The sequence below is a fragment of the Alloscardovia venturai genome (genome assembly GCF_042676605.1).
In the GTDB taxonomy this organism is placed as follows: Bacteria; Actinomycetota; Actinomycetes; order Actinomycetales; family Bifidobacteriaceae; genus Alloscardovia; species Alloscardovia venturai.
On sequence record NZ_JBHTHQ010000021.1, the window covers coordinates 1 to 853151 of the forward strand.

Consider the following 853151-nt stretch of genomic DNA (forward strand, 5'->3'; position numbering starts at 1 on the left):
TTCCACAAGAGCGAGCACCGACAAGATTTTTATTACTAACTAGCCAGCAACACATTTTGTCCTATAAGCCCGGTTTCTTCTTGGTTTAGCGTTTGACCCTTGTATGCTTGCCAGGCCTGGTCCTTTCCGGGTTTTCGGCTTATCATACCTTCACACACAAAACACAAAATTCACAGATTGATATATTAAAGGTCATAGTTACAAACTCTGTGGAGATGTCTCTGTATAATCAAAATAATATTATTTCCCATTGGCATGGAGTTAAAGACGATGACTGCGCAAGAAACTGAAGGTATTGCATTATGGGGTGGACGCTTTGCATCTGGTCCATCCGATACGCTGGCAAAGCTGAGCAAATCAACTCAGTTTGATTGGCGCTTAGCAGATGACGATATTGCAGGTTCCCGTGCTCATGCACGTGCCTTGAATCGAGCGGGACACTTGACCTTAGATGAACTCAATAGTATGGAGCTTGCTTTAGATGAGCTTCAACGCAGAGTGGATTCAGGGGATTTTACACCTATTGAATCTGATGAAGATGAGGCAACTGCGCTCGAGCGTGGTCTTCTTGCCATCGCAGGAGACGAGCTGGGAGGGAAACTTCGTGCAGGACGCTCACGTAACGATCAGATAGCTACCCTTATTCGTATGTGGCTACGCAGACAGGCACGTTTCATTAGTCGTGAAGTCCTGGCGCTTGCACAAGCCCTTATCAAAAAATCAAAGAGCGCTGGATATGCTGTTATGCCGGGACGCACACATATGCAGCATGCTCAGCCAGTTCTCGTATCGCATCAGCTTATGGCTCATGTTTGGCCTCTTTTACGTGATGTGGAACGTTTAATTGATTGGGATAATCGGTGCAATGCTTCTCCGTATGGTTCTGGGGCGTTAGCCGGGAATACTCTTGGTCTTGATCCCGAAGCAGTTGCACACGAGCTAGGCTTTAGTACAGTTACTGAGAATTCCATTGATGGAACTGCTTCGCGTGACCTTGTAGCAGAGTTCTCTTTCATTGCAGCGATGCTTGGCGTGGATATTTCTCGTTTAAGTGAAGAAATTATTATTTGGAATACGCAGGAATTTGCCTTTGTTCGTTTGGATGATGCATATTCAACAGGCTCATCCATTATGCCACAGAAGAAAAACCCTGATATCGCTGAGCTTGCCCGAGGTAAGGCGGGTCGGTTGATAGGTGATATGACAGGTTTAATGGTCACACTTAAGGGCTTGCCGACTGCTTATGCACGTGATTTGCAGGAGGATAAGGAAGCTGTATTCGACCAAGTAGACACTTTGTGCGTAGTGCTTCCTGCGTTTACTGGAATGATTGAGACGATGGAATTTGACTTCAATCGAATGGAATCCCAAGCACCAACTGGTTTTGCGTTGGCAACGGATATTGCTGAATGGCTTGTGAAGCAAAAGGTTCCGTTCCGCTATGCACATGAGCTCTCGGGTGAATGCGTAAGGTTAGCTGAAGAGCGTGGAATAGAACTATGGGACTTGAGCGATAGTGACTTTAAGTCTGTCTTCTCCAACTTCTTATCTGCAGATGTTGCTCCAGAAGTGCGTACTGTTCTTTCTACGCTTGGCTCAGTAAATTCTCGTCTCGGCAAGGGCGGGACTGCATATGAACGTGTGAAAGAGCAGATTGCCTTCGCTGAAAAAACAGTAAATTCTCTGCAAGATTTTGCTCAGTCTTCTAGCGATGGAAGTGCGTATAAGGCTCCAGGTAGCTTTTAAACTCTTACACGAGAATCCCCCCCAAAAAAAGAAAGGACAAAAATGAACAACTGTAGTATCGCTATTCAAGTCTTGCCGATGAAAGTTAGCGATTATATACCAGATATTGATCGTGTAATCTACTACCTTCAAGATCGATTTCCGCAAGCACGCGTGACACCTTTTGAAACTGTGATTGAAGGTACATACGAAGAGTGCATGGATGCACTACGCCAGTGCGCATTAATTGCAAGCGAAAAGGGATGCGACGATGTCATTGTGAATGCCAAAATTGCATATGGAAACGTCCTATCGAGTGAAGAAAAGACTTCTAAATTCGAAAAGTAAAATTTTTCGAGGAAAAATTATGCGGGGGCGAAACTTACTTCGTTTCACCCCCCCACGTATATGTTTATATCGGCAGGATACAGCAAATTACTATTCTGTTGTAACATCACGCTCAAGGAATTTCATGAGCTGTTCATCACGATGTGCTACAGTCTGTATACCTTCGTCTCCATTCCAATCATAAAATCCGCGACCAGTTTTATTTCCTAGCTCTCCTCTACGTACTTTTTCGGCGAGGAGCTGGTTCGGCGTTGTTGAGTTATCTGCGTCTTGTAAAAGATATTCGCTGACACTCTCAAAGATATCAAGACCACCTAAATCTGCACTGATAATCGGCCCTAAAATACTCCAACGGCGTCCTAAGGAATACTTAATAATATTATCGACATCTTCAGCAGTTGCGATATCGCGTGAAACGATATTGAGTGCCTCCCGGATGACTGCCATCTGAATGCGGTTACCTACAAAACCAAGACACTCTCTTTTGAGAGGATATGCTTTCTTACCAACAGTGCGAAGGAAGGCAACAGTCGTATCAACTGTATCTTGCGAGGTGCTCCTTGAAGGGACAACTTCTACGAGTGGCATGAGATGCGCTGGATTCCAGTAGTGCGCCACAACGAATCTGTGTGGGGTTTTTAATACCTCGGCGATGGCACTGGGGGAAAGTCCGGAAGTGTTCGTGGTAAAAATTGCATCTTGAGGAGCGTTTTCTTCAACCTGTTTCCAAATAGATTGCTTAATCTCGAGCTTTTCCGCTACCGATTCGGTGACATACTGCACATCGTGGACTCCGTTCGATATGCTGGTAAAAGTTGTTATTCGTGCCAAGATATCATCTATGTTTTGACCTGCAATGAGATGATGCTCAGAAAGCTCTACTGCATCATGACGAATCATGTCAAGTCCGTGCGAAAGAGCATCTTCACTCATATCAATGAGATGAACATTATAGCCGTGGACAGCAAATTCCATAGCAATCGAATGTCCCATAGTCCCCGCCCCAATTGCAGCGACGGTCTTGATATCTTCGACTCGCATGATTATCTCCTTTGATTTTCGTGTATCAGAAGTTACTAACCAGTATAAAACTCTTGCACTTATAGATGTTTCCTTTACCCGTATCATGTGAAAGTCTAAAGTGCAAAAGTCTCACTCACATGCGAAACTGGACTGTACATTTTACAACGAAACAGTGTGAATTCATCACTTGGGAGGATTTCCATGACACAGGTGAGGAACTACAAGGAAGCGGGGTTTGGTACCGTCCTTGAGGAACTCGAATGGCGCGGACTTATCAATCAGTCCACCGATCGCGAGGAGCTTGCAAAAGCTCTGAATGGAAACCCTATTACTTTTTACACAGGGTTTGACCCTACCGCTGCCTCTATCCATATCGGTAACCTTGTCCAGGTTATCCTCATGCGACACCTGCAGGCCGCTGGTCATCACCCTATAGCGTTAGTAGGAGGAGCCACAGGGCTGATTGGCGATCCTCGGCAGAGTGGAGAGCGCACGCTAAACTCTAAGGAGATTGTCGCGCAATGGACTGACCGCTTGCGTGCTCAGATATCTCGATTCTTAGAGACATCGGGTGATAACCCTGTGCGTTTTGTGTCTAACTATGACTGGACAGCTCAAATGAGCGCAATTGATTTTCTTCGTGATGTAGGAAAAAATTTCCGTCTTGGCACAATGCTAGCAAAGGATACTGTTGCGCGTCGTTTGAATTCTGACGAGGGTATTTCGTTTACTGAATTCAGTTATCAGGTACTTCAGGGAAATGATTACCTACATCTCTACGATGAATTTGGCGTCACTCTTGAGACCGGTGGTGCTGACCAGTGGGGGAATTTGGTTTCCGGTCTCGATCTTATTCGTAAGGTTCGTGGTGTTTCTGTTCATGTGATGACAAGTCCAATCATTACTGACTCCAACGGTAAGAAGTTCGGCAAGTCTGAGGGTGGCGCGATTTGGCTCGATCCGACGATGTTCAGCCCATATAAGTTCTACCAGTTCTGGTTTAATCAGCCGGATAGTGAAGTTATCAAACTCTTGAAATTCTTTACCTTCCTCCCAAAGGAAGAAATTGAACGTTTAGAAGGCGAAGTAGAAGTTAACCCTGGTGCTCGTGAAGCACAGCGCACTCTCGCGTGGGAAGTGACTTCGTTTGTTCATGGAGACAAAGCTGCTCAGGGTGCTATCGATGCTTCTGCTGCTCTTTTTGGTCGAGGTGAATTGACAGATCTTGACGAGGAAACCCTTGAATCTGCTCTTGAGGGAGTGAAAGTTGATGGGGCTGACGGCGAGAAAGTCTTCGCGACGGTAGAAGTCGGTGCTCGTGTCGTAGAAGCGGGTGTAGCATGTGGTCTGTTTAAATCCATCTCGGAAGCGCGTAAGACCATCAAAGGCGGCGGCGTATATGTAAATAATCAGCGCGTTGAGGACGCTGAAGCTGTGCTTAGCAGCGAAGATTTCCTCTTTAATCGTTTTGCTCTCGTACGTCGAGGCAAGAAGGCACTCGGTGCAGTGGAGGCTAAATAATAATGGCAGATAATCATTCTGGTCGCCGCTCTAGCGGTAATTCCAATGGTGGGCGTCGTTTTGGTGGAAACCGTGGCAGTAAGTTTGGCGGTAGCAATCGTGGCGGCTCTCGTCGTGGAGGTCGCAGCGGTCATGAAGAAAGTGGAGTAGCTCGTGGAAACCGTCATTTTGAGCATAGCGGTAATCGTAAGAGTAACCGCCGCTTTAATTCTGATCGCCGTCGTGATGGTGGTGAAGAACGTCGTTTTGATCGTGGCGAGCGTACCAGCAATCCTCGCTATAACAAATCAAATGAGCGTAATACGAGACGTAATAATCAAACTGACAGAGGCGGACACGATAATAACTTTAGAGACCGTACCGACGGTCGTGGAAATCGCCGTAGCTTTAGTAATGAGCGCGGAAATCACCAAGGTCGCTTCGCTTCTGCAAATTATGACAATCCACGCAAGAATTCGGATGGTACATTAAGTTTCCCGTCTCAGAACCCGTATACCGACCGTCGTCCAGATGAGCCAAAAATGCCGAAGGGGCTTGAATGGTCGATGCTCTCCAAGGATGAGAAAGAGCGTCTTCGTGGGCTTTCCAAAGAACATGCTGAAAACATTGGGTTGCACATGCTCGCGGCTTATGCTCTTGAAGAAGATGATCCGGATGCGGCTATGGAGCATGCTAAATGGGTAGCACGGCAGGCTTCGCGCGTCGATGTTTCTCGCGAGACATTAGCATTTATCGCGTACCGACAGGGAGACTACAAACTTGCATTGCGCGAATTCCGCACTGCACACCGTATGAATGGTTATGGTGATTATTTGCCATTCATGGCAGACTGTGAGCGAGGTTTAGGGAATCCTCAAAAGGCGGTAGATATAGCATTATCTGACGATGCTAAACATCTTCAAGGTGAGGCGAAAGCGGAACTCTTTTTGGTATATGCCGGTGCGTTGGCTGACCTTGATCTTTTTGATAAAGCGATAGAGGTTGTTCATACTATTGCACATGCGCAAGGTGTCGGTGGTGCATATCGTATGCGCGCTGTGCAAGCTGAACAGAACTTCCTAGAACTTGCTGGACGCCAGGATGAAGCTGATAAGCTTAACGGTTTGCTCGACCACCTCGAAAATCAGTATGCAGACGTTGACGAGCTCGATACTGAAGATACTTTTGTCGATAATGATCTTGAAGTCGTCGACGAAGATATGCTTCGTGATTTAGGTATTGAGATTGACAATCAAGAGCCTGAAGTTTCCGAGGAAGACACAGACTAATTTTAAGTGAGGTAGGCATCGTGAATTCATACCCAACATGCATTAAGGGAAGCGATAAACCCCTTGCTGAAGCATATATGCTGGCATTGCTGGATTTAGATGGGGTAGTGTATCGCGGTGCTAACCCTGTAGAGAATGCTGCTAATGGTATCTCTCAGGCAGCTCAGTTAGGCATGCGCATCGCGTATACGACAAATAATCCATCACGCTATCCTGATACTGTAGCTCAGCAAATTTCTAGTTTTGGCGTGACTGCGAGCGGCAGTGATGTCATTACATCAGCGATGGTAAGTGCAGCGATGCTACGTGAACGGCTTACACCGGGTTCCAAGGTACTCGTCGTCGGCAAAGACCATTTGAAGACTGAACTGGAAAATGTTGGTCTTGTTATTGTCGATAGTGCCGATGAGAAACCGGATGTTGTTATTCAATCGTGGTTCCCTGAAATTAGTTGGTCTATCCTTGCTCAAGCATCCTACGCTATAGAAAACGGTGCGCAATATTTTGTGACAAATCGCGACATGACAATTCCTCGCGAGCAAGGCATCGCTCCAGGAAATGGTGCGCTTCAGCTTTCGGTCATTGCGACAACAGGTCACGAGCCAATTGCCTCTGCAGGCAAACCTGAAGCTGCTATGTATCATCAAGCACGCAAACTTTTTAGTCCAACCGAGGACATGGTTGAGACCCATGATTGCTTACCGGTGGGGGATCGATTAGATACTGATATCGAAGCTGCAAATCGTGGTGGATATGACAGTGCTGTAGTTTTGACAGGTGTAGCCAATGCACAGCAGATTATTCAGGCTAAGCCAATTCTTCGCCCTACATATATTTGTGCAGATTTATTAGGGCTGTCCCAGAAGCAACCTGAAGTAGTGCATAACGATAACGTGTTTGTATGTGAGAACGCCCAGGCGTGGGTTGAAGATGCTGCGCTTCGTGTCAGTATTAATGATCAATCAGCTACTGAGCCAATCTCTAGTCTTCACGCATTACGTGCTGCGGCGAGTGCTGCGTGGGAGGCAGTTGATCAGCATCGAGTGGGGAGTGCTGAAGAACTTGCCATCCCCGAATTTGCGCAGAGACTGTCTTAGAAAGTTCTATGTCTACTATGCCACATGATTTCTCTGAAGATACTGACTTCGATACTATTATCGAGCACTACACTCATGTGTTATCAGACTTGCAGAATGAATTAAATGAGCAGGTAGAGTAGCATGGTACAACGGCTTGATAAGGAACTCGTCAGCCGAGGTCTTGTTTCCACGCGCTCACGAGCACATCAGCTCATTGATTCAAGAGCGGTCGTAGTCAATGGGAAATTAGACAGGGTAAAAGCATCCTTAAAGGTAAATGCGACGGACGAAATTAGTGTGATAGAAGATGCTCATTCTGCTAGACATTACGTTTCACGCGGAGCCATTAAGCTACTCAATGCTTTAGACCTTTTCATTCCACAAGGTTTCCCGCTGCCCGAAGACACATGCTGCTTAGATATCGGTGCATCAACAGGCGGATTCACCCAGGTACTTCTCGACAAAGGAGCACGAAAAGTTATCGCACTTGACGTAGGACATAACCAGCTTGACCAACGTATTGCTCGAGACACGCGAGTAATTGAGATGAGCGGTACAAATATACGTGACGTTAACCTTGAAACTCTTCCCTTTTCGCCCGAAATCACGGTGTCAGATGTGTCTTTTATCTCTCTGACATACGTTATCCCCGTAATTGCGAGAATTACAAAGCCGGGGGCGCATGGTGTTTTACTGATTAAGCCGCAATTTGAAGTGGGGCGAGCAAAGCTCGGTAAGGGGGGCATTGTAAGCAAGGAAGAGCATAGACAAGAGGCGATTAGTACAGTCACTTCTTGCGCTAAACACTATAGCTTCGATGTACGTGGAGTCATACCATCGGCGATTACGGGGACTCATGGCAATCAAGAATATCTATTGTGGATAACTCGCCTATAGGCTTGTAATTTCGTGTACGCGATAAAATAGTGGTCACTGACGGGAGTGTTCACATGAATCAGACAGGCAATCGTAGGGCAGTAGTAGTCACTCATGCAGCGTTGCGTGAGCATACATCTGTAGTAGATCAGGCGTTGTCACAGCTGACAAATCTTGGATTTGCTGTCCAAGTGCGCGATGACATTCCTGATACGCAGACATTTGGAGAGCATGCTAAACCGGTAAGTGATGATGTAGAAATCGTTATAGTCCTTGGTGGCGATGGCACGATTTTGCGTGCAGCTGAGCTTGTCAAGGGTACGCATGTGCCCATTATCGGGATTAACACGGGGCATATCGGTTTTCTTGCTGAATTTGAGAGTTTTGAACTTTCAGATGCAATGGAAAAAATTGCTGCACGAGATTACTCCATAGAGGAACGCATGATTGCGGCTGTAGAACTCTATCTGCCGGGAAGTACGACGAGTTTTTGTGATTGGGCATTAAATGACGTCATCTTAGAGCATGAAGATCGCTCTCGCATGGTCGAAGTGGGAATTAAGGTTGATGGTGTAGCAACGAGCTCCTTCGGGTGCGACGGAGTTATTGTCTCCACTCCGACAGGATCGACTGCTTATGCATTTTCTGCCGGTGGACCTGTGATATGGCCAAATGTTGAAGCATTACAACTTACTCCTATAGCGGCACATGCACTGTTTGCTCGGCCGATGATTATTGGTTCCACATCGACCTTTGACGTTTCTGTGCTGGAAGCTTCAAGTTGTGAAGGCTGGATTTGCTGCGATGGGCGTCGTCAGTGTATCGTCCCGAAAGGCTCGCACGTAAATATCCGACAGTCATCAAGCGTACTGAGACTTGCACGGCTTTCCGGAGCTCCATTTACGGAAAGATTAGTTCGTAAATTTGATTTACCTGTAAAAGGGTGGCGTGAGACGGCTTCTCAGAAGAAGGGGTATACACTCTGATGCTTGAAGAACTTGAAATCAGGAACCTTGGCCCTATCAGTCAGGCTCGTATCATGCCACATCCAGGTATGAATGCTATTACGGGAGAAACGGGTGCTGGCAAGTCTATGCTGCTTAATGCGATTGAGCTCATTTCTGGAGCACAGGCACAATCTCAACGTGTAAGCGCGAACTCTGACCAAGCGAGAGTCCAAGCGATATTCGGTGTTTCAGGTAGCGATGATATTAAAGAGCTAGCACAAAACGCAGGTGCAGAATGTGTAGATGATCAGCTTTTTATCAACAGAACTGTTCCTCAGAAGGGACGATCTCGTGCAGTGCTAAACGGGCAAACAGTACCTCGTACGGTTTTAACGTCTATTGCGAGCAAACTCGTGACTATTCACGGGCAGTCAGAACAATTAAAAATCGCGAATATATCTCGGCAACGTGACTTTCTAGATGATTTTGCCGCGAATGACACACAAAGAGATACTTATCGTAAGGCTTTCGAAAACTACAGCACGTTGAAAGAAAAGATTGACCAGCTCAAGTCTACGCAGTCTCAAGCTATAGCACAGATTGATTATCTTAAAGATGCTATCTCGCGCATAGAAGCTATCCATCCGCATGAAGGTGAAGATGATGAGCTCAAATCGCAACGCGATTATATCGAGAATGCGACAGAAATTGCTATAGCCCAAGCAGCAGCTTTGCGAGCATTAGATACAAGTGAGAATGATAACGATGAAGCAAGTGTGAGTGAACTTCTAACCCGCGCTATCCATGAACTGCATGCTGTAAGCCATATTGAGCAGATGTCGGAGATTATGTCACGTCTCGAGACCTTACGTGATGAGGTACAAGACATTGTCTATATGCTCAGTCAGAGTAGCAATGAAGACGTTAATCCGAACGATTTAGACAAGATTAACGAGCGAATTCATGATTTAAGTGAGCTTACAAAACGATGGGGCCCAACTCTCAAAGATGTGCTTGAGTGGAAGGAAAAGGCGCAGTTTGAGTTGGAAGATTTGGACGCCTCTCCTGAGCGGATTCATGAGCTTGAAGTCGAACTCACGCAGGCAATGGAAATTGTGCGTAAAGCTGCTAAGGAGTTAACACGGACGCGTGTTGTAGCAGCGGAGGAGCTGAGCGCGAATGTCAATAAAGAGCTTAAATCCTTGGCTATGGAAGGTTCTGCCCTCTATGTCAGCGTGTCTGAAAGTTCAGAGTTGGATGTGCATGGTGCGGATGATATTGTCTTTGAATTTGTTCCGTTCCCAGGTGCTCCGCGACTTTCGTTGGGGAAAAGTGCATCAGGCGGTGAATTAAGTCGTTTGATGTTAGCTCTAGAACTTGTTGCGTTTGAAAAGAAACGTGTACGCATAGATCAAATGGAATTATCAGAGCAGCGGGGAAACGTGCCGACTCTTATATTTGATGAAATTGACGCAGGCGTGGGTGGCGCCACGGCTGTTGAGCTTGGCAAGCGACTCGCTCGTCTTGCTGCGGGAGCTCAGATTATCGTTGTAACGCACTTGCCCCAGGTGGCTGCATGGGCGGACGAACAATTTGTAGTATCAAAGACGAAGAGTGCTTCACAAGCAACCACTACTGTTACGGAAGTCAATGGCGAAGCGCGAGTTGCGGAGATAGCACGAATGCTCTCTGGTTCTCAGTCAAAGACTTCATTGCAGCATGCACAAGAACTACTGGATGAGTGCACTTTGAAGATGCCGGAGCTAGCCTAACGCTAAGTTTTTTGTAATGTGAATGCTGAACAGTTTGAGTCGGAGCAATTCATCGTACATGTGGTAGTTAGTGAAAGAATGTTTTCACTAACTACCACATGTACGTCAGTCTCTTTTATTTCTCATTAAGAAGTAAAAGAGATAGGGGGGGGAGGTACGTATTGTAGTCTTATTGAGCAAATTGAGTAGCCATATCCTTTACATACTCTGCCATGTCAGCCACATCAATTTCACCCGTAAAGCGTGGAGCCATACCTTCCAACGTGCGTAGGTTTGAAGGAATCTCCATATCGCTGAACTCATGCAAAGCATCCATGCAAGTAAAGTCGGATGCAGGCGCACTTTGTCCCAACGCTTCAAGGACAGCTCGAGGGAATTTATAAGGGCTTGCCGTAGAAAGAATAATGCGAGGAGCCATTGGCGTGCCTTCAGTAGTGTTGAGCACATGATAAGCGCATGCGGTATGCGGATCTATGACGTAATGATTTTGATCCCAACAGTCTGCAATTGCCTCACGAACTTGATCTTCGTCAGCCCATCCGCAGTCAAAGACCTGGCGAATTTTAGACATAATCTCGGTCGGTACTTCATAGCGACCAGTTGAAGCTAAGTCACTCATAAGGCGAGAAATAAGCTCAGTGTCTCCATCACTGAAGTAGTAGAGCATTCGTTCTAGATTTGAGGAAATTAGAATATCCATACTTGGAGAAATAGTGGTAAAGAATTCACGATTACGGTCGTAAATACCCGTGGTAAGGAAGTCATAGAGAACGTTGTTCTTGTCGCTCGCCACTACAAGTTTACCGACAGGAAGCCCAAGGCGCATGGCGTAGTAGCCTGCGAGTATGTCTCCAAAGTTTCCTGTAGGCACGACGAAATCTACTTCATCGCCGTTATTGATAACTTGAGATGCCAAAAGCTGCGCATACGCTGCAAAATAATAGACGACCTGCGGAACGAGACGTCCTACGTTAATCGAATTAGCAGAAGATAGACGTGTATGCGACTGAGCATCAATGTCGAAACCAAGCAAAGTATCGCCAAAGATATTCTTCACTGAGCTTTGAGCATCATCGAAATTACCACGTACTGCGACGACGCTTACATTCGCCCCCTGTTGTGTAACCATTTGTAAGCGCTGAACTTCACTAACTTGACCTGCTGGGTAGAAGACCACGATACCAGTGGAGTCTACACCAGCAAAACCTTCAAGAGCGGCCTTGCCAGTGTCTCCAGACGTAGCCGTCAAAATCAAGACACGTTGTGTAGGTGAAGCTGCATCTGTTCCAGACGTTGTGTGCGCCATTAAACGAGGGAGCATCTGAAGAGCTACATCTTTGAAAGCGGAGGTTGGTCCATGAAAGAGTTCAAGAATATAGTCGTCTCCGAGCTCTTTGAGAGGAGTTATTGTTTCATCTTTCCACTGCTGTCCATAAGCTCCAGCGACACATTCTTTTAGCTCAGCTTCTGAGAAGCCAGGCAGGAGAGCACTTAAAACAGTCAGAGCAATTTCTTGGTAAGTTTTTCCCACCAAGGTGTCGACATCTACAGTAACTGAACCTAAACCGTCAGATACGAATAAACCACCATCATCAGCAATACCCTTGCGAATAGCCTGCTTAGCGGTTACAGTGACGTCGGTGCTGCGGGTGCTATGAAAAAGTTCCACAATGTACCTTCCGGTGACGAGATGATAAATAATAACTCCGCGCATAGCGGATAGGTCCAATTTTACAGATATGAATGGTCGAAATAGGCGTACGTGTGCATAGAATGAGATGTATGAATCTCAAGATGGACAGTACGGATATACACGTGGATATACGCAATAAAGAAGTAGATACCGTGTTAGATGAGGTCTGCAGTCGTGCTCGCAAGGCTCAAAACGCTCAGCATGCTTTGAAAAATATGACTACTGAGATGAAAGACGACTTGCTGCGAGCTATAGCTGATGCCGTTGATGCGCGCGCTCAAGAGATTGAAAATGCAAACGCCATAGATATGAAAGACGCTAAAGAAAACGGTATGGCAGTAGGGTTGCTGGATAGATTGCTCTTCGACTGTGCTAGAGTCCGCTCCAGTCTCGATGGTATGCGTCATATAGCTACGCTTCCAGACCCTATCGGTAAAGTTGTGCGTGGGCTGAATATGGACAACGGCATGAGGCTTGTGCAGTCGCGGGTACCGATGGGTGTAGTCGGTATGATTTACGAAGCTCGTCCAAACGTTACTCTAGACGTCATCGCACTGTGCATAAAATCTGGCAATGCAGTGATTGTTCGTGGTGGGCACGCAGCTCAGCGTACTAATGCGGCGACGTTGAGCATCGTACATGATGTCCTGCAAGAGCGCGGAGTAGATGAATCACTGGTCCAAACAGTCGATGATTTTGGTCGTGAAGGCGCACAGGCACTCATGCGCGCTCGCGGATATGTTGATTTACTGGTACCTCGTGGCAGTGCACAACTTATCTCGTATGTGGCCGAAAATGCTACTGTTCCTGTCATTGAAACCGGTGCGGGGAACGTCCATATTTATGTCGATAAAAGTGCTAACGTAGAGAAAGCTATTCCTGTTATTATTAACGCTAAGACTCAACGAGTTGGCGTATGCAATGCTGCGGAGAAACTTCTAGTCCATAAAGATATCGCTGAAAAGTTTTTACCGCGTGTAGCAACTGCTCTCACGCAGGCAAACGTAAACTTGCGATGCGATGAGCGTGCTTTCGTAATCCTTAACTCTGCTGGAATACCATGTCATAGAGCAACAGATGAGGACTGGGACAGAGAGTATCTCGACTACATCATGGGGATAGCCGTCGTCGATGACGAGCAGTGCGCTATCGACCATATTAATAGGCATTCTACAGGGCATACGGAAGCTATCCTCAGTGAGGATTATTCTGCGATAGAGACATTTACACGCTCTATCGAGAGCGCGGTTATCATGGTAAATGCATCCACGCGTTTCACCGATGGAGGACAGTTTGGCTTTGGTGCAGAGCTTGGTATTTCAACTCAAAAGATGCATGCTCGTGGTCCTATGGGGCTTGAAGAGCTGACGACGACTCATTGGATAGGATACGGTACAGGGCAGGTGCGCGCATAATGACGTATAACAGTGTAGATAGTGCTGATTTGCTGGCAGCAGAGGAGCTTACGCCACGAACGATGCTCAGGGTAGCATCGGAGAGATTGAGCACGGTTCGTTATGTATTTGTTGTTGCTATTGAAGACGGTATTGCGAATGTAGCTCAGCGCAGTGCGCTCGAATATAGTGATGCTGTACTTATTGGCTGGCCAGATGGGGATGCTGAAGATGTTCATGATCCAGATAATCGTGAAGACGTCGCAGGTTTTATCGCTGAAGTAGAGAAGCGCATTGATATTTTCCGTCAGGCGGAGAGTGATAACGATGTCAACGTTATGGCGGATACACTGATTCATATTTCGGAATACGTAGCTCAAGTTCGTAAGTCTTATCAGCCGGAGTTTCTTCTTCCCACATATGCAGAGATTCGCCGTTTCGTACAGCAGCAGTGGGATGAGGAGAATGCTGCTCATGCTGCGAGTGCGCAGGTAACTGCTAGCGATGCTAAAGAAAGCGTGACAGATGGAGCTGAGGATACGCTGAAGGAGAAAACACGTGTCCATTAATGAAATTCGTTCGATGTCTAGTATTGTCCCCGCGTCTCATATACGAGTCACGCATCGTAAATCTGCGCGTGGAAATTTCCATGAGCGTGCGCGCATCGGCATCATGGGTGGAACTTTTGATCCTATCCACAACGGACATTTGGTCGCTGCCTCTGAAGTGGCATGGGTGTATGACCTCGACGAAGTTATCTTTGTCCCAACAGGACGACCTGTTTTTAAGCAGGGGAAGAATGTCACAAATGAGGAAGACCGCTACTTGATGACGGTTATTGCTACAGCCGCTAACCCGCAGTTCTCCGTGTCACGTGTAGATATCGACCGCCCGGGCATTACGTATACCATTGACACTTTACGTGATATACGCGCTCTTCGCCCAGATGCTGATCTTTTCTTTATTACAGGTGCAGATGCGTTGGCAGAAATTATGAAATGGAAGGATGCCGATGCAATGTGGAATATAGCGCATTTTGTTGGAGTGACGCGTCCGGGCTATGTGATGAATCCGCAGAAATTTGGAGTGCCTGATAAGGCAGTAGATGTAATTGAAATTCCTGCTCTTGCTATCTCTTCTACAGATATTCGGCGGCGTAGTTATGAAGGGGAACCAGTGTGGTACCTCGTGCCTGATGGAGTCGTACAATACATCAGTAAACATGGCTTATATAGTCATGCTGACGAGCAAAACTCCTAAGACTCATGTGTCAAGATTTACGGTTACCATGAAAGCAATAACTGTCTACTAATTGGTTGGAGTTGCTGTGAGTGCAGTCCTCGAAGGTAAGCCTGATAAAAATCTAATTTTGGTTACAGGTCGTTCTCATCCAAAGTTGGCACGGAATGTGGCATGCGAGCTCGGTGTTGATGTGCTCGAAACTACGCAGTATGACTTCGCAAATGGCGAAATGTATGTCCGCTATACGCAGTCTGTTCGCGGAGCCGATGTTTTTGTGCTTCAGACTGCTACTCAACCGACAAATAAGTACATTATGGAGCATCTCATCATGATTGATGCTCTCAAGCGTGCTTCTGCAAATTCCATTACAGCTGTGTGCCCTTTGATGCCGTACTCTCGTCAAGATAAGAAGCATCAAGGTCGTGAGCCGATTTCTTCACGTCTTGTCTTTGACTTGTTGCGTACTGCTGGAGCAGATCGCATTATGTCCGTTGATTTGCATGCAGCACAATCTCAAGGTTTCTTCGATGGTCCAGTAGACCACTTGCAAGCAATGCCTGTGCTTGTAGATTACGTTCGTGATCAGCTTGATTTAAGCAATGTCGCTGTGGTATCTCCAGATGCTGGACGTATCAAGGTCGCCGAGCAGTGGGCTCTTCGTCTTGGCGGCGCGCCATTGTCCTTTGTACATAAGACACGTGATATCACTCGTCCAAATCACGCAGTCGCAAATCGTGTAGTCGGCGACGTGGAAGGTAAGGATTGTGTCCTCGTTGATGATTTGATTGACACTGGCGGTACTATCGTCGAGGCATGTCACGTCATTATGGCTGCCGGCGCGAAATCTGTGACGGTCGTGGCGACGCATGGTGTATTTTCTGATCCTGCTGTGGAACGCTTGAAGTCGTGCGGTGCGCGCGAGGTCGTTATTACTGATACTGTGCCTATTCCAGCTGAAAAGCGCTGGGAAAATTTGACTGTCTTGTCTATTGCGCCGCTTTTGGCTTCAGGTATTAAGGCCGTCTTCGAAGACACGTCGATGGCTGATGTTTTCAATAATTATCCAACGCATCACGGCGAGTTCCAACTCGGCTAAGAGAAAAATGTGACGCGGCTGTGCTGCATTCGTTCGTAGGGTGTGGTACAGTCTGTAGAGAATTCCCCCATGGTGTAATGGCAGCACACGGGTCTTTGGAACCCTTAGTCTTGGTTCGAATCCAGGTGGGGGAGCTGCTTAGGGGAGCCGGTGTTCAGCAAGTCTGTCACCGGCTTTCTTGATAAAAGGACAGTACGTCTCGGAAAGGGGCAACATGACTGTACATACAATTGATACGTGGCTTACTGATATGGATGGGGTACTCGTTCATGAGCAGCGAGCACTACCAGGAGCGGCAGATTTCATTCAGGCTTTACGCGATAATGGACGCAAATTCTTGGTGCTAACGAACAATCCAATGTATACTCCGCGTGATTTATCTGCTCGTTTGAAGCTTTCAGGCATTGATATTCCAGAAGACCATATTTGGACTTCTGCACAGGCGACAGCGCAGTTCGTCTCTCAGACAATTCCGCAAGGTTCTGCCTATGTCATAGGCGAGGCGGGTTTAACTACTGCGTTACATGAGGCGGGTTATATCCTCTCTGACCGTCACCCTGACTATGTCATCCTCGGTGAAACTCGTACCTATTCGTTTGAAGCAATCACAACTGCGATTCGACTTATCCTCGGTGGTGCTCGCTTCATCTGCACAAATCCAGACAATGCAGGTCCATCAGATCAAGGAATTTTGCCATCGACTGGTGCAGTCGCAGCATTAATCACTAAGGCAACGGGGCGCGAGCCATACTTTATCGGCAAGCCGAACCCTATCATGTTCCGCACTGCGCTCAACCGTCTCGGTGCTCACTCTGCATCAACAGCGATGATTGGTGATCGTATGGATACCGATGTCATCGCAGGTGTTGAGGCTGGCTTGCATACATTTCTGACGCTCACGGGAGTCACGACAAAAGACCAGGTTGAAGCGTATCCATATCGTCCAAGTCATGTCGTGGATTCCATAGCAGACCTAATTCCAGTCGCTGAAAGTGGCGAGGTAGAAGAGTAGAAGAGAAGAGCAAAATGAGCATTACAGCAGCAATCATCCTTGCAGCAGGTGAAGGTACTCGTATGAAGTCATCCACGCCAAAGGTGTTGCACTCTCTGGCAGGAAAGACTTTTCTCCAGCGTGTCATGCGAGCAGTGGAAGCTACTTGTCCGCAATCTATCGCTGTGGTCGTCCGTCATCAGGGTGAGGTGGTAGCTAGTGCGGCACGAAGTTATAACAACGACGCCGTAATTGTTAATCAAGACGAAATTCCAGGTACTGGTCGAGCTGTTCAGTGTGCATTAGAAGAGCTTAAAGCTCGTGGTGACCTTGACGGTACGATTGTCATTGCAGCGGGCGATATGCCGATGCTTGATGCTGATACGCTCAACACTCTTATCGCTGAGCATGAGAAGAGCGGTAATGGCGCGACGATTTTGTCGTGTAAGCTTGAAAATCCGTTTGGCTATGGTCGCATCATTCGTGACTCGGCTGGAGGGTTCGTGCGCATCGTAGAGCAAAAAGACGGTACAGATGAAGAGCTTGCTGTCAATGAAGTTAACACATCTGTCTATGCTTTCGATGCGCGTGTACTGATGCAGTCAATTGAGACTTTGAATTCATCTAATGCACAGGGTGAGTTTTACTTAACGGATGCGTTGTCAAATGCACGTGAGATATCTCAAGTGGGAATTTCTGTCGTCGATAATCCTCTGCGTGTCGAGGGAGTAAATGATAGAGTACAACTTGCGAAGCTAGCAAAAGCATATAATCGCGAAATCTGCGAGTATTGGATGCGCGAAGGTGTGTCTATCTTGGACCCGGAAGCGACATGGATTGAAGATGATGTTGTCCTTGAAGCAGATTGTGTAATTTTGCCGGGATCGTATCTTCAGGGTGAGACGCATGTGGCAACAGAAGCAGTGATTGGTCCCGATACAACACTCATTGATGCTGTAATTGACCGCGGTGCTCGCGTAGAGCGTTCTCGAGTGGAGAAAACGCATATCGGTGAAGAAGCAAATATTGGTCCGTGGACTTATCTGCGTCCAGGAAATGATTTGGCTCAAGGAACAAAGGCTGGCGCTTTTGTGGAGATGAAGAATGCTCACATCGATGAAGGTACAAAGGTTCCGCATTTGAGCTATGTCGGCGATGCACACATCGCTCATCACACCAATATCGGTGGCGGTACTATTACTGCAAACTATGATGGTGTCCATAAGAATCGCACGGAGATTGGTTCGAATGTCCACGTTGGGGCTGGAAATATGTTCGTTGCACCTGTACGTGTGGGCGATCATGTCACTACCGGTTCTGGTTCTGTAATTCGTCATAACGTCCCAGATGATGCAATGGTCTATTCTGAGAATACCCAACATGTGGTGGAAAATTGGAAGCCAAAATGGGAACGCAACGACGAGTAGTGGGCGGCAAAGTAGCCTTGCGAAAAGAAACGAGAGGAACACTATGACAGCATTTAAAGAATCTATTGAAGCAGCACGTGTCGCCGCTTGTGGTGCTGATGAGATGAAAGGCGAAGACATTGTCGCTTTTGACGTATCTGAGCCGTTAGGACTTACTGATATTTTCCTCATAGCAACGGGAACGTCACCACGTCACGTGCTGTCCATTGCAGAAGAGATTGAAAAACAGATGTCTCTTCAGTGTCATATGGATCCACGTACTCGCGAGGGGCTCGAGGAAGGACAGTGGGTTCTTCTCGATTTTGGTGATATTGTCGTACATGTCATGGATCAGGACTCCCGCGATTTCTATGACCTTGAGCGCTTGTGGAAAGATTGTCCTCGCATTGATTTGAATCTGCCTCAGCATGATAGCGAAGCTAGTACAGATGAGGAAGATTTGGTTACACGTGAAGAAGGCGCAGAGTAAATGGTATATTCTGCACCGCTCAATGACATCACTGTCCCAGAAGGTTTTGCTCATCATGCGCGGTACATCACGTTAGTCCGTCACGGTCGTACGCAGTATAATGCAGAGCATCGTTTACAAGGGCAGATTGATATTCCTTTAGACGCGGCTGGTCGGTGGCAAATTCATCAGACCGCTCAGGAGCTCAAGAGACTTTATGTCGAGCCATCTAACTCAAAACAGCTCGTTGTTGCTTCGCCACTGATTCGTGCACAAGAGACCGCGCATGCGTTTGCTGATGATTTAGGTCTTGAAATTCACACGGATGAGCGTGTCAAGGAACGGGGCTTTGGAGAGCTAGAAGGAATGCCGGTAGCACAGATGAAGGAACGCTGGCCTGAAGATTATTACAGCTGGCGCAACTTTGGCGATGGTGAGCTCAGTCACGGTGCAGAGCCAAAATCTGAAGTTGGGAAACGCGGCGCTGAAGCAGTAAATGAATGGGCTCATTCGGTAGATTCTGATACAGAGCTTTTCGTATTTTCACATGGAGCATGGATTAATCAGACACTTCAGACATTGATGGGATGGAGCGAACATCATAGTGATTATGTCGATGTTGTCAGTGTGCGTAATGCGTTCTGGGCGAGAATGATGCTTTTTGATATGACAGACGGCAGTGAGCGTTATCGCTTAGTGGAGTATGCGCATGGTCCTGTAGCGGCTTACACGCAAGATTGGGACAATCCGCAGTTGTAGTGTACGCGGTCATCCTATGCATTCCTTTGGTACGAATGCATAGGATGACCGCCGATAGGACACGAGTGCTAGCCCGATAATCGAGTGATACACGCGCGTGGCGAGCGTTTGCGTCACAGCGTAATCTCGTGTAAAGTGAGTGGGGTTTGGGGCTATGGCGCAGCTGGTAGCGCATCTGCATGGCATGCAGGGGGTCACGGGTTCGAATCCCGTTAGCTCCACGAGAAGAGCATTCACCGCATGCAGCAGGGGTGTTGTGTGTCTGCGGGGAGGGGTGAGAGCCTATGATGCGAATTTTTAGCACAGTGAACGGGCGCACCGAACAAATTACACAACCTGAGCGTGGCTCGTGGGTAAACCTGACAAATCCTACAGATGCGGAATTAGCAGACATTGCTGATAAATGTAAGATTGATTTGGCTGATTTGCGAGCTCCACTGGATGATGAAGAGCGTTCTCGCGTTGATGTAGAAGATGGGTACACGATGATTATCGTGGATATCCCGACAGTGGAAGAGCGTGGCGGACGTGACTGGTATGAGACCATCCCGTTGTCCATTATCGTTACTGATGAGCTTATTATCACTGTGTGCATGGAGGATTCTTTACTCCTCCAACCGTTTATGGATGGAACTATCCGCGGTTTTAACACTTTCATGCGTTCGCGTTTTATCCTTCAAGTGTTGTATCGAAACGCTACGATGTACCTGCGCTACCTGCGCATTATTGACCGTGAGAGCGATAAACTTGAAATGCGTCTTCAGCATTCCACGGCAAATCGCGAAATCTTGATGCTTATGGAGCTGTCTAAGTCGTTGGTCTACTTTACAACGTCATTGAAATCAAATGAAGTTGTACTTGAAAAGTTGACGAATTTACAGCGATTCCGCTATTACGAGGATGATGCTGACTTACTTGAAGACGTTATCACAGAAAATAAGCAGGCTATAGAAATGGCAAGCATCTATCAGTCCGTTCTCCAGGGAATGACTGATGCGTTTGGCACGATTGTGTCGAATAACGTGAATAATGTCATGAAGACTTTCACTATCATTTCTCTCGTGATGGCGATACCTACTATGATTTTCTCCATGTATGGCATGAATTTCCAAAGGGGAATGCTTGGGATGCCATTAAGTGATTCTCCGTTTGGTTTTTGGATTATCATCGCGATTTCACTTGCGCTCGCAGGCATCGCAGCATGGGTTTTTACACGTTCAAATCGTTTTAAGTAGAGTTTATTGTTATTGTAAGAAGTTGAGGGAATGTGCTTTTCATGGTGCGCAAGGTTATCCGTCGAGGTATAGTTGCGTTTCTTAGCGCTGTTATCCTTATTTCTGTTGCTGCATGCGGTTTGGAATTGAGTGACGTAATCGGTCCAACGGTTAAGATTGGGATAGCATTTGATAGGCCAGGACTTAGCACTTACAGGAATGGTGCTATGCGTGGTTTCTCAGGTACTGTTGCGCGTGCGGTTGCTTTTGATTTGGGATACTCGTCACGGCAAATTGAATGGGTCGACGTAAACGATTCTACTCAGGATGATTTATTTGCCACTGGCAAGATTGATATGCTCGTCGGAGCTTCAATGTATTCCCAAAAATATACTAATGGACGATCCACCGAGTTTGCAGGACCTTTTATGAAGTCGCATATGGGGTTGATGACTCGTGGCGGCACAGAGGATGATAAGGGAAGTGACGTCAGGGAATTACAGAATTCAACGCAGCTGACACAAGTACAAGATAAAAGTGTATGCGTTGTCAAAGGCGAACTTCAAGACGATTTCACGCCTCAGCAACTTGTTACGTTTGAAAGCACAGCTAAGCAAATGTTTGTCCAAGATTCGTACTCGCAATGTTTATCCGCGTTGGCCACAGCGACGGTAGACGTCATAGTGGGAAATGTTGTCGCGCTAGAGCAACTTACACATGCCGCGACAGGACAGAAATTTAGTGTGACTGAGATTAAAGATTCAACGATATCATACGGAATCGTGGTTCCTGCTGGTGATGATCGTCTTCATGCAAAGATTCAGAATCAGTTGCGTGATTTTGCATTGTCAAAGCGATGGGAGAAGGCGTTCAGGCCTATTGCTCGCAAAAGTTCTCTCCCGTATGTGCGCGCAATGAAGGCACCATATGTTGAGCAGATTATTCTCGACCCTGCACAATAACAACATTTGTCTCAGTGCGGTTTCTGCATCAGTGGTTATACGCACTTATATGTACTCATACGGCGAGAAATACTCGAGTAAAAACGTCTGAAAGTCCAAGCAAGCCATGATAATTTCTAATTAGTTTAATCTTGTCTCAACCATGCATGAAAGCGAAAAAATGGAACAGTTTAATGGTCAGGATCCAGCATGGCGCTATAACGCTCAACTGGCTCAGAAGATTGAAAAACAGTGGCAGGAAAAGTGGGATAAAGAAGGAACTTTCTGGGCTGCTAATGTATCCGGTGATTTGACTGATGGAGACGGTAACCACGCAGATGGCCGCAAACCGTATTTCGCGATGGACATGTTCCCGTACCCGTCAGGTCGTGGTCTTCATGTGGGGCATCCTTTTGGTTATGTCGCGACTGATGTCGTATCACGCTACCATCGCATGAAGGGTGAAAACGTCCTGCATGCGTTGGGATATGATGCATTTGGTCTTCCAGCTGAGCAGTTTGCAGTCCAGACAGGGCAGCATCCTCGCATAACCACTGAGGAAAATATCGCGAACATGCAGCGACAGCTCCATCGTTTAGGTTTGAGCTTGGATAATCGCCGTTCTTTTGCGACAATCGACCCTAATTATGTGCGATGGACTCAATGGATCTTCTCCCGTATTTATGAGTCGTACTATGATGAAGATTTTGTACGTCCAGATGGCGGGAAGGGTAGTGCTCGTCCTGTGGCTGAGCTCGTGGAGAAGTTCCGTTCTGGCGAAAAGCAAATTCCTGATTTTAAAGACGTCGCTTGGGATGATTTGAGTGCCAAGCAGCGTGAGGATGTCTTGAATGAGTTTCGCTTAGCATATATTTCTCGCTCTCCTGTGAACTGGTGCCCAGGTCTGGGGACCGTACTCGCTAATGAAGAGGTCACTGCAGACGGCAGATCTGAGCGCGGCAATTTCCCTGTATATCAGCGTGAACTTTCTCAGTGGTCTATGCGTATTACCGCTTATGGGCATCGGCTGATTGAAGATCTCGATGAGATTGATTGGACGGATAAAGTTAAGTCCATGCAGCGCAACTGGATCGGCGAGTCACACGGAGCATCTGTCCATTTTGAGGTTCCAACGGACGATGGTCTCGAAGATCTCGAGATTTATACAACTCGACCAGATACGCTCTTTGGTACTACTTTTATGGTCGTCTCCGTCGAGCATCCGATTCTTGAGCATGTTCCTTCGAACTGGTCTGCTGATGTGCCTCAAACTTGGCGTGGAGGCTATGCAAATCTTTCTGAAGCTGTGACAGACTATCGTCGTCAGTCACAGTCTAAGACTGCTATGGATAAGGTAGCCGATAATGGCGAGAAGACTGGCTATTTCTCCGGATTATATGGTATTAACCCTATCACTGGTGCACAAATCCCAATATTCGTGTCAGACTATGTTTTGATGGACTACGGCACTGGTGCGATTATGGCAGTTCCTGGTGGAGATTCTCGTGATTTTGATTTTGCTACGGCTTTTGGTCTGCCGGTTATCTATACGGTAGCTCCATCAGCTATGTCAGGCGAGACTATTGAAAACGACTACGAAGGTAAGCAGGCATACACCTCTCATGATGGTGTAGTCATCAACTCTCATGTGACATCTACCCACATAGGTTCAGATGACTTGAATCTCAATGGCCTAACCGTAGATGAGGCACTTGCTAAAGCAATTGCGTGGATAGAAGAGCGAGGCGTTGGTAAAGGAACTGTTTCCTATCGTTTGCGCGACTGGCTCTTTAGCCGTCAGCGGTACTGGGGAGAACCGTTCCCTATCGTATACGACGAGGATGGAGTCGCGCATCTCGTGCCAGATGATCAGCTCCCTATAGCCCTTCCAGAGGTGCCTGACTATAAACCACGCACTTTTGATCCTGACGACAACGAGTCTATGCCTGAGACACCACTGTCTCGTAATGAAGACTGGGTGAATGTGACCCTTGACCTTGGTGATGGTCCTCGAGCTTATAGGCGTGAGACGAATACCATGCCAAACTGGGCAGGATCATGCTGGTATTATATGCGGTACATCAATCCTAACGACACTGAGCACATGGTCGAGGACAATGAGTTCGACTACTGGCTTGGCCCAAATCACAATGACACAGCTGGTGCCTCCGGTGGAGTTGACCTCTATGTCGGTGGTGTAGAGCACGCTGTGTTGCATTTACTTTATGCGCGTTTTTGGCACAAGGTTCTCTTCGATCTTGGCTATGTATCTTCGCCAGAGCCGTTCCATAAGCTCTTTAACCAGGGGTATATTCAAGCGTATGCATATACCGATGAACGGGGTCAGTACGTTCCAGCTGCTGAGGTAGAGGAAGTTCCTAGCGAGAACGGTACTCCAAAGTTTATGTGGAATGGGCAGGAAGTCTTCCAGGAGTTCGGCAAGATGGGTAAGTCGCTCAAAAACATCATTACTCCTGATGACATGTACGATACGTATGGCGCCGATACATTCCGTCTCTACGAAATGAGCATGGGACCTCTTGATGAGTCACGTCCATGGAATACGAAGAACGTCGTAGGATCTCAGCGTTTCTTACAGCGCTTATGGCGCAACGTTATCGATGAAAACACTGGTAATGTCGTTGTTACTGATGATGAGTTGGATGAGAAGACCGCGAAGCTTCTGAACAATACTATTGCTGATGTAACTGTTGAGATGGAAAATATGCGTCCTAACACGACTGTATCCAAACTTATCGTGCTCAACAATCATTTAACTTCTCTCAAGTCAGTGCCACGTGCAGCCGTGGAACCACTCATTTTGATGCTTTCTCCGATTGCTCCTCACATTACTGAAGAGTTGTGGAATAAGTTGGGACATGAGAAGTCGCTCGCTCGTGAACCGTGGCCAGTAGCTGACGAACGTTTCGTTGGACAGGATACGGTTACGGCTGTTGTCCAGATTAAGGGTAAAGTTCGCGGAAAACTTGAGGTAAGCCCAGATATTTCTGCCGAAGAGCTACAATCTCGCGCGTTAGCACTCCCTGCTATCATCGAACGCCTCGGCGGGGTAGAGCCGCGTAAGGTTATCGTCAAAGCGCCAAAGATTGTATCTATTGTTCCGGGAGAGTAGAACACTCGAAACGGCTACTACTAGAAGATAAAAGCGCTTGCGGGTCCCCATGCAGGATACCGTAGGCGCTTTTAGGTTTTATACTCTTTGTGTTACGACACGGTTATCCACATCGGTGCACATATGCATATCGTATGTCACTTCGAACGTTCTGAACTGACAATCTATGAGTATGAAAAGTATTCAGACTCATAGACCGCTTGCGAAGGTCTCGCAGTTGCGCGGGCTTCGCCACTCAGATAGACAGTGGAGTCTTCCACAACTCTTAGACAGTGGTGATTGTTTCGAGGATAGTGAGCGCAGTCAAAAAGCATATCCTTCAGCAAGACATGCTTCCGCACAGCAGAATCATACGATTACGGGTGCGGTAAAGAGCTCTCTGTCTACGGTGAAATACAGTGCAATAGTCATTCTTATCTTAGTATGTGCACTGAGTGTGAGCTTGACACTTTTAATGATTCAAGGTCATAACTTTGCTTCCACGCAACTTACCATTTCAGCATCTTCTCAAGAAGAGCCTTCCTCAACGAGATCTGCAGATAGCCATCAGCAAGCACGCTCGTCAGGACTTAAAGAGCAGCAACAGATCCAAGAAGATGCGCAGCGCCAAGCGCAGCAGCAAGACCAGACTCAAACTCAAGCTCAGGAGGAGCCACAGCTACAATCACAAAGTCAGGGAAATCAGCTCATAAATATTAATACAGCATCGTCGCAGCAGCTCCAAGAAATTCCGGGAGTAGGCCCGTCCATTGCAGGAAGAATTATTGATTACCGTGCATCACACGGTAGATTTACTACAGTCGATCAGCTGATGAATGTATCGGGCATTGGTACGAAAACTTTAGAGAAGCTGCGTTCATATGTCAGCGTTCAGTGATAAAGATTTCCGACTTGTCACGGTGGCTTCGGCATGCTGGATTGTTGCAGGAACGTTGACTGCTTCACAGTCCAGCGGAACAAGTCTGGCTGCATATCTAGGGATTTCTGCGATATGTGGGGTAATTATGTTCGTGAGTGCAGCCGGCAGCGCAGTATGTACATACATGCAGTATTCATGCTTAACGCGCTTAAAGCGAATACTGTGTAACGCGTTCTTATGTGCCTTTGTAGGAGTAATTATCGTTCTGAGCTCCTTCCTTCATGCGCGTGTGATGCTATCGGATATCTCACACGAAGCATTAAAACCAGCATATAGTGAGAAAATTACAGTATCTGCTTATGCAGTAAGTCCTATGACGTCGAGTAGTCGGCGAGGTTTTACATGTAGTGTGCATCTTCGAATAGATGTGGCTCAGATAAAAGGAATTTCCCAAGTCTCTTCTGCATCAGCTCTACTTTTTATTTCCGATAGCAATATGTGCACAGTGGAGGATGGAGCGCGCTATGTTATAAGCGGAAAAGCACAGCAGCCCCGCTGGGGACGAGAAAATTTATGGATAGAAGTAGACAATAAATGTGTACAATGCGTGACAAAGACAAGGTCGCCGCCGTTATGGAAGAGAGGAGTGTCATACATTCATCAAGCATTTTTGCGTCAAACTCATAAACTAGATACAAGCGCGCAAATTCTTGTACCTGGGGTAACTATGGGCGTTATGGGTAATGATGCTGTAATCGATGCTACCTCTCTTACCCCTAATGATGAAGCGGCAAGTGATGCTCAACACGTCGCGCGAAGGATAAAAGCAAATTTTAAAACCGCTGGAATCATGCATGTTCTCGCTGTATCAGGAGGTCATTTCGCTCTTGCTTCAGGATTTGTAACGTGGCTAAGCAGAAGGTTTCTGTGGAAACGCAGAGTTCGTGCTCTTACAATCATTGTAAGCATCGTATGCGTGAGTGTTCTCATGTATCCGTCGGAGTCACTACTTCGTGCACAAGTTATGGGGACGCTTATGGCAGGCTTCACTCTGCTTGGACGGAGAGCTCATTCGCAGAGTGCTTTGTGCTGGACAGCCATAATGACACTTATTATGGATCCGACTGTGTCTATGAGCATAGGTTTTATGCTGTCGTGTGCAGCAGTTCTAGGAATAGTAGCCCTCTCAGAGCGATGTAAAGCAATACTTGACCATTGGTTTACAAAATCGTGGAGTAATGCAATCAGCGTTACGCTTTGTGCACAGATATGCACCCTTCCTATTACCGTAGTGCTCGCGCCTGATGTCCCTGTATATGCTGTACTTGCCAATATGCTCATAAGCATTCCTATGGATATAGCAACTCTATGCGGCATTATGAGCCTTGTGACAAGCTGGATAAGTCCACACATAGGGTTTGGCTGTGCGTGGTGCGCTGGTGTGGCGACGACCATCATGGCGCGCATCTGCGAATGGGTTGCAACCTTGCCATGCGCTGTGGTTCATTGCACGCCGATTCAAATGTGTGCATTTTACGGCCTGGGCATAATTTTAGGAGGTCTTTTGGCAATGCTTATAAGAGGTATAAAAAGACACATCCTCTTTGAAAGTATGTATCACAGAACGATAAAGGAGCAGATGCGTATATGGCGTAAAGACATCATTGCTTACTTGACAAGTGATTCACACAGATAAGTTAGGAGTTGCAGGTATAGAGGAAGTTAGCATACAGATGCGTAAAAGTTACGGGAAAGGCAAGTGACTACGTGGAGATTGTCCACGCTGACAAGGAAATTAGAGACATGACGTTGAGCGCAGTTTATGTAGTAAATGGGGGGGATGAGTACCTTAATTCCCAAAGACTACACGCACTTATACATGATGTGAGTATCCAGATTCCTCATATGGAACGTATTGATGCAGATGCGGCGATGATGGATGAATATGCTTTTGTGGAAGCTATCAGCCCATCACTACTCTCCGACGGAGCGTTACTGTGTATAGATAACCTTGAGAATGCTTCTGAAAAGCTTACTGCTGAGATTGAAAAATTTGCTCAGAAACATCGTGTTTATGCAGTGGGCGATTCTGTAGTTATTTGTCGCAAGAATCCGGGGCAGAAAGGTTCCGGCATTGTTAATCGTCTCAAGAAGGCAAAAGCACAGATTATCGACGTTCCTCAGCTCAAAAATAGTCGTGATTATAAGTCGTTTATCACGGGTGAACTCGAAAAGCGCGGACGTTTTATGAGATCAGATGCTATGGAACTCATTGCAGGAGTGCTCACGGGGCGCACAGGTGAGATTGCATCCTTATGTGAGCAGCTATGCAACGACTTCGATGAGAACCCATTGACAGTAGATATTGTCTCGCAGTACCTTATCGCAAATCCTCAGGTAACGGGCTTTAATGTAGCAGATAAAGCTATGGCTGGTAATGTGGCGGGAGCCATCATTGACATGCGCAACGCTGTGCTTCAAGGTACGCAGCCCATTGCTATCATCGGAGCATTAGCAGCGAATATACGTAATATTGCAAAAGTAGCAGCTGTAGAAAGCGGTCAAGTGAGCCGAGAAGAAGTCAAAATGACGAATTCGTGGCTGTACAGTAGAGCACGCGGAAATTTACGCGGTTGGACGTCGCAAGGTCTTGCTGCATGCATTCAGATGCTTGCATGGGCGGACGAACAGTGTAAGACGTCAGGTGCTGACCCGTTGTATGCACTTGAGAAGGTACTAGAGGCTATCGCTTCGCATGGTCGCGTTACGGTATCGGAGATGAATTCATGAATTTTTGTGTGAGTATTAATGTACCTACTGCACAACAGATGCATGAGCTGGGAAGGCGTGTAGCACAGCTTTTGCAAGGTGGAGATGTAGTTACGCTTTCGGGGCCATTAGGCGCAGGAAAGACAACATTTGCGCAGGGAGTAGGCGAAGGACTAAAAATCGGAGAGCCGATAGTATCACCAACTTTCACCATCGCACGTGAACTTGACGGATTATTTGCTGACGGTCAGCATGCTCATATGGTTCACGTTGACGCCTATCGAGTACCTGGTTCAGACAATGATGACGCTATGGCAGGGCTCACTGATGAACAGAAAACACGGCGCGCCATCAATCGTCTCTTGGATGAGCTTGAGTCTTTGGGACTTGATGAAATTCTTGAAGACCCCGACGACTCAACGGTGATTCTCATTGAGTGGGGTGCAATGATGGCATCTGTTCTTTCGCCAGACAGACTTGATATATCTATCGACCGCAGTATCGAATCAGATACAACAATGAATGCCGATGAACTTACGAGTGACGGTGCGCGTACTGTAATCTTGACAGCGCATAGCGACTCGTGGATTGAACGTTTGAATACTTTGGAGAAGTGAATTATGACATTTATACCTGCGTCGCATATGGTAACTGCGCTCCACGCTCTGTTTGACGCCGACATGATAACTTCCTTGTATAGCGAACCGACTCTCGTCATTGACACCTCGTACGGCTCGACGGTAGGAATTGTGGGGTATGAACCGCTATATGAGGCTGATTCGCGATCGCATGTAGAATTACTAGAACCGCACATTGCGCGGGTAATGGAACAGGCAAATCTGACTCCGCATGAGGTGCAACGTATCATCGTCGGCACAGGTCCAGCTCCATTTACAGGACTTCGCGCGGGAATTGTCGCGGCTCGTGCTATGGCGTTTGCTACTCATGCTCAGATACTCGGAATGGATGTGCTGAGCATTCAGAATGCGTGGAATAGACTTGAGCAGGCGAATATGGCACAATTCGAATCTTCTTCACATGCAAAGCAAAAAATACACTATACATTAGCTGTCAACGATGCCCGCCGTAAACAGTTGTACTTCGCATTGTACGATGACATGGGCAATGAGCTTCTTGCAAAAGATATAGATTTCGCAGAGCATATTGCTGAACGTGTGGTGGCGATACTGGATCATACTTGTATGAGTAGCGATGTGCTCATAGACATTATCGGTCATGGTGCAACGAAATATAAGGATGCATGGACCGAACTTCCAACTGGTGAGATTAGGGAGGAATCGGTGCTTCACGATGCAAAAGCTGCTGGACTCGCTATCACGGCAGCTTGCGCAGTACGTGCTCAGCATGAGGGTAAGAGCATATCAGATGAGCCACTATATTTGCGTCGCCCCGACGTTACGATTCCAGCGCCACAGAAACACATTCTCGGACAGACAGCAATTTCAATGCCCGTAGGCGGACGTCGATAGTAACGATGATGCAAGATATGCAATCTTCATATTCCGAGTATTTTCCTGAGAGACTCGATTTACCTGCTGTTGATGATACCGATATCGATGCGATTGCTGAGCTTGAACAAGAATTATTTGGGCAAGGTGCATGGAGTAGGGCAGCAGTGGAGCAGGAATTTTTAGCACCAGACAGAACGTATTTTGTCGTGCGTAATGATGAGCGGCGTATTATTGCGTATGCTGGATTTTGGTTTGACGGTGATGATGCAGAAATTATGACGATTGGCGTAGAGGAATCCTACCAAGGCAGACATATTGCAGTGCGCCTTATGAAAGCAATGAAAGAGGAAGCACGCACATGCGGCGCGCAAAGAATGCTTCTTGAGGTTGCTGTAAATAATGCTCCGGCGTTGGCGCTATATGAAAAATATGGTTTTACTACTATCGGCGTGCGAAAGCATTACTATCAGCCTGAGAACGTTGACGCATACACTATGGCTTGCACTATCGATAAAGAAAATAGCAGGCTACTCAGGAATCCTGTAGGGTTTAGTATAAAGTAGGCATGATGAGTGAACCAGTAATTTTAGGCATCGAATCAACGTGCGATGAGACAGCCGCAGCAGTTGTGCGTGGAAAAACTTTGCTATCTAACGTCGTTGCTTCATCTATGGATGAGCACGCGCGCTATGGTGGTGTCATACCTGAAATCGCCTCACGAGCACATGCTGAGTCATTCGTGCCTGTGGTTTCACAAGCGCTTGCTGATGCCCATATGGAGTTAAGTGATGTTGATGCTATTGCAGTGTCAGCAGGACCTGGCTTGGCTGGATGTCTAGCTGTGGGAGTTTCTGGGGCGAAGTCGCTTGCGTATGCTGCAAATAAGCCAATTTACGGCATTAACCACGTGATTGGGCATGTCGCTGTCACACAATTACAATTTGGTCAGGTACCTGCTAACACACTTGCGTTGATAGTATCAGGCGGACATACTTCTGTACTTCGCGTGAATAATATTGCGACAGATGTTTCTGTGGTAGGTACTACGCTTGATGATGCTGCAGGGGAGTGTTTCGATAAAGTAGCTCGTCTGCTCGGTTTTCCGTATCCAGGCGGGCCTCATATCGATCGTCATGCGCGTCAAGGCAATCCTCATGCATTGCGGGTGCCACAGGGGCTAACTCAGGGCAAAGCAGCTGCTGAGCATCCTTATGATTTTAGTTTTTCCGGTGTGAAGACTGCTGTAGCGCGGTGGATTGAGTCTGAAACTGCTCAAGGTCATGCTATAAATGTTGACGATGTATGTGCGGCGTTGGCAGATTCGGTCGCAACTGTACTTTCAAAGAAAACAATGGCTGCAGCTGCACATCTAGATTCTCAAACAGTCATTGTCGGTGGTGGTTTTTCCGCAAATTCACAGTTACGTACAGCGCTTATAAAAGCGGGACAAGAGCATGGTGTAGAGGTACGAGTGCCGGAGCTGAGATTATGCACAGACAATGGAGCGATGGTTGCTATGCTTGGTTCTAATCTCGTTGAAGCAGGAGTGAAGCCATCTCGCCCTGATTTCTCGATTGATTCGTCGATGAGCCTGGGCAGGATTTGCATGGATTAAAAGTTTATGAGTCTAATTGTGTGCTGTTATACGCATTCTGGTATGTGTATAACAGCACACTTTATATATAGGTTATATAGCGTCTAAAGCCGTAAGTCCAATGTCGAGGCATTGAATTCCCTATAATGGGGGGAGTCGATATACACAAAAGCCTCGGACGAAACCGAGGCTTTTAGTCTGTGCGCCGAACAGGATTCGAACCTGCAACCTTCTGATCCGTAGTCAGATGCTCTAATCCGTTGGGCTATCGGCGCAGTGCTTGAAGTCTTAACTTCAAGCAACTCGTATATAATAACCACTGCTTTAGGATATGTGCAAATCGGCGTGTTGCATAGAGATGTAGCATAAAAATAAATTCACTATTTCATCTGTCTTGCTTGATTCCTACTGCGATGTGGGTGTAAAACCAAATGTAAGCTCAGGCGTAATGTGAAGCAATACTGTATGATAGAAGGACGAAATCGTTGGAATTTAACTAGAATGGAGTGCTATGGCCATACAGCATAATAAGCCGAGTAGCGCCTCTCGTCGTCATAAGATTTCTCGGTTGGCAGCACACCTTAAACGCATTGCTGCGTCAGATCGCGTCTCTGGCTTGATTATGCTTAGTTTTGCACTTGCTGGTTTTATCATTGCAAATATTCCAGGTGTCTCTAGAAGTTTTGAAAGCCTTCGTTCTTTTGTTATTTCTATCCCTCTTACGGATTTGCATCTGAGCGTAGATGGTTGGGTTCAAGATGCGATTCTTACTATTTTCTTCCTCGTTGTCGGACTGGACCTTAAGCAGGAGCTCACTACCGGATCTTTATCGAATATACGCGCTGCAGCCGTGCCCATGATTGCGGCTGTCGGTGGCATGCTTGTCCCGCCGGTATTTTTCCTTGCAACGACGTGGATAGGGTCGTTAGGGAAAAATGGTGTAGAGACAGTGGCTAACGGACAGATTTTTCCGTGGAACATAGTTTCACAAGGATGGGCGGTGCCAACGGCGACAGACATTGCATTCTCTCTTGCAGTACTTGCGTTATTTGCTCAGGCTCTGCCAGGAGCATTGCGCGCATTTCTTATGACACTTGCTACCGTAGATGATTTGCTTGGTATCATCCTCATCGCTGTGCTTTTCTCTGACCTGCGAAGTGGATGGTGGACTTTGGGGATTATTGCTGGAGCTTTTATCTGGGCGTGGGCTATCCGTCGCAAAAATGTCCCGTGGGTACTAGTAATTCTATCGGGACTACTGATGTGGTATAGCATGCATGAGCTTGGTGTGCATCCTACGCTTGCTGGTGTGCTTGCCGGGCTTTTGACGCCGTCTCGTCCTATACACGGTGATCATGATGCACGTGCTGAGCGTTATTTGGAGAAATTACAGCCTTTCTCTGCGCTTGTAGCCCTTCCAATTTTTGCATTTTTCGCTACGGGTATACATTTTGAAACTCTAAGTTTTAACCTTTTCGTATCTCCTGTTGTGCTAGGTATTGTCATTGCGCTTGTCGTGGGTAAACCTCTTGGCATCATTACGGCATCATGGATTTCTACACATGTATTCAAATTAAGATTAGCGGCGGGGCTTAAGGTACGCGACCTAGTTCCTATTGCCACAGCGTGTGGTATTGGATTCACAGTTGCCTTCTTGATGGCTTCTCTCGCGTTCGAGCAGCCTGAGCTCAGTAATGAAGCGCGCTTTGGTGTGCTTGTCGGATCGCTGATATCTGCGATTATTGGTTCTGTCTTGCTGAGTCGACAGTCAAATAAGTATAGTGCGCTCAAGCTCAAGGCAACCATTCATGACACAGCACAGTCGTAAGATTATGTAGAAGAGGTGGTAGACCATGGCATTTACACGTGAATTTGATACTGATGTTGAGTCTTTTACTCAAGATGAGTTGTATGAAGTCGAAGATATCAAGAGGCTTGAGCGTATTCATAACGAGTTTAGGGATGGCTTTTCATTGCTTGGTCATCTCGGTCCAGCGATTTGTGTTTTTGGGTCAGCGCGTATCAAACCGGATTCGGTAGAGTATGAGCAAGGTCGTATGATTGGTTCTCTCCTTGCGCAGAAAGGCTATGCTGTCATTACGGGTGGTGGTCCTGGAGCAATGGAAGCGGCAAATCGTGGTGCTTATGAGCATGGAGGAATGTCTGTCGGCATCGGAATCGAGTTACCACACGAGCAGGGAATTAATGAGTACGTCACTCTTAAGATGAACTGTCATTATTTTTTTACACGCAAAACTATGTTTATGCGCTACTGTGATGGCCTGATTGTTCTACCTGGCGGTTTCGGCACATTTGATGAGCTCTTTGAAGCAGAGACTTTAGTCCAGACTCATAAAACACACACACGCCCTATTGTGCTAATTGGTACGAAGTATTGGAGCGGGTTAATTAAGTGGATTCGTGATACAGTGTGTCCTTCAGGGAAAATATCACGAGAAGATGTAAATCGCTTAATTGTGACAGACGACGTGCATGAAGCGGTCCGTCTTGCTACACAAAATTTAGAACCCCTTCATAGCTAGCACCGCTAGCATCAAAACTAGTACAGAAATTTCTATACTAGTTTTTAGTGTGTAACAGCGAGTAACAAACCTGTTCCCACACTGATTAATGAAGTGTCATAAGCGTTGCTTTCCATAAGTTCCTTAATAATTGTGCGCATAGTCACAGCTTTTTCACTTCTATCTGCGGCATTAGGGACCCCACCCTTGCAGTCGGGTGACATCAGCGCCATAACGTCAGTGAGGATAAGTATGCCTCCAGAACGCAGAAGCCGCTGCGCATCAGATACGGCTGCCTCATAATTGTGTGGTAGTGATGAGACGAGGATCATATCGTAGTCATGAGCATTAAGACGCGGAAGAAAAACCTGCGCGTCAGCATTCACGCAACGAAGTTTCGTCGATGATGTCTCATCAATAGCATCAAATATGTCACGAGTACGCTGAGAAACTTGTGCCGACGAGGTGACCACCGTAATTTGGCCTTCATGATTCATCCCGTCTGCGAGAGCTGGAATTTCCATACCGCTGCCAACCCCGATGATGAGAGTTGTACGGGCGTGCATGAGACGCGCCTGGAGCCTTATAAAGTGAGCTTGAGAACTAGAAATTATGCCGCTTTCATGTGCATCATGCTCAGCGGTTTGGCGAATTTTTGTACTGAGAGCATCGTCAAAATCGTAGCTGGTTTCTTCAATGAATTTCCATGCTGAAGAGATTTGAGAATACATTGTGCTATTCATACGCTCATTGTATCTTTAAGGCATGAGTTCAATTCATACCGATGCTAGAGATACAGATGAAAGTTTCTTTCTTAAGCCTTTCAATGAACGTGTCTATGACATTGTCAAGCGCATTCCCCGAGGGAAGGTTGCTACATATGGACAGATAGCGGCGTTGATAGGATCCCCTCGCGCGTCTCGTTTCGTCGGATTTGCTTTACATGCGAATCCTGAGCAAGGTGTGATTCCCTGTCATAGAGTAGTTTTTAAGTCAGGCGCATTAGCTCCCGGATTTGCTTTCGGCGGTCCGGATCGGCAGCGAAAGTTACTCGAAGATGAGGGAGTAAGATTTATTGATTCAGGAGAGCAGGTTGTGGTGGATTTATCTCAATGTCGGTGGAAGGCATAAGGCGTTCATGTGGACTATGGCAGAAGTCCTCTAGCGAGTGAGCTGACACGAGGATACTGGCTTTCCCATCGTAGATAAGACGATTGCACCCGGTGTTATATGGGGTGTTAATATTTCCTGGTGCTGCCACGACTGTTCGATTAAGATCTGCTGCCCACGTGGCGGTGTTAAGTGCACCAGAACGATGCTGCGCTTGGGCTATAAGCGTGACAGAACTCATCGCGGCTATGAGACGATTACGTTTAAGGAAACGGTACGGCTCGGGAATGACGTTTGGTGGAAGCTCACTGATGATGGCTCCGTCATACTCTTGTATTCGTTGAAAGAGCGTGGCGTTGCGTGCAGGTCCGATATGGTTGAGACCTCCGGCCATGATAGCGATAGTTCTTCCAGCGCAGTGCGAATTTTCATCTGCACTAATTGCTCCCCAGTGTGCTGCTGCATCGGTTCCCATTGCACCACCTGAGATGACGAGATGCCCATGATTTGCCGCACTTTTAGCAGCGTTGAAAGCAGTCGTTCTGCCGTATGCGTCAACGTTTCGCGATCCTACAATACTTATCGGTTCCGGGCATGAAACAAGTGCATGCATGTCTCCTAGACCCCATAGGCAAAGGGGAACGTCCTCGTCAGTATGTAGCGGCAGGTCTGAAAATTGTTCTGGCCAGCATGATTCATGAGGACAGATAAGCCAATAATTATAATTTTGTGTGAGTGTACACGATAAAGCGGAAAAGCTCATGTGAGCATACGGTCTCAATGCTATCAGCCATGGTACTATGCACTTATCGAGTGCTCTCATAAGTGAGCCATGTTCATCTTGCTTACGCAGTAGACATGATAGATCGTTGTAGTCAGGAACCATAAAACTACGCTCATAAAGGATAGCTAATTCTTGCAGCCTATGAACAAGTTTGACCACGTCGCCATTCTCAAATGTGTGGATGAGATGGCTCATCACGGGGTCACTTCCGTTTGCTATCAAAGTGAGAAGTCCGCGACTTGTAGCTTGCAATGATGGTTTGGGGATAAATGACATGAGAACTCCTCAAAGGGGAATGTGCTGTAAAGATAAAAGCGGTACTAAATATCGGGAAGGTATAAGCGTGTCGCGCATTCTAAATCGTCATCCGTAGGCTGGGTGCGTCCGAAGATGTCTGCTATAGTCCAAGAAATTCGTAAGATTTTGTGAGCTCCACGGATACTGATTTCTTCTGATTCAAGCAGATGGTTGGTGTGAGAAATAAGTCGCTCGGGAGTATTCTCCATAAGCCATGTCCCAGGTGCCTGAGCATTGGTGGACCACGGGCATGACTGAAAACGGCGACATGCCTGCTTGCGAGCTTGCAGTACAGTATCTCTCATATGCTTGCTGTCAAAGGTCATATGGTCTCCAAGAAATGGACTATACGAGTCATTGTGACAGTGAGGCTTATCGAGAGTTTTTAGAGAAGGTACATTGATTTTAATATCGATACGATCTTTAATCGGCTGGCTAATGCGGTTGTTGTACCGGCGAAGCTCTATTGGTTGGCATTCGCATATCTTAGTACTATTCCATAAATTCCCGCATGGGCAGGGATTCTGTGCAAGTATGAGCATGAACTGTGCAGGAAGAACTACGTTTGCTTTCATTCGAGAAAGAGTAATGCTACCGGTTTCAAGTGGGATTCTTAGGCTCTGAAGTACAGTATGCTTAAACTCAGGCGCTTCATCAAGGAAGAGTACGCCACGGTGCGCAAGAGTCATCGCTCCGGCTACAATACGATTTCCATTTGCTCCTCCTGCAAGAGCGCTGAGCGTGGCATTATGTTGCACTGATGCAAAAGGTGGCGTGTGGCTGAGGGGGATAGCAATCGGTAGACCTTGCGCAGAACGAATACATGCCACTTCTGTGGCTTGCGTATCGTTGAGAGGGGGAAGAATTGATGGTACCCGTTGAGCAAGCATAGATTTTCCCACTCCTGGTGGGCCTACAAGCATAACGTGATGCCCGCCGGCGGCGGCAATTTCGAGCTGCCATTTCGCATCAGTTTGCCCGATGACGTCATTGAAATCAGCATTCGAAGAAGATGGTTCTTGCATAGGAGCAGCAAACTGCTCAATGGGAGTTGTCGATGAAGCTGGATAGTGAACTGAAAAATGCTCATTAATGAGACTTGGCGGTGCGTTGAGCACTCGAAGAAGCTCATTGATGTGAGATACCGGAATGACCTTAATCCCAGGAACTAGCTGAGCCTCAGCTAGTTGACTTGCAGGAACATATGCTCGACTTATCTGGCATTGTGTAGCAAACTGCATAAGCGGTAACATTCCTACTACAGGGAGAATTGAGCCGTCGAGTGATAGTTCACCGAGGAAGACTGCATCGTTCAGTAGGTTTGGATTGATGCTGTGAGTGGCGGCAAAAATACTCACTGCTATACTCACGTCAAAGCTTGAACCGTGTTTGGGCAAAGATGCTGGAGTAAGATTGACAGTCACGCGAGTTTGTGGCCAGTGAAAATAGGTTGATTTACAGGCGGAGCGTACGCGCTCGCGAGCTTGAGAAACCGTTGAATCTGGAAGTCCGACCATCGTAAAGTAGGGAAGTCCCTGTGAAACGAAAGCTTGGACGGTGACGAGATGCGCCTTTAAGCCAGATAAGGCAATGGTTGAACAAGTACCGATATTCATTACAATATCCTCCTGACATGAGTAAGTTGAGTAACGTGCAAGCCTCGTACTGCTAGTTCTATAGCATCGAAGCGAACAAGCGTCGGAGAGGAATCTGCTTCCATCTTTTGTGATGAAAGCCAGAGAATGGCAGCTTTTCTCAGGTGTTGCTGCTTAGAAGCATCTATCGACTCTAATCCCGTCCCATAGGCTTGTGATGTACGGGTTTTCACTTCTACGAAAACGAGGAGAGAGTCTGTAGTTCCAGAAGGCTCAGGACATCTCGCTATGATATCAATCTCACCATAACGACAGTGCCAATTGCGCTCTATAATAGTCCAGCCTTGTTTAGTCAGATACTCACATGCATAATCTTCGCCGAATGCGCCAAGAGCTTGCGAATGAGCGCGCCGTGAAGGAATCCGCCTCACAGACGAGATTTGTGAAGATGAGTGTGTGGGGAGGCTATCTATTGTACGTGTTAAAGAAACTGCTGAAGTGTTCATATATCTAGTGGACCACTTCAGCAGCTCGAACCACAGCTAAAAACTTATATGTGAACGAATGTGAATAACCGTGTCGTTACTCAATCTCATGTTTACCGCTGTGTATGGCAGACAAGAGGGAATAAAATTGCGGGGTGCTCTCAGTCAGGTTTTGCTTATCAATCGACAAGATGAGTAAGCTCGCCCAGTACAAGTTCAAAACTTACCCCGCGCTCTTCAAAATGAGGCTGATTACGGGTGGACTCCATAGCAGAACGTACGAACTCACCTGCGATATGAGCCGATTCTTCCAAGGATTTTCCGGCCATGACTGCACCGCACAGCGAAGAAGCAAAAGCATCACCTGTACCATGAATCATGTACGGAAGTTTGTCATGAACGAGCTCGACTTTGTGGGCAGAGCCTCCTTCTTCGGTTGCTACAAAGTTGCGCAATTTACCATCGCCACGGTCGATGCCTTTAAGGACAATGTTATGCGCGCCAAGAGCAAAAAGTGCGTCCAGCACGGAGTTAACGTGATCATCAGAAATATTTTGCCCACTATACTCACTACGAGTCAGAATTGAAGCCTCAGTAAGGTTTGGCATGAGCACATCTGCGCCATGTGCGAGACGTCGAGTAGCATCGCATAACTCCTGCGTATATGTAGGATACATCTTTCCGCCATCTCCCATGACCGGATCGACGAAATGAAGAGCAGAAGGGTACTCTGAATAGAGTCGCTCCACAAGGTCAACTTGTGTAGGGGACCCTAAGAAACCAGAATAGACACCGTCGAGCTCGACATTTTCAGCTTTCCATGCATCAAGATAGTCGCTCAAAATGTCAGTAGTGTCATGGAAGGTATAGGTTTTGTACATCGTGTGTGCAGAGAAAAGTGCGGTAGGTACGGGGCAGACATCACATCCTACTGCGGAGAGGATAGGAATGGCAGCAGTTAATGAGCACTTACCATAGCCACACATATCGTGAACTGCTGCGATGCGTGGGATGTATAAAGGATTACGCTGATATAGTACGTGTGTATCTGTCATAGGGACCTCCGTAATTTGCAAATCGGCACAAGAGAGCACGATGCTGAACGTTTCTCTCACATTATCGCGTATGAGAAAACTTTGCTACTTGCAGTTCATATTTTCGGATTAACTGTGAGCTTATGCTTGAGTCTTGTCATAATGCTCGGGTATTTCTTAACGAGAATCTTAAGGAATCTCGCGCTGTCCTTCTACGGATATGACCTTCCCTGATCTATTTTTCTTGATATCTCTCTTAACTCGCGCGCAGCTTGACGGTCAAATTCGTCACCATGCTGAAGTTGTTCAGCTTTTCTATCAAGATGACTCTGGACGGCGAAATAAGAGATAAAGATGAGTAGTGCAATAATTCCTAATCCAATCAGTATTGCATGCCATGGAATGCTCATATTTACCCCCTTGATCCGGCACCTTCAACTGCCATACATTGACGTTGCTGTGTCGGTGTGCCCCAATTAAATACACCTCTACATGTTTCATGGGTAGGTACCCAATGATCGTAGCATTGATTCCCAATCATGAAGTCACAACGTTTTTCGAAAATTATGGGATCAGTGTAATAGGTTGAGAGCTCTGCTGCAGTTGCTGACGGAACTATAAATCCTAGACCTAGAATAATAGTAATTATTCCTAGAATGGATGAGAATTTACGATTCATTATTATCCTTTTCTTCCTCAAAAGTTCAAATTCTATGTTTTCTTCAGCCATGAAGAAAACATAGAAACAATTCTACTCTCCCCATAAAGATAAATCTTTTCAGTGATCGACCTTTGAGACTACCAAGAAGATTTTTGATACGACATGGAAATAAAGCTTCGAAAGTTACACAAAGAACTCCACGCAGAGAGGCATTTATAAAGCGTTATAAGCAAACATGATAGGTGCAAGCGTGTGTTGCCTTTCTTCGAAGCGTATGGTGAATCTCACCGTTGCATAAACAGTTTTACACAATATGAGAGGACCACCATGACTGATAATGCATACCGTTTTGAAACACTCCAGCTCCACGTCGGTCAGGAAGAGGCTGACCCTGCTACTGATTCACGCGCTGTCCCTATCTATCAGACTACGTCATACGTTTTTAAGAACTTTGACCATGCTGAAGCTCGTTTTAATCTTTCTGATGCAGGAAATATCTATGGGCGCCTGACAAACTCTACTCAAGACGTATTTGAGAAGCGTATTGCTGCTCTTGAGGGAGGCACAGCTGGTTTGGCTGTAGCATCTGGTGCATCCGCCGTGCATTATGCAGTGCGCAATATCACACAGAGTGGTGATCATATCGTTGCCGCAAATACTATTTATGGTGGTACTTACAACTTGCTTGCACATACACTTCCTCGTGATGGCATTACAACGACGTTCGTTGACCCGTCTGATCCTGAGAACTTTGAGAACGCCATCAAAGACAATACAAAGCTTGTTTTCTTTGAAACGTTTGGAAATCCGAATTCTGATTTGGTAGATTTTGAGGCAATTTCTCAGATTGCCCACCGTCATCATGTGCCAGTAATTGTTGACAATACGTTTGCTACACCTTATCTCTTCCGCCCGCTTGAGCACGGGGCAGATATCGTAGTTCACTCTGCGACGAAGTTCATCGGCGGACATGGTACTTCTTTGGGTGGTGTCATCGTCGAAGGGGGTACCTTTAACTGGGCTGAGGTGCCAGGTAAGTTCCCAACCTTGACAACTGCTGATCCAAGTTATCACGGGTTAAATTTCTATGAGGCACTAGGTGGGGCAGCGTTCGTCACCCGTGTTCGTGCCATTCTCCTTCGTGACACTGGTGCATGCATATCTCCATTTAATGCGTTCTTGCTCTTGCAAGGTACAGAGACCCTATCCTTGCGTGTTGAACGTCATGTAGATAATGCTCTGAAGGTAGTTAAATACTTACAAACTGTTCCAGAAGTTGCATCGGTGAGCCATCCAAGTATCGAAGGTCGTAAGGATAATGCTCTTTATAAGAAGTATTTCCCTCATGGTGCTGGCTCCATCTTTACCTTTGATATTAAAGGTGGCAAAGATGCTGCGAGAGTGTTCATTGACAATCTTAAGCTGTTTAGCCTCCTCGCCAACGTTGCAGATGTTAAGTCTTTGGTCGTTCATCCTGCATCAACGACACACTCGCAAGAAACGGAAGAAGAGCTTGTCGCTCAAGGAATTACCAATTCTACAATCCGTCTTTCTATCGGTACAGAGAATATTGATGATATTCTTGATGATTTGAAGGCGGGCTTCGCAGCTGTGCGAGCTGCAGGCCTTGCGCAGGAGTAGTGCTGAGCCAAATTTAAGCCGAGCTTTATATCTTCTTTCTCTCTTGTCATTCGTCGTATGAGACCTAGGACAAGAGAGAATCTAAATAGTCCTGTGCAAGTACATATGCAGCTCCAATGATGGCTTGATTGCTGTGACAGACACTTTTTATCACCGAGGGTGTCGTACCTGCCACAAGCTCAGGTATGAGAGTTTGGGGAGCAAGGGTGCGCGTGCGTGAGCGTAATTCTACAATGTCGGCACTATCCATATATTTTGCCACTTCACCTCCGATGATGACTGGTATGCGATGGACCATGCGGATGTTGTGGATAAGCAAAGCAAGGGAATTTTTATACGTGTCAAAGACGCGATTGGCGGCGTAGTCACCGTCGCGTATCGTGTTCATGAAGTTTTGGACAGATTGAGCCGGATGAGCAGTTGAGTGGAGCAATGCTTGTGCGCTGCAATAGAGGTTTGCGCATCCGTGCTGACCACAGTCGCACACTAAAGGTGAAGGACTGTCTAGGGGCGATAGGTGGGTTGATGATGAAGGCATATACGGATAGAGTGTCATATGCTCAACGAAACTTGCGTTTTTTACGTAACGGTAGTCCTCGATAAAAGCACTACTCATCGTGGTGTTGAGATACAGGCAGACTGCATGAGATATCTCGGGCATATAAAGCGTTTCGGCTGCCGCGAGTGCTAATGGTTCGCGCATGATGCGTACGGGGTAGGGGACGTGAGACTCAATCGCAGATTGAAGGAGCGTCTCACTAGAGTCATCTGTTGCCGCTTGCGAAGCAACAGTTACTCCAATGCCGCGGATGTGGCGCGTATCGATATGTGAAGTACAAATAAATTTTTCGATTGCTAGCGCAAGGCCATCATAGAAACTTGCCGTATGAAAATCCGTAAGGTTAAAAGAGTTGTGATGAACGACGTCGCCGCGTAAATTCGTTGCTATGAGATGAATAACGTTACTGCGTACCATTACGCCTATGCAGATACACCGTGAATATGCAAAACTATAAGAATCGGAAGGCCTGCCACCTTGAGAAGCGATATTTGAACGTGTGTGAGTGATATAGCGAAGCTCTTTGAGCTTTTTCAATGTATGAGCAATAGTAGTCATGCTCAAACCTGTGGTTTGTGCCAGTTCATTGCGAGAAATGCCTGAGTTGCGGATAATCAGTCTCAAAACATCATGCTCTGAGCTACTCAACTTTGACGATGCCATAAGGTGTACTCTAGCTGGAGGCAAACCTAATGTGTGGAAGGGCGTCTATCGTCATAAATCTGGTGTGACGGTGTATAAGGATTGTACTTATAGAGCAGCGCGTTTTCATAAGCAAACGCTACGATTTGTGAACGGTTCGTTGCATGAATTTTCGGTAGAATGTGCTTAATGTGCGTTTTGACAGTTTCTACAGAGATGTGGAGAGAACGAGCTACTTGCTCATTCGTTTCGCCTTCTGCAATCTGTATGATGACATCGCGCTCGCGCTGAGTAAGTTCATTAAACTCCTCATCAGCGAGACTGCTCCCGTGTGGAATGGTAGAAGAGTTAAGCGTGCGACTTACATATGCAGTGGAAGGAAGTGAACTAGAACTATTACGGTAAGCGGTGTCGTGGTGTGCTACTTCGCGGATGGTGGCGCATAAGTCATCTGCATCGATGTCTTTGAGCAGAAACTCACTCGCGCCGAACTCGTGCGCGTAGAAACGGTGTTTTGGCGAATCGTATGATGTCAGAATAATAACGTGAGTGTGAGGTAAAGCATGCTTAATAGCTTGCGTAGCCTGAATCCCATCTACGAACGGCATGCGTATATCCATGAGAATGACATCAGGATGAAGTGAATGTGCCATTTCAATAGCTTGATTGCCGTTATACGCTTGAGCAATGACATGAATTGTCGAATCGCGCTCTACGAGCATGCGAATACCTTCGTTGATGAGAGTTTGGTCTTCCACCACGATTACACGAATGGGATGGTCGTACACTTCACTCACTTTTTCACGCTAACATTTTGCGCTGTGCGACGTTATCCCTCGAATGAGGGATATGAGTTAAGCGTTACTATAGAGAGATAGATTCAGCATGAATAATTGCAAAGGAGCATGGAACATGGATCTACGTGACACGTACTTGCCTCATTCGGATAGTGCTAACGAGAGAGTTATTGACAGTGTACTTGCGAGTGATACATTCGATGGAGAATTTGCCATCTGCGATTCAGTCCGATATAAAGACGATGTTCCCCAAGCAGTTATGGACATTATTGCTCCGATGAGAGCAGAGCGTTTTGATGAAAAATATCCGCTCGTTGTATTCGTCCAAGGTAGCGGGTGGACGACTCCTCATCGTTTGTATGCCTTTGGAAGATTGCTTAATCTCAGTGCACGAGGATATGTTGTAGCAACTATTAGTCACCGTGACAGTTTACAAGGAGAAAACCCGTTTCCTGCCTACCTTGAGGATGTGAAATCTGCAATTCGATTCTTAAAGCTTCATGCTTCGCGATATCACATTGACAGTAAACGTGTGGGGATATGGGGAACTTCTTCTGGGGCAAATGCTGCGCTTCTTGTAGCTATGACAGCAGGTGATAAACGATATGATGACGGCACGAATTCTGGTATAAATGATGCCGTTGACTACGTTGTCTCATGCTTTGCGCCGAGCGATATTTATGGCATTTTGAGCGGAGAAGAGCGTAATCCTAGCCCAGATATCGTCGGTTGTGAGAAGCCTATCGTCGGTATGAGTCAGACTCAAAGCTGGGATAATACTGATGAAATTATTCGTCAGAGAGCATGGGATATGAGTCCTGTACGTATTGTCTCACACCAGAAAAAGTATCCTCCTTTGCTGCTCCTTCACGGTGATGCTGACGAGATTGTCAATATCGACGAGACATTAAAGCTCTATCATCTGCTTCGTGATACAGGTAGTGATGTGCGTTGTATAAAAGTACGAGGAGGTGAGCATGAGGGAAACTTTTGGAGCAGCGCGGTAGATAACGTGATTTATGACTTTATTGACGATCATGCGGACAAACAGTTGTAAGGTCAGAATCTGGCGTAGATGCTGAGGTATTTTGCGGAATGAAAGTCTGCGTGGAGTCTCTGACGACAAGACGCGTGGGGAGTATCGCACGTTTTGTAAGAGTTTTTTGATGTTTCTGCTGTGCTGAAATCATTTCGAGGGCAGACTGCGCCATCAAATCTATCGGCTGGCGAACGGTAGTCAATTGTGGGCTCAAAAATTGCGCACTTTGGATATCGTCAAATCCTACAATGGATAAATCGTTGGGGATGGAGATATTTAAGCGTCGCGCAGCTTCATAGAGAGCCATGCATTGCAAATCGCTGGATCCGAAAATGGCGCTTGGGCGGTTTTCTTGTGATAAGAGACTCATGGCGGGCTTAAAGGAGGATAGAGTGTTGAAAGTTCCCTCTCGTACGACAGATGGGTCGAAATCTAAATGAGCTTCATCGAGTGCTGCTTTATAACCGTCAAATCTCGCTCGGGAACATAGCATGGACATCGGTCCCGTCAGAATTCCGATGCGTGTATGCCCAAGCTCTATGAGATGGCGTGTGGCAGCAAGCCCTCCAGTCCAGTCATCTGCTTGAACGGAGTAATCTGCGGCATTGGGGTTTCCAGCAGGGTCAAGTATGACATAGGGGATATGATGCTCGTCGAGTTTTTTGTGTTCCACGCTAGTAAGTTTGGAGAACACGAGAATGACTCCGTATGGTGCGCGCCGAATGACGCCATTGATCCAATCGCTATCAGGGTGCGTGCGGTCTCCGCTCTCGGTTGCAATGACACTGAGTCCATAAGGTTTTGCGCTGTTGAGTACGCTACGCAGTACTTCAAGACTCCATACAGTGTCGTAAGACTGGAGAACGACTTCGATGTAACTGCTTTTTGCAGATAAATTTGTGCGGCGGGCATAGTGTGCTTGCTTTAAGGCGTGTGTAATCACTTCGCGCGTTTCCGGTGCAACGTCTGAGCGCCCATTGAGCACCTTTGATACAGTCGCGATAGAGTATCCGGTTTCCTCGGCGATATCGGATAATTGTTTCTGAGAATTTACATGCGATGAGTGTGATGTCATGGGAGTATTCTTTCCGCAATACGGTACGCTATGTGGCGCGCGACGTAGCGTTACAAAGGGCTTCGTAAAGCTACTAACAGTGTTTGCTAACGCGCTTATGCTAATAAGTTTACGAAAGTTTCGAATTTTTTCAAAATTATTGTAGGGGAATTTCTCTTAAAGCATTGAAAATTAGCCTGTGATGTGGCAGATGGAGCAATGAGATACATAGAGTAATAGTTTGATGAGTTGACTAATTAAGTTCAAGATAATACCATGAAATTGTCGGAAAAATAGAGAAAGTGGTAGTGAAAATTGTTATAAATCTCTTCCAAAGATGGAGGAGAAGAAAAAACTTCTATCATATTCTCGAAAGTTTCGAAAGTTACCAATGATGGTAGTGTGTTAGGAGAAAGACAATGAAGTTTCAACAGATAGCTGCAGCAGGTTTAGCTGCTGTGACGCTCGTCAGCATGGCGGCATGCTCAAGTTCTTCTAGCGGCAGCGCTGATGGAAAGACAGAGGTTGTTGTATGGCAGAATTCCACCACCGGCGATGGTGTTAAGTTCTGGAAAGATGCTGCTAAGGACTATATGACAAAGAATCCTAAGGTCAACGTCAAGATTGAGGCGATTCAGAATGAGGATATGGATGGAAAGCTTCAGACAGCTTTGCAGGATCCTGATTCCGCGCCAGATATTTTCCTTAGTCGTGGAGGGCAGAAGCTTCGCGATCAGGTTGAAGCTGGTCAGGTTATGGATATTACTGACAAGCTGAGCAGTAATGCAAAGAAAGAGATGAAGATTGCACTGACGTCACAGACTATCGACGGCAAGATTTATGGTATGCCATTAGATGCATTGCCTGGTGGTTTCTGGTACTCGAAAGATTTGTTTGCGAAGGCAGGCATTACTCAAACTCCTACGACGTGGGCAGAATTTACAGATGCAGTAGCAAAGTTGAAAGCTGCTGGCATTACACCGATTGCTTTGGGAGGTAAAGACGCGTGGCCTGCTGCGCATTGGTACTATTGGTTTGCATTGCGTGAGTGCTCATCTAAAGCGTTTACTCAGGCGCAGAAGACCAAGAATTTCTCGGATAAATGCTGGGTCCGTGCAGGCGAAGATGTTCAGAAACTCAAGGATTTGAATGCGTTCAACGATGGCTACTTGACTACTCCTGCACAGCAGGGTGCAAGCTCATCAGCAGGTTTGATTGCAAACCACATGGCAGCGATGGAGCTTATGGGGTCTTGGGATCCGGGCGTAATTCGTGATTTGACTCCTGATAAGAAGGATATGAAGGACCTCGGCTACTTTGCTTTCCCTAAGATCGATGGAGGTCAGGGTGACCCTACTGCGATTATGGGTGGAGCAGATGCCATGGCTGTCAGTGCGAATGCTCCAAAAGAAGCCGTAGACTTCCTCAATTTTATTTCGACGAAGGAATATCAGGAAAAGTATGCTACTGCGTTCGCTACGATTCCTGCCGCTGAGAGTGCTCAAGGTGTCTTGACGAATCCTGCGATTCTTGAGGCTATGGATGTCTACAAGAAAGCAAGTTCAGAGTCCTTGTGGCTTGATACGGTCCTTGGTCAGAATGTGGGTAATGCGCTTAATGAGGGCGTAGTGAACTTACTTGCAGGCAAAGGAACTGCGACTGACATTATCAAAACAGTAGAAGCTGCAGCAAAGAAGGGATAAGTCTAAGGGATAAATCTAAAGACTAGACGTGTTTAGCGAAGCTAGACATCGCATATGTGCAGGACTGCGTTAAGCAGATGCAGTATTCCCATTCATCGGACCTAGCGTAGTCCTGCTCCTTCCAATAAATGACGTTGTAAACCATTCTTTAATTGTTATGTGACATGTGAGTCAAGGGAGACTATCATGAGTGCGACACACATTAAAGCTCGATCGCGAGTTTCTTCTATACGCAAAGATAAGCTTCAAAAAGGCATTGAGATTGCTGTCCTTTCGGGACCAGCGCTGATAATGTTCCTTGGCTTTGTCATCTTGCCAGTGTTTATGGCAGCATACTATGGCTTCTTTAAGTGGAAGGGGTATGGAAAGCCAAATGTTAACGGTACATTCATAGGTTTGCAGAACTATGTGGTCATCTTCCAAGATGCGAATTTCCAGCAGGCATTTTTACATACCATGCTCATCTTGGTGGCGTCCCTCGTAATTCAGGCACCGTTAGCAATTTTGTTTGCGCTCTTACTAAATCAGAAGTTTAAGGGGCGCGCTATCATTCGTACTCTTATCTTTGTGCCGTATGTGGTCTCTGAAGTAATCGTAGGTACAGGTTGGTCGTTAATGCTTCAAACAACCGGTGCTGTCAATGCGATTTTGAAGAGTTGGGGTTTGCCTGGCGCTGATTGGATTTCTGATCCTAAGATTGCGTTTTGGACGTTGATGCTTATCATCACATGGAAATATATAGGCTTCGCTGTGATATTGATGATTGCAGGTATGCAGTCTATTCCAGAAGACTTATATGAGGCTGCAAAAGTTGACGGGGCTGGTTTCTGGCAGCAGCAGTGGAGCATTACTCTTCCATTGCTCGCTCCGACTATTCGTATTTGGGCATTTATGTCTATCATTGGTTCGCTTCAGCTCTTCGACTTGGTCTATATCATTTGGGGACAATATGTCTCGTCGACTGCAGGCACATCCACTATGGCGACCTACATGGTGCGCGAAGGAAGATTGGCAAATAATTACGGTTATGGTTCAGCAGTTGCAGTCGTGATTTTCGTCATTTCTCTCGTTATCGCATTAAGCTATCAACATTTTGTGCTGAATAGAGATCTTGATGGTGCGATTACAACACGGGAAAATACTGTAAAAAATAGGAAGAACGGTAAGAAGGTGGCACGATGAGTGTACGTTCATCACAGCATACATATGATCCACTGAAGATGCGTAAGTCCCAGAAGACGCCATGGGGGCATCCGGTAGTATATCTGCTATCTTTCATTCTTGTTCTTATCTGCATACTTCCAGTGGTATACATCATCATCGGAGGATTTAGGACAAATTCTCAGATTACTCGAGATCCTGCTGGTCTTCCAAACCCGTGGAATCTAGAGAACTATCGTGTGGTTTTTACCTCGAATATATTTTGGCATGAGCTTGTCAATTCGCTGATCGTTTCTGTAGCAACCATGGTAGGGATTGTCGTACTGAGCCTCATGGTGAGTTTTGTACTTGCGCGATATAATTTCCGGTTGCGTAATGTGATGTATTCGCTCTTTGCGGCAGGAATGATGTTCCCTATAACGGTAGCAATTACGCCGTTATATTTGCTACTCAAACAATTACATTTACTCAATTCTCATGCCGGACTCATTTTGCCACAGATTGCATTCGGTCTGCCTCAAGCAATTATTATCTTGGTCCCATTCTTGCAATCGATACCGCAAGAGCTTGAGGAAGCTGCAATGATTGACGGTTCTTCACGCTTGGGATTCTTCTTCCGTATGGTACTTCCGCTGAGTTGGCCGGGTGTAGCGACGGTTGGTATTTTAGCCTTCGTCGCAAGCTGGAATGCGTACATGTTACCGCTGTTCTTACTCAATGACTCATCAAAGTATACATTACCGCTGGGCGTACAGATGTTTAGCACTCAGCACTCTGTAGATACGGCGCAAGTACTGGCATTTACAGCATTGAGCATGATTCCTGCGCTGATCTGTTTCACTATTTTCCAGAAGAAGATAGTAGGCGGACTAGCAGGCGCAGTCAAAGGTTAAGAGCAATTAAGATGTGTGGCGGGCTGTTTTCGTCGTCACTCACAGCCCGTCACTTCTTTTCATACGATTTATTTTCTATCCATTTCTTCATCGGAGAGGAAAATATAATGAAGATTTCTAATCCTGTACTCCCAGGTTTTAACGCAGATCCGTCAATGATTCGTGTAGGAGACACCTACTATATCGCAAATTCGACATTTGAATGGTTCCCAGGCGTTCGTTTGCATGAATCACAAGATATGATTCACTGGAGCCTTATACCGAGTCCACTCACGAGACCTGAACAAATTGACATGCGCGGTGTACCGTCTTCTGGAGGAGTGTGGGCTCCTGACTTAAGTTATGCTGATGGTAAATTTTGGTTGGTCTATTCGAATATTTCGATGGTAGATGGCGCCTTTAAGGATGGTACTAACTATCTTGTTACTGCCGAAGATATACGCGGACCGTGGTCTGACCCGATTCGCTTAAATTTTACCGGTTTTGATGCATCGCTATTTCACGATGATGATGGACGTAAATATTTAGTTCAGCAAACGTGGGATTTTAGAGAGTATCATCATCCTTTCGATGGAATTACTCTGACAGAGTTTGATACGTCGACCATGACTCTCAAGCCTGAAACTGCGCGGACCATATGGCGCGGCACGAAAGCAAAACTTGTAGAGGGACCACATCTTTATAAAATTAACGGATATTATTATCTCTTCTGTGCAGAAGGAGGTACTGTCTATACGCATCAGGAGTCCGTGGCTCGTTCACAAACCTTGGAAGCAATGAGCTTTGAGGGAATGCCGAGTAACCCATTCATTACGAATTTTGACACTCCTGATTCGTACTTACAAAAACAAGGGCATGGCGCTCTTGTAAATACTCCTTCAGGGCAGTGGTACTACGCATCTTTGTGCGCTCGCCCGTGGCATCACGACAATGAACCAGCATATGATCCGCGTGGATGGAGCACGCTAGGACGCGAGACATCTATTCAGCAAGTTGAATGGGATGATGACGGATGGCCGTACATCGTAGGTGGTCATGGCGGTCAACGTTATGTAGATGCTCCGCGTGATGGAATCGCAACAGATGTACCCAGCCATCACAATCAGCATGATGAATTTGACTCTCATAAACTCGACTTGAATTGGAATACTCTGCGTGTCCCGTTCACAGAGAAAATGGGGCACGTAGGAGACGGAGAACTTGTCCTTCATGGACAGGGCTCCCTAAGAAACCTGTTTGATTTGTCTCTTGTCGCGCGACGTTGGCAAGCTTTTAATTTTGACTCACACGTCTATCTCGAATTTAATCCCACAACATATATGGCAATGGCGGGATTAACGAACTACTATAACGATTTTTGCTGGTCATGGATCTATGTCACGTGGGATGAAAAACGCGAATGCCGAGTCATCGATGTAGCTCAAAATAACCGCCAGACATATACGACTTTCCTGCAAGATAAGGCAATCGCTATACCAGATGGTATCAGTGGTGTATGGCTAAAAACGAAAGTGCGTACTCAGTCGTATACGTATGAGTACTCCTTCGATGGGGAGAATTGGCATGAAATTCCAGTACAACTTGATGCAGCGCTTCTCTCTGATGAATATGTCAATCAAACTTATGGGGGGTTCTTTACGGGAGCGTTTGTAGGTTTGGCATGCGTCGATGTATCTGGGTATAGAGCAGATGCTCGCTTCAAACACTTCGACTATAAAGAGCAGAACGATACGTTGTAATAGTGTCAGTGAGAATCCTCATCCAGCTCATCCAGCGTTTGCCGTTTGAATGCGCTACACTTCATGTATGACTGAAATTTCACGCTATTACGTTCCGGGCTTACATGTGGTAGATAATGTCGTCAGTGTGCCTTTGCACTGGGAGTGGGACAGCTTGCTTACTCAGCCACCAGCTGAGACTTTCAGCGGTGAAGAAATCAAGATTTTCTATCGTGTGGTTACCTCTGCTGAGAATGTAAACCGTGATTTGCCGCTGATGATCTTCCTCCAAGGAGGGCCAGGCGGCATGGGTCCCCGACCTATGTCTGTAGATTCCATTCCATGGCTTAAAGAAGCTGTGAAACATTTTCGTGTGGTGCTCATCGATCAGCGAGGAACGGGACGCTCATCTCGCGTGGATTCACGTGTGATTCGTCGTCGTGGAGGCAATGCACAAGAGACGGCAACATTCCTCAAGAATTTTCTTGCAGACTCTATCATCCGTGACTGTGAATTCATCCGTCTTACTGAATTTAGCGGCAAGAAATGGGCGACTATGGGGCAGAGCTATGGTGGCTTCTTGACTATGACATATCTGTCGCTCTTCCCTCAAGCAGTTTCGGCAAGTTTTGTGACCGGTGGAATTCCACATATCCCTATGAATGCACATGAAGTGTATGAACATACTGTCCCGCGCATGATAGCAAAGACTCAGCAGTATTATGAGCGATATCCTGATGATGCGCAACGAGTAAGCCGCATTGCTGACATTATTGCTGAGGGGAATGTCACTCTTCCCAATGGCGACCCCGTATCTGTACGTCGCCTGCAAATGCTTGGCGCAGATTTCGGCATGAAGCCAAGCTTTGAACGGATGCATTGGACTATCGACACCGCGTTTAGTGAAGAAGATGGGAATGCAGGAAAAGTGCTTTCTGATGGTTTCCTCATGGAACTTTTCAGCAGTACTACATCGTACGGTGATGAATTGTACTGGGTACTCCAAGAATTTATCTATGCGCATGAGGATATTGCTCCCATTAATTGGGCAGCAAATGACGTTTTACGTCATACACCTGAGTTCGATGAGACGGCTCGCCCTGTCATACTCATCGGCGAAGCGGCACTCCCAGAAATTTTTGAGGAGGATAGTGCTCTTCGCGCCTTTAAGCCAGCAGTAGATGTCATGATGCAGGATACTCATTGGGGCACAATTTATGACATCAATCAGCTGGAGCGCAATGAGGTTCCAATACATTGTGCTGTGTATTTCAATGATATGTATGTCGACTCACATCTACAGCTCGACACACTATCTCGCGTAGGTAATTCCCATGCATGGGTAACGAGTGAGTTTGAGCATGACGGTGCTCGCACAGCCGATGTTTTTAAGCACTTGTATAACGAGGCATTAAGTCTTGGCGATTTGGAAGGTTTGCAGTAATGGCACAGACAGTTGGCTTTATCGGATTTGGAAATATGGCGACAGCTATCGTCGATGGATGGCGTAAGACGTGTACTGTGCGCGATATGAAAATCGTAGCATGCGCAGCACATTATCAAGCACTGCCTGCAAAAACACAGCCTCGTGGAGTTGAAGCAATGAAAAATGCTCGAGAGGTAGTGGATGCCAGCGATATCATCATCGTAGCGGTTAAACCGTATCAAATTGATGCTATTTTTAATGAATTTAAGGCTAGTGTTGACTGGGCGAGCAAGACTGTGATTTCTCTTGCTGCAGGAAAATTGAATTCATACTGGACTGATCTTCTTGGCGCTCAGTCTCATCACATCTCTACTATCCCTAATACTCCTATTGCTATCGGTGAGGGAGTCGTCGTTGCAGAGGCTACGCACACGCTGAGAGACAATGAGCTGGCGACTTTTCGCAAACTTTTTGATCCTATCGCAACAGTTGAATTTGTCGACGCTGCACATCTATCCGTAGCAGGTACATTAGTAGGGTGCGGACCAGCCTATGCAGCGATGTTCATGGAAGCATTAGCAGATGCAGGAGTGAAGTATGGTCTCGCTCGTGCGACCGCATATCGACTTGCTGCAGGTATGGTAAAGGGAGCGGGTGCCTTGCAGCTGGAAACAGGGCTTGCCCCTGCTGTAATGAAGGATGCTGTATGCTCCCCAGGAGGAACGACAATCCAGGGTGTCGCTGCTCTCGAGCAGACAGGATTCCGCGGTAGTGTCATCGCGGCAATTGATGCCGTAGAGGGTTCTCGTTAGGATAAGAGACATTATGGCATTAACAATTGGTATCGTCGGCTTGCCGAATGTTGGTAAGTCCACACTTTTTAACGCATTGACCCGCAACAATGTTTTAGCGGAAAACTATCCATTCGCGACTATCGAGCCAAATACAGGTATCGTCCCGCTCCCGGATTCGCGTTTGGCTGCTCTTGCTCCCATCGTCAACACCACAAAACTTGTCCCAGCGACAGTGACCTTTGTCGACATTGCAGGTATCGTCAAAGGCGCTTCTGAGGGTGAAGGCTTAGGCAATCAGTTCCTTGCAAATATTCGTGAAGCGGATGCTATCTGTGAAGTCACGCGAGTATTTAGCGACGATGACATCGTCCACGTCAATGGCAAAGTTGATCCAACGGACGACATTGATACCATCAACACCGAGCTTATTTTGGCTGATCTTCAGACTATCGAGAACGCGATTCCTCGTCTCGAAAAGGATTTACGTGGCAAAAAGATTAAGCCTGAATATTTAGACGAGGTCAAGAAGGCACAGAAAGTGCTCGAAGAAGGTAAAACTATCGATCAAGCCGCTAAGGATGGTTTGGTAGATCCTGCTGAGATTCGTGAGCTTCAGCTCCTGACTGCAAAACCATTTATTTATGTATTCAACATGGATGATGATGAGCTCCAGGATGAAGCACTCAAGACAAAGCTTTCTGATATGGCCGCTCCGGCACAGGCAATTTTCCTTAATGCACAGTTTGAAGCGGATTTGACTGAACTTGATGAGGCGGATGCGCGCGAAATGCTTGCTGATGCTGGGCTGGAAGAGTCGGGTCTCGATCAGCTTGCTCGTGTAGGTTTTGATACCTTAGGTTTGCAGACTTATCTCACAGCAGGTGAGAAGGAAGTGCGTGCATGGACGATTCACAAAGGATGGACTGCTCCTCAAGCTGCAGGTGTCATTCACTCGGACTTTGAACGTGGATTTATCAAGGCTGAAATCGTATCTTTTGATGATTTGATGGAAGCGGGCTCCTACGCCAAAGTCAAAGAAGAAGGAAAGATGCGTCTTGAAGGCAAGGATTATGTCATGCGGGATGGCGACATCGTTGAATTTAAGTTTAATGTGTGACGCTTCTTATGACGTACTTAGTAGTTCATTACTACAGTCTGCATGATGCATGCGTAAATTCGAGAAGCGCGTGGATATGGTGTGATGGAGATGAGGGAGTCAACTGTATATTTCATGCAGACACGTGGCACGACCCTCGTAATCCTCAGGATGTGGATGTATTTGGTCCTGTTGCTTACTTTCAGATTCCTCATACCCATATAAACTCTGGGAGTGGATGCGTCAACATCCTTATACGAAATCGAGATTGGTCATATAAGTCTGGGCAGTATAAGGTATATTTTCGCCCTGAAGAGGCTGCTACACATATTTGGCTCGTCGAGGGAGATAACGTCGCTTATTATAGTAGGGAAGCGGCGTTAGGAAGTGCGCTCTGCCCCATTGATAGTCCGCATGGTATGGACGTATCTTTTGACGCGGAGTCTTTTGATAAGAAATGGGCATTCTCTGGATGGCTAGGTGCGCGGTATACGCCATACAATACTCGATTTAGGCTCTGGTCTCCTCTCGCACGAAATGTGGAACTCGTTATTTTCGATAATGAATATCGTGATGCGAGTGTGTGGCGAACCGTACAGATGAGTCGTGGAAGCACGTGTGATGCAGAGGACCATTCGAACAATACTCATGGAGTATGGTTCGCAAATGTAGACGCAAACCTTGAGAGTAAAGCGTATGCCTTCTATATTACGCATCGAGACGGTTCTCGAGTCTTAAGTCCTGACCCCTATGGGCGAGCTGCTAGTCGGGATGGGAAACGCACAGTTTTATGGTCTCATGAAGCAGTTACTCCGCAAGGTTTTCGCTCACGGTACAGTGCACAAAGCACGCAGGCTAATTTAGACGCTGACGCCATCGGTAATGACATAGACAGTGATCTCAGTAGCGCTGTCATCTGTGAAATGCATGTGCGTGACTTTACTATGTCACATACGACGAGTGTCCCTCAGCACTTGCGTGGCACATATCGTGGTGCAGCGTTGGCTGGCACGCAAAATAGCTACGGAGCACCTACTGGCCTTGATTTTTTGAAAAAACAGGGATACAACTACGTTCAAATTCAGCCTGTTGCTGACTATGCTAAGCACTACGATTCTCACGGCGAGCAGATGTACAACTGGGGATACGATCCTCGAAATTACAATGTTGCAGATGCGACTTATGCTACGGATCCTACCGATAGTTCCTGTGCTCCGCGTGAGTTGAAAAGCATGATTTCTGCTTTCCACGATGCAGGGCTAGGTGTCATTCTCGACGTCGTGTATAACCATACATATTCACGAACAGAGCATCCTTTCCAGCTGACTGTGCCGTTCTACTATTACCGTGTCAATCGTGACGGATTGTGGGCTGATGGCTCAGGTTGCGGCAATGAGACGGCAAGCGAAAAGGAGATGATGCGCAAGTACATCATTGACTCGATTACTTATTGGATTGAAGAATATGGCGTAGATGGTTTTCGCTTTGACCTGATGGGTCTTCATGACATTGATACGATGAACGCTGTGCGTGAAGCTGTGGATCACATCGATCCCCATATCGTGCTGTATGGTGAGGGCTGGGATATGGGAACTGGTCTAGAACCTCGTGATAAAGCAAGTGTGAGTAATGCAGCTCTGACTCCCGGCATAGGTTTCTTCAATGCTATCGGTAGAGATGCCGTTAAGGGAGCTGAAGTTTATGGACAGTTGAGAGAAGGCTTTGTCTCTGGTGCATGGACGGAAGACGTGGTAGCTAAAGCCTTGCTCGGTAGCGATGAACTTGGCACGTATTCATCACCGAGCCAAGTCGTTAATTATGTCGAGGCACACGACAATTACAATCTCAACGATTTACTCTGGGAACTCAACTCAAGTGACGATGAATCGACACACGTTAAAAGAGTAGAGCTCGCTACAGCATTGAATATCGTGATGCAAGGCGCGACCTTTATGCAAATCGGTCAAGAGTTCTTGCGTACGAAACTTCATCCTACGGGCGAAGAGGGAGAAGTTACAGCTCTTGACCGTATGCGCGCGATGAACAGTTACAACGCGCCAGATAGTGTAAATCGTGTTAATTGGGATAATCTTTCGCGATATGACTCAACGGTACGATTTATCCACCAGCTTTTGGAATACAAACGTTATAGTGGTTTGTTCACTATAGAAAGTTATCGCCGTATCCGTCATCGTATGTATATTCATCATGCGCAACCGGCTTCAGGTTTCATATCGTGGGATGTGACACGCGACGAGAAAACATATCGCGTCGTCGCTACCACACGCCAAATTTCACTCACTGATGTGCTTGGCGACAACGATAAATATCGCGTTGTGCTTGCCAATAATGACATATCTCTGTGCGATGGCGGGTATATTCCTGCTTTAAGTTTCGTCCTCTTTGTGAAGGATGCTCGCTAAAACTTGCAATAAGGCTCTCGCTAAAACTTGCACAAAACTCATGTTATTCACACGTTGGCTACTTTAATTTGTGTGATGTGGCATTTCCTCCTCGACTTTTACGCAGAATGTGACTAATGTGTAAAGAGAGGACGTGAGGGAGGTACATGATGGACGTATCTGAGGCAATCCGGACCTTTGGTACTGGAGAGAATTTTAACGCGCAGCACGTTTTTGGCTTTCATAAGGAAGAGCGCGATGGTCACAGTGGTTATGTTTTTCGTGTGTGGGCGCCACATGCACGCGCAGTAGAAGTCATCGGTGACTTCACGCAGTGGCATGAGCATCCACTTGCCATGACGGGTAGCGATGCTGGGGTGTGGGAAGTCTTCAGCACGGATGCGCAAGCTGGACAGCTTTATAAGTTTTCCGTCACTCGTGCAGATGGAAGTGTAGCGGATAAGGTTGATCCTTTTGCTTTCTACCTTGAAAAGCGTCCTGGTACTGCAGCTGTCATTACTGATTATGCCCCCAAAAAGTGGGGTGACAATGCGTGGCTAGCTCATCGCAGGAGGTGGGGCTTTAGGAACCGTCCTGTGAATATCTATGAAGTTCATGCGAGCTCATGGAAGAAACATGAGGATGGTAGTCCATATACTTTTGCGGATTTGACCCGTGAACTGGTCCCGTATCTCGTTTCGATGAATTATACTCATGTGGAGTTGATGCCTTTGATGGCGCACCCTCTCGGGATGAGCTGGGGTTATCAGCTCATGGGGTATTTTGCCTTCGAACATACCTATGGGACACCAGAGGAATTTCAAGATTTCGTGGAGCAGTGCCACAAGAACAATATTGGCGTCATTGTAGACTGGGTTCCAGGGCATTTTACGCGTAATGATGATGCATTGGCTTACTATGATGGCACTGCGACCTTTGAGTATCAGGATGATAATAAAGCACATAACCGTGGCTGGGGTGCACTGAACTTCGACCTTGGTAAGAATCAGGTGCAGTCATTCCTCATCTCATCTCTGAAATTCTGGATAGAGTATTATCACCTTGACGGAATCCGCGTCGATGCAGTGAGCAACATGGTGTATCTCGACTATGACGAAGGTCCATGGACGCCAAATAAAGACGGCGGAAATCGTAACCTTGAAGGTATTGGATTCCTCCAAAAAATGAATGCCGTCATCCATGGACTTCATCCGGATGTCATGATGATTGCGGAAGATAGCTCTAGCGACGTCAAAGTCACCGGACCTATCGAATGGGATGCGTTAGGCTTCGACTATAAGTGGAATATGGGTTGGATGAACGATACGCTCAAGTTCTTCGCTGAAGATCCCGTATATAGAAAGTTTGATTTTAACCATCTCACTTTCAGCTTTATGTATGCGTTCTCAGAGAACTTCATCTTGCCATTCTCTCACGATGAGGTCGTCCACGGTAAGAAGAGCCTTATGCATAAGATGTGGGGAGACAGATACAACCAATTTGCTGGTCTAAGAACTCTCTATACATACCAAATGTGTCACCCTGGCAAGAAACTGCTCTTCATGGGAAGTGAGTTTGGACAGTTCCTAGAGTGGAAGTACGATGATCAGCTTGTCTGGGATAATCTTCGTGACCCGCTCAACAAGCAGATGCAAGGATTTACCTCCCAGCTTAATGAATTTTATAAATCTTACAACATGCTGTGGCAGAATGACTATAGCTACGATGGTCTAGAAATTATCGATGCAGATAATCGTGATGAGAGCATCTTGAGTTTCATGCGTAAGAACAATAAGGGTGAGTTCCTCGTGTGCTGCTTTAACTTTGCTCCTGTCGAACGTCGTGGTTTCGCGATAGGCGTTCCAGTCGCTGGTGAGTATGAGGAAGTCTGGAACACCGAGATGAGTGACTTTGGCGGTGTATGGAAAGACCATAATCCGCTAACTCACACGCAAGCGGGGCAGTGGAAAGACTATACGCAGACGTTAAGCTTTACTATGCCAGCACTTGGGGCAAGTATCTGGAGGCTCAAGCGGAGGGATGCTCGCCGCCGTAAGTAGATTGACTTAGTTTGGTTTATACACACGAAACACAATTTCCATATATCGACGACCAGTGATGTTCGTCAGTAAAGAGGGGAATCATGAAAAATGAAATGATTGCGCTGATTCTAGCAGGCGGTCAGGGTTCACGCCTTGGCAAGCTTACTCAACACGTAGCGAAGCCTGCTGTTCAGTTTGGAGGACGCTATCGCATCATCGATTTTGCACTGTCAAATTGTGCAAATTCCGGCATAGCGAATGTAGGTGTCATTACACAGTATCAACCACTACTGTTGAATGATCATATCGGTAATGGCTCAAGCTGGGGGTTGGATGGGATTAATTCTGGTGTAACTATCCTACAGCCGTACTCTGCAGCAGAAGGAAATCGATGGTTCGCGGGAACGAGCGATGCTGTGTACCAAAATTTGGCATACATTGATTCCATCAATCCAAAGTATGTCCTTATACTGTCCGGCGACCACATAGTCAAGATGGACTATGATGATATGCTCAAGTGTCATAAGGAAAACAAGGCAAGTCTCACCGTAGCAGTTATTGACGTGCCACTAGAAGAAGCTTTCCGCTTCGGAATCATGAATACGGATTCGAATGATCGCATTGTCGAATTTGAGGAAAAACCAGAAAATCCGAAATCGACGAAAGCATCAATGGGTATCTACATCTTCACATGGGCACGTCTGCGGGAGGTTCTCGTTAATGCAGATAAGTCTGGTGTAGATATGCGAGACTTCGGTGGCAACGTCATCCCCGCTTATCTCAAGGCGGGAGAACGCGCGTATACCTATAATTTCCAAGGATATTGGAAAGACGTAGGAACTATTCAGTCACTGTGGCAGGCAAATATGGAGTACATTGGCGAAGACAATGAGCTACATAGTCGTGACCGAAACTGGAAAATATACTCCAAGAATCTCATCGCGCCACCAAACTTTATCGATGACAATGCGGACGTGAAAGATTCTTTGGTAGTAGATGGTTGTTTCGTCTCAGGCGATGTCCACCATTCCATTCTCTCGACAAACGTTCAAGTTAAAGAAGGTGCACTCATCGAAGACTCCTTCATCATGAGCGGTGCGGTTATCTGTAAAGGTGCGCACGTTAAACGTGCGATCGTAGGAGAGAACGCAATAATCGGTGTGGATGCTGTCATCGATGGCACTGATGAGATTCAAGTTATCGGTTACGGTGAGAAGGTAGGTGTTCCAGATGAAGCGTGATAACTATTCAGCAATTTTAGGAAATACCATCGGCAATCCTGATATGAAAGAGCTGACGAAACATCGTCCTCTGGCAACGTTGCCATTCGATGGCAAGTATCGTCTGCTCGATTTCCAGTTGTCGGCGTTGTCAAATGCTGGAATTCGCAATGTCTTTGGTATCTTCCAAGAGAAAAATATGCGCTCGGTATTCGACCATGTACGCTCTGGTCGCGAGTGGGGTCTCAACACGCAACTGAGCCATTGGTTCTTAGGATTCTATGATTCTGACTTAGCAAGTCATACGACCAATGATGATTACTACGAGCAGGTTCTGACTTATCTACGTCGCTCAGGCAGTAATCGTACCGTGTATATGGGGTGCGATGTATTGTGCAATATTGATGTAGCACACGTTATCGCGCTCGCTGAAGAGTCAGATTGTGATGTAGCAGTTGTCTATAAGAAACTTGTCGTCACGGACATCTCTCAGGAAAATGATGTCTTAGAAGTGAGCTCAGACGATACAGTACTGTCACACGGCACACTGGAAGAAATGCGCGACAAACTTCTTGCCCATGATGACTGTGACAACTACAAGATGTCTGCGGACATTTATGTCGTTCGCACCTCAGAACTCATCGCTCGCATGGAAGAAGAGCGCAAGAAGCCACAGCCACGTAAACTTCGCTACCTTTTACGTGATCTTTTGACGTCTGTCTCCTCTTTAGCATATGAATACACCGGCTACGTGTCGAACATCCACTCAGTGAAGTCCTATTACGATGCCAACATGGATATGCTTAATCCTAATGGTTTCTACTCCTTGTTGTATTCCAATCAGAAGGTATATACCAAGGTGAAGAATGAGGAATCGACATATTTTGCTACCACCTCACACGTCAAAGATTCGCAATTTGCGTCGGGGAGCATCATCAAGGGTACTGTGGTTCGTTCCATTATTTCTCGTAATTGCATGATTGATGAGCACTCATCGGTCGATAGCAGTATTGTGTTTCCTAAGGTAACGATTGGGCAAGGTGCGCGCGTGCAGTATGCCATTCTTGATAAGAATGTGACAGTTGCTCCAGGAGTAACGATTCGTGGGACAGCGGATGAGCCTATCGTCGTCGCTAAAGGAGAACAGATTACAGAGGATGTGACGCGATGAAAATACTATTTTGTGCCGCTGAATGTTCGCCTTTCGTCAAGGTCGGCGGTCTTGGTGACGTGATGGGGGCACTTCCCAAGACTCTTGCCGCTCGAGGGCATGACGTGGCGGTAGTTATGCCGTACTATGACGAAATTGACACTAAATTTGGTCATGAAGTCACTGACGTTATGAATTTCTTCACCTACGTCGGCTGGCGGCACCAGTATGTTGGTGTCAAACTCTTGAAACGTGACGGAGTGAGTTACTATTTCCTCGATAATCAGTATTACTTCTTCCGCGGTCATGTCTATGGAGATTACGATGACGGCGAACGCTTTGCCTATTTCCAGCAAGCTGCCATGGAGATGATGGAAAAAGTTGATTTTATACCTGATGTAGTTCACGTTAATGATTATCATACGGCGATGATTCCATTCCTCCTCAAGGAGAAGTACAACTGGATTCATGCATACCATGCTATCCGTACGGTTCTTACCATTCACAATCTTGAGTTCCAAGGTCAGTATGATGCTGGAACTCTCTGGGACCTTTTCGGCGTAGGTCCTGAGCGGTACTACGATGGCACTGTGCGCTGGAATAACCAGCTCAACTGGCTTAAGACAGGAATTTTATACGCAGACCGTGTCACGACCGTATCACCGAGCTATGCTGAGGAAATTAAAACCGCTGAATTTGGCAAAGGACTTGACCAGATTCTACGTATGGAGTCAGGTAAGCTTTCGGGCATTACAAACGGAATTGATACGCAGATATACAATCCTGCGACGGATAAGTATCTCACTCATCATTTTTCAGCAGAAGATATGTCTGGCAAGGTGCTTGCAAAGGAAGAACTTCAAAGGCGTATGAACTTGCCGGTAAGATCCGACATTCCAGTAATTGGGATAGTGTCGCGACTGACGGATCAGAAAGGCTTTGACCTTATCGTATCTGAGTTAAATAATCTTGTGCAGTACGATGTGCAGCTCGTGGTACTCGGTACAGGCTATCCACAGTATGAGCATGCATTTAGATATTTTGCAGATACGTATACAGACAAGGTGTCGGCATCTATTGCGTTCGATCTTTCTTTGGCGCAACTTATCTACGCTGGAAGCGATATGTTCTTGATGCCGAGTGCCTTCGAGCCGTGTGGTCTTTCTCAGATGATGGCTATGCGTTATGGCACGATTCCTATCGTCCATGAAGTAGGTGGTTTGAAGGATACTGTGCAGCCGTATAACGAAGTGGACAATACCGGAACTGGTTTTAGCTTTGCTGAGTTTAGCGGATACTGGATGATGCAGACCATCCTCCATGCGATGGATCTTTATAAGAACGATCCAGATAAGTGGGGGAGCCTTGTGAATCGTGCTATGAATGTAGATTTCTCGTGGTCTACAGCTTCACAGGCGTATGAGGATATGTATCGTTCCTTAAAAGCATAGAAAAATGAGGGTGTGCAGTTCCCGTTCAAATAGGGAGCTGCACACTTTGCATGAGTAACAATTAGTGAAAATGGTTGAAAAGAATGAAATTAACGACAAAACAATTTATTTCTGACTTTGAGCAAACTCTTCATCGCGAAGAGATGACTACTTTCGATACGGCCACCAATTCTGAGCTTTTTGTGGCATTAGCGAAGACTGTGCGCGGGTACTACACGCCACAGTGGATTGAACGTAATAAAGAGCTTACACAGAACAAGGAAAAGATTGCCTACTATTTCTCTATTGAATTCCTCCCGGGACGTATGCTTGAGACAAATCTTTTGAACCTCGGCATCCTTGATACTGTTAAGAAAGCATTTTCTAAGCTTGGTCTTAACTTTGAAGATGTTAAAAATGCTGAACATGATATGGCTTTAGGCAATGGTGGGTTAGGGCGCCTCGCTGCAGCGTTTATGGATTCCCTGGCCACGACTGATTACCCGGGATTTGGTAATGGTTTGCGCTATAAGTATGGCTTGTTTAAGCAGCGTATCATTAATGGTTATCAGGTCGAGCTTCCTGATTCTTGGTTTGGTTCCATTGGCAATGTGTGGGAAACGCGCAAGGACCACGATATCGTCAATGTCCGTCTTTTCGGAGATGTCTATCTAGAAAAGGCTGAAGATGGTCATCTGCGGCCTGTATATCGAAATGCGCAGGTATTGCGAGCTGTGCCATATGATGTACCGCAATTGGGCTACAACAATGGCAATGTTAATAATCTTCGCTTGTGGGATGTGGAAATTCCTGAAGAAGACGAACTTAATTATCGTTCTTTAGCTGATTTGCGCCGAGTACAAGACATTACTGCTATTCTCTATCCAGACGATTCCACGGATGACGGTAAAAAGCTGCGTCTCATGCAGGAATACTTCATGACGAGTGCTGGATTGCAGACTATTATCAAGACATATCTCAAACTTGGCATGCCGCTTGAGCGTATTCATGAAAAGGTAGCGGTCCATATCAATGACACTCATCCGGCTGTCGCCCCAGCTGAATTTATGCGTTTACTCGTCGACGACTATGACATGGAGTGGGAAGATGCATGGAATGTGACTGTGAAAGTCATGAGCTATACGAATCACACGATTTTGTCTGAGGCTCTTGAGAAGTGGAACGAAGGATTGTTCCGTTATGTCTTGCCTCGTGTCTATCAAATCATTCAAGAGATTGATCGTCGCTTCGTTGAAGAGCAGGTTGCTCAAGGTACACCTTCTGAAGTGATTGAACGTACCCGGATTATTAAGGATGGCAATGTTCATATGGCGCATCTTGCTATTATCGGTGGGCATAGTGTCAACGGTGTGGCAAAATTGCATACAGAGTTGCTCAAGGCGGATACGTTGCATGACTTTTATACGATTTCGCCTGAGAAGTTTAATAATAAGACCAACGGTATCGTCCATCGCCGTTGGACTCAGATCGCAGCTCCGGAACTTTCTGCTGCGATAGATAAGACGATTGGCAAGGGATGGAGGAGCGATATTCATAAGCTCCGAGCGTTAGATGAGTATGTAGATGATAAGGCTGTGCAGGAGCGATTTGCTGAAGTTAAGACTGATGCAAAGAAACGTCTTGCGCGATATATCTACGATACTACAGGCGTTCAGGTTTCCACGGATGCTATTTTCGACGTGCAGGTTAAGCGTTTACATGCGTATAAACGTCAGCTATTGAATGTTATGTACATCATAAAGCTGTACTTGGAGCTGAAAGATAATCCTCAAGTAGCAAAAAACATGACTCCTCATGTTTTTATCTTTGGTGCAAAAGCGGCTCCTGGATACCATTTTGCGAAGTCGGTTATTAAGATTATCAACGAATTAGCAAATCTCATCAATAATGATGAATCTATCCACGACAAAATTAAGGTGGTGTTCCTCGAAAATTATCGAGTAAGCCTAGCGGAATTGATTATTCCTGCTGCTGACATTTCTGAGCAAATTTCTCTAGCTTCTAAGGAAGCTTCTGGAACTTCAAATATGAAGTTCATGATGACTGGTGCTGTGACTTTGGCTACTCTTGATGGGGCGAATATCGAGATTAAAGATGAAGTGGGAGATGACAACATCGTTATATTTGGTATGGATAAAGATGCCGTCTACTCGCACTATGACAAGCATGACTACTCATCGCGTACGCTCTATGACTCAGATCCAACGATTCATCGTGTCATTGATACGTTCGTGGACGGGACTATCCCAAACATTCAGGCTGAAGGTAATGAGATATATAACGCACTCATTACATATAATGATGAGTACTTCTTGCTTGAAGATTTTGAATCATATGTGAAGGCTCATGAACGTATTGCGGCAGCGTATGCAGATCAGAAGACATGGATGCATATGAGTTTGACGAATATTGCTCGCTCTGCTCGCTTTACTTCGGACGATACCATTGAGCAATATGCTCAGGAGATTTGGGGCTTAACCAAACGTAAGCACGAGTAATTTTCTCATTCATGTTGCGGCACGTATATGCATATATAGCGTGTTCATGCAGATAGACGCACGGTGTATCGCTAGAAGGATATTGCGCGATACACCGTGAGAATTACACTGTAAGAATTATGAATTTTTCTATACGCTACGTGAAACCTGACATGGTGAGCGCGTCATCTCCAGACCTTCGGGAAATTACTTCGATTTATAATGAGGCAGTAGTAGCTGGAGGAGTAACTGCTGATACTGAGCCGCGTACTCTAGGTCAGCGTGCCGAATGGGTTAATGCTCATAGCCCACGTGAAGATTTTCCTGTCGTGGTAGCAGAGAGCGAGAGTGGAGAAATCGCTGGCTTTGCTTCTCTATCGCGCTTTCATCCACGCGCCGGATATGACGGTATCGCCGAAGTGAGCTATTACGTGGCGAAAAAGTTTCACAAGCAGGGGCTAGGCCATCAGTTGCTGGCATGGCTCGAGAGAGCTGCTCGCGAGCGCGGCTTTCGCAAGCTTACTGCTATCATTTTTGCAGACAATCACGGCAGTATAGCATTGATGAAAAGCCACGGATTTACACGTTATGGATTGCTCCCTCATGCTTCCTATAACGCCGTGTTAGGAAAGTACCACGACGTAGCATACTGGTATAAAGACTTAATAGGCGAAGATTTAGCTGATAATTGATATAGAAACTGATATATGAGCGAAGGGCACAGATGACATCTGATTTTTGGCTTATCGTGGGTTTAGGTAATCCCGGAAAAAAGTATGAAGGTACCCGTCATAATATGGGTTTTATGGTGGCAGATGTACTTGCATCTCGCTGGAGTGTGAATTTTTCAGACCACAAAGGACTCGCTCTACTCGGCAGGGGCGTAGCACAGCTCGATGGGCAGAGTTTCAAGTTTTTTATCGCTAAGCCTTTGACATATATGAATGATTCTGGTACGGCGGTAGCATCCCTATGCTCGTACTATTCTATTGACCCGTCTCACGTCATCGTTCTTCATGATGATATGGATTTAGACTTTGGGCGGATTAAGGTGAAAGCCGGCGGCTCCGCGGGAGGTCATAACGGCATTAAATCTATCGACAAATCACTGGGCACACCGAAATACGGTAGAGTGCGTCTCGGAGTAGGTCATGCTGCACGTGGGTCGCGCGCTCACGAGAACACTATTAATTGGGTGCTTGGCGGTTTTAATGCGACTCAGCGTAGAGAGCTCGACGAATTCTTGATGGATGGGGCAGATGCTGCTGAATCCATTATGGTCAACGGCATACAGAAGACTCAGGAGAAGTTTAATGGCCGATAGGCTCAGCCTCTATGGAACACTTTCATCTGTAGCAGATTCGCTTGCTCAGGCTCGAGACTATGAAAAGATTCTCGATGAAGTACGTGGTGCTAAGAGCAATATACGGCGTATTGGGGCTGTTGCAGGTGTCCGTTCAGCATTAGAAACTCAACTTGCGAAAAAGAGTGATAGTCCGATTGTCGTGGTTGTAGCCTCTGATAGACAGGCTATCGTAACTGCAGAAGAAATTCGGTCATATTATGACGGTAACCCTGACGATATTGCTATTTTGAATGCGTGGGAGACTCTTCCTCATGAACGTCTTAGTCCTCGCGCAGACACAGTGGCACAGCGCATGGCAGTACTCTACCGCCTTGCCCACCCTGACTCAGAAGCGGTCGCTACATCAGAACTGGGACCAATTAAAGTTCTCATTATCCCCATTCGTTCATTGATTCAGCCTATCGTGGCAGGTGTCCAAGACGTCAAGCCATTAGTTTTTCGCAGGGGCGATATCATCGATATGGATGATATCGTTTCGAGGCTCATCGAACATGCTTATGAGCGTACCGATCTTGTGATGGAAAGAGGACAGTTTGCTATACGTGGCGGAATTGTTGACATTTTCCCGCCGACGGCTCCACGTCCGGTACGCATTGACCTCTTTGGCGATGAAATTGATGAAATCCATGAATTTCATGCTTCAGATCAGCGTACATATGGCGATAACCTTGAGTTCATGTGGGTGAGCGCTTGTCGCGAAGTTCCTCTTACCGATGAGATTCGTAAGCGTGCAAAATCGCTCATAGGGAAAATTGCTCACGCCGACGACATGTTGGAATCTATCTCTCAGGGGATTCCCGTAGAAGGTATGGAGTCCTTGATACCAGCGCTTGTCGATGATACTCAGCCCGTGTATAGTCTTTTCGCTCCAGGTACTCTCATCCTTATCCATGATGAGGAACGTGTTCGACGTGCAGCGGATGACTTGAACAAGACCGCTCAAGAGTTTCTTGCAGCAAGCTGGCATGTGGCAGCTACAGGCGGAAAAAATGGCGTGCCTATCAGTTTCGACAAGGCGAGTTTTATCCCATATGGCGATGTGCTTCATGACTTAGAGTCCAATCGTCAACGTGTGTGGAAGATTACTGATTTTGGTGTCGATGATTCTCTCGAAGGTAACGTTGCTCTACACGCACAGCAGCCAGATGAGTATCGTGGCAATGAAGCAAAGGCAACAGTAGGGATAGAAAATCTTCTTAAATTAGGTTTACATGTTGTCGTTACGTGCGCTGCACAAGGAACGCTGTCTCGCTTGCAACGCATCCTCACGCAAACACTTACTCTTGAGGGAAGTAAGGCAAGCGAGATTGAGTATACTCTCTCTCACGCAACAAACGGTTTCATCGATGAAACTGCACAAATCGCAGTGCTTACCGAAAAAGATATTACAGGTCGTTCATCTGTAGCTGCGCAAACTCGTACGCCAAGCCGTAGGCGTAAAGCAATTGACCTTGTAGAGCTCAAACCGGGTGATTTTGTAGTTCACGAACAACATGGTATCGGTCAATTTGTCGAGCTTCAACAACGTATGGTGGGCTTAGGTAATGCCCGCAGTCAGCGTGAGTATGTTGTTCTTGAATACGCGCCGAGTAAACGTAATGCTCCTAAAGATAAGTTGTACGTTCCCGCTGATCAACTTGATCAATTAAGCAAATATATCGGTGCCGAGATACCGAAACTCAATAAGCTGGGAGGTTCGGACTGGGCTTCGACGAAGGCAAAAGCACGCAAAAAAGTCAAAGAAATTGCGCAAGACCTCGTTGCTCTTTACTCTGCACGACAGCGCACGAAAGGCTTTGCTTTTAGTCCGGATACACCGTGGCAGCGCGAACTTGAGGACGCTTTTCCTTATCAAGAAACCCCTGACCAACTCACTACTATCGATGACGTCAAGCGGGATATGGAAAAACCCATCCCCATGGACCGTCTCATATGTGGCGATGTTGGTTTTGGTAAGACTGAAATCGCAGTCCGTGCGGCGTTCAAAGCGGTGCAGGATTCCAAACAAGTAGCAGTGTTGGTGCCGACGACTCTGCTCGCTCAGCAGCACTACGAAACTTTCACAAATCGATATGAAGGTTTCCCTGTCAAAGTAGCAATTATGAGTCGCTTCCAGACTGCGAAAGAAATCAAGCAAACTGTTGCGGACATTGAGTCTGGAGTGGTAGATGTCGTCATCGGTACGCATAAGCTCTTAAACCCCAATATTAAGTTTAAGGATTTAGGACTTGTCATCATCGACGAGGAGCAGCGATTTGGCGTAGAGCACAAAGAAACACTTAAAGCACTACGCACTAACGTAGACGTTCTCTCCCTCTCGGCGACACCGATTCCGCGTACGTTAGAGATGTCTATTACGGGACTGAGAGAGATGTCGACTCTGGCCACACCACCTGAAGATCGACTTCCTGTACTGACCTATGTGGGAGTATATGAAGATGCGCAAGTGGTGGCGGCGATACGGCGTGAGATTTTACGTGAAGGTCAGGTGTTCTTTGTACACAATCGTGTACAGGATATTGAGAAGACAGCAGCACACATTAGCGAACTTATACCAGAAGCGCGGGTATCTACTGCACACGGCAAGATGAGTGAGAAGCAGCTTGATACTGTCATTCAAGCTTTCTGGAATCGTGATATTGATGTACTCGTCTGTACGACCATTGTGGAAACTGGGCTTGATATCTCCAATGCTAATACGCTCATTGTGGACCGTGCAGACCGGTTCGGATTATCTCAGCTTCACCAACTTCGAGGTCGTGTAGGTCGTGGGCATGAGCGCGCTTACGCTTATTTCCTTTACGATCCAACGAAGTCCATGACACAAACTGCTCATGACCGTTTGTCTACTATCGCACAAAATACTCAGCTCGGTGCTGGATACGATGTTGCGATGAAAGATCTTGAACTGCGTGGTACGGGTAATTTGCTCGGGGGAGAACAGTCGGGACATATTGAAGGCGTGGGCTTTGATCTTTATGTACGCATGGTTTCCGAAGCTGTTCAAGACTATAAGGAACCTGATCGCCATGAAGCAGTAGCGGTTTCCATAGATCTTCCGGTAGAAGCATCCATTCCGCAGAGTTATATCGACTCTGATAAGTTACGTCTCGAAGCATACCGAAAAATCGCTGCTGCGCGTACCGAGGAAGACTTTGAGGAGATTCGCAGTGAACTTATCGACCGTTATGGCAATCCACCTCACGAGTTAGGAACTCTCTTCGACATTGCACGATTAAGAAGTCGGGCTCGTCGGATGGGCATTACCGACTTAATTGCGCAGGGTAAGAATATTCGAGTGGTAGGCATTGATCCGCAAGAATCGGTCATGCTCAGGCTCAAGCGTATCTATAAGATTGTCCAGTGGAGGCCTGTCACTCACACTCTTATCATTCCGACTCCATTCCAAGGTCTTTTAGGGCAGGAAGCGATGGAGACAAGCGAGGTGATTACATGGACAAATCAGCTCCTTGATGATTTGGAGTGGAAGCACACACCAAAGAGTTGATGGAGAGTCCTCTATCGTCCATAAAACGCATTATTCTAGTGATTGAAATCACAACCTAGTTTAAGGAGTAGTTGTGTCCGCAATTGAAAGTGTATACGCACGTCAAATTCTTGATTCCCGCGGTAACCCAACCGTAGAAGTTGTTCTCTCCACTGAGTTCGGCGTCACGGGCAAGGGTCTTGTTCCATCTGGTGCTTCAACTGGTGAAGCAGAAGCTTGGGAACGTCGCGATGGTGATAAGTCTGTCTACATGGGCAAGGGTGTCCTCGATGCAGTAAAGGCTGTCAATGAGGTTATCGCTCCTGCTGTCATCGGCATGGAAGTATCTGATCAGCGTTCTCTTGATGCAACCATGATTGAGCTTGATGGTACGCCAAATAAGGGCAAGCTCGGTGCAAACGCAATTCTCGGCGTTTCTCTCGCAGCAATCTATGCAGCAGCTGAAGAAGCAGATCAGCCTTTGTATCGTTATCTTGGCGGTACTAATGGTCACATCTTGCCAGTACCAAATATGAATATCATGAATGGTGGTGCACACGCTGACTTCGCAACTGATATCCAGGAATACATGATTTCCCCTTATGGTTTCGAGACTTATAGTGATGCTCTCCGCGCAGGCGTTGAAGTGTATCACACCTTGAAGAACGTTTTGAAGAAGGAAGGTCTCGCTACTGGTCTCGGTGACGAGGGTGGCTTCGCTCCAAAGATGAAGTCCAACGAAGACTCCCTGAAGTACATCATGTCTGCTATTGAAGCAGCTGGTTATGAGCCTGGTAAGCAGATTGGCATTTCCCTTGATGTAGCTTCTTCTGAGTTTTACAACAAGGAAACAGGCAAGTATCGCTTCGATGGCGAAGAGCGTGAAGCAGCATACATGCTCGATTACTATGAGAACCTCATCAACGAGTATCCAATCGTTTCCATCGAAGACCCATTCCAAGAAGAAGGATGGGACGACTGGGCAGCTATCACCGCTCGTCTAGGTGACCGTCTCCAGTTCGTTGGCGATGATTTGCTCGTAACGAACCCAGCACGTCTTGCTAAGGGTATTGAGCTCGGCGCAGCAAACTCCTTGCTCGTTAAACTCAATCAGATTGGTTCTGTGACGGAAACTCTCGACGCTATTGAGCTCGCTACCAAGAATGGTTTCACTTCTATGGTTTCCCATCGTTCTGGTGAGACTTCCGATACTACTATTTCTGATCTTGCTGTTGCTAAGAACACTGGTCAGATTAAGACTGGTGCTCCTGCTCGTGGTGAGCGTATTGCTAAGTACAACCGTCTCATTGAGATTGAGGAAGAGCTCGGCTCCAATGCGCAGTATGCAGGTTACTCTGCATTCAAGGCTTGCAAGAAGTACATCGAAAAGTAAGATGTGACCTTATTTCTACGCTCATGTGTGTAGCGTGATTTTCTTCACGCACGTATGTGGCGTTGTGAGATGAGTTATCCCATCGTAGTCCTCTGTTCATGCGAACAGTCGAGTGCGATGGGTATTTTTTAGATATGGCTCGTCGCATGTCTCGTTCATCTTCTTCCAATACATCGCGTACCCCACATGTACGTGATGAGCTTCGTGCTATTCAGCATGAGAAGAGAGAACTACGTTCATCAAAGACGAAGACACGTACAGCGAAGCAGCAGCGTTCGGAGCGACAACGTTCGACGTGGCGTGAGAAAAAAGAGAATCAATTACGTCATCAGTCGGTTACCCAAATGCGCTCGCGCAGACGCGGCGGTGGAGCGCTTCAAGTGTTTTTCGCTGCTATCATTGTGCTTCTTGCTACGGTGAATTTTCTCACTGTCTTTAAGACTTATGCGACGAATATGGCTCAACTGAATTCCTTAAAGAACCAGGAAGCACAGCTTATTGCTCAGAAGGCTGATCTAGAAAATGATATTCAACGGTGGTCTGATAAAGCATATGTCACATCTCAAGCCCGGAAACGATTAGGATTCGTCTTCCCGGGCGAGCGTAGCGTTATCGTAAAGAATGCTCCATCAGATGCACAGTCTGATGCGAAAGAAAAGGTGAAAGACACGTCTTCCTCTCAGCTTCCGTGGTATACCGAACTGATGTACTCTATCGAAAGTACTGACCAAGCTGAGAACTCGACTGGTTCAAAAGCCCAGTAACTAGTAAGGATAAAAGATGACCATGTGGCCACACCATGTATATACGAATGCTTCTGAGCTTGTGGATTATTTCCTCGAGAATCCTGCTACTGAGCATGATATTGAAGTAGTCTCTCAACAATTAGGACGTTTTCCACGGGGAATGGTAGCTGTTGGCGCACGATGCATATGTGGACAACCACTGACGACTGTGACGCGACCGCTTGTGGACGGAAAAATTCCATTTCCTACCACTTTTTACTTGAGCCATCCTGGCGCTACTAAAGCAATCTCGCATGTAGAAGCAACTGGACGGCTTACTGAGCTGACAGAAGAGCTTACGACGGATGAAACGCTTGCCTCTCAGTATCGTGCTGCTCATGAGGCGTATCTTGCTGTGCGCCATGAGCTTGCTCGCCGATTGGGGGATAGCGAAGAGCATATCCAAGGAATCACCGCAGGCGGAATGCCGATTCGTGTCAAGTGTCTGCACGCAATTTTAGCGCAGACACTTGCGATGGGGCCAGGAGTAAATCCGATAGGTGATTTAGTGATGAAAGAAATTGCCGATGAATTTGACCCTCGAGTATGTAGGTGTACACAGTAGAATGATGTCAATCGATATAGTGCGAGTGCAAAACTTTATCTGATAGTGAAGAATGTATAGCAGCAGGCATATGGCGGTCCTACAGACATTAGTCGGTGATCGCTTAGAGGGACTATAGGGCGAGGACGAAGGAAAGAGTAGGTAGTGGCATGAGTGTTACAGTGGCAGGCATTGATTGCGGTACAAATTCTATACGTCTTATGATTGTGCGTCTTCACGGCATTATCAACGGCGGTGTTGATAGGGACAATCTTGAAATCATTGTCCCTCGCATTATGCGCGTCGTTCGACTCGGTGAAGGCGTGGATGTGCATCATGAGTTTAGTAAGGAAGCATTAGAACGTGTTTTTGCGGCAATCGACGAATTCTCGCAAATAATTTCGCAGCATAAAGTGGATGCTATCCGCTTTGTGGCAACGAGTGCTACGCGTGATGCTCGCAATAGGCAAGAGTTTGAAAACTATATCCATAGCAAGCTTGGTATCTATCCAGACATTATTTCTGGCGATGAAGAGGCACGTTTAAGTTTCTTAGGGGCTACAAGTGTCATCAATGTTTCAAAGTATCAGTCGCCTTTCTTAGTTGTAGATTTGGGCGGTGGATCTACGGAGCTTGTGCTAGGAGGCTTGGGTAAAGATAACTGTTTACAGGTAAAAGCGGAATTTTCGATGAATATCGGATCTGTGCGTATGAGTGAGCGGCACAATTTAAGTGATGCACCAACGCAGACGGATATCGATGCGGCAATTGTTGATATTGATAAGCATATCGAGCACGCTGCGCGTGTCGTTCCACTCGCTGACGTGCGTACAATCATCGGCGTTTCTGGCACTGTAACCACTATGACCGCTGTAGCTTTGGGACAAGATGTCTATGAACAGAACGCCGTAGATGGCGTGCATATGCCGATAGATAACGTCCTTGAGGTCGATGAGCGTGTCTTGCGCATGTCACGTACTGAGCGCGACACGCTGACGGTCGTACATCCTGGGCGTCGTGATGTGATTGGTGCAGGGGCGCTCGTGTGGTCACGCGTCCTTGAGGCAGTACGTCAGGCAACTGCTCAGAGCGGATTTACTGTGGACTCTTATGTCGCAAGTGAGCATGGTCTGCTTGACGGGATTGTGCTCGACCTTGCACGACGCACAGAGATGACGCGCAAAAAATAATGATTTCGCATTTTACGCAACTTGTGGCATAATGGTTTTTTGTTGTCTATGCCTCGGTGGCGAAATTGGTAGCCGCAGCGGACTTAAAATCCGCCGCCTGCTTAAGGCTTACGGGTTCGAGTCCCGTCCGAGGTACTGAATGAAGAGGGTTCATTCAAGGAGTTTCAATGAGCGATATCGCAAACCTTCAGGTGAATGCTACTTTTGGCGAGTACCCACAGATTACTTTTTCCGTCCCCGATGCTCCGGCAGGTTTGTATTGTGATGAAATTGTAGAAGGCGATGGTCCGATGGTTCGCAAAGGCGACATCGTTACAGTGAACTATCACGGTGTCATTTGGGGCAAAGATAAGCCATTTGATTCTAGCTTTGATCGCCATCAGCCTATCGATTTTGGCATCGGAGTCGGTCAGGTTATTAAAGGTTGGGACAATACTGTTCCCGGTCATAATGTAGGCTCTCGTCTCGTAGTTTCTATACCACCACAGTACGGCTATGGCTCATACGGTGTGCCGCAGGCTGGCATTGGTGGTGATGATACTTTGGTATTTGTTATTGATATCATTTCTACAACTTCTGGTCGCTAAATCATATTTGGCATCACGCTCAAAGGAGGAGATATGGCAGATCAAGAAGATATCGTTATCCAGATTACTCAGGCAGCGTATGACAAGCTAAAAGAAGAGCTTGAATGGCGTGAAGGTCCATATCGTCAGGACATCACTGAGAAAATTGCTGCTGCACGCGCAGAAGGCGATTTAAGCGAGAATGGTGGCTACCAGGCAGCACGCGAGGCTCAGGGAAAGAATGAGGCTCGCATTAATGAGTTGATTGTGAAGCTTCGTGGCGCTCAAATCGTCAAGCCTGTAGAGTCTGGCTTAGTGGGCAATGGTAGCGTGGTAAAGATTTCTATAGGCGGAAATGACATGACATATGTCGTCGGCTCGCGCGAAATTGCTGTAGCAACTGATTATGACGTCATTAGTGCTGAATCTCCTGTGGGGGCTGCCATTATGGGACATAAGGCTGGCGAAACGGTGGAATATAAAGCGCCAAATGGTCGCATGATTTCCGTGGAAATTCTCTCTTCGGAGCCACTGGAGTAAAGCAAGCAAAACTAAGAGAAAAACTCGCTCAGTAGCGAGTCGAAAAAGAAATAGGAACATAAGAAAGGTTCTCAGCGCATTGTGTATAAGTGCTGAGAACCTTTCTCTATATTTATTTCGTATTTTCGATTACTATGACGCTAGAAATATTGTCTTGTGCAACTCTAGTGCCACAGAGACACGACGACAAAATAAATGGCGACAATGTGACACGCGTAGCCGAGAACTGTTCCAGTATGGAAAATCTCGTGAAAACCGTAGACACGTGGCCATGGATCTGGCCATCGACGTGCATAGACAAGTGCTCCGAGAATGTAGCAGAGGCCTCCAGAAACGATGAGCCACACTACTGCTGGACCTGCATAGGCGGAGAACCAGAAGAGACCGAGATAGGCCACTCCAGACACTCCGAAGATGATATAGACGACAGTATAGAGCCATCGTGGAGCATTAATCCAGATGACATGTATGAGCATTGCTACTGCAGTAGAAGCCCAAATAGTAGAAATAATGATATTACGCCAGAGAGGGTCAAGAGCAAAAGCAACAGGCGTATATGTACCTGCGATGAGAAGGAAAATATTTACGTGGTCGATACGACGCAAGATATCGGTTACTTTTGAGTTCCAGTCACCAACATGGTAGATTGCTGAATTTGTAAAAAGAATAAGCGAGCTTGTCATAAAGACTGCGCATGCCCACTTAAGTCCAGTTTGCTTGGCAAGACAGATAAGAACGATACCTGCAGCGAGAGATAGAGGTGCAGTGACAAGGTGAATCCAGCCGCGCATAGCAGGCTTGGGGCGTCCATGAACGTCAAGTCGTACACGAGGTTGATAAGTCCCATGGGCTTTCTGCTCAATTATCGTAGCCTTATATTCAGCACGTGCGATGATACGATGTGCTTTTGCTTGAGCTTTCGCGCGGATTGCCTCAGCGCGTGCGTCTTCTTGTGCTACGTACGCGTCGCGGACCTCAGGAGTCATATGTGAATTTTCTTCAGCCATAATGAATGCTATTATAGCCGTATTTTCTGTGCGCTAAACTTAAACTTATGACTGACTTTTTGGACTATATCTCTCAAACTCCTGGCTATGATGCTGAGGATATGAGACATCTCCATTCGCTTATCGCCGACTGGCAGATTATTGCTGATTTGACTTTTTCCGATTTAGTACTCTTACTGCCACCATCAATGGATGATGCTGACGATCCGGAGCGATTTATCGTTGCGGCACAATGCCGTCCATCTACTGTGATTTCTCGTCTGACGCAGGATCTTGTAGGCGGTCCGATAGAGGATGAACTTCTTGGATTAGTTGAAAATACGTGGAAATCTGATTCGCTGTCCCGTATGGATCATTACCGTGAAGTCGCAGGAGTTTCTGTGTGTGATGTGGCGACACCTGTGGTACGTCAAGGGCGCGTCCTCGCAGTTGTTATACGCGAGACGAACATGGATACACGCGGTGAGAACGGTCACTATGAGATGGCAAGTATCGGCGTAGGAAAGCAACTTTTCTACATGATTGCTGAAGGTGAGTTCCCGTATGAGAAGCGCCTTTCCCTCGTTCGAGGTAAATATCGTCGTCATGATCCGCGTGTTTCGGACGGGTTTGTCGTCATTGATGCTGATGGTTTTGTCACGTATGCCGCGCCAAATGCTATCAGCTCATTCAAACGTATCGGTGTAGCAGGGGATATGGTAGGAAGTTATTTCAGTGAAATTGTCACTAGCCATCTGGCAGAGCATATCGGACTGCCTGAAGCTCTGCCTCTTGTTCTCACAGGTAAAGGTGCTGCTGCAGCAGTTCTTGAAGCAAATCAGGCGGTTATCTCTATGCGCTCTCTTCCACTGAAGTCTGAGGGCGAAGCTACTGGTGCGTTGATACTGTGTCGTGACATTACTGAACTTCGTTGGCGTGAACGCCAGTTGGAGACAAAAGATGCCACAATTTCTGAGGTCCACCATCGCGTCAAGAATAATCTTCAGGCGGTTTCATCACTTTTACGTCTCCAAGCACGTCGTACGAAGTCGCAAGAAGTACGTAAGGAGCTTGAAGAAGCACAAAGACGAATCGAAACAATTGCTGTGGTTCATGAGGGGTTGAGCCAAAATGTTGACGAGATTGTTGATTTTGACTCTGTCATCGCAAACTTACTGCGTATGAGTGTTGATTTGGCATCAGCGAAAGATCAGCATATAGATATTTCATATCTCGGTAAATTTGGTATGATGCCAGCCCAAGACGCGACTCCGCTATCATTGGTCCTAACTGAGCTTGTTACAAACTGTGTCGAGCACGGTTTTGAAAATCGCCAGACGGGGAATATTCGTATTTCTGTGGGGCGCGCTGGAAACGACCTTGACATTGTTATTGAGGACGATGGGCAAGGTATCGAGTCGGAGGCAGATGCCGAGACCATGTCGGCAAAATCTTCGGGTTCGGGACTGGGAACGCAAATTGTTAATACGTTTGTGAAAAATGATTTTAATGGTTCAATCAAATGGAGCCCTGGTCGCGAATCAGGGACGCGCATTGACGTTCATATCACACTGCGTGCAGCAGAGAATTAGAAAAACTTAAGGCTGTAACATGTAGGAATGGGGATTGACTACATAATCAATCCCCATTCCTACATGTTTGTCATATACTATTTAGTGCATTCCCAGTGCAGCAGTACGGCGAGCGCGCATTGCACGACGTTTGAGCGCACGGCGTTCATCTTCACTCATTCCGCCCCACACGCCATAATCCTGATTCGTATCGAGTGCGGTACGAAGACAAGAGTCAACGACTTCGCAGGAACGACATACGGTCTTAGCTTCTTCAATCTGCTGATAGGCAGCACCTGTATTTCCTACAGGGAAGAAGAGCTCAGGATCCTTATCTCGGCAAGCCGCCTTTGCACGCCAATCATAGGAACTGCTCATGAATCCTCCTCATTACAACTTTCCTTGTTAAGAAAACCATAAGTGGAGTGATTTTTCAAGAGTTTCGTCGAAAATAGGGTCGAAAAATTGGAAAAATATGCAGGATTGACCAAAACTGACTGCACGCATCGGATGAGGTGTTGGATAATCAGTCATAATTTCTTTCGTTTCGGAGCTCAAATTTCTCCCAAATTCTGGCATAGCTAACGATGATGCATTCCCCTGTAAAACGAGCGCATGTGCTAGTGCATTTCGGGCAGTCGTATTCAGCTGAGAAGATATGCGAGATAGTGACGGGATAAAACATATGAGAGTCGTATTTCGTGAAGTGACGAACGTTTCAATATCACGAGCATCGCAGCTTTCGTGGATAAGAACGCTATGCTCTGTCTCAGAAGTAAAAGATTCATCGGTAATGGACATAGTCCATCCCGCTACTGTGAGCGATTGAGCAAATGAGCATAATGCAAGATGTGCATCGCTATCACTCATGCCGGTCAGGACTATGACTTTATGAGCCTCGAGATTGATGTCGTAGTCTTGCGTGACGATTCCGGTATCCATGATACCAATAATTACATGTGAGAGAGGAGAACTTGAAGCATTTGAGACGTCACGGTAAGGACGTGTGAGTTTGTCGGGTAGTGGAGGCGTAAAAATGTGGTGAGCCTGTGGAGATTCTATGAAACGTGAAGCCTTGCCAATATTACGCATAAGCTGACGTTCATCAGCATAGGTATCCACGATAAATGTGGATGGTCCTTCCGGAGCATTAATAAACCCTGCACCACGCATATGGGCGTCTATACGTGAAGCTACTGGCGAGGAAAGTAAATCGAGTGACTGCATGGGATCTGTCACTCTCATACAAATATGCAGAGGCATATTTGCCTTAATATGAGAATTGACTTGATTAAGCGGGTTTTGCGTGCACACGATGAAATGCATTCCGAGCGAGCGACCAAGAGAAATCAAGGTAGAAAAGTACTGCTCATACTGAGGAATCTCCCGTGTGAGTATAAAGAACTCATCTGCCATGATAATGAGTTGCGCACAAGGTTCATGTAGCTCGTCGATAGAGCTAACATGATGGAAAGCGAGAAGCTCTTCGCGTCGTCGCATTTCGGCTATGAGACCACGAATTGCACGTTTTGCATGTAGGAGATTGAGATTTGATACCGAGCCTGCGCAGTGTGGAAGGCTGGCAAGTCGTTGGAAAGTAGATCCTCCCTTGAAGTCGAGAAAGACAAAGTTGAGAATAGATGGGTCATAATGTCGTGCGTAATCTATTGCCCATGTTTCTAGGAGGACGGACTTGCCGGACCCTGTCGTACCTGCCACGAGAGCATGGGGACCTTGTTCAATGATATCGAGAGTAAAATCTGAGATTTTCTTGGACTCATCTTCTGCTCGTCCTAAGTGGGCTGGGTACATGTGAGTTTCATGCTTGAGAGCATCTCTAGCCGTGAGCCAGTCGTGCACGATGAGCTGCCATGAAGGGATAGGACGTTGCTGCGGATCGTTGTGGGAGAAAAACTGAAGAGGAGAGATAGAATTGCTGTCTTCTTGAGATTGAGTAGAAGATTCTGAGCGAGCAGTGTAATTATCTGCAGTTATGGGAGAAAGCTGGCTGAGTGCAGAAGTCAACTGAGTAAGTACTGCCGGAATGAGAAAAATCAGATAAAGCCATTGTTTATTTACGCTCATCCATATACCCATGACTGTATAACTCACGAGGGGAAGTACCACACTGAGTATACGCATGATACGTTGCCATAGGGGACGTCGAGATGACGTGCGTATGCCGTGAGCTTGAGTGGCTTGCGTAGAAGAAACGACCATGCTTCTTATTATGGAAGAAAGGTCATGGTCGTTTATATGAGATGGAGCTACTGTGTACGGATGTGGATAACCGTGCCTTAAGCGCCGGTATATCCACCAACTTGAGTACCAGCAGAAATCTCGCCTGCTCGAAGTTTTGTAAATAAGTCGTTATTCTTTTGGGTATCTAAATGAATGGCAGATCCCACGCCTCCTGGACGATAATCAAGGCTGTCATAGTAGACACTGCCAGAGACACCATTGGCGCCAGATGCATTACGAAATGCAAGAGCCATAGATATCATGCTTGCAGTATTTGATTTTTTGTCTACTTTAAGCGCTTTGAATGCCGCAGATGCTACATTCATAGCCTTGACTGGATTGGAAAGTGTAGAAGGGCTAGCAGCTTTCTTGATGATGGCGCTAATGACTTGGCGCTGACGCTTGGCGCGTCCGATATCACCTTCAGGGTCTGAGTATCGCATGCGTGCGAAGGAAAGTGCCGTCGTGCCGTCAGCATCATGACATCCTGCCGTCCAATTAAGTTGTGAATATGCATCATTGACCGTATTGTCATAGCAGAGGTTGACTGTGCCCAACGCATCAACGATAGTTGCTACACCGTCAAAACCGATTTGTACGACGTGATCAATTTTTGCGCCGCTGATTCCTTCGACGACGGATACCAGAGCTTGGTACCCATAAAGTTCGGCGACGGCGTTGATTTTGCTACCGTTGCCTTGATACTCGACATAGGAATCGCGAGGAATGGAAATTAATGATGCTGGTCCGGATTTTGGTTGTGTGAGCACGAGGATAGAGTCCGTTCTAAAGCCTGTAATGGAGTCTCTATCGTCGCTTTGTACTACGCCATCACGAGCGTCAGACCCCAAAATAAGCCATGAATTCGTAGAGGAATTATCAGACGATGGCGTCAAATCAAAAGTTTTATTGAGCTGACCATCCACCCAGAACCATAGCCACCCACCAAATACGAGGATAATGACGAGCAGAACAATGACGAATCGTGCAAAAATTGTCCCTATGCGTTTTTTAGTATGAGGAGCATTTGCTGGTCCAGATGGCACAGATGGTGCAGACGGTGCATCCCCAGCATGTCCTCGCGTGGAAGGTGCAAAAGTCTGAAATTGTGTGCGCGGATTTATGCGCTCAATCTGGGGTTGTGAAGGTGTAGAACCCCCCGAAACGTGTGACGATGTGCTTCCGTGAGTGGAGCGAGAAGAACGCGGAGCAAAGCTTGGAGGAGTATCCCTCTCAGCTTGCTGAGCTTTCCTGGTGTCGTAAGATCTGCTGGCATCTTCATGCGGCTGTGCTCCTGCCTTACGAGCTGTACGCTGAGGCGTGAAGCTTGGGGGAGGCGTCGTTGATGAAGAGTCTTGCGAAGGATTATTTTGTGGAATGCGCGCCATAACAAGTAGTCCTTAGCTCTCAATTTTGCAGAAGGTGTAGTTCAGATAACGTTGTGCCAGACCGACATACCAGCCAGTTTGCTGATCATGGATAATCGCATCATCCTTCGTAACGTACCCTCCAGTTTGTGGATCGATTAAAGTTCCGTCCGCCTGCACGATGAGACCTGTATGAGGGTCAACAGTGCCTGAAGCAGTGTTTGTGCCGTTTGATGAAGAAGCAGAATTGTTCGATTGCGTTGATGAGCTGCTCGAAGAATTATTGGAGGAGCTACTTGTAGAGCTACTGTTGTCGCTATTGCTTGACGCCGAACCTGTAGAGTTGTCAGAAGTGGAATTACTAGAATTGCCAGAATCTGCAGTGCTGCTATCGTTTAGATTGTCGTCAGTATCTGTTGCTTCATCAGTAAGTGGCTTATCACTTGTCATACGTTTCCAAACGTCGGATGCGCTACTCGCCCACACGACGCGATTAGGGTTGGTCGGGTCCGTCTTGATGGGAACTGTCTGACTGTAAATATTTGAAGTTTTGAAATTTTTCAAGCTCGAGGCAAGTCCTACGAGCGTGCCTGATTTTGCCATGCCCTCAGAAATGTTGAGAGACTGCAAAGCGGTGGTCGCTAAACGATAAAGATCTTGTGGTTGGGTAAAAATGCTTTTGTTGAGTGCCTCACGCATAAGCATTTTGACGAGGTACTGCTGACGGACAGTGCGCATGACGTCAGAGCCATCTCCGAGTCCGTGACGTACTCGCGCATATTGTGTAGCATCAGTTCCATTGAGATGATTGAGGCCGGCTGTTAGAGTTAAATTTGTATTGTCATCGTGGAAATCTTCGGCGATACAGACGTCTACGCCGCTGAGAGCATCAATCATATTTTTTAGACCAGCAAAATCAACTGTTATGAACTGAGAAATACTCAACCCTGTGAGTGCATTGACAGCACTCATGGTGCACGTTGATGCTGATGCTAAGTCTCCGCCGACGTTGTACGCATTAGCAAATATGGAGTTAAACATTACGTGGCTTTGTGCAGGAATGGTACCCTTCGACGTTTCACAGCTCGGCACGGAAACCATGGAGTCGCGGGGAATGGAAACGATGTTGATAAACTTACGGTTTGCAGAGATGTGCACCACCATAGTTGTGTCTGCTTGGTGATTTCCTACTTCGCTGGCGCCACCTATTGCGGAGTTTTCATTTCCGTCTCGACTATCGGTACCGAGCACGAGGATATCAAGAGCTTTACCGGCATTCGGATCGATAATTTCTTTTTTCACGTTCTTTTGCGCGATGACAGATACGCTTGAGTCGTCAATGATGGAATTGAGTTGCACAGCTATCGCGCCAGCAGCAGCAGCGATGAAGACAATGATAGCTGTGAGCGCGATAGCAACGGTGCGCATAGCTATGGGGGCTTTATACCCGTGTGAGTGCGCGGGAGCGTGCGACACTGACACACGCTGAACTGAGGTATTCGAATGTTTTGATGGTCGATGTCCCACGGATACGCCTTTCCCTTTTTACTTACTCATAGTCTAGGGGTAAGGTGAAATATCTACTGCGATGTCATAGCGATATTCACATTCTTTACTAAAGACATGTAAAATATATCATTATGCTCTACTAATGTAGGTGGGGTGAATAGACTGCACCATATATCCGAAGCTCTTGTCGCTATTGATAGCTCAGAGGTAGTATCTCTAGCCGACGCGCTTTCTCGTGTAGCGGGAAACATACGACGTTATACTTCCCAAGATTCTTACGAAACTCCTACGATAGATACAACTTTGGCGGCAGTAGTAACCGTCGAAGAGGATACACGCTATCTGAGCGATACTGTGACATCGCTGATGGAGCAAACTGTCTTGCCAAGCACAGTTCTTATCGTGAGGAATACTGGTGACTCGGAGCACATATCGACATCTGAGATTAACAGACTCGAATCGATTGTGGAGCAGTTTCCTACGACGACGCATGTTCTTACTGTAAATGCTGCATCGTTTGGTGAAGCCATAACACGTGCTGTCAATGATGCGACAGACAGAGGAATACTGAGTAACGCTCTAGAATATTTATGGCTTTTACATGATGATTCACGACCTGAGCAGGCGGATTATGTGGAAAGGCTTAACGAGGTCCGCCGTAATAATTCCCAGGTCAGTGTGATTGGCGCTAAGCAACTCTCGTGGGATAGCGCCACTCTCTCTAACGTCGGGTATTATGCGCATCCGCGCCATAATGTGACTTCTCTCGTGGTGGATGGCGAAATCGATCAAGATCAGTACAATGCGCGTCAAGATATGTATGCAGTCAGCTTAGCGGGAGCCTTTGTACGCATTGCTGATTGGATGCGTTTAGGCGGTTTTAGCTATTCTGCAGGTACCTTTGGGCAGTCACGTGACTTCGGTAGGCGAGTAGTACGCGCGGGAGGTCGTATCATCGTTGTGCCAGAAGCGCATATCGCGCACCGTCGAGCTCGTTTTAGTGGAGTGCGTACGAGGAACGGGCATGTGCATCATTATGATGCTGACGATGCAAGAACACTTCGCAATAGTGCGCTAAGTACATTGATTGCGCGTGATGCGTACAAATACTCTGATGTAGCCCGCCCGCGGTGGATTTATATGTGGCCTGTGAACCTGATTATGGCCGTAATCCGCGCTGCTACAAATTTCGGAAAGAAAATGCCATACGAGGCTTTGTGCGAATTGCTGCTTCCATGGTATGACCTAGTGCATGTGCATTCTTTATCCGCTCAGCGTTCTTTATTGAGAAATGTACAGACAGTTTCGTTATCTCAGCTTTCAGGGCTTGTAGCCACGAGCGACCAGTTGCGCGTATATGCAGATCGTACGGCAAACCTTCTTTCGCAAGATGATTACGAATCTGTTAGTCCGCTTGTTAAGAAGCACCTTCGTGAGCAGTCTCGCATTCGCTACATGTGGTTGGCAGTGTGTGCAGCTCTTGTTTTTATCGTGCATGTTACTTTTAATTTTGACATAGTTCGAGGGGTTCTCAGTGGAGAGCATCTGGTATCGTCTTCACTTATTTCTACTGCCTCGACGACACGTCAGCTTTTCTCTAGTGCCACCACGTATTTTAGTTTCAGTCAACTTGATGGTGTAGCACTTCCTCCCTCTCCATTTCTCCTTGTCTATGCGTTCATAAGCTTGTTTACTTTTGGACATGCGTGGGCTACGAGTGCACTTATTTTCTTCCTTGGTGCTCCTGCTGCGTTTATGAGTGTATGGGCGTTGACAGGCATTTTTACTCGTTCGAATATTTCTCGATGTGCTCTCGCATGCGCTTGGGTAGCATTTGGGTATGGTTCGGGAATTTTTAGTCAGGGAAATATTGCACTTATCACCGTCATGATTTTCTTCCCCGCAGGTGTAGCATTTGCTGCAAAAGCTATCGGTGTGTATCAGACAGAAGAGCCTGTACAAGCAGAACCTTCCATACAAATCTCTGCGTGGGCTGCGCTATGTTTCGCCTGTGCAGTAGCGAGTGAGCCTCAAATTATCGTCGCAATGGTTATCGTAGGTATCATCATGATGTTTATCTACCGTCAACATGCATTAATGATTGTCTCTATGGCGATTCCAAGTCTCGTGATTTTGCTTCCAACTTTTACGTCCATCGTGATGAAACCAAGCATTATCTCTCAGCTTTTTAACGACATTTCTGTGCGTGAGGGTGCTTCATCAGCATCACACGTTTCTGTCTTTACTCGTCTGACGGGCATAATCATAGCGAATGGCGGTGGCGCATTAGGAGCTACGATGATGACGTTAAGTAGCATTGCTATGTTGGCATTTCTTGGATGCGCTGTAGCAACGCTGGCTTTGCCGTCTCTCATTCGTCCGGCACGGATTTTATGGATAAGTCTCGTAGCGGCTCTGGGCCTAGCAACTGTAGCGCCTTATATTCCTGTGGCACGTGGCGTAAGCGGTACAGTCTACGGTATGATTCTCCCTGCAATGATGATTGTTGTCCTTGGTCTGCTTGTAGCCGGGAGTATGGTTTGTGGACCTGCCACTGCTCATTTTGTTCCTGTTCTAGAGAAGGACAAAAAAGTGCACGCTCTGGCAGATAGCAGTGAACCAACCAAATCAGGTGAAGATGCTATACGCCGAGTCGCTTTCGGCGTTAGCCGTGCCTTCGTTATTGTGTGTGCTTTTGCGCTTACCGTCACATGGGGTTATATGGCATATGAGGCTCATTCATCGCTGACGACAAGTCGTGAAGCATTACCTATGGTTGTACAGGATTATTTGTCAGCAGCATCAAATCGTCGTATAGCTGTCGTCAAGCTCACCGATAGCGAAGCGCTTACATACTCTACCCTTCACTCTGCTCACGGAGATATCATCGACAGTTCTGCAGCTGTAGATGCACAACAAGTAAAAGGTACTTCTCAGCCGCGTAGTGAAAAAGTTGTAGCGCATGCTTTAGCTCAGCTAGCTCAATCAAATAGTGATGATGCAGTTAATACTTTGAGTGATGCAGGTATTGGCGGTATATACATCATGTATGACGGGCATGAGAGTGCTTTTAGTAGTTACCTTGCGAATGCTGCTGCGAGCGACAATGCAGAGGCAGTAGTGAATAACAAGCAGGGCGCATATGTGCGTATTTCCATTAAATCCATGAGTGACCAAGGCGTCGCTACCCAGGCACTACATCGTGCGCAACGAAGTATGTGGCGATACTCGTGGATAACGATACTGAGCATCATGATATTGATTTACTTGGCTCTGGGGCTACCAAGCATCGTGACAAGGGGAGAGGAATAATATGCCGACGACTCGTGCACTATCAGTTCTACGCGTTACAGGTGCGACTCTTAGCGCACTTGCGCTCTTGGGGGCAGGGCTTTATATGAGCTCTGGCGCAACGGATGGCTGGATGAAGGGTATAATTCCCTCCCCATCTAGTAAGTCAACTACGACGATGCAGAATGTCGCTCAACAGACGTCATCATTGTTCTGTCCAGCAGGGATGACACTTGCAGATGATGCAAAATTCGGCGATTCTGATTATCAGGCTACGGCCGGGGATTTGAAGTCGGCATCGCGAGTAGCAGGAATTGGTGCATTGTATCAAGCTGAGTTCGATGACGTAAATCAGACAAATACGAAGTCGCTCATCTTAGATGGGGCGACAATGAATGCACAGTCTCTCGTGACAGATACCAGTGATGCTTCTACAGCTAGGACTCTTACAACACGTACATTGAAAGCTGACCGACTAACTGGAGGTACAGGCAGTGTTGTGTCATGGGCAACGACTGGTGATGTACGCGGCGTGTCTGCTGCGCAGTGCACGACTTACCGTACACGTCAGGCTTTTTTGATTCCTGCTACGAATACTGGGTGGTCTCAGCGTCTCGTCGTGGCTAATTCTTCAGATAAGCCGACATCGATTACTCTTCACGCATGGGGCACAAAATCTGGTGAGGAGCTGAATCTTGCGACTAATGCTAAAGCTACTGTTGATGCACATTCAACGATGACAGTTGATTTATCCGCTGCACTTAACTCTGCTGAAAGTACTTATGTCCAAGTAATTGCTAGTGGTGCGCCTGTGGCAACTATTATTCAGGCTATCCATATGAACGGCTTAACACCATTGGGATCCGAGGACATCATGCCACTGAATGCAGCCGCTACAAATCAAGTGGTACCAGGGGTAAGTGGAGTATCATCTGCGCAGCTTAATCTTTTTGCCTCAACAGATACCCAAGTTCGATTAACTTACATCACAGATAAAGGGAAGGGCTCTTCGCGCACAGTCCATCTGACGGCACATCGTGTCTATACAGTGACTCTTGATGATATATCAGAGGGGACAAAGTCCATACTCCTTGACAGTACTTCCGCTGTCCAGGCTTCAGCTTTCACACAGGTGGACGGACAGGATGGTCAGACAGACTTTGCAATTTCAGGAGCTTCTCAAGCGTATAATGCATACGCAGTGACTCTTCCGGATGATACGCAATCTACGATTGATATCACAAACACATCACCAGCTACGCGTAAGGCAAAGATAGTCGCATACGGTAGCGACGGTAAGTCTAAAGGAGAGAAAGAAATTACGATTTCTGCGCATTCTGTGGCGTCATTTAATGTGGATGATTTTGGTGACGGTGTTGTTTTTGCAACGATTTCGCAGTCAAAAGAGGATAAGTCCTCACTCGTTGTTGGACAGAATATTTCAGTAAAGTCCCTTGCGGATGCGCATATTGCTGCCCGAGCAACTCTTACCTGTCCATCTATGGAGCTTAATACTATACAATTTGCTGTAACTCATGCAAAGACAGTGCTTAATTAGCCTTCTACGCTTTGTCTACTCGTCCCATGAGGGGTCGATGTATTCAGGATTGAGTCCTGATAAATGCGCTAGTTGTCGTATGATTTCTTTTCGTATGATGAGTTGCAATTCGATGCGGTTATGCGCACGGAACTCGAGGGGTTTGCGATAGAGAGCTATCCGAGCTGATATACCGTGGCTTGCTTCGAAACTTTGAGATAACTTTACGCTGAAGTTTTCCCAAGCAAGCGGGGAAGAAGGAGGAACGTCTTCCACCGCACATTCAACATTTGTAAAGAGCTCAGGCCATGCACTCTTTATACGAGCTACTTGAGCAGCTACTTGTTCATCGAAATAACCTGAATCAGTGCGGTAGAAAGGTAGTTGATTCCCAAAGACTGGGCGACGAATACCACGACCGTGGCGGTTCCGATACGTAGGTCTTTCCCAAGGAAGTTCACTCATAGTCTCTAGAATAGCAGTGGTGTGTGTAGCGCTTTTCGTAATAGCTTTAGATAAGTCTATATTTTAAGCTCAATACGTTACAATAGTAACGTTTGGAGGTTCAGCAGTGTCACATACGCCACATATTGTGCAGGCAGCAGATGTAGATTTTTCTGCTGTCTCGGCTGATGCTCGTCTTCTTGCCTTTGATCTTGACAATACACTTGCACGCTCGAAGATGCCGATGAGTGACGAGACTGCGAGACTTTTTGTCTCACTTACACACGTGCTCCCCCTTGCAATTGTTACAGGTGGGCGTTTTGAGCTCATTGAATCACAAGTGCTTGATGCTGCGTTTCAGCACGCATACCTTCCGCATCTTTCGCTACTTCCGGCTACAGGGACTTCCTACTATAATTGGGACGGTCACAAATTTATCAAGGTTTATTCAGTCGAGTTGACTGAAAGTCAGCGACGCCGTACTTACGAAGCTTTGGAACGTGCTGCTCGCCAACTTGGTCTATGGTATGACAAGACAGACGGTGCGCAAATTGAGGACCGCGGTAGTCAGATTACTTTTTCGGCATTGGGGCAGCTTGCACATGTCGATTTAAAAGAAGCCTGGGATCCAGATGGTGCAAAACGTGAACATCTTGCGCAGCTCGTACGACAAATGTTGCCTGATCTTAATGTTCGTATTGCTGGTGCGACGAGTATTGATGTAGCACAAAAAGGGCTCGACAAAGCGTTTGCCGTTCGTAAATTAGCTCAATTGCATGGGTGCCGTGTGTCAGATATCGTCTTCGTCGGTGATCGCATGGATAAAGCTGGCAATGATTATCCAGCTGCACTTGCAGGTGCTCGTGCGATTCAGGTTAATGGTCCAGCAGACACCAATGAAGTCATGCGTAATTTTATGAATGTCTTTATGCATGACATGAGTATCGATGTTATAGATCGTGTGCTGTGGCTTCATGGTCAGCAGGTGAATTTATCGGATGTAGAGTTTTCTCTGTTACTTGCGTTAATGCATGCTCGAGGAGAGTCAGTTACGCGTGAGAAACTTATTCAGGATGTATGGGGATATACGGACTTTCAAGATACTCGTTTACTCAGTACGGCAATTACACGTCTTCGCTCGCGTATCGAGGAGAATCCCATTATGCCTCGTAGAATCATTACAGTACGTGGTGGCGGGTATAAGCTCGTTTATAGATGAAATTAAATTTCCGTGGTAGTGCGGATATCCACATTCGTACACAGTTGTTTTCGTAGCTTTATGAACAAGTCCATTTCGACGTAGTTTAGACGTTATGAATGTGTGGATGTCATTTTTGCAAGCGGTCAGTTTAGTGCTTTGGCCGAGGCACTGTGCGGGGTGCTTAGAGCGAGACTGCATCGTATGTGAAGCATGTCAGCATAAATTTGAGCGATATAGAAGACGTATCGTCGCGCATAGTATTCCAGTATATTCGTGCGCACACTATAGTAATGAAGTGCGTCAGGCTATTTTGTCGTGGAAAGATCACGATGACGAAGAACTTGATGACTTTCTCAGTAATGCTGTGCAACGACTCGTAGTATATGAAGGGTTATCTATGCTAGACAATTGTGTGCAACAATCAGCAAGGGTCATGCGCGATTCTCTTGAGATATGTGTCATACCCGTTCCCTCGTCTGAAAAGTCTATCCAACAGCGTGGTCGAGTGCATATTCTTCCTATAGCTTGCGCCGTTTGTGAGGGATTAGAGATATACTCACGTCAATCAAAGACTGCACTCAAATCGCATGTGTGCAGGGCATTAACCATAGAAAAACATACAAAAAAGTCTGTGACACAGTCCGATAGAAGACAACGAAGTACACGTCTTTTGCATAGCCTGCGATTATGTGCGCCGCATCGGATGAATCATCATTGCGTCATTCTCGTTGATGATATTGCAACGACGGGGTCTACTCTTCGGGCGTGTGCCAGAAAGCTTAAAAGACACGGTGCTGATGTTCTTTGTGCTGTCGTAATAGCAGATAGCAGTCTTGAAGAGGAACAGTAATTGTAATACATCATGCTCTTACTATCGCCATTTCGTTCCAACAGGTCGTCGAGCGAGAGGAAAGATACGAGCGCTTCATACTCCAATGTGCCCCTGTGTCTCCACTTTTTCGTGCAAGCCCACGTATTCCTCCATATCCTATACCTATGTGGTACGCACCGAAACGTTTATGAGCAGCTTCGAGTATGTCGCCTATACCTTTATCGTGCTGAACATTAAAGATGTCGAGTGGAGTATAGCTATCTTCGTCGATGAGACCGTGCAGGATAACGCCGGCACGTGTGTACGGTGCGCCAATAATGATACGATTTTCAATACATTCGCATGCGTGGCGTGTCAGTATAAGAGGGTCATTAGTAGGCTCCTCAAGTGTGTAAGTTCCTCTGATATGAGATGGTGTATCCGAAGAATTATATCGGCTAGTGGAGCAGAAGACGGAGATACCTGTAGCTAAACTTCCCTGGTGTCTTAGTCGAAGTGCAGCTTTTTGAGTGTATACGCTGATACTTTGACGCAGAGTGGCGCTATCGCGGATAGGATGTGAAAACATACGCGAACACATGATTTGTGTTGTCCGTTTTCCATCAAGAGCGTCCTGAGAGGTGCTTGTAGCAATGCAAGGAATGCCTCGTAGCTCAAGTACTGTCTGTTGCATATTTACGTTGAATTGTTTACGGATAAGAACTTCATTCGTATCTCGTAAATCGGCAGCAGTCGTAATCCCCATAGCGATGAGTTTAGGTGCAAGATGCCTCCCTACGCCCCATACGTGAGCAACGTCGATATGTTCAAGAAAATTTTTATCGAAGTCGACTGCTTGGTTCCATGTTGTAATTGTGCGAGTGCCAAAGGTGCGCTTAGCCCAGTGATTGATAATTTTTGTGAGAGTGAGCGTGGGGGCGATACTAATGGAAATAGGCAGTCCGAGTCCTTTCCATACGGCATTTTGCATACGTCCACTTATGCGAACAAGTTCTTCCTCGCACTCGTGAGCCTCGAAGAAACATTCATCTATAGAGTAGACATGTTGATGAGGGAGGAAGGAATTCATGATATGCATCATGCGGGTCGATAAGCTTGCATAGAGCTCGTAGTTTGAGCTACGAGCAATTACGCCATCGTGAGCTGCTTGTTCACGTATCTTGAACCAGGGAATTCCTCGTGGAATTCCCAGATTTTTTGCTTCTAGATTGCGTGCAACGACGCACCCGTCGTTATTTGAGAGGACAACAATAGGTTTATTTGCTAGCGACGGATGGAACACTCTCTCACACGATGCAAAGAAACTATCTGCATCAGCGAGAATGAATTGTCGTTGTGTGTCGGTGCTATAGCAGTGTGAGGTCTTGTTCATCACGGAATAATAATCGCTTGTACTACCTCGCTGGTAACGGCCTTTGAGGATGATAGTTTCCTATGACTACGCCCCACAGCGTTATTGATTCATCAAAGTAAAGCTGGATATCTGGATGCTGTGGATTCTCTGTCTGAAGGATAGGGTGACACTGATTGTCCATGGTAAGACGTCGCACTGTGAGCTCACCATCGAGAGTTGCTATAACGATATCACCTTCTTGCGCGACAAGAGAACGATCAACAATAAGGAGATCTCCGTCAAAAATTCCTGCACCTTGCATAGAAAATCCTGCAACTTTGACAATAAAGGATGTATCTGGATGCGTAATGATATGTGTGTCGAAGGAAAAATCGCCAGAAAAGTAATCTTGTGCTACAGATGGGAATCCTATGCGCACTGTTTCGGAAATCGCCGATATACTCATCTCAACCACCTTTCGAACATCTGTTCGATTAGTATGTCAGATGAGTAAGACGAAAATACGTATAACGACACACCTTGGGAAATAAGTTATCTAAGGCTATATATAGAACATATGTTCGATTCTTAGCTGATGTGTCATTGGGGGAGAACAACCTCAAAGTTTACGCCACGTGAGTCATCAACCACTTGCACTGTGCCACCATGCAAACCTGCGGCCCAGCGTGATATAGACAGACCTAAACCTGTACCACCCGACTGAGTGCCTGGATGGTCATGTTTACCTTTGACATAGCGACGGAAGATGTCGGAGCGATCTTCGGGGGCAATTTGAGAGCCAAAGTTTACGACATTTGTTACGACTGTTCCGTCAATCTCATTCTCCCTAGCTTCGACAATGACAGACGTGTTATCAGCAGAGTGCTTTAAAGCATTAGCGATGATATTAGTAAAGAGTTGCCGTAAGCGATCTTCGTCACCTTCCATCCATATATCAGAGGGGACAGCGAGTGTGATACTGTGATTGTGGCTTGCATCAGCAATTTCCAACGGGGCAATGACATCGTCAAGAAATTCGCGTACATTGAACTTACTAATTTCTAAGCTTGCAGCACCGGCTTCCATACGGCTCAAATCTAGTAAGAATGCAATTAAATCGCTGAGTCGCTGTGTCTGGTTGAGAATGCCCTCAAGGTTGGCAGGAGTGGGCTCAACGATACCGTCAGCCATGTTTTCCACTAATGCTTGCAGAGCGGAGACCGGCGTACGAAGCTCATGACTGACGTTTGCAATCAAATCACGCCGCATCTGGTCAGCATGTTCAAGCTCATCTGCCATGACGTTGAACGATCGAGAGAGTTGCCCGATTTCATCATTGCTGTCGAGCGCCATCGAGACGCGCTTAGTATAGTCGCCTTGTGTAAGTGCTTCTGCTGCATCGCGAATTTCTCGAAGGGGAGCAGTAAGCCCTTGAGCAAAAAAGTATGTAATCCCTAGCGCAACGAGCAGTGTCGCAGGTAAAGCTATCCAGCCGGAGAACCCGATTTTAAGTAATGCCCAAGCAACAACGAAGGCAAAAAATGTCGCTAAAAGTATAAGGACACTCAGCTCGATCTTTAATGACGATATGAGACCGAGAGGACGACTCCAGTTGATAGATCGTTTTATATGAGAGCTTGGAGAATGTGCCATTCTCCGGGACTTTATACGCTGTGGATATGCTTCTGTAGTACCCGTAGAGCGGGTATAAGAAGAAGGGTTGTCAGCATTGGTGTGGGTAGAAGATGATGTGGAAGATAAAGAGGATTTTGAAGAGTGATTATATGAATGAGAAGAGTGTGATATACGTGTCATGATTATTAAAATGCGTGTTGTGAATAATAGACATACGAAAGTGTCACGTGCTTTATCCTAGGGAAGATTAGATACAACAACCGTTAAGATAAGAGAAACGTGACACTAGAAAATTCTAGAGATGAATCTACTCTTGAACCGGTGGCTCAAATGCATAGCCCACACCGTGTACAGTGCGAATCATGTCTGCTCCGAGCTTGTGACGCAGGGCTTTAACATGGGAATCTACTGTACGCGTGCCGGATGCATCGACCCAATCCCACACCTCTTCGAGAAGTTTCTCGCGAGTAAGGACGCTCTTTGGCTTGCGAGCAAGGGTAGAAAGTAAGTCAAATTCTGTAGGAGTAAGGTGAATGACTTCACCTTTTAAGGTCACTATGCGCTGAGCAGGATCAATAACGAGGTCTGCAAACTGGAGAACTTTCTCATTCTCAGAGTTCTTAGCGATAACTTTTGCACGTTCCACTCGACGAAGAAGAGCTTTACACCGTGCGATAAGTTCACGCATGGAGAAAGGCTTAGTCATGTAGTCGTCTGCGCCGGCGCCTAAGCCGATGACCTTATCGGCTTCATCGTCACGAGCAGTAAGCATGAGGATAGGGACTGGACGAGTAGAAACAATGCGCTTAGTCGCCTCGAGCCCATCCATGACCGGAAGCATAATGTCCATAATGATAAGGTCTGGCTTAATCTGAGCAGCCGCCTGAACTGCGCTGGCCCCATCGCCTACAACGCGAGCTACCCACCCCTCAGATGCAAGACGTTGAGCAACTGCAGTGGCAAGCGTAGGTTCATCTTCTACAACGAGAATTGTGTGCTGGACAGGTCGCGATGTAGACGTATTCATAATTCAGCTTTCTTCTTGATTGCCGTATTCGCTATTTATCATAGCGCAATACATGGCATAATGACGTGTCCTCGCCATATGGCAAACTTGATACATTGCATTTTCCTTTGGAGGGCTTATTTTATATGGATTATAAGGTTGGGGACACTGTTGTTTATCCACGCCACGGTGCGGCTCGTATAGACGAGATTTCCGAGCGTGAATTGCGTGGAGTTACGAAAACGTACCTTAAACTTTCCGTTCTTTCTTCTGACGGTCTTGTCATCAATGTTCCGGCAGATACAGTTGAAAAGCTTGGTGTTCGCGATATCGTGGATGCTGTAGCAGTAGCTAAGGTGTTTGAGATTCTTCGTACTCCAATCGTAGAGGAGAAAACGAACTGGTCACGTCGCTATAAGTTGAACCAGGAAAAGATTGCTTCCGGCGATGTCAATAAAGTAGCTGAGGTAGTTCGTGATTTGGCGCAGCGCGATGATAACGATCATGGATTGTCTGCAGGTGAGAAGCGTATGCTTTCACGAGCTCGAACCATCTTAACCTCAGAAATTGCTCTTAGTGAGAAACTTGATGAAGAGGAAGCTCAGCGTCTCCTTGATGTGAATTTGGGTTATGAAGATCCACAGCCAGGAGATGAAAAACATCATGCTATGGCTCCAGAAGAGCCGGCTGACCGTACATTGCAACGTGTCGAAGAAGAGGAAGCTGCAGCTAAAAAGAAGAAATAAAAGCTAACTACTTTGCATTTGGGTAATATTTGTAGTGCTCTTTCGTAATATATGTGTGGCGTTTCCAAAGCTAAATAAGCGAAGGGAACGCCATTATTGTGTGCCATCATTGTGTGCGGTTGTACGGCATTAACCTACATTTACAGCCGCATCGTTAAGCCCTCCTCGGGTCAGCACTAGGAGAGCTTGATGCTACTTCTTGAGAGCTTTAATACTCTTTGCAATAAGCCAAATAACTGTACTTATCGTCACAATAACAAAACTTGGCGGCATAGGGAACATCGTACTTATGATAAGCCCGCCCCAAATAGACACGAGACAGATAATCATCGTCATTACAATTGCGCGAAGAGGCGAACGCGTTACCATTGCAGCAGTATCAGCGGGGGTAATGACAAGTGCAAAGATAAGGAGCGTCCCTACTGTCGGTACGGCGACGGTGATGACGCTTGCCATCATGACCATAAAGACTACGCCTAAAGCTGTAACGGGGAGCCCCTTGGCTCTTGCGACTTCTTCATCAAGTGAACTGAAAAGTAAAGGTCGGAAAATAGCTAAAAGCACGACGCACAGCACAATGTCTACAGTGGTGAAAATGACAAGCTGGTCGGACGTTATCGTGAGAACTGAGCCGAAGAGAATAGACTGCATTTGTTTAGAAGCGCCTGCGGACATATTGGCAAAATACAAGCCTAAACCTGTAGAAAATGCGAGCACCGTTCCTGTAGCGACCTCACGCTCAGATGCCTTCTTGCCCAGAGCTCCGATGATAAGTGCACCTATGACGGAGAAAAGACCCATACCCCACAGAACTGGAATACCAAGGAGTGCGGCTCCTGTGGCTCCTGGTAGACCAATATGTGCAAGAGCGTGTGCAGCGAAAGTAGATTTTCGTGTGATGACGAAATAGCCAACAATACCCGCAGCGATAGAGATAAGGATACCCGCAGTGAAAGCGCGTTGAACAAAATCAGTATGGAGAGTCGTCATCCATTGAGAATTAAAAGTTAACAGTTTAAAAGTCATGATGTCCCTCGCTCTCTTCATTCTGTACTCTATTTGTGTCTGTCAAGCTCACACTACTCGATGAATGAATCGATGATACGCTCGATGGAGTATGCCAATGAGCCGCTTCATCCACACTATGAGTATCATGCTCGATACGTGTAGTAGGCTCGATGAGAGAATTATGAGTCACGAACATGTCACCTTGAGGTGTAGTAATGACCTCAACTTTCGTACCGTAGAGGTGAGTGAGCAAATCAGAGTCGAGGACATTATCCATATCTGCATAATGAGGATGCCCGTCGAGAAGGTACACAGCACCCGTCAGTACGGGGAGAAGCACATTCAAATCATGCGCTACCATCTGAATAGTCATGCCAAACTCTTTGTTAAGCCTCGCTAGTAGCTCGATGACAGAATTTTGACTTGCAACGTCAAGATTTGCGAGAGGCTCATCCAAAATTAGTAGTTCAGGATTGTTTACTAGTGCTTGTGCAATTGCTGCGCGCTGACGCTGCCCGCCAGATAATTCGTTTAATCGCAATTGTGCCTGCTCTGTAAGTTGAACAAATTCAAGGGTATGGCGCACCGCATCGCGCTCGCGGCGGGTCGTCGGAATAAATCCCCATCGATTTGCACTGATACCAAGCATGACAAAGTCAAAGACAGTGATATTACTTTCACCCGCAGATGTGTAGTTCTGAGGGACATATCCAATGCGTGCATTTGCCTTTCCTGCAGGCTTGTCGAGGATACGTACAGTTCCCTGAGAAAGAGGTAAAATGCCTAGTTCTACAGCAAGCATCGTAGTCTTTCCTGTGCCATTCGTGCCAACGATAGCAGTCACAGAACCACGTGGTATGGAAAAATTACCGTGAGACCAAATTACCCGATGAGAGCGTTTGACCGCTGCATCTTTGAATTCAATGATGGGATTTTGTGTGTCAACCATAGTAGAGTTTCTGCGTAACTTTCTTGAGAAGAATTACAAAGCCGTAAATGCTTAAGATTTTAGATACAGTCATATGCAAAAGGTGCCGAGCAACTCACTAACTCAGCACCTTGATAGGCATACTACTTATTGTGCGCTTTCGGCAGTAGAAATTGCTTGTGCAGCATCATCTGTCAAAGCAGTAATCCATTGCGTGAGAGTGGTGTACTTTTCTGGAAGTTGCTCACTGACATCCACGACAGGCACATCAGACTTCCCGGCAATTCCCGTAATCATATTCGTCGCGTCGGATGCTTCCTGAGTGTTATTGACAATGAAAGACATCTTATGCTCTTCAATTGCGGTTTGGAAAGATTGAATATCAGTTGCAGTAGGTTCAGACTCATTGAGACGCGCATTTGCATAGCCTTCGGGAGTAACGTCTTTGAGACCTAGATCAGAGTAGAGGTAGTAGGCTACCGATTCTGTCGCCGCATAGGTTTTACCCTTATGCTTAGTTTTGAAGTCTGTAATCTTTGTGTTAAGTTCATCCTCACTCTTCTGCCATGCGGCAAACTGCTTCTCAAAGTAGTCTTTTGATGCGGGAAGAAGCTCAGAATAAGTCTTCTTCAAAGACTCAGCCACAGCTTTGCGCGCATCCTTAGAAAACCATAAATGAGGGTTATCCGCTTCACTAGCTCCCATGATGCTTGCTGCGTTAACGACGGTAGTATTTTTTACTGAGCGCAATGCCTTTGTTGCCCATGCGTCATAATTTGCGCCATTGACTACAGCGACTTGCGCTGAGGACAGTGTGGAAATGTCTGCAGTATTTGCCTCGAAATCATGCGCCTCAACGTTAGTTCCCGAAATGATGGAAGTGACTTTGACATGCGTGCCACCGATTTGTGCAGCAAGGGATCCCCATTGATTGACAGAAGCAACGACATTAAGTGGATCTTGGACATGCGTAGTTTGCGTTGTCGTATCAGTTTTCTTTGACTCAGCTTGAGTGGACTGTTTATGTGAACCACACGCAGCTAAAGAAAAAAGTGTCGCGCCGACCGCAACCGTTGCGAGTGCACGACGGATAAGAGAACGGGTGTCAAGGTTGTGAAGTATTTTCATCGCTCTTGACTCTTTCTACCTTACATAGATATGTGCGCGATATGAATTTCACGCATGCACGCGACCTGTTCGCGTGTACTATGTCATAGTAGCAGTTAGAAGCGAAGTCTTGAAATTTCAAGGGGAATTATGACAGAACCTTTGCGCATAAGTGGTACAGATTTGGCCCGTTCAATCAAAGAAGATCTGAAGGGACGAGTAGGACAGTTGAAAACTCAAGGCGTGCCGTGCGGCTTGGGCACTATCTTAGTAGGTGAAGATCCTGGTTCTCTTAAATATGTAGAGGGTAAGCATAAGGACTGTGCGGAAGTCGGTATCGAATCTATTCGCATTGATTTACCGCCAAATGCTTCGCAACAGGAAATTATTGACGCGATAGAAGAGCTGAATGCAGATTCTCGATGTACAGGTTTTATCGTTCAACTTCCACTTCCTCAAAATGTGGATACGCTCAAGGTTTTAGAGCATGTAGACCCTAAAAAAGATGCTGATGGAATGCATCCATGGAATCTTGGAAAGCTCGTACTTCATACAGATCATCTGCCGTCGACTCCTTTACCATGCACTCCGCGAGGCGTTATTGAACTCCTTGAATCTGCAGGCATTGATTTTGCTGGGAAAGATGTGTGTGTACTTGGTCGAGGGATTACAATCGGTCGTACTATTAGTCTCATGCTTTCCCTCAAAGGCAAGGATGCGACAGTGACGACATGTCACTCTCAAACTGTGGATGTCGAAGATAAAATCCGTCATGCAGATATTGTTATTGCTGCAATGGGACAGGCGCATTTTGTGAAGCCTGCTATGCTCAAGGATGGTGCGGTTACCGTCGATGTGGGTGTCTCACGAGTATTTGTAGAAGACGAAGGGCGCTGGCGTATTTGTGGTGATGTGGACCCAGCGTGTTATAACAAGGTCAGCGCGTATACGCCTAATCCCGGGGGAGTTGGACCAATGACACGTGCGATGCTTCTTAAAAATGTAGTTGAGATGGCTCAACGCACTTTGTCGTAATGGCATGTCCGCTTATCGGTGTATTTGGGCAGCGTTTAGCGTACAATTGCACGTTGTATAGGTGTGCTGTTAAAAGTGCGTATATACACGTCGCTTGCAAGGGAAAAGACACAATGTTGAATGCTTGCAAGAAACGGACAATTAAAGAACGATTTTATCCGCTATAAGTCAAGAAATTATTTTAATGACAGAGAATAAGAACGAAATCCAGAAGGTCGCTATCAACGATATCGGCACTGAAGAGGATTTCATCAAGGCAGTCGATTCCACCATCAAGAATTTTGACGATGGTGATCTCGTTGAAGGTACCGTTGTAAAGATTGATCACGATGAGGTACTTCTCGACATCGGCTACAAAACTGAAGGTGTAATCCCTTCCCGCGAACTTTCTATTAAGAAAGACGTGGATCCAGACGACGTCGTTGAAGTTGGCGACACCGTCGAGGCACTTGTCATCACTAAGGAAGACAAGGAAGGCCGTCTCATTCTTTCTAAGAAGCGTGCACAGTACGAGCGCGCTTGGGGCGACGTTGAGAAGATCAAGGAAGCTGACGGTGTTGTTGAAGGTACCGTTATTGAAGCTGTTAAGGGTGGCTTGATTGTTGATATCGGTCTGCGCGGCTTCTTGCCAGCATCTCTCGTTGAAATGCGTCGTGTTCGCGACTTGGCTCCATACATTGGCCAGACCATTCAGGCTAAGATTTTGGAGCTCGATAAGAACCGCAACAATGTTGTTCTTTCTCGTCGCCAGTACCTCGAAGAGACCCAGTCTGAAGTTCGTGAGACATTCCTCTCCCAGCTCAAGAAGGGTCAGATTCGCGAAGGTGTTATTAGCTCCATCGTTAACTTCGGTGCATTCGTCGATCTCGGCGGTGTTGATGGTTTGATTCATGTTTCTGAGCTGTCATGGAAGCATATCGATCACCCGTCTGAGGTTGTTAAGGTCGGCGACAAGGTAACCGTTGAGGTACTTGACGTTGATTTCGATCGCGAGCGTATCTCCTTGTCTCTCAAGTCCACTCAGGAAGATCCATGGCAGCGTTTCGCACGCACTCATGTTCCTGGACAGATTGTTAAGGGCAAGGTTACCAAGATTGTTCAGTTCGGTGCATTCATCTCCGTCGATGATGGTATCGAAGGTCTCGTACACATCTCTGAGTTGGCGAATCGTCACGTAGAGAACCCAGAAACTGTTGTTAAGCCTGGCGACGAAGTATTCGTTAAGGTCATTGACGTTGATCTCGATCGTCGTCGTATCTCCTTGTCTCTCAAGCAGGCAACAGATTCTGTTGATCCAGCATCCGAAGACTTCGATCCAGCTCTCTACGGCATGCCAGCAGAGTATGATGAGAGCGGAAACTACAAGTACCCAGAAGGTTTCGATCCTGAGACTAACGAATGGATTGAAGGCTTTGAGAAGCAGCGCGAAGAGTGGGAAGCTCAGTATGCAGCAGCTCATGATTTGTGGGAAGCTCACAAGGTATTTGCAGCAAAGCAGGCTGAACTTGCAGCCGCTTCCGCTGAAGCTGATGGTGTAACTGAAGAAGCAGCACCAACACAGGCTGAAGAAGCTACGACATATAGCTCTGAAGCATCAAATGAGGGTACTCTTGCATCTGATGATCAGCTTGCAGCTTTGCGCGAGCAGTTGCTTAGCGAGAAGAACTAAGCAGTAACGCTATATTGTAAGACTACATAAGTTTTACAATAGATTTGAGGGAGATTTTGTCGCTCTAGTGCGGTAAAGTCTCCCTTGGATTTTTGTAGACGCGGTTGTGAAGTGCATGAAGAAAACCGCGAAAGAGAAAGTAGAAAATATATGGTTAGTGAAAAGGCAGCAACAGCAAAACATGCTGTCTCGTCATCCCATAAAATTACTAGCGCTGCTCTTGCAGGTATTACGTTCGTTGGTGCAGTTACTGGAGTAGCATCCGTTGTGCGTTCTCAATACAGTGGCATCACGTCAGGTGAGCCACAAACGCCGTCTGCGCAGGCTCCTCAGACCACTCAGCCTTCTACATCTTCTCTTTCGACAGTTCTTTCTGCAATGCCTACGCAAGGAGAAAGTGCACCGGTGCATGATGAGCACAATTCTTTAGTGTCTTTACCCCCAGCAGCCCCGCAACCTTCGTCTCCTACGACGTCTTACTCAGCTACTACAGGTAGTATAGACGAGATGGGACGGCAAGAACTTGAAGGTCGTCAGACTTATACTTATATCCAGCAACAGCCTCGTGTGGATTTACCACAAGAAAAGACAGGTCAGCTTCAAACCGACGTCAGCAAAGCACAGCAAGAGCAAGATGCTATTCGGCACTCGGCGGAATATGCACAGAACGCTTTTAAAGAGGCCTGGCAAAATTTAGAAATTCAGCGTGAAGTTTCTAGGCGTGCATATAACGAATGGATAGATGCGCAAAGCGAAGTTCAGCAGGCGACATCTGTATATCAAGAAGCAGTTAAAGCGGTTATGTCTGCAACCGTATGGAGCGCGCGTAATAACCTTAATAGTCTTGAAGTAAATCTCTCTGCAGCAACAAATGATGCTCAGGCAAGTGATAATGCGGTTGCTTTAGCTCAAGCAGATGTTGATGCTAAACGGGCAGAAGTTAATAGTGTTCAATCGTATATCACATCTCTTAAAGACAAAGAGAATCAGTCTCAGAAGAATGTAGAGTCCCTTTCTGAACATGTAGCACAGCTCCAGTCTGAAGTAGACAATGCTACTGATGATGATATACGCAGTCAGAAAGAGGCTGACTTAACATCTGCGCAAGCGGATCAAGAGAATGCTCAGCAAAGCCTTGATGCTGCAAAAAATGAACTTGCACAAGAAAATCAGCATAAGACTGATGTTCAGGAGGCGCTTAACCAGGCGAATACTGTACTCGCGACTGCTCAGAAAGATAAAGCTGATGCAGAACAGAAAGTTCAAAAACTTCAGCAGCAAGTTGATACTGCTCGAATCCAGCTCGACAGTGCTTATAAAAATGTGCAATTTAACGGTACGACCGTTACAGCCGATGCAAACGTTGCTGACTTTTTTGCGGCAAACGGGTGGAATGAAGCGGCTCATATCGTTAATGTACAGTCTCACGAGATATGGCAGCATGAGCACCCTGACTGGACTGTCGATAAGGCTGATGTTACTTCTGCAGCGTCCTTAGACAACTATGCTCGGGCAGTAGATGCTGTGGTCACAGCGAATGGCGAACGTCAGAAGTCTGGTCTCGCTCCGCTTAAGATTGATGCTGACTATTCTGCAGTGGCAATAGACCGTACTGCAGCACTTGACCATCAGATGGCTTCGCATAACAGAAAAATTGATACTCGCTATCCAGCCACTGAAATATACAGTTATGGCGCCGAGCCTTTGCGCGCGCTAACGGACACAGCTGCTTCTCAATATCGTGGAGCATCACGTGCAATTGGTGTTGGATATTCGCAGCATGCACCTCAATGGGCTCACTGGGCAAATGGCGGTATAGTAGACTCTCTCTATCTTGATCAGGATCGATATACCTCAATTGATGCAACGGATATGCAGTCTCGCATACATAATTTTCAGTCTGCACGCGATGCTGCAGGGGTACTTGCACAAGTGCGCTCGACATTTGAAGAACTTAATGAACAGTATGCAGTAGCCCAAGCGGACGAAGCGAAAGCAAATATTGCGTACGCTGAAGCACAGCGTAACTTCATCGAAAAGCAGAACGTATATAATGCTTCGCTTAAACGTGCTCATGACTTATCTACTCAGGTAGCATCTTGCGAAGTTCAACTCAAGGCTGCTCAGGAGAAGCGTAGTCAAGCACAAACTGCACTTGAAACGTTGGAACAGAATGTCAATGCTCGTAAAGAGTCACTTGATAATGCACGTAGAGCTTTAGAAACAGCCCAAACTGATACACAGTACTATGAGCTTCAACTCCATAGGGCGCAGGAGTTCTTATCAAGGTTGACGAAAAAGCTCGATGAAGCATCAGCACTGAAGGATAGGATTACCAACGCGCAAGTTAATTTGCGTATAGCGAATGATCGTTATGAACTTTCGCAGATAGCGCTCAAGAAAGCAATTGATGATGAGGCAGCCGCTGAGAGACTTTATGAGGCAGCTAAAGCAGTAATGGATGCTAGCCAGAACGACTTTCTCATAGCAAAGCAGCATACGGATGAGCTTCAAGTACAACTCATAGGGGCACGTGCTGACATGGCGCATCAAGTAATTGATGCTGATATCGTGTACTAAAAGATTATGATTCGCATTGCACTTACTGGTGGAATCGCTGCGGGGAAGTCTACAGTAAGTAAACATCTCGCGGATTGCGGATATCCTCGTGTAGATTATGATGTTCTCGCACGCGAAGCTGTAAAACCCGGGAGCCCTATATTACAGCACATTCAGGCTGAATTTGGTCCGAGCAGTCTGACACAAAATGGCGAGCTTAATCGTCCATGGCTTGCGCGCAATGTATTTAGCGATACGAATAAACTCAGTGTTCTCAATTCTCTTATGCATCCAGCCGTATATAAGCAAGGAAAATGGCTGGATGACAGGTATAGGAAGACAGGAGCGAAACTTATCGTTCATGATATTCCGCTACTCTACGAGACTATTGAAATTGCAAATCAAATAGGTTTAGTATTTGACCATATTGTAACTGTTGAGGCGCCGGAAAACATACGAATTGCGCGTATGATACGCACACGTTCGATGACTCTTGCACAGGCGCAGGCGCGCATCGCATCTCAGTCATCGCAAGCTCAGCGCGAAAGCATCTCCGACGTTGTTATTGACTCTACGCAGCCTGTTGAGAATATGCTGCATGAGATTGATACGTATATCAAAAGATGGCTTACAGCATAGATATAGTGAAAATCTCATCATGATAGACACATTCGCATAAGATAATACTATGGGTTTTAACGGTATCGAACGCATTGATAAACCATTTGAAGTAGTCTCCGCCTACAAGCCGTCAGGGGACCAGCCAAAAGCAATTGACGAGCTGGCATCGCGCATTAATAACGGCGAGACGGACGTAGTCCTTATGGGTGCTACAGGTACTGGCAAGACTGCTACTACTGCGTGGATGATTGAAAAACTTCAGCGTCCTACGTTAATTCTCGAGCCAAACAAGACGTTGGCAGCGCAGCTTGCAGCAGAGTTTAGAGAACTTATGCCGAATAACGCTGTAAATTACTTTGTGTCCTACTATGACTATTACCAGCCAGAGGCGTACATTCCTCAGACGGATACTTTCATTGAGAAGGATTCAAGTATCAATGATGACGTGGAGCGTTTACGTCATGCAACTACTGCAAATTTGCTTACGCGTCGTGACTGCGTCGTTGTCGCGACGGTATCTTGTATCTACGGTTTAGGTACACCGGAAGAATATGCATCTCAGATGCTCTTTTTAAATCGTGGCGAGCAGATTGAACGTGATGATTTGCTGCGGACTTTTGTCAATATGCAGTATAAGCGAAATGATGTTGCTTTCGCTCGTGGTACTTTCCGTGTGCGAGGAGATACCGTCGAAATTATTCCCGTATACGAAGAGCTCGCTATACGTATCGAATTCTTCGGCGAGGAAATTGATCGGATCTCCACACTCCATCCGATTACTGGTGATGAAATTGAGGAGGTGGATTCTATCCATATTTTTCCAGCAACACATTATGCTGCTGGGCCTGACCGTCTTGCACATGCGATTGATACTATTCAAGAGGAGCTTGATTGGCGTCTCAAACAGTTGAAGAAGGAAAATAAGCTTCTTGAAGCTCAGCGCTTAGAGATGCGCACTACGTATGATTTGGAAATGCTCGAGCAAATAGGTACGTGCTCAGGCGTAGAGAATTATTCTCGTCATTTCGATGATCGCGCTCCTGGTACACCTCCTCATACTCTTCTTGACTTTTTCCCTGACGATTTTCTTCTTGTTGTGGACGAATCTCACGTCACAATTCCGCAAATTGGAGCAATGTATGAGGGAGATGCGAGTCGTAAGCGTACCTTGGTAGAGCATGGTTTCCGTTTGCCATCCGCTATGGATAATCGTCCACTTAAGTTCCCTGAGTTCCTTGAGCATATAGGGCAAACAATATATTTATCGGCAACTCCTGGTGATTATGAGATGAGTCGTAGCGATGGGGTAGTAGAGCAGATTATTCGACCTACAGGCTTGCTTGACCCTGAAGTTGAGGTGCGTCCAGTCGATGGGCAGATTGATGATCTGCTTGCCGAAATTAAGGATCGCGTTGCAAAAAACGAGCGAGTACTTGTAACTACCTTGACAAAGAAAATGGCAGAAGATTTGACGGATTATCTCCTTGAGAGAGATATCAAGGTGGAGTATCTTCATTCAGATGTAGATACCTTGCGGCGTGTAGAGCTTTTACGTGAGCTGCGTGAAGGGAAAATTGACGTTATTGTGGGCATCAATCTGTTGCGAGAAGGTCTTGACCTTCCAGAGGTGTCCCTCGTAGCCATTCTCGATGCAGATAAAGAAGGTTTTTTGCGCTCTTATCGCTCTCTCATTCAAACTATTGGTCGTGCTGCGCGAAATGTCTCAGGCAAAGTCATTATGTATGCCGATAATATGACTGATTCGATGACAAAGGCTATCGATGAAACGAATCGCCGTCGTGATATCCAGATGAAATACAATGAAGATCATGGCATCGACCCACAGCCACTTATCAAGAAGATTAGTGATGTCAACGATATGCTTGCCAAAGAAGACGTGGACACGGAGGAACTTCTCGACAGCGGATATAGGAACTCTGGTAAGGTGGGCAATTCTCATCTTGGTGTTCCGACTCTTGATGAGAAACAAGCAGATGAGAGACATCGCAAGCTTTTGGAGGCTGGACTTCCTGCTCAAGATTTGGCAAATCTCATTCGTGAACTTTCTGACCAAATGCATACAGCCGCCGAGCAGCTCCAGTTTGAGCTTGCAGCGCGTCTGCGTGATGAGATTCAGGACTTAAAGAAGGAGCTTCGTCAAATGACCAAGGCACAATAGGAGAAGTATAGGAGAGAGCAGAGTAAAGAGTGAGAAAGCTAGGATATGATAACTGAAACCCCGCTGTGGTTCATGATTGCTACTTTCGTGGTGCTTGCCACTTTCTTCGTAGTCGACTTAGTTCTTATCGGACGCAAACCGCATGTCCCGAGCACTAAAGAATGTCTTCAGCATATTAGTTTCTTTATCGTCATGGCACTCATCTTTGGCGGTATCATGTGGGCTATATCTGGAGCAAAACCAGCAATTGAGTTCTATTCGGGATGGCTGACCGAATATAGTTTAAGCGTAGACAATCTTTTTGTGTTCGTCATTATCATGTCTAACTTTGCTGTGCCGAAAAAGTTGCAAAAATACGTACTGTCTGTGGGAATTACACTCGCTTTAATTCTTCGAGGTATATTTATTCTTGCAGGTGCAGCGATTCTTGAGCGTTTCACATGGGTATTTTTCATCTTTGGCGCTTTTCTTATTTATACCGCTATCAAGCTCGCGGTGGGCGAGGATGAAGATGAGGAATATAAAGAAAATATTTTTATCCGCGGCATTCGCACAGTAATTCCGATGACCAAAGAGTACGATGGTGAAAAACTTCGCACAGTCGTTGATGGCGCGAAAGTCTTTACTCCTATGCTTGTTCTCTTTATAGCCATCGGTACAACAGATGTCATGTTTGCCTTTGACTCTATTCCAGCTATTTTCGGCTTGACAAAAGATCCTTTTATTGTGTTCACTTCAAATGTTTTTGCTTTACTCGGCCTTCAGCAGCTGTATTTCCTTCTAGGAGCGCTTCTTGATAAGCTCGTGTACTTGCCCGTAGGACTATCAATTGTTTTGGGATTTATCGGTATTAAGCTTGTAATGGAAGCTCTCCATGACAACACGCTTCCGTTTATCAATGGTGGGCAGGGCATTCACGTAGTTCCGCTCATTCCGACATGGCTGTCTCTTGTCGTTATTATCGTGTCGTTAGGTGGCGCAGCACTTGCAAGCGTCGTAAAAATGAAACAGTTGGAAACGCAGAAATAATGAGTCCAACTCCAGAAGATGTGTGTACTAGGGAACTGAAGTGAGCTCACGTGTCAAAAAGTACGCTCGCTCCAGTAAACTAGGACATGTGAAATGTGGGTGTAAAAACCCATTCCGTCTAGAAAGAAACAGGTAGGCATTCATGCGCAAGGCAAAGATTGTCGATACTATTGGTCCAGCTTCCTCCTCTTTGGAAACTTTGAAGGAAATCGTTGAAGCAGGTATGAACGTAGCACGTATCAACCGCTCTCACGGTACTTTCGAAGAGCATATGAACGTGTACAACAACGTTCGCCAAGCTGCTAAGGAAACTGGTAAGAACGTTGCAGTTCTCGTTGATCTTCAGGGTCCTAAGATTCGTTGTGGCTGGGTAGAAGAAGATGCTAATGGTGACGACAAGGTATGGCTCGAGAAGGGTCAGCAGTTCATCATCACTACCGACGAAGTAACAGGAAACAAGGATAAGGTTTCTACTACTTTCAAGGGTCTTCCTGGCGACTGCCACGCTGGTGACCCAATCCTTATCGACGATGGTAAGGTACAGCTTGAGGTAACCAAGGTAGAGGGCAACGACGTATATACCAAGGTCGTCGTCGCTGGTCCAGTATCCTCTCATAAGGGCATTAATCTTCCTGGTGTCGCAGTATCCGTTCCTGCACTGTCTGAGAAGGATGAAGAAGATTTGCGCTGGGGTATCCGTACAGGCGCAGATATCATTGCTATGTCCTTCGTTCGCTATGGTAGTGATATCGATCGTGCACACGAGATTATGGACGAAGAAGGTCGTCGTATCCCAGTTGTAGCAAAGATTGAGAAGCCACAGGCTGTTGAGAACCTCGTAGACATCGTTAAGAAGTTCGACGGTATCATGGTTGCACGTGGTGATATGGCAGTAGAAATGCCATTCGAGCAGGTTCCACTCATCACCAAGCGCTGTATCGAGCTCGCTCGTGCATACGGCAAGCCAGTTATCGTTGCGACTGAAGTACTTGGCTCCATGGTTAAGTCCCCAGTTCCATCTCGTGCAGAAGCTTCTGACTGCGCAAATGCAGTTCTCGATGGTGCAGATGCAACCATGACTTCTAATGAGACAGCTGTCGGCGACTATCCAGTAGTTGTAGTGGACACTATGGCTCGTATCTCTAACTATGCAACTGAGCATGGTTTTGATCGTATCCCAGCTATCAAGGATGAAGAGTTCTCAACAACTGCAGCCGTAGCACATGCAGCAGTGGAGCTCGCAGATAAGGCAGACGCGAAGGCAATCGTTGCATTCACTAAGTCTGGTGAAACAGTACATCGCGTATCTGCAGAGCGCCCAGCAGCTCCTATTTACGGTTTGACCAACAATGAGCACACTAAGTGCTGGCTTGGCCTTTCTTGGGGCACCGAAGGCATCTTGGTTGACACTGAGTATCATGGTCTCTCTCGTAATGAGCTCATGACTCTCGCAGACAACACTTTGAAGGCAGCTGGCAAGGTGGAAGACGGCGATACCATCGTTCTTCTCGCATCTGCTCCTTCTGCAAACGAAGCTGGATCTACCGACTCCGTTTATGTACACACTGTTGGTGCACGCGACTAGTCTGAAACTCATTAGAGATTTCTTTAAGGTGTCGTGATAAAAGACACCACACGATAAAAGAGTCGTCATATGTTTCTCTACAGAGATGCATATGACGACTCTTTTTAATTCTTGTAACCTTTACGGTGTGTGTTGTGTGTGGTGCTGACGTGAGTGAGATTACATAAAATGTGTAGGCGTGAAAAAATGCTAAGAAAGGATGAGAAATTAGGATAGGTAGAAGACGAGACTTACGATTTGAGTGACGATTCAGGAGTACTCAAAACACGCGGAGTTGCTATAATCCGAGTGACATTGTATAGTATTTCGAGTACCGCCCCGGTATCCCAATTGGTAGAGGAAACAGCCTCAAAATCTGTGCAGTGTGGGTTCGAGTCCCACCCGGGGCACGTAGACGAGGTCTCAATGGGGAGCTCTCTAGGTTAAAAGTTCTGAACTTCCCGGTGGTCCTATGATTTCTCACTGAGGAAGGCGCATACATTATGTCTGACAATCAAGGTGTAAAGCGCACCGTTGTTGTAGCTGAAGATGAAGCTCTTAACCGTATGGACATCATCGAGTCGTTAAATGATGGTGGCTATGAAGTCATCGGAGAAGCAGCAAATGGTCAAGAAGCTGTAGATATTGTACGAGAAAAGCATCCAGATATCGTCGTTATGGATGTGAAGATGCCTGTCAAAGATGGAATTACTGCAGCTCGAGAAATCAATGAAGAATTTTTAGCACCAGTTGTCATGCTGACCGCATTTTCTCAGAAGGATTTAGTTGCTGAAGCTATTGATGCTGGCGTTATGGCGTATGTCATTAAGCCGTTCGTTCCAGACAAACTTTTCCCGGCACTTGATGTAGCCTTTGGACGATTTGAACAGATGCGTGCTTTGCGTGAACACCTTGAAGATGATGACAAGCGCGATGATTCAGCAACTGCTGATGAAGTGGCTGCTTTGCGCGAGCAGGTAGAAGATTTGAAGAATCGTCTTGAATCTCGCAAGCATGTCGATCGTGCTAAAGGGCTCCTTATGGAGAATATGGGACTGTCTGAGCAAGAAGCATTCCGTTGGATTCAGAAGACATCTATGGACCGTAGACTTACTATGTTAGAAGTCGCAGATGCCGTCATTTCTCAAATTGAAGGCGAATAGAGCAAGCGCGTTATTGACGAGTAACCGTGTTCTTTCTATCCCCAAAACGCTATGATAGAGAGCATGGTTTCTCGTCTTTTAGTCATTGATGGTCATTCGCTAGCGTTCCGCGCATTTTTTGCTCTTCCAGCAGATGGGTTTTCTACGTCCACCGGACAAGTGACGAATGCTGTTTATGGTTTTACAACCATGCTATCTCAGGTGATTTCCGAGATTCAGCCGACACACATTGCAGTTGCGTTCGACGTCAAAGGTGGAACTTTCCGCAATCAGATGTTGCCACAATACAAGGGCACTCGAGACGCTGCACCAGAAGAATTGTTGTCGCAGCTACCGCTTATTCATGATTTGCTGGATTCTCTCGATATCTCCTACGTCGAAAAGACTGGGTTTGAGGGCGATGACATAATCGCAACATTGGCTACTATGGGACGTGATGCCGGTTTCGACATGTCATATGTTCTATCGGGGGATCGTGATGCTTTTCAGCTTATTGACGATAAAATAACTGTTCTTTACCCAGGGCAGCATTTTAAAGATTTGAAACAGATGGACCCGCAAGCGGTGTTTGCGAAGTATAGGGTTATGCCTTCACAGTATCCGGATTTGGCAGCGCTGCGTGGAGAAGGCGCAGATAATATTCCGGGGGTCCCTGGAGTGGGAGATGGCTTTGCGGCAAAGTGGATTGAACAGTTTGGCTCTCTCAATGGCATCATCGAGCATGCCGCAGAAATAAAAGGAAAGAAAGGCGAAGCTCTGCGCGAGAATATTGAGCAGGTTAAACTCAATCGACGTGTGAATGCGCTCGTACGTGATGTGGATTTAGATGTTTCTCTTGACGATTTTGCCATACGCAAGCCGCAGTCAGAAAAGATCGATAAGGCATTGTCGGCGTTCGAGTTTGGAGTAGGCGTTAAAAAACGTGTATATAAAGCCTTGTCAAAAGCTGCTGGCGTTAATGACACTCAGGTGGAGTCTGCGAAATTTACGAGCACGAAGCATGACGGCAAACCAACTCGCAGTATAGCACTCGCTGAAGAGCAAAGCGATGTGGCTACAGTGCAGTCTGATACGGATGCTCAAGACCTTATCAACTCGGTTACTCTCATAGATGTGGTGTTGAGTAGCGACGACGCAATACGAGCATTAAAGGAGTGGGAAGGGAAAATCTCGTCTGAGACAGAAGTTGCTCTTTACGTTGAAGGAGTACCTCAGCCAGCGGCTTCACAATTATCGCGACTAACGCTCGTTACGTCACAGGGGAAAGCACTGTCTGTAAATTCTCGCGTGCTAAGTGATGCGACAGTACGTGAAGAAATTCAACGTATACTTGACACGTATACCGGAATCTTGACAGTACACGGCTATAAGCAGACATTACATATGCTCGATGCGCAGTCTCTATCGCTTTCAGTACCTTACATGGACACGCTGCTTGCTGCGTATCTCATTCGCCCGGATAATGACGACTATGACCTTGCATGGCTTGTGTCTGAAGACGTTCACGTACAGATAGCAGATGAAGAAGGCGAAACACAGACTTCTCGCTCTACACAAGGCACGTTTGACTTTGATATAGATGATACAGATACAGATGAGTCAGATGAAGATGCGGCTGAGGCAGAAGAACGTAATGCGATGACATCAGCGCGCTATGCGTTAGGGGACTTAGCATTAGGGCAGGTTTATCAAGCAACGCTTAAAAAGCGTGGAGAATTAGAATTACTCACTGAGATTGAGATTCCAACCTCTCGCATCCTCTTTGATATGGAGAAGACCGGCGCGGCGGTTGATCAAAAGCGTCTTGCAGAAATGCTAGGTATGTTCACTGCCGAGGCACAACAGGCGCAGAATATCGCGTGGGAGCAAGCAGGAGAGAAGATAAACCTTCAAAGTCCGAAGCAACTTCAAAAAGTACTTTTTGAGGATATGCAGCTTCCTCCTACAAAGAAGACGAAATCTGGCGGATATACGACCAATGCAGAAGCATTGCAAACTTTATATACTCGTTCGGTACATAATGAACGTGCGAATACTTTCTTGGGGGCTCTCTTGCGGCACCGTGAGGTTAATAAGCTCAAGCAGATTGTACAAACGCTATCAGAGTCTGTCTACGCTCATGACGGACGTATTCACACAACTTTTGAACAGACGGTTGCGGCGACAGGACGGCTGAGCTCTACGGAACCAAATCTTCAGAATATACCGAATCGTAATGCAGCAGGACGTGAAATCCGTAGTGCGTTTGTACCTTCGTCGGGGAATGTTTCGTTACTGTCTGCAGACTATTCGCAAGTTGAGCTACGGCTCATGGCGCATCTGTCTGGTGACAATGCGTTGATAGAAGCATTTAAGTCGGGTACAGATTTCCACCGTTATGTGGCATCTCTAGTCTATGGAGTCTCGCCAGAAGATATAACAAGCGACCAGCGCTCACATATCAAAGCCATGAGTTATGGGCTTGCGTATGGCTTGAGCACTTATGGGCTTGCACAGCAATTGGGAATTTCACCTGCTGAGGCTGATATTTTGAAGAATAAGTATTTTGATACTTTTGGTGATGTGCATGACTATTTAGAATCGCTTGTTTCTCAAGCAAAACGAAAAGGCTACACAGAGACGATGTTTGGGCGTCGTCGCTACTTCCCAGGTCTGCGCTCGAGCAATCGCAATGTACGCGATGCTGCTGAACGTGGTGCGCTTAATGCCCCTATTCAAGGCAGCGCGGCTGACATCATGAAACTTGCCATGATTAAGGCTGAAAAGGCGTTACGTGATGAGAAAATGAAGTCACGTATTATTCTCCAGATTCATGATGAACTTGTCGTTGATGTGGCTCAAGGAGAAGAAGAAATTGTATCTACTCTCGTCAAGGATGCTATGGAGCACGTTGTCAATCTTGCCGTGCCACTTGATGTGTCAACGGGTACTGGTCCTGACTGGCAGCAGGCAGCACACTAAATACTGTAATGAGGCGTGAAGGAGAAAAATGAGCACTCTTACTGTGGGGCAGATAGTAAAAGTCCTTGAGGCGCTCTACCCACTGCGTTATGCAGAAGACTGGGATGAGCCTGGACTCATTGTAGGGGATACAGGGTGGCAGGTGTCAAAAATTTACTGCGCAGTCGATCCTACAGAGGAAACGGTAAGCGCGGCGATTTCGGCTGGTGCTCAGCTACTTATCACGCATCATCCTCTCTATTTTCGCGCTACGCATACAGTTGCGGGTTCAACTTTTCGCGGTGCGTTGGTCACGAAACTCATCGAGAATCATTGCGCACTATGGGTGGGGCACACGAATGCGGATAGTGCCGTGCGCGGTCAGGGCAAAGCGTTTGTGGAGGCATTGGGACTCAAGGACTGTGGTGCGCTTGTTCCTCGCGAAGATGGACGCAGTGAAGATAAGCAAGAAGTTGAAAGAGTAGGACTTGGTCGCATAGGTGAATACGACCAGGCAATTTCTCTGGCAGAATTTGCAAAACGAGTATCAGACGTACTTCCGCGCTCGCAGTCGGGCATCCTTATCGCGGGGGATCCTCACAGACAGGTTAGACGTGTTGCTGCACTTCCAGGATCAGGGGATTCGGAAATTAAAAAGGCGGCAGCATGCGGTGCTGATGTTTATGTGACAAGTGATTTACGACACCATCCAGTACTCGATGCTGTGCAAGAGACAGGAATGGCGTTTATTAATACGCCACATGCGGCGATTGAAAAGTTGTGGTTCAATTTAGCGCAAACAGACATACCAGAGGCATTATTAACCCGTTATGGTGTCGATATTCCTCTTGAAGTAACGCGGATTAACACTGACCCGTGGAGTATGCGAATCTAAGAGTGGATATGTGCGGATATACAAGTGTAGCTGTGATGTGATAGGGAAGTTGTGTTTGTGGAACGCTTCGTGAATGATAAGAAGAAAGATGAAACAGGTTCTGTACATACATTTCTTCATAGTACGTTACCTGCAATTTTTGCAATTGTTGGGTTGTGTATGTGGGCACTGATTGTCGTTTTTCTTGTTGCCCTGACGACATTTTCTCGTGTTATTCGCCCCATTACTCCTCATGGCACTCTTACAGAAGCTCCGTATGTCAGTATTGGTGCCCCTTCAGCGTGGGCAGTTATAGCGTGCATTGCTTTAGTGATTATGTGCTCGCTTGTGTCACAATATCTTTCGCGGTACAACAAGCGTACGGTACTTACCGGTCTTCTTATATGGGTATTCATTGCGCAAATCGTATGGATTGCTTCGGTGTGCTTGATTTTTTCGTTCTATAGCGATACGCAAAGTCTTGTGAATGCTGCGAGTGCTATCATCACGGACCAGACACGTTATTTTGGAATAGATGCCTGTCCGAAGCTTCGAAGTATGCGACCTGGTGTGTGTATACCTGTGCGTTTGCATACGTATTTTTCAGAATATCCATTCCAAGCTGGTCCAGCATTATGGATGACACTTATCTTTCGTATATTCGGCGTACGCAATATAGTCAGTTTCCAAATAATTAATGCGCTGATGATTGTCGGTATCGTGTGGGTTTTGTGGCGGCTTACTGAGCAGATTGCACTATCACGTGATGAGGAGGGGCGAGCACAACGCGTAGTAATGAGCGCTTTTGCAATTTTTGCTGCTACATGTGTACCATTACTCACATTTGCCACATTCGTATACCCTAACATGGCAGGTCTATTCTTTGTGCTTATGGGCATAGAAATGTTGCGAACTTCTCTAACCCAAGTTTCTTGTGCCCGTAAATTCTGGTCTGCTTTCAGCGCTTGTTTGCTTATTGGTGTGGGCGTAGCGATTAAGAGTACATTTATTATTTTCGCTTTAGCAATTGTGGTAGCGGTATTCGTCGTATCCCTTATTTCTCGCGGATGGTGGAATATGCTTTCAGCACTGGCTGCGGCAGCAAGTGCGAAAGCTATGCCAGCGCTGTCAGAGAAACTTTTCGGGCTTATTACTACTCAGAATTTTGGTAAAGGAATGCCACTTAACTTGTGGCTGTATCTCGGTCTAAAACATGCTAATTTGCGCCATGATGGGCATCCTGCTGGATGGTGGGACTTGGGTATGGCACAGCTCTACTATGGCGCAGGAAAAGGTAACCATGACGTGGCTGCACATGCTGCGTGGCTAGAGATTGGTAAGGAGATTCATGCGTTACTTCAACCAGGTCATGCAGGAAGCTTCTTTACCCGAAAGCTCGCATCCGAGTGGGCAGATTCGACATTTATGACGAGCTACTATTCTCAGCTTGGCATCTCGGCATGGGGGAGAAGTGCACCTGCTCAGTGGCTTATTTTCGGGGCAGGACATGATGGCTGGTTTGGTTTTCAAGACATTCATGAGAGCCTTGTTGTGATATGTGCCGCTCTTGGTGTGATATGTCTCCTTACGACGGTATGCCGTAAGGCTACGCATCATGATGTGAGTTCGGTAAGTTTTGAACTCATCTGGATAGTTGCCTCATTCGTGGGAGGATTCCTCTGCTACGTACTGTGGGAAGCAAAAGGAATTTACACATTGCCGTTCTACATATTCCTCTTGCCATGTGCAGGTGTAGGGCTGTACTACATACAGCTAATGGCACAAAGAGTGGGGTGCTGGGTAAAAGAGAGAATAATACAAACATTATCTTGGCAATCGTGATATGTAGGAGATAACTGTTTCTTACGTGTACCGCATACTCATCATTGGAAAGATTCTTTCCCATAGAAAAGCATCTGTTCATCGCCCCACCACGTCAGAAACTGTTCAGCGGTTTCACCGCTATGATTAAAATCGAATGCTCCATCATCAGATGCTATATACCCGCGTGTTTCTTCAGCTAGAGCCGCGACAACGAAACCATAGCCGGTTGAAGAGGCTGCTGGACCACCAAGGTTTCGATATTCATACCATGAATGGTTTTGCGCATTGATGAGTGATAATTCTTCTGCAGTCAATGGGATACCAAAATCATCAGAACTAAGCGGTGCTACCTTGCCTAATTGAGATGCTGGATATCCATACTCTCCATGGGATTGTTCGTAATCATCTACGTCAAATTGATTAACTAGATCACGAGACCATAGAGATGGCCATGAGCTTGCGCGCCATTGACCATTAATCAGATATGCAAAGCCAAGATTCATTCCGACTTCCCACCGTGTGAGCGGATTTACATATTGCACTTCCTCATCGCGGGTTTTGCTCAGATAGAATGCTTTCACCTCCACAGTACTATCTATCCCATAGCGATTGAGCAAATTCTGGTAGAGTTCCTGCGTGCGGCTTCTCGTCTCTTCGACGAGTGGAAGATAATCCGTCGTTGGATACACATCAATAGTAGTAGACATACCTTAATTGTATTTAATGTGCGGAACTATGGAGTTTACATACCTGTGTAGGAAAGATTCTAACGGAATGGATGTAAAGCTAGCTGTTAGAGTAGCTCAAGGTAGGAGTAACATTGAATAAAAACAAGCTCCACATCTCGGAAGAGAGTAGAGCTTTAATGGTCGGGCTGGCGGGATTTGAACCCACGACATCTTGTACCCAAAACAAGCGCGCTACCAAGCTGCGCTACAGCCCGAATATCTGCTGAGCTAAGCTCAACAAGAGAAAACTATACATCAATATGTAAACTTTCGCATATGGGCGTGTTGTGATGTATACAAGTCCAAAGGAAAAGTCTGCGACAGTGACGATAATAAAGGGACAAATTGGAGAAAAGGAATCACGATGCAGGCAATGGGTAGACACCTTCGCACGGAAACGATAGCAATATTTGCAGCTATTCTATCCGTAACAATTGCTGGGTACGGTACATCCGTATATCTCAACAATGCTTCTGCAATTTGGCTTATTACTGCACGACGTGTGGGTGTCACTTCTGTGATTTTGGCAGCCTCGACAGCCATTATTTTTGCAGTAGGATATACCCATAATGGATTGGGTAATGAAAAACAGACATTGTGGAATGTGCTTCGTCGCACCGTTGAAACTCTTGCTTTGACGATAGTATATGCAATCAGTGTGGGTCTACTTACCGCTGCAGCACAAATGTTTATCATCGATTTGATAGGAAGGTCCTTTACGACATATCAGTTCGCGATTGTGATTTTTCTAGCTGTAGTATCTGGCTACGCGGTTTATGTGCAGGCAGTGATGATGAATTCTCGAATTCTAGCAACTCTACTTCCTGTATTCATTATCTCTGGAGTTACTGTCGCAGGTATGCTCAGCGATGATCCATATTGGTGGAAAAACAATTTCTCCCAGTTGGGTGACCGCACGACTCTTGGGGCGACAGTATTTAACTACACGCTCATTTTGGGCGGAGTGACGATGCTCATTATTAGCTACTTTGCAGTATCTGAACTCATTACGCAGCATCGTTTATTTGAGCGTCATCTTGCGAGTGAGCCTGAGACACGTGAATTTATGATTCGTATTTCTGTTTTTGCGACTTTACTCACCGCGGCATCTATCATGTTTGGAGCAATTGGTGTCTTTCGATACTCGCCACACCATTTTCTTCATAACTTTTTTGCACGTGGGATTGCAGTTCCTATGACTGCGCTTATGGTTGGCTTACCATGGTTTGTTAAGCAATTCTCACGCGTCTTTTATGCTGTCTCTGATGCTATCCTCGTTGCCATCGCCACTGCGTATCTCATGTGGTTTAGAGGATATACAACTTTAACGAATGTGGAAGCGATAGCAGTGATGCTCTTCATGGGATGGTTCATCCTTTTCTCACGAAATATTGCGGCATTGGAAGCGGATCGATTCTTCGCACTCAACAATATTCCTGCTGATATCGTTCATGAAGTGGGACATTCGCGCTTAGACGCGGAGCGTTAAACGTATTCTCGGTTACGATAGAAAACATGACTGAGCTGACGACACGAGAAAATCTTTGGGAGGCGCCACTGGCTTGTGGACCTCTTGACGCCACGATAGAGGTTCCAGGTTCAAAATCATTATCAAATCGCTACCTTGTCTTAGCTGCTTTAGGATCAAACCCTGTACGCCTTGAAGGTCTACTGCGCTCGCGTGATACTGAACTGATGATGACCGCACTGGAACAGCTTGGCGTTATATGTGAGACCGACACCAGTGATGAAACAGTAGTGACGGTAGTGCCTCCTCGCGCTGGCGAGTTCCGAGGGAATATTCGTGTTTTTTGTGGTCTTGCGGGGACGGTTATGCGCTTTGTTCCTGCTCTAGCATTGTATGCTGATGGTCCGGTATATTTCGATGGAGATAATCAGGCGTATAAGCGGCCGATGAAACCTTTACTCGATGGGCTCGAACAGCTCGGAGCAAAGATAACTTACGAAGGGATAAAGGGGCATTTACCGTTTACGGTGATACCTCCTACAGATTATCAGCTTCATGAAGATAAACATATATCAATTGATTCTTCAGCATCATCCCAGTTTATTTCCGGCTTACTACTCGCTTCTGCGCGATGGGATGGAGAAATTACTGTAACTCATACTGGTAAAACACTGCCAAGTATGCCTCATATTCGCATGACTATGACAGACATAGCGACTGCGGGTGGAAAAGCAACGTATAAGCACAAAACATGGTCTGTACCGACGCACACAGTTCAATTACCATCAAACATAGTTATTGAGCCAGATTTGTCTAATGCAGCGCCGTTCTTGGGAGCAGCTCTCATTGCAGGCGGTACCGTGCGAGTTCCTCGATGGCCGAGCTCATCGACTCAGCCGGGTGCTTTACTTCCTGGGTATTTGCGCGACTTCGGTGGTGATGTGACATTTGATGAGGACACGCATGTACTTTCTGTGACTGGAAATGGTTCCATTGAAGGTCTAGGTACTTACGACCTAAGTCCCGCTGGGGAAATTGCGCCAAGTTTAGCTGCTCTCGCTGCTCTCGCTCGGGAAGATTCTACGTTTACTGGAATCGCACATTTGCGCGGGCACGAAACGGACCGACTCGCTGCTCTGACCACTGAGATTAATCGATTTGGTGGTAGAGCAGAGCAGACTATGGACGGTCTTACTATTCATGCGGTTTCGCGAGATAATTTGCACGGTGAAGTTATGGAGAGCTATGCAGATCATCGTATGGCAACTTTTGCTGCAATGATTGGACTCGTCGTTCCCCATACTTGTATCCGTCATATAGAAACGACAAAAAAGACAATCCCTGATTTTGTAGGAATGTGGACGACGATGGTAGGACATAAAAATGATTGATTCATCTGCACAGTACTATGATGACCTTATTCACGCTTTAGAGTTTGCTGATAGGGCAGATGAAATAAGTATGGCGCGCTTCGGAGCAGTAGATCTTTACGTGGAAACTAAACCGGACAATACTCCTGTGACAGATGCTGATAGGACGGTAGAACGCTCCATCCGTGAAGGAATCCAACGTTATAACAGTGATGATACGGTCTATGGAGAGGAGCTAGGACAGCAGGCGAGCGCTGGACGGCGATGGATACTTGATCCTATTGATGGGACAAAGAATTTTGTACGTAGAGTTCCCGTATGGGCTACTCTCATCGGTTTCCAGGCAGGAGATGAGCTTGTAGCTTCTGTCGTTTCTGCTCCTGCTCTCGGTTTTCGATGGTTTGCTCTTCGTGGACAGGGTGCTTATATGGGTAAGGGGATTGATGATGCTCAGCAAATTCATGTTTCCCGTGTAAACAATCTTTCTGATGCATCGCTTTCTTTTTCAAGTCTGATTGGATGGAAAGAGCGTGGAAATCGAGACAAGATTATAGCGCTTACCGATGAAGTCTGGCGGCTGCGAGGTTTTGGCGATTTTTGGCAGTATATGCTTGTAGCACAAGGAGCTGTAGATGCTGCTCTAGAACCAGAGCTTGACCTATATGATATGGCTGCTCTCGTGCCTATCGTCACTGAAGCCGGTGGCACATTTACAGATCTCAGTGGAAGACCGGGACCGTGGGGCGGGTGCGCTCTTGCTTCAAATGGATTACTGCACGACGAAATTTTAAGCCGAATTTAGTATCTGTGTCGCTATAAATAAGATCGTGGCGTTTTAAGTATTTGAGGGCTGTTTCAATGTGAACTATAGTTCACATTGAAACAGCCCTCAAACAATGTGGTATTAATGTGCTACCACAGCAAAGGCAAAGAGACTACGCGTTAAACTTATTTCCGTAAGCGTCGCCCTCTTCAGCGAGCTTTGCTACTTTTTGCGCAATTGCCAACTCTTCGTTAGTTGGGATAACAGCAATGGTTACAGAGCTATCTGGAGTGGAGATAACGCGAGGCTCAGAAGTGAATACCGCATTCTTTTCGAGGTCAATCTTGACACCAAATGGAGCAAGTTTCTCGCAAACAAACTGACGAATAGGGGCAGAGTTTTCTCCTACGCCTGCAGTGAAGGTAATAAGGTCCAAACCACCCATTTGTGCAGTGTAGTTACCGATATAGCTGATGATACGGTGTACGTAAACGTCGATAGCGAGCTTCGCATTTGCATCGCCCTCTTCGCGTAGCGCAAGCACTTCACGCATATCACCGTGACCAGTCATACCCATAAGACCTGACTTCTTATTAAAGAGGGTATCAAGTTCGTCGACGTTCATACCTGCATTGCGAATCAGGTGGAATACCGCGGCTGGATCGATGTCACCAGTACGAGAACCCATCATGAGGCCTTCAAGTGGGGTAAGCCCCATGGAAGTCTCAACTGGCTTACCAGAGATCTGCGCAGATACAGAAGCACCATTGCCGATGTGGAGCACAATCTGCTTCAAACCTTCAGGATCCTTGCCTGCGACCCGTGGAGCTACACCACCAATGTATTCGTGAGAAGTCCCGTGCGCACCATAGCGGCGAATCTTATACTTATCAGCTACTTCCTTGTTCAGAGCATACGTTGCTGATGCTTCTGGAAGCTGGAAGAAGAAGGAACTATCAAAGACAAATCCTTGAGGTACGTCTGGAAGCAGACGAGTCATGACCTCTGCACCAGTTGCCTCTGGACCGTTGTGCAGTGGAGCAAGAACTGCCAAGTCCTTAACCTGAGCAATTGTCTCAGGAGTCACAAGTGCAGGAGTAGGGAATACTGAACCACCCTGGACGACACGGTGACCAACTGCTACAAGGTCGTATTCCTTGAGATTTGGACCATATTCATCGAAGAACTGAAGAACGCGCTTCAGTCCCTGTTCATGGTCCTTGATAACCTCATCTTCGAACTGATGTTTCTCACCGTTGTACTTGTGAGTATAAATACCATTGACTGGCTCACCAATTTTCTCCACAAGACCAGATGCGAGACCTTCGCCGTTTTCTAAGTCCACTAACTGATACTTGATAGAGCTAGAACCAGAATTAATAACGAGTACAGTTTTTGCCACTGCTCGTCCTCCTTCAAATTGTTATATATCCCTTAGTGAGATTACTCTGCGCCGCATACTTTTGAAGATAGCAGCGCACAAAATTCTCAGAAAATATTGAGGATTCACCTACTCTTTATCTTGCTGAGCGTATACCGCGGTCAATGCGATAGTGTTGATAATGTCATCAACGGTAGCACCTCGAGATAGATCATTAACAGGCTTATTAAGGCCTTGGAGTACTGGTCCGATAGCAAGTGCTCCGGATGAACGCTGTACAGCTTTATACCCAATGTTTCCAGCAGAAAGGTCAGGGAATACAAAGACGTTGACATGACCTGCGACTGCATTATCTTTTGCCTTAGTAGCTGCAACTTCTGGTGACCATGCTGCATCGAACTGGATAGGACCGACTACTGCGAGATGAGGGTCACGCTCAGTGAGCTTCTCAGTAGCTTCTGTAACCAAATCAACATCTGGGCCGGAACCCGAGCCGAGAGTTGAGTAAGTCAGCATTCCCACGCGAGGTTCCAAACCAAACGAACGTGCAGTCTCAGCAGACTGAAGAGCAATTTCTGCAAGCTGATCAGCATTCGGATTCAAATTGATAGCGCAATCCGCGAATACAGCGATATGATCTTCAAAGCACATGAGGAATGCGCCGGATACAAGAGACTGACCTGGCTTAGTCTTGATAACTTGAAGTGCTGGACGCACAGTGTTTGCAGTGGAATTGATGGAACCGGAAACTAGACCATCTGCGTATCCGAGGACTACAAGCATCGTCCCGAAGTAGGATGGGTCTTTGAGAGTTTTACGCGCCTTGTCTTCAGTCATTCCTTTATGTGCGCGAAGTTCTACGAGCTTATCAACCATCGGAGTAAGGATGGACTCATCATCCATTGCTTGGAACTTTGCCTTGTTCAGTGATTTCAGACCAAGCTCAGTGGCACGAGCCTTAATGGATTCTTCAACCCCGACCACGATAAGGTCTACTATATCGCGCTCAAGCAAATAGTCTGCAGCTTTAATAATGCGGTCTTCTTCACCTTCAGGCAAGACAATAGTTTGTTTGTCAGATGCTGCCTTTGTAAGAAGTTGAGCTTGGAAAGCAAATGGGGTTGTAGGTTCTTTGAAAGTTCTATCGAGGGCAGCAAGCACTTCCGACGTTGGAGCTGCCTCGCGGAAAATTTCTAGTGACGGCTCAATATCAGTTTCTTCCATGCAATCATGTGCTGGAATTACCCAATAAGGATACTCTAAGCTTTCAAGCTGCTGAGAAATTTCGGCGACTTTCTGGGAATCGTTGACATCGATACCTGTCACGAATATACCAGCGACAGAGTTTCCAACTTTTTCTGTGTCGCGAATGCAGACGTCTATTGTACGACGAAGTTGCTTTGCATTACGAGGAATACTACAAATGGCGAGAAACACCGGGGCAGATAGATCAGCAGCAATACGAAGATCGAGGTTGAAACCGTCTGGATCAAATACTGAGCTGCCATTCTGTCCTGTAATGATAACTGCTTCAGCATCGGTGTGCGTGAGCTTAAAATTTTCCCAAGCGCGAGCGACGTCGCCACGTGCAGATTGATGATTATCGAGTGCACGCATGGGGCAGAGAACTCGGGACTCCTCAAAAGTTTGGCTCACACTACCGAGATTAATGAGGTTTTGAGTGAATGCATCTTTATGACATACAATAGGGCGGAATGTAGCTGTCTTGTATGCTGAGGCGACGGCAGTCGTCACACCAACAGATACGACATTCCTTCCATTTTGACCTTCTGGACTTGCAATATAAACGGTTTTTAAACTCATGGGTACTCCTTTGTGTCATGTGTTATAAACAGTATTTAGTTTATGCTACGGGGGCGAAGAGAGAAACTCGACGGGGGATTAATGGCTCGTTCAGGATTTTGGAAAAAGAAGAGGTCTCACCCGTAATGGATGAGACCTCGCTGAGACTTAAGCAGTTAACTGGTAAGGAACCTTACTCGTTGTCACCTGCTGTTGCAGCGGTTGCAGAAATTGCACCCTTCTTTTCGGTGTTAACGCCGGAGTATACCCAATCGGTATAATCTGGGTGATCGTAGCCGTTGTCAACTGCGAACTGGAATGCTTCGGTGCGGAATGCTTCGAGTTTCTCAATTTCAGCTGCGAACTTATCTGCATCAACAGCACGGAGTGCTTCCGCAGTGAGCTCGTAACGGTCGATGTTGTTAACACGAACCATGTCGAATGGGGTAGTGGTGGAACCCTGCTCTTCATAACCATGAATGTTGAAGTTGTCGTGGTTTGGACGGTTCCAGATGAGGGAACGTACCTCACGAGCATATGCATGGTAAGCCATGAGAACTGGCTTGTCAGCAGTGAAGAGCTCAGTGAACTCTTCATCGGAGAGTGCTTCGTCATTCTCAGAAGCATTCTGAATAGAGAGCAAATCAACGACGTTCACGAACTTGAACTTGATGCCATAAGCAGCGAGCTTATCAGCAGCAGCCAAGAGTTCCTGAGTTGGAACATCACCGATAGAAGCGAGAACGATATCAACATCGTCGCCTTCAGCGTTAGATGCCCACTTCCACTCTGCAGCACCCTTTTCGAGTTCTGCGCGCGCTTCATCAAGAGTCAACCATGTAGCAGCTGGCTGCTTACCAGCAACGATTGCATTGATCTTGTTGGTGGACTTGTATGCCTTCTCAGCTACTGCAAGAAGCATGTTGGAGTCTACTGGGAAGTAGATGCCTACAACATGATCGTTGTTGAAGTTCTTGTTGAGGAGGATATCGATTACACCTGGATCCTGGTGGCTGAAGCCGTTGTGATCCTGACGCCATACGTGAGAAGAAACAAGCAAGTTCATGGAGGAGATTGGCTTGCGCCATGGAATCTCACGAACAGTTGCTTCGAGCCACTTAGCGTGCTGGTTGAGCATGGAGTCGATGACGTGTACGAAGGACTCATAAGAGCTCCAAATACCGTGACGACCAGTCAAGAGGTAAGCTTCCAAGAAGCCTTCCATCTGATGCTCAGAAAGCTGCTCAGTTACCTGACCAGTAACAGCCATGTTCTCATCGACGAGGGAGGAGAGATAGCCGTTGTCCCACTGCTTCTTGGTAACTTCGTATGCAGCCTGGAGACGGTTAGATGCAGTCTCATCAGGTCCGAAGATGCGGAAGCTGTCTGGGTTGAGCTTGATAATATCGCGAGTATATTCACCAAGCTTACGAGTAGCCTCGAGCTGACCCCAACCGTGACCATATTCCTTAACTTCCTTTACCTCGTAATCGTCAAGGTTAGGGAGCTTGAGGTCTTCGCGGATGCGACCACCGTTAGCGTTAGGATTTTCGCCGATACGCAATTCGCCTTCAGGCATAAATGCGGTTACCTCTGGACGTACTGCGCCATTCTCGTCGAAGAGCTCTTCTGGCTTGTAGGACTCGAGCCAGTTCTTGAGAACTTCGAAGTGCTCTTCAGTATCACGAGCAGATGCAAGTGGTACCTGGTGAGCGCGCCAAGAGCCTTCAGTCTTCTTGCCGTCGATGAACTTAGGGCAAGTCCAACCCTTTGGAGTGCGGAAGATAATCATTGGGTAGAATGGACGATCAACATCGTTGGTCTGAGCAGTTGCCTTGATATCGCAAATCTCATCGAAGACAGTCTCGAAGAGATCAGCGAAACGACGGTGGATGCTCATAGCGTCTTCATCATCGAAACCAGCAACGAATTCGTATGGTTCGTAACCCATACCGTGGAAGAACTCGTGAAGCTCTTCATCAGAAATACGGGAGAGGATGGTTGGGTTTGCAATCTTGTAACCGTTCAAGTGCAAGATTGGAAGAACGATACCATCAGTACGTGGGTTTACGAGCTTGTTGGACTGCCAACCTGTAGCCAAAGGACCTGTTTCTGCTTCGCCATCGCCGACGATAGCTGGTACGAAAAGGCTTGGGTTGTTCATGACAGCGCCATAAGCGTGGGAGAGAGCATAACCAAGCTCGCCACCCTCGTGGATGGAACCTGGAGTCTCTGGTGCGAAGTGAGAAGGAATACCACCTGGGTAAGAGAACTGGCGGAAGAACTTCTGCAAGCCAGCTTCATCCTTAGTGATTTCTGGGAAATACTCAGTGTAGGTACCATCGAGGTAAGACTGAGCTGTACCAGCTGGTCCACCGTGACCAGGACCCATGATGATTACGGTATTCTGACCGTGATCAGCGATGAGACGGTTGATATGACCGATGAGGAAGTTAAGGCCAGGAGTAGTGCCCCAATGACCTACAAGACGATGCTTTACATCCTCACGAGTGAAAGGTTCCTTCATCAATGGGTTGCTACGAAGGTAAATCTGACCGATTGAAAGATAGTTAGCAGCACGCCAGTACTTGTCTACGCCTTCAAGAGCCTCCTCGGAAACTGGAGCATTAAGCTTCTTCCATGGAGTACCAATTACAGGACTTGTCATGTGTCCTTGCCTCCTACAATATAGGTGCATTATTTTACTTACTGAGTTCGGCATACACCGCCCTCATACGCCTATAATTTTATGGGAGGGCTATGACGAAAACAAGAGTGTTTGTTTAGTCAAGTTATGAATTGAACGTAAATGTTTTATTTTAATGGTGGTAATGTTCGTATATGTTACATTACTTAACGCGTTTTTCTTAAAAGAAGTAGTTTAATTCGAGTAATTTCAGTATCTACAAGAGATTACTGATTTTGTGAATTACACAAGAAAATGTTACAATTTCAGGAGAAAAAATTAGCGTTTGAGCGTGTCGTGATGTGTGTTGAAACAGAACTTAGACAAGAAATGAGTACAAATTTGTTTGTCGATAACATTTCGCATAATAGAGTATCTCTTTATAAGGTATTACCGTAAAATCTGGAGGCATAATGGCCAACGGTCCAGTGCTTGTTGTCGACTTCGGTGCGCAATATGCACAATTGATTGCACGTCGTGTGCGTGAAGCTCATGTTTACTCTGAAATTGTTCCTAACTCTATTACTGCCGCAGAGATGATGGAGAAAGATCCGCAAGCAATTATCCTTTCAGGTGGGCCTGCATCGGTGTATGTTGACGGCGCACCGATGCTTGATCCAGATATCTTCAACCTTGGCATACCAATGTTGGGTATTTGTTATGGTTTCCAAGTCATGTCCTACCAGCTGGGAGGTGTGGTTGATAAAGCTGCACTCGGCGAATACGGTAAGACTGAGGCGCTCATTGATAATGCTGATAGCATTTTGGCTGGTTCTCCTGAAACTCAAATCACATGGATGAGTCACGGTGTGGCGGTGCAGAAGGCGCCTGAGGGCTTTGAAGTACTTGCTCATACAGAAGGCGCTCCTGTAGCAGCTATGGCAAACGAAGAGCGTGGTCTCTTTGGTGTACAGTGGCATCCAGAAGTAAAGCACACTCCGCTTGGTCAGGATATCATTGAGAACTTCCTCCATAAGGAAGCAAAGCTTCCAAACTCTTGGGATTCTCATTCCATTATCGATGAGCAGGTAGCAAAGATTCGTAAACAGGTGGGCGATGCACAGGTAATCTGCGGGCTTTCCGGCGGCGTGGACTCTGCAGTAGCAGCAGCTCTCGTGCATAAAGCAATTGGCGACCAACTCACGTGCGTATTTGTAGACCACGGTCTATTACGTAAAGGCGAAGTCGAGCAAGTTAAGCATGACTTCGTAGAGGCTACGGGTATCAAGCTCGTGACTGTAGATGCCTCTGACGATTTCTTAACTGCGCTTGAGGGTGTTTCTGAGCCTGAACGTAAGCGCAAAATTATCGGCGAGAAGTTCATTCGCACATTTGAGAAGGCCACGCGACAGATTGTTGCTGATGCAGCAAATGCGGGTAGCGAGATTAAGTTCCTTGTACAAGGCACCCTCTACCCGGATGTCGTAGAATCTGGCGGTGGTGATGGTGCTGCAAATATTAAGTCTCACCACAACGTTGGCGGACTGCCTGACGATTTGAAGTTTGATCTCATCGAGCCATTGCGTACTTTATTTAAGGACGAAGTGCGCGCAGTCGGCACCGAGCTTGGTCTGCCAGAAGAGATGGTGTGGCGCCAGCCATTCCCAGGTCCAGGTCTTGCAATTCGCATCGTAGGCGAAATTACTCGTGAGCGTTTAGCGGCTCTTCGAGAAGCTGATGCGATTGCGCGTGAAGAACTCTCCAAAGCAGGTCTTGATCGCGATATCTGGCAGTGCCCAGTAGTGCTCCTCGCTGATGTCCACTCTGTGGGTGTTCAGGGTGATGAACGTACGTATGGTTCTCCAATTGTTCTGCGCCCGGTATCTTCTGAGGATGCAATGACTGCTGACTGGTCTCGTGTGCCTTACGATGTACTTGCGCAAATTTCTACGCGTATCACTAATGAGTGTCGTGAGATTAATCGTGTGGTCTTGGATGTTACTTCCAAGCCGCCGGCGACTATTGAGTGGGAGTAAGTTGGTCCGATACTCTATAAACGATAACGGCGTAGTAGGTCGACAAGTATGCGTACATACGCGGAAAGAAGTTGAGGCTAGTAATTATCTAGCCTCAACTTGTATATTCATATTGCAGACTTTAATTGTCATTATCTTCATCTTTATATGTGATTTTAGGTAAGTGCATTGATAAAAAAGTTAAATTTCAAGCAGACCATCACTGTCGCCTCTATGCTTTTCGGTCTGTTCTTTGGAGCGGGGAACCTTATTTTTCCAGTGTCTATGGGACAGAATGCGGGGTCGCAAAGTTGGGCTGCGGCTATAGGGTTTTGCGTTACTGGAGTGGGACTACCGCTCCTTGGCATTGCAGCACTTGCAATCTCTCGAAGCTCTGGTCTTTTCGATTTGAGCAGTTTAGTATCAAAGGGCTACGCGTATTTCTTTACGGTAGCACTCTATCTGACGATTGGCCCGCTTTTCGCGATACCGCGTACAGCCACTGTGTCATTTCAAGTGGGAGTAGCGCCACTCCTACCGGGTGAAAATCAGCAGGTTGCATTGGGGATTTTCTCCATACTTTTCTTTGCTGTTGTATTGTTCTTTAGTCTCAAGCCTCATGGGATTTTGGATTGGATTGGCAAAATTCTGAACCCAATCTTTCTTACATTTCTTGCAATTCTTGTCATTGTGGCGTTGATACATCCGATGGGAGATATGTCTGTGGTTAAGCCGTCTTCTGAGTACGCGGCGCATACATTTTTTGCTGGTTTTCTTGAGGGGTATAACACTATGGATGTGCTTGCATCCTTAGCATTTGGCGTCATCTTGGTAGATGTAGTGAGAGGTCTTGGGGTCAAAGAGCCTCAAGACACTGCGTTGAGTGCTATTAAATCGGGGCTATATTCGTCTGCCATGATGGTGGGTATTTATGTTGTGCTCACTATCATTGGCTCACAATCTGTCGACGTGATTGGTGTAAGCTCTGATGGTGGAACGGCACTATTTAAGATAGCTCAGCACTATTTTGGCACATTTGGTGGCGTGCTTCTTGGCATCATTATTACCGTTGCATGCGCGAAAACGGCAATTGGATTGATTACATCTTTGAGTACAACATTTACTAGTCTGTTCCCGCGGGTAATGACATACAATCGCTGGGCTATCCTGTTTACGATAATCTCTGCTAGCATTGCAAATGCTGGGCTTAACGCTATTATTACAGTCTCTGTGCCGGCCTTGTCGTTCCTCTACCCGTTAGCAATCGCTCTCATTATCCTTGCGTTGTGTGGAAAACTCTTCCACTATCGTACCTCTGTTTTTGTGTGGGGCATAGGATTGACGACTGCATCTGCAACACTAACATTGCTTGTATCTATTGTAGGACTCTTTAAAGCTCAAGTGCCTGCTGTCTATAACGCAGTAAGCGCACTCAATAGGCTACAACCACTGTCTCAATACGGTATGGGGTGGATTGTGCCACTCATCGTGGGAGTAATCATTGGCGCAAGCCTTAGAACGAAATCTTCTCAGAAAAAGGAGAAGTAATGCTTTCACAAGATATGCTCCGCGAACGTGTGTCTGCGTACACCGATCAGGTATGGCATCATCCGGATCATCAGGACACGCCACGAGTTCAGGTTATCGTTGACGAAATGATGGCGCATGACATGAATCGTGACTTTACGAGCCAAGGAATTAAACCACTGCTGTCCATACATCCACAAGCACGCATCGTACTTATAGGTCAAGCGCCGGGTCATTTCGCTCAAGATACGTTGACGCCGTGGAATGATCCGAGCGGAGACAGACTTCGCGAGTGGTTGGGTGTCGATATGGAAACTTTTTATACCTCTGACCGTATTGCCATTATGAATATGGATGCCTATTTCCCTGGAGTTGGAAAGTCAGGAGACTTACCTCCTCGCAAAGAGTTCGCACAGTTATGGCATCCTCGTTTACTTGAGTGTATGCCAAAGGCTGAACTCTTTGTAACGATTGGGGGATATTCGACAAAACGATATCTCAATCTGAAATCCTCTGAGCGCCTTACTGATGTTGTGCGTAATTTCGCACAGTACGGTCCACGATATTTTCCACTTGTACACCCCTCGGGGCGGAATAATATTTGGCAGGCAAAAAATCCGTGGTTTGAGCGCGAAGTAATTCCGCAACTTCAGCAGCGAGTGCGACAATTAATCTAGTAATTAGCGCACAATATAGCACAGTTTGGGATGTATAGGAGATAAGCAATGACAAAGACTCGTGAAACAGAAAATCAAGAGGAACGTATGCACGCGGCTCTGCCATATATCGCAGATCGAGATGGTCTTCCTGAGCAGCGCATCGAGTGTAAGAAAAAAATTTATAAACTGAATAATCTCCATCCGGATGATATGAATCAGGTCAATCGGCTTCTTCAAGAGATTTTCGGGACAGCGGACGACACCACGTGGGTGGAAGCGCCGTTCCATTGCGATTATGGAACGAATATTCACGTAGGAAAGAATTTCTTTGCGAACTATAATGCCACTATTTTGGACGTGGGCGATGTCACTATCGGCGATAATGTGATGTTTGCACCAAATGTTTCTATCTATACAGCAGGTCACCCTGTCCACCCAGATTCCCGAAATTCAGGATACGAGTACGGTATCCCCGTAACAATTGGGGACAACGTATGGATAGGTGGTAATGTCGTCATACTTCCAGGAGTGACGATTGGTTCCAACGTCGTTATCGGCGGTGGTTCAGTAGTAACGCACGACATTCCTGATTGGACTATTGCAGCTGGTAATCCGGCGCGAGTGGTTCGAAACATCACAGAAGAAGACCGTGACTATTATTTCAAAAAACGCAAATTTGATGTAGAAGATTATAAGTAAATCAAATTATTGTGCCTTCGCTCACATATCATATAGCGCTTTCCTTTTTGCTATGAACGATAAAAGGAGGAGCATTTTTCTTTTTCCGAGTAGTGTGGGTAAAAAATAAAACGGGTAAAGGACTTTTTATGGATTATGTAACTCTCAATAACGGCGTAAAGATGCCTAAGCTTGGCTTCGGCGTGTATCAGACTCCGCCAGAAGATACTGAACGTGCAGTACGTGAAGCTCTTGAGGTAGGTTATCGGCACATTGATACTGCGCAGTTGTATCGCAATGAAGAGGGTGTCGGATCTGCAGTTGCGCAATCTTCTCTCGACCGTTCTGAGCTTTTCATCACATCTAAAGTATGGTTTTACAACGAAGGGTATGAAGCTGCGAAGGCATCTATTGACGAATCTTTGAAGAAGTTGAAAACTGAGTATCTTGATTTAATGCTCATTCATCAGCCATTTGGTGACTATTATTCCACGTATCGTGCTTTACAGGAGGCGCGTGAAGCAGGAAAAATTCGTGCAATTGGTGTATCGAATTTCTCAGCGAATCGCATGATTGATTTAGCTCATTTCACTGGCATTGTCCCAGCCGTTAACCAGGTAGAAACGCATGTCTTTTTCCAACAGCAGGAAAACCATGAATATATGAAGAAACTGGGTGTGCAGCATGAGTCGTGGGGGCCCTTTGCTGAAGGAGAAAATAATTTCTTCACGAATGAAACGCTCACAAAGATTGGTGAAAAGTATGGTAAAACCGCGGCACAAGTAGGTCTCCGCTACTTGCTCCAATGTGATATCGTTGTCATTCCGAAGACTGTCCATAAGGAGCGAATGGAACAGAACATCGATGTCTTTGATTTTGAACTTACACAGGGAGACATGGATTCTATCGCGACGTTAGACACGGGTAAGTCGTTATTCATGGACCATTTTGCAGCAGAAACTGCTGAACGTTTCATTGACTTTGCTCTCTAACTTTTCAAAAAAATTTCACAGTGAAGCATATATGAGGATTACTCGATGAAAGAGATGACTTGCGATGACTATAGATGAATACTTCTTAGCGATTGATGACGATAATCATCGCAAGCAGCTTGTCGTACTCTGGCGTGCTGTGCTTTCTGCACTTAATGTAGAGAAGGTTGATTCTCTTTCACTGCGTTTCGCTTGGGGTATGCCAAGTGTATACTATGGCTCTACTCCGGTCGTACATATGGCTGCAATGAAGAAACACATCGGAATCTATCCGGGATCGCAGGCGATCGAAGAATTTTCTCACCGTCTATCCCAATACAAGACGACAAAAGGTGCGATTCAGATACCGTATGGAGTAGATGACACTGATATTCTAGTAAAACGAGTGACTGATATAGCTCTGTGGCTGTGGGCGAAGAACAATCGTAGTGAAGTGCATACTGTGCGACGAGGCAAAGGGAAGAGTGAATGATTGAGTTTAGAAACGTTGTCAAAGATTTTGGGGATCACCGAGTTCTCAATTCTGCAAACTTTACTATCCGTGACGGCGAGTTCTTTGTACTCGTCGGACCTTCTGGCTCTGGCAAGACAACTATGCTGAAGATGATTAATGCACTTGAGACGGCAACGCAGGGAGATGTTCTCGTCAATGGGAAACGTGTCACTGACTATAATCTTCGCGATCTACGATTCGATGTTGGCTACGTCCTTCAGGCTGGCTCATTATTTCCTAATCTTACGGTTGCAGAAAATATCGCAGTTATCGCAAAGATGAAAAAGTGGAGACCAGAGCGTATCAAGCAGCAGACGGAGATTCTGCTCGATAAAGTCGGTCTTTCACCGCAAGAATTTATGAATCGTATGCCGCAGGATCTCTCTGGTGGACAGGCACAGCGAATTGGCATCCTGAGAGCGTTGATAACTCGACCAGATATCATCTTGATGGATGAACCGTTTTCTGCACTTGACCCTATGAGTCGCGTGCAATTGCAGGAGTTGGTCGTAGATTTGCATAAAGAGTTTAAGACGACAGTCGTTTTTGTAACGCACGATATGACAGAAGCAGTAAAGATTGCTGACCGCGTATGTATCGTCCACGATGGCAATATTGAACAAATCGGTACACCGCATGACGTTACCCACCATGCAGCAACTGATTTTGTCGCAAAACTTTTTGATGGGCAGGGTATATAGATGGCTGCTTTTATCTCTACATTTCTCGATCGCCAAACTGATTGGTGGATAGCTCTTGGGCAGCATATTCAGATTTCACTTCTTGCCCTGATCGTATCTATTGCTATTGCTGTCCCTCTCGCGTTTCTTCTGCAACGCTGGCGGAAAGTATCAGATGTTGTTGTACAGATAACGGCCATTTTCCAAACAATTCCGTCCCTCGCATTACTTGGCCTTTTCATTCCTATTATGGGTATCGGGACTGTTCCAGCTGTTGTAGCGCTCATCATCTATGCGATTTTTCCTATCCTGCAAAATACTTTGACAGGACTTCGTCAAGTCGATCCGCAACTTGAAGAGGCTGCTGAGGCCTTTGGCATGAGTGAGTGGGAAAAGCTCAAGACATATCGTGTCGCTATCGCAATGCCCGTTATCATGGCAGGAGTTCGCCTTGCAGCAGTGATGATTATCGGTACTGCAACTCTTGCTGCTCTTATCGGAGCGGGAGGACTAGGATCATTTATCTTGCTGGGAATTGATCGCAATAATATGCCGCTTATCCTCATTGGCGCATTGACGTCTGCAACGCTAGCAATAGTTGCTCATTACGGTATTGGGTGGATGAGTAAGCTGAGTATGAAGAAGACTCTTGCTACTTTCACTGCGCTTTGTATAGCGCTCGGCATATCGTATGCGACTCCAAGTATGGTCAGTGCTGTGAACTCGCATAAGACAACACATATTGTCGTTGCGGGGAAGCTTGGCTCTGAACCAGAAATTCTTATGAATATGTATAAAGAGCTTATAGAGAAGAATAGCGATATAACCGTTGAAGTAAAGCCAAATTTCGGTAAGACCAGTTTTGTCTATAATGCGTTGAAGTCAGGGAAAATTGATATCTATCCAGAATTTACGGGGACAATTACTTCATCACTTTTAAAGAATCCGCCGCATGTAAGTAACGATCCACAGCAAGTGTACGTTACCGCTCGAGATGGTATAAAGAAGCAGGATAATTTGGTTCTTCTCAAACCTATGAAATATCAGAATACATATGCTCTTGCTGTAAAATCAGGGTATGCTCGTGAGCATGGTCTTACGACTATCTCTGACTTGGGTAAAGTACAAGGCGAAGCAAAAGCAGGGTTTTCTCTCGAATTTAATGATCGAGCTGATGGTGGTAGAGGTCTTAAAATCATTTATGGATTGCGTCTCAACGTCGCCACGATGGAGCCGTCATTACGCTATCAAGCACTAGAAAATGGCGACGTGCAAATTATCGACGCGTATTCTACAGATAGTCAGATTTCCCAGTATCACCTTACAGTGCTTAAAGACGATAAGATGCTTTTCCCACCTTACCAAGGTGCACCATTGATGAGAGCACAAACACTCAAGGAACATCCTGAATTGGAGAAGATTCTCAATAAGCTTTCAGGGAAAATTACTGAGAAGCAGATGTCCTCGATGAACTATGAAGTCAATGTTCAAGGCAAGTCTGCGAGCACAGTAGCGCACGAATTTTTGAAGAAAGAAAGGATACTATAGATGACCCTTACCATCAATATCCGATACACAGGTAAAGACGGTGCCGCACAAGATTTTGCACGCGAAATGACAGAGTGCGGAATTGTGCAGACAATTCGTAAACGTCAAGGAAACCTTCGCTACGAGTATTATCAGCCGCTTGACGATCCTGACACCATCCTGCTTATCGATCAGTGGACGAGCCAAGCAGAACTCGATGCTCATCATAAATCTCCTGAAATGCCTAAAATCGCAGAGCTACGCGACAAATATCATTTGCATATGAAAGTGGAACGCTTCATCTCGTAGATTGCGTTTCATAGAATAGACTCTTATGAAACGTGAGCACAGACACCAACACTTGCGATTGCGTGTGAACGCAGTCGCTGTAATTGTATGTGGAGTTCTTTTAAGCCTGGCAGCATGTGACCCTCCACGAAATAGTGCGATAGGCCATAGCTATACGCTCAGTGAAGCGAGCCAGTACGTGTCACGAGACGATGATGGAGACGTTAAAAACGTCATTGTAGACGTTATTGCATCTTTTCATCCCCACTCGTCCTCTTGCTCGTCTTTCATGAGAAAAGTTGCAAACGATATCGAAAAAACCGGTATCGTCGCACGTTACCGAAGTGCTACGTCAATCGATGAGCAGATTTCATTAGCACAATCTGCTATCGCCGCATATCCGCGAATTATCGTTCTTCCCAAAGATACTCTTACGGAAAGTACAGTAAAAAAGTGGATGCCAGTTCTCATATCGGCACGCTCGCATGGAGTCGCAATTGTCATAGCACAAAGCATCTCTCATGGCGCGGCAGACGCAGCTCATGCAACTCATCAGACAAGTGTTCCTGTAAGTGAAAAATATTATGCCGCTCTATGGAATTTTGAGAGGTCAACTGCGACTAAGGATACATATTCGTTGTTCAAAGCTGCGATGACTATCGTGGAAGACAAACCTCACAACACGGTGATGACCATCGTCAAGGATTAAGGATTTCTATGGTTTCTCAGGCTTCACAGATTTCACAAGTTTCTCGTATCTCAGGTCTTTCATCAAACGAGGTTCGTGAACGCATACAACGCGGTGAAACAAATACGCTCAAGACGGAAAGTTCTCGCTCTGCAGCCGATATTATTCGTTCCAATATTTTTACGCTCTTTAATGCCATCATTCTCACAGCGATGTTGCTCGTTCTTATCACGGGAATGTGGAAGGATGCTGTCTTCGGCTTTGTCATTATCATTAATACCGTCATCGGTATCTTTACTGAGGTACGCTCAAAAATTACTCTCGACAGGTTGTCTATTCTTGTCGCCGCAAAGCATACTGTACGCCGAGACGGCGCAGATAAAGAAATCGGTCATGATGACATTGTGCTTGACGATGTGTTATGGATTAAGTCAGGTGATCAGGTCCCAGCCGATGGGCAGGTGATTGAAGATTACGGACTTGAACTTGATGAATCAATGCTTACCGGCGAGTCACGGACTGTAAAAAAAGATATCGGCGATAGTGTTTATTCAGGTTCTACAGCCGTTTCCGGCTCTGCGCTTATCCGAGTAACGGCAGTTGGCGCTCATTCTTATGCTGCAAAACTTACGGAGGAAGCGAAGGTCTTCACAAAGACTCATTCAGATATCAACGATGATATCAATAAGATTCTTAAGTTCATGATTATCATCGTGGTTCCTCTGTGCGCTTTACTCATCTGGTCGCAGATTCGGCTTGTCGGCGGGTGGACCGTGGCAATTTCTACCGGTGCATGGCGAGATGCTATCGTTCAGGCTGTGGCAGGGATAGTAGGTCTTATTCCTGAGGGGCTGGTCTTGCTCACATCCTTGAATTTTGCACTCGCAGCGTATCGACTTGCTCAGAAGAATACTCTTATCCAGGAGTTGGAAGCTGTAGAGACTCTTGCACGAGTGGATGCGCTTAATCTCGATAAGACAGGAACACTGACAGACGGGGGTATAGCTCTTGATGATGTCGTTGTCTTACCACATGCTGATATCGGCGAAGAAGATATCAAACGTGCTTTGTACGCAGTAACTCATGAGGAAGTCTTAAATCCAACCGCTCAAGCCGTGCAAAAAGGACTAGCAAAGGAGTATGAACAATCCTTTGCACAGATGTCACTTAAAAGTCGTGTGCCGTTCTCGTCAGCACGCAAATGGAGCAGCATAGTTCTTGCTGATGGACAGCAATGGTTCTTTGGTGCGCCAGAAATTATTACCGCAGCTTTGTCTGTTAACTCGAGCGCGGTGATGACTCGTGTCCAAGAGATTGCGGATAGCGGGGCGCGCGTCCTTGTGCTCGCTTATGCTGCGACATCCCATGAAACAGATAGAGATGTAGACGAATCAGACATATTAGAGATTATCAATCCTAACGCGCGTGTTCAGGCTCTTGTGGTGTGTTCAGAGTCAGTGCGTCCTGATGCTCAGCAGACTCTTGCATGGTTTAGACAGCAGGGAGTACGCCCGCGCGTCATCTCTGGTGACAATCCTCGAACAGTCGCCGCTATCGCGCATAAGGTCAAACTTACAGGGGAGAGTATGCCTCGCTCTATAGATGCGCGAGATCTTCCTGATACCGTGCAGGAGGTTGCAACTGTTCTTGAAGATGTTGATGTAGTGGGGCGCGTGCTTCCTCATCAAAAGAAACTTATTGTTCAGGCGCTTCATTCGCAAGGACATACGGTGGCTATGACGGGCGACGGCGTCAATGATGCGTTGGCTTTGAAGGAAGCAGATCTCGGCATCGCTATGGGCAATGCTGCTTCTGCAACGAAAGCAGTAGCTCAGGTCGTTCTTGTCGATTCTCTCTTCTCCCACTTACCGGATGTCGTGGCTCGCGGCCGTCAAGTAATGGCGAATATGGAACGAGTAGCGAGCCTATTCCTCGTGAAGACGACATATTCTACGGTCATATCCTTGGGAGTTGTACTTCTCGGATTAAATTTCCCCTACCTGCCGCGACATATGACTTACATCGGTTGGTTTACGATTGGAACGCCCGCATTCTTCCTTGCATTAGCGCCAAATACGCGGCGATATCTTCCGGGCTTTCTCCAACGTGTCTTACGCATTGCTATCCCCGCTGGTTTAGCGACTGGAGTAAGTGTCCTTGCATCCACCTTCTTCGTTCCGCGCATTATGGGATGGACAGATCTTGCAGAGCATATGGTCCAGCTTCGTACAGTCAATGTAGCAGTTCTCTTCGTTTTAGGTATTGTGATGCTGGCAAGTATTTCTAGGCCTCTTAAGTCATGGAGGGGGTGGCTTGTAGCTTTCTTTACAATTGCTGGTGTCGCCGGTGCGTATATACCTTTTATCGCAAAGTTCTTCCAGCTCAATGCACCAAGTACTGTTCAAGATTTACTACTCACTGGTGGAGTTTCACTCGTAGCAGTGAGTATCTGGGTGTGCATTCGTTGGATAGCACGCAGAAGTAGAAGATTTCTACACAAGTTAGATAGATAAGAGAATCCTCGACTGTAGACAGCCGAGGATTCTCTTAAATTAACTTCTGAAGTTAATCGTGATTGATGATACTGAGTAAATCAATAAACATATTGATGAAATCAAGATATAGGTCTAATGCGCAGTAAATAGATGCACGCTTAACCATTTCAAGATTATCTCCGAAGGAGCTCAATATAACGCGTGTCTGACGAGTGTCATACACGGTAAAACCAGCAAAGATAATGAGTGAAATTCCAGACAAAACCATGGTATTGAGGCTGATACCTGCGATAAGCATGATGACCTCGGCGACGATGAGGACGATTAACGCTACGCCTAGAATTGGTCCGAGTTTGAGGACATCCATTTTGGTTGTCAAGGAGAACATGGTCAGCGCAAAGAAGAATGCGGCACTAAATGCTAGAGCGATAACGATGCTTCCATACGAATAGACGGCGAAAATAGTACTAAGTGTGAACCCCATCAATGCTGCATAAGCGTAGAAAACAGTACGTGCAACTGCTGTGCTCATCTTCATTACACGAGCAGAGAGGAATATAACCAGTGCTATCTGAGCGATGATAAGACCCCAGAATCCAAACACGCCGGTCGCTGCGAGGAACTTATAGTACAAATCAAATGCATACGATGCCCAAGCTACGACCGCAGTGATAATGATACCGACAGTCATTTCTAAGTAGGTGCGAGTGACAGCAGAGCGCTGTGCTTTCTCTATATCTACGTGGGTTACGCCTATAGTAAAGTTAGCTGACGCATCCGCTGTGGAGCTGACTTGGTCAGTGGATGTATATGGTGTGGAAGTGAAGTCAGTCATAATTCTCCTTCGTTATTTTTCCATCTATCTATGAAGTCTACCTGATTTTTACTCATAGAGTGAATCTTTGTGCGGAGCGGACACTAAATCGCGATGAACTTGCTGGAGTTGCAAATCAATCTCATAGAGTTCTTTAGCAGCATTATGTAAGGTCGCTGCATGCATAGCAATGCGTTGAGGATCATTGTTGCTCTTATAGCGTAAACGATGCTCTAAGCTTGCCCAGTAATCCATAGATATGGTGCGGAACTGCACTTCGACAGGTATATCTTTCGCGCCAGTGGTGAGAAAGACGGGTACAGAGTAAATCACATGTAAACTGCGATATCCAGATCCTTTCGGATGCTTAATATAGTCTTTAACTTCTAGAATTGCGATATCACTTTGACGACTGAGCTGACTTGCGATAGCGTACACATCGTCGACATAATTACACATCACGCGTATACCTGCGACGTCAAACACGTTGTTTTCAATGCTTTCGATGGATAGGGGCAGGTCATGCTTAGCGAGTTTCCCTGCTATAGAAGTGATAGACTTCATGCGTCTTTCCATATGATGAATCGGATTATGAGAGTAACGAGTTTGATATTCATCATCGAGGATTTCAAGCTTTGTGCTAATTTCCTGCATGGCTCCGCGATATGCCTGCATAAGAGCCTCAAAATCGAGACCAAATTTCAGAATCTCTTCTTCATTTTCTGGTGTATCGAGCTCAGGGATAGAATCTGCAATTCCAACTAACGCCTGAGTAATATCTGCCATAGAGATAGGGTTTTGACGGTCGAGTATCATAAAACACCTCTTTACTATCGACCTTCAGTATAAAACACGGAGAGGAAAGTTTTAAGGTGCGCTCGCTAATATCTAAGGTTATGAACAACGCACCAGTATATTACATACACACTCTTGGATGCCAGATGAACGCGCACGATTCCGAGCGAATTGCTGGTGTGCTGGAAAAAGATGGATATCGCAAAGCTTCACAGGAACAGGTTAAAGATAATGATGTCGACCTCATCGTGCTCAATACATGTGCAGTCCGTGAAAATGCTACGACACGAATGTATGGCACGCTTGGTCGTTTCGCACAACTCAAACGTGCTAAGCCACATATACAAATTGCCGTTGGTGGATGCATGGCGCAAAAAGACCGTGCGCGCATTACTGAACAAGCCCCGTGGGTAGATGCTGTCTTTGGTACGAAAAACATCGGCTCGCTGCCAGAGCTACTTCACAAAGCGTCACGTACTCACCACTCTCAAGTAGAAGTGGCTACACAGCTCACACAATTTCCTAGTGAGTTGTCCACTGTGCGCGCATCCAAAGCCAGTGCATGGGTGTCAATTTCTGTAGGGTGCAATAATACATGCACATTTTGTATCGTCCCTGCTGTGCGCGGTAAAGAGCGGGACCGTAGACCCGGAGATATTCTTGCTGAGATTGAAGACTGCGTATCGCGCGGAATCAAAGAAGTAACACTACTCGGACAAAACGTGAACTCCTACGGATACTCGACAGGGGACAGGTATGCGTTCGGGAAATTGCTTCGTGCATGTGGGCAGATAGAAGGACTAGAACGTGTACGTTTTACTTCGCCACACCCAGCAGCGTTTACTGATGATGTGATAGCTGCTATGGCACAGACGCCAAATGTTATGCCGCAATTGCACATGCCTCTGCAGTCGGGGTCAGACAGAATTTTACGCGCGATGCGTCGTAGCTATCGTACAGAAAAATTTATGAGTATTCTGCACAAGGTGCGTGAAGCAATTCCACATGCACAAATCACTACCGACATTATTGTAGGATTTCCTGGCGAGACGGAAGAAGATTTCCAGCAGACTATAGATATTGTGCGCCAAGCGTGTTTTACTTCTGCATTTATCTTCGAATATTCGCCACGACCAGGTACACCTGCAGCGACAATGGAACAGATAGATCCACGCGTATCTCATGAACGTTTAGAAAGACTGCTCACAATTCAAGAAGAGATTTCTCGTAATATTATGTCTAGTTTTGTTGGGCGTGAAGTAGAAGTGCTTGTCACCGAATTGCGAGGACACAAAGATAAACAAACTCAGCGAATTTCGGGGCGAGATCGAGGTGGAAATCTCGTTCATATCGGAATACCTGAGGGGTATGAGCAGCCAGCCATCGGCGACATTATCACGTGTACTGTCACCGAGAGTTCGGCACACTATCTCATTGCAGACCCTGACATTCGTCGTGGAGATACATATGAGTTGCAGCACTAACTATGACGATTCTCATGAGGCGTATGAGGCGACGACAGCAAACCTTAAAGTTGTCTCTATTATCGGTCCTACAGCATCAGGAAAGACCGCGCTCGCAATTAATCTTGCGCAACACCTCGAAAGTCTGACTGGGGTCTCATGTGAGATTGTGAACGCGGATGCATATCAGATGTATAGGCGGATGGATATCGGGACGGCGAAGGCAAGTGAGCAAGAGCGTGCTCAGATACGTCATCATCTCATCGATATTGTTGAGCCAAGCGATGATATGTCTGTTGCAAAGTTTCAAGAGCTAGCTCGTCGTGAGATTTACAATCTCCAATCGCGAGGAATACGACCTATTCTCGTTGGGGGGTCTGGTCTTTATGCGCGTGCAGCAATCGATGACATAAGCTTTCCGGGAACTGATGCGAGACTCCGTACACGTATAGAAGAGAAAGCTGAACGAGTAGGGCAGGATGCTCTTTTTGAGGAGTTGGCGAGTAAAGATCCAGAGGCCGCTTCCCATATGGATGCGCGTAATGTTCGTCGCACAATTCGCGCTTTAGAAGTTATCGAGCTGACTGGAAAACCATTCTCATCGACAATGCCTCGTTACTCTTATGTTATTCCCACAGTGCAGATAGGCTTAGATCTTTCGCGTGACATCTTGGATGAAAAAATCGAGAAGAGAACTACTCTCATGCGGCAAGAAGGCTTTACTCGCGAGGTTAAAGAGCTTCGCGGAAAACTGGGAAAGACAGCATCGCGAGCGCTGGGATATCCTCAGATACTGAGTTACCTTAACGGGGAAATTAGCGAAGATGAAGCATATGAGCAGATTGCACAGAAGACAAAACGGCTAGCGCGTAAACAAATGGGCTGGTTCGGACGCGACCCGCGTGTTCATTGGCTTAATGCGACCGATACCGACCTTGTTGAGCAATCCTGCGCACTCGTTCTACGTGCAGATCGGGGAGAATTTGATATTTTCGACGAGCATGCGGATGAGTATGTACAGCATCATTTAGGCAATGTGGAGTAGTGGTGTCTAGTTGTCGAAGGTGAGACGTAAGGTCTTAGTTTTTCGCTAGTCTATTAAGCGTTATGGCACGACCAACTTCATCTTCTAAAAGTCCTCGAGATGCTCAGTCTAAGCGAAGCACGACTGGCACTTCCTCGAGTCGTACAAGTAATGCCGCATCGGCAGAAAAGTATCATGCTCCTGAAGCGTGGTGGGTTAAAGCGCTCTTGTTCATTCCGCGTGCTTTTGGCACTCTTATCCGAGACGTTTTTGGCGCGGGAAGTCAAGATGATGATGCTCGGCTTGACGGATGGTGCTTTGCGCTTATTATTATGAGCGTACTTCTCATGGCGAGTGAGTGGTTCCGAGTACAAGGAGTGCTGGGGCGTTTTCTCCACATGATTGCTGGTGGAGCTTTTGGCTTGATGAGTGTGATACTGCCTATCATACTGCTCTTCGTGGCATTCCGCCTTATCAGAAATTCTAGTTTGGAGTCAGAAAACACACGAGTAGTGTCTGGTTGGGTAATTCTCGTATGGTCTATTTGTTCATTAGCAGACGTTCTTCGTGCTTCAGATATGAAGAAGTTCAACTGGGAAGTTTTGCGCAATTCAGGCGGAATATTCGGTCATGCTTTAGGGTCCCCGCTTGCTTGGGGGCTTTCTAAACCATTTGCAGTTGTGATTTTTATTTTTATCGCTATATTCGGCGTATTGATGATTTTCCAATTGCACATCGCTGAAATTCCGCGTTTGCTTGGTTTGACTCGCAAGAGCGATACTGACTCAGATTCTGATGTTTCTTCGTCTCGTGAGCTTAGCGATGATGATGAAACTTTAGCATTTGCTCCTGGCGTTCCTGCACACGATGGTACAGATGAAGACAATCAATCGCGGATACCATGGTGGAAAGCGATTTTCCAGCGTTTTACTCATAAAGAAACAGATACTCAGCTTGACGAGTATGAAGGTGACAAGGCATTTGACACGGCAGTGCGTGTCAATGATAATGCATCTCGTGAACGCCAGTCGGCAGTGCACTCGTCCCCCTCTATCTCTACTGAGCAAAGCGAGACCATCAGTCCTACACGCCCACTTTTGAGCGGTGTGGAGCAGGCGCAGGCAGGGCGCAAAGATGCATTAAATGGCTTTCTATCGAATCAGTCACGCGATGATGAAACTGTAGCAATTCCAGCTATTGTTTCTCCAGTTGTTTCTCCAGTTGTTTCTCCGACAGATGGCGAGGGGGAGGAAAGAGATGGTTCAGATGATGTTCATTCATCTCCAGTAATAGATACTTCAGACGCTGAAGTTGCAGTTTCATCCTCAAACTTTGACGATCCCAATTATCGCAAACCAAGCCTTGATTTACTGGTCAAAGGTAAGCCACACGCAGTCAGGACCGAGGCGAATGAGCGTGTTATTCAGGCGTTACGTGCCACTTTCCAAGAATTTGGCGTCGATGCTGATGTAGTAGGTTTCTTGCGAGGACCGTCAGTAACACAGTATGAAGTTGAGCTTGGTCCTGGCGTAAAAGTAGAGAAAGTAACAAATCTTCAACGTAATATTGCGTATGCGGTTGCAAGCTCAGACGTGCGTATCTTGTCTCCAATTCCAGGCAAAAGCGCTATCGGTATCGAGATTCCAAATGTTGATCGTGAAATTGTACATTTGGGTGATGTATTGCGTTCTCCAGAGGCTATAAATGACCCAAATCCTATGACAGTCGGTCTTGGCAAGGATGTGGAGGGTAACTTCGTCACAGCGAATCTTGCAGCTATGCCGCATCTACTCGTGGCTGGTGCTACTGGCTCGGGTAAATCATCCTTTATCAATTCCATGCTGACATCCATTGTGATGCGGGCAACTCCTGAACAAGTCCGTCTTATCATGGTGGATCCGAAACGTGTGGAGTTGACCGCATACGCTGGTATTCCGCATCTTTTAACGCCGATTATCACAGACCCTAAACGTGCTGCTCAAGCCTTGGAATGGGTAGTAAAGGAGATGGATGCGCGTTATGATGATCTTCAGTTCTTTGGTTTCCGACATGTGAAAGACTTTAATGAGGCAGTTCGTGCTGGAAAGGTTCATGCACCGGCTGGTTCAAATCGTAAAGTTGCCCCGTATCCTTACCTCCTCGTCGTGGTCGATGAGATGGCAGATTTGATGATGGTTGCGAAGAATGATGTGGAAAGTTCCATTCAGCGCATTACTCAGCTTGCGCGTGCAGCTGGAATTCATTTAGTTCTCGCTACTCAGCGACCGTCTGTGGATGTTGTCACTGGCTTGATTAAGTCAAATGTTCCATCACGTTTAGCATTCGCTACGTCGTCTGCTACCGATTCTCGTGTTATTTTGGATTCTGTTGGCGCAGAAGCACTCATTGGTCAAGGTGACGCGCTATTCCTCCCGATGGGCAAGCCGAAGCCTATCCGTGTACAAGGTGCTTGGGTATCTGAATCTGAAATTCGTGATGCCGTTAACTTTGTTAAGACTCAGCGTAAACCTTCATATCGTGCAGACATTGAGCAGATGGCTGCGCAGCAGGATACGAAGAAAGCTATCGATGAAGAGATTGGCGATGATATGGACGAGCTCTTACAAGCGGCTGAGCTCGTTGTGGGTGCACAGTTTGGGTCTACGTCTATGCTGCAGCGCAAGTTACGTATTGGTTTTGCAAAAGCTGGACGTCTGATGGATTTGCTGGAATCACGAGGGGTTGTGGGGCCGTCCGAAGGTTCGAAGGCGCGAGAAGTCCTCGTTCAGCCGTCGCAATTACAAGAGGTTCTTGCATTTATCAGGGGTGATAGAGCAAACATTGATGCTCCCTCTGAGGAAAATAACTTAGAAGATGCGGCATAATGTGGTTCTTTTCGTGAGCCACGTTATGATAGTGATAAGACATACAATCGTGAGGAAAAAAATGGCAGAAAAGAAGAAGTTCTCATTTGAGGGCTGGAATAATGCGCCTAATATTGTAACTTATATTCGTATTATCATGATGTTTGCCTTCATGTATTTCGCAATTGCTGCCGGTACCTTTGGCTTGAGGAATACTGCATTTCGATGGGTAGCTGGGATTTTATTCATCATTGCGGCGACAACTGATAAATTAGATGGTTATTTAGCGCGCAAATACAATCAAGTTACCGATATAGGCAAACTGATGGATCCTATTGCTGACAAGCTTCTTATTCTGTCTGCATTCTTCATTTTGTCTGCATTTGGTGAAATTTGGTGGTGGGTTACTATTCTTTTTGCTATTCGCGAGATTGGTATCACTATTATGCGTTTCTTTGTCATCGATGCAGGGGGCAGAGTTATCGCAGCATCTCATGCTGGCAAACTCAAAACATTGACTCAGTGCATAGGGCTAGGAATGCTTACACTACCGTTGTGGTCTGTCCTACCAGGAAACATGAATGGTCTCGGCTGGAAGATTTATTATTGGGCAGGCGTAGCTATTGTTCTTATCGCGTTATTCTTCTGCTTGTATTCAGGCGCGGAATACTTGGTAAATACATTTGGACCTCGCGTACAGAGCAAAGGCGATAAGTAGTAAGCCTTAATTAAGCGAATGGTGGGAAGGAAATAGGCATTATGTCTTCCACGTCGGAGGAACAAGATGATAAGGCTCGTGAAGTTCTAGATTCTTGCCAGCGTTTGGGACTACAGTTGTGCTGTGCAGAATCCCTTACTGGCGGACTCTTAGCAGATGCTTTTGTACGAATTCCTGGCGCGTCGCAAACATATTTGGGGTCAATCAATTCATATGCGATTTCGGCAAAAAAGTATATTCTTGGAGTTGATGAGAGCTACCTAGATGAGCATGGTCCTGTGAACGCTTACACTGCTGAACATATGGCATTAGGAGCGTTGCAAGTTTTTCATTGCTCCGGTATTGCTTTATCTACGACGGGCGTTGCGGGACCGGGACCTGATGGAGATATTCCTGCTGGGACAGTCTTTATCGCAGTAGCACTATCTCCAACAAATGTTTTTTCGCGACAACTCTATTTGTCAGGTTCGCGAGAAGAGGTGCGACGTACAACGGTTCGAGAAGTTCTTGAATTTGCGTTGCATTGTGTTCAGCTGTGACGACACTCACATTTAATACGTGTTGTGGGGAGCTGGGAATAAAGCGGACTTCATAGGTGTTGGTTCAAGTACTGACAGAAATGAGGAATTATGATTCAAACAGCTGTACACGTACGTGAGCAAGTGACTCCTACAGTAGAGGAGATGAAACGCGCAGCTAGCAAACAAGCTATGATGCGTAACCTTACACCTGCCCAGCTTCGTGCAGTTGCAATTGCGCAGCAGCAAGTTTTGAGAGCGCAGCAGGCTCGTCAGGCGAAGAACGAACGTGAAGCTGCTCGTGGGCGTATGTGGGCAAATTCTGAAAGTGATGAGTCTGTAGCAGATATTTCTTCTGTGAGCCGACGTGAGCCTGTCGATGTGGATAGCTTCTCACTGCGTAAGGTACAGGGTAATGTTCTACGTACATTGCGTACAAATGATCACAAGACATTGCGTGAAGTAAGTCAGAAAGCGGGTGTTTCCCTCGGATACTTGTCAGAAGTAGAGCGTGGACAGAAAGAGGCGAGTTCAGAACTTCTTGCTTCGATAACTGAGGCATTAGATGTCAAGCTCTCTGACATGCTTATTATGGTGGCTGAACGTGTGCGTGAGTATGAAGAGGCTGGTTTGCGCTAGCAAATGATGCGCGCGTAGTAAAGAGATGATATACCTCGTTTTATAATGGCTAATTGACTTTTATAGAGCGAGGTTTTTCTATGTCTATGCGTGAGCGAGAGTTTTGGCAGCTACTTGAGGAGGTTTTTGGACGTTCCTATGGGCGTTCAATTGCTAGTGATTTAGCTTTAGATAAATTAGGCTCAATTACTGCTAATGAAGCGATTGCTCGTGGTGAAGAGCCACGCATCGTATGGAACGTTCTGTGTGATCAGATGGATATTCCCGATTCTCGTCGGTGGGGCAAGGATCATAATGCTCCTCCTATGCCGGCTGGGCGATAGGTGTGGAAGATAAGTAGGATTTAATGAGGAGTTAAGGGCAACCACACAATATTCGAACAAATGTTCGATAGGTCTGATATAGTTATTCACATCAGTACACATTGATTTTTAAACGTGTTATACCTGTGCCGCGATGAAGTACAGTGGAGGTATCTTCACATATAAGGAGAAAGCAATGGCAACTGCGAAGAAAGATGCAGCCACCGCAAAGGATAGGCGTCAAGAAGCACTTGATACCGCCTTGGCACAGGTAGAGAAGAACTTTGGAAAAGGTTCAGCTATGCGTTTGGGGGATAAGCCGATAGAAAATGTTGAGGTTATCCCTACAGGATCCTTAGCGCTTGATATGGCTCTGGGCATTGGTGGGTTACCGCGTGGTCGCATTGTAGAAATCTACGGACCAGAATCTTCTGGTAAAACAACTATCGCTCTTCAGGCAGTGGCGAATGCTCAGAAACAAGGTGGCGTAGCAGCTTTTATCGATGCGGAGCATGCCCTTGATCCAGAGTATGCACGGCACCTAGGGGTAGACACGGATTCTTTAATTGTTTCTCAGCCGGATAATGGTGAGCAGGCGCTTGAAATTGCTGATATGTTAATCCGCTCAGGAGCTCTTGACATTATCGTCATTGATTCTGTCGCTGCATTGGTGCCAAAAGCAGAAATTGAAGGTGAGATGGGAGATAGTCATGTGGGTCTCCAAGCACGGTTAATGAGCCAGGCGTTGCGAAAGATGACTGGTGCTCTCAACCAGGCTAATACAACGGCAGTGTTCATTAACCAGCTTCGTGAGAAGATTGGCGTCTTCTTTGGAAATCCTGAAACAACTACTGGCGGTAAGGCTTTAAAGTTTTATGCGTCTGTGCGTATGGACATTCGTCGTATTCAGACTTTGAAAAATGGCGAGGATGCTGTCGGCAACCGTACAAGAGTTAAAGTTGTAAAAAACAAGATGGCCCCGCCTTTTAAGTCAGCTGAGTTTGACATTCTCTATGGCGAGGGTGTTTCTCGTGAGGGGTCTGTCATCGACATGGGCTTACAAACCGGTATTGTCAAGAAGTCAGGTTCTTGGTTTACCTATGATGGCGATCAGCTTGGTCAGGGACGTGAGAAGGTAAGGCAGTTCTTAATTGATAATCCAGGCTTGACAGAAGAAATTGAAACTAAGGTCAAAATGGAATACGGTCTTATTCCGAAGCCTGAAAAGACGAGCTTAGAGGGTTCTGATACGACTTCTTCTCCTGAAGCTTCTGCGGAGTAAGGCGTGATTTCCGCTGAGGATTTTATGAAAAATCGGTCTATTGCTAATGAGCAACAGGCCGATTTAACTGACGTCGATAAACGTGGCGAGCGTACGGTTGGCGAGGCTGTTAGCGAAGTTACATTAGAAACATTCCATCGAAGCGATGAAGAGAATAAGTGTCAAGAGGCGGCGCTACGACTTCTTGATGCTGCCGCCCGCCCATCTGAAGCTCTACGCGAGCGTCTCATTAAGAAAGAGTTTTCTTATGAGATTGTTGATGTTGTTGTCCAAAGGCTTATATGTGTAGGTCTCGTTAATGATGAAGCATATGCTCGTCAGGCTGTACGATACTGTATTTCGCGTGATATGGGAGAGAGTGGCACGTTCCGAGAGCTCACCCGAAAGGGAGTTGACGCAGATATTGCTCGTCGAGTAGTTGATGAGGCAAAGGAAGAAGGCTCTTTTTACGACTCTGCATATGCGCTCGTTGAAAAAATCGCTAAAAAGACTCGCGGACTAGATCGCCAAGTAAGGCTACGACGTTTGTGGTCTGCTGCAGGTCGAAAGGGGCACTCCCCAGACCTCATTCGTCAAGCGCAGAGCGATATATTTAATTAGTGTGAGACCTCATATACCCCGGGTTCTGTCCTCATAAAAGGGGTGACCATCCATCTCGACTTGACATTGCTGTCAAGCTCTAGCAGCCTACCCGAATGCTTAAACGAGCAGTTTCGATGCATTCTACTTGGCCTTGCTCCCGATGAGGCTTGCCATGCAGCTCCTGTTGCCAGTAGCTCGGTGGTCTCTTACACCGCCGTTTCACCCTTACTATCTGCTCTTCATGAGAAAGAACAAATAGCGGTCTACTCTCTGTTGCGCTATCTCTCAGGTTACCCTGGGCGGACGTTATCCGCCATCGTGCTCTACGGAGCCCGGAAGTTCCTCAGTGCTATTCACCGCGGCCACCCAGAGGTCTCACAAACTTTGAGTCTACCATGTTTAATGGCAGATTTCTATGATGGAAAAAGTAGAAAAAAAATTAAAAAGAGTTAAAATATAAGTACGTTAGCAACGAGGTTAACGTCTTAGCGATTCTCTTTCTAAGGAGGTCACCATGGAAATCGTGGTAACTGGTCGTCATCTGCAAATTAAGCCGAAGTTTCGTGATGTTGTAGAAAGCAAGATGAATCGTGTAACTGCCATTGCACCGGATACACAGCGTGTCCAAGTTGTATTATCGCATGAAGGAAATCCTCGTCTTGCAGATACAGCGATGCGCGTAGAACTCACAGTGATTGCTGGACGTACAGTTGTACGAGCAGAAGCATCGAGTAGTGATGATTTAAGTGCTCTTGATTTAGCACTTGATAAGCTTACGCTACGTCTTCGTCGCACACGTGATCGTCGTAAGGATCATCATCGTGGCTATGAAGCAGCCGCAGCAGTTGATTTGGGTGTTGTAGAGCCAGAAACTGATGAAGTGGTGGCAGAGTATGAACCGCTTACCCCTGCGCAAGCTGTCGCTGGTGATCTTGAGCCAGGTGAATCTGTTGAGGTTCAGGTAGGTGATACCCCGATTGTCATTCGTCGTAAGCTTCATATCGCGGAACCGATGACAATTGATGAGGCGCTGTACGAAATGGAACTCATTGGTCATGATTTCTTCCTCTTCGTAAACAGTGAGACTAATCGTCCTTCTGTGGTATATCGCCGTCATGGATATAGCTACGGTGTATTTGAAATCGAAAGCCAGAAGAACCTTTAGCGTCCAAGAGAGATGAGTGGGGATGCCAGTAGTGGCGTCCCCACTTTTTGTTGAACGTTATCGGTGCTATGTCGTACTATGAGAAAAGTTTGTAGGCAAATCACATATGTGAGCAAAATTAGGAGAAACACGTGGCAGTACTTGAAAAAGTCTTGCGTATGGGTGAAGGTCAGCAGCTGAAAAAGCTCAAGGCTGTAGCGGATAAAGTAAACGCTCTCGAGGAAGATATTAGCGCACTTACTGATGCTGAACTCAAAGAACAGACCGCTAAATTCAAGACACGTCTAGCTGATGGTGAAACTCTCGATGATTTAATGCCGGAAGCTTTTGCGACAGTTCGTGAGGCTGCAAAGCGCGTACTCGGGCAGCGACACTTTGACGTACAGCTCATGGGTGGCGCGGCATTGCATTGGGGCAATATTGCTGAGATGAAAACCGGTGAGGGCAAGACGTTGGTCGCAACTCTTCCGAGCTATCTCAATGCTCTTACGGGCAAAGGCGTACACGTTGTTACTGTCAATGACTACTTAGCAAGCTATCAGTCTGAACTTATGGGGCGTATATTCCGTGCATTGGGTATGGAAGTTGGCTGTATTTTAACTGATATGAAGCCTGAACAGCGTCGTAAGCAGTACAACGCGGACATTACGTATGGCACAAATAATGAGTTTGGCTTTGACTATTTGCGCGACAATATGGCGTGGAATAAGTCTGAACTTGTACAGCGTGAGCACAATTTTGCAATCGTCGATGAAGTCGATTCTATCTTGATTGATGAAGCACGTACTCCATTGATTATCTCAGGACCAGCTGAAGGTGATGTCACTCGGTGGTACCGCGAGTTCGCAAAACTCGTTCTCAAGCTTAATCGTGACGAGGATTATGAGGTCGACGAAAAGAAGAAAGTTGTTGGCATACTCGACTCTGGTATCTCAAAGATTGAAGATTTCTTAGGCATAGATAATCTTTATGAGCCAGCAAATACTGCTCTCATTGGTTACCTTAACAATGCGATTCGTGCGAAGGAGCTCTTCGTGCGCGATAAGGATTATGTCGTACAAGGTGGAGAAGTACTCATCGTGGACGAGCATACTGGTCGTATGCTTCATGGCCGTCGCTACAACGAAGGTTTGCATCAGGCGATTGAGGCTAAAGAAGGTGTAGAAGTTCAGGCTGAGAACCAAACTTTTGCTACAATTACTTTGCAAAATTACTTCCGTATGTATGACAAACTTGCAGGAATGACTGGTACTGCAGAAACTGAAGCTGCTGAGTTTATGAATACTTATAAGCTTGGCGTTATCCCTATCCCTACAAACCGTCCGATGATTCGTAAAGATCAGGATGATTTAATTTTCCGTACGCAGAAGGAAAAGCTTGTTGCTATCGTTAAGGATGTAGCAGCACGTCATGAAAAGGGTCAGCCAGTATTGTTGGGTACAGCTTCTGTTGAGGCTTCTGAGCTTGTGTCCACTTTGCTCACACAGGTTAATATTCCTCACAGAGTGCTCAACGCTAAGCATAACGAAGCTGAGGCTGCGGTTGTCGCAGTGGCTGGGCGCAAGGGGGCAGTGACTGTTGCTACTAATATGGCTGGTCGTGGTACCGATATTATGCTCGGTGGAAACGTTGAGTTCTTAGCTGATGCGAAGTTGAAGGCCAAGGGGTATTCACCAGAAGATACGCCAGAAGAGTATGAGCGCTTGTGGCCTCAAGCGCTTGAAGAGATGAAGGCTCAAGCGAAGGAAGAGCATGAAGAAGTCAAGGAACTTGGCGGTCTTTATGTCCTTGGTACTGAACGTCACGAATCTCGTCGTATTGATAATCAGCTTCGTGGTCGCTCTGGGCGTCAGGGTGATCCTGGAGAATCTCGCTTCTACTTATCTCTCGAAGATAATTTGATGCGTTTATTTAATACTCAGCTTGTAGCACGCGTCATGGCGAAGGGAATGCCTGAGGGAGCGCCTATTGAGGCAAAGTCCGTCTCTAACGGTGTGCGTACAGCGCAGAAGTCCGTAGAGTCACGCAATTTTGAAACGCGAAAGAACGTTTTGAAATATGACGACGTAATGAATAAACAACGCACGGTTATCTATGAAGAACGTCAGGCAGTTCTTAAAGGTGCGGACATCTCAAATGATATCAAGAAGTTCATGAGCTCCGTCGTCACATCGTATGTCGATGGTGCCACAAAGGGGATAGATGTACCTGCAAAGTGGGATTTGGCAGAGCTGTGGAAGGCTATGTCTACCATAACTGACAGCGCGTTTGATGAGGAAGCACTTCGTTCGCAATTAGGTAAGCTCAAAGGTGATAAGGCGCGTACTAAGCTTGCAGATTTAATTTGTTCGAAGGTAAATAAGGAATACACACAGCGTGAAGAGCTTATCGGCTCCGAGGCGATGCGTTCTGTAGAACGACGTGTGGTCCTTGCTGTCATGGATCGCAAATGGCGTGAGCACCTCTACGAAATGGACTATTTGAAGGACGGTATTGGTCTTCGTGGCATGGGTCAAAGAGATCCACTAGTAGAGTATCAGCGTGAAGGCTATCAGATGTATAACTCCATGGTGGACTCCATTAAGGAAGAAACTATTCAGCTACTCTTCAACATTGATATTGAGCAGGTTGCGCGTGACGCTGAAGCGACCGAGGAAGCATCAGAAGAGGAAGATTTGAGCTATTCTGCTCCATTGGAGGACGTTTCAGACTCTGATGATGAAGCAGCTGCTGCGTTAGAGGAAGAAGACACACAGTTGCATATCTCGCATTCATACGAAGGCCATGTTACTGGTGCAGCGCCAATCAGTCATGCTGAGGGGAAGGTTCCTACAACTAAGCGTCCAAAGAGTGAAGAACTCCATAGTGATTGGTCTGATGGACGCACATTCCCGGGTACTGCCAAAAATGCTCCATGCCCATGCGGATCTGGACGCAAGTACAAGATGTGTCACGGTCGCAATGAGAAGTAAAATCTGAGAAGTAAGATTATGTAACTTCATGTGTGAGGGGAGTCGTCATGATGGATTGACTCCTCTCACGCATTTTTTACATGGTGATAATACATTCTTACCAATAACGTGAACGTATATTAGCCTAGTATTCGTGCTATTGTTGTGCACGTGTGGCGTAAGCCAAACTTATGGAGGAAAAATGCATTCTTTGGCAGTTGATATTGGTGGTACAAAAATCGCTGTAGGCGTGTGTGACGAAAATGATGTCATTCAGCGTCAGTGGACAGTACCTACACCAGAAGAAGCAGAGCTCATCGATGAGCATATTGCACACCTATTTAAGGAAGCTTCAAAGTCGTTTGATGATATTGTAGCAATCGGTATCTCAGCAGCAGGTAATGTGAAAGAGGACCGTCGCACCATTAGCTTTGCAGCAAATATTCAGGGGTGGGTTGATTATCCTCTTGCAGACCGTATTGAGGAGCTTATCGACCATAAAGTACCTGTTGTTGTGGAGAATGATGCTAATTGCGCAGGATGGGGCGAGTATGTCCACGGTGCCGGAAAAGGGCACAAGAATATGGTCGCTTTAACGGTCGGTACAGGTCTTGGCGGTGCAATCGTCATCGATGGAAAACTCTTCCGCGGTTCTTACGGTATGGCTGCAGAGCTAGGTCATCTGCCTATGGTGTCTGATGGCGACACGTGTGGTTGCGGTCTCCGTGGTTGTGCTGAACGCTATACTTCTGGTAACGCACTTGAACGATTTGCTCGTTCTGCCATTCGTCGTCGTCCTCAAGATGCAGCTCGTCTCCTTGAGTTGTGTGGAGGAGATATTAATGAGTTGCGCGGCAAGATGGTTTCTAAGGCAGCTTCTGAGGGGGATGCCATCTCGCTCTATGCCTTTAATAAAATTGGCGAATGGTTAGGCCGCACGATGGCAGCTATATCTGCTGTTCTCGATCCTGATGTCTATGTCATCGGTGGTGGCGTAGTGGCAGTTGGAGATATCCTTCTCGATCCTGCGCGATATAACTATTCACGTTTCCTACAAGCTAGTGCCTACCGTCCACATTCGGAGATCGTGGCAGCTACAGCAGGGCAGGATGCTGGCTTAATTGGCGCGGCGAATTTGGCGTTGCTCTACTACAAGGAAGAGTTCAATAAGTAAACGTGGTAAAACTTTGTGCCGCAATAGATTGCATGTAGCGGAAGTATGAGATATGGCGCGGAACGACTCACTGAGTCGTTCCGCGCCATTAATAGTCTCGATATGCCTAGACGATTGCACTATCTGAGCGTGCGTTATGATCTCTCTTATCTCTCGATAAAGATTTACGAGATACTCCAATAAGGGCAAAGCCAATGAGGAGCACAATCCCGCCGACAGCTGCTATAAGTTGAGCAAAGGGAATAGCCATAAAAGAGACAAAAATTGCGATAAACCCAATAATTATCATTACTGCACCGATGACAATCGACAACTGAGCTGTGCCTTTCTGAGGTTGTGGTGCTTGAAAATGATTAGACATATCATCGGCATCTAGCCATGAGATAGAATATCCTCGAGTTGGCTGAGTATTGCTCGTGAATGCTTGAGAATCAAAGTCTTTGACACTGAGTTTATGCTGATACTTTTCCTCTTGTCCATCTTTCCTTTTCTCCTCTTTATCTATTCTATGAGCTTTCTTCGTAAACTTCTTTGCAGCGCGTGAATTCTCGACGCTTCTCAAGTCATCTTCATGAGAGGAAACGAATTCTTGCCATAGTGCATCATCAGAACTGAAATTTTGTTCATTTTCTTGCGATTTGCTAAGGTGGGAGTTAGTCATAAAACTATTCTACGAGGTTGTGCGTTCAGCCCCAAGATCAGTGGAGGTATGTGTGTTGTACTGGTTTTTTGTCAAGGCACTCGGCGGAATTGCACGTCACAGATTCAACCCCGTAGCTATTGGAACCGATAATATACCTCAGTCTGGTGGAGCTATTATTGCTGCAAACCACTTGGCAGTCATCGATGATGCAGTTATTCCATTGACATGTCCGCGCATGGTACATTTTATGGGGAAATCAGACTACTTCACCGGAAAAGGACTTAAGGGTAAGTTCAAAAAGTGGTGGTTTACATCTGTTGGCGTTTTTCCTGTGGATAGGTCAGGTGGTGCAAAATCTGCTGATGCGATGCAAACTGCTAAAGAGGTTCTTCTTTCGGGCGAACTCTTCGGCATCCATCCAGAAGGGACACGTAGTCCTGACGGCCGCTTATATAAGGGACATACTGGCTTTGCTCGGCTTGCAATTGAAACAGGATGTCCTATCGTTCCAACTGCTTTAATAGGTACTCGTGATGTGCAAAAACCTGGGCAGTCAATTCCCGATAAGGGAAGTGTTACTTGTGTGTATGGGGTTCCTATCCAGGTTGAAAAAAAGCCAGCATCTCACATCACACATGATGACATACGCAATCTTACTGATGAATTAATGCGTCGTATTCAAGAGTTGAGTGGGCAGGAGTATGTAGATATGTATGCTCAAGATGCCAAAAAGCTTCTTGGCAATTAGCTATCTAATCGTCTTCATCATCGAGGTCTGCAGGCTTTTGAGTAGTCGTGGTCAGAGTTATATTCGTCTTTTTCCCACCGGTCATGACAGAAACGATTTCGCCCGGGGAGATGGATTGCCGCATAACGTCGCTGCCACCTTTGTTGTTAATGACTACTCTTAGTCCCAAATCCTCAAGCATAGTTTGTGCGCGAGCTATGCTTTTGCCGCGAACGTCAGGAATCGTGACGGTCTGGGGACCTTGAGAAATAGTAATAGTTACTTTGTCATTCCAATGTAGCTTTGTTCCTGAATTTTCTGATTGTTTTACGACAGAGCCAGCAGGAACCGAGTCAGAGAAGTCATCTTTGTATGTTGCCTTCAATTTCAATTTATTGAGCGTATCTATCGCCTCTGCACGTGTCATACCAGTAAGATCTGGCATGGTTACTTCCTTGAGACCTTTAGATAGAACTACTGTAATTTTTTGGTTATGTGCGACAGTTCTTCCTGCTTTTGGCTCTATAGATATGACAGATCCTTTGGGAACTTCGGTTGAATAAATGTCCTCGCTGTCTGAGTGCGAGATGCGAGTAAATCCTAAATCTTTAAGTGTCTTTATCGGATTTTTGCCATGTACACTATCTGGATCAGTAATATCCGAAGGAATAGTAATCTCTTGTATTCCGGTTGAAATTACCATCGTCACCTGAGCGGACTTTTTAGAAATATGGGAGCCAACGCGCGATGGGGTTGTTGAAATAATCTTTCCACTTTTAACTGTGTCAGAATGCGAGTAAGTAACGACATACTTTAATCCTCGACTAGTAAGGAGCTTCTTGTATTGAGTTGCGTCTGCGCCCTGAACTGTACATTGGGAAGTATCTTGGCATGAGATGTCAGAGGCTGCGGGAAGAGATATATAGCTTCCAGGACCATAACTATCCCACCACATGACCGTTCCCACAATGATAAGAATGAGCATGACTATAGCTGTAACGGCTACGGTAGTTTGATACGAAGCAATCCACGTGCGGATCTTCTTGAAGCGTTGCATGCGTGCAGGAGTTGCGTCATCAAGAATGCTCTGTGTACGAGAATCTTTCCCGGATAAGATTTTTGATGATACATCAGGAGCAGTATGAATTCGTGGATGAGGAATATCACTGCGCGAAACCTGTACTTCTAATTGACTCTCCGATAGAGAATTAGAAAGAGCATGTAGTTCCTTAAGAGCTACACCTGCGTTAGGCGGACGCCGTGAAGGTTCACGCTCGGTAAGATGAGAGACAAAGTCTGATACAGATTTTGGGATGCGAGGGAAAAGATCTACAAGGCGCGGAACATTTTCATGTACGTGTTTATAGACAACGGTTACAGGATTATTTGTCTCGAACGCCGGACGTCCTGTGAGCATTTCCCACATCACGAGACCGGTGCTGTAGAGATCAGAGGCAATGACGGAAGTATTATCCATCGCTGTTTCCGGTGGAATGTATGTTGCAGTACCGAGAAGTGTGCCAGTGGGAGTTAAAGTTGCATTATTGATATGCTTAGCTAGACCAAAATCTGCAATTTGGACGTTTCCCCGCGAGTTAATCATAATATTTTCGGGTTTAATATCACGATGGATAATGTCGAGATCGTGAGCCGCTGAAAGACCGTCAAGAACTTGCGAAATGATTGTCAATGTATTACGCACATTAAAGGGGGACTGTGTATACATGAGCTCGCGCAGAGTATGACCGTCGACGTACTCCATGACAAGGTAACCCACCCCGTTAATTTCTCCTACATCATAAATATGCACGATATGGGGATTTTCGATGTGAGCAGCTGCCTGAGCTTCGCGATGGAAACGCTGAACGTATTGGTTTCTGTGGTCAGAGCTTACCAATGACGAATGCATGATTTTTACAGCGACACGACGATGAAGGCGCTGATCAGTAGCTTCATAAACAGTAGCCATACCGCCATCTGCAATTTTCCGAAGAATGAGGTAGCGCTCGTCAATAGTTTCGTTAAGATACGGTGCGTGTAGGGAAGTCATATTACTGCAGCTTGATACATTGAGTTAGTTGATGAAATGTGAGCACATTGTTATAAGTGCTTGAGTTTTTTCAGGCGAAATATCATGCATCATACAGGTTGTTAAAACTGCGTGTGCTGCACGTTGCCAGAGCTTATCTACTTCATCTATCAAAGAGTCAATTGCTCCTGAACGATGGAAAATTGTGCGAATAATCTCAACGTCTTCTTTATCTCTGTGTGCAGTGTGCTCGAATTTGACAAGAAGAGTATCTCGATCATGAGGCGAGGCTAACTGTAATGCGCGTGCGAGCAGGAGAGTTCGTTTTCCTTCACGGATATCACCGCCCACGGGTTTTCCCGTTGTCTGCGAATCGGAAAGAATGTCGATGAGATCGTCATGAATCTGGAAAGCAACACCGAGATCATTTCCGACAGATTGTGCAAAAGATTGGGCGTTCTGAGAAATTTGTGGGTGCGAAGAAGCGAGGATACCTATCAGCAATGGGGCAATCGTCGTGTAACTCGCAGTTTTATTAATATACGTAGCCCAAATAGATGACTCTATCGCATCGGTATCAGTAAGCTCTATAGTTTCCATAGAGACGTCCATAATTTGACCTATCTCTACTTGATCATGCATCGCGAGAAAAGTGCGGAAAATTTCATCAGAATTGCTAAGTTTGTGGCTCGCAGTAAAAGCAACGCGGATACTGAGAGTCGCGAGGAGATCGCCGAGCATGAGTGCAAGACCTTGCCCTTGAGAAGCGCTAGTCTGTACCGCGAGTGCTTTGTGTGCGGAGGGCGCACCACGCCGGGTATCAGCATCGTCCATAATGTCATCGTGGATGAGTGCAGCAGTTTGAAAAATTTCAATTGCACAGGCGAGATCGAGGAGAGCGCTATCATCTATACGTACCTCTTCAGGACAAAAAGTATAGGCGGTTTGCATAAGAGTTAATGCGCGTAGACGTTTTCCGCCCTGATTCGATGAGACTGCTTGCTCCTTGACAAGATTGAGGACTTCCTCGACTGAAGAACGTGGTGTATGAGAGAAATAAAGAGCATGCGTATGCCAAGCCTGACGAATAATTTCTTCTAGGCGGTGTTCCACAGTTTCTCGCGATAATGTCATCACATATAACAGTTTAGGATACGGGTAAAACACGCGTGTTATTCACATTCGTTCACATGATCTTACGAGCATTGAGTTCAAGTGTAAGAGATTTGACAATGGATGTCATGAATACATACAAAGAAGTGCAGAGTGAAGAACTCTCTCAATTACATGCTTCATTTCTTGAGGCGCGTCAGAACCAGAAAAATAGTCATACAGGACTCTTGATGCAGTGGTTTGCCGACATTCCTGAGCGTTGGCTCGAAGGATTAGCACAAAACAGTAAGTGTGGAACAGATATATGGCTTGATAGCAGTCAATTATCTCGATTCATCGTGGGAATGAACGCTCATCTTGCATTACGTGATGCCATTATTCTAGCGTCCATACGCGAGGTTGATAGAAAAAATTTTCATCACTTGGTAGAGCATCCACTTGCGCGTAGTAGCGCAGAGTTCGTTCACCAGGAGCTGGACGATATATTCCACGACAAGAAATACTGTCCTGATTTTTCACGTGTAGACAGAGCATTATCACTGATGGATGAATGCATCACAACATCTCCGTATGAGCTGTGTACTGCACTTTATGCGGCGCAAGCATACTTGCTCTGGTGGGAAAATTATGTGGATAAAGCGCTATATGCAGCAGCTAAGGCTTTGGAAATTGATGATGAATATCCGCTCGCGTGCATAACTATCAATGCACTCACACATGATATCACTCCAGCATGGTGCAGAAAGTACGCTCAGGTGGCACGCCAAGGAGAAGAGGAGGATACGGCATCAAATTCTCAGGAATAAATGTCTCTATGCAGTGGTTATCTTTTCATAGAAATACTTGCACTTGCCATAAGTGCGCCCTTTTGCGCTTATGAAGCATAGTGATATGAGGAGGATATGTTGGCCACAGCGAAGAAGACTGCAGCAGTAAAAGATGAGCAGGAGGAAACGGCACAGGCTACTACAAAGAAGACGGTAAAAAAGTCAAAGACTACAAGTAAAAGCAAATCCTCAGCAAAAACTTCGAAGTCGACAGAAGCTAAGAGCGAGCCGAAGAAGCGTACTCGCAAGGTTTCTTCAACCAAGACTACGAAGGACTCTCAGAAGGCTTCGCTACAGGAAGAAAATCAGCTAAACAGCAGTGAGTCTACTGACACTCATAGTGAAAATGATGAGCTCCATGACGTTATCGATGACTCGGATATCGAGGCTAAGGACGATGAACTTGCTGATGATGTGGAACTTGATGAAAATGGCGATCCCATCGTTGATTCTGAGGATGACATTGAAGATGAGGACGACCCTGAACTTGAATCTGATGATGACGAGGATGAGCAGGAAAAGGTCGAAGAGCCACAAGAAGAGGGTGCTTTCGTTCTCAACGAATCAAAAGATGATGATGACTCTTTGACGCCTGCAGGAAATCCTAAGCGCCGTGTCATTGCTACGGGTGCTACTGCAGATCCTGTGAAGGACTACCTCAAGCAGATTGGTCGTGTCAATTTGCTGACCGCTGATCAGGAGGTTGATCTTTCAGAACGTATCGAAGCAGGTCTATACGCTCAGCATATCCTTGATACGCAAGACGTTGAATCCATGAGCTTCAAGGAACGTCGTGAGCTTAAATGGGCTGCAAGTGATGGCAAGAAGGCAAAGGACCACCTTCTCGAAGCGAACTTGCGACTTGTTGTTTCCTTAGCGAAGCGCTATACAGGTCGCGGAATGCTTTTTCTTGATTTGATTCAGGAGGGTAATCTCGGTCTGATTCGTGCAGTTGAGAAGTTCGACTGGAAGAAAGGTTTTAAGTTCTCGACGTACGCGACATGGTGGATTCGTCAAGCTATTACTCGTGCTATGGCGGATCAGGCGCGCACCATTCGTGTACCAGTGCACATGGTAGAAGTGATTAACAAACTTTCTCGTGTACAGCGTCAGATGCTTCAGGACCTCGGTCGTGAACCAACACTCGACGAGCTTGCGCGCGAGCTTGATATGCCAGTAGAAAAAGTGCAAGAAGTACAGAAATATGGCCGTGAACCAATTTCCTTGCATACCCCTCTTGGTGAGGATGGAGATTCTGAATTCGGCGATTTGATTGAAGACACGGACGCAATCGCTCCATCTGAGTCAGTGGCATTCTCATTGCTTCAGGAGCAGTTCCGCTCTGTGCTTGAGACGTTAAGCCCACGAGAAGCTGGCGTTATTAAGATGCGTTATGGATTGGAAGACGGTCAGCCAAAGACTCTCGACGATATTGGGCATGTCTATGGTGTGACACGTGAGCGTATTCGCCAAATTGAGTCTAAAACAATGGCGAAGCTACGCCATCCGTCACGTTCCCAGACATTGCGCGACTTCTTAGATCAAGAGTAGATATATGTGTGGCTAGGAATAAAGCCACACATATTCTTGCAACTCGTATTCGTGTAATTTAGGTGTAACTTACTTTTTCTTAGAACGAGGCAATTTTCTCATGGCTGCAAAGAAAACAGCAAGCGAAGAATACAACGCGGATAGTCTCTCTGTCCTGGAAGGACTAGACGCAGTTCGCAAGCGCCCTGGCATGTACATCGGTACTACAGATAGTCAGGGGCTGATGCACTGTTTGTGGGAAATTATTGATAATTCGGTCGATGAGGCTCTTGCCGGCGCATGCACAGAAATTACTGTTACTTTGCATACTGACGGATCTATTACAGTTGAGGATAATGGACGAGGTATCCCAACGGATACAGAATCTAAAACTGGTCTATCGGGTGTAGAAGTCGTGCTTACCAAACTTCATGCTGGCGCAAAGTTTGGCAATTCGTCTTACAATGCCGTCGGAGGGTTACACGGTGTAGGATCCTCGGTTGTTAACGCATTGAGCGAGCGTCTGGATGTAGAAGTAGACCGTGATGGAAAAACATATCGTATGGAATTTCATCAAGGGCACCCAGGCATCTATAAGGATGTCGATCCAAAAAATCCATCTCCACAATCCGCGTTTAAACGAACTGCAAAGAATAAACCAACACAATTACGTGTGGTAGGAGAGTATTCTGGCAAACATACTGGTACGCGTATCCGTTACTGGCTTGACCACGAGATTTTTAATGCAACCGCTGTCTTTAATTATCAGCAATTAGTCGATCGTGTCCGGCAAACCTCTTTCCTTGTTCCAGGATTAAAAATCACTGTTATTGATGAGAAAGTTAACGAAGAAAAATACGATAGCGACCGTACAGAGTTTGACACGCTTGACCCTCAAACTAATTCTTCTGAAACGAAAGAAGATACTGAAACTTCCGAATCTATTGAACTGGCTGCTCATCAGGAGTCACAGAAGTCACATCCACGAGTTCAGGTATTTCATCATGAAGGCGGAATTGTAGATTTTGTAGACTTTTTGTCTCGTGGCGAGTCTGTAAGCGATATTTGGCATATTACTGGGCAAGACTTTTATGATGAAGAAACGCAAGTCGTTGGGGAAAACGGCGATTTGCACGCTCAAATGATTAAACGCACATGTGATGTAGACATCGCTCTGAGGTGGATAAACGATTACGAAACAGTTATTCGTAGTTTCGTCAATGTCGTAGAGACACCAGGCGGAGGTATGCATGTTGATGGCTTTTTGAATTCTATTACACGGCAGATTCGCAAGAATGTTGAGGCAAATGCGCGAAAACTCAAGTATAACCTCAAAGATAGTTCTATGAAAATAGAACGCGATGACGTTATGGCAGGTCTCGTCGCAGTCGTGACCGTCCGTATCGCTGAGCCACAGTTCCAGGGACAAACTAAAGACGTCTTAGGAACCGCACCTGTCAAACCAATCGTCACAAAGATGACAGATAAGCAGTTTGGCGAGATGATTTCGGGATCTAAGAGAGGTTTCAAAGAGCAGTCGATGGCTGTTTTAGAGAAAATTGTCGGTGAAATGCACGCTCGCATTCAAGCGCGTAAGACTAAGGAAGTCACGCGCCGTAAGAATGCCCTCGAATCTGCTTCTATGCCATCTAAGCTTTCCGACTGTCAGCCAGGTAATGATGACATTGCTGAACTATTTATCGTTGAGGGAGACTCTGCACTTGGTACGGCTAAAGCTGCTCGTAACTCTATGTTCCAAGCGCTACTGCCAATCCGAGGAAAAATTTTGAATGTTCAGAAAGCATCGACTGCTCAGATTCTGGCGAATAAGGAATGCTCATCCATCATTCAAGTCGTTGGTGCAGGATCAGGGTCGACCTTTGATGTGAGCCAGGCTCGTTACAATAAGGTCGTCATGATGACTGATGCTGATGTCGATGGTGCGCACATTCGAACGTTACTTTTAACGTTGTTTTACCGTTATATGCGTCCGCTCATTACTGAGGGACATGTGTATGCAGCAGTTCCTCCGCTTCATCGGATAGCATTAGCAGGGAAGCGTAAAGGGGAATTCATATACACGTATTCTGAAGATGAATTAGGTGTCAAACTTGCGCAGCTGAAAGCAGAGGGGATAGCTTTCAACGAAGATATTCAGCGGTACAAGGGTCTTGGCGAAATGGATGCTGACCAGCTTGCTGATACGACGATGGATCCTCGCACTCGTCTTCTTCGCCGTATCCGTCTCGATGATGCAGCGCAGGCCTCAGAAATCTTCAGTTTGCTGATGGGAGATGAGGTGCCTCCGCGTCGCCAATTTATCGTTGATAATGCAGACGATTTTGATCGTTCAAAGATTGATGCATAGACTACATTTGGTCTGGACTTAGAATCATCAAAGATAAAAATATTTTCTCATAAGCGTCTGATAGTGTTCGTATTAGACGCTTAATTCATAGGTATGCGGTATACGCATAGCGGAAGAGTTAAACGTGGATAAGCCGCGATACGACATACAACGGAGTGTTTTATGGCGCATTTATTGTTAGCAGTGATTTACCTGGCTTTCATATCACTTGGATTGCCAGATTCCCTCATGGGCTCAGCATGGCCAACTATGTACACGCAATTCCATGTGCCGCTTGCCTTCGCAGGAATCGTACAGATTATCATTACAGCAGGCACAGTTGTCTCCGCACTTCTCAGCGACCGCTTGACATATCATCTTGGAGCTGCGAAGGTGACGCTCATTTCCGTCGTGATGACTGCAGCGGCGCTCTTTGGCTTTTCCGTATCACCCAATTTCTGGGTACTCTGTCTCGTAGCAATCCCGTATGGTCTTGGAGCGGGGGCGATTGATGCCGCACTCAATAATTATGTCGCTTTACACTATTCAGGAAGCGTCATGAACTGGCTTCATGCCATGTGGGGAGTGGGGACAGTTGTTAGCCCAGCCATTATGTCGTATGCGTTGAATCAGCAGCATCGCTGGCAAAATGGGTATCTTTACGTATCATTAATCCAATCAATTATCGCGTTCATCGTACTTTTATCGATACCGTTATGGGTAAATCGTTCGAAGGCGAGGTCAGATACTAACGTAGATTTAGCAGGACACGAGCAGATACAGCCGCGCGGACTCATGAGTACCCTGCGACTTGATATGGCTAGAGAGGTCCTTTTTATGTTTTTCTGCTATTGCGCTGTAGAGAGTACTGCGATGTTGTGGTCAAGCTCTTACGTTGTATTTTCCCGCGGTCTAGAGAAAAGTTCTGCTGCCCAGTGGGCTATGTTCTTCTTCATAGGGATGACAGTCGGCAGAATCGTTAGTGGCTTTGTGGCAGCAAAAATGAATGATATGCAGCTCATTCAAGCAGGAATAATACTTGCAATTATGGGAATCATTATTATTATTCCTCTTCATACGCCACAATATGTTACTGCGTGTGGGCTTGTCATAATGGGTTTGGGGAGCGCACCTATCTACCCAAGTATCATCCACTCCACACCTCGCATTTTTGGTGAAGAAAATTCACAGGCAATGGTAGGAGTCCAAATGGCGAGTGCATACATCGGATCGCTCATCGCCCCACCAGTTTTTGGACTCATCGCGCAGCTCTCTTCCGTACTTGCATTCCCATACTACGCTTTAGCATTTTATGGAGTTGTAGCAGTAATGTTTGGCGTAGTAAAGCACAGACTAAAGACAGCTACATACGAGACGCATATGCGATAGGTGCAGCCAACTCTGTGCCGGATCCATCACGTCGCATATCGACGTCAGGTAGCTCAACTGGATGTCCACTATCCGTTGCAGCAAGCACGGGGAATGTCGCAACCGTTGCCGCAATAAGTGTGTTTTGCCCTTTGAGGAATCGCTGAGAGCGTACGCCGCCTGTATTGCGCCCTTTTGTTGGGAAAAGCTCAAGTGGGGTAACCTTCGCAGCTCCTACATCTGTCCCAGGAAGCGCCTCGGCGTCTCCCGCTACAGTCAGGACTACAGTACCTGATTGGCTGATGACTTTCCCCTCATCATCACTGCCCGATATCCAACTAATCTTTCCGGCTGGAGCTACTCCGAATGCGAGTACATGTGCACCATCAGCAAGCTTAATGCCTGCCATTCCAGCTGCTGTTCTTCCTTGTGGGCGCACGTGAGACGCATCAAAGGTAAGGAGAGACGAATCAGAAGAAATAAAGATAAGACGGTCGTTATCTGCAGCTGGCGCAGCATATAGAACTTCGTCGCCTTCTTTGACGTCCATAATCGACCATGAGTCCATTGTAGTAGGAGATTCGCGATTCCATCGCTTTACTACACCCTGGCGAGTTCCTAAAGCGATTGGAGTGGCATCGTCATTAAGTGCGATGACCGCAATAGTATGTTCACCATTGATTGAATCTGTGCTTTCTGTCATGGTTAGGAGTTCATCAGCTCGCACCCCACCTTCGACACTAACCGTGCCAGATACAGGTAACTGTGGCAAATCTGCTGTATGTGCTGTCACGAGTCTACCTGCTGAAGTAATGAGCCCATACGTGGCAAGAGTGGAAGATTTGACGAGAGAGATAATCGTGTCTTGAGCAGCTCGAGCTGTAGAAACAGTGCGTGACTGATAGACGTCCCATGCTGTGTCAGACATTCGACCAATCATTCCAGAAGCACTTAGCGCAATGACACACGGGGTATCGTCAAGTTTTAATGCTCCTGCAGGAGCTCCACCACGAAGATTTCCGAGAGCTGCACTTGCCTCTACCTGCGCATTGACGGCTCGTAGAACTTGGGAAGTAGCTACACGTGCGGCGCTATCTGTTTGTACGTCATCTTCCTGTGAGAGATGGTCAACTTCAGATTGGACAGGGGTAAAAGATCCATTATCCGCTTCATCAAGCAAAATTGTGCGTCGTGCATCTCCCCATTGCTCAACAGCTTGTTCCATCGAAGAAATGACAACGTTATCAAGAATTTCAGCAGAGCCAAGAATCTCATTAAGGTCCTCGATTTTACGCTTCAAATCGTCGCGTTCTGCTTCGAGTTCTATACGGCTCATGCGAGTCAGACGGCGAAGACGAAGGTCCAAAATATACTGCGCCTGAATATCGTCTAAGTCAAAGACTGCTATTAATCGTTTCTTTGCGGCTTCTGCATCATCAGAAGAGCGTATGACCTCAATGACCTCATCAATGTCGATGAGTGCGAGAAGCAGACCTTCCACTAGGTGGAGGCGTTCTTCAGCCTTGCGTTTACGGTAAATAGAACGGTTCTTGATGACAAGTCGACGATGGTCAATCCAGACTTGGAGAAGTTCTTTCAAACCCATCGTATGTGGACGACCATTGACCAGCGCTACGTTGTTGATAGTGAAATTATCTTCTAGAGGGGTATATTTAAACAGCTGAGTCAGAACTGCTTGCGGGTCAAAGCCTGTTTTAATCTCAATGACAATGCGGGTCCCATTGTGGCGGTCAGTCAAATCAATTGCGCCAGAAATGCCATCGAGCTTTTTATTCTTTACACCATCAGAAATTCGTTCAAGAACTTTTTCCGGTCCTACCATATAAGGAAGTTCGGTGACAACTATTGCCTTCTTGCGTGCTGTCACATTTTCTATATGAGTCTGCGAGCGGGTCGTGAAAGTACCACGTCCTGTCGTATATGCATCCCGAATACCGTTTCGTCCCATGACAATGCCCCCGCCAGGCAAATCTGGACCAGGAATATAGCGCATTAAATCATCGAGAGAGGCATCAGGGTGGCGCATGAGATACTGTGCACCAGCAACTACTTCACGCAGATTATGCGTGACCATATTCGTCGCCATGCCTACAGCAATTCCCGAAGCTCCGTTGACGAGCAAATTAGGGAAAGCTGCAGGAAGCACGGTCGGCTCTTCGAGTTTATTGTCATAATTTGGCGTGAAGTCAACGGTTTCTTCGCCGATGGAATCATTCATACCGTATGCAGAAGGAGCCAAGCGTGCTTCCGTATAGCGTGAAGCTGCGGGGCCATCGTCAAGGGAACCGAAGTTTCCGTGACCATCGACCAGAGGAAGTCGCATAGCAAATGGTTGAGCTAGGCGCACCATAGCTTCATAGATTGCAGAGTCGCCGTGAGGGTGAAGTTTACCCATTACTTCGCCGACTACACGTGCAGATTTCATATAAGGCTTATCGGGAGTCAGACCCATCTGTCCCATTTGATAAATAATGCGTCGTTGGACAGGTTTCATACCATCACGCGCATCGGGAAGAGCGCGTGCATAAATGACAGAATACGCATACTCAAGGAACGACTTACTCATTTCCTCATTGAGAGGTGTATCAACGATATTTTCCTTGATTTGCCGTGGATCATACGTTGCAGCTGATGTGCGCTTACGTGCCATGAAACTCCTTCTTTATGCAGCATGAGCAGCATACTGCTCTATTATATGCAAGGTGTGTGATTGAATGAGAAGCATGGGGTTTTCAGCAGGTGAGCACGCGGAATTATTGCAACTACAAGACGTTGTACGTTATGATGAGTGCAATAATCAGGGCAGAGGTGGAGCACGCCACCTCAGCAGTGTTTTACCTGCTGTGAGTGCAGCAATCGGTTCTCCAATATCCACAGCTATGCATGCTGATGCGGGGCTTCTACGTGCCGAGCTTAATTTTCCGAAGGTTGACTCTGCTATCGTGGTACTCATTGATGGAATGGGGTTTTGGAACATTGTAGATAGGAAAGGTCATGCTCCCTATCTACGATCACTTCTTAGCAATCGAGATAATGACACCCCGATATCATCGTGTGTACCAAGCACGACAGTAGCGGCAATGGGCGTTTTTGGTACAGGTACATGCCCAGGACTGACAGGCATGACAGGGTATTCACAATTACATCCACAACGACGTGAAATAAGCCAAATGATTAAATTTACAGGTGACATTAATCCTGAAGAGTTTCAAAGGCAATCTACTATTTTTGAAGCTCTTCGTGACAATGGTGTATGTGCTACGAGTGTGGGATTGCCACAGTTTGCTCATTCAGCACTGACGCGAGCTGCTCTTCGTGGAAGCACTTATGTCGCGGGCTCACACCCTCGAGCGCGCATCGATGCTGCTGCGCAGGCATCATATGAATCTGGACTTACATATCTGTATATACGGGATGCGGATAAGATGGGGCATCAGTATGGGTGGGATAATCAGCGGTGGATTGGTACTTTCGAACGTATCGATTCTCAGCTTCGCTCTCTAGCCAGCAAAGCAAAACCTGGGACCCTTATAGTTATTACTGCTGATCATGGCATGATTAACTCAAATCCTGCGTCGCGTATCGATATTGCGCAGCATGAGCAACTCAAACGTGACGTTGAACTTATTGGTGGAGAGCCACGTGCGGTGTCGCTCTACCTTTATTCGGATGTTAATCCACACGATGTTAAGAACCGTTGGCTTGATTATCTCGGCGATAAAGTTGCGGTCTACACGAAACAAGAGGCGATTGATGCTGGAATTTATGGGCTTGTGAATGAACAAACACGTCATATTTTGGGCGACATTATTGTATTTGCGAATAATGATGTGACGGTTGTAGATTCGCGTACTCAGCAAGATATGGCGACACGCCTACCATCTGTACACGGGTCAATGACAGCGGCAGAGCTTGATATTCCGCTGTTTGTCGATATAGCCGAGTGATGCCTGAGAATCTGGCATAGTATGCACAATTCGTGCACGTGTGCATCGCACACTATTTTGAGCCAAATAAAATATCGTCCCATGCTGGAATTGACGAGCGTTTACGTTTCGGTGGAGTAAAGCTTTCTGGCTGATTGTCAGAAATATGTGAGGAAGAATTCTGATTATTATCGTCGCCTAGCACATCCAAATCGAGAGAGTCGGAAGAACTACGAGATACGATTGCGTCGAATGCTCCCGTACTCATGTGAGTAGCATTGCGCATGGTGTCCATATGGACTTCGTCGAAAGAACCTGTCTTCATAGAAACAGCGGAGCTTTCAGCAGATTGTGCTGGTATAGATTCAGTAATAATGGGAACCGCGTCAGAGGTAAAAAGTTCGGTGTCGACTGGCGAGGTAGTCGCAGCTATTTCTCCGAAGAGTCTTTTTGCTGGAGTATTGACACAGACTACGGAACGGTCATGTGGGTTAAAAGTCCATGCTGCGGTCTCACTTTTTCCGCGTGATTCAAAGGTGGCTTGTAGGCTCCATGGCTCGTGACCTTTACGCGTAGCATTCCACTTCATATCATCGTAGGATGCACCAATGGACGCCATAGTCATCTTTAAAAGGTTGGATATTTTGGAAACGTTACCTTCGTGAGGTATGAGATTATCAAGGAATTGAGCAATGGCAAACTTTTTTTCAGTCTCTACTGGACCAGAGAAACGACGAACAAGTGCCGCTGAAACTCCGTGCTCTTGAGAAATTTCTTCAGCACTATGACCGGCGCGGATGAGGGATTGAATCATGGAAATTGGGAGCGCTTTTTCGCTCTGAGGTGCAGGAGCTCCTTGCATATCCTTTTTGATTTGCTTCGCTGCAAGAATACCTTGTTCAAGCTCATCTGTTACTTCTGCAGAGAAAATTTCATTATTCAGCGGATTTCTAAAAATCACGTCACCATTATCATCTGTGCGTACGAAAGTAATCAGTGTGCTTGAATTATCGGTCATTGTCAACCCCTTGTCAGACTTTTCTTCCACTATCATAAATCACGCTATTGTCTAAAATTTGCAGATTAAGAGACAGTTGAAAACTCATAGAGTGAAAAATCAACGTGCCGTGATTTGTCTGTTTCTAAAAATGTAGTATCCTATGGCACCATAGGAATATTGAAAGGAGTGGGCTATGACACAAGATTATGATACCCCTCGTTCCAAGGATGAAGATGAAGAATCCATCGAAGCACTAAGCAACAGTTCACGCAAAGGACAGAACCCTGACCTTGATGACGATGAAAATGCTCTCGCAGAAAGCTATGAATTACCAGGTAGTGATTTGAGTAATGAAGATGCGAGCGTGACAGTCATTCCTATGCAGGGCGACGAGTTTGTGTGCTCAGAATGCTTCCTTGTCAAGCATCGTTCCCAGCTTGCATACACGGATGAAGATGGTCAGCCTGTATGCAAGGAGTGTGCAGCTTAAATGGCATATGACGAGGCGTATAACGAACCTGAAAACGTTGAGGTACTCGTCAAGTACCTCAACGACGACGTTAAAAAGACGGGTTTGTACTATGCGCATGCTGGAGATGCAGGAGTTGATCTGCGTACGACTGTAGCTTTTGATATAAAGCCATTTGAACGTTTTCTAGCACCAACAGGTATCTCTATTGCACTTCCTGCTGGTTATGTAGGCTTGGTACATCCACGTTCTGGTTTATCCATCAAGCAAGGCGTTACTGTAGTCAATGCTCCAGGGACTATTGATGCTGGCTATCGAGGTGAAATCAAAGTACCGATGATTAATCTCGATTCTCATCAAACGGCACATTTTAATCCTGGTGACCGCATTGCTCAGCTTGTCATTCAACGATATGTCGATGCGCGGTTTGTCGAGGCGCAGCGACTTCCAGATTCAGACCGTTCAGCGCGAGGATTCGGTTCTACTGGGATAAGAGACTAAGCTGAAAATTAACGTAAATAGCGTAATATATTCATAGCTGTCATAATGTGCGGGGCGAAGAAGAAAAGTAGGCGATTGATATGAGTGAAACGAATTTTGTGCGCAGCGACTCAAAGGAAACGCCTACCTCTCGCATATTAGGTGCTGAAATAAGTACGGATCCGCTCAATCCTTTACTGCCTATCACACAGATTGCTCAGCTGCATCATCCAGGGATGGATTTGAGCGTACTCCAGCGCGCATATGATCGTGCGGTAAAGCAGCATGCTACGCAGCGTCGTCGTTCCGGCGAACCTTACATTATTCACCCGATTGCAGTGGCACAGATTCTTGCTGATTTAGGGATGAGTCCCACTGTCGTCGCGGCAGGGCTTTTGCATGATACCGTTGAAGATACGGATTACACGCTAGACCAGTGTCGAGAAGAATTTGGCGATACTATTGCCGGACTTGTCGATGGTGTGACAAAACTTACCAAGATGGATGTAGGTGACCACGCACAGGCTGAGACAATTCGCAAAATGATAGTAGCTATGAGTCGCGATGTTCGAGTCCTTGTCATTAAGCTTGCCGATAGAGTGCACAATGCACGTACTTGGCGATATGTGAAGCCTTCTAATGCACAGAAAAAGGCACAGGAAACCGTAGACGTTTATGCTCCTCTAGCTAATCGTCTTGGTATGAACGCTATTAAGACTGAGCTTGAAGAGTTGAGCTTTAAGACTCTTCATCCGAAAATTTATAATGAACTTGTAGATTTGGTTCATCAGCGTGCAGGTCAGCGCGATGTATATCTGCAGCAGATTCTTGCTGAGATTCATGAAGATCTAGATGAGCAACATATAGATGCGAGTGTCTCTGGACGCCCAAAAGACTATTACAGCATTTATCAGAAAATGATTGTTCGTGGGCATGATTTCAACGATATCTATGACCTCATGGGTGTGCGCGTCATCGTGGATTCGATTCGTGACTGCTACGCAGTTCTTGGTGCCGTTCATGCGCGGTGGAATCCGGTCCCGGGTCGTTTCAAAGACTATATCGCAATGCCAAAGATGAACATGTATCAGTCCTTGCATACGACCGTTGTCGGTCCTGGCGGAAAACCTGTAGAAATTCAAATTCGTACATGGGATATGCATCGCCGAGCGGAATTTGGTATTGCTGCTCATTGGAAATATAAGGCTAATGGTCAGGCAGGGAGAGCACTATCAGCACCTGACAAGCAAGACCAAGCTCGTGAGAAGAAAATTGATGCTAACGCTACAGACTTCAGCGAGCAGGATAACCTGAGATGGATTAAGCAACTCGCTGATTGGACGAGCGAAGTACCAGATTCAGACGAATTCATGGGTTCGCTCGTTGACGATCTCGGTGCAAGCCAAGTGTACGTTTTTACACCTAAAGGTAAGATTATCGCTGTTCCTCGCGGTGGCACACCGGTAGATTTTGCTTATACGGTTCATACAGAAGTGGGACACCACACAATGGGTGCTCGCATCAACGGTCGCTTAATGCCGCTTGATACTGAGCTGGAGAACGGCGATACCGTTGAAATTATCACCTCAAAGGCGAATAATGCGGGTCCGTCGCATGATTGGCTCAACTTCGTTAAATCACCTAAAGCACGAAACAAGATTCGCCAGTGGTTCACAAAAGAACGTCGCACGGAAAACATTGAGGAAGGCAAGGACGAGCTTACGCGTGCGCTGCGCAAGAAGAATCTGTCAACTCATAACTTTACTCAACTGGAACTTCTAGTAGGTATAGCAGGTGATCTCGGCTATCCGGATGTCGATTCTCTTTATGCGGCAATTGGTGAAGGACAAATTTCTACACAAAATGTCATCGAGCATATTATTAAAGATGCTGTCACAGATGATGACGATGAAGTAGCGGAAATTGACCAAACAGTTATGCCTCTCCGTCGTAGAGCAGGTTCGGCGCGTCACACGAATTCTGTTGGCGTCTCAGTTAAAGGCGTCGATGATATCTGGATTAAACTTGCAAAGTGCTGCATGCCAGTGCCAGGGGACAAAATTGTAGGCTTTGTCACTCGTGGACAAGGAGTTTCGGTCCATCGCGCTGATTGTATTAACGTGGTAAATCTCAAGAAAAACCAACCAGAGCGTATGGTAGAAGTTACATGGACAAGTACGCAGGGGGTCTTCCTCGTAAAGATTCAAGTGGAGGCGCTTGATCGAGGGCATTTGCTATCCGATATTGCACGCGTACTTTCAGATGCTGGAGTCAATATTTTGTCTGGACAAATGTCTACGGGTGATGACCGCGTAGCATTAAGCCAATATACTTTTGAGATGGCTGATTTAGAGCATCTCAACCAGTTACTCGCGTCTATACGCAAGATTGACGGCGTTTTTGATGTATATCGTCTCACGGGTGGTAAAGAAGATGGCAAACTCAAGATGCGTAGAATGAAGTAAGCAGAGCAAAGAGCTTCCGCATAAAATGAGTGAGGTGGGAAACTCTTTCCCACCTCACTCATTTTTTAAAAGATATTCATCAGCTTAATCGTTGCGAAAGGCTGAGGAGCATCAGTATCAGTAAATAGGCTATTTCACGGCAGCAAGCCATTGGGCTTTAGCATCGCGCTCTGCTTGAAGCTGAGCTTTCTTATGAGGATCAGACTCTGTGGAAATTTTTTCGTCGAGTTGAGTAAGCTGAGCTGTAAGTTGTTCCTCAAAGGAAGACTTACGAGCGTTAGCTTCTGGATCGGTACGAGTCCATTCAGAGTCTTCAACTTGCTTAATTTGCTTTTCCACAGCATCCATTCGCGACTCGATGCGAGCTACATCGGCGCGAGGGACACGACCGATGGTATCCCATTCATCTTGAATTCGAGCGAGAGCGGCACGTGCAGTCTTTGCTGCCTTAATGTCGTTAACAGGAAGGAGAGCTTCAGCTTTTGCCACAAGAGCCTCTTTTTGCGCGAGGTTTTCTTTTTCTACAGCGTTCATCTGGTCGCGGTCTGCCTGACGCGCATCGAAGAAGGTATCGGCAGCAGCGCGGAACTGCTTCCACAAGTTGTCGTCCTCGATCTGACCTACGCGACCAGCTTTCTTCCAGTCATTCATCAATGCTGTGAACTTGCGAGACGTCTCACCCCAGTCAGTTGAATTCTTCAATTCTTCAGCCTGAGCGATGATTGCTTTTTTCGCCTCGCGTGCAGCTCCGCGAGCTGTGTCACGTGCTGCTATCCACGCACGACGTTGCGCATTAAAAGTGTTACGTGCTTTGGAGAAACGAGACCATAGCGCATCCGCCGTTTTTTTATCAAGGCGCGCACCTGTTTTTTGAGCGTTCTGCCATTGTACGAAGAGGTCATTAAACTTTTCGCCAGTATTTCGCCAATTTGTTGATTCCCCTAATGAAGCAGTAAGTTTCTCCGCCTCCTCAACGATTGTCGTGCGCTGTGCAAGTGCAGCTTTGACAGCGGCTTCATGAGCTTGAGCGATTTTCTCTTTTGCCTGATTGCCGAATGCCTTGAGGCTTTCAACGCTCGCACGGACAGACTCGAGGTCACCAATAATCGCTGGAGCTTGTACTTCCTGAATTAGCGATTCTAGTGTTTCGTCAATTTCACGAGTTTTGATGGTTGAGGAGGCGAAACGAGCGCGTGCATGGTCAATCTTTGCCTTTAAGTCAAGATAGCGACGCGCGTAAAGATTGAGTGCTTCATCTTTATTCTCTACATCCGCAAATTGACCAATTTCACGTTCCTCGCCATTATCTTTGACGAATACAGTACCGTCATCTGCTATACGACCGAAGACCTTAGCAGCTTCGAGATCTGCATCGCCGTAAGTACTGACGTGTGCTTGATTTTTCATTGTTGCACCAGCCGCCATATGTGCAAAAGCGGCAGGAGAAGGTGTAGGTGTAGTGGCATTGTCTTGGGACATGAGCACTCCTTGAAGAAACAGGGGAAAACATGTTTAGTTTTCCGTGACATAACCTATTATAAGGAAACATGGCTAAAGGTGCATCATTATCAGGTTTTCCAGAGTGGCTTCCACAAGAGCGTGTTGTAGAACAGCGCGTTATAGACACTCTTCGGCATATTTTTGAGCTCAATGGTTTCTTAGGAATTGAGACAAGTGCTGTCGAAAAAGGGTCCTCCCTACTCAAGAAAGGCGAGACGAGCAAAGAAATTTATTTGTTATCTCGTCTTCAGGATGTGGGGAATGAAAATGACACTCCAATAGAAGAACGGCTGGGACTACACTTTGATTTAACAGTGCCGCTGTCCCGTTATGTCGTTGAAAACTCGGGTACAGTTGCGTTTCCGTTCAAACGTTGGCAGATTCAGAAGGTATGGCGCGGCGAACGACCTCAGGAAGGGCGTTTTCGTGAGTTCTATCAGGCAGACATCGACGTTGTAGGAAATGGAGAGTTGCCTGCGCATTACGAAGTAGATGTTCCGCTGACGATGGTGGAAGCGTTGGAGAAACTTCGGGAACTTGGCGTTCCTCAAGCAACCGTGCATGCGAATAACCGCAAGCTTTCTGAAGGCTTTTATCGTGGTATCGGTCTTAACGATATCGAAGGTGTCCTTCGTGAAATTGACAAGCTTGACAAAATCGGTGCAGATGAAGTAGCAAAGCTCCTCATCTCGCAGTGTGGAGCGAGCGAAAAGCAAGCACATGCATGTCTTGAGTTAGCACAGCTGAGTGCAGAAAACGGTACACAACTGCGTGAAAAGTTCGGCACTTTATGCAAGGCACATGGTGTTGCTGAGGATGGAGACGCGTATGCCCTAGCAATTGAGGGGCTTGAAACTCTAGCCATGATTGTTGACGAAGCTACAAAGATTCGCCCAGGTGCAGTTATTGCTGATTTAAAGATTGCTCGCGGTTTGGACTATTACACCGGTTCCGTCTATGAAACCTTCTTGGAAGGTGCAGAATCGCTTGGTTCTATCTGCTCTGGTGGACGTTACGATAATCTCGCTTCCCAAGGGAAAAAGAAGTATCCGGGTGTAGGCATGTCTATCGGCTTGTCTCGCCTGATGTCGTATATGCTCCATACTGCACATGCAACAGCTTCTCGCGTCTCACCAGCTGCAGTTTTAGTAGCTGTATGGGATGAGGCTGATCGAGCTGCGTCTAATGCGATTGCGCGTGAGCTTCGTAATCGTGGTATCGCTGCAGATGTCGCGCCAACATCTGTAAAACTTGGTAAGCAGATTAAGTATGCTGACAAGCTGGGCATACCATACGTGTGGATTCCTTCGACAACCGATGATAACGGCGAAAAAACTCGGGAAGAAGTCAAGAATATTGTGACAGGCGAACAGATTCCGGCTTGCGCAACTGAATGGAATCCTGCTGATGAGTATACACATCAAACTGTTGTGATTGCACATAATAATTAACATAATTAACGCGAGGATTCCATACCGCTCTATTTCACGTGGCTATGCTATGTATTCATGTGACGTAGAGCGGTATTGGTATTCTTGCCCCTAGAAATTAACCACAAGTTAAACGAGGAAGTAAAGTGTCTCAGACAGCTTATCGAACTCATCATGCTCATGATGTGACTGAATCGCTCATTGGATCTGCCGTTACATTGTCCGGTTGGGTAGATCGTCGCCGCGACCATGGTGGTGTGGCATTTGTTGATTTGCGCGACGCATCTGGATTGGTACAGGTCGTTATCAATGACGAAGAAATGGCTCGTCCACTTCGTAGTGAATTCGTTATCGAAGTTACAGGTTTGGTCCGTGAACGTCCTGAGGGCAATGAAAATGCTCACTTGGATACAGGTAAGGTTGAGGTCGTCGCTGAGAAGATTGAAGTTCTTGCAAAATCTCAAGCACTTCCATTCCAGGTTTCTACTTCTTTGGAAAATGAGTCCGAGACTCAGCTACCTTCTGATGATGTTCGCCTGAAATACCGCTATCTCGACTTACGTCGTCCTCAGATGCATAAGAACCTTCTTATGCGTTCTGCTATGACGAAGGCTGCGCGTAAGGCTCTTGACGAAATGGGCTTTACAGAGGTGGAGACTCCTACATTTATTAAATCCACGCCGGAAGGTGCGCGTGATTTTCTCGTACCATCCCGCTTGAACCCAGGCGAGTGGTATGCTTTGCCACAGTCTCCGCAGCTTTTGAAGCAGCTCTTGATGGTTTCCGGCATTGAGCGTTACTACCAGCTTGCACGTTGCTACCGAGATGAGGACTTCCGTGCGGACCGTCAGCCGGAATTTACCCAGCTCGATATGGAAATGGCATTTGTTGGTCAGGAAGACGTCATTGCCATGGCTGAGCGCGTCTTGAAGGACGTGTGGGCAGTAGCAGGCTATGATGTTCAGATTCCTTTCCAGCGCATTACATACAAAGATGCAATGGATAAGTATGGGTCTGATAAGCCGGATTTGCGTTTTGGCAATGAACTTGTAGACTTGACTGAGTATTTCAAGGACACTCCATTCCGCGTGTTCCAAGCTAAGTACGTTGGTGCAGTCGTATATCCTGGCGCTGCAGACCTCCCACGTCGTCAGTTCGACGCATGGCAGGAATGGGCGCGTCAGCGTGGCGCTAAGGGTCTTGCTTATGTTCAGTTCGGTAAGGACGGCGAGCTCAAGGGACCAGTTGCTAAGAACCTTTCCGACGCAGAGCGTGAAGGATTGAAGGCAGCTGTTAAGGCAAATGACGGTGATGCAGTATTCTTCGCAGCAGGGGAAAAGGAACCATCTCAGACTTTGCTCGGCGCAGCTCGCGTCGAAATCGCGAAACGCGAAGGTATCTTAAAGAAGGATGAGTTTGCGTTTACATGGGTTGTAGACTTCCCATTGTTTAAGACTCTCGCAGCGGATGACGATGATGTAGCAGTAGGTCACTCTAAGTGGACTTCCGTACACCACCCATTCACTATGCCGAGCAAGGATTGGATTGACAACTTCGATAAGGATCCGGGCAACGCAATGTCTGATTCTTACGACATCGTCTGCAACGGTAACGAAATTGGCGGTGGCTCCGTGCGTATTCACCGCGACGATATTCAAGATCGTGTGCTTGATGTACTCGGTATTGGCGCTGAAGAAGCTGAAGACAAGTTTGGTTTCTTGCTTGAGGCGTTTAAGTATGGTGCACCGCCTCACGCAGGTATCGCATTCGGCTGGGATCGTTGTGCTTCTATCCTGGCAGGTGAAGATTCCATCCGCGACGTCATTGCCTTCCCGAAGATGGGTGGCGGTACCGATCCACTTACTGGCGCTCCAGCTCCAATTTCTGACGAGCAGCGCGCTGAAACCGGCGTCGACTATGACCCAGAAGAGGATGAGGAGTAGATAGTATCAAAATCGTGATGAGTGCTTAAGCGTCTCATGATACTTAAGCACTTGCTAGCGTAGTTTTGACTCTTTTTGAGGAAAGATTTTTAAGGAAAGGTAAAGATATGAAAAAATTTTTCGCTGAATTGATTGGCACGTTTGTACTTGTATTTGCAGGCACAGGTTCTGTGGTATTTGGTGGTAAAACTATCGGTCATGCAGGCATTGCACTTGCATTTGGTTTAGCAATCGTTGCTGCTGCATACTCTATTGGCACAATTTCCGGCGCGCATTTGAATCCAGCAGTATCCATCGCTATGTTTGCGAACAAGCGACTTGATGGAAAGAATCTTGCTATCTATCTCGTGGCTCAAGTTATAGGAGCATTTTTGGCATCTGCTCTTCTTTTCTTCCTTGCAGCTAACTCTGGCATGAATATTACAAAGGTAGGTCTTGGACAGAACGATTTGGCTGTAGGAGTAACCCCTCTTGGTGGTTTTATCTTTGAGCTTATCGCTACTTTTATCTTTGTTCTCGTTATCTTGACTGTCACCTCTGAGTCTAAGGGTAATGCACATCTCGCAGGTCTCGTTATCGGTTTGACTTTGACATTACTTATCCTTGTCGGGCTTAACGTTACTGGTCTTTCTGTGAATCCAGCACGCTCATTAGCTCCAGCAGTGTTTGTAGGCGGTTCCGCGCTTCGCAATGTATGGATTTTCATTCTTGCTCCAATAGTTGGTGGGCTACTAGCAGCACCTGTAGCAGAACGTTTAATCGGTACTGAAGAGAAATAGGCTATTCTTTTTACACCGATAGTTCAGGCTTGGAGCTGAATGAAAAAGCTCCAAGCCTTTTCTGTCTTGTAATTTGCCGTCTCGTCTTCAATCCTAGAAAAACCTTAAATATCTCGTGATGGGTAATTGCTAATATGGCAAGAGAATGTACCGTATGTATGAAGGAGAATCATGGATTTAGATCAGTTTGAATGGACACGTAAACCGCATGATTTCAGTATAGATTCTGGTATGTTGAGTATTACCACGGAACCTCATACCGATTTATGGCAGCGTACTTATTATCACTTCCGCAACGATAATGCGCCAGCTTTCCAGTTCACAACCCGTGAGAAGTTCTTCAGTTTTACAGTAAAAACTGATTTTTCTGGTAGCCACACACGTTTTGATCAGTGTGGCGTCGTTATGTATCTCGACTCTGACAACTGGCTTAAAGGTTCTGTGGAATACGAAAACGACGACTTTCAGCATTTGGGTAGTGTTGTGACGAACCATGGTTATTCCGACTGGGCTACCCAAGAAATTGATACCAGTACCAAGACCATGTGGTATCGCCTAAGCCGACGTAACGACGATTTTTGTATTGAGTGTTCCCGTGATGGTGAGAAGTTCGAGCAGATGCGTATCTGTCATATGTATGAAGGTAAAGGTGCCGTTCGTTTAGGTGTCTATGCGTGCTCGCCAGAGGACTCTTCTTTTACTGCGAAGATGAGTGATTTTAGCTTTGGCGAATGCCTATGGCTTGCTCATGATGGGCAGCAACCAGATGAGGAATTGCATGCAATTTGATGAGCTTGGCGCAGTAGAGGAGTGGGTATCGCGACCTGCAAGTTTAGGATATGCGGCAGATTATATTCATTCTGCTCTTGACAGTGGTGATAGTGTCGATGAAACCGATATCTTCGATGTTTTTGCACAGTGGTTCACCGCCACTCGGCATGGTGCCCAGCTTTGGACACACCAACAAGAAGCAATCCTTGCTATTCTTTCCGGCGAACATACCATAGTCAATACGCCAACCGGTTCAGGTAAATCGACTATTGCATTAGGCATGCACTTTGCTGCTTTAGCTCGTGGAAAGCGTTCCTACTATACAGCGCCAATTAAAGCACTCGTATCTGAGAAATTTTTTGAACTTGTCTCCGTTTTTGGTGCACGTAATGTAGGTATGATTACTGGGGACTCGCAGATTAATCCGCATGCCCTCATCATTTGTTGCACTGCAGAAATCTTAGCGAATCAGGCTCTGCGCGAGGGGGATAAGGCTGATGTGAGCTGCGTAGCTGTGGATGAATTCCACTTTTATGCAGATCCTCATCGTGGGTGGGCATGGCAGGTTCCTCTCATCACACTTATGCAGACTCAGTTTGTACTCATGAGTGCTACATTAGGAGATGTATCAGGGATTGCACAGTCTCTCGAAGAAATGAGTGGACGGAAAGTCAGTATTATAGCTGATGCGAAGCGTCCTGTGCCATTGAGCTATGAGTATAAGACTGAAGATTTGCATCAGGTCATCGAAGGACAAGTCGATAAAGGCAATGCGCCAATCTACGTAGTACATTTTGCTCAAGAAGCTGCCGTTGAGACTGCTCAGAAACTTGCGAATCTTGGTGTTGCAAATCGTCAGCAGCGCGAAGCCATTAAAGACGCATTGAAGTCTGAGCGTTTTGCATCTGTATTTGGTAAAACTTTGAAACGTTTGCTTTTAACAGGTGTGGGAGTTCATCATGCGGGTATGCTTCCTCGCTACCGTCGACTTGTAGAAAATCTAGCGCAAGGAGGTTTACTCCCTGTCATTTGTGGTACAGACACGCTCGGTGTGGGCATTAATGTGCCAATTCATACTGTTATTTTTACTGCGCTGACTAAGTATGACGGTTTTAAGCAGCGTCGTTTACGTTCCCGGGAATTTCATCAGATAGCTGGACGTGCTGGGCGCTCTGGATTCGATTCTGAAGGGCTCGTCATCGCACTTGCTCCCGAACATGAAATTGAGAATGCGAAAGCTATCGCAAAGGCTGGTAATGATCCTAAAAAACTCAAAAAGATAAAGCGTAAGAAAGCTCCTGAAGGTTTTGTAAACTGGACTGAAGCTACCTTTACTAAGCTTATTGAATCGGAGCCAGAAACACTCACGGCTCACATGCAGATTACTCACTCTATGATTCTGAGTGAAATTTCTCAGGGTGGCGACGCATGGAGTCGTATTGTACGCCTCATCAAAAATTCTCAAATCGGAGCAGAAACTCAAGAAAAGCTTAAGGAAAAAGCTGCAGAAATTTTCCAGACTCTCATGGATTCTCAGATTGTAGAAAAATGGGAGCTTGAAGACGGTTCAAGTGATTATGCGCTAACTATTGATATGCCTGATGATTTAGCGCTTGATCAGCCACTATCTCCATTCTTAATTGCAGCACTTGAACTCTTAGACCCTACGTCGGCGAGTTATGCGCTTGATGTCGTCTCCGCCGTAGAAGCTACCCTTGAAGATCCATATCAGGTACTTCGTGTGCAGCAGCGCCGTGCTCGTGACAAGGCAATGCTGGATATGAAAGATGAAGGGCTTGAATATGACGAACGTATGGAACGCCTGCAAGAGATTACATACCCTAAGCCTCTTGAAGACCTTCTCGTTCCTGCTTTCAACCAGTACAAGAATGATGTACCGTGGGCAGCAGACTACTCCTTGAGCTGTAAAACAGTTGTTCGAGACATGCTGGAATCGGCAAGTTCTTTCGCTCAGTATGTTTCTTCACTGGGAATTGCGCGTGCAGAAGGTACTCTATTGCGCTATCTGTCAGATGCATATCGTGCTTTAGACCGTACTGTTCCTGATTCTAAGAAGAATGAGGAGCTTAATACCATTATTGATTGGCTCTCTGTCATCGTGCGTACTGTAGACTCGTCGCTTATTGATGAGTGGGAAGCTGCTGCTGGCATCGCGGATGCTGCTACGCGTGGCGAGGATTTCACTAGTCAATCTGAGAGCGAAGCTCAGACTCAGCCTCCGGCGATCGACCAGGTACTAGCTCATAAGGCGGGTACAATCACGCTTGTACGTAATGCTCTCTTTAAGCGAGTACAGCTTATCGATTTAGACGAGCCGGAACAACTTGGCGAGCTTGATTCTGGCTGGGGTATGCCTGTGCATGAGTGGGAAGCTGCTTTGGACGACTTCTATGAAGATCATGAAGGCTTACTTACGAATGCTGATGCGCGTTCCTCAAAGTTCTTTATGCTGGACGATTCCAAGGAACGTACACATCACACGTGGCGTGTTCGCCAGATTCTTTGTGACCTTGAAGGCGATTACGACTGGGCAATTGATGGTGTGATTGACCTTGACCCGACACATGATGAGGGTGAAGTAATCTTCACTGACTATGATGTGAATGTCATCGAAGATTTGCCAGTATGGGAAGGCAAGTAATGACATGGTAGATGACCTTTTTTCTACAGCATCGGTAGAAGAGAAACTTGTAAGACCATTGGCTGTTCGTATGCGTCCAACGACCTTGGATGAAGTCATAGGGCAAGATCATGTGCTAGGCGAAGGTTCACCATTGCGTAGGGTAGCAGCTCCTGTCTCTGGAGTATCTGGAAACTATGCAGGGAGTCGTACGGCACCTACGTCTATTATCTTGTACGGTCCTCCAGGAGTTGGAAAAACTACTCTTGCTTATATCGTAGCGAAGCAATCGTGCAGAGCATATGAAGAGCTCTCTGCCGTAACCTCAGGCGTGAAAGATATCCGTGATGTTCTGAATCGAGCGCATGACCGGTTGGTCACGACTGGACAGGAAACTGTGCTTTTCATCGATGAGGTTCATCGCTTCACAAAGTCGCAGCAGGATGCGCTACTTCCCAGCGTGGAAAATCGTGATATTACATTTATCGCAGCAACTACTGAAAACCCGAGCTTTTCGATTATTGCTCCTTTAATTTCTCGATCAGTCGTCGTCAAACTTAATGCTCTGACACAAGATGACTTAAAGAAGATAGTAAAGCGCGCTATTGCTAGCGAGGATGGGCTCAATGACGAAATTCGAGTCACAGATGATGCGATTGACGATATCACGCGTCTTTCTGGGGGAGATGGGAGAAAGTCTCTTACTATTCTCGAAGCTGCTGCAGGCTCGGTAGCCATTGAACGACAACGTAAAAAGGGAGAGCGACGTCCTGTTATTAATCGTGATGTCGTCAGCTCTGTTCTTGATATCGCTCAGATTAATTATGACAGATCAGGGGACAATCACTATGATGTCGCAAGCGCATTCATCAAGTCGATGCGAGGTTCTGACCCAGATGCTTCTCTCCACTATTTGGCACGCATGCTTAAAGCTGGGGAAGATCCACGATTTATCGCTCGCCGTATTATGATTGCTGCTGCTGAAGAAGTGGGCATGGCGAATCCGCAGGTACTTCAGGTAACGGTAGCAGCAGCTCAAGCAGTAGCCATGGTAGGTATGCCTGAGGCGCGTATCATTCTCGGTGAAGCAGTACTTGCAGTTGCTACGGCACCAAAGTCGAACGCTAGCTATAACGCTATTAATGCGGCGATAGCTGATGTGGAGGCTGGGAATATTGGTCAAGTACCGCTCCACTTACGTAATGCTCCAACGAAGCTTATGGAGCAATTTGGCAATAAGAAAGGCTATATCTATGCCCATGATGTGCCCGGCGGCGTAGCCACTCAGGAATATATGCCAGAAGAACTCCGTGACCGAGAGTATTATCACCCTACAGATAGAGGTTATGAACACGAAGTTGCTCCCCGAGTTGAGCGCATTCGCCGTATACTTCATGCGAATCGTCCTCAGACACATAAGGTGCACGGTGCTCAGCACCCTCAGCAGAACAATCAGGAGAAGAACGATGACTAAAGCAGCCTCTTTGCCATTTGCGTTGGCTCAGATAAATACTCGTGTGGGCGACATTGAAGCAAACAAGAAGTGTATCCTTGAATTTTCGCAAAAAGCACATGAGCGTGGTGCTCGTGTTGTAGTCTTTCCTGAAATGACTCTTTCGGGATATCCAATTGAAGACTTAGCATTCAGAGCGACGTTCCGTCGCTCCGCTGAATCTGCTGCTCAGGATATGGCTCAGACGTTGAAGGACAACGGATGCGGCGCTCTCTTCGTAGTTGTCGGTACCGTCGGTACTACTCATGCAGAGTCTTCCGACCGTCCGACAAATACTTTACTTGTGTTGCATGATGGTCAAATTTTACATACGTATGACAAGCAGTTCCTACCTAATTATGGGGTGTTCGATGAATTCCGCATCTTTACGCCGGGTCACGATACATTGACAATGGACATTGATGGGTATCATTTAGGCTTTGCAATTTGTGAGGATATTTGGCAGGATAATGGTCCGGCCATCCAGCTGGCGCAGAGTAATCTAGATGTGCTTGTTACTATCAATGGTTCGCCGTTCGAAGAAAATAAAGATCATGTGCGCACAGACCTGTGCATCAAGCGTGCGGGTGAAGTAGATGCACCAGTAATTTACGTCAACCAAGTTGGCGGTCAGGATGATTTGGTCTTTGACGGTGGAAGTTTTGTCATCGACAAGTCTGGGAACATTCTTGCGCGCTTGACTCAGTTCGATGAAGACTTGTGCTTGTGGACACTCCACGCTGATGGTACTTCTACCGCAGATGAAATTGCTCGAGATATGGATACTGACGAAGAAGTATATAACGCATGCGTTTTAGGTTTAAAAGATTACATGCGTAAGAATGGTTTTAAGGGTGTAGTTCTCGGTCTTTCTGGCGGCATTGATTCTGCGCTTGTGGCTACGATGGCTGCAGATGCGTGTGGAGGCGAAAATGTTTGGGGTATTTCTATGCCTAGCATGTATTCTTCTGATGGGTCCAAGGATGATGCGGCAGATTTGGCGAGAAACATTGGCGCTCATTACGAGATTCAGCCGATTGAGCCATTATTTATGAGTTTCCAGAATCAGCTAAAACTCGATGGCATAGCGGCTGAAAATCTTCAGGCGCGTATTCGTGGCGTCATTGTTATGGCATACTCCAATTCTCGAGGATTGTTGGCTCTTGCCACAGGAAATAAGTCTGAGCTTGCATGCGGCTATTCCACTATTTATGGCGATGCGGTAGGCGGTTATGCTCCAATTAAAGATCTGCTCAAGACTCGGGTCTGGCAGCTTTCTCGTTGGCGTAATGAGCAAGCACTTAAGCATGGGGAAGTACCGCCAATTCCTGAGAACTCTATCGTTAAGCCACCGAGTGCCGAGCTTCGTCCAGGGCAGAAAGACTCAGATTCTTTGCCAGAGTATGATTTACTCGATTCTGTCCTTGAAGCATACATTGAAAAGGCTCACGGTCGTGCGGATCTTTTGGAAGATGGTTTCGATGAAAAAACCGTAGATACTGTTATGCGCTTGGTAGATCGTGCTGAGTGGAAGCGTCGTCAGTATCCGTTAGGGCCGAAGGTTACTGCTCTCGCCTTCGGACGTGATCGCCGGCTTCCTATTACGAATGCGTTTAGAGAATAGTGCGTTTAGAGAATAGGGAAGTCGAGAAGATACGAGAGTAAGACGATAAAAATGGCAATTCAGGATAATTTAGATTAGATTGAAAAATTGGTCGAGAAACTCTCTATTTTGTTTGAGTGAGGTTGACAGTGTGAGCAACCTCACTTTATTTTAGCGAAAATGGTGGAAAACGGCGACTAGAATTTATAGTGTTCGGCGTAGAACGAATTGAAGGGCTGCGTCGCAGTACGGAATTATTACGTAAAGGAGTAATAATGGCAGCTGTAGAAACAAATGCCGCAACCGCTGAAGAGCTTCAGGCGAAGGCTTGGGAAGGCTTTACAGATGGTAATTGGAAGTCCGACATTGATGTCCGCGACTTCATTCAGAAGAACTACACCCCATACGAAGGCGATGAGACCTTCCTTGCAGATGCAACTGATAAGACGAAGCATTTGTGGAAGAAGCTTGACGACGAATATCTTGCTGTCGAGCGCAAGCAGCGTGTATATGATGTTGATACTAAGACTCCAGCGGATATCGATGCATTCCCTGCAGGGTACATTGACGACCAGGATGATGTCATCGTTGGTCTTCAGACCGATGTTCCATGCAAGCGCGCAATGATGCCTAATGGCGGTTGGCGCATGGTTGAGCAGGCTATCAAGGAAGCTGGCAAGGAGCCAGATCCTGAAATTAAGAAGATTTTCACTCGCTACCGTAAGACTCACAATGATGGAGTCTTCGGTGTATACACTAATCGAATTAAGCGTGCTCGCCACGCAAAGATTCTGACCGGACTGCCTGATGCATATGGTCGTGGTCGCATTATTGGTGATTATCGTCGCGTGGCACTGTATGGTGTCAATAAGCTCATCGAGTTCAAGAAGCGTGATAAGGATTCCATTCCTTACCGCAATGATTTTACGGAAACTGAGATTGAGCATTGGATTCGTTTCCGTGAAGAGCATGATGAACAGATTAAGGCACTGAAGAAACTCATTGCTCTCGGAAATGAGTACGGCTTGGACCTCTCTCGTCCAGCAATGAATGCGAAGGAAGCTGTTCAGTGGACATACATGGGCTACTTGGCATCTATTAAGAGCCAAGATGGTGCAGCAATGTCTATCGGTCGTTTGTCTGCGTTCTTCGATGCTTATTTCGAGCGTGATTTCAAGCGCGGAGTTTTGACAGAGACCGAAGCTCAGGAGATTATCGACAATATCGTAATGAAGCTTCGTATCGTTCGCTTCTTGCGTACTAAGGATTATGACAACATCTTCTCTGGCGATCCATACTGGGCTACATGGTCTGATGCAGGCTTTGGCGATGATGGTCGTACGATGGTTACGAAGACCTCCTTCCGTTTGCTCAATACTTTAACTCTTGAGCACTTAGGGCCTGGTCCAGAGCCAAATATCACTATCTTCTGGGATCCAAAGCTTCCTGAAGCCTACAAGCGTTTCTGCGCAAAGATTTCTATCGATACCTCTGCTATTCAGTATGAGTCCGATAAGGATATCCGCTCTCACTGGGGCGATGATGCTGCAATTGCATGCTGTGTATCTCCAATGCGTGTAGGCAAGCAGATGCAGTTCTTTGCTGCTCGAGTGAATACTGCCAAGGCATTCCTCTATGCACTCAATGATGGTGTTGATGAGATGAGCGGTTACCGTGTCATCGACCCAGGTGTATTGCCTCCAGTCAAGCTCAACGATGACGGTTCTTTGAACTTTGAGTCCGTGAAGGAAAACTATCAGAAGGCACTTGAATGGCTGTCTGAAACTTATGTCGAGGCGCTCAACATCATTCATTACATGCATGATAAGTATGCATATGAGTCCATTGAAATGGCACTGCATGACAAGGAAGTCTATCGTACACTCGGTTGCGGTATGTCTGGTTTGTCTATTGCAGCGGATTCCTTGTCTGCCGTGAAGTATGCGAAGGTATTCCCAATTTATAATAAGGATGCTAAGGGTACTGAGAACTACGTTGAGGGTGCTGACGATAACCTTATCGTCAACTTCCGCACTGAGGGCGAGTTCCCAATCTATGGTAACGATGATGATCGTGCTGATGAACTCGCAAAGTGGGTCGTGTCTACCGTTATGAACCAGGTTCGTCGTTTGCCTGTATATCGTGGTGCTGTCCCAACTCAGTCCATCTTGACTATCACTTCCAATGTTGAGTATGGAAAGAACACAGGTGCATTCCCATCTGGTCATAAGAAGGGTACCCCATTCGCTCCTGGTGCAAACCCAGAGAACGGTATGGATTCCCATGGTATGCTCCCATCGATGTTCTCTGTAGGAAAGATTGACTACGATGACGCGCTTGATGGTATTTCATTGACTAATACCATTACTCCTGACGGTCTTGGTCGTGATGAGGAAGAGCGTATCAACAACCTCGTAGGCATCTTGGATGCCGGTAACGGTCATGGTCTGTATCACGCAAATATCAACGTGTTGCGTAAGGAGCAGCTTGAAGATGCAGTTGAGCATCCAGAGAATTATCCGCACCTTACCGTGCGAGTATCCGGTTATGCTGTAAACTTCGTAAAGCTTACGAAGGAGCAGCAGCTCGACGTCATTTCTCGTACTTTCCATTCTGGGGCGGTTACTGACTAAGAGCTAAGATATGCGAGCTGAAAAGCTTTTACAAAGAGCTTCAATAATTAGCTCGTGGAAAATGTACATGTAGATGCGAGGAGGACGGAGTCGTTGGGCTTCGTCCTCCAACTCTTTTATGAAGTTCGTCACACTCGTCGTCTTTGACACTGAGGTTTCAGTAGAATGACACTAGAGATGTGAGATACAACCTTACAAGCAGAAAATTTCTAATGATTAAGGCAGAGAGTCGAAGGAGATTCTTATCATGACAGCTTTTCGTAGCACGACAGCGCACATGCTTCGTGACTCTAAAGAGTATGTAAGTCAGACTTTAATGGGGGGCTTGTCAGGATTCGAATCGCCAATCGGTCTTGATCGTAGGGATAGATTAAACGCATTGCGTACAGGTGATATCGGGTTTGTTCATAGCTGGGACATTAATACTTCTGTAGATGGCCCCGGCACTCGTATGACTGTTTTTATGAGTGGTTGTCCGCTTCGATGCCAATATTGTCAAAATCCTGATACGTGGAAGATGCGAGATGGACAGCCTGTCTATCTCGATGCAATGATTGCGAAGATAGCGCGATATCAAGATCTTTTTAAATCTACAGGGGGTGGAATTACTTTCTCCGGAGGCGAGTCGATGATGCAACCTGCGTTTGTTTCTCGTGCCTTCCACGCGGCAAAGGATATGGGAGTGCATACGTGCTTAGATACGTCTGGGTTCCTTGGACACACATATACTGACGAAATGATTGATGATATTGACTTATGCCTTCTTGATGTGAAGTCGGGGAGTGAAGAGAAGTATCACGAGGTTACAGGAGCGACTCTTGCGCCTACTATTGAATTTGGGCAGCGACTGGCAAAAGCTGGCAAGAAAATCTGGGTCCGCTTCGTGCTTGTGCCAGGTTTGACTGATTCTGAAGAAAACGTCGAGCAGGTAGCGCAGATTTGTGAGACCTTTGGACAAGCAGTAGAGCATATCGACGTCCTCGGTTTCCATCAGCTAGGACGACCTAAATGGCGTGAATTGCGCATACCGTATCCTCTTGAAGATGCTAAAAGTCCATCTGCTCAGCTGAAGAAACGCGTCATGCAACAATTTGAAAGTCATGGTTTCGTCGTCTACTAAATATAAATAATTAGCGATTTGATAGGCAGGGTAGAGAAGTCACATGTTGTGTACGAGTGAGCGAGTACACTTTGCACTGCTATGAAAGAACACGATTACGAAGTACGATTGCTCGATAAACCCGCAGAAGGTGTACCTGACGTCATTTCGACTCGTCAAGATTTTGACACCCTCGTGCATCTGTACGCTGCTGCAACTGGTCCACTCGCAGCAGATGCGGAGCGTGCATCAGGATTTCGCTACGGACATCGTGATTATTTAATTCAATTTAAACGTACAGGGGCGCCTATCGCATTATTGGATCCTATCGCACTTGGCGAGCAGCGCGTAGATTGGAATGCTTTTAATGAAGCTATAGGAGATGCGACATGGATTATCCATGATAGTACACAAGATATTCCTGGCTTTAAAGACATCGGATTAAAAATTAGTGCGTTATTTGATACCGAATATGCAGCTCGACTCCTCGGAATGAAACGTTTTGGACTATCAGCCGTGACAGAACAATGTCTTGGTTTAACGCTGGCAAAAGAACATTCAGCAGCTGACTGGTCATACCGCCCACTTGATAGGGATTTACGCAATTATGCAGCACTCGATGTAGAGGTGCTCATAGAACTTATGGATGTACTTGAGGGTAAGCTCAAGAAAACTGGTAAATGGCAGTGGGCATGTCAGGATTTTGAATATTTACTTGCTCGAGGTCTCGCCGATAGACACCCCTCGCCTCAACCTTGGCGCAAAGTATCACATATTACGAAGCTTGCTCATGATATTCGTGGGTTGTCTATTGTGAGAGAATTATGGATACAACGCGAACGACTCGCACAGGACTTAGATATTGCTCCGACTTTACTTCTCAGTGATAGGGCAATTATTGAAGCGGCAACGCGAAAGCCTAAAAATAATAAAGAGTTTGAGAAAATCCGACTTTTAAATGAGCGTGTTCGCATCAAGACTGATGACGAGCGAGAGAAGATGTTTGAGCGTTATGCTGCTGTGCAGCGGCAAGTAAAGCCTAAGGTATGGCGTGAAACCATTAAGAGGGCACTAAGTATGCCTTATCAGGTAGCTGCTCAGTTAGTGCAGCCTATAGACACTGATAACGATGGGGAGGAGGCAATTAGTGCTCCACGTTCTATGAAGTATTGGCGGGAACATCAGCCTGCGCGCTATGAGCGCCTTATCCGAGCGAGAGATTTCATCGGAAAGGTAAGCCAGGATACTCATACTCCGGTGGAAATACTTCTCAAGCCGGCATACTTACGCAGATTATGTTGGCAAGACGAGTTTGATTTTACTGAAGAAAATATTTCTCGCTTTTTGGCTGCGCATGGAGCGCGCGAGTGGCAGATTAACTTGCTTGCTCCGTCCCTGAGTAAAGTTATCATATAAAGGTTGCTTGCTCTTTGTAGACTTATATGCTTGCCTTGAGAAGAATTGAGACAAGGGTCTTGAAGAGGGCAAGCTAGTGAAGACTCTAGTATGAATGGGAGTGCCACGTGAAGATTAGCGTGAGGAACCTCGAGCCAACTAAAGTAAGGCTCACCATTACTGTAGATGACGATGAGCTCGAAACCCATTTGGATGCGGCTCGTAAGTCCATTGCAAATCAGATTAACGTACCTGGTTTCCGTAGGGGACATGTACCAGGTAAGATTGTCGATCAACGCGTAGGCTACGCAGCAGTTGTAGGTGAAGCAGTAAATGAAGCTGTCCCACAGTTCTACAATGATGCAATTGAAGAAAAGAACCTTCGCCCTATGGATCAGCCAAAGCTTGATTTGAAGGATGTTCCACAGAAGAAAGACGATGGTGTAAAGCTTAAGTTTACTGCCGAAGTGGAAGTGCGCCCTAAGTTTGATCTTCCAAAGCTTGACGATATGGTAGTTGAGGTCGCTCAGCCAGAGGTAACTGATGAGGATGTTAATACTCGTCTCGAAGCTTTGCAGCAGCGTTTCGGTACCCTTGTCAGCGTAGATCACCCAGCTGAGCAAGGTAATTATGTCAATATTGATCTTGATGCGGCTATCAACGGTGAGTCTGTAGATGCTCAGTCTGGCATTTCATACCAGATTGGCGCAGGAAATATGCTTGATGGTATTGACGAAGCATTGATTGGTTTATCTGCTGGCGAGAAGACTACATTCAAGTCTGCTCTTGCGGCTGGTGAGCATGAAGGCGAAGAAGCTGAGGTTAAGGTAACTCTTAATTCTGTCAAGACTATGGAGCTTCCGGAGTTGGACGATGATTTCGCTCAGGATGCTTCTGAGTTTGACACTCTTGATGATTTGAAGGCAGATATCAAGAAGCAGGCAGAAGCTGACGCTGAAGGTCGTCAGGCAAACGATGCTCGTGATGCATTCCTTGCACAGGTTGTAGAGGGTATTGAAATTCCTGTACCAAAGGGAATGCTTGCAGCTCATACTGATGAGCATTTGCGCAACATGGGTGTGACGGCTGACAAGGCAACTGCTGAGCAGAAGAAGGAGGCATCTGAGTCTGCTGAAAAGGAACTTCGCGACCAGATTCTTCTTGATACATTGGCAGAAGCCATGGATGTTCAGGTGTCCCAGTCTGATGTGATGAACTTCCTCGCGTCTGTGGCACAGCAGTATGGTATGGATCCAAATAACTTTATTAATTCCATTGTTCAGGGCGGTCAGCTTCCATCGGCTGTACAGGAAGTTGCACGTTCTAAGGGTATGCTTATGGCTATGCGCCAGGTGACCTTTAAGGACAACGAAGGCAATGTCGTTGACTTGTCTCGATTCCTTGGCACTGATGACGAGGAAGAGCAGAGCGTAGCAGCAGCTAGTGCGGCTGCTGAAGTAGCAGATGAGGTTGCTTCCGAATCTAAGTAAGTTGAGCCTACTGGAAACAGACTTGACATTGCTCAAGATTTTTGGCTCTTGTGAGAGTCTCAAAGTTTTATAGCTTTGGGACTCTTCTTTAATTATCTTTAATTATCATTTTCGTTTATACTAAACCTTAGTTTGCACCATGCAGATGAGGACCGAACGCATGGTAATGCGACTGAGGAGTGTCGTCCCTATGAGTGTTAGCTGTATTGCAGATAGTACTTCAATAGCAAATCAGCCTTCTGATATCAATCATATGAGGAAACTTTCTTTAGAAAATTGGACTATAGTTCTCTTCACTATCATCGTACTCGGCATGATGATAGGAGCACTTTCGGCCTCATTAACATTACTTCTCGAACTTGTGCAGCATGTAATGCAGGGAGCGCAGGAAAGTGTATCTAATCCCTCTGGCGCAGGCGTCCCATGGCGAAGAGCTATCAGTATCATCGCTGCATCCATTATCGCAGCAATTGTGTGGTATTTTTTACGCAGAAAGACGTATGTACCGTCAGTGAGTAAAGCTGTGAAAGGTGAGAAGATGCCTTTCTTTGCCACAATTCTCCACGTACTTCTTCAAATTTTCATAGTTGGCGCAGGCATGTCCATTGGACGAGAAACTGCTCCTCGCGAACTTGGATCTATGCTCGGTCAGCGGATAAGTGCATGGCTCAGACTTAGTGCCCGAGACATCACGGTTATTACAGCAGTTTGCGCAGGTGCTGGGTTTGCGGGAGTATATGATGCTCCTCTTGCTGGAATGTTTTTTGCTGTTGAGATGCTTCTTGCCGATGTAAGTCTTCGCACGGTAATGCTTGCACTTGGGACGAGCGCGGTCGCTGCATTTACCGGTGAACTTGTGAAAGGGCATAAGGCATTCTACAGTATCCCGAAAATTGAATTGAGTTGGCAACTCATCGTAGTGTGCTGCATCGTTGGACCGCTTATGGGACTTATTGCTTACTACTTTAGGAAAGGTACGACTTGGGCGTCGAAACGCCAAACGCATAGTGTGCATATCGTGTGGCAATTACCGTTAGTAGGTGTGCTCACAGCACTCGTGGCATATTTTACCCCAACAATTATGGGTAATGGAAGAGCACTAGCGCAGTGGTCCTATAACTCGAATACTTCTACGAACTTTATCATATTGCTTCTTTTTGTCTTTGCTTTACTCAAGACATTTATTACAATAATGACGGTTCGCTCTGGAGCATCTGGCGGTGTGTTGACGCCGGCTATTGCGACTGGGGCAGCAGTTGGAGCAATTGTTGCAATTGTGTTCTTGCCAATTTTTCCGCAACTCCATATTGGCGTGATAGCTCTTATAGCATCTGCTGCTTTTCTTGCGACGAGCCAGAAGGCGCCGCTGATGGCAAGCTGCTTAATGATAGAGTTATCACATAGCTCTATTGACTCAATGATGGTTATTGGTATAGCAGTTGGATTATCAGTACTGGTATCGAGCACTCTGGATAAGTATACAGATAAATAGACTCACGGAGAACGAAATGTTGCGCTCAGTGCGCAAATGAGGACATCCGTCAAGTAAAAGCGGTAATCTCATAGATATTAGTTTAGATAAGGAGACCTTTATGGCATTGAATACTTCTCGTATGCCAGTGATGGCTGATGGCGAAGGTCAGATGGTGGCAGATCCTATTTTTAATCGTCTGCTCAAAGACCGCATCATTTGGTTGGGTGAAGAAGTCAAAGATACCAATGCAAATGCTATCTGTGCACAGATGCTGATGCTTGCTGCTGAGGATCCTGATAAAGATATTTGGCTCTATATCAATTCTCCAGGCGGCTCCATTACTGCGGGTATGGCGATTTACGATACTATGCAACTTATTAAACCTGATGTGGCAACAGTTGCCGTAGGCATGGCTGCATCCATGGGGCAGTTCTTGCTCTCATCGGGTACCCCGGGAAAGCGCTATATCACTAAGCATGCTCGTGTGTTGATGCATCAGCCTTCTGGCGGAGTGGGAGGTACTGCCTCGGAAGTGCGCATTAATGCTGAGCTTATTATGGATATGAAGAAGACTTTGGCCGAACTTACTGCGCAGCAGACAGGTCATACTGTTGAAGAGATTTACCGTGATAATGAGTATGATCATTGGTTTACTGCTCAGCAAGCATTGGAGTATGGTTTCATCGATAAAATCGTGGATACTCCAGAAAGTATGAATTAGGAAAGGGGAGAGCGTGGCATCTCAAGAAGCACAATTTATTTCTCGCGCTCAGCGTCTTGCAGGTCCTCAAGGATTTACTGGACCGCAGGCTCGCTACGTTATGCCGCAGTTTGAGGAAAAGACTGCATATGGCTTTAAGCGCTCGGACCCGTATAGCAAGCTCTTTGAAGATCGCATCATCTTTATGGGTGTTCAAGTCGATGATGCATCTGCTGACGACATCATGGCACAGCTTTTAGTACTAGAAAGTCAAGATCCAAATCGTGATGTTATGATGTACATTAATTCTCCAGGTGGCTCCATGACCGCTATGACTGCAGTCTATGACACCATGCAGTACATTAGGCCAGATGTACAGACTGTGTGCCTAGGACAAGCTGCCTCTGCTGCGGCTGTCCTCCTAGCATCTGGCGCACATGGCAAGCGCTTAATGCTTCCGAATGCTCGTGTACTTATCCACCAGCCAGCTATGGGGCAGGATTTCGGTAAGGCTACTGAGATTGAGATTCAGGCACGTGAATTGGAGCGTATGCGCGAGTGGCTTGAGCAGACATTGGCCCAGCATACTGGTCAAAGTGTAGAGCGTATTCATAAAGATATCGAGACAGATACGATTCTCACTGCCCAGCAAGCCCTTGAATATGGCATGGTTGATGCCGTCTTAGACAAGCGGCAGTAATCATCTTATTATGAGCGCGGCTATAACGTGATGAAGATGCACCTTCAGCTTGCTAGACTGGAGGTGCATTACTTTTAAGGAGAAGCATGAGTGAAGTCATTAGCTTTGATGATGTTCCACGATGCAGTTTTTGTGGGAAAAGCGAAAACGAGGTCCAGAAACTCGTTACCGGACCTAACGTCGCAATTTGTGACGAGTGTATCGAGCTGTGCGTTGACATCATTTCTGATGACCGTCTTGTAAGAGCAGATAATGATTCAGTAAAGCTTATATCTCCGAGTCGAATGTCTGCATTTCTTGATAGCTACGTGGTGGGACAGTCACGAGCAAAACGTACACTCAGCGTAGCCGTATATAACCATTACAAGCGAATTAATGTACAACTGAGTGATCAAGCTCGTGAACTCGCTACGAAGGTTTCTCACGCGCATCCCCACGAGGCACAGTCACGTACTCTTGATGAAGTTGAGATTTTCAAATCGAATATTCTCTTACTTGGACCCACAGGTACAGGAAAAACGTATTTGGCGCAAACGCTTGCGCGTATGATGAATGTACCTTTCACAATTGTGGACGCGACCACACTCACAGAAGCAGGGTATGTCGGAGACGATGTAGAAACCATTCTTCAGCACCTCCTCCATGCGGCTCATGGGAACATTGAGCAAGCAGAACGCGGAATTATTTATCTCGATGAAATCGATAAGATAGCTCGTAAAACAGGCGAAAATACTTCAATTACACGCGATGTAAGTGGTGAAGGTGTCCAGCAGGCACTTCTCAAGCTCATTGAAGGTACGACCGCAAGCGTGCCTCTCAAGGGGACGCGCAAACATGAAGAGCAAGAGATGGTGGAGATAAACACGCGTGATATTCTCTTCATTTGTGGCGGTGCTTTTGTCAGTCTTGAAAATATTATCAGAAAGCGTCTAGGAAAGCGATCAATGGGATTTGGCGCTGATTGGAGCGTAGCAGATTTATCAAATGAAGAACTCCTTGAGTATGTCACTCCCGATGATCTTGCACAGTTTGGACTGCTTCCGGAATTCGTTGGTCGTATGCCAGTTGTGACATCTCTGACGCCGCTGAGCGAAGATGACTTAGTAGCAATACTCACTCAGCCGAAAAATGCATTAGTAAAGCAGTACCAGAAACTTTTTGAAGCTGAGAACGTTCTTCTTGAATTCACCCCTGAAGCCCTTCATGAAGTAGCCCGCATGGCGATACAACGTGGTACTGGCGCGCGCGGTCTGCGCTCTATTATGGAAAATGTGCTTGAAGAGCCAATGTATATCATTCCCGATCGTACAGATATACGTAAGGTCATTATCGATGACGTCGCTGTGAGAGGCGAGGAGTCGGTACAACTGGAAATTGAGCAAAGCTAAGGCTTAATAAACGCTATTGTGATAGGAGATAAAGATAATGGAATTTAACGATGTAGTTGAATCTCGCCATTCTGTGAGGGATTTTGAGGATAAGCCTCTCCCTGAGTACATAGTGCGCAAGATTGCTCGAGTAGCCCAGCACACGCCGACATGGGTAAATTCTCAGCCTACCAAAATCTATATAGTCTCTGGCGATGCTGCAAAACGGCTTCGAGAGCGTTTCCGAGAAGCACACTCTCAGGGAGTTGATACTGCCGCAGAGATTCAACCGCTAAATCGAGACCAATGGCCGCAGTGGAATCAAAATGCTATGGCGCAGTGGACAACGGAGTTCAAAGAGACATTTAAACCTGGTCAAGTTAATTTTTATGAGTTACAAAATAACCTTTTCCGCGCACCGACCTTTGCATTCTTTACGGTGGGGCAAAACCTTTCTGAGTGGTCAACTTTCGATGCAGGGGCATTTGTTAATTCATTTGTTCTAGCTGCAAAGAATGAGGGAGTAGACTCAATAATTGCGTATGTGCTGGTAACATATCCTGCAATTGTTCGTGAGATTGCTCAGATTCCGAACGACGAGAAACTTATCGTCGGTGTAGCATTGGGGTATGCAAGTTCACATCCTATTAATACCTTTATCCCGTCGCGTATACCGGTTGACGATGTCTTGCATGTTGTGAGCAAATAAAATTATGCCTGACGTGCCGAGCTCTGTGTTGTAGCGATAGTAGTGCGTTATTTGTGGCTATGGATAATACCGATAGAGATGAGCAACACGCCGAAGACACGCATAGACTTGCTAAAAAGAATAGATGTCGCTAATATCTAGTTCTTGTCAGCAGTTCGCTGAGGACATTCCCCCTTAGCTCAGCTGGCAGAGCGTCTGACTGTTAATCAGAATGTCGCTGGTTCAAGTCCAGCAGGGGGAGCACATAGCCGAGGTAAACCTCGGCTTTTGTCGTTTTGAGATGAACTTTGGCTAGCTTGTTAAGACACGGTTGTTCACATTCGTTCACATTCCCTGTATACATATGATATATGCACAGACGCGATGCATAGTGAACTTATGCAATGTAGAGTAAAGACACATTTTATATACTGTAAACAGGTTTTAACCCCTAACAAGCGAGTATGGCATGGCGTATATACGACATTACTGACATGCATGTGTATCGTCCTTATTCTCGCTCTCCAAATGCCAAACGCTCAAGCTTCGCTTATTGTTAGTAAAAGTCCTGTACAACCATATGCAGCAGAGCTTAAAGAAGATGTAAGTCCCAATGACTGCATGTCACTGATGAGATGGCCCACCGACAGTCACGAAGTCTTACGAGCATTTGATGCTCCGCCGCAACCATGGCTATCCGGACATCGAGGCATCGATTTACGCACTGAACCTGGAACATCATTAAAAGCTCCAAGAAGCGGCGTTATCAGTTTTTCTGGTAAAGTAGCTGGTAAAGATGTCGTTACTATTACTCACACAAACGGGTGGAAATCAACCTTTGAACCAGCAGTAACGGATATACCTCGAGGAACTCATATCCATCGTGGTAGCGTATTTGCTCATGTCTCAGACGGTGCCAGCGACCATTGTCTCCATGAATGTGTGCATTGGGGCATAAAAATTGCGCCAGATCATTATGCTGATCCGGCGCTTATAGCTCAACTTAGGCGAGTTACAATCCTGCATCCGCAGGATTAACGTAACCAGTATCGAGCATTGTCTTCTTGAAATTATCCGCATTCACCGCAAAAAGCGGATTCGTCACTTCCTTCTTCGTCGTGTTGATGCTACCAATGAGCTCTTTAAGACGAGAAGTGCTCATAGATGTACTCTCATGTTCAGTAAGGATTGTGATAGTAGATGCAGCCTGCATCCTATCTTCCATCGCACTGACCCAAATTTTTCCATCAACGATACGAGAAACAGAACTGATGCATATACCGTACCCTGTGATGATAGGCCATTGGTGTTTTGTACGTGAGGTATCGTTATGAGACTGCTGATGGTCTACGCTAGAAGACTGGGATGAAGATGATGTGTCAGTGTTTTCAGTGGAATGAGTAGCTGCCCACTGATGTGGTTCAGGAACTTCTTGCTTATTGATGGTACCGTGCCCAGACAGAGAGTTGACGATACTTTCCAGCGTGATATCAGGATTTACAGTGTCGCTTGTCCCTGTAAATCCCATATGGTCAAGGGCTGTTACCGTACTCAGGGCAATATAGTCGTTATACGCGAGGATACCGTCAATGGTATGCCACGATTGTGGGCTCTTTGAGGATGAGGTAAGACGAACTTCGAGTGCTGCCTGGATACCTGCTGCGGAATCATCTGCAACTGATACATTTCGCCAATCATCTGTAGAACTATTCGTAGTGAGAAGACCTGAAGGACTGTATGCAACTCCAGTAGCGTAGTACGGCTTTAAAATTTTCCACGTAGTATCAAAAAGTTCTCTACAAAAAGATGCGCCTGCATTCATCGGAAGAAGGATTTCGATAGCCTTAGGTTTTTTACGCGTTGCTGCAGTTAAGCGGAGCTTTTTTACGAGATTATCCGTCTGGATACGCGCGATAGTTCTTGCTGATGAAAACTCAACGAAATAGTCTGGTTCGAATCCAGAGACTTTATTTGCAAGGACAATGACATGTATGCCGCTATCGTGTGCTCTTTGGAGGGAGGTTGCGAGTTGATGTTCGAGATTTTTTTCTTCTTGCTTTTCTTCGGTAGTAATGGCACTGTTCTCGTTTGTGTCTTGCTCGCGATTCAGCGTGACATAATCCCCAAAATGAGATGTGATGGTTTGAACATTAGAGTTCTTTTGAGTTGGAAGCGGGGCGATGACGATAGTGCTGCGGTGTGAAGCGCTCTTTTTATACTGGGCGGTCAAGGAGTTTATTTTCTTGATTTGGTCTAATACAGACCGACTCGTATGAGTGTAGATGTGTGAATGAGAAAAGCCTCGAGACTGTAGTGATATCTTTGTATGTGAGACTAATGACGACCATGAATTAATTGGAGTGTGAGGGTCAATCAAGTTATTACTCGACGGTGTGAGGATATCTACCGTGGCACTATCAAGAGATGCAGAAGAATGTGACGACACTGAGGGCGAGCCACACGCAGTTGCGAAAGCTAAAGCAATGATGCTGATGACGGTGAGTGTGTATCTTCTCATACGGCGAATTGTCATGAATGCTCCTTGCCTCACACTTGTGTTGTGAAACAAATTTTAGCGTACATCCTCTATAGAAGCTCCTGGTTCACAGCGTGAACATAATTGTGAACAAAGCATACGCACGTCACAGTTGTGTTCTAATGTAGTGCTCATGACTCAGGAAATTGAAATTGGTATGGGCAAATCTGGACGTATGTGCTACGCGCTTGACGATGTAGCTATCGTTCCTACACGACGAACGCGTGACCCGCAAGACGTGGATACGTCATGGCAGGTGGATGCCTATCAATTCGACATTCCTGTGATGGGGGCGCCCATGGACTCCTCGATGAGCCCTGAAACTGTTATTAAACTTGGGAAGTTGGGCGGTCTAGGAGTTCTTGATTTGGAAGGTCTTTGGACAAGGTATGAGGACCCTTCGAAGCAACTTGAAGAAATTGCCCATGTTGCTCCTGAGGAAGCAACGGCTCTTCTGCAGAAACTGTATGCTCAGCCTATCAGGGCTGAACTTATTACTGCACGCATTCAGCAGATACGCGAAGCCGGTGTGACGGTAGCAGGAGCATTGACGCCACAGCGCACTCAAGAGTTTTATTCAACAGTAGTCGATGCGGGGGTAGATCTTTTCGTTATTCGTGGTACCGCCGTGTCAGCTGAACATATTTCTATAACTCATGAGCCGCTGAATCTGAAAAAGTTTATTTATGAATTAGATGTTCCAGTCATCGTAGGCGGCGCTGGAACGTACCGTGCTGCAATGCATTTGATGCGCACTGGTGCGGCTGGTGTTTTAGTTGGTACAGGTGGCTCTGCGGTTTCATCTTCACGAAGCATACTCGGTATGCATGTGCCTATGGCTACTGCAATTGCCGACATTGCTGCAGCTCGCAAGGATTATATGGAAGAGTCTGACGGCCGATATGTTCAAGTTATTGCTGATGGTGGCATGGGCAATACAGGTAATTTTGTTAAGGCATTTGCGATGGGAGCAGATGCTGTCATGGTGGGAACTATGCTTGCGCGCGCCACAGATGCTCCAGGACAAGGAACACATTGGGGGCGTGAAGCAACCCATGCTTCTTTACCGCGCGGACGTCGAGCGACTCTCGAGCAAGTTGGCACGATGGAAGAGATTTTGATGGGGCCAAGTACTCGCGCAGATGGCTCAATGAACTATATTGGAGCGTTGAGGCGTGCGATGGCTTCAACGGGATACACGACATTGCGACAGTTCCAAAATTGTCCGGTAGTTGCAACCCCGTACGATCACCGGTAAAATATATCGCGTATGTACTGTTTGCCTCGTTCACATGCACGAGGCAAATGTGTATTGGCAGGCGATCCATACGCCTGAAATGAGAAGGGTGATAGAGGAGACTCTATCGTGGATGAATTCGATGAAGAATTGGTGTTCGATACATACCACAGTATCGGCAGAAAGAATGAGTATATTCGTTTCCATATAGCACAATGTGTATGTGGAGATATTCCTAAAGATACGTGTGAGCAGCTTGCATTAAATAGTTGCAACGTGGCGTGTTTAGCGCTTGACGTGGTGAGAGATAGATTGTCTATCAACATGCTAAACTCTCTCGTTACACCACGAGTCATAGGTCAAATCAGCAATCTTAAAGATTTGCTTAAAGAAGAACGTCATGGCAAGCAACTTATTCCGTGGGCAGACGCATCTCGTAAACATTTGCCATTTATCTTACGCACGCTCAATGGTTTCGTAGTTTCCCCAACGTGCTTTGATGCCAATGTTGGTCTAACTTTAGGATCTTCGCCGTGCTGGGTAAATGTCGTTTTTAGGTTGAAGGGGCAGAAGTGGATGTGCCACAGTATTGATTTTTGGTAGGCAGAAAACTGCGCGTAATACATTCTTGAGACTTACGCCTATAATTGAGCATATGTTACGTGAATACACTACAGATAACATCTATCAGACTACTGACGATGACACTATCTTTGCATTGCTCAATGATCGGTATGAGAAAGACCCAGAGGGTATCGTTGCCCAGGCGCTTCGTGGTCCAAAACGACAGTGGACGGATATTACTACCGCTCATATGATTGATGACGTCCGTAAAGCCGCGAAAGGCCTTCTCGGTCTTGGTATTGCAAAAGGTGATACAGTACTTATTTATTCACCGACATCCTACGAATGGGGTGTTATTGATTTTGCGTGTGCTGCGATTGGTGCCGTTTCTGTGCCAGTGTATGATACAGATTCTGCAAAACAGGTGGCGATGATTGTTAAGGAAACTTCTCCTCAAGTAGCGTTCGCTGGTGGAGATGAACGAGCAATTATCTTAGAAGATTTACGCCAATCGTCTGATAATTCTGTGCGGTATAGTTTTAATCTCATGTCTCATGGTTTGCAAGCTGTAGCAGACTGGGGGACTAAGATTTCTGATGAGCAGCTTGATGGCGCTATATCTCAAGTAAAAGCTGACGACCCGCTTACTATTATCTTTACATCAGGCTCTACCGGTCAGCCGAAGGGCGCAGTGCTCTCTCACAGGAACTTCGTGCATACCGCAAAAAACGGATATGAGGTGCTGCCAAACATGTTAGCAGGCAATCCTACACGCCTGCTTCTCTTCTTACCACTTGCACACGCATTTGCGCGCTATATTCAGTACACGGCGATTGGCGCGCACGGTATTATCGGTTATTTATCCGATACTAAGCATTTGCTTGCGGATTTGCGAGGTTTCCGTCCATCATATATGCTCGCAGTTCCGCGTGTGTATGAAAAGGTATATAACGCAGCTTCCCAAAAAGCGGGCAATGGTGTAAAAGGACATATTTTCGCCCAAGCTTTTAAACACTTTATTCAATGGAGTAAGGATGAGCAAGACGGTAAGGGGCATAGCTTTACAGAGAAGATGAAACATAACTTCTTTATGAGTGCTGTGGGCTCTTCTATCCATTCAGCGATGGGCAATGGCATGAAGTTCATGGCATGTGGCGGTGCGCCGATGAATACAGATCTTGCCCATTTCTTTAATGGTATCGATGGGCTGACTTTTATTCAGGGCTATGGTTTGACCGAAACAGCAGCTCCGTCTATCGTGAACTTTGAGGATAATAATCGAATTGGTGCAGTTGGTCGTGTTGCTCCAGGTTTTTCGGTGCGACTCACGGATGAAGATGAGCTAGAAATTAAAGGACCAAGCGTTTTCATCGGCTATCTCAATAATCCTGAACAAACTGCAGCAGCGATGGATGGAGACTATCTGCGCACGGGAGATCTTGCATCAATTGATGATGATGGTTTCATCTATATCACAGGGCGCAAGAAAGATCTCATTATTACGGCAGGTGGTAAGAACGTATCCCCAGCACCTTTGGAGGATATTATCGGCACATGTCCAATTGTTTCTCATGCTGTCGTTGTCGGAGATAATAAGCCATTCATTGCAGCGTTGATTACACTTGAGCCGAATATGCTTCGCTCATGGCTCGAGGGACAAGGTCTTGATGCTAACATGACGGCTCTAGATGCCGCAAAAAATGAAGCAGTACGTGCATATATCCAAGAGTTCATTGATCGTGCCAATGCTACTGTTTCTCGTGCTGAATCTGTGCGTAAATTTGTCGTTCTTCCTTCGGAATTTACCCAGGAAACTGGAACATTAACTCCAAGTATGAAGATTGTGCGTCCACGTATTATTAAGCAGTATGCACAGGTTATTGATGAGATTGTTTATGCTCCAAAACCTTCTGCAATGTCCGATGCTGCCACGTATAAAATCATGATGGCTGCCGAGCAAATCGGCAAACAAGTACAGCCTACGGTACAAGCAGCTCGTGAAAAACTCGAACCGATGGTCAAGAAGGCCCAAGAGACTGCTACCAAGAACGTTGCGGAACTTCAGGAACGCCTGCGTGCAACTACAGAGAAATTAGAAGACACTGAGACATCTGCGGAACAGGAGGAGTAGGACTTATGGCACTTCGTGACATTCGTGTAGTACCAGATCCCGTCCTTCGCACACCATGCGACGAAATTGCGGAGATTACACCAGCGATTGAGTCTCTTGTACAGGATTTATTGGACACAGTTGACGATCCGGGTCGAGCGGGATTATCAGCAAATCAAATTGGTGTGTCCCTGCGAGCATTCTCGTATAACATCGACGGCCGTGTCGGCTATGTCTTGAACCCAGTCCTCGTTGAAAAATCTGGAGAACAGTACGGTGATGAGGGATGTCTATCTGTTCCGGGGCTATGGTACAAGACACGCCGTGCAGACTATGCCAAGGTAGAAGGTATAAATCTTCGTGGCGAAAAAGTAGTGCTAGAGGGGTCGGGTCTCATGGGACGTATGCTTCAGCATGAGTGCGACCACCTCGATGGACATGTATATTTAGATCGTCTGGAGAAGGAAGAACGACGTGCTGCTATGCGACAGATACGTAAACAAAACAGGTAGTCTTCTTACAGTAGATAAGTAGGCATGTATGTATGCAGGTTCTAGTAATCTAGAATCTGCATATCTGTATTTTGAGCTTGTGTATTCGCACGAACACATGCTCGAGAAATTATCGTCTAGTGATGTGCAATTCGCGCTATGTGTGCGACGATTCATGTCGGTCGACTATGGAGCTATGCTCCAAAAGTTGTACGTGAATTTGCATAGCCAGGCAAGAACCGACAGAAAGGTATACCCATGGCAGAAATTACCATGAGCCAGATGCTTAAGGCTGGCGTTCATTTTGGTCATCAGACCCGTCGTTGGAACCCTAAGATGAAGCAGTACATCTTGACAGAGCGCAACGGCATTCATATCATCAATCTGTTCAAGTCCCTTGACCTCATTGATCAGGCTTATGACTTTGTTAAGCAGACTGTAGCTCACAATGGTACCATACTCTTCGTTGGTACTAAGAAGCAGGCTGCACAGGCTGTATCTTCTGAGGCTTCTCGTGTAAATATGCCATACGTCTCTGAGCGTTGGTTGGGTGGTATGCTCACTAACTTCCAGACCGTATCCAAGCGTGTTGTACGCATGAAGGAACTCGAAGAGATGGACTTTGCTGATGTAAAGTCCAGCGGTTTGACCAAGAAAGAGCTCCTTCTTCTTGAGCGTGAAAAGGAAAAGCTCGTCAAGCAGCTTGGCGGTATCCGTAACATGGACCGCACTCCTTCAGCAATGTTCGTCGTCGACATCAATAAGGAAGCTCTCGCAGTTGAAGAAGCTCACAAGCTTGGCATCCCTGTAGTAGCTCTTGTGGATACGAACACTGACCCAGAAACTGTAGATTACCCAATCCCAGCGAATGATGATGCAATCCGCGCAATTGAGCTCCTTACTGCTTTGATGGCAGATGCAGTAGCTGACGGCTTGCTTGCACGCGGCGGAAAGGGTGCTGCAAATGCAGCTTCATCTGAGCAACCATTGGCTGAGTGGGAAACTGAACTCTTGAAGTCTGACGCAAAGACCGAGGAAACTCCAGCGCAAGCAGAAGCTGAAGCACCAAAGGCTGAGTAAGTCACTACAATCCAAGTTTTTAGTTTTGAGGAGATAAAAATGGCACAGATTACTGCTGCTCTCATCAAGGAAGTCCGCGAGGCAACCGGCGCAGGTATGATGGATGTGAAGAAAGCTTTGACTGAGGCTGACGGTGACATCGCACGTGCAAAGGAAATTATTCGTGCTTCCGGTATCAAGGCTGCGGGCGCACGCGAAGGTCGTAAGGCGCAGGAAGGTCTTATCGCATCCTCCGTAGCAGACACAGCTGCGGGCAAGACTGGTTATGCAGTTGAGCTCAACTCGGAGACAGATTTCGTAGCTAAGACTGACGCTTTCGTTGAGCTTGGCGAGAAGGTCGTAGCAGCTGTCGTAGTAGCTGGTGCTTCCAACGCTGATGAAGTACTCGCAGCTTCCACTACGGAAGGTACTGTGAAGGACACTATTGACGAAGCTGGCGCGCTCTTCCATGAGCATGTCAAGCTTGGTCAGGTTGCAACGGTTTCGGGACCTCATGTAGAAATTTACGCACACCGCAAGTCTGTAGAACTTCCACCATCCATTGTTGCTATGGTTGCAACTGATGAGAATGGTGCTCAGGTTGCTCACGAGGTTGCTTTGCAGATTTCTGCAATGGCTCCAAAGTGGCTTACTCGCGAGGAAGTCCCAGCAGAAATTGTTGAGTCTGAGAAGCGTGTTGCTACTGAAAAGTCTCTTGCAGAAGGCAAGCCGGAGAAGATTATTCCAAAGATTGTTGAGGGTCGTATGAATGCCTTCTACAAGGAAGTTGTGCTTCTTGAGCAGGCTTATGTCAAGGATCCATCTAAGACTATTGGAGATCTCTTCAAGCAGGTCGATGGTCAGGCTCTCGCGTTCGCTCGCGTTGAAGTTGGCAAGGGCGAAGATGCTGAATAAATAATTTATTTAGTTTCTTTCATTAAGGCGGTTGTCACTACTGGCAACTGCCTTTTTTGTATGGCTTATCACGTAGTATTAAAGCAATTTGTATTCCGATGAAAGGAACGTCGTAGTGGCAAAGCAGCGTCGAGTATTGCTGAAGCTTTCAGGAGAAGCATTTGGCGGAGGCTCTATCGGTTTGGACACTGAGGTTATTCGTCGTATAGCTCAAGAGATTCATGCGGCTGTCGAACAAGGTGTCCAGGTAGCTGTTGTCGTTGGTGGCGGAAATTTCTTCCGCGGGGCGCAGCTCAGTAAAGAAGGCCTCGAGCGCAGTAGAGCAGACTATATGGGGATGCTTGGAACTGTGATGAATTGTTTGGCATTGCAAGACTTCTTAGAGCAGGAGGGGCAGCCGACTAGAGTACAGACCGCTATAACCATGGGACAAGTTGCTGAACCTTATATACCTTTAAAGGCTATCCGCCATATGGAGAAAGGACGCGTTGTCATTTTCGGTGCTGGGGCGGGAATGCCATACTTTTCCACGGATACTGTCTCTGTGCAGCGAGCACTTGAGGCAGGCTGTACAGAAGTTCTCATGGGTAAGAATGGTGTTGACGGGGTCTATACTGCAGATCCTCGCAAAGACAAGAATGCTACGTTGCTGACATCTGTATCTTTTAACCGTGCATTGGTAGAAAATCTTGCAGTGATGGATGCCTCTGCTTTGTCTCTAGCACGAGACAACAACATGCGTATTCGTGTCTTTGGTCTTGAAGAAGCGGGTAACGTCACTCGTGCTCTTGTGGGTGAGTCGCTTGGCACGTTAGTTTCAAATGAAGACTAGTCCACAGTAGCAAACGAGAGCAGTTAAATATTTCTAGCTAATAAAGGAGAAACAATGGCATCCGTAGTCGATCAAGCTCATGAACAGATGAAGAAGACCGTGGAATCTACTCAGGAGAATTTTGCTGGCATTCGTACTGGTCGTGCAAATCCTGCATTCTTAAATGGTCTCGTCGTAGATTATTATGGTGCTCCGACGCCGATTAAGTCGTTGGCTACAATTGGTGTACCAGATGCACGTACCTTAGCAGTTACACCGTTTGATGCTTCGCAAGTAGGAGCTGTAGAGAAAGCTATTCGAGACTCCGATTTGGGAGTCAACCCTCGCCGAGATGGTAATGTTATCCACGTTACCATGCCTGAGCTTACAGAAGAGCGTCGTAAAGATTATGTCAAGCTTGCTAAGGAAAAAGCTGAGGACGGTAAAGTGGCTATCCGAAATATTCGGCGTAAGACAAAAGAAGGCATCGACGCTGCTATCAAAGATGGTGACTATGGTGAGGATGAGGGCAAGCGTCTCTTGTCCGAGCTTGATAAGGTAACAAAGCAAGTTTCTGACGAAATCGATACTATGCTTGCTACCAAAGAGAAAGAGATTCTTTCTGTTTAGTTTTCAGTTTTTGATTTCAACGAATACTTGAAACTGACAAGGAGAGTACTATGGGGCACACGGCACGACCAGAAGACGATATCGAGGCGAAGCTTGATGAAATCAACAAACGCACCGGTAGAAATATGGTCCAAGCTGTGGTCACTGGTGCTCTCCTCGTAATTCTTGTTGTCGCAAGCTTAATTTTTAACACGCAAATATTCTTGTGGCTCGTCATTATCTTCGTATGTATCGCTCTGTGGGAGTTGCGCGTTGATTTTTCAACTATTGGGATTCGCATTCCGCTCATTCCTCTTATCATTATGACGGTTGGCACTTTAGCTGCCATCTACTACGTTCCAGCTCAGCAGCCTGCTTTGACTGCTGCATTAGGGTGCACGATAACTGCTGCTTTATCTGTTATTTTCTCTTGTTTTGAAAACTTTAAGAGTGCAAAGGTAGAGCGTTCCTTATCTCAGAAAGCGCCACATTCAAAAAATAATATTGAACACATTGAATTAGAGCATTCCCGTCTCACTCATATTGGTGCTACACTACTTGCGGTTTTTTATATAACAGTACTAGGTAGTTTTATCGTTTTACCTGTTACGCGAGATCATCCTGTTGCGTTTGAGTTTATGGTTATCTTCTTACCATCTTTGGGAGATATTGGGGGCTTAGCATTTGGTGCTGCATTTGGTAAACATAAACTTTCACCACGTATTTCTCCTAAAAAGAGCGTAGAGGGTCTGATAGGTTCAGTGCTTTTTTCTGCTATAGGTTCTTTTGTTATCGGCGTTTTCGCTTATTCTCATACACAGTTTGCACAGCATGTAGTGGAGCTTATTATTCTTGGAATTTGTGTCGGAATAGTAGGGCTATTTGGAGATTTATGTGCTTCTATGCTTAAACGAGATATGGGGCTTAAGGATATGGGGACTCTGCTTGCCGGTCACGGTGGTGTACTTGATAGGGTAGATTCTATTCTGATGTGTGCTCCGGTTATTTGCATACTCATCATGGCTTTAGGGCTGTGAAATTACTTCAATAAGACCTCGATCATCAGAGAAAGGCGAGATTATGGCTACTCTAGATACTTTAGACCTAGGAAGTGGTATTACTGATGGCGGTACTCATGGTGCGTTTCGCGATGTATTAGCAAAAAATCACTCTCGCCGTGGTAAAGCTCCGCTTCATCTTGCCGATATGAGTGACGATGAGCGCAAAAATGTTGCACGCGAATTGGGGATGCCTGCGTTTCGTGTAAAGCAGCTAGCTCAACATTATTTTGCCCACTACAATACTGATGTAGCAACGTACACAGATTTTCCATCAAATTTACGTGAGACGGTACAGAAAAGTTTTTTCCCTACTCTTATCGAACCACTTCTTGAGCAGGAAGCCGATAATGGCGAGACAATTAAAACGCTGTGGAAGCTTTTTGACAATTCACGCATTGAGTCGGTTTTGATGAAATATCCTAAACGCGTTACCTTGTGTATCTCGAGTCAGGTAGGTTGTGGCATGGATTGCCCATTCTGCGCGACGGGTCGACTAGGATTGACACGCAATATGTCGGCAGGAGAGATTCTCGAACAAGTACGCATTGCTGCATTGCAGTGTGAGGAAGGCAAACTACCTGGAGGCCCTACTCGCTTAAGTAATATTGTCTTTATGGGAATGGGAGAGGCCCTAGGTAACTACAAGGCGATGATGAAAGCGATTCGCCAGATTAGTACTTTACCTCCAGAAGGATTTGGTATCTCAGCTCGTAACATCACCCTTTCAACTGTTGGAGTAGTACCGGGTATCCGGAAGCTTATCGATGAGCATATCCCTATACGCTTAGCGGTCTCTCTCCACGCTCCTAGCGATGACTTGCGCGATGAACTTGTTCCAATGAATAAGCGGTTTAATACTACGCAGGTCCTCGATGCTGCACATGACTACTATGCAGCAACGAAACGACGTGTAAGCATTGAGTATGCGCTTATGAAAGGTATTAATGATCAAGCGGAGCATGCTCGTCTCTTGGCAAAACGCCTTAACCATTATGGTGATGACTGGGTTCATGTTAATCCAATTCCTCTCAATCCTATAGAGGGATCTCGGTGGACAGCCTCTAAGCCAGAGGATGAAGCACAGTTCATTGAGATTCTTCATAATGCAGGAATTTCTGCCACTTTGCGCGACACGCGTGGATCTGACATCGATGGAGCTTGTGGTCAACTGGCCGCAAAAGAGCTTGCTGAAGACCTCGTGAGGCGTTCGTAAAAGCTACAAACACGACGCTGAAAGTTCTAGAAAAATCCCAGTGAGTTTTGAGAGAAATTTATCCAAGGAGGAGATGTGGGATTAGCAGTTCGGGTGATTCCCTGCCTTGATGTCAATGCAGGTCGTGTGGTTAAAGGGGTCAATTTTAAGAATCTGCGCGATGCGGGAGACCCCGTTGAGCTTGCACGCGAGTACTTTAATCAAGGTGCTGATGAGCTAACCTTTTTGGACATTACTGCATCAAGTGATGAGCGTGAAACAACGTATGATATGGTTCGACGCACTGCTGAAGAATTGTTTATACCTTTGACAGTAGGTGGTGGAGTAAGGTCAGTTGAAGATGTAGATCGTTTATTGCGTAGTGGAGCTGACAAGGTCGGTGTGAATACTGCAGCGATTAATAATCCGCATCTCATTAGCGCCGTGGCAGACCGTTTTGGCGCACAGGTACTGGTGCTTTCTGTGGATGCCATGCGTGAAGTAACAGTTGATGGTACGCGTCACACAGATTCCGGTTATGAAGTAACAACGATGGGCGGTAAACATCGTACAGGGATTGATGCAGTAGAATGGGCGCATCATGCTGCAGAGCTTGGAGCAGGTGAGATTCTTTTAAATTCAATGGATGCTGATGGAACTCAAGACGGTTTTGATCTTCAGATGATTCGCGGCGTTCGCGCAGCTGTTGATATCCCTATTATTGCTAGCGGTGGCGCAGGTAAAGTGGAAGACTTCCCTCCGGCTATTGAGGCAGGCGCAGATGCGGTGCTTGCAGCTTCTGTCTTCCATTTTGGAACTGTTACGATTCCTGAAGTTAAAGATGAGCTACGCAAGCACGGCTACGAAGTTAGATGAATTTTAAAAGATATGGAGCAAAGCGAGATATGACTACCATAGACAGCAATCAAGATTTCAATGTAAATTTCGACGATATCAAGCCACGGCTTAAACATGATGATTATGGCTTATTCGCAGCTGTGATTCAGCAGTATGATACGTTACGAGTTCTGATGGTAGGATATATGAATGATGAGGCATTGCATAGAACGCTGACTACTGGTCGCGTGACGTTTTGGTCACGCTCACGACAAGAGTACTGGCGTAAGGGAGATACATCAGGGCATGTGCAATTCGTAAAAAAGGTGGAACTAGATTGCGATGGAGATGCTGTGCTTGTTCAGGTCGACCAAGTCGGAGCAGCGTGCCACACAGGTCAATATTCGTGTTTTGATGAGGGTGGCGTACTCCCAGCGGTTGTGGGATATGCTCCACAAAAGAAGCTCTGAGCAGGTACATGACTTTTGCATGTGTGCATGGAGCATCATAGAACACTCTGACACTCATATAGCACTCATATAACTTATATGTAACTTAACTTATACATTCACGAATGATTGGATTCGCATGAAAAACTTAGCTTATATTCCATCTCCGTCGATATCCAGTTTCCACATAGGGTCATTGACAATCCGTTTCTACGCCATTGCTATATTGCTGGGCATTTGTGCTGCGGTGTGGATTACCACGAAGCGGTGGAAGAAATTCGGCGGTACATTCGATCAGATTCTTGATATTGCTATTGTTGCCGTTCCTACAGGTATCATTGGGGCGCGCATATATCACATCGTTACTACACCAAACCTCTATTTTGGACCTACAGGAAATTTCGGTGACGTGTGGAAGATTTGGAACGGTGGTCTAGGAATCTGGGGCGCAGTGCTTGTAGGAGGATTATGTGTCTGGGGCTGGTGTCGCTATAAGAAATATCCAACACCTCTTCTTGTTGATGCTCTAGCTCCTGGATTGCTTATTGCACAAGCGATTGGACGATTGGGAAATTATTTTAACCAGGAACTCTACGGTGCTCCTACGACACTTCCGTGGGGCTTGAAGCTGAATAGTTCTGCGTATGCAATTGGCGCGAACGAAGTGTGCTACGACGGTAGTACGTGTCCAACGGGTACACTTTTTCACCCGACGTTCCTCTATGAGATACTGTGGAATCTTGTCGGTGCCGCGTTACTTCTCTGGCTTGGAGATAAGCTTGTTCAAAAATTTAAGGCTGGCTCTCTCTTTGCCCTCTATGTTATGTGGTACACAGCAGGACGAGCATGGATTGAAGCTTTACGAATTGATTTCTCCCATGAAATTCTAGGAATTCGAGTCAACGTGTGGGTCTCGCTTATCGTTTTTGTATGTGGCGTGGTTGCTTTTGTCCTCATACAACGTAACGGCAAGCTAGAAAGTACCTATACAAAACATCTCGCGTACGTCAGTGAGCTAGAAGAGCAAGTTGCTGCGGGAAAGATGACGGGACGCCAGTTGAGGGCAAAACTTAATCAGGAATCTCGTGAAGAGCATGCTCGAGCATCGCAACAGCACTTACATGAAACAGAGGAAGAAAAATCGAAACGAAAGAGTGACAAAGAGTTGTATGAAGAGGCCAAGGAAATCGTAAAGAAACACCATTCGACCCATTCATCTAAAGCTACTCATGATGTCGCTAATCAATAGCACAACGAACTAAAACATCAGATACTGAGACAAAAACATCGAGAATCTCCAAGGTCTCGAATTTGCCATAAAATGAGGAAACATGACTATTCAAATTGCACCAAGTATTTTATCTGCTGACTTCGTCAACCTTGAGCGTGAGTTGCAAGCTATCAAAACCGCAGATTTAGTCCACGTTGATGTGATGGACCACCATTTCGTTCCTAATTTAACGCTTGGTGAGCCTATTGTGAAGCGTATCTGCGAGGTAAGCCCAATTCCTGTTGACGCACACTTGATGATTGAAGATCCTGATCGGTGGGCTCCTGAATTTGCTCGAGCAGGTGCTGATTCTGTGACGTTCCATATGGGAGCAGCACATGCTCCAGTGCGTTTAGCGCGCCAACTTCATGACATGGGTACAAAAGCTTGCTTCGCAGTTCGTCCAGCTGAGCCGGTAGAGCCAATATTTGATATTCTCGATGAGTTTGACATGATTCTTATCATGACTGTTGAGCCAGGTTTCGGCGGGCAGAAATTCCTTGATAATCAAATGAGCAAAGTTCGCCGTTTACGTGATGAGATTACTCGTCGTGGGCTTGACGTCAAGATACAGGTCGACGGCGGGGTAAGCCCGACCACCGCCCCAATTGTTGCAGCTGCTGGTGCAGATGTTCTCGTGGCAGGTTCTGCTGTATACGGTACTGAAGACCCAGCTCAGGCAATTGCAGACATTCGAGCTAACGCACAGGAGGCATTTCGCGCATGAAAACATTTGAAGGTCTTTTTGAAGAGCTCAGTCAGAAAGCTCAGAATCGTCCAGAAAGTTCCTTAACGGTAGAAGAACTCGATAAGGGGACGCACTTCATCGGTAAAAAAATTAACGAAGAGGCCGGTGAGGTATGGATTGCTGCCGAGTATGAGGGAAAAGAACGCACTGCTGAGGAAATGAGCCAGCTGCTTTACCATGTTCAAGTCATGATGATTAAGCATGGTATTACCCTCGAGGACGTGTACAAGTACTTGTAAAAAGCATACACATCAGAAGATGCGAGGACACAGTCACGATTTTGAGCGTAAGGGGACGATAAGCATATGTTAAAGATTGCTGTGCCAAATAAAGGCATGCTCTCAGAACCGGCATGGAATTTATTGAAAGAAGCTGGCTATAAATTACGCTCAAATCCGCGTCAGCTCGTTGTTGATGACGAAGCAAACGGAATTCAACTTTTCTATTTGCGGCCACTCGATATCGCAGTATATGTGGGAAGTGGCATGATCGATATCGGCATTACAGGTCGTGATATGCTTCTTAATTCCCAGACCGAAGCTGTCGAACAAATGAGTTTAGGTTTTGGCGAGTCGACATTCTGCTTTGCAGCTCCACGCGATAGCGATATCGTACAGATTGAGCAACTCGAAGGGAAGCGTATCGCAACATCGTTTGATAAGATTGTCGCAGACTTCTTGGCAGAGCACCACCTGAATGCAAAAGTTGTTCATTTAGATGGCGCGGTGGAATCTTCTGTCCAGCTTGGAGTGGCGGATGCTATAGCTGATGTTGTCTCTACAGGAACGACTTTGCGAAATGCCGGACTGCGCATTTTCGGCGAACCGATTGTGACGTCGGAAGCAATTGTAATTCGTGCTCCTCATGTAGATGAAGATGACCGTGATTTGGTTGTCTTCCAGCGCAGACTTCGGGGGGTCATGACTGCTCACTCGTATGTTCTTATGGATTATGATATTCCTCTTGAGCATGTCGAAGAGGCAGTTGCTATAACGCCAGGGTTTGAATCTCCTACAGTTTCGCCTTTACATGATTCACAATGGGCAGCTGTACGAGCTATGATTCCTAAGGACAAGATGAATACGCTCATGGATCAGCTTTACGAGGTCGGGGCTAGAGCTATTATCATTACAGCTATACAGGCATCACGAATGTAAGGGAGCTATGGCAGAAGAAGAATTAGAGAAGGAAGCTCTGAAGCTTAAGCCGACTAATCGTATCGTGACGTGGCCGAATCTTGTGAGCTTATTTCGTCTTATCTCGATTCCATTTATAGCAGTCCTCATTTCTCATGATTATTTGCTATGGGGACTAGTGCTTCTCGCTTTTTCTGCTTTGACAGATGCTCTTGATGGTTTTCTTGCGCGTAAGCTGAACCAAATTACGAAACTTGGTCAGATTCTTGACCCCATAGCTGATCGATTACTAATTTTCTGCTCGATTTTAGCTTTAGGCACATCAGGTTTCATCCCATGGTGGTTCCTGCTCGTCGTAGGAGCACGTGATTTGATGCTAGGTGTAGTAATTATAATCCTTGCACAGTTCGGATATGGTCCGCTCCCTGTGCATTTTGTGGGAAAAACAGCGACTGCCATGATTATGGCCGATATTCCTCTTCTCATGATTTCTGGGTTGGGAACTGCACCGATTTTTGGTTTACTTGCTACAGCTGGAACTGCTTTGGCAATTTGGGGCGTTGTAATGTATTGGATAGCAGGAATTATCTATGTTCGTCAAGCAATAGGCCTTGTTCGGGGGACTTTACGTGAGCAGCGAGCAGCACACTAGTAACACTATTCCCAGTATCATTCCGCCAGAATCGATAAAAAATACAGCTCGCGTACGTTCTGTATTCTCTGCTGATGTACGAAAACTTGGCAAGCATCGGATTGACAAGGATACATCATCTTTGATACACGATGTCACAGATATTAAAGATCGTCGTAGACAGAGTTCCTCACAACTTATCGATGATTTGATTTCGCGTCCGATTGATCCGATGTTTGAGGACTCTACATTAACTGCCATGCGTATATCGCCAAGTCGGCGTATCGTTACACAGATTATTTCTTTTTTACTGTGCATCATTGTAGGATTCACAGGAACACAAGTAGTTCGCAACCTTCAAGGACGTTCACGCGAAAAAGTTCGTGCAGCTCTTGCAGCACAAGTATCTGACGTGGCAAAAAACGCTAAGAAATTGGAATCGGATATATCACAACAACGTTCCAGTCTGACACAGCTCACCAACAAATCCCGTAAAGAGGCCGAAAATCTCTCGTCCGTGTATACCACCAATATTATGAATGCCCAATCAAAGGTGGCGGGCGACGGAATTACAGTGACGTTGCGGAATCCAACTATTTCATCATCAGCGCAAAATACTCTTCAGGGACGTGTTACTGATGGACAAAGTCAGACAAATGTCACCGATGCACAACTCCAACTTATAATATCGTACTTATGGGCTGGTGGTGCTGAAGCTATAAGTGTCAATGATCTTCGTCTTGGGCCACAAACCTCCGTACGTTCTGCAGGTGGGACGGTACTTGTAGGCGTGACAGGCATACAAAGCCCCTACATTATTAAAGCCATAGGGCACAGAGATACTCTCAAGGGTGCTATTACAAGTAATATCGATATCAAAGGTTTATTTACAGGTCGTGGCATTGATTTTGCTGTAGAAAATTCGACAAATCTTCAGTTACCAGCTGCGAGTACAGTAGATACTCAGTACGCAAAAAGGAAAGAAAACTAATATGGCAGCAGTTCTTGGCATCATAGTCGGAGTGGTCGTCGGTATTTTTGTGCATACAGACATACCTGTGTGGCTTCAACCATATTTGCCAATTATGGTTGTTGCTGCATTAGATGCATTACTTGGTGCAGCACGGTCATTTTTTGAACGTAACTTTTCCGATCGTGTATTTATCATATCCTTCTTGTCCAACGTCATTACTGCAACGTTATTAGTGTATATTGGTACTCTTCTTGGAGTGAGTAGCCAGCTTACGACCGCTGTCATTGTGGTCCTTGGCATACGTATCTTTTCTAATGTGTCTGCTATACGGCGTTTTATTTTTAGCTCGTGATAGAGGTCGAGGATGGTTAAAGTCAATTCAAAACTTCTGCATAGCGAAGATACGCCGAATTTTGATAAACAGATTCGACAAACGGATACTGAAAAGCTTGCTGATGACACGCAGACTGGCGTCTTCCCGCAGATAAAGACCAATGCTGGGATACGTCGGACGACGACGCAGACAATTTCGACATGGTCGGAGTTTATACGAGAGATACGGCATAGCCGTCATACTCGAAGTATTGTCGCATTTGTGATTTTGCTCTTTCTCGGAGCTGCTCTCGGTTTCGGTTTTGTGGCCCAACAACGTATAACTGATACATCATATACTTCGCTGAGTGAATCGGAATTGGTCTCTCTTCTGGATGAGACGAATAATCAAGTATCTCGTTTAGAGTCTCAAAAGACACAGCTGGATAGTCAGCTGGCGTCAATTCAGTCTGCAGCAAATAAACAGCAGGAGATTGAGCGTGTCGCGAAGTTGAATCAAGACGCAAATGACATCTTGAGTGGCAAGGTTGCTGCTACTGGTCCAGGAGTCGAAATTACTATCACACAAGGCTCTCAGAAAGTGACGGCAGCTGCTCTCTTCACTGTTATTGAAGAGTTACGCAATGCGGGTGCCGAAGTTATTCAAATCGGTGATGTTCGGGTTGTAACATCGACATATGTGATAAATACTTCGAGCGGGCTGATGAGTGACGGCAAATATTTAACGTCACCTTATGTCATCAAAGCAATTGGCGATAAGTCCAATTTGCAAGATGCTATAGAGATAAGTGGTGGAGTAGGTTCTACACTGCGAGTTAATTATGACGCCGTCGTAAAAGTAGCTCAAAAAGATAAAGTGACTATTTCAGCTTTAGCAAATACATTCGAATATAAGTACGCGAAAACGGTAGAATAAAGGTATGGAAATTTCAATCCCAACAGCAGGTGAAACAACAGTTATTGGTATGCCAGCTGTGACTGTACCTGTCACAGCGACAGGGGAGCGCCCTCTAACCCAAGAAGATATGGCGACAATAGCAGCATTGAATGATAATTCTGCACTACTTATAGCCACACGAGGTGCACACGGTGCTCGTTATCTTCTCGATGCCGATGTCACTACCGCGGGACGCGATGCAAGTAGCGATATCTTGCTTGATGATAATACAGTCTCGCGGGAACATACTGTATTCAAACGAGAGAATGGACAATTTTCCATTCATGATGTGGGCAGTCTCAATGGCACATACGTCAATCGTAAACGTGTTGATGATGAAGCTCTCAAGAATGGTGATGAAATTATGATTGGGCGTTTCCGCTTCGTATTCTTTACCCATTCAGCAATCGCATGAGAATATAATACGATCAATAATCCATATCGACATAATCGTCACATTTATGTGCGTACAATTGCATGTGGATAATTGAGAGAGTATAGGGATGACGATGACTGATGAATTGGTGAGACCACAGCTAAGCCTTCATGTGAAGCTGGAAGATCGTACTGATTTAAGTGCACATAGCGCTGTACAAGGTGAGCTCTTTACTGTAGAAAATGATGCTACAGAGATTGGCTATAGGGGAGTCATCGCATCGAAAGTCGCTGGTATTACCTATCGTCAGCTCGACTACTGGGCGCGAAAGCATATCGTCGAGCCGAGCATTACACCTTCATCGGGATCAGGGTCACGCCGACTTTACTCTTTTAAGGATATAGTGATTTTGGCTGTCGCAAAAAAGCTTTTGGACACGGGAGTCAATCTCAATAATGTGACAGTTGCTTTAGGCTATCTTGAGAAACGCTCCGTTCGAGATCTTGAAAACGCTATCATTATGTCTGACGGTATTAATATTTTTGAATGTACATCAGACTTTGAGATGATGAATCTCATAAAAAATGGGCATGCTGTGTTTGGTGTGTCTGTTGGAGTGTTGTGGCACGAAATTTCTGATGCGTTGGCTGCTCAGGATACTATGCAAGCTCATGAATCAACGCCACGAAAAGCATCTATGACCATGAGCACAATTGATGAGCTCGCGCAACGACGTATGCAACGAAAGATTGAGTTGCAGCAACAAGCACTGTATCAAGCACAGGTTATCTAGAATATTTAAAAAATAAAGTTGTGTCCTCGTACGTATTGTATACGAGGACACAACTTTTAATATGTCAGAAGAAAGTGTGACGAAGTACTTTAGGGTTGGGCAACTAACAAACTATTATCCAAATCTGACATAACGTACATTATCGGCTAAATATGGAATTTACTGTATCAAGCAAATCTTCCACACCTTCCGCAACGGCGTCGGCATTATGTTCTTCGAACTCGCCATCAGCCGCATAGCCCCAACCTGCGCCGATTGCAGGAATATTATTCGCATGTGCACCGTCGATATCTGTCCAACGGTCGCCAACCATAACTGCTCGGTCGCCAGCTTCTTCGTTATAGCGAAGTTTTTCAAAAGCAAACGCAATAACTTGATCTTTATGCAAACGGCTAGTATCTAAGCCACCAGATGCGCCATATATGCCTGTGACAAGATATTCAAGTCCAATATGCTCGCACAAGCGATTTGCCTCATTCTGTGGTTTTGACGTCGCTACAGCAAGAACATATCCAGCCTCGCGTAGCTTCTGAAGCTGCCCGAGAAGCCCGAAATACATGCGGCTAAGGTATAATCCCGGAATTTTCTGTCCTGGTGCCTGTGGGTCGTCAAAGAATGGCTTTGTATAGGATTCGCGGAAGAAATTAACAGCATCCTGCGCATTATCTTCGGTGAAACCATGCGACATGAAAGAATCAACCAAAGCTGGGCCAATGAAAGTTTGCAACTCACGGTCATCTGGCATTTCTTTGTTAAAGTGCGTGTACGTTAGCCTAACCGATGCCAAAATACCTTCAGCAGACTTTACACATGTGCCGTCCAAATCCAGCAAAACAATTTTCCGATTACTCATAGTCTGGGAACCACCCTTCACGCTTCATCTGGAGACGTTTTTCTAGCAAATCTTTCAGCTCTTCTTCTGTACGACGTTCTAAAAGCATATCCCAGTGCGTGCGGGTTGGCTTTGTAATCTCATCAGCCTCTTCGTCTTCAGCGTTTTCAAGCTTTGCAGTTTGGCCGCAACGGCATTCCCACTCGGCTGGTGGTTCAGCTTCAGACGATAAAGGCAAAATCGTCTTATGTCCTCGTGGACAAATATAAGTAAACTCAGTACGTGCAGCAAATTCAACATTACTGTCTGACTCAAGTGACTTCGCACCGATACTCATACCGCGAAGTGAGCGTTCTGCCATGTCATTCTCCTTGTATTTTCTTTACCTTAACCGTACTAAACTCATAAGACGGATAAGGAGTATATATCATTTAATCCAGTGGATTAAGAGCAACGATTCCGTGATTAACGAGGTTATATGCTTTGTGTGCGACAATGCGTAGACATTCATTATTTGTGTTCTTACCTATGTCTGCAAGCTGGTTAAGTACGTCGCTCGTACGTTTACAGGTTCGAACAAAGTCGCCCGCAGTAAGGTCACGTGAGCGTAAGACCTCAGTCAGAGGTTTATCTGTCACCCAGTTAAACATAACCTCTACAAGACCATAATCAAGTGGTTTAAAAGGCTCTAAATCAAAGGAATCGCAGATGAAACGTGTCTTATGATCGACATGCTTGATACGTGCAACATAGCTTGCTATCGCACCATGAGCTCCCCCTGGGTAATGTGCTGGTTCGCTTGACGATCCGTAACGCGATTCATAGACAAATGCGGTAACGAGGCTAGCGCACTCTTCAGCGGTCATGCTGTCGAAAATGCCGGCGCTGATGCACTGCGCAAGGATAAGATCGTTTTCGCTATAAATCTGACGGAGAAGTTCGCCTCGAGGTGTGAGAGAAAGATTACCGTCTGGAGTGGGTACGAGATAATCAAGCTGCTGAAGCACCGTACAGATACGATCAAAGTGACGTGATACAGATTGCGTTCGTGATGCTAAACGATTCTCGAGTCGTTCAAGTTCACGCTGCTGTCGAGCCCATCGGTGTCCCCATCGTATATGAGTATCAAAATCTGCACATAATCGGCATGGATGGCTTTGCTCACGACTGCGTAGTACAGAAATCTTTTTATCTAGGGCGGCAAATGCTTTTTTGCGTGCTTTGGCTGAGGAGAAGCTTGTTGCTTTTAAAACTCTACGATCTTTTTTCTCAAGGTCTGAAATACTCATCCGAATACGCATGAAGTCTGTAAAATTACCGCGATCACAGAGCATCGCATCCTCATATTGTGCTACTACCCTACGAGTATCCTCTATCATGTCTGTGAGGCTCGCTGCCGACTCTTGCGCTTCCCACTGTGCGAAAGACATGTCAAGCGTGCGGCGTGATTGATTGAGTGTGTGTGTATGAAGAAGGTTTACTGCCATATTAAATGTTGGAGTAAAACTCGAATGCAATGGGTACACACGTTTTGAAGCGAGACGAGCAGCAGAAGCTGGCGCAAATCCATGATGATCTACGACGACAGCATGTCCAATTGAGTCAATACCTCGACGACCTGCGCGTCCGGTGAGTTGTGTGAACTCGCCAGGCGTCAGCGCGACATGACCAGTGCCATTGTATTTTTCGAGTTTTTCAACGATGACACTACGTGCAGGCATATTGATACCAAGCGCAAGCGTTTCAGTAGCGAAGACGACCTTAACGAGTCCACGCTCGAAGAGCGCCTCGACAATATGTCGAAAGAGCGTAATCATACCTGCATGATGAGCAGCGAATCCAAGCTCTAGAGCTGAGACAAACTGTGCGAAATGAAGCGCCTTCATCTCATCACGAGTTAATTGTCCATCAATCATGTCATTGACTATGGAACGAATCTGACGAACTTCATCCTCAGTGGTAAGCTCAAGACCCGCCTGCAAGCATTGCGACACTGCCTTATCGCACCCCGCTCGGGAAAAAATAAAATAAATTCCAGGAAGCATATCGAGAAAGTCAAGTTCATCAATGACTGCCCACCTTTTCGGTGTGTAATGACGTATCGGACCTGTATGTGGACGCTGTTGCAAAGCGTGTCGTTTACTTTTGCGTCCCAAGGATTTTTGAGACGAAGCTTTCAACTGTCTGCGTGCTGCTTGGTCGAGGTTGTCTAAGGCTGTGACGAGTGAATGATTAATCGTGTCAGAATCCTCATTTTGGTATAAGTCGAATATACGAGGTTCGTGATGAGGGTCTTCCTGAAGAAGTACATGCTGGAGTAATGGGATTGGACGCTTTTCTGACATTACGAGTGTCGTGTCCCCGCGCACGGAGCGCATCCATGCAGTGAAGTCTTCCACATTAGAGACAGTCGCTGAAAGTCCAATTATTTTTACAGATAACGGTAAATGAATTATAACTTCTTCCCAGACTTGCCCGCGCGTACGATCAGCAAGATAATGCACTTCATCGAGAATAACGTAGCGTAGAGAGTCAAGAGTTGTTGAACTTGCATAAAGCATATTACGCAAGACTTCAGTAGTCATAACGACGATATCTGCTTCAGAATTAATCGACATATCGCCGGTCAGGAGTCCTACCCTATCTGCACCATAAACCTCCACGAGTTCATGGTATTTCTGATTGCTTAAAGCTTTAATAGGCGTCGTATAGAACGCTTTAACATTTTTATGTTGAGCAAGATAAATGGCAAAATCTGCAATAACTGTCTTACCTGCTCCAGTGGGTGCCGCTACAAGGACATTATGACCATTATCGAGTGCTTCGCATGCCTCGATTTGGAAATCATCAAGGTCGAAAGGTAATGTTTGAGCGAAGAGTCCAGTAATACTTTTCGCTTGACGTTGGCGATTTTTAAATGCAGCATAGCGCTGTGCCGGGGTGAGAATTTTTTCTGACATCAAAAAGTTTCTTGAGTTTATAGCAGTTGTCTCTATGTATTATTGAACATCTTGAGCACGCGAATCGCTTATGCTAGCGGAAGTCTCCAAAGAATTCTCCAGTGTTTCTAAATCTGTGAGAGTATAAGAATCCCAACGTTGACGTATGAGGGCTCTCTTGTGTTTGCGTTGAGTCTTGCGCTCTTCAATCTCCGTGCGCACTGTTGTGTAACGGTCTGATACTTCCCAGAGCGGTCGAATGAAAAATGGTACTGAATCTTCAGGAGTTTCAGGTAAATTGGTATCGCTTAAACGAGTAACCCGCTCTGAAATCACGGATCCTGTCTTCCCTACTTTTCTTCCCGCAGACAAGCCATGACGAATAACGAAGTAAACGCCATAACCGAGACACACAAAAAAGAAAATCCACAGAAGAGCCCAAACCCACGCAGGAACCATCAATGCTCCGACTCTTGTGACGTATTTACACTTAATTCATGCTCTGCTCGCGCTACACACATCGAGTGTAACGTAGCCGGGCCAACAGCTTGGATATGACGAGCATGTGCAATGCAAAAGGCAACGAACCATGAATCAGACGATACCGTCAAGTGGACCCTTTGTCCGTCCTTATAATCTTCAACGAGAGCGTCTGGAAGACTGAGAACGAATGGAAGATTCTTCTCATCTGTGATGAAAACAGTCGGAGTCCCATTCTCAAAATTCCATTCACGCAATTCAGCAAGCGGTACATCAGGAATATCAATTTTATGCTTTGGCTCAACGACTTCGACACGTCCTATACGAGATAAGCGTAATGTCTGCCACTGAGCGGATTGCTCATTGTGAATTGGCGTGTGGCGAGGTAAATCAGCATCATACGCTCGGTCGCTTGGCGTCTTGCGATCAGCTTCGGTCACTCCCGTCCATACAGCAGCGTAGTACACACCTTCATCAACGTAAATTTGCGCAGGTGCTACGAGCTTATGACGAGTACGGCCAGCGCCGTCAGTGTAGTCCATATCAAGTAAGCTACCACTTTGAATCGCATCATTGACAGCGTCGTAGCATGCAGGTTCAAGCTCGTAGCCAGTTAAGCTCAGCCATGGAGTATCTCCCGCAACATTATGCTCACGCAAACGTTCATAAAGATTGTCAGCGCTATCGCGATAAGCCTGACTCATCAGTGGAGAATGCGCAAGGTAGCTTACGGATGCTGCAAGCAAACTCATATATTGTGGTGAGACACCGGCAAGGCGTTCCAAACCAAGAGAATTAGTTGCGGACACGATACCCTCTGCCTCGAGCAAAGACCAGTCAATATCAAAGAATTGAGAACCAGCGAGCTCTCCGTCGTCAGAGACAGTCGTAAGCGTACCGATATCTTTACGAATAACAGCTACGTTTTTCTTCTCTTCCTCAGGAGTCTTTGGAATTGCTATAAAGCGTTCAGCAAGCTCACTCAAAGTGTACTCTTCACCGAGATGAGCGGATAGGAAGAGCATGAGCCGCAGGCGACGATCAACTTCTGAACCCGTCTGGAACGAAGACTTACGTTCATTCTTAGAATCTATATCTTCATCGGCAGCCTGAGCTTCAAGTTCTTTCTTGATATCAGCAGCAGAAACCAGCTTTGCCTTTTTCGCTGATTTGACATCTGCTTCTTTAAAAGCGGTTGCTGCATTCAAACGACGAACGAAGGCATCTACAGCTTCCTGAGGATTCACAATCGTCGCACCAGGATGTTCAAGCACGTAACTAGCAAGATCATCCGAGTCCGTGTATGCAACGTTGATATTTTCCCCATCGACCTGCACAGTCGCAGTGAAACGACGAGAATCGACGACACGCACCAAGTCATCGGGAATCGTCTGAGTTCCCAGACCTGGAGCAATAGAGTCGAGACCAAGACCTGGCGTTGGCGCTTGTGCTACGTGAGGCTGAGTACGTGACGCCTTATGTGAATGTTTATCATCAACTTTTTTATCAGCTGGCTTTGCACTCATTGCCATTGACCGTGCTAGATAGTTTGCCGCTGCCAAAATTGGCAATTCCTCGGGCTCAAAATGCATACGCGTACGCGGCTCGTCACCAAGCTGTAGTCGATACGAAGCAAAGTCCTGACCTTCAGACTTTGACGAATATTCCGGCTGACGTGACTCGATGGCGATACCCATCGCCGTCAACTTTGCACGATCTCGTTGGAATTGCTTTGCGAATGCAGCCTTTGCTGCCTGATCTGCCAACTCACCATATGAGTCTGCATACGCTTTAACACGTTGCGCTATTTGACGAGAGGTCAACCATTGTGGGAAAGCAGATGACAGTACTGCGAGTACGTCAAGTTCGTGCTTGCCCCATTTATCAGAAAAACGTCGCCTACCGTGAGAAGATCCTTCAGCCATCAGTCCTCGCGTTACATTTAATACTCAATAACCTTCACTAGTATAGTGTATTTTTCATTTTCATGCACGTCGTCACGACATTTTTGTGCGAATCGTGAAATATGATGATATGCATGTGGGGTGCACAAGTGTGCACCCCACAAGTTCATAACAGATATCTGTTGCAATAATGCTGCGATAAGTATAAAGATTACTTGCGTTTTTTCTTTTCGCGAACGTTGATAGATATCTGAATTGGAGTCCCCTCGAATCCAAACTCGTCGCGCAACGATCGTTCAATAAAACGACGATACGTATGATCGATAAAACCTGTCGTGAAAATTACAAAACGTGGAGGTCTACTCGAAGCCTGTGTAGCAAAGAGAATTCTTGGCTGTTTTCCGCCACGCAGAGGGTGTGGATGTGCTGCCTGAAGCTGTCCAAGGAAAGAATTGAGCTTTCCAGTAGAAATTCGTTTATCCCAATTTTCTAGAGCAGTCTCCATTGCCTCTTTCAAGCGATTAGTATGCCATCCTGTCTTTGCGGATAAGTTGACACGCTGGGCCCAGGTCACACGGTTAAACTCTGTTTGCCATAGACGTTCGATGCGCTGTCGTCCAAACTCATCGAGAAGATCCCATTTGTTAAAGACAAGTACTATCGCTCGCCCAGCATCTACCGCCTGACTCATCACACGTAAGTCTTGATCTGAAATGGGCACCGAAACGTCAAAGAGAACTAGGGCAAGCTCAGAACGCTCTAATGCAGCTTGCGTGCGTAAGCTCGAGTAATAGTCAGCGCCAGATTGCTTATGAAGGCGACGTTTGATACCTGCGGTGTCGATGAACAACCATTCTTGTCCATCGACGTTAATAACCTCATCGACAGGATCGCGAGTAGTGCCTGCAATGTCAGACACTACTGCACGATTTTCTCCCGAAAGTTGGTTGAGAAGTGAAGATTTACCGACGTTTGGTTTGCCCACAAGCGCTACACGGCGAAGATGAGATGGAGCTAAAAATCCTGACGTCTTCTCTGCTTTTGTCAACTTCTCAAGAGCAATATCAAGTAAGTCACCCACTCCGCGACCATGCATGGCAGAAATTGGATATGGTTCGCCTAGACCAAGACTCCAGAACTCTGCAGCTTCGTATTCGAGCATCTGCGTGTCAAGCTTATTGACAGCAACTGTCACAGGCTTCCCTGTTGCGCGCAGCATAGAGACAATGCGCTCGTCGCTTGCAGTAAGTCCAACTGCTCCGTCAACCACTAAAATGACTGCGTCAGCAAGTTGTACTGCTATTTGTGCCTGAGAAGCTATAGCGGAGTCGATGCCCTCAACATCTGCTTCCCACCCACCTGTATCGACGAGCTGGAAACGAGTTCCTGCCCATTCGGCCTCATAAGACACTCGATCGCGAGTAACCCCTGGAGTATCTTCAACAATTGCTGCACGACGACCAAGGATACGGTTAACGAGCGTTGATTTACCAACATTCGGCCGACCAACAATAGCGAGTACTCCGACAGTGTTATCACTATCTTCGTCTGAAGTCCTGTCGTTGAAATTCGTATCGTCGAGATAGAGTTCATCGCCATCTTCAAGCTCGTAATCACTCAGCTGATCAGCATAATTATTGAAAAGTTGCTCATCGATAGCTTCGTCAACCATATCAATAAGGACTTGCAAGGTCTGCTCAAAGGTCATGTCGGAATTGTCGACAGTGGTCACGCCTTCGGCAGCTTCTTGGAAGGAGGTCACTTGCGCATCGCGAGCATCACGAGCAGCTACATCATCTGTAACGACGTGAGCGGAGGAATGCTGCGCTTGTGCGGAGCTAATATCTGCCCCATTTTGCTTATCACGACGAGCCTGACGAACCTCTTCGCGTGCAGTCATAAGGACACGAACTTCTGCTTCCGGCGCTACAACGGTGGTAATATCGCGTCCCTCAACGACTATTCCAGCGCCGTTTGAGAAACTGTTTGGATTTTGTTCTCCCGCTATATAAGCGCGTTGTGCGGCGATGAGTAAATGTCGAATAGGAATAATAGAGGAAATAACCGATACGTGAGAAGCTACGTTCGTTGAACGAATAGCTTCTGAAAGATCTTCCCCATCGCTCCATACACCAGGAGCCTGAGGATCAAGCGAAATCCTAAAGTGATCTTCAGTAAAGAAGCGCGCTACGAGTTCAGTGAGCCGCTCTTGTGTCTCTGCGGAGGAATCAACTTTATTAAGAGGCTCCCCTTGAGACATACACCACCACGCTGCAGCACGATACATCGCGCCCGTATCAAGATGAGCATAGCCAAAATGCTGCGCAAGTGCACGCGATGTTGATGATTTTCCAACTCCTGATGGGCCATCAATTGCAACAGTAATCATTTACAATCCCACCGCCTTAGCAAGAGAATCAACTTCAGCTTTTGAAAGAACGCGATATGAACCCGGCTTAACCTCGCCAAGCTTAATAGGACCAATTTGTGTGCGGACTAAACGAACTACGGGGAAACCGATAGAACCGAAGATACGACGTACTATACGGTTGCGACCAGAGTGAAGAACGACACGAAGCATCGAAAAATCACGCGATTGGTCGAGCACTGTGCACTGGTCGAGCTTAATCCACCCGTCATCAAGCTGGACTCCAGTCTTAACGAGACGACGCGCTATATTACCGCCGATACGACCCTCAACTGTGACGATATAAGTTTTAGGAATCTCATAGCGAGGATGCATGACGTGCTGAGATAATTCACCATCGTCGGTCATGAGGATAAGACCTTCAGAGTCATAGTCAAGACGTCCCATGTGGAATACACGCTCATAGCCGTCGCCGATGATATCGCGTAATGTCCAGCGACCCTTTTTGTCATCCATAGCCGAGAGCACTTTTTTAGGCTTATTGAGTGCTAGAGTAACGTGCTTATTTGATAGCCGAATGCGCGAACCATCAACACGAATTTCTTGCTTCTTTGGATCGACACGGGTACCGAGTTCAGTAACGAGCTCTCCGTCGACTTCCACTCTGCCGTCGGTAATCATGATTTCACATTTGCGACGTGAACCAAATCCTGCCTGAGCTAAGACCTTTTGAAGGCGAACAGCAGATTCGGATTCTTGATGTGCTTTTTTCGCACGTGAATATGGGTGTGGCATCGTTCTCCCAACGTGGCCTAGTGCATTGATAATGCATTGATAAGTGATTGTCTATCCATTATAGGTGGAGCCCTTGATACGATAACAGTGTTCTCTATAAGCGAGGTAATATGACAGACAATCTTGTATACACATCTTCAACCCCTAAGCCTTCTCACTCTTTAAGCCCTCTTCTTCCTGTGCGCGTTGGTGCTGAGTTTGCTGGAACTATGCTTGTTGCATTTGCTATTTATGCAATCAGTTCGTGGGGCGCGATTATTAATTCAACATCTATTCTCTTGCTCGCCGGCGCAGTCACTGCTGCAGCCTATGCAGTTGCCACATTTATCTTTGGACGTGCGTCAGGAGCTCACTTTAACCCTGCCATAACTTTTGCGGGGGTACTTATTGGTTCTACTCAATGGATTGACGGCATACTTTATATCATTGCCCAGGTCCTTGGAGCTTTGGCAGGAGCAGGTGTATGGTACTTGCTCACTCCTACAACAACGAACATGAAAATGAATACATGGCTTGCTGTAACGGTCAACGGGTATGATACAAATTCTCCTGCTCACACGTTGCTAGCAAACTCTGGAATAAGTTTTGGAATTAAGAATTCGCTCGTACTCGAACTTGCTTTGACTCTCGTTATCATTGCTGCGTATTTTGCTACGACCCGTGACAATGGAACTTTGAAACGCGGTCATGTTGCTGCGGTATCCATCGCTTATGGTTTTGCAGGAAATCTTGCTTACGTCATTGATGGTGCAGGTTTTAATCCAGCGCGCTCAACGGGCATTGCAATCATCGGCGCAATGGAAAAAATGTCGACTAATCCACTCTCTCAGTTGTGGGTGTACTGGGCAGCTCCGTTTGTCGCAGCAGCTGTCGTAGCGCTCGGTTTTATCATTCGTAACTCCGTTCAGGCGAATCGTGCTGAGACAGAGGCTGCCGTGGCAGCTCTACGTTTGGAGCAGGAAGCTCACATGAATGGCGAAGAGGACGAGACATCCGATGCCTCTTATGATATGAACGCCGCTGATGTAGCAGAAGATAGTAATACTGATGAGCAGGAAGTACTTCCTCTCATTACCGTTGAAACTTCTGAAAGTACAGCTGATACTCTCACAATGAAGGAGAGTAAAGAAGACTAAGTAGTTTCTTTCATTCTCCTACCAACGTAGAAATTGACCCTTCATAGCAAGCTGTTATGAAGGGTCTTCTATATTCACATATATTCGCAAGACTATAAAATGACTCACATACCTACAGCATGATAATGCTGATATATGTGATGATAAGACCAAGTGTGAGAGCGTAGCTGATAAATACATCAAAACTGATGGAACGTATTTTCCATGGAGCTTTCTCTTTCATAACCACTCGACACGTACCGATGATGAAGGAGAATAAAGCTATGATGCCGGTAGCGATATTGACGAAACCGAACCATGCCGTTATCGCACTAATAACAACAACGAGAAGTGACGTAATGCTAGGCCACGCGGGTTCTATATGATTCGGTTTCATCTGCTGTTTCCTTTAACTGTTTCAGCAAGATTCGTTGGCAATCTCAGGCTATCACGCTGCTGACTGCAAATCGTGCTGAAACTGGCATACTTTCTCACTTTGCTTTGACGGAACTCCTAGTGGAAGAAATGGCGCGTTCCCGTCACATACATAGTAATTCCTGCTTCTTGAGCAGCGGCGAAGACTTCCTCATCACGAATAGATCCACCTGGATGAACGATAGCCTTGACTCCTGCATCTGTGAGAATCTTCATACCATCAGCAAATGGGAAGAAAGCGTCAGAAGCTGCTACAGCGCCTCGAGTGCGATTTGCGCCGTCTGCCAAAGTATTTGCACGGTCAACCGCCAGGTGGGAAGAGTCTACGCGGTTTACTTGACCCATACCTATGCCTACCGTTGCCCCATCATGCGCAATAAGGATTGCATTAGACTTGACGGAGCGTACTGCACGCCAGGCAAATTCAAGATCTTTGAGAGTAGCCTCATCTGCTGCTTCACCTGCTACGAGAGTCCAATTGTGTGAGTCGTCACCACTCGATTGGAAGACATCCATATCTTGTACGAGTAGTCCCCCATCAATGGCTCGAATTTGTTCATGCGTCACAGGAGCAGTAGGGACTTTGAGAATGCGAAGATTCTTCTTTGTCTGAAGTAGTTTAAGGGCTTCGGGCTCATAATCCGGAGCGACAATGACCTCAGTAAAGATGTGTTTGACAGTTTCTGCCATTTCGAGTGAAACGGTCGTATTAGCAGCTATAACACCCCCATATGCACTCATAGGATCACATGCGTGTGCCTTCTTGTGAGCCTCAGCTACAGTAGTACCAATTGCTAAACCGCATGGATTTGAATGCTTGACAACAGCAACTGCAATATCGTTCTTGAAGTCCCATACGCTACGCCATGCTGAATCGGCATCGACATAATTGTTATAGCTCATAGGTTTACCGCCGAGTAGTTCGGCGTGAGCAAAATCGTCATGCGTCAGCGGGTCGATATACAAAGTCGCGTTCTGGTGAGAATTCTCACCGTAACGCAATGTTTGTGCTTTATCCCACGCACGGGTATAAGTGTCAAAGGAATCTTTCCCACCAAGTGACTGTGGCTTCGTCCATCGCTGGGAAGCCCACTCGATAATCGTTGCATCATATGCAGCTGTGTGAGCAAAGGCCTTAGCCGCAAGATAGCGACGTTCTGATAATGTAAATCCCTCTCCAGTTATAATGCGGTCAGCCAGAATAGAGTAATCATCAGGATCTGTAATGATAGCGACAGTAGCTGCGTTCTTTGCCGCAGCGCGCACCATCGTAGGACCGCCGATATCAATTTTTTCGATTGTCTCGGCCTCATTTGCGCCAGAGCGAACCGTGTCAGCAAATGGATAGAGATTTACAACGACAGCATCGAATGGCTTGATACCGAGTTGCTTAATCTGAGATGCATGGTCAGGATTAGTCATATCAGCAAGAATACCTGCGTGAATATGTGGATGCAGAGTTTTGACACGTCCCTCGAGGCATTCTGGAAAGCCGGTGACTTCCTCAGCAGGAGTGACGTTGACGCCGAGATTTGCAAGGAATTTAGCTGTAGAACCTGTAGAGACAACTTCAGTATTAGCTTTTACAAACGCCTGAGCAAGGACTTCGAGTCCTTCCTTATGAAATACCGATACAAGTGCGCGCTTAATGGGACGCGATGTGGAATCACTCATGAATATCCTCCGAATCTGGGGTGTGTGGTTGAGCTAAAACTTGATTGTCAGTATGAGACGTGTCAGTATCTTCTGTAACAGCGGAGAAATTCCGACTTCGCCATGAGATAATAATGAATTTGATGAGTGCAATGATGCAGACTAAAACCCATGCAGCAAAAAGTCCCCATTGAAGTGGGCGTCCTAATACACTAAGGGATTGAATCGTATCGACCCCTATGTGTTTAAGATTCTTGGAACCGAGAGAACCCTGAGACACCATAAAGAGAAGTCCTCCGACGACAATAGTTATAAGAGTAGAAATAATAAATGCGCCGACAGGATAGATGAAATTGACGACGGAAGTTAAAGACAGCGTACCTCTTATCAGGTTAAACTCACGACGTGCCAATAAGGTATACAGGCCAAGAGCACAAATAACAACGACTGGTATCACCAAAATAATGAGTCGCCATGAATAAGAAGGAACAGCCGAAGGAAAAATCCCGAAAATTGGTATAGGGGGAAGATTGTGAGACTGTCCTAACCATAGTGTGAATGTACCGAGACTACCGATAGTAAAACCTGATCCTAATATCCATGACAGCGCCCATATCATGATGTTCGGTAGCCACGCAAGAGAAAGAATAGTTGTCGTGATACGTGAACCTACACCCATACGAGTCATAGAAAAAACGTTCCCCATAGAGTTAAAGCCCAATATGAGCCACACGCATACAGTAAGTACACTGAGAATCACAAAAAAGTAAAAAATACGCTGTGCAGTACGCACACCGAGAGATATGGTGCGCTGAAGAGTTGAGGAAGAATGAGCGCGTATGAAACGAGAAATAGCTTTATATTCTGCAGAATCTTGCGTGCATGATAGCATCCATGAAACGCTACCAATAGCGCATGGTTTAAGGAATATCATCCACCATTTATCGGTAACATTGCTGTGCAAAAGCATAGCAACAATTGTCCAAATCGTAGCCCACGAGATAACTGTAATGAGATTGCCAGATTTGCTATTTCGACGGTTTTTCATCAAAGAGGCAAGAAGAGCAATACTTGCAAAGGTTAATCCCAACGGAGTCATCGACACAGTGAGTGTATCTGTATGAATACCTATCCCCTGAGTCATAAGCAAGAGCAGTCCAGTAAAAGTAGTAGTGACACTACTTAAATCTGTACCTGCTTCCATCGCAGCAACGAGAAGAAATAATGCAGAAAAAAGAAAAAGCGTGAGTGCAAAAATGAGTGCAGCCCATAGTGCAGTTACAATCGCGCGTATTCCATTGCGAACGACATGTTGCGACTGTTGAGGTAGCTTGGAACGCAATGAAGATGTTGCATCCGAAGTAGCGATAGCATCTGAAGATACTGAGCGCGCCCCTGCCATCGTTTAGATATTCTCCATAATTGTACGCATAATATGAGCCGTCTCACTTGGAGTACGTCCAACGCGTATGCCACACCTCTCAAGTGCATCTTTCTTCTCTTGAGCTGTCCCCTTGGAACCGGAAACAATAGCACCGGCATGTCCCATTTGTTTTCCTTCTGGCGCAGTATATCCCGCAATGTAGGCAACAACGGGCTTTGACATTTGGTCTTTTGCCCAGAGTGCTAATTCTTGCTCAGCATTACCACCGATCTCTCCGATGAGAACGCATGCTTTAATAGATGAGTCCTCATTAAGGAGCTCAAGTGCCTCTTGCTGTGTCGTCCCCACGATAGGATCGCCGCCTACACCGATTGCCGTCTTAAATCCGTAATCGGATAGTTCAGCCATGAGTTGATAAGTGAGAGTTCCAGACTTCGATACAAGTCCCAGTGGTCCGTAAGACACGATGCCGTCAGGAATAATCCCTAAGTTAACGCCATAGAGACCTCGCGCTTTATCTGCATCGGACGTGTATGTAGATAATCCTGGACAATTTGGACCAATTAAACGTACGCCACGCTGATGAGCAAGTGCTACGCAATAGGCTGAATCAGCGACTGGAATTCCTTCAGTGATAACGACAATAAGAGGGATTTCAGCTTCAATCGCTTCTACAATCGCTGATTTTGCAAAACGAGGAGGCACAAAAATAACAGATGCTTGTGCTCCTGTGGCTTCACGAGCTTGTGCACACGTTGCATAAATTGAGACATCTCGAATGCCTGTAATGGAATCAAATTGGAGAGACTGTCCTCCTTTACGAGGATTGACACCAGCGACGACGTTTGTTCCTGCCATGAGCATACGAGCAGTGTGAGTCATGCCTTGGTGTCCAGTCATACCCTGCACGATAACTGGAGCATTTGGCTCAATGAATGTCATTTTCCTCACCTACTTCTGTACTGCGCCAAGCTGATGGGCTGCAAATGATACAGCGTCGGCTGCTGCTTGGGACATAGTTTGAGCAACATGTATACGTGGATGATGAGCCTCATGAATTAACGACAGTCCTTCCGCAGCCTTGTTACCGTCGAATCTGACGACGATATCCTTAACAGTTTCACCATTACTCTCGAGATGAGAGACTGCTTCAAGTGTCCCCTGCGCGACGAGCTTGCATGATGTCAAGCCGCCATACACATTGATAAAGACGGACTCTACATGAGGGTCAGAGAGCACAATGCTAAGTGACTCTGCCATTACGTCAGCAGAGGCACCGCCGCCAATGTCAAGAAAATTAGCAGGCTTGAGAGGTGTATCGTATACGCTTCCTGCGTCAGCGACTGCATCAATAGAGCTCATGACGAGACCGGCTCCATTACCGATAACTCCGACATTTCCGTCGAGCCTTACATAGTGTAAATCATGTTGAGCAGCTCGCTCTTCGAGTGGATCTGTTTCAAAACTGGTATCAAAACGAGACCAGCCGTCATGACGGAATGCCGCATTAGAATCAAGGGAAATTTTAGCATCGAGCGCGACTAATTTTTTTGATTTCTCATCATCGGGGTCACCGACTTTTGCGAGTGGATTAATCTCGACGAGAGTGGCATCATTGTCTCTGAACACGCGCCACATGTCGAGAAGAATTTGCGCTGCCTGATCACCATCAGCATGGTAAAAACCTATCTGATTTGCCATCTCTCGAGCTGCATTAAAATCAAAATCATCTAACGGTTTAATGTGAAGGCGTTTAACGAATTCAGGATGTTCTCGGGCAATGTCCTCAACTTCGGTACCGCCAGCGGCTGTAGCAAGTACATCATAGTCGCGTGACGATCTGTCGACTGAAATTGAGACGTAATATTCATGAAGAATCTGCGCTGCCTGAACAACAAGAAGGCCTCGAACTTTATGTCCATGAATAGTCATGGAAAGAATATGTTCAGCCATGTAACGAGCTTCGTCTTCATCATGAACAATCTTTACTCCGCCGGCTTGTCCACGATGCCCGATGCGCACCTGAGCTTTGAGAACACAAGGAAAACCAACCATTTTTGCTGCGTTTACTGCTTCAGATGCGGTAGATGCAAAAACACCCTCTGGAATTGGAATTTGCTTCTCATCTAGTAGTTCACGCGCTTGGTATTCATAAAGATCCATGTGAAACTCCCTACACTCTCGGTTACTACGCAGGCATCACCATAAGAGAAGACGTTGGCTTGTTATCAAGCTGAGAAACTCCGTGAAGACCTTGAAGCTCCATCACAAAACTGAAACCAGCTACTGAGCACCCAACACTTTCGAAGAGTTTCATCGCCGCCCAAGCTGTTCCACCTGTTGCAATGAGATCATCGATAACGAGAATACGTGAACCAGCTGGGACAAGACCTTCTTCAATTTCCATTGTGGCACTGCCGTACTCTAAATCATAGCTCTGCGAAACCACAGGAGGTGGTAGTTTTCCCGCTTTTCGGACAGCAATGAATCCTTTGTTCAGTCTGTCTGCAAGAGCTGTCCCCAAAAGAAAACCACGGGCTTCCAATCCTGCAATAAATTCAAAATCATTAGTGTCCACTGGCAAATCTGCGATGAGAGCTTGGAGAAGTAAATCATGACCGCGTGGATCCGCAAAAACTGGCATAAAATCGCGGAAATTAATGCCTTCCGCTGGGAAACCTGGAATAGTACGAATAAGAGAACACAAGTACTGTGCATCGTCAGTTTGTAAAAGACCAGGTTGTGTCAAGGAAATATCGGAAGTCATCTCATCTAGCCTCACTGTGAAGGAAAAGTTGTGCTCAAATATGGCTATAACTTAATTTTTTGTCGAAGAGTCGGAAGTTGTAGAATCTACTACTTCACTTTTGCTATCCTCATCTTCCGAACTTATCTGTTCAAGTGGATTACCATTCTCATCAACTTCATCATCACTGACATATGCAGGGACAATAGGAGGTTCAGTTATTGCCTGTATACGCCACTTCGAGAGACTACCTTCCGAGTTGATGATGACAAAATCACGATCCAAATCGACTTCTTCAACGATGCCCAAAAGACCGGAATGTGTAGCTACTTCGTCGCCGCGCTTGAGGTTATTGCGAAAGTCAGAAACTTTTTGCTGAGTCTTCTTTTGCTGTTTGCTTTGCCACCACATCAAGGCAATCATTGCGATAAGAAAGACAACGAGCATAACAGTCATAGTCATAGTGGGAACTCCTTGAGGATGCAAATAGTAGAACAGTACTGTTAAAGATTAGAACACTGATGTGACATCATTGGGAGGTACTAGTCCAAGATGTTTCCATGCTTTTGATGTCGCGACACGACCACGCGGAGTACGCGCAAGGAAACCTTCTCTAACGAGATATGGTTCACTAACAGTTTCGACGGTTTCTGCCTCCTCACCTACCATGGCTGCGAGATTATTGAGTCCGACAGGCCCACCTGCAAACTGCTTACACATAGCAGTGAGAACGGCTATATCGAGACGATCGAGTCCTTCCGAGTCAATCTGGTAGAGTTCAAGACAGTCAAATACAGCTTCTGGAGTGATGTGGCCGAGAGAGTGGACAACGCCCCAATCTCTCACACGTCGAAGGAGTCGGTTCGCAACACGAGGTGTACCACGTGAACGAATCGCAAGCTCATGTGCAGCAGCATCTTCTACCGCTATGCCGAGAACGTCAGCGGAACGAAGGATAAGTTTCTTTAGCTCACTGTGTGGATAATAGTCAAGATGTGCGGTAAATCCAAACCGCGCGCGAAGAGGTGATGGAAGCATGCCCTCTCGTGTAGTAGCTCCAATAACTGTGAATCGTGGAAGAGTAAGAGGAATGGATGATGCTCCTGGTCCTTTTCCGACCATAACATCAACGCGAAAATCTTCCATAGCAATATAAAGAAGTTCTTCTGCAGCTCTTGGCAAGCGATGTATTTCATCGATAAAGAGAACTTCACCCTCTTCGAGCGATGAAACGATAGATGCTAAGTCACCGGCGTGCTGAATGGCAGGACCAGAAGTTACACGAATTGGTACTCCTAATTCGTGCGCCACAATCATAGAAAGAGTGGTTTTCCCAAGTCCTGGAGGTCCAGCTAAAAGAATGTGATCTGGCGGTACCCCTCTGAGTTGGGCTGCATCAAGAAAGAGCTTCATCTGAGCTTTCAGCTGCGGCTGACCTATAAACGTCTCTAAAGTGTCTGGGCGAAGTTCCTCATCACTGATGTATTCATTGGACTGCGACTCAGCGGAAATCATGCGTAACGATTCTTCGTTCGCGTTATTTATAAGCTCTGCCATTACCGCCCCCGATCCAAACGTGTCAAAGCGTGACGGAGTATGAGTGGGATGTGAGTTTGGTCGACGTCATTAAGCCCCATATCTTCTATGGAGGATTTGACTGCTTCCACGGCATCACGATGCTGCCAGCCTAATGACATTAGCCCCTCAACAACCTGGTGTGCACCTGAATCGATGAAATCATCGTCAGAGGATAAAGTATCGGCTTTTTTCAGAGTGGCCTCAGGTTCAGTGATTAATGAATCAAGATTGACTGACCCTGAAAGTTCAACGATAATTTTTTGTGCGCCTTTTTTACCTACCCCTGGAGCTTTAGTGAGGGCTGTGACGTCATTTTCTCGTATCGCATGTGCAAGCTCATCTGGCGTTAACGTTGATAAAATAGCGAGAGCAGCTTTCGGTCCGATACCGCTCACTTTTTGAAGTTGCCCGAACAAATCTTGCGTGGATTTATGGAGAAAGCCATATAATGCTATAGCATCTTGAGATAGGGTCATAGTAGTCAAGATATACACGTCCTGCCCAGCATGAAGTTGACTGATGTCCTTACTAGACATGCGGACGCTATATCCGATGCCACCGGCCTCTATGATGATGGCAGCTGTATCTACTATAGTTACCGTCCCGCGCAAGCTTGCAATCATTACTTTCCCCTATATATTTCGTTTGGGCAAGTCGAACATTTGTTCGAATAATCTTAGGTTACATGTCACGACGGACACCACGTCCGGGACGTGCGAGACGTTGAGCATCTGCCCACTGTTTCTGCGCTGGTGTTAGATGCTGCTCTCTTTCGCCACCTTCGATTGCTCCAGCTGGCCGAAGAGCATGACATATAGCAAGCGCCAAAGCATCAGCAGCATCAGGTGGGTTGACGATAGTATTCAGCGATAGGATTTTTGTTACCATTTTCTGAACTTGAGATTTATTTGCTTTACCATCTCCGGTAACAGCCAATTTTGCCTCAGTTGGTGTGTGCAATGCTACAGGTATACCCCGTTGAGCCGCGGCAACCATAGCAAGACCGGCTGCCTGAGCGGTACCTAACACGGTATTACGATTCTCTTGAGCAAAGACACGCTCGATTGATACAACATCGGGAGCAAATTCATCAAGTTTCGCCCCCAAACCATTAAAGATCTTGAGTAGTCGTGCGTCTTGTGGCGTTTCAGGACCAGTTCGAACGACGTCAACGTGCAAAAAAGAAAGCCGGCGTGAATGGCCGGCCTCTATAACACCGACTCCGCAGCGCGTAAGCCCGGGGTCAACGCCAAGAATAATCATAGAAAGCTAACTTCTAACTTTCTACTCTTCATCTAATTGAGCCATAACGTCATCGGATGCTGTCCAATTTGCATAAATATCCTGAACATCATCGAGTTCGTCGAGTGCATCGATGAGTTTGTTTACCTTAACAGCCTGCTCATAGTCGATTTCAATTTCATTCAGAGGAACGAGGGTTGATTCTGCAGAATCGTAATCGAAGTTTGCTGCTTGGATAGCCTTACGTACCTCAACTACGTCACTAGGAGCGGTGGTAACAGTATAGACGTCGCCATCCTCGGTCACATCTTCAGCTCCAGCTTCCGCAGCAGTCTCAAAAAGCGCATCGAAGTCGACGCCGTCTGCTGGAACGATAATCTGTCCTTTACGTTCGAAGTTAAAGGATACAGAGCCATTCTCAGCTAAAGAACCACCATTCTTAGATAAGGTAGAGCGTACATCTGCAGCAGCGCGATTGCGATTATCAGTCAAGCATGTGATAATCAGACCAATACCGCCAGGCGCATAGCCTTCATAGGTGATTTCTTCGTAGTTTGCGCCACCCTGCTCTTCACCAGAACCGCGCTTTACTGCACGAGTGATGTTATCTGCTGGAAGAGAGTTCTTCTTTGCTTTCTGAATAGCATCATAAAGAGCTGGGTTACCATCTGGGTCCCCACCGCCATTACGCGCCGCAATTTCGATGTTCTTAACGAGCTTCGCGAAGAGCTTCCCACGCTTCGCATCAATGGCAGCCTTCTTATGCTTGGTGGTAGCCCACTTGGAATGTCCTGACATGACTCTCCTCGTCAATCTGTACGATAAACCGAATAAACCGAGAGCAATTTTATGCTCCCCAGCAGACACTCGATACATCGACCACTGCGAATTCGCTCAGAGGTGTGCTGGGCAAACAATTCTCAATCGTTTTTAAAGCTCTGCTGATAAACGGTATAAATACGTTGCCCGACAGTTATCACTCCAAGTACTGCGAGCAAAACCATAGCACACGTAAGAATGCGTGGGCGAAGATTTGTACTTAAGATGCCTGCTAATGCCATTGCACCAAGAATGATGAGAATTCTATCTGATCGCGTGGCAATTCCCAACTTTGCCTCATACCCTACTGATTCCGCCCTTGCACGAGCATAGGGCGTTACAAAAGAAGTCATAAGCGCTACAGCAGCAGCCCATAACCCCACACGAGACCACATGGAAGTAGGATTGGTGTGAAGCAGAAAGTACACGATGATGCTAAGTAGCATCGCCCAATCAGCGATGCGGTCGAGAGTGGAATCAAGGAATGCACCAAATTTTGTTCCGCCCCCTGTCAGTGCAGCTACTGAACCATCAAGTGCATCAAAAAGCACAAGTATTGTCAGTGCTAGCGCTCCCCCAAATAATAGACCGGTAAGGCCCGTTATAATTGCGACAAGAACTGTGCCAAGTGCGCCAATAATAGTAACGGAATTTGCAGTCATACCGATTCGCACTAAGAAACGAGCAATCGGATTAATAAGTCGCTTAAACGGTACACGTAACTTTTCTAGCATGAGTGAAGACCTTACATCACCTCAGGTGCGAGACGAGCCGCTTCTTGTGCATATGCTGCGCGTTGGTTTTCAAGCAGAATAGGCATAGTGCGTGTTTGAGCAACGATAGGCATAAAGTTTGAGTCGCCATTCCATCGAGGAACGATATGCTGGTGAAGGTGGGTAGCGACCCCTGCTCCCCCTGCTTCACCTTGGTTTATACCAATATTAAAACCATCGGGGCGTGAGACATTTTTCATTACGGTCATTGCAAGCTGCGTAGCTTTTTCAAATTCGAGTATGACAGAGTCGTCGACAAGCTCAGTGAGCATGGCCACATGATTGTTAGGACACACCATAACATGACCAGAATTATATGGGTAGAGATTCATGATGATAAAGACGTTCTTACCACGCCATACGATAAGACCTTCGGCGTCACTTTTCTCTTGCGCGCTACAGAATGGACAAGAATGAGTGTCTTCGTGCTTTTTTTCAGTGGTTTTATCACGTAGCACATAACTCATGCGTTGTGGAGTCCATAGCCTTTCAAAGTTATCTTCTTGAGGCGGAAAATTGCTAGGGTCATCAATACGAACACTATGGAGAGTATCATCTATTGTCATACTGTCGACTTTACGCATATGAAAAGACCTCATAGACTCATATAGTTTTCTGGGCTAAAGAATCTACGAGGCTTTATTTTATGGTCTTATTTAATCTGCAAAGACCTTATGCCTATGCTGGAATTTCCGCGTCTGTATACTGAGCAAAATCTGCCACGCAGTTAATCAGACCGTGAGAAGCAACTGCTTGATTAATCCAATGTACTGCTGTGTCAACAGGCACACCGTTAAGTTGGCTACCGTCGCGGAAGCGGAAGGATACTGCGTTATTGCTCTTATCTTCGTCGCCTACGATGAGAATGAACGGAGCCTTCGACTTCGATGCATTGCGAATCTTTTTACCGAAACGGTCATTAGAAGAGTCAACTTCACAACGAACTAAGTTATCTTCGAGCTTGTTTATCACAGAGTTGAGATGGTCCAAATGCTCATCAGCGACAGGTACCCCAAGCACCTGAACCGGTGCAAGCCATGCCGGGAATGCACCTGCATAGTGTTCAAGTAAGATAGCGAAGAAACGCTCAATGGAGCCGAAGAGAGCACGGTGAATCATTACTGGGCGCTGACGAGTACCATCCGCAGCTACGTATTCGAGTCCAAACCGCTCAGGTAAGTTGAAATCAAGCTGAATAGTAGAAACCTGCCATGTACGGCCAAGAGCATCACGAGCTTGGACAGAAATCTTAGGACCGTAGAATGCTGCACCTGCAGGGTCATCGACAAGTTCGAGGCCAGATTCCTTAGCGACAGATGCCAAAGTGTTGGTTGCCTCTTCCCAAATTTCGTCTGAGCCTACATACTTGTGCTCATCTTTTGTGGAAAGCTCGAGATAGAAATCATTGAGACCGAAATCACGGAGCAAGTTCAAAACGAAGGTTAAGAGACTCTTGAGCTCATCGCGCATCTGTTCGCGTGTGCAGTAAATGTGAGAATCATCCTGAGTTAAGCCACGTACACGAGTCAGACCATGAACGACACCAGACTTCTCATAGCGATAAACAGTACCGAATTCAAAGAGACGAAGCGGAAGTTCACGGTAAGAACGCTGACGAGCTTTGAAGATGAGATTATGCATAGGGCAATTCATTGGCTTCAAATAGTAGTCGAAACCTTCTTTGGTGACATTGCCATTCGCATCTTTTTCCTCATCTAAGTGCATAGGAGGATACATGCCATCTTTGTACCACTGCAAATGACCAGAAGTCTCGTACAGGCCGCCTTTAGTAATGTGCGGTGTTTGAACGAAGGAATAGTTGTGACGACGATGAAGCTCAGTAGAGTAATCCTTCATTGCATTAATAATCGCAGCACCCTTTGGATGGAATACTGCCAAACCAGAGCCAATTTCGTCTGGGAAGGAGAACAAATCCATCTCAGCGCCAAGTTTACGATGATCGCGCTTAGCAGCTTCTTCGAGGCGAGTCATGTATGCCTTGAGGTCATCTTTAGAGGCGAACGCTGTACCATAAATACGCTGAAGCATAGGATTGTGCTCATTGCCTCGCCAATACGCGGCTGCAGCACGTTGGAGCTTAAATGCCTTGATGAAGCGAGTATTTGGAAGATGTGGACCGTGGCACAAATCCTTCCATACAACATTGCCGTCGCGGTCAACATTGTCATAGAAGCTGAGTTCACCTTGGGAAACTTCGATTGCTTCTTCAGCAGAAATCTGATCTTCAGCAGCGCCAATAAGTTCAAGCTTGTATGGCTGATCTGCCTCTTCTGCTCGAGCTTCTTCCTCGGTCACAGTACGACGAACGAAGCGCTGGCTAGACTTAATAATGCGCTGCATGCGTTTTTCGATTTCTTTGAGTTCATCAGGAGTGAATGGCTCTTTTACATCGAAATCGTAATAGAAACCATCTTTGATAACTGGACCGATACCAAGCTTTGCATCTGGACGAATTTCTTGAACTGCTTGTGCCATAACGTGAGTTGCAGAATGACGCATGATGGCCAAGCCATCCTCACTATCGAGAGCAATAGATTCTACGACGTCATTTTCGTGGAGCGTAGTGTAGAGATCGCGAGGATTCCCATTGATGCGCACGGCGATGATGTTCTTATCATCGGCGAAGAGCTCGACGCCAGTAATATGCGATTCAATTTCTTTAGATTCACCATCAACGGTGACATGAAGAGAGGCTGCTGACACAGTTATTCCTTTTCATTTCTAGGGTCCGCGTTACAGGTGCAGACCAGGATTATTTTCATTGATAAAAGTAGTAGATATAGCCGACTTTTAATGCACAAAGTACGGCGAAGAGAGAAACACGAAGATAAAAAGTGTGGAGATAAAAGAGATAAAAGAAAGAGTGGGCGATACAGGATTTGAACCTGTGACCTCTTCCGTGTGAAGGAAGCGCGCTAGCCCCTGCGCCAATCGCCCAAAAAGGTGTGGTAGACCCTTAAACTTAAAAACCTTGTGGGCGATACAGGATTTGAACCTGTGACCTCTTCCGTGTCAGGGAAGCGCGCTAGCCCCTGCGCCAATCGCCCAAAATCTTTAAGAGAGGTGAGTACGAGAGTCGAACTCGTCTATACGGCTTTGCAGGCCGCTGCCTAACCGCTTGGCTAACTCACCATAGATGAGGTCAACCCGACTGACCACGAGCGGACAACGGGACTCGAACCCGCGGTCTCGACCTTGGCAAGGTCGCGCTTTACCAACTAAGCTATGTCCGCATGCACCCTGCACAAGTGCTGAGCACGAGATACAACTATATAGTTTGGGTACCTATTTCGCAAGTACGGCGTGTTGCTTATACTGACGCTTATGCATACGCTCGCCTACTAAATAAGTAAATAAGTTAAATAAGCCGCTGGCGAGATTGATTCATACAGTATCTATTTGCCATATAGGCTTATGAGCATGAGTGAATTCGATGAGTTTTTCCGTGACATGGGTGTGCCTAACTCCCCGCAACGCATTGTTATGCTTTCGGCGTTCGAGGGGTGGAATGACGCAGGTCAAGCTGCTACGCAGGCGTTGCTGTACCTCATCGATTTATATAGTGATAGCGCTCACGAGGTAGGGCATATAGCATGTGCAAGCTTTTATGATTATACAGTGACACGTCCTGTGATGGTCAATGTTGAGGGCAAGCGCAAGATTATGTGGCCAGAAACTACGTTTACACAGATTGACATAAACCCTACGTTGAGCTTGCTTATTGAAGTTGGTCCTGAGCCTAATTTCAAGTGGACTGACTTTGCTCGCCGTTCCTTGAGAATTGCAGAAGATCGTGAAGTGACGGAGATTATCACTCTCGGTTCCATGTTTGCGGACTGTACACATACAAGACCGTTACCGATGTATGTAAATGAGACAACACATAACCTTGCCGACGATAATTCTTATACCGGTCCTATCGGCATCCCTAGCGTCGTTAATTACACTGCCGTTGAGAATGGATACACGACACACTCCATGTGGGTCTCTCTGCCGTCATATACGCAATATGTCGATTCGCAAGATAATCCAGTAGCTATGTTGCGTATCCTTGATGAACTCTCTACGTACTTGGGAGTAGAACTTAAGCGCGGAAATCTTCCAACGCGTGCCCTGAAGTGGAAAGCTCAAGCCGACATGCTCCTCACCCTCAATCCTGAAGTAAAGGATTACATTTCTAGGATGGAGAATTTTTACGATAACTCGCAGCGAGCGCAAAACCTCTCCCCTGATGCCGCTGATAATCTCATTTTAGAAACAGAGAGATTCTTACGAGAACATTCGTCGGGTGATGATACGAGTGATAGCCCAGAGAAAACTCGAGGAGAGCACAACGAATGAGTACGAGACAGTTTCTGATGGCGAAAGCAATGGGTTTAATGCCATATCATCAAACCGTTCTTCGCGGAGCGGGAAGCCTAGCATCTTTGCCCGATGAACTCCACAAGAATCATGTCCACCACGCTCTTATTATGACCACAGAAGGAATGATTCAGCGAGGAACTCTCAATGAATTTTTTCAAAAGCTCGTCTCTATTGGCATCACATACTCTACTTTTACGCAAATTCAGCCCAATCCTACAGATATAGATGTTGCTAATGCTGCACATGCATACGTATTAAATAAGTGTGACGTGGGCGTAGCAATTGGCGGTGGGTCGGTTATCGATTGTGCAAAAGTCGCACTCGCAAAAATCACAAATCCTCAGTTGGATGTCAACCATCCAACGATGCTCAGAAAGCCTCTTCCTCTTTTTGCTGCTGTGCCGACGACAGCAGGTTCAGGATCTGAAATTACTGCTGGCGCAGTGATTACTCACACGAATGCTGATGTACATGTGAAGTCGTCATTTAATGATGTGCGTTTAGTTCCTCACATTGTCGTCCTTGATCCTGCTTTAACGATTTCTCTTCCGACAGTCGTCACACGTACATCTGGAATAGATGCCCTCAGCCATGCTATCGAAGCCGCAACGAATAAGTACGCCTCTCACCGTACGAGGACGGCATCGGATAAAGCCTTGAGCTTACTTCTTCCTTCTCTTAGTCGCGTATTAATTCATCCTAAAGACATACAATTACGTGTTGCGATGCTAGAAGGGGCATACCAAGCAGGTCTTGCAATTACGACGAATTTTGTCGGCAATGTGCATGCTCTATCGCACGCAATAGGATCACGCTATGATATCGCGCACGGAGCGATTAACGCCGTGCTACTTGTACCTGTGCTGAAAGAGTATGGAGCGTCAGTGGCGCGAACGATGAAACACTGGGAAACTATCTTTGCTGCAGAGCTAAACGGTCAGAGTTTCGTTGAGTTCCTTGATGGTTATATTGATACCCTCGGTGTAAATCGTACACTTGAATTGAATTCGCACGATTTTCTCGCGATTGCGACCCAAGCTCGTGAAGAAGCATTGGGATATCCGGTACCGCAAGAGTGGAATATAGATACTTATTTACGCATATTACGTGAAGTCACGCGCTAGAAGCTACTAGGAGTTAATAGAAGTTACGCGCGATGTACTGAGGTTGAGAGTTGTAAGTGTTGGCATCGTGTAGCCAGTGAGCGCGGTAAGACGTGAGGTAAAATGGCATGACTGTCAGGCATGACTATCAAAGGAGGAATGATGGCACAGATGGTACATCGTAAATCTCGTAATTTTTCCCCTATCGGATTCTTTGAATGTGAAGCGAAAGGCTTGCTATGGCTCAAAGAAGCTGAGAAAATAGGCGGACCGCGAGTTGTCGACGTGTATGAGTGGGGCGAAGACTATCTTGATATCGAACGCATTGCTCCTACGAGTGCCACAGTCGAATCAGCATATGATTTTGGGCAGGCGCTCGCGAAGATGCATGATATGGGAGCTGAAAGTTTCGGTGCTCCTCCTGCCCACTATGATGGAACTTGCTATTTTGGACCACTTCAAGACCCTGTAGAGATGGATTGTGGCAATTGGGATAACGTTGTCGATTACTATGCTGAAGGACGACTTATCCCTATGGTTGAGTTAGGGCTTCGGCGCGGCGTACTTACTCATGCTGATATGGAATTGACTGAAGATGTGTGTACAGCTTTGCCTCATCTCATGGGAGCAGCTGCCGAGGATAAACCGGCACGTGTACACGGTGACTTGTGGAGCGGCAATGTCATGTGGACAAATACTTCATCAGAAGGAAACACGCTGGGACATGGTGAAGCAGTACTTATTGATCCGGCCGCGCATGGTGGTCATCGCGAAGAAGATCTTTCTATGCTTGCTCTCTTCGGAATGAGTTATCTTAACGAAATTTTACGTGGTTATCAAAGTGTGCACCCACTTAAGAAAGGGTTTGAAAGTCGCCGAACGTTATGGCAGCTCTACCCTATCGCTGGGCATTGTGTGTTTTTCGGTGGTGGGTATGTGAGCCAATACCGTTCGATGTGTCACCAGCTTTTGAGGAGCCTATAAATAGCACTGCACACGCTCAATATTCGATATCTTGCGTGTGACACACCAATATACAGAGCGGGGTGGTTCATAATAATCCATCCCGCTCTTAAATATCTCATCCATGTTATCTTGAGTAGCAAAGTATCTCTACTCCACCTCTACTATGGCTATGGTGTTGCCCAGTTGTCACGGTGAGTTTTTAAGAAAAAGCGTGGCGTAACTTCTCAAAGAAGCCTTTTGCTTTATTTAGCGGTTTAGAAGCTTGCTGAGGTTTCCCATCAAGTTTCGATTCTTTGCTTAGCTCTTCAAAATCAGAAATGAGCTTCTTCTCTTGATTGCTTAATTTCTGAGGAATACTTACCTCGAGATGAACGATGAGCTTACCGCGCTCTTCACGATTTAAGCGAGTTACACCAAGATTTTCCAAACTTACTGTGTCGTCGGGTTGGGACCCTGCTGGAATAGTGACATCTTGCTCGCCATCAAAAGTATCAATTTGCGTTTTATGCCCAAGTACTGCCCACGTCATAGGAATGCGAATCCAGCAGTGCAAGTCATTACCGTCTCGCGTAAAGGTATCGTCTGGACGTACTGTGATGTCGACATACAAGTCGCCTGCGGGACCGCCACCCTCTCCAACTTCGCCTTGCCCACTGAGACGTAGGCGAGTACCGTCTTGGATTCCCGCAGGAACTGAGACGGTTATGGAGCGTTGTTTTTGTACGCGGCCATGTCCATTACAAGTCGGGCACGGGTGCGGAAGAATCGTGCCGTGCCCCTCGCAACGAGGACATGTGTCGGTGCTCATCATCTGCCCGAGGATGGAACGGACGACACGCTGTACTGCGCCAGTACCATGGCAGTCAGGACACGTTTGCGGCGCAGAGCCGTCAGCGGAACCTGAACCGTTGCAGTCATCACATACTGCGTACATACGGACATCAAGCTTTTCTTTTGAACCAAATACTGCAGTTTTAAGTTCCACGGACAAACTTGCGAGCGAATCGCGGCCCGGCTGCGTACGAGGAATAGGATTGGGGGAACCGAAGCCAGCGCCAAATCCTTGGGAGAACATATTGAAAATATCTCCAAAGTCAGCCGCACCATATCCGGTGCCAGCGCCACCGCCGGGGGCATTAGGATCAATTCCTTGGTTAAACATTCTGCGTTTATCTGGATCGGAAAGAACCTCGTACGCTGAATTAACTTCTTTAAATTTGTCCTCAAACTCAGGTCCTGCTATATCTGGGTGATACTTACGGCTGAGCTTTCGGTATGCCTTTTTAATATCATCATCTGAAGCATCACGGGATACACCAAGAGTTTCATAATAATCTGCCATGAAAATCCTTTTCACAACGGGACACACTTCTACCAACATTTTTAGCACCTGGCTTAGCCTTTACTTTTCTATATCGCTTTTGGCAAATGTCAGTGGAAAATCATTTTCTCGAAAGCGTTCGATACGCAACACTTGCAAGTAAATAAAGGCATCAAAGGTCTTTATGGTTTATTAGTATGAAAGGCGTAATAAGTGTGTGTAGCGCTTAGTGATGAGCACTACCCACTTCATCTATTGGAAGGAAAGTTGATCTCCATGGTCGATTTCGAATGGAATGAACTCGATGAGCGCGCAGTTAAGCTCGCTAAGGTTCTTTCAGCTGATGCTGTAGAGAAGGCTGGCAGCGGTCACCCAGGTTCACCTGTTTCTCTTGCACCAATTGCTTACACTCTCTATCAGAAGTTTATCAAGCACGATCCTAAGGATTCTCACTGGGAAGGTCGCGATCGTTTCATCCTTTCTGGTGGTCACGCTTCTTTGACTCAGTACGTACAGTTGTACTTCTCTGGATATGATGTCACCCTTGATGATTTGAAGAAGTTCCGTACCATGGGTACGCGCACTCCTGGTCACCCAGAATACGGTTTGACTGACGGTATTGAGATGACGACTGGCCCTCTCGGACAGGGTCTCGCTTCTGCTGTTGGCTTTGCTATGGGTCAGCGTTTCCAGCGTAACTTGCTCGATGCTGATGCACCTGCTGGCACTTCCCCATTCGATCACAAGGTATGGGTTATCTGTGGTGAAGGTGACGTTGAGGAAGGTATTTCCTACGAAGCAGCATCTCTCGCAGGTGGTCAGAAGCTTGGTAATTTGACGGTTATCTTCGATGCAAACCATATTCAGATTGAGGGCGACACTAACTTGACCTTCTCTGAAGATGTTTTGAAGCGCTTCGAGGCTCAGGGCTGGTATACCGACGAAGTTTCCTTCATTCAGCCTGATGGCTCCTATAAGGAAGATACTCAAGCGCTTGCTGCAGCTATAGAAAAGGCTCAGCAAGTCACCGACCGTCCACACTTCATCAAGGTAGATACTTTGATTGCCTGGCCAACTCCAGGCAAGACCAATGATGAGTCTTCTCATGGTTCCAAGCTCGGTTCTGAAGCAGTCGCAGGTCTGAAGAAGGTCCTTGGTTTTGACCCAGAAGTTTCCTTCCCAGAGCAGCCAGAAGTTCTTGCTCACACTCGTAAAGTAGCTGAGCGTGGTGCAGCTGCTCATGAGGAGTGGAATGAGCAGTTCCAGGCATGGCGTGCAGCTAATCCAGACAAGGCAGCTGAGTACGACCGTCTCGTAGCTGGCGAACTCCCTGCTGAGTTTGATAAAGCTATTGATGATCTTGAAGCAACCTTCGAAGCAGGTTCATCAGTTGCTACTCGTAAGGCTTCTGGTGCGGCTATCAATGCTATCGCAGCTGTCATGCCTGAGCTTTGGGGCGGTTCTGCAGATTTGGGTGGTTCTAACAATACCACTATCAAGGGCGCAGATTCCTTCCTCCCAGCTGAGTATGCGACGAAGACTTGGCCAAACGTATCCGAGTCTGGTCGTGTCCTTCACTTTGGCGTACGTGAACTTGCTATGGGTGCTATTACCAACGGCATCATCCTTGGCTCTCATACTCGTCCATTCAATGGTACATTCTTCATGTTCTCTGACTACGAGCGTCCAACAGTACGTCTCGCAGCTTTGATGAATATCCCACAGCTTTATGTATGGACTCACGATTCTGTAGCTGTAGGTGAAGATGGTCCTACTCACCAGCCAGTTGAGAATCTCACTGCTATGCGTACTATTCCAAACTTGGAAGTTGTTCGTCCTGCAGATGAATATGAGACTGCTGAAGCTTACCGTTACAACTTTGAGCGTACTTCTACCGCTCCTGTTGCCATGGTTCTCACACGCCAGAATGTTCCTACCCTAGCAGAGACTGCTGCGAAGGCAAAGGAAGGCGTAAAGCACGGCGCGTATGTACTCGTAGATACCGAAGGTACTCCAGATGTCGTCCTTATGGGTTCGGGTTCTGAAGTACAGCATGCAGTAGAAGCAGCTAAGACTTTGGCAGCTGAAGGCATCAAGGCTCGCGTTGTATCCGTTCCGTCTATGGAATGGTTCGAGCAGCAGACTGATGAGTACAAGGAATCTGTACTCCCAGCAGCTGTAAAGGCGCGCGTTTCTGTTGAAGCTGGTCTTGCAATGCCATGGTACAAGTATTTGGGTTCCTTCGGTAAAGCTGTATCCATCGAGACATTTGGTCTCCAGGGTGCAGGTGACGAGAATATGAAGGCTCTTGGCATTACTGCTGACCACGTTGTTGAAGAAGCTAAGGCTTCTATCGCAGCTGCTCGTGCATAAGAAATAAGTTTTGGGGAGAGTTTTTGCTCTCCCCTTTTTAAGGGATTCCTTAATTTAGAGGAGAAAAATAAAATGACACAGAATGTGCATACTCAGAAGACCAGTGACTCTGGCGTTTCTATCTGGCTCGACGATTTGAGCCGTTCCCGCATTGAGTCAGGCTCTTTGCAGGACCTCATCGCACACAAGAACGTTGTAGGTGTGACTACTAATCCATCTATCTTCCAGAAGGCTCTTCATGAAGTTGGTCCATATGACGAGCAGCTCAAGTCTCTCGGCGCAGATGTCAATGTAGAAGATGCTATCCGTGAACTCACTACAACTGACGTGCGTAACGCAACTGATATCTTCCGCGAGGTTGCTGAGGCTACTGACTACGTTAATGGTCGCGTTTCCATCGAAGTAGACCCTCGTTTGGCTCATGACACTGAGAATACCGAGAAGCAGGCAGTTGAACTTTGGGAGAAGGTCAACCGTCCAAATGCAATGATTAAGATTCCTGCAACTCTTGAAGGCTTGCCAGCAATCACCGCCACCCTCGCTAAAGGCATCTCCGTAAACGTAACCTTGATCTTCTCTATCGAGCGTTATGAGCAGGTCATTGATGCTTATATCGAAGGTATGAAGCAGGCTAAGGCTAACGGTCATGATCTTTCTAAGATCGCTTCTGTAGCATCCTTCTTCGTATCCCGTGTCGATACTGCAGTAGATAAGCTCCTTGAAGAGAATGGTTCCGAGGAGGCTAAGGCTCTCGAGGGTAAGGCAGCAGTTGCTAACGCGCGCATTGCTTATGAACTCTTCGAGAACAAGTTCAATAACTCTGCTGACTGGGCTGAGCTTGAGGCAGCTGGCGCACATCGTCAGCGTCCACTTTGGGCTTCGACTGGTACAAAGAACGCTGCATACTCCCCTTCAAAGTATGTCGATGAACTTGTAGCAGAAGATGTCGTCAACACCATGCCTGAGAAGACCCTCAATGCATTGGCTGAGCAGGGTAACGGCGCTCCTTCTATCAAGGGCACCTATGAAGAGTCTCACGCAATCATGAACAAGCTTGCTGAGCTTGGCATCGACATCAAGCAGGTTACTGACAAGCTTGAAGCTGATGGCGTTGCTGCATTCATTAAGTCTTGGGACTCTGTGATTGCAGATGTTCAGGCTGGTATCGATCGCGTAAACGCATAAGTTAGTTTAGCTTTCGCGTTTTTAGCGAGACAGACTGATTGATTAAGGAGCTCACCTACGGGTGAGCTCCTTTTGCGTGTACCCTTTACAAGGCTTATGAGCAAGTAAAAAGGGAGCCTACTCTTAGTAGGCTCCCTTTTTACTTCCGAAATACAAATAAAATTACTTTAGTGCCCAAACTTTACCATAAAATCGAGCACGATAATAAGTACAATCCATACAAGCCCAACGCCGACGGTAATACGATTCAAATTACGCTCTGCAACTCCAGATGTGCCCGCATTAGCAGAGATGCCGCCACCAAACATGTCGGAGAGACCACCGCCTTTACCTTTATGCATCAGAATCAGTGCTGTAAGCAGGATACTCAAAATAACAACGATTACCTCAAGAACAATCTTGAGTATAGCGAATGCGCTCACATGAACCTCCATATACAAACTAAGTAAAAGGATACACGAAGGGCACGATTACAACGAATTACGCTTCTTAGCAGCCTTTAACGTTAAACGAATAATCGATGCAAATTCCTCAGCCTGCAAGCTCGCTCCTCCAACCAAGAATCCATCCATATCATGCGCTTCATTCATGAGTAGAGTAGCATTAGATGCCGTAACAGAACCGCCATAAAGGATGCGAATCTTTTGCGCAGTCTCAGCAGAATATATATGAGTGAAGTGCTGACGGATAGCGGCAGCTGCATCTTGTGCTGACTGAGGCGTAGCGACGAGCCCCGTGCCGATTGCCCATACCGGTTCATATGCAACAATCAGTTTTGCAGCATCTTCTTCGGATAAATCACGAGTAATATCATCAACTTGACCTACTGCGTAGTCAAGTTCGATACCCTCACGACGTTCTTCATACCCCTCGCCCACACACAATATTGGAGTCATTCCGGCCGCGAGGACTGCTCGAACCTGATCTACCAGAAGAGCGTCATCATCGGCATAGTAGCGGCGACGTTCAGAGTGTCCGACAAGTACATAGGTACAGCCAAGCGCTGAGAGCATGTCAGCGGAAACATCACCCGTGAAAGCTCCTTGTGCTGTCACGGAGACTGTCTGAGCACCATAACGAATGTTGAGCTTATCCGCGTCAACGAGAACTTGTACGCTTCGTATAGAGGTGAATGGCGGAAGAAGTGCGATATCACAATCGTCATAATCGAAATGAGCGTCACGAAGAAGCCATGCAAGTTTTTGTACGAAATATGTAGCTTCACGATGATCCAAATTCATCTTCCAGTTGCCTACGACAAGCGGCTTTCTGGTAGCCATAGAATTTACTCATTTCTATTTGACAATATTTATGTGAAACTCATACAGGTGCACATCTGTTTATACAGTACACCGCACACGGTTTCGCGTAATCCCTATTATAAAGAAGGCAGCTTACCGCTTGCACAAAAGCACAAACAGCAAGCTGCCTTCAGCATTCCGCGATTTACTAGTCGAGAACGCTCAAGCCTGGCAAAGTCTTTCCTTCGAGGAACTCGAGGGATGCGCCGCCACCAGTGGAGATGTGAGAGAACTTGCTCTCGTCAAAGCCAAGATTGCGCACAGCAGAAGCAGAATCGCCACCACCGACGATGGAGAATGCTCCATTCTCAGCTGTTGCATCGATAAGGCCTTGTGCTACAGCACGAGTGCCACCGGCAAAGTTTGCGAACTCGAATACACCCATTGGACCATTCCATACGACAGTCTTGGAATCAACAATCTTATCATGGAAGAGCTTAGCGGACTCAGGACCGATATCGAGACCAATCTTGTCAGCTGGAATCTGATCTGCTGGTACCGCTTCATAAGCAGAATCAGCAGCAAAGGAGTCAGCAGCGAGAATATCTGTAGGAAGAACGATTTCTACACCGTTCTTTTCAGCTGTCTCGATGTAGCCCTTAACAGTATCAATCTGATCTTCTTCAAGCAAAGACTTACCTACTTCGTAGCCCTTTGCCTTGAGGAAAGTAAATACCATACCGCCACCGATGACAAGACGGTCAGCCTTGTTAAGGAGGTTTGAAATGACACCGAGCTTGTCAGAGACCTTAGAGCCGCCGAGCACTACAGTTAAAGGACGTTCTGGGTCATTAGTCTTAGAAAGTGCAGTAACTTCCTTCTCTACCAACAGACCCGCTGCAGACGGGAGATCAGCAGCTACATCATAGTTAGAACCCTGTGCGCGGTGTACTACACCGAAACCATCTGATACGAACACATCGCCGAGAGCAGCAATCTTCTTTGCATACGCAGCACGCTCAGCTGCATCCTTGGAGGTTTCCTCTGGATTGAAACGAACGTTCTCGAGCATCACAACGTCACCGTCGTTCATGGCAGCTACCTTAGCTTGTGCATCCTCACCATAGGTATCCTTTGCGAGTGCTACTGGAGCGTTGATGAGCTCAGCGAGACGAGCAGCCACAGGAGCAAGGCTCAGTTCAGGCACGACCTGACCCTTTGGACGACCGAGGTGAGCCATCAAAATAACCTTTGCACCCCGCTCGCGCAATGCGTTAATGGTAGGCAGTGCAGCGCGGATACGACCATCATCAGTGATAGTCGTGCCATCGAGTGGAACATTAAAATCAGCACGAACAAGCACACGCTTGCCGCTCAAATTACCCAAATCCTTGAGTGTCTTCATGAGCATCCTTTCTTTGTTTGCTACGTAATGAAGTTTAGTCCTTTTCTGCTTCTGCCGCACGTTGCTTTTCGACTTTGGTAGCAAGTTGAAGCAGACGACGAATGCGGCCTGCAATAGCATCCTTCGTAATTGGAGGATTCGCTAAGCGACCAAGCTCCTCGAGACTTGCATCGCCGTGGTCGAGGCGGAGCTGACCTGCTGCACGCAAATTCTCTGGAATGTTGTCGCCAAGAATTTCAAACGCTTTACGAACCTTTTGGCTCGCCTCAACAGCAGCTTTTGCGCTTCTGCGCATATTAGCATCGTCAAAGTTTGCAAGACGATTTGCCTTACCTCGACTCTCCCCCTCTACGCGCTTGCCACTCCATTCGCGTGCAGTACGTTCAGCACCCATGAGGATAAGCATACGCTCAATGACATCTGGGTCGTGGAGCACGACTCGCACGGAACTATTGACTCGACGAGGTTTTACAGTGATACCAAGTCTACGAGCAGCGAGAATGAGGTCATTAACAGCTTCGGCAGAAGGGCATACGATTTCCATAAAACTGGATTTTCCAGGATCGCTCAAACGACCTTTTGCAAGGAATGCCCCGCGCCATGCTGATTTTACTTGTGCAATATTTCCTTGCATATGAACTGGCGAAATGCCAGGATTCTCGTGGCCGCGCTGGTCAAGTAAACCAGATTGAAGTGCGAGATTACGACCGTTTGACTGTACAAAGACAGTAAAGAATTCAATTATGCTTCCATTCGGCAAAGTTGTGGAGCCTGGCTGAAGTTTTGCATCATACTGCCACACTGTGCGCAATGCGTTTTGGAGCCATTGAGCAGCGGTCTTGCTCGTAAATTGGCTTGCTACTACAGGCACGCCTTTGACACGCTGAATGCCACCGCCAAAACGAAGCATAGTAGAAATCTGAGCTTGCTTTGCTAATGACGACTCATCAGCGATTGCAGCGAGTTCGTTCTTGACTTCGTCAAGCAGAGACACAATGCCCTCCTTGTAGGGTAGGTAGCGATTTATCCGAATGTTAGTGTAGCTAATGGCGTGGAATTTTTCTGCATACTTTCACAAGCGTTTAGCGAGGACATGCAAAAGTAATTTAAGAGCGGTGCATTCGTTCAAGCTCTCGTGCAGAGACGGTGACCGTCAGTCCGCGGGCTTTGAGCCGACGTGCCAATTCATGACTCATAGCAACCGAACGATGCTGTCCGCCGGTACATCCTACAGCAATAGTGACAAAGTGCTTGTCTTCTCGTGCGTATCCTTCAAGCGCAATGGACAAAGCTTTCTCATAGGCATCAAGAAACTCAGATGCCCCATCACTTGAGAGCACGTACTGACTTACCGCTTCATCCAATCCAGTAAGATTGCGCAGCTGCGGAACCCAATATGGGTTTGGTAAGAAGCGTACATCAAGGACGAAATCCGCGTCTGAAGGCACACCATGTTTAAACCCAAAGCTGAAAATATGAACATTGACGGTCTTCGGCCCGGTACCTACCAGTGACTCATAGAGCTGTGTGCTCAACTGGTGAATACTTGTCCGAGAGGTGTCAAGGATGACATCGGCTCGCTCTTTAAGAACCTTGAGGAGCTCACGTTCTTCGGTAATACCGTCAATAAGCCTACCGCCATTTTGCAATGGGTGAGGACGCCTGACTGATTCATAACGCTTGACAAGTACATCATCACTCGCATCGAGGAAAATGATACGAGTCTTAACTCCTAAATCTTCAAGATGAGCAAGAACTTGAGCCAAATCGTCAAAATATGAGCGTGACCGAACATCAATTACTGCCGCTAGCTTATGGACTTTTGAACCTGATGATGTCATCATATCGACGAGCGGTATAAGAAGCTTTGGAGGGAGGTTATCTACGACATACCAGCCAATATCTTCCACACTGTCCGCTGCTCTAGAGCGCCCTGCCCCAGACATACCGGTAATGAGCAAGACCTCAAAGTCTTGAGCTGTATCATCCTTATGATTGATAATTTTTGTGGAAGGTTCTGTGCTCATATCCATATTCCTTAGTTTATCTTAAACGTAGTTTTGTCACATGCCCTATCTCTACAATTGTTCGAAGAGCGCACTTTTCATAGCAGCGAACGCTTGACTTTCCACATCAGCTTCGGAATATTTCGTCATATATGCAATCTGAGCGATAGCTTGACGAAGAAGCATGTGCTCTCCCCCACACACCTGAGCTCCTCGTTGAGCGAGTACACTCATGAGTGCTGTAGGCCGAGGATCATAAATGACGTCAAGCATGGAAAGATGGTCTAACTTAATGTCATGCTCGTCAGCACATTCCAGTTCGTGTGCGAGTGTATCTGTAGCATGTGCAGTTACTGCGGAAACAGCAAAATTATGACGCGAAAATTCATTTATGGCGCTGTGCCACGGCATGATGGTGAAAGTCGATTGAGCATTCGCGTACGCATGCATTTTTGTGGCTATTGCTACTGCACTGTCATGATGAATAGCACATATGGTAAATCGGTGCACGCCAAGTTCAATGAGGGCGGCTATAGAGGATGTGGCAGTGCTTCCAGAACCGAGGATAAGCGCAGAAGTATGTGGCTTAGAAGTGTCTTCTACGCCAAATTCATCGCGGAATGTGAGTTTAATTCCATCAACATCAGTGTTGTATAAAGCAATATATGGCATGTTGGGATTATACGGATTAGGTTTATCCCAATCGAAGACAGCGGTATTTGCAACTTTAAGATGACGTACACGCTCGTCAGCGATTTCTCCGAACTCTAATGCTTTTTTCTTCAATGGCATTGTCATAGATACTCCGGCCCATTGAGGATTGAGCGAGGAGAAAAAGTCGTGAAGATCTTCTTGAGAAATTTCACGCTTGTCGTATTCCCAACCAGTTAAGCCTAATGCACGATATGCTGCATTATGCAGCACAGGTGAGAGTGAATGTTGAATAGGAGAACCAAGCACGGCCGCACGATGATACGTCATGGTGCTCATTATGCACTGTCTACGTGGACGAAATAGATGAATTTGACTCTTTCTGCTCAGTATGTAGAGCATGATAGAGGACCTCGGCTTTTGCCTGTCCTATACCATCAACTTGAAGAAAATCTTCGACGTGCGCATCACGCATCGCTCGCACAGAACCAAAATGTGATAACAGTTTCTTTTGGAAACGTGGTCCAATGCCTGGGATATCATCCAATGCTGACCGCAAAGCGCCTTTACGCCGTGTCTTGCGATGGTATGTAATGGCAAATCTATGAGATTCGTCACGTATACGTTGAAGCAAATACATTCCTTCTGACTGGCGCTTCAAAATGATGGGATAATCGTCATCGGGAACCCAGACCTCTTCCAACTTTTTCGCCAAACCACATACGGCAACATCTGTAACGCCACAGTCGGCAATGGCTCGCTGTGCAGCTTTCACCTGTGGCTGACCTCCATCAACGACGATAAGATTCGGTTTATATGCAAAGCGTCGACGGTTCGTATCTTGCTGAACGACAGAATCGGCTCCCACCCCATCTACATTTTTAAGTGCGCGGGAAGCCCGCTTAGCTCGCTTTTCGTCTTCAATACTCTCTCCGGTATCGCCGGAAATATTTCCGTGTTTAAAACGACGCGTAAGAGTCTCATAAATTGCCGAGGTATCGTCCAGTGCTCCCCTGCCGTCCTCTCCTTGTATCGCAAAATGACGATAAAAGTTTTTCTTCGCCATACCATCTTCGAACACCACCATAGATGCGACTTGGAACGCACCACCTGAAGCATTAGAAATGTCGTAACATTCAATACGCAATGGCGCTTTGTCAAGCATAAGCGCATCTGCAATATCGTTGAGGGCTTCCGAACGAGCTGCAAGGTCCGTCACGCGACTCATTTTTGATCGCTGTAAACTTTGCTGAGCGTTCGCTTGAGCACGATCAAGTAGTTTCTTCTTCTCTCCTCGCTCGGCGGTACGGATAGTGACGATGGATCCACGGATATTTGTGAGCCACTGTTCAAGCTCTTCGCGACGAGCTGGCTCAAATGGCACCAGAATTTCTCGCGGAACAGGTGAAATAGGTGATAGTAGGTCATTGCGTCCAGTCATATCTTCGCGATTACGACGTTCGCGTGTGGCTTGCGCACGGCTAACAGTGTCTGTTGCGGTCGCTTGCTGTGTGGGGGCTAAAGCGTTACGGCTTTGTGATACCACAATAGAAGAGTCAGAAGAAGCATCTGTATCGCGCTGAATATCGTCCAAATCGTTTTCCTCGACAGCTGTAGAATACACTTGTGTAATCAAATCTGCGAGGAGCTCGGAGTCACTAATATCTTCAACTCGTTCAACGCTCCAGCCACGTTCACCTCGAATGGTGCCAGAACGAACAAAGAAACTGTGAACACTTGCTTCCAGCTCATCTGTTGCCACGCCAATGATGTCTGCATCGACGTCGGAGGAAAATACAACGGCGTTTTGCTCTAAAACGGAATCGAGTGCCTGAATTTGATCGCGAAGTTTTGCAGCTTTTTCAAACTCAAGTTGAGAGCTTGCTTGCTTCATTTGATCTTCAAGCTGTTTCTTGAATGATGAACCTAAACGCCCGGTAAGGATTGCGACAAGTTGCTCACTCATACGACGGTGATCTTCAAGGGAAATCCATCCCACACATGGAGCAGCGCACTTGCCAATGTAACCCAGAAGACATGGACGTCCAGTTTGTTGAGCCTTTTTAAGAGTCGAAGCAGTACATGTGCGCACTGGGTAAGCATGGAGCATAGAATCAAGCGTCTGACGCATATTCCATACCTTTGCGTACGGGCCAAAATAGCGCGCCTTACGATTATTCTTCATACGCGTCACCCATACTCGAGGAATCTCTTCTTTTACAGAGATAGCGACGTAGGGGTACGTCTTATCATCACGGAAAACAACGTTAAAGCGCGGATCGAATTCCTTAATCCATGTATATTCAAGAGTCAGTGACTCCAGCTCTGTGCCTACCACTGTCCATTCAAGGCTGCGGGCGGTGAGAACCATGTTCTGCGTGCGAGGATGGAGACGGCTTAAAGGTTGAAAATAATTTGTCAGCCGGTTACGCAGATTTTTTGCTTTGCCGACATAAATCACACGCCCCTGCTCATCTCGCCACTTATACACACCAGGATTTGTAGGGATATCAGAAGTTTTTGGGCGAAAAAGGTCACGAGAGTCGCCAAGGAGTGGCGCACCATTCTTATTGACATTATTGCTACTATGCTCGCGTGTTTCGTGAGCATCATTCTTTGTTGAAACATCACGAGAATGCGAGGGGCGACCTCCTTGTGCAAAGGAATCAACCATTGTCTGAGCGGTTTTGCGCCATACTCCCGGCGAGTGCCGTTCGATCATGCCATTTCCCATAGAAAGCCCTTAAATTTTGCCACGCTGATTTACTGTGCCGACTGCGCACTAAGTATAGGTTTAAGGAATCTCCCAGTCCAACTTTGTGAATCTGCTGCGACAGCTTCAGGCGTTCCTTCTACCACGACAGTTCCACCTCCATCGCCACCTTCTGGTCCCATGTCAATAATCCAATCAGCACACTTAATAACATCAAGATTATGCTCGATAACGATAATGGTATTCCCCTTATCTACCAAACCTTGAAGCACAGTCATGAGCTTATTAACATCTTCGAAGTGTAGACCTGTAGTTGGTTCATCAAGAATATAGACGGTTTTACCTTCTGAACGTTTCTGCAGTTCGGTAGCGAGTTTTACACGCTGCGATTCACCGCCGGAAAGCGTTGGAGCTGGTTGACCGAGACGAATATATCCGAGACCTACGTCTACAAGAGTTTGAAGATAACGAGAAATAGCAGGATACGACTTGAAGAACTGAGCTGCCTCCTCTATCGGCATATCCAAGATGTCGGCCACGGATTTACCGTTGTACTTTACTTCCAATGTTTCACGGTTATAGCGTTTGCCATGACACACTTCGCAATCAACATACACATCTGGAAGGAAGTTCATTTCAATCTTGATAGTGCCGTCGCCATGACATGCCTCACAGCGTCCGCCTTTGACGTTGAAAGAGAATCGTCCCGGACCGTATCCTCGGACTTGAGCCTCAGGAGTCTTCGCAAGAAGATTACGAATCTTATCCCAGACACCAGTATAGGTTGCAGGATTTGAACGTGGCGTACGACCAATAGGGTTTTGATCGACGTGGATAACTTTCTTGACTTGATTGACGCCTTCGACACGGGTGTGCTTACCTGGTACGATACGCGCGCCGTTGAGCTTGTCGGCGAGCACTGGATAGAGAATGGAGTTTACTAGAGTAGACTTGCCAGAGCCAGAAACACCCGTGACAGCCGTTAGTACGCCTAACGGGAATTTGACGTTGATGTTCTTGAGATTATTTTCACGAGCGCCAATAACTTCAAGATTCTTCGTCTTGTACACGCGACGTCGAGATTGTGGTATTGCAATTTTCTTACGTCCAGAAATATACGCACCAGTAATGGAACGAGTTGCTTCTGTAATGCGATTTGCATGTCCAGAGAAGACAATCTCACCGCCATGTTCCCCTGCTCCCGGACCAATATCCACAAGCCAGTCAGCAGTCTTGATAGTGTCTTCGTCATGCTCCACAACAATCAATGTATTGCCCAAATCACGGAGATTATGTAAGGTACCGATTAAACGGTCATTATCGCGTTGATGAAGTCCAATAGATGGCTCATCGAGCACGTACATAACGCCGACAAGGCCTGAACCTATCTGCGTCGCTAAACGAATACGTTGAGCTTCGCCACCTGAAAGAGTGGCAGCCGCTCGTGAGAGTGTGAGATAGTTAAGACCCACATCGTTAAGAAAACCAAGACGTGCTCGAATCTCTTTCAGAATTTCTGCTGCAATCTGTGCCGCAGAGCCTTCAAGATGTAAGTTCTGCGCCCAAGCAAAAGATGCAGAAATTGGCATATCACATACATCGATAATGGATACATCTGCTACAGTGACCGCGAGAACTTCAGGTTTTAGTCGCTTTCCTTTGCACACTTGGCAAGGTACTTCACGCATGTAAGACTCGTAGTACTGCTTCATCATGTCAGAATCAGTTTCATCATGTTTACGCATCAATGTGCGTACTACTCCCTCGAAGCCTGATGTGTATTCACGCTGGCGCCCCCACCTGTTGCGGTAGGATACTTTTACCTTGAAATTATGACCATACATGATGGCTTCCTTGACACCTGCAGGGAGCTTTTTCCATGGAGTTTTCATATCGAAGCCAAGCTCATCTGCAAGTCCCTCAAGAAGGTGCTGGTAGTACTGTGCCTGAGTCTTCGATGCGTTCCACGGCTCGATGGCACCTTCAGATAGAGATTTATCTGGATCTGGAATGATGAGTTCAGGGTCAATTTCTAGCTTAAAACCAATTCCCGTACACTCAGGGCACGCACCGTAAGGAGCGTTGAAGGAGAAAGTACGTGGCTCAATCTCATCGAGCTCAAGCTCGTGACCATTGGGACAGCTACGGTTTTCAGAGAATGGTTTACGGCGTTGTGGATCGTTTTCATCCAAATCTACAAAGTCGGCGATGACTACTCCGTGAGCTAGGCGCAAAGCTGTTTCTACAGAATCAGTAAGTCTTTGGCGCATTCCATCTTTAATTGCTAGGCGGTCGATAACGACTTCAATAGTGTGTTTCTTGCTCTTTGCGAGCTTAATTTCAGAGTTGAGCTGAACAAGCTCGCCATCAATGATGGCACGCGCATAACCATCAGAGCGTAATGTTTCAATCATTTCTACGAATTCGCCTTTGCGTCCTTTCACTACAGGCGCTAAAAGTTGAAAACGTGTACGCTCAGGGCGAGCCATCAGAGAGTCCACTATCTGTTGTGGAGTTTGTTCCGTAACAAGTTCACCGCATACCGGACAGTGAGGTGTACCTGTGCGAGCATAGAGCAATCGTAAGTAGTCGTAGACTTCTGTGATAGTTCCCACCGTCGATCGAGGATTTCGATTTGTAGTCTTTTGGTCAATGGAGACGGCTGGGCTGAGTCCATCAATCATGTCGACGTCAGGCTTATCCATCTGTCCCAAGAATTGGCGAGCATAAGCAGACAGAGACTCCACATAACGACGTTGTCCCTCAGCGAACAATGTATCAAACGCGAGCGATGATTTGCCTGAACCCGAAAGACCCGTGAAGACAACCATTTTATTACGCGGAATCTCAAGATCTACATTCTTCAAATTGTGCTCACGAGCACCTTGAATGACAATCTTCTGATCTAGTGGTAGTGCGCTGAGGTCTTCAATGATAGTGTCTTGTGCCACGGAATTCTCCCTCCATAGTGTGGGTTACATTCTAGCGAGAAACACGAACAAATTTTCGAACACTTGTTCGTACGTTGCTTGACGGGGCTTTCTCCTACTATGGAACACAGTTTGTAGGTTGAGTAATCTGTTTTTCGTAAGGTTTTTCATGACTATTTCTGCTCAGGGTTTAGAGATTCGCATTGGTGCACGTCAGCTATTGGCACCAACTGATTTTCACGTGTCTGTTGGCGATCGAATCGGACTCGTTGGACGTAACGGTGCAGGTAAGACTACACTCACACGAGTGATTACCGGGGAAATGCTTCCCGCTGCCGGAAAAGTTTCATATTCAGGTAAGCTGGGCTACTTACCGCAAGATACGCACGTTGCTGACCCTGAGCAGAGTGCTCTGGACCGTATTATGTCTGCGCGTGACATTGCATCTATCGTATCTCGCTTACGCAAAGCAGAGCGGGACATGACAAACCCTGATCCAGATATTATGGAGAAGGCTATGAAACGTTACGACAAAGCGATGCAGGATTTCGAAAATGCAGACGGCTACTCTGCCCAGTCAGACGCGACAATTATGGCTGAAAGTTTAGGAATTTCACAGGAAGTGCTTCCCCGTCAGCTCGGCACACTCTCCGGAGGTCAGCGTCGTCGCATTGAACTTGCGCGAATACTTTTTTCTGATGCTGACACATTGATCCTTGACGAGCCAACGAACCATTTGGATGCAGATTCTATCGAGTGGCTGAAGAAATATCTGAAATCATATGAAGGTGGATTCCTTGTCATCTCCCATTCCACAGAACTTCTGGGTGAAACTGTAAATAAAGTATGGCATTTAGATGCTCAAAGAGCACAGATTGACATGTACTCTATGGGTTGGGCCGCATACCTGAAACAACGCGTTGTCGACGAAGAACGCCGCAGACGCGAGCGTGAGGTCGCACAGAAGAAGGCCGAGCGACTGATGAAGCAGGGTATTCGCCTTCATGCTAAAGCTACGAAGGCTGTCGCTGCGCAAAATATGATGCGTCGAGCAGAGAAACTTCTTGAAGGTACCGAGCCTGTGCACAAGAGAGAAAAAGTAGCAGATTTACGTTTCCCTACCCCTGCACCATGTGGTAAGACTCCTATCCAAGCACAAGAAATTTCTAAAGCTTTCGGTTCAAATATCGTTTTCGCTGGAATTGACTTGGCTATTGATAAAGGCTCACGCGTAGTTATCCTAGGATACAACGGTGCGGGTAAGACTACGACTTTACGTATCCTTGCGGGCGAAGAAACTCCTGACACTGGCGAAGTCGTGTACGGACACGGTGCAAAAATCGGTTACTTTGCTCAGGAACACGATACCTTGGATAATGATGCAACCTTGCTTGAGAATTTACAGCACGTAGCGCCCGAGCTGGATGATACTCAGGCGCGCACGATACTGGGATCATTCCTTTTCTCCGGCGATGATGTCAATAAACCAACTCGAGTCCTTTCCGGTGGTGAAAAGACTCGTCTCGCGCTCGCGACTCTCGTCACTTCTAAAGCTAATGTGCTCCTCCTCGATGAGCCTACCAACAATCTCGACCCTGCTTCGCGCGATGAGATTTTGGCTGCTATTTCTAAATATGAGGGTGCTATAGTTCTCGTTACTCATGACGAGGGCGCGGTACAGGCGTTGAATCCTGAACGTGTGCTTCTCCTCCCTGATGGCGATGAGGATTTGTGGAATGATTCCTATCTCGACCTCGTAGCCCTTGAGTAAAATCGTGATATACCACACGGTGGAGGTACTTCTATGACTTTGCTTCAGCTCCAATACATCGTCAAAATAGTTGAATGTGGCTCTATGAACGAGGCGTCGCACGCTCTCTATATTTCTCAGCCTGCATTGAGTTCTTCGGTAAAAGAGCTCGAGCGCGAAATGGGTATCGAAATTTTTACCCGCTCATCTCAGGGTATTGCCCTTACCGTCGATGGCGTAGAATTTCTTCAATATGCTCGCCAAATTTTAGATCAAGCCGAGCTTATGAATGAGCGTTATAAGCACACAAAGCCACGTAAACAGCTATGCCAGGTGTCTACCCAGCATTACATGTTTGCTGTCGAAGCATTTGTAGAAATGATTAACTCTTCAGATTCGGATGAGTACGAGTTCTCTATCCGTGAGGATCGTACTCGCGAGATTATTGACGCGGTGGCAAATATGCGCTCTGAAATTGGCATACTCTATATGTCAGATTTTAATAAGAACGTCATGAGCAAGCTTCTTCGCGAAAAGCATTTGGAATTTCATCCGCTGTTCAACGCAAACCTTCATGTCTTTATCTCTCGCCAGAATCCACTTGCACACCGTAAAAAGCTTACTCTTGATGATTTGAAACCTTACCCGTTCATCCAATTCGAGCAGGGCGAGGAGGGCAGTTTTTATTTCGCTGAAGAAGCGATGTGGCCTGACTACTCTCCTCAGCAGATTAATGTCACTGACCGTGCTACAAACTTAAACTTTATCGTCGGTCTCAATGGCTATACAATTTCTTCAGGTATTGATAATGAAGATCTCAACACGGAGAAAATCGTCACTGTGCCGCTTGATACCGATGCCAAGATGCTCATCGGGTGGATTACTAATGAACGCGCAAATCTTTCTCAGTCTGCGCAACGCTACCTTGAAAAACTCAAAGAGGTCGTACGCAACCACGGCTATGAGACGATTGAAGATTAGTGTGTAAATCTTCTCATCATCTCAAGTGCTGCCATGGTGCACGTGTGCTATGGATATGTTAAGAGAGAACGGAGAAACTACGCACCGTACTGTGCGAAATACTCCTTGATATGTGTATCGAGTTCAGCGCTAATCAGGGCAGAACCATCGTCAGCCTTCATAGAGCGTGCTGCATCAATGATGTCATGGATATTTGCGATTACGAATACGGGGAAACCGAATTCCTCCTCGATAGCCTGAACCGCAGACTTATCGGAGTCTTTAGTCTTCTCCATACGATCCACAGAAAGAACCAAACCAACGATTTCTACATTTGCGGCAGCCTTGAGCTTCGGGATAACTTCGCGTACAGCAGTTCCAGCGGTCATCACGTCATCTACAAGTACGACTTTCATACCGTCGATGAGCTGAGTGCCCACGAACATGCCGCCATCGCCGTGGTCTTTTTTCTCCTTGCGATCAAAGGTATAGCCCACAGGCTTGCCTAAGTCTGTGCTCAAAGCCATCGAGGTAGTAACGGCTAACGGGATTCCCTTATAAGCAGGCCCAAAAACGGTGTCAAAATCGCCGATTTTTCCGAGCCTAAGAGCCTGCTCAATAGTTGCAGCGTAGTACTTGCCAAGTTCAGCGATACGTTGTCCATCGTTAAAAGAGCCAGCATTAATGAAATAAGGTGACTGGCGACCCGACTTCAGAGTAAAGCTACCAAATTTGAGAGCTCCGCACTCAAGCAAAAACTGAGTAAATTCTTCTGTCATTGACATGTGCATTCCTTACTTCTTTACTTACTTCGTTACTTTTCTTCCGCGGTAATTTCAATCCAATTTTTGCCGCTACGCAGTGCCGTAGCAAGTTCTGGACGCTCATCAAGCAATGATTCCAACTCCACTGCTATACGTACTGGGGCTGCAGGGTCAATCAAGGCAGCAGAGCCAACTTCTACGGCGTTAGCGCCAGCATAGAGAAACTCTAACGCATCCTCCCCTGTCATCGTGCCCCCCATAGCAATAATAGGGAAATGCGGGAATGCTTGGCGTACTTTGTAGACCAAAGCTACGGCCATAGGATGCACAGCTGGACCAGATACGCCACCGGTCACATTTGCCAAGATAGGCTTACCTGTACGGGTATCGATACGCATACCAACGAAGGTATTGATCATAGAGATGGCATCTGCTCCGTTTTCGATAGCAGCACGTGCTATCGAGACGATATCAGTCACATTCGGAGTGAGCTTAACGATAAGCGGCTTGTCTGTCAATGGGCGTAGTCGTTTCATAAGACGTGCCAGAGCTACAGGATCGGATCCTACTGAAGTGCCTGATGCTACATTGGGGCAGCTGACATTGATTTCGAGCATATCGGCCTGCGATTGTGCAAGTTTTTCGACGACCTGTGCATAATCGTCATCGCTGTGACCAGCGACGTTGGATACGACCGTTGCCCCCATTGCTTTCAAACGGGGAAGATCATCTTCGAGATAGTGATCCACACCAGGATTTTGCAAACCGACTGAGTTTACTGTGCCCGCAGGAGTTTCAGCAGTGCGAGGGGCAGGATTACCGCTCCATGGCACAGGTGAAACGCCTTTTGTAGAGACTGCACCTATCGTCGCAGGATTGTAAAAGACCGAGCACGCTTCGAAATTATACGTGCCAGATGCTGCTCCAATCGGACTCTTCCATGGCACTCCTGCCACGATGGTGCTATGCTTAAATTCATATGGCTTCGTAGAATCAAACATTACTTCCATCCCAACTCTTCGCGGGTGAATACTGGACCGTCATGGCACACTTTCTTATAACCATCGATTGTAGGCGTAACACACACAACACACGTACCGTAGCCGCATCCCATACGTTCTTCCAAACTCAGCTGAGTCGTCATGTTATAGCATGTAGACCAGCTTGCAACTGCTTTCATCATAGGAAGAGGTCCACAGCTTAAAATCGTTACATCGGAAAAATCAGTATCGTTTCCCTGCTCATTTTTCCAATTCTCAAGGAGATTGATAACGTTTCCATGGGCATTGTCAATGGTGCGTACGCCACCGCAGTAATGATCAATGAAAACATTGGCAAACTGCTCATCACGGTAACCGAATAGCGCAGTAGCTTGTGCATCGTCGCGAGCTGAAAGTTCCTGAGCTGCGCGAAGAATTGGTGGAATACCAAGCCCACCAGCTATGAGAAGATAGCGTCCTGAGTGTGTCAAATCAAACGGCTTACCGAGTGGCCCCAAAATGTCGATAGAGTCCCCTGCTTTCATATCACGGAATTCGGCAGTCCCCTTGCCTACAACGGCGAAAATGAAGGTGACTTCGTCGCCACTCACTTCCGCTACACCAAATGGACGAGGTGATAGGTGCTGACTGTTTTTACTATACAGATTTGCGAATTGTCCTGCGTGAGCATGCGCCGCTATATACTCATCGCGAACGGTCAAGCGGACGATATCTGGTGTCAGCAAAGTATGCTCAGTAATGAGAACTGTGCGACGGCTTGGCATATAAACCCTGCCATCAGGATTCGTCTTCAAAAATGTGGCGGTAGTCATGATATCCTTTCTCACACAATTATCGCTTATTGAGCAATCGCCTGTGAAATGTCGTCTTTCATTGCGAGCGCTGCCTTTCTCGCAGAGCGCGCTACGAAGGCTAAAGCATCTTCACGAGTAGCGAACTCGGGTATTTCAGCTGCCTTTTTCCATGCTCCTATGATGCCACGCGATGAATTCACTAATGCACCGAGACCATTGCTATCAAAGAGTCCTGCAAGATCTGCGCCAGTGCCGCCTTGGGCGCCGTAGCCGGGTACGAGGAAGAAAGTATGCGGCATAAGCTTTCGTAGTTTTGTCCCCTCTACTGGGTGAGTCGCACCGACAACTGCGCCTACATGTGAATATCCGGTTTCTTTGTCACGGGTCGATTCTCCCCATTCCTCAAGAAGACCGGCTACATGTTCGGCGACTGTTTCATGAGGAATGCTACCGTCTATGACGAGGTCTTGAAGCTCTGAACTACTTGGATTAGACGTTTTTGCAAGAACAAAGATATCCTTATTCGTTGCAACCGCTGCAGTGACAAATGGCGCAATACCGTCAGAGCCGAGATAGGGATTCACGGTTACTGCATCCTCATGCCATACATCGAAACGTGGCATTCCCTCTATCTGCGGAGTTCCGCACAGGTGAGAAGCGTAAGATGCCGCTGTGGAACCGATATCTCCGCGTTTGATGTCAGCGAGAACATAGAGACCACGAGACTGAGCGTATTCATTGGTTTTTATAAAAGTTTCGATTCCTGCTATGCCTAATGCTTCGTACATAGCAATCTGCGGCTTTACTGCTGGGATAATATCGTAAAGCGCATCAATAACGGCAGTGTTGAATGCAAAATAAGCATCCGCCACATCGCGAGGAGTTTGCGCCCCCTCGAGGAGAATGCTTGGAAGCAGTTCTGGTCTAGGGTCGAGTCCTATAACACTGGGATTTCCAGTCCGCTGTATCGCGTTGATAAGTACACGCATATATCCTTTATCCTTTAGCTCTTCTTCAACATGAACTTTGATTCGTATTCATAAATTTATATTCATATGAATAATCTGTGTCAGCGGACGTCGGGAGTACTGGCTAGGTGAGCATAGTCATTAAAACGTTGGAAAGTAGTCGTGGCATTGCATATAGTAGCTACTACCCTTCCTGTGACATTCCACCCATTAAATGGTGTATTACGAGCCTTTGATACAAAATTCGATGCATCGATAGTCCACTGTTCATGTGGCGCGAGGATGACGACATCAGGGTGAGGCCTAGAGTCTGATGTCACAGAAAGATGCGAGGTCGCAAGTTTCTTTATTTCAGGAGAAGAAAAATCTATCTCTCCATGATGAGATGCGGCGTACGCAGATATATCGAAAACTTCGGCGCCCATGAGTTTATTTGGCTCTACACTCATCAGTTCAATGAGTCTTTCATCATCAATATAGCCGGTCTCTACGAGTGTTTGACGTACGACAGGATAGGCTGTCTCGAGTCCAATGATGCCATTTGGGGCAGTGAGCATGGCGTCGAGTGCACCATTGCCTTTTTCTTCTGTTGTGTGAGGTGCATGATCTGTCGCAATCATGTCTACTGTACCGTCACAAATAGCTTCTAATGTAGCGAGCCTGTCGTTTTCGCTTCGCAGTGGCGGATTCATTTTTGCGTAAGTGCCGTACTTAGCAACTGCAGAATCGTTGAGAGCCATATAGTGTGGCGCAGTTTCACAAGTCACTGGGACACCTTCAGCTTTTGCTGCGCGGATAGCGTCAAAAGCAGCGGCAGTGGAGACATGTTGGAGATGCAGATGGACGCCCGTTGTGCGAGCTTTCTTAATATCTCTCTCGACGATACGTAATTCTGTCTCAGCTGGAATTCCCGGTAGACCAAGCTTGCGAGAAATATCGCCTTCATTCATCACGCCTGTGTCATGGTGTTCACAATGATCTATAAAAGGAATATCCGCTTCAAGAGCATTCTGGATGACAGTGTCTAAAGTTACATCGCTGACGGCACTACCATCATCAGAAATGGCGATGACTGGATGCTCAAAGTGAGAAGAGCCGTCCGCTAGGGTATGTTTCCAATCATTGATATCACTTGCTTCGATGCCGCTACGATCTTTTGACGCGCTTACGCAGAGAGAATACCTTACAGGAAGACCAGTTCGATGCTCTAAATCCTCAAGAGCATTTGCCCCGTTAGTACTCTGTCCATCCATTGCAGGAATTGTATTTGGCATGATGAGCACATTCGTATATCCGCCAGCTGCCGCGGCGGCGCATCCCGTTGCCATTGTCTCTTTATCTGTCTGACCGGGATCTCGGAAATGCACGTGGGGGTCAGCAAGTCCAGGTGCAATAATCCATGAACTCGCATCAATAATGCGGATATAATCCAGCTGCTCTGCTGATGTATGAGATGAATTGACAGCAGAGTCGTCTAAGCCATCGGGCAATCGTACTGTAATTTGCTCTCCGGTGTTCCATATACGAATACCTTGAAGAATTGTGGTCATAGTATGTCCTTACAGCTGAGCTTCTTCATCACAATAATCACAACGGTACTGCACACCACGTTCATCGTCGTGCGAGCGCACCATGTGGAATTGCTGCTTAAGACCACGTTCTACTGTGGTCACACAACGAGGATTCACACAAGTAATGACATTCGTTACGTGTTCAGGCAGCTGGGGCGTCGTCTTAGATACGATAGAACCATTGCGTACAATATTTACCGTCGCACCAGGGGCAACAAGAGCAAGCACATTCAAATCAATTTCGATTTCACTCTCAATTTTGACGATATCTTTCGTTCCTAAAGTGTGAGAGTCGGTATTCATGATAAGAGCAAGACGGGTGTGACGAGGATCAATTCCCAAAAGTTTCAAGGCTTTGAGCGCATGCCCTGCTGGTACGTGGTCGATGATGATGCCATCTGTAATACTTGTGACCTGCATTATGCTAAGACCTCCTCATTGCGTGATTCAGCGTATCCTGGAAGTTCATCGCCGAGCACGGAGCTTTCGAGTGCCATGCGTACAAGCATTCCATTTTTGACTTGCTCGAAGTATGCCGCTCGTGGATCATTGTCGATATCGAAAGCTATCTCATTTACGCGTGGCAGTGGGTGAAGCACTGCAAGATTTTCTTTGCCCATATCGAGCTTTTCCTGATCTAAAATGTAGACGTCACGCAGACGCAAGTAGTCATCTTCGTTAAAGAAACGCTCCTGCTGTACACGGGTCATATAGAGGACGTCAAGATCACCGATAACTTCCGTCATGTCACATACCTCAATGTATGAGCACGTTGGAGAGTCATTGATACGATCAAGCACATATTGTGGCGTCTTTAACTCATGCGGGGATATTAAGACAAAATTCACATTGCCGAAACGGCACAAGGTCTCAATAAGAGAATGGACCGTACGTCCGAAGGTCAAATCTCCGCATAGGCCTACGGTCAAATGCGTGATACGACCGAAACGGCTATAAATCGTCGCCAAATCAGCGAGAGTCTGTGTCGGATGCATATGTCCACCATCACCAGCATTGATGACAGGTACTGACCCAGCATGAGAAGCAACAAGTGCAGCGCCTTCTTTAGGATGGCGCATCGCGACGACATCGACATAGTTTGACACAGTTTTCATCGTATCGGCTATAGTTTCTCCCTTAGAAGCTGACGATTGATTCGCTCCAGCGAAGCCAATGACCTGACCTCCTAGGCGTAACATTGCCGTCTCGAAACTCAGGCGTGTACGGGTAGATGGTTCATAAAATAAAGTGGCTAACACACGTCCGTCACATGTGTGAGCCACTTGCTTACGATGGGAGTCAATATATCGTGCTTTACCAAGCAAATCTTGAATCTGGGAAATCTCTAAATCATCAAGAGTAACAACACTTTTGCCGACAAGTGGCGCTGTTGTATGTGCAGACATTCGCACGCCTTCCTAAATCACATGTGACGAAGGACACTGCTATTGCTGTGACCTTTTTCAGACTAAAGCAAATTTGCGACATCACAGATGTAAGTGTGGCGGATATTCTCTTATTATGGAAAGTATTGTTCACACTGTAGCTTACAGACAGAGAGAGTGAGCTCGTTATGGGATCTTTGCTACTCATCCTTGAAATTGGCGTTGCGGTCATTATCTCTTCGCTTTTAAGCCCCTATATTCCGCGTGTGTCGATGCCTCTCGTCCAAATAGTTCTAGGCGTTGTATGGTTCTTTACACCGGGACTGCCTTTGCTGAACATCGACTCTGATTTATTCCTCATTCTTTTCATCGCTCCTCTGCTCTTTTTTGAGGCTCTTCACCTTTCTCGCTCAGGGATGAAACGCACGCTGTACCTAAGTATCTCTTTAGCCGTTGGACTTGTGCTTTTATCGGTATTCATCACAGGAGTATCCGTTCACCTTCTCTTCTCAGCGATTCCTCTTGCAGCAGGATTTTTGCTCGGAGCGGCACTGGGGCCGACAGATGCAGTATCTGTCGCGCAGCTCGGTAATGAAGCAAAACTCACTCAGCGGCAAATGAATGTTCTCTCTACAGAAAGTCTCTTTAATGATGCTGCATCGATTGTGAGCTTTCAATTTGCTCTGACAGCACTCTTAACCGGCTACTTCTCGCCACGCCAGTTTACACTTAATGTCCTTTATAGTTTCATTGGAGCGGCTCTTATCGGCGCTCTTATGGGATTTATCCTTAACAAACTCATCATGTGGCTTCGTAGGGCACGGCTCGAAACAACGACAAACCGCATCCTCATCGAGCTCGTCTTCCCCTTCGCCGTCTACTGGCTTGGAGAAGAATTGCATGTCTCAGGTGTTATTGCAGTCGTCATGGCGGGCATTATGGCGGTATATCATCGCATTGGAGTTGGTGAAGATCTTGCAGAAGTTAATCGAGTATCGAGCGCAGTTTGGGATGTTTTTACTTTCGTTCTCAACGGTTCTGTATTTGTCCTTCTTGGGATTGAGCTTCCACTCGCGATGAAAAGCAGTATTATCAATCCACGCATTAACATTTGGGTAGCTATAGGACTCGCCGTGCTCCTGACCTTAATGTTGCTCCTCGTACGTTTCTTGTGGATTAGCGCAATGCTGCGTGTAGCAAAGGCAGAAGACACGGGGTTACGTCGAAAGATGACGCCAGAGCGCTGGCATTCGGCAGCAGTCATGACCTTCGGCGGTGCCAAAGGAACCATCTCGCTCGTGCTTGCTTTCAGTATTCCTTCTCAAGTCGACACCATGACAAACTACCCCGTGCGAACTGCTCTGCTTTTTATCGCCGCATTCTATACTCTCATCTCACTTCTCTTAGCGAATATTGTGGTTCCGATTCTCTCTCCGAAGCAGGGAGATAAAGACGGACATAAGTTCGCGCTCGCAAACTTGGAGATGCTCAACCGTACTTTAGTTGCTATCTCACGTATGGATAATCCTCAGCAGCATTTTGCTGTTGAAGCTGTTATGCGTTCATACAATTCACGTATAGCGCGTCAGCGAGGTAATGTCATGTCTCCTGAAGAAATGGCTGCTCTGCATGATGCTCGCCTTGAAATTCGCCAATGGCAATCACTATGGTTACAAAATTATATGCGTAATCATCTCGACTGCACTGATGCATGTCAGCGCCTCTTAGCCCCTATCGAGTACTCCTTAACTTTCAACGAATCAAATTGGCGCAATCGCCTTCGCACGCGTTTATACTTTATTCGCTTAAAGATGACAATTTGGGTTCGTTCAGTCCGCGCAACTATCCGATTTATGTGGAATAGAACAGTAGAAGCAACGACAGGCAGTGAGGATATTGACTATCGCCGCTCTCTTGTGACGAGTATCCAGATTCACATGTTGCAAGATGCGATTCATCATGAATTTACGCTTATTAATTATCGGCAAGTTCCGCCAGTCATCGGTTCGACTATTATCGGCGAGCTGAGGACCTTTCTGCGCGGTCTGCAAGCACCGCACATGGCAAATCCTTATATTTCTTCCCCAGAGCAGGTACCCGTCCAATTTAACGACGTCTTAGCGCAAGCGTACTCCATTGAGCTCGAAACTATACGAAAAATGGCTGAGGCGAACGAAATTACGCACGACCAAGCACGCCGTATGCGACACAACGTCTTTATCATGCAGTCTGACTCTGTGCAGTAATGGCACAGCATCCTCTATTACGGGTTATGCCACGTGCGACGCCTGTCGTCCATAGAAAAGGCGATTTGTCACATCCCGGCACTTGCGCATCGCTGACAAGACTTCATCCATAAACTGCTGTCCGCGATGTGCACCAAAGCCTAGGCAGGCGGATAATCCTCCCATATCAAAAGAATCATCTGGAATGATATCTGCCTGACGTGTACGACCGTTCCACAAGAAATTTGCATTGCGCATGTCAGTACACAACGTCCAGCAGTGCTGCAACGTCGTGGCGTCGTCAGGAGAAATTGCACCATGAGATTTAAGTGCATCAAGCGCATCTAATGTACGAGTAGTGCGAACGTCCTCCCATTCATGAGCATGCTCAAGTTGGAGCAGCTGGATAGTCCACTCAACATCAGATAGACCTCCACGACCAAGTTTGATATGCCGGTCATAGCGCACGCCACGTGGGAGTCGCTCTGCTTCCATACGAGCCTTGAGTCTTTGTATGCTGTGGATGTCATCTTCACTCATTTTCTGAGACGAATAGCGAATTGGATTGATTACTTCAGCTATAAATCTTTCTCCCAACTTCGCATCGCCGGCCGCATATCGCGCACGTAAAAGTGCTTGTTTTTCCCATGTTTCAGCCCATGAAGAATAATATTCACGATAGGACTGCACAGAACGGACAAGAGGACCATTCTTCCCCTCTGGCCGCAAATCCATATCAATGTCAAGTTGCTGCTCTGTGCCCGCTAATCCTGTCAGTACAGAGCGAAGCAGTTCAGCTTGCCGCTGAGCAAAGTTTCGTGCGTTGACGTCATCGACACCTTGTGCAGCCTCATACACCACCATGAGATCCGCATCAGAAGAGAAATTGACCTCTTGTCCGCCGTATCTCCCCATAGCAATCACTGCCATGTGCACAGGAGCGTTTTGAGGCGAGTCTATACCATCATCAGTGCATAATTTGGCTGTAGCCCAAGTAAGCGCGGTGTCAATAAGCACGTCGTATACTCGTGTCATAGCAGTCAGTGCCTCCTGTGAGGACACAACTGAGCTCATCCACCCGAGCCCTATACGTTCAATCTCGCGACGGCGCAATGCTCTCAGCAGAGTTGCAAACTCAACTTGAGCGTGAGGGAATCGGTGTAAGAGCACGTTCGCACGTGTATGAAGTGATTCAAGACTTCGTGGTTGAAGCGAATCATCATCGCCAAGCCATGTCGTAGATTCTGAGGATTTCAGTAAAGCATCTCCCAAGAAACGTGAATTTGATAAGACATGACACATACGTTGCAAGGCTGTCGGCGAATCCCTCAAAAAACCAAGGTAAGGCCCCGAACCGCCGAACGCTTCTACCCATCTGCGCCACATCATAAGTCCCATATCAGGATTTTGGCCGTTACCTAGCCACAGTAAAATCGTTGGAAGCAAAATACGATTGATGCGGCTTGAACGACTCACGCCAGCAGTGAGCTGGTGAACATGTCGCATAGCGGTATCTGGGTCTGCAAAGCCCACGGATTCGAAACGCTCGCGTGTAGCTTTCTCCGATAATGTTATGACGTCGTCAGAAAGTTGAGACAGATTTGGCAGCATCGGACGATAGTAGATGTCCATATGCAGCTGACGCACTTGTACACGCACATCATCGAAATGGTTGACAAGCTGCGCTGGTGTCATATGAACTGCACGTGCCAACCGACGTATATCGCGATTGCTTTCTACATCAAGGTCAGTGACACGTTGCGCGTGAGAAAAGGTGTCACGAGCAGAAGTAGAAATTTTAGGGAATAAATGTGTTCGACGCATATTCCACAACTGTTGACGATGCTCGAGTACACGGAGGAAACGGTAGTCTTCAGACAAGTCGCGAGCTTGGCTACGGCTGACGTATCCACCTTGTGATAAAAGGGCGAGCGAGTCTAGCGTAGACTTGGTGCGTAGAGTCTCATCGGTCCGTCCGTGAACGAGTTGGAGCATCTGGACAGTAAATTCGACGTCTCTTAATCCTCCTTTTCCAAGCTTTATTTCGCGATCTTTCTGGTCGAGAGGAATCAAGTCTTCTACACGCTTACGCATAGAACGGCAGTCATAGACAAAATTTTTGCGTGAAGATGCCGACCAGATAAGCGGCGTAATGAGGTTGAGAAAGTCGTGTGCCACATCAGCATCTCCCGCTACAAAGCGTGCCTTGAGAAGTGCTTGGAATTCCCAATTTTCCGCCCAATGTGCATAGTATGATGCATACGACTCTACTGTTCGCACCAGAGGACCAGCTTTACCCTCCGGACGAAGCGCAGTGTCAATTTCCCACAATGGCGCAAGAGTAACGTCTGGAAGAATTGCGCTACACACAGATTGTAAGGTTGAGGCGACGTGGGAGCCTATCTGTGTGAGGTCGCCAGTAAAATCTGGAGTCTTATCGACGACGTATACGAGGTCAACGTCAGAGATATAGTTAATTTCCTGAGCGCCAAGTTTACCCATGCCAAAAATCGCAAACTTAACAGTCGTACCGCTATCAACTGTATTTTGTGCAATTTCAAGTGCTTTACGAAGTGCCGTGTCGATGAGCGTACTTAAACGTTGAGAAATGTGAGGTTGAACGTCTAAAGGATTATCTGACGTGACGTCATCACCAACGATATGAAGAAGATTTTTCCAGTACCACAGCCGCAGCTCATAAACTTGTTTTTCAAACGTTAGAGAATGCGTGTCGCTGTTAGCTATCTCATCGTTGTGGACATCGTCTCCACGCAGGGCGTCAGGAAGAAGCTGCATATCGGCACATATCATACGTCCAAGTCTGTCGGAAGAACCGCAAATGGATAAAAGTCGTGAAATCTCAGATGGCAAAGCATCATAGAAGAGCTTGCACAACGAAATAGCAGTTTTACCGTTTGATTCACTCAAATTTCTTGCGATATCAGCGACATGCCACACTGCAGTGTCCGGATCGTCGACTTTCTTACACGCGTTGAGGACGTCATCGAGTGTCCACGAAGAAGTGCATCCTTGACCGAGCACAGCTGTTCTCAAGTCGTCTAGTGCTTTTAAATCTTTCATCGCCTGTTCTGCGGAATTAAACCCGATACGTATCAGCGATGAAGAGGTCAAGGAAAACTCAGCCATAATTAATCACAGTCCTTCACAGTCACAACTGCAAGCACGTCTGCTTCATGCAAGTCCCACTGGTTAAAAGGCTTATGAGCAGCAAGGATGACACATGATGCAGGAGATAATCCTAGCTGTAGCATGTCGAAAGCTGAATCTTGTGCATTGGCATGTGACCACCACTGAGCAGCTTCGCTCATTGTCGGCTCATGTCCCACAATCATGACTATTTTTTTCTTTTTCTTCAGGTTGCTGAAAATCTGGGAAACCTCCGACATACCATCAGTGTAGAGTCTCTTGTGATATGTGACTTCTGGTTTATCCCCGAAAATTTTAAGAAGGCGGTCAGCCGTTTGCCTCGCACGCTTTGCACCCGATACCGCAAGAACGTCTGGAACCATGCCCATCCCATCGAGCGCTTTAGCTACTTTCTTCGCCTGCTTGCGACCCTTGTCAGTGAGCTCACGATGTTCGTCATCATCAGCATTTTTCTCAGTCTTCGCATGGCGCATGAGTATAAGTACGTACTCATACTTTCGCGCTACTTTGGCAACTTTTGTTAGGTTCACAGACATGGTTCTATCCTACCAGCGTGCGTATTTGCGTATCTAAATCGCGTAAGACCTTACGCAATTTCTTATCTGACATATCGCGCAGTTCAAGCTCGGAAACATTAATCCCTGCTTCATCAATATCTGTAGTCGTATCTTTATTAGGTCTGTCGCGTTTTTTCAGTGCGGTAAATCCGTCTGCCATAGCGCGAGCGAATACCAAAAATCCTGTGTGCCCAATCATGGAATGCTCAGGACGCACTGCAAGCCCATCCACTTTCCAATTTCGCTCTAAGCTCTCCTGCACATGTGGCACAGTCCATTGTCCAGACTGTTCAAGATGCTCGACGAGCCTGCTGAGCTGTGTGGTCGTCGTTACATAGCATGTGAGAACTCCACCTGGAGCAATGAGACGGTGCACTTCATCGACACGGTTCCACGGATCAAGCTGGTCAAGCACGATCCGGTCAAAGTAATTATCCTGAAGCTGCGGTGCTTGAGAATCAAAATCTCCCGCAATGATGCGCCACCATTGCGGGCGTTCACCATAAAAAAGAGTAGCATTTGCTTCACAAATACGTGCAAAGTCGGAGCGCATCTCAATAGTCGTGAGCTCTCCGCTCTCCCCCACGGCCTCTAAAAGGTGAATCCCCATAGCGCCAGAGCCGCCACCGGACTCGAGCACTCGCATACCCGGACGAATATCTCCCAGCTCGATAACGGTTGCGATGTCTTTAGGATACATAATCTGCGCACCACGAGGCATGGAGAGCACATAGTCAGCCAAACGAGGTCGTAACACTGTATACTGCCAACCACCAATGCGTCGGCTGGATTTCCACGGCTTACCTGGACGGTGTGAGCTATCTACATCTTTGCGCGATGTGCCTGCTATAGTTTCAATGACTCGACCTTCAGATTGGCCAATAATTGAGTCATGAAGTATCTGGCCATGCTGAGTATCTGTAGATCCGCCTGACACGAGCTGAAAAGTTAGCATATGTCCTTTACGGTCTGTCAGCTGTACTTTTTCACCTGCAGTTAGTGGTCCACGCTTGATGCTCATAGGAGATATTGTAGCGAAAAGAATAAATAAGTAATTAGTTTTGCCTCTGATAAGACTTTTCTATCACAGAGAAAAATTACCATTTATAACAGTCCGCATTCTTTATACCCCTTTTCGATGCATCCAGACTTGTACTCCATATACTTATCTATGTCATCAGGATAAAGCGCCGCTGCTTTCTCCTTTACTTGCGAATACTCGAGGATAAAAGCAGGATGACCGCGCAGATAATCCCTAAAGGTAATATGTCTCAGTAATTCCTCGGAGTCTTGAGGGCATACATATAAATGATGCGTCATTAAATCATTTTTATTATTGTAGGAGAAAGCTTCTCTGCCTTGAATGCCCAAATTTCCCTCATACTTATACCCTCTCTCTTCAAGTAGTTGCTTCATCAGTGTAAATTTATCATTGCGAATGACAATGTCGAGATCAATAATCGGTTTCGCTGATAGCCCTTCCACTGATGTGCTACCGACATGTTCAATAGTGATTGAATTGAGAATAATCTCGTCTCCCAATGAGTCCACAATCTTTAAGAATTCCTCTTTCCACCTCGGATTCCATTTTTCAACTACAACTTTGAGTGTTTTCATCAATTATTTGTCTCCATCAATTACGCGAACTTATCCCTTGTTATATTAATGTTCTATTGATTGCGGAAAGAATCCATTTCAAAATCACATAGTAAGATGTCCGTCAAAAAATAAACTGCCCCGCAACCCATAGGAACTATTATTCATAGTCCAAAGATTACGGAGCAGTTCATAACAATATGCGCTTTACCTCACAATCATCGCAGCACCTTTATTTAGTTATCCTCGTTCTTACCAGCGAATTGCGAATTGTAGAGGTTAGCATACGCGCCTCCAAGAGCGAGCAACTCATCGTGGTTACCTTGTTCAACGATATTTCCATGGTTAACAACCAAGATGATGTCTGCATCACGGATAGTGGATAAGCGATGAGCAATGACGAATGCTGTACGACCAGTGCGCAGAGTATTCATCGCATGCTGAACCTTCATCTCCGTGCGAGTATCCACCGAACTGGTAGCCTCATCCAAAATCAAGATATCTGGATCAGACAAGTAAGCGCGGCAAATAGTGAGAAGTTGCTTCTCACCTTGCGACATCTCTGTAGTGTCGTCATCCAAGACGGTGTCATATCCGTGTGGCAGACGTCGCACAAACTCATCGACGTGAGTCGCTTTTGCTGCTTCGAGCATACGCTCTTCGCTGATGTGAGACTTATCGTGAACGCCGTAGAAGAGGTTATCCCGAATAGTGCCTTCAAACAGCCACGTATCCTGAAGAACCATGCCGAAGTGACTGCGCAAATCCTGACGCGTGAGTTCAGAAACATCAACGCCATCAAGGCGAATGTGACCGTCGTTAATCTCATAGAAGCGCATAAGCAAGTTCACCAAAGTTGTCTTACCCGCGCCCGTTGGGCCAACGATAGCGATGGTCTGACCTGGCTTAGCTTCCATAGACAAATCAGTGATAAGTGGCTTGTCTGGGACATAAGAGAACTTCACATGGTCGAACTCGACATGACCCTGAACGCCACCTCTGTCGGTAACACGAGAAGCAAGAGTTGGAGTGTTCTTATCCTCTTGTTTTTCTTCTTCCTCATCAAGGAATTCAAAGATGCGTTGTGCAGATGCAAGGGCAGACTGCAAGGTTGAGCCCATCGTAGCTAACTGACCGAGAGGCTGTGTGGACTGTCGGGAGTACTGAGAGAACGCCTGCAAATCTCCCAAGGTAATCTGACCGTTAATCACACGCAAACCACCAAAGATAGCCACAATAACGAAAGAAACATTCCCGGCGAAAGTTGTTAGCGGATTCATCATCGACGATAAGAATGATGCTCCCCAGCTTGCTTTATAGAGGCTCTCGTTGTATTCATCAAACTGCTTCTCAACGAATGCTTCTTGACCATACGCACGTACAATCATGTGCCCTGAGAACATTTCTTCTACGTGAGAATTGACCTTACCTGTATTCTCCCACTGCTTGACGAATTGAGGCTGTGTCAGTTTCAAAATCCCACCCACAATGATAAGGAGCACAGGAATAACAATCATTGCAATCAAGGTCAACATTGGAGAAATAGAAATCATCATGCCAACAGTTGCTATGAACTGGAAAACAGAGAAGAAGAACTCTGCAAGCATCTGCTGCAAGGACTGCTGAATATTGTCGACATCATTCGTGGTGCGGCTCATCACTTCACCGCGTGGCACGCGGTCAAAGTAGCTCAGCGGCAATCTGTCAATCTTTGTTTCGATTTCATCGCGCATTCGATAAACGGTACGAGACGTAATACCTGCCATGACAAAAGTTTGAAGATAGCGGAAGGCCATAGCGACGACGTAGATACCCACGGTCATGAGCATAATCTTGAGGAACGCATTCCAATCGACTCCAACGCCAACTTTGACGTTATAGTTGGACACCATGGATGCTACCTTGTCTTGTCCTGCTTTCTTCATCATGTCTACGACTTGCTCAGTAGTGACACCATCAGACAAATGCATCTTTGTAGCAAGATTGCCCAAAAGCTTGCCTAAAATACCCGTGAAGAGTACATCGGTACCTCGTGCCATGACTTTAGGAGCAACGACGAGTAGCGCTACGCCGATAAGTCCCGAAAGAATCATGACTATCATCTGCCATGTATCACGCATAAGGTACCCAATGAGACGTGCAAGCGTATGACGACGGCTTCCCTTCTTTGCTATTGGTCTTGCCGTCGGAGAAGTGTGATTTTCTGCCATGGTTATGCCTCCTCCTCAATGCTTAATTCTTCAATATCAGGACCTTGCCCGCCTTGGGACTCCACGATTTCACGATAAGTATCACACTGCGCCATAAGCTCTTCGTGCGTGCCTTCTCCCACTATTTTTCCATCGTCAAGAACGATAATTTTATGGGCGTCACGAATGGAAGATGCGCGTTGTGCGACGAGAAGTTGGGTCGCGTTGCGAGTGATTGGTTCAAGCGCCTCACGCACTTTGCGGTCCGTTGCCATATCCAGTGCAGAGAACGAATCATCGAAACTATAGATTAGCGGTCTACGCACGACAGCTCGCGCAATGCACAGACGCTGCTTTTGACCGCCGGAGAAGTTTGTACCACCTTGCGCCACGTGAGCGTCAAGACCTTCTGGAATTTCGCGGACAAAATCTTCTGCCTGCGCGATACGCAATGCTTCCCAAAGCTGCTCATCGCTCGCCTGAGGATTTCCATATTTGAGATTCGAGCGGATAGTTCCTTGGAAAAGAACTGCTTTCTGTGGGACGGCGCCAAAGAGAGTTGCGAGCTGAGCTGGATCATACTCTTTGACATTATGTCCATCGACGAGAATCTCGCCTTCAGTGACGTCAAACATACGCGAAGCTAAACGAATAATTGTCGATTTACCTGAACCTGTCGCGCCGATAAACGCTGTCGTTGTACCTGGCTCAGCAGTAAAGGAAATATCGCTTAATACAGGGTCATCTGCACCAGGATATGAGAAGCCGACATGCTTGAATTCAATAGTACCGTGAGCAGATGGATTGGTAAAAGGATTTTTTGGAGCAGTGATAGAGCTCTCAGCTTCCAAAACTTCATTAATACGACGTGCTGCCACAGCTGCGCGAGGAAGCATTACGGACATCATCGCAGTCATACCAACACCCATCATGATAATCATGAGGTACTGAATGAATGCTTGCAGAGAACCGATGCCCATCTCTCCTGACTCGATACGATGTCCGCCAAACCATTGAATTGCAACGGTAGAAAGGTTGATGATAAAGAACATGGTCGGGATCATGGCGCCCATCCAGCGGCCGATACTCAAAAGTACACGGAATACATCGTTGTTAGTCTCGTCAAAACGTCGACGTTCGGTATCCTCACGTACAAACGCGCGGATAACGCGAATACCGCTAATCTGCTCTCGAATGGAACGATTGATAGCGTCCAACTTGGTCTGAAGTCGCGAGAAAAGTGGGCCAAGATTGCCCATTATCACTCCCATGACGATGAGAATGATAGGGATGATGATAGCGATAGCCCATGTAAGTGGACCATCTTGCTGAGCAGCCATGATGATACCACCGACGAGCATAATTGGCGCCTGCAGCATAATGAGTAGCGCTTGCATTGTCGCCTGCTGTACTTGCTGAACATCATTCGTTGCACGAGTAATGAGCGACCCTGCAGAAAAAGTCTCAATTTCCTGAAGTGACAGTGTCTCTACATTTGCAAAGTAGTCCTTGCGCACTTCGTAGCCTAGTCGCATAGCGATGCGCGTGGAGAAGTATACAGCGATGATGTTGAGCACAATCTGCCCTGCTGCTACTGCCATCATAGTCCAGCCGATGTTCCACACCTTATCGGCATCTCCAGCTGTTACCCCGTCATTGATGATGTCTGCCTGAAGATTTGGCAGATACAAGTTCAAAATGGTTTGACATACTTGAATCAGGAAGAGAAAAGTCACCTGACCTACATGCCTTCCTAAATAATTACGCCACAATTTAAGCATGTGTCGCCTTCCTGTTTTTCGTGTTTTTCTCTTGTTTGTCCTCAAGATGATGGGACTGACGAACCCAGCGTTGATGTGCGTCGGCAAAAACTTGAGTAAAAGTTTTTCCTTCACTTTTTATAGCTGAACTCTTCATCGCATTGTCTACTTCTCTCAAACGCTTGTCCATAGTGTCAAAGTCGTTCCATTCCACGTCTGGTCCAAGAATTTGTGTCACGTGCTGACGAAAATCTTTAGCTTTTACATTTTCAATAATTTGATCAAGATAGCTAGATAGCTGATGGATATCGTCATCTGAGAAACCGTCAAAAAGCTCTGTCTGAACTTGCTCGATAAGTGCAGCACGTGTCTGAAGCAGATTTTTTCCCCTGTCAGTCAGCCGCACAAGAGTAACTCGATAATCTTCTTCAGACTTGATTCTTTCTGCTGTACCTGCGTACTCTAGCTTTTTGATAAGCTGTGTCACACTTGCAGGAGTCACCTCAAGCTTTTCGGCAATTTGTCCTGCAGTAAGCTGTCCACACTTGTCAAGCATATGAAGTGTACGCAACGAATTATCGGCACTCGAATCAAACTTTCGCGAACGAGTGAAATATGGCTGACGAGAAACGAGCACAAGTCTGAGTATTGTTTCAGTCCTGCTTGGTGTACCCGTATCACACCTCCTTAACTATTTTACTTTACCTGAACGTAATAAAATAAAATAGTAGCAGAGGTACTTAACTTTGAGATACTTAAACTAACTATGTGCGATTTTCGTTGCAAATGCTGACCATCGTCCATCATTATGCACTACTGTCAGCGACATATTAAACAGTGAACTTAAACGATCATCTGTGAGCCCCTGCTCAAGTGCACCCGCATAGACTATCGTGCCTGGGTTCGGATTGATAATCTGTGCGCCATCAGCAGGAACCTCTGTGGAAGCTTTCGTATGCGTATCAATAATTGCAGACTGCTCATCATCAAGTCTTCCTAAGAGAGCAATATGGTCAAAACCTTGCGGAATCTCTTCGAGTCTGTGCGTCACAAGAATGGCAGTTTTACGCGTTTCGACTCGCGCTAATTCACTCAAGGCATCTACGACGAGTTCGCGACCTCCGAGGTCCAACCCTGTCGTAGGTTCATCAAGAATAAGTATATCTGGGCGTGCCATAAGCGCTCGGCATATGCCAACGCGCGTTCGTTCACCTTCGGAGAGTTTATACATGCGCTTGCCTGCAAGATACTCTATGCCATAATGTCTCATAAGTTCACGCGCAACCACATAGGAGTCAGCTGTATACTCCCCATACCAATTGCCTACTCGAGCATCAATAGCGGACACTATGACGTCAAGAGGATCTTCTTGCGGGTCAAACTCTCGATTAAGCATATTGGATGCAAGACCAATGCGATGTCGATATGAGAAGACATTAACTTTGCCGAGACGATTTCCGAGAATATCGACTGTGCCACTTGTAGGGTGAAGACGGGTCGCCATCATAGAGACAAGAGTTGATTTCCCTATCCCATTAGGTCCAAATACAACCCACTTCTCCCCTGGGTTTATACATAAGGAAACGTCAGCGAGGATTGTCCTACGCTGACGTCTAAAGAGTACATCATGAAGTTCTACGGCTGCTGTCATGAAACATATTGTACACAAGCTTTAGATTGCTGTACCGTATTGGTCCAGATGTGGATTCTCCGATGATGGACGCGACACGATAAAAAGATTGAGGATGCCTACAGCAAAGACAATGACTACACCAGAAATTACCCAAATACCTGGAGTCCAGAAGAGGAAAGAGATGAACCCGCATCCCGCAAGAATGATAATTCCCCAATTGAGTAGGCGTACCCACCACCCCAAGTTATGAGCAGCAGGCTTGCGGTAAGCAGAAAGTTGTACTTGTCGAATGTCATCCATGCGGTCAAGCTGAGCGAGCTGATCGTAATAATTCGTCGGTTCACTTCGGGCAATAACCGCCAAGACAATGAGGGAAATAACAAGCACTATTACAGGAATAGAGTAGCTCCACGCCGGCGCTTTGAGAACAGCCATGACAATCATCGAAACAACTGACAAACCTGCTACAATCCACGAAGACAGGGAACCCCACCAACGAGGCGAATGCGCAAAACGCGGCACACGCGTACGCTCGGCAGCCTCTTTCTCGCGCTGAACTTCTTCACGTTCAAGCTGCTTTCGTGCTCGCTCACGTAATTTACGCTCTTTTTTGATTTCCTTCTTTTCTGCGCTTACGGCAGTGACTGTAGGGTCAGCTGAGGGGATAATTTCGCTACCCACTTCATGCTGCTGTACAGAACTACTCGGCTTCCATTCACCCTTACTCTTGCTTTGCAGGCGAAGAGAGCGGTCTTGGAGCGACTGCTCGTCCAAAAGTCCTGCGCGTGAGCGGATATTGCCTTGCTGAGACTGATCTTGACCTCGACGCTGACGCTTCGCTTCCGCACGACGTTCTGCTCTATTAGCCATATTCGCTCCTTCTGCAAACTATAAGTCCGCTAGACAAATACACACAACTTCCCCTAGTATAGACAGCTCACCCTGACTTTACTCGATAGAGAAGGCTGAACGACCTATCCACCTCCCTATTTCCTTCACCCATCTTCTCATCTGCCCACTGCTGCAAGAATCTGAGAAATGAGTAAGTCATTAAGAAGTCTCCCCTTACGGGTTACTTTCAGATACCCATCATCGAGAATTGCTAAATCATCTCTGATAAGCTCATCGAGTGTAACACTTGGAATTTTTATCTGCGCATGTCTCTCAAATGTATCGATATCAAGACCATCACGCATACGTAATCCAAGGATTGCCTCTTCTTCTAAGCGCATCGTGGCATCAAGAGTTTCACTATCATCCCACGGAATTCTATTTTCGTGGATAACGGCTCCCCAGCGTTTCGGATGAGTGATGTCCCACGCGCGCAGATTCTTAGCGTTATAGTGTGAATGCGCTCCAGGCCCGATACCAGCCCAATCTACGTTTTTCCAATACCCTACATTATGACGAGATTCATATCCTGGTCTGCACCAGTTTGATATCTCATACCACGATAGCCCCGCAGCCTCAAACATCTCATCTGCAATCTCATATTTCGCAGCTTCATCATCGTCATCAGGTCGAGGAAGTCTACCTGCAGCAATCATCCGTCCCATTTTTGTATGAGGCTCTACAGAGAGCGCATATGCGGAAATATGATCTACGCCTAAGTCAAGAGCAGCTTCCACCGTTTCCCGCCAGTCGTCCAAGCTTTCTCCTGGAGCACCATATATCACATCAACGCTGGAACGCATTCCAAGCTTACGCGCAGCATCAACGCCTTTGATAACGTTCTCATGACTATGCGTGCGATCAAGCGTCTTTAATACGTGAGGAACGGCTGACTGCATACCGAAGGAGATGCGGTTAAAGCCGCCGTCTCTCAATTCTTCGATGTAAGGAGCATCAACAGTATCTGGATTTGCTTCTGTCGTAATCTCGGCATCATCCGCAATTCCCCATACATCTCGTATATGCGCCACAAGTCGCACTAAGTCATGAGCGGGGAGAATGGTAGGAGTGCCACCTCCGAAGAAGATAGTCTGAGCAGGAGGTTCGTCAATGTGATGTTGCTCCTGCCATGCACGCGTAAGGTCCATCTCTCTCATGGCCATGTCTGCATATGAGTCTCTGGAGACGCCTGAACCCAAGTCAGTAGCGGTATATGTATTGAAATCACAATATCCACAACGTCTCAGGCAAAATGGGACATGTACGTAAACCTCATAAGGTGTAGCTAAATTATGCTCTGTCTCGGACAGATGAGTCATATCTACTGAGCCTTCTGAGCTGCACGAATTTTGTCTTTAGTGTCCCTGTCCGTCGGCTCGTCAGTGGACAATGCAGCGATAAATGCTTCTTGTGGCACTTCCACATGTCCTAGCATCTTCATGCGCTTCTTTCCTGCCTTCTGCTTTTCTAAGAGCTTACGCTTACGCGTGATATCGCCGCCATAACATTTAGCAAGTACATCCTTGCGAAGTGCACGGATAGTTTCTCGCGCGATAATGCGAGAGCCGATGGCAGCCTGAATAGGAATTTCAAACTGCTGACGAGGGATGAGTTCACGCAGCTTTTTTGTCATCATGACACCATAAGAGTAAGCCTTATCACGATGGACGATAGCAGAAAATGCGTCAACGGTTTCACCTTGGATGAGGATATCAACTTTGACAAGATCTGCCTGTTGCTCACCATCTTCATGGTAGTCCAAAGACGCATATCCCTTAGTTCTGCTCTTCAACTGGTCAAAGAAATCGAAGACAATTTCAGCCAGTGGAATCCTATAATGCATTTCCACACGTTCTGGAGAAATGTACTCCATAGTTCCCATCTGACCGCGATGATCTTGGCAAAGCTCCATCACTGATCCAATAAACTCTTTCGGACAGATGATATCTGCTGCGACGACCGGTTCTGTAACTGAGCGAACCTTGCCCTCAGGGAATTCACTCGGATTCGTCACATGATGTTCAGAGCGGTCTTCCATCGTCACATCATACGTCACCGATGGAGCTGTAGAGATAAGATCCAACCCGAATTCACGACGTAAGCGTTCAGACACAATTTCCATGTGAAGAAGACCGAGGAAACCGCAACGGAAGCCAAAACCTAACGCGACAGATGTCTCTGGCTCATAGACGAGTGCTGCATCATTGAGCTTGAGCTTATCAAGTGCATCGCGCAAATCGGGGAACTGTGCATTATCTATAGGAAACAGTCCCGCGTAGACCATAGGTTGCGGATCACGGTACCCCGAAAGAGGAGTGGCCGCTGGGATACTTTCTGAGGTAATAGTATCCCCCACTTTAGACTGACTCACGTCCTTTACACCCGTGATAATATACCCTACTTCGCCGGCACCAAGTGCTTTCGTTGGCTGCATTTCCGGGCTAATTACGCCAAGCTCGATAGGGTCGTGCACAGTGCCGAGCCCCATCATGCGAATCTTTTCACGACTCTTGAGCTCACCGTCTACCATGCGGATATAGGTGACAATACCCCGGTAGGAGTCATACACAGAATCAAAAATTAATGCACGCGCAGGGGAATCAGGATTTCCTTGAGGAGCTGGAATTTCCTCGACGATACGATCGAGGAGCTCAGACACGCCTTCACCCGTTTTCCCAGATACCCGTAAGACATCAGAGGCATCGATACCCAATAAGCCTGCAATCTCATCGGCGTGAGCATCAGGATCTGCGCTAGGAAGATCAATTTTGTTGAGCACAGGAATAATTGCTAAGTCATGGTCGATAGCCATATACAAGTTTGAAAGAGTCTGTGCCTCGATGCCCTGTGTTGCATCGACGAGAAGGACAGCCCCCTCACACGCGGCAAGCGAACGAGATACTTCATAGGAGAAATCAACATGCCCCGGGGTATCAATCATACCGAGTGTATACTCAGTGCCATTGACAGTCCATGGTACTCGTACTGCCTGGGATTTAATTGTGATACCGCGCTCCTGCTCGATATCCATACGATCAAGGAAACGATCGTGCATCTCACGTTGCTCTACAACGCCACTGAGCTGCAAAATGCGATCAGCAACGGTTGATTTTCCATGATCAATATGCGCGATAATGCAGAAATTGCGGACCAAAGACTGGTCCGTAGAGCCAGGTTGATTCTTTGCCTGAGTAATTGGCATGAGTGCCTTCCTTGATGTTACATGCTTTCTGCAGCTAATTCTACATGACTCATGGTATGATAAAGGCTTGTATGCCGTGTAACAAACGTTTGGAGAATTAAAAGTGGCAAATATTAAGTCGCAGAAGAAGCGCGTTCTCACCAATGAGAAAGCACACAAGCGCAACGTGGCTTTCAAGAGCCAGTTGAAGAGCACTGTCCGTGCTACTCGCGAAGCTATTGAAGCTGGCGATAAGGCTGCAGCACAGGCTGCTTATGCAGTAGCTGCTAAGAAGCTTGATCAGGCTGCTGGTCGTGGCGTTATTCACAAGAATCAGGCTGCAAACCGTAAGTCTGCTTTGGCTCTTGCTATTAACACTCTGTAGGATTTCTTTGTAGAGATTACGTTACAGAGAATAAGAAACCGCTTATCTACTTGTGTGAGTAGACAAGCGGTTTCTTTATTGCTTCTATACGCACTTATAATGCTTAGAAAGATACAAAACGTTATATCTTCATACGCTATACAGGCACATGAGCAAAATTAATCAGTAATTTTCCACATCCAGTTATGAGGATCTTCTATTTCTCCCCACTGAATGCCCATCAGATGTTCGCGCAAATGCGCGGTATACTCGCCGACCGCTTGTCCGTTAACTTCCACATCAAACTTTTCAGACTTGAAACGACCAATCGGCGTCACGATAGCAGCAGTGCCGCATGCAAACACCTCGGTAACCTCTCCGGACTTAATGTCTTCAAGAAGATCCTCAAGCTTAATCATCTTTTCGACAACGTCACGACCATCATCTTGAGCAAGCTGGATGATAGAGCGCCTCGTTACGCCTGGAAGAATATTGCCATTGAGGCTTGGAGTCTCTAAATGACCGTCCTTGTGGACAGTGAACATGTTCATCCCGCCAAGTTCTTCAAGGTAGGTCTTCGTTGATGCGTCGACAAAGCATACCTGCTCACAACCATTGGCAATACCACGATATTCACCGACAAGGGAAGCAGAATAGTTGCCGCCACACTTTGCAAAACCAGTACCACCAGGACCAGTGCGGAAGTACGTGTCTTCAACCCAAATGCTGACAGGCTTAATGCCTTGCGGGAAGTACGGGCCAGATGGAGAAGCAATCACACAATATTCCACTTCCTTCGCCTTACGCACGCCTAAGAAAGACTCAGAAGCAAACATAAATGGACGCATGTAGAGAGTGTAGTCGTGCCTGCTTGGAACCCAGTTACGGTCTGTTTTTGCAACTGCAGCTACCGATCCGATAAAGTCCTCGACAGGTAATGTTGGAAGAGCTAAACGGGTTGCAGAGTTCTGGAAACGTTCCGCATTTGCATCAGGACGGAAAAGCCACAGAGAGCCATCAGCATGACGATACGTTTTCAGCCCCTCAAAAATTTCTTGCGCATAGTGCAATACAGATGCACCTGGATCCATCTTGAGTGGCCCATAAGGCTCGATGCGACGATCATTCCATCCCTCGCCCTCAGTCCATGACATATGCGCCATAGAGTCAGAGAATACTTGACCAAAGGCAGGTTTATCAATCATCGCCTCGCGCTTAGCATCGGGTGTAGGGTGAGAATTTGGCAGAACAGTAAATGCTGAAGCCAGTTTATTCACGTAATCTGGATTATGATGATTTTCAGTAGTCATATATCTTCTCGAATTCATCGTATGTACAACTTAATAATTACGCGCTTGTGACGCATGTATGATTACTCATTACTTTGTCACAACTGTCACGCAAGCGCCATGAAAGTTCAATATCTGAAAAGGACCCTACACAATAAATCTGTGCAAGGTCCTTTCATTTTACAAAGTGAGCAAAACTTACTCAGCTGCCTCTGTTGCCTCAGCTTCATCCTCTGTAGAAGCATCATCACCTTCAGGAACAGTAACGGTGACAACTGGCTCTTCAAGATCAGCCTCAGCAAGCTCAGAGCCTTCAGGAAGGACGACATCCTTCAAGAGAACCTTTGCGCCATCCATCAAACCGTCAACAGAAACGGTAAGACGCTCAGGCAGGTTCGCAACATCTGCCTTCAAAGCGATTTCCTGCATATCTACGAATGCGACTGCTGCACCCTTTGGAGTGCCCTCAACGAATACTGGTACGTTGACGACAATCTTCTCGCCAGCCTTTACTTCGTAGAAGTCGACGTGCTCCACAGTACGCTTGACAGGATTCTTCTGAACATCCTTCACAACTGCCATCTTCTTTTCGCTGCCAAAGTTAATCTCGAACAGAGCATTGGTATGACGAAGAGCGAGTGTTGTTTCCTTTGCAGGAAGCTTAACGAAGGTTGGCTCGTCACCGCCTGCGTAAATAGTTGCAGGAATCATCTGTGCAACGCGCATACGACGTGCTGCACCCTTACCAAACTCGTTACGTACTTCACCATTTAAAGTGATATCTGCCATAATGTTTCTCCTTAATCTGGCTTTGGGACACTCGAAAACCAGCAGGAGAAGAAGTCTATAAGAAATTTCTCACTGATGGGCCAAGTCGATTACGGGATGTACTCCCCTCGCCAAAGCAACAATGGTAACTGTACCATAGGGGGAGGGAAAACGTCATGGCGCGGGTTCTCCTCCCCTGACTCGTACATTTGCGCTATTCGCAGGCAACCCCGTCATGATCTCGGTCAAGGCGTGCTCTATATCCTGGTTCGTTTTGGTAGAGTGGAGCCTTCCCAGCGCTTCTTACAGCCGCACAGTTGGGGTAGTATACGTTTGTTTGTGAATTTTGTGCTGCCGCCGCCGCAGCCGCTGCAGCAGCCTGCGCTTCTCGCTGTCGCTGTGCGTTTTGCGCATCAATTTGTTTCTTATACGCAATGTTGGCGTTGACATCACTGACAGCTTTGTCTACTTCACCTTCAGCTGCGACGATATCCTTTACATTTGCGGCTTGCCTAATTTGAGTGTTTAGAGCATCGATTTTAGTCTGCAACGTATTTCGGTAGTCGTTATTCTCTACTTGTCCGTTGCTCGAATCTAAAAGTGCTTTTGCCCGATTGTATTTATCTTGAGCTTGATTTTTGTTCTGCCGAAGATATACATTTTCATTTTCGATAACCTTATTAAGGCTATCTTGCGCTACGTTCACTTGTTGTTTAACAGATTTCTTATCAATCTTTCCTGAGAGCATAGTCTCCAGAGTTTCTTTTTGACGCGCTAAATCGTCACGTAGACTGTTATCTGAGACATTATCTTGAGATTTTTCTAATTCACTCGTAATTCGCGAGAGAAGCGTTTGAGCTTCACTTTTGACCTTTTTTAGCTCTTCTATTTTAGATTTATCATCTTTGATTCTTTTGCTCCTCGCTACTGAACTCGTAGTCGTTGTGGTCAGGGGGGGGCTTCGATGTACTTGTACCACATGACACTACTGACATATACAACCCTAAACTTGTGAAGATAACTAGAGCGTTACGAAAATATTTATTCACCATCGAATTTCTCCTATTCTCTTGTATTATTTTTTAGTTTTTGACATTTTGTCGCGAATTATAATACCTTATTTTCTTAACAAACAAAATTAAGTTCGCGTCATGAGCTACTTTTCATAACATCTCGCTATCCACTCCACGCCGTAAAATAAAGATAGTTTAGCGCTCTCAAGGGAGGATACTCGTGAGCTTTTTAGATACAGTTTCTCAAAGCTTTAAACAGACTATCGATAAAGTTAAAGAAACGGTTAAATCCACTTCTCATCCGCAAGATGAGGAGCAACATATGACTTTCGGAACACCTACAACGTACGATAAGTCAGCTTTCCGAGAACCGCACATTATGAATTGGTCCTCACCTGAATTCCCTACTACAACTTTCATTGATCCTGAGTCAGGACTCTTAACGACGACAACTGAAGGTGTCCGCTCTATTCCAGAAAATATGAGCGTTTACAATCTGTATGAAGCACGTGCCAAAGATATGGGAGATGAAGTTCTCTATACTTTCAAATCTCATGGTGAGTGGATTGACAAAACTGCTAATGAAACTTTAGCTGACATTCGGTCCACCGCTAAAGGCTTACTCAAACGAGGTGTCAAAAAGGGAGACCACATCGCGTTCATGTGCCAGACCTCGTATGAATGGGATATCTTCGACGCGGCTGTGCTTGCGGTCGGCGGTATTCTTTCAACGATTTATGATACAGACTCCGCCGAGCAAATTCGTATGATTGTCAACAATTCTGATGCTACACACCTCGTGGTCCAGACTAAGGACATGCTCGAAAAAGCGGAGGGGGCTGTCGAAGAATGCCCGTCGCTCAAATCAATCACATGTTTAGAGAATGGCGCATTAGAAGAACTTCAAGCATATGGCACAGCCGTTCCTGATACTCAACTTGATGAGCGTATTCGCTCATTGAAGAAGACAGATTTGTGCTCCATCGTTTATACTTCTGGCTCCACGTCGGCGCCAAAGGGCGTAGAGATGACACATGAGAACTATCTTGCTTTCGCGATGAATTTGAAGGCATTCATCCCTGATCTCGTCGATGACAAGAATAATTCTGTGCTCATGTTCCTTCCACAGGCGCACGTCTTCGCGCGCGCTGTCAATTATGGCGTAATTTATGGTCGACTTCACGTCTACATCGCTACTGGAATCAGCACCTTGTTGCAAGATCTTGCTAAGGCAAAACCTGCAATTATGATTGGCGTCCCTCGTGTATTTGAGAAGGTATATAACGCAGCCTCTCAGAAGGCGGGTCGAGGTGTGCAAGGACACGTTTTTAACGCGGCAGCAAACGCAGCGCGAGATTATATGACCGAAATTTCCGAAACGGGTCATGCAACCGCACTCTCAGCAGCACGTCGTGCAGCATTTGATCCTGTGGTCTACGCATCACTGCGTCAAGCACTCGGTGGTAATGCTAAATGGCTTGTGTGTGGCGGTGCTCCTCTCGATCCTCAGCTTCTTGCTTTCTTCCGAGGCGCAGGTATTCCTGTTTATGAGGGCTATGGTATGACTGAGACAACTGCACCATGTGCATTTACCCCACGTTCTGTCCCATTCCATGCTGGTTCTGTAGGCATAGCATTCCCAGGATTTTCTATCCGACTCGCTCACGACGGTGAGATTCAAATTAAGGGAGCAGGTGCATTCAACGCTTATCATAAGAATGATGAGGCAACAAAGTCTACATTCACTGAGGATGGATGGATTGCATCGGGAGATTTAGGTGCACTCACTCCTGAAGGCTTGCTCTATATCACGGGACGTAAGAAGGATCTCATCATCACTGCTGGTGGTAAGAATGTATCCCCAAGTCCTATTGAGGAAGCCATCAAGCGTTGCTCACTCGTCTCTCAGGCTTTAGTCCTCGGAGATAAGCGCCCATTCATCTCAGCTCTTATTACTTTAGACGAACCAGCTGTACGTGCATGGCTCGAAGCCGAAGGTCTTAACCGAGATATGTCTATGGATGAAGTAGCATCTAATGCTGCTGTCCGTGCAGAAATTCAGAAATTCGTGGATATAGCAAATGAAGGTGTTTCTCGCGCCGAATCGGTACGTAAGTTCATCGTCCTTCCAGAAGAATTTACACAAGAGAATGGCTTACTGACGGCTTCCATGAAGGTTATCCGCCCAAAGGTCCTTGCGCGTTATCAGACTCTCCTCGACACTGAGATGTATAAGCCACGCAAGAAGTAGTGATATCTATATTTCTTTAGTATGAGATGATAAATTAATAAAATACTGTGGCGCCACCCTCCTATACGAGAGTTCGGCGCCACTTTTATATCCGTTCCATACACGGCTACTTTTCAAACGGATATACCATTCCCCATTTTTCCCGCAACTCATCGCATATAGTCATGATCCGAAGAGTTTCCGAATGTGGCATTTCTTGAGTTTCGATATCGCCATGAGCTATAGCCTTAATTGTGGCATCTACCTCATATTCAAATCCCGTGAGCTGACCTGGAATATCTACTTCTTCAACGACAACGTAGTTCTTGTCAAGTACCATAATTTTCTCAGGATTATTAATATTTTCTACACGAATCAGCCCACGCGTTCCACGAATGAAACCGCACCTATCTCCCACTTCGTGATAAGACGTCGTCATACTCGCCATGATGCCGTCATCAAGCCAGAACGTCGATTGAGAAATCTCATCTACGCCCTGTGAAGAGAGTCGTGCAGAGGTTACTATATGATCAATATCGGCATTGTCCGTTGCCATTGCAATGAAATTGAGCGGATATACGCCCACATCCAAGAGTGCTCCACCTGCAAGTTCACTTTTTACTAAGCGTTCTTTGTGAGCCATGGGATACGACAAGTTTGCACTGATGGAGACTATTTCACCGATTTTCCCTGAATTGATAATTGCATTGATAAGGTGCCTCGTAGGAAGAAAACGTGTCCATATCGCTTCGACGCATGTCAGACCCGTCTCTTTTGATTTTGAGATAACCGCACGCGCTTGTTCAGCATTCGCGGTGAAAGCTTTCTCTACGAGTACGTGCTTTCCCGCCTCCATACAGGCAATCGCTTGCTGAGCGTGCATGGCATGAGGAGTGGCTACGTAGACAAGGTCAACTTCAGGATCGTCGAGCAGCGCGGCATATGTGCCAAATGCATTATCAATACCGAAGTGACCGGCAAACTCATCCGCACGATCTTGACTATCATGTGTTGCCACCGCATAAAGATTTACTTTCCCGGACCACCGTTCATCATTTTCCATGTCAATGATAGTAGTGGCCATTTTTTGTGCGATATGTCCGGCACCGAGAATGGCAATATTTGTTGTGTATGTCATCTTTGACCTCCTTTCGCTATTGTATATGAATGTGGCGCCGCGATAAATATCGCCACGCCACATTTTCGTACAACGGACCTTTTACAAGAAAGATTAATTAAACCCTAATCGTTCAAGTTTCTTTGGGTCTGACTGCCAATCCTTAGCAATCTTTACGTGAAGTGTCAATGTAGATTTCATTCCTACAATGCGATTAATTGGAGTACGCAGTTTCTTTTTGACACGGACTAGATTGGCAGCACCTTTACCGAGAATGATAGGCTTCTGGCTCGAACGTTCAATGTAGATAGATGCAAAGACCTGCGCACGCCCTTCTCCCACGGCATCATCGTCTTCTTCGGGATACTCAATTCCATCAACCGTCACTGCAAGTGAGTGTGGAAGTTCATCATCAAGCTGTTCGAGAAATGCTCCACGTATGAGCTCTGCTATGGTCTCCTCTGGTCCTTCTTCGGTTACCTGCTCTGTAGGGTACATTTGAGGACCCTCGGGCATCTGCTGCGCAAATACAGAACGTACCTCTTCGACGTTGTCATACTCTTTCGCAGAGACAGGAACAATCTCTGTAAAGTTTCCAAATTGATCCATCTCTATGAGTTTTTCGACAAGTTCCGATCGACTCAAACCGTCAATCTTCGTCAGAACGCCAAGTACAGGCTTCGTCCATCGCCAGTTCCCGTCCTCATCTTTGTGAGAAAATTGAGAGCGCAGGCGGCTCAAAATGCGACGGTCTCCCGGACCAATCTCCTGATTCGCCGGCAGAAGGAATGCCACAGCATCAGCGTCAGCAAGAGACTCATCAACCATATCGTTGAGGCGCTGCCCGAGAAGAGTACGTGGGCGATGGATTCCCGGAGTATCGACAAGTACAATCTGATAATCCTCTGTCGTCAAAATCGCACGAATTACTTTTCGCGTCGTCTCCGGACGTGATGATGTGATAGCAATCTGGGTACCCATGAGCGCATTAATAAGTGTAGATTTACCTACGTTTGGACGTCCCACTACTGCTAGGAAACCTGAACGGTAGTGCACATTTTCAGTCATAATATTCTCTCTTTACGCTTCTTCAGGCTTACTTTCATCGGTCTTTGAAAGGCTTTCTTCGATTGTATCAGCGCTACGACGAATTTCGATAGTAGACACTTTCTTACGACGTCCAGCAGAATCTACTGCAGTCAGGTCAAGACCGCGAGTGCGGGCAGTCGCTCCCACGATAGGTACACGTCCCAATGCTTTGGTCAGTAGCCCATAGGCTGTGTCGACATCATCCTCATCCAAATCAATCTCGAAAAGCTCTTCAATATCTGTGATAGATGTGCGGGCAGGGACCCTCCAACCGCCGTCATCCATACGTTCCGGTTCACGATGCTGCACACGATCGTGCTCATCTTCAAGTTCACCTACTATTTGTTCAAGTGCATCCTCAATTGTGACCATCCCCGCGATACCGCCGTACTCATCGACAACAACTGCCAGATGGCTACGTTTCGTTTGCATATCATGGAAAAGATCATCGACAGGTTTCGATTCAGGTACGAACATTGGCTCTCGTACAATGGACTCTACCGTTCGGCTTCCCGCAGCCGGATTAAAGGCGGTAGCCCGCACAGCATCCTTGAGATATGCCACGCCGATTAGATCATCTACTGACTCTCCAGTCACGGGAACTCGCGAGTATCCCGATCGGGAGCAATCCTGAAGCATTTGTGTTAACGTCGTATCTTTTTCAATGAAAAACATATCCGTACGAGGGACCATAATTTCGCGAGTGAGTGTATCCGACAAAATAAGTACGTTACGCATCATTTCAGAAATCTCAGAGTCAAATGTGTGAGTTTCGATAAGCCTCTCAATAGTCGCGCGCGCCTGCTCGTGGTGAATTTTTTCAAGCTCTTCTTCATCAGAGAGAGCATTGGATGATTGTACACGGTCAAAACGCTTACGAGGCATCAGTCGCATCGCTGACGATATAAATCCTGCATACTGTAAAAGAACTCGCACAGACTGTTGGTTCGATGAGCGTGGCGATACGATTACGGCAATTAACGCACTAAATAAACCTACAGCGATGCCGACACTAATCTGTACCCACACGGATACGCCAAGTACTCCCGTAGCGGAAGCTACCAGCACACCTATAAGGACGTTCGCTACAACCCGCCAAAACGTGCACGTAACTGATGCACGTGCACGTTGAGTGACGACACGTTGCGCACGATGTATACGTTTCAAACTTTTCCGGCGTAAGAAGTCCGACTCATCACTTGAACGTACATCAAGTACAAGATTGTTGAGATTAGAGCGAGTTACTCGCGATATTGCAGATTCGCTCGACGCCATAATCAGGGAGAACCATAAAAGTAACGCCGAGATAAGAAAGAAAGAAGCGACGAGTATAACGGAAGTAACACTCATAAATTATTCACCTGAAATTTCCAATGGAATTACTTCGTTCAATTCACCTGGACGAGCAGCCAAATATGTTAAAAGAAGCTGGCGCTGAATACCGAACATTTCTTTTTCTTGGTCTTTATCTGAATGATCAAAGCCAAGGAGATGAAGACACCCATGAATCGTGAGAAGCATGAGCTCCTCAATAGTCGAGTGCCCAGCACTCTGTGCTTGCGTAGCTGCGACAGCTGGACATAGGACTATGTCGCCAAGCATACCCTCAACATCAGTTGTACCGTCTCCTGGACGTAGTTCATCCATAGGGAAGCTCATAACGTCTGTCGGACCTTCGAGGTTCATCCATCGAAGGTGAAGCTCTTCCATCGCATCCGGCTCATTGAAAATAATCGTAAGATCACAGTCAGTGCTTATCTTCATCTGGTCCATGACCCATAAACCAAGGTCAGAAAAGACACGAGGCTCTACTGCCCAATTACTTTCATTGAGTACATCTACTGCCATTATTTGTCCCCCGACTGCCCTGCGGATGCAGGTACTGCTGCGTGTAAAGGTTTAGCATGACTACGGTTAGTCTGATATGCATCATACGCAGAAACAATGGTCCCGACCAAGCTATGACGGACTACATCATCTTTGCCTAAATGTATAAATGCAATGTCATTAATGCCCCCGAGAATATCCTCGATGACAAGTAGTCCTGAGTGCTTTACCGCAAAATCGACTTGAGTTACATCACCGGTAATGACCATGCGAGTATTAAAACCAAGGCGTGTCAAGAACATCTTCATCTGCTGCTCAGTAGTATTTTGAGCTTCGTCCAAAATGACATACGCATCATTCAACGTGCGACCTCGCATATAAGCGAGAGGGGCCACTTCGATAGTGTTGTCTGCAATGTAGCGCTGCATACGTTCATTGCCGAGCATATCAGAGAGCGCATCGTAGAGCGGTCGCAGATATGGATCAACTTTCTCTGTCAGTGTGCCCGGTAGAAACCCTAGATTCTCGCCGGCTTCTACGGCTGGACGTGTCAAGATAATGCGTCGCACGACTCCATCTTCAAAGGCACGGACTGCCTTTGCTACAGCCAAGTACGTTTTACCAGTACCAGCAGGACCAATGCCGAAAGTAATAGTGTGAGATTCAATGGCATTGATATAGTCCACCTGTCCCGCTGTTTTCGCGCGGATGGGCACACCATGCGCCATAGTAATGACGCGCGGGATACGACCGCCAAGACTTGTGCTTTGTGCGAGCACAGAGTGAGCCATATCAGATTCGGTATGCGTTCGTCTGACAAAATGCGGTCTTTCCTCTGAAAAACGAGAAACAGGCGGTTTAATCTTACGCTCTTTACGGTCAGCCTTGCGACTGAGCCGATTTGCGAGTAGGCGCTGCACGTCATCCACACTCAATGGGTTTGTATATGCCGTATCAATAATTTCATGAAGGAAATCTTGTGCAGCTAATGCATCTGCCTCAGTTCGCGCATTATGCGAAACGATAGCAATGATATTTCCACGTATCACGAAAGTTAACTCAGAGTAGGCTTTCTCTATGAGGCGAATGATACGATCTTCAGGACCACAGACAGTCACAGGATTAAGCTCCTGTGGAATTGTCACTGTGCGTGTAGTTGTACCAGAATGTGGCAAGCGGTTTACTCTCCTTCTAACTTCTCACCAGTCATGACATGCATGTGGCAGTGGAATACAGTCTGCCCCGCATCTTCACCAGTATTGAAAACTGCACGGAACTGTCCATTATACGTTTCTTGCGCAATGGTATGAGCAACACGTATCATCTCTGCCAACAGCTGAGGATCTTTATCAGCAAGCTCAGTCACATCCTTGACATGAGTCTTCGGGACAACTAATGCATGCACTTTTGCCTGTGGATTTAAATCAGCGAATGCGTATACATTCTCTGTCTCATACATCTTTGTACTTGGAATTTCATGGTTGATAATCTTACAAAAAATGCAATCATCTGTCTGCGTCATACTCGCTCCTTATGCTCACACTATACACGTTCGTAGTTTAGTAACTGCGCGGGATGAAGTAATCATATAATCGTGCTACTAGTTCTATGCATATCGTCCAAGATATCGGCTAAGAAGTGTCAAAGCAACGGGACCAGCACTTGCAGCACGCAGAATGTTACTTCCGATAACACATGAGTATGCTCCACCATTTTTGAAAAGTTCAATCTCATCATCGGTAATGCCACCTTCAGGACCAACAACGACCCATATGGTATGTCCCTCTTCAACAGTCTGAATTTTCTGCTCAAACTCACTCCACGTCACCGTCGCATCCTGATGGAGCACAAGTATGATGTCACCATCGTGAATCGTATCTACCATCCACCTACCAAGCTGCTTGGTTGTCATCATGGGGTGAAGTGTGGGGACAAAACTTCGACGAGATTGCTGTGTAGCAGATATGAGAACATCATCCCACTTTGAAAGCGCTTTGGTAGCTTTGTTTCCCTTCCACTGCACAATAGAACGTTGCGACTGCCATGGTATAACGTGGTCGACGCCTATCTCCGTAGCCATCTCGATAGCCTGTTCATCGCGCCCACCTTTAGCAAGCGCTTGGACAAGACCTAGTTTTATATGTGGCTGTACTTCGCGCATCACATCATCAATGCGCACTACCCCATTACTGTCGTCTATTACGCTTGCCAAGATACGTAGCCCGTGACCGTCACATAGTTGTAGCTGTTCATTTTCTCCGACTCGCATAGCCTTCAGTGCGTGGGTAGATATTGTTTTCGGGAGCATATACTGTGAGCCGACAGTATCAGGCAACGGTTCGACGCTCTTGATATCTGTGCCCATATCAGCGCGAATGACGAACATAGGTAAAGTCATGTTTTAAGAATACGAGAAGAGTTGTATTTCGCTATGAAGTCGAGGTTCATAGGCAATGAAGACGTCCTACGACACGCCCATTTTTGCGCTCCCCCTATCTGTGCTATTCTTTCTAACTGTTGCTTATAGCACTGTCCGGGTGGCGGAATGGTAGACGCGCTAGCTTGAGGTGCTAGTGCCTATTTTATACAGGCGTGCGGGTTCAACTCCCGCTCCGGACACAAAATAAGGTCCCTTCTTCGGAAGGGACCTTTTCGTTTCTCGCTATGATTACATCCACCACCAACGCATAAACCATCCGCGGCGAGGCACATGAGTACGAGCTGGATGCACGCTGAGTTTCCCCTTACGCAAAACAAGCGTCTGGCCAGACGGTATTGAATATGATTTCTTGATTTTAACCGTCATAAACTTGCTCCTAGCATTACGCACTCCACAATGTCCAGCCAATGCGGCTACCGCTTTATCGTCAACGTTACCGTGAGCAACGAGAACCGTATACTTTCCCTTAGCGAGTCCATCAAGCTTAACAGAAGTATTTCCACCATTGAATGCCACGATATACGTGCTCGACTTATCTTTGACCTGGAATGCAACCAAACCATTCGAAGTAGCAAGTGGCGTCACTGCGGCATTAATCGCTTCATAACTATCTGCATGTAATGCTGGTATGCTCTTGCGCAGTGAGATAAGACCCTTCACATAATTATCAGCTGCTTTATAAGTGCTTAAGCGGTCCCAATCAATTCCATTAACACTGTCTGGTGAATTATAGCTATTATCATTCCCACCTTTTGTACGTAGGAAAGACTGACCCAACTGCAATTCAGGGATACCTTGAGAGAGCAAAACGATGGAATTCGCCAACTCATCACGTTGCGTTATATCATTTGTTGTCGCTTGCGGCATACTTGCCTTAAGTTTGTCATAGAGAGTGAGATTGTCATGCACTTCAACATATTGAATAAGTTGACTTGGCATAGCATATTTGACGTTCGCGTTACCGTTTGTACATGGCGCATATTCACTGTGATTTTGACAGCCCAAGATGTTATTCATGAGTAGGCTCTCTCCCCCAGTTTTTCCTTGGACAAAACCTTTATCCTGAGCATCAAATACGCTACCTTTTATCGTGTCACGTATAGAATCATTGAAGAACGATACAGCCGTTCCCTGGTCGATGAGCTCTGAACCATTAGGTTGGATGGACATGCGACTCTTGTCAAGAGTTGAATTCATATCCCAACCTTCGCCGAGGACGATAAGAGAAGGATCAATCTTATTGAGTGCCGAGCGTACGTCTTTCATCGTCTGCTTGGTCAGCAATCCCATAAGATCAAATCGGAATCCGTCCATATGATACTCTTTTGCCCAGTACGTTACAGAATCCACAATGTACTTACGCATCATGGTACGTTCGGAAGCAGTATCGTTACCACAGCCAGAATTATTGACAAGTTTGCCATTCACATCATAACGGAAGTAATATCCTGGAACGGTTTTGCCAAATGCATGCTGCGATGCATCAAAGACATGGTTATATACCACGTCCATGATTACACGAATCCCTGAATTATGAAGACCCTGAATCATCTGTTTCGCTTCAAAAATTCTGTTAGACGGAGTCTGTGGCTCAGTCGAATATGATCCTTCTGGAACGTTATAATTCACAGGATCGTAGCCCCAGTTATATACCACATCACTACCCGACTCACCACGAACATTATTGAAGTCGTACATAGGCATGATTTGTACATGTGTACTTCCGGATGCTTTTATATAGTCAAGACCGGTAGAGTCTCCGTAAGAATTTTTTGTGCCTTTCTGCACGACGCCGAGGAATTTCCCACGATACCGACTATCGACACCTGAATTAGCGAGCGACGAAAAATCGCGCACACTCATCTCACTAATGACAGCATCAGTAGCCTTGCCAAAGGCTGGCATGCGCCTCCAGTATCGCGGATTCGTGCGTTGAAGATCAAGAATCACAGAACGCTGAGAGTTCTGCGTAGACGCTTTTGCATATGGGTCGACAGATTCATTGACAGTCCCATCAGGGAAGGTTAACGAGTAGTCATACGCAGTATTGTTGAAGTTCCCATGAAGAACCGCCTTCCAAACTCCTCGCGCTGTATACGTCATATCGACGCTTTTAGCGAGAGCGGCATCAGTAGTGACAGAAGAGTATATATTTACTTTGACACTTTGCGCTGTAGGAGCCCACAGCTTAAGAACGGTAGAACGTGACGTATACACTGCCCCAAGATCATCTCCGTTATATGCATAAAGAGAATCAAAAGCATCAGTACGTACAACTGAGCCTGCTATAGCAGTCGCAGAACCATAGCCTTCGACACTCACACCAATTGCCGCATTCGCAGGCATATTATGACTCGTTGTAATTACAAGAACTTGCGGAGACTGCTGAGAAACTGATGCGATTGACGCGCCCGTCACGCTAACTTTCCCCTCAATCTCAGCGCTCGTGACGGGATGATTGAGTTGTACAGTTAACTGATTAAGCGCACTTATCTGCGCATGTGTAATCTTATGAGACATATCAATATACTCCGGATTCGTATACGTTACGCCATCTCCCGAGTGAACCCATACCTGAGCAGATGCGGTACCATCGCCATTTACTGAGATAGCAGACCACGGGATGGTGCGATCACCTGACTGACTTCCAGATGCCTCTTCACGATCTGCCCAATCGTTTCCGTCAGCGCTTTTGCGGACGATAAATTGGGAGAGCGAAATAGCAGAACTCGATTTCTGTGTGTATGTTGCGATTTTTCCAAAATCATCTGTGTCTGTAAATTGCCCTACAGAAGTTGAGTCTACGACTGTCCCCCAGTTGAAGACATTCCACCCTGCATAATCGTTATCACTGCGATGATAATGTACCGTGACATCTAACTGCTTAATCGTTGGCATCGCATCTGCTGGCGGCTGTGTGTACGTGGTGTCTTCACCGCCAACGACCCATATTTGTGCTGAACCTGAGGAAGTATCAACTATACGATCTTTACTACCGTCTTTATTCCAATCAGAGGTTGTAATGATAACTCCCACGTGATCAAATTTGCCTTTCAACTCTACTGTGAAAACTTTGCCAAAAGTATCGCGAGCTTGGTTGAAAGGATAATTCTGCCCTTCAAGCGTTGTGCCATCTGTACGCGTACCCCATACATAGACTCCTCTTTTATCTCCATCAGGGTCCTGTGGCGCTGGTCGGTAGTGAACCGTCAATTTTGTTTCTTGTGCCACTGCTTGACTTGACGCCGCATCAGTAGATTGCGCATGTGCTATGGTCGTTGGAGTCGTTACACCGACAACGAGTGCCATAATCATGGAAAGTGCTGTAAGACAAGCAACACTGATGGATTGTAATCGAGAAAATCTTCTCATAATACCCTGCCTTCGCTGAAGTATTTTTATAGGAGGCGAATGCCAGACAGCTTCGTCTTTAACATTATGAAAAATACCTCAGTTATTATAAGTAGCGAAAAATTAACGCACAAGGCGTTTTGACGATTCACTTTTCTGCAAGGTAGACCTTTCCAGCCAAACTACTACCATCAAAAGCATGCATATTATTCGAGTAAATTCCTTAGATGACCCACGGCTCAATGCGTATATCAACCTTACTGAGATTCAATTGCGCAATAAGCTTGAGCCAGAGCAAGGAATCTTCATTGCAGAAAGTCCTAAAGTCATCGATCGTGCACTCGCTGCGGGAAAAGAACCTCTGTCTTTCCTTGTTGAGGAACAGTGGCTCACGGGTATGCAGAAGGAATTTGATTTTGTTGATCAACATTGGAGTGTAAATATTCCCGTCTTTGTCGCGTCAGAGGAGTTGCTCAAAAAACTCACAGGATATCGGCTTCATCGCGGTGCTATGTGCGCTATGAAACGATGGGAGCTTCCTAGTGTAGCGCAGTTGTGCAAAAATGCAAAGCGCGTGGCAGTCATGGAAAACATCGTTGATTTTACAAATGTTGGCGCTCTCATGCGCTCTGCAGCGGCATTGGGCATAGATGCTGTACTTGCTACACCGTCATGTTTAGATCCACTCTATCGACGTGCTGTACGCGTCTCTATGGGGACAGTTTTTCAAGTTCCTTGGACTCGCATCGGTGGTACTAATCGCAAGAATTGGCCGAACCCTTCTATCAATGAATTAAAGAAGCTAGGCTTTACTACTGTTGCAATGGCGCTAACGGACAATTCTATTTCAATGATGGAGCTCATCAGACGGATTCACTGTCCTGATGATGACCCACACCACATTGACAAGGTAGCTCTCATCTTTGGCACAGAAGGCGATGGTCTTAGCAAGCGTACTCTTGCCTCCACAGATCTCACGGTAAAAATTCCTATGAGTCATAATGTTGATAGTTTAAATGTTGCAGCATCAAGTGCCGTCGCATTTTATGCAACAATGTAATTGCTCTCGTTCACAGATGTCGTTTAAATGACGATTCTGAGGTACCTTATCCGATAGTATTACAGCTAAATATTCCATGCACCCCGCAATGAAAGGACCCCATCTATGAATGTGCATGCCATTATCGTCACTGCCTCTGTGACAGTGATAGTCATCTTACTTCTCAGTTTATTCTTTGCAGGATATGTGTCTGCTAGCCCCAACACTATTAAAGTTATCTCCGGTCCATTCAAGCAGCGTGTACTTTTGGGCCGCACCGGTTGGAAGATTCCTATTCTTGAACGCGTAGACACTATGACCGCCGGAATGATCAGCATTGACGCGCGGACCACTGACTTTGTGCCAACGAATGATTATATCAACGTTAAAGTAGATGCTGCTGTGAAGGTCAAAGTTGGAACTGACCGCGAGGACCTTTTTCGTTCTGCTACTCGTAACTTCTTGTATAAAGACAGTACACAAATCGCTGACGAAGTCCGTGATACTATTGAGGGGCATTTGCGTGCCATTATTGGTCAGATGCGTCTTGAGCAGATTGTAACTGACCGTTCTCAATTCTCCGAGAAGGTACAGGAAAACGCCACCAAAGACCTCGAAGAGATGGGCTTGGAAATAGTTGCATTTAACATTCAGGGTCTTGTAGATGAGAAAGGTGTCATCGAAAATCTTGGTATCGATAATACTGAGCAGATACGTAAAGAAGCTGCAAAAGCAAAGGCACGTGCTCAGCAAGAAATCGCACAGCAGCAGGCAGAATCTGACAAACTTGCCAATGATGCACGAGTGGCAGCAGACCTTGAAATTGCAGAAAAGCAAACAGAACTGGCAAACCGTCAGAATGCTTTGAAAGCACAAGCTGAGACGGAACGCGCAAAAGCAGATGCTGCGTATGAAATTCAACAGCAGGTGCAGCGCAAGGAAATTGAGCTCCAAACTGCTGAAGCAAACATTGTAAAGCAGGAGAAGGAAGCTGAAGTTAAACAGCGTGAAGTTCAGGTCAAGGAGCAAGAGCTCAATGCGACCGTAAAAAAACAAGCTGAAGCAGATAAGTATGCTCGTCAGCAGGCTGCAGAGGCACAGCTCATCGAACGTCAGCGCAAAGCAGAGGCCGAGCTCTTTGAGCAACAAAAAATCGCTGAAGCGCAGAAGGCAAAAGCGGAAGCAAACAAATACTCGGCTTTGCAGGAAGCTGAAGGTATTGAAGCTAAAGGTAAAGCTGAAGCTGAAGCCATTCGTTTGAAACTTGAGGCAGAAGCTGATGGCCTTAATAAAAAAGCAGAAGCTATGAAGAAATACGGTAATGCAGCCGTAACTGAAATGGTCGTCAACGTCCTGCCTGAAATCGCACGAAATCTTGCTTCTCCACTTGAAAATGTTGATAGAATTACCATGTATGGAGAGGGAAATAGCTCCAAAATGGTCGGTGATCTGATGACTACTATGGACCAAGTCACGGCAGGCATGGGTATCGACATCAAGGATCTTATCTCTGCGACTCTTACTGGTCGAGCGATGGGGAATGGTCTCGCCACCTCGGAGGTAAGTAACTCTACCGATAAGGAAGGACCAGCAGCATCGGAAAAGCCTTCCCAGACTTCCCGGGTAAGTTCTGAGAAGAAAAATAAATCAGCATCCACAGCTACTGGTAATAGCATGGATAGAACAAACAGTGCGAACTAAATAATAAAACGCGTTCTCACGTAAAGATGGTCCTAGCTCATGGAGTTAGGACCATCTTTATATTCGACAAATTAGCTGGTTTTACTTCAACATCGCTTATTTATCTTCGTGTACTTTATAGGGAGTCTCATCCTTGCTGTCGATATAGTCGTCATCATCAACAACTGCACCGGTAAGTTTACCGAGATTCTTGAGTACATGATAGACCACGAGAGCTGCAATGGAACCAATTGCAATGCCGTTGAAAGAGATACCCTGGATTGCGAAGGTGAAGTCTGCTATGCCGACCACCATGACAACAGCTGCCACCATCATATTGACATTCTTAGAGAAATCTACCTTATTCTCGACCCAAATACGCACACCAAGCATACCAATCATGCCGTAGAGCAACGTAGTGACACCACCAAGAACTCCGCCTGGAATAGTGTTAATGATTGCGCCGAACTTAGGGCAAAGGCTCAGAATCAAAGCAAAGAGTGCAGCAAACCAATATGCCAAAGTGGAATACACTTTCGTAGCTGCCATAACTCCAATATTTTCAGCATATGTAGTAGTGCCTGAGCCACCACCGAGACCTGCGAACATTGTGCCTAAACCATCTGCAAAGAGAGATCGCCCGATTTGCTCATCATAGTCATGACCAGTCATTAATGCGACCGATTTGACATGCCCGATATTTTCAGCGATAAGAACGAGAACAACAGGTAAGAAATTCAGCAAAATAGAGAAATCGACCTGTGGAAGGTGGAACTGTGGAAGACCAATCCACGCAGCTTGCGCTACTGGTTTAAAATCTACTTGCCCACGGATTACCGCATAAACATAGCCGATAATGACACCAAGAAGAATATTCAGACGACCAATCATACCTCTGAAAAGTACAGCGATTAACATGACTGCCACAAGTGTAACGACGGCAGTATCAGGAGCCACCTTAAAATTATTCCATGCTGATGGAGCTAAATTAAAACCAATAATTGCGACAATGGCGCCGTTAACGACTGGTGGCATCGCATGATCAATCCACTTCGCTCCAGCAAAATGAACGATAACGCCAACAATAGCGAGGAGTAAACCTGTGCACAGAATGCCAAAGCTTGCGACCTCAATGCCCTTATGAGCTGTTGCTACGGCAGCAATCGGAGCAATAAAACCAAACGAGCTACCCAGATAGCTAGGTAGCTTGTTGTTATTGATCAAAAGGAAGAGTCCAGTAGACAATGCTGTAAAGAATAGCGTCACCGACGGGTCAAAATGTGTCAAGATTGGCACAAGGAATGTTGAACCAAACATCGCAATGACATGCTGAGCACCGATACCTGCTGTACGCGGAACGGTTAAGCGCTCTTCTGGCTCGATAACTTCACCCGGCGCAATATGCTTGCCATCACCGTGAAGCTGCCATGATAAATTCAACGACATATATTCTTTCCTTCTCTCAAAAAAACGTTCCTAGCGACTCGAGAAAAACTCAAGTATGCAAGGAACGCTTTACTACATCGTTGAAACTTTAGTTTAGCGTATAGGTTGGAATTATCGTATTATGTGATAGGCACTTCCCTAGAAACCGGCATGCGTAGCACGATATGCATCTACGCGCTGCTTGGCTTCCACTATGCCTACGCCACTACGCTCGCGGACGTGCTTAATGGCTTCAATCGGTCTACCTCTCTTAATTGTATCGATTTCAGACTGAGTCAAGCCACCTTCTACTTCATCTTCGTGCGTTTCCGACCGAGAAGGTTCGGATGTTGGAGTGTCATACTCTACCGAATTATTAAAAGCAACCTGATCATTGAGATCAGTACTATTCTTCTTTCCGAAGAGAAAATCAAAGAAACCCATCATAGCTCTTTTCTTAATGTGAGGAAGGAACCCCGCCTCAGTATGACTGAACTTATCTGTTGGAGTACACACATGTCTATGCATATGCGCGTGGAAGATTATTAAGGTTCATCCCGAGAGCTGCTAGCTGTGCCGCCCCATCCTCAGTCACCATATCCACATTCCAGGCAGGAGTCCATGTCCAATCCACACGGAATTCTTCAACCAAACCAGCAAGTACAGAGGCACACTCATCTTCGATAAGGTCAGTCAAAGGACATGCAGGCGTAGTCAATGTCATAGTGAGAATCGCACGACCTTTCTCATCGATTTCTACACCGTAGAGAAGACCTAAATCTACGACGTCGACGCCAAGTTCTGGGTCCATGACCTGGTGGAGAGCTTCTTTTACATCTTGTGCAGTGGCACGGCCAATTTGATCGACGAAAGTCAACGTCACACCTTCAAATTCCTCGGTTGTTGTACCGTTTGGCATGGTCTTTCCCTCACGTTGTTTCTGAGATTTTTTATATGATTCCTCTAGCATACCTGCGGAAGACGGATTTTGTGTTATTTGGTGAGCAAGTTCAGAATTTCCCACAACATGATTTACTGCATTCATGATGCTGCTACTCGGCCCTGGAACGAGATTCCCTTGTGTCACTGCTCCCCCTTCATCTGCGTCAGCGCGAGAGCAGCAGAGTCTTTCAGCCCTTCCCAGCCCAGCAACGCACACTTGATACGCATTGGGTATTTGGACACGCCTTGGAATACTACTGCATCTTCCAACGATTCTGTATCATCTTCGTCTTCCAATCCGGCACCACGAGATTCCATCAATTGTTTGAAAGTACGAGACAATTTCATTGCATCATCAAGTGTCTTATCGTGTACAAGATCGTACATAATTGACAAACTGGCCTGAGAGATAGAACATCCTTGACCATCCCAAATGAGATTTTCAATGCGAATAGGCTTGCCATCAGAACCATCAGAAAGCTCCACACGTACGGTGACTTCATCGCCACAGGTTGGATTGAACTGATGAGACTGAGCGCTCACACAATACTCATGCTCCGCAGCCACAGTTGTGGCAGCTACATTGGAACCGAGTTTCTCAGCTGTCACTGTGGTGATATCCTCGGCAAACTTCTGCTTGCCATGTGGCGCCTTGGATGCCTCGAGAATTACTTCCTGATACATCTGCTCAAGCTCTTGGTCGCTCATACCTTCGTACATATAAGAATCTCCTGAAAGTCTGTAATACCCTGATATTAGCGTTTAACGGTGGAAGAATCCATATACATCAGCTACTGCCGAACGTAGACGTTTAATTTCTTCCACCGTATTATAGACGCCGAGGCTCGCGCGGTTGGAAGCATAGTAGCCAAAATGACGGTGTACAGGCTGTGCACAGTGGTGACCCACGCGGATAGCAATTCCGCGAGAGTCAATGAACTGTCCCACATCATGAGGATGAACGTCGCGGATTTCAAAGGCAACTGTTCCAATGCGATTTTCTGAGTTCAGGGGTCCTAAAATCGTGACACCTTCAATATCCTGTAGCTTTAGAAGTTCAGGGACCAGTGCTTTCTCGTGAGCTTCGATATTTTCAAGACCGATATTCATCATCCATTCAGCAGCTATACCAGCTGCTACAACCTGTGCTACTGGCTGAGTTCCTGCTTCAAACTTTGCAGGAGGAGCCATGTACTGTGCAGGTTTTTCCATCCATGCAAGTTCTACCATGGAACCGCCAAAGTTCATAGCGGGGAGTTTTTCGAGCAACTCACGTTTGCCGTAAAGGAAACCGACACCCGTCGGGCCATACATTTTATGTGCACTCCATACAGCAAAGTCCACATCAAGGTTATGAAAATCTATCTTGATATGAGGAACGGATTGACAGGCATCAAGCACCACTACTGCCCCAACTTCACGAGCACGCTTAACGATGCTTGCTACATTTGTAATAGCACCAGTGACATTAGAAATATGGGTAAAGGCTATAATCCTTGTGTGCTCGGTAATGGTATTTTCCAACGATTCACGGTCGGTTTTAATTCGACCTTCCGAATCTAAATCAAGCCATTTGAGTCTTGCTCCAGTACGACGAGCAAGCTCCTGGAATGGGAGCAAAACTGAATGGTGCTCTGCGCGCGATACGACGATTTCATCGCCCTCACCAACTGCGAATAGTTCGATGCCGTCCAAAGATGCATGATCAAATGCATTTGCCAACATATTTAAGCTTGCAGTGGCACCACCAGTTACGACGATTTCATCCTTACCGTCGCCAGCATCCGCTCCAACTAGTCGAGCCACGCTATAACGCGCACTCTCAAATGCTTCGGTACTTCGGGCTGCGAGTTCATGAGCCCCTCGGTGAACACCTGCATTAATTGTGCGGTAGAACTCGGATTCTGCGTCAATGACGCTTTCAGGTTTCTGCGCCGTAGCTCCTGAATCTAAGTACGCGAGACGATGTCCGTGAATTTCCTGATTGAGAAGAGGAAATTGCGCACGGACAGCCTCAAAATCGTATCCGAAATCTGCCATAATCCACCTCACAGTTGCACATACGTCTTATCAAAAAATACTGGCGATACGACTATTTATATCGCATCGCCATCAAACTCGCCATAAAATGACTGGTTTTATGTAAATTTAATTTCTAGACTTAAGCTAGTCTTAGGCCTGAGCGGACTCAGTCGTACCCTCTGGAAGGTATTTGTCATAACCATTCTCTTCAAGATAATCAGCCAATTCAGGACCGGCAGTTTCGACGATGTGACCATCAGCGAAAACGTGAACGATGTCTGGCTTAATGTACTTCAAAATGCGAGTGTAATGGGTCACCATCATGATGCCAAGACCAGTGGATGCTTTAGCACGGTTAACACCCTCTGACACGATACGAAGCGCATCCACATCCAGCCCAGAATCAGTTTCATCGAGAATAGCAAACTTTGGTTTCAAAATCTCTAGCTGAAGCACCTCAGCACGCTTCTTCTCACCACCCGAGAAACCTTCATTGACAGAGCGCGAGGCAAACTTAGGGTCCATCTTAAGATTTTTCATAGCTGCCGAAAGCTCTTTAGACCACTGACGAATAGCCGGCGCCTGGCCATCTACCGCAGTTTTAGCCGTACGCAAGAAATTAGTCATAGGAACGCCTGGAACTTCTACTGGGTACTGCATAGCAAGGAATAAACCTGCCTGCGCACGCTCATCAGGGGTCATCTTTAAGATATCGCGACCGTCAAGCAAAACCTCTCCAGAATCCACTTCATACTTTGGATGACCTGCGAGAGTGTAAGCCAACGTCGACTTGCCCGAACCGTTTGGTCCCATAATCGCATGGGTTTCATTGGAATTAATGGTTAGATTTACACCTTTGAGGATTTGCTTACGACCCTCTTTAGTTTCTACTGAAGCGTAGAGATCCTTAATTTCGATAGTAGACATTTACTTCTCCAAACGTGCGTTCACGGTATTCATTAAGTGTTCAGAAATTGCGGGGATACCAATTTGCTCAATAAGTTCATTAAAGAATCCCGCGACTACAAGCTTCTGCGCATCCTTCTCAGAGATACCACGGCTCATCAAATAGAAGAGCTCTTCATCATCGAAGCGACCTACAGAACTTGCATGACCAGCACCTACGATATTACCGTTCTCAATTTCAAGATTTGGCTCTGAATCAGCTACAGCACCAGGGACCAAGATGAGATTGCGGTTGAGCTCATAGGAATCTGTCCCAGGAGCTGTTGGCTCAATAAGAGCATTCCCAACCCATGTAGAGTGCGCGCCCTTACCAGACAGAGCGCCCTTATAGACCACACGAGACTTGCACTCTGGAGCGTTATGGACAACCATGGTCCGATGCTCAATGTGTTCGCCAGGCTCAGCGAAGTAGATACCGAGCATATTGAGGTCGCCCTGCTCACCACCGAAGTCCTGGTCCATACGAATGCGTACAAGGTTACCGCCAAGAGTTACTACACTGTGACGAAGCGCCGCACCTTTGCCCACATGAATACGATGGTTGCCTACATGCTTGGAATTGCTGGACCATTCCTGAATAAATGTGGTGGATACCTCAGAGAAATCGCCCGTAGAGATTTCTACACCTTCAGCAAGTTTTGCTTGGCCTTCATGCTCGACTACCACATCTGCGTGAACGTTTGCATCAGTAGTGATGACAAGGTGGAAGGAATCAAGTTCAAGAGAAGTACCGGTTACCTTCACAACAATTGGTGACACTACATCTTCAGCCACGTGCAAAGAATATGCAGCATTCCCACTATTCCACTCGACAGCAGATACACGATCATTTGGCTTTGAAACTGTGCCAGCTGGCTTGTCAGATTTCGTAATCTTTTTAAGCACCACAGTGGCTGGAACATCAGAACCATCAAGCATGGAAAGCTCGACGTTCAATTTATCTGCTGGTTCAAAGACCTCCGCAAATTCAGCAATGCGCTCTACAGGGGTAAATCGCCAATCATCCTGCTTGTGTGTAGGAATAGCGAAATCAGTCACCTCGAAAGAACGAGGATTGCGATCTGCACTCGATGGCATCGTAGCTGGGATTGCATATGGATCGTTTGGATCTACTACGGGGATCTGTACTTCTTGATTTGCCATAATTAGCCTACCGATCCTTCCATCTGCAACTCGACCAAACGGTTGAGCTCAAGAGCATATTCCATGGGAAGCTCACGAGAAATTGGCTCCACGAAGCCACGCACAATCATACCCATAGCTTCCTTCTCTTCGATACCACGGCTCATCAGATAGAATAGTTGGTCTTCAGAGACCTTGGAAACCGTTGCTTCGTGTGCCATAGATACGTCATCTTCGCGAACGTCTACATGAGGGTAGGTGTCCGAGCGAGAGAAGTCATCGACAAGCAGTGCATCACACACTACATTCGAACTAGATCCTTCTGCCCCATCCACAATCTTGACAAGACCACGGTACGCTGAACGACCCCCGCCACGAGAAATAGACTTTGCCACGATAGTAGAGCTGGTATGTGGCGCCAAGTGAATCATCTTTGCACCAGTATCCTGATATTGTCCTTTACCTGCGAAGCCCAATGACATGGTTTCTGCCTTTGCATAAGGCTCTGCCAAAATACACGCTGGATACTTCATAGTAGCCTTGGAGCCGATGTTTCCATCAACCCATTCCATAGTGCCACCCTCACGCACATACGCACGTTGCGTTACAAGGTTATAAACGTTGTTTGACCAGTTCTGAACAGTGGTATAGCGTACGCGCGCGTGCTTCTCTACGATGATTTCCACGATTGCTGCATGGAGGGAATCTTCGTTATAGATTGGAGCCGTGCAACCTTCAACATAGTGCACATATGATCCCTCATCTGCAATGATTAACGTGCGTTCGAACTGTCCCATTGCAGGAGTGTTGATACGGAAGTACGCCTGAAGTGGAATATCCACGTGAACGCCCTTTGGCACGTACACGAAGGAGCCACCGGACCATGCTGCAGTATTCAATGCACCAAACTTATTATCTTCTGGAGAGACTACAGTTCCAAAGTACTTTTTGACAAGGTCGGGATACTCGCGTACTGCGGTATCTGTATCTACGAAGATAACACCCTGCGCTTTCAAATCCTCGCGAATAGAATTATAAATAACCTCCGACTCGTACTGAGCAGCAACTCCTGACACCAAACGGTTCTTCTCAGCTTCAGGAATGCCTAAACGATCATAGGTGTTCTTAATATCTTCTGGAAGCTCATCCCAGCTTGTCGCCTGCTTATCGATTGGCTTCACATAGTACTTGAAGTCATCAGCATCGAAGCCGGAAAGATCCACACCCCAGTCAGGCATTGGCTTTTCTACGAATGCCTTATAACCTCGCAGTCGTATATCAAGCATCCACTGAGGTTCATTCTTGTCTGCAGAGATTTCACGAATTACCTGCTCAGAAACACCCTTCTTTGCAGCTTTTCCTGCCTCGTCGGAATCGTGCCAACCGTAAGAATATTCGCCAAACTGGGAGATAATTTCATCATCCTGCTGAAGCTTTTCAACATTAACACCGCCGCGGGCATCAACGTACTTATTCATTTCAACATCGCCAGCTAGCTTCTTTTGTTCTTGCAAATCTGTCACGCTTCACCTCCTCTTAAGTCTTTAATCTTTGAACTCTTTAACCTTTTGCCATTGTAGAAAGTCATATAGCAAATTTCTAGGGGTAATACACAATTGCGCCTTTGGAGTGAAATAGTTCACACCGCAGACGCAATCGAATGTGAGTGTATCTTCTAGGCAGCGGGCTTTTCTGCCTCAAGGGCATGTTTGCGATCTACTGCAGTCTTCACCAAACCCTGGAACAATGGGTGCGGCTTGGTTGGACGACTCTTAAACTCAGGATGAGCCTGAGTACCAATGTAGAATGGGTGAACAGCCTGTGGAAGCTCTACAAACTCTGCAAGTTGTCCATCAGGAGAAGAACCGCTGATAGATAAACCTGCTGCTTCAAGCTCTGGTTTGATATTCAATGCGACTTCGTAGCGATGACGATGGCGTTCGGTTACGTTTGTACTTCCGTAGAGATCTGCTGCCAAAGACTTCTCTTTGAGAACAGCTGGGTAAGAGCCAAGACGCATGGTGTGACCCATATCACCGTTACCGGAAACTATTGCCTTCTGCTCTTCCATAGTGGCAATGACTGGATGTGAAGTACCATCTTCAAATTCAGAAGAATTTGCATCCGCATAGCCGAGTACGTTACGGGAGTACTCAATAACCATAGACTGCATACCTAAGCAGATGCCCAAAGCCGGAAGTTTGTTTTCACGCGCAAAGTGTAATGCTTCAATCTTGCCTTCGATGCCACGGATACCAAATCCACCAGGGATGACGATACCATCGAGCTTGCCGAGGTAGCGCTTTGCCCCCTCAGGAGTTTCGCAATCATCAGCTGCAATCCACTCAACCTTTGCACGAACATGGTTACCAAAACCGCCCGCCTTAATAGCTTCGGTGACAGAGAGATATGCATCCGGCAAATCAATGTACTTACCCACGATACCGATAGTGACTTCGTCCTTTGGATGATGAACACGATCGAGTAGATCTTCCCACTCTGCCCAATCAACATCGCTGCACTTAAGCTCTAAGTGCTCTACAACATACGAATCCAACCCTTCGTTGTGAAGCATAACTGGGATTTCATAGATACTTGGTACATCCACACAATTGACGACGGCCTCTTCAGAGACGTCACACATGAGGGAAATCTTATCCTTGATGCCCTGATTCAATGGTCGGTCAGAACGAAGAACTAAGGCATCAGGACGGATGCCGAGCTGACGAAGCATCATCACAGAATGCTGAGTTGGTTTTGTCTTCAACTCATGTGCCGAGGCAATCCACGGTACCAAAGACACATGCACAAACATGCAATTTTCTGGACCGAGCTCAGTGCGCACCTCACGAGCTGCTTCCAAGAATGGCTGAGACTCAATATCACCGACTGTTCCGCCAATTTCGGTAATGATGACGTCGACATCGTCGGAAGCCTGTTCACGCATGCGCTCTTTAATCTCATTGGTAATGTGAGGAATCACCTGAACACACTGACCAAGATACTCACCAGCACGCTCCTTGCGCAGAACATTCTGATAAATCTGACCAGTTGTTACATTGGCAGCTTGACTCAGCGGCACATCTAAGAAGCGTTCGTAGTGACCGATATCCAAATCCGTCTCTGCTCCGTCTTCCGTCACATACACTTCACCATGCTGGAATGGATTCATCGTACCTGGATCGACGTTGATGTACGGGTCCAACTTCTGCTGAAGCACACGCAACCCGCGGCTGCGGAGAAGACGACCGAGAGATGATGCGGTAAGACCTTTACCGAGGGAAGAAACTACGCCACCAGTGACAAAAATGTGCTTAGTGATATGCTCAGAATTATTACCATGCTCATTAACCATGGAATTTAAGTGTATCAGCCACAGTGTACGAATTCCAAGGTTTAACACGCTGAGAAAGAGGCACCATTCCCCAAGAATTTCAAAGGTTTTGACCTCTTTTGTACTATACTTCTATGGCAGAAAGTTATGTGGAAAAAGTTACTGATGAGATGCATCGTGACGCAGCTCGTTTCATTGCAACTGAAGATAAATCCATTGAAGTTCCAGCGAAAAAAGTTTCGCTCACCGAACTATTTTATGATCTCGTTTTCGTCTTCGCAGTTTCAAAAATCACAGAAATCTTTGAACCTCTACGTCACCATGAGGCAAGCTGGTTGACAGTACTCCTTTATCTGACAGTTTTCATCAGTTTTGTGGGTTCATAGAATATTCAGACCATTTATTTCAACCGTTTTGGACGTCATGATTTCAAAGATATCATCTCGATGACAGTCCTCCAGATGCCAGTTTTACTTTTCATGGCAGAGTATTCTACATCTGAATCTTTCGAAGAGTTTCGTATCTTTTCCGTTGGCCTTATTGTGCTTTCTCTCATTCAGCTTGGTCAGTATGTGTGGATTGCCATTGAAAGAAACGGCAAAACTGATACAAACGTCGCTCGAATATTTGTCGTTATGCTTTCGCTGAGACTAGCAGGAATAATCATCGGGACAATTATTGGTGGATTCATTGGTGTAATTATCGTTAGTATTTCTGTAGTTGCTTTCCTCTTCTATCCTCTCTTAGCAAACAGACAAATGAAGGCAATTCCGCTCAACGTTCCTCATCTCATCGAACGTCTGGGTCTCCTCACCATCATTATGCTTGGTGAGTTGCTCGTTGGGCAGGCACAGTACTTCCGCTTAAGTACATTCACTATTTTTAATATTTTTAGCTATCTCGTCATTGTGAATCTCTTTATGTTCTATATCGTCGAATTTGACCATGTCATTGATGACCATGCCAATGGCAGTAAGGCGACTGTTATGGTGTATTTCCACTACTTAGTATGGTTTGGGATTAACCTTGTTACTGTTGCTTATGACTTCCTCGATCCGCAGGCTCCTCAAGTCGCGCACTACATATTACTTGGAGGAATTATCCTCTTCTATACAGGAGTTCTCATTCACTCGATTTTTAACAGGCCAACTCATCGTATGAATGTTAGAACGCTCGCTTCAATTATTGGTGTCATTGCGTCAGGCTGTATCGTCTCAGTGATGTGGATTTCTGATATTCGTGTAATGGCGACTGTAATTATGCTCAGTACATTTATTGCTCAGGCTCTGTTTGTCGTTTTCAATATACGCAGAATAAAGCAGCATAGTATTGAAGCGTAATGCTCAATCACAGTGAATATGTTTACTAGCCTCACACATTGATAGTGGGGCCATTTCATTTCTATGGGCATTGTTGAGGCTGCTCGTACATGATCTCGAGCAGCCAGAAAAATATCATGGGCTTTACGAACTTCACGCTATGGAAATTGAGTTCTTCTGTCACTAAGGATTTGCCAATACACTCACCTAGTCTAGTGCCTTATCAAGCTCGTCCACCATCTCATCCGTAGTGTCCCAACTCGTTACTATCCGTACAATGTACTGACCGTTATGAGGAGGCTCCCATAAAGTCACCGTTGCCACGCTCGTCAACTTCTTATACTGCTCTTCATTCATTCTGAAGAACTGCTGATTCGTAGGGCTCTCCACATAACGTTCGTACCCATGCGACTCCATCACAGCCACAATACGCTGAGCCAAACGGTCTGATTCGCGACCAATGCGTACATACAAGTCATCAGTAAAAAGCGCATCGAACTGTACACCGAGTACTCGTCCTTGTGCAAGCAAAGCGCCATGCTGCTTAATTTGAGTGACGAAGTGTGATGGCGCTTTACCTGGCTTAAACACAACTGCTTCACCAACTAATGCACCAAGTTTTGTGCCTCCAATATAGAAGACATCAGCAATTTCAGCAAGTTCAGGCAAACTTACATGCTCTGTATGAGATCCCAATGCGTACCCAAGTCGTGCACCATCGATGAATAGAGGCATTTCGAACTCATCGCAGATTGCACGAATTTCCAGTAGATCCTCGCGGGAGTACAAAGTTCCAAACTCAGATGGATAACTCAGATACACCATGCCTGGGTATACCATGTGCGTTTCACTGGGATCATTGTAATGATCTTCAGCGAGCTTCTTAATATCCGCTGGGTTCATTAAGCCATCACGACTCAAAACAGTGAGAACCTTATGCCCGGTAAACTCAATAGCACCCGCCTCGTGCATATTGATATGACCGGTATCTGCAGAAACTACGCCCTCCCATGCATTAAGCATGGTATCAATAATGATTTGATTGGTCTGAGTTCCACCCACGAGGAAGTACACGTCGGCATCTGGCTGAGATACAGCTCCGCAAATCTTGGTACGAGCCTGCACGGTATACTCGTCGTCGCCGTAACCATTCTGCGGAATCCCATTGGTCTTTACTAACGCGTTCAAAACATCGGGATGCGCACCTGCATGATAGTCGTTATGCAACGTGAGCATGTTTAATCCTCGAGTATATTGGAAATTGCCTCGAGAGCAAGCTTGTAACCGTAGAATCCCATACCAGTAATTGTCCCTGTGGCAATAGGCGAAATCACAGAATGCTTGCGGAAAGATTCTCGAGCAGCAGGATTAGAAATATGTACTTCTATGAGCGGTATATCTACGTCGGTGACCTGTGCTGCAGCATCCGCTAACCCGTAAGAATAGTGAGTAAAAGCAGCAGGATTCATAACAATAGGAGTCTTTTCATCGACAGCCTGATGTATCCATTGAATAACTTCAGCTTCAGAATCACTCTGGCGTACATCTACTTTAAATCCAAGCTCTTCGCCCCATTGCGTACACGCAGTACGAAGATTATCAAGAGTATCAGAACCATAAATTTCAGGCTCGCGTACACCCAAACGTCCTAGATTCGGACCATTGACTACTACGATTTTCGTTACTTCACTACGCTTCATTTCTACTCCTCTACCCTATGCAGCGCTTCTAATACACTGTCCTCACTAGGATTTTCAAGTCTTCTCGCATGACCAATACTGTCCACAACGACAAAACGCAACATATTCCCTCGAGCTTTCTTATCGCGATGCATGATGTCGAGTACCTTGCTGTCATCTGCCCCCCTCCATGAAGTAGGAAGTCCCACAGATTCAATGATGTCTCGCGTGTAGTCGACGAATGTACGGTCGACAATTCCATGAATTTGCGCAAGCTGCGCAGCAAAAATCATCCCAACCGCTACAGCTTCACCATGTCGCCATGTAAAGTGCTCAAGTTTCTCAATAGCATGGCCAAGTGTATGGCCATAGTTTAAGAACTCGCGTAATCCTTGCTCTTTCAAGTCAGCACTAACATGCTTTGCCTTGACATGCACGCTGCGCTCGATAAGTTCAGTAATAATTTCCATGTCGTCGTCATCAATGCGAGCAGGATCAAGCGTGCGTAGCACATCTGCGTTGTTTTCCACAATGCGAAGAATCTGAGGATCGCTGATAAATCCCGCTTTGATGACTTCGCCAAGACCCTCGATAAAGATACGTTGATCGAGGGTGCGAAGTGTATCTACATCAGCAAGTACTCCTGCTGGAGTGTAGAAACTTCCGACAAGATTCTTGCCAGCATCGGTGTTTATACCCGTCTTGCCGCCAGTAGAAGCATCAACCATCGCAAGAAGAGAAGTTGGGCAGTTGATATATGTAATTCCTCTCAACCATGTTGCTGCGATGAATCCTGCTACATCAGTTGCTGCTCCGCCGCCGACTCCTACTATGGCATCGGAGCGCGTAAAACCTAACTCGCCTAGTTGGTCCCATACGTGGGAGACAACGCGTAATGTCTTACCTTTCTCAGCATCCGGTACCACGATATCCGTTACATCATATCCTGCTCGACGTAGTATTGTACGCGCCTTATCGCTATGCCGTTGAACAGACGTCGTGTGGATGAGTGCAACTCGAATCACTTTCTTACCTAGAATTTCAGGAAGGTGGCGCATCGTCGCAGTACCGATGCGCACATCATACTCCGGTGTCGCGCCGCTGATATGAATAACTCGTTCCGCTAATGTATCAATCACTGTCTGTGCCGCCTGCCGAGGAGTTTTGCCATGCGTAGGCATGATAAAAGTAGAAATCGTTCTAAAAGTAGGATCACGCTTTTCAAAAAGGTCCATCCACACTTTTTGAGGATTATGTTTCAGAAGAGGTCGCGTACCTGAACGTGTGGCATGCTCGATAGCTTCTTCTGGCTGAGCATCAAGATAGACGACATTCCCCCCATGAGAAGCATACTCGCGAAGGACTCTCTGAGTACCTCTATTCATCGGTGCGCCACCGCCGAGAGAAAGTACTCCATCAAAAATGACATGAGACTCATCGGAACTATTAGCATTCCTGTGGGATTTACTAAAATTGGTAATTTCTAGAAAGTTTGCGATGACATCCCGTTCAATGGTGCGAAATTCATCTTCACCGTATCGGCCAAAGATTTCCTTGACTGTCATGCCCTCTCTACGCTCAATTTCATCATCGGAATCATAAAAGCGGCACCCCATAAGAGACGCTACTTCCCTACCGATGCGAGTCTTTCCGGAGCCAGGCATCCCGATGAAGACAACTCGAGGAATTCGAGGCATACCTCAGTCCTTCCTGCTCAAACAATCTGTACTGTATGAAAACGCAAAATATAATCGCTATAATCTCTATAATCTCGGCTTAGTCGTGGCTTATTGCAAGTATTCCGGCCAACTTGCCACATAAGATTTTATATTTCGCTGTGTTTCATCAATGCTATCCCCGCCAAACTTCTCGAGAACGTACTGTGCCAGTGTCAATCGGACCATTGCTTCAGCGACAACTGCTGCTGCAGGGACAGCCGTAGCATCAGAGCGTTGATGAATAGCTGTAGCATCCTGCCCCGTTACGACATTAACCGTACGCAAAGCTCGTGGGAGAGAAGAAATTGGTTTCATGGCTGCACGCACACGAATTGGCTCGCCGTTCGACATCGACCCTTCTATGCCTCCAGCACGATTACTCAGACGGCGAATTCTGCCATTCTCTCGCACAATCTCATCATGTGCTGCAGACCCTGGACGATCCGCTTCTTTAAATCCATCACCGATTTCTACGCCTTTGATAGCCTGAATCCCCATAAGTGCGGAGGCGAGAGCAGCATCCAGACGACGATCAGACTCTACATAAGTACCTACTCCCGCTGGAACTCCATAAGCGATGACTTCAATAACTCCACCGAGCGTGTCACCTGACTTCTTCGCTTCATCTATGCGAGCCTTCATACGTGCCTCTGCGCCCTTGTCAAGAGTGCGAGTAGGTGATGCGTCTAATGCTTCACAATCCTCAGGTAGCGGTAGTGGATTATCCTCAGAAACGTACTCACCGCCAATTGAAATTACGTGAGAGACAGTTTCGATACCTGCTACCTGCTTCAAAAAATTTGCAGCTACCTGCCCTAATGCCACTCGTGAGGCAGTTTCGCGCGCAGAAGAGCGCTCGAGAACAGGGCGTGCATCGGTAAACCCATACTTACGCATACCGGTAAGATCCGCATGACCTGGGCGAGGATTACTTAAAGCAGCGTTGCGTCCAGAATCGCTCAGCTGCACACCTTCCTCCAGTGGATCTGCACTCATAACCTCAGTCCACTTAGGCCATTCTGTATTGCCAATTTCAATAGCAATCGGTGATCCTAATGTCTTTCCGTGGCGTACCCCTGTAAGTAGTCTGACCTGATCTTGCTCGAATTTCATACGTGCGCCACGTCCATATCCAAGGCGACGTCGTGCAAGTGCTTGCCTAATATCTTCACTTGTAATCTCCACACCACTAGGCAGCCCCTCTATCATCGCCACAAGTGCTTCTCCGTGAGATTCACCTGCTGTTTGCCAACGTAACATATCACACCTCGCCTTGTGCGCCTGCACACGTTATATGTGCACGTCTGCGACTTTTGACGTGTTCACTTTCTCGTTCTAAGCTTACAGAATGGACTACCTTTCCGCAGTCGTAATGGTATTGCCTTGTTTACTAGGCGGACTCTTGCTTGCAATTCGCGATTTTTTCTTACGGAAAGTTTCTCGATTGCACATAATCCTACTCTTTATCATCCAATTTCTCTGGCTGAGTGCACTGATATTCTTACATCTCGCTCCATACCATATCGTTATTGATGCAACCACTTTTGCGATTGTTGCAGTAGCTATTCTCTTTATGTTTCATGTCATGTCGCATGGCGGGCTAGGGCTGGGAGATGTAACAGCAGGAAGTGCATTAGCGATAATCCTATGTCCGTTATCAATTGACCACTGGTATGTCATTTTTATATGGCTATGCATTGCAAGTGTGTTAACTCTGCTAACTATGCTTATACGAAAAAAGCCAGACTCAGCGTTTCTTCCTGCTCTATACCTTGGAGCAGTACTGACACTGAGTGTGGCTTCATCCATAATTTAGTGATGTCCTGTGAGCGTTAGTGATTCGCTTCCCAGCTTTGGTATTCCTTTGAAAACTCTTGGAACTGCGACTCATCTGCTGTAAATTTTGTTTCTCCTGTTTCAAGGTTAACTGTTACAAAGTAAATCCAGTCTCCTTGCTCGGGGTTCATTACCGCCTTAATAGCATCGTCACTCGGCATATTGATAGGCGTAGGCGGTAATCCCTTGTTGATACGGTCATTGTACGGATTCGACGCATCAGAAAGCTGAGAGACTGTCAGCTGCCGGGCATTAATTCCGAGGCTGTATGCGATGACGCTATCCATTCCTAGTGGCATATCTTGTGCAAGACGATTCTCTATGACACGAGCAACTTTCCCGTAGTATTCAGAATGATTAACCTCACCTTCCACAATCGAAGCCTTACTCAATACTGTCTCATATTGGTCTTCAGAGACACCAAGAGACTGCAACTTTGCTATCCGCTTATTAACCATCTCAGCGAGAATGTCATGCGAACTTGTCTTGCTTTTAACGTTGTATGTGCCAGGCTCAAACCAGCCTTCCCACTTTCCTCCTGCAGCGTTTGGTAAAATTCCCGAGCCATCTGATGCCGTTAATGCATCGAAATCTTCTTGACTAAACTTCGTCATTTTTACTGCGGATGCGATGACCGTCTTAAGCGTTTCTCCTGGACGAACCACAAGCGATCCAGAAATTTTTGATGCGTCCGTAACTACTGTGACAACGTCTGCCGCCGCCATCTTTTTCTTTAAAGTAAAAGTTCCAGCCTGGAGCTTATTCTCAGCATGCGCACTGCTCACTGCACTTGTAAAAGCACCAACAGAGCGTATAACTCCCGCATTCACGAGCTTTTGAGCAAATTGCGCAGTACCCTCGCCTTCTTCAAACGTTACCTCCACACTACCGGAGCCTGGACCAGGATAGTCGAGGTTCTCTGCTGTACGAGTTGTACTTGCCTGCGTGGCACTACGGAGCTTATGCGTAAGTGCTACGCCACCAAAGCCTAAACCAACTATGAAAGCGATGATAAGGATAGTGATGAGAATGCGCCTGCGACGTTTACGCCTCATCTTCTTTTTCAGTTCGCGCACTTGACGACGACGGTGCGGCGGTAGTGGCGGCGCTGCCTTATCGCGCTGAGCAACTAAATCCTGCTCAGTCGTAGTTTGTGAAACGAGATTTTGCGCTTCAGTGCTATGCTGCGAAAAGCCTACCTGTGAATCGTTCTGGTCGAACATATCAAATAAGTCTTGACTTTCAGCCATCTTTACACCTTTGTCTCTTCGCTCTTATGCATTTCAAGAGCCTCTTGTAGAAGTATAACAGCAGCTTGACTATCGACGACAGAACGATGTTTGCGCATCCTAAGACCTGCATCAAGAAGCTGATTATGAGCACTTACAGATGTGAGACGCTCATCCATCAGAGTTACCTCTACACCTTCGATAAAATACTGAGCAAGCTTATTTCTCAAAACCGTAGCCCAACGCTTTGCCTTTTTTGCACTTTTCCCTTCAGACCCATCAAGCTGCAATGGATAGCCCACGATAACTTTGGAAACACCATTATCTTCGATAAGCGCTATGACGTCTTCAATGGCAAAAAAGTAATCTCCATTGACCTTAATATGATCCTCAGGATGAGCGAGGAGTAAATCCGAATCACTCAGCGCAATTCCTACGCGAGCATTTCCAAGATCTACTCCCATCCAAATGTGACTATCACTCAAAGGCAGCCTTTTACCCCTAGTTACTTCTGACGTTGTCAGCCAAGGAAGCCAAAGCGGCATCAATCTTTGATGCATCTTGTCCACCGCCCTGAGCAAAGTCAGGCTTTCCGCCACCGCCACCACCGAGCATCTTCGATGCCTCGCGTACGAGATCGCCTGCTTTGATTCCCCTATCACGAGCGGTGTCATTCGTAGCAACGATGACAATAGGGCTTCCGGAATCACCCACACCTGCCATAGCCACAACAACGGGCTTATCACTACCCAACTGTCCACGGACATCCATGACTGCAGCGCGAAGTGCATCTGGGGTACCGAATTGACCTACATTTGCAGTCACTGCTACTACAGGGTCGGAAGACTTTCGTGCTGCATCCACAAGAGATGGAATCTGCGACTTAAGCTGTGTCTCATAGAGTGCAGCAAGCTTGCGATCCGATTCCTTGAGCTTTGCCATCAATGTTGCAATACGGTCGGTGAGCTCATCTGGACGTGCATGCATTACATCGGATAGTTGAGATACAAGCGCGTGCTCGCGTGCGTGGAATTCATATGCCTTTTCGCCTACGACTGCATCCACTCGACGGACACCTGTACCGACAGAGGACTCGCTCATCAAAGTAACAGCGCCAATCTTACCGACATGATCGATATGCGTGCCACCGCAAAGCTCTCGACTCCAGCCATCTTCGCCAATCGACACGACACGTACGATGTCACCATATTTCTCGCCGAAGAGATGCATTGCGCCAAGAGCAATAGCATCGTCAAACTTCATTTCCTTGGTCGTTACTGCAAGGTTTTCGCGAAGTTTTTCATTCACGCGTGCTTCTACAGCGTTCATAGCCTGCTCGCTTGGTGCAGATGCCCATTGGAAATCGAAGCGTAAACGATTTGGAGCATCTTCCGAACCACGCTGAGTTGCCTGTGGACCAAGCTCCTCACGAAGCGCTTTATGCACCATGTGAGTTGCCGTATGTGACCTCGCAATTGCACCGCGACGGTCTACATCGATGGTTGCCGTCACCGCTGCATTCACAGTCAAAGTGCCTTCAGTCAGGCGTGCCTGATGAACAATGAGGTCCTTAATCGGCTTTTGTACATCGTCTACTTCCAACACCGCACCATCGTCAGAGAGAATTTCACCCTGATCGGCAAGCTGACCACCTGCTTGTGCATAGAACGGAGTGCGGTCAAGAATGACTTCGACGGTCGCAGGAGCAGTGACGGCTGGTACTGAACCCTTACCTTCCTGGATAATGCCAAGCACCCGCCCACGCGCAGACAAGTCCGTATAGCCAAGGAAGTCAATTGGAGATTCCAAAGTCTTCTTGACATCATCATAGACAGATAAATCAACGTTACCGCGTTTCTTCAGAGCATCTGCACGCGCGCGCGCCTTCTGTTCAGCCATTAATTCACGGAATGCAGTTTCGTCAACTTTGACACCCTGCTCAGCTGCCATCTCAAGCGTAAGCTCGATAGGGAAACCATACGTATCATGAAGCGCAAATGCATCTTCACCAGACACTTCAGTTCCCTTAGCCTTTGCCTTTGAAACTGCAACGTCAAGGATAGTTGTGCCATTGTCAAGTGTACGACGGAATGCGTCCTCTTCACCATATGCTGCATTTTCGATATCAGCGAAAGAATCGTTCAACTGTGGATAGCTTGCATTCATAACGCTCTTAGACACAGGCATCAAGTGAGGAAGAACTTCTTCTTGGACACCGAGCATCTTCATAGAGCGCATAGTGCGGCGCAGAAGTCGACGAAGGACATAGCCGCGACCTTCGTTAGAAGGACGAACGCCATCTGACATAATCATCAATGCAGAACGAACGTGATCTGCTACAACTCGGAAACGAACATCGTTATCTTCATTCTCACCATACTTGAGGCCAGAGAGCTTCTCAGCTGCCTCGATGACGGGGAACATTTCGTCCGTCTCGTAAATGTTTTCTTTACCTTGAAGCAGGTATGCAACACGTTCGAGACCCATACCTGTATCTATGTTCTTGTTTGCAAGCTCGCCGACAATGTGCAAATCGGTTTTGGACTTGACATTATCCACTTCGTAGTTTTCAAACACCAAATCCCAAATCTCAGTGTAGCGGTTTTCATCAGCTATTGGGCCGCCTTCTTTGCCATACTGAGCACCGCGATCTACATAAATTTCTGAGCATGGACCGCCAGGACCAGGACCACCCATAGTCCAGAAGTTATCTTCCATCCCCATGACCTGCATGTGCTCAGGATCCATACCCTCGTTACGCCAGATAGCGCGAGCCTCATCATCGTCAGTAAAAGTAGTGACCCACAACTTTTCTGTGTCAAAGCCGTAGCCGCCCTGATCTTGAGGAGTTGTCAAAAGTTCCCACGCATAGTGGATAGCTTCTTCTTTAAAATAATCACCAAAAGAGAAGTTACCAAGCATCTGGAAGAAAGTGCCGTGGCGTGTGGTCTTACCCACTTCATCGATATCTAATGTACGAACGCACTTTTGATTGCTCGTCACGCGGGACCGAGGGGGAGTCTGCTCACCCAAGAGATACGGTACAAATGGGACCATACCCGCAATGGTGAAAAGAGTCGTTGGATTAGGAGAAATCAAAGAGGCAGAAGGAAGAACCAAATGCCCCTGCTTCTCGAAATATCCTGTGTACCGTTTTGCGATTTCTGACGTGCGCATTGACGCGTATCTCCTTGAATTTAACGATTGCCGAACTTCTCAGCGTAAGAATTGTTCATCTCTGCCTCTTTATCTGCGAAATTCTTCTTGAAATCTTCAACTAAAGAGCCAAGAGTTCTCAGGGCTACATTGTCTTGATCTGGTCCCAGAACGAATTCACGCGCCATGCGAGGCGTATGAGAACGAACGTAGCCAGAAGCTTTACTCGCTACGACGAGACCCGTTGCAAGACCAGCACAAAACCAAAAGATGCGTTTGACCATTATTTCTCCTCTGCTTGGCTGTGGGCGCCGGACTTATGGAAGAATCCTTTAACCGTTTCTTGTACTGCATAGGCAGCAGAAGCTATCTTGATGACCGGCTTACCAAGTACTGCACCATACAAATCAGTCAATGCTCCTACATTACGTGCCGTAGTTGAAGCAGCAGAAGAAATTTGATTGACATCTTCGAGAGACTGATTGACTTTCTTCACCGTATCAACACTCTCATCCAAAGCTGGAATGGCATGATCTCCCGTATTTTTTACGGTATCAGCGATTTGATCAAACAACTTACCCAATCGGATAAGCGGATAAATCATGAAACCTGCAAGTACTGCAAACACTATCGCCGCAATCAAACTCGCAATCTGTCCGAGATCCATGACACATCTCCTTGTGGTTTAAGACATACTTTTCCTAAGGCTACCACTAGGTATAGGCGGTAAACTTACTGGTCACGTCCTACTGGTTACATTCGTAATTGTTACTCGTTGTATCCTACGATAGCCATCGATTCATCAAAACTTTTCGCGTGAAGATTAAAATCTATGCGTGTAATGCTGCCGTTGGCAGGACGTTTCGCACAATCTATGTCAGCAGGAGCACTATCCTTAAAACGCTGGATAAGGCTGAGCAGCGTATTCCCATGGGAAATGAGCAGCACGTTAGACTCATCATGAACACTACGTGACTTTGCGATGATGCCGAATCCTCGCTTAATTCTGTTCCAATATTCATCATCATTTTCAGCATGATGGAAAGGATCAGCTTCCTTCAAAAAATCCTTGGTAGCGTACGGTCCAAACTTCTTAAGAATTTCAGCATAACTATAAGCACCATGAGGTGCCCCTGCTGCCCACCATGCTTCATTCATATCGCGACCTTCGAAATACCCGTAGAATTGCTCGCGAAACTCCATATGTACACTTGGTTCGAGCTTACTAAACCGTGCAGCGACGTTACGCTGCAAAATCATGTCAAGAGTTTGCTGTGCCCGTGTAGTATCCGAGCAAAAAGCTGCATCGAATTTCACGTCAGCGAGTTTCTCACCTGCTTTTACAGCGTCATTCTTACCATTCTCAGTCAGCGGCGAGTTGCTCCATCCCTGAAGCCGGTTATATAAGTTGAAGTATGTCTGTCCATGACGGACTAAATACAAATGAATAGCCATGAGCACTACTTTAGCGCTTACAAAGAGGTAACAAGGAGCTATACTGGTGTGTCATGACTAAATTTTTAACTCGCTGGGTCATTATGACTCTTGCCACTGCTATCACGGTGTGGCTCGTACCTGGACTACATATTGTTGGCAACAACAAATGGTTTGCTTATGCTGGATTTGCTTTATTTATGGCACTGATCAATGCCTCTATTAAGCCCTTTATGCAAGCGGTATCGCTGCCTTTAAGTATTTTATCCTTCGGATTGGTAGCGTTAATAGTAAATGCGGTATGCTTCGAACTTGCTGGCGCTCTCGCATCTGAGGTCCTTGGATTTGGCCTTGCCTCAGGCAGCTTTGGCTGGTCTTTAATGGGAGCAGTCGTTCTGTCTATTGTTTCAGGAATTTTGGGAATGCTCAATTTTGATTAAGCGTTCTATAATTCCCTAATTCCCTTTGACTTGATTCATAGCTATTACAATTATTAAAGACCGTCGCCTTGCACCAAGCCAAGCGACGGTCTTTGTGTATGTATGCCGCAATAAATGTTTTGCTTCTGCTGCAGTGTATTGCCGTGTAAACAGCAGAAGTACAGTTCTTTTTAACGAGAGTAGTGTTCGACCACGTACTGAATGTTTACAGTTACTGGAATCTCTTCTACTTCAGGCTTACGAGTCAAAGTAGCCTTAAGAGCTGCCAAGTTAACATCGAGGTAACCCGGAACTGCAGGGAGAACGTCGCGGTGTACACCTTCAGCTGCTGCCACGAATGGCTCCATGGTCTGGCTCTTTGGCTTAACCTGAATGGTTTGACCTGGCTTTACATGGTAGCTTGGGCGGTCCACGATGTTTCCGTCAACGAGAATGTGACGGTGAACGACGAACTGACGTGCCTGTGCGGTAGTACGAGCAAAACCTGCACGCAATACAAGAGCATCAAGACGAGCTTCGAGGTTTACCAACATCGCGTTACCGGTCTGACCAGCTTCACGACGGGACTTTTCATAAATCGCACGCATCTGCTTCTCAGAGATGCCATACTGAGCACGCAGACGCTGCTTTTCACGCAAACGTACCGCATAATCAGACTCTGCACGACGACGATCGCGACCATGTTCACCTGGACCATATGGGCGCTTTTCGAAGATGCGCTGAGCCTTAGGGGTTAAAGCGATGCCGAGAGCGCGAGAAAGACGCACCTGACGGCGTGCACGCTGTACCTTAGTCATTTAATATCCTTCTGTTGTAGATAAGCAAGATGATTTCACTGGTGTGAAACCACCGAGTCAGCCAACTCCTGCGCTTAGCACTGAACCGTTGCTTATATCTTGTTCAGCGTTTAATAGTTTATCTATCTCTAAATAAACTACCGACCCGCAGACGGGCCAAGACTCCAGAGCTACGTACTTCTACCGAAGTCTAAGCACATAACAGTATCAAGGATACACCTAACTTGCTACATTCGTGCTACCTTGCTACATTAAAGTTTCTCGATTGGTGCCATGCGCACCAAGAGTCGCTTTGTGCCTGCCGAACCAAAATCTACAGTCATAACCGAGTTACGCCCCCGATCTTCAAGCGCAGTAATAGTACCTAAACCATGCTCATCATGGATGACCTTCTCACCTACTGTAAAATCAGCAATAGTAAAGCCATTGTCCTTAGAGACTTTCGACGTAGATTGTTGACGTCCCACTGCCGAGGTGCTCGAGGCAATATGCTGTGTCTTGACAGCCTTTTTCTTCGAATAGGAGGATTGATTATACGTACCATACGAGCGAGATTTTCCACTTCCATACGTTGATCGCGAACCATAATTGCTGCGTGACCGCTGCATCGACGACGAGCCGCCAAAGGTAGATTTACTACCAAAGGATGAGCCTGAATAATTGTCCCCCCATCCATTGGTAGAAGCGGAGTAATCATCGAAATCAGCAAAATCATCGTCCGATGCCCAACCTGATCGCATCCGTTCCATCGTAGATTCTTTGCGAACCCAATCGATAAGATGAGCAGGAATCTCGTCGAGGAATTGACTTGGCATCATCTCGGCAGCTTGTCCCCATTGAGAACGAACAGCTGCGCGGGTGACATAAAGTTTGCGCTGAGCACGGGTAATGCCCACATATGCAAGACGACGCTCTTCAGCCAGTTCTTTCTCATCCTCTACGCTACGAGAGTGAGGGAATGTACCCTGCTCCATACCTGGCAAAAAGACCACCGGATACTCAAGACCTTTCGCGGTGTGCAGCGTCATCAGAGTAACAGTGCCGCGGTCTTCGCCATCACCTGGCAGCTGATCAGAGTCTGCTACAAGCGCAGTAGTCTCCAAGAATCCGGCAAGAGAAGCATCAGGAGTATTTTGCTCGTATTCAGCTGCAACAGATTGCAACTGGCTCAAATTATCAACGCGTGTAGCATCTTGAGGATCATGAGAACGGCGAAGTTCATCAACTAAACCAGTTTTTTCCAAAACTTCTGCGATGATTTCGCTCGGATGGGCATCATGCTCTGTAGCGAACTGTCTGAGAGAACGCATAAGGTCACGGAATGCGAGAACTCCGTTCAATGTCCGCGCAGGGATATCAGGATTGCTATCAGCAAATTCAATCGCCGACCAGAAAGTATCATTGCGAGCCGCAGCACTTTCATTGAGAAGAGCTTCCGCCCTTGCACCTAACCCACGTTTAGGAATATTCATAATCCGGCGAGTATTGACATCATCATCAGGGTTTGCTATTGCCTGAACGTATGCCATCGCATCTTTGACTTCGCGACGTTCGTAGAAACGAGTTCCTCCGACGAGTTGATACGGAATACCTGCGTTGATGAGAGCTTCTTCAAGGGAGCGAGACTGCGCATTGGCACGATACATAATCGCTATCTGTGAGTATGGATACTGTTCTTCGCCTTCAATACGAGCTATCTCTGTGGCAATCCATTGTGCTTCTTGCGCAGCATTGTCTGCAGCGTATCCAGTAATTTTCTCGCCTTCACCGAGAGCTGTCCATAGTTTCTTCGGAGTACGATTGTCATTCTGAGAAATGACTGCATTTGCAGCATCCAGAATTGTTTGAGTAGAACGGTAATTTTGCTCCAGCATAATGGTTTTCGCATTATCAAAGTCATTTTCGAAGTCCAAAATATTCGAGATATCCGCACCGCGGAATGCGTAGATAGACTGGTCGGAATCACCAACGACAGTAACCCATGCAGGATGGATTTGTGGCGTAACTTCTGCTAGCTCTTTACTCGCGAGAAGGCGTATAAGAATGTACTGAGCATGATTCGTGTCCTGATATTCATCTACAAAGATGAAGCTGAAACGACGACGATAAAACTCTAACGCCTCATGCGATGTTCTCAGAAGCTCGACCGTTCTAGTAAGTAAATCGTCGAAATCTACAGAATTTGCAGCTCCAAGACGATACTGATACTCGGCATAGCATACCGCATACACTTCTTCAGCATTACCTAGATTTGCTATATGTTGTCCTCTGCGACCTGGCTTATAGTCAGAAGCTACATGTTGCAAAGCTTCCTCATAAGAGATGAGCTTATTTTTAAAATCTGAAATCGCATTCAGGATACTACGCGGAGTAAAACGTTTAGTGTCGATATTGAGATCTGCAGCGATGAGTTTAATTAAGCGCTCGCAATCTGCTTGGTCATAGATAGAAAACCCTGACTTGAGACCAATGGCTTCCCCGTGACGACGAAGAATGCGCACACACGCTGAGTGGAAAGTCGAAACCCACATACGTTGAGCAGCATCTCCAATTAAACTCGCTAAACGCTCGCGCATTTCGGCCGCAGCCTTATTCGTAAAGGTAATAGCAAGAATTTGGCTCGGGTACGCATGCCATTGCGTCAGTGCCCACGCAATACGACGAGTGAGGACTCGAGTCTTGCCAGAGCCCGCGCCTGCACCGATGAGCAACGCCGGTCCCTCATACTGTACCGCTTCACTCTGCTGGGTATTTAATCCATCAATTAAATCATGTGCACTATGCTCGATAACTTCTGGCGCAGTAGCAATTCGGGACAATGGCGCACTCTGTGCATGTGCCTGAGTATACGGTGCAGATGTTCGTGATGCTTCTAAAGCGGACGAAGTGAAGTTAGTCCTAGAACTTGCTCTCGTAGCCTCGCGCTTCTCCTGCTCCAGGCGTAAACGAGCACGTTGACGAGGAGAAAGCGCTTTATTATCAGCGTTTCTAGCATTATTTTCTGAAGTAAAGTCGAAGCCAGATTGCGATAAAGTCATTGCTCTGTTTTAGCACACGAGGGTTACTTATCGCCTCGTCACGCAGACGCGTTATGATTTAACTCACACAATTTTCCACCATTACCCTTCCGACACTACTCACTGAAAAGTACGCTATGTGTCAACGAGGTAATTAAAGCAGAATTGAGTTTCGAATGAAGCTTCTTGAAGACCGTATTCGCACAGAAGGAACCGTCAAACCTGGCGATGTCCTTAAAGTGGATGCTTTCCTGAACCACCAGTGCGACGTCGCTCTCTTCGACAAGATGGGCGAAGAATGGGCACGTCTTTTCGTTGGTACTCGTGTCGATAAAATTTTGACTATTGAGGCATCCGGCATTGGAATTGCCTGTGTGGCTGCACGTCACTTCAACAACGTTCCTGTCGTGTTTGCAAAAAAGGCACAGTCTATCAACCTTGATGGCGAGCAGTACTCCACTTCTATTTACTCCTTTACTAAGCAAAAGGAATTCCCCGTCATCGTCTCAAAAAAGTATCTGAATGAAGGCGAGCATGTCCTTATCGTTGACGATTTCTTAGCTAACGGGAATGCCCTCAATGGTTTGCTTCATATTTGTGAAACGGCTGGCGTCATAGTCGAAGGTTTCGGCATCGCCGTTGAGAAAGGCTTCCAAGGTGGCGGTGACGCCTTGCGCAAGCGAGGATATCGAGTTGAATCACTTGCGAATATACGCACCATGAATGCTGAAACAGGTGATATTGAATTTAACTCATAAAACGTGCAAGGCTGTTTCCTCAGGAAAGACGGAAGCAGCCTTTCTTATACGTTCATGCATTCTCATGATTTCTCATGAGAGATAAAAGTTAAGTAATAGAGATAAGAGAAGAAAGAGAAAGTCATGGCTGAAAATACCAGCATCTCTACCGGCGCTGCACTGCGTCAGCTGGATGGAAAAATTTCTTTCTGGAAGGGCATTCCCTTCGGCATTCAGCACGTTCTTGCAATGTTCGTCGCGAACCTCACCCCTATCGCCATAGTCGTAGGAGCAGCTAAGCTTCCTGTAGAGCAGAGTGTGTGGATTACTAGTTCCGCACTTCTCGTAGCAGGCTTAGGCACTGTCTTGCAACTCTACCCTATTATGGCGTACTGGAGTAAATCTGCCGATGAAGGCTGGCGCGTAGGCGCGAAAATGCCAATCGTAACGGGTGTTTCCTTCACATATGTCGCAGCGGCATCTACTATCGCTGCAAATCCAAAGCTTGGCTACGGCGCAGTCGTTGGCGCAGTAATTGTGGGTGGCCTTATCGAATTCATTCTCGGGCTCACTGCTCGTTTTTGGAAGCGTTTCGTCAATCCTATCGTGTCGGCAGTTGTCGTGACTACCATTGGATTCTCTCTTTTGTCGACCGGCGCTACATCCTTCGGTGGCGGTTCAGGTGCAAAAGATTTCGGTTCTTGGCAAAATCTTACGGTTGCTACTATTACTTTAATCGCTTGCCTCGCTTTCCAAGTTCTCGCAAAGGGAGTAGCAAAGCAACTTTCTGTCTTGTTTGGATTAATCGTCGGCTACATCGTCGCCCTTCTTTTCACATTTACAGGTCTTGCACCTCATATGGTAGATTTCTCTAAGTTCCAAGGACTTCAGGCGGTATCATTACCACACCTTGCACCCATGATGCCATTCGGTATCAAGTTTGATGCAGGAGCAATTCTCTCCTTCGCACTGCTCTACGTCGTTTCCTCCGTGGAAGTTCTAGGCAATACTGCTTCTCTTGCCGAAGTCGGGTTTAACCGCAATCCAGATGATAATGAGACAGCTGGTGCAATAGCTGGAGACGGTCTTATTTCCTCAATCTCAGGCCTCTTCGGCGCACTACCATTAACTTCCTTTGCACAAAATGTCGGGCTCGTAGCGATGACTAAGGTTGTCAACCGTAAGGTCATCCTCTCCGGCGGCGTCATTTTGATTTTGGCAAGCTTCATTCCGGGATTCGCAGCAGTGTTTAATTCTCTTCCTCAAGCAGTTCTCGGAGGCTGCACGATTATGATGTTTGGTTCCATCGTCCTCGCAGGTGTACAAATGATTGCAAAAGCTGGCTTTACTCAGCGTAACATCACTATCGTGACTCTTGCACTCACTATTGGAATCGGCTTTACACAGACTTCGCCGAACATCTTCCAGAACTTCCCGCAACTTTTCCAGTCGGTCTTCTCCAACGCGATTGCAATCGCATTCGTCGTAGCGCTTATTCTCAGTTGGGTTCTTCCTGACGAGAAACACTTCCTCGCTGAAGATACTGAAGTGGCTTAAGTTCTCTTTCTACACAACAAAAGGAGCATCCCGACTCTCAATGAATCGAGATGCTCCTTTTATGTGCTTAATTTATACACTTAATTTGTACGCACATATTGCACTAATTTAAGCCGCGAGCACAGCCTCCTTATCGCTACTATCAACACGTGCTGCAGCTTGCTCAAAGTCACGGGTACCCACAAAGACTTCAGACTTATATGGATTGACATGTAGCTTCTTTGCACGGTAAGCGATGTAAATAATCGCTGCAATATTCGCAGCCAATGCAAGAAGAGAAACCACTACGTTTGCTGTCGAGTTCATAGTGGACTGCACAGCAAACGGGCTATCTACACCCATAGATGGGATGGACGTCTGGAACGTTGGGAATACCTGAGCAAACATGCACCAAATTGCAAGTGTATTTGCACGGTTCTGAATCCAACCACCCTTGTTCCACAAGAAGTTGGCTACAGTTGGAGCAAGGAGCAAAGCTAATCCGCAGTACCATGCGTGATTTGGTAGGCAGTTGTAGGTATAGCAGAAGTTCCACACATCATAAGCGAGGATAAACACCCATGTCATATCTGCCCAAACCATATCATCCTTCTTCTTGGAAGAATATACTGCCCACCAGCCTGTCATGCAGAAGATATTGATGAGACCAGCGATACCGTTAAAGACATTCTGCCAACCAGCAGTTACTGTTATGTGCTCTGATGTCGTCCATACTGCCGAACCGTTGACCCATGTCACATTGCCAGTGAAGAAATGAGCTGCAGATTCAAAATCTGAGACTACAGCAATTAAAATGTTGATAGCCACGATGACAAATGGGAATGCACGGAACCAGTGGGCTTTCCCCAGCTTACCCCAGCGGTATTTAATCATCATAAAGCCAATACACCCTACCAACGCTGCATAGACCTTCGCATAATGGAACCAGCCATTAGCAAATACAACCGTCGGATTATTGACGCCCCAGCTTACTCCCATTGAGGCAGCTGCCGTGACGGTGATAACGTAAATCGTCATCGCAATCGGCAGGCCGACAAACATAATGAGTCCGCCTGCTTTAGTGCGACGCGCTAACTCATTAAGAGCAATAAGCGCTACAAAAACAAGAATCCATCCGAGCCATTGTGTCGCTGCATGCGCACCATAGACTTGAAAAAGCATCTTTGCCCCTCCTGTGTGTTATTTTTTATCTCTTTTCGAGCAGAGAACTTCTTTGTTCAAAATGTCAATGTTTTCCACTCTTGAGGAGATTCGTTTTTTATTATTACACAACTCGAGACTCGCGCCTCACCGTATGGGACATAGTGAACAAAATGTCATCGCGTTGTCACATATTCTCACATAGAATATGCATAAGAAGAACAGAGAAATAATTTCAAGGAGGAAACCTCATGTTCGTTGAAAAAATTCACTCCCCTGCAGACGTCAAGAAACTTACTCCAAATGAACGTAAAATTCTCGCCCAAGAAATTCGAGACGCGCTCCTTAAACGTTCTTCTATTCACGGAGGACATTTCGGTCCTGTGTTTGGCGTCGTTGAAGCTACTATCGCACTTCACACCGTTTTTGATGCGCCAACCGATAAGCTCGTGTGGGATATCAGTCATCAAACATACACACATAAAATCCTCACGGGACGCAACTATGGATTTATTGATCCTGCACGCTACGATGAGGTTTCCGGATATTCATCCCCTGCTGAATCAGAATATGATCTTTTCGAAGTCGGACACACTTCTACTTCTATCTCACTTGCCGTAGGGCTTGCAAAAGCACGCGATATCATGGGTGGCACAGAAAACGTTGTAGCCTTCATCGGCGACGGTGCAATGTCTGGAGGCGAAGCGCTTGAAGGTTTAAACGTCGTAGGCGAGCTTAACAGTAATTTCATTATCATCTTTAACGACAATGGAATGTCTATCGCAGAAAACCATGGTGGCATGTATCCACAGTTTGATGAGCTTCGAAAAACAAACGGGAAAAGCCCACACAATCTTTTTAAAGCGATGGGGCTAGATTACATGTACGTCGCTGAAGGAAACGATATCGATGCTCTTATAGAGGCATTTACTTCCGTAAAGAATATCAACCATCCAATCGTTGTACACATCCATACCGAAAAAGGCCTTGGCTACAAACCGGCGATGGAGCATAAAGAAGATTGGCATTGGCATGGTCCACACGATATTGAAACTGGCAAATCTCCTGCTATGTCAGAAGGATATGAAAGTTACCCTGAAATCACTGGCAAGTACATCATGGACTGGGTACAGAACGACCCGCAATCACTCGTAGTGTCATCAGCAGTTCCAGCAGCTATGGGGCTCAACGCCGAGCGCCGTCATGCGCTCGGAAAGCACTATATCGATGTGGGTATCGCTGAGGAAACGGCAGTAGCAGTAGCATCCGGAGCGGCAAAACGTGGAGCACATGTCCTCTATGGCACCGAAGCTACCTTCCTTCAGCGCACATACGATCAACTACTTCAAGATTTAGCGACAAACCATAATCCTGCCACTATTCTCACGTTTGATGCGTCCGTGTGGGGCATGCGCGACTTCACTCATATCGGTTTTTACGATCTTGCCATGATGGGAAACATTCCGGCACTACGCATGCTTGCTCCAACGACCGTCGAAGAGTTTATAGCAATGCTGAGGTGGTCACTTGCACAGACAGACGGGCCAGTTATCATTCGTGTCCCAGGTGGACAAGTCCGTCACAGCGCGATGCCCGACAAAATCCGCACAGATTACAGTACCAACACATCGACGGTCACACATCGTGGTTCGCGCGTTGCTATCTTTGGACTAGGGTCCTTCTACCCTCTCGCAGTAGAAACTGCGCGACAGCTAAAAGACGAACTTGGTATCGATGCAACGATTGTCAATCCACAGATTGCTTCCGACATTGATACTACTCTCCTCGACTCTCTGAGTAATACGCATGAACTCATCATTAGTCTTGAAGATTCGATTATTGAGGGCGGGTATGGCTCGAAAATCGCAACATATTTAGGGCGAACTTCTACAAAGGTAGCCATATATGGGATTACAAAAGACCTCTACGATCGTTATAATCCTACCGAACTCATGCGAACAAATCGGCTTGATAGCACTCTCATCGTACAGGATGTGAAACAAACGCTGAGTTTATAGAATGACTCTCAAATAACATCAGAAGATATTAGAGATTATGTTTCTTCATCTTTTCTTGAAAAACAGTATCGATGAAATCACGAACCTTTCCTTTAATATCTTCTGGTACATCGTCAGACGAGTTTGCGACAGCATCATATAAATCAGGATGTTCGTTTGCGAGTTTTTCAAATGTCTTTGATGTAGCGTGTGAACGGATAAAGAACGGGATACGTTTCCAATACTCAGGATCGATAAACTCCATAAGCTTCTTGTTCGTTTCCTTTGTCATACGAGACGCCATTATGTATTCTCCTTACATCGGACATATATTATTATCGCGGAATGTCACATCGGTTATCTGTTATTCGCATACTACTCGCACTGAGCGATGAGGTCTACCTCTTCAAAACGATATTTCTGCGTAACGTCTGGATATTTATCGTGGTCCACAGGTGACAAGAACATTTCTAGCGGACGTACCCACAGGCTTCTGTCGTCATAAAGCTTACGATAGATAACCATATCTTCCTGCGTTTCACTATCTTTCGCGAGACCCTCAACTATATAAAAATTCCCTTTAAAATGCCTATACACATGATGTATGCGAATACGTCTATATTCCACGTCTCTTCCTCCTCTTCAGAATCTAGCGTTTCACGGTTGATAGACCAAACTTATTTATGCGTACAACTTGCCACGAGCACCACGCATTCACAATAACGATTCCAGCCATGACCCATGCAAGAGAAACTCCTGGCAAAGAATCAGAATATATAACTCCATAGAGCAAAGGACCTATAGCAGCGAGTAGGTATCCGAATGACTGTGACAATCCGGAGATATCGGCAGCATCTGCAGGTTCTGCCGCTTTCATCGGATAATAAGTCAAAATCATCACGAAGATAGTGGTAAAGAACACACATGTTATCAGTGAAAAAAGATACCAGTATGCTGGACCAATGAGGGAATGCCAACCATACATCATAATAATGGCAATCTGTATAGCAGTCATCGTACCAATGAGATAGATATGAAAGCGCCGGCGAGTACGTGCCACAAAAAGTGGCACGACGAGAGACACTGGAATACCTATCGTATTAAAGAGAACCATGATAACGCTGTAATTAAGCATATCGACATGATCAGCATTCATCATCGATGGTAACCATGCTCCCAAAGTGTAACTCAAAAATGACTGCCCGCCGAACATCCCGATGAAGAGCCATGCACGTCTATCTGTCAGAAGTCTAAGCTTTGCATTCCTACGCGTTGCAGCGCGCTTCCCTTCAATTTTAAGTTCTGGCAAAGCAAAGGAGAGCACACAAGGTATAGCAGAAATCGCACACATAATCCACAGCATGACATGCCACGACCATGCAGCGGCAACAAAAGGCTCAATAAATACGAGAAGAGTGCTTCCTACAACCATCGCGGCTGAGTATGCAGTTGTAAATATACCAGGCTTGCTCGGAAACACCTCCGCTACAAGGGTTGGCATTGAGATATTGAGTACTGCAATGCCAGCACCGATAAGTAGCGAACCTACAAGGGTGGTAGGCCATGTCACGATAAGTCTGAAAATGCACCCCATTACTATAAGGCCTACTCCCAGCTGCATCGTCCGTGTGAGACCGAACTTTTCCACGAGCAAAGAAACAGCAGACGAAACGAATACGAACATCAACAAAGGAAGGCTCGTCAAAACACCCAACTCACCAACGTTTTTGTGTAGTGCTTGTGCGAGAGGTTCAAGGAACATAGGCAACGCAACAATAGGTCCGCGCATAGTCAAACCAGCAAGTATAAGGAAGATAGCAGTAAGCCGCTTCTTTGCGGTTGTTAACTGTGCCATTTATCTATCTTTCATGTGACTCGTGTAACGTAATCCACTACATGGTATGACATAAGCCTCCCATCGACTCGCCGATGAGGTTACACATCCCCTTTCTTTGCGGAGTCACTACGTTATAAATTACCGAGTATCACATAAACTTATGCTGAGTTACTTATGATAAGCCTGGTGATGCATAATACGATAGGCACGATAAATCTGCTCACTTAGCACCACACGGGCAAGCTGGTGCGGCATCGTGATACGACCAAATGACATCAACTCATTCGCACGCGATTTGACTCTATGTGATAACCCCAAAGAACCACCGACGACAAAATCAATTTTGCTCTGCCCGCGGAGTCCACATTCCTCAATGCGCTGTGCTATATCTTCGCTTGTGACGAGTTTCCCTTCGATAGCGAGCGCGATGACATAATCTCGATCGTCTATTTTACGTAAGATACGTTCTCCCTCCTTATCGAGGATGAGCATATCTTCCTTATCACTTGCCTTATCGGGCGTCTTTTCGTCAGGGAGTTCGATGATGTCGAATGTGCAGTATGCTCCAAGCCTCTTCTTATACTCTTCGATGGCAAGTTTCCAGTATTTTTCTTTTAGCTTTCCTACACAGATTATTTTAATGTTCATTTTTCCACCTCACTTACGAATGTTGTCGGAAGAATTCTATCTGGTCATCGTTGCATTTCATTGCTCGAGTTGATTTTATGTCGAGATGAAAAACGTGAGGGTACTTGTCCTTGTCCTCTTGTGTCCCATATATCGTAAACTTCACCGGTACATGTGCTTTTTGAAGTGCATGTACCAACAACGGAGCCTGCATCTGTAAGAAGTCTCCCGTGGAAGTGATAACGAGAGTCGGAGGAAATGATTCTGTCACGTAATCTGTGACATTCATTAAAAATCGTTGTGAATATTTGCCATATGGCTCGAAAACGTCGCTGTATAAGTCGTCCTGCATGGTTTGAGTGTGTTTCTTATCGTGCTTGATGTCTGTTTTATACACACCGCAGCTCAGAGCAATTGCTTGTGGAACGTGTGCGCGATAGACATCAAATTTGATTCGCTGCGCAAACTGCGAATTTGTAGCAAGTGCGCAGTATAGTCCCAAAATGTTCGCTCCTGCTGAGTCTCCTATAGCATACACATGGTGAGTATCAAAATTGTACTGACGTGCATGCACATAGACCCAGTCAAATGCCTGTACAGTATCCTCGAGGAACACAGGAAACTTATACTGTGGTGCGAGTCCGTAGCTAAAGTTCACCACAGCAAAACCACGCCGCGCCATGTCCATACAGTAATACTGGTATGTATCTTTAGAACCGTGAATCCATCCACCACCATGGACACTGACGATGACAGGAATTTCACCGTGCTCATTGGTAAAATGATGCATAAATTCTTCTGCAGGATGATAGACATCGAGCTGTTGGTATGGTCTCTTTGTACCGTACGTAATATTAGTAAAACGTACCACATCTATAGGCATACTCAATGCTCTATCCCGAGTTAAGTCATCAAAGTCAAAGAGAGCTTTCATTATAGCTGTCGTTAATTTCATGATACTTATTTCTTATGAACTGTCTCGACGATACTTTGAATAATTTGACGTTGCTGACTCTTTACAGAGATTGTTGCCTTACCGTCACCTTTCTGTGCTCCATATATTCCAAATCCCGCATGATTTCCGCCTTTAATCTCTCTATATGACGTATCGTGCGGTAACCGTTGGCGAGCCTTATTCCATTGCGAGCGGTTAAGGACTGTATCATGTGACGCTGTCAGAGACAAGACGTGCAGATGTGTCTTTGACAAGTCATTGTCCGTGTTTGGATAGGATGCGAGGAAAATCAATCCTTGCACATGCAGTTGATGTATATGCGCGCCATTTTTAATATTTGCTGCTGCCATCACTCCACCTAGAGAATGGCCAGCGAGATAGACGTTTGTCAAATGAAGAGAACTAATAATATGACTTGCAGACTGCGCGTTCAGAATAGGCAATGAATATGGCGACTTCACGAGATAGACATCAATGCTATCTTTACTCAGCTCTTCAGCCATGTAGCTATACGCTTTAAGGTCGACGAGTGCGCCACCAACAAAGACTATGTTCGCCGTCTCATGAGGAGCATCAAACTTTATATACTGGCTCGTTTCACTCACATTACTGGAATTATATGCCTCTACGGCATCATCTCGAGCAGGGTAAATGCTCATACGAAGCCATACCAATCCCGCAATGACGATAACGAGAAGCACAGCAATTATGCTTGCAACGATTTTCCAAATCTTTGATTTGCTCTTCGATTTACTCTTCATACCCACATCTCATACCCTTGTCACGACAACTTGACGTGGTAACCTGGCATGACAAGGGCATAAGACATCTTAAAGTCTTTTGATTTCTTCACCGTCTTCATCCTCATAGATGCGCCCCCATCCTGTGAGCACGGATGTAAGAAGCACGAGGAACAAAAGGAACGGATAGACGAGATGCGCACTGAGCTCAAGGATAGATACAGTTGGAGCCGTTGTGTATCCTTGCGTCAGCTGTGATCCAATAAAAACAAAGACACTCAAAAATGGGACACATACAGCCAAGCCATTTGCGAAACCATCAAGTAAGTTTGCACGTCGGTATGGGTGAAGTCGCGCAGCTCTACCAAGCTCATCCTGAACTTTTCCGAAGGTAGCCATTGCAGCAGATGTTACCCCTCCGAAGAGAAGTGTAGTCAGTGTGATGCCTAACATCATCATAAGTTCTGTACCGACGACACTTCGTCCCAACCGCGAAGAGCTGAGTACATGAAGAACCATATCTAGCGCGCCGGCTTCATGCAGCACACCCATAATTCCATACACTGCAAGCACAAGTATGACAGTACTCATCATTCCAGAGACACCTTCTACTAAGAATCCTACCGGTGCACCGTCTTTGACAGAGATGATGTCGCTTGGATGAATACTTCCTGTCGCAAGACCCACAATAACGCCGACGATAATTCCAACGGTGATAGAAAGATAAATATCTTTGTATATCACAGCGACAATAAGCATAAGTACCACAGAGATAAGCATAAAAAGCGACATCGGATTTACTTGTGCTTTGCTGAGCGCATCCGAGGTAGAAGATGCGCCATTCCCTCCAAAAATTGCAAACACGAGGAAAGCGATAATCCCTGCAACAGCCGAATACTTAAAACGTGTACGTACTACTCCACCTATTTCTGCAGTACCACTTCGATGTGAGTAGTGCTGAGTTGAAGCAGAAATAACCGTCGTGTCCGAGATAGGAGCGAGGTTATCTCCAAATATTCCTCCTGAAACTATGGCAGCTGCAAGAAACGCAGGATTTGCCCCGAGGAGTACGCCTGCCGGGTAGAAAATCGGGAAGCATGTAAACATGGTGCCGAGCGATGAGCCCGTCGCGGTTGCAATAATACAGACAAAAAGAAAAATCATCGCCGTAAAAATTGACCCGCTCATATGTATACTTCGGGCGAGGAAAACAAATCCACCTGAAAGTTGAGAGGTTTTTATCAGCTGAGAGAACATGCCAATGACGAGAAGAAGTACCAAAATCGGTGCTGATTCTTTAACCCCGTTATATACCGCTTCCCAATAGTTTTTACGTTTACTCCCCTTGACAAATAACGCTGTAAGAAGCAATGCTATTAGCGCAGCCATAGCAAGTGCGCCCATGTCAAATGCTTTGAGTACGACAAAGAATTCAATGCAAAAGCCGAGAAAAATTACTACGGGCAAGAATGCGACTACTTTGCCACCATAAAACTGTACAGCTGGTTGCGTCTCTTTCATCATTTCTTTTCATTCTCTCTTTGCCGAAAGGTCTAGCCTTCAGCTTCATTCATACGGATAATGGAACGGAAAACGGATTGTGGATTACGTTCCAATTCATATGGTTCGCCTGAAACAGTCGGGTATTGAGCAAGGAACGTATCTATACGTGCACGATCCTCAGGTGTGAAATCAAAACTAAAAATACGCGCATTATCATCCACATGTCGTGAATTACGTACACCAATGATTGTGGCTGTAACTCCCCGTTTTTCGAGAATATAGCGTGTAGCAATTTGCGCTATATGAACATTATGACTTACGGCAATCTCATAAAGTAGTTTCAGCAATTTCTGATAACCATCATAGCCAAGAGTAGCCTCAATAACTTGGAAATACTTGACCTGTGAACGAGTCTCAGGAGTATAAGCATCTACTCCCATATAGCGTTCAGATAAGAGCCCGCCAGCAAGCGTCCCATAGCAAATCTGCTGAATGCCTGCATGCAGACCATAGTCGATCATCGACTTTTCTACGCGCCTGTCAAACACTGAATACTGGCTTTGACATGAGATTACTGGAATACCACCATCAACAAGTTTCTTGAGATGCTCGGTATCAAAATTTGTCACACCGATGTAGCGAATCTTGCCTTTTTCTTGGAGCTTCACGAGATTCTGCGCAACATCAACATAACGGTCGATGTCGTAATCCCACCAATGATATTGGATAAGATCGATATAGTCTCTTCCCAACTTTTTCAGACTACGATCGATGATACGTTCCGTATCTTCAAATCTAACCGAAGTCAAAATATCGTAATCTGGCACATACTTTTCGTGAATCTGAATGTCTTCTGGTTTAAGCCCACTTCCCTGCTTGAGCTCGGTAAGGAAAGTACCAAGGATATCTTCGGCGCCAATATAGATATCCGCGAGATCAAAAGTGGTAAAACCTTTGTCGACGAGTTTATGAAATGCGTATACGATATCGTCTATATCAAGCGCACCGTCAAGACTATGTCCACGCGAAAGCTGCCACAGCCCATTGAGTACGCGAGAGATTTCATAACCAGGTGCAAGTTCAATTCGATTCATTATGATATTTTCCCATTTCTTGGCTTAGTATCTAGCGCTTTTACAGCGGCACTACAGTTGCTTGTGAGTGTGAATATTCACATGTGTTTAACCTTGATATATGAAAGAGCGCTCCACAATGTGGATCAGGACATGCTATATCACTATCGGTAAACATCCAATCGTTACGACTAAGCTCCCGTTGCTTTGCTGGTAACAACGGGAGAAGCGCCGCAAGCGCATACAAAGAGAAAGATCTCGTCTGCTCAAAAATGAGATTTTCGCCACATACAAGGAAATAATCTCCCACATGATGAGAGCATACAAACGGACGGTCTGTAGCTTTGACCTCCACTTTGAGCGTATAAAGGTCAAACGTGTCATCATCGTGCGGATTCTCTACCATATGTATGCGCTTTCTCGATATTGGTTTCTGAGTGGACCAACTAGTCCTCTATAATCTTGCGCTCAGGATTGCAGAGTGCGATTATGTTCTTCAAGGTACTTTGCGACAGACGTCACGTCTTTATCTCCACGGCCAGAGACGTTAACGATGATGATGTCATTTTTATCCATCTGTGGCGCACGTTTAATAGCTTCCGCTAAAGCGTGAGAACTTTCAATCGCAGGCAGGATTCCCTCGGTACGGCTGAGCATGAGCAAGGCATTGATAGCTTCATCATCTGTCGCTCCAACATACTCAACGCGACCACTTTCCTTGTAAAATGCATGCTCTGGGCCTACTCCTGGATAGTCTAGACCAGCGGAAATGGAATATACTGGCGCCACGTGACCATCATCATCGAAAATCGCATAGGTTTTCATCCCGTCAACGACACCAACAGTTCCCTTTTCCATCGTAGCTGCATGCTGATCAGTGTCGAGACCTTTACCCGTAGCCTCAACGCCGATAAGCTTGACATCGCTATCGTTGACGTACTGTGAGAATGCTCCAATAGCATTCGATCCGCCGCCGACACACGCGATGACCGCATCAGGAAGTCGTCCTTCCTTTTCGATAATTTGTCGACGCGATTCGACAGAGATAACTTTTTGGAATTCATGAACAATAGTCGGGTACGGATGAGGGCCTACTGCAGAACCAAGGATATAGAACGCATCTAAATCGTTCATCCATGCCTCAAATGCAGCATCAACAGCATTCTTTAATGTAGCAGTTCCCGCCGTGACCGAGTGAACTGTTGCTCCCATAAGCTCCATGCGGAAGACATTAAGCTTTTGACGCTCTACGTCTTCAGCGCCCATATAAATATCACACTTCATCCCGAAACGAGCAGCTGCTGCTGCGGTAGAGACACCGTGCTGACCCGCTCCAGTTTCCGCAATGACACGAGTCTTGCCCATACGTTTTGCAAGTAAAATCTGGCCAAGCACGTTATTGAGTTTGTGAGCACCTAAATGATTAAGATCCTCACGCTTGAGATAAATCTTCGCTCCTCCCAGATGCTCAGTAAAAGACTGAGCGAAATATAGAGGAGTTTCACGCCCTGAATAGTCTTTGAGTAAGCTGTGATATTCGTTGAGAAATTCCGGATCATCCTTATACGTGTTGAATGCTACTTCGAGTTCATCAAGAAGCTTTTGGATAGGCTCAGGGACGAAACTACCGCCAAAATTGCCAAAGAATCCATTGTGTGCTTGAGTTGGGAGTGCTGCATTATCCATTGTATTTCCTTCGATATTTTAGATTTATTACTGTCTTACATTTCCTGATTTACTAAGATGCGCCATCGTCTCATCTTTATGCCTTTCGTGTGTTGAGTTTATTGGATTCATCGATACTTTATGGAAAGAAAAAATCTCACCAAGATAGATATCCAGATGAGATTTACACAGCTACATATCGCGTAGCAAAAACTTCACATAGATACCAGTCTTCGTATCGATTGCATCTATGTGAAGAAACACATATACGCAATCTATCCTTGCCAGGTGCGCCATGCACGCCAGCTACGCCAAGCTACGTAGGATAGATTTCGCATTGCATTTCCTTCTATACGCAAATATTTATGGTTGCTAACATAGCACTTCCTTGGGTATTCCCATACACTCTCGTCCATATAATGATATTTGAGCATTTCCCACTATATAGTTGCTTTGAACTTTACAATTTTCGATTTTCGGCACATCTTTTTAGAATAGGGATGGCGTACAAGGAGAAGATAAATGATTAACTCAAGTAAAATCCAAGAAATCGTTACTGCAACGGGTCATACATTTGCCGATAATGCAAGTATCTACGCAGAAAGTTTCCCTGATGGCGCTGGCTTTTTGACTGGTTCTATAGCCAGCTTAGCAGTTATCAAGAACCACGCTATTCATTTTGGCTCTGAAGGTTTGACCATCATTAATTTAACCGTCAGCGGTAATCTCAAGAAGAATGAAGCCCCTATCTTCATTCCTGCAAGTGATATCCAGTCTATTCGGCTTCACGGTGGCATGCTTCGCGCAAACCTTGATATTGCTACAGCACATGGAAATTTCCGCTACCGTGTTCGTCGTTGGGTGCTAGCACCGGGTTGGCACAATAAGGGCTATAAGTTCGTTAAGACCCATTACACAGCTTAAACGCTTTCTCATTTAAGAGAAGTATCTGCGTCATTAAATAAAGCTTGTGGGCCTTCCTTGAAGGAAAGTCCACAAGCTTTATTTTGCATAAATACAAGAGGCATCTTATACACACATTCACACTCACAAGGAAAACTATTGTTGTGGACTTGCTGAATACGTAGAGTCTGACGATGCAGGTGGATTGGATAGACGAGTTGCCTCAGACACAGGTGCCTGACCATATGTTGGCACGTTTAGCGGTGGCTGCGGTTGAGGTATCTGCTGTGTAGGATTTACCTGCACAGACTCATTATCACCAGTATTCATGGGCGTCTGCTGTGCAAATTTCGAAGCATCGTATGACTGTGCTGATGCAGCACCTCGATAAGGCATATAGCTCAAAACTGGCAACGACGATGCTGGGACCTTCTGAGTGTAATTGATTTTCAAGAGGACAGCCGCGATAGCAATCGTCATGAGCGATATAAGAATAGATGCTACAAGGATGACTACGAGATTAACTCCTGGGACGAAAGAACCGACTACGGCCACAACCCACGTAATGCACTGTGCACGTGTCATATTGCGTAACGCATATGATTCCGGTTTTTGGAATTGAGGGTAACGTAAGCGTTCCTCAGCTTCACGACTTCCAATAAATGCGCCTATGACCATCAATACGCTTGATACAGCAAACACAATGACATAAAAACCTATAGATAGAACTGTACTCTCAGAAAGAGAAATATCATCTGAATTCGCAAAATGCTGCCAACCAACGATGTCGAATATCTCAGCAGCAAGTGCAATTACACTCAGGAGGAATATAAAAGCAGGAACCTGCCACCACGCAATCTTAGCAATTTTTACCGTAGTACCCATGTTTTCTCCTTGTGATGAATCTCATTGAAACTATGAACACCTTACACGAAACATATGTCTTAACGAGCGTCCTAGCGAGGTGGATTTCTCAAGTACAGCGCATACACACTAAACTCGTATTTATGGAAACCCAGCATACAAAGCAGCAGATTCGTGCTCATATGCTTTCTGTACTGAAGAGGCGAAATCCAGTAAGAAAACTCCATGATGACTTATTACTAACCCAAAAATTGATTGAGCATCCTCGATATCAAGAAGCGAATACCGTCGCAGTATTTATGAGCATGGATTTTGAATTTATACTATGGGAATTATCAGCAATGCTTTAGCTTGCAAAAAGCATGTCGTGATTCCTCGCACATTACCTCACAGTGATATGGAATTCGTCAAGTATAATTCAGCATGGCTTTCTCTTACGCATTTCGGCGTCCTTGAGCCTGTAAATGGTCAAGTCTTCGAGCCACACACAATTGACCTTATGATAGTTCCCGCACTTGCAGTAAATCAACGTGGATACCGCATAGGCTTTGGTGGCGGATATTATGACCGATACCTCAAGAAGTACACTGGACACACAGTAAGCCTTGTGTACAATTTTCAGCATGCTGAATTTGACAGTGACACATTCGACGTTCCCATTCAGCATCTCATAACGCTATAGTAGTAGAGAAAATCTAGATGCTCAGTGTCTCTGCACATCACAAAGTGATACCAAGATAATCTTTCATCATTCGCCAATCCCAGAACTTACGCCATGAGTGAGCAAGCTGTACACGCTTCTTATTATCCTGATTTTGCTGATAGCTCCAGTAAAATTGTGCTCGCACACCCGCGTTATTGTAAGTTTTTAGCTGCATATGAGCAAACGACTGTGTAAAAGATTCATCGCGTTTGCTCAGCTGATTTTCAAGACACCACTCGCCCACCATGACATCGACACCAGTGGCACGAACCACGCGAAGACGCAACTGAATGATTTTAAGAAATATACGGTATACATTCTCGCATTGTTGGGTAGTGCCGATGAACTTTTGTAGATACTGGGGAATCATACCTTCCATAGCTGTGATATAAATGTGTGTGTCTATGGCGATGTTTTTCATCCTCTTGAACCGCGGCGTCATAAAGACTGGCACCCATGTCATAAGCCGAAAGCCATCGTGGAAAACAATGACTTTATCGTCACTCATGACACATCTTAGTCGTGTGTATGCTGCCTTATAGAAATGTTTCAGAAAACGCATGGGTACATGGCATGACCCCTGAGACTCCGTTTCATCTCGCGGCGGATAAGTTCTCTTGTTCAGTTGCCAAACAAGCCAACTTGCAGGCTCATTCAAAACTTCAATACCATAGAGCGCAGGATGCGTACCGTAACGGAGACCAAGCCGTTCAAGTACGCTAAGTGCAAAAAGCACTTCTTTCTCATTCATCCACCAGCGAGATACACCCGATAATCCACCGTTATCGAAACCATTCTGGCTTCCTGGCACAGTGTGGAGGTCGAGGAGGATTTGCATGTCATACTTCTGGGCCCATTCAAATGCCTTATCCACGTATTCAATGCAGCCGATAAAAGGCGCCCTATCGCCGAAAACAAAGTATGGGACAGGCAGCCTCACAAGTTTTACACCGTTATGCGCGAGTTCACCAAAATCTGCCTCAGTGATGTATGCGTCACGATGTATGGTCATACGTTCTCTTAATTCATCACGTGAAAGAGAACGTGCCAGCCACACCTCGTCATCAGCATCTGTTCCTGTGAAAGCATCACTATCCATCCATTTTTCGAGGACGAGCCAATTTCCTAAATTTACGCCAGCTTGCATACTCACCTCATTTATACCATGTAAAATTATACCTATCCATCTGCGATGAAAGGACATAACATGGATCCAATGCAAGTATTTACCCAAGTAAAAGAGCTTATCGAAAAGAAAGATATCGAGGGTGCAAAGAAGTTCGTCGAAGAAAATAAAGATCAGCTTGGCGACTATCTTGAGCAGGCCCAAGCACTTCTTCAAGGTAATGAAGTTGCTAATAATGCGCTTAACGCCGTTAAAGGTCTCTTTGGCAAGTAAAACTTCCGATTAATGAACTGGCAGCATTATCCTCTTTCCTGCTTCATGCGCGTGAGGAAATCTTGTCTTATCTCAGTCATTCAAGATTTTTAGCGTTTTCATACGCCTTCTCAAGTCAATATTTCTTACAATGACCCATAGAATCATAAATGAGCCGAGCGCAACGATAAGGCCGAACAAGACATGCAGACTAAGAAAGAGGATAATACCCACAATCGTCATAATCGCAAAAAGAGTAAGAAATCTTAGAAGGCTTCGGACAAGATTGCGCGCTAACTGAATTAACCGATCTTGAGCATCGTGTGTAAGATAAGCAGGATGATAGTCTAAATTCTCCGGTTGCTTCGCTTCGATTATACGTTGAAAAACGTAGCAGAGAACCGCTACTACAATGATACCGACAATAAGTAGAGCCAAGTCCAGTTACGTTGTCGCAATGCTCCTATACATTCGATTCAGCACGATTGCCAAGATACTCGTAAGCAGTGTAAAACCGGCAGTTTCTTTGAGTAAAATCCGTGCTCTAGAACGATATCGCTCGGTATCGTATTCTGCTGAGAAAAGTTTTGCCGTATCAGAGCCAAAAAAGTACAATGTCTTCCCATCATGAAAAATCTCAATTTTAGAGTTTCGCATTCTTTTCCACCCCTGTCGCTGCTATAACTTTTGGACTGAATGTATTATTTCTCAGCAGAATGAGACTTCTCCATACTTATTTACCCCAGTTCTAGAGAGCACTACTACCGTCTCAACATGATGAGTCATCGGGTAGATATCGTGAGCATGAATGAAACTCAACTCATAGCCCTTCTCCCTAAATACCGCAATGTCACGTGCAAGTGACGCAGGGTCGCATGATACATAAATGACAACTGGAGTCTGAGCTTGAGCAATTTGCTCAACAACTTTCTTACCAGCACCAGCACGAGGCGGGTCGAGGACTACAAGCTTTGGCGCTGCTAATTCTGACAAATTTTTCTTGAGATGTCTCAGCGATTGAAGTACATCGCCAGCTATCTCCGTTATATTTTCGACGTTGTTGCGCTCTGCATTCTTCACCGCAGATGATACAGCTTGCTGTGACCCTTCAATAGCAAGAACTTGCCCATGCGGAACGATACGCGATGCTAACGGTACAGTAAAAAGACCAGACCCAGAGTACAAATCCCAAATCACATCATCGTCGGAAAGTTTTTCTGTTTTAAGAGCGAAATCTTGTGCAAGTTTCAGTACATCGCGCACAAGTACCTGCGGAGCCATGCGGTGCATCTGCCAAAATCCCGAAGCAAGAACACTGTACTCGCATGCCTTACCATCGGCAAGTTCCACACGTTCGCGAACGTACTCTCGACCTTCTTTAAGTTCATGATTGACAAGTAACGCCCAGTTGCCGGATTCAACGTCACTTGTCTGACCATCTCGTGGTTCAGGAGCTGTGATACGGATATGATCGCCCGGTTCAAAACGAAGGTTAAATAAATCAAGATGCTCTGCTACTTCAAGAACCTGCTTGGAAGCAAGCGGCATATCTTTTACCCGTACACGGTCATGCGATTCACGGCGGCGCATAGAAACATAGCCGAGGTCATCGGCAATGAATTCAGCACGTGTACGCCAATGCAACCCGCCAACTCCCGCCTCTTCATCTTGCGGAACTCGTAAGACGGGAACATGAGGATCATCCACTTTCCCGATACGGCGTAACTGCTCTTCAATGCTCGTTCGCTTCCACACAAGCTGACCATCTAACGACACGTGTGTGAGGTCTGCACCTCCAACTCCTCCGCCCCATGCAAGCGGTCCAGCAAGTGGCCAACTTGGATCTACTCGATAGCTAGATGCCTCATATACTTTAGTGACTTCTGCAGTCCAAAACCGGTCTTTTCTATTGTGCGGTTCATCAATGCGTATGCGTACTTTTTCACCAGGCAAAGCGAATCGCACGAAAACGACCCGGCCATCAATATGCGCTATGCATCGTCCCTGATCTGCAAAACGCTCAATTTCTACATCTGCTTCGAGACGTCCCTCACCGACAGCTTCTAGTTGAGGTGTCAGTTCGCTCTCATTCGTCAAATCTACCATTTATCCATTCCTCTATTCTTCGATGGAATCTTCTTGAGAAGAAACTGACTGAGTCAGTTGCGCTGTACTCTGTCGAGCAGGTTTAATAATGACCCACGATACAAGAAGCGCGATAGCAAAGAGCGGAATTCCAGTAATGATTCGTACTATGCCGAGTGCTGCGATATTACGCGCCACATAGAGCGGTATTTCTGCAATAAGTCGTATCGCAAAAACTGCAATCCATACCCACGTCACTTGCATATACGTGCGATTCATAAAATTGTGCTCATCGCTGGGGCTTAAAGTTTTCATTAACCAGCCGATTGCAGGTCTTCCCACGATGATGCTTACAAAAAGCACAATGAGGAAAAGCGCGTTAATAAGAATACCTGGAGTATAAAAACTGCGCGCCGAACCACTAAGCATTGCAACGATGACGGATACAATCGTCAATATTAAGCCTGATGCAGCACCCATAAGAGTTTGTTTTTGTACAAGGCGTACAACCACTATCACAACAAGTACAAAACTGACAATTCCGATGCTGAGACCAAGATTTGAGCTTGCCATATATGCGATGATGAAGCTCAAAAATGGAACTATAGACTCTGCTATGCCTCTTATCCCGCCAATCGCATGCCACACGGAAAAATTATCAGTAGAATGTGCGAGCGACCTCAGTCCTGTATCGTCTGCTTGAGAGCTCATAATCTCACTTAGCGCATTTCTGAGAAGAGCGGACCGCGACGAAGAGTCTGCTTAACTTGGCTCTGCTGTGCATATCCATCTGGATCTTCTGGAAGCTCTAATGTGCTATGGTCATCCTTTTCCTCGTCAGTATCCTTACTTGCTTCTTCCATCTCTTTCATCTGAGAAGGCGTAAGCGGTCGGCTTAAGAATACTCGATCTCGTGGAGCTAAAGGCTCACTACCACGATTGATAACTGAGTCAGAGAAGAACTTATCAAGCGCCTGCTTTTCTTCACTATCCTCGTCTGTTGCGGCAGGACCAGTAAAGATACCGCGCACCATCCAACGAGGACCATCTACACCTACAATTCGAGATACAACTTCCGTACCTTGTACGTGGACAGGAAGAAGAATCTCTTTGCCGAAAACTCCATCCTTTTCCTGTGCTTTGGAACGATTCTCGAGAAATTCTGTACGGATATCGTCCCACAGTCCCATAGATTTTGGTGCTGCAAACACTTCCATCTCTAGTGACGACTTGCCATATGTAATAGTGGCACTAATGATGTTCCCATCACTCGTCGATGCTTTCAGCCTCAGTTCGATGCCAAAGAGGAAAGGAAGATACAAGGCACCCATATTGAGATATTCATCATAATCTGGCGCATTTTCATCGTTGATGTCCCATGGACCATGAACAGCGCTATCCTCGCTGTTTTCCGCTTCTCCTGTATCAGCCGCTTTTTCAACCTCATCAATCACATCATCGTGATTATCCTTCTTGCTTCTACGCGACTTACCAAAACCGAAGAGTCCCATGTCTGTCCTTTCGACCACACTACTGTGATTAACAGTACCGTATACACCTTAAAAAATACTGAATACTCTATGAATGGCGTGTTTTACACTCTAAAGTCACGAGAGTATTCAATTTTGCATAATCGTTTTGCGCTATGAGAGTATTTGCTCAGCGGTTTTTTAATCTTTCCTTACACATCGTAGCTAATGGTCAGTGGTGCGTGGTCCGACCAGCGGGCATCATAGGAAGGTGCCCTGTCGATGACAAATCCACGCGCTTGCTGTGCAAGCTCAGGCGTCGCAAACTGATAGTCGATGCGCCAACCAGTGTTATTGTCAAAAGCTTTTCCGCGCTGGGACCACCATGTATACGGACCTTGTATGTCTCCAGCGAGATCACGCATGACATCAACGTACTCAAGTTCATTAAGCCACGTGTCGATGTAAACACGCTCCTCAGGAAGAAAGCCGGCAGATTTTTCATTAGCTTTTGCATTTTTAATGTCGATAGGAGTATGAGCGATATTAAAATCTCCACACAAAACAGCCTGATTACCGCCTCGAGCAGCTGTTTCTTGAAGTTCGCGCATGCGACCAGTCATAGCTTCTAAGAAGCGGAATTTCTGATCCATTTTGTCTGGATGATCCACATTCCCCGCGTGCACATAGACACTCACAACTGTGACAATATATCCCTGCGGTGTTTGAACATCTGACTCAATCCAACGTCCAGAATCTACGTCTTCTTCTAGCCCGGGAAGTCCAAAACGCTGATCCATGACTGGCAACGCAGAGAGCAGACCCACCCCTGCGCGACCTTTAATACGGCAGACTTCATTTTGCGTATGCAACGGTTCTGTCATCGAAGCAGCTCGGGATGATGAAGCATAAATTGCGCTAATTTCATCAAATATAGGATTAATCTCATCCTGAGGAGCTCGTACTTCTTGCATAGCCCATATATCAGGGACATTCTGCTCAACCCAGCTATACATATCTTTACGCTTCGCTGCACGAATTCCATTGAGATTAGACGTCGTAACTGAAATCATAAAAGTATCTTTCTTGATGTCTGCGTATATGCTCTGCACATTCCTATACAAGAAGGCGCCGTAATCCGACGCCTTCTGTGTACTGTTGCTGGACTCTAGTGTACCTTACCGTTTACCGACACGCATGGATGTTGTGCCAGTCCTAGCTCTACTCGTCGAGACCAAGCTCAAGTTTGCCACCTGGGATTGCGTCCAGAAGGTCACGCGTATAGCGTGTTTGAGGATGATTAAACACTTCATCGGTTGTCGCATGTTCAACAAGCTTGCCGTGCTGCATCACGACAACTTCGTCCGCTATTTGGCGAACTACTGCCAAATCATGTGTGATGAAGAGGTATGTCAGACCTTGTTCAGCTTGCAAATCATTGAGCAGATGTAGTACTTGGTCTTGCACAAGTACATCGAGCGCAGATACCGCTTCATCAGCTACGATAACGTCAGGGTTGAGAGCCATTGCGCGAGCTACTGCGATACGCTGGCGTTGTCCGCCAGAAAGCTCGTTTGGATAGCGACTCATCACTGACTGTGGCATCTCAACCATGTCAAGTAGCTCACGCACGCGTGCCTCGCGAGTCTTCTTATTTCCTATCTTATGAATACGCAACGGCTCTTCGATAGAACGGAAGATAGAATACGTTGGATCAAGTGAGCCATATGGGTTCTGGAAGACAGGTTGTACATGACGTCTAAAGTCAAGGAGCTGCTTGGCGTCGAAGGATTGAATATCCACACCTTCGTAAGTGACTGTACCTGATGTCGGGTCAAGCAGATGTAGGACCATATTTGCCACTGTTGATTTGCCAGATCCAGACTCGCCTACGATTGCTAAAGTAGTTCCACGCTTCACGTCGAAGGAAACGTCATCAACGGCCTTAAACATTTTTTTGCGACCAGGAACTTTAAATTCGCGTCCAAGATTCTTTACAGAGATGATAACGTCATGATCTGTAGTCTGCGTAGCATCCTGATCATGAGCTTCACGAATGACTGTGCGTGAAGAAGTTGATTCCATACGCTTCGAGGCAAGAGAAGGCGCTGCTGACACGAGACGTTTCGTATACGGATGCTGAGGATGCTGAAGCACCTCAAGACTTGGACCAGACTCAACAATCTGTCCTTTATACATCACGACGATATGCTGTGCACGCTCTGCGGCGAGACCCAAATCATGTGTGATAAACAGCACAGCAGTTCCCAAAGAATCAGTAAGCGCATGCAAATGGTCCAAGATGCGCTTCTGTACTGTGACGTCAAGTGCTGATGTTGGCTCATCTGCGATAAGCAAACGCGGACGAGCAGCAAGCCCCATCGCAATAAGTGCACGCTGACGCATACCACCAGAATACTCATGCGGATACTGGCGTGCTCGCATGGCAGCATCTGGCAGACCCGCTTCGTCAAGAAGTCCAGCAATGCGGTCGCTCATTGTAGAGCCAGTTACATATTTTTGTGCTATCTGTGCAGCAGTCTCTTTATCGATACCAGCCTCTTCCATGTCATGACGGACATTCCATCTGGTAACTGAGCCTGGAGTCCACTGTGATTCCCATATCTTGAGGATTTCAGCACTGACTTTCTCTCCACCCGCTTCTTTTGCAGAGTTAAGAAGCGCATCACGCTTATCGGACCCCAAGAAGAGCTCATCGTCATCTCCATGACTCTCTTGTGCGGCAACTTTTTCGGCATCGGTCATTTCCAGACCTTGAGAAAGCTTGATACGCTGCTCACGAGTGATATCGATATTGTTTGCTGTCAGTGCTTCCTTAATCTGTGTATCAATGCGATAGACAGGGTTTAGGTTCGACATCGGATCTTGAGGCACTAAGCCTAACTTCGATCCACGGATAGCTTCAAACTGCTGAGGAGTAAATCCTGAGATTTCCTCGCCCATAAGCTTGATACTGCCGCCGGTAATATGTCCTGTACCCGGCAGCAAGCCCAACGCCGCCATGGCGGATGTCGATTTACCAGAGCCCGACTCACCTACAATAGCCACCCATTGACCTGGATAAACGTTAAAACTTGCATCGCGCACAGCTTTAACCGAGCCGGTAGAAGTATTAAACTCTACTTGGAGATTTTTCACTTCAAGTAATGGCTCAGGGACATATGTATCTTTCATGTTTTCAGTCATCATTATCTCCTCGCCTACTCTGTACGGCTCTTTGGATCCAGTGCATCACGTACTGCGTCTCCAAGCATGATAAATGCCAATGCAGTAATTGCCAAAGCAAGTGACGGGTAGAACAGAATCATCGGTTGTGTACGAAGCATCGTCTGCGCCGTAGAAATATCGCCTCCCCAGCTTACGTTGCCAGACGGCATACCAAGCCCCAAGAAGCTCAGCGTAGCTTCCAACACAATGTAGCTTGCAAGTGAAGTAGTACCCACAACAAGTACCGGAGCTATAGCATTAGGAATAATATGTCGGAAAAGATTACGCATAGGAGTTGAACCTAACGCTGTTGATGCAGTGTTAAATTCAAGGTTTTTCGCTTCGAGGACAGCACTTCGTGCGATACGTGCAATGGACACCCAGCCAAACAATGCCATCACAAGTACAATCTTCCAAATGGAATTTGACGTACGGAACATCTGGAGGACTACGATTGCGCCGAGCAACAGCGGAATTGCATAAAAGATATCGATAATTCGCGATAAGAGCGAGTCTACCCATCCGCCAAAGAATCCTGCTAGGGCGCCGATGATACCACCTACAACAACAACGATAAGCGTTGTAGCGATACCGACGGTAAGCGATGTGCGAGTACCGTAGATGACTCGAGCGTAGATGTCACATCCCTGAAGATTGTAACCAAAGATATGACCTGGTGAAGGATTATTACGGGAGAAGTCTAGCGAGCAATAGTTCGGATCAACTTTTGTAAACACCTGTGGGAACAATGCTACAAAAGCGATGAAAACGATAACGAGCGCGGAAACGATGAAGAGCGGATTCTTGCGAAGAGTACGCCATGCATCTGCCCACATACTTGTAGCAGGAGCATTTGTATCGACCGCATCGACATCCTGAAGTGGTGTTTCCTCAAGCGGAGCCACATAGCGTTCTTGACCTGGAAGTGCAGAATTATTCATAGTCATTTTCTTCTCCTTCCTTTACTGGTAACGAATTCGAGGATCGAGTACAGCGTAGAGCATATCCACAGCAAGGTTGCAGATGACAAAGATGAATACGAGCACTGTCACAATCGAGACGACGAGATTGGATTCACCTTGCAATATAGCCTTGTACAAAGTGTTGCCTATACCGTTGATATTGAAGATTCGTTCAGAAATCATGGCACCGCCGAGAAGTGCACCTAAATCTGCGCCTAAATACGTTACAACAGGAATCAGCGAATTACGCAAAATATGGTTGACTATGACATTCTTATTGCTCAAGCCCTTTGCACGAGCAGTACGCACGTAGTCGAGAGTGCGGTTTGAAGCTACCTCAGTGCGTGTCAGTCGGATAATATATGCCATTGACCCCGAACCGAGAACCATCGCAGGCATAAGCAAATCAATGAAACCTGGTCTTGCGCCAGCAGTTACAGGGAAAATGCGCCACTGCACACCAAGGAAGTACTGCATTACGAAACCGGTAACGAATGTCGGGACAGAAATAAGAAGCAAGGAAACGATGAGAATGACGGAATCGTACCATTTGCCTTTTTTAAGTCCAGCGATGATACCGAAAACTACACCAAAAATCGCTTCAAAAACAAACGCCATCAAACCAAGCTTGATAGTTACGGGGAACGCCGCGCCCATCACATCAATGACCGGACGATTTCCGCGTAAAGTATTTCCAAAGTCGAGCGTCAGAGCATTCTTTAAGAAGTACAAATATTGGATGATGAATGGTTGATCCAAATGATATTCAGCACGGATCTGCCGAGCAATCTGCGCATTTACTGGTTTATCGCCGAACATTGCAACTACAGGGTCTCCCGGAAGTGCAAATACCAATGCATAAATAAGCAATGTGGTACCCAAAATCACAGGAATCATCTGTAGCACTCGGCGTAGGAAGTATTTCCACATGAGCGTATCTCTCTTTATATTGAAGGATTTGTGTAATTCTAGCACGAAGGTGCTCATCGCGGAAGACCGTAATGAGCACCTTTATCGCACTGATTTCAGTGTCACCGATTGAAGGGGTAAACTACTTAGTCAATGCACGATAGTCTGGATAGGAATTCCAGCCGATAGTGAAGCCCTTTACTGCTGTAGAAGCAACACCAGTGTTATTGCGATAGTACACAGGGATAGATGGAAGATCCTTCAGCAAGATTTCTTCAGCCTGCTGATAAATCTTGTTAGCATCCTCGGTACTGGAAGCAGCCGCAGCCTTTTCGAGCAGTGCATCAAATTCAGGATTCTTATAGTCACCATCATTAGAACCGTTACCATCAGCTGCTGCAGTGCTGTAGAGAGGCTTGAGATAGTTCTCCGCAGATGGATAGTCAGGCATCCAGCCAGCACGGAACACTGCCTTCAAAGTACGATTGTTAATAGATTGACGCAACTCTTGGAAGGTTGCCACTGGGGTGGACTCTACATCAATGCCAAGGGCATTCTTAATGGAATTCGCATACGCATCGAAGATATCCTTGTGGCCGCCGTCAGCGTTATAGGTCAAGGAGAGTTTAGTATTTCCCCAATCGCTAATCTTATTTGCCTCATCCCACAGTTTCTTTGCTTCGGTTGCATTATACTTAAGCACGTCGTTGCCCTTAAGGCTCTCAGAGTAGCCAGGAATCATTGGAGTGACATAATCGACAGCAGGTGTACCAGTACCGCCTAGTACTTTCTTGACAATTTGCTCACGGTTAATCGCGCGAGAGATTGCCGCACGACGCAGGCGACCTTCTTCATTGTTGCCGAAATGCTCAAGTGCTGCAGGAATAGTTAGAGTCTGAATGACTGAGCCAGCCTTGTTATATGCCTGAACCGAGCTTTCGGAGGTGAAGGTTGTCGTTGCTGATGTAGGCACACCATCCATGACGTCAAGATTTCCTGCCTGAACATCGGAGTATGCCGAGTCCATATCGGTGTAAATTTGGAAATCAATGCCGGCATTCTTTGCAGGATTATTACCCTTATACGAGTCATTCTTGACAAGCTTGATGGACTGATTGTGAGTCCAAGACTTGAACTTGTAGGAGCCATTGCCCACCGGCTTCTGACCAAATGCTTTTGGATCCTTATAGAAGGAATCTGGAAGTGGGAAGAATGCGGAGTACCCCACCTGAATTGGGAAAGTAGAAGATCCAGACTTCAGTTCCACGCTAAAATGTGTATCGTCAGTGATGGTCAAGCCAGACAATTGCGCATCAGAAGAAACGTTATCACCCTGGAGCTCGTCATAACCCTTGATATTGGAGAACCATGAATTATTCAGCATGCTATTCTTCGCTACTGCTGCATAGCTCCATGCCTTTGTAAAGGATTCAGAGGTAACTTTAGTACCGTCCGTGAAAGTCCAGTCAGGGTTCAGCGTGATATCAAACTTAGTGTTGTTATCTTTTGCCTTAATAGATTTTGCAACTTCATTCTTTGCATTGCCCTTGACATCAAAATCAACCAAGCCAGCAAAGAGAAGATCGATGACCTTACCGCCACCTGTTTCATTAGTATTTGCTGGAATAAGTGAATTTTCTGGCTCAGAATTATATGCAGTAATGATTGCGTTAGTGCTACTCGATGAGGAGCCACTATTTCCAGAAGCGCCGCATGCTCCCAGAGCGAGCACAACTGTAGCAACTGCTGCAGTAAGTACTGTAAACTTCGTCTTCTTCATATCTTTCTTTCCTTCTGCCGTAATGGCACCATGCACAAAAGTACAGTTGAACTGAAACGTCTTGTGAACGTACTGAAAAATTTAGCAGAAAAATATTTCATTCTGAAGAATTTTTCTTCGCGAATATACAAAATAATCGAATATTTATTCACACATATGCATATTATCTGCATAATTATTGAGTTTTCCTCGCACATAGATTTTTCTTATAACGCGTTTAAATGTTTCACATTGTGAACATTTTCGATGATTGCAGCGGCGCGCACAGCATACAAGCCTATTCCAAGTAACTATGCCCGAGGAAATGCCTGTTCATATTTCTTTGTGAGCTGTTCCAACGAAACATGCGTGTACCGCTGCGTCGTCTGCAGCGATGAATGTCCCAACATCTCTTGTACTTCTCGCAAATCCGCTCCCCCATCCAGCATATGTGTCGCAGCAGAGTGGCGTAATGCATGCGGGGAAATATCAGGTACTCCAGCAGCGCGCGCACGCTCGTGAACGAGCTCACGCACTTGACGCTGATTGATACGACCACCTCGTGCGCCTAAAAATAAAGCACCATGCGGTGTATGCTCATTTATCAGCACAGCACGTCCAGTAGAAAGCCACTCTTCCAGTGCATGCGCAGCGGGGATACCAAAAGGAACGATACGTTGTTTATTACCCTTGCCTGTCACTCTCACAGTATGTTGAGAAAAATCTACATCGGATATATCGAGGGAAACGAGTTCTGCTACGCGCACCCCAGTCGCATAGAGCAGTTCCATTATGGCGTTATCTCGCACGGCAAGGGGCTTTCGAGACACCTCTTGCTCCTGAGGCATCTGTACTTGAACGAATTCTTCCGCCTGACTTCTCGTCAGCACTTCCGGAAGTCGTGAAGACTGCCGCGGAGTAGCTAAACTTGCCGCAGGATTTGACGATGAAATCCCGTGCGTATGTGTATAGGAGAAGAATCCTCTCAATGCCACGACTTTGCGTGCCAAAGATGTCTTAGAAATTCCCTTATGCGTTTCATGCGCCATCCACGCACGTAAGTGATCAAGATTAACAGAGTCCAATGTATCAATGCCACGAAGATGAAGTATATGCAGCACTTCTCGTACATCGGTTTCATATGCTTTCACCGTTAATGGACTTAGACCTCGATTTGAAGAGAGATACTGAACGTATGCTTCTACAACATGGTTCATCTGCTCACTCATCGTGTAGTCCATCGCAGCTGCTCCTTATCTGCCTTACCCTTCATAATTCTCACTTATCAGCGTATACTTCCAGTATGGATTCATCTCTATCTCTCGCGCACATTCCACAAAGCTCACGTATCGTTATACGCACTTATGCTGGAAGAGATGATGATACAGGGCGCCAACTATACCGCGATTTCGTGGGGCACGTTATACAGACACACGAACAATTCCTCATTCTTGAACGGGATGCCAGCGCAAACGGGAAACGCGCCGCTCAAATAGTGCGTATCAACGCAAACGACATCGTACGATTGAAACCTATCCCCGAGCGTCCTAGTGCGAATGCAGCTCAACGTATATGAGCAAAATCACGAATATGGGCTTCCTGTGCGTCTATATACTCAACTCGTCCGCCTTTTTGTGAAATCTGAATAAGCTGAGCCTTCCATGTGTCATCATCGGTATCAAGATGAACCGAGTACATGCCCGCAGGAATTCCTTTAGAAAGCTCCATGCGTACACGACGATATGGCTCCGCTTCAGCAAAGAAACGTTTCAGTGGCACCAGCTTATCCGCTGAGTTGTCCCCATCTAAGATGTCTGCGACTTCATTAAGACGACGAGCTATATCACGTACAAGTATCGCTACATTATCAGGGTTCTCCTCCACCATCGCTTGCGTACGGTCCGGGGAAGTCATCGCCACACGAGTCATATCTCGCCACGATCCTGCAGCAAGAGCTACTGCAACGTTAGACTCAGAACTTTCGACGAGCTGATTTGCGAGCACTGTCGCCACAACGTGTGGCATGTGAGAAATCTGTGCAGCTGCTAGATCATGAGCATGAGCATCGGTAACGATGAAACGATTTTGCGCGCCATCGGTGATAAGACGAGCAACTATAAGGAAACGAGAAAAATCAGTATCTCCCTCTACAGTAACTGCCCATGTTGCAGCATCAAACAAATGCACATCAGCAGCAGCAAAGCTTGCATTTTCATTGCCGGTCATAGGGTGAGCACCAACGAATTGCTGGCGAAGATGATGCTTTGTAACGCTCGAGAGTACTTCTCGCTTCACGCTTCCCACATCTGTAAGCGTAGTATGTGGTAATAGCACACGTTCAAGCGTCTCTAGAATAGAATCCATTGCCTTGAGCGGGGTACACAATACGAGAATGTCAGGCTCAAGCCCCGCAAGTTCCTCTAGCGAATTTACACACACTATCCCCTGTTTGCGTGCAGAATCGTATGGTTCAAAACGATGATTCCAAGCAATGACATTGTGCCCCGACTTAACGAGTTTAAGCGCGAGTGATCCACCAATGAGACCTAACCCAGCAATTCCTACTTTCATGCTTTTTCCTCCAAAACTGGATTAAGCCCTCGCTGTGGCAGATTCCACTGTTCCACAGGCAAAGAAACGATATCACGAGCAGGATAAACCGCAAGAACCTTCAACCAATCCCCATGTGCAGAAATGTCATTCATCACCGAGCGCATAACAGCGTTATGAGGAGCTGAATCGAGTGTAATGATAAAACTATATGTACCGTTGACACCCTTGACGGGTCGGGATATGAGGCTCGTCATATTCAAACCATTATCACGGAAAACGTCAAGGAGATTTGCCACCACACCTGGTCCAGTAGACAACGGGATAACAGTGATGACCGATTCATACGACTTGCACCATGACTCTTGCTCATCCTCATCCCGCCCTACATTTTCTTTTCGTTGCGAAAGAAGTAAAAAGTCCGTGTGAGCACCTTTATAGTCTTGGACACACGACTCAAAAAGCTCCAAACCGTACAACTCACCACAACCGTGTGGAGCCAGTGCTACTTGGTGGCTCTTGACATGCTCACATGCAGCTGCATTAGAACTGGAGGGGACTTGTGTAAGGTGATGTGACTTCGCAAAATCACTACACTGCGCAAGCCCGTGCGGATGTGCTGTTACTTCCGTTAATTCGTCGTGATTATGCTGGACAAATGCATCAAATTCGACATCTATACTCAGTCGTGCAATTCCTAAAACGTTATAAGAATCAATGAGCTTATCAAGATTTTGCGCCACATACCCTTCAACATTATTTTCCCACGCAATAACACCGTAGCCGTCACCGCGCTCCACTGCTGTGAAAATATCGCGTTCGTGGCGCACAGCTACAAGTTCCACATCGACACAGTCTTTACTCTTGAGCTTTAGCTGATGAGAAAACTCCTGAGCCGCTTGGTAAGTAAACGATCCCCGAGGACCTAGATAGTACAGTTGCACACTCATGTGGCACTATCCTCACTATTCTTCTCTATTCTTGGAAAAATTTCAGCCACGTATGTGGAAAAAGCGATACGACAATTTGCACAACAATAATGCCATATAACCAGATAGCTGATGCATGAAATGACCAAAAATTGGTCAATGCTGCACCACCTAATGCAATTACTGTACTGCTTGATGTACTTGAGAATGCCATCATCCACACGATGACCGTGCTGATAACTGCATGAACAAATTCGTGCCATAGACCACCACGCAACCCTGCTAAGAAGCATGACACTCCTACGACGAAGAGGGTAAGGAACAGTCCATATGGAATGCTGTAGGCTGCTCCAAGTCGATATGTAAACATTCCTGCCACTGCTACGATCACTGCTGTCACAAGCGTGACTACCCATCGTTGTAACCGACTATTCTTCATATGTGTCATTGTAAATGCAGGAACGTAAAAGCCTACCGAAGAGTTCATACTGTCATCGATAGGCTTTATCTACTTAACTCTTATACTTACTTATTTTTGTTCTTATTCTGACGACGCTGCTGGGCGTTCCACTTATACCATGCATCGCGGCTCAAGATAATCTTGCGTACACGGATGGATTCCGGAGTTACCTCCACGCACTCATCATCATTTGCAAAGTCAAGAGACTCTTCCAAGCTCATTTGGATTGGTGGAGTTAATGTCTCGAGTACATCTGCCGTGGCAGAGCGCATATTTGTCATATGCTTTTCAAGGGTAATGTTGATGTCCAAATCACCCGGCTTACCTGTCACACCCACGACCTGACCTTCATATACAGGAGACTGTGGCTGCACAAAGAAGTTTCCGCGAGCTTGAAGCTTCTGCATAGCGTATGGCGAAGCCTTACCCTGTCGATCTGCCACCATAGAGCCATTCTGGCGCACAACGATTTCACCAGCCCAGTCGCCATATCCAGCAGAAATAGAGGACGCAATACCTGTGCCTCGAGTAGAAGACAACAACTGAGTGCGGAAACCGATAAGACCGCGAGAAGGAACGGTAAACTCCATTCGTACCCATCCTGAACCATGGTTAGTCATAGAGTCCATACGTCCCTTGCGTGCTGCCATAAGCTGAGTGACAGCACCCATGTACTCTTCCGGCACGTCAATCGTGGAGTGTTCAAACGGCTCTTGGAGCTTGCCATTCTCATCTTTGCGAGTCACTACTTGAGGACGTCCCACGGTAAGCTCGAAACCTTCACGACGCATTTCTTCTGCAAGAACAGCAAGAGCAAGTTCGCCACGACCGCGCACTTCCCACACATCTGGGCGGTCAGTATCGAGGACCTGAATGGACACGTTACCAATAAGTTCCTTATCCAAACGATCTTTGAGCATGCGCGCTGTCAGCTTATGATCTTTGCCTTCAGTACCGGCGATAGGAGAATCGTTTGTACCAAATGTCATAGAAATCGCAGGTTCATCCACATGAATGAGCGGCAATGGCTTCGGATTGTTTGGATCAACGATGGTTTCACCAATCATGATATCTTCGACACCCGCGATAGCAACGATATCTCCAGGACCAGCGGTTTCAGCTGGAACACGGTCCAAGCCTTCAGTACGCAGAATCTCAGTAAGCTTAAAGTTCTCAATAGTGCCGTCCATACGGGATAAGCCGTACTGCTTTCCCTTAACGAGTTCACCAGAGTATATACGTACGAGACCTAAACGACCGAGGTAATCAGAAGCGTCGATATTAGTGACGTGTGCCTGAAGCGGAGCATTCTCGTCATATTCAGGAGCCGGAATATTCTTTACAATCATCTCGAAGAGCGGCTCAAGATTATCATTTGCAGGTACATCACCGTCAGCAGGCTGTACAGTGTCAGCACGACCAGCCTTTGCTGCGCAGTAAATCACTGGGAGGTCAAGCAACGAGTCAAGATCAAGCTCCACGCCTTCTTCTACGACATCTTGCGCAAGACCAAGTAAGAGGTCAGTAGCCTCACCTACTACTTCTTCAATGCGCGCATCTGGACGGTCAGTCTTATTGATGGCCAGAATAACAGGAAGTTTAGCTTCAAGAGCTTTGCGAAGGACAAAACGTGTCTGTGGAAGAGGACCTTCAGAAGCGTCCACAAGGAGTACAACGCCGTCAACCATAGAAATACCACGCTCAACTTCGCCACCGAAATCAGCGTGTCCTGGAGTATCGACAACGTTGATAATAATGCCGTCTTTCTCTCCCAGCTCCTGGGCTGCTGGACCGTTGTAATCAATCGCCGTGTTCTTAGCAAGGATGGTAATACCCTTTTCACGCTCAATATCACCGGAATCCATAACGCGATCTGGAACTTCTTCACGTTCTGAGAATACGTGAGACTGCTGGAGCATCGCGTTTACCAAGGTAGTTTTGCCGTGATCAACGTGCGCGACGATAGCAACGTTACGAATGTTAGAGCGGAGTGCCATTCAAGAACCTCTTTAAGTACTTATAAAATAAACCTTTGCAAGTCTACTTTGTCCTTTCGACACGAAGAGCTCATCTACTAGGCACCATTTAGTCGTCAAGTTCGGGAAGCGTATCAGGCAAAAACGGTGCAAGACTCGGCAATTCACTCACGTCATTGATGCCTAATTTATCAAGGAACAGCCCCGATGTGACGAGCAACGAAGCATGAGTGTGCATATCAGTACCTTGATCTCGGATAAGCCCACGCACTGTTAATGAGCGAATAACACCGTCTGAATTAACGCCACGTATAGCTGCGACTTCTGCTCGCGTAATAGGTTGTTTGTATGCGATGATTGCCAGTGTTTCCAAGGCGGCTTGAGAGAGCTTAGTAGTCTGACCATCAACCACGAAACTCGATACTATCTGTTCATACTCTTGGGACGACATAAGCTGCCATCCTCGCATAGAATGGTGCAGCTCAAATCCTCTCTTTTGCTCATGATATTCGCGCGAAAGAGCTTCTAACGTATCTTCAATGAAGACTGTCGCATCATGCTCGGAAAGTCCAGCATAATCCGGAAAAATATCATAGCGGGAAAGGACTTTTGCAACTTCATCAGCATCTATGGGCTCATCAGCCGCTATGAGTATCGCTTCCAATGCCGCACGTATCGTCATCATTTATGCAAAATCTCCTTCAGAGATTGCTACTACATCCACAGTATTAGGACTATCATTGTCACTCAGCCACCGCACATGAAGCTCCTCGAAAGGTCGGTCCTGCTTAAACTGAACGACCCCCTGCTTAAAGAATGCGAGGAGCGCCAAAAACCGTGCAACTACTTCGATAGTTTGATGTGTATCCGATATGAGAGAAGTGAATGTCACATCCACCTTGTCACCCGCTACACGCAATTTATCTCGGACAATTCCTGCCTGTACGCGTAAATCTACAATAGGCACGTGGAGCTGACGAATAGAAACTTCCGTAGCTGGAGCGTTGGAAATTACGCGAGCCGCAAGCTGTGCAAGTTCCTCGAGCGACACAGGTAGAGAAACCTCAGGGAGTAAAGATTGAAAAGATTCATTCATCACTCCAGGATGCGCATACCGTCCAGAATTAGCAGCGATACGCTGACGGAAATCTTCTCCTGCTTGCTTAAATGCGCGGTATTGAAGCAAGCGAGCAAACAATAGGTCTCTATCTTGAAGAGCTTCTAGACTTGCTTCAAAATCAGAATTTTCTTCATCATGCGGAATTAGGTTCGCTGATTTGGCTTCTACCAGGATGGATGCTACGTCAATGAATGAGCTCACCTGATCTGCGTCATCAACCATATTAAGTTGCTTGACGTATGCTACAAATTCTTCGGTGATACGCGAAAGCGAAATTTGTGAAAGTTCAAGCTGACGTTCCGAGAGCAAACTGAGAAGTACATCGAAAGGACCTTGATACTCTTCTAGACTTACACTAAATCTTTCTGTCACCCAGTCACCTTAAGAGTATGCCGCAGCTTGAAATTAAGCTACTATCCCATTTGCTACGATTTCGCGCGCCACCTCACGATATTCCTTCGCTGTCGTATGCTGCGGAGCATACATAGAAATCGGCTTTGCTGCCACCGACGCATCAGCAATTTTGATAGAACGAGAGATAACGGAATGGAATACCTTTCCAGGGAATGCTTCATAAATGCGTTGTAGCACTTCATCTGCATGCAGTGTACGTGTAAACATCGTCACAAGCACACCGTAGACTTCAAGGTCAGGGTTAATCCTTGTTTTCACTTTCTCTATAGAGTCCATCAGCAACGCTACACCACGTAAAGCAAAGAATTCTGCAGCTACCGGAATAATAACTCCATCGGCAGCAGTAAGAGCGTTTACAGTAAGCAAACCCAAGGATGGCTGGCAGTCGATGAGGATAAGATCATACTCATCTTTTACCTTGCGCAAAACTGAAGCGAGAACTTGCTCACGGCCTACTTCTGTGACAAGTTGCACTTCTGCTGCAGAAAGATCGATGTTTGCAGGAATGACATCCAAGTTCGGGAAACGTGTCTGCTGAATCACCGCATGAACGTCCATATGAGGATTAAACAATGCCGTGTAGATGGTGTTCTCCACCTGATTTGCATTCACTCCAAGCGCTACAGTCGCCGCACCTTGCGGGTCAAAGTCGACGAGAAGAACCTTACGCCCATACTGACTCAACGCACCAGCGATATTGACACTACTCGTAGTCTTGCCAACGCCGCCTTTTTGATTGCACATGGCAATAATTCGAGCTGGTCCATGTTGTTCAAGCTGTTTTGGTGCGGGGAAAGTCTCATACTCTCGACCCAAGAGATCTGTAGGCATAGTTTTAGATTAGCACGCCTTGCGGAATGACCGTGGGGAGCGGTTCTCACAAAACCGCTCCCCACTTTACCTTTTCAACGTCAGCTGAAAATTTTAAATTAGAACAATCCCATAAGTTTCATAACGATAAGACTCATAACTGTAATACCAATCCAGCATATAGCACCGAGCGCAAGTGCCTTTCCACCGGTTTTTACTAGCTTGACGATGTCTGAGTTGAGGCCAATCGCCGCCATCGCCATGATGATGAGGAACTTCGACAATTCCTTAAGGAATGTAAATGCACTTACAGGTGCGCCAACATGCAGCGCAATGGTCGTGATTAGTGACGCAAGGATAAACCATGCAATGAAAAGTGGGAAAGCACGTTTAAAGGAGAAACCAAGCTTCGCATCTTTCTGCCCATTACGTATCTTTCGCTTCTCATTCATATATGCGAGAATGAGGGTAATAGGAATAATTGCTAAAGTTCTCGTAAGCTTTACCGTTACCGCCTTATCAAGCGTTGCAGACCCAAGGTTCCACATCGTATCCCACGTCGCCGCCGTAGCAGTAACCGAAGATGTGTCATTGACAGCTGTTCCCGCAAAAATACCAAAAGCCTCTCCACTCGTGGTACTCATTCCAATGAGGTGACCAAGGTACGGGAAGAAAAGCGCAGCAAGAACGTTAAAGAAGAAGATGACAGAAATCGATTGTGCTACATCGTGGTCGTCCGCCTCGATGACTGGAGCCGTCGCCGCAATAGCAGATCCTCCGCATATCGAAGACCCTACACCTATGAGCGCAGCAGAATTGGAATCGATGTTCATAGCTTTGCGCAAAACGAACGCAAGAATCAGCGAAATAGCAATTGTTGTAATAATAATCGGAAGCGACTGCCACCCTGTGCGTGCTACAACTGCAAGGTCAAGACCAAAACCAAGAAGGACAACCGCAGTTTGCAAAATATACTTCGAAGTGAAGCCTATACCTGCAGATGCTTTACCTTTGTCCTTCCACCACACTGCGATAATCATTCCCATCAAAATGGCGAAAATTGGACCACCAATGACAGGTGCAAGTCGTCCCAAGAACCATGCAATTAAACCAATAATCAAACTTATAGCTACGCCTGGGGCAAGCTGTATAGTCTTCTCTAATATTCTTCTCATAGCTTAAGGCTACGCCCCGGTCTGAATAACTATCACGCCTAGGTTCACGTTTTGACGTGCAATTTCAACTTGCAGCGTTAGCGCCGAAGACAGAACAATCAATATGATGAGCAGAGTTAGGCGCAATGCTCCGCTACGAGCACCGAATGTCAGCATATGCAAGCCGTAGACTACTACTTTTGTACGTAATGTTTAGCAAATTAGGCTAGGCTAGGAATAATCACAGAGTTCGTAGAAATCGAGTGGCTAATACTGGGGCGCGCGAAGCATAGAGGACTGAGCTTTCGCGTTTTCTAATTCCTTATCTGTTGAGGTCTCATCATTCCATTCGACCACACGCCTCGCCAACTCAGCATCTGTTTGAGCAGCTTTTTCAAGCTCCGCTGCCATACGTGTCTCGAACTGCGCAAAGGAATCTGAAAGAGCACGGGTAGCGTCCAACAAAGTTTGAGCCGACTGATTAAACGTGTTAACTAGGTCCTGCTGAGTAGCCTTCGCATCCACAATTGCAGAATGAATTTCATCGTCTGTCAGGTTGGGAAGATTAAGATGGATTGATTGAAGAAAATCAGAAACTTCAGAGCTCAGCTGCGCACGTTGCGCAGAAATTTTCTTTTCTATCGTTGTTTCTGCTTCGCTAGCGGCAATCGTCATACTGCTTGTAAGATATGATGTTTCCATATAGTCGATATATAGTTTCCCGTACTTACTGTGAGCGAGCTTGGGATGTTTGTGCATGAAATGCGTTACAGCATCATGAAGATTATTGCTATTCTGCTTCCATTCTTCAAGGTCTCCATCTTTTTGGAATTGGTAGCCTTTCATCATATGTTGGTCAAAATGAACATAATCAAGCTGGAGTGTGGTCGACAAATGGCGGACCTTACCTACAGCGTTGTAATCAAACGTATAACCCGTAGCAATTACATCTTTGGGATCGACGTAATTGTTAATACGCGTACGGAGTTTAAATGCAGTTTCCCTTTGCTTATCCGTGAGAATATTATAAATGTTTGGTCCTTCATAAACATGAGCACTCTTCACTCGACTGACATGCGAAGAGTCAAGATTAGCTAAAGCATACTGGGCATCCATAGACCCCAAAGAATGGCCATACACAGATACGTCACAGCCTTCATTCTTGCGCAAAGTCTTATTAAGAAACTCGGAAGCCTTCACGAGTTGCGGAGTAGGAGTGTGAGACCCCGACACGATGCGTGTAGCCATGGGGATATCGTTTTGATTCCAATCCTTAGCACTATCATTATTGACCGCGAGCGGATTAGTGGAACCACGGTAAATAACAGTAAGATGCCTGTCTTTCTTAAGGACCCACGCGTCAAGACCGGTATTGGGATCATGGATAGAATCAACGACTTTTCCAAGATTCGTACCGTGAGTTGTGACGTAATCGTATTCCTTTTTATCGGGACTGTCGAGGTTACCATAGTACTCTAAATTCGCTATTTCTCGATTATCCCTCTCTGATTCTCTAGTCATCTACGAGTCCTTCTCTCCAACAAGCTTCATAAAACCAATGCTACGTACAACTATTTCATGGTGAATTCCTTGTCCGACATCGGAGAACATTGAGCTTATTACAATATTGGGGTCATCATTGATAATGACGTCAATGTAAATCCCGCCCATTGGCGAGTGAGAAAGGGAATTGTAGTCAATTTTGTATGTTTTAATCTTACCCTGTGGCGTTAAAGCTTTCTTATCATGCTCTAAAAGCATTTCTTTAATAGCCTTCTGACATTCAGGCGTATTCACCTCATGCACCATCTCCAAATGCTCAATCTTAGGCTGCAAAATAACCCCCAAAACTACGAGTAAAATTACTGAAAGAATAATAGTAAGAGCTATGTGACGCTTACGCTTCTTCTTAACTGTCATATTTTCTATCCAATCGAGTTATGCCCATCAACATTCTTACGAATTACGTTAATGACCGTACTTCTCTTTAGTCATTTACGAATCCTTCTCCTCCAACAAGTTTTACAAAACCATCAGTAGGCAGAACTATTTCATGGTGGATACCGTGCCCATGATCAGAAAAAATTGAACTTATCGCAATATTGGGGTCATCATTGATAATGACGTCAATGTAAATCCCGCCCATTGGCGAGTGAGAAAGGGAATTGTAGTCAATTTTGTATGTTTTAATCTTACCCTGTGGCGTTAAAGCTTTCTTATCATGCTCTAAAAGCATTTCTTTAATAGCCTTCTGACATTCAGGCGTATTCACCTCATGCACCATCTCCAAATGCTCAATCTTAGGCTGCAAAATAACCCCCAAAACCACAAGCAAAACTATCGAAAGAAAAACAGCAAGAACTATGTGACGCTTACGCCTTCTCTTAACCACCTTTAGCCCTTCTATTTCCCAATAGAATCATACCCATCGGCGTTCTTAGAAATAAAATCAATCACCTCATTGATATGATTCCCAGAAATTGCCTTATCAAGATTATCTTTGCAATCAGTAATCTTTCTTTTCGCTGTCTTTGCAGCAGACTGTGCAGTTGCCTGTACAGTTTTGTCATACTGCGTAGGTATAGCAAGCAGTCCTGGAATATATACACGCTTAAGCAATTGAAGCTGATGATCGTGAGCAATAGCAGCAAAATCCCTAGTACTATCAAAATTGTCGGATTTTCGACCATCACCTATCGGAGATTGTATTCCCATATGTCACCTTTACCGTAAGTATTAGAATTCTTCACGAGAAATATCATGCTCATTTTCTTCAATTTCATCTTCTAACAAGCGAAGTTTTCTCGCAAGGTTCTGCTCACGTTCATCATAATAAGATTCAATCGCTGCCCGATACTTTCTCGATATATCATCAGCCATTTGCATGGCAGAATTCGTTATTGAGATTACTGTTGAGCGAAGGTCAGGATTATCCGAGGCAAACTTTTCAATAAGCTGGATAGCCGCTGTGCCGCAATCATTCATACGGTTTTCTGCATGGTAATGATTTTCTTGCACGCTCTGCAGTACATCATCACGCATCTGCGCAGTACGACGTAATTCGTCACGGTAGTCTTCTGCTAGCTCAATGTTATTTCTTAGCTTAGCCCGAACAAGATAAGCAGCATCTGGTTCTTCTCTCATATCTCTCAGTCTAGCATCGCACACATAATATTCTTCCAAAGGCAGACTCTCATGAGAAATACAACGGTATACCTTATATTGCTTCAGGCTAATTTTTTCAAAACTACGATAGGCCATAGAAGGCGAACGAGAATCATGAGTTCATATCTAAGCAGACCCACAGCTTATATATATCTCTTAAAAACACGCTCCGTCAACGGCTCATGAAGCATGAGCATACTCCCATATCCAAAAACTACAACGAGAAAAAGTGCAGGTGGAATAATCTTCCACGTCGCGACAAAAACCCCTACAAATATGCCATCAATTGCTATAAGTCCCAGCGTATATCCAATATGGCTAACACCGAAAATAAGAGAATTCCACACCGTTCGAGAGACAGTATTATCAAAACGTGCCTCGAGAGCAAAAGCCCATTCAAACCCGATGACCCATACAATTATCAGAGCAAACTTAATAATAAGAAGTTCTGGTATATGGACGAAAACCCAGAGCCATACCGATAAAACAAGCACCACGAAATACGGTATCCACACGCCAGTAGCTTTGAGGAAGTTTTCTTTAAATGCTGTAAAGTATGTTTTTGCAACTCCTCCACTCCCCTGACCTTCAAGCCTTTTGCGTGCTGCAACATTACCTGCGGCGAGACTTGCTCCGATAGTGATGAGAGGAATAGACGTAATCATCATATAGATATTGATAAGAATTCCATCAGTCATATTGTTCCACGCTTCCATGAAACGCGAATCAGGAGAAAGCCAACTCATAATATATACCTTATCAATATCTCGTATCAATGACGTGCACTCATTGATGAGGCTCCATCGTACTTATATGCCCCAAATTTATAAAAGCGAACAGGCGTACGCACCGTTCGCTTTCTTAATGTTTTCTCAATGTTCAGAGAAATCCCACCTTGGGAACCTATCCCTTAACTGCGCCTGCCATTACACCAGAAACGATGTACTTCTGGCATACGAGGTAGAAGACAATAATTGGGATAATCGCTAAGACAAGGCAAGCCATCATAGCGCCCATATCCACGGATCCGTACCCACCTTTGAGATACTGTACGGCAACAGAAATGGTCTTGTACTTGCCCAAATCCAACGTTAAGTACGGCAGAAGGTAGTCATTCCAAATCCACATTGCCTCCAAAATTGCGACGGAAATAATAGATGGTTTCATAATTGGCACTACGATTTGGAAGAAGGTCCGTGGCACTGATGCACCATCAAGCATCGCTGACTCTTCTAGCGACTTTGGGATCCCCTTAATTACTCCAGTAAAGATGAATACTGCAAGACCAGCACCAAAGCCGAGATAGACAATCCACAAGCCCCATGGAGTGTTAAGACCGAACATATCTGCAAGCTTGGAGAGGGTAAACATGACCATCTGGAATGGAACAATCATGTTGAAGAGGAAGAGAGTATAGAGGGTCTTTGCAGCCCAATTATTGACGCGAACAATCCACCATGCGCACATGGAGGTGCACACAAGGATGAGGAGCACTGCGCCAATGGTAATAAACGCTGTCCATCCAAATGATGCAAAGAAGTTAGTCGTCTCAACACCACGGACATAATTGTCCCAACCTACGAACGCCTTCCCCGTCGGAAGAGAAAACGCATTATTGGAAATATATGCCTTGCTCTTAAAACTATTTATCACTACCAAAACGATAGGGAAAATCCACAGCAGGCTCAGAATGCTAAAGAATACAGCCCACAAACCGCTATGTTTTACAGTCTTATTCTCATTCATTATGCCTGAACCTCCTTGCTCGTGGTGAGCTTATTCTGAATTAGCGCGATGACAGCTACCAAGATGAAGAAGAGCACTGCCTTTGCCTGACCGACACCTTCCCATCCCATTCGACCGTAGAATGTGCGTGTAATGTTCATGGCAAGACCTTCAGACATGTTGCTTGGAGCGCCATTAGTCAAAGCCAAGTTCTGATCGTAAAGTTTGAAACCATTCGTCACCGTCAAGAATGAGCACACTGTGATAGATGGCATCATCAATGGGATAATCACACGGAACATCGTTTGTGTGCCACTTGCGCCATCAACTGCAGCAGCTTCGAGAACATCGGATGGAAGCGCTTGAAGACCCGCAATATAGATAATCATCATATAGCCAATTTGCTGCCATGACACCAAAATAACCAATCCCCAGAAGCCATAGGTAGCCGAGTAGGTCAGAGCGCGCTGGAAATGTGCCAAAATGCCATTGAGCAAAAGCAACCAAATGTAGCCGAGGATGATACCGCCAATGAGATTTGGCATGAACAGTGCGGAACGATATAACGATGATCCTTTAATCGCACGAGTCAACATATACGCGATAAAGAATGCAACGACGTTGATGATAATTGTCGTAACAATGGTAAAAGCAGTCGAAAAACCAAGCGCGTGCAAGAACTCCTTATCCTGGAATGCACGAGCATAATTTTTCAAACCGACAAATTCTCCATCGGTCACTGTTGTAAATTCGCAGAAACTCAAATACACACCCATGACAAAAGGCACTACAAAGCCTATCATGAATGCAGCGAAAGTCGGCAAAGCAAATAGCGCCCACCACTTTCGTATAGCTTTTCCAGCCATATCTACCATGGCCTATCTCCTCCCCACGCACTACCCCGTGCATGTTAAATTAGGCATTATATCTACGTTTTCCACGAAGTCTCAATGCCTCCGCCGGATAACTCCAGTGTAATCCTCTTTTGCAGAAAACGTCAAACGTTCGCATTTTATATTCATGAATTATGGCTCATATTCACAAACTCATGAGTAGAATCTTGCTGTTTTAATTTTTTATGTCCCATAATTCCGCTTATTTTCAGTCTTTTATGCATTATGTACCGTTCTTATAATTTTTTCGCATAATTTATGAAAACGTTTGTATTTTTCCGTTATTATAGAATAAGAAAATGAACAAAGGGGTTGACTCAATGGAAAGTACGATTCAAACTGTAGCCACTGCTGCAAATGTCTCCATTTCCACCGTTTCGCGTGCTTTTACACACCCTGAACTTGTCTCAGAGAAAACACGCAAACGCATCATGGATATAGCGGTAGAGCAAGGATTTTCACTATCACGCTCAGCCACAGCATTAAAAACCGGAAAATCGCTACGCATTGCACTCCTCATGAGTGGAAAGCTGAATCTATGGTTTATTTCATCTGTAATTGAAGGCCTTAATGACGTCTTTCATGATAGCGGCTACGACATTTCTATTTTCCAGATTTCCAGTGCCGAAGAACGCAAAAAATTCTTTACAGAATTACCGTTGCGCAGAAATGCTGATGCTGTCATCGTGACATCATTTGGCATTGATGCTAATGAAGTTAAGCGTTTAGGCTCTATTGGTATCCCTATAATCGGCATAAATTCAGACTACCCGCGCGAGCGTGGCTTTACTGCCGCTGTCAACATAAACGACGACAAAGGCTCACAACTCGCCGCTCGTCACTTAATCCAGCTTGGGCATAAAGATATCGCATACATCAGCACACATCGTGAAGTGTCACTTCATTTCTCGGTCCAAGAACGCATCAACTCATTCATCGAGTACTGTCACGAGTATGGCGCACATATTACCCAAATTCCATGTAATATTGATGAAGACGGTATTTATCGTATAGGCGAAGTAGCTTCACGTCTTTTGAGCTTGGAAAACTTCCCTACAGCTGTTGCCTGTCAAGAGGATGGTATCGCCATCCCATTGCAATTCCAACTACAGCGCAACGGTTTAAGCGTCCCAGAGAACATATCTCTCATCGGTTATGATGATGCAGCATTTTCTAGCGATCTTGGCTTGACGACAATTCATCAAGATCCTGTTGCCATGGCTCAAAAGGCTGCACGAATGACTCTCCAGCTCATTAATGGCGAAGAACTCACGGAGCCATTTGTTGTCGAGCCTGCAGAGTTGGTTGTGCGCAGTTCTACTACTCATCCTCTCTCATAAGTTTTTACACCTAATTTTTATGCCTGCTAGCGTCGAAAGCATCCAAAAGTTTACAGAGTATTACAAAAATAAGGTAGGTTCCTTGCGGAACCTACCTTATTTTTGTTCTTACCTTTTCAGCTAAGTCTTGAACCTGCCAATAACTTATCTAGTGTAGAAGATTCTAGTGTGTTGCCGAATATTCAGATGCCCACCCGTCAACGAATGCAGCCTTTACAGCAGACCACTTACCTGTACCCTGAGCATACTCGAGCAATGCCTGACCAAGGTTATTCTTCCAAGTTTCCGATGGCATCATGGTGAAGTTCCACGTCACTGCAGTAGTACCAGACTTCGAATCTGCAATTGCTGCTTCAGTCAATGGATTATCGGACTTGATGTCTGCGAAAGACTTAAATGGCGTAGTGAATCCCATCTTCTTAGAGAGAGTGTCTTTACCCTTATCAGAAGTTACAACCCATTTCAAGAAGTCTTCAGTAGCCTTCTGATCCTTTGCAGATGCATGAGAGTTGATGCACCAGTAGTTTTCAGAACCAGTAGCCAAGCCCTGCTTCTCTTCACCCTTTGCACCGATATAGATTGGGAGCATACCGAGGCTATCTGCCTTCATGCCTGCCTTACTCAAATCAGACCATGCCCAAGTACCATTCTGATAGAAGACTGCCTTGCCTAAAGCAAATTCAGAGTTTGCATCGTCACCAGTCTTGGAGCTCAACTGTGTAGGAGCAGTTGTGGAGTCCTTGAGATACAAGTCAAAAATCTGCTTGTACTGTGGAAGATAGCTGCCCTTAATCTTTGCAGGCTGAGTAGTAACGTTATCATCCTTAAATTCATAATACAAAGGAAGATTTGCTAGGTGCGTCTTGAATCGCCAGTCAGAGCTAGAGTCAAAACCTGCTGAGGTAAATGCACCCTCTACTCCAAGTTCCGACTTATGCTTCTGAATACCGTCTGCGACTTCCTTCAACTTGCTAAAGCTATTGATTTCTTTGATGTCTTTGACGGCTGCGTCAGAAAGTGCGAAATACTTGTTGAGAAGATCCTTGTTATAAATAAGGCCATAAGTTTCCATCGCATAAGGAACACCTACTACCTTATCGCCATCTTTCAAAGCAACCTTCTGGTCGGACAATTGCTTATATACCTCAGTCTTAGAAAGATCCGCAGTATATTTCTTCCAGTTGTTATAGCCTACTGGACCATTGACTTGGAATAATGTAGGTGCTTCAGTCTTAGCAATTTCAGACTTGAGCGTCTGCTCATAAGTATTTGAAGCTGCTGTCTGTACCTTGACCTGTACGCCAGTTTCCTTAGTATATTCCTTTGCTAAAGCAACCCACTGGTCTGCAGCTTCTGGCTTGAAGTTTAAGTAGTAAACTTTTCCCTTCCCATTGTCGCTAGCTGAGGAGCTTCCACACGCAGCAAAAGCACCAAAAGACATAGCTACTACTGCTGACACAGCAATCGCTGACTTAACTACACGATTCATCATCGAATCCTCCCTTTCGATATACCTCTACGCATATCAGACCAACCACCATGACTGGCTTGCCAAAACTTGGCTGATATCTATTATGAAACATTCTTTGTATTTTTGCAAACGATAGCATTAAATAATTACTAAAAAGTTTATCTTAGTGACAATAATTTATGATTATCCACAAATAATCATTGAATAATAAGGCTTTCTGCCCCCCTCTTAACGGAATCATCGCGGCATAAAATACTGCAATCGTTCTCTTACGGCATTTCTTTACAAATAACTAAATGCTAGTCATTGACTCTCAAAACAGAAACTCTCTCTCAGAGTATTTACCGATAGATATCCTCAAAGTGGGAACTATTAGCGAGCACGTGGATGCGAAAGAATATACGCTTCTATAAGTGCCTGTGGCGAGACATGCGTATAGATTTGCGTCGTCGTCACCGACGCATGCCCTAAGAACTCCTGAACGGTTCGCACATCCGCTCCACCTTGAATGAGATGTGTCGCGCACGAGTGACGAAGCGTATGGGGATGAATATCTTTCTCTATACCCGCACTTTTTGCATACGTTTGCACTATTTCCCATACACTTTGACGAGATAATCTTTTACCTCTCTTATTGAGGAAAATTGCTCGCATTTCCATCCCTGACTTTGATTTTGACGCAAGAAACTGCCAAGCTCCCCCATTGATATATCGGTCTAATGCAGCGCATGCATACGAGCCTAAAGGAACCAAACGCTGTTTGTCACCTTTACCAATAAGTCGTGCTACTTGTGCATCCAAATCTATATCAGCAATATTGGCTCCAACTGCCTCAGAAACACGAGCTGCAGAGGCATACATAAATTCAAGGAGCGCTCTATCGCGAACTCGAACTAGATCGTCAGTTTTCTCTGCCTGTGTCGCTTCGATAAGTGCAGTTACTTCTTCTACTGTCAGTGCGTCAGGGAGTCGAGTACCAGACCGAGGGGGCTTAATGCCATCCGACACATCCTCTTCTACATCTCCATGCGATACGAGAAATTTGTGAAATTCATGAATGGATGCAAGTCTACGTGCGACGGTTCTCGCGCTTTCGTGGGAAAGAGTGGCAACAAAATTTTCAACGTCGCTCTTATGAATATGAGCCGCATCCTTCACGCTGCAATCGATAAGCCATGAGGTATATTTGCGTAAATCTGACTCATATGCGCAAACAGTAGCGCGTGAAAGCCCTTTTTCTACAGAAATATGAACAATAAACTGTTCTATCTGCTGTTCAAAACTCATATCAGTCATATTCTGTCATACTACGCGAAAACCTCCCCACTTCTCAAAGAGTTTATATCCTAAGAGAGTAAGGAGGTTTTCGTTTTATACAGGTTAAGCCAAGTAAAGCTTAAAACTTAAGCCTCAACTGGAGCATTAACGTCAGCTGGAAGTGCTGCCTTTGCCTGCTCTACAATTGCCTTGAAAGTATCAGGATCGCTTACAGCAAGCTCAGCCAATGCACGGCGATCGAGTTCGATACCTGCAAGGCGAAGACCTTGAATGAAACGATTATAAGTAATACCCTCAGCGCGTACTGCTACGTTGATACGGGTAATCCACAACTTGCGGAAATCACCCTTACGCGCCTTACGGTCGCGGAAATTGTAGTTAAAGGAGTGAAGGAGCTGTTCCTTAGCGCGACGATACAGACGGGAACGAGTTCCGCGATAACCGCTAGCGCGTTCGAGAACAACACGACGCTTCTTATGAGCATTAACTGCGCGCTTTACACGTGCCATAAGTATTTCCTCTGCTTTCTAAAAAATCCTATTATCCAGCGCACGCTTACTTAGCGAGCATATTCTTAAGCTTCTTGCTCTGTGCTGGAGCGAGTACCTGGTCTGCTTTCAAAGCACGACGCTTACGCGCACTCTTGTGCTCCAAGTTGTGGCGCATTGCGGAACCAGCCTGCATGAGCTTGCCGGAACCGGTTACACGGATTCGCTTAGATGCAGCGGAGTTACTTTTCATCTTAGGCATTGCTGCCCTCCTTGCTTGTCGTCTTCTGGGAAGAAGTCTTTTTCGCAGTTGCGCCTGCTACTTTGCTCTGAGCCTGAGCAGCTGCCGCTGCTTCAGCCTCACGCTTAGCATTCAGGCGAGCGGCTTGACGTGCTTGACGCTCTGCACGAGACTCTGCACCACGACGGCGCTGCTCAGACTGAGTCTGAACTTTCTTGCCTTTAGGCGCGAGCACCATGATGATATTTCGGCCATCCTGCTTTGGGCGTGATTCGATGGAACCACTCTCCTGCACTTCATCAGCAAGTCGCTGGAGAAGCTCCACACCGCCCACAGGACGAGACTGCTCACGACCGCGAAGCATAATAGTGACTTTTACTTTGTCGCCACCATTAAGGAACCGCTCGACGTGACCCTTCTTGACCTCAAAATCATGGTCGTCAATCTTAAGACGGAAACGAATCTCTTTAACCTCAGCGGTGCTTTGGTTACGACGCGCTTCACGTGCCTTAATCTTTTCGTTGTACTTGTACTTACCATAGTCGATGAGCTTTGCCACCGGCGGCTTTGCGTTCGGTGCAACCTCTACTAAATCCAAATTTGCTTCTCGAGCAAGATTCAAAGCTACAGAAGTCGCGACAACGCCCACCTGTTCACCCTTCGGGCCAATCAGGCGCAGCTGTGGCGTACGAATTTCATCGTTAATACGTGGCTCGCTAATGATGTCTCCAATCGTAAAACTATGTGTGGGTACATCCCAGAGACCTCTGTCAAACATATGCAAATGCGGCATAAAATCATGCAATTCTATACACTTATAGGCACTTACCTATGGCGACCAAAGTCTGAACCCGAAGTCATAAAAAACTTCCAGGTGGGAAATTCCACTTTCTTGATTTCTCAAGCCTTTCTCATACTACCATACGCTATGACAAAAGGCAGGATTATATCCCGCCTTTTATCATCTATCTTCGTTTTCCTTCTCGCTACTTTTCGCTATTTTCAGTATCCTCTGAATCTTTCGAGCCATTCTCATCATCATACTCGTATGAGAAACGATGCGTACGAAGATGGAAATCCTCAGATAGATGGTTGGTAAACTGTTCCCACTCTGCCATCTCTACCTTGCCATCAGGATGCTTCTCATCATGCCCATGAAGGTAATGGTTGTGCTCCCAATGCTCATTATGCGCATTCGAACCATGATAATGATCAGGGTACATAGGTTCTGCACCGCCGAACGGACGAGGAGTCTTTGCAGCCTTAATCTGATTACGGTTTGTAGCATCCATCGCAGCAATTGGAGGGACAACTTCCTCTTCAACTGGTCCTGCTGTGCGATTTGCCATCCACTCCGGCATCTTCTCTGCGATACGCGAAACAATCCAACAAATAATGAAGTAGACAAAACCAGCTACAAACAGGGTCTGCAAGATATTAAAGTACATCGAGCCTAGACGACGAGACTCCTGCAGTAAGTCTGTATACAAGATAATGGATCCCAACGCAGTATCCTTCAACGCGACAACGAGCTGCGTGACCGTTGCAGGCATCATCGCAAAGATAGCCTGAGGTACCTCAATCTGAATAAGTGATTGAGTGCGAGTCAAGCCCAATGCCAGAGATGCCTCACGCTGACCACCTGGAAGATTTCCTACGCCAGAACGTACAAGCTCCGCGATAACCGAACCGTTGTACAGTATAAGTGCCAAGACCACAGCATAATATGACGAACGCTGAATACCAGCAGCTGCAAACCAACGCCAGAAAAAGACCATCATAATGAGGACCGGAACCGCACGGCAGAATTCGACAATTATGCCAGCAACCCAACGAATTGCCCAATTAGGCACGAGGCGTAAAATGCCGAAAATAAGACCAAAAATCAGCGAGCCGACAATTCCCGCTATGGCTGCCCCTAGAGTAAGCCCAAGACCTGGAAGATAGAAATCCGTCCATGCTTCTAAATCAAGTGCTGGTTTCCATAGCTGCCATGAGAGCTGGTTCTCCCCATGAGGAGGATTATGCAAACGCATGAGTATCGCAACAATGAGAGCTGCAATAAGCAACCCGGCGATCCAATTCATGATACGAATATTGCGCTTGCCTCGTGGCCCAGGTTCGTCAAAAAGAAGCTTTGTAGATGTGTCTTGATTATTCATCGACGCACCGCCAATCTATTAGACAGATATGTGGTAATCAAACCAATCGGAATAATGAGGATGGTATATCCAATGGCGAAAATTAAGAAGATTCCAATAATCTGATTTGAGTGGAACTCAATCATTGTGCTCATTAAGCTCGATGTCTCAGTTGCTACAGACGCTGCTGCTGCGACGGTGGAATTCTTTAAGAGCGCGATTAAAGTATTTCCTAATGGAGCCACAGCGCCGCGGATTGCCTGAGGCAAAATAATCTGCGTAGCAGACTGCATAAAGTTAAGTCCCAGAGCACGAGATGCTTCAGCTTGACCTATCGGCACAGTATTGATACCACTTCGCAGTGATTCACAGACAAAAGCTGCCGTGTAAATCCCTAATCCGACTATTGCGAGCCAGAAGAAGTTGATACTAAACGTGTCAGAAAAGCTAATTTTGAGCTGACCAAATGCACCAAGCACCATAAATACCATAATGATCGTTAGTGGCATATTCTTGAAAAACTCACAGTATGCGGCAGCGAATCCTCTCAGAGAGGATATAGGGCTAATGCGTATCATAATCAAAATTATGCCGAGAAGAGTAGCGATAACGGCTGCCCAAAAGGTAAGCTGAATATTTACCAAAAACGCGCCTAGCACGTCGTACTCTTTAAAGAGTCCCCAAAACTCATTCATCTTTTACTCACCTTCCTTTGCTGTTGGAGGGTTGTACTTCGTATTAGGAGTGAAACCTGTGCCTGATGTATTGTCCTTAATGGCTTGATTCCATGCGCCAGTTTTTATCATGTCATTAATGGCGGCATTGATTTTCTTCGCAAGAGCTTTATCACCCTTATGAATTCCTACGCCATAATATTCCTGCGTAAATGGGCGTCCCACAAGCTTCAAACGTCCTCTCGAATTTGATGCAAGACCAGCCAAAATAATGTCATCTGTCGTTACTGCATCCACGATGCCAGAAAATAATGCCGTAGCACACTCAGCATAGCTTGGCTGTTCCATGAGCTGGACTTTATTGGAGTATCGCTCCTTAATCACCGTCGCAGACGTGGAACCGGTTACCGAGCATAACCTTTTACCATTGAGGTCTTGCGGACCTTTGATAGTCGTATTATCTGAACGTACCAATAGGTCTTGTCCAGCCACCAAGTATGGCCCGGCAAAGCTTACTGTCTTCTTACGGTCGTCGGTGATGGAATACGATGCTAAAATCATATCGACGTCCCTATTTTGCAACATAGCTTCGCGTTGTTTTGAAGGCGCTTCTTTCCAGATAATTTCGTAATCTTTATAGCCCAAGTAATGAGCGATGTACCGAGCAACTGTCACATCAAAGCCCGTGTAGGTGCCACCTTTTTTGAATCCAACGCCCGGCTGATCATACTTAATCCCAATTGAGATGGTATGCGAACTTCCACTTTTTTGACTTGCGCCGCATGCTCCAAGCGTAATCACGCTTACAGCGACGACAGCGAGAGCCATCAGCTTCGTCAGTATTTTCTTCATAGTCCCCTCCTGCCTACACTTAGTGCTTGAGTATCTTGGACAAAAAGTCTTTAGCACGATCAGTTTGAGGATTTTCAAAGAACTCTTCAGGCGTACCGGATTCAAGAATCTTGCCATCAGCCATAAATACGATGGAGTCAGCGACTTGACGAGCAAAACCCATCTCATGAGTGACACAAATCATCGTCATACCTTCATGAGCAAGCTCGCTCATGGTATCAAGGACCTCATTCACCATTTCAGGATCAAGAGCTGACGTTGGCTCATCAAAGAGCATTACTTTAGGATGCATCGCAAGCGCACGCGCTATAGCTACACGCTGCTGCTGACCACCTGAAAGTTGGGCGGGCATCTTAGATGCTTGGGAGTCTACACCCACGCGCGCGAGGAGCTCCATAGCCTCATCTTCAGCTTCTTGCTTAGACATATGTCGAACTTTCATAGGTGCTAACGTCACATTTTGCAAAATTGTTTTGTTTGCAAAGAGGTTAAACTGCTGGAAAACCATCCCAACTTCAGCACGCAAGTTTGCTAAGTCCTTGCCCTCCTCTGGCAAAGGCTCACCGTCGATACGGATCACGCCAGAATCAATGGTCTCCAACCGATTGATAGTGCGACACATAGTGGATTTACCGGAGCCGGATGGCCCCAGAACCACCATGACCTGCCCCTTGCCGACTTTAAGATTAATATTTTTCAGGACGTGAAGGTCGCCGTAATGCTTTTCCACGTGACTGAGTTCTACCAGTGGATTTACTATATCTTCACCCACATGAACACTCTTTGAACTAGCCATGGTGCCTTCCTTTCTATGATGCATATGTTTAGAGGATATATATGCATACGTTACATTTATGTGATTATTGTAATAGGTATGTGTCCATATTTACGCATTCAACGAATGCAAATGAACTCTATATAGACATAGTTTCATTTTGTCGAGAATTTCTTCAAAAATAAAATTATGGCAAAGAAGGATTACGGTAATACGACTCGTGCTCTCGCATACATCGAGGCTATGTGGGCAAAAAATCACATACATCTCGCGCAAGAACCTTGTGGATCACGTTCAGGAGTTGCATCATTTGTTTCTCCTGAAGGCGTAGATTCTCTCTTTCCACCTTTGAATATCGCAATGGTCGGCGACTCTATGTCCGTCGGCTGTGGTGTATCGCGTCAAGAAGATGGCTTAGTACCAGATATCGCGCGCGAACTCAGTAGTTACATGGAGCGTGACGTGCGCTGGCAGACCTTTGGAAAGCTCGGCGCGACGATGCGACGTGTACGTTTTCGTCTCATGACAGACGTACACGATGCGCTAGAAAAACGTCCGTTCGATTCTTTTGATATTCTTTACATTTGTGCCGGGTCAAACGACTTGATGGCTCAGCGTTCCGTAATAGAATTTACGGAAGACTTGAAAGAAGTTCTTGATATGGCACTTCCACTTTCTCAAAAAGTCATCGTATTATCTCCCGGTCAACTCTATAAAAGCCCCTCATTGGGACCACATCTAAGACGTATACTCTTCTACAGGTCCGAAAAGATAACGGAAGCTAGTACTCATCTGTGCACGTCAATGGAAGTGCAATATATCAATATGACTCATGAAGATGTAGGAACAAATAATGCTGGTTTCTATGCTTCTGATAATTTCCATCCAAGCGCGTACGGATATAGTGTCATGGCACAGCGCATAGCACAAATGACTATGACGCAGCACAACGCTACCAAATAGTAGAAATGGTAGTATATGAGTTATATGAACAGCAACGATTCTTCTTTGCCGCACCTCTCTGATACGCCCATGCAGTTGCCCGGCGCTAAACGTGCCATCATCTTTGGTGCCGGAAGTTACTACGATGAGATGCCCTTTGTACCCGCCGATGCTTTAGTTATCGCGGCAGATGGCGGTTATGATCACGTTATTTCTTTGGGCATTACGCCACACGCTTTCATTGGTGACATGGATTCTGTCCTCGAGGATATCCCTCAAGCTACAACTACTACAGTTATCAAGCTTTCTCGTGAAAAAGATGATACAGACGTCCTTGCTGCAGTGCGCTATGCGTGGAATCTTGGTATTCGCGAATTTGAATTCTTTGGAATTTTAGGCGGACGCATTGATCATTCACTTGCAAATATCCACGTTGCCGCTCGTATCGCATCGCATGGGGGTATTGCTTTCCTCCACGGTGATCATACTATTACCACGGTCATCACGGATGCAGTTATGACCTTCCCAGCTGGCTATGTGGCAGCAGGGCGCTATATCTCGATTCTGTCCCATTCCTCAATAAGCGAACACGTCAGTATCCAGGGTTTGAAGTATTGCATCGATGATGTACGTATGACGAATATCTCCCCTATCGGCGTCAGCAATGAATTCCTTCCTGATACGCCTGCCACTATAGCCGTAGAGGGAGGAAGCCTCATCATCGTCTATCCAAGTGAAGCTCCTACACCCCATATCCTCAGTGAAATTAAGCCTTCAAAGGATTTCGGCGCTCTTACCACGTCCCCGTCATCTCACCTCTCAGAACTGAAACAAAACTCTCCACGCCGCGGACGGCACGCTGCTTAATTTCCCGCTACTTCGTACATGCTGCGCATTAAACTTAAAGGCGTTGGCAATAAGCCTGTTGTGGTTAAACTGCCGCAACATAAACTCAAGGAAGTAATTACATGACAGTAAAGATTGGTATTAACGGTTTTGGCCGTATCGGTCGTCTTGCTTTCCGTCGTATTCTCGAGCTCCAGAATCGCGGCAACGAAGCTAGTGACATTGAAGTTGCAGCAATCAACGATTTGACCACCCCATCTATGCTTGCATATTTGCTCAAGTACGACTCTTCTCAGGGTCCATTCAAGCATGATGATGGCACAGCATACGAGATTTCTGCTACGGATACTGCTCTCGTCGTGGATGGTAAGGAATACCCAGTATATGCAGAGCGCGATGCACGTGATCTCAAGTGGGTTGCAAACGATGGCGTTGAGTTCGTTCTTGAATGCACTGGTTTCTACACCTCTGCTGAAAAGTCCCAGGCTCACATCGATGCTGGCGCAAAGAAGGTCCTCATCTCCGCTCCAGCAAAGGATGACGTAACTCCTACCGTCGTCTATGGTGTAAATCATGAGATTCTCAAGCCAACAGACAACATCGTATCTGCAGGTTCCTGCACTACAAATTCCATGGCTGCAATGGTTAAGCTCCTCGACGAGAAGTGGGGCATTGAAGTTGGTTTCATGACCACTATCCACGCATACACCGGTACTCAGATGATTCTTGATGGTCCTCGTGGCAAGAACGGTCGTTCTAATCGTTCTGCAGCTGTAAACACCATTCCTCATAGCACTGGTGCTGCAAAGGCTATCGGTAAGGTAGTTCCTTCTGTAGATGGCAAGCTTCAGGGTCATGCTCAGCGTGTTCAGGTTCCAGATGGATCCATCACTGAGCTCACTACTCAGCTTCGCGAGAAGGTAACCGCTGAGGAAATTAACGCAGCCTTCAAGGAAGCTTTCTCTAACACTGATTACTACGGCTACAACGAGGATGGTATCGTTTCTTCCGATATCATCGGCGACACCCACGGTGGTGTCTTCGACCCAACTCAGACCGTAGTAAACACTGCTGGCGACAAGCAGCTCGTACAGACCGTAGCATTCTACGATAACGAGTATGGTTTCACTTCTAACATGATTCGTACTCTCGAATACTTCGCAGAAATTTCTGAGTAGTTTTCGTAACTGACAAATAGTTAGAGTTTTTAGGCCTCATCCGTATGGATGGGGCTTTTCTATATCCTTTTTATGAAAGCCGACAGTATCCTAACTTCGTACTCTAACTTTGCCAGAGATATCCGCTCAATGCAAAGCTGCAGTTCGGTAAATGAGTGTATTCTTTGAGCATATGGGACATAAGAAAAGGAAAACAACTGAAAATTCTGTCGGCGTAGGTACTCCAGCTCTTATGCAATTGGAAGAGGCAGGCATTAGTTTTACCATATACACGTATAAGCATGATACTCTGCATGAGACTGAGGGATTCGGCCTCGAAGGTGCTGCTCAGATAGATAAAGACCCAAATTCCATGTACAAAACGCTCTTAGTGGATATCGGAGAACGCCCTGGACACGATTTAGTGACAGCAGTAGTACCCGTGACTTGCCATCTCAATCTTAAACAATTAGCTGCAACTGTTGGAGTAAAGAAAGCACAAATGGCTGACCCTGACGTTGCACAAAAACAGACTGGTTACGTGGTTGGAGGCATCTCTCCTCTCGGCCAAAAAATGAAGCATGTCACAGTTCTCGATGAAAGCATGCTCAATTTCGAGGAGGTCCTCATCTCTGGTGGTCGTCGCGGATTGAGCGTAGGTGTCAGTCCACTGGAACTTCAGGAACTGCTTGGTGCTAAAATTGCTCCTATTGCGGCTCAAGGATCGCACCCACTATAAAAAAGAAAACCAAAGAAGGTAAACATGACTCGCACACTGCCACATTGGGTAGGAAACGAATACACAATTCATGCTGGTGACTACAGCGCCGTTATCACCGAACAAGGTGCCGGATTGGAACGTTTGGACTGGAACGGTAAGGAACTTATTGTCCCATTTGACCCAGATGACCCAGTTTCTGCATGCCGCGGTCAGCTCCTCATTCCGTACCCTAACCGGATTGAAGATGGAGAGTATGAGTTTGAAGGAAATAAATATCTTTTCCCTATCGACGAGCACGAACGTAATAATTCAATCCACGGCCTCGGCTACCGCTATCCTTGGAAACTTGTTTCCCTCACTGACAGTAGTATCACGTTGAGCTGGCGTACTCCAAACTTGGCTTCTTACCCATTTGATTTATATGTAGAAACAACATACACGGTTGATGCCGAAGCGGGATTAAGCGTTACCGTAAGCGCATGCAACAACGATAAGAAGAATGCTCCATGGGCACTTGCTCAGCATCCTTGGCTCGCTAACGGCGAGCATCACACCACTACTGAGGAGATTGAGGCAGACAATGCGGCTTGTCGTCTCACTATTCCAGCAAAAACTCACGTCATCGCAAGTGAGCGACTTCTTCCAGCCGGTCTTGAAGACGTAGAAGGCACACGTTTTGACTTACGTCATGGAAACGAACTTGGCATGCAAGAGTTCGATGATGCGTGGACTGATGTCGAGTATAATGCGCAGGGCACCGTTACTGCCACATTCCTTCGCCCCGATGGCGTAGAAATAAGTCTCAGCGGTGACAAAACTATTACGTCGTTCCAAGTATGCAATGGATATGGTTGGGATGCAGAAAAGAAGCCACAAGGTGTAGCGGTCGAACCACAAACTGCATACGCAAATGCATTCCGTAGCGGTAAAGATCTCATAGTTATCAAGCCAGGCGAGACAAGCTCCACTACTCTCACATACAGCGCGCGTATGGCTCATTAGTGCCGTAGCCGTCGTCAGTGTATGAGATACTGTACAGGTACTTTTCTAGAAAAGGAGTTTACCATGGGTAAGCGTGGACGCATGCGTCGTGAACGCCGTAAGAAGGGCGCAAATCACGGCAAGAGGCCAAATGCATAAGCCTCACTGATTCATTTCAGTAGCGAATATTATATTAAAGAGGACACCTGTAAAGATGTCCTCTTTATCATATTATCTGCTTTATCTGTGCTGTTACTATTACGCTATCACGCTGTCATATACACTATCAATTCTAGTCACACATGCAGTCGATACACTCATGTAGTCGGTCATATAACGATGCCGGCGCGCAATCAGGTCTCAAACAATTTTTGATGGCAGCAATCATATCCCGCTCCATCTGATCACAACACGTGTTAGGATCAAAACATTCCTCTGCACCGACAGTTGAGATAGTGATATCTGCAACTGCCGCGCTATAAACATTATTTAAATCCACACGAGTGTATCGGTTTACCATAACTGAATTTCCACAACTAAAATCGCGGCTCACCGTCACTACACGGTGTGAACGCACATAAGTACTCATATTTTCCCCTGACCTCACATATCTATTCTTTATAACTGCCGGTATTAATTTTTATTACGATTCTTCTCAGTGAGCGAAAAGCCTCGTTCTTTTGCATAATTCTCTAGCTCCGCCTTGAGCTGTGTGCGAGCGCGATTAAGGCGACTCATAACTGTACCAATTTTTACACCTTGCTCGTCTGCTACTTGCTGGTAGCTCTTCCCATCAATCGCCGCGGATATAAAGACTTCTCGACGTTCTGGAGAGAGTTTGTTGAGCGCTGCGATAATTTCTTCCGGAGGAAAAGCATCCATAAAAGTCTGCTCTGCAGATTTAAGTCCTTCTGATGAATGCTCTGACGCAGAGTAAATATCCCAATCATCGTACTCACCAGTGGAATTGTTGGCACGCTGCGGACGCCGCTTCGCTTTTTGATACTGATTAAAGTAGAGGTTGCGTTCAATCGTCGTCATCCACGCAGCAAAATTTGTCCCCTGCTCGAAAGAGTCAAAATTCTTAAAACCGCGCTCAAACGTGTCTTGAACGAGGTCTTGTGCATCTTCAGGGCTATTCGTCAGTTTCATAGCGAAACGATACAGCTGATCAACTATGGGCATAGCCTGTGATTCAAACTGTTCTCGTTTGGTCTTCAATGTCATACGTCTTATTGTGGCACGATAATGGTACGCATGACTTCTTTGCTGGATGCAATTAACGCAATTGACACACAACCTTTAGATACTCCTTTGCGTAGTACATATATTCTCGGCTTTGACACGGAAACTACTGGTACACGCTACGGTTCTGACGCTATAGTTTCCGCCTGCCTCGTGCTGCGCAATCCATCTACTGGTTTTGACGGCGATGTCATAGGATACTGGGAAATTAATCCTGGAATTCCTATGGACCCCTATGCTTCGAAGGTCAATGGCTTTACCGACGAATATCTTCAAGCACATGGACGTGAGCAAAGGGCTGCTATCAAAGAGATTTCTCACGCTATCGTCACTGCTCAACTTAAAAATATTCCTCTTCTTGCGTATAACGCTCCATTTGACATTGCTATGCTCAACGGAGATTTGAAACGCATCGGTATGGCAGATCTCACTACTACAATTAACGATACCGATGATGAGACTTTTCTTAGTGGTGCAACGAAAGAACTCTTAGTCATTGATCCGCTTATCATAGACCGCGAGGTAAGCAAGCGTAAAGGAAAACACAAGCTCATTGACACTACTGAATACTATGGCGTACAACCTCACGGCTCATTCCATGATGCTACAGCAGACACCATAGCAGCGGTAGATCTCATCGAACCTATGAGTCGACTTTTTGACGAAGTCGGTCAACTCCAACTCAAAGATTTGATGTCGTATCAGCGCACCAGCTACAATGCGTGGAAGAAGAATTTTAACGGGTGGCTGGAAAATCAAGGTCGCATGCCTATAAGAGGAAGTTGGTTGTAATGGCTCAGATTACTGTACGTGAAGTCCTCAGCGTTCTCGAGGATGATAATCTTCTCATTTCCATGCCTTCCCACTACGAGGATGTCACTTTTGACAATGTCACCTACGCAAGTTCTGAGGTGACTACTTCGTCGCTGCTAGTTTGTAAAGGAAACTTTAAAGATACATATATGAGTGATGCTTCTTCGCGAGGCTTGCTCTGGTACGTAGCTGACCGTAAGTTCGACCCACACTATGCTGGTACCGCTCAGGCTATTATCGTTTCTGATACTCGCAAAGCTCTAGCGCTCATTGCACAAGCATTCTATGATTATCCTCAAAATGACCTTGTCACCGTAGGAATTACGGGGACAAAAGGGAAAAGTACTACAACGTACTTCGTGCACGCAGTATTAAATCAGTATTTCACTAACAAGGTTGCTTTGATTTCCTCTGTGGATAACTGTATTGACGGTGTCACATATGTTGAATCTAACTTGACAACCCCAGAATCTCTCGACTTGTATCGCATGCTTCGACAGGCGGTAGATGCTGGTCTTACACATGCAGTTATTGAGGTGTCTTCGCAAGCCTACAAGGTAGATCGTGTATACAAGCTTCACTTTAATGTAGGAGCCTTCCTCAACATCTTCCCTGACCACATTTCCCCCATCGAGCATCCAAGCTTTGACGACTATTTCGCATGCAAACGTCAGATTATTTTTAATAGCGACTCTATGGTCATCGGCGCAGATATCCAACATCGTGATGTCATCGAATCTGATGTGACCAAAGCAGGTATCACAGCTACCTATTTCAAGCCATCTGACGTCGACCGCAACGTTGTCAAACTTGCAATTCCTGGTGAATTCAACTATGCAAATGCTGCTGCTGCATTAGCCATCGCACGTGCGCTCGGTGTCCCCGTCAATCATGATGCTGAAGCTGCGATGAACACTATTCGTATCTCAGGGCGTATGGAAGTTTTCCATGGCGCGGGAAATGATTCTCACATTCATGTCATCGTGGACTACGCTCATAATGGAATAAGCACTACTTCCCTTCTCGATTATGTCTATTCCACATATGATGTACGCAATGCGACGATTACACTGATTACAGGCTCAGCAGGAAATAAAGCGTACAATCGCCGTAAGGAAATAGTCGAAGCTGCACAGAGCCGTATTTCCCGCTTTGTCTTTACGACTGAGGATACCAATACTGAGCCAAACACTGACATCGTCGCTCATATGATTGATGCAATAACCGACAAGAATGTGACATACGATGTCGTGTTGGATCGCTCGCAAGCCATTGAAAAAGCTATCGAACAGGCGCGTAAGCAAGTAGATAAACTTGCTATTATCCTCATCATCGGCAAAGGCAATGAGCGTTGGATTAAAAACAGAAATAAGCACATACCGTATGAAGGCGACGATCATGCCGTCAAGCGTATCCTTGGCCTGCTTTAGTGGCCTTAAGATACGCACATGCGCCTACAATGGGCGGGATACATGACAAAATATTATGAAGGACTATAAGTGAGCACAGTGAGTACTACAACTGATTTTGAACCAATCCTTTTAGGCTCTGACATCAATGTTTATGGGATGGCTCGCGCGTTTCACAGTACATACGGCAAAAAAGTTAGCGCATTTGCGCATCAACAGTTAGCTCCAACGCGCTTTTCAAAAATTGTGCATGTCACTACTATTCCTCATTTCGATGAGCCAGACACGTTTGCGCGTACACTTATCTCCTACGCTCAGCAAAGTAAGACGACTGCACCTGATAAGAAACTTCTTCTCGTCCCTTGTGGCGATTTGTATGCGCGGCTCATCGCTGAAACGCGTGAACAGATTAAAGAGTATTACCTGTTTACTGGTGTCGATGCAGAAATGGAAAAAAGACTGAGCACGAAAAATACTTTCTATGAATTGTGCGCTCAGTATGACATTCCTCATCCACTGACCTATGTCCTCTCCCGCGCACAATACAAGAATGGGGAAAACATCGAACTCCCATTTGACTTCCCTATCGCACTCAAACCGGCTAACAGCGTGGAATACTTGGATATTCATTTCGAAGGACGCGAGAAAGCGTATATCATCGAAACGCACGAACGCATGATGGATATCATTTCTCGGATATATGATGCAGGGTATACATCAGAAATCATCATCCAGGACTTCATCCCTGGTGATGATTCACGTATGCGTGTACTCAATGCATATGTAGACCAGAATAGTCATGTACGTATGATGATGTTGGGACACCCTCTTCTCGAAGACCCATCCCCAGTAGCAAAAGGAAACTATTCCGTCATTATCCCTGACTATAACGACGAGGTCTTTGCACACGTCAAGAAGTTCCTTGAAGCAATTCACTATCGCGGTTTTGCGAACTTTGATATGAAGTATGATGAGCGTGACGGTCAGTATAAACTCTTTGAGATTAATCTTCGCCAAGGCCGTTCAAGTTTCTTCGTCACTTTGAATGGCGCAAATCTTGCACAATACCTCACTGAAGATTTAGTCTTTAACAAACCATTCGACCCCGAAACTGACCATGTCACCTACGTTCACGGTGAAAAGGTATGGATGGAAATTCCACGTTCCATCTTCTCGACATACGTTGCAGACAATGACTATAAGACACAAGCAGAAAACATGATTTCCGTAGGAAATTGGGGAACGACTCTGTGGTACGACAAAGACAAAAACCCATTACGCTGGCTTCTCATCCGACGCATATATTCACTTTATAAGAAAAGCTACGCGCAGTATTTCACAGCAAAGGATCAGCTCTAATGCGGAATTTCTTTACAGTGCTTGGAGGTATGGGTACCACTGCTACAGAGAGTTTCATTCATGGCGTTAATACTCGAGTAGAGGCACACAAAGATCAAGACTGGCCTAACTATCTCGTTTTTAACCACGCTTCTATGCCTGATCGTACTGCCTATATCACGGGAGAAAGTGACGTTTCCCCCGTCCCAGAGCTCCTTGAAGATATCAGGCAAGCAGATGCGCTAGGCACTGATTTTATCGTACTCACATGCAACACTGCGCATTACTTTTATGATGAATTGCAAAATGCCACGCAAAAGCCAATTCTTCATATGCCCCACATTGCTGTAGAGGCTCTTGCCAAACTCTCGCGTGATAACGAGCCAATTCATCGTGTAGGTCTTCTTGCGACTGTTGGTTCCATGAAGGCAGGCGTATATGAGCGAGAGATTACGCGAGCAGGGTATGAATTCGTCGCTCCTGAGCCACAGCTGCAAGCTCGCATTACCTCGCTCATCTACGATGATGTTAAGGGGAACAACGGCCTCAACGAAGCGCGATATATACGAGTGCTCCACGACATGCTCTACAAGCACAATTTGGATGCTGTGATTTTAGGCTGCACAGAGCTGTCTGTCTTAAATGAACATTTCCCTCGTCCTGAGCTCAACGTCATCGACGCTCAACTTGAAACTATCTATAAGACCATTGAGCTCAGTACCGCCTCTGCACTCGCATCCGCATCCAGATAGACAGACGACATATAGACAAACTACCCATCCACACTATCTGTATCAAGGACATACTATGGCGACGTTAAAAGAAATCTCACTCAAAGCAGGAGTTTCGGTATCCACAGTGTCCTTAGTTCTCAACAATCGCGATGCCGGTCGTGTCAAGGCCCACATAGCTGAACGCGTACGCAAAGTCGCACAAGATTTAGGATACCATCCCAATCTCATGGCTCGTGGTTTACGCACAAATCACACACGCATACTCGGATTCCTGAGCGAAGAAGTAGCCACAACGCCATATGCCGGCGGCATGATTCTTGGAGCGCAAGAAGCTGCACGGAAAAACGGATATGTGCTTATCACTGTCTCGACAGACGGAGAAAATTCAGAAGATGCTGAGATTGCTGTACTTGAACGCTATGGAGTAGATGGCTTCTTCTACGCAAAGATGTCGAATCGTTTCACCACCGTTCCTTCTCGCCTAAGTAATTATCCTGTAGTGCTCCTTGATGCTGTCGACTCTCATAATACCGTGACGAGTATTACACCAAACGAGCTTCTCATCGGTTATGACGCGACGAAAAAACTCATTGATGCTGGATGTACACGTATAGCCTATATCGGATGCAGCGAGCCAATGCTAGCGCAAGGAAAACGTCTTGAAGGCTATAAAAAAGCACTGACAGAGGCTAAGCTGCCCATCGATGAGAACCTTATCATCAATGTTTTTAATAATGGTCCTGCACTTCACGCTGTGGAAAAACTTATGTGCACATACAATCCTGACGGATATTTCTGCTTTAATGACGCGAGAGCATGGTATGTCTATGAATCTGCTGCCCGTTCCGGTCTCACTATTGGACGTGACATTAGCGTCGTCGGCGTGGATAATCACCGTGTACTCGCAGAAACGCTCTCTCCTCAACTGACCACAGTTGAACTTCCTCACTATGAAATGGGATATTGGGCCGCATGCAAACTCATCTCTATGATAGAAGACTGCGATACCTCAAAGTTTGCTCTACCCTCTACTCGTTCTCCGTTACCTTCTCTCGCGAATAACGGCACGGTTACCATTCATTGTGCACTTATTGATAAGGAATCCGTTCAGTAGAGCGTTATAAGTAAAGCTTTTTTCTCTTTCGCCTACTCATTTAACTCTTCAGACACGACACGCCGTCTTACGTCAAACGATTGACGTTAAACGTTTGACGCTCTATTATAAAACTATCCGCACGGGTAAGTGACGATGCTTGTCCTGCGAATATTCGCATAGAAGCGACACTACAGAAACGAGATAGTTATGACTTATACCCATCATTCAAAATTTGCTGTTTGGAAAAATCCCTCCTATCTGCAAAGCTCACTAGGCATTTTCATGTTCTTCTGCTCATGGGGCATCTGGTGGTCTTTCTTCCAGCGTTGGCTCAATACCATTGGGCTCAATGGCACGGAAGTTGGGCAGATTTACTCTATTAATTCCCTCGCCACGTTGATTTTGATGTTCGTATACGGTGCAATTCAAGATCAACTTGGTATCAAGCGGCGCTTGGTCATCATCATTTCCACAGTAGCAGCTCTCATCGGACCATTCGTCCAGTTTATTTACGCTCCAATGATTGAAGCAGGAGGTTCAGTTCGTTTTATCGGTGCATTCATCGGTTCTGTCGTACTCTCAGCCGGTTTTATGGCGGGATGCTCCCTTATCGAAGCATTAACTGAGCGCTACTCTCGTAAGTTCAACTTTGAATATGGGCAGTCCCGTGCATGGGGATCTTTTGGCTATGCAATCGTGGCTCTTATCGCCGGTCATGTCTTCAATATCAATCCTCTTATTAACTTCTGGATGGGGTCAGCATTTGGCGTTATCATGCTCGGTATTTACATCTTTTGGATACCAAGCTCTCAGAAGGCTGAGCTCAAAAAAGAAACTGATCCTAATGCTGAGCCGACAAATCCATCTGTGAAGGAGATGGTTTCCGTACTCGGTATGCCTACGCTCTGGGTGCTAATCGTCTTTATGCTTTTAACCAATACATTCTATACTGTCTTTGATCAGCAGATGTTCCCGACATACTACACCAGCCTCTTCCCTACTGAGGAAATCGGCAACAACACATACTCCACACTAAATGGCATTCAAGTATTCCTTGAATCTGCAATGATGGGCGTCGTACCTATCATCATGCGAAAAATTGGCGTACGTAATTCTCTCCTTCTCGGGGCATTTGTTATGTTTGCTCGCATTGGCTTATGTGGAGTGTTCCACGATCCAGTAATGGTTTCCATCGTGAAGCTTTTCCATTCCATCGAAGTTCCTCTCTTTATCCTCCCAGCTTTCCGCTACTTCACTTTGCACTTCGACACCAAGCTTTCCGCAACGCTTTATATGGTAGGCTTCCAAATTGCTTCCCAAGTCGGCCAAGTTATTTTCTCCACTCCACTTGGCGCTCTGCATGATAAGCTTGGCGATCGTCCGACCTTCTTCACTATTTCTGCGATCGTTCTCGTAGCACTCATCTACGGTTTCTTCGTCATCAAGCGAGACAATCAAGAAGTCGGCGGTGATCCGTTCTATACCGATAGACAGCTTGCTACGATGAAAACACAAACATCCCAAACTACAGAAGCACACGCACACGCTTAACTTAAGCAGTGAAACTTGCGCTCAGGAATTTAAAGAATCAGTTAAATCGAGGAGAGTTAAAATGCGTAACTTTATCCCACAAGAGCCAGTTCTTAGCCCAATTCATGACCATGATAAGGAGCTGAAGAAGGCAGAATTAGGCGTATCGCAGCTTGCTGCGCATCGAAATAATCGATGGTATCCACAGTTCCATATCGCCTCGAACGGCGGCTGGATTAATGATCCTAACGGCCTGTGCTACTACAAAGGTCGCTGGCATGTCTTCTACCAGCTTCACCCGTACGGTACACAGTGGGGTCCTATGCATTGGGGGCATGTATCTTCTTCTGATATGGTGACATGGAAACGAGAGCCCATTGCCTTTGCGCCGAGCCTTGAACAGGAAAAAGATGGCGTCTTCTCAGGGTCTGCTGTCCAAGGTGACGATGGTACTATGAAGTTCTACTATACGGGACACCGCTGGTCAAATGGAAAAGATAACACCGGCGGGGATTGGCAAGTTCAAATGCTTGCTGAGCCTGACGACGATAGCCTTACTCATTTCACTAAGCGCGGCATGATTATCGATTGCCCTATTGAAGAGGTTAATCATCATTTCCGCGATCCTAAGGTGTGGAAGACAGACGGAACGTGGTACATGACATTCGGCGTTTCTTCCAAGGAAAATCGTGGTCAAATGTGGCTTTTCACGTCGAATGATATGGTGCATTGGACCTACGACCGTGTACTTTTCGAGCATCCAGACCCTGATGTCTTCATGCTTGAGTGCCCTGATTTCTTCCCTATCAGGGACCATAACGGTAATGAAAAGTGGGTTATAGGATTTTCGGCAATGGGTGCGAAAGCGCATGGCTTCATGAATCGCAATGTCAATAATGCTGGCTACATGATTGGTTCGTGGAAACCTGGCGAAGCATTTATCCCAGAAACTGACTTCCGCCTGTGGGACTGGGGACACAACTACTATGCCCCGCAGTCTTTCAACGACGGTAAACGTCAAATCGTGTACGGTTGGATGAGCCCATTTACTGGTCCAATACCTATGGAGGACGATGGTTGGTGTGGTAATCTCACTCTTCCACGCGAAATTACCCTTGGCGCGGATGGCGATCTGCATACTTATCCTGTAGAGGAAATCGAAAGCCTGCGCACGTCAACACATGACTGGGGTGAGGTATCTCTTGACACCAATACTACTTATCGTTTAAGCGATAATGCTAGCGCTAGTGAGCTTGAGCTTAAACTCGACTTAGCTCACCTGAGCGCTGAACGAACTGGAGTAAAAGTGCATCTGACTGCAGATGGAACTTATCTCTATATAGCCTATGATGCACAGTTAGGACGTGTAGTAATCGACCGTCAGGCTGCATATGCAGGAGATCGAGGATATCGTGCAGCTCCACTGAGTACCGAAGAACTCCACGCTGAAAAACTTGCACTTCGTATCTTTATAGACCGCGGTTGTGTCGAGGTCTATGTCAATGGAGGACGGCAAGCCATGAGCTCATACAGCTATGCAGGAGAAGGCTCTCGTGCTATCGAGCTCACGAGCGAGTCTGGCGCTGCTCATTATACAAACGTCCGTATGTATGAACTACGCTCGATTGGACTTGCATAAAGCAGACACGGCATAGGCCCCCATTTCGCGCTGTGTCTCGATTCAACGCGAGACACAGCCACACACCGCTTAGCTCTAGCTTTAGTTTTAGCTTTCCAACGCACTACCCTGTTTCAGTCTCTGTGAAACCACTGCAGTCACACCGTCGGAACGCATCGTTACCCCATACAACGCATCAGCGATACTCATCGTACGCTGTTGATGAGTAATGATGATGAGTTGGGCGTGCGAGCGCAGATCATTAATCGCATTAAGTAAACGCGTCAAGTTGATGTCGTCTAAAGCTGCTTCAACCTCGTCCATGATATAAAAAGGACTTGGCCTGGCAGTAAAAATAGCGAAAAGAAGAGCCAAAGCTGTCAGCGAACGTTCACCACCAGAAAGTAAAGAAAGCTGTTTCACGCGCTTGCCAGCTGGACTTGCCTCAACAATGACGCCTGTACTCAGCAAATCATCAGGATTTTCAAGCTTTAATCGTCCAGTTCCTCCAGGGAATAATGTAGCGAAAACTTTCTGGAATGCCTCAGCAGTATCATCGTATGCGTCTTTAAAGACCTGAATCATCGTAGAGTCCAAATCTTTAATAAGCCCCAGCAAGTCGTCTCGCGAGGTCACGACATCCTGTCGTTGTTCATTAAGATACTTATGCCGCGCCTCGAGCGCATCGTACTCTTCTGTAGCAAGTGGATTGACTTTGCCCAGTGCCACAAGGTCATGCTTTGCCTTATCAAGCTTCTTCTGCTCAATGTCTCGTGAATACTCACATGTCTTAAAATTGCTGAGATCCTGCCGTTGCTCCTCCGTAAGGATTTTTGTCTCGTCAAGCATGATGAGCTGACCATTCTCATCGAAGACAGGAACCGGTTGGTCAGGGCCATAGTGTTCAATAACGCTATCGACTGTGCTACCCAACTCGTCAAGGATACGCTGTTGAATCTGACCATATTGGGTGGCAACTCGCTCACGCATAATGTCTAAATCATGCTCTTGATTACTCAAACGAGTCACATGAGGCTCTTGAGAATTACGCTTTTCACGCAGTAATGCTAACTCTTCATCATGCTGAGAAATCTGAGATTGAAGCTCGCTGCGCTGTTCAAGAACTCGATTAATATGCGTAGAAAGTTCCTCGGCTGCTGCTTGAGCTTTTTGAGCAACGCTCAATGCGCGAGAAGCTGCCCTTTCACGCTGCTTATTGCGCGCAGCGACTTCTGCTCGACGGCGCATAGCTTGCTGTGCTTGAGAACGCAATAGTGTCACTTGTCGTTCTAAAGACTCTGCATGCTGCTGCGCATTATTCCATGCAAGCCGTGCGGATACTTCTTTATCGCGAGCTTGCGCCAGTGCTTGGTCGTACTCATGTTCGCGGGAGGCAATTGTATTTATATCTGTTTCGGATGTCTGAGCGCTATGGGCGACTTCTAATTGGACTTGGAGATCCTGCAAAGTCACGGACTGAGATTCTTTTTGAGTCTCTAGATTGTGAATCTGCTCATCGACGTGTGCAATGCGACGTTGTAAGTCTTCTCGTGTCTGTGTAGCAGTACGCAAATTATCTTGTCGTTGCTGCATACGCACACGATTCTCTGTGATAGCTGTATGTACTTTATCGACAGTCGTCTGAGCAGCGGCACATTTTTCATCGAGTACTGCCTTCTCCTCGCGCGCTCGTGCAACCTTGATCTTGTTTTCCTTAACTTGTGCGAGCGCTTTATCTCGTCGGACAGTTAAGCTCAAGTCACTAGGAGTTCTAGAAATTCCTCCCACTGCCCCAACGCGCGTAAATGTATCTGCTTGCTGAGTCATAGCAGTAGAAAAATTGCCAGATTCGATGGCGGATGCAGCATCTTCGCGAGTCTGCACAAGGACAACGTCTAAGAGAAGTAGCCGCACTGCTGCTACAACGCCACGTGCTATAGACTCCTTTTCAGTGTCGATGACATGTGGATTCAGATGAATAACTGATGCAGCAGCTACACTCCCACTATCTATGCTCTCCCTATCACGGTTAAGCCCAGGAGAATCTAAGTCTATAGGATGTATAACTATTGCGCGACCGATGTGCTGGTCATGAGCTAAATTCATAGCATCTAAAGCTGTACGTGAATCAGGTACTACTATCGCGCTCGCAAATGGTCCTAGCGCTTTGGCAATTGCCTCTTCCCATCCTTCGTCAATGTGAATATAATCGGCAAGTGCGCCGAGAGTTTCAACCGAGCTACGTTCAAGATCTTCTGATGTACTGCGCGATTCTAGCGTGTCATGTAATGCGTCAGCCTTAGACTGCAAGGAAATAATCGTATTATCAAGTTCGCGAATATGCATATCAGCAGTTTCACGCTCCTCGCGAAGCTGGCGAAAACTTTCCTGAGCTTTTTCTAAATCTCTGTCTAAATTATCGTTTGCCAATCCACTGTCTTGCTGAAGGGAATCTACACGCTCTTGTGTTTCTTTAAGTGACTGATAATATGTGTCTTTCTGCGTGACAAGGTCGCATATGCGTGCCGCTATCCCCTGAATTTGTGCTTCTTGGCGAGCGATTGTCTCTTTGAGTTTTGCCTTATGAGCCTGACGCTCTTGAGCAGATTTACGCAATTGTGTCATCAGTTGACGTATCTGAGCTAATTCCTGCTCGACTCTCGCACGCTCTTGAGTAGTTTTGTCGAAGGTAAGACGTGCGTCGTCTGTAGCATTTTTTGCTGTAGCGAGTTGAGCTTCTAATTCATCAGCGCGTTTATTAAGTAAATCCGGATTATCTCCGCCAACCGTGACAATTTGCGAGCGCAGCGAATTCTCTCGCTCTGCAGCCAAGGCGGCAAGAGATTTCAAGCGTTCTTGGAGCTGTGCCATGGTGTGATAAGTCTGATTGATAGCGTCGATTGCGGGGCTTGACTGTCCGGCAAGACGTTCTAAGCGTTCAATGTCAAGCTTGATAGACGTTAGCTCCTGACGAGCAGATTGAAGTTCTCCACGAGTTGCAACAAGTTTCGAACGCACCTCGTCACGCTGAGCTTGAAGTCTTGAGGCATCGTCTGCAAGTAACCGTGATGACGCATCGCGAATAATGACTTGGATGCTATCTGCGCGTCGGCTCACTCTCGCCTGCCGGCGAAGTGGTCCTAATTGGCGGTGAATTTCAGCAAGTAAGTCATCGAGCCTGTCAACATTATCCTGAGTGGATTGAAGTTTACGCAACGCACGCTCTTTGCGCTTACGATGTTTCAAAATACCTGCTGCTTCTTCGATAAAGGCACGATTGTCAGCAGGAGTAGCCTTAAGAATTGAGTCAAGACGTCCCTGTCCCACGACGACATGCATATGTGCGCCAAGTCCTGTATCGGACAGAAGTTCTTGCACATCAAGCAGTCGCACCGGCGTACCATTGATGGCATACTCCGAGCCACCGTTGCGGAAAATCGTACGCGAAATCGTTACCTCAGAGTAATCAATGTTGAGCGTTCCATCTGTATTATCAATCGTCAAGCTTACCTGTGCACGACCTAGTGGTGGGCGACTCGAAGTACCTGCGAAGATGACATCTTCCATAGATGAGCCGCGCAGTGACTTTGCACCCTGCTCGCCCATGACCCACGCAAGCGCATCGACGACATTTGATTTTCCTGAACCATTGGGGCCAACTATTGCAGTCACACCAGGTTCGAAATGCAGTGTCGTTGCATTTGCAAAGGATTTAAATCCTCGGATGGATAGTTCCTTAACGTACATCAGTAGAATCGGTAGAATCAGCAGGATTATCCGCCACAATATCAGCTAGCGTCGCATCGAGATACTCGACATCATTGATAGCCTTATCAAACTCTTCTTCACTCATAGCATCAATGGTTTCATCATCGTATACACCTGTATCTTCACTAAACTCGGTGTGTTTTCCTGCCGCGCGATCTTCTTTAGAATTGAGCAATTCAGCGTTGTTATGTTCCTTGAGAAGTATGCGCGCGTCACCTGCAGTGACGAAGCTGCCAAAAATCAAGACACCATGCCCGTAACCTACACCCATATCATCTTCACTATCAACGGCATCGACTGCAGCCTGAATAGCGTCTGGCATAGCGTCCTCGCGAATGACTCGGTCTGATCCGAACACGCTGATAGCTATCTTTTCCAAGTCATCCACAGGCATGACGCGTGAATTCCACGAATTTTGTGTAACGATAAGCTTAGATAGGACAGGTTCCATGATACCGAGCACCGTCTCAACTTCCTTATCTTTCATCATAGAGACGACGCCTACGAGGTCAGTGAAATCAAAGTTCTCCTCTATCGCGTTACGAAGAGCAGTGATAGCGTTTTCATTATGACCACCATCGACAATGATAGTTGGCGATCGTCGTACAACCTCTATACGCCCTGGGACTTTGACAGTGGACAATGCCTGAGATACAACCTCCGAGTCAAGTTGTCCTGATACAGGTATTACGACTTCAGCTGCCGCGATTGCTGCAAGCGCATTATGAGCCTGATGCTCACCAAACATGGATACAGGAATCTGCTCATATACACCGTACGGTGTAGTAAATGTAGCTACTTGACCGCCAACAGCGGGTGCACGCCCCGAAATTTCAAGCTCATATCCATCGCGCTCCACTGCTTGAGCGCCAACTTCCTGAGCAGCGTCGAGTAAAATAGGCATGACTTCATGCTCATGTGGTTGACATCCGACGATAACTGTAGAGTTTGGTTTGATAATACCAGCTTTTTCACGCGCAATGTCTTCTACAGTGTCACCAAGCCATTGCATGTGATCCATGTCTACCGGTCCAATGACTGCGGCATCTGCGTCGAGAACATTCGTGGCATCCCACTGTCCACCCATTCCAACTTCTACAATTGCCACATCAACTGGTGCATCAGCGAAGGCCCATATAGCCATAGTCGTAAGTACTTCGAAGAAACTCATTCGAGGTCCACCTTGAGCAACTGACTCACGATCAACCATATCGATGAAGTCTTTAACTTCTAGCCATGTCTCAACAAAACGGTCGTCGCCTAATCGCTGACCATCTATACAGATACGCTCCGTCACCGATTCAACATGTGGTGAGGTATATAAACCTGTCCGCAAACCGTACGCGCGACACAAGGATTCTGTCATACGCGCAGTAGAACCCTTACCATTTGTGCCCGTAATATGCACGACACGAAATGTCTCTTGCGGAGACCCTAGGTAGTCAAGCACCTTCTTCATTCTGTCCAAACTCGGATCAAAATCATGCTCAGGCGAACGCGACATAATTTCACGATACACTTCAGCCATTGTCGGTGTGCCAGATTGTTCTACCTCATAAGTCATAGGGCTTATTTTATAAAGGATTGAGGACGGTTGCCATGAGCGAAATTCGTCATAAAATCTCACTTCAAAAGTCACGTGTACGCCATAGAGTGGAAACATTCTATTCATGTCAATTCAAGGAGTTACCTTCATGGTATCTGATAACGAAAAAGCTCCAGAAACCCGTGCTGAAGCAGATGCTTCCGACTCTATGGCAGACCGCTCTCACAACCGTACTTTACGCCCACAATCCACTACCTTCTCCGAGTTTATGCTCTCAGGATGGGGCGAGGAGAATGCGCATACTCAGCGCCTCGAGTCCAGCTCCTTCACTCCAGCTCGTCTCGAAGCCCTTGGCAAGCGTTTCCCCGGAGAGCGTCTTGTCATCCCAGCAGGACAGGCGAAAGTACGCAATGACGACTGCGACTACGCTTTCCGTCCAGATTCTGCCTTTGCATATTATACTGGTCTTGGGCAGGATTATGAAGCAGGAGCCGTCCTCGTGCTTCATCCGCTAGCACCAGATTCTGCAGAAGCTGCTCAAGGTAAGACTCACACACCTGTCATCTATCTCCATCCGCGTAGCGATCAGTCCACGCAGGAGTATTATCGTTCTGCTGCTTACGGCGAGTATTGGGTAGGAGCTCGTCCAGGTCTTGAGGGCATCACACAAATGACCGGTATCGAAACTGCTGACATTGCTGGGCTTAATGATGCTCTTTCTAAAGATGTAGGCAATGAAGCTGGTGCAGTGCGTGTGCGTATTATTCGCAATATTGATGCAGAAGTCACCGCTACTGTCGATGCTATCCGTCAGGAAAATGGTTATAACGATTCTGACTCGAATGCTTCAGACGACAACAAATTCTATGAATTCACTTCTGAAGCGCGCATGATAAAAGATAACTATGAAATAGCTCAGATGCGCAAAGCGATTGTAGCAACCAAAGAAGGCTTTACTCGTATGCTTTCTGCTCTTCCTCATGCGCGAGGTAAAGAGCGCGGAGAGCGTATCCTCGAAGGCCAGTTTAATGCCAACGCACGTGAAAAAGGCAACGCTGAAGGATACGGTACTATCGTCGCCTCTGGCACACATGCTCCTACTCTTCACTGGATGCGCAATACAGGCACCATTAATGACGGTGAACTTCTTCTCATCGATGCCGGCGTAGAGGTTGATTCTCTCTATACTGCTGATATCACTCGTACATTCCCCGTCAATGGGAAGTTCACTCCTCTTCAGCGTGAACTCTATAGCGTCGTCTTAAAGGCCCAGCAGGCAGGGTTCGAAGCAGCACGACCTGGAGCGACATACTCAGATATTCATCATGCTTGTATGCGAGTTCTCGCTGAAGCAATGCATGAGTGGGGCATTCTCCCAGTATCCGTAGAAGAGTCCTTGAGTCCTGAGGGTCAGCAGCATCGTCGTTGGCATGCATGTGGTGTCGCACACCACTTAGGACTGGACGTACACGACTGCTCACAGGCACGTTACGAGTCCTATCAAGGAGCAAAGCTCGCTCCAGGAATGATTTTCACCATTGAGCCAGGGCTCTATTTCAAAGAAAATGATATGCTCGTTCCGCCAGAGTTCCGCGGTGTGGGCATTCGCATCGAAGATGACGTTTTGATGACTGAGAATGGTCCAGAATGGTTATCTATCGACATTCCTAAGCAGATTGACGATGTCGAGGCATGGATGGCACAGGCAGCAGATCAAGAAAAATAGCCTATCGACTATTTATTCCGAACCAACCCCCAGCCACATCGGCTACGTTATACAGGGAGAGATTGCTCAAAGAGCTTTCTCTCCCCTTTTCGCTCTCAGAAATTTTCTGTATGTACCCATCCGCTTGAATGCAGTAGTACTACTTATCGCCACAACTCCGTATATTATGCGAAGAACTTCTCCGGCTGAGAGACAAGACGATGAAGCCCGTAGTGCGCTGCACCTCTAAGTGCAGCGTGTTGCGAAATACGCGGTGGTGTCACGAGCAACATCTTACGATGTACAGAATTTGATTGGCTCAAAATACGATCAATAAGGCGGCTACTCCAATCTTTGGCAAAGCGATTCCAAAAACCGCCAATGACGATATGAGTGATATCACATATATTCATTGCAGATACAACCGCGCTCGCCATTGCATTTTGTGCAGCATAAATCGCTTTAAGGCTATATTCATCTTGTTGAATAATCTTGTCAGATAGCCAGTCGAAGCTTTCTTGCGCATTTAGTGTATGCGCGTTCTCGCATCCTGCAGCCGAGAGTATTGCTCGCCGTCCCGCATACATTTCAAGGCATCCCCTGCGCCCACATCTGCACACATCACCATGAAAGTCGACACAAACGTGCCCAATTTCTCCTGCTACCCCATTCAAGCCAAAATCTACATTTCCATGTGTTACTACAGCGCCGCCAATACCGACGTCTGTGGAAATAAAGATGAAGGAGTCAAAAGGACGACTACCCTCACTCGATGAGCATTTCTGATTTTTGTCACTATCTTTATTATCTTTATCACCATTATCACGGATAGCGAATCCACGAATTTGTGCGGCAGCTGCAAGTTTCGCTTCATTCAGTGGCGTCAAAGAATACTTTTTGACGAGACTCACCTGTGTCAGATTACAGTGTGACCAGCCAAGATTTGGCGCTTCAATGAGTTCTCCATCTTTGGACACCATACCCGGTACCGCTAAACCACCGCCGACAATGTGCGTTCCTCGCTTTTTCAGCTTTGCGACCGCTGTATCGACCATACGCTCAAGTGTGGCAAAAATCTCGTTGCGGTCGTGACGAGCACTTGATACGTCTACCCACTCATGGTCGAGAGCAGTACCGTTAAAGTCTTCAATAGTGAAGCCGTACCCATCAGTATTAACCTGTATGCCAAGTCCTGCCCAAGTTCCAGGAGCAAATTCTAGAGGACTCGATGGCTTTCCAGTCCCCTCCAGTCGGCGCGGCTGACCTTCTTGAATGACTTTGTGCTCAATGAGATGCCCGACGATGATCGAGATAGCCGCCTTAGTCATACCTGTAGCACGCGCTATATCCGCACGGCTCATCGGCGTAGATGTATGAAGAAGACAATCTAATACAACTGCAATATTGTGTGTGCGCAGACTATCTTGATTAAGCGCGGCTTGTCGAGCCATATAACCTCCCTTATGTACCACTTCATGATACTATGGGATAGTTAGTAAAGCGAATAAACTAATTCGTTTCGATTATTTACTCGACAATGCAAGGAGGCATTATGTCACGTGTTTTGGTGGCAGGAGTCGACACATCGACGCAGTCCTGCAAAGTCCGCGTCACAGACGCACTCACCGGAGAAGTTGTGCGATTTGGGCAAGCAAAGCACCCCGATGGCACGAGCATCAATCCACAGTATTGGTGGGAAGCATTCTTAGAAGCGAAGGAGCAGGCAGGCGGACTAGACGACGTAAGTGCACTTGCAGTCGGCGGGCAGCAGCACGGCATGGTTCTCCTCGATAAGCAGGGAAATGTCGTACGTGATGCATTGCTTTGGAACGACACACGAAGCGCCGTTCAAGCAGAGTCTTTGATTAATGAACTCGGCGCAGCAACTCCTACAGAAAATGACGAGCCTGAAGACGTTCATGCTCGTGGAGTTCAGCGTTGGGTCAAGGCAGTGGGCTCCTCGCTCGTTGCTTCTCTCACAATTACAAAAGTAGCATGGGTCGCACAGAATGAGCCTGAAAACGCCTCTCGCATAGCAGCCATCTGCCTACCTCACGACTGGTTAAGCTGGCGTATTGCCGGTAACGGTCCCGTTTCGCACGGTAGAGCAAATCTCGACGCACTCTTCACCGACCGCTCTGATGCTTCAGGTACAGCGTACTTCGACTCAGTCTCGAACGAATACTGTTATGATTTACTCGAACGAGCACTCGGTCGCACAGATGTTATTTTGCCTCGCATCATTAATACTAACGGCACTGGCGCTATAGCAGACCCAGAAATTGCAGGCAAAAATGTGGAAGGTGGGTGCATCATCGCAGCCGGTGGCGGAGACAATGCTATGGCAGCACTTGGTCTTGGCATGACTAGCGGTGATGTTTCCGTTTCCTTAGGCACTTCTGGTGTAGCTGCTGCAGTAAGTGACTCCCCTGCTTACGATCTCTCCGGAGCAATCGCAGGTTTTGCAGACTGTACTGGGCGCTGGCTTCCACTAGCGTGCACGATTAACGGCTCGCGCATTCTTGATGCAGGGCGACGCGCTCTCGGCGTAGACTATGACGAGCTTGCTTACCTTGCTGAAACTTCAGTCCCAGGCGCACATGGCATCACACTCATACCTTACTTTGACGGCGAACGCACACCGAACCGCCCAAATGCGAAGGCACAATTCCTCGGATTAACTCTTGAGAACACCACCCGCGAGAACATGGCTCGAGCGTTTGTAGAGGCAGTTTTGTGCTCTCAGCGAGATTGCCTTGAGTTCGTCAAGAATCTTGGCGCAAAAGTTAACCGTATCCTGCTCATTGGTGGTGGAGCCAAGTCTCCTGCTATTCGAGCATATGCTCCATCTATTTGGGAGCACGACGTAGAACTTCCTGAAACCGATGAGTATGTAGCAATCGGAGCAGCACGTCAAGCCGCATGGGCTCTTAGCAAGGCGCAACAAGCTCCTCAGTGGCAGCTCACCATTGAAGGCACATTGACAGGCGCAGCAACGCCTGAAGTCTACAAACAGTATGCACAGTATCGCGGTTAATTTTTAGGCTTTCGCGCACAAACCGCACAAACGGTTCGTTCACATAGCAATCGTGAATGAACCGTTTCTTATATTTTTAAAACCTCATACACAGCACAAAACAGTCCCACACTGCTCACACAGCATGGGACTGAATCTTATGGATGGAAGGAAAGAGAGTTTTATTTTACTTCAATGCGTCAAGCATATAGTTATTGATAGTGGCCTTAACAGACTCGATATGATCAGACTTCGTAGAAGCGATAATCTCAGACTGCGGCTTATCAAGAGCATACGCTTCCAAGGAAGCCAATGTAGCACTACCATCTTCTACAGTCGCGCCAATTCCAGAATCATAGGAGCTGTAGCGAGCTGCCTGAAGGTTCTCGATGTACTTATCCTGATGCATCTTGTCTGCGATGAGCAAACCAGCTGCATAAGAGTCCATACCCGCAATATGAGAACGGAAGAGATCCTCTGGCTCGAAGGAGGAGCGACGTGGCTTAGCATCGAAGTTCAAACCGCCATGAGGACCAATTTGACCTTCATCAAGCACTTCCCACATCACCGAAGTAGTCTCGTAGAGGTCAGTTGGGAACTCATCCAAATCCCAACCAATGAGCTTATCACCCTGATTTGCATCAAGGGAGCCAAGCACACCCGCCTCACGAGCAGTACGAATTTCATGCTGATATGTATGACCAGCGAGATTTGCATGGTTGCCCTCGAGATTGAGTTTGAAGACATCCATCAAATCATAAGTACGAAGGAATGCAATGGCAGTAGCAGCATCAAAATCGTACTGGTGCATAGTTGGTTCCTTAGCCTTTGGCTCGATGAGGAACTGCGCATCCAAACCGATTTCGTTTGCATACTCATGGCACATATGGAAGAACTTAGCCATATGCTCCTGCTCACGCTTCATCTGAGTAGTCCACAAGCTCTCATAGCCTTCGCGACCACCCCAGAATACATAGTTCTCAGCACCGAGACGCTTAGCGATCTCAAGGGAATGCTTGAGCTGCCCTGCTGAGTATGCAAAGACATCTGCGAATGGAGAAGTTGACGCGCCGTCGACGAAGCGAGGATTAGTAAAGAGTGAGGAAGTGTTCCACAAAAGCTTGACGCCTGTGGACTTCATGTTCTCTTCAATCTTGTCAACTACCTTATCGAGGTTTGCATTAGTCTCACGAAGAGTATCACCTTCTGGGGCGATATCGCGATCATGGAAGCAGAAATACTCTGCCCCAAGCTTGGTAAAGAACTCAAATGCATAATCTACTTTTGCCAGTGCCTCATCCATTGGATTGGAATATTTGCCGTACCATGGACGCTGTGCTGTACCAGTACCAAATGGATCTACCAACTCCTGATCAAAAGTGTGCCACCACGCAACACCAAAGCGCAGCCAGTCCTTCATCTTCTTGCCAGCTACTACGCGTTCCGGATCGTAATAGCGGAAGCCGAGACCTTCTGCCTTTTCTTCAGTACCTACAAATGGAATCTTTTCCATATCCCACAAACCCATGTTTGCTCCTTTGCGACGGTTTGTATTTCTTACAGCTTGAGCTGATGCTTCAAGTATAAGGGCATTAGTTGAATTTGTAAAATCATTTAACTAATTAGCGTGGCGCGAGTAATTAAGCCATTTCTCGCGTATCTGACACCGCTTTTAATAAGCATTAAAAAGCCGCCGCACAGCATTCCAGCTAAGCGACGGCTTCACGCAAATACCCCCTCTATAGCGCTTTTTATAGCACTTTGTAAGTGCGACTAGTCATGCGCAAGTGCTTCAACAGGGCTTACCTTTGCTGCCCTACGACCCGGAAGCCACGCAGCAATCACTGAAGCAACAACGATAATGGCGAGCAATCCCACCATTTGCGTCCAGTTGAATGCAATGTGAATTCCTCCAGCCAAATCTTCCAATGGCAAGGTATACATTCCAATGACAGCGAAAATCACACCAAGAACCATGCCGACAATCGTAGAGATAAAGGATGTAAGGAAGGATTCCCATACAAGCAGCCACTTCATCTGCCCACGAGAGAGACCCAATGCTCGCAGAAGCCCATTCTCGCGTGTACGTTCCACAACGCTGAGTCCTAGAGTATTAGCCACACCCACGAGAGAGATAACTACTGCGACAGCGAGCAATGCAAGGAATACTTGGACGATAATATCGAGTATCTGCGTGAAGATACCACGAGTAATAAATCCACCATTCTCATAAATTCCATCTATCTTTCCAAATTCTTTGAGAACCTCCAGATAAGTCGCCTTATCTGAAATTCGCATATTCACTTCTATCGCACGCGTATCGGAAGTCACCTGATTCATATCATGATCCGATAGTACAGCCTTGCCGATATCCACATTGCCATCTTTAACGACGGCGTATTTCTTGCACGAGGCAGCTGAAATATGTTGCCCCACAGAAGATGGATCCTCAAGATTCTTCGTGTCCAAAGACGTTGGCAGGAAGCACAAGGTTACTGTCTTCTTCTCGGCCAGAGAATCACCTTTTGCTACATGTACCGTCCCGTTTGCAACAGTCTTAACGTGAGAACGTGCTATAGAATTTATATCCCCCTGACCGATGACAGTCGCAAAAGCCTGATCCTCTCCTTTTATCGCGGCAAGAGTACCCTTACGTACGATTGATTTCTCCTTATACTTAAAGCTTTCGAGCTGAGAAATCTGCTTGTCAGAAAGGAAGCCACCTGTTTGCGCGCCAACGGTGACGTCAATTGGCATCGTCACATTGAAATAATTCGTGATGGTATAGCGCACAGATGCCACACCGACGGAAATTGTCGTCATTAATACCACACCGATAATTACTGCTATACCAGTGGATGCCGTACGACTTGGATTACGTACTACATTTTCGCGCGCTAAGCGTCCCACCGGAGTGCGCACGAATGCACCGCAGTAGTAGATAATGCGAGGTAGCACCACAGTAAAGAGGATCATCACCGCAATCCAGCACACCAGCGTAGAGATGAAAACAAGTCCAAAACGAGCATAGATTTCAGTAGAAGTTTTTTGTGGCATACGCAGACCGTATATAATTCCTACAACACTGATAGCAAGGAGAATCAAGCCGAGAACGATGCGCACACGATGACTGCGCTTCTCCTCCTGCACTGATTCCACTGGTGCAAGTGCCGACAATGGGGATACAGAAGAGGCACGACGTGCAGGAGTAACGCCAACGATTATAGTAATCAAGCTCGAAACGACCCATGTGACGCCGATCCACTTCCACGGAAGCATCGCGAAAGCTAACGGTAAGGTCGCAGCAACTTCAAGATATAACAGTATGCATGCACCTACTACGCTACCAATGGCAACACCAATAAAGGAAGAAATAATACCTGCAAGAGATGTCTCTCGGAAGATGAGCGCACGCACCTGACGAGCCTGCGCACCTACAGCTCGAAGCAGTGCAAGCTCTCGGCGACGTTGTAGTGCTATAACTTGGAATGTCGTGCCTACAATGATAGCTGCGACAAATGCTGCAATAAGCGGGAAGATTAAACTTGCAGCAAGCATCGGCGTCACGACAGCTTGTGCGCTTTTACTAGCATCACTGACCAACCTGCTCGATGGCACAACAGCGAAAGTATACCCATACTCTTTCGCACGATTTTTTTGAGCCTGCAAACGCGACTGAATTTCTTTAACAATCTTCTCTTGTGAAGCCGCCGTCGCACGAGGCGAATACAAGTGGGAGTCTGTCGGGATAACTTTATAACTGTTTGTATTTTCTCCCGCAACTTTTATCACGCCTTCACGAGTCATTACGGCAGAGTTACGACGGAATTTTGAACTCGCAAGAATGCCGACGACCTTAATCGTGGTTTTGGTCTTGACACTCTCAGCAGATAGGCCAGAAGATCGTACGGAAATCGTATCTCCCAGCTTTACTTTCATACTCTTCGCCTCGCTAGCATCCAAAGCCACCTCATTAGATGCCGCAGGGAGCTTTCCGCTGATAACGGAAGGAGTATATAGCGGAGATGTCTGAACATACGTGACTTGTTCACCGTAATCAATACCATCCACCTGCGTCAGGAAAACAGCAGCTCCTGCATAATTATAGGTATTTCCATCGCCTGACGCAGAAATAGCGATAGAGCTGCCATCACCGGTCCCCTCTGGCACTGATGCAGCATTTCCAGAAGTCAATGATTCAGTTGAAGGAACGACATCTTTAACGCCATCAATGCTTTGCAATGCTGCAATAACACTCCGTTCATAATCAGCCGATTGTGTAGCAGAAGCACCATTTCCCGTATCGTTTCCTTCCATGTTTTTTGTAACGGAAACTACGGCAGCGGTACCCTGAGTAGAGTTTTCTATGGTCTGCATATACTGCTTAGTCACACCACCGACGAGCGTCAAAGCCATGACGACGAAAGTCGCAGCAATCGTTACTGCAATGGCAGTGGACACATAACGCGATGCGTGGTGGCGTAAATTCGCCCCCATTAATTTATTTATTGGAGAAGCCATCTTTTATCTCTCTTATATATTTCTCACGCGGGTACACAACTACAGCAACGCGATAACTTGCTCAGGCGTCGCGCCTACCATATCCGCTTTGATAGTGCCATCTGCTACAACCACTACGCGGTCTGAAACTTTTGCGACAGAAGGGTTGTGAGTCACCATAATGACTGTTTGACCAAATTCGTCCACAGCCTGACGCAAAATGGCCAGAACTTCATCACTCGTCTTAGAATCCAGGTTTCCCGTAGGCTCATCCGCGACGATAATCGCCGGACGACTTACAAGTGCACGCGCTACTGCCACACGTTGCTGCTGTCCTCCAGAAAGTTCAGAAGGACGGTGCTTTAGACGAGTCGTAAGGCCAAGTGAATCCACTACTTTCTTAAGCCACTGCATATCCACTTTCGTGCCAGATAACTGAGTCGGTAGCATGATATTGTCGAGCACATTTATCGTCGGAACGAGATTAAAAGACTGGAAGATGAAGCCAATACGCGAGCGACGAAGTTCCGTAAGTTGCTTATCTTTAAGATGTGTAATGTCTACACCATCAACGGTGATAGTACCGCGAGTTGGATTATCCAAACCAGCGATGACATGAAGCATAGTGGACTTTCCAGATCCCGAAGGCCCCATAATAGATGTGAACTGCCCTTTGTACAGCGACACATTAATATTTTTGAGTGCGCGAACGCGAGTGTCACCATGTCCGTATGTTTTAGAAACGCCATCGAGTTCGACGATAGGCTGGAGAGAATTATTTATATTTTCCATGCTTTACATTTTAAAGAGTTTGTACTGAAACAACACCCCTCACTTTCACCGAGAACACCCTATATTCACATCTGAAACATAAGGGTTTCCCCGTATATATGTTCAAGAAAGTTAGCACTAAAAACCGTAATAAAATCGAACCCGTTAGATTGGTTATTTTCTGCGATTTTGCTATACTAGCCGAGGACGAGAGGACGAAAGGAAGACCATGACACAACCACTCGTTGTTAGCCTCGGCGAAATTTTGTGGGATATGCTCCCAGAAGGCAAGCGCGCAGGCGGTGCACCCGTTAACTTCACTTATCACGCAACTCAAAATGGTGTAGCTGGCCGTTCCATCAGCGCCATTGGCAATGACTCTTTAGGCGACGAGCTCGAAGCTGCTGTAAAGAATTCTGGCATCGAAGCCGTCCTTCAACGCAATGACTATCCTACCGGCACAGTGGGTGTTGTCTTAAATAATGGTATCCCATCCTATGAAATCGTTGAAGGCGTAGCATGGGATCACATTAAGATTTCGGATGAACTCATCAACGCTGTCAAAGATGCAGATGCCGTATGTTTTGGCTCTCTCGCCTGCCGGAATGATGAAAGTCGTGCTACTATACTTGAACTTCTCAAGCACACCAAAGCCGGTGCAATGAAGTACTATGACATTAATATCCGAGCAGATTATTTCTCTAAAGGTCTCATTGAAGAGCAGCTCAACGCAGCCACTGTCTTTAAGTTCAACGATGATGAGCTTGAACTTCTCCGCCCTATGTTTGATTTGACGGGCAGCGACGAAGAGGCATGCAAGTGGTTCATCGACAACTTTAATCTTGACTATGTCATTCTTACCGGTGGTTCACGCTTCTCCACTATCATGGCAAAAAATGGCGAGACGTCGCATCAGCGCACTCCACGTGTCAAAGTTAACGATACCGTCGGCGCAGGTGATTCATTCTCAGGAGCGTTTACCTCCGAAATCTTAAAAGGTGCTTCCCTCCATGATGCACACGTCTATGCATGTAATGTAGCAGCATACGTCTGCACGCAAGCTGGTGCTTGGCCTCAATACCCGGACCAAATTCCTAACTACATCGCGCAGCAGGGTCTTAGCGAAGAGTAAATCCATAACTCATCTTTTCATCATGCGATGATTAGACGATTAACGTGCGATAAAAAGAAAAGATAAACGCTGTACGTATGAGTGTGGGGTTAGAAATTCATATGATTTCTAACCCCACACTCATATCCGCAAACACATCTATTCGCTGATTTAGTCGATATGGATACCTGTCACAGTCGAGTCTTTATGCTCACCTTCCACACGGGTATAAATCGAATTGTCAAAATCAGCACTCACATTATTCGCTCTTGATGTGACAAGCACACTTGATCGAGCTATACCACCCGACACAAATTCAGTGTGGGCGAAGTGGATTCCAGATATGCTTTTCTCCTGAGAGAGGTATGTGAAATTCACTGCAGACTGCATCGAATTCTCAATTCGGTTACCCTCAAGATTTATATTTCTAATTTCCTGATTCAGAGTTTCAAAGTCTATTGCTCCGCGATTTTTCTCACTTAAATCAGCTGTGGTACCTGTAGTCAAGAGATAATTGTTTGTAACGTTTATTGCATTATTCTGCGTGAACTGATACCCGTCAAATACAGTATTAAAACGTAACCCTGCACCAGCAAATGTATCTTTGACAAGGTTATGGTCAATGGTATGCGCATCGCCACCAAATATACCAATTCCTCCAGCTCTCCACCCATTTTCAATAGTATTGAAGCTCAAGGTATCATGTACAGCATTTCGCGCACCGCCGATGTTGTTAGGCCATATAGCAAGACCATCGTCGCCATTGCCACGAATATTGGATTGAGTCACAGAAGAATACGACGTTCCATTAGTAAAATTAACACCGTCTGCTAAATTATTGCGAATGCGCGAGTGCGAAATACTTAGATTCGTATTGTACTTTACCGTGCCGTCACTACCAGTATCTGATGTAGCCCATACACCGCATTCAAAGTGTTGCTCCCAGATTCTCTCCACGCTAGAATCTTGACCAAATACTCCTTGGAAAGCTTTGTATCCTGCTTTTTCGTTGTAGCGCGATGTGAGATTTGAATCCATATAAAAATCAGATGCGTGGAAATCGCTCGTATCCGCGCCAAGTAAGAATCCACCCTGTTCTGGCTGTGAGCTCGTGAAATTCAGGTGAGTCCACCATTGCCCAGCACCTACGATATGCAGACCGGCAGTATTGACATAGAGACGCTTGCTAAGGTTAAACTGCCCTCGCGGTATATAGAGCGTTTTATGCTGTGTACTTGCTGCATATATGGCTGCATCAAATGCCGCAAAGTCATCGTTAAAATCGTCTGCTTGTGCTCCAAAGTCAGTGACGTTCAACGAGTTATCAGGCTGTGAAATCTGATTTTCTGCTTTTTCAAGCTCTACAAAATCAATGCCATACTTTACATTATCGTCATTTGCTTTTGTAATTGTCACTACCGCGCCGGCAGGAATTATCTTACCGTTATATAACTGCCGTACTTCATCGAAACGGAACCGTGCTTTACGACTTGCTTGCGCATTCTGCGTATCGTATACAGTCGTTCCCTCCATGTACTGCCACATAAAATGGGATGAAATAGAAAGCGTACCGAAATCCTCACCATTGACATTCACACGCAGCAATCCTGTTTTACCTTGTCCATCTGCAGTATCAGGAAGAGTAAAACGTACATCTATCGCATTTGCCTCTTTTTGAGTAACAAAAGATATACCATCACCAGCATTTTCCATCTCAATATACTGCTGATACGAAGCTTCTACTTCAGTACTCTCGGGGTCCATGCTCGCATCGTACTTACGAGTGACTCCGCCAACAAAGCGCGCATCTTCTGCTTCATAACGCGTATAGGGCATATGTGCACCATACTTATTCATAGGGAATTCATGTGTATCCTGCGCAGCATAAGATTTACTGTCCGCATGAGCGATGGGGATCATCGTAGCCGCAACTAACGCGGCACCAAGGAGCACGGTAAGACCCGCATTCATCCATGTACGTATCGTATTATTCACGCTTTTCCTCCTGTAGACCTTTTCCATAGTTTGGAATTAGCGCAAACAGTGTAACAAGAATGAATTTTTATATCTTCGTATATCGCCTCGTATGTCCCACCAGATATAGATAAGTTTCTTGTCGACGGTCCACAAGTGCTCTGCTTAGAGAATTCCCATAAAATGAACTTTATGAGGTAATACTGTAATCGTTACATCATCCGTTTTGTATTCTACTTCCCCATCAGTTTGGAACCATTGTGGTTCATCAGTCTTCAAGTGGTATACAGCACCACGACTCATCGCCACAGCCTTTGAGGTTGTATGCTTACCAATCAATGCGAGTGGCAGTACTCGTACAAACTCCCCGAGCCGCAACGAGTCTACAACACATGCATCGCTCATGTGATCAGTAGGGCTAGCATCTGGGCAGAATTTAAAACCGCCACCTTGATACGGCTCATTCATTACCGTTGCGAATAATGAATTTGCAAAATGTTGAATGGTGCCGTCACAATCGATGCGAGTTTGGAACGTTTTATGATGTATTATTTCCGCCACGGCGACCATGAGATAACTCAGTTTGCTCAGTCCAATCGTTCCAAGCCTTGACGTCCATACTGAATCGCGAACGCCGACACATACTTGAGCATCAAATCCCACTCCAGCACCGTTATTAAACAACACAACCACATCGGAAAGTTCGAGTTTACGGTTATTAGCGTCGTAGCACGTGTGTAGTGTAGCTCTGCCAACGTCTAAAGTATGCGCGTTCTCACTTTTTACAATACGTTTCAGTATCTGCAAAGGACTTCCGTGAAGTGCTAACGAGCGTGCGAAATCATTTCCCGTCCCTGCTGGAATGAAACCAATAAACGTCCTATCAAAGTTCACAATACTGTTAACTACAGCATTGAGCGATCCATCTCCGCCAACGATGATGATGTACGTGTCTACATCAGTATCGGTAAGATCATGTACGATATCTTTGATGAAGTAGGTATCCGTTGGCATATGCATGACATAGTTCATACCGAGTTTCTGCGCAGCTTTTTCCGCACGATGCCACGTGCGCATAGCACTCCCCGCAGCACCAAAAGGATTCACAATAAAGTGGTACTGCACCTGCCCCATCATAAATCCCCTCACTGCATGCTTTGCTGTAATAATAAAAAAGCTGCCCTCCGGCAGCTGGGTGGAGCGGACAACGGGACTCGAACCCGCGGTCTCGACCTTGGCAAGGTCGCGCTTTACCAACTAAGCTATGTCCGCACAGTGCTCATTTAAGCACAAAATAGAAGAATAATATAGGGTGTCGATATTCGCAACTTTTCCAACCATGAGTGTCGCACTATGCGACATATCATAAATGCGCAGTGAGTACGCAAGGGTCTACAATTGCCACACTCTCATTTCGAGAGTTTATGCTTATAGCGAAACTCTATCCCGCTACTTTGCAGTACTCTCGTTTTGAGTGTTACTCTCATATCATAAACGTAAAACGACGTTAACACGTCCCACATTTAAAGGAAAATATCATGACAAACGTAACAATTATCGGCGCAGGAAACATCGGAAGTGCAGTTGCAGGCATCGCACTGAAGTCTGGAGCACACGTACAGGTACTCGACCGTTCTACCGAAAAAGCACAAGCAATTTCTGATTACGTCCACGCAGGCACTTTAGGCGACGAAATTACAGGTGACATTGTCATTCTCGCGCTTCCATATGAAGCAATTGAATCCGTCATAGCCGAACATGGAGCACAATTTGCAGGCAAAATTGTCGTCGATGTCACTAACCCACTCGACTTCCAAACTGGCGATATTATAGCAGACGTTGCCACTACCTCTGCCGCAGAGAAATTTGCTACCGCACTCCCTCAGTCCACAGTCATTAAAGCGTTCAATACCAACTTCGCTGCAACCCTCGGCATGGGAAACGTTCACGGGCAGACTACAACAGTGATGATGGCTTCCGATAGCTCGGAGGCTAAAGAGACATTTGCTTCTATCATCAAGGGTGCTGGATTAAAAGTTATCGATGCTGGCGCTTTGAAGCGTGCTCATGAGATGGAAGCTTTCGGAGCACTCCAAATCAACCTTGCTATGACAAACCAAATTCCATGGACCGGCGGTTTTGCTGTAGTCACTGAATAGTCGTTACTCTCTTATCGGAACTCGGTTTCGTTTTGACATTCTATGAAGTACGATATTCATTACTATGAAGAACGCAATCGAATTTAATCCGTACAGCAAGGCATGCCCATCTCGCGAAGTACTTGGTGAGGTGGGCAACTTGTGGAGTGTACTCATCATCGTCTCTTTAAGCGACGGTCCACTACGTTTTGGACAACTTCAATCACGCATTGAAGGTATTTCCAACCGCATGCTCACCCAAACGCTACGCAATCTCGAACGTGATGGACTCATCTTGCGCACACAACTTCCAGAAGTTCCACCACGAGTGGAATACTCTCTCACCGATCTTGGCACCCATATGCTCAAGCCACTATCTCAAGTCGAAAAATGGGTATTACAGTATATGCCTCAGATTATGGAAAATCGAGAAAAGTACGATGCTATCGTAGCAGAGTAATGCTCAAATATTGCGTATATTATTGCGCATCACGCTCAGCATTTATCGCATTATTTTTTCGTTCACGAATTTCCTGAAGTAGCAAGGCCACCTCGTCATCGTTCATATTCTTCACTTGCCTGTGCACACTCTCCATGACCACATGCCCAGCAGTGTGTGCAGGCAATTGAACATCATTTGACTCATCGTCATCAGAATCATTCAAAATCAACATTAAATCTGCGGTCAAGATAGACGACGGCAAAGCGATGATAGCGATACCCATAATTGACGACACCATAGTAAACAGACGACCGATAGTTGTAATGGGATAGATATCCCCATATCCCACTGTTGTCAATGACACCGTAGCCCAATACAATGCATCAAAGAATGTTCTAAAGGTTTGTGGCTCAACGTTAAAAACAACCAGCGCCGCAATAAAAATGTATGCAATAGCGACCATAAATACGATAACTAAAGATTCTCGCTGCTTTTTGAAAGCTTGAACAAGCAAATCAACAGACCGACGACGCCGTATATTCTTAAAAATCATCAAACCACGAACTATGCGTAGCAGTCTAAAAAGCCTGAAAATACGCAAACCATGATTAATCGGAGTAAATCCAGGGAGAATAGACAGCAAATCGACGATAGACTGAAGCCTAAACGGATATCGCACAAAACTCATCCAGCCACGCTTCTGCTCAGACTCTCCCAAATCAGCGCATGCCCAGTGCAGAATATAGTCAACGACAAAAACAACCGTTGCACCTTTATCAAGCCAGTGCATCCACTCAGGAACAGACCCCTTTGCCATGAGCGGCACAAGACTCAAAATAATAATGACCAACATCACACGGTCATAGAGTGATACATCCTGATCAGCGTCTGGCTCTATAAAATAATACAGCTGAAGTCGATTCATACTCTTCATTCTACGCTGCCATGAGTCATACTCTCCTCATGTGGATTCCAGTGTGTGCAGCACACAGGTTCTTTGGACTTTGCGAATTGATATAGATAGTCGGAATACTGGCAAAAGCAACTATATCAACACATTCAGCGAAAACAATACACTCAAATTGGGGAGCAAAACCAGTAAAATACTCATAGAAATGCTCCCCAATTTTAAGGAAATAAAGATGGCTGTTTCTTATGATGAAGTCCAAGAGTTACTGACTACTCGCGCAGATTTGAATGCACGTCTCCGTTTACTCCCCTATGACGGCAATCCAGAAATTAAGGAACGCAACGGCGGGAAATATCTCTATACCCGTAAACGAGTAGCAGGAAAACAAACATCCACCTACATCGGAATTTATTCCGATGAACTCTATAATTTGCTCTTACGCAATGCACGCGAAGCACGCGAACTTCGGAAACAAATACGGCACATCGAAAGCCAACTGACACAGATAGGGTATTCAGGCGATAATTTATCGAATGAAGTACTCACTAATATTGCCTTTGCTCGAACTAATATGAAGTCAAACATTTACGATCAAGCAGTACTTGAAGGTGTAGCAACATCGTTCCCACAAACTGAGGAAATCATTGAAAATGGTAAGGTTTCAGGCGTATCAGCATCTGACGTACAGAAGATTCTCAATTTGAAACATGCCTGGGAGTTCATTCTCGACCATGATGTAATTTCAAGTCGGACAGATTATTATATGCTCAGCCACATCGCTGGACTTATCAATGAAGGGTTCTTTTACAACGGCGACCGCATTCGCGGTGTACCGGTAACGATAGGCGGAGCATTTTACGTTCCTCCAATCCCTCAGGAGCATGAAGTAAAAGAGAATATACAATCAATTGTTCACAGCACAAAGAGCGCAATAGATATCGCTATCGAGTTGTGTTTATATTGCATGAAGACCCAGATATTCCTTGACGGGAATAAGCGTGCATCTGTTATTTTTGCAAATCATTATCTTATCGCGCATGCGGGCGGATTCCTCGTCATTCCCGAAAAGCAGGTTCCACGTTTCAAAGAATTGCTCGTTCATTACTATGATGGTGAGGATATTTTAACCATTGCAAAGTTCATGAAAGAAAACTGTTGGAAGAAGATCGAGTAAGTAAAGCTTGCGCTCCTCCCTAGAATAAGTTGTGAGTCGATAGTGTCAATCAGTATTACTGCGATAATATTTGTCTATGACGAATACTTGTATGTTCTGCACCATTGCACATCATAAAATGCCAGCACATATTATCTATGAAGACAGCTCCACAATCGCCTTTCTCGATATCAATCCATACTCATATGGGCACACTCTTGTTATCCCTAAAATACATACGCTCAACATCCTAACTGCCACAGATGAAACTCTTGGACACGTCATGCATACAGTGAAATTAGTGTCAAACCATTACATAAACGACTGTGGTTACGACGGCATCACCGTACTGAGTGCCTGCAATGAAGTAGCAAATCAATCCATTCCTCATCTTCATATACACATTGTTCCGAGAAAAAATGACGATAGTCTTTCAGCCCTTTCCGATGTATTTTCTCAGACACATTCGTACGACCTCAATGAGGGCGAACAAATCTTGACGATGCGACCATAGGCATTTACTTTTCACTATTTATCTAGCCTTCTACCGGCGGATGGAAGTAATGCCTACGGCATACCGAGTGGTATTCACTGTCTCCTATCATGATTTGCTCGCCCTCAGTAACCTGATGTCCGTCAATGAAACGTGCATTCATGATAGCTTTATGATTGCATTGAGGATAGTAACAGATAGTTTTAATTTCTTCGATTTTATCTGCAAAAAGTAATAGTTCAGCTGTACCTTCAAAAAGATGATTTGCGAAGTCATTCTTGAGTCCGTAGCAGATAACTGGAATGCCGTACTCGTCGACGATACGAGCAAGCTCATGCACATTTTTTCTCGACAAGAATTGCGCTTCATCAACAAGTACGCACTGAGGAGTCACCCCATCAACTATCACATAAGACACAATATCTTCAAACGTATCATCGGGACGAATAATTTGTGCCTCAGCCTTGAGACCTATGCGCGACGAGATAATCCCCTCTCCTGCTCTCGTATCCATCACAGGTGTCAAGCATACGACATGCTTGAATTGCTCTTCATAATTATGTTTCGTCTTCAAGATGTCGATGGTCTTGCCGGAATTCATCGCTCCGTAACGAAAGTACAATTGTGCCATGCACACCAATATACTTCTAACAGGCTATCAGCTCGCAGACACCACGTTCTAGTGTGCGCTACACTAAATCACATGCGTATCGTTCTTCAAAAAGTATCTCGTGCCTCTGTCACTATCAATCCCGATAAGAGTAATCCCGAAACATTGAGTTTCAATGCCAAACCTGAATCAGAACGATCAATTGGTATAGGTTTCGTTCTCCTCATCGGCGTAGAAAATGCTGATACGAGCGAAGACGTAGCATGGACAGCACGAAAAATAGCAGCCATGCGCGTTTTCCAGGATGACAACGATAAGATGAACCTTTGTATTAAAGATGTCGAAGGCTCTATCTTGTCTATCTCGCAATTCACTTTGTACGCAGATATTCGTAAAGGCAACCGTCCAAGTTTTGTCGATGCAGGTGAGCCACATCATGCTCAGAAAATTTGGACGATGCTCAATAATGAGCTCCGCGATACCTACAATATTCCTGTGACAACCGGCATTTTCGGCTCGCACATGAATGTGCAACTCGTCAATGACGGCCCGGTCACTATCCTAATCGACACAAAGATGATGATGCCCCTTACACAGCCGAAGTAGCTTCCCGGGTAGGCTCCCCCTTACTTTTGACGGCAAAGATAGAAATAATGACACATATGAGTAACAAGAACTGATAAAACAGGAACGGTATGATGGAAATTGTCGAAATTTTTGCTAAACTTGCCGCAATGAGAAGCTGAGCACCATAAGGAATAATTCCCTGTCCTATGCACGAGAAGACATCAAGTAATGATGCAGCCTTGCGTGGGTCAATGTCAAATTCTGTAGCAATATCTTTCGCGATTGGCGCAGACATAACGATAGCCACAGTATTATTTGCAGTAGCAATGTCCATAACTAAAGTGAGCAAACCGATGCCGAAACTTCCACCGATGTGACCATTGAAGTGCTTCTTCACAAAGTTCAGAATCCACGTAAAACCGCCATTAGACTTTATCAACGCTCCTATCGCACCTACAAGAATAGCTACGAGAATCGTCTCGCTCATACCAGCGGTTCCATCCTTTAGGGATTGAAGCATGGTTACCACAGTTAGGGATCCTGTCGCTAAACCTACAATACCAAAGAGTACAATCCCGGCACATAGTACAGCAAAAACATTAACACCTGCGAGTGCTGCGATAAGTACAACGATATAAGGGATAACTTGCCAAAAATTAAAGTCATAATGATGTGCCTGCCCTGTCCCACCCTGCAACGATATAAAAACTAAAATTGCGAAAGTGACGATAGCAGCAGGAAGAGCTATCTTAAAGTTCACGAGGAATTTATCTCTCATGCTCACGCCTTGACTCTTCGTAGCTGCGATGGTGGTATCAGAAATGAACGATAGGTTGTCGCCAAACATCGCTCCACCTATAACTGTCGCAACAGCAAGAGGAACCGAGATTCCCATATGCTGTGAAATGCCAAAGGCAATAGGGACAAGCACAGAAATAGTACCCACGCTCGTGCCCATAGCCATAGAAATTAAACAGGCGATGAGAAACATGCCCGGCAGAGCAAAACGTCCAGGAATAACGTTCAGCAACACATTTGCAGTTGATTGTGCGCCGCCGGCTGCCTGAGCAATACCACTAAAAGCACCTGCAGCGATGAAGATAAAAATCATGATAGTGATATTTTCATCGCCTATACCTTGCGCACAAATACGAATCTTCTCTTCAAAACTGCGAGCGCGATTTTGTACTAATGCCACAATCAACGCTACAAAGAAAGACACAACTACTGACATGACGTAGAAACCATTGTGCCCTTTGATGGGATGAATATATTCAAAATAGATACCCGCGCCAAGATAGATGATAAGGAATACTGCAACAGGTATCAGAGCAGACAGGCTTGGCTTTTTCTCTTCCATTCACTCACTCCATATGATTTCTTACTAGGTATCTCATAAATAACAACTGATAGATATGGTAGACCTCATAGTCAGTGCAACGCGCAGTTTCAGATTCTGAAGTTTCTATAGCACAAGGTCAATTAAATTTATAGCAATTCCGCTCTTGGTTTCCTCTTTTGTGTGCTTTTTGCACGTTCCTGTACGCGTATTTTGTGTATACCTTTGCGTGTTGAGGTCTTTTCAATGCTTACTTTACGTGGCAGTATGGGAGACATGAGTGAAAAAAATGCTACTTCCCCAGCTATGCGTAAAACGAATGCACTTGTTCCTCTGCCCAAGTGGAGAGTTGTACTTCTTATCATGGTTGGCGTCGCGGTAGTCCTCGGTACACTGTCTGCAATTAACCGATCATCACTCGGCGTTGTGACGTCCCGTGCTCCTTTTGCAGATGTACACGGCCCATTGATGATTTTTGGCTTCTTAGGTACTGCAATCAGTTTGGAGCGTGCTGTCGCTTTCCAAACCGGCGGCGCAACGAAGCCTCGCTGGGGTTTTGTAGCTCCTGCTCTTGGCGTTCTCGGCAGTATATGCATTCTTACGGAACTCGTTTTCGGCGTTTCGACACTTCCAGGGACAGCTCTCGGATGGTGGGTCATACCTGGCGTTGTGTGGACTACTCACATGATTGCACTGAGCTGTGTCTATGTGGCTATTTGGAAGAGGCAACACTCTATTTCTGTCCTTATTCAACTTCTTGCGGCTATTGCTGGAGTTCTAGGAGCATTCATCTGGGCATATGGCGTAAGCGCTGCTCGCGCCACGCCATGGTGGCTCATCTTCCTTGTGCTCTCTATCATCGGCGAAAGATTGGAGCTTTCTCACGTCGCTTTCGTTGCTCCGTGGGTGGAGCCAGCACTCATTGGCTTGAGTATCACAAATCTCGTATCACTGTGCGTGCTGTATTTTGATACGACAATCGGTTATGTCGCTTTGGGTGTGAATATGGGATTTCTTCTGTGCATCATGCTTTACAACGACACTGCAATCCGCACGTTCAAGCTTCCTCGCTTTACTGGTTTTATGGGTCGCAGCATGCTTCTTGCCTATTTTTGGGGTCTTACCGCGGCGCTGATTTGGATCTTTGTTCCTGTTGGTTCAGGAAGTTTGTTTGCTGATGTAGCTATACATGCCATTGCTCTTGGATTTACTGTTTCCATGGTCATTGCACATGTGAGCATTATTGTCCCTGCTATCACACGACGAGGTCTGCCTTATTCTCCAGTGTTCTTCCTACCTTTATTACTACTTAATGCTGGCGTACTTCTCCGACTTATAGGTGCGATTATTAACAATACTCTCGTATGGAAGAGTGGAGACCTCGTCAGCATAATCGCCGTATTTGCGCTGATGCTATGCATTATCGGCTCTGCAGTGTGGGGCGTGATTCGTCGTCGTCGCAGTGGTCATCGAAACGTATCTCGATCTGTTTCACAATCCGCACACCACCGGACGCCAATTCCGACACGGCATGAAACGCACAGTCGCATCGGTCGAAAGACTGCTCTTGAAAACGACCCAGTACATGCACATCTCATGACAATCTCTGCTACTGCGACCACTCTTACTGTCATTGTGACGATATTATGCATTGTAATCTCTACAGTTCGTCCAGATCTTGCTCAGCATAGCTCATTGGACACTTCTCACACTTCATCCTCTACGGTCGCCTCTGGTCGAAAGATTACGCTTACACTTGTAGCGCACGATATGAGTTTCAACAAAAAATCTTTTACTGTTTCTACGGGTGACGATGTGACTGTCACTTTTATAAACAACGATTCTCAATCTCACAACGTTGTATTCTCAAATGGAGTCGTAGGTAAGACAATCGGCGCGCACCAATCAACAAAAGTTCGCCTCGGAGTTCTCACCAAAAATACGGAAGGTTGGTGTTCATTGCCGGGACATAAACAAATGGGCATGGACTTCTGGATTTATGTCACTGGCAGTACGCAAAATTCTCAGACCTCAAGCTCCTCTGCTACGCAGTCATCTCATCTTCCTACGCAGTCAGAGCTTAAAAATTACGCGCAAAAGACCTCTGTTCACAGTGCAGTACTTCCGCAGCCTTCCCAGCATGATGTCACTTTTACCATTCATGAGAACACCGTGAAAATTACTGATAATTTCGCACAAAAAATGTGGCAATACAACGATTCCACCCCAGCTCCTACCATTCGTGGAACCGTAGGTGATACATTCCATGTCACCGTAAAAAATGAAACTCACATGGAACACAACGTTGATTTTCACGCAGGATTAGATGGGAACCCGCAAAATCTCATGGGGCTTATTAAACCAGGAAAATCCCGTATTTATACCTTCACTGCACAACGTATGGGAATTTGGCTATATCACTGTTCAAATATGCCGATGAGTCAGCACATGGCAAATGGCATGATTGGCGCAGTAATCATCGAGCCAAAAGATGGACTTGCGCAGGTGGACCATGAGTACGTTCTCGTGCAGTCTGACCAGTATCTTAGCTCCCCCGGTGGCACCGCAGATACGACAAAACTATCTCATATCCAACCTGATATCGTTTCTTTCAACGGGCGGGCATATCAGTATGACGCGCATCCTCTTGACGCAAAAGTTGGCGAGCGAGTACGTTTCTGGATTCTCAATGCCGGACCTAATATTCCTCTTGCGTTTCACATCGTTGGAGCACAGTTTGACACGATATGGAAGGAAGGAGCTTATACAGTAAATCGCCAAGCAGGCTTAGGCTCTCAAACTCTTGATCTCATGGCATCGCAAGGAGGATTCGTCGAAACTGTTTTCTCCTATCCTGGCGACTACACGTTCCTCAACCATATTGCTTCGTACGCTGAAAAAGGAGCTCACGGAATTATCCACATTAGCGAAGCGCAGTAGATGACCATAAGAGCGGTATCTACCTAGGTTTTTGTGCATGACACTATAGAGAGCTTAAATTTTTGTGAGACGCAAACTCACCTGAGTAAGAAAGAACTGGTATATACAAGGTATGATTACAGTACTTATCACCGGTTTTGACCCTTTTGCTAAAGAAACGATAAACCCGTCGTGGGAAGCGGTGTCTCGATTAGATAGCACCATCTCCAACGCGAACATTATTAAGCTTCAACTTCCCACCGAGTTTAAATCCTCGCGCGAGAAATTACGCACAGCGATTGCACAGTACTGCCCTGACATTGTACTCTCTGTCGGTCAAGCTGGCGGTCGCAGTGGTATCACTCCTGAGCTTGTGGCTATCAATTTTGACGATGCTTCGATCCCAGATAATGCCGGCTATGAGCCTCATGAGGAAACTATCGAGCGTGAGGGCGAAAATGCATATTTTACTCAGTTACCCATCAAAAAGATATGTGTAACACTAAAGAAGGCAGACATACCGTCTTACATCTCTACTACTGCAGGTACCTACGTGTGTAATCACGTCATGTATGAAGCACAATTTTTGCGGTCTACCGAGTATCCACAGCTCAAAGCAGGATTTATTCATATTCCATTCTTACCGCAGCAAGTAGTAGACAAACCCGGCATGCCATCTTTATCTCTGGATGATGATGTCCGCGGTTTGACGCTTGCTATCGAAACGATTGTCAAGGAACTTGCGTAAAGAGGTACGGCGAATGCTGCTCTACCTGTTCTACAATCTGCGCTGTATGCATAGTCAGCAGTAAAGCTCTATTGTCATTGCTTTTCGCACTCTCAGCGCTTTATATCTGCCCCTATTCTATCGAATAACGCGTTAGAGGGCTGTCTAATCATCACGACTAGACAGCCCTCTAGCTAGCTAGATATAGCTTGTACTACTACACGTGCTACATCATATGCTTTCTTCTGTATACCGCAGCTCCGATAAGTGCCACACCACCAAGGAATACAAGAGCACCAAATATGCCGATGCTCATGCTGTTGCTACCAGTGCGAGGAAGCTCCTTAGATTCGGTTGCGCTATGCTTTGTCGTAGGCGTCACCGTTGTGGTCTCGTGCGATGCCTCATGCTCAGGAGTCGATGGCTGCTGAGGCTTTGTGTCACCAACAACCTTGACCTTCATCGTGCGAGAAACCGTCGTGCCATCCTGCAGGGTGTAATGGTAGACAACGGTGTATTCACCAGCTTCTGACATGTTTACATCGGAAGTAACATTCAAGTTAGCATAGTTAATTGTTGTGTTAGTGATAGGATCTTTACCGCCGAGATAGTATGTCGCAGCATCAAATGTATCGTTTACATGAAGCGTAACTTCTTTCTCAGCACTGATAACCTTGTGCATAGACACGTAGAACGCCTGATCTCTTGCAGGGGCTGCTGGCTTTCCACTCTCATCGACGAACGCCGCAGTAGCACTATGGTTATAGCGCAAGACTGGCATAACTCGAGTACTGTCGACCTGCGTCACATATCCGAGTGAGTTTACCTTTGCATTGATTGGGTCGGTCTTGATCGCGTAGTTACTCGTCGTGTAGTTCGTCACCTTATCCGTAGCATACTTATCAACGGTATCTACCTGAAGTTGGTGCCAAATGGAGAACTTGATGAAGTCTTCGGATGCCAGTGGCATCGCATCTTGCAACTCAGGGTCGCTGATAACTTCATATGTTCCGTTGCCCTTGGCAATCGTCCCGAGGACCTTGTTAGTCATAAGATCACTGATCTGTTTATTCCCGCGGACACCGACAAGGTTGAGATTGATGAACTTGTATGGACGTGCGGAATAATCGCGAACCTGCAAATTTGTAGAAGTGTCCCACGCTGAGTTGGTCTCCACGTACTTGAGTGGAATCTTAAGCTCCACAGACGTTCCAGCTAGAAGCTGTCCTTGGACGTGGACTTCCTTCAGCGTGCTCCAATCTGGCGCGACTGTACCATTGAGCACATCTTGACGTGCCACATTCGTACCGTCGGTGAAGTAGTAGCGGATTGGCAGAGAGGCATCCACACTCGTGCCAAGCAAATCCCCGGAAACACGGGAAGTATCAACCTTCAGCTCGTTGTGGTTCTTCTTGCCGTCAAGAACATTTGCCATGTAGATATTCAGGCTGACGTTCTTCTGCGTGTTGTCCGTATTTTTGAGATTGACATGGTAGACAATATCGTTCGCACGGTCGATATCAAAGATGTCAGCTCCATTAGCGACGGAGCTGTAAATCATCTTGTCAGTGCTCACGCCCGCATACGTATCTGCGCTACCATTCGAGGAACGGTCACCGTTCGACGTTACGTAGTTGTAGAACTCGTAGCCGTTATTCGTTGTAACTTCGGTGCCATTCATACGCATCTCGTTCGGATAAATTGTCTTTAACGTATCCGCCGCATAAGCAGTCGATGCTATACCCACTGTCATGCATAATGTCAGCACCGCGACGATTGCTGCTTTGACTTTTTTCAAAACAGTACTCCCTAACCTATCGTTTCTCGATAAAATTCAGCACAACGCTGTTTGCTGCATACTGTAGCAAAACTGCAGGACGCTCAGGTTCTGGTTTGAAGTGCAACACTGGGATTGGGTAGTGTTGTTTTCTAATATTGTAGCGAGGTTTTGCTCGAACACCACGTTAAGAGTCATATACCTCAGAACTTTCAACGGGGTGTTGTAATCTGGTCTACACACGTATCAAGCTCTTCCTGGCTGATAGTGTGGTAAGGTGTGTTTTCTTTGGAAGATACCGGCGTAACTGTTTATTCCTATTCTCGTACGACCCACGCTACCAACTCGAGTATAGGTCAGCAAAATACGACAGCATCCCTAACGCCTCATTCACCACATGATGCAGACTTGCTTCAGTCCCGTTATCCCACGTACGAGTAAGCCGTGCTTGAGGTGGAAGCTGGGAGAATACTTCGTATTCCGCCCTCATCGTAGAAACCGCACTCTTATCCGGAATCAACGTGGCAATAAGTTTGTGGCTGACTCGTTCGACTTGTGTATTCATACACACACTCGTCTATCTTAGTCCCACGACGGTATCGGATTCCCGGTGTCCAAACTCACGGCGAGAATCAACTGTACATGGTCGTTTACTGATAGATACCTTCAAGGGGATACGAGGCCTTGTGCGAGTTCTGGAGTATTTCTTCTTTCTGCTCTTGTGGTGGCAAGCTAAATACTGTCACAGCTTCTTTGAGCGCATAACAGGGCTGTGAATCCACTGATACACACTCTGTGTACTCATCCTCATCACTGGATTATCAGGGTACTGATATTTCAATCGTCTACTGATAGCTGGGGGACTGTGACCCCTTTTCTTAAGGAATCTATGACAAATTCTCTAAAGCTGGTCACACGTGTTGAGTCGTGGTTTCCTACGACTATTCTTCGCTCTCTGGTCTGCTTTACGTTGAGCTGTATCTGTCATGTAAAAAGGCTCATGCGTCCATAGGTCTGTTTGTAAGCCTGCGGGTTTATACGGACGATACGAGTTATCCATCGTTGGATACAAACCACAGCCCACGGTGTAGTTCTCGACTAATGGTGGATTTACTCCTTTTAAGCTGGCGTGCTATATCACTGATAGAGTACGGTGTTGCGCGTATCGCGTGGACTCGATTAATACACGCTCCTTCTTGCAAATATGCGTATACTGTGACATATGGAGTGCAATTCTTTCTGTTAACTCGTCAGTAGTGTTGTTTTTCTTTTTTCCATTACCAACACTACAAAATGAAAGGTCACACTCCAAACCAGAATTTAGGACATTAATATATTAATCAAATATCATATGAATAAAGGAGTATTCTATGGTTTCTTCAACTTCCTTCACTTATATTCTCACCGACGAAGAAAAAGAGATTATTGATTCGGCAAAGACGCTACGTAAATATATTGAAGCGCCTGTTCCCAAAATATTCAGTGAGGAGTTTAAACCGCGCCTTGCTGACTTTGCAAAAATAACCTATGATGCCCGCACGCGTCTGAGTAAAATATATCCAGCAGGTATCGATATTGAGTCGTATCTACAAGCTGACTGGGAAGAAGCATTTGCACAGGGCATCTATTACATGCATGATGAAACAAGTGTGAGCTTCCCTATACATTACACAACTAGTTCTGGAATTCCGCTCGATATATCTATCCGTCGTAATCACGAGTCGCATGATTTAAGCGGTCTACTGTGGTTTATTTCATATATTCCTGATTTAACTCGCTTACAGGTCGCATATTCCCATCCAGTCTTTACGACAGATACAGTACAAAGTTAGCAGGAGTACTCTGAACTACCAGACGTTGACTATGCTTCCATCGCCGCTTTTAAAGCTACTAACGACTACGCTCAGGGTGCTCTTCCCGAGGAGCTCATTGAGGAGCTCCTCGATAGTAAAGAACGTTTCACATCTCTTGTATGGATTGGTGAGCGTTGGAGTAGTCAACTTCGTGACAGTGCAGGAAACAATATCAACGTGGATGCGCTACTTGATCGTGATTGGGACAATGCTAAAAACGAAGACGCAATACGCTATTATGAGGGCAAAGTAATTTTTCCAATCAGCATCATGCGCGACGACTCGAAAACTCCAATTGAAATTTCTATTAAGAAACGTGACAGTTATGCAACGATGAACATCCCAAATCCTAAAGAGTGGGTAGTAAGTTATGTCAATACGCGTGTTTTCCAGAAGAAAACTCACTCAAATGCTCTCAGCGAATGGGCAGTTATGGGGAACTGGGCAATTGTACTTGAAAAGCTCGCAGGATTGGCACTTCCTGAACAATGGGACATCGCAACGGTTGGGAAAAAATTAACTCCAAAACATACGATTCTTAAGAGTTATTTAACATATACTTTTTACCGTTTACAGCAAGAAGACAAAGTCCAAATTAATCGAGAAAAAGGAATTTGCGCCTTCAACACGGGTCTTGTAAATCGAACATATGAGCCAATCTACGCATGCTTTACAGCAATTGATGAAGATAAGAAGTGGAAGTTCCAAGATTTCTGTAAAGCAGGTTCACGTCAGTGGGGTAAAAAGCTAGTAGCTACATTCAACCCACTACCCCAGCGCGCTAGCTATTTTGCTCGAAAAGAGGATTTACTCTTCGATACTGATGCACCATTCGAACGCGATACTGACCATATTCTGCTTGATAATATTAATCGTCTACCTTATGAGTTCTTAGCCGATGAAATGCGTAATGTTCAGGAAGCGCAGAATCTACTTAAAACCGCATATTCATCTCCAAACTCACAAGAGAGAAAAGCAGCATTCGAGGAGCTTGAGGATATTATTCAGGATGATTCTCGTGTAAAACGTCGTCTGATGAATCGACTTGACGATGCGATTGAGCTTGCACGCAAACGCGTTGAATGGAATTATAAGACAGCCGTGCCAGCATTCTATCCTTCACGAAATGTGATGTGCATCTTACTTCCACTTGATTTGACTGATGATGACAAGCCAGATGTAGCACTAGTTGCTGAGCTTACTGAATCAGGAGCATATCTCGGACAAACGATTATCACCATGAATATGGCCTATAACAACGCACGTCTGATTGCGCGACCTGACAGTGACTGGCTTAGTACATCAGATACGTATCGCTACTCAGAAGACGAAGATTTACTTCTCGATGAGTAATTGCTGCGATTGGAACGACAAAATCCTCCCCTGAATATGAATAAAATCAGGAGAGGATTTGTTGTATATTAAGTGGAGCCGCCGGGAATCGAACCCGGGTCCGGTAATCGCACTCATAGCCTTCTACGTGTGTAGTTTGCTGGCCAGATGGCTATTTTTCTGCCCCAAACGTCGTCGCAAACCACGGTTTGCAGGCATAGTTGCAGTAAAAGTCCCTAAAGCTTCCTGAAACTCAAAGCCTTAGGCAAGTCTTTTAAACGACGCTCAGCTTCTCCCCAAAGACATGAGAGAGTGAACGGAGTTGAAACTCAGCTGGTTAATCCTAGCGCGAAGCTTAGGCAGCGAGTGCAAACTCAGTGCGATTAGATTTAGCACTTATTTGGTACAGGTGGCACGTTAACGAGTGGACCCCTGCATTCTCGACACGCTTCTCTATGACGAACAGATCACCGTCGAAACCTTTTCGACCCCTTATTGAGTTATAAAACCCTGCAAGCGCACGTGACTTGCCTTATATATAGTACACGTTCCATGAGTCTTTCGCTACTGTTTTACGATTGGTCTGCTTGGCGCAGAGACGTCAATACGACCACCGTGCTCATTTTCATTATTAAGCTGTTGGATGATTTGGTCGACTTCCTTCTGCTTCGTCTCCATCGAAGTCGAGTCGCCCCACATCACTGTATATCCATTACTCATGACGGTAGTCACAGAATCCTGAGTATCCGCTGTAACGTGAGTAATAATTGTGCGATACTCAGCTTTTAACGCTGCAAGTACTGCAATTGCTTGTTTTACGGCTTGACTTTTGAGAGCATTGCGAATTGTTTTTACTTCAATAACCGGCACACCTTGTGTAGTAGCATTTTTCACAGCAATTTGCCGCGCCTTAGAATCTACGGCTACGTACGTTCGAGAATCACGTACATGAAGTATCACCGTTGGAGTCTCTTCAGTCACCGTGACTTGAAGACCATGAGGGAATTGCTTATCTACCTTCACACTTGCAACTCCCGGAATATCATCTATTTTCTTAGCAATGTCAGTATCGTTGATGACGATGAGTGATTTTCCTACTTCTGGAGTCGTATATTTCTGAACCTGTGCGACTTGCACCCACGTATGTGTACCAATGACGCGAATCTCCTGCGCCTGCAATTTCAACAATGGAGAGAAAATCAATGCCCATACTGCAAAAATCACCCCGAGTACAGTGCCGACGGTAATGCCAATGCGAATGAGCCAATACTGCCAACGTGCACGTCTCGCCTCAGCCGCGCGTTTCTTGATATTTACAACTTTGCGTCGTGGTTTAAGCTGACTTGTGCGTGTACTGTCTATAAAACTTTCATTTTCTGGTTTAAGCTGCTGAGCATCGACGATGTCAACGTTGTTCACATCACTCTTTTCATCTGCATGGAATTGAGATGAAGGAGTAGAAGAAAGCACAGAGGCGCGCACTACGCGTGTTTGGCGGGTACGCGGAGCTTTGTGCAACTCACGAGATGAATGCTCGGCATAATCATCATGGGATTCTCGTGAACTTCGCACGGTACGAGGCTTAGAATCGTTCATGAAGTTGCTCCACTATAGCGTCTGCCATCTTGGTAATAGAGCCTGCTCCGACAGTAAAGATCGCATCGCCCGGTCGCGCAGTATGAGCAAGTTGTGATGCTGCTACATTCATATCCTCTATCGCCACAATACGCTTGTCATTGATTCCCTCAGCTCGTGCTGCATCGACAATTGTCTGGGCACTCACCTCAGGCCAGTCCTTTTGGAATTCGCGTGCAGGAAAAATACCCGTCACAATAGCCTCATCTGCTAGTGAAAGTGCACGAGCAAACTCAGAAGCGAAATAGTGCGTTCTCGAGAATAGATGTGGTTGGAAAAGAACACGAATACGGCTGTGTGGATAGCGTGCTCGCGCAGCATTCATCAGTGCAGAAACCTCTGTCGGATGGTGAGCATAATCATCTACGACTGCTATGCCGTTGACGACGTCTTTGATATCGAAACGTCGTGCAGCTCCACGAAAATCATCTAACGCCCGTGCGGCATCATGAGCATCTATACCCGCCATGATTGCAGCTATCAATGCTGCAGTAGCATTGCGCACATTATGGAGTCCAGGTACCCGAATGTGCACATGTATTCGCTCGTCATGAAGACGCTTTGGCCAGCTCACAGAGAAATCCTGTCCCCCATCATCAGCAGTACTACTGTCCGCATGAATCGTGACAACCTGTGCAAAAGGAAGCTCTAATGTTTCATCCGTGGTATATACAATCGCAGCTTTTCGAACATCGTCACTCATAGATCGTACGACGCTTAACGCACCTAAATCATCTCCGCAGACAATCACGTGCTCCGTCGCGTGCATAGCATGCTCTATAAATGCCTGAGCAAAAGCCTCCTTAGAACCATAATGGTCGAGATGATCAGGCTCTACATTTGTAATCACAGCGAGCTGTGGACGATACTTTTCAAAGCTGCCGTCCGACTCGTCCGCCTCCGCAACAAGCACCGAACCTTTCCCGGCGTGACCACCATCATGTAAGCCTTCTGGAGTATGTATCGACCCGCCAATTGCAAAACTTGGATCTGCGAGTTCGCCGTGACCTGCGGATACAAAAATTTGAGAAATCATAGCGCTCGTTGTGGTTTTACCATGAGCTCCAGCTACAGTGATGGCATACTTATGCGCCATAAGCGTAGCGAGGATATCAGAGCGATGCATCACAACAATCCCCTGCTCATATGCGCTCACAATCTCAGGATTATCAGGCTTAATTGCCGACGAATACACGACGATAGAGGCACCATTGACATGTGAAGCCTCTTGACCTTCATATACGGTCGCGCCAAGAGATTCCAAACGCTGTGTCTTTGCATTCCGGGCTGCATCAGACCCAGAAACAGCTACGCCTTCTTCAAGAAGCATCTCAGCAAGTACACTCATACCAGCCCCGCCTACGCCGATGAAGTGCACGCGATTCCAATGACGAATATCAATCTGTGCGTAGTCAATCGGCTGATGCGTAGGATCAAGAACTATGCGATTCATTATTTCTCCTTTATCCATAAAGCCCTATGCGCGTGTCTTGTACTGATGTGCGATGTCTAAAGTCTTCTGCGCCATGAACTGCGCCGCGTCGCGCTTACCATAGTTCCACGCCGCCTTCCCCATCGCGCGCAATCTATCAGTGTCAGAAAGCAACGGGATGACATTATGCTCAATCCACACATCGGACAATTCTGAGTCTGGCACAATAATGCCACCACCAGCTTCTACGACGGGAAGAGCGTTTAATCGCTGCTCACCGTTGCCAATAGGCAAAGGAACGTAGACCGCTGGAATTCCTAGTGCAGTAAGTTCAGCAACAGTACCCGCTCCTGAACGGCAGATGACAAGATCGGCAGCTGCCATGACAGCATCCATACCTTCAAAATATTCGCTGACATGATAGTCACCATCAGTGCTGCCTAAGCCACTTATAACCTTCGTTCCAGCCATCGCGGATACAATCTTTTTGACATGCTCACTTTTTCCTCGACCCGTCAGATGAACGACTTGCGCATGAGACAGTAACTCGCGACTTGCATTTGCCACCGCCGTATTGATGCTTAAAGCACCAAGTGATCCACCAGTTACAGCAACTATAGGAAGCTCAGGGTCCAGTCCTAATTCTTGCGCCGCGGTGTATTTTGTAGCAGCACGGTCAACCTCTAGCGCATGCGCACGCTGAGCGATGACCTCGCGTAGCGGCAATCCCACGCGCATAACCTGGGAGTCATTCGAAGGTTTAATCCCACAATCATCGTATGTTAAGCCGACAAAATGAGCCCATCGAGCCCCAAGTTTATTTGCCATTCCAGCGGAAGCATTTTGCTCATGAATCACAAAGGGGATACCCATACGATGTGCTTGTACGTAGGCTGGCGCGGATGCATAGCCACCTACGCCCACGACGATATCTGCTTGTCTGCGCGTAAGAATCTCTCGTACCGCATTTAACTGTTTCACAAAGCGCACAGGAAAGGTAAAAGTTGCCGCGTTGAGAGTACGAGGGAAAGCTACTTTGTCAATCGTATCCAATTCAAAACCTGCACGTGGAACTAAATCAGCCTCAAGCCCTTGCGCCGTACCGATAACGCTAATGCAAGCTGTCGGCTCAATCTCACGAATTTTCTGAGCAATACTAAGCAATGGGTTGACGTGTCCCGCAGTACCGCCACCAGCAAGAACGACATGAATTGGCTGTGAAGTTTCCATAATCTCCATTATGACGTACCCATTCTACTTGTATACTATGCGCGTGCAAGCGAAGCTTTGACATCCTCCTGCTCGCGTCCTAGCCGTATACACACACCTGCTCCAATCAGACACATAATAAGTGATGAACCACCGGAAGAAATAAACGGCAGCGGTAGTCCCATCACAGGAAGCGCACCAAGGACGACGGCAATGTTGATAAATGACTGTCCCGTAAACCACACGGTAAAGCACATCAGAACAATCTGCATATACATATTTTGATGCCGCAAAGACAAATTAATTAGTGCCCATGAAAGTGTGGCAATGACTGCTATAACTGCCACTGCACCGATGAAGCCCCACTCTTCGCCGATAATTGCAAAAATATAGTCATTATCAGCAGCAGGAAGGTAGCTCCACTTCTCACGAGAATTGCCAACTCCCACACCGAAAATTCCTCCAGTCGCCAAGGCATAGTCTCCATGCAAGGACTGGAAACAAATACCCGTAGCCTGAGCAGCCTCACGTGCCGAGCACCCACCATATGTAGCAAGAATACGATTCATTCGATTCGAGTTCCCAAAAACTGCTAAAAGGGCGATGAGCGAAAATCCTAGGAGAACTCCGATACCGAGATCAAGGAGCGGAAAACCAGAAATATAAAAAGCAAAGACTCCAATGAGAGCCACAATCATCGCTGTCCCTAAATCTTTGCCTAAAATAACAAGTAAGAAACACACGAGGAAAATACCCATAGGCCATATAAAGGGGCGAATGTCATTTTTATTCGTGCGTTTTTTCGCGTGCTCCTTTGCACTCTCAATAAGAGAACGAGGCAACCAGATGCACAAAGCAAGCTTCATCACTTCAGCAGGCTGAAGGCTAATCGGCCCAAGGATGAGCCATCCTGAGTTTCCTCCGGCAGATGCTCCAAGCGGAGTTAACGTTAGCGCTTGCAACGCAATAGCTACCAGAACAGCAATAAAGCTGAACCGTTTAATAGCCTTGCTTGGAAGTATTTGAACGATGAGTAGCAATACTATACCGACAGCTGCATAGATTCCCTGACGCAGTGCCGCCTTCCACACAGGCTCATTTTCACTTGCAAGCCTCGCGATAGTGCTTGAATATACCATGACAAGACCGAAAACAGTCAAGATAGCGACACTAAAGACAAGTGTCCAGTAGCTCGCCACGGGATTCATGATAAATCTCCACCCGGCATAATCCTTACTGTCACGGTCATCCGTATGCTCAAGGCGCGATCCACGTGTAAAATGAGCAACACAGCGGTCAGGAAAACTCAGAAACTTGCCGAGTATGCCTTTAGGTACATCGCGTTTACTATTTGTTGGCATGCGTATTCACCCATTCAATCGCATACTTGGCAAATTGGTCCCCACGATCAGCGTAAGACACAAACTGGTCCATCGAAGCACACGCGGGTGCCATAAGTACCACATCTCCCGGGTCTGCTACTTGACCTGCAGCTTCTACTGCCTGCTTCATCACAGGTAAGTCAACTGATACTGAATGCGGATCGATGAAAGTCAGTGGGACATCCGGCGCCTTTGCACTAAATGCTTCACGCATTAAGGTCTGATCTTTGCCGATAATAATGGCCGCTTTCATCACATGTGCCTGCGCCTCAACCAACTCCTCAAAGTGAGCTCCCTTGGCGAGTCCTCCTGCTATCCATACGACAGACTTCTCTGGATAGGTACTCAATGATGCAGCGGCAGCATGAGCATTCGTTGCCTTAGAGTCGTCAACAAATCGAATATTAGCTTCGCCGTGTCGCCCCTCAAGTACAGCAACTGTTTGAATTCTGTGACCACTTGGTGCAAAATCTCGCAACGCCTGTATAGCTACATCTTCGTCTACCCCTGCACCAAGAGCAAGCGCCAAAGCGCACAGAGCATCTGCAAGGAGATGCGGATAGACTGTCCCGTCAGGCTCAGTAAGATGTACGAAACTGCTGATTTGCGCTACCTTTTCTGCTCGCGTAGAAAGCGCACTACGATTGATGATCCAGCCATCTTCCACTCCTATCAATCCCCTACTCGGAGAGTGTAATGTGAAGCCTACAAGCTGGCACTGTTCCCCAATCTCTCCTGTACGCTGTGCATCATGAGCGAGGCGTGCGACACACTGATCATCAGCGTTATAAACTACAACACGGCGAGCACGACGATATATTTTTGCCTTATCGTGAGCATAGTTATCAAATCCGCCGTGCCAGTCGAGATGGTCATCCGCCAAGTTCGTAATTGCGGCACAGTCGAGCTCTAATGAGTCGGTGTAATGCAGTTGGAAAGAGCTGAGTTCGATGACCATAGTGTCCACACCCGTGTCCACAACTGCAGCTGTTATAGGATTTCCAATATTTCCTACAGCGACAGCTTTCTCGTGGCTAGCATTCATTATGGCAGCAGTCATCTCAGTGGTCGTGGTCTTACCATTCGTCCCCGTAATACCGATCCAACGCTGCCCGTCTTCTTGAGAAGATGCGCTAGTTTGCACTTGATGAGTCTGCCACGCCAATTCGATATCTGACATCACAGGAACATGAGCCGCATGTGCGGATGCAATAAAGGGCGTTGATGGACTAAATCCAGGCGAGGTCACCACATAGTCAATAGATGAGAAAGAAAAGTCCGAAGAATTGATATACGCAACTGTAAAATCTGCGGGCTTACTGTCATCAGCAGTAAGCACATGCTCGCCTCGTGCAGTAAGCATATCGACCACACTCGTGCCGGATACTCCTAAACCAACCACCAGATATGTATGAGCCATGTTCTTTCTTTCCACTACCCTAATATCGTTACTCATTTGTACAACACATATATACGACGCTCAAATTCAAAATAAATTTGAGGTGATTAAATACCAGAACGCACGACCCAGTCAAGATAGAAAATGACAAGCGCTACGATGACGCAAACCATTTCAATCATCCAGAATCTGACGACTACTTTATTCTCCGACCATCCCTTGAGCTCATAGTGATGATGGATAGGAGCCATCTTAAATACGCGCGTATGGAAAACTTTGAAAGAGAAAATTTGAATAACGTCAGAAAGCGTCTCCCAGACGAAAAGTCCACCAAGGATGACGGCAAGTACCTCTGTATGCGTTGCAATGGAGAGCGCAGCAAATAGTCCGCCAAGCGCCAGCGAACCAGTATCTCCCATAAAGATGGTGGCAGGATTTGAATTAAACCACAAGAAACCGAAACATGCAGCCATAGCGCACAACGCAATAATGGCTAAATCTTGAGGATCTTGCACAGTATATGCGACAGACCCGTGCGATGGTTTCAGATGGTAGCTCTCCCACAATGCGATAACGGCAAAGCCAATAAAAGATACCATCGAGCTTCCTGAAGCAAGACCGTCGAGACCATCAGTCAGATTTGTAGCATTTGTCCACGCAGACAGAAGCAAATTCACCCAGATGATAAAGAGAATTGTCGATAATACCGTGCCGAGGGCGTCAAAACTAATCAGCGGACGTTCGATGAATGTAATTCCTGAATGCGCTGAAACTGTACCATCGGGAGCCTTAATAGTCAGAGACAAAATAGCATAAAGCGTGGCAAAGATAACTTGTCCGATGAATTTACCATGGATGCTTAACCCCTCATTTTGCTTTTTCGCCACCTTAGCAAAATCATCGATAAAACCGAGAATCCCCATAGATAGCATGACAAAAAGCACGAGCATAGCATTTACTGACGGCGTACGCCCAGAAACTATCCAGCGATACAGCGCAGAAGACAGCCACCCTAAGACGATGGCAAGGTTAATAACAATCCCGCCCATCGTCGGCGTACCACGCTTGACAAGATGGGACTGTGGTCCATCTTGACGTATGTACTGACCATAGTGGAGATCCGTGATGATACGAGTCACGATAGGTGTCCCTACGAAGGTCACAACAAGTGACACTATTAGACCAATGAGTACTGCAATCATGGATGCCGGCTCCCTATCTTCTTATTAACTCTTTCTATTAACGACTATTTCTCATTCGCATTACCTAGCCAACGCGCGGCTAACGCGCTGAGACCAGATGCGTGCGATCCCTTAAGGAGGACGACGCACTTATGCTCATGAGCACACTGCATGACAAGCTCGTGAGCTTCGTCAGTGTCTGAAACAAGGTGTACATGACTCGTCTGCGATAGTGATGCACCTTCAGAGATGCAACGTGCTAAACGCATCAGGTTCTCATCCGTTGGAGATCCCACAGCGATTACTTCATTGGCATGAGTACTGGCATAGAGTCCAATTTCGCGATGTGCTTCTTCCTCTGTCACCCCCAGCTCAAGCATAGATCCAATGACTGCCACACGATATATATCTTTATCATCGGCGTGGAGTGTGCTCAGAGCATTAAGCCCTGCACGCATGGAGTCCGGGTTAGCATTGAAAGAATCATCGATAACTGTAAAATGCGCATCTTCAACTTGCACTGACGCCATGTGCATGCGATGTTCACTTATCGATTCCATATGAGAGAGCACACTAGCCGCGATATGTTCTGGAATGTCGAGACTATAAACGACGGATAAAACAGCTAAAGCATTGTACACATTATGCTCGCCAGCTATACCTAAGCGTAAATTAAAATGAGAACCATCAGGAAGAGTAATGCTAAATTTCGGTCGATTAAAATCATCCAGCTCCGTATTTGTACCACGAAGTATGACACTTGATACCGCTGTAGAAGTTGCTGGTTTTGGTTGTAATTGCTCGTCTGCTCTGCTAAACCAAATAATGCTTGACGCTTTCGTCATCTGTGCCATCGTGCGAACATTCTCATCATCAGCGTTGAGTATCGCTACGCCATTCGTTGTCAGCGCGCGAACTATCTCGGCCTTTGCATCTCGAATGTGCTCGACACTACCAAAGCCACCAAGGTGCGCCACACCTACTTTGAGGACAATGGAAATATCTGGACGCGCAATAGTCGTAAGATAGGCGATCTCTCCTACTGCTGATGCGCCCATCTCTGCAACGAAGAAACGAGTCTTCTCATCCACCTCGAGAGCCGTGAGTGGAAGACCAATATTGTTATTAAAAGAACCCTGCGGTGCGACCGTCGGTGCAAGCTGGCTCAGCACAGCAGAAAGCATATCCTTCGTCGTGGTTTTACCTACAGAACCTGTGATACCAATGACAGTAAATTCATTCATACCGCGTTGAGCATACATGCGTCGCTTCTCTATATTTAAGCGTGCAATATCGCCCAACGCCTTGACTGTATCGTCAACAAGAAGCTGTGGAATGGGCGTACCCTCGATGAGATGATCAACTACTGCAAGTACTGCGCCATCAAGCGAACCTACAAAGTCATGACCATCTACACGCTCGCCTTTAATAGCGACGAATGCACTTCCCTCTCCTGCATGCCGAGAGTCCGTTGTCACTGATGAGATAACAATATTTGCACTATCCTCGCGTACACCGTGAACATATATCTGTCCAATACCAGCAGCGATAAGTTCCTGTCCCGAAGTCCTAATCATGGGAAACTAACCTTCATCTTTCATTTCGCGCGATAATCGTAATGCGCTCTTGATACTTCCTTTTTTTACACCAGCGGCAAGAACCATTGCCACAGCTGTGGCTATATCATAGAATTCTGCATCTTCATCCACCGGAGAATGTCCTGTAATATTCAGTGCATCGTGTACCAATTCCTTGGCTTCGGCTGATACATCAACACACGCTGTCTGCTCAGAGATATGTGCACCATATGGTTGAATGTTTTGTCGTGCAAGCTTGCGAAGTTCCCCATCAGAGTTTTTGCGAGACTCGCTTGACTGTCGTTTGAGGAAATTACGAGCGACTCTATTGGTATTTCCTCTCAATCCCCCACCCTGCGTAGATTGTTTCACCTCTGGATGAGGTACGGCATCGAGCTGGGGTACGACGTACGATTCTTTCAACGGATTGCTATAGACATCGATACTTATCTGTGTCAGTGCCTCTGTCTCGAGGACAGCATCATCAACGTGTACAATGACGGACGTGGCACCGTCTTCAGCCATGATAGCGAGCATACGTTGCACATCCAATGGCGACAGCGGAGTCTTCAACCACAGTTCACGCTCTAGGCTCACGCCTCCCCGGCTATCGATGACGCCGAGAGGATTGCCTAAATAATGCAACACGTCATAAAGCTCTCTCATAACGAATATCGAGCGAGGACCTTGTACGGCAAAAATAGCTAGAGCTTGAGAGGGATTACCTGTCAAATCTGCGCAAATTCGTGCACGATCGGAATTACGTAAATTGCCAAACAAAACTGGAATTTCTGAATCAATAGGAATTTCTACAGCTTTCGACTGTTCCGGAAGCATGAAAAATACCGCATAAGCACCTCGTCGAGCTGCTGCATGCACGATGCGAGAATCGTACTGTGATGATGGACTGAGATACAGTGCCCCTGGGGTGATATCTTCCAATTCATCTGCTACAGATGTCAAGGTTACAGCATCACTGTGAGGTGCCACAGTACTAATACCATATCGCCGCCTAATATCACCAATAGTGACATGCTCGTTTACTGATTCATTCACGCTGCTCATATTGTCTCTAGACTACCACCTAGGCATTCCTACCATTCGATAGGAATAGCGTTAGTACGTGGCTGAGATTGAGGAATTTGGTACTTCTGCATAAGGAACCACCCTACTGCTCCTACTACTGGGCCAGATGTGGCACCACCATAGTATGAACGTGCATCCTTGATGAAGACGCCGACGACAAACTTGGGATTGTCAGCTGGAAGAGCAGCGATGTAATCTGCTACGACACTCGTAAGTGCGCCCGTATCCCCCGCTACCTCTGCGGTACCCGACTTTCCTGCTACACGGTAGCCCGGCACACTCGATACACCTCTGTACTCTTCGCCGATATTTTCCATCATGTTGAGCACAGTTGAAGCTGTTTGAGCTGAGATGACACGTGTAGCTTTATTTGCGGTAGGAGTGGTATCTTTGCCATTTGCATCTGTGGATTTTTCCACGATACGCTGACCGAGACGTACTCCGCCGTTGGCAACTGTAGCGATGACGTTTGTCATCTGAAGTGCATTGACCGTGTAGCCTTGCCCGAAGAGAACTGTTTGCTGAGTACGTGTATCCCAATCCGTGTAATTCTTGAGAAGGCCAACAGATTCTCCAGGGAAATTAATTCCAGTGGATGCACCAATCCCGAAACGCGTAATGTACTGGTAGCGCTTTTCCAATGAATAATTCTGAGCAGTCATAATCGTACCTGTGTTGTACGAATTATAGAGAATGCCCGCAAGAGTGAGCTTTTGATTAGGATGATATTCAGCATCGTGATAACTCTGCCCCTGATACTCAAGCTTATAGGGCACAGTAAATCGGTCTGTAGCCTTATGAAGGCCCTCTTGAATGATGCCTGAGGCAGTAATCAGTTTCCCTGTAGAGCCTGGATCGAATGTAGCCGTCATAGCCTTTGATCCCTTTATCAATGCATCATCGGAATCTGCTGCATATTGATCACTATCGGAAATTGCGAGAATTTTTCCTGTGCTTACCTCTTGAACGACACCTATACCCCAGTCTGCATTTTGATCTTGAACCCGCTGCTTGAGTTGCTGATTCATAAACCATTGCACATCACGGTCAATGGTGAGTTTGACTGTGCCACCCTGCTTTGCTTGAGACTGTACTTTCTCCGTTCCAGGTATCTTTGCTGTTCCGTTAGTCGGATTGATTGGATTTGCCTGTTGATAAGTCTCTACTCCAGCAACCCCCTTGAGCGACGCATTTTCCATGGATTCAAGGCCAGCTACACCTGTATCCTCATCGTTAACTCCACCCAAAATTGCACCAATAAGAGTGGGATCTGAGTATACGCGCTGACTCATAAGTTCCGTGCCAACAATGGCAGAAAGATGAAGTTTATCTATCTTTCGTGCGACTTTTGGTGTCACTCCTTTTGCAACCACGACATAGCGGTTCTTGCCTGCCAACTCGGCACCGAGTTCTTGAGGATTCTGCTTTAAGACTGGTGCTAAAATCTGCGCGACAGCGTATGCACCTTTGCCTGGGACATCCTTGCCATTAATCTCATGACATGTTTTACGACGCTCTTGAGTGAGCTGGTCATATGTTGCGTCCGTCATGCTACGTGTACGTTTCACTGTGCAGGACAAAGGAGAAAAACTCTTCGCACCCACCTGATCAACGTAAATCTTGTATGCTTCTATACTTTGTGCGAGAATCTCACCATTTGTATCGACAATACTCCCGCGCATTGCTTGGACTTTCGCAGTTACAGTGCGCGAATTACTCGCTTCTTGAGCTAGCGAAGCTGCCCCAAAAATCTGAAGCCATGCTAAGCGGCCTAAACCTGCAACAATGAGGACTGCCCACACTATGATGACCGCAATAGTGCGCCGTCGTATAGTGTGAGCTTGACTCTGAATAAAGCCCGTATTTTCTTGTGCTTGTGGCGTACGCGCCATTACTGTGCGCTTCCCAAATCGATAGTCATGCTCTCAGAGCTCTCTTGCATACCAAGCTGGTTAGCACGGTTAGGAAGATCAGCTTCTAAAGCATCAAGTTTTGCACGATCTTGCTGTACATCTTGAGTGAGCTGGGATACCGTGCGCTGCGTATGAGAAATACTATACGCGTTCTCAACCATTGCAGTGCGTAGCATTAAGCTACCAAAGACACTTGCAATAAGGATGGCAACGGATACAATCACATATGCGTATGGTGCACGCCTAGTATTTGCCCACGACCAGATATGAGAGAATACGCCGGAATTATACTGTTGCTCTTCACGTGACCTCACATTGAGCTGAGGATGACCATACTGACGTTGTGACGGTTGTGATAGCCTCGTGCTACTACGACCTTGCGGGCGCATAGCGTGTGACGTTGAATCCAAGCGATGCGCGGTTGCGCTACGAGTAGCTGTCGATCGTGTCATTCTTGCTTCAGCGGCTGCCATAATGTCCCTTACTATGTCGTGTCTTGTATGCGGTTCGTGCCTTATGCGTATTTCGATTTTGTATGTTGCGCACCTTTATATTTTTCTGAGGAAAATCAAAAGCAGACGGCGGAGCAGGTCTTATCACTTCGACAGCTCTCAGCCTCACAGATGCCGATCGTGAATTCCTTGCAATCTCCGCCTCGTCAGCTTTCATTGCGCCGTGAGTTAAATCTTTTAAGTACGGCATCGCTTCTTGAGGAATGACGGGAAGGCCAACGGGTACATCTGCATGAAGCCCCCGAGACATGAAATTTTTCACGCATTTATCTTCGAGTGAGTGGTACGACTCGACTACCAAGCGGCCACCCACACTCAACGCTCGTAACGCTTGTGGAAGTGTACTTGCCAACTTGTCAAGTTCACCATTAACCTCAATGCGTAGCGCTTGGAAGACACGCTTTGCTGGATTTCCAGCGGGGCGCTTCGCTTTAGGGATGACGCGATCGACGACAGCGGTAAGCTGATGTGAAGTTTCGATAAATTCTCCACGCTCTCGCATATGCACAATTTCTCGCGCAATAGGGCTAGAAAAACGTTCTTCTCCATACTCTTTGAAGATGCGCACGAGATCTTCGTATGCGTAAGCTCTTAAGATATCTGCTGCAGTCAGCTCTTGACTTACATCCATGCGCATGTCAAGTACAGAGTCATGCGAGTATGAAAAACCACGCTCTGTTTCATCAATCTGCAAGCTTGACAGTCCCAAATCCATAAACACCGCATCCACATGGTTGATACCGTTTCTATGGAGGACATGCGTGAAATCATCAAACGCCGCATGCGCTGGGATAAACCGTTCACCCAAACCAAGATCTGCTACACGTTGCGTGGCAAGCGCTAACGCTTGTGCATCTCGATCAATTCCAATGACACGTACGCTAGGTATAGCCTTCAAAAAGCCACTCGTATGCCCAGCAAGCCCTAACGTGCAATCCACTATAACCGGAAATTCACGCCCATCTTTCTTCGCGCTCGCTTCAACATTCTGGGTAACAAGTCGCACACACTCATCAAAAAGTACTGGTACGTGTATCTCATCCGCACGTTTCTTCATAGGTGTCTCGTTTACCATGCGACATCACCTACCGGAAGCACATCATCAGCCATATCTGAATAGTCATCTTCTTGAGCAGCCAAGTAGCTTTCCCAATCCTCACGATTCCAAATCTCTGCACGCGTTCCTACTCCGATGAGTACGATGTCGTCATCCAAATGCGCATAAGTGCGCAACATGCTCGGGACCATGACACGCCCTTGTTTGTCTGGTTCTGCATCTACAGCACCCGACAAAAACACACGAAGATAGTTTCGCGCTGCTTTATTGCTGAGCGACGTGTGCTGTATCTGCTGAGCAATGCGACGAAACTCATCGTTAGGGAGCACATACACGCACCGTTCCTGCCCACGCGCCATCACACACCCGCTGCCGAGAACATCGCGCATTTTTGCGGGAATTGCTACGCGACCTTTCGCATCAATTTTTGGGGTGTACGTTCCTAAGAGCAAATCAGGAAGTGGGAGATTTTTGGCGAATTGTGGTGAATCGGTATTCTCGCCGCTTACGCCAGTATTTTCAGCCATTTCTCCTCCTTTCCTAATTTTTCGCAGTGCAGCCTTCACATACTTCTCCCCACTTTACCCCATTTCTCTCCACTTTTCCCCACGAACACGCAAAAATATAGGAAAAATTAAAAGTACTGCCATGCGAGTAGATTAGTTAGGCAGTTTTCAGCGGATTGAGGTATCGCATTCATGCCCAGCGGAGCATTACATCTTCGTTTCACGTGTGCGTATTTCTCTTTTCCAAAACAAAACTGGTAGACGCCAAGAATCACGCAAAAGCGTAGCGATGAAAAGGGTATGTGAGTGTCCGATTATTCTGAACAGATTCGTGAAGAGCAGTCCATGGTGGATGAATCTTATGCTCGACTCGATGCAATTCGAGTACAGACAAAAGCACGATTAGATGAAGTGCGTGCACGTGGAGCCCATGAATCGCCTACACAACGCTCAGAGCGAGATTCATTTGCTGCCATGTACGAAGATCGTCTTATACAGTTGCGCTCAGTCGAAGACCGCCTTGTTTTCGGACGATTGGACCACGAAGATGGCACACAACACCACATCGGACGCATCGGTCTATCCACCCCTGAGCACGAAACCATCCTCATCGACTGGCGAGCACAGGCAGCTCAACCTTTCTATGAAGCAACCCCTCAACACCATGGCGACATTGCCATGCGCCGTCACATTACTTTGAAGTTCCGAGACGTTGTCAGCATCGAGGATGAAGTACTCAATATTGATTCATCACACGTCACATCGGCATCTCAAGCTGGTACCTTGACCGGCGAAGGTGCACTACTCGCCTCACTCTCTAGCCGACGTACCGGAAGGATGACGGATATCGTCGCCACCATTCAAGGCGAGCAGGACCGTATCATTCGTTCACCCCTCAACCGACCTCTCGTCGTCCAGGGCGGACCAGGAACAGGCAAGACAGCCGTGGCACTTCATCGCGCTGCATACTTGCTCTATACACATCGACAAACTCTCCAACGTTCCGGCGTACTCATCGTAGGACCATCTCCTGCGTTTTTGCACTATATTGATCAAGTCTTGCCTTCTTTAGGAGAGACAGGCGTCATTTCACGCACGATAGGAAATCTCCTCCCCGGTATTCACGCTACCGCCGTTGACGATCCTTACGCCGCGCGGATCAAAGGCGACCGCCGCATGGTCAAGGCAATTGCCAATGCCGCGGCCTCTCGCATCCGCGTTCCTTCAGCACTTCCTGTCTTGAAAATTAACGGAGTACGTGTCGCTGTCACACGCACTGACATTGAGCAAGCACAAAACGATGCACGTCGCACACACCAGCCGCACAATATCGCTCGTAAGACTTTTATCAAATCTATGATTTCTCTGTTAACCGTACGATACAAAGAAGGTCTCGATTATGAACCTGAATATTCCGAAGTACATAACGCACAAGAGACATTGCGCATGAGCGAAACCCTGCGTAAAACTTTGAATACAGCGTGGCTTCCTATGAATGCTCAGTGGCTGATCAACGATATGTTCTCCAAGCCTCATCGTCTCAAGCAGTTCGCTCCATGGCTAGATGACAATCAAATACGCGAAGTTATACGTCCTACTGGAAGCAAGTTCACTATATCGGACATCCCACTTATAGATGAGGCTCTCGAAGTTCTCGGACCAGATCCGCATGAGCAGGAGCTCATAGAGGCACGTAATTCAAGAACCACATCTGACGAGAAATACATCAATGACATGATGAGTTCCATGGGCTTAAGCGGTTCAGGAGTAAGCGCTCGGACCGTCTTAGCACACATGGAAGATACTGATGACCTGACATTGTCTGAACGTGCTGGAGCAGATCGTGAATGGACATACGGACATATAGTGGTAGATGAAGCTCAGGAACTCACCGCCATGGACTGGCGTATGCTTATCCGTCGTTGCCCTTCTCATTCCTTTACTATTGTCGGAGATGTCGCGCAGACTTCTGCTCTAGGTGGCACTCACTCGTGGAATACTATGCTTGACCGCGTATTTGGTACAGATGCTTGGGATATCAACGAGCTAACCGTCGATTATCGAAATCCACAAGAGGTTTCCGATACCGCAGGGAATTTTGCAGCCTCAGAAGGACTCTATATTTCCACAGTAAACGCAGTCCGCACTGTGCCCGATAGCGTTGAGCGAAAAACGTTCACAACCATACACTCAGCAATTGACTCGACTATCAACCATGCGATTGACTTAATTACTACGTATGTATCCTCCGACGGATCAGGAAGAGTAGCGATTATTTGCGACACCGAGATACGAGATGAGATTGACAAACGTCTACGTATATCTATGCGTAACTCCGACCGAATCTCCGATGCAGAATTCAATAGATTGACGTCACAACCAGCTTGGGATGCGCAGATTGGCGTTTACAACCCTACCGAAGTTAAAGGCCTAGAGTTTGATGCAGTCGTACTGTGTGAGCCAGGTCTTATCTCTTCCAATAGTCCATCACGCCTTTCTGCTGCTGCTGATTTATATGTAGCGATGACACGCCCTACACAAAAATTGGTCATTATCCAAACAGAAGAAGATAAGGAACGTATCTCTCTCTAATATTAGTGCTATGGTTAAGGCACTTTTATTAGAGAATATCCATCCTCTCGCTGCAGACTTCTTACGCAGCCAAGGAATTGATGTAGAAACTCGTTCTGGCGCACTTGATGAAGACGAGCTTATCACAGCACTTCAAGATGTCGAATTACTTGGCATTCGCTCAAAAACTAATGTCACACAGAGAGTACTTGACAATGCTCCGAATCTTAATGCAGTGGGCTGTTTCTCCATTGGAACAAATCAAGTTAATCTTACGCATGCTGCACATAAAGGTGTAGCCGTATTTAATGCTCCTTACTCGAATACCCGCTCCGTTGTCGAACTTGTCATATCCGATATCATCGCATTGATGCGTCGCGTCCCAGAGCATACTCTTTCTATCCGTGAACACACATGGGACAAGACAGCAAAAAAATCTCATGAAGTTCGCGGAAAGACGTTAGGAATCATCGGATATGGAAATATCGGCTCACAGGTTTCTGTACTCGCCGAGGCAATGGGCATGAGAGTACTTTTTTACGATCTCGAAGAAAAGTTAGCTCTCGGTAATGCTGTCCGCGCTAACTCACTTGAAGAGCTTCTTCGCTCCAGCGACGCAGTTACATTGCATGTCGACGGGCGTAAATCTAATGCAGGTATGTTTGGCGAAAAGTATTTCAGCCTTATGAAGCAGGACGCCATATTCCTTAACCTATCGCGCGGCTTTGTCATGGACGCACAAGCACTTTACAACCATCTCAAGTCCGAACATTTGAGCGGCGCAGCAGTTGATGTTTTTCCCACCGAGCCTAAGAAAGTGGGCGATGAGTTCGACACGCCACTTGCGACCATTCCCAATGTCATTCTCACTCCTCATGTAGGAGGTTCTACACTCGAAGCTCAGAAGTCCATTGGCAAGTTCGTCTCGCATAAGCTTTTTGACTACCTTACGCAAGGCAACACGTCACTATCTGTCAATATGCCAAACCTTAATGTGGCAACTCGAGAAGAAATTACACGGAATACCTTGGCAACACGTGATGTCACAGCTCAACAAGCTGAGGATACTGGCACTTTTACCCGCATCACGCATTTACACGATAATCTGCCAGGTATCTTGGCTAAATTGAACAACGTATTGTCTGACAATAATCTCAATATAGTCGCTCAATCTCTTGCCACAGATGGGCAGCTTGGATACGTCGTGACAGATGTAGCAGGCAAGCTCAGCGAAGCTGACATTCAGGCAGTGCAAGACATACCTGGTACGATTCGCATACATGTCATGAGTTAATACACAAAACTCTCGATACCTAAAAATTGAAACGAGAAATGTGAGCCTAGTACATTCCAGGCTCACACTAGTTTTGACCACTAATTTTGACGTGCAGCTTTTAACTTTGCAATAGCATTGGAATAGTCGTCTAGATTATTAAAATGCTGATACACCGAAGCAAAACGCATATAGGCCACCTCATCGAGCTGCCGTAGTGGCTCCAGAATGGCCAAGCCTACTTCTTCAGCTTTGACTTCAGAGACGCCTCTTGAGCGAAGGTCACGCTCAACATCTTCGCCAAGTTGTTTGAGAGATTCTTCATTGATAGGTAATCCTTGGCATGCTTTGCGTACGCCAGAAATTACTTTCTCTCGGTTAAATAACTCCGAATTCCCACTACGCTTAACCACCATAAGTACCATGCTCTCTTGTGTCGTAAAACGTTTAGAACACTTAATACATTCACGGCGACGCCTAATGGTATACCCATCTTCACTTACGCGCGTATCAATAACCTTAGTATCTGGGCTCTGGCAAAAAGGACAATGCATATCCTTAAGAATATCAGATACCGTGTTTATGCTTCAGGAACAAGTAAGCTCTGCCCCGCCTCTAGATTATCGGCATTCAAATGATTGATTTGCTTGATCATATCCATTGTGTCATAAATATCTCCGTCCCGTGGCGTAATACGTTGCGCATAACTCCACAAAGTATCACCCGGTTGTACTGTATAGCTCACTAAGTTATCGCTATCATAACTAACTTCAGCACTCGCATGTGGCATAACGAAGACAGCACCCACAGCAATGACTGTAACTACAGCAGCGAGAAGAGCAGCCCACTTTGACTTATACAATGGAGCACATTCTGCATTATGAGAGCCTTGCTCACTTTTCTCTACCATTAAGTCTACCATAGCGATTCCTTTCATCGAACATTTGTTCTATCGAACGTATGTTCTAATACTCGCACACTTGTTCGACAAAGTAAAAGAATATTTTCGAACATCTGTTTGCCTTTACGAGAAATTCACGATAGAGTAGAAAGTACGATGGAAGGAATATCATGAGCACCACACCGCTAAGCAGGAGCACACACAGTACTAACGGCGAAAACTCAGAACTTGCAAACCTTACGCCGCGTCAGGCGCAAATTTATAATGCAATTCGGCATCATATAGCTGACCATGGTTTCGCACCAACATTACGTGAAATTGGTACTCTTGTCGGTTTAAAGAGTCCTTCCTCCGTTAAACATCAAATCGAAGTTCTCGAGGATTTCGGACTCTTACGCGTCAACGCTGGTAAGGGTCGCGCCATTGAACTCATAGAGACTTCTGCAACAAATCCAGTCGAAACAGTAAAGTCACCTTCAGCAAGGTCAGACTCTGCAAAAAACACCACACACACTGCTCAGATATACCCGTTCCCCACCCAGAACTTACCAGTAGAAGAGATGAGCGAATCCATCGCGCAGTCTCGCGATATACCGCTCGTAGGACGCATTGCCGCAGGCATACCTATCACAGCAGAACAGCATATCGACGATGTCATGCGCCTGCCTGAACGCCTTACAGGGAGTGGAAACCTCTTCATGCTTGAGGTCCACGGAGATTCTATGATTGATGCTGCCATCTGCGACGGTGACTTCGTTGTCGTGCGAGAGCAGAACACTGCCCATAACGGTGATATTGTCGCCGCCCTACTCGACGACGAAGCTACAGTAAAAACTTTAAGAAAAGATAACGGGCACGTTTGGCTTATGCCTCATAATCCAGCCTATTCCCCTATTGATGGCACTCATGCAAAAATTATGGGAAAAGTCGTAACCGTACTACGAAAAATATAACCTTGTAATCTACGCGAGAAATAGTAATAAATAGTTGGTGGAGACCTCCTAAGAAAGTCTCCACCAATTATTTATTACGTAAGCTACCTAAGCGACAATTAAATTAGAAACCAAACTGTGCCGCAGTTGCTTTTAACGTCTCCGCAGAACGAGTCAGAGCTGCAAGCTCACCGTCACTCAATGGAGTGTTAAGGCGAGTATTCACACCGCTACGGTTTAATACGCTTGGGACAGACAAGCATACATCAGAAATACCATGGAAATTATCCAGCAAAGATGACACTGGAAGAATACGGTTAGAATCCTTCAAAATAGACTCAACGATATCAACAGCAGACATACCGATAGCGTAGTTCGTAGCACCCTTACCATCGATAATCTTGTATGCCGCATTCTTGACATCCTGATGAATCTTCTCACGGACCTCAGCAGTCAATGGTTCATGACCGTCAAGCGGAGTCCAGTCAAGCATAGGAACACCACCGATGGTAGCAGAAGACCACAAAGCCACTTCAGAATCACCATGCTCACCTGCAATATATGCATGAACATTCTTTACATTAACGCCAGTCTGCTCTGCGATAAGGAAACGAAGACGAGCAGAATCAAGGTTTGTACCAGAGCCGAACATCTGATTTGCTGGAAGACCCGAAAGCTTCAAAGCAACCTGTGTCACTACATCCACTGGATTAGTGATAAGTACATAAATTGCATTTGGCGCAACTTTGACGACATCAGGGATGATGTGCTTCATAATGTTGATGGTCGCGCCCGCAAGGTCAAGACGAGACTGACCTGGCTGCTGACGTGCACCTGCAGTGATAACAACGACATCAGCATCACGACAAATCTCGACATCATCAGAACCATCAATAGAAACTGTCGGATAGAAACTCGACCCATGCTGCATATCGAGAACTTCAGCCTCAACGCGCTTTAAATTAATATCCTCAAGCACAATCTCACGAGCGATACCGCGCTGTGCTGCCGCAAATGCGACGGTAGAACCTACAGCGCCTGCGCCGATGATAGCAAGCTTAGTTGGCTTAACTGGCGAAAATGCCATTCTGGAACCCTTCTTTCATGGATAATTCTTCGTCCATAAGAAATGAATTTTCGATACCTAAGAATACTCGACCCGCTCTACTTCCCACTCACTATATCAGCCCTATCAATGCAGTTACACTGAGAGCTATATCACAATCATCTAGAAAATCACATAGGCAAGGAAACATTCAAAATCGCAGACGCCAAAGCACTATCCACATGCGCTTTCACATACACTCCCTCATTGCGATACTCAATGGCATCTACCTGCCCAAATTCACGCACTTTCGAAACTAAATTTCCATTCACATAAGGTACTATCGCTTCCACTTCCACAGGAGGTTTCGGAAGCAAAGACTGCACATGGGCATTCAGCTTACCGATTCCTTCACCTGTCGCGGCAGACACAAAGAAAGCATCAGGTGCAAGGTTTTTCAATCTTTCCAAAGTCTGACTGTCGATGCAATCAATCTTGTTGAAAACGATAACAGTCGGAATACCTGCGATAGAGTCAATATCCTTAAGTACTGCATTCACCGCATCAATCTGCGAAAATGGATCTGGATGAGATGCATCGACGACATGTACTATGACGTGCGACTGTACTGCTTCTTCTAGGGTAGATTTAAAAGCCTCAATCAGCTGAGTAGGAAGTTTGCGTACAAATCCCACTGTATCCACGTATGTAAATGCACGTCCTTGAGACGTCTTCGCTCCTCGCACAGCCGTATCCAGAGTCGCAAACAACGCATTTTCTACAAGCTCACTCGAGCCGGTAAGCCGATTAATCAGTGACGACTTGCCCGCATTCGTATACCCCACTACAGCAACGGTGGCTAGGCCTTGACGGTGTCGACTTCCTCGTTTGACTTCGCGCGCAGGAGCCATCTGAGCAATCTGCTTACGAAGGAGCGCCATGCGTGTCCGTATCACTCGACGATCAAGCTCAATTTTTGTCTCGCCTGGACCTCGAGAGCCAATACCACCGTTTTGCCCGGCCGCCTGACCTCCAGCTTGACGGGACAATGAGCCACCCCAACCTCGCAGTCGTGGAAGCATGTATTCCATCTGCGCAAGCTCCACTTGCGCCTTTCCCTCACGACTCGTTGCATGTTGAGCAAAAATATCTAGAATTACCGCCGTTCGATCGACGACGTGTACTTTCGTAACGTCTTCAAGCGCACGTCGCTGACTTGGTGGGAGATCAGCATCCACAATGATAGTGTCAGATTCTGTCGCAGCGACGATACCTGCTACTTCACGTGCTTTTCCAGAGCCGATGTAGGTGGCAGCATCAGGCTTGAGACGGTGCTGGAGCACACCATCCATAACTTCCGCACCCGCTGTACGTGCAAGTGCAGCTAGCTCACGCAAAGATTCCTCAGCCTGATTGAGCGTGATTTCTCTACTTGACCACACTCCTACAAGCACAACGCGTTCAAGACGCACTTTTCGGTATTCAACTTCAGTGATATCGTGAAGCTCACCAAGACCAGTTACATGACGAAGTTTATTTCTTCCTTCTCGTTCTTCCCAGTCAAGCTGCCCCTCTAATCCTTGAACTTTCTGCGCGGCTACATTGCCTACATTCTTGTCAAGCAGGACTTCAGAGTGCTCGGTTAAGAACGAATCGTCATTAAGAATGCTCTTACGATTCTCATTAAAAATTTCAGTTTCTGCCATATATCTTTTTAGTGTACCTATATCGGTGTATCTATGTCGCGTGAACTTTGCTGAGTTTTATTCTGAATTACTCAAGAATTTTGCTCATATAATCTTCGTGAGTACCGTAGGGTAAACTTATTTTCGTTATAGATATAGCTTGCTCGTGTATTTCACGAATAATTTTCTCGTATGGGTGGCGCACATGGCAGATACAAAGACACAGCAATATTTTGATGCACATCCTGACACGCAAGATGTTCGTCGTAGCCTCGGTATCACTATACGCGGTCACGAGTATACCGTTGTTGTTTCCAATAGCGTTTTTTCTACCCACCGTTTAGATTTAGGCACGAAGGTACTTCTTGATCGTGTGCCTTCTCCGTCTTCACTGACATCTCATATTCTTGGACACTCTGTCCACATGCTCGATATGGGATGCGGGTGGGGGCCGCTCTCCTTAGGCCTTGCACGTGAGGCTCCCTCTGAGGCTACCATTTGGGCTTTAGACGTCAATGAGCGCGCAGTGGAGCTGACCACTCTCAATTCTGCCGCTGCTGGCTTTAAGAACGTTCGAGCAGGTACCGCAGAAAGTTTTACATCTACGTACGGTCGCGAATGGGCAGATACGCAGTTTGACCTCATCTGGTCAAATCCTCCCATCCGCGTAGGCAAGGATGCCCTACATACTTTACTCATGACATATCTACCTCGCCTTGCAGTCAACGGCGTTGCTTATATGGTCGTTCAAAAACACTTAGGCGCAGACTCATTGATGACATGGCTGGATAAGCATCTTAACGATGATTCTCATTCGTCTCGATTTAGTGTTTCTAAGTTCGCATCTGCAAAGGGATATCGCATTATTGAGGTGACACGCACTCGATGAATCCTACTCTCACTTTTCATTATCCAGATACTCTCCCTGTCAGCAATGCTCGAGACGAGATTGTCCGTGCCATTCTTTCTTCACAAGTCGTTATTGTTTCGGGGCAAACTGGTTCAGGTAAGACCACCCAAATTCCAAAAATGCTCCTCGAAATGGGGCGCGGGACGCATGGGAAGAAGATTATCGTCACGCAGCCTCGACGCATCGCTGCGCGCACCGTTGCTGAACGCATCGCTGAAGAGACTGACACAAAACTCGGTGAGGATATAGGATATCGTGTACGTTTCACGGACGAAAGTTCTTCGCACACACGTCTTGTCATAGCTACCGATGGTATCTTGCTTGCGCACATTCAACGAGATCCACTGCTCTCAGCATACGACACTATCATGATTGATGAAGCGCACGAGAGAAGTCTAAACATCGACTTTCTCATGGGGTACCTTACCTCTCTTTTGTCTCAACGACGCGATTTAAAGCTCATCATTACATCAGCAACGATTGATTCACAGAAGTTCCAAGAGCATTTTGCACGTGCGACGGGTAAAGAGGTCCCCGTTATCGAGGTCAGCGGACGGACTTTTCCTGTCCAAGTTATCTATGAACCAGTCGGATCTGCGCCAGTACTTGTACAAAATATTTCTGGAATCATCTCATCAGCTTCAAGCTCGAACTCATCTGCTAATGACGACGTGGATGACTCGACCGATTTTGACGAGGATATGGCAGTGTCTAGTGCAGTAGCACGCGCATGTGCTCAACTTGTAGTGCACTCCACCCACACCACCGGCGCTCGGGATATTTTAGTTTTTGCTGCCGGCGAGCGTGATATCCGAGAGTATGCACACGCAATTTCTCGCTACTTTGGCCCCCGTGCAAACAATCTTCGCCGAAGCGATGGGATTGAAATTGTTCCTCTCTACGCTCGATTAAGTGCGAAAGATCAGCATAAGGTGTTTGAGCAGCATACGCATCAACGCATCGTTATAGCGACAAATGTGGCAGAAACGTCCCTGACTGTTCCTGGAATTCGATATGTGGTAGACCCTGGTTTCGCACGTATTTCTCGCTATTCAAAGACAGCAAAAGTCCAGCGTCTTCCCGTTGAGCCAATTTCTCAGGCTAGTGCGAATCAGCGTTCAGGGCGTTGCGGACGCATTGCCGATGGTATCGCTATACGTTTATACTCATCTGATGATTTTGAGTCACGTCCTCAGTTTACCGACCCAGAGATTCTGCGTACTTCATTAGGTTCAGTTGTGCTCCAGATGCTTGCCATTGGAGTGGCACATAGCGCTCACGATATTACTAATTTTGGTTTCATTGACTCTCCAGATATGCGCGCAGTTAGTGATGGTTTTAATGAACTTCTGGAATTAGGCGCTATAAAACGTACCAAAGTCCGCTCGCGCGGGAAATCTATTCAGAAACACTCTGATGTAATTTTGACGAAAATTGGACGGCAGCTTTCTCGAATTCCGCTTGACGTACGCCTAGCGCGCATGGTGGTCGAAGCTAGCCGAACTACCCCAGATACTTTGGCGGCAATACTCGCAATTGTATCGTTCCTCAGCTTACAAGATCCGCGCGAACGTCCTGAAGAAGCTCGCGATGAGGCGGACCGCATCCACAATCGTTTTACAGATAAGACCTCCGATTTTCTCACTATACTTAATTTGTGGGTCTACTTCTTTGAGCGTGAATCTCGACTGTCACACTCACAGTTAAGAAAACTGTGCCAAGCAGAATTCATCAATTTTTTGCGCATGCGTCAGTGGCAAGATCTCTACCAGCAGCTCGTCCACTTGTGCAGCGAGCAAAAATGGGGTGTCGGTGCTGTAAGTCCTCTCAAGAGACCAGGAAAAGATATAGCTTCTCTGCCGCAAGGAAACCAACCAGCGAGTTCATTAGCGTGTACATGGGACGGAGAAACTATTCATCACACTATGCTGTCGGGGCTACTGTCTTCTCTGGGCATGCAAGTAATTCACGAGCCTAAAGCGTCGCAATTTGCTGGTCTCAAAGGGACAGCGCGCATTCGCGCAATGAAACGCGCTCAAAAACTCGCAAAGAATGAGTACCAAGGCGCGCGAGGCACTCATTTCGCGCTCTTCCCTGCTTCCGCCGTGTCATCTACGACGCCTGCATGGGTAATGACAAGTGAGCTCATAGAGACTTCACGCCTGTGGGCTCGTATGAGCGCTGCTATCGATCCGAAATGGGCATACGATTTTGCGAAAGACCTAACTCGCACATCGTATGGTGCACCTCATTGGTCAGGAAAAGCTGGCGCAGCTGTAGCGAGCGCAACTATTCATCTTTATGGCTTACCAATCATTTCGGATAAGCAAGTACAATGGGGACGTATCAATCCAAGTGAGGCACGTGATTTACTCATTAGACAAGGACTTATTGAAGGAGATATTACACGTCGATTTACTTTTGACGATTTTCTTACAAAGAATCGCGATATCCTCGAAAATGCTGTAGAAGAGATTCATCGTACTCGGCAAATTGCGGATACTGTCAACGACCAAGACCTTTATGACTTTTATGATCGAGTACTCCCCCGCGATGTGACGAATGTAACCGAGCTCGCGCAATGGTGGAAAAACGAGCACAGCCAGCATCCGCACCTACTCGATTTTGATCCTTCTCAAGTAGAACGTCTTGCTGACAGCGATTCGGCAAGCTTAAGCAATTTTCCTGACCGTTGGCATGTCCGTGGGACGGATGGCTCAAAGTTCTCTTTCAAGCTTAGCTATGTGTATGATCCTCATTCTGACATTGATGGTGTGACGGTCCATATTCCGCTCTCTGCACTTTTGCGTGTCAATGCGTCTGATTTTACATGGAACGTTCCTGGTCTCCTCGATGACTTAATTCTTCATACGATTAAGTCGCTTCCGAAAGCTCTGCGTGTCCAATTCGTCCCTGCTCCAAATACTGCTGCAAAGATTCGTGCTTGGATAGATGAGCATTATCCGGCACTTCCGGGAACTCATGAAGCACTCGATGCACAAATTGCCGATTTCACACATGTCTTTACCCAAGCAGCCATTTCAGTCACTCATGCGCAATTACATCCTGAAGATTTCTCAGACGAGCAATTAAAGCGTCTCCCATCTTTCACGAGACTCAATTTCACTATTGAAACTGACACGTTACGCGATGCTCGTGGCCATGTAAAGCGTAAATCTCATGTCTTAGGCACGTCTAAATCGCTGGAAGAATTACAGCAACGATTTGCTGATAAGGCACAAGCAAGTGCGAAGAATACTATCTCGCGCCAAGCAAAAGCTGCAAAAGCTCAAGGAAAGGATGTCAAGCGAGCAAATCTTCTCTCCAATTCTGGAGCAACGATGAGAACACGCGCACAAATACTGTGGGATAGCGCTCTAGAAACAGTAAAACTGCCAACAGAACGCATCCGCTCCAGGTGGCTTGGAAATGAGGCTCTCATTCTTGCAACTGCACCATATAAGAATGCCGAGGACATGATTACCGATATGCAGTACGCCGCCGTCAAGCGTCTGCTTCCTCACATCGATTCGATATCCACTGAGGTTGAACTTTCCGACAGCATTGCTGGTATCGTCAATCGCTTTGAAGATACAGTATATGACGTAGCGCATGACGTCATAGGGATTATGCAAGCTTATGGCAACGTCGAAGCTCTTGTATCCGGTAAAGCCGATTTGCCGCTCCTCTCCGTCCTTCAATCAGTACGCACGCACGCCAATTCTCTCGTCTACGAGGGATTTATTGCCGATACACCATCAGAGTATTTGCCACGTATCAAACGTTATTTGCAGGCAGACGTCATGCGTATCGAAAAAGCAAAAACAAATCGTGATCGCGATGTGCAGTGGGCATGGGAAGCCGACGAAGCTCAATCTATAGTCGCAACAACGCAATCGCATGCCGACAAGGCACCAGCGGGACCACTTCACGACGAGGCTCTCAAGAGTGCATCTCGTACACGTTGGATGTATGAAGAATTTCTTGTGTCCCTCTGGGCACAAGAATATGGCACCGCTTACCCTATTAGCATTAAGCGTTTACGCAAATCAATTGCATAAACGCTTAAATATCCCCAAAAAGGGTGAGCTGCACCACCTACACAAGTGTATGCATATACTTCGCTACAAACGAGGTAAGTACTCCTGAAGCTCATATGGCGTAACCTGCATGCGGTACTCTTCCCATTCTTTGCGTTTATTCCGTAAGAAGTACTCAAACACGTGCTCGCCGAGAACGGATGCAACGAAATCCGACTTTTCCATCACCTTGAGCGCAGTGTCTAACGAATCTGGGAGAGGCTGAATACCCATCGCCTGCCTCTCAAGATCTGTCAGCTCCCATACGTCATCGCTTGTCGGCTCGCCAAGTTCCATACCTTGCTTAATTCCATCCAGACCTGCAGCAAGAAGTACAGAATACGCCAAATATGGGTTTGCTACAGGGTCAAGACCGCGGAATTCCATCCGAGCAGAGTTGCCCTTACCTGGCTTGTACTGTGGAATGCGCAGTAACGCCGAGCGATTATTGTGCCCCCAACAAATATAACTTGGAGCTTCTGCTCCACCCCACAGGCGCTTATAGGAATTTACGTACTGATTTGTCACAGCGGTAATCTCTGCAGCATGATTCATAATGCCCGCCGCAAATTGACGCGCAGTTTGGCTCATGTTGAACTCTTGACCTGCTTCGTAGAACGCGTTCGCATCACCTTCGAAAAGGCTCAAGTGAGTATGCATACCAGAACCTGGCTGATGAGCAAGAGGCTTTGGCATAAAGCTTGCGTGAATACCACGTTCGAGAGAGACTTCCTTAATAACGGTGCGGAAAGTCATAATGTTATCAGCTATGGCAAGCGCATCTGCATAGCGCAGGTCAATCTCGTTTTGTCCAGGACCCGCCTCGTGATGAGAATACTCCACTGAAATACCCATCTGCTCAAGCATATTGACAGCAGCACGACGAAAGTCCATTCCCGAGCTGCGTGGCACATGATCGAAATATCCACCCGCATCAATAGGGACAGGAGGCTTAGAATAGTCATCTTGAGGTTCAAACAAGTAGAATTCAATTTCAGGATGAACATAGAATGTAAAGCCCATATCTTTCGCTTGCTCAAGTGTGCGCTTGAGAACGAAGCGTGGGTCCCCCAGCGATGGCTGTCCTTCAGGAGTCAAGACATCGCAGAACATACGTGCTGTCCCCTGCGGACCTCCTCGCCAAGGAAGTACTTGGAATGTCGTGGGGTCTGGGCGGACGATCATATCATCTTCAGACACGCGAGTCAGACCTTCAATGGCAGAACCATCAAAGCCAAGACCTTCTTCAAAAGCATCTTCCAATTCTGCCGGTGCGATAGCCACAGACTTCAATTGTCCGAGAACATCGGTAAACCACAAACGAATGAAACGAATGTCGCGCTCTTCGATGGTGCGCAACGCAAATTCTTGCTGTTTATTCATATGTCAATTCTCTCAAACAATTGTTACGTCTTGTGTTAACACGAGCGCCTCGTCAAGAGTAAATGCTTTTGCATAGAGCGATTTGCCTAAAATAGCGGCATCTACTCCGCCTCCAATAGCTGCGATATCACGCAAATCGTCGAGTTTTGAGATACCGCCAGAGGCTGTAACTTGGGCATCAGTATACTCGCTGACTTCACGGAGTAAATCAATATTTGGCCCAGCCATCATACCATCGCGCATTACATCGGTGACAACGTACCGTGCGCACCCCGCTTCGTTAAGCTGTTCAATAACGTCGAAGAGATTTCCACCTTCACTTGTCCACCCTCGACCAGCGAGTGTCGTGCCTCTCACGTCAAGCCCTACTGCGACCTTCTCGCCGAATTTGCGTATCACGGAAGCTGTCCACTGCGGATTTTCCAATGCCGCCGTACCTATGTTGACACGTGCTGCGCCGGCATCGAGTGCTGCTTCAAGGGAAGCATCATCGCGTATACCACCAGAAAGCTCAATGTGCACGCGATTACCAAGTTTCTCAACGATTTCACGAACTTGATGTTTATTGTCTCCTGTGCCAAAAGCTGCATCAAGATCCACTAGATGAATCCACGGTGCTCCTTGCTCTACCCAATTGAGCGCGGCGTCGAAAGGAGTACCGTAGTCCATTTCCGATCCAGATTCCCCTTGGCGCAGACGGACTGCTTTCCCGTCTCGTACGTCAACTGCTGGAAGAAGTGTCAAACTCGTCGTCACGATATGTCTCCTAGAAAGTTTCTATCCAATTTGTTAACAGCTTCGCTCCAGCGTGACCTGATTTCTCGGGATGAAATTGTGTCACTGTAAGAGGACCCTTCTCAACTGCCGCAATGAAAGTATCAGACCCATAGGTTGCCGTGGTAACTTTTTCTTCATACTCCTGAGTAAATACGTCGTCGTGATACGCCTTGTCGGTGTTGGTGTGCGCAGCATAAGAATGTACAAAATAAAAACGCTCATTCTCAATTCCGCGCATAAGGTGTGAATCATCTGGAGAGCAAACTGTATTCCACCCCATGTGCGGCACAACGGGTGCTGCAAGTTTTTCAATGCATCCACCGATGAGCCCCAACCCGGCACATTGGGCTCCGCGCTCATTGCCCTCATTAAACATAACTTGCTCACCGACACAAACACCAAGTACTGGCAAGTTGCGGGAGATTCGAGTATAAACGACATCGTCGCCAAAGGCTTCAAGAAGTCCTGCCATACACGCAGCATATGCGCCAACGCCGGGAACGACTAATCCATCAGCATGAATCGACGTATCTATGTCATTCGTTAACTCGACATGTGCGCCAACATTCAGTAAAGCACGCACCATTGAGCGAACATTTCCAAAGCCATAATCAAATACGACGATATGAGGAGTCATACACATCTTCTTTCTCGTACAGGCTCACCACCAACGGCCTCTCAAACAGATGTTTAGTATCTATCTTTGTCTCTATCAGCGTTCAGCGTCATCTCCGTCATACGATGTTCCAGCGCGCGGCGTCATTAAGGTACGTATATATGTCAAGGCTTCATCATGGCTTGCAAAGCTTGATGACTCGACATGCGGATAGCCAAGTACATCCATGTCATCTACCGTCTGTGCGCCAATCATCAGGTCTTCGATACTGCTGTCAAGGGAAGCGAAAAGCATAGGTGGCGCAAAGTCTTGAGCCTGTTTGCCGTCATACCAATGAGTAGCGCTAATCTTATCGGCACGATTGACGCATGCGATAACAGACAAGCCTGCCATGACGTCGGACAAATCACGTGCTGCTTCTTCGGGAGCTTGCCCATCTGTTTTATGCATAATGGCACCAGCTCCCGTTGGGAAACCTACTGATAAGGCATCAATATCACATATGCAACACAGTGCAGCGAGGAATTTTGCATCGACTATTTGCGTGATAAGAATGGCAATTTTTGCTTTGCTTCCCAGAAGCCCCGCAAGTTCCTCATCAAAGTGAGGGTCAAGTGAGTAATGGTCTGTGAGATTGTCATCAAGTTCTTTGCCGAAATCGGCATCAAACTGCTTCTCTAGATCTGCAAACACAGCATTGACTTGATCATCATTTAATTCGTTCTCATCAGTCATAACTCTACCTTAAACGCAAATTCCTCATACACACATATTAAGCGTACAGTAGCGAAGTTTGAGGATTATAAAGCGCCCTTCGTGCTTGGGATACCGTCAACACGCGGGTCGAGAGCAACTGCCTGACGGAGAGCCCGCGCCAGAGCCTTAAACTCTGCCTCCGCTATATGGTGCGGGTCACGGCCAGCTAATACACGCATATGTAAGCACATGTCAGCATGGAAAGCAATGGATTCCATCACGTGCCTGACCAAAGAACCAGTAAAATGCCCACCAATCATGGCATACTCAAAGCCTTCAGGCTCACCTGTGCACACTGCATAAGGGCGACCAGAAATATCAACTACTGCCTGTGCTAAAGCTTCATCGAGCGGCACAAGTGCATCAGCGAAGCGTACAATCCCTCTCTTGTCTCCCAACGCCTGCTTTAGAGCCTCGCCAAATACAATTGCCACATCTTCAACCGTATGATGAGCATCAATGTCCGTATCTCCATGTGCTTTAACTGTCATATCAATTAACGAATGTTTAGACAAAGCTGTAAGCATGTGATTGTAAAACGGCACTGTAGTATCGATATCAGCTTTACCGCTACCATCAAGGTTAAGTGTAAGTTCAATCGACGATTCACTCGTTTCACGTTTAATCGTGGCTGTACGTGCCATTATTCCCCACTTTCATCAAGCTCATGGAGGACATGAGTAAGTTCTCGTTTGAAAGTATTCATCTCATCATCAGTACCCATACATACACGCACATAGCCATCGGGACCTACTTCGCGGATGAGAACTCCTCGCTGCAAGAGCTTTTCGAAGACAAGATGACGATTATCAAAACGCCCAAACAAAATGAAATTAGAATCACTTGGAGCGACAGCGAGTTCATGCCCGTGATACTTCTGCTGTGCCAACCACGCCGCGGTATCTTCACGCGTACGACGCAAATGCTCTACCTGACTGAGCTGCTCGTCAGTATGCTCAAGTGCTGCTAAAGCGGCTACTTGAGTGAGAGCGCTCAAGTGATACGGCATACGAACGATACGCAGCGCATCAATGATTCCCTGAGAGGCTGCAATGTACCCAACGCGAGCTCCAGCGTATGCAAATGCTTTGGATAAGGTGCGCGAAACAGCCACATTGTCATAACGCGCGAGCAATGTATGAGCCGACGTCACACCAGGTCGTCTAAACTCAGCATATGCTTCATCGACTACCACAATCGGGTGCGCACTTTCATCTGCATCAGCTACACTAACATGCTGACACGCAGCGACGATACGCTCGATATCGCTGACATCAATAGGGGTACCTGTCGGATTGTTCGGGCTGGTAATAATTACCATAGATGGCTGTATACGTTTAATCTCAGCAATACCTGCATCGACGTCTACGGTAAAGTCATCTTTACGCGAGGTCATATGCCACGTCGTAAACGTATCTCGCGCATACTCCGGATACATGGAGTATGTCGGTGCAAAGCTCAATGCAGTACGCCCGGGACCGCCAAACGCTTGGAAAAGCTGGAGCATAATCTCATTGGAACCGTTAGCCGCCCACACTTGAGAAGGCGGTACGTCTACACCCGTCTCTTTCTTCAGATACTCAGCGAGAGCTGCACGCAACTGCTCATGCTCACGGTCAGGATAACGATTCAGCGTAGAAGCAATTTGGCGCACACGCTTCACGATGGAATCGATAACAGCAGCGCTCGGCTCATATGGATTCTCATTGACATTAAGGCATACTGGTACGTCAAGCTGAGGAGCCCCATATGGCTCCTCATCGAGCAAATCATTACGTAGAGGAACAGTCGCAGGAATAGCCATTTATAACCCTGCCTGGTCTTCCTGCTGTGCCAATGTTTCTTTGTCGTATGGATCGCTGACAAAGCGAGTTAAGACACACTCACCATGCGCCGGCAAATCTTCAGAGACAGCAAAATCATTGACTTTACGAGCGAGATCCTTCAATCCAACTTCGTCATATTCGATAACTTCTACAGCTTTCATAAAGGTATGGACGCCAAGACCAGACTGGAAACGTGCAGTGCCACCAGTAGGAAGAACATGGTTAGATCCTGACATGTAGTCTCCCAGCGGAACTGGGGAGTATGGACCACGGAAAATTGCACCAGCATTGCGTATACGCTTAACGACGTCATCAGCATGCACGGTATGTATCTCTAAATGCTCTGCTGCATAAGCATTTGCAACGTCGATAGACATATCGAGATTATCGGTGAGAACTATCGCAGACTGCGTACCATGCAATGCTGCAGTCATACGGTCTCGATTCTTCGTCCGCGGCACACGCTTTTCAAGCTCTTCAACCACACGAGCTGCCTGATTAGCATCATCTGTAATGAGCACTGCGCCAGCTAATTCATCATGCTCTGCCTGTCCCATGAGATCTGCAGCGAGGAAATCAGGACGTGCTGTAGAGTCTGCAATGATGCCAATTTCCGATGGACCAGCCTCAGCGTCGATGCCACAAATACCTGAAATCATGTGTTTCGCTGTAGCGACAAAGATATTTCCTGGACCGGTAATCATGTCTACAGGCTCGCACAAGACCTCGCCATCTTGCGGCTCACTTCCAGCAGCTCCATAAGCAAACATAGCTACCGCCTGCGCACCGCCGACAGCATATACTTCCTCTACACCTAAGATAGCGCATGTAGCAAGAATTGTAGCGTTAGGAAAACCGTCAGGATTATCTGCGCTTGGCGGAGTCGCAATAGCCAAAGACTCTACGCCAGCCGCTTGCGCCGGTACCGCATTCATAATAACGGATGTAGGATATACAGCCTTACCACCTGGAACATAGAGACCGACACGCTCTACAGGAATCCAGCGCTGGGATACGCGTGCGCCTTCACCCAAATCTGTAGAGAAGTCAGATGGCACCTGCGACTTGCATACAGCTCGGATGCGCTTCACCGACTCTTCTATAGCAGCACGTACCTGTGGCTTAAGCTCTTCAAGTGCCTTATTCATCGCCTCTACAGGAACACGTAAATACGTAGGACGGACGTGGTCAAACTTTTCTGCATAATCTCGCAACGCCGCAGCCCCTCGCGACTTCACTTCTTCAAGAATCGGCGCCACAAGCTCCTCAGCTTGACTTACACCCATCTGTGCACGAGGAACGGTTTCTAGCAGTTGCGCGCGAGACAACTTCGTGCCACGCAAATCTATTGTTCTAATAATTGGTTCTGTCATAGTTCGAGTTTAGTCACCTCATTCTGTAAGCAAGCCTTAATATTATTAAAAATCTCATAAACTGGGATAAGTCGTCGAAATTTAAGTCCTACAGTATTACGCGATGCATCGTGGACCAAACATCATCTTCACTTCCCCAAACAAACCTGCATCTTTTGCAACTCTAAAATCGTCCCCCATAGTGACAACCGACACAGATCCGTCACCGTGGACTATTGTCAATTTAACTTCACTATAGCCAGGATGAGCCTTAATAAGCCGAGCAAGGTTATCCATACGGTCTTGACGAAGGACAGACTCTGGCAGAGTAATCATCACGGTAGAAGTATCTACGTCATCAATCTTAGGAACTTCCATATCTTGAGCACGTACAGATACTACTTCATCACGCGCCTCCGCAAAACCTGTCACGCGGACAACAGTATCAATGTTGAGTTCAGAAGCATGCGCTTCATATGCTTTTCCAAAGAAAAGACACTGCACGGAGGCTTCCATATCCTCGACCGTGATAATCGCCCATGGATTGCCTTTTTTGGAAATCTTCCGTTCGACATTTGTGATAAGTCCTGCAATAGTAACGCGCGTGCGTGCCTCCATAGTTGACGCAGCGTTGAGCAACTGAGCTATAGACATATCACGCATCCCCGCCAAAACACTCGCCATGCCAGAGAGCGGGTGGTCTGAAACGTATAAGCCCAACATTTCACGCTCAAAATTGAGCTTCGTGGATTTATCCCACTCCTCAATATGAGGAATTTGAACGGTAACTCCACTAGGAGCATCATCTCCGTCAAGACCTGCAAAGAGGTCGAATTGTCCCTCAGCCTCCTTACGGCGCACCGGTACTACTTGATCAATTGCCTCTTCATGGATCGTGACAAGGGCACGACGGTTACCATCAGTATTGTCAAATGCTCCGCCCTTGATAAGCGACTCTACCATACGTTTGTTGAGCGCATTGAGAGGCACTCGATTGATAAAGTCAAGGAAGTTGACGAACTTGCCTTTCTCCCCTTCTCGTTCACTAATTATCTCCTGCACACGATCTGCGCCAACGTTGCGGATAGCAGCAAGACCAAAACGTACGACATCGCCAACTGCAGAGAATTGAAGCTGGGATTCATTGATATCTGGAGGAAGTACTTGGATACCCATGCGGCGTGCTTCACCGAGATAAAGCGCAGTTTTATTCTTGTCGTTCTTTGCGTTCTCCAGTAATGCAGCCATAAATTCCACTGGATAGTGGGTTTTGAGATAGGCAGTCCAGTATGAGACAAGACCATATGCTGCTGAGTGTGCTTTATTAAACGCGTACCCTGCAAACGGAACAAAGATATCCCATACTGCCTGCGCTGCCTCACGCGAATACCCATGCTCTTCCATCCCCTTAAAGAATGGAACCTGCTCTTTCGCAAGCACTTCAGGCTTTTTCTTGCCCATAGCTCGGCGTAATACATCTGCCCTACCAAGCGAGTAGCCTGCAAGAATTCGTGCAGCAGACTGTACCTGCTCTTGGTACACGATAAGACCATAGGTTTCATCCAGAACTGGTGCAAGAGCCTCAGCTACCTCGGGATGAATCGGAGCAACTTTCTGCAAATGGTTCTTGCGCTTTGCATAATTATTGTGAGAATCGACATCCATCGGACCAGGACGATACAGAGCAATAAGTGCAGAAATATCATTAAAGTTATCCGGTTTGAGCGATTTTAGTAGGCTACGCATACCATCAGAATCGAGCTGGAACACACCTAAAGTATCCCCGCGAGCAAGTAACTGATACGTTTCTTTATCGTCGATAGGCACAGACTTAATATCGAAAGTTTCCTTGCCATTGCGTTCGATGTTGCTCAATGTATCACGTATTACAGTCAAGTTCGATAGACCCAAAAAGTCCATCTTCACAAGACCAAGAGTTTCACATGTATGGTATTCAAATGTCGTTGTAACCGTACCATCAGTACGCTGTAGCAGCGGTGAAGTGTCCGTAATTGGGTTTGACGCCATGATGGTCGCACATGCGTGCACACCCGTTTGGCGTATCAATCCTTCGATACCCATCGCCTTTTTCGTAATTTTTTGTACATCAGGATTGGACTCGTACAGGTTGCGGAACTCCTGCGCTTCCTCATATCGCTTGGATTGTGGGTTGAAGATATCGGCGACACTAATATCTTTACCACCCACTGCTGGCGGAAGCGCTTTCGTCATCTGCTCACCCATGGAGAAGTCATAATCCATGATTCGTGCAGAGTCCTTGAGAGCCTGCTTCGTCTTAATAGTTCCATAGGTAACGCATTGAGCAACCTTATCGTGCCCGTATTTGTCCGCAACGTATTCGAGTACGCGCATACGCCCCACAGGGTCAAAGTCCACATCAATATCAGGCAGAGACACACGTTCTGGGTTCAAAAAGCGCTCAAAGATGAGACCATGCTTCAATGGATCAAGCTCAGTGATTCCCAAAGCATACGCCACCATCGACCCTGCAGCCGATCCACGACCAGGCCCTACCATGACACCATTATCTTTAGCCCATTGAATATAGTCTGCCACCACTAAGAAGTAGCCGCAGAACTGCATTTGGCAGATAACGCCACACTCATAATCAGCTTGACGAGCAACGTCCTCAGGAATATTACCGTGATAGCGTTTAACTAAGCCTTCTTGAACGTTGTTCAAGAACAGAGAGGTCGCATCCCATCCTTCAGGACAGTTAAATTCAGGCATGAAAGCACCATCTTGATGATCGTCAAAAATGACGTTGCAACGTTCTGCAATTTCAACGGTATTGCGGCATGCCTGTGGAAACTCCTTAAAAAGGTCATACATTTCCTGAGCGGACTTGATGTAGTAGCCTGTTCCATCAAAGTGGAAACGATTAGGATTCGTTAATCGGTCTCCAGAATTGATGCAAAGCAAAGCGTCCTGCGCTTCTGCGTCCTGCGCTGTAGCATAATGTGAATCATTCGTCACGACAAGTGGCGCATTAATTTTTTTTGCGATGTCTAGAAGATCTTTGCGTACCTTTGTCTCGATGGGCAAGCCATGGTCCATTAGTTCTACATAAAAATTATCTTTGCCAAAAATATCTTGAAGCTCACTTGCTTCACGCAATGCCTCGTCAAACTGCCCAAGTCGCAAATGGGTTTGAACAGCACCTGAAGGGCATCCGGTAGTTGCGATGACGCCCTTTGCATGGCGGCTTAAAATCTCTCGATCCATACGCGGGTACTTAGAGACGAGACCTTCCAAATTCGCCTCCGACGAAGCTTTGAGAAGGTTTGTCAGACCTGTATCAGTCTCAGCAAGTAAGGTCATATGGGTGTAGTAGCCACCACCAGAAACGTCGTCACTTCGCTGAGCTTCTGTCCCCCATCGTACGCGGGACTTATCAAAGCGTGATGTACCAGGCGTGATATATGCCTCGATACCGACAAGTGGCTTCACACCTTGACTGACAGCTGTGGACCACAACTCATAGGCACCATGCATATTTCCGTGATCGGTAATTCCTACTGCAGTCTGTCCTTGAGCTTTTACCTCTTTGATAAGCTTATCTACCGGTACAGCGCCGTCGAGCATTGAATAATGAGTATGCACATGCAAATGAACAAAGTCAGAAGGATTCACCACAGAAGACATGCATACTAATTTAGTCGGGGCTACGGAAGATTATCATGCCCTTTTCGCTCAGAAGAACGCTCTCGTAAGGTTTCCAAAGCTTGACGCAAATCATTCGGAGTGTTGGACTCAACAGTCGTCCATACTTTGGTCCGTGGATGCCTAAATTCAAGTTTCATCGCGTGCAACCACTGTCGCTCAAGTCCTGTAATCTCGCTGAGTTTTGGGTTGGCTCCATACATAGGGTCGCCCACAAGAGGATGGCCGATGGAGGAAAAATGGACACGAATCTGATGCGTACGCCCCGTCTCCAAGTTGACCTTCACATACGTCGCTTCACCAAAACGTTCTAAAACGTCCCAGTGGGTAATTGCTTCTTTGCCTGCCGGAGTCACAGTAAATCGAAAATCGGAAACTTTATCTCGGCCGATTGGTGCCTCAATAGTTGCTTTATCCTCCTTGAGGTTACCTTGTACGACAGCATGATACGTCTTAACGACTTCATGCTCAGAAAATTGACGACGCATTTCCTTGTATGCTAATTCAGACTTACAGACGAGCATCAGACCGCTTGTACCTACATCAAGACGGCTCACTATTCCCTGTCTACCAGCCGCTCCATAGTGCGTAATCTTCACCCCGCGCGCCAAAAGTGAACCAAGCACCGTTGGTCCTGTCCAGCCGACTGAAGCATGCGCAGCCACACCTACTGGCTTATCGACTACGACGATATCATCATCTTCATAGATGAGCGGCATGTCATTATCTATGGGCTCAACATGCTCATGCTCTTTTTCAAGATTAAAATCAATGAAGTCGCTGAGCGCGAGTTTTGCTGCTTTATCGCTCGTACGTCCTACAAGCGTGACTTGACCGGAATCGATGAGAGCGCTAGCGGCAGACCGGGATATTCCCATCATCTTAGAAATGACAACGTCAAAGCGTTTTCCTACAAGTGCATCTGGAGCAGGGACCATACCATCCATTTACTTGTTTCTCCCGTTTTCCTCGATTCTTTGTCCTGGTTCAGTTTTCTCATGCTGAGACTTTTCTGCATCTTCGCTATAGAGAAGTCTATCTATACGAGTGATACCGAACCTCTCTGCGCGTAATACACCGACGACAATGGCAATCGCTGCAATGGTCAATACAATATCGGCGACGTTTCCCACAAAAGGACCGTAATTAATAAAATCGACTACTGCCCCATCAATAAAACCATGTGCGTACACTATCCGATCGATGACATTACCTAACGCTCCGGCTGAAGTCATTCCTGCAGTAATTGCCCACCATAAAGATTGCGTCTTCAGACCAATCCACATCACGCATACAGACGCGAGTATGGCAAAAAGCGAAATAACCCACGTACGCGTTGCTCCGATGCTCATCGTGGCACCAGAGTTATGCAGAAGCGTTAGTCGGATAAAATGACCAATCACAGAGATATCTGATTGTGGAGTCAAGAACCTTTTCGCCAACGCTTTGGTCGCTTGATCAGCTGTAACAAGAACGAGCAAGACAGAAACAAAGACGGTCACGCGCCAGCGAGACCGTCTCAACGAGTGTGAGGACACTTTACTTATTTTCCTCTGACTCAGTGCGATTCTCGTAATTATTAGATTCAGAAATCTGTGCAGATAGCTCACCGAGGAACTGAGTCAAGCGAGAACGATAATCAGACTCGAACTGCTTGAGACTTTCAATGTTCCCCTCGATGACCTTGGAATCAGCATAGAGCTTATCCTTAACCTGGCGAGAGTAGTTATCTGCATCTGTGCGAGTCTTCGCAGAATAGTCATCAGCAGTCTTGCGTACTTGAGTCTCATACACATCAGCTTCAGAGCGAACCTTCTGCGAGTACTCATCAGCTTCATTACGTGTCACAGAAGAGTAGTTATCTGCATCGTTGCGGGTCTTTGTGGAGTATGCATCAGCGTTTGCGCGTGTAGTCTTGTCATACTCGTTTGCTTCGCGCTGAAGCTTATCGCGCATTGCTTCACCTTCTGCGATGAGCTCTGCATTCTGTGCCTTACCTTTATCAACGTACTGATCATGAAGTTGCATAGCCAAAGCAAGCATTGCAGTAGCACGCTCAGGCTCGGTAGAAGCTTCCTGTCCTGCTGTAGAAATCTTTTGAAGGCTTCCAGTCTCAGAGCTTGGTTCTAATGAAGAAACCTGCTGACGCAAGCTTTCTTCACGCTCACGAGAAGCGTTCAGCTCAGACGTTAACTTCTCAACTTGTGCCTGAAGAGCTGTAAGCTGCTGATCCTTCTCAGATACGCTTCCAGCGGCAGATTGTGCTTCGGACCGAGTCTTCTCAAGTGCCGTACGTGCCTCGTTAAGCTTTGCATTCGCATCCTGAAGTTCAGCGCGGAGAGCCTCACCGTTTTTAATATATTCATCACGTTCGCGCTTTACCGCAGCAAGCTGATCGTTCAAAGCCTTCGCTGCATCTCCGCCTTCAGCAGCTTGTGCAGTAAGCTGGTCAATTTGCTCATTAAGCTGATCGACTTGAGTTTTTAGCTGGGTATTTTGAGCACTGAGTGTCTCAACCTTCTCATTTGCTGCATTAGCTGCTGCCAACTGTTCAGAGGCAACATTCTGACCTTCTTCAGATGCTTGCGCCGCCTTCGCTTCAGCCGCCTTGACGTCTTCACGCAGCTTATTATTTTCTTCAGTAAGTTCAGCAATCTTATTGTTCAATGGAGCTACATCAGTGCCCAAAGAAGCTGTAGCACTGGTAACTGCCTGAGATCCTAAAGATTCAACAGTTACGACAACCTCATCCAAGAAGTCATCCACAGCGTCGATATCATAACCTTCCTTGAAACGAACCGTCGGAAAGGTATGGTTCTGAATGTCTTGTGGTGTTAAAAGGGCCATAGGAGCTCTTCACCTCACTTTTTGGCTCCATCAGAGCCACTCGTTTACATTTTCTTTTCTATTTTACCACGTTCGCTGAAAGTGTCCTGAGAAGGCCCTGCAAACGAAAAAATCTAGATGATTTGCTGAAGGAGTATCAGCGCAAACCACAATACAATAAAGCTTAAATCAAAAGCTATCGGACCCATACCGATAGGGCGGATATACCTCCGCAAAAACTTTAACGGTGGTTCCGTGAGCCAATACACAGCATCAACCAGCGTAAAAATAAATCCGCGTGGTTGCCATCGCCCCAGCACTGCTACCCAGTCAAGTATAAGACGGATAAAGAGCACTGCCATATACGCATCAATAAGAACGTGGATAATAAGGCGGATAAGAAGAAGTGGCGTCATAGTTACTCAAAAATACTTGTAGCACTACCTTGATTTACAGTCTGCTCGGCTTTGATACTCACAGCAGCGGGGCTGAGAAGCCACACACGAGGAGTCACACGCTCAACAGACCCTCGGACTCCGAAGACAACGCCCGTCGCAAAATCTACAATGCGCGTAGCGTCCTTATCGGCGACACCCGTAAGATTCAAAACCACAGGAACTCCATCACGTAATGCACGACCCACAGCTTGGACTTCATCATAGTTACGAGGATGAATAGTCGTAATGCGATTCATTTGTGCCTTAGGAAAAGTTGTATTCGACGAAGATGAAGACACTGACGAGGCACTACCACGACCCGCAGCTGCGAGCCGAGAAGATTGAATACTCAAACTATCATCGCGGTCGAAAGCCGTTTCATCTGGCTGAGTATCTTCTTCAGCCACAATCTCGTCATCGTCAACTTCTTCGGGATCGGAAAGCCCAAAGAAGCTTAATCCTTTACTAAACACATTTGCCATGAGTACTACCTCTCCTGCTTAGCGCAAGAACTCCGGAATCTCCAAGCCATCGAAAGAATCTTCCTCTTCCTGCGTTTTCTGAGTCTGTACTGTCGGGATAGAAGCAGATTCAGGAACAACCGGTATCACAGTACTTGCTGTGTTGTCAGATACTGTAGCAGGAGTCTGTTCAGGCAGCACCGATGCCGAAACTGTCGAAGGAGCTTGTTGGGTGGCAGCCGCAGTAGCTGCTGGAGAATCAGAGCTTGCAGGAGCTGGCGTGGAGACGAGTTCCGTTGCAATAGGTGTAGCATCAGTCTCTCTATCATCAGCTACGTCGAATCCAGTAGCGATGACAGTTACTGACATTTCGTCACCCATAGCATCGTCTAATGACACGCCAAAGATAATGTTTGCTTCTGGATTGCACAACTCACGGATTAGGTTCATAGCCGCTGGAATCTCTAGCATACCGAGGTCAGATGGGCCTGCTATATTAACCAAAATTCCGTGAGCACCGTCAATGCTGCCCTCCAACATCGGGGAGCTAATAGCAATCTCAGCAGCCTGAACTGCACGGTCCTCGCCGCGCGCAGAACCGATGCCAAACAATGCTGTACCAGCATCCTTCAAAACCGCAGTAACGTCAGAGAAATCTACGTGAATATACGCATTCGCATTCAAGGTATCCGTAATGCCTTTAACACCGGAGAGCAAAGCCTGATCTGCGTTGTGAAACGCATCGAGCATCGTAATGTTTCGATCACTCAAATCAAGAAGACGGTCATTAGAAATGACAATGAGCGCATCAACCTCTTTACGCAAATTATCGATACCAAAGTCCGCTGAGGCGCTGCGACGCTTACCCTCGAAGCTGAATGGACGAGAAACTACTGCTACGGTTAGTGCACCCTGCTGACGTGCTGCGCGAGCAACGATAGGGCTAGCACCCGTACCAGTACCGCCACCTTCGCCTGCGGTAATGAACACAAGGTCAGCACCTTTGACTGCCTGCTCAATGTCAGACTGATTATCTTGCGCAGCTTTCGCACCACGCTCAGGATCAGCACCAGCGCCCAAACCACGGCTTGTGCTATCCGACAATGAAATCTTAATATCCGCCTCTGAGCGAGATAAGTCCTTATCATCAGTATTAATAGCGACAAACTCAACGTTTTGAAGGCCTTCGCCAATCATGCGGTTTACCGCATTGCCGCCAGCGCCACCTACACCGACTACCTTAATAATCGTGCTATCATCCAAAACGCGATTCTGAATGCTGGTCATCGTGCTCCCATCGTTAACGTATAGTCACAACTTTAATACATTTCCTGCCCAAATCGCACACATGTAATTAAAATTATCTAAAAAATCTTAATTTTTTAGGAAAAATTTAATATGACGCATCCATAGGGTCATCGTCAAACAAAGCTGTGCGTTGGTCTACACTCAACTCGCGAGATTCCAACCAGTTATAAGGCAGATGAACCTTCTTTGCATAGCGGACACGACCTCGTGGCTTGTCCGCAATTGCCATAGGGAACTCAATAGTTGGATCGAATTTCTCAATTTCGCAGCGCACATCATCGAGGTTTTCACATTTCATAAATGCTGCGCGCGTACCGCCACCCACCGGGAAACCTTTAAGATACCACGCGATATGCTTGCGCAAATCATGTACAGCCATCATCTCGTCACCATCATAGAACTGAGAAAGTAGCTGCGCATGACGCATAATAATTTCGCCTACTTGTCCAAGATTTGGATTGATGCGCTCTGATGAACCAGCAAATGCATTCGCAATATCACCAAAAAGCCATGGACGACCTTGGCAACCTCGGCCTATTGCAACACCTGCGCAGCCCGTTTCTCTCACCATAGAGACAGCATCTTCAGCAGACCATATATCACCGTTGCCGATGACTGGAATATCAAGCTCACCCACGAGTTCAGCGATTTTTTCCCATTCGGAATGACCGCCGTAGTACTGTGCCGTGGTTCGTGCATGAAGAGTTACAAATTTGCATCCCTCATCTTGAGCAATTTTTGCCGCATCATGGAACGTCGTATGATCATCATCAATACCCACACGAATTTTCGCTGTCACAGGAATTCCTGCTGGTTCAGCGACACGAACTACACGTCGCAAAATCTCTTGGAATAATTCATTTTTCCACGGCAGTGCAGATCCGCCACCTCGACGCGTAACCTTAGGCACAGGACAACCGAAGTTCAGATCAATATGGTCTGCCATATTTTCGTCCACAACGATTTTCGCCGCCATCTCCACAATCGACGGATTAACGCCATAAAGCTGCAAAGAGCGGTAATCTTCCGACTCGTCAAAACGACACAAACGCAACGCTTTCGGATTGCGCGCTACAAGTGCACGCGCGGTAATCATTTCTGCAACGTAAAGACCGTCTGGGCCAAACTCACGGCAAAGAACTCGGAAAGGCCAATTCGTCACCCCAGCCATGGGAGATAACAGTACTGGCGTTTGGACAATATGATTACCCATATCAATGCTCGGAAGCTCGACGTGAGAAGTTGCTGCGTTTTCAGTCATAATGCAATTAGTTTAACGTATGGTATAAATAGAGATTACTATACGCGTCTTTTCTATTCCGATTTAGGAGGTCTAACAATATTATCGAATTGTTTCAGAAGACTTTTGTTTCTGCTTTCAATAGATTCTTTTATACCTGATTGATTGGGCGTATCCGAATAAAAATTGGGGAAATCTGTGAAGAATTGATTTGTCATCGTAATATCTGACTTACTGTACATATTTCTCTTCTCTTCTTCACTTTTGACGTTGGAATAATGTTTACCCTGTTCTAGTAATAATAAATTTCCTAAAGAATTTATCCATCCTTCTGAGGCATTATCCTTGATATTCTCTCTATCTATAATATGCTCAATTGTTGCATCATAGATGAATTTCAACCCCTTATTAGACTTAATAGTCTGTTCCTGCCTATTAACTGCAAGCGTTTCAAGCACAAATTTGATTAATGCGTACTCTTTGCCCTTCTTCGAATTATCTAACTTCTTAGCATCATAAGTAAGATTTACAGACTCTACGAAATTTTCGCTAGGGAGTTTACCTACCAGAGCCGCCTCGTATTCTTTATAAGCGTTATCAACATCATTTGTTGACCAATTTTCCTTGTTTCTATACTTTAATAATTCTTGAGAAGTATTAGCATAAATCGTTGTAAGTTTATTTGCTGATGAGTGCACGAGAACATGCATGCACTGGTGCAAAGCAGTAATTCTAATAAATTTCCTAAATTGTGCGCTACTCATCTTCTTTTTATCGAACACTTCAAAAAGCGTTATAAGAAGAATACGTAACTGCGATACGTCAATCCCATTGAAGAATTCCAAGTCACTCTTAATTTGCCAATGGTCCTTCTGTGAGAAATACTTTTTTTGTCCAAAGATCTCAGTCTTATCTGTAGGATTAAGCATTATCTTGTAATACTGAGATGCTTGCACAAGACTTTCCAAGAACTCCATGTAACTTTCTGCGCTTGGCTCCACACGAGACATGAAACGTTCGTATAAATTATTCTTTGTTATGCTCTTATATCGCCCTCGCATGAAATGGAAAATGAATGTTTGTAAGTTTTCTTCGCTTTCGTAAATATTTTTCTCAATCTGCATCCATCTTGTCGAAGCACTCTGAGATTCATCTTCAAGTATAGAAAAAATTTCATTCTTGATAAGGTCAGGAGGATCTAGTTTCTTACCACGAGAATTCAAATTACGAAAAAGCTTATTCGCCTCCTCTAAGCTATCATTATAGATGCATATCAATGTACTATTTGAAAGATAATCCCCTAGCGCTTCAAGAATACTGATATAGAGAGCATCGTTAAGATCCTCTATATCTACATGCATACGCATGCTTATTTCCTTTTTGCTTAAGATATTCTTTATATACTCGTATGCATCCAATAAATGCTTTTGTTCGTCAGATTGTATATCAACTTTTGCAGAGAGGTCACCCGCACCATTCAAATTTAAAATCTTTTCCGGAAGTAACGGATTCAAAGCATCATTTACCAGACGATGAACTTGTTCAGATTTGCCTTGTTTATTCCTAGTAGCGTATAATCTGTCGCCAAATTCAACTCGATAGTCATCATTTAATGTATGAATTATTTCAGTAATTGCAGCAAAAAACAGTGTCATTGTAGTTAATCTTTGCTGCCCATCAATCACTTGGTATGGCTTATCAATATCGGACGATATTTTATCCCCCAGAACAAGAATCATACCGAAAAAGTATCTATTATCGTGATCAAAATCTTGAACCTTGCAGTTAATTCCACTTGAACTAAAAAGGTCATCAAGGAAATCATCAAAATTGCTATCTTCCCAAGAAAAATCTCGTTGGAAATTAGGAATTTTATACCGCTTGTTTCCAGAAAATATATCTTCAATACTTATCTCACGCGGTGAATACGCCATAATAATCTCCAGCCAACTAAAGTTCCTAGAATCAGGATAAATCCAGACTCCATTTGATAACTAGAATCCATCCTAATTTATGAGATAAATCTTCTCCCCCCCCCAGACAAAACTGCCCTGTGAAAGTTGAACTATAAACAAGTTCAAGCATTTTCACAGAGCAGCTAGCCATATATAACAATTATTTATGCCTCAGGTGCCTGAGGATAGCGCTCCATAGAATTACCAATGCGGTCTGTTACATACTGTGCGACCTTGTCAAGAGCAACACGCTCCTGCTGCATAGTGTCGCGCTCACGAATAGTGACAGCATGATCGTCGATTGTATCGAAATCAACGGTAATACACAGAGGCGTACCGATTTCGTCCTCACGACGATAACGGCGGCCGATAGCGCCGGACTCATCGTAATCGATATTCCAGTCATGCAAGCGAAGTTCCTGAGCCAAATCCTGGGCGATGGACTGAAGTTCAGGCTTCTTAGACAATGGCAAAACTGCGGCCTTAACAGGAGCCAAGCGTGGATCAAGACGCAAAACGGTACGAGTATCCACGCCGCCTTTGGTATTTGGAGCTTCATCCACGTCATAAGCATCAACCAAGAATGCCATGAGGGAACGGGTCAAACCAGCAGCTGGCTCGATAACATATGGAATGTACTTCTCGCCAGACGCCTGATCAAAGTAGCTCAAGTCCTTACCAGAGTGGTTTGCATGAGCCGTCAAATCGTAGTCGGTACGGTTTGCGATACCCTCGAGCTCGCCCCAATCAGAACCCTGGAAACCGAACTTGTATTCGATATCTACAGTGCGCTTGGAGTAATGAGAGAGCTTTTCCTTTGGATGCTCGTACAGGCGCAAGTTTTCTTCAGCGACGCCGAGGTCAGTGTACCAATGCTTACGAGCGTCAATCCAGTACTGATGCCATGCTTCATCTTCGCCGGGCTTGACGAAGAATTCCATTTCCATCTGTTCAAATTCGCGAGTACGGAAGATGAAGTTACCAGGAGTAATTTCGTTACGGAAGCTCTTACCGATGTTTGCAATACCGAATGGAGGCTTCTGACGGCTCGATGCCTGAACCTGCGCGAAGTCTACGAAGATGCCCTGAGCAGTCTCTGGACGTAGGTAGTGCAAAGAATTTTCATCAGCGACTGGACCTAAGTGAGTCTGTAGCATCATATTAAAATCGCGTGGCTCAGTCCACTTGCCCTTCGTACCGCACTCCGGGCATGGAATATCTTCCTGCGATGCTGGCATGTGACCATGCTTCGCTTCGTAGTGCTCTTCCAAATGATCTGCACGGAAACGCTTATGACAGTTAAGGCATTCAGTAAGTGGATCGTTGAAAACATTGACATGACCCGATGCGACCCACACCTCACGAGGAAGAATGACAGAGGTGTCCACGCCAACAACATTCGCCCGCGTGGTAACCATGAAGCGCCACCACTGCTCTTTGATGTTTTCCTTGAGCGCTACGCCAAGTGGACCATAATCCCACGCCGAACGGGTTCCACCGTAGATTTCACCAGCCGGAAAGACAAAGCCACGGCGTTTTGCGAGAGATACGACAGCATCGAGCTTTGATTCAGCCACTTTTACTCCTTTAAAATTACGTACTCATACGGCTTATGAGCACTTTTCTTCTTGAGTAACATTACAAGCAAAAGCAGACGAATAGCTATACCCATACCCGCGCGCGACGAAATTTCTCTCTACTTTTTCACTCCACCGAAACGACGATCGCGATTTGTAAACTTTTCGATGGAACGCCACAGAATCTGCCGATTGCAGTCAGGGAAAAGTTCTGGAACGAAATCAAGCTCAGCATATGCTGCCTGCCATGGAAGGAAGTTAGAAGTACGCTGCTCGCCCGAAGTACGAACCACAAGATCGCAGTCAGGTACATCGGGCAGATAAAGATGCTCAGCAATCATCTTTTCTGTTACCTTGTTCCCTTTAATCTTCCCCGTTGCAACTTCGCGCGCTATTTCAGCTGCTGCATCGGCGATTTCTGCACGTCCACCGTAGTTAATGCAAAAGATAACATCAATAATCGTATTGTTCTTAGTCTTTTCCTGAGCAATTTCTAGCTCATCGATTACGGACTTCCACAACTTTGGACGTCGCCCGCTCCACCGAACTCTTACTCCCCACTCATTCATTTGGTCAACACGACGATGAATGATATCGCGAGAAAATCCCATGAGAAAGCGAACTTCTTGAGGCGAGCGCTTCCAATTTTCTGTAGAAAACGTATACAAGCTTAAATACCGAACACCTGCTTCAATCGCGCCTGCAATAATGTCAAATACCACAGGCTCTGCCGCTTGATGCCCATTCGTCCGGATAAGCCCGCGTTCCTGAGCCCAACGACCATTGCCGTCCATAATGACGCCGACGTGTTGAGGAACCTTTTTCTTATCAAAAGATGGAATAATGCTCATGTCGCTGAACGGTGCGGCTGGGATATCGAGAGACGTATAGTCGAGGTTTTCAAAACTCATGTGTTCGATTTTACTAATTTCAGTGAACGAACTGGACGTTCCACATAGTATTGCAACCATTCCTCAACAATTTGTACCGTTCTAGGGAACAATACACTACTCCCCTGAGTGTTTTTTGCAGAATCTAGAATATCCCAACGTCCATGGAGTAAGGCGTAAAGCTGCGTCCGCACATCATGCGATATTTCATAAGCATCCGGCAATCTATCCGACCTACACATCATCCCGCCAGCGGATATGGAGAAAAAATCAAGCTGCGTCTGACGTCCGCACACGACGCATGTGTCTAGCCGAGGCGACCATCCGCTCATCGATAGCATACGTAGGATGAAAGAAGATTCAATCACTTGCGGCTCATGTTCCTCACTCACGAGAGCATGAAGTGCGCTTACGAGTAGGTCGTAGTAGAGACTCGCATCATGAGTTTCAAACTGGACGCCCTCATCTCCCATAGAGTCTAAAAGTTTATCTACCGCTTCTCCTATGACATTTGCTGCTACATACGCATCATAGTTTGTGATAAGACTCGCGCCATAGGCATTAAGCGTTTCTGCTTGGTTGATGTGTTGAAGTTGTCCACGTCCTTCGAAGAGGAGAAATTGATTTCGGTTAAAAGGCTCGAGACGACCACCGAATCGCGACTTTGTACGACGAACGCCTTTTGCTACAGCGCGAACTTTCCCATGCTGTTTCGTCAGAATAGTGATGATACGATCTGCTTCACCGAGTTTAACGGTGCGGAGCACCACGCCTGCGTCTGTGTAGCTTGGCATCAGTAAATAAACACTCCCCAGAACGAAAACATGAGAAGGACAAAGAACATCGCTATAGTCGTTACGCCGAAGAAGATGATACCAAGTTTTGTACTTGCAAGAATCGGCTTGCACGCACTTTCATCGAGTATTTGCGAATCCGTGTCAGTAGTCTGCGTACGATGTGCATGACGTACAAGGCGCGCGCAGGTGGGTACATGCGTAGCCTTCTGGGTCCAGTTCTGTGCTATATGCTCTATGCTCGCTTTATAACCTTCATGCATGATACGAGGAAAAATCCAACGCTGATATGCAGACTCAATGAGAGTTGTACCTACCACAGCCCAAGTAAAAATGACGATGACACACACTGTTTGGACCGCATACCAGCTCCAGTAAATCATTCCTGGACTTTCCGGCGCAGCCCCCCAGATTAGATTGATGACGCGATATACAAGTTGAGCGATGGCAGCAAAAAAGAGCAGCATCGCGGCTATAGTAACCAGACTTATTCGAATAAGAACAGACTGGTATCTACCTACAAAGCCGAAGACGTGGCGTTTACGACGAGTTACTGTAAAGAGCAGTTTCTTGCCGAGGCTATAGACTCCAATAAGGACGGACAACGCCAAAAAAATTATCATTAAAGAATGAATAACGACTGCGTAAAAGGTCATCGTACGGTGAGCTCTTAAGTCCTCGGGGACGAGAATAGCTTGCTGCACATCTGAACCCGCAATTTTCGACGTGGACTGCTCAAGGCCTCGCGCTACGCCAACAGCCCAGTCCACGAAGTCGTACTCATAATGATCAACATATAACGTTCTCGCCTGTGTCTGATCCCCTACTCGCAATACATGATTGCCAATGGGATAGTCACGAATAGTTACGTCCCAGTTCCCTGCCTTATGAGCAAGCTCGAGAATGCGCTGAGCCCCGGAAACTTGCGCGGTAAGGACATCTTTTGCTCCATAAGCGACAAGGATAGGAACGTTATATCCTTGTACAATTTGAGATTCGAAGTCAATATTGCCAAAACCGAAACTTGCCGTATCGAGGCTAAATACACGCTGAACGATATTTTGATAACCATTATTCGCGCCAAGGATTGCAAATAATTGCGATACAGAAAATCCCAAGGAGTGCCGAGGGCTAAACACCATAGGAGACATCATAATCTCAAAGGCAATGTGTTTGTCGTCGCGCACAATGTAAGGAGAAATCCATGTCCCCTCAGACGTCGTGAACAACCCTACTTTATCTGCATCAACATATGGGAGCTGCCGCAAGTACTCGACTGCTTTCTCATACGCCTTCGCCGAGGCAGGATAGTCACGCGTAAAATCATTTGTATCCCACCGAGGCTTATCCATGACAAGTGTCGCGAATCCTGCACTTGCAAGGTCAGCTCCGACATCATTAAAGGAATCATTTGAATTTCCTACACCTGCGCCATGCACAAAAACTGCCGCCGGCATTCCACGAACCATTCCTGGAATAGTGTGAATGACTTGCCCATTAGCATCCATAGGAACGCGCAGGATGATATCGTCTTTCTGAATCTTGCCCGTACTTGGTTGCTTTATAAAAATGCTATCGCGAATTTCACGCACACGATACGTGTTGCGCCGTGGAAGCTCAACGCCCGTTGTATTCTTAAAACTAATCGACGTATCTGCTGTGGTCGAATGTACTGTTAAATCAGTCGTGTCATTGTTCCAGCGATAATTTGTCAGATGCGAGACACCGATAAAGATGCCCATGAGCAAGCCAAAAATGATAATGCTGCTCAGGAAACGCTTCATGAACGGCCACGAACCATCCGACCTATCTGCAAAGTAAAATCTAAACCATGAGGTAAGGGAGACGATGGAACGTCGAAGTGCCACGCGCTATCACTCCTGCTCAGAGGTTTTTGCAACGTTATCAGCCACATGCTTTTCAGCGCTCAGATGAGGTAGATGGAACTGCACCGACTGGATGCTTCCTGTATCCATCAAGGTGCTGTAATCCACATCGGAAACTGGTGCAGTGGAGCCGCGCTGTGGCTTATGCTCAGGAGTAAACGACTGCGGAAGCTGTACACTCGTATGCACTACCTCACTTGCATCACCTACAAATCTAGAATTTGTTTCCTCGATAAGTGGAGCAGACTGTACGTTGCGTACATCTTGTATGCCTTGTATATTTCGCGCAGTTTGTATGTCTGCTACATTCTTCTGACGGCTCGTCGCCTCAATACGTGAAAGAACTTCTACGATGCGATTTATATAGGCATCAACTTGCGCTTCATCATATCCATGAGCTCCGCGATGCTGAGTAAAAGTCACTGTTGCTACGCCATGAGAGTCAAAAGATTGCATTTGACCTTTAGCATCTTGAGCAAACACTCCCAATGCAAGCGTCTGATTCAAGAAATATGCAATATTTTTCACAAATGCATCTACTTGTTTCTTATCATACGACGGCTTGCCAAATCGCCCATTCGCAAAAATTGTACGGTCACTACGCTTCGCACGAGGAATAAGAGTCAATGCGAGTTGCTCATTCTGTGCCGACCATGCTTCTAAGCCTTCGTGAAGAATGGTCCAGTCAGCAAGTTTATCTGCAATAGCATCTTCCAATCGTCGCAGTGCAGAATCGACTGCAGCTACATCATAACCATTTTTCTCTAAATCAAAAGTGACATTCTGAATTTCAGCTTGAGTCATATTCGGCTCATCAACCTCATACAGGCTGCGAGTAGACTTCAAGAATTCATCTACCTGCTTGACACTATATCCCCATTCTTTCTTACGAGCACGAGGAATTGCTGTCTTAGCCTCCTGAAATTCAGCCATGGAATGCTCCTTTATTCATAAACTACTACAAAAGAATACACATGACGACAAACATCATCTCTGCTCTTTGCTCACTTTTATACGCGCTCATCTTTGCACGTGATTATCATTTGGAACACGCCGACATTTGCGCTCATGCTCACACTCTGCTAACTTATACCAAGTCGGGCGATTAGCTCAGTTGGCTAGAGCGCCACGTTTACACCGTGGATGTCAGGGGTTCGAGTCCCTTATCGCCCACCGACCTAAACGGGAAAAGCAAAGTTCTTCTCCCGTTTTCTTATACGCCGTATGGCGCGCGGCTTTACTCTTTATCTTTCTCTATCTGTGAGTTTCTGGGCTTTGCACCCTCTCTACACAGCGCTCTCAGTAGCACTATCAGCCAAGACTCTGTGTATAAAGCAGTCCATCTTATCAAGGGTTATCTGCGAGCGAGGATGAGTAGCAAGTCCTACGACATACACATGCCCTAATTCTCCCCACTCATTCGTATCTGCATCATCAAGCTCAACGTCGACGCCTTTACATACGAGGCGCTTATAGAGATCAATATTTTCGTCATGAAGAAAATCATCTGTGGCAGTATTGATAAAAACAGGCGGCATTGCTGCTGCACCCAAAAGTTCGTTTGTACCGGTAAAACCAGTAAAATTGTCACGCACTGTCCCAAAAACTTCTGGAGACAAGGCGTCCAACGCATCAAGCTCGTGTCTCGCTTCACGCTCACTAGTATCCATTCGCGCAGACAAATCGTATATACCACATACAAGGAGAAGTCCCCGTATCTTGAGACCAGCTTGAGGCACACACGTTTGCATACTCATCGCATAACTATTTTCAATTTGCGCGCTATGCAGTGCCATACATGCCCCAGCCGAGTCACCCGTTAGGAAGAGCCGGTCCATATCGCCGCCAAAGTGTGCGATATTTTCTGCTGTCCATAAATATGCGAGGGAAAGGTCTGTAAGGATTTCAACAAAGTTATAACACGGTCCGGGCCTATAGCTCGGGAGGACTACGACGTAGCCACGATGCGCGAGGTGCATGGCAAAACTGCGATTTAACTCGCGCATTCCGTATACAAATCCACCACCGTGATCGTCAATGATCACGGGATACTTGTGCCCCTCACTAGCATCTTTTGGCGCGAAAACATCGAGGTAATGTCCGCGATCATCATCTTTAGTATAAGGAATTGCAAGATGACCAACGACATCATCAGGAAGCTGCCAATTTTTGATACGTTCATAGTCAAACTGCGCACTCGCTTTACGCATGGCGATGGCTGCTTGTTTTGCCTTTGAACTTATCTTTCTACCGCGTGTGTCTTGCGTATCATCAACACAATCTTCATCAATGTAGCTCCATAACCGCCCAGCTTCCATCCAACTTTGAGCCGCACGTGCCTGTGTAACTATTGCGGATGGAGAAGAATTATCAGATGGACCAGGACCGTGCGTATACATATGCGATACCATTTACTTACGCTCCTTTGCATAGTGAAATAGGAAAACCTGTTAAACGTGTATTAATGCGTATTAACACGAGTATATGCAAAAGCGCCCCCATAGGAGACGCTCAAAAGTCTAGTCGCAAAAATTAGAATTCTACCGTCCACGTCCAAATGCACGCAAACGGATACCATTCCAATCAGGGCCAACAGTCTCTGGAGTTGCAGCATTCATTCCAGCGGTTTTTGCAGCATTCTGTAAAGTATTAGGACCGATAGCACCTGGGCGACCCGGCTTAGGGGTCAATACCCAGAATGGTGAGCCCTCATTAAGCATCTGGCTGGCATCCATGATGGTGTCAGCAAGTTCATCCTCATCGTCGCCATCACGCCACCATAGCAAGACACCGTCTACGCTCGAGTCGTACTCTTCGTCGACGAGTTCTTCGCCTAGATATTCTTCTAATGTAGCGCGTAGATTCTCGTCTACGTCATCGTCCCAAAGCCATTCTTGAACTACATCTCCTGGCTGGAACCCGAATTCTTGTGCTTCGCTTTCTGTATTCGACACAATTTGAGCATAACAAACAGGAGAGAAAAACTCATTCTACCGTTCGTGACATAACACACTTCTTGATGTATTACGAGACTAGTGGGCCGTATGAGTGCTACTATTTGCAGTATTTTTCACAGAACTTGCTGAGCATGGCTGCAGTCCAGAAGTTCTCCCCTGCCCAATCGCTACAAGTGCTTTATATGCTTGATCAATGTTGGATACTGCATACACTTTAAGCCCTTGCGGTATATGCCCAACGACTTCTGAACAGTTTGATTGCGGAGCAAGAAAATACCGTGCATCATCACGGCGAGCACCTATCATTTTGAGCTGGATGCCGCCAATTGCACCGACTTTCCCGTCGCGAGAGATCGTACCCGTTCCAGCGATAATCTTCCCTCTTACTTCATCCGTAGGCGTGAGCTTAGAAATCGTCCCCAACGTGTACATCATGCCAGCTGACGGTCCACCGATGTCGTCTATATGCATAGTCACTGTGGCACGATCTGCATTAATTCCCAACGTGTCCTTGAGATATTTCTTCGCAACAACCGATGCCGTATCTTGAGCAGTAGTCATCTGCTGGTCGCCTTCTTCATCATAGTCAGACGCGCTTTGATTAATTGAATATACCGCTTCTTGAGGGAGAACTGCCATGTGCGGATTGAACCACGCCCACAAAGCAACCGCCGTTGGCGTGTAATATCCTGGGACACCTGTAGCTGAGACAGATACCATATGAAGTTCGCCGGAGTTCCTGTACGTGCGCACACCGGAAACATCAATCATGGAGATTTTGCTCGTACTCGACACAGTACCGAGAACATCTTGTGTAGGTCCCGGCATTTCCACAGCGTATGGGCTAGGAAGCAGGAGCATGATAATCATCATCGCAATAGCGACAATCGCTAACTTCCGTCTTTTTAGATGTGATGGCATCTTACCTGAACGGTAAACCATAAGTGTCCTTCCTGTCGTATCACACACACGAGTGCGTTGCGATTCCAGCAATTCCAGTGCCTCCACGTCATACACTACACGTCGCACAATGGTGCAAATATTGCGCTCAGGGTGTGAAAAATAGACGAAGATTTCTCAACTTGTGTCGTTTCGGTTGCCCCTCCCATAGTATTAGTTCTAAGGAATTTATAAAAGTAAGGTTGACACGGTCATGTCTGAGAATAACTTTGACGAGAATGCATTGCATAAATGGATGATTGATTCATTTGGCCCGTTCGAAGGCGAAATGGCATGGCAGCAGTTCCAAGAATTACCTGATTTCGTGCGAGAACAGCTCCTTCGCGACGGAGCGCAAGGACTGCCGAACCCGCATGAAGTACAGTCACTTATGCAAGCTTTTACTGAAAGTGGCATGAATACGGTCTCCGATATTCGCAATACTTTAGACGAAGGTCCTATCAACCGTCGACTAGCAAAGTCTCTTGCTCAGCAGCGAGCGCGAGAGGGCGAGACGATACGAGTAATCACTGCTACCCAGGCAGATAAAGTTCGAGCGGCCGCTTCAGAGACTAATTTGTGGCTTGATTCTGTGACAAATTTTGACCCGCCTACTAGTCCTATGAGTGCTTACACGCGTGCTGAATGGGTGGAGGCTACACTTCCCGCTTGGATTGATTTTGCAACGCCTGTTGCTGCATCTATGAATAATGCTATGGGACAAGTCTTTGCTGAACGGTTTGGTGATGCGCACGTTGATGGTGAAGTAGCAGGTCTGTTCGCTGGTCCTGTCAATATTCCTCTTCCTGATGATTTAAAAGACCCGTCAAAGCTTATGAGTGTCTTAGGCAACACTTCTTACGCTATGCAATTTGGTTCTGCTGCGGGGTCTCTCTCGCACGAGGTACGTGGTACTTTTGACCAAGCTATCGCTCTCACTTCTAATCCCGCGGGTGGTATCGTCATAGAAAATGTCGTCGAATACGCTAAGGCGCTGGAAATTAGTGAAGATGAAGCACTGCGATACCAGACATTAGTCGAGAGTGCTCATGCGCGACTTTTTACTAATGTTCCTTGGCTCATGCCGCGTTTTAAAGCACTTATTTCCAAGTATGCTCGCTCTATTTCCATCGACTTGGATGCGATGGAGCAAGAGCTTCGCGACGCACAAATGATGAATCCTGAATCTATTGCTAGTGCCGTAAATCTCTCTAAAGTAGGTATGGCAGATACTCCAGAGCAGCAAGAGGCACTCCGTAGTCTAGAAACTCTGCTTGCTCTTGTAGAAGGGTGGGTAGATTGCATTGTCTGGCGTGCAGGGATGCCATACCTACCTCATATTGATCAGTTACGTGAAATGCAACGCCGTGAGCGTGTGTCTGGAGGGGCAGCGGAACGCTCCTTTGAAGCACTACTCGGACTTGACATGCATCCGAAGAAGATGCGCGAGGCGAGCGATATGTGGGAAACACTCACAATTGCTGAGGAAGCATCCGGTCGTGATCTGCACTGGTCTCATCCAGACTCACTGCCAGTACTTGCCGACGATGTGATGCGCAAGCTGGCACAGGCGGACACGGCGAAAGAATCTGCACCATCCATTGACTGGGATAGTGAGTTAGCACAGCTTCTTGACTTTGACGGCACCTCTGATAGCGCTTCTGATGGCGCTGGCAATAAAGACGACAGTAGTAACGGCACAGATACGCGGCAAGACTCAGATTCAGATTCTGGCCCGGATTTAGATGAGCAGTAAAACTGCTACTTAGCTTTAATCACTACCCTAACTTCTTACTTTCCGTTTATTTGCTGCTGCATCAGATATGAACCTACTGATTGTGCGCTGAGCTGTGTAATCGTTCTCATGCGCACTTCGAGCTACACAAAGGTATGCCCTCTTCTCACCGCGCGTTAATGCTACATAAAAGACTCGGCGTTCTTCTTCAATCTGTTGTTCATGAGCCTGACCGGTACCTTCGGGATTCATCGGGATATTTCCTTCAAAACAGTCAGGGATAAAAACTGTATCCCATTCCAGTCCCTTCGCTGCATGAATGGTGGAAATCGTAACTTTTCCATCCTCCTGTCGCGCGTGAAGAACGCCATCGTCCGGCTCCGTACGCAAACGGTACGGTACCTGCGCTTGCTTGCATGTAGAAGCAATTGCACGAGCGCGAGCGCGCGTACGACATAAGATTGCGATATCATCAAGTTTCATATCGCGTTTAGAATGCCACAGAATCCTCGATACAATTTGCTGACGCTGTTGTTCGTCTGTAGCAAATTTCGTAAGTGTCACTTGCGGACCGCTATCATTTGCTGAGCGTAATTCGATGTAGTCATCAGCCATAGGAGAAGCACTCAATACTGCATTAGCATAGTTGACGATATGTCCACTTGAACGATAGTCCGTATCAAGCTCTACGTCAGCGCTCAGAGGAGAAAATTCCTTATTAAAATTAAGGAGATAGTAGCTTGATGCCCCCGCATAAGAATAAATCGTTTGTGCAGGATCCCCAACGACACAAATGTCGCGATTACCACCTAACCATTGAGTCAAGACGCGATGTTGTAAAGGAGAAACATCCTGATACTCATCGACAGTAATGTGCCGCATTCGTTTACGTAACTCATCTGCGATTTCCTCGTACTCATCCAATATGTGGGAGAGGAGTAGAAGAGAATCGTCGAAGTCAATCACATTTTTATGTATTTTTTCGTTTTCTGCTATATGCGCGACATCGACGAACTGCTGAGGAGAAAGTTCAAGAGGAATTGTGCGATGCGTACGCGCACAAACACGCGCATAATCCTCATATGGAACCAAATTTACTTTCATCCATGACAACTCTTGCATGATATCGCTAACTTCTTGATCTTCCAAGTCATCGTGCCCTGTCACTCGGAGCAACGCCGTACGAACGTACTGCGACATATCTGTTTCAATGCGTGGCACATCCCCATCTGCAAGACGATTCCACGCATATGCAAGTTGACTCATCGCAGCGGAATGGAAGGTGCTTGCCTGCACATCATGCACCCCCAGTCCGAGCAGACGCATTTTCATCTCTTCGGCTGCTTTATTTGTATATGTCACGGCAAGTGTACTCTTCGCATCCCATTGTTTTGATGCCACTGCATAAGCTATCCGACGAGTAATCGTTCTCGTCTTGCCTGCGCCAGCCCCAGCAATTATGCGTACGGGGCCATTTATACACTGCATTGCCTCGCTCTGCTTCTCGTCAAGCCCTTCGCTTATTGCGTCAAGTACCGGTGATGAAGTTGCCATACACACCATTGTTACACAACTTAGACACAGTGTATTATTCTTGAAAACGTGAGTCAACGTTCAGTATTAGAGATAGCTGCCCTTGCTTCTGCTGCAATGCCGGGGCTGTCAGTAGCAACTACCCGCGGTTCCGAACAATTTTTCACCAGCGGGGACAAAAAAGATATCGTCACAGCTGTCATTACCAGCGTTGAAGGCGTCGAATATGACGTCAGCGTGTCATCCTCAGCTCAGGGTAAAAAACTACTCAAGGAACGTGCAAAAGCGGCATATGTGCTTTCTCATTCAAAAGGCACAGTGGGGTTAAGTTTCGCTGTTGAAGATTACACGTTATTCGTTCCCGGCGACGACATGTCAGGCGTGACTGGCGATTGCGCTGTCTATATCACACCGCATCACGATGGTAATGCTCTCATGCTTAACTCGTTAACCTCTGACCAGTGTGTATCTGCGGGAACTGCTATCGCTGCAATTCATCGGATGCGAAAAGGCTTCTTGAGCGCAGCGCACTATCGTTCTTACACCTCTGCAGATATACATGAGCAGCTTACACGTTGGATTCATAGCCTCGAATCAGCAGGGCATATTCCTACAGAAATTATCGAGAATTGGAGAGCGATTATCGGTACAGATGGTCTGTGGGATTTTGCCGCATGTCCAGTACACGGCGGCTACAGCGATGGAGATTTCATCTTCAACTCTTCATCTGTCGCTGCACTTCATCACTGGGAAAATATGCAGATCAACGATCCAGCTCGTGACTTGGCATGGATATTTATTCACCTTGATAAGCCTCGCCGGAATGCTTTTATCTCTGCATATAGCCGCGTCATGGGGTCTCATCTTGACAATATGATTTGGCTGCGTGCGGGGCTGTGGACACAGATGGAGCAGGTCGGCGAGTACATGCGCGCGCTTGCTAACGCTGATACTGCTAAAATTCTTGCTTTTAAATCTCAGGTTAATTCTCTTGCTCATCAAATCGCACAGAGTAACCCCCAGTCGCAGCAAGCTCATAAGAAATCAACCTTGACCGTTGGAGATTTGCTAGAAAACCCTGGCACGGTCAAAGGCAAAGAGGAAACGCGTACTCGAGGAACGCATTCTCGCAACGCTGCTCACACACGTTTCGTAGTCGATTCAGGAATGCGTACATCGTCAGATATTCCTGCACCAGCATCACACACCTCATCAGGTGCACATCCGAGCGTAGATATTCCTACACGTCCCGAAATGAGTGACGACTCGACGTACGATGCAACCGTCGTAGCGTCCACTTCCCCAACTTCTCCTCGACATCATTGGAATTCTGCTCCAAGTCAATCTCAAAGTTTTACTCTGTCTTCATCTTCTTCGCTTGAGGATGATGCCACCATCGCTATGCAGGCGCAATCTGCAGCCGCTGCGCAACACCATGCTAGCGACGAGACACCATATACTGCTCAGTCGAGCTATGTACGAGTGGATTCTAACGGCTTTGTACTCGACAGCTCGGAAACTGCTGGCGGCTCAGTAATTGAACCTCGCAACGAATCTCACAGTAGTGAAATCGAGTCGGATGATACTGGAGAAGCTGCGATTGCACAGGATGACATCGCGACGACTGTCTTCGCTACACAAGAAAAACTTGATGAGAGTAAGTAAGACCCTCTACACTGAATCAATAGATAAGCACTTCATCAAGAACAAGGAGAAAATATGAACGTCGAAATCGGTATCCATAACGTCCCAAAAGTTATCTCTTTTGAAACAAATGAATCAGCAACTGATGTGTCACACAAGATTGACACAGCTTTGAATAACCACGAGACCTTACAACTCACAGATGAGAAAGGACGAGTCGTCATCGTTCCAAGTGATTCCTTGGGATACGTCATCCTAGGCACAGAGACAGCTCATCCAGTAGGTTTTGGCGCACTATAAAGCGCTTAACTAGACTCTTGTATCTTGTCCCCGCGAAATGTGGCGTCCACTACACCACTACTATTTCGTGGGGATTTTGTATAAAACCGCACACAGCACACGTTCTAGTTCTATATACATATATCAATTAATGAGTCGAATACGTCCCCGTCGGATGATTTCTTGAACAGTAGACGTGTCCGTACGATTCTCACCGAGAACGTTCGGCTTGCCCTCTCCGTGCCAATCAGATCCGCCCGTTTGCAAAAGCCCTAATTTCTGAGCTATAGCAGACAGTCTTTCTTGCTGCTCTCGCGAATTCTCACGATGGTACACTTCGAGACCATCAAGACCGTATTCTCGCGCGAATAGTTCAATATCGTCATCAGTAAGCATACGACGACGATTGCGTTTCACCGCTCCGCAATGTGCTAAGACCACTACCCCACCAGCTTGCTTCAATGCGAATATGACCTGTGTTGCAGCTAGCGAATCCACCGGCACATAGTATGGAGATTTTCCATTAATCGCTCCAGCAAAAGCATCAGAACGAGTCTTATATACACCGGCAGATACCAAAGCGTCAGCAATGTGAGGGCGCCCGATAGTTGTAGCTTCTCCTTCACGAACCTGTTCACTTACACTCTGCCATGTGATAGGAAAATCATGAGATAAACGCTCAACCATGCGCTGTGCACGCTCATAACGACGTTGACGCATCTTGGCATACATGTCAAGTACGCCCTTATCCTCACAATCATAGAGGTATGCCAAAATGTGCACACTCGTGTGCAGGTGCTCTGCAGTAATCTCAGTTCCCCGAATGAGAGGAAAATGCTTAGCCTGTGCAGCGGCTTTCGCCTCCTGCCATCCTGCGATAGTATCATGGTCACTGATAGCTACTCCCTCAAGGCCTGCAGCATGTGCAAGCTCGATAAGTTCCGTCGGAGTTTTTGTGCCATCAGAAAAGACAGTATGGCAGTGTAAGTCCCATCCCGATACTCGTGAAACCGTCATACTTCTATCGTAAACTTAAGTCCAAACGAAAGGTAAATCATGGAACTCAAGGGGTGGCGTCATAGCGCTACATGGACATATCTCATCGTGCTTGTAGCTTCTGTTGTAGCACTCTATGTATCTTTTATATTGAGTGCTGAAACGCTCCAACTTGCTCGTAATCCTCACGGCTCGCTGGGATGCGATGTCAACGCTGTCATTTCCTGCTCTGATGTGGCGCACTCATGGCAAGCAGAAATCATTAAGTTTGCCGGATTGAGCTTTCCTAATGCCTTCTTCGGCATCGCAGCTGAGTCAGTTTTCGTGACCGTTGCTGTCATCGGTTTATCGCACGTTATTGTTCCTCGATGGTTTGCGGCTGCTACATGGTGTGGGGGCGCAGTAGCTGTCATCTATGCTACGTGGCTTTTCACGCAGTCAGCCTTTGTTATTGAGGCTCTGTGCCCGTGGTGTATGCTCCTGCTCGTATCTACGTGGTTTCAATTTATGGCTCTCAGTCATGCCACGTACGCCATCCAGAAACTCCCCCGCAAAACGAGCGGACTCTTTACCTACTATCATCTCAATCTTGATTTACTCGTCGACCTCATCATTTTCGTTGTAATCGCTGCGATTATCGTATTCAAATACGGAACGACACTTTTTGCGTAGCACAGTGGCAATAGCACAAAGGTTCCACCATGTACACAGCTGAGACTCTCAAAAAAATATCTGCGCGATTTCTATCATGCACGCATAGAAAATCCGTGGCACAAGTATCCTGCATTCTTCATTATTCGTCACGAGCATGGGAAGAAATGGTTTGGTCTCATCATGGCCGCATCAGAGTACACGCTCGGCGTGTCCGACGATAGGGAGAAACTCATCGATGCCATTAATATCAAACTTGATCCTAGAGATGTTGAATTTTTCAAAGATCAGCCGGGGTTTTTACCTGCCTATCATATGAATAAAACGCACTGGGTTACCGTTCTGCTCAATGGAACCGTGCCAGACGAGACTCTTGAAGAACTTATCAAAACAAGTCACGATTTAACGGAGTAACAAAACTCTTTCATGCACCATATATAAGCAGTATGCACGAATGCTTGTGCTACTGTCGGCTAGCCATCTAGCTGCCTAGCTCCAAAGTTTCACTTGCGCGACAAGCCGCGCATCACCAGTTAAGTACACGCGGTCAGGTAGTACGCTGACAGTGAGAGTACCTCCTGGCACAGTAATAGTCCAATTGTTAATTCCCGTGCGTGCTCGAAGTACTACGCCCGCAGCGCACAGTCCTGTGCCACATGACAATGTCTCGCCTGCGCCACGTTCATTGACACGCATAGTTGCATATCCAGCATCCGCATGTGTATCTATAGAATCTATCCGCACAAATTCAGCGTTCTGACCAGCTGATAATACTGGCTCTACAACTGGCGTACGCGTTAAATCAAGCTCTTCTATATCAGGCATATCGTTAATTTCGATAGACATGCTCATGCCATAGCCGTCGAAAGCAAACTCTACCGGTTCTTTAACGACACTGACTACATGAGGATTGCCCATATCGACAAAAGTTCCGCGACAGCTCCCCTCTGCTCCAGGGATAGATACAAGAAATTCGCCCTGCTCTCCCATCTTCCACGGCCCCATATCGATGGTGAAGACGTCTTTGCCTAAGCCCTCAACTTGTCCAAGTCGCGTAAGTACTTTTACTCCTGCACGTGTCCCAAGCATAAACGGTTCATCCTTCGTAACAGTCGCAAGCCCATAGCGTATCGCGAGCGCGGCGGTTACACGAGTACCATTGCCACACATCTCAGCGAGAGAACCATCAGCATTGCGATAGTCCATGAACCAAAGCGCGCCAGCATTGTAAAGGTCTGTTACAGCTTCATCGTCGAGATCGGAAACAAACTCTGGCTTTGTTAAGCGTATAAGTCCATCCGCTCCAATTCCAAAATGACGATTGCATAAGAAACGTATCTCTTCCTCATCTGGCTCATATTTCCCAGCTTCATCGAGATAAAGAACGAAATCGTTACCTGTGCCATGACCTTTGATAACAGTGCTTGGATATGTCATACATTTATCTTAGCGTGGAATGTCGCCCATCATACAGACAGCGAACTACACTAAACAATTATGGTTACAGGAATTATTGACGTAGGTGGCGGATATCGCGACATTTTTGGTGCAGGTGTGCTCGATGGTTTGCTTCATGATGAAATATCTTTCGACCGATGCTATGGAATTTCTGCGGGTAGCGGAAACATCTCCTCATTTCTTTCTGGCCAGTATAAGCGTAATTACCGTTTCTACGTTGAGTATGCTTTCCGCCATCGTTACGCCTCTATGCGTAACCTCGTGCGTACACATAATTTTGTAGGACTTGACTATGCGTACGGTACGCTCTCTAATAGTAACGGTGAGTACCCGCTCGACTTCGATGCAATGATGACCAACCCTGCGACATTTACCATCGTGGCAACTAATGCCATCACTGGCGAGCCACGCTACTTTGACAAAAGTGATTTACACAAAGATGATTACTCCCCTATCATGGCATCGTCATGCGTTCCTGTAGCAAACCGCCCCGTAGTCATTGATAAGGTACCTTACTTTGATGGCGGACTTGCCGACCCAATTCCTGTGCAGCGCGCGTTTGATGATGGCTGCGACAAGGTCGTACTCATCGTGACTCATCCACGTGACTTTGTGCGTGATCCCAAAAAAGATGTCGCACCTGCACGCGTTATTCAACGCAAGTATCCGTTTGCAGCCCAATCTTTGCGCGACCGAGCCCAAACATACAATGATGAGATGGCAGTAGCAGAAAAATATGCGGCGCAAGGCAAACTGCTCATCATAGCTCCCGATGATACTTTCGGCTTGTCTACGCTCTCAAAGACACGACAAGGCTTGATAGATATGTATCACAATGGTTTTGACAAAACGGATAGTATCGCTCAATTTCTTGCATAATAATACACAATAAATAGTAACGAATGATGAGTAACAGACAGTAAGCATTTATCACATAAAAGCAGGTTTATTCATGGCGAACGATGCAGCAATTGGCGTTTTTGACTCTGGACTGGGTGGTATTTCAGTAGTCAATCAAATTCACAAGGAACTTCCTCATGAAGACATCCTCTTCTTTGGCGACTCTGCACACGCACCCTACGGTACCCGCTCCACTACGGACGTGCAACGTCTTAGTTTCGCTGTGGCAAATCATCTCGTTGAGCGGGGAGTAAAGGCAATCGTCATCGCTTGTAATACTGCCACGAGCGCTGCTGCATCAGCTCTACGCCAGCGCTATAACGTGCCTATCATTGGCATGGAGCCAGCTCTGAAACTCGCATGTGATTTGGGCGATGGTAAGCCTCAACATGTGCTTGTCACTGCAACTCCGCTTACTTTGCGCGAAAAGAAATTTGCAGCACTCATGAAGCGTTTCGAAAGCATACATACTATTGAAAAACTACCTACTCCTCGACTCGTGGAGATAGTGGAAAATGGGCAGTTGCATGATTCCGCTCTTGTGTATGAGACATTGCACGAGTACTTAGATGATTTTGATCTCTCATCCATCAACTCCATTGTGCTCGGCTGCACTCATTTCACCTATTATCGAGAGTATTTCAAGGCCTTTGTCCCATCACATGTCGCTATCGTAGACGGTAATGATGGAACCGCGCGCCACCTGCATGAAATTCTTCGCAATCGTGATGCGCTCTCTCAACGTACACGACTCGGCACTATCGCACTAGAAAACTCCTCGCCAGATTCTCGTCTCATGGCGCTGTCTGAGGAATTTGTCGAACGTTAAGCGTTCTCAACGTGCAGAGCGGAGTGCGCGCATTGCCGCACTCCGTAGAGCGACACTTCGCAACGTAAGGCGTGAAGTATTTCCTCTTTACCGTATAGCGCGTTTAAAGAGGAAATCAGTTTGATTATCCTCACCGACCATAAAGCTGTGTTCACTGAAACGTTCGAATCCCCAATTCTTATAGAATTCTTGCGCGGCATAATTGTATTCCCACACGCCGAGCCAGCACTGCTCATATCCATGACGTTTGCCATACTCCAACGCATAATTCATAAGATAGCTACCGAGTTTATGTCCCTTATACGCAGTCATCACATAGAGACGCTGAATTTCTAAGGAATGCGAAGGGATATTTTCTCCCTCTTCAGTTTGTGCTCCAGAATCATTGAATTTGAGTAGAGCCGCCACCTCGTCGCTCTCATCATTGATAAGAAAGAAATGGTGCATCTTCGCATTCTCCAACTCGCGTAAGAGCGCTTCTCGACTAAAAGCTTGTGCTACGAAATCATCCATGTCCCTCTGAGCAGCAGTGCCTGCGAATGTATCTTCAAAGGTTACAGAAGCAATCCACTGCATAGTCTGTATATCATCTACGTTTGCTTGACGCATGGTGAAACCCGTAAGTTGAGGTATATCTTGTGAGCTCTTATGGTGAGATGACTGTGCAGGGATAATTGCAATTTCACGCCCCTGATGATTTATCACTGTTTCATGCTCAGGAGCCATAAGCTCTAAGAGGTAGTTGCGCAATATATGAGCATGGTTATTCACAGGATCTTTAGCACCATAAACGAGCGTAATACGGTCGTTATCGTGGTCTTTCATGAGGTTGAGCACATGTTGCACAGCAGGATTATCATCGAGCTCCTCACGATATCGATCCGCGAATTCTCCGTACCGTTCAGGATCGTGATTCCACCACTTGCGCAACTCAGGACTAGGCGCTATATCTTTATCCCATTCATCAAGTTGAGCCTTAACTTTAGAGATACCACGCGGCCAGAGTCTATCCACAAGCATGCGATAGCCGTCTACTTGAGGATTTGCTGGAACGTATGCTCTTTTCAAGGTAATCTCGACACTCATGGTTCCACAATGACACGCAGGTACGACGAAAGCGACAAGATTCCACTCGTCGCCTTCTTACCTGTCACGTTTTATCACGCCATCTCGCATGTGATACGTATAAATAACAGTGACACAAACACGTTAGCAAATATTATTAAAGCGCGTTTTAGTGTATTTTTAACGCATTTGCCATAGCTTCACTGCCCAATTTTTAATCGACTCAAAGAAAGCAGCAAGAAGAATCAATCCTGCTCCCGCTACGAAAAGGGTGATAAACCAATATTGACTTGCCACCGCTGCGACAATGACCCATGTACGAATCAACGCATAGACAAACAAACCAATAGCACCGGTCAGAAGTGGCGCTTTCAAAGCACACACCGCGCCATACACAAGCAAACCGATAAGTACGATGACAAGGACAACATCGCGGGCATTCTGCCAACTATACGTTCCTGTCATACTTATGATAAAGCTTGGCACAAGCCCCACTGTTAGCGCTGGCCACATTGTACGTGCGCTGCGCAACTGTGGTTTGTGCTTGAGATACATCACAGCGCATATGAAGAGCACAACGCCAGCAACGAGACTAAACACATCAGGCATATTAACTGGCTCTACCTGTTCAATCCATGCCGCAAGAGCAAGGAAGATAACGTTGCCTACGGCAAGGTAGCCGATGAGCGAACGATGCGACATCTGAGCACTCTCAAGATTTACTCTGCCGACACACCAATAAGCTATAGCTGCTAACGAGATGCCGATAAAGAGGATGAGTCCGACAAACTTCATAGATCCTGCCGCGAAAGTGAGTCCTAGAATAACCGTTGCAATTTCGAGAATAACCATCGCACCGAGCGGATGGAAGGTTGGTTTCATAGGATGTGTTGGTATCTGCACGTGAGGATAAGTTTCTTTCCCCGGTCCAAGAGCCATAATTGTTGCATATACGAGCGTAAATACGATAACCGTGGCATCAGGGACATGATCGACGAGGATACTATCGAGGTTAAATGCCAGCGCAGAAAGCATAACGGTACCTAAAGCATCTAGAACAACCGCCCATGTGACGCTAGCTCCCTGCGACGTACCAATTCGAGTTGCAATGAGAAGCACTATGAGCAGAACTGCGACTATCGCACGATAGAGTGATGTCGTATCCGTAATGCTGACATGTGCAATTCCAAGCACAATGCTCACCCACGCAATAGCACGAATTGTGATAAGCATTGAAGCATAACTGTATTCGTGTTTTTCGCTACTAAGGAAAGCTGCATACTGACGACGTGTGAACCACATGATAGCGATAAGTGCAGTCGCTATCACAAGGTTAGTGATGCCATATGCAATAGTGAAATTGCCTGATGCTGCAAGATAAATAGCCGCTACGGCGAAAATGAGAGCCCCATGTTCCGTATACTTCACGCCAAGAAGACGCATTCCAACCCATAGCACCGCGATAAATTCTATGAGCAGAGCAACCCACAGAGCCTTCATCTGATATGTATATGCTGGTGCAGATATATTCGGCACATACAATGCAGCACGTATTAATGCGCTCATCGTTTCTATACCTATGACTACTGCACCAAAAACTTGTGCATGGTGGACTACGAAATGTTGGGATAGCTTGCGTCCACAGCTCCAAGCGATAAATGCCGCGACGACACCAATCAATATGTATATATCCATCGGCTGCATATAGCCATGAGAATCGACACGTGAACTAATAGGTAGAAATACAGTAAGTGCAGCTACAGCGTCCATCGCATACATCACTGACAGACTGCCCCCGTTGGTGAGAGCGCTTAAATCTTCTTCCAGACGACGAAGCGATATGATAGATGCACCCCATACGACTGCGATAACAATCGGCGTGATAAATGCCGCTGCAGCAAAGCCAGGGATACTGTAGCCAACGGATGGAATCATCAACACAACCACGCTCACGAAAGATCCCGCAATCCACACATACTGCGCATATGTCAGCTTATTTCCTCGCTTATAAATGCCGGTCCCCATCAGCAAAGACACAAGAAGAAAACCGACATATATAGGAATCTCATTGCTCTTATGCGGCATGATAAATGGCATAAAGAATAGTGTCGGTAGAACGAGAATGGTGGATATCCACATGCTTGACTTTAGTTGCGATGCGTTGTCCTGCTGCCGAGTGACAGTGCTCATGCCCCATCCTACAGCAGCGATGAGTGCTAATGGAAGTGCAGCGAACATAGCGCCTCGATACTGAGGGATGACGTTAGTAACTGACATGAAGATGACATCCACGATAAAGATACCGAATCCGAGGATGTTCATACCTTCGGCAGTCGCGTGCAAACGTTTACGCAGCAGATATGCCACAACGAGTGCGAGTACACCAAAAATCCCTATTGTCAATGCACGCGCACCGTTCCCCATGTACATAAATGCTACAGACAAGAAGGCTATGGCAGAAAGAACCACAAGACCGACGCCGACGCCTAGCATGATATTCTGCGTAGTCATGTGACCGCGTGAAGAACGTACTGCATCCGGTTGTGTTGACATAGCAGCGCTGCTTGCCATGCCTGTCTGAGCCATAGACATAGCAGGCATTGGAGACGTTATAGCAGTAGCGACTTGCATTGGCTGCTGCATAGCAGGTTGCGCATCTACGTGCACTGGATTTGATTGCGCATACGCGTGCTGAGCGGACTGTACCTGCGGCGTAGTGACTGACTGGGAAACTGAAGCAGTGCTTTCATAAGAAGTAGTCACGACACTTTCGTAGATGTTCTCGCTCGAGTAGGTATACAACGACTCCAAAGGTTGTGAAATCGACTGTGCTCCATGCACCTCGAGCTGTGCTGTCTGCGAAATTACACTATTTATCACAGCATTGCGTTCTGACCACAGCTTGACAACAATGTGAGATACATCATTAATCTTAAATGCTAATGAGTCTGTCAGATCTAAGCCAAAAGTCGTGCACTGAACGTCATGGATTGCTTTGAAACTATCCGGCTCGAGCGTGGTATCAGTGAGATTTTCGACGCGCGTCGGCCATACAAACTTAGGTACAGGCTCACCTGGATGAAACTTTTCGAATAATTGGTACAGATACACAGCACGCTGCTCCATCAATGCAGCAATGCGCGCATTCAGCTCTCGCACACGCAGCGCTTGATGGTTCTTCGTATCAAAACCTAACGAACTAATCGTACTGTCAGCCATGCGTTCAAACGTATCTGGAAATAGCTCCGTATCCCTGAGAAGAGACAAAGATTTGGGCCACGTATAGTGCGCTTCCACCGTCATAATCCTTTCCCCTTTCACCTCTGCCCTGCGGTCTGCATATCTTTTTCAAATTTGAAGAAGAGCTCACCGCTAGGAAAAGTTTCCACAGCACCGTCACTCATAGGATGCTTTTCATTGAAAAATTCAGTAATTACGAACCCAAGTTTATTCACATAAAAATGAATATTGCGCACTTCAAAGTAAGGAGTATACAGTGTCCATTTTTGTGCTGAAGGGTACTGAGCGCTCACGTACTCCCAAAGCCCAGAACCGATACCCTGACCGTGCGCTTTCACGTCCACATAAAGAATCTCTAACTCCATATTTTCAGGAGTATCACCCTTTTCTGGAGCGGCGATCGCTCCGCCAACGACACACCCATTACGCGATGCAAAGAAAGCCTGAGCACCTTGCTTACCCCACGATTCACGAACATCGCTCTCAGGCATCACCGACTCACCATGTTCGCTATGAGCACCAAATTCCTCGCCATATTTATCTCTCACTGCAGCATCAAACGCAGGCTGAACTCCATCAAGAAAAGTGCGATAGTCGTGTTCACTGTTCATATCTGCAACACGAAAAGTTAGCGATGCATCTGTAGCATATTCTTCCATGGTGCCATACTAGCAGGTAGAATGACGATATGAATGTTACACTCATTATCGGCATTATCTTTGCCGCACTTGCAGGTTTGCTTCACTTCCTCATCGCATATATGGAAATGTTCGCATGGGAAGGTCCGCTCGCACGTAAAACATTTGGCGGTAGCGCTGAGGAAGCTCGTCCTTTCACCTTCTATGCATATAACCAAGGTCTTTATAATGGATTCCTTGCTGTCGAAGCAATAGCCGGAGTTATCATAGCACTTGTCGGTATGAAAACTATCGGTGTAACTCTCATGATTGCAGCGACGGCTTCTATGCTGTGCGCAGCCATTGGACTTGTGGCTAAAGACTCCTCTTTCAAATCGGCAGCAATGAAGCAGGGCACTCTTCCATTGCTTGGTCTTCTTTTCATTATTATCGGGCTGACACTTTAACTTAATTCCATTATCACTTACATAACTTACATATGTGCTTCGAACTCGTCTCGTTCGGAGCACATATGCCATTTAGTCACTCTTATAGAGCTTCGACTGCATCTTTTACAGGAATATCTCCACCACTCATCACGATTATTTGATGGCTCACGTTATGTGCCTCTACAAGGTTTGCAAGAACAGCTGCAACATCATGAACAGAATTTGGTCGCGCAAAATCGTATGTTCCCAGTTGCACTAAACCAGCCTCTGGCTCTTCACTGAGAGTTACCGGCTGAAGAATAGTAAAATCGAGTGAGGTACATGTTATTAAATATTGATCGGCAAACCACTTCGCCGTCATATAATCCTTTAGCTGTGCAAATCCTGGCTTATCCCACAAATCAGGATCTAATGACCCTACAGTAGACAGCATTACGAATCGTTTAATGCCTGTATCTTCGCACGCCTGCATCATTTTTACCGCACCAAACGCATCAACTTGAAGAAGATTTTTCCCACGAGAACCTGCCGTAAAAATAACAGCATCAGGTTTCGTACTCGTGAGGACAGCTGCAAGTTCATCCGTCGACCGTGTCACATCTACAACGACAGGCTGCACATGAGTAGAGCGAAGTTCTTCTACCCTCTCGCGAGTATGCCCGCCAGCTATCACATCATATCCTGCTAATTCCAGCTTCTTGACCGTGGACGCTCCCACACGCCCACTCGCTCCTACTACGAGAATCTTCACAGCACTCCTGTTTTTACACTTCTACACTCGTGAGCATCGGTTTTAATGTTGCCTCACGAATTTGTTTCATACCAGTTAAAGAAATAATAACGGCAAGTACTGCCAGTACGCTCACAGTAATAAATCCACCATGAGATCCATAGAGGTCGATGAAATATCCAGCAATTGAGTTTCCCACGGATCCACCAATTGAATTCATCGCTCCCATAATCGCTACGGCTTCAGTAAATCGTGCAGGCGGAACGAGATGTAAGATAATCTGATTACCATTAATCCAAATCGGTGACTGACATACCCCTACGATGAGATAGGTGAGCATGATAACCCCAATATTATGTGCAAATATAAAAGAGCTCAATCCCAGTGCCACCACGACGATGCAGAAGTAGAAGCGCTTCCACAAAGCAATACGCCAATCCTTCGCACCGTAGAGGGTGGCTCCCACGAGTGCGGAAGCGGAAAAACAAGCAAAAACGAAACCGGTAAAGGATTGAACATGCTGCTCTTTTGCAAATGCAATGATGGAGATACCCGTGGCACTTTGGAATGCCCCAAGGCCAAACCATGTCGCGCAAATAGCGATATATCCCACACTAAAAATGGAATTATTCTCCACATCATCTCTCTGACTATCAGATAAATTATGTCCAGAATTTTGTCCAGAAAGCTGAGCTGCTTTAGCTGCTAACTGTGTTCGGTACTCTTTTCGCGTTACTCCCAGCTCGCGCGCCATATCTGACTGGTTTGGAGGTTCAGCAGATCGGACCCCGAGAAAAAGTACCGCACCAACGATGACACATATACCTGTCACGGAGAAGGATAGTACACCTGATATGACTGCAAGAATAGATGAAAGTGGATTGCCAATCATCCACATCGCTTCATCGAGTATCGAGGAGAATCCCATCGCCCGATTAATCTTTTCCGATGATTTCTCGCTGTTCTTGAGCAGATAAGTCCATCGAGCACGGCTCATAGCACCCCATGGCGGTATACATGCCATGAAGGGAACGATACAGTATAAAATCCATTCAGGCGTGCGCAACTGTATACAGGTCATGAGTATCACAGCCGCCACAATCCATGCACACACTATAGGAATAGATACGCGAGTTTGCCCAAATCGGTCTATGAGTTTGCCAAAAATCGGTGTAAGGATAGCTAAAGAAATGGCTTGTACAGCGCTCAGAGTCCCAGCTAGCGTGTAGCTTCCATAAATATTCTGAACAGAAATCGTAATGCACATACCCACCATCGGGAATGGCATAGAAGCGATAACAGCACCGATAGCGTAACGCGCAGTACCTTTTATCGAGAGAAGCTCCCCGTACCCGCCAAATACACGCTGGAAAAGAGACTTTCCATACTTATTGCTACTTGTCCACTGTGACATCGCGCATCATTACCCTCTATGCAGAGTATCTTTCTTACTCGTACTACTCTATCTACGAGCACAGAGCAAAAAGAGAGCGACACGCCATACTCATCACATTTTAGTTTGTGGCATTAATTTACAAACGCCATCCTGCGATGTCTTTGTGAGCATCGAACGGTTCATCAATGGAACGGTGATAGATATTTTCAAATGCTTTAACTTTCAGTGCATAATCGGTCTCACGCATTTTTTCTGACGCATCGTGTGGAGGAAGAGACTCGTCTGGATAAATGACATCGAGAATGTGCACGACATACTTCACTTGATTGAACTGGTCATGATGCTTTTCCGGCACACCGGTATCGATAATCTCCGTAAAACATGACACTACAGGTACATGATGTTGGACAGCAAAATCATATGCACCGTGCTTAAACGGACGCGGACGGCGGTAGTTAAACCACAACTCTGCTTCTGGATAAATGAGGATACAATCCTTATCTTTGTTCAAGATTTTATCCATCACTCGTGGCAAATCCACGCTCAAATACTCATGGTCCTTGGTGATAGGAATGGTATCGTAATACTTTAGGATAAAGCCAATCCACCCCTTCATCTCAAGATTTGTATCTTGACTGATAACGTACGTATTCTTGTGAGCTTTACGCATGGCAGCAAAAATACCCGTATTTTCCAGCTGGTTGAAATGATTTGACGTAATGAAAGCTCCCGTATCTTTGATACCATCAAGCTTTTCCAAACCAACGTACTGCGTAGTACGATTAATAACATATCGAGAAGCAGTACGCACGAGAGCACGTGCCCAAAAATTCTTAAACGCGTAGCCAGCAGTATTGCGATATGCAAGATGCTCACGAACGATATGAAGCATCTTCTTTTTTTCCACTACAGGATCGCCTTCAAACGACTTGGCATTAAGATTGCCATTCTTGAAGTTACGTTCCATGTTTGCCACTACTGGTCGCATATCGCCGCCGATAATCATGAGCATTCCCCTCGTATATACGTTTTACAGAGCGACCTTAACGCCTTGCTCTACTAGTTTTGCAAAAGTCACATCATTATCCGGGAAATTCTGAGCTCCGGCGATAAGTTTCTGCTTCTTGCGCTCATCATCAGCTACCATATCGCCATTAAAGTTTTCAACGGTATCGCGAAGTTGCTGATAGAAAGCAGAATGTGGAGCGTACTTCCAGAAAAGTTCAGCCATAGGAGCGTCTTCATAATGCCATGGCTTGCCAAAGAGATTGTAGTGAATGATAAGCGGATTAAGCTTTCTCCAGTCGCGCCCAAGTAGCCCGCCTGACATGACGTTCCACTTTTCAGGCAAAAGTTTTGTACGCTGACCACACATAACATTTAAGTAGTCTTGGTCGGATGCAATGAGCTTGACGTGATAGGTATTAAGCAAGCGCGAGAAGTTATTCGTGAAATCAAGTTCGCGGAAAAGCGCAAAGTCCATTAAGAGCACACCAGAGTTGAAGTATCGAGCCGCTGGGAAACCATGCCCCTTCTCAGCATACCGAGTCAAGATAGGGTCCGCTTCGATAAATCCATCGTGAATTGCGCCGAGCATATTGCCCTCGAGGTCAAGCTCATAGAACTGCGCGATGTCAGTATTCACTATAGTATCCGCATCGAGATAAATTCCCCTATCGTACTGTGGGAACATATCAGGGAGGAAAAGACGGAAATACATCGTCAGCTCAGCAGCATCTTGCGTAGGAAGAGTATTTGTCTCTGAACTTACCAACTCCACCATCGCATCGCGCATCGGGTAGAGTTCAACCTTGACATCGTTTGTAGACATGCCAGCAATGATTTTCTTTGTCTCATCTTTTAAACCACTGTACACAACTGTGACATGGTAATGATGCGCTCCAGATGTATCAACGTTTGCAATAAGCGATGCCAATGCTACAGTAAACATTGGAGCATAGTATTCGTCAATTGCATAAAAGACAGGTATTTCTGTAGTCATTATTTCCTTTCACGCTAATTATTCAAAACTTCCAAGTCGTGACTCAACTGTTCATACTTTTCCAAGAGTTCATCATACTCATGGAGTCCGAGTTCAGAGTGTACACGGTCTACATCCCATGGCTTTACAGTAACTGTACGTACAGTAGGGAAAAAGCGGAAGGTCGTTGTAAAGTGCTGGAAAACAGTATTTTTATGCAGCCGCCGCTGCTCATTGTATCTGCGCTTGAGCACAAGCTTTGTCGCACATAATTTATTCAATGCGGACTGATCAGGCATGAACATTTGTTTTGTTTGGCAGCGAATTCTGCATTGGGCAAATAAACCTGTTTCGCGGATATACTTCATGTTGAGAAGAAGTACGCCAGAATTCAAATAATCTCGAGTCAGCTTCAAGTAGTTCCGTTTGAAGAACCAACTGCCATAATAGTCCAAAATGCCTGCCAACTCATGTCCAGTAAGATCTTGGGAATACATATCGCGGAAATTTTCTCGGCAGATTACATCTGTGTCGAGATACAGTACACGATCTGGTATCTGCGGTACTAAATCCGCATATAGACGCAACATGCAGTTGGGAGTGAAACGAGTATTCATATTCGCAATGGGTACATGCACATTGAAAATATCGGTTATATCTACAAGCTCTACACTCGAAGCCGGGTTTTCTCCTTTTACTAGCTCATCAAGATAAATTGCTTGCTCGTAGCTTAGGGGTTCATAAGATTTTTGGGCAGTCTTTATCGTGGCAGTCAGAACGTAAATATTTAATGGCTCGCTCACATGCTCTGTAATGGACATCAGTGAGATGACGAGCCCATCCATCATGGCGTTATCCCCGCAATACATGATATTCATTACTTCACCTGCTCGTACTTGACATAATCGACGTTTGACATCTGCGCACGATATTTCATAGCAGCACTAATCTGATCATGGAGACTCTTCTTTTGAAGTTCCTCACTCGCACTTGTATCTTCTGGATAGAATGGCCCATCGATATACACAGTGATTTTAGGATGCTTAATCCATGAGTTCCAGAATTTATTTCGCCTTTGATATGTCGTCGTAAAAGAAAAACTTGGCGTTTTAAACCGCACTGGATAGCGGAAAGATGTGTCTGAAAATTCACGAATTTGCGTATAGTATGGCCACACGTGCGCTTCAGGATAAATCGCAAAAGATGTCCTGCGCTCTTGAACAAGTTCTGTCATCGCCTGCTTAAACTTCACACGTTGGTCGGCTGTCTTTGGCACTGGCAAAAAATTAAAGAATTGTAAAATCGTTCCGATGATAGGAATTCCCATATTTCCCACTGCCATTACTGCTGAAATCTTATGAGGATAATTCATCAGTATCGTCGTCGCTATGTCGCCGAAAGGCTGAGTATGGTTGCCATAGAAAAAATACGGTTGATTTTCCCGCTTTACTTCTCGCATCTTTGCAAGACCTTTTAACCGTATACCAAACTTGACATGCGCATATACGAAAGAGACAACAAAAAAGATGAAATAGACAATCGCATACCCCGTTGAGCGCAGTACACTTTGCGGCTTGCACCATACATAATCATCTGGCATACGGTAGCCACGAAAGGACTGCCCTACCACATCAGCTGTCGTTTCATCAACAGCGTATGCACGTTTCGTCATAGTCACCTCCGTTTCCCCTCGCACTAGGTTACCAGTGGCACACAACTGAAAAGCAAAAGGCGGTACACAGATGGTAGTGTGTACCGCCTTGAGGGTAAGGAAACTACTCGTACTCTTTCCGAGCTCTGCCTTAAGCTTAGCCCTTCACAGAGCCAGCCATAGACTCCTGATAGTAGCGTTGCATGACAATGAACAGAATGGCTATTGGGATAGACACGCACACTGCACCAGCCGCGAAACGTGCATACCAGTCATTGATATACTCCTTCGTGAGCATCTGCCACAAGCCCAGTGCAACTGTAAAGTTGTCCTGAGTACGAGCGATAGCCTTTGCCATGACGAAGTCGAGCCATGGAGTCAGGAAGCCAGTAATTGCCTGATAAACAATCATAGGCTTGCAAATTGGGATGATAATCTTGGTGAAAACTTCCCACTTCGAGCAACCATCAAGATATGCAGCCTCATCGAGGGACATAGGAATAGTGTCCATGTACCCCTTCATCACGTAGAAACCTGCACCCGAACCTGCTGAGTAAACGAGAATCAGAGCAATAATAACCATCGCGCCAGATGTCATACCGAACGCCTTCAAAATGAAGTAGATAGCAATGACGGACATAATGGATGGGAACATGCCCAAAATCAGCGCAATGTTCATAAACGTCTTACGACCCTTGAAACGCAGACGGGACATGCAGAATGCCACCGAAAGTACGAAGAACAAGGAAATCAAGCAGACGAACACCGCAATGATGAAGGTGTTGATGAACATGCGTGGGAAGTTCATGACGTTGGTCTCAGTAAAGAGCTGAACATAGTTGTGCAGCGTGTACTTCGTTGGGAAGAACGTCGTCTGATATGGCGCCGTATTCTCATTGAAACTCTCCAAGAATACCCACACGATTGGCGCGAGCCATACTATAGCCATCAGCGTCAAGAAGATATATGTGAGAGTATCACCTGCGATGCGGCGGAACTTCTGATTACGGAAAATGGAGTATTTCTTTTCGGAGCTTTCCATGGAAGTCTCCTTATTTTTTGTGTTGCTCATTTTACCTGAAACGCTCCTCATTCTTATAAGAACCAGAATTGCGGTACGTAATCAATGAAACTACCGCGAGCACGATGAAGGTCATGATACCGATGACTGCACCGAGGTTGTAGTTAGACTTATCAACGGTGAGCTTATAGAGCCACGTGATAAGCAAATCAGTCTTACCTGCGGATGCGCCGACAGGTGTTGGATCTCCTCCAGAAAGCAGGTAAATAACATTGAAGTTATTGACATTTGCAGTGAACGTTGTAATGAGGTATGGAGTCATCACGAAGAAGATATATGGGATAGTCACATTGATATAACGCTGCCACCAATTTGCACCATCAATCTCTGCAGCTTCATATAACTCTGCTGGTACATTCTGCAAGATACCTGTAATCTGCATAATGGTGTAAGGGATACCAACCCAGAGGTTGATGATGATAACCGTCACACGCGCCCACATCGTGTCTGTCAGGAATGGCAGTGGACCAGAAATCCAATGCCAGTTCATGAGCAAACGGTTAATCGCACCATCGGTACGAAGCATAGAATGCATTACGAGCAAAGACACGAACTGTGGAACTGCAATCGACATTGAGAAACATGCGCGCCAGAATCCCTTAAACTTAGTCGTCTTTCGGTTGATAATCATCGCCATAAACATGCCAAGGAAGAAGTTCAAGAAAGTCGCAAAGAACGCCCATACCAAGGTCCAAATCAAGACACTGACGAACATACTTGCTGTAACGTCAGAACCTGTCGAGCTAAATAGCGCTCCAAAGTTCTTCAAACCCACCCAGTCAAAGAGAACGACATGGTTGCGATCGTAGCTGGTAAATGCCATGGAAATCATGAAAATCAATGGCAAAATGGTGAAGACAACGATGCCCAACACTGGAAGGAACATCAAACCGATGTGTGCACGCTGATCGAAAATCTCACGCCAGTCTTGAATGATGGTGTTTGGCTTCTCCCCTGCAGCTACCTCTGTCTGCGCTCTAAATGAACTCTTCGCGCTCAAGTATGCCAAAAGTACAAACAATACGATAACGAAGATAGACATCACACCATAGAGCAAAATCAGTACAGAGTTGTCACCTGCGGTGTATACCCAGAAGCCATCTACTTTGACTTTACCCTGTTTGACGGTGCCAAGAGTATTAAGCTTTGTGAAGTACTGCCAGCCAGTACCGAAGAAGTAAACGAGAATCGCTACTTCAGAAGCAAGGAAAAGCAGGCCCTTAACGAATTGTTTGCGGACAAAATTTCCCAAGCCGAAGATGATGAACGAAAGTCGGGTGAAAACGTCACTCTTCGTCCAGAAGTCAATATTTTTCGTAGTTTCCATGGATTTCTCCAAATCACATCAATTCTAAGACCCCACCCCACGATAGGCGCGGAAGTGGGGTCCAAGAGTTGAAGTTGGCCTTACAGTTTACTTGCTAGCCTTGTTTGCTTGTGCAATCCAAGCCTCAGTCTTTGCCTGAGCATTAGCTTCAGTGATGCCACCGTTCATCAATGCGGTGCCGAAGTTCTTTGCAGGATCCCAGAAGTTGGTCATCTCTGGGAGAGTGGACTGCAAGATAGAAGTATTTGCAATGGTATTCATCTGTGCTACTGCTGCTGGATTGTCAGCAATGAGGGACTTGAGTTCCTTATCAGCAGGGACAACACCGCGGATAGTGTAGTGATCCTTCTGAGACTGAGTAGAACCAAGGAATGCTGCAAACTGTGCTGCAATCTTAGGGCTCTTAGAGCTTGGATTGTACGCTACTGCAGTAGATCCAGCGAAGGACTTCATCTGGTAAGTACCAGACTGTGTCGTAAAGGATGGAAGCTGAGCAGCTGCATAATTGTCGCCGAGAGCCTTCTTAGCATCTTCAGCATTCCATGTACCAGAGAAGAACACATCTGCTGTACCGTTCTTCAAAGCTGCAAGACCAGCACCCTCATCATTGTCCTTGACAAAGTTAGGATTCTTTGCAAGATTGACCAAGTACTTAGTTACTTCTGCCGCATGGTCGCCACCCTTGACGCCAGCTTTTGCATCATTGCCCTTTTCGCCGAAGATAGTCATGCCGGCACCTGCATAGAATGCTGGAAGATACCAGCCATTCATCAAGTTGAAGGATACCTTGCCCTTCGTCAGCATTGTGTCAAGAGACTTGATATCTTCATCAGAGAACTTGGACTTATTGTAATACATAAACCATGTATTTGCATTCAATGGAACGCCGTACTCTTTGCCATCGGAAGCAGTGACGGAATCAACCAAGGTCTGGTCATTCTGCTTTGCAACCTGCGCCTTTGCATCATCAGAAAGCTCACCGATTGCTTGTGCTGAAACGAGCGTACCCAACTGATCATTTGCGAACTGATAGACATCAGCTGCAGCAGATGGATCTTGTTTTACAGTCGTCGCAGCATCTGCAGAAGAAACTACGCTATTCTTCCATGTAATCTTGTACTCAGGATGAGCCTTTTCAAAAGCCTTCTCCTCAGTCTGCAACCATGATGAATTCTTCGCTTGGTCTTCTGATGCAGCCCATACAGTCAACTGCACAGTATTAGAAGAACCAGCACCGTTAGAACCGCATGCTGCCAAACCGACGAGCATTGCGAGAGAAGCAGTAGCCGCGACAGCAGCCTTGCCAAAACCAAACTTTGTCATCTCTGACCTCCCCATAATTGGTCTCTATATGTAACATCGACAGCCGCTTCATCACCTAGCCACGATGTTCATTAATTTCATTATAGACCAATTTAGGAAAAAATGACAACGTTTTCATAAATCAGCGTGGCTACTACACGAACGCAAGTGCGACACACACTATTAATATCAGGGGATACGCAAGATAAAACATATATTTTACAACAGAATTATTTTTGTCATACCCCAACTCATCGTTGCGAAAATGAAGAGCCACCACAGTGATGCCCGGAGCTATCATGCACAACGCCCCGAGCACAGCCGCAGAAAGCATCATAGTATTCTCTTTATTTTTCAAATAATAGAAGATAGCGGCAAACCCCAAGAACACCACTCCTAGTGGGGCAATCTTCTGGCGCACACCCACACGCATCATAAGCATCCACACTGCACCAATAACCCACGTCAGTACAGTAAGGACGGCATACCATGCTGTAGTAAGTTTATACACTGCTCGAGCGGAATCAAGACGTGCAAGGACATTCAAAACACATACAGTAATAAATCCTGCACAAGCAAAGTTCACAGAAGAGAAATCAAGGACATGCCCCGTCGTCGCTAACGAGTACGGAATCTGAGTCACAAGGCTCAAACCCGCAAGCAATACAGTGTACCGAAAGCGACTACGCGTTTTCTCAAAGCCCTGTACAATAAGCCATGCGGCAAGAGGCAATGCGCCCCAAGAAATAATCTCAGAAAGCACACTGATGGTAAGGGCTGCCATGCTTTCAGTCCCTAGCCAATGAGGGAAGATAGTAGTCGCTGCAACAGAGAAGAAAGCTAAAATAAGTACAAAAATTTTTAACGACTTTGTGCTCAATCCTTTGACACGGGGAGTTTTTCCTCGCTTCTCACCGTTGATAGCTCCTGAACGAATTTGCGGTACATAATGCTTCTCTACAGCCATAGTTCACCATTATGTCACACTCCTGGCACCACCTAGTTTTACGCGCTTCATGTTTACGCTTCATCTCACTACGACATGTGCTAAGCGCATATCACTGCAAGTAAGAAACAGAGTTGACCACATGTATTCGTAATTTGCTCTATCCAGTTGGATTGTGTGTCATTCTTGTCGAGAGTGAACGCAAATACGCTCATAGCAATCATCGCCACACACCCCAGGACAATAAATATCCATGAAGCAAGAGAAATATGAGCAAAAACAAACACTATATTAAGCGTTCTATACACTGCAGATTGAGCGATAATCTCGCTGAGAATAAGAAGAAAACCCAACGGCATAGTAGTGCGCATCTGCAGATTCATCCAAACAATATTTTTCCCTGTCATTGCCACAATGAGTTTCCACGTGGCTTTAAGCAGCCCCGCGAACGCTACAAGCACTGTACCCATCGTGAAGACTACTAAGTGAAGGCGATATGCAAGTATCGCGAACATAATACTGAATATAATGACAGGCAAAAAGTCTACGAGCGCAAGACCAACTGTAAAACCGCGTGGTTGTATCTCTCGTTTAGCGCTCATACACGTACGCTTCTCGAGAATCAAATCCCTTTTCACGCCAAGTAGAGGAAATCACTCGCGCAGTGCGAGGAACAAGTTTGATGAGATACATTGCATGATTTAATGACTTGATAGTTTCAAGTGGAATCTTTTTTATCTCTAACAAACGTTTGTAATCGTCGTTGATATCTTTATCCACTTCTGCCGTAGCATCAATGACGACAGCTCCTAACTTTCCAGGAGTGTAAGAATCATAGACCGCCGCAGACACGTGATTATTCTTTTTTAAATATCCGAACTTTTCTCCGCCTTCACTGAGTATGTAGAGAGAGCCATTCATGAAAGTGTACTCCACTACAGTAGCGTGAACGTCATCTCCAGATGCCGTAGAAAGTACGCATGTGTTATGCTTGGATAGGAAATCATCAATGAATTTCTTTACTTCGTCCAAACCGGCTTTATGCGCGTTTTTATCATGCTGACGCCAGTACTCGACGGCATTATCGTAATCTTGTGAATTCATCATGATAATCTTCTTTACTTTACTGTTTATGTAACGCTTACTTTTATGTTTACTTCGTATGAACGGACGAATGGCGTGTCTTTAAGAGAGGTATAAGCATCGGAGTATTTTGCGCATACTGTTGATACTCGATCCTATCTCCGTAATTTTTGTTCTGTCGTTTTTCCAGACGCTGAGCTCCGCTGACCATTACACCAACAATCATGGCGTAGCCGAGTAGAGCACACACCCACTGCCACCAGTTATTTAACGCGCCCCAACCAGAGATAAAAATTCCAGTCCAAAATACAATTTCTCCCAAGTAGTTCGGGCAACGTACAAATTTGAATAAACCGCTCGACACAAAATCATGAGGATTTTTCTTCTTTGCTGCTGACTTCTGGTTATCTGCAGTCGCTTCCACCATAAAACCTACGAAACTAATGACAAACCCAACGATGCCAAAAAACATTCCAGCAGTCGTTTCTACACGATTTGCTATACGGAACATTACAGGGCTGACTTGCAACACGTACAGGATACTCACTGCACACCATATGCCAAATTTTGCTGCGACGGATACATGCGATTGCGCATTCGCCTTGAGCGCTGAACGATAGCTACGGGATTCGCTTTCCCGAATACTAAGAAACGTGCTCAACCGTACACCATAAACAAAAAGCTGTAGAAGTAACAACTTGTCGAGAATATAGAACGGTAGAGATGGATTCACCCCCTGGCAAATCCCCACAATTTCTATACCGACGGCGGCACCTGCCACAGCGATGCCGTAGCCAATGGACATAAACCATATGTAATTTTTGAAACCAATCGCTGTGCAAACCAAGCAGATGAGGAAACAAGCAAGAAAATAAATCCACATAACTATGCCTCAGCTCTCTGCTGACTTAAGGACTCGTCAGTGTGTGCCATAGCAAAATTGCTTCTTATATATTCCTTAAAGCTGCGCGTACCATACTGAATGTCGCTCGTCATATCGTGAGTCAAAGTCCACTTCGAGAAGCGGATGACAGATTCACGACCGTTTTTCGTAATGTCTGCGAAGAAAGTCAACATGTCAAAGAGGAACTGAGGAGCATACTTAATAACCGTCTGCTTGCCTGCCGCCTCAAAACACATGCGAGCAATATCCTCGTACGAATATGTTTCCTTGCCACCTACGTCGAGGGTGACATCGTTGTCATTCATATGTTCCACGATAAATTGAGCCAGATCAGGCGTATCGATAACATTTGCAGATACGGGTTCGCCATCATTCGTCTTGAGAAGCGTGACTTTGCCCTTCTCAATCATCGGCTTAAAGACCTTAATAATGTCGTAGAAGTAACCTGTAGGGCGGATAATCGTATAACTTATGCCACTCTCACGCAAAGACTGTTCGAAAAGCCCTTTAGCTTGAACTATAGGAATATCATCTTTATGCGGATTTGCACCATGAACTGATACGAAAACAAAATGCTTCACGCCTGCACGTTTAGCTTCATCAAGAATATTTTCATTTCCACGGAAATCTATATCGTAATTTGTCACTTCACTAGAAGCACTCGTCAAACCTACAGTGGAGATAACAACATCTACGCCATTCATATGGCCTTCAAGAGCACGCGGATGCAATGCATCAAAGGTAACGAATTCACTCGGCATGATACCCGATGGAAGACTGCGATGAGCTAAATCCGCCGCGACAACTTCATGACCTGCCCTAACTAAGACTTCTAGAATATCACTACCCAAATGGCCGTACGCTCCGGCTAAGAACACCTTCATCCTTATGCAGCTTCTTTCTCTGTCTCTCACTTACACACTTACAGTAAAGCTCACTCCACATGATTTATCATCAAAAAGTTCGCTCTTACAACTACATACGAGTTTAGTAGTATCCGTTTTGAACACATCTCCAATTTTCATATAAGAGAAAATGTAACATGGTGGGACGCTGGAATGGGCTTCATATACATCCCGAAAACTTTATTCACTATTAAGGGAAGTTCTCTAAAATAAAATTGGCTTTAAATCCGATGATGCTAACTTTGCAAACGTTAGCACTCGTTTACATAGAAGGCAATAACACAAATCTCTCTACATTGCATAAACAAATCGAGAGGATGTTCTATCCTTGACCATCCTCTCAACGCACACTAATTATCTGTCAACCATGCTTATCGTGGCAGAGTCATGCCTCTATCCGTTGGGTTAATTGGTGCCGGAAGTTCAGAGTTATCCTTACGGGACAGATAACGGTCTACGGCTTCTGCACACGAGCGCCCCTCAGCGATAGCCCACACCACGAGAGACTGTCCACGACCGGCATCACCACACGCAAAGACACCATCCTGAGAGGACTCAAAATTATGATCACGGGACACATTGCCACGCGCGTCAAGCTCCACTGGAAGTTGGTCCATGAGAGTTGAAGTATCCGGATGCAAGAAACCTACAGAAATCAAGACTAAATCGGCAGGAATGACACGCTCGGTACCTTCTTGGCGAGTGAACGGACCGTTCTCTCCCGGCGCCACATCTACGATTTTGAGTCCTGTTACATGACCGTTTCCATCAGTTACAAAACCATCGGCAGCAGTATTATCGGGAATGGAAACCTTGCCTTCAGCGCCTTCCACCTCAGACTCGAAGTTCACGGAATCGGTGCTGTACAAGTATGTACCACCCTCCTCCATCGAAGTTGTCTTCTGATAGGTACGAGCATAGGTCGGCCACGGATTTGCGTCTGGACGTGTCGTCGGTTCCTGTGGCATGATTTGGAGAACGGTTACACCTTTTGCCCCTTGGCGAAGAGCTGTGCCCAAGCAATCAGAGCCAGTATCGCCGCCACCGATAACGACGACGTGCTTATCTTTTGCTGTGATATCGTTCTTTGGCGCGACTCCGAATACTCGACGTGTAGCATCCGGTAAGTATTCCATCGCAAAATGGATACCTTCTAGCTCACGACCTGGAATATTCATATCGCGAGGCACCGTCGATCCGATCGCCACAACGACTGCATCATATCGGCTCTTGAGCTCATCCCAAGTAATGTCTTTGCCAATTTCCACGCCAGTCTTGAAGCGGGTGCCTTCAGCTTCCATTTGTGCTTGACGACGGTTGATAAGCTCTTTCTCCAATTTGAAGTTAGGAATGCCATAGCGCATCAGTCCGCCGATAGCATCATCACGCTCATAGACGACTACAGTATGACCGGCGCGCGTAAGTTGCTGAGCGCATGCAAGGCCAGCCGGTCCTGATCCAACGATCGCAACTGTCATATCAGTCAAATGTTGTGGTGGAAGAGGTTTAACGATATCAAGTTCCCACGCCTGATCGATAATGGTTTGCTCATCATTCTTGATCATGGTCGGTGGCTGATGAATGCCAAGTACACATGCTTGTTCGCATAGTGCAGGGCAAATACGTCCTGTCACTTCTGGGAAGTTGTTCGTGGAGGAAAGACGATTATACGCATCCTCCCACTTACCTTGACGAACTAAATCATTAAACTCTGGAATGACGTTGCCCAGAGGACAGCCTGTCATACAGAATGGTGTGCCGCAGTCCATGCACCTTGCTGCTTGCTCTGCCGTCCACGGCTGTAGACCTGCCTGCGCATGGACATCGAACCAGTCTTTAATACGCTCTTCAGGAGAGCGGGTAGCAAGTTCTTCGCGATGACGTACCTTGAGGAATCCGCGTGGATCTGCCATTATCGCACTCCTTCTACGACGCGTTCATAAACGCTTTCCCATACACCTGACTCATTGAAGTCAACGTGATTCTTTTCTGCCTCTTCCATAGCTTCCTGCATTGCCACAAACTGACGCGGAACCACATGAGTGAAACGCGAAAGGAGCGTTTCTTTACTGCTCTTCAGCTGCTCAACAAGTTTCTCTGCAAACGATGAGCTCGTCTCCTTCGCGTACTTCGTAAGAAGCTCTTCGACGAATTGAGCTTCCTTGCTACCGCTGCGAACCTTTTCGAAAATAAGTGTACCGTTCGTAGCAGCTGCAGGATTGACCGACTTCATATCAAGGTCAAGCACATAGACGTGTCCACCAGAGAATCCAGCTCCGAAGTTACGCCCCATAGAGCCCAAAATCATGACATTTCCACCGGTCATATACTCGCATGCGTGGTCGCCCGTTCCTTCGACGACCATAGTAGCGCCACCGTTTCGTACACCGAAACGCTCACCAGCTCGACCGGCGACAAACAGTTCGCCAGACGTAGCGCCGAAACCGGTGACGTTGCCAGCGATGACGTTTGTATGAGCATTAAACTGGATGCCCTCTTCAGGTCGCACAATTAATCGACCGCCTGACAAGCCTTTACCGGCGTAATCGTTAACTTCGCCATAGATGCGGATAGTTTCACCTGACGGTATAAATGCTGCTACAGACTGTCCAGCTGAACCGTGGAATGTCATATCGATTGTGTCAGTAGGTAAGCCTTCTTCACCGTAGCGCTTGGTTATCTCGTAACCGAGCATGGTACCGAGAGTTCGATTTACGTTGCGTACAGGAAGCTCAATACGTACGGGTTCTTTGCACTCTAACGCATCTTGAGCATACTCAATGAGCTGGTTATCCAAGGCTTTATCAAGCTCATGGTCTTGATCCTCTACCTTGTGCAGAACAGTTCCTGGCGTTGGACCAACTTGAGCAAGGACATTCGTCAAATCAATGCCCTGCGACTTCCACTGTTCTACAGCTTCATCACGATCCAAGCATTCAACGTGTCCTACGGCTTCTTCCAACGTATGGAAACCAAGCTCTGCCAAGATTTCACGTACTTCTTCAGCAATATACATAAAGAAGTTGATGACGTGCTCTGGTTTGCCGGTGTAACGACGACGGAGTTCAGGATCTTGAGTAGCAATGCCTTGAGGGCAGGTGTTCAGGTTGCATACGCGCATCATAATGCACCCTTCAACGATGAGTGCCGCGGTTGCAAATCCGAACTCTTCGGCGCCGAGTAGTGCTGCTACGACCACATCGCGTCCAGTCTTAAGCTCACCATCACACTGAACTGTGATACGCGAACGCAGATTATTCAAAATCAGTGTCTGCTGAGTTTCCGCTAAGCCTATCTCCCACGGCGTACCCGCATGCTTGATAGCATTCAGCGGCGCCGCACCTGTGCCACCGTCAAATCCTGAGATGAGGACTACATCAGCATGACATTTCGCTACGCCTGCGGCGACCGTGCCCACGCCAAATTCAGAAACAAGTTTGACATGTACTCGCGCTTGAGGATTGGCATTCTTTGCGTCATTAATGAGTTGCTTTAAATCCTCGATAGAGTAAATATCATGATGAGGCGGAGGAGAAATCAGCTCCACGCCAGGAGTGGCATGACGAACTTTTGCAATCCACGGCGGTACCTTTGCTCCAGGAAGATGCCCACCCTCGCCCGGCTTTGCACCCTGAGCAAGTTTAATTTGTAAATCTGTAGCGTGAACTAAGTAGTTCGACGTTACACCAAATCGAGCTGAAGCAATCTGCTTAATGCGCGATACACGCTGAGGGTCATTGAGACGTTCTGGGTCTTCTCCACCCTCGCCTGAGTTGGAACGGGCGCCAATGGCGTTCATAGCTTGTGCCAAGGTCTCATGTGCTTCCTGCGAAATGGAACCATACGACATGGCACCTGTAGAGAAACGCTTGACAATTTCGGAAGCCGGCTCAACTTCGTCCAACGGGATGGATGGACGATTACTCTTCAGCTTCATCAGACCACGCAATGTCATGATACGGTTTGAATTATCATTCACATGCTGCGTGTAACGCTTGAACATCTCATAGTCGCCACGCTGCGTAGCCTGCTGGAGAAGGAAGATAGCCTCTGGATCGTTCAAGTGATCTTCCCCCGTGCGACGCCAATGGTACTGACCACCCAAATCAAGGTTCATGTGAGGACGAGCAGTTGGTTGAGCAGGGTACGCCACGCGATGGCGGATAGCGACTTCTTCTGCAAGCTCGTCGAGACCGACACCACCAACCTGCGATACTGTACCAGCAAAGTACGAGTCGATAACCTCACGCGAAAGTCCCACTGCTTCGAAGAGCTGCGCGCCACGATAACTCATAATTGTAGATACGCCCATCTTGGACATAATCTTCAAAACGCCTGTGGATAGCGCCTTCTTTAAATTCGTAACCGCTGTTTCTTCATCTACTGTCACATATCCCTTACGGCTGAGTTCTTCTACAGATTCAAAGGCCATATAGGGGTTTACACACGCTGCGCCATACGCGATGAGGAGCGCGACGTGATGTACCTCGCGCACATCCCCCGCCTCAACGGCCATAGAAATCTTGGTACGAGTCTTCGTTTCGAGCAAGTGATGCTGCACCGCTGAAGTGAGCAACAGTGACGGAATCGGTGCCCACATGTGGTCTGTATCGCGATCAGAAAGAACGATAAAGTTCTTTCCTTCCTCGATAGCGCTATCCACCTCGGCGTAAATTTCTTCCAAACGCTGTTTCAGCGCCTGACCGCCGCCTGCTACTTGGTAAAGTCCTCGCACTACGTATGGTTTGTAATATCCATCAAGTACAGCTGCTTTATCAAGACGCTTGAGTTGCGCCATTTCGTCAGAGGTCACGACAGGCAAATCAATGACAATCTTCTTCGCAGAAAGCTCAGCATCATCTAGCAAGTTTGTCTCCGGACCGATGGCTGAGGTCAACGATGTTACGATACGCTCGCGTTCCCAATCCAGAGGAGGATTTGTCACCTGTGCAAACTTCTGAGTGAAGTAGTCAAAGAGCATGCGAGAACGGCTCGATAGTGCCGCCAACGGCGTATCGTTGCCCATGGCTCCGAGTGGCTCCTTGCCGGTATTTGCCATAGGAGCGAGCAGAATCTTCAAATCCTCTTCCGAGTATCCGAACGCGCGCTGGCGACGCTGGACAGACTGTCCCGAATAGCGTACATGCTCACGCTGAGGAAGTTCAGAAAGACGTACAGAATTTTGCGCCATCCATTGCGCATATGGGTGCTCAGAGGCAAGCTGCTTCTTTATCTCCTCATCTGGTACTATGCGACCTTCTTGCGTATCTACGAGGAACATCGTTCCTGGCTCGAGACGACCTTTGAGAACGATATCATCTTGAGGAATTTCGGGAAGCACGCCAGCTTCCGAGGCAAGAACGAGATAGCCATCACGGTCGAGCTGCCAACGCCCAGGTCTAAAACCATTACGATCGAGCTGAGCACCGACATAGCGACCATCAGAGAAGACGATATTTGCCGGACCATCCCACGGCTCAATCAAAGTGTTGTTGTACTCATAGAACGCACGAACGTCAGGGTCGAGGTCAGGATTATTCTCCCACGCTGGTGGAAGCATCATCAGCACAGCGTGGGGAATACTACGCCCAGCAAGGTTCAAAAGCTCAAGCGTTTCATCGAAAGTGCCAGAATCAGAATTGCCTGGTACATCTAATGGGAGCAGGTCTGCCATCTCGCCAAGAAGCTCAGATTTCAAGCTTCCAGAACGTGCTGAGAGCCAATTGCGGTTACCTTGAATAGTGTTAATCTCACCATTGTGAGCAATCATGCGGAACGGTTGAGCAAGAGGCCAGCTAGGGAAAGTATTCGTGGAAAAACGCGAATGCACAATCGCTACACGTGCTTTCATACTCATAGAGTTGAGATCTGGGAAGAACTGCGAAAGCTGAGAAGTCGTCAGCATGCCCTTGTATGTCATCATGCGCGTGGACAGCGATGCGAAGTAGACACCAACCTCATGCTCTACTCGCTTGCGAATCCGATACGCTACACGGTCAAGAGCCAATCCGCTCATTTTCCCACGAGCCTTTTCTCGAGACGTATCTGTCTTTTCTGAATCTTCCGAGTATTCTGAATCGCTCGCGCCACCATTATCTACAAAAATGACTTGATAAAAACTTGGCATGCCTGCGAGCGCTTGAAGACCTAAATCTGCTGGATTCGTAGGCACTACACGCCATGCGAGAGTATCGAGACCTTCACACGCTGCGATTCTACTAATCTCTTGCTGCTGTTTACCCGCAGTAGCAATGTCTCTATCAAGGAAGGCAATGCCTGCCGCATAAGAGCCAGCGTGTGGAAGTTCTACGTCAAATACTTCACGTAAGAATTCATCTGGCATGCTCATCATGATGCCAGCGCCGTCACCGGTGTTCTCTTCAGCGCCGACTGCACCTCGATGGTCCAAGTTCTCTAAGACTTCAAGTGCGTTATCGACGATTCGACGCTCTGCTTGTTTATTAAGCGTAGTGACCATGCCGACGCCGCATGCGTCATGCTCAAAGCGTGAATCATATAAACCCTGTGCTGACTGTACAGTCAAATCAAGTGACGTCATCTTACTGCTCCTTAACCGAGAGAAGAATCCTCGATGGGAATGTGCGCGATTTTCCAGGCGAAATATCTAGTTCAATTTAAGCATCTTGCTCTTACTCTTTCATGCGACACACGGAGCTAAGTTCAGATTCTGGACGAAAATCTCAAATAAAAATAGTGGTATAACTACGCCAAAGCGTATCTATACCACCATGAAGTATCTACGTCAGTCTACGTTAATTTAAAATCTACGTTACTCGACGGTATTTGCTGGAACTTCGACAGCGTTACCGAACTTAACGTCACGTGCTGCGGCAACCTTAGTAGGTAGACCGTAAATCTCTATGAAGCCGACAGATGCGTTCTGATCGAAGGAATCACCAGACTCATATGTCGCTAAATTGTAATCATAGAGCGAAGACTCAGAGCGACGACCTACTACAGTAGCACGTCCTCCATGGAGTACCATACGAATCTCGCCGGAAACGTAGTACTGTGTATCGTCGATGAATGCATTCAAAGACTTCACTGCTGGTGAGAACCATTGAGCGTCATAGACAAGCTCAGCCCAACGCTTATCGATATCGCGCTTGATGCGATGCTGCTCACGCTCAAGGCAGAAGTTCTCAAGCTCTTGGTGTGCAGTAATCAAAGCTACTGCACCGGGCGCTTCATAAAGTTCACGCGATTTGATACCCACAAGACGATCTTCAATCAAGTCGATACGGCCGATACCTTGAGCACCAGCTCGACGATTCATCTCTTCAATTGCCTGCAACGGTGTAACTGCTCGACCGTCGATTGCGACAGGGACACCCTGCTTAAACTCAATAGTAACTTCATCAGCTACTGGCGGGAATGCTGGATCATCTGTGTAAGAGTACACGTCTTTCGTTGGCGCGTTCCACGGATCTTCGAGATAGCCTGTCTCAATTGCGCGTCCCCATACGTTCTGATCGATAGAGTATGGGCTCTTTTCGGTCTGTTCGATAGGAAGCTGGTGCTCCTTTGCGTAGGCAATTTCTACATCGCGAGTGAGAGAAAGGTCTCGGATAGGAGAAATCGCTCCAAGAGTTGGATCAATCGACTGGATAGATACTTCAAAGCGAACCTGATCGTTACCTTTACCTGTGCAACCATGTGCGATAGTATCTGCGCCAAACTGATGTGCGGCTCGTACTAAATGCTTAGTGATAAGCGGACGAGAAATGGCAGATACTAATGGATATACGCCTTCATACATCGCGTTTGCCTTCAGAGCGCGCATGCAGTATTCATCCGCAAACTCGTCCCGCGCATCGACAATGTAGGACTCTACTGCGCCACATGCAAGGGCACGCTCCTTGATAGTTTCGAGGCGCTCACCCCCCTGTCCTACATCAAGCGACACTGCGACGACGTCTTTACCTGTGCGATCCTTCAAGTAAGGAATCGCTACAGATGTGTCAAGGCCGCCGGAGTATGCCAAGACGATACGGTTCTTATTTGCCATTGTCTTTCCTTTCGCAAGTTTAACCGTAAATGAATATAGATCAATTAGCTTTATCGAGCGTTCGACGCCATCTCAAGAAGCCAGTCGCGCTTCTTTTGAGCAGCTTGGTTGTCACTGGCGATGACCATTACAGTATCATCCCCGGCAATCGTCCCCGCTACATCAGCAATCGGTTGCTTATCGATAGCACTTGCCACATATTGTGCAGCTCCTGCAGGCGTATGAATGATGACTAAATTTTGAGCTGCAATAACCTTCGTGATAAGCCCACCAATAACTTTAGAAAGCTGCTGCTCTGCCTTCGTCGCCATACGTGCAGGGCGAGGTCCTGGCACGAGGCTATCCGCTGACTGAGCATACTGTGCACCTTGCGGTACAGCGTATGCAAATGTACCAGAAGGCGTACGGACTTTACTTGCTTTCAAATCGTCCAAGTCACGGCTGAGCGTCGCCTGTGTGACTTGAATCCCCTCATCTGCAAGCAAATCAGCAAGCTGCTGCTGAGACTCAATCACATGGTGAAGGATAATGCTTTCCACTATGCTTAAACGTGCAGTGCGCGTAGTAGGCACTCCGGCGTTCATGCTGTCACTCCTGCTAGAAGTGACTCATCTTCTCGCTGTTGTGCAATCAGCCATGTCAAAAGTGCTTTCTGCGCATGCAAACGAAACTCTGCTTCATCCCACACGACAGACTGGGGTCCGTCAATCACGCTTGACGTCACTTCTTTACCACGGTACGCAGGCAAGCAGTGCTGGAAGATAGCATCATTTTTTGCTACTGCCATGACAGAGTCGTTGACCTGATACGGAATAAACGGCTTGGAACGCTTAGCATACTCTGCTTCCTCGCCCATGGAAACCCACGTATCTGTGAAAATACAATCAGCATCGTGGGCAGCTTCAATAGGATCCGTCGTCACCGTAATCGAGCCACCATTTTCGCTCGCAATGCGCTGAGCATCCTCTACGATATCTGTACGAGGAAGGTAACCCTGTGGACCGGCTACTGCTACGTACATACCTGCTACAGCCCCGCCGAGTAGGTAAGAATGAGACATATTATTTGCAGCATCACCAAGATATGCAATTTTCATACCTTTGAGACTATCCACTCCACCTTTATGCAGAGCAATAGTACAGAAGTCTGCCAAAATTTGGCATGGGTGAAAATCATCAGTGAGAGCATTGACCACGGGGACGGTTGCATAACGTGCCATCGTCTCGACTCGGTCTTGTCCAAAAGTACGCCACACAATCGCAGAAGTCATACGTGTCAGCACACGCGCAGTATCCGCTACAGGTTCGCCACGTCCAAGTTGTGAGCCCTCTTTATCAATGACGAGCGGATAACCACCAAGCTCAGCTACACCGGTGGCAAAACTTGACCGCGTACGTGTACTTGGCTTATCGAAGATAACCGCTACAGACTGCGGACCTTCAAACGGACGAGATAGGTATCGATTCTCGCGAAACGCTAAACCAAGCTTAAGGACCTGTTTTTGCTCCTCATGAGTGAGGTCATCATCGCGAAGCATATGCCGAAGAGTCATGGTTTTCTCTTTTCTGAGAACATCTTTCTGAAAACAGAATTGCATATTCTCGCTAAAATATTCACATCTATGTATAATTATGCAAAACAACGAGGACAGTCGACAGTTATCATTGTGACTTTCTCACGATATGAACGCACACATACCGCACGCGCATTTATCTCACTTCAGATAATACAAGAAACCTGCCTTTATTGTGCATCCACGTCTAGTTATTCTCCAAATCTGTTGGCATTTGCCTTAAGATAGCTACTCCGCGAGAAATCTCCTCTTCAGAGATGGTCAGTGGAGGTGCCATGCGGAGAGCGTGTGGAGCTACAGCGTTAACGATAAGACCATGGTCAAGCGCCCAATTTGCTGCCGCATGAGCACAAGGATGCTCAAGCTCTACAGCATTAAGCAAACCCGCACCGCGCACAGATACAAATAATGGATTGTCACACGCACTCAGCTCACTTCTTAGTTGCTCACCACGACGCTGCGCATTCACAATCAAATTTTCTTTCTCAATAATGCTTATAGTCGCAAGACCCGCGGCAGTTGCCAAAGGATTTCCCGCAAAAGTTGAGCCATGAGAACCAGGCGTAAACAGCGACGAGACTTCTCCGCCGAAAGTGACGAGTCCTCCCATAGGGAACCCACCCGCTACACCTTTTGCGAAGGTAATGGCATCGGGCACTACTCCTCCGCTGAGGTTTTCATCTTGGAATGCAAACCAGTGCCCCGTGCGCCCCATCCCCGTTTGCACTTCATCAATAATGAGAAGAGAGTTATGCTCATCGCAGAGACGTCGAGCAGCCTGGACGAACTCGGCCCCCACTGGGAGTACACCAGCTTCGCCCTGAATAAGTTCCATAATAATGCCTGCGACAGGACCGTCATTAAATGCGGATTCCAATGCATGAACATCTCCTGCTTCTATAAATTCGACCGCAGGCAAAAGTGGATTGTATGGTTCGCGAATATTAGGCTTCCACGTGACGGACAGTGCACCAAGCGTACGTCCGTGGAAACTATGCGTCAGCGCAAGGATGCGCGGAGTTTGAGTTGTTTCCATCGTATTTCCGTGCAATTTGAGGAGTTTGAGGGCAGCCTCATTACCTTCAGTTCCAGAATTGCCAAAATAGACGCGCGAGCCCTGAGGAGCACCAGAACGCTCAATGAGCTTTTCCGCCAACTCAATCTGAGGCTCAGTAGCAAAATAATTTGACGTATGAGCAATTTTACCTGCCTGATAGGCAACCGCTGCCACCCAATCCGGATGGGCATACCCTACGGAATTGACCGCAATGCCAGCAAGGAAATCTAAGTATTTATTTCCGTCACTATCCCATACGTAGCTTCCTTGTCCATGGTCAAGCACTCGCAATGGCGTACCAAAAACATTCATCAAATCATGGGAGTACAAGTCTAAAAGTTCGTCTGTTGTTTCGTGAATCTCACTCATGATTTCTCCTCATTGTCATGCCTTCTCCAGGTACCACCATCGTACCTATACCTTCGCTTGTAAAAATCTCATTCAAGATGGAGTGCTTTTTGCGTCCATCGATGATATGCGCTTGGCTTACACCATCATCAATAGCGCGTATGCACGCTTCTACCTTCGGGCGCATGCCCGCCTCAAGCTTTGATTGCATACCGCGTAATGTTTCTGCCCCAATTTCACCAATAAGAGAATTCCTATCAGGCCAGTTCGCATACATACCTTCGACATCGGTGAGAATAATGAGCTTTCGCGCCCCTAAAGCTACAGCAAGAGCGGCTGCTGCTGTATCAGCATTCACATTAAGCACCTGCGTTGCGTCATCTTCATCCGGAGCTACCGACGATACTACCGGAATGCGTCCAGCTGCTATCAAATCTTCCACGCTGCGCGCATCTACGCTGACAACATCTCCAACGAAGCCGACGTCCACACGCTCACCATCAACGAGAGGTCTGCGTTTTACTGCACCAAAGAGACCACCATCTTCTCCCGACATACCCACAGCATAAGGTCCGTATGAATTAATGAGGCCAACAAGCTCACGCGATACTTTGCCTGTCAAAACCATACGAACTACATCCATTGCCTCTGCAGTCGTGACTCGCAGCCCTCCTCGAAATTCTGATTTAATACCGAGAGTATTGAGCATTTCAGAAATTTGCGGACCACCTCCATGCACGACCACAGGTCGCAGACCGAGCTGACGTAGAAACACCATATCCTGTGCAAATGCTGCGCGGAGTTCGTCATTAATCATGGCATTGCCGCCATATTTAACAACGATAAGAGAGTCTTTAAACTCAGCAAGCCACGGCTGCATTTCAAGCAGAACCTCAGCTTTCTGACTTGCTGTTAGATCCTTATGAACGTCCAAATGGTAACCCGGACCTTTAGGTATATATGATGAAGAATGCATATGTCCTACGATTCATAGTCAGCGTTGATATGAACATAATCCAAAGTTAAATCATCAGTCCATACTGTCGCCGTTTCATTCATTCCTGTATGAAGGTCTATAATGATATCAACCTCACGCTCGTCCATTGTCACAAGCTCGCGCGGTTGCCCCGGCTTGCCCTCATCGCAGACACGAATGCCATTAATATCGACAGTCACATCACGAGGATCAAAAGCCGCTACCGCGCTTGGGACAGTCCCCAAAGAGGACACTACTCGTCCCCAATTGGGATCGTTTCCGTAGATTGCGCATTTCAGCAAATTCGACGATGCCACAGCTCTCGCGCATGCCAAAGCGGCATCTTCAGTCTCAGCGCCGTTGACTTCAATCTTGATATCATGCGAAGAACCTTCACCATCACCGATAATTTGTCGGGCTAAGCGCGTGCACGCTTCAGCCACAAGTTTCTCAAACTCAGCATTGTCAGGTTCCACGCCGCTTGCACCCGATGCGAGAAGAAGGACTGTGTCATTTGTCGACATACAACCGTCGACATCTATACGATCAAAACTTTTTTCCGTTGCCTTGCGCAATGCATTCTGTGCAAGTTGAGGCGTAACGACAGCATCGGTCGTTATCACGCAAATCATAGTCGCTAGCTGTGGGGCTATCATGCCTGAGCCTTTGACCATACCGCCCATCTTGAAACCATTTCCCGTGATTTCTACCGTTTTTGGCTTCGTATCAGTCGTCATGATTGCTTCAGCAGCACAGCACCCTGCTGAGGAATCGTTTGCTAATTCTTTCGCAGCCAAATCTACTCCCCGAAAAACAGCATCAAGTGGAAGCAACTCACCGATAAGACCTGTAGAGGCTACAAGCACGTCATCCGCAGTAATACCTTGCGACAAGGTATCAGCAGCATGCTCCGCAGTATCCAAAACCTGCTGATAACCCGCATCGCCAGTACACGCATTCGCCCCGCCAGAATTAATGACCACTGCCTTAGCATGTCCAGATTTAATCCGCTCGCGAGAGTACTGCACAGGAGCTGCTGCAAATCTATTAGACGTAAAAACTCCAGCAGCTACATCGAGAGGGCCTTGATTGACGACGAGAGCCACATCTTTTTTCCCTTCGACAGATGAAATTCCTGCGCGAACTCCGGCAGTTACAAAACCGTCTGCAAAAACTACGCTCATGGTGCTACTCCAATCTTTGTCAATCCAGCATCCTCAGGAAGTCCTAACGCGATATTGAGAGATTGAATCGCCTGACCTGCAGTGCCTCTATTCAAGTTATCTATTGCACAGAAACCATAAAGCAAACCGGCATTTCTGTCGACGACAACTTGAATATGTGCCGCATTAGAGCCGATGACATCTGCCGTCGCCGGGAGTACTCCTTCAGGAAGAAGAATCATAAAATCTTGCTGAGCATACACATCTAGATATATTTCGCGAATCTTGGCATCGCTCATTTCTAATGCTTTATGGCTCAGTGGCGCACTCACCGTTGCCATAATTCCGCGGGACATAGGGACGAGAACTGGCGTAAAGCCAAGTTTAATTTGCGACGTCTCATAGTGAGCTGAAAGACCGTTATCGTCAGTAAGACCTGCAGCATGTGCAAAATTCTGCTTTATCTCAGGAATATGGCGATGTCTACCTCCCACAGAATATGCTTGTGCACTACCGAGTGCTTGTGCCGCAAGAAGATTAACCTTCCCCAGGGATTTCCCCGCACCAGAGTACCCTACTGCCAGCGCAGCAGTTACATTTTTCTCCACAAGGCCAGCCGCAATCGCAGGTTGCAGCGCAAGAGTTGTAGCTGTGACATTGCACCCGGGGCCAGCGATATGAGTAGCACCATGTAAATTTTCACGCTGGAATCGATAATCTGCATCGGACTTTTCACGACTGGTCTTCCGCCGATCCCCGAGAACAAGCTCCGGCATACCATACGTCCAATGATCGTAGAAGTCTCCGCCATAAAACGCATCCCAATCATTCTTATGCTCGAGACGATGATCAGCCCCCAAGTCCACAACGACTTTCACGTCATGCAATTCACTCGCGATTTTTCCCGAAGCGCCATGTGGTAATGCCAAAATAACAACGTCATGACCGCTCAGCACGTCTGGAGTCGTATCCTGAACTTCAAGCGAAGCGTATTGTGGAATATGCGGTGCAAACTCACCCATCACATGTCCTACAGACGTGTGCCCTGCCACACACGTCACATCACAATAAGGATGCGCAGCTAAAATTCGCAGAGCTTCTCCTCCTGCATAGCCCGTTGCACCTGCTACAGCTACTGAATATTTATGCATATTCTCACCTACTTATTCATTATTATGAATAAGTATGCAAATAGGGAAGGACCAAACCTTCCCTATTTCTTGCGGTTTCTCATATGATGACCGCCACTTTTATCAGCAACAGTCTCATGCATACTTATTTATTGCTTTTATCTATCGTATGTTCGCCGCCCACGTCTCGAGCTCTTGAGCAAATTGTTCCGCTGTCGTACCCGTTGCCATGAGGTAGACAACCAGTGCAATTACCGCGAGCGAGAAGATTACTGCCAGAATTGCAAGCCAGCGACCTTTCATATGAAACTTTGTGGTTCGTACTACCGATAGCCAACCTATAAACAGCGCTAACACAGCCGTATAAGGAGTAAAAGCGAGAATGAAAGCGACAAATGCGTAGAAATCCCACTTCCCATAGAGAGGGTTCTTCTGAGGGTCATCTGGATCAAATGGTTCAAAGTGAAATGGAAGATTCACGGGATTACCGTTCTCGTCAACGAACGGAGAATTTTGTTCCCGTTCGCCACCATTCTTAGGCTGATCTTCAGACTGAGTACCTTGAGGATTCTTCCCGGCACCTGTACCTCCACCGCTCATAGGAGGCATAGCTATAACTTGTATGCGCTTGGGATTTTTACGTTCCTGAGGTTTTTCGCGTTTTTCAGGTTTCCCATAGACATACGGATCCCAGCCTGGGAACTCTGATGCCATGCGTCCGTATAAGCGTTCAGTCTGCTTATGCTCGCGTGGCGTGTCTGCTGCACTTGATACGTTCTCGGAAACAATCTCGTCAGTCATATCGTCCTTTTCTTACGACCTTCTTCTGCACTTCCTACGCGCGGAGAGTTGCCCCTACACCTTCAGCAGCTTTGATAATCTGCGCACGCAGTGCATCGGTATCATCGGAGTCTAGAGTGCGGTCTGGCGCGCGGAAGGTGACAGAATACGCCAAAGACTTCTGCCCCTCTTCCAGTGGAGAGCCAGTGAATACATCAAATAACTCTATAGACTCCAGTAATTCACCTGCTGCTTCGTGTACCACTGCACTCATCTGGTCACTCGTCATGCTATCTGGAACGATGAAGGCAAAGTCCTGATGAACGAGTGGATATGTTGATACTGGTTTTGCCTGCAAAGGCTGATACTTCACAAAATCAAAAATCTTATCTAAGTCAAGCTCAAACGCTGCAGTATGAGCCGGCAAGCCCATCCCCTCATTGATACGCGGATGGAATTCACCCACGCATCCAACGCGCTCACCATTGACAGTGACGTAAGCAAAACGACCCGGATGCCACGACTTTGCAACATCTTCGCCAAACACCTGCTCAAGCTTGAAGTCAGCTGCGAGGCGTTGAGATACACGCATTACAGCCTCTACTGCGTCAGTCCAATCAGCAGTACGCTTCTCTCCTATCCATCCAGTCTCTTGCACTTCGCCAGTAAATATACCTGCGACATGTAGTGGTTGATGCGGCAGTCCTGCTTCGAGTGCGTCAAGCTGTTCATCAGTTGGACGCACTCCACCTGGAAGAGCAGGAATAGCTGGAGCCTGTGGGTCCCACTCAAAAACATGTCCAATTTCATACGAACTTGCCTGAGCGTTACCACGACGAATATTGCGCTGTACCGTACGCATGAGAGTCAAGAGAATTTCACGACGTAAGTATGGCCTATCCCCAGCGAGTGGATTTGCAAGCTCAACAGAGATAGGCTTAATAGCCTCGCCATCCAAGGCAAAGTCCTTGAAATCTTCATCTCCCACGAATGGATAACTGATAGTCTCAGTCAGACCATACTCCGCCAAAGTATCCGCCACCTGACGACGACGAAGCTGAGAGTCAGTTAGGCCAGTTTTCTGGCTAGCTGGAACGGCAGGAACGGTGACAGCAATCTCATCGTAATTCACGAGACGAGCTACTTCTTCGACCAAATCGCACGGCTCAGAAATATCTGGGCGCCATGTCGGTGGGACGACATTCATATAGTCGTTGTCGAGTTGAGAAACTTTACAACCAACGTCCTCAAGCCAGCTGACAATCTCCTTCTGAGATGTCTCAAGACCGGTCAGTCGCCTAACTTCATTCGTTGAGAACTTTACTGGTTGAGGCGCAGTAGTGTGATTGATATCCGTTGGAGTCTGGCTTGCCTGTCCCCCGCAAAGTTTGACTAACAACTCAGAAGCCTTGTAAGCAGCTGCTGCCTGAAGCTGAGTATCCACACCACGCTCATTACGACGGCTAGCCTCAGAAGGAATCTTATGACGACGAGCGGTACGAGCAATAGACACCTGATCGAAGTGAGCAGATTCAATGAGAATATTCTTTGTCTCAGCAGTGACTTCTCCATAGAGGCCACCCATCACACCGGCAAGACCGAGGATACGAGAACCCTTCTCACCGTTTGGAGAATCGGTAATCACAAGGTCTTCTTGGCAGAGCTCATGTTCCTTGCCGTCCAAGGTGGTGAGCTTTTCGCCATCGACTGCACGACGAACGACGATAGGCTGCTCAATCTTATCCAAATCATATGCGTGTAACGGCTGTCCTAAATCAAGCATCACATAGTTAGTGACGTCTACTGCAGCCGAAATAGGACGCATGCCAGCGCGAAGCAATCTCTGACGCATGAGGTGCGAGGAAGACTTCGTAGGATCAATACCCTTAATAGCACGTGCATAGTAACGGTCGCAGCCTGCCACACCGTGAATTGGGTTGGAATCTTCGATGATGACTTCTACATCGCCATTCTCAGAAGCTTCGAGAGTAGAAGCCTTCTCGTTCAATTCAAGTACTGGATCAGTAAACTGAGCACCAGTAGAGTGATGGAATTCACGAGCTACCCCGCGGTAAGAGAACGCATAACCACGATCTGGAGTGATGTTAATCTCCAAAGTTGGCTCATTGAGACCCAAGATTGGCATGGCATCTTGACCAGGTTCAAGAGCATCGTACTGCTCCTGAGTGAGACCATAGTTCGAGAAGAGAATAATGCCATTGTGATCAGAGCCGAGACCAAGTTCGCGCTCGGAAGCGCACATGCCGTCAGAAATATGACCGTACGTCTTGCGAGGCTCAATACGAAAATCTCCAGGAAGTACAGCACCTGGAAGCGTTACGACGACTTTCTCTCCTGCCTTGATATTTGGAGCACCACAGATGATGCCACGAGGAACCTTGTTTCCATCCTCATCGAGCACATTGTGCTCACCGACGTCGATATGACACCAGTTGATGATCTTGCCGTTCTTCTGTGGCTCTGGTGTGAGGTCTACGACGTAGCCCACGACGATAGGTCCTGTAACCTGTGATGTATGAATAGTTTCCTCTTCGAGACCTACACGTACGAGGTCTGCAGCGAGCTGCTCGTAAGTTTCTGTTTCTGGCACAGCTACGTGGTCGCGTAGCCAATTCATATCAATAAGTGGCATCTCTACTCTCCCATCGCAAACTGCTGGCTAAAACGCACGTCGCCTTCTACAAGGTCGTGCATATCGTTGATGTCATGGCGAAGAAGCAATGTACGCTCCATACCCACACCAAACGCAAATCCGGAATATACTTCAGGATCTAATCCTGCGGAGCGAAGAACGTTAGGGTTGACCATACCGCAGCCACCCCACTCAATCCAACCTGGACCGCCCTTCTTATCAGGGAACCACAAATCCATCTCTGCAGATGGCTCGGTGAATGGGAAGTAGCTCGGACGAAGACGGGTCTTTGCTTCTGGACCAAACATAGCTACCGCAAGCTTATCAAGTACACCCTTGAGATCTGCCATAGTCAAACCTTTATCCACAGCAAGCGCTTCACACTGGTGGAACACAGGGGTATGGGTAGCATCTAATTCATCGGTACGGAATACGCGACCTGGGCATGCTATGTACAGTGGTACACCACGAGAAAGCAGAGAACGTGCCTGAACTGGAGATGTATGAGTACGCATCACCATGTTCGACCCAACAAAGCCTGCAGAATCCTTCGCTTGGTTGCCCTTGATATAGAACGTATCCTGCATCTGACGAGCTGGATGATCCGGCCCGAAGTTCAATGCATCGAAGTCATACCATTCAGTTTCTACTTCCGGCCCTTCAGCAATCTGCCAACCCATAGAGACAAAGAAATCTTCTACATCTTCTAAGAGCTTAGGAAGCGGATGACGTGCGCCCAAAGGATTGCGCTTAACTGGCTGAGTCATGTCTACAGTCTCAGCTGCAAGTGCCTGACGCTCAAGTTCAGACTTAATGTCCTCTTCACGTGCCGCAAAGGCTCGCCCAAAGTCCGCACGAAGCTTGCCGACTACTTTGCCAGCTTCTTTCTTCTGTTCAGGAGGAAGTCCGCCAATCGCCTTACTCGCATGTGCGAGAGCAGAACCACCACCCGCATACTCAGTGCGAAGAGCTTTCAAATCGTCAAGACTCGTCACATCCTTAAGCTTTGCAATGCCTTCTGCAACGGCATTCTGTACCGCGTCAGCATCGAACTGAATTTCGTCAGCCACTTTGTACCTTCCTTTATGGAACTCAAGTCTGTCTGCTATTTTTCCTTTTGGCTTAGACTTTAAAATACGTTTTTTGAGACTCAAAGTATGTTGTTATGAATAACTACTCGTGAGCACGCAGCGCAAACGCATACAGCATAATTGATGCGCTTATTGCCACGTTGAGCGATTCTGCATTTCCGTAGAGAGGGATTGCAACGGCGCGGTCAGTACTATCTATCAACTCAGGAGTTAAGCCTCGTGCTTCATTACCAAAGAGCACAATCTGCATACGCTGAAAATCAGTCGTCGCCAATGCTTCTTGAAGATTTGTTACTGGAGTTTTATCCGTTCCATAAACATCTGCAGCAGTCATTAACGCATTCTGAGAACGTGACCACGCAAAAAAATCTTCCTCAGTCATAGACGCTATCGGTACATGGAACAATGAACCTGCAGTAGAGCGCACAACCTTAGGATTTGTCACATCTACACACTCATCGACGAGCACAACTGCCGCACACCCCGATGCGTCGGCTGCGCGAATGATAGTGCCCGCATTACCTGGATCGCGAAGCTGCCAGCATGCAGCGATGAGAGAGCTATCAGCTATGTCTAAGTCTGCAACTTCACTGAGAACCGCCTCGGTTTGTACGACTGCGCAAATTCCTTGGCAATCCTGAGATAATGTATCCATCACCGCAGACGTTGCTTCATGAACGTAAAGTTCACTATCCATTGCAGAGTTGACAATGTCACGTAGAACGCGCGATTGCCGCCAGTTTTCATCTACATATACGTCGCGCACAGAGTTCGCAGCATAGCCAATAGCTTCACGAACTGCTTGAGGACCTTCCACAAGGAATAACCTCGCCCTCTTACGCCCCTTGCGACTAGCAAGTTCTGTTATATGCTTGACACGTGTCGCGCGAGGATTATCCATAAGTTCACGATTGAGTGGCATGGTACTTTCTCTCTGCAGGTATGAGTATTAACTATCCGACATTCGAATATTGATTTTAAGATATTGACTGTCCAAATAAATTGAACGCTCCCCCATAGTACGCTATAACGAGTGCAACTACGGGAATAGCAACTGAGACGAGGAAAGTGACGATATCTCGCCGATTGACCTGCGAGATTCTGACATGCGTGCGTTGATGTGGTGAGCCGAATCCTCGCGCTTGCATCACAAGAGATAATGTGCTTGCGCGACGAATCGCCAGTGTCAGCATAGTCATCGCATCAGAGGGAAAACGCTTGAGTGGATTCTTCGTATAAAGCCCTCGCATTATCTGCGCATGATGAATGGATTCGAGATCTACACGCAGTAATGGGAGCAGCCTAAATCCCGCCAATGCCGCATATACAAATCTGTCTGACAGGTGAAGCTTTTGGACCAACGCATCCGCCAAATCAGTCGGATCTATACGCATCGCCATAATAACCGCCGGAGCGCTCATAGCAATGACGCGCACAGCAGTAGCCAAAGCAAGCATGAGATTATGTTGAGGACTATAAATTGCAACGGTCGCAAACCCGCCGATAGCTCCTAGCACGAGCGGCCACGTATATTGAGCTAATTTCCCGAGTTTAAAACCAAATGTAAGCGCAAGTATAAACTCCACAACGACAACGATGCCACTCGATACTACATCAAGAGAAGCAATAAGAGGTAACCCCACAAGAAGACCAGCCCCAAGCCTCGTCAGTGGATTCAAAGACTCGACAAACTTTGATTGGCTTGGCTCTTTATCGTTGATGATGTAATCTTGCGCGTACCTATCAAGATTAATTTCTCGTGCGTGAAGAGACTCAATAAAATCGCGATCATGCGTGACAGCAATGATACACGTACCCCGATCTCGAATCGTTGCAAACATCTGAATGAGAGATCTCCATGTAGCGGGGTCTTGTCCATACGTCGGCTCATCCACGATAAGAATCTCAGGCTCAATCTCTAGAGCACAAGCCACTGTGAGCCTGCGCTTTTGCCCTCCCGATAAAGAATAAGGATTGTGCCAAGCTAAATCTTTGAGACCATAGAACTCCAGCCGCTCGAGAGCCTTCTGTTCAAGGGCAGTATCATCGACATTCGCATTTTTAAGACGGAGAGCTGTCTTCATCTCCTCTATGACAAGACTCGTCACAAACTGGTGCTCAGGATTTTGAAACACAAATTGAATATGTCTCGTAAGTTCGCGAAGATTCCAATCATCGATTGTTTTACCTTCCACAATCACTTCGCCTTCGAGTTTTGGCAGAAGCCCTGCAAGTGTCTGCGAGAGTGTCGTCTTACCTGTGCCATTTTTCCCCGTGATAGCTACGACTTCGCCAGCGTAGAAATCTTCAGTTAATCCTGAGGAGATAGCCTGTCCCTCATATCCCGCGGTAAGACTGCGAACGCTCATCACAACATGAGATGATGCCGAATGAGGAGCAAACTCATCTGCGTTGCGAATGAGGGGGATGCGCTCTCCCAGCTCCACTCGCCTATCAATAAAACCGTCCCACGCCGACACATTATGATCCACGACGATAAGCGTGGCGCCAGTTACTTGTGCTGCCCTATCAATGGCATGTACGACATCATGTATGCCTGCAGGGTCAATATTTGCCGTTGGCTCGTCGCAGATAATGACGTCTGGCTGCATGGCTATCACGCTTGCAATGGCAAGGCGTTGAGTTTGCCCTCCAGACAGGCGCTGCGCTAAGCTTTGAGCACGCACACCATGAGCTTCATCAAGATTCATTTGCTCTCGAGCGCGCACGGCACGGCGACAAATTTCACTTGCTTCAACTCCTAGATTCTCTGCACCAAAAGTAACGTTATCTGCCACTCGCGCAAAAATCACTTGACTATCGGGATCTTGCATGATGAGCCCTACACGCCCCACACATTGTCGTGCGTCTACTCCGCCGACGAGTACAGATCCTGACTGCTCACCGCCATCATCCGTATCTGTGAGCACTCCAGCGATAGCCTGAAGCAGTGTCGATTTACCCCAGCCTGAGCGACCGGTAAGCAAAACTCGCTCACCAGAATCTATGCTCAGACTGACGTGACTGACTGCCCAATTCTCGCTGAGTGGATAGCGATATGAAAAGTCAGTAATTTCTACAGATGCAGGCACTATTTACGCCTTAATCTCTTGATCTGTGGAGTTCTGAGCCTGAGAGCTCGTTGCAACTTTCCCCTGACGGACAACTCGACCAGATTCAAAATGATCAAGCGCTCCGGTTTTTGCAATGCCAATGTATATCCACCAGACAAAGAATCCAGCAAAAAGAATGCCAGAAATGATAGTAGTGAGAAGATTTACGCCACCGTAAACACCGTTCCAATCGATGGCCTGCAAATTAGTAAAGAAAGTATATGCCCAGCACGCAAGACCAGATAACGCCCCAGAAATTGTAGTAATCCATACGTTCCACACTTTATAGAGCGCGATTGCAAACACAATCTCAACGGCTGCCCCCTGCGCAAGCCCTATAAGGATTGTTCCTAATCCTCCCCACGCATTACCTAGCAATGCTTCGATGACAGCAGCAACGATTTCCGCATAGATTGCAGCTCCTGGCTTTCGCACGATGATTAATGCGAGAGGACCCGCAAAGAGCCACAAACCATTCATGAATCCAAGCAAGCCTGGTACAAGCGCGTCGAGAAAGCTCAGCGGCGCGTATGCCAAGGCAGCTACCCAGTAAATCAACGAGCACGCCACAGCAATCACACTCGCAACGGTAATATCAACGATACGCCACGTATAGCGTTTATTATCTACATTCGAAGTCATGTGTGCCTCCATTTCGTTTTCGAACGAACTTCATTGAGGCACGGGTAAAGTTTGAGAATGACGTCCGTGCGCCGGCATTACCCGGTATACGTTCAATCGGTCAGAATCAAGCGATTCTATCTCAGCTTTGCCTGTGTGTACTCGCGTACATCAGGTGCAGCACCCGTGTCAATCATTAAATATAGCAAGAGCACTAACAAAGTGAGCGAATGGTAAGACATTCGCTCACTCCCTACTACAAAACAGCGTTTGTACTGTACATCTACTCAGCCAAGCCCTGCAAAATCAACGCTTCGGTCACAACGTTGTTTTTCAGCGCACTCAAAGAAATAGACTCGTTTGGAGAATGAGCGTTCGCCTTAGGGTCTTCCGGACCTGTCACGATGACCTGCGCGTGAGGGAAGATGCGCTGAAGTTCAGGAATGAACGGAATAGATCCGCCCTCGCCCTTATTGACAGGCGCCGTCTCGAAAGCATCTTCCATTGCCTTCTCAGCCACACTAACAGCTTTGGAATCTGGATCCATTGCCCATCCCTGACCATTGTCGAGCGGCTTGGCGGTTACTTCTGCACCGAATGGAGCGTTTGCTACAAGCCAGTCGCATAGTGCCTTCTGAGCCTGCGCAGGATTCTGAGAAGGAGCTGTGCGCAAAGAAAGACGGAAGCGAGAAGTATCAGCGATGACGTTGAAGGAACCTTCAACTGGGTGCGCATCAAAGCCGATAACCGTCATGGATGGCTTGGTCCACATGCGCGCAGCTAAGGAACCGGTACCGGCAAACTTATATGAGTCAACGACTGCAGCATCGCGACGCACTGTTGCCTCGTCCATGTCACGCTGCAAACCACCCACTGGCTCTTGAGAATCGATGCCGGGGATGGCGAGATCACCGTTGTCGTCGTACATCTTTGCGATGAGCATGGCAGCGATGGTATTTGCATCCAAAATTGGGCCGCCAAACTGTCCAGAATGTACTGGATGACCGAGAACTCGGACGGTTACATCGACATCAGTATTGCCACGCAATGAAGTAGTGAGCGACGGAATCTCATCAGACCAGTTGCCAGAATCTGCCACGATGATAACATCGGATTCAAATTCATCTTTATGCGCCTCGATAAATGGGATGAAGCTCGGAGACCCCATCTCCTCTTCACCTTCAATGAAGATGCGAATATTCACTGGCAAATCATCACCTAATGCGTGAAGCGCACCCGAATGGATCGCAATACCGCCGCCATCATCTGCTGCGCCGCGACCGTAGAGACGACCATCTTTTTCTGTTGCGGTAAACGCTGGAGTATCCCACACTGACTCATCCGGCACAGGCTGTACATCATGATGTGCATAGAGAAGAACGGTCGGTGCGGATGGGTCTACTATCTTGGAGCCGATGACCTCCCACGCGCCTGGCGTACCGTCAGGGTTTGTGGACTGTACAACGCGAGCTTCTACGCCCTGCTTACGCATCTCTTCTGCGACAAACTGCGCAGAAGTCTTCATATGATCGCCAGTAATACCTTTGGCAGAAACGGAGCCAAGAGCAATCTTCTGTGACAAGACTTCTACAATGCGAGACCAGTCTGCTTCTACACGTGAGCGGACTTCCTCTAATGATAGCTGTGCCATCGTTATCCTTTCATGAGGAATTCTATGAGAAATAAATATCCTCCGCACACTTTAGTGCACGCATACGATAGGAACTTTAAGGATTCTAAACTCATCCGCAGTATCACACTAGAGTCTAGCCATTTCCATATTCTTAAGAGTTATGAAATGGAATCTGTTCTCAAAGAAGACAAGCGACGATGAGTCCCTCGATCAGAAGGCACTAGACGATGATCTCCACGCATCTGATAAGAAAGGTCGACCGACACCTAAACGCCGTGACTCTGAAAACGCACGGCTGCATCCACTTGCACCAAAAGATCGCAAAGCACAACGCAAAGCCGCTACTCAGCGTCGTCGCGAGCGCGAGAATGCTGAGTATGATGCTATGCGCACAGGCGATTTGCGTCATATGCCTAAGGCAGAGCAGCTTCCATGGCGCATCTATATACGAGATTATATCGATGCACGTTTCAACCTCGGTGAGTACTTTATGATAGTCATCGTCGTACTCCTTCTTGCAGCGTTCGCAACGACGTACTTCGCCCCACAGCTCTCTTTAGTGATTTTGATTTTGATGTATGTCTACTTCTTTGCCATCATCGTGGATAGTTTCCTCATGTGGCGAAAGCTGAAGAAGAAACTCATCGAAAAGTTCGGCGAGCGTTCCGTCGCTAAAGGTATGCGCTCTGGATACTATGCGTGGAGCCGCGCGCTTCAAGTACGCTCGTGGCGTCTGCCAAAGCCTCGCACAAAGAAGCATGGCGAGTGGCCGAAGTAAAACATGACCAGCTTAAACAAAATAACGCACTCCGTTTTCTGGGTGCGTTATTTTTTATACGTTCATATAGATTACTCAGTAAGTCGATTCTTATACAACGTAAGAGCACAAATAGCAACAAGAGCAATAGCAGGAACAAGCGAGATTAACGGCAATACATGCCACGATGCATACGTGTATATCCACCAACTCACCCACGATCCACCAGCTGCAGCAATCGCCGAAGCGAGACGAACCCATCCAGTAAATTTTGGCAAATACTCACGTTCGATAATAAGCTGTCGAGATGTGATAATGGCATGCCCGGCAAGCACGAAGCCAAAGCTTTCAAGTCCCCAGCCTACGAGTGCTGCCCAGAAATTTGGGATCGAGAGTGCAATCATACCGAAAGCAATAATCGCACTTCCCCACACTCCTACGCTACGTAAATTCATTCGCTTAATAAGTCTCATATACACTAGCGAACCAATCACAGTACATACACCAACGACACCATAAATAACAGTAATCGCATTGATTTTGACTTCATGAGCATAGCCCATTGTCGTGTAAGCGTTGAAAAGTGATGGAGTTAATGTCAATAAAAAAGTTGCAAGAAGTAACTTCGTTTTTGTTTCACGGTTACTCTTTAGAACATTCGTTCTTTCAGTATCTTCACTATCGGAATCTCCTAATTCAGATACCTGCTGTGTCTTACGCACATCCTTTTGCGAGAAAATACGCGTAATAGTGCAAGAGAATGACAGAACAGCCGAAAGCATAAGCAACACAAATAGCGACTTAGTTGCGATGAATGAGCCCAATACATTACCGAGTAGCGTGCCAAACACAGACATCACAACGCTTGCATAGCCGTTGTATTCGATGAGCATATGCTCATTGTCAGCAATCTCTACCTCAAATATTTCACTGGAAATATCAATGATTTGACCAGTGACAAGCAGAAGACAGCTCAGCGCCAATAGCATCCACTTCCACATACCAAGTGTTGACGGAGTCAGTGCCACAATGAGGCACAAAATCCCCTCCACAAATTCAGCACCTGCAAGCGCTGCAAAGCTTCCAAGGCGGTCCACTACCCAAGCACCAATCGGCGATAAGAAGTCCGAGAAAACTCCAAAAGTATTGTTAAATGCTACCGCCCATGCAGGTAAACCAACCAAAAGAATCGCTGGTATCACACCACCTGTAAAAATGGAATTGCTCAAGATAGAAAATGTAAGTCCGAGCAAAGCCCACCGCATAGTGCGCGATAGTCGCCTTGTGGTGCCTATCGAATAGATAGACTTAATAAATTTCTTGAGCATTCTCCCCATAACGAACTAGCTTATCAACGCCACTTCTTCTCCCGTAAAATGAGCTTTTATGGCTTTTGATTATGACGTAATCGTTATCGGTTCTGGACCTGGTGGGTATGCGACGGCGTTGCGCACCGCAGATTTTGGGCTGCACACCGCTGTCATCGAAATGCGAGACGAGGTGGGTGGCACGTGCCTCAACCGCGGATGCATCCCCACGAAGGCATACGTCACAGCATCTCACACGCTTGAGTATGCGAAAAACGCTTCCTCGTGGGGCCTCGATATTTCTGTAAACACTATCGATATGCAATCTCTCAAGGCAGCAAAAGACAAAACCGTCGCAGGCGTTGTCAAGGGACTCTCGCAGCATATGAAGTCTCGCAAAATCGACATCATTCACGGATACGGTTCTCTCGTAAAACCTCATGAGGTTTGCGTTGATGACGGTGAGATGCACCATACTTTTACAGCGCAACACGTTGTCCTTGCTACAGGGTCATACTCCACTACTCTTCCAGGATTTGATTTCTTCAACGGTAGCGCAGATGAGGTTCGTCAAGCAGTTGCAGACGGGCAGGCCCCTATCCTCTCTTCTGACGAAGCGCTCGATATCGACGTAATACCAGAAAATGTTGTTATCGTAGGGGCTGGAACGATTGCGCTTGAGTTCGCAAACATATGGAATACTCTTGGAACGCATGTTACCGTTTTGCTTCGTAAAGATGTGCCACTTTCTCACGGCGATAATCATATCAGTGCAATGATGATGCGCACCATGAAACGCGCAGGTATTCATTTTGAGACTCGCAGCCAGCTTAAAGCAGTAGAAAATGGCAAAGTTACCTATACCGTGCACGATATGAAGTCAGACGAGCACAAGAAAATAGAAAAAAATGTCCCAGCAGATTTTGTCTTAGTCGCAATTGGACGTTCTCCGCAGACGACTGCGAGTTGGTTTGCTTCATCAGGGCTCAATCTTTCCGATCATGGATTCGTCATCACTGATAAATTTGGACGCACGAATATTGACAACGTTTGGGCACTAGGCGATATCACTCAGGGACGTATGCTCGCTCATCAAGCTTTTGAGCAGGCTCTTACCATCTCTGAATCTATTGCAGGTATAGATACCAAACCTGTCGATACTTTTATGGTTCCGCAAGTTGTCTTTGCAACAGTCGAGTCTCTCAGCGTAGGTTACACCGCACAAGAGGCTGAAAAAAATGGTTTTGCGCAGATAGAAGAGACTGTCGTTCCTATGCTTTCCAATCCTCGTGTAGCAATGCTGAAGTCTAACGGCACTACAGTTATCGTCTCCGCATATGATGCACAATCTGGACAACGTATCGTTATCGGAATCCATATGGTAGGTCCTCAGGTATCAGAACTTTCTGGGACAGCTCGAGAAATTATCGAAAACAAGATTCCTCTTCATGATGCTGCTGGTGCTCTTTTTGCTCACCCCACACTGAGCGAATCACTCGGCGAGGCGCTTCTCAAAGCAGATGGACGACCGCTCAATGTACGTTAGCGATAACTTCTCCGTACTGTTATACGCACATTTTCGGCTCGATACAGTATTATGACAAACAGAAAATACTGACTTAATGGAAAGTTAAGGTTATGGCAGAAGAAACTAAGAAGCCAAAGCGCAACAATGTCTTTAAGCAGATGAAGCAGCTTTATGACTTCACACGTGAGGATGATCCGCAGGTCACATGGTGGGTGCTGGGAGCATTCTTCATACCGTTTATCGTTGTCATTCTCATCGGCTTTATCTTAAAGCTCGGCTGGCTTAGCTGGATTATGACCGTCATCTTAGCAGTGCTTCTCGGTCTTCTTGCCGCTACTTTCACACTTTCTCGTCGAAGCGAAAATGTCGGCTACAAGCGTATCGAAGGTCAGCCAGGTGCTGCCGGAGCAGTCTTGCAGTCTTTGAGCAAGCGTGTATACACCTTTAGCGAGCAGCCGGTATGGATTGATCCACGTACAAAGGACATGATTTGGCGTGGTACGTCCCTCTACGGTGTTTATCTCGTCGTAGAAGGTCCACAGTCTCGCACACGCAAAGCCGTCGAAAACGAGAAAGCGAAGATTCGTCGCGTCACTCAAGGCTCTAGTATCCGCATTATCACTATTTACACTGGCAATGGCGACGGAGAAACTCCTATCTCCGGCCTCAATAAGACACTACGTAAGCGCTATAAGAATCCTTTGACCCCTGACGAGCTTGAGCATCTCAATGGTCGTCTGAGTACTTTACAAAAGATGAATGGACTCGGCATGCCACAGGGCATCGATCCTCGAGCTGCTCAGCATATGAGCCGTCGTGCTATGCGTGGTCGTTAGATATAACGTTCCATATATAATCTTGGTCAAAGTACCGATAAACGCCATATTCCAACGCTTGTGAGTATGGCGTTTATCATATTTAAAAACTTTATGAGTGTTTGAAGAGCGAAAGACGTTACACTGTCGTAACACAATCTTTCATTTTAGGAAACTCTCTTCTCTACAATAGGACATGTACTTATTCGACTAGAGAAGGTTAGTCTCATGGCTCTTTCCACTAAAGAAGATGTAGAAGCTCTCATCAACAAGGAAGGCGTAGAGTACGTTTCTGTACGCTTTACCGACCTCATTGGCGTTCAGCAGCACTTCACTGTTCCAGCAAGCGAATTCCTCGATGGCGCATTCAAGGATGGCATGCCATTTGATGGTTCTTCCGTGCAGGGATTCCAGGCTATCAACGAATCTGATATGAACTTGGTTCCAGATGTTCACACCGCTTACATTGATCCATTCCGTAAGCACAAGACTTTGAACGTAGCATTCTCCATCGTGGACCCAATTACTGGCGAGCCATACTCTCGCGACCCACGTCAGGTAGCTATGAAGGCTGAGGCATACCTCAAGTCCACCGGCATCGCTGATACCGCTTCCTTCGCTCCTGAAGCAGAGTTCTTCCTCTTTGATAAGGTTCGTTTCGAGAACTCCATGCGCACTTCCTTCTACGAAGTCGACTCCAACGAAGCAGGCTGGAACTCTGGTAAAGAAGAGAACCTTGACGGTACTCCAAACACCGGTTTCAAGAACCAGCCAAAGCGCGGTTACTTCCCTGTCCCGCCTCTGGATCAGACTGCAGATATCCGTGACGAAATGGTCTATAACCTCCAGAAAGTCGGCTTGACTCTTGAGCGTTCTCATCACGAAGTCGGCGGCGCAGGTCAGCAGGAAATCAATTACCGTTACAACTCCCTTGTTTACGCGGGTGATGACTTGATGAAGTTCAAGTATGTAGTACACAATACTGCTGCTGAGTTCGGCAAGGCTGCCACCTTCATGCCAAAGCCAATTGCAGGCGATAACGGTACCGGCATGCACTGCCATCAGTCCCTGTGGAAGGACGGCAAGCCACTGTTCTACGATGAGAATGGTTACGGCGGCCTCTCCGACATCGCACGCTGGTACATTGGTGGTCTCATCAAGCACGCTGATGCAGTGCTCGCATTCACCAACCCATCTCTTAACTCTTACAAGCGCTTGGTTCCAGGCTTCGAGGCTCCAGTAAACCTCGTGTACTCTGCTCGCAACCGTTCCGCGGCTATCCGTATCCCTCTCGCCGGTACTTCCCCAGCTGCAAAGCGTATCGAGTTCCGCGCTCCAGATCCTAGCTCCAACCCATTCTTAGCATTCTCTGCTCAGCTCATGGCAGGTCTTGACGGTATCTTGAACCGTATCGAGCCACCAGAACCAGTAGATAAGGATCTCTATGAGCTTCCACCTGAAGAAAAGGTTGGCATCAAGACAGTTCCAGGCTCTCTCGAGGAAGCTCTCAAGGCTCTTGATGAAGATCGCGACTTCCTGACTGCTGGTAATGTCTTTACTGAAGATCTCATCGACACGTGGATTGAGCTCAAGAATCAGGAGATTGAGGCAGCACGCTTGCAGCCAACTCCGCTTGAATATCAGCTCTACTTCCACATCTAAGGAGAAATTGCTGAAAATATAAAGCCTGTCCAACGTTGAGCTGCTCCTTGAAGGAAAAACTATTTTTCATAGTCTACTTTTAAGGAGCAGCTCTTCTTATAGGTTCGACCACGGTTTTTGAATATAACCCAGTAAACTCTACCCTGTAAAATTCAACGTGAAGTTTTAAGATTCTTACTCATTACTCATGATCACATCAGATTTTGAAAGACTTTGAATCTGCCACTACACTTGCCTGTACATTTATATGTGCATCTCGTTGTGCTTTTACAACTGCAAGAGACCTTCCATAGTATGTGCGGTAGTGTCCAGCAGTAAATTCTTCGGACGTTCGAGGTTGTGAGCTTCCAAAAGCTAAAAGTTCTCCTCCTAAGACGGTAATTTCCACATCCTTGTCACAGTTCGATTCAACATTCTGACCATCGCCAATAAGGATATCAAAATAACGGATTTGCTCCCCTAAAGATTGAGTTCCCTCATCTGACCCACGGTCATTGGGGGTAGATATGCATGGATTAGGAATCGAAAGCTCTTCTTCGCGGATAAAGATTTCCTCGCCACGAGCAGATGATAGCTGTGAACGAGAAATTTCCGCTCCTGAACTATCATAGGCGATGGCTTCCAGCGTTCCCGGCACATATTTCATCGTGAAAAGAGTTCTACACTGCCGTGGCTTTTTTGAAGCTATTTTCCTGCCGTTAAGAACCATATCAACTTTCGCACAATCAAAATACACTTCTACAATGCATCGTTTACCTTCACAGCCTTTCCATGACCATGAAGGAATCGCATTCGTCCCTCTCCATACCCCTTTATACGGCTGGGAAGCGTGATTCATAGGCTGTACCGCAATTGTTGGCTTGTCAAGTTTACCCCACACAGCTTGTGTCCAGAAAAGTTCACCTGTCGGGTTGCCTAATATGTCTATCGCGCCCGTGTCGGCAAGAAGCCACGGATAAGGCTTGTTAAAGCCCTTGCCATCGCGCGTAAAAGCCCACGTACCCAGGCCAGCTTCACCAATATAATCCCATGCAGTCCACATGAAATCACCCACGATATTAGGGATCTTATTGACCAGTGCCCAGTTCTTAGCTATATCTTGCGGAAAAGTCTCGCTTCCTACGATGATACGTTCTGGATGTTTCTTCTCATCTATCGCATAACGTCCAGAAGCATAGTTATAGCCACAAATATCCAGCGTATCCATAACTGGACTTACAGCCCTATCTGCCGCACGAGAATTTGCGGATTTATTCATTCCAGTGCCAACAGCACTGGTAATGAGATTAAACAAAGTACTATTCATGCCTCCCATGTCACTCTGAGAATTATTAGACAGACCGCCTTCATCCTTATACATATTTTTACCTTTTGCAGCGTTAGCAATAATCATAAGATTAAGCCCCGCAGTCACAGGACGTGTAGCATCGTGTGACCTCAAGAACTCAGCCATCTCATGCGCGAGTCTCACACCTTCTGGACGTGCAGGCTCACTAATCTCATTGCCGATTGAGTACATAATTACACTCGGATGGTTATAATCGCGATTCACTATCGTCTCAAGATCCCGCACATAATTATCTTTAAAATCTGACGCATAATCAAACTTACTTTTATGCTTATACCACATGTCCCACGACTCATCCATGACGTAGAGTCCTAACTGGTCACACGCTTCAAGAAAAGCGGTACTCGCTGGATTATGAGCAGAGCGTACAGCATTATAGCCGGCTTTCTTCAGAATAAGCGCACGCCTGTAATCACTCAAAGGGTAAGCAGCAGCACCGAGAATTCCATGATCATGATGAATACATCCGCCCCGCAGCAGCGTTTCCTTCCCATTAATAAATAAACCATGTGAGTTCCATTGAATTACGCGAATACCATAGGGAATCGTAAACACATCTCCAGCGGTTCCAATCTTCACTGTGTATAAATACGGATTGTCATCACACCACAAATGCGCATGAGCAACTTCCAGGTCAACGATTCCCACAGCTGCTTTCTTATCATCATGAATACGGGTGATACCTTGAGCCTGAATTCGACCATCACAATCATAAAGTTTTACAACTGCGCCAGCCGGTGCTTCAACCCTTATAACAGCTGGACTGTACGATAGCGTAGTGATATGAGTATTGAGCGGACTTACACACTCAACTGATGAGGAGTCAGCAAAGCAAGCATCTGTATCTTGCTCCCATAGCCATACTGGTCTATATATTCCTGCTCCTGTATACCAGCGTGAATCTGGCTGATTGAGATTTTCGCAGAATACCGTAACTGTATTTTTATACCCTAAGCTGAGATAGCTGTCGAGATTAACGTGGAATGGAAGATACCCATAGGAATTCTCGGCAACTTTATGCCCATTGACATAGATTTTTGCATTCTTATAAATACCATCGAACCAAAGCATACGATGTCGTGGGGAAGCGTCACACATGAATTCTTTATCATATCTGTAGCTGCCACCAGGAAAGTAGGCTCCCGCACTGCCAGACGGATGAGCCGGGGAGCGTTTTCCCTCCTGCATCGCGTCATGGGGAAGACAAATGGTCTTACCTTCATTATCAGCAGAGAAGGAATCATGGTAATCATCTGACAATTTTTGGAAAGTCCAATTCTGATTAAAATCAATTTTCCTCATTGAATCACTGCCTTCTTTGCTGTTGTATCAGTAAGCTTGCTAAACTCGTGGAGCAATTGAAACTACCACTGTATATCAGTTTAATCATTCCACCAATTTTCGCATTGTTGCTTTAGTTTTCTTTTGTGTGAGGTCTACTCACTGGTAAATACAAGTTTAAAAAAACAATGTATATGCTTTCGCTGCTTATAATTCTTGAAGCTTATTAAAAGTCCAGCTCTAAGAACTACACTTCTACTATGCATAAGAAAGTTCGCGCGAGTATTATCCTCCTTGTCGCTCTAAGTCTCGTTGTGGGAGGCGGGTATGCTGCGCTGAGGACTATCAACCCAGGACTATTCGTACCTCAAACTCAAGCAACTATCACGAAGACGTCTGAGCTCAAGAAGGCAGACAAGACACAGCAAGTTACCGAAGAAGTGCATGTGAGCCATGATGGCATCGATTTATATGGGAAACTTGTCGCTCCAGCAAATTATAAGAAAGTAAAGCTCCCGCTGTTCATCATGGCGCATGGGTATGACAGTAATGCAGACTTCATCGACGCAGCTGCAAACTTGGTTGCTTCCAAAGGTTATATGATTTACTCTTTTGATTTCTATGGTGGCTCTACTTCCACTCGCAGCGGCGATACTGATATGCTTGACATGTCTGTCGAGACAGAGAAGAAAGACCTTGAAGCAGTCATCAACTACTGGAAATCGCAAAAATTCGTGGATTCAAGTCATATTTATCTGGGCGGTGTCAGCCACGGTGGGCTTATCAGTGCTATGGCTGCCGCTGATCTGCCTCGCGACATTACCGCAATGATTCTCTTCGCACCAGCGTTCAATGTACCCGACCTCGCTCATTCCGGTTTTTCTCACTATGGTTACACAGATATCTCACAGGTTCCAGCATCCGTATCGTATGAAGGTAAAACCGTAGGAAAACGTTATATTGCGGATGCTTTGAACCTTAATATTCCCGCAATTCAACGCGCCTATGATGGTCCTGTGCTTATCATTCATGGCACTGTAGATGACGCAGTCCCCTTCTCTTACAGCGAGAGTGCATCACACACGTATAAGAATGCACAGCTCATACCGATAAAGGGTGCAGGTCACACCGCAAATATTAGTACGGCTTTAAGTGCCCTTCCAGATTTAGATCTTTTCTTGAAGAAATACTAAAACCTTGTATCATCTCTTATCTATCTGTGCACTCTCCCGCATGATAGCTTTACGCAGCATATCAGGCATATGGCGCGGACCACGAACAGTGGTTACGCCGTATGTACGTAATATCGGTAAATTCCACTGCTCTGGAGCATATACATCAAGTTTTTTGAGATCCATAACTTCATGCATCTCGAAATGTTCATCCTTATACTCATATGGAATATGCGTTTGAATGACTTGACACCGATAACGCAACGCAGATTCAGGAGCTGAGTTATAGACAAAAACTTCATCCCCCACCTTTACCCCTCTTACCTGCTGCCACATGAGAATATCTGTCATAGAGAATGCACGGTCAAGGTCAAAAAGTTTCATGTTGCTGGGCACAATCCATATCTTGGGAGTATATGTAGGATCGATATCGCAGCAGTGTATGGCTATATCTTTGAGTGTTTCAATAACTTCTTCCCGCACAGATCCCGCAAATGCGCCGGTATCATCCGCTTGCCGGAAAACAACGTATTCATCGTCAAAATCAGTATCATAAACATGAGTTTCGAAAGTGCTTTGCGCTGTATCAGCACTTACTCGCATTGTAAAGTCACCATCGTGAATGGTTTTCTCCCACTGAAGCTGTGTGCCGTCGGGGCTGCGCTGAAAACCAAACTCATGCAGGCGCTTAACGTTGGGTACACGATTAAAAAAGATAATCTCTTCTAAGCTCATCATGACTTATCACTCATCCTCCTTGACACCTGAGTCCTCATTGTCCGAATCGAAATTAGTAGAATGCGTTGCTTTCCAATTCGCAATATACTCCATTCGATTCTTTACGCGCTTCTCTCCGCCTTCCTCAGTTGGCTCATAGTAGACATGATGTGCCACAGATTCAGGACGCGTCGGCATAGTGGTCAGCTTATCTTCATAGGAGTGAGCAAGCTGATAGCCCTTACCATAACCTACATCTTTCATCAGCTTGGTTGTCGCGTTTCGCAGATGAAGCGGTACAGGCTCGTTCTGAGTCTGCTTGATGTCTTTGCTAGACTGCACGCGAGCGCGATATGCGGCATTAGATTTTGGTGCGACGGATAGGTAAATGACACACTCTGTCAGGTGTACATCGCATTCTGGCATTCCTAAGAATTGACATGCTTGAAATACATTAATAGCTACATTGAGTGCATTAGTATCTGCTAAGCCAACATCTTCTGAGGCAAAACGTACCAATCGGCGCGCTATATAGAGGGGATCTTCTCCTCCGTCGAGCATGCGACCAAGCCAGTAAATTGCGGAGTCTACATCAGAGTTGCGCATGGATTTGTGGAGAGCAGAAATGATGTTATAGTGTTCCTCTCCGTCTTTGTCATATTTGAGTGATTTGCTTCCTAAGAAATCTATGAGCAGCTCAGAGGTAAGCAGGATATGACCATCGACCATATCACTATTGACGACCAGCATTTCCAATGTGTTCAGAGCTGTGCGCGCATCACCATCGCTATATGTTGCGATGCGGTCCAGTATGCCTTCTTCTAATTCAATAGTTACGCTAGGAAAAGCATCTTTACGTGCAAGGACTCTCTTAAGCAATATTGTGATATCGTCACGAGTCAATTGCTTCAAGACGAAAACTTTCGTACGTGACAGCAACGCAGAATTTACCTCAAAGGATGGATTCTCAGTCGTCGCGCCAATGAGAGTAATGCTCCCTTTTTCTACATAGGGAAGAAAAGCATCTTGCTGAGCTTTATTGAATCGATGAATTTCATCAATGAATACAATGGTTTTCTCACCCATAGCATGACGTTCTTCAGCATCATTCATAATGACACGAATCTCTTTAATGCCATTCATCACAGCAGAAAAGGTAACAAAACGGGACTGCGTTTTACGCGCAATAATCTCAGCGAGCGTCGTCTTCCCCACACCAGGAGGTCCCCAGAAAATCATGGAGGACACTTGGTCTTTTTCAATCATCTCTCGCAAAAATTTTCCCTCACCGACGAGATGGTTCTGACCGACAAAATCATCAAGATCCTTAGGCCGCATACGATCAGCAAGAGGCGCAAGAGCATGAGAGCGATCATCAAAAAGTGACGCCTGTACATCATTATTTTTCACGGTTTGTCACTCCATAGTAGTCACAATGCTCACGTAAGTAAGTGAGTGTCAAACTCTGAACTGTACTGTCACAAACGAGCGATAATGGACGACCCTCAGCCATCACACGCCCGCCGCGATCACCGCCTTGCGGACCGAGATCAATCATCCAGTCGCTATTAACCATGATATCGGTGTCGTGTGTGATGACAACGATTGTGGCACCACGTTGTTTAAGCTTGTCAAAGACGCCTAACAATGTTTGCACGTCACTCGGATGCAGACCAATAGATGGCTCGTCAAAGACAAACAAAGCATGTTTACGGCTTTTGTTCAGATGCGTCATCAGCTTCAATCGTTGTGCCTCTCCGCCTGACAGGTGTGGTGTACTTTCACCTAAGTGGAGGTAGCTCAAACCGATTTCGTCCAAAATTTTAAGCTGATTTTCAATAGCTGGCACGTCTTCAAATACTCGAAGCGCTTCTTCAACCGATAGATTTAAGATATCGACGATGCTCATGCCCCGCCACAAAATTTTCTGTATGTCCTCATTAAATCTCCTGCCGTCGCACTGAGGACAGGCTTCTTCCATATCGGGCAGATACTGAATATCCAAGGTAATAGTGCCCACACCGCCGCACATTGAGCATGCGCCTTGCTTGTTGTTATAGGAGAAGTAGGAGGCATTGAACTTTGCTTTCTTCGCCTCAGGAAGACAAGCAAACATTTTGCGCAGAGAATCCATGATGGTGGTATAAGTAGCCACAGTAGAACGTGCATTTTTACCCACTGGCTTCGCATCTACGGTAATGACATCAGTCAAGTCAGTGTCCAGTGTGCTGACGTGTGTAGGCAGCTTCTTCCCCGCATGTTTTGCTTCTAGTGCAGGTACAAGAGAGTCCAGTATGAGGCTTGTCTTCCCCGCACCAGAGAAGCCTGTGATTGACGTCATCTGATTTTGCGGAAGATCGATGCTGACGTTATGTAAATTATTTTTCTCAGTAATCTCCACATGAAGCATAGCAGTCTTACGCTGACGGGCGCTCTTCGCGATCTCGTGTGAGTGGTATATGACGTTTGCCGCACCACTCAAATACGGTCCAATGAGAGAATTCTCATTATGGGCGAGATCTTCTACAGTTCCCTGAGCGATAATTTGCCCTCCTTCATCGCCAGCTGCTGGACCTATTTCAATAATCCAATCTGCATGTTTGATGACATCAGTCTCATGATCGACAACGACGAGAGAATTACCTTGAGCAACCAGCTGACGGCACACGTCAATCAGTCCTTGCACGTTATCAGGATGCAAACCAATAGACGGCTCATCAAGAACATACAGCACACCAGTGGTTTGAGTACGCAGGGTGCGCGCTAGTTGGATACGCTGTAGTTCGCCGGTCGACAGAGTATTTCCTGCACGGGAAAGAGTTAGATAATCTAAGCCTAGTTCGAGAATTGGTCTGAGGGTATCCGTCAGATTTTTAAATATAACGGTTGCCATGGGATGCATATCATCAGGAAGCTCAGCAAGTGTGTGACGTTCCCACTGGCTCAGTTGTGCTAGGCTCAAATCAGCAACTTGCGCGATATTCAATCCGCCGACCTTTTGAGTAAGTAGCTCGGGATTAAGACGGGTCCCATGACACAGCGGGCATACGTCGAAGTGGAAGAATTCGTTAATTTGTGCGATTGCACGCTCAGACTTTACGGATTTCTGAGAAGCATACACAGCCTCATGAGCATTTTCATACAAAGTGTTATTCGTGCTGAACACGCGACCTGTCGATGTATGAAAATCGACAGCATACTTCTTTTTTTCACCCCACAGTACAATGCGTTTTTCTTCATCTGTAAGATCTTTGTAAGGCACGTCAATGCGCACGCCAATATGTGCTGCAACTGTTGGCATAAAGTTTCGCCCTGGAAGCTTCCATGAGGCTACTGCCCCGTCTGCAAGACTAAGATTTTCATCAGCAATGAGCTTCGATTCATCCAGAGTTTGAACATGACCCGTTCCCTGGCATTGAGGGCATGCACCAGCTGAATTATACGCGAAGTCTTCTGCTGATTTCGCCATAAAAGTCACATGGCATTCAGGGCATTCAATAATTCCCATTTTTTCACCTGCCAAATCCATAGCCTGTGCAATTTCAATGCTTGGCTGGATAACATGCCCACGTGGGCACACAGTAGAGCCTAGGCGAGAAAATATAAGGCGAACAACATTAAATGTCTCTGTCAAAGAGCCAACTGTGGACCGCTCATTAGGGATGGTTGGACGCTGGCGGAGAGCAATCGCGGAGGGAATATGACGTACTTCTTGGTTCCCTTTACGTTTCTGCTGACCGATACGCCGGCGAGTATAAGTGGATAATGCTTCTAAGTAGCGGGCTGAGCCTTCTGCATACAGAATTCCCATTGCGAGCGAGCTTTTCCCTGAGCCAGACGGTCCGGAAATTGCCACAAATTTGCCCAGAGGAATATCAACATCAATATTTTTTAGATTATTGACATTACCATGACGAACTTCGATATATTTAGGCGCATTTTGCATTACTCTTCTCCTTTTCTTGGCGCACAACCTACGGTATTAAGCCCCTCATTCAGATTTGCTTCGACACGTAAGAGCAACTGGTCAAGCTGGTCTTTTTCTTCATCGGTAAACCCCTTATAAAACTGTTCTGCAAGCTGCTTCGACACTGCATTACCTATCTTTTCTTGATCCTTCCCCCGTTGAGTAAGACCGACAAGTTTTACTCGCGCATCATCCGGTGACGACGTGATAGTGATATGCCCTTGATCTTCCAATCGTTTAAGCATAGAGGTCAGTGTGCTCTTTGCAAGACCAGTAATAGCACTAATATTCGCAATCGTTCGTGGAGAATCAAGCCATAGTGCAGATAAAATCTTTCCCTGCTCAGCGCTATACTCCGCTCGCCCATCTAAATGGAGCAGTCGATTAAAAAGACGTCCATTGAGGAAGTTTATCTTAAGGACAAGGTGACCACCTTGATAGCGTGCTGGCATCACAATCCTTTGTAATCTAGTTCTATATAGTACTAATTAGTAGTATATAGAACTACTTAAAGGAGCGCAAGCAGCTTCTTCTCAACAGCCGGACCCCACCACTGAGTATAGCCTGCCCGCGTTGGATGAATATCGTCAAGCATGTAAAGTTTATGCTGCCGAGAGCTAATGCTGTTAAGCTGCTCGTCATGAAATAAGTCAAGGACGTAAAAATCTTTTCGCTGCCTTTGCAGCTCATTTACCATCTCGACTGTCTGCGCATACTGTCCATGTGCAAAGTATGTATTCGTGTAGAAGAATATTGGTACATTCCATTGCTCTTTGATATAACTCACGATTGTTTCAATGGATTCTCTCACAGTGTCTAATGGAATATTGCGCCATACATCATTCGTAGAGAGCTGGACGAGAAAAATATCTGGATGATCCGTGTATGCAGTGTGACGTTTCAGACGTGCCACATAGGTATCACCATCATCTCCTGCCAATGTCGTTCCATTTACAGCATCCTTAATAAGCTTTATATGAAAACGCTGCTTAAGATACTCTCCTAGTGCTTGACCTCCAGAACCATAGCCGAAAGTAATAGATGAACCGAGTACAAAAAGAGTCTTTCCCGATAGTTTTGCATCAACCGTAGAAACCACATGGGCGACATCATAACTTTCTGAGTTTCCAGGAAGTATACGCCATTGCAATGCATACCGCGACATAGTTCTATGTTTACCTTCTTTGTGCTTATGAGTTAATAAGGAAGAATGACGCCAAATCCTGAAAGAGCTACTACGATAAACATCGCTGGAGCGTACGCAGCGACAGCCACGATAAACCGACAATTTTTAATGCTATAGTCGAGAGTCATGATCCACCATGGGTACTTCTCATGACTATTAAGCTCCTTGTTGCTAGGTTCTGCTTTGTGTAATGCTCGCGATAGACCAGTATTGCAAATCGTTACAGCAAAACCACCAAACCATAAAGACCAGAAGCCACGCCACTCGTAATATGCGCTTGGACAAAAGTCATTGCATAGGGGGAAGACAGATGATGAGAATAACAAAAACATCGTCCACCACAGAACGCTTATAGAAATTTTCTTCACCCTCTGCCATTCGTTGTGAATATTAATCCACATAGCACCAAGCCAAAAGATGTGATAGTGTATGCGAAGTATTCTGAGCGCAGATTCCAGATAGCAGACCACGTAGGATACGCTGGCTGTTTGAGTTCCAATACTAAAATTGTCATAATAATAGCAAGAACAGCATCAGTAAAGCCTCAAGCCGACCTTTCTCAAACCTCATACCCTACTCTTTCGCTCCCTCCGCTTTGCTAGACTTCACGCATGCTCATGAGTTTATCCACCATATCGCTGAACTGTTGAGCAAGTGACGTTTCAGCAAGATTCCCATCTGCATCTAAGACCACGGGTCTGCCGTTCTCCCCAGTTTCGCGTAAATTTGTCTCTAAAGGCAGCTGCGCAAGAAGCGGGATATCATGCCCAAGTTTGTCATGCAACTGTCGGGTCAGCTGCTCAGCCACGCGTTGACCGCCTCCTTCACCAAAGATATGAAGACGCTCACCATTATGCTCGAAATAGGACATATTTTCCACGACTCCTGCCACATCCATCGGCACCTGCAAAGCGACAAGTCCGGCGCGAACTGCGATATCTGATGCAGAAGGCTGAGGAGTCGTCACAACGATGAGCTCAGCATTGGGCAGGGCTTGAGCTACTGAAATAGCCATATCACCAGTGCCTGGAGCCATATCAATGAGGAGCACGTCAGGATCACCCCACCACACATCGGAAAGGAACTGCTCAAGAGAGCGTTGCAGTCGTGGTCCTCGCCATAAAATTGCCTGATCTGAGCCGGCAAACATGCCGATGCTCATTACTTTTATCCCCCACGTCTCTACTGGCATAAGCATACCATTAAGATTCGTAGGCTGAGAATCAGCGCCAAGGAGCTTAGGCATCGAAAAGCCATAAATATCTGCATCAATGACAGCAGTGTCATAACCTTTCACAGCAAAGGCAGCCGCAAGATTCGCTGCCACACTTGACTTTCCTACCCCGCCTTTGCCAGAAGCAATTGCAAAGATACGAGTCTTCACACCTTTCTTATGGAAAGGATTTTCACGGCGAGCAGCTTTAAGCTCTGCGACGAGATGCCCCAGCTTTTCCTCGCCCATTGAGCCAACATGTAAGTCAAGGTACAATGTCGCATCAGGATACGTTGCAACCGCCTGCTCGATACGTTCGCGAATCACGTCAGAAAGCGGACAGCCAGGAACAGTAAGTTCGATGGAAAGATGCACATCAAAAGTGTTTATATCTTCATCATGCGCGCTCACTTCTACACCCGTTACCATGCCGAGATCGGTAATTGAACGTCCTAACTCTGGATCAATTACCCCAGTCATGCGCGCATAAATCTCACGAGCAATACGACCTTCTTGCTCGTGCAGCGAATCATTATGTGCCGATAGAGACTGCTCGACATCCCCCACCGCTTGTGACGCATCTGTCATTATTCGAGAGCTCCCGTTTCCATCAAATGGGCAAACTGCTCAGCATCCAGCATAGGAATTCCTAGGCTCTCCGCCTTCGTTACTTTCGCGGCACCTGGCTCATGTCCTGTCACCACATAAGTCGTCTTTTTTGACACCGATCCGGACGGTTTGCCGCCATGTGCGATGATTGTCTCTTTGATGCTATCTCGCGTATAGCCATCTAGCGAGCCTGTGACGACGATGGTCATGCCCTCCAACGTCTGCGAAAGTTCCTCTCGCTCTATCACGCGCATACCAACTCCGGTATCCATCCATGCTTGAAGGATACGACCTCTCCAGTCAGCGGTGTTCCCAAGCTTAGACATCCATGAATAGACGGACTGCGCAAGAGCTTCGCCGACCCCATCAATTTCTTGAAGCTCTTCTTGAGTGACACCACTGAATGAAGGCAGAGAAGGATACCGTTCTGCCAGTGCGCGCGCATTCGGTGCACCAACATGCCGCATTGACAGCGCTACAAGTACACGCCACATTTCAGTTTCTGGTGCTTTCTTAAGCTGATCGAGCATCCTAACAGTCGTGGCAGATGGCTGTGCTGGTTCGCCCTTCTTCGGCGCATTATAGAAAGCAGAAACCTGGCGCCACAGTCCTGAGCCGCCGACCTTCTTTCGTCGCGTTTTCTTCTTGCCTGTATCAGGATCGATATATGTCGTGACATGAACGATAGGAATTTCACGCCATACACGCACATCGCGCAGCTTTTCCTCAGTAAGAGTAAAAATATCCGCGAGTGACTGTACGACCGGAATTTGTTCAGCTGGAAGTTCTAAACCGCTCGGGACACTATATGGCGTCATCTCCTCGCCGTCACGCACTTCCACACTCGTCACATTCGGCGCATATACGTCCACAGAAGATGGGCGGTCTAATTCTGGATTTGCGAGAGCTATAGCTACTTGCTCGCCGAGAGAGTCAATGTCAAACGCCTGACGTGACCCAAGTTTGATGATGCGTTCTGTTAGCTGTGCCGGGCATGACTCTGCGTTAGGACAGCGTATATCTTTGTCTCCCTCCTTTTCAGGCGCAATAGGAGTACCACAACTTGGGCAAAGTGTCGGCATGACGAAGTCACGAAGCTTATCTGCACGGTCTTTACGAGCTGATTCCACGGGACCAACGATTTCAGGAATGACATCTCCTGCTTTACGCACGACCACAATATCGCCAATTTTGACACCCTTGACTTCTACCTCTGAAGGGTTGTGTAACGTCGCCCGCGAGATAGTCGAGCCAGCTACTCGTACTGGCTTCAATTGAGCTACTGGAGTTACTCGTCCTGTGCGACCGACTTGAACAGCGATATCAAGCAGCTCAGTATTGACTTCCTCTGGCGGATATTTGTATGCAATTCCCCAGCGAGGCGCTCGTGAGGTGGAGCCCATGCGATCTTGGAGTCGGCGTTCATCTACCTTGACCACGATACCGTCAAGGGCGTGCTCGATGTCATAACGATGTTCTTCGTAGTAATCAATCATCGCTGTAATATCCGCGAAGGAATGCACAAGACGGTTATGAGGAGAGACGGGAACTTTCCATAATTTATAGAAGTCGTACGCTTGAGATTGACGTTCGATAGTATGGTGAGCAGCGTGACCCGAAGAACTATCTTTCCACTCCACACGCCCTAAACCATGCGCATAAAAGCTCAAATGACGCTGTGCAGTAATGCGTGGATTTTTTTGACGCAACGACCCTGCGGCAGCATTACGAGGATTTGCAAAAAGCGACTTGCCTAAACGCTCATTTTCGCGGTTCAGCTCTTCAAAATCGTCAAAACGCATGAAGACTTCACCGCGGATTTCTACGAATTCAGGGATATCGTCTGGCTCTCCTGCAAGGTTTTGCGGGATACTTTCGATAGTACGCACATTTGCAGTGATGTCTTCACCTATGACACCACCGCCACGCGTGAGCCCCTGCTCAAGAACGCCGTTGCGATAAATAAGATTCAACGCAAGTCCGTCAATCTTGACTTCGCTTGTCATAGGAAGTGGCGCGTGGGCATCCATACCAAGCTGACGCTTCACACCCACATACCAGTTTTCAAGCTCCTGAATGCTAAACACATCATCGAGGCTGAGCATACGCGAGGGATGATTGACAGGTGCAAAGTCTTGAGAAAAGTTCCCTCCGACACGATGTGTAGGACTTTGCTCCGTATCGAGTGATGGGAATGCGCGTTCAAGACGCTTCAAAAATTCTATGCGTGAGTCATACGCTGCATCAGAAGCAGATGGCGCATCATTGATGTAGTAGGCAATTTGATCAGATTCAACCCAAGCTGCTACTTTTGCCCATACTCGCGCAGCATCTTCAGCAGAAAGTTCAGCCACGTCTGCTGAATTGAGCGAGAGAGCAGATGCATCAGAATACTCCAATGAATCCCACCAAGGGACCGTCGTTTCCGTGACGCCACTTGGCTCATCAAAACCGCTTGGCTCATCGAAATTGAAAGCATCTTGAACCACATCATGAGAGCTACTCTTGTGAGAATTACTCTGAAAACTACTTTGAAATTCACGCATTGAGCGACCTTAAGAATTGGAATTGTGCGATATCAGATGAAGCTTCGTCACCGTCTTCCATAGCGGCTGCTGCTGAAGCAATGCGTGCGGCGGCGACTGTAAGCGTTCGACCAGCGACAAAAAGGTAATTGTCAACTGCGGCTTTAGCACTCATATCCATCATGCTTGCCGCAGTGCTATGAGGCCATAAGTCAATGTCATAGTATGTGAGCGCATCTACAGCTTCGTTGTAGTCCAAAGGAAGTGGGATATCCTGCGAGCGCGCACGCTCAGCAAGTTCTTCAAGCTCTTTTGGTGCCCCTGGCACAGTGGCTGCAGAAATGCGAATCGCCATCACGTAGCACGCAGCAGCGAGTTCAAACTCGTCTTGCATCCATTGTGCATACGCCATGCGATAGTACGCATAAGCAGCATCATCTTTGTCTAATGCAACTCTCAAACCATTGCTCGCAGCAGCAAATGAAGACTGCCAGTCGCCTTGCTCTGCAAGTAAGATAGCTAGGCGTAAGTGTGGGAGCGCGTATGTCGGTGCGTAACCTACCGCAGTGTTAAGATGCTGGAGAGCTTTGCTTTGCTGATTCGTGTGTGAGTACACTTCTACAAGTTCCATATGCGCTTGGAAAAGATTATCAGGGATTAAGACAAGTTTCTCTCCGGGGGTAGCGAACTGACGATTATATACGACGCGCTCAGCGTAGGAATTGAAGTACACAGGTACTCGGTCTCCTGCTTTAAAAGCGTCATCGAGCGTTTCAATGCGAGATTCACCATATTCGAAGCTCCCTAACACATCACCGTGCATAAACATGTCACGTGCTTTTTGCATATCAGCATCGAATTGAGTCGACAGTGTAAAGCGCACCCTATCGATAGGTTTACCATCGATAACGTTACGGATATATGCTTCTTTAAAATCATCTAGCTCAGGGTCTGCTATATGGTCGATATACTGAGAGATACGTTCAGCTCTTTGAGGTACACTTAGCGAGTCATACCGAGACAAAGTTACGATGTCTGCCTGTGCACCTTCTAAAATGTCTGAGCGCTGAATAGATAAGTCACGCACGCTATGGATACCGAGCTGTGCAGCTGCTGAAGATGTTATCTTTCTGTCGTTAAGCTCAGGCTCTTCTAGCGAACCTTGTGCAGTATAGCGAGCATCACGAATGTCTAGAGATGAGTTCACTGGCTGAAGCACACCATAAGGATCCATGTCCAGTACACAGCTATCGAAGCTACGATAGATTGTGACAGGATCCGTTAAACCATATCGTGAAATCAGATTAAGGAATTTTTCACGTTCGAAAACCACTGTCGCTACAGTGTTGCTCAATGCTGTGCGCCGAATGAGATCTAACGGGTCAGAGCCCGGACCCGACATAACGCGTACACCACGCGCAGCAGTATTCTCAGAATTATCTGAGGTAGCAGTATCTGGAGAAGATTGACCGTCATGCTGATGGATAACTTCATGGAACACGGCATCGACCTCTTCATCGCTTGGTCCCTTGTCGTGTTTTTCAGTGCTGTCAGCATGGAGACTTGAGCTCAACTCACCATCAGCACTAGCGAGACTTTGAGCTGCTTGTGTAAAAGCATCTACTTGCTCTGGGGAAAAATCAATAGACTTCATGAGATTCATGAATGTATCGTCGACATTTGTCTCAGCGCTTGTCTCAAGCCCTGCAAAAGCTACGCCCGGTGACGGGTCACCGTGCACGTCTCCGTCTTTAGGCTGAGTGTCTTTCGGCTGTGTTTGCGTGCCTCCCACATTTTCTGGGTCGATTCCCATATGTTCAAAGGCTCGCATGAGCAACGCATAAATCGTAGGGTCTCTATCTTCGATATCTTCCGCAGACCCCAGACTATCGATGCACACAGCAACCTCAGACACATCACTACTTGCGCCAAATGCCAATGCTGCAAGCATGATTCCCACACGCAAGTCATACTTTGATGCCATACGTTTGCGTGCCTGCTCGCTAAGATCCACCCACGCAAGCTGCTGAGAGTCATAGCGCTGCTGAGGCATTACACTCGATGCCGTTGAGGTATAGCTAATGGCGACACAACCTGTGTCCCCACTTAAGTTTGACCGAAAGTCAATATCGCTACGTAGCGGAAGGCGAAGAGTCGTGATGAGTTCAGCCATTGTCTGACGATAGAGCCATTCTGACTTCCCCGCACCTCGAGAAGCATCCATATGAACATCGTCGTCATATGGTTCATTCTCATGGAGCTTATGAGCAGCCGTATCACGCGCAGCAGCCACCATGGGATATACCGCATTGATAGACGCAACATCATCTAACCGTGTCTTACCACTTTTACGCGCCGCTGCATAAAACTGTCCCAACCACTGCGACGCAAAGCTTGACTCTTGGGAGGTACTAACCTCATTAACTGGATAGCGCAAAGCAGGATGAGCATCACTATCCATAACACCATTTGTTTCTAGAGTGCTTAATGCGTCGAATGCAGGATTCTCCAGTAGAGCGGTAGCAAGATGAGCCACATACGGGAGCGAAATAAAATCTTCCGTCGGCGTAAAGTCATAGTGATAATTGTTCTCAACCACACTGGAGACAGCGCTAAACCGATTGAGATTAGCCTCAATGCGTAAAGTTTTCAACGCAGCATCGAAATCTACACCGTTACGCGAATGAAGATAGTACAAATGCGACTTTGCATTTGAGAGAAGTTCTAAGTTCTCTTGACCATGCTTTGCCTCAAGCTGCGGGATGCGGGACAATGCGCCTGATTCATGCATAGTGTGAGTGAAATATTCTTCAAGCCCTGACACTTTCAAACCCTGCGCGCGTGCAGCCTCGATATCTGCCACACTAGTGCGTATAGCGCTCAGCGGAGCTTGGTTGCGCAGACGACGGTAGATATTTGATGTGCCAAAGCCAAAAACTTTTCCGTGTAATGCCAAAGTCGGCTGTACATACATGACAAAGTATGCGAGTACCATGGCATCGCGATAGGACAAATTAGCAGTCTCAGTCGGACTAACTGCGAGACTGCGGACCTGCTCAAATGTGTAGTTTTCCCCAGAACGCAGCCATGACGAAAGCCAACGCAGACGTCCATCCTCGCTACGCGCCACTACCGCACCATGAGAGACAGAAATTATCTCCGACGTAGACTCACGCGCAACTGTACGCAAGAAACGATAAGAGTGGACTTCACCCTCACCTTCACCGACAATTTGCACACGTGGCTCTATATCCACCACATCTGCATCCCACTGTCCAACTTCATATATACGCGCATGAGAATCTGCCACAGCGACAGGTATAAAAGTCTTTTTTGTCGGGAAAATCCCTAGAGCACAACGATGACGAGTCATGCGTAAGGGGTCATGTACCCACCCCACCTGCCATGCATGACCATCAATCGTGAGAGTTTTCACTACCTTACGCGCCACTAGAGCAGAAATTTTACGTTCCTCCACAGCCCAATGAAAGACACTACGGACCTGTTCTAAAGCGGATTGTGATTGAGCAGACAACTGAGTGGACATGCACACCATTCTTTCAAGCAAGTACGACATGATTGTGCACTCATGCTTATAGAATAAAACGCATGTCAAGCGCACAAATCAATGGTTTTTCTCAAGATTCTTCTACAAAATCTGTCACACATCATACCAATATAGTGCGCTCTTTAGCACATCCACCTCACCACATACGCATAGTACGTTCTCATCCAGCTGTCCTTTATGCTCTTATATGTACCGTCATCATCGTCATCCTTGAAGGAGGAATTTTCAACCTCGCCACATGGCTGTCTCCTACATCAGGTATGCAAACATGTGATGTAAGTACTTCGTGCTCTTACACTACTTCACACATGAAGGTAGTTCGTGCGCAAGGAAAGTCCACCTTTACGATAACAGGAGCAGGCGCGAGCATAACTATCCCATACGCACATAACCGAGCAATTACAACCATCACTTTCAATCCGAGCAAAGCAACTTCTACAAGTACATCTCACTCTTCGCAGGTATTCTCAACTCTGGCATCCATCGGCGGTAAGCAGTTTACCGTATATTCCAATCGTCCAACTTTTGTCTTTGTACCAAAAGCTGATTCCTCTCCAGATGCCTCTCCTTCGCACACACGCCACAATCACTCGCTCACCATTTCCTTCATGGGCACAAAGGGTACTCGGTTTACTCTTGCAAGCATTCAGATCAACGCCCGCAAACCTTTTCATATAAGTTTGATACGTGTCTTTGTCTTTGCCATACTCGCAGTTCTTCTGTGGGGACTTCGCCCTCGCTCGCGTATATATCGGATAGTACTTAACCCTCGCAGCCGTGGTCAGCGCCTCGCTTTTTGGTTCGCAATTGTCGCGCCGCTATCTCTTGCAACGCTCGCCGCTATCTTCGTCGCAGGTATCTTTGTCGGTAACGATGTGTGGCCAGAGAAAAACAATTATGTGTACTCCTACCATCACTATATACTTGTGGCACAAGGAATTTTAGAGGGACACCCTTGGGTTTCTCTCCCCGTCGACCCTCAATTCGATGCACTTGCTAATCCTTACTCTCCTGTTCAGCGCGATGAGATTTTGGCACATGGAGCAAAAATCTACTGGGATTATGCCTTTTTTAATCACCGTTGGTATTCCTACTTTGGCATACTCCCTAGTTTGCTGATGTACATTCCTTTTCACTGGGTAACAGGAAAATGGCCTTCTATCTTTGCTGTATCTTTACCACTTCTTACCATCGCTCTATGCTTCATGCTCGCCACTGTCGTGAGATTTATTCATCGATTTTTCCCACAGGCGAGTGTAGGCATCACTATCGTGGCACTTATCACGACATTCATAGGATGCAATTTCATCTCGCTTCTTATCATATCTAACCTTTACATCGTGGCGTTTGCGAGCGCATTTTGTGTAGTATCTATCGGCTTATATCTCTGGATGGGAGTACTTCCTCAAGCCTCGAAACGCAGCCAGTACGCGCATATGGCGTGGGGATCTTTCTTTATCGCACTCAGTGTAGGCTGCCGTCCAACATTCATTTTCACAGCAATTCTCGTGCTTCCGATTTTCTTACAGGTTGTAGGTGGAAAGCATAAGAAACCAGTCCGCGAGATCATTTCAGCTCTTGCTATCAACCTCATTCCTGCTCTTATCGCTTTCATTCCGCCATTGTGGTACAACTGGTGGCGCTTTGGGAAGATTACGGACTTCGGCGCAGGATACCAAGTTACCGTTGCCGACATGCTTCATCTCAAGCCTGCTTTAAGCTCAGTCCTACAAGGCGTGGGATATTATCTTTTTACGCCATTTCAGTTCAGTTCAAATTTTCCTTATATCGAGTCACCATCAGTGCAACCGAGTCCGTGGATTCACCGAGAAAGTATCATCGCAGGCTTATTCTTCTTTGCACCACTTCTCCTCGTAGGGATTGTTGCAGCATGTTTTCCTGTTGTACGACGATTCTTATGCAGATCTCACACCACTCTCTACCCCCTCTTGGGGACAGTTTTCGGTCTTTTCCTTGCATTCTTCGTTGCACGCAGCGGTGGTATAGCATGGCGATATTTCACTGATTTTGCGTGGGCTTTTACTTTTGCTGCTCTTCCTGGAATTGTGTCACTATCGATATGGAGTCAAGAAAACAGTGAAAAACGAGGAGCAAATGTCGTCTCTTGGGCAATTTCGCTACTCACTATCGTCGAAATCTTCATTCTTATAGCGAGTATCTTCGTTCCCAATCGATTTGCGTCGCTGACCGAGTACGGTCCAGATTTATATGCAGCCATGTCGGAAGCATTTACGATTGTACCTTAGGCGAAACTTTACGCATCCGAGTTTTTACTCTGCAGTGATTAATCTTTCGATGGCATCGACCACTGTCTTCACATTCTTGCGGAAGTTTTCTGTTTCTGGTAGAAGCGAGATAGACATATAACCGTTAGAGTCAAAATCAAAGAAATACCCCGGAGCACTCATAGCATGAGCCTGATTCAGCAGAGCAAGTCCAAGCTCATCATCCTCAATGCTCGACGGGTAGCGTAAGAGTGCACTCCACCCACCTTCGGCACGAAGTACACTTACTACGCCAAGCTGAGTAGATGTTTCTACATACTCGCGTAACCACTGCATATTACTGACGCACCGCTCATGGATGAGAGCAGTTTGCGAGTCTGCCTTCTCCAGCAACGCTGGAATCTGCTGTGTGATAAGCGTAGACATAGGAAGAAAATCGTCAGCAATGATATCGAGCCGCTGTTGCGCCTGCACAACTTCATTATCGGGGCCGCTCACATAAATCCATCCCACTTTAACGTCAGCAGCTGCAAGCATCTTAGAGAAGCCGTCAAGAGCAAAAGTGAGGACACTGCTCTCCCCCGCTAGACGTTTATTCGCGCCGAAAGGCTCAAGCGCGAAATCATAAAAAACTTCATCCGCGATGATGGACACGCCATACTGTCGGCAGAGATCGACGATACGCTTCCTCTCTTCAGACTTGACATACGAGTCAGTTGGATTGTTAGGGTTGATAAGCACAATCGCTTTGATAGGATGCTCAGCACCGTCATAATTACACCTCTCGAGAGCATCGCTGATAGATACGTAGTCAATCACCCATGAGCCATCGTAACTCATGCGATAAGGCATGCACTCCACACCGGTCAAAGCACAAATAGACTCAATAAGCGGATACCCTGGTTTTGGATAGAGCACTTTATCTTCTGGGTCGCATAACAACATCATGAGCCACGCGTATGCCTGAGATGTGGAATTCAGAAGATAAAGCTGTTGTGCATTTATCTCACAACCATACCGTCTACTGAGATAGGCGGCAAGGATTTCGCGACTTGCTATAGAGCCTCGCGGATTCGCAATATAACGAAAATCATGCCCATGAACACTCATACCAAAATGTGTGGGATTTGAGTCGTTCAGATGACTTATAGAAATGCCTCGACCCTTCAATTCCTGCGAACGAATAGTCAAGGCATTAAGACGCTGATCGCCTGTCCTATGTGAAAAATGCATACCGCCAGTGTACGCAAGGCTTTCTACAGCTTACCTGCAAGCTCTCACACAGATGGCAAAGATGGCGCGCTCACCTAGGTACCAAATCATGAGACGACGAATTATTGCTCTTCTAGCGTACTCGCATAAAAAGCAGCACCAACGATGCCCGCATCGTTAAGTAACTGAGCCGGCATAATGGGCGTATCAATATCAATAAATTCAAAGAATTTATCACTTTTCTTTGAGACGCCACCGCCAACGACAAAGATATCTGGACTGAAATAGTGTTCAAGCAGTTGGTAGTATTTAGTCAGCCTCTTACCCCACTTTTTCCACGTCAATTCCTTTTGCGAGCGAACGGAATCAGCAGCATATTTTTCAGCATCTTTGCCTTCAAGCTCAATGTGTCCAAGCTCAGAATTTGGTATCAAGACACCGTTGTAAATCAGCGCAGTACCGATACCGGTCCCTAGCGTCGTTGCGATGACAAGGCCATTCTTATCCTTCGCAGCACCATACTGAGCTTCAGCGAGACCAGCAGCGTCAGCATCATTGACGACATGAACGCAACGCCCAGCGTGCTCACTCATAAAAGCGTTAAGGTCAATTCCCACCCATGACTGGTCCAAGTTAGCCATGAAGTCCAGCGGCTTACTCGGCTTCACGGGAGCAGGGAAAGCTATACCAATAGGCGTACCTTCCTCAACTTCATAGTGATCGAGAATCTGCTTTACCACATCTGCGACAGCTTCCGGGGTGGATTCCTCAGGAGTAGGAATACGGAGACGTTCCTGCGCAAATTTACCGTTAACAAGATCTACTGGTGCACCTTTGATACCTGAACCACCGATATCGATACCAAATGCCTGAGCTGTGTCAATCATAAGCTCCCCTATTCTTTCGTGGTTGTGAGTTTACGCTGTGAAGCATGTCTCCTCTTCCTGTCATTCTACCTCACAACAAAACTCATATGTGCACCTCGATATAATGCGACTATGACTACAACTCATTCTCAAGTCATTGATGCAATCGACGTCCGCATCTCTACACGTGACTTTAATCCCGACCCGATTGAAGACGCCTTACTCCGTCAGCTTAAGCAGAATATCGATGCAATGAGTCTTCTCTCTGACGCACGCTTCACTTTCCTCGAAAACCACTCTGAACTTTTTGACCGCAGTGTGCAAGAACGCGGCGAATTTAACGGAGCAGCTCACCTCATCGTTCTCAGCGGTCCTCGTGACGACACCGAGACAATAGAAAAGACTGGATTCTATGGCCAGCGTTTAGCATTAACAGCAGTACTCGAAGGATTGGCGACTTGCTGGGTCGATCAAAGCATTGACTTGGAAGCAGCCTCCAAGCTTGCGCAAGTTCGTGCAGATAAGGGCGAGATAGCATATGCTGCCATAGCCGTAGGATACTTTACTGATCAGGAAACAGTTTTGAAGAAGTCCTATGAAGAGCGTGCCGCATTTCAGCAGTCTCATCGTAGTGGAGAAACCATCGCTGCCATCGGTGCAGTGGATAAATCTTCTCCTGCATGGTATCGCAATGCAATTACTGCCGTGGCAAAAGCGCCATTCCCTGCGAATAAGCAGCCTATTCGCTTTAAACTCCACGATGATGAACGCCACGTCTCTGTCTCACTTGACGAACCACTGTCTCTTGGCACTGTACGCGACCATCTGGTCCTCGGTATCGACAAACTTCATTTTCAGATAGGTGCTGCGGCAGACCCAGATAATGCCTCAGCGGGAGAATGGTCTTGGGGCTTCAACGGAGTATTTACCGTACGGTAAAGTACACACAATAAAATGTGAGGCGGCACGAGCTATACATGCCACCTCACACACCACATAGAATTCTCCACAACTGTGTGGTTACCCGACAGTTAATTTTAGGATTATCCCCACAACTACTGTGGCAACTAGTGCAACACCGTATACGGCAAGGAGAATATTATTTACACGTTTGCCGAGTCTATCCTTTCCGAGATTAATTACTCCGCCTAATGGCACAAAGACAATTATCGCCATCCATAGAAGAAAATCGATAGACGTCATATATCATCACTTCCTTGGAACACACGTATATTTAAGGATCCACGTCGTATCCAAAACGACTCCAGATCCAGGCTGCCCCGCAGCCCATCTCACACTTTTAGCAACGTTCTCAGCATAGGCAGCGCTAGAACCTGCAAAAGGTTAGTAAAAAATATTAAGTTTTTTCATTGGAATCCCTCGCTTCCTATGTATCAAGCAACTCTGCTTGATTGCTTGCATTATACCATATTTCCCATTTTCTGTCATTTATCAGAAAATTTATACACCATCATTGAAATCAAAACGATATTTACCATACGCTAGAATAAAGATTAAACTTAATTTAAGTAAATCTTTTAACCGTAACTATAACTTCGCAAGATAATTAAGCGAGGCGTATAAGGAAGAAATGATGGCAGTTACTCTTAAACAAATAGCAGATTCCGCTGGTGTATCAACCGCAACCGTATCGCGTTTTATGAATGCTGATCCTTCCCTATCCATTACTCAGAAAACTCGCGAGAAGATTATCAAAGCCATCGAAGATCTCGGATACGACAAGCAACCACGCGCTATCTCTATACCACGCAATATCGCTCTCCTCGACACCACCGAACCCACAGACCTCGTGCAAGATGAGTATTTTGATACAGTACGTGAGAGCGTAGCAGAATTTTCTCGCACACATAACTTAACATTAACCACATTCACTACGCTTAAAGATATACTAAAAAACGCTAAAAAAGTCGATGGATTCATCGGAATTGGACCGCGAACTCTTACCGATCGTGAACTTACTCGACTCCACAGCGCTCTTCCGCACGGCGTTTTCATCGATACGAATCCAGCTCCGCACCTCTTTGACTCCGTTCAGCCAGATCTTCAGCAAACCATCGTTGATGCTATCGATATTCTTACACGGTCAGGAAAGAAAAAAATTGCCTTCATTGGCGGAGATGATGCCTCACCAGACACACATCACAGGAAGGAACTTCGAAGCCGCACATTCATCGAATATGCTACCTCATGCGGATTAGATATCACCAATCTTGTTTATGATAAAGGACCGTTCTGCGTAGAAACCGGAAAAACACTTACCGAGCAGCTTATCGCCAATCACAAAGAAGCAATGCCTGATGCAATCATCGTCGCAGCAGATTCGCTCGCCGTCGGCGTTCTCCAAAGTCTAGCAGCAGCGCATATCGCAGTACCTCATGATGTCGCAGTGGTAAGCATCAATAACATGCCTATTGCACAGTACATGTCTGTTCCACTGACGACATATGATATCGATATTCACGAACTGACAAATATGGCTGTCACTCTCCTCACACAAGCGATAAGTCGCAAAAGAGAGCGAACAGCTCACGCACATATAGGCACGAAACTCGTCGTTCGTAGTAGCTTCGTGCCTGAGCGCATCTGAGCATGCTCGCTCATCTTAGTAGTGTCTAGATGAGCTGAAGTATCACATCAAGATCAAGCGGCTGAGTCGCATCAATTTCGAACTCCTTGTGTACCGGCGATCCCCAAGTGTCATCACCGCCCACACCTTGTTGTACTGCGAGAAGTCTTAAGAAGCTATAAGACGGAGACGGAAGTTCTTCTTGATGGAGGGCTTCTTCAAGCATCAATGAGCTGTATGGCAGCGCACTAAAAGAGAATGTATGAGCGAGATCATGCGCGATGACTCTTACTCCATGTCCCTCATCATTCGTCAGCTCCATATATCGTGTCCCCTCATGGTTGCCCGTTTCTTGCGGCACGAGGTATGGCTGGACGTCATCAGCGACAGCCGTCTCCCACACGCCGAGCTTGGCACCATGCCTACGGTCGGCGTAGGTCTCCTCCGGCCCCAAACCGTAGAATTTCGTGTGATTATAGGCTTTCGGTAGCATCCATTCCACGCCAAATACGAGAGGATTAGAATTCCCATCCGCGTTCGCTATACCAGGGAAATGAACAGTGAGATGAATAGACGCGTCGGCGTGAACATTATAAGTAACGGTGACAGGTGTATGCTCAATGTCTGCAAGCTCATAGCGATATGTAGCCACGAGAGAGCCGTCAGCATCACCATATACAAATTCCTGACCGACAACTTTTGCGTAGCGACCTGCCCCCATCCACTGAGCACGACTAAAGCCTGCCTGATATCCGCGATCATTATCCGTAAGAGCACGCCATGTCGTAAGCTTTGGCGCACGGATAACCATATTGTCCTTTTGATGGAGACGCTTAAAGCTAACAAGTCCTCCCTGCGAGCGCGAAAGTAGGACTTCTGCCTCGCTTGTGCGAAGCCCGGCATTCCATATACCGTTTGTGATGACTGCACTTGGCTTATCGCCGTGTGGATTTGCGAAGGCAATAGGTGGTTTAGCTGCAGACTCATCAGTATCTTTGCCTATACTCACGGCAAGTTGTCCAAAGCTTAGAACATATCCCGCTTTAGCCCACACAGTATCGCGTGCAAGTACTTGGTCCACTTCATGCACAATCTCGAAAGCTTGCACATCTGATGCAACATCCGCGAGTTTATCCCAGTCAAGAGTAAATTGACGAGTTGCGCCAGCAGGCACATCCCACGTGATGTTCGACTGCGAAGCTTTTTCCTGACCATTGACCAGTACGCGTGCTGTAAAAGTAAACTCTGCCGTATCCGTAAAGAGGTTATCGTTGCGAATCTCAACTCCCGTAGGAGTTACAGTAATTTTTACATTTGAGTAGAGTTGCTTGACTTCAGCAGCTTTTGCACTCACTACACGATTTGCAAAAACGATGCCATCGCCACTGAATTCGTAGTCATTGGGACGATCGTAAAAATCTCCACCATACGCCAGATGCTCCTTACCATTCTCATCTTTTCGAACTATCGCTTGGTCAACGAAGTCCCAGATGAAACCGCCTTGGTACTTATCGTATTTTTCAAGTTCTGTGTACAAATGCAAACCGCCGACAGAGTTACCCATAGCATGCATATACTCACAAGAAATATAAGGTTTTATCGGCTCGCCAAGCTCAGAATTTCCTGTCACATACTGCTCTATCACGTCAGGATGTGCATACATGCGAGATTCTATGTCACTGACATAATCAAATTCACGATTCCATGTGATTCCTTCGTAGTGAACCGGACGACTGTCATGCTGATGAGCAAAGTCATACATATCTTCAAAAACACTTCCGCCGTATGATTCGTTTCCCAACGACCACAGCATAACGCTCGGATGGTTATAGTCTCGCATCATCATTGAATTCAGCCTATCGATGCATGCATTGCGCCACTGCACTTTACTACCCGGAACAGCGTTGGCATCCATAATGTCATTCGTGGAGTTAATCCATGTACCGTGTGTTTCTAGATTTGCTTCGTCGATGACATAGATGCCGTATTCATCGCAGAGGTCATACCACGCTGTTTGATTTGGATAATGGGACGTTCGTACAGCGTTGATATTGAGACGCTTCAGAATCTTTATGTCCTCAATCATCTGGTCTCTCGTCACCACACGGCCCGTTTTCGACTCAAATTCGTGGCGATTGACACCTTTGAAAAGGATACGCTTCCCATTGAGTTTCATAATACCGTCTTCAAGAGCAAAATGACGGAACCCGATATTCTGCCCTGCGACTTCATATATGGTTCCATTTTCATCAGACACCGTTATGCGAAGTCGATACAGATGAGGATCTTCAGCACTCCACGGTTTGGCATTCGTAAGAGAGCCTTTGAGCGCAATTGTACTTTCACCGTTTTCATCACAGGTAGGGATTGCCTCACGAGATTGCCAAACCATGTTACCAGTTTGTACATCATACAGCTCGCAATGCATGGTACTGCTTTCACGTGCACCCACGAGCACAAATCCATTAAACGTCCCTAGTCGCGTATTCGTGTCAAAATCAGCTGAAATTTGAATGTGCTGAACATGTATGGCAGGTATCACATTGATATGCACACTGCGAAATAGCCCATGCAAACGCCAAAAATCTTGATCTTCAAGCCAACTTGCTGAAGTAAACTCGTAGCACGCCACAATGAGGCTATTCCCCTTTTCGCGTATGATATCTGTCACATCGAATTCACTTGGTGTAAATGAATCTTCACTATATCCGACAAAAGTTCCATTAAGCCACACATAGATAGCAGTCGCAGCGCCATCAAAGGTGAGAGTGAAACGTTCGCCATTTTTGCTGTGCTGAACTTGTGCTATATGGGCAGGATAATCTGTTAAGTCAAAGTCACGCGCGTAGATTCCCACATGATTCTTATGAGGAATATTCGGTGCCATTAGCTCTTCATGACCGTCCCAAGGATATTGTTGATTGACGTATTGATGGCGCAGCAATCCATCTGTTTCAAGATGCCCTGGCACTTTTGCGATGTGTACAGAAGAAGAATCACTATTATACTTTTCCGCTATTTGCAAGAGAGCACGATGAGCATCAGTATCCTTCGAAAAGTGAGCGACAGTATCGATAAGTTCCTCCGAATGCTCGACTACGACAGCGTGCCACTGCGTCTGACTATCAAGACTCTCATAAAGCTTAGAATTGCCTGAACCATCATAAACGTCGTCCACATCGTGAGCAGAAAAAACGCTATGGGAACTATGCGCATTGAGTCGATTTACCGCGCACACTTCCGGATCATAAATCCACTCCGATACTGCTTTATCAGCTATGACAACATGCGGCTCTTTTATTTTCTTATCCATGAGTTCACTCCTCTTCGAATGATATTAGTGAAAACTTTGTTCATTTCTACTTTATCTAATATCTGCGTTTTTGTAAACTAGTTATTGAATATTAGTAAATAATTTTACTTTATAAAAGTTATGTTATATACTAAAGCCAGTTCATCGCACAGCTACTTTGTGTGTGAACAACCAAAACGAAGATGTTGAGGAAAGGGTTCTGTAATGAAGACACCAACACCATGCGATATACCTGACGAGACTGAAAACCACAATCCATGGCTGAGACGCGTAGCATTTGCCTGCGGCAACCTCGGACAGGCTGCTCTCTATGCATTCTTAAATCTCTATTTCGTCACCTACGTGTCGAACGCTTTGCTTACACACGCGCACGTCAATAGCCCTGCGGCAATGATTACGACGGTGACGAGCCTCATGGTCGTTATTCGTCTTGCAGAAATCTTTATCGATCCACTTTTAGGAGCCATCATTGACCGTACACGCACGAAGTTTGGACGCTACCGATTCTGGCAGTTCTGGGGCGGATTGATCAGCGCACTCCTACTCACGCCTGTTTACACCGGAATTTTCGGTCTTGTAAATGTCAATATGACGTACTACATCATTGCATTCATCATCACATTCGTCATCCTCGACATTTTCTATTCCTTCAGGGATATTTCCTATTGGGGCATGATTCCTGCCATTGCATCTGAGCAATCCGAGCGCAGCCTTTTGACATCATGGGCAACGTTCACAGGATCTATCGGTTACAACGGAGTTACCGTACTTATCGTGCCACTCGTCTCTTTCTTTAGCTTTGACAAAATCACAGCAAGCCAGCAAACACAAGAAGGCTGGACAGCATTCGCGATTATCATCTCAGTGCTTGCACTCGTCACTATGCTTTCCGTCGTGACAGTCAAAGAAACACCGCAATCCCTACAAGCGAACGCTAAGGAGGAAGCTAAGCATAATAAGAGTGTCAAGAAGGTATCTGTCATCAACGATATGAAAGAGCTTGCTCACGCTATCGCTCACAATGACCAGATGCTGTGGTCTGCATTATCATATCTATGCTACGGCATCGCCAACAGTACGACCGGCGCGATGATGTACTTCATCTTCACTTACGCTCTTCGTCGCAATGATTTGTTCTGGATAGTCGGCATTATTTCAGCAGTAACAGGTCTTGTCATGGCACCGACCTATCCACTACTCAACAAGAAAGTTCCTCGCAAAATCATATATGGAATTTCGCTAGGACTCGTCTTCCTCGCATTCCTCCTACTCTTCATCGACTCTTCGAACGTCATTCTCGTCATGAGTGCTCTCATCTGCTTCTACGTCCCTGCAACGTATATCCAGCTCACTATCATCTTGACCCTTACCGACTCAGTAGAGTATGGGCAACTCCGCACTGGGACGAGAAATTCAGCACTGGTCCTGTCTGTACGTCCGATGATTGATAAGATTTCTGGTGCGCTTGCCAATGAACTCGTAGCCGCAATTACGGTCGCAGTCGGTATGGTTGCTGCTGCAAACGGTACTATACCGATCATTACAAGCAATCATATGATGATGTTCCGTCTCATGGCATACGCAGCACCGATGGTACTCATCGCCGCAAGCTTCCTCATTTACCAGTTTAAGGTCACACTTACAGAGAAGCGTCACGCGGAGATTGTTCGCGAGCTTGAAACGCAATCTATTGATGCTCAAGCTTAGCAAAAACAATCTTTTCTACGTAAAGAACCTCACCTGCATAAAGAGTTAATCTCGTCCCCATGGATTCCTTGGGAACGAGATTTATTTGTGGGTTTGTACGTATTGTGGATGTTCTGTAGTTCTAGTTCAAAATGTAGCACTCGCTTGTAGTACTAATATCAACCAAAACTAATTGTTACACAAACAAGTAAAAGGAGTTGTGCTTCATGGTAGCAGAGTAATCGTGTCATAAAGAAAGCGTGCTTATCGACCTTATGCATAAACCTGAATTGCCAAATTAATCGTTACAGTCAGGGGTTTGAAAAAAGGCCATTGATGTCCTGTAATAACTACAACATTTCACAGGATATCAATGACCCTTTTTTCTTTTATCTGTGACTGTAACGATTAATTTGGCAATTCAGGATCATATAAGTACAGTAAGAAACAAACGCTAACACTAGCACCTGTCGTCATACTTCTCACGAAAACTTACGCTCTCATGTCTATGTGCTCTCCATACGCTATGCTTAGTGTGTAAGTTTCAGGGCGAGGTGGAATTCCTCGACTGGCGGTATAGCCCGCGACTCGTACAAATCCGTGCGATTGATTCGGTGAAACTCCGAAGCCAACGGTACAGTCCGGATGGAAGAAATGAGGAAAACTATGTCTTCTGATACTCATACGCAGAATTCCCGCGTGAATGAGAATTACTGGTCAAGTCAGCGCATTGCTATCTATGCTCTCCTGAGTGCTCTTGCTCTTTTACTGAGTTTCGTGGAGTTTCCTATTTTCCCAGCAGCACCATTTTTGAAATATAATCCAAGCGGCATCATCGTACTCCTTGCAGGCTTCGCATACGGGCCACTCGCCGCTTTCATCGTTGCGCTTATCTCATCTGCACCGCACATTTTTACCAATCCTATCGGAGGATTGATTGGTCTGCTCTGTATTGCAGCATTTGCGCTTCCAGCTGCCACAATTTATAAGAAGAATCGCACAAAAAGAGGCGCCTTCATAGGTTTGATTATCGGCGCTCTAGCATTCATCCTAACAGCGATTGTACTAAATTTGCTCTTTACCCCTCTGTATACAGCAACTTCAGTATCGCAAGTGGCCGCAATGATTATTCCTATTCTTTTACCATTCAACGCGCTTAAAGCGGTAATCAATATCGTCGTGACTGTGCTGTGCTACAAACCAGTCACGTCACTTCTCAAAGCTTTTGCACAGTCTCGCAAAAATGAGCGTCGTATTTAGCATCGCATACACATTTATTGCATTTCACTTTCTATGACAGACACTTCTCTCGCTATCGAACTGCAGGACGTCAGCTTTGTCTACGGGCAGTCTGACGCTCCTGCAGTTTCACGTGTCTCTTTAAGTGTTCCTCGCGGCCAATGGCTCACCATACTCGGGCACAATGGATCAGGAAAATCTACCCTCTCTCGCATCCTTGCAGCAGTGAGTGCTCCAAGCTCAGGTACCGTTACCCTTTTAGGGCATCATGTCATGGACGAGGGGAACATCAATCGCATTGCATACCATCACGCACGACGCGATATCTCCTACGTCACGCAGAATCCTGAAGACCACATCGTCGCCACAACCGTTAAAGACGATGTAGCATTTGAGCCGGAAAATTTAGGATATCAACCAGAGCATACAGCGCATACCGTCTACACATCGCTCGCGGTAACTGGCATGTCTCAATATGCTGATGCAAATCCTCTTAATCTTTCGGGGGGACAACAGCAACGCGTAGCTATAGCATCCGCTTTAGCTCCATCACCACAGCTACTTATACTCGACGAACCATTCGCTTTCGTTGACACCGCATCTCGCAACAATATACTAGAAAGTCTTAAAAAAGCACACGATGCTGGAACAACCATCGTTCTCATTACCCATCATGCGTACGTCGCAAAGTATGGGGATCGCGTCATCGATATGAGTCAAGGAACTATCGTACGTGACAGTACGTCTCAGGATTGGGATGCGCTGTCACGCGATGAAGATATTACAATCACCCCCGATGCTTTGCACAAGGTCAACATTGATACGTCCATGCATGCAAAAGGCGACGTTATAGTAGAAACACATAATCTCGGCTTTGCATATCCCGATGCACAACCTGTGATTGAAAATCTTGACTTTTCTATCGCACGCGGAGAGTTTCTCGCTCTTGCCGGACCAAATGGTGCAGGAAAATCAACGCTGGTGAATCTTATTTCAGGAGCAGCAAAGCCGACTTCCGGCACATTAATCAGCCATGCTGAGCGTATCGGTTTTCTCATGCAGAAGGCAGAGCAACAGCTCTTTGCTGACACTGTGTATAATGATATCGCTTTTGGACCGCGCAACAATGGTTTGAGCGAGGATGAAGTTTTAGCACGCGTCCACGATGTCTGTAAATTTTTAGGAATTATCCATCTACTCGAGAATTCTCCGTGGGAATTGTCTGGTGGGCAACAACGCCTTGTCGCACTCGCTGGTGTACTTGTGATGAAGCCAGATTTACTCATCCTTGACGAGCCAACGGCGAGTTTAGATGTCGATGCTGCAGATAAGATTCTTACACTCATCAAACGTCTGCAACTTTCCGGAACGACTATCGTCATGATTTCTCACTCTCTCACAGAAATTGAGAAGTATGCTACTCGCGCCATAGTTCTTGAGCAGTCCGCACATAATGCTTATTGCACGTCACGGCGTAGCGAAGAGTCATATATCGACGCACACGCCCCACAAACTCGCTTCGATCCTCGTGTTACTACTGTTTTGGCGCTTCTCGCTATGATCAGTACATTTACTTTACACAGCATATGGATGCTCGCTCTTGGTGTGGGTGCGACAGTTCTCTATGCCACACTGTCAGGAATCAGATTTACTCAAATCGTACGTTCACTTCACGGCTTCTGGATTTTTATAGCTGTCATGGGACTCTTTAACCTCTTCTTCGTCCAATCGGGACGTGAACTCGTACATGAAGGCATCGTTCGCATTACTACAGGTGGTGCCATGGCTGCCATCCTTTATGCAGGGCGATTTGCGCTCGTCGGCGTTATCGCGATAGCTACTCTTCATATGCTTCCTGCTAATCGCATTACGGATGCCGTGGAAGCGATGTCCCGCCCGCTCAAGCACATCGGCATCCCCGTACACGAGCTCGCATTGATGTCCGCTCTGACCATACGGTTTATGCCAATTTTGACACGTGATTTCAAGAATTTAGCGACAGCTCAGTCTTTGCGTGGCTCCCACATTCTCCACGGTTCTCTCCCTGCTCGAATGCGCTCCGCACAAGCATTGCTCGTCCCCGCGATTGCCAATGCACTCCGCCATGCAGACAAACTCAGCATGGCCCTCGATACACGAGGTTTCGATGCTGATGCTCATCGCATCCCATGGCGCACGATGCAAATTACATGGCGTGATTATGCACTCATCGCAGGATTTGCAACATATGGTGGAGGAATCATTGCACTCTCGTTTATTTAACGCTTATCCTCTCTCTATTTTCGCGAGAACTTCTCATTGAGCTTGCAAGGACAGCCATCAAGATGATCGTCGATGACACCTATACCCTGAAGATATGAATACATGATAACAGGGCCAACAAAAGTAAAACCATACTTCTTCATATCTTTGCTGACAGCTTCTGAGAGCTTAGATTTTGCTGGAATCTGTGAGAATTCAGTCCAACGATTGACTATCCGCGCGCCATCAGTAAAATGCCACATATATTCGTCAAACGTTGAGTACTTTCCCATAGTGAGCATATCTTCAATCACACGCGCGTTGTGAATGGCAGACTCAATTTTGCGTCTATTGCGCACGATTGCAGTATTGTTCATCAGCTTTTCAATCGTGTGCTCATCATAGTGGGCGACTCGAGAAATATCATAATTGTCAAAGGCTAGCCGAAAAGCTGCTTCTTTCTTGACAATAGTCGACCATGACAGCCCTGCTTGCTGCCCTTCAAGGCAGAGCATAGCAAATAATTCATTGTCATCATGAACTGGCCGACACCATCGAGTGTCATGGTAGTCGAGCATGAGTGGGTCATCGTGAGCCCAAGAGTTGCATTCTTCGTTCATCATTAACCTACGAAGTTCTTAAGCTCCAAATTTGCATTATCATCAAGTCCTTGTCCGAGCGTGACCATACCCGCAGCGATTTCGATAAAAATCGAGCCAACCATAGCCCACTCGTATGAATTGTCCATATTTCCGGCGCTGACAAATCGATCAATAATATCCAAATCAGATATGAGCATGAAGCCTATCACTATCATGACAGCGCCTGGCCAATACCAACCAGGCTGATAGAAGTGATACATGTGCCCACTCACCTCATAAGCAGCAATCGTCAGTGCAATGGTAATGGCCACAAGCCACCATTGCTTATGTCGAAGATTATGACCAATCAATACTACAACAACAATGCCAAGCACAATCATAACTGCAAGCATAGGAAGATACAATCGAGGCTGAGCCTTCGCAGAAATACCAAGTGACAAGCCAAAACATAGCACAAGGAGAAGGAGAGCACCAGTAAAGATCTGAAGTTCTGCACCACGCTTTAATGCAATATACACATATGCAACAATTGCGGGCACAAAGGAAATCGCGAATAAGACAGGAACCGTATTCTGACTGAATACAGGAGGAAGAACCACGCCAGACAAAACAAGCCCTGCCACGAAGATGCCCAGTAGAATGCTCGCCTTCTTCTTTACACCTCGGGCAGACATAGCATGCTCAGGATCATCATTGAGCTGCACGCAATTGAGAAAGCTATCAATGAGTAGAGACCCATCAGTAATATTCGACAGTCCCGACTGGGTAACCAACCCGTACGCGCAAACCTTACTACTTGCTGCGAGCGTATCGCCACTGTTCTTCTGAGCGCGATGTAACGCTTCAACGTATTCCTTGACTGCCCCATCATTGAACGCTTTTTCTACACGTTGTGCACAGATGTCCAGAGTCTTTCCGTTCTCAGCCTTATACACGTAATCTGCACCACAATCAACCAAGTATTTCACAATTTTCGTTTCTCCAAACCACGCAGCACTCATCATAGTCTCATTGAGTGCTTTCTGCTTATCCTTCGCCCGAGGAATAAGAATATTCAGAAGGTCGATACGTTTATCCTGCATATCTTCACGCACACGAGAATATACTGTGTGTAGCATATATGGCGTAGTATCACCCAAATTTTCAATATTGCGAGCGGTATAGTAAAACATATCTTTCTGACCACTATTAACCGTAACCATGAGAAGTTTCTTCCACTGATTTTGAGTGAGTGGATCCGTCTTATTTGTCTTGCCAATACGTTCTTTTACCTGAGCATCCGTCGCACCAAATGGGCGTTTTTCAATATATTCCTGAAGATTATGAATCTCACCATCACTCAGCATGAGCACCTCCTGCTTGCTTATTCATTAACTTTGAATTTAGCAAGAGGAGGAATGCATCATTCGCCTGTCTCACGGGCTGACCTTATATATAGGTTATATACACCACTTCACAACATGAAAGATTAGGATGACAGGTCTGATTTTCCTGCTTCGTACCGCATACCACTGTTATCTGCGTTTGCGTGTCATCATCCATGTAAGAAAATGCAAAAGACTCCTCGACCAATGGATCGAAGAGTCTTAAGGCCTTTGCTCTAGAGCTTTCTACTCAGCTGGAGTCTGCGAAGCTTGCACGGAAGTAACTACAGGTTCAACTGTCTCAACAGGTGAAGTCACATCTGATAGTTTCTTCTCCTCCGCCACTTCAGAATTCTCTTCAACGAACGGCTTCGAAGTGATAATAAACTCGCCCAAAATGCCTTCGCCTTCAGCATCAATAGAAATCTGCTCATGCTCACGAATTTCGCCAAGCAAAATCTTCTCGGAAATTGCATCTTCGATGTCGCGCTGAATGACTCGACGCAATGGTCTCGCTCCCAAGAGTGGGTCGAAGCCACGCTGAGCAAGCAAATCTTTTGCAGCATCTGTCAGTTTTACATCCATATGGCGTTCGAAGAGACGAGAGTTCAATCGGGCCACGTCGAGATCTACAATCTTACGGACTTGAGGCTCTGTGAGCTGTTGGAAGACAATTATGTCATCCAAACGGTTCAAGAACTCTGGACGGAACTGTCCCTTAAGCTCGGTAGAGACCTGATCCTTCATACGCTGATATGAAGTCTCAGTATTTCCACCAATATTAAAGCCAGTATTTGCAGCTTGCGCAATCTTCGACGTACCCAAATTGGTCGTCAAGATGATAATGGTGTTCTTGAAGTCCACCTTACGCCCCTGACCATCAGTCAAGTGTCCGTCATCCAATACCTGCAAGAGAGTATTGAAGATGTCCGGATGCGCCTTCTCAATTTCATCGAAAAGTACTACAGAGAAAGGCTTACGACGTACCTTTTCGGTCAGCTCGCCCCCCTCGTCATAGCCTACATATCCTGGAGGCGCTCCAAACAAGCGGCTTGCAGCATACTTCTCTCCGAACTCCGACATGTCGATACGAATCAGTGCATCCTCATCATCGAAGAGGAATTGAGCCAAACTCTTCGCAAGCTCAGTCTTACCCACACCTGTAGGACCAGCAAAGATGAAGGAACCAGACGGGCGCTTTGGATCTTTCAAACCTACGCGCGCACGGCGGATAGAACGAGCCAAAGCGCTGACAGCCTCATCCTGCCCAATGATACGCTTGTGAAGTTCATCTTCCATAGAGAGCAACTTCTGAGATTCAGCTTGCGTAAGCTTAAAGACTGGGATGCCCGTTGTCTCTGAAATGACCTGCGCGATGACCTCTTCATCCACGGTCATAGAGACATCAGATTCACCCTCACGCCACGCCTTTTCTCGCTCTTTGCGTGTCTTTTCCAAGCTTTCCTGCTCATCGCGCAGAGAAGTTGCCTTCTCAAAGTCCTGATCAGCTATCGCTTGATCCTTCTGAGACTTCAACTCAGCAATCTTCTTGTCCATATCTTTGAGCTCCGCAGGAGCAGTAAGACGGCGGATACGAAGTCGAGCACCTGCCTCGTCAATCAAATCAATTGCCTTGTCTGGCAAATGACGGTCTTGGATGTAGCGGGACGAAAGTTCTGCTGCTGACTGCAACGCTTTGTCTGTGATAGTGACTTTGTGGTGGTCTTCATATCGCTTGCGAAGACCCTTCAAAATCTCAATCGTGTCAGCAATGCTTGGCTCGTTGACCTGAATTGGCTGGAAACGACGCTCAAGTGCAGCATCCTTTTCAATGTATTTACGGTACTCATCCGTAGTCGTCGCGCCGATGGTCTGGAGCTCGCCACGTGCAAGCATTGGCTTGAGCATATCGGATGCCCCCATAGCACCATCAGCGGCACCTGCGCCAACAATAGTGTGGATTTCGTCGATGAAAAGTACAACGTCACCACGAGTTTGAATTTCTTTCAAGACTTTCTTCAGACGCTCTTCAAAGTCACCACGATAGCGGGAACCAGCAATCATCGAGCCTAAGTCAAGCGAGTAAATCTGCTTATCCTTCAGAGTTTCTGGCACATCACCGTTGACAATCTTCTGTGCTAGCCCCTCAACAACAGCGGTCTTACCCACACCTGGCTCACCAATAAGCACAGGATTATTCTTCGTACGACGGCTTAGCACTACCATCACACGCTGAATTTCAGAGCTACGTCCGATGACTGGATCAAGTTTGCCATCACGTGCCTGCTGAGTTAAATTACGACCAAACTGGTCAAGCAAAGATGCACCGGACTGATTTGTCTTATTCGCGATGGAGCCAGAATTTGCAAGCTCGCCCTTACCATCCTCATGAGTGTCGCGAATCGCATCAATGACAGATGTACGAAGCTCCGTTAAATCTACATTCATCTTGACGAGGACCTGAGTGCCCACGCCTTCGCCCTCGTGGATGAGACCAAGAAGAATATGCTCAGTGCCAATGTAACTGTGACCAAGCTGCAGAGCCTCACGTAAAGAAAGCTCGAGAACTTGCTTAGCATGTGGGGTAAATGGGATGTGTCCAGAAGGAGTAGCACTCCCCTTGCCTATCATCTCCTCCACTTGTGCTTTAGTAGCGTCAAATTGCACGCCTTTAGCTTCCAAAGCCTTAGCTGCTACACCTTCGCCCTCGCGAATGAGCCCGAGCAAAAGATGTTCGGTACCAATGTAGTTATGCTGTAAAGAGCGCGCTTCCTCCTGAGCCAGCACGATGACGCGACGAGCTCTGTCGGTAAAGCGTTCAAACATAGATTCCTCCATTACTTATACTGTCTTAAAGTCTAACGATTTTCCTATACCTTTGTTGGAATTTTTCTCTTTTTGCGTTCTGAGCGCAAAAAGTTGAGTCTTGACAACGCAACTTCTGTATCTCTTTTCATTGTACTTTATCTCACGAGACGCCGCGAGTACAATGAAACATAAGGTTTAAGGAGAGAAGTCATGGTAGTCACTACTGAAAATACTCATACCTCACTTGGGGAGCTTGCCGTCGGAGTAGACGGTACTCCAGAATCTTTCGCAGCGTTGCAATGGGCTATGCGCGAGTCAAATATCACACGTCAGATGGTCCACGCAATTTATGGGTGGACTCATTCATGGGATTTAGGAGATGAGCCGACTTCTCCAGATGAGTGGGAGCGTGTTCGCAAACTCATCAACGTTGAGTTGGAGCAATGGGCCGATACCGCTAGCGAAGGTCTTGATTTTGACCGTTCAAGACTTCGCTTAACCTCTGTACACTCAGCTGGTTCTACTGCACTACTCGACATCGGTCAGCGCGCCCACCAGATAGTAGTTGGTCGCCGCACAATGAATGCTGTAGCGCGCTGGTTCTTCGGCTCTATGAGCGAAAATCTTGTCAGTCAGGCGAGCGTTCCTGTGACTGTGGTAAGACCATCAGGCATTGAATCTTTTGACACCCCTCAAGATGAACGCGATGCTCGCGAGAAGATGCTTAATCGCGTGGCCGAGGGTACAGCGGCATCCGTCAACGAAGAGAATTTGCTCGGCAATGATCATGCCTTGCCGATAATCGTCGGAGTGGATGGGTCTCAAGTGTCTCTACGCGCTCTAGACTTCGCGATAGAAGCAGCACGGCTAGAAAATCGCGAACTTCACATCTTCTACTTCTGGCAGCTTAAATCCTTGGCTACCATTATGGAGAGGGAAGATGCCATTCCTTCCATCGAAGAAGGCCGCGACTTCGCAGAAAAGACGCTTGATTCCATAGTGAAGCAAGCTCAAATCCCACAAGGCATGGTTGTAAAAAAACACGTTGTCCACGCCTCTGCCGCGAAAGGCCTGCTCGAAGCGTCACGATTTGCGAAACGCATCATCGTCGGTTCACGCGGTCTTGGCAAATTTGACCAGCATGTACTCGGATCGGTGAGCCATCAATTACTGGAAAAGTCGCTCACAACGGTGACTATAGTGCACTAAAGACAGAATGCTTCATATTTCAGCTCTCACTTACACTTTCAGTTGTATCAGCTGAATCTTCAGCACCATCTTCTGTGCTTTCACCGCTCACTATATCTTCCGGGTCATCCACTTCTTCGAGGATATCTGCGAGTCTACGATCCTCTGGTGTCGGCTTTGAAGTGCGAGTTCGAGGTACGAAGATGATATCGTCATCATCATCGACGGTCGGCTCTGGTTGTATCCACATCGCTGATGGCTCGGGCGGTTCGATATCTGAATGTTCGCCACAACCGTGATCAAGGGAGACGACACGACCATCATCTTGGCTCCACTTATTTGCACAGACACCAAACATCGTGCCCAGTTCCCCTTTGAGTGAGACAAAGAATCCACACGTCTGGCAGGTCTTACCTGCAGCAACTCGTGTAGATAAGGACTTTGGTCCATGCTGACCAGTGTACCAACGATCCATAGCTTGCTGTCGTCCCACTGGTGAAAGCACACGAGAACGCGCAAGTTCGAACTCGTTGATAATTTCAGCAGTTTCTTGGGCTTCTTCTGGACTCATAGCTTCAGTAGCGTCAGCTCCCGTTGAGCGGAAAACCTCATCCTGAGAGTCCTTTTCCTCTTCAGCTTCCCGAGCCTCATGCTCCTGAGGCCGAATACCCTGTTCTAGTCTCTCATCATCAGCCTCAGTACCAAGTACATCTGTAGGAGAGATATCTGAAGGTTCAAGTCGATCTTTCCACGGAATCCATCGAGGTGCCACAAGTGCATCACTCGTCGGCAAAAGTACCGTTTCGTTTACTGTCCAATGATCGATATCAACATCGTGATAGAGAGTAACAGACCATTGCCAACCTTCATACCCACGAATATGAGAGGCAAATCGCACATCGACAACATCATTATCTACCTGAACTGCTGTCACAAAATCCCCCACATGGTCTGCCTGCTCAGCGACATCCATGAGGATCTTACGCGCTAGTGTCTTAACAGATTCATCGACATCCACTGTCTGCACCGATTGTGACTCTTCTTGAGACGATATTTCAGTCATTACGAGCTCTCTTTATCCACAATTTTTATGATGCATATTCTACGTGTATTCTCCATACTGTCTATGCATCGCATATTTCACTAATCTTGAACGTCAAAATTATCAGCAATTGCACGCAGCACATGAGCAAGTTTCTGTGATTCCCGCGCGTGCGGATAGTGACCACGACGTAAACCATTGCCCGCACTATCTAAAAGCTTGATGACGTCCTCTACGATTGCAGCCATATCTTCTGGCTTTGGTCGAGTAGCTTTAACTACAGATGCAGCAGGACCATGAACAATGACGTCCATAGCTTGAGGACCCTTTCTACCATCAACGCGCGAAAACTCTACCTTTGTACCCTTGCGTAAGGTCGTAGCACCTGCTGGTAATGAGGTCGCAGGGACGAACACGTCTTCGCCATCTTCACTGCTAATAAATCCATAACCTTTGTCAGCATCAAACCAACGTACTTTTCCGCTTGGCATATTCATCCTTTCCTCATAAAGTTCCTCATGACTCCACGGTCTCTTATTGTATCGCACTCACACCGTTATTTCTTTTGTGCGGCGCGATTCTTCGAATTCAGCGAAATGTCAATCTCTATAGTTTTCATATCGTCTGCCTTTGAACGTCTGCGCTTGCCGAAGATTGCGGGACCATTCGTACGTTCTCGCAGTCTCTCCTCCACTGGATCTGGCGACCTAAAAAGCACTGTTTGCGATATAGGAAGTATCACTGTAAAGGTCAGTCCTCCTCCAGGAGTTGACGTAGCACAAATTAACCCATGATGTGCTTTGACGACAGACTGTGCGATAGACATCCCTAGCCCGGTGCCGCCTTTTTCACGTGCACGTGACGTATCTGCTGTGTAGAACCGCTCAAAAATACGGTCACGAGACTCCTCGCTCATCCCCGGGCCATGATCGGCGATACGAATGACGACATATTCTAAAGCATCATTATTTCCTGAAGCTGTCACTGAGCTAGACACATGGCTCAGGAATGTCGTCAACGAGTCGCGTGTAGAAGGAAGCTGTGCTAAATCGTTCGCATCTATACGTGCACGTACGAGACTAGCACCAACTTCTACTGGTGATTGTGAAGGAGTATAGCGGTGAATATTGCCAATAATGTTGGTCATAACTTGGCGCATGCGTACTGGGTCGCCGCCAGCAGTGAGTACAGGCAATGTCCCTGGGATGAATGTCAGAGTGTCTGCGCTGTCATCGGACATATCGCCATTCGTATTCACACTCTTCGCGCCACTCTTGGCACTCTCTTTGTGCACTGACTGAAGAATAGACCCAGCACTTAGGCTTAGTCGTCCAAGCGTAATCTTCCTTTCAGGGTTAAGCGCATGGAGATCCTCCACGGAATCGACGAGCATGTCGTCGACATGGATAGTTTGCGAGACATCGATACCGCGCCCCTCGTCCAACCGTGCAAGAGAAAGCAGATCCTCGACGAGCGCCGTCATACGCGAGCTCGACTTTTCGATATGATCAATGACCATATCTGCGCTTTCAGCAGGGTCAGTTCCAGGAGCATTGCGCTGCATCTTATATAATTCTGTACTTCCGTGGATGACAGCAAGAGGTGTGCGTAGTTCATGGGAAGCGTCGGAGACAAATCGTTTCATCTGATTTGTGACATCTTCTTGCTTCTTAAAGCTACGCTCAATGCGCGCAAGCATAGTGTTCAACGATGCAGATAACGAACCTATTTCCGTGTTTTCTGGCAAAGAATTAGCAATACGTTGAGACAGATCTCCAGTAGCAATCTTCGCAGCAGTTTTTTCCATTTGCTTGAGAGGGTTGAGAGCGCGACGAATCGCCAAAAATGCGAGCAATCCAGCAGCCACAACAATCGCCAGCGCAGACCAGATAAAGTATCGTGTCAACGCATTGGTCGTATCGTTGACATCAAAGAGAGATAGACCAATGTAGGCAACATACTGATCGCCACTCGTACTCTTCATTTGCATAGCGATAACGCGCCAAGGGGCATGAGCAATTTTAGCTTCTTGCTCATTCATAGCCACCCCTTGTGCCACCTGGACTTTTGCTTCTACAGTCGTCGGACGGTTGAAAGCAAACTGTGCCGATTTCCCCTCCTGCGGAAGCGATGGTATAGCTAGCACGCCATCATGTGCAACTGGCACAACCGGCATACTAAGAATTTGATTGTCGTTATCACGAATCTGCACGAAGTAATCTGTCGGTCCAAGATTTTGATTTCCCGTGGTGGATAGGGGTTGCGGACGAGATTTCACGGCGTTCTTAGAATTTGAGTTCGACAGTGCTCCCCTAAATAAATAGTCGAAGGCAGAACCATCAAAATTTGAGCTTCCTAAATCGTCCAAACTATCCGAGCTGCCTGAACTCGACAGATTTTCAGAATTACTCTGTTGGTTATTCTCCGACTGAAGCAAATTAATGTTATTGACGACAAGGTTCGCTTGGCGTAAGAGCTGTGTATCTGTCTTTTCCATGAGCGCGGCTGACACAAGCTGGCGCGAAGCTCCAACAAGAATAGAACTCGCGACAACAAGGAAAATTAGCACGAGCATCACTAGCCTAGTCGCTAGTGGTATCGAATTAATCTTGTGCTGAAGGGTCTTGCCAAAAGACTTTTTCGACTGCGGTTCGTTCATCGTTAATCACGAGGCTCTCGAATCATATAGCCAATGCCACGCTTTGTGAGAATGATAGGCGTCACTTTTTGCTCTTCACCATCGTCATCTATATATGCCACTCCGTCGATTTTCTTACGAAGATAGGAGATATACGATTCGACTATGGCCGCATCCCCACCCCAGTCATACTGCCACACGTGATCTAGAATCTGCGCTTTAGAAAGAACTCTTCCTTCGTTATCCATGAGATAACGTAAAAGTTTATACTCTGTAGGACTCAAATCGATAAGCTGACCGTGCCGTGTGACATCATGAGAATCCTCATTTATCTCAAGATCTGCTACACGAATGACAGGGTCATCTTCTACCTGCTCACGAGTACGGCGCAAAATTGCTCGAATACGCGCTACAACTTCTTCAAGGCTAAAAGGCTTTGTGACGTAATCGTCACCGCCTACAGTAAGTCCCATGACCTTATCTTGTGTATCATCACGTGCAGTAAGGAAGAGTACGGGCGCATCTATACCTTCTTGACGGATGCGACTCGTCACAGTAAATCCATCAATATCAGGCATCATCACGTCCATCACGATGAGATCGGGATTATTTTCAAGAATGACTTCTATCGCCTCAGTACCATTTGCTGCGGTAACGACTTCAAATCCCGAAAAGTGCAAAGATGCGGAAAGTAACTCACGAATTGATGGCTCGTCGTCAACCACTACTAAGCGTGCTTCATTATTTTGCGTCATGATCTCAGTATGGCAAAGTTTTCTGAAAGCTTCCTGAAAAATTTATTAATTTCGCAGACAGCACGAGTAGTGCGCGACACGCACTTATTCACATCAGTACACATGTTTTTTGAAGAGCTGCACACCGATATACAAACCCCTTATGCTGAAAACTACGTTTTATACATATCTCAATCTAAGGAGTAGATTATGCCTCAGTATCACGTTGACTCAGAGCAAATTGCGGGTGCAAGTACAGCGATTAACGCTTCTGTCGAGCAGATTCGCTCAGCGGTAACAACCATGTACACGCAGTTGAGCGGCTTACAAGGCGCATGGCAAGGAAGCGCTGCTACCCAATTTACCTCTCTCATGGAGCAATGGCGTACTGCACAAACGACTATGGAGCAGTCATTACAGTCCATACAGCAGTCTCTAGCTGCTGCGTCTCAAGTCTATGCCGATGCCGAAACGCAGGCGAGCGGACTATTCGCGCGATAAATATGTCTGTATTTTAAATTTCCAGACACCATACAAAACAAATTCAAGGGAGGTACTGAACTTCTGCAGCTCAGTACCTCCCTTGAATTTTAAATAAAAACTATTTAAGGAAACTTCCTTTTAGTAGCCCATGTCTGGGTTTGCTGCTGGTGCTGGAGCAGGTTCTGGCTTATTTGCCACAACTGCCTCAGTAGTCAGGAATAGACCAGCAATAGAAGCTGCATTCTGGAGAGCAGAACGAGTAACCTTCACTGGGTCGGTAACGCCTGCTGCCATGAGATCTTCATACTCGCCTGTCGCAGCGTTAAGACCCCAGCCAGACTGCAGACCACGTACCTTGTCGATGACTACGTCACCAGACAAACCTGCGTTAGAAGCAATCTGCTTAATTGGAGCTTCTACAGCACGGAAGACAATGCTTGCACCAGTTGCTTCATCACCTTCAAGCTTTACAGATTCCTCAACCTGTGCAGCCGCCTGAATGAGTGCTACACCACCACCAGGTACGAGACCTTCTTCAATAGCTGCCTTTGCATTGCGAACTGCATCCTCGATACGATGCTTACGTTCCTTAGCTTCGACTTCAGTAGCTGCACCAACCTTAATAACTGCAACACCACCAGCGAGCTTTGCGAGACGCTCCTGGAGCTTTTCGCGGTCATAATCAGAATCAGTAGATTCGATTTCCTGACGAATCTGTGCTACGCGAGCTGCTACATCTTCTGTAGAACCTGCACCGGAGACGATAGTAGTTTCATCCTTCGAAACGATGACCTTTGCTGCATGACCGAGTACAGTCTCATCAATAGAGTCAAGCTTCAATCCGATTTCCTCAGATACAACCTGTGCACCAGTCAAAATTGCCATATCCTGAAGCATTGCCTTACGACGGTCACCGAAACCTGGAGCCTTAACAGCAACGGTGTTAAAAGTACCGCGAATCTTGTTAAGGACAAGAGTTGGAAGAGCTTCTCCATCAACATCTTCAGCAATGATGAGCAATGGCTTGCCCGACTTCATTACGAGTTCAGCAACGTGAACAATGTCCTGCTGAGAGGAAACCTTGCCAGAAGTGAGCAAGATATAAGGATCTTCGAGCACAGCAGTCTGATCGTCAGGATTGGTGACGAAGTAAGGAGAGATATAGCCCTTGTCAAAACGCATACCTTCGGTGAAGTCAAGGTCGAGACCAAACTTGTTGTTGTCCTCAACGGTAACAACGCCGTCCTGACCTACCTTGTCCAAAGCCTCAGCAATCTTCTCGCCTACCTCAGGATCAGCAGCGGAAATAGTCGCTGTAGCAGCAATCTGCTCCTTAGTTTCTACATCCTTAGCAGAGTCAAGCAAAGACTTAACAATTGCATCTGCAGCCTTTTCAATACCACGGCGAAGTGCGACTGGATTAGAGCCTGCAGTTACATTCTTCAAGCCCTCATGTACGAGAGACTGAGCGAGGACGGTAGCTGTCGTAGTACCATCACCTGCGACGTCATCGGTCTTCTTTGCAACTTCCTTGACCAGCTCAGCGCCAATACGAGCATATGGGTCTTCAAGGTCAATCTCCTTAGCAATGGAGACACCATCATTAGTGATAGTAGGTGCGCCGTAAGCCTTATCGAGAACTACGTTACGACCCTTAGGACCGAGAGTTACCTTAACGGTGTCCGCGAGCTGATCGAGTCCAGCAAGCATGCCCTGACGAGCTTCATCATCATATGCAATAATCTTTGCCATGATCATCCTTTCGAAACTATCGTTTACATCATATTCATCAAAACTTGAGCTTACCCAACTCAACTTTTGAACCTGAGATATAGATTAGCACTCCCCCATGGAGAGTGCTAATCGAATATGTGGCGTTTTGCCTTCAGCCTAAGTTTTCTCGGATTTTTCAAAATTCAGGAATAACTTAATTTAGAATCTATTACGCACATAGGGCGCATATCGGGCAATCGCTCGCTTTCTCGCATTACTTAGCAATTACAGCAATAGATCCTTGCGATAAAGCAGAGACTTTCTCTACTGCCGTGATTCCTAACGTCTTTGCCACATCTTGAGCAGTAGCAGCATCAGAGTCATTGACATACCACACTGTCGCGGACGCTGGCAACGAGCTATAATTCGAAGGATTCGTCGCCGTTACTGAGGTATACCCAGCATTCGCCAAAACAGTGCGTTTTTGCGCCGCAAAGCCTGAAGTACCATTGCCGTTGAAGACAACAATGTTGGTTGCCTTATTGATTTGTGAAGCTTGTGCGGTCTTCGTGTTATCTTCACTATTCTCTTTTTCCTTCGATTGCGAACTATCATGTTGGTCATTCGAACTATTCGCGCTATTCGAAGAGGTGGACGTCGAAGACTGCGTTTTCGAAGACTTACTTTGAGCAGACGAAGAAGCCAAAGAGTTTGACGAGGAATCACTCTTCTTCGTAGTCGTGCTACTTGTCGCAGAGCTAGCCACTTGCTTCGTCGATGACTTCACAGGAGAAGTGCCCAATGACCCTGAGACCCATCCCCAAAAAAGTAGCGCACAAGCAAGAGCGACGATAATGGCAACGACATACGGCAAGATTCGCGCTACAATCGTTTTTTTGCCGCGATGTGCCCCGCCATTTTGGCCCACGAAATTATCAAATTCATCTCGCGGATATCGTGCGTGTGACTGTGTCATCGTTTCTCCTTAACCATATCTTGTACTTATCTTACGAAAAGCTATGCACAGTATCCGTGTAAAATCAGCCGTATGACTACTCTTGACGACTTCATGCATCCAAGCTGGGTCACAGCGCTTGCGCCAGTTCGCGACGATATCGAAAATCTTTTTGCCTTCATCAGCGCGCAAAATGCACAGGGAATCTTGACATTGCCTGCACAATCACATATCTTGCGCGCCTTCACTTATCCCGTAAATTCCATTAAGGTTCTCATCGTTGGGCAAGACCCCTACCCGACTCCAGGTCATGCTGTAGGTTTGAGTTTCTCTGTAGCACCAGATGTACAGCCACTTCCTAAGAGTCTTATCAACATATTTACTGAGTTGGTCGATGATCTCGGTGTTCCTCAGCCGCATAACGGCGACCTCACGCCATGGGCAGATCAGGGAGTCATGCTTCTCAATCGAGCACTTACCGTTGACGCTGGAAGACCAAATTCTCATCAAGGCAAGGGGTGGGAAAAGGTCACGCAAACTGCTATTGAAGTGCTCAACGCGCGCACTGATGCCAATGGTGCGCCACTGCCACTCGTCGCGATTCTATGGGGAGCAAATGCTCGTAGTCTCAAGCCACTCCTGACACATGCTGCAATTATTGAGTCATCTCATCCCAGCCCGCTATCAGCACATCGCGGTTTTTTCGGTTCTAAACCATTTTCTCGCGCAAATGAAGCACTTATCGCCCAAGGTGCGCAGCCCATTGACTGGCAGTTACCTTAAAATTGTGCATAAATACTGTGCAGATAGCTATGCACAGAGCGCAATAAGATGCACGATAGAGCCAAATCTTTTAAGGTTACATTATGTCTATTTTTGAAAATACACCTGAAACTCACGAAACCTCCGTACCTCACGTACCTTCACTTGCAACTTCTCAAACGCCGCCTCAAGCCCCATCTTCATCTACTACACCAGAGAATCCACAACGTGCAATGCAACTCGCACAGCGTATGCGGGATCACTTTGCGCAAGGGCTAGTCGGACAGGAAGATTTGCGAGAATCTTTGATTCTTACGCTCATCGCTGGTGGGCACATTCTCATCGAATCTGTACCAGGCCTTGCAAAAACCACCGCTGCTCGTTTACTCGCATCAGGAGTTTCTGGCACTTTCAAGCGTATCCAATGCACGCCTGACTTAATGCCAGCTGATTTAGTAGGCACACAGGTCTTTGACTTCGCCACTCAAAAAATGGTGACACAGATTGGCCCTGTTCATGCCAATATCGTTCTTCTCGACGAGATTAACCGCTCATCAGCAAAGACGCAGTCTGCCATGCTTGAAGCGATGGCAGAAGGAGCAACCACTATAGGCGGTGAGCGCATGCCACTACCTCAGCCGTTTATGGTCATTGCTACTCAGAACCCGATTGAAGAGGAAGGCACCTATAACCTTCCTGAAGCTCAAATGGATCGTTTTATGATGAAGGCTGTCATGACATATCCTACTGCTGAGCAAGAAGTAGCTATGCTCTCCATGCTGGGGACAAGAGAAAGTGACACAGTTGCATACGACAATGGCACAGTACAACCGCTTTCTTTGTCTGATATCACATATTTACGCCGAGCAGCTCGCACTGTCCATATCTCTGATGAGGTGAAAAAGTATGTGGTTGACCTCGTCGCCACTTCTCGCGCAGCAGGAAACCACCCTATTAAAGGACTATCTTCTCTTGTCCGCCTCGGAGCTTCACCGCGCGCATCTATCAGCCTGATTCGTGTCGCACAAGCTCAAGCACTCATTTCCGGCCGTGATTACGTCATCCCTGAAGATGTCAAATCACATGTACACGACGTTTTGCGCCACCGTATACTCATGACTTTTGAAGCATTAGCAGATAACATTACTGCTGACCAGGTCATTGATACTCTTATCGACACCGTCCCAGTACCTTAAGTCTATCCAGTATACAGATTTGTCATAAGGTCTTAGCGGTTTTAAGAATTTCAAGATAGAGGCATTTTCGCGTGAAAACAAATACTTCAGATCCTATTCGTCGCAAAATTGAAGCGTTAGGTCCACGCTTGAGCTTACCTCTCGTCAGCAAAGCCATGGGCATTATCGAAGGTGAGCACCCCAGCCATCGTCGCGGCTCAGGCTATGAGTTTTTAGATTTACGTCCCTACATTATCGGAGATGAAGCTCGTAGCATCGACTGGAAGGCAAGCGCTCGCGCGGGTCAGCCCATCGTGGCTTCTCAAGAACATTCGTCGACAAGTAATGTCTGGATGTTTATCGACTCTGGTATCGAGATGACCGGCACGACCATATCGGGCGAATCACAGCTGGATGTCTCTTTAAATGCTTTACGTATGTTTGCCATGCTATCTCTCAAACGCGGCGACAATATGAATTTCATCGTAGGTAATGAGAAAACTATCACTCGCATTCCTCTCACCGGCGGGTATCTCGAATGTGACAGTCTCCTCGACGATATCGCTCAACAGAATTTAACTCACCGCCGAGATTGGAACGCTCTGCTTGACTATGCATTGCATATACGCGACCGATACTGCCTTTTGGTGCTGGCGACAAGCGAAGAGGCTTGGGATAAGGATGCTTTAGACAAGCTTTCCGTCCTTGCACAGACTCATCCTATTGTCGTTGTGAGTGTCGCTGTACTTAATCCTTTTGACACGAACACCGATTTTTCTGTGATAACAGATGGTACAAGCGGTAGGAAATTACCAGCGTTTATGCGCAATGACACCGTCAGCACAGAAGTACATACTACGCGCCAACTCGCTGTCGACCAGCTCAACCATCGTCTTAACGTTAAAGGCGCTACGCTCTTCCACGCTACATCTAGCGAGTCCATGTTTACCACTTTTATCCGCAGAATTTCCATCGCCCAGATTCATACACGCTACGGTTTGTATTCGAAGTAGGCACATTTATGAACGTAATTTATCTTGCTCGTACCTTCACGCAGGTTCCCTCGCCGTCAATCGATGGCAAGCAATTCATTATATGGCTCATCATTGCTGCTGTACTTGCGATAGTTTTTATCATCGCAACTATTATCGCATTTCTACCTCATAGTGTTTCTGCCTCTGCCAGCGTAAAACGCATCCATCAATCTGCACACGCCTATAAGCAGCGTATCCAAAAGGTTGAGGACGACTATGCAGCTCATGAGTTCACTAAGCAACAGGCATACCACGAGCTGGCACGTATCGCTCGTGATTATGCTTCCGACAAGCTTGACACAGACATGTCCACGCAAACTCTTGCTGATCTTGATACAGTGCACCCTCATGGTGATGTACGTGGTATCACTCTACTTAAGCAGACTATAGAGGGACTTTATCCTCCACAATTTGCTTATGAAGCGACACACTCTCGTTCCACAAATGTCACTGTCGCCGAAGCATGCGGTTGGATACGCGCTTTGATAGACAAGTGGGAGGAGCAGTAATGTCAGTATTTGGTTTCTTCCCCACTCGCCTCATATGGCCATTCGCGCTCGGCGTTATATGTGTATGCGCACTTATAGTTATTGCTGCTGCAATTCTTGTGCTGCGTTACATCTCAGCACAGCAACGTAAGCAACGTCGGAGCAAAGGCATCCATAAAGCTGGTAACGAAGCAGTTTCTTTCTCTCTTGAAACTGACCTACGTAATGAGACCGCTCAGCGATACGCACGCACATATAAGCGTTTTTCCGTCGCCGCCATTATAAGTTTGGTTGTGGCAGCAATCGCAGGTGCAGTACTTGTCGCACGTCCCGCTGTCGTTAATAAGCAAAATGCTCAGAGTAGCTCGCGTGACATCATGCTATGCCTTGACGTCTCTGGGTCTGCACTCGCTTATGACCGTCAAATTATCGGAGCGTATTCATCTCTCGTCAATAGCTTGCATGGGGAGCGCATAGGACTGAATATCTTTAACTCCACTTCCAAAACAGTTTTCCCGCTGACGGACGACTACTCTGTTGTGACAAATCAACTTAATTATGCTTACACTTTGCTCAGCCGAGTACAAAGTCAAAAGGCAATTGACGCTATGAGCGATAAACAATATCAGGAAATCAATGATTGGCTTAGCGGCACACAAAACATTGAAAATTCCACATCTCTCATCGGAGATGGCTTAGCATCCTGCATTGCTTCCCTGCCTCAATACTCAAGCACAGCATCTCGGAAGGCGCACGATGCAACCATTGTTTTAGCGACGGATAATGTTCCCTCAGGAAAACAGACTTTCACACTTTCACAGGCGCTCGATATAGCTCATACCTCTCACATTAATGTTGATGCTCTTTATGTAGGCACAGATCAAACGAGTAAATCACAGGCTGCGCAAGATATGAAAACTACTATCGAAAAGCATGGTGGATCTTACGTGGATTTAAATTCCAACGACACTGTTCAAGATATTGTGCGCGACATCAGCACGACGAAATCAGGAGCTGAGGACCATGATGACACCAGTGACCTTATAGATGCTCCAGCTCTTGTAGCTCTTATTGTGGCCATTGCATATATGCTATTCATCCTTGTCGCAGGAAGGATTCGTCGATAATGCTTATAGCGTTCTCTCCTATTTTTGGATGGGTTTGCAGTCTCATTCTTATAGCTCTCATCCTTCTGACTGCTGTATGGATGACAGTAAATTACGCACGGCACAAGACACGCACAGACACTACTGTATGGTCACTTTCACGTCGCTTGGTTTTGGCTGTTCTTCTCGTGGCTATCATCCTTGCACCGAGTACCCATCGTACGGTGACGACACGAGCTATTAGTACTACAGATGTCTTCATCGCTGTCGATGTTACTGGATCTATGGGAGTGTCAGACGCTCAGTATGGTGCTACTCGAACTATTTCACGTATAAAAGCCGCTCAAAAAGCTATAACGGACATCACGAAACAGTACCCAGATGCAAGTTTTTCGGCTATAAATTTTGGATCCACTTCTGCAGTAACGGTGCCACTTACGCCGGACGCACAGGCTGTCACGAGTTGGGCAAGTACTCTAAAGACGGAGCCGACAAACGCATCGGCGGGGTCAAGCTTGGATAAGCCACTCAATACATTGACGACGGCGATGAATGCCACGATGACGTCTCATCCACAGGACACCATCGTGTTGTATTACATTTCTGATGGAGAACAGACATCAGGAGAATCTGTCAAATCTTTCTCTGTCCTTCGCAAATACGTCAAAAAGTCATATGTCATAGGACTTGGCTCAGAAGACGGCGGAAAGATACCTTATACGACTGCTGGAATTTCTTCTTCGAGCACCTCATCTCCCACTCAATGGGTCCAAGATCCAGACACTCATAGCGATGGAATTTCACGTCTTTCCCCCGAGAACCTCAAAAAGATTGCAGATCAACTCTCTGGCACATATATTCAGCCAAGTGGTAGCACGACTATAGCGAATACCGTGCAAGACTCTCAATCGTCGTCATACCGTTTGACTTCTACCACCCGAAATTCCCGTCGTGTAGTTCCCCTTATTTGGCCGTTTGCTCTCCTCTTCACTATCGTTGCGGTATGGGAGATTATCGCATGGATAGCTACTTCACGAAAGTTGCTCTCATTATGAATCATGATATGAACGATATGAATCAAGCAAGCAATCTTACTCGTCATCTTGCCACAGCTGATTTAGCAGGAAAGGCGCATAACTTAGCTGAACCCGCCTCTCAGTCTCAGTCTAAGTCACAGACACGTGGCAGTTTAGCTCTGCGCATTACGACCGTCATATGTACAGTTCTCGCCATCATTGCGACCGTTTTATGCGGCGTAAACCTCCTACTGTCTGGACTCTATAATCAAGCAACTGAAGATCTCAATACGTCACTCGCTCAGTACGCTCAAGACAATCCCGATTTGACTATGATCGCAGCACATCAAGTAGTCACCGATGAACAGTTTATGACAGCTTCTGCAATCGCACAGGTAGCATTCCCTCAGCTACGCTCTTCGGTACTTCACAATCAGTTGGTGTCTCGAGCTCTCACAAAGCAAGTTAATGACGACCTCAAAAAGTCCTCAACCGACGATGCAAGCCAGTCATCTGATGCACAAGACACATCTTCAACTTACCAGCAAGACTCATCGTCAGCGCAATCTTCAAAGACAGATAAAACAGATACTAAGCAGGACAGTGATACTGCTGAACGTATGAAAACGGTGACGGATAACAACACTCGTAACCAACGAGCGTATACCCCTCAAGCTCCACAAACTACGACCAAAAAACCGTGGTAGGCTACCTGCAAATCATCTGTAATCATGCTCTACGTGTAAGCAACACAGTTATCCACATCGGTTCACATTATTTTTCGTCTGCATCGCAACGGTGATGTTCAGTACATACTGTGAGTATGACTGCTTTACCATGTTTACCTCATCTCAGCGGGACGAGTACACCGGCTGATTCCTCTCATTTCTTTCCAGGAATGTGTATGTGTGAGTATCACTGTATAGCTGCATACAGTGAGATTTCATCAGTTCTTCATGTTTCAGAGAGTACAGCAACATCAGCTATCCAAACTCTCGAATCAGCACTATCCGTCTCCTGGCAAGGACAGGCTGCACAATTTTACAAGGACGGTATGCGTGAGCTTATAGCACAATTAACCTGCGAGCGCGATAGCATACGTACGGATATATCTCTTGCTCGCACTCAGCTCAGCGAGCAGTCTTGCCAGCTTCGTTCGGCAGCGCAAAATTCTTCCGCCTTTTCACTTGCTCCCTCCAACACTTTGCACGTGCCATTTGGCTTACGATGAGGTAATACTATGTCTCAATCCACCTACACCTATGCGACAATTTCATCGCAACATTCCACATACCTTGACGACCCCGAAGCACTCGCCACAGCTGCTCATTGCATGTCGCGCACAGCAGACACCTTACTGAATCAAGCGCATGCTTTATCTGTGTGTCAGACTTCTTGTCATCAGCATGCCCAAGCTTTACACGTATGTGCTACACATTCCACGTCGTGCGCCGCCGCCTCTTCTGTTACACAGATGAGCAATTCTGTAGGTGCACACGCGACGTCCCTCACTCATTTTTCTCAAACTATGCGCGAAAGTGCTGACAAGCTTACGCGTTGTCTCAATCTCTACTCCTCAGCAGAAGAGTCAACGGTTCGTTTCCTGAATTCTTCGCTTGGATGGTTTACGCAGTCTGCACCACTGAAAACTGCATTCGGTATAGCAGCTCTAGGAGTGATGAGTGAGATTTTCTCGCCAAAAGCAAGCACAGTAGATGTTCTCACCGCCACCGATAAATTCCAAGAAGCATATATGAACGGTTTAGGAAATAAGATATCGCACGGCCATGGAGTCCCTGGGAGCGCAGAAATTCTTGCACGACCAGCAGCCGTACTTTCTGACATCCTTCAAGGAAATACAGTGACATGTACACCAGTCACACCAAAACGACGTCTTCCTGCAGCTCACGGTATAGAGTCCAGCTTAACTAATCTTCAGGCAGTCGGCGAAGGACAACTAGGAAACTCATACGGAACAATAGCGATTCAACGCTATACGAACGCTTCTGGAGAGCACTCATGGGTCGTTACTATTCCGGGGACGGATGGTAAGCGTGATTCACCTTTCGGTTGGGCGCAAAATGTCACCCTTATGGCAGGGAAAGAACAAACCCGGCGTCTTTCCGACAGCCAGATAGCTGTTTTGACTGCTATGCGTCAAGCTGGTATCCAACCTGGCGAGAAGGTGGCTCTTGTAGGGCATTCTCAAGGAGGAATTGTCGCCGCATCACTTGCTTCGGATAGTTCTGTTCCCTACACAATTTCACACGTCGTCACTGCAGGATCTCCTATAGCAAATCATCAGATAGATACCAGCAAAACGTGGGTGACAAGTGTCGAGACGAATAAGGAGCTTGTCTCTCATCTCGATGGAGCGTCAAATCCTCACAAGCGCAATTGGCTTACGGTGAGTGGAAACATCACTGATAATCCCACACCTGCGTCTACAGCTACATCTTCATCTACTGCTGTGTCTGGCGGAGCTTCAAGTACTAACTCACCTACGCCTGTCCCTCATGCGTCGCAGAAACATGAGCTCACTCATTCTATGAACTATCATGTCGCTACATACCGCGACGCTGAAAAACTTCATAGCGATGATCTTGCACAGCATGAACGACATTTCGCGCAAATTACTGACGGTATCATGGATCAAAACATGTATTTCGAATGCCGAATATCTCACGGAAAATAGCACCTTAGTCTCTAAGCCATAGCGTAATCTTGAAAGTATGAATTTGACTGAAATTACACCTCATATCGCTCTCAGTCCACTGGATGGCCGTTATCGTAATGCCACTTCGCCGCTCGTAGAATATCTGAGTGAGCCAGCACTCAATCGTGCTCGTATTCATGTAGAAGTGGAATGGATGATTGAGCTGACTACCACTTTTAGTGGGGCTTCAGTCATTCCTGGAGTACGTTCCTTCACTAATGCAGAGATAGCCTATCTTCGTTCTATTGAAACTGACTTTGACGCTCATTCCATCGCAGAATTAGCAGATATCGAAGCCGTCACTCATCACGACGTTAAAGCAATCGAGTACTACATCGACCGTCGCCTTGAAAAGGCTACTGAAGTTTTAGGAGAAGATACTGAACTTCCACGCTTGAAACCGCTCGTTCACTTTGCATGTACGAGCGAGGATATCAATAACCTTTCTTATGCGCTATGTGTCAAGGCTGCTGTAGAAAATGCATGGCTTCCAGCTGCTCGTAAGCTTATAGACCAGCTTAGCACTTTTGCTCACACATACCGTAACCTCTCTCTGCTCTCTCTCACTCATGGACAGCCTGCTACTCCTACCACTTTAGGAAAAGAAATGGCAGTGTGGATGTACCGCTTAAATCGTCAAATTCGTCATGTCCAAGCGCAGGAATACCTGGGGAAAATCAACGGTGCTACTGGTACTTTTGGCGCTCACATGGCAGCACTTCCACACGTTGACTGGGTAGCACTCTCCGAGCACTTTGTCTCGCAAAGTCTTGGGTTGACATGGAATCCACTCACCACGCAGATAGAAAATCACGACTGGCAAGCAGAGCTCTACTCTACCGTCAGCCACTTTAACCGCATAGCACACAATCTAGCTCAAGATATCTGGATGTACATTTCCCGAGGAGTCTTTGCGCAGGTTCCCGTTAAAGGCGCAACGGGATCTTCTACTATGCCTCATAAGGTCAACCCTATCCGCTTCGAAAATGCCGAGGCAAATCTTGAACTCTCATGCGCACTCTTTGACTCATTGAGTGCAACTCTTGTCGAATCCCGCTGGCAGCGTGACTTGACTGATTCGACGACTCAACGCAACATTGGTTCCGCATTTGGGTACGCTCTGCTTGCTCTCTACAATCTCAGCGGCGGCTTGGATGCCATTCACCCGAACGAAGCAAAGATTTCTGAAGAGCTAGACAATAACTGGGAAGTCTTAGGCGAACCTATTCAGACTGCTATGCGTGCTCAAGCCCTCAAGGGCCTCGACGGTATGGACAACCCTTATGAGCGCGTGAAGGAGCTTATGCGAGGTCACGCTATCTCTCAGAAAGACGTCGAAAAGTTTATCAATACTCTCAACTTCGATGAGGAGACTTCACAACGACTGAAAACCATGACTCCACAAACATACACTGGCGTGGCACAGAAACTAGTTGATTTCGCTTAAGCTCTCTAGCGTTCCTTCATTGTTTACGTACTACCGTATATAGAGGAAAACCACATACCACGCATGTAAAGTAGCCGAGGACATATTCCTCGGCTATAGTCATATAAAGGCTATAGTCATATAAAGTAGTAAGTGATGGATGTACAAGTAACTGATGTGCAGCCCAAACGCGCACATGATATTTCGGATATAACAAACGCTGTTGTCGCGTTGCTCGCGGCTATAGCGGTCGTACTTATTTCTCTGTACCTTCACGGTTTAACTCGTGGCGTTGAGCAAGATGCGCATACTGTGGGAGATGTCGTCAATGACTGGCTTTTCGCCGTACCGCTCTCCTTCCTTCAGCAAGCTACGATGATTGTCATTACAATAGCCGTTGTAGCTCAGCTCCTTGCGAAACGTGAATGGCTTCAAACTACCATCTCTATCGCCGCATTTATCCTCGGCATGGTCGGAGCCATCGCTGTCTCTCAAATGATTACGGCAATTCATTATCGCCCTCTCATCGAGTCCATCAAATCGGCGAGCAACGTTCAATTCCTTCTTCCTGAACTTTTCGCAGGTATTACAGCATTCCTGACATGCGCAGGTCCGCGCCGCATGAGCAAAACCGTCGCTTGGTGCTGGAATGGCATGCTATGCGTAGCAGCTATTTTGGTCATGCTTTCAGCAAATTCTCTCGTCGGCATGCTTACATCTATCCTTTTAGGTCGTTGTATCGGTCTTGTTATCCGCTATGGAGCGGGAGCTCCAAACGTTGGTGTATGGGGATATGACATCGTTGAAACAGCACGTAGTGTAGGGCTTAACCCTCAGTCTTTAGCATTTATCGGCAATAGCCATGCCCGACTTTCATCCTATAGCATTGATGATGATGTGACCTTCAACTCGCGTCGATACGCACTCACCACTACTGACGGGACCCACTACACCGTATCCATCGCCGACTCCCAAAGCCATAGTGTTAGTTACCTACGTCAACTGTGGCAATGGATCCTTTTGACTGATTTACCTCTACGTCGTGACCGCTCCGTAGAAGATATCACGCATCATCACATGCTTATGCTTCTCGCAGTTCGCAATGCCGGCATTGATGCCATTAAACCTTATGCAGTAGCCGAGCGTAATGAGTCTTCACTGCTCTTCCTGGAAGAAAATACCACGCTTTCTCATGCGGAGCTCAGCGAGATTACTGCTCACGATGTTGCTAGCATCTGTGAATATCTCAGTCGCGCACACGCACGCGGAATTACTCATCGCCACATTTCCGCTAATTCCCTCGCCCGCACTCGCGACGGACACCTTATCATCGCCGGTTGGGAAAATGGAGACACATCGTCAAGCGCAACAAATATTGCGGTCGACCGTATCCAACTTCTCACTCTCCTTTCTATGAAGCTGGGGATTGAGGAGACTATCACACAAGCTCGCCAAGTATGGAGTGACGACACCCTGAGCAAGCTCGCGCCATTTATTCAAAAAGTCGTCATTCCTTCATCTGTGCGCGATTTGCCTCAATGGAATCGAAGCTTTATCAACGATTTGCGCTCTGCACTCGCGGCACTTGCTCAGGATGACGAAGCTGACAACGTTGAGGTTGTGCAGCTATCTCGCTTTAACCTGCGTACTTTCATTTCTTCCCTCCTTGTCGTCGTTGCCTTAGTTGTCATTTTGACTCAGCTCAATTTGCACAGCGTCATTACGAGCGTAGAAACTGCTAATCCATGGTTTGCAGCTCTCAGTCTTGTAGCAGGTTGTGCATCATGGATTGGTTCTGCCCTTACTCTCGGCTCATACACCGACAAGGACAAGCGTTACATTCCAGGTATCTTTGTCTCTCAAATCGCGCAAAGTTTTGCAGCTGTCAGTATGCCCGCTGGAGTGGGACCAGCTTTTGTCAATCTTAGGTTCCTGCGCAAAAGTGGTCACAAAAGTACAGCCGCCACAGCAGCTATGAGCGCCGTCGTTGCTGTTCAGTTCGCCACTACCTTTGTCGTCATGGTACTGCTCGGACTTTTTACCGGCAATAATGGTCTTACCAAAATGCTGCCTACAGGTACCCTAGCTATCGTTATAGCCGTTCTCGTGCTTATCATCACACTCAGTATGATTATCCCCCCTATACGTAAGCTCATTCTGACAAAGCTACTTCCTGTCGTCAAGAATTATGCTCGTCAGCTTGCTCTGTTGCTTACCCAGCCGGGTCGTTTAACTATTGCTGCTGCGGGATCGGTGTTTCAAAATCTCATGCTAGGATTGAGCTTCTGGGCAGCTCTCCATGCCTTCGGCTCCTCGGCAGGATATATTGAAACAACATTCATCTTCCTTGTAGCAAATACATTAGGATCTGCCGCCCCTACTCCTGGTGGCTTAGGAGGTGTAGAAACTACACTTACCGTTGCTTTTACCGGAGTAGGCATTCCATCAGCAGTAGCGCTCTCTGCAACCTTGCTCTTTAGAGTTATGACATACTGGCTGAGAATTCCTATGGGTGCACTCGCAATGCACTGGATGGGTAAGAAAAATCTCATTTAGTATTATTTTGCGTTATGTCATGCTATACTTTCCCTAAAATTCTTCTTATATCCTTTGCGAAGCCCTTTATTTAAGCCACAAACAGCACTTTTCGATGTACCAAGCCAATTAAATTGAATTATTTTCATATAAATATGAAGATTTTTCGACTTTTTGGCGGTATTGCACGGCTAAGAGCACGTTTTGCGAGTAATATCATTACTGTTCCATACATGGTCCTCAACAAAGAGGTCCGTTTCACAAAGAAGGATGTTGCATCATGGCATACAACAAGTCTGATCTCGTAGCAAAGATTGCTCAGAAGACCAACCTCACCAAGGTACAGGCAGAGGCAGCTGTAAACGCATTCCAGGAAGTACTCGAAGAGTCCCTCCAGTCCGGCGAAGGTCTTCGTCTTACTGGCGTATTCTCCGCAACTCGTGTACAGCGTGCAGCTCGCACTGGTCGTAACCCACGTACTGGTGAAACCATTAACATCCCTGCAGGCTATGGCGTAAAGCTCTCCGCAGGTTCTTTGTTGAAGAAGGCTGCACAGAACTAGTTCAGTTCTTCATACACATACTTTCAGGTTTCTCGTTGGCGACATACCACGGGAAACCTTTTTATTTCCTTCCCTACACAAAATCTCGCACAATAGAGTACAACTATCGAATTATGCCCTCATACCTCTAAATTAGAGGTAGCATAGGCTCATTTACAATCCTTTGATTTTTGCTTAGCACTGCCATCACATCACGAAATTCTCGTGACTGCTCGTATACAAACGGATTAAGTAGATGAGCACTACAATGACGTGAATTACGGTCAGTCACCGTTACACTTGTCCAATCTACAGACCACTCATATGGACTTTCTTGAGCCGCCTGAATGAATTGTGCTCTAAGTGCTGCACGTGTGTCTTGTGGAGCGTTACTCTGAGCACAAGAAATATCATCGTGCGTATACAACGGCATAATTCGGCCACTTCTGTGCAATGCATCCACGACTCCTCTATGCGCAATATCATGATAGGCTAAATCAACTTGTGCCATACGCGAAGCAGAAACTCCATTCGCCTTAAACTGCGTCAATAGCTCATGCTTTGCCGCCCAGTCTACCCACGACGATAGTGCGTGAACGCTACCCGAACTAATATCATTAAGCGTCGTTTCCCATACTTTTAGACACTCTTGCGCATCGTCATATATATCGCGCGCAAGATCGCGCCCGTGGAATAGAAGGAATTTTTCAGCGACAGTTCTATAGAATTTTTGAATATCGACAGCAGTTAGAGTATTTCCGTTGGTAAGTGAGAGGAAAAAGTTACATTCGCAATCTCGACTAACATGTTTCATATCCTCGCCCGCATGTGCCAGAGTAGGCCACTGATGGCCAACTTCTTTTTCATAGTCGTGACAACCACGGGAAGCACATTCAAGGGCGCAAAGCACAAGATGCGCCGTCATCATCTTCATCCACGTTGCTCGCTGAGATATATTCGAATCTCCTACGATGACGTGCAGTCGCCTATATATTCGGGCATCAGCATGAGCTTCATCGCGCGTATTAATCATCGGACGCGAGCGCGTGGTCGCTGATGAAATAGTGTCATCGAGAAAGTCACTCCGCTGAGAAATTTGGAACTGTCCATTGCGTATCGTACCTGCTCCAGCAAAAATTTGACGAGTGGCAAGAAATGGGATAAAGGCCCGATTGAGGAAGGACAGACTCACACTTCTGCGAAGTAAATAGTTTTCATGACAGCCAAAAGAGTGTCCTCGTGAGTCAGAATTATTCTTGTACACATGCACATTGAGCGCGTTGTCACGAAGTTCGTCTCTTAAAGACGATTGCGCAGCAAGCGCAAGCTCACGCATAGTGCGCTCTCCCGCCACGTCGAGAAGCACTGCATCGCGAACTGTACGCGCCTCTGCAGTCGCATATTCAGGATGAGAGCCTACATCGAGGTAGAGTCGAGAACCATTTGCCGTATATGTGTTTGACGAATGTGACGTTTTCATCACAGGCTCAAACATACGTGCTGCGACGTGTGCTGCATCTGTGAGCCCACCACTGTGCTCTGATATCTGTGCGCTATCATGTGAAATGCCTGTAACGCTGACACCATATTCAGTCTCTATGCCAAAGATGCGCTCAAAGGACGTATCGCTTTCCTGCGCTGGTAACGGCTGGGAATTACTACTATCACGAAGCTGTGGCACTTAAGCTCACTGACCACCTTTTTGTACAAAACTATTAACGTAATCTTCAGCATTCTCTTCGAGAGTTGCCTCGATATCATCTAAAATAGCATCAAGATTGTCAGCGGCATCATGCATCTGAGTATCCAGCTGAACCGTGCGAACAGCGTGCGTTCCCTCAGCATGTTGCTGTGAGTTGCTGTGAGTCTGGTGAGTATGAAGCTCTTGTGGCATTACTTGCCTTCCATATTTTCTATGAGATACGGACGAAGCTCTTCGATGATGAGCCCATTCGATGCTACAACGTCATTCGTATGATACCAACTTATTGCGGACCCGTCCCACTGGCGCAGTCGCCCTTGGGCTTCCCACACGACCACCGTTGCCGCAGATACAGCCGGAATATCCCATGAATGTAACGACGGCTCAAAGTAGGCATCATATGTGCCGTCGGCAACTTTACATAAATCCAAGGATGCCGGGCCCACACGCTTGATATCCGATGGCAGGCCTGCAAGTGCGGACACAGTATTCAGCGCGCGCATAGATTCACGTGAAAAGTAGCTCATGCCGAAACTAATAACTGAGTTTTTGAGCGTTGACGTCATCGTCGGCATGATTGCTTCACGTTTGTCTCCCAACGGCGAACGGCGGATGCGAATAGCACCATATCCTTTTGCCGCTACATAAGATACGTTTAATGCTGGAGCGTGGACGACCCCCATGATAGGAGTAGCTTCTCCGTCGTCATCTATCTCAAAAATGGACACTGTCACGGTCCACTCTGGCATATTACGCATGTAGTTAATAGACCCATCAATATGCCCTATACACCAGTACCGTTCCCTCGGCTTACGGTCGGATCCTACCTCTTCCCAGAAACCATCCAACGGGTCTATATTTATAACTTTTTCGCGAATAAAACGTACGACATTCCCATCAACGTCCGAGGAGTATTTCTTCTTGTCAAGTTCTTCAGCACCGCCACTACCCTGTACTCGCAAAACATGTGGAGTAAGCTGGTCTTGAACGGCATGCTGTCCAGCCTCAGCAGCAACTTTTGCTACCTGCATAGCAATTTGTTGCAAATCCATAAGTCCTCCTTGATTTTGCCGCAACTTCTATTTCTGTAACGAAAGAATACGCGACACTACCTCCTCTATTGTATGCGTCTGCATGAACGAAGACTCAAGCGCGCATGCGGAGTAACTTCGCGGGTCATACATTTCGATAATGAGCGGATTACAATGCGAAAAGTCATCGTGCGAGCCTTCTCGCTGTGATAAGCCGTCCTCGTTTTCTTCGCTCTTCTGATTCGTATCTGCCGTTATCTTTGAGCGCGATAATGCTATCCTATCCCACGACGCTGCGAGAACGTAATCAGGGTAATTCTTGAGCAATTGCCCTCTCACATACGCGCGCGTAGATTCTGGTGGGTTGTGCGTAGCAGCGGCAATTTCTGAAGAAGTGACGATATGCTGTGTGCGATGAGACACTTTATCGAAAAGCGACGAACTATCCAGCTGTGCCCATGAAATATCCATTGCCTTCAGCACTGCATCATTCCACGTCATGCCTTTACGACGTCGCATCTTTTCCATGATCTGCCACTTGGCAAACCATTCTATGCGACTAGCAGGCTGAGTAAGTTCTAGCCTTTCGTCATCAGATGCCTGAGATATCTGAGCCGCGTCTTTCAAAACATCCGTCCACATCATGACAGTATCCTTCGTGTCTTGATCTGGCCACAGAGGATTGCCATGAATATCTGTATCGTAAATTTCAGCAGCTACAGCATACACCCATGAACGTAGGCGAAGTTGAAGCTGAAAAGCGGTAAGTTTTTCACCGTTTTCCAATTCAAAACTCTGATGCAGACTTGTATCATGTGAGACGGCATGGAGCGCAGAAACTGGGTCAAGGATGCTGCAGGATTGAACGACATCATCCACATTCAGACCACGCTCTATGCTTGTTTCTAATGCCCAAAAAATTAAGCTTGTCGTACCAAACTTCAAAAACTGAGGGACATCCATGCGGTTGGCATCGCCGACGATGACATGAAAACGACGGTATGCGTCTGTAGAATGAGGCTCATCACGAGTGTTGACGATAGGACGGTCGAAAGTCGTTTGTAGCCCAACTTTCATCGTGAAGAAATCAGCACGCTGACTGAGCTGGAAGCCAGGAATCTCACTTGTGACACCGATACCTACGCGACCTGTTCCTGTGTAAATTTGACGCGATACTGCATGCGCAGTAAATATCGTACTGAGGATATCAAAGGGGACTCCACGCCTGATTTGATAATTCTCATGACTTCCCCAACTCGCACCCTTACCGTCAGTATTATTGCGATATAAAGTTATGGGACGACCCTGTGAAGAAACAGTCTGTGCGTACTCACGCATCTCAGCATCCCCAGCACGGTCAAAAGTAATCACTTCACGCGGTGACATCACTTCAGGCGACGAATACTCAGGATGTGCATGGTCCACATAGACTCGCCCGCCATTGACATGAGGGACGTTCGTGACCTGGAGCTGCGGGATATCTGTGAGAAGATCCGAGCGCACATGAGCACGTTCAGTATGGAAGCCGCGCGCGTCATGCGTAGGACTTTCATGACCGTAATCCCATCGGATATGAGCCGTGCCCGGATTAAGTTTGCGAGCGGCAGCGATGACGTCATACGACAGTTGCGCGTGATTTTCCCACTGTCCACCTCGACTCGCGATACCATACTCAGTTTCGCTACCCATCACGCGGCGAACTGTCATGCTTTCTCTCCTTTATTCCTTATGACGAACTGACCCGCACGCTGAGCTTACATATATGAGCGCATTGCCTTTTCATCATCACTTTTGTCGCATATCACAATGTTTTCTTAGTATCCTCCAGAGGATGCATCGTCACAGATAAGACATGTGTCGCGCCAAAATCTATTACTAGCGGCCAGCTTGGCAGCGGTAATTGCGCACACATGGCATATATATCGTCGAATTCTGCACGCACGGCATCAGTGAGAAGCTGCTCATTAAGAAGAGCTATCGACACATTACCAGAATCTAGCAATCTATGCCCATCTCCATTCTTCAGGGATTTCTTAACTGCCATCATCTTCGCACGATCTACAATACTTTTGAGTCTCGCACCAGAAATCATGTCGCTCATACACAGAGTTTTCTCGCCACGTTGTGTATGAACGGTGGCAATAACTTTTCTCGGATCAAAAATTACATCCACAATCGTATCGATAAGCTGATGCACATTGCCCTGTGCGATATGGTCATTCATATATCGTTGCAGGATTGCCACTGCTTGAGTTTTTGTCGGCGCCCCAATGGAAATCTTGATATCTAAACGTCCAGGGCGTAGAACTGCCGGATCAATCATGTCGAGACGATTTGAAGCGCCGATAACGACGACGTTCTTCAAATCTTCCATACCATCTAACTCTGCTAAGAACTGCGGAACAATAGTCGTCTCCATGTCTGAAGACACACCTGTACCACGAGTACGCAACAGGGAATCCATCTCGTCAATGAAGATAACGACAGGTTTATCTTCGGAAGCAATCTGACGTGCACGCGCAAAAGCCATACGAATCATACGCTCTGCCTCGCCGACATACTTGCTTAAAACTTCCGGTCCGCGTACTGATAAGAACGCCCCCGACACCACTCCAGTATCCTTTCTACTGTCCTTCGCATCGCTTGAATTAGAACGGGATGCATTGTTTAGGGTACGAGATGCAGAGCGTGAGTCATGGGAGACAAGCGAGTGAGCAATTGCTTTCGCCAACATAGTCTTTCCATTGCCCGGAGGACCGTAAAGTACTATGCCTTTTGCCGCATGCAGTCCATAAAACTCATACAAATCACGATGGAGGAAAGGTAGCTCAATCGTGTCTCGGATCTGCTCAATCTGCTCATCTAATCCTCCGATATCATCGAAACTTATATCAGGGTATTCTTCTATAACGAGTTCTTGAGCTTTGTGAGATTCTAAAACATCAAGTGCGAAAAGACCATCGTCATCGACAAGTACTGCATCGTCCACCTCAATATCATGATTGACTGCGCGGTGAGCTGGGCGAACTATCGTCTGATTTCCACTGGCATCGGTTATGAGGATACGTTGTCCCTGAAGAATCTGTTTTACTGTAGCGACATGTCCCGTCGAGGGGTAATCACCTGTGCGCACAACGCGCATCTGTTCGTCGAGGAGCACATTCTGACCTGCACGTAACGTGTTGACGTTGACATGTGGCGATACAGTCACAATCATATGACGATGGTTCATAACCACTTTAACGCTAACATGATGAAACCCATCGACCACTCGGTCAGAATCAATACGTAGAAAAATAGCGCGTGTCAATGGCGGATTTGCTAAAGAAGACATTGTATGCTGAGCTTCACGCAGTTGCTCCGTAGCTTTCTTGAGCGCTTGAGCTAATGCATGATTACGCGCGCGTAAGCGGTCCAACTGCTGAATATCATCGCTGTCAGTCATGTCTCCTCCTATACGTTCTAAGGCTACCGCAGTATGAAACGGCATGCTAACGCATCTCATGTGTGGCGTTACTATCGATGTATGAAGCGTCTTATCGTTATGGACATCGATTCCACACTTATCGAAGAAGAAGTTATTGACGAGCTTGGAGCGGCATGCGGACACAAAGATGCCATTGCAGAAATTACTCGCGCTGCGATGAACGGAGAAATTGATTTTAGTCAAGCTCTTCGTCAGCGAGTGAGCCTTCTTCGAGGACTTGATACCTCCATTTACGACAGGGTATATCAGCGTTTACACGTCACCTATGGCGCTCAGGAACTCATCACTACTGCGCATGCGCGCGGTTGGAAGGTGGGAGTTGTTTCAGGCGGATTTTATGAAATCGCTGACAAACTCGTCGCGGACCTTAAAATCGATTATTGCCTAGCACATACGCTGGGAGTACAGACTGATGGAACTCTTGACGGCACCGTCACATCACCAATCGTCACAAAAGATACAAAGCTATCTGCTCTCCGCACGTGGGCTGAGCGCGAAGGAATTCCCCTCAGCGCAACTGTAGCCATCGGCGACGGCGCAAATGATATCCCGATGATTCAAGCGGCAGGGATTGGCATCGCATTTTGCGCAAAACCTGTAACTCGTCAAGCAGCACCCTACCATATCGACGAGCGAAATCTTAGCTCTGTTCTTGACATCATAAGCCACGTGTATGAGGCAAACGAATCCCTCAGAGGTACACGCAACGTGTAGTAGATGTCGATAGCTGCCCTTGCGGCACTCTTTTCGCTTGTCCCTTTTATTATTTCTTTCGCAGTATAGAAATAAACATTTGATCCGTATCATGGATGTGCTCAAAAAGTTGCATATCACGCGGAGCTTTATGAGCGTTTTCCTGCGGAACAGGGATGCCTGTATTTAAGCCATGAAGGACATTTGGTACATCCACGCGCTGTACATCTGCATGTAAAGCAAGAACTGAATCTACAATTTCACGGGTCTCTGCGAGTGCTGGAGAGCATGTCACATATGCCACAACACCCCCAGACTTCAACGCGTTGATAGCACTATCGAGGAGTCCTCGTTGTATATCAACGAGCTCTTCAATATCTTCCCTGCTTTTGCGCCATCGCGCTTCTGGACGCCGACGAAGCGCTCCGAGGCCTGAGCATGGAGCATCAACAAGAATACGGTCGAATGTCTCCGGTTTCATAGTGCCAAACTCGCGACCGTCAAGACCTGTGATCTCACCGAGAGTAGTGCTATCGATAGCACGCAGATTGTCTTCTACCAGATGACACCGATGCTCATGCGGCTCATTTGCATTGAGCTGCGCACCACGTTGCTGTGCGATGGCGGCTAAAAGTGCCGTCTTTCCCCCTGGTCCAGCGCACATGTCGAGCCACTGCTCACGGTAAGTATGCTGCGTCGTATAGCTTTCAAGATTTTTGTCAGTTTCTATCGGTGCATTTGCGAGCGCGAGCGCAGCAAGTTGACTTCCTTCGTCTTCTATTCCGACAGTTCCAGACTGCACCTCCGAAATTGTTTCAGGGTTTACGCCGGTTACTCGCAAAGTGTATGGTGAAAGTTTTCCACGATGGTAGCGAGCTCCTATCGCATCTAGTTCTTTTTCAACGTCCTCAACAGATGCCAGAGACGGTCTCACGCACAATGTCACAGCGGGTGCACTATTATCCGCTGCGAGCATCGCGCTCACAGACTCAATGTCGATGTCGTTACCATGTATAGCGTTACTAGAGTAGCCTGCAGCATTCCACGCTTCTGAAAGTTCTCGAACTATCCATTTTGGATGTGAATATCGCACAGCTAATCGTTGTATTTTTACATCTTCAGCGGCTGTGTGAGGCGACTTTTGGATGCGCGAGGTGACGTTAACCTCCCATTGGCGACGGTCGTATGCCACGATTTTGTGCATGAGGGCATTGACAAATCCGGTAGTCTGCTTACCTACGCGCTTTCGTGCTACGATGACAGTTTCGTTGACAGCCGCATATTCAGCCACGTTCATGAAAAGCCATTGATATGCTCCCAGCCGTAAGACATTGACAAGTTTAGTATTGATGGTTTTGGCGGGCTTCTTATGTGCCGCTTCGATAACGGCATCAAGAAACATGCGCCATCGTAGCGTACCGTATACAGCATCGGTGATGAAACTTTTATCTGCGGTAGGAAGTTTGTACGCACGTAATACTTGCGGAAGAAGTAAATTTGCGTAACCGTCAGTGTCATCTACACGTTCGAGCACATCATATGCGAGCGTTCGGGCAGAGGGCGCGTTAAGCTCGCGTATTCGCTGCCGTCTCGCATTTTCCTCACGACGATGTTTACGCTCCTTACTCACAGTGCGCTCCTTCGACGAGTCTAGCGCCACGCGCCCAATCTGCTGCTAGCATTTGCTTCTTCCCCTGCGCTTTAACCTGCTTGATTTCTAACGGATATGTAGACGTTCCCAGCCATACATGTTTCTTCGTCACCTTGAGCTGCCCCGGAGCAGGCTTGTCCGTTCCAAAATCGGTCGTTTCATCGATGACGGCTTCAAGGATGTTTAATTTTAACGGTTCCTCATCACCATTATGCAACATCGTCCACGCGCCGGGCTGCGGAGTGCATGCACGGATTTGCCTATCAAGCGCAAAAGCAGGAACGTCTAAGCGAAGACGCGCATCGTCAGGGTGAATCTTTGCTGCATGCTCGAAGGCACCTTCCGTCTGAGGCTGCGGGATGATAGCACCGTCGATCAGTCCTTGAAGTGCTGACCGTAAAAGTAAAGCACCATCGAGAGAAAGTCTGTCGAGAAGTTGTCCTGAAGTCTCATGCGTACCGATCTTAGTGGTGGACTGCGCCACGATAGGACCATCGTCCAACCCCGGTCCTATGCGAAATACGGTCGCACCGGTTATGTCATCACCTGCCCAGATAGCCCGCTGCACCGGAGCCGCACCACGCCACTGCGGCAAAAGTGAGAAGTGAAGGTTGTACCACCCACCAGGAATAGCATCTAAAGCCTCCTGACGAAGAAGATTGCCATACGCAACGACAGCAGCCATTTCCGGTTTAAATTCATCCAGCGAAGCAAAAAACTCTTCCGTACGCGGATTGGCTTCAATGACAGGTAGCCCTAGCTCATGAGCCGCTTCCTTTACCGGACTTGGCATGAGCCTACGCCCACGACCCTGGGGCGCATCCGGACGTGTCAATACTGCTACTACCTCGATATCGCCACCCGCCTCAACAAGTGCTCTCAATGGTGCAACAGCAACATCAGGTGTACCGGCAAAAAGAATTCGTGTCATAGCTGCTCCTTAAATCTCTTCACTTGTATAGTAGAGCCTTGTTTATATTACGGGTTTCTTTATAGTAGAGTCTTCGGATTGATATGGAAATGAAGTTCTGGCGCATTGCGCTGAGCACTATGACGAGCAAGCGAACAATGAAGGCTAGAAACGAGTTTTCCTCGATTCTCACGAGTAACGCGAATAATGCATTGCACTCGCTCATACAAACCATCTATGTACTGCTGTCGTACCGTAGCAGATAGCGCCTTAGGCACTGGGCCAAGTACAGCTGGCAGCTCTCCCATAGTCGTCATTACCGTTTCAAGCCCACCAAAATCAGTTGTCACATCGCGAATAGCCTGCTCCACGCTAGAACGCTCCCCCCATACAAGCGCGGCAGCGACATACGGCGGTAGTCCAGTTTCTGCAGCATCCAGGACTTCTTGCTGAGCTAAAAATTTAGGTTTCCACAGTGTTAATGCCTGCACCACGGTCTTCTCAGCCTCTCCAATAATAAGTGCTTGCCCACCTTCATCATGTGGCTTTGCTAGAGCTACCACTGAGCCCCAGTTCATCATTGTATCGATTCGTTGATCTAACGATGATCCATATAAGCTCGTCCACGCATCAACGATTGCAACACTCTCATATCCCACATCGTGCCCATTACGCGGGTCTCGCACGCGCGGTTCACTCCCCGGCGTCGCTATGACAAGAGCCGGCTTGCTCTCAATGTCTTCAACTACTCCGCGCGGTTGCGTAGGCGTTGATATAATGACAGGAACTCGCGGAATGAGTGTAGCAAGTTCTTGTGCTGTCCCTTCAGTACCCACATGAAGCAGTCTCATTTTCGTACTACCACAATGCTGACATTTCCAATCTGTAGCGACGGTAGAGCACCACTGGCATACAGACAGACCACGCCCCATATGCCCGTCCACTTTCCTTGGCATGAGCGGTCCTAGGCATCTGCGACACCGTGCAATTTTCCTGCACTGAGCACAGCACTCGACCGCTGCCTGTGAACGCGCGGGAATTGATAGCAGTACTGGTCCTTTTTCTGCGGCTTCCCGCAAGACACGCACAGCAGTGGACGGGACCCTCGCACCGATAGTTGGATCCTCAAGGCGGTTCAGCTCAGCTCTGTCTAAATGCCGTATCCACGGTAACTGTGTTGAAATAGCAGAATGTGAACCATGTACTTCTATCATCGCCGCGCTGTGATGATTAAGCTGCCATTGATTTTCTTGGCTGCGCACGTAGCCCATGGAAACAACGAGACCGTTGCTACGGTAAGCGCGAAGGCGGACGACATCGCGCACATTAGGGTATGGAGTAAAGCCATCCCAATTCTGATACACCGTATCGTGAAAAGTAATATACACACTGCCCGGTGTAACTGGAGCATACATTGCTGCCCGCGTTCCTATGACGCAGCCGACAAGACCTCGTGCTATCGCGAGATATGAGCGGTATCTGTCCGCAGCAGATTGTGCTGCTGTCAAGTAGACAAAATTCCCTGTCCATTTTCCTGTAGTGTCGTCACGGTGAAAACTATCCATGCCGATGTGGCTCAGCGCTTCCGCAATATCACTAATACGCCGCGTGCCGGGGACAATGATGACCACTTGTCGGTGAAGACTGCGAGCACGAGCTACTAGCCAGGCTATATCGCGTGACCATTGAGAAGCACCTGGAAGACAGTCCCACACGATATGTTCTGGCGCCCCCGTGACGGTTAATGCATGTGCGACGTCAGACATATGTGTGTACTGCATGTCGAGTTGCGCAAAACCGTTTTTAGCATGGTCTATTACCTGGGCGTCTAGCGTATCAACGTCGCCGTGAGAACGCTCGATAGCGTCTATATCCTGCTCAACTTTTGCCACTCTCGGTGGAACAGCTAAACGTATGACATTTGCGATACTCCCGCCAAAATATTGAGCGATACGTTCAATCTGCACGCGCATATGTGCATCAAGCTGGGCATACATGCCGAGCACTCGTTCTAGGGGTTTCAGCGCGGCTACTGACGTGCGTGAAGAGTCTACTCTTTCCCAAATAATTCCTGAGCATCGTCTATTGCCAAAACGCACACGGACCAATCTGCCTGGTTGTGCCTCCCGCGAAAGTTTTTCTGGGACATAGTAATCAAAAAGCTGACCAAGATGTGGCGCTTGAACGTCAAGGGCGACACGAACAATAGGCAGCTGCTGGGCAGGTCGAAGTTCCGCTTTTATCTGAGCTTCAACTTGTCGAGCAGTACGCGGCTTGCGTGAATGCTTCGCTAACCCGTCTAAAGCGGGCTGCTCAGCATACAACGCTGCTGCGTCTGTCATAAGTTCGATTCCTCCTTTGCTCATGAAGGCGTGTAGTGACATACATGTCGCCTATTTGTTTATAGCAACGCCTCTACGGCAGCCCTCAACTCTTGAACACGATTCGTCTGCTCCCATGCAAACTCAGGACGTCCAAAATGACCGTATGCTGCTGTGCGAACATATCCCGGCTCAAGAAGGTTGAGTTCGTCAATGATTGCAGCAGGTCTTAAGTCAAATACCTGTTTCACTGCCTTCTCAATTATCTGGCGCAGCATAGTTTCAGTCCCAAACGTATTCACATAGACAGAGACGGGATGAGCAACGCCGATAGCATATGCCACTTGAACTTCGACACGATGAGCTAATTGTGCAGCGACGATATTTTTTGCCACCCACCGAGCAGCATACGCAGCAGAGCGATCCACCTTAGAAGGGTCTTTGCCAGAAAATGCCCCACCGCCATGGTGTCCCGCACCGCCATACGTATCCACGATAATCTTTCTACCTGTCAGACCAGCATCTGCAAGAGGCCCACCCTTGATAAACGAACCTGTAGGATTGACAAGTAAGGTAATGTCGTCGTGCTTAATTGTGCTGCCGCACACGTCATCAAGCACGGGACGGACGACATTATCGTATACGTGCTCACGAATCCACTCGCGATTAACATCTGGATCATGCTGAGTAGAGACTACTACTGTGTCAACGCGAAGTGGTCTATCATCCGCATCATACTCAACGGTAACCTGCGTTTTCCCGTCAGGTCGCAATGACGGCACGATACCCTCATGACGAACGTAAGCCAAACGCTGAGCAAGCCTATGGGCGAGAACTATAGGTAACGGCATAAGCTCTCGTGACTCGTCAGACGCATATCCAAACATCAAGCCCTGATCTCCTGCGCCTTGAAGCTCGTAGCGCTGCTCATCACTGCTGAGAGCATCACCTGCAGATGCCGCACGAATCTTTGCATCCACACCTTGATTGATCTCTGCAGACTGCTCTACGAGACCTACCTGGATAGGAACAGTATCAGCGTCTACACCGATTTCAGTGCTGGTATAACCGATATTTTTGAGGACTCGACGTGCAACTGATACAACATCTACGTGTGCCGTGGATGACACTTCGCCAAAAATCATGAAACCGCTTGCCTGAGCACATGTTTCTGCGGCAACGTGCGCATGAGAATCTTTTTCAAGGTATGCATCCAGAATTGCATCAGAAATCTGATCGCATACCTTATCAGGATGTCCTTCAGTTACTGATTCTGATGTGAAAAAATGGGTATCCATAAAGCGACTGTGCTCCTCATTAATGCTGCAATATAAATACTGCGTTAATCCTACACGGGGTCATCATACTAATAAAAATCCCACGCTAGCATACTGAATAGTTATATATACAGCGAGCTGCGCGGGACTAAAAATCAAGCTATGCAACGATAGAATGAGAAATTACTACTGCCAATGCGAAGTCGGCTTAAGTTCTTCTCTACCGTCTTATAAGGATGAGTAAATGGCTTTACTCATCCTCTCCCAAAGTCTCTTCCAACAAACCTTCATTAATCTCGCGGAATGCGATAGACAATGGCTTTTCCTGATTCTGATACTCCACCAACGGTCCTACGTTCTGCAGAAGACCCTCATTAAGCTGTGTGAAGTAAGAGTTAATCTGGCGCGCACGACGAGCTGCGAACATAGCCAACGCATACTTAGAGTCAGCGTGCTCCATCAGCTCATCCAATGGAGGATTTACAAGTCCCTGTGGTTCAGGGTTAGTTCCCAATGCCATTTTTCTCCAATTCTTAAAAATAAGAAGTTTGGTTTTCCAAAGTCTTTCCTAGTGTACTCACACCTATGTATAAGTCTGTATAAGTCTTGTACTCTCTCACTTCGTGAACCGCACACTGAGGATTCACACATTCTTACTACTATAAGACATATGAAGATGAGATCAGAAACAATTATGAATGGCCGAATGTTCGCAGGAGCTCGTGCGCTCTACCGCGCTGCTGGAGTAAATGAGAAAGATTTCGGCAAACCTATTATCGCTATCGCAAATTCTTTCTCCGAATTTGTACCAGGACACGTACATCTCAACAAAGTTGGTCGTATCGTTTCTGAGGCCATCAAGCAGGCAGGCGGTATCCCTCGCGAATTCAATACCATTGCTGTCGACGACGGAATCGCTATGGGACATACCGGCATGCTGTATTCGCTTCCTTCCCGCGATATCATCGCTGACGCAGTAGAGTATTCTGTAAACGCGCATTGTGCAGATGCTCTCATCTGTATTTCTAACTGTGACAAGATTAGCCCTGGCATGCTTATGGCAGCTCTTCGTCTCAATATTCCTACTATCTTTGTCTCCGGCGGACCGATGGAAGCTGGTGCGACTACGCTTTCTGATGGAACCTCAAAAAAAACTGATTTGATTGATGTTATGTATGCTTCGGCAGATGATAACGTCTCTGATGAGGATTTGCTCGCTTACGAGCGCACTGCGTGCCCGACGTGTGGCTCCTGTGCTGGCATGTTTACCGCTAATTCCATGAACTGCCTGATGGAGGCGCTCGGTCTTGCTCTTCCTGGCAATGGCACCACTCTCGCAGACCATGCAGCTCGAAAGTCCCTTTTTGAGAAGGCAGGAAAGACTATCGTCGACCTTGCAAACCGCTACTATCATGACGACGATGAATCTGTACTTCCACGCTCTATCGTGACCAAGCATGCATTCGAAAATGCTATGACCATGGATGTCGCTATGGGCGGCTCTACCAATACTGTCCTTCACATTTTGGCTGCTGCCCAGAGCGCGGATGTGGACTTTACTTTGGAAGATATCGAACGCATCTCTCACACAGTGCCGTGCATTTGCAAGGCTTCTCCATCTGGTCAGTGGGAAATCACTGATGTCCACCGTGCAGGTGGAATTTCTCGTATTCTCGGCGAGCTTGACCGCGGCGGTAAACTCCATCGCGATGTTCACTCTGTTGACTATCCAAGCCTTGAGGCAAAGCTCAATGATTGGGATATCCGTCGCGATACCGTTTGCGATGAAGCTCTTGAGCTCTTTACCGCCGCTCCTTCTGGAGTACGAACGACGGAAGGTCTCAGCCAGACTTCACGTTTTGACTCTCTCGACCGTGACCCTATCAATGGCGCAGTGCATGATATGGATCATCCAGCAGTTGAGGAAGGTGGCCTCGCTGTTTTAAGAGGAAATCTCGCGCCAGATGGTTGCGTGGTAAAAACGGCTGGTGTTGACCCATCTATCTGGAAATTCACAGGTACCGCTGTTGTCGTTGAGTCTCAGGAGCAGGCAGTTGAAGTCATTTTGGGTGACAAACTCAAGCCAGGTGACGTCTTAATCATCCGCTATGAAGGGCCAAAGGGTGGTCCTGGAATGCAGGAAATGCTCTATCCAACTTCCTTCGTCAAGGGCAAAGGCATCGGTAAGGAAGTCGCTCTCCTCACCGACGGGCGTTACTCTGGCGGTTCATCCGGTTTGTCCATTGGACACGTAGCCCCTGAAGCTGCAGCCGGCGGACCAATTGCACTCGTGGAGAACGGCGACACTATCGTCATCGACATTCCACAGCGCACAATCACTTTAGACGTCAGCGATGAAGTGCTTGCAAAACGGCGCGAAGCAATTGAAAACGGGTACGGGTACCGACCTCACCGTGATCGTCAAGTGTCTCTAGCTCTGAAGGCCTATGCTGCTTTTGCTCGATCAGCTGATAAGGGCGCGACTCGTGACCCTGAGCTTATCAACCAGCTTGCACATCAAGCTGACTAAATCGATTAATTTGGCAAATTAGGCTTGAGTACTAAACCGACTAAGATTTAACATATGTCGAAGAAATTTTGGATCATCGGCGTCAGCACAGTGCTTATTCTCGCTGTGTTGATGTTTGGTGGTCTTTTTGTGGTTAAACGCATGCCTTTCTGGGCGAATATGAGTACTACAGTTGAGTCAGCAGGCAGAGATTATTCAGCAAAGTTTCATATACCTCCCGTTCACAGCATTCACGACGGAAACCATGATGGCGTTGATGATCAAACTAATTTGCTGCGGAGCGCCAAAGTTTATCTCAGCTCTAGACCTAAGTATGCAAGCAAATACTATGCAACAGGCTATCCCGACGATGGGTATGGCGTCTGCACTGATGTCATCGCACAAGCATTTGTTGGCGCAGGATATGATTTTCGTGAGCTTGTCGATACCGATATTCACGCACACCCGCATGACTACGCTATAGAAGTTCCTGATAAGAATATTGATTTTCGCCGTGTACCCAATCTTCTTGTCTACTTTCAGCACACGGCTTCTGCCCTCACCACTGACCCTCATGACTATGCGCAATGGCAACCAGGAGATATAGTCATCTTTAATAACCATATCGGTATGGTTTCCGACCGACGAGATGCTTACGGCATACCATACGTTCTTCATCACAATAACGCATCACAAAAATCTTTCGAAGAAGATATTTTGCTTTCTCGGCATGATATCGTCGGCCATTTCAGAGTGAAATAGAGTCACACGATTTACGAGATTTCACGGCATAATAAAACTCTTCCTTCGCGAATATGGTCTAAGCTAGCAGACTAATTCACAAAGGAAGAGCATGCAGAGAGAAAGAAAGAAGCTTTATTTACGCGAAGAAATCACCTACCTGCTGAGCTGTCCCATATGATGCCTGCGCTCCATAACCACATGCGGCATATGCTGATACAAACGCTGCCATGCGTGCACTATCATCGAGCGTAAATCCGCTTGCCAGACCAGCAAGCACCGTCCCCATATAGGAATCTCCGCAACCTGTCGTATCCACAGCACTGACGCGAACGGCGTCAATATGAGACACCTCGCCGTTGTCGAGTACTACAGACCCTACCGATCCCAAAGTTACGATTACTCGGGTAAATCCTAAATTGCTTAGCGCCTGAGCAACCTGCCCCCAATCAGCATGAAGCCAGTCAGTGTCAGGATCAAGATGAGCAATTTGCGCAATTTCGTGTTCGTTAGCAAGGAGTACATCAACGTTTTCAACGAGTTCAGTTGGTAGATTTGCCATGAAAGGCGAATCGTTGAGAAGTACAGTCATGCCTGCGCGATGAGCAGTGCGAGCCGCCTCTATGACCGCATCCATGGGAGATTCCAAGCACAGCCCCAGAACTGTGTAGGAGGTGAGATCGCTTGCATGCTCGCGCACGTAATCTGAGGTAACTTTATGATTAGCGCCTGCTGAGTAAACGATAGTATTTTCGCCATCGCTCTCAGACACCGTGATAACCGTTGTGCCCGAAGGACCATCGACACGTGCGATATGACTTGTATCGACGCCAGCTCCACGAAGCTTTGACTCCAAGAATTCACCGTTATAGTCATTGCCCAGTGCACCAAACATGCCTACCTGTGCACCCAGTAAAGCCGCGGAAGCTGCTTGATTTGAGGACTTCCCCCCTGGCAAGATATCGAGTTGACTACCATTAATCGTTTCTCCGGGTAGAGGAAGTCGCTCGGTACGCACGGTGTAGTCCGCGTTCATCGACCCTACGATTGCTACGCGACCATCGATATTCTTGAGATTATCAAGGGCATGATTGGAATCAGTCATCGTGGAAGTCTTTACTTGTGAATCATTCATATGAATTCCTTACTTATCAGCGTCTTCGACACGTGGAATGAGGAAGGAGCACACGAAGGCAAGAACGAGAAGTACTGCTCCTGCAATCATGGAAGCGCTATATCCCGATGTTTGACCACTCGATGCTGCTACACCATTCATGACCGCGTAGAGCACGACATAGCTCAAACCTGCGCCAAGGTTGAAGGCGCCGGCGTTTAGCCCTGGAAGATAACCCGTATTATCTGCTGGAGAGAGCACAATTCCCAAACCGTTGAGCATAATGTTTGCTGTGCCCGCATAGGAAATACCCATGATAACGCACATCACAACGAGTGCCCATACACTTGGCTTATGCGATACGTAAATTCCGAAGAGAGAAGTAACAAAGGACACAATCAAACCAAAACGTAATACTTTATGATATCCGAAACGTGATGCAAGAATTCCCGCTACCGGCCCGAATGCCAACCCGACGAGCGCATATGGAGTCAATGTTACAAGGGATACGACAGTCGTATCAATTCCAGCACCAAACTTACCATCTTGTGCAAGAGCCGGAACAACACCATTCATAATTGCGAAGACACCGGTCATAGTCAGCAATGTCGTCAAGAGCAATCCCCATGTACGACGCTGCTTCAAGTAATGCGTAGGAATCATTGGAGCCTTGCGAGTCTTTTCTGCAAACCAGAATCCTACAAATGCCACGATGCCAAGGATGAGCAAACCGAATGCGAGTGCCCAATTTGCAGATGCGAGTTTTTGCATTTCATTGAAGGACAAGTACACGCCGCCCACTGCCACGACAAGTAAGATAACGCCGAGCCAATCCATTGCTGGGGTCTCTTCAGCCGTTGTTTCCTCAGCAAAGATTGCGATGAGTGCCACTGCGAGTACACCTACAGCCGCCATCACCCAGAAAATAGAGCGGAAGCCGAAGGTACCAGCAAGCCATCCGCCGAGAATAGCATCAACGCCACCGATACCACCATTGACAGCGGTCAAAATAGCCATGAGCTTTGCATAGCGTGTTTCATCGGTCACGCGAGCATGAAGCATAATCAATGTCATTGGCACGATTGGACCAGCCACGCCTTGTAATATGCGTGCAATCATCAGTACCGTCACGTTTGGAGCAAGAGCAGATAAGACACAGCCAAGCGCCGTCAGCGTCAGCATGCCCATCAAGGTCTTCTTACGTCCAATAATGTCTGCCAAACGTGGCAGGAAGAGTGAGAACAACGCTGCTGCCGTAAAGAACACAGTCTGAGTCAGAGCTATTGCTGATGACGTAGTATGAAGTTCCTTCTCCATCGTGGTCAGTGCCGGAGAAAGCATAGATGCGTTAAGCTGGAATGCAAATACCGCCATCATCAACGCTGTCATTAAAGCAGCGATAGAAGCCGTTTTCTGAGGCTTATTCATTGTTTGAGTAGTCATTTTATCCTCAAATTGTAGTGGTTTTTAGTAGTTCTAAAATCTTTTTACTTGATAAGTCATGCGAGTCAACTAGCCGATGCACTCGATAGCATTCTTGACCAATGCCCAGAACTTATCAAAGTCAAGCTTGGTAGCCACTTGAGTATGACATTCTTCCTCACTTGGCTCAGGACCGCGCAAATCTGCCACTGTCATACCGAGAGTTAATGTGCCAGTCAACTCAATATCAACTGGGCAGCGACGCGTCTGCACGATGGAAGGATCAATAAGATACGCCACTGTGCATGGGTCATGAACTGGAGGATCCACAAAATCTTGATTGTTCTGATAGCTCAGACGGAAGAAGTCCATTAAACCAGAAACAAACTGTGCTAAGTCAGTTCCTACAGACTCAATATCCTTCTGAACTACCGGCGTGCACAATGCTTGATGAGTAAGATCCAAGCCCACCATGGTCACCTTCCATGGCTCATTAAAGACAATGTGAGCCGCTTCAGGGTCCACCATGATGTTGAACTCTGCCACAGAACTCCAATTACCGACGTGATAGCCGCCGCCCATGAGCACGACTTCTTTAACGCGCTCTACAATGCGCGGTTCAAGACGTACGGCCATAGCAATATTGGTCAACGGTCCTGTAGGTACGAGAGTTACAGTACCCGGCTCCTCACTCATAATAGTATCGATGATGAATTTGACTGCGTGATCCGTTTCAAGCGGACGATGTGGCTCAGGCAGTTCCACTCCGTCAAGACCTGTCTCACCATGAATTGTAGCTGCTGCCTGCGCTGGGCGGACAAGAGGACGACCAGCACCACGATAGACAGGAATATCGGTAGCGTGTGCTTTTTCAAGCACTGCTCTCGCATTGTATGTCACCTTCTCGATACTTTGGTTGCCGCCGACAGTAGTGACCCCAAGAAGCTCAATCTCAGGATTTCCTACTGCAAGCAAGATGGCTACTGCATCATCATGCCCTGGATCACAATCCAAAATAATTTTCTTCGTCATCGAAGTCTCCTCATATCATGTCGTGCGCGCAGACCTTCCTGCAACAAACGCAATTTTCCTTTTTTCGGCGTACACTCAGCCATAGCACTACCATAGCATTATGGTTAAGCGTTTAACCATGTGTTAAGAATATCACATCACATGACAATTTTTCAACGAAAGCTCGCGTGTTCAGTCTTTTAGACGAGCAACAGTTCCACGTCGAACGATTTGTGGCATGAGAAGAGTAACTTCTGCAACGTTCGCATCTTCTTGAGTTTTCGCCTGTCTAGACTTCTTCTGAGTGAGGCTTCCCTCTCGAAGTTTCATCATTTTACTCATACCTGCTTGTGCGAGCGTGTTGACATCCTGACGTACTGTAGTGAGTTTGAAATCTAAACCGAAGGAATTCATGACATCGTCATAGCCAACTACAGACATATCTTCAGGCACGCTAAGCCCACGCTCACCTAATCTGCGCATAAAGCCCAACGCTATTAAATCATTCCCACAAAAAACCGCAGTAACATTTTTATCAATTAAGTCATCTGCATACTCATAGCCTGTCGAAACGCTATACGGACCAGTTTTTACTACAGCGGAATTGACAACGATACCGCGCGAACTGAGTTGACGGATAAAACCGTCAAAACGAGCAGAGTCAGCGTAATCTTCGAAGACATGCGGACCTATAATTCCGATGTTTGTATGACCTAAATCAGCAAGCAAATCTGCGACAAGCATACCACCACGAACATGATCATACGCAAAGCTATCCCATCGTACTTCTCTCAGAGACATATGTACGCCTGTGAAGTACCTATCGATAAAAATCACAGGGAACTGGGCTGATTCTAGAGCAGCTTCGAGATGCGTGACATCACGCGGACTTCCATAAGCTGGAACCATAAACAAGCCGTCAACACCCAGCTGAATCATACGTTTGATAGCCGCATTTTGCTCCTTAGCATTCTCCCCCGTATCAACGATGAGAAGAGAATATCCTAATTTACGGCATTCATCTTCTATATGCTTTGCGAGAGAAGCAAAAAACAGATTTTCAATATCTGGAATGATAAGTGCGAAAAGACTTGAGGACTGAGTTGCAAGGCTTCGTGCGGATTGATTAGGGACATATCCAAGCTCTTGAGCTGCATGGCGTATAGATTCACGAGTTTCTTCGGTAAAGCGATTTGGTTTATCATTGAGGACTAAAGATGCCGCTGCAGTAGAAACACCAGCTGCATCTGCTACATCTTTAAGCGTAGCTCGCTGTTTTTTCAACAATTTTCTACTGCTCATGATACTCCTTTGCGACAGTTACAGCCTATATACAATGTATTTCCTACTTGAGCCTAGCATGAATAGAACCGTCAGCATATTCGTGTCAAGTATCGTTACTTTCACGCAATCCATCGTGTCAAACTAGCACTACCTCCTGCTACACCTTACAGTTTAAGTAGTACACCAGAAAGGAGAAAAAATGAAGGTTAGCTTTCAACAATCCAACGCAGCGATTGAGCCTATCGCGCTTATTATAGCTCAAGAACGCACACAAGAAGTTGAGACTGCACTGCATATTCTCAAAGAACTATCCACAGATAGCTCACACTTGCTTCATATACCGTTAGACATGATTTCCGGCACCTATCATTCACACGGTTCTGTCCTCCCCGTGTCGAGTATTACTTATTTCTATGCTTCTCACAAGAAAATCTTCGCGCGTCACAATAGGCAAGACTGGCAGGTAAACCTCACCTTAAAAATGCTTGATACAAAACTCGACAGTCAACAATTCGTCCGCGTGAGCAACAGCGCTATCATCAACATGCATGCACTTGTCCGCTTTGATGCAAATCTTGCTGGCAGTTACGCAGCACGACTACGCGATGGTTCTCAAGTCAAAGTATCGTCTCGCTACGTCAATGTTATTAAATCGCGCCTTATCTCACACTTATAATCGCATTCTCAACTTTTCAAATTTCACAATTTACATCAAGGAAATCACCATGAAAAAGGTACTCATTTCTTCTCTTAGAGCAACGATGTTTGGAGCAATCGCTGGGATTTTTATCGGATTTTGGATGTGCATTATCTTTAACGCGTCCGCCGGAAACTTCACAACTCTCTTGCCAAGTGGCCCTACGTGGACATCACACTTTTCTTCCGTACTTGTCGCTTTCATCATGAGCGCAGTCCTTTGGATGCTCATGGGAGTAGTGTTTTCACTCAGCAGCTACTGGCTTTTCGCAGAGAACCCATGGAACCTCGGAATCACAGCAACAACTTTTATCCATTTCATCATCACGAGCATTTGCTCCATACTCATCGCTTTTGCTACGGGCTGGTATAGCATTTCATGGAGCAACGCCATAAACTTTATGATTATTTTTACAGTGATTTACCTCATTATCTGGGGAATTAACATGCTCATCTACCGCGCAAAAGTACGCGAGCTCAACAGGCGGCTGAATCCATAATCAAAATGCATACCCCATAGGCGTTACCTCCTACCCCAGGGATAACGCTTATTTTTTAGAAAAAATTTGAGTGTGAGCCTGTTCCTGTAGATAAACAGTCAAGTATTTCATCGGTGAGTTTATAAAACAGTAGCCGACTAGGCTCGATATGAAGCTCACGAAAAGATTTACAGTTCCTGTCAGTGCATGGTCTGCATATTTCTTTAAACACCTTTAAAAACTCCTCCTATTCTCATAAATCAGAATCACCCATCTACGGCGCCATAAACGTCGCAAGCATTGTAAGCACTACAAGGAGGAAAAATGGATTACGCTCTGCGCACTCATAATCTTGTGAAGAAGTTTAGAAAACAAATTGCAGTCTCATCTCTGAATCTTGAAGTCCCTGAGGGGTCTATTTACGGTCTTCTCGGGCCAAATGGTGCAGGAAAATCTACCACGCTCAAGATGATTGCCGGCATGATTCATCCTACGAGTGGCAGCATTGAAGTTCAAGGACACAATTGGACTCGTGACGACCTCTATACTATCGGCTCGCTCATTGAGCAGCCTGCACTCTACGCCCATTTAACCGCACGCGAAAATCTTGAAGTCCGCGCGCTTCTTCTCGGAATTGACAAGCAACGCATCGACGAGGTTCTCAAGACCGTGGATCTTACGACAACCGGTTCAAAGAAAGTAGGTCAGTTCTCGCTAGGCATGAAACAGCGCTTGGGAATTGCTCTTGCACTTCTTACTCATCCTCATCTTCTCATTCTTGATGAGCCAACGAACGGCCTCGATCCTGTGGGTATTGAAGATTTGCGTAGGCTTATTCAATCTTTCCCAGCTCAAGGAATTACCGTGATTATTTCTAGTCACATCCTGTCAGAAATTTCTAAAGTAGCTAACTATGTGGGAATTATTGCTGAGGGGTGCCTTGTTCATCAATCTACACTCACCGAAGATATGGATCTTGAGCAGATTTTTATGAGCTCTGTACGAGAAGCTCACACGGCATCACTGCAGAATCGCTAAGAAGAAAGAAAACGACATGAAGACTTCATACTATCTGCCTATCGCGACTGCTGTACGCGCTGAGTTTCTTAAAGGGCACAGAAATACACCACTCAAACTTGCCCTTCTCATGCCACTTATCCTAGGTATTCCTACTCTTGTACTCACAGGCGTGGGAGGCTTTGGCATTATGCCTACACTTTTGTGGAATTACTGGTATTCCTTGCTCTTACCCATAACCCTCTGCCTCATAGCTTCAAGCTGCGCATATTGGGAAACAAAAATTGGAATGCGTGCAGTTGCAGGACTGCCTGTAAATAAGGCACATATCTTTCTTGCAAAAAATATCTACGTGTGGCTTCTTACGCTACTTTCAAACTGCGAAATTGCAGTACTCTCTACCATCGCACTTGCACTGGGCTCACATGGACCAACTACTATTGAAGAACTCACTGCAACTCTTCTTATGACTGTGATGACAGCATGGATCGTTCCTCTCACACTCATCCTCACTACAGTAGTCAACGTGCTCGTAGGTATTGTAATTCCTGCTCTTGAGCACATTGCGCTCTACATCGCACTTTGGAATAGTCGATTCTGGTGGGCGATTCCATCGAGCGCTCTGGGTAGAGTCATGCAGCCGCTCATTCATGTTCTTCCTTCAGGAGAGCTCATCGAGGGGTACACTTTTGCGCTCACATCATGGCAGTGCTTAACCGGCATAGGAATTTCGATTGCGCTTGCAGCACTTCTTGTAACGGTTTGTGCACACTGGTACGCACGTGTGGAGGTGAAGTAATGACATTGTGGGGAACGCTTCAATCGCAAATAGTGCGCTTCCACCGAAGCCCATTACTCTGGTTTCACATTACAAGCGCACTTATTCTTCCACTTCTGTGCGGATTCTATTTCGCTGTATCTCCATGGAATCCACTCATGGGAACCGATGCGTATGTGCAGACTTTAGGTGCACTCATGCCACTTGCCATATGCATCGTAATAGCTTTTGATATAGAAATTGAACGCCAAGCGGGCGAATTGACCACTCTCCTTGCGGCTCCTTCTCGAGCGCTCAGCATGCTGGGGAAACTCTTTGCTTACGCCCTGCTCGGGTTAGCTACGCTCGCCGCCTGCTATGCAATCTTTATTGGAATACTCAGCGGTTATGGTCGAGATATCCCTTCACTATCTTCTCTTACACTTTCTTGTGTGGTCTTGTGGCTGGGGAGCCTTCTCCTCTATCCTTTTGCTTTGTGGAGCGCACTTAAGCTTGGAAGAAATGTGACAATTGCCATTGGAGCAGTGCTATCCGCCATCGCTATCTTATCTTTAGGCGGACTTGCACACGGATTGGTGAGCAGACAATTAACTGCTGCCCAGAGCCCAACAATCGTCTATGCGCTTCCTATGGCATGGCCTACACGTATGGGAAGCTTAGCGCTTGAGCACGGAATCAACGCACACGTTTCATTACAACCATTACTTACCCATACAGGGATTGCGCTCGCTTCTGTACTCATTCTCACCGCTATACTGTGTGTATGGATAGGTTCATACGAAGATAGGAAACGTGAATTTTAGTGAGTAATGCTTTGCACCAACATCACATACTCGTTATTGACGATGACGTGGCTATTACCTCGATGCTGATGACCATGCTCTCCAAAGCTGGATATGCAGTAACTGTGCTCAACGATTCTCGACGCATATCCAGCACAGATATTTCCAGCTTCAGCCTGATATTATGCGACGTGATGATGCCTCATAAAGATGGCTTTGAGCTTGTGCGAAGTATTCGCGATTCCACAGCTGCACCTATCATTTTCCTCACCGCAAAAGTAACAGAAGATGATGCTCTTACAGGGTATGCAAGTGGAGCAGATGACTATATACGCAAACCCTTCTCCATGGCAGAATTACTCGCAAAAGTTGAGGCTCATATCCGCCGCAGCGAGCGCGCACAACGAAACACCCATAATGTTCTAAGCTTTGGTAGCATTCACATTGATATCATCACACAAGAAGTTAGCATCTCTGGAGCTACTGAGCAAAAGATTTCTCTTACTACTACACAGTGGGCAATTCTTGAATATCTTGCCACACACCCATCTGCTACTTTCTCGCGTGAGCAATTAGCAGAGCTTCTCGAATTTTCAGATGATAGTTCCATCGCCATGCATGTCAGTAATCTGCGCGCAAAATTTAAGAAATTCAATCTCTCTCCGATCACTACAGTGTGGGGAGTTGGCTACAGGTGGACAGCGTAATGATGCAGGCTCCAGAAAAACCTCGAAAAACTATCACCTACCCACTGGCACTCTTTATGGCGAAGTATGCCGTGTACATGCTGATTTCTGTTGCTATCATTTTATTTTTTACACTTTACGGTCCTATAGGAACCATCATCTACCCAGCAAACTGGGGAGAAAAAAATGTCTCTTCTCTTTCCCGAGAATTATCATCGCTAACGGACTCTCAGCTAAAAACTCGTAACATTCCTGCAGCCTATCATTTTGTGATTGCTAATTCTTCACGCACTATTGTGCGCACAGATATGAATACAACCGATGCTAAGTCGGCTCTTACGCAAGCCTGTACGTCTACAAAACTTTCGAGCGTAGACCTCACGAGTAGTACAGATCAAAAAGCTGTCTGCTCAACTACCGAGCACGGCTCTTTTGTAGTACTCACCTACTCTGTCGAAGCAAGGTTCATGGATAGGAAGCTTCGAGATTTGCTTCCTTCTGCAGAACTTTTCATTGACGCTTTCACTTTCGGAGGTATTGGACTTGCTATTATTCTTATCAGCGCTCGTCAAGCACGTCTGTTAAAGAAAGAACTTTCAAAATTTACAACTTTTGCAAAGCACATTGAGGGGCGCAATCTTGACGCACCTCTTGCCAACAGTTCCATAAAAGAAGTTTCTCAGACTTTACATGCATTCGGGACCATGCGAGGTTCTCTTAAGGACTCTCTTAACACACAGTACGCGATGGAGGAAAACCAACGAAAACACGTTCAAGCACTCACACACGATATGAAAACTCCGCTTACCATCGCTCGCGGAAATGCTGAACTCCTAGAGACAACCAACCTCACAGATGAACAGCGCGCGTACATTACTGCCATTCTTTCTTCTGTAGATACGATGAATGCTTATGTTTCTCATTTGAATCACACAAAATTAGCTCTTACAGAGATTTCTATAGAAGATTTCATCGAGCTAACTATGCGTGAAGTCTCGCAATTTTGCACAGCATCTCATATCAAACTCTCCATAGTTCGAAGTTCTGTTCCACTTAATCTCCACGCAACAGTGCGGGTAGATACTCTTGTATGGCAAAGAATTCTTTTGAATATCCTGTCTAATTCTCGCGATCATGCTCACACACCCGACCAGACTTCGCTTGCTGTGTCTCTCGAATTTGACCTTATACAACATAACTCGGAGATAACTCTCACAATCACCGACAACGGAACTGGTTTCTCTCCTGATGCGCTTGTACATGCGACAGAATGGTCATACGCCAAGACGTCCGATGCCGGGGACCACCAAGGAGTCGGTTTGTCATCCGCCACTCAATCTATGAGGAATATGGAGGGTTCTGTAACGCTCAGTAATGTCTCCAATGGCGGCGCACAAGTCATGCTTTCCCTTCCTATTCGTAGGATTTCATAAGCAGAAAATCGCGGATATTCTTGTGTTTTATGCCATTTCGACTCATATCAAATTCATCCATTGAAACGACATATCGAGGAAAATTGTCAGCAATGGGCTGGAAAGCCCCAAATTCACGTTGCGCAGTTTCCTCACTCGCTAGCAAATATGTAACCTGTACATAAATTTTTTGCTTATTTTTTGCAGCAACAAAATCAATCTCCTGCTGCCCCGCTTTGCCAATCGTTACCGTATATCCTCGGCGAAGGAGTTCCATGTAAACAATATTTTCAAGAGTCTGGTCAATATCTCTCTCGTTATATCCATACACCGCCTCTCGCAAAGCATGATCAACCACGTAATATTTTTCATTAACACTCAGAATTTTTTTACCAACGAGATCCTCGCGTTTTACCTTATAAAGCAAAAAAGCATCACAACACGCATTTACATAGTTAAGAACTGTTTCGCGAGAAACAGAACGTCCTTCACTCTTAAAGTACTTTGCTATTGTATTTCCGCTAAACGTATGCCCCACATTCGCAAGCACATACATGATGATGCGCTCCAACAAATCAACATCGCGAATATTGTTCCGTGCAATAATATCTTTCAGTACAACCGAACTGTAAATATCATTAAGATACTGCAGACTAGAGTCTTCGTCATCAACCATACGGCTAAGAAATGGCATACCGCCAAGCATGACATATTTTCGAAACGCTTCAGTTTCACTCATAGGATTGCCTGATTGAGCAAGTGCGTCAAGAAACTCTGCAAAAGAAAAAGGGTAAATATCAAACTCTACATAGCGACCTGCAAGGTATGTTGCTAATTCGCTCGAAAGTAAATGTGCGTTCGACCCCGTTACATAAATATCGCAGTCAAAATCCACGCGACATGAATTAATGCACCGCTCCCACTGCTCTACTTCCTGAATTTCATCAAAGAAAAGATACGCTTCCCCATCAATGTGTGAAATACGTTCTTGCAAATCATCATAAAGGACTTGTGCATCGAGGAGATGAGCATATTTCATCTGTTCAAAATTATATGAAATAAACTGGTCACGCCGCACTCCCTGTGCTATGAGTTCCTGCTTAATCAAATCCAACATAACGGACTTTCCTGAACGCCTGAAACCTGTAAGTACCTTGATAAGTTCGTTATTGATAAACGGACGAATTCGAGACATATAAATTTCGCGATTAATCACTGCACTTCACCCGCTTAGTCTTTTATTAAGAATTGACACTTATAACTGACAAAATAGCATATTTAGCAAAGTTATGCCACTTATAACTGACAAAAATCGAAAAGTAAGGCATTCTGACAGTTATAAGTGACAAAATTTCCTATCCCATCGTTCCCAACAACATACTTAACGTACGCACTAACGTATGCGTAAACTGAGATAACGTATTTTTGAGGAGGATTTGTCATGCATACCGTAACCGTTATCGTCACGCGTAAAGATATTTACAATCTCATCAATGAAGTAAATACCGAGAACGCCCCAATCACAATCACTTCCACAAAAGGGAAAAGTGCCGTCCTCATCGGTGAAGATGACTGGGAAGCGATTCAAGAGACTCTTTATCTTATGAATGTTCCTAGAATGTCAGAAACGCTCATGAAAACTCGAAACGAAATTCGCACCGACTATCTTACCGACGACGAGCTTGAATGGTAGGAAGCATAACGCTCATGTTCCTTCTTAAATATTCAAAGCAAGCAGGAAAAGATGCTAATAAACTCAAGTCGTTCGAGCTAGATAAAAAGCAAAGCAGCTTTTATCTATACTCTCTGAAGACCCGTTTCATACAGCTCCTCGGTACGAAGCTCTTGTAGACAATTTCACTGGAATGTATTCTAAGAGAATTAACCTTCAGCATCGTCTTGTCTACGAAGTTGTTTTAGCCCCAGTCAGCATAGACGAAACGCATTATGAAGGAACCATCTATATATTGAGCATGTGGACGCGCTATGAGAATTTATAGTCTCTATTCCATCACATAGTCTCCAGTAAATCCTGTAATATTCCCATGCAATGCAAAATGAGTTTCTGGGTTACCGATTTAATCGTTATGGTCGAGTCTAAAATAGACCATTGAATATTTTCTTTCCTGTTGTTTGTGGCAATTCACCGCAATATCAATGACCTGTTTTCTTCCAACTCGCGAGTGCAACAATTAATTTGACAATTCAGGTTATTTATCCGCACAAACACCAGTTTCGATTACTTCTCGAGGTTCCATGGATTGATGAAAAAATCAGAGAAATTATCTCAGAAGCACTTCACATGGCAATTCAAGGAGCGCAAGCGGAACTGAAGATTGTCATACCAGACATCCGTCAAGAACTCTTCACCCTCAACGGCATATCCATTTTCCGCTATCTTCTTGAGCACGCAGTCTACCTTGAGGATGTAAAAGAAATAGTAAAGTTCCAGCAGTCACTGCTGCTTCAGCAAGATTGAAATCTTGCTACTTCCCCATCGCATGTTCAAAGACAGTCCATAGCTTTGCAGCTGCCCGCTCAACTTCGTCATTGACGATGATCACATCGAACTCGCTTTGAAGCTCTAGCTCATGCTTAGCAGTTTCCAAGCGACGCTTTTGCTGTTCCTCGGTTTCTGTACCGCGTCCTTTCAAGCGAGCTTCAAGCTCTTCAAAACTTGGAGGCGCGAGGAACACGAAAATGGGATCAATGCCAAGCTCTGCCGCACGAGCGCGTACTTTGTGCACTCCCTGCACATCAATTTCCAGCATGGAAGGAATCCTCGCGGCTAAATGCTCTCGAACAGGCTGAGCGGGAGTTCCATAGTGATTCATGCCATGCACAAGCGCGGTTTCGAGGAACTCGCCGCGTTTTTCTTTAGCTAAAAATTCTTCTTCTGTCATAAAGTAATAATTAACGCCGTCTACCTCACCTGGTCGAGGGTCACGTGTTGTCGCGGAGACGGAAAGCCAAATATCAGGGTGCGATTCAAAAAGCTTAGCCTCGACCGTCCCCTTGCCGACAGCCGTAGGGCCAGCGAGAACAACGAGCTTATTCTTGTGAGCGATAGTATCGAGTGAAGCTTTTTCAGTCATACCAATTACGATACGCTAAGCTCACGAACGAATTTCCTCAATCCAGCTCATTACCAGATATACACGGTAGAATAAACACAACAAGAAGATACAGAGGTTTACTTTCGTGACTCAAACATTTATCTCATTAACAGTTATTGCAGCAATTGCAGCGGTGGTTCCGCTTATCGCACGACTTATTCCAAAACAGTTCGTGCCAGAAACGGTGCTTCTCATAGCTGCTGGCGCCCTCCTAGGACCACACATGTTCGGCATTATTCGTAGTAGCTCAGAGTCTATTATAGTCCTCTCAGACTTAGGATGCGCATTTCTCTTCCTCTTAGCAGGCTATGAAATCAGTCCTCGGTCGCTGACCAGCAAAGACGGAAGAAGAGGTCTTATCACGTGGGGGTTTACACTCGTTCTCGGCATTGCCGTAGCTTTCATCCTTCCACAAATCGCAAGCGGTTCACAAGGTAAGATAGCTACTGGATTACTGCTGACGACTACCGCACTCGGCACACTCATGCCGATTCTTAAGGACAATGGTCTACTCGGCACCCGAGTAGGAGATCTTATCCTCGCATATGGTACATGGGGCGAACTGGCGACAGTCATCGCTGTGGCAATTCTTCTCTCTACTCGCCAGGCATGGGCTACTGCTGTCATTCTTCTTGCAATGCTTCTCCTATGCATATGGATTGCCGTAGTGGGTGGTCGCGCGATTCAAACTGGCAACCGTATCTACCGATTCATCGAAGAACGCGCAGAATCCAATTCACAAACTATGTTTCGTATCACGATGCTTATTTTGATTCTGCTTGTGGCATTCTCTTCTATCTTTGACATTGATATCGTTCTTGGTGCCTTCGCTGCTGGATTCATCTTACGTTTCCTGACGAAGCAAGAGAATGAATCACTGATGACGAAGCTCGAAGGTACTGCATATGGATTCTTCATTCCGCTATTCTTCATCGTCTCGGGATCGGGAATTAATCTCAAGGCTGTCATACGTAACCCTGGATTACTCATCATATTCATCGTGGCACTTGTCGTAGTCCGCGCTGTACCTATCATCGTGTCACTGTCGATAGAGAAAGATCCAGATAAACGCCTTACGTGGCACAATCGTTTATCTGTGGCTTTCTACTCCACTACAGCGTTACCTCTCATCGTAGCAATCACTGGAATAGCGACAAATCACAAGATTATAAGTACCGACACCGCGTCGGTTCTTGTAGCCGCAGGAGCCGTGACTGTATTCCTCATGCCTCTCATCGGGCAGATCACTTATAAGGTCGTCGATGCTGAGCCTATTAAGGCAATTTCTGAAATCGCTCACTCACCGAATGACATTCGTACCATTATGCATGAGCATCTTATCAAAGAGCGTGAACGCGCCGCGATGTATCGTGAGATTGCTAAAAAACGTATCATTCGCAGACTCGATGCTATTGAAGATCCGCAAGAACGCGACGAAATGCGAAAGCTTATCAAGAAGCAAACCCAAGAAAACGCAGCATTCTTGGAGTCTCAACGTCTTGAAGGATATACGATTCGCCTTAAGCACCGAGCCGAGTTTAGACACCTCTACCACAAGTATCACGATGGCGATGTGCCGGATATGCGTGACTACTTCTTTGGAGAAGACGATGCGCAGGACGAGTCACTCTCGCCGCACGTTGCATAATAAAATCGTTACACAATAAAATCAAAGAGCGCCGTCTCCGTTTCACACGGCCGAACAGCGCTCCTCGTCTTCTTAAGGCTGAACCTTATACATTATGCATTCTGTCGATCGAGTTCATGCAAACGCTGAGCATGCTCCTGAATAGAAGCAATGTCGTAGTCATCCTTCTTAACAGCCTCAATCGCTACCAAAGCCGCCATAAACTCAGTCGCAGTAGTGAACTGAGGAAGATCAGCTGCAATTGCCGCTGCGCGAATGGAGTAACCATCTGCACGCGACGATCGTGAACTTGGCGTATTGAGAATGAGATCAATCTTGCCTTCTTCAATGAGGTCCACGACGTTCTTGCCCAGCGAGCCTGGGACGGTTATTTGCTTCATGTCACCTGTGCGGACATCACGTGTGAGCTTATCCACGACTTGAACTTCCATACCGTAACGGCGAAGCACAGATGCTGAACCCTCGGTAGCGAAAAGCTTGAAGCCAAGCTCGCGCAGGCGGGTAGCCATAAGTGGGAGCTGACGCTTATCAGTATCATTTACAGAGATGAAAACGTTTCCACCAGTTGGTAAACCGCCATCATATGCAGCAATTTGGCTCTTTGCAAAAGCATGAGGGAAGTCACGATCGAATCCCATAACTTCACCTGTCGAACGCATCTCTGGACCGAGAATCACATCGACAGTCTTCCCTGCTTCAGTACGGAAACGCTTAAATGGCAGAACAGCTTCCTTAACTGCTACCGGCTGTCCTGGGCGAATATCCCCGCCATCACCCTCTGGTAAAAGCAGTCCGAGCTTGCGACAATCCTCTATGGTCTCGCCAGCCATGACACGGGCAGCAGCCTTTGCAAGAGCCGTACCGGTCGCCTTCGATGCAAATGGAACTGTGCGGGATGCGCGTGGATTTGCTTCAATGACGTACAACGTATTGCTCATATAAGCAAACTGCACATTGATAAGACCCTGTACTCCCACCCCCTCAGCAATTGCAAGAGTAGCATCACGCAGACGCTGGATCTGATTGTCAGACAGCGTATTCGGTGGGAGCACACATGCCGCATCACCAGAGTGCACGCCAGCTTCCTCGATATGCTCCATAATGCCGCCAACGTACAGTTCCTTGCCATCATAGAGTGCATCGACATCCACTTCGATAGCATCGGAGAGGAACTTATCAATCAGCAGAGGAGATGCTAGGCGGCCAGAAACCACACGGTCCGCCTGAGCTTGCCTCAATGCGCGATCGACATATTCCTTCAGCTGAGTGTCTTCAAAGACAATCTCCATGCCACGTCCGCCGAGGACATAAGATGGGCGCACGAGTACCGGATAGCCGATGGAATGTGCAGCACTGAGTGCTTCGTCCATAGAGAGAGCCGTGCCATAGCGAGGAGCATTCAAATGCTTCTCTTCCAAGACTTCACCGAAGAGCTCACGGTTTTCTGCCAAATCAATGGATTCAGGAGTAGTTCCCAAAATCGGCACACCAGCAGCCTTGAGGCGAGCAGCCAACGACAACGGAGTTTGACCACCGAGCTGAACGATGACACCCTTGACAGGTCCCTGCTTAAGCTCTGCCTTATAAATTTCGAATACATCTTCGAAGGTCAGTGGTTCAAAGTATAAGCGGTCGGAGATATCGTAATCAGTAGACACAGTCTCTGGATTGCAGTTGACCATAATCGTGTCATAGGTCTTGCCCAGTTCCTGTACAGCGTGAACACACGTGTAGTCAAACTCGATACCCTGACCAATGCGGTTTGGTCCCGATCCTAAGATAATCACTGCCTCACGGTCACGTTTCTTGAGTTCAGTTTCTGAGGCGTATGTAGAGTAATAGTATGGCGTGACAGCATCAAACTCTGCTGCGCACGTATCTACCGTCTTATACACAGGTCGGATACCGTAATTCATACGCAGCTCACGAATGACGTCCTCGCCTTGATCACCAAGTCCTCGTAAATGAGAAACTTGCACGTCGGAAAGCCCTGCTTTCTTTGCCTTCGTAAGAAGTTGTGGTCCGAGAGCTTCCGCTACCTGTACTTCACACGCCGTGGCATTAATTTGCAAGAGTTGGTCTATGAACCATGGATCAATTTTTGTCGCATCAAAGATTTGCTGCAGTGTAGCACCGCCCCAGATGGCGCGCATAAGCTGGAGATAGCGATGCTCTGTAGGAATCTTGATAGCTTCGAGAAGGTCAGCCACTTCCTCCTTCGTTGGCACTGGACCATCCCAATTAAAGCCAGAATTGCGCTTATCAATGGATCTCATAGCTTTGCCGAGGGACTCTTGGAAATTACCCGCAAGTGCCATCGCCTCGCCGACCGACTTCATAGACGTAGTAAGCGTTGGGTCGGCGCCAGGGAACTTCTCAAACGCAAAGCGAGGAATCTTCGTGACGACGTAATCAATAGTCGGTTCAAAACTTGCAGGAGTAGTCTCAGTAATGTCGTTCTGAATTTCATCCAAGGTATAGCCCAACGCAAGCTTTGCAGCAATCTTTGCAATTGGATAACCAGTCGCCTTCGAAGCAAGTGCAGACGAGCGTGATACACGCGGATTCATCTCGATAACGACGATACGACCATTCTTTGGATTGACAGCGAACTGTATATTGCAACCGCCAGTGTCGACACCTACACCACGAATAATTGCGATACCAATATCGCGCAGTCTCTGATATTCACGATCGGTTAATGTAAAGACCGGTGCAACGGTAATAGAATCACCCGTATGAACGCCGACAGGATCTACATTTTCGATCGGACAGACAACGACGACGTTGTCCTTGCGGTCGCGCATAAGTTCGAGCTCATACTCTTTCCAGCCCTCGAGTCCTTCCTCGATCAAGACCTCATGGGTTGGAGAGTAATGAAGACCAGCACCAGCGATACGATGCAAATCCTCAAGATTGCGAGCGATACCAGAGCCTAATCCTCCCATGGTGAACGATGGTCGCACGACAACCGGATATCCCAGTTCATCGTTGACAATGTGTTCCACCTCTTCCATGGAATGCGCGATAAAGGAGCGAGCGGAGTCACCGCCTGCTTCTTCGACGACTTTCTTGAAAAGTTCACGATCTTCGCCACGGTCTATTGCTTCTAGCGAGGCACCAATCAGTTCGACGTTATACTTCTCAAGCACCCCAGCGTTGCCTAAAGCGATGGCAGCATTGAGCGCTGTCTGACCACCAAGTGTAGGCAAGAGTGCATCTGGACGTTCTTTCGCGATAATACGTTCAAGAATAGGCACAGAAAGCGGCTCGATATATGTGGCATCTGCCATTTCTGGGTCGGTCATGATGGTTGCTGGATTCGAGTTGACGAGGATGACGCGTACACCTTCCTCACGGAGTACTCGGCATGCTTGTGTACCCGAGTAATCGAACTCAGCTGCTTGACCGATCACAATAGGACCGGAACCAATGACCATAACGGATGTGATGTCTGTGCGCTTTGGCATAGGAATTCCCTTCTATTGCGACAACGTTAGTGACGAGATACCTTATTATTTTTCATCATGTCGATAAACAGGTCAAAGAGATACGCTGCATCATGAGGACCAGCAGCTGCTTCTGGATGATACTGCACGGAAAATGCAGGGATATCGAGACACTGCAGCCCTTCTACCACGTCATCATTAAGATCAACATGGCTGACTTGCACACGACCATAATGTCCACCACCATATGGGCTTGGTACAGGTTCTCCCTTGGGGGCATCAACTGCGAAGCCGTGGTTATGAGCAGTGACTTCAACTTTGCCTGTCGTCAAATCTTGAACCGGTTGGTTGACACCACGATGTCCAAATTTGAGCTTATATGTGCCAAAACCGAGTGCACGTCCAAGTAGCTGATTGCCAAAGCAAATGCCAAAGAATGGAATCTCCGTATCCAGAACTTTGCGCAATTGCTCGACCTCGAAGTCTGCCGTAGAAGGATCTCCTGGACCGTTGGAGAAGAATACGCCGTCAGGGTTTATCGCGACAATATCGTCATATGTAGTAGTAGAAGGCATGACATAGACACGGCAACCGCGCTCTGCCATACGATACGGGCTCATTGCTTTTACCCCAAGATCGACGGATGCAACAGTGTACAAAGGCTCCTTGCCAGCAAACGCTCCTTGAGGTTCTACAACATACGTTTCTTTCGTTGATACTTCTTCGGAAAGGTTCAAGCCCGCCATATGTACAGACGACGTCACCACATTAAGCAAATCGGAAATGCGCTTGAGCTGACCTGACTCATCTACCAAGGACTCCCCAGAGAAAATGCCGGCACGCATTACACCTGCTGAGCGCAAATGTCGCACAAGCTTTCGCGTATCGATGTCAGCTATGCCAACGATACCGTATGTATTTAAATCGTCGTCAAGTGTACGCTCTGCACGCCAATTAGAGATTTGAGTGGCAGGTTCACGGACGACATATCCAGCAGCCCATATACGTGAGGACTCCGGATCTTCACTATTGACGCCAGTATTTCCGATATGAGGGAATGTCTGTACGATAATCTGACGGTCGTACGACGGATCCGTCAAAGTCTCTTGATAGCCGGTCATCGCTGTCGAAAAAACGATTTCACCTGTCGTCGTGCCTAAGGCGCCGTAAGGGCGACCGACGTAGACGTTGCCATCCTCTAACACCAGAACGGCATCTCGAACGGAAAAACTATCTGAACTAAACAATGCCGAATCTTGAGGATTCACACGTGCCTCCTGGTGTTAGGTGTCGGTCTATTTCCCTTGAGCGGACGACACACCACTTTCATCCGCAGGATAATCATCAGAATTATTATCCACCGGAATTGAAGATGGCGCATCATGAAAATCATGAATTGAGATATCGGAGAAATTTTTCTCCTCAGTTACTTCAGTAACATCTTTATCAGCGGCATCAGCAGAATCACCTTCACTCACGCGACTATCTGCTTCTTGGACTGCAGCTTGTGCAGCACGCTCTTCTTGCCACTGAATTTCTTCCTGACGAATGTCATTAGATTTCTTTTCTATAGTGCTCAAAACACCATAAAGAAAATCTGGAGTTTCCTCGCCAGCTAGAGTCTTTGCAAGTGCAAGAGCCTCATCAATTGCAACTCCCGTAGGAATCTCGTCATTATAGACAATCTCCCACGTCGCCATACGTGCAAGGTTGCGATCGATAGCAGGCATACGTTTTACTTCCCACGAGTTCAGCGTATCTCCTATCGCTTTATCAATGGTACGGCGATGGTGCGCTACACCACGAACGATTTCGATAGCATACTCAGGAAGCGGTGTCTGTGCGCCAGGATACGCAATGCGTTCATCAAGGAGAGACAAAATCTCCTGCCCCTTAACGTCAGCCTCAAAAAGTGTATTCAGCGCACGCTTACGTGCAGTGGAACGAGCCATCAGTGAGTTGTTCCTACCTGCTCTTAGTTTTCGCGACCGAGATAGTCACCAGTACGGGTATCCACCTTCAGGCGGTCTCCCTCATTAATGAAGAGCGGAACCTGAATCTCCGCACCAGTCTCCATCGTTGCAGGCTTTGTACCTGCAGAAGAACGGTTCCCCTGAAGGCCCGGTTCCGTGTGAGCAACTGTCAAGATAACAGATGCAGGAAGGTCAACAGACAGTGGATTACCTTCATGGAAGGATACGATGCAATCGGTACCTTCAAGAAGGAACTTTTCCTGATCACCGATAAGTGTCTCTGGGATATATACCTGGTCGTAGGTTGTCATATCCATGAAGACGAAATTATCGCCATCCTTGTAAGAGTACTGAAGAGTACGATTATCTACAGTCTCAAACTCCATCTTCATACCCGCGTTGAAAGTCTTATCAACAATCTTACCCGTCAAAACTTCCTTAATCTTGGTACGCACGAAAGCCGGACCTTTACCTGGCTTCACATGTTGGAATTCAATAACGGTCCACAATTTACCATCGAGATTAATAACGGAACCATTCTTAATATCGTTTGAAGTTTGTGCCACTACAATCACCTATTCAAAATCGTTAAATCAAGCAATAAATCTAAATCTTTCTTATTATGCCATAGCCCCTTTACCGCATAATCATTCCGTGTTGTCCGCCTCACAGTTGTTTACATAGTGAACAGTGCACAATATTTTTTCTGAAAATTTTCCTCTTTAAATTTGGCAACGATATACAAATTTAACTCACTACTATATTCAATTCTATGCATAATTATGCAATATATGAACAAAAAGCACTATCTGTAGCACTTATTTTTAGCCTAGACACTATATACAGTGCCGCGTTTTTTTCTAGACTAACCTATAGGACCTTACGGTCCGCATCTCAACAAACAAGAGAAATTAGAGAAAATAGAGAAACATATGAAGAAACCGCTGAATAAAGCAATCGCTCTCGTGGCTGCTGCGTTCATGCTGGCGACAGGTGCAGGTGTGGCGAACGCTGCCCCGCTTACCAATCTAACCAGCACGGATTATTCTGTCGAGCATGCGCACGATCGCGTTAAAGTAATGGTCACTTTGACTGGACAGCCAAACGGAAGGGGAAACAAGTCTGCCAATATCAACTCCGTGGACTCCGTCATCAACACCGTGAAGTCCACTGTCAATAATGTGACAGTAAGCCGTAAGTTCGGCCTACTCATCAAGGGGTTCTCCGCATTTGTCGATCAAGATGATATCGACACAATCGCGCATATCCCTGGAGTAGCCAACGTACAAAAAGTCCAGCAGTACTACCCTACGATGGAAACTGCAAAGCAACTTTCGGGTTCAAGCGCTGCTGCACAGTCATATGGTGTGGACGGTAGTGGTGTCGTCGTATCCGTCATTGATACAGGAATCGACATTCATCAGCAAGATATGCGCCTAGACGAAGGCGTGAAGACCGCTCTCAAGCCAGCTCCAGGATTTACCAATAAAGTTCCTTACGGCTATAACTTTGCCGATCATAATAGTGTCGTCAAGGATTCGAAGTCTGAGCAACATGGCATGCACGTGGCAGGTATCATCGCTGCAAACGGTGGTAAAGATGCAAGCATTGAAAAGAATGGTCGCATCAACGGCATCGCTCCAAATGCACAGCTCCTTGCCATGAAGGTATTCTCCAATGATGTAAAGAACAAAGGTAAGAGCGCTTACGGTGACGACATTATCGCCGCGATTGAAAGCTCCGTTGAGCATGGCGCTGATATCATCAACATGTCACTAGGATCGACGAATGGAGTAGGCGGTCGCGATGTTGCAGAAGAGCGTGCCGTTGCGAATGCTCGAAAGGCTGGTGTAGAGGTCGTCGTATCTGCAGGTAATGAAGGTGTCAACGGTTCGAGTGCTACAGATGAGACAGAAGAATTAGGCATGCAGGACGACGGCACAGTCGGCTCTCCTTCCACTGCAGAAAGTGCGTGGTCTGTCGCTTCTATTGAGAACTCTACTATCGCTAATACTGCTGGCTCTGCAACGAATGGTGAGACCACTGTAGATTTTAGTTATATGCAGGAAAGTGGTGAAGCTGATGGAAAGCCGCACGAAATCGTCGACGGCGGCATCGGTAAGCCAGAAGAGCTAGGAAGCAACGTTAAGGGTAACTTCGTTCTCATCGAACGCGGCACATTAGACTTCGCCACTAAGTTCAAGAACGCTATCGCAGCCGGCGCTACCGGCGTAGTCGTTTTCAACCACGAGGCTGGCGGCGATGAAAATGTCAGCATGGCCGGTCTCGACGACGTGAAGATTCCTGGCACGTGGATAGGTCATTCCTTCGGTCAAAAAATTAAGGACATGATTAAAACTGGTAAGAAGACCACCATTACTTTCACTAATTCGCGAAAGCTTGCTGCAAATCCTAGTACGCTTAAGCCTTCAACTTTCACCTCGTGGGGCACTACTCCAGATTTGAATTTCAAGCCTCAAATTGCAGGCATCGGTGGCAACGTGTACTCCACGCAGAATGACAATAAGTACACAGTCATGTCTGGTACCTCTATGGCAGCACCACACGTAGCTGGCGTTCAGGCACTCATGCTTCAGCGTGCTCGTCAGAAGAATTCTAAGGCGTCTGATGGCGACGACGTCGTCTATGACCGTATAGCGCTGTCCAATACTGCACAGGTCCTCACCCACAACGACAACGTTCCTTACGCTCCTCGTCAAATCGGCGCCGGTCTAGTCAACACTAAAGCCGCCATGGATACTCCTGTAACGGCGACTGTCAACGGTGAGCCAACTATTGGACTAAAGCAAATCAACGGATCTACAACCTTTACAGTCAAGCTGACAAATAACAGCTCCAAGAAGTATACCTACAACGTCACTCACACGTGCGTCGTCAACGAGGATCATACTGCTGGGCAAAAAGTAACCACGAGCTGCTCCAATGAGACCATCACCCCAAGCGTGAAGAAGATTTCTATCGCTGCAGGAAAGACCGCGGAAGTATCCTACACTCTCAACGTCAACTCAGGTAATCACTGGGTAGAAGGATGGGTACAGTTCCAGTCCACGAAGAAAAATGTGCCACAGATTAATCTTCCATATCTCGGCTTTGCAGGAAATTGGAATGAAGAGCGCATCATTGATCAGCCTGCATACAACGGTCAAAAACCATTCTTAGCTGATTCTGGTCTCAATAGTTCTTACTACACCGCCGCGTATACCACTGTGGCTGGCAGCCAGCTTAAGCTGGAAGACGGTGCAGTAGCTATCTCTCCTAATAGTGATGGCTTGGGTGATTCCATCTTTGCGAAGCTTGCAGTTTTGCGCAATGCTTCCCGTGTTGATGCACAAATTCTTGATGCGCAAAGTAATGTTCTGCGCACACTTGCAGGCATTAACAAGGCTCGCCGTAATACCGTGGGTGACATTCTGACGTATGCACCAGGCACTCAAATGTCTGCACTGTCAGATCAGCCTTGGAATGGTACGGTATACAATCCTCAGACAGCACAGTATGACACTGTCGCAGATGGTTCTTATACATATCGTATTCGCGCACGACTAAGTGACGACTTCGATTGGCAATATACGGATATCCCATTCGTTGTCGACACTGTAGCGCCGCAGCTTTCCGTAGTATCTCAAACAAAGAACGATGATGGCAGCACTACGGTGCTTGTCAAGGGGACTGATGACCGTTCCGGAATCCGCCAAGTTGCTGCACAATTACGGGGTAAGAAAGCTCAAAGTGTCAAAGGCGTCGACAATGGCGACGGTACATATACCCTCACCATTCCATCTGGAGCAGATTATGCTTCTATCTCCATCGCAGATAATGCCTTGAACATCACTTCTCAAGGTCTTATGATCGCTGATGCTGATCTTGAGGTTGATAACGACGCACTCTTAGATGGTACCGTCTACGCCATGTCCGGCGCGAAGTCTGATGCACAGTACCCTATTAAAGATGGAAAACTTACTCTCACGGGACACGTCAGTGACACAGTAAAATCCATCAAGATTGGTACTGTCGAGGGGACAATTAAGAATGATGGCACCTTCACTATCAGTGTAGATGTCTTCGACGGTTCAAATAACGATGATCTCTATGCCTACGATGCAAATGGCAAGGTCCTTGCAGAGAAGCACTATTCCTTTACCTATGACGGGAAAGCACCGCAAATCACGATAACGGCTCCTGCAGCTCAGCCAGCCTCCGTGGATAAAGATGGCAAGCTTCATGTTGAAGGTAAGGTTTCAGACGATCATGCACAGGTAAACACCGTAACTATTGATGGCACTACTGAAGTCAAGGTAGTTGATGGAAAGTTTACTGCAGACATTACTCCTGCTCACGGTGCTTCGAGCGTTACTGTAACTGCTACGGACGGAGGAAATATCGCGTTGGCAACGATTCTGCTTGCGGGCGTTTCCCCAGCAAACGAGTCCAACGCCGCATTAACCTTGACCTCAGATGCAGATGTATCCAATCAATACGTCTTCGTCAGTTCTTCCGACAAACATGTGAAGAAGAACGCTGATGGTTCATACACCTACATGTATGAAGGTCAATTCAACCGTAAGCCAGGATCCTTCACCGTCAACGGCACAGAAGTACAGCTTGATACTCACAACAAATTCTCTGTACCAATCCCTCTCAATCAAGGCTTGACTAAGTTTGGCATCCGCTACACTGATACCGATGGCACAGAAGTACTTAACTCCTCGATTCGACTAGCATTCGACACTGTTGCACCGCAGTGGCAGCTCGATACTCCAACTATCGCACGCGATGGCGCCTTGTACATCACGAAGAACAGCCAAGATATCACTTTTGCTGGCACCGTATGGGATGAAGGCGGATTCGGCTACTACTTCTCCATCAACGGAGATAACGTCGCTGACTGGGTAAATATCGATGATCCAACATCCGCAGGAAATACTCAGAAGTTCTCGAAGAATATCACTGTCAAGAATGGCGACAAGGTCTTCCTCGCCGCTCAGGATCAAATGGAGAGTTACTTCCTCCAGCAGATTCCTGTCATCACCGATGTCACGAAGCCAACGTTGAGTGTAGATGGCATGAAGTCAGGAGACACTTTCGAGTCAGGTAAGAAAATCACCGTTACCGTAAAGGATGAGCACTTAAACAACTTCAAGGTTATGCTTGACGGCAAAGAGCTAAGCGCTCAGCAGACGCCAACGGTAGAAAATGCGAATGCAAGTATCGCTTACCACGGAGATGTTCCTCATAAGGATGCAGACACCACTGCGCGAGTAACGTCAGACACCACAACTCTCACCTATACGCTGCCTAACACCATCGAATCTGGCGCGCATGTGCTCACTGCATACGCCGATGACTTCGCAGGCAACCGCACAGATTACTCCGGTGTCTTTACCATTGATAACCCACCAGTCATCAATGCTCCTGACCGCATTGAGGTCGTGGACAACAAAGACTTGACTAAGCAAATTTTGAAGCAAATCAAGGTTGAGGATGACATCGATGACGACATCAAGGCAACGGTAGACCCGTTCACTCTACCTGCCCGTGGAGATACTCAAGTAACCATTGAAGCTGTAGATTCTGCGGGGCACAAGGTAGTTAAGACAGTAACCGTCATTGTGACGTATGCAAAGCGCACAGTGAAGAAGAATTCCGTATCCTTCACCGCTTCACAGCCAAAGGATACAATTCTCGCATGGTCTCGCAAGAACAAGGGCAACACTACCGTGTATAAACTTGTCACCGACGGACCAGCAACCACTGGCGTATGGAAAGTCCCTACGACAAAGGGGAAGACCGTAAAGTCTGCCACATTCGATGATTACGTCACCGGCACCACTATGGATGTCGATGCAACACGCACGAAGTCTGGCATATCTTTCACGGCATCCAACCAAGGTCAACTCACCATCACATATGCGTCTGCTGATGATGCCACTGAGGCAGATAGTGTCCATGGAGCGACGACTGGGCAAACCTCTGACGTCCAGCCCGTCACCCCTAGTGTGACAACTGGTGACACAGATGCTGCTTCCCCAGGTACAGCATCGTCATCTTCCGTCGAATCTTCCTCCCCTTCTTCTGATTCCTCGGAATCTTCTGAATCTTCCGCAGATTCAAGCTCTAGTGCAGAATCCAGTTCGAGCACTAACTCTGATTTCTCTACAGAGGAATCTCACCCGGGGAAGAAGAAAAAGGGAGTATTCGACAGCATCAAGAGCTTCTTCGCTGGCATGTGGGAGAAGGTTAAGAGCATATTCCGTCCATAGTTTCACTGTCGAAATGTGAATACTGGCGAGCTGGTACATTTCGACGGGTTGAACGGGTAAATAAAACAAGTAAAACTACTAGCCTCAACTTAGCTAGAGAGCTAATGAGGGGTCTCGTACATAGCATGGAGTTTATGCACGAGACCCCTCGTGTATTCGCAATGAATACGCTGATTCTCGTTACTGTCAAACGCTATAGGCAAACAAATACCATAGGCACATGCTATAAGGTACGCATTTCACTTCCATCAAAAACTTGCTAAAATTCGCATCTCTCGCATTTAGTATGCGTATGTGTTAATATAAGAAACTGTGTGTTTGTACTTGCACTATACGCTGGTATACGTGAGGGACAAACTTAACTAATCGACCAACGGTCACAAGACTCAGGAATATTGGGCATGATACCGTCCTAAGGGGATGAAACGTTTTGAGTACAGGCAAGCATCGCGTAAGCTCCGCTTCTACACCACGCACGCCTTTCAACACAAAAGGTGCCTTGTTCGAGGCTACACAAGCTATCAGCCGTAATATGAAAGCTATCAAGATTGGCACAATTGCTGTGTCTACCGTTCTTGTTGCTGCTATGGCTACCGGAGCTACACCTTCTCTTGCGAACACAAATGGAACTACTACACTGGCATCGGCAGTCTCCCGTAGTCAGACTCGTACAGACTTAACGACAGAAACTGCAACAGTCGCTAAGGTCGAAGGCGCTGAGTGGTCTCTCAGCTCGGATAGTTCAAACATCAATGTTCAATATTCGATGACGTCTGAGCAAACTGCCTCTCGAGACAAGCTTGTCACAGCGTATGAGACCGCGAAACAAGCATATGGTACTTATACTTCGGCATCTAAGGCTGTACTTGATCAGCTTGGCGCTGCAATGAATACTGCAGCTGATCATTTGAAGGATACTACTACTTCTGTCGATACATATAACGCCGATATTGATGCGTTAAATAAAGCTATCTCTTCAGCAAAGTCAAGCCACGCCGCTGCAACTGCAGCTGCATCCCGCTCTGCAGCTTCCTCGTCTAGCTCTGCAGCTTCCGCACAAACTTTCTCTTCCGCTGAGGCGACAGGTACAGCTGCTGACGTCATCAACTATGCGAATTCTTTCGTTGGCAAGGTTCCATACGTATGGGGCGGAACTACTCCATCGGGCTGGGACTGCTCTGGATTTGTGCAGTATGTCTTTGGACATTATGGCATTTCATTGCCACGCGTTTCAGGCGCTCAAGCAACTGTCGGCACTGCTGTTTCTTCTCTTGCAGAGGCAAAGCCTGGCGACATCATTGCTAACAGTATGCATGCTGGAATTTATATCGGTAATGGCAAGGTAGTTAATGCTTTGAACCCATCTCAGGGTACTCAGATAACTCCTGTGGCATGGGCGTTCTCGGGAAGCTATTCTATTCGCCGAGTCTTCTAAAAGCTTTCAATTTTTTAGAGTTCTCTAAAGATTCACTAAACAAAAAGGCGATGCAATTTGAGTTGCATCGTCTTTTTGTTTTGTACCTTTTTGCTATACAAGCTAACTCACATATAGCGTATTACACGATACTAGCTTTACGAAAGTAGTGTATCTGCGACAGCAATCGTTACCTGCGCTGCTAATCTTGCAGCTACATTGAGGTCATCTTCCCTACCATCAAGCTGTTCGTATGACTCGCCACAGTCATTACTTATAGCACGAGTGATAAGCACATCCACACCGTTTTTGGCAGCAACGTGCGCAACTGCAGCACCTTCCATCTCTTCAGCATCCGCATTGTCATCGCTGATAATGCCAGTAAGAGTCGCAGCATCTGTACTAAAGAGATTGCTCGTAGCTACCGTCCCTATCACGAAGCGATGATTGTTGAGCGCTTCACTGTGATTGTCGATATCCGGCGTCACTGAGCGTATGCCGTCAGCAGTATACATAGCTCTCGCCGCACTCTCGCTGCCACTATCATTGAATACTTCGTTGCTCGCTACTTCAGATACCCCGCGACTACGTAAAATTTGTGCCGCTTCATTGAGAAGTTTCTCTGTAGAGCTAAACGACTCCATATAGGGAGGATCCTGCGCAATAATCGCAGTATCTGTCTGTTCGTACACAAGCGAGCGTGCAAGGACGATGTCGCCAAATCCTAAGCGCGCGTTCAAATTTCCAGCGATTCCCGTAAAGAGCAAGGCCTGAGGAGTCGTAGAAGTAAAACTCGCTACGGTGAGTAAGGCTTGTGCCGCAGCCGCAATATTTGTGGTCCCCATACCTCCAAAAGCAGAAAAAACATGATTATCGCCATTATGATAATGCATGATGTCCAAACCGCCCTCATTGATAACGGTTCCCGGATAGGCGTCTTGAACGAGGGCAATTTCACGCGGAAGAGCACTCAAGATTGCAATTGTCGTCATAGTCGCCATAGTACAGTGTGGTTACGTCGAACGTGTAAAATGTGAGAAACGATGTAAAGGATAATTATGACCGACGAGTCCCTTCTCACGACAGCTCATGTGTTTCGCGCTCTTTCGCAGGCCACAAATCGTTCTATTGCTGGTGCGACCGCTTACTTATCTGATAGTTTCCGCTCGCATATGTCCTCTGATTTTTTTGCCGTGGCTCAAGAATGGGGACTACGTTTTACTGACCACGCACAAGACTGTCCTCTCCAATTTTTCGGCGATTCCTTCACCGTCGATGGCGAGAAATTCATGTGGCATTCATCACATAAACCATCAAGCTCTTCACGTTCAGCATCTGAGCAAATAGCACGCGCATATGCCGGAATGCCTGTAGTCCGTCACATTACCGACGAGTTTGTCTCTTCTAGAATTCTTGCCTCTGAGCGCATAGCCGTATCTCTCATTATTGAGCCAAAAACTGCCGTTCTTCTGCTTGAGCTTCACCGTGCTGGTGCACAAGTGGGAGTATATGCTCCTGCGGCAGAGGTTCATCAGCCGATAGCCGATGAACTCGCGACTCGAGGCATTAAAGTATATGCTCACTCTCGTTGGACACCTGCTCAAGAGCATGAGGGGGCGCTCGCACTACTTGATGAGCTCAAACCGACCATTATCATCGATGATGGTGCTAGCTTTGCACGCTTAGCCTCTATAGAAAGACCTGAACTTGTATCTCATATCAAAGGTGTAGCTGAGGAGACGACGTCGGGAGTACGCGCTTTCAGTGCTATGGAAGATACAGGAGCACTTACCTACCCAGTTATCGCTTCTAACGATTCTCAGATGAAAACGAGTTTTGACAACGTCCATGGCACAGGAGAAACGTGTGTGACGACACTCCTCAATGTTATGGGTGATGATTACGCCACGCGCTCCTCATGCATAGCGGTTATCGGGTTTGGACCGGTCGGTCGCGGATTTGCACGTCGTATGCGCTCACTCAAAGCTCGTGTCATCATCGTGGAGCAAAGCGCAACTGCTGCTTTGAAAGCCCAATATGAAGGCTTCGACGTGCTACCCCTCAAGCACGCAATTCGTATCAGCGACTGTATCATTTCTGCAACAGGTGTACGCCATACTCTTGACGTGGAAGCATTGCAAAGTGTGAATGATGGCACTGTTCTTGGCGTTATCGGTGGTATCTCCAACGAAATCGCACTTGACGGACTGACGGCACTCACCGGCCAAATTATTGAACCTGCTCAAGATATTACTCAGCTTGATTTAGGCAATGGTAAGTATGCACGGCTCATTGCAAGCGCTGATGGCATGAATTACACCATCAGCAATGGAAATCCCATTGAGATCATGGATATGAGTTTCGCAGTCCAACTCAATGCCATACGTATGCTGATCAATCAGAAAGATACTTTGGGGCCACACGTGATACGTATGGATAACGACATTGATGAGTTCATTGCACGCTCTGCCTTAGAAGCACGACATACTATTATCGACGACAAGCAGCGTATGGTAACGGACTGGACACATACTCGTTTTGCTGATGCGCACGCTCGCTAATATCCTGTAATACACAGGCGACATCAAAGATATAAGGACACCGATGTTTTCTCACTTAAATACTGTAGAGGTCTACAGCGCAGACCTCGTCATCCCCGTCACCGCGCCGGCTATCGCACATGGTGCAGTCGCAGTTCATCAGGGTCGTGTAGTTCATGTGGGTACACGTCGATGGGTGCTTGATGTCCTTCAAGAGGGCCCGCTTCATAATCACCGCATCGTTGAGTACAACTGGAAAGGCGTACTCCTGCCGGGGCTTGTCAATGCTCACACCCATTTGCAATATACAGGAATGGCATCCGTAGGCGAAGGCACATACACAAGCTTTGACGAATGGAGCAAGGCGTTCGACGCGATTTACGATGATGACTCTTACGAAAAGCCGTGGCGCCAATGGGCTTATGATGGCGCCAAGCAACTCGTGCAATATGGAACTACCGCTGCTGCTGATATTGCTACAGATCTCGAGGCCGCAGGCGCACTTCACTCACAAGGACTTCACGGTATCACATACTGGGAAGTTATGGGATGGCAGAACGACGCATGGCATGAAGACGGCGCAGAATGGCTACGCGACCAGCTCATGCACGCATCGTGGCCAACCCAGCTATCTCAGTATGATGTCAACGAGCTAGGAATTAGCCCTCACGCCCCATACTCTCTCGATTCTGCTCCACTGCTCGATTTACCTGACCTCGCACGTGGAATGGGTATGCGCTTGCACATCCATCTCGCCGAAACCCCCGGAGAATCAGCTCAGAGTAATGGCACATTTGATGATTCTTATACTCCACCTTCGCGGTCATGGCGTTCACACCACTGGGACAGTTACCCTCAACTTAAATCTTCAGGAGCGAATGCGTCATCGATTGAATTTGTTGATCATCTCGGCTCATTAGGTCCTGACATCCATATCGCTCACGGAGTATACGCAAATGCTGAAGACCGTCGCATCTTGCGCCAGCGTGGGGTCGGCGTAGCATTGTGCCCGCGGAGCAATCGCATTACGTGCACACAAAAGGACGCTCCTGTCGCTGCATATCTGCGTGAAGGAAATCTTGTCGCCGTTGGCACCGACTCACTGTCCTCTTCTCCGAGTTTGGACGTACTCGACGACATTTCTATGCTCTACGATTTAGCTCGCGAGCAGGGATATGACGGCAGTGATTTAAGCCATCGGCTGATTCGCATGATGACTCTTGGTGGAGCTGAAGTCATGGGACTCAATGTCGGTGCGCAACGAATCGGTCAGATTAATGCTGGAGCCATAGCAGACCTAGCATTCCTCGACGTTCCTGTCGATACGAGTAGCGACGTAGCTTATGAAGATACTCTCGAACGCATCGTACGCAAAGGCTCTGGCACAAACCGCGCCACGGTTATCGCTGGACGTATCGCATATAACGACCAAGCATTCGAGTTATAGAACTCAAGAATCACAAACTGTAAAGAAAATTGGAGGCTACTTTGCGAGATTTGAACCCTACCCGTCCTGTACATGAATCGCAGATTCCTGCACTCAGCACTTATGCGCACGATACCATCGCACATTTAGATTTAGCGCCACACCCAGAAGGTGGATGGTTTAAGCGTACGTGGCAGAGCCCACTCGAATTTTCTCACGAGGGGCACGGTCCTCGTCCTCTCGCCTCGCTCATCTACTTCTTGCTCCCCACAGGAGACTATAGCGATTGGCATCTCGTGGATGCCGATGAGCTGTGGCTCTGGCATGGACCTGGAACTCTTGACATTGAGGTGTGCGACACGGATCCGAGGTCGCTGTCTCCTCGAGAGTTAGAGTTACGCTCCACTCGAACAACGCTGACACTTAACGCAGCACATCCTGAAGCGACAACGACTCAACTCTTGGTCAAAGCTGGTCAATGGCAGCGTACGCTCCCCGCACATGGTGATACACTCGTCTCTTGTGTAGTTTCTCCTGGTTTTACGTATGACGGTTTTGAAGTTATAGACTAAGGAATTCTTTGCCAGTGCTCGCTTTCCATCACGTTAATTTTTCATATCCTTCACGCACCATTATGACAAATGTGTCTTTCACGTGTGAGGACACCGATAGGTTGTGCGTCGTGGGGCCTAACGGTGCAGGAAAAACGACTCTGCTACGTCTAGCGCGCCATGAGCTCGAGCCTGATAGCGGGCGCATTGATTCGTCCATTCTGCCTCCTCAGCAAGTAAATCGTGATGAGAGCATCCGCCATATCCTTGAGACTGCTACTGCACACGATCGTATGATTATCGCTGAATTCAATGATGTCGCCATGCAGATCGCCGATCAGCCATCACGTGTTGAATTATCCGAGAAATATGATGCTCTTCTCGCACAAGCCACACAGCGTGATTCGTGGAATATTGATGCTCATATTCATGAAGTTCTCGCAGGACTTGACGTGGATCATATTGATATATCGCGCTCATTAGAATCTCTGTCTCCGGGTCAGCAAGCGCGTGTCCAACTTGCCTCCGTGATACTTTCCCACCCCGACGTTCTTATCCTTGACGAACCGACAAATCATATCGATGCCACAGCACGGGAATACCTCATCGAAACTGTACATGATTGGCATGGAGCAGTCCTTTTCGTGAGTCACGATCGTGATTTCATCGAAAAGGTTGCGACGGCTATACTTGACCTCGATACCGAACCATTCCAGATTTATCTTCATCCTGACACATCAGCTAACGGAATAGTACGGTGCAACGGACGGTACTCAGACTATCTTGAGCATAAAGCGCAAGCGAAGCTCAGCCATCAAACTGCCTACGAGCAGCAAAATGGTGAGAAATCTTACCTCATCTCTCATAAGCATGAGTCAGAACATGTCGTCCATAAAAATTTCAACAGCAAATCGGAGCAGTCTGTATCGAAAAAGTTTTTCGCTGACCGTGCACAAGCAGTATCCACACGTCGAAAAAATGACGATACCAGACGTCTTCTTGCCATTGAAAAATCAGAGATTCGCAAACCTCGCTATGACGAACTCATCTTCAAGCTACCCCTACCACGACGCACTACTCGTGGAATATCTGTACACGTAGCAGATGCTCAAGTACCTGGACGCCTAGCTCCCGTCAGTTTTGACGTCCGCAGCGGTGAACATCTCCTTCTGACCGGTCCTAATGGTGCAGGAAAATCGACTATTCTACGGTGGGTTCATGAGCGTCGCCCTATTACGCCGAACTCACGGGGAGTCGTCAACGCAGAAAGCTCCGTCTTTATCCCGCAAACTCTTCCTCAGCCAACCGATGAGCTCATCGATGAAAAAACATGGCACAATGGCATCGGCGAAAAGGGCAAGGGATTCTTGCACGCTCAATATTGGACTACCCCATTGAGTCTTCTGTCAGAAGGAAACCAACGGCGTGTGCAGATAGCACTTGCTGCCGCCCAGTGTCCTTCACTTCTCCTCATTGACGAACCGACAAATTATCTTGATCTCGACGGCATCGAGTCACTCGAATCGGCATTAAAAAATTGGCCAGGAACGCTGATTATCAGTTCCCATGACCAGTGGCTTATAAAAAATTGGAATGGTCTTACTTGTCAGCTTCATACACTTCTTTAGCCATGTTAAAAACTGCCCATCCGACCGGCCAGCCAGCATAGAATGCTGCCTGTGTGATAATGGCAGATATCTCTTCACGCGTGATTCCATTCTTTTTCGCCGTTTCTAGATGGTAACGAAGTGATGAATCAACAAGACCACGTCCCATGAAAACTGAAATCACGATGGTAGACCGTGTCTTCAAGTCCAAGGTTTCATCTGCCCAAATCTCACCAAAAAGCACATCATCATTAACTTGAGCAAATTGAGGAGCAAATTCCCCAAGTTGCGCTCGTCCTGCCGTTTGCTTGATGTCGCGTGTCATGACATATCTCCTTTACTTCTTTACTTCGAGTCCTTTTACATGTTTTTCGTCTTCTCGTGTAGCTTATTGAGCATCTTCCAACGCTGTGTACTCCGTTTCATCGACAGGTTCAAACCACTTGGTTGCCCCACACGTAATTGCGATATGAGAAAACCAACTATCTTTCCCAGCGCCATGCCAATGCTTGACACCTTTGTGGATGACATACACGTCCCCCGGCACCATACGTACAGCTTCCTTGCCTTCTTCTTGCACCCAACCTTGACCAGCTGTACATATCAGAACCTGATAACCGTCAGTATGCGCATGCCAATGATTGATGCATCCCGGTTCGAAAGACACTTGAGCCATATTCCAGTCAATATTGTCATGGGCGGATACAAGACCTTTCAAGAAGCTTTCACCAGTGAAATATCGTGCATACGCGTCATTTGCACCACCAAAGCCGAAGACGCTGTGCTTTACTTCTTCTTCATGCTGTGACATTCTATACTTCTCCTTGTCTGTCTGATTTTGTCAATTGCCTTTGTCGGTTGCCTTCAAGTCTAAGAAGTCACGTCCATTTATCAAACAGATATATCCACTTTTATCTCATATGGTGCCCTGTTTGTACCATGCCTAAAGTTAGGCTTGATTATGCAGATTATTGAGAGAAACTTAAGAAAGTCGGAAACTCCACATGATAAACAAGAAAAACCTTGGTCGTACTATCCTCGCAGGTACTACAGCACTTTTGCTTGCTCTCACAGCGGCATGCGGTTCAAGTACCTCTTCTACGAGTTCTGAGACTGTCACCGATGGCAAACTTACGATCGCTACAGGTCAGCCAGCGTATACTCCATGGGTACTCAACAACAAGCCAGAGTCTGGCGAAGGATATGAAGCTGCAGTCGCTTACGCTGTGGCTGATCAGCTCGGGTATAAGAAGTCCGACGTGAAGTGGACTCGTACCACTTTTGACTCTGCAATTGCTCCTGGTGCCAAGGACTGGGATATGAACATTCAGCAGTTCTCTATCACCGAGGAACGCAAGCAGGCTGTTGACTTCTCCCCGTCTTACTTCAATACGACACAGGCTATCATCGTCAAATCTGACAACAAATTTGCTAAGGCAACGTCTCTTAACGCTTTAAAGTCGGCAATTGTAGGCTCCATGTCTGGCACCACTTCTGCTACTGTGGCAAAAGCAGATATTAAGGACGACATTAAGCTTTATAACAATAACGATGACGCCGTAGCAGCACTTTCCTCTGGACAGATTGATGCACTCGTCGTAGACACTCCTACCGCTGTAAACATGGTGAACTCTGGGCAGGCTGGATCCAACGGCAAAGTTCTTGGTCAGATTGCGAATTCTGAAGATAAAGAAGGTATGGGTATCGTCCTTCCTAAGGGTTCTAAGCTCACTTCGAAGGTAACCAAAGCTATCAACACATTGAAGGAAAACGGAACTTTGGATAAGCTTCAGAAGAAGTGGCTTTCTGAGTACACCGAGCTTACCGTTCTCAAGTAAGCCTGCCCCTCGTTTTCTGTAGCTTTCTTACGACGTTTCTTTGACCATTAAGGTATAGTTATGGCTATTTTCGACTCCTCCGCAGTCAGTGCTGTAGAGCTTGAACGTGAGCAATATCGTAAATCAGAGGGTTTGAAGTCGGTAGTTACTAGCATTGTCAGCGCACTTGTGCTTGCAGTTGTGGTAGCTACCGCTCTTCGGCTTTCTCCTGGCTGGATAGACGTTAAGCGATCCTTCTTCAATGGCAAAGTTTTCGTAGAATCCATCCCTACAGTCGCTCAAGGACTACTCCTCAATCTCAAGGTCCTTGTATTCGCCGTCATAGGTGTGGCTATCATCGGCACTCTTCTCGCCATGATACGCACAAGCCGTAGCGCTGTCATGCTGCCTTTGCGCTGGCTCGCCGCTTTCTACACCACAATCATGCGCGGCATTCCTATGCTCGTTATCCTCTATCTCATTGGTTTTGGCGTGCCAGGCTTATTCCCTAAGACTCGTATAGATCCCGTTATCCTCGGTACAGCTGCCGTTATTTTGAGCTATTCGGCATATATTGCGGAGGTTCTACGCGCAGGTTTTAATGATGTCCATCCTTCGCAACGCGCTGCCGCACGCTCACTTGGCCTCACAAACTTACAAACACTACACCTTGTCGTTGTACCTCAAGCTTTACGCAAAGTAGCTCCTGCTCTCATGAATGATTTTATTTCTATGCAAAAAGATGTCGGCCTGATTTCTACACTGGGAGCTGTGGACGCCATCCGTGCGGCACAAACTATGCAGGCGCAAACGTATAATTTTACTCCCTATGTCGTAGCTTCAGTAGCATTCATCTTGATGAGTATCCCATTCATTCTTTTAAATGACTGGTACTCCGCTCGTCTGCGTAGCCGTGAATTGAATGGAGGCATTGTTTAATGGAAATGGAAAACTCTCGTTTATCATCACAACCCGTTCTTCGTCTCGACAACGTTACGAAAGCGTATGGAACGAACCTCATCCTCGACCATGTTAGCTTTGATGTCAATGAACATGAAGTAGTAGCACTCCTTGGACCTTCTGGTTCTGGTAAATCAACTTTGATGAAGTGCGTTAATCTTCTCGAACATGTCAACGACGGTCAAATTTGGCTCGGGGACACTGATATTACAGATCCTCGTGCGCGTGAAAATGATATACGTGCACGCATCGGAGTGGTATTCCAACAGTTCAATCTCTTCCCTCACATGACTGTACTTGACAATATCATTCTCGCATCCGTGCACGTCCTCAAAAAAGATAAGCAGGAGAGCATTGATAAAGCGATGAATCTGCTCAAGCGCATCGGCATGGCTGATAAAGCAAAGTCATATCCAGACCGCCTATCCGGTGGACAACAGCAGCGCGTAGCAATAGTACGAGCACTTATGACTGATCCTAAGATGCTTCTCCTTGATGAAATTACTTCTGCTCTTGACCCTATGCTCGTTGGCGAGGTACTTACCATGGTCATGGAGCTTAAGGAACAGGGTGCTACTATCCTTATGGCAACTCACGAGATGAGTTTTGCACACAAGGCAGCCGACCGCATTGTACTCCTGCGTGGCGGTCATATCATCGAGAACGGCAGTCCACAAGAAGTCATGGATGAGTCTACAAACCCTGAGACTCAGGAGTTCTTTAGCTACTTTAGGAACCTATAAATTTTATAGCGTTTATAAGTTTTCACTAAGTTCTCGCGCATTGTCTACGTCTAGAGTCATCTGCTGAACGAGTGCATTCACACTGTTAAACTTCACCTGTGGGCGTAGATAATGAGTAAACTCTACACGAACTGCTTTATCGTACACGTCGAACGTCGTGTCTTGCGGTATATCGATGCAGTACACTTCTACCGTGCGAGCTTCTCCATTGAAAGTTTCATTTTTACCCACTGATATCGCTGCGCTGTAGCGCTTGCCGCTCTCCAACACGGTCAGGTATCCGGAATATACGCCTTCTACGGGGATAAGTCCTTGAATTTGTCCGCAATTCGCCGTCGGGAAGCCGAGTTCTCGCCCACGTGCCTGCCCGTGTTCAACGACAGCGTCAATGGAGTGAGCACGTCCAAGTATATGTGCTGCATCGGCAACTATACCGCGTGTGAGGAGAAAACGTACCATGGTGGACGAATACTCACGAGTTGGTACACCGTTATTCTTCTTACTCCACGCACGAAGCTGTGCTTTTGACATACTCTTCAGCGGATTATTCGGCTCCCCTGCTTGAGTCGGTACTACATACTGCATTTTTCGTGGTAGGTAAAGAGGTCCAGAGCCTTCATCGTCGACAACCTCAAGCTCGAATACGCCTGTCGCTTGAGAGAGCTTCTCAATGGCCTTGATATTTCCTTCACGCCCCTTACCCATAGTGGCATCATTACCGAGGACAAGTGTGCGCATGCCAAGCTTACCTACGAGCTGCCCAAGGAAAAAGATATAAGTGCGAGCTGCAAACTCCAATGTGTATCGCACAACTATCGCATAGTCAAAGCCCTGTGCCTCGATAAGTTCTAAACGTCTCGTAAGCCCCATAAGAGCCTCAGTATCGTTATAATCCTGTGCCGACGCCAGTTGCTCACCGTGATGCTGTGCAGCGTATGTATGAACGACACGAGGCCGTGGGTCAAAAGTAATCGCTACAGAAACTACGTCGTGCTTGTGCGCAAGCTCAACTGCGCGACTCAGTACTGCCTGATGCCCTCTATGGACACCGTCAAAAGTACCGATAGTCACTACAGCACGTTTATCATTGCTTAAAGTCGGCCAATCAACCATACCTTGTGCATCTGGTTCAAGACGTATAATTTCCATTCTTCTATCCTCTTATATGTGCGCTTTCTCAACTTAAGTTTATGGCTAGCTCTTTATACCTAGCTATACTCATTTACGCTTGCATGAGCGCAGCTAAATCTGCCGCCGTGATAAAGACCGTTGTCGGCTTTGCTTGAGTGTTATTTTTCCACGGTTCGATAAGTGCCATCAAATGACCGTCATACAGTGCTGCAGACAGTTCTTCCAACGCAACCTTGAGCGGGCGCCCAAAACTAATGTCGATTGCTTGTTGAGGCGTGAGGTTATATGTCGGCATAGTAAGAGTCGCCGCCTGCGCAGGAGTAATGATGCTTTGAGACAACCTCGCACCGTCACGAATATCTGTAGGAGCGTATGCTTTCACGCGTTTAACTCTAGCACCAGTTTTATCAGTAAACTCATGCTCTCGTGCTTCAAATACGATAGTCTTCGCATCATTCACAGAGAATTTGCCCACACGTGTGCGACGTAGCATCGTTAAATACCCACCCACGCCAAGTGCGCTACCCAAATCACGTCCCAGTGCTCGAATATATGTTCCCGCTGAACACGTAATCTGAGCATCTACTTCGATATGCCCAGATTCCATACGACGAATACTCTCGACATGGAAATCGGAAACCGTCACCGTGCGAGAATTAAGCTCAACGTGCTCACCGCGGCGAGCAAGATCGTAAGCACGCTTTCCATTGATTTTCTTCGCAGAGTAAGTGCTCGGTATCTGTTCGATGGCACCCGTAAGCTGTGAAACTTCTCTATAAATATCGGCAGGCGTTATTGCTGCGAGTCTCAAATCGACAGCTACACGCTGCTCAGCACTAAGATTTACAATCTCGCCATCGGCGTCATCAGTCGTTGAGGAATCTCCAAGGTGAATAGTTGTGATATAGGTTTTATCTGTCCCCACAATCGCATTAAGTAGACGTGTCGCGCTACCAAATCCAACGACCAAGGTTCCTGTTGCCATCGGATCGAGCGTACCAGCATGTCCCACTTTTGACGTGTGGAGCAGACTGCGACATGCTGCTACTACATCATGACTCGTTGCACCTTGAGGTTTATCGACAATAATGACTCCGCTGCTCAGCATAGATTTATTCCTTGGAATCTTTGGAATCACTACTTACGGCTGACGTATCGCTCACAATTTCGCCGTCTTCGCTGTCCCCGCTCTTATCTATGTCATCGTCGAAGATGATATTCACGTCGAAGTCATCATCAAAGTCGTCGAATACGACGTGCGCAGTTGACTGTGAGTTGTCCGTTTCCTCATCCTTATGTTTGTAAGGATCTGCCTCCCCGGCATAGTGTGCGTTCTCACGAAGTTTCGCAAGCTCCTCATCACGCTTACGAGCAACGACAAGCACATCATCAACTTCTGCGGCTTGACCTTGCAGGGTATCAAAGATGAAGAAAAGCTCCGGAGTTAAACGCAAACCTGCCTTACGACCAACCATAGAGCGTAAACGTCCCTGTGCCTGACGCAATGCCTGCGCTGCACGCTTCTTTTGACCTTCCTCATGCCCAGCATCTCCGTAAATGGTCCAAAATACACGTGCTTGCTGCATATCGTTCGTCACACGTACTTCGGTAATCGTTACTGCCCTCAGACGAGGGTCATGAATATCCTTTTCAAGCGCAGTAGCAATGATGCGCTGTATCAATCCAGCAATCCGCACTGCGCGAGGATTTGTTCCTGCCATTAAAAGTCCTTTATTTACTTAACTATGCTTTATATACACTGATAAAATCAGGCAAAGGCAGTCGGCTTAGTAGTCGACTGCCTTCAGCCTCATGCTACTCGTATGGAAGTAGTCATCTTAATCCCTCTATGAGCGCGGAATCTCACGCATCTCGAAGGTCTCAATAATATCGCCAACCTGAATGTCGTTAAAGTTACCCAAGTTGATACCTGCTTCGTAGCCTTCGCTGACCTCGGTGACATCATCCTTGAAACGACGCAACGTGGAGATTTCAAGGTCGTTGAAGGTGACGACACCATCGCGCATAATGCGTGCCTTTGTACCGCGCTTAACGGTACCATCATCGACCTTAACACCTGCGATGTTGCCGAACTTGGAAGAACGGAAGATTTCACGAATCTCAGAGTGAGATGTGACGACCTCTTCATACTCAGGCTTGAGCATGCCCTTCAACGAGGATTCAATTTCTTCAATTGCCTTATAGATGACGGAGTAGTAGCGCACGTCAACGCCTTCACGCTCTGCCAAATCAGCCACTTGTCGTGATGGACGAACATTGAATCCGATGATGACTGCCTTATCAACAGTTGCAAGGTTGACATCATTCTGTGTAATAGCACCTACACCACGATGAATGACCTGAATGCCGACTTCGTCGCTAACCTCAATCTTCATCAAGGATTCTTCCAGTGCCTCCACAGAACCAGAGGAGTCACCCTTAATGACTACGTTGAGCATGTCAACTTCAGACTTTGCGAACTGTTCCTTGAGGTTCTCGAGAGAGACGACCTTATGGCGACGTGCCAATTGTGCAGCGCGTTCAGAAGCTTCACGCTTTTCAGCAATTTGGCGAGCAGCGCGATCGTCTGATGCGACGAGGAAGAGGTCGCCTGCAGTAGGCACCGAAGTTAATCCGAGTACTGCTACTGGACGAGACGGAGTTGCCTCATCGAGATTGTTTCCATTTTCGTCCAAGAGAGCACGAACACGACCGTAAGCTTTACCAGCAACGATGGAGTCTCCCACGCGAAGCGTACCCTGCTGAACGAGGACTGTTGCTACAGCACCACGACCCTTGTCCAAGCGAGCTTCAACCGTTGCGCCTCGAGCAGACATCGTAGGATCTGCACGCAAATCAAGAGTTGCATCAGCAGTCAAAAGAACTGCTTCAAGCAACTTATCAATGTTGGTTCCTTGCTTTGCAGAGATATCGACGAACATCGTATCTCCACCGTACTCTTCTGGAACTAAGCCGAATTCGGTAAGCTGTCCACGCACCTTCTCAGGATTTGCACCATCAACATCAATCTTGTTTACTGCCACAACGATTGGAACATTCGCCGCCTGAGCATGGTTAATAGCTTCTACAGTCTGAGGCATCACACCATCATCCGCTGCAACTACCAAGATAGCCACGTCAGTAAGCTCTGCACCACGAGCACGCATAGCGGTAAACGCTTCGTGACCTGGCGTATCCAAGAATGTGATGCGGCGATCAATATCGTTTAAAGTGACATGAATCTGGTATGCACCGATACGCTGTGTGATACCGCCAGCCTCAGACTTAATAACGTTCGTTTGACGGATGGTATCAAGTAAGCGAGTCTTACCATGATCGACGTGACCCATGACAGTGACGACTGGAGGACGAGACTCGAGATTTTCTTCGTCAGCTTCTGCATCCAAATCAATATCAAACTGCTGCAAAAGTGCACGGTCTTCCTCTTCAGCAGAAACAATCTTGATGTTCCAGCCTATTTCTTCACCGAGGATTTCGAAAGTTGCCGCATCCAATGACTGAGTTGCAGTAGCCATCTCTCCTAGGTGGAAGAGGACCGTTACGAGATTTGCTGCAGAGACATTAATCTTCTCAGCAAGATCCGAAAGAGTTGCGCCTTGTGGTAGCTTAACTGTCTGGCCATTACCTGATGGGATACGTACGCCACCGATAACTGGTGCTTTCATTTCTTCGAACTCTTGACGCTTTGCGCGACGAGCTGCCTTACGAGACTTAGAAGACTTCGCACCTTGACGTCCAAACGCGCCTGCAGCACCGCCACGACCGCGACCGCCGCGAGATGGACCGTTGCTTGGAGCTGGACCGCTAGGAGCACTACCGCTGAAACGACCCGAACGGGAGCCACCGCTACCGTGCGACGCTCCTGCACCAGCGCCCGAGCGGTTACCCCACTTGCTGCCGCCGTTTCCACTACGACCTGCGCCTTGAGCTCCTTGCCCCGGACGTGGAGAGCCTTGTCCTGGACGTCCGCCGCGACCGCGACGCTCTGAGCCACCTTGTCCTGGACGTCCGCCGCGACCGCGACGCTCACCATTGCCGTCCTGCTTGATGCCTGGACGGCTCATAGGATGTGGGCGTGGGATATCCCCTGGAGTAGGAGTAGCCATACGTTGCTTGCTCATGAAAGGATTGTTTCCTGGGCGTGGTGCACCATTAGGACGACGTACTGGCTTTGGTATTCCTGCGGTTGCGTTTTCGCCTTTTGCTCCAGAACGTGCTGCTGGAGCAGACTTAGCCTTTGGAGCATTCTTCTTTGCTGGTTTTTTAGCCGCAGCCGTACCAGCTGCTACTGCTTTAGCTGCAGCAGGATTTACTGACGACATCGCAGCACGAGCAACGGCAGTGCGCGGAGATGGCGCCTTGACCTTAGCCGTCTTTGAATCTGAAGCATCAGCAGACTTCGTAGCTGCCGTATGAGAAGTTTTCTTTGCAGGTGCTGGTGCCGTATGAGACGTTGTGCGAGCCTTTCCAGCATCTTTATCGTTATTATTATCAGCCGTTTCAAACGCGGCCTTCAATTTGCGAACCACTGGTGGTTCGACAGAAGATGAAGCAGACTTTACGAATTCGCCCATCTCTTTGAGCTTTTCCATAACAGTCTTGCTGTCTACACCGAATTGCTTTGCAAGTTCGTGTACGCGTGGTTTTGCCACTATTTCTCCTTTACTGGCGCCGCGTAAGAACTTGCGCAGCGCTTATTTGAGTAGGGTTAACGTATCCTGTCTCATCGTTCGGAAACCATGATCGTATTACCTCGTCTCAAAAGCAGTGATTTCTTGCCTTAAACGTTCCTATCATACCCATAAGTATGGATGAACTCGGGCGTTTCATCACTGCTTTTTACTTCTTCTGTAAACTGTTTATTCCGACTTAGCGCAACTACGACTTACGCTTCGCGAGAAACCTCGCTCTTCGCAGCCTGAGATTCAACTGACTCAATACCAATCTTCCAGCCAGTAAGCTTCGCAGCCAAACGAGCATTCTGTCCCTCTTTGCCAATTGCAAGAGATAGTTGGTCTTCCTTTATCAACGCAATGGCGGTCTGGCTCTTCTCGGACACTACGTGAACTTCTACTACATGTGCTGGTGAGAGCGCCGCAGCCACAAATTTTGCTGGATCATTTGACCAGTCAACGATATCAATCTTCTCTTCGCCCAAGTTCTCCATCACGGCACGCACACGATTGCCAGATGGACCTATGAGCGCACCTTTTGGATTAATACCCGGAGTATTAGCCCGGACAGCAATCTTCGTACGCGCGCCGGCTTCGCGAGCGATAGACATAATCGACACTGCCCCCGAAGCAAGCTCCGGTACTTCACGTTCAAACAACTTACGGACAAGTTCTGGGTGAGAGCGCGAAACGATAATTTCCGGTCCTTTAAGTCCACGTGCGACATTCACTACATACACGCGAATGCGCTCGCCATGGCGGTAAACTTCTCCTGGAACCTGCTCGCGGCGTGGGAGAATCGCCTCTACATCTCCTACTGCCACATGAATATTCTGCGAGTCACGCGAATTTTGCTGGATAACTCCCGCTATAATCTGACCTTTTTGGCCTGAGAACGCGCCGAAAATCTTATCGTCTTGAGCCTTACGGAATAGTCCAGAGATAACTTGGCGAGCAGTTGCTGCAGCAACGCGACCGAAATCCGTCGGCGTATCATCGTATTCATCGCCTAATTCAGGGCGCGGATGCGGATTCTCTTCTGTAGGTTCTACAGGAATCTCGTCTTGAGCCCAAATAGTAAATGTACCCGCACGGTCATCAAGTTCCACGCGTGCATGCTTTGCAGCTTTAGGTGTTTTAAGATATGCAAGACGAAGTGCCTGAGACAACGCCTCATCTAAGGTTTCCGCTTCGATGCCCTGCTCAGCCGCAAGTCGATGCATCGCTGACAAATCAAGTTGTTCCATAGTGGAGACCTCCTATATGAAGTTATAAAAAGCACACGAATCTCGTGTGCCTTCTTGTTTTGAGTGAGTACTATTCTACCGAAATATATCGACTTTAATGTTTATTCATTTGCCCAAAAGGATTCACCCGTAATGGGCTATCAGCATCCTGATAGTATAACAAGTATGGTTACAGGGGAATTTCAATCACATCGTGGCGGAAAACAGAGTTTCTGGGCAAGACTGCTTATGAACTCACTGTGTAGTATCACTATCATCTCTAGTTTTGCTACCTGTCCTTTTACTGTTTCCCCTGCCTTGGCGACACCAAATGAAACTGATAATGCGCAAATACTTACCTGCGATACCGCTTATTTTCAAGCTCAGAATTTTTCTACGTTTGCTACATATGCTCCCACAAGGCTTGTTTCTCATATATACAAGTTTTTCGCCTCACAGCGATGGATGGATGTCGCTCTCGCCTGTGCACATCGCACGAGCGAAGGAGTGGTTAAGAGCAGTATTACCCTCTATGAATCGAATAAGGAGCCTATACTAGCCACTCTTCTAACAGCTGATAGCAATAGCGAAGAAACATATCTACAACACAATGGCACGCATCCTACATATCTTCGTGCACAAACTTTGCAACAACTTGCACTGGCAGAAGACAAACTGCGATTTGCTTATGAAACGCTTGCGGCTCGCTCAACTAGCCAAGATGAACTTATGTCTTTGGCTCACAGCGCAGCTCAATTTTCTGAAAGCTACGCAACTGCTGCTTCGCGTTCAAAGAACTACCGTGACCCGCGCAAACGAATATATGCTACTGACAACCTTAACGATATCCATTCTGACGTGGATGATCCTGCTACAGAGATATTCATGCCAACCAAAGCATCTCTTGAGCTTGACGTCGCACTCGAAAGTCTATCTGCACTTCATGATAATCGTGCAACTCAGTCAGTAAATTCTTCACACATCTCGATACGAAATAGCGATATATATAGCGCAATTCAAAGAATCCGTACTCATCTACTATCCGCATATGAGGCAGGCGCTCCAGCACTTCCAGAGCTTTACCTTCACGAGTGAGTAGTTTCAACCTTGGACTACTTCATTCTTATTGCACAGAAGCCTTTCTTTCTTTATCTATTTCTGGGGCTTACTGACGTTTTTATAGAGTTCTATATTTTTATATGAAAGAGGTCCTAAAGAAAACCCTTAGGACCTCTTTGAATCAGCCGAAGCTAATCAAGCAGTTTGTACCAAGTAAAAACTACTCAACAATCTTGGTGATACGACCAGAACCAACGGTACGACCACCTTCACGAACTGCGAAGGTAAGACCCTCTTCCATAGCGATAGGCTGGATGAGCTCTACGCCGAAGGTTGCGTGATCACCAGGCTGTACCATTTCAACGCCTTCTGGCAAAGTGATAACACCAGTAACGTCAGTAGTACGGAGGTAGAACTGTGGACGGTAGTTGGAGAAGAATGGCGAGTGACGGCCACCCTCATCCTTAGTCAATACGTAAACCTCAGCCTCAAACTTGGTATGAGGAGTGATGGACTTAGGAGCAGCTACAACCTGACCGCGCTCTACATCTTCACGACCGATACCACGGAGAAGAAGACCAGTGTTATCACCAGCTTCTGCTTCGTCCATCTGCTTGTGGAAGGTCTCAATGGAGGTTACGGTAGTTTCCTGAGTTGGGCGAAGACCAACGATTTCAACTGGAGTATTGATAGCAAGACGACCGCGCTCTACACGACCGGTTACTACGGTACCACGACCAGAAATAGTGAATACGTCTTCGATAGGCATCAAGAATGGCTTGTCGAGATCGTGAACTGGAGTTGGGATGTACTCGTCAACTGCGTTCATGAGATCCTTGACAGTCTGTACCCACTTCTCATGATCTGGAGCATCGTCATGCAATGCGCCGTATGCAGAAGTACGGATTACTGGGCAATCGCGATCGAAGCCATTTTCTTCGAGCAAGTCACGAACTTCTTCTTCAACGAGCTCGATGAGTTCTTCGTCCTCAACCATATCGCACTTGTTCAAAGCTACGAGAAGTTTTGGAACACCAACCTGCTTTGCGAGCAATACGTGCTCACGAGTCTGAGCCATAGGACCATCGGTAGCAGCTACAACGAGGATAGCGCCATCCATCTGAGCAGCACCTGTAATCATGTTCTTAACATAATCAGCGTGACCTGGAGCATCTACGTGTGCATAGTGGCGCTTCTCAGTTTCATACTCGATGTGAGCGATGTTAATAGTAATACCGCGTTCCTTCTCTTCAGGAGCGGAATCAATCTGATCGAAATCATATGCAGGATTCAGATCTGGGTACATCTCATGCAGAGTCTTAGAAATTGCTGCAGTGAGGGTGGTCTTACCGTGATCAACGTGACCAATGGTACCAATGTTAACGTGTGGCTTAGTACGTTCGAACTTTGCCTTTGCCATAGTGTGTCCTCCTAGGACGTCTCTAGAGTTTCGTCTCATACCGTGGAGTACAAGACACTCGGTAGATTTTACTACTTCATGGGGTCAACTGCCACCGCGTGTTAAACCCAGAATTGCTTCCAGTTTACCGTATTTCCTTGACAGTGCCCCGCCTCATGTTGAGGGAAACAGTTTGCTTCCCTCAACAACGAAGCTATAAATTCTGTGCAAGCTTACCAGCTCGTAGTCTTTATGACTACTCGCCGCGCTGCGCCTTAATGATTTCGTCTGCGACGCTCTTTGGAACTTCAGCATACGAATCCATAGTCATGGAGTACATTGCACGACCCTGGGTGCGAGAACGCAAGTCACCGATGTAGCCGAACATTTCAGCCAGAGGTACCTTAGCGTTAATAACCTTAACGCCAGTTGCGTCTTCCATAGACTGAATTGCACCACGACGGGAGTTGATATCACCCATAACGTCGCCCATGTACTCTTCTGGAGTACGAACCTCAACGGCCATAATTGGCTCGAGGATGACTGGGTTAGCCTTAGGAGCAGCTTCCTTGAATGCCATGGAACCTGCAATCTTGAAGGCCATTTCAGAGGAATCAACGTCGTGTACCTGACCATCAGTAACGGTCGCCTTTACGCCAACAACTGGGAATCCTGCGAGTACACCGGACTGCATTGCTTCCTGAACACCCTCATCGATAGATGGGATGAATTCCTTGGTGATGTGACCACCGGTAACCTGATTTTCGAACTCGTAGGTCTTGCCCTCGGAAGTGTCAAGTGGTTCGAAGTTCATCAAAACCTTTGCGAACTGACCGGAACCACCAGTCTGCTTCTTGTGGGTATATTCCTGGTTCATTACAGGCTTCTTAATGGTTTCGCGGTAGGAAACCTGTGGGTTACCTACATTGCACTCGACGTGGAACTCACGGCGCATGCGGTCCACCAAAATGTCAAGCTGAAGCTCGCCCATACCAGCGATAAGAGTCTGACCGGACTCTTCATCAGTGGTGACCTGGAAGGTTGGATCTTCGTCAGACAAGCGCTGCAATGCAATGCCCATCTTTTCCTGATCAGCCTTGGTCTTTGGCTCTACAGCTACCTGAATTACAGGCTCTGGGAAACTCATAGATTCGAGAACAACTGGGTTCTTTTCATCGCAGAGAGTATCACCAGTGGTGATGTTCTTCAAACCGACGAATGCGTAAATGTTACCTGCATTTGCACTCTCGACAGGGTTCTCCTTGTCAGCGTGCATCTGGAAGAGCTTACCTACGCGTTCCTTCTTGCCCTTATTCGCATTAAGGATGGTGTCACCCTGAGAAACGGAACCAGAGTATACGCGAACGTAAACGAGCTTACCGTAGAATGGGTGAGCAGCAATCTTGAATGCAAGAGCAGAGAACGGCTCATCGATAGAAGGATGACGATCGATTTCAACGGATTCGTCGTTGATGTCGTGACCGATGATTGCAGGAATATCGGTTGGCGCTGGAAGGAAGTCAACCACTGCATCAAGCATTGGCTGTACACCCTTATCTTTGAATGCAGAACCGCAGTAAACTGGGTACGCCTCAGATGCGATTGTCATCTTACGAACAGCTGTGCGAATTTCTTCTTCAGTGATTTCCTCACCTTCGAAGAACTTCTCCATCAAAGCTTCGTCAGATTCTGCTACAGATTCGAGGAGCTCCTGACGATACTGGTCAGCCTTTTCCTTCAAGTCTTCTGGAATTTCAGTAGTCTTGTAAGTAGAGCCCTTATCTGCATCGTCTTCCCATACGTACGCAACCATACGAACGAGATCGACAACGCCAATGAAGTCATTTTCAGCACCGATTGGCAACTGCATGACAAGTGGCTTAGCACCGAGCTTTTCCTTGATGGTATCTACAGAATAGTAGAAGTTCGCACCGAGCTTATCCATCTTGTTGATAAAGCAAATACGTGGAACGTTGTACTTATCAGCCTGACGCCATACGGTTTCGGACTGAGGCTCCACACCTTCCTTACCATCAAACACTGCTACAGCACCATCGAGGACACGCAAAGAACGCTCTACCTCTGCAGTGAAGTCCACGTGGCCTGGAGTATCGATGATGTTGATCTGGTAGCGTTCCTTGGTGTCATGAGACTGACGATGCCAGAAAGCGGTGGTTGCAGCGGAAGTAATGGTGATACCACGTTCCTTTTCCTGCTCCATCCAATCCATGGTGGAAGCACCATCATGGGTTTCACCGATCTTGTAGTTCACACCGGTGTAGTAGAGGATACGTTCAGTTGTGGTCGTCTTACCAGCATCGATGTGAGCCATGATACCGATATTACGGACCATATGAAGATCCTTAAGCACATCTTGTGCCATTTTTTACCTATCTTTCCTCGTGCGGGGATTAAATTACCAACGATAGTGAGCAAAAGCCTTGTTTGCTTCTGCCATCTTGTGGGTGTCCTCGCGACGCTTTACAGAAGCACCGAGGCCGTTAGCTGCGTCGAGGATCTCGTTTGCGAGGCGCTCAGACATAGTCTTTTCGCGACGCTGACGAGAGAAGTCAGTGAGCCAGCGCAAGGACAAAGTGTTTGCGCGAGCTGGCTTTACTTCTACTGGAACCTGATAGGTAGCACCACCAACACGGCGGGAGCGTACTTCGAGGCTTGGGCGAATGTTGTCCAAAGCGCGCTTGAGTACTGCTACTGGTTCCTGTTCAGTCTTTGCCTTGACCTGATCCAATGCAGAGTAGACAATGTCTTCTGCGATGGACTTCTTACCGTCAAGGAGAATCTTGTTAATGAGCTGAGCTACAACTGTCGAACCGTAAATTGGATCTGGCAGGAGCTGATGCTTTTTTGCTGGTCCCTTACGTGACATAATTACTTAGCCTTCTTTGCGCCGTAGAGGGAACGACCCTGCTTACGGTCCTTTACACCCTGAGTATCGAGAGCACCGCGAACGATGTGGTAACGAACACCAGGAAGATCCTTAACACGACCACCGCGAACGAGCACGATGGAGTGCTCCTGCAAGTTGTGGCCTTCGCCTGGAATGTAGGCGGTTACTTCAATACCAGAAGAAAGACGAACACGAGCAACCTTACGCAATGCTGAGTTTGGCTTCTTTGGTGTAGTTGTATAAACACGGGTGCACACACCGCGACGCAGTGGGCTTCCCTTAAGTGCCAAAGTCTTTGACTTCTTTGGCTTTGGCTTACGTCCCTTACGGACCAGCTGTTCAATAGTAGGCAACTGTTTCTCCGATTCTTGTATTCCTTTGATGTGGTAACCGCTACACTGCGCACACGTCAAGGAATCCATGGAGAAACCAAAGATTTCTTAACAGCCACAGTCCACCGGCCCGATGGCCCATCCTCTCCAGTTATGCATTACTGCACACCTTCAACGATTCTGGGATATCCCGCTGCCGCACGCCATTACATAGACGCACCAGCGGCACACACAGGCTTTTATTGTATACACACCCTGCGACTAAAACTCACAATCAACAAAACTTGCTTGGCAGCACGCTCATTCACACCGCCAAGCAAGACGAAATACGAGTCTCCATAGTGCGCAATCCAACCTGAGAGTTGGCCCTCATTGCGCAAACTCGCATTACGCATTAGGTTAATGCTGCCGCAAAAATCTGCCTATCACCCATAAGTGTGAGAAGCGCACCATATGGAAACCCTAGGTGTCTCCATACAAAGATTTACCATTATACAAGTTAGATACACGATGAAGGTGAGACATATGGTAGGAGTACTTCTCAACGCATTTGCATTCATTCTTATCATCATCATTGGGCGCATACTCGATGCATTTCACGTCCTGCCTGCCAATGCGAGCGCGACTCTCAAGAAGATACTCATTAACATAACTTTGCCAGCGGCGATTATCATCAATTTTAATAAAAATACTCTGTCTTCTGGCGTGACGATGCTCGCCCTCGCACTTTTAGGGCTCGGCGCAAATATCATTATGATTGCCGTCGGCATGATTGCTACGAGAAAACGCACTTCAGCAGACAAAGCACTGTATATGCTATGCCTGCCATCCATGAATATTGGAGCTTTTTCTATCCCGTTCATTCAATCTTTCTTGCCAGCTGCCGGCATCGTTACAGCGTGCATGTTTGACGTAGGAAATAGCATTGCCTGCACGGGTGGGACATACGCGTTTACATCTCAATACGTCACAAGCGATGAGAACGGTATAGATTTTCGTGCGTTTATCAAGAAACTTGTGACGAGCACTCCCCTGATGACATATATCATTATGTTTACCATCGTCAGTTTGGGTTTTCATCTACCACACGAAGTGATAACGCTTATCAACCCGATGGCTGCAGCGAATCCATTTATCGCGATGATGATGATTGGAACTATGATTCGCATTGATTTCAAGCGTGAATATATGACTGATTTGCTCGCCGTCATTGGTCTGCGTCATATTTTCTCTATAGCACTTGCAGCACTGTGCTATTTCGTTTTGCCACTGGATCTCATCGCCCGCCAGGCACTTGTCATTATTTCTTTTGCTCCGCTCAGCATTATCGCTCCAGCGTATACGGGACTGTGCGGCGGAGATGAGGGAAAAGCGAGCGCGATTAACAGCTTAACCATAATCTTAAGCGTTATCGAAATTACCGCACTGCTCGTGGCGATGGGACTAAATTAAAAAGTGGTGGAACTTAGAAGAATCTTAAGTTCCACCACTCTCGCGTATACGCCAGTTATTTCACGGATTCATTCCATGAAATAATGCGTGCAACATTTTCCGCAGTATTCGCAACATTCTCATACGCCTGCGAGATGGCATCTTTAACACTCATTGTGCGAGGAAGGATACCGAAAATCGCATCGAATCCCACCGAGTACAGTTGCTGTACGTCGCGAGAAACCTGGCCTGCGAGCGCGATAGTTTTGCAATCTGGCGATGCTGATTTCACAGCTTGAACCACTCCCATCGGAGTCTTACCAAAGCGCGTTTGTGAGTCTATGCCACCCTCCCCGGTAAAGCAGTAGTCGCAGCCTTTTGCTTTTTCTTCTAGCCCCGTCGCCTGCGTAACAATGGAGACGCCCGGTTTCATCTGCGCATGTGTGAATGCAAGGAAGCCTGCACCCAAACCGCCCGCCGCGCCTGCTCCTGGCAGCTGAGCAATATCGCGGTCGCAAGAAACTTTCACGACCTCAGTAAAATGAGTGAGAGCTGCATCAAGAGTAAGTACCATACTTGGAGTAGCTCCCTTTTGTGGACCAAAGACTGCCGAAGCACCTTGCTCCCCTACGAGTGGATTCGTCACATCACTAGCCAAAGTAATATCGACGTCAGCGAGGCGTGGATCTATCTGCGATGTATCTATGCTGGCGAGGTTGGCAAGGGCTGCTCCACCGAATGGAAGATCCGTGCCGAAACTATCTACCAGGTGAACTCCGAGAGCCTGCGCCATACCAGCACCAGCATCGTTAGTCGCACTGCCGCCTAAACCAACGATAATGTGCTTCACACCATGATCGAGCGCATCCAAAATCAGCTCGCCGGTTCCATAGGTCGTGGTAATCAGTGGATTTTTCGTCTCATCATCTACGAACTGTATGCCGCTTGCTGCAGCCATCTCGATAACTGCAGTTTCACCGTCGCCCAAGATCCCGTAAACGGCATCAACCTTTTGCCCCAGTGGGTTTGTCACACGTGCCACAGCAAAGTCACCGTGAGTCGCATCCACAAGAGAGCGCACCGTGCCTTCTCCACCATCTGCCATAGGCACTGTGACACACTGCGCATCGGGTATAACACGCAAAATACCTTCTTCTATAGCGTTCGCTGCTTCGCGCGCAGTTAGGCTTCCTTTAAAAGAGTCAGGAGCGATAATGATTTTCATAGTTATTCCTTAACAAAACTTAAAAGACGATGTACATAAGAGTCGCTACTACTGTCATGGTCAAACCGATTAATGCTTCATACAGCAGGACATGCATACGTTCTGCGATGGTCATATTCATCGATTTTGCGGTGACATGGAAGTAGTTTCCATGAGGCAGAGCATCGATAACCGTTGCACCTGCTTGCATCGTGACCGCAGCGGCAAGGGGCTTAACACCGAAGGACAAGATGGAAGTACCGAAAGACTTGGAACCCAAAATAACGCCGGTAGATGTTGACGCAGCTGCAGCTGCCATCAGAACACCTGAAATAGGTGCTAAAAGCGAACCTGTAATGCCACTATGGTTAATCACATTCACAATTTGAGCTGGCAAATCAGAGCTTGTAATCAGACCACCCAAAGCACCTGCACCGATAAGAATCAAAACAACATCAACCATACGGTTAAGACCTGCCTTGCAATACTCCAAGATATGCTTACCCTGCTTCATTGCGAGCAAACCGACAATTGCAGCAAATGGAAGAATATACATAGCATCTACTCGGAACTTTTGCAGTAATCCGATGTGCAGGACAGAACCGATAGGATTGATAAGAAGTAGAATAACTGCCGTGCCAGGCGCAACTAATGCCTGACCAATGCTAGGGAGTTTTTTGTCAGTTCCCGTAAAAGTTGCTTCGCGCAGTGCCGTGTCCGTTTCAACGAGAACACCGCGACGCTGGATAAGACTTGCCAAAAGTACGGTGACCGCAAGCCCGCACAATGCTGGTATAAAACTAGCGATCATCACACTGGATACATCGACTTTGAAGCCAGATGCTACTGCAATTGTATTTGGATTTGGTGAGATGATATTTCCCGCCTTACCACCACCTGAAAGAGCGACAAGCAGCGCAAGTTTAGAAATGTGAAGCCTTGTGCCAACCTCAATTGCAATAGGAGCAACGATAAGAACTGCGACAGGAATAAACACGCCCACAGCGCAGATAATCATGGTTGCCAGTGCGAGCGAGAAAATTGCCATCTTTTCTCCGAATGCATGGACGATGGTTTGCGCTATGCGGTCCGCCGCGCCTGATTCCATCATGACGCCCGCCAGCACACCTGCCGCGAGTACACGGACAACCGTTCCCATTACACTTTGTGTACCCGCCACAATAACACTTGTAGTCTGTGAGAAAGAAGCGCCGGAAATAAGGCAGCCAAAAATTGCACCAAGAAACAGTGCATATGTGGAATTGAGTTTACACAGGATGAGAATGATGGCAAGCGCCAGCCCTAGAAGCGCTGCCCACCACGCGAGTGATATAGTCATTATGCCCTCCTCGGCATTCTTGCAGAGTGCTCCATTACACTTTGCGATTAATTACACGTCTATTATGTGCTGTTATACGCACTATTGAAAAAGAGCTTTGTACCTATTTTTTCGTATTATTTTGAGTAAGAATTGTTATGCATAACAGTATTAACGGATGGTGCATATGGACATTGATAAAAATATTGCCTCTATGATTGTTACTAATTTAAAAAGCGCACTGTCCTATGACATCAATTTATTTGACACCACCGGCACTATCATCGCCAGCACAAATCCTCAGCGCATCGGTACATCACACGGCGCAGCGCAGCTTGCGATTGAGACTGGGTACACCGTCTACGTTGATGATGATCATCCTTTCGCCGGCGCTCGTGATGGTGTCAACATTCCTGTATATCTTTATGGAAACATTGTCGCCGTCATCGGCATGACCGGAAAACGCGAAGAAGTCGAATCATACGGCAATGTCATCAGAAAGATGACAGAGATTCTCATAAGAGAAAACCTTGACCGTATGAATTACAGCGACCACACTATACTTATCGAAAATCTCATCGATGCATTAACAACTTCAGAAAAATACGACCCTGTCACGATTTCTCATCTTTTCCAAGAAGCAAATATCACGATTCAAGACAGCTACTACTGCATTGTTGCACAGCTGGGAAATGATTTACTCAATTCTCAGGAAATTCGTCAACTTCGAGATGAAATTTCGCAGATTACCAGCCACCTCTCTGGCTTACTCATCAGCATTAAATCAGACGGTTTCTGTCTCATTGTGCCCACATCACCGAGCGACAAACATTTGGATGATCAAGCTCTGACAGAAGATGACATATCAATAAGCCAACTTTGCTCTGCCATTTCGAGTAGCCCGATGATTACAAACAAGAATTGTAGTATCGGCGTCGGCAGCATTTACCCTGGCTTAGCAAGCATCCGCACTAGCTATCACGAAGCAAAATCCGCAGCACAGTGGGCTTCGACACAAAATACTCACGAGCCTGTCGACTACAAGGATTTAGACATTGGGGTGCTCATCCCATCCCTATCCAAAGAGAGTATAAGCGTCTTTCTCTCCCGCATTTTTGCAAACCTTAGCGACGAGCAAATACAAAAATTTGCTGAGCTTTTCCACTCATATAAAATGCACAACGGGAGTATAAACCACACAGCGCAGGAACTTTATCTTCATAAAAACACTGTGCAAAATAGACTCAATAAACTTATGAACTACACAGGGTATAACCCACGAAACCTACGCGATTTCTCAGTTTTAGATTGTGCATTCGAGTTATACCAATGGCAGGCAAAAGAAAACCAGAATTAAACAAGATAGCGTACAACAACAAGCCGTTTAACACTATCCGTCACAAGATAAGCAAAAAGCCCTAGGAAAACCTAGAGCTTGCTGGGGTGGCTAACGAGACTTGAACTCGCGACCTCCTGAACCACAATCAGGTGCTACTACCGACTGAGCTACAGCCACCACGTTCACATGAAATTCATGCAACGTATGAGAGCATACACGAAACCAAAGACCGACACGGCGGGATTCAAGAAAATAATCATTAAATCTTAAAAATTATGCGTCTGAGCATATGCCTCATACGCCATTTGTATAAATGTTTGCACAGAATTTTTAATCGAATACCTCGCCTTTGCCACTTGCGCATACTCACGTCCCCACCGCTCACGAAGCTCAGGATTGTCGAGCCACCAGTCGATTGCGCGTGCTAAATCTTCAGGATTATGCGGTTCGAAAAGACTCTCCGGGCACAACGCAAAATCTGATGCCGCACTCTTCGGCGCATGCGCAATCACAGGAACCACACCCATCGCCATCGCTTCAATCACGCTAATACCCTCGATATCCGCAAGCGACGCGTGCACACACAAGTCTGCATTGCTAAGGAATTCAGGCATTTCGTCGTGTTTTACAAATCCAATGGAAAATCCTGCAGCATCACCCAACTGCTTTTGCGCTAATTTTGTCAGTTTCTTTCGAAGTGGTCCCGCACCAGCGATGCGCAATTCAATGTCTTTTTTATGCTTACTCAGCGCCACTGCTTTTATCAAAGTCTCGTGGTCTTTTTCTGCGCTGAGCCGTCCGGACGAGACGATGATGAATTTTGAGTGTGCTGCGTGATCGGCTGTTCTCACATTCTTTGCCGTTTTAGTCCTCTCCGCCTCTAAAATTGCTGAGGTTCCATCAAAAAGCGAGTCATCGTACCCATTAGAGAAAACGTGCAAATGCTGGTTATAGCCAGCCCTTTCAAGCTCTGCCTTCTCCATATAACTTGGCACATGGATATGGTCTATATCCTCGTAAAACCCTCGCCACATCCAGTTATAAATACGCTCTTTGATGTGCGGGATCACATTCAAAAATGGTGCACTCGCGCAAATGTTCTCCGGCTGCACGTGAAACCCCGCCGTAACCGCAATACCGTTTCTCTTGCAGTATGCAAGCGCTGCCCTGCCAAATTCAAATGGCATATAAATATGAACGACGTCTACACCCTGAAATGCTTTGTCAAAAAGCTGCAAGTCTGGCTGAGCAAATTCCATTTTGTGCTGGCGAGCGAACCAAGAAACCACGGGAATATAGCGCGATTGAGCCGCATACACATCTCGATCTGACCCCACGCCGACGAGACGTACATCTACCCCACATCTTTCCAATTCATTTGCAAAAGCTTGGGCGGAGTTTGAAGTCCCATTACCACTTCCACCCAAAGAATCTACAACAAGCGCAATAGAAAGCTTGTCTTTACCTTCCTCGCTTTGTTCGCCGTCTCCCTGCTTGACGGTAGCTTTTCTGCTATACACACTCATATATCTATGATACTCGCATATCTATAATGCTTGAGGTCTCAGTGGCATAGCATCAAGCACAGTTTTGGACACTGTTTCATACACACCGTCCACATATTAACAACTTGCGCCGCACGGTACGCCGCCCATGCCAAGATAAAAGCATGACAGAAACTTCTCGCCCGCTGGGTTCTCCTTATGCAACTTCTCGTCAAGACAGCACTCGCATCATGCTGCTCGGCTCAGGAGAACTGGGCAAAGAAATAGCCATTGAAGCCATGCGACTTGGCGCATACGTCATCGCTGTAGACTCGTATGATCATGCTCCTGCTCAACACATCGCTCATGAGTCACACGCTATTGATATGAGCGACGAGAACCAGCTTTCTCGCCTTATCGAAGATGTGCAGCCAGACACCATCGTGCCCGAAGTCGAAGCGATCGCAACATCTGTATTGAGTGATGCGCGCGATGCTGGAGTGCAAGTCGTGCCAAGCGTTTCCATCGCTCAAATCTGCATGGACCGCGAGAGACTTCGCACTCTTGCTGCTGAAAAGTGCGGTGTGCCAACTACACCGTACCGATTTGCCGGCAGCGAGAATGAGCTTCTGGCAGGCGCGCGAGAAGTAGGATTCCCTTGTGTGATTAAGCCAGTCCTCTCTTCATCTGGACACGGTCAGTCTGTTGCCCGAAGTGAGCAGGATATCGTTCGCTCATGGGCATTCGCACAGGAAGAGAGGCGCACAGCTGGTGATGGCTCAGTCTCTCGCGTTATTGTGGAAGCATTCGTTCCTCTCGATTATGAATTAACCATTCTTACGGTCTCTTCCAGAGCAGGAGTAGTGACATGCGCTCCAATCGCGCACACGCAGGAAAGTGGAGACTACCGCGAATCCTGGCAACCAGCCTACGTACCGGAAAGTGTTATGAAGCAGGGACAACGCATAGCCCGCACAGTCGTCGAACAGCTTGTGCAAGACGCTCAAGACAATGGCGAGAAAGGCTGGGGCGTTTTCGGCGTAGAACTCTTTGTGCTGCGCGACGGCACCGTTTTGTTCAATGAAGTCTCCCCTCGCCCTCACGACACAGGCATGGTCACCTTGATTTCTCAGGACCTGTCTGAATTTGCTCTCCACGCTCGTGCGATTCTTTCCATTCCTGTGACAAGAGACTCAATCGAACTGAAAAATCCGGGGCTAGCAAGTGCAAGCCGAGCAGTAGTTGTCGAAGGCAACGGCGAAGTAATCTTTAGCAATCTTGAAGAAGTTCTCGCTTACTCACACAGCGACATTCGCCTCTTTGGTAAGCCTGAAGTGCATGGACACCGCCGTATGGCAGTTCTTCTTGCACAAGACGACACCATCGAGAAAGCACGAGAAAAAACTGCGTCCATGTATGAGAATTTGCGTATCACAGTTCGATAATTCACAGCCACAAACAAGCGTTTTTGTGCGCCCTGATTGCTAACGTTAAAAGGGTCACAAGCGCAACAAATTGCAACGACGTTGCAGGAAGGCCAAGCATGGAAAAGCGCGAAAAGCTCTATGAAGGCAAAGCAAAGAAACTCTACGCTACAGATAATCCTGACATTCTCTGGGTTGAGTATATGAATCAGGCTACTGCAGGTAACGGCGCAAAGAAAGAGCAAATTGAAGGCAAAGGTCGCCTCAATAACCGCATTACCTCTGTGATTTTTAACGAATTACAGTATCGCGGCATCGCAAGCCACTTCGTCAAGCAGATTAGCGAAACTGAACAGCTGAACCGTCACTTGACCATGTTCCCTCTCGAAATCATTGCACGTAATATCGCTGCTGGTTCTTTTGCAAAGCGCTACGGCATTGAAGAAGGTACCGTTTTGAAGCGCCCTGTCGTGGAATACTGCTTGAAGGATGATGCACTCGGCGATCCATTCATCAACACTGATGATGCTATTGCTCTTGACATCGCAACTGCTGACCAGCTTTCCATTATCAACGCAAAGGCACGTGAAATTAACCATGCGCTTACTGCGATGTTTGCTGACATTAACGTGACACTCGTTGATTTTAAGGTCGAGATGGGCGTCACATCTGACGGCACGATTTTGCTCGCAGATGAGGTTACTCCTGACACTTGCCGCTTGTGGGATAAGTCCAAGACAAGCGAAGGTCACATTGAGCGTTTGGACAAGGACATCTTCCGCAAGGATTTGGGAAATATCATTCCTGCATATGAAGAGATTCTTGCACGTCTCGAAAAGCTCAATGCTTCTCATACACTTGAAAACTAAATAGGTTTTGCCGGCATATCAGCATGCCGGCAAAATTTTTCTCTTGTGCACTCACCCCCGCGCACGCACAATATCTCAATAATTCAATACGCAATAATTAAACAGCCCCATTTTCCTCACAACTTTCTCTAAAGGACTGACATGGTTTATCGCATTCTCGTGGAAAAGAAGCCTGGCTTTGACGTACGCACACAGCAGCAGCTGAGCGAGCTCAATCACATCGTTGGCATTAGCGCGCTTGAAGGTTTGCGCGTTTTTAATCGCTACGATGTCGAAGGCATCAGCGAAGAACTTTTTAAGCAGACCATCCCTACTGTTTTTAGCGAGCCACAGTCGGATAATGCTTTCGAGGAATTGCCACAGGACGTCAGCGACGACGCCCAGGCAGTATTTGCTGTGGAATTCCTTCCAGGACAGTTTGATCAGCGTGCCACATCTGCAAGCGAGTGCATCCAGCTCATCTCTCAGGGCGAGCGACCAACAGTGCGTTCCTCTACTGTTTACGCGCTCTATGGCAAGAACCTGACAGAAGCTGACGTACAGGCAGTGAAAAAGTACGTTATCAATCCTGTAGAAGCTCGCGAAGCGCAGCTCGGCAAGCCTGAAACGTTGAGCGTCACCATTCCAGAGCCTCAGCCGGTAGAAATTATTGACGGCTTCACAACATACACCAGCGAGCAACTCGCACAGTTCATCAGCGAGCGCGGCTTGGCTATGGATCTTGCAGACATCGAATTCTGCCAGTCCTACTTTGCAAATATTGAGAAGCGCAATCCTACTATCACTGAGATTAAGGTCATCGACACCTACTGGTCTGACCACTGCCGTCACACCACGTTTAACACCGAGCTTGATGACATTACTATCGATGATGAGGCTGTGAAGGCAGCGTTTGAGCAGTATCTTGCTATGCGCCATGAGCTTGGCCGTGATGCAAAGCCAGTGTCCTTAATGGATATGGGAACAATTGCCGGGCGCTATCAGAAGGCTAAAGGTATCCTGAAGAATTTGGATGAGTCCGAGGAAATCAACGCATGCACCGTGAAAGTGACGGTGGACGTTGACAGCGAAGATCAAGATTGGCTCTTCCTCTTTAAGAATGAAACGCATAATCATCCGACGGAAATCGAACCATTCGGTGGCGCTGCAACGTGCATAGGTGGAGCAATCCGCGATCCGCTTTCGGGCCGTTCTTATGTGTATCAGGCTATGCGTGTAACCGGCGCAAGTGACCCTCGTGTTCCTGTTTCCGAAACCCTTGAGGGTAAGCTCCCTCAGCGCAAAATCGTAACCACGGCGGCAAACGGTTACTCGTCTTATGGTAATCAGATTGGTCTTGCAACTGGCCAGGTGCATGAGCTCTACCACCCTGGCTATGTGGCTAAGCGTATGGAGATTGGTGCTGTCGTGGGTGCAGCTCCACAGGAGAACGTACGCCGTGAAGTTCCAGCTCCTGGCGATGTCGTGGTACTTTTGGGCGGCCGTACGGGGCGCGACGGCATTGGTGGAGCAACTGGCTCTTCCAAGTCTCATAATGTACAGTCCATCGAAAAGGACGGCGCAGAGGTTCAAAAGGGTAATGCTCCTGTCGAGCGTAAACTTCAGCGCCTTTTCCGTCGTGGCGATGCGTGCAAGCTGATTAAGCGCTGCAACGATTTCGGTGCAGGCGGTGTGTCTGTAGCCATCGGTGAGCTTGCTGACGGTTTGAGCATTGATTTGAATACCGTGCCAAAAAAGTATGAAGGTCTTGACGGCACAGAGCTTGCTATTTCTGAATCTCAGGAACGTATGGCAGTCGTGCTGGAAGCAAAGGACGTCGACACTTTCCTTGGCTACGCACACGAAGAAAACCTCGAAGCAGTTCCTGTGGCAACGGTGACAGAAGCTGCTCGTATGGTTATGGCGTGGAATGGCGACACAATTGTGGACTTGAGCCGAGAGTTCCTCGCATCTAATGGCGCTGCAAAGCATCAGAATGTACACGTCGTATCTGCACAGGTTGTCGAGCAGCCATGGAAAGCAAGCGCAGGCAAGAGCTTCGCCGAGCGTTTGACCTCTACAATGAGCGACCTCAACGTGGCTTCCAATAAGGGCTTGTCCGAGCGATTCGACTCCACAATCGGCGCTTCAACTGTGCTTATGCCATTTGGCGGAAAGAGGCAGCTGACACCTTCGAGCGCGATGGTTGCTAAGTTCCCTGTGGATGGTGAAACGACGACTGCATCTGCTATGGCGTGGGGCTTCAACCCATTCATCACTGAAAAGAATCAGTTCACCGGCGCATACCTCGCTGTGGTGGAATCGGTTGCAAAGCTTATCGCAGCAGGTTTCACACGCGACAAGGCATATTTAAGCTTCCAGGAATACTTCGAAAAGCTGCGTGACGAGCCAGCACGCTGGGGCAAAACTGCTGCTGCCGTGCTCGGTGCTTTGAAAGCTCAGATGGATTTGGATGTGGCTGCTATCGGCGGTAAAGACTCCATGTCTGGTAGCTTTGAGGACCTCGATGTGCCTCCAACTCTGGTTTCTTTCGCGGTGTCAACTGGCAACGTAGACCGTGCGACTTCCCCAGAGTTTAAGAAGGCAGGAAGCACAGTTATTCGCCTTATTCCTCGCTACGAAAATGACGGTGTCACTCCTAAAGTCGATAGCTTTAAGGCCGTTTTGAACGCCGTAGAAGCACTGGTAGATTCGCAAGGCGCTTTGGCTATTTCTACACCAGGATATAGCGCAACGGCTGGAAGCTTGTTCTTGATGTCCGTAGGAAATCAGATTGGTGTACAGTTTGCTGACGATGTTCAGCCAGATTCCCTTTTCAACTACGCTTATGGCAGCTTCATCATCGAGCTTGCCGATGATGCGACCGTACCACAAAGCGATCTCTTTGATGTAGAAACTTTGGGCACCACCATCGACGAGTATGCCTTTATCACATCAAACGAGAGCGTAGATTTGACTCAGATTCAGCAGGCGTGGGAGTGCGGTATGGAATCCGTATTCCCATACCGCACTCCAGAAAATGAGAAGAAGAATCTTCCAGCAATCGAAGCTATTTCCTACACAGGTGAGAAGTCACTGCATCACGCACAAACTACTCTCGCTCGCCCACGCGTTATCATTCCAGTATTCCCTGGAAATAATTGCGAGTATGACACTTTACGCGCATTTAACCGTGCAGGCGCACAGGCTGAGACACTCATTATCAACAACCTCACCCCTGCTGCCGTAGCAGAGAGCACACATCAGTTGGCTCAGTCTATCCGCAACAGTCAGATTGTGATGATTCCTGGAGGCTTCTCGGGCGGTGATGAACCAGACGGTTCTGCAAAGTTCATCACGGCATTCTTCCGCTCCCCTGAAGTTACGGATGCTGTACGCGATTTGCTCAACAATCGTGACGGTTTGATGCTCGGCATTTGCAATGGTTTCCAAGCACTCGTCAAGCTCGGGCTCGTCCCATTTGGAGACATTGTTGATATGGACGAGAACTGCCCGACTTTGACATTCAACAATATCGGCCGTCATCAGAGCCGCTTGGTCCGCACTCGCGTGGCAAGCACAAAGAGCCCATGGCTGTCTCGCACAGAGGTTGGCGATGTACACACTATCGCTATCAGCCACGGTGAAGGACGCTTCGTTGCGAATGATGACGTGCTCGCTCGTCTCGTCTCTAATGGTCAAATTGCGACCCAGTATGTAGATGAGACAGGCACTCCAAGCCTTGACCTCGATGTCAACCCTAACGGATCCGTGCTCGCTATCGAAGGCATTACCAGCCCTGACGGTCGAGTATTTGGCAAGATGGGGCACACCGAGCGCAACGGCTATGGCGTATACAAGAACGTTCCTGGAAATAAGTTCCAGCCACTCATTGAAGGCGGCGTCAGCTACTTCACCGAGTAACGCAAAAACAACACTGCATATTACTGCCACATTTCAAGCAGAAAGATAAGGACACTATGTCTGCAGAATTAGAAGGATTGCATGAAGAGTGCGGACTCTTTGGCGTATGGGGTCATCCTGACGCAGCACGCATCACCTATTTTGGTCTGCATGCACTCCAGCATCGCGGCCAAGAAGGCGCTGGCATCGTCAGCAATGAGAATGGTCATCTCCACGGCCATCGCGACCTTGGCCTGCTCGCTCAGGTCTTTAACGATGATAAGAAGATTGACCGCCTGAAAGGCAATGCGGCAATCGGCCACGTGCGCTATGCCACAAGTGGCTCAGGAAGCGTGGATAATATTCAGCCATTCCTCTTCCGCTTCTTTGACGGTGATGTGGCCTTGGCTCACAACGGCAACCTAACCAATGGCCGCCAACTTCGTCGCGAGCTCGAAGCGGACGGCGGAATTTACCATTCCAACTCTGACACTGAAGTGCTTATGCATCTCATCCGCCGCTCCGATAAGCTAACCCTCATCGAGCAGCTTAAAGATGCACTTAACACTGTGCACGGTGGATTTGCGTATCTGCTGATGAAGAACGACTGCATGATTGGTGCTCTCGACCCTAACGGTTTTAGGCCACTGTCCTTAGGTCAAATGACCAATGGCGCATATGTGCTCGCCTCTGAGACGTGTGCTCTTGACATCGTGGGCGCAAAACTCGTGCGCAACATCGAGCCTGGCGAGCTCATCATCGTCAACGATGATGGCTACACCATCGAGAAGTATACGGATAAGACGCAAAAAGCTATCTGCTCTATGGAGTTTATTTACTTTGCACGCCCAGACTCCGACATTTACGGTGTCAACGTGCACTCCGCTCGAAAGCGTGCAGGTGCGCGCCTGGCGCAAGAAGCGCCTGTTGATGCTGATATGGTTATCGGAGTGCCAAATTCCTCGCTCTCAGCAGCAGCCGGCTACGCAGAGGAAAGCGGTCTGCCTAATGAGATGGGTTTGGTTAAGAACCAGTATGTGGCTCGCACATTCATCCAGCCGACCCAGGAGCTTCGTGAACAAGGCGTGCGTATGAAGCTTTCCGCTGTGCGCGGCGTGGTAGAGGGCAAGCGCGTAATCGTCATCGACGACTCTATTGTACGCGGTACGACGAGCCGGCGCATCGTGCAGCTTTTGCGCGAAGCAGGAGCCGCAGAAGTGCACATGCGCATCGCTTCCCCACCATTGCGCTACCCGTGCTACTACGGCATTGATATTTCACGCACAAGCGAACTTATCGCCGCTCACAAGAGCGTTCAGGAGATTTGTGAATTCATCGGCGCAGATTCGCTCGCATACCTGTCTATTGACGGACTGGTAGAAACCGTTGGCCTGAATGCAGACGCGCCATATGGCGGCCTGTGCGTGGCATATTTCAATGGCGACTACCCTACTTCCCTCGGTGACTATGAGGAGGAATTCCTCGCGTCCATTACCGAAGAAGATAAAAAACGTCTGACAGAATTTGCGCGCGACTCAAGCCAGTATTACGGCAACGAATACACGCATTATCTCATGGAGAAGAGTAAGTAGTTTTTTCTATATTAAGGAGTTCACATGCCATCCGCATATGAAAACGCTGGAGTCAGCGTAGAAGCAGGTTACGAGGTAGTTCGTCGTATCCAGCAGCACGTAGCACGTACTGCACGTCCTGGCGCAGGTGGAATTGGCGGCTTTGGCGGCCTCTTCGATTTATCTCTGCTCGGCTATGAGGAACCAGTTCTCGTATCTGGCACTGATGGTGTCGGTACAAAGTTGCTTGTCGCAAAGGCAGCGAATAAGCATGATTCTATCGGTATCGACTGCGTAGCAATGTGTGTGAATGATATCTTGGCGCAAGGTGCTGAGCCACTCTTCTTCCTTGACTACATCGCGTGTGGTAAGAATGATCCAGCATTACTGGAGCAAGTCGTCAAAGGCGTAACAGACGGATGTGTGCAGGCAGGCGCAGCACTCGTCGGTGGAGAGACCGCCGAAATGCCAGATATGTACGACAAAGACGAGTATGACCTCGCAGGTTTCACGGTAGGCGTGGTCGAGAAGTCCACAATCATCGACGGCTCTGCCATTAAGGAAGGCGATGTGATGATAGGCCTTCCATCGTCCGGAGTCCATTCCAATGGATTCTCTCTCGTACGCAAAGCTCTCTTCAAAGATGGTGGCTTGAGCGTAGATTCTGAGCTTCCTGAGCTTGAAGGCAAGAAACTCGCAGAAGTGCTCCTTGAACCGACACGTATCTATGCTCAAGCGTTGAAACCACTATTTGCGAAAGGCAAAGGCTCTCATCAGATTTTGAATGGCATCGCGCATATCACAGGTGGAGCTTTTGTTGAAAAAGTGCCACGCATCATCCCAGAAGGTCTCGCAGCTTCCTTTGACATCAATTCATGGGACGTTCCCCCTATCTTTACAGTCCTCGAAAAATACGGTCACGTTGCGCATAAGGAAATGTATAACATCTTCAACATGGGCATCGGTATGGTCCTGATGGTTAGCCCTGAAAACGTTGCCACAGTAGAGCATATTCTCGACGAAAACGGTGAAAAGCATTACACCGTCGGTCGCATCGTCAAGGATAACGGCGAGCGCGTGGAATTGCACGACTAATCGGCTCTGCTTCGCTTCAAAGGAGAAACACATTATGTCTAAGGTTTTGGTCATTGGTTCTGGTGCTCGTGAGCATGCAATTTCTCATACATTGCTCCGAGGTGGCAGCGTCACTGAGGTTTTTTGCGCTCCTGGAAATCCTGGTATGCGCAAAGACGGTATCACAGTCGTCAATTTGTCGCAGTCCAATCACAGCGCGCTCATCGATTTTGTACGCGATAAGAACATCGACTGGGTGTTCGTCGGACCGGAGAATCCTCTTATCGACGGAATTGTTGATGATTTCGCAGAAGCTGGAATTAAGGCTTTCGGACCGACGCGGCGAGCAGCGCAGATTGAGGGTTCTAAAACCTTCGCCAAGGAACTTATGGAGCGCTTACACGTTCCTACTGCCGCATACGCAGATTTCGACAATTATGACGAAGCAGTTGCATATGTTCATGAACATGGTGCACCTATCGTGATTAAGGCTGACGGTCTCGCTGCAGGCAAGGGCGTGACCGTCGCTATGGATGAAGACACTGCAGTAGAGGCGCTGAGTGACATCTTCCTCGACAATCGCTTCGGTGATGCAGGCTCACGTGTAGTTATCGAAGAGTTTCTTGAAGGTCAGGAATTCTCTTTGATGAGCTTCGTGCGCGGTAGTGAATTCTGGCCTATGCCAATTTCCCAAGATCACAAGCGCGCTTACGATGACGACAAAGGTCCAAATACTGGCGGTATGGGTGCGTACTCCCCTGTCCCTCAAATTCCACAGTCCGTCGTAGATGAAGCTATCAAAACTATCGTCAAGCCCATCACTGCCGGTATGGCTGCGGAAGGTAATCCTTTCACTGGAATTCTCTATGCTGGGTTGATTGCTACTCAAGACGGACCAAAAGTCATTGAGTTTAATGCCCGTTTTGGAGATCCTGAGACCGAGGTCGTACTTCCTCAGCTCACTTCCGATTTAGGTGCTGGAGTTTACTCAATCTTAAATGGAGAAACTCCTGAATTCACGTGGGATAACGTGCGTACAACTTTGGGAGTCGTCGTAGCAAGTAACGGCTACCCAAACGCGACGCAGACGGGTGCTCTCATACACGATTTTGACTGCTCTGCAACTGCTGACTCCAACGGCACGCACGTGTACTATGCAGGCGTAGCTGAGAGCGAGAATGGCGAAGATTTAGTGGCGTCCTCTGGTCGTGTACTCTTGGTCCAAACCACTGCAGAGAGCGTGCAAGAAGCTCAAAAGATCATTTACGATATCATAGAAAACACCGATACTACAGGCATGTTCTATCGTCATGACATTGGAAATAAAGCAATGAGATAAACGCACGAGTATAAAAATTTTCCAACGTCAGTATCGCTAGACATAAAGCATATGGCTATCCGTTGAGATACCACTCATGAAGGGTAGCCATATTTTTATCAATTCGATAATCTCTAGCGATGTCTTACAGTTTTTGAGGACTATTCTTATCCTTTTCATAGTTCAATCTTTTACATTACAAAATGCATCTTGCTACACTTCATCTTGTCTTAAAGTACGTAAAAAGTTGAGATTGTCTAATGCACAACCCTGCAACTACAGTGCCAATAACTATGCCACATCCAAAAGTACTCACACTACGAAGCCCTGCAGTTAACGTTTCAATGCTTCCTTCACTAATGAAACGTAATGCATATACACCAAGAACGCATGTTGAAACGACTTGAGCAATTATAATCCATATACAAGTTTCACACATAATTTCAAGAATCTGAGCAGGCTTAGACTGACCTGCATGAAGTGCCCCAGCATATTCTAGACGGCGAGAGCGTACAGTAAAAACACCGAAGGCAACGCCTAGGACAAGCATAAGCACTGGCGCCCATCTACTCAAACGTTGCGTAAATTCAGTATAAGCGCGAAAACGCGAATCATAATTTTTATTTATTTGTGTAATACCGACACTAGAATTATCAGACCGTAAGGATGAAGAGATGATAGTCGTCGCCATAAGATGCGAGTCAGAAATTTGAGAACTCGGCCATTGTTTCACCCAGCACTCTTCATACTGTGTTTTCCACTCGCACTATCAACTACGAGGATGGCATATCCAAGACGCGTATCTCTACCATCATTAGGCCAATTAAAAGTTCCAGCTACACGAGTCGTGCCCGTTTTCGTTTGAAGAATGCTACCACGTGTAAGTCCAAAATTCCGCGCAACAAGACGTGAAACCCACACACCACTCGTATCAATTATGGGCGTTTTATTTTCTGGTATATTATATGAGCCTGTGTCATTTGACACTATCATGCGAAGAAAACCTGGTGTGACTTCATACGATGAGACACTTTTGCCAGGTGTCGAAAGAAGCTCAATATCCATACCTTGGTGCAGCGCTCCTGAATTAAGCAATCGTGTTTTACCTACAACCGTATCGTTAGCTTGCTCTGTAGCCAGATCGTCACACGACTGTCCATCTACTTGGGTACCTACAACAGCTGATCCATCTGCATATGCATGAATACGCTCCACAGACTGCTGCGAGATAGCGTTGATTGAGTACATATCAAATCCAGCGAAGAGCACCATACATACGACAGAAATTATCGTGTATAGGACAGCATGAGTAGTTCCACTTGCCACATTTCGTATAGCTTCGGAGATAATAGATTTAATTTTCATTCGTCTTCATCCTCATGAGGAAGGAAATCCGCTAAGTTAATGACACAATCACATGCATTTCGCGTATCAGCATCATGAGTAGCAATGATGACGACCATACCTTGACCTGAAAGCTCTCTGAGTACAGAGTTAACCGAGTGAGCTGTACTCATATCGAGTTGGGCTGTTGGCTCATCAACGAGGAGAAGATCCGGGTGCACACATACTGCTCGTGCAAGCATAAGACGCTGTGCTTCGCCTCCCGATAAATCACTAAATTGTCTCTCGGCTACCTCTTCTAGCGAAAATCTCTGGAGCACATCATAAGCCTGAGCCTGCGCATCTTTACGTGTTTTCCCCTGTGCAAGTAGCGGGAAGACTACATGATCAAGTACACTTCGACGAGCCACACCATAGGGATTTTGGAAAACCCAACCAACAGTACTGATATTGCACAGTTCAATTCTTCCAGTAAGCGGAATTTCCCAGCCTGCGATTATCGAAAGTAGTGTAGACTTGCCCGAGCCAGAAGGACCACATAGTGCGGTCATCTGCCCCGGCTCCGCAGTAAAATTCACATGTTCAAAAAGTGTATGTGTAGAACTAAAGCGGTGTGATACGTCGTGTACTTCTAAATAGACTTCCTGATTTCCCATGTGTGCTCATCTCTCGTAAATCCAGCTTATGCAGACCACTTACTCAAATCATCACACACATCGCGCAGAATTTAAACTGCTACCTAGACGGACGTTGTGTACTGTATCTAAATTACTCGACTGAGGTTGAATAAGGCTCACACCTAGCTCCCCCGCTACTACTACCACATGTATAGTCTTAGCCTTTTTCGCACCTGCGAGCGATACAATACATCCAACAGAATGTCCATTCTCTTCATGAATGCCAAATACAGCTCCAGCGGGTACACGGAGTACATTGATGCTCTGTTTTAATGAAAGTTGGGCATCAAATCCTTGAGCGAGTGAGTCTTTGTCAAGTCCTTTAAAATCATCTGTCTGTGCAACACGCCCACAAAAATCTGCATCATTTATCTCAGTCTGCCCAGCAGGGATTGTTCCTGTTACCCCGAAAATTACTATGGAACGGTCAACTGAATCTGCTTTGCCATTTTTAATCGTTATCTTTGTAATACCACCTGAAATTGTAGCAATGCTCGATTCTGATTCAATAGTTGTACCCAGGGAGGCATTCCAAGTCTTTATTTTTACGGTGTTCTCAGGAATCCATAGCATATCAGAAAGATGAAAAACTGAATCAGATGTATTTCCTATCGCAGTCTCCAACTTCTTCCACGCCTGTATTGTACGTGTTGTGAAGAGAGGAGATCCTTGTACAGCACCGTAGCCAAGACGCGAAAGCTCATCATTGAACGCTCGGACATCGTCGCCTTTATCTCCTATCGCCAAATCTCTGTAAAGAGGAGTAGATGTTGAAAGAGCAACGATAGAATGATCTTGAACTTTTAACGCTTTTTGACCAGAAATAAGCTGACCGTCGTTCCCACTCTCTGTCACAACGCCAGTCGTATGTATAACGATTTCTCTATCCTCAGCAAGAGTAGGTACAGCTGTAACTGTTTGAGCGCCGTCGTACTTTTGTGTAGCAACTTTTGCAGTAGTAATCTCTTGTGGCATACTTAATACGCGTGGCGGACGCTCAGGAAGAAACAGTGCACACAACCCTACAGTGAGAGATATTGCAAGAATAAATACCAATATAATCCACGTCTACGCAAGTGACCTCACAGAACCTTTTCTGTTTATTTTCGGCTTTGAGTTCTTTGTCATTCTGCCGTCCTACCAGAGATGTTCAACGGGATCACCGATGTATCCACGAATATAGTTATTTGCAACTTCGCATCCCCTCACTCTCATATCTTTCTGATTAAAAGATTTAGGCGGATGATTTGGGTCAGAAGTCTCTTCGACGTACTTTTGTGCTGTATAGCTTGGAGAAACAAGTTTTTCACGTATAAGGCAATCAACAATACCCTGAGTTTGAGAAGCATAAAGATGAGGATTACCTACCTGTGTCCTAAAAATATCGTCAATAGAAGCAGAGTAATTATTCTCGCAGTCCGTGCGGTCTTCTGAGTATTTCATCATCTGAGACTCCGTACTTTGCTTATACGGTGCTTCAATATATACCGTTAGGAAACTTGATAAGTTTGATTTCTTTGTACCCTTTACCCAACATGCACGAACGATAACCTGACCACGCAGACTCATAATCAGAAACAGACACTCCACCAGCATCCTTCGCACGCTCCAAAATTACACGCTGAAAATCAGACAAATCCTGATCCTGCAACTCCTGCGAAATCAAATCAGACAACGATGAAGCAAGCCTAGCCTGAGAACCTCCTTCTCCTGACACCACAGAACTCATTGTTGAATCTGACGATGCCGTAATCGACGACTGGTCCGATGACACAGACTTCGTGCACGCATACAAATTTGTGGTAGTCACGGCCACGATTATTACGGCAACAATTGAACGTATCATCGAATCAATCGTCTTCATCTTATCCCCAAACCTTAGCACTATCGTTATGATTTGATGCACTACCATTTAGTATGAGTGAAGCTGTGACTTTTGTCTTAGTAGTGTGACCTTCTACACAGCCGCCATCTTGACATACCCGAATAAAGCCTGGTAATTTTGTTTTTGCATATACACCAGCTGTAGATTTGGTCCATGTATAGTTCCAATTTCCATCTATGCGAGTGTTAGATATGTTACCTGTCACAGCTTGTGCAGACTGTACACCGACAGACAACAGCAACGCCGCGACTACTGAAGTGAACGGCAGAATCTTCTTTTTCATGTCATGCTCCTTTGCATACAGTTGCCTACCGTTCTGTAGGTATCCATATTCTATCTCTGTAAATATCTACAAAAATTCACTGTCTCAATATACAAGCACTCTTCGTTTTAAAATTTGAATATTCTAGCAACACAAGACACACACCACGTCGGATAATAGCTGAGGTCCCCAGGGTATACCCTGGGGGACCTCAACATTTCTCGTTAATCTATCTTCACTTTACTCATCCCAAATTCCAGTAGAAGCAAGTCGTGCTTTTATCCCGTCAGTATCACTGCCAAGGACAGTAATGTGCCCCATCTTACGGTTATACTTAACGACCGCCTTGCCATAGTCATGTACATGCCATTCAGGATGTTCAGCGGTAGCATTAAACACAGAGTCTACGTGCTGACCAAGCACATTAACCATGACTGCTGGGCTCAAAAGTCGTGGCTGCTGAAGTTCCCAACCAGCAATGCCCAAGACGTGCATATCAAACTGATCAAAATCACACGCTTCGATGGTGTAGTGTCCTGAGTTATGCGGACGCGGAGCGAGTTCATTGACGATGACTCGACCACCAGCGCACACAAAAAGCTCGATGGCGAGAGTACCAGCTAAATTGAAACCCTGCGCAAGGGTAAGAGCTAAAGAATGAGCTACTTTATCCACTGCCATATCCATATCACTTGGATGTACACCGTAAGCAGGAGCAGTAGTGATATGCAAGATGTTATCGACATGCTCATTCTTTACAACAGGAAACGTCACAAAGTCAGCACCATTACCCGATACCAAGATAGATGCCTCATACTCAAAGTTTACAAAACCTTCGAGCACACTCTGTTCGAAGTTCTCACCCCACTGGGTTTCTACTTCCTCCACATCAGCAGTGGTCTTGAGCACCTTCTGACCATGACCGTCATAGCCACCTTCAGCCGTCTTGAGTACTGCTGGCAGACCAATGCGAGAGACCGCATCGCGCAGTTCAGTCATATTAGTTACTGACTCCCAATGTGCAGTTTCAATACCGTGACTGTTGACGAAAGTTTTCTCAGCGATACGATTCTGAGTTACTCGCAACAAATCTGTACCCTGTGGAATATCGACGATGTCACGTACTAAGTCAAGTGCATCTGCATCAACGTTTTCAAACTCATACGTTAGGACATCAGACAGTTCAGCAATCTCACGAATAGCATCCTGATCATCGTAATCAGCGACGATATGCTGATTACACACGCCAGCGGCCGGACAGCCTTCTGTAGGGTCTAAAACTACAGTATGAAATCCCATGTAGCGGGCAGACAGCGCCATCATCTGACCGAGCTGACCACCGCCAATAATACCGATGGTTGCACCACGAATTAAACGTTTCACTGGTGTCGAATTAGTCAAGCTTGGCATTGGACTCCTCTACCATGTCTTTGAGTTCATTGCGGTAGTCTTCAAGTGCCTGAGCGAGAGCGCTATCAAAAGTCGATAAGATACTGACTGCCAGGAGCCCAGCATTTGTAGCACCAGAATTTCCAATTGCAGTCGTCGCTACAGGAATACCTCCCGGCATCTGCACAATAGAGAGTAGCGAATCTACCCCGCTTAAAGCACGCGACTTCACAGGTACTCCGATGACAGGCAAGGTTGTCTGAGCAGCAGTCATACCTGGTAAGTGTGCCGCACCTCCTGCTCCCGCAATGATGACCTTGATACCTTTATCCCGCGCCGAGTGTGCAAATTCTGCCATGAGCTCAGGGGTACGATGTGCAGAAATGACTTGCTTGATGTAAGGTACGTTAAAGCGCTCGAGAATCTCGCACGCATGACTCATCGTCTCCCAGTCACTGCTCGAACCCATAATTACCGCGACTTGAGGCGCATTGTGAGATATATTGTCAGCCACAGGACTCTCCTTAAAACCTTTGAATAGTTCGGATTTTACTCGCTGAACACGAAGTATGAGGCGTTTTGTCACCTCTTATGAGATGAATGAGATACACATGTCCACTTCCGTAGGTGCCCCTGTGCGCTACAATGAACTTTGCATGTGTGAAACTATGATTTTCATAGTTAGTTCTCATGATGCACGCCCGCGTAGCTCAGTGGATAGAGCAGGTGACTTCTAATCTCCGTGTCGCAGGTTCGACTCCTGTCGTGGGCACCTATTTAGTGTGGACACTTATCGATTGAGCTGTGCAAACTTTCGCAGATTCTTTTGAATGGTCAAACGCCGTGTGTCAGTAAGTGCTCCGCCGAGGATATTACCAGCGATAAACACAATCATAGATATTACTACTTGCACACCCGCAGCAATACAAACCGCAAACGTCACGTTTTCCGTTTGCACAGCAATGATTCCAGCTGCCGTTCCTGCAGGTGCAAAAGTTACGAGCAAAGCCAGTATCCACGCCAGTGGAACGAATACCTGAGCCGCAGTCCGCCCTTGAGGATTCTTCATAGGCTGATCTGCACTTGGCACGGGATACATCACCAGTGATGACAGCACGGCCGAAATACCAATTCCCGACAAAAGCATTGCTAAAGAGAAAATGACAGCTATGGTAAAGATTTGCATCTGCGACGCCATATTCCCCACAAAGAAAGCGTATACACTGACGATAATCTCAAACACTGCGCCTATAGTGAGTTGCACGATGCTTCGTGCCCACCAATCTGTCACGCCTTTGACACCCGCCATCGTATGCATGATAAATGCTGGCCCATCATATGAAAGCATATTAAGACCCATAATGCACATAAAGAAAGCTGTCAGCGGGATAATCATGATGAGCATCTCTTTAATCCCCGACGTCATGGCTTGGAATGTAAAGATGCCCGCAAAGAGTATAGGCATGATAAGAGAAATTCCGTAGCGAACATCACGCTGCCAGCTTGTACCAATACGCGCAATAATTGCTGTCAATGGTGAATGTACAAAGTTCATCGCAAAAAGTCCCAATCCACGTTTTGACACGTTTTGATCACTTTGCTGCGTTTTTCCTTGAAGAATCTCGCGACGCATCGACCAGTCAAAAGCAAGTGCGAGGAGCCACATACCTACTGCCCATAGCACTATACGCATCACTAGAGTAAGGATGCTTATTAACGAAAGTGCTGCAATATCGTAGGAGACGACATTGATACTTGCTAATGGAGTCCAGCTCAGTACCCGCCCTATTTTCACGAGTTGGAGCCAAGCGAACGATTGCTCTTGAGATGCAAGCTTGTCAAACATCGCATCTACTTGCTCATCTGTGGCATGTGATCCCGCCATAATCTCGGCTTGGCTGCTCAGATGACTTGTGGTTAGGCTCCCTACTTGAGAAAGGAGGATAACGACGATAACGAAAATAACGTAAATAACAGTTCGCGCTTTTTTACTTTGAAAAAGAGTGAGTGCAAGCGTACTCAATGTCCGCGAAAGGAACTGAGAAAGCCCCACCGCTAAGACACTTGTTACAGCGGATACTATCCATAGTCCTACGATTAGAACAAGAGAGTGCACACTAGCAGTCACACTCAGAGCCGTCGCGCCCCACAGCATAAAGAAGAGAGCGATTCCTGACGGTTGAAACATCGAAGAAATGACTAATGCAGAGCGAATTGTCGCATGTGATAAGCCGAATCGAGATAAGTCACGAGCATTTATTCCGCCTTGCCCGAATGCAGCAATCTGCATAATAGAAATAAATACTGTTCCTATCCCCCACACAGCAGCAATGACATACCCCACATTTGCGTCATGTATGTCTCGCAGAGTCTGAGAAGCAAAGTTTACGTTCAGGAAAACAAACCACATGCCTACCACGGCAGCTATCCAGAAAATGAGGGAGATGACAAGACCAATCGCTTGCCATACTGATTTACGCGCCGTAGCAAGTGTCAATGCCCAGCGAAGTTTAACGACCGTGAGGATATCACGCATCGTATTTTCTCTTTTCCTACTGAGCATCAACATCACCACCGAGCGAGTTTGTATTAGCATTCTCGGTGTTATCGGTATCGCTAGTTTCGTCGGCATGACCACTTACTGCTGCGTTACCATCCACTCCACCGTCAAGCCAGGAAAGCTGCGCTGCTTCGTGCCTACCGCCTACGAGCTCTAAGAATCGGTCTTCTAAATCTTTACCCGTTGCAACTTCGTCCAGCGTACCCGAAGCTCGAACCTCTCCATCCGCAATAACTGCCACATGAGAACACATTTTCTCAACTAGACTCATCACATGAGATGAGATAATGACCGTTCCGCCCGTTGCTACATACTCTTTGAGGATATCTTTGAGATTTGCCGAAGATACAGGGTCAACAGCCTCAAAAGGCTCGTCAAGAAAAAGAATGCGCGGGCTATGAATCATCGCAGTGCCCAAGCAAATCTTCTTTTTCATACCAGTGGAATAGTCCGCGACAATCTTGTTTTCAGCATCACTCAAATCAAATGCGTCAAGCAAATCATGCGCACGACGAAGAGTTTCTGGCTTTTTCATACCGCGCAACATACCTGAATAGACAAGAAGCTGCAAGCCGGTGAGTCGATCAAAGATTTCATCTGCCTGTGGCATAACGCCCATCTCACGTCTGGCAGTATCAACGTTGCGCCATACGTCCACGCCAAAAAGCTCCACGGTACCCGACGTGGGCAAAAGCATACCCGTACACATATTGAGCGTCGTTGTTTTTCCCGCTCCGTTTGGACCGACAAGTCCATAAAAAGAGCCAGCAGGAATATCCAATGATATGGAAGAAACAGCTTTCTTTTTACCGTATATTTTTGTTAATGCATTAATACTCAGCGCAGTAACCATATGGTACCGTACCTTTCGTCTGTCTTCTCCTTAACTAGGGTACGTTACATTTCTGCATATATGCAACTAAATATGTGAATATGCTTACTCCAAGATACTGCTAGCTACCACAAACTATATTGCTTTCTCAGCATTTTCTCTGCACCAACATCGGTCACGATGCGCCTTAAAGATTCAACACAGCAATAATCTCTTCTGGAATATTTCCATGAGTCGCCTTGGAGTATGGGCAAATTTCATCGGCACGATACGCAAGTTTTTGAACGATATCGAGGTCCAGGTCTGGCACACAAACTTCAATCTTTGCAGATAGACCCACGCTTCCTTCGCTTTTACCGTCATCACCTATAGTGATTGAGACCCGTACTCGAGATTTCATCACTTTCATACCATTAACACGCATCTCTTTGGCAGCTGCCATAAGAGCGCTCTGATAGCACGCACCCCAACCAACTGCAAAGAGCTGCTCAGGGTTAACGCCTTCACCAGTACCTCCTAACTCTACCGGCGTTGAGGTTACAAATTGTGCAGACGGGTTTTCCGTCGTAGCGTGACCTGACCTTCCTCCGGTCACAATTGCGCATGCTGTATATGGCATTGCATTTCCTTTCATATCTGTGCATCTTCGCGTAGCGGTTTCCTACTTCACAAGTCGCTTATTTCGCTTATCGTGCGTTTATTGTAAGCACGGCGCGACACGGCACACCCGAATTTTCGCTGATGACACTTCTTTTCAGGATATACATATAAAATATTGAGGGATAAAGGAGATTACATGGGCCAGTGGCTTCTCGGGTGGGCGAAGAAAGAGATAGTTCTCATCGTCGCTACACTCCTTGCAATCGTGTCGTGTTTCATCGTGCCATTCGACGCACAGTATGCTACGTATATACATTGGACTACTCTGGCACAACTTCTCTCACTAATGATTGTGGTTGCCGCGCTCCAGCGCATTGGCGTATTCCACGTCATTGCCTCTCAGCTTCTCAAGACTGCTACTACTTCACGCATGGTCATTTTTATCTTGGTGTGTTTGCCATTTTTCTCGGCAATGCTTGTGACAAATGACGTAGCTCTTGTCACCTTCGTTCCATTTGCAATTTCAGTCTTGATTATGGCAGACAAGGAGGAATGGGCACCTCTCGTTGTCACTCTTATGACACTTGGAGCAAACATGGGGTCCATGCTTACTCCTATCGGTAACGCGCATAATCTCTATCTCAAAGCTCTTACCGGTATTTCCTCGTGGGACATGATTAAGATTATGGCACCATACTCAGCGGTGGCTTTTGCCTTACTTGCTTTGTGCATCTGGATTGGTTTCAACGGAAACAAAATGAAAGCAGTAGCCGACGAGAATGATCTCGAACGTTCTGTCTTTGCACCTTCTCCTACTACTGAAAAACCTGACGAGATTCGCATTATGAACTTTGGTGGTGGCTATACAGGCTGGCGTACTTGGGTTTATCTCGCACTTTTCATCGTATGCTTACTCGGAGTTGGCGATATCATCCCACTTTGGCTTATGCTCGCTATCGTAGTCGTTGTCATGCTCTTTTGTGATATACGGGTCTTCCGTACCATTGATTGGGGACTACCACTCACCTTTATGATGTTCTTCATCTTTATCGGAAATATGAAGCGCGTACCTGAGTTCTACTCTTTAGCGGCACAATTTGTCCAATATGATCCACTGGACGTCTCTGTCGTGACTTCGCAATTTATCTCAAACGTACCGGCTACCCTTCTGCTGTCAGGCTTCTCGCATCAGTGGACCGAACTTATCATCGGAACGAACTTAGGCGGCATGGGTACACTCATCGCGTCGATGGCATCGCTCGTATCCTACCGAAATATCGTAGCGAAGTTCCCTCATAAGAAGGGGCGCTATTTAGCTATATACACGGGACTTAATATTCTCTTCCTCGTCGTACTCCTTCCACTCGCGCATGTCATCACGTCGTTGTCCTAACCCACACAACGATAAGACGAGACTTTTCCTATCCTGATTTGTCAGTTTAAGTTCACCTAATTATTGTTTACGCTCATAGCATCTGCGCGAAGTTTCTCCAATTGAGTAATCTGCTGAAGAAGCTTCAACTTCTCCGTGTCATCTCCGACGCGATTCATCTGAATCCTCAGTCGAGCAATAGTGCGCATAGTGTCCGCGTCGATAAGTTTACCAGCCACCTGACTTGCAAATTGCGCCTGCGCAGGAGAAATGGAAGGCGCTCCCCCCTGTGCCTGTGCTTGAGACTCACGTGCAGAACCAATGGAATCATCCTCTTCAGGAATCGGCAGCTGCATCACAGCAAGCTCATCTATCACTGGCTTAAGCAGAGGCCCCGCAGCCTTGGAAAGGTTATGCATCCAAAGTCCCGCACTGACACTGCGGTCCGGAAGTCCTCCAGCTACCACTACCGCACGATAAAGGTCCCTAAAGACGGGTATAGCAAAGGTCGTTTCACTCATCAAAACAGCTGTTTGCTGGTCGAGTGCCCATGGAATTTGCACGAGCACAGCCATCATCTGCTGCTCAGCAGCGAACACAGCATCATCCACGCGATAGTAATGCTGGCTGTGAACGTTGTAGCGTTCGAGTGCCTTGCGATCTTGCGCAGTAGTAAAGTCAGGGCCTTCCAAACGACGAGCAGGAGTAAAACGTCCCCCACTATAAGCATCTTCGTCATGAATGTGGTGAGCGCGACGGTTTGATGCCACTTCTCTACGCATCGTATCAATGTCTATGCCAATCTCGCGTGCTGCATTTCGTGCGTACTCTCCCCACAGTGAACGGTCACGAATCTGCGCGATAATCGGCGCGACAGCTTTCATCGCACCCACACGCCCTGCAGTATATTGCGTATCAAAGCGAGAAATAGCAGTATGGATGACCCAATCTACAAGAGGCTGCTTCGAATCAATCAATTGCTTAATCGCATCATTGCCATACGTAATGCGCAAGTCACACGGATCCAAATTATCGCGAGCGATGGCAACGAAAGTTTGAGAGAGGAAAGCATTGTCAAGTTGAAAAGCGCGCAATGCCGCCTTCTGCCCTGCAGCGTCACCATCGAAAGTAAAAATTACACCTGATCCTTGAGTAGGGCCAACTAGTTTCAGCCCACCCATAGAAGAGTCAGAGATGAGGCGACGAATGAGTTTCGCGTGCTCCATACCAAATGCCGTACCACACGTCGCCACAGCATTTGTTACGCCTGCAAGATGGCATGCCATCACATCGGTATAGCCTTCCACCACCACGACTTGGCGATTCTCAGCGATAGAATTTTTCGCTAAGTCAATGCCGTAAAGTACACGATTCTTATGGTAAAGAGCTGTGTCTGCCGTGTTAATGTATTTACCAGGGTTCGTATCATCGTCGTAAAGTTTGCGCGCACCAAACCCGATCACCTGACCTGTCGTGTCACGAATAGGCCATGTAGCACGACCACGAAAATAGTCATACACCCCGCCTCGCTGATTTGCTCGAGCAAGACCCGCATCAATCATTTCCTGGTGCGTAAAGCCCTGTGATGCCAAGTGTCTCGAAAGCTCATCCCAACCACGAGGAGCATAGCCACAGCCGAAATATTCACAGTCTGCTTGCGAAAAATTTCTGCCTCCCAAAAGTTGGCGAGCAGGCAGCGCCTCTTTCGTCATAAGCTGACTCATAAAGAACTTTTGCGCAGCCGCATTTGCCTCAAGTAAACGCGAACGCGAAGAGCCACGATGCTGCGATACTTGCCCCTGTACCGACTGATCATAGTGAAGTTCAATTCGGTACTTGTCAGCAAGGAATTGCACAGCTTCGGGGAACTCAATTCCCTCTGCCCGCTGCACAAATTCAAAAACGTCGCCGCCGAGACCACAACCGAAACATTTCCAGTGATTATTAACTGTATTGACATTAAAGCTTGGAGTTTTCTCATCATGGAATGGGCATAGACCTTTGTATGCACTCGAACCAGCAGGCTGTAAAGTAACCGTCGCAGACACAATATCGTATAAATCCGCTGCTTCACGGACTTTTTCAATATCTTCTTTAACGATACGCCCTGCCATAACTCCCCTATCTTTTTAAGATATATCTACACTACTTCAACCTCACGAGTATCACTATACCGTTGGCTCTCAGCTGCATCTCTGTATTGCACGCACATGCATTCGTATGCATTTCTTCCGTGTTAACAATACCTAATAGTCCACAATATGACCGTTTTTATGATACAAATTTTGCCTGAAAATTCAAGCTTCATAGGTATTTCTCCCGGTCATATATGCCTATTTAACGTATCCGTAACATATATGCAAGGACAGATTTCTACACTGACATCACTTAAAGGTATCGCTTACGACAACGACAGTCACCAAGACCGCAGTGCCCGAGAAGGACCCTAGAAGGGAGTAATCATGACCCATCGTTCAACTTTGACTGTAAATGGCAAAGACTACAGTTACGTCGATATCGCACGCACGGTAAGTGAACACGGACATGACATCTCCGACATGCCGTACAGTATCCGCATTCTCCTTGAGAGCTTACTGCGCAAAAGTGCAGATGGCCCTGATGCCAACCAGTACATTAACGCTCTAGCAAGCTACGATGCAGCGCACATCAGCGGAGAGATACCGTTCAAACCAAGTCGTATCATTCTCCAGGACTTCACGGGAGTACCTGTAGTCGTTGACCTTGCTTCCATGCGTAACGCCATAGTAAAGCGCGGTGGCAAGGCACACGACATTAATCCTGAAATTCCTGTAGATCTTGTCATTGATCACTCTGTGCAAGTGGACGTATCAGGCTGCGCAGATGCATTGCCGCGCAATATGGCTCGCGAATTTGAGCGCAATGGCGAGCGATACACTTTCCTCAAGTGGGCTGAGGGCTCATTTGATAATTATCGCGTCATCCCTCCTGCTACTGGAATTATTCATCAGGTCAATATTGAGTATTTAAGCAACGTCATCATTGCCGACCACGATGGCACTGTCTACCCTGATTCCATGTTTGGCACAGATTCACACACAACCATGATTAATGGCATTGGCGTGCTCGGCTGGGGTGTCGGAGGTATTGAGGCGGAAGCCGCTATGCTCGGAGAAGCATCTTATTTCCCACTTCCTGAGGTTATCGGCGTACACATCACCGGAACACTACCTAAGACCGCTACTGCTACCGATGTAGCGCTTCACATTACTCATGTTCTCCGCCAAGAAGGCGTTGTGGGAAAGTTTGTGGAGTATTTCGGAGAGGGGCTCAGTCAGCTTGCTTTAGCAGACCGCGCCACCATCGCAAATATGGCTCCTGAGTACGGTGCTACGTGTGGTTACTTCCCTATCGACGAGGAAACTTTGCGGTATATGGAGCTCACAGGTCGAGATGCTGATCATATAGAACTGACACGCGCATACGCCACAGCAAATCATCTCTTCTACGATACTTCTGACGATACATCAGAAAAAGCGCAAGGGCACAAGTATCCTCGCTACACTCGAGTCGTCGAAGTAGACCTTGGCACAGTAGAGCCAAGCATCTCTGGCCCTAAGCGCCCTCAAGACCTCATAGCACTCAGTGATGCGAAAAAAGAGTTTAGAGCTAGCGTGACACGAGACGCTGGAGTACGCGGATTTGGCTTAAACAACGATGAGTTTAACAAAACTGCTACCGTCACAATGAATGGACATGATTATGAACTTAAAACAGGTCATGTAGCCATTGCCGCTATAACGTCGTGCACAAATACGTCTAATCCTTATGTGCTCATGGCCGCAGGACTCCTCGCACGCAATGCCGTCAACCTTGGTCTCTACGTAGATCCCACAGTCAAGACATCGCTGGCTCCTGGATCAAAGGTTGTGACCGGATACCTCACAAACTCTGGCTTGCAGAAGTATCTTGACCAGCTGGGCTTTAACATCGTAGGATACGGGTGCACGACGTGCATTGGAAATTCAGGTCCTCTCAGTTCTGAGGTAAGCGAAGCTATCACGCAAACCGATTTGCTTGCGAGCGCGGTGCTCTCTGGAAATCGCAATTTCGAGGGGCGCATTAACCCACTTGTCAAGGCAAACTTTCTTGCTTCCCCACCACTCGTCGTCGCCTATGCTCTCGCCGGGACAACTGATATTGACCTTACGCGCGAACCGCTCGGTTATGGAGCAAACGGCGAAGCTGTGTATTTGGCAGATATCATGCCTTCATCTCAAGAAATTGATGAATTTGTACGCCGATATGTGACACGAGAACTTTTTGAAGAGCAGTACGCTCACGTGTTTGACGACAATGCACGGTGGAACGCCATTGAAGTGGAATCTTCTGACACGTATGCATGGGATACGCACTCTACGTACATCCAAAATCCTCCATATTTCGACTCAGTAGACGAACCCGCGCGCATACCATCCCTCACAGGTCTTAAAGTCCTTGCTAAATTCGGCGACACGGTCACCACTGATCATATTTCACCTGCTGGTGCGATTGCGCTCAATTCCCCTGCGGGACAATACCTCACGGACCACGGTATTGCGCACCGTGATTTCAATTCATATGGGAGCCGTCGCGGAAATCACGAGGTCATGATGCGTGGCACATTTGGCAACATTCGCATTAAGAACGAACTTGCTGACGGAAAAGTGGGAGGTTTTACCAAGAAAGACGGTGCAATTACCACTATCTATGATGCGGCAATGGACTATAAAGCTCACGGCATCTCCACCCTCGTCATTGCGGGAAAAGATTACGGTATGGGTTCCTCACGCGACTGGGCAGCCAAAGGTGCAGGACTCTTAGGAGTCAAAGCGGTGCTCGCTGAGAGTTTCGAGCGCATTCACCGCTCAAACCTCGTCATGATGGGAGTTCTCCCTCTTCAATTCATCGATGGTCAGTGTGCACAATCTCTCGGGTTGACAGGATATGAAACGTACGATATCGCACTGCATTCAGATCCAAATATTCATGAAAAGGTGCGCATCACTGCCACACGTGCGGACGGCTCGCGCTTGGAGTTTAGCGCTATCGCTCGTTTCGATACAGCGGCGGACATTGAACAGTATAAGAACGGCGGAATCCTACCAATGGTCGTACGTAAAAAGTTAGGAGGCTTACAATGACTGACACAACTTCGCGCGACGGACTTAAAGATACTATCGCTTGCCAGACGCGCATTAGTTCCATTATCGATGAGCAACTTTCCTACGCAGGCTACAATATCTCTGAGCTTATGGACAACGGTGCAAGTTTTGAAGAGGTCATCTATCTCTTATGGAATTTGCATTTGCCTACGCAGATTGAGCTCAACCATTTCGTGACAGAACTACGCAATCATTATGAGATTTCCGATGCTGTCGAGCAATGCATCCTCATCCAATCTAGGCGTCACCTCCACCCGATGAGTGTCTTACGCTCTACAGTGAGTTTGCTCGGCGTATACAATGTGCATGCAGAGGACACCTCCCTTGAAGCTCGCTATGATCAAAGCATCCAGCTCATGGCAAAGATGCCGACGATTATCGCCACATTTGCTAGGCTCCGCAAAGGCCTTACGCCTATCGCACCACGCAAAGATTTAAGTTTCGCAGCAAACTTCCTCTACATGCTTAATGGTGCTGAGCCTGACCCTATCGCCGTAGAGGCGCTCGACAAAGCTCTCGTCCTTCACGCCGACCATGAACTCAATGCTTCCACATTTGCCGCCCGCGTGTGCGCTTCCACGCTCTCCGACATTTATTCTTGTGTGACCACTGCCATCGGTACGCTTAAAGGTCCTCTTCACGGTGGAGCGAACGAGCGTGTCTTTGAAATGCTCTGTGAGATCCGCGATACGAATGCGCAAGTAGAAGATTACCTTCAGGAGAAACTTAATTCCGCGGAAAAAATTACGGGCTTCGGGCATCGCGTTTACAAGCACCAAGATCCGCGTGAAAAATATCTGCGTGACATGGCACAAAAGCTCACCGAAGGTACCGATGATGAAATATTCTTCACTCTATCTCGCAGGATTGAAGATTATATGAAGAACACAAAGGGGCTTATCCCTAACGTAGACTTCTACTCTGCTACCGTATATCACAGCTTGGGCATTGACTCAGACATCTTTACTCTCGTCTTTGCGATGAGCCGCGTGTCAGGCTGGATAGCACATATCCAAGAACAACAGAAGCATAATAAACTTATTCGTCCACGCTCGCAGTATACTGGTCCGCAAAATCTTGAGTATTTACCTATAGGGAGGCGTTAAATGACTCGCATTACTATGACCTCTGGTACACTCGTTGTTCCAGATAATCCCACCATCCCATTCATCGAGGGCGACGGTATAGGTGCTGATATTTGGGAAAATTCACGTGCCGTATTTGATGCTGCTGTATCTTATACTTATGGCAGCACTCGCCACGTCGAGTGGAAGCAAGTCCTCGCAGGAAAGAAAGCCCACGCCCAGTGCGGCACAAGTCTTCCATCAGAAACTATCGAAGAAATTCGCCGCAGTCTCATTGCTATCAAAGGGCCGCTTGAAACTCCCGTCGGAGAAGGTATACGCTCTCTCAACGTAGCCTTGCGTCAAGAACTTGATTTATATGCTTGCGTGCGCCCTGTCCGCTACTTTGCTGGCATCGAAAGTCCTCTCAAACATCCTGAGAATACTGACATTACTATCTTCCGTGAGAATACCGAAGATATTTATGCTGGAATCGAGTGGAATGCTGGTACTTCTGAAGTTCGTAAGGTCATCGACTTCTTACAGCACAACATGAACGTTACTAAGATTCGGTTTCCCCAGACGAGTAGCATTGGCATCAAGCCAATTTCCCGCGAAGGCTCAGAGCGTCTCATCCGCAGCGCCATTGAATATGCGCTGGCACATAAACTCAGGCACGTCACACTTGTACATAAAGGCAATATTCAAAAATTTACCGAAGGTGGATTCCGCCGATGGGGTTACGAGCTGGCACAACGCGAATATGCGAACGAGATTGCAGACGGGCGTTTGGAAATCAATGATATTATCGCCGATAATTTCCTCCAGCAAATCTTACTCAATCCGCAGCGTTTCGACGTCGTTGCCCTTACTAATCTTAATGGAGACTACGCCTCTGATGCTCTTGCCGCTCAAGTAGGAGGTATCGGCATCTCTCCCGGTGCGAATATCAACTACGCGAGTGGTCATGCTATCTTCGAGGCAACCCATGGCACAGCTCCAGACATCGCAGGACAGAACAAGGCAAATCCAAGTTCGCTCCTTCTATCTGGCTGTATGATGTTTGAGTATATCGGCTGGAGCAAGGTAGCAGATGTCATTCGCGAAGCACTCCAGAAAACTTTTGCCGCTGGACTTTTTACCGCAGATCTTGCCCCATCAGCTCGTACAGCGTTGAGTACAAGTGACTTCGCGCAGGCTGTGATAGACCAGATCTCGTAATTGAGAAAGCTTGCATACTCTAACGTACCACATACAACTGTGCGCCTGTGCGCACACCTATGTGCGGTACTACCCGCATACCACCGCATGCAAGCTCATCGCTGAGGTATCTGTCAGGCTTGCGACTTGATCTATAGCGACACGGAGGCGTTCATCATCGGCGGACGCCTCATTCCAATCTGCAAGGAAATGCGGCTCAAGCAGAGGGCTCGGATGCTGCCCTCCCTCCATCAGAACAGAGACCAAATCTTCAAGAATCGTAATCTGCTGATGTCGGGATACTTCCCGCTCTCTTGGTTCCATGACGGAGAAGACAGCCAGTCCTTTAAGGTATGTAATTTCATAACTTGTCTCTTCAGGAACAACTACACGTGCACTATATCGCGTCAGATTCCCGTCACCATAGCGAGCGCGAGTGGCTTTTTCTACTGAGCTGGCGAAGTGTCCAATTATGTCAGAAGTCATATTTTTCAAGCGTGCGAGGTCACGGCGTGTAGAGTCAAATGTGTGAGGAAGTAGATTTGCATCATTGAGCCGTTGATATGCAGCTATGAGTTTATCGCTATCCCATGTATCTCCATACCAATCGTGAATGCTTGCGACAGTTGCGTCGATGACATCTGCAGCGTGCATATCTTCGACGATGAGTGACCTGCCTACGATGGCGTCTTCGACGTCGTGCACTGAGTATGCAATGTCGTCAGAGAGATCCATGATGTATGCTTCCATCGGTTTTGCATACTGTTGAGCGCCATTGTCTTTTTTCAGCCATTCAAATGCGGCGATGTCACTGTCGTAGACGCAAAACTTGTGACCTTTAGAGCCTTGTGGGTGGTGCTGTCCCTGCTGCCATGTCCATGGGTACTTCGTCGCTGCATCGAGAGCTGCTCGGGTGAGATTTACTCCTGCTGAGCGTCCATCGGGATGAAATATTTTAGGCTCGAGTCGTGTAAGAATTCTGAAGGTCTGAGCATTTCCCTCAAATCCGCCGATAGAACTTGAGATATCCATCAGTGTGGTCTCGCCGTTATGTCCGAACGGTGGATGTCCTAAATCGTGTGCAAGGCATGCGCAGTCTACAACATCGGGGTCGCACCCGAAAATTTCTGCGATTTGGCGACCGATTTGGGCTACTTCGAGAGTGTGTGTGAGGCGTGTACGAGCGAAATCATTCGTCCCTGCTACGAGAACTTGAGTTTTTGCTCCCAGTCTGCGAAGTGCAGACGAATGGACTAGGCGTGCTCGATCGCGCTCAAATTCCGTGCGATTGCGTGCTTTTTGGCTCTCCTGCGCCCATCGCTCTTCATCGTATGAGCTGTAGCCTTCCGCGTGTACACGACTTTCCGCATCTACCTCGTTGACACTCATGATTATGATATGACTCTCTCGCCAAGCTCATCAGACAGCAAATGAATATCGTCGTGGCGGAGCACTGTTTGAGCATTGATATATATGCGAGGGATACGGTTGCGTAAACATGTGAAGATTTCATAGCTAATCGTGTCTGCGCACCTTGCCCAATCGTCAGCAGTTGGCTCGCCATACTTTTCGCCTCGTCCGGGACCGAAAAGTTTGACGGTGTCGCCTTCACAGATGCCCATTTCTTCAGCATCTCCGCCTAAATCGAGCACGCACTGATCCATACATACTCTGCCTGAGACGTGGACAATCTTCGTCTGCCCTGTCGCCAGCTGCACGGCTACAGGTCCGCCCTCATGCTCGCGCTTTTGGGTGCCGAGCGCGTTAAAGCCTGAAGCGCTGCGATGGATACCGTCTGCATAGCCTACAGGCATGTCTGCGGTCGATGTGGCAACGCGTGTGATGTATGTACGACCGTAAGAGATACCGTGTCCCGCTGGCAAATGCTTAATAGTCCCCAGCTGTGCCTGCAAAGTCATCGCAGGTGTGAGTCCCCAGTCGCTTGGCGTCCCCATGACAACGTCGGGTTCATATCCATACAAGCCGATACCGGGACGTACGAGCTCAAAATAAATTTCAGGGCGAGTAAATGTCGCAGCAGTATTGGCGAGGTGTCGTACTTGTGGCGGCACACCTGCTGCGCGCATATCGTACACACGCTCATTGAAATTACGAATCTGCATCTCAGTTATGTCTCGCGCGTCAGCGTCCTCAGGCGCATCTGCTACAGCGAGATGGCTCATGATACCGATGACAGTGATAACGCCTTCAGTCTTGTACGTTACAAGTTTTTCTAACGCCTGCGGGAAATTATCCTCCGTGAATCCATTGCGCCCAAAGCCTGTCTCAACCTGCACATGCACGCGAGCACGCTTCCCTGCTTCACGCGCAGCCGCAGCTATAGCGTCGATGTCGCGCAGTGAGCCACATGCCACGTCGATATCTTGTGTGATGAGTTCAACGAACGGGGACGTTGATGCCGAAAACATCCACGCGAGAATATGCGCACGCTCAGGTCCAATTCCCGCGGCACGAAGCTCTAGTGCTTCACGCGCCTGAGCCGTGCCAAGCCATGTAGCGCCACCAGCAAGAGCAGCAAGAGCTGAAGGAATTAAGCCATGTCCGTAAGCATCAGCCTTTACTACCCCCATGACCGCAGGAGCTGGTACTCCTGCCTCGTGTGCTCGAGATGCAGTCAGAGACACCATATGTGCCATATTGTGCTGTAACGATTGGAGATCGACTAATGCCTGTGCTGGGTATTCGCGTAAAGCAGCATCATATACGGCATGTCCTTCATATGACAGTTCATCAGGATTAAAATTTTTTACTGCAGAAAGCGACATGAGTAAATTTACTCCACTACCTTACGCTCGAAAGCATCACTGCTGATGCCTTGGCTCAAAATAAGTTTGCACCACTCTTTAGCTGTAAACAGCGAGTGATCTTTGTAATTGCCACACGTCTCAATGGTGGTCGCCGGAACGTCTTCCCACTTCGCTTCGTATGCGATGAATTCCAAAGATTCCTTGACGGCGCGAGCGACATCTTCGCTCGTGTGCTCGCCCCACGCAAGAAGATGGAAACCAGTACGGCACCCAAATGGTGAGCAGTCAATGTACCCAGGAATGCGCTTACGCAAAGTAACGGCGATAGTGTGCTCGATAGTATGTAAGCCACCGGTAGGAATTGCATTCTCATTCGGCTGCACAAGGCGAACGTCATAGTTAGAAATGATGTCGCCGTGTGGTCCACTCTGTGTATCAATCAACCGGACATACGGCGCCTTCACTGCAGTGTGATCGAGGCTAAAGCTTTCTGGCATGACGTCATTAGCATTTTCTGACATAGCAATCCCCTTTAAAGGTTACGTTTGACAAGGTGGTATGTGCCCCTCATTATAGGCGTTCCATGCTACGAAACGGTCATGGCACCTAAAACGTACCATGACCGTTTCGCGAGAGAAAAGAAAGTGTGCGAGCAAAAGCTCTTAAGAGCTAAGAGAGTTTACTCCTTGACCTGATAGCCCTGCTGCTTAGCATAGCTGACGAGGTCATCTTGCCATGCCTTGACACCGTCGGTAAGCTTCTGCTTGCCGGTGTAAGACTTGCCAACGAAATCACCGAACTTGCCGCGAGCATAGACTTCGAACGGGAGGAACTTGTAGCCAGAGCGGACATTCTTTGCTGCCTTTGCGAGCTCTTCGTTAAACTTCTGACCGCCGAAGTACTCATGTGCCTTGCCATCAGCGTCGGTAATGGAGGTCTGGCTCAAGAAGCTGTCTGAAGACAAAGTATCGTTATCAGCTGGGAATGCACCACCCTCTACGCGGGTTGCGATACCGTCCTTATTGTGGGTGACATATTCAACGAACTTATATGCTGCATCAACTTTTGCCTTGTCGGAAGACTTGACAACTGCGAGAGAAGAGCCACCAGACTCGGAGCCAGCAGGCTGACCATCGGAAGTAGGCATCTGTGTAATGCGCCACTTGCCGTCACCGTTAGGCGCACCAGACAGGAGGTTGTATGGCATCCACGCACCGATGAGCAAGGAAGCGATAGAACCATTGTCCAAGCCCTTGTTCCAGTCATCAGTCCAGCCAGCAGTCTTGGTGTCGATGAGGTCCTCGTCGATGAGCTTCTGCCACCATGCTTCGAAGCCCTTTACCTTGTCATCACCGGTCAAGTTAATTGTGACGGTCTTACCGTCAGACGACGTTGAGAATGGCTTTGCGCCGTTCTGCCATGTCATAGAATCAAAGAAGCCAGCATCGCCTGAGTCAGATGTGATATAGGAACCGGTAGCGCGAACCTTCTTTGCAGCCTCGTAGAACTCATCCCACGTCTTAATCTGAGTAGGATCTACGCCTGCCTTGTCAAAGACTTCCTTGTTGTAGAACCATGCCATTGGACCTGAATCCATTGGAAGACCGTATACACCACCGTTGATGTTTACGGAAGACCACGTACCTGGAGTGTAGAACTTGCTGAAGTTCTTTGCACCGTTGTCTGCGATGTTCTGAACATAGCCGCGAATGACATATTCAGGAAGTGCATAGTACTCAATCTGTGCTACGTCTGGGGCACCAGAATTCGCCTGCATAGCGTTACTTAATGCTGTGTACTCGTCCTTCGTAGTACCAGCATTAACGACCTTAACTTTAATATTTGGATTTGCCTTTTCAAAACCCTTGACAGTACGTGGCATGGTAGAATCCCAAGCCCACACAGTCAAAGTAGTCTTTCCATTAGCACTCGTGTTTGCGCTACCAGAATTTGAACCGCATGCTGCAATCGAGCCAAGCATAGCCAATGAACCGATAAGAGCTATCGCCTTCTTACCAAACTTCATAATTGAGTCCTTTCTCAATATTCCCACGACTTTGCTGAAATTCTTACCTCTGAGACTCCCTCATTATCCATTGAGCACAGGGATAACATTTCACGAACTTCAGTGTTCACTTTATGTCGTCTCCATCAGTATAACACTAAAAAATGTTTACGTAAACATTTTTACAATTTCAGCGAAGTGTCTCCCACATAGTGCCATTATCATTCCCATCCTGTATTGCCACACGCCACTACTTAACATGCACGACAGTCCACGAAACCGCAGGAATAGTTACACTGACTTCATGACTTTCTGAGCCCAACTCCGCCGAAGAGTTGTCTTGAGGTACGACATGAAGCTGATTGTCATAAGTATTCGCAGCCATATAGTCATCACTATGCAACGTCAGAGCACATGCTTGCGTATAGACACCTTGCGGAAGACTGATAGTCACACGCGCTTCGCTATCCATCGAGCGATTGACGAGCAGGACAGCGTATGAGCCATCCGCTTCTTTGACAACCACAGAATTTACACCATCAACCGCTCCATACGCGGGAGTCTCAATGCTATCGGAAACAAGCTTGGCTTCCAAAACGACTCCACCCTTTGCTTCATGAGCCGCTTGAGCAAATGGATAGAACGTCGTTTGACGCCACGCATCGCCGCCTTTGATGGTCATGATTGGCGCAATGACGTTGACAAGCTGAGCCAACGATGCAGACCGAACCACGTCACAATTCTTCAACAAAGTGATAAGTAAATCGCCAAAAACTACAGCGTCGAGCGCGGAGTACACATCCTCCAGAAGATGCGGAGCTACAGGCCAGTTATCGATACCTTCTGGAACCTTGCTCTTCTCTTGCGATTGATACCATACATTCCACTCATCAAAACTGATAAAGACACGATGGTCACTCTTCTTCTGCGCTTTGACGGAGGCAATAATGTGAGCTACTTCCTTAATAAAGCCATCCATATCAACGCCAGAAGCGAGGAAACTTTGCATATCTCCGTCGTATCGTGCGGGTTCGTAGTATGCATGGCAGGAGATAAAGTCGACGAGGTCATAGGTATGGCTCAGTACCGTTTCCTCCCACGCGCCGAAAGTGTCCATATTGTGCCCCGAGGAACCGCACACAATGAGTTCAGCTCGCGGGTCAATCTGCCGTATACCTCGCGCAACATCTGCAGCCAAAGTACCATAATCTTCAGCACTCTTGTGTCCCAGCTGCCATGGACCGTCCATCTCGTTGCCCAGGCACCACATGCGAATGCCAAACGGCTCTTGAGCCCCATTTGCTCGTCGTGCTTCAGACAGCGCAGTTCCCGATGGTACATTCGCATATTCCACAAGATCAAGTGCTTCTTGAAGTCCGCGCGTGCCAAGATTGACCGCTTCCATCAGCTCATATGACTGTGAGTGATGCGACCGATCTACTCCCTCGCCCAACTCGCCAACCGTCTTCAGCCATTGAACCATTTCGTGCAGCCCAAACTCATTTGTTTCCGTAGAATGCCATGCAGTGTCTATACGATGAGGGCGACTTTCACGCGGGCCGACGCCATCTTCCCAACGGTATCCTGATACGAAATTTCCTCCCGGGTAGCGTATCGTCGTAGCACCGAGTTCGCGGACGAGTTCAATGACGTCCGTCCGGAAACCGTTTTCATCAGCACGTGGATGATCTGGTTCATAAATACCCTCGTAGACACAACGTCCAAGATGCTCAACAAAGGAGCCAAAAATTCTATCTGGCACATCAGCCACTTCAAAATCATCGTCAATGATAATGCGTGCATGTAATGGAGAAGTTGACATCATCGTCCCTTTTAGTTAAAAGTTAATACAAATTTTATTCTGTCCTATTATATGCGCCTTATATACGCCGTCATTAATCTTTGCGCATTCTTTGCATCACCTCTAAAGAAGCATTACTTCTAAAGGTTATAAAGAAAACGTGAAGCCCAAGAGAACTTGAGCTTCACTATCTTCGAGGATCGAAATGCAAGAGGAGAGACGCTAAGAAATTACTCCAGACGAGTCTTATTCCTTCACAGCGCCAGCTGCCAGTCCAGACTGCCAGTAACGTTGCAAGGTAAGGAATGCAATAACGAGAGGAATAATCGTAATCAGAGATCCCGTAATCACGAGATTCTGAATAGGAATGCCACCAGCCGTCGCCGCCTGATTCTTCCACTGGTTCAAACCAATGGTCAATGGATACCAGTTGGAATCCTTAATCATAATCATCGGCAAGAAGTAGTTATTCCATGTCGCAACGATGGTAAAGAGCGCAGTGGTAACGATACCAGGAGAAAGGAGTGGTAGAGAAATCTTCCAGAAAGTATGCCATTCACTCGCACCGTCTACACGAGCTGCTTCAAGGAGCTCCGTCGGTACAGACTGCTCAGAGAAAATCCACATCAAATACAGACCGAATGGAGAAATCAGCGATGGGATAATCATAGCCCACGGAGTGTTCGTCAGACCGAGCTTTGCAAAGAGAAGGAACTGTGGTACAGCAAGCGCGATGCCTGGAACGGAAATCGAACCAATAATAACAGCGAAGACAGCCTTGCGCCCCGGGAATCGGAACTTAGCAAGCGCATAACCGCCCATAATAGCCAGCAAAGTAGCACCACCCGCACCAACGACTACATAAAGCAGAGTATTCAAGAGCCAGCGGGTAAAAATACCGCCATCATAGGTAAACACTCGAGCAATATTGTCAAAGAACGCGAAGCTATGCCCCGGCCCCAAACCAAAGGTAGAGCTGAAATCGGCTTGAGTCTTTGTGGAATTGATAATCAAATACGCGAATGGGAACAGGCAGTAAATCGCGAAGATAGCGGACACAATGGTCAGTCCCACGCTACGGCGAGGATTGTTTACGTTAGCAAAGCCCGCTTTTGCGCTACGCTTACGCTCAGCCTTCTCATCACGCGCTATACGCTTCTGACGTGCTTTTTCAGCAGCTTTCGCAGCTTTTTCCTGTGCACGAAGCTCTTCTTTTGTGTATGCCATTTTTCTCAATCCTCCCCTACTTCATCTGTTCTTTCATAGAGTTTAGCTGTACAGCGTATGCGATAATCATCGTGATGATAGCCATCACAATAGCCATTGCAGCCGCATAATTACTCTGATTTCCAGTGAAGCTGAGATTGTATGCGTACATGTTAGGCGTGTAATTCGTCGTAATAGCATTGCCAGGGACCATATTCTGCAAAATGCTTGGCTCGTTGTAGAGCTGGAAGCTACCGATAATCGAGAAGATGACGGTAATAGCGAGAGATCCCTTAAGCTCTGGAAGCTTAATCTTTCGCACGATATCCCATTCGCTTGCACCGTCAATGGATGCCGCTTCATACAAGCTGTGAGGAATTGTGGATAGCGACGAGTAGAAGATGAGCATGTTATAGCCAGTAAACTCCCACGTCACAATATTTCCGATGGATACGAGTAGCATATTTGGTGCAAAAGCATCGAAATGCGTACCAAATGCCGAATTAAAGCTTCCGACAAGACCATATTTAGCACCGTATGCGAAGCCCCAAATCAGCGTCGATACGACAGCTGGCACAGCGTATGGCAAGAAGGTCGAAATACGGAAAAACTTCGTCCCGTGAAGTTTCATCGAATCAATGACCAGTGCGAGAGCGGCTGCTAGGAAAAGCATGATAGGAACCTGGATACAGGTGAAAATCGTGACACGACCTACTGCCGCCCAGAACTGCTGATCAGCAAAAAGACGCTTATAGTTTTCAAAACCTACAAACGCGTTTCCACCAATCATGCGCTGCTGATAGAAGCTGATATAAATTGCATAAAAAATAGGAATAATAAAAACGAAAGCAAATACGACTGCAAATGGCCACATAAACTTCCAACCACGCCAGTCTGCCTTGTGTTTATTTACACGAGGCGCACCTGACGTCTTCTGAGCTACAGTGTCGTTCATAGCACTTCCTCCTCTTTAAGGATTTGCATTCTTGGCTCCATTGTAAAGTGCACAATTTTCTTCCGACTTTTACATCGAAACTCAGAACTGCTACGTTCTCATTTCTCGAAAGACTCGCATCTATGCGACTTTCGAAACGTTGTGCATTTATCAAATGTTTGCGTTATCATTATCGTAACACCACAGTGCAGATGACACAACATGAGTGACACAAGCTGACATATGGTCGTATTCATATGAGTAATTTTCGTGTCCTCATATGCATCTCATGCACGCCAAAAATGGCACAAAGTGGGTCTTGATAGTTAAGCTGCCAGACAGAATCGAGGAATGTGATGGTACGAAAAACGCCAGTCTCACTTCAAGACGTTGCTAAGGAGGCGGGAGTATCGCCGCAAACGGTATCGCGCGTCGCCAATGGAAGTAGTGCAGTCAAACCTTCTACTCGTATTCTCGTCGAGTCCGCTATGGACAAGCTCGGATATCGCCCTAACTATGCCGCTCGAGCATTGAAGTATCAGCGGTTCAACAACGTCGGCGTTGTGCTTTTTGATGCGTCTACCTTTGGTAATTCACAAATTCTGGACGGAATATCTATCGCCGCAAATGAGCATGGTTACGCTACCACGCTCTACACTATGCGCAATAAGCACGAGCAAACTCTTGATGCAGCCATGCGGCGGATGAAACAGCTTCCCGTCGATGGCGTCATCGTTGTCCTCGAGCGAAGAATTCCAGATTTCGAGGGTTTTGTGCCTCCTGCTGAGATACCTGTCGTTCTTATCACAGATCAACCATCCGAACATTGCGCTACAGTCGATGGAAATCAATACGGCTGCTCGACACAGATAGTAGACTATTTCTTTGCGCATGGGCATAAGACCGTCTATCACATAGCTGGTCCTGCGGATTCGAGAGCCGCACAATCACGCGAGCAAGGATGGGAAGATGCGATGCGCGAGCACGGTATCCAACATCTTCCGCCGCTCTACCGTGGAGATTGGCTTGCTGACAGCGGATATCAGGCAGGCCTCGCCCTTGCAAACGAAGCGGACTGCACTGCTGTGTATGCAGCAAACGACCAGATGGCATACGGAGCAATGCTGGGTCTCCAAGCTACTGGTAAGCACGTTCCCGAAGATGTCAGCATCATCGGCGTAGACGACTCTTTAGTAGATACAGTTCCTCGTCTGACACTGACGACAATGCGCATGAGATTTGACGAAATTGGACGTGAAGCTTTTTCCCTCATCAAACAGCAAAATGAGGGTAAGAGCGTACCTGTCAATCGCGTGCACCTTATCGAATCTGATTTTATAGAGCGTGAATCCGTACGTGACTTACATACTCACACGGCTACACACGCTTAGCTTTCTATGAAGAAAGCATCACAAAATTTACAGTAACCAACTCAAAGGTGAGAGATTATTATGGAACAGTCAAACACAACACAGTCAACTACAACACAGTCATCACAGGTATCACAGCCACGGCTTGCTCCGCATATCGAGAAAGCAAGTCACGCGAGCGCTTCGTGGTTAAGTGACCCTGAAATTTGCGCTGTCAATCGAGTCTCTGCGCATAGTTCTCACCACGTGCATGAAGAAGAAAACGGCTCTCGACGTAATCTTCGCCACCTTCTCGATGATGCATCTGGCGCGTGGAAGGCAAGCGTACTTGTACATGATGATGACCTCCTCGAGCGTATCAGCGCGGCAAGCGCTCTTCACCGCGACGAGATTATAAATTCCCTCGGATCTCGCCCTGCTACCGTGCGCGTACCCGGTCATCTACAAACCGATGGACTCCTGCCTCACAAGTATGTTAATCAGCAGTATCCATGGGACGGTCATGAAGAAATGTGCGCGCCATCTGTTCCCTCGCTCAATCATGTAGGCGTCTATGTGCGGGATTTCTCTCTCTCACCTCGCGAACGCGAAGCTTTAACGAGTTCAGCACATGCTGGTGAGCGCATTCACTTGACTTTTGACGGTGCAGCGATTGCGCTCTATGTGTGGCTCAACGGCACTTTCGTAGGATACTCAGAAGATTCATTTACCCCTGCAGAGTTTGATGTAACGGATATTCTGAATCCTCAGGGTACCAATACGGTGACAGCTGCCGTATACGAGTACTCCACAGCACACTGGCTTGAAGATCAGGATTATTGGCGCCTGCATGGTCTGTTTCGCAGCGTTCACCTCGATGTCATCCCAGCAGCTCATGTGCGCACGATGAAGCTCAATGCAGATGTGGATGTAGCATCACTCACAGGGGATAATGCCGTTACAGGAGTGGGACGTATCAGCGGTAGCATTGAACTCAACAAGCACAAAGACAGTGATATATCTGCTCAGCTTGAAATCCTTGACGATAGCAACGTGCAAGTATGGAGCTTCAAGACACAGTGCACAGATGCACACACTGTGCTGGAACTCGATGACACTGTCGAACGCATTCACCCGTGGAGCGCAGAAGAGCCGCACCTTTATACTTTCCGCGTGACCTTAAGTGATGAGAGCGGTACTATTGTCGAGATTTCCGAACATCGTATAGGTTTCCGTCATTTTGAGATAGATCCTGCAGATGGCGTTATGAAACTCAATGGGAAGCGCATCATCTTCAAAGGTGTCAACCGCCATGAGTTCGGTGCTAACTGCGGTCGAGCACTCGATGAAGATGCCATGCTGTGGGACATTACCTTTATGAAGCAGCACAATATCAATGCTGTGCGCACAAGCCACTATCCAAATCAAGTACGTTGGTACGAGTTGTGCGACGAATACGGTCTCTATGTCATCGACGAGACAAATTTAGAAACCCACGGGACATGGGCGGATGCCTTTGGCACTCCAACTCCGGGGCGCGCTATCCCAGGCAGTCATGAAGAGTGGACGAACGCCTGCATTGACCGTGCAAATTCTATGCTACAGCGCGATTTTAACCACCCAAGTGTGCTCATCTGGTCCCTCGGAAATGAGTCCTACGGCGGTACTGTGCTCGCGCATATGAGCCAATTCTTCCACGACAATGACTCTCGTCCCGTCCACTATGAAGGAACGACGTGGGATCGTGAGTTTGACTACGTTACCGACATTGAGTCGCGCATGTATGCACATCCTGATGCGATTGAATCCTATCTGAAAGGCACATCTGAGCTTGGCGAAGCTCACAAACCGTATATTTCCTGCGAATATATGCATGCTATGGGCAATTCTCTAGGAGGCATGAAACTCTATACTGACTTGGAGAAGTATGCTCAGTATCAAGGTGGGTTCATATGGGACTACTGTGACCAGGCGTTGGAGCAGCAGCTTCCGGACGGCACAACTCGCTTGACATATGGTGGAGACTGGTACGATCGTCCATCTGACTACGAATTCAGTGGCAATGGAATCGTCTTCGCCGATAGAACTCCGACAGCAAAGGCAAGTGAAGTCAAGCAGCTCTATGCAAATGTCACACTTGCTATCAATGAAAATGGCGCAACGATTGACAATCGTAACCTCTTTATATCGACTGGTGATTATATCTTCACTGCTCGCGCACTCGTTGATGGACGAATCGTATGGGAAAATGACTATCATTTTGATATCCCTGCTCAACACAGCGAAGACGTATCCATCAGCTGGCCAAATGCTCAATCTTATGGCGCTTACGACGGCAATGAGATTGTTTATGAACTTTCAGTCTCGCTTACTCACGCTACTGCATGGGCGCCGGTAGGATTTGAACTGTGCTTTGCGCAGCGTTCACAGAAACTTTCTCATGATACTGCGTCGCTTTCAGAATCCACACCCACAACATCCGCGGCGCCTACACCATCGCACGCAATCGTTACCGAAGACTACTGGAATCTCGGTCTCAAATCTCAAAACACAGAAATCCTTCTGTCACGCTTGCATGGCGGACCAGTAAGTTTCAAGCGACTTGATCAAGACGATGATATGATCATCCGCGCTCCAAAACTGACGACGTGGCGCGCTCTCACGGATAACGACCGCGGATACAACGCTGGCTTTAGCCGCGCGCAATGGTTTACAGCAGGTCGCTTTGCAAAAGTAACAGATGAGAAGTTTGATGTGCAGCACGACAAGGGCGCGCTCAGCGGCGAGTACACATATGCACTTGCGACACCTGCTGCTACGCGCGTGACTATGTGCTGGGATGTCACTTCTGACGGTCGTGTTCATCTGACGGCATCCTACCCTGGTAACGCTGACGAGCCAAGCAATCCGCTAGCCTTCGGGTTGGAGTGGATGCTTCCTGCCTCGTACACTCATACACGTTTCTATGGGCTCGGACCAGATGAAACGTATCGCGACCGCAATAATGGTGCAAAACTTGGCATGTGGGAAAAGACCATCTTTGATGATGTACAGCCGTACCTTGTACCACAGGAGACTGGAAACCACGAGGGCACGCGCTTCGTCGAGATAACCAATCAATATGGTCACGGCATGCGCATCAGCGCTCACGGTGGTGACGCTTCACACGCCTTTGCCTTCAGCGCACTACCGTACTCCTCCACCATGCTCGAAGAGGCAACGCATCAGGAAGAGTTGCCACCTCATACGCATACTTTCCTTCGTCTGCTCGCTGGGCAGCAAGGTGTAGGCGGGGACGACTCATGGGGTTCACCAGTTCACAAGGAATTTGAACTTGATAAGACGCAACCACTGACGCTGGATGTCGATATTGAGCTGATTTAATTCCCACTTTCCGAAAAAATTCCGGTTGGTCACCTTCTTGCTGCTCTCACGCACGTGTGAGAGCAGCATATTTGTTTTGCCTCAGCACCACAACATTCTGATGTGATATACAGCACAAAAAGTCTGAGAGCGAACACTCTACCACTAGAATAGAACGTAACAATTGTGACAAAACGTCACTTTTAGAGAAGGAAACTCCTATGGCAATCTATACACTCCCTGAGCTGCCTTATGACTATGCAGCACTCGAGCCACACGTCTCCGGTAAAATCATGGAGCTTCACCACGATAAGCATCATCAGGCTTATGTCACCGGTGCAAATGCTGCTCTTGAACGTCTTGAAGAAGCTCGTGATAAGAATGATTTCGCAGCTATAAACTTGTGGGAAAAGAACCTTGCCTTCAACCTCGGCGGTCACATCAACCACACCTTCTTCTGGAACAATCTAACTCCAGAAAGTAAAGGTCACCCAGACGGCGAGTTCGGCGAAGAAATCAACAAGCAGTTTGGCTCCTTTGAAAAGTTCCAAGCACAGTTCACCGCCGCAGCTCTCGGTATTCAGGGCTCAGGCTGGGCAGTTCTCGCTTGGGATGCATTGGGTGACCGCCTTGCCACTTTCCAGCTCTACGATCAGCAGTCCAATATGCCTGTAACCGTCAAGCCACTCGTCATGCTTGACATGTGGGAGCACGCATTCTACCTCGACTACATCAATGTGAAAGCTGACTACGTCAAGGCATGGTGGAACATCGTCAACTGGGATCATGCAGCTGAAAACTGGGCAACCGCTCGCAAGGCTTTGCTCGTGAAGTAAAAAGACTTCCACTCTTTCAGTCTTTATAAACGTATCCGCTCGTTCACTCACCATACATGAGGCACGAGCGGATTTCTTGTTTCATTTTCTGGAGATGTTCCTCACACGTTAAAGCGTTAAAGTGGGCAGCCGCCTAAGCCAACTGTCCACTTCACTCATGAGTATCTACGAGAAGAAATACATCAATAATGCTCTTCCCTACTGAGCAAACCTCTTACGAAGCTGCAATACAACCACAGCGCTAGCGAACGCAAGCGTTATCATCACGCTTATACGTGTGACATCAATACCCGTCTTTGCCAAACTGGACTTCGCATGAGCCGTGGTCTTCGTAGCTACTGACTTACCGCCCTGAGTCGTTGCATTCTGACTGTGATCAGCATCGGAGCTTGGTTTGGTTCCAGTATCAGTCGAAGCTTGTGTAATTGGACGGTAGATGACGTTTACAGTACCGAGCGAATAATTCTTCACTTCAGGCTCTTTTTCAGACTGAACCCCTTCGGCATCAATGTAATATCCTGGGTTGCCTGTCTTGAACTGCCATGTCTTATCTTCACCGTTAATAGATGCAATCGTCGTAGCATTGCGAGTCTCCATGTACGACCACCGTCTACTGATACCTCGTAGCCATCCATAGCAGGTACGTCAACCGATGAAAGTGTTGGAGCATGCCAGTATGTTGTGCTGTCCCCGTGGAAACCACCACAGTATGAGTCCTTTTTCACACCATTATGCGTCTGTGAATAATGCGCAATCTGCGTTGTGCTTGACAACGGTGCTGTGTGCGAAGTCGTCTTCCCACTCTCATCAAGAACGCTTACCTTAATGTCGCGCGAAGCAGATAGATACTCTTTAGCACTACCACTCGTAATCGAGTTAAGCCCCGCAGAAATCACATCCTTTATCATGCGATACTGTACAGAAGTAGACTGAGTACCGTCGAGAATCTCAGCAATATTACTGCGTTCATACTGCATAAGCAACGGACCGTTATTATAATATTTTTCTCCAGGAGCGCATCCTGCACTTCCCTCTGTATAGTATGTAGTTTTAATAGCATCTTCTGGATGATCAAGACCGAGAGTATGTCCAATCTCATGGACCAAAACCTCAATCCAATTCTGCTGAGCGAATTCCTTATATTTTGCGATTGCCTGTTCCTTAGTATCTACGCGAGTACATGTCTTACCAGTAAAAGACTCACAAGTATCGGTACCATATGCAACAGCAAAATTCCCATACGGGAAAGAACCAGCTTGATCGGTCCAATTATCGTAACCCGTAAAATGTGAAGTTTGACTATACTCTTCAAGATTTAACCACAAACCCCCAGAACCCGATGCTGCCCAAAAGAAATCATCTGTTGCAGGTATCATCATCAAATAATTAAGATAATCTTTTGAAGAATCAATCTGTGCTTCGTTAAGTTGCGAGCGCAAAAGGATGAAATCACTACCGAGCAGCGTATTCCAATCTTTTATTGCACGCTGGAGGATACCTGCTGCCAAGAAAGTCTTCACTGAAGCATCAACATTGACATCGTCATAAATAATATGTGGTTTGCCAGAAATAACAGACAATTTTTCACCAGATGCAAGTGATTTTGCTTGTCCTTGGAATAAATCAGTATCACGATAACACAATGTGGAATCATTGGTTCCATCATAAGTTACGCCGCCGGGTTCAACCTGGCACCAGTATGGAACGCTCGCATTATACTTTTGCAGCTGACCATTTTTCATGATACCTGTTACTTTACCGTCAGAGTCTTTCTGAGCAGTGATCTCAGTAGCAGAGTATACAGGATTCGCCTGCGTTGCCGCCTTTGCATCATCAGCAAAAACAATGCTATCAGTAGCATACTTGTTGATATCAAACGGCTGATGATCTGTTACAGCCATCGCCGGCACAGCTATCATGCTCAGCGTAGCTATCACACCGATAAGAGCTGCGCTCAAACGTGTCTTCCTCTTCATAGCCTTCCTTCCCTCAAGGAATTCTTCACTCTTCACATATAATTTTCTGGGGGCGACAACGCTTGATTGTTCATTTGATGTGGTCCACGCCACTTGGTGGCTTCTAGCGGCCGTTGCAACACTATTCTTGTTTAGCTCTCGTTTATGAGTGTAGTAAACCTCTTGTACGAGCTATCAAACCCTAGATTTTGACGTACGGTCTGTCATTAAGTTCTTCAGCTACCACGTCAAGATGCGCTTGACTATACACACATTCTGTCCTATAAGCCTCCTTTTACTAAGACATTCATATTGCCAAAACGTCACATAAATATAAAACGAATGGGACTAGCTCTATCGAACTAATCCCATCATTATATAAGCAGTAAATAAGGCTCTTAGGCTTGACCTTCCCAACCGCCGCAAGTATCTACGCCTGCGCTACGGGCAGTGTTCTCAAGATTTTCCACCTCATCTGCAGTCAACGTAAGATTTACGCTACCAGCCGCGTCATCAACCCGCTTAGGTTTAGTCACACCTAGGATTGGTGTAGTACCGCGTCCAATTGCCCATGCGGTTGACACCTGAGCAGCAGATACGCCGTACTTTACGCCAATCCCACAGAGCTGCTCAATGAGCGGAGCCAGCGCAGGCATCATTGGATTGTAATTATTGCCACGCATCGTACCTGCTGGAAGCAAATGCTCAGAGTCATATTTTCCAGAAAGAGCGCCCTGCTCCAAAACCATGTAGAAGAAAAACTGAATATCGTTTTCCTTGCAGTAATCAAGCAAGCCATCGTCGATGGAGTTGCGATACAACAAGCTGAAGTGATTTTGTACAGCTGAAATCTTAATACCAAATGGATCGAGAATTTCCTGTGCATGCTTTATCTGCTCGAGGCTATGATTGGAAACGCCGACACGCTTTATCTTGCCAGACTTTACAGCACCTACGAGCTGAGGAGTCCAACGATCTACATCTGCAGAGTTGTGAATCCAATAGATATCGAAATAATCCATACCCATGCGCTGCAATAAACCGTTGAGCATATCCATCACAGTATTGTCAGCTGCTGGGTTTGCCATCTGAGGAGTGAACCTATCCGAAATAATGATATCTCCGCGCTTAACTGTACTTGCAAGTTCACCAAGGATTCGCTCAGAATCACCGTTTTCATAAGCGAACGCGGTATCGAAAAGATTTAAGCCGTGACTCATTGCCCTCTCGAAAGCGTTTTTCAAATCTGCTGCGTCCATGTGGTTACCGAATACTGTATCTCCGCCGGCGCCGCCGCCTATGCCCCAAGATCAAGTGCCGAGTGCATTCCTTGCTGTTGTTTGTGTCATTATTATCCTTTGATAAGTAATTGATCTACTAAATTGCGCACCAAGTCATGTACGCTGTGAAGTTCAAATTTCACCAGTGCATGCTCAAGTCCAAGCTGCTGCTTCTTAGTAGCATGCACATAAGGCCAAATGCCGTACAGGAATGGGAAGAACGCGTAAATGAAATTCTCACGCTTCTTCTTGCCAACGTTTGAATCCACAACTTTGAGTACTGCATTCATGGCGCTCAAGGTGGCTCCATACGAGCGCTTAAATTCGTCAATGCACTCCTGCGAAGCACCTTCCTCCAAATCGGTAAGATTTGAAGAAATAAGCTTCAGCATAAGTTCACGTTTTTCCAATGACCCAGCCACAAGTTCAGCAAAATTCTCGCGAGTAATCACTTTTCCACTTGTGCTACTTGCACTCACCCACTCATACATTTCTGCTGCCCAGGAATCGTATTCGCGGGTGATGAGTCCTAAGAAAATCTCTTCCTTGGTGTGAAAATAGTTGTAAATCGTGGGGCGACTAAAGCTCGTGACTTCCGAGATGTCTTTCAAAGAGATATCGCGGTAATTGTGAGTTTCGTAGAGAGACTGCGCAGCAGCTAAGATTTCTTCCCGCTGAGGAATTTGTTCTTGCATCTTATGCCTTATAGTCTGCGATGTTGTCAGCGAGCATCTTCACCGCCCACTCGTGCACAGTGTAGTCTGCGCTGTTTGGCCAGAAAGCATCACCCTCAAGGATTGTGTTCAAGGCATCGCGATTTTCTGTCTGAGCCACAATCATGCCTGAACCTAGCTGATCGGTGAGCGGACCAACCATAAGGAAATTTCCTGCCTTAAACTGGTCAGCAAACCACGCGCGGTGCTTGTCTACAAGTTTCTCAAAGTCCTCAGCCTTCTTGACCTCATCGTGAATAGAAATAGTGATTGCGTACATTCTTTATCCTTTCCAAAGAAAAAGCTTTTAGTGATGGATTTCAAACGGAGCTGCTTTTTCTTCAGTCAAGCATGCAACATAGCGCGCCTTCATATCAGCGATAGTCTGCTCATCCAAGCTCATCGCTCCAGCTGCTTCGAAGCTATCGATGAAGTTTGCGTGTACACGAGTTACTGTCTCATGGAACGGAGCGAGGAGTTCATGCAGGGTGTAATGCGCACCAGTAGACTTGTCATATGCAGAAGTAGACGCACCTGCGGTTACAGATACCATGAATTCCTTGCCTTCCAGTGCGCGGCCACCGCCATAGCACCAACCCCACTGAAATACATCGTCAAAGTATTGCTGAAGAAGAGCTGGAGCAGAGTACCAGTGCATAGGGAACTGGAGGACGATACGGTCTGCACCTTCGAGCACTTCCTGCTCTTTCTTAATATCAATCTTGAAATCAGGATAGAGAGCATACATATCACGAACTTCTACGCCATCAACGCTGCGAGCTGCTTCAGCAAGAGCTGCATTTGCACGGGAAGAGTTCAAATCATTGTGAAACACGAGTACTACAGTCTTCATAAACCTTGTCTTTCTTATATTAGAGCAATACTGACACAGTGTCAGCTCCTTTCTAAAATGAAAGTCTAACACATGTTCTGACATTGTGTCAGCTTAAGGTGAACAGCAGTGCAATAAAAGAAGACCAGCTTTTACTAACGCGTAAGAAACTGGTTTTATTAAGCAGAAGAGAGTGAAGTTCAGAACTCCTCTACATCTATAGCAGCTTCGTCGTTACGGAAAACCTCTTTTTCGATGTAGCACTAGACGTCGCGTACTACATCAATCCGCTAAGTTACATTGACATTTCACGTGAAATCACACACCACTGCAGCCAACAGTGAAATATGACGCGGCTCCCGCAAAGCAAACATTCTCTTAACATGCCTTCATCCTTTCACCCTTCTCATAGCATTCAGAGAAGTACAAAATAGACAATCAGGATGTGCAGCTTTAGCATCTACTTCTCCACACCAGCAAAAGAAACCTGAGGTAAAGCAATACGTACAGTAGTAAAGAAAATAACTACGGGACAGGCAAACAAAACAGAGGCTGCCATTTGCGCACCAAAATCCACTCCCGTAGGCGTCGTGAAGGAAGCTAGCCACACCGGTAGTGTGTAATTTGCTTGTGATTTCATAAAAGTATAGGCAATAAGATAATCATTCCAAGCGTTAATAAATGTAACGACTGCTGTAGAAATAATTCCAGGTGAGACAAGTGGAAAAACAATCTGAGTAAGTATCTGCCACTCACTAGCGCCCTCTACCCTAGCAGATTCAATTAACACTTTTGGCAGCAGTCCAAAGAAACCTTTCAAATTCCATATAGAAAAAGGTAGGGTTAATGCTACGTATGCTATTGAAAGACCAGCATATGAATCAAGCAAGCCCAAACGATTAAAAATAATAAATTGAGGTATCAAAATTACAGATGCTGGAATCATTTGTATGACAAGTATTACGAATAAAAGAATGCGACGATGTGGCAACCGATAGAGTACTAGTGCTGAGCACGCTAAAAATGACACAGCAGTAGACAGCACAACTGCAATGGCAACGACAATTACACTATTTTTCAGACAAATAGCAAATCTAGGATTCGATAGCACACGCATAAAATTTTCTACCGATAAGTGCTTAGTAAACAAGCTTGGTGAACTCTCCATTACATGCATGCGTGGACGCATAGCTGTCAGTACCATCCACCAGAGAGGAAAAAGCCACACTAGACTTATCAAGAGAGCACATCCACATCTCAACATATAACGTATTCTTCGCAGCATTATGACAGCCCCTCGTTGTTGCGCATAAGCATAATTACATATACGCTCGTCAATGCTAATAAAATTAGCATTGCTATGATGCTTATTGCAGCGCCTCTCGAAAGATTGAAGTCTATAAAGGCTTGCTTATACGTGTATATAGCCAATGTAGACGTAGCCTCGTCAGGTCCACCTTGTGAAATCAACCATATCTGATTAAAGACATTAAAATCCCAGATGACAGACAAAACAGTTGTTATAGAAATAACTGGAAGGAGAAGAGGAAATTCTATAGACCAGTATGCACGTATAGATCCCGCTCCGTCCACGCGTGCCGCTTCAAAAATTGTAGGAGGAATCTGCTCAGTGGCTGCGAACAATGTCAAAGTAACGTATGGCACTGCCTGCCAAACAATGAGCAGCCATATACAGACAAAGGCAAGCATAGGATTCGTTGCCCACGATAAATCCTGTACATTACCAAAAATTTTCAATCGTGTAAGGATAATATTCACTATCCCATAGCGTGGTTGGAACATCCAATTCCATACGGTAGCAGCTGCTACATTTGGAATAGCCCACGCGAAGATAAACGCGAGAGTAAGCATCCACTTCATAACTTTCCCCAACATTGTCATGAAATGTGCCATAAACATTCCGATTAATATGGTAGGGACTACTAGCGCAACCATAAAAGCAACAGTGCGCCACAAAGTTTTAAAGAAAGAAGCCGAGTGAAAAATCTTCGTATACTGGTTAAAACCAGATATTCCAAAATTTCCAGTAAATAGAGATTTAAGGTTAAAATCTGTAAAAGAAATAATAATGAGAAAAACTATCGGGACAATAATCAATGAAATGATGATTATCCCCGAAGGTACGAGTAACATGTACGCTATATGGTTTACCCTATTTCTCATCCCCACTCCTCTTTAATAAATCTTCCAAATGATTGTCAAATACGCGAGCAGCCCCTCCACCATCTTTACGAGACGAAGCTATAGCCACGAGCATTTCTTTCATACTTGAATCCTCCTCTATATGCGACCACAAAGGTAATGCCGGTGTCGAACTAGTCAATAATGCTGCCTCAAAGAAACCTTTTGAATTATCACTTTCCGGCAAAGTTGTCAGTACCTTTTTTACATCATTTGTGTTGTTCGGGATCCATTTATCTGCTGAGAAAAGATATTTTCGTTGTATGTAAGAACCTGTAGCTATCGATATCCATTCTGCAGCTAAATCCGCATTGGGACTTCGAGCTGCTACAGCCCACAAGGATCCGGACAATACCGCGGGCTGTTTGTTTTTAGAATACGTTACTTCATTTCTAGATTGTCTATCAGGCAAAGCGCTAGGGAATGGAAATGTTCCAAGATCACTCTGTGATATTTGAGGATTAATCTCTGATATACGTTTAAGCGATGCACTGTTTGAGAAAATTGCCGAAGTCTTATTTTCTGCCATCATTTGAGCCATATCTGGAGAATTTGCATCTGCTACACGCGAGGCCTTAGACGAGTATGAATTTTGGAAAAGTCTCCACTCTTGTAAACCTCGAAGTGACGCTTTGCTGCTCATTGAGGGTCTGAATACACCAGACGACTTATCAAAAACATTACCTTTGAAATCCCATATAAACTGCATGGCTAAAAACCAGTTTTTCGCTGGTAAATAAAATGCAGAAAAATCCTTATCACTTTTATGAACTTCAGATATTCTGTTTAAGTCGTCAATGAGTTCTTTATATGTCGCAGGTGGCTGCACTATACCCGCCTGCGCCCATAATTTCTTGTTATAAATCACTGCACGCGTAGCGCCAAAGGCTGGAACACCATAGAGGTGATTATCAAATTCGCCCGCTTCAGCAAGACCAGCAAGCCAAGAATCATGATTATCAAACTGGCGTTTATACCGAGACAAATCAGCGAGACCACCCGATTGAGCGAAACTCGCTAATTTTGTATTACCTATGTCTAAGACATCAGGTGGTGATGACGTTACCAGTGATGTCATTATTTTTGTGGATATTTGTGCCCATGGCTGGACTTGGACTTCAACTTTAACATTTGTACGCCGGGTGAATTCTTTATTTATAGCTTCAATCGTCTGCGATGAAAAATCATCTTGCATAACCCACACAACCAGCGGCATGCCGCTGCCTTGTTTAATTGATTTGCTCATTCGTGGCGAGCCAATAGTACAAGCACTGGTGAAAACAGTTAAAACGACGGCTAACATGCAACATAGTAAGCGCATTGTGCTGCCCGCATAATGGTGCAGCTTATGGTACGAATAAGTACTATTATCACGCAACATGATTACCTCAATGTACATAATTGATACCGAACACGTGCAACAGCTATCCTCGACTACACATGTCAGTATAACTGTAGTACTAGTAATTGTGCAGAGTTAGAACGATATTTAGTCGTCACTCTAACTCTGCACAATTACTCTCATTAGAATCTTTTACAGCTATTTACATTCATCCATCAGTGCAAAACCAGCATAATTTTTCGCCACTTCAATTACCCTATACACATCAAACTCAGCAAGAGCTTCAAACTCGTGAGAGCGTATATAATCCAAGGTCTCTTCCCAATCTCGCTGTGCAAGCTTTTCTTCTCCACCGGCCAAATGGCAAAGAGCTTGAGAAATTGCAATTACATAACGGCGATGCGCATCAAGAATTTCCCATTGATGAAGTTGTACGGAGTCATGACATTGAGCTGACTGTGAAAGCCCTTTACGAAGATAATCTACGAATTCTTGTGCAACATGCTTAGCAACAGCATAACGTTGAGATAATTCAGGATTATGCCTTTTACCAATTGCATTAAAATAATCACAAGATGAAAATGTAGATAAATCTTGAAGATAGCTCACTACATCTCGCCAACTACTGCCATACGCAGCTTCACAATATTCTTGAACGAGTTCATCATAATTACCTGTGTTGTCCCACAACATTCTCGCCATCACATAATTTGGCAGGTTATGCGGATAAGAGGCACGAAGCTCCTGACATGAGATATAACCATTAAGCCCAAGTTTTTCAAGCTGACGAATATCCTTCCAGATTGTACGAGCAATTGCCATATATCCCAAATCACCATAATGCGCACGACCTAGAGGATAGTCGTAGACGAAACTATCACCAGAAAATACTTTTTTCCACGCAAACAGGTATGCTAAATTTTCCTCTAGCGAATTAGGCAAAACCACATGATTACGCACATATTGAGGAATTGGTTTAAGACAATGCTCATAATCTACATCCTCATAGCTTCGCTCAAAAGTACGTGTAATCGGCGCAAACATCATAGTAAAGCGTTCAGGATTCTTGATTCGCTCTTTCTCTGGAGGGAAAAGAAGCTCATGATAAAGCAGGAAACAAATCTTGGTCTCAAGACCTTGCTGAGTCAATTTCTCATCCAGTTTATTAAGAAACTCAACATACTGGTCGGATACTGTAGTCTTCTTGCAGTCATCACATTCGCAGATATTATTTCTCGCGTCAGAAAGCCACACATGGAGGTAATCAACGTCTCGCCTACGAGTCGCGTAGTCAACAACTACATCGACCATACGATCAATAACCTCTGGGTTCGCAAAATCTAGGCTAGTGAGTATCGGAGCACCATCATACAACTCGCGTTTTCCATTTCTTAATGCTACAAGAGGCTTTTTCTCCTCGGGAAGAGTAACTCCAGATTCCCAACCAAACTTAGATGAATATCCGAGAACCTCACCCGTCCAACCATGTCCAACTCGGTGGTGAACTATTCCGCGGACCTGCATAAGTTCATCAATAGTTTTGCTCATACGGGAAGCTATATCTTCGGAGAACTCTTCTTTTGGAATATAAGGATTATATTCATGCTCGTACCATCGCTTTAAGAATGGGTATGGATTTTCAAACTGTATGAAGAACGTATTAAACCCAACTTTAGGAAGCCATGATATAAAATCAGAGATTATTTCAAGGCTGTCTGCGCCTTCAATGCAAACTCCTCTATGCTTGTAGCTCGCTCTCTCATGAATATCTACTTTGACTTTATCTAACGCTTGAGACCCTAAATGCGGTACAACTTCGTTATCTCTGCCTGGTCGTAAAAATCGCGTACCAAGTTCATGGAAATACCGATAAAGCGCAATAAGTGTCGCTACTTGAGAATTCCCCGCGATACTTCCACAACCTCTATCAATATGAATATCAATTGCATCATTACAAGACATCAGAGGGTCATTATTGTAACTCTTCAGTTGTCCTAAAATGACAATATTCGCAGTATTCATATCATCGGTAAGAGTTATTTCAGTATCAAAAATTTTCGAGTAGTAATATGCAAATTCATCAAAACACAGATTCCTAAATTTTGCATCATATTTCTCGGAAATAGCTATGGTAGTCATCACTTATTCTCCACTTCACTGTCAGAATCCAACTCAGCCTTAAGATGTGCGCGATCCGCCGCACGGAAGAAGGGATAATATATGGCAATCGATATACAGATAAGTATAAGCTGCAAAACAGCACCCTTCCAACTTCCGGTTGCTAAGAACCCACCCATTATTGGAGGAGTTGTCCATGGAAGCGCCACACCAGTAGTATACGGAACCAACCCCATACTCATAGCGCTATAACAGACGACCGCATTAATAAGTGGCGTGCAAATAAACGGAATAATCATAATTGGATTAAGCACCGTCGGGAAACTAAATAGTATTGCCGTATTGATGTTAAAGAGTGCAGGAATACCCGACACTTTACCTAACATCTTATATTCTTTGCTCTTGCTAAGAAACATCAAGCATATTGCAAGACCAATAGTGGCTCCGCCACCGCCCATGTACACAAATAAATCCATGAATGGTGCAGTAATAATGTTTGGTAATGCCTGACCAGCTTGTAGCGCAAGCCGGTTTTCATCAGCGAGCTGTAGCCAAATTGGATTCATTACAGAACCGACAACTTGACCACCATTAACCCCGCAGAACCAGAATACTGAGTTAAGCAATACTGCAACGAATGTTCCCGGCAACGTCGAACCGATAAGCGCGAGAGGAGTCCCTACAATCACAGCTAACAGCATATTAAGACTTCCAACACCTGTAGCTTCAAGAATCTTTGCCACAATACCAAAAAGTAAGAGAATCACTGTACCCGGTACAAGTGCTGCAAAAGATTTTCCAACTACTTCTGGGACATTCTTAGGCATCTTTATCGTAAAGTCTTTTTGGATGAATAACCGATATATTTCTGTTGCAATCATGGCGACGACGATAGCCGTGAAAAGCCCTTTACCTCCTAACTGGTTATATGGTATTCCAGCTACTCCATCTTTCGTTTGTATTGATGGAGTACACACAAGAAAAGACCCCACAGCCAAAACTCCTGCCGATGGTCCGTCAACATCATATGACTGCGCAAGCCGGTAAGCAATGCCGAAGCATGTAAGTAGCGCAATCAGACCAAAAGAGTTATTCGCCAAACGGTTGAACCAGACATCAAGCTGCCCGTGTGCAGCTAACCATTGTGTCCATTCTTTGACAGGAAAACTTCCGATAAGTGTAAAGATCGAACCAATTAGCACAAGCGGCATTGCCATGAGCACACCTTCACGCAGGGCTTTAAGATGCCTTTGCGCAGCCACTTTCTCACCAAACGGAGCAAGCTTTTTTTCTAAAAATCCCATACTCTTCATCGAGCTATTCCTTCCTTCGAGCGGGAATACCACAAACTATATTTGTTTGTTTAGTAAACATATTATAATTACGTGTAAAGAAATACAAATTGATACACTAGGTGTGTCGAGTTATTTTCCAGCGAAAAGAGGAATCACTTGGTAGAACAACAAGAATTTACTCTGCCTACTAGCTCTTTCATTTCATTCGACCAATATGCGCAGCGCTATAATACTTCTTCTAACTCATTGAGGGCGAGTCAACCATCTGACGTCAGAAGAAATAACCGTTTACGTGCTATCGAAGCACTGTTTCCCCTACATCAACTGTCAAGATCTGATATTGCTCGCCACTTACAACTTACACGTGCATCAGCTTCAGAGGTCGTCAGTTCGCTAATCAATGACGGCTTAGTAATCGAAGAAGGCTCATCGCACACTCCTGGAAAACCCGGAAAGCCAGGAACGCTACTACGCCTTGACATATCATCAAGGAATATCATCGCAATCGAAATTTCTCCTTCAGCGCATCTCCGAGGTATCCTTACAGATCTCGTTGGTCACGTGCTAGATCGACAGACTTACTCCTCAGACTCGTGGAGTTCGATGATAGATGGGGCAATTGAGCTGAGTAAAAGTCTTCTGGAAAAAGCAACTGCACCAGTAATCGGCATTGGTTTCAGTACTCCTGGAATTATAAAAGATAACCGTAGTATTTTATCTGCACCAAATCTTCGTTGGAAAAATATTGAGATAGCAAAAAAAGTTGAGAATACCTTGCATATCTCTACTCGAGTAGATAACAACGTGAACTGCGCTGTATTAGGTGAACGTTACTTCGGAGTAGGAAAACCTAATCTTATGGTCGTACGTATCAGCGAGGGAATCGGCATAGGAACTATGATTAATGGTCATATTATCGAAGGCTCTCACTATACAGCTGGTGAAGTTGCACACGTTGTAGTAGACCCCCAAGGAAAATCCTGTTATTGCGGTAAAAAAGGATGTTTAGAGACTATCGTTTCTGAACCTGCAATTTCTCAGCTTTCGAAATCACATTCTGCTCAAGATATGGAGGAAGTACTTACACAAGCAGGACATACGCTAGGTACTGCACTCGCTATGTCAGTCGCCATAACCGACGTAGATGACATCGTACTTTATGGCTCATCCGTAGCTTTATCTAACACCTTCCAATCAAGCGTCCAAAATGCAATAAATGCTTCGCTTAATTCACCGCTTAGTACATCCATACACGTTAGATCTCCAGAAGTTGCGGAAGATATTGATTTACTCGGCGAAGCTATGACCGTACTTACTTGGGCACTGCCACAAAATAATTCTCAGCAATATTCACATTCCTTATAACTTCGCGGCTTCAATCAGCTGCTTCGTATATTCGTGTTTCGGATGAGAAATAATGTCACGTACACTACCCTGTTCGACGATTTGTCCTTCGTGGAGTACCACAATTTCATCAGCAAGACGTTGAGCAATTCCCAAATCGTGAAGCACGATAAGCATCGCTAAACTTCGTGCAGAGCGAATATCTTCTAGTACTTCAATGATCTGTTTCTTGCCGAGTACATCCACAGCACTCAGTGGCTCATCTGCTATAAGGAGGTCAGGCTGCGATATGAGTGCTCGAGCGATTGCCACACGCTGAGCCTGCCCTCCAGACATATCCCCAGCATATTTATGAAGAACATCGTGAGGCTTGAGACTCACCTGCTCCAGTACGCGAGCAATTTCTTCGTCACTTGCGCTCGGCTGTCCTTCCCGTACGATTTTCTCCACGCTCCAGCGTGGATTGAGCGATTGCAGAGGATTTTGAAAAATCAGACCTGTGTGCGCTCTCTCTGCTGCACGCACGTACCCCGTCTCAGTGTGAAGCATGCCTAATGCCAGCCTCACAAGTGTTGATTTTCCAGAACCTGACTGCCCGACCAACGCGACAATCTTACCTTCTGGTACAGCAAAGCTCACATCTTTAAGCGCAAACTGCTGCGCAGCCCCTCGCGACTTTCCATACCGGAAACTCACATTCTTAAATTCGATGAGATTAGTCATGGTAAGCCTCCACAGATATTTCCTGCGCAGCAGCGACAAGCTCTTGCGTGTAGCGCTCACTCGGATGCTCTAATACGCTATGAGTTTCTCCAGACTCCACAATCTGGCCATCACACAACACATAGCATCTTTGAGTCGTTTTTGTGATCACATTGAAATCATGCGAGATAAAGAGCAACGCGCTCTTTTCAGCGGATATGCGCTCAAGCAGCACGTCAATAATCTGTTTTTGTACAAGTGAGTCAAGCGCCGTCGTCGGTTCGTCAGCTATGAGTAACTGCGGATGTGAGACAAGCGCCTCGGCAATCGCTACACGCTGAGCTTGGCCTCCGGAAAGTTCAGAGGGGAAACGATGCAAAAACGCATCACTTAGCCCTACAGATTCCAGTGCCTCTTGGGCGCGTTTGTGTTTTTCAGCAGAACTCATAGTGTAGTGCAGCGCAAGTGGAAGCTCTACATTTGCCACCACTCGGGCCATAGGATTTAAAGCCGCTAAAGGGTTTTGGAATACCGCACTCATATACGTGCCACGAAGTTCGGCGCGTTCCTCGTCGCTAAGGCTCAGGATATCCACACCGTCCACGAGTATTTCCCCACTCACGTGTGCATGATGCGGAAGAGTACCCAACAATGCACGGGTAATCATTGATTTTCCTGAGCCTGATGCACCGATGAGTCCTACCCGTTCATGTGCAGAAACAGTTAGGTTTACGCCACGCACTACTGCACGGTCTTGAATGGTAACGCAAAGATCTTTAATCTGAAGGCTCATCATACCTCCTTTAATGCAGGATTGGTTAGAGGATCGACCACCTCACGCATAGCGTCTCCCACAAGATTCAGTGCGATAACTGCGAGAGTGATGATAAGCCCCGGCCACATCACCACACTTGGATGTATAGAAATATAGTGAGATGTCGTGGCAAGCGAGTGTCCCCAGGAAGGAACAGATGATGGTACGCCAACACCCAAGTATGTCAGACCCGACTCGGCAAGAATTGACGTTGCCGCCGCCAGAGAAACATTTATGATGACCGCTGGCATAATACTCGGCATGATGTGATCAAAGAAAACTCTCACGTCAGATTTTCCTTTGTAGCGTGCAAAGACCACATAATCCGATGCCGCTGCAGCAGTGGCTACAGGACGAACCACGCGAATTAAATTCAGGCTATACGCAAATGCACAGCTCACGATAACTCCCACAATTGTTGCACCGTAAGGAGCGGCACACAGCAGCGCTACCACGATGACCGGAATAGAGATAAGCGCATCTACGACAACGATAATGACACGGTTAAAGCCAAAAGAATGTGTAACTGTAAGAGCGACTCCCGCGATGCCTACGACTAATGTGACCATTGCCACGATTACCACAATCAGCAGCTCGGTGGCAGATCCCGCCATGAGCCAACTGAACGAATCTACGCCTGCACCATCAGTTCCTAGCCAATGCACTCGCGAAGGCGTTGTCCACACATTGTAGCCATTCGTATAACTCAGCGAAAAGGGAGTCCACACGAGAGAAACGCAGGAAACAAGTATCCATATACCGATGAAAATTAACGGAAAAGCCCCGTCCCAACGATGGAGAAGAGAACGTGTCACGATACGTAACTTTCTCATTGTGCTTCCTCCTCCACTACTTCGCGACTGCGATACACATCATCGCCAGTGCTGCGCAATCGGGGGTCTATCATCTGCCCTACAACATCTACAACAAATCCCACAAGAAGAAAAAAGGCTGCAAGCAGCAAGAGTTCGGTCTGTACAGCAGGTAAGTCGCGCTGAGACACATCTGAAAGAAGCAATGTTGCAAGTCCCGGAAGAGCAAAAAGAGATTCCACTGTCAAAACACCTGTAACCATCGTGGCAAAAGTGATACCAGATACCGATAAAATCTGCGGAGCGGCGAGTCGTAACCCCGTCGTGCGCAGCGCCTGTGCACGAGTCATGCCAGCTGCCATACTCCACGTCACATAATCAGAGTCTGCCACCTCTACAAGTGCTGAGCGCGTGTAGCGCATAATCTGCGCAGCAGTAATAATGCCTACCGATAGCGCAGGCAGAATAAGTGACGCGCATGCTGTCCACAGCGAGCTCCACGATTCTAATGGCGAGCGAGCGAAACCTTGCGTAGGAAGAATCCCTATGAGGCCACTTCCCTTGCCAAAAAGCATAATGAGGAGCAGTCCAGCCCACAGTGCAGGAACCGCACCGAGCGCCACAGAAATAGCGCGCAAGCTCTGACGTACCCATGCGCGTGCAGACGTCAGAGAATACACTGCGCTCGTGATTCCACATACGAGAGCAAAGATCATACTGAGCACAATGAGTGGGAAAGTAAGAAGAGCACGGCTTGCTATGCGCGCCCCCATCGATTGACCTGTCAGAGTAGAAACTCCGAGATTGCCCGACAAGACATTCCCCATCCACGATAAGTACTGCACGATGAGAGGTTTGTCGACTCCGAGAGACGCACGCAGAGCGCGATATTGTGCGCGTGTCGCATTTGTACCTGCTACTACTGCCGCCACATCCCCTGGAAGTACACGCAATGCAAGGAAGATAACTACGGATACTATCCAAAGCATGAGGATAAATAGAGCGAGTCGCCTGAGTATGGATTTCGCGATTTTAGGCATTAATCTTTACCTCCCACAGAGGCATCCACGTCTGATTTAAGTTAAGAGGGAAACTAGTGACACGCTTATCCCATGCTGTCACTACACGGAAATTAAGAAGCCAATCAGCCGCGGCATCCTCGGATACGATATGGGCAGCTTGCTTCAAAAGCGAGTCACTCTGACTATCGCTGTCTGCTTGCATCGCCTGAGCGTAAAGTTTTTGGACTTGTTTATTGTCATAGCCATAGTAGTATTTCGGGTTTGCCCACTGGAGAAAATCGTGACTTTCATTATGGTCCACGAGCGAAATATCATAATCACGGTTTGTATACACCTGAGAAAGCCATGTGGCGAACTCGGTACGATTAACGCTCAAATCAATGCCAATGCGCGCTAATTGTGACCGCAGCTGCTGCCCTATTTCAGCAGGATATGTATTAGCATACGTTAAGCGAAGTTTCAAAGGATGAGAGGTATCATACCCCGCTTCCTTCATGAGTTTAAGTGCTCGTGCCACATCCGTGGGATAGAGACTAGTCAAGTCTTCGTAGCCTGGGTCAAGGCTTGGGATTGGACCGCCGAGCGCTGTGTCCGTTCCCCCGCGCGATGCAATGATCGCTTTGTGATCAATGGCATAGCGAATGGCTTGACGAATGCGCTTATCGGTAAGCGGTCCGTGCGCATTATTAAAGGCGAGAACGTACTTATCCGTGCCTTCGCCTGCCTGATAAGTAAAGCGTGAATCGTTTTTAATCGCAGCCGTAAGATTCGAATTAATAGGAGCTAGGACCTGCACATCCCCAGAAGTCAGAGCATTGAGACCCGCTTGCGGATCTGCGTAATATGTGATTTTTATCGTCTTGGTCAGTGGCGTATGAGTACCCTTATAACCTCCGCGAGCACTCAAGACGACTGAAACACTAGGCTGGTAGCTGGTGAGTACGAAAGGACCTGAACCAACTGCGCTAGTTTTGGCATCATAATGGGCATCCTTGTCAAAGACAAGACCCGGACGACCAGAAAGATTCCATAAAAGCTCTGAGAATGGCGCAGACAAGGTCAACACTACGGTATGACTATCCACAGCCGCTACAGACCGGTAATTTGTCATGAGACTCGAGCCTTGAAGTTTGCCGCTCATCATAGAGGAGATGGACCACGCAACGTCACGCGCGTCAAGGACATCGCCGTTGCTGAAAGTAAGACCACGAGAGATGTGGAAAGTATAAGTCTTACGGTCAGCAGACACCTCCCACGACTGCGCAATACCCGGGGCGACGGTATTATTAGACTTTCGCGTAAGGAGCGCTTCATAGACATTGCCAATGAGAAGCTGATCAAGTGCCGTACCCGAGGTGTGCCGAATATCCAAGTTCGTCGGAGCAAGCTGCAAACCAATCGATACCTCGCCACCAGCAGATGTATCTGTCTTTCCCCACACAGTGTAGGCGCTCGTCACAGCAACAAGCACGAACACTACTGAAAGAATCGCAGCCCATGCTGCACACCAATGTCTCTTTTGGTGTTTGAATCGAGTATGCGCGTAAGAATGCCCGCGCGCTGCTTGCAATGTCTCATCAGAGCTGTGCGCGATAGCCTCAATTTGTGAGCAATCAACTTTCGCATGCGCACGCACTCCACGTTTTTTCTGTCTCATATCTTCCCTAAAGTCCCCGCGCCGTAAGACGTCGTTGCTCGGTTAATATTTCTATCAACGTGTATACCTTTTAGTGTACTGGGTATACTGGAGCTATGCTCATCGCTGTAGACATTGGAAATACAAATATCGTGCTCGGTTTCATGGATAATCGCACCATTACTCACACCTACCGCATGGCTACGAGCAGCGTGCGCACAAGCGATGAGTATGGTGTATCCCTGCTGCAATTTCTCCAGCTCAGCGGATATAAAATCACAGATGTCGATGATGTCATCGTATGTTCCGTCGTGCCGAGTGTTATGCATTCCTTCCGCAGTGGTGTGGAGAAGTTTTTGTGTAAGTCCCCCATCATTGTGGGTCCTGGTGTCAAGACTGGAATGGCTGTGCGCATTGATGAGCCAAAATCTCTCGGTACGGACTGTTTGGTAGATTGCGTCGCAGCTCATGCTTTATACGGTGCACCTTGCTTGGTCATTGATATGGGTACTGCTACGACGTTTAATTATGTAGATAAAAATCGCGCGATAATTATGGGCATTATCCAAGCTGGTTTGCAAACTGCTGCACGAGCACTTTCTGGAAATACTGCTCAGCTGCCTGAAGTTGAAATTGTCGCTCCGACATCTATTCTCGCTAAAAACACTCTTTCTGCCATTCAGACTGGTTTATACTATGGTTTCTTGGGAGGAATAGAACGTGTAATCCGCCAATGTCGCGCAGAATTCGATGAAGACTTTACCGTTGTCGCTACGGGCGGTTTTGGGCAAGTCATCCACAGCGACAGTGAACTCATTGATGTGTATGACCCTGATTTGATTTTCAAGGGTTTACACATTATTTATGAGAAGAATACTCATTAAGCTTTTGTAGCAGTTCTTGCGTACTAATAGTGTAGTTTGGGTAGATTTTACTTATATCTGAGAAGTCTGATGCAGCTACTAGCACTGCATTATCCCAACTCCCTTGCTCAGAATGATTGGTTCCTTCATATTTTGTGCCAGTATATGCAACTTCGATTTGTCCATATTTATCTAGAGCTTGTTCCAGACTATCCTGACCAAAATCAATGAACTTTCCCACTTGGTTCTGTGAATCAACACATAGCAAAAGAATGTAAGGGTCCTTCCCAAAATTTGATGGAAGTAGCGTAAAGCCTTCTGCTCCTGCTTGTAAATCCTTTATGAGGTCAAATCCATGAGCTTGAGCATTCTCTAAAGACTTATTAAGTCTCTGACAAAGTTCTCGGTAATCTGTCGTGTAACCATCTATTACTGCGCTTCTCTCTTCTAGCGCGAATATGCTTGACAAACACATCATAATTGGGTCTATATAGTGCTCACGGTTTGCGTTGCTCCCTGGGCTTTTGAAATCTTCACCATATAAAACTCCTATATTTTCAATACCAGTAGCCCAAATATGCTGCAGTCTAGTGCGTATTTGAATTTCAAAATGATAGTTTCTATCTTCCCATTGGTGTTTTACGATAATGTGTACACAACGGTAGCCAGAACCTTTAGGCTTCGTCACGTAATCCCTAACTTTTATCTCTTTGCCAAATGCTGATTTCACGCAATCGAAACAACGTCTCATAGACTCAATATCTTCACATATTACGCGACATCCTCCGATATCCTCCATCGTTGAGATATCATATTCTTTATCCTCCCGTAGCAGTTTCGAAAGTATAGACTTCATTCTCTTAAGGCGCATTGTGACTACTATGCCTTCAATAGAAGCGACAGCTTCGTTTACCATTCGAAAGACTTCAAACAATGGGGCAAGATGTTTGCCCCGCCAAATAACAGCATTTTGATATTCAATCGACTCTGTGTCAATATCCTCAATCCGCTTACAACTCTTTAATACCTTAGAGGATTTTTTCATTTGACTTCGTGACAAATCTACCATGAAATCTCTTCTCTCTACATCTAGATATAATAGAAGCCAGTATCAGGAGGGAGGAACGATGGCTTCAATTCTAGATGTTGCTGCATATATTTTAAAAAAGCAGGGCACAATGACTACGATGAAACTGCAGAAACTCGCTTTTTATTCGCAGGCAGAATATCTTCGAGAGTTTAAAGAGCCACTATTTGATTCATCCTTCCAAGCTTGGATTAATGGTCCCGTTTCAGTTGAGCTATTCCGCCATCACCGTGGACTTTTTCTGATTCGCCCACAGGATTTAACTGGTGCAACACCGAGCGCATTAAAGCTCGAGGAGCGTAAAACTGTAGATTTAGTTCTATCTGTTTACGGCGAAAAATCAGGTAAAGAACTTTCTATTCTCACTCACCAAGAAGCCCCTTGGAAAGATGCACGTGAGGGTCTTGCGACAGACCAAGCTGGTAACGTTGAAATTACAAATGACGCCATTTTAGACTACTACTCTAAGCACCCACTTGTAAGATAGCTATTTTTAAAGTATGAGCGAAAGTTCTCATCTCAGTATTCTTTCGCTCGTACAGAATGCTAGGCATTCACATCTAACTCATACCGTGACTCAAAGCGACGATGTTCTCCGGTGTAGGGATCTTCAAACTCGAGAGTTTTCGCGATGAGTTGAAGTGGATGGGTGAAGTCATCGTAATCATGCTTATGCTCAGTCGGATAGAAATCATCACCCTTAATCGGTAGCCCCAATGAATTCATATGGACGCGAAGCTGATGCGTCTTTCCTGTGCGCGGGTGCAATGTGTAAGCACGATACCCAGCATTGACTGCATCACTCGGTTGACACTCACTAATCTCAATGACAGTTTCAGCGTTCACATCACCCGGTTCTTCAAAAGCTTGCAAAATGTGATGCACTTTGATGATGCGCGAACGGCGTTCAAGAGGGAAGACAAGTCCTGCATATGTACCGCATTCAGACAGCGAGCGAGTAGTCCCAAACTTCGGCACAGACACCGGAGCCATCGGCGCTAAACATTCGTAGACTTTCGTCGCTTTCTTATTCTGAAACAGCAGCTGATACTTTCCTCGTGCTTTGATATCACGGACAAAGACCACAATGCCTGCGGTAAGCCGATCAAGACGATGGGCGGGGATAATGTCAGGCTCGTCGTAGTTTTCACGCAACCTCATGAGTGCAGTGGAATGGTACCACATACCGCGCGGCATAGTAGGTAGGAAGTGAGGTTTATCGACGACGATAATCCGCTCATCTTCATAAACGACTGGCAACTCAAATGGAATCTCCGGTTCATCAATGACGAAAGCGTGTGATCGCTGCGCGCGATGATTGCGATGACGGCGTCGAGACACTAGAAATCAGCTCCTCCTGATTCCGACGCATTCACATCTGGTTCCTGCGAATTTTCAGCCGTCCTAGTATTCCTATCTTTCCAATTGCGAAAATCTACTTGCGCTGCTGAAATAGCACTCGTCATATCAAGCAGCCCAATCTGATGCCCATATAAGTGAGAGTCCGACGAGACATTATCTGGGGAATCTCCAAGCCATTCTTCCATTGACGTCATGTCGAAAGCGCTCAAGCCCGCGGCATAGGAATGTACACACACTGCTGCCGCCGCTACACGCGCAAGATTAACTTTCCCCTCACGCAGCCGAGAGGCATTGCTAGCAATCGTCGCTCCCATGATTCCAGCAAGAAGGTCTCCTGTCCCTGCAGTCGCAAGCCAGTGCGTAGCCGGTGGAAGTTCATACGCTGTGCCATCGTGCGAGGCCACAATTGTTGGCGAACCCTTCAACACTACAGTGCATCCGAGTTTGTGGGCAATCACTGTAGCAGAGACTTCACGGTGTGATTCAATATAGTCGCGAGACATATCAAGACCTAAGACAGTGCACAAACGTTCTGCTTCACCCGTATGCGGTGTGAGCACGCAGCGAGCACGCTGATCCGCGTCTAGTTCCCCGTTCATAGCCATCACTGCATATGTTTCGAGAGCACCTGCATCGACGACCACATATGGCACGTTCTTGTGCAGCTCATCGTCTTTCGAAGTTAGTATCTGACGAATTTCGTCACTTCGGCAATCTCCATTGTCGTATATTCCAGAAAAACCAGAACCCACAACCCACGCATCGACATGATTTTCAGCACATGCAGTAAAGACGACTTCAGGATGCGTTATCAGCAGTGCATTCACTGCGGCAGCTGGACCGTTATAACGCACATAACCGATACCGCATGATGCGGCCGCGGATACAGAAAGAACGCCCGCGCCAGGGTACTCATCGGTACCCGTAATAAGCCCTACGACTCCGCGCGTGTACTTAGAGTCATCAGGGCAAGGAACTTCGAATAGTCCGTCGAGATGCTCGGGAAGAAACTGCATAGTTGCCTTGCCGTACCCCTTACTCTACAGTCACGGACTTAGCCAAGTTACGAGGCTTATCCACGTCCAAGCCCTTGAGCTTTGCCATATCCATAGCAAAGAGCTGCATAGGAATAACGTCGACGAGAGGACTCATCAGCGTTGGACACTGTGGGCGCCAGAAGACGACATCTGCATAGTCGCGCACGTCGTCATCACCTTCTTCGGCGACCGCAATAGTGTATGCACCGCGAGCGCGTACTTCCTCAATTGCTGAGATGACTTTCGAATGCAGGATATTACGTCCGCGGGCAGGCGGCACGATGACGACAACTGGTTCGCCTTCGTCGACGAGTGCGATTGGTCCGTGCTTGAGTTCACCCGCAGCAAAGCCTTCGGTGAAGGTGTACGCAATTTCTTTGAGTTTTAGTGCTCCCTCCATCGCCACTGGATATCCTACGTGGCGACCGAGGAAGAGGAAGGACTGAGCGTTAATCATCTTCGTGGCAGCTGCTTCAATTGTCTGTGACTGAGTGTCGATGACTCGTTGGATTTTGTCTGGCATAGCGCGAAGTTCGTCGAGGATTCCGCGAATTTCGTCGCGATACATGGCTCCCTTGACCTGCGCCAAGTACAAACCAATCAGGTATGCTGCGGTAATCTGTGCTACGAATGCCTTAGTCGATGCCACTGCAATCTCAGGACCTGCATGTGTGTAGAGCACAGCATCAGATTCACGTGGAATGGTCGAACCTTGAGTATTGCAGATAGCAAGTACTCGTGAACCTTGCTCACGCGCATGACGAAGTGCCATCAAAGTATCCATAGTCTCGCCAGACTGCGAAATAGCCACAACGAGCGTACGAGATGTCAAAATCGGGTCACGATAGCGGAACTCATGAGCAAGCTCTACTTCGACCGGGATACGTACCCAGTGCTCGATAGCATACTTTGCGACCATACCTGCGTACGCTGCCGTTCCACATGCGATGACGATGATTTTGTCAATGGAGCGGAATATTTCCTCATCGATACGCACCTCGTCGAGGTTTAACCGACCTTCCAAATCAAAGCGTCCAAGCAATGTATCCGCCACAGCGTGAGGCTCTTCATGGATTTCCTTATCCATGAACGAATCCCAGCCCCCTTTTTCGGATGCCGAGGCATCCCAGTCCACGGTAAATGGACGAATCTCTACTGCATTGCCCTTAAAGTCTGTAACCGTTACACTATCAGGAGTAATCTGAACTGCCTCATCCTGACCAAGCTCCAACGCTTCTTTGGTATACGCTACGAATGCTGCAACATCTGAGCCGAGGAAGTTTTCGCCATCGCCAAGTCCTACGACGAGCGGAGAGTCATGTCGTGCCCCGACTACGACATTCGGCTGACGGCAGTCTGTAGCAAGCAATGTAAAAGTACCTTCCAACTGACGAGCCACACGACGAAGGGCTTCAAATATATCAGGCGTACCCGTTTCCTCTATAATTTGCGCCGCGACCTTACCGATGAGCTTCGCCGCGACTTCCGTGTCCGTAGAAGATTCAAAAGTATAGCCATCTTCCATGAGCTGCTGCTTGAGTGCAGGAGCGTTTTCAATGATTCCGTTGTGGATCACTCCAACTTTGCCATCGCTACTCATGTGTGGGTGAGAATTTGTATCGCTCGGAGCACCATTTGTCGCCCAGCGCGTATGGCCAATTCCCGCTGTGGCAAGCGGAAGTGGGTCAGTCTCAATGCTGCGCACTAAATTATCGAGACGACCTTCCTTCTTTCGGAAAGCTACATGGTCCATACCCGGAGCAGATAACGCTACACCTGCGGAATCATACCCGCGATATTCCAATCGCTTCAACCCCTGAAGACATACCTCCAAAGGCTTACCGCATGCTGTCCGTGTTCCTACATATCCAACAATTCCGCACATAACGTTCTATTGTATAGGACAGCAGTAAGTTTCACTGCAGCAAACGATGTCACATGCGCGAACCCCTTACAAAACAGCTTTTAAGAAGTCTTGGAAACGCTCTGTTTGAGGGTGATCAATGATATCTGCTGCACCGGATTCGACGACAACACCACCATCCATGAAGACCACTTGATCCGCAACCTCACGAGCAAAACCAATCTCATGCGTTACCACCATCATGGTCATACCGTCATCAGCAAGTTTGCGCATAACGCCAAGCACTTCGCCGACGAGTTCAGGGTCAAGAGCCGATGTCGGCTCATCAAAAAGCATAATGTCAGGATGCATGGCAATGGCGCGAGCAATCGCCACACGCTGCTGCTGCCCACCTGAAAGTTGAGACGGATAGTGGTTCACATGGTCAGCAAGACCCACCATGTCAAGATATGCGAGAGCTTCTTTCTTGGCTTGAGCTTTCTTCATACCCGCCACGTGAATAGGCGCTTCCATCACATTTTCCAGCACCGTCATATGCGGGAAAAGGTTAAATTTCTGGAAGACCATACCGATATGGGATCGCTGCTTCGCAATCTCCTTATCTGACAAAGTCTGCATGACTTTCTGACTATTTTTCTGAACCCATTTGTAGCCAATCATTTCACCATCGACGTCAATTTCACCGCCAGTAATAGTTTCCAGTTGGTTGACCATACGCAGCAAAGTCGATTTACCCGAGCCCGATGGCCCAAGGATGACCGTTACAGTGCTTGGCATGACTTCGAGATTAATCCCCTTGAGCACATGCAAATCACCATACGCCTTATGAACTTCTTTAATTTCAATCTGCGGCTGACTTACCGGCATCATATCCTGCACAGAGTTAGGCATTGAGACCTCCCCAGAAAGCTTCATTTTCCTTGGCTACATCGTTTTTGGGTTCACCATCAGTCTTCCCCGGAAGAGGAGGATTCTTACCGCGAGCTCCTGCCGGCTGTACATCAAAGCCTTTGCCAAAATATTTCTCGAGGTACGACTGGCCAACCATTAGGATAGACGTGATAACGAGGTACCAGATACCTGCCACGAGAAGTAACGGGATTGGCTGATAAATACGGTTGGCGATATTGTTGCTCATATATTGCAATTCCATGGTGAACGGGACAGCAAGGACGAGCGATGTAGTTTTGAGTAATCCAATTGCCTCATTACCCGTCGGAGGAATAATAATGCGCATTGCTTGAGGCAAAATTACACGACGCATGATAAGAGACCTCTTCATACCTAAAGCTTGGGCAGCTTCCGTCTGCCCTCTATCGACAGCTTCGAGACCCGCACGAACAATTTCAGCTAAATATGCAGCCTCGTTGAGAGACAGTCCAATCACCGCGGCACGACCAGCTGTAATGACGTCTGCCGTGCTTAAACTCCATGAACCCACGCCAATTTTAGGAATAAGAACGGATATCAGCCCCCAGAAAGTGAGCTGTGTATATACTGGAGTACCACGGAAAAACCATATAAAGAACCAACTGACAGCACGCAAGACCACGTTATCACTTTTACGCATTATCGCAAGGGCGACTGCCAGCACAATTGCGATAATCATAGAGATAAATGTCAGCCATAAAGTCCATCCCACACCGGTGAGGATGTGCTCGTTGAAGAGGTACTTCCATACTGTAGGCCAAGCAAAATTCTCGTTTGTCGCTATACCCCAAGCAAGCCAGGCAGCGAGGAGCGCGACGATAATACCAGCGACCACCGGGCCAGGTTTGCGCACAGGAAGAGCCTTAATACGATTAGGAATGTGAGGAGCCATATCTCTATCTCTTTCCTTTATTTAACCTTTGGATTGATCTCAGCTGTGGAAATTGCGCCATCCTGAACGCCCCATGCTTTCAAAATTCGCATATACACACCAGAATCAATAAGTTTTTGAACTGCACCACGGACGGCCTGCGCCGTCTTCTTATCATTTTTTGCAAGCACAATTCCTTGTGGCGCTACATCGACAGCATCACCGAGGAGCTGAAGCTTACCACCCGTCTGACTCACAGCATACCCAGAAACAGGAGTATCCGAATACATTACGTCAGAACGTCCTGCGAGGACTGCCTGCGTTGCCTGCGTCTGCTGCTCATAGACTTGCAAATCAAGAGCAGGCTTTCCGCTCTTGACGCAGGAAGCTGACGTATCTTCGAGTGCTGTTTCTTCCGAAGTACCCACCTGCACAGAAACCTTGTGCCCGCATAAATTATCAGCTTCGATATGTTTCGGATTTCCTTTCGCTACCACATAGCTCATACCGGCTGAGTAGAACTGTACGAAGGTCACTGTCTTTTCACGTTCTGCGGTAATGGTAAAGCCCGATACCCCGACGTCGAACTTTGACCCTACAGCAGGGATAATAGAGCTAAAACTTGCCTCTTGAATCTTTACCTTCAACCCAAGGACTTTAGCTACTGCTTTGATGAGATCGACCTCATAGCCAATCACCGTCTGATTGTCTTCTCCAGTAAACTCTGCGGGAGCCCATACAGCATTAGAACCAACGGTTAACACACCGTCCGAAGACACCTGCTTGGATACTTGAGCAGCCAGCGTCTTATCCACTGTAACATCACTTAAATCGACATGTGCCTGAGCATCGTCAAGACCGTCAGATGTGCCACACGCCCCCATGCTGACACACAGCACAAAACTTAATAGTGCTGCAAGTATAACGTTACGCACACGCCTGATATAAGGTAATATCATCTACTCGCTCCACTTCACGCTCATTTATACTCGAATTTTTATACTTTGCTTCTTACTTCCGTACGATATGTATAAATATACGCTTTAAAGTATAAATATGCGTTTTCTTGTCGGAGTGCGAGACAAAAGCAATATGACAAGAAGGAATACGGCAGGCATATGACAGCTATTATTAGCCTAAATTATGTAACCTCATAGCACGCTGGGCCTCACGCTTATCCTGAGCTTCTCGCAAAGCCTGCCGCTTATCGTACTCATGCTTACCTTTAGCTAGCGCAATTTCTACCTTTGCTCGCCCATTCGCAAAATACAAAGATAGCGGAACTATCGTATACCCCTTGGCCTGGATGGCACGAGCAAACTTCTCAATCTGTGCTGTATGAAGGAGAAGTTTACGCTTACGCTTCGGCATGTGATTCGTCCATGTTCCATTGAGATATTCGGGGATATTCGCTCCTTCGAGCCACATTTCGCCATGCTTGTCAATGGACACGAAAGACTCAGTCAGGCTTGCACGTCCTTCACGCAAACTCTTGACTTCTGTGCCAAAAAGTACCAATCCTGCTTCAAGAGTGTCCTCGATAGTGTAGTCGTGACGAGCGCGACGATTTTGTGCAACGACTCCGTTGCGAGTATCTTTAACCTTCTTCGCTGCCATATATGCTCCTTCGCTGTGATTTTCAAGTGTAGCTCATGCAAAAACGCGCCGCGAATGCAGCGCGTTAATGAATCATTTACAGAGCCATCTTGTTTAGATGTGAACGTACTGATAAGCACGCGCATTACGAATAATGCGGGTATGTGCCACACCACGATATACAGCTCCACACTCGGATATAAGCACAGAACCATCCGAATTGACACGTTCAACGACCGCTACATGCCCGTACGTCCAGTCAGCGCCTGCTTGGCCTGGTTGGAAGACGATAGCAGCACCAACATGCGGAGTATTGTTCACGACATAGCCAAGTCGACGTCCAGTGTTTGCCCAATCTTTACCATTGCCCATGTAAGAGCCGACCGGAAGACCAAGTGCTGTACGGCGGTTATATGCATACCAAGTGCATTGACTCCACGGGTACGCACCACCAAGCACGCTTGTACGACCGGTCTGATGACCATAGCAGTACGTCGCAGTTGCACCACAATTTCCAGGAACCGAATAGTCTCCTGAGGAGCGAGCAGCATAGGACGAAGCAGCCGGCTGGGATGCACTCACACTCGTGGAACGAGCTGCGTACTGAGATGTCGTCGTGCTGCGACGTGCTGCGGCTGCCGCACGAGCTGCAGCCTGCTGAGCCGCAATCTGCTTGTTATAAGCATCTACTTGCTGTTGAGCCTGAATGATGGCCACCGCCTCTTGCGCAGACTGGGTCTTGAGCTGATCTTGCTGAGCGGAAAGCTGCTTTGATTTTTCATCGGCTTGAGTACGCAAATCGTTCAGACTTGAAACCTTCTGAGTAGCCTGCGCTGAAGCCTGTTGTGCAGCTTCAGATTCAGCATCTGCTTGCGATTTAAGATTTGCGATTTGCGTTTCGATAGCAGCTAGGCGGTCCGCACGATTCTTGCCAGTACTCAATGCAGTCGCGGAGTCATTCGCCGCACGCGCCTCCACGCGGGATACCGCAGCATCCGACTGCATAGAAGCAATAAAATCACTCGAATCCTTTGATCCTGTTACGATGCTCATCGTTTTCGAGGCATTAGAGCTGTGGAAACTATTACGTGCCACTGCGGCGACCGAAGCCGTGGCAGCATCATAATCTGCCTTATTGTTTGCAATCTGATTTTCTAAAGTCGCCTTGTCATTCTGAGCAGCTGTGAGGCGCTGCGCAGCAGCCTGAGCTTTTGCCTGAGCTGCGCTTGCTGCATTTTGCGCATTCTGCGCTGCAGTTTCAGCGGCGGGTATCTGATTATTGACCAAATCATTAAGGCTCAGCACCAAATCGGATAGTTGCTTACTTACTCCGGAGAGCTGACTTTGCAGCTTTGCCTGAGCCTGCTTGTGCTGAGCAAGATTATCATAAACACCTACAGCATATGCACTATCGACAGGCGTCACATACCATGACACAACGCTCGCAGAAATGATGGAAAGGGTTACCAAACCAAACGCAATAGTGGCTTGCACCTTCTTGCTTACTCTTTTGTGTGTAACTCTCATACAAATTCCTTAAAATTCCAAGTCCTTAAACTCTAGTACATCGTCAATGCACTCGTCAAGGCTGATGCACGCTTTATGCGTGTAAATACTTGCGTAGCGAAATTGATGATGCCACCACGGACAGCACTATCGCGCCGAGGACAAGCCATGGAGCAATCCATAAGACACTGTACATATCGATAAAACTCATCCATGTCACTTGCCGTGCGAGCCAATCTGTGATAAAGACCTTAATCAATCCCATAAGTGTACCGATAGCCAAAATTGACCCCAGTAGGGAAGCAAAAACACCTTCGAGGATGAAAGGCATACGTATGGTCCAATTAGATGCACCGACATAGCGCATGATTTCGGTCTCTTTACGACGGCTTGCAGCACTCATACGGATAGTGGTACCTGTCAATAGAACTGCCACAAGCACCATAACGGCTGCAAGCACAACGGTTACTACAGTTCCACGGTTGAGGACGGCGAAGACTGGCTCGAAGATTTCACGTTGGTCTTCGACTTGTTCTACGCCCTTGGTATTGCTGAGGACTTCAGATACGACCTGGTACTTATTTGCATCTTTGAGTTTTAAACGCAAAGATGCTTGCATATCCGCTGCAGTCAATGTGCGCCCCTGATATACACCGCCAGGGTACTGTTTCGTGAAGGTGTTCTTAAAGAAGTCTTCCTGAGACACATACCTAATTGTGGATACTACGCCAGAAAGTTCACTTTGAATCTTGGCTTCAATCTGAGAAACTTCGTCGTCAGTAGGAGCCACTCCACTTGCACAATTCGCAGATGTACTCGAGCCGTCAGGGCACAGCCATACCACAACTTCAACTTGATCATACCAGTCACCCCTAGCGCGGGACACCTGATTTTGCATCAACGCCGCGGAGCCAATAAAGACAAAGGATATAAAGGTCACAAGCATGACAGATATGACCATTGCGCCGTTACGGCGTAGGCTTGTCCACGCCTGTGAGAAGATGAACCGCAAACGCATTTACTCACCATCCTTTACATTATCTTTGTCAGCTCTATCGGTTATATCAGTTTCTCCTGTTTCCGCATTTTCTAGCTGCTGTGCTTTTTCTGTTCTCTTCGCGGTCTCCTGTGCCTGCAAATCAGTCGTCGCATGAGCAACAGTCTCCTGCTCAGTTTCGGTTTGCAAAAACGCAGGCGGAGCTGGAGGTGCTGGAGCCGGACCTAGCACTGATTCCGGCACTGATGCATGAGGAGGTTGCGGAACTGTCACGATGTCGTCGCTCATCTTTCCAGCATTATCGTCATCATCAGAAGTATCTTCTTTGTCAGCAGCATCAGCGTCTCCTAGACCACTGCCCCACGTCAGAGTATCTTCCGCAGAGGCAAAAGCCTCACCATAGCGTCCCGTTCGACCTGTATGAACGTTTCGCGCCAAACGTTCTACAGCATTCTCCTCATTTCCGTTTTCTTCTGTTTCTGTCTTATGTGGCTTAAACCGCTCAAGGTCTACAGTTTCCGTAGTTGTCTCATTATCATCGTCACCGATGTAATCGTTGGAAAGCGAACTGACCTTTTCCACAGAGCGTACAGCCTGTTCAAGCCTTGAACGCTGCGTCACATCCTCATCAGGGAAGTAGAGAGCAGAGTCATACATACCGTTCTCTTCGTCACGCACAATGCGACCGTTATGAAGTTCTATCACACGCTTACGCATGGAATTTACAATCTCTTCATTATGAGTCGCCATGACGATGGTCGTTCCCGTACGATTAATTGCTTCGAGAACTTCCATAATTCCCACAGACGTCGTCGGATCCAAATTACCAGTAGGCTCGTCAGCGAGGATAATCTGCGGATGATTTGCATATGCACGCGCAATCGCTACACGCTGAGCTTCTCCGCCGGAAAGCTCATGTGGCATACGATTCTCTTTGCCGGTCAATCCTACTGCCTCAAGCACTTGAGGGACAATGGACTTAATAGTAGAACGCTTTGTACCGATAACTTCCAATGCAAAAGCGACATTTTCCCACACAGTCTTGTTTTCCAAAAGCTTGTAGTCTTGGAAGACGAAACCGATAGAGCGGCGATAATGCGGCACATGGCGGTTAGAGATGCGATGCAAATCGTTACCTGCCACATGAATTTCGCCATCGCTCACTTTCTCCTCACGAAGAAGAAGGCTGAGCAGAGTAGATTTTCCTGCACCCGAAGCTCCGACGAGAAAGACAAAATCTCCGCGATTGATATGCAAATTTACATCTTCAAGCGCCGGCCGAGACGCATGGTCATATACCTTACTGACGTGATCGAGGTCAATGAGAGCCATTTCTTTTCCTATACCGTTATCTTGTGCAGTTTCAATGTATTCTTCGGGGTTCTAGCTTTGAGATTTTGCAAGCCTAATCGTTCGTGGCTTCTGCGCCAGCCTCAGCTTCTTTACGCTGCTGATGACGCCAACGAATACCCGTATCAATAAAGGCATCCAAGTCACCATCGAAGACTCCCTGAGTATCTGAAGTTTCGTATCCCGTACGCAAATCTTTCACCATTTGATAAGGATGCAGGACATACGAACGCATTTGATCGCCCCAACTTGCCTTAATGTCACCAGCAAGTTCTTTACGAGTCTTCGCTTCCTCTTCGTGCTTAAGCACTAAAAGCCGCGACTGAAGGACAGACATCGCAGCAGCACGATTTTGAATCTGGCTGCGCTCATCCTGCATCGTCACCACAATACCCGTTGGCAAATGAGTCAATCGGACAGCAGAATACGTCGTGTTGACACCCTGCCCTCCCGGTCCAGAAGACATGTAAGTATCAACTCGGATATCGGAGTCAGGAATGTCGATATGATCCGTCGGCTCTACTAAGGGGATAACTTCTACTGCTGCGAAACTTGTCTGCCTGCGACCTTGATTATCGAATGGCGAAATACGAACTAATCTATGCGTGCCGCCTTCAACAGAAAGTTTTCCATACGCGTATGGTCCTTCGATTTGTACCGTCGCAGACTTGATACCCGCCTCTTCTGCATACGAGGTATCAAGAACTTTCGCCTTAAAACCAGAGCGCTCTGCATACCGCAAATATTGACGTAAGAGCATCTGTGCCCAATCTGCAGCATCCACGCCACCTGCACCAGAGCGAATGGTCATCACTGCCGTTCGGTCGTCGTACTCGCCGTCAAGCAGTGTCTGAATCTCCATATCCGCCAAAGATACACGTGTCTGGCTAAGCTCTTCACGAGCTTCATCGATGGAATCACTATCCGACTCTTCCGCTCCTAATGCGTACAAAGTTTCAATGTCGTCAAGACGCTGCTGGACTTCTTCCAATTTGCGCAATTGTGCTTGGCTCGCTGACAACTTTGACGTGATGTGCTGAGCCTTGTCTGGGTCATCCCACAAATTCGGCTCACTCGCCTGACGCTCTAAATCTGAAATGCGAATGCGCAAAGCATCGAGATCAACCGCCAGTGCGATAGTCTCAAATTTTGCTCTTGCTTCACTTAAATCTTGTGAGAAGTCATAATCCGCCATGTTTACCCACAGTACGCCAATAAAACGCGTAGCATACCGTTTTGGGCAAGACTTAACAACCTACGCACATTTACGCTATGCTTAGGGACACAGATAGCAATTTACGTGTACTTTCGCATCGTGCACCTCGAATAGCACATGCATATACACAAAGTGCTTGGAAATACTTTATAAGTTATACCTTTATAGGTTATAAAGTGAAATTTACAAGGACGGGAGAAAACATGACCTCTTCACAGCGTGCGGCATGGGGATGGGGGCTAGCATCTATCGATGAAGCCGGAAATACTTTAGACGTATGGTACCCAACTGCAACTTTGGGCACTATCGACGATGTCCCTTCAAAGGATACCCGTCCTCATCATAATTTCGGTTCTTTAGCATATGACGAAGCTGATGCCCGTGGAGTTAAGCGCGTTCCTGTCTTCACTGTATCTTCAGTTGACGAGCCAATCGTCGATGCTGCCGATGCCTACTTACGTTTGCACGTCATGTCTTTGCGTCTCGCCGCACCAAACACGTTAAATCTCGACGGTATATTTGCTGCGCTCAGCAACGTCGTGTGGACCAACTACGGTCCATTTGCTGTAGACACTTTCGCATTGCGCAAGCTTGACGTGTTGAATGCTGCTGCCCAACAGGCTCATAATTCGGGGCTGCATAGTTATGCAAGTGCCGACGTCAATGTCTTATCCATCGATAAATTCCCTCGCATGGTGGATTATGTGGTTCCTACGGGCGTACGCATCGGCAATGCCGACCGTATCCGTTTGGGTGCATATCTGTCAGAGGGTACAACGGTCATGCATGAAGGCTTTGTCAACTTTAACGCAGGAACTTTAGGTGTTTCTATGATTGAGGGCCGCATCTCTCAAGGTGTAGTCGTGGGCGATGGCTCTGACATCGGCGGCGGAGCTTCCATCATGGGAACCTTATCTGGTGGCGGCAAGCACCGCGTCTCCATCGGCAAGCATTCCCTGCTCGGGGCAAACGCAGGTATCGGCATTTCTCTCGGAGATAACTGCGTCGTAGAAGCTGGTCTCTATGTAACCGCTGGCACAAAAGTAGCCCTGTATGACAAAGAAAAAGTTGCAGCAGGTCAGCCTCTTGATGTCGTTAAGGGTGCGGACTTAAGCGGAAAAGACAATATTTTGTTCATACGTAATTCCGTTACCGGCGCGATTGAAGCCCGTTCACGCACAGCTGGAAAGCTTGGTATCGAGCTAAACTCAGCGCTCCACAAGAATTAAAACACACATGATAAAACTGAAAGATGAGTAGACATGCTCCGTTCGGCTTTATCGCGCTCTTGACGTTTTGACACATTCAATAAATGTGAGGTTCCGCCTTGATTGAATCGAGACGGAACCTCATCGTGTCATGAAGTTATAAAATCGCTCTGTGAAACGTTTTATTCACTATCGCGTGCAGTCAGAATGATTGGATCTCCGTCTGTAATAGCGATAGTGTGCTCGGAATGTGCTCCACGCGAGCCGTCGACCGAGCGTAAAGTCCAACCATCTTTGTCATCTTGGAAGATTTCATCTGTCGTCTTCATAAACCATGGCTCGATAGCGATGACGAGACCAGGACGAAGACGATAACCGTGGTGAGTACGACCATCATTCGGAACGTGCGGGTCGCCGTGCATGATATGTCCCACGCCGTGACCGCCAAACTCAAGATTGACATCGTATCCATACTGTGCTGCCACTTCGCCAATTGCAGCAGACACATCCCCTAAACGGTTACCCGCACGGGCCTGATCGATGCCAGCGGCGAGAGCTTCTTCAGTGGACTTAATGATACGAAGGTCATCTTCAGCAGCATCACCGACTACGAAGGAAATGGCAGAGTCTGCTACCCACCCATCGACGTTAATTGCGAGGTCAAGGCTGACGAGATCGCCATTCTTTAAGTTGTAGTCATACGGTACGCCGTGCAAAACTGCATCATTGACAGATGTACAAATATAATGGGCAAAAGGTCCTGTGCCAAAGTCTGGCGCATAGTCAACGTAGCATGATGTAGCACCAGGACGATGCTCAATAGCTTCCTTGACGAAGTTGTCAATCTCAAGAAGATTCGTACCAACTGCGGTTGTCTTCTTCAAATCTGACAGAATTCCAGCTACAAACTTACCTGCTGGGCGCATTTGCTGGATTTCTTGAGGAGTTTTCAGTTCAATCATGGCTTTAAGGATACGCGCACGTCTTGATACCCTACTCTCAACTTTGCCTTTCTCACAGCCTTTCTCGTAGCTGCTCATAAGCCATAACATCGTTCACATGGCAGTGAGAGAATATCTTCTGCTTAGAAGAAACTTTTTATCCCAATAAGGATGAGGGCGACTCCGCCTATAATTTGTGCAGCTTCCTCCCATTTTTCCCCTGCTGCATCGCCAATTTTTAACCCTACGATAACCGCGATAATTGTGATGATTGTGACAATAAGTACCGTCCAGCCAAAGGGAAGATTACCCGTTAGTCCCAAACTCGATCCCACGGCAATCGCATCAATGCTGCATGCACATGCAAGTGGAATGAGTGAGCGCCAGCGTAGTGGAGGAATGGAGAGCAGATTCTTCTCGTCCTCGTCTCCTTTAACTGCTGAATGAATCATAACGATGCCGACGATAGCAAGCAAGATAAAGGAAATCCACGGACCAACCCCTCTGACGAAATCAGCAAGCACGTCCCCGAGCACATATCCGGCAGAAAGCATGAGGGCATGTATACCACCGAATGAGATGCACGCCCGAAGATAGTCGTAGCCGGTCATCGCCCCATGCATGCGAGTGCCGATGGACGTCGTGACAGTTAAGGCGTCAAGAGATAGTGTGACACCGAGGACTACCATCATGAGTACAAACATACCCTGCATCGCTACCACCTCTAAAATCTCTTCATTCATCGCCTTATCGGCTAGATTACTCACTTTGACTACACTTGTTTTATCTCACGCTCCGCCACTTTCGCGCGAAAACCTCATATTGTCACGATTTCGAGGGGTCGAACTTTTAAGATGCTAAACGTTTAAGCTATGAGTCATCTTTCCTCCATTTCATTGTGTGTATTCAATACGTACCGCTACCCTAGAAAGTATGACAAATAACACTGATTCCCTCACATCTGGCTTGGATCCACAGTCCTACTCTGCATCCATAGGCGCAAAGGATGATTTCTTCCGCTATGTCAATGGTCCTTGGATTGATTCCTATGAACTTCCAGCTGACAAGGCTCGTTTTGGCTCATTTGATAAGCTCGCTGATGATGCTGAAGAGCAGCTTCACGATATCGTCGAGAACGCCCCTGAAACAGCACCGAAATCTGCCGCTTTGTACCAGTCTTTCATGAATACAGATGCCATTGAAAAGTCTGGTATCAACCCTATTCGCGAAGATTTGACTCGTATTGATGAGGCAAATTCCAAGCATGCGCTTACCGAAGTCCTTGGTTCTATCGATGGGCCGTCCTTCTTTGGCTACGAGATTTTTGCTAACCCAGGAGATCCAACTCATAACGTTATGCACATCTTCCAAGGTGGTCTCGGCCTCCCAGATGAAGCTTATTACCGCGAAGATGGACATAAGCCAGTAGTTGAGAAGTACACGCAGATGGTATCCCAACTTCTTCAGCTTGCAGGCTACGCAAAAGATGAGAAGCAAGGCGCTCGTCAGGCTAAGAAACTCGTCGAGATTGAGACCAAAATTGCTTCCTACCACTGGGATGTCGTAGCCTCGCGTGATAGCGACAAAACTTTCAACCCACGCTCATACGCTGAGTTTTCTGCGATGCTTTCTCACTTTGAATTGGATACATGGATTGACTCTTGGCAGGAGACTTTTGACTCTACGCCTGTTTCTCAGCAGCTTCCAGCTTCCATGCGTGCTGCAATGGAAAACGTTCTCGTATATCAGCCAAGCTTTATCGAAGGATTCGATAAGTTCTGGAGTCAGGCAGAGCTCGAAGATTTGAAACTCTGGGCTCGAGTACACGAACTTATTCAGTGGGCAAGCTTCTTGCCAACTGATTTTGAGAATGCCAAATTCGACTTCTACGGCAAGGTACTTCAAGGAACGACCGTGCAGCGTGATCGCTGGCGTCGCGCTGTATCTCTTGTCGACAGCAATATAGGAGAGGAAATCGGACAAGAATATGTCAAGCGTCATTTCCCTGCAGCTTCTAAAGCACGCATGCAAGAACTCGTAGCAAACCTCATCAAGGCTTATGAAGTCTCCATTTCTTCCTCCGCATGGCTTAGTAAGGAAACTCAGGCTAAGGCATTGGACAAGCTATCCAAGTTCACACCAATGATTGGCTATCCTGACAAGTGGATTGACTATAGTAGCCTTGACATCCGCGAAGAATATGGAATTATCCATAACGTGCGTAACGCAGGTATCTTCAATACCGCACGTAATCTTGTCAAAGCAGGCAAGCTCGTCGACAAGCATGAGTGGCTGATGACTCCTCAGACCGTGAACGCTTACTACGAGCCAACTACGAACGTCATTGTGTTCCCAGCAGCTATATTGCAGCCTCCATTCTTCCACGCGTCTGCTGACGATGCAGCAAATTATGGCGGTATCGGCGCTGTCATCGGTCATGAGATTGGTCATGGATTTGATGACCAAGGCAGTAAGTATGACGGCGATGGCAACCTCAAGTCGTGGTGGACTGAAGAAGATCGAGCAAACTTCGAGAAACTTACCGGCGCGCTCATCGCTCAGTATGATCAGTTCATTCCTCAAGCAGTCTTTGAGAAGTACAAAGCTGAAGGCAAGGAAGATCAAGCTCCACACGTCAAGGGAGCATTCACTATCGGCGAGAATATCGGCGATTTGGGAGGTGTCAATATATCTCTCAAGGCATATGCTCTCAGTCTTGGTGCAAAAGACGACTCTGAGGAAGAAATGAGCAAGGCACTTGCTTCTGCGCCAGTCATTGATGGCTTTACTGGGTTGCAACGTTTCTTCTTGTCTTATGCCTCTATTTGGCGTAGCGTCAACCGCGTAGAACTTGCTGAGCAATATCTACAGATAGACCCTCATTCCCCTGCAGAGTTCCGCGTAAACGGTATCGTACGCAACGTCGACCGATTCTATGAAGCGTTCAACATATCTGCTGATGACGCAATGTATATGACACCTTCTGAGCGCGTACATATCTGGTAACCAGTAACGCTGAGTTGCCCACGATATTCGCGTATCGTAGAAATATCATTACAGGTCCTCTTTGCGAGTTGAATCAATCACTTGCGAAGAGGACTCAACTATTTACATGTATTTGTACGATGCGTAAGGCTAATGCCGGGTAATATACTCGTTCGTCGCCTTATCTACAAACTCACGATATGACATACTATGCTTACGAGCATACTGACGCTTCTACTCGTTCTTCTTATCAAAAAAGAGCATAGCTATATCCCATAAAGTTTTAGGAGTGCGTTTATTTACACGAGATCGGACAATACGCTGAGCGCATCTCCCTCGATAGATTATAGCTTCATCACTGATAGTCTCCCTATCATTGTCGATATCTTCCAGCCACTCATTCATAAGTTTCTGGTGTCTCTGAGGAATCCGCATAATCACCTTCAGGTATGCAGCATATTTCTTCCTTAACTTCATACAGTGAAATACATAGTACGTATTGTTTTCGCAAGAAGCAATTACCTCTAATAATTGCCCTCGTTTCGTTCTCCCGATAATAAGCATATTGTAAGTTCCAGGATAAATTCGGCTCTGACTAAACTTTTCAATAGTCACAACGGCATGCGCTACAGCATAACGAATCTGCCATACAGGAATGTGATGTCTCTTTGCGCTCGGATATACTATTATCCTCATAGCATTTCTTCATTCGGTTTAGTCTACTTTACGTGAGTCTCGCAGATTATGCGCAGCGCGACTCACGCAGTCTACCTATGCCATCACAGCCTCAGGAAGAGATTTCTCAGCCACAGATGAGGGTTCAGTGGGCGGTGTTTCTACGAGAGTATCTGTTGTTTTATTTATTGGTTCATCTTTCGCAAACACGTCGGTGCCGAGCCCTAAATCGTGCCCAATACTCGTAGCTTCGATGACAGGAGCCGAATGTTGAATGCCATCTTTCTCCCACTGGTCAATGGTAAGATTCCCTACGATGATGACAGGATCACCCACTTTCAACGATTTGAGAACATTGTCTGCAAGTCTTCGAAAGGCTTTGACCTGTATCCATGTCGTTTCAGCAGATTTCCACTCATTATCTTTTACGCTGAAGTACCGCCTCGTAGAGCCTACTCGAAAACTACATGCAGTAGAGTTTCCAGCAGAATTCCATTGCTTCGGTGCATTACCTACGTAACCAGTCAGTACAGTATGCGTTATATGTGCCATGATGTCTCCTTCGAACCGATAATGTGTGACGCAACTTCTAGAAGTACTTCTATTGTGTGTCGTACACAGCGCTATGTCCTCGCTGGAAAAGTAATGTGAACGAATGTGGATAACCGTGTCTCGAAGAGAGCGATGCCACTATAGTACTCTTCAATATTTTTCATGCTGACTCCACATTTAAGGAGGGATTGTCTGATGAAAAATTTGATTCGCAAGCATAAGTCTCTACTCATATGGCTGGCTGGAATAATCGTCACTCTTGGCGTACTTGCTAGCATTATCGTAGCAGTCGCTTCGTCGACTCCTTCTCACACAGAAATTCTTCAAAATCAGTGGAACCTCTATCTGCCAAAGAATGCGCAAATCGTTGAGTACAAGCACGGTAAAAGTTTCTCTGGCGACGGGTATACTTACGCGAAAATTTCGTTGAAAAATTCTCCAGCTTGTGCAAAAAACTGGACAGCTTTCGACACCTCAACATTGAACAAAAAGGGCGAACCTTTACCTGAAAATATTCGTAACTTCATCACTACAGCTGCGAAAGATGCTAAGTTCTCTATAGATTTCTTAAATCATCCTGATCCGCGCTTCAAAAGAGATAAGCAAGAGTCCGATACCAAGGTGCTCATTTACGATGGCGACGACGATGTGTATTACTTCATCGCGTTTCACGTCTAAGCTCAGATTAGGTGCACACCACATCGCGCAAAATCGTAGTAATTCCCCTACAAAAACAGAAGGGTCAGCTCATCAAAGCTGACCCTAATCTATGAAATAAAATCTATCTCAATCAGAATTTCTTTACTTCATCAATAATCGCCTGCGCCGCATCAGTGACTGAAACTATTTGAGTTTCAGCACCATCACGATGACGGATTTCGATAGTACCATTGTTCACAGTATCGCGACCTGCAACGGCAATTAACGGCATACCAAGAAGCTCAGAATCCTTGAACTTAATGCCCGGAGACACCTTTGAGCGATCATCAAAAATGACATCAACGCCAGCTTCAGATAATGCAGCTACAAGATCTTCCGCAGCATCAAACGCAGCCTGATCACGTCCCGTCGCGATGACATGGACTTGTGCAGGCGCAACGGCAGCCGGCCACTTCAAACCATTTTCGTCGTTGTAGTACTCGGCAATGCAGCTCATGACGCGTGAGACACCGATACCATAGCACCCCATCCACACAGGGACAGCTTTGCCATTCTCATTAAGCACTGTGAGATTCAGCGCCTTGGAGTATTTTAACCCGAGCTGGAATACTTGACCAATTTCCACACCACGTTCAAGACTCAACGGACCTGACCCATCTGGGCTCATATCCCCTGTCTGAACTTCGACAGCTTCTACAAAACCATCAGCTTCAAAATCACGACCATACACAGCATGATAAACATGCTTGTCAGCCTCATCGGCACCCGTTATCCACTCGGAACCGCGTGCGATATGAGCGTCAAGCAGATACTTGATACGAGACTTGCCGTTCTCATCCTTACCGGACTGTGGCCCCAAAACACCAAAGCCAATATAACCTTTGACAAGTTCAGGGAATTTCTTCAAATCCTCTTCATTTGCTTCTTCAATTTCAGCCGGAGCAAAGCTTGCTTCAAGTCGCTTCATGTCTACTTGACGATCCCCTGGAACTCCAATTGCCACCAGTTCACGCTCCCCAGTTGGATGCATAACGGCAATCATAAGATTTTTCAAAGTATCCGAAGCCTGCCAAGCACGACCATCTTTGCGCGGATAAAGCTCATTACTTGTCGTAACGAGAGACTCAATAGTCGCAGATTCCGGCGTAGGCAGAGCTATCATCGCCTCAGTCGCCGAGTAGTCCACGTCTTCAGGCTTAACTGTCGTCAACGCCTCAACATTCCATGCAGTACCCGATGGAGCCAGCGCAAAGGTATCTTCACCGATAGGAAGTGGCGCCAAGAACTCTTCAGACTCTGAGCCACCCATTGGACCGGACACTGCGTGTACCATGACATACTTCACGCCGAGACGCTGGAAGATACGCTCATAGGCATCACGCTGAATCTTGTAGGACTTTTTCAAGTCCTCTTCGCTCATGTCAAAGGAATAGGCATCTTTCATGACAAACTCGCGACCACGAATCATACCTGCACGCGGTCGGAATTCATCACGGAATTTGGACTTCATTTGCCATAAAGTAACAGGAAGGTCCTTGTATGAGGAATACATGTCTTTGACCATCAAAGTGAACATTTCCTCAGCAGTTGGAACAAGTAAATAATCCGCATCGTGCCGATCTTTCACGCGGAAAATGTTGTCACCATACTCTTCCCAACGATTGGTCGCTTCATACGGATCTTTAGGCAAAAGTGCTGGGAATTCTACTTCCTGTGCGCCCGTCTTGACCATCTCTTCGCGAATTATAGTTTCAATCTTGCGCAAAACTTTCAGCCCCAGTGGAAGCCATGAGTACAAACCAGGTCCGACCTTGCGGATATATCCTGCGCGGATAAGTAACTTTGCCGAGTCAACGTCTGCATCGGACGGGTCATCTCGCAAAGTACGCAAAAACATGTTTGACATACGTAATACTTCAGAGCTCATAAGCCACAAGATTATTAGCGTGACACGACTTTACGAGTCTTATCGGCGGCTTTATCCGCAACTTTTAGAATAGCGCTCCCTGACTAAACTCATCATCCCCCTGTGCTCCTATAGAGCCTGAACTCGAACTAGCGCCAGAACCTACTATCGCTCCATGAGCAGAAATCCGCACACCTTGACTTGCGCCTTGCAAACGCTTTACTTCAAACGATCCGTCTTTATCTAAAACCGCTGCCGCAGCTGCTGAATTTGCTCTCAACTGCGCATCCAAGAGTACAGCATCGTCAGATACGAGAAATGCCCTATCGCTCACGCCTTGTAAGTACAATCCTTCGAGACCTTGCACACGTGACATCGCTACGTACCCCATACCCGGAGCAAAAGTACGCCGCAGATCCATCACCGCTCGATCCAGGGTCATGCCCTGCGACTTATGGATGGTAATGCCCCACGCACATCGCAATGGCACTTGGGAAACTGTAGCCAAGACAACTTCTGCATCTGTGATTTCCCAATCTGCAGGTTTCATAGTGACGACATGACCATTATCAAACTCTACGATGGGCCAACCGCCTTTGGACTGCGAGGTAAAACTTTTCACGATGCCAAGTGACCCGTTTACATACTGCTTATCGCTGTCATTGCGCAGCGCCATGACACTTGCTCCTTCTTTCAAGACAAGTTCTTGAGGCGCGAGCATATTTTTCTTGAGACGTTCGACGAGCTGAGTCGGTCCAGCAGAAGTCGCTACAAAAGTATGGGCTTCATTTCTCAGTAAGGTCAGTCGCATGTCATTCAGCGAATCTGCCTGCTTATTAGAGGGGAAAAGATGAGTAATCGCCTGTGTTTCATCGTACATAGCCCCTATACGCCCAGCGATAGTCTCGTAATCATCTTGAGACACACTGCCTTCACGAATAGACGTCAGGACGGACAACAATCGTCCATCATCCTGACGATGTTGCTCAGTTAAGTAGCACACTACTGGGTTCAATGCATCCCATGCGAAAGACTCAGTGATAAACCCCTCACGATTCTTCCCCGCTGCAGCATATTTCTCACGCGACTGTACCATTTCGACAGACGTGCCCAGCAAATCTTCATTACGAGTAGAGACAGATACGGGAGGGAGCTGGAAAAAATCCCCAGAAATTACTACTTGCAGTCCCCCGAACGGCATATCATTCTTGCGAGCACGTCGGCAAATTTCATCGACGATGTCGAATAGCCACGCATGAATCATGGATACTTCATCGATAACAAGAATGTCGGCATTCTTGATGGCTTTGCGCCGCCTCGTCATTATCCGTTTGAGTACTGGCTCAGATAGCGCAGTCGAAATGCCAAGACCCGACCACGAATGAATGGTTTGACCGTTGATATGCGTGGCGGCAATGCCCGTGGATGCTGTGACTGCAACAGAAAGACCGTCTTTGCGTGATGCATTGATAAAATCATTGAGCACATACGTTTTGCCTGCACCCGGTGCACCGGTGAGGTACACGGATGCTCCGGAGTGCAAAATTTCAAGGGCTTCGGATTGGAACACAGTGGTTGTCAGTCTCGGTATCAGTCTTAGTCGTAGAGCTTACAGGCTTCTGGGAAACCTTACTCGTCGTCCCGTGCTGTACTCTGCGTGCTGTACTTTAATAGTCAGTCTTCTCGGGAGTGTCAGTAGAAGTGAGTGCATTTCCGCTTTCTTCATACGCACGAAGCAGGCTAGTGCTCTCAATAAGTTCGGCGCCCTTCTTTGCCTCAGCATCGGTAGGTTGTGACTTGACAAACATCATTTCGCGGTAGTATCGAAGCTCATCAATGGACTCAATGATATCCGCGAGCGCACGATGCCCGCCATGCTTTTCTGGTTTGTTCTCATATACTGCTGGATACCACCGACGGCTCAGCTCCTTCATTGTTGATACATCAATGATGCGATAGTGTAACTGAGACATGAGTTCTGGCATGTACTTGTCAAGGAACTTTTTGTCAGAGTGGATTGAATTTCCTGCAAGGTGCGCCTTACCTTTGCCTTCAGCCGGGAGAAACTTCTTGACATAGTCGACGACACGACGCTGCGCCTCGCTCAAAGTTAAACCGTTCTCCCACTCGTCAACGAGCCCGGAGGAAGTGTGCATATGGCGTACGAAATCATTCATGTGGTCAATCGCAGTTTGGCTTGGCTTAATGACTAAATCGATACCTTCATCAAGCACCTTCATATTGAAGTCAGTAGGGACTACAGAGACTTCGCAGAGTTCATCATTTGCGATGTCCAAGCCAGTCATTTCGCAGTCAATCCAAATGAGACGGGACTCTTCAGCAGTAAAAATCGGCTCATCTGCCATGATACATCTCCTTGATAATTGCACTTAATTCTGATTTACAGAGTACTCCCCATGGGGTATACCACTTTTCGCATAGGGGCTTTATGATAGGAAAGATATTTATCACCGATGATATTCAAGGAATTCACATGACAGGCACTCCAAAGACAGTATCCGACCAGTGGTGGCAGAACGCTGTCGTCTATCAAATTTATCCACGCTCTTTTGCTGATACGACAGGGTCAGGTTTGGGTGACATAAAAGGTATTACCTCACGTATGGATTATCTGAAAAAACTTGGCGTCGATGCTATTTGGCTTTCTCCTTTCTACCCTTCTCAGCTTGCCGACGGCGGTTATGACGTCGATGACTATCGCAACGTGGACCCGCGACTAGGCACGATGGATGACTTCGACGACATGGTCGCTGCAGCACATCAGTACGATATTAAGGTCATCGTAGACATCGTTCCTAACCACAGTTCCAATCGCCATAAATTCTTCCTCGAAGCTTTGAACTCTCCTCGCGGGTCCACAGCACGCGACCGCTATATCTTCCGTGATGGTCGCGGAGAGCACGGTGAGCTGCCACCTAATAGCTGGCAGTCGATTTTCGGAGGACGAGCATGGGAGCCAGTCGGGGATGGGCAGTGGTATCTTCATATGTTTGCTCCCGAACAGCCTGACTGGAATTGGGATAACCCCGACGTACATAAGGAATTTGAAACCACTCTCCGCTTCTGGTGTGATCATGGTACAGACGGTTTCCGCGTAGACGTTGCGCATGCACTGAAAAAAGATCTTAATCGACCAGACTTAGACAAGTACTCCCCGCGCGACCCAGCGGGCGACTGCACTGATGGCTCTCATCCACTTTTTGATCGCAACGAAGTGCACGAAATCTATCATGAGTGGAGAAAAATCTTCAATGAATACAATCCTCCTCGTTTTGCGGTAGCTGAGGCATGGGTAAATCCTGCCCGCCAGTATCTCTATGCTTCCCCAAACGATCTCGGACAGGTCTTCAACTTCGCCTTCGCGACAAAAATCTGGGCTCGCAATAATTATCATGAAGCTATCGAAGATGGTCTTAACGCAGCAAAACGTTCAGGTTCAACTGCGACATGGGTGATGAGCAATCACGACATGGTACGTCACGCTTCACGATTTGCTCTACCGCAAATTAACGCACACGACCAGCAGCAAATTGCACGTGACTGGCTACTTCGTAACGGAGGCTCATACTTCGAAGACCGCGGCAAAGGTGCGCGTCGTGCGCGCGCGGCGCTCATGATGGAGATGGCACTGCCAGGATCTGCATACATCTACCAAGGCGAGGAGCTTGGGCTTTTCGAAGTGGCAGATATTCCATGGGATAGGCTCGAAGATCCAAGCGCAGTGACGAGCGAAAAAGCGAGCAAGGAGAAAGGACGTGACGGATGCCGCGTGCCACTTCCATGGGTCGCTTCAGATAACGGCTCAGATTGCTCTTTTGGATTCTCCCCTGACGATGCATACGAAAAGCCGCATCTTCCACAGCCAGCATGGTTTGCTGAATTTGCAGTAGATAAAGAGGACAACGACCCTCATTCCATGCTGAACTTCTATCGCCACGTTTTGCAGCTTCGTCATGAGCTTCAAACGACCGACCACACGACCGAGTGGCTCGAATGTGACAAGCCAAGCGGAGTCCCAGATGGTGCCGATGGAAATGAAGGCGGTGTCATCGCATACAAGCGCGCGAATGGTTGGGCAAATATCACCAACTTCTCCACTCAGCCGATGGACCTGCCCGACGGCGATATCCTACTTACCTCAAGTGCGCTAACAGCTGACGGAAAGCTCCCACAGGATACTTCTGTATGGATTAAGCTAAACTAACAACTAAACTCTACACATACACCTCAAGGAGAAAAACATGCAAGCAATTATGCACACTACTATGGGTGACATTACAATTGAGCTTTTTCCAGACGACGCACCTGTAACTGTCGAAAACTTTGTCGGTCTCGCTACTGGGGACAAGGAGTGGACTGATCCGATGACTGGAGAAAAGTCTCATGAGCCTTTCTACAACGGACTCATCTTCCACCGTGTCATCAAGGACTTCATGATTCAAGGTGGTGACCCACTGGGTACCGGTATCGGTGGTCCTGGCTATAACTTCGACGACGAAATCAACAAGCACACCTTCGCTGAGCCATACAAGCTCGCAATGGCAAATGCTGGACGCCGTCCAAACCCATTCACTGGCAAGCTCTCCGGCACTAACGGCTCCCAGTTCTTCATCACCACCGTACCAACCACGTGGCTCGATGGTAAGCATACTATCTTTGGCGAAGTCACCGATGAAGCATCCAAAAAGGTAGTCGACGCCATCAATGAAGTCGCAACGGACGCTCGCGATAATCCACTTGAACCAGTAATGATTGAGACTGTAGAGATTATCAAGTAGCAATACACATGCGATGAGCAGAGGCGCGCCCATATAGTGAGCTACACATATAGTTACATAAATGCCGAGATGAAATGGGAGATTCCATATTTCACTTCGGCATTATTTAATTGCAGCAAAGCACAAGTTGTGTATCGAACGTTGAAACTGCTCCACGCGTAAACACACTATGTATTTATTCCGTACGTTCTACGCAAACGCTATATGAGCATCCACACCTTCGCCTTGAATATGAGTTTCCCGACCAGTAAACCATGAAAGAACAGCATCGTAATTTGCGCCTTCAACGTTAAGTACAGCTAACTCGCTCTGGCTTGGATCCGTCTTCACAGAAAGCGGCGTATGCAGATAAATCGCATCAATCCCCGCGTGTGTAGCGCCCTCTATATCGCAACCTATCTCGTTTCCGATATATACCACATGAGAACGCTCCACATTGCACTGCTCGAGAGCGTAATCAAAGAAACGCTTATCCGGCTTCTTTACACCAAAGTCTGACGATAAGAAAATCCTGTTAAAAAGTTCATCTAATCCATGCTCCCGAAGGTCAGCTACGGTATATGCAGCCTGAGCATTTGAGACAAGGATAGGACGAATATTCAAATCGTACTGCAGGACATGCAGAAACTCCTTCGCATGCGGATACGGTCGTAAAACCGAAGTACTCTCTTGATGAAAATGACGCGCTGTCGCATAAGCCATAGTATCATCCGCATCAACTGAAAATTGCTTGTAAAGCTTTTTCCATACTGGCACGACATCGATTTCCACGTATTTACCACGAAGGGCTTCTCCCGACTTTTGCGCTACGTCCATGTCTTGCTGATACTTTGCAAAAAGTTGTGCTCCACTTTCACATATAGCACCTTGCGCACGCATATATGCGCACATTTTATCCCACAGAAGAGGATCATCCTCATCCGTATGAATATCGAGAATCGTGCCATATAAGTCACAAAAAATTTCCGTATATAACCGTGGAATCGGTATCATAACAAACCATCACCTTTGATGAACGAGTACCTTTGTTCAAAACCAATCTTACAACCCTCTCTTCACCGCGTGTCGTGGACCCAGCGAAGATTTCAGCTTCTACAAGCGAACATACATTTTATGTAAATTGGAAAGTTGAGTTTATGTAAACCGGAAAGTATAATCTATGTAAATCGGAAAGTAAAACTTATGTAAATCGGAAAGTATAAAAGATTATGATTCCACGAACGCTCGCAGCGAAGCTTCTAACACTTGCCGAAGGATTCCCCGTCGTAACCGTAAATGGGCCTCGTCAAAGTGGAAAATCCACACTCGTCAAAAATACTTTTCCCAACTACCGATATATATCACTTGAAGATCCGGATATCCGCTCACTCGCTTCAGAAGATCCCCGGGGATTTCTACAACAATTTAATTCTCATATTATTTTCGACGAAATTCAGCGAGTTCCTGAATTGTTTCCCTACCTTCAAGGAATCGTAGATAGTCAGAACAATCCAGGACAGTTTATTCTTTCTGGCTCTCAAAACTTTTTACTTCTCAAGAAAATTTCTCAGTCTCTCGCCGGAAGAGTTGGTATACTTCACCTTTTACCTCTGGCATATAGTGAAATGAAAAGTAACGGAGCTTCTCCCAATAGCATCATGGACTGGGTATTTACCGGCGGATATCCGCGCTTATATAGCTCGCATATACATCCTACAGATTTCTTTCCCAATTACATCAGCACATATATCGATAGGGATATTCGAGAAGAGCTGGGAGTAAAGAAAATCAATGAATTCAATACTTTTCTTAAGCTCTGTGCTACTCGAACTGGCGAAGTGCTTAACCTCACTTCACTAGCCAATGACTGTGATATCTCCACTACTACCGCACGTGAATGGCTATCTATTTTGGAAGCAAGCTTTGTATGCTTCCAGCTGCACCCCTACCACAAGAATTATGGTAAAAGGCTGATAAAAGCTCCAAAATTCTACTTCTACGACACAGGACTCGCTGCGAATCTTCTTGGCATTAATTCCCCCGATGAACTTTTTACCAGTGTATATAGAGGAAATCTCTTTGAAAACGCTGTTGTCGTTGAATTAATCAAGCAGTACACCTCTGTCGGACGCGAACCTGAACTCTTTTACTGGAGAGACAGCAACCAGAATGAGATTGACTTCATCACACAAAAAGCAGGGAAACCGTATCAAGCCATAGAGGTGAAATCTACTTCGACATATAAAGCACAAGCATTTCGTACTATAGATGAAATTTCGCCGCTCATGGGGATCAACGAAAGTAATAGGTTTGTGATTTATAGTGGAGATACAAGCATGAAAACATCTCACGGGCAACTGGTAAGTTTCACTGATATCAATGCGTATTTTCATGTGTAGCACATACAATTACGCCACAAGAACGTTGGCATTAATGTGTTGAATCACGTCTCTAATGCCCAAAACTTGTACATCTGTAAAGATATCTGCCAAGCTACCTTTATCCGTAAACGGAGCCTCTTGAAGCACACGGAAATCTTTTAGTGTCCCATTTCGAACGATGTACTCCACTACCTGATTTACGAAGTAAATTTGACGACTATCCATAGATGCTTCATCGAGGTATTGTGCAAACGCAGCCTTAGCTGCATTCATATCAAGACCTACAATTTCACGCACAAACTCACCGAGTGGTTTATCTCCATACTCCGCTTCATAGTCCTGTTGAGTGCCTATTTCCTGCCATAGAATTCTTTCTAACTCACTGACATCCTCATCTTGAAGAGGCATATTATTCTTGAGTTTTGCCACCGCTGCATTGTCCTGATGCTGACGAATATAGGACTCAGCTTTCACTTTGTAATTCTCTAAATCATCATTTTCAATCTCAGATTCTTTCCAATTTACAGAAAGAATTTCATCGTCGAAGTCTGTGTCATATCTAAAGCTCGTCTTGGGAATATACTTCATCAAATCACGCAAAGACTTTCGGATATGCTCAAAGTCATGTATATCAGCATTTTCAAGATAATCAGTATGCAGAATTTCATTGATTAGCGTCGATTGTTCTGCAATCTGAGGAATATGAGCAATCGTTGATACACCAGCGACCCTGCGCATAATATCGTTCTTTGCCCGTTGATAATTTCCGTTCATGAGATGCGCAAGTTCGGCACCATATACAAGTGCATCAAAACGCAAAGCTGTAACGTCGTCATCGTCGGGATGAATAAGTGGAGCCAGCTCTTCCTTAATGATGAGCGTGTCTTCGTATGCTAACGCTTGATAACCAGATACTTCTGCATATTGGGTCACATAGCGTAAATGCTGACGAACAGCAAAATTTTCACGATTAAGCTCACTGACTTTCTTCGCCAGATAATTCACAAGATTTTTTCGGTACTTGATAAGTTCATCTGTCTGATATTCAAGCTCTTGCAGCTTATATGCCATCTCGAATTGGAGACTAAAAAGCGCACCTTGAAGTGAAAGCTGATTTTGTGTCGTTCTCCCCTTATTCATGCGGAAGAACTCAAAGTTTCCGCAGAAATCAAAAATGTAGAATTTCTTTTTATCTTCTCCGTCTAACAACCCCGGGCACAGCCGAGTACCACGACCAATCATCTGCCAGAATTTTGCCTTGCTCATGACTTTCTTGAAGAACACAAGATTCAATATTTCCGGCACGTCTATACCCGTGTCCAGCATGTCAACAGAAATAGCAATCTGTGGCAACTTATCTGGAATAGAGAATTCATCAATAGCACTTTGCGCATACGTCATGTGATTATCAATGACCTTCGCGTAGTTATTCAAATGAGGATACTCTTTATTAAATACTTCAAGAATCTTTTCAGCATGATTATGATTCTTCGCAAAAATAATCGTTTTGCCAATTTTAGTGCCATACTCAACTTTCAGACCTTCTGTCATGAGAACGTTGAGAACTTCGCGAATGGTATCTTCATTAAAAATATTTTCATTGAGTTTGGATGCATCAATGCTCGCTGGGAGCTCACCATCCTCATACTCAAAAGTTTCCTCATATACACGTTTATCGTCATCAGATAGCTCGTCGTAAACGATACCCTTTTCCATAAATTTGAGTGAGGTCTCCACAGAAATGAAATCGACGAGATACCCATCTTTCACTGCTTGAGCGAGGTCATAGCCATAAGTTGGTATACCATTTTCCAACTCAAATATTTCATAGGTATTTTTATCGATTTCATCTTTCGGAGTAGCGGTCAGCCCAACAAGCGGCGCATCGAAGTAATTGAAAATATCCTTGTACTTGTTGTAAATCGAGCGATGAGCCTCATCACAAATCACCAAGTCGAAGTGTCCTGCGGTAAAAAGTTTTCCTGCGCCATCTGTCGCTTCATCGATGCAATTCATCATCGTTTGATACGTTGAAAAAACTCCGTGGGCAGTGTAATTCTCTTTGCCGTCGGATAGATTTGTCACCGATAAGCTGGGGAGCAAATTAACAAAGCTACGCTTCGCCTGTGTAACCAGCGACGTTCTATCTGCGAGGAAGAGTATGTTCCTTACCCAGCCTTGCTCCAGTAGCGCTTTGCACAACGCAATTACCGTACGAGTCTTCCCTGAACCCGTCGCCATAACCAGAAGTGCCTTACGGCGATTTTTTGAGTCGAAACTCTCACATACAGATTTGATAGCCGCCTCTTGATAGTAGCGACCAGCGATGTTCTTATCGACCTGAATATTTTTAAGGCTCTTGCGCATACGCTGCAAGTTCAGCAACTTTTCCAAGTCACGCTTCGAGTAGAATGCAGCTATTTTTCGCTCTGGATATTGATTATCAATGATGCGTATATCAAAACCATTACTAAGAAAGACAACAGGACGAATACCTTGCTTCTTCTCAATTAAATCAGCATAAAGTTTTGCCTGCTGACGCCCCTGCGCTACATCTACACTCGTCTTTTTCGCCTCAACTACAGCAAGAATGCTGCCATCATCTCCGCACAGAGCGTAATCAGCAAAGCCAGTCTCAGATTTATTTGGCATCCCTGAAATTCGATATTCGCTAATCCAATTTTTACCTTCTACCCATCCTGCATCCGCAAGCATTACATCTATATAAATCTTTCGTGTCTTAAACTCAGAAGATTCACGAGGTTTCGGACTATAGGTAGGCTGCTGCTCCTCACGCTTCACAGTCAACTGCTCACGCAGAGAAGCATTCTCTTTCATCAATTGCTCAAGACTTTTCTCCATCTGTGCAGCTGTTGCATCAGTATCTAATACTGCTGGCTGAACAGATATTTCACTAAAACTCTCACGAGAAAAAGTCGGTTTAGTGTACTTATCTGCATAGCAGTACGCCACGAAATCCATAAAATAGAAAAGATTTTCTAGGCAAATAAGAGCAGCATCACGAGAAATTTTTTTATCACTGTGTGCAATAGTATTACCTATCTTACGAATAAAATGCATGCGAGTCAGCAAATCAGGATCAATAATTTCTCGAAAATCATCTGTGCTCATCAAAGTAATAAGCTTCTCATCCCACGGCTTTTCGAGATATTTATCCACAGAATACATCCACTTAATCGCAAGTTCCATTGCTCGACGGCAAAGTAGCACCGACGATTCAGGACTGGATGCGAGAGCTACTTCAGCGGACAACGCCGCATCAGAGAAACTATCAAACTTAGACTCTAACTTAAGGAAATCAAAATTCGACACAGTTTCCTCCTCTGACAGTTAATGAACATCACAGTCCTCTACTATCATAAACCGAGTGCTGCATTAGATAACTTTTGATTTGTCAACTCGATGAACAAAATCAGTAAATTCTTTCTGATCATTATTATCAGGTATTAGAAAATTCAATTCCCGCAATATTTTCATCGTTAGATACTTTGTTAATCCCCCAAGCGACTGTTGTTGCAAATAGTCTAGTTTGTCCTCTAATTGATATTTAAAGAGTTCATAAGACCAATTCTGTTTTAACGATAAAACATAAGTTCTTTGATAAGCATTGAACTTACCCTTATAATGCTTAACATCATATTTACCTGCAGCATTGTTCCCAGCTAATAGCAACGCTTCTTGATCAAATGCATATTTATCAATTCGAAGTACTTCTTTTGAGCAAGTAAAGAATGGATATTTGCCAGCTTCTGTCGATGCATTCGAATCGAGTTTCCCAGTAGTAGCATTGAATACGTCATTCCAAGATAGAATAGGTAAATTTTTAAGATTTCTAAACGTGTCCCCAAACATTTCGACAAATCGGGCTTTAACGAGAGTATCAAGATAGTCGAGCTGTTGTTTCCGCTGCACTAACACTGTTGACAGTCCGTCTAATACCGACACTATTCTTGCCTGCAATTCAGCACTAGGGTATTTGATTTCAACTTCTCTCAACCATTTAAAGTGTCGGTTATATCCTGTATCGGGAATATGAGCGTTTTTTAACGCATAATACAGGTATTTATAATTCGTATTAGGCAACTTGCTATGCAAAATTTTTATACCGTCAGCACCTAAGAAAAACGGATTATCTACATACTTGATTACGCGTGTATGATCACCAAAAACTATCACGGGTACGTCCTCAAAAATTCCTTCTTGTTCATTGGTATAGCCTGCGACAGCATTATGACTTTGATCAATAATTGGGTACTTCCCTGAACCGAGGTACTCTGACGCTTGAATTTTTATTCCCAACTTTGTATCATCCTGGAAAATCTCATCAAACTTTAACCGTTCCATTTCATCCCCACAAATCTCAATTTTTCTGAGAAAAATTACGCTATAAATCGCCGATGTGACTCTTTCACATTATTTTGATTCACTATCGCATATTGCATCGTTGTATCAATCTGCGAGTGACCAAGAATCTTCTGAACCTGTTCAACCGGCATACCTTTGTCAATGGCTCGAGTTGCCATAGTTCGACGGAACTTATGTGGGTGTATTCTCTCCATCCCAAGTGCGCGACCGAGCATACGTAAGCGTACTTCCACTCCACTGATTCTCAGTCTGAGATGAGGATGATTCAGAGACACAAATAGCGCATTATTCTCATCTTGGCGAGTTGTCAAATATTCCTGAAGATGGATTTTCGTCTTAGCATCAAAATACACCCGCCGTTCTTTATCTCCTTTACCAAGAACCACACATTCTCGTTCATTGAAATTGATATCTTCAATATTGAGTCGGACGAGCTCTCCTACTCGCATGCCCGTAGAATACAGTAAATCAATAATTGCAACATCTCTAGGACAAACACACTCATCTCTGAGACGTTCAATATCCTCATCTGTAATGATGCTTTTTACAGTTTTAGTAGTCTTAATTTTGTGAATCCGCCGCATGGGACTTTTAAGGATATAATCTTCCTCCTCAAGCCAAGAGAAGAAACTCGAAATATTACGGCGAACGTTATCCACCGTAACTTTGCTGCAATTATTAATTTTCTGATAGTCAACTAGATACTGGCGAATCATTTCAGTGGAGATTTTTCGGATAGAATCCGTCAATTTACCGAGTAAATGCTCGATTGTTGCACGATAATACCGAATTGTACGTTCTGAACAACCCTCAATTCGCTTGGCGTTGAGGAACATATCTAGATATTCTCGATTATCGATTTGCTTCTGAAGCTTACGGTTCTCGCTCAGGTGCCGTACAAGTACTTCTTGCAGTCTCTTAAGCTGAGCAGGACTGAGCGCTTCCTCCATAGCATTGATGATGCTAGTAATCTTTTCTTCCATGCTGATTTACCTCCGTTGTAAGAAAGTAAATCAGCATCTAACTAATTCAGTTCTACTGAGATTTGCACCTTCTTTACTCGAAGTACTCTTGCATCAACGAATCAAACAGCATCTGAGCTTCATCCAATGCTTTCTGTACCGCAACTTTTGATTTGTCGACTTGTTTAACAAAATCGGCGAATTGGTTTTGGAGAGAAAGCGGCGGGATAGGTATCTTTATATTCAATAAGTCAGATTTAGTAAGACTCGGGATAGTAACCGTCTTATTCAAACTTTCAAAGTTATACATTTCACAAAAAATGTATAAATAATTTACATCAAGAACTTCACTATGAGGCTCTAACCCGAAAGCAGTATCAACATTCCAATATCTCTCATGCATTAACATCGGCTTATTTATATTGCCCTTTCTACCGATAACCACTGACTCTGCTTCAGTAATATATTCAATTCCTCTTCCTATAACGCCCCCACTTCCGCAGATAGCATATTCACCATTGGGCTGCTCAATTTTTTTCTGATTTCTACCATTCTTTATCAGCAGGACGTCACTCCACCGGTATTCTCTCCAACCATTTTCATTTGTGATTGGATCGCCGAACATTTCGACAAATCGGGCTTTAACGAGAGTATCAAGCTGAGTGAGCTGTTGCTGCCGCAGCTTTATCAACGTGCTTGCATAATTTAACACACCAGCTATTCGATTCTGCGAATCAATATCTGTCAGACGAAATGGCAGAGAATCGAATACTGGTCTCGTCAAATGTCGCATAGTAGCACCATGAGCCGAAACGCCTGCTTTATTCAGGATTGTTGCTACTTGGTATACAAAGAAATCTTTATTAATCTCTAGCTTATTAAAAATAACCTTAAAAATATGCTGGTTAAGGACTGATCGCTCTTTCTTCCATACATACACGCCCAAGCTCGCTGACCATGAGATTAAGACGTCTCCAGGATTAACTTCATATTTGGAATCGAAATCACCCTCATAATAGTTAATCTCACGAGATTTCCCCGTTAAATTTTGAATACGAATAATTTCAACACCATTGTCCGCCCAATCTTCTGGTTTAAACGCATATCCATTTATATATGTAGCAACATCCCCAAGTTTTACGCGTTCCATTTTTATCCCCACAAATCTCAATTTACAAGTTCAATAGTTTCTCTAGCTCATCCATGTTTTGGTTAATTTCTTTTTCCAGACCACGAATGTTTGCCATGATTTCTTCTGTTGGTGGATATTCCACTGGCGCGTATTCAATCTTCTTGTACTTGTTGATGCTCAAGTCGTAGTCGTTATCAGCAATTTCTTGCTTTGGCACGAAGAAGGATTGATCAGTGCGGTCGCGGTCTTTTTCTCCATCGAGATTGTGGAAACGCTCAATGATGTCAGGAATATCGTTATCCTTCACAGTTGTTCGCTTATCATCTAAGCTAAAGCCATCCGCTTTCATGTCATAGAACCAGACATTGTCTGTTCCACCATGACCAGTCTTAGTGAAGATGAGAATCGCTGTGGATACCCCAGCATAAGGCTTGAAGACCCCTGAAGGCATGGAAATCACGGCTTCAAGACGATTATCCTCAACAATTGCCTTACGAATACTTTTGTGCGCTTTAGAAGATCCAAAAAGAACGCCATCAGGAACAATGCAAGCGCAACGTCCACCTACTCGAAGCATACGTTGGAAAAGCGCGAGGAAGAGCAATTCGGTTTTCTTCGTTTTGCATACCTTCAAGAGATCTTCGGAGACGGAATCATAGTCAAGACTTCCCTTGAAAGGTGGATTTGCAAGGATGAGTGAATACTTTTCCTTGTCAGGGTTCTGATCGGACAGACTATCACGGTATTCAATAATTGGATTCTCTACACCATGGGTCATCATGTTCATGGCACCAATACGCAACATAGTGCGGTCCATATCAAATCCATGGAACATATGATTCATGTAGTGATCTTTATTCTGCTTATTAAAGAACACTTCTTCTTTACGATTTTCCTTGAGATAATTGCTTGCAGCCACAAGGAAGCCAGATGTTCCGCATGCAGGATCACAAATTATCTCATCTGCCTTTGGCTCCATAAGATCCACCATCATACGAATAATATGGCGCGGAGTTCTAAACTGACCATTTACGCCAGCCGTAGATAGCTTGGATAGCAGATATTCATAAATATCACCACGAGTATCGGTTTCTTTAATCTGCGACATCTGTTCGTAAATGCCGTCCATAGATGTGACAATCTTCTCAAGCAAAAGAGGCGTTGGAATCTTGAAAATTGCATCTCCCATATATTTGGAATATGCACTTTCCTTATCACCATGCAGATTCTTCATAAATGGGAATACCCAATCCTGCATAGTGCTATACATACGCTCTGCAGGAAAGTCATGGAAAGTGCTCCACTTCAGCTGATTACCATCGATTGAGCGATCTCCAATTTGAACTTCATGCGCAAAAACACTCTCATGAGGGAGCCCCAACATCGCAGCTTCCTTTGCATGAACATTATCTGCATCATCCAAGTCATGGATAAACATGAGATAAGTCATCTGTTCTACTACTTCAAGTGGATTCGTAAGTCCACCTGTCCAGAAGATTTCCCACAAGCTATCAATTTTGCTTTTCAGTTCACCTGTAATCATCATTTACTCTCTTTCATTCCAGGTGTAGGAGGTATATCTTCCTCCACCAATTTTGATAATTTCATTACGGTCGAGCATGTGTTTCACTGCTCTTTGAACAGTTATCTTGCTAATATCAGGACACTCCCGCATTATTTCAGCAATTGTTATTTTGCCTAGATGAGCTTTGATAATTCCCCTCACCCGATCAGGCTTAGTGACTTCCCGATCAGCAATGAGCTCTACGCGTTCAGAAAAATCTCTGTATGCAGCAACAATGATGCCGAGCATGAAACTGACGAACGGTTCATAATTATTTTTTCCCTCATGCCATCCCATGGAGGAATCATAGAGAACTTCATAGTAAGTTTCCTTATTGTCAGCAATCAGTTTTTCTATACTGACATATTTACCTACGAAATATCCCGAACGATATAGCAATAGCAACGTAAGAATTCGGCTCATTCGCCCATTACCATCGTTGAATGGATGAATGCACAGAAAGTCTAAAATAAACATTGGAATGAGTATCAATGAGTCGAGCTCACCCTGAGCTGCGGTTTCATTGTATGACTCACATAATTGTCGAACATAATCTGGTGTCTCCCAAGCATGGACTGGTTCAAAACGAACTCTGCGAGAACCATCAGAGGATGTTTCGGCAATCACATTATCTGAGTCTTTAAAGTTGCCTCCGATAGACTTTCCAGAGTATCGATACAAATCTCGATGAAGCTGCAAAATACTCCCCGATTTCACTGGGATATATTCGTAGCTTTCATGAATCGTTGTTAGAACATCCCTATATCCCGCGATTTCCTTTTCACTCCGGTTTTTAGGCATGGTTTTATCACGTACAAGTTTTGCCAAGCGATCTTCTGTAGTAACAATTCCCTCAATGCGATTCGATGCTTCCGTACTCTGAATTTTGGCTACTTCAAGTAAACTAGATAACTCATCATCTCCAACACCCTCGAGGAGAGCATGCCGACCTCTAAACTCATGAAGTTTTCCTAAGAGCGACACAATTTCAGGCGTTAACAACTTTGAGTATTCAGCTTGATAATCAAAGACTCGCACATCTCCTCCTTTTCACTTCATTCGTTATGCAACAGCTTCTTAACACATTTCAATATAGTCATTATTGACTAATTTGATGTAGTTAAAGTATAACACATTTTAATTACATCATTTTCTCTAATTTTGATGTAATTGAAAGGGAAAATGATGCTTTTGAGAAAGCTTTACCGATTCCTAGAAGACACTATGACCTGTCTTTCTTTTATGAGAAAATCGTGAGTAATGTGTGCTCTCAAGAAAGCGCGTAATTTCACCGCTTTTCAGCACTCCACGATGATTAACGAATAGGACATAATGGCAGAGTTTATTTATCAGATGAACAACGCGCGCAAGGCGTTTGGCGATCGTGTGATTCTTGATAACGTCACTTTGAGCTTCATCCCTGGCGCAAAGATTGGCGTTGTAGGCCCTAACGGCATGGGTAAGTCCACCTTGCTCAAGATTATGGCAGGCACCGAAACCTTATCGAACGGCGAAGCAGGTCTCACTCCCGGCTATACCGTAGGCATTCTGCAGCAGGAGCCGCCTCTCGATGAAGACAAGACAGTTATCGAGAATGTGCGTGAAGCGTACGGCGACCTCTACGCAAAGATTAAGCGCTTCAATGAAATCGGTCTCGAAATGGCAGAGCCAGATGCTGATTTCGACACATTGATGGAAGAGATGGGCAAGCTCCAAGAGGAAATTGATGCCAAGGATGCGTGGGATCTCGACAACCAAATTGAGCAAGCAATGGATGCTCTCCAGTGTCCCGACCCAGACTCTCCTGTAAGCGTTCTCTCCGGTGGCGAGCGTCGCCGTGTAGCGCTATGCAAGCTTCTCCTTGAAGCTCCAGATTTACTCCTGCTTGATGAGCCTACCAATCATTTGGATGCTGAATCCATCCTTTGGCTTGAACAGTTCTTGCACACCTACCCAGGTGCCGTACTCGCTGTAACCCACGATCGTTACTTCTTGAACAACGTAGCTGAGTGGATTTGCGAAGTAGACCGCGGTCAGCTCTTCCCATACAAGGGTAACTACACCACCTACTTGGAGAACAAGGCAAAGCGTCTTGAAGTTCAGGGGCAGAAGGATGCGAAACTCGCTAAGCGTCTCAAGAATGAGCTTGACTGGGTTCGTACTTCTCCAAAGGGTCGTCAAGCAAAGAACAAGGCGCGTCTCGAACGTTATGACCAGATGGAAGAAGAAGCACGTCGTTCTAAGAAGCTTGACTTCTCCGAGATTCAGATTCCAGCTGGTCCACGTTTGGGTTCCACTGTTTTGGAAGTCAACCATCTACACAAAGCATTTGGCGATCGCGTACTTATCGACGACTTGAGTTTTACTTTGCCTCGAAACGGCATTGTTGGCGTTATTGGTCCTAATGGCGTAGGTAAGTCCACGCTCTTCAAGACTATCGTCGGTCTTGAAGAGCCAACGTCTGGCGAAGTTAAGGTTGGTGAGACGGTTAAGATTTCTTATGTGGATCAGAATCGTGAGGGATTGGATCCTAATAAGAACCTGTGGGAAGCCGTCTCTGGTGGGCTTGATTTTATTGAGGTCGGAGGCGTCGAAGTTCCTACTCGAGCTTATGTGGCGAGCTTCGGTTTCAAGGGTTCTGACCAGCAGAAGCTCACTGGTGTGCTTTCTGGTGGTGAGCGCAATCGTTTGAACTTGGCTTTGACTTTGAAGCAGGGTGGTAACCTGCTCCTGCTTGATGAGCCTACAAATGATTTAGATGTGGAAACCTTGGAAAGCCTTGAGAATGCTTTGGAGGCGTTCCCTGGATGTGCAGTGGTTATATCCCATGATCGTTGGTTCCTTGATCGCGTAGCAACTCACATTCTCGCGTGGGAAGGTGATGATGAGAATCCTGCAAACTGGTATTGGTTTGAAGGCAACTTCCAGGCATATCAGGAGAACAAGATTGCTCGTCTCGGTGAGGAAGCTTCAAAGCCTCACCGCATTCATCGCAAGCTCACACGCGCTTAAAATTTTTGATAACGTTTAGCGCGTATAAACAAACTGCCTCGGAACACTAGGTTTCGAGGCAGTTTTATGTAAACGCAACATTAAAACGAATAAGAATGTACACAGTCAATGTGAGCTCCCATTACTTCGCGACACGCCAGAAAAAATGATTCCGTTCTTCTTTTGACATTCCCCCAACGTCACACTTTAGATTATTTACAGAAGGAGTAATCAATACTAGTCACGTTTACAAATTCTCTCGAAAACAAACGTTACGGAGCTTTACATGTACACGATTAAAGACATGAGTCAGCGTACTGGCCTGTCAGCCAAGACTTTTCGTTACTACGATAAAATTGGTCTGCTTAAGCCTACGGTAATTGGTATGAACGGTTACCGATATTATGATGATTCAGTTTTTGACCGTCTTCATGCAATTCTTCTGTACCGCGAGTTGGAGTTCTCACTCACAGATATCAAAAGAATATTGGATGATCCTGGCTATGATCGTCGAACTGCGCTAAGTGATCAGATTTCCGTATTGGAAAAGAAAATTGCACATTTCGAATCAGTTCTCAATCAGGCCAGGCATCTGCAGAAAGGCGAAGAAACCATGGAATTTGACGTGTATAGTCAAGAAGAAATAGAAGCGTTGCAAGAGGAAGCAAAAAATCGCTGGGGAAACACAAGTGTTTACCAAGATTTTGAGAGTAAGTCATCGCATCCATTTGGCTCTGTAACAAAAGAAATGATGGATTTGCTTGCCCAATTTGGTCAGCTTAAAGAGTCCTCTCCACAAGATGAAGCAGTACAAGTTTTAGTGCGGGCATATCAAAATTATATTTCCGAACATTTCTATCCGTGCTCATCTGAAGTTTTGGCTGGTTTAGGAAAAATGTATCTCGAAGATAACCGTTTCAGCCAGGTAATTGATCAAGCTGGCGGCGAAGGAACTGCAAAGTTTGTCAGCGAAGCGATTCACGAGTATTGCAGGCATAACTAGTCTGTTGCAAAAACGGATAGGATATTAGGCACATCCATCCATATGGTCTGATGCCCTCTCTATCTCTCTCGTCTGCTTACTTTGCGCGAAATATAACATAAAAACGCAACGCAAAATGCAGTAGTGGGCCTCACATCGCGATGATGTGAGACCCACTGTATAAATGCATCCTAAGTACAAATCAGGCTTTCTTTACAGCACCCGCAGCAGCTGCCTTCTTCGCCGCAGCACCCGCAGCTTTTCTCAAAGCACGACGCTCTTGGCGCTTTGCCTTCTTTGCTGCCTTACGCACATTGACACGGTCAACAGTCTTTGGCAGATGACGCCACACGCTAAAGAACAGCAACAGCAACACGAGAGCATAGAGCACGACACGCAGTGTAGTAGCAATCGTGAGTAAGCCATTGCTGCTCTTGAACTTACTACCTGGCATTGCTCCGTTCATGGCACGCGAGTTTGCCACAGTATACAGGTAACGGTGAGCCGCAGCACGCGCGTATGGATACACGTTCGGATCAGCTACATTCAATGTTTCGCCTGTTGGCTCCTTCGCATTGAGCAGCTTAATATCAGCACCCGCCTGAATCATCTGCTTAGCACTCATGAACACGCCGGTGTTAGCATTATCCGTAATAATTGCACCGTTGAAGCCCCACTCACCGCGAGCAATGCCGGATATGAGATTATAGTTTCCACCCGTCCATGTTGCACCAGCACGGTTGAACGATGTCATGATGCCGCGAGTTGCGCGCATGGTGGTGACTGCTTGGGAATAGCTACCATCATCGTTCTTCTTGAGATACTTGATCTTATTTGTTAGCTTGAGGTTATCCTCAAATGGCTTCAAATAAATCTCGCGTGCCGATTGCTCGTTAAGCCATGTCGCAAGGGACATTTGACCGTTACGGTCGCCACGGTGATCTTCCTGATCGTTAAACGCAAAGTGCTTCACGTAGGTGTAAATACCATTATCAGTTAGCACCTGAATTTCCGGCTGAGACATCAACGATGTCAGCACTGCATCTTCTGAGTAATATTCACCATTACGGCCAGAGAATGGCGTACGGTGAATATTCATCGAAGGTGCATACATGCCAGCAACCTTGCCCAGCAATGCCTCATCAGATCGAAGCTGGCCGAATTCTTTAGCAAGCTCAGTGTTATAGGTTTGTGCGAGCACCATAATGTTTGGATATCCGAAACTGATTGCTCCATAAACCCAAGAACTTGCAGAATCTGCCTCATAGTTGAATGGAGAGTTGATAGACTCAATTGGCGATACACCGTAGCCAGAGTTGCCGATAAGTTCCTTATATTCAGCTTCGGTAAGCTGATCAAGCAAAGCATCCCATGCCTTATCATTGAAAGAAAGGCCACGCATTTCAATCAAGGTCTTGCCGTTCTTCTTACCGAAAACTGGTGTAGCAGACTTGATATTCGTATTTCCAGAAGCATGATCCTTAAGCTTTGTGAGCAAAGAATCAGATGCCTTCTTAGAATACGTGTAAGACTTCCCATCCTTACCATTGATTTCATTACCCCACGTAGAAATCTTGGTCGATGCCTTACCATCATGAGTTGGGAATGTTCCCATCCAATCATTACGGGTTAGGTAAGTTACATCACCGCGAGCAGAATCGAGCTGATTCGTAATCTTTGTACCAGTGACGCCGTCCTTCGCATAGGTGGTTGTATCTGTCGTCGTATTGGATGGAGTGTAAACCTGCACAGCAGATGCGTCGCCCGCAGAAGTCATACCGTCAGCAATCGTCTTACCCGCACGTGCGAGGAAGTTATTCGTTGCATCGTGAGCATTGGCTGCGTCAGTGAAGAGGTAATCTCCAGCATCCAGAATGTAAGTCTTTGCGCCGTTTGCATCATATGCCTTGAGCAAATCCTTCTTAATAGTTACCTTGACTGTCTGAGACTGACCAGGTTTGAGCTCGTTTGTCTTTGCAAAACCGACGAGCTGTGATGCAGCTTTTTCTACACCATTCGTCTTGTCATAATCTGTGTATGGAGACTGCATATAAATCTGAACAGTGTCTTTACCAGTCACCTTACCTGTATTCGTTACGGCTGTAGTTGCTTCGAGCGTCTTGTCATCTACTGAGCGCACAGTAAAACCGCTATGCGCGAAAGTGGTGTATGACAATCCATAACCAAATGGATACACAACCTGATTTGCATAGGTGTAGTCACCTGGATTGCCCTGGTTCATCACCTTATCAAAGTAACGAGTTTCGTAGTAGCGGTACCCGACGTAGATGCCCTCTTTGTAAGAGACATAATTATAGTTTGTGAATTTGCCTTTTGCATCGGTGTATTCAAAATCACCAAAATTCTGTGCCGCTGGGGATTGCAATGCATCAGCCTCGAACGTATCTACAGTTCTACCGGATGGGTTAATTTCACCGTTAAATACCTTGCCGACACCATCATTAAAGCTCTCCGCAAGAACAACTGCTTTGATATGCGGGAACTGCTTTACCCAGTCGAGTTGCAATGCAGCGTTCGAATTTACAAGAACCGTAACAGACTCAAAATTATCGTTAAGGTACTTCAAAAGTTTAAGTTCTGTTGAATCTGGTTCGAGATAAGATTTCTTCTTATCCGCTTCACTCTTCGCATGGTTATACATAGAACGCGGCATGTCACGGCCTTCACCTGCTACGCGAGACCATACAAAAATAGGAGTTGTTCCCTTTGCAGAGTCAAGCACACCATCCGCAGATTCAAGTTTGCTCAGCGGCATCTCGTTGATGGCGAAGTCTTCTCCATCACCAAAATTCACTGATCCAGCACTGAGCCCATACTTTTTCGCGTCATCGGAATTATAGAAGTCCCAAATTTTCGCATTGACCTTAAATCCTGCGCGAGTGAAAATATCTTTAAGTGTGTTTGCGCTGCTCCCCCCAGCAAGAGCGGCCATAGGACTTCCCGCTGCTTGGCGGCCAGAAGAATTAACTGAGAAGAAGCTAACCTTTGACCCTTTTGCTAGCGGCAAGGCGTTATCATCATTCTTCAGCAGAACCGTACCCTCGCCGGTAATGCGGTTTGCAAGATCAACTTCTGCTGCCTTAATAGACTGCTCTGTATGCTTGGCCTTGTAATAGTTCAGATCTAGACCTGCAGTTTTTGCTTGTGAGTTGTCGACAGTATTGTTGAAAAGACCGACAAGGCTGCCAATCATCTTATTGTTTTGAACAGTAGTAATCGCGCCAGCACCTGCAAATAAACCAGCAGCAGCGACTACTGACACCACCGTTTTAATAACGCGACCGACTCGCCCCTTCGAACGAGGAATACCTGTACCCATTTCTCCTCCTTGATCATGAGTGTACGAATCTAGTTTCGTACTTTTGCCGTCAAAAAAAGAGAAAATTACGCCATCTGTATTGACTATTTCGTGAATGGAATAGGAATTAAAATTGTCAACTCAAATATGTGGTCTTTTGCAGTAAAAGTCATGCGGCCATCATATTCATCCACAACGTAGTGCATCGATTGCATACCGAAGCCATGCTCGATGCGACTACCCTTAGACGTCTCCAGAACGTCGTCGGCACGTCGAATCTCGCCATCAAACTGGTTAATCTCATTTATGAGAACCATCCCACCTTGACGCGAAATTTGCAGTGAAATCGTTTTGCTGAGCGTATCGGATGCTATATCTTCTACTGCTTCAACAGCGTTATCCATGATATTGCCCACAAGCGAGTAGATATCAGCATCTTCCATGAACTGCAATACTTTTCCATCTACAAGACATTGCAAGCCGATGCCACGCTGAGCACAATATAAGCTTTTATCATTCAAAATCGCATCGACTGCTTCTGACCCAGTGTCAAAGATCGCATCGTACATTTTTAATGTGCCGTCAAGAACTCTCTGTACTCGTGGCGATTTTTCAAGGTTTACAGCATTATCAGTAGAAATAATCTTCTTTAAGTCATGCATCTTCATATTGATAATGTCACGATATTCCTGGCTTAATTCATAATGTTGCTGCTGGCGGCGATTAATATCATGCATCACTTCCACCTCGCGAAGCAAACGATTACGGGATGAGACTACAAGCAGTGTGGTGAGAACAGCCACAGAGCACACTGCATCATAAATAAAAAGCAAAAGTCCGTAGCCGCGGAATAAATCAATATGATTTTCGATTAAATATCGATTTCGAATCAGCCCCGTTCCAATACCATTAGCAAAAATCACAAAAGCAAATACTGCAATACATACGGCAATCCACCATTTGCTACTGCGCACTGCATCTTCATTAACAAGGGTTTTCCGCCCCATAAACCACCATACCAACAACGAAGTTATGAGATAAACAAAGAAAACCATCACCTTAAAATATGGATTGAGGAAATACCGTCCTTGACTGTCTCCCGTAAACAGTATTCCTAAAATCTGAACAATGTCAGCCACCACATGTTCCAACGAATATCCAATCGCCGCCGTCACTGTTACGATGAGCAACGACGACCGTGTAACAAGCCACAATCCCGCAATAAGCAGCACAAGTTCTGCGATCAACGGAAAGTAGCTAACATCCTTTACCTGCCCATTACCGACATTGTATATAACAGGCCCATTGAGCACAGTGGTGAAACATAAAAATGCAACGAACAAAAGCCATCTCCACTGATTTCCGCTCCATTCGCGCCACAGCAATGCTTTTGAGAAGACCAAGACACATCCACACAGATAGACGGTAAATGTTGAGGGAAAGACTAAAGCCCACAGTGATCCCGGCCACAAAAAATCAAGCAAAGTTTGCACAGTTTGGTCCTCTCCCTATTTATTGTGCAGACTTCGCTGCAAGAAGTGTATCGAGCACATGAGCTTTCTTGTTTCGGCTCATTTCAACGTGAAATTCATGTGCGCACGCATCCGTAAGCATGAGCTCTCTCTCAGCAAATCCAGTAACATAATGCAAATTCACCAGCGCATACCTATTGCACTGCACAAAATTGACATTCTCAAGTTGCGCTGCGAAATCTTTCAGTGTGCCCCACATTGTTTGTGTTGTTCCGTCGTTTAAGTGTATAAAAACCATATGGTCACGCACTTCCATGTACACCACATCTTTTGAGGAGACAAAATGTGTTCCGCCACTTGACGGGACTGTTAAAGTCACCTCTCTCGAGCGCGCATATGCATGAGTCATAGCACGTTTCATCGTCATCGCAAATGTTGCATAGTCAAATGGTTTAATAAGATATCCCACTGCACTCACTTCGTAGCCGCGTGCTGCAAGTTGAGCTACTTTCGTGGTGAATATCAGAATGGAATCATTGTGGCTTGCACTTTGTTCACGATATTTTGCCGCAGCGGACATACCGTCCATACCGTCGCCGCAGCCACCTGGCATCTCGATATCCATAAAAATGATATCGAAATTATGGGAAAGGGCAGCGTCAAGGAACGCCTGAGCATTTGTGTAACGCTCAACAGTATAAGAGATTCCATTTTCCTGGCTCATATATCTCTCGATGGCAGCATCCGTTGCTTGAGCATCCTGATAAGTATCTTCAACGAGTGCAATGCGAAACATTTCCGGCTCCTATCCCCCTGCCCTACTACTCAACTTCCCCATGCGGCGTTGGAATAACGATGCGAATTTCAAAAATTTTATCCTGCTCATCTACATGCACGACTACTTTTCCGCCGCGCTCATGAGTGGTCAGTTCAATTGATTTCATTCCATAGCCATGGAAACGTTTATCTTTTTTAGAGGTAACCAGCAAACCAGTATCTGGCGAAATAGTAACCTCATGAGCAAAGAAGTTTGAGGATTCAATAACCGCATACCCGCCTGCTCTGTGACAGTTAAGCTCTATGACTCGTTGAGTATCGCTCAGCTGCACGTCTTCGCTCGCTTCAATCGCATTGTCGAGAACGTTTCCTAAAAGTGCTGAAATCTCAGACGGCTCTAAAAAGTCCAGACTCTTGCCATCGACAATCGCATTCAGAACGATACCATGTGCAACACAGTATAAACTCTTCTCTGTCAAGAGTGCATCGATGAGATCGTTACCTGTTTGGTAAATCGAATCATAGATATGAATAGCATTCTCCAACTCCTGCATAGAGTTCATCGGTGGTTGAGAATTCATGTCTAGCGATTCACTCTTACATGTATGCTCCATTTTCTGCATTGTAGAGCGTAACTGCGCGATCCCCCTACGTACATCATGAAACTTTGCATTCACAAGTTCCATATTTTCACGGCTCATATCGTAGTGCCTCATTTTTGCTTCATTGAGGTGAGTAAGCATATCGAGCTCACTCATCAATTTATCTTGTGTAGACACCAGCAGCAGTACAGACATTCCCAGCAGTGTGCACAAGAAATCAAGCATTCTAAACGCAATCTGCGTGGACAGCGGAATCACGTAGAGTCGTTCGTCGAGAGAAAGAACCATATTAAACACGATGGCACAGAAAAGCACAAAAACACTGAGCCACACCCACCGTTGAGACTTTCTCACTGACTCTATGCGAATGTCGAAACGCGGAACAAGCCATTTATATGCAGCACCATAAATCACAACAAATATGAGTACCCGAATGATGAGCGCCGCTGTTTCAGGAGCTGAAATCAACGCAAGAGTGCTTGACTCCACAGCAAATCCCATATGTTGAAGCCCGTATCCCATCGCCATAGTCACAAACGAGACAATCCATGGGACGTCATAAAGCTGACATAGTATAAAAGTCAGCGAGAGCGCAAAAATGCAGTAAACTACACACATCACAGGCAAAAAGAGTATATAGACTTCTTCACTCCCTAGAAAAAACTTACCTGATAGAATTTCAACTAAAAGATAAATTGCTAAAACGCATAGATATATAAGTGCGGCAATTACTTTCGGCTTTATCCCGCGCTTCACCGTATTCTTCCTCGATACGATAAGCACAGCGCATAATATTTCAAAGGGAAAACCTAAAAAATCTAAAACCATGAATCAGATACATCCTTATGCACGGGCATGAAAATCAAGCAGACTCTGTGCCACATCATGTTTTTTTGACCTCGAGACATGCACCATGTCGCCTTGAATGTCAATGTCTCCTTCAGCAGCATCAAAGCGCGAAACCTTCGCCATATTCACTATTGCAAATCGACTCACTTCAATAAAATCGAAATTCTTTAAGTCACGAAAAACAGCGCTCAAGCTCTTCCACGCACGATACACACCATGCGTTGTGTGATAGTACGACATGTGAGAGCGAACCTCAATGTAGTTAATCTCCGAAGTAGAAAGATACACCGTGCCATCAGTCGTATCAACAGCGATGCTAGCCCCCTTACGGCTGTGAAGAATGCGGATAACCTTATGCCATGCAAGAGCAAAAGACCGCTCAGAAATAGGTTTCACCAAATAACTCGCTGCATCAACTTCGTAACCTGCCACAGCATATTGAGCCATACGCGTGGTGAAAACAATGATGACCTCCTCATCAATCTCACGAATTTTCCGCGCGGTCTCCATACCATCAAGCCCTGGCATTTCAATGTCAAGAAGGATGACGTCAAAAGGTATGCTATGCAGGTGCTGAGCAAGAAAGTCACTGCCAGAGGAGAAAGTGCTCATATGAGCAGAATTATCGTGGGCCTGCACAAGTGCACAAGTTACATCTAACTCATGCTGGACATCATCGATGATGGCAACGCGCATTCTACTCTCCTTACTCTTTCACCATACACTACGCGTAAGGATTTTACGATTCATGCCGTTTGCCCTCATATAGACCATTCAGGAAAAACATCACGCCATTCAAGACACCAAGGCGTTTATATGAGTATGTTTTTGTACATTGAATTTATCTCAGCGTAAGTGAGATAAAGAGAATCAAAGGAGAAAAATGGCTGACAAAGTTGTGAAGCCAAGCAAGAAACGTTTGCCGACGCGCAACGGTTTCTTCCTAGCAATTTGGATTCCAATCACCGCTATAATCGCTGTGATTGCTATCGCATTCTTCTCAGTATTAAATTATGCGAGCGGTGCTGTAGATGTTGCAGTCGGCGGTGGCACTTTTACTGCAAAGAACGGCGCAAATGCGAAGGGCGCGAACTTAGATTATTACCCTAAGAAGCATAAGAACCTTCAAGAAGCGATGGATGCTTCCGGAAAAGTTACCCAGCGCATCGCTGACGAGGGCATGGTTTTGCTCAAAAATGACGGCACGCTACCTATGACATCCAAGGGCAAGATCACTTTGCTTGGCCGTGGTGCAGCCGACCCACTTTACGGCGGTACTGGTTCTGGACACGCAGATACATCAACCGCGATTAATATCAAGCAAGGTCTAGAAAAAGCTGGCTTTAAGGTGAATGAAACCGTCTATAAGCAGCTTGATAAGTTTGCTAAAGCACACCCAGCGTCCAAGAATGGCCGCATCAACATTAGCTTCGGCCTCAATGGCGGCTCTACATTCCACATTGGTGAAATGCCTGTTGATCAGTATACCGATGCTCAGAAGGCATCCTTTGCCCAGTACAATGATGCTGCTGTCGTCGTCATCGGTCGTACAGGTGGCGAAGGCGAAGATCTCGTGACTGACATGAAGAAGTGGGATAAGAACTACACTCCTGGTCAGCATTCCCTCGAACTGAACAAAGACGAAAAAGACCAGATTGCTCTTGCTGAACAGAACTTCTCGAAGATCATTGTCATCGTTAACTCCTCTCAACCAATTGAAATGGGCGAGCTCAACGATGATCCAAAGATCAACGCAATCGTTGATTCTGGTACTCCTGGTGCGACCGGCTTCCTCTCTCTCGGCGAGATTTTCGCTGGCGAGCTCAACCCTTCCGGTCATACTGTTGACACCTGGGCACGTGATTTCACCAAGGATCCAACCTTCGTGAACATCGGTTCGAACGAATACACCAACTCAGGCACCGGCTCTCGCAAGTCTTACTTCGTGAACTATGAAGAAGGTATCTACTCCGGCTATCGCTACTACGAAACTGCAGCAGCAGAAAACTTCATCAACTACGATGAAGCAGTAGTGTATCCATTCGGCTACGGCTTGTCTTATACAACTTTCGACTGGTCTAACCCACGCTACACCGTTGATCAAAAGGCGGGAAAAATTAATGTATCCGTCGACGTTACAAATACAGGTAGTGTTGCGGGCAAGGATGTAGTTGAGCTCTATTACAGCGCGCCTTACACTCGTGACGGTATCGAGAAGTCTGCTGTCGATTTGGGTAACTTTGCTAAGACCAAGCTTTTGCAGCCTGGTGAAACGCAGAAGATTTCTACTTCCGTCGACATCGAAAACATGGCATCGTATGATTACAAGAATGCGAAAGCATATGTGCTCGAGTCTGGAGACTATACGCTGTCTCTGCGCACAAATTCTCACACCGTTAAGCAAGGCGTAGACACCTTTAATTACAACGTTCCAACCACTATTACATACAGTGGAAAGAATCATCGTAAGAGCGACAAGAAGGCAGTAACGAACCAGTTTGAAGAGCTTAACAAGGTCTTTGAGTCTGGAAAGAAAACCATTATGAGTCGCGCTGATTTCGCTGGCACTTTCCCTAAGGCTCCAGATGCTCAGGACAAGACTGCATCCCCAGAGCTTCTCAAGAAGCTTCATAATTATGAAACGAATGTGACCGGCTCCACTGCTGCACAGCGCGAAGCAAAGAATATCGGCCATGCACTGACGATGCCTACTACAAATCAGCAGACTAAGATTCAGCTTTCTGAAATGCGTGGCCTTGCATATAACGATCCAAAGTGGAACAAGTTCCTTGACCAGCTCACCGTCAAGGACATGATCAATATGATTGATGATGGTGCTTACGCAACGGACGCTGTAGCACGTGTAGGCAAGCCTCGTACAGTTGATTTCGACGGCCCTGCAGGTTTCAGCTCCTTCATCAATGGCATTCATGGTTCTGCGTTCCCTACCGAAACACTCATTGCATCGACATGGAATCGTGACCTTGCTCATGATATGGGCGACGCGCTCGGCGAGGAATCACTTCAGCTTGGTATCCACGGTTGGTATGGTCCTACCGCAAACATGCACCGTAGCCCATTCGCTGGTCGTAACTTCGAGAATTACTCGGAAGACCCAACGTTGACCGGTGAATTTGCCACTGCTACTGTAAGTGCTGCAATGAACCGCGGCGTCATCGTCTTCATGAAGCACTTCGCTTTGAACGATCAGGAGCAAAACCGTCAGGCAAACGGTTTGGACACATGGGCAGACGAGCAAACCATTCGCGAAGTTTACTTGAAGCCATTTGAAATTGTTGTCAAGAACGCAAAGGCAAATCTCAAGTATCAGGCGCAGGATGGCTCTATCAAAACAAGCACCATCGGTCTTAACGGCTTGATGAGCTCCTATAACCGTGTAGGCGGTACTTGGGCAGGCGGAAATTACACCTTGCAGACGGAAATTCTGCGCAACGAGTGGGGCTTCCATGGCGCAGTCATCACCGACTTTGCTACGGTTGCGACCCCTTACATGGTTCCTATGCAGGGCGTCGCTGCGGGTACTGATATTCAGCTCACCTGGCGCATTATGCAACAGTTCAAGGATACGGACAACCCAGTAGCAGGCTACTTCTTGCGCAAGGCTGCTCACAATGTGATGTATGCGACAGCAAACTCCAATGCTTTGAACGGTTACGCGTATGGCGCTGGCACTACATGGCATGCACCATGGTGGCGCTGGGTACAGTGGATTGTTACAGCAGTTCTCGCTCTCATCGTACTTCTGCTTATTGTGTGGATGGTGCGCCGCGTTCGTCGCGTAAGCCCAATCCGCAAGGCATGGAGCGAAGAGCAGAAAGCTGTCAAAAATGCACAGTAACATTTAGGCAGCACTTCTTCCATAGCTGACCTAGTACAGCTTACTGTTCTGCGCATTAGGTTGCATCACAGGGGATTCTCAATTTTTTGGGAGTCCCCCTTTGTTGTATTGTCCATTCTCAGCTTTTTCTCAGGTTTTCCTGCGGGTGTCTCTCAGAAAAGTGCAGTTATATATAAATCAACGCAAGGAAATAACCACACAGGAACCTGACGTTTCACATGAAACATACGGACGCTGAGCTGGCTCAATTCCCCGAGATAACTTAATCCCTTCTTCTCTCTTTCTCTCTAGCCGCAATCTTCGGGTTGCGGCTTTCTCTTTGCTGTGGATTCTCGTTGTGCTCGTTTCATCAGCATATCTATTGCGCCACTGCGCACCCCGCCCACTAAAATAGTTTTCATGACAGAAAAGAATTCTCCATCCCCTATCGAGCGCATCGTCGACGTGCTCTCATTGCGTGAACCTACAACAGACGAATCACGACCACAGTACACTTTCATTGACGGTGAGTCCATGTATTTCCCCACCGGCCGCGTCTACGGTGGTCAGGTTATTGCTCAGTCAGTTATCGCAGCTAGCAAAACTGTCGAAAACCGGTTGCCACACTCAATTCACGGCTATTTCATTAGCGCGGGTGACATCAATCAGGATGTTCATTTCGATGTAGAAAATCTGCGCGATGGTCGTTCGTTCTCCAGCCGACGTGTCAACGTCACTCAAGACGATGGCGCGATTCTCACTGCCATCGCCAGCTTCCAAACTCCTGGTCAAAACGGCATTGATTTTGCCGATCCAATGCCAGAAAACGTACCTGAACCGCGCAAACTTACGAGCGCGCAGGAGCTTATGCAGCCATTTGCCGAGCACTCGCCTTTTGCCGCTTTTTATGCGAATCAGTCACCATTTGACATTCGTCACGTGACGAAGACGGTCATGCTCGGAGCGCCACACAAAGATTCTGATGCTGCTCAGTCAGACTCGGGAGCGCAGATGGTGTGGATGAAGGCGAATGGCACTGCTCACGTCAATCAGACCATGCACCGGGCGCTGCTGGCACTGGGCTGCGACCAAATTATGATGGAGCCAATCATTCGCCGTGCAGGCTTGAGCTTTATGACACCTGGCATGAGTTATGCAACGATTGACCACTCGATGTGGTGGTATCGCGATGTTGATGTCAACAATTGGCATCTTTATGTTCAAGATACGCCAACAGCCGCTCACGGTCGCGGATTGAGTATTGCCAAAGTTTATGACACGGAAGGCAACCTTGTCGCTGCTATGACTCAGGAAGCCATGGTGCGCGTGCCGCAATTCGAGTAACCAGTAAGATAAATCCTTGGAACTTTCAGTGAAAACGTTCCAAGGATTTACTTTTTAAGCACGATAAAGCTGAGAAGCTCTCAATGCATGCTCACGAGTCGATTTAAAGCATCGCCTGCTTTTCAAGCATGTTTGCAAGATGTAACACTGTGCCCGTCGACGCCGCAGGAATGTATGCAGGATCGTCAGTTTCAAGTGCAAGGTTCGGCACGATGTGTGCCTCCACTAATGTGTCTCGCTCAATTTCATTAATCTTTCCAGCATTGTCACGAATCCACGAAATAAATGATGCGTCATCAGGGAAAACAAGCATATTGGAATCAGCTGCAAGTGCCGCAATCTCGCCATATGCCGGGTAGTCAAGATTCAAGCTGACTGAATTCTGCTGCTTTTCGATGATTGCGAGTGCCTTGTCATCGCCCGCACTACGTTCGCTCATATACTCCCACAATGCCGAAATAGAACGGATTGCGACAAACGGATCTTTGCGCGGATTTGATCGCGAGAAAACGTTCAAGACAAACCACGCCTCAGGATTGGCACTCACATTCTTGAATGCCTGATTTTTCTTCCAATTGTGAGTTTTACGTACCTCTACAATTGGCTCGGTAACCGATTGCGCTAACGCAGTTGCTACGTGCTTTTCCAGTTTCATCCACAAGCTGCGCGCATCCTTAAAACGACGAGCATTGCCCGAACCATCAGCAGCCACGCGAGCAGCACGCTGTGCCAAATTCTTCATGCTCACGAGTGAATAATCATGCGCATTTGCAGATGCACTCTCAGATGTTCGCTGTGTGTCAGTAGACGGAGCTGCCGATACAGTTGACGCACCAGTTGCATCAAGCCCAAGCACTTCCCACGCTTTGTCTGCTGTTGCAGCGTGGGCATTCGCATCGGCGAGCGCGAGTATGTCTACGAAGAGATTCGCGCGGTTGAGCGCATAGCGGTCTGTGCCGAGCGGATACTGTTCTTCTGGCGCATACACATGAGCAAATTGCCACTGCGCAGCTCGCTTACCAGCTGGTACTACGAGCAACCACAATTCAATGTTCTTCGGCGCATCATCCCTGATACGCAGTTGGAAATGTGTCATGCTTTTTTCTCCTTACCTTCAGATGGCGGAAGCATACACCAGTACTCACTAATAATTCCAAGAATAATATCGATGATACATACCAGCACAGCAGCACCGGTATGCCACGCAATATCCTCAAAATACGGTATATCCAATTTCTGCACAGCAATGACGAACGCACCGGCATACCAGCCAGCCAGGAGGGATCCTGTAAGACCTAAAGCCTTCGCCATAATCAGTGTATTCACGCTGCGTTGAGGAGCCATCGTGGTGATCTTACCTGTCGCAAATCTGTGCACTTGCCACGCAGACCATGCAATCACTAAACCCACTGCAATCATGCTTGCAGTCAGATACCACGGTGCACTAACCATTGCGCTGCCGTGTTGGATACTCCACGTGTTGATATTCAGACCGAAGAGGAAAGCGATGACCGAGCACTCTATATAATGCCACCACGGAGTTCGTCTCGCTTTCACACGTCACCTCCTAGAATCCAGTTGTCAGAAATTTTCTCCACGTACTGTGCATCTGGAGCTTCATTGACGAGTTGAGCCACATCTGCGCCATGTGGGCCGGCAAGCACTGCGCCCGGATTGATATCAAGCCACGGCTTTAGCACGAATGCCCGCTGCCATGCGCGAGGGTGCGGCAACGTAATGTCAGGGTCATTATTTTCCACTCCGTCATAGTCAATAATATCTAAATCGAGTGGACGCGAATCCCAATGTACTTCGCGCGTGCGTCCATGCGCCGCTTCAATCATCATGAGCGCATTCAACAACTGCTGAGGATCCATAACCGTTGTCAACTCTACTACGGCATTGGTAAAGTCTGGAACGTCCTGTGCAGCAACTCCCCATGGCTTAGTCGTGTAGAGCGCCGAGATTCCTGTAATCTGATTTCCCGGAATCGCATCCATTGCTACGATTGCAGCGCGCAATGTTTGAGGAACATCGCCGATATTGCCTCCGAGCCCTATAACAGCAGTGTGTATTTTTGGTTCATCAGCGTGGTCGGCCCTCTCTTTGTTCACAGTTGAGTCTTTATGCAGTTTTGCAGCGTAAAGTGATGCCTCTGTTGGCACTTTGTCGTCGTCATCATAGCCTGTCTGCAAGCGCTCAATAGTCACGCTGACATCACCAAAATCAGCATCAATAGGAGCTTGTGGCTTATGAACAGTGACGATAGTTTTCTTCACCCTCCACGAGAGCAAAATGCTGTCTGCTATACGCTGTGCCAACCGCTCGATAAGATCGCAATGTTCGCCTTTAATGATTGACACGATGCGGTCTGCAATCTGCGCATAGCTGACCGTATCTGCTAAATCATCGCTGCGGCTTGCGTCAGACAAATCAAGATACATCACAGCGTCCACAACAAATGGCTGAGGCTCGCTATGCTCGAAATCAAGAACACCATGAGTACCGAGAGCAGTTACTCCGGTAAGTTTAATTGAATCCACACTGCTCTCCTCTACACCTGTTGTGCTCTCAACCGTTTCATCACAGCCACCGCTTCTACTGCCGCCCGATTTCTGCGTACACCATGAACACGCACTGCCCATGCGCCACGTTCTGCTGCTAGAACGGTCAATGCTTCGGTCATATTGTCAAGATCTGCTTCACTAACTAAATCAAGTCCAGCATCTTGCACAAGCGAAGAAACGAACCTCTTGCGGGAAGCACCAATGAGCACTGGGTAACCAAGCTGTGCAAACTTTTCTATCTGCCCAATAATTGGCATATTATGATTGACAGTTGGTTTAGAAAAGCCCAAGCCTGGATCGCTCACGATACGTTCGACTGGTACACCACGTGCAATAACATTATCAATCTGCGATTTAAGCTCCGTGAAGGTATCCTCGACTACTCCACCGTCGTATACAGAGGTATCACGATCTGCGAGTTTGTCGTTTTGCCCAGCACTACCCTGAGCCGTGCCAAGCCACGCACGCCAATGCTGAACGATGTATAAGCAATCCGACTGCGCCACTACATCCACAAGTTCAGGGTCAAGCTGACCTCCAGAGACATCATTGATAATGTGAGCACCAGCTTTTAATGCCGCATCTGCCACAGCTGCGCGCGTTGTATCAACGCTCAATGCGATGTCTGGAAACTGCGTATGAATGCGCCGAACAGCGAGCACAACGCGCTCTTTCTCTACTTGTTCAGGCACACGAACAGCACCCGGACGAGTGGATTCTGCGCCGATGTCAATGATGTCAGCGCCGTCTGTAACCATTCGTTCGGCATGAGCGAAGGCGTTATCCGGATTAAGATAGCGTCCACCGTCTGAGAAAGAATCCTCGGTAATATTGAGCACGCCCATGACAAGAGTACGCTCGCTGTTCGTCACGCGGTCAAGTACTGCTTGTCTCTCATTGTCTACCATTGGATTCTTCCTTCTTTTCACTCGACATTTCACTCTGGTGGTTTTCTCTTGGCGCGGTGGGAATATCTCCACGAACACCACTCTTTAGCGTGTCTGCAAAATCAGCTGCATTGCTTCTGCTCGTGTAGCCGGATCGCGCATAATACCTCGCATAGCCGAGGTAATTGTACGCGCTTGAGACTTCTTGATTCCACGCATAGACATGCACAAGTGCTCGCAGTCAGTAACCACAATCACACCGCGGGCGTGAAGTTCGTTGACCAATGCATCAGCGATTTGGTGCGTCAGCCGCTCCTGAACTTGTGGTCTGCGGGCATACACGTCTACAAGGCGTGCAAGCTTCGATAAGCCCACAACCTCATTCTTATCGGGAATATATCCGATGTGTGCCAAACCATGGAAAGGCAACAGATGATGCTCACACACCGAGTACAACTCAATGTCGCGCACCAGTACCATTTCCTCAGTGTCTACAGTAAAGCGCTTGGCAAGCACATCTTTCGGGTTTTGATTCAAGCCTGCAAAAAGTTCACGGCTTGCGCGCGCAATACGGTCTGGCGTTTCCTGTAATCCTTCGCGATCGGGATCTTCACCGATAGATTGCAAGAAGAGGCGCACAGCGTGGCGCACCCCTTCTTCATCATATGCTCCGTGAGTCATTTCTACTCTTCCTGAGAACGCACACCGTACTCAGGCTGGTCGCCTTCTGCACGTGACTCGATAGAATTCTGAGTATTCTGTTCGCCATCAGCGCCCTCACCAGCTAAAGTGTTGTGAGATTCATTCTGCACGGTTGCATCCACTGCCACTGTGGACTTGAAATCCTTTGGGATTTCAACAGGCGGCAACTCGGAAACTGTACGGTCAGGAGCAGAAAGCCACTGATTGCGCTCAGGAGCCTTCTGCAGCTTGGAGAAGATTTCTGCAAGCTCTTGAGCATTCAAAGTTTCTTTTTCGAGCAGCTGGCGTACAAGCTCATCGAGTACGTCGCGGTTGCGCATCACGATGTCATACGCTTCCTGATGAGCAGTCTCCACAAGCTTCAAAACCTCATCATCGATAATCTGTGCAGTGCGCTCAGAATACTTGCGAGGCTGCAAGCCATCCAGACCACCCTCATTGCTCTCATCATTCCACTTGATAGCGCCAAGCTTGTCAGAGAAACCGAATTCTACTACCATTCGGCGAGCGATGTTCGTAGCCTTCTCAATATCATTGGACGCGCCAGTGGTTGGATCATGGAAGACCACTTCTTCGGCCACACGACCGCCCATCGCATAAGCCATCTGGTCGAGAAGCTCATTGCGGGACTGGCTGAAACGATCTTCAGTAGGCATAACCGCCGTATAGCCGAGAGCACGCCCACGAGGCAAAATCGTTACCTTGGTTACCGGATCTGTATGATGCAAAGCCGCGGCAACCATTGCATGACCACCCTCATGATATGCAGTATTACGCAACTCTTCCAGAGCCATTCCGTTACTACGGCGACGAGGACCACTCATCACGCGGTCGATTGCTTCGTCAATTGCGCGCGAGTCGATGAGATCTGCGTCAGAACGCGCTGTCAGCAATGCTGCTTCATTGAGCACATTAGCCAGATCAGCACCGGTGTAGCCAGGAGTTCGCACTGCTACGGCATGCAAGTCCACATCTGGAGCAAATGGTTTGCCCTTTGCATGGACCTTCAAGGTGTCCTCGCGGCCCTTCAAATCTGGAGCTTCCACTGCCACCTGGCGATCGAATCGACCTGGTCGGGTCAAAGCAGAATCGAGTACATCCGGACGGTTCGTTGCCGCAATGATGATGACATTTGTTTCATTGTCAAAGCCATCCATCTCCACAAGCAACGCATTCAAAGTTTGTTCACCTGCGCCACCGCCATTCGCAGCGGCAGAGGAACGACGGCGACCCATTGCATCAATCTCATCGATGAAGATAATTGCTGGAGCGTTCTTTTTTGCTTCCTCAAACAGTTCGCGTACGCGAGATGCGCCGAGGCCTACAAAGACCTCTTCAAAATCAGAACCAGCCATCGAGTAGAACGGAACGCTTGCTTCACCTGCGATTGCACGAGCGAGCAAAGTCTTACCAGTTCCCGGAGGACCATAGAGAAGCAAACCGTTAGGAATGCGAGCTCCCAAACGACGATACTTGGACGGATCTTTGAGGAAGTCCTTGATTTCCTCAACCTCTGTCACTGCAGCATCTTCGCCGGCGACATCTTCAAACTTCGTGTTAGGAACTTTCGCCTCGGTCAAACGGTTGTTCTTATTCCCACCTGGGAGACCGAGCATACCGCCTGCGCCATCCATGCGTGAGAAAATCCACCACATCATGGCGAAAAGCAAGATGATAGGAAGTAAGCTCTGGAGGATTGCCATCCATATACTACTCTGTTGGAGAGTTATGGTATAGCCATTCTTAATATTGCTTTTTTCAAGAAGTTTGACTACTTCGGAGTACTGTCCCATAGAGAAGTAGAACTGAACTTTCTTGCCATAATTCTTCGTACTCTTTGCACCATTTGCGCTAGTTTTTGTCTTCTTGAAATCGTCTTTCAAAGTCAACTGTGCAGATTGGGTATTATCAGTAATCTTTGCATACGTTGCTTTACCAGAACGAATCAGCTCAAGACCATCTTTCGTGTCAATAGACTGAGCGGAATTTGTCTGGTTGACGAAGAAGAAGACACCGATGAGTAGCGCAGCGATAACGACGACCCACGTCCACGGACGCTGCCACCACCGTGGTTTATCTCCTGACCCTTGTGGGCCCGACTGTGGTCCGTTCTGAGGACTCGAGCCGTTACCACGAGAATTGCCCGCAGCACCTTTTCCAGAATCTGAATGCGATGGAGAGAATGGATTATTATTGTCAGTCATATAAACCTACTTACCCTGATACACGGCAGGATTGAGAACTGCAATGGAGTCAAGATTGCGATACTGTTCGTTATAGTCCAAGCCGAAGCCTACAACGAATTCATCAGGAATAGTAAAACCTTGATACTTAACATTGACGTCAGCGACGCGACGAGCTGGCTTTTCGAGCAATGCGAATACTTCAACAGACGCGGCTCCACGATTTTTCAGTTCTTTAACGAGCCACGCGAGCGTTAAACCAGAATCAATAATATCTTCCACGATTAAAACGTGGCGTCCTTTAACGTCCACACTCAAATCTTGACGAACTGTAACCGTGCCCGAAGTCTGCGTACCTGCACCGTAAGATGACAAGCTCATAAAATCAATCTGAACTGGGATACTCACTGCCTGTGAGAATGCGGCCATGGTATTAAATGCGCCCTTGAGAACTGCCACAAACAATGGATTTTTATCCTCATAGTCCGTAGAAACTTGACGGGCTACTTCATTGATTCTGTCGTGAAGCTGCGCTCGAGTCAAGAGTTCGGACTTGATGTCATCGCGTACGTCTGAAATTTGCATATTACCTATCTTTCCATAACTGAATGACGTCATACACCTTGTTTGCATACAGCGCAGAAGTGAGCTGAATCAATTTCTTCTTTTGGTCTAGTTCACTCAGCTGAATAATATCTGAAAGCATACTCGCCGTTGGCTTGATGTCCATCAATTCAATAGCACGCGCAATAACCCGCCGCTGAATGGCTGTAGTAAACTTCACCAGCGGACGTATTTTTACTTCATACTGGCCATTTTTCACACGTATAATTGCTGAAAACGCTTCATCTACTGCATTCTCAATGATGTCCATATCCTCACGATTGCGCTGAGCCGATTGTGCGAGAAGCTTTCGTATATCACGCCCCACGACACGGCTCAATTCTGGAATGACATCATGGCGTAGTTTCGATCGAAGAGGAAAATCTTGCGGCAACTTTTCGCTACGTGGCACTCCGTCCCCGTTTGTCGGATCGTCCCAGTACTCAAGATTAAGTTCGTGACACGCTGCCGTAGTATCCTCACGAGTCAATTCCAAGAATGGCCGCACAAGAGAAATACCGTCAAACTGTGTAAAGGTATCCATCCCCGTGAGCGCCTCAAACCGTGGATTACGCAAAAGTTGAATGAGCATAGTTTCTGCAACGTCGTCACTGGTATGCGCGACAAGTATGCATCGAGCATTTTCCTCCTGTGCTACGTGGATAAGCGCCTGATACCTAGCATTTCTAGCATCAGCTTCAAGGCCAGCGCGCGTACGCTCCACGTCGACATCGATGACGCGCACAAAGTCGCACCCTACGCGCGTGCATTGCTCCCGCGCACGAGCAGCTACTTCAGCGGAGTTCTCTTGAAGTTGATGATTGACGATGACAGCACCCACACGAACATCGCCCGTGCTGCCGTGGCTGCCAAGTTCGCCGTGGTATGCAGCACATGTCGCAGCTACTAGGGCAAGGGAGTCACGACCTCCGGAGCATGCAACGAGCACTGTCTCCTGCGTTTCTCTCATTCTCTTCGCTGTCTGAGACTCCAGCTCATCAGCGAGAGTCTTCGTCACGAGATGCACGCATCGTGAAAAAAGTTCAGACATTTTGTGTTTACCTTCACACTTACTCTCAGTAATCTTCGTCACGTCTTTCATATCTGTGAAAAATTAAAGCGTTGGCAGATCGGCTGCGAAATTGTTAATCACCTGCACACCGTTAGACATATTATTCCCGTTTACGATGATGACAAATATGAGAGTACCTCGATTTGTGCGTACTACGTTGCCTGCAAGCGCCGCTGCTTCGTCAAGAGTACCCGTTTTTGCTCGAATTGCGCCACGTCCCAACGCGCCAAAATCACGATTTTTCAAAGTCCCTGTCAACCCTGCGATAGGCATACCCGTCGCGGCAGACCATGTTGAGATACGAGGATTGAGGTAGGCTGACTGGATTTGGATAAGCGTTTGAACAGTAATCTTCGAACCTGAGGCAAGACCAGATGTATCGGCTATGACAAGATTGTCAACGTTAATTCCGTACTGCTGGAGGATACCTTTCACAGCGTTCGAAGCGCCAGCCTGTGTGTTCTTATTCTGAGTTTTTATGGCAAGGACCCGTCCGAGAAGCTGTGCGAGAGAATTGTCGGAATTCGTCAGCATAAGCTGTACGAGTTCATATACAGGAGCCGAGCTAACCGTTCCAAGTGTGATAGCTTGCGATGAGGCGGTTCCCTGTGAGTAAGTCGCCGAGCTACTACTTTCTACATTTATTCCTTGTGCTTTGAGCTGGCTTGCAAATGTGGATGCCACTTGAGCCGCTGGGTACTGCGCGCGGGCGGGATACTCCGCCTGTTCCTCATCTAAGTTGCGAGGAGTAACGTTCCACTGTCGCGCTTCGTCAATTGCCATGGACGATGGTTCCATGAGATTCATGTAATTAGCATTCACACTCGATTGAGCATTAATTACTGTTGGCAAAGTATCATCGCCAAAGAGTGAGTCATCATACTGGAGACTTACCGTGTCAATATTTCGGTTGCGAAGCTGCTTGACCACTTTGTCTGTCAGCGTTTGCAAGCCTGCACGCCCATCGATGTGAGACGTGTCACTGTGTCCAGCGCCAAGGAGGATATCTCCGCCTCCGATAAGAGTCAAAGTAGCGGACGTGGAGTGAGTATCTGCTCGGTCCATCTTGACAACTGTGTCAAAGGTCTGCTGAGGGTCAAGTGTCACCGATGCAGCAAATGCAGTGAGTGTCTTCATCGTCGAAGCAGGCTCGAATCCCTCGCTCACATTCTTCCCCGCGACAATTTTCCCTGACGAGTCAGCTATGGCAATAGTGGCGGTATTACCTTCTACTAGTTCAGACTGCGTCTGGTCAACGAGCTGCTGAGCACGTGTCTTATCTATAGTCTTTGCTTGAGTATCTTTGACCGTATACCCCGAAAATATTCGTAGTGAATGTGTCGGGTTCAGTGCTGCGACGCTACCGTCATGTCGTATGCGCGTTAGCGTTGTTAGTGTTCCTGGAACTACACCTGTCACATCGAGCACGACTGCGCTCACTGTAAAAATTACGGAAAATAAAGCTGTCAGAGTTACAGTAAGGCGGCGCCTGCGAGTAACTGCGATGAACTTACTCACGCCACCGCCTCATTCTCACCTTCATGCGCCATAATCTGAGCAGCTGCCTTACCACCTTCATGTGCGATTGGCTTCCATTGACTCTTTGCGAAGAGTGCGACGAACGCGATAGGCACATAACTTGCCATATAAATAGGAAAACTGAACGTGTAAGCGATGAGTTCTGGTGTCGTCGCATTTAATTTGTCGCGCTCCATGAATGCCGATAGACCCGCGAGGGCTATCATACCGACTACTGCCCAGATAATGGACCTCACCCAACCACTCGCATCTTGCACGATGGAATACCATGAGATGTAGCCAAGAGCTGCATAAATGATGCCGAGTACGAATCGTGCGACCGAAATCACCATAAATGGGCACACCATCAGTGTCACATCAATCGCTGAGAAGTCACGCTCTTTGATGGCCCACTGGAGCATCACTTTCCCGTAGTATCTAAACACTTGAAGGAACCCTTTAGACCAACGGACACGCTGCGTCCACGACGTTTTGAAATCTACAGGTTGTTCATCGAAAAACATCGCCGAGCCGCAGAATCCTACGCGATCTCCGTGCAGGATACAGTCCATCGTAAACTCCATATCTTCGGTCAGAAGGTGGAATTTCCAGCCATCGTTACGTTCCATAATGCGTCTGGAGAACATAAAACCTGTACCGCCGACATGGCAACTTGTACCAAGTGCTGCGCGCGTGTTGTTCAGGAATCGAGATTCGCGCACGAACCATAGTGCCGCGCCAGACGACACCCAATTGTCGGAAAGATTGACAGAATTACGGTAGGATGTCAAGACTTCAAAACCGGCTTGGCGAGCTTTATTCATTTCCGCAATGTAATTTTTATCCAGTAAATTATCTGCATCAAAAATGAAAAAGGCATCATATTGCTCAGATACTCCACGCTCCATCATGGTGCGCAACAAGTATTGCAAAGCATAGCCTTTGCCAACCTGTTCTTTATTAAAACGCTCTACGACATTGCATCCTAAATCTCGCACGACTTGAGCAGTATTATCGGTACAGTTATCCGCCACAAGCCACACATCGAGAAGTTCTTGTGGATACGTCTGCGCTTGAATAGAGCGAACGAGGTTGCCTATAACATTCTCTTCATTTCGTGCAGAGATGAGCACAGCATACCGTCTGTCTTGCGGCACGTCAGGATAAACCGTTGGCTTTGCAAACATACCTACCACAACAACGAGAACCTGATAAATCATGGTGATAAAACCAATGATGGCTATAAGCGCATCGAGAAATGCGAGCAATCCATTCATATAAAGTTTCGAAATCCTTTAGCTACTTCGTTTCGTGTTTCTTTTGCGATTGTACTTCGTTTGGCTTTACTTCGTCTACAGTGCTAAAACGCGGGCGACGACGAGCTGGCTTTGCTGGCGCAATGGGAGCTGCGGATGAAGCAACAGGCTTACCATCTGATGCGCCGTCTAATTTATCGCCTGATGTGTCATCTGACGTTTTGTCTTCAGTCGGACTATCGTGAAGGCTATGCTGAGCAATCGCGCCAGTACCCTCCACGGACTCTCGGAAACGAATCAAATCCTCAGCCGTGACATGCTGCTCACGCACGCGCGCATTACGAAGCGGTATCATCATAGTCTCGCTTACCGTCTGCACGCCCTCAGCAAGCTTAGACTTCTTCTTCGGCGCTGGATCATTCAGCAAATCAGAGTCCACAAGCTCGTAGCGCCGCAGATATGTCGACAAGAGAGCTTGGATGCTCGCGGTAATAGGTAGTGCGAGGAAACCTCCCAACGCTCCCCAAATAGCAGAAAAGACAAAGACTGACAGCAAAGCAATCGCAGGATTGAGATCCATCGTTGAGCGCGTCACCATTGGGCTGAGCACATTATTCTCAATCTGCTGATAAATCACTATGAAAATGACGATATACACCGCAGGCAGAAGACCATTCGTTCCCCATGCAAAAATCGCTGGCAAAGCCCCACCGATGTATGTACCAATCATCGGCACAAATTGAGAAATCAAACCACACGCTATAGCTAGTGGCAGCCAATTAGGAACTTTAAGGATAATCATAAAAATAGACAGGCATATCGCGTTAATCACCGCAAGGACTATACGAGAGTAGAGGAATCCAGAAATCTGCTCTTGAACCACAGTCCACACCACGAGGAAACGCTTCTGCCCATCTTCGGGAAGATAATGACATATCACCTTGCGCATATTTGGCCCATACGCGGAAGCGTAGTACGTGACCAAAATAATCGTCAATACATCTAAAAGCGCAGAAAACGCAGAACCAGCCGTACTTAAAATTTGATTAAGATAACCACCAACATTCTCCGCATGCACCGATCCGAGAACAGACCAACCGAGAGAAGGAATATCAGGCAACGTGTAATTATATTTATCACTGACATAATCTGACAGCTGCGTATACATCTTTGGCAAACCCTTGCCGATAGAAACAATCTGCTCAAACAGAAGATTGCCGAAAACCGCAACAAATGCCGCCACGATGACAAACAACGCAAGAAGAGTCAAACCAGCCGAAACATTGCGCTTCCAGCCATGAGAAATCAGCCATCGCACCACAGGCTCAATCGCAAACGCGACGAATAATGAAATGATAATGTTGAGCAGAACCGACCCGAGTGAACCCCACACGTTCCACACGAAAATCGCCAAAAACACCGCAATAACAGCATAGAGCAGCGCGCGCGTATACCATTCAGGCGGACGGCGCTTATCTCCCCTACTCGGAAAAATGGAGGCCAAATCTGCAAGCTTCTCACCTTGAAAGGCATGACGAGAAGCGTTATCAGCATTCTTTACGTCGCTCTCAGATACTGTGTGAGTGTTCGTAGACATAGTGGCAATTATTCCACTTACCCCAAACCTCAGCTCACACGAAAACCAATACTAGACAAGCCCCACACGCTCACGATAGCTACGCCACAAAAGTTCTGGAGTATCTATCTTAAAGATAGAGCACCACGCCCCATACACCATCCACAGCGTGTGAAGGAACGGATAAAGTTTAAGCAAAGTCTTCTCTGGATACCCACCGCGCACATGACCCGGATGAGCATTAAAAGTCGTCTCAAAACGACGCATATACGCCTTAAAACTCTCCCACGACGTACCCATACGACGCGCGCTCGCCCCAGTAATCATTTGATCACAAAAGGCTGTTCTAAAACCATGCTCAAACATATGCAAACTGAAATCAATGTCTTCATGGTAGACGTCCTCGCGATCTTCGCAAAGGTCACTTTTAATCTCTGGCCATATGCTACGCCGCACAGCCATGTTTGACCCGAAGAGAAGCATCATTCCGTCCGCGCTGTACTGCTTTTCGCGCACGAGGCTATCCCCCCACTGACCTAACGGCGGTAGCGGCTCATCATAGTAGCATACTGGACCTGTAACGCCGGAAATATTAGGATGGGACGCGAAATACTGCGCCACAACTTCTACCCAATTAGGCTTAATCATGCAATCAGCATCAATGCGAGCCACAATATCGCCCGTAGCGATGTCAAGACCATAGTTGCGCGTAGGTATCAAGCCCTGCAACTGCGTTTGCTGGCGTAATATGACATTGTCATTCGGATGCTGGTCAATGAAACCTTGCACAAGTTCACGAGTGTTATCGGTAGAGTTATTATCCACTACGATGATTTCATGTGCTTTTACAGTCTGCGTCGTCGCGTTGCGAAGGCATGCCATTACGCGGCGAGACTCATTCCATGTAGGGATAACAATTGTAACTGTCAGCATATGCTCTATCTTAACGCCACACCATCTCAGCCGCAGCCAGCGCATATTCTCACAACTAAAAAAGCCCCAGCACAGCTGAGACTTCAAGTCGTACCCCCGGAGAGAGTCGAACTCTCGTTGTCAGATTGAAAGTCTGATGTCCTAACCGTTAGACGACGGGGGCGGACTTGATATAGTGTATAGGTTCAGCGTTAAATACGCAAGATACTTATTTTATCGGCGTGTCTCAGCTACTCGTTTACTGCTCATTTACGCGCTGATATGTGAAATCATGAATAGTTCGTCCAGCTTTAAGTCCCTTATTCTCAAAATTGGTAAGAATTCGTCCTTCAAAGCGCGTGGATTCAGTGAAATTAGCATGAGGTAGTTCTGCGGCACTGTCAGCAGTCCCCTTGCTGACATGCTCCGTAGCCAAACTTACTATCACATCGCCTATATTGACGAAGTCAGCACGAGCATCCATAACCTCGTGCACATGCAGCGCGTAATCATCAATGTCAGTAGCGATACGCCACACACCGCCATCAACAAGCGCCCTATGCACGGCATCTGCCAAGGAATCCTGCACGATACGGCGTTTATGATGCTTTGTCTTTGGCCATGGATCAGGGAAGAAAGTCCACACTTCGTCGATTACCGATGGAGCAAAAGCGCTCAGCAACTCCGGCGCGTTTACCTGAAGCATGCGGACGTTGTGCAATTCGTTTTTTCCTGCCATCAGCAGCGTATGTGCCACGCCTGGTGTGTACACTTCAACACCGATGAAGTTATCGTCTGGATGGGAAGTGGCAGCACCAATGATATTCTCGCCCTGTCCGGTACCTATTTCTACGATAATGCGCCCCTGAGAGTTAAAACCTTCTCCCCACTTCTCAGCAAGTACTCCTCGGTCGATACGTACGCTTGAACTTATGCCGAGTTCAAAGTCTCCTTTTTCAAATTCCATCATGTATTCATCCGAGTACGCATCCCATGCACGCGCCATACGTCCATCTAATTTTGATGATCTACGAACGTACGACACAACAGCACGACGATGGGCATGTACTTGTTCATGCGCATTATCGTGACGCGTCTCATCTCTCAGACCAGTATTTTCGCTATCACTCATATGTATTACTCTCTTTCTCTTCTCTTACCCCGCGGTCTTATACGCATTTCTAGTATGCAAGCATAAGTGTAGAGAAATACTTTGATAGAGTGACTCACCTCGCAATGACATGCAAACGTGGTACTATAAATATGTCATAAGTGAACATATATGAACATATATGAACATCACTGTGCGCATGAGTGGCACGTTGCCTCTCTATAGCACAGGACTGTTCACTCACATCAAAGGAGCATCATGACTGTTCTTGTCACAGGCGGTTGCGGCTACATCGGCGCTCATGTAGTACACGCGTTGCACGAAGCAGGTCAAAAAGTCGTCGTTGTAGACGATTTAAGCTACGGAAAGTCCACTCGCATCGAAGGCTCACGTCTGTACGGCATGGACGTGGCAGCACCTGGCGCAGACGAGCGTTTGACCGAAATTATGAAGAGCGAAAACGTCGAAGCTGTTATCCACTTTGCTGCACGAAAGCAGGTGGGCGAATCTGTAGAAAAACCTCTGTGGTATTACCAGCAAAATATCAACGGCATGCTTAACGTCTTGCAAGCAATGAAAGACTCCGGAGCAAGTAAGCTCGTCTTCTCCTCTTCTGCCGCAACATATGGGGTACCACCTGTGGATGTCGTCCCTGAAGATGTCGTCCCAATGGTTCCTATCAACCCTTACGGTCAGACCAAACTCTTTGGCGAATGGATGGGGCGCGCAACGGCACACGCATTCGGCATCAAATTCTGCGCATTGCGCTACTTCAACGTCGCAGGATGTGGTCCAGTTGAACTTGAAGATCCAGCTATCCTCAACCTCATCCCTATGCTCTTCGACCGTTTGAAGCAAGGCAAGGCTCCAGCTATTTTTGGGGCAGATTACCCGACTGAGGACGGCACATGCGTGCGCGATTACATTCACGTATCAGATCTTGCAGATGCCCATATCGCTGCTATGCATTACCTAGACCGTGACGAACGTAAGTATGATGCCTTTAACGTCGGTACCGGCAAGGGTACTTCCGTCCGCGAAATTGTAGATGAAGTCAAGCGCGTGACCGGCTTACCATTTACCGAAGCTATCAAGGAACGTCGTGCTGGCGACCCTCCACACCTCATCGGCTCTCCAGAACGCATCAATACCGAGATGGGCTGGCACGCTAAGTATGATGTAAAAGACATCGTCGAGTCCGCATGGGCAGCATGGCAGGCAAATCCAGAGCATCACATCGACGTAGAAAACTGGAAGCAGATTGACTAAATTCGCCCACAGAATGCGACCTAAAGTCAACATGTAAAACTGTGCAAGACACGCCGAAAAGCTCTAGAAATCAAGCGGTTTCTAGAGCTTTTTTACATCCAAGTTGCGAAGAAGGAAGAACTTCTGTATAGTCTTCTCTTGGTTGCACAACGCAATCGTGGCTCCGTAGCTCAGTTGGTTAGAGCGCCGCCCTGTCACGGCGGAGGTCGCCGGTTCAAGTCCGGTCGGAGTCGCTGGAATAATAGCCCGGTTATCCGGGTTTTGTTTTTCCATGGCTCTGTAGCTCAGTTGGTAGAGCGTGCGACTGAAAATCGTAAGGTCACCGGATCGACGCCGGTCGGAGCCACCACTAGCCCGCAACTTGCGGGCTTTTTTACTAGTTACTGACAATTTCACTTGCAGTACGCAATTTTTGGCATATAACCCAAATATTCACACTTCATACGGTAAACTCTATAAAGAATTTCATAATGAGGAGTTTCACATCTATGTGCGGAATCGTCGGCTTCATCACCCCTAGTTTGGATGACAAGTATACTGCGTTAAAGGCAATGATGGATACTATTATCCATCGTGGACCAAGCAGTGAAGGCTCGTTCATTGACGATACAGCAGCTCTCGGTTTCCGACGACTCAGCATTATCGATCTTGAAGGCGGAAGCCAGCCTATCTATAACGAGGATCATTCCCTCGTCATCACCTTCAATGGAGAGATTTATAACTTCCGCACCTTGAAAGACGAGCTCGAGAAGGCAGGACACACATTTACCACTCACGCTGATACTGAAGTCATTCTTCACGGCTATGAACAGTGGGGCAAAGACGTCGTCAAGCGACTCCGTGGTATGTTTGCTTTCGTTATTTGGGATATGAAGAGTCAAACTCTCTTTGGCGCACGCGACCACTTCGGAATTAAGCCGTTCTACTACGCAAAGCTTGAGGATGGCGGTCTTATCTATGGCTCGGAAATTAAGAGTTTCCTACCCAACCCACTTTTCAAGAAAGAGCTTAATCATCGCGCATTGCGTCCATTTCTTGAGTTCCAGTACTCTGCACTCGATGAGGAAACTTTCTTTAAGGGCGTATATCGTCTGAAAGAAGGTCATTGCTTCACCTATCATAATGGCTCAATGACTATTGAGGAATATTGGGATAGCTCATTCCAAGAGAGCGACGAAAAGCTTGAAGATGTCATTGACTCTATCGACAAGGCTGTCTGCGAGTCTATCAAGACGCATCGCATAGCTGACGTAGAAGTAGGCTCATTCCTCTCCTCTGGCGTGGATTCAAGCTACGTCGCGGCAGTTCTTAAGCCAGACAAGACGTACTCTGTCGGCTTTGACAAGACTTACAATGAGGCGGTTTATGCTGAGCAACTGACCGACAAACTCGGCATCCACCATGAGTCGCGCATTATTTCTGGCGATGAGGCGTTTGATGCTTTCCCTGCTATCCAGTACTTCTTGGACGAGCCTGATGCGAATCCAAGCTGTGTACCTCTCTACTTCCTCGCTCAGCTGGCCGCTCGCGAAGTACGAGTCGTCATGAGTGGCGAAGGCGCAGATGAAATGTTCGGCGGCTATGCTGATTATGGTCCATGGACTACTTCCGGCGCCGTCATCAGTCTTGCAAATGCACTTAGTAAACTTCCGAAAGGCACAAAGCAAGGCATTGTGAAGTTGCTCAAGAAGATGCCGAACTTTAAGGGTAAGCTCCATCTCGAGCGTACATTAGAGGAGCCGCGCAACTTTTTTGTGGGACAAGCGAAGATTTTCGATGAGGCGGAGGCATCTGATCTCGTTACCGATAAGTTCAAAGATGCTCCATCTGTATCAGACATCTTGAATCCTATCTTTGATAAGACTGAAGGCTTGAGTCACATTAAACAGATGCAGTACAACGACTTCCACCATTTCATGGCCAAGGATATCCTTCTCAAGGCTGACAAGATGGCGATGGCTCACTCCCTCGAACTTCGTGTGCCATTCCTCGACAGAAAAGTCATGGAAGTAGCACAGAAAGTTCCGACTCCGTATCTCGTCCACGGCAAGACTTCCAAGTATGCCATGCGCGAGGCTGCAGCACGCCACCTGCCTGAGGGCTGGTTTAACCGTCCAAAGATGGGTTTCCCTACCCCTATCAAATCATGGTTGGAGACAGAAAAGTACTACAAGCACGTGCGTGGTCTCTTCGAAGAAGATTTCGTTACAGAGTTCTTTGATCAGCCTGCCATCCTTAAACTGCTTGATGATACCTATACCCAGAAGGCAAACAACCGTCGTAAAGTATGGACTATCTTCTCCTTCTTGACGTGGTACAAGGAGTACTTCATCAAGCGTTAACGCTTACAGTGATAAGTGGGCATAAATCTTCATGCCCACTTATCACTGTAAGGATGCGTTATGCAACGTGTGCAGTACTTGCACAAACGAAAGTTTTATTGCATAAAATCACATGAAGAAGTGTCGAATAATAAAACGGCGAAAGTAACGAGACTAATCTAGCTGTGCTTCGACCCAATCGACAATGTATGGTGCAGCCTGCTCAATTTGGTCAAGAGCAACCTCGAAGTCCTCTGGCCCGCCGTACCACGGATCAGCCAAATCAATACGATACTCTTCCGCTGCACCCACCTCAGGTAACGCTGGGTCAAAGCTACGATACATATGGACTTCGCTCGCCAAAGTCGAAGGAATCATGCGAAGTAATGACGCCTTGTGCGATGCCGTCATCGGGAGGAATAAGTCAGTCTCCTCCACCTCGTCGCGCGAAATCCGATGAGCAAAGTGGTGAGATGGTAACTCATAGCCGCGTAGCCTTAGAGCGCGCTGAGCACGACGGTCTATAGGATTGCCATGTTCCTCTGACGAGACGCCTGACGATTTAACCTGCACGCGGTCAGATAGTCCAGCGTCCTCGACGTACTTACGCAATACTATTTCCGCCATTGGTGAGCGACAAATATTGCCCGTGCATACAGTCATGATAGTGTACATAGCTTCTCTCGTTTCTCTGAGGTGAAGTGGCGACTATGAGGAGTCGAATTTAACAAATCATCATAAATCTCAAAATCTCACTGAACTCGTCTCAAGACTCGGAAACGAAAACGTGAGATATCATTTGTACTATTACGAGGAGTTGTCCAGTCCTGAATAATTTCCTCGCTCCATCGGCCTGCCGCAATCTCACGAGACATATCCGGCACGAACGTATCCGCATCAATATGGATGTCTACATCAGTGATATAAATAGCATCAGTAAAAGGAAGAGCTGCATTGTATATCTGAGCTCCACCTATGATCCACACTTCGTCACGGCGGACACCGTCATCAGGGATTGTCGGTTGAGAAGCAAGCTCTATAGCATCTTCCAAAGAATCCATGACCGTTGCACCTGCCGCGGTAAAGTTCGGATTACGTGAGATGACATAATTATCACGGTTAGACAATGGTCGATACTGTTCACTCAATGACTCCCACGTCTTACGCCCCATGATGACTGGATGCGTGATAGTCCTATCTTTAAAATACTTCATGTCTTCACTTAAGCGCCACAGCATAGACCCATCTTTACCAATTGCACCGGGAGTACCGTCGGGAGCAAAGCCCTGCGCCCAAATGAGATTTACGTAAGGTTTGAGTTGGTGTGTCGATGCTTCGATGTCATCGCTATCCCACTCCATATCGGCGTCATCCGCAAAGTTGTGGACATTATGCCCGGCCGATTCGGGCTGAAGTTGGTGATAGCCGCTACGGCTACTGTCATGCTCCATATCAAAAACTCCTTGACGTTAAAAGACAAGCACTAGTCTAACAAACAAAATGGGCAAATGTCATAGCAACACTTGCCCACAGCAAATTCTCACAATAATCCGATAGTCCCCTGCCTAAACAGCCACGGGAGCCTTAATAGTAGGATGATATCGATAGTTGACAATCTCAAAATCATCGTATGAGTAGTCAAAAATAGAGTCTGCCTTCTTGAGTACCATTTGCGGGTACGGGTAAGGCTCGCGCGAGAGCTGCTCTAAGACCTGCTCCATATGATTGTCATAAATATGACAATCCCCACCGGTCCACACAAACTCCCCTGGTTCTAGCCCAGCTTGCTGCGCCATCATAAGTGTGAGCAATGAGTACGATGCAATGTTAAACGGCACTCCAAGGAACATGTCTGCACTGCGCTGATAAAGCTGGCAGGAGAGTTTCCCATCTGCTACATAGAACTGGAACAACGAATGGCACGGAGGCAACGCTTGCTGATCAACCACTGCCGGATTCCATGCGGTCACAATCATGCGGCGAGAATCAGGATTCGTTTTGAGCTGCTCCATAACATTCGCAATTTGATCGACGGTGTGGTCAGGGTCATCATCCGTCGGGGCAGGCCAGCTGCGCCACTGGACGCCATAAACCGGACCGAGGTCACCGTTGTCGTCTGCCCATTCATCCCATATGTGAACGTTGTGTTCTTGAAGCCATTTCACATTCTGTGAGCCCTTCAAAAACCATAGCAACTCGTAGGCTATGCCTTTGAAAAATACACGTTTTGTCGTCAGTAGCGGAAATGACTTGGTGAGGTCAAATCGCATCTGGCGCCCAAATACTGAGACCGTACCCGTTCCAGTGCGATCAGATTTGAGCGAGCCGTTCAGAAGAATGTCTCTCACGGTGTCCTCATACGGCATCTCAATGTCCGTCTTCGGACGCTCCGGGATACGCGAACGTATTTCTTCAAGTTCATGAATTGTCAGTGCCATACCGCTAGGTTAGCACGGAGCATAATTCATAGCGGCGCCACAGCGACGCATAGCGCTCATTAGAAATTTCGGAATAAACATCGTCATCAAGCTATTATGAAAAGTATTGGCATAATTTAATGCAAATTCCGCGTATTGCGGATTACCGTTCGATATGAATCCTCCACACGAGAAGGAGAAAAACCATGACACGCTTGTGGGTAGAACGCAACGATGACGGCTCATGGGATGCATTTAACGACCGTGGCGCACACATTAAGTTTGGTCGCGCGGCAGATGGAGCCGTCTTTACTCCCGGCGAGCTGAGCAAAATTGCACTGGCGGCATGCGCAGGACTATCAAGCCAGTTCGCAGTAGAATCTGCACTAGGCGAAGGCAAAGGTGCGCGAATCGTCGTGGACGCCACGTATGACAACGATAACGATCGTTACCTTAACTTCAATGAACAAGTCGTCGTAGATGCACTCGATGCAGGTCTTGACCAGGCTGCTGCCGAAAAGCTTGCCGAGCGTGTTCGCCGTCATATCGATAAGGGATGCACTGTGAAGCACACATACGAGATTGAGACACCAGTGCGTATGGATATCGAAATAAAACACTAAGGTGCAACACCGACATACGTGTGAAACTGCGATGAACTAAAGAGTTGAGCTAAAGAGCGCCACCCTCGTTAAATGCGAGTAGTGACGCTCTTTTGCGCAGAGTCTGCATGGAGAATAAAACGGGAATCATTAATCAGAGAAGCAGAAAACGGATTTTTCGTATTCGTTTAGCCCTATCTGTTCCTACTTTTGCAACGATTCCCCTACTCCTGTGGGTCGATAGCATCCTCCAACGCCGACACAACCTCTGTGTCCGCTTGTGTAACTGGCGCAGATTCAACACCGCCAATCTCCTCGAGAGGTTTCGTCGAGACTTCATCTGGTGAGTCTGGAATGGTGTCAAGCTCACTCTCGGCTGCTTGCACATATCGCCGAGGTACCACATAAACCGGCTTGTCGGAGTGCTGCAGGAGCGCCTGAGAAACTGATCCAAAGAGCAGACCAGTCAAGCCTCCCCTACCGCGCGAACCTACGACGACCAAATCATTATCAGGCAGTGCCGCTTCTAACGCATCTACAGCAGTACCCGGAGCGACTTTCTCTTCGATGTCTAAATCTGGGAATTGCACGCGCAATGGGTCAAGACGAGTATGCAAATCATCCGCATACGAATCAAGAACACTCGTCATCTCTGAATTCGTCAGATTCCCCAGAATTGGCACCGCGCTGACGACAGTGAGATGCGCATTCCACGACGCAGCAAACTGCGCTGCAGTGTCTAGCGCTTTCAATCCCCACTTCGACTCGTCCGCACCGACGACCACATGCGAAATCTGATTGTTGAGATGGACCTTATTCCCCTCATCGTCAGTGTAAGGCACCACCACAATAGGGCAATATGCATACGCAGGTAAGCTCGACGATGTAGTACCGAGGAGCCGTTCTGCAAGACCGCCTTTGCCACGGTTGCCAATGACGACGAGGTTATAGTTACGTGATAATTCTACAAAGACGGACGATGGCTCTCCTGTCACGATGAGGGTAGTGACATCTACTCCTTGCTTGACGGCAATGGCTTTAGCGCGAGCTAAAATTTCCTGCGCATCGTGACGCACCTCGCCGTTATCATTTATCGCCACATATGTACTGTCGAAAGATACCGCGGAATAGCTAGGAAGTGTATACGCGCTAACAATATGAAGCGACAGCCCTGCATGGTGCGCATAGTTTGCTGCCCACCACACTGCCTTATATGCTGCCTCTGAACCGTCTACGCCCACTAAGATTGCTTTGTTATACCGTGTCATTGTGAGCCTCCTTTGACCCCACCTTAAGCTTCATCGCTTGCGGTGTAGTTCTATGGTATCTCATTTCGATAAAAATTGGGATAAAATCGCGGGTAGTATACAGTGCATTTCAAGTAATCATTTTTCGCTATTACCGATTTAATTTGCGCAGTAAGGAAAATTCCGTTAAACTCTACGGCGATGAATTCTCAAATCGTTACCCCTGTTATTATCGGCGGCGATTTAGGTGCGTATAATATGGGGCGCAACTACTTCGAAGCTTATCATCTCCAGTCCATCTGTATAGCGCCTCGCCCCATTACAGCAATACGACTTTCAAATTTCTTCACGATTACTCACATTGAACGTCTCCTTGATGAGCAGTTACTTCTTACTACGCTCCATAAAATCGCACGCAAGCACCCTCACGACAAACTTATTCTCATTGGAAACAGTGACTGGCACGCCTTATTTATAGCTAAAAATCGCGATGAGCTCTGCGATGAATATGAAATCCCGTACGCTGATTATGAGATTATGAAACGCGCGACAAGCAAGGTAGAATTTGCGCACATCTGTAAAAAAGCTAACATCAGCCATCCTCACACTCAAAATCTCAATATCGCACAACTGCGTCACGAGCCGCACTCTTTCGCACTCGACATATCCTATCCAGTCGTCATTAAACCGAATAATTTTAGTGAGTACAATCTTGCTCATTTTGCTGGAAAAAAGAAACTTTACACGGCAAAGGATAAGCACCAATTCGATGCAGTTATGCGTACCCTCACAAAGAGTTCATACGACGGCGATGTCGTCATTCAAGAGCTTATCCCCGGTGACGATACTCAGATGCGCTATCTTACGTGTTACATTGATGCGAGTGTGCATCTATCCTTCGCAGGTTCAGCGCAAGTACTACTGGAAGATCACACACCACAAAAGGCTGGCAACCCAGTATCAATGATTGCTCGCCCAGAGCCTGAAATCATTGAAAGAGCGCGCCAACTTCTTAACTCTCTAAACTGGCGAGGGTTTGCAAACTTTGATGTCAAGGTAGACCCTCGTGATGGATCATATCATTTTCTCGAGCTTAACCCTCGCCCTGGCCGCAACGTCTATGTCACTACTGCAGGTGGCGCGAATCCGGCTTTTGCCACAATTCGTGACCTCGTTTTTGCGGATTACACAAATCAAACCGACACTGTACATGAGGAGTATCTCTACTCCCTCGTACCTTTCCGTCTGCTAAAGCGCTACATCACCGATGACGCGATTTTAGAAGATGTTACGAATTTACATAATAGCGGTAAATTCCTTGACCCATTCTTAACGAGTGATAAATCAAACCTTCGTCGGTGGGCGACCGTTCATTTGCAGCGTCTCAATCAGTATCGTAAATTCCACACGTACTATCCTCGCGTCACAAGTAGCGGAATGTAGAAGAATATAAAAAATAGACGTGGGCACGGTTCAACTTGTGCAAGCTAGACCCAAAACAAGGTCAAATTACGGTCAAGAGATGAAATTTTATGAATGGATATATTGAAAATCAGCAGTATTAGTATACGTCTTGGAATACGTCTTCCCTTGCATAACCGCGCCGCATTCAGACGTCACAATAGAACCATCTGAATTAATCTTCTCTACGATGGCCACGTGTCCGTATGTAGGGTCACTGCCAGCCTGCCCAGGTGCGAAGACCATAATCGCTCCAACCTCAGGCGTATGGTCCACGGTATATCCAAGCTTACGCGCAGAATTTGCCCACTGCCCACCGTTACCGAAATAAGAGCCGACCGGTAGCCCAAGTTGATGACGGCGAGTATAAGCCCACCACGTGCATTGAGAGAACGGGTACGCATTCCCTGTATCACCCGTTGGATGATCCACCTCAGTCGCCTTGATACCATACCCCTTCTGCTGAGAAAGGTTGTTTAAATCAAGACTCGCCGATGACGAATTCAAATCCCAGCTTTCGCCAGCAACACGTGTAGTCTGCACTTCCGTCGTCAATGTAGCACGCTCAGTAGAACGTGACACTGTGTCATGCGCATTAGTCATCGTCGGCTTTACAGTATTCGAATTGTCGACTGCAGCAGCCGCAGCCACCGTCGTGTCCAAAAGATTTGTATGTGCCGACGCAGCAATCGCTGTACCTATAGTCCCAAAGAGCATAGCCACTGCACTTGATGCTGTAAAACGAAGTTTGCGAGCGCGAGTCTTGGCATATTCACGCCTTTCACGCCGAGTGCGCGGCATGGCATTTACTTCACGGGTAACTGCTTGCTCAAGAGTTTCTGTTGCAAGAGTAGAAGTTAAAGCACTAGCGTGCTTAGCAGTGCGCTTGGCAGGTGTAGCCTTGTGCGCTGCATGCTTCATAAAAATCACTCCTTGGTTGGGACTCGTCTTATTCTACCCACATGCCTGACCATAATCAACTTGAATCAACCTTGAGAGACGACCACAAGGTGGACTTTGGTACAACGACAGGAGACTTTCGGCTTAGCATCGAACTATGACTCACGAGCTTTCCCGCAACACACCTCATGAAGACCACCAGCATTACATTGACTATGCAATGCTTCCTAGTGACGGTCGTTTTGGTAGTGGTCCAAGTAAGATTCGTCAGGCACAGCTTGACTATTTGTCTGATGCCGGCGCGCAGCTTATGGGTACGTCTCATCGCCAAGCACCTGTCAGAGACCTCGTTGCTAGTATCCAAGATGGCATTCGTACTCTCTATAGTGTCCCTGATGATTATGAAATCGTTTTGGGCAATGGTGGCGCTACTGCTTTTTGGGATATTGCAACGGCGTGCCTTATTGAAAAACGTGCCGCATTTGGTTCTTTTGGCTCTTTCAGCGCAAAGTTTGCCGCAAGCGCAGCGAGCGCGCCATTCCTCGACGCCCCTGTCGTATTCTCCGGCGATTACGGCACGTATAAACTTCCTGAAGCCACAGAAGGCGTAGACACATATGCATGGGCTCATAATGAGACATCTACTGGTGTGCTTGCTCCCGTTCATCGTATAGCAGGTGCGGATTCAGATGCGCTCATGCTCGTCGATGGCACATCTGCAGCGGCAGGAACCTACATTGATGTCAGTGAAGTTGATGCTTACTACTTCTCGCCGCAAAAAGGGTTTGGATCCGACGGAGGTCTATGGATCGCTATTCTCTCTCCGGCAGCGATAGAGCGCGCCGCACGCATCGAGAAAGCCGCTGGCGACTTTGTTGGCGATAGCAACGATAGTGGCAATGACAATGCTAATACGAGAGCTCAGCGCTGGATTCCACCGTTCCTCTCTCTAACGTCCGCCGTTAAAAATTCCCGTAAGAATCAAACTCTCAATACGCCTGCGATAGCTACTCTTATTTTGATGAAAAATCAAATAGACTGGATTATTTCGCAGGGCGGGCTGCCATGGACCGCACGACATTGTGCACAATCTGCTGAAATTATTTACAACTGGGCAGAGCATAGCGACTACTGTAAACCTTTCGTTCTTGACCGTGATGCACGTTCTACCGTGGTAGTGACTGTAGATCTCGATGATAACCTCGCAGCTGCTGACATCATCAAGCAAGCTCGTGCAAATGGAATCGTAGATATCGCTGGTTATCGCGGTTTGGGTCGCAATCAGTTGCGCATAGGGGTGTTCCCATCTGTAGATACTGCGGATGTACAAAAATTGACGCAATGCATCGACGATATCGTGGAAAGTCTTCGCTAAAGCTATCAAGAAGTTATCGTAACTCCGTTTTAGAGTAGAGGGTATGAAGATTGCACCAATTTTCGACCCTGAACAGCGTAAGCCTGCTCCTCATGCCGAGCAGGTCGATTTGCATGTAATCTTCCTCGTTGGCACCATTGTATGGCTCCTCGCCGGAGTGTACTGCGCTTTCCGCTTCTTTACTGCGGGAATCCACTATCACGAGATGCTCGTATGCGCATGGGGAGTAGCATTTGGAATCGCAGGACTTATCTGGGAAATCTATCACCGTCAGATGTACCGCCTCGTGGCATTAATGCAACAAAACTAAGTCGCACGATTTCAACAAATCTTTCTATAAATCTTTACTTGGTCGCAAGCGGAATAAACAGGCTAAACGTGCTCCCCTGACTAGGCGCACTCCACACCGTGACCGTACCATGATGCGTCAAAGCCACATGCTTGACAATCGCCAAACCAAGTCCTACAGAATCTTCATCATTATCAAGCGAAGCAGTAGAGCCACGATAGAAACGCTCAAAAATATGTTTTTGATCTTCCTTACTGATTCCGAGTCCTGTGTCAATGACTCTGACGACGCCAAACTTCTCATCTCGTGAACGGCTTACTACTACCGTAACAGTACCGTTATCGAGAGAATATTTAAGCGCATTCGCTACAAGCTTTTGAATCGCTGCTTCAAGCTGCTCTGCACTCGCGTTGACCTCGATATTATCCGCGACACGCATAGAAATGATAACTCCTCGTTGCGCACGCTCCTGCTCTTTGTGACACACGCTACGCGCTATATCGCCTAAATTAAGCCTATTGTCTGGCGAAGGTACAACTTTCTCCTGTGCACGGATAAGAAGCAAAAGATCTGCTACGAGTTTGTTCAAGTGACGAGCATGTGCCGCAATAATGTGTCCATCGGAACGGACTTCTCCTTCATGCGCCGTCGTCTCTAACCTGCCTCCGATAATCTCCATACGCCGGGTTGGCTCTAAAAGTTGCTCTGCTACATTCGTTACAAACGCATCACGAGTTTGAGCAAAACGTTTGGCCTCGCTATTATCCGTAACCAGTACTAATATCAATGATTCACTAATGGAGCGCACGACAACGCTAAGCCAATATGGTCGCGTTGCCACTTCGGACGTGTCCTCGTCCTCGAGTGCGCCTGCTATAAAATCAGGGTCAGTAGACGTGACGATGTCAAAACACTGTCGTCCTTCCCCACGGCGAACAACATTTATAGCATGCAGAATTTCTTCATTCACGATTTCATCATTTTTTACAAGCCCCCACCGGTACGTCGCCGATGATGCGCGTTGCACTTCATCATCACTATCCACCACGATGGTTGCGGCGTCAAGAGTAGAGAGCACACGAATCGTTGTGGAGTCAAGCTCATCATCGTCGTCACTCTCATCTCCATCGTGACTTTGACTGCGACTTTGCGAGCGACGGCGAGAGTAACGCATACGCCAATTAAACGAACGCAGAGCACGCCACAAGCTCTTATTCTGCGCTATGACAGGCGACAGCAACCGCCAAATAAGCGCAAGAACAGACCCTATAGCGATGATGACAAGCACCACCATGATGGCTAATGTGACCGCTGACGTGACATCGAAGTGCATATGTTAATTGTGCCACAGCACGCGATAAAACACCGAGAAACACGGATTGGTAAAATTCCGTCTGCTCAAGGTATGGTATCTCATAAAATAAGAAAAACTAGTCGTATATCTTCAGGAGTTAAAATGCGCGCAATTTTCAATGAAGAACTGCAGCAAGTAGCAGATGACCTTATCGCTATGGCAAGCGCAGTGCATATCGCTGTAGACCGTGCAGGTCAGGCTCTCTTCTCCCAAGATATTGAAACCGCTCAGGACGTTATCGATGGCGATAAGGCTATCGATGCGTTGGAGCATAAGATTAATGACCAATGTGTAACGCTGCTCGCTAAACAATCTCCTGTTGCTACTGATTTGCGTATCGTTGTCTCGACCATGAGCATTGCTTCGCTCCTCGAGCGTATGGGGGACTTGGCGCGCCATATAGCTGAGACGTCTCGAAGTACATATCCTGACTCTCCCTTCGTTCCACGTATAGCTGATACTTTCACTCGCATGCAAAGTTTTGCTCTCACCACTACACAAACATTGACAAATCTCGTTAAATCTCACGATGAGGATGCCGCGCAGCAGCTCATCATTAATGATGACGTCATGGATAAGCTCTTTGAGTCTGTCGTCAGCAGTGCGCGCAATGACGATTGGGATGCGACGACCGAGCAAATCATTAACACTGTTCTTCTCTCACGCTATTACGAACGCATGGGCGACCATGCTGTTTCCGTAGCACGTCGCTTGGTTTACATGGTCTCTGGTTTCGACCCAACAAAGGACCCAAGCCGTTTCATTGGCGTCGACGGCGACGGCGACTAATTTTCAGCACGCTTGATACTTTCTCCGCTCTGCGTCATACAAGGCGGAGTTTTTGTATTTCACATTATGTTTGTTAGACACTCACACAAAAATGGACAGTGTGTACGATATCGTACACACTGTCCGAAAACTTCTGAGTGTTAGAAAAACTATATGCGGTTCGTGCTATTTAATTCCTAAACGCCAACTCCAACCCGAGCTTCTTCCCCTTGAACTTAGCCTTCTTTAAGCTTTTCAACACTTGACCAGACATGTCAGAGGGAAGCTCTACAAAGCTTGCCTCATCGCGCAGCTCAATCGCGCCGATAGCTTTGCCCGGGATATGCGCTTCTGAGGAGATAATACGCACGATATCATTCGGACGAATCTTATGGCGTTTACCAAGGCTCATGCGGAAACGAGTTATACCTTCCTCCACTTGACCTTCATCAAAACGGCGAGACTGTGCCTTGCGCTTTTCATCACGCTTCTTCTTGCCGTCCCGCCTATCACGGTCCTTGTGCTTGCGCTCACCTTTGTCACGAGCCTGAGAATTATGCTTTTCTTCGAGCTCCTCGCCTGAACCCTGAGCACTCTCCAAAGCCTTCTTCAAGAATGCAGCTGCAATATCCATAGCGGTATAGTCAGACATATTGACAGCATTTTCGATGACATCAATCATGTCGCGAAGTCCACCTTCGTCAATAATGGCACCGACACCATCCATGACTTTATCAACTTTCTGCGCCTGCACATCTGCCATGCTTGGTATATTTTGTGCGACAATTTTTGTCTTGCAATATCGCTGGATATCCTTAATTTTGTACACTTCTTTACCACGAACAAAGCTAAATGCTCGCCCCGCTCGCCCTGCGCGACCGGTACGTCCGATGCGGTGAACATAGTACTCAACTTCACGAGGAATATCGTAATTGAACACAGCCTCGACATCGTCGACATCGATACCGCGAGCTGCCACGTCTGTCGCTACAAGAATTTCGACACTTCCCGCGCGGAACTTCTTCATTACACGGTCACGTTGAGCTTGTTTCATATCTCCATGGAGTGCTTCCGCCGCATAGCCACGTGCTTGCAAATTTTCCACAAGCTGATCAACCATAGCCTTTGTATTGCAGAAGACCACTGAAAGTTTTGGAGCATAGAAATCAACCAAACGCGACAAGACCTCAGTCTTGTCTTTGCGCCTTACGTCATAGTAGTACTGGTCGATATTTGGTACGGTAAGCTCAGTACGCTCAATCTTGACCGTTTGGGCATCACGCTGGTATTTCGTAGTGATGTCCATAATGGCTTTTGCCATTGTCGCTGAGAAGAGTACTACCTGGCGCTCATCTGGCATCTGGTCAAGAATAGTTTCAATATCTTCCCTGAAACCCATATTGAGCATTTCATCTGCTTCGTCAAGGACAATGGTATGAATATCTTCCGTTTTAATTGTTTTACGTCGCAGGTGATCCATAACACGACCAGGCGTGCCAATGATAATCTGTACGCCGTCTTTGAGTCCACGAATTTGACGCATCATATCTGCACCACCGTAGACAGGGAGAATCTTGACACCGTGCATGTATTTCGCAAGACGATGAAGCTCCTCAGCCGACTGAATGGCAAGTTCGCGCGTTGGCGACAAAATTAAGACTTGAGTAGCGTAATTCTTAGAATCCACCTTCTCGAGCACTGGAATACCAAAGGATGCTGTCTTGCCTGTACCAGTTTGAGCTTGACCAATCATATCTCGGCCGCTCATCATTACTGGAATAGCAGCTTCCTGAATCGGGGATGCTTCTTCAAACCCCATATCATTAATGGCGCGCAAAATTGGCTCGGAAAGACCGAGTTCATCAAATTTCATTAAGTTTTACTTTCTGTTGGTACGAGGATTCGTACGCGGTTGTTCATTCAAGCGCGCATATCCGTAAACCAAAAAATAAAGCAGAAAGCACGCTCATACCCGTTGCACCGGCAACTTTTATTCGCTCTCACAAGAGAAAAAAGAGCACAAAAAAGGAACGCCATGAAATGGTGCGTTCCTAAATTCATCGAGTAGCCTCAATCCTACCATAGAGTGTAGATACTCGGATTTTATCGGGCAATCTGTACGTTATCATACAAGGTGCCCGATAAAGTCCAAGTATCCTAAAACATACGTGCTCTCCAGAAAAAATTCTTCACTGAAGAGCATCGTCTATCACGTCATATCACTTATCGTGATTAAAAATTTCAGCTCATACTTCACGCCTGCGCAATGCCAAAGTAATGATTGCCGCAACAAACGCAAGCACCCCGCCGAGCCCTTGCATTATCACATCTGTGCCTGTACGAGCAAGACTTGGAGCTGACTGACTAGATTTACTAGAATTTGATGCTTTGACCGTTGGTACAGTCCGCTGAGAGGATTGAGTAGGCTTCGTCGGAGTATGTGGTTTATTCGAGGTAGGTGTGTTCGGTACTATCGGTTGCGGCTGTGGCACCGGAGTGTATGTATTTGTCACAGTATAACCTTCACGCATGGAGCCGTCCACGGCTGCCTTATAACCACTCGCTACGTCGATTTCCTCGACAGTATAAGTAACTAACTTACCATCTTTAATCGCATCAAGATTATCAAAAGAAGATGCCCAATCATTTTCAGACTTGAGCTCAAGCGTCTTTCCCTCGGCAGCTTTCCCATCAGCAAGAAGCTGAATTTTCACAAAATCGGGACGCTTGCCTTCTTGATTGTCAGAGTCTACCCATTTCTTAGATACCTTGATAGATGTCTTAACATACACAGGAGTGCATACGTAATTATTCGTATACCCTTCTGTATCTGAGTCACCAGACATCGTAGTTTCGTTGAAGATACCTAAAGTTTTATTAGGAGATGTAGAGTTTGATACTGCACACTGCTGAAGCTTAGATACTTGTTCCGCCGTAAGTTTATTCGGCGTCACATCATACGTGACTTCTACGTTAAACGACTGCGACTGACCAGGATTTAGAGTAACGCCAGGCGTGACGCGGTAGCCTTGTGGTGTAGATTCAGCCGAGTTACCATCAACCGTTACAGAATCCAATGTAAACCCATCAGGTGTAGCAGGAATATCATAGACAGGAGCCGAGCTGACCAAGCACGACCCCGCAACTGCCGTAGACGTACTAAAATCTCTTGTAGCTCTGCGCATTGTACGGCTTCTACTACTGTCACTTTCACGTCCACTGCTCGAGCTACTTGTCACATCACGAGTGCTCATAGACCCTGAAGAATATTGAGAGCTACCAGGAGTCGTAGGCGCATTATTTGTGACAGTAATCGTATAGTGCCTTGTGACAGATGTATTCCCATCATTCGTGTGAAGAGTTACTGGCTTGTCACTCGTTTCTTTCTTGACGCTATATGTATAGCTTGTCGTCAAAGTAACAGAGTCCTCATCAAAGGCAGAGGCATCCTCAGGAGGACGTGCAACACCTAAAGCAACGGTCGCCATAAGCTTGTCGTTCATGGTACAGCACGGCGCAGTAAACGTGCCAGAAATCACAATAGTATGTGGCGCTTGGTCTCCATCACCGTCAAGCCATTTATCCGATGTAAATTTCTCTGCAGATTCTCCAGCAAACTTACCTTGCAAGACGGCCATACCATCTTGTATTTCAGTAGGCTCTACCGTATAATCGCTACCTTCTACGTAAGGTTGTCCGTCAACCGTGACTTTGAGGTTCGAGAACTGGGAATTACGCGCACCTGTCGTTTTAACTATGAAGTTCATGAGATATGTACCCAAGTTACCACCGTATCGCGTGGTCGTAGATGTGAAATCTGCTGCACAGCACTGAGAAGCATCTGGACCAGATGTAATGACAGGCTGAGGATCAGTCTGCAAAAGGTTCGAATCAGCGACTAGGCCTACAGTTGCCTTCGTTGACATATGCATATGGAGATCTGTATTGAGGCAATTTTTTAGAACAGTCTTCGAGTATGTGATTTTTGACGGAATTTGAAAATCTTGTCCTGAAATTGACATGACATCATACGTTGAATAGTTTCCAAGCGTAAATTCCGTATTTGGGTAAACGATTTTGTTATTCCCATTATTCGTAACAAAGTCTTGGCCTTCTACCCATGGATTTCCAAAAGTGACTTCATAACAATTATCGCCTTGCGAATCAGCAGGGAGGTCTTTTACGTCAAAGGTAACAGCATTAATGTCAGTACCACCAGCAAAAGTAAAGTTGCTTCGAGTCGGTCGTGGCATATCCGTACCGCACAGTCGCACCTTAACCCAACGTCCCAAAATGTAGTCCTGCGATTCGTCAAGCCCTTCGCCCGGAGTAATTTCTGCTTTATAATCTACAGTTATTTGTCCACTCGTATTAATGTGTATCTTTCCATCGCTTGCAGGTCTCAAATATGCCCCATTGGAGTCAGAGACTTCCACACTTGCATCAGCCTTCAGACCAGCACTTACCTTCTTACCCGACTCTGTGCCAAGTGTATTCCACATTGCAGAATCGCTGGAATGCTCTGCCGATGGCGTTCCTGCCGCATGAGCGACAGTTTGGTTTAGCGTAAAGCTTGTCACGGTTGCACTCAGAAACATCACAATCATGGCGATTACAGATGCCCAGCGATACAGCCACTTACACTGTACCCCCCTGTGCCTTCATAATTTCTCCTCACGTGTATGGAAATCCTTCGTGGATTCTTTTAATCTCTGAAAACTTCCATTAAAAAATAACTGTCTAAGTCTACCTTTTTATTTCTACTTTGTACATTCTCACAATAAAATAAGCGTTTCTGTAGCCAATATATGGACATCATATAAAAGTGGAGCCACCTCTCAAAGGTGGCTCCACTCTGCAAGCCTCAAGCTCAACCTACACTAGACCACATAGGCTGAACTCATGTAAGATTACGTAAATTACGCCTCACTTGTAGTGTTTTACTCTACTTACCCTGATTTGCTACCGCCGCAGCACCTGCAGCCGCCGCCTCAGGATCGAGGTATTCGCCACGTGGCTTGATAGGCTTAAAATCGTCATCCAACTCGTAAAGAAGTGGAATTGCAGTAGGAATGTTCACCTTTGCAATTTCTTCTTCGCTCAAACCGTCAAGCATCTTAACGATAGCACGCAAAGAGTTACCATGAGCAGCAATGAGAACGGTCTTACCTTCACGAAGCTGTGGCTTGATAGCTTCTTCCCAGTAAGGAGTTACACGAGTAACAACGTTGGAAAGTGCTTCAGTCTCCGGAACCTCTGCATTTGCATAACGAGGATCATTATTCTGAGAGTACTCATCGTTTGGGTCGATTTCTGGTGGCGGAGTGCCATAAGAACGACGCCAAATCATGAACTTTTCATCACCGTACTCTTCACGGATTTCAGTCTTATTCTTGCCCTGAAGAGCACCGTAATGACGCTCATTGAGACGCCATGAACGCTCTACTGGGATCCAGAGGCGATCTGCGGCATCAAGGGCAATATTAGCGGTATTGATAGCACGACGAAGCAAAGAAGTGAAAACGATGTCTGGGAGGACATTCTTCTCCTTGAGAAGCTGACCACCACGCTTTGCTTCCTCTACACCCTGCTCGGTCAGAGGTACATCGACCCAACCGGTGAACTGATTTGTCTTATTCCATGCGCTCTGTCCATGACGGAGCAATACTAACTTGTAAGTCATGTCTCCTAGTTTAAGCAGGGTTTAAGACGAGTAACACGAGAGCGTACTGGACAGTCAGGAGTACCATAAATGTCTGAACCGCAAAAAATACGAGACGATATATCCGCGAATCCTCACGCGCATATACTGCACCGCACATCGCTACCCGCGTTGTAACCGCGCTGACGATAAAGCCAACGACGATAAGCAGCACATTCCACGCCGACGTATGCCAATGCACTAGCATAAGAACACTCAAGCACTGCACCGCATGCAATGTCCACACCGCTACGAGGCATAAAGCTAATATCCGATTCCCAGTAACTCTCCCCCATCGCACGACGATGGTCACTTTATGAGATATAGCGTCCGACTCCTTATCACGCAGATTATTGACAAGCATGACGCCCGCCGAAAGTAATCCTGTTTGTACTCCAGCTACGATGCCCCACACGCCTATCGCACGGATAAGAAGCCACTGCACACACCACACTACGACTGGGCCAAAGAAAATGAACGCAATCACTTCTCCTAGCCCCAAACGAGCAAAGAAAACGGAATAAGCTACGACTGCAGCGAGACATACCACTCCCACGACGAGGAGCCACCATTGCTTGCTTAAAGCCACTACAGCAATTCCTGACACGATGCCGAGCAACGCCATTCCGCTAGCCGAGAGGTAAGCAAATCTACGCCCTTCCTGCGATACATTAACCCGTAGAGGAGCGCTCGAATCACGTGTGTCATCTATCCCTGACACGCCATCGTAATAGTCATTGATGAAATTCGCTGCGACTTGTAAACTCCATGCAACGATTACGCACAATGTGACGTAAAGAGCGGGGTATTCAGCGACAGACGGACGACCCACGATGGTCGTGTCCCACACAACGTCTAGTCGCGTGGAAATTGCCGCAATTAAAACAGGACATACAGAAAGAGCCCACGTGAGCGGACGCGATCCTTTCCAGAATAACTTCACGCCACTCATGTGGACTCCAAGCTCCTTATGTCTTAAAAAATAAAAACTTACCTAGTTATTCAAAGGCTTCACCAACGGGAAAGTAATCGTCTCGCGAATGGTTGCGCCAGTCAACGCGATGAGCAAGCGATCCAAGCCCATGCCCATACCGCCTGCTGGTGGCATGCCTACACCAAGTGCCTCGATGAAGTCTTCGTCGATATCCATTGCTTCATCATCGCCAGCCATAGCCATCTTCGCTTGAGCCACAAAGCGCTCACGCTGAACGACCGGGTCATTAAGCTCTGAGTAAGCAGTACCCAATTCAAATCCGCGGACATATAAGTCCCACTTCTCCACCTGGCCAGGCTTCGAACGATGAGACTTAGTGAGCGGCGAAGTCTCCACAGGGAAGTCGCGTACGAAGGTCGGCTCCCAGAGTTGATGAGGATTTTCGGTGTAGAAGTGCTCCCACAAGTTTTCTACGAGCTTTCCGTGATTTTCTACCTTCTCACGCTCAATTTCAAGCTTATCTGCAAACTTTTCAAGGGTTTCTACGGAAGTCTCAGGTGTGATTTCTTCGCCGAGCTTTTCAGACAAAGACTCATAGATATCAAGCTGACGCCACGTACCACCAAGGTCATATTCTGAACCATCGGCAAGAGTTACCGTCGTAGATCCGAAAGTATCGATTGCCGCCTGCTGCACGAGAGACTGGGTAAGCTCAGCCATAGTGTCATAAGTACCGTATGCTTCATATGCCTCGAGAGTAGTGAACTCTGGAGCGTGAGTAGCGTCGGCACCTTCATTGCGGAATGCACGATTGATTTCAAAGACTTTGTCAATGCCGCCGACAAGCATGCGCTTCAAGAAGAGTTCAGGAGCGATACGCAAGAAAAGGTTCATATCAAACGCATTGATATGTGTGGTAAATGGTCGCGCAGCCGCTCCGCCACGGATAGCTTGAAGCATAGGAGTTTCAGCTTCCATATAGCCACGGTTATCAAAGTTACGACGCAAAGAAGCAACGACGGAGGCACGGTTACGCACCATCTTGCGCATCTTACCATCCACAATCATGCCAAGGTACGGTTTACGAGTGCGCTGCTCATCATTGAGTTCCTTATGGAGCGCTGGAAGCGGGCGCAACGACTTGGAAGCAATCTTCCACTCACTTGCAAAGATAGAAAGCTCACCTGTCTTGGAAGCAATAACGCGACCTTTGAGGAAGAGATGATCTCCCAAATCTACGAGCTGCTTAAATTCTTTCAAACTATCAGCGCCAATTTCTTTCTTCGAAAGCATACCCTGGATAGGAGTTCCATCCCCTGCAGCGAGCTGCACGAAACACAATCCACCACCATTGCGCAAGAAAATAACGCGACCTGCGAGTGCGACGACCTTATCTGTCTCTTCGCCGGCTTCGAGCTTGCCGTCATAATCAGCACGAACCTGCTCAATAGTAGTTGTAATAGGCAGCTCTACAGGATACGGATTTACACCATTCTTCATCATCAAAGAGCGCTTTGCCACACGCATCTGAACCTGCTCAGGATGTGCATGAGAACCAAAATGCTCATTAGCAGGATCAATTGCATCATCAAGAGTTGCACCACTCTTTATGCGCTCATCGATGGTTTCATCCTGCTTCAGTAAAAGTTCTGCGCGCTCGACAGTGCTCATTCCTGCCGGCGACTGAGCCTCTTCCAACTGCGAAGTTTCATTCAAATCTGTCATAATTCCTCAAACTGTGTGTCTCGCTCGTCATGCGAAATTTATACTCGTGTATCATACTGAAATCAGTAATTATCTGTGCTCTAGAGTACTCAATACCTTATACAGAGACTTCCTCAGACACACGAATATCTATTATCTATCGAATAATAGTGTCTTGTACTTTCTAGTTATACGTACTGCCTATCTTCACCAAAGTCGCATAAACCGCATAGCCCGCATAGTATAAAGCTCACTGCGATATCATCATGCCGATATCCCTTATGCTTGCGATATCAATCACGACCCACCTTCACACTAATTGGACAGGCTTCGAGTATGCTAGGAGACTAACGGGTTATAGCGCAGCTTGGTAGCGCACTTCGTTCGGGACGAAGGGGCCGCGGGTTCAAATCCCGCTAACCCGACTTTTCAGAGGTCGAAAACCTACAGTATTCCACATGATTTTATGCGGGATACGCGTGTATCGCATATATTTATACGCACTTGTGCACACAATCCTTTTTACGGGTTTAATTTAAGAATTACAAATCATGAATCTAAAGAAACTCAAAAGTTGAAATTTTTGTATAAAGTGTTCTTGACTCGTGATGTCGCACCTTTTGACCAGATTTAACCGCGTCCTTTGATCAAATCCTTAACCAGACCTTTTGAAGCAAAACGTCAACGATATAGCCAACGATATAAATGTGTCGAGATATCTGACCGACATCTCGACACACCACATCTGTGAGCCTTTTCGTGAGCCTGAGGGGATTCGAACCCCCGACCTTCAGTACCGGAAACTGACGCTCTCATCCGCTGAGCTACAGACCCATCGTTCCTAGTGTAACGAACCAAGGCGAAAACGAAACTCGCGTACCTCGGTAGCGAACGAAATATATCTTAATACATCAAAGTCATGAGCTTTTGACGTGCCGCACGCAAACGAGGGTCATTCGGTTCAGGAATAGCGAAGTACTCTACCAAACGTTCACGTATCTGCTGCATGTCATCGCGATGACCAGGTATGAAATCAAGCAACCGTCCAAACGCATCTTGAATTTGTCCACCAATCATATCAATGTCCGCCACATTCAATTGCGCCTCAACATCGTCAGGATTGTCTGCCGCAGTCGCACGAATGACACGAACATCCGAGCTACCATTGCGTGCTAAAAGCAGACATTTTGCCCGCTCACGAGCAGCAATCGCATCATGGGGATTATGCTCTACAAGCTTTGTATACGCTTCAGCAGCTTCGACATAGTGACCACCAGCAGCTAATTCATGAGCATTCTCATGTCCTGCAGGAATTTCAGGCTCAGCATGAGTCGCATCACCTGCTCTCGCAGCATCCCCTTCAGAACCAGAACTCGTCCCATTTTCCATAAACGGCGCAGTACCCGTAACACCCGACTGCTGCGCCATAGCAATAATCTGTGGAAAAAGCGTTTCTTCCAATTGCTGAAGTTCCGTTTCTGTAGGCATGCCCTGCATCATCGGGATAGGACGGCCACCTACCAGACCGAACAGTGCAGGCACACCTTGCACACGCAACGCTTGCACAATCTGCGGATTCGATGTTCCATCGATTCGGGCAAGCTGCATCTGACCATTGAGCTTTGCTACCATGTCGGCAAGTTTCTTTGCTACGTCGAAGAAACGCTCATCATCTTGCAACCAAATGAGGATGAGTATAGGGAAAGTATTTGAGGAGTTAACCATCGCCTCAAAACTATTCTCATTAACATCTATCACATAGCCACCAGCAGCTGGAGCACCGCCATCCTCTCCCATCGCTGCTTCTGCTTTATGCTTCAGAGCCTCCAAATCTACAGCTCCTGCCATAGAAAACCCTGGTCGATATTCATCTTGAGCCATGTCATACCTCATTTCTGTACTACTCGTCACTCGCGTAACTCGTACGAAACTTATACGAAATTTATCTACATCACCTGTGCGTAAAAGCTGGTTATATGTTCACATGCACATATAACCAGCTGCGTACGTGTTACTTTGCTTCTACCGCGACTGGCTGACGTTCTGCTCCCACAGTGCGAATTTTTTCGGAAGACCCCACCTTAGGAATATATATAGCTACCTCATTGACGTAGTCCACCTCTAATGCACTTGTAGCTTTGGTGTCTCCGAAAAGTGCTTTCTCCGAGTCAGAAGCCGGAAGGGATTGTCGGTCTCCTCCTGCTGTACGTGTCCATACAGAATCAATCTGTATCACTGCGAGCGCCCCTCCATCTGCAGTTTCCAAGACCTTGATATCTTTTGTATGTGCAGTGTACGTTTGGCTTTGCATTCCTTCATTTTGAGCAATCGCTTGCTGCACGCTGTCGGTGAGTGTCTGCAGATTTGTACGGAATGCATCATCTGCAAAGTCGTTTGCATACTTACTTTTTGCGCCGTTCTCAAGCACATCTGCATACCGCTTGGCCACTTCAGCCGGGGTAGCCTTAAGACCACTCGTCTGCGCGTCGCCTTGGGTAGAGCCTATAGTGGCTACTTTAAATTTAGGCATCTGCACACCAGGCATGAGACGAACCAAACCCCATACCTTATAATTTGCTGTTGCCTTCTGCTGCTCTAATACGAGCAGGCGCTGAGACTGTTGAGTGTCAGTTACAGTAGTAATCGCAAAAAGATTACGCGGCCACGTCTGAGACGTTGACACGACAGATTGGCTCAAGCTTTGAGGAATTGCAGTGGAAGAATCCAAGTTATTCGTCGCCGAAGCTATCTTGAGCTGACTTGTACGCACTTCAAGTGCAGGCCCAAGCATCTGTTCTTTGAGCGCATTCGTGTCACGTGCTGCATCAGCCTTATTAATCGCTTTAATAATTTTAGTGCGAATAGCCTTTTCCTGCGTAGTCGTCACAACAGGAGTTATCGCATTCGAATCAGCCTTCTGAGGCGACGGTGTACATGCTGCCAAAGCGACGGCAGAGGCACACACTACGCCAGTTGCCGCAAGTTTCATCAGTACTCGACGATATATCATGCTTTCTCCTGTTCCCGTGCATCATGTATAGAGTCACTCGGCTGAGAAGCTTCAGTAGATTCTGTAGGGGTATCATTACTCGAGCGTTCTTCCACCGCAAGACGCGCAAGATATTCAAGGAGTTCTTCTCCTGAAAGATTTGCAGAGTGAGAACTTTGACCACTCCCTTTTGCCTTGTCATCTCCTGAAGTAGGACGATTGATAAGGGATGGAGACCATGGTGTATCTGCAGCTCCTGCACCGGTAGATGCGACAAGATTGACCGAACTTGGATCGACAACCGTTTCAGTTGTCTGCGCATCTGTCTGAGATGATTTGCTATAGCCGTTAGAACTATTTGTATCTTGTTTGCCAAAAAGTTTAGAAAGAAGAGATGGTCGCGTATTTGTACGGTGCGTAATACCTGTCCGACTCTTCTTCTTATACGGCTCATACGGAGCATTCACGCCAGGAACTATCGGTTCGCCCGCAGCAAGCGCAGCTTCCTTCGCTGCCAACTGATTTGCACGAACTTGCTTACGACGCTCTACTCCAAATGGATCTGAACTCGAAAGCCACGTACCCGACAAAAGAGCTGCTACTGCAAGGGCAGCCATGATGACATACCATGGACCTCCTGAGCCGGATCGCTGAGACTCATCACGGGTCCACTGAATCCTGACCTGGGATACGCCATTCTTACTGTATGCTATGACTCGCTGCTGCGAAGTAATTCCACTGAGGCTTACGGTAGCAGATTGAGACTTCTTGCCTGAGCATTTTATTTCTTGCCATAAATCGGAGTCAGCAAATGCAACAGATTGGGTCGCTTCCCCTGATTGAGAAACGTCTTTCGTGGATAGCTGTGTCCAGCTCGATAGACCGCTAATTGCAGTGTATCGAACAGCTTGTGCTGCCATCCACGCATCGACGTCATCACTGTTTGCCACTGCTACACAGACGTCTCCTTGCGAAGAAGACGACGCTTTCGAAGCAGTAAAAGTCATCTGCGAGCTGACGACGTTCGCTACACCTTCATCTGTCACGACATACTTCGCTGAAGTTTGAGCTGATGCACTTACAATCTTACTTGGTTTAAGTACAGTCATGCTCACGATAGCCATTACAAGCGCCATAAATGCGAGAACGATAAGCACTGGCGTCACAATGCCGCGCATGATGCGTGGACGAGTCCACGTGCGCTTCTGTGGGGACACTTCACTACTGTGCGCTAAAGAGTCTACTTTTTTATTCATAACCTAACTATTTTACATGTTGAGGTATAAAAAGCCATCTCCGCTCTTCACGGTAGGCTAGAGACATGCATACTAATTCTCATAAAGTTTTACGCGCAGTCGGTGCACTCATAGCGACCGTTACGCTTGTATTTACAGCTGCTTGCGGAAATTCTTCTAGCTCATCAAATGCTATCTCTGGTCTTACTCCTATGACGGGTGTTTCTGCTCAGGGGAAACTTGGCTCGAAGCCAACTGTCAAGTTCAAGACACCTTTTAAGGTCACAAATAATTCATATCAAATAATTCAGAAAGGCGACGGAGCCACTTTCAAAGAAGGTCAAAAGCTATGCATGCAGCAAATCGTCTTTGACCCTAAAACTGGTAAGCAAGTCAGCTCTACGTGGGAAAACTCCGCTGACTGTACTTCAACATTCTCTTCGAAGAGCATGCAGTCAAGCTTCTACAATCTTTTTAAGCAGCTTCGTGTAAATTCCACTGTAGCGTTGGGGATTTCTTCTTCCGGCTCCTCAACATCGTCGAGCTCAAAATCATCCTCATCGAAGTCTTCCAGCACAGAGACGACGGCATACATCATGGCACTCACCATTGTATCTGCGAAGACTATCCCAACTCGTGCCACCGGCGATAAGGTAACAGGAATTGATGCTTCACTTCCGAAGATTACTTTGGCAAAAAATGGTGCTCCAAGCATTAACGCACAAAACTTGAAAAAGTATAAGTCCGACGGGCAGCTTAAAGTTCAGACGCTCATCCAAGGCAAAGGTGCAACCGTCAAGGAGACGAGCACTATCACTGCTCACTACACAGGCTGGGTGCTCGGTGGCGATGCTAGTAAGCCTTTCGACAGTTCATGGACTCGTGGAGCTGCTGCTACTTTCTCCTTGCAACAAGTTATCAAGGGGTGGACTCAAGGTCTCGCCGGTCAGAAGGTGGGCTCTCAGGTGCTCCTTATTATCCCGCCAAGCTTAGGTTACGGAAATCAAGCACAGACGAATATTCCTGCAAATTCAACGCTGGTCTTTGTCGTCGATATCCTCGATGCACAGTAGCGGCGGTAATATTTTATTTCTTGTCATTATTTAAGAAACTCCGTACTAGGTTCATCTATCGCCTGGTACGGAGTTTTTAGTGCCGAGCTTGCGTACATGCATCATGATGTTCTAATCGGTTCTAAGTATGAATCCAAGGACAGCGCAAAAAGTGTAACCTTTAGAATTTCAGAATAGAACTAACTCATCAGATTGAGCGCCTTTCATATCCTCATAGTCAAGAATCAGACACTCAAAGCCACGATCTTCCGCAAGAGTACGCGCCTGAGGTGTGATAGTTTGCGCAGCAAAAATTCCGCGCACAGGCGCAATCAGTGCATCACGATTAAGCAATTCACAGTAGCGAGTCAACTGCTCCACCCCATCGATACCACCATGACGCTTAATCTCAATAGCGACGTGCTCACCCTGCCCATCAATTGCCATGATATCCACAGGCCCAATAGGAGTCGGATACTCACGGCGTACCAACCTCATACCTTCTCCTGCGCGTTCAATCTGCTCAGCAAGATATTTTTGAAGATGCGCCTCTACCCCGTCCTTATCCAGGCCTGGATCTTCACCAAGGTCGTACTCACTGTCGCTGTGTACTTCCCACAGAGCAATGTTTAATATGTCGTCACTCTTATCTGCGATGGCTTGAAGATAGAGAGGAACATCTGCGAATCCCATGGAATCCTCAATCGCCTGATAGCGTGGCGATTCTGGATTGATTTCGCGCAGTGTACATGGAGCTGCCATCCAGTTCAAAGGCTTATAGGAGCCTAGCTCCGAGAAGATAAGACAGGATTGGTCTGCCTTAATGAGGATTACTCGCTTCGCACGAGGAAGCGAGGCATTTAAACGTCCAGAGTACTGCGCAGAACAGTCAGCCACGATGATTCTCATGCGCTCTACCGTACTTGGTCGCGATGACCTTAGCAAGCCATTCAGTCTAAATTTGTCCCCATAAAACGCAAAAGAACGGCCTTTCGACCGCTCTTCAAATTAAAGTAACTCCTTCATACACTCACTTATGCAAGTGGCTGCTGATCGGGAGTTGTAGAATCAGTTGGCTGTGTTACCGGAGTCTCTGAGGTTTCCAGTGTTGCTGGTGTCACAGGTGTCACAGGTGTCACAGGTGTCGCTGGAGCAGCTGGCTGAGTAACAGGAGCTGCTGGAGCTGCGTAGCCGTGAGCCTGTGCAGGACCTTCAAATGCAGGAGTCTCAGGAGCGTTGACCTTGATGATGTAAGCAACTGCAATAAAAATACCAGCGAGGACTGCGAGAACGCCGAGTACAGTCATGAAGTTCATTGCTGCAGATGGGTCTATGAGAGTCTTTGGAAACTTCTCGAGCTGAGTAGCATCCACACCGCTCTGCTGAGTCGCCTTAGCCAAGTCTTTGTAGATCTTCGCAAGATCCAAAGCGGTAGAACGCATGGTGCCATAGTCAGCATTCAACTGTGCGATTGCAGCTGCAAGTTTGCCGTGCGCGATGAAGAGAACCACGCCGTCTGCGATGGATGCAACGCCTGCGAGCACACCAAGAACGCTCATACGCTTAGTAATGACGGAACCAACTGCGAGGAGCAAAGTAACAAAACCAACAACAGCGGAGATAATGCCGAAAGTCTTGATACTGTTGAACGCATCGAAATCGCCTGCAACTACGTCAATGCTTTTAGAAGTCTTGTCTGCAGTATCTATGAGCTTATCTACGGTAGAAATAATCGCATCTACGTCGTAGCCTCGCTCCTTAGCAATAGACTTCATCTCTGGGGAGATACCGTCGAACTCTTCCTTAGCAGACTGAGCCTGCTTTACCTGAGAATTAAGCTGATCCTTGACATTGCGGACATCTGCAGCGTTATCGTTATCCAAGTTGAACATGTTGCCGTTCAAAGAAGTACCACTAACCAATGCGTCAGAGCTGTTGCTTACAGCCTGGGAGGTTATCAAAGGTGCAAAAAGAATTGCGATGCCGAGGACAGCAACAACGATGGTAATCGCTGCGCTAACGATGCGAAGCAAAAATGGGTTGCTTTGGGACTTTGAAGTCTGAACCATAGGTGAATTCATGGTATCCACGTCTTTTCTTTCTCTTTAAAGTTTCAGGTACTATCTTAAGGTGAAGAGCAGACCTCTAACTCTTTTAATTTTGTTTGAAATAGACGAAAGCTCATTCCGCATATCATTGGAATCATGCGAAACGAGCTTTTGTAGAATGTTCAGCGTTTGTATTGACGCTTAGTCAAGCACCTTATCCACGCCAATGGTCAGTGTATTGTCTTCGAAGGAGATGAATCCACCTTCAACAGCAAAAGCATGTTCTTCACCATCGACAGTTTTAATGGTGACATTACCATTGCCAACAATTGCCAACACTGGTTCATGATCAGCCAAAATGCCCATGTAACCATTCAAGGATGGAACTATGGCAGACTTCGCCTGACCGTTCCACAAAGGGCGATTCTCAGCGACAATGTTAACGTCAATTACGCTTGCAGTGTCAGCCATTATGCCAAATCCTTCTGCATATCATGCCACTTGCGCTCGAGATCATCGATACCGCCAATACCAGAGAACGCCTGCTCTGGAATATTGTCATACACGCCATCGCAAATGCGCTTAAACGCCTCAACGGTCTCGTCAGCAGAGACATAGGAGCCTGGGCGACCTGTGAACTTTTCTGCCACGTAGAAGTTCTGACCGAGGAACTGCTCGATACGACGTGCACGAGCAACGGTGGTTTTATCCTCTTCAGACAGTTCGTCGATACCAATCAACGCGATGATATCCTGAAGCTCCTTGTTGCGCTGCAAGATAGCTTTCACGCGGTTTGCAGTCTCATAGTGAGCCTGACCTACATAACGTGGATCCAAAATACGTGAGGTAGAGCTCAATGGGTCTACTGCAGGGTAAATACCCTTTGCAGCGATATCACGAGCGAGCTCAGTCGTTGCATCCAAGTGAGCGAACGTGGTCGCAGGCGCTGGGTCAGTGTAATCATCCGCAGGCACGTAAATAGCCTGAAGGGACGTAATGGAATGACCACGAGTTGAAGTAATTCGCTCCTGCAAAGCGCCCATTTCATCAGCCAAGTTTGGCTGATAACCTACTGCAGACGGCATACGCCCCAGCAATGTAGATACCTCAGAACCAGCCTGAGTAAAGCGGAAGATGTTATCGATGAACAAGAGCACATCCTGATTCTGAACATCACGGAAGTACTCTGCCATGGTCAATGCAGTCAATGGAACGCGAAGGCGCGTACCTGGTTGCTCATCCATCTGGCCAAATACAAGAGCGGTCTTCTCGAGGACGCCTGCTTCTTCCATTTCGCCGATGAGGTCATTACCCTCACGGGTACGTTCACCAACGCCAGCAAATACAGACACACCACCGTGATTCTGCGCTACACGCTGAATCATTTCCTGAATGAGAACAGTCTTACCAACGCCTGCGCCACCGAACAGACCAATCTTTCCACCCTGAACGTATGGTGTCAAAAGATCGATAACTTTAATACCGGTCTCGAACATCTCAGTCTTGGACTCGAGCTGATCGAATGCTGGCGCGCTACGGTGAATGGACCAACGCTCCTTTACCTCAATGTTTTCACCTGCTTTAGCGTTCAAAATGTTGCCAGAGACATCGAAGACATGTCCCTTAGTAACGTCGCCTACAGGCACTTCAATCGGATGACCGGTATCAGTAACGGCAGCACCACGAACCAAACCATCGGTTGGCTTGAGAGCCACAGCACGAACGATGGAGTCACCCAAGTGCTGTTCAACTTCCAAAGTAATGGTGGTCGAGGTTGAGCCCTCTTCCCCTTGAACACCGGAGATTTCGGTGGTCAAAGCGTTATAGATATCTGGTAAGTGTCCGAATGGGAACTCAATATCGATAACTGAGCCCTGGACGCGAATGATGCGGCCTTGTGCAGGAGATGTAGTTTCCTGTGCCATTGGGCGTCCTCCTATTCTTCCTCGTTATTCAGTGCGTCAGCACTGCCGATGATTTCGGTAAGTTCCTGAGTGATGGAAGCCTGACGGGAGGCGTTGAGCTTACGTGTCAACTCCTCAACGAGGCTTCGTGCGTTATCCGTAGCGGTATGCATTGCATTCTGACGGCTAGCGGTTTCCGATGCTGCTGCTGTAAGCAGGCATTCATGAATTCGCGACTGCACATACTTAGGCAAAATGTGGTCAAGCACATGTTCAGCACTCGGCTCAAAGCTGTAGAGAGGATAAGAATCATGACCAAAAGTAGTCACAGATGCAGAGGACTTCTTGTCCTTTTCTACTACACCTTGATAATCGTCATCTACAAGTTCTACTTCTACTGGAAGCATGCGAATGACTCGCACCTTCTGCGTCACCATATTGATGAACTCAGTAAAAACAATGTAGAACTCAGATACGCCACCTTCAGCAGCGGACTTCATATAAGTCTCATAAAGAGTGCGCGCAATCTGTTCTGCAACTTCGACGCCAGGGGCATCTGTGTGCCCTTCCCATGTAGCTGCCACATCGCGATTGCGGTACTTATAGTACGACACACCGCGGCGACCGTACACGAAGAGTTCAGGACTCTTGCCCTCGTCTTCCAAACGGTTGAGCAAAGCCTCTGTTTCACGAATGATGGTTGATGTGTAAGCACCTGCCATACCACGATCAGAGGTCAATGCCAATACAGCTACTCGGTTGTTTGCCTCGTGCTTGCCTAAAATTGGATGGTCAAGCACTGTATGAGAAGCCATAGCTTTCACAGCATGGAAAATCGCATCCGAATATGGCTTCGCTGCCAAAGCAACATCACGTGCCTTAGCGATACGCGAAGACGCAATCATCTCCTGAGCGTTGAAGATTTTCTCCAAAGACTCAGTTGATGCAATGCGTGATTTAAATGCGAGCTGAGAAGCCATTACTTATCTGCTTCCTTCTGCTTGCGAGCTACGAGCTTTTCCTGCTCTACCTCAGCTGGGACGAAATCTGGATCCTGTGTATGGTCGAAGAGTGGAGTACCATCCACCTTGACATAGGTGTCGCGGAAGGCATCTACAGCAGCATCAAGCTTTTCTTCAGTCTCCGAAGTGAAGTCACCTGTCTCACGGATAACATCGAGGATATCGGTGTTATGAGCAAGATAGTCAAGCAGCCCCCTCTCGAATGGAAGAACGTCAGCGATATCGAGATCGTCAAGCTTGCCGTGAGTACCAGTCCACACAGAAACTACTTCCTGCTCGGAAGAGTATGGAGAGTACTGCGGCTGCTTCAAAAGCTCTGTCAAACGAGCGCCTCGCGTAAGCTGAGCTTTCGACGCTGCATCCAAATCTGAAGCAAACATCGCGAAGGATTCAAGTGAGCGATACTGCGCCAAGGAAATCTTCAAGGTACCAGATACCTTCTTCAATGCCTTAGTCTGTGCAGCACCACCTACACGAGATACAGAAATACCTACATCCACTGCAGGACGCTGATTTGCGTTGAACAAATCAGATTGCAAGAAGATCTGACCATCTGTAATGGAAATGACGTTTGTTGGAATGTATGCAGATACATCGTTTGCCTTAGTCTCGATGATTGGCAAACCAGTCATGGAACCGCCGCCTAAATCATCGGATACCTTTGCGCAGCGTTCAAGCAAACGAGAATGCAAGTAGAATACATCACCAGGATAAGCTTCACGCCCAGGTGGACGACGAAGAAGCAAGGAGATGGAACGATACGCTTCTGCCTGTTTGCTCAAGTCATCAAAGACGATGAGAACATGCTTGCCGTTGTACATCCAATGCTGACCAATTGCAGAACCAGTATATGGAGCAATGTACTTGAAACCTGCAGAATCAGATGCTGGAGATGCCACGATAGTGGTGTATTCCATAGCGCCGGCATCTTCCAAAGCACCGCGAACAGATGCAATGGTAGAACCCTTCTGCCCCACTGCTACATAAATGCAACGGACCTGCTTCTTAGGGTCGCCAGACTCCCAGTTAGCCTTTTGGTTGATGATGGTATCGATTGCGATAGCAGTCTTACCTGTCTGACGATCGCCAATGATGAGCTGACGCTGACCACGACCGATTGGTGTCATAGCATCAATTGCCTTAATACCAGTAGCCATTGGCTCATCAACTGGATGACGGTGCATAACGTCTGGAGCCTGAGCCTCCAAAATACGTCGACCTTCGCTAGGTATCTCTCCGAGTCCGTCAATTGGACGACCTAATGGGTCAACGACACGACCCAAATAGCCATCGCCAACTGGAACGGAAAGAACTTCGCCTGTGCGGCGAACTTCCTGGCCTTCTTCGATACCTTCGAAGTCACCAAGAACAACCACACCGATTTCTCGAGGGTCCAAATTGAACGCCAAACCGAGGGTGCCATCAGCAAATGTTAAAAGTTCATTTGCCATGCAGCCTGGAAGGCCCTCAACGTGGGCGATACCATCGCCCGCCGTCTTGACATAACCAACTTCTTGAGTTGGAGTGTTGGACGGAGTGTAGGACTCGACGAATTCGTCTAACGCCTGACGAATAGCGGCGGGATCAATGGTCAAATCTGCCATTTTCACTCCTTTTATTTTTTTACAGCGATATAACGGTGAACTTGATGTTCGTATTTCTTCTACGAATGCACTTAGCTCAAAGTCCGCTGCAAAGTCTTTAACTGTGCTACTACTGTGGTATCAGTTACCTGTGCGCCATGCTGGATACGCATTCCTCCGAGGACTCGAGAGTCCACGATGGAATTGATATAGACACTCGTGCCTAATTTCTTCGTATATGCAGCATTGATACGCGCACGCTGCTCATCAGTAAGTGGCACTGCTGTAGTTACAGTAACTACGCGGTCACCTTCATGCTCAGAAATGCGCTCAGTAAGCCAATTCAACGCAGACAAGAAACGACGACGACGCGGCTGATGCGCAACGTGGTCAATCAAGAATCGCGTAGTAGGAAGTAAATCATCTGTCTTCACTACTGCATTGAGAAGATTCTTACGAGCATTCCACGAAGCGCGATTATCAGATAGACCAGAAAGTACTTCAGGCATATTAAGCAATGCCGAATGTACGCGAGATAGCTCTGCGGAAACCTGTGATGTCGTGCCACGGGCATCGCAATAGCTAAATGTCGCATCTACTGCTACATCTTCCATCGCACTAGCGATATGACGTGCCTTAGTCCAGCGCTGACGCGCAAGGTAGCGTACTACTTCGAGGGTCAAAGCATCCACCTTACCTTCAAAGAGCTTATCCACCAAAGCTACACGTTCCTGCGGCTGTCGTCCTGGGTCAGTCAGCAACCGCTCTAGACGAGCATTAGAATCGAGTACAGCAGTGATATCAAGGAGCTGACGTGCAATCTCTAAAGCATTTTCGCCCTTATCTTTGAGCTGACCCGCAAATTCATGTCGAGCTCGCTCTCTCGATGCTAACGATGCTTCACTATGCATAAGTCACCTCCTTTAATGCTCAAGTTCATTGATAGCGTCATCAATCATGGAAGACTGAACGTCGCTACTTTCCAATTTGCTACCCAAAATCTTGCCAGCAAGAGCAGTGGCAATCGCACCAACTTCTCCTTTGAGACTGACAAGAGCCTGTGCACGCTGTGCCTCGATAGACTTCTGCGCAGATGCTGTAACTTGTGCAGCCTCTGCCTCAGCCCGTTTCTTCGCGTCTGCAATGATATTTGCAGCATCACTGCGAGCATCATCACGAATCTTAGAAGCTTCTGTGCGAGCGTTCCTCAACTGATCTTCGTACTGCTTCTTAGTCTCTTCAGCATCTGCCTGAGCCTTAGCCGCACGTTCGAAACCGCCTTGAATCTTATCCTGACGTTCTTCAAATATGGACTTGAATTTCGGCATGAAGAAAACATAGAAGAAGACTACGAGGATGGCGAGGATAATAGCGGACCACACAATGTCATAAACCTTAGGAACGAACAGTTCAATTCCACCAGCTGCTACTGTAGTCATATTCTCCTCCTTTCCTTCTTAGCTTTTCTTAACGATACGAATATGTAGAGGTTCTCTTACTTTGCCATCATGAATGCCACGAAGCCAAGGAGAGCCAAAACTTCGATAATTGCCAAACCGATGTACATAATCACGTTGAGCTTGCCGGATGCTTCTGGCTGGCGTGCGGTAGACTCAAGAGCCTTGCCGAACATAATACCCAAACCAATAGCAGGGCCAAGAGCTGCTAAACCGTAGCCGAGAACACTGATGTTACCAGCAACTGCTGCGAGTGTTACGAGATCCATGATTGTCCTTTCGTTATTTACCGCGTTTCACTGTTTCCAGCCAAACACAAAGTCTATTTATTCTTCACCCAAACTTTGATTGATATACACGCACGTAAGGATGGAGAAGATAAATGCCTGCAGCGCTGCCACAAACATTTCAAATCCTGTTAATGCAAAACCGCCGATGAACCACAATGGACCCACGAAATGAAGTCCCATGCTTGGCGTCTTTAGTAAGTAAAAATCAGTCATTGCAAGCATAATCGCCACAAGAAGGTGTCCAGAAATCATGTTTGCAAAAAGTCGCAAGGTCAAGGAGAACGGCTGAATAATTACAATCTCCAAGAGCTTGATAGGAGTGAGCAAGATATACACAGGCCACGGGACGCCTGCTGGGAAGAGTTCTTCCTTCAAATATCCCCAAATACCATGTGCACGAATGCCTGCTATCCAATATTGCGCCATCGTCCACAATGCGAACGCTAAAGGCATCATAACCGTAGCTGTCGCTGCAATATTTGCTCCCGGGATGACACCGCAAAGATTGAAAACAAGAATGGACAAGAACATCGTGGTAATCATCGGCAAGTAGCGCTTGCCTTTAAGCTCGCCCATGATTGGATACACGATTTGGTTCTGTACAAACTCAATGAGCCATTCAATAGCAAGCTGCCACTTACTAGGCTTCATAACCTTTGCTCGCGCTGCAGTGATACCGAGGATAAGCAAAATAGCTACAGTCGCAATGCACCGCACGAAAATAATGCGATTCATAGCAAAAGGCGTTCCAGCAAAGAGGATTTCTGGAGGGAGGAAGTCTTCAAGAGAAGGAAGCTCTGGTTCATTCTCGGAAGCTAAAACGCTCAGTCCCAGAGCGAATGTGTGAGCTAATCCCATATGTTTACCTCCCTATGTATGCAAAATGCAAACAGCCATCTACCTTACTCTCCAGATAGACAATCTGTTTGCATCAGCGCATTTATTTCCAGTGTACGCCTTATAGCGTGACATTTTTGACACGTTCGACTCGCTACATCACGACCAGAGTGTCACACATCTTTTCAGATCACCTCTCATCCCTCTCCGCACGTTATGCTCATCTATTTATGTCGTGCACACCATATGCCGTGCCTACAAATGGCGCATAATTGTCCTTGCGAGGAGCAGCTGGTTCATGCTTAATATTGCGGTCTGTGCCAAGCTTTCCAGCTCTTTTTAGTTCAGGAATCTCCTTCACGTCGTATGGCGTCGTCTGATATACCCAATTCAACCAATTGCGCCATAATAAGTTTGCATGCGCACGCCACGAGAAAAGAGGGGCGATATGTGGATCATCATGAGGATAGTAATTCGTAGGGAAAGGGACGTTATCCAAGCCTTTTTTCATATCGCGTTCATATTCTGACGCTAACGTATCACGCACATACTCCCAATGCCCCAATATAAAGACTTCAGAAAAATCTTTCGTCGCGATAAGTCCCGAACCCGCTATTTGACCTCGAGTAAGAACTTGAAGTGCACCACACGCATCGATTTCAGCTTCATCCATGCTTGCCACACGTGAGTGAGGTTGTAAGCAAATTTCGTCGAAACCGTTAGTCAAAAAGTTGTATTCGTCCTGAAGCTGCTGCTCGAACACACCAAAAATTTTGTGATCTTCAACGTGTTTCGTAATTCCATAACGATAGTAGAGCCCTGCCATCGCCCCCCAGCACAGATATACGGTAGAAAACACATGTGTTTGCGCCCAATCCATGATAGAGGTCAGCTCATCCCAGTAATCTACTTGCTCAAAGTCTAAATGCTCTACTGGAGCTCCCGTGATGACAAAACCGTCATAATAGTTTTCCTTGAGGGCGTCAAAAGTTTCATAGAACTTAATAAGATGGTCTTCGCTCGTGTGCGTCGACTCGTGAGATCTCATACGCATGAAATCAATATCCAACTGGAGCGGCGACTTAGACATGAGACGAAGAAGCTGCGTCTCCGTCTCAATTTTCTTTGGCATAAGGTTCAAAATGACAATGCGTAACGGGCGTACACGTTGCTGCTGTGCATCACGGTCGCTCATTGCAAAAATTCGCTCAGCGTCAAGAATCTCTTTTGCGGGAAGTCCCTCAGGAAACTTAATAGGCATAGCACGATAATACAATAAAAGTATAGCTTTAACAGATACCTTTTCACGTACTGTTCGCGAGTATCGGATACTTTTAACGACTCTTCGCACTCCGAAACTCAAGACCCGCCTGATTGAGCTACTCACATCTGCTGAGGCTACGGTGACAGATAGTAGTCTTGATAAGCCTTTTCGCCAGATTTCCTGGATGACATCTGAGGGCGACAAGTCTTCGAGTGGGGTCATCAGTCAGCGTATCAATGAACTAAATGCTCTCCTCGGACCACTGAACATTCTTGAGACAGAGCCTATCCCCACCGAAAATCTGCCTCTGAGCTGGGACGAGCGCGCATTTAGTGTTCATATGAATGGCCGAGACTGGCTCACCGAGCCTGAATTTACTTCTCGACTTGCCATGCTTGTGAAAGATCCTGTGGTAATTCGCCGTTACGCTGTGGACTGCTCAGTCGTACAGCGCAGTAAGGATGGGACGAAGTACTGGTTGGTCGAGGAGTAAATCCGGTCCCATCGGCTTGATTTATCAAGAAATCGTCATTATTGATATACTTCTTAAACCTTCAAAAATTGACGATGCATAACCTCAAAAACCACAATTAATCCTATCCGCGAATTGTCCCCTGCCCTCGCTGCAGGTATTACCTCACCAAGAAAGTACGAAGAATTCGATACAACTTGAGAAATCTAGTTATGGCACGTACAGGCTTGCGGCTCGTGTTCTCTTTTAGTACCTGCTACCTTCCCACATATCGCGGAATGTAACGCTGCATCATATACGCTCCAAGAAGACCCGCCGCTCCCATCACTATCACTGCGACAGGAAGCCCAGCAAGAGCGGTTACTCCAGAAATTCCCAACGGGCCAATTGCTGATCCAGAATCGGTAAACACGCGCCAACCACCGAGGAATCCTGGCATATCTTCAGGCGCAAACTTTGCAGCACAGTCAGATCCTAGCGTCATCACGATACCTGAACCTAAGCCGTTTGCCAAAGAAATGCAGATAGCAACGACGACGTAACTCCATTCTTGGTGTGCGAGCGGCATTGCAATAAATGACAACCCTATACCGAGAAGTACAGGAATAGCAGCCCACTTACGTCCAAACTTATCCATGACCTGACCAGAGGTATAGAATAGCGACAAATCTACTGCTCCCGCGATTCCTGTGATAAGCGCAATGCGCGCTTCTGGAATATGCAGCTGTGTACCCCATAGCGGCAAAATCACCTGACGTGCTGCTCGCATCATTTGGAGTATGCCCGCAGCAGTACCCATACGGACAAGAATCGAGAAATAGGTGACAATTGCAAGCTGCTTTTTCTGCTTGCCGCCTTCGTGCTGAGACTGAAGAACTGCCTTCTCTTGAGCCTGACGGGCAAACTCCATGCGCTTATCATGCGCTACTTTTGCTTCAGAGTCGCGCGCGATAATTGCTTCTGGATCTTGCATAATAGCAAGTAAGACAAGCACGCTCACGCACATCACCACATGTACCCAATACACAGATTGAATACCGATAAATGCTATGACAGGCGAGGCGAGAAACGGTCCGATAAAATTGCCGATTCGAGTTGTGCCACCAAGTAGTGACATCGCGCGAGCGCGGAACCACAATGGCGTCCATTCGGTCAAAAACGCATGACGTGCAAGATTAAACGTCGCTGAAGCGATTCCAATGGCAAGAACTCCGACAGCAAGCACAACGAGATTAGGCGCTTTCCAGCAAATAATTGCGGCAACGATAGCCATAATAGCGGCAGTGCGCATGGCAAACGCCTCGCCAAAACGCTTGACCAGAAGCGAGGACGGGATATCTCCGAGCACGACACCTATCATGAGCAGACCTGAGATCAAGCCGGAGATAGCAAGCGGAGCACCCAAATTATTTGCTGTCAGAGGCACTACAGGGATGAGAGCGCCCTCGCCTGTAGAAAAGAGAATAGCAGGCATATAAACCGGCACAAATAAATGCTTTAAAAAATCAGATGATGACCTAGATGAACGAGATGAATCCGATGCATCCTGTTTTTTCGCCGTGTGTAATTGAGCCATTCACTTCCCCTTGTAAGACTTCTCTATAGTACTCACGTTGCGGCAAAAGTAAAGCATAAGTTGGATAAAACTTACACCATAGCGAAATCTGTCACTTATCACTCAATATTTGTACAAAAACGAAATTTGCGATGGTTAATGTAAACCGAGCGGAGTAGTATATAGAGAAGAAAGAAGATAACTCTACAAAATACTGTACCGTTGTCAGATACCACTATTTTATAGATTGCGTATAACTTCTTTCAACTATAAAAATAAGAAAATTCTGCGGAAATTACGCAGCTCATCAGTAACACAGATGACGCTCTACGCCGTAACCGTAACTAAACATTTTCTTAGGGAAGGATTGAAATGCATAAAGCGAGGGGGACTTCTTGGCTGGATTAGCATGCAGCGCAAGTCACCTCTATCAAAGATTATTCTAGCGTTTGTCGCCACTATTGCGATGCTTATATCATTCGTACCAGCGAGTACAGCACGTGCCGCAGGAAATGACGTAAGCAATAATGTAACGTCACTCACCGTTAACCCAACACATATTAACGATAGTGGAAAAACAACGGTCTCTTTCACATTCGACGACTATGCTCAAAAAATTCACGGTGGCGACACCATTACCGTGAACTGGACGAACAGCGGCACCGTGTATGGTGTGAGGGCTACTCCAAATCTATTCCGCTCAACATTGATGGAGCTAACGTCGCAACCCTAGCGATTACCACGCACAATGCTGTAGTAACGTTTAACGACAATATTAATAATCTAGATAATGTTCGTGGTTTTGGCGAGTTCGAGGTTGAGGGTCGTAATCTCGCGGCGACAAGTGAAGAGAATACAGGTTCTTTCTCTCTCACTTCCGGAGGATATTCCGCGACAGTATCTGTCACAAAACCTCAATCCGGTACAACAGGCGTGTTCTACTATAAGACTGGAGACATGCTTCCAGAAGATACCGATCACGTACGTTGGTTCTAATCCCAGTTGGTTTGGTCATACCCCCATGTTGCGACGAGGATGTCACCTTCCATAGCACCGTGCACGTT

The 853151-nt window shown here is 46.7% G+C and carries 709 protein-coding genes, 21 tRNA genes, 2 other RNA genes, 6 pseudogenes and 1 riboswitch; of the genes and pseudogenes, 306 read left to right on the top strand and 432 right to left on the bottom strand.

What is annotated here, in order from left to right; genetic code table 11:
- Positions 1-270 precede the first annotated feature (270 nt).
- Positions 271-1746, top strand: coding sequence for an argininosuccinate lyase (gene argH, locus ACFQY8_RS03380; RefSeq protein ID WP_377938505.1), 1476 nt, complete (start codon positions 271-273; stop codon positions 1744-1746).
- A 42-nt stretch (positions 1747-1788) separates the two neighbouring features.
- A complete protein-coding gene (locus ACFQY8_RS03385; RefSeq protein ID WP_377938506.1) occupies positions 1789-2073 on the top strand; it encodes a thiamine-binding protein in 285 nt (94 codons plus the stop codon).
- A 90-nt stretch (positions 2074-2163) separates the two neighbouring features.
- On the opposite strand, the gene ACFQY8_RS03390 is transcribed toward ACFQY8_RS03385, so the two are convergent.
- Positions 2164-3114 (bottom strand): 3-hydroxyacyl-CoA dehydrogenase family protein, encoded by a 951-nt coding sequence (locus ACFQY8_RS03390; RefSeq protein WP_377938507.1) that lies wholly within the window; start codon positions 3112-3114, stop codon positions 2164-2166.
- A 183-nt stretch (positions 3115-3297) separates the two neighbouring features.
- Here ACFQY8_RS03390 and tyrS point away from each other — a divergent pair, with 183 nt between their 5' ends.
- The 6 genes from tyrS to recN all read left to right on the top strand — a co-directional run bounded on the left by tyrS (position 3298) and on the right by recN (position 10559).
- Complete coding sequence (gene tyrS / locus ACFQY8_RS03395; RefSeq protein ID WP_377938508.1) at positions 3298-4617, top strand: tyrosine--tRNA ligase; 1320 nt, start codon at positions 3298-3300, stop codon at positions 4615-4617.
- A gap of 2 nt (positions 4618-4619) precedes the next feature.
- A complete protein-coding gene (locus ACFQY8_RS03400) occupies positions 4620-5885 on the top strand; it encodes a hypothetical protein (RefSeq protein WP_377938509.1) in 1266 nt (421 codons plus the stop codon).
- 77 nt (positions 5886-5962) lie between these two features.
- The gene (locus ACFQY8_RS03405; protein WP_377939181.1) at positions 5963-6982 is read left to right on the top strand and encodes an HAD-IIA family hydrolase; all 1020 of its coding nucleotides are present in this window, start codon (positions 5963-5965) and stop codon (positions 6980-6982) included.
- 123 nt (positions 6983-7105) lie between these two features.
- On the top strand, positions 7106-7861 hold the full coding sequence (locus ACFQY8_RS03410) for a TlyA family RNA methyltransferase (RefSeq protein ID WP_377938510.1): 756 nt from the start codon (positions 7106-7108) through the stop codon (positions 7859-7861).
- Positions 7862-7914: 53 nt separating this feature from the next.
- The gene (locus ACFQY8_RS03415) at positions 7915-8826 is read left to right on the top strand and encodes an NAD kinase (protein ID WP_377938511.1); all 912 of its coding nucleotides are present in this window, start codon (positions 7915-7917) and stop codon (positions 8824-8826) included.
- Positions 8826-10559: a DNA repair protein RecN gene (gene recN / locus ACFQY8_RS03420; protein WP_377938512.1), complete on the top strand. Its 1734-nt coding sequence runs from the start codon at positions 8826-8828 to the stop codon at positions 10557-10559. Before ACFQY8_RS03415 ends, recN begins: the two co-directional genes overlap by 1 nt.
- A 169-nt stretch (positions 10560-10728) precedes the next feature.
- Here the strand turns inward: recN and thrC are convergent, their stop codons facing one another.
- Entirely contained in the window at positions 10729-12228 is a 1500-nt protein-coding gene (gene thrC / locus ACFQY8_RS03425; RefSeq protein WP_377938513.1) for a threonine synthase, read from the bottom strand.
- A gap of 125 nt (positions 12229-12353) precedes the next feature.
- On the opposite strand from thrC, the gene ACFQY8_RS03430 reads away from it, so the two are divergent.
- From ACFQY8_RS03430 to tsaD, 20 genes are all read left to right on the top strand, one after another.
- A complete protein-coding gene (locus tag ACFQY8_RS03430) occupies positions 12354-13667 on the top strand; it encodes a glutamate-5-semialdehyde dehydrogenase (RefSeq protein WP_377939182.1) in 1314 nt (437 codons plus the stop codon).
- The gene (locus tag ACFQY8_RS03435; RefSeq protein WP_377938514.1) at positions 13667-14215 is read left to right on the top strand and encodes a hypothetical protein; all 549 of its coding nucleotides are present in this window, start codon (positions 13667-13669) and stop codon (positions 14213-14215) included. Before ACFQY8_RS03430 ends, ACFQY8_RS03435 begins: the two co-directional genes overlap by 1 nt.
- Positions 14216-14228: 13 nt before the next feature.
- Entirely contained in the window at positions 14229-14906 is a 678-nt protein-coding gene (gene nadD / locus ACFQY8_RS03440) for a nicotinate-nucleotide adenylyltransferase (protein ID WP_377939183.1), read from the top strand.
- Between the two features lie 67 nt (positions 14907-14973).
- Positions 14974-15984 carry a ribose-phosphate diphosphokinase gene (locus tag ACFQY8_RS03445; RefSeq protein ID WP_377939184.1) on the top strand — a complete coding sequence of 337 codons (1011 nt, stop codon included), beginning with the start codon at positions 14974-14976 and terminating at the stop codon, positions 15982-15984.
- A 63-nt stretch (positions 15985-16047) separates the two neighbouring features.
- A tRNA-Gln gene (locus ACFQY8_RS03450) sits at positions 16048-16118 on the top strand.
- Between the two features lie 80 nt (positions 16119-16198).
- Positions 16199-16996, top strand: a complete 798-nt coding sequence (locus tag ACFQY8_RS03455) for an HAD-IIA family hydrolase (RefSeq protein WP_377938515.1) — start codon at positions 16199-16201, stop codon at positions 16994-16996.
- Between the two features lie 14 nt (positions 16997-17010).
- Positions 17011-18402, top strand: coding sequence for a bifunctional UDP-N-acetylglucosamine diphosphorylase/glucosamine-1-phosphate N-acetyltransferase GlmU (gene glmU, locus ACFQY8_RS03460; RefSeq protein ID WP_377938516.1), 1392 nt, complete (start codon positions 17011-17013; stop codon positions 18400-18402).
- Positions 18403-18445: 43 nt separating this feature from the next.
- Entirely contained in the window at positions 18446-18871 is a 426-nt protein-coding gene (gene rsfS / locus ACFQY8_RS03465) for a ribosome silencing factor (RefSeq protein WP_377938517.1), read from the top strand.
- The gene (locus ACFQY8_RS03470) at positions 18872-19609 is read left to right on the top strand and encodes a histidine phosphatase family protein (RefSeq protein ID WP_377938518.1); all 738 of its coding nucleotides are present in this window, start codon (positions 18872-18874) and stop codon (positions 19607-19609) included.
- Between the two features lie 148 nt (positions 19610-19757).
- Positions 19758-19830: transfer RNA gene (locus tag ACFQY8_RS03475), tRNA-Ala, on the top strand.
- A 63-nt stretch (positions 19831-19893) separates the two neighbouring features.
- Positions 19894-20844, top strand: coding sequence for a magnesium transporter CorA family protein (locus ACFQY8_RS03480; protein WP_377938519.1), 951 nt, complete (start codon positions 19894-19896; stop codon positions 20842-20844).
- 41 nt (positions 20845-20885) lie between these two features.
- Positions 20886-21785 (top strand): transporter substrate-binding domain-containing protein, encoded by a 900-nt coding sequence (locus ACFQY8_RS03485; protein WP_377938520.1) that lies wholly within the window; start codon positions 20886-20888, stop codon positions 21783-21785.
- Positions 21786-21927: 142 nt separating this feature from the next.
- Positions 21928-24897 (top strand): leucine--tRNA ligase, encoded by a 2970-nt coding sequence (leuS, locus tag ACFQY8_RS03490; RefSeq protein ID WP_377938521.1) that lies wholly within the window; start codon positions 21928-21930, stop codon positions 24895-24897.
- 172 nt (positions 24898-25069) lie between these two features.
- A complete protein-coding gene (locus ACFQY8_RS03495; RefSeq protein ID WP_377938522.1) occupies positions 25070-25774 on the top strand; it encodes a ComEA family DNA-binding protein in 705 nt (234 codons plus the stop codon).
- The gene (locus tag ACFQY8_RS03500; RefSeq protein ID WP_377938523.1) at positions 25758-27452 is read left to right on the top strand and encodes a ComEC/Rec2 family competence protein; all 1695 of its coding nucleotides are present in this window, start codon (positions 25758-25760) and stop codon (positions 27450-27452) included. Before ACFQY8_RS03495 ends, ACFQY8_RS03500 begins: the two co-directional genes overlap by 17 nt.
- A 107-nt stretch (positions 27453-27559) precedes the next feature.
- The gene (gene holA / locus ACFQY8_RS03505) at positions 27560-28546 is read left to right on the top strand and encodes a DNA polymerase III subunit delta (protein WP_377938524.1); all 987 of its coding nucleotides are present in this window, start codon (positions 27560-27562) and stop codon (positions 28544-28546) included.
- Complete coding sequence (gene tsaE / locus ACFQY8_RS03510) at positions 28543-29142, top strand: tRNA (adenosine(37)-N6)-threonylcarbamoyltransferase complex ATPase subunit type 1 TsaE (protein ID WP_377938525.1); 600 nt, start codon at positions 28543-28545, stop codon at positions 29140-29142. Before holA ends, tsaE begins: the two co-directional genes overlap by 4 nt.
- Before the next feature lie 3 nt (positions 29143-29145).
- Entirely contained in the window at positions 29146-30015 is an 870-nt protein-coding gene (gene tsaB / locus ACFQY8_RS03515; protein WP_377938526.1) for a tRNA (adenosine(37)-N6)-threonylcarbamoyltransferase complex dimerization subunit type 1 TsaB, read from the top strand.
- 17 nt (positions 30016-30032) lie between these two features.
- The gene (gene rimI / locus ACFQY8_RS03520; RefSeq protein WP_377938527.1) at positions 30033-30560 is read left to right on the top strand and encodes a ribosomal protein S18-alanine N-acetyltransferase; all 528 of its coding nucleotides are present in this window, start codon (positions 30033-30035) and stop codon (positions 30558-30560) included.
- 5 nt (positions 30561-30565) lie between these two features.
- Entirely contained in the window at positions 30566-31612 is a 1047-nt protein-coding gene (gene tsaD, locus ACFQY8_RS03525) for a tRNA (adenosine(37)-N6)-threonylcarbamoyltransferase complex transferase subunit TsaD (protein WP_377938528.1), read from the top strand.
- 180 nt (positions 31613-31792) lie between these two features.
- Here tsaD and ACFQY8_RS03530 read toward each other — a convergent pair.
- A tRNA-Arg gene (locus ACFQY8_RS03530) sits at positions 31793-31866 on the bottom strand.
- A gap of 236 nt (positions 31867-32102) precedes the next feature.
- Between ACFQY8_RS03530 and ACFQY8_RS03535 the strand changes: the two genes are divergently transcribed.
- Positions 32103-33419 (top strand): Na+/H+ antiporter NhaA, encoded by a 1317-nt coding sequence (locus ACFQY8_RS03535; protein WP_377938529.1) that lies wholly within the window; start codon positions 32103-32105, stop codon positions 33417-33419.
- Between the two features lie 25 nt (positions 33420-33444).
- Positions 33445-34134, top strand: a complete 690-nt coding sequence (locus ACFQY8_RS03540; RefSeq protein ID WP_377938530.1) for an LOG family protein — start codon at positions 33445-33447, stop codon at positions 34132-34134.
- A 44-nt stretch (positions 34135-34178) separates the two neighbouring features.
- Here ACFQY8_RS03540 and ACFQY8_RS03545 read toward each other — a convergent pair whose 3' ends face one another.
- Positions 34179-34856 (bottom strand): O-methyltransferase, encoded by a 678-nt coding sequence (locus ACFQY8_RS03545; RefSeq protein ID WP_377938531.1) that lies wholly within the window; start codon positions 34854-34856, stop codon positions 34179-34181.
- 22 nt (positions 34857-34878) lie between these two features.
- On the opposite strand from ACFQY8_RS03545, the gene ACFQY8_RS03550 reads away from it, so the two are divergent.
- Positions 34879-35244, top strand: coding sequence for an MGMT family protein (locus ACFQY8_RS03550; protein WP_377938532.1), 366 nt, complete (start codon positions 34879-34881; stop codon positions 35242-35244).
- Here ACFQY8_RS03550 and ACFQY8_RS03555 read toward each other — a convergent pair.
- From ACFQY8_RS03555 to ACFQY8_RS03575, 5 genes are all read right to left on the bottom strand, one after another.
- Complete coding sequence (locus tag ACFQY8_RS03555) at positions 35186-36283, bottom strand: DNA-processing protein DprA (RefSeq protein WP_377938533.1); 1098 nt, start codon at positions 36281-36283, stop codon at positions 35186-35188. The two genes, ACFQY8_RS03550 and ACFQY8_RS03555, sit on opposite strands and share 59 nt — an antisense overlap.
- A 44-nt stretch (positions 36284-36327) precedes the next feature.
- Positions 36328-37920: a YifB family Mg chelatase-like AAA ATPase gene (locus ACFQY8_RS03560; RefSeq protein ID WP_377938534.1), complete on the bottom strand. Its 1593-nt coding sequence runs from the start codon at positions 37918-37920 to the stop codon at positions 36328-36330.
- The gene (locus ACFQY8_RS03565) at positions 37920-38330 is read right to left on the bottom strand and encodes a YraN family protein (RefSeq protein WP_377938535.1); all 411 of its coding nucleotides are present in this window, start codon (positions 38328-38330) and stop codon (positions 37920-37922) included. The genes ACFQY8_RS03560 and ACFQY8_RS03565 overlap by 1 nt, the downstream gene beginning before the upstream one ends.
- 233 nt (positions 38331-38563) lie before the next feature.
- Positions 38564-39439 (bottom strand): pyridoxamine kinase, encoded by an 876-nt coding sequence (locus tag ACFQY8_RS03570; protein ID WP_377938536.1) that lies wholly within the window; start codon positions 39437-39439, stop codon positions 38564-38566.
- Positions 39440-39630: 191 nt separating this feature from the next.
- Positions 39631-39828, bottom strand: coding sequence for a hypothetical protein (locus tag ACFQY8_RS03575; protein ID WP_377938537.1), 198 nt, complete (start codon positions 39826-39828; stop codon positions 39631-39633).
- 578 nt (positions 39829-40406) lie between these two features.
- On the opposite strand from ACFQY8_RS03575, the gene ACFQY8_RS03580 reads away from it, so the two are divergent.
- Complete coding sequence (locus ACFQY8_RS03580; RefSeq protein ID WP_377938538.1) at positions 40407-41720, top strand: O-acetylhomoserine aminocarboxypropyltransferase/cysteine synthase family protein; 1314 nt, start codon at positions 40407-40409, stop codon at positions 41718-41720.
- A gap of 64 nt (positions 41721-41784) precedes the next feature.
- On the opposite strand, the gene ACFQY8_RS03585 is transcribed toward ACFQY8_RS03580, so the two are convergent.
- Complete coding sequence (locus ACFQY8_RS03585) at positions 41785-42942, bottom strand: ROK family transcriptional regulator (RefSeq protein ID WP_377938539.1); 1158 nt, start codon at positions 42940-42942, stop codon at positions 41785-41787.
- A 26-nt stretch (positions 42943-42968) separates the two neighbouring features.
- Positions 42969-43718 (bottom strand): response regulator transcription factor, encoded by a 750-nt coding sequence (locus tag ACFQY8_RS03590; protein ID WP_377938540.1) that lies wholly within the window; start codon positions 43716-43718, stop codon positions 42969-42971.
- Between the two features lie 115 nt (positions 43719-43833).
- Here ACFQY8_RS03590 and ACFQY8_RS03595 point away from each other — a divergent pair, with 115 nt between their 5' ends.
- Positions 43834-44775 (top strand): prolyl oligopeptidase family serine peptidase, encoded by a 942-nt coding sequence (locus ACFQY8_RS03595; protein WP_377938541.1) that lies wholly within the window; start codon positions 43834-43836, stop codon positions 44773-44775.
- Here the strand turns inward: ACFQY8_RS03595 and ACFQY8_RS03600 are convergent.
- Complete coding sequence (locus ACFQY8_RS03600; RefSeq protein WP_377938542.1) at positions 44744-45832, bottom strand: LacI family DNA-binding transcriptional regulator; 1089 nt, start codon at positions 45830-45832, stop codon at positions 44744-44746. The genes ACFQY8_RS03595 and ACFQY8_RS03600 overlap by 32 nt on opposite strands.
- 398 nt (positions 45833-46230) lie before the next feature.
- Here ACFQY8_RS03600 and ACFQY8_RS03605 point away from each other — a divergent pair, with 398 nt between their 5' ends.
- The 23 genes from ACFQY8_RS03605 (at position 46231) to ACFQY8_RS03715 (ending at position 75215) form a co-directional block, all read left to right on the top strand.
- Positions 46231-47514: an ABC transporter substrate-binding protein gene (locus tag ACFQY8_RS03605; protein ID WP_377938543.1), complete on the top strand. Its 1284-nt coding sequence runs from the start codon at positions 46231-46233 to the stop codon at positions 47512-47514.
- Between the two features lie 186 nt (positions 47515-47700).
- Positions 47701-48696: a carbohydrate ABC transporter permease gene (locus ACFQY8_RS03610; RefSeq protein ID WP_377938544.1), complete on the top strand. Its 996-nt coding sequence runs from the start codon at positions 47701-47703 to the stop codon at positions 48694-48696.
- The gene (locus ACFQY8_RS03615; RefSeq protein ID WP_377938545.1) at positions 48693-49568 is read left to right on the top strand and encodes a carbohydrate ABC transporter permease; all 876 of its coding nucleotides are present in this window, start codon (positions 48693-48695) and stop codon (positions 49566-49568) included. Before ACFQY8_RS03610 ends, ACFQY8_RS03615 begins: the two co-directional genes overlap by 4 nt.
- Before the next feature lie 107 nt (positions 49569-49675).
- Positions 49676-51307, top strand: coding sequence for a glycoside hydrolase family 43 protein (locus tag ACFQY8_RS03620; protein ID WP_377938546.1), 1632 nt, complete (start codon positions 49676-49678; stop codon positions 51305-51307).
- Between the two features lie 67 nt (positions 51308-51374).
- Positions 51375-52730, top strand: coding sequence for an alpha/beta fold hydrolase (locus ACFQY8_RS03625; RefSeq protein WP_377938547.1), 1356 nt, complete (start codon positions 51375-51377; stop codon positions 52728-52730).
- On the top strand, positions 52730-53524 hold the full coding sequence (gene proC, locus ACFQY8_RS03630; RefSeq protein WP_377938548.1) for a pyrroline-5-carboxylate reductase: 795 nt from the start codon (positions 52730-52732) through the stop codon (positions 53522-53524). The genes ACFQY8_RS03625 and proC overlap by 1 nt, the downstream gene beginning before the upstream one ends.
- A gap of 13 nt (positions 53525-53537) precedes the next feature.
- A complete protein-coding gene (gene ychF, locus ACFQY8_RS03635) occupies positions 53538-54623 on the top strand; it encodes a redox-regulated ATPase YchF (protein WP_377938549.1) in 1086 nt (361 codons plus the stop codon).
- Between the two features lie 8 nt (positions 54624-54631).
- Complete coding sequence (gene pulA / locus ACFQY8_RS03640; RefSeq protein WP_377938550.1) at positions 54632-57025, top strand: type I pullulanase; 2394 nt, start codon at positions 54632-54634, stop codon at positions 57023-57025.
- A gap of 146 nt (positions 57026-57171) precedes the next feature.
- Complete coding sequence (gene glgB / locus ACFQY8_RS03645) at positions 57172-59064, top strand: 1,4-alpha-glucan branching protein GlgB (protein WP_377938551.1); 1893 nt, start codon at positions 57172-57174, stop codon at positions 59062-59064.
- An 83-nt stretch (positions 59065-59147) separates the two neighbouring features.
- Positions 59148-60287, top strand: a complete 1140-nt coding sequence (locus ACFQY8_RS03650; RefSeq protein ID WP_377938552.1) for a glucose-1-phosphate adenylyltransferase — start codon at positions 59148-59150, stop codon at positions 60285-60287.
- Positions 60277-61437, top strand: coding sequence for a glucose-1-phosphate adenylyltransferase subunit GlgD (gene glgD / locus ACFQY8_RS03655; RefSeq protein ID WP_377938553.1), 1161 nt, complete (start codon positions 60277-60279; stop codon positions 61435-61437). Before ACFQY8_RS03650 ends, glgD begins: the two co-directional genes overlap by 11 nt.
- Positions 61434-62867: a glycogen synthase GlgA gene (gene glgA / locus ACFQY8_RS03660; RefSeq protein ID WP_377938554.1), complete on the top strand. Its 1434-nt coding sequence runs from the start codon at positions 61434-61436 to the stop codon at positions 62865-62867. Before glgD ends, glgA begins: the two co-directional genes overlap by 4 nt.
- A gap of 83 nt (positions 62868-62950) precedes the next feature.
- Positions 62951-65365 (top strand): glycogen/starch/alpha-glucan phosphorylase, encoded by a 2415-nt coding sequence (locus tag ACFQY8_RS03665; protein ID WP_377938555.1) that lies wholly within the window; start codon positions 62951-62953, stop codon positions 65363-65365.
- Between the two features lie 119 nt (positions 65366-65484).
- On the top strand, positions 65485-66036 hold the full coding sequence (locus ACFQY8_RS03670) for a GNAT family N-acetyltransferase (RefSeq protein ID WP_377938556.1): 552 nt from the start codon (positions 65485-65487) through the stop codon (positions 66034-66036).
- 32 nt (positions 66037-66068) lie between these two features.
- The gene (gene pth, locus ACFQY8_RS03675) at positions 66069-66668 is read left to right on the top strand and encodes an aminoacyl-tRNA hydrolase (protein ID WP_377938557.1); all 600 of its coding nucleotides are present in this window, start codon (positions 66069-66071) and stop codon (positions 66666-66668) included.
- On the top strand, positions 66658-70218 hold the full coding sequence (gene mfd / locus ACFQY8_RS03680; RefSeq protein ID WP_377938558.1) for a transcription-repair coupling factor: 3561 nt from the start codon (positions 66658-66660) through the stop codon (positions 70216-70218). The genes pth and mfd overlap by 11 nt, the downstream gene beginning before the upstream one ends.
- A gap of 73 nt (positions 70219-70291) precedes the next feature.
- Entirely contained in the window at positions 70292-71590 is a 1299-nt protein-coding gene (gene eno / locus ACFQY8_RS03685) for a phosphopyruvate hydratase (RefSeq protein ID WP_377938559.1), read from the top strand.
- A 134-nt stretch (positions 71591-71724) separates the two neighbouring features.
- The gene (locus tag ACFQY8_RS03690; protein WP_377938560.1) at positions 71725-72354 is read left to right on the top strand and encodes an FtsB family cell division protein; all 630 of its coding nucleotides are present in this window, start codon (positions 71725-71727) and stop codon (positions 72352-72354) included.
- Between the two features lie 22 nt (positions 72355-72376).
- A complete protein-coding gene (locus ACFQY8_RS03695) occupies positions 72377-72940 on the top strand; it encodes a DUF501 domain-containing protein (RefSeq protein ID WP_377939185.1) in 564 nt (187 codons plus the stop codon).
- Positions 72941-73089: 149 nt separating this feature from the next.
- Positions 73090-74109, top strand: a complete 1020-nt coding sequence (locus tag ACFQY8_RS03700; RefSeq protein WP_377938561.1) for a Ppx/GppA phosphatase family protein — start codon at positions 73090-73092, stop codon at positions 74107-74109.
- 50 nt (positions 74110-74159) lie between these two features.
- Positions 74160-74244: transfer RNA gene (locus tag ACFQY8_RS03705), tRNA-Leu, on the top strand.
- A gap of 32 nt (positions 74245-74276) precedes the next feature.
- Positions 74277-74696, top strand: coding sequence for an FKBP-type peptidyl-prolyl cis-trans isomerase (locus tag ACFQY8_RS03710; protein ID WP_377938562.1), 420 nt, complete (start codon positions 74277-74279; stop codon positions 74694-74696).
- 33 nt (positions 74697-74729) lie between these two features.
- Complete coding sequence (locus ACFQY8_RS03715; protein ID WP_377938563.1) at positions 74730-75215, top strand: GreA/GreB family elongation factor; 486 nt, start codon at positions 74730-74732, stop codon at positions 75213-75215.
- A 164-nt stretch (positions 75216-75379) separates the two neighbouring features.
- Here ACFQY8_RS03715 and trhA read toward each other — a convergent pair whose 3' ends face one another.
- Positions 75380-76201, bottom strand: a complete 822-nt coding sequence (gene trhA, locus ACFQY8_RS03720) for a PAQR family membrane homeostasis protein TrhA (RefSeq protein ID WP_377939186.1) — start codon at positions 76199-76201, stop codon at positions 75380-75382.
- A gap of 68 nt (positions 76202-76269) precedes the next feature.
- On the opposite strand from trhA, the gene ACFQY8_RS03725 reads away from it, so the two are divergent.
- Entirely contained in the window at positions 76270-77793 is a 1524-nt protein-coding gene (locus tag ACFQY8_RS03725) for a sensor histidine kinase (protein ID WP_377938564.1), read from the top strand.
- 81 nt (positions 77794-77874) lie between these two features.
- Here the strand turns inward: ACFQY8_RS03725 and ACFQY8_RS03730 are convergent, their stop codons facing one another.
- The 4 genes from ACFQY8_RS03730 to ACFQY8_RS03745 form a co-directional block, all read right to left on the bottom strand.
- Positions 77875-78150, bottom strand: coding sequence for a WhiB family transcriptional regulator (locus ACFQY8_RS03730; protein WP_377938565.1), 276 nt, complete (start codon positions 78148-78150; stop codon positions 77875-77877).
- A 27-nt stretch (positions 78151-78177) separates the two neighbouring features.
- Positions 78178-79992, bottom strand: coding sequence for an FtsK/SpoIIIE domain-containing protein (locus tag ACFQY8_RS03735; RefSeq protein ID WP_377938566.1), 1815 nt, complete (start codon positions 79990-79992; stop codon positions 78178-78180).
- Positions 79993-80069: 77 nt separating this feature from the next.
- Positions 80070-81401: an LCP family protein gene (locus ACFQY8_RS03740; RefSeq protein WP_377938567.1), complete on the bottom strand. Its 1332-nt coding sequence runs from the start codon at positions 81399-81401 to the stop codon at positions 80070-80072.
- Between the two features lie 12 nt (positions 81402-81413).
- Positions 81414-82907 (bottom strand): LCP family protein, encoded by a 1494-nt coding sequence (locus tag ACFQY8_RS03745; RefSeq protein ID WP_377938568.1) that lies wholly within the window; start codon positions 82905-82907, stop codon positions 81414-81416.
- Positions 82908-83042: 135 nt separating this feature from the next.
- Here ACFQY8_RS03745 and ACFQY8_RS03750 point away from each other — a divergent pair, with 135 nt between their 5' ends.
- Together ACFQY8_RS03750 and ACFQY8_RS03755 are read left to right on the top strand one after the other, a co-directional pair.
- Positions 83043-86201, top strand: coding sequence for a glycosyltransferase family 2 protein (locus ACFQY8_RS03750; protein ID WP_377938569.1), 3159 nt, complete (start codon positions 83043-83045; stop codon positions 86199-86201).
- Position 86202: 1 nt separating this feature from the next.
- On the top strand, positions 86203-87738 hold the full coding sequence (locus tag ACFQY8_RS03755) for a DUF5719 family protein (RefSeq protein ID WP_377938570.1): 1536 nt from the start codon (positions 86203-86205) through the stop codon (positions 87736-87738).
- Positions 87739-87753: 15 nt separating this feature from the next.
- Here ACFQY8_RS03755 and ACFQY8_RS03760 read toward each other — a convergent pair whose 3' ends face one another.
- Positions 87754-88182 (bottom strand): metallopeptidase family protein, encoded by a 429-nt coding sequence (locus ACFQY8_RS03760; protein WP_377938571.1) that lies wholly within the window; start codon positions 88180-88182, stop codon positions 87754-87756.
- A 106-nt stretch (positions 88183-88288) separates the two neighbouring features.
- Here ACFQY8_RS03760 and ACFQY8_RS03765 point away from each other — a divergent pair, with 106 nt between their 5' ends.
- Both ACFQY8_RS03765 and ACFQY8_RS03770 read left to right on the top strand, forming a co-directional pair.
- The gene (locus ACFQY8_RS03765; protein ID WP_377938572.1) at positions 88289-89380 is read left to right on the top strand and encodes an HAD-IIB family hydrolase; all 1092 of its coding nucleotides are present in this window, start codon (positions 88289-88291) and stop codon (positions 89378-89380) included.
- Positions 89381-89795: 415 nt separating this feature from the next.
- Complete coding sequence (locus ACFQY8_RS03770; protein WP_377939187.1) at positions 89796-90212, top strand: ComF family protein; 417 nt, start codon at positions 89796-89798, stop codon at positions 90210-90212.
- A gap of 10 nt (positions 90213-90222) precedes the next feature.
- On the opposite strand, the gene ACFQY8_RS03775 is transcribed toward ACFQY8_RS03770, so the two are convergent.
- The 4 genes from ACFQY8_RS03775 to ACFQY8_RS03790 all read right to left on the bottom strand — a co-directional run bounded on the left by ACFQY8_RS03775 (position 90223) and on the right by ACFQY8_RS03790 (position 94189).
- A complete protein-coding gene (locus ACFQY8_RS03775) occupies positions 90223-91566 on the bottom strand; it encodes a Y-family DNA polymerase (protein WP_377939188.1) in 1344 nt (447 codons plus the stop codon).
- Between the two features lie 22 nt (positions 91567-91588).
- On the bottom strand, positions 91589-91993 hold the full coding sequence (locus tag ACFQY8_RS03780; RefSeq protein ID WP_377938573.1) for a LexA family protein: 405 nt from the start codon (positions 91991-91993) through the stop codon (positions 91589-91591).
- A gap of 134 nt (positions 91994-92127) precedes the next feature.
- Entirely contained in the window at positions 92128-93180 is a 1053-nt protein-coding gene (locus ACFQY8_RS03785; RefSeq protein WP_377938574.1) for a sensor histidine kinase, read from the bottom strand.
- Positions 93181-93469: 289 nt separating this feature from the next.
- Positions 93470-94189 (bottom strand): response regulator transcription factor, encoded by a 720-nt coding sequence (locus tag ACFQY8_RS03790; protein WP_377938575.1) that lies wholly within the window; start codon positions 94187-94189, stop codon positions 93470-93472.
- A gap of 125 nt (positions 94190-94314) precedes the next feature.
- On the opposite strand from ACFQY8_RS03790, the gene ACFQY8_RS03795 reads away from it, so the two are divergent.
- Positions 94315-94914: a CarD family transcriptional regulator gene (locus ACFQY8_RS03795; protein ID WP_377938576.1), complete on the top strand. Its 600-nt coding sequence runs from the start codon at positions 94315-94317 to the stop codon at positions 94912-94914.
- A gap of 192 nt (positions 94915-95106) precedes the next feature.
- Here ACFQY8_RS03795 and ACFQY8_RS03800 read toward each other — a convergent pair whose 3' ends face one another.
- The 3 genes from ACFQY8_RS03800 to ACFQY8_RS03810 all read right to left on the bottom strand — a co-directional run bounded on the left by ACFQY8_RS03800 (position 95107) and on the right by ACFQY8_RS03810 (position 97978).
- Positions 95107-95940, bottom strand: a complete 834-nt coding sequence (locus ACFQY8_RS03800; RefSeq protein WP_377938577.1) for a metal ABC transporter permease — start codon at positions 95938-95940, stop codon at positions 95107-95109.
- The gene (locus tag ACFQY8_RS03805; protein WP_377938578.1) at positions 95930-96871 is read right to left on the bottom strand and encodes a metal ABC transporter ATP-binding protein; all 942 of its coding nucleotides are present in this window, start codon (positions 96869-96871) and stop codon (positions 95930-95932) included. Before ACFQY8_RS03805 ends, ACFQY8_RS03800 begins: the two co-directional genes overlap by 11 nt.
- A 126-nt stretch (positions 96872-96997) precedes the next feature.
- Positions 96998-97978 carry a metal ABC transporter solute-binding protein, Zn/Mn family gene (locus ACFQY8_RS03810; RefSeq protein WP_377938579.1) on the bottom strand — a complete coding sequence of 327 codons (981 nt, stop codon included), beginning with the start codon at positions 97976-97978 and terminating at the stop codon, positions 96998-97000.
- A 129-nt stretch (positions 97979-98107) separates the two neighbouring features.
- Here ACFQY8_RS03810 and ACFQY8_RS03815 point away from each other — a divergent pair, with 129 nt between their 5' ends.
- The 12 genes from ACFQY8_RS03815 (at position 98108) to ACFQY8_RS03870 (ending at position 115432) form a co-directional block, all read left to right on the top strand.
- A complete protein-coding gene (locus ACFQY8_RS03815) occupies positions 98108-98992 on the top strand; it encodes a bifunctional methylenetetrahydrofolate dehydrogenase/methenyltetrahydrofolate cyclohydrolase (RefSeq protein WP_377938580.1) in 885 nt (294 codons plus the stop codon).
- A 184-nt stretch (positions 98993-99176) separates the two neighbouring features.
- On the top strand, positions 99177-100661 hold the full coding sequence (gene rpsA, locus ACFQY8_RS03820; protein ID WP_377938581.1) for a 30S ribosomal protein S1: 1485 nt from the start codon (positions 99177-99179) through the stop codon (positions 100659-100661).
- A gap of 150 nt (positions 100662-100811) precedes the next feature.
- Positions 100812-103241, top strand: a complete 2430-nt coding sequence (locus tag ACFQY8_RS03825; RefSeq protein WP_377938582.1) for a hypothetical protein — start codon at positions 100812-100814, stop codon at positions 103239-103241.
- A 6-nt stretch (positions 103242-103247) separates the two neighbouring features.
- Positions 103248-103859: a dephospho-CoA kinase gene (gene coaE / locus ACFQY8_RS03830; RefSeq protein WP_377938583.1), complete on the top strand. Its 612-nt coding sequence runs from the start codon at positions 103248-103250 to the stop codon at positions 103857-103859.
- Positions 103860-103908: 49 nt separating this feature from the next.
- A complete protein-coding gene (gene uvrB, locus ACFQY8_RS03835) occupies positions 103909-106020 on the top strand; it encodes an excinuclease ABC subunit UvrB (RefSeq protein ID WP_377938584.1) in 2112 nt (703 codons plus the stop codon).
- Between the two features lie 48 nt (positions 106021-106068).
- On the top strand, positions 106069-107049 hold the full coding sequence (locus ACFQY8_RS03840; RefSeq protein ID WP_377939189.1) for a TerC family protein: 981 nt from the start codon (positions 106069-106071) through the stop codon (positions 107047-107049).
- A 142-nt stretch (positions 107050-107191) separates the two neighbouring features.
- The gene (pyk, locus tag ACFQY8_RS03845) at positions 107192-108634 is read left to right on the top strand and encodes a pyruvate kinase (RefSeq protein WP_377938585.1); all 1443 of its coding nucleotides are present in this window, start codon (positions 107192-107194) and stop codon (positions 108632-108634) included.
- 315 nt (positions 108635-108949) lie between these two features.
- Positions 108950-109023 (top strand) — tRNA-Leu (locus ACFQY8_RS03850).
- A 93-nt stretch (positions 109024-109116) separates the two neighbouring features.
- Complete coding sequence (locus ACFQY8_RS03855; RefSeq protein ID WP_377938586.1) at positions 109117-109776, top strand: ANTAR domain-containing response regulator; 660 nt, start codon at positions 109117-109119, stop codon at positions 109774-109776.
- A 63-nt stretch (positions 109777-109839) separates the two neighbouring features.
- Positions 109840-112737, top strand: a complete 2898-nt coding sequence (gene polA, locus ACFQY8_RS03860) for a DNA polymerase I (RefSeq protein ID WP_377938587.1) — start codon at positions 109840-109842, stop codon at positions 112735-112737.
- Positions 112738-112765: 28 nt separating this feature from the next.
- Complete coding sequence (locus ACFQY8_RS03865) at positions 112766-113611, top strand: Nif3-like dinuclear metal center hexameric protein (protein WP_377938588.1); 846 nt, start codon at positions 112766-112768, stop codon at positions 113609-113611.
- Positions 113612-113680: 69 nt separating this feature from the next.
- On the top strand, positions 113681-115432 hold the full coding sequence (locus ACFQY8_RS03870) for a hypothetical protein (protein WP_377938589.1): 1752 nt from the start codon (positions 113681-113683) through the stop codon (positions 115430-115432).
- Between the two features lie 41 nt (positions 115433-115473).
- On the opposite strand, the gene ACFQY8_RS03875 is transcribed toward ACFQY8_RS03870, so the two are convergent.
- Complete coding sequence (locus tag ACFQY8_RS03875; protein WP_377938590.1) at positions 115474-116121, bottom strand: hypothetical protein; 648 nt, start codon at positions 116119-116121, stop codon at positions 115474-115476.
- Between the two features lie 159 nt (positions 116122-116280).
- A tRNA-Pro gene (locus ACFQY8_RS03880) sits at positions 116281-116357 on the bottom strand.
- A 149-nt stretch (positions 116358-116506) separates the two neighbouring features.
- Between ACFQY8_RS03880 and ACFQY8_RS03885 the strand changes: the two genes are divergently transcribed.
- From ACFQY8_RS03885 to ACFQY8_RS03895, 3 genes are read left to right on the top strand one after another with little or no spacing between them, the layout of a single operon-like run.
- Positions 116507-117631: an ABC transporter permease gene (locus tag ACFQY8_RS03885; RefSeq protein ID WP_377938591.1), complete on the top strand. Its 1125-nt coding sequence runs from the start codon at positions 116507-116509 to the stop codon at positions 117629-117631.
- A 26-nt stretch (positions 117632-117657) separates the two neighbouring features.
- Complete coding sequence (aroA, locus tag ACFQY8_RS03890; protein WP_377938592.1) at positions 117658-119001, top strand: 3-phosphoshikimate 1-carboxyvinyltransferase; 1344 nt, start codon at positions 117658-117660, stop codon at positions 118999-119001.
- Positions 118994-119782, top strand: coding sequence for an inositol monophosphatase family protein (locus ACFQY8_RS03895; protein ID WP_377938593.1), 789 nt, complete (start codon positions 118994-118996; stop codon positions 119780-119782). Before aroA ends, ACFQY8_RS03895 begins: the two co-directional genes overlap by 8 nt.
- A 133-nt stretch (positions 119783-119915) precedes the next feature.
- Here ACFQY8_RS03895 and ACFQY8_RS03900 read toward each other — a convergent pair whose 3' ends face one another.
- From ACFQY8_RS03900 to ACFQY8_RS03910, 3 genes are all read right to left on the bottom strand, one after another.
- Positions 119916-121145, bottom strand: a complete 1230-nt coding sequence (locus tag ACFQY8_RS03900) for an acetate/propionate family kinase (RefSeq protein WP_377938594.1) — start codon at positions 121143-121145, stop codon at positions 119916-119918.
- Positions 121146-121253: 108 nt separating this feature from the next.
- Positions 121254-122948, bottom strand: a complete 1695-nt coding sequence (gene pta / locus ACFQY8_RS03905) for a phosphate acetyltransferase (RefSeq protein ID WP_377938595.1) — start codon at positions 122946-122948, stop codon at positions 121254-121256.
- A 172-nt stretch (positions 122949-123120) separates the two neighbouring features.
- A complete protein-coding gene (locus ACFQY8_RS03910) occupies positions 123121-125595 on the bottom strand; it encodes a phosphoketolase (RefSeq protein WP_377938596.1) in 2475 nt (824 codons plus the stop codon).
- A gap of 431 nt (positions 125596-126026) precedes the next feature.
- Here ACFQY8_RS03910 and guaA point away from each other — a divergent pair, with 431 nt between their 5' ends.
- The 11 genes from guaA to ACFQY8_RS03965 all read left to right on the top strand — a co-directional run bounded on the left by guaA (position 126027) and on the right by ACFQY8_RS03965 (position 137613).
- Positions 126027-127589 carry a glutamine-hydrolyzing GMP synthase gene (guaA, locus tag ACFQY8_RS03915; protein WP_377938597.1) on the top strand — a complete coding sequence of 521 codons (1563 nt, stop codon included), beginning with the start codon at positions 126027-126029 and terminating at the stop codon, positions 127587-127589.
- Positions 127590-127757: 168 nt separating this feature from the next.
- The gene (brnQ, locus tag ACFQY8_RS03920) at positions 127758-129116 is read left to right on the top strand and encodes a branched-chain amino acid transport system II carrier protein (protein WP_377938598.1); all 1359 of its coding nucleotides are present in this window, start codon (positions 127758-127760) and stop codon (positions 129114-129116) included.
- Entirely contained in the window at positions 129116-129772 is a 657-nt protein-coding gene (locus ACFQY8_RS03925) for a uracil-DNA glycosylase family protein (protein WP_377938599.1), read from the top strand. The genes brnQ and ACFQY8_RS03925 overlap by 1 nt, the downstream gene beginning before the upstream one ends.
- Positions 129773-129820: 48 nt before the next feature.
- Positions 129821-130453: a sugar O-acetyltransferase gene (locus ACFQY8_RS03930; RefSeq protein ID WP_377938600.1), complete on the top strand. Its 633-nt coding sequence runs from the start codon at positions 129821-129823 to the stop codon at positions 130451-130453.
- Between the two features lie 128 nt (positions 130454-130581).
- Positions 130582-131424, top strand: coding sequence for an aldo/keto reductase (locus ACFQY8_RS03935; protein ID WP_377938601.1), 843 nt, complete (start codon positions 130582-130584; stop codon positions 131422-131424).
- A gap of 64 nt (positions 131425-131488) precedes the next feature.
- Positions 131489-131896 (top strand): iron chaperone, encoded by a 408-nt coding sequence (locus ACFQY8_RS03940; RefSeq protein ID WP_377938602.1) that lies wholly within the window; start codon positions 131489-131491, stop codon positions 131894-131896.
- The gene (locus ACFQY8_RS03945; RefSeq protein WP_377938603.1) at positions 131893-132618 is read left to right on the top strand and encodes an ATP-binding cassette domain-containing protein; all 726 of its coding nucleotides are present in this window, start codon (positions 131893-131895) and stop codon (positions 132616-132618) included. The genes ACFQY8_RS03940 and ACFQY8_RS03945 overlap by 4 nt, the downstream gene beginning before the upstream one ends.
- Positions 132619-134145, top strand: a complete 1527-nt coding sequence (locus ACFQY8_RS03950) for an ABC transporter permease/substrate-binding protein (protein WP_377938604.1) — start codon at positions 132619-132621, stop codon at positions 134143-134145.
- The gene (locus ACFQY8_RS03955; protein WP_377938605.1) at positions 134146-134433 is read left to right on the top strand and encodes a putative quinol monooxygenase; all 288 of its coding nucleotides are present in this window, start codon (positions 134146-134148) and stop codon (positions 134431-134433) included.
- A 268-nt stretch (positions 134434-134701) separates the two neighbouring features.
- Positions 134702-135121 carry a hypothetical protein gene (locus ACFQY8_RS03960; RefSeq protein WP_377938606.1) on the top strand — a complete coding sequence of 140 codons (420 nt, stop codon included), beginning with the start codon at positions 134702-134704 and terminating at the stop codon, positions 135119-135121.
- A gap of 8 nt (positions 135122-135129) precedes the next feature.
- Positions 135130-137613, top strand: a complete 2484-nt coding sequence (locus ACFQY8_RS03965; protein ID WP_377938607.1) for an HAD-IC family P-type ATPase — start codon at positions 135130-135132, stop codon at positions 137611-137613.
- A gap of 52 nt (positions 137614-137665) precedes the next feature.
- On the opposite strand, the gene ACFQY8_RS03970 is transcribed toward ACFQY8_RS03965, so the two are convergent.
- Both ACFQY8_RS03970 and ACFQY8_RS03975 read right to left on the bottom strand, forming a co-directional pair.
- Positions 137666-138430, bottom strand: coding sequence for a Bax inhibitor-1/YccA family protein (locus ACFQY8_RS03970; RefSeq protein ID WP_377938608.1), 765 nt, complete (start codon positions 138428-138430; stop codon positions 137666-137668).
- Between the two features lie 48 nt (positions 138431-138478).
- Positions 138479-139225 (bottom strand): GTP pyrophosphokinase, encoded by a 747-nt coding sequence (locus tag ACFQY8_RS03975; RefSeq protein ID WP_377938609.1) that lies wholly within the window; start codon positions 139223-139225, stop codon positions 138479-138481.
- Positions 139226-139305: 80 nt separating this feature from the next.
- Between ACFQY8_RS03975 and miaB the strand changes: the two genes are divergently transcribed.
- From miaB to ACFQY8_RS04020, 9 genes are all read left to right on the top strand, one after another.
- On the top strand, positions 139306-140688 hold the full coding sequence (miaB, locus tag ACFQY8_RS03980) for a tRNA (N6-isopentenyl adenosine(37)-C2)-methylthiotransferase MiaB (protein WP_377938610.1): 1383 nt from the start codon (positions 139306-139308) through the stop codon (positions 140686-140688).
- A complete protein-coding gene (gene miaA / locus ACFQY8_RS03985; RefSeq protein WP_377938611.1) occupies positions 140672-141712 on the top strand; it encodes a tRNA (adenosine(37)-N6)-dimethylallyltransferase MiaA in 1041 nt (346 codons plus the stop codon). The genes miaB and miaA overlap by 17 nt, the downstream gene beginning before the upstream one ends.
- A 62-nt stretch (positions 141713-141774) precedes the next feature.
- Positions 141775-144555 (top strand): FtsK/SpoIIIE family DNA translocase, encoded by a 2781-nt coding sequence (locus tag ACFQY8_RS03990; RefSeq protein WP_377938612.1) that lies wholly within the window; start codon positions 141775-141777, stop codon positions 144553-144555.
- Positions 144556-144616: 61 nt separating this feature from the next.
- On the top strand, positions 144617-145252 hold the full coding sequence (gene pgsA, locus ACFQY8_RS03995) for a CDP-diacylglycerol--glycerol-3-phosphate 3-phosphatidyltransferase (RefSeq protein ID WP_377938613.1): 636 nt from the start codon (positions 144617-144619) through the stop codon (positions 145250-145252).
- Between the two features lie 41 nt (positions 145253-145293).
- Complete coding sequence (locus ACFQY8_RS04000; RefSeq protein WP_377938614.1) at positions 145294-145791, top strand: CinA family protein; 498 nt, start codon at positions 145294-145296, stop codon at positions 145789-145791.
- Between the two features lie 90 nt (positions 145792-145881).
- Positions 145882-146409 carry a helix-turn-helix domain-containing protein gene (locus ACFQY8_RS04005; protein WP_377938615.1) on the top strand — a complete coding sequence of 176 codons (528 nt, stop codon included), beginning with the start codon at positions 145882-145884 and terminating at the stop codon, positions 146407-146409.
- Positions 146410-146495: 86 nt separating this feature from the next.
- Complete coding sequence (locus ACFQY8_RS04010) at positions 146496-146732, top strand: DUF3046 domain-containing protein (RefSeq protein ID WP_377939190.1); 237 nt, start codon at positions 146496-146498, stop codon at positions 146730-146732.
- Between the two features lie 175 nt (positions 146733-146907).
- A complete protein-coding gene (gene recA / locus ACFQY8_RS04015; protein ID WP_377938616.1) occupies positions 146908-147993 on the top strand; it encodes a recombinase RecA in 1086 nt (361 codons plus the stop codon).
- A 24-nt stretch (positions 147994-148017) separates the two neighbouring features.
- Positions 148018-148593 (top strand): regulatory protein RecX, encoded by a 576-nt coding sequence (locus tag ACFQY8_RS04020; RefSeq protein ID WP_377938617.1) that lies wholly within the window; start codon positions 148018-148020, stop codon positions 148591-148593.
- Here ACFQY8_RS04020 and rnpB read toward each other — a convergent pair.
- Positions 148592-148953: RNase P RNA component class A (gene rnpB / locus ACFQY8_RS04025), an RNA gene on the bottom strand. The two genes, ACFQY8_RS04020 and rnpB, sit on opposite strands and share 2 nt — an antisense overlap.
- A 136-nt stretch (positions 148954-149089) precedes the next feature.
- Here rnpB and hpf point away from each other — a divergent pair.
- The 3 genes from hpf to ACFQY8_RS04040 all read left to right on the top strand — a co-directional run bounded on the left by hpf (position 149090) and on the right by ACFQY8_RS04040 (position 153865).
- Positions 149090-149740: a ribosome hibernation-promoting factor, HPF/YfiA family gene (hpf, locus tag ACFQY8_RS04030; protein WP_377938618.1), complete on the top strand. Its 651-nt coding sequence runs from the start codon at positions 149090-149092 to the stop codon at positions 149738-149740.
- Positions 149741-149898: 158 nt separating this feature from the next.
- Positions 149899-152712, top strand: a complete 2814-nt coding sequence (gene secA, locus ACFQY8_RS04035) for a preprotein translocase subunit SecA (RefSeq protein ID WP_377939191.1) — start codon at positions 149899-149901, stop codon at positions 152710-152712.
- Positions 152713-152893: 181 nt separating this feature from the next.
- Positions 152894-153865, top strand: coding sequence for an ROK family glucokinase (locus ACFQY8_RS04040; protein ID WP_377938619.1), 972 nt, complete (start codon positions 152894-152896; stop codon positions 153863-153865).
- 106 nt (positions 153866-153971) lie between these two features.
- On the opposite strand, the gene ACFQY8_RS04045 is transcribed toward ACFQY8_RS04040, so the two are convergent.
- Complete coding sequence (locus ACFQY8_RS04045) at positions 153972-154526, bottom strand: hypothetical protein (RefSeq protein WP_377938620.1); 555 nt, start codon at positions 154524-154526, stop codon at positions 153972-153974.
- 52 nt (positions 154527-154578) lie between these two features.
- Between ACFQY8_RS04045 and ACFQY8_RS04050 the strand changes: the two genes are divergently transcribed.
- Positions 154579-155256 carry a lysophospholipid acyltransferase family protein gene (locus ACFQY8_RS04050; protein WP_377938621.1) on the top strand — a complete coding sequence of 226 codons (678 nt, stop codon included), beginning with the start codon at positions 154579-154581 and terminating at the stop codon, positions 155254-155256.
- A 4-nt stretch (positions 155257-155260) separates the two neighbouring features.
- Here the strand turns inward: ACFQY8_RS04050 and ACFQY8_RS04055 are convergent, their stop codons facing one another.
- The gene (locus ACFQY8_RS04055) at positions 155261-157285 is read right to left on the bottom strand and encodes a Stk1 family PASTA domain-containing Ser/Thr kinase (protein ID WP_377938622.1); all 2025 of its coding nucleotides are present in this window, start codon (positions 157283-157285) and stop codon (positions 155261-155263) included.
- A 24-nt stretch (positions 157286-157309) separates the two neighbouring features.
- On the bottom strand, positions 157310-158398 hold the full coding sequence (locus ACFQY8_RS04060; protein WP_377939192.1) for a polyprenyl synthetase family protein: 1089 nt from the start codon (positions 158396-158398) through the stop codon (positions 157310-157312).
- A gap of 107 nt (positions 158399-158505) precedes the next feature.
- On the opposite strand from ACFQY8_RS04060, the gene ACFQY8_RS04065 reads away from it, so the two are divergent.
- From ACFQY8_RS04065 to ACFQY8_RS04080, 4 genes are all read left to right on the top strand, one after another.
- Complete coding sequence (locus ACFQY8_RS04065; RefSeq protein ID WP_377938623.1) at positions 158506-159183, top strand: hypothetical protein; 678 nt, start codon at positions 158506-158508, stop codon at positions 159181-159183.
- Between the two features lie 96 nt (positions 159184-159279).
- Positions 159280-160755 carry an RNA polymerase sigma factor gene (locus ACFQY8_RS04070; RefSeq protein WP_377938624.1) on the top strand — a complete coding sequence of 492 codons (1476 nt, stop codon included), beginning with the start codon at positions 159280-159282 and terminating at the stop codon, positions 160753-160755.
- Between the two features lie 100 nt (positions 160756-160855).
- Entirely contained in the window at positions 160856-163102 is a 2247-nt protein-coding gene (locus ACFQY8_RS04075) for a DNA gyrase/topoisomerase IV subunit B (protein ID WP_377938625.1), read from the top strand.
- 162 nt (positions 163103-163264) lie between these two features.
- Positions 163265-164470 (top strand): MFS transporter, encoded by a 1206-nt coding sequence (locus ACFQY8_RS04080; RefSeq protein ID WP_377938626.1) that lies wholly within the window; start codon positions 163265-163267, stop codon positions 164468-164470.
- Here ACFQY8_RS04080 and ACFQY8_RS04085 read toward each other — a convergent pair.
- Positions 164445-167120, bottom strand: coding sequence for a DNA gyrase/topoisomerase IV subunit A (locus ACFQY8_RS04085; RefSeq protein ID WP_377938627.1), 2676 nt, complete (start codon positions 167118-167120; stop codon positions 164445-164447). The genes ACFQY8_RS04080 and ACFQY8_RS04085 overlap by 26 nt on opposite strands.
- A gap of 73 nt (positions 167121-167193) precedes the next feature.
- Between ACFQY8_RS04085 and ACFQY8_RS04090 the strand changes: the two genes are divergently transcribed.
- Positions 167194-168417 carry an alkaline phosphatase family protein gene (locus ACFQY8_RS04090; protein ID WP_377938628.1) on the top strand — a complete coding sequence of 408 codons (1224 nt, stop codon included), beginning with the start codon at positions 167194-167196 and terminating at the stop codon, positions 168415-168417.
- A 52-nt stretch (positions 168418-168469) separates the two neighbouring features.
- On the opposite strand, the gene sepH is transcribed toward ACFQY8_RS04090, so the two are convergent.
- Entirely contained in the window at positions 168470-169450 is a 981-nt protein-coding gene (sepH, locus tag ACFQY8_RS04095; protein ID WP_377938629.1) for a septation protein SepH, read from the bottom strand.
- Positions 169451-169589: 139 nt separating this feature from the next.
- Here sepH and ACFQY8_RS04100 point away from each other — a divergent pair, with 139 nt between their 5' ends.
- From ACFQY8_RS04100 to ACFQY8_RS04110, 3 genes are all read left to right on the top strand, one after another.
- Entirely contained in the window at positions 169590-169886 is a 297-nt protein-coding gene (locus ACFQY8_RS04100; protein ID WP_377938630.1) for a DUF4193 domain-containing protein, read from the top strand.
- A complete protein-coding gene (gene dut / locus ACFQY8_RS04105; RefSeq protein ID WP_377938631.1) occupies positions 169887-170366 on the top strand; it encodes a dUTP diphosphatase in 480 nt (159 codons plus the stop codon).
- A gap of 80 nt (positions 170367-170446) precedes the next feature.
- Complete coding sequence (locus tag ACFQY8_RS04110) at positions 170447-172810, top strand: RelA/SpoT family protein (protein WP_377938632.1); 2364 nt, start codon at positions 170447-170449, stop codon at positions 172808-172810.
- Positions 172811-172939: 129 nt separating this feature from the next.
- Here the strand turns inward: ACFQY8_RS04110 and ACFQY8_RS04115 are convergent, their stop codons facing one another.
- Entirely contained in the window at positions 172940-174289 is a 1350-nt protein-coding gene (locus tag ACFQY8_RS04115; RefSeq protein WP_377938633.1) for a DUF349 domain-containing protein, read from the bottom strand.
- A 68-nt stretch (positions 174290-174357) separates the two neighbouring features.
- Here ACFQY8_RS04115 and hisS point away from each other — a divergent pair, with 68 nt between their 5' ends.
- The 18 genes from hisS (at position 174358) to ACFQY8_RS04205 (ending at position 197553) form a co-directional block, all read left to right on the top strand.
- On the top strand, positions 174358-175761 hold the full coding sequence (gene hisS / locus ACFQY8_RS04120) for a histidine--tRNA ligase (RefSeq protein ID WP_377938634.1): 1404 nt from the start codon (positions 174358-174360) through the stop codon (positions 175759-175761).
- A gap of 125 nt (positions 175762-175886) precedes the next feature.
- A complete protein-coding gene (aspS, locus tag ACFQY8_RS04125) occupies positions 175887-177683 on the top strand; it encodes an aspartate--tRNA ligase (protein WP_377938635.1) in 1797 nt (598 codons plus the stop codon).
- Positions 177684-177790: 107 nt separating this feature from the next.
- Positions 177791-178462: an MIP/aquaporin family protein gene (locus tag ACFQY8_RS04130; RefSeq protein ID WP_377938636.1), complete on the top strand. Its 672-nt coding sequence runs from the start codon at positions 177791-177793 to the stop codon at positions 178460-178462.
- Positions 178463-178633: 171 nt separating this feature from the next.
- Positions 178634-179251 carry a DUF1349 domain-containing protein gene (locus ACFQY8_RS04135; RefSeq protein ID WP_377938637.1) on the top strand — a complete coding sequence of 206 codons (618 nt, stop codon included), beginning with the start codon at positions 178634-178636 and terminating at the stop codon, positions 179249-179251.
- Positions 179241-181895: a DEAD/DEAH box helicase gene (locus tag ACFQY8_RS04140; protein WP_377938638.1), complete on the top strand. Its 2655-nt coding sequence runs from the start codon at positions 179241-179243 to the stop codon at positions 181893-181895. Before ACFQY8_RS04135 ends, ACFQY8_RS04140 begins: the two co-directional genes overlap by 11 nt.
- Before the next feature lie 4 nt (positions 181896-181899).
- Positions 181900-183348, top strand: coding sequence for a replication-associated recombination protein A (locus ACFQY8_RS04145; RefSeq protein ID WP_377939193.1), 1449 nt, complete (start codon positions 181900-181902; stop codon positions 183346-183348).
- Positions 183341-184990, top strand: coding sequence for an NAD+ synthase (locus ACFQY8_RS04150; RefSeq protein ID WP_377938639.1), 1650 nt, complete (start codon positions 183341-183343; stop codon positions 184988-184990). The genes ACFQY8_RS04145 and ACFQY8_RS04150 overlap by 8 nt, the downstream gene beginning before the upstream one ends.
- Positions 184991-185244: 254 nt before the next feature.
- On the top strand, positions 185245-187602 hold the full coding sequence (gene pflB / locus ACFQY8_RS04155) for a formate C-acetyltransferase (RefSeq protein ID WP_377938640.1): 2358 nt from the start codon (positions 185245-185247) through the stop codon (positions 187600-187602).
- 247 nt (positions 187603-187849) lie between these two features.
- Complete coding sequence (pflA, locus tag ACFQY8_RS04160; RefSeq protein ID WP_377938641.1) at positions 187850-188722, top strand: pyruvate formate-lyase-activating protein; 873 nt, start codon at positions 187850-187852, stop codon at positions 188720-188722.
- Positions 188723-188803: 81 nt separating this feature from the next.
- Positions 188804-190117 (top strand): HRDC domain-containing protein, encoded by a 1314-nt coding sequence (locus ACFQY8_RS04165; protein ID WP_377938642.1) that lies wholly within the window; start codon positions 188804-188806, stop codon positions 190115-190117.
- 107 nt (positions 190118-190224) lie between these two features.
- Complete coding sequence (gene tig / locus ACFQY8_RS04170) at positions 190225-191586, top strand: trigger factor (protein ID WP_377938643.1); 1362 nt, start codon at positions 190225-190227, stop codon at positions 191584-191586.
- A 190-nt stretch (positions 191587-191776) separates the two neighbouring features.
- Positions 191777-193078: a chloride channel protein gene (locus tag ACFQY8_RS04175; RefSeq protein ID WP_377938644.1), complete on the top strand. Its 1302-nt coding sequence runs from the start codon at positions 191777-191779 to the stop codon at positions 193076-193078.
- 100 nt (positions 193079-193178) lie between these two features.
- Positions 193179-193781 (top strand): ATP-dependent Clp protease proteolytic subunit, encoded by a 603-nt coding sequence (locus ACFQY8_RS04180; protein ID WP_377938645.1) that lies wholly within the window; start codon positions 193179-193181, stop codon positions 193779-193781.
- Positions 193782-193794: 13 nt separating this feature from the next.
- Positions 193795-194460 carry an ATP-dependent Clp protease proteolytic subunit gene (locus ACFQY8_RS04185; protein WP_377938646.1) on the top strand — a complete coding sequence of 222 codons (666 nt, stop codon included), beginning with the start codon at positions 193795-193797 and terminating at the stop codon, positions 194458-194460.
- A gap of 86 nt (positions 194461-194546) precedes the next feature.
- A complete protein-coding gene (gene clpX, locus ACFQY8_RS04190) occupies positions 194547-195848 on the top strand; it encodes an ATP-dependent Clp protease ATP-binding subunit ClpX (RefSeq protein ID WP_377938647.1) in 1302 nt (433 codons plus the stop codon).
- A 37-nt stretch (positions 195849-195885) separates the two neighbouring features.
- Positions 195886-196536 carry a nitroreductase gene (locus ACFQY8_RS04195; RefSeq protein WP_377938648.1) on the top strand — a complete coding sequence of 217 codons (651 nt, stop codon included), beginning with the start codon at positions 195886-195888 and terminating at the stop codon, positions 196534-196536.
- A gap of 168 nt (positions 196537-196704) precedes the next feature.
- Positions 196705-196777 (top strand) — tRNA-Asn (locus ACFQY8_RS04200).
- A gap of 266 nt (positions 196778-197043) precedes the next feature.
- Entirely contained in the window at positions 197044-197553 is a 510-nt protein-coding gene (locus ACFQY8_RS04205; RefSeq protein WP_377938649.1) for a M23 family metallopeptidase, read from the top strand.
- On the opposite strand, the gene ACFQY8_RS04210 is transcribed toward ACFQY8_RS04205, so the two are convergent.
- Positions 197528-199048 (bottom strand): hypothetical protein, encoded by a 1521-nt coding sequence (locus ACFQY8_RS04210; RefSeq protein ID WP_377938650.1) that lies wholly within the window; start codon positions 199046-199048, stop codon positions 197528-197530. The genes ACFQY8_RS04205 and ACFQY8_RS04210 overlap by 26 nt on opposite strands.
- A 136-nt stretch (positions 199049-199184) precedes the next feature.
- On the opposite strand from ACFQY8_RS04210, the gene ACFQY8_RS04215 reads away from it, so the two are divergent.
- From ACFQY8_RS04215 to ACFQY8_RS04320, 22 genes are all read left to right on the top strand, one after another.
- Positions 199185-200309: a GuaB3 family IMP dehydrogenase-related protein gene (locus ACFQY8_RS04215; RefSeq protein WP_377938651.1), complete on the top strand. Its 1125-nt coding sequence runs from the start codon at positions 199185-199187 to the stop codon at positions 200307-200309.
- Between the two features lie 108 nt (positions 200310-200417).
- A complete protein-coding gene (locus ACFQY8_RS04220) occupies positions 200418-200891 on the top strand; it encodes a hypothetical protein (protein WP_377938652.1) in 474 nt (157 codons plus the stop codon).
- Positions 200892-200943: 52 nt separating this feature from the next.
- Positions 200944-202983: an AMP-binding protein gene (locus ACFQY8_RS04225; protein ID WP_377938653.1), complete on the top strand. Its 2040-nt coding sequence runs from the start codon at positions 200944-200946 to the stop codon at positions 202981-202983.
- Positions 202984-202988: 5 nt separating this feature from the next.
- Positions 202989-203474, top strand: a complete 486-nt coding sequence (gene def, locus ACFQY8_RS04230) for a peptide deformylase (RefSeq protein ID WP_377938654.1) — start codon at positions 202989-202991, stop codon at positions 203472-203474.
- A gap of 237 nt (positions 203475-203711) precedes the next feature.
- On the top strand, positions 203712-204533 hold the full coding sequence (gene rpsB / locus ACFQY8_RS04235; protein ID WP_377938655.1) for a 30S ribosomal protein S2: 822 nt from the start codon (positions 203712-203714) through the stop codon (positions 204531-204533).
- Positions 204534-204572: 39 nt separating this feature from the next.
- Positions 204573-205427 (top strand): translation elongation factor Ts, encoded by an 855-nt coding sequence (gene tsf, locus ACFQY8_RS04240; RefSeq protein WP_377938656.1) that lies wholly within the window; start codon positions 204573-204575, stop codon positions 205425-205427.
- A gap of 115 nt (positions 205428-205542) precedes the next feature.
- Positions 205543-206259: a UMP kinase gene (pyrH, locus tag ACFQY8_RS04245; protein ID WP_377938657.1), complete on the top strand. Its 717-nt coding sequence runs from the start codon at positions 205543-205545 to the stop codon at positions 206257-206259.
- A 54-nt stretch (positions 206260-206313) separates the two neighbouring features.
- A complete protein-coding gene (gene frr, locus ACFQY8_RS04250) occupies positions 206314-206868 on the top strand; it encodes a ribosome recycling factor (protein WP_377938658.1) in 555 nt (184 codons plus the stop codon).
- A 50-nt stretch (positions 206869-206918) separates the two neighbouring features.
- Positions 206919-207884: a phosphatidate cytidylyltransferase gene (locus ACFQY8_RS04255; protein WP_377938659.1), complete on the top strand. Its 966-nt coding sequence runs from the start codon at positions 206919-206921 to the stop codon at positions 207882-207884.
- 43 nt (positions 207885-207927) lie between these two features.
- On the top strand, positions 207928-209121 hold the full coding sequence (rlmN, locus tag ACFQY8_RS04260) for a 23S rRNA (adenine(2503)-C(2))-methyltransferase RlmN (protein WP_377938660.1): 1194 nt from the start codon (positions 207928-207930) through the stop codon (positions 209119-209121).
- 75 nt (positions 209122-209196) lie between these two features.
- Positions 209197-209976 (top strand): imidazole glycerol phosphate synthase subunit HisF, encoded by a 780-nt coding sequence (gene hisF / locus ACFQY8_RS04265; protein WP_377938661.1) that lies wholly within the window; start codon positions 209197-209199, stop codon positions 209974-209976.
- Positions 209977-210005: 29 nt separating this feature from the next.
- Positions 210006-210407, top strand: a complete 402-nt coding sequence (gene hisI / locus ACFQY8_RS04270) for a phosphoribosyl-AMP cyclohydrolase (protein ID WP_377938662.1) — start codon at positions 210006-210008, stop codon at positions 210405-210407.
- Positions 210408-210525: 118 nt separating this feature from the next.
- Positions 210526-211635, top strand: coding sequence for a prolipoprotein diacylglyceryl transferase (lgt, locus tag ACFQY8_RS04275; RefSeq protein ID WP_377938663.1), 1110 nt, complete (start codon positions 210526-210528; stop codon positions 211633-211635).
- A gap of 82 nt (positions 211636-211717) precedes the next feature.
- Positions 211718-212383 (top strand): ribulose-phosphate 3-epimerase, encoded by a 666-nt coding sequence (gene rpe / locus ACFQY8_RS04280; RefSeq protein WP_377938664.1) that lies wholly within the window; start codon positions 211718-211720, stop codon positions 212381-212383.
- On the top strand, positions 212380-212643 hold the full coding sequence (locus ACFQY8_RS04285) for a phosphoribosyl-ATP diphosphatase (protein WP_377938665.1): 264 nt from the start codon (positions 212380-212382) through the stop codon (positions 212641-212643). The genes rpe and ACFQY8_RS04285 overlap by 4 nt, the downstream gene beginning before the upstream one ends.
- Before the next feature lie 66 nt (positions 212644-212709).
- A complete protein-coding gene (gene hisG, locus ACFQY8_RS04290; RefSeq protein WP_377938666.1) occupies positions 212710-213561 on the top strand; it encodes an ATP phosphoribosyltransferase in 852 nt (283 codons plus the stop codon).
- A 7-nt stretch (positions 213562-213568) separates the two neighbouring features.
- On the top strand, positions 213569-214192 hold the full coding sequence (locus tag ACFQY8_RS04295) for a CDP-alcohol phosphatidyltransferase family protein (protein WP_377938667.1): 624 nt from the start codon (positions 213569-213571) through the stop codon (positions 214190-214192).
- Positions 214170-215162 carry a DUF881 domain-containing protein gene (locus tag ACFQY8_RS04300; RefSeq protein WP_377938668.1) on the top strand — a complete coding sequence of 331 codons (993 nt, stop codon included), beginning with the start codon at positions 214170-214172 and terminating at the stop codon, positions 215160-215162. The genes ACFQY8_RS04295 and ACFQY8_RS04300 overlap by 23 nt, the downstream gene beginning before the upstream one ends.
- A gap of 1 nt (position 215163) precedes the next feature.
- Positions 215164-215496 (top strand): small basic family protein, encoded by a 333-nt coding sequence (locus tag ACFQY8_RS04305; RefSeq protein WP_377938669.1) that lies wholly within the window; start codon positions 215164-215166, stop codon positions 215494-215496.
- Positions 215497-215508: 12 nt separating this feature from the next.
- On the top strand, positions 215509-216393 hold the full coding sequence (locus ACFQY8_RS04310; protein ID WP_377938670.1) for a DUF881 domain-containing protein: 885 nt from the start codon (positions 215509-215511) through the stop codon (positions 216391-216393).
- A 4-nt stretch (positions 216394-216397) separates the two neighbouring features.
- The gene (locus tag ACFQY8_RS04315; RefSeq protein WP_377938671.1) at positions 216398-216829 is read left to right on the top strand and encodes an FHA domain-containing protein; all 432 of its coding nucleotides are present in this window, start codon (positions 216398-216400) and stop codon (positions 216827-216829) included.
- A gap of 94 nt (positions 216830-216923) precedes the next feature.
- On the top strand, positions 216924-217583 hold the full coding sequence (locus ACFQY8_RS04320) for a MerR family transcriptional regulator (protein ID WP_377938672.1): 660 nt from the start codon (positions 216924-216926) through the stop codon (positions 217581-217583).
- Between the two features lie 139 nt (positions 217584-217722).
- Here ACFQY8_RS04320 and ACFQY8_RS04325 read toward each other — a convergent pair whose 3' ends face one another.
- The 7 genes from ACFQY8_RS04325 to ACFQY8_RS04355 form a co-directional block, all read right to left on the bottom strand.
- A complete protein-coding gene (locus ACFQY8_RS04325) occupies positions 217723-218436 on the bottom strand; it encodes an HAD hydrolase-like protein (protein WP_377938673.1) in 714 nt (237 codons plus the stop codon).
- Entirely contained in the window at positions 218429-218776 is a 348-nt protein-coding gene (locus ACFQY8_RS04330; protein ID WP_377938674.1) for an RNA polymerase-binding protein RbpA, read from the bottom strand. Before ACFQY8_RS04330 ends, ACFQY8_RS04325 begins: the two co-directional genes overlap by 8 nt.
- Before the next feature lie 70 nt (positions 218777-218846).
- Positions 218847-221375, bottom strand: coding sequence for a DEAD/DEAH box helicase (locus ACFQY8_RS04335; RefSeq protein ID WP_377938675.1), 2529 nt, complete (start codon positions 221373-221375; stop codon positions 218847-218849).
- A 39-nt stretch (positions 221376-221414) separates the two neighbouring features.
- A complete protein-coding gene (locus ACFQY8_RS04340; RefSeq protein WP_377938676.1) occupies positions 221415-221816 on the bottom strand; it encodes a hypothetical protein in 402 nt (133 codons plus the stop codon).
- Positions 221813-223759, bottom strand: a complete 1947-nt coding sequence (locus ACFQY8_RS04345; protein WP_377938677.1) for a helix-turn-helix transcriptional regulator — start codon at positions 223757-223759, stop codon at positions 221813-221815. The genes ACFQY8_RS04340 and ACFQY8_RS04345 overlap by 4 nt, the downstream gene beginning before the upstream one ends.
- Positions 223760-223949: 190 nt before the next feature.
- On the bottom strand, positions 223950-226127 hold the full coding sequence (der, locus tag ACFQY8_RS04350) for a bifunctional cytidylate kinase/GTPase Der (RefSeq protein ID WP_377938678.1): 2178 nt from the start codon (positions 226125-226127) through the stop codon (positions 223950-223952).
- The gene (locus tag ACFQY8_RS04355; protein WP_377938679.1) at positions 226128-226901 is read right to left on the bottom strand and encodes a pseudouridine synthase; all 774 of its coding nucleotides are present in this window, start codon (positions 226899-226901) and stop codon (positions 226128-226130) included.
- A gap of 110 nt (positions 226902-227011) precedes the next feature.
- On the opposite strand from ACFQY8_RS04355, the gene ACFQY8_RS04360 reads away from it, so the two are divergent.
- Positions 227012-228037 carry an MIP/aquaporin family protein gene (locus ACFQY8_RS04360; protein ID WP_377938680.1) on the top strand — a complete coding sequence of 342 codons (1026 nt, stop codon included), beginning with the start codon at positions 227012-227014 and terminating at the stop codon, positions 228035-228037.
- A 112-nt stretch (positions 228038-228149) separates the two neighbouring features.
- On the opposite strand, the gene ACFQY8_RS04365 is transcribed toward ACFQY8_RS04360, so the two are convergent.
- The 18 genes from ACFQY8_RS04365 to ACFQY8_RS04450 all read right to left on the bottom strand — a co-directional run bounded on the left by ACFQY8_RS04365 (position 228150) and on the right by ACFQY8_RS04450 (position 241900).
- A complete protein-coding gene (locus ACFQY8_RS04365) occupies positions 228150-228413 on the bottom strand; it encodes a DUF3017 domain-containing protein (RefSeq protein WP_377938681.1) in 264 nt (87 codons plus the stop codon).
- Positions 228414-228529: 116 nt separating this feature from the next.
- Positions 228530-230125 (bottom strand): bifunctional phosphoribosylaminoimidazolecarboxamide formyltransferase/IMP cyclohydrolase, encoded by a 1596-nt coding sequence (gene purH / locus ACFQY8_RS04370; RefSeq protein WP_377938682.1) that lies wholly within the window; start codon positions 230123-230125, stop codon positions 228530-228532.
- Positions 230118-231506, bottom strand: coding sequence for a cell division protein PerM (locus ACFQY8_RS04375; RefSeq protein WP_377938683.1), 1389 nt, complete (start codon positions 231504-231506; stop codon positions 230118-230120). Before ACFQY8_RS04375 ends, purH begins: the two co-directional genes overlap by 8 nt.
- Before the next feature lie 3 nt (positions 231507-231509).
- Positions 231510-232430 (bottom strand): succinate--CoA ligase subunit alpha, encoded by a 921-nt coding sequence (gene sucD / locus ACFQY8_RS04380; protein ID WP_377938684.1) that lies wholly within the window; start codon positions 232428-232430, stop codon positions 231510-231512.
- 9 nt (positions 232431-232439) lie between these two features.
- Positions 232440-233651, bottom strand: a complete 1212-nt coding sequence (gene sucC, locus ACFQY8_RS04385; RefSeq protein WP_377938685.1) for an ADP-forming succinate--CoA ligase subunit beta — start codon at positions 233649-233651, stop codon at positions 232440-232442.
- Positions 233652-233676: 25 nt separating this feature from the next.
- A complete protein-coding gene (locus tag ACFQY8_RS04390; RefSeq protein ID WP_377938686.1) occupies positions 233677-234255 on the bottom strand; it encodes an adenine phosphoribosyltransferase in 579 nt (192 codons plus the stop codon).
- Positions 234256-234306: 51 nt separating this feature from the next.
- Entirely contained in the window at positions 234307-234696 is a 390-nt protein-coding gene (gene yajC, locus ACFQY8_RS04395; protein WP_377938687.1) for a preprotein translocase subunit YajC, read from the bottom strand.
- A gap of 48 nt (positions 234697-234744) precedes the next feature.
- Positions 234745-235791, bottom strand: coding sequence for a Holliday junction branch migration DNA helicase RuvB (gene ruvB / locus ACFQY8_RS04400; RefSeq protein WP_377938688.1), 1047 nt, complete (start codon positions 235789-235791; stop codon positions 234745-234747).
- Positions 235791-236435 carry a Holliday junction branch migration protein RuvA gene (gene ruvA, locus ACFQY8_RS04405; protein ID WP_377938689.1) on the bottom strand — a complete coding sequence of 215 codons (645 nt, stop codon included), beginning with the start codon at positions 236433-236435 and terminating at the stop codon, positions 235791-235793. Before ruvA ends, ruvB begins: the two co-directional genes overlap by 1 nt.
- 58 nt (positions 236436-236493) lie before the next feature.
- A complete protein-coding gene (ruvC, locus tag ACFQY8_RS04410; RefSeq protein WP_377938690.1) occupies positions 236494-237075 on the bottom strand; it encodes a crossover junction endodeoxyribonuclease RuvC in 582 nt (193 codons plus the stop codon).
- A 21-nt stretch (positions 237076-237096) separates the two neighbouring features.
- Positions 237097-237852: a YebC/PmpR family DNA-binding transcriptional regulator gene (locus tag ACFQY8_RS04415; protein WP_377938691.1), complete on the bottom strand. Its 756-nt coding sequence runs from the start codon at positions 237850-237852 to the stop codon at positions 237097-237099.
- A gap of 122 nt (positions 237853-237974) precedes the next feature.
- The gene (gene pgsA / locus ACFQY8_RS04420; protein WP_377938692.1) at positions 237975-238607 is read right to left on the bottom strand and encodes a phosphatidylinositol phosphate synthase; all 633 of its coding nucleotides are present in this window, start codon (positions 238605-238607) and stop codon (positions 237975-237977) included.
- An 11-nt stretch (positions 238608-238618) separates the two neighbouring features.
- Positions 238619-239212 carry an HIT family protein gene (locus tag ACFQY8_RS04425; RefSeq protein WP_377938693.1) on the bottom strand — a complete coding sequence of 198 codons (594 nt, stop codon included), beginning with the start codon at positions 239210-239212 and terminating at the stop codon, positions 238619-238621.
- A gap of 112 nt (positions 239213-239324) precedes the next feature.
- Positions 239325-241370 (bottom strand): threonine--tRNA ligase, encoded by a 2046-nt coding sequence (gene thrS, locus ACFQY8_RS04430; RefSeq protein WP_377938694.1) that lies wholly within the window; start codon positions 241368-241370, stop codon positions 239325-239327.
- Between the two features lie 161 nt (positions 241371-241531).
- A tRNA-Val gene (locus ACFQY8_RS04435) sits at positions 241532-241604 on the bottom strand.
- Positions 241605-241641: 37 nt separating this feature from the next.
- Positions 241642-241714, bottom strand: a tRNA-Val gene (locus ACFQY8_RS04440).
- A 14-nt stretch (positions 241715-241728) separates the two neighbouring features.
- Positions 241729-241799: transfer RNA gene (locus ACFQY8_RS04445), tRNA-Cys, on the bottom strand.
- A gap of 28 nt (positions 241800-241827) precedes the next feature.
- A tRNA-Gly gene (locus tag ACFQY8_RS04450) sits at positions 241828-241900 on the bottom strand.
- A 187-nt stretch (positions 241901-242087) separates the two neighbouring features.
- Here ACFQY8_RS04450 and ACFQY8_RS04455 point away from each other — a divergent pair.
- The 3 genes from ACFQY8_RS04455 (at position 242088) to ACFQY8_RS04465 (ending at position 245119) form a co-directional block, all read left to right on the top strand.
- A complete protein-coding gene (locus ACFQY8_RS04455; protein WP_377938695.1) occupies positions 242088-243008 on the top strand; it encodes a PAC2 family protein in 921 nt (306 codons plus the stop codon).
- A complete protein-coding gene (locus ACFQY8_RS04460) occupies positions 243005-244156 on the top strand; it encodes an iron-containing alcohol dehydrogenase (protein ID WP_377938696.1) in 1152 nt (383 codons plus the stop codon). Before ACFQY8_RS04455 ends, ACFQY8_RS04460 begins: the two co-directional genes overlap by 4 nt.
- Positions 244157-244294: 138 nt before the next feature.
- Positions 244295-245119 (top strand): fructosamine kinase family protein, encoded by an 825-nt coding sequence (locus ACFQY8_RS04465; RefSeq protein ID WP_377939194.1) that lies wholly within the window; start codon positions 244295-244297, stop codon positions 245117-245119.
- A 181-nt stretch (positions 245120-245300) separates the two neighbouring features.
- Here the strand turns inward: ACFQY8_RS04465 and dnaJ are convergent, their stop codons facing one another.
- Positions 245301-246443 (bottom strand): molecular chaperone DnaJ, encoded by a 1143-nt coding sequence (gene dnaJ / locus ACFQY8_RS04470; protein ID WP_377938697.1) that lies wholly within the window; start codon positions 246441-246443, stop codon positions 245301-245303.
- A 255-nt stretch (positions 246444-246698) separates the two neighbouring features.
- Between dnaJ and tkt the strand changes: the two genes are divergently transcribed.
- Positions 246699-248795, top strand: a complete 2097-nt coding sequence (tkt, locus tag ACFQY8_RS04475; RefSeq protein WP_377938698.1) for a transketolase — start codon at positions 246699-246701, stop codon at positions 248793-248795.
- 72 nt (positions 248796-248867) lie between these two features.
- Positions 248868-249980, top strand: coding sequence for a transaldolase (gene tal, locus ACFQY8_RS04480; protein ID WP_377938699.1), 1113 nt, complete (start codon positions 248868-248870; stop codon positions 249978-249980).
- 167 nt (positions 249981-250147) lie between these two features.
- Here the strand turns inward: tal and secG are convergent, their stop codons facing one another.
- The 8 genes and pseudogenes from secG to uvrA all read right to left on the bottom strand — a co-directional run bounded on the left by secG (position 250148) and on the right by uvrA (position 260947).
- The gene (gene secG, locus ACFQY8_RS04485) at positions 250148-250402 is read right to left on the bottom strand and encodes a preprotein translocase subunit SecG (RefSeq protein WP_377938700.1); all 255 of its coding nucleotides are present in this window, start codon (positions 250400-250402) and stop codon (positions 250148-250150) included.
- Positions 250403-250450: 48 nt separating this feature from the next.
- Positions 250451-251260, bottom strand: a complete 810-nt coding sequence (gene tpiA, locus ACFQY8_RS04490) for a triose-phosphate isomerase (RefSeq protein WP_377938701.1) — start codon at positions 251258-251260, stop codon at positions 250451-250453.
- 169 nt (positions 251261-251429) lie between these two features.
- A complete protein-coding gene (locus ACFQY8_RS04495; protein ID WP_377938702.1) occupies positions 251430-252626 on the bottom strand; it encodes a phosphoglycerate kinase in 1197 nt (398 codons plus the stop codon).
- Positions 252627-252660: 34 nt separating this feature from the next.
- Positions 252661-253620 (bottom strand): DNA-binding protein WhiA, encoded by a 960-nt coding sequence (gene whiA, locus ACFQY8_RS04500; protein WP_377938703.1) that lies wholly within the window; start codon positions 253618-253620, stop codon positions 252661-252663.
- 112 nt (positions 253621-253732) lie between these two features.
- Positions 253733-254599: pseudogene (rapZ, locus tag ACFQY8_RS04505) on the bottom strand (RNase adapter RapZ); the annotation flags it as partial.
- A 105-nt stretch (positions 254600-254704) separates the two neighbouring features.
- Positions 254705-255613, bottom strand: a complete 909-nt coding sequence (locus tag ACFQY8_RS04510) for a shikimate dehydrogenase family protein (protein WP_377938704.1) — start codon at positions 255611-255613, stop codon at positions 254705-254707.
- A 19-nt stretch (positions 255614-255632) separates the two neighbouring features.
- Positions 255633-258017 carry an excinuclease ABC subunit UvrC gene (uvrC, locus tag ACFQY8_RS04515; protein ID WP_377938705.1) on the bottom strand — a complete coding sequence of 795 codons (2385 nt, stop codon included), beginning with the start codon at positions 258015-258017 and terminating at the stop codon, positions 255633-255635.
- A 29-nt stretch (positions 258018-258046) separates the two neighbouring features.
- Entirely contained in the window at positions 258047-260947 is a 2901-nt protein-coding gene (uvrA, locus tag ACFQY8_RS04520) for an excinuclease ABC subunit UvrA (protein WP_377938706.1), read from the bottom strand.
- A 148-nt stretch (positions 260948-261095) separates the two neighbouring features.
- Between uvrA and abc-f the strand changes: the two genes are divergently transcribed.
- Both abc-f and ACFQY8_RS04530 read left to right on the top strand, forming a co-directional pair.
- Positions 261096-262697 (top strand): ribosomal protection-like ABC-F family protein, encoded by a 1602-nt coding sequence (gene abc-f / locus ACFQY8_RS04525; protein WP_377938707.1) that lies wholly within the window; start codon positions 261096-261098, stop codon positions 262695-262697.
- 33 nt (positions 262698-262730) lie between these two features.
- Positions 262731-263657, top strand: coding sequence for a LysR family transcriptional regulator (locus ACFQY8_RS04530; RefSeq protein ID WP_377938708.1), 927 nt, complete (start codon positions 262731-262733; stop codon positions 263655-263657).
- A gap of 77 nt (positions 263658-263734) precedes the next feature.
- Here the strand turns inward: ACFQY8_RS04530 and pyrE are convergent, their stop codons facing one another.
- The 7 genes from pyrE to pyrB all read right to left on the bottom strand — a co-directional run bounded on the left by pyrE (position 263735) and on the right by pyrB (position 270140).
- On the bottom strand, positions 263735-264427 hold the full coding sequence (gene pyrE, locus ACFQY8_RS04535) for an orotate phosphoribosyltransferase (protein ID WP_377938709.1): 693 nt from the start codon (positions 264425-264427) through the stop codon (positions 263735-263737).
- Positions 264428-264450: 23 nt separating this feature from the next.
- Positions 264451-265401 carry a dihydroorotate dehydrogenase gene (locus tag ACFQY8_RS04540; protein WP_377939195.1) on the bottom strand — a complete coding sequence of 317 codons (951 nt, stop codon included), beginning with the start codon at positions 265399-265401 and terminating at the stop codon, positions 264451-264453.
- Positions 265401-266213, bottom strand: coding sequence for a dihydroorotate dehydrogenase electron transfer subunit (locus tag ACFQY8_RS04545; RefSeq protein WP_377938710.1), 813 nt, complete (start codon positions 266211-266213; stop codon positions 265401-265403). Before ACFQY8_RS04545 ends, ACFQY8_RS04540 begins: the two co-directional genes overlap by 1 nt.
- A 26-nt stretch (positions 266214-266239) precedes the next feature.
- Positions 266240-267184, bottom strand: coding sequence for an orotidine-5'-phosphate decarboxylase (gene pyrF, locus ACFQY8_RS04550; protein WP_377938711.1), 945 nt, complete (start codon positions 267182-267184; stop codon positions 266240-266242).
- Positions 267185-267264: 80 nt separating this feature from the next.
- Positions 267265-268713 (bottom strand): amidohydrolase family protein, encoded by a 1449-nt coding sequence (locus tag ACFQY8_RS04555; protein ID WP_377938712.1) that lies wholly within the window; start codon positions 268711-268713, stop codon positions 267265-267267.
- Positions 268714-268722: 9 nt separating this feature from the next.
- Positions 268723-269154, bottom strand: coding sequence for an aspartate carbamoyltransferase regulatory subunit (locus ACFQY8_RS04560; protein WP_377938713.1), 432 nt, complete (start codon positions 269152-269154; stop codon positions 268723-268725).
- Positions 269154-270140 carry an aspartate carbamoyltransferase gene (gene pyrB, locus ACFQY8_RS04565; protein WP_377938714.1) on the bottom strand — a complete coding sequence of 329 codons (987 nt, stop codon included), beginning with the start codon at positions 270138-270140 and terminating at the stop codon, positions 269154-269156. The genes ACFQY8_RS04560 and pyrB overlap by 1 nt, the downstream gene beginning before the upstream one ends.
- Positions 270141-270307: 167 nt before the next feature.
- Here pyrB and ACFQY8_RS04570 point away from each other — a divergent pair, with 167 nt between their 5' ends.
- On the top strand, positions 270308-272365 hold the full coding sequence (locus tag ACFQY8_RS04570; protein ID WP_377938715.1) for a cation:proton antiporter: 2058 nt from the start codon (positions 270308-270310) through the stop codon (positions 272363-272365).
- 24 nt (positions 272366-272389) lie between these two features.
- Here the strand turns inward: ACFQY8_RS04570 and ACFQY8_RS04575 are convergent, their stop codons facing one another.
- The 11 genes from ACFQY8_RS04575 to lepA all read right to left on the bottom strand — a co-directional run bounded on the left by ACFQY8_RS04575 (position 272390) and on the right by lepA (position 287340).
- Positions 272390-275491 (bottom strand): bifunctional [glutamine synthetase] adenylyltransferase/[glutamine synthetase]-adenylyl-L-tyrosine phosphorylase, encoded by a 3102-nt coding sequence (locus ACFQY8_RS04575; RefSeq protein WP_377938716.1) that lies wholly within the window; start codon positions 275489-275491, stop codon positions 272390-272392.
- 2 nt (positions 275492-275493) lie between these two features.
- Positions 275494-276048, bottom strand: coding sequence for a SixA phosphatase family protein (locus ACFQY8_RS04580; protein WP_377938717.1), 555 nt, complete (start codon positions 276046-276048; stop codon positions 275494-275496).
- Positions 276049-276052: 4 nt separating this feature from the next.
- Entirely contained in the window at positions 276053-277090 is a 1038-nt protein-coding gene (locus ACFQY8_RS04585) for a tRNA (adenine-N1)-methyltransferase (RefSeq protein ID WP_377938718.1), read from the bottom strand.
- A gap of 83 nt (positions 277091-277173) precedes the next feature.
- Positions 277174-277686, bottom strand: a complete 513-nt coding sequence (locus ACFQY8_RS04590; RefSeq protein ID WP_377939196.1) for a GrpB family protein — start codon at positions 277684-277686, stop codon at positions 277174-277176.
- A 215-nt stretch (positions 277687-277901) separates the two neighbouring features.
- Positions 277902-279875, bottom strand: a complete 1974-nt coding sequence (locus ACFQY8_RS04595) for an ABC transporter ATP-binding protein (RefSeq protein WP_377938719.1) — start codon at positions 279873-279875, stop codon at positions 277902-277904.
- 2 nt (positions 279876-279877) lie between these two features.
- Complete coding sequence (locus ACFQY8_RS04600) at positions 279878-281635, bottom strand: ABC transporter ATP-binding protein (RefSeq protein WP_377938720.1); 1758 nt, start codon at positions 281633-281635, stop codon at positions 279878-279880.
- Positions 281628-282251 carry a MarR family winged helix-turn-helix transcriptional regulator gene (locus tag ACFQY8_RS04605; protein WP_377938721.1) on the bottom strand — a complete coding sequence of 208 codons (624 nt, stop codon included), beginning with the start codon at positions 282249-282251 and terminating at the stop codon, positions 281628-281630. The genes ACFQY8_RS04600 and ACFQY8_RS04605 overlap by 8 nt, the downstream gene beginning before the upstream one ends.
- Positions 282252-282374: 123 nt before the next feature.
- Positions 282375-283265: an ABC transporter ATP-binding protein gene (locus tag ACFQY8_RS04610; protein WP_377938722.1), complete on the bottom strand. Its 891-nt coding sequence runs from the start codon at positions 283263-283265 to the stop codon at positions 282375-282377.
- 21 nt (positions 283266-283286) lie between these two features.
- On the bottom strand, positions 283287-284117 hold the full coding sequence (locus ACFQY8_RS04615) for a hypothetical protein (RefSeq protein ID WP_377938723.1): 831 nt from the start codon (positions 284115-284117) through the stop codon (positions 283287-283289).
- Between the two features lie 137 nt (positions 284118-284254).
- Positions 284255-285457 (bottom strand): radical SAM family heme chaperone HemW, encoded by a 1203-nt coding sequence (gene hemW / locus ACFQY8_RS04620; protein ID WP_377938724.1) that lies wholly within the window; start codon positions 285455-285457, stop codon positions 284255-284257.
- A 2-nt stretch (positions 285458-285459) separates the two neighbouring features.
- On the bottom strand, positions 285460-287340 hold the full coding sequence (gene lepA, locus ACFQY8_RS04625; RefSeq protein WP_377938725.1) for a translation elongation factor 4: 1881 nt from the start codon (positions 287338-287340) through the stop codon (positions 285460-285462).
- A gap of 103 nt (positions 287341-287443) precedes the next feature.
- Between lepA and rpsT the strand changes: the two genes are divergently transcribed.
- Entirely contained in the window at positions 287444-287704 is a 261-nt protein-coding gene (rpsT, locus tag ACFQY8_RS04630) for a 30S ribosomal protein S20 (RefSeq protein ID WP_377938726.1), read from the top strand.
- 158 nt (positions 287705-287862) lie between these two features.
- On the opposite strand, the gene ACFQY8_RS04635 is transcribed toward rpsT, so the two are convergent.
- From ACFQY8_RS04635 to ACFQY8_RS04645, 3 genes are all read right to left on the bottom strand, one after another.
- Positions 287863-288993, bottom strand: coding sequence for a branched-chain amino acid aminotransferase (locus ACFQY8_RS04635; protein ID WP_377938727.1), 1131 nt, complete (start codon positions 288991-288993; stop codon positions 287863-287865).
- Positions 288994-289170: 177 nt separating this feature from the next.
- Positions 289171-289761, bottom strand: coding sequence for a 50S ribosomal protein L25/general stress protein Ctc (locus ACFQY8_RS04640; protein ID WP_377938728.1), 591 nt, complete (start codon positions 289759-289761; stop codon positions 289171-289173).
- Between the two features lie 193 nt (positions 289762-289954).
- On the bottom strand, positions 289955-290719 hold the full coding sequence (locus ACFQY8_RS04645; RefSeq protein ID WP_377938729.1) for an excalibur calcium-binding domain-containing protein: 765 nt from the start codon (positions 290717-290719) through the stop codon (positions 289955-289957).
- A gap of 356 nt (positions 290720-291075) precedes the next feature.
- On the opposite strand from ACFQY8_RS04645, the gene ACFQY8_RS04650 reads away from it, so the two are divergent.
- On the top strand, positions 291076-293004 hold the full coding sequence (locus ACFQY8_RS04650; RefSeq protein ID WP_377938730.1) for an AMP-dependent synthetase/ligase: 1929 nt from the start codon (positions 291076-291078) through the stop codon (positions 293002-293004).
- A gap of 106 nt (positions 293005-293110) precedes the next feature.
- Here the strand turns inward: ACFQY8_RS04650 and ACFQY8_RS04655 are convergent, their stop codons facing one another.
- The 7 genes from ACFQY8_RS04655 to ACFQY8_RS04685 all read right to left on the bottom strand — a co-directional run bounded on the left by ACFQY8_RS04655 (position 293111) and on the right by ACFQY8_RS04685 (position 299414).
- Complete coding sequence (locus tag ACFQY8_RS04655) at positions 293111-294121, bottom strand: Gfo/Idh/MocA family protein (protein WP_377938731.1); 1011 nt, start codon at positions 294119-294121, stop codon at positions 293111-293113.
- A 93-nt stretch (positions 294122-294214) separates the two neighbouring features.
- Complete coding sequence (era, locus tag ACFQY8_RS04660) at positions 294215-295168, bottom strand: GTPase Era (RefSeq protein WP_377938732.1); 954 nt, start codon at positions 295166-295168, stop codon at positions 294215-294217.
- Positions 295169-295180: 12 nt separating this feature from the next.
- The gene (locus ACFQY8_RS04665; RefSeq protein WP_377938733.1) at positions 295181-296539 is read right to left on the bottom strand and encodes a hemolysin family protein; all 1359 of its coding nucleotides are present in this window, start codon (positions 296537-296539) and stop codon (positions 295181-295183) included.
- Between the two features lie 3 nt (positions 296540-296542).
- Positions 296543-297037 (bottom strand): rRNA maturation RNase YbeY, encoded by a 495-nt coding sequence (gene ybeY / locus ACFQY8_RS04670; RefSeq protein ID WP_377938734.1) that lies wholly within the window; start codon positions 297035-297037, stop codon positions 296543-296545.
- Complete coding sequence (locus tag ACFQY8_RS04675) at positions 297037-298191, bottom strand: PhoH family protein (protein ID WP_377938735.1); 1155 nt, start codon at positions 298189-298191, stop codon at positions 297037-297039. The genes ybeY and ACFQY8_RS04675 overlap by 1 nt, the downstream gene beginning before the upstream one ends.
- A 5-nt stretch (positions 298192-298196) precedes the next feature.
- The gene (locus ACFQY8_RS04680) at positions 298197-298538 is read right to left on the bottom strand and encodes a histidine triad nucleotide-binding protein (RefSeq protein ID WP_377938736.1); all 342 of its coding nucleotides are present in this window, start codon (positions 298536-298538) and stop codon (positions 298197-298199) included.
- Positions 298539-298622: 84 nt separating this feature from the next.
- Positions 298623-299414: a 16S rRNA (uracil(1498)-N(3))-methyltransferase gene (locus ACFQY8_RS04685; protein ID WP_377938737.1), complete on the bottom strand. Its 792-nt coding sequence runs from the start codon at positions 299412-299414 to the stop codon at positions 298623-298625.
- A gap of 133 nt (positions 299415-299547) precedes the next feature.
- On the opposite strand from ACFQY8_RS04685, the gene ACFQY8_RS04690 reads away from it, so the two are divergent.
- A tRNA-Leu gene (locus ACFQY8_RS04690) sits at positions 299548-299635 on the top strand.
- Positions 299636-299684: 49 nt separating this feature from the next.
- On the opposite strand, the gene pulA (ACFQY8_RS04695) is transcribed toward ACFQY8_RS04690, so the two are convergent.
- The gene (gene pulA / locus ACFQY8_RS04695) at positions 299685-302828 is read right to left on the bottom strand and encodes a type I pullulanase (RefSeq protein WP_377938738.1); all 3144 of its coding nucleotides are present in this window, start codon (positions 302826-302828) and stop codon (positions 299685-299687) included.
- Between the two features lie 178 nt (positions 302829-303006).
- Between pulA (ACFQY8_RS04695) and ACFQY8_RS04700 the strand changes: the two genes are divergently transcribed.
- Positions 303007-303867: a TrmH family RNA methyltransferase gene (locus ACFQY8_RS04700; protein ID WP_377938739.1), complete on the top strand. Its 861-nt coding sequence runs from the start codon at positions 303007-303009 to the stop codon at positions 303865-303867.
- A gap of 105 nt (positions 303868-303972) precedes the next feature.
- Positions 303973-305547, top strand: a complete 1575-nt coding sequence (locus tag ACFQY8_RS04705) for a flotillin family protein (protein ID WP_377938740.1) — start codon at positions 303973-303975, stop codon at positions 305545-305547.
- 96 nt (positions 305548-305643) lie between these two features.
- On the opposite strand, the gene ACFQY8_RS04710 is transcribed toward ACFQY8_RS04705, so the two are convergent.
- The 9 genes from ACFQY8_RS04710 to ACFQY8_RS04750 all read right to left on the bottom strand — a co-directional run bounded on the left by ACFQY8_RS04710 (position 305644) and on the right by ACFQY8_RS04750 (position 315358).
- On the bottom strand, positions 305644-306972 hold the full coding sequence (locus ACFQY8_RS04710) for a uracil-xanthine permease family protein (RefSeq protein WP_377938741.1): 1329 nt from the start codon (positions 306970-306972) through the stop codon (positions 305644-305646).
- A gap of 138 nt (positions 306973-307110) precedes the next feature.
- On the bottom strand, positions 307111-307479 hold the full coding sequence (locus ACFQY8_RS04715) for a hypothetical protein (protein ID WP_377938742.1): 369 nt from the start codon (positions 307477-307479) through the stop codon (positions 307111-307113).
- The gene (locus ACFQY8_RS04720; RefSeq protein WP_377938743.1) at positions 307472-308038 is read right to left on the bottom strand and encodes a metal-sulfur cluster assembly factor; all 567 of its coding nucleotides are present in this window, start codon (positions 308036-308038) and stop codon (positions 307472-307474) included. Before ACFQY8_RS04720 ends, ACFQY8_RS04715 begins: the two co-directional genes overlap by 8 nt.
- Positions 308035-308613: a Fe-S cluster assembly sulfur transfer protein SufU gene (gene sufU / locus ACFQY8_RS04725; protein ID WP_377938744.1), complete on the bottom strand. Its 579-nt coding sequence runs from the start codon at positions 308611-308613 to the stop codon at positions 308035-308037. The genes ACFQY8_RS04720 and sufU overlap by 4 nt, the downstream gene beginning before the upstream one ends.
- Positions 308614-308655: 42 nt before the next feature.
- Positions 308656-309933, bottom strand: a complete 1278-nt coding sequence (locus ACFQY8_RS04730; protein ID WP_377938745.1) for a SufS family cysteine desulfurase — start codon at positions 309931-309933, stop codon at positions 308656-308658.
- Positions 309934-310065: 132 nt separating this feature from the next.
- Positions 310066-310842: a Fe-S cluster assembly ATPase SufC gene (gene sufC, locus ACFQY8_RS04735; RefSeq protein WP_377938746.1), complete on the bottom strand. Its 777-nt coding sequence runs from the start codon at positions 310840-310842 to the stop codon at positions 310066-310068.
- A complete protein-coding gene (gene sufD / locus ACFQY8_RS04740; protein WP_377938747.1) occupies positions 310843-312024 on the bottom strand; it encodes a Fe-S cluster assembly protein SufD in 1182 nt (393 codons plus the stop codon).
- A gap of 2 nt (positions 312025-312026) precedes the next feature.
- On the bottom strand, positions 312027-313481 hold the full coding sequence (gene sufB / locus ACFQY8_RS04745; RefSeq protein WP_377939197.1) for a Fe-S cluster assembly protein SufB: 1455 nt from the start codon (positions 313479-313481) through the stop codon (positions 312027-312029).
- Positions 313482-313678: 197 nt separating this feature from the next.
- Positions 313679-315358 carry a CTP synthase gene (locus ACFQY8_RS04750; RefSeq protein WP_377938748.1) on the bottom strand — a complete coding sequence of 560 codons (1680 nt, stop codon included), beginning with the start codon at positions 315356-315358 and terminating at the stop codon, positions 313679-313681.
- A gap of 113 nt (positions 315359-315471) precedes the next feature.
- On the opposite strand from ACFQY8_RS04750, the gene ACFQY8_RS04755 reads away from it, so the two are divergent.
- The gene (locus ACFQY8_RS04755; protein ID WP_377938749.1) at positions 315472-315723 is read left to right on the top strand and encodes a hypothetical protein; all 252 of its coding nucleotides are present in this window, start codon (positions 315472-315474) and stop codon (positions 315721-315723) included.
- A 12-nt stretch (positions 315724-315735) separates the two neighbouring features.
- Entirely contained in the window at positions 315736-316677 is a 942-nt protein-coding gene (locus ACFQY8_RS04760) for a low temperature requirement protein A (RefSeq protein WP_377939198.1), read from the top strand.
- Between the two features lie 186 nt (positions 316678-316863).
- Here the strand turns inward: ACFQY8_RS04760 and ACFQY8_RS04765 are convergent, their stop codons facing one another.
- The 10 genes from ACFQY8_RS04765 to ACFQY8_RS04810 all read right to left on the bottom strand — a co-directional run bounded on the left by ACFQY8_RS04765 (position 316864) and on the right by ACFQY8_RS04810 (position 327729).
- The gene (locus ACFQY8_RS04765) at positions 316864-317892 is read right to left on the bottom strand and encodes a threonine aldolase family protein (protein WP_377938750.1); all 1029 of its coding nucleotides are present in this window, start codon (positions 317890-317892) and stop codon (positions 316864-316866) included.
- Positions 317893-317894: 2 nt separating this feature from the next.
- A complete protein-coding gene (gene aroQ, locus ACFQY8_RS04770; RefSeq protein ID WP_377938751.1) occupies positions 317895-318356 on the bottom strand; it encodes a type II 3-dehydroquinate dehydratase in 462 nt (153 codons plus the stop codon).
- A 2-nt stretch (positions 318357-318358) separates the two neighbouring features.
- On the bottom strand, positions 318359-320032 hold the full coding sequence (locus ACFQY8_RS04775; RefSeq protein ID WP_377938752.1) for a bifunctional shikimate kinase/3-dehydroquinate synthase: 1674 nt from the start codon (positions 320030-320032) through the stop codon (positions 318359-318361).
- A gap of 90 nt (positions 320033-320122) precedes the next feature.
- Positions 320123-321313, bottom strand: coding sequence for a chorismate synthase (gene aroC, locus ACFQY8_RS04780; RefSeq protein WP_377938753.1), 1191 nt, complete (start codon positions 321311-321313; stop codon positions 320123-320125).
- 572 nt (positions 321314-321885) lie between these two features.
- Positions 321886-323139: an endolytic transglycosylase MltG gene (mltG, locus tag ACFQY8_RS04785; RefSeq protein WP_377938754.1), complete on the bottom strand. Its 1254-nt coding sequence runs from the start codon at positions 323137-323139 to the stop codon at positions 321886-321888.
- Positions 323140-323141: 2 nt separating this feature from the next.
- Positions 323142-323582 carry a Holliday junction resolvase RuvX gene (ruvX, locus tag ACFQY8_RS04790; RefSeq protein WP_377939199.1) on the bottom strand — a complete coding sequence of 147 codons (441 nt, stop codon included), beginning with the start codon at positions 323580-323582 and terminating at the stop codon, positions 323142-323144.
- A 37-nt stretch (positions 323583-323619) separates the two neighbouring features.
- Positions 323620-326295 (bottom strand): alanine--tRNA ligase, encoded by a 2676-nt coding sequence (alaS, locus tag ACFQY8_RS04795; protein ID WP_377938755.1) that lies wholly within the window; start codon positions 326293-326295, stop codon positions 323620-323622.
- 20 nt (positions 326296-326315) lie between these two features.
- Entirely contained in the window at positions 326316-326558 is a 243-nt protein-coding gene (locus tag ACFQY8_RS04800) for a hypothetical protein (protein ID WP_377938756.1), read from the bottom strand.
- The gene (locus tag ACFQY8_RS04805) at positions 326558-326941 is read right to left on the bottom strand and encodes a DUF948 domain-containing protein (RefSeq protein WP_377938757.1); all 384 of its coding nucleotides are present in this window, start codon (positions 326939-326941) and stop codon (positions 326558-326560) included. Before ACFQY8_RS04805 ends, ACFQY8_RS04800 begins: the two co-directional genes overlap by 1 nt.
- A gap of 101 nt (positions 326942-327042) precedes the next feature.
- The gene (locus ACFQY8_RS04810; RefSeq protein ID WP_377938758.1) at positions 327043-327729 is read right to left on the bottom strand and encodes a histidine phosphatase family protein; all 687 of its coding nucleotides are present in this window, start codon (positions 327727-327729) and stop codon (positions 327043-327045) included.
- A 53-nt stretch (positions 327730-327782) separates the two neighbouring features.
- Between ACFQY8_RS04810 and ACFQY8_RS04815 the strand changes: the two genes are divergently transcribed.
- Complete coding sequence (locus ACFQY8_RS04815) at positions 327783-328148, top strand: phage holin family protein (RefSeq protein WP_377938759.1); 366 nt, start codon at positions 327783-327785, stop codon at positions 328146-328148.
- 170 nt (positions 328149-328318) lie between these two features.
- Here the strand turns inward: ACFQY8_RS04815 and rpsD are convergent, their stop codons facing one another.
- Positions 328319-328945, bottom strand: a complete 627-nt coding sequence (rpsD, locus tag ACFQY8_RS04820; RefSeq protein WP_377938760.1) for a 30S ribosomal protein S4 — start codon at positions 328943-328945, stop codon at positions 328319-328321.
- A gap of 251 nt (positions 328946-329196) precedes the next feature.
- Complete coding sequence (locus tag ACFQY8_RS04825) at positions 329197-331755, bottom strand: UvrD-helicase domain-containing protein (protein WP_377939200.1); 2559 nt, start codon at positions 331753-331755, stop codon at positions 329197-329199.
- A gap of 383 nt (positions 331756-332138) precedes the next feature.
- Between ACFQY8_RS04825 and ACFQY8_RS04830 the strand changes: the two genes are divergently transcribed.
- Together ACFQY8_RS04830 and ACFQY8_RS04835 are read left to right on the top strand one after the other, a co-directional pair.
- Positions 332139-332720, top strand: a complete 582-nt coding sequence (locus ACFQY8_RS04830) for a xanthine phosphoribosyltransferase (protein ID WP_377938761.1) — start codon at positions 332139-332141, stop codon at positions 332718-332720.
- Between the two features lie 123 nt (positions 332721-332843).
- Entirely contained in the window at positions 332844-334256 is a 1413-nt protein-coding gene (locus ACFQY8_RS04835) for a uracil-xanthine permease family protein (protein ID WP_377938762.1), read from the top strand.
- Between the two features lie 108 nt (positions 334257-334364).
- Here the strand turns inward: ACFQY8_RS04835 and ACFQY8_RS04840 are convergent, their stop codons facing one another.
- Positions 334365-335417: a DUF5692 family protein gene (locus tag ACFQY8_RS04840; protein ID WP_377938763.1), complete on the bottom strand. Its 1053-nt coding sequence runs from the start codon at positions 335415-335417 to the stop codon at positions 334365-334367.
- 230 nt (positions 335418-335647) lie between these two features.
- Between ACFQY8_RS04840 and ACFQY8_RS04845 the strand changes: the two genes are divergently transcribed.
- Complete coding sequence (locus ACFQY8_RS04845; protein ID WP_377938764.1) at positions 335648-337414, top strand: 1-deoxy-D-xylulose-5-phosphate synthase; 1767 nt, start codon at positions 335648-335650, stop codon at positions 337412-337414.
- Positions 337415-337442: 28 nt separating this feature from the next.
- On the opposite strand, the gene ACFQY8_RS04850 is transcribed toward ACFQY8_RS04845, so the two are convergent.
- From ACFQY8_RS04850 to trpB, 10 genes are all read right to left on the bottom strand, one after another.
- Positions 337443-337697, bottom strand: a complete 255-nt coding sequence (locus tag ACFQY8_RS04850) for a hypothetical protein (RefSeq protein ID WP_377938765.1) — start codon at positions 337695-337697, stop codon at positions 337443-337445.
- Between the two features lie 71 nt (positions 337698-337768).
- Positions 337769-338020 (bottom strand): DUF1653 domain-containing protein, encoded by a 252-nt coding sequence (locus ACFQY8_RS04855; protein ID WP_377938766.1) that lies wholly within the window; start codon positions 338018-338020, stop codon positions 337769-337771.
- Between the two features lie 22 nt (positions 338021-338042).
- Positions 338043-339248, bottom strand: coding sequence for an MFS transporter (locus tag ACFQY8_RS04860; protein ID WP_377938767.1), 1206 nt, complete (start codon positions 339246-339248; stop codon positions 338043-338045).
- Between the two features lie 150 nt (positions 339249-339398).
- Positions 339399-339878, bottom strand: coding sequence for a 23S rRNA (pseudouridine(1915)-N(3))-methyltransferase RlmH (gene rlmH / locus ACFQY8_RS04865; RefSeq protein WP_377938768.1), 480 nt, complete (start codon positions 339876-339878; stop codon positions 339399-339401).
- 13 nt (positions 339879-339891) lie between these two features.
- Complete coding sequence (locus ACFQY8_RS04870) at positions 339892-340812, bottom strand: alpha/beta hydrolase (RefSeq protein WP_377938769.1); 921 nt, start codon at positions 340810-340812, stop codon at positions 339892-339894.
- Positions 340813-340817: 5 nt separating this feature from the next.
- A complete protein-coding gene (locus tag ACFQY8_RS04875; RefSeq protein ID WP_377938770.1) occupies positions 340818-341573 on the bottom strand; it encodes an alpha/beta hydrolase in 756 nt (251 codons plus the stop codon).
- A gap of 69 nt (positions 341574-341642) precedes the next feature.
- Positions 341643-343076, bottom strand: coding sequence for a Na+/H+ antiporter NhaC family protein (locus ACFQY8_RS04880; protein ID WP_377938771.1), 1434 nt, complete (start codon positions 343074-343076; stop codon positions 341643-341645).
- A gap of 29 nt (positions 343077-343105) precedes the next feature.
- Complete coding sequence (locus ACFQY8_RS04885) at positions 343106-344149, bottom strand: aldo/keto reductase (protein WP_377938772.1); 1044 nt, start codon at positions 344147-344149, stop codon at positions 343106-343108.
- A 40-nt stretch (positions 344150-344189) separates the two neighbouring features.
- Positions 344190-344534: a TIGR04076 family protein gene (locus ACFQY8_RS04890; RefSeq protein WP_377938773.1), complete on the bottom strand. Its 345-nt coding sequence runs from the start codon at positions 344532-344534 to the stop codon at positions 344190-344192.
- Between the two features lie 62 nt (positions 344535-344596).
- Entirely contained in the window at positions 344597-345814 is a 1218-nt protein-coding gene (gene trpB, locus ACFQY8_RS04895; RefSeq protein ID WP_377938774.1) for a tryptophan synthase subunit beta, read from the bottom strand.
- 501 nt (positions 345815-346315) lie between these two features.
- Between trpB and ACFQY8_RS04900 the strand changes: the two genes are divergently transcribed.
- Positions 346316-346717: a hypothetical protein gene (locus tag ACFQY8_RS04900; RefSeq protein ID WP_377938775.1), complete on the top strand. Its 402-nt coding sequence runs from the start codon at positions 346316-346318 to the stop codon at positions 346715-346717.
- A gap of 135 nt (positions 346718-346852) precedes the next feature.
- Here ACFQY8_RS04900 and ACFQY8_RS04905 read toward each other — a convergent pair whose 3' ends face one another.
- A complete protein-coding gene (locus tag ACFQY8_RS04905; RefSeq protein WP_377938776.1) occupies positions 346853-347581 on the bottom strand; it encodes a hypothetical protein in 729 nt (242 codons plus the stop codon).
- A gap of 122 nt (positions 347582-347703) precedes the next feature.
- Here ACFQY8_RS04905 and ACFQY8_RS04910 point away from each other — a divergent pair, with 122 nt between their 5' ends.
- A complete protein-coding gene (locus ACFQY8_RS04910) occupies positions 347704-347910 on the top strand; it encodes a 5-formyltetrahydrofolate cyclo-ligase (RefSeq protein WP_377938777.1) in 207 nt (68 codons plus the stop codon).
- Positions 347886-348242 (top strand): 5-formyltetrahydrofolate cyclo-ligase, encoded by a 357-nt coding sequence (locus ACFQY8_RS04915; RefSeq protein WP_377938778.1) that lies wholly within the window; start codon positions 347886-347888, stop codon positions 348240-348242. Before ACFQY8_RS04910 ends, ACFQY8_RS04915 begins: the two co-directional genes overlap by 25 nt.
- Before the next feature lie 37 nt (positions 348243-348279).
- On the opposite strand, the gene ACFQY8_RS04920 is transcribed toward ACFQY8_RS04915, so the two are convergent.
- Positions 348280-349410 carry a glycoside hydrolase family 5 protein gene (locus ACFQY8_RS04920; protein WP_377938779.1) on the bottom strand — a complete coding sequence of 377 codons (1131 nt, stop codon included), beginning with the start codon at positions 349408-349410 and terminating at the stop codon, positions 348280-348282.
- A 60-nt stretch (positions 349411-349470) separates the two neighbouring features.
- Between ACFQY8_RS04920 and ACFQY8_RS04925 the strand changes: the two genes are divergently transcribed.
- Positions 349471-349662, top strand: a complete 192-nt coding sequence (locus ACFQY8_RS04925) for a hypothetical protein (RefSeq protein ID WP_377938780.1) — start codon at positions 349471-349473, stop codon at positions 349660-349662.
- A gap of 687 nt (positions 349663-350349) precedes the next feature.
- Here ACFQY8_RS04925 and ACFQY8_RS04930 read toward each other — a convergent pair.
- From ACFQY8_RS04930 to ACFQY8_RS04970, 9 genes are all read right to left on the bottom strand, one after another.
- Complete coding sequence (locus ACFQY8_RS04930; RefSeq protein WP_377938781.1) at positions 350350-351747, bottom strand: class I SAM-dependent RNA methyltransferase; 1398 nt, start codon at positions 351745-351747, stop codon at positions 350350-350352.
- Between the two features lie 12 nt (positions 351748-351759).
- Positions 351760-352437, bottom strand: coding sequence for a DUF3159 domain-containing protein (locus ACFQY8_RS04935; RefSeq protein ID WP_377938782.1), 678 nt, complete (start codon positions 352435-352437; stop codon positions 351760-351762).
- 8 nt (positions 352438-352445) lie between these two features.
- Positions 352446-353237, bottom strand: coding sequence for a DUF3710 domain-containing protein (locus ACFQY8_RS04940; RefSeq protein WP_377938783.1), 792 nt, complete (start codon positions 353235-353237; stop codon positions 352446-352448).
- A 170-nt stretch (positions 353238-353407) separates the two neighbouring features.
- Positions 353408-354268, bottom strand: coding sequence for an exodeoxyribonuclease III (locus tag ACFQY8_RS04945; RefSeq protein ID WP_377938784.1), 861 nt, complete (start codon positions 354266-354268; stop codon positions 353408-353410).
- Positions 354269-354416: 148 nt separating this feature from the next.
- Positions 354417-356405, bottom strand: coding sequence for a dipeptide ABC transporter ATP-binding protein (locus tag ACFQY8_RS04950; RefSeq protein WP_449224239.1), 1989 nt, complete (start codon positions 356403-356405; stop codon positions 354417-354419).
- Between the two features lie 11 nt (positions 356406-356416).
- Positions 356417-357370: an ABC transporter permease gene (locus ACFQY8_RS04955; protein WP_377938786.1), complete on the bottom strand. Its 954-nt coding sequence runs from the start codon at positions 357368-357370 to the stop codon at positions 356417-356419.
- A 15-nt stretch (positions 357371-357385) separates the two neighbouring features.
- Positions 357386-358315: an ABC transporter permease gene (locus tag ACFQY8_RS04960; RefSeq protein ID WP_377938787.1), complete on the bottom strand. Its 930-nt coding sequence runs from the start codon at positions 358313-358315 to the stop codon at positions 357386-357388.
- Between the two features lie 121 nt (positions 358316-358436).
- On the bottom strand, positions 358437-360074 hold the full coding sequence (locus tag ACFQY8_RS04965) for a peptide ABC transporter substrate-binding protein (RefSeq protein ID WP_377938788.1): 1638 nt from the start codon (positions 360072-360074) through the stop codon (positions 358437-358439).
- 290 nt (positions 360075-360364) lie between these two features.
- Complete coding sequence (locus ACFQY8_RS04970; RefSeq protein WP_377938789.1) at positions 360365-361294, bottom strand: tyrosine recombinase XerC; 930 nt, start codon at positions 361292-361294, stop codon at positions 360365-360367.
- 62 nt (positions 361295-361356) lie between these two features.
- On the opposite strand from ACFQY8_RS04970, the gene ACFQY8_RS04975 reads away from it, so the two are divergent.
- On the top strand, positions 361357-361629 hold the full coding sequence (locus ACFQY8_RS04975; protein ID WP_377938790.1) for a DUF6725 family protein: 273 nt from the start codon (positions 361357-361359) through the stop codon (positions 361627-361629).
- Here the strand turns inward: ACFQY8_RS04975 and ACFQY8_RS04980 are convergent.
- The 16 genes from ACFQY8_RS04980 to ACFQY8_RS05055 all read right to left on the bottom strand — a co-directional run bounded on the left by ACFQY8_RS04980 (position 361617) and on the right by ACFQY8_RS05055 (position 375231).
- Positions 361617-362624 carry a prephenate dehydrogenase gene (locus ACFQY8_RS04980; RefSeq protein ID WP_377938791.1) on the bottom strand — a complete coding sequence of 336 codons (1008 nt, stop codon included), beginning with the start codon at positions 362622-362624 and terminating at the stop codon, positions 361617-361619. The two genes, ACFQY8_RS04975 and ACFQY8_RS04980, sit on opposite strands and share 13 nt — an antisense overlap.
- On the bottom strand, positions 362621-363553 hold the full coding sequence (locus ACFQY8_RS04985; RefSeq protein ID WP_377938792.1) for a prephenate dehydratase: 933 nt from the start codon (positions 363551-363553) through the stop codon (positions 362621-362623). The genes ACFQY8_RS04980 and ACFQY8_RS04985 overlap by 4 nt, the downstream gene beginning before the upstream one ends.
- A gap of 25 nt (positions 363554-363578) precedes the next feature.
- Complete coding sequence (locus ACFQY8_RS04990; RefSeq protein WP_377938793.1) at positions 363579-363971, bottom strand: alcohol dehydrogenase; 393 nt, start codon at positions 363969-363971, stop codon at positions 363579-363581.
- An 86-nt stretch (positions 363972-364057) separates the two neighbouring features.
- Positions 364058-365989 carry a translational GTPase TypA gene (gene typA / locus ACFQY8_RS04995; protein WP_377938794.1) on the bottom strand — a complete coding sequence of 644 codons (1932 nt, stop codon included), beginning with the start codon at positions 365987-365989 and terminating at the stop codon, positions 364058-364060.
- Positions 365990-366077: 88 nt separating this feature from the next.
- Positions 366078-366653 (bottom strand): SMC-Scp complex subunit ScpB, encoded by a 576-nt coding sequence (gene scpB / locus ACFQY8_RS05000; protein ID WP_377938795.1) that lies wholly within the window; start codon positions 366651-366653, stop codon positions 366078-366080.
- Positions 366654-367460 (bottom strand): segregation and condensation protein A, encoded by an 807-nt coding sequence (locus tag ACFQY8_RS05005; RefSeq protein ID WP_377938796.1) that lies wholly within the window; start codon positions 367458-367460, stop codon positions 366654-366656.
- A gap of 33 nt (positions 367461-367493) precedes the next feature.
- Positions 367494-368333, bottom strand: coding sequence for a ParA family protein (locus tag ACFQY8_RS05010; protein WP_377938797.1), 840 nt, complete (start codon positions 368331-368333; stop codon positions 367494-367496).
- A 98-nt stretch (positions 368334-368431) separates the two neighbouring features.
- Positions 368432-369487, bottom strand: coding sequence for a YeiH family protein (locus tag ACFQY8_RS05015; protein ID WP_377938798.1), 1056 nt, complete (start codon positions 369485-369487; stop codon positions 368432-368434).
- 246 nt (positions 369488-369733) lie between these two features.
- Positions 369734-370987, bottom strand: coding sequence for an Mbeg1-like protein (locus ACFQY8_RS05020; RefSeq protein ID WP_377938799.1), 1254 nt, complete (start codon positions 370985-370987; stop codon positions 369734-369736).
- Complete coding sequence (locus ACFQY8_RS05025) at positions 370988-371386, bottom strand: DUF1310 family protein (protein WP_377938800.1); 399 nt, start codon at positions 371384-371386, stop codon at positions 370988-370990.
- Positions 371387-371453: 67 nt separating this feature from the next.
- Entirely contained in the window at positions 371454-371858 is a 405-nt protein-coding gene (locus tag ACFQY8_RS05030) for a DUF1310 family protein (RefSeq protein ID WP_377938801.1), read from the bottom strand.
- 11 nt (positions 371859-371869) lie between these two features.
- On the bottom strand, positions 371870-372181 hold the full coding sequence (locus ACFQY8_RS05035) for a hypothetical protein (RefSeq protein ID WP_377938802.1): 312 nt from the start codon (positions 372179-372181) through the stop codon (positions 371870-371872).
- A gap of 21 nt (positions 372182-372202) precedes the next feature.
- Positions 372203-372610, bottom strand: a complete 408-nt coding sequence (locus ACFQY8_RS05040; RefSeq protein WP_377938803.1) for a hypothetical protein — start codon at positions 372608-372610, stop codon at positions 372203-372205.
- A gap of 164 nt (positions 372611-372774) precedes the next feature.
- Positions 372775-373377 carry a DUF624 domain-containing protein gene (locus ACFQY8_RS05045; protein ID WP_377938804.1) on the bottom strand — a complete coding sequence of 201 codons (603 nt, stop codon included), beginning with the start codon at positions 373375-373377 and terminating at the stop codon, positions 372775-372777.
- A gap of 157 nt (positions 373378-373534) precedes the next feature.
- Positions 373535-374377, bottom strand: a complete 843-nt coding sequence (locus ACFQY8_RS05050) for a carbohydrate ABC transporter permease (RefSeq protein ID WP_377938805.1) — start codon at positions 374375-374377, stop codon at positions 373535-373537.
- Positions 374377-375231 carry a carbohydrate ABC transporter permease gene (locus tag ACFQY8_RS05055; RefSeq protein ID WP_377938806.1) on the bottom strand — a complete coding sequence of 285 codons (855 nt, stop codon included), beginning with the start codon at positions 375229-375231 and terminating at the stop codon, positions 374377-374379. Before ACFQY8_RS05055 ends, ACFQY8_RS05050 begins: the two co-directional genes overlap by 1 nt.
- A 338-nt stretch (positions 375232-375569) precedes the next feature.
- On the opposite strand from ACFQY8_RS05055, the gene ACFQY8_RS05060 reads away from it, so the two are divergent.
- Positions 375570-376589, top strand: a complete 1020-nt coding sequence (locus ACFQY8_RS05060; protein WP_377938807.1) for a LacI family DNA-binding transcriptional regulator — start codon at positions 375570-375572, stop codon at positions 376587-376589.
- 163 nt (positions 376590-376752) lie between these two features.
- On the opposite strand, the gene ACFQY8_RS05065 is transcribed toward ACFQY8_RS05060, so the two are convergent.
- The 9 genes from ACFQY8_RS05065 to ACFQY8_RS05105 form a co-directional block, all read right to left on the bottom strand.
- On the bottom strand, positions 376753-378081 hold the full coding sequence (locus ACFQY8_RS05065; protein ID WP_377938808.1) for an ABC transporter substrate-binding protein: 1329 nt from the start codon (positions 378079-378081) through the stop codon (positions 376753-376755).
- A 351-nt stretch (positions 378082-378432) separates the two neighbouring features.
- A complete protein-coding gene (xerD, locus tag ACFQY8_RS05070; protein WP_377938809.1) occupies positions 378433-379356 on the bottom strand; it encodes a site-specific tyrosine recombinase XerD in 924 nt (307 codons plus the stop codon).
- A gap of 107 nt (positions 379357-379463) precedes the next feature.
- Positions 379464-379847, bottom strand: a complete 384-nt coding sequence (gene rplT, locus ACFQY8_RS05075) for a 50S ribosomal protein L20 (protein ID WP_377938810.1) — start codon at positions 379845-379847, stop codon at positions 379464-379466.
- 46 nt (positions 379848-379893) lie between these two features.
- A complete protein-coding gene (gene rpmI, locus ACFQY8_RS05080; RefSeq protein WP_018143830.1) occupies positions 379894-380088 on the bottom strand; it encodes a 50S ribosomal protein L35 in 195 nt (64 codons plus the stop codon).
- Positions 380081-380860, bottom strand: coding sequence for a translation initiation factor IF-3 (infC, locus tag ACFQY8_RS05085; protein WP_377938811.1), 780 nt, complete (start codon positions 380858-380860; stop codon positions 380081-380083). The genes rpmI and infC overlap by 8 nt, the downstream gene beginning before the upstream one ends.
- Before the next feature lie 193 nt (positions 380861-381053).
- Positions 381054-382229, bottom strand: a complete 1176-nt coding sequence (locus ACFQY8_RS05090; RefSeq protein ID WP_377938812.1) for an amino acid ABC transporter permease — start codon at positions 382227-382229, stop codon at positions 381054-381056.
- Complete coding sequence (locus ACFQY8_RS05095; protein WP_377938813.1) at positions 382226-382903, bottom strand: amino acid ABC transporter permease; 678 nt, start codon at positions 382901-382903, stop codon at positions 382226-382228. Before ACFQY8_RS05095 ends, ACFQY8_RS05090 begins: the two co-directional genes overlap by 4 nt.
- A gap of 3 nt (positions 382904-382906) precedes the next feature.
- Complete coding sequence (locus ACFQY8_RS05100) at positions 382907-383734, bottom strand: glutamate ABC transporter substrate-binding protein (protein ID WP_377938814.1); 828 nt, start codon at positions 383732-383734, stop codon at positions 382907-382909.
- A 19-nt stretch (positions 383735-383753) separates the two neighbouring features.
- Entirely contained in the window at positions 383754-384530 is a 777-nt protein-coding gene (locus ACFQY8_RS05105) for an amino acid ABC transporter ATP-binding protein (protein WP_377938815.1), read from the bottom strand.
- Between the two features lie 168 nt (positions 384531-384698).
- On the opposite strand from ACFQY8_RS05105, the gene ACFQY8_RS05110 reads away from it, so the two are divergent.
- The 6 genes from ACFQY8_RS05110 (at position 384699) to ACFQY8_RS05135 (ending at position 389315) form a co-directional block, all read left to right on the top strand.
- Entirely contained in the window at positions 384699-385472 is a 774-nt protein-coding gene (locus tag ACFQY8_RS05110; RefSeq protein WP_377938816.1) for an SGNH/GDSL hydrolase family protein, read from the top strand.
- Positions 385473-385487: 15 nt separating this feature from the next.
- Positions 385488-386318 (top strand): thiamine diphosphokinase, encoded by an 831-nt coding sequence (locus ACFQY8_RS05115; RefSeq protein ID WP_377938817.1) that lies wholly within the window; start codon positions 385488-385490, stop codon positions 386316-386318.
- Positions 386319-386419: 101 nt separating this feature from the next.
- The gene (gene gap, locus ACFQY8_RS05120) at positions 386420-387475 is read left to right on the top strand and encodes a type I glyceraldehyde-3-phosphate dehydrogenase (RefSeq protein WP_377938818.1); all 1056 of its coding nucleotides are present in this window, start codon (positions 386420-386422) and stop codon (positions 387473-387475) included.
- 172 nt (positions 387476-387647) lie between these two features.
- Positions 387648-388193, top strand: a complete 546-nt coding sequence (locus tag ACFQY8_RS05125; protein WP_377938819.1) for an aminoacyl-tRNA deacylase — start codon at positions 387648-387650, stop codon at positions 388191-388193.
- Positions 388194-388217: 24 nt separating this feature from the next.
- Positions 388218-389177, top strand: a complete 960-nt coding sequence (locus ACFQY8_RS05130) for an aldose 1-epimerase family protein (protein ID WP_377938820.1) — start codon at positions 388218-388220, stop codon at positions 389175-389177.
- A gap of 63 nt (positions 389178-389240) precedes the next feature.
- The gene (locus tag ACFQY8_RS05135) at positions 389241-389315 is read left to right on the top strand and encodes a 50S ribosomal protein bL37 (protein WP_371866622.1); all 75 of its coding nucleotides are present in this window, start codon (positions 389241-389243) and stop codon (positions 389313-389315) included.
- A 474-nt stretch (positions 389316-389789) separates the two neighbouring features.
- On the opposite strand, the gene ACFQY8_RS05140 is transcribed toward ACFQY8_RS05135, so the two are convergent.
- Positions 389790-390383: a sigma-70 family RNA polymerase sigma factor gene (locus tag ACFQY8_RS05140; protein WP_377938821.1), complete on the bottom strand. Its 594-nt coding sequence runs from the start codon at positions 390381-390383 to the stop codon at positions 389790-389792.
- A 30-nt stretch (positions 390384-390413) separates the two neighbouring features.
- Between ACFQY8_RS05140 and ACFQY8_RS05145 the strand changes: the two genes are divergently transcribed.
- The 7 genes from ACFQY8_RS05145 to ACFQY8_RS05175 all read left to right on the top strand — a co-directional run bounded on the left by ACFQY8_RS05145 (position 390414) and on the right by ACFQY8_RS05175 (position 398960).
- On the top strand, positions 390414-391193 hold the full coding sequence (locus ACFQY8_RS05145) for an exonuclease domain-containing protein (protein ID WP_377938822.1): 780 nt from the start codon (positions 390414-390416) through the stop codon (positions 391191-391193).
- A complete protein-coding gene (locus ACFQY8_RS05150; RefSeq protein ID WP_377938823.1) occupies positions 391193-392644 on the top strand; it encodes a Mur ligase family protein in 1452 nt (483 codons plus the stop codon). Before ACFQY8_RS05145 ends, ACFQY8_RS05150 begins: the two co-directional genes overlap by 1 nt.
- A 138-nt stretch (positions 392645-392782) precedes the next feature.
- Positions 392783-393982: a carboxylate--amine ligase gene (locus ACFQY8_RS05155; RefSeq protein ID WP_377939201.1), complete on the top strand. Its 1200-nt coding sequence runs from the start codon at positions 392783-392785 to the stop codon at positions 393980-393982.
- Entirely contained in the window at positions 393982-394713 is a 732-nt protein-coding gene (locus ACFQY8_RS05160) for an amino acid racemase (protein WP_377938824.1), read from the top strand. Before ACFQY8_RS05155 ends, ACFQY8_RS05160 begins: the two co-directional genes overlap by 1 nt.
- Positions 394714-394768: 55 nt before the next feature.
- The gene (locus tag ACFQY8_RS05165) at positions 394769-395809 is read left to right on the top strand and encodes a LacI family DNA-binding transcriptional regulator (protein ID WP_377938825.1); all 1041 of its coding nucleotides are present in this window, start codon (positions 394769-394771) and stop codon (positions 395807-395809) included.
- 189 nt (positions 395810-395998) lie between these two features.
- A complete protein-coding gene (locus ACFQY8_RS05170) occupies positions 395999-397342 on the top strand; it encodes an MFS transporter (protein ID WP_377938826.1) in 1344 nt (447 codons plus the stop codon).
- A 61-nt stretch (positions 397343-397403) separates the two neighbouring features.
- Complete coding sequence (locus ACFQY8_RS05175) at positions 397404-398960, top strand: glycoside hydrolase family 32 protein (protein WP_377938827.1); 1557 nt, start codon at positions 397404-397406, stop codon at positions 398958-398960.
- A gap of 87 nt (positions 398961-399047) precedes the next feature.
- Here the strand turns inward: ACFQY8_RS05175 and smc are convergent, their stop codons facing one another.
- Both smc and ACFQY8_RS05185 read right to left on the bottom strand, forming a co-directional pair.
- Complete coding sequence (gene smc / locus ACFQY8_RS05180) at positions 399048-402686, bottom strand: chromosome segregation protein SMC (protein ID WP_377938828.1); 3639 nt, start codon at positions 402684-402686, stop codon at positions 399048-399050.
- Positions 402676-404271 (bottom strand): bifunctional folylpolyglutamate synthase/dihydrofolate synthase, encoded by a 1596-nt coding sequence (locus ACFQY8_RS05185; protein WP_377938829.1) that lies wholly within the window; start codon positions 404269-404271, stop codon positions 402676-402678. Before ACFQY8_RS05185 ends, smc begins: the two co-directional genes overlap by 11 nt.
- Positions 404272-404377: 106 nt before the next feature.
- Between ACFQY8_RS05185 and ACFQY8_RS05190 the strand changes: the two genes are divergently transcribed.
- Entirely contained in the window at positions 404378-405979 is a 1602-nt protein-coding gene (locus ACFQY8_RS05190; protein ID WP_377938830.1) for an aminopeptidase P family protein, read from the top strand.
- 164 nt (positions 405980-406143) lie between these two features.
- On the opposite strand, the gene ACFQY8_RS05195 is transcribed toward ACFQY8_RS05190, so the two are convergent.
- Positions 406144-407409 carry an ROK family protein gene (locus ACFQY8_RS05195; RefSeq protein ID WP_377938831.1) on the bottom strand — a complete coding sequence of 422 codons (1266 nt, stop codon included), beginning with the start codon at positions 407407-407409 and terminating at the stop codon, positions 406144-406146.
- A gap of 101 nt (positions 407410-407510) precedes the next feature.
- Here ACFQY8_RS05195 and xylB point away from each other — a divergent pair, with 101 nt between their 5' ends.
- The gene (gene xylB, locus ACFQY8_RS05200; RefSeq protein ID WP_377938832.1) at positions 407511-408995 is read left to right on the top strand and encodes a xylulokinase; all 1485 of its coding nucleotides are present in this window, start codon (positions 407511-407513) and stop codon (positions 408993-408995) included.
- A gap of 166 nt (positions 408996-409161) precedes the next feature.
- Here the strand turns inward: xylB and xylA are convergent, their stop codons facing one another.
- From xylA to ACFQY8_RS05215, 3 genes are all read right to left on the bottom strand, one after another.
- Entirely contained in the window at positions 409162-410502 is a 1341-nt protein-coding gene (gene xylA, locus ACFQY8_RS05205) for a xylose isomerase (RefSeq protein WP_377938833.1), read from the bottom strand.
- 245 nt (positions 410503-410747) lie between these two features.
- Entirely contained in the window at positions 410748-413495 is a 2748-nt protein-coding gene (locus ACFQY8_RS05210; RefSeq protein ID WP_377938834.1) for an ABC transporter permease, read from the bottom strand.
- A gap of 39 nt (positions 413496-413534) precedes the next feature.
- Positions 413535-414266, bottom strand: a complete 732-nt coding sequence (locus ACFQY8_RS05215; RefSeq protein WP_377938835.1) for an ABC transporter ATP-binding protein — start codon at positions 414264-414266, stop codon at positions 413535-413537.
- 208 nt (positions 414267-414474) lie between these two features.
- Between ACFQY8_RS05215 and ACFQY8_RS05220 the strand changes: the two genes are divergently transcribed.
- Positions 414475-415377, top strand: a complete 903-nt coding sequence (locus tag ACFQY8_RS05220) for a carbohydrate kinase family protein (protein ID WP_377938836.1) — start codon at positions 414475-414477, stop codon at positions 415375-415377.
- 150 nt (positions 415378-415527) lie between these two features.
- Here ACFQY8_RS05220 and ACFQY8_RS05225 read toward each other — a convergent pair whose 3' ends face one another.
- From ACFQY8_RS05225 to ACFQY8_RS05235, 3 genes are all read right to left on the bottom strand, one after another.
- The gene (locus ACFQY8_RS05225) at positions 415528-417351 is read right to left on the bottom strand and encodes a glycosyl hydrolase family 28-related protein (RefSeq protein WP_377938837.1); all 1824 of its coding nucleotides are present in this window, start codon (positions 417349-417351) and stop codon (positions 415528-415530) included.
- 144 nt (positions 417352-417495) lie between these two features.
- Complete coding sequence (locus ACFQY8_RS05230) at positions 417496-418467, bottom strand: diacylglycerol/lipid kinase family protein (protein WP_377938838.1); 972 nt, start codon at positions 418465-418467, stop codon at positions 417496-417498.
- A gap of 59 nt (positions 418468-418526) precedes the next feature.
- Positions 418527-418602, bottom strand: a tRNA-Gly gene (locus ACFQY8_RS05235).
- Positions 418603-418868: 266 nt separating this feature from the next.
- On the opposite strand from ACFQY8_RS05235, the gene ACFQY8_RS05240 reads away from it, so the two are divergent.
- Both ACFQY8_RS05240 and ACFQY8_RS05245 read left to right on the top strand, forming a co-directional pair.
- On the top strand, positions 418869-419489 hold the full coding sequence (locus ACFQY8_RS05240) for an NADPH-dependent F420 reductase (protein ID WP_377938839.1): 621 nt from the start codon (positions 418869-418871) through the stop codon (positions 419487-419489).
- Positions 419490-419553: 64 nt separating this feature from the next.
- Positions 419554-419928 (top strand): winged helix-turn-helix transcriptional regulator, encoded by a 375-nt coding sequence (locus ACFQY8_RS05245; protein ID WP_377938840.1) that lies wholly within the window; start codon positions 419554-419556, stop codon positions 419926-419928.
- Between the two features lie 19 nt (positions 419929-419947).
- Here ACFQY8_RS05245 and ACFQY8_RS05250 read toward each other — a convergent pair whose 3' ends face one another.
- On the bottom strand, positions 419948-420835 hold the full coding sequence (locus tag ACFQY8_RS05250) for a potassium channel family protein (protein WP_377938841.1): 888 nt from the start codon (positions 420833-420835) through the stop codon (positions 419948-419950).
- 217 nt (positions 420836-421052) lie between these two features.
- Between ACFQY8_RS05250 and ACFQY8_RS05255 the strand changes: the two genes are divergently transcribed.
- Positions 421053-421994 (top strand): cell filamentation protein Fic, encoded by a 942-nt coding sequence (locus ACFQY8_RS05255; RefSeq protein WP_377938842.1) that lies wholly within the window; start codon positions 421053-421055, stop codon positions 421992-421994.
- A 76-nt stretch (positions 421995-422070) separates the two neighbouring features.
- Positions 422071-422487, top strand: a complete 417-nt coding sequence (locus tag ACFQY8_RS05260; protein ID WP_377938843.1) for an HIT family protein — start codon at positions 422071-422073, stop codon at positions 422485-422487.
- 22 nt (positions 422488-422509) lie between these two features.
- On the opposite strand, the gene ACFQY8_RS05265 is transcribed toward ACFQY8_RS05260, so the two are convergent.
- Positions 422510-423097, bottom strand: coding sequence for a thymidine kinase (locus ACFQY8_RS05265; protein WP_377938844.1), 588 nt, complete (start codon positions 423095-423097; stop codon positions 422510-422512).
- A 72-nt stretch (positions 423098-423169) separates the two neighbouring features.
- Here ACFQY8_RS05265 and dtd point away from each other — a divergent pair, with 72 nt between their 5' ends.
- Positions 423170-423682 (top strand): D-aminoacyl-tRNA deacylase, encoded by a 513-nt coding sequence (gene dtd / locus ACFQY8_RS05270; RefSeq protein ID WP_377938845.1) that lies wholly within the window; start codon positions 423170-423172, stop codon positions 423680-423682.
- Here dtd and ACFQY8_RS05275 read toward each other — a convergent pair.
- Positions 423666-425003, bottom strand: a complete 1338-nt coding sequence (locus ACFQY8_RS05275; protein ID WP_377938846.1) for a Na+/H+ antiporter NhaC family protein — start codon at positions 425001-425003, stop codon at positions 423666-423668. The two genes, dtd and ACFQY8_RS05275, sit on opposite strands and share 17 nt — an antisense overlap.
- 255 nt (positions 425004-425258) lie before the next feature.
- Between ACFQY8_RS05275 and ACFQY8_RS05280 the strand changes: the two genes are divergently transcribed.
- Together ACFQY8_RS05280 and pcp are read left to right on the top strand one after the other, a co-directional pair.
- Positions 425259-427922, top strand: coding sequence for a multicopper oxidase domain-containing protein (locus ACFQY8_RS05280; protein ID WP_377938847.1), 2664 nt, complete (start codon positions 425259-425261; stop codon positions 427920-427922).
- A 112-nt stretch (positions 427923-428034) separates the two neighbouring features.
- A complete protein-coding gene (gene pcp / locus ACFQY8_RS05285; RefSeq protein ID WP_377938848.1) occupies positions 428035-428649 on the top strand; it encodes a pyroglutamyl-peptidase I in 615 nt (204 codons plus the stop codon).
- Between the two features lie 205 nt (positions 428650-428854).
- On the opposite strand, the gene ACFQY8_RS05290 is transcribed toward pcp, so the two are convergent.
- Positions 428855-430426, bottom strand: a complete 1572-nt coding sequence (locus ACFQY8_RS05290) for an LPXTG cell wall anchor domain-containing protein (protein ID WP_377938849.1) — start codon at positions 430424-430426, stop codon at positions 428855-428857.
- 83 nt (positions 430427-430509) lie between these two features.
- Positions 430510-431627, bottom strand: a pseudogene (locus tag ACFQY8_RS05295) (IS30 family transposase).
- Between the two features lie 148 nt (positions 431628-431775).
- Here ACFQY8_RS05295 and ACFQY8_RS05300 point away from each other — a divergent pair.
- Together ACFQY8_RS05300 and ACFQY8_RS05305 are read left to right on the top strand one after the other, a co-directional pair.
- Positions 431776-432237: a hypothetical protein gene (locus ACFQY8_RS05300; protein WP_377938850.1), complete on the top strand. Its 462-nt coding sequence runs from the start codon at positions 431776-431778 to the stop codon at positions 432235-432237.
- 198 nt (positions 432238-432435) lie between these two features.
- Positions 432436-433611, top strand: coding sequence for a DUF3825 domain-containing protein (locus ACFQY8_RS05305; RefSeq protein WP_377938851.1), 1176 nt, complete (start codon positions 432436-432438; stop codon positions 433609-433611).
- A gap of 70 nt (positions 433612-433681) precedes the next feature.
- Here the strand turns inward: ACFQY8_RS05305 and ssrA are convergent.
- The 13 genes from ssrA to mraZ all read right to left on the bottom strand — a co-directional run bounded on the left by ssrA (position 433682) and on the right by mraZ (position 448500).
- Positions 433682-434082, bottom strand: a transfer-messenger RNA (tmRNA) gene (gene ssrA / locus ACFQY8_RS05310).
- 72 nt (positions 434083-434154) lie between these two features.
- Positions 434155-435186 (bottom strand): cell division protein FtsQ/DivIB, encoded by a 1032-nt coding sequence (locus ACFQY8_RS05315; protein ID WP_377938852.1) that lies wholly within the window; start codon positions 435184-435186, stop codon positions 434155-434157.
- Positions 435173-436678: a UDP-N-acetylmuramate--L-alanine ligase gene (gene murC, locus ACFQY8_RS05320; RefSeq protein ID WP_377938853.1), complete on the bottom strand. Its 1506-nt coding sequence runs from the start codon at positions 436676-436678 to the stop codon at positions 435173-435175. The genes ACFQY8_RS05315 and murC overlap by 14 nt, the downstream gene beginning before the upstream one ends.
- A 24-nt stretch (positions 436679-436702) precedes the next feature.
- Entirely contained in the window at positions 436703-437887 is a 1185-nt protein-coding gene (locus ACFQY8_RS05325) for a UDP-N-acetylglucosamine--N-acetylmuramyl-(pentapeptide) pyrophosphoryl-undecaprenol N-acetylglucosamine transferase (protein WP_377938854.1), read from the bottom strand.
- Positions 437888-437922: 35 nt separating this feature from the next.
- Positions 437923-439227, bottom strand: a complete 1305-nt coding sequence (locus ACFQY8_RS05330; protein WP_377938855.1) for an FtsW/RodA/SpoVE family cell cycle protein — start codon at positions 439225-439227, stop codon at positions 437923-437925.
- Positions 439214-440668, bottom strand: a complete 1455-nt coding sequence (murD, locus tag ACFQY8_RS05335) for a UDP-N-acetylmuramoyl-L-alanine--D-glutamate ligase (protein ID WP_377938856.1) — start codon at positions 440666-440668, stop codon at positions 439214-439216. The genes ACFQY8_RS05330 and murD overlap by 14 nt, the downstream gene beginning before the upstream one ends.
- An 86-nt stretch (positions 440669-440754) precedes the next feature.
- On the bottom strand, positions 440755-441849 hold the full coding sequence (mraY, locus tag ACFQY8_RS05340; protein WP_377938857.1) for a phospho-N-acetylmuramoyl-pentapeptide-transferase: 1095 nt from the start codon (positions 441847-441849) through the stop codon (positions 440755-440757).
- 44 nt (positions 441850-441893) lie between these two features.
- A complete protein-coding gene (locus tag ACFQY8_RS05345) occupies positions 441894-443405 on the bottom strand; it encodes a UDP-N-acetylmuramoyl-tripeptide--D-alanyl-D-alanine ligase (protein ID WP_377938858.1) in 1512 nt (503 codons plus the stop codon).
- 6 nt (positions 443406-443411) lie between these two features.
- Positions 443412-444461, bottom strand: coding sequence for a hypothetical protein (locus ACFQY8_RS05350; protein WP_377938859.1), 1050 nt, complete (start codon positions 444459-444461; stop codon positions 443412-443414).
- A gap of 38 nt (positions 444462-444499) precedes the next feature.
- A complete protein-coding gene (locus tag ACFQY8_RS05355; RefSeq protein WP_377938860.1) occupies positions 444500-446383 on the bottom strand; it encodes a peptidoglycan D,D-transpeptidase FtsI family protein in 1884 nt (627 codons plus the stop codon).
- Complete coding sequence (locus tag ACFQY8_RS05360; RefSeq protein ID WP_377938861.1) at positions 446383-446877, bottom strand: hypothetical protein; 495 nt, start codon at positions 446875-446877, stop codon at positions 446383-446385. Before ACFQY8_RS05360 ends, ACFQY8_RS05355 begins: the two co-directional genes overlap by 1 nt.
- Positions 446864-447991: a 16S rRNA (cytosine(1402)-N(4))-methyltransferase RsmH gene (gene rsmH, locus ACFQY8_RS05365; RefSeq protein ID WP_377938862.1), complete on the bottom strand. Its 1128-nt coding sequence runs from the start codon at positions 447989-447991 to the stop codon at positions 446864-446866. The genes ACFQY8_RS05360 and rsmH overlap by 14 nt, the downstream gene beginning before the upstream one ends.
- Positions 447985-448500 (bottom strand): division/cell wall cluster transcriptional repressor MraZ, encoded by a 516-nt coding sequence (gene mraZ / locus ACFQY8_RS05370; RefSeq protein WP_377938863.1) that lies wholly within the window; start codon positions 448498-448500, stop codon positions 447985-447987. Before mraZ ends, rsmH begins: the two co-directional genes overlap by 7 nt.
- A gap of 285 nt (positions 448501-448785) precedes the next feature.
- On the opposite strand from mraZ, the gene ACFQY8_RS05375 reads away from it, so the two are divergent.
- Positions 448786-451071: a HelD family protein gene (locus ACFQY8_RS05375; protein ID WP_377938864.1), complete on the top strand. Its 2286-nt coding sequence runs from the start codon at positions 448786-448788 to the stop codon at positions 451069-451071.
- Between the two features lie 10 nt (positions 451072-451081).
- Entirely contained in the window at positions 451082-452344 is a 1263-nt protein-coding gene (serA, locus tag ACFQY8_RS05380) for a phosphoglycerate dehydrogenase (protein WP_377938865.1), read from the top strand.
- 80 nt (positions 452345-452424) lie between these two features.
- Here the strand turns inward: serA and nrdR are convergent, their stop codons facing one another.
- Complete coding sequence (nrdR, locus tag ACFQY8_RS05385) at positions 452425-452877, bottom strand: transcriptional regulator NrdR (protein ID WP_377938866.1); 453 nt, start codon at positions 452875-452877, stop codon at positions 452425-452427.
- Positions 452878-452903: 26 nt separating this feature from the next.
- A complete protein-coding gene (locus ACFQY8_RS05390; protein WP_377938867.1) occupies positions 452904-453245 on the bottom strand; it encodes a LysM peptidoglycan-binding domain-containing protein in 342 nt (113 codons plus the stop codon).
- A 149-nt stretch (positions 453246-453394) separates the two neighbouring features.
- Between ACFQY8_RS05390 and lexA the strand changes: the two genes are divergently transcribed.
- Positions 453395-454177 (top strand): transcriptional repressor LexA, encoded by a 783-nt coding sequence (lexA, locus tag ACFQY8_RS05395; protein WP_377938868.1) that lies wholly within the window; start codon positions 453395-453397, stop codon positions 454175-454177.
- 103 nt (positions 454178-454280) lie between these two features.
- Here lexA and ACFQY8_RS05400 read toward each other — a convergent pair whose 3' ends face one another.
- Together ACFQY8_RS05400 and hflX are read right to left on the bottom strand one after the other, a co-directional pair.
- Positions 454281-455243 carry an L-lactate dehydrogenase gene (locus tag ACFQY8_RS05400; protein ID WP_377938869.1) on the bottom strand — a complete coding sequence of 321 codons (963 nt, stop codon included), beginning with the start codon at positions 455241-455243 and terminating at the stop codon, positions 454281-454283.
- A 149-nt stretch (positions 455244-455392) separates the two neighbouring features.
- Entirely contained in the window at positions 455393-456907 is a 1515-nt protein-coding gene (gene hflX / locus ACFQY8_RS05405; RefSeq protein WP_377938870.1) for a GTPase HflX, read from the bottom strand.
- A gap of 184 nt (positions 456908-457091) precedes the next feature.
- On the opposite strand from hflX, the gene ACFQY8_RS05410 reads away from it, so the two are divergent.
- Together ACFQY8_RS05410 and hrpA are read left to right on the top strand one after the other, a co-directional pair.
- Positions 457092-457775: a class I SAM-dependent methyltransferase gene (locus tag ACFQY8_RS05410; protein WP_377938871.1), complete on the top strand. Its 684-nt coding sequence runs from the start codon at positions 457092-457094 to the stop codon at positions 457773-457775.
- Positions 457772-461857: an ATP-dependent RNA helicase HrpA gene (gene hrpA / locus ACFQY8_RS05415; RefSeq protein WP_377938872.1), complete on the top strand. Its 4086-nt coding sequence runs from the start codon at positions 457772-457774 to the stop codon at positions 461855-461857. Before ACFQY8_RS05410 ends, hrpA begins: the two co-directional genes overlap by 4 nt.
- A 63-nt stretch (positions 461858-461920) precedes the next feature.
- Here hrpA and glnA (ACFQY8_RS05420) read toward each other — a convergent pair whose 3' ends face one another.
- From glnA (ACFQY8_RS05420) to ACFQY8_RS05520, 21 genes are all read right to left on the bottom strand, one after another.
- Entirely contained in the window at positions 461921-463258 is a 1338-nt protein-coding gene (gene glnA, locus ACFQY8_RS05420) for a type I glutamate--ammonia ligase (protein WP_377938873.1), read from the bottom strand.
- Between the two features lie 12 nt (positions 463259-463270).
- Positions 463271-464014 carry a bifunctional 1-(5-phosphoribosyl)-5-((5-phosphoribosylamino)methylideneamino)imidazole-4-carboxamide isomerase/phosphoribosylanthranilate isomerase PriA gene (gene priA, locus ACFQY8_RS05425; RefSeq protein WP_377938874.1) on the bottom strand — a complete coding sequence of 248 codons (744 nt, stop codon included), beginning with the start codon at positions 464012-464014 and terminating at the stop codon, positions 463271-463273.
- Between the two features lie 10 nt (positions 464015-464024).
- A complete protein-coding gene (gene hisH / locus ACFQY8_RS05430; protein WP_377938875.1) occupies positions 464025-464672 on the bottom strand; it encodes an imidazole glycerol phosphate synthase subunit HisH in 648 nt (215 codons plus the stop codon).
- Between the two features lie 75 nt (positions 464673-464747).
- A complete protein-coding gene (locus ACFQY8_RS05435) occupies positions 464748-465386 on the bottom strand; it encodes a hypothetical protein (protein ID WP_377938876.1) in 639 nt (212 codons plus the stop codon).
- A gap of 65 nt (positions 465387-465451) precedes the next feature.
- Positions 465452-466051: an imidazoleglycerol-phosphate dehydratase HisB gene (hisB, locus tag ACFQY8_RS05440; protein WP_377938877.1), complete on the bottom strand. Its 600-nt coding sequence runs from the start codon at positions 466049-466051 to the stop codon at positions 465452-465454.
- A complete protein-coding gene (locus tag ACFQY8_RS05445; RefSeq protein WP_377938878.1) occupies positions 466051-467211 on the bottom strand; it encodes a histidinol-phosphate transaminase in 1161 nt (386 codons plus the stop codon). The genes hisB and ACFQY8_RS05445 overlap by 1 nt, the downstream gene beginning before the upstream one ends.
- Positions 467212-468606, bottom strand: a complete 1395-nt coding sequence (hisD, locus tag ACFQY8_RS05450; RefSeq protein ID WP_377938879.1) for a histidinol dehydrogenase — start codon at positions 468604-468606, stop codon at positions 467212-467214.
- 96 nt (positions 468607-468702) lie between these two features.
- Complete coding sequence (gene dnaE, locus ACFQY8_RS05455) at positions 468703-472251, bottom strand: DNA polymerase III subunit alpha (RefSeq protein WP_377938880.1); 3549 nt, start codon at positions 472249-472251, stop codon at positions 468703-468705.
- Between the two features lie 20 nt (positions 472252-472271).
- A complete protein-coding gene (locus ACFQY8_RS05460) occupies positions 472272-473216 on the bottom strand; it encodes an RluA family pseudouridine synthase (protein WP_377938881.1) in 945 nt (314 codons plus the stop codon).
- Complete coding sequence (locus ACFQY8_RS05465; protein WP_377938882.1) at positions 473217-473807, bottom strand: signal peptidase II; 591 nt, start codon at positions 473805-473807, stop codon at positions 473217-473219.
- A 1-nt stretch (position 473808) separates the two neighbouring features.
- Positions 473809-475116: a DivIVA domain-containing protein gene (locus ACFQY8_RS05470; RefSeq protein WP_377938883.1), complete on the bottom strand. Its 1308-nt coding sequence runs from the start codon at positions 475114-475116 to the stop codon at positions 473809-473811.
- A gap of 113 nt (positions 475117-475229) precedes the next feature.
- Complete coding sequence (locus ACFQY8_RS05475) at positions 475230-475511, bottom strand: YggT family protein (protein ID WP_377938884.1); 282 nt, start codon at positions 475509-475511, stop codon at positions 475230-475232.
- Between the two features lie 2 nt (positions 475512-475513).
- Complete coding sequence (locus tag ACFQY8_RS05480; RefSeq protein ID WP_377938885.1) at positions 475514-476014, bottom strand: cell division protein SepF; 501 nt, start codon at positions 476012-476014, stop codon at positions 475514-475516.
- Positions 476015-476032: 18 nt separating this feature from the next.
- Positions 476033-477280, bottom strand: a complete 1248-nt coding sequence (gene ftsZ / locus ACFQY8_RS05485) for a cell division protein FtsZ (RefSeq protein WP_377938886.1) — start codon at positions 477278-477280, stop codon at positions 476033-476035.
- Positions 477281-477386: 106 nt separating this feature from the next.
- Positions 477387-478562 carry a tRNA dihydrouridine synthase DusB gene (gene dusB / locus ACFQY8_RS05490; protein ID WP_377938887.1) on the bottom strand — a complete coding sequence of 392 codons (1176 nt, stop codon included), beginning with the start codon at positions 478560-478562 and terminating at the stop codon, positions 477387-477389.
- 53 nt (positions 478563-478615) lie between these two features.
- Complete coding sequence (locus tag ACFQY8_RS05495) at positions 478616-480475, bottom strand: DUF262 domain-containing protein (RefSeq protein WP_377938888.1); 1860 nt, start codon at positions 480473-480475, stop codon at positions 478616-478618.
- A 185-nt stretch (positions 480476-480660) separates the two neighbouring features.
- Complete coding sequence (locus ACFQY8_RS05500; protein ID WP_377938889.1) at positions 480661-482073, bottom strand: glycine--tRNA ligase; 1413 nt, start codon at positions 482071-482073, stop codon at positions 480661-480663.
- A gap of 119 nt (positions 482074-482192) precedes the next feature.
- Entirely contained in the window at positions 482193-482984 is a 792-nt protein-coding gene (locus tag ACFQY8_RS05505; protein WP_377938890.1) for an isoprenyl transferase, read from the bottom strand.
- On the bottom strand, positions 482981-483757 hold the full coding sequence (gene recO / locus ACFQY8_RS05510) for a DNA repair protein RecO (RefSeq protein ID WP_377938891.1): 777 nt from the start codon (positions 483755-483757) through the stop codon (positions 482981-482983). The genes ACFQY8_RS05505 and recO overlap by 4 nt, the downstream gene beginning before the upstream one ends.
- Positions 483757-485625, bottom strand: coding sequence for an alpha/beta hydrolase family protein (locus tag ACFQY8_RS05515; protein ID WP_377938892.1), 1869 nt, complete (start codon positions 485623-485625; stop codon positions 483757-483759). Before ACFQY8_RS05515 ends, recO begins: the two co-directional genes overlap by 1 nt.
- A gap of 6 nt (positions 485626-485631) precedes the next feature.
- Entirely contained in the window at positions 485632-486576 is a 945-nt protein-coding gene (locus ACFQY8_RS05520; RefSeq protein ID WP_377938893.1) for a DivIVA domain-containing protein, read from the bottom strand.
- A gap of 166 nt (positions 486577-486742) precedes the next feature.
- On the opposite strand from ACFQY8_RS05520, the gene ACFQY8_RS05525 reads away from it, so the two are divergent.
- Positions 486743-486816, top strand: a tRNA-Val gene (locus ACFQY8_RS05525).
- A gap of 113 nt (positions 486817-486929) precedes the next feature.
- On the opposite strand, the gene ACFQY8_RS05530 is transcribed toward ACFQY8_RS05525, so the two are convergent.
- The 3 genes from ACFQY8_RS05530 to ACFQY8_RS05540 all read right to left on the bottom strand — a co-directional run bounded on the left by ACFQY8_RS05530 (position 486930) and on the right by ACFQY8_RS05540 (position 489542).
- Positions 486930-488054: an alpha/beta hydrolase gene (locus tag ACFQY8_RS05530; protein ID WP_377938894.1), complete on the bottom strand. Its 1125-nt coding sequence runs from the start codon at positions 488052-488054 to the stop codon at positions 486930-486932.
- 129 nt (positions 488055-488183) lie between these two features.
- Positions 488184-488597 (bottom strand): DUF3052 domain-containing protein, encoded by a 414-nt coding sequence (locus tag ACFQY8_RS05535; RefSeq protein WP_377938895.1) that lies wholly within the window; start codon positions 488595-488597, stop codon positions 488184-488186.
- 78 nt (positions 488598-488675) lie between these two features.
- The gene (locus ACFQY8_RS05540; RefSeq protein WP_377938896.1) at positions 488676-489542 is read right to left on the bottom strand and encodes a YlbL family protein; all 867 of its coding nucleotides are present in this window, start codon (positions 489540-489542) and stop codon (positions 488676-488678) included.
- A 211-nt stretch (positions 489543-489753) separates the two neighbouring features.
- Here ACFQY8_RS05540 and ACFQY8_RS05545 point away from each other — a divergent pair, with 211 nt between their 5' ends.
- Entirely contained in the window at positions 489754-491295 is a 1542-nt protein-coding gene (locus ACFQY8_RS05545) for a zinc-dependent metalloprotease (RefSeq protein WP_377938897.1), read from the top strand.
- Positions 491296-491322: 27 nt separating this feature from the next.
- On the opposite strand, the gene ACFQY8_RS05550 is transcribed toward ACFQY8_RS05545, so the two are convergent.
- On the bottom strand, positions 491323-492828 hold the full coding sequence (locus ACFQY8_RS05550; RefSeq protein WP_377938898.1) for an ATP-dependent helicase: 1506 nt from the start codon (positions 492826-492828) through the stop codon (positions 491323-491325).
- Between the two features lie 48 nt (positions 492829-492876).
- On the opposite strand from ACFQY8_RS05550, the gene ACFQY8_RS05555 reads away from it, so the two are divergent.
- Together ACFQY8_RS05555 and ACFQY8_RS05560 are read left to right on the top strand one after the other, a co-directional pair.
- Complete coding sequence (locus ACFQY8_RS05555; protein ID WP_377938899.1) at positions 492877-494472, top strand: phosphotransferase; 1596 nt, start codon at positions 492877-492879, stop codon at positions 494470-494472.
- A gap of 54 nt (positions 494473-494526) precedes the next feature.
- Entirely contained in the window at positions 494527-494751 is a 225-nt protein-coding gene (locus ACFQY8_RS05560; protein WP_377938900.1) for a DUF3107 domain-containing protein, read from the top strand.
- 123 nt (positions 494752-494874) lie between these two features.
- Here ACFQY8_RS05560 and ACFQY8_RS05565 read toward each other — a convergent pair whose 3' ends face one another.
- Positions 494875-495747 (bottom strand): PHP domain-containing protein, encoded by an 873-nt coding sequence (locus ACFQY8_RS05565; protein WP_377938901.1) that lies wholly within the window; start codon positions 495745-495747, stop codon positions 494875-494877.
- Between the two features lie 39 nt (positions 495748-495786).
- On the opposite strand from ACFQY8_RS05565, the gene ACFQY8_RS05570 reads away from it, so the two are divergent.
- On the top strand, positions 495787-496398 hold the full coding sequence (locus ACFQY8_RS05570; RefSeq protein ID WP_377938902.1) for a vitamin K epoxide reductase family protein: 612 nt from the start codon (positions 495787-495789) through the stop codon (positions 496396-496398).
- 60 nt (positions 496399-496458) lie between these two features.
- The gene (locus ACFQY8_RS05575; RefSeq protein WP_377939202.1) at positions 496459-496791 is read left to right on the top strand and encodes an MmcQ/YjbR family DNA-binding protein; all 333 of its coding nucleotides are present in this window, start codon (positions 496459-496461) and stop codon (positions 496789-496791) included.
- Positions 496792-496866: 75 nt separating this feature from the next.
- Here the strand turns inward: ACFQY8_RS05575 and dapF are convergent, their stop codons facing one another.
- On the bottom strand, positions 496867-497814 hold the full coding sequence (dapF, locus tag ACFQY8_RS05580; RefSeq protein ID WP_377938903.1) for a diaminopimelate epimerase: 948 nt from the start codon (positions 497812-497814) through the stop codon (positions 496867-496869).
- A gap of 60 nt (positions 497815-497874) precedes the next feature.
- On the opposite strand from dapF, the gene ACFQY8_RS05585 reads away from it, so the two are divergent.
- Both ACFQY8_RS05585 and murI read left to right on the top strand, forming a co-directional pair.
- Positions 497875-498714 (top strand): patatin-like phospholipase family protein, encoded by an 840-nt coding sequence (locus tag ACFQY8_RS05585; protein WP_377938904.1) that lies wholly within the window; start codon positions 497875-497877, stop codon positions 498712-498714.
- Between the two features lie 73 nt (positions 498715-498787).
- Positions 498788-499564: a glutamate racemase gene (gene murI / locus ACFQY8_RS05590; RefSeq protein WP_377938905.1), complete on the top strand. Its 777-nt coding sequence runs from the start codon at positions 498788-498790 to the stop codon at positions 499562-499564.
- Between the two features lie 87 nt (positions 499565-499651).
- Here murI and ACFQY8_RS05595 read toward each other — a convergent pair whose 3' ends face one another.
- The 4 genes and pseudogenes from ACFQY8_RS05595 to ACFQY8_RS05610 form a co-directional block, all read right to left on the bottom strand.
- Positions 499652-500290 carry a GNAT family N-acetyltransferase gene (locus ACFQY8_RS05595; protein ID WP_377939203.1) on the bottom strand — a complete coding sequence of 213 codons (639 nt, stop codon included), beginning with the start codon at positions 500288-500290 and terminating at the stop codon, positions 499652-499654.
- Positions 500288-500650 (bottom strand): annotated as a pseudogene (locus tag ACFQY8_RS05600) (DUF488 domain-containing protein); the annotation flags it as partial. The pseudogene ACFQY8_RS05600 and the gene ACFQY8_RS05595, both read right to left, overlap by 3 nt.
- Positions 500651-500809: 159 nt before the next feature.
- Positions 500810-503848, bottom strand: coding sequence for an SCO7613 C-terminal domain-containing membrane protein (locus ACFQY8_RS05605; RefSeq protein WP_377938906.1), 3039 nt, complete (start codon positions 503846-503848; stop codon positions 500810-500812).
- 98 nt (positions 503849-503946) lie between these two features.
- Positions 503947-504528: a GNAT family N-acetyltransferase gene (locus tag ACFQY8_RS05610; RefSeq protein ID WP_377938907.1), complete on the bottom strand. Its 582-nt coding sequence runs from the start codon at positions 504526-504528 to the stop codon at positions 503947-503949.
- A gap of 29 nt (positions 504529-504557) precedes the next feature.
- On the opposite strand from ACFQY8_RS05610, the gene ACFQY8_RS05615 reads away from it, so the two are divergent.
- Positions 504558-504953: a DUF1304 domain-containing protein gene (locus ACFQY8_RS05615; protein WP_377938908.1), complete on the top strand. Its 396-nt coding sequence runs from the start codon at positions 504558-504560 to the stop codon at positions 504951-504953.
- A gap of 82 nt (positions 504954-505035) precedes the next feature.
- On the opposite strand, the gene ACFQY8_RS05620 is transcribed toward ACFQY8_RS05615, so the two are convergent.
- From ACFQY8_RS05620 to ACFQY8_RS05765, 30 genes are all read right to left on the bottom strand, one after another.
- Entirely contained in the window at positions 505036-505686 is a 651-nt protein-coding gene (locus ACFQY8_RS05620) for an NAD(P)H-binding protein (RefSeq protein WP_377938909.1), read from the bottom strand.
- Positions 505687-505699: 13 nt separating this feature from the next.
- A complete protein-coding gene (locus ACFQY8_RS05625) occupies positions 505700-507079 on the bottom strand; it encodes an MFS transporter (protein ID WP_377938910.1) in 1380 nt (459 codons plus the stop codon).
- A gap of 118 nt (positions 507080-507197) precedes the next feature.
- Entirely contained in the window at positions 507198-508067 is an 870-nt protein-coding gene (locus ACFQY8_RS05630) for a lysophospholipid acyltransferase family protein (protein WP_377938911.1), read from the bottom strand.
- A 24-nt stretch (positions 508068-508091) separates the two neighbouring features.
- Positions 508092-509063, bottom strand: coding sequence for a glycosyltransferase family 8 protein (locus ACFQY8_RS05635; protein WP_377938912.1), 972 nt, complete (start codon positions 509061-509063; stop codon positions 508092-508094).
- A 14-nt stretch (positions 509064-509077) separates the two neighbouring features.
- Positions 509078-509920, bottom strand: a complete 843-nt coding sequence (locus ACFQY8_RS05640; protein ID WP_377938913.1) for a glycosyltransferase — start codon at positions 509918-509920, stop codon at positions 509078-509080.
- Positions 509920-510714, bottom strand: coding sequence for a lysophospholipid acyltransferase family protein (locus tag ACFQY8_RS05645; protein WP_377938914.1), 795 nt, complete (start codon positions 510712-510714; stop codon positions 509920-509922). Before ACFQY8_RS05645 ends, ACFQY8_RS05640 begins: the two co-directional genes overlap by 1 nt.
- Before the next feature lie 136 nt (positions 510715-510850).
- The gene (locus ACFQY8_RS05650) at positions 510851-511765 is read right to left on the bottom strand and encodes a sugar ABC transporter permease (RefSeq protein WP_377938915.1); all 915 of its coding nucleotides are present in this window, start codon (positions 511763-511765) and stop codon (positions 510851-510853) included.
- A gap of 1 nt (position 511766) precedes the next feature.
- Positions 511767-513101, bottom strand: a complete 1335-nt coding sequence (locus ACFQY8_RS05655; RefSeq protein WP_377938916.1) for a carbohydrate ABC transporter permease — start codon at positions 513099-513101, stop codon at positions 511767-511769.
- Between the two features lie 87 nt (positions 513102-513188).
- Positions 513189-514424, bottom strand: coding sequence for an extracellular solute-binding protein (locus tag ACFQY8_RS05660; RefSeq protein WP_377938917.1), 1236 nt, complete (start codon positions 514422-514424; stop codon positions 513189-513191).
- Positions 514425-514557: 133 nt separating this feature from the next.
- Entirely contained in the window at positions 514558-515370 is an 813-nt protein-coding gene (locus ACFQY8_RS05665; protein ID WP_377938918.1) for an ABC transporter permease, read from the bottom strand.
- Positions 515371-515450: 80 nt separating this feature from the next.
- Complete coding sequence (locus ACFQY8_RS05670) at positions 515451-515951, bottom strand: hypothetical protein (protein ID WP_377938919.1); 501 nt, start codon at positions 515949-515951, stop codon at positions 515451-515453.
- Entirely contained in the window at positions 515941-516456 is a 516-nt protein-coding gene (locus ACFQY8_RS05675) for a pyridoxamine 5'-phosphate oxidase family protein (protein ID WP_377938920.1), read from the bottom strand. The genes ACFQY8_RS05670 and ACFQY8_RS05675 overlap by 11 nt, the downstream gene beginning before the upstream one ends.
- A gap of 46 nt (positions 516457-516502) precedes the next feature.
- Complete coding sequence (locus tag ACFQY8_RS05680) at positions 516503-517315, bottom strand: DUF1295 domain-containing protein (RefSeq protein ID WP_377938921.1); 813 nt, start codon at positions 517313-517315, stop codon at positions 516503-516505.
- Between the two features lie 2 nt (positions 517316-517317).
- Positions 517318-518220: a DUF6175 family protein gene (locus ACFQY8_RS05685; protein WP_377938922.1), complete on the bottom strand. Its 903-nt coding sequence runs from the start codon at positions 518218-518220 to the stop codon at positions 517318-517320.
- A 392-nt stretch (positions 518221-518612) separates the two neighbouring features.
- On the bottom strand, positions 518613-520154 hold the full coding sequence (locus tag ACFQY8_RS05690) for a glutamate synthase subunit beta (RefSeq protein ID WP_377938923.1): 1542 nt from the start codon (positions 520152-520154) through the stop codon (positions 518613-518615).
- Complete coding sequence (gltB, locus tag ACFQY8_RS05695) at positions 520154-524800, bottom strand: glutamate synthase large subunit (RefSeq protein ID WP_377938924.1); 4647 nt, start codon at positions 524798-524800, stop codon at positions 520154-520156. The genes ACFQY8_RS05690 and gltB overlap by 1 nt, the downstream gene beginning before the upstream one ends.
- A 231-nt stretch (positions 524801-525031) precedes the next feature.
- A complete protein-coding gene (locus ACFQY8_RS05700; protein WP_377938925.1) occupies positions 525032-526270 on the bottom strand; it encodes an argininosuccinate synthase in 1239 nt (412 codons plus the stop codon).
- Between the two features lie 50 nt (positions 526271-526320).
- The gene (locus tag ACFQY8_RS05705; protein WP_377938926.1) at positions 526321-526854 is read right to left on the bottom strand and encodes an arginine repressor; all 534 of its coding nucleotides are present in this window, start codon (positions 526852-526854) and stop codon (positions 526321-526323) included.
- Positions 526851-527822 carry an ornithine carbamoyltransferase gene (argF, locus tag ACFQY8_RS05710; RefSeq protein ID WP_377938927.1) on the bottom strand — a complete coding sequence of 324 codons (972 nt, stop codon included), beginning with the start codon at positions 527820-527822 and terminating at the stop codon, positions 526851-526853. The genes ACFQY8_RS05705 and argF overlap by 4 nt, the downstream gene beginning before the upstream one ends.
- Positions 527823-528030: 208 nt before the next feature.
- The gene (locus ACFQY8_RS05715; RefSeq protein ID WP_377938928.1) at positions 528031-529269 is read right to left on the bottom strand and encodes an acetylornithine transaminase; all 1239 of its coding nucleotides are present in this window, start codon (positions 529267-529269) and stop codon (positions 528031-528033) included.
- Positions 529262-530224, bottom strand: coding sequence for an acetylglutamate kinase (argB, locus tag ACFQY8_RS05720; RefSeq protein ID WP_377938929.1), 963 nt, complete (start codon positions 530222-530224; stop codon positions 529262-529264). The genes ACFQY8_RS05715 and argB overlap by 8 nt, the downstream gene beginning before the upstream one ends.
- Positions 530225-530229: 5 nt before the next feature.
- A complete protein-coding gene (gene argJ, locus ACFQY8_RS05725) occupies positions 530230-531408 on the bottom strand; it encodes a bifunctional glutamate N-acetyltransferase/amino-acid acetyltransferase ArgJ (protein ID WP_377938930.1) in 1179 nt (392 codons plus the stop codon).
- The gene (gene argC / locus ACFQY8_RS05730; RefSeq protein ID WP_377938931.1) at positions 531405-532538 is read right to left on the bottom strand and encodes an N-acetyl-gamma-glutamyl-phosphate reductase; all 1134 of its coding nucleotides are present in this window, start codon (positions 532536-532538) and stop codon (positions 531405-531407) included. The genes argJ and argC overlap by 4 nt, the downstream gene beginning before the upstream one ends.
- 141 nt (positions 532539-532679) lie before the next feature.
- Positions 532680-533318 (bottom strand): hypothetical protein, encoded by a 639-nt coding sequence (locus ACFQY8_RS05735; RefSeq protein ID WP_377938932.1) that lies wholly within the window; start codon positions 533316-533318, stop codon positions 532680-532682.
- A 34-nt stretch (positions 533319-533352) separates the two neighbouring features.
- Positions 533353-535950 (bottom strand): phenylalanine--tRNA ligase subunit beta, encoded by a 2598-nt coding sequence (gene pheT, locus ACFQY8_RS05740; protein WP_377938933.1) that lies wholly within the window; start codon positions 535948-535950, stop codon positions 533353-533355.
- A 2-nt stretch (positions 535951-535952) separates the two neighbouring features.
- A complete protein-coding gene (gene pheS, locus ACFQY8_RS05745; RefSeq protein ID WP_449224240.1) occupies positions 535953-537008 on the bottom strand; it encodes a phenylalanine--tRNA ligase subunit alpha in 1056 nt (351 codons plus the stop codon).
- Positions 537009-537123: 115 nt separating this feature from the next.
- A complete protein-coding gene (locus tag ACFQY8_RS05750; protein WP_377938935.1) occupies positions 537124-537963 on the bottom strand; it encodes a TrmH family RNA methyltransferase in 840 nt (279 codons plus the stop codon).
- A 55-nt stretch (positions 537964-538018) separates the two neighbouring features.
- Positions 538019-540133, bottom strand: coding sequence for an ATP-binding cassette domain-containing protein (locus ACFQY8_RS05755; protein WP_377938936.1), 2115 nt, complete (start codon positions 540131-540133; stop codon positions 538019-538021).
- 3 nt (positions 540134-540136) lie between these two features.
- Positions 540137-540796 (bottom strand): ECF transporter S component, encoded by a 660-nt coding sequence (locus ACFQY8_RS05760; RefSeq protein ID WP_377938937.1) that lies wholly within the window; start codon positions 540794-540796, stop codon positions 540137-540139.
- A 262-nt stretch (positions 540797-541058) separates the two neighbouring features.
- Entirely contained in the window at positions 541059-542426 is a 1368-nt protein-coding gene (locus tag ACFQY8_RS05765) for a dipeptidase (protein ID WP_377938938.1), read from the bottom strand.
- Positions 542427-542568: 142 nt separating this feature from the next.
- Here ACFQY8_RS05765 and ACFQY8_RS05770 point away from each other — a divergent pair, with 142 nt between their 5' ends.
- The gene (locus tag ACFQY8_RS05770; RefSeq protein ID WP_377938939.1) at positions 542569-543186 is read left to right on the top strand and encodes a DUF3043 domain-containing protein; all 618 of its coding nucleotides are present in this window, start codon (positions 542569-542571) and stop codon (positions 543184-543186) included.
- Between the two features lie 71 nt (positions 543187-543257).
- Here ACFQY8_RS05770 and ACFQY8_RS05775 read toward each other — a convergent pair whose 3' ends face one another.
- A complete protein-coding gene (locus tag ACFQY8_RS05775; protein WP_377938940.1) occupies positions 543258-544502 on the bottom strand; it encodes an MFS transporter in 1245 nt (414 codons plus the stop codon).
- A 49-nt stretch (positions 544503-544551) separates the two neighbouring features.
- Between ACFQY8_RS05775 and ACFQY8_RS05780 the strand changes: the two genes are divergently transcribed.
- The 3 genes from ACFQY8_RS05780 to glnA (ACFQY8_RS05790) all read left to right on the top strand — a co-directional run bounded on the left by ACFQY8_RS05780 (position 544552) and on the right by glnA (ACFQY8_RS05790) (position 548477).
- Positions 544552-546018, top strand: coding sequence for an FAD-dependent oxidoreductase (locus ACFQY8_RS05780; protein WP_377938941.1), 1467 nt, complete (start codon positions 544552-544554; stop codon positions 546016-546018).
- A 92-nt stretch (positions 546019-546110) separates the two neighbouring features.
- Positions 546111-546836: a DUF4191 domain-containing protein gene (locus ACFQY8_RS05785; RefSeq protein ID WP_377938942.1), complete on the top strand. Its 726-nt coding sequence runs from the start codon at positions 546111-546113 to the stop codon at positions 546834-546836.
- A gap of 207 nt (positions 546837-547043) precedes the next feature.
- Positions 547044-548477: a type I glutamate--ammonia ligase gene (gene glnA / locus ACFQY8_RS05790; RefSeq protein WP_377938943.1), complete on the top strand. Its 1434-nt coding sequence runs from the start codon at positions 547044-547046 to the stop codon at positions 548475-548477.
- A 196-nt stretch (positions 548478-548673) separates the two neighbouring features.
- Here the strand turns inward: glnA (ACFQY8_RS05790) and ACFQY8_RS05795 are convergent, their stop codons facing one another.
- Positions 548674-551127, bottom strand: a complete 2454-nt coding sequence (locus ACFQY8_RS05795) for a glycoside hydrolase family 2 TIM barrel-domain containing protein (RefSeq protein ID WP_377938944.1) — start codon at positions 551125-551127, stop codon at positions 548674-548676.
- 239 nt (positions 551128-551366) lie between these two features.
- Here ACFQY8_RS05795 and ACFQY8_RS05800 point away from each other — a divergent pair, with 239 nt between their 5' ends.
- Positions 551367-552299 (top strand): alpha/beta hydrolase family protein, encoded by a 933-nt coding sequence (locus ACFQY8_RS05800; RefSeq protein WP_377938945.1) that lies wholly within the window; start codon positions 551367-551369, stop codon positions 552297-552299.
- 9 nt (positions 552300-552308) lie between these two features.
- On the opposite strand, the gene ACFQY8_RS05805 is transcribed toward ACFQY8_RS05800, so the two are convergent.
- From ACFQY8_RS05805 to ACFQY8_RS05850, 10 genes and pseudogenes are all read right to left on the bottom strand, one after another.
- Entirely contained in the window at positions 552309-553016 is a 708-nt protein-coding gene (locus ACFQY8_RS05805) for a hypothetical protein (protein ID WP_377938946.1), read from the bottom strand.
- Positions 553017-553022: 6 nt separating this feature from the next.
- Positions 553023-554405: a replication-associated recombination protein A gene (locus ACFQY8_RS05810; protein ID WP_377938947.1), complete on the bottom strand. Its 1383-nt coding sequence runs from the start codon at positions 554403-554405 to the stop codon at positions 553023-553025.
- Positions 554395-556941, bottom strand: a complete 2547-nt coding sequence (locus ACFQY8_RS05815) for an ATP-binding cassette domain-containing protein (protein ID WP_377938948.1) — start codon at positions 556939-556941, stop codon at positions 554395-554397. Before ACFQY8_RS05815 ends, ACFQY8_RS05810 begins: the two co-directional genes overlap by 11 nt.
- Entirely contained in the window at positions 556941-557414 is a 474-nt protein-coding gene (locus ACFQY8_RS05820) for a MarR family winged helix-turn-helix transcriptional regulator (RefSeq protein ID WP_377938949.1), read from the bottom strand. The genes ACFQY8_RS05815 and ACFQY8_RS05820 overlap by 1 nt, the downstream gene beginning before the upstream one ends.
- A gap of 56 nt (positions 557415-557470) precedes the next feature.
- Entirely contained in the window at positions 557471-558127 is a 657-nt protein-coding gene (locus tag ACFQY8_RS05825; protein WP_377938950.1) for an SGNH/GDSL hydrolase family protein, read from the bottom strand.
- Positions 558128-558159: 32 nt separating this feature from the next.
- Positions 558160-558480, bottom strand: a complete 321-nt coding sequence (locus tag ACFQY8_RS05830) for a hypothetical protein (RefSeq protein ID WP_377938951.1) — start codon at positions 558478-558480, stop codon at positions 558160-558162.
- A 32-nt stretch (positions 558481-558512) separates the two neighbouring features.
- Positions 558513-558677: pseudogene (locus tag ACFQY8_RS05835) on the bottom strand (TMEM175 family protein); the annotation flags it as partial.
- Between the two features lie 69 nt (positions 558678-558746).
- Positions 558747-559949 carry an Mrp/NBP35 family ATP-binding protein gene (locus ACFQY8_RS05840; protein ID WP_377938952.1) on the bottom strand — a complete coding sequence of 401 codons (1203 nt, stop codon included), beginning with the start codon at positions 559947-559949 and terminating at the stop codon, positions 558747-558749.
- Positions 559949-562516 carry an NAD-dependent DNA ligase LigA gene (gene ligA, locus ACFQY8_RS05845; protein ID WP_377938953.1) on the bottom strand — a complete coding sequence of 856 codons (2568 nt, stop codon included), beginning with the start codon at positions 562514-562516 and terminating at the stop codon, positions 559949-559951. Before ligA ends, ACFQY8_RS05840 begins: the two co-directional genes overlap by 1 nt.
- Positions 562509-566042 (bottom strand): tetratricopeptide repeat protein, encoded by a 3534-nt coding sequence (locus tag ACFQY8_RS05850; protein ID WP_377938954.1) that lies wholly within the window; start codon positions 566040-566042, stop codon positions 562509-562511. The genes ligA and ACFQY8_RS05850 overlap by 8 nt, the downstream gene beginning before the upstream one ends.
- A 62-nt stretch (positions 566043-566104) precedes the next feature.
- On the opposite strand from ACFQY8_RS05850, the gene ACFQY8_RS05855 reads away from it, so the two are divergent.
- A complete protein-coding gene (locus ACFQY8_RS05855) occupies positions 566105-568330 on the top strand; it encodes a hypothetical protein (protein WP_377938955.1) in 2226 nt (741 codons plus the stop codon).
- A gap of 24 nt (positions 568331-568354) precedes the next feature.
- Here the strand turns inward: ACFQY8_RS05855 and ACFQY8_RS05860 are convergent, their stop codons facing one another.
- Both ACFQY8_RS05860 and ppgK read right to left on the bottom strand, forming a co-directional pair.
- A complete protein-coding gene (locus ACFQY8_RS05860; protein WP_377938956.1) occupies positions 568355-569542 on the bottom strand; it encodes a pyridoxal phosphate-dependent aminotransferase in 1188 nt (395 codons plus the stop codon).
- A gap of 101 nt (positions 569543-569643) precedes the next feature.
- Positions 569644-570408, bottom strand: coding sequence for a polyphosphate--glucose phosphotransferase (gene ppgK / locus ACFQY8_RS05865; protein WP_377938957.1), 765 nt, complete (start codon positions 570406-570408; stop codon positions 569644-569646).
- 111 nt (positions 570409-570519) lie between these two features.
- Between ppgK and ACFQY8_RS05870 the strand changes: the two genes are divergently transcribed.
- A complete protein-coding gene (locus tag ACFQY8_RS05870) occupies positions 570520-571326 on the top strand; it encodes a nitroreductase family protein (RefSeq protein ID WP_377938958.1) in 807 nt (268 codons plus the stop codon).
- Positions 571327-571981: 655 nt separating this feature from the next.
- On the top strand, positions 571982-572995 hold the full coding sequence (locus ACFQY8_RS05875; RefSeq protein ID WP_377938959.1) for a LacI family DNA-binding transcriptional regulator: 1014 nt from the start codon (positions 571982-571984) through the stop codon (positions 572993-572995).
- Between the two features lie 25 nt (positions 572996-573020).
- Here ACFQY8_RS05875 and ACFQY8_RS05880 read toward each other — a convergent pair whose 3' ends face one another.
- Positions 573021-576287, bottom strand: a complete 3267-nt coding sequence (locus ACFQY8_RS05880) for a glycoside hydrolase family 2 TIM barrel-domain containing protein (protein WP_377938960.1) — start codon at positions 576285-576287, stop codon at positions 573021-573023.
- A 204-nt stretch (positions 576288-576491) separates the two neighbouring features.
- Here ACFQY8_RS05880 and ACFQY8_RS05885 point away from each other — a divergent pair, with 204 nt between their 5' ends.
- The 3 genes from ACFQY8_RS05885 to ACFQY8_RS05895 all read left to right on the top strand — a co-directional run bounded on the left by ACFQY8_RS05885 (position 576492) and on the right by ACFQY8_RS05895 (position 581474).
- Entirely contained in the window at positions 576492-577994 is a 1503-nt protein-coding gene (locus ACFQY8_RS05885; protein ID WP_377938961.1) for a glycoside-pentoside-hexuronide (GPH):cation symporter, read from the top strand.
- Between the two features lie 515 nt (positions 577995-578509).
- Positions 578510-578634: riboswitch (FMN riboswitch) on the top strand.
- Between the two features lie 5 nt (positions 578635-578639).
- Positions 578640-579233: an ECF transporter S component gene (locus tag ACFQY8_RS05890; protein ID WP_377938962.1), complete on the top strand. Its 594-nt coding sequence runs from the start codon at positions 578640-578642 to the stop codon at positions 579231-579233.
- Between the two features lie 33 nt (positions 579234-579266).
- Positions 579267-581474 (top strand): energy-coupling factor transporter ATPase, encoded by a 2208-nt coding sequence (locus ACFQY8_RS05895; RefSeq protein ID WP_377938963.1) that lies wholly within the window; start codon positions 579267-579269, stop codon positions 581472-581474.
- A 14-nt stretch (positions 581475-581488) separates the two neighbouring features.
- Here the strand turns inward: ACFQY8_RS05895 and ACFQY8_RS05900 are convergent, their stop codons facing one another.
- From ACFQY8_RS05900 to ACFQY8_RS05910, 3 genes are all read right to left on the bottom strand, one after another.
- Positions 581489-582076 carry a DNA-3-methyladenine glycosylase I gene (locus ACFQY8_RS05900; protein WP_377938964.1) on the bottom strand — a complete coding sequence of 196 codons (588 nt, stop codon included), beginning with the start codon at positions 582074-582076 and terminating at the stop codon, positions 581489-581491.
- Positions 582076-583401, bottom strand: a complete 1326-nt coding sequence (locus ACFQY8_RS05905) for a hypothetical protein (protein ID WP_377938965.1) — start codon at positions 583399-583401, stop codon at positions 582076-582078. The genes ACFQY8_RS05900 and ACFQY8_RS05905 overlap by 1 nt, the downstream gene beginning before the upstream one ends.
- Before the next feature lie 264 nt (positions 583402-583665).
- Entirely contained in the window at positions 583666-586245 is a 2580-nt protein-coding gene (locus tag ACFQY8_RS05910; protein ID WP_377939204.1) for an ATP-dependent Clp protease ATP-binding subunit, read from the bottom strand.
- A 192-nt stretch (positions 586246-586437) separates the two neighbouring features.
- On the opposite strand from ACFQY8_RS05910, the gene ACFQY8_RS05915 reads away from it, so the two are divergent.
- On the top strand, positions 586438-587436 hold the full coding sequence (locus tag ACFQY8_RS05915) for a universal stress protein (RefSeq protein WP_377938966.1): 999 nt from the start codon (positions 586438-586440) through the stop codon (positions 587434-587436).
- Between the two features lie 19 nt (positions 587437-587455).
- Here the strand turns inward: ACFQY8_RS05915 and ACFQY8_RS05920 are convergent, their stop codons facing one another.
- The 4 genes from ACFQY8_RS05920 to ACFQY8_RS05935 all read right to left on the bottom strand — a co-directional run bounded on the left by ACFQY8_RS05920 (position 587456) and on the right by ACFQY8_RS05935 (position 591850).
- A complete protein-coding gene (locus ACFQY8_RS05920; RefSeq protein WP_377938967.1) occupies positions 587456-588478 on the bottom strand; it encodes a DUF3027 domain-containing protein in 1023 nt (340 codons plus the stop codon).
- Positions 588479-588558: 80 nt separating this feature from the next.
- On the bottom strand, positions 588559-588948 hold the full coding sequence (locus ACFQY8_RS05925) for a cold-shock protein (RefSeq protein ID WP_377938968.1): 390 nt from the start codon (positions 588946-588948) through the stop codon (positions 588559-588561).
- 65 nt (positions 588949-589013) lie between these two features.
- The gene (locus ACFQY8_RS05930; protein WP_377938969.1) at positions 589014-591116 is read right to left on the bottom strand and encodes a sensor histidine kinase; all 2103 of its coding nucleotides are present in this window, start codon (positions 591114-591116) and stop codon (positions 589014-589016) included.
- A gap of 2 nt (positions 591117-591118) precedes the next feature.
- Positions 591119-591850, bottom strand: a complete 732-nt coding sequence (locus ACFQY8_RS05935) for a response regulator transcription factor (RefSeq protein WP_377938970.1) — start codon at positions 591848-591850, stop codon at positions 591119-591121.
- A 189-nt stretch (positions 591851-592039) separates the two neighbouring features.
- On the opposite strand from ACFQY8_RS05935, the gene ACFQY8_RS05940 reads away from it, so the two are divergent.
- The gene (locus ACFQY8_RS05940; protein ID WP_377938971.1) at positions 592040-592330 is read left to right on the top strand and encodes a WXG100 family type VII secretion target; all 291 of its coding nucleotides are present in this window, start codon (positions 592040-592042) and stop codon (positions 592328-592330) included.
- Between the two features lie 120 nt (positions 592331-592450).
- Here ACFQY8_RS05940 and groL read toward each other — a convergent pair whose 3' ends face one another.
- Positions 592451-594064 (bottom strand): chaperonin GroEL, encoded by a 1614-nt coding sequence (gene groL, locus ACFQY8_RS05945; protein WP_377938972.1) that lies wholly within the window; start codon positions 594062-594064, stop codon positions 592451-592453.
- A 235-nt stretch (positions 594065-594299) separates the two neighbouring features.
- Positions 594300-595001, bottom strand: coding sequence for a LytR C-terminal domain-containing protein (locus ACFQY8_RS05950; protein WP_377938973.1), 702 nt, complete (start codon positions 594999-595001; stop codon positions 594300-594302).
- A gap of 72 nt (positions 595002-595073) precedes the next feature.
- On the opposite strand from ACFQY8_RS05950, the gene ACFQY8_RS05955 reads away from it, so the two are divergent.
- From ACFQY8_RS05955 to ACFQY8_RS06010, 12 genes are all read left to right on the top strand, one after another.
- Complete coding sequence (locus ACFQY8_RS05955) at positions 595074-595763, top strand: uracil-DNA glycosylase (RefSeq protein WP_377938974.1); 690 nt, start codon at positions 595074-595076, stop codon at positions 595761-595763.
- Positions 595764-595846: 83 nt separating this feature from the next.
- Complete coding sequence (locus ACFQY8_RS05960) at positions 595847-596938, top strand: AAA family ATPase (RefSeq protein ID WP_377938975.1); 1092 nt, start codon at positions 595847-595849, stop codon at positions 596936-596938.
- 71 nt (positions 596939-597009) lie between these two features.
- Positions 597010-597930, top strand: coding sequence for a DUF58 domain-containing protein (locus ACFQY8_RS05965; protein WP_377938976.1), 921 nt, complete (start codon positions 597010-597012; stop codon positions 597928-597930).
- A gap of 8 nt (positions 597931-597938) precedes the next feature.
- The gene (locus ACFQY8_RS05970) at positions 597939-598460 is read left to right on the top strand and encodes a hypothetical protein (protein WP_377938977.1); all 522 of its coding nucleotides are present in this window, start codon (positions 597939-597941) and stop codon (positions 598458-598460) included.
- Entirely contained in the window at positions 598460-599566 is a 1107-nt protein-coding gene (locus tag ACFQY8_RS05975) for a vWA domain-containing protein (RefSeq protein ID WP_377938978.1), read from the top strand. The genes ACFQY8_RS05970 and ACFQY8_RS05975 overlap by 1 nt, the downstream gene beginning before the upstream one ends.
- Complete coding sequence (locus ACFQY8_RS05980; RefSeq protein WP_377938979.1) at positions 599566-600600, top strand: vWA domain-containing protein; 1035 nt, start codon at positions 599566-599568, stop codon at positions 600598-600600. The genes ACFQY8_RS05975 and ACFQY8_RS05980 overlap by 1 nt, the downstream gene beginning before the upstream one ends.
- Entirely contained in the window at positions 600564-601268 is a 705-nt protein-coding gene (locus ACFQY8_RS05985; RefSeq protein WP_377938980.1) for a DUF6466 family protein, read from the top strand. The genes ACFQY8_RS05980 and ACFQY8_RS05985 overlap by 37 nt, the downstream gene beginning before the upstream one ends.
- 116 nt (positions 601269-601384) lie before the next feature.
- Positions 601385-601792, top strand: coding sequence for a hypothetical protein (locus ACFQY8_RS05990; RefSeq protein ID WP_377938981.1), 408 nt, complete (start codon positions 601385-601387; stop codon positions 601790-601792).
- 9 nt (positions 601793-601801) lie between these two features.
- Positions 601802-603256: a PGAP1-like alpha/beta domain-containing protein gene (locus ACFQY8_RS05995; protein WP_377938982.1), complete on the top strand. Its 1455-nt coding sequence runs from the start codon at positions 601802-601804 to the stop codon at positions 603254-603256.
- Between the two features lie 37 nt (positions 603257-603293).
- Positions 603294-604724 carry an adenylosuccinate lyase gene (gene purB / locus ACFQY8_RS06000; RefSeq protein ID WP_377938983.1) on the top strand — a complete coding sequence of 477 codons (1431 nt, stop codon included), beginning with the start codon at positions 603294-603296 and terminating at the stop codon, positions 604722-604724.
- A gap of 135 nt (positions 604725-604859) precedes the next feature.
- The gene (locus ACFQY8_RS06005) at positions 604860-607259 is read left to right on the top strand and encodes a lysylphosphatidylglycerol synthase transmembrane domain-containing protein (protein WP_377938984.1); all 2400 of its coding nucleotides are present in this window, start codon (positions 604860-604862) and stop codon (positions 607257-607259) included.
- 259 nt (positions 607260-607518) lie between these two features.
- The gene (locus tag ACFQY8_RS06010; RefSeq protein WP_377938985.1) at positions 607519-607800 is read left to right on the top strand and encodes an HU family DNA-binding protein; all 282 of its coding nucleotides are present in this window, start codon (positions 607519-607521) and stop codon (positions 607798-607800) included.
- A 127-nt stretch (positions 607801-607927) separates the two neighbouring features.
- Here the strand turns inward: ACFQY8_RS06010 and ACFQY8_RS06015 are convergent, their stop codons facing one another.
- From ACFQY8_RS06015 to arc, 5 genes are all read right to left on the bottom strand, one after another.
- The gene (locus ACFQY8_RS06015; protein WP_377938986.1) at positions 607928-609460 is read right to left on the bottom strand and encodes a proteasome accessory factor PafA2 family protein; all 1533 of its coding nucleotides are present in this window, start codon (positions 609458-609460) and stop codon (positions 607928-607930) included.
- 6 nt (positions 609461-609466) lie between these two features.
- A complete protein-coding gene (locus ACFQY8_RS06020) occupies positions 609467-609673 on the bottom strand; it encodes a ubiquitin-like protein Pup (RefSeq protein WP_377938987.1) in 207 nt (68 codons plus the stop codon).
- Positions 609673-610533, bottom strand: coding sequence for an inositol monophosphatase family protein (locus ACFQY8_RS06025; RefSeq protein ID WP_377938988.1), 861 nt, complete (start codon positions 610531-610533; stop codon positions 609673-609675). Before ACFQY8_RS06025 ends, ACFQY8_RS06020 begins: the two co-directional genes overlap by 1 nt.
- Positions 610534-610560: 27 nt before the next feature.
- A complete protein-coding gene (gene dop, locus ACFQY8_RS06030) occupies positions 610561-612219 on the bottom strand; it encodes a depupylase/deamidase Dop (RefSeq protein WP_377938989.1) in 1659 nt (552 codons plus the stop codon).
- A 94-nt stretch (positions 612220-612313) separates the two neighbouring features.
- The gene (gene arc, locus ACFQY8_RS06035; RefSeq protein ID WP_377938990.1) at positions 612314-613957 is read right to left on the bottom strand and encodes a proteasome ATPase; all 1644 of its coding nucleotides are present in this window, start codon (positions 613955-613957) and stop codon (positions 612314-612316) included.
- Between the two features lie 33 nt (positions 613958-613990).
- Here arc and serB point away from each other — a divergent pair, with 33 nt between their 5' ends.
- Complete coding sequence (serB, locus tag ACFQY8_RS06040) at positions 613991-614713, top strand: phosphoserine phosphatase SerB (protein ID WP_377938991.1); 723 nt, start codon at positions 613991-613993, stop codon at positions 614711-614713.
- 49 nt (positions 614714-614762) lie between these two features.
- On the opposite strand, the gene ACFQY8_RS06045 is transcribed toward serB, so the two are convergent.
- The 5 genes from ACFQY8_RS06045 to rpoZ all read right to left on the bottom strand — a co-directional run bounded on the left by ACFQY8_RS06045 (position 614763) and on the right by rpoZ (position 621371).
- Positions 614763-616322 carry a transcription antitermination factor NusB gene (locus ACFQY8_RS06045; protein WP_377938992.1) on the bottom strand — a complete coding sequence of 520 codons (1560 nt, stop codon included), beginning with the start codon at positions 616320-616322 and terminating at the stop codon, positions 614763-614765.
- A complete protein-coding gene (gene fmt / locus ACFQY8_RS06050) occupies positions 616315-617274 on the bottom strand; it encodes a methionyl-tRNA formyltransferase (RefSeq protein ID WP_377938993.1) in 960 nt (319 codons plus the stop codon). The genes ACFQY8_RS06045 and fmt overlap by 8 nt, the downstream gene beginning before the upstream one ends.
- 59 nt (positions 617275-617333) lie before the next feature.
- On the bottom strand, positions 617334-619595 hold the full coding sequence (locus tag ACFQY8_RS06055; protein WP_377938994.1) for a primosomal protein N' family DNA-binding protein: 2262 nt from the start codon (positions 619593-619595) through the stop codon (positions 617334-617336).
- 59 nt (positions 619596-619654) lie between these two features.
- Entirely contained in the window at positions 619655-620872 is a 1218-nt protein-coding gene (gene metK, locus ACFQY8_RS06060) for a methionine adenosyltransferase (protein ID WP_377938995.1), read from the bottom strand.
- Positions 620873-621101: 229 nt separating this feature from the next.
- Positions 621102-621371: a DNA-directed RNA polymerase subunit omega gene (gene rpoZ / locus ACFQY8_RS06065; protein ID WP_018143087.1), complete on the bottom strand. Its 270-nt coding sequence runs from the start codon at positions 621369-621371 to the stop codon at positions 621102-621104.
- Positions 621372-621521: 150 nt separating this feature from the next.
- On the opposite strand from rpoZ, the gene ilvD reads away from it, so the two are divergent.
- On the top strand, positions 621522-623381 hold the full coding sequence (ilvD, locus tag ACFQY8_RS06070) for a dihydroxy-acid dehydratase (protein ID WP_377938996.1): 1860 nt from the start codon (positions 621522-621524) through the stop codon (positions 623379-623381).
- A gap of 54 nt (positions 623382-623435) precedes the next feature.
- Complete coding sequence (locus ACFQY8_RS06075) at positions 623436-624122, top strand: DUF1287 domain-containing protein (RefSeq protein WP_377938997.1); 687 nt, start codon at positions 623436-623438, stop codon at positions 624120-624122.
- A gap of 118 nt (positions 624123-624240) precedes the next feature.
- Here ACFQY8_RS06075 and ACFQY8_RS06080 read toward each other — a convergent pair whose 3' ends face one another.
- From ACFQY8_RS06080 to ACFQY8_RS06095, 4 genes are all read right to left on the bottom strand, one after another.
- Positions 624241-625236, bottom strand: a complete 996-nt coding sequence (locus ACFQY8_RS06080) for a ribokinase (RefSeq protein ID WP_377938998.1) — start codon at positions 625234-625236, stop codon at positions 624241-624243.
- A gap of 9 nt (positions 625237-625245) precedes the next feature.
- Positions 625246-626658 (bottom strand): uridine transporter UriT, encoded by a 1413-nt coding sequence (gene uriT / locus ACFQY8_RS06085; RefSeq protein WP_377938999.1) that lies wholly within the window; start codon positions 626656-626658, stop codon positions 625246-625248.
- A gap of 69 nt (positions 626659-626727) precedes the next feature.
- The gene (gene uriH, locus ACFQY8_RS06090) at positions 626728-627669 is read right to left on the bottom strand and encodes a uridine-preferring nucleoside hydrolase UriH (RefSeq protein WP_377939000.1); all 942 of its coding nucleotides are present in this window, start codon (positions 627667-627669) and stop codon (positions 626728-626730) included.
- Positions 627670-627840: 171 nt separating this feature from the next.
- Positions 627841-628950, bottom strand: a complete 1110-nt coding sequence (locus ACFQY8_RS06095; protein WP_377939001.1) for a LacI family DNA-binding transcriptional regulator — start codon at positions 628948-628950, stop codon at positions 627841-627843.
- Positions 628951-629131: 181 nt separating this feature from the next.
- Between ACFQY8_RS06095 and ACFQY8_RS06100 the strand changes: the two genes are divergently transcribed.
- The 7 genes from ACFQY8_RS06100 to ACFQY8_RS06130 all read left to right on the top strand — a co-directional run bounded on the left by ACFQY8_RS06100 (position 629132) and on the right by ACFQY8_RS06130 (position 634803).
- Positions 629132-629608 (top strand): LytTR family DNA-binding domain-containing protein, encoded by a 477-nt coding sequence (locus ACFQY8_RS06100; protein WP_377939002.1) that lies wholly within the window; start codon positions 629132-629134, stop codon positions 629606-629608.
- Positions 629609-629657: 49 nt separating this feature from the next.
- Positions 629658-630128, top strand: a complete 471-nt coding sequence (locus ACFQY8_RS06105; protein ID WP_377939003.1) for a DUF3021 domain-containing protein — start codon at positions 629658-629660, stop codon at positions 630126-630128.
- Between the two features lie 303 nt (positions 630129-630431).
- Complete coding sequence (locus tag ACFQY8_RS06110) at positions 630432-631145, top strand: lantibiotic protection ABC transporter ATP-binding protein (RefSeq protein WP_377939004.1); 714 nt, start codon at positions 630432-630434, stop codon at positions 631143-631145.
- A 16-nt stretch (positions 631146-631161) separates the two neighbouring features.
- On the top strand, positions 631162-631923 hold the full coding sequence (locus tag ACFQY8_RS06115; RefSeq protein WP_377939005.1) for an ABC transporter permease: 762 nt from the start codon (positions 631162-631164) through the stop codon (positions 631921-631923).
- Positions 631923-632705: an ABC transporter permease gene (locus ACFQY8_RS06120; protein WP_377939006.1), complete on the top strand. Its 783-nt coding sequence runs from the start codon at positions 631923-631925 to the stop codon at positions 632703-632705. Before ACFQY8_RS06115 ends, ACFQY8_RS06120 begins: the two co-directional genes overlap by 1 nt.
- Positions 632705-633391 carry a response regulator transcription factor gene (locus ACFQY8_RS06125; protein WP_377939007.1) on the top strand — a complete coding sequence of 229 codons (687 nt, stop codon included), beginning with the start codon at positions 632705-632707 and terminating at the stop codon, positions 633389-633391. Before ACFQY8_RS06120 ends, ACFQY8_RS06125 begins: the two co-directional genes overlap by 1 nt.
- Positions 633379-634803, top strand: a complete 1425-nt coding sequence (locus ACFQY8_RS06130) for a sensor histidine kinase (protein WP_377939008.1) — start codon at positions 633379-633381, stop codon at positions 634801-634803. The genes ACFQY8_RS06125 and ACFQY8_RS06130 overlap by 13 nt, the downstream gene beginning before the upstream one ends.
- Here ACFQY8_RS06130 and ACFQY8_RS06135 read toward each other — a convergent pair.
- The gene (locus ACFQY8_RS06135) at positions 634784-635977 is read right to left on the bottom strand and encodes an ATP-binding protein (protein ID WP_377939009.1); all 1194 of its coding nucleotides are present in this window, start codon (positions 635975-635977) and stop codon (positions 634784-634786) included. The genes ACFQY8_RS06130 and ACFQY8_RS06135 overlap by 20 nt on opposite strands.
- Before the next feature lie 246 nt (positions 635978-636223).
- On the opposite strand from ACFQY8_RS06135, the gene ACFQY8_RS06140 reads away from it, so the two are divergent.
- The 3 genes and pseudogenes from ACFQY8_RS06140 to ACFQY8_RS06150 all read left to right on the top strand — a co-directional run bounded on the left by ACFQY8_RS06140 (position 636224) and on the right by ACFQY8_RS06150 (position 637261).
- Entirely contained in the window at positions 636224-636475 is a 252-nt protein-coding gene (locus ACFQY8_RS06140) for a type II toxin-antitoxin system Phd/YefM family antitoxin (protein WP_377939010.1), read from the top strand.
- 97 nt (positions 636476-636572) lie between these two features.
- Positions 636573-636782 (top strand): annotated as a pseudogene (locus tag ACFQY8_RS06145) (type II toxin-antitoxin system YoeB family toxin); the annotation flags it as partial.
- A 302-nt stretch (positions 636783-637084) separates the two neighbouring features.
- The gene (locus ACFQY8_RS06150; protein ID WP_377939011.1) at positions 637085-637261 is read left to right on the top strand and encodes a hypothetical protein; all 177 of its coding nucleotides are present in this window, start codon (positions 637085-637087) and stop codon (positions 637259-637261) included.
- Positions 637262-637268: 7 nt separating this feature from the next.
- Here the strand turns inward: ACFQY8_RS06150 and gmk are convergent, their stop codons facing one another.
- Positions 637269-637877, bottom strand: a complete 609-nt coding sequence (gene gmk, locus ACFQY8_RS06155) for a guanylate kinase (protein ID WP_377939012.1) — start codon at positions 637875-637877, stop codon at positions 637269-637271.
- Positions 637878-637983: 106 nt separating this feature from the next.
- Between gmk and ACFQY8_RS06160 the strand changes: the two genes are divergently transcribed.
- Complete coding sequence (locus ACFQY8_RS06160; RefSeq protein WP_377939013.1) at positions 637984-639546, top strand: cation:proton antiporter; 1563 nt, start codon at positions 637984-637986, stop codon at positions 639544-639546.
- Between the two features lie 92 nt (positions 639547-639638).
- On the opposite strand, the gene carB is transcribed toward ACFQY8_RS06160, so the two are convergent.
- The 4 genes from carB to efp are packed head-to-tail and all read right to left on the bottom strand — an operon-like array spanning position 639639 to position 645534.
- Complete coding sequence (gene carB / locus ACFQY8_RS06165) at positions 639639-643016, bottom strand: carbamoyl-phosphate synthase large subunit (protein WP_377939014.1); 3378 nt, start codon at positions 643014-643016, stop codon at positions 639639-639641.
- A 26-nt stretch (positions 643017-643042) separates the two neighbouring features.
- Positions 643043-644263: a glutamine-hydrolyzing carbamoyl-phosphate synthase small subunit gene (carA, locus tag ACFQY8_RS06170; protein WP_377939015.1), complete on the bottom strand. Its 1221-nt coding sequence runs from the start codon at positions 644261-644263 to the stop codon at positions 643043-643045.
- Positions 644264-644290: 27 nt separating this feature from the next.
- The gene (nusB, locus tag ACFQY8_RS06175) at positions 644291-644947 is read right to left on the bottom strand and encodes a transcription antitermination factor NusB (RefSeq protein ID WP_377939016.1); all 657 of its coding nucleotides are present in this window, start codon (positions 644945-644947) and stop codon (positions 644291-644293) included.
- A gap of 23 nt (positions 644948-644970) precedes the next feature.
- Positions 644971-645534 (bottom strand): elongation factor P, encoded by a 564-nt coding sequence (gene efp, locus ACFQY8_RS06180; protein ID WP_377939017.1) that lies wholly within the window; start codon positions 645532-645534, stop codon positions 644971-644973.
- Between the two features lie 366 nt (positions 645535-645900).
- On the opposite strand from efp, the gene ACFQY8_RS06185 reads away from it, so the two are divergent.
- Both ACFQY8_RS06185 and ACFQY8_RS06190 read left to right on the top strand, forming a co-directional pair.
- The gene (locus tag ACFQY8_RS06185) at positions 645901-651249 is read left to right on the top strand and encodes a S8 family serine peptidase (RefSeq protein ID WP_377939018.1); all 5349 of its coding nucleotides are present in this window, start codon (positions 645901-645903) and stop codon (positions 651247-651249) included.
- A gap of 430 nt (positions 651250-651679) precedes the next feature.
- Entirely contained in the window at positions 651680-652684 is a 1005-nt protein-coding gene (locus ACFQY8_RS06190) for a C40 family peptidase (protein WP_377939019.1), read from the top strand.
- 137 nt (positions 652685-652821) lie between these two features.
- Here ACFQY8_RS06190 and ACFQY8_RS06195 read toward each other — a convergent pair whose 3' ends face one another.
- Positions 652822-653655, bottom strand: coding sequence for a 5'-methylthioadenosine/S-adenosylhomocysteine nucleosidase (locus ACFQY8_RS06195; RefSeq protein ID WP_377939020.1), 834 nt, complete (start codon positions 653653-653655; stop codon positions 652822-652824).
- A gap of 66 nt (positions 653656-653721) precedes the next feature.
- Between ACFQY8_RS06195 and ACFQY8_RS06200 the strand changes: the two genes are divergently transcribed.
- The 5 genes and pseudogenes from ACFQY8_RS06200 (at position 653722) to ACFQY8_RS08060 (ending at position 658808) form a co-directional block, all read left to right on the top strand.
- Entirely contained in the window at positions 653722-655224 is a 1503-nt protein-coding gene (locus ACFQY8_RS06200; protein ID WP_377939021.1) for an adenosylhomocysteinase, read from the top strand.
- Between the two features lie 43 nt (positions 655225-655267).
- Complete coding sequence (locus ACFQY8_RS06205; RefSeq protein ID WP_377939022.1) at positions 655268-656650, top strand: amidohydrolase family protein; 1383 nt, start codon at positions 655268-655270, stop codon at positions 656648-656650.
- 41 nt (positions 656651-656691) lie between these two features.
- On the top strand, positions 656692-657201 hold the full coding sequence (locus ACFQY8_RS06210; protein ID WP_377939023.1) for a cupin domain-containing protein: 510 nt from the start codon (positions 656692-656694) through the stop codon (positions 657199-657201).
- Between the two features lie 71 nt (positions 657202-657272).
- A pseudogene (locus ACFQY8_RS08055) lies at positions 657273-657743 on the top strand (ATP-binding cassette domain-containing protein); the annotation flags it as partial.
- A gap of 81 nt (positions 657744-657824) precedes the next feature.
- Positions 657825-658808: an ATP-binding cassette domain-containing protein gene (locus tag ACFQY8_RS08060; protein WP_449224241.1), complete on the top strand. Its 984-nt coding sequence runs from the start codon at positions 657825-657827 to the stop codon at positions 658806-658808.
- Here ACFQY8_RS08060 and ACFQY8_RS06220 read toward each other — a convergent pair.
- Together ACFQY8_RS06220 and ACFQY8_RS06225 are read right to left on the bottom strand one after the other, a co-directional pair.
- The gene (locus ACFQY8_RS06220) at positions 658780-659112 is read right to left on the bottom strand and encodes a carboxymuconolactone decarboxylase family protein (protein ID WP_377939025.1); all 333 of its coding nucleotides are present in this window, start codon (positions 659110-659112) and stop codon (positions 658780-658782) included. The two genes, ACFQY8_RS08060 and ACFQY8_RS06220, sit on opposite strands and share 29 nt — an antisense overlap.
- 63 nt (positions 659113-659175) lie before the next feature.
- Positions 659176-659598, bottom strand: a complete 423-nt coding sequence (locus tag ACFQY8_RS06225) for a cupin domain-containing protein (protein WP_377939026.1) — start codon at positions 659596-659598, stop codon at positions 659176-659178.
- A 193-nt stretch (positions 659599-659791) separates the two neighbouring features.
- On the opposite strand from ACFQY8_RS06225, the gene ACFQY8_RS06230 reads away from it, so the two are divergent.
- From ACFQY8_RS06230 to ACFQY8_RS06240, 3 genes are read left to right on the top strand one after another with little or no spacing between them, the layout of a single operon-like run.
- A complete protein-coding gene (locus tag ACFQY8_RS06230; protein ID WP_377939027.1) occupies positions 659792-660625 on the top strand; it encodes an ABC transporter substrate-binding protein in 834 nt (277 codons plus the stop codon).
- 60 nt (positions 660626-660685) lie between these two features.
- On the top strand, positions 660686-661543 hold the full coding sequence (locus ACFQY8_RS06235) for an amino acid ABC transporter permease (protein ID WP_377939028.1): 858 nt from the start codon (positions 660686-660688) through the stop codon (positions 661541-661543).
- Entirely contained in the window at positions 661543-662307 is a 765-nt protein-coding gene (locus ACFQY8_RS06240) for an amino acid ABC transporter ATP-binding protein (RefSeq protein WP_377939029.1), read from the top strand. Before ACFQY8_RS06235 ends, ACFQY8_RS06240 begins: the two co-directional genes overlap by 1 nt.
- A 12-nt stretch (positions 662308-662319) precedes the next feature.
- Here ACFQY8_RS06240 and ribF read toward each other — a convergent pair whose 3' ends face one another.
- The 5 genes from ribF to nusA form a co-directional block, all read right to left on the bottom strand.
- The gene (gene ribF / locus ACFQY8_RS06245) at positions 662320-663456 is read right to left on the bottom strand and encodes a bifunctional riboflavin kinase/FMN adenylyltransferase (RefSeq protein WP_377939030.1); all 1137 of its coding nucleotides are present in this window, start codon (positions 663454-663456) and stop codon (positions 662320-662322) included.
- A gap of 73 nt (positions 663457-663529) precedes the next feature.
- Positions 663530-664546, bottom strand: coding sequence for a tRNA pseudouridine(55) synthase TruB (gene truB, locus ACFQY8_RS06250; protein WP_377939031.1), 1017 nt, complete (start codon positions 664544-664546; stop codon positions 663530-663532).
- A 4-nt stretch (positions 664547-664550) separates the two neighbouring features.
- Entirely contained in the window at positions 664551-665159 is a 609-nt protein-coding gene (rbfA, locus tag ACFQY8_RS06255; protein ID WP_377939032.1) for a 30S ribosome-binding factor RbfA, read from the bottom strand.
- Between the two features lie 126 nt (positions 665160-665285).
- Complete coding sequence (infB, locus tag ACFQY8_RS06260) at positions 665286-668111, bottom strand: translation initiation factor IF-2 (RefSeq protein ID WP_377939033.1); 2826 nt, start codon at positions 668109-668111, stop codon at positions 665286-665288.
- 233 nt (positions 668112-668344) lie between these two features.
- Positions 668345-669379 carry a transcription termination factor NusA gene (gene nusA / locus ACFQY8_RS06265; protein WP_377939034.1) on the bottom strand — a complete coding sequence of 345 codons (1035 nt, stop codon included), beginning with the start codon at positions 669377-669379 and terminating at the stop codon, positions 668345-668347.
- Between the two features lie 165 nt (positions 669380-669544).
- Here nusA and ACFQY8_RS06270 point away from each other — a divergent pair, with 165 nt between their 5' ends.
- A complete protein-coding gene (locus ACFQY8_RS06270; RefSeq protein WP_377939035.1) occupies positions 669545-670453 on the top strand; it encodes a hypothetical protein in 909 nt (302 codons plus the stop codon).
- A gap of 184 nt (positions 670454-670637) precedes the next feature.
- Here ACFQY8_RS06270 and tuf read toward each other — a convergent pair whose 3' ends face one another.
- The 4 genes from tuf to rpsL form a co-directional block, all read right to left on the bottom strand.
- Positions 670638-671837 (bottom strand): elongation factor Tu, encoded by a 1200-nt coding sequence (gene tuf / locus ACFQY8_RS06275; protein WP_377939036.1) that lies wholly within the window; start codon positions 671835-671837, stop codon positions 670638-670640.
- 235 nt (positions 671838-672072) lie between these two features.
- The gene (gene fusA / locus ACFQY8_RS06280) at positions 672073-674199 is read right to left on the bottom strand and encodes an elongation factor G (RefSeq protein ID WP_377939037.1); all 2127 of its coding nucleotides are present in this window, start codon (positions 674197-674199) and stop codon (positions 672073-672075) included.
- A 33-nt stretch (positions 674200-674232) separates the two neighbouring features.
- Positions 674233-674703 carry a 30S ribosomal protein S7 gene (rpsG, locus tag ACFQY8_RS06285; RefSeq protein WP_377939038.1) on the bottom strand — a complete coding sequence of 157 codons (471 nt, stop codon included), beginning with the start codon at positions 674701-674703 and terminating at the stop codon, positions 674233-674235.
- Positions 674704-674705: 2 nt separating this feature from the next.
- Positions 674706-675077, bottom strand: coding sequence for a 30S ribosomal protein S12 (gene rpsL / locus ACFQY8_RS06290; protein ID WP_100510868.1), 372 nt, complete (start codon positions 675075-675077; stop codon positions 674706-674708).
- Positions 675078-675581: 504 nt separating this feature from the next.
- On the opposite strand from rpsL, the gene ACFQY8_RS06295 reads away from it, so the two are divergent.
- Positions 675582-676508 (top strand): AEC family transporter, encoded by a 927-nt coding sequence (locus ACFQY8_RS06295; RefSeq protein ID WP_377939039.1) that lies wholly within the window; start codon positions 675582-675584, stop codon positions 676506-676508.
- A gap of 55 nt (positions 676509-676563) precedes the next feature.
- Here ACFQY8_RS06295 and ACFQY8_RS06300 read toward each other — a convergent pair whose 3' ends face one another.
- The gene (locus ACFQY8_RS06300) at positions 676564-677712 is read right to left on the bottom strand and encodes a glycerate kinase family protein (RefSeq protein ID WP_377939040.1); all 1149 of its coding nucleotides are present in this window, start codon (positions 677710-677712) and stop codon (positions 676564-676566) included.
- A gap of 19 nt (positions 677713-677731) precedes the next feature.
- Positions 677732-679030: a GntP family permease gene (locus ACFQY8_RS06305; RefSeq protein ID WP_377939041.1), complete on the bottom strand. Its 1299-nt coding sequence runs from the start codon at positions 679028-679030 to the stop codon at positions 677732-677734.
- Positions 679031-679196: 166 nt separating this feature from the next.
- Here ACFQY8_RS06305 and ACFQY8_RS06310 point away from each other — a divergent pair, with 166 nt between their 5' ends.
- A complete protein-coding gene (locus ACFQY8_RS06310) occupies positions 679197-680366 on the top strand; it encodes a CdaR family transcriptional regulator (RefSeq protein WP_377939042.1) in 1170 nt (389 codons plus the stop codon).
- Between the two features lie 82 nt (positions 680367-680448).
- Here ACFQY8_RS06310 and ACFQY8_RS06315 read toward each other — a convergent pair.
- Positions 680449-680525: transfer RNA gene (locus ACFQY8_RS06315), tRNA-His, on the bottom strand.
- Positions 680526-680614: 89 nt separating this feature from the next.
- Positions 680615-681874, bottom strand: coding sequence for a glycosyltransferase (locus ACFQY8_RS06320; RefSeq protein ID WP_377939043.1), 1260 nt, complete (start codon positions 681872-681874; stop codon positions 680615-680617).
- Positions 681875-682017: 143 nt separating this feature from the next.
- Here ACFQY8_RS06320 and purT point away from each other — a divergent pair, with 143 nt between their 5' ends.
- From purT to purD, 6 genes are all read left to right on the top strand, one after another.
- Complete coding sequence (gene purT, locus ACFQY8_RS06325; RefSeq protein WP_377939044.1) at positions 682018-683277, top strand: formate-dependent phosphoribosylglycinamide formyltransferase; 1260 nt, start codon at positions 682018-682020, stop codon at positions 683275-683277.
- Between the two features lie 98 nt (positions 683278-683375).
- A complete protein-coding gene (purC, locus tag ACFQY8_RS06330; protein WP_377939045.1) occupies positions 683376-684125 on the top strand; it encodes a phosphoribosylaminoimidazolesuccinocarboxamide synthase in 750 nt (249 codons plus the stop codon).
- A 141-nt stretch (positions 684126-684266) separates the two neighbouring features.
- Positions 684267-688028 (top strand): phosphoribosylformylglycinamidine synthase, encoded by a 3762-nt coding sequence (locus ACFQY8_RS06335; protein WP_377939046.1) that lies wholly within the window; start codon positions 684267-684269, stop codon positions 688026-688028.
- A gap of 56 nt (positions 688029-688084) precedes the next feature.
- On the top strand, positions 688085-689599 hold the full coding sequence (purF, locus tag ACFQY8_RS06340; protein ID WP_377939047.1) for an amidophosphoribosyltransferase: 1515 nt from the start codon (positions 688085-688087) through the stop codon (positions 689597-689599).
- 24 nt (positions 689600-689623) lie between these two features.
- Entirely contained in the window at positions 689624-690673 is a 1050-nt protein-coding gene (gene purM, locus ACFQY8_RS06345; RefSeq protein WP_377939048.1) for a phosphoribosylformylglycinamidine cyclo-ligase, read from the top strand.
- 31 nt (positions 690674-690704) lie between these two features.
- On the top strand, positions 690705-691991 hold the full coding sequence (purD, locus tag ACFQY8_RS06350; RefSeq protein WP_377939205.1) for a phosphoribosylamine--glycine ligase: 1287 nt from the start codon (positions 690705-690707) through the stop codon (positions 691989-691991).
- Between the two features lie 199 nt (positions 691992-692190).
- Here purD and ACFQY8_RS06355 read toward each other — a convergent pair whose 3' ends face one another.
- The 9 genes from ACFQY8_RS06355 to purE form a co-directional block, all read right to left on the bottom strand.
- Positions 692191-692703, bottom strand: a complete 513-nt coding sequence (locus ACFQY8_RS06355; protein ID WP_377939049.1) for a hypothetical protein — start codon at positions 692701-692703, stop codon at positions 692191-692193.
- Entirely contained in the window at positions 692700-693335 is a 636-nt protein-coding gene (locus tag ACFQY8_RS06360) for a hypothetical protein (RefSeq protein ID WP_377939050.1), read from the bottom strand. The genes ACFQY8_RS06355 and ACFQY8_RS06360 overlap by 4 nt, the downstream gene beginning before the upstream one ends.
- On the bottom strand, positions 693332-693970 hold the full coding sequence (locus ACFQY8_RS06365) for an ATP-binding cassette domain-containing protein (RefSeq protein WP_377939051.1): 639 nt from the start codon (positions 693968-693970) through the stop codon (positions 693332-693334). The genes ACFQY8_RS06360 and ACFQY8_RS06365 overlap by 4 nt, the downstream gene beginning before the upstream one ends.
- Before the next feature lie 51 nt (positions 693971-694021).
- Positions 694022-694966: a hypothetical protein gene (locus ACFQY8_RS06370; RefSeq protein ID WP_377939052.1), complete on the bottom strand. Its 945-nt coding sequence runs from the start codon at positions 694964-694966 to the stop codon at positions 694022-694024.
- 162 nt (positions 694967-695128) lie between these two features.
- Positions 695129-695437, bottom strand: coding sequence for a hypothetical protein (locus ACFQY8_RS06375; protein ID WP_377939053.1), 309 nt, complete (start codon positions 695435-695437; stop codon positions 695129-695131).
- Between the two features lie 31 nt (positions 695438-695468).
- On the bottom strand, positions 695469-695801 hold the full coding sequence (locus ACFQY8_RS06380; protein WP_377939054.1) for a hypothetical protein: 333 nt from the start codon (positions 695799-695801) through the stop codon (positions 695469-695471).
- 55 nt (positions 695802-695856) lie between these two features.
- Positions 695857-696159, bottom strand: coding sequence for a hypothetical protein (locus ACFQY8_RS06385; protein ID WP_377939055.1), 303 nt, complete (start codon positions 696157-696159; stop codon positions 695857-695859).
- 219 nt (positions 696160-696378) lie between these two features.
- Positions 696379-697548 carry a 5-(carboxyamino)imidazole ribonucleotide synthase gene (purK, locus tag ACFQY8_RS06390; RefSeq protein WP_377939056.1) on the bottom strand — a complete coding sequence of 390 codons (1170 nt, stop codon included), beginning with the start codon at positions 697546-697548 and terminating at the stop codon, positions 696379-696381.
- Positions 697532-698041 carry a 5-(carboxyamino)imidazole ribonucleotide mutase gene (purE, locus tag ACFQY8_RS06395; protein WP_377939057.1) on the bottom strand — a complete coding sequence of 170 codons (510 nt, stop codon included), beginning with the start codon at positions 698039-698041 and terminating at the stop codon, positions 697532-697534. The genes purK and purE overlap by 17 nt, the downstream gene beginning before the upstream one ends.
- Before the next feature lie 185 nt (positions 698042-698226).
- Here purE and ACFQY8_RS06400 point away from each other — a divergent pair.
- Positions 698227-698299 (top strand) — tRNA-Arg (locus ACFQY8_RS06400).
- A gap of 18 nt (positions 698300-698317) precedes the next feature.
- Here the strand turns inward: ACFQY8_RS06400 and ACFQY8_RS06405 are convergent.
- The 3 genes from ACFQY8_RS06405 to ACFQY8_RS06415 all read right to left on the bottom strand — a co-directional run bounded on the left by ACFQY8_RS06405 (position 698318) and on the right by ACFQY8_RS06415 (position 701538).
- A complete protein-coding gene (locus ACFQY8_RS06405) occupies positions 698318-700063 on the bottom strand; it encodes a hypothetical protein (protein WP_377939058.1) in 1746 nt (581 codons plus the stop codon).
- A 16-nt stretch (positions 700064-700079) separates the two neighbouring features.
- A complete protein-coding gene (locus ACFQY8_RS06410; protein WP_377939059.1) occupies positions 700080-700940 on the bottom strand; it encodes an ABC transporter ATP-binding protein in 861 nt (286 codons plus the stop codon).
- Positions 700941-701106: 166 nt separating this feature from the next.
- On the bottom strand, positions 701107-701538 hold the full coding sequence (locus ACFQY8_RS06415) for an Ohr family peroxiredoxin (RefSeq protein WP_377939060.1): 432 nt from the start codon (positions 701536-701538) through the stop codon (positions 701107-701109).
- A 177-nt stretch (positions 701539-701715) separates the two neighbouring features.
- Here ACFQY8_RS06415 and ACFQY8_RS06420 point away from each other — a divergent pair, with 177 nt between their 5' ends.
- Complete coding sequence (locus ACFQY8_RS06420) at positions 701716-702912, top strand: SLC13 family permease (RefSeq protein ID WP_377939061.1); 1197 nt, start codon at positions 701716-701718, stop codon at positions 702910-702912.
- 56 nt (positions 702913-702968) lie between these two features.
- Here ACFQY8_RS06420 and dnaG read toward each other — a convergent pair whose 3' ends face one another.
- On the bottom strand, positions 702969-705005 hold the full coding sequence (dnaG, locus tag ACFQY8_RS06425; RefSeq protein WP_377939062.1) for a DNA primase: 2037 nt from the start codon (positions 705003-705005) through the stop codon (positions 702969-702971).
- 348 nt (positions 705006-705353) lie between these two features.
- On the opposite strand from dnaG, the gene acnA reads away from it, so the two are divergent.
- From acnA to icd, 3 genes are read left to right on the top strand one after another with little or no spacing between them, the layout of a single operon-like run.
- Entirely contained in the window at positions 705354-708053 is a 2700-nt protein-coding gene (gene acnA / locus ACFQY8_RS06430; protein ID WP_377939063.1) for an aconitate hydratase AcnA, read from the top strand.
- On the top strand, positions 708050-709180 hold the full coding sequence (locus ACFQY8_RS06435; RefSeq protein ID WP_377939064.1) for a citrate synthase: 1131 nt from the start codon (positions 708050-708052) through the stop codon (positions 709178-709180). Before acnA ends, ACFQY8_RS06435 begins: the two co-directional genes overlap by 4 nt.
- Positions 709181-710359 (top strand): NADP-dependent isocitrate dehydrogenase, encoded by a 1179-nt coding sequence (gene icd, locus ACFQY8_RS06440; protein ID WP_377939065.1) that lies wholly within the window; start codon positions 709181-709183, stop codon positions 710357-710359.
- 69 nt (positions 710360-710428) lie between these two features.
- Here icd and ACFQY8_RS06445 read toward each other — a convergent pair whose 3' ends face one another.
- From ACFQY8_RS06445 to ACFQY8_RS06475, 7 genes are all read right to left on the bottom strand, one after another.
- Positions 710429-711727, bottom strand: a complete 1299-nt coding sequence (locus ACFQY8_RS06445) for a deoxyguanosinetriphosphate triphosphohydrolase (protein WP_377939066.1) — start codon at positions 711725-711727, stop codon at positions 710429-710431.
- A 2-nt stretch (positions 711728-711729) separates the two neighbouring features.
- Positions 711730-713124: an alanine racemase gene (gene alr, locus ACFQY8_RS06450; protein ID WP_377939067.1), complete on the bottom strand. Its 1395-nt coding sequence runs from the start codon at positions 713122-713124 to the stop codon at positions 711730-711732.
- Between the two features lie 8 nt (positions 713125-713132).
- Positions 713133-713627, bottom strand: a complete 495-nt coding sequence (locus ACFQY8_RS06455) for an S-ribosylhomocysteine lyase (protein ID WP_377939068.1) — start codon at positions 713625-713627, stop codon at positions 713133-713135.
- Between the two features lie 158 nt (positions 713628-713785).
- The gene (locus ACFQY8_RS06460; protein ID WP_377939069.1) at positions 713786-715132 is read right to left on the bottom strand and encodes an ABC transporter substrate-binding protein; all 1347 of its coding nucleotides are present in this window, start codon (positions 715130-715132) and stop codon (positions 713786-713788) included.
- Between the two features lie 229 nt (positions 715133-715361).
- Positions 715362-716936 (bottom strand): arabinosylfuranosidase ArfA, encoded by a 1575-nt coding sequence (arfA, locus tag ACFQY8_RS06465; protein WP_377939070.1) that lies wholly within the window; start codon positions 716934-716936, stop codon positions 715362-715364.
- Between the two features lie 222 nt (positions 716937-717158).
- Positions 717159-718139, bottom strand: a complete 981-nt coding sequence (locus ACFQY8_RS06470) for a carbohydrate ABC transporter permease (RefSeq protein ID WP_377939071.1) — start codon at positions 718137-718139, stop codon at positions 717159-717161.
- A 16-nt stretch (positions 718140-718155) separates the two neighbouring features.
- Complete coding sequence (locus tag ACFQY8_RS06475) at positions 718156-719073, bottom strand: carbohydrate ABC transporter permease (RefSeq protein ID WP_377939072.1); 918 nt, start codon at positions 719071-719073, stop codon at positions 718156-718158.
- Between the two features lie 335 nt (positions 719074-719408).
- Between ACFQY8_RS06475 and ACFQY8_RS06480 the strand changes: the two genes are divergently transcribed.
- From ACFQY8_RS06480 to ACFQY8_RS06490, 3 genes are all read left to right on the top strand, one after another.
- Positions 719409-720443: a LacI family DNA-binding transcriptional regulator gene (locus tag ACFQY8_RS06480; RefSeq protein ID WP_377939073.1), complete on the top strand. Its 1035-nt coding sequence runs from the start codon at positions 719409-719411 to the stop codon at positions 720441-720443.
- A gap of 60 nt (positions 720444-720503) precedes the next feature.
- Positions 720504-723785 carry a glycoside hydrolase family 2 TIM barrel-domain containing protein gene (locus tag ACFQY8_RS06485; RefSeq protein ID WP_377939074.1) on the top strand — a complete coding sequence of 1094 codons (3282 nt, stop codon included), beginning with the start codon at positions 720504-720506 and terminating at the stop codon, positions 723783-723785.
- A 200-nt stretch (positions 723786-723985) separates the two neighbouring features.
- Entirely contained in the window at positions 723986-724600 is a 615-nt protein-coding gene (locus ACFQY8_RS06490) for a superoxide dismutase (RefSeq protein ID WP_377939075.1), read from the top strand.
- Between the two features lie 198 nt (positions 724601-724798).
- Here ACFQY8_RS06490 and ACFQY8_RS06495 read toward each other — a convergent pair whose 3' ends face one another.
- The 11 genes from ACFQY8_RS06495 to ACFQY8_RS06545 all read right to left on the bottom strand — a co-directional run bounded on the left by ACFQY8_RS06495 (position 724799) and on the right by ACFQY8_RS06545 (position 736346).
- Positions 724799-725071 carry a hypothetical protein gene (locus tag ACFQY8_RS06495; protein WP_377939076.1) on the bottom strand — a complete coding sequence of 91 codons (273 nt, stop codon included), beginning with the start codon at positions 725069-725071 and terminating at the stop codon, positions 724799-724801.
- Complete coding sequence (locus tag ACFQY8_RS06500; RefSeq protein ID WP_377939077.1) at positions 725068-726576, bottom strand: matrixin family metalloprotease; 1509 nt, start codon at positions 726574-726576, stop codon at positions 725068-725070. Before ACFQY8_RS06500 ends, ACFQY8_RS06495 begins: the two co-directional genes overlap by 4 nt.
- Before the next feature lie 377 nt (positions 726577-726953).
- Positions 726954-727856, bottom strand: a complete 903-nt coding sequence (locus tag ACFQY8_RS06505; RefSeq protein ID WP_377939206.1) for an aldo/keto reductase — start codon at positions 727854-727856, stop codon at positions 726954-726956.
- A gap of 50 nt (positions 727857-727906) precedes the next feature.
- A complete protein-coding gene (locus ACFQY8_RS06510; RefSeq protein WP_377939078.1) occupies positions 727907-728530 on the bottom strand; it encodes a TetR family transcriptional regulator in 624 nt (207 codons plus the stop codon).
- Between the two features lies 1 nt (position 728531).
- Positions 728532-728828, bottom strand: a complete 297-nt coding sequence (locus tag ACFQY8_RS06515; protein ID WP_377939079.1) for a YciI family protein — start codon at positions 728826-728828, stop codon at positions 728532-728534.
- Positions 728829-728855: 27 nt separating this feature from the next.
- The gene (locus tag ACFQY8_RS06520; protein ID WP_377939080.1) at positions 728856-729401 is read right to left on the bottom strand and encodes an NAD(P)H-dependent oxidoreductase; all 546 of its coding nucleotides are present in this window, start codon (positions 729399-729401) and stop codon (positions 728856-728858) included.
- A 439-nt stretch (positions 729402-729840) separates the two neighbouring features.
- Positions 729841-730548 (bottom strand): carbohydrate ABC transporter permease, encoded by a 708-nt coding sequence (locus ACFQY8_RS06525; RefSeq protein ID WP_377939081.1) that lies wholly within the window; start codon positions 730546-730548, stop codon positions 729841-729843.
- Positions 730549-730664: 116 nt separating this feature from the next.
- Entirely contained in the window at positions 730665-731495 is an 831-nt protein-coding gene (locus ACFQY8_RS06530) for a carbohydrate ABC transporter permease (protein ID WP_377939207.1), read from the bottom strand.
- Positions 731496-731553: 58 nt separating this feature from the next.
- The gene (locus tag ACFQY8_RS06535) at positions 731554-732828 is read right to left on the bottom strand and encodes an extracellular solute-binding protein (RefSeq protein ID WP_377939082.1); all 1275 of its coding nucleotides are present in this window, start codon (positions 732826-732828) and stop codon (positions 731554-731556) included.
- 294 nt (positions 732829-733122) lie between these two features.
- Positions 733123-735063, bottom strand: a complete 1941-nt coding sequence (locus tag ACFQY8_RS06540; RefSeq protein ID WP_377939083.1) for a DUF4838 domain-containing protein — start codon at positions 735061-735063, stop codon at positions 733123-733125.
- Positions 735063-736346: a PTS sugar transporter subunit IIC gene (locus tag ACFQY8_RS06545; RefSeq protein WP_377939084.1), complete on the bottom strand. Its 1284-nt coding sequence runs from the start codon at positions 736344-736346 to the stop codon at positions 735063-735065. The genes ACFQY8_RS06540 and ACFQY8_RS06545 overlap by 1 nt, the downstream gene beginning before the upstream one ends.
- 147 nt (positions 736347-736493) lie before the next feature.
- On the opposite strand from ACFQY8_RS06545, the gene ACFQY8_RS06550 reads away from it, so the two are divergent.
- Positions 736494-737702: an ROK family transcriptional regulator gene (locus tag ACFQY8_RS06550; protein WP_377939085.1), complete on the top strand. Its 1209-nt coding sequence runs from the start codon at positions 736494-736496 to the stop codon at positions 737700-737702.
- Here the strand turns inward: ACFQY8_RS06550 and ACFQY8_RS06555 are convergent.
- Genes ACFQY8_RS06555 through ACFQY8_RS06575 form a run of 5 tightly spaced genes read right to left on the bottom strand, consistent with a single transcriptional unit; the run spans position 737697 to position 742688 of the window.
- Positions 737697-738404: an ABC transporter ATP-binding protein gene (locus tag ACFQY8_RS06555; RefSeq protein ID WP_377939086.1), complete on the bottom strand. Its 708-nt coding sequence runs from the start codon at positions 738402-738404 to the stop codon at positions 737697-737699. The genes ACFQY8_RS06550 and ACFQY8_RS06555 overlap by 6 nt on opposite strands.
- Positions 738397-739176, bottom strand: a complete 780-nt coding sequence (locus ACFQY8_RS06560) for an ATP-binding cassette domain-containing protein (protein WP_377939087.1) — start codon at positions 739174-739176, stop codon at positions 738397-738399. Before ACFQY8_RS06560 ends, ACFQY8_RS06555 begins: the two co-directional genes overlap by 8 nt.
- Complete coding sequence (locus ACFQY8_RS06565; RefSeq protein ID WP_377939088.1) at positions 739176-740030, bottom strand: ABC transporter permease; 855 nt, start codon at positions 740028-740030, stop codon at positions 739176-739178. The genes ACFQY8_RS06560 and ACFQY8_RS06565 overlap by 1 nt, the downstream gene beginning before the upstream one ends.
- On the bottom strand, positions 740027-741049 hold the full coding sequence (locus ACFQY8_RS06570; RefSeq protein WP_377939089.1) for an ABC transporter permease: 1023 nt from the start codon (positions 741047-741049) through the stop codon (positions 740027-740029). Before ACFQY8_RS06570 ends, ACFQY8_RS06565 begins: the two co-directional genes overlap by 4 nt.
- Complete coding sequence (locus tag ACFQY8_RS06575) at positions 741042-742688, bottom strand: ABC transporter substrate-binding protein (protein ID WP_377939090.1); 1647 nt, start codon at positions 742686-742688, stop codon at positions 741042-741044. Before ACFQY8_RS06575 ends, ACFQY8_RS06570 begins: the two co-directional genes overlap by 8 nt.
- Before the next feature lie 95 nt (positions 742689-742783).
- On the opposite strand from ACFQY8_RS06575, the gene ACFQY8_RS06580 reads away from it, so the two are divergent.
- Positions 742784-743551 carry a type III pantothenate kinase gene (locus ACFQY8_RS06580; protein WP_377939091.1) on the top strand — a complete coding sequence of 256 codons (768 nt, stop codon included), beginning with the start codon at positions 742784-742786 and terminating at the stop codon, positions 743549-743551.
- On the opposite strand, the gene ACFQY8_RS06585 is transcribed toward ACFQY8_RS06580, so the two are convergent.
- On the bottom strand, positions 743526-744599 hold the full coding sequence (locus ACFQY8_RS06585; RefSeq protein WP_377939092.1) for a RelA/SpoT domain-containing protein: 1074 nt from the start codon (positions 744597-744599) through the stop codon (positions 743526-743528). The two genes, ACFQY8_RS06580 and ACFQY8_RS06585, sit on opposite strands and share 26 nt — an antisense overlap.
- A 58-nt stretch (positions 744600-744657) precedes the next feature.
- On the opposite strand from ACFQY8_RS06585, the gene ACFQY8_RS06590 reads away from it, so the two are divergent.
- Positions 744658-745104: a Panacea domain-containing protein gene (locus ACFQY8_RS06590; protein WP_377939093.1), complete on the top strand. Its 447-nt coding sequence runs from the start codon at positions 744658-744660 to the stop codon at positions 745102-745104.
- Between the two features lie 59 nt (positions 745105-745163).
- Here ACFQY8_RS06590 and ACFQY8_RS06595 read toward each other — a convergent pair whose 3' ends face one another.
- From ACFQY8_RS06595 to prfB, 11 genes are all read right to left on the bottom strand, one after another.
- A complete protein-coding gene (locus ACFQY8_RS06595; protein WP_377939094.1) occupies positions 745164-745958 on the bottom strand; it encodes a pseudouridine synthase in 795 nt (264 codons plus the stop codon).
- Positions 745958-746995 carry an ADP-dependent NAD(P)H-hydrate dehydratase gene (locus ACFQY8_RS06600; RefSeq protein ID WP_377939095.1) on the bottom strand — a complete coding sequence of 346 codons (1038 nt, stop codon included), beginning with the start codon at positions 746993-746995 and terminating at the stop codon, positions 745958-745960. Before ACFQY8_RS06600 ends, ACFQY8_RS06595 begins: the two co-directional genes overlap by 1 nt.
- A gap of 19 nt (positions 746996-747014) precedes the next feature.
- A complete protein-coding gene (gene glmS / locus ACFQY8_RS06605) occupies positions 747015-748901 on the bottom strand; it encodes a glutamine--fructose-6-phosphate transaminase (isomerizing) (protein WP_377939096.1) in 1887 nt (628 codons plus the stop codon).
- 66 nt (positions 748902-748967) lie between these two features.
- A complete protein-coding gene (locus ACFQY8_RS06610; protein WP_377939097.1) occupies positions 748968-749771 on the bottom strand; it encodes an amino acid ABC transporter ATP-binding protein in 804 nt (267 codons plus the stop codon).
- Positions 749764-750702, bottom strand: a complete 939-nt coding sequence (locus ACFQY8_RS06615; RefSeq protein ID WP_377939098.1) for an amino acid ABC transporter permease — start codon at positions 750700-750702, stop codon at positions 749764-749766. Before ACFQY8_RS06615 ends, ACFQY8_RS06610 begins: the two co-directional genes overlap by 8 nt.
- A 17-nt stretch (positions 750703-750719) precedes the next feature.
- The gene (locus ACFQY8_RS06620; protein ID WP_377939099.1) at positions 750720-751640 is read right to left on the bottom strand and encodes an ABC transporter substrate-binding protein; all 921 of its coding nucleotides are present in this window, start codon (positions 751638-751640) and stop codon (positions 750720-750722) included.
- Between the two features lie 172 nt (positions 751641-751812).
- Positions 751813-752298: an SsrA-binding protein SmpB gene (smpB, locus tag ACFQY8_RS06625; RefSeq protein ID WP_377939100.1), complete on the bottom strand. Its 486-nt coding sequence runs from the start codon at positions 752296-752298 to the stop codon at positions 751813-751815.
- Positions 752299-752391: 93 nt separating this feature from the next.
- Positions 752392-753804 (bottom strand): CHAP domain-containing protein, encoded by a 1413-nt coding sequence (locus ACFQY8_RS06630; protein ID WP_377939101.1) that lies wholly within the window; start codon positions 753802-753804, stop codon positions 752392-752394.
- Between the two features lie 73 nt (positions 753805-753877).
- Positions 753878-754801, bottom strand: a complete 924-nt coding sequence (gene ftsX / locus ACFQY8_RS06635; RefSeq protein ID WP_377939102.1) for a permease-like cell division protein FtsX — start codon at positions 754799-754801, stop codon at positions 753878-753880.
- Positions 754802-756112 carry a cell division ATP-binding protein FtsE gene (gene ftsE / locus ACFQY8_RS06640; protein WP_377939103.1) on the bottom strand — a complete coding sequence of 437 codons (1311 nt, stop codon included), beginning with the start codon at positions 756110-756112 and terminating at the stop codon, positions 754802-754804.
- 73 nt (positions 756113-756185) lie between these two features.
- Positions 756186-757325, bottom strand: coding sequence for a peptide chain release factor 2 (prfB, locus tag ACFQY8_RS06645; RefSeq protein ID WP_377939104.1), 1140 nt, complete (start codon positions 757323-757325; stop codon positions 756186-756188).
- A gap of 224 nt (positions 757326-757549) precedes the next feature.
- Between prfB and dapD the strand changes: the two genes are divergently transcribed.
- Complete coding sequence (dapD, locus tag ACFQY8_RS06650; protein ID WP_377939105.1) at positions 757550-758575, top strand: 2,3,4,5-tetrahydropyridine-2,6-dicarboxylate N-succinyltransferase; 1026 nt, start codon at positions 757550-757552, stop codon at positions 758573-758575.
- 161 nt (positions 758576-758736) lie between these two features.
- Here the strand turns inward: dapD and map are convergent, their stop codons facing one another.
- Both map and ACFQY8_RS06660 read right to left on the bottom strand, forming a co-directional pair.
- Entirely contained in the window at positions 758737-759516 is a 780-nt protein-coding gene (gene map, locus ACFQY8_RS06655) for a type I methionyl aminopeptidase (protein WP_377939106.1), read from the bottom strand.
- 122 nt (positions 759517-759638) lie between these two features.
- Positions 759639-760262, bottom strand: coding sequence for a manganese efflux pump MntP (locus tag ACFQY8_RS06660; protein WP_377939107.1), 624 nt, complete (start codon positions 760260-760262; stop codon positions 759639-759641).
- A gap of 166 nt (positions 760263-760428) precedes the next feature.
- Between ACFQY8_RS06660 and ACFQY8_RS06665 the strand changes: the two genes are divergently transcribed.
- A complete protein-coding gene (locus ACFQY8_RS06665; protein ID WP_377939108.1) occupies positions 760429-762501 on the top strand; it encodes a M13 family metallopeptidase in 2073 nt (690 codons plus the stop codon).
- 213 nt (positions 762502-762714) lie between these two features.
- Here the strand turns inward: ACFQY8_RS06665 and ACFQY8_RS06670 are convergent, their stop codons facing one another.
- Positions 762715-762915, bottom strand: a complete 201-nt coding sequence (locus tag ACFQY8_RS06670) for a hypothetical protein (protein WP_377939109.1) — start codon at positions 762913-762915, stop codon at positions 762715-762717.
- 336 nt (positions 762916-763251) lie between these two features.
- Complete coding sequence (locus tag ACFQY8_RS06675) at positions 763252-763707, bottom strand: single-stranded DNA-binding protein (protein WP_377939110.1); 456 nt, start codon at positions 763705-763707, stop codon at positions 763252-763254.
- Positions 763708-763902: 195 nt separating this feature from the next.
- On the opposite strand from ACFQY8_RS06675, the gene ACFQY8_RS06680 reads away from it, so the two are divergent.
- Positions 763903-764385 (top strand): hypothetical protein, encoded by a 483-nt coding sequence (locus tag ACFQY8_RS06680; protein WP_377939111.1) that lies wholly within the window; start codon positions 763903-763905, stop codon positions 764383-764385.
- A 112-nt stretch (positions 764386-764497) separates the two neighbouring features.
- Here ACFQY8_RS06680 and ACFQY8_RS06685 read toward each other — a convergent pair whose 3' ends face one another.
- The 3 genes from ACFQY8_RS06685 to orn all read right to left on the bottom strand — a co-directional run bounded on the left by ACFQY8_RS06685 (position 764498) and on the right by orn (position 768639).
- Positions 764498-766294 carry a proline--tRNA ligase gene (locus ACFQY8_RS06685; RefSeq protein WP_377939112.1) on the bottom strand — a complete coding sequence of 599 codons (1797 nt, stop codon included), beginning with the start codon at positions 766292-766294 and terminating at the stop codon, positions 764498-764500.
- Between the two features lie 64 nt (positions 766295-766358).
- Entirely contained in the window at positions 766359-767843 is a 1485-nt protein-coding gene (locus tag ACFQY8_RS06690; RefSeq protein WP_377939113.1) for an ATP-dependent DNA helicase, read from the bottom strand.
- Between the two features lie 97 nt (positions 767844-767940).
- On the bottom strand, positions 767941-768639 hold the full coding sequence (gene orn / locus ACFQY8_RS06695; RefSeq protein WP_377939114.1) for an oligoribonuclease: 699 nt from the start codon (positions 768637-768639) through the stop codon (positions 767941-767943).
- Between the two features lie 128 nt (positions 768640-768767).
- Here orn and ACFQY8_RS06700 point away from each other — a divergent pair, with 128 nt between their 5' ends.
- On the top strand, positions 768768-770498 hold the full coding sequence (locus ACFQY8_RS06700) for a glycoside hydrolase family 13 protein (RefSeq protein WP_377939115.1): 1731 nt from the start codon (positions 768768-768770) through the stop codon (positions 770496-770498).
- A 37-nt stretch (positions 770499-770535) separates the two neighbouring features.
- Positions 770536-771072, top strand: coding sequence for a peptidylprolyl isomerase (locus tag ACFQY8_RS06705; RefSeq protein ID WP_377939116.1), 537 nt, complete (start codon positions 770536-770538; stop codon positions 771070-771072).
- Positions 771073-771261: 189 nt separating this feature from the next.
- Here the strand turns inward: ACFQY8_RS06705 and ACFQY8_RS06710 are convergent, their stop codons facing one another.
- Complete coding sequence (locus tag ACFQY8_RS06710) at positions 771262-772065, bottom strand: HAD family hydrolase (RefSeq protein ID WP_377939117.1); 804 nt, start codon at positions 772063-772065, stop codon at positions 771262-771264.
- 215 nt (positions 772066-772280) lie between these two features.
- Between ACFQY8_RS06710 and ACFQY8_RS06715 the strand changes: the two genes are divergently transcribed.
- Entirely contained in the window at positions 772281-773450 is a 1170-nt protein-coding gene (locus ACFQY8_RS06715) for an ATP-binding protein (protein WP_377939118.1), read from the top strand.
- A 9-nt stretch (positions 773451-773459) separates the two neighbouring features.
- On the opposite strand, the gene ACFQY8_RS06720 is transcribed toward ACFQY8_RS06715, so the two are convergent.
- The 6 genes from ACFQY8_RS06720 to ACFQY8_RS06745 form a co-directional block, all read right to left on the bottom strand.
- On the bottom strand, positions 773460-776765 hold the full coding sequence (locus ACFQY8_RS06720; RefSeq protein WP_377939119.1) for a DEAD/DEAH box helicase family protein: 3306 nt from the start codon (positions 776763-776765) through the stop codon (positions 773460-773462).
- A 63-nt stretch (positions 776766-776828) separates the two neighbouring features.
- Positions 776829-777797 (bottom strand): restriction endonuclease subunit S, encoded by a 969-nt coding sequence (locus ACFQY8_RS06725; protein ID WP_377939120.1) that lies wholly within the window; start codon positions 777795-777797, stop codon positions 776829-776831.
- A 35-nt stretch (positions 777798-777832) separates the two neighbouring features.
- On the bottom strand, positions 777833-778801 hold the full coding sequence (xerA, locus tag ACFQY8_RS06730; protein ID WP_377939121.1) for a site-specific tyrosine recombinase/integron integrase: 969 nt from the start codon (positions 778799-778801) through the stop codon (positions 777833-777835).
- Between the two features lie 73 nt (positions 778802-778874).
- Positions 778875-779930: a restriction endonuclease subunit S gene (locus ACFQY8_RS06735; RefSeq protein WP_377939122.1), complete on the bottom strand. Its 1056-nt coding sequence runs from the start codon at positions 779928-779930 to the stop codon at positions 778875-778877.
- A gap of 22 nt (positions 779931-779952) precedes the next feature.
- The gene (locus ACFQY8_RS06740; protein WP_377939123.1) at positions 779953-781458 is read right to left on the bottom strand and encodes a class I SAM-dependent DNA methyltransferase; all 1506 of its coding nucleotides are present in this window, start codon (positions 781456-781458) and stop codon (positions 779953-779955) included.
- Positions 781459-782514, bottom strand: a complete 1056-nt coding sequence (locus ACFQY8_RS06745; RefSeq protein WP_377939124.1) for a Fic family protein — start codon at positions 782512-782514, stop codon at positions 781459-781461.
- Between the two features lie 294 nt (positions 782515-782808).
- Between ACFQY8_RS06745 and ettA the strand changes: the two genes are divergently transcribed.
- Complete coding sequence (gene ettA, locus ACFQY8_RS06750; RefSeq protein ID WP_377939125.1) at positions 782809-784488, top strand: energy-dependent translational throttle protein EttA; 1680 nt, start codon at positions 782809-782811, stop codon at positions 784486-784488.
- A 265-nt stretch (positions 784489-784753) separates the two neighbouring features.
- Positions 784754-785470: a MerR family transcriptional regulator gene (locus ACFQY8_RS06755; protein WP_377939126.1), complete on the top strand. Its 717-nt coding sequence runs from the start codon at positions 784754-784756 to the stop codon at positions 785468-785470.
- 181 nt (positions 785471-785651) lie between these two features.
- On the opposite strand, the gene ACFQY8_RS06760 is transcribed toward ACFQY8_RS06755, so the two are convergent.
- The 5 genes from ACFQY8_RS06760 to ACFQY8_RS06780 all read right to left on the bottom strand — a co-directional run bounded on the left by ACFQY8_RS06760 (position 785652) and on the right by ACFQY8_RS06780 (position 793164).
- Positions 785652-788789, bottom strand: coding sequence for a glycoside hydrolase family 3 N-terminal domain-containing protein (locus tag ACFQY8_RS06760; RefSeq protein ID WP_377939127.1), 3138 nt, complete (start codon positions 788787-788789; stop codon positions 785652-785654).
- Positions 788790-788872: 83 nt separating this feature from the next.
- Positions 788873-790261, bottom strand: a complete 1389-nt coding sequence (locus ACFQY8_RS06765; protein WP_377939128.1) for a GHKL domain-containing protein — start codon at positions 790259-790261, stop codon at positions 788873-788875.
- A gap of 19 nt (positions 790262-790280) precedes the next feature.
- Complete coding sequence (locus ACFQY8_RS06770; RefSeq protein WP_377939129.1) at positions 790281-791036, bottom strand: LytR/AlgR family response regulator transcription factor; 756 nt, start codon at positions 791034-791036, stop codon at positions 790281-790283.
- Positions 791037-791061: 25 nt separating this feature from the next.
- On the bottom strand, positions 791062-792147 hold the full coding sequence (locus ACFQY8_RS06775) for a GHKL domain-containing protein (protein ID WP_377939208.1): 1086 nt from the start codon (positions 792145-792147) through the stop codon (positions 791062-791064).
- A 315-nt stretch (positions 792148-792462) separates the two neighbouring features.
- Complete coding sequence (locus ACFQY8_RS06780; protein WP_377939130.1) at positions 792463-793164, bottom strand: LytR/AlgR family response regulator transcription factor; 702 nt, start codon at positions 793162-793164, stop codon at positions 792463-792465.
- Between the two features lie 187 nt (positions 793165-793351).
- Between ACFQY8_RS06780 and ACFQY8_RS06785 the strand changes: the two genes are divergently transcribed.
- Positions 793352-796327, top strand: coding sequence for a glycoside hydrolase family 3 C-terminal domain-containing protein (locus tag ACFQY8_RS06785; RefSeq protein WP_377939131.1), 2976 nt, complete (start codon positions 793352-793354; stop codon positions 796325-796327).
- Positions 796328-796726: 399 nt separating this feature from the next.
- On the top strand, positions 796727-797650 hold the full coding sequence (locus ACFQY8_RS06790; RefSeq protein WP_377939132.1) for an acyl-CoA thioesterase: 924 nt from the start codon (positions 796727-796729) through the stop codon (positions 797648-797650).
- A gap of 103 nt (positions 797651-797753) precedes the next feature.
- Here the strand turns inward: ACFQY8_RS06790 and ACFQY8_RS06795 are convergent, their stop codons facing one another.
- From ACFQY8_RS06795 to trmB, 14 genes are all read right to left on the bottom strand, one after another.
- Positions 797754-798746 carry a hypothetical protein gene (locus ACFQY8_RS06795; protein ID WP_377939133.1) on the bottom strand — a complete coding sequence of 331 codons (993 nt, stop codon included), beginning with the start codon at positions 798744-798746 and terminating at the stop codon, positions 797754-797756.
- Entirely contained in the window at positions 798743-799207 is a 465-nt protein-coding gene (locus ACFQY8_RS06800) for a DUF3180 domain-containing protein (RefSeq protein ID WP_377939134.1), read from the bottom strand. The genes ACFQY8_RS06795 and ACFQY8_RS06800 overlap by 4 nt, the downstream gene beginning before the upstream one ends.
- Positions 799204-800193: a 2-amino-4-hydroxy-6-hydroxymethyldihydropteridine diphosphokinase gene (gene folK / locus ACFQY8_RS06805; RefSeq protein WP_377939135.1), complete on the bottom strand. Its 990-nt coding sequence runs from the start codon at positions 800191-800193 to the stop codon at positions 799204-799206. Before folK ends, ACFQY8_RS06800 begins: the two co-directional genes overlap by 4 nt.
- Positions 800194-800204: 11 nt before the next feature.
- The gene (folP, locus tag ACFQY8_RS06810; RefSeq protein ID WP_377939136.1) at positions 800205-801125 is read right to left on the bottom strand and encodes a dihydropteroate synthase; all 921 of its coding nucleotides are present in this window, start codon (positions 801123-801125) and stop codon (positions 800205-800207) included.
- Between the two features lie 84 nt (positions 801126-801209).
- Positions 801210-801785, bottom strand: coding sequence for a GTP cyclohydrolase I FolE (folE, locus tag ACFQY8_RS06815; RefSeq protein WP_377939137.1), 576 nt, complete (start codon positions 801783-801785; stop codon positions 801210-801212).
- A 2-nt stretch (positions 801786-801787) separates the two neighbouring features.
- A complete protein-coding gene (gene ftsH, locus ACFQY8_RS06820) occupies positions 801788-804010 on the bottom strand; it encodes an ATP-dependent zinc metalloprotease FtsH (RefSeq protein ID WP_377939138.1) in 2223 nt (740 codons plus the stop codon).
- Between the two features lie 6 nt (positions 804011-804016).
- Positions 804017-804574: a hypoxanthine phosphoribosyltransferase gene (gene hpt, locus ACFQY8_RS06825; protein WP_377939139.1), complete on the bottom strand. Its 558-nt coding sequence runs from the start codon at positions 804572-804574 to the stop codon at positions 804017-804019.
- Position 804575: 1 nt separating this feature from the next.
- Complete coding sequence (gene tilS, locus ACFQY8_RS06830) at positions 804576-805643, bottom strand: tRNA lysidine(34) synthetase TilS (protein ID WP_377939140.1); 1068 nt, start codon at positions 805641-805643, stop codon at positions 804576-804578.
- A gap of 63 nt (positions 805644-805706) precedes the next feature.
- On the bottom strand, positions 805707-807182 hold the full coding sequence (locus ACFQY8_RS06835) for a D-alanyl-D-alanine carboxypeptidase/D-alanyl-D-alanine-endopeptidase (RefSeq protein ID WP_377939141.1): 1476 nt from the start codon (positions 807180-807182) through the stop codon (positions 805707-805709).
- Positions 807179-808459 carry a glycosyltransferase family 2 protein gene (locus ACFQY8_RS06840; RefSeq protein ID WP_377939142.1) on the bottom strand — a complete coding sequence of 427 codons (1281 nt, stop codon included), beginning with the start codon at positions 808457-808459 and terminating at the stop codon, positions 807179-807181. The genes ACFQY8_RS06835 and ACFQY8_RS06840 overlap by 4 nt, the downstream gene beginning before the upstream one ends.
- Before the next feature lie 22 nt (positions 808460-808481).
- Positions 808482-810035, bottom strand: a complete 1554-nt coding sequence (locus ACFQY8_RS06845) for an AI-2E family transporter (RefSeq protein ID WP_377939143.1) — start codon at positions 810033-810035, stop codon at positions 808482-808484.
- Positions 810036-810086: 51 nt separating this feature from the next.
- A complete protein-coding gene (locus ACFQY8_RS06850) occupies positions 810087-810947 on the bottom strand; it encodes a glycosyltransferase (protein ID WP_377939144.1) in 861 nt (286 codons plus the stop codon).
- Positions 810948-811038: 91 nt separating this feature from the next.
- Positions 811039-811110 (bottom strand) — tRNA-Glu (locus ACFQY8_RS06855).
- Positions 811111-811185: 75 nt separating this feature from the next.
- Positions 811186-812058, bottom strand: coding sequence for a tRNA (guanosine(46)-N7)-methyltransferase TrmB (gene trmB, locus ACFQY8_RS06860; protein WP_377939145.1), 873 nt, complete (start codon positions 812056-812058; stop codon positions 811186-811188).
- Positions 812059-812295: 237 nt separating this feature from the next.
- On the opposite strand from trmB, the gene galE reads away from it, so the two are divergent.
- The 4 genes from galE to asnB all read left to right on the top strand — a co-directional run bounded on the left by galE (position 812296) and on the right by asnB (position 815648).
- The gene (gene galE / locus ACFQY8_RS06865) at positions 812296-813306 is read left to right on the top strand and encodes a UDP-glucose 4-epimerase GalE (protein ID WP_377939146.1); all 1011 of its coding nucleotides are present in this window, start codon (positions 812296-812298) and stop codon (positions 813304-813306) included.
- 159 nt (positions 813307-813465) lie between these two features.
- Positions 813466-813539 (top strand) — tRNA-Asp (locus tag ACFQY8_RS06870).
- Positions 813540-813579: 40 nt separating this feature from the next.
- Positions 813580-813655 (top strand) — tRNA-Phe (locus ACFQY8_RS06875).
- Between the two features lie 139 nt (positions 813656-813794).
- Positions 813795-815648, top strand: a complete 1854-nt coding sequence (gene asnB / locus ACFQY8_RS06880; protein ID WP_377939147.1) for an asparagine synthase (glutamine-hydrolyzing) — start codon at positions 813795-813797, stop codon at positions 815646-815648.
- A 153-nt stretch (positions 815649-815801) separates the two neighbouring features.
- Here the strand turns inward: asnB and ACFQY8_RS06885 are convergent, their stop codons facing one another.
- From ACFQY8_RS06885 to ACFQY8_RS06895, 3 genes are all read right to left on the bottom strand, one after another.
- Positions 815802-816302, bottom strand: a complete 501-nt coding sequence (locus tag ACFQY8_RS06885; protein WP_377939148.1) for a low molecular weight protein-tyrosine-phosphatase — start codon at positions 816300-816302, stop codon at positions 815802-815804.
- Between the two features lie 77 nt (positions 816303-816379).
- On the bottom strand, positions 816380-817078 hold the full coding sequence (locus ACFQY8_RS06890; RefSeq protein WP_377939149.1) for a dihydrofolate reductase: 699 nt from the start codon (positions 817076-817078) through the stop codon (positions 816380-816382).
- A gap of 114 nt (positions 817079-817192) precedes the next feature.
- A complete protein-coding gene (locus ACFQY8_RS06895; RefSeq protein WP_377939150.1) occupies positions 817193-818065 on the bottom strand; it encodes a thymidylate synthase in 873 nt (290 codons plus the stop codon).
- A 185-nt stretch (positions 818066-818250) separates the two neighbouring features.
- Between ACFQY8_RS06895 and ACFQY8_RS06900 the strand changes: the two genes are divergently transcribed.
- Positions 818251-818667 carry an OsmC family protein gene (locus tag ACFQY8_RS06900; RefSeq protein WP_377939151.1) on the top strand — a complete coding sequence of 139 codons (417 nt, stop codon included), beginning with the start codon at positions 818251-818253 and terminating at the stop codon, positions 818665-818667.
- A gap of 203 nt (positions 818668-818870) precedes the next feature.
- Here the strand turns inward: ACFQY8_RS06900 and ACFQY8_RS06905 are convergent, their stop codons facing one another.
- The gene (locus ACFQY8_RS06905) at positions 818871-819914 is read right to left on the bottom strand and encodes a universal stress protein (protein ID WP_377939152.1); all 1044 of its coding nucleotides are present in this window, start codon (positions 819912-819914) and stop codon (positions 818871-818873) included.
- Positions 819915-820094: 180 nt separating this feature from the next.
- On the opposite strand from ACFQY8_RS06905, the gene ACFQY8_RS06910 reads away from it, so the two are divergent.
- Positions 820095-821336 (top strand): carboxylate--amine ligase, encoded by a 1242-nt coding sequence (locus ACFQY8_RS06910; RefSeq protein WP_377939153.1) that lies wholly within the window; start codon positions 820095-820097, stop codon positions 821334-821336.
- A gap of 87 nt (positions 821337-821423) precedes the next feature.
- Here the strand turns inward: ACFQY8_RS06910 and ACFQY8_RS06915 are convergent, their stop codons facing one another.
- The gene (locus tag ACFQY8_RS06915) at positions 821424-822275 is read right to left on the bottom strand and encodes a CHAP domain-containing protein (protein WP_377939154.1); all 852 of its coding nucleotides are present in this window, start codon (positions 822273-822275) and stop codon (positions 821424-821426) included.
- A gap of 199 nt (positions 822276-822474) precedes the next feature.
- On the opposite strand from ACFQY8_RS06915, the gene serC reads away from it, so the two are divergent.
- Together serC and ACFQY8_RS06925 are read left to right on the top strand one after the other, a co-directional pair.
- Positions 822475-823629: a phosphoserine transaminase gene (gene serC / locus ACFQY8_RS06920; protein WP_377939209.1), complete on the top strand. Its 1155-nt coding sequence runs from the start codon at positions 822475-822477 to the stop codon at positions 823627-823629.
- 43 nt (positions 823630-823672) lie between these two features.
- Complete coding sequence (locus ACFQY8_RS06925; RefSeq protein ID WP_377939155.1) at positions 823673-823939, top strand: DUF2530 domain-containing protein; 267 nt, start codon at positions 823673-823675, stop codon at positions 823937-823939.
- Between the two features lie 34 nt (positions 823940-823973).
- Here the strand turns inward: ACFQY8_RS06925 and ACFQY8_RS06930 are convergent, their stop codons facing one another.
- On the bottom strand, positions 823974-825251 hold the full coding sequence (locus ACFQY8_RS06930) for a sensor histidine kinase (protein ID WP_377939156.1): 1278 nt from the start codon (positions 825249-825251) through the stop codon (positions 823974-823976).
- A gap of 123 nt (positions 825252-825374) precedes the next feature.
- Here ACFQY8_RS06930 and phoU point away from each other — a divergent pair, with 123 nt between their 5' ends.
- Entirely contained in the window at positions 825375-826061 is a 687-nt protein-coding gene (phoU, locus tag ACFQY8_RS06935; protein WP_377939157.1) for a phosphate signaling complex protein PhoU, read from the top strand.
- 169 nt (positions 826062-826230) lie between these two features.
- On the opposite strand, the gene ACFQY8_RS06940 is transcribed toward phoU, so the two are convergent.
- The 5 genes from ACFQY8_RS06940 to lysS form a co-directional block, all read right to left on the bottom strand.
- Positions 826231-827913 carry a DEAD/DEAH box helicase gene (locus ACFQY8_RS06940; RefSeq protein ID WP_377939158.1) on the bottom strand — a complete coding sequence of 561 codons (1683 nt, stop codon included), beginning with the start codon at positions 827911-827913 and terminating at the stop codon, positions 826231-826233.
- A gap of 373 nt (positions 827914-828286) precedes the next feature.
- Positions 828287-830647, bottom strand: coding sequence for a Cna B-type domain-containing protein (locus ACFQY8_RS06945; protein WP_377939159.1), 2361 nt, complete (start codon positions 830645-830647; stop codon positions 828287-828289).
- 338 nt (positions 830648-830985) lie between these two features.
- Complete coding sequence (locus ACFQY8_RS06950) at positions 830986-831723, bottom strand: phosphoglyceromutase (RefSeq protein WP_377939160.1); 738 nt, start codon at positions 831721-831723, stop codon at positions 830986-830988.
- A gap of 10 nt (positions 831724-831733) precedes the next feature.
- Complete coding sequence (menA, locus tag ACFQY8_RS06955) at positions 831734-832693, bottom strand: 1,4-dihydroxy-2-naphthoate octaprenyltransferase (RefSeq protein WP_377939161.1); 960 nt, start codon at positions 832691-832693, stop codon at positions 831734-831736.
- A 42-nt stretch (positions 832694-832735) separates the two neighbouring features.
- On the bottom strand, positions 832736-834400 hold the full coding sequence (gene lysS, locus ACFQY8_RS06960; protein ID WP_377939162.1) for a lysine--tRNA ligase: 1665 nt from the start codon (positions 834398-834400) through the stop codon (positions 832736-832738).
- A gap of 330 nt (positions 834401-834730) precedes the next feature.
- Between lysS and ACFQY8_RS06965 the strand changes: the two genes are divergently transcribed.
- Positions 834731-834804, top strand: a tRNA-Pro gene (locus tag ACFQY8_RS06965).
- Positions 834805-835139: 335 nt separating this feature from the next.
- Here the strand turns inward: ACFQY8_RS06965 and ACFQY8_RS06970 are convergent.
- The 4 genes from ACFQY8_RS06970 to ACFQY8_RS06985 all read right to left on the bottom strand — a co-directional run bounded on the left by ACFQY8_RS06970 (position 835140) and on the right by ACFQY8_RS06985 (position 838624).
- Positions 835140-835213: transfer RNA gene (locus tag ACFQY8_RS06970), tRNA-Arg, on the bottom strand.
- Between the two features lie 69 nt (positions 835214-835282).
- The gene (locus ACFQY8_RS06975; RefSeq protein WP_377939163.1) at positions 835283-836260 is read right to left on the bottom strand and encodes a tetratricopeptide repeat protein; all 978 of its coding nucleotides are present in this window, start codon (positions 836258-836260) and stop codon (positions 835283-835285) included.
- A gap of 130 nt (positions 836261-836390) precedes the next feature.
- Complete coding sequence (locus tag ACFQY8_RS06980) at positions 836391-837389, bottom strand: hypothetical protein (RefSeq protein ID WP_377939164.1); 999 nt, start codon at positions 837387-837389, stop codon at positions 836391-836393.
- The gene (locus tag ACFQY8_RS06985) at positions 837386-838624 is read right to left on the bottom strand and encodes a hypothetical protein (protein WP_377939165.1); all 1239 of its coding nucleotides are present in this window, start codon (positions 838622-838624) and stop codon (positions 837386-837388) included. Before ACFQY8_RS06985 ends, ACFQY8_RS06980 begins: the two co-directional genes overlap by 4 nt.
- 65 nt (positions 838625-838689) lie before the next feature.
- Between ACFQY8_RS06985 and ACFQY8_RS06990 the strand changes: the two genes are divergently transcribed.
- Positions 838690-839676, top strand: a complete 987-nt coding sequence (locus ACFQY8_RS06990) for an FKBP-type peptidyl-prolyl cis-trans isomerase (protein ID WP_377939166.1) — start codon at positions 838690-838692, stop codon at positions 839674-839676.
- Between the two features lie 168 nt (positions 839677-839844).
- Here the strand turns inward: ACFQY8_RS06990 and nucS are convergent, their stop codons facing one another.
- The 11 genes from nucS to ACFQY8_RS07045 form a co-directional block, all read right to left on the bottom strand.
- Positions 839845-840564, bottom strand: coding sequence for an endonuclease NucS (nucS, locus tag ACFQY8_RS06995; RefSeq protein ID WP_377939167.1), 720 nt, complete (start codon positions 840562-840564; stop codon positions 839845-839847).
- 125 nt (positions 840565-840689) lie between these two features.
- A complete protein-coding gene (locus ACFQY8_RS07000) occupies positions 840690-841724 on the bottom strand; it encodes a hypothetical protein (protein ID WP_377939168.1) in 1035 nt (344 codons plus the stop codon).
- Between the two features lie 180 nt (positions 841725-841904).
- Positions 841905-842174: a F0F1 ATP synthase subunit epsilon gene (locus ACFQY8_RS07005; protein WP_377939169.1), complete on the bottom strand. Its 270-nt coding sequence runs from the start codon at positions 842172-842174 to the stop codon at positions 841905-841907.
- The gene (atpD, locus tag ACFQY8_RS07010) at positions 842174-843628 is read right to left on the bottom strand and encodes a F0F1 ATP synthase subunit beta (RefSeq protein WP_377939170.1); all 1455 of its coding nucleotides are present in this window, start codon (positions 843626-843628) and stop codon (positions 842174-842176) included. The genes ACFQY8_RS07005 and atpD overlap by 1 nt, the downstream gene beginning before the upstream one ends.
- Before the next feature lie 11 nt (positions 843629-843639).
- Entirely contained in the window at positions 843640-844587 is a 948-nt protein-coding gene (locus ACFQY8_RS07015) for a F0F1 ATP synthase subunit gamma (RefSeq protein WP_377939171.1), read from the bottom strand.
- Positions 844587-846233 (bottom strand): F0F1 ATP synthase subunit alpha, encoded by a 1647-nt coding sequence (gene atpA / locus ACFQY8_RS07020; protein ID WP_377939172.1) that lies wholly within the window; start codon positions 846231-846233, stop codon positions 844587-844589. The genes ACFQY8_RS07015 and atpA overlap by 1 nt, the downstream gene beginning before the upstream one ends.
- A 71-nt stretch (positions 846234-846304) precedes the next feature.
- A complete protein-coding gene (locus ACFQY8_RS07025; protein WP_377939173.1) occupies positions 846305-847123 on the bottom strand; it encodes a F0F1 ATP synthase subunit delta in 819 nt (272 codons plus the stop codon).
- 12 nt (positions 847124-847135) lie between these two features.
- Complete coding sequence (locus ACFQY8_RS07030; RefSeq protein WP_377939174.1) at positions 847136-847651, bottom strand: F0F1 ATP synthase subunit B; 516 nt, start codon at positions 847649-847651, stop codon at positions 847136-847138.
- Positions 847652-847707: 56 nt separating this feature from the next.
- Positions 847708-847938, bottom strand: coding sequence for an ATP synthase F0 subunit C (gene atpE / locus ACFQY8_RS07035; protein ID WP_377939175.1), 231 nt, complete (start codon positions 847936-847938; stop codon positions 847708-847710).
- Between the two features lie 57 nt (positions 847939-847995).
- On the bottom strand, positions 847996-848817 hold the full coding sequence (atpB, locus tag ACFQY8_RS07040) for a F0F1 ATP synthase subunit A (protein WP_377939176.1): 822 nt from the start codon (positions 848815-848817) through the stop codon (positions 847996-847998).
- 199 nt (positions 848818-849016) lie between these two features.
- Positions 849017-850057, bottom strand: coding sequence for a homoserine O-succinyltransferase (locus tag ACFQY8_RS07045; RefSeq protein WP_377939177.1), 1041 nt, complete (start codon positions 850055-850057; stop codon positions 849017-849019).
- Positions 850058-850199: 142 nt separating this feature from the next.
- On the opposite strand from ACFQY8_RS07045, the gene ACFQY8_RS07050 reads away from it, so the two are divergent.
- Positions 850200-850553 (top strand): DUF2087 domain-containing protein, encoded by a 354-nt coding sequence (locus ACFQY8_RS07050; RefSeq protein ID WP_377939178.1) that lies wholly within the window; start codon positions 850200-850202, stop codon positions 850551-850553.
- 235 nt (positions 850554-850788) lie between these two features.
- On the opposite strand, the gene ACFQY8_RS07055 is transcribed toward ACFQY8_RS07050, so the two are convergent.
- A complete protein-coding gene (locus ACFQY8_RS07055) occupies positions 850789-852108 on the bottom strand; it encodes an MFS transporter (RefSeq protein ID WP_377939179.1) in 1320 nt (439 codons plus the stop codon).
- A gap of 388 nt (positions 852109-852496) precedes the next feature.
- Here ACFQY8_RS07055 and ACFQY8_RS07060 point away from each other — a divergent pair, with 388 nt between their 5' ends.
- Entirely contained in the window at positions 852497-852820 is a 324-nt protein-coding gene (locus ACFQY8_RS07060; RefSeq protein ID WP_377939180.1) for a hypothetical protein, read from the top strand.
- The last annotated feature ends 331 nt before the right edge of the window (positions 852821-853151 follow it).

Coding starts and splice junctions, on each gene's coding strand:
- argH (WP_377938505.1), top strand. CDS start 271: ATGACTGCGCAAGAAACTGAAGGTATTGCATTATGGGGTGGACGCTTT.
- ACFQY8_RS03385 (WP_377938506.1), top strand. CDS start 1,789: ATGAACAACTGTAGTATCGCTATTCAAGTCTTGCCGATGAAAGTTAGC.
- ACFQY8_RS03390 (WP_377938507.1), bottom strand. CDS start 3,114: ATGCGAGTCGAAGATATCAAGACCGTCGCTGCAATTGGGGCGGGGACT.
- tyrS (WP_377938508.1), top strand. CDS start 3,298: ATGACACAGGTGAGGAACTACAAGGAAGCGGGGTTTGGTACCGTCCTT.
- ACFQY8_RS03400 (WP_377938509.1), top strand. CDS start 4,620: ATGGCAGATAATCATTCTGGTCGCCGCTCTAGCGGTAATTCCAATGGT.
- ACFQY8_RS03405 (WP_377939181.1), top strand. CDS start 5,963: ATGCTGGCATTGCTGGATTTAGATGGGGTAGTGTATCGCGGTGCTAAC.
- ACFQY8_RS03410 (WP_377938510.1), top strand. CDS start 7,106: ATGGTACAACGGCTTGATAAGGAACTCGTCAGCCGAGGTCTTGTTTCC.
- ACFQY8_RS03415 (WP_377938511.1), top strand. CDS start 7,915: ATGAATCAGACAGGCAATCGTAGGGCAGTAGTAGTCACTCATGCAGCG.
- recN (WP_377938512.1), top strand. CDS start 8,826: ATGCTTGAAGAACTTGAAATCAGGAACCTTGGCCCTATCAGTCAGGCT.
- ACFQY8_RS03430 (WP_377939182.1), top strand. CDS start 12,354: ATGGACAGTACGGATATACACGTGGATATACGCAATAAAGAAGTAGAT.
- ACFQY8_RS03435 (WP_377938514.1), top strand. CDS start 13,667: ATGACGTATAACAGTGTAGATAGTGCTGATTTGCTGGCAGCAGAGGAG.
- nadD (WP_377939183.1), top strand. CDS start 14,229: ATGTCTAGTATTGTCCCCGCGTCTCATATACGAGTCACGCATCGTAAA.
- ACFQY8_RS03455 (WP_377938515.1), top strand. CDS start 16,199: ATGACTGTACATACAATTGATACGTGGCTTACTGATATGGATGGGGTA.
- glmU (WP_377938516.1), top strand. CDS start 17,011: ATGAGCATTACAGCAGCAATCATCCTTGCAGCAGGTGAAGGTACTCGT.
- rsfS (WP_377938517.1), top strand. CDS start 18,446: ATGACAGCATTTAAAGAATCTATTGAAGCAGCACGTGTCGCCGCTTGT.
- ACFQY8_RS03470 (WP_377938518.1), top strand. CDS start 18,872: ATGGTATATTCTGCACCGCTCAATGACATCACTGTCCCAGAAGGTTTT.
- ACFQY8_RS03480 (WP_377938519.1), top strand. CDS start 19,894: ATGATGCGAATTTTTAGCACAGTGAACGGGCGCACCGAACAAATTACA.
- ACFQY8_RS03485 (WP_377938520.1), top strand. CDS start 20,886: ATGGTGCGCAAGGTTATCCGTCGAGGTATAGTTGCGTTTCTTAGCGCT.
- leuS (WP_377938521.1), top strand. CDS start 21,928: ATGCATGAAAGCGAAAAAATGGAACAGTTTAATGGTCAGGATCCAGCA.
- ACFQY8_RS03495 (WP_377938522.1), top strand. CDS start 25,070: ATGAAAAGTATTCAGACTCATAGACCGCTTGCGAAGGTCTCGCAGTTG.
- ACFQY8_RS03500 (WP_377938523.1), top strand. CDS start 25,758: ATGTCAGCGTTCAGTGATAAAGATTTCCGACTTGTCACGGTGGCTTCG.
- holA (WP_377938524.1), top strand. CDS start 27,560: ATGACGTTGAGCGCAGTTTATGTAGTAAATGGGGGGGATGAGTACCTT.
- tsaE (WP_377938525.1), top strand. CDS start 28,543: ATGAATTTTTGTGTGAGTATTAATGTACCTACTGCACAACAGATGCAT.
- tsaB (WP_377938526.1), top strand. CDS start 29,146: ATGACATTTATACCTGCGTCGCATATGGTAACTGCGCTCCACGCTCTG.
- rimI (WP_377938527.1), top strand. CDS start 30,033: ATGCAATCTTCATATTCCGAGTATTTTCCTGAGAGACTCGATTTACCT.
- tsaD (WP_377938528.1), top strand. CDS start 30,566: ATGAGTGAACCAGTAATTTTAGGCATCGAATCAACGTGCGATGAGACA.
- ACFQY8_RS03535 (WP_377938529.1), top strand. CDS start 32,103: ATGGCCATACAGCATAATAAGCCGAGTAGCGCCTCTCGTCGTCATAAG.
- ACFQY8_RS03540 (WP_377938530.1), top strand. CDS start 33,445: ATGGCATTTACACGTGAATTTGATACTGATGTTGAGTCTTTTACTCAA.
- ACFQY8_RS03545 (WP_377938531.1), bottom strand. CDS start 34,856: ATGAATAGCACAATGTATTCTCAAATCTCTTCAGCATGGAAATTCATT.
- ACFQY8_RS03550 (WP_377938532.1), top strand. CDS start 34,879: ATGAGTTCAATTCATACCGATGCTAGAGATACAGATGAAAGTTTCTTT.
- ACFQY8_RS03555 (WP_377938533.1), bottom strand. CDS start 36,283: ATGTCATTTATCCCCAAACCATCATTGCAAGCTACAAGTCGCGGACTT.
- ACFQY8_RS03560 (WP_377938534.1), bottom strand. CDS start 37,920: ATGAATATCGGTACTTGTTCAACCATTGCCTTATCTGGCTTAAAGGCG.
- ACFQY8_RS03570 (WP_377938536.1), bottom strand. CDS start 39,439: ATGACAGATACACACGTACTATATCAGCGTAATCCTTTATACATCCCA.
- ACFQY8_RS03575 (WP_377938537.1), bottom strand. CDS start 39,828: ATGAGCATTCCATGGCATGCAATACTGATTGGATTAGGAATTATTGCA.
- ACFQY8_RS03580 (WP_377938538.1), top strand. CDS start 40,407: ATGACTGATAATGCATACCGTTTTGAAACACTCCAGCTCCACGTCGGT.
- ACFQY8_RS03585 (WP_377938539.1), bottom strand. CDS start 42,942: ATGGCATCGTCAAAGTTGAGTAGCTCAGAGCATGATGTTTTGAGACTG.
- ACFQY8_RS03595 (WP_377938541.1), top strand. CDS start 43,834: ATGGATCTACGTGACACGTACTTGCCTCATTCGGATAGTGCTAACGAG.
- ACFQY8_RS03600 (WP_377938542.1), bottom strand. CDS start 45,832: ATGACATCACACTCATCGCATGTAAATTCTCAGAAACAATTATCCGAT.
- ACFQY8_RS03605 (WP_377938543.1), top strand. CDS start 46,231: ATGAAGTTTCAACAGATAGCTGCAGCAGGTTTAGCTGCTGTGACGCTC.
- ACFQY8_RS03610 (WP_377938544.1), top strand. CDS start 47,701: ATGAGTGCGACACACATTAAAGCTCGATCGCGAGTTTCTTCTATACGC.
- ACFQY8_RS03615 (WP_377938545.1), top strand. CDS start 48,693: ATGAGTGTACGTTCATCACAGCATACATATGATCCACTGAAGATGCGT.
- ACFQY8_RS03620 (WP_377938546.1), top strand. CDS start 49,676: ATGAAGATTTCTAATCCTGTACTCCCAGGTTTTAACGCAGATCCGTCA.
- ACFQY8_RS03625 (WP_377938547.1), top strand. CDS start 51,375: ATGACTGAAATTTCACGCTATTACGTTCCGGGCTTACATGTGGTAGAT.
- proC (WP_377938548.1), top strand. CDS start 52,730: ATGGCACAGACAGTTGGCTTTATCGGATTTGGAAATATGGCGACAGCT.
- ychF (WP_377938549.1), top strand. CDS start 53,538: ATGGCATTAACAATTGGTATCGTCGGCTTGCCGAATGTTGGTAAGTCC.
- pulA (WP_377938550.1), top strand. CDS start 54,632: ATGACGTACTTAGTAGTTCATTACTACAGTCTGCATGATGCATGCGTA.
- glgB (WP_377938551.1), top strand. CDS start 57,172: ATGATGGACGTATCTGAGGCAATCCGGACCTTTGGTACTGGAGAGAAT.
- ACFQY8_RS03650 (WP_377938552.1), top strand. CDS start 59,148: ATGAAAAATGAAATGATTGCGCTGATTCTAGCAGGCGGTCAGGGTTCA.
- glgD (WP_377938553.1), top strand. CDS start 60,277: ATGAAGCGTGATAACTATTCAGCAATTTTAGGAAATACCATCGGCAAT.
- glgA (WP_377938554.1), top strand. CDS start 61,434: ATGAAAATACTATTTTGTGCCGCTGAATGTTCGCCTTTCGTCAAGGTC.
- ACFQY8_RS03665 (WP_377938555.1), top strand. CDS start 62,951: ATGAAATTAACGACAAAACAATTTATTTCTGACTTTGAGCAAACTCTT.
- ACFQY8_RS03670 (WP_377938556.1), top strand. CDS start 65,485: ATGAATTTTTCTATACGCTACGTGAAACCTGACATGGTGAGCGCGTCA.
- pth (WP_377938557.1), top strand. CDS start 66,069: ATGACATCTGATTTTTGGCTTATCGTGGGTTTAGGTAATCCCGGAAAA.
- mfd (WP_377938558.1), top strand. CDS start 66,658: ATGGCCGATAGGCTCAGCCTCTATGGAACACTTTCATCTGTAGCAGAT.
- ACFQY8_RS03690 (WP_377938560.1), top strand. CDS start 71,725: ATGGCTCGTCGCATGTCTCGTTCATCTTCTTCCAATACATCGCGTACC.
- ACFQY8_RS03695 (WP_377939185.1), top strand. CDS start 72,377: ATGTGGCCACACCATGTATATACGAATGCTTCTGAGCTTGTGGATTAT.
- ACFQY8_RS03700 (WP_377938561.1), top strand. CDS start 73,090: ATGAGTGTTACAGTGGCAGGCATTGATTGCGGTACAAATTCTATACGT.
- ACFQY8_RS03710 (WP_377938562.1), top strand. CDS start 74,277: ATGAGCGATATCGCAAACCTTCAGGTGAATGCTACTTTTGGCGAGTAC.
- ACFQY8_RS03715 (WP_377938563.1), top strand. CDS start 74,730: ATGGCAGATCAAGAAGATATCGTTATCCAGATTACTCAGGCAGCGTAT.
- trhA (WP_377939186.1), bottom strand. CDS start 76,201: ATGACTCCTGAGGTCCGCGACGCGTACGTAGCACAAGAAGACGCACGC.
- ACFQY8_RS03725 (WP_377938564.1), top strand. CDS start 76,270: ATGACTGACTTTTTGGACTATATCTCTCAAACTCCTGGCTATGATGCT.
- ACFQY8_RS03730 (WP_377938565.1), bottom strand. CDS start 78,150: ATGAGCAGTTCCTATGATTGGCGTGCAAAGGCGGCTTGCCGAGATAAG.
- ACFQY8_RS03735 (WP_377938566.1), bottom strand. CDS start 79,992: ATGGTCGTTTCTTCTACGCAAGCCACTCAAGCTCACGGCATACGCACG.
- ACFQY8_RS03740 (WP_377938567.1), bottom strand. CDS start 81,401: ATGGCGCGCATTCCACAAAATAATCCTTCGCAAGACTCTTCATCAACG.
- ACFQY8_RS03755 (WP_377938570.1), top strand. CDS start 86,203: ATGCCGACGACTCGTGCACTATCAGTTCTACGCGTTACAGGTGCGACT.
- ACFQY8_RS03760 (WP_377938571.1), bottom strand. CDS start 88,182: ATGAGTGAACTTCCTTGGGAAAGACCTACGTATCGGAACCGCCACGGT.
- ACFQY8_RS03770 (WP_377939187.1), top strand. CDS start 89,796: ATGCGCGATTCTCTTGAGATATGTGTCATACCCGTTCCCTCGTCTGAA.
- ACFQY8_RS03775 (WP_377939188.1), bottom strand. CDS start 91,566: ATGAACAAGACCTCACACTGCTATAGCACCGACACACAACGACAATTC.
- ACFQY8_RS03780 (WP_377938573.1), bottom strand. CDS start 91,993: ATGAGTATATCGGCGATTTCCGAAACAGTGCGCATAGGATTCCCATCT.
- ACFQY8_RS03785 (WP_377938574.1), bottom strand. CDS start 93,180: ATGGCACATTCTCCAAGCTCTCATATAAAACGATCTATCAACTGGAGT.
- ACFQY8_RS03790 (WP_377938575.1), bottom strand. CDS start 94,189: ATGAATACGTCTACATCGCGACCTGTCCAGCACACAATTCTCGTTGTA.
- ACFQY8_RS03795 (WP_377938576.1), top strand. CDS start 94,315: ATGGATTATAAGGTTGGGGACACTGTTGTTTATCCACGCCACGGTGCG.
- ACFQY8_RS03800 (WP_377938577.1), bottom strand. CDS start 95,940: ATGACTTTTAAACTGTTAACTTTTAATTCTCAATGGATGACGACTCTC.
- ACFQY8_RS03805 (WP_377938578.1), bottom strand. CDS start 96,871: ATGGTTGACACACAAAATCCCATCATTGAATTCAAAGATGCAGCGGTC.
- ACFQY8_RS03810 (WP_377938579.1), bottom strand. CDS start 97,978: ATGAAAATACTTCACAACCTTGACACCCGTTCTCTTATCCGTCGTGCA.
- ACFQY8_RS03815 (WP_377938580.1), top strand. CDS start 98,108: ATGACAGAACCTTTGCGCATAAGTGGTACAGATTTGGCCCGTTCAATC.
- rpsA (WP_377938581.1), top strand. CDS start 99,177: ATGACAGAGAATAAGAACGAAATCCAGAAGGTCGCTATCAACGATATC.
- ACFQY8_RS03825 (WP_377938582.1), top strand. CDS start 100,812: ATGGTTAGTGAAAAGGCAGCAACAGCAAAACATGCTGTCTCGTCATCC.
- coaE (WP_377938583.1), top strand. CDS start 103,248: ATGATTCGCATTGCACTTACTGGTGGAATCGCTGCGGGGAAGTCTACA.
- uvrB (WP_377938584.1), top strand. CDS start 103,909: ATGGGTTTTAACGGTATCGAACGCATTGATAAACCATTTGAAGTAGTC.
- pyk (WP_377938585.1), top strand. CDS start 107,192: ATGCGCAAGGCAAAGATTGTCGATACTATTGGTCCAGCTTCCTCCTCT.
- ACFQY8_RS03855 (WP_377938586.1), top strand. CDS start 109,117: ATGTCTGACAATCAAGGTGTAAAGCGCACCGTTGTTGTAGCTGAAGAT.
- polA (WP_377938587.1), top strand. CDS start 109,840: ATGGTTTCTCGTCTTTTAGTCATTGATGGTCATTCGCTAGCGTTCCGC.
- ACFQY8_RS03865 (WP_377938588.1), top strand. CDS start 112,766: ATGAGCACTCTTACTGTGGGGCAGATAGTAAAAGTCCTTGAGGCGCTC.
- ACFQY8_RS03875 (WP_377938590.1), bottom strand. CDS start 116,121: ATGTCTACTACTATTGATGTGTATCCAACGACGGATTATCTTCCACTC.
- ACFQY8_RS03885 (WP_377938591.1), top strand. CDS start 116,507: ATGCAGGCAATGGGTAGACACCTTCGCACGGAAACGATAGCAATATTT.
- aroA (WP_377938592.1), top strand. CDS start 117,658: ATGACTGAGCTGACGACACGAGAAAATCTTTGGGAGGCGCCACTGGCT.
- ACFQY8_RS03895 (WP_377938593.1), top strand. CDS start 118,994: ATGATTGATTCATCTGCACAGTACTATGATGACCTTATTCACGCTTTA.
- pta (WP_377938595.1), bottom strand. CDS start 122,948: ATGAGTTTAAAAACCGTTTATATTGCAAGTCCAGAAGGTCAAAATGGA.
- ACFQY8_RS03910 (WP_377938596.1), bottom strand. CDS start 125,595: ATGACAAGTCCTGTAATTGGTACTCCATGGAAGAAGCTTAATGCTCCA.
- guaA (WP_377938597.1), top strand. CDS start 126,027: ATGGCCAACGGTCCAGTGCTTGTTGTCGACTTCGGTGCGCAATATGCA.
- ACFQY8_RS03925 (WP_377938599.1), top strand. CDS start 129,116: ATGCTTTCACAAGATATGCTCCGCGAACGTGTGTCTGCGTACACCGAT.
- ACFQY8_RS03930 (WP_377938600.1), top strand. CDS start 129,821: ATGACAAAGACTCGTGAAACAGAAAATCAAGAGGAACGTATGCACGCG.
- ACFQY8_RS03935 (WP_377938601.1), top strand. CDS start 130,582: ATGGATTATGTAACTCTCAATAACGGCGTAAAGATGCCTAAGCTTGGC.
- ACFQY8_RS03940 (WP_377938602.1), top strand. CDS start 131,489: ATGACTATAGATGAATACTTCTTAGCGATTGATGACGATAATCATCGC.
- ACFQY8_RS03945 (WP_377938603.1), top strand. CDS start 131,893: ATGATTGAGTTTAGAAACGTTGTCAAAGATTTTGGGGATCACCGAGTT.
- ACFQY8_RS03950 (WP_377938604.1), top strand. CDS start 132,619: ATGGCTGCTTTTATCTCTACATTTCTCGATCGCCAAACTGATTGGTGG.
- ACFQY8_RS03955 (WP_377938605.1), top strand. CDS start 134,146: ATGACCCTTACCATCAATATCCGATACACAGGTAAAGACGGTGCCGCA.
- ACFQY8_RS03960 (WP_377938606.1), top strand. CDS start 134,702: ATGAGAAAAGTTGCAAACGATATCGAAAAAACCGGTATCGTCGCACGT.
- ACFQY8_RS03965 (WP_377938607.1), top strand. CDS start 135,130: ATGGTTTCTCAGGCTTCACAGATTTCACAAGTTTCTCGTATCTCAGGT.
- ACFQY8_RS03970 (WP_377938608.1), bottom strand. CDS start 138,430: ATGACTGACTTCACTTCCACACCATATACATCCACTGACCAAGTCAGC.
- ACFQY8_RS03975 (WP_377938609.1), bottom strand. CDS start 139,225: ATGATACTCGACCGTCAAAACCCTATCTCTATGGCAGATATTACTCAG.
- miaB (WP_377938610.1), top strand. CDS start 139,306: ATGAACAACGCACCAGTATATTACATACACACTCTTGGATGCCAGATG.
- miaA (WP_377938611.1), top strand. CDS start 140,672: ATGAGTTGCAGCACTAACTATGACGATTCTCATGAGGCGTATGAGGCG.
- ACFQY8_RS03990 (WP_377938612.1), top strand. CDS start 141,775: ATGGCACGACCAACTTCATCTTCTAAAAGTCCTCGAGATGCTCAGTCT.
- pgsA (WP_377938613.1), top strand. CDS start 144,617: ATGGCAGAAAAGAAGAAGTTCTCATTTGAGGGCTGGAATAATGCGCCT.
- ACFQY8_RS04000 (WP_377938614.1), top strand. CDS start 145,294: ATGTCTTCCACGTCGGAGGAACAAGATGATAAGGCTCGTGAAGTTCTA.
- ACFQY8_RS04005 (WP_377938615.1), top strand. CDS start 145,882: ATGATTCAAACAGCTGTACACGTACGTGAGCAAGTGACTCCTACAGTA.
- ACFQY8_RS04010 (WP_377939190.1), top strand. CDS start 146,496: ATGCGTGAGCGAGAGTTTTGGCAGCTACTTGAGGAGGTTTTTGGACGT.
- recA (WP_377938616.1), top strand. CDS start 146,908: ATGGCAACTGCGAAGAAAGATGCAGCCACCGCAAAGGATAGGCGTCAA.
- ACFQY8_RS04020 (WP_377938617.1), top strand. CDS start 148,018: ATGAAAAATCGGTCTATTGCTAATGAGCAACAGGCCGATTTAACTGAC.
- hpf (WP_377938618.1), top strand. CDS start 149,090: ATGGAAATCGTGGTAACTGGTCGTCATCTGCAAATTAAGCCGAAGTTT.
- secA (WP_377939191.1), top strand. CDS start 149,899: ATGGGTGAAGGTCAGCAGCTGAAAAAGCTCAAGGCTGTAGCGGATAAA.
- ACFQY8_RS04040 (WP_377938619.1), top strand. CDS start 152,894: ATGCATTCTTTGGCAGTTGATATTGGTGGTACAAAAATCGCTGTAGGC.
- ACFQY8_RS04045 (WP_377938620.1), bottom strand. CDS start 154,526: ATGACTAACTCCCACCTTAGCAAATCGCAAGAAAATGAACAAAATTTC.
- ACFQY8_RS04055 (WP_377938622.1), bottom strand. CDS start 157,285: ATGACTTCCCTACACGCACCGTATCTTAACGAAACTATTGACGAGCGC.
- ACFQY8_RS04060 (WP_377939192.1), bottom strand. CDS start 158,398: ATGACATTATCGCGAGAAACTGTGGAACACCGCCTAGAAGAAATTATT.
- ACFQY8_RS04065 (WP_377938623.1), top strand. CDS start 158,506: ATGAATACATACAAAGAAGTGCAGAGTGAAGAACTCTCTCAATTACAT.
- ACFQY8_RS04070 (WP_377938624.1), top strand. CDS start 159,280: ATGTTGGCCACAGCGAAGAAGACTGCAGCAGTAAAAGATGAGCAGGAG.
- ACFQY8_RS04075 (WP_377938625.1), top strand. CDS start 160,856: ATGGCTGCAAAGAAAACAGCAAGCGAAGAATACAACGCGGATAGTCTC.
- ACFQY8_RS04080 (WP_377938626.1), top strand. CDS start 163,265: ATGGCGCATTTATTGTTAGCAGTGATTTACCTGGCTTTCATATCACTT.
- ACFQY8_RS04085 (WP_377938627.1), bottom strand. CDS start 167,120: ATGGCACGTAAGCGCACATCAGCTGCAACGTATGATCCACGGCAAATC.
- ACFQY8_RS04090 (WP_377938628.1), top strand. CDS start 167,194: ATGGGGTTTTCAGCAGGTGAGCACGCGGAATTATTGCAACTACAAGAC.
- sepH (WP_377938629.1), bottom strand. CDS start 169,450: ATGATAGTGGAAGAAAAGTCTGACAAGGGGTTGACAATGACCGATAAT.
- ACFQY8_RS04100 (WP_377938630.1), top strand. CDS start 169,590: ATGACACAAGATTATGATACCCCTCGTTCCAAGGATGAAGATGAAGAA.
- dut (WP_377938631.1), top strand. CDS start 169,887: ATGGCATATGACGAGGCGTATAACGAACCTGAAAACGTTGAGGTACTC.
- ACFQY8_RS04110 (WP_377938632.1), top strand. CDS start 170,447: ATGAGTGAAACGAATTTTGTGCGCAGCGACTCAAAGGAAACGCCTACC.
- ACFQY8_RS04115 (WP_377938633.1), bottom strand. CDS start 174,289: ATGTCCCAAGACAATGCCACTACACCTACACCTTCTCCTGCCGCTTTT.
- hisS (WP_377938634.1), top strand. CDS start 174,358: ATGGCTAAAGGTGCATCATTATCAGGTTTTCCAGAGTGGCTTCCACAA.
- ACFQY8_RS04130 (WP_377938636.1), top strand. CDS start 177,791: ATGAAAAAATTTTTCGCTGAATTGATTGGCACGTTTGTACTTGTATTT.
- ACFQY8_RS04135 (WP_377938637.1), top strand. CDS start 178,634: ATGGATTTAGATCAGTTTGAATGGACACGTAAACCGCATGATTTCAGT.
- ACFQY8_RS04140 (WP_377938638.1), top strand. CDS start 179,241: ATGCAATTTGATGAGCTTGGCGCAGTAGAGGAGTGGGTATCGCGACCT.
- ACFQY8_RS04145 (WP_377939193.1), top strand. CDS start 181,900: ATGGTAGATGACCTTTTTTCTACAGCATCGGTAGAAGAGAAACTTGTA.
- ACFQY8_RS04150 (WP_377938639.1), top strand. CDS start 183,341: ATGACTAAAGCAGCCTCTTTGCCATTTGCGTTGGCTCAGATAAATACT.
- pflB (WP_377938640.1), top strand. CDS start 185,245: ATGGCAGCTGTAGAAACAAATGCCGCAACCGCTGAAGAGCTTCAGGCG.
- pflA (WP_377938641.1), top strand. CDS start 187,850: ATGACAGCTTTTCGTAGCACGACAGCGCACATGCTTCGTGACTCTAAA.
- ACFQY8_RS04165 (WP_377938642.1), top strand. CDS start 188,804: ATGAAAGAACACGATTACGAAGTACGATTGCTCGATAAACCCGCAGAA.
- ACFQY8_RS04175 (WP_377938644.1), top strand. CDS start 191,777: ATGAGTGTTAGCTGTATTGCAGATAGTACTTCAATAGCAAATCAGCCT.
- ACFQY8_RS04180 (WP_377938645.1), top strand. CDS start 193,179: ATGGCATTGAATACTTCTCGTATGCCAGTGATGGCTGATGGCGAAGGT.
- clpX (WP_377938647.1), top strand. CDS start 194,547: ATGAGTGAAGTCATTAGCTTTGATGATGTTCCACGATGCAGTTTTTGT.
- ACFQY8_RS04195 (WP_377938648.1), top strand. CDS start 195,886: ATGGAATTTAACGATGTAGTTGAATCTCGCCATTCTGTGAGGGATTTT.
- ACFQY8_RS04205 (WP_377938649.1), top strand. CDS start 197,044: ATGCCAAACGCTCAAGCTTCGCTTATTGTTAGTAAAAGTCCTGTACAA.
- ACFQY8_RS04210 (WP_377938650.1), bottom strand. CDS start 199,048: ATGACAATTCGCCGTATGAGAAGATACACACTCACCGTCATCAGCATC.
- ACFQY8_RS04215 (WP_377938651.1), top strand. CDS start 199,185: ATGACTCAGGAAATTGAAATTGGTATGGGCAAATCTGGACGTATGTGC.
- ACFQY8_RS04225 (WP_377938653.1), top strand. CDS start 200,944: ATGTTACGTGAATACACTACAGATAACATCTATCAGACTACTGACGAT.
- def (WP_377938654.1), top strand. CDS start 202,989: ATGGCACTTCGTGACATTCGTGTAGTACCAGATCCCGTCCTTCGCACA.
- rpsB (WP_377938655.1), top strand. CDS start 203,712: ATGGCAGAAATTACCATGAGCCAGATGCTTAAGGCTGGCGTTCATTTT.
- tsf (WP_377938656.1), top strand. CDS start 204,573: ATGGCACAGATTACTGCTGCTCTCATCAAGGAAGTCCGCGAGGCAACC.
- frr (WP_377938658.1), top strand. CDS start 206,314: ATGGCATCCGTAGTCGATCAAGCTCATGAACAGATGAAGAAGACCGTG.
- ACFQY8_RS04255 (WP_377938659.1), top strand. CDS start 206,919: ATGGGGCACACGGCACGACCAGAAGACGATATCGAGGCGAAGCTTGAT.
- rlmN (WP_377938660.1), top strand. CDS start 207,928: ATGGCTACTCTAGATACTTTAGACCTAGGAAGTGGTATTACTGATGGC.
- hisI (WP_377938662.1), top strand. CDS start 210,006: ATGACTACCATAGACAGCAATCAAGATTTCAATGTAAATTTCGACGAT.
- lgt (WP_377938663.1), top strand. CDS start 210,526: ATGAAAAACTTAGCTTATATTCCATCTCCGTCGATATCCAGTTTCCAC.
- rpe (WP_377938664.1), top strand. CDS start 211,718: ATGACTATTCAAATTGCACCAAGTATTTTATCTGCTGACTTCGTCAAC.
- ACFQY8_RS04285 (WP_377938665.1), top strand. CDS start 212,380: ATGAAAACATTTGAAGGTCTTTTTGAAGAGCTCAGTCAGAAAGCTCAG.
- hisG (WP_377938666.1), top strand. CDS start 212,710: ATGTTAAAGATTGCTGTGCCAAATAAAGGCATGCTCTCAGAACCGGCA.
- ACFQY8_RS04295 (WP_377938667.1), top strand. CDS start 213,569: ATGGCAGAAGAAGAATTAGAGAAGGAAGCTCTGAAGCTTAAGCCGACT.
- ACFQY8_RS04305 (WP_377938669.1), top strand. CDS start 215,164: ATGGCAGCAGTTCTTGGCATCATAGTCGGAGTGGTCGTCGGTATTTTT.
- ACFQY8_RS04310 (WP_377938670.1), top strand. CDS start 215,509: ATGGTTAAAGTCAATTCAAAACTTCTGCATAGCGAAGATACGCCGAAT.
- ACFQY8_RS04315 (WP_377938671.1), top strand. CDS start 216,398: ATGGAAATTTCAATCCCAACAGCAGGTGAAACAACAGTTATTGGTATG.
- ACFQY8_RS04320 (WP_377938672.1), top strand. CDS start 216,924: ATGACTGATGAATTGGTGAGACCACAGCTAAGCCTTCATGTGAAGCTG.
- ACFQY8_RS04325 (WP_377938673.1), bottom strand. CDS start 218,436: ATGAGTAATCGGAAAATTGTTTTGCTGGATTTGGACGGCACATGTGTA.
- ACFQY8_RS04330 (WP_377938674.1), bottom strand. CDS start 218,776: ATGGCAGAACGCTCACTTCGCGGTATGAGTATCGGTGCGAAGTCACTT.
- ACFQY8_RS04335 (WP_377938675.1), bottom strand. CDS start 221,375: ATGTCAGAAAAAATTCTCACCCCGGCACAGCGCTATGCTGCATTTAAA.
- ACFQY8_RS04345 (WP_377938677.1), bottom strand. CDS start 223,759: ATGGCTGAAGGATCTTCTCACGGTAGGCGACGTTTTTCTGATAAATGG.
- der (WP_377938678.1), bottom strand. CDS start 226,127: ATGATTACTGTTGCAATTGATGGCCCATCAGGAGTTGGAAAATCATCA.
- ACFQY8_RS04355 (WP_377938679.1), bottom strand. CDS start 226,901: ATGCCACACCCATATTCACGTGCGAAAAAAGCACATCAAGAATCCGAA.
- ACFQY8_RS04360 (WP_377938680.1), top strand. CDS start 227,012: ATGACAGACAATCTTGTATACACATCTTCAACCCCTAAGCCTTCTCAC.
- ACFQY8_RS04365 (WP_377938681.1), bottom strand. CDS start 228,413: ATGAAACCGAATCATATAGAACCCGCGTGGCCTAGCATTACGTCACTT.
- purH (WP_377938682.1), bottom strand. CDS start 230,125: ATGAGTGATTCCACATCGCGTCCCATTAAGCGCGCACTTGTATCGGTA.
- ACFQY8_RS04375 (WP_377938683.1), bottom strand. CDS start 231,506: ATGGCAGGGGCGCGCTCAGTATCTTCAGATGCTATCGCTACTTCGGAT.
- sucD (WP_377938684.1), bottom strand. CDS start 232,430: ATGACATTCATTGAGCCAAATGCTCCAGTTATCGTGCAGGGTATGACT.
- sucC (WP_377938685.1), bottom strand. CDS start 233,651: ATGGATCTTTATGAATACCAAGCGCGTGAACTACTAGATGAGAAGCAA.
- ACFQY8_RS04390 (WP_377938686.1), bottom strand. CDS start 234,255: ATGACTTCCGATATTTCCTTGACACAACCTGGTCTTTTACAAACTGAC.
- yajC (WP_377938687.1), bottom strand. CDS start 234,696: ATGACTATGACTGTTATGCTCGTTGTCTTTCTTATCGCAATGATTGCC.
- ruvB (WP_377938688.1), bottom strand. CDS start 235,791: ATGGCAGAGCTTATAAATAACGCGAACGAAGAATCGTTACGCATGATT.
- ruvA (WP_377938689.1), bottom strand. CDS start 236,435: ATGATTGCAAGCTTGCGCGGGACGGTAACTATAGTAGATACAGCTGCC.
- ruvC (WP_377938690.1), bottom strand. CDS start 237,075: ATGATTATTCTTGGCGTTGACCCCGGGCTTACGCGCTGCGGAGTCGGT.
- ACFQY8_RS04415 (WP_377938691.1), bottom strand. CDS start 237,852: ATGTCAGGACATTCCAAGTGGGCTACCACCAAGCATAAGAAGGCTGCC.
- pgsA (WP_377938692.1), bottom strand. CDS start 238,607: ATGCTAGAAAAGTTACGTGTACCGTTTAAGCGACTTATTAATCCGATT.
- ACFQY8_RS04425 (WP_377938693.1), bottom strand. CDS start 239,212: ATGACAATAGATGATACTCTCCATAGTGTTCGTATTGATGACCCTAGC.
- ACFQY8_RS04455 (WP_377938695.1), top strand. CDS start 242,088: ATGAGTGAATTCGATGAGTTTTTCCGTGACATGGGTGTGCCTAACTCC.
- ACFQY8_RS04460 (WP_377938696.1), top strand. CDS start 243,005: ATGAGTACGAGACAGTTTCTGATGGCGAAAGCAATGGGTTTAATGCCA.
- ACFQY8_RS04465 (WP_377939194.1), top strand. CDS start 244,295: ATGATGGCACAGATGGTACATCGTAAATCTCGTAATTTTTCCCCTATC.
- dnaJ (WP_377938697.1), bottom strand. CDS start 246,443: ATGGCAGATTATTATGAAACTCTTGGTGTATCCCGTGATGCTTCAGAT.
- tkt (WP_377938698.1), top strand. CDS start 246,699: ATGGTCGATTTCGAATGGAATGAACTCGATGAGCGCGCAGTTAAGCTC.
- tal (WP_377938699.1), top strand. CDS start 248,868: ATGACACAGAATGTGCATACTCAGAAGACCAGTGACTCTGGCGTTTCT.
- tpiA (WP_377938701.1), bottom strand. CDS start 251,260: ATGGCTACCAGAAAGCCGCTTGTCGTAGGCAACTGGAAGATGAATTTG.
- ACFQY8_RS04495 (WP_377938702.1), bottom strand. CDS start 252,626: ATGAAGACACTCAAGGATTTGGGTAATTTGAGCGGCAAGCGTGTGCTT.
- ACFQY8_RS04510 (WP_377938704.1), bottom strand. CDS start 255,613: ATGACGTATCATCGTGCGGCCGTGCTTGGTTCTCCTATTCAACATTCA.
- uvrC (WP_377938705.1), bottom strand. CDS start 258,017: ATGGGAAATGGCATGATCGAACGGCACTCGCCGGGAGTATGGCGCAAA.
- abc-f (WP_377938707.1), top strand. CDS start 261,096: ATGACTATTTCTGCTCAGGGTTTAGAGATTCGCATTGGTGCACGTCAG.
- ACFQY8_RS04530 (WP_377938708.1), top strand. CDS start 262,731: ATGACTTTGCTTCAGCTCCAATACATCGTCAAAATAGTTGAATGTGGC.
- pyrE (WP_377938709.1), bottom strand. CDS start 264,427: ATGCACATGTCAATGACAGAAGAATTTACTCAGTTTTTGCTTGAGTGC.
- ACFQY8_RS04540 (WP_377939195.1), bottom strand. CDS start 265,401: ATGTTTGATTCTACGAAGCCATATGAATTTAAGCATAGCACCATCGTG.
- ACFQY8_RS04545 (WP_377938710.1), bottom strand. CDS start 266,213: ATGACTACCGCCACATTTTTGAAGACGAATCCTGATGGCAGGGTTTAT.
- pyrF (WP_377938711.1), bottom strand. CDS start 267,184: ATGCGTGTACTTATCAACGCGATACAGCGGACTGGAAATCCCAGTGTT.
- ACFQY8_RS04555 (WP_377938712.1), bottom strand. CDS start 268,713: ATGACCACAATTCTTCAAGGTATTCGTATATGGAACACCGGAGAGCAA.
- ACFQY8_RS04560 (WP_377938713.1), bottom strand. CDS start 269,154: ATGCAGGTCACAAGTATTACAGATGGCATCATCATCGACCACGTACCA.
- pyrB (WP_377938714.1), bottom strand. CDS start 270,140: ATGTCTGCACATACAACAGCGCCACTTGTCGGCAAAAGTGTTGTTACT.
- ACFQY8_RS04570 (WP_377938715.1), top strand. CDS start 270,308: ATGGGATCTTTGCTACTCATCCTTGAAATTGGCGTTGCGGTCATTATC.
- ACFQY8_RS04575 (WP_377938716.1), bottom strand. CDS start 275,491: ATGGCTGAGTTTTCCTTGACCTCTTCATCGCTGATACGTATCGGGTTT.
- ACFQY8_RS04580 (WP_377938717.1), bottom strand. CDS start 276,048: ATGTCTGTGAACCTAACAAAAGTTGCCAAAGTAGCGCGAAAGTATGAG.
- ACFQY8_RS04585 (WP_377938718.1), bottom strand. CDS start 277,090: ATGAGCATCAAGCGTGGACCACTAACTGCAGGTGAAAAAGTACAGCTG.
- ACFQY8_RS04590 (WP_377939196.1), bottom strand. CDS start 277,686: ATGAAAACACTCAAAGTTGTAGTTGAAAAATGGAATCCGAGGTGGAAA.
- ACFQY8_RS04595 (WP_377938719.1), bottom strand. CDS start 279,875: ATGGCAGAAAATCACACTTCTCCGACGGCAAGACCAATAGCAAAGAAG.
- ACFQY8_RS04600 (WP_377938720.1), bottom strand. CDS start 281,635: ATGCTTAAATTGTGGCGTAATTATTTAGGAAGGCATGTAGGTCAGGTG.
- ACFQY8_RS04610 (WP_377938722.1), bottom strand. CDS start 283,265: ATGACAGCAGCCGTAGAACTTCATGATGTACTCTTTAGACGTCAGCGT.
- ACFQY8_RS04615 (WP_377938723.1), bottom strand. CDS start 284,117: ATGGCTAATAGAGCAGAACGTCGTGCGGAAGCGAAGCGTCAGCGTCGA.
- hemW (WP_377938724.1), bottom strand. CDS start 285,457: ATGACTCATCTGTCCGAGACAGAGCATAATTTAGCTACACCTTATGAG.
- lepA (WP_377938725.1), bottom strand. CDS start 287,340: ATGCCAATTACTCAGGCAAAGAATCAACCTGGCTCTACGGACCAGTCT.
- ACFQY8_RS04635 (WP_377938727.1), bottom strand. CDS start 288,993: ATGACTACTGAAAATCATCATAATCCAGATTACGTGAATAAACTGGCT.
- ACFQY8_RS04640 (WP_377938728.1), bottom strand. CDS start 289,761: ATGGCAGATATCACTTTAAATGGTGAAGTACGTAACGAGTTTGGTAAG.
- ACFQY8_RS04650 (WP_377938730.1), top strand. CDS start 291,076: ATGACTTTCGGAACACCTACAACGTACGATAAGTCAGCTTTCCGAGAA.
- ACFQY8_RS04655 (WP_377938731.1), bottom strand. CDS start 294,121: ATGACATACACAACAAATATTGCCATTCTCGGTGCCGGACATATCGCA.
- era (WP_377938732.1), bottom strand. CDS start 295,168: ATGACTGAAAATGTGCACTACCGTTCAGGTTTCCTAGCAGTAGTGGGA.
- ACFQY8_RS04665 (WP_377938733.1), bottom strand. CDS start 296,539: ATGAGTGTTACTTCCGTTATACTCGTCGCTTCTTTCTTTCTTATCTCG.
- ybeY (WP_377938734.1), bottom strand. CDS start 297,037: ATGGCAGTAGATGTACTCAATGAAAGTAATTGGGCAGTAGAGCCTCGT.
- ACFQY8_RS04680 (WP_377938736.1), bottom strand. CDS start 298,538: ATGACGCAGACAGATGATTGCATTTTTTGTAAGATTATCAACCATGAA.
- ACFQY8_RS04685 (WP_377938737.1), bottom strand. CDS start 299,414: ATGACTTTACCTATGTTCGTCATTCGCGCTGATATGGGCACAGATATC.
- pulA (WP_377938738.1), bottom strand. CDS start 302,828: ATGAGAAGATTTTCTCGATTACAATCCATCAGTGTTGCTTGTCTTACA.
- ACFQY8_RS04700 (WP_377938739.1), top strand. CDS start 303,007: ATGCATATTATTCGAGTAAATTCCTTAGATGACCCACGGCTCAATGCG.
- ACFQY8_RS04705 (WP_377938740.1), top strand. CDS start 303,973: ATGAATGTGCATGCCATTATCGTCACTGCCTCTGTGACAGTGATAGTC.
- ACFQY8_RS04710 (WP_377938741.1), bottom strand. CDS start 306,972: ATGTCGTTGAATTTATCATGGCAGCTTCACGGTGATGGCAAGCATATT.
- ACFQY8_RS04715 (WP_377938742.1), bottom strand. CDS start 307,479: ATGCATAGACATGTGTGTACTCCAACAGATAAGTTCAGTCATACTGAG.
- sufU (WP_377938744.1), bottom strand. CDS start 308,613: ATGTACGAAGGTATGAGCGACCAAGAGCTTGAGCAGATGTATCAGGAA.
- ACFQY8_RS04730 (WP_377938745.1), bottom strand. CDS start 309,933: ATGGCAGATTTCGGATACGATTTTGAGGCTGTCCGTGCGCAATTTCCT.
- sufC (WP_377938746.1), bottom strand. CDS start 310,842: ATGTCTACTATCGAAATTAAGGATCTCTACGCTTCAGTAGAAACTAAA.
- sufD (WP_377938747.1), bottom strand. CDS start 312,024: ATGGCAAATCAAGAAGTACAGATCCCCGTAGTAGATCCAAACGATCCA.
- sufB (WP_377939197.1), bottom strand. CDS start 313,481: ATGAATAAGTACGTTGATGCCCGCGGCGGTGTTAATGTTGAAAAGCTT.
- ACFQY8_RS04750 (WP_377938748.1), bottom strand. CDS start 315,358: ATGGTTAATGAGCATGGTAATAATTCTGAGCATATCACTAAGCACATT.
- ACFQY8_RS04755 (WP_377938749.1), top strand. CDS start 315,472: ATGGCAGAAAGTTATGTGGAAAAAGTTACTGATGAGATGCATCGTGAC.
- ACFQY8_RS04765 (WP_377938750.1), bottom strand. CDS start 317,892: ATGCTCACGTTGCATAACGACTATCATGCAGGTGCGCATCCCGATGTT.
- aroQ (WP_377938751.1), bottom strand. CDS start 318,356: ATGAAGCGTAGTGAAGTAACGAAAATCGTAGTAGTCAATGGTCCGAAT.
- ACFQY8_RS04775 (WP_377938752.1), bottom strand. CDS start 320,032: ATGCCTCGAATTCCTCGAGTTGTCTTCATCGGGATGCCTGGCTCCGGA.
- aroC (WP_377938753.1), bottom strand. CDS start 321,313: ATGTTACGTTGGCAAACAGCAGGTGAATCTCACGGAGAAGCACTTGTG.
- mltG (WP_377938754.1), bottom strand. CDS start 323,139: ATGGCTGAAAGTCAAGACTTATTTGATATGTTCGACCAGAACGATTCA.
- ruvX (WP_377939199.1), bottom strand. CDS start 323,582: ATGGGAGTAGATCTTGGAAATGCTCGCGTAGGAATTGCGCTGAGTGAT.
- alaS (WP_377938755.1), bottom strand. CDS start 326,295: ATGCGCACGTCAGAAATCGCAAAACGGTACACAGGATATTTCGAGAAG.
- ACFQY8_RS04800 (WP_377938756.1), bottom strand. CDS start 326,558: ATGGTCAAACGCATCTTTTGGTTTTGTGCTGGTCTTGCAACGGGTCTC.
- ACFQY8_RS04805 (WP_377938757.1), bottom strand. CDS start 326,941: ATGGATCTCGGACAGATTGCGAGTTTGATTGCGGCGATAGTGTTTGCA.
- ACFQY8_RS04810 (WP_377938758.1), bottom strand. CDS start 327,729: ATGGCTATTCATTTGTATTTAGTCCGTCATGGACAGACATACTTCAAC.
- ACFQY8_RS04815 (WP_377938759.1), top strand. CDS start 327,783: ATGACTAAATTTTTAACTCGCTGGGTCATTATGACTCTTGCCACTGCT.
- rpsD (WP_377938760.1), bottom strand. CDS start 328,945: ATGACTAAGGTACAGCGTGCACGCCGTCAGGTGCGTCTTTCTCGCGCT.
- ACFQY8_RS04830 (WP_377938761.1), top strand. CDS start 332,139: ATGAAGCTTCTTGAAGACCGTATTCGCACAGAAGGAACCGTCAAACCT.
- ACFQY8_RS04835 (WP_377938762.1), top strand. CDS start 332,844: ATGGCTGAAAATACCAGCATCTCTACCGGCGCTGCACTGCGTCAGCTG.
- ACFQY8_RS04840 (WP_377938763.1), bottom strand. CDS start 335,417: ATGCTTTTTCAAGTCTATGGTGCGCATGCAGCGACACAATGGCTCGGA.
- ACFQY8_RS04845 (WP_377938764.1), top strand. CDS start 335,648: ATGTTCGTTGAAAAAATTCACTCCCCTGCAGACGTCAAGAAACTTACT.
- ACFQY8_RS04850 (WP_377938765.1), bottom strand. CDS start 337,697: ATGGCGTCTCGTATGACAAAGGAAACGAACAAGAAGCTTATGGAGTTT.
- ACFQY8_RS04860 (WP_377938767.1), bottom strand. CDS start 339,248: ATGGCACAGTTAACAACCGCAAAGAAGCGGCTTACTGCTATCTTCCTT.
- rlmH (WP_377938768.1), bottom strand. CDS start 339,878: ATGAACATTAAAATAATCTGTGTAGGAAAGCTAAAAGAAAAATACTGG.
- ACFQY8_RS04870 (WP_377938769.1), bottom strand. CDS start 340,812: ATGAAATTAACGACAGCTATAATGAAAGCTCTCTTTGACTTTGATGAC.
- ACFQY8_RS04875 (WP_377938770.1), bottom strand. CDS start 341,573: ATGAAGAGTAAATCGAAGAGCAAATCAAAGATTTGGAAAATCGTTGCA.
- ACFQY8_RS04880 (WP_377938771.1), bottom strand. CDS start 343,076: ATGATGAAAGAGACGCAACCAGCTGTACAGTTTTATGGTGGCAAAGTA.
- ACFQY8_RS04885 (WP_377938772.1), bottom strand. CDS start 344,149: ATGAATCGAATTGAACTTGCACCTGGTTATGAAATCTCTCGCGTACTC.
- ACFQY8_RS04890 (WP_377938773.1), bottom strand. CDS start 344,534: ATGGTAGAGAATCCGCACGATGATGACACGTTTGACCTTTATACGCTC.
- trpB (WP_377938774.1), bottom strand. CDS start 345,814: ATGGATAATGCAGCACTCCCAACTCAAGCACACAATGGATTCTTTGGC.
- ACFQY8_RS04900 (WP_377938775.1), top strand. CDS start 346,316: ATGATTAACTCAAGTAAAATCCAAGAAATCGTTACTGCAACGGGTCAT.
- ACFQY8_RS04905 (WP_377938776.1), bottom strand. CDS start 347,581: ATGGGTACTACGGTAAAAATTGCTAAGATTGCGTGGTGGCAGGTTCCT.
- ACFQY8_RS04910 (WP_377938777.1), top strand. CDS start 347,704: ATGGAAACCCAGCATACAAAGCAGCAGATTCGTGCTCATATGCTTTCT.
- ACFQY8_RS04915 (WP_377938778.1), top strand. CDS start 347,886: ATGGGAATTATCAGCAATGCTTTAGCTTGCAAAAAGCATGTCGTGATT.
- ACFQY8_RS04920 (WP_377938779.1), bottom strand. CDS start 349,410: ATGCAAGCTGGCGTAAATTTAGGAAATTGGCTCGTCCTCGAAAAATGG.
- ACFQY8_RS04925 (WP_377938780.1), top strand. CDS start 349,471: ATGGATCCAATGCAAGTATTTACCCAAGTAAAAGAGCTTATCGAAAAG.
- ACFQY8_RS04930 (WP_377938781.1), bottom strand. CDS start 351,747: ATGGTAGATTTGACGAATGAGAGCGAACTGACACCTCAACTAGAAGCT.
- ACFQY8_RS04935 (WP_377938782.1), bottom strand. CDS start 352,437: ATGAGCTCTCAAGCAGACGATACAGGACTGAGGTCGCTCGCACATTCT.
- ACFQY8_RS04940 (WP_377938783.1), bottom strand. CDS start 353,237: ATGGGACTCTTCGGTTTTGGTAAGTCGCGTAGAAGCAAGAAGGATAAT.
- ACFQY8_RS04945 (WP_377938784.1), bottom strand. CDS start 354,268: ATGATTTCAGTTACGACGTCTAATCTCAATGGAATTCGTGCAGCGAAG.
- ACFQY8_RS04950 (WP_449224239.1), bottom strand. CDS start 356,405: ATGATGACTGAAAACATGAAAGATACATATGTCCCTGAGCCATTACTT.
- ACFQY8_RS04955 (WP_377938786.1), bottom strand. CDS start 357,370: ATGACTATGAATAATTCTGCACTTCCAGGTCAAGAACGCTATGTGGCT.
- ACFQY8_RS04960 (WP_377938787.1), bottom strand. CDS start 358,315: ATGTGGAAATACTTCCTACGCCGAGTGCTACAGATGATTCCTGTGATT.
- ACFQY8_RS04965 (WP_377938788.1), bottom strand. CDS start 360,074: ATGAAGAAGACGAAGTTTACAGTACTTACTGCAGCAGTTGCTACAGTT.
- ACFQY8_RS04970 (WP_377938789.1), bottom strand. CDS start 361,294: ATGGACTACACGATGAGTGAGCAGATGAACCATGTTGTAGAAGCATAC.
- ACFQY8_RS04975 (WP_377938790.1), top strand. CDS start 361,357: ATGGATTCATCTCTATCTCTCGCGCACATTCCACAAAGCTCACGTATC.
- ACFQY8_RS04980 (WP_377938791.1), bottom strand. CDS start 362,624: ATGAAAGTAGGAATTGCTGGGTTAGGTCTCATTGGTGGATCACTCGCG.
- ACFQY8_RS04985 (WP_377938792.1), bottom strand. CDS start 363,553: ATGAGTGTGCAACTGTACTATCTAGGTCCTCGGGGATCGTTTACTTAC.
- ACFQY8_RS04990 (WP_377938793.1), bottom strand. CDS start 363,971: ATGAAGAATAGTCGGTTACAACGATGGGTAGTCACGCTTGTGACAGCA.
- typA (WP_377938794.1), bottom strand. CDS start 365,989: ATGGCACTCCGCTCTAACATTCGTAACGTTGCTATCGTCGCGCACGTT.
- scpB (WP_377938795.1), bottom strand. CDS start 366,653: ATGATGACGATACGTGCGGCATTGGAAGCGATACTCATAGCGGCTGAT.
- ACFQY8_RS05010 (WP_377938797.1), bottom strand. CDS start 368,333: ATGCCTACAGATCTCTTGGGTCGAGAGTATGAGACTTTCCCCGCACCA.
- ACFQY8_RS05015 (WP_377938798.1), bottom strand. CDS start 369,487: ATGAGAAGAATATTAGAGAAGACTATACAGCTTGCCCCAGGCGTAGCT.
- ACFQY8_RS05020 (WP_377938799.1), bottom strand. CDS start 370,987: ATGACTAGAGAATCAGAGAGGGATAATCGAGAAATAGCGAATTTAGAG.
- ACFQY8_RS05025 (WP_377938800.1), bottom strand. CDS start 371,386: ATGACAGTTAAGAAGAAGCGTAAGCGTCACATAGCTCTTACTATTATT.
- ACFQY8_RS05035 (WP_377938802.1), bottom strand. CDS start 372,181: ATGGGAATACAATCTCCGATAGGTGATGGTCGAAAATCCGACAATTTT.
- ACFQY8_RS05040 (WP_377938803.1), bottom strand. CDS start 372,610: ATGAGAGAAGAACCAGATGCTGCTTATCTTGTTCGGGCTAAGCTAAGA.
- ACFQY8_RS05045 (WP_377938804.1), bottom strand. CDS start 373,377: ATGAGTTGGCTTTCTCCTGATTCGCGTTTCATGGAAGCGTGGAACAAT.
- ACFQY8_RS05050 (WP_377938805.1), bottom strand. CDS start 374,377: ATGAATGAGAATAAGACTGTAAAACATAGCGGTTTGTGGGCTGTATTC.
- ACFQY8_RS05055 (WP_377938806.1), bottom strand. CDS start 375,231: ATGGTAGATATGGCTGGAAAAGCTATACGAAAGTGGTGGGCGCTATTT.
- ACFQY8_RS05060 (WP_377938807.1), top strand. CDS start 375,570: ATGGAAAGTACGATTCAAACTGTAGCCACTGCTGCAAATGTCTCCATT.
- ACFQY8_RS05065 (WP_377938808.1), bottom strand. CDS start 378,081: ATGATGAATCGTGTAGTTAAGTCAGCGATTGCTGTGTCAGCAGTAGTA.
- xerD (WP_377938809.1), bottom strand. CDS start 379,356: ATGACTGATATGAGTTTTGAACAGCAGATAGAACAGTTTATTGTTCAT.
- rplT (WP_377938810.1), bottom strand. CDS start 379,847: ATGGCACGTGTAAAGCGCGCAGTTAATGCTCATAAGAAGCGTCGTGTT.
- rpmI (WP_018143830.1), bottom strand. CDS start 380,088: ATGCCTAAGATGAAAAGTAACTCCGCTGCATCTAAGCGAATCCGTGTA.
- infC (WP_377938811.1), bottom strand. CDS start 380,860: ATGCCGCATTTGCATATGTTTGACAGAGGTCTCTGGGATGTACCCACA.
- ACFQY8_RS05090 (WP_377938812.1), bottom strand. CDS start 382,229: ATGAATAATCAAGACACATCTACAAAGCTTCTTTTTGACGAACCTGGG.
- ACFQY8_RS05095 (WP_377938813.1), bottom strand. CDS start 382,903: ATGAATGAGTTTTGGGGACTCTTTAAAGAGTACGACGTGCTAGGCGCG.
- ACFQY8_RS05100 (WP_377938814.1), bottom strand. CDS start 383,734: ATGAAGAAAATACTGACGAAGCTGATGGCTCTCGCTGTCGTCGCTGTA.
- ACFQY8_RS05105 (WP_377938815.1), bottom strand. CDS start 384,530: ATGGCTAGTTCAAAGAGTGTTCATGTGGGTGAAGATATAGTAAATCCA.
- ACFQY8_RS05110 (WP_377938816.1), top strand. CDS start 384,699: ATGGCAAAGAAGGATTACGGTAATACGACTCGTGCTCTCGCATACATC.
- ACFQY8_RS05115 (WP_377938817.1), top strand. CDS start 385,488: ATGAGTTATATGAACAGCAACGATTCTTCTTTGCCGCACCTCTCTGAT.
- gap (WP_377938818.1), top strand. CDS start 386,420: ATGACAGTAAAGATTGGTATTAACGGTTTTGGCCGTATCGGTCGTCTT.
- ACFQY8_RS05125 (WP_377938819.1), top strand. CDS start 387,648: ATGGGACATAAGAAAAGGAAAACAACTGAAAATTCTGTCGGCGTAGGT.
- ACFQY8_RS05130 (WP_377938820.1), top strand. CDS start 388,218: ATGACTCGCACACTGCCACATTGGGTAGGAAACGAATACACAATTCAT.
- ACFQY8_RS05140 (WP_377938821.1), bottom strand. CDS start 390,383: ATGACATTGAAGACCAAACGAGAACAGTTTGAATCACAGGCTATGCCC.
- ACFQY8_RS05145 (WP_377938822.1), top strand. CDS start 390,414: ATGACTTCTTTGCTGGATGCAATTAACGCAATTGACACACAACCTTTA.
- ACFQY8_RS05150 (WP_377938823.1), top strand. CDS start 391,193: ATGGCTCAGATTACTGTACGTGAAGTCCTCAGCGTTCTCGAGGATGAT.
- ACFQY8_RS05155 (WP_377939201.1), top strand. CDS start 392,783: ATGGCTCGCGCGTTTCACAGTACATACGGCAAAAAAGTTAGCGCATTT.
- ACFQY8_RS05160 (WP_377938824.1), top strand. CDS start 393,982: ATGCGGAATTTCTTTACAGTGCTTGGAGGTATGGGTACCACTGCTACA.
- ACFQY8_RS05165 (WP_377938825.1), top strand. CDS start 394,769: ATGGCGACGTTAAAAGAAATCTCACTCAAAGCAGGAGTTTCGGTATCC.
- ACFQY8_RS05170 (WP_377938826.1), top strand. CDS start 395,999: ATGACTTATACCCATCATTCAAAATTTGCTGTTTGGAAAAATCCCTCC.
- ACFQY8_RS05175 (WP_377938827.1), top strand. CDS start 397,404: ATGCGTAACTTTATCCCACAAGAGCCAGTTCTTAGCCCAATTCATGAC.
- smc (WP_377938828.1), bottom strand. CDS start 402,686: ATGTACGTTAAGGAACTATCCATCCGAGGATTTAAATCCTTTGCAAAT.
- ACFQY8_RS05185 (WP_377938829.1), bottom strand. CDS start 404,271: ATGACTTATGAGGTAGAACAATCTGGCACACCGACAATGGCTGAAGTG.
- ACFQY8_RS05190 (WP_377938830.1), top strand. CDS start 404,378: ATGTCAATTCAAGGAGTTACCTTCATGGTATCTGATAACGAAAAAGCT.
- ACFQY8_RS05195 (WP_377938831.1), bottom strand. CDS start 407,409: ATGGCTCGACAAGCCGCGCTTAATCAAGATAGTCTGCGCACACACAAT.
- xylB (WP_377938832.1), top strand. CDS start 407,511: ATGTCACGTGTTTTGGTGGCAGGAGTCGACACATCGACGCAGTCCTGC.
- xylA (WP_377938833.1), bottom strand. CDS start 410,502: ATGGGTTTGTGGGATATGGAAAAGATTCCATTTGTAGGTACTGAAGAA.
- ACFQY8_RS05210 (WP_377938834.1), bottom strand. CDS start 413,495: ATGGCTTCTCCAATAAATAAATTAATGGGGGCGAATTTACGCCACCAC.
- ACFQY8_RS05215 (WP_377938835.1), bottom strand. CDS start 414,266: ATGGAAAATATAAATAATTCTCTCCAGCCTATCGTCGAACTCGATGGC.
- ACFQY8_RS05220 (WP_377938836.1), top strand. CDS start 414,475: ATGACACAACCACTCGTTGTTAGCCTCGGCGAAATTTTGTGGGATATG.
- ACFQY8_RS05230 (WP_377938838.1), bottom strand. CDS start 418,467: ATGATGGGGCAGGTGCAGTACCACTTTATTGTGAATCCTTTTGGTGCT.
- ACFQY8_RS05240 (WP_377938839.1), top strand. CDS start 418,869: ATGACAAACGTAACAATTATCGGCGCAGGAAACATCGGAAGTGCAGTT.
- ACFQY8_RS05245 (WP_377938840.1), top strand. CDS start 419,554: ATGAAGAACGCAATCGAATTTAATCCGTACAGCAAGGCATGCCCATCT.
- ACFQY8_RS05250 (WP_377938841.1), bottom strand. CDS start 420,835: ATGAATCGACTTCAGCTGTATTATTTTATAGAGCCAGACGCTGATCAG.
- ACFQY8_RS05255 (WP_377938842.1), top strand. CDS start 421,053: ATGGCTGTTTCTTATGATGAAGTCCAAGAGTTACTGACTACTCGCGCA.
- ACFQY8_RS05260 (WP_377938843.1), top strand. CDS start 422,071: ATGACGAATACTTGTATGTTCTGCACCATTGCACATCATAAAATGCCA.
- ACFQY8_RS05265 (WP_377938844.1), bottom strand. CDS start 423,097: ATGGCACAATTGTACTTTCGTTACGGAGCGATGAATTCCGGCAAGACC.
- dtd (WP_377938845.1), top strand. CDS start 423,170: ATGCGTATCGTTCTTCAAAAAGTATCTCGTGCCTCTGTCACTATCAAT.
- ACFQY8_RS05275 (WP_377938846.1), bottom strand. CDS start 425,003: ATGGAAGAGAAAAAGCCAAGCCTGTCTGCTCTGATACCTGTTGCAGTA.
- ACFQY8_RS05280 (WP_377938847.1), top strand. CDS start 425,259: ATGAGTGAAAAAAATGCTACTTCCCCAGCTATGCGTAAAACGAATGCA.
- pcp (WP_377938848.1), top strand. CDS start 428,035: ATGATTACAGTACTTATCACCGGTTTTGACCCTTTTGCTAAAGAAACG.
- ACFQY8_RS05300 (WP_377938850.1), top strand. CDS start 431,776: ATGGTTTCTTCAACTTCCTTCACTTATATTCTCACCGACGAAGAAAAA.
- ACFQY8_RS05315 (WP_377938852.1), bottom strand. CDS start 435,186: ATGAACGATTCTAAGCCTCGTACCGTGCGAAGTTCACGAGAATCCCAT.
- murC (WP_377938853.1), bottom strand. CDS start 436,678: ATGAATCGCATAGTTCTTGATCCTACGCATCAGCCGATTGACTACGCA.
- ACFQY8_RS05325 (WP_377938854.1), bottom strand. CDS start 437,887: ATGGAAACTTCACAGCCAATTCATGTCGTTCTTGCTGGTGGCGGTACT.
- ACFQY8_RS05330 (WP_377938855.1), bottom strand. CDS start 439,227: ATGCCAACAAATAGTAAACGCGATGTACCTAAAGGCATACTCGGCAAG.
- murD (WP_377938856.1), bottom strand. CDS start 440,668: ATGGCTCATACATATCTGGTGGTTGGTTTAGGAGTATCCGGCACGAGT.
- mraY (WP_377938857.1), bottom strand. CDS start 441,849: ATGATTGCAGTACTCATTGGTCTAATAGTGTCACTTGTTGTGACCTTC.
- ACFQY8_RS05345 (WP_377938858.1), bottom strand. CDS start 443,405: ATGATTAGGACTTCGGGACAGGAACTTATCGCTGCTGGTATTGGACAG.
- ACFQY8_RS05355 (WP_377938860.1), bottom strand. CDS start 446,383: ATGGCGCGTACGCCACAAGCACAAGAAAATACGGGCTTTATTCAGAGT.
- ACFQY8_RS05360 (WP_377938861.1), bottom strand. CDS start 446,877: ATGGCAGCCGCTGAAGCAAGAATGACACGATCGACAGCTACTCGTAGC.
- rsmH (WP_377938862.1), bottom strand. CDS start 447,991: ATGGTAAACGAGACACCTATGAAGAAACGTGCGGATGAGATACACGTA.
- mraZ (WP_377938863.1), bottom strand. CDS start 448,500: ATGGCTGAAAATACTGGCGTAAGCGGCGAGAATACCGATTCACCACAA.
- serA (WP_377938865.1), top strand. CDS start 451,082: ATGGTTAAGGCACTTTTATTAGAGAATATCCATCCTCTCGCTGCAGAC.
- nrdR (WP_377938866.1), bottom strand. CDS start 452,877: ATGCATTGTCCTTTTTGCCAGAGCCCAGATACTAAGGTTATTGATACG.
- ACFQY8_RS05390 (WP_377938867.1), bottom strand. CDS start 453,245: ATGGTAGACTTAATGGTAGAGAAAAGTGAGCAAGGCTCTCATAATGCA.
- lexA (WP_377938868.1), top strand. CDS start 453,395: ATGAGCACCACACCGCTAAGCAGGAGCACACACAGTACTAACGGCGAA.
- ACFQY8_RS05400 (WP_377938869.1), bottom strand. CDS start 455,243: ATGGCATTTTCGCCAGTTAAGCCAACTAAGCTTGCTATCATCGGCGCA.
- hflX (WP_377938870.1), bottom strand. CDS start 456,907: ATGGCAGAAACTGAAATTTTTAATGAGAATCGTAAGAGCATTCTTAAT.
- ACFQY8_RS05410 (WP_377938871.1), top strand. CDS start 457,092: ATGGCAGATACAAAGACACAGCAATATTTTGATGCACATCCTGACACG.
- hrpA (WP_377938872.1), top strand. CDS start 457,772: ATGAATCCTACTCTCACTTTTCATTATCCAGATACTCTCCCTGTCAGC.
- glnA (WP_377938873.1), bottom strand. CDS start 463,258: ATGAATAAACAGCAAGAATTTGCGTTGCGCACCATCGAAGAGCGCGAC.
- hisH (WP_377938875.1), bottom strand. CDS start 464,672: ATGACTCCTCATATCGTCGTATTTGATTATGGCTTTGGAAATGTTCGC.
- ACFQY8_RS05435 (WP_377938876.1), bottom strand. CDS start 465,386: ATGACTGATGAGAACGAATTAAATGATGATCAAGTCAATGCTGTGTTT.
- hisB (WP_377938877.1), bottom strand. CDS start 466,051: ATGGCACGTACAGCCACGATTAAACGTGAAACGAGTGAATCGTCGATT.
- ACFQY8_RS05445 (WP_377938878.1), bottom strand. CDS start 467,211: ATGGCTATTCCTGCGACTGTTCCTCTACGTAATGATTTGCTCGATGAG.
- hisD (WP_377938879.1), bottom strand. CDS start 468,606: ATGACAGAACCAATTATTAGAACAATAGATTTGCGTGGCACGAAGTTG.
- dnaE (WP_377938880.1), bottom strand. CDS start 472,251: ATGTCTTCTGTGGTGAATCCTTCTGACTTTGTTCATTTGCATGTGCAT.
- ACFQY8_RS05460 (WP_377938881.1), bottom strand. CDS start 473,216: ATGGATGGTATGGTCCCTGCTCCAGATGCACTTGTAGGAAAACGCTTT.
- ACFQY8_RS05470 (WP_377938883.1), bottom strand. CDS start 475,116: ATGGCCCTTTTAACACCACAAGACATTCAGAACCATACCTTTCCGACG.
- ACFQY8_RS05475 (WP_377938884.1), bottom strand. CDS start 475,511: ATGACGCCACTTCTTCTTATCCGCCTTATTATCCACGTTCTTATTGAT.
- ACFQY8_RS05480 (WP_377938885.1), bottom strand. CDS start 476,014: ATGGCAAATGTGTTTAGTAAAGGATTAAGCTTCTTTGGGCTTTCCGAT.
- ftsZ (WP_377938886.1), bottom strand. CDS start 477,280: ATGACCAGCATTCAGAATCGCGTTTTGGATGATAGCACGATTATTAAG.
- dusB (WP_377938887.1), bottom strand. CDS start 478,562: ATGACTGAAAACGCAGCAACTTCTCACGTCGAGCTTCCGAGCATTGAT.
- ACFQY8_RS05495 (WP_377938888.1), bottom strand. CDS start 480,475: ATGGCGTATTCACCGCGTGAGATAAGTATTGAAGATATATTTTCTGGA.
- ACFQY8_RS05505 (WP_377938890.1), bottom strand. CDS start 482,984: ATGAGTTTTGAAAACCTCGACTATACGTCTCTCGATATCCCAGCCGCA.
- recO (WP_377938891.1), bottom strand. CDS start 483,757: ATGCCAAGCTACACAGACGCAGGCGTGGTGCTCCGCACCGTTAAACTC.
- ACFQY8_RS05520 (WP_377938893.1), bottom strand. CDS start 486,576: ATGGCTGAATTTCAGGAGGCTAAGACAGCAATTCCTCGTGCTCGTAAG.
- ACFQY8_RS05530 (WP_377938894.1), bottom strand. CDS start 488,054: ATGGTATCGCATATGTATACGCACGGTCCTGGTCCATCTGATAATTCT.
- ACFQY8_RS05540 (WP_377938896.1), bottom strand. CDS start 489,542: ATGGTTTACCGTTCAGGTAAGATGCCATCACATCTAAAAAGACGGAAG.
- ACFQY8_RS05545 (WP_377938897.1), top strand. CDS start 489,754: ATGTCTGAGAATAACTTTGACGAGAATGCATTGCATAAATGGATGATT.
- ACFQY8_RS05550 (WP_377938898.1), bottom strand. CDS start 492,828: ATGGCAACTTCATCACCGGTACTTGACGCAATAAGCGAAGGGCTTGAC.
- ACFQY8_RS05560 (WP_377938900.1), top strand. CDS start 494,527: ATGAACGTCGAAATCGGTATCCATAACGTCCCAAAAGTTATCTCTTTT.
- ACFQY8_RS05565 (WP_377938901.1), bottom strand. CDS start 495,747: ATGACGGTTTCACGAGTATCGGGATGGGACTTACACTGCCATACTGTC.
- ACFQY8_RS05570 (WP_377938902.1), top strand. CDS start 495,787: ATGGAACTCAAGGGGTGGCGTCATAGCGCTACATGGACATATCTCATC.
- dapF (WP_377938903.1), bottom strand. CDS start 497,814: ATGACATATCCAAGCACTGTTATCAAAGGTCATGGCACAGGTAACGAT.
- ACFQY8_RS05585 (WP_377938904.1), top strand. CDS start 497,875: ATGGTTACAGGAATTATTGACGTAGGTGGCGGATATCGCGACATTTTT.
- murI (WP_377938905.1), top strand. CDS start 498,788: ATGGCGAACGATGCAGCAATTGGCGTTTTTGACTCTGGACTGGGTGGT.
- ACFQY8_RS05595 (WP_377939203.1), bottom strand. CDS start 500,290: ATGGCTCCTGAGCATGAAACAGTGATAAATCATCAGGGGCGTGAAATT.
- ACFQY8_RS05605 (WP_377938906.1), bottom strand. CDS start 503,848: ATGGCTGACAGTACGATTAGTTCGTTAGGTTTTGATACGAAGAACCAT.
- ACFQY8_RS05610 (WP_377938907.1), bottom strand. CDS start 504,528: ATGGAAGAATATGCTACAGATGCATCGCTAACTTTTCGTGTTGCAGAT.
- ACFQY8_RS05615 (WP_377938908.1), top strand. CDS start 504,558: ATGAATGTTACACTCATTATCGGCATTATCTTTGCCGCACTTGCAGGT.
- ACFQY8_RS05625 (WP_377938910.1), bottom strand. CDS start 507,079: ATGTCACAGTGGACAAGTAGCAATAAGTATGGAAAGTCTCTTTTCCAG.
- ACFQY8_RS05630 (WP_377938911.1), bottom strand. CDS start 508,067: ATGATTATCGGCGGCGATATGCGACCAGTAGTGGCAAACATGGAACGT.
- ACFQY8_RS05635 (WP_377938912.1), bottom strand. CDS start 509,063: ATGACTACAGAAATACCTGTCTTTTATGCAATTGACGAATACTATGCT.
- ACFQY8_RS05640 (WP_377938913.1), bottom strand. CDS start 509,920: ATGAATATCATGTATTGCGGGGATAACGCCATGATGGATGGGCTCGTC.
- ACFQY8_RS05645 (WP_377938914.1), bottom strand. CDS start 510,714: ATGACGAAACGTGCATACGCTGTTGATGAAACGACAGCTGATGTGGTA.
- ACFQY8_RS05650 (WP_377938915.1), bottom strand. CDS start 511,765: ATGAGCAACACAAAAAATAAGGAGACTTCCATGGAAAGCTCCGAAAAG.
- ACFQY8_RS05655 (WP_377938916.1), bottom strand. CDS start 513,101: ATGGAAACTACGAAAAATATTGACTTCTGGACGAAGAGTGACGTTTTC.
- ACFQY8_RS05660 (WP_377938917.1), bottom strand. CDS start 514,424: ATGACAAAGTTTGGTTTTGGCAAGGCTGCTGTCGCGGCTACTGCTTCT.
- ACFQY8_RS05665 (WP_377938918.1), bottom strand. CDS start 515,370: ATGGCTGTAGAGAAGCATTATGTACCGCAAATTCGTTCAGGAGCTATC.
- ACFQY8_RS05670 (WP_377938919.1), bottom strand. CDS start 515,951: ATGAGCGCTAAACGAGAGATACAACCACGCGGTTTTACAGTTGGTCTT.
- ACFQY8_RS05675 (WP_377938920.1), bottom strand. CDS start 516,456: ATGATGAATTCACAAGATTACGATAATGCCGTCGAGTACTGGCGTCAG.
- ACFQY8_RS05680 (WP_377938921.1), bottom strand. CDS start 517,315: ATGTGGATTTATTTTCTTGCTTGTTTCCTCATCTGCTTGGTTTGCACA.
- ACFQY8_RS05685 (WP_377938922.1), bottom strand. CDS start 518,220: ATGAAGGTGTTCTTAGCCGGAGCGTACGGCCATTTGGGTAGTGATATT.
- ACFQY8_RS05690 (WP_377938923.1), bottom strand. CDS start 520,154: ATGGCAGATCCACGCGGATTCCTCAAGGTACGTCATCGCGAAGAACTT.
- gltB (WP_377938924.1), bottom strand. CDS start 524,800: ATGACGTCACTTGATTTGACTGTACAGTCAGCACAGGGTTTATATGAT.
- ACFQY8_RS05700 (WP_377938925.1), bottom strand. CDS start 526,270: ATGGCAAATAAGAACCGTATCGTCTTGGCATACTCCGGCGGCCTTGAC.
- ACFQY8_RS05705 (WP_377938926.1), bottom strand. CDS start 526,854: ATGAACGCCGGAGTGCCTACTACGCGCACTGCACGTTTAAGCATAGTG.
- argF (WP_377938927.1), bottom strand. CDS start 527,822: ATGACTCTTCGGCATATGCTTCGCGATGATGACCTCACTCATGAGGAG.
- ACFQY8_RS05715 (WP_377938928.1), bottom strand. CDS start 529,269: ATGAGTGAGATTCACGAAACAACAGACGAACTTTTAGACTTGTACTCC.
- argB (WP_377938929.1), bottom strand. CDS start 530,224: ATGCATTCTTCATCATATATACCTAAAGGTCCGGGTTACCATTTGGAC.
- argJ (WP_377938930.1), bottom strand. CDS start 531,408: ATGAGCGTAGTTTTTGCAGACGGTTTTGTAACTGCCGGAGTTCGCGCA.
- argC (WP_377938931.1), bottom strand. CDS start 532,538: ATGCATAAATATTCAGTAGCTGTAGCAGGTGCAACGGGCTATGCAGGA.
- ACFQY8_RS05735 (WP_377938932.1), bottom strand. CDS start 533,318: ATGACTGACGAGATTGTTTCCGAGAACGTATCAAGTGCAGCAGACACG.
- pheT (WP_377938933.1), bottom strand. CDS start 535,950: ATGCCACTTATTGATATGAATTGGCTACGCGACCACGTAGCTGTGCCA.
- ACFQY8_RS05750 (WP_377938935.1), bottom strand. CDS start 537,963: ATGCCACTCAATCGTGAACTTATGGATAATCCTCGCGCGACACGTGTC.
- ACFQY8_RS05760 (WP_377938937.1), bottom strand. CDS start 540,796: ATGACTTCGAATGTAGATAATAAACGCTATACGTGGCGTATCGTTGAT.
- ACFQY8_RS05765 (WP_377938938.1), bottom strand. CDS start 542,426: ATGGCACAGCTATCATTAGAGGAAGTCCGCTCACGTGTAGAAGCAGAC.
- ACFQY8_RS05770 (WP_377938939.1), top strand. CDS start 542,569: ATGAAATGGAATCTGTTCTCAAAGAAGACAAGCGACGATGAGTCCCTC.
- ACFQY8_RS05775 (WP_377938940.1), bottom strand. CDS start 544,502: ATGGGGAGAATGCTCAAGAAATTTATTAAGTCTATCTATTCGATAGGC.
- ACFQY8_RS05780 (WP_377938941.1), top strand. CDS start 544,552: ATGGCTTTTGATTATGACGTAATCGTTATCGGTTCTGGACCTGGTGGG.
- ACFQY8_RS05785 (WP_377938942.1), top strand. CDS start 546,111: ATGGCAGAAGAAACTAAGAAGCCAAAGCGCAACAATGTCTTTAAGCAG.
- glnA (WP_377938943.1), top strand. CDS start 547,044: ATGGCTCTTTCCACTAAAGAAGATGTAGAAGCTCTCATCAACAAGGAA.
- ACFQY8_RS05795 (WP_377938944.1), bottom strand. CDS start 551,127: ATGAGGAAAATTGATTTTAATCAGAATTGGACTTTCCAAAAATTGTCA.
- ACFQY8_RS05800 (WP_377938945.1), top strand. CDS start 551,367: ATGCATAAGAAAGTTCGCGCGAGTATTATCCTCCTTGTCGCTCTAAGT.
- ACFQY8_RS05805 (WP_377938946.1), bottom strand. CDS start 553,016: ATGATGAGCTTAGAAGAGATTATCTTTTTTAATCGTGTACCCAACGTT.
- ACFQY8_RS05815 (WP_377938948.1), bottom strand. CDS start 556,941: ATGCAAAATGCGCCTAAATATATCGAAGTTCGTCATGGTAATGTCAAT.
- ACFQY8_RS05820 (WP_377938949.1), bottom strand. CDS start 557,414: ATGCCAGCACGCTATCAAGGTGGTCACCTTGTCCTTAAGATAAACTTC.
- ACFQY8_RS05825 (WP_377938950.1), bottom strand. CDS start 558,127: ATGTCGCGGTATGCATTGCAATGGCGTATACTTCCTGGAAACTCAGAA.
- ACFQY8_RS05830 (WP_377938951.1), bottom strand. CDS start 558,480: ATGTTTTTGTTATTCTCATCATCTGTCTTCCCCCTATGCAATGACTTT.
- ACFQY8_RS05840 (WP_377938952.1), bottom strand. CDS start 559,949: ATGACAGATGCGTCACAAGCGGTGGGGGATGTCGAGCAGTCTCTATCG.
- ligA (WP_377938953.1), bottom strand. CDS start 562,516: ATGCGTGAATTTCAAAGTAGTTTTCAGAGTAATTCTCACAAGAGTAGC.
- ACFQY8_RS05850 (WP_377938954.1), bottom strand. CDS start 566,042: ATGTCCACTCAGTTGTCTGCTCAATCACAATCCGCTTTAGAACAGGTC.
- ACFQY8_RS05855 (WP_377938955.1), top strand. CDS start 566,105: ATGTCAAGCGCACAAATCAATGGTTTTTCTCAAGATTCTTCTACAAAA.
- ACFQY8_RS05860 (WP_377938956.1), bottom strand. CDS start 569,542: ATGCATTTTTCACATAGGACAGGCGATCAGCGTCTTAATGCCTTGACT.
- ppgK (WP_377938957.1), bottom strand. CDS start 570,408: ATGATTGACACAGCTCAGGCATTTGGTATCGATATCGGTGGTTCAGGT.
- ACFQY8_RS05870 (WP_377938958.1), top strand. CDS start 570,520: ATGACTACAACTCATTCTCAAGTCATTGATGCAATCGACGTCCGCATC.
- ACFQY8_RS05875 (WP_377938959.1), top strand. CDS start 571,982: ATGGCAGTTACTCTTAAACAAATAGCAGATTCCGCTGGTGTATCAACC.
- ACFQY8_RS05880 (WP_377938960.1), bottom strand. CDS start 576,287: ATGGATAAGAAAATAAAAGAGCCGCATGTTGTCATAGCTGATAAAGCA.
- ACFQY8_RS05885 (WP_377938961.1), top strand. CDS start 576,492: ATGAAGACACCAACACCATGCGATATACCTGACGAGACTGAAAACCAC.
- ACFQY8_RS05890 (WP_377938962.1), top strand. CDS start 578,640: ATGTCTTCTGATACTCATACGCAGAATTCCCGCGTGAATGAGAATTAC.
- ACFQY8_RS05895 (WP_377938963.1), top strand. CDS start 579,267: ATGACAGACACTTCTCTCGCTATCGAACTGCAGGACGTCAGCTTTGTC.
- ACFQY8_RS05900 (WP_377938964.1), bottom strand. CDS start 582,076: ATGATGAACGAAGAATGCAACTCTTGGGCTCACGATGACCCACTCATG.
- ACFQY8_RS05905 (WP_377938965.1), bottom strand. CDS start 583,401: ATGCTGAGTGATGGTGAGATTCATAATCTTCAGGAATATATTGAAAAA.
- ACFQY8_RS05910 (WP_377939204.1), bottom strand. CDS start 586,245: ATGTTTGAACGCTTTACCGACAGAGCTCGTCGCGTCATCGTGCTGGCT.
- ACFQY8_RS05915 (WP_377938966.1), top strand. CDS start 586,438: ATGGTAGTCACTACTGAAAATACTCATACCTCACTTGGGGAGCTTGCC.
- ACFQY8_RS05920 (WP_377938967.1), bottom strand. CDS start 588,478: ATGACTGAAATATCGTCTCAAGAAGAGTCACAATCGGTGCAGACAGTG.
- ACFQY8_RS05925 (WP_377938968.1), bottom strand. CDS start 588,948: ATGCCAAGCGGAAAAGTACGTTGGTTTGATGCTGACAAAGGTTATGGA.
- ACFQY8_RS05930 (WP_377938969.1), bottom strand. CDS start 591,116: ATGAACGAACCGCAGTCGAAAAAGTCTTTTGGCAAGACCCTTCAGCAC.
- ACFQY8_RS05935 (WP_377938970.1), bottom strand. CDS start 591,850: ATGACGCAAAATAATGAAGCACGCTTAGTAGTGGTTGACGACGAGCCA.
- ACFQY8_RS05940 (WP_377938971.1), top strand. CDS start 592,040: ATGCCTCAGTATCACGTTGACTCAGAGCAAATTGCGGGTGCAAGTACA.
- groL (WP_377938972.1), bottom strand. CDS start 594,064: ATGGCAAAGATTATTGCATATGATGATGAAGCTCGTCAGGGCATGCTT.
- ACFQY8_RS05950 (WP_377938973.1), bottom strand. CDS start 595,001: ATGACACAGTCACACGCACGATATCCGCGAGATGAATTTGATAATTTC.
- ACFQY8_RS05955 (WP_377938974.1), top strand. CDS start 595,074: ATGACTACTCTTGACGACTTCATGCATCCAAGCTGGGTCACAGCGCTT.
- ACFQY8_RS05960 (WP_377938975.1), top strand. CDS start 595,847: ATGTCTATTTTTGAAAATACACCTGAAACTCACGAAACCTCCGTACCT.
- ACFQY8_RS05970 (WP_377938977.1), top strand. CDS start 597,939: ATGAACGTAATTTATCTTGCTCGTACCTTCACGCAGGTTCCCTCGCCG.
- ACFQY8_RS05975 (WP_377938978.1), top strand. CDS start 598,460: ATGTCAGTATTTGGTTTCTTCCCCACTCGCCTCATATGGCCATTCGCG.
- ACFQY8_RS05980 (WP_377938979.1), top strand. CDS start 599,566: ATGCTTATAGCGTTCTCTCCTATTTTTGGATGGGTTTGCAGTCTCATT.
- ACFQY8_RS05985 (WP_377938980.1), top strand. CDS start 600,564: ATGGATAGCTACTTCACGAAAGTTGCTCTCATTATGAATCATGATATG.
- ACFQY8_RS05990 (WP_377938981.1), top strand. CDS start 601,385: ATGACTGCTTTACCATGTTTACCTCATCTCAGCGGGACGAGTACACCG.
- ACFQY8_RS05995 (WP_377938982.1), top strand. CDS start 601,802: ATGTCTCAATCCACCTACACCTATGCGACAATTTCATCGCAACATTCC.
- purB (WP_377938983.1), top strand. CDS start 603,294: ATGAATTTGACTGAAATTACACCTCATATCGCTCTCAGTCCACTGGAT.
- ACFQY8_RS06005 (WP_377938984.1), top strand. CDS start 604,860: ATGGATGTACAAGTAACTGATGTGCAGCCCAAACGCGCACATGATATT.
- ACFQY8_RS06010 (WP_377938985.1), top strand. CDS start 607,519: ATGGCATACAACAAGTCTGATCTCGTAGCAAAGATTGCTCAGAAGACC.
- ACFQY8_RS06020 (WP_377938987.1), bottom strand. CDS start 609,673: ATGCCACAAGAGCTTCATACTCACCAGACTCACAGCAACTCACAGCAA.
- ACFQY8_RS06025 (WP_377938988.1), bottom strand. CDS start 610,533: ATGGATTTGCAACAAATTGCTATGCAGGTAGCAAAAGTTGCTGCTGAG.
- dop (WP_377938989.1), bottom strand. CDS start 612,219: ATGACAGTTCGCCGCGTGATGGGTAGCGAAACTGAGTATGGTATCGCG.
- arc (WP_377938990.1), bottom strand. CDS start 613,957: ATGACTGACAGCGATGATATTCAGCAGTTGGACCGCTTACGCGCGCGT.
- serB (WP_377938991.1), top strand. CDS start 613,991: ATGAAACGGCATGCTAACGCATCTCATGTGTGGCGTTACTATCGATGT.
- fmt (WP_377938993.1), bottom strand. CDS start 617,274: ATGACACGAATTCTTTTTGCCGGTACACCTGATGTTGCTGTTGCACCA.
- ACFQY8_RS06055 (WP_377938994.1), bottom strand. CDS start 619,595: ATGACAGACGCAGCAGCGTTGTATGCTGAGCAGCCCGCTTTAGACGGG.
- metK (WP_377938995.1), bottom strand. CDS start 620,872: ATGGATACCCATTTTTTCACATCAGAATCAGTAACTGAAGGACATCCT.
- rpoZ (WP_018143087.1), bottom strand. CDS start 621,371: ATGGCATTGGGAACTAACCCTGAACCACAGGGACTTGTAAATCCTCCA.
- ilvD (WP_377938996.1), top strand. CDS start 621,522: ATGAAGATGAGATCAGAAACAATTATGAATGGCCGAATGTTCGCAGGA.
- ACFQY8_RS06075 (WP_377938997.1), top strand. CDS start 623,436: ATGTCGAAGAAATTTTGGATCATCGGCGTCAGCACAGTGCTTATTCTC.
- ACFQY8_RS06080 (WP_377938998.1), bottom strand. CDS start 625,236: ATGAATGATTCACAAGTAAAGACTTCCACGATGACTGATTCCAATCAT.
- uriT (WP_377938999.1), bottom strand. CDS start 626,658: ATGACTACTCAAACAATGAATAAGCCTCAGAAAACGGCTTCTATCGCT.
- uriH (WP_377939000.1), bottom strand. CDS start 627,669: ATGACGAAGAAAATTATTTTGGATTGTGATCCAGGGCATGATGATGCA.
- ACFQY8_RS06095 (WP_377939001.1), bottom strand. CDS start 628,950: ATGAGCAGTAGAAAATTGTTGAAAAAACAGCGAGCTACGCTTAAAGAT.
- ACFQY8_RS06100 (WP_377939002.1), top strand. CDS start 629,132: ATGAAGGTTAGCTTTCAACAATCCAACGCAGCGATTGAGCCTATCGCG.
- ACFQY8_RS06105 (WP_377939003.1), top strand. CDS start 629,658: ATGAAAAAGGTACTCATTTCTTCTCTTAGAGCAACGATGTTTGGAGCA.
- ACFQY8_RS06110 (WP_377939004.1), top strand. CDS start 630,432: ATGGATTACGCTCTGCGCACTCATAATCTTGTGAAGAAGTTTAGAAAA.
- ACFQY8_RS06115 (WP_377939005.1), top strand. CDS start 631,162: ATGAAGACTTCATACTATCTGCCTATCGCGACTGCTGTACGCGCTGAG.
- ACFQY8_RS06120 (WP_377939006.1), top strand. CDS start 631,923: ATGACATTGTGGGGAACGCTTCAATCGCAAATAGTGCGCTTCCACCGA.
- ACFQY8_RS06135 (WP_377939009.1), bottom strand. CDS start 635,977: ATGTCTCGAATTCGTCCGTTTATCAATAACGAACTTATCAAGGTACTT.
- ACFQY8_RS06140 (WP_377939010.1), top strand. CDS start 636,224: ATGCATACCGTAACCGTTATCGTCACGCGTAAAGATATTTACAATCTC.
- ACFQY8_RS06150 (WP_377939011.1), top strand. CDS start 637,085: ATGGCAATTCAAGGAGCGCAAGCGGAACTGAAGATTGTCATACCAGAC.
- gmk (WP_377939012.1), bottom strand. CDS start 637,877: ATGACTGAAAAAGCTTCACTCGATACTATCGCTCACAAGAATAAGCTC.
- carB (WP_377939014.1), bottom strand. CDS start 643,016: ATGCCAAAGCGCACAGACATCACATCCGTTATGGTCATTGGTTCCGGT.
- nusB (WP_377939016.1), bottom strand. CDS start 644,947: ATGGCTCGTTCCACTGCACGTAAGCGTGCGCTGAATACACTTTTTGAG.
- ACFQY8_RS06185 (WP_377939018.1), top strand. CDS start 645,901: ATGAAGAAACCGCTGAATAAAGCAATCGCTCTCGTGGCTGCTGCGTTC.
- ACFQY8_RS06195 (WP_377939020.1), bottom strand. CDS start 653,655: ATGACGACAATTGCAATCTTGAGTGCTCTTCCGCGTGAAATTGCCCTC.
- ACFQY8_RS06200 (WP_377939021.1), top strand. CDS start 653,722: ATGACCGACGAGTCCCTTCTCACGACAGCTCATGTGTTTCGCGCTCTT.
- ACFQY8_RS06205 (WP_377939022.1), top strand. CDS start 655,268: ATGTTTTCTCACTTAAATACTGTAGAGGTCTACAGCGCAGACCTCGTC.
- ACFQY8_RS06220 (WP_377939025.1), bottom strand. CDS start 659,112: ATGACACGCGACATCAAGCAAACGGCAGGACGAGCGCAACTTGGGGAA.
- ACFQY8_RS06225 (WP_377939026.1), bottom strand. CDS start 659,598: ATGTCACAGCATGAAGAAGAAGTAAAGCACAGCGTCTTCGGCTTTGGT.
- ACFQY8_RS06230 (WP_377939027.1), top strand. CDS start 659,792: ATGATAAACAAGAAAAACCTTGGTCGTACTATCCTCGCAGGTACTACA.
- ACFQY8_RS06235 (WP_377939028.1), top strand. CDS start 660,686: ATGGCTATTTTCGACTCCTCCGCAGTCAGTGCTGTAGAGCTTGAACGT.
- ACFQY8_RS06240 (WP_377939029.1), top strand. CDS start 661,543: ATGGAAATGGAAAACTCTCGTTTATCATCACAACCCGTTCTTCGTCTC.
- ribF (WP_377939030.1), bottom strand. CDS start 663,456: ATGGAAATTATACGTCTTGAACCAGATGCACAAGGTATGGTTGATTGG.
- truB (WP_377939031.1), bottom strand. CDS start 664,546: ATGCTGAGCAGCGGAGTCATTATTGTCGATAAACCTCAAGGTGCAACG.
- rbfA (WP_377939032.1), bottom strand. CDS start 665,159: ATGGCAGGAACAAATCCTCGCGCAGTGCGGATTGCTGGATTGATACAG.
- nusA (WP_377939034.1), bottom strand. CDS start 669,379: ATGGAACAACTTGATTTGTCAGCGATGCATCGACTTGCGGCTGAGCAG.
- ACFQY8_RS06270 (WP_377939035.1), top strand. CDS start 669,545: ATGGTTACAGGGGAATTTCAATCACATCGTGGCGGAAAACAGAGTTTC.
- tuf (WP_377939036.1), bottom strand. CDS start 671,837: ATGGCAAAGGCAAAGTTCGAACGTACTAAGCCACACGTTAACATTGGT.
- fusA (WP_377939037.1), bottom strand. CDS start 674,199: ATGGCACAAGATGTGCTTAAGGATCTTCATATGGTCCGTAATATCGGT.
- rpsG (WP_377939038.1), bottom strand. CDS start 674,703: ATGTCACGTAAGGGACCAGCAAAAAAGCATCAGCTCCTGCCAGATCCA.
- ACFQY8_RS06295 (WP_377939039.1), top strand. CDS start 675,582: ATGGTAGGAGTACTTCTCAACGCATTTGCATTCATTCTTATCATCATC.
- ACFQY8_RS06300 (WP_377939040.1), bottom strand. CDS start 677,712: ATGAAAATCATTATCGCTCCTGACTCTTTTAAAGGAAGCCTAACTGCG.
- ACFQY8_RS06305 (WP_377939041.1), bottom strand. CDS start 679,030: ATGACTATATCACTCGCGTGGTGGGCAGCGCTTCTAGGGCTGGCGCTT.
- ACFQY8_RS06310 (WP_377939042.1), top strand. CDS start 679,197: ATGGACATTGATAAAAATATTGCCTCTATGATTGTTACTAATTTAAAA.
- ACFQY8_RS06320 (WP_377939043.1), bottom strand. CDS start 681,874: ATGAGTGTGTATAGCAGAAAAGCTACCGTCAAGCAGGGAGACGGCGAA.
- purT (WP_377939044.1), top strand. CDS start 682,018: ATGACAGAAACTTCTCGCCCGCTGGGTTCTCCTTATGCAACTTCTCGT.
- purC (WP_377939045.1), top strand. CDS start 683,376: ATGGAAAAGCGCGAAAAGCTCTATGAAGGCAAAGCAAAGAAACTCTAC.
- ACFQY8_RS06335 (WP_377939046.1), top strand. CDS start 684,267: ATGGTTTATCGCATTCTCGTGGAAAAGAAGCCTGGCTTTGACGTACGC.
- purF (WP_377939047.1), top strand. CDS start 688,085: ATGTCTGCAGAATTAGAAGGATTGCATGAAGAGTGCGGACTCTTTGGC.
- purM (WP_377939048.1), top strand. CDS start 689,624: ATGCCATCCGCATATGAAAACGCTGGAGTCAGCGTAGAAGCAGGTTAC.
- ACFQY8_RS06360 (WP_377939050.1), bottom strand. CDS start 693,335: ATGAAAATTAAATCTATTATCTCCGAAGCTATACGAAATGTGGCAAGT.
- ACFQY8_RS06365 (WP_377939051.1), bottom strand. CDS start 693,970: ATGGGAAATCAGGAAGTCTATTTAGAAGTACACGACGTATCACACCGC.
- ACFQY8_RS06370 (WP_377939052.1), bottom strand. CDS start 694,966: ATGCCACAAGAGATTACTACTGCAAAAGTTGCTACACAAAAGTACGAC.
- ACFQY8_RS06375 (WP_377939053.1), bottom strand. CDS start 695,437: ATGATGAAATACTCAGAAGACCGCACGGACTGCGAGAATAATTACTCT.
- ACFQY8_RS06385 (WP_377939055.1), bottom strand. CDS start 696,159: ATGAAAAAGAAGATTCTGCCGTTCACTTCAGTAGTCGCGGCGTTGCTG.
- purK (WP_377939056.1), bottom strand. CDS start 697,548: ATGCCAAGCTTGACTAATTCGACACCAGTGAAACGTTTAATTCGTGGT.
- ACFQY8_RS06405 (WP_377939058.1), bottom strand. CDS start 700,063: ATGCGTGATATCCTCACGGTCGTTAAACTTCGCTGGGCATTGACACTT.
- ACFQY8_RS06410 (WP_377939059.1), bottom strand. CDS start 700,940: ATGGTTACTGCGCTGAGTATTAATGCATTAACAAAAATATACGGTAAA.
- ACFQY8_RS06415 (WP_377939060.1), bottom strand. CDS start 701,538: ATGCCATATACAGCATGCGCAATTGTGACCGGAGGAAGGTCAGGTCAC.
- ACFQY8_RS06420 (WP_377939061.1), top strand. CDS start 701,716: ATGGGCCAGTGGCTTCTCGGGTGGGCGAAGAAAGAGATAGTTCTCATC.
- dnaG (WP_377939062.1), bottom strand. CDS start 705,005: ATGGCAGGGCGTATCGTTAAAGAAGATATTGAAAAAGTCCGTGAAGCA.
- acnA (WP_377939063.1), top strand. CDS start 705,354: ATGACCCATCGTTCAACTTTGACTGTAAATGGCAAAGACTACAGTTAC.
- ACFQY8_RS06435 (WP_377939064.1), top strand. CDS start 708,050: ATGACTGACACAACTTCGCGCGACGGACTTAAAGATACTATCGCTTGC.
- icd (WP_377939065.1), top strand. CDS start 709,181: ATGACTCGCATTACTATGACCTCTGGTACACTCGTTGTTCCAGATAAT.
- ACFQY8_RS06445 (WP_377939066.1), bottom strand. CDS start 711,727: ATGAGTGTCAACGAGGTAGATGCGGAAAGTCGTGTACACGCGGAAGGC.
- alr (WP_377939067.1), bottom strand. CDS start 713,124: ATGTCGCTTTCTGCAGTAAAAAATTTTAATCCTGATGAACTGTCATAT.
- ACFQY8_RS06455 (WP_377939068.1), bottom strand. CDS start 713,627: ATGTCAGAAAATGCTAATGACGTCATGCCAGAAAGCTTTAGCCTCGAT.
- ACFQY8_RS06460 (WP_377939069.1), bottom strand. CDS start 715,132: ATGAAGTTTGGTAAGAAGGCGATAGCTCTTATCGGTTCATTGGCTATG.
- arfA (WP_377939070.1), bottom strand. CDS start 716,936: ATGATGTCAACTTCTCCATTACATGCACGCATTATCATTGACGATGAT.
- ACFQY8_RS06470 (WP_377939071.1), bottom strand. CDS start 718,139: ATGGCATACACAAAAGAAGAGCTTCGTGCACAGGAAAAAGCTGCGAAA.
- ACFQY8_RS06475 (WP_377939072.1), bottom strand. CDS start 719,073: ATGAACGACACTGTAGCTCAGAAGACGTCAGGTGCGCCTCGTGTAAAT.
- ACFQY8_RS06480 (WP_377939073.1), top strand. CDS start 719,409: ATGGTACGAAAAACGCCAGTCTCACTTCAAGACGTTGCTAAGGAGGCG.
- ACFQY8_RS06485 (WP_377939074.1), top strand. CDS start 720,504: ATGGAACAGTCAAACACAACACAGTCAACTACAACACAGTCATCACAG.
- ACFQY8_RS06490 (WP_377939075.1), top strand. CDS start 723,986: ATGGCAATCTATACACTCCCTGAGCTGCCTTATGACTATGCAGCACTC.
- ACFQY8_RS06500 (WP_377939077.1), bottom strand. CDS start 726,576: ATGAAGAGGAAGACACGTTTGAGCGCAGCTCTTATCGGTGTGATAGCT.
- ACFQY8_RS06510 (WP_377939078.1), bottom strand. CDS start 728,530: ATGCAAGAACAAATTCCTCAGCGGGAAGAAATCTTAGCTGCTGCGCAG.
- ACFQY8_RS06515 (WP_377939079.1), bottom strand. CDS start 728,828: ATGTACGCAATCACTATTTCTATTCACGATGAGGTCAAGAAGGCTGAG.
- ACFQY8_RS06520 (WP_377939080.1), bottom strand. CDS start 729,401: ATGAAGACTGTAGTACTCGTGTTTCACAATGATTTGAACTCTTCCCGT.
- ACFQY8_RS06525 (WP_377939081.1), bottom strand. CDS start 730,548: ATGGAGAGTTCACCAAGCTTGTTTACTAAGCACTTATCGGTAGAAAAT.
- ACFQY8_RS06535 (WP_377939082.1), bottom strand. CDS start 732,828: ATGAGCAAATCAATTAAACAAGGCAGCGGCATGCCGCTGGTTGTGTGG.
- ACFQY8_RS06540 (WP_377939083.1), bottom strand. CDS start 735,063: ATGACTACCATAGCTATTTCCGAGAAATATGATGCAAAATTTAGGAAT.
- ACFQY8_RS06545 (WP_377939084.1), bottom strand. CDS start 736,346: ATGGGATTTTTAGAAAAAAAGCTTGCTCCGTTTGGTGAGAAAGTGGCT.
- ACFQY8_RS06555 (WP_377939086.1), bottom strand. CDS start 738,404: ATGACTAATCTCATCGAATTTAAGAATGTGAGTTTCCGGTATGGAAAG.
- ACFQY8_RS06560 (WP_377939087.1), bottom strand. CDS start 739,176: ATGAGCCTTCAGATTAAAGATCTTTGCGTTACCATTCAAGACCGTGCA.
- ACFQY8_RS06565 (WP_377939088.1), bottom strand. CDS start 740,030: ATGAGAAAGTTACGTATCGTGACACGTTCTCTTCTCCATCGTTGGGAC.
- ACFQY8_RS06570 (WP_377939089.1), bottom strand. CDS start 741,049: ATGCCTAAAATCGCGAAATCCATACTCAGGCGACTCGCTCTATTTATC.
- ACFQY8_RS06575 (WP_377939090.1), bottom strand. CDS start 742,688: ATGAGACAGAAAAAACGTGGAGTGCGTGCGCATGCGAAAGTTGATTGC.
- ACFQY8_RS06580 (WP_377939091.1), top strand. CDS start 742,784: ATGCTCATCGCTGTAGACATTGGAAATACAAATATCGTGCTCGGTTTC.
- ACFQY8_RS06585 (WP_377939092.1), bottom strand. CDS start 744,599: ATGGTAGATTTGTCACGAAGTCAAATGAAAAAATCCTCTAAGGTATTA.
- ACFQY8_RS06590 (WP_377939093.1), top strand. CDS start 744,658: ATGGCTTCAATTCTAGATGTTGCTGCATATATTTTAAAAAAGCAGGGC.
- ACFQY8_RS06600 (WP_377939095.1), bottom strand. CDS start 746,995: ATGCAGTTTCTTCCCGAGCATCTCGACGGACTATTCGAAGTTCCTTGC.
- glmS (WP_377939096.1), bottom strand. CDS start 748,901: ATGTGCGGAATTGTTGGATATGTAGGAACACGGACAGCATGCGGTAAG.
- ACFQY8_RS06610 (WP_377939097.1), bottom strand. CDS start 749,771: ATGCCTAACTCTGTGCAGGATATGATGCCGGTAAGTCAGCCGCAGATT.
- ACFQY8_RS06615 (WP_377939098.1), bottom strand. CDS start 750,702: ATGGCTCCTCACATTCCTAATCGTATTAAGGCTCTTCCTGTGCGCAAA.
- ACFQY8_RS06620 (WP_377939099.1), bottom strand. CDS start 751,640: ATGATATTACCTTATATCAGGCGTGTGCGTAACGTTATACTTGCAGCA.
- smpB (WP_377939100.1), bottom strand. CDS start 752,298: ATGGCAGCGAAGAAGGTTAAAGATACTCGCAACGGAGTCGTTGCACAA.
- ACFQY8_RS06630 (WP_377939101.1), bottom strand. CDS start 753,804: ATGAGAGTTACACACAAAAGAGTAAGCAAGAAGGTGCAAGCCACTATT.
- ftsX (WP_377939102.1), bottom strand. CDS start 754,801: ATGCGTTTGCGGTTCATCTTCTCACAGGCGTGGACAAGCCTACGCCGT.
- ftsE (WP_377939103.1), bottom strand. CDS start 756,112: ATGGCTCTCATTGACCTCGATCACGTCAGTAAGGTATATGACCATGCG.
- prfB (WP_377939104.1), bottom strand. CDS start 757,325: ATGGCGGATTATGACTTCTCACAAGATTTAAGTGAAGCAAGAGCAAAA.
- dapD (WP_377939105.1), top strand. CDS start 757,550: ATGACCTCTTCACAGCGTGCGGCATGGGGATGGGGGCTAGCATCTATC.
- map (WP_377939106.1), bottom strand. CDS start 759,516: ATGATTGAACTGAAAACTCCTCAAGAAATCCAGCAAATGCGCCCAGCA.
- ACFQY8_RS06665 (WP_377939108.1), top strand. CDS start 760,429: ATGACAAATAACACTGATTCCCTCACATCTGGCTTGGATCCACAGTCC.
- ACFQY8_RS06670 (WP_377939109.1), bottom strand. CDS start 762,915: ATGCGGATTCCTCAGAGACACCAGAAACTTATGAATGAGTGGCTGGAA.
- ACFQY8_RS06675 (WP_377939110.1), bottom strand. CDS start 763,707: ATGGCACATATAACGCATACTGTACTGACTGGTTACGTAGGTAATGCA.
- ACFQY8_RS06680 (WP_377939111.1), top strand. CDS start 763,903: ATGAAAAATTTGATTCGCAAGCATAAGTCTCTACTCATATGGCTGGCT.
- ACFQY8_RS06685 (WP_377939112.1), bottom strand. CDS start 766,294: ATGAGCTCTGAAGTATTACGTATGTCAAACATGTTTTTGCGTACTTTG.
- orn (WP_377939114.1), bottom strand. CDS start 768,639: ATGGCAGATGAGCCGATTTTTACTGCTGAAGAGTCCCGTCTCATTTGG.
- ACFQY8_RS06700 (WP_377939115.1), top strand. CDS start 768,768: ATGACAGGCACTCCAAAGACAGTATCCGACCAGTGGTGGCAGAACGCT.
- ACFQY8_RS06705 (WP_377939116.1), top strand. CDS start 770,536: ATGCAAGCAATTATGCACACTACTATGGGTGACATTACAATTGAGCTT.
- ACFQY8_RS06710 (WP_377939117.1), bottom strand. CDS start 772,065: ATGATACCGATTCCACGGTTATATACGGAAATTTTTTGTGACTTATAT.
- ACFQY8_RS06715 (WP_377939118.1), top strand. CDS start 772,281: ATGATTCCACGAACGCTCGCAGCGAAGCTTCTAACACTTGCCGAAGGA.
- ACFQY8_RS06725 (WP_377939120.1), bottom strand. CDS start 777,797: ATGGAACGGTTAAAGTTTGATGAGATTTTCCAGGATGATACAAAGTTG.
- xerA (WP_377939121.1), bottom strand. CDS start 778,801: ATGGAAGAAAAGATTACTAGCATCATCAATGCTATGGAGGAAGCGCTC.
- ACFQY8_RS06735 (WP_377939122.1), bottom strand. CDS start 779,930: ATGGAACGCGTAAAACTTGGGGATGTTGCTACATATATAAATGGATAT.
- ACFQY8_RS06740 (WP_377939123.1), bottom strand. CDS start 781,458: ATGATGATTACAGGTGAACTGAAAAGCAAAATTGATAGCTTGTGGGAA.
- ettA (WP_377939125.1), top strand. CDS start 782,809: ATGGCAGAGTTTATTTATCAGATGAACAACGCGCGCAAGGCGTTTGGC.
- ACFQY8_RS06755 (WP_377939126.1), top strand. CDS start 784,754: ATGTACACGATTAAAGACATGAGTCAGCGTACTGGCCTGTCAGCCAAG.
- ACFQY8_RS06760 (WP_377939127.1), bottom strand. CDS start 788,789: ATGGGTACAGGTATTCCTCGTTCGAAGGGGCGAGTCGGTCGCGTTATT.
- ACFQY8_RS06770 (WP_377939129.1), bottom strand. CDS start 791,036: ATGTTTCGCATTGCACTCGTTGAAGATACTTATCAGGATGCTCAAGCA.
- ACFQY8_RS06775 (WP_377939208.1), bottom strand. CDS start 792,147: ATGGCGATGGGATACGGGCTTCAACATATGGGATTTGCTGTGGAGTCA.
- ACFQY8_RS06780 (WP_377939130.1), bottom strand. CDS start 793,164: ATGCGCGTTGCCATCATCGATGATGTCCAGCATGAGTTAGATGTAACT.
- ACFQY8_RS06785 (WP_377939131.1), top strand. CDS start 793,352: ATGGCTGACAAAGTTGTGAAGCCAAGCAAGAAACGTTTGCCGACGCGC.
- ACFQY8_RS06790 (WP_377939132.1), top strand. CDS start 796,727: ATGACAGAAAAGAATTCTCCATCCCCTATCGAGCGCATCGTCGACGTG.
- ACFQY8_RS06795 (WP_377939133.1), bottom strand. CDS start 798,746: ATGACACATTTCCAACTGCGTATCAGGGATGATGCGCCGAAGAACATT.
- folP (WP_377939136.1), bottom strand. CDS start 801,125: ATGGTAGACAATGAGAGACAAGCAGTACTTGACCGCGTGACGAACAGC.
- folE (WP_377939137.1), bottom strand. CDS start 801,785: ATGACTCACGGAGCATATGATGAAGAAGGGGTGCGCCACGCTGTGCGC.
- ftsH (WP_377939138.1), bottom strand. CDS start 804,010: ATGACTGACAATAATAATCCATTCTCTCCATCGCATTCAGATTCTGGA.
- hpt (WP_377939139.1), bottom strand. CDS start 804,574: ATGCAAATTTCAGACGTACGCGATGACATCAAGTCCGAACTCTTGACT.
- tilS (WP_377939140.1), bottom strand. CDS start 805,643: ATGTCTGAACTTTTTTCACGATGCGTGCATCTCGTGACGAAGACTCTC.
- ACFQY8_RS06840 (WP_377939142.1), bottom strand. CDS start 808,459: ATGAATGGATTGCTCGCATTTCTCGATGCGCTTATAGCCATCATTGGT.
- ACFQY8_RS06845 (WP_377939143.1), bottom strand. CDS start 810,035: ATGTCTACGAACACTCACACAGTATCTGAGAGCGACGTAAAGAATGCT.
- ACFQY8_RS06850 (WP_377939144.1), bottom strand. CDS start 810,947: ATGCTGACAGTTACAATTGTTATCCCTACATGGAATGAGTCTCGCCGC.
- trmB (WP_377939145.1), bottom strand. CDS start 812,058: ATGAGTGATAGCGAAAATACTGGTCTGAGAGATGAGACGCGTCACGAT.
- galE (WP_377939146.1), top strand. CDS start 812,296: ATGACTGTTCTTGTCACAGGCGGTTGCGGCTACATCGGCGCTCATGTA.
- asnB (WP_377939147.1), top strand. CDS start 813,795: ATGTGCGGAATCGTCGGCTTCATCACCCCTAGTTTGGATGACAAGTAT.
- ACFQY8_RS06885 (WP_377939148.1), bottom strand. CDS start 816,302: ATGTACACTATCATGACTGTATGCACGGGCAATATTTGTCGCTCACCA.
- ACFQY8_RS06890 (WP_377939149.1), bottom strand. CDS start 817,078: ATGGAGCATGACAGTAGCCGTAGCGGCTATCACCAACTTCAGCCCGAA.
- ACFQY8_RS06895 (WP_377939150.1), bottom strand. CDS start 818,065: ATGGCACTGACAATTCATGAACTTGAAGAAATACGTTCGCGTATCCCG.
- ACFQY8_RS06900 (WP_377939151.1), top strand. CDS start 818,251: ATGACACGCTTGTGGGTAGAACGCAACGATGACGGCTCATGGGATGCA.
- ACFQY8_RS06905 (WP_377939152.1), bottom strand. CDS start 819,914: ATGACACGGTATAACAAAGCAATCTTAGTGGGCGTAGACGGTTCAGAG.
- ACFQY8_RS06910 (WP_377939153.1), top strand. CDS start 820,095: ATGAATTCTCAAATCGTTACCCCTGTTATTATCGGCGGCGATTTAGGT.
- ACFQY8_RS06915 (WP_377939154.1), bottom strand. CDS start 822,275: ATGAAGCATGCAGCGCACAAGGCTACACCTGCCAAGCGCACTGCTAAG.
- serC (WP_377939209.1), top strand. CDS start 822,475: ATGCTTCCTAGTGACGGTCGTTTTGGTAGTGGTCCAAGTAAGATTCGT.
- ACFQY8_RS06925 (WP_377939155.1), top strand. CDS start 823,673: ATGAAGATTGCACCAATTTTCGACCCTGAACAGCGTAAGCCTGCTCCT.
- ACFQY8_RS06930 (WP_377939156.1), bottom strand. CDS start 825,251: ATGCACTTCGATGTCACGTCAGCGGTCACATTAGCCATCATGGTGGTG.
- phoU (WP_377939157.1), top strand. CDS start 825,375: ATGCGCGCAATTTTCAATGAAGAACTGCAGCAAGTAGCAGATGACCTT.
- ACFQY8_RS06940 (WP_377939158.1), bottom strand. CDS start 827,913: ATGAAATTTGATGAACTCGGTCTTTCCGAGCCAATTTTGCGCGCCATT.
- ACFQY8_RS06945 (WP_377939159.1), bottom strand. CDS start 830,647: ATGATTGTGATGTTTCTGAGTGCAACCGTGACAAGCTTTACGCTAAAC.
- ACFQY8_RS06950 (WP_377939160.1), bottom strand. CDS start 831,723: ATGACTTACAAGTTAGTATTGCTCCGTCATGGACAGAGCGCATGGAAT.
- menA (WP_377939161.1), bottom strand. CDS start 832,693: ATGAGTGGCGTGAAGTTATTCTGGAAAGGATCGCGTCCGCTCACGTGG.
- lysS (WP_377939162.1), bottom strand. CDS start 834,400: ATGACAGATTTGAATGAAACTTCGCAGTTGGAAGAGGCTCAGTCGCCG.
- ACFQY8_RS06975 (WP_377939163.1), bottom strand. CDS start 836,260: ATGGCTCAAGATGAATATCGACCAGGGTTTTCTATGGCAGGAGCTGTA.
- ACFQY8_RS06980 (WP_377939164.1), bottom strand. CDS start 837,389: ATGATATATCGTCGAGTACTGATGAAACTTGCGGCAACTGGCGTAGTG.
- ACFQY8_RS06985 (WP_377939165.1), bottom strand. CDS start 838,624: ATGAATAAAAAAGTAGACTCTTTAGCGCACAGTAGTGAAGTGTCCCCA.
- ACFQY8_RS06990 (WP_377939166.1), top strand. CDS start 838,690: ATGCATACTAATTCTCATAAAGTTTTACGCGCAGTCGGTGCACTCATA.
- nucS (WP_377939167.1), bottom strand. CDS start 840,564: ATGAGAATCATCGTGGCTGACTGTTCTGCGCAGTACTCTGGACGTTTA.
- ACFQY8_RS07000 (WP_377939168.1), bottom strand. CDS start 841,724: ATGGTTCAGACTTCAAAGTCCCAAAGCAACCCATTTTTGCTTCGCATC.
- ACFQY8_RS07005 (WP_377939169.1), bottom strand. CDS start 842,174: ATGGCTGACACTGCAAGCGTAATTGACGTTAACATTGTCGCTGAGAAT.
- atpD (WP_377939170.1), bottom strand. CDS start 843,628: ATGGCACAGGAAACTACATCTCCTGCACAAGGCCGCATCATTCGCGTC.
- ACFQY8_RS07015 (WP_377939171.1), bottom strand. CDS start 844,587: ATGGCTTCTCAGCTCGCATTTAAATCACGCATTGCATCAACTGAGTCT.
- atpA (WP_377939172.1), bottom strand. CDS start 846,233: ATGGCAGATTTGACCATTGATCCCGCCGCTATTCGTCAGGCGTTAGAC.
- ACFQY8_RS07025 (WP_377939173.1), bottom strand. CDS start 847,123: ATGCATAGTGAAGCATCGTTAGCATCGAGAGAGCGAGCTCGACATGAA.
- ACFQY8_RS07030 (WP_377939174.1), bottom strand. CDS start 847,651: ATGACTACAGTAGCAGCTGGTGGAATTGAACTGTTCGTTCCTAAGGTT.
- atpE (WP_377939175.1), bottom strand. CDS start 847,938: ATGGATCTCGTAACACTCGCAGCAGTTGCTGGTAACATCAGTGTTCTC.
- atpB (WP_377939176.1), bottom strand. CDS start 848,817: ATGGGATTAGCTCACACATTCGCTCTGGGACTGAGCGTTTTAGCTTCC.
- ACFQY8_RS07045 (WP_377939177.1), bottom strand. CDS start 850,057: ATGCCTATTAAGTTTCCTGAGGGACTTCCCGCAAAAGAGATTCTTGAC.
- ACFQY8_RS07055 (WP_377939179.1), bottom strand. CDS start 852,108: ATGGCTCAATTACACACGGCGAAAAAACAGGATGCATCGGATTCATCT.
- ACFQY8_RS07060 (WP_377939180.1), top strand. CDS start 852,497: ATGCAGCGCAAGTCACCTCTATCAAAGATTATTCTAGCGTTTGTCGCC.